The sequence below is a fragment of the Frondihabitans peucedani genome, assembly GCF_039537585.1.
Lineage (GTDB): Bacteria > Actinomycetota > Actinomycetes > Actinomycetales > Microbacteriaceae > Frondihabitans > Frondihabitans peucedani.
On record NZ_BAABAU010000001.1, the window covers coordinates 570,040 to 1,492,785 of the forward strand.

The window sequence follows — 922,746 nt, forward strand, 5'->3', positions numbered from 1 at the left end:
CTCGGGTCGCGCATACAGTTCGACCTGCCCGCCTGCGATCGCTCGACCTACCTGCTGGCCCACACCGGAGTCGCCGTTCCAGACGCCGACATGGCCGGTGAGCTGCCCGGATGCCGCCCCCGCCTCGGAATCGCGATAGCCCGTCTCCAGCCTCTCGAAGCCCGAACGTGGATCGACCGGGCTCCCGCCGTGACCGAGGTCGCCCGCCTGGAGGCTCTGCGTGTAGCCGACGATGCGGTCGCCCGGCGCCATCATCGCGTAGTGGGGAATGGCCGATGTCCGCGCGTAGTCGTCCACGCTCCGGACGCCGTTGCCGAGGCCGGCGCTCGAGACGGCCACGGACCTGTCGATGTCGATCCCGGTCTTCTCGGCCATGCCGAGGACGGCACCGCCGTAGCTGTAGCCGACGGCCGTGATCGTGGCACCGGTGGTCGAGCGGACCGAGTCGACGAATCGGCCGAGGCGAGGGCCGAGAGTCGCGCTGTCGTCCGCCGACACTGCGTCGAGGAACTGCGGGAATCTCCCGCCGGCCCAGGTGAAGATTCCGACATCCTCGGGCTGGCCGATGGTGCTCAGCACCTTCTGAGCTCGAGGCGTCTCCTGCGACCAGGTCGCCGGGTTCGTCCCCGTACCGGGGATGAGGACGCCGATGTGCCGAGTCGCTGCCGGAAGGTCGCCCGTCACAGGATCGAGACGCCCGACGTACGACACGAAGGACTCGTCCTCGGGGTCGAACGCGACGAGGACCGAGTGCGCGGACTGCTCCTGGATCCGCCGATAGCTCGCGAGGAACTCCGCCTCGTTCTGGTCGGAGGCCTCGTCGCGACGGTCGCGGACCGGAGGCCTCTCGGAGCCCTCGAGCCGAGCGATCTCCCGCCGCAGGGTCGACCGGTTGGCGCGACCACGGTCGGCGAGGGTCACCCCGTCGAGGTTGCCGACGACGAGCGGGACGCCGGCGATGAGCGCGTCTCGCTCGGAGCGGCCGAGCGCCGACCACCACGCGCGCACGCGCGTCGCGTCGGGCGGGTCGTCGAGGAGTGCCCGGAGCCTCCGGGGATGTGCCTCCGCCCACGCAGCGAGATCGCGCCGCGCGAGGAGCGACGAGAGGAGGCCGAGCCCGGTCGACCGGACGCCGCGGTCGAACGCGGGCAGGACTGCGGCCCAGGCGGCGGCGCCCGACATCGACAGGGGTGGCGGCGGCTCGCCCACGGGCAGCCGGTAGTGCGCGGCGCCGAGGGCCGAGAGGCGTGACACGGCGGCGTCCTCCGCCTCGGAGAGGCCGTGCTCGAGGCGCCGCAGGATGCACGGTTCGGCCGAGTCGGACGAACTCGCCTCCGGCGACTGGTCGCGCCGAGCATCGACGGCAGCAGCCTGCGCCTCGAGGCGCCCGACATCGTCCGCGAAGTCTCCGAGGATCCGGGCGACGGAGCCGAGCACCTCGGCGTGCTCGTCGGTGACCCGCTCGACCGGATTCATCGCCGCGAAGAGGTCGACCGCCTCGGGGGCGTCGTAGTGGAGGGAGATCGGGCGCCACGCTGCCAGGACCCGGGCGCCGCCCTCCCGTGCCGCGTGAGCTGCTTCGATCAGCTCGCGAGCGACCTCCGTCACGGCCTCGCTCGACGGGAGTGACGGGCCTGCGCCGGTGGACCCGGAGCCGAGCGGGCCCGTCACAGGGCACCCGCGAGAGCGAGCCCGCCGAACGCCCGCCGAGCCGAGGCGAGCGCGTCGGCGGCCATGGCCTCGTCCGCCGCCAGGTACGCCTCGGTCGACTCGCTCGCTGCCGCGAGCACCCGGCGACTGCGTCGCGCGGCCGAGCGGAGGTCGTCGCGCCGCGTCTCGAGCAGGGCGGAGACGGCGGCGGCGACCCGCCGCGCTGGCCCGCAGGCCGCCGCCGCGTCCTCGCCGAGCCGACGGGCGTCGCTCTCGTGCGCGCTCAGTGCCTCGCCTGCGACGACGACGCCCGCGATGATCCCGCGGACGCCGTCGACGTCGATCTTCCACCCGTGCATGTTCCTCCGATGCTCTGATCGGAAGACTGGCACGGCTGACATTTATATCCAAACGTCCACCGAGCACCTGTGGAGAACGAGCGAAGGGGTCGCTGCGAGCGGCGGGCTACTCCAGCGAGAGGCGCCGTAGCTGCTCCCCGAACGGCACGATGCCCCCGAGGAGTGCGTCGCCAGGTGCGGTGGACGCGCGCCCCGCCACGAGATCCGCCAGCTGCCCCGCAGCCCGCGCAACGCGATCCGGGAGCGTCGTCGAGGTCGCGTCGCCGCTGCCCCAGTCCTCCGACGCCGCGAAGACGCCGAGCGGCACCACCACGGCCCGGAGGTAGGCGAACAGGGGACGGAGCGCGAAGTCGAGGACCATCGAGTGCCGCGCCGTCCCGGCGGTCGCCCCGATCAGGACCGGCATCCCGTCGAGGGAGTCCTTGTCGATCACGTCGAAGAACGACTTGAACAGCCCGCTGTAGGAGGCCGTGAAGACCGGCGTCACGGCGATGACGCCGTCGGCGGAGGTGACCTTGTCGATCGCCGCCTGCAGCGCGGGCCCGGCGAAACCGGTGAGGAGGTTGTCGGTGATGTCGTGCGCGAGGTCGCGGAGCTCGACGACCTCCACTTCGACCTCGGCTCCGCGCTCGACGAGGGAGCGGACGGCAGCCTCGGCGAGCCGGTCGGCGAGCAGGCGGGTGGACGACGGCTGGCTGAGGCCGGCCGTCACGACGGTGATGTGCTTCGTGGACATGGTGTTCGTGATCCTGCGGTCTCTAGAGAGCGGGCACGGGCTCGAGGGCGGCGCGGCCGGCGACGAGCGAGGCGTGAGTGGGGGCGTCCGGCACGTCGGCGGGACGGTTGGCGGCGAACTCGCGGCGGAGGACCGGGACGACCTCCTCGCCGAGGATGTCGAGCTGCTCGAGGACGGTCTTCAGCGGGAGCCCGGCGTGGTCCATCAGGAAGAGCTGGCGCTGGTAGTCGCCGACGTAGTCGCGGAAGCCGAGGGTGCGGTCGATGACCTCCTGCGGGCTGCCGACCGTGAGCGGGGTCTGGGAGGTGAAGTCCTCGAGCGAGGGGCCGTGCCCGTAGACGGGCGCATTGTCGAAGTACGGCCGGAACTGCTTCACGGCGTCCTGGGAGTTCTTGGCCAGGAACACCTGCCCGCCGAGACCGACGATCGCCTGGGCGGCCGTGCCGTGACCGTAGTGCTCGAAGCGCTCGCGGTAGAGACGCACCATCTGGGCGGTGTGCGACGCGGGCCAGAAGATGTGGTTGGCGAAGAAGCCGTCGCCGTAGAACGCGGCCTGCTCGGCGATCTCCGTCGAGCGGATGGAGCCGTGCCAGACGAACGGCGCCACGTCGTCGAGAGGGCGAGGGGTGGCGGTGAAGCCCTGCAGCGGCGTCCGGAAGTGGCCCTTCCAGTCGACGACCTCCTCGGTCCAGAGGCGGTGGAGGAGCGCGTAGTTCTCGATCGCCAGGTTGATTCCCTGGCGGATGTCCTTGCCGAACCACGGGTAGACGGGACCGGTGTTGCCGCGACCGAGCGTGAGGTCGACGCGGCCGCCGGCGAGGTGCTGGAGGAGCGCGAAGTCCTCGGCGATCTTCACCGGGTCGTTGGTGGTGATGAGGGTCGTGGCGGTCGAGAGGATGATCCGCTCGGTCTGCGCCGCGATGAACGCGAGGAGGGTCGTCGGGCTCGAGTTGACGAACGGCGGGTTGTGGTGCTCGCCGGCCGCGTAGACGTCGAGGCCGACCTCCTCGGCCTTCTTCGCGATGGTCACCATCGCCAGAACACGCTCGTTCTCGGTCGGAGTCCGCCCCGTGGTCGGGTCGGTCGTGATGTCGCCGACCGAGAAGATCCCGAACTGCATGCCGTTTGCCTGTGCCATGTCCTCACCCTGTCTCACCTTGTATGCGTTCGCATACAAATGAGTCAACGTGAGGGAGGTGAGGTTATTCCCGGGCGCGGAGCGGAACCCCGCGCCCGGGACGGCGGCTACTTGATCTGGCCGGCGAGCGTGTTCTGCAGGATCGTCAGGGACTGCTTCGGCGACTTGCCCGAGAGGACGTTCTGGCCGAAGGTCGACATCGGCGCCGTGCTGTCCACGTAGCTGACATTGGCGAACAGGGCCGTGCCGCCGGGTGCCGCCCAGGTCTTCGCGACCGGCTGCCAGTCGTTCACGATCTTCACCTGGTTGGGATCCGACTGGAACTCAGGGGTGGCCGCGATCGACTTCAGCACCGGCAGGCCGATCCCCGTCTTCTGCGTCCACAGCACCGACATGTGCTTGTAGTAGTAGGTCAGGAACGCCTCGGAGTCCTTCTGGCTGGGCGTGTTCTTGTACATCATGATGTTGTTCGGGAAGTACAGCGCCCCCTTCTTGCCCGTGTCGGACGCCATCGGGTCCGCGACGACGACCTCGGCCGCCGTGCTCCCGCCGATGTTCGCCGCGAGACCCGGCACGTCGATGCCCATGCCGAACTTCCGGTCCTTCCACTGCGAGTTCGAGTTCGTGGCGGTGTAGCTGATGGCCCCCGGGTCGACGTACCCCTTCTTGATGTTCTCCTCGATGAACTCCAGGGCCTGGATGTTCGCCTCCGTGACCAGGTTCGGCTTCCCCTCCTCGTCGAAGATGCCGCCGCCGTTGTTGATCATCAGCCCGACGATCATCTGGAACGCGTTGCCGCCGCTCGCGTTGCCGTTCGCCGCGAAACCGTAGACGCCGATCTTCTTGAGCGCGGCGGCCGTGTCGAGATACGACTGCCAGTCGGTGGGCGGAGCGGCGTCCGCCTTCTCGAGGAGGGCCTTGTTGTACCAGAGCACCCGCATGTCGAGGTTGTACGGCACCGCGACGTAGCCGTCCGGCGTCTTCATCGTGTCGAGGAGGCCGGGCAGGAAGTCGTCGTAGATCCCGTTCGACTTCCAGCTCGAGATGAGGTCGTCGGCTTCGGCGATGAAGCCCTGCTTGGCGAACTGGAACGCCTGCGTGCCGCCGCCGGAGCTGACGGCGGGCCCGGTCTTCGAGGCGACCGACGTGGCGAAGGTCTGGACGAAGTTGGCCCACTGGACCGACTGGTAGGTCGCCTTCGGCAGCCCCGAACCCGGCTTGTAGGCCTCGGTGATCTTCTTGTCGAGCGGGTTGAAGGCCGGCCCGCCCCACGGCATGTTCCAGAACTTGAGCGCCCCACCTCCTCCGCCGCCGCCGGAGGAGCCGCCGGACGTGCAGGCGGCGAGAGTGGTGGCGGCTGCTGCGCCACCGATGAGACCCAGGAATCCCCGACGGGAGACCGATGCTCGGGTTGTCGGCATTGACGGTCCTTTCGCCCGGATGGTGAGCCGGGTCTGTTCTGCGTTGAACGGAAAGTTGCGCAACACCCGAAGGCGGGAATCGCGATGGGATGAGTATGCCGACCGAATTGTTGCGTGGCAAGACAAATTATCTTGCGCAAAGTCCGCCGCTAGGGTTGCGGCATGAGCCCGCAGCGTCCCACCCTCGAGGTCGTCGCGCGGGCCGCCGGCACGAGCGTCCCCACCGTGTCGAAGGTGCTCCGCGGAGGCACCGACGTCTCCGCCGCCACCCGCCGCAGCGTGCTCGAGGCCGTCGCCGCCACCGGCTACCGCCAGCGCGCCGGAGACGCGTCCCGTGCGCGCGGAAGAGCGGTCCCCGAGCTCGTCGACCTCGTGCTGACCGCCGTCGACAACGCCTGGGCGACGAGAGCCCTGAGCGGGATCGAGCAGACGGCGACCGACGCGGGCACCGGCGTCGTCCTCACGATCGCGCGCGACGACGACTGGGTCACGAGGCTGCTCCGTCGCCGATCCGAGGGCGCCGTCATCGTCGGGGTCGGCCCCTCCACCGCCCAGCTCGCCGGGCTGGCTGCTGCGGGAGTGCCGGTGGTCCTGGTCGACCCGGTCGTCCGCCCGCCCGACGACGTGCCGAGCGTGGGGTCCACGAACTGGGAGGGCGGCCGGTCGGCCGGCGAGCATCTCGCCGCTCTCGGCCACACGCGGATCGGCATGGTCGACGCAGGGCCCGGGACCCTCTACAACGCCGCGCGCGTCGACGGCTTCCGCTCAGCCCTGGCCGCGGCCGGGCTCGACCTCCCTCCGTCGCGGCTCGTCCACGCCGGCTGGTCGCGCACCGAGGCGCGCGACGGCGTCCTGCCTCTCCTTCGAGCGCCGGACCGCCCGACGGCCTTCTTCGCCTCGTCCGAGGGGATGGCCTTCGGCGTCTACGACGCAGCTACCGAGACCGGGCTCCGGATCCCGCAGGATCTCAGCGTGGTCGGCTTCGACGACCTGCCCGATGCGCAGTGGGCCTCTCCCCCGATGACCACCGTGCAGCAGCCGACCGCCGAGATGGGCTCGGTCGCGCTGCGGATCCTGCTCGATCTCGTCGAGGACGCCCGCACGGGCCTGGCGCGCCCGAGGAGGACCACGCGGATCGAGCTGGCGACGCACTTCGTCGTCCGCGGATCGACGGCAGCGCCTCCGAGCGGCTGAGCGCTCCGACTCGACTCAGTCGAGCTCGCAGGCGATCCCGTCTTTGTCGCGGTCCGACTTCGCGTTGGCCTTGTACAGGGCCGTGTCGAACTTCACCTTGCCCTTGAGAGCGCGGTGCGTGACCTTTCCCTTCGAGGTGACGGTGTTCGTCTTGACGCCGGCCTTGGCGATGCCGCCCGAGTACGACTTGTGGACCGCGGCGCAGTTGGCGAACGTCTTGGGCGCGGCCGACGCGGCGTCGGCGGCGACGACCGACGGGACGGCGATCGCGACGGTCAGCACGGTGGCGGCGATGGCGAGGCGCGGGGAGATCATGCTCCGACGCTAGCGAGGCTGCCGGGGCCGACGGCATCCCCAGAGCGAGCGCCCCTCGTCCGGGTGGCACGGCGGGGACGCAGGGTCGCAGGTCTCTCGAGTCGCAGAGCAGGAGCGCAGGATGCGCGCCCTCAGTAGGGCAGGTCGGCCTCGGTCGCGGGCGGCGCCAGTCGCAGGAACCGCTGCGGGATCTGGGCCCTCGTGTACGGCCCATCGAGGTCGGCCGTGTACTGCGGGGTGTCGAACTCCACCCACCACACCGGCGCGAGACCGCCGACGGCCGAGATCCCGGGCCAGGCCGAGCCGCCGTGGCGGAAGATCAGGCCGGTCGCGCCGTTGGGGTACGGCGTCGTCGCGTCTTCCTCGGCGTCGAGCACGTAGACCTGCGCGCCCACGCCGAAGCCCGTGTCGAGGGGGCGCGGGGGTGTCGCGCGCCGGCGGCGGCCGAACATGCAGCCATCTTCGCATGCTCGTCCCTCGACTGGTCCGTCCCGGCGCTTCGCAAGCGTATGGTTAGTTCACATCAAGTAACTAGTTCAGCCGATCCTGGAGCGCGACCTTGCCCACCTTCCTCACGAAGGACCACCCCAAGTACAAGTGGGTGGCCCTCAGCAACACGACTCTCGGCATGCTGATGGCCACGATCAACTCGTCGATCGTCATCATCTCCCTGCCGGCCATCTTCAAGGGCATCGACCTCGACCCGCTCCAGGCGGGCAACGTGAGCTACCTGCTCTGGATGCTCATGGGATACATGCTGATCACAGCGGTGCTCGTCGTCACGTTCGGCCGGCTCGGCGACATGTACGGTCGCGTCCGGATCTACAACCTGGGCTTCGTCGTCTTCACGCTCGGGTCCATCGCCCTGGCCTTCGACCCGTTCCTCCACGGGGCGGGCGCGATGTGGCTCATCGTGATGCGCCTGGTGCAGGGCATCGGCGGCGCCATGCTGTTCGCCAACTCGACCGCGATCCTGACCGACGCGTTCCCCGCGAACAAGCGCGGCATGGCCCTCGGCATCAACCAGGTGGCCGCCATCGCCGGCTCGTTCATCGGCCTGATCGTCGGCGGACTCCTGTCGACGATCGACTGGCGCGCCGTCTTCTTCGTGAGTGTCCCGGTCGGCATCGTCGGAACCATCTGGTCGTACAAGTCGCTCCACGAGGTCGGCACGAAGAACGCGGGCAAGCTCGACTGGCCGGGCAACATCGCGTTCGCCGTGGGCCTCACCGCCGTCCTCGCCGCGATCACCTACGGCATCCAGCCCTACGGGACCTCCTCCACGGGCTGGTCGAACCCCTGGGTGCTCGCGGGCATCATCGGCGGGGTGATCCTGCTGGTCGTCTTCGTCTTCATCGAGCTGCACACGAAGCAGCCGATGTTCGAGATGCGCCTGTTCACGATCCGCTCCTTCGCCATGGCGAACCTCGCCGGTCTCCTCGCCTCGATCGGCCGGGGCGGGCTGCAGTTCATGCTGATCATCTGGCTGCAGGGCATCTGGCTGCCGCTGCACGGCTACTCGTACGAGCAGACGCCGCTCTGGGCCGGCATCTACCTGCTGCCACTCACGGTCGGCTTCCTCGTCGCCGGACCCCTCTCGGGCATCCTCTCCGACCGCTTCGGAGCACGGTTCTTCGCGACGGCCGGGCTCGCCCTCGTGGCTCTGATGTTCGTGGGGCTGCTGCTCCTGCCCGTGAACTTCGACTACGGCGCGTTCGCCGTGATCACGTTCCTCTCCGGCATCGGCTCGGGCATGTTCGGTGCGCCGAACCGCACCGCGATCATGAACAGCGTCCCGGCCAACCAGCGCGGGTCGGCTTCCGGCATGGCCGGCACCGTGCAGAACGCCGGCACGTCCCTCTCGATCGGCATCTTCTTCTCGCTGATGATCGCCGGCCTCTCGACGACCCTCCCGGCCACCCTGAAGTCCGGTCTCACCGGTCACGGCGTCTCGACCGCCGTCGCCGACAGGATCTCCGGCACTCCCCCGGTCGGGACGCTCTTCTCGGCGTTCCTCGGCTACAACCCGATCCAGAACCTCCTCGGATCGAAGGTGCTGTCCGATCTCTCGTCGAGCGACCGCTCGGCCCTCGTCGGCAAGGAGTTCTTCCCGCAGCTGATCTCCGGGCCGTTCCACCACGGGCTCGTCGTCGTTTTCACCGCCGCCACGATCATGACGGTCGTCGCCGCCGTGGCGTCCCTGATCCGCGGCAAGAGGTTCGTGCACGTCGATCGCGCGACCGGCTCCGTCGAGGTCGTGCAGGATGCCGAGGCGCTTCCCGCGAACTCCTCGTCCGGTGCGTCGACGGCGTCCGATCGCGACAGCGTCGCCTCTCGCGGCGGCGGAGCCAACCGGTGACCGCGCCGGGAACCGGGGCCGAGGCCGGGTCGGGAGCGCAGGATCCTGCGGCGGCTGTCCTCTCCCGAGGAGGCCGGGGCAGGCCCGACGACAGCGACACGGCCGGGCGCCTGGCCTTCGCGGTCGGACGTCTCAACCGCCTGCTCCGGCCGTCGGGCGCGGCCCTCAGCCCCGGGGTCCTGCTGGCGCTCTCGACGGTCGTCCGTCGCGGGCCGCTCCGGCCGTCGGAGCTCGGCCGCATCGAGGGCGTCGCCGCGCCGACCGCCACTCGGGTCATCGTCGACCTGGAGGCCCGCGGTCTCGTCAGCCGGAGCGCGGACCCCGACGACGGGCGCTCGTTCTTCGTCGAGGCGACGTCCGAGGGCGTGGAGGCGGTGCTGACGGCCCGGCGCGAGCGCGCGGAGCACGCCTCGGTGCTCCTGGCTTCGCTGTCGGACGACGACCGGGCTGCCGTCGTGTCGGCCCTCGGGGCGCTGGAAGCCCTGGCGGACACCGGCGACCTCTAGGCGGCTACTGGGCGTCGCGCCGGGACTGGTTCTCGCGCGGACCGCCGCGCAGGATCCTGCGGACCCTCGGCACGGCGAGCCCGAGGATGTCGCCGATGTCGCGCCGGGTGACCCCGGCCCCGTCGAGGGCGAGGGCGGCGTTTCCGAGGGCTTCCCACTCGGCGTCGAGGGCGTCCTCGGCCCGCTGGCGGTGCCCGGCGGCGCGCTCCAGCTCGTCGGCGACGTCGCCCGGGTAGATGACGGTGATCGCCAGTTCGATCGACTCGGGGTCGACGCCCTCGAAGTCGGCGATGAAGGCGCGTGCCACGTCGTCGGCCTCGCCGAGCCAGCGGGCCTCCGCCACGCCGCCGATGGGCGCGATCTCGAGGAGCCACACGGCTCCGTCGCGGCTGACGGACACGTCGTACGAGAGAGTTGCCATGCGTCGAGTCTGACAGGTCCAGCGCGTGTACCCCTCCACCGGGGCTGCCCAGACGTCCGCGGGTAGACGGGATGCATGAGAGCACTCACCTACCAGTCCCTCGAGAACGTCAGCGTCGAGGAGGTCCCCGACCCCCGGATCGTCGAGCCCTCCGACGCGATCATCCGCGTCACCTCCACCGCCATCTGCGGCAGCGACCTCCACCTGTACGACGTCTTCGGCCCGTTCCTCGACAAGGGCGACGTCCTCGGTCACGAGACCATGGGCGTCGTCACGGCCGTCGGTCCTGCCGTCTCGGACATCGCCGTCGGCGACCGCGTCGTCGTGCCCTTCGTCATCGCCTGCGGCGAGTGCTTCATGTGCCAGCGCGGCCTCTTCACCCAGTGCGAGACGACGCAGGTGACCGAGTACGGCTCCGGAGCGTCGCTCTACGGCTACACCAAGCTTTACGGCCAGGTGCCCGGCGGCCAGGCCGAGCAGCTGCGCGTCCGTCGCGCGGACTTCAACCTGATCCGCGTCGGCGACCAGCTGCCGGACGACCGCTACCTGTTCCTCAGCGACATCCTGCCCACCGCGTGGCAGGGCGTCGAGTACGCGGAGGTCCCCGACGGCGGGACGCTCCTGGTGCTCGGACTCGGCCCGGTGGGCCAGTTCGCGGCCAGGATCGGCAAGCACAAGGGCTACCGCGTGATCGCCGTCGATCCCGTGCCCGAGCGTCGCGCCCTCGCCGAGAAGTACGGCGTGGAGACTCTCGACCTCGACAAGGGCCTCTCGGACACCGTCCTCGGCATGACCGACGGCCGCGGCCCGGACTCGGTCGTCGACGCGGTCGGCATGGAAGCGCACGACCACGGCGGAGTCAGCCTGGTGCAGCGTTTCGCCGCGGCCCTTCCCGACGCGGTGTCGCAGCCGCTGATGAAGAAGGCGGGCATCGACAGCCTCGGCGCGATGCACCTGGCGTTCGACCTCGTCCGTCGCGGCGGCACGGTCTCCCTGAGCGGCGTGTACGGCGGCACCGCCGACCCGACGCCGTTCCTGAGCCTGTTCGACAAGCAGATCACGATCCGCATGGGCCAGTGCAACGTGCAGCGCTGGATCGACACGCTGATGCCTCTCGTCGAGGACCCGGCCGACCCGCTCGGCACGGAGGACCTCGTCACGCACCGCGTGCCGCTCGACCGTGCCCCGGAGATGTACGACACCTTCAAGAAGAAGGAGGACGGCTGCATCAAGGTCGTCCTGGTCCCGTAGCGGCCCGTCTCGTCCCCGGCCCTCCTTCCCGCAAGACCACGAGCGAAGCGAGTAGGTCACCCTCCCGCGACGACGAGCGAAGCGAGTCCGTCGCCAGCGCCGCGAGGCGCCAGACAAACACTCCGGAGCTTGCTCGCGGGAGGGGGCCGAAGGCCTCCGAACACGCAGAATGCAACGTAGGGCGGACGGGACTTGAACCCGTGACCGACGGATTATGAGTCCGATGCTCTAACCGGCTGAGCTACCGCCCCGCGCCTCCGGTCGCCTGGTCGGCGGGGAAGGAGGCGTCGGCAGCCTGGGCGGCCACCGTCTGACCACGATACAGCTTCTCGAAGGTGTCGAGCGTGCGGCCGATGTCGTGGGGTTCGATCATGCGGAGGCTGGCGGCGCGCATGGCGAGGTACTCGTCGTCGCTCGCAGTCAGGACGTCGGTGAGCTTCGCCGCGAGGTCGTCGGCGTCGCCCGGCGTGAAGAGGTGGCCGTTGACTCCCTCGTCGACGAGGTGCGGCAGGGCCATCGCGTCGGCGAGCACGACGGGCAGCCCGGAGGCCATCGCCTCGAGGGTCGCGATGCTCTGGAGCTCGGCGGTGGACGGCATGCAGAACACCGTCCCGGTGGTGAGCGTGTGTCGGAGCTCCTCGTCGGACAGGTAGCCTGCGAAGGTGACGCGGTCTCCGAGCCCGAGGTCGACGCTCATCTGCGTGAGCTTCGCCAGGAGGTCGCCTCCGCCGACGATCGTCAGGGTGGCGTGCAGGTCGGCGGGAAGCTTGAGCATCGCCCGCAGGAGCACGTCGATGTTCTTCTCGGCGGTGACGCGGCCGACGAAGACGATCCGATTGTCTTTCGGGCGGGTCCGTCTGGCCGTGTAGTCGGACGCGTCGATGCCGCAGGAGATCGCGAGGACTCCGCGGACGCTGGTCGCCGCTTCGAGGTAGCCGGCCGCCTTCCGGGTCGGGGTGGTGACGGCCTCGGCGTGCTGGTACGTGTTGGCGGCGTCTTTCCAGGCGCGCCGGGCGATCCAGTCGAGGAGCTTCCGCGGCATGGGCGGCGTGTGCTCCATGAGGTTGTCGGGCATGAAGTGGTTCGTGGCGATGACGCGGATGCCTCGGTCGCGGGCGACCTTGGTGAGGCCGCGGCCGATGACGATGTGCGACTGGATGTGCACGACGTCGGGTGCGAACGAGTCGACGATCGGCCGGGTGTTGTGCTGGACCGTCCACGGCGTCGCGAAGCGGAGCCAGTCGTGGAGGGGCCAGCGCGTCGAGTTCAGGCGGTGGACCGTGATGCTCTGGTCGCCGTGCTCCTCGACGAAGGTGCCGTGCCGCCTCGTCGCGGCGGGAGCGACCACGTGGACGTCGTGTCCGCGGCCGGCCAGGCCCACCGCGAGTCGCTCCGTGAAGTTCGCCGCCCCGTTGACGTCGGGCGGGAACGTGTCGCCGGCGATGAGGACCTTGAGAGGCCGGTCGGGCGGTGTCGCAGCAGGATCGCCTGGATCGTCGAGAGGTGCTGGTGCGGGGCCGTCGTCGTGCGAGGGGGATGACACTGGTCGGTTGCGTCCTTACCGGGCTGGAGTCGGGCGGCGGATGGTGTGCTCAGGCTAGCTCAGCCCCGTGACTGCGGATGGTATTTCGCGAGTTGGAACACGCCGAGGACAGCGATGGCCCCGGCGATCACGTAGAAGATCCCGGCCCACCAGGGTGCCTGCGAAGCCTCGCCGAGCACGAGGACCCCGATCCCGACGGCCACCATCGGGTCGACCACGGTGAGGCCCGCGATCACGAGGTCGGGCGGCCCGGAGGCGTAGGCGTTCTGGACGAAGTAGCCGCCGAGGCCCGACGCTCCGAGCAGGAACACGATGCAGACGACGGTCAGCGCGTCGAAGCTGTGCGACTCGATCCTGTTGATGACGACCTTCGCCAGGGTGGCCACGAAACCGTAGAGGAAGCCCGCGGCGATGATGTAGAAGAGCGCCCTGATCCTGCGCCGGAGGATGGTGAAGGCGGTGAGCAGGATCGTCAGGACCACGGCCAGGATGATCAGCACCGTCACGAGCTGGCCGGTGGTGATCCGCGGCTCGACGGCTGTGAACGCCGCCACGGTGACGAACAGGGCCACACCGCCGACGCAGAGCAGGATCGCCCGCTTCGACTGCATGTCGAGGCGCTGGCGGGTGGCGCGCGAGTTGAGCACGGCCGTCACGACGAGGGCGACCGCTCCGAGGGGCTGCACCACGATGAGGGGCGCGAAGCTGAGACTGGTGAGCTGGAACGCCACGGCGAGCCCCAGCATCAGGGTGCCGATGACCCAGGAGGGTCGGCCGACCAGGCGCAGGATCTGCCTCAGACCGAGCCCCTTCGAGGCGCCGCCGTGGATCTTCTCGACCTTGCTGACGCCCCGGTGCTGCAGCTGCGCGCCCACCGACAGGAACACCGCCCCGACCAGTGCGATCGGGATCCCGAGCGCCTGATACGGCGTCAGCGAGACCTGCTGCGTCAGGTCGGTGAGATTCGAGGACACGGCCTCACGGTACCGGTAGGGCCCCGGTTAGGCTGGGTGGATGCCAGCACGTCCCATCAAGATCACCGGCGAACCCGTCCTCCACGAGAGGGCTCGCGAGGTCACGGAGTTCGACGACACGCTCCGCACGCTGGTCGCCGACATGTTCGACACGATGGACCAGGCGCCGGGTGTCGGCCTCGCCGGGCCGCAGGTCGGCGTGCCGCTCCGGGTGTTCGTGTACTCCTACGTCGACGACGACGGCGAGGCCTGGCGGGGTGTGGCGATCAACCCCGAGCTCTGGCAGACGCCGCTGTCGCTCGACGACCTCGACGAGGACGACGAGTCGGAGGGCTGCCTGTCGATCCCGGGCGAGCGGTTCCCGCTCCGACGCGCCGAGGGCGTCATCCTGCGCGCGCAGGATCTCGACGGCGAGGGCTACGAGATCGAGGCGCACGGCTGGCTGGCCCGTATCTTCCAGCACGAGTTCGACCACCTCGACGGCGTCCTTTACGCCGACCGGCTCGAGCACCCCTACTGGAAGGCGGCCTCGAAGGTCGTCAAGAAGAAGAGCTGGGGCGTCCCCGGCAAGGAGTGGACGCCGGGCGTCGACCACCCCGAGGGCTGAGGTGTTCATCAGCGGTCGAAACGTTTGCTAGAGTTGTGGTCGCTGTTCAACACAGCGAAATAATCCTCGATAGCTCAATTGGCAGAGCAGCCGGCTGTTAACCGGCAGGTTCTTGGTTCGAGTCCAAGTCGGGGAGCGAAGGCCTCTACGGCTCCACCCGTAGGGGCCTTCTTCGTGCCGTCAGGCACCCGACCGCAGAAGTCGCTCCTGACCACGTCTTCGTGCGGTCAGGAGCGACTTCTGCGGTCGGAGGGTCGCGCCGGCGTCAGTAGCCGGCGGCCGGGTCGACGACGCCGATGAAGTCGCCCTCTCCCCCGAGCGCCCGCACGTTGTGCCGGATCCGCTCGGCGAGGAGCGGCGCCACCATCTCGGGCGTGTCGGCCTGGTGCGGCGTGATGAGGGCGCGGTCGGACATCCAGAGCGGGTGCCCGTCGGGCAGCGGCTCCGGATCGGTGACGTCGAGCCCCGCGCCCCAGATCGCGCCGGCGTCGAGCGCGGCCACGAGGGCGTCGGTGTCGACGAGACCGCCGCGGGCGATGTTCACCAGGACGGCCGTCGACTTCATCGCCTCGAACTCGGCCGCGCCGAACATCTTCGACGTGTCGGAGGTCATCGCTGCGGCGACGATCACGACGTCGGCTGTCGGGAGCACCTCGGAGAGCGACGACGCCGGCACGGTCCGGTCGGCTCCGTCCACGGGGTCGGCGCTCCGGCGGACGATCGTGATGCGGGCGTCGAACGGCTCCAGGAGGCGCATGATCTCGAGAGCGATGCCGCCGGCGCCCACGATGACGACGTCGAGCCCGTAGAGCGAGATGCCCTTCGGCTCGGTGGCCCAGCTGGTGGCGCGCGTGCGCTCCGGGAAGACGCGGAGCAGGGCCAGGGTCAGGGCGAGGGCGTGCTCGGCGACCGGCTCGGAGTACGCGCCCTTGGCACTGGTCCAGAGCGGCCGGGGCTGGTCTGCGTACCGCTTCATGACGGGCGCGAACATGTCGACGCCGGCCATCGGCAGCTGCACCCACTCGATGCCCGGGTGCTCGGTCAGGACGCGGTCGAGCTCGTCGACCGAGCGGTGCGAGAGCCAGACGAGGCCGCGGGTGTCGTCGTCCATCGGCCCGAGGGTGCCGCCGCCCTCCGTGACGGCGTCGACGATGTGCGGTGCCTCGTCCGGGCCCACCGCGATCGGCCCGGGCGTCGGACGGCTCTGGGCGGACGGCGCCGAGGGGGTCACGACGGCGCGGTGCCCCCGCCTCGACTCCGACTGCTCGGGTGCTGGTGCTTTCGCTGGTTCTCGGGACACGGTGGGACTCCTACGGACGGTGCTTCTTCGGCGTGCGGTCTTCGGGCGGGACGATGTCGATGGGGCTGGTCTGGGAGAGCACCTTGACGTACGGGTCGACCGTCGTCTGCAGGACCTCGTCGATGGGGCCGAGCCCGACGACGTGGCCCTGCCGGAGGACCGCGATCCTGTCGGCGACAGCTCGGGCCTCGGCCACGGACGACGTCACGACGACGGCGGAGAACCTGCGGTCGCCGTGCAGGGTGCGGAGCAGTTCGAGGACCGAGTGGCGCACCAGGACGTCGACGCCGCGGGCGGGCTCGTCGGCGATCAGGAGGCGCGGCTCCAGAATGAGGCTCCTCGCGAGGGCGATGCGCTGGCGCTGGCCCGCGCTCAGCTCCCAGGTCTGCTTGAGCATCGTCGACAGCGGGAGGTGGACCGCGTCGACGAGACCCGCGACGAGGCGGCCGGCCTCCTTGCGGTCGAAGCGCTTGTCGCGCTCGTAGAGGGGCTCCGCGACCGCCTCGCCGACAGTCAGGTCGGGGTTCAGCCGGTCGCCGTCATCCTGTGACAGGTAGCCGACCGTGCCGCTGAGGCGGTCGCGGTGGCGCTTCGAGATCGTCTTGATGCGTTCGCCGAGGACGCTGAGCTCTCCGCCGGCGAGGGTCGGGAACCCCTCGGGTGCACGGCCGGCGTAGGCGAGGCCGGCGAGAGCCAGCGCGAGCGTCGACTTTCCCGAGCCGCTCTCGCCGAGGACCCCCAGGATCTCGCCCGGATCGAGCGTGAACGACACCCCGTCGACGGCCCGGACCTCGGGCCGCCCGCCGTGCGAGGCGTAGACGAGCGACAGGTCGTCGGCGACGAGGACCGGGGCGTCAGGATCGAGAGCCGGGCGTGCCATGAATCAGTCCTCGCTCGACAGTGAGGCCAGAGCCAGGCGGCGCTCCCGCTGCTCCCCCGGGTCAGGGACGGGCAGCGAGGCGAGGAGCTTCCGGGTGTACGCGTGCTCGGGAGAGCCGAGCACCTGGTCGTTTGGGCCCTGCTCGATGAGATCGCCGTGGAACAGGACTCCGATGCGGTCGGAGAGCAGGTTGACGACGGCGAGGTCGTGGCTGATGAACAGCGCCGCGAAGCCCAGGTCGCGCTGGAGCTCCGCGAACAGCTCGAGGACACGCGCCTGCACCGACACGTCGAGCGCGCTGGTCGGCTCGTCGGCGACCAGGAGCGTCGGCTCGAGGGCCAGCGACCGGGCGAGGCTCGCCCGCTGACGCTGACCGCCGCTCAGCTCGTGCGGGTAGCGGTCGCCGAACGACTTCGGCAGCTGCACGGCCTCGAGGAGCTCGTCGACTCGCTTCCGGGCGTCGCGGGCGTTGGGCGCGCGGCCGTGGACGATCAGCGGCTCGGCGACGCAGTCGGCGATGGTGAGCAGCGGGTTGAACGACGACGCCGGGTCTTGGAACACGAAGCCGATGTCGGCGCGCTTCGGCTTGAAGTCGCGCTCGTGGACGCCGTTCATCTCGACGCCGAGCACCTCGAGCGATCCGCCGGTGACCCGGGTGAGACCGGCGATGGCGCGGCCGATCGTCGTCTTGCCCGACCCCGACTCCCCCACGAGACCGAGCACCTGGCCGCGGGCGATCGTGAAGTCGACGCCCTTGACGGCCTTGAAGCCGCCGCGACCGAGGCGCCCCGGGTACTCGATCTCGAGGCCCCTGGCACGCACGACGATCTCGGCGCCCTCGGCAGGCGCATCCTGCTGGCCCCTCGCCTCGAGCTTCGGCACCGAGCCGAGCAGGCGCTTGGTGTAGTCGTCCTTCGGTGAGGCGAACAGCGTGGCGGAGTCGGCCTGCTCGACGACCTGGCCGAGGTACATCACGGCGACCCGGTCGGCGAGGTCGGCCACGACGCCCATGTTGTGCGTGATGAGCACGATGGCGGCGCCGAACTCGTCGCGGCAGCGCCGCAGGAGGTCGAGGATCTCAGCCTGCACCGTGACGTCGAGCGCGGTCGTCGGCTCGTCGGCGACGATCACCGAGGGGTTGAGCACGAGCGCCATCGCGATCACGACGCGCTGCTTCTGACCGCCGGAGAACTGGTGCGGGTAGTAGTCGACGCGGGTCTCCGGGTCGGGGATGCCGACGCGGCGCAGGATGTCGATCGCGCGACGACGGGCCTCGCGCTTTCCGACCTTGCCGTGGGCGCGGATGCCTTCCGCGATCTGCCAGCCGACCGTGTAGACGGGGTTGAGAGCTGTCGAGGGCTCCTGGAACACCATCGCGACGTCGGTCCCGCGGAGTTCGCGGACTCGTCGCGGGCCGACGCTCAGCACGTCTTCGCCGGTCAGCAGGACGGCGCCCGACGCGACCGCGGTGTCGGGCAGGAGCCCGAGGATCGTCTTGGCGGTGACCGTCTTGCCGCTGCCGGACTCGCCGACGATCGCCAGGACCTCGCCGGCTCGCACGTCGAGCGAGACTCCGCGGACCGCCAGGACGTCGCCGCCGTCGGTCGCGAAGGTGACCTCGAGGTCGCGGATGTCCACGGCCTTCTCGCGGTCGTCGCCGCGGGGAATCGTCGTGTCGGTCACTTGCCGGCCTCCGTCAGGGTCGCGGTGTTGGTGGCCGAGGCGACGGATGTCCGCCGCTTGGCGCGGCGCCTCGTCCGGAGGCGCGGGTCGGCGAGGTCGTTGAGGCTCTCGCCGACCAGGGTGACACCGAGCACCAGGAGCACGATGGCGGAGCCCGGGAAGACGCCGGTCCACCAGATGCCGCTGGCGGTGTCGGACAGCGCGCGGTTGAGGTCGTAGCCCCACTCCGCCGCCGCGGTCGGCCCGATGCCGAAGCCGAGGAACCCGAGCGAGGCCAGCGTCAGGATCGCCTCGGAGGCGTTGAGCGTGAGGATGAGCGGCAGGCTCCGGGTCGCGTTCCGCAGCACGTGCTTGAACATGATGCGGGCCGTCGACGACCCGATGACCTTCGACGACTCCACGAACGCCTCGGCCTTGAGGCGCACGGCCTCGGCCCGCACGACACGGAAGTACTGCGGAACGAACACGACGGTGATCGAGATGGCGGCCGCCACGATCCCGCCGAAGAGGCTCGACTGACCTCCCGAGATGACGATCGAGACGACGATCGCCAGCAGCAGCGACGGGAACGCGTACACGGCGTCGGCGATGACGACGAGCACCCGGTCGAGCCAGCCGCCGAGGTACCCCGACACCAGACCCAGCGTCACGCCGAGCACCACCGAGATGACGACGGCCAGGATGACGACGGAGATGGCCGTCCGTGCACCCCAGACCACCCGGCTGAACACGTCGTAGCCGCCGACGGTCGTTCCCCAGATGTGCGTGGCCGACGGCGCGCCCTGCCGCGGGAACGAGCCGTGGGCGTCGCTCAGCTGTCCGAAGCCGAAGGGGGCGATCAGCGGGGCGAAGAGGGCTCCGAGGAGGAAGACGACGCAGATGACGATGCCGGTGATCAGCATGCCGCGCTGCAGGCCGACGCTCCGGCGGAGCTGGGCGACGACGGGGAGGCGCTTGTACCAGGGGGCGCGCTGGTCTTTCGCGCTCGCGAGGGCGGTGGTCATGGTCAGTACCTCACTCGCGGGTCGATGAAGGCGGCGATGATGTCGACGATGAAGTTGGTGACCGCGACGATCACCGCCAGGAGGGCGACGATGCCCTGCACGGCGACGAAGTCGCGCGCCGACAGGTACTGCTGCAGCTCGAAGCCGAGGCCGCGCCAGCCGAAGGTGGTCTCGGTGAGCACCGAGCCGCCGAGCAGCATCGCGATCTGCAGACCCATCACCGTGATGATCGGGATGAGCGCCGGCTTCAACGCGTGCTTGCGCACCAGCCGGAGCTCGGAGACGCCGCGCGAGCGCGCCGCATCGACGTAGTCGGCGCCGAGGGTGCCGATGACGTTGGTGCGGACGAGCCGCAGGAAGATGCCGCCGGTGATGAGGCCGAGGGCGAGCGCCGGCATGACCGCGTGCGAGAGGACGTCGATGATGATCGTCGAGTTGCCGGTCCGCAGGGCGTCGATGAGGTAGATGCCGGTCGGGTTCGGGATGCCGCCGAGCGCGAGCTCGACGCGGGTGCTCGCCCGGCCGCCGAGCGGCAGCCAGCCGAGCCAGACCGAGAACACCAGCTTCAGCAGGAGGCCGGCGAAGAAGACCGGAGTCGCGTAGGTGAAGATCGCGAAGACGCGCAGGATCACGTCGGGCCAGCGATCGCGGAGGTACGCCGCGAGCATCCCCAGCGGGATCCCGATGACCAGGGCGACGATGAGCGCGTAGAAGACGAGCTCGATGGTCGCGCCGCCGTAGCTCAGCAGGATGTCGCTGATCTTCCGGTGGTCGGTGAGGGTGGTGCCGAAGTCGCCGCGGAGGAGCTGCCCGAGGTACTCGCCGTACTGCACGATGATCGGTCGATCGTACCCGGCGGCGTGCAGGCGCTCCTGGAGCTGCGCCGGCGTCAGGCGGCCGCCGACCGCAGCGGTGATCGGGTTGCCGACCACGCGCATGAGGAAGAAGACGAGCGTCACCAGGATGAAGACGGTCGGGATGATGAGGAGGAACCGCACGAGCACATAGCGGCCGAGACCGCCGCCGCTCGACTTCGCGCGGGCCGTCGGGGCCACCGGCGGGGCGGTGGGAGAGGTGTCGTTCAGCACGGTCACTGGGTGCGTGTCGCTTTCATCCTGATCATCGACGTCGAGATCGTTCGTACGTGGCGTGGTTCATGGGAATGGGGTGCTCCCCCGGCCTTTGTGCGACCGGGCGAGCACCCCATCCTGCTCACGTGTCCGTCCACCCTAGCGGGCGGTCACGCTCGCTCGGGTCAGCGCGAGAGCGCCGCGTAGCGGAACTTGAAGGACGCGTCGAGCGTCGTGTCGACACCCTTGACGTCTTTCCCGGAGACCGCGACCTGCGCGCCCTGGAGCAGCGGGAGGGTCGAGATGTCGCCGGCCTCGAGCGTCTGGATCTGCTCGATGTCCTTCGTCCGGGCCGAGGCGTCGGTCTCGCTGCGCTGCTTGTCGATCAGGGTGTCGACCTGCGGGTTGTTGTAGTGGTTCAGCAGGAAGCCGCCGTCGACGTCCTTGCCGTCCGCGCCCGGCGAGGGCAGGAAGAACGGCGTCAGGTAGTTGTCGGCGTCGCTGTAGTCGGGGAACCAGCCGAGCTGGTACAGCGGGTAGGCGTCTTTCGTGCGCTGCGTGCTGTACGTGTCGTAGAGGGTCGACTGCAGGTTGACCTTGAACAGGCCGGTCTTCTCGAGCTGCGACTTGATCAGGGCGTACTCGTCGTCGGAGGACGCGCCGTAGTGGTCGGGCGTGTACTGGAGGTTCAGCGTGACCGGGGTCGCGACACCGGCGGAGTTCAGGGTCGACTTCGCCTTGCTGGTGCTGGGGCCGCCGTTGCCGTCGCCGTACATCGTCTTGAACGGCGTGATCGAGCCGGTCAGGCCGTCGGGCACGGCCGAGTAGAGGGGCGTGTAGCTGCCCTTGTACACGTCGGAGGAGAGGGCTTCGCGGTCGACCGAGTCGGCCACGGCCTGACGGACGGCGAGGGCCTTCTTCGAGTCGGCCTCCGAGGTCTTGGCGCCGTAGGGCATCGTGTCGAAGTTGAAGACGATGTAGCGGATCTCGCCGCCGGGGCCGTCGTGGACCGTGACGTTCTTGTTCTTCTTGAGCGACGCGAGGTCGGTGGGGCTGAGCGACCGGTAGGCCACGTCGACGTCGCCCTTCTGGACGGCGAGTTTGAGGTCGGTCTCGTCGGTGAAGTACTGGGCCGTGATCGACTTCGTCTTCGCGTCGCCGAGGATGCCCTTGTAGCCGGTGAAGGCCTTGTACTGGATGAGCTCCTTGGGCTTGTACTGCGAGATCGAGTACTGCCCGGCGAAGCCCTCGCCCTTGACGATGGCGGCGTCGGAGGTCACCTTGGTGGCCGAGAAGACCTGCTCGTCGACGATCGGGCCGGCGGGGCTCGACAGCACCTGCGGCCAGGTCTGGTCGTTGGCGCTCTTGAGTGTGAAGACCACGGTGGTGGCGTCGGGAGCGGCGGTCGACTTGAGGTTCGACAGCAGCGACGACGGGCCGTTGGGGTCGGCGATCGCGAGCTGGCGGTCGAAGGTGAACTTGACGTCGGACGAGGTCAGGGCGTCGCCGTTGGCGAACTTGAGGCCCTTCTTGAGCCTGACCGTGTACTCGGTCGGGCTCGTGAACGACGCGCTCGTGGCGATGTCGGGCTTCACGTCGGGCGAGCCGTACGGCGTGTTCATGAGGAACGGGTAGACCTGGTTCATCACGGCGAACGAGCCGTTGTCGTACGAGCCGGCCGGGTCGAGCGAGGTGATGACGTCGGAGGTGCCGACGATCACGCTGTCGAGACTCGTGTTGCTGGTCGAGCCGCCGGAAGCGCAGCCGGCCAGGACCAGAGCCGTGGCAGCAGCGCCGCCGACTCCGATCAGCAGGCGACGCCCGAGAGTGGACTTCGAATTCAAGGTGGTGACCCCTTTGTATCGGTGGAGGGAGCCGGGGCGGGGCGGCGGCAGGCGCCACCGTGCTGCGATACGCACCCGGGATGACTCATTGGTAACACACGGCCGCGCACCGGCCGTAATTCAGGTCGAAGTGTTTACAGGCCCGCAACGAGCCGCGCAGGATGCGTGCGTTCGTGCCCTATTCGTTGCGGAGCGAGCGGCGCGCTGCCTCGACTTCGACCAGCCTCTGCGCTATCCGGCTGCGCTTCTCGGGATCGTCGCGGGGGTCGGTGCGGTGCATCTGACCGAGGAGCTCGGCCTTCTGCCGGAGGAGGTCGCGCTCGACGAGCGCCGACAGGATGCCCTCGCAGTAGACCGCCATGTCGCGACCCTCGCGCTCGGGCAGCGGCCCGACGGCGAGCTCCTGAACGAGGCCGAGGAACGGCCCGGGCGTCTGGGCGAGCACCGCCTCGACGTAGTTCGGCGCGTCGAGCTGGTCGAGGCTCGCCGCGACGGCGTCGCGCACCACCGACAGCGAGCCGTTGACGAACACCGCGAAGGCCGCCTGCGTCGTCAGGTCGCGAGACGCCGCGGTGGGGTGCTGCAGGATCGCCATGAGCGCGTCGCGCTCCATGCGCGTCGACGGGTCGTCGGGGAGGCGCAGGATGCTCGGGCCCTCTTCCGCAGGCGGAGCCTCGGGGAGGCTCGTGATCGACTGCCGCGACGGGTCGCTCGAGGGGGCGAGGCGCTCGACGGCCTTCGGAGCTGCCGCGGCCTTCGTCGCGGCGAACACGGCGGGCTCGACCTCGGACGGGTCGATGCCGAGCCAGCCGGAGAGGGCCCGGATGTAGCCCTGCATCAGCGACCGGTCGCGGATGCCCGCCACGACGGGTGCGGCGGCGCGGAGACCGGAGGACCGGCCGTCGACGGTCTCGAGGTCGTGCCCCTCGAGGGTGCGCTTGATCATGAACTCGAACATCGGCCGCTTGCTGGTGATCATCCGCCGGACGGCGTCGTCGCCGCGGTTGAGCCTCAGGTCGCAGGGGTCGAGCCCGTCGGGCGCGATGGCCACGAACGTCTGGCTGGCGAACCGCTGCTCCTCGGTGAAGGCGCGGCTGGCGGCGCGCTGACCGGCCTCGTCGGGGTCGAAGGTGAAGACGACCTCGCCGCCGGCAGACGTGTCGAGACCGCGCGAGTCGCCGATCATCGGCCGGAGCACCTTGATGTGGTCGACGCCGAACGAGGTGCCGCAGGTCGCGACCGCGGTCGTGACCCCCGCGAGGTGACAGGCCATGACGTCGGTGTAGCCCTCGACGATGACGACCTGCTTCTCTTTCGAGATGTCGCGCCGGGCGAGGTCGAGCCCGTAGAGCACCTGCGACTTGTGGTAGATCGGCGTCTCGGGGGTGTTGAGGTACTTCGGCCCGTTGTCGTCGTCGAGGAGCTTGCGCGCGCCGAAGCCGATGGTCGCGCCCGTGACGTCGCGGATCGGCCAGATCAGCCGGCCGCGGAAGCGGTCGTACGCGTTGCGGTCGCCCTGGCTCAGGAGCCCGGACGTGAGGAGCTCGTCTTCGGAGAACCCGCGGCCCTTGAGATGCGAGCGGAGCGCGTCGAACGACTTGGGTGCGAAGCCCACGCCGAAGCGGGCGGCCGCCGCAGGATCGAAGCCCCGCTCGCCCAGGAAGCGCCGGCCCGGGTCGGCCTCGGGTGCCGTCAGGTGCTCCACGAAGAACTCGCGGGCCGCCTCGTTCGCAGCCAGGAGGCGGGCGCGGTTGCCGTGGTCGCTCGCCTGCCCGCCGTCTTCGTAGTGCAGCGTGAAGTTGATCCGGGCGGCCATGCGCTCCACGGCCTCCTGGAAGGTCGTGTGATCGGTCTTCTGGATGAAGCTGAAGACGTCTCCGTCTTCACCGCAGCCGAAGCAGTGGTAGCGGCCGACCTGCGGCCGGACGTGGAAGCTGGGGCTCCGCTCGTCGTGGAAGGGGCACAGGCCCTTGAGCGAGCCGACCCCGGCGCCCTTGAGGTCGACGTAGTCGCCGACGACGTCGGCGATGTTGACGCGCGACCGCACCTCGTCGATGTCGGCGCGCTTGATCAGCCCGGCCACGGTTCTCCGCCTCTCCCCGACCCGATGCCATGACCGGCCACCCACGTGGACGACGTCATGCCCGCACGAGCCGCTCGTGCCAGGCCGTGGCGCTCTGATCGGTGAGCGACGCCACCTGGTCGACCACGACGCGCTTCCGCGCAGCGTCGTCGCGAGCGAGCGACCAGTCGGTGGCGAAGCCGGGGTCGAGCTCGCTGGGGCCGGACTCCCAGAGGGCGTCGGAGAGCTCCGTGAGGAGCTCGCGCTGCTTGACGTAGATGGGCTGGCGGGCGTTGTGCGTCATCACGAAGGCGGCCACGATGCCCTTGAGCGCGGCGATCTCGCCGATGATCTCGGCGGGGATGACGACGCTCGCCGAGAACCGGATGAGGCTCTCCTGCGGGTAGTGCTCACGGGTGGCCTCCCGGGCCGATGCGGCGAAGTGCCCGATCAGCTGACTCGTGAGGTTCTTCAGCCGAGCCTGGTCGACCCGGCCCCCGTCGTAGTCGTCGAGCCAGACGTCGAGCGATCGCAGGCGCTCGAACGCCTCCGCGAGCTCGTCGCGGCTGAGCTCGCCGCCCACCCACGCGTGCGTGGCCGAGATGAGGGCGTCGTGCTCCTCGACGCTCCCGAGGGAGCCGACGTCGATGTAGCCGTTGACAACGGCGTCCTCGAAGTCGTGCACGGAGTAGGCGATGTCGTCGCTGAGGTCCATCACCTGGGCCTCGATGCACCGCTGCCGGCGCGGTGCCCCCTGGCGCAGCCAGTCGAAGGCGGGGGTGTCGTCGTCGTAGAAGCCGAACTTGGTGCGGCCGCCGGGGTCGGCGACGCCCTGCGCGGCCGGCCAGGGGTACTTGCAGCTCGCGTCGAGGCTGGCTCGGGTGAGGTTGAGCCCGAAACTGAAGCCCTCGGCGTCGATGACCTTGGGCTCGATCCTGGTCAGGAGCCGGAGCGTCTGCGCGTTGCCCTCGAAGCCGCCGATGTCGGTCGACCAGTCGTTCAGGGCCTTCTCGCCGTTGTGGCCGAACGGCGGGTGACCGAGGTCGTGAGCGAGGCAGGCCGTGTCGACGACGTCGGGGTCGAGACCGAGGCTCGTCGCGAGCTCCCGCCCGACCTGCGCGACCTCGAGCGAGTGCGTCAGACGGTTGCGGGCGAAGTCGAGACCCGCCGTCGGACTCAGCACCTGCGTCTTCGCGGCCAGGCGGCGGAGCGCGCTCGAGTGGAGGAGCCGGGCGCGGTCGCGGGCGAAGTCGCTGCGACGGCTCGAGTGCTGCTCGGGCAGCCAGCGCTGGGTGTCGTGCTCGGTGTAGCCGAGCGCGGCGGCCAGGGGCGACACCGTGTGACTGCCCGTCGAGGCGGAGACCTGGTGCGGGTTCGGCTGCTGGTGGTTCACGCGGGCCCTTCGGGCGGGGAGGACGGACGGGGAAGGACGCTCTGCGCGCTCACCCGCCGCTGTGGTGCAGCTCGGCTGCGGCCAGCTCGCCCCGGAACGCCTCGTCGAGCTCGCGGCTCTCGAGCCAGCGGTCGGGGAGCGACGGCGTCTTCGGGCTGCCCGCCCGCCCGCGCGGGCCCTCGGCCTCGGCGCCGGGGTACGGCTGCGACCCGTCGAGAGTGCCGAGGAGGTCGTCGATCTCGGCGAGGGTCGACGACGCGGCCAGGCTGGCCCGCACCTCTCCCCCGACGGGATAGCCCTTGAAGTACCAGGCGACGTGCTTGCGGATGTCGCGGCAGGCGCGGTCTTCTTCGCCGAAGAAGTCGACGAGGAGCTCGGCATGGCGTCGGAACGCGCGCGCGACCTCGCCGAGCGACGGCTCGGCCTTCGCGACCTCGCCACGGAAGGCCGCGGCCAGATCGCCGAACAGCCAGGGGCGGCCGAGGCAGCCCCGACCGACGACGACGCCGTCGCAGCCGGTCTCGTCGACCATGCGCAGCGCGTCTGCCGCCGACCAGATGTCGCCGTTGCCGAGCACCGGCACGCCCGTGATCGTCTCTTTGAGAGTCGCGATGGCGCTCCAGTCGGCCTGCCCCGAGTAGTACTCGGAGGCCGTGCGGGCGTGCAGAGCGATCGAGGCCACGCCGGCGCCTTCGGCTGCCTTGCCCGCCTCGAGATAGGTGAGGTGGTCGGAGTCGATGCCCTTGCGCATCTTGACCGTCAGCGGGATGTCGCCGGCCGCGCGGACCGCCCGCTCGACGATCTCGCGGAACAGCCCGAGCTTCCAGGGCAGAGCTGCGCCGCCGCCCCTCCTGGTCACCTTCGCGACCGGGCAGCCGAAGTTGAGGTCGATGTGGTCGGCGCGGTCTTCGGCGACCAGCATGGTCACGGCCTCGGCGACGGTGTTCGGCTCGACGCCGTAGAGCTGGATGCTCCGCACCGACTCGCTCTCGTGGTGCGTGATGAGCCGCATTGACTCGGGGGTGCGCTCGACGAGGGCGCGGCTGGTGATCATCTCGCTGACGTAGAGGCCGGCGCCGTACTCGCGGCAGAGCCTGCGGTACGCCGTGTTGGTGATCCCTGCCATCGGCGCGAGCACGACCGGGGAGTCGACCGTCAGTCGGCCGATCCCGAGGCTCGTCGGACGCGAGCCAGTGCGGGCCGTCGCCTGGCCTGTCGCCTCGGCCGGCGCCTCGCCCGGGGTGAATTCTGTCAGAGTGGTTGTCATCGGGTTCGATTATCCCAGACCTGTGCCGGTGCGCGATCCTGCTGTCGGCTCCCGTGGAGAAGTGAGCGGCCCGAGCCGCCTGTGGAGAGGACTCCCATGACGACTGTCCCCAGTGCCTCCGGCACCGACCGAGTGACGCAGGATGCCGCGGCCCGCGGTCTCGAGGTCGAGGTCGTCTCGCGCCCCGCTGCCGGGAGCCTCCACGAGGCGGCCGAGCTCCTCGGCATCGAGCCGGCCAGCATCGTCAAGAGCCTCGTGGTCAAGAAGCACGACGGCACCTTCCTGTTCGCTCTGGTGCCGGGCGGCCGGCAGATCTCGTGGTCGAAGCTCCGCTCGGTCGTCGCGGTCAACAAGCTGTCGCTCCCCTCGCCCGAGCTCGCCCTCGAGGCGACGGGCTACGAGCGCGGCACCATCACGCCGATCGGCAGCAGCACCGCGTGGCCGGTGTTCGCCGACGAGCGGATCCGCGGCCGGCGGGTCGCCCTCGGCGCCGGAGCCCACGGCTTCAGCGCGTTCGTCGACGGCGACGCGCTCCTGGCGGCCTACGACGCCGTCGTCGCCGACATCACCGACGACGAGGTCCCTCGCTAGCGGTCAGAGCGAGGCGCCCTCGTCGAGCGCGGCGGTGACCGCGCGCGCGGACGCGGCTGCCGCCTCGGCGGGCGACGGCTCGATGTCGACAGAGTCGATGTCGACCGAGTCGACGTCGATCACGTCGGCTTCGATTTCGGCGACGCCGTCGAGTGGTTCGACGGATACGACGGCGCCGGGCAGCAGGCAGCTGTCGCCCTCGCAGGCGGCTGCGGCGGCGTCGCCGAGCATCTTGAACGGCCCGGTCTGTGACACGGAGCCGCTCATCGGGCGGCCGCCTCGTCGGTCTGGCCGGAGGGCTCGCCGGCCGAGCCGCTGGCGATCTCGGCGGCGACCGTGCGGAGGACGTCGGCGAAGACCGCGGGATCCTGCGCGCCCGACACCCCGTAGGTGTTCTCGAAGACGAAGAACGGGACGCCGTTGATGCCGTACTCGGCCGCCTGGGCCTGATCGGCCCGGACGTCCGCGAGGTGCTCGTCGCTCTCGAGGGAGCGCAGCACGTCGTCGCGGTCGAGGCCGGCCTCGGCGGCGATGTCGGCGAGGACGTCGAGCCGGCCGAGGTGACGGCCCTGCTCGAAGTAGGCCGACAGGAGAGCCTCGGTCAGCACGAGCTGCACGCCGCGCGCCTTGGCGTAGTGCAGGAGCTGGTGCGCCTTGACCGTGTTGGTGTGGTGCATGGCGTTGAAGTCGTAGTGGAGCCCGACCGACTCGGCGATCCCGCCGACGGTGTCGAGCATCTGCTTCGCCTGGGCCGGGGCGAGGCCCTTGTGACCGGCGAGGAACTCGACCTCGTTGCCCTCGAAGTCGACGGGGGTGTCGGGCGAGAGCTCGAACGAGTGGTACTCGACCTCGACCTCCCCGTCGAAGGAGGCGGCGGCGGCCTCGAATTTGCGCTTGCCGATGAAGCACCACGGGCACGCGATGTCGGACCAGACGTCGACCTTGATGGGAGTACTCGAATTCACACCCGGGCCAACCCCTCGCTCGGCTCCCGCATTCCGCCCGACCCTGCCGCGTCGCGGCCCGGCGCCGGGCGGAGCCGCAGCTAGCAGCCGATCAGCTGCCCCGCGAGGTATCCCTCGAGCTTGTCGAGCGACACCCGCTCTTGCGCCATCGTGTCGCGCTCGCGCACGGTCACGGCGTTGTCGTCGAGCGAGTCGAAGTCGACGGTGACGCAGAACGGCGTGCCGATCTCGTCTTGGCGGCGGTAGCGGCGGCCGATCGCGCCGGCGTCGTCGAAGTCGATGTTCCAGTGCTTGCGGAGGCCGGCCGCGACCGAGCGCGCGAGCGGCGAGAGGTTCTCGTTGCGCGACAGCGGCAGCACGGCGACCTTGACGGGCGAGAGGCGCCGGTCGAGCTTCAGCACGGTGCGCTTGTCGACGCCGCCCTTGGCGTTGGGCGCCTCGTCTTCGTGGAACGAGTCGACGAGGAACGCCATCAGCGCGCGGGTCAGACCGAATGCGGGCTCGATGACGAAGGGTATCCAGCGCTCGTTCTTGGTCTGGTCGAAGTACGACAGGTCGACGCCGGAGGCCTCGGAGTGCGTGCGGAGATCGAAGTCCGTGCGGTTCGCGACTCCCATGAGCTCGCCCCACTCCGAGCCCGCGAAGCGGAACTTGTACTCAAGGTCGACGGTGCGCTTGGAGTAGTGCGACAGCTTCTCGGTCGGGTGCTCGTAGCGGCGCATGTTCTCGGGCGTGATGCCGAGCTGCAGGTACCACTCCTCGCAGGCGTCTATCCAGTACTGGAACCACTCCTCGTCGGTGCCGGGCTCGACGAAGAACTCCATCTCCATCTGCTCGAACTCGCGGGTGCGGAAGATGAAGTTGCCGGGGGTGATCTCGTTGCGGAACGACTTGCCGACCTGTGCGATGCCGAAGGGGGGCTTCATGCGCGCCGAGCCCATGACGTTCGCGAAGTTGACGAAGATGCCCTGCGCGGTCTCGGGGCGGAGGTACGCCATGCCCTGCTCGTTGTCGACCGGGCCGAGGAAGGTCTTGAGGAGGCCGGAGAAGTTCTGCGGCTCGGTCCACGAGCCCTCCTGGCCGGTGTCGGGGTCGCGGATGTCGGCGAGGCCGTTGACCGGCGGGTGGCCGTGCTTCTGCTCGTACGCCTCGAGCAGGTGATCGGCGCGGAAGCGCTTGTGGGTGTGGAGCGACTCGACGAGAGGGTCGCTGAAGACCTCGACGTGGCCGGACGCCTCCCACACCTTGCGGGGCAGGATCACCGAGGAGTCGAGCCCGACGATGTCGTCGCGGCCCTGCACCATGAACTTCCACCACTGCTGCTTGATGTTCTCTTTGAGCGCGACGCCGAGGGGCCCGTAGTCCCAGGCCGACCGCGAACCGCCGTAGATCTCGCCCGCCTGGTAGACGAACCCCCGGCGCTTGGCCAGGGCGATGACGGAATCGAGACGGTTGGGGGCTGCCACGTGTGATGCTCCAAAGGAATCCGGCGCCGGACTGGGTGCCCGACGTACCCCGACAGCCTACTGGCCGGTCGGGGCCAGAGCCGAGACCACGCGGTCCACGTCGGTCTCGTCGTTCCAGAGGTGGAACGCGATCCTGACGCGGCCCGCGCGACCCGAGACGGTGAGCCCCCCGCTCGTCAGCCGGAGGAGGTCCTGCCCCTGAGGATCGGCCCAGGTCACGATCGCCTGCCCCTGGGGCGCGATCCCCAGCCGTCGGCAGAGCTCGTCGCCGAGCCCGGTCGCGTGGCGCCAGACGTCGCCCAGGTCGAGCGACGCGAAGAGCTCGAGGGCGGGCAGCGCTCCGACGAAGGCCTGCCAGGCCGGCGACACGTCGAAACGCCGCGCGGTCTCGGCGAGAGTGAGGTCGCCGCCGTAGCAGGATGCCCAGACGTCGTCGCCGGCGTACCAGCCCGCCTGGACGGGGCGCAGGATCGCGGCGAACCCGGGCTCGAAGGTGGCGAACGCGACGCCGCGCGGCGAGCACAGCCACTTGTAGGCGTGCGTGACGGTCGCGTCGTAGCGCGACGCGTCGACGGGCAGGACTCCTGCGGCCTGCGTCAGATCGACGAGGGTGCGTGCCCCGTGGGCGGCGGCAGCGGCGACCACCGCGTCGTCGTCGGCGAGTGCCCCGGTGGCGGACTGGACGAGCGAGTAGGCCACGAGCCACGTGTCGTCGCGGACGGCGTCGCCGAGGGCCTCGAGCGGGACGTTCCTCACCCGGACGCCGCGGTGATCCTGCGCGACGAAGGGGGCCACGACAGAGCTGAAGTCGCCCTCGACGCAGAGCAGCTCCGCACCGTCGGGCACGGCGGCCGCGATCACCGAGACCATGACCGACGTCTGCGAGCCGATGGCGACCCTCGACACGTCGACGCCCACCAGCCGGGCGAATGCCGCGCGGCTGTCTTCGGCGATCTGCCCCGCGGCGACGGGCGACACGACGCCGGACGACCACGCGTCGAGATCGGCGCGGAGGGCGGCGACGGTCTCGGTCGACGGGAGACCGCCGGTGCACGCCGCGAGGTAGCCCGCTCCCCCGGGAAAGAGCGCTCGCGCTTCGGCCGTCGATGTAATGCGTCCATGGTCGAGGCCGCGAGAGCATCACACAACAGCCCCTTCGGCATGCCGGGCATAACCGGAGATTATGCTCGTGCCGTGCCGTCCGACCTCGATCTCCTCGACCTCCGCGTCATCCGCGCCCTCGCCGACACCGGCAGCGTGACCGCCGCTGCGGCGCGCCTCGGCTACAGCCAGCCGGCCGTCACGCAGCGGCTCCGCCGGGCCGAGGCGCAGCTCGGGCAGCCCCTCGTCCTGCGCTCCACCCGCGGGGTGACGCTCACGGAGGCGGGCCGCCGACTCGCGCAGCACGCGGTGCACGTGCAGGCCGCCCTCGACGCGGCCCGCCAGGAGCTCGACGAGCTCGCGGGCACGACGACCGGGACCCTGAGGCTGGCCGGCTTCCCGAGCGCCTCCCCCACGCTCGTGCCCGCGCTCCTGTCGACTCTCCACGACCGGCAGCCGGGGCTCACCGTCTCGTACGTGGAGGTCGAGCCGCCCGAGGGCCTCGACCTCCTGCGCTCGGGGTCGATCGATCTCGCGCTCACCTTCAGCTATCCGGGCGACGGTCGAGGCCAGGCGCCCACGTCGACCGCCACGACGCCGGACGTCGTCGTCGAGACCCCCCTCTACCGGGACACCATGCTGGCCGTCGCCCCGGCCGGCTCGTTCGCAGGATCGGGAGCAGCCCTCGCCACCCTGTCCGGAGCCCGCTTCATCGGCGGCTGCCCGCGCTGCCGCGGTCACCTCCTGGCGGCCTGCCGCCGGGCGGGGTTCGAGCCCGACATCGTGCTCGAGACCGACAACGCCCTGGCCGTCACCGGACTCGTCGCGGCGGGCCTCGGAGTCGCGGTCCTGCCCTCGCTGTCGCTCGTCTCGGCGGGTCTGCCCGACGGCGTGGAGTCGAGGCCGCTCGACGGCGACGACGACCGCGTCGTCCACGTCGCCCACGCGTCCGGCGCCGAGCGCGTCCCTGCGGTGCGGGTCGCCGTCGAGGCGCTCGCGTCTCTCGATCCTGCGCGGTTCGGGCTCCGGCCCCTGCGCCCGGATGTCAGCACCCGCGGTTAGGCTGAACGGGATCCAGGCCCTCGGGCCCCGTAGACAGAAGGGCGACTGTGAGACGACCGTCCAGCGCGCGACGCCGGCGAGTCCCGGCGATCGCCGTCGCTCTGGGCCTCCTCGTCACCCTCACCGCCTGCGCCCCGTCGGTCGGCACGCTGACCCCGATCGCCGGGTCGGGCACCGGCGGCGGCGCAGGATCGACCTCCGCACCTCAGCCCCAGGTCACCGGCGGCACCGGCTCGGGGGGCCTCGGCGGCAGCGGCTCGGGCAGCTCGAACCCGGCGCGGCTCGCGCCCGGCGGCACCCTCCTCAACCAGGTCAACTACAAAGACCTCACGATCTACGTCTACCGGGTGGGCGAGCTGACCACGACGAAGCCGTCGATCTACGCCCGCTCGAACGGCGACGACCCCTACCCGGCGGGCACGAAGGTCGAGGTGACCGCCTACGTGCTCACCAACGACTCCAGCCAGCGCCTCGACCTCACTGACCTCAGCGCCGACTACTCGTCATACGGCAACAAGCTGGCGGCTCAAGACACGTTCGCGGGTCAAGACCTCCTGACGCAGAAGGGCTACAGCACCGACCTCTCGACGCAGTTCCCGAAGGGGTCGTCGACCTGGTACCTGCTGCCGGGCAAGGCGGTGGTGTTCGCGAACGCCTGGTTCCACCGCGACTCCGACGGGCCACTGACCCTGCAGTTCCTCTGGCCGAGCGAGCGGATCTTCCTCGGCGCGAACATCACCTTCTAGGTCGAGGGCGTCGGCTCGGGCGCGTCCACCGCGCCGCCGAACCTGCGGCCGCGACCGGTGTACACGTCGATGGCCTGCCAGAGGTCCTCGCGCGTGAAGTCGGGCCAGAGCCGGTCGAGGAACACCATCTCGGCGTAGGCCGACTCCCACAGCTGGAAGTTCGAGGTGCGCTGCTCCCCCGACGACCGGACGAACAGGTCGACGTCGGGCAGCTGCGGCTGGTAGAGGTGCCGCTGGATGACCTTCTCGGTGATCCCCGACGGCTTCAGGCGCCCCGCGGCGACCTCGGCCGCGATCGACTGGACCGCGTCGGTCAGCTCGTTGCGGCCGCCGTAGTTCACGCACATGTTCAGCGTCATGGTCGAGTTCTGCTTCGTGGCCTCCTCGGCCACCCGCAGCTCGTTGATCACGGAGGCCCAGAGCTTCGGCCGGCGCCCCGACCAGCGGATCCGCACACCCCAGGCATTCAGCTGCTCGCGGCGCCGGTGGAGGACCTCGCGGTTGAACCCCATCAGGAACCGCACCTCCTCGGGGCTCCGCTTCCAGTTCTCGGTCGAGAACACGTAGACGCTGAGGTGCTGCACCCCGACCTGGATCGCCCCGGCCACCACCTCGAGGAGGGCGGCCTCGCCCGCCTTGTGCCCCTCGATCCTGGGCAGGCCACGGGCGTTCGCCCACCGGCCGTTGCCGTCCATGACGACCGCGACGTGCTTCGGGACCGAGCCGGCCGGGTACGACGGCGGCTCGCCGCCCTGCCAGTCGAGCGGCTTGTACTCCATCGACTTCGGCATCATGCGGCGGCCGAAGAGGCCGCGCCGCTCGTCGGGGTCGGACGGGGTGGTGCTCACAGGGCTCCTCGGGTCACAGGATCACTCCCCGGACGTCCACGGCGGGGAGCCGCGCGGCCGGGATGGTGCGGTCGACGTGCGGCAGCGACTTGAGCCCGCGCTCGAGGTGCCACTGGGTGTAGGCGGCGACGACGCCGCTCGCCTGGTTGCGGGTGGACTCCCGGGAGGCCTCCGCCGTCGGCCAGTCGCCGGTGAGGAGGGCCGCGAGGAGCTCGAGGGTCGCAGGATCGAGACGCGGTGCTCCGGGAGGCGCCGCCGCGTCGGCCACCACCCCTCCGAGCTGCACGACGAAGGCCGAGTGGGGCCCGGGAGCGCCCGTGACGGCGCAGTCGCCGAAGCTCGGCGCCCATCCTGCGATCGAGAGGGCCCGGAGCAGGTAGGAGTCGAGGGTCAGCTGCGAGTCGTGCTCGCGGCGAGCCAGGGCGCGGAGGGCGCCGACAAGCAGGAGGTACTGCTGGAGGCCGGCCTCGGCGTCGGTCAGCTTGTCGGCCGTCTCGACCATGACGTTCGCGGCCGTGTAGCTGCCGTAGTCGGAGACGATGTCGGCGCCGTACGACCCGATCGACTCGGCCTGGGTGACGATGTCGAGGCTCCGGCCCTCGTAGAGCTGGAGGTCGGCCACCATGAATGGCTCGAGCCGCGCCCCGAACTTCGAGGCCGTGCGCCGGACGCCCTTCGCGACGGCCCGGATCTTGCCGTGCGACCGGCTGAGCATCGTCAGGATGCGGTCGGCCTCACCCAGCTTGTGGGTGCGCAGGATCACGCATTCGTCTCGGTACACGGGCACCCCTCCAGTATCCCCCGCGTGGCAGAATCGCTGGGTGTCCGCCACAGCTCTCTCCATCCCCCTCTGGGCGGATCTTCTGGCCGTGACGATCGGCAGCCTGCAGGGCGCGCTCTTCGCGAGTCAGTTCCGGGAGCGGAGGGTCGACCTGCTCGGGGTCGCCATCATCGGCACTGCGACCGGGCTCGGGGGCGGGATCCTGCGCGACGTGCTCCTCGGCGACGTGCCCCGGGCTCTCCAGACCAACTGGTACCTGCTGGTGGCGCTGTTCGCGTCGCTGCTCGGCATGCTCCTGCAGCGCCTGTTCAACCGGCTCGCCGGGTTCATCACCGTGCTCGACGCCCTGACCATCGGCCTCTTCGGCGCCATCGGGTCGACGAAGGCGCTCTCGATGGGGCTGCCGGAGGTCCCCGCGATCTTCGTGGGCGTCATCTCGGCCGTCGGCGGCTCGGTGCTCCGCGATCTGCTGATGAACCTGACGATCGCGATGATGCACGTCGGCTCGCTGTACGCGGTCGCCGCCGGCGCGGGCACGGCCGTGCTCGTGGCCTGCGTGACTTTCGGGGCGCCCACCCTGACCGCGGCGATCGCGGGCACCACGACGACGTTCCTGATCCGGCTGCTCGCCGTGCGCTTCGGCTGGACCCTGCCCGAGCAGCGGGCGCTCTCGCGTCTGCCGCGCTGGCGGCGTCCGCGCTAGTGCCGCGCGTCCTGACACGCACTTCGGCCCGAGTCACGCGTTGTTCGCGGTGACTCGGGCCGAACTGCGTGGTGCGAGGACTGGAGGGCTAGGCCGAGGCGAGCTCCGGCTCGACGACCTTCGAGCGGATCGCCCGGTTGACGGCCGACACGATCGCCTTGAGGCTCGCGGTCGAGATGTCGGCGTCGATCCCGACACCCCACAGCCGCGTCCCGTCGACGTCGAGCTCGACATACGCCGCGGCCTGCGCGTCGCCCGAGGCCGACAGCGTGTGCTCGCTGTAGTCGTAGAGCTTCACGTCGACACCCTGACCCGACAGGATCGCGATGAACGCGTCGATGGGGCCGGACCCCGCGCCCTCGGTCGACACGGTCTCGGTGCCCGAGCGCAGGTCGACGGAGAGGTGGGTCTCGCCACTCATGTCGCTCCGGGTGCCCGTGCGGGTCAGCTCGAAGTGGCCCCACTTGGCCGACTCGTCGCCGGAGGGGAGGTACTCGTCCTGGAAGATCGCCCAGATCTCGTCGCTCGTGACCTCGCCGCCCTCGGAGTCGGTCTTCGACTGCACGACGCCGGAGAAGTCGATCTGCAGCTTGCGGGGCAGGTCGAGCGAGTGGTCGGTCTTCAGCAGGTAGGCGACACCGCCCTTGCCCGACTGCGAGTTGACGCGGATGACCGCCTCGTACGAGCGGCCCAGGTCTTTCGGGTCGACCGGCAGGTACGGGACCGCCCAGGCGATCTCGTCGACGGTGGTGCCCTTGGCCGCGGCATCGGCGGCCATCGCCTCGAAGCCCTTCTTGATCGCATCCTGGTGCGATCCGCTGAACGCCGTGTAGACGAGGTCGCCCGCCCAGGGGCTCCGCTCGGGCACGGGCAGCTGGTTGCAGTACTCGGCCGTCCGCTTGACGCCGTCGAGGTCGGAGAAGTCGATCTGGGGGTCGATGCCCTGCGTGAACAGGTTGATGCCGAGCGCGACGAGGTCGACGTTGCCGGTGCGCTCCCCGTTGCCGAACAGGCAGCCCTCGATGCGGTCGGCACCGGCCAGGTAGCCGAGCTCGGCCGCCGCGATGCCCGTGCCGCGGTCGTTGTGCGGGTGGAGCGACAGGATCACGTTCTCGCGCGACGCCAGGTTGCGCGACATCCACTCGATGGCGTCGGCGTACACGTTGGGCGTGGCCATCTCGACCGTGGCGGGCAGGTTGATGATGACCTTCCGCTCCGGCGTGGGCTCGAAGACCTCGAGGACGGCGTTGCAGATGTCGCGTGCGAACTCGAGCTCGGTGCCGGTGAAGCTCTCGGGGCTGTACTCGTAGTACACGGTCGTCTCGGGTACGGACGCCTCGGCGGCCCGGCAGAGGCGGGCGCCCTCGAGGGCGATGTCGATGATGCCCTGGCGGTCGGTGCGGAAGACGACGTCGCGCTGCAGGATGCTCGTGGAGTTGTACAGGTGGACGATCGCCTGCTTCGCGCCCTTGATCGACTCGTAGGTGCGGTTGATCAGGTGCTCGCGCGCCTGGGTCAGCACCTGGATCGTGACGTCGTCGGGGATCGCGTCCTCGTCGATGAGGCTCCGGACGAAGTCGAAGTCGGTCTGCGATGCCGACGGGAAGCCGACCTCGATCTCCTTGTAGCCCATCCCGACCAGGAGGTCGAACATGATGCGCTTGCGCTCGGGGCTCATCGGGTCGATCAGTGCCTGGTTGCCGTCGCGCAGGTCGACGGCGCACCAGCGGGGCGCCTCGGTGATCCGCTTCGTGGGCCAGGTGCGATCCGGCAGCTCCACCCGGATCTGCTCGTGGAACGGGACGTACTTGTGGATCGGCATGCCCGAGGGCTTCTGGTGGTTCTGCATGGTCTCTACCTCTTGTGTCGGTGGGGGTCAGGCCGCTTCTTCTCGAAGCACGACGATCTCCGCGACGAGGGAGGCCTTAGATCGAGGTCTCGTCGCGGCAGCTAAGAAGGAGCAGACCGAACAGCACGCCTCGACCCTAGCACCGCGTCGACGACTCGGCAGAAGAGCCCCGGACCGCCGGCGACTCAGGAGGTGAGGCCGTGCTCGTACGCGTAGACGACCAGCTGCACCCGGTCGCGGAGCGACAGCTTCGCCAGGATCCGCGAGATGTGCGTCTTCACCGTGGCCTCGCTGAGGTACTCGAGGCTCGCGATCTCGGAGTTGCTGAGCCCGCGGGCGGCCGACTGGAAGATGTCGCGCTCGCGCGTGGTCAGGCTGTGGAAGGCCTCCGGCACCTGCTTCGCTCCGCTCGAGCGGCCGTCGAAGTGCTCGAACAGCTCCCGCGTCGCACTCGCGGCGATGACCGAGGTGCCGGCGTGGACCGTGCGGATGGCGGCGAGCAGGAACTCCGGGTCGCTGTCTTTCAGGACGAAGCCGCTGGCGCCTCCGCGGATCGCGCGGGTCGCCGCCTCGTCGAGGTCGAAGGTCGTGAGCACCAGGATCCGGGGGGCGCGGCGGCGCTCCCGGTCGGCCTGCTCCAGGATGGCGGCGGTGGCGGCGATCCCGTCCATGACGGGCATCCGGATGTCCATCAGCACGACGTCCGGCTTCGTGCGGGCGACGACCTCGACGCCCTCCTGGCCGTCGCCGGCCTCGCCGACGAACTCGAGGTCTCTCTGCGAGGAGACCACCATGCGGATCCCCGCTCGGAACAGCGCCTGGTCGTCGACGAGCACGACCTTGATCGTCCCGGTCGAGGCGGGCAGCTCGGTGGAGTCGGTGAGCATGCTCATCGGAGTCGGACCTCCTGGGTCAGTGCGGTGGACGGGATGCCGGCTCGGACGATGAACCGCCCGCCCGCCTGATGGGTGGTGAGGGTGCCGCCGGCGAGGGTGGCGCGCTCGCGCATGCCGACCACGCCGTGGCCGCGCCGCTCGTCGGGCCGGTACTGCCCGCTGGTGGTGAGAGCCTCGGGATCGAGCGGAGCCGTGGGCAGGAGCGAGCTGGCGACCACGACGATGACGTCGTCGGGACGCCAGTCAAACAGCACGTCGACCGTCGCCGTCGTGTCTCCGTGGCGGAGGACGTTGGTGAGCGACTCCTGGACGATCCGGTAGATCGCGAGCTGGCGGTTGCTCCCGAGCTGTGCGGGAGTGCCGCTCGAGCGGAGGTCGATGGTGAGACCGGCCGTGGTCATCTGCTCGACGAGCTTCTCGAGGTCGCCCAGGACCGGCTGCGGCGCGGCGCCCTGGCTGTGGCGGAGCTGCCCCAGGAGGACCCGCACCTCGACGAGCGCCTCGCGGGCGGTCGAGGCGATGGTGCCGAGATTCTCCTCGACGGACTCGGGGTCGGCCTTGTAGGCGTAGCGGGCGCCGTCGGCCTGGGCGATGACGACGGCGAGCGAGTGCGCGACGACGTCGTGCATGTCGCGCGCGATCCGCGTCCGCTCCTGCTCGACCGCGATGTCGCGCTCGGCTCTCGCCGCCTCGCGGGCGGCTCTCGCGGCGTCGCCCTCGGCGCGAGCGGCCTCCCGCTCGGCGCGCGCAGCCTCCCGCTCGGCGACGAGCTGCGCGTCGCGGCTCTCGCGCGCGGCGTACCGGGTCCGGGCCAGCTGGCCGCCGACCCACGGCAGCCCGAGGAGCGCCAGGAAGCCGAGGAACGTGATGCCGATCTGGAGCAGGAGCCGGACCAGGTCGGTGGTCGTGCTGACGTCGTGGAGCACCCCGAAGAGCGCGAGCTGCGCGAACGTGACGTAGAACATGCCGATCGCGGCACCGACCCCGACCGACCCGAGGCCCAGCCACTTGACCCGCGGGCTGCCGTAGGCGGCCGAGGCGTAGAGGACCGCGCAGATCGCGAGGTTCGAGATCTGCGGCGTCGACAGGGTGAGCATCTCGAACGCGGCCGTGGCCCAGGCGAGCCCCAGGGCCGTCGCGGGCGACAGGCGTCGGAACGCCATCGCCACGACCATCCCCGCCGTGATCAGGATCGAGAACGGGTTGGAGTGCAGGTCGAACGGGAGCGTGACCAGGCCGAGGACGAGACCCGCCACCGAGTCGATGACGACCTGGTGGGAGGGGATGCGGCGGAAGATCACCCCACAACCGTAGAGGCTCGGGAGGCGACCGTCAGTGTCTGGCGGCCACGAGACATCCTGCGGCGCCTCGAATCATCCGCGCGATGTACGCGGACCGACGAGCAGCACAGACACCCGCGGAACAGCTCAGAATCCGAGGCGGCCGAGCTGCTTCGGGTCGCGCTGCCAGTCTTTGGCGACCTTGACCCGGATCGACAGGAACACCTGCTTGCCGACCAGCGGCTCGATCTGAGCGCGGGCCCGCTCCCCCACCTCGCGGAGGCGCTGGCCCTTGTGGCCGATGATGATGCCCTTCTGGCTGTCGCGCTCGACGAACAGGTTCGCGTAGACCTCGACGAGCTCGCGGTCGTCTCGCTCGACGATGTCGTCGATGGTCACGGCGAGCGAGTGCGGCAGCTCGTCTTGCACGCCCTCGAGGGCGGCCTCGCGGATGAACTCCGACACCCGGTCTTCGAGGAGCTCCTCGGTCACCTGCTCGCTCGGGTAGAGCTGCGGCGAGACCGGCAGCAGCTTGATCAGCTCGGATGCGACGGTGTCGAGCTGGATCCTGCTGACGGCCGACAGAGGCACGATGGCCTCCCAGTCGCGGAGAGAGCTCACCGCGAGCAGCTGCTCGGCGACGGCCGCCTTGGAGGCCGCGTCGATCTTCGTGACGATCGCGACCTTCTTGGCCCGCGGGAACGAGTCGAGCTGCTCGTTGATGAAGCGGTCGCCGGGTCCGAGCTTCTCGTCGGCCGGCACGCAGAAGCCGATCACGTCGACCTCGCCGAGCGTGTCTTGGACGACGCTGTTGAGACGCTCGCCGAGCAGGGTGCGCGGCCGGTGCATGCCGGGGGTGTCGACGAGGACGAGCTGGCCGTTGGCGTGGTGCACGATGCCGCGGATGGCGCGCCTGGTCGTCTGGGGCTTCGAGGAGGTGATCGCCACCTTCTCGCCCACGAGGGCGTTCGTCAGGGTCGACTTGCCGACGTTCGGGCGGCCGACGAACGAGACGAACCCGGCGCGGTAGTCGGGGCTGGTGGTCATCGGGGTGTCCGCTCGTTCGAGGTGGGCGTGGGAGTGGCGGCGGAACTCGCGGCCGGATCCGCGGCGAAGGCGGCCTGGCTGGAGGCCAGCGCAGGATCGCGACGGACCAGCACGGTCTGCAGGTTGCGGCGCCGCCCCTCCGTCCGGTTCGCCGTGAGCACGAGCCCGGAGACCGTCGCCTCGGACCCGCGCTCGGGCAGTCGTCCGAGCGCCTTGGTGAGGAGTCCGCCGACGGAGTCGACGTCGTCGTCGTCGAGCTCGATGCCGAAGAGGTCGCCGAGCTCGTCGACCGGCATGCGCGCGCTGACGAGCTGCACCCCGTCGGAGATCTCGCGGTGCTCGACGACCGTCTGGTCGTACTCGTCGCTGATGTCGCCGACGAGCTCCTCGATGAGGTCTTCGAGGGTCACGAGCCCGGCGATCCCGCCGTACTCGTCGACGACCATCGCCAGGTGGTTCTTCTGGGACTGCATCTGACGGAGCGTCTCGTCGGCGCGCTTCGACTCCGGCACGAAGACGGCGGGCTTGGCCAGGTCGGCGGCGAGCTTCACGGCGCCGCCGCGGCGCTCGTGGACGAAGCGGGCCGCGTCGCGGAGGTACATGATGCCGAGGACGTCGTCGCTGTCGCGGCCGGTCACCGGGACCCGCGACACGCCCTTGCCGAGGAAGACCGACATGGCCGACTCGACAGTGGCGTCGGCGTCGACGGTGACCATGTCGGTTCGCGGGATCATGACCTCGCGGACGACGGTCTCGCTGAACTCGAAGATCGAGTGGATCAGGGTGCGGTCGTCTTCGTCGAGCACCTCGAGCTCGGTGGCCTCGTCGACCATGCTGAGCAGCTGCTCCTCCGACGAGAACGAGGCGTTCCGGGGCCGCCCCGGCGTGACCCAGTTGCCGAAGACCACGAGCGCGTGGGCCAGCGGGCCGAGGACGAGGCGGATGCTGCGGACGAAGCCGGCCGTGACCGCGATCAGGGAGCGCGCGTGGGCCCGGCCGACGCTGCGGGGGCTCGAGCCGACCAGCACGAACGAGACGGCGGTCATGATGAGCGCCGACAGGAGGAGCGCCCACCACCACTCGCGGATCGAGTACGCGAAGGCGAGCGACACGAGCACGGCGGCGGCCGTCTCGGCCAGGATGCGGACGAAGTTGATGGCGTTGACGTGCGCGCCGACGTCGTCGGCGATCGCCAGGATCGACCGGGAGCCGCGGCGCCGACCCTCGGCGATCTCGAGCAGGTCGTGGCGGCTGAGGACGCCGAGAGCGGAGTCGGTGGCGGCGAGGACTCCGCCGATGACGACGAGGACGACGGCCGCGGTGATGAAGATCGCGATCATCAGTGTCTTCTACGCTTGCGACTCGGCTGCGACGAACGCGGCGAGGATCTCGCCCTGGATGCCGAACATCTCGGCCTTCTCGTCGGGCTCCGCGTGGTCGAAGCCGAGCAGGTGCAGGATGCCGTGCGTCGTCAGCAGCTGCATCTCGTCGAGCGCCGAGTGCCCGGCGGTGACGGCCTGGGCGCTGGCGACCTGCGGGCAGAGCACGATGTCGCCGAGGAGACCCGGAGGGGTCGGCTCGTCTTCGGTGCCGGGCCGCAGCTCGTCCATCGGGAAGCTCAGGACGTCGGTCGGGCCGGGCTCGTCCATCCACTGCACGTGGAGCTGCTCCATCGCGGCCTCGTCGACCAGGACGATCGCCAGCTCGGCCTCGGGGTGGACGTGCATCTGGTCGAGAGCGAAGGTCGCGAGGCGCAGGATCGCGCTCTCGTCCACCGGGATCGACGACTCGTTGTTGATCTCGATGGTCATCGCTCGTCTCCTGTCGACGCGGCGGGCCTGCCGGACTCCTGGTCGCGCTTCTGCTGACGGGCGAACTGCTGAGCCTGCTTCTCGGCGTCGAACTTCGTGTACGCGTCGACGATCCGGGCCACGAGGGTGTGACGGACCACGTCGTCGCTGGTGAGCCGGGCGAAGTGGATGTCGTCGAGGCCGTCGAGGACCCGCGTGACGAGCTGGAGCCCGCTGGCCCCCGTGGGCAGGTCGACCTGCGTGACGTCGCCCGTGACGACCATCTTCGAGCCGAAGCCGAGACGGGTCAGGAACATCTTCATCTGCTCGGGCGTCGTGTTCTGCGCCTCGTCGAGCACGACGAAGGCGTCGTTGAGGGTGCGGCCGCGCATGTAGGCGAGCGGTGCCACCTCGACGGTGCCGGCTGCGAGCAGCTTGGGCACCACCTCCGGGTCCATCATCTCGTTCAGCGCGTCGTAGAGCGGGCGCAGGTAGGGGTCGATCTTGTCGGTGAGGGTGCCCGGCAGGAACCCGAGCCGCTCGCCGGCCTCGACGGCGGGCCTGGTCAGGATGATGCGGCTGACCTCGCGGCGCTGGAGCGCCTGGACGGCCTTCGCCATGGCGAGGTAGGTCTTGCCGGTGCCCGCGGGGCCGATGCCGAAGACGATGGTGTTCTCGTCGATCGCCTCGACGTACGACTTCTGCCCGAGCGTCTTGGCCCGGATGCTCTTGCCCTTGTTGGTGACGATCGCCGTGCCGAAGAGGTCGGCAGGATGTCCCTGGCCGTTGTCGAGGATCCGCCCGGTCGTCGCGACATCGGCCGCGCCGAGGTCGTGCCCCTTGCGGACCATGGCCACGAGCTCGTCGACGAGGACGTGCGCGCGCTCGACGTCGGCGCGAGGACCCTCGAGAGTGACCTCGTTGCCGCGGACGAGGACGCGGACCGCGGGGTACTGCCGCTCGACGGCCTTGAGCAGGCGGTCCTGCGGGCCGAGGAGCTGGACCATGGCGACACCGTCGACGATGACGTCGACGCGGGCGGAGTCGGCCGCTGGACTGCTGGGACTGCTGGAGGTGCTAGGCAAGTGAGCCTTCCTGGAGCTTCCCGGCCATGACGTGCGCATGGACGTGGAAGACGGTCTGACCGGCGGCTTCGCCGGTGTTGAAGATCAAACGGAATTGACCGAGCGGATATGCCCCCATGAGCGCGGGGTCGTTCGCCAGCTGGTTCGCGACGTCGATCATCTCGGCGAGCAGCGCGGGATCGCCGGCGGCGAGCTGGACGACGTCGGTGTACTCCTGCGTCTTGGGGACGACGAGCAGGTGGACCGGGGCCTTCGGGGCGATGTCCTCGAACGCGAGGACGTTCGCCGTCTCGTGCACGATCGTCGCGGGGATCTCGCGGTTGACGATCCGCGTGAAGACGGTCGGCTCGCTGGTGGACTCGGGGCTCATGCCGTTCATCGTACCGACGCCCGCAGACAGTGGCTCGGCCCTCACCAGCGCCCGAGGCGAACGCTCAGGACGGCCAGCGCGGCAGGCCCCGCGGTCGACGTGCGGAGCACGGAGTCGCCGAGGCGCACCGCGACCGCGCCGGCGGCCTCGAGCTGCTCGATCTCGTGCGGGGTGACCCCGCCCTCCGGGCCCACCACGACGACCACGTCGGACTCGGAGCCGAGGTCGACCTCGGCCAGGGAGCGCGACGCGGTCGGCTCCAGGATCAGCACCAGGGCTGATCCTGCGCGCCTCACGAGGTCGGTCGTCTGCGCCACGTCGGAGACGGAGGGCGACCACGGCCGCACCGACTGCTTCGTCGCCTCGCGGACGATGGCCGACCAGCGGGCGAGGCCCTTGGCCACCTTCGGGCCCTCCCACCGCGAGATGCTCCGGCCCGCGGCCCACGGCACGACCTCGTCGACTCCGAGCTCGGTCGCGGCCTGCACAGCCAGCTCGTCGCGGTCGCCCTTCGCGAGGGCCTGGGCGAGCACGAGCCGGCGTGCAGGCGCAGGATGCCCGGTGACGCTCGTGACCGCCAGCACCAGCCGGTCGCCGCTCGCCTCCCGCACCTCGCCCGAGGCCACCAGCCCGCGGCCGTTCCCGACCCGCAGGGCGTCGCCGGGCCGGACCCGGCTCACCGTGACGGCGTGTCGGGCCTCCGGACCCGTGACGATCACGTCGGAGCCCGGAGACGACTCGGCGAGCTCCTCGACGAGGTAGAAGTGGGCCACGATCAGAAGTTCAGGAACCGGTCGCGCAGCTTGCCGAACAGCCCCTGCTGGAACTGGGAGAGCTCGGGCTTCTCGTGCTTGCGGCCGGAGGCGAACTTCTCGATCAGCTCGCGCTCCTTGTGGCTGAGCTTCGTCGGCGTCACGACCTGGATGCCGATCTTGAGGTCGCCGCGCCCGGAGCCGCGGAGCCTCGTGACGCCGCGGTCCTTGATCGTGACGACGTCGGCGCTCTGCGTGCCGGGCTTGACCTCGACCTGGATGTCGCCGTCGAGGGCCTTGACCGTCGTCGTCGTGCCGAGGATCGCGTCGGCCATCTGCACTTCGAGGGTCGCGAGCAGGTCGTCGCCGTTCCGGCTGTAGACGTCGTGGTGCTTGACCTTGACCTCGAGGTAGAGGTCGCCGTTGGGGCCGCCGGCCGGGCCGACCTCGCCCTGGCCGGGCATCTGCAGGCGGATGCCGGTGTCGACGCCGGCGGGGATGTCGACGGGGATCGTGCGGCGGGCGCGGACGCGGCCCTGACCCTGGCAGGTCGGGCACGGGTTCGGGATGACGGTGCCGTAGCCGCGGCAGGTGCCGCAGGGGCTCGAGGTCATGACGTTGCCGAGGAGCGAGCGGACCGTGCGCTGGATCTGGCCGGAGCCGCCGCAGATGTCGCAGGTCTGCGGGCTGGTGCCCGGAGCGCAGCACGAGCCGTGGCAGGTGTCGCAGAGGACGGCCGTGTCGACCTCGATGTCGCGCTGGACGCCGAAGACGATGTCGTCGAGCTCGACCTCGAGCCGGAGCAGGGCGTCTTGACCGCGCTCGCGCCTCGACCTCGGGCCTTGCCGCTGCTGCTGGGCGCCGCCGAAGAAGGCGTCGAAGATGTCGCCGAACCCGCCGGCTCCTCCACCCTGACCGCCGAAGCCCTGCTGCGGACCGAGGTCGTAGCGCTGCCGCTGCTGCGGGTCGCTCAGGACGTCGTAGGCGTGCGTCACCTCCTTGAACCGCTCGGAGGCCTCCGGGCTCGGGTTGACGTCGGGGTGCAGCTCGCGCGCGAGCTTCCGGTACGCCTTCTTGATCTCGTCGGGGGTCGCCTGTCGGTCGACTCCCAGGACGTCGTAGTGATCTGCCACTTGTCTCCGTCGTGCTGCTTGGTTCTGTCTGGCTGCTGGATGCTGCGCGCGGGCGCGGCACCGTGGTCTGTGGTGGGGCGGGGCGCTAGTGCTCGCCCAGGAGCCCCGAGAGGTAGCGGGCGACGGCGCGGACCGCCGCCATGTTGCTGGAGTAGTCCATGCGGGTGGGCCCGAGGACGCCGACCCGGGCGATGTCGCCGCCCGAGGCGGTGTAGCCCGACGCGACGACCGACGTCTGCGCCAGGCCGAACGACTCGTTCTCGCGGCCGATGCTGGCGACGACGTCGACGTCGCCCGAGCGCATCTCGCCGAAGAGCCGCAGGAGCGTCACCTGCTCCTCGATCGCCTCGAGCACCGGGAACAGGTTGCCCGAGAAGTCGTCTTCGGTGAGGACGAGGTTCGCAGCGCCCGCCATGACGAGCTTCTCGTGCCGGCCGGCCGAAGCCTGACCGATGAGGCTCGCGACGACGACGTCGACGACCGGGCGGCGCTCGGGGCGGAACTGCTCGGGGAAGCCGGCCAGGAGGCCGCCGGCCTCGACGAGCGACCGGCCGCCGATCAGCCCGTTGAGCTTGGCGCGGAGCTTGCCGAGGAACGCCTCGTCGACGACGGCGCCCGTGTCGACCGTCCGCTGCTCGACGTGGCCCGCGTCGGTGATGAGGACGCTCATGACGCGGGTGTCGCTGAGGCGCACCAGCTCGACGTGCCGGACCGCGGCGCTCGAGAAGGTCGGGTACTGCACCAGGGCGACCTGGTTGGTCAGCTGCGAGAGCAGCCGGACGGTGCGCGAGAGGACCTCGTCGAGGTCGGACGAGTTGCCGAGGAACGTCTCGATCGCGGTGCGCTGGGCCTGCGAGAGCGGGCGGAGGTCGGCCATCCTGTTGACGAAGAGGCGGTAGCCCTTGTCGGTGGGGACCCGGCCGGAGGACGTGTGGGGGGCCGCGATCAGCTCCTCCTCCTCGAGGAGGGCCATGTCGTTGCGGATGGTGGCCGCCGACACGCCGAACTGGTGCCGGTCGACGATGGACTTCGAACCGACGGGCTCGCGCGACTCGACGTAGTCGTGCACGATGACCCGGAGGACCTCGAGACCTCTCTCGCTGACCACGGACACCTCCTGCCTCGACACACCCGGACGACGGGCCGCGACCGATGCTGGCACTCCGTCGATGAGACTGCCAATGCTACTCCACGCCGGTGACAGCCTCTGGTTCGAGGCCACCGCGTGCCGCTATGCTCAGGCCGTCCACAGCCTTCCCAGGCGTCACGGGGCAGGCACCCAGGCGACCACGATTGGCGACGACCATGAGCGACTACAAGAACCCCGCCGGCGAGCCGTACGGCGGCGGCGCCGCACCCCAGCCGATGCGGCCGGAGGACGAGAAGCTCTGGGCGACCCTCATCCACGTCGGCGGGATCGTCCTCGGGTTCGTCGCGGCGCTCGTCGGCTACCTCGTGCTGCGCGACCGCGGACCTTTCATCAAGGAGCACACGCGCGTCGTCCTGAACTTCCAGCTCACCGTGCTGATCGGCTACGTCGTCGGCGCAGCGCTGTCCGTCATCGGGATCGGCGTCGTGATCAGCCTGGTCGTCTGGATCCTGTCGATCGTGTTCTCGATCCTGGCCGCTCTCGCCGCCAATCGCGGACAGTACTACCGGTACCCCCTGACGATCGAGTTCATCAGGAGCTAGTCGCCGAGCAGCTAGTCGCCCAGGAGCCGCCGCACGACGGCGTCGGCGAGCAGCCGCCCGCGGAGCGTCAGCCGGATCGTGCCGCCGAGGGCCGCCCGGCCGTCGACGAGCTCGTCGGCGATCAGCCCGGGGATCGCTCGGCGGCCGTCGGCGTCGAGCTCATCGGTCTTCAGCTCGTCGCGCACGCGGACGGCGAGCAGGACGCGCTCGGTGCTCCGGGTCTCGGCATCGAGGGTCTCGCGCCCAGCGGCGGGTGACACCCCGGCGAGCACGCGGTCGGCGTAGGCCGCCGGATGCTTCACGTTCCACCAGCGGACTCCCCCGACGTGGCTGTGGGCTCCCGGCCCGACGCCCCACCAGTCGTGCCCCTGCCAGTACGCCAGGTTGTGCCGGCTGGCGTGCCCGTCGCCGCGCGACCAGTTGCTGACCTCGTACCAGTCGTAGCCGGCCTCGGCCAGGCGTCGGTCGGCCAGCTCGTACATGTCGGCCGCCGTGTCGTCGTCCGGCATCGCCACGTCGCCACGCCGGACCTGCCGCGCGAGCTTCGTGCCGTCCTCGACGATGAGGGAGTACGCCGACAGGTGGTCGGGTTCCTGGGCCAGAGCGGCGTCGAGGGAGCGGCTCCAGTCGTCGAGACTCTCGCCGGGCGTGCCGTAGATCAGGTCGAGGCTGACGTCGAGGCCGGCCTCGCGGGCCCAGCGGACGACGAGCGGGATCCGCGCAGGATCGTGCGTGCGCTCGAGGGTCGCGAGCACGTGCGGCACCGCCGACTGCATCCCGAAGCTCACGCGGGTGAACCCGGCGGCTCGGAGCTCGTCGAGGTAGGCCCGGTCGACGGAGTCCGGGTTCGCCTCGGTGGTCACTTCGGCCCCCTCGGCGAGACCCCAGGTGTCGCGCACGGCACTCAGCATGCCCGCGAGATCGCTCGACGGGAGGAGGGTCGGGGTGCCGCCGCCGAAGAACACGGTCGACGCCGACCGCTCGGGAAGGCCTGCCTCGCGCAGGATCAGCCCCGCCTGCTCGACCTCGAGTGCGGCCTGCCCCGCGTAGTCGCTCCGCTTCGCCCCGCGGAGCTCGTCGCCGGTGTACGTGTTGAAGTCGCAGTAGCCGCAGCGGACCCGGCAGAACGGGACGTGCAGGTAGACGCCGAAGTTCCGGGTCTCGGCGCCGTCGCGGACGCTCGTCGGCAGGAGGCCGTCGGCGGGAGCCGGATCGGCGATCGGGAGGGTGCTCGGCACGCGCTAGTCGCCCACCAGCACGCGGAGGTAGCGCTGGGTGTACTTGTTCTGCTGCGCCCGGAGGAACGGCGAGACCAGCCGCCACTTCCAGTTCGACGGCCGCGAGAAGGCTCGGACGGTCAGCCAGACGGAGCCGTCGTCGGTCTGGTCGATGACCCACGACTCCTCGCCGCTCTCGGGGTGGCCCTCGAGGGTGCCGTAGGCGAAGCCCTTGCGGGTCGGCTCGTCGATCACGTAGACCACGCGGACCGGCGCGTGCGTCGTCCGGCCGTAGGCCTTGATCACGAGAGTGGCCGTCGTGCCCGCCGTCAGGAACGGCTCGCCCTCGGGCGAGAAGTGCGACTCGCCGTCCGGGGCCGCGTAGTCGGCAGGATCGAGCGGGTTGCCCTGGTCGTCGAACGTGACGGGCGTGTAGGCGCCCTCGTCGACGGCGGGCACGGAGTCGACGTGCACGGTGATGCCGCTGCGCTCCTGGACCTTCCAGGTCATGATCGCAGCCCAGGCCGCTTCGAAGCGCGCGTCGCCGTGACCGATGCGGGTGCGGTACTCGACGGGACGGAATCCTGCCGGCGGATACTGCAGGAGGTCGGGTGCCTGCGTCGCCCCGACCTGCCCGTAGGTGGTCTGGGTCTCGGTGTGGGTCGCTCGGCGCATTCGGAAAGTCTACTTCCCGTGCCGAGAGGCAGCCTGCGCAGGGCGCCTCCCGGACCCCGGCGGTCAGACGCGGCTGCGGACGTTCCGGACGATCCAGCCGATGACGGCCAGCACGAACAGGATGATGCCGATGACGATCAGGAACTTCAGGGCGGCGACGAAGATGCCGAATCCGAAGATGACGATGGCGGCGATGATCAGGACGATGAAGAGGACAGGCATGACCTCAGCCAACTCGCACTTCTCGTGCTGCGCCCGAGAGCGCCTCGCGGGCTACTTGGCCTTGGCCTTCTCGGTGTCGCCGGAGAGCGCCGCGATGAAGGCCTCCTGGGGCACGTCGACCCGGCCGATCGTCTTCATGCGCTTCTTGCCCTCCTTCTGCTTCTCGAGGAGCTTGCGCTTGCGGGTGATGTCACCGCCGTAGCACTTCGCGAGCACGTCTTTCCGCATCGCGCGGATCGACTCGCGCGCGATGATCCTGGCGCCGATGGCCGCCTGGATCGGCACCTCGAACTGCTGCCGCGGGATGAGCTCGCGCAGCCGGCCCGTCATCAGGACACCGTACGCGTAGGCCTTGTCGCGGTGGACGATCGTCGAGAAGGCGTCGACCTGCTCGCCCTGGAGGAGGATGTCGACCTTCACCAGGTCGGCCTCCTGCTCGCCGCTCGGCTCGTAGTCGAGGCTGGCGTAGCCCTGGGTCTTGCTCTTCAGCTGGTCGAAGAAGTCGAACACGATCTCACCGAGGGGCATGTTGTAGCGGAGCTCGACGCGGTCTTCGCCGAGGTACTCCATGCCGAGGAGCGTGCCGCGGCGGCCCTGGCAGAGCTCCATGATGACGCCGACGTAGTCTTTCGGCGCCAGGATCGCGGCCTTGACCACGGGCTCGGCGACGCTCTGGATCTTGCCGTCGGGGAACTCCGACGGATTGGTGACCGTGACGGTCTTCTTGTCTTCGGTCGTCACCTCGTAGACGACGCTCGGAGCCGTCGTGATGAGGTCGAGGTTGAACTCGCGCTCGAGGCGCTCGGTGATGATCTCGAGGTGGAGCAGGCCGAGGAACCCGCAGCGGAAGCCGAAGCCGAGCGCGACCGACGTCTCGGGCTCGTACACGAGCGCGGCGTCGGAGAGCTTGAGCTTGTCGAGCGCCTCGCGGAGCACCGGGTAGTCGCTGCCGTCGATCGGGTACAGGCCCGAGAAGACCATCGGCAGCGGCTCGGTGTAGCCGGGGAGCGCCTGCGTCGCCGGCTTCGACGCGGTGGTGACCGTGTCGCCGACCTTCGACTGGCGGACGTCTTTCACGCCGGTGATCAGGTAGCCGACCTCGCCGACGCTGAGGCCCTTCGAGGCGAGCGGCTCGGGCGACGAGACGCCGATCTCGAGGATGTCGTGGACCGCGCGGGTCGACATCATCTGGATCTTCTCGCGCGGCTGCAGGGTGCCGTCGATCATGCGCACGTAGGTGATGACGCCGCGGTAGCTGTCGTAGACGGAGTCGAAGATCATCGCCCGCGCGGGGGCGTCCTTCTCGCCCTTCGGCGCGGGGATCCGCTGGACGACGACGTCGAGGAGCTCCTCGACGCCCATGCCGGTCTTGCCGCTGACGCGCAGCACGTCTTCGGGCCGGCCGCCGATCAGCTGCGCGAGCTCGGCCGCGTACTTGTCGGGGTCGGCGGCGGGGAGGTCGATCTTGTTGAGGACCGGGATGATCTCGAGGTCGTTCTCGAGAGCGAGGTAGAGGTTCGCGAGCGTCTGCGCCTCGATGCCCTGCGCCGCGTCGACGAGCAGGATGGCGCCCTCGCAGGCGGCCAGCGACCGGGAGACCTCGTAGCTGAAGTCGACGTGGCCGGGGGTGTCGATCATGTTGAGCGCGTACGTCGTGCCGTCGACCGCCCACGGCATGCGGACCGCCTGGCTCTTGATCGTGATGCCGCGCTCGCGCTCGATGTCCATCCGGTCGAGGTACTGCGCGCGCATGGCGCGGTCTTCGACGACCCCGGTGATGCCGAGCATCCGGTCGGCGAGCGTCGACTTGCCGTGGTCGATGTGCGCGATGATGCAGAAGTTGCGGATGACCTCGGGCGCGGTCGACGCGGGCTCGAGGGCGGTTGCTGCTTTGGGGCTCACGCGGTCCTTCTGGTGGTGGTGGGTGTTCGCTTCGGACGATTCTCCCATGCCCCGGGCGGAGCGGGGGCCGCTCTCCGGCAGGCTGGGGAGAACTCCGCCGGGCTGTCGGGAGATCCGGCGAGGAGTGCGCGGAGGGGCAGCGCCTCAGGAGGCCCGGCGAGGAGAGGGCAGGAGCCCGAGTCCGCGGACGATGCCCTCTCGGGGTGAGGCCAGGCTGATCCTGATCCAGCCCTCGCCCGAGCGCCCGAACGCGCTGCCCGGCGCCACGGCCACCCGCTGCTCCAGCAGGAACTCCTCCGCCCAGGTCGCGACGTCGCCGCGCGAGACGTGCGACACGTCGATCCAGAGGTAGAACGCGCCCTCGGGGCGGAGGTAGGCGAGCCCCCGCTCGTCGAGGATCGACATCGCGAGCTCGAGATTGCCGCGGTAGTGCTCCCTCGCGTCGGCCACCGGCTGGTTGTCGCCGACGATCGCGGCCAGCGCTGCGAACTGGTCGGGCTCGGCGACGCAGCTGATCTGCGCCTCCTGCACCGTACGCATGGTGTCGGCGAGCCCCCTCGGCGTGACGAGGTAGCCCACGCGCACGCCCGTCATCGCGTAGGTCTTGCTCAGCGAGAAGACGCTGAAGACGCGGTCGTCGTCGTCGAGGGCGGCCAGACTCACGTGCGAGGCGCCGTAGGTGAAGTACTCGTAGACCTCGTCGCTGACGACCCAGAGGTCGTGCTCCTTCGCAAACGCCAGGAGGCCGCGCAGGATCTCCTCGCCGAACACGACCCCGAGCGGATTGGATGGCGAGTTCACGATGATCGCCCTCGTCTTGTCGGTCACCAGGCGCTCGAGCTCGTCGAAGTCGGGCAGGAAGCCGTGTGACGGCAGCAGCGAGTACGGCACCGGCCGGGCGTCGAACATGTGCGCGTTCATCGTGAATGTCGTGTAGCCGGGGTCGGGCACCAGGATCTCGTCGCCCGCGCCGAGGAGCAGCCCCATCGCCTGGTGGAGGCCCTGGGTCGCGCCGACGGTCACCCAGACCTGCTCGAGGTCGGCGGTGATCCCGTTCTCGCGGGCCAGCTTGGACACGATCGCCTCGCGGAGGGGCGTGATGCCGCCGTTGGGCGTGTAGCCGGTGCGGTCGTCCGCCCAGGCCCGCCGGGCGGCGTCGATGATGTGGTGGGCGACGGGGACGTCGGGCTCGCCGACGACGAGCATGGTGACGTCGTCGAGCCGGAGGGCGATCTCGAAGACCCGCCGGATCCCGGAACCGGGCACGGACGACATGTGCGGGGCGAGCGAAGGCATGCTCCGAGGCTACCGGCGGCGGGCTGGTGGCCCAGGCGGCCCCGCGGCTCGGCTCGTGACTCGGGCCGCCGCTCGGCCGGCGACTCGGCCGGCGACTCGGCTGGCAACTCGCCTGGCAACTCGCCTGGCGACTCGCCTTCGGCCGCTCGTTGATGATCGGACCGCCCCCTGGTAGTGTTGCTTGTTGGCTTCCGCTGCCGCTTCCCCGCTGCGCAGCGATTCGCAGCCGAGTTCGCTTCGGCGATCGGGTCCGCCCTCTACGGATCAGGTCGGCTGCGTACAAATCATCCGGGCCGGGTGGAATCCACCAGGTCCTCGTCCAGACAGAGAAGGGTCACACACGTGGCGAACATCAAGTCGCAGATCAAGCGCATCGGCACCAACAAGAAGGCTCAGGAGCGCAACAAGTCGGTCAAGAGCGGTCTCAAGACCGCCATCCGCTCGACTCACACCGCGATCGCCTCCGGTGACAAGGCCGCCGCGGCCGCCGCTCTCGTCGTCGCTTCGAAGAAGCTCGACAAGGCCGTCAGCAAGGGTGTCATCCACCAGAACCAGGCCGCGAACCGCAAGTCGGCCATCGCGAAGCAGGTCAGCGCGCTCTAGTCGGCACGCTTCACCCGGCACCTCCAGAAGGCCCCGCTCCCGTTCTCGGGAGCGGGGCCTTCTGCGTGTGCGGACTCTGGCACACGACCCGCGATCGCGACAAGAAACCACGAGGATGCGTGGTTTCTTGTCGCGATATCGGGAGTCGCTCGAGACGACCGCCGTCAGCGCAGCGCGCCCCGGCGGCTGACCACGGTGACCATGCGCTCGAGCGCGTACACGGGGTCGCGCTCGGCGCCCTTGACGGCGGCGTCGGTCGTCGCGAGCAGGTCGATCGCGTTGCCGAGGCCCTCGTCGTTCCAGCCCCCGAGGTCGCGGCGTGCCCGGTCGACCTGCCACGGGGCGAGGCCGAACTGCGAGGCGAGCTGACCGGAGCCGCCCCGGGCTCCGCTGATCTTCGCCATCACCCGCAGCTTCATCGCGAACGCCGCGACGATCGGCACGGGGTCGGCACCGGAGGACAGCGCGTGGCGCAGCAGGATCAGCGCCTCGCCCTGCCGGCCCGCGATCGCCGCGTCGGCGACCTTGAACGCATTGGTCTCGACCCGGCCGGAGTAGTACTTCTCGACGGTCTCCTCGGTGATCTCGGCACTGGCGTCGGACAGGAGCTGCTGACAGGCCGAGGCCAGCTCGGACAGGTCGTCCTGGAATGCCTGGACGAGAGCCCGGAGTGCGCCGGCCGTGACGCGGCGGCCCTCGGCGGCGAACTCGGCGGCGGCGAAGTCGAGCTTCTCGGTGTCTTTCTTGAGCTCGGCGCAGACGACCTCGATGCCGTCGCCGAGGCCGCCGCGGAGGGCGTCGAGCAGTTTCTTGCCACGCACTCCCCCGCCGTGGCGCAGCACCAGGTAGGTGTCGTCGGCCGGCGCCTGGAGGTACTCGAGGGTCTCGGTGAGGAACGCGTCGGTGCACTTCTCCACGGCCGACACGCGGATGAGGCGCGGCTCCGCGAAGAGGCTCGGGCTCGCCAGCGTGATGAGCTCGCCCGGCCCGTAGTGGTCGGCCTCGAGGTCGTTCACCTCGAGGCTCGGGTCTTCGGCTGCGAGCTGGTCGCGGAGCTGCCGGACGGCACGATCGGCGAGGAACTGCTCGGGGCCGGAGACGAGCACGACCCGGGCCGGCCGGATGCGGCTCCACGAGACCTGGTCGATCTTCGCCGCGCTCTTGGTCGCCTTGCCCGTCGTCCGCGCAGCCACGTTCCTCCTCCGGCCACGACGAGCACGGAGCGGTCGCCTGGATCCGCCTCCGCTGGGCGGGCGCCCGCGGTGTCGTGGCCGCCCCCAAGCCTAGGTGCAGCCGCCGACAGCCGGGCGCCCTGCTTCCACACCGTCGGGACTCCCCCGGGCCCCGCCGCGACGGCTGCCGTGCCGTCGAGGTCGGAGCGGATCACGGCCGTGCCGGAGCGACGGAGCATCGCCAGCGTCTGCTTCGTCGGATGCCCGTAGGTGTTGTGGACCCCGACCCCGATGAGGCCGAGCCTCGCGCGCGCCGCGGCGTAGAGCGCGGGGCTCTGGTCGCGCGATCCGTGGTGCGACACCTTGACGACGTCGACGGGCGCCACTGCTCCCCTCCCGACGAGGCGCTGCTGCTCCTGCTCGCCCAGGTCGCCGAGGAACAGCCCCGACAGGCACGCTCCCCCGCACGAGGCGTCACCGCGGATGTCGAGGACCACGCTCGCGGTGTTACCGGGGGTCGTGTGTGCGGGCGGCCACAGCACGGTCGCCGTGAGACGGCCGAGGCGCAGGGACAGGCCGGGAGCGGCCTGGAGCACGCGCGATCCTGCACTCCGGAAGCGGCCGACGAGGTGCTCGTCGGCCGTGCCGTCGGGCGGACCGACGAGCAGCGAGTCGGCCCTGCCCACGAGGGTCGGCGCGGCCCCGACGTGGTCGCGGTCGTAGTGGGTCAGGACGAGGAGGTCGAGCCGGTCGACTCCGAAGAGGCGCAGGCAGTCGGCGAGGAGCTGCTCGTCGTCTCCGGTGTCGATGAGGGCCGTGACCCCGGACGAGCGCACGAGAACGGCGTCGCCCTGCCCGATGTCGCACTGCGCGAACTCCCAGTCGGCCGGCAGGGAGGCTCGACGGCCGATCTCGCGACCCGTGGTCACGGTGGCCAGCGGGAGCACCACGAGCAGGAGGAGGGCCACGGCCACGCGCCGGCTCCGGCGGTAGGGGGTGGTGAGCGCGACCGCCGCGACGAGCACGACGATCGCCGCGGCCGCGGCGATGGCGAGGGCGCCGGAGCCCCAGGCGAGGCTCCCGGAAGGAACCGACGCGAAGAAGCGCGCGACGGCCGCCACCCAGGCCGCCGGTGCCCAGGCGACCGTGGCGACGCCGAGGGCTCCGGCGGGCCAGACCGGGGCCACGACGCAGGCGACGAGGCCCAGCACCGTGGCCACGGGTGCCGCCGGCTCGGCGAGCAGGTTGGCGACGACGCTGAAGACGGGGATCGCAGGATCCAGCGAGAGCAGCAGCGGCTGGCACGCTGCCTGGGCCGCCAGCGGCACGGCCAGGCTCAGGGCCAGCCAGTCGGGCAGGGCTCTGGCCAGCAGGGCTGTCAGGGGCGCCGTCAGGACGACGAGCCCCGCCGTCGCCAGCACGGAGAGCGAGAACGCATAGCCGCGGGCGAGCCACGGGTCGGTCACCAGCAGGAGCACGACGGCCCCGGCCAGGAGCGGGAGCCCGCGGGTCGGACGCCCGACGGCGCGGAGGAGCAGAGCGATCCCCGCCATGAGCGCCGCCCGCTCGACGCTCGGCTCGGGCGTCACGAGCACGACGAACGCCGCGAGGACGAGGCCCGCCAGGAGGAGGGTGAGCCACCGGCGGAGTCCGAGAGCACCGCCGACGAGCACGACGAGGCCGACCAGGACGGCGCAGTTGGCCCCGGAGACGGCGGTGAGGTGGCTGAGCCCGGTCGAGGTGAGATCGAGGTCGAGGGACTCGTCGATGCGGCCGGTGTCGCCGATCGCCATGCCGGGCAGGAGCGCGCCGCCGTCCCCCGGCAGCCGGGTGGTCAGCTCCGCGAATCCGTCTCGGAGGTCGGCGGCGCGAGAGCGGAGGCCCGGCCTCGCCCGATCGACCTCGGCGGGTGCCGAGGCGTGCAGGAGGAAGCTCTCGGCCTCGCCCGGCTCGGCGTCCGTGATCCTGCCGGGCAGCGAGACCGTGTCTCCCACACGGGGTGCTGCCCCTCGGAAGGTCGCCCGCGGCACGAAGACGGCGAAGCGCACGCGAGCCGGCGAGGCGCCCGAGCCGGAGCCAGCACCTGAAGCGGAGCCGGAGCCGCCCGCGGGATCAGCGGACAGCGAGGCCGCGGCCACGACCAGGTTCCCCGAGCGCGGATCGACGCGCGTCACGCGCCCGGCGAGGACGACGGTGCCTCCCCGCTCCGCAGCCTCGACGGCGACCGGCGGTCGGCGCCCCGGCGCGTGGACGGCTGCGCTCGAGAGCGCCGCGCCCAGGACGACGAGCGTCAGCGCGAGGACGGGCAGGGCGGCTCGCGAGGCGCTCGGCAACCAGGAGCCGAGACTCCGGTCAGCCGTCGAGGGCCGCTCCCGCCCTGCGCCCCGCCCCACCAGGAGAGCGGCCGCCAGCGTCACCACGGCCGCGGTCGCAGTGATCGCGGCAGCGCCCGGCAGCAGGTGCGGCTCCGGCAGCAGCACCACCAGCCCGACCCAGGCCGTGGCGGCCGGCACGGCCAGCCGGACGTCGATCACGACCGTCAGCCGACGCGGAGGGAGTCGCGCAGGCTGTCGAGCTTCTTCGGCCCGATGCCGGGGACGTCGAGCAGATCGTCGACCGCCTCGAAGCGCCCGTGCTCGTCGCGCCAGGCGAGGATGGCCTTCGCGGTCGCGGGCCCGACCCCGGTGAGGGTCTGGAGGGCCGTGTCGTCCGCGGTGTTGAGGTCGACCGGGGCTGCTGCCGCCGAAGGGGCTCCCGGGGATCCTGCGCTCGACGACGCCGGTGACGGAGCAGCGGTCTCTCCCTGCCGCGGGACCACGATCTGCTCTCCGTCGGCGACCGGGCGAGCGAGGTTCAACGCCCCCTGGTCGGCCTCGGCGGCGAACCCGCCGGCAGCCGCGACGACGTCGACGGCCCGGGCGCCGGGGTCGACCTCGTACAGCCCGGGATGAGACACGCGCCCGAGGACGTGCACGAAGACCCCTCCGGACGAGGGGGTGGCCGTCTCCCCCGACGCTCCGGAGACGACGACGCGCTGCGACTCCGAGGCCGACGCCGACGCGCCGCCGGCAGACGGGACGGCGGCCACGGCCCCCACGGACTCGTCTGCCGACGCGACGGCCGACAGCACCACCCCGAGGGCGATCAGCACCAGGACGACCACCACGACCGCGCCGACGCCGACGCGCCACCTCGGCGCTGATCCGGGCTCGCGGAAGTCGGCTTCGCGGGATGATCCTGCCGCGGGCGCGGGCGCGGGCACGGGCGCGGGGTCGAGGGAGGTCGGGGCGGTGAGGGGCGGATCGGCGAGAGGCATGCGACGACCGTAGGGAGCGGGCCGCCGCGAAGCAGACGCCGGAGGCCGCCCTGTGCAGACAGGACGGCCTCCGGACGGGTGGGGAGGAGGGCTACTTCACCGCGATGTTCACCAGGCGCGGCGCGCGGACGATGACGTTCACGACCTCCTTGTCGCCGACGGCGCGCTGGACCGCGGCCGAGGCGCGAGCGAGCGCCTCGAGCTCGTCGGAGGTCACCTTCGGCGACACCTCGATGCGGTCGCGCACCTTGCCGTTGACCTGGATGACTGCGGTGACGCTGGTCTCGACCAGCAGCGTCGGGTCGGCCTTCCGCCAGCCGAACGTCGCCACGTCGGAGTCGTAGCCGAGGCGCTCCCACATCTCGGACGCCGTGTAGGGCGAGAAGAGCGACAGGGCCAGGGCGACGGTCTCGGTGGCCTCGCGGACCGCGGGGTCGGCCGGGCCGGCACCGGAGTCGATCACCTTGCGGATCGTGTTGACGAGCTCCATCAGCCGCGCGACGACGACGTTGAACTTGAACGCCTCCGTCAGTCCGGGCGCCTCGGAGAGGAACCGGTGCGTCGCGCGACGGAGGCCCTGGTCGCCGTCGGCCCAGACGACGTCGGGCGTCGAGGTGACGTCGGTGGCGAGACGGAAGGCGCGCGCGAGGAACTTCGCAGCACCCGCGGGCGAGACGTCCTCCCAGTTGATGTCGTCCTCCGGAGGCCCTGCGAACGCCATCGTGAGCCGGATCGCGTCGACACCGTGCTCGGCGAGCTCGTCGCCGAGGTTGACGCCGCCCTTGCTCTTCGACATCTTCGAGCCTCCCGAGAGCACCATGCCCTGGTTCAGCAGCGCGCTGAACGGCTCGGTGAACGAGACGTAGCCGAGGTCGAACAGCACCTTCGTGATGAAGCGCGCGTAGAGGAGGTGCAGGATCGCGTGCTCGACGCCTCCGACGTACTGGTCGACGGGGGCCCACTTGTCGGCCTCCTTCGGGTCGAACGCCTTGTCGGGGTCGGTCGGGTTGAGGTAGCGCAGGTAGTACCACGACGAGTCGACGAAGGTGTCCATGGTGTCGGGGTCGCGGCGCGCGGGCGAGCCGTCTCGCGGGTCTTCGACGGTGACCCAGTCGGTGGCTGCGCCGAGCGGCGACTGCCCCTTCGGCTTGAGGTCGAGCCCCTCGGTCGACGGCAGCTCGACGGGGAGCTGGTCGAACGGCACCGGGATCTCCTCGCCGTCGGCCCCGTGGATGATCGGGATCGGCGTGCCCCAGAAGCGCTGCCTCGAGATCAGCCAGTCGCGGAGGCGGTACGTCTTCGAGGCACGGCCGTCGCCCGACTGCTCGAGCGCCTCGATGATGCGCTTGATGCCATTCGACTTCGACAGGCCCGTGAAGGGGCCCGAGTTCAGCAGGCGTCCTTCGCCCGTGAGCGCGACGCGGGTCGACACGGGGTCGACCGGCTCGAGGTCGTCGGGCAGGATCGCGACGCCGTTCTCGTCGAGCTCGAGCGTCGGGATCACGCCGGTGACGGGCGCGTTCACATCGACGACGACGCGGACGGGCAGGTCGAACTTCAGGGCGAAGTCGAGGTCGCGCTGGTCGTGCGCGGGCACGGCCATGACGGCCCCGTGGCCGTAGTCGGCGAGGACGTAGTCGGCGGCCCAGATCTCGATCCGGTCGCCGGTCAGCGGGTTGATCGCGTGGCGGCCGAGGAACACGCCGGTCTTCGGTCGGTCGGCGGTCATCCGCTCGATCTCGGTGCTCTTCTGCACCTCGGTCAGGTAGTCCTGGAAGCGCGCGCGGATCCCGGCGTCGTCCTGACCGGACACGAGCTCCGCGGCGAGGTCGGACTCCGGCGCGACGACCATGAAGGTCACCCCGTAGAGGGTGTCGGGGCGCGTCGTGAACACGGTGATGCGCTCGCTCCGGCCCTCGACGGCGAAGTGCACGTCGGCGCCTGTGGAGCGGCCGATCCAGTTGCGCTGCATGGCCAGCACCTTCGACGGCCAGCGGCCCTCGAGCTGGTTGAGGTCGTCGAGCAGCCGGTCGGCGTAGTCGGTGATCTTGAAGTACCACTGGGTGAGCTTCTTCTTCACCACGACAGCGCCCGAGCGGTCGGACGTGCCGTCGGGCAGGACCTGCTCGTTGGCGAGGACGGTCTGGTCGACCGGGTCCCAGTTGACCCAGCTGTCTTTGCGGTAAGCCAGGCCCTTCTCGTACATCTTGAGGAACAGCCACTGGTTCCACTTGTAGTACTCGGGGTCGGAGGTGTGGATCTCGCGGGTCCAGTCGACGGCGACGCCGTACGCCTTCATCGACTCGCGCTGCTGGTCGATGTTCGCGTAGGTCCACTCGCGGGGGTCGGTGCCCCGCTTGATGGCGGCGTTCTCGGCGGGGAGGCCGAAGCTGTCCCAGCCGACGGGGTGCAGCACCTGGAAGCCCTGCTGCCACCAGTAGCGCGTCACGACGTCGCCGAACGCGAAGGCCTCGGCGTGACCCATGTGCAGGTCGCCGGAGGGGTACGAGAACATGTCCATGACGTACTTGCGCGGGCGCTTGTCGGTCGGGTCGTCGATCGTGAAGGGCTGGCGCTCCTCCCAGACCGCCTGCCACTTGGCCTGGATCGCGGCGAAGTCGTAGTCGCGGTGCGACGGCTCGGCGTCGCGGTGCCACGACCCGCCGTCGTGCTGCGGCGCCTCGGCCGTCGGGTTCTGCTCGTGCTCGTGTGCCACGGATGGTCTCGATTCAGATCTGGAGAGGGGCGCTTTCGGGCTGCGGGCTCGCAAGAGGCCCGCCGCGACCCAAGGATCTAGAGTAGCGACACATCCCGCGGCGATCCGAACGCAGGATCGGCTCCCGCCGCCCCGAGCACCCGCAGCAGTGCCTCCGCCTTGGTCCGGATCTCCGCGACCTCCTCCGCCGGCACCGAGGCCGCGGTGATCCCGCCGCCCACGCCGACCGTCGCGGTGCCCGTCGTGGTGTCGAGCACGATGGTCCGGATGACCACGGCGAGGTCGGCGCTCCCGTCTCTGGCGATCCTGCCGACCGCTCCCGAGTAGACGCCGCGGGGCCCGGTCTCCCACGACGCGAGCAGCGACACGGCGCTGTGCTTCGGAGCCCCCGTCATCGATCCGGGCGGGAACGCGGCGCGCACGACGTCGACGGCGCCGAGCCCCGGCCGGAGCCGAGCCGTGACGGTCGACACGAGCTGGTGGACGTGCTCGTAGCTCCGCACCTCGAAGAGGTCGGCGACCTCGACTCTCCCGGGCACGGCGACCCGCGACAGGTCGTTCCGCATCAGGTCGACGATCATGAGGTTCTCGGCTCGCTCCTTCGCGTTGCCGCGGAGCTCCGCCGCGATCAGCGCGTCCGACCCCGGATCGGAGCCGCGCGGCCTGGTCCCCTTGATCGGCGAGGTCGACGCGATGCCTGCCGGGTCGACCGTCACGAACGTCTCCGGAGAGGCGCACAGGATCGCCGTCCCCCCGATCCGCAGGAAGCAGGCGCGGGGCGCGGGCGACGTGCGCCGCAGCCGGGCGTAGAGGTCGAGGTCGGTCTCCGTGATCCTGCGCACGGTCACGGACGTCGTCAGGCACAGGACGAAGGCGTCGCCGTCGCGGATCGCCCGCTGACACCGGTCGACGAGACCGAGGTACTCGCGCTCGCTGTCGCGCCACTCGGCCTCGCGCACCGGCTGCGGCGGGTGGAGCGGCGAGTCGGCGCCGGCCGCGGGCACGACGGGCGCCTCGCGCCACCACCCATCGACCGAACGGGCCCACTCCTCGTGGTGGCCTGCGGTCACGAGCTCCACGGTGCCCGCTTCGTGGTCGAAGACGAGGGCCCGATCGACGTCGAGGAACATCAGGTCGGGCCGCGCAGGATCTGTGAGCACCCGCGCCCGGGAGGCGTCGCGCGGTGCGAGGAGCTCGGCCCCGGCGCCGTAGCCGAGCACTCCCCACCAGCCGAGGGGCTCGGGATCCTGCGCGTCCACCGCGGAGGCGTGCTCCGCACCGGCATCAGCCTCGGCGCCCTCGCCGGCGAGGAGCCGCAGGGCCCGCTCGACGGAGCCCTCGTCGGTCACGGACGCCGTCAGCACACCGTCACCCCAGCCGACCAGAGACCGTCTCGGATGCCCGGGGCGCGGCGACGAGCCCGGAGCATCCGCGTCGACCCCGGCGTCGAACCACGCCACGTCGCCGGAGGAGGCGAACCGGGCGACGACGCTCTCGGCGCTCCGCCAGCCCGGCAGCGTCGTCCGGGTCACCTTCCGCATACCCTTGATGATATGGATCTCACGTGGGCGGACGACGCGCTCGCCCCACACTCGCCGGCCGCCGACGAGGTCGTGCTCGTGTCGGACTCGTGGCTGCTCGACGAGGGCCGGGTGCTCGCGCAGGATGTCCACCGCGACCGCTTCCTGGCGTCGGTCGAGCGGGTCGACGCCCACCTCCGCTTCGAGGCCGAGGCCTTCTGGGCGGCCTCCGTCGCGCACCTCCCGCTCGAGGGCCGCTGGTTCCCGCGGCTCCGGCTGGCGGCGCCGTCCGCCGACGACCGCCCCGCGTTCGAGCTCGCCGTGCGTCCGGCGCCGACGACGACCACGTCGCTCACGCTCGTCACCGCGTCGCACGATCCGCGCCGTGAGCCGCTGACGAAGGGGCCCGACCTCGTGCGGCTCGAGGCTCTGCGCCAGGAGGCGCGCGCGCAGGGGGCGGACGCGGCGGTGATCCTCTCGCCCGGCGGCCTGGTGGTCGAGGGCGACTACACGTCGCTCGTGTGGTGGCGGGGCGACGCGCTGTGCGTCGTGGACGACGAGAGCGCCCGCCTTCCCGGAGTCACCGAGCGGTCGCTGGTGACGCTCGCCACGGCGCTGGGGGTCGAGATCCTGCGCGACGAGACCGACCCGGAGGGGCTCGACGGGCTCGAGGTGTGGGCACTGAACTCGCTCCACGGGGCACGCATCGCGACCCGCTGGAGCGACGGCCCTGCGCTCGCCGAGCAGCCGGGGCGGCTCCGGCTCTGGCGGACGCGGCTCGACGCGCTGCGGCGGCCGCTGCGCTGAGGGCCCGGGCTGCGCCGGAGTCCGCGAGCACCCGCCGACCCGCTGCGCCGGCTACCGAGCCCTACGCCTCGAACGCACCCCGGCGCAGCACGAGCCGCCTGGTCACGTGCTCCGGCGGCACCGGCACGTGCGAGATGAGCAGCACGGTCGTGCCGTCCTCCCGGGCGGTCGCGAGCACGTCGTCGAGCAGCGCGTCGGCCAGCTCGGCGTCGACCCCGGCGGCCGGCTCGTCGAGCACCAGGATCGGGAACCCCCGGAGCAGCGCCCGGGCGAGCGAGATCCGCTGCGCCTGACCGCCGGAGACGAGGGCGCCCCGCTCCCCCAGGCGGGCGTCGAGACCGCCGCGCTCCCGGAGCCAGGAGCCGAGTCCGACCCGCTCCAGGACGCCCTCGAGGTCGGCGTCCGTCGCGGTGTCCCGGGCGAACAGGAGGTTCTGCCGCACGTTCTCATCGAACAGGTACGGCTGCTGCTCGAGGAGCCCCACCTGCGCCCGCACCGCCTCGGGGTCGAGGTAGCGGACGTCCGTGCCGCCCAGGCGGTACTCCCCCGAGAACTCGAGGAACCGCACCAGCACCGACGCCAGCGTCGACTTGCCGGCCCCGCTCGGCCCCTCGATCACCAGGCGCTCGCCGGCGCCGACCTCCAGGTCGAGACCCGAGAGCGCAGGATGCGACGCCCCCGGCCACGATGCCGACACGCCCGTCAGCCGCAGCGCCGGGTCATCCGGCCCCAGAAGCACGGGCGTCCCGAGCACCGGCGACGCGGCATCGACGACGACCTCGGGCGGCACCCGGACAGGTGCGGCGCTGTCGACCCGCTCGGCACTCGCGCGCACCCGCCGCCAGGCCAGCACGGCGACGGGCACCGAGCCGACGACCTCGAACACGGCCAGCGGCACGAGCGCGACCAGCGCGAACGCCGGACCGGTGAGGCCTGCTCCGACCGCGCCCGACAGACCGGTGGTGCCGGCGCCCGCGGCGGAGGGTGCTGCCACGAGGCCGTGCACGGCCCAGACGACCGCGACGACCGTCGCTCCGGACAGGAGCGAGACGAGCCCCGCGACGAGCCCCGACGTCGAGGCCCGCCGGAGCGACGCGGCCCGGAGGTCGCGATCGAGGCGCCGGAGCTCGGCGAGCTGGCCGTCGACAGCGTCGAACGCGACGAGCACGTCGAGGTTCTGCAGGGTGTCGAGCACGGCGGCCCCGAGGGCTCCGCGGCGCTCGGCGAGCGAGGTCTCGCTGCTCCGCGCCAGTCGGTCGGCGACGACCGCGGTCACGGCGAAGGCCACGACGAGCCCGACCGCCAGGACCACGGCGGCGCGGGGCTCGACGACGGCGACGGCCACCGCGGAGGCGACCGCCGAGAGCCCGGAGATCACCAGGGGCTGGACGACGCGGAGCGGGAGATCCTGCAGCGCGTCGACGTCGGAGACGACCCGCGTCAGGAGGTCTCCGCGCGAGGTCCGGGCGAGCCCCGCCGGGGCGACGCGCACCAGCCGCCGGTAGAGCTCGGTGCGGACGACCGCGAGCTGCCGGAATGCCGCGTCGTGCGACGTCAGCCGCTCCAGGTAGCGGAAGGACGCCCGAGTGAGGGCGAACAGGCGCACCGAGACGATCGCGATCGACAGGTAGAGGATCGGCGGCTGCTCGGCGGCGCGGGTGATGAGGTAGGCGCTGGTGGCGAGGAGGGCGATGCCGCTGAGTGCGCTCAGGGCGCCGGTGACGAGTCCGCGCCAGGAGCGGCGGAGGGGCGGCTGAGCCGTGCGCAGGATCGACCCGCTCACGACGCGTCCGCCCCTCGCCCTGCGGCTCCGGCAGCGGTCACGCCGTGCACCCGGGTCTCGACGACAGACGCCGTAGGGCGTGCGGGCTTGAGCTCCAGCACCCGGTCGGCGGCCTCGACGACGCCCGGCCGGTGCGTGACCACGACGACCGCGACGCCGCGCGCGGCGATCCTGCGGAGCCCGTCGACGAGGTCGCGCTCGGTCTCGAGGTCGAGGGCGGAGGTGGGCTCGTCGACCAGGAGCAGCCCGGCCCCGCGACGCTCGAGCCGGTAGAGGGCGCGGGCCAGGGCGACGCGCTGGGCCTGCCCGCCCGAGAGACCCGAGCCTCCTGCACCGAGCTCCGTCGCCGGGTCGATCTCGCGGCCGCCGGCGAGCGAGAGGGCGTCGATCACGAGCCGCTCGTCGAGGACGTCGCCGAGCGCGATGTTCGAGGCGACCGACCCCGAGAGGAGTCCGGGCGCCTGGGGCGACCAGGCGATCTCCGACCGGCGAGGCGGGAGCCCGCTCGACCGCCAGCGGCAGGTGCCCGACGACGGGACGACGCCCAGGATCGCGGCGAGCAGCGTCGACTTGCCGACGCCCGACGCGCCGGTGACGGCGGTGAGGAGGCCCGGCTCGAGGTCGAGGTCGACCGGGGCGAAGACGGGGGTGTTGTAGGAGACGGTCAGGCCGCGCAGCTCGAGGACGTCGTCACCGCGCGCATCGGACGCGGCGCTCTCGACCGGGGCCTCCGCGGGAGGACCGGCGACCGCGTCGCCCGCGTCGAGCACATCGAACACCTCCTCGGCGGCGGCGACCCCGTCGGCGGCCGCGTGGAAGTTGGCGCCGACCTGGCGGAGCGGCAGGTAGGCCTCCGGGGTGAGCAGCAGCAGGAACAGCCCGACCGGCAGGCCGAGCGACCCGTCGACGAGCCGCACACCGATGGCCACCGCGACGAGGGCGACCGACAGCGACGCCGCCATCTCGAGCGCGAAGCCCGACAGGAAGGAGACCTGCAGCACCTTCATCGTCGACACCCGGTAGTCGTCGGTGAGGGTCTCGATCCTGCGGACCTGCCGGCGCTCCCGGCCGAAGACCTTGAGCGTGGAGAGGCCGTTCACCGCGTCGAGGAAGGAGGAGGCCAGTCGCGCGAGCCGCTCCCACTGCATCGCCTGCGCCGAGCGGGTGGTCCAGCCGATCAGGATCATGAACAGCGGGATGAGCGGGAGCGTCACGACGACGACGAGCCCGGAGAGCGGATCCTGCGTGAACAGGACGACGACCAGCAGCGGTGTCGCCAGCGCCGTCAGGATCAGCTGCGGGAGGTACTTCGCGAAGTACGGATCGAGCGCGTCGAGCCCCGGGCCGACGAGGGTCGCGAGCCGCGCCGAGCTGCGGGCCGCGAGCCACGCGTGCCCGCGGCGCACCACGGCCTCGACGACGCGGCTCCGCAGCTCGCTCTTCACCCGGACGGCCGTGCGCGCGGCCACCGCCTCGAGCGCCCAGCCGAGGAGCGAGCGCACCACGATCACGCCGCCCAGCCCGACCAGGAGCGCCGGCAGACGCGAATCGGCGCCGTCGACCACCGAGACGACGGCCTGCGAGGCGAAGAAGGCGAACGCCACCGTCGTGGCCGTCTGCGCCAGGCCGAGGAGGGCGCCGAGAGCCAGGAACCCGCGGACGGCCGAGGCATAGCGGAGGAGGCGGGGATCGAGCGGCTTCACGGGCGGGCGCCTCCTAGTGGGCCGAGGCCGTGACGACCGACCGGGTCACGCGCTTGCGGAAGATCCAGTAGGTGAAGCCCTGGTAGCCGAGGATCAGCGGCACGAACACGAGCGAGATCCAGCTCATCAGGGCGAGCGTGTAGTGGCCGCTCGCGGCGTTCTGCACCGTCATCGTGTTCGCCGGGTCGTTGGTCGCGGGCAGGACGTCGGGGAACAGCGCGCCGAAGAGGCTGGCCACCGCGAGAGCGATGGTCACCGCCATGGAGGCGAACGCGACGCCCTCGCGGCCGCGCAGGTTGGCCGTGTACGAGACGACGAGCGTGACGACGGCCGAGGCCGAGAGGACGGTCGAGAGCGCGTTCCCGTGGGCGAGGGTGGTGGCGATCAGGAACGAGCCGGCGACGACGATGGTCACCAGTCCGCTCCGAGCGGCGAGCCGCCGGGCACGGACACGGATGGAGCCGTCGGTCTTGAGCGAGGCGAAGATCACCCCGTGCGTGAAGAACAGCGTCAGCGTCGTGAGTCCGCCGAGGACCGAGTAGGCGTTGAACAGGTCGCCGAACGAGCCGATGTAGTCGAAGTTCGAATCGAGGGCCATGCCGCGGACGAGGTTGGCGAAGACGAGACCCCAGAGGAACGCCGGGACGACCGAGCCGATGAAGATCATGCGGTCGAAGGCGCGCTTCCAGGTGTGCTCGGGCCGCTGGTGGCGGTACTCGAACGAGACGCCGCGGAGGATCAGCGCCAGCAGGATCATCAGCATGACCAGGTAGAAGCCGCTGAACACGGTCGCGTACCACTCCGGGAACGCCGCGAAGAGGGCCGCCCCGGCGACGATCACCCAGGTCTCGTTGAGGTCCCAGACCGGGCCGATGGTGTTGATGAGGACGCGCCGGTCGGTGTCGTCGCGGGCGAGGAACGGCAGCGACATGCCGACGCCGAAGTCGAACCCGTCGAGCACGAAGTAGCCGGTGAAGAAGAGTCCGATAAGGAGGAACCAGACATCGGGCAGGGTCATGACGCTGCGCCTCTCGTGTGTGCGGCGGCCATCAGTAGACCGTCGCCTCGTGGAGGAGCTCGCCGGTCTCCTCGTCGACCTTCGTCGGCTCGTCCGGACCGCTCTGCGCGGCCCGCAGGATCAGCCGGAACTCGACCACCGCGAGGGTCGCGTAGATCGCGGTGAACGCGACGAGCGAGATGAGCACCTCGACGCCGGTGGTGCCGGGCGAGACGCCGTCGCTGGTCTTGAGGAGGCCGAACACGAGCCAGGGCTGGCGGCCCATCTCGGTGAAGACCCAGCCGATGACCATCGCGGCCAGCGGCAGCGGGAAGCTCCAGGTCGCCGCCCGCCAGATCCAGCGGTTCTCGGGCATGCGGCCCTTGCGGGTGATCCAGAGGCCGGCGACGGCGATCAGGATCGCGACCATGCCGAGGCCCATCATCCAGCGGAACGACCAGTACGTCACCCAGATGATCGGCGAGTAGTCGCCGGGACCGTAGGCCGCCGCGTACTGCTGCTGGAGGTTGTTGATCCCCTCGACCGTGCCGTCGAAGGTGTGCGTCGACAGGAACGACAGCAGGTACGGGACGCGGATGCTGAACAGCTCGTGGACCCCGTCGGGCGTGCCCAGGGTGAAGATCGAGAACGACGCGTTGAAACCCGTCGACGTGTTGTAGAGCGCCTCGGCGGAGGCCATCTTCATCGGCTGCGTCTCGACCATCGCGAGGCCGAGCTGGTCGCCCGAGAGGATGGTCAGGGCTCCCGCGGCGACCATCATCCACAGGCCGAAGCGGAGCGCCGGACGCATGGTGTCGAGGTGCTGGTTCCGGTGCAGGTGCCAGGCGGCGACCGAGATGATGACCGCGGCGGAGACCATGAAGCAGGCGAAGAGCGTGTGCGGGAAGGCGGCGAGGGCGACCTTGTTGGTGAGGACGGCCCAGATGTCGGTGAGCTCCGCGCGGCCCTTGGCGTGGTTGATCGCGTAGCCGACCGGGTGCTGCATGAACGAGTTCGCGCAGATGATGAAGTACGCCGAGGCGATGCTCCCGATCGTCGCGCCCCAGATCGCCGTGAGGTGCAGGCGCTTCGGCACCTTGTCCCAGCCGAAGATCCAGACGCCCAGGAAGGTGGCCTCGAGGAAGAACGCGAGCAGCCCCTCGAGAGCGAGAGGAGCGCCGAAGACGTCTCCGACGAAGCGGGAGTACTCCGACCAGTTCATGCCGAACTGGAACTCCTGCACGATGCCGGTGACGACGCCCATCGCGAAGTTGATCAGGAAGATCCGGCCGAAGAACTTCGTCAGCTGCAGGTAGTGGGCCCTGCCGGTCCGGTACCAGGCGGTCTGGAACACGGCGACCGTGAAGCCCATGCCGATGGTCAGGGGGACGAACAGGAAGTGGTAGACGGTCGTCAGACCGAACTGCCAGCGCGAGAGGATCAGAGGGCTCAGGATCTCGTTCACAGTCTTCAGACTAGAACTGCACAAACGGCCAATCAGGCCGCACGACCTGCCAAAACCCTGATGAAGGCAGGGATTGCTCGACACCGAGAGAGTGCCCGCGCAGGATCGGCCGGGCCGCTCCCGACAGCGCGGAGGGCGGCCGCCCGGGAGCCTCTGCCCGGGCGACCGCCCTCGCGATCCTGCTGACCCGGCGCTACTTGACCAGGCCGGCGTCCTTCAGGAACGCCTTGGCGATGACCGCGGCCGACGACTTGTCGTCGACGCTCTTGGTGTTGAGGTCGATGAGCTCCGACTGGGTGAGCTTCGCGTTGACGTCCTCGATGATGCCGGCGGCCTTCGAGTCGACCTTCTTGTCGACCACGGGGATGATCTGCTGCGGCAGGATCATGTTCTCGGGGTCCTTCAGGCTGACGAAGTCGTTGGCCTTGATGGCGGGGCTGGCCGAGTAGATGTCGGCGAGCTGCACCTGACCGTTCTTCAGCGCGGCGACGGTATTGGCCCCGCCGGAGTCGCTGATGGTCTTGAGGGTCGCGGTGGCGCCGTACACGCTCTTGAGGCCCGTGATGCCGTACGGGCGGGTCTGGAACTCGGCGTTCGCGCCGACGACCAGGCTGCCCTTGTAGTCCTTGAGGTCGGCGAGGCTCGTGACGCTGTTCTTGTCGGAGAACTCCTTCGTGACCGTGTAGGTGTCCTGGTCGGTCGCCTCGGCGGCCTTGAGGGTCCGGAGACCCGACGGCAGGGCGTCCGGTAGGGCGGACTCGATGTCCGACTCCGACTTCGCGGTCGTCTTGGCGTCGTAGTACTGCAGGAGGCTTCCCGAGTAGTCGGGGATCACGTCGATCGTCCCCTTCTCGAGCTCGGGGAGGTAGACGCTGCGCTGACCGATGTTGAACTGGCGGTCGACCTTGAACCCGGCGTTCTCGAGAGCCTGCGCGTAGGCCTCCGCGACGATCTCGTTCGAGTAGTACTGCTGCGAGCCGATGACGATCGTGTCGCCGGCCGCCTTCTTCGTGGAGCCCGACTGGAGCGGGTCGCTGGAGGAGCACCCTGCCAGGGCGACCATAGCCCCGATCGCGACTGCGCCTACGAGGGCGAGCCGGCCTTTCTTCGCTGTGAACATCACTTGCTTCCTTCCTGGAGTGGGGATCCCACCACCGAGCGGGTGCGGGTCGCTCCCGGTCGGTCGTTCTGAGGCCGCTGCCCGGCGCGGACGCCTGCGGGCACGACGAGGCGCTGGATGATCGAGTAGACGATCTCGAGCGCGATGGCGAGGGCGATCACGAGGATCGCGCCCACGAGGGTCGTCACGATGTCGTTGGTGCCGAGCCCCAGGAAGATGAAGATCCCGAGGCCGCCGGCGCCGACGTAGTTCGCCAGCGTCGCCGTGGCGACGATCTGGAGGGTCGCCGATCGTAGACCGCCGATGATGAGGGGAAGGCCGAGCGGCACCTCGACCTGCGTGAGGATCTGCCACTCGGTCATGCCCATGGCACGGGCGGCGTCGATCGTCTTGCGGTCGACGGACTCGAGCCCCGCGTACGCACCCGCCAGGATCGACGGGATCGCCAGGATGACGAAGGCGATCAGCGGGGCACGGAGGCCGATCCCGAGGAGCACGGCGAGCAGGGTGATGACACCGAGCGTCGGCAGTGCTCGCGCGCCACCGGAGACGAGCACCGCCGCCGACCTGCCGCGACCCGTGTGCCCGATGGCGAAACCGACCGGGATGGCGATCACCGCAGCGATCACGAGCGCCAGGAGCGTGTACCAGAGGTGCTCCACGAGCTTCTCGCCGATGGGGTTGGCCGCCGTCGCGCCCCAGTTGGCCGGGGTGAGGATGAACGAGAGTGCCTGCGCGAAGAAGTTCATGCGGTCACCAGGGCCTTCCGTGCGGCTCGGCGGCTCGGGATCGCGGTGGCGCGGCTCCAGGGCATGAGCGCTCGGCCGAGAAGGACGAGCAGAGCGTCGAGGACGAGGGCCATGACGACGACCAGCACGATCCCCGCGACGATCTCGGGGATGATGGCGCGCTGGAGCCCGTCGGTGAAGAGGAGGCCCAGACCGTTGACGCCGAGGACGCCGCCGACGGTGACCAGGCTGACCGTGCTGACGACCACGACGCGCATCCCGGCCAGCAGCACGGGCCCGGCAAGGGGGAACTCCACTCGCCAGAAGCGGCCCCAGGGGCTGAAGCCCACGGCCGTGGCCGACTGCGTCACGTCGGGCTCGACGGCCGCGAGTGCGTCCGCCGTCGAGCGGACCATCAGGGCCATCCCGTAGAGGGTCAGCCCGATGACGACGTTGATCGGACTCCGGAGACCCGTGCCGATGACGAGTGGGAGGACGATGAGAAGAGGAAGCGAGGGGATCGCGTACAGGAGGCCGGCGATCGTCAGCAGGACGCCGCGGACCGGACGGAAGCGGTTCGCGACCCACCCCAGCGGCACGCTGAGGACGAACGACAGGATGATCGGCGGGATGCTCAGCTGGAGGTGCGCCAGAGCCGAGTCGGCGACGAACGAGGCGTTCTCGACGACCCAGTTCACGCGCGGCCCCGGGAGCCGGACAGGCGGTCCGCGCGATCGGCGCGGCTCTCGCTGCTCAGGGTGCCAGCGGGCCGACCGTCGTCGTCGACCAGGATCGACCCGGTCGGCGTCTCCTCGAGGTGCAGCGACCGCTTGCCGCGGTTCGCACCGATGAAGTCTGCCACGAAGTCGTCGGCCGGGTTCGACAGGATCTCGGACGGGGTGCCGAGCTGCGCGATGTGGCCGCCCTTCTTCAGGATGACGACCTGGTGCCCGAGGTAGAACGCCTCGTCGATGTCGTGCGTCACGAAGACGACGGTCTTGTCGAGGTCGCGCTGCAGGCGGATCAGCTCCTCCTGGAGGTCGGAGCGCACGAGCGGATCGACGGCGCCGAAGGGCTCGTCCATGAGCAGGATGTTCGGGTCGACGGCGAGACCGCGCGCGACCCCGACGCGCTGCTGCTGGCCCCCCGAGAGCTGGCTCGGGTACCGGTCGGCGAAGGCGCGATCGAGTCCGACCGTGTCCATCAGAGTCAGCGCCTGCTCGCGGGCGTCCTTCTTCTTGACGCCCTTGAGGACCGGGACGGTCGCGATGTTGTCGACGACCTTGCGGTGCGGCAGCAGGCCGGAGTTCTGCATCACGTAGCCGATGCTGCGGCGGAGGCCGACCGGCTCGAGGCCGCCGATGTCGTCGCCGTCGATCGTGATCGAGCCGGATGTCGGGTCGACCATCCGGTTGATCATGCGCAGGATCGTGGTCTTGCCGCAGCCGCTCGACCCGACGAAGACGGTGGTCTTCCGGGACGGGATCACGAGACTGAAGTCCTCGACGGCCCGCGTGCCGTCGGGATACTGTTTGGTCACCGAGCTGAACTCGATCATTGGTGGCTCATTCCTCGTGGGCAACACGAATCGACACTTGCCAGGGCGTCAACTGAACCACAGTTCGTTCTCCGGCGTCATCAGGACGCCACAGAGCGTCACGAAATCGAGAGAGACGGCGACCCGATCAGGCTCGGGAGGCAGCGACCCGGTCGAGGTAACCCGTCACCACGGAGCGGCATTCCTCGATGAAACGCGGGTCGCCCTCGGGGTCGCGGGCGAAGGCCCGCGCGACCAGGGCGTTGCCGGCCTCGGTCGCGACGTCGATCGCGAAGGCGAGCTCGTCGGTGGCCTCGAGGCCGAAGCGCTCGACGAGGACCGCCGTGTAGAGCTCGGCGAGCGTACGGCGAGGTTCGACGTCGTCGCTCGGAGTCGAGCGGTCGGACGTGTCGACGTCGCCGAACCGGATGGCCCGGAAGCCGGGCTCGGCCCGGTACATGGCGACCTGCGTGTCGATCGCTATGTCGACCGTGTCGTGCCAGTCGGTGATGCCGGCCTCGACGACGGCCGCGTCGACACGCTCGGCGAGACGCCGGATGCACCGGAGGGCGAGGGCCTCGACGACGGCGATGCGGTCGGGGAAGTACCGGTAGACCGTGCCGATCGACGCACCGGCGCGTTCGGCCACCATCGCGGTGGTCAGCCGCTCGAAGCCGATCTCGTCGATGATCGCCGCGGCAGCGTCGAGGAGACCGGTGAGCCGCGCGGAGCTCCGAGCCTGGACAGGCTCGTTCCGCAGCAGTGACGATCCCCCGGGCAGTGCCTCATTGACCTCGGTGACGAGCAACGGTTCTCCTTCAGACAAGCGATGCGCCACCACGGAATGTCGGACGGCCCTGATTGACTGGGGGCATGTGCGGAAGATTCGTGATGTCGCGCGCCTCGAGCGACCTGGTGGCCCTCTTCGACGTGGATGTGACGGGAGACACTCTTCCAGAGCCTTCCTGGAATATCGCTCCGACTGCGCCGGTGAATCTGCTGGTCGATGCGGCGCCCCGCGGCGCCGACGCGGGCGGGCCGCCGGTGCGTCGCCTGGCGTCGGCCCGGTGGGGGCTGATCCCGGCGTGGGCCGACGATCCGCGCGTCGGGGCGAAGGCGTTCAACGCCCGGATCGAGACGGCCGCCGAGAAGCCGACCTTCCGCGACGCCGTCGTCTCGCGGCGCGCCGTCGTGCCGGCTTCCGGGTACTACGAGTGGCCCGTCGCGCCCGACGGCTCGAAGGCCCCCGTCCTCGTCCAGCTGCCCGACGACGAGCTGATGCTCTTCGCCGCGCTCTACGAGTGGTGGCGAGACCCGCGAGCCGCGGCCGACGATCCGGCGCGCTGGGTGCTGTCCACGAGCATCCTGACCAGGCCCTCCCACGCCGGGCTCGCCGAGGTGCACGAGCGCATGCCCGTCTTCGTCGGCGCCGAGCTGATGGACGACTGGCTCGACCCCGAGACGGAGGGCGACGACGACCTCCTCCAGGGCATCTCGGGCGAGTCGCTGCAGCACGCCGAGCGGGCGGTCTACCGTCCGGTCGTCGAGGTCGGCGTGCCAGACTAGGCCAATGCCGGGCACCCGAGAGACGACCCCCGACGGCCAGCCGGAGTCCGAGCCCCGCTCGCCCGCCGCGACCGGCGGCAACCTGCTGTCGAACACCGCGCTCGGCAAGACGCCTCTGGCCAACAGCGCCTTCGCGAACAGCGCCCTGGCCAACAGCGCTCTGGCGAGCAGCGCCATCGCGAACGGCGTCGAGCCGATGCTCCACCGAGCCGCCCGCATGGAAGACGCCCTCCACGCCTTCCGCGAGCGCAACGCCCGTCGTCGCGGCCTGATCCCGACGGTGGTCCCCTACTCGGGCTACGGCGGGCCCGGCTTCATCCGGGTCCTCTGCCGGGTCCTCCTGACCAAAGACGGCGAGCGCCTCTCGACCGAGCACACGCACGTGCGGGGGTGGCGGAGCTTCACGAGCGTGCCCATCGACCGGGTCGTGGTCGACGTCGTGGTCGGCGGCACGACGCATCACGCGACGGCCGACCGCGGCGGGGTGGTCGATGCGAGGCTCGACGTCGATCTGGAGCCGGGGTGGCACACGGTGATCCTGCGCACGGAGGGGTCTCTCGAGGCGGAGGCCCGGATCTTCGTGATCGACCCGTCGGTGCGGTTCGGGATCATCTCGGACATCGACGACACGGTCATGGTGACGGCCCTCCCGCGGCCGTTCCTGGCGGCGTGGAACACGTTCGTGCTCGACGAGCACGCGAGGCGGCCGGTGCCGGGCATGGCGGTCCTGTACGAGCGGCTGCGCGCGACGCACGTGGGCTGCCCGGTGATCTACCTGTCGACGGGTGCGTGGAACGTCGCCCCGACGCTGTCGCGGTTCTTGACGCGCAACTTCTACCCGCCCGGGCCGCTGCTGCTCACCGACTGGGGGCCGACGCGCGATCGCTGGTTCCGGAGCGGGCGGGAGCACAAGGAGCAGTCCCTGGCCAGGATCGCGTCGGAGTTCCCCGGCATGAAGTGGCTGCTGGTGGGCGACGACGGGCAGCACGACGAGGAGCTCTACGGCGGCTTCCTCCGCAAGCACCCCGACAACGTCGAGGCGGTGGCGATCCGGCAGCTGTCGTCGAGCGAGGCGGTGTTCGCGGGCGGGCGGTCGCGGGGCGAGGAGCACGAGCGGACGACGAAGGTGCCGTGGCTGTACGCGCCCGACGGGTCGGGGCTCTGGGATCAGCTCGTCGCGAAGGGTGTCGCGGAGTAGGTGCTGGCTAAAAGTCGTAATTCCGACTATTAGGCGCGCTTCTGGGGTTTATAGTTGAAATCATGGCTATTAGCGAACAGCAACCGTCGTCACGGGTTGCCGATGCGACGACCGACGAGTGGGAGCAGCGCGTGGGCGAGCAGGTGCGCGCCCTGCGCCTCGACCGCGGTCACGATCAGGCGACGCTCGGCGGGCTCGCCGACGTCAGCGTGACCTCCATCAAGAACCTCGAGAACGGCCGGGGCTCGTCTCTCCGCACGATCGTCCGCGTGCTCCGGGCCCTCGACGCGACCGACTGGCTCGACACGCTGGCACCGACGCCGACCGTCAGCCCGATCGATCTCCTGCGAGGCGCCGAGGCCGTCCCGAGACGCCGGGTGTCGAGATCGCGGAGCGACGACTGATGGCCTACACCCCGGTCGCCGCCGTCGAGGTCACCGCGTGGGGACTCCGCGTCGGAGCCGTGGCGCCCGACCCGCGGCTCGGCGCCTACGTCTTCGAGTACTACCCCGACTGGATCGCGCGCGGCATCGAGCTGGCGCCGCTCGAGATGCCGCTGTCGAGGCGCCGACACGTGTTCCCGTCGCTCCCCGAAGCGACCTTCCACCGGCTCCCGGCGATGCTCGCCGACGCCCTGCCCGACGACTTCGGCAACGCGATCATCGACGCCTGGCTCGCCAGGCAGGGCATCCGGCGCGGCGACGTCACGCCGCTCGACCGGCTCGCCTACATGTCGAACCGCGCGATGGGGGCGCTCGAGTTCCGGCCGTCGCGCGGACCCCGGCAGCGGGTGACGAGCGCGGTCGAGATGAGCGACCTCGTCGAGGGGGCGCGCAGCGTCCTCGACGAGCGCTTCGCCGGCGACCGCGAGACCGAGGCGGCGATCCAGAGCCTCATCCAGGTCGGCACCTCGGCGGGCGGCGCCCGGGCGAAGGCCGTCATCGCCTGGAACCGCGACACCGGCGAGATCCGGTCGGGACAGCTGCCCGCGGCCGACGGCTTCGAGTTCTGGCTCCTGAAACTCGACGGGGTCGGCCGCGACGCCGAGCTCGGATCAGGAGGAGGGTACGGCCGGGTCGAGTACGCCTACTCGCTGATGGCGAAGGCGGCGGGGATCGACATGACCGAGTGCCGGCTCCTCGAGGAGAACGGCCGCGCCCACTTCATGACCAGGCGGTACGACCGCGGCGGCCCCGAGGGCAAGGTGCACGCGCTCACCCTGTGCGGCCTCACCCAGCTCGACTTCCGGCAGCGGCAGACCCACGACTACAGCCAGTACTTCGAGGCGATCGACCGCCTGGGCCTCGGCGCCGACGCCCGCGAGCAGGCGTTCCGCCGCATGGTGTTCAACGTGCTGGCCGCCAACTGCGACGACCACTCCAAGAACGAGTCGTTCCTGCTCGCAGGCCCGTCCGCCCCCTGGGCCCTGGCACCCGCCTACGACATCACCTACGCGTACAACCCGGCGGGCCAGTGGACCTACCAGCACCTGATGAGTGTCGACGGCCGGTTCCGCGACATCGGGCGCGCCGACGTGATGGCCGTCGCCGACCGGCACCTGGTGCCGCGGGCGCGAGCGGTGGTCGACGAGGTCCGCGAGGCGGTCGCAGGATGGCGGGGCTTCGCCGACCAGGCGGGGATCGCCCGGACCGCGGCCGACGCGATGGCGGAGGCGATGCCGGGCTGGTGAATGTCGGGGGTGGCTCGTGGGCTGGTGAATGTCGGGGGTGGCTCGTAGGATTCGAACACACGTTCGAACGGGAGACGAGATGCGCATCGACGAGGCAGTACCGGTCGAGACCACCGACGACGGGGCCCCGCTCCGCTTCACCTGGCGCCGGGTGGTCTACGGCGTCGTCAGCTCCCCCGAGCTGTGGATGACGAGGCAGGCCTGGTGGCGCTCGGCGACGAGGGCTCCCCGCGGCGAAGGGCAGCACCTGCTCGAGATGCCGGTCTGGCGGGTCGACGCCCTCCCCCTCACCGACGGCGCGCACCGGGTCGACGGCACCTTCGACCTGGCCCGCGACCCGGTCAGCCACGAGTGGCTGCTCCTGGGTGTCTTCGACGACCAGATCGACCAGCAGCTGTTCGCCTGAGGCCCCCGGGCTCCCTCCCCGTGCCTCGTTCCTGCCTGCCTGCCTGCTGCCGCCCGTACATATGGACGGAGATCCTCGCTCGCACCACGTGCATCCGTACATATGGACGGATATCCTCGCTCGCACCGCCCCGAGCGTACAAATGGACGGAGATCGGCCGATCCTGCGCGATCTCATGCGGATCGGAGGGGCGCGCCTCGAGAATCTCCGTCCATATGCACCACCGGGGCACACCAGGCGCAGGCTCTCCGTCCATATGCACCACGGGGGCACCCAAGGCGCAGGATCTCCGTCGTTATGGACGGAGAACCCCCAGCACCAGACGCACAGGCCGACCGACACGCGCGCCCGAGCCCCAGAGCGCACCCTCTCACTCGCTCACCGGATCGTCTGATTTGATGACCCCATGCCCCTCGCGATCGAAGACTACGCACTGATCGGCGACTGCCACACGGCCGCCCTCGTCGGCAAAGACGGCAGCATCGACTGGCTCTGCCTCCCCCGGTTCGACTCCGCCTCCATGTTCGCCGGACTCCTCGGCGACGAGAACAGCGGCCGGTGGCTCCTCGCCCCGACAGATGCCACCGCCACCTCGACCAGGAGGTACGTCGACGACACGTTCGTCCTGGTCACCACCTGGACCACGTCCACCGGCGTGGTCGAGGTGACCGACCTGATGCCGTACGGCGACCGCCGGGCCGACGTGGTGAGGCAGGTCCGCGGCGTGAGCGGCAGCGTCAGGATGACCGAAGACCTCCGCATCCGCTTCGGCTACACGACCGCGATCCCCTGGATCCGGCAGATCGACGACCCGGGCGACTCCGGCGCACACGTCGCGGCCACTCCCGCACACATCCCCACCGGCACCCTCATCGCCATCGCCGGGCCCGACGCCGTGATCGTCCGCGGGCCGAAGCTCACCGCCGCCGACCACACCCACCAGGCCTCCTTCGAGGTCGCGGCGGGCGACGTCGTCGACCTCTCCCTCACCTGGTACCCGTCGCACCGCGAGCCCCCGACACCCGTCGACGTCGAGCGCCGAATCGCCGACACGATCACCTGGTGGCAGGAGTGGGCCTCGCACTCCGACGCGCCGACCGCCTACGGCTCCGAGGTGCACCGGTCGCTGCTCCTCCTGCGCGCGCTCACGCACGAGGACACCAACGGCATCGTCGCCGCCGCGACCACGAGCCTGCCCGAGCAGTTCGGCGGCTCCCGCAACTGGGACTACCGGTACGTCTGGCTGCGCGACGCCTCGATGACGCTGCAGACCCTGATCCTGCACGGCTTCGCCGACGAGGCGACCGGCTGGCGCGACTGGCTGCTCCGCGCCATCGCCGGCGACCCCAAGGACGTCCAGATCATGTACGGCCTGAGCGGTGAGCGCTACCTCGCCGAGACCACGATCGACGAGCTGCCGGGCTACCGGGGCGCCGCCCCCGTGCGCGTGGGCAACGGCGCCTACACGCAGTACCAGGGCGACGTCTTCGGCGAGATCATGGTCGCGCTCCACGACGCCCGGGAGCTCGGCGTCGAGGAGGGCGCCGACTCGTGGTCGCTGCAGCGCGCGCTCGTGCAGCACGTCGAGGAGAACTGGAACAAGGCCGACAACGGCATCTGGGAGATCCGAGGCCCCGCGCAGCACTTCACGCACTCCCGCGTCATGATCTGGGCGGCACTCGATCGAGCGGTCAAGGGCGTGCAGCAGTTCCACCTCGACGGCCCGGTCGACCGCTGGATGGCCCTCCGCGAGAAGGTGCGCGACGAGATCGAGACGCACGGCTACGACGAGGAGCGCGGCTGCTACGTGCAGCACTACGGCTCGAAGGAGGTCGACGCCTCGCTGCTGCAGCTGGTGCAGGTCGGCTACGTCGACGCCCACGACCCCAGGATGCTCGGCACCGTCAAGGCCATCGAAGACGACCTGCTCCGTGACGGGCTCCTCGTCCGCTACCGGACCGAGTCCGGAGTCGACGGGCTGACCGGCACGGAGAACCCGTTCCTGACCTGCTCGTTCTGGCTCGCCGAGCAGTACGCGCGGAGCGGCCGCCTCGACGACGCGATCGAGCTGATGGACCGCCTCGTCGGCTTCCGCAACGACGTCGGGATGCTCAGCGAGGAGATCGAGGTCGCCACCGGCCACCACGTCGGCAACACCCCGCAGGCGCTGTCGCACCTCGCGCTGGTCCGCGCGGCTGACGCGATCGACGCCGCCATCGAGCACTCGCGCGGCAACCGGGGCCGCCGACTCGCCAGCACCACCGGCACGCCGTACCACTCCGACAACGGGCCCGCCACCCCTGCCGACCGCTGGCCCGACGACCTCGGCGCCGACCGCACCACGGGCGCGTAGCGGACGCACCGCCCCCGACGCGGCGCCTCCCACGCGCCGCCCCCGACGCACGACACCCCCGTGCGGCCCGGACACCTCGCCGAAGCAGGGTGCCGAGCCGCACGGGGTGCGAGCGGAGCCGGACCGGGTCAGGCCTCCTTGGAGGTCTCCCAGTCGGCCGGGCCGGACGAACCGGCCGGGTACGTCTCGAGCGGCACGCGGTCGCTCTGCCACGCGTCGAGCACCGGCTGGACGATCGCCCAGCAGCGCTCGGCGACGTCGCCGCGGATCGACAGCGTCGGGTCGTCGTGGAAGATGCCCGAGAGCACCTCGCCGTAGGGGGTCAGCTCGGGCTTGCCGAGGTCGGTCTTGAAGACCGACTTCTCGAGCGAGAACGGGTTGCCCTTGCCGTTGGTCGTGACGCCGAGCTCGAGGGTCTCGGGGCTGATCTCGATCCGGAGCGTGTCGGGGGTCGACGCGCCCTTCAGACCCGCGGGGAGCACCGGCACCGGCTTGAAGGTGATCAGCACCTCCTTGCGGATCTTCGACATGCCCTTGCCGGAGCGCAGGACGAACGGCACACCGGCCCAGCGGCGCGTCTTGATCTCGAACTCGACCTCGGCGAGGGTCTCGGTCTGGCGCGACGGGTCGACGCCGTCCTCGTCGGAGTACGACGGGACGTCCTTGCCGTCGATGGTCCCGGCCGAGTACTGGCCGCGACGGCTCGAGGCGAGCGGGTCGCCGTCCTTGACCCAGGTGGCCCGCAGCACGCGGGCGATCTCGCTCCGGAGCTCGACCGCGTCGATCGACGCCGGGGCGTCCATCGCGATGATGGCAAGGATCTGGAGGAGGTGGCTCTGGATCATGTCGATCAGGGCGCCGGCGGTGTCGTAGTACTGCGCGCGGCCCTCGAGGCCGAGGACCTCGTCGTAGAAGATCTCGACCTTGGCGATGTTGTCGCTGTTCCAGACCGGCTCGAAGAGGCGGTTGGCGAAGCGGAGACCGATGATGTCGAGCACGGTCGAGCGGCCGAGGAAGTGGTCGGTGCGGTGGATGCGCTCCTCCGGGACGACCTTGAGGAGCTCCTCGTTGAGGTCGCGGGCGCCCTGCTCGTCGCTGCCGAACGGCTTCTCGAGCGCGAGGCGGAGCCCGTCGGGGAGGTCGATCTCCTCGAGGGCCTTGATGACCTTCACGGAGATCGCCGGCGGAAGGGCGAAGTACATCACCGGCTCGCCCTCGGACGCCTGGAACAGCTTCTTCAGGTGCTCGGGGTCGGTGGGGTCGCCCTGGATGTACTCGCTCGAGGCGAGCGTGCGCTTGGCGAGGTCGCTGCCCGCGTCGCCGTTGAACGCCGTCTTGACGACGGAGTCCCACTCTTCGGGGCTGCGCTCGCTGCGGCCGGTGCCGATGAGCTTGACGTCGACGCCGCGGTCGCTCTTCAGCAGGCTGGCGAGGCCGGGCAGGAGGAGTCGCTCGGTGAGGTCGCCCGAGGCGCCCAGGATGATGAGGGTGGTCGTGTCGGTCATCAGGCGGCAGACTCGAATCGAGTCGCGGTGTGGATGGTCATGGGCGTCCTTTCCGAATCGAACTTGTGGAACCCAGGGGGTCAATGCGCGGGCGCGGGGAGGAATTCCCTGCGAAGGGGGCCCTGCCAGGACCCGGGGGCGGGCAGGGGCGCGAAGAGGCCCCGGTGCCAGCGTCCACCGTACTGCGAGATCGACGGGCCGGTCACACTCCGCACGCGCTCCCGGCTACCGGGTCGCAATCGGCTCCCGGTGACCTACACTGTTCGAACACACGTTCGAATCGAGAGCCGAGAGGCGGTCGCCGTGAGCTTCACCCACCTGCATGTCGCCTCGTCGTTCAGCGCTCACTACGGCACCGCCAGCCCTCTCGAGCTCGTCGGGCAGGCCGCCACGAACGGTGCCGACGCGGCCGCGATCACCGACCGCGACGGCCTCTACGGCGCGATCCGGCACATCGGCGCCTGCCGCCTCGCGGGCATCGACCCGATCGTCGGCGTCGAGATCGGGGTCGCGAGCGCTCCGGTCGCCGGGCGCGGGCCGACCGCCGCCGACGCCGACCGCGTCGTCGTACTCGCGCACGGGCGGCTCGCGGGCGCCGGCTGGGCGTCCCTCTGCCGTCTCATCAGCGCGGCTCACGGGCGGGCGACCCGGCGCATCAGCGGCAGCGCCAACAGCGTGGCCACGATCGCCCGGAGCCGCATCCGCGCCTTCCTGGTCGGCGACGACGGCGCGACGGGCACGGTGCTGCTCGGGCCCGACTCCGACGTGGGGCGCGCGGTCACGGCCGGCGAGCACGCCCGGGCGGCCGCACTGCTCCGAGACTGGGCGGCCGAGCTGCCGGGCGGCGTCGTCGTCGAGGTGGTCTGCCACCTCACCGAGCCGGGCGAGAGCCGCAGCCTCCGCCACGCGGCACGCATGCTGGAGCTGGCGGAGGCCGTGGGGGTCCCCGCGATCCTGAGCAATGCGGTGCGGTACCGCGATCCCGACGGCGCCGTCACCGCCGACGTCCTCGACGCGGCCGGGCACCTGGCCGCGCTCGGGTCGTTCGAGCCGCAGCCGAACGCGCAGGCCTGGCTCAAGGAGCCGGGCGACATGCGGGCCCTCGCCCACAGGATCGCCAGCGTGTCGTCGCTCGACCGCCGCTCCGCAGAAGAGATGCTCGCCGCGACCGAGCAGCTCGCCGACCGGTGCCGGCTCGACCCCGACTCCGATCTCGGCTGGCGCCGGGCGAAGGTGCCCGAGCTGAGCGCGATCGGCGTCGACGGCGACCCCGACCGGGTGCTCCGGATGCGGGCCGAGGCGGGTGTGACCGAGCGCTTCGGCGACGTGTCGATGGCGAAGCGCGAGAAGATCGAGAGCCGGATGCGCGACGAGCTGCAGACCATCACCGGCTTCGGTTTCGCGGGCTACTTCCTGACCGTGGCCGACGTGTCGCAGATGATGCGCGAGATGCGGGTCCGGAACGCCGCCCGCGGCTCCGGGGCGGGCAGCCTCGTCACCTACCTGCTGCGCATCTCGAACGTCGACCCCCTCGAGCACGACCTGCTCTTCGAGAGGTTCCTCGGCAGCAAGCGCGAGACCCTCCCCGACATCGACATCGACGTCGAGTCGGCCCGGCGGCACGAGGTGTACCGGGCGATCTTCGACCGCTACGGCAGCAACCGGGTCACCCTGATGTCGATGCAGTCGACCTACCGCGGTCGCGGCGCGGTGCGCGACGCCGGCCTCGCCCTGGGGCTCGACGAGGAGCAGATCGACCTCGTCGCGAACAACGTCTGGCGCTCGAACGCCCGCGATCTCCGGCGGGCGCTCGAAGAGAAGCCCGAGCTGCGCGAGATCGCCCAGCTGATCAAGACCAACGACCAGATCAACCTCCTGGTCGACCTCACCGAGCGGCTCGACCGCCTGCCGCGGCACATCTCGATGCACCCGTGCGGCGTGATCCTGGGCGACTCCGACCTCCTCAGCATGACGCCGGTGCAGCCGAGCGGCATGGGGCTGCCGATGAGCCAGTTCGACAAGCACGACATGAACGACGCGGGCCTGCTGAAGCTCGACGTGCTCGGGGTGCGCATGCAGTCGTCGATGGCCTTCGCCCTCGACGAGATCGAGCGGGTCAACGGGTCGCGGGCGGCGGTCGCGGGCGCGCTGCCGGTCGACGTGCCCTACGTCAACCGGCAGGGGCGCGTCGAGCTCGACGCGATCCCCCACGACGACGAGCCCACCTACGAGGCGATCCGCACCACCCACACCCTCGGCATGTTCCAGATCGAGAGCCCCGGGCAGCGCGAGCTGATCGGCAAGATGCAGCCCGACCAGTACGAGGACCTCATCGCCGACATCTCGCTGTTCCGGCCGGGCCCGATGAAGGGCAACATGGTCGCTCCGTTCCTCGACACGAAGCACGGCTTCCAGAAGCCCGACTACCTGCACCCGTCGTTCGCGCCGTTCCTCCGCGACAGCTACGGGGTGGTGATCTACCACGAGCACGTGCTCCGGATCCTGCACACCACCATGGGCGTCTCGCTCGCCGAGGCCGACGAGATCCGGCGCGCCATGGAGAAGCGCGACGACCTCGAGGAGCGCTTCCGGCGCGAGACTGCCCAGAACCTCGACGAGCAGGGCCGGAGGCGCTTCACCGACAAAGACATCGACCGCATCTGGGCAGTGCTCAAGGGCTTCGGGTCGTTCGGCTTCTGCAAGGCGCACGGGGCGGCCTTCGCCCTGCCGACCTACCAGAGCGCGTGGCTGAAGACGCACTACCCGGCGGAGTTCCTGGCCGGCATCCTGACCCACGACCCCGGCATGTACCCGCGGCGGCTGATGCTCACCGAGGCCAAGCGGATGGGCATCCCGGTGCTGCCCCTCGACGTCAACCTCTCTAGCGACGTGTACCGGGTCGAGCGGGTCCGGCCGCCGCGCACCCCGGTGGCGCGCACCAACCCGGGCGAGCTCGGCATCCGCCTCTCGCTCGCCGACGTGCAGGGCATCTCGGAGCACGAGCTCACCCGCATCCTCGAGAACCGCCCCTACACGTCGATCGCCGACTTCTACCAGCGGGCTACTCCCTCCCGGCGGCTGTTCGAGCGGCTCGGGCAGGTCGGCGCCCTCGACTCGCTGGGCGGCGAGGGCCGGACCCGCGGCGACGTCCTGGCGCGCATCCGTCAGCTCACCGGGCGTGCCACCCGGCCGAAGCCCTCCGACGCTGTGAACCAGCTCGACTTCGACGTCGACGACTCGTCGTCGGTCCCGGTCGGTACGCCCGACGTGTCGCCGCGCGAGCGGGTGAGCGACGAGCTCGACATCCTGTCGATGGAGCTCTCGGAGCACGTCATCGAGAGCTACCGGCCGATGCTCGACGACCTCGGGGTCACCCGCGCCGCCGACCTGCTGAACCACTGGAACGGCACCACCGTGCTGGTCGCCGGAATCCGCATCGCCACGCAGACCCCGCCGATGAAGAGCGGTCGGCGGGTCGTGTTCATCAGCCTCGACGACGGGACGGGCTGCTCCGACTCCACGTTCTTCGACGAGGCGCAGCAGCGCGCGGGGTCGCTGCTGTTCGGCACGAAGCTGATGCTGATCCAGGGGCGCACCCGGCGCACCGGCGAGCGCGGCATCTCGCTCGAGGCCGACAACGCATGGGATCTCAAGCAGCTCTGGCGCGACTGGCAGGCGCAGCGGGCGTCGGGCGCTGCCGGGGCGCTCCATCCGTCGGGTGCGCTGCAGGAGGAGTTCTGATGTGCGCGAGAGGTGCACGCAAGGAGCCGCGCTGCACGCCAGCAGCTGCACGCAAGGAGGAGTTCCCACGCACCCTTCCTCTTCCCGGTGCGTCCCGACGAGCACTCTCCTCTTCCCCTGCACCCCGCCGGCCCGCACTCCTCTTCCCGTGCGGGGCGTTCCTCTTCCCGTACGAGGTGTTCCTCTCCGGCAGCAGAGGCATCGCTACGATCGTCGGAGGCTACCCGGAAGAGAGACGGCCATCGACAGACCACCCGCGCGAACCACGATCGTCGACGTGGCCCGCCTCGCCGGCGTGAGCAAGGGCGCCGCGTCGCATGCTCTGAACGGCAGGGCGGGGGTCTCGGAAGAGACCCGGGCGCGCGTCAAGGCGGCAGCGCTCGAGCTGGGCTGGACGCCGAACAGCACCGCCCGCGCGCTGTCGGGCTCCCGGTCCGGGGCGATCGGGTGGGCGATCCTGCGCACCCCGAAGTCGTCGACGATCGACCCGTACTTCACCGACCTCTTCGCCGGCATCGAGCTGGAGCTCGCGACGACCGACGTCGCCCTCGTGGTGAAGCTCGTCGCCGACCGGGACGAGGAGGAGGCGCTGTACCGCCGCTGGGCCGCCGAGCGGCGGGTGGACGGGGTGCTTCTGACCGATGTGGCCGCCGACGAGCGCCGCTACGCGCTCCTCGGCTCGCTGGGGCTCCCGGTGTCGTCGTTCCGGAGCCTCGTCGCGGGGCAGCCGACCGCCGACGAGGTCCCGTCGATCTGGATGGCCGAGAGCGTCGGCGTCGACCGTCTGCTCGACGAGGCCCACGCGCTCGGCCACCGGCGGATCGCGTGGATCAGCGGCGTTTCGACGCAGCTCTCCGTCGTCGTCCGCGAGCGGGCCGCCTCTGCGTGGGCGGCGGCGCACGACGCGGTCGTCGTCACCCGGTTCACCGACTACAGCACGGCCGAGGGCACCGCGGTCGCGGCGGAGCTCCTCGCGGAGTCCGACCCGCCGACCCTCCTCGTCTTCGACAACGACCTGATGGCCTTCGCCGGTCTCTCGACCTGCCACTCCCTCGGGCTCCGCGTGCCGGACGACGTGTCGGTGGCGTCGTTCATCGACTCCGACCTGTGCTCCATCGCCGTCCCGCCGCTGACCGCCCTCCGCCACGAGATCGTCGACTACGGCCGTGCCCTGACGAGGCGGCTCCTCGACGTGCTCGACGGGAACCCGGTCGACGAGACGGTCCTGCCCGGAGTCGAGGTGGTCGTGCGCCAGAGCATCGGGCCCGTCCCCGAGACACCCTGACGGCGTTGACCCCCGCTTGCGACCGGTGCTACTTTCAACAGCAGTAAACCGGTTTAGTCGCCGGACCAGTCACTGACCCTCACCGGAGACGGCCACCCATGACTCTCGATGCCCTCCACACTCTCGTCGCTCAGCACGAAGACGCACTCCGCTCGCTCGTCGACCTCGTGGTCCCCCGAGACGACTTCCCCTCGGCGTCCGACAGCGGCGCCCTCCGCCACCTGTCCCGCCTTCTCGACGAGAGGCCGGACTGGGAGCCCAGGATCACCGCCCTCGTCACCGCGGCCGGAGAACGGCCGACGACGCTCGAGTCGCACCCCGACTGGCCCTGGTTCGCCGGGCTGGTGTCGTCGGGCTACTACGCGGATCCTGCGAACGAGGGCAACGACGGCGCCGCCTCATGGTCAATGATCGGCTGGCGCCGCGACCCCGCCGGCGGCTGGCCCGTCGACGTGCCGGTCGCGGAGGCCGGGCGCACGGTGATCACGGCCGGGCAGGCGCAGGATCGCTACGACGCGATCGTCATCGGGTCGGGCGCCGGTGGCGGGGTGGCGGCGTGCGGCCTCGCCGAGCAGGGCCGCCGCGTGCTGGTGGTCGAGTCGGGCCGCTGGCCATCGATCGCCGAGCTCTCGACCGACCACATCCGGAACCCGCGCTCGGACTGGGGCGTCGCCCCGCTCTCCGGACCGCCGAACCAGGGCAACCCGCGCGTCCTGGACGACGGACGGACGCACCTCCCCCTCCGCCCCTCCGACTACGCCTGGAGCAACAACGCGATGACCGCCGGGGGCGGCACCCGTGTCTACGGCGCGCAGGCCTGGCGCTTCACCCCGCTCGACTTCCGCATGGCGTCGACCTACGGCGTGCCGGACGGCGCAGCTCTGGCCGACTGGCCCATCGGCTACGACGACCTCGAGCGGTACTACACGCGCGCCGAGCGCGAGGTCGGCGTGAGCGGCGACTCCGACGGCACCTGGGGCGGTCACCGGAGCGAGCCGTTCCCCATGCCGCCCCTGCCGACCGGCAGACAGCGGGCCCGGCTCCAGGACGGCGCCGACCGGCTCGGCATGTCGACGGTCCACGTCCCGCTGCTCATCAACTCCACCCCCTACCTCGGCCGCCACGCCTGCCAGCAGTGCTCCATGTGCGTCGGGTTCGCCTGCCCCGTCGACGCCAAGAACGGCAGCCAGAACACGATGCTCACGCGGGCCTTCGCGACGCGACGCTGCGAGATCCTGCTCGAGACCCGCGCGGTCCGGCTGCGGACCGACGCGGCCGGACGGGTGGTGGGGGTCACCCTGCGCGGCACCGCCCCGGGCGACAGCTGGGAGCGCGACATCGACGCGGCAGAGATCGTCGTCGCGGCCGGCGCGGTCGAGTCGGCCCGCCTCCTCCTCGCGAGCACGAGCGACCGCGAGCCGAACGGGATCGGCAACAACGCCGACCAGGTCGGCCGGCACCTGCAGGCGCACGTCTACGGCGGCGCGACCGCTCTCTTCGACGACGTCATGGAGGACTTCGTCGGCCCCGGGCCGTCGATCGCCACGACCGACTTCCGCCACGGCAACGAGGGGCTGGTCGGCGGCGGCATGATCGCGAACGAGTTCGTGGCCCTGCCCGCGAACATCTACACCTACCTGAACTCGGTCGGGCTGCTGCCGGCGTCGGGCATCGAGAGCAAGCACGGCATGCGCGACCTCGCCCGCCGGATGGTCCGGCTGATGGGACCGATCCAGGAGGTGACGATGGCCGACTCCCGCGTGCGGGTCGACCGAGGCACCGTCGATGGCACGGGCATGCCGGTGGCCGTCCTCAGCGGGACCAAGCACCACGAGGACTTCCTGAACCGGTCGATGCTCGCGGAGCGGAGCGCCGCCTGGCTCCGCGCCGCCGGAGCCCGGACCGTCACGACGATGGGCGGGTCGGAGGAGGAGTTCCTCCGCGGCGGCCCGAGCGGCGGCCAGCACCAGGCCGGCACCTGTCGCATGGGCGACGATCCGGCGACGAGTGTCGTCGACGCCGTCGGCCGCGTCTGGGGCCACGACAACCTGCGGGTCGCCGACGGCTCGGTCCACGTGACGAACGGCGGCGTGAACCCGGTCCTGACGATCTTCGCCACGGCGCTCCGGACGATCGAGGACATGGCCGGCGGCTGGACGACGCTGCCCGAGGCCGCCCGGGTGGCGGTGCCCGCGAACGCGTGAGCCGTCTGGTTGGCTGGGACCTGTGACGACGAGACGGGGCGGGTGGGCGCGGTTCGCTCTGCTGTGCCTGATCACCGCCGTGATCCTGGTGCCGGTCCTGCACACCGTGCTCGGAGCCCTGGCGCCGGGCGGGCGCATCGGCCTCGGCACCCTGTCGGGTCTCGCCGGGCTCGTCGCGGGCCCGGCGCTCCCCTGGTTCGCCAACAGCCTCGCCGTCTCCCTGGCGTCGGTCGCGGTCTGCGTTCTCATCGGCGCGCCGGCGGGCTACGTCCTGGCCCGGGGCCGCGCGCGGGCCGTCGGCGGCTACGCCCTCCTCGTCTTCGTGCTGCAGGCGTTCCCGGTGGTGACCGCCGTCGTGCCGCTGTTCCTCCTCTTCGCCCGCGTGCAGCTCGTCGACTCGCTCCCCGGAGTCGCGGTCGTCTACATCGGCACGAGCCTCGCCGCCGCCACCTGGATGCTCAGCGTCTCGATCGCGACGATGCCGGTCCAGCTCGAGGAGGCCGCGTGGCTCGACGGCTGCTCCGTAGCGGGCGCGTTCTTCCGCGTCATCCTGCCCGGAGCCCTGCCCGGCATCCTGTCGACCGGGATCTTCACGTTCCTCCTGTCGTGGAACGACTACCTCGTCGCCCTGGTGTTCCTGCGGTCGCAGCAGAACTACACGCTCGCCATCGGCCTGGAGTCGGCCGGCCACTCCCCGCAGCTGGCGCTCCTCATGATGCTGCCTCCGGTGGTCCTGTTCGCCGTCTTCCACCGCTCGTTCCGCACCGACGGCGTGAGCGGGGCCTTCGCCGGGCGCTGAGCCGCTCCTCCGCCGGACGCTGTGCCGCTCCTCCGCCGAGTGCTGTGCCACTCCTCCACAGGCTCGCCGGACGCTCCCTCTGTACCCCGACCGAGCGCCGGCCGAGAGACGCCCCGCCGTTCGACGCGTAGCGTCCTCGGCAGGTCGGAGGACGAGAGGAGGGCCGCCATGCGAGTCGTCGTGGTCGGAGCAACGGGGAACGTCGGAACGGCGATCCTCACGAGGTTCCAGAACGAGCCGGGCGTCGAGCTCGTCGGTGTCGCCAGGCGCGCGCCGCGAGACGACGCGCCGCCGTACGTCGGTGTCGAGTGGCACGCCCTCGACGTCGGCGTGAGCGGCGCCGTCGAGCGACTGACACCGGTCTTCGAGGGGGCCGACGCCGTCGTGTGCGTGGCGTGGGCTCTCCAGCCCAACCACGACGAGCGCAGGATGCACCGCACCGACGTCACCGGGACACGGCACGTCGCCGAGGCGGCCGCCCGGGCAGGCGTCCCCCAGTTCGTCTACGCCTCGTCGGTCGGCACCTACGCCGAGTCGACCAAGCGGGTGCGGCGCGACGAGTCGTGGCCGGCCACCGGGCTCGCCTCGTCGGTGTACTCCCGACACAAGGCGATCAACGAGGAGTGGCTCGACGCGTTCCAGCTCGAGCACCCGGAGGTCGTCGTCTCGCGCCTCCGTCCGGGGCTCGTCCTCCAGCAGGGTGCCGCGGCGGAGATCATCGGGCTGTTCGCCGGGCGGAGGGTGCCGACGCGCTGGCTCCAGAGGGCGACCCCGCCGATCCTGCCGCTCTCCCGGCGCTTCGTCTCGCAGGTGGTGCACGCCACCGACCTGGCCGAGGCGTTCTGGAGAGTCGTCGACCTCCGCGCTGGCGGCGCCTTCAACATCGCCACCGAGCCCGTCGTCGACCCGGCGCTCGTCGCGGGCGTGCTCGACACCCGGACGATCCCGTTCCCCTACCGCGCGCTCCGCCTCCTCGTCTCCGCGACGTGGCGGCTCCGGGTGCAGCCGACCGACCCCGGCTGGGTCGACATCGCGGCGAAGGTGCCCGTCATGTCGACCGAGCGGGCCCGGACGATCCTCGGCTGGTCGCCGAAGGTGCCCGCCGACGCCGCGGTCGCGGCCATGGTCGTCGGCATCGCGGAGCGGTCGAACGTCGAGTCGTCGCCCGCCCTCCGCGGCTGACAGGGGCACCTCGTAGGGTGGGCGCATGAGCGACGCCGATTCGACGCCCGGGAGCTACGTCACCCCCGGCCAGGAGTACACCCGCGACACCAACTACATCGAAGACCGCATCACCCGCGACGCCGTCGACGGCTGGCCGGTCGAGGCGGGCCGCTACCGGCTGGTCGCCGCGCGCGCCTGCCCGTGGGCCAACCGCTCGGTCATCTCGCGGCGGCTGCTCGGCCTCGAAGACGCGATCTCGCTCGGGCTCCCCGGCCCGACGCACGACGCCCGCTCCTGGACCTTCGACCTCGATCCGGACGGCGTCGACCCCGTCCTCGGCATCGAGCGCCTGCAGGAGGCCTTCTTCGCCCGCACCCCCGGCTACGCCCGAGGCATCACCGTGCCCGCGATCGTCGACGTCCCGAGCGGCAAGGTCGTCACCAACAACTTCCCGCAGATCACGCTCGACTTCGCGACCGAGTGGACCGCCTTCCACCGCGACGGCGCCCCCGACCTCTACCCGGAGCACCTCCGCGACGAGATCGACGACGTGTCGGAGGTGGTCTTCCGCGACGTCAACAACGGCGTGTACCGCGCCGGGTTCGCCGGGTCCCAGGGCAGCTACGAACGCGCCTACTCGCGCCTGTTCGACCGCCTCGACTGGCTGGAGGAGCGGCTCAGCACCCAGCGGTTCCTCGTCGGCGACACGATCACCGAGGCCGACATCCGCCTCTTCACGACGCTGGCCCGCTTCGACGCGGTGTACCACGGCCACTTCAAGTGCAACCGGAACAAGCTCATCGAGATGCCGGCGCTCTGGGCCTACGCTCGCGACCTCTTCCAGACCCCGGGCTTCGGCGACACGATCGACTTCGATCAGATCAAGAAGCACTACTACATCGTGCACAGCGACATCAATCCGACCGGCATCGTCCCTGCCGGGCCCGACCCGTCGGGCTGGCTGACGCCGCACGACCGCGACGACCTCGGCGGCCGGCCGTTCGGCGACGGCACACCACCCGCTCCCCCGCGGCAGGGCGAAGAGGTGCCGCCGCTCCTGGCCGCGTGAGCGACCCCCGTCCTGCGCCCGACGTCGTCCACGGCCGTCTCGACGGCATCCGCGACGACGCGCTGAGGCTCGCCGAGCGGCTGGGCGCCGACATGGTGGCGGTCTCCGAGGCCCGCGACGCGTCGAACGTCGACGACGAGCACGATCCGGAGGGCTCCACCATCGCGTTCGAGCGGTCGCAGCTGGAGGCCATCCGGCGCTCGACCCTCGAGCGAGCCGCCGAAGCCACCTCGGCGCTCGCGCGGCTCGATGCCGGCACCTACGGGCTCTGCGCGAGGTGCGGGCAACCGATCGCGGCCGCCCGGCTCGACGCGAGGCCCATGGCGGCCCTCTGCCTCAGCTGCGCTTCCTGACCAGCGCGCCTCCGTCGAGAGGGCCGAAGCGCACGCCCTCGGGCCCGAAGACGTGCGATTCAGCCCACTCGGCGGCGCCGGGTCAGTCGACGAAGTCGTAGACGAGCACTCCGGCGATGAAGGGACCGGCGAACTCCTTGAAGGCGGCGTGCGCGCGGTCGAAGTACTCCAGGTCGGTCTGCACGGGCGCTCCGACGTAGTAGTTGCGGTCGCCCTCGGAGGCGAACCGCATGACGACCCCGAGCTCGAAGCCCTGGTCGGCCCCCTCGCCGCTCGCCTGCTCTCCGGCCTGGATCGACACGATGTAGCGGCCCCGCCGAGGATAGGGCTCACTCTGCAGCAGCCGGAACCGCGCCTCGACCTCCCTGCGCTGCTCGGGGGTGGTGTCGTCGGTGAACCGGAACAGGACGATGTGGACGACGTCGCCCGGGGCGTAGTCGGGGGCCGTGAACCGCTCCACGCCGACGCGGTCGAGTTCTGCTCGGAGATCCGTCATGACCCGAGTCTGCACCCGTGCTCCTTCCGCAGGCCGGAAGGCCGACGTAGGCTGACGGTGCACGACGGCGACGGCCACCACCCGACGCCGCAATCGACGACGATTGGCGTGAGACGACGGTGACGGATCCGAAGACGAGTGACGACACGCGCGCGGTCGCAGGTCAGGCGAGCGGCCGGACCACCGAGCGCCGCACCGGCAGGGCGCCGGCGAACCCGTGGCTCGCCGTGCCGTCCGGCGAGGCCGACCACCGGCACACCCGCCGGGTCGTCGCCGAGTCGTGGGAGCGCGCCCGCGGGCACCGCCTCGATCCGGAGCGGCTCCTGCCCGAGTTCGAGCTGCCGGAGGGCGACGTCGCCGACTACCGGGCCGCGCACCCGCTCTCGCTCCTGCTGCCCGTCGTGAGGTCTCTCCTCCTGCAGGACATCGAGGGCTCGGGGCTCCTCGTCGCGCTCGGCGACGAGAAGGGGAGGCTCCTCTGGGTGGAGGGCGACAGCCAGGCGAAGCGCGCTGCCGAGGACATGCGCTTCGTCGAGGGGGCCGGCTGGGCCGAGAGCCGCGTGGGCACGTCGGCTCCCGGCACGGCTCTGGTCCTCGACCACGGGATCCAGATCCGCGGGTCGGAGCACTTCAACGTGCTCGTGCAGAGCTGGTCGTGCACCGCCGTCCCGATCCACGACCCGGTGACGAGGGCGATCCTCGGCTTCCTCGACATCACCGGCGACGACCGCGCCGTCGGTCCGCACACGCTCCCCCTCCTCCAGGCGACGGCCGCCGCGATGGAGGCCGAGCTGATGGTCGCGCGACTCCGCACCTCCCCGCGCACCACACCCGCGAAGCGCAGGATCGCGCAGGCGACGGCGGCCGCGCCGGCCACGCTCTCGGTTCTCGGCCGCGACGTCGCCCTCCTCTCGGACGGTCGGCGCATCGTCTCGCTGAGCGCCCGCCACAGCGAGCTGATGACCCTGCTCGCGGCGCACCCGCTCGGCCTCAGCGCGGAGGAGCTCGCCAGCCTCGTCTACGGCGACCCGGCTGCTGTCCTGACCCTCCGCGCCGAGATGGTGCGGCTCCGGCACGCGCTCGAGGTGCTCGACCCGCGGCTCGCTCCGCTGTCGCGCCCGTACCGGCTGCTGGCGCCCCTCGACTCCGACATCGCCCGGGTCGTCGCGCTGCTCGACCGGGGTGCGCACCGGCGGGCCGTCGAGGCGTACACCGGGCCGATCCTGCCGGGGTCCACAGCCCCCGGCGTCGAGGAGCTCCGCGAGAATCTGTCGCGGAGGGTCCGCGAGTCGCTCCTCGCCGACGCCTCCGTCGACGTCCTGCTCGACTACGCGGGCTCCGCCGGCGAGGACGACCGCGAGGTCCTGATGGCAGCGCTCGGGATGCTCCCCCGGCGTTCGCCGCGCCGCGCCGGGATCGTGGCGCGGCTGGAGCTCCTCGACCGGGCCTGACTACCGCCGCCTGGCAGGCGCCGAGGCGCCCTCCAGCTCGCAACCGTCTGCAACCCCGACCGCCGTACCGTCGCCTTAGGGCACGGGTGAACCCCGCGCTCCTTTGACAACGTCGTCGAAAGGGACAGGACAATGACCGTCACCACTCCTCCGAACACCTACGCCAGCCCGGGATCGCCCGACGCGAAGGTGCAGTTCAAGCCCCGCTACGACCACTTCATCGGCGGCGAGTACGTCGCCCCGTCGTCGGGTCAGTACTTCGAGAATCCCTCCCCCGTGAACGGCAAGGTCTTCACCGAGGTCGCCCGCGGCAATGCCGCCGACGTCGACCGCGCCGTCGAGGCGGCCTGGCGCGCCTTCGACTCGTGGAAGAGGACGACCATCACCGAGCGCTCGATCATCCTGAACAGGATCGCCGACCGCATGGAGCAGAACCTCGAGATGCTCGCGGTCGCCGAGACCTGGGACAACGGCAAGCCGATCCGCGAGGCCCTCGCCGCCGACGTCCCGCTCGCCATCGACCACTTCCGCTACTTCGCGGGCGCCATCCGCGCCCAGGAGGGGTCGACCGGCGAGATCGACGGCGAGACGGTGGCCTACCACTTCCACGAGCCGCTCGGCGTGGTCGGCCAGATCATCCCGTGGAACTTCCCGCTGCTCATGGCGGTGTGGAAGCTCGCCCCGGCTCTCGCGGCCGGCAACTGCGTCGTCCTGAAGCCGGCCGAGCAGACGCCCGCGTCGATCCACGTCTTCATGGAGCTGATTCAGGATCTCCTCCCGGCCGGCGTCCTGAACATCGTCAACGGCTTCGGCGTGGAGGCCGGCGCACCTCTGGCCTCGCACCCGAACATCCGGAAGATCGCGTTCACCGGCGAGACCACCACCGGCCGCCTCATCATGCAGATGGCGTCGGAGAACCTCATCCCGGTCACCCTGGAGCTCGGCGGCAAGAGCCCGAACGTCTTCTTCGCCGACGTCGCCGACGAGAAGGACGACTTCTACTCCAAGGCGCTCGAGGGCTTCACCTTCTTCAACCTCAACTCGGGCGAGGTGTGCACGTGTCCGTCGCGCGCCCTCGTGCAGCAGTCGATCTACGACGGGTTCGTGGCCGACGGCCTGGAGCGCGTGAAGCAGGTCAAGCAGGGCAACCCGCTGTCGATGGACACGATGATCGGAGCCCAGGCCTCGAACGACCAGCTCGAGAAGATCCTGAGCTACATGGACATCGGCAAGCAGGAGGGCGCGAAGCTGCTGCTGGGCGGCGACCGCGCCGACCTCGGCGGCGACCTGACCGACGGCTACTACGTCAACCCGACGATCTTCGAGGGCCGGAACTCCATGCGGATCTTCCAGGAGGAGATCTTCGGCCCGGTGCTGTCGCTCACGAGCTTCAGCGACTACGACGACGCCATCAAGATCGCCAACGACACGCTCTACGGCCTCGGCGCCGGCGTCTGGAGCCGCAACGGCGCGCAGCTCTACAAGGCGGGCCGTGACATCCAGGCCGGGCGAGTCTGGTCGAACACCTACCACCAGTACCCGGCGGGAGCGGCCTTCGGCGGCTACAAGCAGTCCGGCATCGGACGCGAGAACCACAAGATGATGCTCGACCACTACCAGCAGACCAAGAACCTGCTGGTGTCGTACGCCGACGGCCCGATGGGGTTCTTTTGATCCCTGAGGCCGGATCGGCGGACGGCACACAGACGGCGCTGTCTCGGGTCGACGTCTCACCCGAGGCAGCTGCCTTCCTCGTCGAGCTGACGGCGAAGCACGGGCCCCTGATGTTCCACCAGTCGGGAGGCTGCTGCGACGGCAGCTCGCCGATGTGCTACCCGGTGGGCTTCTTCCGCGTCGGCGCGGTCGACGTCCACCTGGGCGACCTCCACGTCGAGGGGCTCGCCCCGATCGAGGTGTTCATGTCGAGGAGTCAGTTCGAGTACTGGAAGTACACGCACCTGACCATCGGCGTGGTGCCCGGTCGAGGTGCCGGCTTCAGCGTGGAGAGCCCCGAGGGCAGACGCTTCCTGATCAGGTCGCGGATGCTCACGGACGACGAGCTGCGGGAGTTCGAGCTGGTGTAGGGGCGGGTCGGGGCACGATCCGAGATCAGCCGGGCAGGGCGTACACGCCGTGACCGGTGCGCAGGATCGTGCCCTCCCGGGCCAGGTGCGACAGCGTCGACAGGACGCTCGACCGCCTGTACTCCGGAAGGCGGCGGGCGATCTCGACGGTGCTGAGACGGCCGTCCGCGAGGACCGCCGGGATGCGGTCGGCCAGCGACCCCTCGGCCGGGCCGTCGGCGTCGTCGTCGTCCCGGGGATCGTCGTGCGCGTAGTCGAGCCGGGCCTCCGTCAGCGCCTCGGCGGTGACCTTGGCGACCGAGCCCGACGCCGTGGCGTAGGGGGCGAGCGTGAGGGAGCGGCCGACCCGGTTGTAGACGTTCGACGCGCTGGTGCCCTGGTGCTCGGCGATCTCGGGGTACGAGGCGCCGCCCAGGAGGAGGACCGCCTCGCCCTCGAGCCCCAGCCACTGACCGAGCGCCGCGAGCTCCCAGCCCGCCGTCGTGACCGCCGAGCCCCAGACCTCGATGTCGTCGCCGTACTCGTCGAGGAGGCGGCCGAGGTCGTCGGCCAGCTCGGCGACGCGCTGCCTGGCGTCGTCGACGATGTCGCGCGTGAACCGCGGGGGGTGGCGAAGTTTGATCGGTCGTGACATTTGTGAAAGACTACCCAAGTTGTCCGGCGACCCGGGCGACCTCATACTTCTCGAGGAGCACCCCCATGGCATTCGCAATCGTGCGCGCCGGTGGCCGTCAGGAGAAGGTCGAGGTGGGCACCATCGTGACCGTCGACCGTCTCAAGGCGTCCGAGTCCGACACCGTCACCTTCGTCCCCGTCCTGCACGTCGACGGCGACACCATCCTCTCTGGCGACCAGCTGTCCACGGTCGTCGTCGAGGGCGAGGTCCTGAACGACCTCCGCGGCCCGAAGATCGTCATCCAGAACTACAAGAACAAGACCGGCTACAAGCGGCGCATGGGCTTCCGCGCCGACCTGACCCGCGTCAAGATCACCTCCATCACCACCAAGTAACCAGGGGCTGAGAACACATGGCACACAAAAAGGGCGCATCGTCCACTCGCAACGGCCGCGACTCCAACGCTCAGCGCCTGGGCGTGAAGCGCTTCGGCGGCCAGGTCGTCTCCGCGGGCGAGATCCTCGTCCGCCAGCGCGGCACCCACTTCCACCCCGGCGTCAACGTCGGTCGCGGCGGTGACGACACCCTGTTCGCCCTCGCCCCCGGCGCGGTCGAGTTCGGCGCCAAGGGCGGCCGCAAGGTCGTCAACATCGTCGCTGCGTCCGTCTGACGACACAGCACCGCCCTGCAGCAGCCGGACTGCTGCGGGCTGAAGAGCAGGCCGTCCTTCGGGGCGGCCTGCTTTTTCGATCCTGCGCATCACGATTCTGAATAACTGCCCCCAGACCCGAACGGGGTCCTCGCGCCCACGATCCGGAGCGGCTAATCTCGGGCGAGTTCGTCTCTTGTTCCGTCATGGTTAACCGACGCGCGCGGTGCGATTCACCAGAATCTCCCCCACCGGGTGATGGACTGTCTACGAACAAGCAGTAGCACCATCGTCGGGCGTCACTGTCGCCCACGTCGGCACACGAATGTGAGAATCATGGACGCCCGGACGGCTGAACACCCTCGGCCGGATCACTTCATCCTGCACCTCAGCGACACCCACCTCATCGCCGGCGACGGCGACCTGTACGGAGACGTGGACAGCGAGAGCCGCCTGCGTCAGATCCTCGGCGAGCTCGAGGAGTCCGGCGCCCGACCGGAGGCGATCGTCTTCACCGGCGACCTGGCCGACAAGGGCGAGGCCGGTGCCTACCGCAAGCTCCGCCTGCTGATCGAGCCCGTCGCGGCCCGACTCGGCGCCCAGGTCATCTGGGCCATGGGCAACCACGACGACCGCTCCGCCTTCCGCGAAGAGCTCTTCGGGCAGATCCCGTCGCAGCGTCCGGTCGACCTCGTCTACGACGTGAACGGGCTGCGGATCATCACGCTCGACACGACCGTGCCGGGCTCTCACTACGGCGAGCTCACCGGCGACCAGCTCGACTGGCTGGCTGAGGAGCTGGCGACGGACGCGCCCGACGGCACGATCCTGGCCATGCACCACCCGCCGGTCCCGAGCATCAAAGACCTGACCGTCCTCGTCGAGCTCCGCGACCAGCCGGCTCTCGCAGAGGTCATCGAGGGCAGCGACGTCCGCTCGATCATCGCGGGGCACCTGCACTTCTCGACGAACGCCATGTTCGCCGGGGTCCCGGTCTCGGTCGCGTCGGCCACCTGCTACACGGCCGACCTCAACCTGCCGGTCGATGCCACCCGCGGGCAGGACGGCGCCCAGTCGTACAACCTCGTGCACGTCTACCCCGACACGGTCGTCAACTCGGTCGTGCCGATCGGGAGCTTCCGCACCGTCGGAGAGTACGTCGGACCGGAGGCGGTCGCCGCGCGTCTCGCTGCGGCGGGCGTCACGATCCCGGCCTCGAGGCCGCGCCACCGCGCGGAGCCTGCCGAGCCGCTGCTGCCGCCGACCCGCGACCTGTCGCTGACCGGGCCCATCGGGACGCTCTGAGTCGCGAGGCGCCGCTCGCATCCCGCATCGGCGCCTCGCGTCGGCTTCGGCGCCGGTCCGCGGACCGGCTCCGCTGCCGCCGTGCGGCGCCGTGCGCTCCAGCGGCTCCGGCGAGCGGGGCTAGACCTCCCAGGGGGCCTTGAACGGGAAGTAGCGCTCGAGGAAGTCGGTCACGACGGTCGTGCGCTCCTCGTCGGTGACCTCGGGGAAGCTGCCGTCGTTCAGGCAGAAGAAGTCGTACGACCGCTTCTTGAGCAGCTCGGAGAGGAAGGCGAGGCCTGACACCATCGTGGTGTCGACGTAGCTGACCTTCGCGTTCTCCTGGACGATCGCCCGCCCGGTCATCAGCGCGTAGTAGTGGTAGAGCGAGTTCGTCACGGAGATGTTCGAGGCGGCCCGGAACGGCGACGCCGCCGTGTCGCGGAACTCGTCGGCGAACTCGTGCTCCATCTCGGTGAGGACGCTCTTCCGGAGCGGAGCGGCCGTGTGCTCGAGGTGGCGCGTCGTCACACGCCCGAAGCGCTGCTGGAGGAGGGCCCGGTTCACCCGGGCGGCGTTCTCGAAGCCGGATCGCTCGGCGTTGTTGAGACCGAGGCCGATCCTGGTCTCCGCCTCGATGAACTTGGTGATGGAGCCCGGCGAGAAGAACATGTGCGGGCTCACCGGACGCCCGAAGAACATGTCGTCGTTCGAGTAGAGGAAGTGCTCGCTCAGCCCCTGGATGTGGTGCAGCTGCGCCTCGACGGCCTGCGAGTTGTGGGTCGGCAGGACGGACGGGTCGACGAAGAACTCCTCGCTCCGGACGATGCGGACCCGCGGGTGCTCGGCCAGCCAGGCGGGAGCCGGCGAGTCGGTCGCGATGTAGATGTTCCGGACCCACGGCGCGAACATGTAGACCGATCGGAGGGCGTACTTCAGCTCGTCGATCTGCCGGAAGCGCGCGACCGAGTCGTCGCCCTCCCCCACCGTGTGGCGCTTGGCCCGCGCTGCACGCGCCCGCTGGTACTCGACGGAGTTGCCGTCGACCCACGAGAAGACGATGTCGATGTCGAAGGTGATGTCGGTGGCGTGGTCTTCGAACATGTGCTCGAGGGTGACCCACTGCAGGCCGTACCGCTCGATGGAGACCTCGACGGCCTCGGAGCGGGGCAGCTCGGTGCGCATGAGCGCGTTCTCGACGGGGACCAGGACCTCGGTGTCGGTGGTGGTCCAGAACTCGATCTGGACGGCCAGGGACGCGCCGTAACGGAGGCGGCCGATGGGCTCGACACGCGGCCGGTAGAGGCGGAGCACCCGCTCCTGATCGGGGCCGAAGCCCTCTTCGGAGACCAGCTGCGCGCGACGTTTTCCGGCCTTGGAGTAGAACGGCTCGGTGCGGCTCGCCTCGGCGAAGGCCTCTTCGAACCGGTGGCGCTGCGTCTGGTCGACGGCGATGACGGGACGGTCGCCGTTGCCGCGGACCAGCAGGTGCGGCACGGAGGCGTCCTCGAGGACGCGCTTGACGAAGACGAGGTCTTCGAGCATGGACTGCTGAGGGGTCAGGTGGCCGTTCACGAGCGTGAACTGGCCTTTTCGCAGGACGATGTCGCCGCGATCGAGGCCGCCGGAGGACGGGCGGGGGGTGAGAAGAGGACTCTCCGCCGAGCCGACGATCTCGCTGCCCATTCAGACTCCGTTCCTGCGCGGCCCGGGTGGCCGAAACACTGCAATCCCCTGATTTTACTCTGACCGGATGTGATCTCGGGACGCCGCTGCCACGAGGCCTCTCGGTGCTGGCCGGCTAGCGCCTGCGGGCAGCCGTCCGGCCGGGCGCGGGAGCCGGAGCATCCGGAGCAGGCACCCGCACGCGGATCGCCGTCACCACGAATACGACGGCCGCCAGGAACTGCAGGATCAACCACGGCTTCCCGGTGATCGGGATCACGTAGACCGGGTTCCACAGCACGACGATCGCGGCCAGGAACGGCAGATACCCCCAGGCGCGGCCGCGGAAGGCGAAGACGCACAGGATGGCGGCCAGGATCGCGACGACGTAGCGGAACACGACGAAGATGGTCGTGTCGACGAGCGACGCGCCCGCCACGAGGGCGATAGCCCCGAGGAGACCCGGAGCCAGCGCGGGGCGCAGGAACGCGGCCTTCTCCGGTGTGGGCATGCCCCCGAGTCTACCGGGCGGCGGTCAGCGGATGATGCGGATCGGGCGGCTCATCGGCGGCTCGCCGCGGAGCCGCTCGAGGGCCGGTCGGAGCTCGTCGAGCCAGGCGTCGTAGCCGGCGGCGTTGAGGTGCAGCCCGTCGTCGGTGTAGTCGTCGCGGAGGTGGTCTCCATCCGCGAGAGCCGGCCAGAGGTCGAGGTACTGCGCCCGGACCGTCGCGGCGAACTGGCGCAGGTGCCGGTTGGCGTCCTGGATGCGGTCGCTGAACTCGGGCGTCCGCGGGGTGACGGACTGCAGCAGGAGCCGCGCGCCGGGCAGCCTGCGGCGGAGGTCGACGAGGATCGTCTCGGTCGCCCGGACGACCTGCTCGACCGACCGCTTCGAGCCGAAGTCGTTGGTGCCGATGAGCAGCACGATCGAGTCGGGGGCCGCGTCGACCACCGCATCGAGCCGGGCCTGGACGTCGGCGGTCGTGTCGCCGTCGACTCCGAGGTTCGTGACCTCCTCGTCGGGGAACCAGCTCTGCCAGTCGCCCGCCGCCGTCAGGCTGTCGCCGAGGAAGAGGAGCTTCTCGCCCTGAGTCATCGCTGATCTCCTTGAGTCGTTGGTGCCGCTGCGGTCGTTGGTGCCGCTGAGTTCGTCGGTGCCGCTGAGGTCGAGGTCGGCATCGCTGCCGGCGTCGGATCGGACACGGCCGTCGGTTCCATCTCGGCTGTCGCCGCGATCCGATTCAGCATGCCCGAGAAGATTATCCCGTGGAACGGCAGGATCGAGTACCAGTACAACCTGCCGCTCAGCCCGGTCGGGAAGAACACGGCCCGCTGACGGTAGTGCGATCCGGTCGGCCTCTCCTCGACCCACATCTCGAGCCAGCCGCGACCGGGCGCCTTGAACTCGGCGCGGAGACGCAGGAACCTGCCCCGGTCGATCTTCTCGACCCGCCACCAGTCGACCGCGTCGCCGGTGCCGAGGGTCGTCGCGCTCCGCCGGCCGCGCTGCAGCCCCACTCCCCCGGCCAGTCGGTCCATCCAGCCTCGCGCGGCCCAGGCCAGCGGGAACGAGTACCACCCGTTCTCGCCGCCGATGCCCTCGATGACGCGCCACAGCTGTGCGGGAGATGCCGCGGTGTCGATCTCGCGGTCGTCAATGTAGACGGTGTGGCCCGACCAGTTCGGGTCGCTCGGCAGCGGGTCGCTCGGCGCCCCGAAGACCGAGCTGTCCTGCCAGCTCGTCTCGACCTCTCCGTCGCGCATCTTGCCGAGGGCGAGGCGGACCGCCCGCCGGTACGGGGTCAGGCCGCCCTCGGGCGGCGGCACGAGGCCCTGGATGTCGTTCTCGCGGACCACGCAGTCGTACTGGAGCGACGCGATGATCGGCACGGCGAGCGAGCGCGGGATCGGCGTGACGAGGTTGACCCATTGCGACGCGAGCCACGGCGTCAGGACGGGCAGCGGCGCGATCGGCCGCTGCTTGAGGCCGGCCTCGACGGCGTAGCCGTTCATCATCTGGCCGTAGCGGAGCACGTCGGGCCCGCCGATGTCGAAGGAGCGGCTGATGCTCGGGTCGAGGTCGGCGGAGGCGATCAGGTAGTGCAGGACGTCACGGACCGCGATCGGCTGGATCTTGTTGCGGACCCATTTCGGCGCGGGCATGTAGGGCAGCACGTCGGTGAGGTGGCGGATCATCTCGAACGACGCCGATCCTGATCCGATCACGACGCCCGCCTGCAGCGCGACCGTCGGGACCCCGCTGGCCAGCAGGATCTCGCCCACCCGCTTGCGCGACTCCAGGTGGGGCGAGAGCGCGCCGTCGGGGTGGAGGCCGCCCAGGTAGACGATCCGCGAGACACCGGCTGCCGCGGCCGCGTCGGCCAGCTTCTCGGCCGCGTCTGCCTCGGCCTTCTCGAAGTCGCCTCGGCCGGCCATGGCGTGGGCCAGGTAGTAGACGACGTCGACGCCCTCGACCGCGCGGCGGACGGCAGTCGCGTCGGTCAGGTCGCCCTGGGCGATCTCGACCTCGTCCTCCCACGGCACGTCGTCGAGCTTCTCGGGCGTCCGGACGAAGACGCGGACGTCGTAGCCGGCTTCGACGAGGCGCGGGGCGAGACGTCCGCCGATGTAGCCGGTGGCGCCGGTGACGAGTGCTTTTCGGGACATGGCCACACGCTACGCCGAGCAGGTCACGGTCTCACAGCCGGACAAGCCCCGACACGCCTCAGCGAGTGCTCGCGAGCAGCTCTCGGATCTGGTCGACATCGGCCGCGATCTGCCGGATCAGCGGGTCGAGGCCGTCGAACTTCTGGTTTCCGCGCACCCAGTCGATGAACGACACCGTCGCCTCCTGGCCGTAGAGGTCGAGGGTGACGTCGAGCAGGTGCGCCTCGACCTGCTTCTCGGGGACGCCCTCGAAGGTCGGGTTGTTGCCCACCGAGACCGCGGCGTCGTAGACCGTGCCGCCGATCGTGACGCGGGCGGCGTAGACGCCGTCGGCAGGGACGAACCCCTCGCTGCGCGGCTCGAGGTTCGCGGTCGGGAAGCCCAGCTCGCGGCCGCGCTGCTCGCCGTGCACGATCACGCCGCGGACCACCGGCTGCCGGCCGAGCAGGAACGCCGCCTCTCGGATGTCGCCGCGGTCGAGGAGCTCGCGGATCCAGCTGGACGAGACGCGCCTGGCGCCGTCGCCCGGACGGACGTCGGGGATGAGGTCGACGTCGAACCCGCGCGACCGGCCGAGCTCGCGGAGGGTGTCGACCGTGCCGCGGCCGCCCCAGCCGAAGCGGAAGTCGGAGCCCACGAGGACGACCTCCGCCTGAAGCGCGCCGACCAGGATCGTGTCGACGAACTCCTCCGGAGTGAGCTCGCGCAGGTGCTCGTCGAAGGTCAGCATCAGCGTCGCCTCGACGCCGGTCTGCTCGAGCAGCTCGCGCTTCTGGCGGTTGCTCGTGAGCGCCCGAGGCACGCGGTCGGGCCGGACGACGGTGAGCGGGTGGCGGTCGAACGTGACGACCGCCGACACGAGGTCGCGATCGCGGGCGACCGCCTCGAGCTCGCGGATGACCGCGCGGTGACCGAGGTGCACCCCGTCGAACTTGCCGATCGTGACCGCCGAGGGGCCGAACCCCCGGGGCACGGCGGCGGGGTCGGTGAAGAAGTCCATCGGGATCAGACGCCCGCGGCCGGCTCGTCGGCGACGGTCTCCCCGGTGTCGGCCGCCCGGCGCTCGGCCTCGACCTGGGGTCGCGTGTGACGCAGCCAGAGGATGCCGAGGACCGGCAGGACGAGCGGGACGAAGCCGTACCCGATGCCGAAGTAGGTCCAGACCGTGGAGTGGTCGGAGTGGGCGTACTTCGCGCTGGGGACGAACACGCCCGGGTCGATGATCGACATCAGCCCGACGAAGAGGACTCCGACGAGCTCGAAGCTGATGGTGGCCCAGGCGATCGCGTACCAGCGACGGCCGCGCATGATCAGCGCGATGGTGGCCATGATGTAGACGACGGCGGAGAGGCCGCTGAGGGCGTAGGCGAGGGGCGCCTGCTGGAACTGGGTGGCGATCTGGAAGACCGAGCGCCCGGTCGCCGCCAGGGCGAGGATCGCGTAGACCGCGATCAGGACGCGGCCTGCGCCGACCGCTCGTGTTGACTTCTGCTGAACCATCACCCCAAGGATATGGCCCAGGACGCGCGGCCGCAGACGGCTGACCCTCAGGTGACGACGGCCGTCCAGATCTGGAGCATCCGCACGACCATCACGGCGACCGCGAAGGCCCCGGCGCCGAGCACGATGTTGCTCCACCGGCTCCGGTCGACCAGCGCCCAGACGACCGCCAGGGGCGGCAGGAGGAGGGCCACGACCAGGTAGATGTAGAACTCGAGCACGTTGCCCGACGCGGGGTTGCCCGCGAAGGGTGCGACGATCGCCACGACCAGCTGCACGAGCAGCAGCAGCTCGACGACGGCGATCGCGCCGACCGTGTAGTCGTTGGGGATGCGCCGGGCGATCCCGAGGATGATGCAGAACAGGGCCACGGCCGTGCCGATGCCGAACTGCACCCAGGTGAACCACTCGATCACGATGAGACCTCGTCTGTCGGGAAGTTGACGATCGGACGCACGACGCCGTGCGAGACGGAGACCAGCCCGGCGAGGAGCCCCGCGGGCGTGATCGCGGCGATCGGCGCCGTGCTGTCGGGCCGGTCGACCCGGAGCTTCTTGCCGTGGCCGAGGTCGATCGTCTGCTCGGGCGTCAGCTCGAGGACGTCGAAGAGCCGTCGGGCGACGTCGGCGGGCGGCAGGAGGCGCGGCGCGACCTCGAGGCCGTCGAGGACGGCGGCGTCTCGGAGGTCGAACGGGCCGATCCGGGTGCGGCGGAGGGCGGTCAGGTGGCCGCCCACGCCGAGCCCCCGGCCGAGATCGCGAGCCAGAGCGCGGATGTAGGTGCCCGACGTGCAGTCGACGACGACGTCGAGGTCGACGACCGGGAGGCCGTCTGCCATCGCGTCCCGGCGGGCGAGCAGGTCGAACCGCGACACGGTGACCGGGCGCGCCTTCAGCTCGACCTTCGTGCCCTCGCGGGCGAGGTCGTAGGCGCGCCTGCCGTCGACCTTGATGGCGCTGACCGTCGTCGGCACCTGATCGATGTCCCCCGAGAGCTGCTCGATGCCCCGCAGGATGCCCGGGTCGTCGACAGCGGAGGCGTCGGTCCGCTCCACGACCTCGCCGTCGGCGTCGTCGCTCGTCGTCGACACCCCGAGCCGGATGGTCGCCTCGTACGTCTTGTCGAGGCCCACCAGGAACGTGAGGAGCCTCGTCGACGAGTTGATGCCCGTGACGAGCAGCCCCGTCGCCATGGGGTCGAGCGTGCCCGCGTGGCCGACCTTCTTCGTGCCTGCAGCGCGCCGGACGCGCGAGACGACGTCGTGGCTCGTGATGCCCTGCGGCTTGTCGACGAGGAGGATGCCGCTGTTCACGGCCACGAGCTTACCGGCGGGGACGATCGGCCCGGAGCGCGGTCGCTCGACGCCGTCTGCTCGGCCGTCTGATCGATCGTGTGGTCGGTCGTCTGGTCGGCTCTCAGCAGGCGTCGTCGAAGAGGCGGCGCGGGTGCTCGGGGTCGCTGTTGTCGATGACCGCGGTCGACCGCCCGCGCTCCTCCGGGCTGCGGTCGGCGGCGTCGCCGCTCTCGACCCAGACCGCGTAGTTCCAGAGGCCGGCGAGCCCTCGACGGCCGACGAGCGACCGGTCGACGAGCAGGATCGCGTCGGCGGGCCCGGCCACGCGGGCCGTCTCGTCGCCGTGCTCCCTAGGAGCCGCCGGCAGCCAGGTCGCGTCGCCGCCGCCGCGGAACGGCTCGACGAGCTCGCGCCGGAACGCGCTCTCGTCGAAGCCGCCGAGGGACGCCCGGAACGCCGCGTGCCCCTCCTGGCGGAGGGACTCCGCCAGGTCGTCGGCGAACCGCGCCGCCGCCGCGGCGTCTCGCCCGTCGACCGCGACGAACGCCCGGCCCCGGGAGTAGTTGTGCAGGATCTCGGTCGCCAGTGCCCTGACGGTGTCGTTCTTCTCCGGTGCCCACGTGCTCATGCTCCACACCCTAGGCTCGACGGGTGACAATCTCCCCCCTGGTCGTGCCGTGGTTCCGGGAGAACGCCCGCGATCTGCCGTGGCGGCGCCCCGGCTTCACGCCGTGGGGCACTCTGGTCAGCGAGTTCATGCTGCAGCAGACGCCCGTCGCGCGGGTGATCCCGCGCCTGGCCGAGTGGCTGGAGCGGTGGCCGACGCCCGCCGACCTCGCCTCCTGCCCTCCGTCCGACGCCGTCCGGGCCTGGGACCGCCTCGGCTACCCGCGCCGGGCCCTCAACCTGCACGCCTGCGCCGTCGCGATCACCGAGCACCACTCCGGCGAGGTGCCCTCCGACGTCGACGCCCTGCTCGCGCTCCCCGGCATCGGCGACTACACCGCCCGGGCCATCGCCGCCTTCGCCTTCGGACTCCGGGTGCCCGTCGTCGACACGAACGTGCGGCGGGTCCTCGCCCGAGCGGTCGAGGGACTCGCCGAGCCGTGGGCGCCGAATGCCCGGCGCGACCTCCCGTTGATGGAGGCGCAGCTGCCGGTCGACCTCCAGGACGCCCGCGACACCAACGCCGGCGCCATGGAGCTCGGCGCCCTCGTCTGCGTCGCCCGCGCACCCCGCTGCGACATCTGCCCGCTCGCCGACGCGTGCGCGTGGGTGCTCCGCGGCCGGCCGGAGCACGACGGGCCGAAGGCGCGCACGCAGAAGAAGTACGAGGGATCGGACCGGCAGGTGCGCGGGCTGATCCTGCGCGATCTGCGCGCCAGCGACATCCCCCTGACCGCGACCGAGCTCGAGGCGGTCTGGCCCGAGGCGGTGCAGCGCGACCGGGCACTCGCCAGCCTCCTGCGCGACGGCCTCGTGACCGGATCGGGCGACGAGGGCTACAAGCTGCCGGAGTAGCCCCGCGGCGGGGGCGGCGGACGCTGGCCGACGCCACCGACACGAAAGACGGCCCGTCGCACGCAGCGAAGTGCGTGTGAGGGGCCGTCTCGCGTGACTCGAGCCGAGCGGGCTCGGGCGACTCCCGCTAGCGGGTGCCCCCGTCGGGCTCCTCGGAGCCGCCCGCCGGATCGTCGAGGTCGTAGTCGGCCACGTCGGACTCCTCGTCGGAGAGGTCGCGCGGCTTCACGTACGGGTCGGCCTCGCCGGCGTACTCGGCCTGAGAGGCCAGGCTCGCGCTCTCGGCGTCGCGCTGGCGAGCCTCCTGCAGGAGCTTGTCGATCGCGGCCGCGTTCTCGGGGATGCCGTCGGCGATGAACTCGAGCGACGGCGTGAGCCGGGCCGTGATGTTCTTGCCGACCTCGGTCCGGAACATGCCGGTCGCCGACTTGAGAGCCGCAGCCGTGTCGGCTCGCTCCTCGTCGGAGCCGTAGACCGTGTAGAAGATCGAGGCGTGCTGCAGGTCGCCCGTCACCTTCACATCGGTGATCGTGACGAAGCCGACCCGCGGGTCTTTGATTCCGCGCTCCAGGCGTCGGGCGACGATCTCCTGGATGCGGTCGGCCATCTTGCTGGCGCGCTGGGCGTCGACCATGGTGTGTCCTTTCGTGGGAGAAGGCCCCGCAGGATCCGGGGATCCTGCGGGGCCATTCGGCTCGCGTCGCTAGGCGCGCGGCTTCTCGACCATCTCGATCGTCTCGATCTCGTCGCCGACCTGGATGTCGTTGAACTTGCCGAGGCCGATACCGGCTTCGAAGTCGGTGCGGACCTCGGTGACGTCGTCCTTGAAGCGGCGCAGCGAGTCGATGGCGAGGTTGTCGCCGACCACCACACCGTCGCGGATGACGCGCGCCTTGGCGTTGCGCGTGATCGTTCCGGAGCGGACGATGACACCCGCGATGTTCCCGACCTTGGAGGACCGGAAGATCTCGCGGATCTCGGCGACACCCGACTGGACCTCTTCGAACTCGGGCTTGAGCATGCCCTTGAGCGAGTTCTCGATGTCCTCGATCGCCGCGTAGATGACCGAGTAGAAGCGCACGTCGACACCCTCGCGAGCAGCACGCTCGCGGGCCTTCGTATCGGGACGCACGTTGAACCCGATGATGACCGCGTTGTCGACCGTCGCCAGGTTGACGTCGCTCTCCGTGACGGCACCGACTCCGCGGTGGATGATGCGCAGCTGGACGCTGTCGTCGACCTCGATCTTGAGCAGCGACTCCTCGAGGGCCTCGACAGCACCCGAGACGTCACCCTTGATGATGATGTTGAGCGCTTCGACCTTGCCCTCTTCGAGTGCGCGGGTGAAGTCTTCGAGCGAGATGCGCTTGCGGGCCTTGGCCAGCTGGGCATTGCGCTCGACGGCTTCGCGCTTCTCGGCGATCTGACGGGCCGTGCGGTCTTCTTCGGTGACGAGGAAGGTGTCGCCGGCTCGCGGGACGCTCGAGAGGCCCTGCACCAGGACCGGACGCGAGGGGTAGGCCTCGTCGACGGCGTCGCCGTTCTCGTCCATCATCGCCCGGACGCGGCCGTAGGCCGTTCCGGCGACGATGGCGTCTCCGACGCGGAGCGTGCCCGACTGGATGAGCACGGTCGCAACAGCACCGCGCCCCTTGTCGAGACGAGCCTCGATCGCGACACCGCGGGCGTCCTTGTCGGGGTTCGCACGCAGGTCGAGACCGGCGTCGGCCGTGAGGAGGACGGCCTCGAGCAGCTTGTCGATGTTCTTGTTGTCGCGGGCCGACACATCGACGAACATGACGTCCCCGCCGTACTCCTCGGCGACCAGGCCGTACTCGGTCAGCTGCTGACGCACCTTGGCCGGGTTCGCACCCTCCTTGTCGATCTTGTTGACCGCGACCACGATCGGCACGTTCGCCGCCTGGGCGTGGTTCAGGGCCTCCACCGTCTGCGGCATGATGCCGTCGTCGGCCGCGACCACGAGGATCGCGATGTCGGTGACCTGAGCACCGCGGGCACGCATGGCGGTGAACGCCTCGTGACCCGGTGTGTCGATGAAGGTGATGGCGCGCTCGACGCCCTCGTGGGGAGCCCAGACCTGGTACGCACCGATGTGCTGCGTGATGCCGCCGGCCTCGCCCGCGACGACGTTCGCGTTGCGGATCGCGTCGAGGAGTCGAGTCTTTCCGTGGTCGACGTGACCCATGACCGTGACGACGGGAGGACGGATCTCGAGGACCGACTCGTCTTCGTCTTCGAGCTCCTGCTCGAGGTCGATGTCGAAGCCCTCGAGGAGCTCCTTGTCTTCGTCTTCGGGGCTGACGACCAGGATGCGGTAGCCGAGCTCCTCGCCGAGGACCTCGAAGGTGGCCTCGTCGAGCGACTCGGTCGCCGTGGCCATCTCACCGAGGTGGAACAGCACGGTCACAAGGTTGCCGGGGCTCGCGTCGATCTTGTCGGCGAAGTCGGAGATCGAGGCTCCGCGACGCAGACGGACGATGGTCGTGCCGTCGCCGCGCGGGACGCTGACGCCACCGAGCGACGGCGCCTGCCGCATCTCGAATTCGGCCCTCTTCGTCCGCTTCGACTTGCGTGCCTTGCTCTTGCCGCCACCGCGGCCGAACGCACCTGCCGTGCCGCCGCCGGGGCCGCGTCCACGACCGCCGCCGCCTGCGGGGCGGGGGCTGGTGAAGCCGGGGCGGAAGCCGCCGGGAGCACCGGCGCCGGCACCGGCGCCACCGGGGCGCTGGAATCCGCCGCCGCCGGGACGACCGCCGGCACCGGCCGGACGCTGGCCGAAGCCGCCCGGACGAGCGGGGCCGCCGGGGCGAGGAGCACCGGGACGGGGCGAGCCCGGACGCGGAGCCTGCGGGCGCGGGCCAGCGGCCCCACCGGGACGGGGCATGCCTGCTGCGGCAGCGCCGGAGCCACCGGGGCGGGGAGCCGTCGGGCGGCCCATGCCCTGGTTGGAGCTGTAGGGGTTGTTGCCCGGACGCGGGGCGCCGGGACGGGGACCGCCGGGGCGCGGGGCGCCGGCGGGGGCGGCCGGCGAGTCGCCGGTGGCCTTCGGGGCGTTGCGCTGAGCCTCGGCCTGGGCCTGGCGCTCAGCGACGGTCAGCGGTGCGGCGGGTGCGACCGGGGCGTCGCCCGAGTCGGCCGCGGGAGCGGCCTCGACCGGAGCGGCGGGCGCCGGAGCGGCCTTCGCCTGGGGAGCAGGCGCCGGGGTGGGCGCTGCGGGGCGCGGGGCGCCGGGGCGCGGACCGCTGGACGCCGGGGCCTGAGCCTTGGCAGCCGGGGCCTTCGCCGGGGCCGCAGCCGTCTTCGCCTGGTCGGCGAAGGCAGCGCGGAGCTTGCGTGCGACCGGGGGCTCGATGCTGGACGACGGGCCCTTGACGAACTCGCCCATCTCTTTCAGCTTCTCGAGTGCGGTCTTCGATTCGATACCGAGCTCGCTTGCGATCTCGTGTACGCGTGGTTTTGCCACTGTTCTCCTGTCTGGGGCCTCCACCCGGGATCAGGAGGAAGCCATCAATGCTGGACGCAACTCATTTCGAGGTGCTCATTAGTTGTCCATAAGCAATTCAGCCTTTGGGTTGAGTACCGGGCGGTTCTCGCCCTGGTACGGGGATCGCGACAGTCGTCTTCTCTCGAAGGCGGTCACGGGAGGGGGTGTTCGCGCTCCTGCAGGTACTGCAGCAGCTCGCTGGTGTCAGGGTCTCGATCGAGGCGGAGCGCTCTGCGGAAGGCTTTGCGTCGCACGGCCGATTCGTAGGCCTGCATCGTCGGTGTCAACCACGCGCCTCGCCCCGGAGCCACAGCCGCAGGATCAACCACGACGCGGCCATCGGAGACCGTGACCCTCAGAAGAGAGGACCGGGCAGCGCGCGCTCGAGTGCCGATGCACGTTCTGACAGGTTCCACTGTACTCCTTCGACGGGGATGCCACGAGAGCGCCACGAGTGAACACGCCGGAGCGCGCCCCGCGGCGGACCGCGGATCAGTCGTCTTCGAGGATGGAGTCGGGCTGGATGTCGATGCGCGCGCCGGTCAGCTTGGCGGCGAGGCGGGCGTTCTGCCCCTCCTTGCCGATGGCGAGCGACAGCTGGTAGTCGGGGACGAGCGCGCGCACGGCCTTGGTCGCCGCGTCGATGACGAACGCGCTCGACACCTTGGCGGGCGACAGCGCACTGGCGACGAAGGTCGGCAGGTCGGGCGAGTAGTCGACGATGTCGATCTTCTCGTTGTTGAGCTCCGCCGTGACGGCGCGGACGCGCTGACCCAGCTCGCCGATGCAGGCGCCCTTCGCGTTCACGCCGGGCTCGGTCGCGCGGACCGCGATCTTGGTGCGGTGCCCGGCCTCGCGGGCGAGCGACACGATCTCGACGACGCCGGAGGCGATCTCGGGGACCTCGAGCGCGAAGAGCTTCCGGACGAGGCTGGGGTGCGTGCGCGACACGGTGACGCTCGGGCCCTTGAGGCCCTTCGAGACACTGGTGACGTACACGCGGATGCGGGTTCCGTGAGCGTAGTTCTCGCCCGGCACCTGCTCTTCAGGGGGCAGGATCGCCTCGAACGAGCCGAGGTCGACGTGCACCATCCGCGGGTTCGGACCCTGCTGGATGACGCCGGCGACGATCTCGCCCTCGCGCCCCTTGAACTGCCCGAGGACCTTGTCGTCGCCGATGTCGCGCAGCCGCTGGTTGATGACCTGCTTCGCGGCGAACGCGGCGATCCTGCCGAAGTCGTCGGGGGTCTCGACGACCTCGCCGACCACCGCGCCCTCGTCGTCGCGCTCGATCGAGTAGACCGAGACGTGCCCGGTCTTGCGGTCGAGCTCGACGCGGGCACTCGGTTCGACGCGGGCACCGGGCTTGTCGCCGTGCGGCTTGTCGCCGTGCGACTTGTCGCCCTGGGGCTTGTCACCGTGTCCGTCGGAGCCGTCGTCAGACGGCAGCGACTTCAGGTAGGCCGTGAGGATTGCCTGCTCGATGATCTGCACGAGTTCGTCGAAGGGGATCTCGCGCTCGCGCTCCATGAGGCGAAGCACGCTCAGGTCGATGTCCACTGAGGGCCTCCATATTCAAGAATTGATGCTGTCGGGCGGTGGCCGCAACAGCAGAGAACATCCTACCCGCTTCTACGACACCGGAGCGGTCAGCGAGGCCACCGCCTCGGCGATGGGGACGGGGGTGCGCTCGCCCGTCGCGCGGTCCCAGAGCTCGACGACGCCCTCGGCGGCGCTGCGGCCGACGATGACGATCTTCGGGACGCCGAGCAGCTCGGCGTCGCCGAACTTGACGCCGGGCGAGACCTTGGGGCGGTCGTCGAAGAGGACGTCGAGGCGCGCGCCCTCGAGAGCCGAGACGAGCTCCTCGGCGACCTCGTAGACGACGGCGTCTTTGCCGGTGGCGACGACGTGCACGTCGAAGGGTGCGACATTCGCGGGCCAGACGAGGCCCTTCTCGTCGTTGTTCGACTCGGCGATGACCGCGAGGATGCGGGTGACGCCGATACCGTACGAGCCCATCGTCACGGTGACCTGCTTGCCGTTCTCGTCGAGCACCTTGAGCCCGAGGATCTCGGCGTACTTGCGGCCGAGCTGGAACACGTGGCCGATCTCCATGCCTCGCGCGGTCTCGATGGGGCCGGACCCGTCGGGCGCAGGATCGCCCTCGCGCACCTGGGCGACCTCGTAGACGCCGTCGGCGGTGAAGTCGCGACCCATCACGAGGCCCTTGACGTGAACGCCCTGCGTGTTCGCGCCGGTGACCCACGACGAGCCCGACACGACGCGGGGGTCGACGTAGTAGCGGATGCCGGTCTCGGACTCGGAGCCGAGGATCTGCGGCCCGATGTAGCCCTTCACGAGGAGGGGGTTCTTCGCGAAGTCGCCCTCGCCGGCCGCCTCGACCTCGGCGGGGTAGAAGGCCACCTCGAGGCGCTTCATGTCGACGTCGCGGTCGCCCGGGAGACCCACTGCGACGACCTCGCGGGTGCCGTCGAGGTGCCGGAGCGCCAGGATGACGTTCTTCAGCGTGTCGCCGCCGGTCCACTCCCCCGCGTCGCGGGGCTCGGACGCGTTGAGGTACGCGACGAGCGTCTCGATCGTCGGGGTGTCGTGGGGCTCCAGCGGGGTCGCCTCGGGGAGGCCGTCGAGCGGGATCTCGTCGGGGACGACCGTGGTGAACGCCTCGACGTTCGCCGCGTAGCCGCCGGCCGAGCGCACGAAGGTGTCTTCGCCGGCCTCCATCGGGTGGAGGAACTCCTCGCTCTTCGACCCGCCCATGGCGCCGGCGTCGGCCTTGACGATGACGTACGGGAGGCCCAGGCGGGCGAAGATCCGCTCGTAGGCGTCGCGCTGGAGCTGGTAGCTGGCGTCGAGCCCGGCGTCGGAGGCGTCGAACGAGTAGGCGTCCTTCATCGTGAACTCCCGGCCGCGCAGGAGTCCGGCGCGGGGGCGCGCCTCGTCGCGGTACTTGTCCTGGATCTGGAACAGGGTGAGCGGGAGGTCTTTGTACGAGGAGTACAGGTCTTTGACGAGGAGGGTGAAGGCCTCTTCGTGGGTGGGTGCCAGGAGGTAATCGGCGCCCTTGCGGTCCTGCAGGCGGAACATGCCCTCGCCGTACTCGGTCCAGCGGCCGGTCGCCTCGTAGGGCTCGCGGGGCAGGAGCGCCGGGAAATGGACCTCCTGCGCGCCGGCTGCGGCCATCTCCTCGCGGATGATCGCCTCGATCTTCGCCTTCACCCGGAGGCCGAGCGGCAGCCAGGCGAACACGCCCGGCGCCTGGCGGCGGATGTAGCCCGCACGGACGAGCAGCCGGTGGCTGGTCACCTCGGCGTCGGAGGGGTCTTCACGGAGGGTGCGGACGAAGAGCTGAGAGAGACGTGTGGACACCCCTCCACCCTATCGGCGGCGCGCCGCCCGGTCTCTCACCAGGGCCTGCCCGAGTACTGCTGGGGATTCTGGTCGAAGTAGCGGTTGCGGTCGTTGTTCTGCTGCTGCTGCTTCTGTGCGTCGCCGTCTTTCTGCTGCAGCTGCTTCAGCGGGTCTTCGGACGACCCGCCCTGTCCGCCAGACCCCCCGCTCTGGCTGCCCGACCCGCCGTCGCCCTGGCTGCCGTCGTCCTTCCCGGAGCCCGGCGAGCCGTCGCCCGACGAGCCCTGCCCGCCCTGGTCCGTGCCGCCCTGCCCCTTGCTCTGGTCGCCGCCCGCCTGCTGCTGCGCCTGCTGCTGCTTCTGCTGGAGCCGGGCCTTCTCGTCGTCGAGCAGCTTCTTCGAGGCCGGGTCGTCGGTCGTGCCGGGCGTGTCGAAGCACCCTGCCGGCGCCGCGCGGATGAGCGCCAGCGCGTGCTGGTAGAAGGCCGCGGCGCGGTCGAACGTGCCGTCGAGGACCGCGCTGTCGCCCTGCTGCTCGACGACCAGCGAGAGGTCGGTGCGGACCATGCAGGATGCCGCGACGTGGTCGGCGGGCACCAGCGAGAGGGCGCTCTCGAGCTCGCGGCGGGACTCGTCGAGGACGCCGATGCGGGCGAGGCCCGTCCCGCGGTCGAAGTGCCGCACCCACGGCTCGAAGACGTCTGCGACTCCGAGGCCGTCCGCGGCCGCGACGCTCCTGTCGTAGTCGCCGGAGTCGTAGGCCGCCTGCGACAGGCCGGCGAACACGGGCATGCTCAGGAGCTTGAGAGCGACGAGGACGACCAGGAGGACGGGGACGACCGACCACGCGAGCAGGCGCCTCCGGAGGGCTCGCCGGTAGGCGGCGACCTCGGGCTCGACCTGCTCGAGCCGCTCGGCCCCGGCGTCCGGGTCGTCGGGCGGCGGCGGCGGTGCGACCGGGGGCAGCAGGGTCGTGCTCATCGGCGGACACCCCCGGCGCGCGCAGACGGTCGGCGGACGAGGAGGCGGCCCTCCGGCCGGACGTCCGCGAGGGCCCGGACGACGAGCGCGATGTCGACGAGGAGCAGGAGGAAGAACGGGATGGCCAGGATCCAGGTGAGGTCGCGCGTGCTGGCCGTGCTGCCGGACTCGGTGGTGATCCTGCCGGCCTTCTCGTCGTCGACGACCGACGAGAGCGCCCCACCGGCGTCGCGGTGGAGGTACGGGACGCCGAGCTGGGAGGCGATCGCCTCGAGGTTCTTCTCGTCGATGCGCGAGACGGCGTCCGGCGATCCTGCCCGCGTCTTGTCTTTGATGTAGCGGTTCTTCGAGTACTGGTCGCCGTAGCCGTCGAACTCCTTCATGCGGCCGCCGGCCGCCGTCCCGTAGCCGAGGACGCCACCGCCCGAGGTGTCGTTCTTCGACGCCTCGAACGAGCCGGGCGCGCTGTCGGCCGTCTGCTCGCCGTCGCCCAGGTAGTAGACGACGTCGGCGCGCTGCGGGTCGCTCTTGCGCGCCGCGGCGAGGCGGCTCTCGAGGAGCGAGCTGGCCTCGGAGATCGTGCTCCCGTGCGAGTAGTACGTGACCTCCTGGCGCATGACCGTGGCCGCCGACACGACGGCCGACGCGTCTTCCGTGAGAGGCACGCGCTGGATCGCTGTCGAGTCGAACGAGATGAGCGAGAAGCGGGCCCCGGCGAGGTCCTCGGTGATCCTCTCGATGTCGGAGCGCATGCCGACGAGGCGCGGCTGGTCGCCGTCCCAGTCCTCCGCCGCAGAGCTCGAGGTCGTGTCGACCACGAAGAAGACGTTGAGCTCGGCCACGGACGCCTTCGCCGTGCCGCCGGGGATCCCCGGCCGCGCCACCATCAGGAGCAGCAGGGCCACGACCAGCGCGCGGCGGATCCAGGCGGTCAGGAGTGACCGGCTCCGGCGCTCGGCGACGATGCGCCAGAGCACGAAGGCCGAGGCCGCCACCGCGATCACGACGAGGAGCGGCACGGGCACGACCGGCTGCCAGACGAGGCCCCTCACAGTCGCACCCGCCAGAGGAGGCCGAGGCCCGCGAGGAGCGCCAGGAGGGCCGCGATGACGAAGGGGGCGGGATGATCGCTCACCACGAGCCGCTTCGCCCCGGTGAAGAGGCCGGCCTCCTGCTGGTCGATCCTGGAGACGATGTCGGGAACCGTGTCGGTGCTCGAGAGCCCGTAGAAGCCCCCGCCCGTCGCGTCGACGGCGGTCTTCAGCTCGCTCGCCACCGAGTCGGGCGTGCCCTCGGCGCTGTAGTCGACCGGGTCGACGGCGTAGACGCGCACATCGCGCTTCTCGGCGAGGGCGCCGGCCTGCTTGAGCGTGAAGATCGGGCTGCCGTTGACGTAGTTGTCGGTGGCCAGCACGATCGACTTCGGCCTCGTGCTCGACGTGTCGCCGTCGAAGCCGAGAACGCAGGAAGAGAGGCCGTCGCCGATCAGGGACGCCCCCTCACCGAGGTCGGTCCCGGTCCAGTACCGCACGCCGCTCTCGCCCTGCGACCGGAACGAGTCGCGGTAGCTGGTCAGTTCCTCGCGCACGTAGTCGTAGTCGTCGGTCAGCGGGAAGACCTGGACCGCCGAGCTGTCGAAGACGGTGAGGCCGATCCGCTCGCCGTGGAGGCCCTTGGCGAGCGAGGCGAAGGTGTCGACGATCTTCGCATCGACGTCCGTCATCGACCCGGACACGTCGAGGCACAGCATGATGTCGCGCTTGTACGACTGCGGCTGGACGACCTCGACGGCCGACACCCGAGAGGCCACGACGACGCCTGCACCCGCCGCCACCACGACCGTCACGAGGACGCCCGCGAGCAGGACCCGGTAGCGGCGCAGGACGCGCCGGTACTCGGGCAGCTCGGTGAGCCGCTCGCTGTGGGCCACGGGCACGCCGTCGCGCTGCAGCCGGACCCGCGTGCGGCGGCGCCAGACGATGTAGAGCCAGGCCCCGACGAGGACGGCCCCGAGGGCGGCCAGCGGCATCCACCAGAGTGTCAGCTCCACGACAGCACCACCTCGCGCGCTCGGCGGACCGCGGCCTGCGGATCGCCCGGGTGCTCCAGGCGGAAGGCGGGCGGGTAGTACTCCTCGACCGCCGTGGTCACCTGGGGCAGGCTGGTCGCGCGGAGGTCGGAGAGCGTCATCACTTGGGCGTCGACGCCGGACGCCTCGAACGCGAAGAACCGCAGCAGCAGGCTGAGCCGCGAGTGGACCGCCCGCTCCCCCAGCCGTCCGGACGCGTAGGCCGCGTCGACCTCGTCGATCATGGCCGCGTACTTTGTGCGGAGCGCACCCAGGTCGACCCGCGGGATCCTGGCGACCACCGGCCTCGGCAGCCGGGAGCGCGAGAAGCGGACCACGAAGACGTACCACGCCGCGACCAGCGCCAGCAGCAGGACGCCCGCGACGAGGTAGAGGACGAATCGCTCGTACTGCGCCGGGCCGAAGAAGCCCCTATCGCTCAGCACGGCGCTGCTTCTCGAGGAGGGCGAAGAGGCCCGGCACGACGTCGGCCTGGCTTCCGATGCGGTGGCTCGTGACGCCCAGCTGGCGGAGCTCCCGCTCGCTGTCGACGACCGTCTGCGTCGCCGCCTGCTCGAACAACCCGCGGAGGGCGCGGTTCGATCGGACGTACGCCGGCAGGGCGGCGAGCTCCTGCACGTCGTAGACGGTGCTCCGGCTGTCGCTCTGCCGCATCAGGTCGGCGTCGCCGATCGTGAGCCAGATCACCTCGTGCCGCGCGCGGAGGCGTCGGAGGAGGCGCATGTGCTCGTCGGTCAGCCGCACGTCGTCGGTGACGACGAGGAGCAGCGACCGGATGGTGAGGTGCCGGGCGACCGTCTCGAGGAGGCCGGTCACGTCGCTCCGCGGAGCGTCGAGCCCGATCCGCTCGTCGACGACTCGGAGGAGGCGCTCGAGGTGCTCGTCTCGCTGGCCGGGCGGGAGGCGCCTCGTCCCGCCCTCGTCGCCGACGACGAGGGAGACCTGGTCGCCGTGCTGCGTCGCGATGGAGGCGAGGGCGCCCGCCGCCATGATCGCGACGTCCTTCTTGCTCTCGCCGCTCTCGGCGGTGGCGGCCATGTTGCGTCCGGTGTCGACGAGGAGGACGAGGTTGTGCCGTCGGGCGGCGATGTACCGCTTGACGAGCGGCTCGCCCTGGCGCGCGGTGGCCTTCCAGTCGATGTCCTTGACCTCGTCGCCCGGCACGTAGGCGCGGAGGTCGTCGAAGTCGTGGCTCCGGCCCCGGTGGACCGAGGCGTAGCCCCCCTCGAGGAGGTCGAGGGTGCGGCGGTGGGCGAAGATGCTCATCTTCGTCTTCACCCGGAGGAGGAGGCCCGCCACGTGATCAGGGGGTCTGGACGGCGGCGAAGACGGCGTCGATGATGGTCTCGGGCCGGACCTCGTCGGCGGCCGCCTCGTACCCGAGGATCAGCCGGTGGCGCAGTACGGCGTGCCGGACGTGCTTGACGTCGTCGGGGATGACGTAGTCGCGCCCGTTCAGGATCGCCAGGGCCCGGGCCGCCTGCGTGAACGCGATGCTCGCGCGCGGGCTGGCCCCGAACTGGATGTAGTCGGCGAGGGTGCCCGGGATGTACTGCTGCGGGTGCCTCGTGACGTAGATCACCTGGACGATGTAGTTGACGATCGACTGGTCGATGTAGACGCGCTTGACAAGGCTCTGCAGGTGACGGACGTCGTCGAGGTGCACGCCCGTGGCTGCGGAGTCGACGGCCTCGTCGTAGACGCCCGACTCGATGCGCCGGATGATCTCGGCCTCCTCGGCGGGCGAGGGGTAGTCGAGGATCTCTTTCAGGAGGAACCGGTCGAGCTGCGCCTCGGGCAGCTGGTAGGTGCCCTCCTGCTCGATGGGGTTCTGAGTGGCCAGGACGAGGAAGGGCTCGGGCAGCCGGTAGACCGTCCCGCCGATGGAGGTCTGGCGCTCCTGCATCGCCTCGAGCATCGCGCTCTGGGTCTTGGCACTGGAGCGGTTGATCTCGTCGAGGAGCACGAAGTTGGAGTGGACCGGGCCCAGCTGCGTCACGAACGTCGACGACTGGGCGTCGTAGATCTGGGTGCCCGTGATGTCGCTCGGCAGGAGGTCGGGCGTGCACTGGATTCGCCGGAAGCTCGCGTCGACGGCCTGGGCGAGGGTCTGGGCGGCCGTCGTCTTCGCCAGCCCCGGGACGCTCTCGAGCAGCACGTGACCGCCCGTGAGGAGCGCCACGAGCAGGGACTCTCGGAGGCCCGACTGACCGACCACCTTCGCCTGGAACGCCGCCGACACCCGACCGACGATCTCGCCGGCGCGCTGGAGCTCGTCGGACGAGATGGGCGTCGGCCCCGCGGCCTCGGGTGCCGCCGTGGCGGTGGTGTCGGTCACTCGGTAAGCCTAGGCGGTGACGACCTCGGGCGAGCCGACCTCGCCGGGGGGCATCTCGTCGGCGAGACGGTTGGCCTCGCGGATGAGCGTCTCGACGATCTGGTCTTCGGGGACGGTCGCGATGACCTCGCCCTTGACGAAGATCTGACCCTTGCCGTTGCCGGACGCGACACCGAGGTCGGCGTCGCGCGCCTCGCCCGGGCCGTTCACGACGCAGCCCATGACGGCGACGCGGAGCGGCACGGTCATGCCCTCGAGGCCGTCGGTCACGTCGTTGGCGAGCTTGTAGACGTCGACCTGGGCGCGGCCGCAGCTCGGGCAGGAGACGATCTCGAGCTTGCGCTCGCGCAGGTTGAGCGACTGCAGGATCTGGAGCCCCACCTTGACCTCCTCGGCCGGCGGCGCGCTCAGCGAGACGCGGATGGTGTCGCCGATGCCCTCGGAGAGCAGGATGCCGAAGGCGGTCGCGCTCTTGATCGTGCCCTGGAACGCGGGGCCCGCCTCGGTCACGCCGAGGTGGAGCGGCCAGTCGCCGCGCTCGGCGAGCAGCCGGTAGGCCTTGACCATGACGACGGGGTCGTTGTGCTTGACCGAGATCTTGAAGTCGTGGAAGTCGTGCTCCTCGAAGAGGCTGGCCTCCCAGACCGCGCTCTCGACGAGCGCCTCGGGCGTTGCCTTGCCGTACTTCTGCATGAGGCTCGGCTCGAGGGAGCCGGCGTTGACGCCGATCCTGATCGAGACGCCCGCGGCCTTGGCGGCCGCCGCGATCTTGCCGACCTGGTCGTCGAACTTGCGGATGTTGCCCGGGTTGACCCGCACCGCGGCGCAGCCGGCGTCGATCGCGGCGTAGACGTAGTTGGGCTGGAAGTGGATGTCGGCGATCACCGGGATGTTGCTCTTCTTGGCGATGATCGGCAGCGCCTCGGCGTCGTCGCGGCTCGGCACGGCGACGCGGACGATGTCGCAGCCCGAGGCGGTGAGCTCGGCGATCTGCTGGAGGGTCGCGTTGATGTTCGTCGTGGGGGTCGTGCACATCGACTGGACGCTGACGGGAGCGTCACCGCCGACGAGCACCTTGCCGACCTTGATCTGACGCGACTTGCGACGCGGAGCAAGGGTTTCGGGGATTCTGGGCATTCCGAGATTGACTGCAGGCACGTGCTCATCGTAAGCCTCAGCTGCTGGATGCAGGGTGACTCGCGTCACGGCCTCAGCCGTTGTTCAGCAGACCGTCTCGTTCAGCCCACCTTGACGGGGTTGACGATGTCGGCGTAGATAAGCAGCAGGCTCATGGCGCCCAGCACTGTCACGACGACGAAGGTCAGCGGGATGACCTTGGCCGTGTCGACCGGCCCCGGATCGGGCCTGCCGAGGAGCCTCGCGACGAAGCGCCGCACGCCCTCGATGACCGCGCCGGCCACGTGACCGCCGTCGAGGGGCATCAGCGGGATCAGGTTGAAGACGAACAGCGCGACGTTGAGCGACGCGAGGAGACCCACCAGGTAGCCGGCACGGTCGAGGACGGGGACGGAGTTCAGGGTGGCGACCTCCCCCGCCATCCTGCCGACGCCGACGACGCTCACGGGACCGTTCGCATCGCGGGTCCCTCCGCCGAAGGCCGCCTGGGCGACCCCGACGAGCCGCTCGGGCAGGTGCCAGATGAGGGTCGCGACGCTGGCGACGTTCGAACCGACGGCGGGCAGGACCGCGGAGACCGGCTGCTGGACCCGCGCGTACGCCGAGCCGATGCCGACGAAGCCGACCTCCTCGGTCGCTCTCGTTCCGGACGAGTCGGTGACGATGTTCCCGGCGGCGTCGGTGACGTACCGCTTGGTCAGGAGCGGGGTGACCTCCAGGGTGAGGCGCTGGTGGCCGCGCAGGACGACGACGTCGAGCTTCTCGCCGGCCGACTTCTGGATGATCGCGGTCGACTGGTCCCAGCTGGAGACCCTCGTGCCGTCGATCGAGACGATCTCGTCGCGAGGCTGGAGGCCGGCGGCGGCTCCCGGGGACTGCGTCGCCCCGGCCGGGCAGGTGGTCGAGGTGGAGCCGGCGGGGAGGACGCACTCCGAGACGCTGCCGACCGTCGTCGTCGCCTGCTGGACGCCGAAGCCGCAGAGGACGACGCCGAACAGGACGATCGCGATGAGGAGGTTCATGACCGGGCCGCCGAGCATGATGACGACGCGCTTCGGGACGGCGAGACGGTAGAAGGTGCGCTGCTCCTCCCCCTCGTCGACGGTCTCGGCGCTGGCGGTGCGCGCGTCCTGGACGAGCGTCTGGAACATCCCGGTCGTGGCCGTGCGCCCCGCGCTGACGCGACCGCCGACGGCGTCCTCCGCGACCTCGGCTGTTTTCTGCGGGGGGAACATGCCCGACATCGAGATGTAGCCGCCGAGCGGGATCGCCTTGACGCCGTACTCGGTCTCGCCCTTCTTCCGCGAGAAGATCGTCGGCCCGAAGCCGATCATGTACTGGCCGACCTTGACGCCGAACGCCTTCGCCGGGACGAGGTGACCGATCTCGTGCAGGCCGATCGACAGCACCAGACCGACGACGACGATCAGGATGCCCAGGAGATAGAGCAGGACGGTTTCCACGTCGTCACAGTACGGGACCGAGTCAGTGAACGGGATGGAAGCGGGCGCTTCGGGGTGTTGACGGCCCGGGTCAGCCGGCCAGCAGCCGGTCGGCCTCGGCCCGCGCCCAGCGCTCGGCCTCGAGCACGCCCTCGAGGGTGAGCGCGTCGGAGCCCGGCGAGTGGGCGTCGACGACGGCGCGGATGGTGTCGAGGATGTCGAGGTACCCGATCCTGCCCGCGTGGAAGGCGAGCACGGCCTGCTCGTTCGCCGCATTGAAGACGGCGGGGTAGGTCGACCCGGCGGCCCCGACCTCCTTGGCGAGGGCGACGGACGGGAAGGCCTCGCCGTCGAGGGGCTCGAAGGTCCAGGTCTGCGACGTCGTCCAGTCGAGCGGCACGCCGACGCCCGGGACGCGATCGGGCCAGGACAGCCCGAGCGAGATGGGGAGCCGCATGTCGGGCGGGGACGCCTGCGCGATCGTCGACCCGTCGACGAACTCGACCATGGAGTGAACGATCGACTGCGGGTGGACGGTCACCTCGATCCGCTCGTAGTCGATGTCGAAGAGCAGGTGCGCCTCGATCACCTCGAGGCCCTTGTTGACCAGGGTCGACGAGTTGGTGGTGACGACGAGGCCCATGTCCCAGGTCGGGTGCGCGAGGGCCTCGCGCGGGGTGACGTCTCGGAGCGACTCCCTGGCGCGCCCGCGGAACGGGCCCCCGGATGCCGTGAGAACCAGGCGACGGACCTCCGAGGCGGTGCCCGAGCGGAGCGCCTGGGCGATCGCGGAGTGCTCCGAGTCGACCGGGACGAGCTGCCCGGGCGAGACGCGCTGCTTCACCAGGTCGCCGCCGACGATCAGGCTCTCCTTGTTGGCCAGCGCGAGGGTCGCACCCGATTCGAGCGCCGCGAGGGTCGGGCCGAGCCCGACGGAGCCGGTGATGCCGTTCAACACGACGTCGGTCTCGACGTCGCGCACCAGGGCGACCGACTCGTCGGTGCCGAGGGCCGTGTGCTCCACGGAGAAGCGCGCCGCCTGCTCGCCGAGGAGGTCGGCGTTCGAGCCTGCGGACAGACCGACGACGGTGAACAGGTCGGGGTTCTTCTCGATCACGTCGAGGGCCTGCACGCCGATGGAGCCGGTGGAACCGAGAACGGTGATGCGTCGCATGGTGTCAGGCTAGCGTCACGGCCCGTCGGGTCAGCTCGTGGCGAGGATGTCGATCACGAAGACCAGCGTGTCGGTGCCCTTGATCCCCGCGGTGTCGTTGCCCGCGGTGCCGTAGCCGTCGGCGGGCGGCAGGATCGCGACGACCTGCGAGCCGACGGTCTGCCCGACGAGCGCCTTCTTGAAGCCGGCGACGACCTTGTCGGTGGAGAACGTCGTGGGGCCGGAGCCCCAGCTCTGGTCGAAGACCTCGCCGGTCCGCCACAGCGTGCCCTGGTACTGGACGGTCACCGAGCCGCCTGCCGCGATCCTCGCTCCCGAGCCCTTCTTCAGGACCTCGAGCTGGAACGTCTTCGGCGCGGTCTCGTCGGGGATCGTGATCGTGGGCTTGCCGTCGCTCGCGAGCTTCACCGCCGGGAAGCCCGACTTCGGCGCCACCGGCGTGCCGGTCGCCTTGGTCGGGACCGGTGCCAGCAGGTCGAGCACGATCACGAGGTCGTCGCCCGAGGCGACACCGAACGACTCGGAGCCGTTGCTCCCGAACATGTCGGACGCGTCGGCGACTGTGACGGTGCGCGAGCCGATGGGAGCGCACCGCATCGCCTTCACGAGCCCGGGCAGGTAGAGCTTGTCGCTCACCGTGAACTGGGCGGCGTCCATGCCCTTGTAGCCCGCGCTGGTGACCTTCTTGCCGGTCTCGGCGTCGTAGATGGTGAAGGCCACGTCGAGGAGGGTGCCGTCGACGGCCTTCCTGCCGGAGCCCTGGATCGCCGTGGACCGCTCGGTCTTCGTGACGGTGAGGCCCTTGGTGAACGTCACCACCGGCTCCGCGTCGAGGGCTCCGGACACCGAGACGGCCTTCGACTTGGCGCCCGCCGCGGGAGCCGAGCAGGACGCTGCGCCCGAGGTGGACGTGGCCGACGGGGTGCTCTCGCCGTCGGACGAGCCGGACGTGCATCCTGCGAGGGCGACCGCGAGCAGCGGGACGAGAGCGAGGGACGCGAGGGAGAGAGGTCGGCGCATCGAGGACTTCCGGATCGGGGGCAGGGCGCTCCCAGTGTCGCCGACGAATCAGGCCGGTTGCTGGACGCCGGCCTCCACGACCAGGACCGTCGGCTCGTGCTCGACGGGGAAGTTGACCGACGAGGCGATGAAGCACTTCGCGGAGGCGTCGCTGTGGAGAGCCAGCGCCCGCTCGCGCATCGACTCGTCGGCGACGGTCACTCGCGGCCGCAGGATCACTCCGGTGAAGTGACCGCCGCCGTCGCCCGTCTGGACCATGGTGCCGACCGCGTCGTCCTCGTAGGCCGTGACGACCACTCCGGCGTCGGAGCAGACGTAGAGGTAGCTCAGGAGGTGGCACTGCGAGAGGGCCCCGAGCAGCATCTCCTCGGGGTTCCAGCGGTCGGCGTCGCCGCGGAACGGCCGGTCGGCGGAGCCGAGGATGTCGCTCTTGCCCTCGACCGAGAGCACGTGGTCGCGGCCGTACGAGCGGTAGTCGACCGTGCCGCGGCCCCGGGCTCCCGTCCAGACCGTGCGAAGGGCGTAGTGGTGGTCGAACATGGGGCGGCTCCCTGTCGGTGGTGGGGCGAACGGTCGTCCAATCGTTACACTCCCCCATGTGAACGACCAGCCGCAGGCCCCTCTCTCTGGAACGACCCGACACCCGCTGGAGGTCGACGGCTCGGTCGAGCTCGCGGTGCTCACCCGCTCCGGCATGGCCGAGAGCCGCCACATGGGCGCGGCAGCGGTCGTCGGCCCGGACGGCGCCCTCCTCCGGTCGGTCGGCGACGTGGCCGCCTCGATCTACCCGCGCTCGTGCCTCAAGCCCTTCCAGGCGCTCACCGTCCTGCGCTCCGGCGTCCGGCTGGACGGCGTGCAGGCCGTCCTGGCGACCGCTAGTCACGCCGGAACTGCCGAGCACCAGGGCGTCGTCCGCGCCATGCTCGCGAGGATCGACCGGACGGAGGACGACCTCCTCTGCCCGCCCGACTGGCCCTTCGACCGGGAGACCGCCCGTCGAGCCGTGGAGAAGCGCCGGATCACAATGAACTGCAGCGGCAAGCACGCGGCGTTCCTCCTGGCGTGCGCCGAGAACGGCTGGGACCACGCGACGTACGACGATTTCGACCACCCGCTGCAGCGGGCCGCGCGGTCGACGGTCGCCGAGCACGTCGGTGAGGACATCGACCAGACGGGCGTCGACGGGTGCGGCGCCCCGGTGTTCGCGGTGACCCTCCGCGGTCTCGCTCGCGGGATCGCGCGCCTGACCGGCTCCGCCTCGACCGACGAGGACGCCGACGCCGGGCACCTCGTCCGCGCGGTCCTCGCCGACCCGTGGGCCCTCGACGGCCACGGGCGTGCCAACACGGTCACCATCGAGGAGCTCGGCCTCCTGGCGAAGCTCGGCGCCGAGGGCGTCATGGTGATGGGGACGACCGACGGCGTCGCGGTGGCCGTGAAGGTGCTCGACGGCAACATCCGGGCGGGCACGCTGGCGGCGCTCCACCTGCTCGTGGACGAGGGCGTCGTGGAGCGCGAGGCGGCCGACCGGGTTCTCGACCGGACGCTCGAGCGGATCACCGGGGGCGGCGTCCTCGTCGGCGGAATCTCGGCGGGAGCCGGGCTGGTCGCCTGACGACCGTCGGCGCCGTCTCGACCAGCGGCGCCAGGGCCGAGCCCCCATCAGTCGAGGGCCGGCTCGACGGGGATCCACCGGTCGCCGGTGTGCGACGCGGACCGGAGCTGTGCCGACCCGTCCGGCGCGAACCACAGCTCGGTGAGGGCCCCGACGACGGGAGCCCCCTCTGCCCGGCAGGATGCCAGGAGCCAGAGCGCGCGGGAGCGCGAGCGGACCGTGACGAGGCGACCGGAGTCGATCCTGCGCTCGTCGACCGCGAGTCGGTCGGGTGGGAGCCGCCGCATCGCGCGGCGCAGCAGTCCGTCGAGCACGACGTCGGTGAGGGCGCGCGGGCCGAGGACGCGGATCGTCGCCGGAGGCCGGACCACGAGCGGCAGGCGCTCGTGGCGGCGAATGTCGCGCTCCCCCGCCACGCGGACACCGCTGTCGACCGCGCCGCGCGCGACGACGAGTGCGCCGTCCGAGAGGAGCCGGTCGACCTCGCGCTGGAGCTCGCGCCGCTCCGACTCGAGGGCCGCTCGGAGGTCGGCCTCGAACTCGGCGGTGTCGCGCCCGAAGCGGCGCGCGGAGGTGCCCCTCAGCCAGACGGGGCGACGACTCGGGACAGGAGGGACCGGACGGTGGAGGGGGAAGTGCATGCCTCCATCTCAGCCGCCCCGGTCGCGCGTGGCGACCGGGCCGAGCCGACCTGTGGACGAACGGACGCCTCCGCGCGCCTGGGGAGGAGCGTCAGTTGACGATGAAGAACTGCTCGCCGATCTCGACGCGCGACCCGCGCGGCACCCGGACCCGCTTGCCGGGCTCGACGCGTCGCGCCTGCTCCGAGGGAGGACGGACGACCGACCCGTTGCCCGACCAGCGGTCGGACACCCAGAGGAGGCCGTCGTCCTGGCCGAACTCCAGGTGCGTCTTCGACACCGAGCGGCCCGGGTCGACGATCCTCACCAGGAGGTCGATGGCCTCCCCGGGCTGCGGCGTCGGAGCCCGGCCTACGAGGCCGGTGCCCTGCACGGTGAAGCTCTCGCCCGTGCTGAACTGCAGGACGAAGGGCTCCCCGAGGGGCTGCCGGCGGACGATGCGGGTGCTCTCGACGTCGTCGGCCGGGGCGCCGAGGTTGATCGCCCACGGGGCGGCAGGGCGGTCGACGACCGGCGCCGGTGGCAGCGGAGCGACGACCGGATCGGCCCTCTCCGCCTCGGCCTCGACGGGAGTCGCCGCGAGGGGACGGGGTGCCGCCGGCTCGGGGTGCTCGTCGACGGACGGCACGGGAACCTGATCGGCTCGCACGGGCGGGGCGGCGGCCGAGGCGCCGCTGCTCGCGGCCGGCTCGGGTGCACTCTCGTCCGAGGGCGGCATCGGCGGCACGGGACCCTGGGCGCTCGAGGCTTCGGGGCGCGCATCCGCCGAGTCCGCGTCGGTCGCCGAGGGCGCCGACCACAGCTTCGGAGCCTCCGGGGCGGCGCGGCGCCCGAAGAGACGGCGCCTCTTGACCTTCGGCTTCTCGGGCTCCGCGACGAACGGCGGCAGCGCCGGCTCGGCCACGACCGGCGTGGGCGCGAGGGGTGCGGGGCGCGGGGTGGAGACGGCGGGCGCAGGATCCTCCTCGGTCTCGGCGCTCCCGGTGTTCGACGCGTCATCCTGCCCGTCTGCCGACGTCGTCGTCGTCGATGCTGCCGGAGCCCCCTGCGGAGGGACGACCCCGGTCAGGATCGGAGTGATCGGTCCGGTGAACGACTGGGCCACGGACTGCACGACCGTGCCGCACTCTCCGCAGAAGATGTCGTCGTCGGCGAGCGGGGCGCCACACACGGTGCAGTGGAGACGTCCGTCGGACAGGACGGCACCCGGAGCGACCAGCGGCGGGATCACGTTCGTGTCGCCGGGCTGGGGCTCTGCCTGCTCGACGGGGCTGGCGGCGTCGGCGGCGCGAGCGTCTGCGTCTGTGTCTGCGTCTGCGTCTGCGTCCGGTACTGCCAGGGGCGCCGCTGTCGACGCCTCGGCGGTCTCTGGCTTCGAGGTCTCTGGCTCGACGGCATCCGCCTCCCGCTCGGCCGCATCGGCCTCCCGCTCGGAGTCGGTGATGGGCGTCAGCGAGGCCGTCCACAGCGGCACCGACGTCGGTCGGCCGGTCCCGGTGCCGGTGCCGGAGAAGGCTCCCGGCGGACGGAGGGCAGGGGCCTCGGCCGCGGCCGGAGGTGCGGTCGGCACGGCCGGAGGTGCGGTCGGCGCAGGAGCCGCAGCTCGCACCGAAGCGATCGTCTCCTCGTCGGGGGTGTCGTCGGCAGCAGGCTCCGGAGCGGCCTCCGGATGGGCTCGCTCGTCGGGATCCTGCTCGACGGCCCTCTCTCCGGTCGGCTCGGCGGATCCGTCGGCCACCCACCACGGGGTGCCCGCGGGGACGGCCGCGGCAGGAGGTCGGCGGAGCGACCAGGCAGCACCAGCGTCCGCGTCGGCAGCAGCACTCTCGTCGGCATCCACGTCCACGTTCTCGCGCGCAGTCCCGGGCGCGGAGCCGCCAGCCGGAGCGGACGAGACCGGCTCAGCGAGGCCTTCCTCTCGGCTCTCCCGCTCGCGGCGGAAGGCCGCCCAGTCGGCGCTCGAGATCGCGCGCCCGCACTGGCCGCAGAACATGGCGCCGTCGGGGAGGGGGCTCGAGCAGGTGGGGCAGTGCATGGCTTGTGGTGGTCCTCTAACGCTTGGGGGGCTTCCGGCCATGGTATCCACGGAGGGAACGGGTCGAGACCTGCGCCTTGAACCGCTGCCAGCGCGTCAGGCCTCGATCGAGCTGGCTCCGCATCTCGCCGACGGCCTTCCACACCCGGTCGGCGTCGCCCGGATCCGTCGACTCCGGGGCGAAGACGCTCCGGTCGACGACGCGCGCGAGGACACCGGCGCGGGAGCCGCCGACGGCAGCTGCGACCTCGGTCCGGGTCGCCGTCTCCGGGGTGTCGATGCCGTGGTCGAGCACGCTGTCGCGGAACTCGTCCCAGCCGCCGGTCATCCTGCGGCTGGCGTCTCGAGCCCGGCGGCGACGGATCCTGCGCCGGATCTTCAGGGCGACGATCGCGAGGAACGGCGCCATGACGATGCCGGCGACGAGGGCGACCCAGCCGGCGATCCTCGCTGCGGCGACCAGGACTGCGATCCAGGCGGGCGAGTCGGGCGCGTTGTCCTGCTGACTCTGCGGCTGGCTCTGGTCGTTCCTCGGGTCGGTCTCCTGCGGCGGCGGCTGGATCACCGACTGCGGGCGGGAGACCGTGTTCTCGTCGTTCTTCGTGACATCGGGGATCTTGCGCGGTGTCGGGTTCGGATCGAGCGTGACCCAGCCGAACTGCGCGGTGTCGACCTCGATCATCGCCGTGATGTCGGAACCGCGGAACGTCGTGGTCGATCCTGTCGAGTCGTCCGACCGGAAGCCGAGGACGACGCGCGAAGGGAAGCCGAGCTGATCGGCCATCAGCGCGCCGGCGGCCGCGTACTGCTCGGCGTCGCCGACCATGAGCTTGTCGGTGAAGAGCTGGGTCAGACGGTCGGCGCCGTGGCCCGAGCGGCTGACCGGCTCGTCGTCTCCGACACCGTGGCTCACGTAGCCCTGGGCCCGCATCCCCGCCAGCGCCGCCTGGAGGCGCGCGCCCTGACCGCTGACGCCGTCGACGTAGCCCTCGAGCGTCGATCGGAGGGCGGCGGGGATGTTCGACGGGGTCGGCACCGATGCCGTGCCGGGGGTGAGCCCGGCCAGCTCGGACCTCGTCGGCTGCCTGGGCTCGACGGCCTGCAGTCGGTACGAGACGCCGCGGCCGACACCGCCGACGACGGCCGCCGTGCCGGTCGTGTCGTTGTAGAAGAACGAGTCGCGGTAGGTCGACGCGTCGGCCCCGGAGAAGTCGACGGTCTCGAGCTTCCCGACGGTCGGCAGCCACACCCCGGAGTAACCGTCGACGCTCACGTCGACACTGGTCTGCGTGCCCCGGACCTTCGACTGGTCGTAGGAGGTCGGCACCCGGGTGAAGGTGCCGGAGGCCTCCGACACGCGATCGCTGCCGACGGTGAAGTCGACCCCGTCGTAGGTGTCGAGCGTCGCGATGCGGAGGAGGTCGCCCGTCGGGAGGCCGGTGACCGTGAGCTGCGCGCGATCGACGGCGGGGCTCTGCTCGTAGGCGCGGAAGCCGCTGAGCGGGCTGACGTAGTCGCGCGGATCGAACGGCTTCACGATCGCGTCGCGGGCCACCCAGCGGTGCGCGCCCGGGGCCAGGACCGTCGTCGCCACGGCCGAGAACGCCGCCGCGACGAGGAGGGTGGCCAGGGAGCCGGCGACGGCCCGGACGGCGACGGCGCGATTGCCGGAGCGGTGCGTGCCGGCGGCGACCGCTCCGGTGCCGCGCGTCAATCTCAGGAGGCGGTCGATCGCGATCCTGCGCCGCCGGAGGCGCCACCACACGATCCAGAGCACGCTCCCCGCCAGGAGCAGGAGCCCGGCGACGATCGGCAGCGCCGCCTCGGCCGGGCCGAAGACGATGCCCGCGACGAAGAGGACGACCGGCGGCACGAGGGCGAGCTCGGCGCGCCGACTGCGGAGGGCCGTGCTGAGCCCGACGACCGTGCCGACCAGCACGAGGACGAAGGCGGGCACGAGCAGCGCCTGATAGGCCCCGACGGGCAGGGTGATCGTCAACAGCTGCTTCCAGCCGAGCGCCACCCCGCCGACGAGCTCGCGGAGGCCGTCGAGCGTCGGCAGCACCCCGTAGAGCGCCTGGCTGGGCACGGCGAGTGCGGTGCCGAACAGGGCGAAGGCGACGACGGTGAGCAGCAGGATCCAGAAGCTCGACAACCGCAGGAACACCCCGGCCAGGGCGATGGCCGATCCGATCACGACGGTCGCCGCGATCAGGACGAGGAACGCGGTGCTCCGGTAGACGGGCCAGAAGGGCACGGCACCGAGCGCCATGAGGACGAAGAACGCGCCCGACTGCGCCAGGGCGAACGGCACCCGGATGCGGCTCCGAGACGACCGCGGCCGGAGCGCCTGCCGCGGAGCGCCCTGGACCGAGCGCGGAGCCTGCCCGAGCGCCGTCACGACGACACCGATTTCGCCAGCGACTTCTGCAGGTCTTCCAGATAGCCGACGGTCAGGATCGTCATGTCGGCGACGCGCCGCATGCCGGGCACGGTGTCGGGGTCGCACACGATGGCGACCGCCTCGACGCCCGGGGGGAACGCTGCTGCCGCAGCGCGGAGGCGGGTGATCCCCGTGGTCGAGCCGACGACGAGGAAGGCGACCGAGATGCCGGAGACCTGCTCGCCGGTCACGCGGGCGACGTCGGTGATGCCGAGGGCCGACTCGTCGTAGGTGACGACGGCGAGCTCGTCGAGGAGCCTCACGCGGCTGATGGTGCTGAGCGACTTGACCGCGAGCGTCTTGCGCTTGGCGAAGGCGGGGGTGCTCTCGCTGACGACCACGGAGACCTCACGGGCGTCGCGGATCGCGCGGACCCCGAGCGAGGCGGCGACGCTCACCGCGAGCTCGAACTCGTCCTCCGTCGCGAAGTCGGCGTTCGCGAGGCTCAGCGCGATGACGATGTGGCTGCGGCGGGTCTCCTCGAACTGCCTCACGAGGTACTCCCCCGCGCGGGCCGACGACTTCCAGTGGATGTGACGGCGCTCGTCGCCCGGCACGTACTGCCGGAGCGCGTGGAACGAGATGTCGCTCGAGGACAGGTCGCGGGTCGGATTGCCCTCGAGGTCGCGGATGAGCCCGGTGCTGGTGGACGGGATCCCGATGGTGCGCGGGTGCACGAAGAGCTCGACGACGTCGGTCCACTCGAGCTCGCGGCGCACCAGGCCGATCGGGTCGCCGCGGACGGTCCGGACCGGACCCACCGGGACCACGCCGCGCCGGTCGGTCGGGACGGCGAAGGAGTCGTCGATGGAGTCGCCCCCGCGGAGACCGGGCAGGCTGATCTCGGCCAGCCCCTGGCCGACCGGGATCTCGACGGTGACGCCGAGGATGCGGCGCCTGGTCGGATTCGACACCGTCACCCGGCCGACGGCCGACTCGCCGACCGCAACGCGACGGTGCGGGAGGTCGAGATCGATGGTGAAGGCGCTGCGTCCGACCGCGTAGAGCGCCGCCAGGCAGAGCAGGACGACGACGGCGAAGCCGACCGCGACGAGTTCGACCCAGCCCAGCAGGTACCCGGCCACGAGGCTCGCCGGCGCGAGGACCAGCAGCACCCAGCCGACGCTGGTGATGACACTGGAGGCGGCTCGGACAGCACGCCCGACGATCCGCCTGAGCGACCGCCAGGTGCGGACCAGGACGATGACCAGGTCGGCCGTGAACCCGGTCCGGTCACCGACGATCCTGGTGCGGGCGTTGGTGAGCCCCTCGGTGCCGGTGCCGTACTGGGCGTCCGTCGTCGCGCCCCGCACGCGCCCGGCGGTCCGGGACGTGGCACCGCGAGCGACGACGGGGCTCGACTCCCGCGACGCCGCGCCTCGCGCGCTCGGGCGGGTCTGGGTGCGACCGGTTGCGGCCGCGCGACCCCGGGAGCCGCGGGTCTTCTCGTCCTGCGCGGTCGGAGTCGCGGTCGGCGTCGGCGTCTGCTTCGGCGTCTGCTTCGAAGGAGGCGGGGTCGGCGATCTCATCTCGGACGCCGGGGCGCCCTGAGGCGGGAGGGGCCGGGGACGCGCAGGATCACGCCGACACCCGTTCCGCAGGGGGCGCGATCTCGATGAGCAGCTGGCTCACGATGCTCGACGGAGTGACCCCGTCGAACTCCGCCTCGGGGTCGAGGACGATGCGGTGCGCGAGGACCGGCTCGGCGAGCAGCTTGACGTCGTCGGGGGTGACGTAGTGGCGGCCGGTCGAGGCGGCGTAGGTCTTGGCGACGCGGACCAGGGCGAGCGCCCCGCGAACGCTCACGCCGAGCCGGACCTCCGGAGCCGTCCGGGTCGCCTCGACGATCCGGGCGACGTAGTCGGCCACGACGGGGTCGACGTGGACCGTCCGGGCGAGACGCGACATCTCGGTGACGACGCCGGCCTCGACGATCGGCGTGAGGGAGCCCTCGTGCACCCTCGTCGCAGAGCCCTCGAGGATGCGGAGGGTCGCAGCGTGGTCGGGGTAGCCGATCGAGGTCTTCATCAGGAACCGGTCGAGCTGGGCCTCGGGCAGCCGGTACGTGCCCGCCTGCTCGATCGGGTTCTGCGTCGCGATCACCATGAACGGCGCGTCGACCGGGTGGCTCACGCCGTCGACGGTGACCCGGGACTCCTCCATGACCTCGAGGAGCGCCGACTGCGTCTTCGGGCTCGCCCGGTTGATCTCGTCGGCGAGGACGATGTTCGCGAAGACCGGCCCCGGGTGGAACTCGAACTCGGCCGACTTCTGGTCGTAGATGCTGACGCCCGTGATGTCGCCGGGGAGGAGGTCGGGGGTGAACTGGATGCGGCTGCTCCGCCCCTGGACCGTCTGCGCGAGGGCGCGGGCGAGCGAGGTCTTGCCGGTGCCCGGGAAGTCCTCGAGGAGCAGGTGGCCCTCGCTGAGCAGCGCGGTGAACGAGAGCTTGATGACGAACGACTTGCCGAGCAGGATCCGATCGACGTTGCCGACCAGGCGCGCGAAGATGTCGGCGAACCAGGTGGCCTGCTCGGGCGTCATGCTCATTGTCGTGGCGTCTCTCTGAGTGGGTGCGGCTGGTCGGTCGAGGGGGCGGGGGCGGTCGGCTGCTCAGTTGCCGAGCAGCGACGGCGTGTAGGTCGTCTCGTAAGTCTGCCCGCCATTCGCGGTGACCCGGATCAGCAGCCTCGGCCCGTCGACCAGGTTGGGGCCCGTCGCCGTGCACGAGGAGGCCGGCGTCGTGGTGAGCTCTCCGTCGCCGCACTGGTAGGCGACGCCGGTGTAGCCCGAGCCCTGGGGCAGCGTGAACGTCCACGTCCCGGTGCGCTGGAGCGCGGTGCCGTCGTCCGGCTGGTCTTTGTACTGGGCCCCGGCATCGGTGTCGACGGGCGTGACCGGGTCGAGCGTGAGGGCTGGCCCGCAGAAGGAGTCGCTCGTGTCGCGGCACCCGCGGAAGGAGTAGGTCTGCTGGGAGCCGTAGACGGCCGCGTTCTGCGCGCTCGTGAGGAGGTCGCCCGACTTCACGGGCTGCCAGGCGCCGCCCGCGACCTTGAACTCGTACGCCTGAGCCGTGCCGTTCGCGACCGAGAGCGCGCCGACCTTCACGTCGTGGTGGAAGTCGTCGGACTGCACGATGCTGACGCTCGCCGTCGCCTGGCCCGGCGCCTTCAGCACCTGGATGCCGTCGGACTTCGACGTCGTGCAGAAGAGGCCGTTGTCGGCGTAGACGAAGTACGTGTACGAGCGGCCGTCCTGGGCGTGAAGATCAACTCCATTGGGATCGAGATCGATCGCGTCGGGCTTCGACGTCGGCGAGCAGGCGGGCGACGAGGCGCCGGCTCCGTCGAGTCGGGCGACCGTGTACGAGACGGAGGGCGCACCGGCAGGATCGCTCGCGGTGTGCGTCACCTGGACGTTGCCGCTCGAGCCGACCAGCGACGCCGTGACGGAGACCCCGGACGGCGTCCCGACGGCCGTGCCCGACGCCGAGGCGCTTCGAGCCCAGTCGGCCGTGCTCGAGACCTGCGCGGAGTTGACCGCGTAGACCTGCGCCGAGTACTGGCCTCCGGCGGTGAGGCCGCCGACGGTGACGCTCGTCCCGGAGACGCTCTGCGTGCCGGGGGCGCCCGATCCTGCCATCTCGACGACATAGCCGGTGACGGCCGTGCCGCGAGCGGGCTTCGGGACGGCGTTCCAGCTGACGACGAGCGTGTTCGGCGAGGTCGTCGAGGGCGTGAGGGCGACGCCGGTGGGTGCGGCAGGCACGAAGTCGGCGCTGTAGGGGATGCTCGCCGGGCTCGACGCCGAGGCGCCGACGGCATTGACCGCCTGGACGGTGAAGCGGTATTGAGCGCCCGGGTCGAGGTCGGTGAGGGTGCAGACGGTCGACGTTCCGCAGTCTCTCGTGTACGAGCCCGCGCTCGACGTGCCGGTGAGACGGTACGAGGTGATCGGCGAGTTGTTGGCGACCGGCGCCTGGTACGCCAGGGTCAGCTGGCCGCCGACGAACGTGCCCGACCGGATGGGGGCGGCCGGTGCCGCAGGGACGTCCTGCACCGAGATCGTGACGTCTCCCCAGACGTAGCGCGAGGGATCGTCGGTGACGTCGGCGATCTGGTACTGCAGGTGCGTGTCGACGGGCTTCGCCGACGCCGCGACGCGGACCGACAGCCGGCTCTTGTCGGCGCTCGGCGTGACCGAGACGCCGGCCGGTAGTGAGGCTCCCCCGAGACCGCGGATCGCCACGACCCGGAGCGGCTGCCCGGGGAACGGATTGGTGGCCTCGTCGTTCGCCAGCACGTTCACCGTCGTCGTGGTGCCGCGGCGCGTCACGGCGGAGTCGGCCGCCGCGATGGCCAGGGGCCGCGTCGACCCCACGACGGAGAGCGTGATCCTGCCCGACTGCGGAGGCGAGGTCGCGTCGCGCACGGTCAGACCGATCGTGGCGGTCGCGTTCTTCGCGGCGTCGGTGTTCGCGTGGACGGTGAGCTTCTGGCCGGAGACCTGGGCGGTGAACCCCGACGTGTCGGGGGTGGAGATCGCGTAGCGGAGCTGCCCGACATCGGCCGGGTAGTTGTACGTCGTCAGGCGGGTGAGGTCGAGGGTCCGGGTGTCGCCCGGCTCCAGATCGAGGGCCGTGCCGTTGAAGATCGGCGGCTGATTGGCTCGCGCCGTGACGGTGATCGGCAGGACGAGGGTGGCGGTGTGGCCCTTCGGATCGGTCGCCGAGGTCCCGTCGGTCACCTGGAACGAGATCGAGGCCTGGCCGTAGAAGGCGGCTGCCGAGGTGAAGCGGAGCGTCGTCGCGTCGACGACGAGATCGGACCCGTCGGCGTGGGTCGCGCGGACCGTGCCGCTGTCGGTCAGTCGGACGCCGTCGGCCCCGGTCGAGACGACGTACTTGTTGAGGTCGATGGTCAGCGGCTTCTCGCTGGCCACGGTCAGGGCCGGGGCGCCCTCTTTGATCTGCGGGAGGGCGTCGTCGAAGCCGGGGACGCGGATGAAGGCGTAGGCCCGGATCGACGGGTCGTCGGGGTGGGACACGTAGAACGGGATGATCTGGCTGGAGTCGGTGATCGTGACCCGGATCCGGTGCCTGCTCGTGACCACGGCCGACTTCTCGTAGCCCGGCTGCACGCCGAGGCCCAGGGTCGACACGTCGCCGTCGGGGTAGAAGACGTTGGCGAGGACGTTGACGTCGACCGTCTTGCGACCGAGGACGTCGGTCAGGGTGAGCGTGCTGTCGGAGGCCTCGGGGTAGTTGAGCTCGGCCTTCGGATCGACCTTCACGGTGATGAAGTTCGAGCTGCTGCCGCCGACGGCGTTGCTGATCGTGTAGACGAGGCCGTAGGTCTTCGAGCGCTTCGGCGGGGTGACGCGCACCACCCCGTCGGCGAGGATCTGAGCCGTGACGTCACGGTCGTTCGGCTTCACCGCGGTCACCCGGAGGGCGCCGCCGTCGGGGTCGGAGTCGTTGGCGAGGACGCGCACGAGGATGCTGCCGCCGGGCCGCATCGTCACGGAGTCGGCCACGGCGATCGGGTTCCGCGACCCCTCGGCGCGGGCGGCGATGCCGATCCTGACGGTCCCGGTCGCGCGGGCGCCCAGGCCGTCGACGACCGTGTACGTGAAGGTGTCGGTGCCGGCCGAGTAGCTGCCTGCTTCGTAGTCGATGTAGGTGGTGCCGACCCGGGTGACGTTGCCCTTCTCCGGGTTGGAGTCGACGCCGAGCAGTTGCACCGAGTCGCCGTCGGGGTCGATGTCGTCGAGCGGCACCTGGACGCGGACGCTCTGCCCGGCCACCACGCGCGCGGTGAGGGTCTGCGGTACCGGCGGGTTGTCGGTGGCCGAGTCGGCCTCGCGGACCGAGATGCTGACCTGCGCGGTCGCCCGCTGACCGTCGGGGCCCTCGATGGCGTACTCCGCCGTGAAGTTGCCGGGGGTCTTCGGGGCGAGGTACCGCAGCTGCGATCCGGAGACGAAGAGGAGCCCGCCTCCGGAGGAGACGTTCTTCACCAGGGTCGGCTCGAGCGTGATGTCCTCGCCGTCGGGCTGCGAGTCGTTCGCGAGGACGTCGATGTCGATCGCGTCGCCGACCCGCGCCGTCACCTGGTCGTTCGTGGCGATCGGGGGCTGGAGGCGCGCGGGCCTCGGGATCTGGACGACGGTCACCGACCCCTGCGCGGAGGCGAGGCCGTTGGTGACGGTGTAGGTGAACGAGACGGGCCCGTCGTCGAGCGGCGCCGTCAGCGTGATCCGGAGGTAGCGCTGCTCGACGGTCTGCACCTGGACGCCGCTCGCGGGGTCGAGGGCGCTCGTCGACGTCACCATCAGGACGTTGCCCGCCGGGTCGAAGGCGTTGGCCGTGATGTCGACGGTCTGCGTGCTGAGACTCTGCACGAACACCGTCTTGGGCGTCGTGATCGGAGCCGTGTTGGGCTCGGGCGCGGCCTGCACGTCGACGCGGATCGTCCCCGTCGCGGTCTTGTCGCCGTCGGTCACCGTGTACTCGAGGAAGTGCGGCCCCACGGTCGAGCTCTGGAACGTGAAGCTCCCGGCGGCGTAGTTCGGCGTGATCGTCGCCCCCTGCTTCGCCGGGACGCTGTTGAGCTTGATCGCGCCCGTGCCGCCGGAGGCGTACTGCAGCGGACTGATGGTCGTCACCTCGCCCTGGTAGGCCTCGACCGGGAACGAGTCGGCCTTGAGCGGCACGTCGCCGCCCGCGTCGACGGTGATCGTCAGGATGCCGCGCCCCACGGCGGTCCCGTCAGAGACCGTCAGGACGATCTCCTGGGTGGACGGCCCCTTGCCGCTGTCCTGGTAGACCACCTCGCCGGTGGGCTTGTAGGTGACCGTGCCGCCGTCCGCTCCGGACGCCCCGGTCAGGTAGAAGGGATCGCCGTCGGGGTCGACCCACGCGCCGAGTGTGTCCACCGTCACGCGTCCGGACGATGAGACGACGGCGCGCTGGGCCCGGACCTGCTGAGGCGGGCTGTTCGCACCCGGCTGACGCACCGAGACGGTCACCTTCGCGGTCGCGGTCCCGCCCCGGCCGTCGGAGATCGAGTACTCGAACACGATCGCGCCCGACGCCGTGGCCCCCAGCGTGAGCAGGAGCTGCTGCCGGTTCTGCACGACGTCGACACGACCGGCACCGGCAGCGAGCCCGGTCACCTTCGTGATGACGATCGGGTCGCCGTTCGGGTCGTAGTCGTTGAGGAGGACCGGCAGGATCGTGGCGCGGCCGGGCCTCGCCCCCATCACGTCGTCGACGGCGACCGGCGGCTTCTGCTGCACCTCGAGCTTCTGCGGCTCGTCGTTCGTCTTGGTCGGCTCCTCCTGCGGCGTCTTCTCATCGGTGATGAGGTCGCTCCAGTTGTCGATGAGCTGGCCGCCCCGCTGGACCGCCCAGGTCTTGCCGCCCGAGACGTCGTTCAGGACGACGTGAGACCGGTTGACCGCGAAGGTCAGCTCGGCCGACGCGGGCATCGACGGGAGCCTCGTCAGCCGGTCGCCGGAGGCGCAGTCGCTCCACGCGGTGCCGTCGGCCCAAGCCGCGTACCCGCAGGCGCCGACCGTCGTGGGCCGGGCGGCAGTGCCGTCGCGCCCCTGCACGCGCTCGGTGACGGCGCCGCCGAACGACACGGACAGGAGCCCGGACGACGAGGCGACCATCACCGACGAGCCCTGGTCGGACGACTGCTGCAGGGCCAGGCGCCCCCGCGTCTGCCCCGAGAGGTCGACGCGGTGCCCGTCGACCACGAGGAGCCCGCTGCGGGTGTCGAGGACGGCCCAGTGCGAGCCGACGGTCGCCACCTGGAACGTGTCGGCCTTGGGCAGCTTGAGGCGCTCGGTGGACGTCACGCCGAACTGCGCCACGTCGTCGACCCTGGTCACCTCGCCGCTGTCGGCGGAGTAGGCGACGAGCGTGCCGGAGGGGGTCAGCCCCGTGGTCACGTCGGCGCCGAGGCTCAGCTCGGCCTGGGAGGAGGCGTCGAAGCCGTCGAGCGCGCCCACGGACGAGCTCCAGAACTCGCCCGTCTTGCCCGAGACGACGACCGCCGTGTCGCCTGCGAGGAGCACGTCGGGGTCGTTCGGCGGAAGCGGCACGGTCTGCGCCACGGCCGCCGTGGCCGTGTCGACGACACCGACGGTGGCGTTGCTCCGGTCGAGCAGCAGCACGTGGGCGGCATCCTGCACGACGGAGAGGTCGGCGCCCGTGCTCCGGACCGCCGAGTTGAGCTCGAGGACCGCCGGGTTGGCGCGCCCGATCGCCGTGAGGGAGTCGTTGGCGACCCAGACGGTGCCGTCGTCGAGGTCGAGCCGCTGCGCCTGGTAGCCCGAGCTGGTGAGCCCGATCGCGGCGACCACGACAGCGATGACGAGGGCGCTGAGCCCGGTCGCCGCCAGCGAGCGGTGGGCGAGGAGCCAGCGGAGGAACCGGGTCACCGGGCCGCCTTGGCCGAGGCGCACTTCTCGGCGCTCACCGGCCCCGTCTTGCCCGAGCGGTTGACCGCGACGGTGATGCAGACCTGCTGGCCGGTGCCCGCCGGAGCCAGGAAGCTCGTCGACGTCTGCGTGCTGGAGTCGGTGCCGGAGGTGACGACGTAGGTGTCGCCCGAGCGGATGCCTGGGTCGTTCCAGCTGAACCGGACCGACGAGCCCGTCGTGACGGCCTGGACGTTGCTGACCCGCGGGATGTCGTTCGAGGTGGCCCGGACGAGGAACAGCGTCGCGATGCCGCCGAGCGCGAGGACGACGACAGTCGCCGCGATGAGCGCCCAGGCGAGGTACTGCACCTTCTTGGGGCCGCGGGCCTCCGGCCGGGTGCCGGTCGAGCGAGGGATCGCGTTGCTGTTGCGCACCTGGGCGGCGAGCGGCGTGCTCGTCAGCGCTCCGCCCGCGGGACGGCGGCGGCGGCGGCGGTTCGCTCCGCCGACGGGGAGACCCTCGGCGCCCCGGATCCTGGTGCGGTCTTCGAGGTCGGCGACCGTGGCGAGGGCCCAGTCGTCGACCGCGACCTCGATCGGGGTCTGCGCGACGCCCAGCTCGGACTCGGCCTGCTGGAGCTCGCGGACCAGCTCGAGCACGCTCTCGTGACGGTCGTCGGCCCGACGCGACATGGACCGCGCCAGGGTGGCCTCGAGCCCCGGGGGCACGTCGGTGCGGCCGATGGGCTGCAGCCTGCCCTTCTCGATCCTGGTCATCAGGTCGTTCGAGGTGTTCGGGCCGCCGAGCACCTCGAAGGGGCTGCGGCCGGCCAGGAGCGAGTACACGGTGGCGCCGAGCGACCAGACCTCGCTCGCGACGGTGCCGGAGGTGTCGTCGCGGAGCACCTCGGGCGCCGACCACGGGATGGAGAGGCCCACGACCTCGCTCGGCTCGCTCTCGCCGAGGGTCGCGGCGATGCCGAAGTCGGACAGCACCGGGTGGCCGTACGCGGTCGTCAGGATGTTCGACGGCTTGATGTCGCGGTGGAGCACGCCCTGGCGGTGCGCCGTCTCGATGGCGCTGCCGATCTTGACGCCGATGCGGAGCACGTCGGCGACCGGGATGCGCTCGCGCCGGTACCTCTCGCTGAGCGAGGCCGAGCAGAGCTCCATGACCAGGTAGGGCCGGCCGTCGGCGGAGACGCTGGCCTGGTAGACGGTCAGGATCGAAGGGTGCGCGCTCAGCTGCGCCATCAGGTTCGCCTCGGCCTGGAACATCTGCCGGACCTGGTCGTTGACGACCTCGCTGAGCATCACCTTGACGGCGACCTGCCGACGGGGCATGTTCTGCTCGTACAGGAAGACGTCGGCGAAGCCGCCCGATCCGAGCACGTTCAGGTGCGAGAACCCGGGCAGCACCGGGGGTTGCGACGGCAGGCGTCGTGCCATGTCGCCCCCTCAGAAGCCGTTGTCGGGAGCGTCTTCGGCGCTTCCGTTGATTTGCCGATCGGTGTCATTGTAAGCGGAGACCCCCCTGGCCCGACTTGGCGGAGGGCCGGAATGGGGACAACTCGGGGTCCCCCATTTCGGGGGGCGGAGAGACGCCTCCCGGCCTGTGGAAAGCTGCGGGGCCGAGCGCCTGGACGGCCGCCGGGACGAGCTCTCAGCCGCGCGCCGTGGGGCCGGTCGGCAGCGTCTCCTCGACATCGACGGGCTCCGACGAGCCGCGGACGTCCACGACGACGGCCGTCACGTTGTCGCGGCCGCCGGCCGCCACCGCCGCCGTCACGAGTGCCGTCGCAGCAGCCTCGGTGTCGGCGTTCGCCGCGAGGAGCGTCGCGATGGCGCGCGCGTTCATCTCCTTCGTAAGACCGTCCGAGCACACGAGCAGACGGAGGCCCGGTCGGGCCGGCACGCGCCAGTAGTCCGGGCTCGGCTCGGCACCGAATCCGATCGCCTTCGTGATGACGTTGCTGTCGGGGTGGTTCTCGGCGTCGTCCGGGTGGAGCATGCCGGCCTGGACCATCTCCTGGACGACCGAGTGGTCGACCGTGACCTGCCGGAGGACGCCCGAGTCGAGCATGTAGACGCGCGAGTCGCCCACGTTGAAGATGGTGAAGTAGGGCGTCTCGCCCTCCTTGGTCAGGATCGCCCCGGTCACCGTGGTGCCGACCCCGAGCTCCGTCCCGACCGCGGCGACCTCGATGTCGTCGGTGGCCTCGCGGAGCGCCTCCTCGAGAGCGTCCGTGTCGAAGAACTCGCCGGTGGCGGCCTCGTCGAGCCGCGTGACGACCGCGTCGCTGGCGACATCGCCCGCGCTGTGGCCGCCCATCCCGTCGGCGACGACGAAGAGCGGAGACCGGGCCACGAAGCTGTCCTCGTTGTGCGCCCGCCGCAGGCCGACGTCGGTGACGCCCGCCCAGTCGAGGCTGACGACGGAGCCGTCGCCGAGGGTGATGGTGTGCGCGGTCGTCGCACGGCCGATCTGGGTCACGGGAGTGGTTCTTCCTGGGGAGTGATGCGCGAAAAGGGCAGGATCTCGAGACGGTTGCCGTCGCCTATGTCAACTATCGTGCCCGCGAGCACGACGATCGACTCGCCTTGCCGAAGAGACACAGGTTGTCGCCCCGGAATGGTCACGCGAGTGCCGTTCGTCGACCGGAGGTCGGTGACGACGACGGCGCTCCCCTCCTGGCGGATCTCGACGTGGGTCGCTGAGACCTCTGCTCGCGGCGACGAGACGACCGTGAGCCGAGGCGGGACGCCTGTGACGACGCGGGGCGCCGTGGGTCGGCGGCCGATGACGAGAGGGACCTCGAGACTCAGGATGCTCGTACCGAGACCCACGCGGTGGTACCGGGGAGGAGACCCTGCCATGCTCGCACCTCTCTCGCTGCCGACCCGCGCGACGACTGACGTCCACGCTACCAAGCAGGGTGCGCGCGCCTGTCCTCCCCAGGCCGGTGCGCCGGGGCAGTTCTCCACCGGTCCCCCGCCGGGACGCCCGAGGCCGCTCCGGCCCGCCTATCTTCGCCGCATGACACTCACGCCGGTCCCCACCACCACCGTCTCGTCGACGACCACGGTCTCGTCCACCACGACGGTGTCGCCAACGCCCGTCGTCTCCCCTCCGGGATCGGGCATCGCCCGCTACGACTCGCCGATCGGCCGCCTCGAGATCGAGACGCGCGCCGACCGCATCGTCCGGCTCGACATCGAGCGCCGCGGCCGCCTGCCAGGCGACGAGCAGCCCGAGAGCCCGACGCCGCTGCACGACGAGGCGCGGCGGCAGCTCGACGACTACTTCCGCCACCGCCGACGCCGATTCGAGCTGCCGCTGGCGATGGCCGGCACCCCGTTCCAAGACGCGGTGTGGGCGCGCCTCGCCGAGGTGCCCTGGGGCATCGCGACCAGCTACGGCGAGCTCGCCGACCTCACGGGCAGGTCTCTCGGTGCGAGAGCCGTGGGCGGCGCCATCCGGGCCAACCGGATCGCCCTCCTCGTGCCCTGCCACCGCGTCCTCGGCGCAGCGCGGCGCATCACCGGCTACAGCCCGGGCGACGGCGTCGCGACCAAGAGGTGGCTCCTCCGGCACGAGGGTATCGACTTCAGTGAGTGAGGTCGAGGACGCTCTCGGAGACGACGACGAGCTCCGTGCCCTCGGGCTCGACCATCATGCCCTCCGCCCGAGCCCAGACGACGAAGTCGTCGACCGTCGACAGCTCCGGGCGGGCAGCGAGCAGTCGGGCCACGATCACGCCCTTCGTCTTCTTGTTGAAGTGGTTGAGAGCGCGTCGGCGTCCGCCGTCGTCCGAGACGACCCGGACGTAGGCACTGCCGGCCGGTGCTGGGCCGAGCTCCACGTACCCCTCGCTCCGCAGGTCGACGATCGCCCCGCGGTCGCTCAGCGCGCGGCTGATCGGCCTCGGCCACACCGCCTTCAGCGGCAGGTCGGGCAGACGGGAGTCGTGCGACAGCCGGTAGGCCGGGATCCTGTCCGCTGCCCCGACGATCCCGAAGAGAGCGGAGTGGATCGCGAGGTGAGCACCCGCCCACGACGCCTCGTCCTCCGAGAGCTCGGAGGCCCGGATCGGATCGAAGGCGACGCCGGTGTAGCGCTGGAGTGCCGACAGCGTGGGCGACGTCCGGAGCGCCCGGTTGCGGTCGACCTCGGAGCGGAGGCGCGGCCCGAGCCGGAGGGCGGCCATCGACGCGTCGACGTCGCGACTCAGGCGCACCAGAGCGGCGGCGACCCGGCGGCGCGACCGGTCGAGCGACGGGAACGACAGCGAGGCGAGGTCGAGAGACGACCCGTCGTCGCCGCCGTCGCGCTTCGTCTCGGAGGGCGGCAGGAGGAACAGCATGGCAGGACTCCGTCGGCTCCGCGGGGCCCGCGGAGAGAGAGAAGACCGCCCGCGATCCTGGGCGGTGAGCGCAGGATGCGGGCGGTCGGGTAGAGCAGGGAGGTGCCGGATCAGGCCAGGGCGGCGTTCCGCGACACGATGGTGACCGTGTCGTTCTCGACCGAGAGGAAGCCGTCTTCGGCCGTCGCCTCGACGGTCGTGCCATCGCTCTGACGCACGCGCACCTGACCGGAGGCGAGGATCGCCAGCACGGGCTCGTGCCCGGGCAGGATGCCGATCTCGCCCTCGGTGGTGCGAGCGGTGACCTGCGCCGCCTCGCCCGTCCAGACCTGCTGGTCGGCCGAGACGACGTTGACCGTGAGAGCAGCCATGATCAGCCGTTCTCCTTCTGGATCTGAGCCCACTTCTCTTCGACGTCGGAGATGGAGCCGACGTTGAAGAAGGCCTGCGTGGCGACGTGGTCGAACTCGCCGTCGGCGATGGCCGTGAACGACTCGATGGTGTCTTTCAGCGGAACGGTCGAGCCCTCGACGCCGGTGAACTTCTTCGCCATGTAGGTGTTCTGCGAGAGGAACTGCTGGATGCGACGCGCGCGGGCGACGGTGATCTTGTCCTCTTCGGAGAGCTCGTCGACACCGAGGATGGCGATGATCTCCTGGAGCTCCTTGTTCTTCTGGAGGATCGCCTTGACGCGGATCGCCGTGTTGTAGTGGTCCTCGCCCAGGTAGCGCGGGTCGAGGATGCGGCTCGTCGAGGTCAGCGGGTCGACCGCGGGGTAGAGACCCTGCGACGCGATCTCGCGGGAGAGCTCGGTCGTGGCGTCGAGGTGCGCGAACGTCGTGGCCGGGGCCGGGTCGGTGTAGTCGTCAGCGGGCACGTAGATGGCCTGCAGCGACGTGATCGAGTGCCCGCGGGTCGACGTGATGCGCTCCTGGAGGATGCCCATCTCGTCGGCGAGGTTCGGCTGGTAGCCCACGGCGGAGGGCATGCGCCCCAGCAGCGTGGAGACCTCGGAGCCGGCCTGCGTGAAGCGGAAGATGTTGTCGATGAAGAGCAGGACGTCCTGCTTCTGCACGTCGCGGAAGTACTCCGCCATCGTCAGCGCCGACAGAGCCACCCGGAGGCGCGTCCCCGGCGGCTCGTCCATCTGGCCGAAGACGAGGGCGGTCTTGTCGAAGACGCCCGCCTCCTCCATCTCCATGATGAGGTCGTTGCCCTCGCGCGTGCGCTCACCGACACCGGCGAACACCGAGACACCGCCGTGGTCCTGCGCGACGCGCTGGATCATCTCCTGGATGAGGACGGTCTTGCCGACGCCCGCACCGCCGAACAGGCCGATCTTGCCGCCCTGCACGTACGGGGTGAGGAGGTCGATGACCTTGATGCCGGTCTCGAAGAGCTGCGTCTTCGACTCGAGCTGGTCGAAGGCCGGCGGCTGGCGGTGGATCGGCCAGCGCTCGGTGATCTCGATCTTCTCGCCGGGCTCGCCGTTGAGGACGTCGCCCGTGACGTTGAAGACCTTGCCCTTGGTGACGTCGCCGACCGGGACCGAGATCGGTGCGCCGGTGTCGGTGACCTCCTGGCCGCGGACGAGACCGTCGGTCGGCTTCAGGGCGATGGCGCGGACGAGGTCGTCGCCGAGGTGCTGAGCGACCTCGAGGACGAGGTCGACGCTCTGGTCGCCGATCTGGATGCTCGTCTTGAGGGCGTTGTAGACGCCGGGGATGGCGTCGTGGGGGAACTCGATGTCGACCACGGGACCCGTGACGCGAGCGATGCGCCCGACGCCGGGAGCCGGCTCTACAGCGACTGGCGCGGTAGCGGTGTCAGTCATTGGCTTCTCTCTCTTTACTGATGTTCAAAGACTCAGGACTTCTTCGACGAGCTCAGCGCGTCGGCGCCGCCCACGATCTCGGAAATCTGCTGGGTGATCTCGGACTGGCGCGCGTTGTTCGCGAGACGCGTGTAGTCGCGGATCAGGGTGTCGGCGTTGTCGCTGGCCGACTTCATGGCCTTCTGACGGGCGGCGTGCTCGGAGGCGGCCGACTGCAGCATGGCGTTGAACAGGCGGCTCTCGATGTAGACGGGCAGGAGCGCATCGAGGACGTCTCCGGCATCGGGCTCGAACTCGTAGAGAGGCAGGATCGCGTTCTCGTCGGGCTCCTCGATCCCCTCGACGACCTCGAGCGGCAGGAGCCGCACGACCTCGGGCACCTGGGTGACCATGCTCACGAAGCGGTTGTAGACGACGTGGATCTCGTCGACTCCCCCCTCGTTCGAGTCGGTGAGGAACTTCGAGACGACGGCGTCGCCGATCTCCTTGGCGGTGCCGAACTCGGGCTGGTCGGTGTTGCCCGTCCAGATCTGCTCCGAAGCGCGCTGGCGGAAGGTGAAGTAGCTCGCCGCCTTGCGACCGACGAGGTAGTACACCACCTCCTTGCCCTGGCTCCGCAGGAGCGTCGCCAGCTCTTCGCCCGCCTTGAGGACGTTCGACGAGAAGGCGCCGTTGAGGCCGCGGTCGGAGGTGAAGAGGACGATCGCGGCGCGATCGATCGACTCCGGCTCCGTGGTGAGGACGTGGTCGACGTTCGAGAACGTCGCCACGGCCGACACGGCCCGCGTCACGGCCCGCGAGTACGGACCAGACGCGGTCATCCGGGCCTGCGCCTTCTGGATGCGCGAGGCCGAGATGAGCTCCATGGCCCGGGTGACCTTCTTGGTCGTCTGGGCAGAGCGAATGCGCTGTCGGTAGACCCGAAGTTGCGCTCCCATGTGTCTCCTGTTGTTGTCTGTGCGGAAGAGGATCGACGAAGTCGGCTGAGCCCGGGAGGGCTAGCGCGACTTGACGATCTTCTCCTGGTTGACGTCGTCGGCGTCGGTGGCGGTGAACTCCTCGCGGCCGACGGAGGCCAGCGGCTTGCCCTCGCCCGTCTGGAACTCCTGCTTGAACGCGTCGATGGACGAGTCGAGCTCGGCGACGATGTCGTCGGAGAGCACGTTCGAGTCGCGGAGCTTCGTGAGGACCTCGCCGTTGCGCGACAGGTAGTCGTGGAGCTCTGCCTCGAAGCGCAGGATGTCGGGAACCGGGACCTCGTCGAGCTTGCCGTTCGTGCCGGCCCAGATCGAGACGACCTGCTTCTCGACGGGGAACGGGGTGTACTGCGGCTGCTTGAGGAGCTCGGTGAGGCGGGCGCCGCGAGCGAGCTGACGGCGGCTGGCCTGGTCGAGGTCGGACGCGAACATCGCGAACGCCTCGAGCGAGCGGTACTGGGCCAGCTCGAGCTTCAGCGTGCCGGAGACCTTCTTGATCGACTTGACCTGGGCGTCGCCACCGACGCGCGACACCGAGATGCCGACGTCGACCGCGGGACGCTGGTTGGCGTTGAAGAGGTCGGACTGCAGGAAGATCTGGCCGTCGGTGATCGAGATCACGTTGGTCGGGATGTACGCCGAGACGTCGTTCGCCTTGGTCTCGATGATGGGCAGACCCGTCATCGAGCCGGCGCCGAGCTCGTCGGACAGCTTCGCGCAGCGCTCGAGCAGACGCGAGTGCAGGTAGAAGACGTCGCCCGGGTAGGCCTCGCGCCCCGGCGGGCGGCGCAGCAGCAGGGAGACGGCACGGTAGGCCTCGGCCTGCTTCGACAGGTCGTCGAAGATGATCAGGACGTGCTTGCCCTCGTACATCCAGTGCTGGCCGATGGCCGAGCCGGTATAGGGGGCGAGGTACTTGAAGCCCGCGGGGTCGGAGGCGGGGGACGCGACGATGGTCGTGTACTCCATGGCGCCAGCGTCTTCGAGCGCGCCCTTCACCGAGGCGATGGTCGAGCCCTTCTGGCCGATGGCGACGTAGATGCAGCGCACCTGCTTGTTGGTGTCGCCCGACTCCCAGTTGGCCTTCTGGTTGATGATCGTGTCGATCGCGATGGCCGTCTTGCCGGTCTGGCGGTCGCCGATGATCAGCTGACGCTGGCCGCGGCCGACGGGGATCATGGCGTCGATCGCCTTGATGCCGGTCTGCATGGGCTCGTGGACCGACTTGCGCTGCATGACGCCGGGAGCCTGGAGCTCGAGGGCGCGGCGACCGGAGCTGGCGACCTCGCCGAGGCCGTCGATCGGGTTGCCGAGCGGGTCGACGACGCGGCCGAGGTAGCCGTCGCCGACGGGGACCGAGAGGACCTCGCCGGTGCGGGTGACCTCGAGGCCCTCGTCGATGCCGGAGAACTCGCCGAGGACGATGACACCGATCTCGTCTTCGTCGAGGTTCTGGGCGAGGCCCAGGGTGCCGTCGGCGAAGCGGATGAGCTCGTTGGCCATGACGCCGGGGAGACCCTCGACGTGGGCGATGCCGTCGGCGGCGTCGATGACGTGGCCGACCTCGGTGGTGGACGTCTGCGAGGGCTCGTACGCCGAGACGAAGTCTTTGAGGGCGTCGCGAATCTCATCAGGGCTGATCTTGATGTCTGCCATTGTGATTCCTATTCGTATCGAGGCGGGGCCTCGAGTCATTGGGGTGCGCCCGCGTCTGCTGCGAGCACGGAGTGTACGACTCTGCTCTAGCCGGCGAGCTGGAGGCGGAGATCTGCGAGCCTGGTTGACACGGTACCGTCGATGACCTCGTCGCCGACCTGGACCCGGAGACCTCCGAGGATCGACGGGTCGATCTCGACGTTCACGCGGAGACTGCGGCCGAACTGCTTGGCGAGGCCCCGCTCGAGGCGCTCGAGCTGAGCGGCCTCGATGGGTGCTGCGCTGGTGACGACTGCGACGAGCTCGTCCGCCTGATCGGCGACGATGGCCGCCGCGTTCCGGAGGAGCTCCCCGATCCTGCGACCCCGGGGCTGCTGGACCAGCTGCGAGACGATCGAGATCGTCTGCTGCGACGCCTTGCCCCCGAGGAGACGGGTGACCAGAGCGGCCTTCGCCGGTCCGTCACTGAGCTTCGTGCCGACGGCCAGCTCGAGGTTCGAGTCGGACGACACGGCCTCGCCGAAGGCGAAGAGCTCGCTCTCGATCGCGAGATCGGCGGGCGCGCTCTGAGCGATGGTCCGGATGCCGACCTCCTCGATGCCGGCCAGCAGCTGGCGGTGCGTGGACCACCGGCTGCCGACGATCGACGTGAGGAGGGCACGGGCAGGCTCCGAGAACGCGCCGAAGACGCGGTCGATGAAGGCCTTCTTGCCCGCGACGTCTTCCGACGGGTCGGCCAGGTAGGCCAGCAGCTTCGACGACGAGCCGATGACCCGACCCGCGTTGAGGAGCTGTTCTCCCGTGGCCAGGTCGGCCGCGTCGCCCAGGTCGGCCAGCACGCCACGCGAGGTCGCGAGTGCCTCTCTGGTCATGGATCCCATGCTCAGTTGCCCGCCTTCGACTGCTCGTCGGCCTCGAGGTCGGCGAGGAAGCGGTCGACGATGGCCGACGCCCTGCGGTCGTCGGCGAGGCTCTCGCCGATGACGCCCGACGCCAGGTCGATCGCCAGCGAGCCGACCTCGCTGCGGAGCGAGACGAGCGCGCTCTGGCGCTCTGCCTCGATCTGAGCGGTCGCGTTCGCCGCGATGCGGTCGGCGTCGGACTGAGCCTGAGCCTTCACGTCGTTGGCGATGCGGGTCGCGTCGGTGCGCGCCTGCTCGCGGATCTTGGCTGCCTCGGCGCGAGCGTCGGCCAGCTGCTTGTTGTACTCGTCGAGGGCTGCGGCAGCCTCGGCCTGAGCGTTCTCGGCCTTCTTGATGCCGCCCTCGATGACGTCGGCGCGCTCGTCGAGCATCTTCTGCATGCGCGGAAGAGCCACTCGCCAGAAGAGGAACAGGATGACGAGGAAGCTGATCCCTCCCCAGACCAGGTCGGGCAACTCGGGGAGGATCGGGTTGTGCTTCGCACCCTCCGAAGCCGCGATGATGGTAGCGCTGAGCATGCGTCAGCCTTTCTTAGACGAAGATGAAGTACGTCGCGATGCCGATGAACGCCAGCGCCTCGGTGAAGGCGATACCGATGTACATCAGGACGGTGAGGCGACCCTGGAGCTCGGGCTGGCGAGCGACGGACTCGATCGTCTTGCCGACCACGATACCCACGCCGATGGCCGGGCCGATCGCCGCGAGGCCGTAACCGACCGTCGCGATGTTTCCGTTGATTGCAGCGAGAACGGTTGTTGCGTCCACGTGTGTTTCCTTCCGTGATGGCGGACCGGGCGGATGCCCGAGCCGTGATTAGTGTTCGTCGTTCAGCGCGAGCTGGACGTAAACAGCGGTGAGCAGCGAGAAGACGTAGGCCTGAAGAACGCCGACGAAGATCTCGAACAGGGTGAAGGCGAAGCCGAAGGCGGCCGTGCCGATGCCGAAGAGCGCCAGCAGGTTGCCCGACTCGAAGAAGAAGAAGGTCGTCGCCGAGAAGAACAGGACCAGGAGGAGGTGACCGACGATCATGTTCATCAGCAGTCGGAGCGTCAGCGTGATCGGACGCAGGACGAAGGTCGAGACCAGCTCGATCGGCGTGACGATGATGTACAGGAACCACGGCACCCCGGGCGGCACGAGCGCGTTGCGGAAGAACGTGCCCGGGTGCTTCTTGACGCCGGCGTAGATGAAGGCGACGTAAGCGACGACCGCAAGGAGGAGAGGCACGCCGATTGTGGAGGTACCCGCGATGTTCAGGAAGATCACGACACCGGTGAGGTTCATGAACAGAACGAGGAAGAAGACCGTGGTCAGTAGCGGCAGGAACCGCTTGCCGTCCTTCTTGCCCAGGATGTCGTTGGCGACGTTGTTGCGGACGAAGTCGAGGCCCAGCTCGACGACGCTCTGGAAGCGACCGGGGACGAGCTTCATGCGGCGAGTGCCGAGCCAGAAGATCAGGACCAGGGCGACGACGGCGATGAGGCGCGCGAGCGTGATGCGGGTGAACTCGAAGGGGGTGCCCGCGAAGAGAAGGACCGACGGGAAGAACTCGTCGATGGATGGGCCCTGGAAACCTCCGCTGCTCCCCGTCGCGGCAGCGAGCGGGTGCAACAGGGTGATGGCGTTAGCTAACAGCGCTATCTCCTGATTCGGGACGCGGGCACGAGGCGCCGTGCACAGTTTTGCAGCCGTGACTCATGTGATCTCTGGTGGAGCTGATCTCACACGAATCGCTGTCGGCAACAACTCTGTGTCGGCACCGCGAGACGCGGCGATGATCTATGGGGAAGCGACCCTTCGGCAGTGAACAGGCCGGGGACACGAACACATTCAGCCTATCAAGAGAATCGGCCGCGAACGAACCATTCCGGGCCCGGCATACGCTCAATCGTCTGATTTTGCGCCGTCTGCACCGGGGAGCGCGACGTCGACGTAGGGCTGACGCGAGCGCGTGACGACGAGCACGTCGACGACGAGGCTGCCCACGACTCCGACCACGATGCTGAGGAACATCACCAGGGTGTTCACCCACGGCTGGTCTTTCAACAGGACGACGATCACCAGGAAGACGATGAACTTCAGGAGCCAGCCGCCCAGCACGATCCCGAAGAAGGCTCCGCTGATCAGGCTCCCGCCGGAGGCCCGCAGCCCCAGCAGGATGCTCGCGGCCGTCATGCCCGTGAAGACCAGCGCGAGGGCGGTCCCGATCAGAGCGCTGGTCACCCCGGTGACCCCGACGGTCAGCCCGCCGACGATGCAGCCGACGACGGCGATGCCGAGAGCGAGGAGGCTCCCGAGCCGGAGGATGGTGGTGAAGATCCGGTTGCCGGAGGGGTTCATGCGTGACGCTCTGACTCTGTTCGGGAGGCGGACTCTGGTCGGGAGGCGGACTCGGGTCGGGAGACGGACTCTGCGGGTCGGGAGACGGACTCGGGCCGGGAGCCCGGCTCACTTCGAGGCGAGGGCTCCGACCGCGCGCCGCTCTCGGGCAGCGACGGCGCCGGCCCCGTGGCACTGCGGAGCGCGGTGACGGTCTGGCGCTCCTCCTCGCGGCTCGGCTTCGGCGCGCTCGAGGCACGTCGGCCGGCCTGGTCGAGGGGGTCGTACCGGTCGACGCCTACGTTCGCGATGCTCTCGCGCGGCGCGTTCTGCACGGCGATCTCGACGCGCTTCCGCCGACTGAGCGGGGCGAGCGTGAGGGCAGCGCAGACGACCAGCCCGGCGACGAGGAACACCACGACCAGGTGCGGCGGCAGGAAGAAGAACAGCAGGCAGCCGACCGACACCACGGCCGTCCAGCCGTAGAAGATGAGCACGGCGTGGAAGTGCGAGTGGCCCATGTCGAGGAGCCGGTGGTGCAGGTGCTTGCGGTCGGCGCTGAACGGCGACTTGCCGGCGCTGACGCGCCGGAGCACGGCGAGACTGAAGTCGAGCAGCGGCACGATGAGGATCGCCAAGGGCAGCAGGATCGGGATGAACACCGGCAGCAGCGTCGACTTGTCGGTGGCGCCCGGGTTGATCGCGCCCGTGACCGACACGGCGCTCGTGGCCATCAGGAGGCCGGTGAGGAGCGCGCCCGCATCGCCCATGAAGAGCCTGGCCGGGTGCCAGTTCAGCGGCAGGAAGCCGACGCACGCCCCGATCAGCACCGCGGTGATGAGGGCCGCCAGGTTGAAGTACTCGAACTCGCTGCCGGAGGACGACGACAGGATGAAGCTGTAGATGAAGAAGACGCCGTTGGCGATGATCGTGACGCCGGCGACGAGGCCGTCGAGACCGTCGATGAAGTTCACGGCGTTCATCACGAGGACGACGGCGAACACCGTCAGGATCAGCGACATGTAGCTCGACCCGATCGTGATGCCGCCGATCGGCAGCGACACGAGCTGCACCCCCTGCCAGGCCAGCAGCCCCGCGGCGATGATCTGGCCGGCGAGCTTGGTCATCCAGTCGAGATCGAACAGGTCGTCGATCACGCCGATCACGACGATGATGAGAGCCGCGCCGAGGATGGCGAGGATGTGACCCGGTTCGGCGAACACGAGCCGGAAGTAGTCGACGCCCGAGATGAGCGGGAAGATCAGCCAGGCCGAGAGGAGCGCGATCACGATCCCGGCGAACATCGCCACTCCCCCGAGCCGCGGCGTCGGGTTCGTGTGGACGTCGCGTTCACGGATCTTCGGCGCCAGGCGGTACTTGGTGCCGAGGCGCCAGGCCAGGAGCGAGAGCGCGAAGCTCACGACGGCGGAGATGGCGGCCGCCAGGAGGTAGTACCTCACGGTGTCGGCCTCCTTCTGAGCCGCAGGGTCATACGACGACGCCGTCGGCCGCGACCCGCCGGATCTCGTCGTCGGAGATGACCCCGTGGCGGACGATCCGGAGCACGCCGTCGCCGGTGGCGTCGACGATCGTCGACCCGGTGTTCGCCCCGGGCGGCAGGACGTAGTCGCGCCCGGCCTCGCCGCCGTCGAGATAGACCGACGCGGAGTCGCCGAGCATGTCTAGCGCCTGCTGGGCGGTCAGCGCCGCGGGCTCGCCGGTCAGGTTGGCGCTCGAGACGGCCAGCGGGCCGGTCTCCTCGAGCAGCTCGAGCACGAGCTTGTTGCTCGGCTGGCGGAGGGCGACGGTGCCGCGGGTCTCGCCGAGATCCCAGATCAGAGACGGCTGCGCACGCAGGATCACGGTGAGCCCGCCCGGCCAGAACTCGTCGAGCAGCGGCTGCACGAGGTCGGGGACGCTCTCGGTGAGGGCGGCCAGCGTGTCTTGACCCTTGATCAGCACGGGCGGCGGCGACTGCCGGGTGCGGCCCTTGGCGTCGAGGAGGCGCTGCACGGCCTCGGCGTCGAACGCGTCGGCGGCCAGGCCGTAGACCGTGTCGGTGGGCAGGACGACGAGTTCGCCCCGGGCGATGGCCGCTCGGGCGAGACGCATTCCGGTCAGGAGTTCTGCGTCGACGGCGCAGTCGTAGAGGGAAGACATGACCCCCCGATTGTAGTGTGCCGCGCCGACGAGGCTCCTGACGGCTCGCCCAGCATGCGGTGTGGCCGCCTGTACCCGGCACCGGTGGCCCTTCCGGGGGCAGGATCGCGCAGGATCGGGCACGATCGCGCAGGATCGCGCCGGCTCAGCGCAGCGCGGTCGTCGTCCGGTCGCGCCGTGTGAGGTCCTGGTGCGTCGCGGCACCGCGCCAGCCGTCGCCGCCGAGCAGCTCGCGGATCGCCGGCCCCTGCTCCTCGCCGTGCTCGATCACGAGCGTCCCTCCGGGGACGAGGAGCCGCAGGGCGCGCTGCGACAGGCTCCGGACGACGTCGAGGCCGTCCGCTCCCCCGAAGAGCGCGAGCTCCGGATCGTGGAGCCGCACCTCGGGATCGCGAGGCACCATGCCGACCGGGATGTACGGCGGGTTCGAGACGACGACCGACACGGTCCCGTCGAGCTCCGGGAGGGCCGTGCCGAGATCGCCCTCGACGAGAGTCACCCGGGCGCCGGTCGAGGCGATGTTGCGGCGCGTCCAGACGGCCGCCTCCGGCGACAGCTCGACGGCGTAGACCCGGGACCTCGGGACCTCGGTGGCGAGAGCCAGCGCGAGAGCGCCGCTGCCGGTGCCGAGATCGACGGCGACCGGCTCGGGCTCGGCCCTCGCCGACAGCGCGTCGATGGCGAGCTGTGCGACGCCCTCGGTCTCGGGGCGCGGCACGAAGACGCCGGGCCCGACATGGAGCTCGAGCGAGCGGAACGGAGCGAGGCCCGTCAGGTGCTGGAGCGGTTCGCGCGCGGCGCGGCGCGCGACGAGGGCGCGGAAGGAGTCGGCCTCGGACGCCGAGACCGTGCCGCCGGTGATCGCCTGGACCGCCACCTCGCCGCGGCTCCTGCCCAGCACGTGGGCGAGCAGCAGCTCGGCGTCGACGCCGGGGCTCGGGACGGAAGCGGCCTCGAGCATCCTGCGCCCCTCCGCGAGGAGCGGAGCGATCTCGTCGGTCACTCGCCGGTGTCGCCGATGTCGGCCAGCCGGGCCTCCTCGTCGGCCTGGATGCACGACTGCACCACCGGCTCGAGGGCGCCGTCCATCACGGCGTCGAGGTTGTACGCCTTGTAGCCGGTCCGGTGGTCGGCGATGCGGTTCTCCGGGAAGTTGTAGGTGCGGATGCGCTCGGAGCGGTCCATCCCGCGGATCTGGCTCTTGCGGGCGTCGGAGGCCACGGCGGCCTGCTCCTCCGCCTGGCGGGCGAGGATGCGGGCGCGGAGGACGCGCATGCCGGCCTCGCGGTTCTGCAGCTGCGACTTCTCGTTCTGCATGGCCACGACGATGCCGGTCGGGAGGTGGGTGATGCGCACCGCGGAGTCGGTCGTGTTGACCGACTGGCCGCCGGGGCCCGACGACCGGTAGACGTCGATCTTGAGGTCGTTCTGGTTGATCTCGACCTCTTCGGGCTCGTCGACCTCGGGGAAGACGAGCACGCCCGTCGTCGACGTGTGGATGCGCCCCTGCGACTCGGTCGCGGGCACCCGCTGGACGCGGTGCACGCCGCCCTCGTACTTGAGGTGGGCCCACACGCCCTGCGCCGGGTCGGTCGTGTTCGACTTGATCGCCACCTGGACGTTCTTGTAGCCGCCGAGGTCGGACTCGTCGCGCTCGAGGAGCTCGGTCTTCCAGCCCTTCGACTCGGCGTAGTGCGAGTACATGCGGAGGAGGTCGGCCGCGAACAGCGCGCTCTCGGCACCGCCCTCGCCGCCCTTGATCTCCATGATCACGTCGCGCCCGTCGTCGGGGTCGCGCGGGATCAGGAGACGACGGAGCCGCTCCTGAGCCTCGGCGAGCGTCTCCTCGAGAGCGGGGACCTCGGCGGCGAAGGCCTCGTCGTCGCGCGCGAGCTCGCGCGCGGCCTCGAGGTCTTCGGTCGCCTGGGTCCAGTTGGTGTGCGCCGCGACGATGCGCGAGAGCTCCGCGTACCGGCGGTTGATCTTCTTGGCTCTGGCCGCATCCGCGTGAACGGCAGGATCAGAGAGCTGAACCTGCAGATCGTCGTGCTCGGCCAGCAGCACCGCTACCGACTCGAACACGATCAGTCCTCTTTGTGGCCGCCGGCCGCGGGGACCGACTTCTGGACCTGAACGAGGAACTCGACGTTCGACTGGGTCTCTTTGAGGTTCCGCAGCACGATCTCGAGCGCCTGCTGCGGGTCGAGACCGGCGAGAGCGCGGCGGAGGCGCCAGGTGATCTTGACCTCGTCGGCGCTGAGCAGCATCTCCTCGCGGCGGGTGCCGGAGGCGTTGACGTCGACGGCGGGGAAGATGCGCTTGTCGGCCAGGTGGCGCGAGAGGCGGAGCTCCATGTTGCCGGTGCCCTTGAACTCCTCGAAGATCACCTCGTCCATCTTGGAGCCGGTCTCGACGAGAGCCGTGGCCAGGATCGTGAGCGACCCGCCGTTCTCGATGTTGCGAGCGGCACCGAAGAAGCGCTTCGGCGGGTAGAGGGCCGACGAGTCGACGCCGCCGCTCAGGATCCGGCCCGAGGCCGGCGTGCTGAGGTTGTACGCGCGACCGAGCCGCGTGATCGAGTCGAGGAGCACGACGACGTCGTGGCCCAGCTCGACCAGGCGCTTGGCGCGCTCGATGGCGAGCTCGGCGACGGTCGTGTGGTCTTCGGCGGGACGGTCGAAGGTGGAGGCGATGACCTCGCCCTTCACCGTGCGCTGCATGTCGGTGACCTCTTCGGGGCGCTCGTCGACGAGCACGACCATGAGGTGGACCTCGGGGTTGTTCTTCGCGATCGAGTTGGCGATGGCCTGCAGGATCAGGGTCTTGCCCGCCTTGGGGGGCGAGACGATGAGGCCGCGCTGCCCCTTGCCGATCGGCGACACGAGGTCGATGATCCTGGTCGAGAGCTTCGACTGCTCGGTCTCGAGGCGGAGGCGCTCCTGCGGGTAGAGCGGCGTCAGCTTGTTGAACTCGACGCGCTTCGAGGCCTCGTCGACGGTCTGGCCGTTGATCGAGTCGATGCGGACGATCGCGTTGTACTTCTGGCGACCCTGCTGGTTGTCGCCCTCGCGCGGCTGGCGGATGGCGCCGACGACGGCGTCGCCCTTGCGGAGGTGGTACTTCTTCACCTGGCCGAGCGAGACGTAGACGTCGCTGGCGCCCGGCAGGTAGCCGGTCGTGCGGACGAACGCGTAGTTGTCGAGGACGTCCAGGATGCCCGCCACGGGGATGAGGACGTCGTCCTCGGAGATCTCGGGCTCGAACTCGTCGCCCTGGTTCGAGCGGCCGCGCTTGCGGTCGCGCTGCCGGTTGCGGCCGCGGCCGCCCTCGGCGTCCTCGCGCTGCTGCTGGGCCTGGCTGCCCTGCTGGCCGCCTCCCTGCTGGTTGCCGCCCTGCTGGTTGCCGCCCTGCTGGCGACGGTCGTCTTCGTCCTGCTGGGGAGCGCTCTGCGGAGCCTGGCCGTTCTGGTTCTGCTGGCCGCCCTGGTTCTGCTGGCCGCCCTGGTTCTGGGCGCCGTTCTGGCCCTGCTGGCCGTTCTGGCCCTGCTGGCCGTTCTGACCCTGCTGACCGTTCTGGCCGCCGCGGTTCCGGTTGCGGTTGCGGCGCCCGCCGCCCTGCTGGGAGGGCTGCTCGGCCGACGAGTCGGTCGCGGGCTCGGCGGGTGCGTCGGCGACGACGCCGCCGGCACCGGAGACGGCCGCCTCGGCGGCGGACTCGGCCTCGCGCTGGGCGCGGAGGCGCGCCTGCTCGGCGCGGGTGCGGTCGGCGCGCGACTGGCGCGGCGGGAGGTCGATCGTGATCTCGGGCTTGGCCTCGGACGAGGCATCGGCCTGGCCCTGGTCGGCGGCGGCAGCGGTCTGGCCGTTGTCGCTGGCACGGCGCGAGCCGCGGCGGCGACGGCCGCCCTCGGCCTTCGGCTCCGCGGAGGTCTCGCCCTCGGTGGCCGGTGCGGCCGCGTCGGTGCGGGCCGCAGCGGCGGTGCCGTCGGTGCTCGTCGTGTCGGTGCTGGTGGTGTCGGCGCTCGCGCTGTCGGCACCGGTCGAGGCGCTGGCCTCGACGGAGACGGGCGTCGTGGCGGGGATCTCGACGACGCCGGACTCGCCCTGGTTGGCGTGGTCGACGGCCGAGCGGGGCTCGGGGGCGCCGGCGGCGGCCGTCGCGCGCCGCGGGGCGCGCTTGGCGCGGACCGGGGCGACGATGCCGGCTGCGGGCGTCTCGGGCGCGGACGCCTCGGAGACGACGACCTCGGGCGTGGTGCCCTGGGCCGCAGCCGTCTCGGCGGGCGCCTCGACCGTGGTGTCGGGGGTGTCGATGGTCAGCTCGGGCTGACCGGCGGCGTCGCTGCCGCCGTTCTGCGCCGCGGTGATGGCGGCGACGAGGTCTCCCTTGCGGAGCTTCGAGATGCCGCTGATGCCGAGCTGCGACGCCATGGCCTGGAGGGCCGGAAGACGGAGCGCTGACAGGTCGGCCGAGTCGGGAGTCGTGGATGTCGTGTCGGTCACGGGGGTGGTTTCCTTTCGCTCCCCCGTGCGGATCGCCGGGGGTGAGCCGGCCGTGCCAGGTTCGTCGGAAGGACGCGGGCTACGGCCGCGCGCTGATGCTCACTCGAAAGCAGTGCGGATGCACGACGTCAGAGAAAGTGCGCGCTTGGGTGAGAGTTGCAGAAACGTGCAACCCGGGCTTCACGAATCGGTAAGAGACGCGGTTTCTACCGGGTGCGGCACCACTGTAGCACCCTTGAGATCGACGGCCAGCATCAACGCGCGCCACTCTGTGACAGAGTGCTCGGCCACCAGCGACGACGCGAACAGGCGCTGCGCCGGATCGCTCCCGAGGACGAGGAGCGACGGCCCGGCCCCGGAGACGACGGCTGCGAGACCGGCGTCGCGGAGCATCCTGATCAGGGCGTCCGTCTCGGGCATCGCGCTCGCCCGGTAGCTCTGGTGCAGGCGGTCCTCCGTCGCGGCGAGGAGGAGCTCGGGGCTCTGGATGAGCGCCGCCACGAGCAGGGCGGAGCGCGACACGTTGAAGGTGGCGTCTTCGTGAGGGACCGAGGCCGGCTGCAGGCTCCGGGCGAGCTTGGTCGAGAGCGTGGTCTCGGGCACGAAGACGACCGGCGAGACGCCGCGGTGCACCAGGAGGCGCTTGTGCGACGGCCCCTCGGACGTGGTCCACGCGATCGTGAGCCCGCCGAAGAGGGCCGGCGCCACATTGTCGGGGTGTCCCTCGAGCTCGGTGGCGAGACGGAGGAGCGTCGACGAGTCGACGTCGACGATCCCGTCGAGGAGGCCCTTCGCCGCCATGATGCCGGACACGATCGCCGCGGCGGACGAGCCGAGGCCGCGACCGTGCGGGATCGCGTTCGACGCCTCGAGCCGGAGGCTCGGCAGGGGCTGGCCCAGCTGCTCGAACGCGTAGTCGATGGCGCGGACCACGAGGTTCGACTCGTCGGTCGCCACCTCGCCCGCACCCACGCCGGTGACGTGCACGTCGACCGTGCGCGGGCCGCCTTGGACGGCGGTGACCGTCAGCTCGTCGTAGAGGGAGAGGGCGATCCCCAGCGTGTCGAAGCCCGGGCCCAGGTTCGCCGAGGTGGCGGGGACCTTGACGAGCACCCGGCGGCCGTCGACGGTCGGCGTCACGCCGGCCGGGGCGGAGCCGCGGGTCATGCCGAGGCTCGCACCAGACCGAGGACGCCGGCGACCTCGTCGGTGTCGACGGCGACGACGGTCGGGGTGACCTCGGTGCCGTCGGGGCCCCTGAGTGCCCACTGCGGGTCTTTGAGGCCGTGGCCCGTGACCGTGAGGACCACGGTCGATCCGGCAGGGACCTGCCCGGCCTCGGCGCGCTCGAGGAGCCCGGCGACGCTGATGGCGGACGCCGGCTCGACGAAGATGCCGACCTCGGCCGACAGGATCTTCTGGGCCTCGAGGATCTTCGCGTCGTCGATGGCGCCGAAGTAGCCGTCGGTCAGCTCGCGGGCCTCGAGAGCGAACTTCCAGGAGGCGGGGTTGCCGATCCGGATCGCGCTGGCGATCGTCTCGGGGTGCTTGACGACGGCGCCGCCCACGATCGGTGCGCTGCCCGCGGCCTGGAACCCGAACATCCTGGGCAGCTTCGTGGTGCGGTTCTGCTCGAGGTCTTCGCGGTAGCCGCGGGTGTACGCGGTGTAGTTGCCGGCGTTGCCGACGGGCAGGAAGTGGAAGTCGGGGGCGTCGCCCAGGACGTCGACGACCTCGAAGGCGGCGGTCTTCTGGCCTTCGATGCGGTCGTTGTTGACCGAGTTCACGAGGTGCACCGGGTAGTTGGCGGCGAGGTCGCGCGCGATGTCGAGACAGTCGTCGAAGTTGCCCTGGATCTGCAGGAGCTGACCGTTGTGCGCGACGGCCTGGCTGAGCTTGCCCATGGCGATCTTGCCCTCGGGCACGAGCACGGCGGCGGTGATGCCGGCGTGGGCGGCGTACGCGGCGGCCGAGGCCGACGTGTTGCCGGTGGAGGCGCAGATGACGGCCTTGGCGCCGTGCTCGACGGCCTTCGAGATGGCCATCGTCATGCCGCGGTCTTTGAAGGAGCCGGTCGGGTTGATGCCCTCGTACTTCACGTAGACGTTGGCGCCGGTGCGCGCCGAGAGGGCGCGCGCGGGGATGAGCGGCGTGCCGCCCTCGCCGAGGGTGACGATGGGCGTGGCGTCTGTCACGTCGAGACGGCCGCGGTATTCGTGCAGGACACCCTGCCACTGGTGGGCCATCAGGCTCCTTCGACTCTGAGCACGCTCGTGACGGAGTTCACGACGGCTTCGGTGGTGAGGTCGGCGACCGTGCGAGCCAGCGACGATTCGCGGGCGCGGTGCGTTCCGATGATCAGCGTAGCGGTGGCCTCGGCGGGATCGGCCCGTGTGACGCCCGCGGACTCCTTCGGCACCGTCGTCTGCTCGACGGTCTCGACGCTGACGCCGTGTCCGGCGAGGATCCCGGCGACGGTCGCCAGGACGCCGGGCTGGTCGGCGACGTCGAGGGCGATCTGGTAGCTCGTCGAGACGCTGCCCATCGGGAGCACGCGGAGGTTCGCGTGGGTCGACTCGGCGAGTCCCGGGCCGCCGATGATGTGACGGCGCGCGGCCGACACGAGGTCGCCGAGGACGGCGGAGGCGGTCTCCACTCCCCCTGCGCCCGCGCCGTAGAACATCAGGTCGCCGGCGGCCTCGGCCTCGACGAAGACGGCGTTCTTGGCACCGTGCACGGCGGCGAGCGGGTGACCGAGCGGCACGAGGGCGGGGTGCACGCGCGCTGAGACGCCGTCGGCACCGTCGTCGTCGGTGAGCCGCTCGCAGATCGCGAGGAGCTTCACGACGAAGCCCGCCTTCCGCGCCGCCTCGACCTGCGCGTGCGTCACCCCGGTGATGCCCTCGCGGTGGACGGCCGCGAGCGGCACGCTCGTGTGGAACGCCAGGCTCGCGAGGATCGTCGCCTTCTGCGCCGCGTCGTAGCCCTCGATGTCGGCGGTCGGGTCGGCCTCGGCGTACCCGAGGTCGGTCGCGATCGCCAGGGCGTCGTCGAGCGACTCGCCGAGGGTGTCCATGCGGTCGAGGATGAAATTCGTGGTGCCGTTGACGATGCCCATGACGCGCAGGATGCGGTCTCCCGCGAGACTCTCGCGGAGCGGCCGGATGATCGGGATCGCGCCGGCGACCGCGGCCTCGTAGTAGAGCTGTGCGCCGACCTGCTCGGCGGCGGCGAAGAGCTCGGGGCCGTGGCTGGCGAGCAGGGCCTTGTTGCCGGTGACGACGTCGGCTCCGGAGTTCAGGGCCTGCAGGATGAACGTGCGCGCCGGCTCGATCCCGCCGATGAGCTCGACGACGATGTCGGCTCCCAGGATCAGCGACTCCGCGTCGGTCGTGTACAGCTCGCGCGGGAGGTCGACGTCGCGCGCGGCGTCGAGGTCGCGCACGGCGATGCCCGTCAGCTCGAGGCCGGCACCGGCGCGCCCGGCGAGGTCGTCGCCCTGCTCGAGGAGCAGGCGGGCGACCTGGCTGCCGACGGAGCCGGCGCCGAGGAGGGCGACCTTGACGTTGCGGTATTCGATCATGGGGGTCTCTCTGCTGGGGTCGGTCACGCTGTCGGGCCGTCGAGGAACGCGTCGCGGGCCAGGACGTCGTCTTCGGTCTCGCCGCGGACGATCACGGTGGCGACACCGTCGCGCACCGCGACGACGGGGGGCCTGCCGACGTGGTTGTAGTTGCTGGCGAGGCTCCAGCAGTACGCACCGGTCACGGGCACCGCAAGGAGATCGCCCGGCGTCACGTCGCCCGGGAGGTAGTCGCCCAGGACGACGACGTCGCCGGACTCGCAGTGCTTGCCGACCACCCGCACCAGGGCGGGCTCGGCGGAGGACGTGCGCGACGCGATCCTGACCGAGTAGTCGGCGCGGTAGAGCGCGGGACGGATGTTGTCGCTCATCCCGCCGTCGACGCTCACGTAGCGACGGACCGCGACGGAGTCGTCGACGGCGACGCTGACGTCCTTCGTGGTGCCGACCGTGTAGAGCGTCGTGCCCGCAGGGCCGGCGATGACGCGGCCGGGCTCGACGGCGACGACGGGGACCGGGATGCCGAGGCGGGCGCACTCCGCGGCCACGACGTCGGCGATGCCGCGCGCCAGGTCGCCGAGAGGAGCGGCCTCGTCGACGCTGAGGTAGTTGACGCCGAAGCCGCCGCCGAGATTGAGCTCGGGGACGTCGCCGCCGGACAGCAGCGACGCATGGACCTCGAGCAGCCGCCTGGCCGCCTCGCGGAACCCGTCGGTGCCGAAGATCTGCGAGCCGATGTGGCTGTGGAGGCCCAGCAGGCGGAGACTGCCGCTCTCGCGGATCGCGCCGACCGCGTCGGGGGTGTCGGCGAGGGTGATGCCGAACTTCTGGTCTTCGCGGGCCGTCGCGAGGTACTCGTGCGTCGACGCGTGGACGCCCGAGTTGACGCGGACGCGGACCCCCTGCACGACGCCGTGGCGCAGGGCGGCCTCGGCGATGCGGTCGATCTCGATCCGGCTGTCGATGACGATCGCGCCGACCCCGGCCTCGACGGCCCGGTCGATCTCGGCGAGCGACTTGTTGTTGCCGTGGAAGCCGATCCGCGAGGGCTCGACGCCCGAGCGGAGCGCGACCGCGAGCTCGCCGCCGGTGCACACGTCGACGCTGAGGCCTGCCTCGGCCACCCAGCGCGCGACGGCGCCGGAGAGGAACGCCTTGCCCGCGTAGTAGACCTTGGCCGTGGTGCCGATCCTGCGGGCCTCGTCGTCGAAGACGCGCCGGGCCTCGGCCGCCCGGGCGCGGAAGTCAGCCTCGTCGACGACGTAGAGCGGTGTCCCGAAGCGCGCGGCGAGATCTTCGGCTGCGACTCCGCCGACGACGAGTCGGCCGGACCCGTCGCGGACGGCCGTCGACGACCAGACCGAGCGGGCGAGCTCGTTGGCGTCGGTCGGCGGGACGAGCCAGGACGGCGCGAGGGTGTCGGACATCAGCAGCTCCCGGTCGTGGTCAGGCCCGACTCGGAGAGCGGCAGGCCCTTCGAGTGGAGGTCGAGGGTGAGGAGGTCGGGCGCCACGTCGACCCCGGTCACGGTGACGCCCTTCGGCAGCGACTTGGCGACGCAGACCGACACCGGGTTGGTCTTGAGGTACGACAGGAGCGACGAGACGTCGACGGAGGAGTTCGACGAGGTGATGGCCGCGTCGGTCGGCGTCAGGTCGAGCCTCGTGCCGGAGGAGTCGATGGCGGGCTTGGCCGTCAGCTTGTACTTCAGGGCCAGACCGAGGATGTCGATCGAGCTGTCGTACGAGAACGTGCCGCGGCCCAGGGCGACCTTGCCGCTCGCGTCTCGCAGCAGCGGCGACGCGTTCACGCCGGCCTGATCGACCTTCACCGTCGCGTCGACCGGCCCGGTCGTGCCACCCGACTTCAGCGGCACGTCGGTCAGCTCCGCGGTGAACCGCAGCGGGACCTTCCCGACGACGAGGTTCTTCGATGTGAGCGTCATGTCGTCGAGACTGCCGTTCAGGGCCTGCAGGATCACGGAGAACCCGTGGATCGAGACGTCGACGCCGCCGGTCGTGCCCGACGGCAGCGACGAGTCGATCTCTTTCTCGGCGCGCCCCTCGGCGTAGTTCCGGGCGACGAGCTCCGCCACGACCGCCAGGACCGCGAAGAGCACGACGAGGACGATCAGGACCGTCATGAAGATCGTCGAGCCGCGCCGCCTCTTCGCCGTGTGGTTGGGCTGGAAGAGGTCGTCCATGTCGCTTCGAGCCGGAGACCGGCCATCGGAGTACTGGCTCATCGTCACATCCGCTCGGGCGCGGACACGCCCAGGAGGCCGAGACCGTTGCGGATCACCTGCCCGGCGGCGTCGTTCAGCCAGAGCCTCGTGCGGTGGACGTCGGTGACCTCTTCGTCGCCGAGCGGCGTGACGCGGCAGGCGTCGTACCAGCGGTGGTAGGTGCCCGCGACCTCTTCGACGTAGCGCGCGACACGGTGCGGCTCGCGGAGCTCAGCGGCCTGCTGGACGACGCGCGGCAGCTCGGAGAGTGCCCCGAGGAGCGCGGCCTCGGTCGGGTGCGTGAGGAGCGACGCGTCGAAGACGCTGCGGTCGACGCCTGCGGCCTCGGCGTTGCGGCCCACGGCACGGGTGCGGGCGTGGGCGTACTGCACGTAGAACACCGGGTTGTCGTTGCTGCGCTTGGTGAGCAGGTCGAGGTCGATGTCGATCATGGAGTCGGCGGAGTAGCGGACGAGCGCGTAGCGGCCGGCGTCGACGCCGACGGCCTCGACGAGGTCCTCCATCGACACGACGGTGCCGTTCCGCTTCGACATCCGGACCGGCTCGCCGCCCCGGACGAGGTTGACCAGCTGGCCGATGATGATCTCGAGGTTGACGCCCGGCTCGTCGCCGAAGGCGGCGGTCATCGCCATGAGGCGGCCGACGTAGCCGTGGTGGTCGGCGCCGAGCAGGATGATGTTGCGCTCGAAGCCCCGCTCGCGCTTGTCGAGGTAGTACGCGAGGTCGCCGGCGATGTACGCCGCCTCGCCGTCGCTCTTGATGATGACGCGGTCGCGGTCGTCGCCGAACTCCGTCGTGCGGAGCCAGGTGGCGCCGTCGGCCTCGTAGATGTGGCCGAGCTCGCTGAGCCGCGCGATGGCGCGCTCGACGGCCTTCGACTCGTGGAGCGAGTTCTCGTGGAAGTAGACGTCGAAGTCGACCCCGAACTCGTGCAGCGAGCGCTTGATGTCGGTGAACATGAACTCGACGCCCTCGGCGCGGAAGAGCTCCTGCGCCTCGTCGCGCGGGAGATCGCGGATGTCGCCGTCGTAGGTCTCGAGGACGCGCGCGGCGATCTCTGCGATGTAGACCCCGCCGTAGCCGTCCTCCGGCGCGGGCTCGCCGAGCGCCGACGCCAGCAGGCTGCGGGCGAACCGGTCGATCTGACCGCCGTGGTCGTTGAAGTAGTACTCGCGGGTGACCAGGCCGCCGACGGCCTGGAAGATGCGGGCGAGGCTGTCGCCCATCGCCGCCCAGCGGACCCCGCCGATGTGGATCGGGCCGGTGGGGTTCGCCGACACGAACTCGAGGTCGATCGTCACGCCCTCGTAGTACGAGCCGCGGCCGTACGCGTCGCCCTGCTCGACGATGCTCTTGGCGAGCGCGCCCGCCGCTGCGGCGTCGAGGGTGATGTTGATGAAGCCGGGGCCCGCGACGTCGACGGTCGCGATGCCGTCGACCTCGGCGAGGTCGGCGGCGATGTCGGCGGCCAGCTCGCGCGGGTTCGTGCCGAGGCGCTTGGCGAACTTCATGGCGACGTTCGAGGCCCAGTCGCCGTGGTCCCGGTTCTTCGGGCGCTCCAGGGCGACGTCGGCCTCGGTGACCTCGACGCGCGGCCGTGCGCTGTCGGATGCCTCGGGGCCGTCAGCAGCCTCCGCTCGGCGGTCGGCGACACCCTGGACGATGGCGAGCAGGGAGGCGGAGAGTTCGGCGGGAGTCACGGTCGACAATCCTACCGGGCGAGCCTCTCACCTCCTCGCGAGGTGGGACACGCCAAGATGAGAGGCATGACCGCGGCCTCCGGACACTCCCCCGCCCGTCTCGCGATCCTGCGCCGGATCGCCGTGCCCGCCCTCGCGCTCGCCTCCGTCGGCGTGCTGTCGGGCTGCACCGGCACGCAGCCCGGCGCTCCGACCACGTCGGCCGCGGCCCGCCCCGCGCCGTCCGCGACGCCCACCGGCGGAGCGGGAGCGCTCGACGCGACCGCCTTCTCGGAGCCCTGCGACCAGCTCGTGCCCGAGACGACCATCGCCGCCTCGTACGCCGGGATGACGGCGCTGACGAAGGCCGCCGCTCCGGCGAAGAGCGACGCCGCCGTGATCGGCGCCTACGGCGGCACCGTCTGCACCTGGAAGAACGCCGCCGGCACCACCATGACCCTCGCCGTCGGCCGCTTCAGCACCGCCAGCCTCACGAAGCTCAAGAACAGCCTCGTCGTCTCGAGCAACCCCGTCCCGACCTACCGAGGCGAGGGCTACTTCGACCTCGTCGGCGACCAGGGCACCGCGGAGGCGTTCACCGGCGACTACTGGGTCGTCGCGACCTCCGCCGATCCGACGTTCGGCGAGCCGGGCGGGGCCGAGCCGCTCGTCGACGCGGCGATCGCGTCGCTGTCCGCGCTCTCGAAGGGCTGACGGCCCGAGAAACGAGTCGGCGCAGGATCAGGCGGCGAGCCGCACCTGTTCGGACAGCCCGTCGAGGAGGCTGAGGAGCTGCCCGGCGGGAGCCCCGCGGTCCTCCGGGTGCCACTGGACGCCCGTGACGGGCGCCGACTCGTGCTCGACCGCCTCGACCACGCCGTCCGAGGCCAGGCCGACGACGCGGACGCCGGTGGCGAGACGCCCGATCGCCTGGTGGTGAGCGCTTCGGACGCCGACCGTGCTGCCGAGGAGGGCGTGGATCCTGCTGCCCTCGTCGAGGTCGACGGTGTGGTGCTGCATGAGCTCCTCGACCGGGGCGCCGGCATTGAGGTGCACGGTGTCGCCGTCGAGGTGCTGGACCAGCGTGCCGCCGAGGGCGACGTTCAGGAGCTGGTGCCCGCGGCAGACGCCGAGCAGCGGGGTGCCGCGGTCGAGGGCGCGGTGGACGAGCGCCAGCTGGGCGGCGTCGGCCTCCTCGTAGTGGCGGCCCTCCCGCCGGTAGCCGGACTCGCCGCCGTACCACTCGGGAGCGAGGTCCTCGCCGCCCATCAGCGCGATCGCGTCGGCGCCGTCGGTCAGCTGCAGGAGCGCGGCCTCGCCGAGGTCGGCCGCGGCGAACCGGGTGGCCTCCCAGCCGGTGACCTCCGCCAGAGCCCGGACGCGCGAGTTCAGCGTGTCGACGTACGCGTGGTACTCCGGGGCGTGGGGCCGGAAACGCGTCACCTCGATCACGGCGAGACGCGGGCGGGCTTCTGCGGGCATGCGTCCATGGTCGTCGGGCCCGCTCGCCCGCGCACGGACGTGTCGCCCTGTTACGCGGGCGGGGGCTGCGGTGCCGGCGGCTGCGGCTGCAGTTGCGGCTGCGGTTGCGGCTGCTGCTGCTGCTGCGGCTGCAGGATCAGGGCCAGAGCGTCGCGCGGTCCCAGCCGTCGGGCGTGCGGTCGTAGCGGAGCCGCACCTGATCGCGACCCGTCGTCGCCTGCCAGAACTCGATCGCGGTGGGCGCGACCCGGTAGGCCGTCCAGTCGTCGGGGGTGAACTCGTCGTCGCTCGCGATGCGCTCCTTGGCTTCGGCCAGGCGGGCCTCCGCATCCTGCGCGTCGTCGATCGGGGTGCTCTGCCGCTGGGCGATCGCGACCGCGCGGGAGTCGGGGTGCCGGGCCGTGAAGTCGGCGGCGCTCACATCGCGCGGCCCGCGGCTCGCCTCGCCCAGGACGCGGACCTGCCGGCCCTGCTCCCGCCAGTAGAACGTGAGCGCGACGCGCGGGTTCTGGTTGAGCTGGCGGCCCTTCGGGCTGAGCGACGACGACGCGAACCAGAAGGCGTCGTCGAGGTCTTTGAGGAGGAGCGTCCGTGCCGTGACGTCGCCGGTCGGGGACGAGGTCGCGAGGGTCATGGCCTCCGGCTGGGGCACGCCGCCGTCGACGGCGGCTGTCAGCCACTCGCGGAAGAGGCCGACCGGGTCGGCGGGCGCCTCGTCGGGGTCGAAGTCCGGAGCCTCCGCGCGGACCCTCGCCTTGCGGAGGAGGTCGCGGAGGCTCTGGTGCTCTGTGTTGTCGTGCTGGGTGTTGTCGTGCTCGGGGCTCTGGTGCTCGGGGCTCATCCTCCGAGCATGCACCCCGGGGGTGCGCGTCCGCTCGGGGTCGTGTCGGGGTCGACGCGGAGTCGTCGTGGTGCGGCGGGCGCTGTCGGTGCTGCGGCTGGAAGGCTGCTAGCCTTGATCCTGCTCCTGGCCCCCATAGCTCAGGGGATAGAGCACTGCCCTCCGGAGGCAGGGGCGAAGGTTCGAATCCTTCTGGGGGCACCTCCCCTCGGCGATTTCTGCCTGCCTTCCCCCTGGCCTTCGCCTGTCTCGTGCCTCCTCTCCGTACATATGGACGGAGATCCTGCGTCTGCGCCCGTCCTTCCGTCCATATCGACGGAGATCCTGCGCCTGCGGGCTTCCTGCGTACATATGGACGGAGATTCTCGCGCAATGGGCCCCCGATCCGCGTGAGCCGGGCGGGATCCTGCGAATCTCCGTCCATATGTACGCCAGAAGGCTCGAAAGACCGGATTTCCGTCGATATGGACGGAAGAACGACCAGGAGGCGAGGATCTCCGTCGTTCTGCGCAGCCCGTACATATGGACGGAGATTCTCGAGCGATGGGCCCCCGATCCGCATGAGCCGGGCGGGATCCTGCGGATCTCCGTCCATATGTACGCACGGAGGCTCGGGAGCCCGAATCTCCGTCGATATGGACGGAGGGAGGCCGGGCGCGCGAGGATCTCCGTCCATTTGTACAAGCAGGGGGCGGAAGCGCACGGGGAGGGACGGCAGCAGCCAGAATGAGCAGCATGGGCGCCCTGAGAGTGATCGTGCTGTTCGTGCTGGCAGCCGGAGCCGAGATCGGCGGCTCGTGGCTCATCTGGCAGGCGGTCCGCGAGGGGCGCGCCTGGTGGTGGGCGGGCCTCGGCGTGATGGCCCTCGGCGCCTACGGGTTCATCGCGACGCTGCAGCCCGATGCGAGCTTCGGCAGGATCCTCGCGGCGTACGGAGGCGTGTTCGTCGCGGGCGCACTCGTGTGGGGCGTCGTCGTCGACCGCTTCGAGCCCGACCGGTGGGACGTGATCGGCGCCCTGATCTGCCTCGTGGGCGTGTCCGTGATCATGTTCGCGCCCCACGCGCGACAGCCGGCCTGACGCCGACGCGACAACCGGCCTGACGCCGACGCGACAGCCGGCCTGACGCCGAGCCAGAACCCCCGGGAGAACACGAACGGCCCGACCAGGAGGTCGAGCCGTGCGGGAGCCGAGGCGGTGAGGCTCAGCTGTAGGTGAGAGCGATGACTGCGACGTCGAGGCTGCCGTAGGCGCCCTCGGAGCGGGTCGCGCTGCGAACGCGGCCACGGAGGACCTCGAAGCGGCCGTCCCTCTCTCTCACGAAACCGATGACGCCCGCGGTGGGCGTCGACACGCGGCTGAAGCCGTCGCCGAGCGGCACGACCTCCGCGTGTGATGTGCGCTCCAGAACAGCACCCATGGTGTTCCTCCCTCTGTGTCTCGCCCGAAAGTGACGGGTCTCACCCGCCGGATGCGGGTCACGCCCGCTCGTGACGGACGGGATCGACCGCACCTGACAGGTCGCGGCCCCGGGTCTTCCTCTGTGAAGTCCCTTCGTGAAGAGTACCGGCGGGGAGGGTACAAAGCACCGGCTTGACCCAGAGAAAATCCTGTGCAAGCGCGGATTTCGGGTTACAACGGTCAGTCTCCGGGCGTCACGGGGACAACGACGGCGTCCCGCGAGCGCGAGATGGTGACGCCGACGCTCGCGGCCGTGACCAGCACCAGGGCGATCACCTCGCGGAGGTCGAGCAGCTGGCCGATGACGACGAGCCCGGCCAGCGCGGCGACCGCGGGGCCGAGGCTCGAGAGCACTCCGAAGACGCGGGTCGGCAGACTCCGCAGCGCGATGAGCTCGAGCGCGTACGGGAGCGCCGACGTCAGCACGGCGACGATCGCGAAGACCCCGATCAGCCACGGATCCGCCCGGATCGACGACACCGCGTCCGCAGCGCCGAACGGGGTCACGACGACCGCGGCGACGACGATGGCCACGACCAGGCCGTCGATGCCCGGCGTCTCGCGGCCGACGCGCGAGCTCGCGAGGATGTAGCCCGCCCAGAACGCCGCCGCACCGAAGGCGAGCAGGACTCCCCCGACGGCGACGCCCGTCGTGCTTCCGAGGCCCAGCAGGATCACGCCCGCGAACGCCACGAGCGCCCACAGCAGGTCGCGGAGGCGCCTCGTCTGCACGAGGGCGAGCACCAGCGGGCCGGTGAACTCGAGGGTCACCGCCACCCCCAGCGGGATGCGTGCGACGGCCAGGTAGATGAGCGAGTTCATGCCGGCGAGGGCCAGTCCGAGCACCCCGGCCGCGAGCCACTGGCGGCGGGTCCAGTTGCCCACTCGAGGCCGTACGACGGCCACCAGGATCACGGCGGCGAACACCAGGCGGAGGGTCGCGGCGCCCGTCGGGCCGATCTCGTCGAAGTGCGTCCTGGCGAAGGCGCTGCCGAACTGGACGGAGAAGATCGCCGCGACCGCGAGGAGCGGAGCGGGGACGCGGGGCACCCCTCGATTAACTCACACTCGTGTCATCGCCCCTCGCTAGACTCCCCCGGAACGGAGCGATCAGGTCGTTCCGCGACACAGGACTGGGGACGACCGCTTGGGCACCATCGACACCGTCATCGAGCATCGAGCGGATCGGCCCCGGCTGTCCCGAAGGGCCGCTGCGGCCCGCTCCGGCCGGCGGCCGAGCGCTTTCGCAGCCGCCGTCGCACTGCTGCTGGCGTTCGTCGGCGCGATCCTGCTCGCCCCCTCGACGGCCGCGCACGCCACGGCCCCCGTCGAGCTGAACGGCGCCTACGTCGTCGACAAGGCGGACGTCCTGAGCGGCTCCGACCAGTCGAAGATCGAGGCGGCGGTCAAGAAGACCCAGACCGACACCGGCATCACGCTGCTGGTCGTGTTCGTGCCGAGGTTCACCGACCCGTCCGACCGTGCCCAGTGGGGCTCCGAGATGGCGACCCTCAACAGCCTCGGCCAGAACGACGTCCTGCTCTCGGTCGCCGTCACCGACCGGCTCTACGACGTCCAGAAGTCGACCGCCTCGTCTCTGACCACCGACCAGCTGGCGAGCATCGAGAAGAACGACCTCGTGCCGCAGCTCCGCGACCGGCAGTGGGGCGCTGCCGCCGTCGCCCTCGCCACCGGCATCGACGAGGCCCAGGGCCCCGCCGACCTCAGCTGGATCCCGATCGCCCTGCTCGTGGTGCTCGTCATCGCGGCGATCGTCGTGATCGTCGTGGTGACCCGTCGCCGCCGCTCGCGCAGAGCGCTCGAGGCCGAGCAGGCGGCGAGCCAGGCCGAGCTCGACCGGCGGGCGGGCGCCCTCCTCGTCGGCATCGACGACCAGATCACGCAGGCCACCCAGGAGGTCGACTTCGCCAGCGCGCAGTTCGGCGACGCCGCCGCCGCCCCGTTCGCGCAGGCGGTCGAGTCGGCGAAGGCGAGGGTCAGGCAGGCCTTCGAGCTCCGCCAGCAGCTCGACGACGAGATCCCCGACACGCCCCAGCAGAAGCGGGAGTGGACGGAGCAGATCATCGCGCTCTGCGAGGCGGCACACGGAGACATCGAGGCGCAGTCCGAGGCGTACGACCGGCTTCGCGCGTCCGAGGCGACCGTGGTGGACGACACCGCGAGGCTCCGCGCCGACATCCAGGCGGCCGAGGCCCGATCCGGGCAGTCCACGAGCACGCTCGCCGCTCTGACCTCCACGTACTCCGCCCGGGCCGTCGCCAGCATCTCCGGCAATCCGCAGCAGGTGGCGCAGCTCCTCGAGTTCGCCGGTCAGCGGGCCTCGGACGCCGAGGCGCAGATCCAGGCCGGCAGCAAGGGCGAGGCGGTCGGCTCCGTGCAGCGCGGACGCCAGGCGCTCGTCCAGGTCGGGCAGCTGCTCGACGCGATCGACAAGGCCGGGGCCACCCTCTCGACCGCGCAGGCGAGCATCGACGCCGCGACGGCCGACCTCCGATCCGACATCCAGGCCGCGCAGAAGGTGCCGGCGGGCGCCGTGCCGCAGGGCGCGGACCTCGCCGGAGCCGTCTCCGACGTCCAGGCCGCGCTCGGCTACGCCGAGGCCAACCGGGCCGACCCGCTCAGCGTGCTCGACCGCCTCTCGACGGCGAACACCAGGATCGACACGACCATGGCGACGGTCCGCGACGCCGAGGTCTCGAGGCAGCGCGTCGAGGCCGCCCTCGACCAGGCGCTCCTCGCCGCCCGCGGCCAGATCAGCTCCGCCCGCGACTTCATCGAGACCCGCCGGGGCGCGATCAGCGCCGGGCCGCGCACGCGCCTCTCGGAGGCCGAACGGCACCTCTCGACCGCGGTCTCCCTCGCGACCGCCGACCCGAACCGCGCCGTCGCCGAGGCGCAGCAGGCGGGCGCCATGGCGAACGCGGCCGTGCAGGATGCGGACGCCGAAGTGGGCGCTTACCAGCAGCAGGGCTTCGGCGGCAGCCCGTTCGGCGGCGGGTACGGCGGATACGGTCGCGGCGGCGGGGGCGGGGCGAACCTCGGCGGGATCCTGACCGGCGTCCTCATCGGCGGTCTCCTCAACGGCGGAGGCGGCGGCTTCGGCGGCGGCGGCTGGGGTGGAGGCGGAGGCGACGGCGGCGGCTTCGGAGGGGGCGACTTCGGAGGCGGCGGCGACTTCGGCGGAGGCGGCGGAGGCGGCGGCTTCGACGACAGCGGCGGGCGCTTCTGACCCCGGGGCGAGACCCCGGGGCGAGCCACCGGGGCGAGCCCCCGGCGCCACACCCAGCCACCAGCACCCCACGATCACACACGGCACCCACGCAACCCGACGTCCGGCAGCGGACATCACGAAAGGAAAGCACCGATGGCAAAGCAGTCGATCTTCGGACGCATCGCGCAGCTCACGAAGGCCAACGTCAACAACCTGATCGATCAGGCCGAAGACCCGAAGCTGATGCTCGACCAGCTGGTCCGCGACTACACCAACAGCATCGCCGACGCCCGGAACGCCGTCGCCGAGACCATCGGCAACCTGCGCCTCCTCGAGCAGGACCACGAGGAGGACGTCGCGGCGGCCGCCGACTGGGGCACCAAGGCGCTGGCTGCCAGCCGCAAGGGCGACGAGCTCCGCACCGCGGGCAACGCAGCCGAGGCCGACAAGTTCGACGCGCTCGCCAAGGTCGCGCTCGGCCGCCAGCTGTCGAGCGAGAAGGAGGCCCGCGAGGCCGAGCCGACCATCGCGCAGCAGACGGAGGTCGTCGAGCGGCTGAAGAAGGGCCTGACCGGCATGGAGCAGAAGCTCCAGGATCTCAACGCCAAGCGCAACGAGCTCGTCGCGCGGTCGAAGATGGCGGAGGCCCAGGGCAGGGTCAACGACGCGATCGGCAGCATCAACGTGCTCGACCCCACGAGCGATCTGGGCCGCTTCGAGGACAAGATCCGGCGCGAGGAGGCGAAGGTCATGGGTCAGCAGGAGCTGCAGGCCTCCAGCCTCGACGCGCAGTTCGAGAGCCTCGACGACCTCGACGCCCAGACCGAGGTCGAGGCGCGCCTCGCGCAGCTGAAGCTCGGCGGCGGGGCCGCCCCGGTCGAGCACTGGGAGTCGAAGCCGCTGGGCTCCTGATCCTGCAGCATCCCTCGTCGAGCGCCCGCTCGAGGACTCGCCCCGACCGCCTGCGCGGTCGGGGCGAGCCGTTCGTGGAAGACTCTGCGTCATGAGGTTCGTCGCAGTACCCCAGTGGCAGGGCTCTCCCTCGTCGCGCGCCATGCGCCTGTCCGACGGTGCCGACGCCATCTTCGGCGACCTGCCGGCAAAGGCGAGCACGCTGATCGAGGTGCCGGTCGGCGCGGGCGACGCCCTCGGCACGACCATCCACCGCCTCTCCGCCATCAGCTCCACGGCCGACGCTCTCGCGGCCGAGCTGGCGTCCTCCGACGAGACGGCGCTCGTCGTCGGCGGCGACTGCGGCATCGAGCTCGCTGCCGTGGCCCACGCCTACCGCGACGACACCTGCGTGGTCTGGTTCGACGCGCACCCCGACCTCCACTCCCCCGAGTCGAGCGAGAGCGGTGCGTTCAGCGGGATGATCCTCGGCGCCCTCGTCGGTCGGGCCGACGACGAGCTCCGCGCCGGAGCCGTCACGGTCACGCCGCCCCGCATCCCCACCAGCCGCGTGGTCCTCGCCGGGGCCCGCAGCTTCGACGACGCGGAGGACGCCTTCGTCGAGGAGTCGGGCATCGCCACGGTCAGCGCCTTCGACCTCGACCCGCAGGACGTCGTCGACGCGGTCGCCGCGACCGGCGCGACCTCCGTCTACATCCACGTCGACCTCGACGTCCTCGATCCCTCCAGCTTCGACGGCCTGCTCGACCCGCAGCCGTTCGGCCTGGAGCCGGCCACCCTCGTGGCGACCATCCAGGCGCTCCGCGAGCGGTTCGAGCTCACCGGCGCCGGCATCTGCTCGTTCGCGCCGGCGACCGCCGAGGCGGCGGCCGACGACCTGGGCACGATCCTGCGCATCGTCGGCGCCCTCGCCCGCTAGCCTTCGAGGCATGAGCCCCCGTACCGCCCCCCAGGACCTCGACGACTCCCGCCCGCGCGTCTCGGTGGAGCGCGACGGTCACGTGCTGATCATCGGTCTCGACCGCGAGGAGAAGCGGAACGCGGCCGACCTCCGCATGCTGAACGAGCTCGCCCTGGCCTACGGCCTGCTCGAGAGCGACCCCGACCTCTGGGTGGGCCTCCTGCACGCGAAGGGCGAGCACTTCACCGCGGGCCTCGACCTCGCGGACGTGGCGAAGGCGGTCACGCCGGAGGGCCTCGACATCGTCCCCGAGGGCGGCATGAACCCGTGGCAGGTCGACGGCGCGCAGCTGTCGAAGCCGGTCGTCATGGCCGTCCAGGGCACCTGCCTCACCCTCGGTGTCGAGCTGGCGCTCGTGAGCGACATCGTCATCTCGGCGAAGACCAGCCGCTTCGGCCAGATGGAGGTGCGACGAGGCATCCTGCCGTTCGGCGGCGCGACGACGAGGTTCCCGGCGCGCGTCGGCTGGGGCAACGCGATGCGGTGGATGCTGACCGGCGAGACCTTCGACGCCAAGGAGGCGCTCAGGATCGGACTCGTGCAGGAGGTCGTCTTCAACGACCAGGTCTACAACCGCGCCTACGACCTCGCCCACCGGATCGCAGCCCAGGCGCCGCTGGCGGTGCAGGCGACTCTCGCGAACGCGCGCCTGGCCGTCCGGGACGGAGAGGCGGCAGCCGAGAAGAGGCTCCAGCCGGAGCTCGTCCGACTGATGCAGACCGACGACGCCGGCCTCGGCATGAAGTCGTTCCAGGCCCGCGGCGAGGCGGAGTTCACCGGCCGCTGACGCCGCCCGACCGGACTGCCGCAGACAGGACGATGGCCCGCGCAGGCAGAGCGAAGGCCCGCCACCTCGAGGGTGACGGGCCGGACGCTGCAACGGGTGTCAGGACTTGAAGACGTCCTTGACGTTCTCGCCCGCCTTCTTGGCGGATGCCTCGGCCTGGTCGCCGTGACCCTCTGCTTCGAGGTTCTCGTTGTCCGTGGCCTTGCCGGCTGCCTCTTTGGCCTTGCCGGCCGCATCCTGAGCAGCGTTCTGGATCTTGTCGCCGATACCCATACGAGCCTCCTTCTTTCGAGTTCGCGTCGCGGTTGCGCCGTCACGCAGCACCCTACGCGCCGTCCCGGGCCCCCTCCCAGGTTCCACCGAGGGAGATCGCGAGACTCCCGCCCCCGGATTCGCTGTGGCTGGGAACACCCGGGGGTGCCGGACGCTACCTTCAGATCATGACGACTTATGACCTGATCGTGATCGGTGCCGGAGCTGTCGGCGAGAACGTGGCCGACTACGCGACCCGCGGGGGCCTGAAGGTCGCCCTCGTCGAAGCCGAGCTCGTCGGCGGGGAGTGCTCCTACTGGGCCTGCATGCCGTCGAAGGCGCTCCTCATGAGCTCGACCGCCCTGAACGCGGCCCGCGCGGTCGGCGGGGCGCGGGAGGCCGTGACCGGCGAGCTCGACGTGCAGGCGGTGCTGAACCGCCGCGACTCCTTCACGAGCAACTGGGACGACTCGTCGCAGGCCGAGTGGGTCGCCGGCGCCGGGATCGACCTGATCCGCGGGCACGCCACCATCACCGGCGTCCGCGAGGTGACCGTCGACGGGCAGGTCCTGACCGCCACGCACGCGGTCGCCGCCGTCACCGGGTCGACCGCCCTGCTGCCCGACGTCCCGGGCCTCCGCGACGCCCGCCCCTGGACGAGCCGCGACGCGACGAGCGCCAAGGTGATCCCGCAGAGCCTGATGATCGTCGGCGGCGGCGTGGTCGCCGCCGAGATGGCGACGGCGTACCAGCAGCTCGGCGCGAAGGTCACCCTCGCTGCCCGCAGCGGACTCCTCGGCGGGCAGGAGCCCTTCGCCGGCGAGTTCGTGCGCGACGCGCTCACCGACCTCGGCGTCGACCTCCGACTGGGCGTCTCGCCGACCGAGGTCGTCCGCACCGAGCACGACCTCGTCGAGACGACCCTCTCCGACGGCACGACCGTCATCACCGACGAGATCCTGGTCGCCACCGGTCGTCTCCCCCGCACGGACGACCTCGGCCTCGAGAACGTCGGCATCGAGCCGGGCGACTGGCTCCACGTCGACGACACGCTGCTCGTGCACGGCACCGACTGGCTGTACGGGGTGGGCGACGTCAACCACCGCGCCCTCCTGACCCACCAGGGCAAGTACCAGGCGAGGGCCGCCGGCGAGGTCATCGCCGCGCGCGCGCTCGGCAAGCCGCTCCAGACGGAGCCCTGGGGCGCCCACGTCGCGACCGCCGACCACGCCGCGGTCCCGCAGGTCACCTTCACCAGCCCCGAGGTCGCCAGCGTCGGCCTCACCGCCGACGCCGCCCAGAAGCAGGGCATCGACGTGCGCGTCGTCGACTACGACCTCGCCGCCCTCGCAGGATCGAGCCTCAAGTCCGACGTCTACAAGGGCCAGGCGCGCATCGTCGTCGACGAGTCGCGGAAGGTCCTCGTCGGCGCCACCTTCGTCGGTCCCGAGGTCTCCGACCTCCTCCACGCGGCGACCATCGCCGTCGTCGGCGAGGTGCCGATCGACCGGCTCTGGCACGCCGTGCCGTCGTACCCGACGGTCAGCGAGATCTGGCTCCGCCTCCTCGACGCGTACGGCCGTCCGTGAAGAACCCCCTCCTCGACTCGCCCGTCTCCCGTGCGGGCTGCGCCGTCGCGACGGCCGTGGGCCTGGCGATCGGCGCACCCCTCAGCACGGGCAGGATCCGGGTGGTCGGCGATCTGATCGTCTGCGCCGGGCTCCCCCGCTGGGCCTTCCGACGCGGCGGCACCTGTGTCGGCCGCGTGTACCTCACCCGCGACAACGACGGCGACGACGTGCTCGAGCACGAGGCCGTCCACGTCGCGCAGTGGAAGAAGCACGGCATGCTCATGCCGCTGCTCTACGCCATCGCGGGCCGCGATGCGCTCACCAATCGATTCGAGATCGAAGCCGGCCTCGAGAAAGGCGGCTACCGATGACCTCGCCGCGCACCATCGTCCTCACCGGAGCATCCAGCGGGATCGGCCGCAAAGCCGCGATCGCCCTCGCCGAGGGCGGCGCCACCGTCGCCGTCGTCGGCCGGAACCCCGACCGCACGCGCGCCGTCGCCGAGCAGATCGGCGGAGTGTGGCACGTCTGCGACTTCGACCGGCTCGACGACGTGCGGAGACTCGCCGACACCCTCCTCGAGCAGCACCCCCGGATCGACGTGCTGGCCAACAACGCCGGCGGTCTCGTCAGCCGGCGGGAGGTGACCGTCGACGGCTACGAGCGCACGGTCCAGTCCAACCACCTCGCGCCGTTCCTCCTGACGCGGCTCCTCCTCCCCCGCCTCCTCGAGAGCTCGGGTCGGGTCGTCTCGACCTCGAGCACCGCCAACCTCATGGGGCAGGTGCGGCTGGACGACCTCAACTGGAGCAAGCGGCTCTGGGTCGGCGGCTGGCGCGCCTACGGCACCAGCAAGCTGCTCACGAACATGTTCATCTCGCAGCTCGCCGCCCGGTCCGACATCGAGGCGTTCGCGTTCCACCCGGGCTTCGTCGCCACGGGCTTCGGCGGCGACTCGGCGTCGATGCGGATGGTGAACATGCTCACGAACGGCAACTACGGCATCTCCGCCGACGCCGGCGCGGTGCCGCTGATCCAGCTCGCCGGTCCCACCACGATCGGCGTGCCGAGCGGCACCTACTTCGACCAGTTGAAGCCGTTCGGGCGTCAGGCGCCGCAGGCTCGCGACACGCTGCTCGCCGAAGCGGTCTGGGACCGCACCTCGCAGCTGGTGGGCCTTCCCGCCGACCTGTAGCGCGCCTCGACCGGGCCGACTCGAGCGGCTGTCTCTCGACGCCGAGGAACCACGAGGTTAGGCATGCCATAGTTAGGGTGTGCTTACTTCGACGAGAACGCCCCTCGCCCCCGGCATCTTCCCCGTGACGGTGTCGCGGATCGACGTGCTCAGCCCGGGCTTCGTCCGCGTCACGTTCGAGGGCTCCGAGCTCGCCCACTTCGGCGACGCCGGGCTCGACCAGCGCCTCAAGGTCGTCCTCCCGCACCCCGACCACGGCCTCGAACGGTTCCCGGTCACGTCCGACTGGTGGTCGGCCTGGCGGCGTCAGAGCAACGCGGAGCGGAACGTCTTCCGCACCTTCACGGCCCGCGCGATCCGACCGCGGGAGCGCGAGGTCGACATCGACTTCGTCGCGCACGGCGACGCCGGGCCGGCGTCGGCCTGGGTGTCGAGCGCCGAGGTGGGCGACGAGCTGATCCTGGTCGGGCCCGACGTCCGGGGCGGCGCTCTGGGCGGCGGGATCGAGTGGAACCCCGCCGGGGCCGCGACCGTGCTCCTGGCGGGCGACGAGACCGCCGTGCCGGCCGTCTCCGCGATCCTGGCCCAGCTCGAGAGCTCTGCCGTGGGCTGCGTCTTCCTCGAGGTGCCGACCCCCGACGACGTCCTCGACGTCATCGCTCCCGAGGGGGTGCACGTGCACTGGCTGCCCCGCTCGACGCGGCAGGCGCCGCACGGCGAGCTGCTGATCGAGGCGGTGCGCGACTGGACCGCCCGCTTCGTGACCGCCGAGCACCACGGCGTGCCGTCCGATCCTGCGAGCCTCGTCGACGTCGACATCGACCACGACATCCTCTGGGAGGTCCCGGAGGGCGGCCGCCTCGCGGGCGAGTTCTACGCCTGGCTGGCCGGAGAGGCCGGGGCGATCAAGACCCTCCGCCGCTTCCTGGTCGGCGACCTCGGCATCGATCGGCAGCAGGTGGCCTTCATGGGCTACTGGCGGCTCGGGAAGGCCGAGAACTGATGGCCGAGAGGCTCGCCGCGTGAGCCGGGCCTCGACGCTCGAGGCGACACCCCGAGCGACCGCGGCCCTCACCCGGCCGAGGGCTTCGCCGGGCGCGGCACGACTGCTCCCGGCCCTCGCCCTCGCGGCGGGCGTCCTCGTCCTCGCCGCTCTGCTGAGCATCGCGGTCGGCGCCCACCCGGTCCCGCTCGGGACGGTCTGGCAGGCTCTCGTCCACCCCGGCAGCAGCTACGACGACACGGTCGTGCAGTCGAGGATCCCGCGGACGGTCCTCGGCCTGCTCTGCGGGGCAGCACTCGCTGTCGCCGGCGTCGTCGTCCAGGGCCTGACCCGCAACCCGCTCGGCGACCCGGGCCTCCTCGGCGTGAACGTCGGCGCCAGCACGGCCATCGTCGTCGGCCTGACCTTCTTCGGCGTCGGCACCGGCAGCGCCCGCGTCTGGCTGGCCGTCCCCGGCGCCCTGCTCGCCGTCGTCGCCGTGCACGCCCTCGGGTCCGGTCGCCGCGGAGCCTCCCCGGTGCGGCTCGTGCTCGCCGGGGCCGTGGTCTCCGCGATCCTGGCCGCCGTCATCCAGGCCGTGACGCTCACCCACCCGGCGACCTTCGCCGACTACCGCTTCTGGGTGGTCGGCAGTCTCGCCGGCCGCGACCCCGGCGTCGTCTCTCAGGTGCTGCCCGTCCTGATCTCCGGCGGCGCGCTCACCCTCCTCCTGCCGGGGGCGCTCAACGCGCTCGCCCTGGGCGACGACACGGCGACGGCGCTCGGCGTCGCGGTCGGCCGGACCAGGATCGTCGGCGCCCTGGCAGCGACACTCCTCTGCGCCGGATCCACCGCAGCGATCGGGCCCATCGCCTTCGTCGGGCTGGCAGTGCCGCACATCGTCCGCGGATTCACGGGCGGCGACCACCGCTGGCTGCTGCCGTTCAGCGCCCTCCTGGGGCCGACGCTCCTCCTCCTGGCCGACGTCGTCGGCCGCGTCGTCGCGAGCCCGCAGGAGCTCTCCGTGGGCGTCGTCACCGCGTTCCTCGGCGCGCCCGTCCTGCTGCTCGCCGTGCGCAGGATGCGGGGCCGCGAGTGACCGCGCGCGTCGCCGCGCCCCCGACCGGCAGCCGCCCGGAGGCCGCGGCTCTGCCTCGGCAGAACCCGGCGATCGTCCTCCGCGCCGGCACCTGGCTGAGCCTGCCCCTCCGGCGTCGCAGCGTCGTCGTCGGCGGACTCCTCGCGCTGGCCGTCCTCGCGCTTTCTGTCGGCACCCTGACCCTGGGGACCCTCGGCATCCCGCTCCTCGACCTGCCCGCGGCCGTGGTCTCCCCCGCTCCGGGCCGGACCGAGTTCGTCCTGAACGTGCTGCGCGGGCCCCGCCTCGTCACCGCCCTCGGGGTCGGTGCAGCTCTGGGAGTCGCCGGCGCCCTCTTCCAGACCGTGACCCGCAACCCGCTCGGCAGCCCCGACGTCATCGGTCTCGGCTCCGGCGCGAGCGCGGGAGCCGCGTTCTTCGGCCTGCTCGTGCCGGGCGTCCTGCCGACCCCGCTCGGAGCCCTGGTCGGCGCGGGTGCCGCGATGGCGCTGGTCTGGCTGGGCACGGGCCGCGGCTTCTCCTCGCCGTCGCGGATGATCCTCGTCGGGATCGGCGTCTCGGCGATGGCCGTCGCGTTCGTGCAGTTCGTGGTCACCCGGGTGAACCAGCAGGAGGCGACCGTGCTGTCCTCCTACATCAACGGCACGCTCGCCGACCGGTCGTGGTCCGACAGCCTGACGATCTGGATCCCCGTCGTGGTCCTGATCCCCTGCGCACTCGCGCTCGAGCGGCGCCTGGCCCTGGTCGAGATGGGCGACGAGCTGGCCGAGTCGCTGGGCGCGCGCGTCTTGGTGACCCGGACCCTCGTCATCCTGGTCGCCATCGGGCTCGGCGCCGCCTCGGTGGCAGCCGCGGGGCCGATCGCCTTCGTGTCTCTGACTGCGCCGCAGATCGCCCGGCGGCTCGCCAGGGCCCCGGGCGCCGGGATGCTCCTGTCGGCGCTCCTCGGCGCAGCCCTCCTCGTCTTCGCCGACCTCCTCGTCCAGCAGTCGCCCTTCGGGGCGCAGCTGCCCGTCGGCCTCCTGACCGCCGTCGTCGGCGGCGTCTACCTCGGCTACCTGCTCGTCACCGAGTGGAAGAAAGGCACCCTCTGATGTCCGGCGCCCCCTCGACCCTGTCCGCCCGAGGCCTGCGACTCGCCTACGACGACCGCGTCGTCGCCGACGACCTCTCGTTCGACGTCCCCGACGGCGAGCTGACCGTCGTGATCGGGCCGAACGCCTGCGGCAAGTCGACCCTCCTGAAGGCGCTCGCCCGGACGCTGAAGCCGCGCGCCGGGACGGTGACGCTCGACGGCCGCCCCCTGCCGTCGTACCACTCGAAGGAGGTGGCGAAGCGCCTCGGAATGCTGCCGCAGAGCCCGATCGCACCGGAGGCCATCAGCGTCCGCGACCTCGTCGGACGAGGCCGGTTCCCGCACCAGGGGCTCTTCCGGCAGTGGTCCGCCGCCGACGAGGAGGCCGTCGCGCAGGCCCTCCTCGCGACCGACATCGTCGATCTCGCAGACCGCGGCGTCGCCGAGCTCTCGGGCGGGCAGCGCCAGCGCGCGTGGATCGCCATGGCCCTCGCCCAGCAGACCGAGCTGCTGCTGCTCGACGAGCCGACGACGTTCCTCGACATCGCGCACCAGTACGAGGTCCTCGAGCTCTGCGCACGGCTCCACCGCGAGGGGCGGACCCTCGTCGTCGTCCTTCACGACCTCAACCAGGCGGCCCGCTACGCCACACACCTCGTCGTGATGAAGGACGGCAGGATCGTCGCCCAGGGCACGGCGGGCGACGTGCTGACGGCGGACCTCGTGTCGGACGTCTTCGGCCTGCCCTGCGAGATCATCGACGACCCCCAGACGCACACGCCGCTCGTGGTGCCGCTGTCGCGCGCCACCGCCTGAGGCCGCGCCTCAGACGGAGGTCGCCTCAGCCGGGAGGCCGCGCCTCAGACGGAGGTCGCCTCGGCGTGGAACAACTCGGCGAGGTCGTGGCGGAGGTCGTACGCGAACGACGCGGCCCCACCGATCCAGAGGACGTAGTCGCTCGTGACGAGCGCCTCGCGGTCGACGAAGAACTCGCCGAGCCAGGCGCGGGCCGCACGCTCGAGGGCGACACCCGGGAGGCAGCGCTCACCGGTGCCGGGCCGACCGGAGCGGCGTGAGCGGTCGAGCCACGTGACGGTCACTCGACCCGGAGCCTCGACAGCGACGATCTCGCTCGGGTCGGCGACCTCGATGAAGACCTGACCCCGAGCGCAGATCGGGAGCACCTCGAGCATCGACCGGATGTCGGAGACGGCCGAGGAGTCGCCGGCGAAGAACACGCGGAGTGCAGAGGGCTGGAGTTCGGGCTCGCGGCTTTCGAGGAACATGATGATTCCAATATAGGTAAGGCTTACCTGAGACGCCAGCGGCTCGGCGAACTCTCGGATTGACTCGGCGCGACTCAGGGACAGGAATACCTCGGGTCCCGTGGTAATTTCTCTCCTGGCCACGGGTTCAGCAGCGACCCGCGGCGGGGGCGGTCCCTCGTTCACAAGCGACGAGCGGTTCCGCAGCGGCCCTGTTCACCAGCGACAGGCTCTCCCAGCATTCCGTGCTCACCGACGACACGGTCTCCTCCGTCCTGCGGTGAGCGCCGACCACGAATCGAGCCTGCCGCAGGGGTCAAGAAAGGTCTGCCCCCGCCCATGCGCCCCGCCCGACTCGTCGCCGCTGCCTCGCTCGCCCTCGTCACCGCCCTGATCGCGGCGGGCTGCAGCTCGTCCGGCACCACGACCACCCAGACCGGCAAGCCCGACACCTCGGCCACGGTCAACGTCGGCCTCGTCCTCGAGCCGACCGACCTCGACATCCGGACGACCGCCGGAATCGCACTCGACCAGGTCCTGATCGACAACGTCTACCAGGGCCTCGTCGGCCGCACCTCGACGAACGACGTCGTCGACGTCCTGGCGTCGAAGCACACGGTCTCGGCCGACGCGCTGACCTACACGTTCACGCTGCACAGCGGCGTCGTGTTCGACGACGGCCACGCCCTCAAGGCCTCCGACGTCGTGTGGTCGCTCGAGCAGGTCAAGAAGACGGCCACGTTCCAGAACTCCGCCGACCTCGCGAACGTCGCCTCGATCACCTCGCCGTCCGCCGACACGGTCGTCATCACGCTGTCGAAGCCCGACTCGAACCTGCTCTGGGCCCTCAGCGGCCGGGCGGGCCTCGTGCTCGAGCAGGCCGCGACCAACGACCTCAAGACCACCGCGAACGGCACCGGGCCCTACCGCCTCGCCAGCTGGAAGCAGGGCGACAACATCCGCCTGACCCGCTTCGACGACTACTGGGGAAGCCGGGCCGAGGTCGCGGGCGTCGTCTTCAAGTACTACACGAGCCCCTCAGCCGGCATCAACGCCGTCATCTCGGGCGATGTCGACGTCCAGACGGCCGTCGACGCGACCCTCCAGTCGCAGCTGACCGGGGTCGACGGCATCTCGCTGAAGCGCGGGAAGACGACCGACAAGTACACGCTCGCCTTCAACGACGCCGAGGCGCCCTTCACCGACATCCGGGTGCGGAAGGCGATCCGCGAGGCGATCGACAACAGGGCGATCATCAAGGCCCTCGGCGGCGCCGGCGTCACGCAGGGCGGACCGATCCCCGCTCTCGACCCCGGCTACGAGAACCTCTCGAGCGTCGACTCCTACGACCCGAGCGATGCGAAGAGGCTGCTGCGCGAGGCCGGCCACGCGAACCTGACCCTGAGCCTCACCTACGCCAACTTCTACCCGGCCTCGATCGGCGACCTCCTCGCCTCGCAGCTCAAGAGGGTCGGCATCACCCTGAAGGTCACGCAGACCGACTTCACGACCTGGCTGAACAACGTCTACGTCGCCCACGACTACCAGCTCAGCATCGTGAACCACGCCGAGTCGCACGACTTCGGCAACTGGGCGAACCCCGACTACTACTTCGGCTACGACAACGAGAAGGTGCAGTCCCTCTACGCGGAGTCCCTCGCCGCCACCGACCCGGCGGTCGTCGACGAGAAGCTGAAGCAGGCGGCCCGGATCGTGGCGGAGGACGCCCCCGCCGACTGGCTGTACACGGCGACCACGCTGACCGCCGTGCACGACGGGATCACCGGTTTCCCGACGTCGTCGACGTCGTCCCGCCTCGACCTGGCGAAGCTGCAGAAGTCGCAGTGACCCGCTTCGTGCTCTCGCGCCTCGTGCTGCTCGTCCTCGGGCTGCTCGTGGCGAGTGCGCTGATCTTCTTCACGCTCCGTCTTCTGACGGGCGACGTGGCGCAGGTCATCGCGGGCACGCAGGGCACGGCCGACCAGGTCGCCGGGATCCGGAAGAGCCTCGGCCTCGACCGGCCGCTCCCGGTGCAGTACGCCGCCTGGCTCGGCGGCCTCCTCCACGGCGACCTCGGCAGGTCGCTCGTGACGGGTTCGTCCGTGTCGTCTCAGCTCGTCCAGAAGCTCTCCGTCACGCTGCCCCTCGCGGGCCTCTCCCTCGTGATCGGGCTCGTCCTCGGCATCCCCCTCGGCGTCGTCTCGGCGCTCCGCCGGCGCAGGATCAGCGGGACCGTCATCTCGGGCGTCGCCCAGGCCTTCGCAGCGGTCCCCGCGGTCTGGGGCGGGATGATCCTGATCGCGGTGTTCGGGGTCGCGATCCGGCTGTTCCCGACGCAGGGCTACCCGAGCGACGGGTGGGCCGACCCCGTGCAGGCGCTGCGGAGCCTGCTGCTGCCGGCCCTGACGATCGGGGTGATCGAGGGGGCCGTGATCCTGCGCTTCACCCGCTCGGCGACGCTCGAGGCGATGTCGCAGGACTACGTGCGGACCGCGGCCGCCAAGGGGATGACCCGCACCCGGGCGGTCGTCACCCACGGGCTCCCCAACGTGCTGCTCAGCGTCGTGTCGGTGCTCGGGGTGCAGCTGGCCGCCCTGCTCGTCGGCGCCGTGCTCGTGGAGCAGCTCTTCGCCCTGCCGGGGGTCGGCAGGATGCTCGTGCAGGACGTCGGGGTCCGCGACCTCACGAAGGTGCAGGGCGAGCTCCTCGCTCTCACCGGGCTGGTGCTGATCCTCGGCTTCGTGGTCGACCTGGTGCACCGGTCCGTCGATCCGCGCCTCCGGGAGCCGGGCGAGTGAGCGCCCTCGCGGGGCGGCCCGCGCGGCGCCGCACCTTGTTCATCGAGCTCCTCCGGAGGCCCGCGGGCGTGGCTGCTGCCGCCTGGATCGCCCTCCTCCTCGTCTCGGCCGTCGTGTCGAGCTTCTGGACTCCCGTCGACCCGTTCGCGACCGACCCGTACAGCGCCTGGAAGACGCCGTCGCTCCAGCACCTCTTCGGCACCGACAGCATCGGCCGCGACATCTTCAGCTACGTCTTCGCCGCCACCCGCACGACGATGATCGTCGCCGTGCTCGCAGGCGTGCTGGCGTCGGTGGTCGGGATCGCCCTGGCGGCGCTCGGCTCCCTCACGACGCGGTGGGTGCGCGAGTCGACGGCCGTTCTGATCGACATCCTGATCGCCTTCCCGACGATCCTCATCGCGATGCTGCTGGCCTCGATCGTCGGCGGGTCGCTCGGCGTGGTCGTCACGGCCGTCGGCATCGGCTACGGCGTGAACATCGCGCGGGTGTCGAGGGGCGAGATCCGCAGGATCGGCCGCACCGACTACGTCCTGGCGGCGCGCGCTTCCGGCGTCGGCCCGGCGGGGGTCCTCCTCCGGCACCTGCTGCCGAACGTCGCGCCGACGTTCGTCGTCCAGCTGTCGCTCGCGATGGCGACGTCGATCCTCGCCGAGGCCGGCCTGTCGTACCTCGGCTTCGGGGCGTCCGCGTCGACGACCTCGTGGGGACGACTCCTGAACGACCTGCAGGTCTACATCGCGATCCACCCCGGCAGCGTCGTCTGGCCGGGGCTCGCGATCACGCTCACCGTCCTGGCCTTCAACCTGCTCGGCGACGCGCTCCGCGACGCCTCCGACCCGCGGCTGCGGTCCTCGCGCCTCGCCCGCCTGACGACGGAGGAGACCCGATGAGCCTCGACGTGACAGGCCTCGCCGTCGAGATCGGCGGCCGCCGGGTGGTCGACGACCTCTCGTTCCGCGTCGGCGACGGCGCCCGCCTCGGCCTGATCGGCGAGTCGGGCTCCGGCAAGTCGCTGACAGTGCTCTCGGCGATCGGACTCGCCCCCGAGGAGGCCGTCGTGACCGGCAGCGTCCTGCTCGACGGCCGAGAGCTGATCGGGCTCCCCGAGCGCGAGCTCGCCCGCGTCCGCGGCTCGCAGATCGGCACGGTGTTCCAGGATCCCCTCTCCGCTCTGAACCCGCTGCACACGGTGGGTCGTCAGATCGCCGAGCCGCTCCGCCTCCACGAGCGCCTGCCGAAGCGCGAGGCCCGCCTCCGCGCGGTGGAGGCCGCGCGCGAGGTCGGGCTGCCGGACCCCGAGACCGTCGTCGACCTCTACCCGCACCAGCTCTCCGGCGGTCAGCGGCAGCGCGTCGGCATCGCCATCGCGCTCATCGCGAGACCGGCGCTCATCCTGGCCGACGAGCCCACCACCGCCCTCGACGTGACCACCCAGGAGGAGATCCTCGCGCTGTTCCGGCGCCTGGTCGACGAGCGCGGGGCGAGCCTCGTGTTCGTGACCCACGACCTGGCGGTCCTGGCGCAGGTCACCGACGAGGTGGTCGTGCTCTCGGAGGGCCGGGCCGTGGAGCGGGGCCGGGTGGCGACGATCCTGCACGCCCCGGAGCACCCCGTGACGCGCGGGCTCGTCGAGGCGGCCCGAGCGACCACCTGGAGCGCCTCGTGACCGGGCCCGCGCTCCTCGAGGCGCACGGTGTCGGCCGCGACTTCGTGCTGCCCCGGCGCACGCTCTTCACCCCCGGCGTCGTGCGGCGCGGGGTCGTCGACGCCTCGCTCGCGGTCGGGGCGTCGGAGAGCGTCGGCCTGATCGGCGAATCGGGGTCGGGCAAGTCGACGCTGGTGCGGATCCTGCTCGCGCTCGACCGCGCCACGACCGGCTCCGTGACGTTCGACGGCCGTCCCGTCGCCCCCGGCCGCGCCCGCGATCTGCGCTGGCTGCGGCGCGACACCGGGATCGTGCTGCAGGATCCCTACTCCTCGCTCGACCCCCGGATGCGCGTGCTCGACATCGTTGCCGAACCCCTCCGGGCGCTCGACGTGCCCGGCGACCACCGGGCCCTCGTCACCGCGATGCTCGACCGCGTCGGGCTCCCGACCGGCTCCGCCGCCGGGGTCCTCGACCGGTACCCGCACGAGTTCAGCGGCGGTCAGCGGCAGCGGATCGCCATCGCCCGCGCGCTCGTGCACTCGCCGCGGCTGCTCGTCGGCGACGAGCCGCTGAGTGCTCTTGATGTGACGGTCCGGGCGCAGATCCTGGAGCTCCTGGCGTCGCTCCGGCGCGAGCGCGGCCTCGCCCTCCTGATCGTGTCGCACGACCTGGGACTCGTGAACCACCTGTCGGACCGCGTCGCCGTCATGCACCAGGGGCGGATCGTCGAGCAGGGCACCACCCACGACGTGCTGCGGTCGCCGCAGGAGGACTACACGCGGCGGCTCATCGCCGCGGTGCCGACTCTCGACGTGGCGCCGCCGCCGGCGTAGGGCTGCTCTGCTCGCGGCTGCGGTTTCGACGTGCTGGTCTGGTCGCGGCACCGGTCGCGGCGTGCTGTAGTGCTGCGGCGCTCCGCACGCGCATTCCGGCCCGGGACACGCTTCGTCCGGCGTGACTCGGGCCGGAATGCGCGTCGCGACCGAGCCGCGGCCCCTACCAGCCCGGCGGGTGCCGCCGCTGCCACCGGATGCGGCGCTCGAGCTGGGCCCCGATCGAGAGCAGGACGTCCTCGCGGCCCGGGCGGCCGATCAGCTGTACGCCGACGGGGAGGCCCTCATGCTCGTGGACGGGCAGCGAGATCGCCGGGAGCCCGGCGACATTGACGAACGACGTGAACGGCGCGTAGAGGCACTGTTGCTCGAAGTTCCGCTCCGCGTCGGCGGCGTCGTACCAGCCGATCGGCCGCGGCGGGAGAGCCAGGGTCGGCGTCAGGACGGCGTCGAACGGGTCGAAGGCCTCGATCACGGAGGCCTCGAAGGCCGTGAGACCGGCCAGGGCCTCCCCCAGATCGCGGGCGGAGAGGGCACGGCCGCGCTCGACGAGCCAGCGCGTGATCGGCTCGAGGAGCTCGAGGTCGGCGCCCTCCGCGGGGATCGACGCGGCGCCCGCCTTCCAGAGGACGGTGAACCAGCGGCCGTAGTCGGAGGCGGGGAGCGTCGCGTCGTCGATCTCGTGGCCGACCGCTCCGAGGTGCTCGATCGTCAGCCGGAGCGCCTTGTCGACGGACGGGTCGATGCGCACGTCGTAGGTGTCGTCCCACGGCGAGCTCGTGGTCACGCCGATCCTGAACCGGCCCTCGCCTCGGACGGCCGACCCGAGGAACGAGCCCTCCGGGTTCTCGGGCGCCCGGAGCGCGTAGCGGTGGTGCGGCGGCAGGCCGTCGGGCGAGACGAGGGCGTCGAGGAGCATCCCCGCGTCGGCGACGGTGCGGGCCAGCGGTCCGCCGACGGCCAGTCCGCCGAGACTGGTCAGGCCCGACTGCGACGGCACGCGGCCGCGCGAGGGCTTGAGGCCGACGAGGCCGGTGGCGGCGGCCGGGATGCGGATCGAGCCGCCGCCGTCCGATCCGGGAGCGAACGGCAGGAGCCCCGCCGCCACCGCCGCCGCCGCTCCCCCGCTGGAGCCTCCGGGACCGAGCGAGAGGTCGTAGGGGTTGCGGGTCGGCGGGCCCACGAGCGTCTCGGTGTACGAGGTGAGGCCGAACTCCGGTGTCGCCGTCTTGCCGAGGCTGATGGCGCCGGCGGTGTCGACGGCGTCGACGACGGCAGACGAGGAGGCGGGGACGCGCCCGCGGGAGAGCCGCGATCCTGCGCCCGTCGGGACGCCCCGACGATCGGTGAGGTCTTTGTCGGCCAGCGGCAGGCCCCAGAGCGGTGCGGGGCTGCGGCCCGCGGCTGCGAGCTCGTCGGCGCGAGCGCGGGCGGCGTCGGCCGTGACCGTGACGAACGAGCCGAGCGCAGGATCGAGACGCCCCACCCTCTCGAGGTAGTGGTCGACCAGCTCGCGCGGCGTGACCTCTCCCCGCCGGAGCCAGTCGTACTGCTCCTGCGCCGTCAGATGGTGGAGTTCGAACATCGCGCCGAGCCTATCGCCCGGGCTCGGGGTACATCTCGGGCCATTCGGCCGGTTTGTGTTGCCGGGAGGTAGACCGAGGCGTACAGTCTCGTCATCGGGCGGCAAACCACCGCCCCTCGAGGTCTTACCAGCTTCGACGCACACGACACGCTGAGGTGACGCCGTGGATCAGACGGCCGCCGTGCCCCGCACGGCCGAGAACCCGCACCGGGCACGCGCACTCGCGCGCCGCCTGCTGCTCGCGGGTCTCGTGTCCGGCGGATTCGTGGTGCTCGGGGTGACCCTGGGGTCGCAGTCGGCGTCCGCGGCCACCGGGCCGGTGTCGTCGGTGTCGTCGGTCGCCGCTCACGTGTCGTCGGCCGCTCCCGCGGCTTCTGCACCTGCCGCATCGGCGCCTGCCGCCTCGGCGCCTACCGCTTCCGCGCCGGCCGCCTCCGGCTCCCGCCTGACCGGCTCCGTCTCGAAGATCGTCACGCGTGTCACCGCGCCGGTGCAGCACGTCACGACCCCCGTCGCGAAGAGCGTCGGATCGACCGCGACAGGTGCTCTCGGCGCTGCGACCAGGGCCACCGCCCCTGTCGCGCCCGTCCACCACGTGGTCGCGCAGGCGGCCCCCGTCGTGACGAAGACCCTCGACACGGTTGCCGCAACCCCCGTCCAGCACGTCGTGGCGCCGGTCGCCTCGACCGTCGACCACGTGGTCGCGAGCGTGCCCGTGGTCAGCGCCGTGACGGGCTCGAAGCCCGTCAGCACGGTCACCGCACCCGTCGCCTCGGCCGTCGACCAGACCGTCGGGGCCGTCGCCGAGGGGGCCGCATCGCCGTCCCTGCCCGGCGGCCCTGTCGTGATCGTGCCGCCCGTCGTGGTCCCGCCGGTGGTCGTCGGGCCGATCGGCGTCGGGCCGATCGACCTGCCCGGCACCAGCCCCGTCTCCGGCGGCACGACACCGAGCGACCCTGTTGCGGGCGGCCCGGGAGTCGACGCCGGTGCGCTCGGCGGGGCCGACAACGGCCCGGCCGCGGCAGTCGAGGGCCTCGACGCGGAGGGCGTGAGCGCCCTGGCGGCGGGCACCAGCATCCTGGTCTCGTCCGGTTCTGACTCGGCCGTCTTCGGCCTCGGGGTCTCCCGCGCCGCCTCGTCGGCCGGCGCCGGATCGACGGCCGCACCCTCGTCGCCGGCCGGTCCGGCGATGCCGTTCTCGCCGGAGAAGGGCTCGCTCCCCGCGGCCCCCTCGAGTTCGGCGCAGTCCGGTTCGGCTGCCGGCTCCGGCTCGGCTGGCGGGGCATCCGCCGCCCTCGCCGGCGACTCGCTCTTCTGGGCCTCCGCTCTCCGCGGTGCCGCCCTGCACGACGTCGACGCGGCCGCTCTGGCCGCGCCCGCCTACGACTCCGACTCGACGCCCGACTGACCGGGCCGCCGCTCCCCTCGACCCCCGTCGAGAGGTGAGCGGACAGGCCCCTCGGCTGCTCCGGCGGCCCGGCGGATCCGCGCATCCTGCGCTCCGTCGCACTCGGTCTCACGCTCGATCCGGGCATCACGCGCACTCGCGCTCCCGGACTCCGAGCACTCGAATCACGTGACGCACGCGATTCGGTCGATCCACTCGATTCAGGAGTCATCACCATGAACAAGTACGTCATCCGCGGGCTCGCAGGAGCCTGCTTCGTCGGGGGCCTCTGGGCCGTCGGCACGACCGCGGCCAGCGCCGCGACGACGACCGGGCACGACGGGCTGCTCTCGGGCACCCAGGTCGCGGCCGCCGTCTCGGCACCGGTCAAGGTCACGGGAACCGCAGTCTCGGGCATCGGGCACGCGGTCAGCCGCGGGTCTGTCGCTCCGGCTGCGCCTGCTGCGCCTGCTGCTCCTTCTGCTCCTGCTGCGCCTGCTCCTTCCTCGGCTCCGGCTGCGCCCGCTGCCGCTCCGCGCACCTCGGGCATCTCCGGGATCCTCTCCGGCACCCAGGGAATCGTCTCGGTGCACGTCCCGGTGACCGTCTCCGGGAACGCCGTCTCCGTGGTCGGCCACAGCTCGAGCGCGGGCAGCTCGTCGTCGGCTCCCGCCGCCTCGGTGCCGGCTGCTCCGGCACCCGCCCCGACCACCTCGGGCTCGCACGGTGTCGCCTCCGGCACGCAGGCCGCTCCCGTCGTGTCGGCTCCGGTGACGGTCTCCGGCAACAGCATCTCGGTGCTCGGCGACTCGTCCTCCACGGGGTCGAAGACCACGACCCCCGGCGCAGGATCACCGGCCCCCACCACGGCCACGACCTCCGGCGACTCGTCGGTCGCCTCGGGCAGCCAGGCCCTCATCGGTCTCGACGTCCCGGTGACGCTCTCCGGCAACGGCATCTCGGTGCTCGGTGACTCGTCGTCGTCCGGGTCGTCGACGGCCGGCTCGTCGACCACGGCCCCGGCCGCTGGATCGGGTTCGGGTTCGGGCAGCTCGTCGCCCTCCACGTCGGGCTCCGGCTCGGTCGCGGGCGGCACGCAGGTCGTTCCGGGCGTCAGCGTCCCGGTGGCCGTCGGCGGCAATGCCGTCTCGGTGATCGGCGACTCGCGCTCGTCGGGCAGCAGCACCTCGGTGCCCACCACGGGTAGCGATTCGACAGGTGCTGCGACTGGCACCGGTACCGGTAGCACCTCCGGCTCCGGCTCCGTCCTCGGCGGCACGCAGGTCGTCCCCGTCGTCGGGCTCCCCGTCACCGCGGGCGGCAACGCCGTCTCCGTGATCGGCGACTCGTCCTCCACCGGCAGCTCCACCACCGGCGGCACCACCACCGGCACCACGGGATCCGGCACCGGCACCACCACCACCGGGTCCGGCTCGGTCCTCGGCGGCACCCAGGTCGTCCCCGTCGTCGGCCTCCCCGTCATCGCGGGCGGCAACGCCGTCTCCGTGATCGGCGACTCGTCCTCCACCGGCAGCTCCACCACCGGCGGCGGCACCGGCACCGGCACCACGGGATCCGGCACCACCGGCACCACCACTGGGACCGGCTCGTTCCTCGGCGGAACGCAGATCATCCCCGCCGTCGAGCTCCCCGTCACCGCGGGCGGCAACGCCGTCTCCGTGATCGGCGACTCGTCCTCCACCGGCAGCTCCACCACCGGCACCACGGGAACCGGCACCACGGGATCCGGCACCACCGGCACCACCACCGGGTCCGGCTCGGTCCTCGGCGGAACGCAGATCATCCCCGTGATCTCGCTCCCCGTGACCGTCGGCGGCAACTCGGTCTCCGTCATCGGCGACAGCGACACCACCGATCCGACGACCGGCACCGACCCCGCCGGGCCGACGGGACCCACCGGACCGACCGGACCGACCGACCCGACCATGCCGACCGACCCGACTGTCCCCACGGACCCGACCGGCCCGACCGGACCCACGGACCCGACCAGCCCGACCGACCCCGGCACGCCCGTCATCACGACACCGTCCGGACCGTCGAACACCGGCAACACCGGCTCCGGCACCAGCACCGGCACCACCTCGGGCACCGGCACCTCGGTGACCACCCGCGGGATCGACACCGCCGCCGCTGACCTCACCACCGCCGGCCTGGCCGCCGGCACTGTTCCCGCAGCGGACGGCTCCCTCGCCTTCACCGGCAGCGCGTCGCCCGTCGCACCTCTGACGGCGGCGATCCTGCTGCTCCTCGGAGGGCTCGGACTGGTGCTGCGGCGCCGCCTGCGTCGGTGATCAGTCTCCGCTGATCCTGCGCTCGCTCGAATCGGCTCGCCTCGCACGGGGCGGGTCGATTCGGCGCGCCCGCCCATCCCGCGTTCACCTGCCGCCACTACTCTCGGGACGCCGCCGACACCCGGACCGGCGCCCCCACCCCGACGGAGGACGACGCCCATGGGATACCTGTTCCTCGCCCTGGCGATCGCGAGCGAGGTGGTCGCGACCACGTTCCTGCGCGTGGTGAGCGGGCCGAATGCTCCGTGGTGGCCCTACATCGTCGTGGCGGTCGGCTACGTGCTGTCGTTCGTGATGCTGTCGCAGACCCTGCGGGCGGGCGTGCCGCTGGGGATCGCCTACGCCGTCTGGGCGGGGGTCGGGGTGGTCCTGGTCGCTCTGATCAGCTGGCTGGTGTTCCACGAGCCGCTCACCCTGCTGCAGATCGGCGGCGTCGTGCTCGTCATCGCGGGCGTCGGCCTGCTCGAGCTCGGTGGTGCGCGCCCCGCGCAATCCTGACGCCTGCCACCCCCCCTTCCGCCGAGATCGCACTACCTGTCGCCCGCGGGCACCCCGAGGCGACAGCTACTGCGATCTCGACGCAGGATGCACGCCCGACTACCCGCGCACACCCCGAGATCGCACTTCGACACACGAAACCCGGGCCGAACCCCGTCGAACTGCGATCTCGAGCAACCAAACCGAACCGAACCAGCACCGCACAGCACCGCACCGCACAGCCACGACCACCCAGCCCGCACCTACCCCCGCGGCCTCTTCAGCTTCTTGAGCGACTTCTGCATCATGACGGTCCCGAGCCAGCGGTCGAACTTGAAGCCGACCCGGCCCATGCGGCCGACCTCCTTGAAGCCGTAGGAGGCGTGCAGCCGGATCGACGCGTCGGCGTTCTTGTCGGCGATGACGGCGATGATCTCGCGGATCCCGGCCTCGCGGCACGCCTCGATGAGCGCGCCGAGCAGGGCCTTGCCGAGACCCTTGCCGGTCGATGCCGGCCCGAGGTAGATGCTGTCCTCGACGGTGTAGCGGTACGCGGCCTTCGCCTGCCACGGGAACACCATCGTGTACCCGAGCAGCTGCCCGGACGGCGACTCCGCGACCAGGATCGGCATCTCGAGCTGCTGCAGCCGAGCGTACTTGGCGCGCCAGTCGCGGATCGTCATCGCCTTCTCGTCGAACGTGACGGTCGAGTTCGCGACGTAGTGGTTGTAGATGTCGCGGATCGCGGGCAGGTCTTCGGGGACCGCTGGCCGGATCTCGAACGAGAACGGCGTCTCGGGTCGAGGCGCCGGCTGGAGGGCGCGCGGCAGTCGGCGTCGGGGCTGGTATTCCTCTTCGAGCACGATTCAGCCTGTCACGACCGCGGGGCGGACGCATCCGCAGGCAGCCGCCAGTCGACCGGCTCCCCGCCCTGCGCGACGAGCAGCTCATTCGCCCGGCTGAACGGCTTCGACCCGAAGAACCCGCGCGACGCCGACAGCGGCGACGGGTGCGCCGACTCGACGGTGGGCACGTCGCCGAGCCGCGGCTTCAGCGACAGCGCGTCACGCCCCCACAGGATCGCGACGAGCGGGCCTCCGCGGGCGACCAGCGCGTCGATCGCCTGGTCGGTCACCGCCTCCCAGCCCTTGCCTCGATGGGACGCGGGCGTCCCGGGCCGGACGCTCAGCACCCGGTTGAGCAGCAGGACGCCGTTCTCGGCCCACGCCGTCAGGTCGCCGTGGGGCGCGGGCGGCACGCCGAGGTCGTCGCGGAGCTCGCGGTAGATGTTGCCGAGGCTCCGCGGCACGGGTCGGACGTGCGGGTCGACGGCGAACGAGAGGCCCACGGGGTGGCCCGGGGTGGGATACGGATCCTGCCCGACGATCAGCACCCGCACGTCGTCGAACGGGTAGGTGAAGGCGCGCAGGATCAGGTCGCCGGCCGGGAGGTACGCGTGACCCGCTGCCACCTCGCCCCGCAGGAACTCGCCCATCGCTGCGACCTGTCCGGCGACCGGCTCGAGAGCCCTCGCCCAGCCCGGGTCGACGAGGTCGGCGAGCGGTCGCGGGGCTGCGGGGGCGCTGCTCACGACGGGCTCACTCCACCGCGAGCGTGCCCACGGACACGCCGACGATCTCGCCCGACTCGTCGTCGATCTGCGGCTCGACGCGCCAGACGCTGCCGGTGCCGAGCACGACGAGGGCGCCCTCGCCGACGACCAGCGAGGTGTTCTCGTCGATCGCGACGCCGCCGGTGACCATGCCGGCCTCGGTGGCGGCGATGAGGCGCGTCAGCGTGCCCCACTGCGCGGCGTGGACGTCGATGGCCAGGTCGACGAGCCCGAGACCCTGCACGAGGGTGACCTCGTCGAGGTCTTCGGAGGAGTCCTGCGGGCACACCTCGACGCCGCCGATCCGGTAGCCGCCGAGGATCGCCGTGTCGGCGGCGATCATGGCGCCGGCCGAGAAGCCGAGGTAGGGCAGGCCGTCGCCCACGAGGAGGCGGATCTGGTCGACGAGCGGCACGATCGCCTCGAAGTACGCCGGCGTCATCCCGCCGCCGACGAGGAGCCCGTCGATGTCGGAGAGGACGGTCGTGTCGAAGACGTCGCTCGAGACGACCTCGGTGACGAGCGGCTCGCACGGCCCGATCGCGGCGAGGAGTGCGGGGAACCCGGTGCGGTAGTCCTCCGAGGGCACGTCGTCCTCGACCACGATGAGCACGGCGATCCTGGGCACCTGGCGGCCGACCCGGCCGGCGCGCGTCGCGGCCTCGGCGACGAACAGCTCGTAGACCTCGCTCTGGCCGCTCGACCAGCCGCCTCCGACGAGGTGGATGCTCACGTGGACACCGTCACCGGGGGCAGGGCGCTCCAGGGGAAGGTGATCCAGTCGGCCGTGTGGCGCCAGACGTGGTCGGGCTCGAGGATCGTGCGCGGCTTCGAGTAGAGGCAGACCGTGTGGACGTCGGCGCCGTGGCCGCGCAGGATGTCGCGCACCAGCTCGAGGGTCCGGCCCGAGTCGGAGACGTCGTCGGCGAGCAGGACGCGCTTGCCGGCGAGGGCCGGGGCGTCGAGGGCCGGGGGCAGGATCACGGGGCGGTCGAGGACGCTGCCGACCCCGGTGTAGAACTCCACGTTGATGGAACCGCACATCTTGGTGTCGAGGGCGTACGCGATGCTGCCCGCGAGGACGAGGCCTCCGCGGGCGATGGCCACGACGACGTCGGGGCGGAAGCCCGAGGCGAGGACGTCTTGAGCGAGTTCTCGCGCCGCCTCTCCGAATTCGAGCCAGCCCAGGATCTCGCGCGAGGAGTCTCGCGAGGGGGCTTCAGGGGCTTCGGCGCCGGGTTCGAGCGGACTTTCGTCGGGAAGGAGAACCATCCCCCAACCGTAGTGGGAGGGACCGGATCGACGCGACGCCGGATGCTTCAGGCGGACCTCGACCAGAGCGGCCGGAACTGGATGCTGATGCGCGGCCCGACGGCCCTCCGGGTCTTGGCGATCGAGTGCTCGTGGGTGCGCTGGGCACTGCCGCCCATGACGAGCAGGTCGCCGTGGCCGAGCGGGAACCGCCGCACCTCGCCTCCCGACCGGGAGCGCACGGCCAGCACCCGCTCAGCGCCGACCGACGCGATCGCGACCATGGTGTCGCGGTCGATCGCGTCGCCGACCTTGTCGCCGTGCCAGGCGATGCTGTCGTCGCCGGTGCGGTAGAAGCACAGTCCAGCGGTCTCGAAGACCTGCTGCGGCGGACGGCCGTAGTGGTCGTTCAGGGCCTCCTGCGCCTCGTGGAGCACCGGGTCGGGCAGCTCGGCCCCCGGCCCGAACCACGACACCAGCCGAGGCACGTCGACCACGCGGTCGTACATCTCGCGCCGGTCGGCCTTCCAGTCGACCCGGTCGACGAGGCGCTCGAACAGCGCGTCGGAGTTCTGCACCCAGCCCGGCCGGAGGTCGAGCCAGGCGCCCTCGCCGAGGTCGATCCGCTCGACGTCGGCGCCGAGCGGGCCGAGCTCGGGCTCGGCGTCGAGGTCGTCGAAGAGGGAGGTCTGGAAGGAGAGCGACATGCTCCGAGTGTAGCCGATTGTTCGAACACGTGTTCGAACGACCGCCTCAGAGAAAGTGCGGCTGGCGGAAGACCGACGCGGCGTCCGTCGCCTTCCGGATGGACTGCATCCTGCTCAGGTTCGCTCCGAAGTAGCTCTCTCCGGGCGACGCGAGCGAGGCGTCGACGTAGTTCACGTAGGACGCCTCGCCCCACTCGGGCACGAGCGCCTCGCGGAACGACCGGACGTAGGCGTCGAAGCTCGACGGGTCGACCCCGTCGGCGAAGGTGGAGGTGTACTGAGCGCTCAGGATCGCGTCGCGGTGGACGAACGCGGTGTCGCCGGCCGCCACCCTCGAGACCGCTCCGCCGAGGGCGTCGAGCGAGATGCCGCCCTCGGTCAGGCCGACGACGTCCTGCGCCGCCTCGACCTTCGCGAGGAGCGTCTGGATGCCGTCGGCGGAGAGCGCGACGGTCGGCAGGCTCGATGCGCCCGACTCCGAGACGCGCTTCAGCACGCCGCCGTCGCCGGTCGTGCAGGCCGACGCCTTCTGCCCGGCGCACCCCGCGTAGCGGAGCATCGCGTCGACGTAGTCGTGCGATGTCGCGACCGACGTCAGCGGCGCGGTGCCGACCGAGGTGAGGAAGGCGGACAGCTGGGCGCTCACGGGCCCGTCGCCGGTCCAGGTGCCGGAGACCGTGACGACCGGGCCTCGGGGATGCGTCTCGCCGCCGAGCAGCTTCAGGGTCGACCAGAGCCGCTCGTCGGCGGTCGGGGCCCACTGCTGCCACGCGGCCACGACGTCGGCGGCGGCCGACCACGGGAACGTCAGAGCCCACATGTCGACCGTCGGCGCGGCCTGCGTCTGGAAGGTCAGTCTCGTCACGACGCCCACCGAGCCGCCGCCTCCGCCGCGGCACGCCCAGAAGAGGTCTGCGTCCTTCGCGGCCGAGGCCTGGTGCACGACGCCGTCGGCCGTGACGATCTCGACGCCGGTGAGCTGGTCGCAGGTGAGGCCGAACGACCGCGACAGGACCCCGACCCCGCCGCCCAGGGTGAGGCCTCCGACGGCGACGGTGCCGCAGGATCCTGCGCCGATCGCCCTGCCGCGGGCGCCCAGCGTCTCGTACACCAGCGCGAGGGGCGCTCCGGGGCCGATGTCGACGGTCGAGCCGTCGTCGGAGAGCGTGATGCTGCGGAGCCCGGCCGTGTCGATGACGAGGGAGGGAGAGACGTCGGTGCCGCTCGCTCCCCCGGCGGACCAGCCGGCGTAGTTGTGGCCGCCGGAGCGGACGGCGAGGGGGGTCTTCGAGTTGCGGGCGAAGGCGAGGCCGGCGGCGACGTCGGCGGCCGAGGAGGCCAGCAGGATGCCGAGGGGTGCGGCGTCGTCGAAGCGGGGGTTCTCGGTGAGCTTCGCGGTGCCGTAGCCGACGCTCGACGGGCGGAGGAGGGTGCCGGTCGCCGCTGCTGCGAGGGCGGCCCAGGTGGAGGGGCCCCTGTCTGCAGCAGGGGTGGTGGAGGCGGCGGGCGAGGGGGCGCGGGTGGTGCAGCCGGCGAGGGCGAGGGTCCCGACTCCGGCGAGCGCGCCGAGCCCTGCGAGTCCGGTGACGAAGGTGCGGCGGCTGGGGCCGCTGGTGTCGAGGGGCACGGGTGGTTCCTCACGCTGATCGGGTCTGGGGCTTCCGGCCCCGGCGTTCCGACCCTACGTCGGACGGCAGCGGCGGCCGGTTGCACGCGCCCGAATAGCATGAGGACATTCGGCGAGGGAGCGGCATGGACGGCGACGGGACCAGGTGGGCGCCTCCGCGGCCCGGCCGGCCCTCGAGCCTCCGGGCTGTGCGCGATCCTGCGGGCTCGTCCGGCTCTGCCCTGCGGAGCGCAGCGGGGTCGGCGGCTGCACGGTCGGTGCGGGCGAGCCCACACCCGAGGCGCCGCCTGTCGACCGCGCGCCTGGTGCTCGTCGCCTACCTGGCGGGGGCGGCCGTGGTCGCGCTCGTCGTCGGGGGCGGAGCGGCGCTCCAGCCGGTGTACGGGTCGGACGAGCCGTACGGCGGGACGACGTTCCAGGAGGTCCGGCAGAGCCCGTCGCCGTCGGGCTGGTCGGTCCCGTTGGCGGAGGAGTTCGCGCCCGGCCTGCCGACCGACTGCCCGGGCTTCCGCGCCGGCGGCGTCGACGCCCGCCACGAGATCGTGACCGCGACGCTGCCGCCTGCGGGCTCGACGGGGTCGGATGCCGCCTGCGAGGTGTCGAGCCCGTCGACGCCCGGGCACCTCGTGATGATCGATCCTCAGACCGGCAGGATCACCTGGCGCCGCAGCCTCGAGCGCGACCTCGGGATGCAGGTCTTCTCCGTCGTCTGGCACGCGTCGCGCTCGGCGGGCGCGGTGGTGGTCGGCGTCGCCGGCTCGCGGGGCGACTACCTGCTGTCGCTCGACACGGCCACCGGCCGGACCGTGAGCAGCACACGGGTCGACGCACCGGACGACGCGATCAACTTCGCGGTGTCCGGCCGGCTCGTCGTGAGTGTCGCGCCCGACATCGGCGGCGCGGTCAACACGTACAGCCTGCGCAGGATCGACCGGCTCGGCGACCGGCTCTGGAGCCGCTCGATCTCGTCGGTGCTGTTCCCGCAGCTGCTCCCCGACCGGCTCGTCGTGCCGCTCCCGGACCGGACGGTGTCTGTGGACGGCGCGACCGGGGCGGAGACGGCGTGGAAGCACGACCTCCGGGATCTCGAGGGGGTGCGGGTCTCGGGCGAGACGGTCGTGGCGCAGACGGTGCCGAAGGGCGTCGGGCTGCAGCCGTCGGTGGTGCTGCTGGACCGCACGGGGCGGACCCTCTGGTCGCGGCCCGCGCCGTCGATCTCGGGGCTGACCGTGTCGCGCGGCTGCGTCGTCCTGGAGACGGGCTCGGAGCGGGTGACCTGCCTCGATCCTGCAGACGGTCGGGCCCGGTGGTCGACCGCGGTCGCGGGCTCCGTCGTCGGGACGCCCGAGGGGTCGACGACGAGCGATGTCGAGACCATCGGCCCGGTGCACGCGAGAGACACGGCGCTGACCGTCTCGGAGCTCGACGGCGAGTCGGGGCGCGTCCGGTTCCAGACGTCGCTGCCGCGGGGGGCCGCGGTCGTCGGCCAGTCGACGGCGACGGGCTACGCGCTGGGCACGAGCTCCGCGACCGGCGCGTCGACACTCCTCGCGTTCGATCTCGCGTCGGGCCGGACCCTGTGGACCCTGTCGCGCGGACAGCTCGACGTCTGGGGCGGGCGGCCGGTCGAGATCACCCGCCGGGGCGTCGCACGGGAGCTCGTCGACGGCCGGGGCGAGCCGGGCCGTGGGATGCTCGTCGGATGAAGCGAAGCGCATTCTCCCGCCTGGTCGTGAACGCGCGTTCGGAGGCCGAGCTCGTGCTGTCGATCGCCGCGAGCGAGGGTCAGGACATCCGGGAGGAGCTGTCGATCCGCGCGGGCGGCCGCACTCTCGAGCCGCGCGAGATCGTCGACGACCGCGGGACCCGCCTGCACGTGGTCCGGGTCGGGGCCGGGCGCGTCGAGATCGACTACCGGGTCGACGTCGAGGGCCGGCAGGATCCCATCGGCCTCGCCGACCTCGACGCCATCCAGTACCTCCGCCCCAGCCGCTACTGCGAGTCCGACACGCTCTTCCCGACGGCGAAGAGCGAGTTCGAGGGCCTGGAGGGCCGCGACCTGCTGTCGGCGGTGTCGTCGTGGGTCGGCACCCGCCTGTCGTACGTGCCCGGGGCGAGCGCGCCGACCGACGGCGCCGTGCAGACCTACCTCGACCGCCGGGGCGTCTGCCGCGACTACGCCCACCTCGTCATCGCCCTGCTGCGAGCGCGCGACGTCCCCGCTCGCCTGGTGTCGGTGTACGCGCCGGGGCTCGCGCCGATGGACTTCCACGCCGTCGCCGAGGCGCTCGTCGACGGGGCCTGGCACGTCGTCGACGCGACCGGGCTCGCTCCGAGGCAGACCCTGGTCAGGATCGCGACGGGTCGAGACGCCTCCGACACGGCGTTCCTGTCGTCCTCCGGCGGCTGGGTGCAGCTGCTGGAGCTCGAAGTGGGTGCCACTGCCGACGTGCTCCCCCGCGACGACGTGCGCGACTTCGTCTCGATCGGCTGAGGTCGCCGATCCGGCGCTCCTCGCCGATGCGGCGGCCTCACCGGCGCCGTCGTCAGCTGCGCGTCATCAGCCTCGCGTCGTCAGCTCGCCCCGGGTGAGCTTGTACGGCTGCGCCTGCGCGACGGGCTTGACCGTGACGAGGTCGAGGTTGACGTGCGGCGGCAGCTCGACCGCGTGGACGACGGCCTCGGCGACGTCGTCGGCGGTGAGCGGGGCGACGACGCCCTCGTACACGGCGTCGGCGCGGGCCTGGTCGCCGTCGAAGCGCACGAGCGAGAAGTCGGTCTTGACCATGCCGGGAGCGATCTCGACGACGCGCAGGGGCTCGCCGTTCAGCTCGAGCCGGAGAGCGGCGACGAGGGCGTGCTGGGCGAACTTGGCCGCGTTGTAGCCGCCGCCCTTCTCGTAGGCGATGTGCCCCGCGATGGAGGTGATGGTCACGATGTCGCCGGAGCCCGCCTCGTCGGCCCCGCGCCGGAGCGAGGGCAGGAGGGCCGAGACGGCGCGTTTCGTGCCGAGGACGTTGACGTCGTACATGCGCTGCCAGTCGTCGAGCGAGCCCTCCTCGACGGTGTCGAGCCCGAAGGCGCCGCCGGCGTTGTTGACGAGGACGTGCAGCGGACCGGTCTCCTCGACGTGGCGCCGGAGGGCCTCGATGTCGGCGTCGCTCGTGACGTCGGCGCGGAACCACGACGCCCCGGTCTCGTCGGCGAGCGCCCGGAGTCGGTCCTCGCGTCGGGCGACGGCGACGACCTCCCACCCGTGCTCGCGGAAGAGCCGGACGGTCGCCTCACCGATGCCCGAGCTCGCCCCGGTGACCAGTGCGCGCCTCGGCGCCGCCTTCTCTGCTGTCTGCTGCGTCATCCTGCGCTGTTCCTTCCGCTGCCGTCCGTGTGGTTCACACGCTAGCGGTGCGAAAGGCAGCCCGTCCGCGCTCTCCACAAGCGGCCGTGGCAGCACGGGCGGCTGTGTCAGCCGACGCGGTAGCGGGTGTAGACGGTGCCGCCGGTGAAGCGCCGCTCGTCGAGGAGGGTGAGCGAGGACGAGAAGCCGTCGGGGAAGAAGCGGGTGCCGCCGCCCGCGAGGTGGGGCACGGCCAGGAGCTGGACCTCGTCGACGACGCCCGCCTCGAAGGCGGCTGCTGCGAGGGTCGGGCCGCCGATGGACGCGACGCCCGGCAGCTCTGTGACGAGCGACGGGTCGAAGGAGCGCACGAGCGTCGTCCGTGGGGCGTCGACCGCCTCGAGGGTGGTCGAGACGACGATCTTGTCGGCCTCCCGCCAGCCGGCGGCGAACTCCGCGGCGACGTCCGAGAGGCCCTCCGGCGGGGCGTCCCAGAACGACATCACCTCGTAGAGCCGCCGGCCGCAGAGGTATGTCGACACCTGCCGCTCGAGGGCGTTGACGAACGCGTGGACCTCGTCGTCGGGCTCAGCCCAGGCGAAGGAGCCGGAGGCGTCTACGACATACCCGTCCGCCGAGAGGATGCCGGTGGCGACGAGGGCGGCCACGATCCGCGCCTAGGCCTCGGTGTCGACGAGCGAGTCGAGGGTCTCGAGATCCTGCGCCTCGATCTCGAAGTCGACGTCGGCGTTCTCGACGATGCGCGACGGCGTCGTCGACTTCGGGAGCGGCAGGACGTCGTGCTCGAGCAGGTAGCGGATGCACACCTGGGCGACCGAGCGGTCGTACTTCGCGGCGATCCTGGTCAGTTCCGGGTGGTCGAGGATGGCGCCGGTCGCGAGCGGCGAGTAGCCCTCGACGAGGATGTTCCAGGTCGTGCAGTACGCCGTCGTGTCGGGCTGCGTGTTGCCGACGAACCAGCGGATCTGGTTGACGTGGGGCACCACCTCGGTGGCGTCGGTGAGCGACTCGAGATCGGCGACGTCGAAGTTCGACACCCCGATGGAGCGGCTGCGGCCGTCGGCGTAGATCTCCTCCATCGCCTTCCAGACGGCGATGTTGCCGTCGCGGTGGTCGGAGCCCATGTCCGACCACGGCCACGGCGCGTGGATCAGGTAGAGGTCGACAGGGCCGACGTCGAGCAGCGACATCGTCTTCTCGAAGCTCGCCTTCGCCTGGTCGTGGTCCTTGATCTCGGCCGGGAGCTTCGTCGTCACGAAGATGTCGTCGCGCGGGATGCCGCTGTCGCGGATCGCACGGCCGACGCTCTGCTCGTTGCCGTAGGCCGAGGCGGTGTCGATGTGGCGGTAGCCCGCCTCGAGGGCCGTGGTCACGGAGTCGTAGGCGGGAGCGCCGTCCGGGATCTGCCAGGTGCCGAAGCCGATCCTCGGGATGAGGACGCCGTTGGAGAGCGTGAAGGTGTCGGTGAGAGCTGTCATGCGGGCGACGCTACTCGCGGGCGTTACGCCCCGTGTCACCGCCGTTGCGGCCCCGAGGCCCCCTCCCTAGGCTCTCCGGCGACGGCCCGATCGACGCGGACGGGCAGGAGTCACCCGAGAGACCACCCGACCCGAGGAGCACACCATGGCCGACCACAGTGCCGACTGGAAGTTCGAGACCCAGCAGATCCACGCCGGGGCGCAGCCCGACCCGACGACGCACGCGCGCGCCACTCCCATCTACAAGACGACCTCGTACGTCTTCGACAACTCCCAGCACGCGAAGAACCTCTTCGCGCTCGCCGAGTTCGGCAACATCTACTCGCGCATCATGAACCCCACCCACGACGTCGTGGAGCAGCGGATCGCGACGCTCGAGGGCGGCTCCGGAGCCCTCCTGGTGTCGTCCGGTCAGGCGGCCGAGACCCTCGCCGTCCTGAACATCGCCCAGGCCGGCGACCACATCGTGTCGTCGTCGTCGATCTACGGCGGCACCTACAACCTGTTCAAGTACACCCTCGCTAAGCTCGGCATCGAGACGACGTTCGTCGAGAACCAGGACGACGCCGACGAGTGGCACCGCGCCGTCCGGCCTAACACGAAGCTGTTCTTCGCCGAGACCATCGGCAACCCGAAGATCAACATCCTCGACATCTCGCTGGTGTCGTCGATCGCTCACGAGAACGGCGTCCCGCTGATCGTCGACAACACGATCGCCACCCCGTACCTCATCCGCCCGTTCGAGCACGGCGCCGACATCGTCGTCCACTCGGCGACGAAGTTCCTCGGCGGCCACGGCACCGTCATCGGCGGCCTCATCGTCGACGGCGGCCGGTTCGAGTGGTCGAAGAACGTCGAGAAGTTCCCCGAGCTCACCGTGCCCGATCCCTCGTACCACGGCGCCAGCTACACCGGCGCGGTCGGCGACCCGCTGGCCTACATCATCAAGGCCCGCGTCCAGCTGCTCCGCGACCTCGGCTCGTCGAACTCGGCCGACACCGCGTTCGCGCTCATCCAGGGCATCGAGACGCTGTCGCTCAGGATCGAGAGGCACGTCCAGAACGCGCAGGAGATCGCGGAGTGGCTCGACAGCCGCGACGACGTCGCCAACGTGTTCTACGCGGGCCTCCCGACGAGCCCCTGGTTCGCCGCCGCCGGCAAGTACGCCCCGAGGGGCGTCGGTGCCGTGCTCTCGTTCGAGCTCAAGGGCGGGGTCGACGCGGGAGCCGCCCTCGTCGACAGCCTGAGCCTCTTCAGCCACCTGGCGAACATCGGCGACGTCCGCTCGCTCGTCATCCACCCCGCCTCCACGACGCACTCGCAGCTCACCCCCGAGCAGCAGCTCACCACCGGCGTCACCCCCGGCCTCGTGCGGCTCTCGATCGGCCTCGAGAACGTCGACGACCTGAAGGCCGACCTCGCGGCCGGCTTCGAGGCAGCCGCGTCCGCGACCGCGGCGTCCCTCCGCAGCAGCTAGGCGTCCGGCACACGCACTTCGGCCCGAGACCCGCGTTCCCCGCGGCGACTCGGGCCGAACTGCGTGTGCGACCGCCCACGTGACGTAACAGTCAGGCGAGCGCTGGCCGTTGTTGCCATGCTTGAGCCAAATGGACTGGCAGACGACCCCCGAAGACACCGTCCCGTCGAGAGTCATCACGGAGCCGGCCCGGATGGCCATGCTCGGCAAGCCTCCGGTCACCGGGGCCTGGCGGGAGGGCGACCCGGTCGGCGGACGCCTCTTCGTCACGCTCGACGACCTGCGTCTCGAGAGCGGCGAGATCCTGCCGAAGCCCCGGATCGCCTACGAGACCTTCGGCCGACGCGCCGCCGACGACTCGAACGTGGTGCTCGTGCTCCACGCGCTCACCGGCGACAGCCACCTCGCCGGCCCTCCGGGCGACGGGCACGCGACCGCAGGATGGTGGCCCGGCATCGTTGGCCCCGGCCTCGCGATCGACACCGACCGCTGGTTCGTCGTCGCCCCCAACATGCTCGGCGGCTGCCAGGGCTCGACCGGTCCGGCCTCGCTCGCCCCCGACGGCGTCGAGTGGGGCTCCAGGTTCCCGCGCCTGACGATCCGCGACCAGGTCGAGGCACAGGCGCGCTTCTCGGACGCCCTCGGCATCGACCGCTGGCAGGCCGTCGTCGGCGGCTCGATGGGCGGCATGCACGCCCTCGAGTGGGCCGTCACCCACCCCTCCCGCGTCGAGCGGCTCGCTGCGCTGTCGACCACGGCCCTGTCGAGCGCCGACCAGATCGCGCTCAACACCGTGCAGATCGAGGCGATCCACATGGACCCGGGCTACGAGGGCGGCGACTACTACGACGCCCCCGGCGGCGAGGGCCCCTACCGCGGCCTCGCCCTGGCCCGCAGGATGGCGCTGCTCAACTACCGCTCCCCCGACGAGCTCAACGCGCGCTTCGGGCGCACCTGGCAGAGCGAGCTGTCGCCGCTGACCGGGCGGGGCCGGTTCGCCGTGGCGAGCTACCTCGACTTCCACGGCAACAAGTTCACCCGCCGATTCGACGCCAACAGCTACATCGCCCTCGTCGGTGCGATGAACTCGCACGACCTCGGTCGGGACCGCGGCGGGGTACAGTCGGCGCTCCAGCGGATCACGGCCCGAGCGCTGATCCTGGGCATCGACAGCGACCGGCTGTTCCCTCCGGACGACCAGCGCAGGATCGCGGACGGCCTGCGTCCGTCGTCGAGCCCCGGAGCAGTCGTCATCTCGAGCGAGTTCGGCCACGACGGGTTCCTGATCGAGAACGAGGTGGTCGGCGACAACCTTCGAGCACTGCTTGAAAGGTGAAATCTCCTCGCGGCTTGCGCGCCGCGACCCCAGCAGGGGGACAACTTGTGGAACGATGGGTCTAGGCGCCCCCTCGGGCGCCCCTCCTCACCATCCCTTGGACTCGCATGGACCTCTTCGCCCAGGAGCGTGATCGCCTCCTCCGGACGACGACACGCTTTCTCGGCATCGCGTGCACCGTGGTGTCTCTCGTCGCGCTGAGCTATCCCGGCGTCGCCGACCTGCCCCGCCAGCTGATCGTGACCGCGGTGTGCCTCGTCATGATCGCGATGCTCGTCATGATCGGCCGGAGCGGCAGGATGCTCTGGGTCGTGCTCGGAATGGCCACCGGCCTGGTCGCGGGCGGCGTCGCCCTGGTCCCCGGCGGCATCGACGGTCCCCTGGCGACCGCGGTCATCCCGCTGGTCGGCGGAGCGATCGCCTCGTTCACCCTCCTCCTGTCGTCGTCGACGAAGCGCGTCGTCCTCGCGGCCGTCACCGCCGCCATCGTCGTCGCCGAGGTCGTCGTCGGCACCGGCAGCATCCTCAACGTCCAGGTCGCCGCGGTCCTCCTCGGCTGGGTCCTCTGCTTCGTCGCCGGCTTCTGGATCGGCAACAGCGTCCCCCGCGCCGCCCGCCGCATCTACTCCATCGGCAATGCGCACCGCGCTGAGCGCCAGGCCTCCGAGACCGAGGCGCAGCGCCGCCAGGGCGCGAGACTCCTCCACGACACGGTCCTCGCCACCCTGACCCTCCTCGCCCACTCCGGGTTCGGCGTCACGCCCGACGCCCTCCGCGCGCAGGCCGCCGAAGACGCCCGCCTGCTCCGTCACCTCCGCCTCGGCTCGACGCCCCAGCCGCAGTCGTCCGGCGACTACAACCTCGACACCACCGAGGAGAGCCCCCTCGGCCAGACCCTCGAGTCGGTGAAGCAGCGCTTCGGCCGGATGGGCCTCGAGGTCAGCTGGCACGGGACCGGCCAGGTGCTGCTCCCGACGCACGTGCTCGACGCGTTCCTGCTGGCCCTCGCCGAGTGCCTCGAGAACGTCCGCCGGCACGCCGGGGTCACCGAGGCCCACGTCACGATCATCCACGACGAGACCATGGTCCGGGCGATGGTCACCGATGCCGGCGTCGGCTTCGAGCTCGGCGGCATCTCCGAGGAGCGCCTCGGCTTCAAGGAGAGCGTCGTCAACCGGCTCCGCGAGGTCGGGGGCGGCGCCCGCCTGTTCTCGGCGCCGGGTGCCGGCACCACCGTCGTCCTGGAGGCCCCGCGTTGAGCATCGACGAGAACACCCTCGGAGTCCCGCGTCACCGGCGCGCCGCACGCGGACTCCCCACCTCGTCGACGGGAGCGCGCTCGCTCCGCCAGGCCCAGCAGGCCGGCGCGACCCTCGGCACCGGCTACCTCGGCATGGGCGCTGCCGCCGTCGCAGCCGTGCAGGCCATCTACGGCCTCATCTTCTTCCTGGTGCACCTCTCGCAGTACCCGGTGGCCGCGCCCGCGATCATCGCCTGGCTGATCTACCTGGCCGCGTTCATCGGGGTCGTCGCCCTCGTCGCGATCCAGGGCGAGCGGCTGACCGGCGTCGTCATGATCGGCCTCTGCGCCGCCCTGGCGCTCGTGGTCGTGCTCGACTTCGTCGCGATCTGGCCGCTCCACGACATCGGCGCCTACGCGACAGCGAGCGTCTCCGTCGGCTTCGGGCTCCTCCCCCTGGTCACGCTCCGGCCCGCCCGCGAGCTCGCGATCGCGGCCGGTGTGCTCCTCGTCCTGTTCGTGGTCGCGGTCGCGCTGACCACGCCGCTCACGCGCGAGACGTTCCCGCAGCAGGTGTCGGTGATCGCGATCGCGATCCTGCCCTCTGCCATCGCCATCTACGCGGTGCAGCGGTTCCGGCACATGGTGCAGATCGAGCTCGACCGCGTGCTCGTGCAGTCGACCGTCACCCAGCCCCGGTTCGCCGTCGGCATGCTCGCCAGCGACGAGCTGGCCCGCCTCGACCTCGCCGCCGAGAAGCTCCTCGACGGCGTGGCGACCGGCGACGTGCCGCTCCCCCTCGAGCCCCAGGTCGCCTCGACCGCCGCCTCGCTCGCGACCGAGCTGCGCCTCCACCTCATCGAGGGCCGCCGCGAGACGTGGCTCTACCACGCCGTGACCGAGTCCGAGTACCTCGGCCGCGCCGTCAAGCTCGCCGACCCCTCCTCGCTCGCAGGGCTCCTGACGCCGGAGCAGCGCGACGGCCTCCTGCAGGCCGTCTGGCTCCTCCTCGGCGACCGCCGCACCCGCGCGACCGGCACGAGCATCACGCTCACCCTCGGCCCCATCGGCACGGCGAACTCGATCGCGTCGCTGGCCGGCCGCACCGTCGAGGTGCCGATCGACCTGACCTCCACCGGCCTCCGACGCAACCGGGTCACGCCCGCCGCCTGGAACGCGCTCGGCCGGGTCGGCGACTTCCAGACGTCGACGCACCAGGGCAGTTTGCGGCTCGCCATCCGGTGTTCGGTCGAGAACCCCGCCGACTCGTAGCATTAGCCAACTCCTCATCGAAAGAGAGACACCCGTGCCTGACTCCGAAGGACGCATCCGCCTCGCCCTCGTCGACGACCACAAGATGCTGCTCGGTGCCCTCAGCGAGTGGATCCGAGGCGCCGCCAGCGACATCTCCATGGTCTGCGCCGTCGCGTCCTGGCCCGAGCTGCTGACCCACCCCGAATTCCCCGTCGACGTCGTCCTCCTCGACCTCGACCTCAAAGACAACCTGCCGATCTCGCTCAAGATCTCGACCCTCAAGACCGCCGGCGTGAAGACGGTGCTCATGAGCACCTACTCCGAGCCCAACGTCGTCCGCGAGGCCCTCGCGGCCGGCGCCCTCGGCTACCTCGTCAAGAGCGAGGACGCCGAGATGATCGTCGAGGCGATCCGCACCGCGTCGAACGGCGAGTCGTACATCTCGGCCGAGCTCGACCTGGCCCTGAACGCGGCCGAGGTCGGCGGCGTGCCGAAGCTCTCCGCGCAGGAGCGCCGCGTCATGGCCCTCTACGGCGGCGGCGAGCCCGTCAAGGCCGTCGCGTACCAGCTCGGCATCTCGGAAGAGACCGCCAAGTCGTACCTCAAGCGCATCCGCGAGAAGTACCGCGTCGCCGGCTACGACGTCGGCACCAAGGTGGCCCTGCGGAAGCGCGCCATCCAGGACGGAATCCTGCTGCAGACGGACGACGCCGCTCCGGCCGGGTTCTGACCGCAGGATCAGCCCCGCGCACCCCACGAGGGCCCGCCCCGCGCTCCGGCGTCGGGCGGGCCCTCGTGCGTGTGCGCGTGCGTGGTCGTGTTCGCGTCGCGAGCTCGGGTGGGCGGGTGCTCGCCGCATCCGGCGGGCCTCCGGAGACCCGCCTACTGCTGCGAGCACCCGCCAACGCACCGCCGCGCGCCGGGCGCGATCCCGAGCGCGCCCGCGCCCGCTACGCCCGCACGGTCCGGATCGCGTCGGTCGCCGACGCCACGGCCTCGGGCCGCCGGCGCTGCACGGCGAAGCTCACCACGGTCAGCACCACGCCGAGCACGGCGAGCGCGACGCCGACCCAGGCCGGCGCCCCCACCCCGAGGCCCGCGCCGATGACGGCGCCGCCGAGGTAGGCGCCGAAGCTGTTGCCGATGTTGAACGCCGAGTGGTTGAGGGCGGCCGCGATGATCTGGCTGTCGCCCGCCACGCGCATGAGGCGCGTCTGGATGGCGGGCGAGATCATCGACGAGGTGAGGCCCAGGAGGAACGCGAAGAAGAAGATCCCGACGAGCGAGTGGGCGGTCAGCCCGTAGCCGACGAGCGCCACGAGCAGGCCGGCGAACCCGATGAAGATCGTGTTCCGGATGCTCTTGTCGGCACCCCAGCCGCCCAGGAGGTTGCCGATCGTCATCCCGACGCCGACCCCGACCAGGACGAACGGCACGACCGACTCCGACGAGCCCGTCCCGACGGTCACCGCGGTCGCGATGTAGCTGTAGACGGCGAAGAAGCCGCCGAAGCCGATCGCGCCGATCCCCATCACCAGCCACACCTGCGGCTTCGTGAACGCGTTGAGCTCGCGCCGGATCGACGCCCCCTCCGACGCGGGCTGCGGCGGCAGGGCGAGCGCGACGGCGGCGAAGGTCGCTGCGAAGATGAGGGCGACCGCGACGTAGGCGACGCGCCATCCTGCCGCCTGTCCGAGCGCCGTGATCAGCGGAACGCCCACGATGTTCGAGATCGTGAGCCCCGACAGGACGAACGCCACGCCCTTGCCCTTGTTGCCCGGGCCCATGAGCGACGCAGCGGCGAGCGAGGCGATGCCGAAGTACGCGCCGTGCGGGAGCCCCGCCGCGAACCGGGCCAGGAGCACGAGGCCGAAGGTCGGCAGGATCGCTGACGCCACCGTCCCGACCACGAACGCCGCCAGGAGGCAGAGCAGCAGCTTCTTCCGCGGCACGTGCGACGTGGTCGCGGCGATCGTGGGCGCGCCGACGACGACGCCGAGGGCGTAGGCGCTGATCAGGAGGCCCGCGTGGGCGGTCGTGGCCTCGGCGGACTGCGCGTAGGCGGTCGGCATGAGGTCGCGGGCGATGTTCGGCAGGAGCCCCATGGCGACGAACTCGGTGGCGCCGATGGCGAAGCCGCCGAGAGCGAGCGAGACGAGCGCGAGGCGCCGGCGGCGCGCGGAGACAGGAGGCACGGCGAGACCTTTTCGTCGAAGAGGGAGGTGGGGAACGGCTCTTCGTCGAGTCGTACGAGGCGATCCGGTCGGCGGACGGCGCCCTTTCATCCTAGGTCGGCCGAGCGATGTATTTGTTCCCGTGCTCCACGAAATGGCGGCGCGAGTGCCTAGGCTCGTCTCCGACGGCGCTTCCGACCACGGCGCCGCGCGACCTCCTGGGGGCTCCACCATGTCTGTGATCCGTCGAAGCCGCGCCACCCGCGCGGCTGCCAGCACTCTCGCCCTCGCGGCGCTCACCGGCGGCCTGCTCGTCTCGGTGCCTCTGTCGGCCTCGGCGGCGCCTGCGCCCTCCGCCGTCCCGTCGTCAGCTCAGCTCGCGCGCTCGGGTGCCGGAGCAGCGGGCATCTCGCCCGCGCTCTCGAAGACGGCCGCCGCGGCCGCGCCCCTGGCTCGCCCCGCCGGCGTCCCGGGCTTCGACATCTACGAGGGGTCGGTCGGCAAGACCGGCAAGGCTCTCACCGCAGCCGACTTCACCGCCGCCGCCGCGAACGGGGCGAAGTTCGCCTACATCAAGGCCAGCGGCGGGATCGTCCGGACGAACGCCCAGTTCGATGCGCAGTACGCCGGCGCAAAGGCCGCCGGCCTGCTCGTCGGCACCTACTTCAAGGTGGCGCCGAACACCTCGAGCGGCGCCGCCCAGGCCGACTTCTTCGCCGCCCACGATGGCCAGTGGCATAAGGGCGGCTGGACGCTGCCGCCGATGATCGACATCGAGGTCAACGATCCGTCCGGCAAGAACAACGGCCAGAAGGGCGTCCCCGCCTGCTACGGCCTCGCTCCCGCCGCGATGCTCGCCTGGATCAAGGCCGCCGCGACCGAGACGGCCGCGAAGACCGGCCGAGCCCCGGTGCTCTACGTCGGCAAGGACTTCGCCGACCAGTGCCTCGGCGCGACCACCGGCCTCAGCGCCTACCAGCTCTTCGCGCCGAACTACTCCGAGAGCCCGGCCGCGGCAGGCCTTCCCGCGTCGTGGGCCTCGTTCAGCTTCTGGCAGTTCTCGCAGGCCGAGAACTCCCCGCTCCCCGGCGACCAGGACGTCTTCAACGGAAGCCTCACCTCACTGCACCTGCTCGCCGACCCCACCTGGGGCAGCGGCACGAAGACCTCGGTCCGGAAGCACGACTACTCGGGCGACGGGAAGGCCGACGTCCTGACCCGCTACGGCGACACGCTCCGCATGTACCGCGGCAACGGCAAGGGCGGCTTCATCAACTACGCCACCGTGCTCTCCAACGTCAAGAGCCTCACCGCGCTCGTGGCGCCCGGCGACCTGAACGGCGACGGCGTGCCCGACCTGCTCGACCGCCGCAGCAACGGCGCGAGCTACTTCTACGCCGGCAAGAAGGCCGGCGGATTCCTCGCCCCGAAGGCCGCGGCCACCGGCATGAACACGATGAACCTCCTCACCGGCGTCGGCGACTTCAACGGCGACGGGAAGGCCGACCTCCTCACCCGCGACACGAAGGGCGTCCTCTGGCTCTACGTCGGCAACGGCGCCGGGCAGTTCTCCGGACGCGTGCAGATCGGCTCCGGACAGGCCTCGGTGAAGCAGATCGTCGGCGTCGACAGCTTCGGCAGCGGTCACGCCAAGGGGATCGTCACGAACGACAGCAGCGGCACCGTCCGCTTCTACCCCCGCACCGCCACCGGCTTCGGGACGAGCACCGTCATCGGCACCGGCTGGACCGTCTACAACACGCTGGTCTCCCCCGGCGACCTCACCGGCGACGGAGTGAGCGACCTCCTCGTGCGGCGCTCGTCGGGCGAGATGTCGCTCTACGCCGGCACCGGCGCCGGCAAGCTCAAGGCCCGCGCCGTCGTCGCGACCGGCTGGAGCCCGTTCACCTGGATCGGCTGATCCGGGCGGCTCCCCCGCTCCCGACCGCGAAAACGGCTCCCGACCAGCACCATCTGTGGTCGTGAGCCGTCTTCGTGGTCGGAGCCCCCGGCCGAACGGCCGAGCTATGAGCGGTCGCGCAGCGCCCGCTCCAGCCGCTCGACCTTGCCGTCCAGCTCGCCGCTGTGCCCGGGCCGGATGTCGGCCTTCAGCACCAGCGAGACGCGGCTGCCGTAGGCGCCGACGGCCTCCGCGGCCGCCTTCACGACGGCCATGACCTCGTCCCACTCGCCCTCGATCTCGGTGAACATCGACGAGGTGCGGTTGGGCAGCCCCGAGTCGCGGACGACCCGGACGGCGGCAGCGACGGCATCGTGGACGGAGTCGGGCTCACTCCCCGCGGGAGCTCCCCCGCTGGGCGACAGGCTGAAGGCGACGATCATGGCTCGATCCTGCCACCCCCGGCGCCGCGTCGCGCCCGGCGCGGACGACGCCCGCCACCGCCACCGCGAGGAGTGCGGCGAGCAGCCCGTTCCGTGCCGTGATGACGAGCACCATCCAGCGCTCCGCGAGCACGAGCGCGTCGTAGCCCCACGGGTAGATCACCTGAGTCAGGGCGGCGATCAGGCCGGTCAGGATCGCGGGCACCGCGAACGACCGGCCGCCCTCCCGGGCGAGCACCAGGCCCAGGATCACGGGCACCGCCAGCCACCCCTCGTACTGCGGCGACCCCACCTTGTTCGTCACGATGAAGGCCGTCGTCAGAGCGAGCGAGAGCGGCGCGAGGAGCTCGAGGGCCGACGCGCCACGCCGGGTGGCCCACGCCCCCGCGGCGACGACGCCGAGGAGGACGACGGCCATCACCGGAGTCATCAGTGCGGCCGTCGTCGCCGTGCCGGGGCCCGACACCTGGTAGGTGAGCAGCCGCCGGTCGAACGCGGTGGAGACCCCGGACGCTCCCACGGCCTCCAGCCACAGCCAGAACGTCGTCACCGGAGCCTCGAGCTGCAGGCCGCGGCCGGTCTGCTGCCCGACGAACCCCGTGATCACGCGCCAGGTGCCACCCACCGCGAGGGCCGCGAGGACGACGACGACGCTCGTGCCGAGGGCGCCGGCGGCAGCCGCGATCCTGCGCTTCGACGCGATCAGGACGGCGAGCAGCAGCGCCGCGGGCCAGACCTTGATCCAGGTGGCCAGGGCCAGCAGGATGCCAGCCAGCACCGGCCGGCGAGACAGGGCGAGCATCCCGGCGAGCGCCAGCGGGATCGTGATGCTGTCGATCCTGCCCACCGCGATCGGTCCGAGGAGGAGCAGGAACGCGAGCCACCACCAGCCGACCGCGAGGGTCCGGGTGCCGCCGCGCGTGAGGAGCGCGAGCGCGAGGGCGTCGAGGACCGCGACGAGCAGCAGCCAGGTCGCCGAGTAGTGCGCGATCCCGAACGCGGCGGCGAGGAGCATCGGCAGGAGGGCGACGGTCGGGTACACCCACACGTGCTGGAGTCCGACCCAGCCGCTGCCGGCGGTGCCGGCCGCGATCCAGTCTCGGTAGACGGTCGAGACGTCGTTCAGCGGGGTGTGTGGTCCGGTGAGGACGGCGACCGAGAGCCACAGGTGAACCGCGACGAAGCCGAGCCAGAGGGCGGCCGCTCGGACGGCGGGGCGGTCGGCGAACGGCATGCGCACCAGGGTACCGAGAAGTGCACGCTGCGAACGTTCCCAGGGCCCGGCAAGCGGGACGCGCCACCGTTGAGGCATGAAGAAGAAGACAGGAATCCTCCTCGGGGCCGGGATCGCCGTCGTGGTGCTCGGGACGACGGCCGCCATCGCGGGTCCGATCTTCTACCGCGACGTCGTCGTCGGGAAGCCCGCGGCCGCTCCGACCGTCGCGGTCACCCCCGGCTCGTCGAGCCTCACCGCTGCCGATCTCACCGGTTCCTGGGACGTCGCCTCGGGAAGCACGGCCGGCTACCGCGTCAAGGAGGTCCTGAACGGCACCGACGTGACCGTGGTCGGCACCACCTCGAAGGTCGACGGCACCGTGACGTTCGACTCGGGGTCGATCTCCGCCGCCGATGTGACCGTGTCGGTCAAGGACATCGCCACCGACAGCAGCAGCCGCGACGAGTACTTCCGGACCTCCGCCATGGAGACCGACATCTACCCCGATGCGACCTTCCGACTGACCTCGCCCGTCTCCGACACCGGGCTCACCTCCGGCAAGGTGTCCTCCTTCACGGCGACCGGCACGCTGACCCTCCACGGCGTCACCAGGGAGGTCGAGGTGCCGATGAAGGCGGCCCTCGCCGGCACGGGCGCCGAGGTGAGCGGCTCGGTGCCGATCACGTTCTCCGACTACAAGGTGACCGCGCCGAGCCTCGGCTTCGTCACCGTCCAGAAGACCGGCTCGGTGGAGTTCCTCGTCAAGGCGCGACCCGCCTCCTGATCCGTGCGGTGCCGGGCTCGGCCCACCGGCCTCTAGGCTGCACCATGACCGAAACGGAAACCCCGACGACCCTGCTGCGCCTCGGCGTGCTGGCCTCGTCCCGTAAGCCCGACGAGCGCCGCGTGCCGATCCACCCGGCGCACCTCGAGCGCATCGACGCAGACCTCCGGGCCCGCATGGTCCTGGAGCGCGGCTACGGACTCCGCTTCGGGGTGCCGGACTCCGACCTCGAGCCCCTCGTCGGTGCCATGGTCGACCGCGACGAGGTCATCGCGCTGTCCGACGTCGTGCTCCTGCCCAAGCCGCAGGCCTCCGATCTCGAAGACCTCCGCGACGGCCAGGTGCTCTGGGGCTGGCCCCACTGCGTGCAGGATCGCGAGATCACGCAGCTCGCCATCGACAAGAGACTCACCCTCATCGCCTGGGAGGCGATGAACCACTGGCAGGCCGACGGCGGCTTCGGCCTCCACGTCTTCCACAAGAACAACGAGCTCGCCGGCTACTGCTCGGTGATTCACGCCCTGCAGCTCTGCGGCTCGACGGGCGACTACGGCCGCCGCCTCAGCGCCGTCGTCATCGGCTTCGGCGCGACCGCGCGCGGTGCCGTCACGGCCCTCAATGCGCACGGCATCCACGACGTCCGGGTGCTGACGAACCGCGGCATCGCTGCGGTCGGCGCACCGATCCCCTCCGTCGACATCATCACCTTCGAGCACGACGACGAGAACCCCTTCGACAGCACGGTCCACGCCGAGGACGGCCCGCGGCCTCTCGCGCCGTACCTCGCCGAGAACGACATCGTGGTCAACTGCACGCTGCAGGATCCGAACGCGCCGCTCACCTACCTCCGGACCTCCGACCTCGGCGCGTTCCGCCCCGGCAGCCTCATCGTCGACGTCTCCATCGACGAGGGCATGGGCTTCGAGTGGGCGACGACGACCACGTTCCGCGAGCCGATGATCACGGTCGGCGAGACCACCAACTACTACGCGGTCGACCACAGCCCGTCCCTCCTCTGGAACTCCACCTCGTGGGAGATCAGCGAGGCCCTCCTGCCGTTCCTCCGCGTCGTGATGGAGGGCAGGACCTCCTGGGCCTCCTCCGAGACGATCCGCCGCGCGATCGAGATCGACGAGGGGATCGTGCAGAACGAGGCGATCCTGACCTTCCAGCACCGCGGCCCCGACTACCCCTACGAGGCGCGAGACTGAGGGGATGACCGAGACGCAGACGACACCCGAGGCCAGGCGGAAAGCCCTCCTCGCCGCCTACGACGCCGAGCTCCGCACCGACGCCGAGACCCCGAGCGCGATCGACGTGACCCGGCTCGGCCCGCTCCGACTCGTCACGTTCGCGGGCGGCCGCGGCTTCGTGACCTACGCCGACCTCGACGGCGCCGGGGCGGACGCCGTCCGCGATCTCGTCCGCCAGGGCCTCGCCCACTTCGAGCAGGACCCCGGGATCGAGCGCGTGGAGTGGAAGACCCGCGGCCACGACGCGGCTCCCGGCCTCCACGAGGCGCTCCTCGGAGCAGGCTTCGAGGCGGAGGAGACCGAGTCGGTCATGATCGGCGAGATCTCCGCCCTCGCGGTCGACGTCGATCTGCCCGACGGGGTCACCCTCCGGCGGATCACCGAGGAGGCCGACGTCCGGGCGATGAGCGCCATGCAGGACGAGGTCTTCGGCGACCCGGTGTCAGAGCAGGGGGCCGAGGCGCTCCTCCGCCGACTGGCCCGGGACGACGGCATGCAGCTGTGGATCGCCGAGGCCGACGGCGAGATCGTCACCGCCGGCCGCCTCGAGCCGGTCGCCGGGTCGACCTTCGCCGGCGTCTGGGGCGGCGCGACCCGGGAGCCGTGGCGGGGCCGCGGCATCTACCGCGCGCTGACGTCCGCTCGCGCGCGGGCAGCCCTCGAGCTCGGCAAGACGCTCGTCCACAGCGACTCGACCGAGTACTCCCGGCCGATCCTCGAGCGCTCAGGCCTGGTCAAGGTCTCGACGACGACCCCGTATCTCTGGAGTCGTCCCGCCAATGCATGAGATTCTCCGCCACGCGACCGATCCATGCGGATCGGGAGGGGTCGCCGCGAGAATCTCCTGCATCAGCGCGAGCCCGACCGGCTGACGAGCCCCGCGATCGTCGCCGGCACCGCCTCGATCAGCCCGAGCACCGTCAGCGGACCGCCGCCCGACGCCCGGGCGGCGGCGAGCCCGTGCACGACGCTCGCCGTCGCTGCCAGTCGGGCCAGGGCGTCCTCGTCGTTCGCGATCTCGTCCGAGTGCGTCGCGACGAGAGCCCCCAGGATCCCGCCCAGCGCATCACCGGCCCCCGCCGTGGCGAGCCACGACGGCGCACTCGAGGCCACGAGCCCGAGGCCCGACGGCGAGGCCACGTAGGTGCGGTGCCCCTTCAGCAGCACGGTCGCCTGCCACTCGTCGGCGGCCCGGGCGGCGGCCCCGGCAGGATCGGCAGCGACCTCGTCGAGCTTCCACCCGGCCGCCTTCGACAGCTCGCGGAAGTGGGGCGTCAGGACGACGGGTCCGCTCGTCTGCTCCCGGACCTCCAGAGCGCCAGCGTCGAGAACGATGGGCAGGCCCGAGCCGGCCGCGACCCGGAAGCGGTCGGTGGTGACGCCGTCGAGGTTCGACGGGTCGATGCCGGACCCGAGGAGCCACGCCTGCACCCGGCCCGGGCTGGTCACGGCCTCGGGGCGACGCTGCAGCACGAACGACGCAGCCCGCTCCGGCCCGAGGTAGCGGAGCATCCCGAGGCCCGTGTGCAGGGCGGCCTCCGCGCCGAGGACCGCCGCGCCCGGGTACTGGTCGGAGCCGGTCACCATGCCGAGGACCCCGCGCCTGTACTTGTCGTCGTCCTCGCGCGGCACGGCGATCCAGGCTGCTGCGTCGTCCGGGGTCCAGGGGGTGTAGTCGCGCGTCATGCCGTTCACGATAGGCGGGCGGGCTACCGTGGGGCGCATGACTCTCTCGCTGCCGGGCCGCACCGTCGTCTTCGACTACGGCGAGGTGATCAGCAGGAGCCCCGCCGAGAGCTTCCGGCAGCGCCTCGAGGAGATCGCCGGTGTCGACCCCGCGCCCTTCTGGGAGAGCTACGGCCGGAACCGCGGGCCCCTCGACGGCGGCGACCTCTCCGTCGTCGACTACTGGCAGGCCGTCGCACGCGACTCGGGCGCGACCTGGAGCCTCAGCACGATCCACCGGCTCTGGGCGGTCGACTTCCCGAGCTGGATCGACCCCGAGCCCGGCACCGTCGACATCATCGAGGAGCTCCACGACGGCGGCACCCGCCTCGCGATCTTGTCGAACGCCGGCTTCGACTTCGCCTCGCCGCTCCGCCACTCCCCCGTCGGCAGCCTGTTCGAGCGCGCCTTCGTCAGCGCCGAGCTGCACGACCTCAAGCCGAGTGCGTCGATCTACCGCGCGGTGCTCGACGGGCTCGGCATCACGCCCGACGACATGGTCTTCATCGACAACAAGCGCGAGAACGTCGAGGGCGCCGAAGCGCTCGGCATCACGGGGCACGTGTTCACCACGCCCGCCCTGCTGCGGGAGTTCCTCGTGTCGCTCGGGGCGGAATGATCCTGCCCGCTGATCGTTGTCTCTGACATGACCTCTGCGCTCTTCACGCCGATCACCCTCCGCACGACCACCTTCCGCAACCGCCTCTGGGTGCCGGCCATGTGCCAGTACTCGGCCGAGAACTTCGACGGCATGCCGAACGACTGGCACCTCGTGCACCTCGGCTCGTTCGCCCGCGGCGGCGCCGGTGCCATCATCACCGAGGCCACCGCGGTGGTCCCCGAGGGCAGGATCTCGCCCCAGGATCTCGGCATCTGGAACGACGCGCAGCGCGACGCGTTCCGCCCCATCGTCGACTTCGTCCACTCGCAGGGCGCGAAGATCGGCGTCCAGCTGGCCCACGCCGGCCGCAAGGCCTCGACCCCGCGCACCTGGGATCCGCAGAACGGCACCCTCGACGAGTCGCAGCACGGCTGGCCGGTCGTCGGCCCGTCGGCCATCGCCTTCGAGGGCTACGACACTCCTCGCACGCTCACCGTGCCCGAGATCGAGGCCGTCGTCGACGCGTTCGTCGCCAGCGCCGTCCGCTCGCAGGAGGCCGGCTTCGACCTCGTCGAGCTGCACGCCGCCCACGGGTACCTCATGCACCAGTTCCTGTCGCCGCTCAGCAACGACCGCACCGACGAGTACGGCGGGTCGCTCGAGAACCGGGCCAGGATCGTCATCGACTCGGTCCGCAGGATCCGCGAGGCCACCGGCCCCGATTTCCCCATCTTCGTCCGCTTCTCCGCCACCGACTGGGTCGAGGGCGGCTGGGACGAGGCCTCGACCGCTCAGGTCGCCCGCTGGGCCGAGGAGGCCGGCGCCGACCTGTTCGACATCTCGTCGGGCGGCATCGCTGCCACGGCGTCGATCCCCGTCGGCCTCGGCTACCAGGTGCCGCTCGCCGCTTCCGTCAAGAACGACGGCGACGTCACGACCGGCGCGGTCGGACTCATCGTGGGCGCCGAGCAGGCGGAGGAGATCGTCTCGTCGGGCCGTGCGGACGTCGTCTTCGTCGGCCGCGAGTTCCTCCGCGACCCGCACTTCGCGCTCCGTGCCGCGTTCGAGCTCGGCGTCGACCTGTCGTACTACCCGCAGCAGTACCACCGCGCGCCGTTCCACGCGCCCGTGCCCGCCTAGGCACGACGTCAGACACGACAACCGCCCCCGGCCGATCGGCCGGGGGCGGTTCTCGTGCGCGGTCCTCGAGAGGCGCGGCCGAGGCTCAGGCGCGACGCGTGGCGTCCTGCACCTCGCCGATCAGCTCCTCGATGATGTCCTCCAGGAACAGCACCCCGCGGGTCGTGCCCTGCTCGTCGAACGAGCGGGCCACGTGCACCCCGGCGCGACGCATGGTCGCGAGGGCGTCCTCGAGCTCGGTGCGCTCGAAGATCGAGATGAGCTGACGGATGCGCTTCGGCGGCACCGGCTCGAAGGTCTCGTCGGGGTCGAGGTCGATGACGTCCTTCAGGTGCAGGTAGCCCGTGGGCTCGCCGCGGTCGTCAACGAGGACGTACCGCGAGAAGCCGTTCTGCGCGACCGCGCGCTCGACGTCGAAGGGCGTCGCCGCCTCGTCGAGGGTCACCAGGGAGTCCATCGTCACCGCGATGTCGAGCACGCGCTTCTCGGTGAACTCGAATGCCGCCCGCAGCGTGCCGGTGGTGTCGAGCAGGACGCCCTCGCGCTGCGACTGCGCGACGATCGTCTGCACCTCCTCGACCGTGAAGGCGCTCGTGGCCTCGTTCTTCGGGGTGACGCCGAACGCCTTGACGACCGCGTTGGTCAGCCAGTTGAGCGCGACGATGAACACGCGGAAGACGCGGGCGATGAACACCAGCGGCGGAGCGAGGAGCAGGGCCGCGCGGTCGGGCACCGAGAACGAGAGGTTCTTCGGGACCATCTCGCCGAACACCACGTGCAGGAACGACACGAGCAGCAGCGTGATGACGAAGCCGACCGTCTCGACCAGACCGTCGGTGAGGCCGGTGAGGTGCAGCGGCCCCTCGAGGAGGTGGTGGATCGACGGCTCGGAGACGTTCAGGATCAGCAGGGAGCACACCGTGATGCCGAGCTGGCTGGTCGCCAGCATGAGCGTCGCGTGCTCCATCGCGAAGAGCGTCGTCTTCGCGGCCCGGTTGCCCGCCTCGGCCTTCGGCTCGATCGACGAGCGGCGCGCTGAGATGACGGCGAACTCTGCGCCGACGAAGAAGGCGTTGCCGAGCAGCAGCACGACGAGCCAGACGATGCCCCACCAGTCGCTGCTCATCGGGCGTCCTGCCTCTCGCGCTTGCGCCGGGGCGTCGCGGAAGCGGACTCCCGCGCCTCGACGGCGGCGGCGACGTCTTCAGCCGCGACCGAGTCGTCGACGACCGGGGTGAAGCGCACGCGGTCGATCCTGCGCCCGTCGAGCCGCTCGACCCGGAACACGCCGGCCTCGGTCTCGACGGTGTCGCCGACCGCGGGGAGGCGGCCCAGCTCGCTCATGATCCAGCCGCCGACGGTCTCGTACGGACCCTCGTCGGTCACCTTGACCCCGGCACGCTCGAGCAGCTCGTCGGGGCGGAGGAGGCCGGGGAACGTCAGCCAGTCGCGGGAGCGGACGACGTCGACGCGGGAGCGGTCGTGCTCGTCGGACACCTCGCCGACGAGCTCCTCGATCAGGTCTTCGAGGGTGACCACGCCGGCGGTCCCGCCGTACTCGTCGACGACGACGGCCATCTGGTAGCCCTTGCCGCGGACCTCGCTGAGGAGGCTGTCGAGCTTCATGGTCTCGGGCACGCGGATCGCCTCGGTCTGGAGCGCCGACACGGGCACCTCCGACCGCTTCTCGCGCGGGACCGACACGGCCTGCTTGACGTGCACGAGGCCCACGATGTCGTCGATGTCGTCGTCGGTCACCGGGAACCGCGAGTACCCGGTGCTCCGCGCCCGCTCGAGCACCGTCTCGGCGCTGTCGGTGCGCCGGACGCTCGTGATGCGGGGCCGCGGGGTCATGACGTCGGAGGCGGTGTGGTCGCTGAAGACCAGCGTGCGGGCGAGGAGGGTCGCCGTGTCGAGGTCGAGGCTGCCCTCGAAGGCCGACCGCCGCACGAGCGACGAGAGCTCCTCCGCGGTGCGCGCCCCCGACAGCTCCTCCTTCGGCTCGATGCCGATGGAGCGCAGGATCGCGTTCGCCGTGCCGTTGAGGACGGCCACCGCCGGCCGGAACACCGTGGTGAAGCCGACCTGGAACGGCATCACGAGGCGCGCCGTGGCCAGGGGCAGCGCCAGGGCGAAGTTCTTCGGGACGAGCTCGCCGATGATCATCGACAGCAGCGTCGCCAGCACGATCGACACGATCGGGGCGACCACGTCGACCACCGTGAGATCGGCGCCGAACTGCCGGAACGGGTCTTCGAGGAGCGTCGAGATCGCCGGCTCCATCGTGTAGCCGGTGAGGAGCGTGGTCAGCGTGATGCCGAGCTGCGCGCTCGAGAGGTGCGTCGAGGTGACCTTGAGGGCGCCGATCGTGGTCGACAGCCGCTTCTCACCTCGATCGCGTCGAGCCTCGAGATCCGCACGGTCGAGGTTCACCAGCGAGAACTCGCTCGCGACGAACAGGCCGGTGCCGAGCGTGAGCAGCAGGCCGATGGCGAGGAGGAGCCACTCGTTCATGCCGCGGGGCTCTCGTGGGGGGCGCCGCCTCGGAGGCGGCGCGTCGTGGGCGAGAAGAATCTATGAGGGGGGTCGTCCATTGTCCGGCCAGTTTACGGGACGCGCTCGGCGGCCTCCACGCTGTCAGCCGGGAATTCACCAGGAGACGGGCAGCGCCTTGCCCTCTTCGTACCCCGCCGCCGACTGCACGCCGACGAGGGCCCGCTCGGAGAACTCGGCCAGCGACCGCGCCCCCGCGTAGGTGAACGAGCTCCGGACACCGGAGGTGATCATGTCGAGGAGGTCCTCGAGCGACGGCCGGAGCGGGTCGAGGTAGATCCGCGACGACGAGATGCCCTCGGCGAAGAGCGTCTTCCGGGCGAGCTCGTACGGGTCGAGCCGCTCGAAGCGGCCCTGGACCGCCTTCGTCGATGCCATGCCCCAGCTCTCCTTGTAGGTGCGGCCCGACTCGTCGGCGTCGAGCTCCCCGGGCGCCTCGATGGTGCCGGCGAACCACGAGCCGATCATGACGCTCGCAGCGCCGGCCGCGAGGGCGAGGGCGACGTCGCGCGGGTAGCGGACGCCTCCGTCGGCCCAGACGTGGGCGCCGAGGGCTCGGGCCGCGTCGGCCGTCTCGAGCACCGCGGAGAACTGCGGGCGCCCGACCGCGGTCATCATCCGCGTCGTGCACATGGCGCCCGGGCCGACGCCGACCTTGACGATGTCCGCGCCCGCCCCGACGAGGTGGCGGACCGCCTCGGCGGTGACCACGTTCCCGGCGACGATCGGGAGCCCGAGTCCGAGGGACGCGACCGTCTTCACCGCGGCGATCATCGCCTCCTGGTGTCCGTGGGCGGTGTCGAGCACGAGGACGTCGACGCCCGCCGCGGCCAGCGCCCGCGCCTTCTCGGCGACGTCGCCGTTGACGCCCACCGCCGCGGCGACCCGTAGCCGGCCCGAGGAGTCGACCGCCGGCTGGTAGAGGTTCGACCGCAGGGCGCTCTTGCGGCTCAGCGTGCCGATGACGTGGCCCTGGTGCAGGACCGGCGCGAAGTCGAGGTCGGCCGCGACCAGGAGGTCGAAGGCGGCCCTCGGGCCCGCGATGTCGTCGGCGTCGATGCTGGCGAGGGGCCCGTGCAGGAGGTCGCCGAGCACGGCGCCGCTCACGGCCTTGGCGAGGCGGGTCGCGGGGATGCAGCCGACGTAGGCGCCGTCGTCGCCGTGCAGGACGATGCCCTGCCCCTCGACCGCGGGCAGCTTCCGGAGGGCCTCCTCGACGGTGTCGCCGGGCGACATCGCGTAGGGGGTGTCGTAGGCGACCGGCTGGGCCTTGACCCAGCGGATCGCCGCGTCGAGATCCTGCAGGTGCATGTCCTGGGGCAGGACGCCGAGACCGCCTCGGCGGGCGAGCGTCGCCGCGAGCCTCGGGCCGGTCACGGAGTTCATGTTCGCGGACACGATGGGGATGGTCTGTCCGGTCCCGTCGCCCGGAGCCAGAGACACGTCGAGCCTGCTCGACACGCCCGAACGGCTGGGCACCAGGAACACGTCGGAGTACGTCAGATCGTGGGTCGGAGTCGTCTCGTAGTACCGCATGCCACTCAACCTATTCCCTGTGGAAGGTCACCACGGGGGCATGTCGGAGCGATTAGGCTGGACGTCGAGCAGGCGGCCCCGCCCCGAGGGCGCGCGTCGCCCGCCACGGATCAACAATCAACGGAGAGTGGGCGATCGGCTGTGTCTAGCCACGTGACCGGAACGACAGACGAAGGGGCCGCTGAGTTCGGCGCCAACGAATGGCTGGTCGACGAACTGTACGAGCAGTACGTCGTCGACAAGAACTCGGTCGACAAGTCGTGGTGGCCCGTCCTCGAGAGCTACAAGCAGAGCGATTCGGGCGCAGGATCAGCGCCCGCCGTCGCACCCGCTCCCTCCGACGCGGTGCGACCCGCCCCCACCGCCGCCCAGGCCTCCCCCGCTCCCGCCAGCGCGACCGCCAGCCCCGTGGTCGCCGCCCGCACCACCTCCGCGCCGCCGAAAGAGAAGCCGATCCCGGCCGAGGCCCCGACGCAGGCCGCGAAGAAGAAGGCCGTCGACGGCGAGCAGCCGCAGGCCGAGCCCGAGAATGTCGTGCAGCCTCTCCGCGGCATGGCGAAGAGCCTCGCGACGAACATGGACGCCAGCCTCAGCGTCCCGACGGCGACGAGCGTCCGGACCATCCCGGCGAAGCTCCTGATCGACAATCGCATCGTCATCAACAGCAACCTGAAGCGCGCCCGCGGCGGCAAGGTCTCGTTCACGCATCTGATCGGCTGGGCGCTCGTCCAGGCGCTCAAGAAGTTCCCGAGCCAGAACGTCTACTACGACGTCGTCGACGGCAAGCCCTCGGTCGTGACGCCGGCGCACATCAACCTCGGCCTCGCCATCGACATCCCGAAGCCCGACGGCACCCGCGCGCTGCTCGTGCCCGGCATCAAGAAGTGCGAGACGATGACGTTCGCGCAGTTCGTCGCCGCCTACGAAGACGTGGTGAAGCGCGCCCGCGCCAACAAGCTCACCGCCGACGACTTCTCCGGCAACACGATCTCGCTGACGAACCCCGGCGGCATCGGCACCGAGCACAGCGTGCCGCGCCTCATGAAGGGCGCAGGCTCGATCATCGGCGCCGGCGCCCTCGAGTACCCGGCCGAGTTCCAGGGCTCCTCCCCCAAGACCCTGGTCGAGCTCGGCATCGGCAAGACGATCACGCTCACCTCGACCTACGACCACCGGGTCATCCAGGGCGCGGGCTCCGGCGAGTTCCTCAAGATCGTCCACTCGATGCTCATCGGCGAGGACGGCTTCTACGAAGACGTCTTCCGGGCCCTCCGCATCCCGTACGCGCCGATCCACTGGAACCCCGACATCAACGTCAACCTGGCCGAGCGCGTCGGCAAGACCGCCCGCGTCCAGGAGCTGATCAACAGCTACCGGGTCCGCGGCCACCTGATGGCCGACATCGACCCGCTCGAGTACCGCCAGCGCACGCACCCCGACCTCGAGATCGAGCGTCACGGCCTGACCTTCTGGGACCTCGACCGCGAGTTCGTCACGGGCGGCTTCGGCGGGAAGCCGGCCATGCTCCTCCGCGACGTCCTCGGCGTCCTGCGCGACTCGTACTGCCGTCACATCGGCATCGAGTACATGCACATCCAAGACCCGGCGCAGCGGCGCTGGGTGCAGGAGCACATCGAGGTGCCCTACACGAAGCCGACCCACGACGAGCAGATGCGGATCCTGGCGAAGCTCAACGAGGCCGAGGCCTTCGAGACCTTCCTCCAGACGAAGTACGTCGGCCAGAAGCGCTTCAGCCTCGAGGGCGGCGAGTCGGCGATCTCGCTCCTCGACACGATCATCCAGGACGCCGCCTCGGCGGGCCTCCAGGAGGTCGCGATCGGCATGGCCCACCGCGGCCGCCTCAACGTCCTGACCAACATCGCGGGCAAGACGTACGGCCAGATCTTCCGCGAGTTCGAGGGCACCCAAGACCCGAAGACGGTCCAGGGCTCCGGCGACGTGAAGTACCACCTCGGCACCGAGGGCGAGTTCACGAGCGCCTCCGGCAAGACGATCCCGGTCTACCTCGCCGCGAACCCGTCGCACCTCGAGGCCGGCGACGGCGTGCTCGAGGGCATCGTGCGCGCCAAGCAGGATCGCGGGGTGCCGATGTCGTTCGCCGTCCTGCCGATCCTCGTGCACGGCGACGCCGCCATGGCCGGCCAGGGCGTGGTCGTCGAGACGATGCAGATGTCGCAGCTGCGCGGCTACCGCGTGGGCGGCACCATCCACATCGTGATCAACAACCAGATCGGCTTCACCACGTCGCCCTCCGAGGGCCGGTCGTCGATCTACTCGACCGACGTCGCCAAGACGATCCAGGCGCCGATCTTCCACGTCAACGGCGACGACCCCGAGGCCGTGGCCCGGGTCGCCGAGCTCGCCTTCGCGTACCGCCAGGAGTTCAAGCGCGACGTGGTCATCGACCTCATCTGCTACCGCCGGCGCGGGCACAACGAGGGCGACGACCCCTCGATGACGCAGCCCATGATGTACAGCCTCATCGAGAACAAGCGGAGCGTCCGCACCCTCTACACCGAGGCGCTCGTCGGCCGCGGCGACATCACCGAGGAGGAGTACGAGGGCGCGCACCGCGACTTCCAGGACCGCCTCGAGCAGGCCTTCGGCGAGACGCACGCCGCTCAGACGGGGTCGATCCCGGTCGTGACCGGCGACGGCGGAGCCGTCAGAGACCTGGAGCGCCCCGTGGCGCAGCAGCACGACGAGTCGACCCCCGACGGGTTCCAGACCGCTGTCGACGCGAGCCTCATCACGTCGATCGGCGACGCCTTCGACAACCCGCCCGCCGGGTTCTCCGTGCACCCGAAGCTGCAGCAGCTGCTGAAGAAGCGCTACGAGATGAGCCGCAGCGGCCAGATCGACTGGGCGTTCGGCGAGCTCCTCGCCCTCGGCTCGGTGCTCACGGAGGGCACGCCCGTCCGCTTCGCCGGGCAGGACTCCCGCCGTGGCACGTTCGTGCAGCGCCACGCGGTCCTGCACGACCGCGAGAACGGCCAGGAGTGGATCCCGCTCCAGAACGTCACCGACAACCAGGCCAAGCTCTGGATCTACGACTCGCTCCTCAGCGAGTACGCCGCCATGGGCTTCGAGTACGGCTACTCGGTCGAGCGGGCCGACGCCCTCGTGCTCTGGGAGGCCCAGTTCGGCGACTTCGCCAACGGCGCGCAGACGATCGTCGACGAGTTCATCTCGAGCGCCGAGCAGAAGTGGGGCCAGCGCTCCAGCGTCGTGCTGCTCCTGCCGCACGGCTACGAGGGCCAGGGCCCCGACCACTCGTCGGCCCGGATCGAGCGCTACCTGCAGCTCTGCGCCGAGAACAACATGACCGTGGCGCGCCCGTCGACGCCGGCGTCGTACTTCCACCTGCTCCGCCGCCAGGCCTACGCCCGGCCGCGCCGCCCGCTGATCGTCTTCACGCCGAAGGCGATGCTGCGCCTCCGCGGGGCGACCAGCGAGGTGGACGCGTTCACGAGCGGCCGGTTCGAGCCGGTCCTCGACTGCACGCGCGTCGGCGATCCTGCTGCCACGAAGCGGATCGTCCTGCACTCGGGCAAGATCCACTACGACCTCTCGGCCGAGCTCGACAAGCGCGGCGTCGGCGACGACATCGCGCTGGTCCGCCTCGAGCAGCTGTACCCGCTGCCGGTCGACGAGATCCGCGCCGTGCTCGACCGCTACCCGTCCGCCGACCTGGTCTGGGCTCAGGAGGAGCCCGAGAACCAGGGCGCGTGGCCGTTCATCGCGCTCGAGCTGGCTCCGAAGCTGGGCCGGACCATCACGGTCGCCTCGCGGCCCGCGTCGGCCTCGCCGGCCGCTGGCTCGTCGAAGCGGAGTGCCGCCGAGCTGACCGCCCTGCTCGACCGGGCGCTGACGCTCTAGCGGTCGCGCCGGCAGGCGGAGCCGCGTCAGCCGAGCTTGGTGTAGCGCGTCCCCGAGTCGTGGTACCCGCGCTTCTGGTAGAAGCGGTGGGCGCTGTCCGTCGCGGCGGCCGACACGGCCGTGAGGCTGGATGCCCCGTGCGAGCGGGCCCAGGCCTCGAAGTGGCCGAGCAGCTGCGAACCGACACCGTCGCGGCGCCCGTCGGGGCGGACGACGAGGAGCAGCAGCTGCGCCATGGGCGAGTCGGAGTTGTAGGCCCACATGACGTGGGCCCCGGCTACGGCGCGGATCCGGCGGGCCTCGTCTCGGACCACCCACGTCTCGTGGCCCGCCTCGGCAGTCAACCGCGCAAGGCGGACTCGGAGACCGTCGGCGTCGAGGCTGTAGCCGAGCGAGCGGATGAGGAGGACGAGGTCGTCGAGGTCAGCGGCGTCGGCCGTGCCCAGCGGCTCCACGGTGGCAGTCATGCCCCGAAGCTACCGCAGGATCGAGAGGTGTTACGCGCTCTCGTGCGTCGACTGGAGATCGCGCAGCCGGGTCAGCACCTGCAGCCGGAGGTCTTCCGGCGCCGCCTCCTTGCAGGCCCGCTTCACGGCCTCGGTCATGACGACGTTGACGTGGAACTCGCTCGAGCAGTCGGAGCAGTGCTCCATGTGCTCGCGGATGTCTCTCGCGTCGTCGCGAGCGAGTTCGTTGTGCAGGTACTCCTCGAGCTCTGCCTTCGCTTTGTCGCAACCGCAGTCGGTCATTTCTTGCTGCCCTTCGCTGTCGTCTTGCCGGCGCCCGTGGGGGCCGGCACCGCGATGCCTCGATCGCGGGCGTAGTCGCCCAGGAGCTCGCGGAGAAGTCGGCGCCCTCGGTGGAGCCGGCTCATCACCGTGCCGACGGGCGTCTTCATGATGTCGGCTATCTCCTGGTAGGAGAAGCCCTCGACGTCGGCCAGGTAGACGGCCAGACGGAAGTCTTCGGGGACCTTCTGCAGCGCGTCTTTGACGGCGCTGTCGGGCAGGTGGTCGATCGCCTCGGCCTCGGCGGAGCGCGACGTGGTCGACAGCGTCGCCGAGGTGGCGCCGCCCATCTGCCAGTCTTCGAGCTCGTCGATCGTGCCCTGGTAGGGATCGCGCTGCTTCTTGCGGTAGGTGTTGATGAACGTGTTCGTCAGGATGCGGTACAGCCACGCCTTGAGGTTCGTGCCCTGCGTGAACTGCGAGAAGGCGGCGAACGCCTTGACGTACGTCTCCTGCACGAGGTCGGCGGCGTCGGCGGGATTGCGCGTCATGCGCATGCCGGCGGCGTACAGCTGGTCCATGAACGGGAGCGCCTGCTCCTCGAAGAGGGCGCGCGGGTCGGGCACCTCGGTCAGGTCGAGGTCGGGTGCGGAGGAAACGCCGTCGGGAGTGCTCATCAGCGCCAATTCTAGTTCGGCGACGGTGTGCGCATCAGAGGGTGCTTCCGGGGTGCAGACGAGTGCCACGGGTGCTCCTTGCGTTGCTTGCATTACCCTTGACAACCGATGCAGGTATTCAGGTATTCCGGCCCGGAGTTCAGCCCCTACGAGACCGATCGGGAGCCCGAGGTCGACGAGGGCTTCTGGGTGGCGCCCACCGCGGCCGCGCCCGTCTCGGCCGAGCTGTCGCTGCCGGGATCGAAGTCGCTGACGAACCGCGAGCTGGTGCTGTCGGCCCTGGCGACCGGCCCCTCGATCCTGCGCCTGCCCCTGCACTCGCGCGACTCCGCGCTGATGGTCGAGGCGCTCCGCTCCCTCGGCACCACCATCAGCGAGGTGCCGAACGACGAGCCGTTCGGGCCCGACCTCGAGATCGTCCCGCAGGCATTCACCGGCGGCGTCTCGGTCGACTGCGGGCTCGCCGGCACGGTGATGCGCTTCCTGCCGCCGCTCGCCGCCCTCGCCACCGGCCCGGTCACCTTCGACGGCGACGAGGGCGCCCGGCGCCGCCCGATGCGGACCACCATCGAGTCGCTTCGGGCCCTCGGGGTCGACGTCGACGACGACGGGCGCTCCGCCCTCCCCTTCAGCCTCCACGGCACCGGCGAGGTCGAGGGCGGCGAGGTCTCGATCGACGCGTCGGCCTCGAGCCAGTTCGTCTCGGGCCTGCTCCTCTCGGCACCGCGCTTCGCGAACGGGCTGACGCTGCGGCACACGGGCGAGAAGCTGCCGAGCCTTCCCCACATCGAGATGACCATCGACGCGCTCGCGTCGCGCGGCGTCACCGTCTCTTCGCCCGAGACGGGTGTCTGGGTGGTCCCTCCGGGGCCGATCGCCGCGCGCGAGGTCACCATCGAGCCCGACCTGTCGAACGCCGCGCCGTTCCTCGCCGCGGCTCTGGTCGCCGGCGGCCGCGTGTCGATCCGGCACTGGCCGCACGACACCACGCAGGTCGGCGACGACCTCCTCGACCTGCTGCCCCTGTGGGGCGCGACCGTGACGAGAGACGGCGACACCGTGACGATCGACGGCGGCGACGGCCTTCTCGGAGGCGGCTCGCTGCCCGGCGTCGACGTCGACCTCTCGCGCGGCGGCGAGCTAGCCCCCGCCCTCGTCGCCCTCGCAGCCCTCGCCTCCGGCCCGAGCACCATCACCGGCATCGCCCACCTCCGCGGGCACGAGACCGACCGCCTCGCCGCCCTCGTCGCCGAGATCAACGGCCTCGGCGGCCGCGCGACCGAGCTCGACGACGGCATCCGCCTCGAGCCCTCCCCGCTCCACGCGGGCAAGTGGAAGACCTACGGCGACCACAGGATGGCGCACGCCGCGGCGATCATCGGCCTCGCCGTCCCCGACGTCGAGCTCGACGACGTCAGAGTCGTGTCGAAGACCCTCCCCGAGTTCGTCGCCCTCTGGGACGACCTGCTCGGCCGCACCGTCACCACGAGCCCGGCCGACACCAGCCTGCTCGGGTTCCTCTAGGCGCCGCGGATGTCCTGGTGGAGTGACGGCGACGACGCCGACGGTGCAGACGACGAGCGCGAGTACGGCGAGTACGACGAGAGCTCGGTGCGGGTCCGGCCGAATCCCAAGGGGAACCGCCCGCGCACCAAGCAGCGACCCGCCTACGACGAGGCGGTCGAGGGGGTCGTCTGGACCGTCGACCGCGGACGCTACGGCGTCCTCCTCGACGCCGGAACCCCCGACGAGCGCGAGATCACGACCGCCCGAGCCCGCGAGCTCGGCAAGAAGTCGGTGGTGACCGGCGACCGCGTCGACGTCGTCGGCGACACCACCGGGGCCGAGGGCTCGCTCGCCCGCATCGTGCGGGTTCACGAGCGGACCACGCTCCTCCGTCGGAGCGCCGACGACTCCGACGCCGTCGAGCGAGTCATCGTGGCGAATGCCGACCAGATGCTCATCGTCGTCGCGGCAGCCGACCCGGAGCCGCGGTCGCGCCTCGTCGACCGCTACATGGTGGCCGCGTTCGATGCCGGGGTGGAGCCGATCCTGGTCATCACGAAGACCGACCTCGCCGATCCTGCGCCGTTCGCCGCCCACTTCTCGTGCCTCGACCTCCGGATCCTCACCTCGACCTCCGACGCGTTCACGTCGTCGGACGGCGAGGAGTCGGCCTCGCTCCGCGAGCTCCGGAGCGTCCTGGCCGACCACGTGACCGTGACGGTGGGGCACTCCGGCGTCGGCAAATCGACGCTCGTCAACGCGCTGACCGGCTCCAATCGGGCCGTCGGCGTCGTCAACACCGTCACGGGCCGCGGCCGCCACACGTCGTCGTCGACCGTGTCGTTCAAGGTGCCCTCGGGCGGCTGGATCATCGACACCCCGGGCGTCCGCTCGTTCGGCCTGGGGCACGTGAACCCCGAGAATATCCTCCAGTCGTTCGCGTCGCACGCGGTGTTCCCGGAGGGGTACGAGCCGGTGGACGGCATCCCGCTCGATCAGGCCCACGACTGGGAGATCGTCGACCGCGTCGAGGCCGGCGAGCTCGGCGACGTCGGCCGTGAGCGGCTGGAGTCGCTGCAGGCGCTGCTGGTGTCGAAGGGCTGACGCGCTCGGGCGGGCGCTGGCAGGCGTCGGCGGGTCTCCGGAGAGGGGCCTTCTGCTGCGAGCACCCGCCCACTGCCGCACGAGCCTCACAGCCCGCCGGCCCCTCGCTACGCTTGCCGAGTGCCCTACGAAGACGACCTCGCTCTCGCCCTGACCCTTGCCGACATCGCCGACGCGATCTCCGCCGAGCGGTTCCACGCGGCCGATCTCGACGTGTCTCTGAAGGCCGATCACACGCACGTGACCGACGCCGACCGGGCCGTCGAGCAGGCGATCCGGTCGCGGCTCGTCGCGGAGCGCCCGGGCGACGCGTTCTACGGCGAGGAGTCGGGCCGGACCGAGGGGGCGTCGCGCGAGTGGATCGTCGATCCGATCGACGGCACGGCGAACTTCCTGCGCGGGGTCCCCATCTGGGCGACGCTCGTCTCGCTCGTCGTCGACGGCGTGCCGGTCGTCGGCGTGGTCAGCGCACCCGCGCTGCACCGGCGGTGGTGGGCCGCCGCGGGCCTCGGGGCGTTCTCGCTCGACGGGCCGCTGCACGTCTCGGGCGTCGACCGGCTCGCCGACGCCTCGCTGAGCTACAACGGCCTCCAGTACTGGATGGAGGCCGGCCGCGTCGAGCAGCTCCTCTCCCTCGCCGGGCAGGTCTGGCGCACGAGGGCGTTCGGCGACTTCTGGTCGTACATGCTCGTCGCCGAGGGCGCCGTCGACATCTCGGGCGAGTTCGATCTCAAGCCCTACGACATGGCTGCACTCTACCCGATCGTCACCGAGGCGGGCGGCCGCTTCGGCGGGCTCGACGGGGGCGACGGCATCTGGGAGGGCAGCGCCCTGGCGACGAACGGGCTGCTGCACGACGCGGTGGTCGCGGCGGTGGCGCCCGGTGCTCCGGGCGCGGCAGCCGCTCGCGGGAGTCGCTGACCGCGGCGGGCCGGGCCGCAGGGGCAGCGCGTCTCGCGGCACGCAGCGCGTCCCGCCAGGGCAGGACGCGGTGCGTCAGGCGCGACGCGGTGCGGGCACGGTGGGCAACCCGCCCGGATCAGTGGTGGTGGTGGGCGTGGGCGTGATCCTGCTCACCGCCGTCGTCGGACGGACCGGCGGGAGCGCCGCCCATCATCCGGAGCATCGACCAGCTCCCGGAGCGCACGAAGACGACGAGCAGCACCGCCGCGAGGGCGAGGAAGGCGATGTTGAGGAACGTGGTGTAGTTCCACGAGATGCCGGTGTCGACGATCGCGACGTCGCGGTTCGACGGCACGAGGCCGAGCGGCGTGAAGATCAGCTCGACGGCGTAACCGGCCACGACCATGGCGCCGTAGAAGACCGCCGTGATGCGGAGGGCGGCCCGGCCGCCGTAGTAGCGGCGGTAGATCAGGATGATCGGCACGATGATGAGGTCGGCGAAGATGAAGCTGATGACGCCGCCGAACGAGATGCCGCCGTTCCAGAGCACCGCGGCGAGCGGCACGTTGCCCACCGAGCAGACGAAGCTGACCATGGCCAGGATCGGCCCGACCAGCGGCCCGATCACGAACGAGACGCTGGGCGACGACTCGAAGAAGACGGCCTGCAGCCACTCCTTCGGCACCCAGGCGTCGAAGGCCCCGGCGATGAGGAGCCCGATGACGATGTCGCGGAGCACCGCCGCCCAGTCCATGACGAAGTACTGAGAGACCGAGGTCACGCCGCGCCGCGACAGCAGGCGACGGAAGAAGCCGTCGTCGCCGTGCACCGACATGTCCATGCCCGCGTGCCCCTCCATCTGACCGGCGAGCCCCTTCTCGGCCTGCTCTCGGGCGGCCTCGACGATGCGGCCGCGCATCCAGAGCCGGAACCCCAGGGCGATGAGCAGGATCATGATCGGCCCGCCGACGAACTCGGCGAGCGTGAACTGCCACCCGAGCACGAACGCGAGGATCAGACCGAGCTCGACCACGAGGTTCGTCGACGCGACCTCGAACGCCATGGCCGACGAGAACGACGCGCCCTTGCGGAACAGCGCCCGTGCCAGCGCGACAGCCGCGTACGAGCACGACGACGACAGCGCGCCGAACCCGGTCGCCACCCCGAGAGCGCGGGGCGAGTCGTCGCTCATCAGGCGGGTGATCCGCTCGGTGCGGATGACGGCCTGGATGACCCCCGAGAGCGTGAATCCGAGGACGAGGGGCCACAGGATCTGCCACCCCATCGCTCCTGCTGCGGCGAGGGCGCGGCCGACGGCATCGAGAATGAACATGCGTCGACCTTATACCCCCCTGGGGTATGCCAGGCCGCTCCCGAATCACGGCACGGACCCGCCTTGGCGGATTCTGAGTGCTGGTCGCTACCCTCGGGAGCATGGATCGTTCCGTGCGGCTGCGGCTGCTCCTCATCGAGGACGACCCGGCGCTCGGGCCCCTCATCGAGGAGGTCCTCGCCGAGGTCTACGACGTCGACCGGCAGACCGACGGGCGGGCGGGCCTCATCCGCGCGCTCGACGGGGACTTCGACGTGCTGGTGGTCGACCGCAGGCTCCCGTCGCTCGACGGGCTCGGGATCGTCGAGGCGCTCCGACGAGGCCGCGTGACGGCGCCGGTCCTGATGCTGACCGCCCTCGGCACCACGAGCGACCGCGTCGAGGGCCTCGACGCCGGAGCGGACGACTACCTGGTCAAGCCGTTCGAGTTCGACGAGCTGCTGGCGAGGCTCCGCGCCCTCACCCGCACCTTCGACGGTGGTGTCACGCTGCCGGTGGGCGATTGGCGGTTCGCGCCCGACGACCGCATCCTGTCGTCCCCCTACGGCGGCCGCGTCGTCCTGACCGATCGCGAGTCCGAGCTCCTCGCCGTGCTGGCCCGCGAGCCCGACACGACGTTCTCGCGGGAGCACCTGCTGCGGGTCGTCTTCCCCGCCGGCGAGAAGCCCGGCACCGTCGACACGTACGTGCACTACCTCCGCCGCAAGTCGGAGCCCGAGATCGTGCTGACCGTGCGCGGCCGCGGCTATCGGCTGGGCGCGCTGTGAGCCGCCGACGGGGCAGTCGCCCGGCGCCGCGGGCGACCGTGCACCCGGACGACCGCGACGCCCACGACACCCGCCGCGCGGCCCTGTCGATCGGCTGGCAGATCATGCTCGCCTCGGCTGTCCTGGTGCTCGGGATCGTCGTGATCGCGATCGTCTTCGTGCTGCACCAGGCTCTGCCCCGGGAGCAGCTCGAGGCGACGCGGGCCGGCAGCAGCCACATCTACGTCGACTCGAACGACATCCTGCAGGCCCTGATCCTGCTCGGCCTCGGCGCCGTCGTGTTCGCGGGCGTGGTCAGCTGGATCATCGCCCGCCGCGCGGTCCAGCCCCTCGGCGACGCCCTCCGGCTCCAGCGGCAGTTCGTCGCCGACGCCAGCCACGAGCTCCGGACGCCCCTCGCCGTCCTCGACGCCCGACTGCAGGTCGTCCAGCGCCGGCAGCAGAACGGCACCGGGGTCACTCCCGAGGCGCTCAACGAGCTCCGGGCCGACACCCGCGCGCTCATCGACATCGTCGGCGACCTCCTCCTCGCGGCCGGCGGCGACGGAGGGCCGACGGAGGTCATCGACGCAGGCCCGGTCGTCGCCGAAGCTGCGTCGTCGCTGGCGATCCTGGCGCAGGATCGCGGGGTCGTCGTCACGACCGCCGTCGACGGCCGCCACCCCGTCGCCATCCCGGCCACGAGTCTCCGTCGGAGCGTCGTCGCGCTGGTCGACAACGCGATCGCGCACTCCCCCGCGGGCGGCACGGTGACTGTCGCGCTGCAGCTCGAGGGCGGCCGGGTCGCCCTGACGGTGGCCGACGAGGGCCCCGGTATCACGGGCATCGAGCCCGACCGCGTCTTCGACCGCTTCGCGCACACCGAGCCCGCAGCCGGCGACACCCGGCGCCCGGGGTTCGGCATCGGGCTGGCCCTGGTCCGCGAGCTCGCCAGCCGGCAGGGAGGCTCGGTGCGTGTTGCCTCGACCTCGGAGCAGGGCACCGTGTTCCGCCTCGAGCTCCCCGCGGCCGCACCGGCGTGACCGCTGTCACGACCCTGATCGCCGTCGCCGTCCTGGTGGCGGTGACGACCGCCGTCGTCGCGGGCCTCCGGCTGGAGCGCCCGTGGCTGCAGCCGTGGGCGATCCTCCGCGCGGTCGTCCAGCTCGGCCTCCTGAGCGTCATCCTGCTCGGGGTCGTCTCGAGCCCGGTCTGGGTGGGCGTGTTCCTGGTCGCGATGGTCGTGGCGGCCTCCTGGACCGTCTTCACGCGGCTCGGTGTCGCCCGCTCGACGCTGCCGTTCCTGGTGCTCGTGGTGGCTGTCGCCTCCGCGGTGCCCGTCGTGATCGTGTTCTCGCTCGGCGCCGTCGACCTCAGCCCGCGCTACGTGCTCGCCGTCGGCGGCATCGTCGTCGGCAACGTGATGACCGTGTCCACCCTGTTCGGCCGCCTGCTGGCCGCGCAGCTCGTCGCCGAGCGCGACCAGATCGAGGGCTGGCTGGCGCTCGGGGCGACACCGCGGCAGGCATCCGCGACCGTGACGCGGACGGCGGCCTCGTCGGCGATCATCCCGTCGACCGACCAGACCCGGACCACCGGCATCGTGACCCTGCCGGGCGCGTTCGTCGGCGCGGTCTTCGGCGGGGCGTCGCCTCTGGCCGCCGCGGAGTTCCAGCTCGTCGTGCTGGCGTCGATCCTGGCCGCAGGATCCGTCGCCCTGGCGCTGCTCACCTGGCGCTTCGGCGCGCCCGTCCGCCTGCCGACCGAGGCCGCGCCGCTCGCCTGACCGAGCGACGGCCGCCGGCGAGGAACCGGATTCCGGACGGCGTCGCGGTGCCGCGGCGCTGTGCGGCGTCCGGAGACGCGGTCGCTATTCGGCGTCGACGGCGTCGACCCTGTCGGTGGTGGCGGAGGTGTCGACAGCTGCCAGGCGCTTGGCCTTCGACCGCTCCACGAGGGCGTGGATCAGGATCGGCACGACCGAGATGATCACGATGACGATGGCGAGCACGTCGATGTGCTCGGTGATGAACGGGAAGCCGCTGAGGAGCGAGCCGATGATCGTGAGGCCGCCGGCCCAGAGCGCGGCGCCGGTGACGTTCCAGAGGAGGAACCGACGGTAGGTGTAGCCGCTGGCGCCGGCCGCGAGGGGCACGTAGGTGCGGACGATCGGCACGAAGCGCCCGAGGATGAGCGCCGGACCGCCGTAGCGGGCGTAGAAGGCCTCGGCCCTCTCGAGGTACTCGGTCTTCAGGATGCGGGCGTCGGGCTTGAAGAGGCGCCGTCCGAACCGGTTGCCGAGGAAGTAGCCCGCCGAGTCGCCGAGCACGGCGGCGATGAAGCCGCAGAGGGCGATCAGCGCCACCGACAACCCGAGGTGCTCGTGCAGCAGCCCCGCCGTGACGAGGAGCGAGTCGCCCGGCAGGAACGGGAAGAGGACGCCGGACTCGATGAAGATCATCAGCGACAGACCGCCGAGAGCCCACGGCCCCAGGCCGTTGAGGATGGTTTCGGGATCGAGGATCATGCCGACGATCGTGGCAGCCGGGCCTAGGAGAAGCCACAGAAGCTGCAGGCTCTGCAGGCCGAGATGCACGGCCAGGGACGACTCGCACAGAGCAAGAACAGAGGCCGGTGGTGGAGATGGGGGGAATTGAACCCCCGTCCGACGCTGAGATTGTACGCATTCTACGGGTGTAGCCGGATGAGTCGTTCTACTCGGCCCCCACCTTTGCTACCGGCATCTAGGTGGACGGGCCCAGCCCGAGTGCAAGTCCCGTGTCACCCTCAGACGTAGTGACACAGCAAGCCCTCTAGATGACGTCAGGGTCCGGATAGAGAGCAGTCTCCGGTCTGACGGACTTCATGTGGCTCTACTGCTTACGCAGCGAGAGCGAAGTCAGTGCGCTTGGAATTGGCACTTGTTGTTTTCCAGAGATCGTTTACGAGATAACCCTGGATCCTCGACCCGCTTCTCGTTCGCACACAGGCGCCGTCGAAACCGATCATCCCCCTGAGGGGCCTTCTGTTCTTGCTCTGTGGAGTTGTTCTGATACGTGCTCGCCGCCCTGCGGGAGCCCTCTATCTTATGCCCGAGGGCCCTCGCCCCGCTAGTCGCCGAGGTTCTTGCGGGCGGCCATGGCACGGTCGGCCTCGCGGCGGTCGGTGCGCTCGCGCAGCGTCTGGCGCTTGTCGTACTCGCGCTTGCCCTTGGCGACGGCGAGTTCGACCTTCGCCCGCCCGTCGGAGAAGTAGATCTTGAGAGGGACGAGCGTGTAGCCGCCCTCCTTCGTCTTGTGGCTGATCTTGATGATCTGCTCCTTGTGGAGGAGGAGCTTGCGCTTGCGCCGGGGCGAGTGGTTGTTCCAGGTGCCCTCGGTGTACTCGGGGATGTGGACGGCGTCGAGCCAGATCTCGCCGGCGTCGACGTAGGCGTACCCGTCGACCAGTGACGCCCGACCCTGACGGAGGGCCTTCACCTCGGTGCCCGAGAGGACGATGCCGGCCTCGTAGGTGTCGTCGATCAGATAGTCGAAGCGGGCGCGCCGATTCGTCGCGACGGTCTTCTCGCCTTTCTCGCGCGGCATGCCTGTCTCCTCGATCGTTTGCTGGGCCGTGCCCGACTGGGCAGCCTCTCAGTATACGCGACGGCACCAGGGCCGGGCGGCCCGCCTAGACCTTGAGGTACCGCCGGATCGCGACGTTGGCCGACAGGGCTGCCAGCACCGCGCCGATCACGATCAGCAGCGGCACGACGAAGGCGGTGTCGCTCATGCTCACGAACGGTGTCGACGCGAACGACTCGGCGAGGTATCCGCGGACGAAGAACTTTACGATCAGGAAGATCGCGCCGCCGGCGAGCACCGATCCTGCGAGCGCGGCGATCACGCCCTCGAGGATGAACGGCGTCTGGATGAACCGGTTCGACGCCCCCACGAGTCTCATGATGCCGAGCTCCCGTCTTCGGCTGAACGCCGAGAGCCGGATGGTCGTCGCGATGAGCAGCACGGCCGCGATCAGCATGAGCACTGCTATGCCGATGGCCGTGTACGAGGCTGCGTTCAGGACCGCGAAGATCGGCTGCAGGTACCCGCGCTGGTCGACGACGCTCTGCACTCCGGCCTGGTTCGACAGGCTCTCGATCAGGATGTCGGACTGCGACGGGTTCTTGAGGTTCACCCAGAACGTCTCGTTGAGGTACGACGGCTGCACGAACTCGGTCGCGGGGCTGTCCGCGAACTGCTTCTTGAAGCGCTCGTACGCCTGCTGCTGCGTCTCGAAGTACGACTTCTGGATGTACGGCGACAGGGTGGTCGACTTGAGCTGCGCCTCGATCTGGTTCTTCTGATCGGTGGTCGCCTTGGCACCGGTGCAGTTGCCGGTCGTGTCGGTGTCGGTGCAGAGGTAGACGGCGACCTGGGCCCGGTCGTACCAGTAGCCCTTCATCTGGTTGATCTGCATCTGGAGCAGCACGGCCGTGCCGACGAAGGTCAGCGAGATGAAGGTGACCAGGACGACGGAGATCACCATCGAGATGTTGCGACGGAGGCCGGAGCCGACCTCGCCGAGGACGAGTCCGAGCCTCATTTGTCAGCCCCCCAGCTCGGGACGGACTGTCTCTCGACGGACTCGGGGTCGAGCCTCGGAGCCGGGACGGTCGGGACGGGGACGCCCTGCGTGCGGGCGGCCGTGGCATCCTGCGCTGCCTGCTCCTGGGCGAGCTGGACGATCGGCACGGCCTGCGTCTGGTAGCCGCCGGAGCGCTCGTCGCGGACGATGCTGCCTCCGGAGAGCTCGATGACACGGCGCTGCATCTGGTCGACGATGCCGGCGTCGTGAGTCGCCATGAGCACTGTCGTGCCGGAGGCGTTGATGCGGTCGAGGAGGGTCATGATGCCGGCGCTCGTCGAGGGGTCGAGGTTACCGGTCGGTTCATCGGCCAGCAGGATCGCGGGGCGGTTGACGATGGCGCGCGCGATCGCGACGCGCTGCTGCTCGCCACCCGACAGCTCGTGCGGCAGACGCTGGGCCTTGCCCGCGAGCCCGACCATCTTGAGCACGTCGGGGACGGCCTCCGAGATGTAGCCCTTGCTCTTGCCGATCACCTGGAGGGTGAACGCGACGTTGTCGAAGACGGACTTCTGCGGGAGGAGCCGAAAGTCCTGGAAGACGACGCCGAGGTTGCGGCGGAAGTAGGGCACCTTGCGGCTCGAGAGCGTGCCGAGGCGCTGGCCGAGGACGTGGATCTGCCCCTTCGAGGGCTTCTCCTCCTTCAGGACCAGGCGCAGGAAGCTCGACTTGCCGGAGCCGGAGGCGCCGACCAGGAAGACGAACTCACCCTTGAGAATCTCGAGGGTGATGCCGTTGAGCGCCGGGCGGGGGTTGCCGGCATAGAACTTGGAGACCTCATCGAAGCGAATCATGACGGGGAAAGACTAGGCATCAATCCGACGATTCGACAGCAGGCGCGCCCCCTGTTCACGGACGCGTCAACGACCCGATGAACCCGCTGGATGCGAGGTGGGTGCGGCTTGGAAGGCGACTCCGCGCCCTACGGTGACGTGCACTTCGTCCGCCGGGTACTCCGCCCTCAGGCTGTCGGCGGTCGCCTCGCTCGCCACCGTCACCTCCACGACGCTCCGGACCACGTCGACGCTGCTCGACCGGAACGGCGTCAACCCCTGTCGCACTCCGACGATCTCGTCGAAGATCTGCTGCTGGATCGCGAGGAGGTGCGATCTCGAATGGGCGACCTCGATGAACCGCAGCCGCGACGGATCAGGCAGCACCGCCCTCGCAGCCTTCACCCGGGCAGGATCGGGGACACCGACCCAACCGACCCCGATGCTCCCCGACCCCCGGTTGATCAGCCAGACGCCGCCGAAGTGCGGATCGGCGCCGACCACCCGGGAGACGTCACCGATGTGAGCGCCCAGACGACCGCGCGACCTCATCTGGGCGCGCTCGTGCTCGCTCATCGGGAAGCCGAGGTACGAGACGGCGTGTTCCGCGTCGATCCTCCGGACGGCCTCGAGGTCGCGGGTGAAGCCCCACTTCTCGCGGAGCGCCAGCTCACGCTTCTCGACCGCCGTCGCAGGCTTCTCCGGCGTCACGGGGTTGGCGACGACGTAGCCGCCCGCCACGCCGAGGCCGACCGCGAGCACCGCGGGGATGAGCATGAAGCGCCGGAACATCGGCTTCCTGTCTGAGGAGGGCGCTCTGCCGACCCCGAGGCGAACCTACTCGTCGTCGGAGCGCTTCCGCCAGCGGATGCCGGCGGAGATGAAGCCGTCGAGGTCGCCGTCGAAGACGTTCGAGGGGTTGTTGACCTCGTACTCGCTGCGGAGGTCTTTGACCATCTGGTACGGCGCGAGCACGTACGAGCGGATCTGGTCACCCCAGCTCGCGGTGATGTTGCCGGCGAGCTCCTTCTTCTTGGCGTTCTCCTCCTCGCGCTTCAGGAGGAGGAGCCGCGACTGCAGCACGCGCATGGCGGCGGCGCGGTTCTGGATCTGGCTCTTCTCGTTCTGCATCGAGACGACGGTGCCGGTCGGGATGTGCGTGAGGCGCACCGCGGAGTCGGTCGTGTTGACCGACTGGCCGCCCGGGCCGGAGGAGCGGAAGACGTCGACGCGGATGTCGTTCTCGGGAATCTCGATCGTGTCGGTCTCCTCCATGAGCGGGATGACCTCGACGGCGGCGAAGCTCGTCTGGCGCTTGCCGGCGGCGCCGAACGGCGACATGCGCACCAGACGGTGCGTGCCGGCCTCGACGCTGAGGGTGCCGAACGCGTAGGGCGCGTCGATCTCGAAGGTGGCCGACTTGATGCCGGCCTCCTCGGCGTAGCTGGTGTCCATCACCGTGACCTTGAACTTGTGCTGCTCGGCATAGCGGAGGTACATGCGCAGCAGCATGTCGGCGAAGTCGGCGGCGTCGACGCCGCCGGCGCCCGCGCGAATCGTGATGACGGCCGGACGCGGGTCGTACTCGCCGTCGAGGAGGGTCTGGATCTCGAGCTCGTCCATCATCTTCTGGATAGACGCCAGCTCGACGGCGGCCTCGTCGGCGGACTCCTGGTCGTCGCCCTCGTTCGCCATCTCGATGAGCACCTCGAGGTCGTCGAGGCGCTGACCGGTGTTCGTGACCTTGTCGAGCTCGGACTTGCGGTGGCTGAGATCGCTGGTGACGCGCTGGGCGTTCTCGGTGTCGTTCCACAGGTCGGGGTCGGACGCCTGCCGCTCGAGGTCGGCGATCTCCTTCTCGAGCCGCTCGACGCCGATCACGGCGCTGATGTCGGCGAAGGTGGATCGCAGGGCAGCGATCTTGTCGGAGAAGTCGAGCTCGATCATGATCGTCCAGCCTACCGGCCCGGGGGTGGCGCACCTGCTGGGAGGACCCGCCGACTCAACGCCCGAGGGGCGTCCACGATGCCTGGCTGATCGGAGCCGATGAGCTGGTCGATGATCCCGAGGCTCGAGCGCTGTCAGCGCACCGGTCTCGTTCTGCGCCGCGTGTGGCAGGATCTCCGGTCACTCCTCAGCCCCGCGTCAGCCGGCGTGCCAGAGGACTCTGCTGCCCTTCACGACTTCGACGACACCCTTCGCCGTCTCGGTCAACTGAACAGTGGGACCTGCCCCGGCCGTTCCCGTGCTCCACAGCGCTTTGCCCTTGGCCGATGTCAGCACCACGTTGCCGTCCTTCTGCACGTGCAGCGAGTCACCTCGAGCACCGCCGGTCTTCGAGGACCACAGGATTTTGCTGTCTCGCTCATCGACGAGATTGCCGTCCTCCTGCAGGGTCAGGAGCCCGCCCTCGTGCCGGAGAGCCTGGTCCGCGGTCATCACGTCCCCCGATGTCGCCGTGTAGTAGTTCGACGGATGCTCCGACCAGATCTCCCCCGTCTGGGCATCGAGGTCGACATCAGCGAACAAGCCGATCTCCAGTTCCGCGGCGGTACCACGCGACCCGGACTGCCACAGCGCTTTGCCTTTTGCCGAGTAGACGACGAGGTTCCCGTCCGTCTGCAGGAGCAGCCGGTTTCCCGTGCCGCTCGTATGAGTCGTCCACAATGCGTGACCGTTGCCGTACTCCACGACGTTGCCGTCGGACTGCATGGTCAGATCGAACTGGTTGAACGGCGAGTAGATCGCCTGACCTGCGGCCAGCTCCTGGCCGGCGTTCAGCGAGAACGGCTTCTGCATCACGTCGGCGAGAGCGGGCGATGCAATGGCAGCAGACCCGGTCACAGTGACGAAGGCCACGAGAGCGATGACGGCGCGCGACGTGCGTCTCGCGGAGATGAGCTTGGGCATGAGCTTCCTCAGGTTTGGGCGCCCGACAGGGGCGAGCACGAGCGTATCGAGTATGCGCCAGCAGACGGCTCCCCTCGTTCGGGGCGACCGAGCGGCCTCCGGCAGAGCCGACCAGCCCAGTCGGCTTCACGCTTCCGTGGCAGGTCGTGAGCGTGCTCGCGACGGTGGCGCCGACGCCATGCAAGGACGGGCCCGCGGAGGCGCTTCGGGGCTCACCCGGCTTTGCACTCGGTGGCTCGGGCGGCGCGGCTGCCGTGTTGCAGTCGACGCACCTGAGCGTGCACATGCACCGTGCGGGGAAAACGGCCGTCACTGTCGGCACGACCGCGTGTGGAACTCGAATGGGAGCGGAGAGTGGCAGAGGTCCGTCAATCGGTCTTCTCGTGATGGTGTGAAAAGAAAGTCTGCCGGACCTCTCCCAACCCGAAAGTGCCCCCGGACCAGAGCTTGAAAGTGCGCTCCGGAGTGAACTCGGTAACAGCCGTCTCGGGCGAGAGGAACTTTAGGCGCATCCTGTAGACCCCGCCGGGCACGAGCGTTTGAGCTTCGAGCGAGTCAGGTTCCATCCGGACGTCGAATCCGTGACCCACAGTCTCAATAAAAGAGAGCACAACCGAACCATCGAAGCTCGTCGGTCAGCCAATAGGGGCCGGTCCTCCCACCAAAGGCAGTGGGCCACAAGACAATGGACGCTGTCGCGTCGGGGTCGGTGAGGTAGAAGTCAGGTGGTGCCATGTCCGATTATGGCGTCACCCTGGCGCTAGCGACCGCCTTCTGCAACCCGTCGAGCGACTGCATCAGTCCCGGATCGGTAGACGTTCCCCTGCGAACACCAGCCGCGAGGCACGGTAGCCGTTCCTTGATGAACGCGAGCGAGGCCGCGCGAAAGCCTACGGCTTGCGACTTGATCGCACGGCGCTCGGCCAGCCCGCCTCTTTGATCGGTGCGTCTTGTTCCTAAGCGCTCCAGCTGCGCAGCTTCGCGAGGGGGGTGGCGAATGAGTCGATCTTGCTTGTCGAGAGTCCCTGGCGGATGAGCGTCTCGACGAGGGCGGCCGCGGCCGCGACCCCGTCGATGACCGGCACGGGAAGGCGGTCGCGCACATGTTCTTCGAGGCCGGCCATGCCGGCGCAGCCGAGGCAGATGACCTCGGCTCCGCGGGCGATTGCGCGTTGCCCGGCGGCGACGAAGGCCTCGGCCGTCGCGAAGGCGTCCTTGTCGAGTTCGAGGACTCCGAGCCCGGTGTCCTCGATGGCAGCGCATCGGTCGATGAGGCCCGCTGTGGTGAGGCTGTCCTCGATCTGCCCGACAGCGCGGCGGACGGTCGTGACTACCCCGTACCGGCGCCCGAGCGGCATCGCGAGGTGGGCGGCGGCTTCGGTGATGTCGACGACGGGGATCGAGAGGAGCTCGCGGGCACCTTCTCGACCGTGTTCGCCGAACCCGGCCATCACGACGCCATCGATGTCGGTAGGCAGCGTCTCGAGCGTCTGCAGGACGGCGGCGGCGCTGATGAAGCTGTCGTACCACCCCTCGGCCGACGCGACGCCCCATGCCGGCGTGATCCCGACGATCTCGACGTCGGGCCCGACGGCGACGCGGGCGCGCGACGCGGCCGTCTCGGTCATCGTCTTGGTTGTGTTGCAGTTCACGATGGCAATCCTGATCACGAGATCACGACCGTCGGTGTCGCAGAGAGTTGCGCGGTGTTGCCGACGCCGTGCTCCCGCGCGAGGTCGATCACTTGAGCCGCGACCGCGAGATCCTGCGCTCCGAGTCCGACGGAGTCGAAGACCGTGATCTCGTCGATGCCCGATCGCCCTCGTGATTGTCCGGCGATGACCTCGCCGAGCTCGGTTAGCTCGACGTCAGGGCTGAGTGTTCCCTCGGCGAGTGCGACAAGCAGATCCCCGGATTTGGTCTGTGCCGTCGCGCGGCTGTCGACGAAGACGGTGGAGCGTGCCATCGCTTCGCCGTCGAGTTCGCGGTGCGTGGCCCGGGGGCGAGCGCCGACTGCGTTGATGTGCTGGCCCGCGTGCAGCCAGGCCCCGTGCAGGATCGGGTCGATTGAGGGCGTCAGGGTGCAGATCACGTCGGACTCTTTTGCGACTTCTTTCGGGCTCGATGCGATGATGCAGCGATCGGGGAGGTCGGGTCCGACCTCCCGCAAGAAGCGGTCGACCGTGGCCGATGACCGCGACCATACGACGATCCGGTCGAACGGCCGGACTGCGGCGAACCGGCGCGCGTGCTCGATGGCGAGGTTGCCCAGGCCGATGAGACCGAGCGTGCTGCTGTCGGCACGCGCAAGGCGCCGGGTCGCGACGACGGAGGTGGCGGCCGTGCGCGCGCGGGTGATAGCCATCCCGTCGAGCACGGCGACGCACTCGCCAGTAATAGAGGAGGAGACCAGGATCGTGGAGCGCTGGGTCGGCAGCCCACGGTCGCCGTTCGCGGGAATGTCGGCCATGAGCTTCACGGCGACGAGACCGAGACGATCGGACTGAACAGCCATCGGCAGGAACACCGCATCGTCCGCGCCAGCAAGGGCCCCGGGTGCGGGTTGCGACATGGCGCCGGATCCGAGGTCTCGGTGGATGGACTCCACCGCCTCGACGACGTCGACGGCCCCGATGACAGCGCGGATCTCCGACGCGCCGAGGACGAGGGTCATCAGGCGGTGACCGTACTGCTGCTGCCGAGGAGCTCTTCGAGAGTGGCGGGGTGGGTGACGAGGCCGCCCTCGTCGAGGATCCGCATCCAGCGGTCGGAGGCGTCACGGTCGATGACCGCGGAGTCCCAGACGCCCCGCTCGGCCATCTCGTCGGCGGCCGCACGAAGCAGAGAAGCGTCCTTATCGGGCCAGCGGGAGGCCAGGACCGCCTCGATCTCGGCGTCGGCGGTGCCGGAGGTGATTTTCACCATGGCTGCGGCGATGCCGTCCATGAAGCGGTCGACCCGGTCGCTCAGTTCGTCGATGCGCTCCGAGACGGCGTAGTACACGCTGTTGGGCATGACGCCGGCGTCGAGGTGCTCGAAGACGATGGTGCCGAAGCCGTCGGCGACGAGCTCTTTCGCCGAGACGAGGTCCAGGATGATCGCGTCGCCGAGGCCGCTCTTGTAGAGCTCGATCAGCATTGCCGTCGAGAGGTCGCGGACGAAACGGGTGGCCGAGACGTCGAATCCTGCTTCGCGAATGAGGCCCGCAGTGAATTCGTAGGGGGCGCTTCCGCCGGCGCCGGGAGCGAGGACGACCTTGCCCGCGAGCTGGTCGGGGGAAATCGGGGCGGTCTCGGTGCGAGAGACGATCGTCATGGGGAACTTGTGGTTGAGCTGGCCGACCACCGAGAGGGCACGCGACGAACCGGCGTACATTGCGGGGACCCAGAGACCGCCGAGCGCCAGGTCGGCCTCGCGCGACTCGATATCGTCAAGCACACCGGTCCACGGGTCACATGCCTTCGCCGTGACCGTCAGGCCGCGAGCCGCGAAGAGGCCGCCCTCCGCGGCGACGTACTCGGGGAGATAGTTGAGGCCGTTCGCGGTCGCAGAGATCTTCAGGGTGTCCATGTCGTTCCTCCAAGGAATCGGTGGGTGAGGATGAGGTGGGCGGGGCCGGTTCAGGTCGGCCCCGCCTGGCCGGTCAGGTGTGGTCGGAGACCAGGGCGTTCTCGTTGACGTCCTCCAGCGAGCGGCCACGCGCCTCGGGGGCGAAGCGCGAGGCGACGACGAGGATCGCGTACATGACCGCCGCCAGTCCGAAGACGCCGGCGAAGGCGAAGTTGCCGTAGAGCGCGATCGCGAGGAACGGCATGACCGCTCCGGCGATGTTGCCGATGCCGTTGACGATCGAGGCACCTGAGGCGCGGATCGCCGTCGGGTAGACCTCGGCGGTCCAGGCGGCGAGCGTGGTGTTCGTCAGCATCGTGAAGAACTGGAACAGGGCGCCGAGCAGGAGGATCGCCCCGGTGTCGTTGCCGAAGGCAGCGAAAGCCAGGGCGGTGAGACAGCCCAGGATTCCGGCCGTAGTCACCATGGCCCGACGTCCGACCCGGTTGGCGAGCAGGGCGGCCGCGGTGCAGCCGAGCAGCGAGCCGATATTCATGATCATCGTGTAGAGCAGGCTCTGCGACACCGTGTAGCCACGCTCGACGAGGAGTGTCGGCATGAGGAAGTTCAGGGTGACCTGGGCGCCGAACGCCATCCATGACGCGACACCGATGGCGATCGTCCGGCGAAGCACGCTGCGGTGGAACACGGCTGCCGGTGAGGAGTGGAGCGCGATGGGCGGCAGGTCAGCTTGCGTGAGCGTCACCGGGGACTTGGCGTCGGCCGGGGGGCGCAGCGTGTTGGACGCGAGGATCGCGAGCGAGCGGTTCGCCTCGTCGATGCGGCCCTTCGAGAGCAGCCACCGCGGAGTCTCGGGGAGGCGACGACGGTAGAGGACGACGAACAGGGCGGGTAGGGCGAGGATCACGAAGGTCCAGCGCCAGACGGCGTGGTCGCCTCCGAGTGGCACAGCGAGGGGCCCGAGGAGCAGGAGGAAGAGGCCGTAGGAGATGAAGTTGCCGATGCCGCCGGCGCCGACGTTGATGGTGGCGATGAGGCCGCCGCGGTAGCGGGTGGCGACCATCTCGGAGAGCATCGCGATGCCGATCATGAACTCGCCGCCGACGCCGATGCCGACGATGAAACGGCTGACGAGCAGCATGTCGTAGTTGAACGACAGGGCGCTGAGCAGGCCGCCGAGCGTGTAGACGAGGAGGTTGAGTCCGAGCGAGAACCGGCGGCCGTATTTGTCGGCGAGCCAGCCGGCGAGGAACCGGCCGACGAGGCCGCCGAGCACGGTCGCCGTGTTGATGGTGGTGAGCTGCAGATCGCCGATCTGCAGCGTGGCCTTGATGTTGGTCGCCATGGCACCGACCGAGTTCTGCTCGAGCGTGTCGAAGAATTCGCCTGCGAGGATCAGCATCAGGACGCCGAACTGCGCGCGGGTGAACCCGATCGAGTCGAGGGCGGAGGCGACGCCGTTGCGGGCGGTCGCACCGGCGGGAAGAGAGGAGCTTGTCGGAGTAGTGGAGCGGGTCACAGCAGTCATTTGCAACTCCAGGCACGGGGTGGGGCGTGGAGGGGCGAAAGCTGACATCAGAATCAGTATCGCACCCGAGGACATTCTTTTGTATACGAAAAGGTGTTTCGGGCTGGTTTCAGAGAAGAAACGCTTTGTTTCGGGCAGCTCGCGGCCCTAAAAGTTCAGTCTTCCGAGAGAGACTCAACCTAAGAAAGCTGCAGGTCGTATACGTTCAAGCGTCGAGTGCGCGGTACAGCGCCTCGTCGCGCCGCAGGTGCTCGTCCATGAGAAGACCTGCCTGGACACCCGAGCCTCGCAGGATGGCGTTGGCGACAGCCGCGTGGTCTGCCCCGCTCGAGGCGACCTCTTCCTGGGTCACGCGCTCGAACGCCCACGCCGTCTGGTGGATGAGTCGTTCGATCATGGTGTCCAGGTGGCTGTTGCCTGATGCGGTCGCGACAAGCCGGTGGAAGGAGAACCGGGGCGTCTCCGCTTCGACCTCCTGGTCGGAGCGCTGATCGTTCGCGACAGCACGCAAGAGGTCGGCGCTGTCGCCGCCCCGGCGTCCTGCCGCCAACTCGGCCGCCAGCACTTCGAGCCCACGCCGGATCTGCATGAGCTCGATCACCGCCTCCGAGGACGAGTCCGCGACGGTGACGCCCTTGAACTTCTCGGCGACGACGAAGCCCTCGGTCTCGAGTTGCCGAAGCGCTTCGCGGACAGGTACTCGCGAGACACCAAACTGCTCGGCGATGGCATCCTCTTTGAGGCGAGTCCCGCGCGCGATGGTGCCGGCGATAATCTCCGCACGGAGGGCCTTCAAGACGGATGCGGGTTTGGACTCCACAGACTGATCCTATTGGCGAGAATCGTCAGCGCATCGCGACCGAGGATCCGATTGGCCCTAAGTGCGCTGAGACTCCGGGGCAGGTTCAACGGCATGCGCCAGCCGCGGCACTCAGGGACCGCACGCCGGACGTTCGGCTAGCGGTCCTGCTCACCGGGATGATGGCCGATGATTTAGGCAGTGAATCGCCGGAAGTATCGAGTGATTCAAAACCTGTTTGGGGGCAGGTGGACGTTGGGGCACGGGGTGCTCCGGCGCGACGATGTCGTCCTTCACCTCAGCAGCGAAAGCCATCACCTGGATCTCCAACGACCTCATCGCCGGTTCGGCGACCTGGGCAGGTGCCATTTCAGAGACCGGTGTTGTGACGATCGATGCGGCCAGTGGGCAGGTCGACGTTGTCGACGGGCCCGCGTCGCCGTTACCGCTGTCCGCGGCGCTCTCGGGTTCAGGGAACGGCATGGGATTCCGGTTTCGAGAGGCCGGTCCGAAGCATGTGGACGTCATCTACGGCGGAGGCGGCCCCACCAACGACGTGCCCGAGGCGTATCTCGAGGAGTCAAAGGCCCTTGGCGATCGACTCAAGGAGCCCGATTGGTTGAAGTGGTGGAGCCAGTTCGAAGTCTCCACTGTTATTGGCGACGTCAACTACTCGGCTACGCGACCCGGCGTCACTGTCCGCTTCGTGGGTGTGGAGTTGCGAATCAGCATCTCCCGACCGCAGTCAACCATTCCACGAAGCGACGAAGCCCGATCGCTGGCACGACAGGACTTGCAAGCAGCTCTCGACCGCATCCAGAAAAAGCGCCAGTCCACGGGCTATCCACCTATTGGCAGTTAGCACGTCGGGCCCCCACGTGAAGAGGGCATGGAGATACGTCTTCCTACGTTGAAGGTTGCGCTTCCGGGCTGGCCACGGTCAGCCGAAAGGACAGCAGCCCGATCTTCTCTTTCACTCGAGTAGTCGACATGATGATCTGGTGCTGACGGTCGCCGACTACATGCGCGAGGTGATCCCCCGCGTGTACGTGCCCGTCCTGCGCGAGCTCATGACGAAGGACGAGCTCGCGACCCTGAAGCTCTCCATTCGGGCTTCCGGCTCCGACATGTGGCTAAACGACGCAGCCGGCCTTCCGCCCGATGCAGTGATCGGCACCGACGAAGCGATGCTTGGCGTCGAGGTTCACGGCGAACTTCAACTCTTTTGGCTCGCCTCGTCGATGACCGACGAAGAGAACCGCGAGCGGTTCTACTCCGACATCCAGGACTGGATCTCAGAGACCACCTTCGGTTGGGGGCAGCTCCGAGGCCACATGTGACCCAACAATTGAGGTTGGTCGTAGTGCGCCTTAGGGTCGGTCTCAGTAGCCGGTCGGCATTCGGTCACGTCACCGGACGCCGGGTGGATATATCCACTTTCCTGGTGCTGTGCGTCTTTGACCGGTAGACACTGAGCCACGTTCGATGAAGGAGTTATCGATGCTGGTTCAGGTTTGTGGTCTTCCCGGTGCAGGGAAGTCGACGCTGTCTGCTGCGATCGCGGAGTTGACGCCCTCGCTGACCCTTCGCGTTGATGCGATCGAAGGTGCAATGTGGAAGTACCAGATCCCGCGCGAGCAGTCCGGAATCGCCGCGTACTCGATCATGCATGCCATCGCGGTACCGAATCTGAGGCGTGGACAGATGGTCATCGCCGACGCGGTGAGTGGTGTGGAACCCGCTCGGGCCGGATGGGTATCGACAGCGGAAGCCGCTGGGGTAGCTCTCCGCGTGATCGAGGTCGTGTGCGCGGACGGCGACGAGCACCGTCGGCGCGTGGAGCAGCGTGCGAACGACCTGCCCGGGTTCACCTTGCCGACGTGGGAAGAGGTGCAGCAGACCGCCGACGAGTACGAGCCACGCACGGACGACCGACTCGTCATCGACAGCACGCGCCCCCTCGATGAGACGGTTCGACAAGCCCTCGACTACCTCGCGCTCAACGCCCGCTGAACGGTCCTCAGACGGGCGGGGCTTCCCGGTGCCGGCTATCAGCCTGGAGCGGGGACGGCCTGAGCAGCCTCGACGAATGCCGTGATGCGTTCCGAGGCGCGGCTGGTCTCCCAGGCGATGTGAACCGCGGTCGGTGCGAGGTCGGTGATCACGTGGAAGTTCACGTCGGGGCGGCGGTAGAACCGTGCTGTGGACAGCGGCAGGATCGCGATGCCGGCACCCCCGGCGACGAGTTCCAATTTCTCTTCAACGGTTCGTGACTTGCGCACGGCAGAACCCTGTACCGCAGCTCGGTTTGGCGAAGGGGTGGGCCATTCGGGCACCGCTGACGGGTCCTGTAGGAGCGTCTCGGACCGAAGGTCCGCCATTGCCACATGGTCGGCACCGACCAGGGGGTGCCCCGCTGGGAGCATCACGACCCTCGGTTCCTCGTGGAGGAACACGGTCCGGATGCCCGCGCCGTTGAAGGGCTCACGGAGGTAGCTGACGTCCGCACGGCCGTCGTGGAGCACTGCGACTTGCTCCTCCCACCCAGTGCGCAACACCCGGACATCGACCGACTGCGCTCCGCGCCGGAATATCCGTACCGCCTGGGTGACGGTCAGGCCGGGCATGAAGCCAACCGTGAAGACGTCCTCGCCGCGCGCCGCGATCGCGACACGGCGACGCACTGCAGCGGCAGAAGCGAGAAGCGAGCGCGCCTCGGTGAGAAGGAGGCGTCCATTGTCGGTCAGCTCAGTCCCGCGGGTATCACGGACGAAGAGCTGCATCCCGAGTTCCTGCTCCAGCGCTCGAATCTGCCGCGACAGCACAGGCTGGGCGATGCGGAGCTGTTCCGCGGCACGGCCGAAGCTCAGCGTGTCCGCGACGGCGGCGAAGTACCGCAGCTTGCGGAGGTCAAGATCGGCGTTCACCCACCCATGATGACTCATACCCGTTGGGTCTCACCAGGTGGGGAAGAGGTCTTGGACGAGCAGGCGCCCGGGCGCACACACTCGATCCTGTTCGATCGAAAGGAACACTGTGTCTCTCACAAACCAGCGCGTCGTGATCATCGGCGGCACCTCGGGAATCGGTCTCGCAACGGCACACGCTGCCGTGGATGCCGGGGCGGAAGTCGTCATCGCCTCGCGTCGTCAGTCCAGCGTCGATGCCGCCCTCGGCGAGCTCACCGCGTCCACCTCCGGCCGGGCGCTCGACGTGCTCGACACCGACCAGGTCGCATCCTTCTTCGCGGCGCTCGGCGCGTTCGACCACCTCATCTACACCGCCGGCGAACCGCTCGCCCTGATGCAGGTCGACGGCCTCGACCTCGACCAGGCGCGCGGGTTTTTCGAGGTGCGATACTTCGGCGCGCTGAACGCGGTCAGCAAGGCAGCGCAGCACATCCGTCCGGGAGGATCGATCACCCTCACCTCCGGGTCAGCTCGCACCCGACCGGGCGCCGGCTGGGCGATCGCATCGAGCCTGTGCGGAGCGACGACGAGTCTCGCCGGCGCTCTCGCGGTCGAGCTGGCGCCGACCCGGGTGAACGTCGTCGAGCCCGGCATCATCCGCAGCCCCCTCTGGGCAGGGATGACCGCTGAAGACCAGCAGGCCATGTTCGACCAGCAGGCCCAGACGCTCCCCGTCGGCCGCGTCGGCGAGGTGATCGACGTCGCGCAGGCATTCCTCTACGCGATGACGCAGCCCTTCGTCACGGGGGGCCTCGATCCCCGTCGACGGCGGCGCGCTCCTCGTCTGACCATCCGCCGCTGCGGCTGCCTCGTGTTTCGGACTACTGCGGCGCGAGGCAGCCGCTTCCGGTCAGCGAGGAGCAGTCTGGTCGGTGACGAAGGCAGCAAGGTCGGTGACTTCCCGGCCAGCGACGTCGTGGCCGAGGTCCGAGTACACCCGCTCGGTGACGGAGAGGTGCTGTGCGCTGAACGCGACGGTACGTCGCACCGCGGCACGAGGAATCACCCCGTCGTGGGCGCCCCGTCCCCAGAACACCGGTGGGCGCGCGGATCTGAGCGCCGGGTCGCCTGGCTGGGTGTCGTTCACGACGAACCCGCCGAGCTGCACTCCGTACGCGAACTTGCCGGGACGCCGACGCATCATCTGCAACACCATTGCGCCGCCCTGGGAGAAGCCCAACAGACCCGCCGACCGGTGCGAGGGCAATGAGTCGTACCAGTCGAGGACGGCGTCCGCGGCGGCGTTAGCCACAGCAGGCTGAGGGTCGCCGATCGGATTCCCCACGCTGGGGAACCAGGCGTAACCGCCTGCCTCCGGAATCGGGGCGCGCACGGATGCGATGACGAGGTGCATGGCGAGGTCGTCGCGGAGCGCGAACAGGTGCCGTTCGTCGTAGCTCCACCCGTGCATCACGATCAGAATGTCCGACTCGGCGGAGAGCTCGGATGACCACAGGACGGCGGTCGGGTCAAGCGGCGGGTATGCGGTGTGTGGGGTGCGCATGGGCGTCCTTTCGTTGGCCCACCAACCGTGACGCTTCCCGGACGCGCGCGTCCAAGACCTCTTCCGTCACCGCTAATACCCCGGCTGCATCAACCGGGGCTCAGACGGGCCCGGGCGTCCGGATGCCGTCGAGGACGATCTGGAGCGCGCGGCCTCGCTGTGCGGTGTCCCGGTAGAGCCCGCCAGTGACCGCGAAGATGACCCGCATTACGTCATCGGCAACGACTCCCGCGCGGATCTGACCATCCTCCCTGGCGTGGTCGAACAAAGGCACGGCGATGCCGTAGATCGCGTCCCGAGCGGGTGCGTACACCTCGGACTGCTCCGTCAGGACCGACACCACCGGGTGCTTGGTCCGCATGAAGTCCCCGAACTTCTCCAACCACCGACGCAATGCCGTCCATGAATCGGCGTCGTCACTGCCGGATCCGAAGCTCACGAGCTCGTCCACGGCTGCTAGATAGACCGCCTCCATCAGCGCCACCCGGGTCGGGAAGTTCCGGTACAGCGTCGCAACCCCCACCCCAGCTCGACGCGCGATGTCCTCCATGCCCACGTCTGCTCCCGATTCCCCGAACGCGTCCGCCGCGGCGGCGAGGACCGCGTCGAAGTTCCGCCGCGCATCGAGCCGCCGTGGACGCAGGCCCTCCAACATCTCCGCCAAAGTCATGGGCCCCATCATCCCCCAAATGTGATAGACCTGCTACCAGTTATTCGAGAGACTGTCTCTCGGTTCTGAAACTCGGCCTGCAGACGGCCGGGAGGAGCACTCATGAGCACACCCACTTCGACCATCACCATCGGCGGAGACCTCACTGTCGGCCGGATCGGCTTCGGCGCGATGCGGCTCACCGGCGACCAGGTCTGGGGCGATTACTCCGACCACGACGGAGGCATCGCCCTGCTCCGCGCGGTCGTCGACGCCGGCGTCACGTTCATCGACACCGCAGACGTCTACGGGCCGCACTCGAACGAACTCCTCATCCGACAGGCCCTGCACCCCTACCCGGAGAACCTGGTCATCGCGACCAAGGGTGGGTTCGTCCGCGGGGGCTACGACTACTCCACCCTCGACGCCGTCGGCAACCCGAACTACCTCCGCCAGTCGGCCCACATGAGCGCGCGACGGCTCGGTGTCGACAGCATCGACCTCTACTACCTGCACAGCGGACAAGCCACAGACGTCCCCTTCGAGGAGCAGATCGCCACTCTGGCTGCCCTCAAAGAAGAGGGGGTGATACGGCACATCGGCTTGTCGAACGTCACCCGCGAGCAGTTCGACCTCGCACAGACGATCACCCCCATCGCCGCCGCGACGGCGCTCTACAACGCCGGTATCCGCCGGGGTGTGGACCTGCTCCGCGCAACTGGGACGACCGGCGCGGTCTTCTCGCCGTGGCATCCCATGAGCATCGCCGACGGCGGCGAGCCTGACCGGATCACAGCCGACCTGGAGCCGATCGCGAGGAACCACGGCGTCACCGTTCAGCAGGTCGCGCTGGCCTGGCACCTGCACCGCGCACCACATACCCTGCCAATCCCCGGAACCACCAGTCTCGAGCACCTTCGATCGAATCTTGCGGCCGCCGAAATCCCCTTGAGCCGGGACGAGGTCGCCACGATCACCGCCCTTCTGCCCGAACGCTGAGCCCGAGGGCTGCCCGACCAGAGAGGTTCGGCTTGGAAATGCAAATAGTCGACCAATCTGAGAGCAGTCCCTAGAGGCAGGGCTAGCTGGGCCACCGCCGCAGCGCGCCAAGGAGAATGAAAGCCTGCGCTAGCTCGGGGAGGAGTGCGCGGGTCGGAGCGGGACGTCCGCATTGGCCAGTAGAGCTTCCGAGGCCATTGCTTCGCAGATGTGGAACCTTTTCCGGTCAACGGACATCACTAGGCGGATCATCACCACGACTGCCAGGGGGAACCACCACATGCCCGATGAACTCATCGTCTGGGAGCGAGTGCGACAGGGAGATCCCGACTCGTTCGGGGCCATCTTCCTGCTCCACCGCGACCGGGTCTACGGGCAGGCCTTGCGCCTGACCGGCTCCAGCCACGACGCAGAAGACGTCGCAGCCCTCGTCTTCCTCGAAGCGTGGCGGCGCCGCTCGAGCGTCCGTGTCGTCGACGGGTCCGTCGTCGCCTGGCTACTGATCTGCACCAACTTCGTCGCGAAGAACGCATCGCGCAGCAAACGGCGCCATGCCATCGCCATGTCGAAGCTGCCGCCGCAACTCGACCAGGCGGACCATGCGGACGACGTGCTCGCCCGGTTCGAGGCCTCGGGGCGCGAGTCGAGACTCCGCGACGCGTTCGCTCGGCTGTCCGCCTCCGACCAGGACGTCCTCACGCTCTGCGTCGTCCACGACTTCTCGCTCGCCGACGCGGCTCTCGCGCTCGGCACTCCGCTCGGCACGGTGAAGTCCCGCCTCTCGCGCGCTAAGCGAAAGCTCGCGACCCTGACCGGATCCACCGACTGGGACATTCCGGCGCACACAATCGGAGGCACCAGATGACCCCCACTCCGCCCATGAACTCCGAGCGCTCGGACGCGATCCTGCGCATGCTCGTAGCCACTGCTGCCGACCCCGCAGGTGCTCGCGTGGCGACCTCTCGCCGGAAGCGCACGCGCGGGATCGTTCTGGTCTCGATGGCGGCCGCCGTCGTGGTCGTCGGCGCGGGGGTCGGCTATGGCCTCGTCACGGCGCCGCATGCCCCGTCTCCCGGCAGTGACGGCGGCCCGGTCGCGGCACCGACCTCAGACCCGAGCGGACCGGTGTCGCCGAGACCGACGCCGAGTCTGCCGGCCGGCGTCGAACCCGCGGGGACTCCGACGCCGCTGCCGACCCCCACTTCCGCGGCGGACGACCCTGGAGACGCGTCGACGTGGCTCATCACGACCGACGGACTCGGTCCGGTGACGCTCGGGCAGACGTTCGATCAAGCTGCCCAGGAGTTCGGCCGGGCGGGTCTCCAGAATTCCACGACCTGCCCCAACGGCCCGACCGGCGTGTACGAAGCGAGCGGCGAGCCACCTGTCTACCTGAACGCTGGCCTCAAGCCGACGATCTCGTTCATCACGGTGCTCGGCGACGTGAACGCGGACGGGTCAGCACCTCGAACCGGTGGGCCGAAGACTCCCCACGGCATCGGTATCGGCTCGACGGAAGCCCAACTGAAGGCCGCTTACCCGAACCTGACTTCAGCGAAATTTCCCGGATACTCCGACGGGACGGCCTACGCCCTCACCGACGGCGCAGGCAAGTGGATCGACTTCGTGGTCAACCGCAAGCTCGGCACCGTGCAAGAGATCGTCGTCAACGACAACGACGAGGTTCCGAGCGAGTTCTGCGGATGACCCTGGCTGACCCCGCCCCGAGGATGAGAGCAGCAACACTTTGGTTGTCACGATCGACGCATCGTGCGCAACGCGTCGGCCAGTGGTCGCTTATCCAGACTCAGGCCAGGGCACGCCCGGGACGACCGGGAGGCGGACGCGGAGCGACTCCAGCTCCTCCGAATTGCGGTCGAGGACAACGTCGACGACAAATCCGCTGAAGCCAGGCGACGCCTTTGCCCGCTGGACTACGAGGGCCTCACGATCCTGCCGCATGCGACCCATCGGCTCCTTGGTCGAGTAGACCGAGCTCACCGACGGCAGTGACTCCTCAGACGCGTCGGACGGAAGGGGCGCCATCGACACGGGGTACTGCACCCATCGGATCCGGGCGACAGTGCCCGCCAGTTGTGCTCGGGCCAGGCCCATGACGTCGGCGTAGCGATCGAGTTCGAAGTCGACGAACGCATCCTCCGGCAGCGCCCCGTCGAGAAACCCTTCCGAGAGAGCCGAGACCTGCCATTTCACTTCATCGTGGACCGAGATCGACTCGTCATACTCGTCGAGCTGGAGGAAGCCCACCCACACCGAGCGGGTTGTCTTCGACAGAACGGCCACGAGAATGACGGTAAGGGTTCCCGGTCACGACCGGAAGTCCACTTGCGGTCCGGTTTGGGTCCTCGACAGGGCCAACCAACTCGGAGCGTTCAAATATCGTTCCGCCAGGAAGAGCGCGACCAGAGCCACGATCCACACGACTTCGATGAACGTCTTCACAACTCCTCGCCCGCAAGATGGGAGACCTCCACTTGTTCAGATCTCATCACGATCAGGGTTTCTGTTGCCGTCGTCGTCGTAGGGCTTTTGCCAGCCCTCTTTCTCGTAGTGCTCGTTCACCTTTCCCCGCAGCGACTTCGGCACCCAATTGACCTGCGGGCCGGGACCTCCCTTGCGCCGGCGGTACAGGATGACAGCGATCGCGAAGATCATGAAAGCGACGAACAGGATGATGGCGATCGGGCCATGGATTCCGGAGCTGGACGCACCAGCCAGCGGAAGTCCGGCAGCAGTGCTAGCGAGGTTCAGCATGACGGCTCGCCGCAGGTCTCGTAGATCTCGGCGGCGTGACGACTCGGGAAGATGAGCAAGGGCGGCTTCTTTCGGTGCGCGAGGACCATGCGGACGCCCCTCGTCATCCGCGAACCTAGATGCTCGCCGAGTGCCCGGCAAGCGGCAGGCTCCTCTAGACAGCAACTCCATAGCTGAACCCCGATCGCGAGGTCGGAGCCGTTTACAGATCGGGTACCGACGTCGGCAAAGCGACGACGAGATGCACCGCCGACCCCCCAGAGTGCAGCTCGCTTGTCGACGATCCGTTTGGAGAAGACGTCGGGACGGGACATGGGAGCGCCGGCCGCCGCCCACGAGGGCGACCGGCGCTCACAGAGGCCCTAACGGTCGAAGCGCCGACCTTCGGGCTTGCCTTCGCTGGCGAGGAAGGCGAGCAGGATGATGCTGCCGACGAGCGGGCATTGCTCTGCGCCTTCAGCGGACCGCTGGATAAGCCGTTCCGTGAGCCGATTGACTGTCCTCATGAGAGCACTGGTGTTGGGTGGAACGGGATGGCTGGGACGATCGATTGTCGAGGACCTTCTTGAGGCGGGCACCGAGGTCACGTGCCTTGCTCGCGGCGAGTCGGGCGAAGCTCCGGAAGGGGCGCACCTGGTCCGTGCCGACCGCCTAATGCCTGGCGCTTACGACCAAGTGCCCGGCGAATGGGACGAGGTCATTGAGCTGTCGTATGAACCCCAGCTCGTCGAGCCGGCCCTTGACTCGCTTGCTGATCGCGCGAAGCACTGGACGCTCGTGTCCACCGTCTCCGTGTACGCGGAGAACGACCAACCGGATGCGGACGAATCAGCCGCGCTCGTTGAGCCGCTGGACATGGCCGAATACGCGGACGCCAAGGTAGCGGCCGAGCGAAGCAGCGCCGCACGTCTTGGATCTCGCCTTCTGATCGGGCGACCCGGCCTCATCGTCGGAGCGGGTGATCCGAGCGACCGCTTCGGGTACTGGCCGGCCCGCTTCAGTCGAAGAAGCCCGACTCTGGTGCCTACGACGGAAGGACGCTTCGTTCAGGTGATAGACGTCTCAGACCTGGCCGCCTGGATCGGCCAGGCGGGCCGGGCCGGACACACCGGGACCGTCAATGCGGTCGGTGAGACGATTCCCCTGGCCGATTTCTTCCGTCGGGCGTCGTCGGCCGCTGGCTACAGCGGCGAGCTGGTTGAACTCGACGACGATGCGCTTCTCTCCCAGGATGTTCGCTACTGGGCAGGACCCCGCTCGCTTCCGCTGTGGCTGCCCGTTGCAGACGCAGCTTTCGCGCAGCGATCCGCTCATGCGTTCCACGAGTCAGGCGGCACAACCCGGCCCCTCGACGAGACGCTGAAGAGCGTTTTAGCGGACGAACACTACCGCGGTATCGGTCGACCACGCCGCTCCGGTCTTTCCGCTACCGAGGAAGAGGCAGTTCTCCTAAGCGCGCGTTAGCGGTTCCGCTATCGTGCTGGACACGGTCAACCGATGCGACAGCCGCCCCAGTGCCGCAGCGCTGCTGATCTCCACCTAGATAGCATGCAGAAATGCCAGGAATTGCGAATCCAGACGTCATTGACGTGGTCGGTCTGACGCCCAACGAGGACGCTGTCCTCGTGTACGTGATCGAGGAGGGCGACTGGGGCAGCCAGGTGAACGCCGACTTACTCAACGCCAAAATGCAGGCCTACGTCGCCTTCATTCTGGACGGTCAGTTCGAGCGGGAGTACGCCGAGGTATCTGGCAAGCCGGTTGAGTTTGTCTTTCGATTCATGAACTCATCGCCGTCCAAAGGCGTTGTCCAAGAACTTGAATCGTTGCGGGGCGGGCTGGCTGGTTATGGTATTGGACTTCGAGTCCTCGGACCCGCCGACCCTCCGCTGTGAGCCGTCGCCTCTCCGCAGGTCTCTGGTCGTTGGCAAGGTGGCCGGCAGAACGCAGGGCGTTCCACATCGGGCGGGGCTGCTAGTGGGCGGCGCCAGTCGGGCTGGCGTCGCCCGGGTCGAGATCAGTGAGTCGATGGCGGCTTGCCCTTGGTATGCTCAATAGTTCGGTAGACGGTTGTCCGTGAGACACGGAACAGGTCGGCGAGTTCGGTTTGGTTGTAGGTGCCTTCGTTGTAAAGCAACAGGAGGTGCGTGATCTGGTTTGGCTTTAACTTGGGCTGCTTGCCGCGGAGGCGTCCCTTTGCTTTGGCGACTTTCATTCCTTCGCGGGTCCGCATGCGAATGAGGACGGCTTCGAACTCGGCGACCATTGCGAGCACGTTGAACAGCAGCCTGCCGACGGCGTCGTTCGGGTCGTGAACGGAGCCGTTCATGCTCAGCTTGACGTCGCGTCCGGTGAGCTCTTGATCGGTAGGCCGAGCCGCCAAATACTCAACGAAGCTGCATCTCGATCAAATCTCGAGGCGTGAGCGGCATCAAGGTCGTTAGGGGTCCGGCTTACGCTCCTGTCCGAGAGAGGTCCCGACGATCGTCTGCTCGAGGCGATACCGGAGGAGAGTGATGGCGTGGACAACGATCTGATGGTGTCAAGTTCGCGGGCGCGAAGCTCGGCTACCTTCCCTATTAAGACGACTCGCGAGTCACTGCCCGCAGTGCTCTCCGAGGTGATCCGCACATCAAGGCGCTTCAAGCTCAAGGCCGCGACCGAAGACGCAGCCACGCTGACCGTGGGATTCACCTGGCGAGTGTGGGCTGGGGTCATCGAGCTCAGCTTCGCACCCGGAAAGGGTGGCTGGACCCAGGTTGAAGCAAGTTGGCGACCGACCGTCACCACGACAGTCATCGACTATGGCCAAGGCGCCAAAGATCTCCGACGGCTCTACAAAGAACTCCTGGCCGCGAGCGAACGCTGAGGGTTCCGATACGAGCGCCGGCTGGGACGAGCGACGAGCGCCCGGGTTGAGGATCTACTCCTCGTCCTCCGCGACGACGTAGCCGAGGCCCTCGCATGTCGGGCATGGACCAAAGCTCGTTCCCATGCCTTTCCCCATGTTGGTCGTCCGAATCAGTCCAGGTACTCGGCCAGAGCCGCCGCACTCCGAACAGCGATGGTGTGGCCCGGTATTGTGAACCTTGAGACGCCTAAACGGTTCGTCTGTTGCCATTTCCTCACGATACGGGGCACGCGAAACGACTGCCAGGCCGCGAACGGGGCACGGCCCCTGATGAAGCCGCGTACGCGGCGCCGCAGGAACGAAAGGCGTTCGGCTAACGATCGATTGGTCAATCGATTCGGCTACCGTCCCCTACTCATGCAGACCCTCTTCGTGGGCTTCTGCCCAGACGAGTCCGAGGTAGATCTCGTTCCTCGGATCGTTTTCGCAACGTTCGAGAATGTCGCGTGCGTTGTCTGCTGTGCCCTCCAGCTCATATTGGTCATCAACGTCCAGCAGGTCGTAGAACGCAAGATAGGTGTTCGCGAGGCCACGCGCGATCGCATGAATGGGCCAGCGCTCTCGTCGCCGCCGTCCGGTTGTGAAATGCATGAGCTGCTTATCCATTCGGATTCGGTACGCCTCCGTAAGAAAACCGAGACGCTCCCAGGTAGATACCAACTCACCCGCGGCTACATCATCTTTGCGCCGTCCTCCCCGTCCGCCCAGAAACTCATCCATCAAGCGAGCGTGCACGATGAACGACTCGACAAGAACCGCCAACATGCCTACGGACAAGCATTCGTTGCCGCTCCAAGATGCTTGCGACAACTGAGTATGCGTGAAGCCGACCATGCCGAGCTCGTAGCGAAGTTCACGAGCGATTTCTACCGAAATGATCAATCGTCTTTCGCCTTCTACTCGTCGTCACAGCAAGCATGCCCCTGCAGAGGGCCAACAACTCGCAATGTTTGGCAGCAAGGTGAACTGTGGGAGCCGAGCGGTCAGCGTTCGCTTCTCTGCACGTCCGCGAGATGGCACGGAAGCGGTCCGGCTGTCGTGCATGGAGTGCGACCGTTTTCGGTATTTCCTCTCGAATGCTGAAAAGCTGACGCCATGACTCGCGACGACGCCAACCTGTCCTCTCGATCAGCCGCGGACAGCGCGCAGAAGGCCGTCGACCTCTACGCAAAGCCCATCGGTGTCGGGGCCACGCACTCGATTGAGCATCAAGGACCTCAGGTCCTCGCCGAAGCAATTCGAGGTCTGGCGGATGGTTTAGCCATGATGGCTACAAGGGATGAACGCTGAACGTTCCATTGCGAACGCCGACCAATGCGGATGGGAGCCGTCCGGCTTACGCTCCTTCACGAGCTAATTGCGCGAGTACATCCAGAACAGAGCGTCCTACCCCGCCCACGACGCCCTTGTGGGCGACAAATCCCAGTGCGCCCCCGATTGTCGATTCTGCGCGAACTTCAGACCGCCCGTCCTGAAGGTCGTGAAAAGAAAAGCGTGTGGACTCGAATGCGAGAGCGAAGCTGGTTCGACGAGCCACAAGGGCCCCGTCCGGGAAGACCTCAATCAGGGAAACCCCGGAAATGGAACGAACAGCCTCCCTCAGGAGATCTGGAAGAGCTTGAATGGGCACGTCCAGAACTAAATTGGTCGCGATGTCCCTCTCCTAACCGGCAACTTTTTCACCCAGCCTGCACCTTCGGAATGAACACGCGCATCCTGCGCGGTGAGCGTTCATCTTGTTCTGCCTCTAGAGCGGGGCTAGCTGTCAGGGCCCCCTCCCGAGAGACTGAACGTCATGCGTGTCACAAGCCCAACGATGGTCGTTTCCGCTCTGCTCATGATGATCGGCGGCTGCATCCTCGCCGTCACGCCCGGCACCATACTCTTTCGGCTCTTCGGGGTCGTCGCGTTTCTCGTCGGCGTCTGGGTCATCGGCAAATGGGCCCGGAGTCGGACGAACCGGAACCTTTGACCCCGTAGCCGACCAATTGGGCTCGACCAGCGTGTCGCACCACAGTCGCCCTCGCCGCACGCGGAAGGTTCTCTTCGTGAGCGCTCGCCGAGCCACACGAGACCGTGCATCCGATTAAATCCGTGCGGAGCCTTCCGACCCGACAACCGCTCGGCATCCGCGTTCGGGCGCTGGCCGCGTCCAACATGCACGCCAGTGGCAGAGACACGACGCCGAGTGCGACGATGTCTGCATGCACTGGGACGGGGACGTACTGCCCACGCCGCCGGAGACGGTCGTGCTCCACGATTTCCTCCTAGTGCTGTCGGACGCCCTGCCTGATTTGGCGGCGCGATGGCTGGCGGCGGACGTCGCGGACTCACCATCCGTGCGTTCGCTTGCAGGTGCAAGCCCTAGGCATCCGTGGATTGTTGAAGGCCTCCTCGCATCGACCGTCGACGAACTCGGCCTGGACGTGCCCACGACGACCAGAGAGCGGAAAGCAGTCGCCGTGGAATGGGTCGCCCGAGACTGGCTTCGGAACCGCGACGCAAGACAAGCCATCGGCCTCCTTTCGCACCTGGCAGAGATGAACCTCGACCTGTATCTAGGCCTGGATGAGTTCATCGGCCTCGCAGAGGAATGGGACTTCCCTGGGGACTGGGCGCGTGACAGAGAGGAACTTGAGTCTCGTGCCGGTCAACTACTCACCGGGTTCCTTCGCGAGGTCTAGGACGAGCGATGAGGGTTCCTGCGTGAGCACCTCCCCGCGGGCAGGGCTCGTCGCTTTTCCCGCCTTCCAACTGATCTTTATTGGCCCCAGGGCCTCGAGTCGCCAGGCCCGGGAGGGTTCCTGACGAACGATTCGGCGTCAGCGCGGTCGAGCGTGAACGGGTGGTTGTACCGGGCAAAAGTCCCGTTCCTGTCATAGGGGTCGGAGGGTCGGACGATAGACGAATCACGGATGACAGCCAAAAGCACGTCGCGATGGTACGCGTCCAGTACTGGTCCGTCGTGGTTTCTCAAGAGCAGAGTCGCCCAGGGCCCATGTCCGGCTCGCAAACGAAGCGCCAACTCGACCCCATCACCGGACATGACCATGACACCTGCCGTCGTCAGGTCTGCGACCCTGGTCGTCTTGCCGCGGATCTGCACTTCGGAAGTCTTCTCGTTGGCGGCAAAGGGTCGATACGTGTAAGCGAATCCTGCGCGCACGAGCAAACTGATCAGGAATCCAAGGAGCATCCCCGCTGGGAGGATGATCCACCACGGTGCGTAGGGCGGAAGCGGGCCTGATTTGGTGACGAAGCCGCACACGGGGGTGGCAATGATCAGAATGGGCGTCAGTAGTTGGAGCCGTTTTGCGTTCGTGGCTTTGAGCGCGTGATCGTCGAAGACGACCCAGCCTTCGTTGTCGACGTCCTGGCGGTTCGACTTCATGGTCGGAACATACCGCGCGAAGCGGCGCTCACTGCCCTGGCGACCGCGACCCCAGACGACGTCCGATAACCGCTACCCGGCGGACGACGGCCGAGCCGCATCGAAGTCGGCGGCCTTGCGGTCGCCATCCGAGACATGAGCTAGTCGAGGATCTCCACGACCGCATGAAAATGAACCGCCAAAGAAAAGAAATCGTACGTGTCGAGCTGTGCGTCGGTGTGGGGTTCTTCGAGGACGACAAAGTTGGTTCGCTTCTTGTGGTGATAGGCACCAAGCACGAAGGTCTCACCGTCCACCCGAACAAGGTGGCCCAGGGCATGGTCCGTAAGTCTTCGCGCCTCGATCTGCATGACGAAAGAGTACTGACGCGTGTGAAGCACAGGCATCGCAGACCAATGGCGGAGGAAGTGTCGAGCACTGACGATTGCAAAGCTGACTTCATCACCTTGAGCACCGTCGTCAACAATCCTCGGCTCATCTGGGTGATTCCGATCATGATCGTCTTGGGCGGGGCCGGCCTGATCGCCTCATTCCGGCGGCGAAAAAAATGACCTCGATAACGCGGTAGACAACCCCCGAGTCGACCCATGGATGACGGCAGCACGGAAAGGTTGACTCTTCGAGCGAACCTCCCGAGCCCCGGGCACTCCCCCACAACCGGCGAGGCCCAGGAACACGACCCGGGGCCGAGCCGAGGCGCGCGACGCACCTGCCGCGCAGACCCGCCGACTCAGCGCCCGAGCTGCGGGGCGCGGTCGGCGTAGCCCGCGCGCGCGGCCCGGGCCACGGCGTCCGGGAGCGCCTCGAGGAACGCGTCGACATCGGCCTCGGTCGTGGTGTGCCCCACGGTGATCCTGAGCGCGCCCCTGGCCTCGTCGTCGCTCAGGCCCATGGCCAGCAGCACGTGCGAGGCCTCCGGGATGCCGGCCTGACAGGCCGATCCCGTCGAGACGCTGACACCGGCGGCGTCGAGGAGGAAGAGGAGGGAGTCGCCCTCGCAGCCGGGGAACGTGAAGTGGGCGTTGCCGGGGAGGCGATGGGCAGGATCGCCGCGCAGCACCGCCGCGGGCACGACGCGTCGCACTCCCGCGACGACGCGGTCGCGGAGACTCCGGTAATCGGGGTGGGGGTGCGCGGCCGCCACCGCGAAGGCCACCGCTGCCGGGGCGTCCTGCGTGCCCGAGCGGACCTGCCGCTGCTGCCCTCCCCCGTGGATGAGCGGGACCACCGTCGCCGTTCGTGACAGCACGAGCGCGCCGATGCCGATGGGGCCACCGATCTTGTGGGCGGACACGCTGAGCGCGTCGAGCCCGGAGGCACGGAAGTCGATCGGGAGCTGCCCGTAGGCCGCGACGGCGTCGGAGTGGACGGGCACGCCGTGCTCCGCGGCGAGCGCGACGATCTCGTCGACGGGCTGGAGGGTGCCGACCTCGTTGTTCGCCCAGAGGAAGGTGACGAGCGCGATGTCGTCGAAGGCCTCGAGCGCGAGGCGGAGCGCGTCGACCCGGATGCGGCCGAGCTCGTCGAGCGGGATCCACTCGAGGACGGCGCCCTCGTAGCGCTCGAGCCACTCCACGGTGTCGACCGTGGCGTGGTGCTCGCCGCCGGGCACCAGGATGCGCGGGCGGGGCCGATCGCCCTGCCTCGCCCACCAGAGACCCTTGACCGCGAGGTTCACCGACTCGGTGCCCCCGGAGGTGAAGACGACCTCGATCGGGTCGCAGCCGAGGCTCCGGGCGACGGTCTCGCGGGCCTCTTCGAGGACCCGCTTGGCGTTCTGCCCGGCGCTGTGGATGGAGGACGGGTTGCCGACGGCTCGGAGGGCCTCGGTGTACACGTCGATCGCCTCGGGGAGCATGGGCGTGGTCGCCGCGTGGTCGAGGTAGACGGGCATCGTTCTCTCCCTTCGGGCTGCGGGCCGACGGCCGGGGTGAGCGGTGCCTTCGCGACACCGTTCGTTCACTACTCTAGGTCGCGTGTCTGATGTCGACCTGCTCCGCGATGATCCGGTGATCACCGACCCCCTGCGCGATCTCGGCATCACCCACGGCGAGGCGGGGCCGACGCTCCGAGTGTGGTCGGGTGCCGCCACCGGCGTCGACCTGGTGATCGACGACGCTCCGCGCGAGCGCGTCGTGCCGATGACGCGCGACGCCCACGGCGTGTGGACGGGCAGCGACCCCCGGCTCCAGCCGGGGCGGCGCTACTGGCTCCGCGCCGACGGCGAGCCCGTGAGCGACGACGACGTCCGCACCCCGTTCGATCCGACGGTCGACCTGATCGACCCGTACGCCCGGGGCCTCGGCCGCACGGGTCGCGGGGCCTGGCGCGGCGTCGTCGTCGACGAGAGCTTCGACTGGGGCGGCGTGGAGAAGCCGCGGACTCCTCTCGACCACACGGTCGTCTACGAGGCGCACGTGCGCGGTCTGACCCGCCTCTCGCCCCACATCCCGGAGGACCTCCGCGGCACCTACGCAGGACTCGCCCACGAGAACACGATCGCCTACCTGACCGAGCTCGGCATCACGGCGGTTCAGCTGCTCCCCGTGCACCAGCACGTCGACGAGGAGCGCCTGGTGGCGCAGGGGTTCGAGAACTACTGGGGCTACAACTCGCTGTCGTACTTCGCCCCGCACGCCGCCTACGCGTCGCGCGACGCGCAGCTGGCCGGGCCGTCGGCGATCCTGCGCGAGTTCAAGGGCATGGTGCGGCTGCTGCATGCGGCCGGCATCGAGGTCTGGCTCGACGTCGTCTACAACCACACGGCGGAGGAGGGCGACGACGGCGGCCCGGTGTACCACCTGCGCGGTCTCGACGGCAGCTACTACCGGCACGACGCACAGGGCGACCCGATCGACGTCACGGGCTGCGGCAACACGCTCGACACGAGCCTGCCCGCGGCTCGCCGCCTCGTGCTCGACTCGCTCCGCTACTGGGCGAACGAGCTGCAGATCGACGGGTTCCGCTTCGACCTCGCCGCGACGCTCGGCCGCGGGCCCGACGCGGTCTTCTCGCCCGACGACCCGCTGCTGACCGAGATCCGTGACGATCCCGCGCTCCAGGGCGTCAAGCTCGTCGCCGAGCCGTGGGACGTCGGGCTCGGCGGCTGGCAGACCGGCAACTTCCCCGACGGCTGGAGCGAGTGGAACGACCGGTTCCGCAACCGTGCCCGTGACTTCTGGCTCCGCGACATCGCCGACGCCCGCACGCGCGGGGTCGCCTCCAACGGGCTCGGCAGCTTCGCGTCGAAGCTCAGCGGCTCGAGCAACATCTACGCCCACGAACGCGGCCCGCTCGCCGGGGTCAACTTCATCACGGCGCACGACGGCTTCACCCTCGCCGACGTCGTCTCGTACGACCACAAGCACAACCTCCGGAACGGCGAGGACAACCGCGACGGCACCGACGACAACCGCTCCTTCAACCACGGCGCCGAGGGCCCGACCGACAACCCCTGGATCCTCGACGCCAGGCGCCGGGCCTCGCGGAACCTCCTGGCGACGCTCTTCCTCTCGGCCGGAGTGCCGATGCTCACCGCGGGCGACGAGATCGGCCGCACCCAGCGCGGCAACAACAACGGCTACTGCTCCGACGACGAGATCTCGTGGGTCGACTGGCAGCTCGACGACGAGAAGGAGGCCCTCCTCGCCGACACCAAGGCCCTGATCCGGCACCGCCGAGAGAATCCGGCGCTGCGGCCGACCCGCTTCGGCACGACCGGCAGGATCACGCTGTCCGCCACCGACATGAGCTGGTTCGGCGCCGACGGCGATCCCATGGCGCCCGACGCCTGGAACGACCCGCACCGGCGCACCCTGCAGTACTTCGCCGCCTCGACACCGGAGGTCGAGGAGTTCAACCGCGTGCTCGTCGTCGTCCACGGCAGCGAGAGCGCGACGACCGTGACGCTGCCCGAGCATCCTGGTGTCTCGTCGTACCAGGTGCTCTGGACGAGCGGCGACGCCTTCGACCCGCGGCCGCGCTCCCCCCGCGAGCGGTACGACGTGATGGGGCCGACGGTGACCCTCTGGCAGGTCTCGTGACCTCGACGGGGACGCCGGCGACGGTCGCGCTGCAGAAGGCCGGGATCCCGTTCACCCCGCACGCCTACGAGCACGCCGACACCGCGACGAACTTCGGCGAGGAGGCGGCGGCCCTCCTCGGAATCGACGAGGACCGCGTCTTCAAGACGCTGGTCGTGCAGGCCGACGACTCCCTCGTCGTCGCGGTCGTCCCGGTGTCGGGGAGGCTCGACCTGAAGGCGCTGGCGGCGGCCGTGGGTGCCAAGAAGGCCGCTCTCGCGGATCCTGCGCTCGCTCAGCGCCGGACGGGCTACGTGGTCGGCGGCATCAGCCCGGTGGGCCAGAAGACCCCCTTGGCGACCGTCGTCGACGAGACCGCCGACCTCTACGACACCGTGTTCGTGTCGGGCGGGCGCCGTGGCCTGGACATCGAGATCGCGCCGGCCGACCTCCGCCTGGCGACGGGCGCCGTGTCCGCCGCCATCGCCCGCGCCTGACGCCTCCTCGGCGCGGGGCACTGCCGGGGGACAGTGTCAGTGGTGCGGGGTACGGTCGGCACCATGAGCGACACGACTGCAGACCAGCCCGATCCCATCGAGACGGCATCCTCCGACCAGGCCGGCACCACCCCGGCCCCCACCGGCGAGACCCTCGGCGGCCCGCACCCCGACCCGACCAACGACGCGTCCAAAGACCCCGAGCAGTGGGTGACCGGCGACGAGCCCATCACCGGGCCCCAGCGCAGCTACCTCGACACCCTCGCTCGCGAGGCCGGCGAGGAGATCAGCGCCGACCTCACCAAGGCCCAGGCGAGCGAGGAGATCGATCGCCTGCAGCAGAAGACGGGCCGCGGCAACTAGTCGAGCCCTCCCGCACGCAGCGAATCGCCCCGGATCGGGATCCGGGGCGATTCGTCGTTCCTGTGTCTTCGCGACCGGCACGGCACACCACGCGTTCGGGCGCGTGGCGGCCGCTCCGTCACTGCCTTCGACAGGCCCCATTCGGGTCGGGTCCTGGTCCGGAGTCGGCGGTGCGAGTGGTACTGCGGGTGCTGTGATGCTGTGGTGGATCGGGTGCTGTGGTGCTGGTGCAGTGGAGCGATCGCGGTGCGTCCACCGAGCCGGTCGCTCTCGGTGTGATGACGACATTAGCGGTCCCCCATAGTGCGGACAAGGAGCGCGACCGACCGGTCTGCACCCAGAACGGGGGGCTTTTCCGTATCCCCCGGAGTGCGGACACGATCCTGTACCCCGACGCCCTCTCACGAGCCGCCGGGCGCGTACCCCGAGAAGACGGCCAGCCGAGGGCCGCTGCAACCGGGTACGGTCGAGTTGTGGCGCCACGTACAGAATCCAGAGTCGGAACCCGAGTCGGCCGCATCCCGATCCAGGGCCTCCGACCACGCACTCCCGACGACCTCTTCGACACCAAGGCCTTCTCCGGCGAGGTGGTCCCGTTCCAGGCGACGGTGTTCCGCGAGGGGCACGACATCATCGATGCCGCCCTCGTCGTGGCCGACCCCACCGGGGCGATCACCAGGGCCAGGATGACGCCCGGCATCCCCGGCACCGACCTCTGGTCGGGCGAGCACCTGTTCGAGACCGAGGGCCTCCACACCTGGTGGGTCGAGGCCTGGACCGACGACTGGGCCACCTGGCTGCACGCCGCCGAGATCAAGGTGCCCCTCGGGCAGGACGTCGAGAACGTCTTCGCTTCGGGGCGCGACCTGCTCGACCGGGCCGCGCGCCGCGATCCTGCGTCCGCCCTGCTCCGAGACGGTGCGAAGGCCCTCGGCAACACGGGGCTCAGCGCCACAGCCCGCCTGCGGGTCGCGACCGACGGGAGGCTGGCCGCCGCCCTCCTGGCCCAGCCCCTCGCGAGCCTCGTGACCGCCAGCGACAAGAAGAGGGTCCGCGTCGAGCGCAGCCGCGCCGGCGTCGGGAGCTGGTACGAGTTCTTCCCCCGGAGCGAGGGAGCGAAGAAGCTCGCCGACGGGTCCTGGCAGTCGGGCACGTTCCGCACCGCCGCGAGGCGCCTGCCCGCCATCTCGCGGATGGGCTTCGACGTCGTCTACATCCCGCCGGTGCACCCGATCGGCCGGACGTTCCGCAAGGGGCCCAACAACTCCCTCGAGGCCGGGCCGCACGATCCCGGCTCCCCCTACGCCATCGGCTCGGAAGACGGCGGCCACGAGGCGGTCCACCCCGAGCTCGGCACCGTCGCCGACTTCGAGTGGTTCGTCGGCGCGGCGAAGAACGTCGGCCTCGAGCTCGCGCTCGACCTGGCCCTCCAGTGCTCCCCCGACCACCCCTGGGTCACCGAGCACCCGGAATGGTTCACGACGCTGCCCGACGGCACGATCGCGTACGCCGAGAACCCGCCGAAGAAGTACCAGGACATCTACCCGCTCAACTTCGACAACGACTACGAGGGCATCAGCCGGGAGATCCTCAAGATCGTCCGGCTCTGGATCGACCGCGGCGTGACGATCTTCCGGGTCGACAACCCGCACACGAAGCCGGTGCACTTCTGGGAGTGGCTGCTGGAGGACATCCGGCGCGACCACCCCGAGGTCGTCTTCCTCGCGGAGGCGTTCACGAAGCCCGCCATGATGCAGGCCCTGGCGCAGGTCGGGTTCCAGCAGTCGTACACCTACTTCACCTGGCGCAACGAGAAATGGGAGCTCGAGGAGTACTTCCGCGAGATCTCCGACGAGACCAGCCCCTGGTTCCGGCCGAACTTCTTCGTGAACACCCACGACATCCTGACCCCGTACCTCCAGTACGGCGGCGTGCCCGCGTACAAGATTCGCGCGGTCCTGGCCTCGATGTCGTCGCCCACCTGGGGCGTGTACTCGGGCTACGAGCTGATCGAGAACGTCGCCCGGCCGGGCTCGGAAGAGAACATCGACAACGAGAAGTACGAGTTCAAGCCCCGCGACTGGGCGGGCGAGGAGGAGGCCGGAGCGTCGATCGCGCCGTACCTCACGCAGCTCAACCGCATCCGCTCGCAGCACCCCGCGCTCCGGCAGCTCCGAAACCTGCGCCTGCACTCGAGCGACGACGACGCGATCCTGGTCTTCTCGAAGCACCTCGACGGCCGCCACACGCGCTCGGGACGCTCCGACGCGATCATCGTCGTCGTCAACACCGACCCGCACTCGGCCCGCGAGACGACCGTCCGCCTCGATCTGACCGCGTTCGGCCTCGAGCCCGGCAGCCAGTTCACGGTCCGCGACCTGATGACCCAGGCGACCTGGACCTGGTCCGACGACAACTACGTGCGCCTCGACTCGTTCGTCGAGCCCGCGCACATCCTGAGCGTCGACTTCAACCGCACCCCCTAGGAGGCAGCAGCATGAGCACCGACTCCCTGGTGATCCCGACTCTCGACCCGAACGAGGCCCGCCTCGTCGCCGTCGGGAGCCACCCTCACCCCCACACGGTCCTCGGGCCCCACCACATCGACGCGGGAGTCCTGGTCAGGGCGCTCCGCCCGCTCGCCGAGTCCGTCTCGCTGATCCTCGAGACAGGTGCTCGGCTCTCGATGGCGCATGTCGCCGAGGGCGTCTGGGAGGCGCTGGCGATCATCGAGCCCGGCGCCTACCGGATCGAGGCGAGCTACGCCGACGGCAGCCCCTGGGTGACCGACGACCCGTACCGCTTCTGGCCGACGGTCGGCGAGGTCGACCTCTACCTCTTCGGCGAGGGCCGCCACGAGAACCTCTGGCAGGTCTTCGGCTCGCACGTCCGGACGCACCAGGACACCCTGGGCACCGCGTTCTCGGTGTGGGCGCCGCACGCGCAGGCCGTCCGGGTGAAGGGCGACTTCAACGGCTGGTACGGCGTCGCGCACTCGATGCGGCGCCTCGACGGCAACGGCGTCTGGGAGCTCTTCGTGCCGGGGCTCACCTCGGGCACGTACAAGTACGAGATCCTGACGGCCGACGGCCGCTGGGTCGAGCGCGCCGACCCGATGGCCCGGCAGGCCGAGACCCCTCCGGCGACCGCCTCGGTCATCACCACCTCGACCCACGAGTGGGCCGACGGCGACTGGATGACGCAGCGCGCCGCGACGGAGCCCACGAACAAGCCGATGAGCGTCTACGAGCTGCACGTCGGCTCCTGGCGGCCGGGCCTGTCGTACCGCGAACTGGCCGACCACCTGATCGGGTACGTCTCCGACCTCGGCTTCACGCACGTCGAGTTCATGCCGCTCGCGGAGCACCCCTTCGGCGGCTCCTGGGGCTACCAGGTGTCGGGCTACTACGCCCCCACCTCGCGCTTCGGCTCCCCCGACGACCTGCGCTACCTCATCGACCGCCTGCACCAGGCCGGCATCGGCGTCATCATGGACTGGGTGCCCGGCCACTTCCCGAAGGACGAGTGGGCGCTGGCGAAGTTCGACGGGCAGGCCCTGTACGAGCACAGCGACCCGCGCCTCGGCGAACAGCCCGACTGGGGCACGCTGGTGTTCAACTTCGGCGACTCGCACGTCCGCAACTTCCTGGTCGCGAACGCGCTCTACTGGCTGGAGGAGTTCCACATCGACGGCCTCCGTGTCGACGCCGTCGCCTCGATGCTCTACCTCGACTACTCCCGGAACGAGGGCGAGTGGGTGCCGAACAAGTTCGGCGGCCGCGAGAACCTCGAGGCGATCGGCTTCCTCCAGGAGGCCAACGCGACCGCCTACAAGCGGAACCCCGGCATCGTCATGATCGCCGAGGAGTCGACGTCGTTCCCGGGCGTCAGCCGCCCCACCAGCGAGGGCGGCCTCGGCTTCGGCATGAAGTGGAACATGGGCTGGATGCACGACAGCCTCGAGTACATCGCCCGCGACCCCATGTACCGCAGCTACCACCACGGCGAGATCACCTTCTCGTTCGTCTACGCCTTCAGCGAGAACTTCCTGCTGCCGATCAGCCACGACGAGGTCGTGCACGGCAAGGGCTCGCTGCTCGGCAAGATGCCCGGCGACGAGTGGCAGAAGCTCGCCAACGCGCGCGCCTACTTCGCCTTCATGTGGGCCCACCCCGGCAAGCAGCTGATCTTCATGGGCAGCGAGTTCGGGCAGCCCGCCGAGTGGAGCGAGCAGCGCGGACTCGACTGGTGGGTGCTCGACCAGCCGCAGCACCAGGGCCTCCACTCGCTCGTGCGCACCCTGAACCTCGTGTACCGCGACGAGAAGGCGCTCTGGGAGGACGACTTCTCGACCGACGGCTTCGAGTGGATCGACGGCGGCGCCGCTCAGGACAGCGTCGTGGCCTTCCTCCGCAAGTCGTCCGACGGCTCCCGCGTCGCGGTGCTGGCGAACTTCTCCGGTCAGCCGGTCCGGATGCGCTTCGGCCTCCCCGAGGCCGGAGTCTGGCACGAGGTCCTGAACACCGACGCCGGCGAGTACGGGGGCTCGGGAGTCGGCAACTTCGGCAGCGTCACGGCCACCGACGACCCGTGGGCCGGTCGTCCGGCGTCGGCCGAGGTGCAGCTGCCGCCGCTCGGCGTGGTCTGGCTGAAGCTCGAGGGCTGACATCCCCGGGCTGCGCGCCCGGTCTTCCGCACACGAGAACGCCCCCTGCCTCGGCAGGGGGCGTTCTCGTGAGGAGCGGGTGGCTCAGTAGAGCAGCATCGTGAGACGGCGACGGGCTGCCACGACGCTGGGGGCGTCGGTGCCGACGATCTCGAAGTACTCGAGGAGACGCGTGCGGGCGATGTCTCTCGACGCAGGATCGAGAGACGGGAACAGCGTCAGCACCCGGTCGAAGGCGTCCTCCACGTGCCCGCCGCTGAGGTCGAGGTCGGCCACCGCGAGCTGGGCGTCGAGGTCGTCGGGCGCAGCAGCCCCGGCAGCTCGCACGTCGGCCATCGTCGCGCCCTGGAGACGAGCCAGCAGCGAGACCTGCGCGAGGCCCGCGACCGCCAGCTGGTCGCGGGGATCCTGCGCGATGGCGGTGCGGTACGCCTCCTGAGCGGCGGCGTAGTCGCCCCGCTCGATCGCGTCGTAGGCGTCCTGGTGGTGCGGCGGGAGCGGCTCGGGCTCCGGCTCGGCCGCAGGATCAGCGCCTTCTCCCCCGGCGGCGGCATCCGCGCCCTCGACCGAGACCCGCCCGGTCACGCCGTTCTGCTCGGCGAGCTGGAGCACCTGCTCGAACACGTCGCGCACCTGCGCCTCGGGCAGAGCACCGACGAACAGCGACACGGGCCTGCCGCCGATGACGGCGGCGACGGTCGGGATCGACTGGGCCTGGAACGCCTGCGTGAGCTGGGGGTTGGTGTCGGCGTCGACCTTGGCCAGGACCAGGCGGCCGCCGTACTCGACGACGAGCTTCTCGAGGATCGGAGACAGCTGCTTGCACGGCCCGCACCACTCGGCCCAGATGTCGACGATCACGGGGACCGTGTTGCTGAGATCGAGGACGGCGCTGAAGGTCTGGTCGGTGACGTCGACGACGAGCGACGGGAGCGACCCGACGGGGGCGTCGCCCTCGGCGGCGGACGCTGCGGAACCCGAGGCGGCCGGCGCCGGCGCCTGAGCGCGGTTCACGAGCGACGACAGGTCGACAGCACCGCGGAGGCCGGCGGGAGTGGGAGGGACGTTGCTCATGAGGCTTCTTTCGCGGAGGTCAGGCCCTGGCTGAATCCGAGCAGGACGATCTTGTCGCTCGAGCCGACGGGCGGAACGGAGAAGAGGAGTTGGACGCCGTAGGAGGCGACGATGCCCTTGGTCGACTTGGAGACGCCGCTCAGCGACTTGACCTCGCCCTCGGTGTTCACCTCGGCCCCGGCCTTGGTCGGCTTGACGGTCTCGATCTCGTCGAGCGAGACCGACACGATCGCGCCCGCGTCGATGGTGGCGAAGGCGATGCTCGGATCGGCGCCGACGTCGCTCGTGTACGCGATCGAAGCGGTCGCGGGCAGCTTCGCCTTCTTGGCGTCTTTATAGGGCTTGCCGATCTTGTCGCGGAGGGTGTCGCCGTCCTTCTGGAAGAACTTCGCGGACGGGCTGGCGTCGGCGCTCTTCAGGATGTCGGCGTAGGCGGCGGCCAGCTGGTCGGGCTCCATCGTGAGCAGCTTGACGTCGGGGGCGAGACGGGCGGCACCGATGCTCGCCGGGGCGACGCGCGGGATCTTCGCCCCGGCCTCCAGGCCGACGAGGTAGTCGACCTTGTACGGGTCGCGGGCGGACTCCTGCACGAGCATGACGCCGACCGGCGAGACCTTGCTGTCGGCCGCGGAGTCCTGGACCACGGCGAAGACCGTGCGCGGCCAGGTGTCGACCTGCTGCGGCAGCGTGAGGGTCACGGTGCCGCTCGGGATGCTGAGCGGCGCCGCGGCCGTCTTGTCGGCCTTGCGGATCGCGTAGTTCGCCTTGCGGAGGGCGAGGGCCGGGCCGGTGAACCGGGTCGCGGCCAGGGTCGCGTCGAGGTTCTTGTCGGCGGTGTTCTGCGTCGCGGTGATCCGCTGGACGATGCGGTTCGCCTGCGCGGTGGTGACGGCGGGCGGCTGCAGGTCGCTGGCCTGGGGCACGGCCGTGGCCGACGCCGTCGGGGTCGCCGCCGACGTGGCGCCGTCGGACGACGGCTGCGGCCAGTAGTCGGACGAGCAGCCGGCCAGGCCCAGGGTGGCGACGAGGACGACCGGGACGACCGCCGTCATCCTGCGACCGCGGCTCCCGCGCCCCGCGCCCGTGCCGAGAGCGGCGCGTCGCGTCGCCCGGACCGAGCCGCGGCGCTCGGAGCGTGGCAGCCTCGTCCGGCTGCCGGAGTTGCGGCGGGGACCCCGGGTGCGCCGGTGGTGACGGATCGCCCAGGCGAACAGGAGGATGCCGACCACGAAGACCAGGAGGCCCGCGGAGATCAGAGGCCCGACGAGCGGGGTCGCGGTCGAGAGAGGCCAGGTGACCGAGACCGTCTTCGGAGCCGCGCTCGTGCCGTCGGAGGCGACGAGGAGGGAGATGTCGTCGGGGGCGTCGAGCGAGAAGTTCAGCTCGGGCCCGCTGTACTGCTGGTACCAGAGGTCGGAGTCGGCAGGATCGGGAGTGGTCGCGTCACCCTGGACGGTCTTCGTGACCAGCTTCTGAGTCGTCTTGTCGAACGACACCTGGTTGTACGAGGCGTCGCCGACCCAGCCGCGGATGTCGGTCGTGCGGCCGTAAGCCGCGAACGCCTTGCTGCCGCCCTCGATGTGGATGCTCTCGCGTCCGGCGAAGCCCTTGAGGGCCTTGGCCGGGATGACCGTGACCGGGGCGTCGGACCTCGTCGTGATGGACGACGTGACCGAGTCGGGCGGAGCGAAGACCGTGCGTTGAGCGAGACCGAGCAGGACGAGCAGAGCCGCGACCACCAGGGTGACGACGGCGAAGACGAAGCGCACTGAGTTTCTCCCTTCGTGCCACCAGCCGGGAACTGGCGGCAGCGAATTTAAGACCCTTCAGCGTAGCCGACCTCTCTGGGAGCCAGCTAGCCAGCGCGGCCGCCTCCCCGATCCCGCTAAAATGCGAAGGCTCGCCCGCTTTCGGCGCCGCACCCACTCGTTCGACGTACTCGTGCCCGGCAGATCCCTGGGCCCGCCCCAACCCCCACAGGGAGACATCGTGGCCACTGATGAGGCTGAATTCGGAACAGAGCTTCGCGGCTACAAGAAAGAAGAGGTCGAGCGGGCCCTCCAGGAGCTCCGGCGCGAGCTGATCAAGGCGAACAGCGACCGCGCCGAGCAGGCGAGCGAGGCCAAGCAGCTCGCCCAGCGCGTCGACGAGCTCGAGGACGAGCTCGAGGAGGTCGGCGAGCCGAGCTACAAGGGTCTCGGCGCGAAGCTCGAGAACACCCTGCGTCTCGCCGAGGAGCAGTCGAACGAGCTGATCGCGCAGACCGAGCGCGACGCCGCCGCCCTCCGCACCTCGAGCTCCGACGAGGCTCGACGGGTGACCGAGGAGGCAGGCGAACGGGCCGCCGACATCCTCGACGACGCTCGCGGTCGCGCCGCCGCGCAGATCGAGGAGTCCACCGGCGAGGCCGACCGTCTCCTCGCGAGGGCGAAGACCGACGCCGCCGAGATGATCGCCGAGGCCGAGCGCGACGCCGCCGCGACCCGCACCACCGCTTCGACCGAGGCCGCCGAGGCTCTCGCCACCGCCCGCCGCGAGGCTGCAGCACTGAGGGCCGAGGCCGAGTGCGAGACGGCCGACCTGCGCGCTGCCGTCGCCGCCGAGGTCGCGGAGGCCCGCGACGGAGCCGCCGACCTGGCGCGTCAGACCGAAGAGGCCCGGGCGCTCTTCGTCAGCGACTCCGAGCGCCAGCGCGCCGACCTCGAGCTCGAGGCCACGACCCTCCGCGCCGAACTCGCCCGACTCGACGAGACCACCCGCGCCGACCTCGACCGCGAGGTCGCCGCCCGCCGCGACGCCCTCGACCGCGAGGTGCTCGGCACCCGCGCCGAGCTCGACGACGACCGCGCCAACCAGCTGGCCGAGCTCGAGCGCGAGATCACCGCCGCGCGCGCCGCCCTCGAGCACGACGCGGCCACGACCCGCCAGGCTCTCGAGCGCGACGCCGAGCTGACCCGCGCCGACCTCGACCGCGAGGTGGAGGAGGCCAACGCCGACATCGAGGCCGCCCGCGAGGCCAGCCGCGAGGAGATCGAGCGGACCACGACGCAGACGCGCGAGCAGATCGAGCGCGACATCGAGCAGACCAGGGAGCGCCTCGAGCGCGACGTCGCCGAGCAGGCCGCCCGACTCGCGGACGAGGCCGACCGGGCCCGCGCCGAGCTCGACGCCGACCTGACCGAGACGCGGGCGCGACTCGCGCACGACGACGAGGAGCAGCGCGCGCGGCTGAAGAACGAGCTCGAGACGCACGAGGCCGAGATCCGCGCCGAGCGCGAGCGCGTCGAGGCCGAGCTCGCCCGCGAGGCGGAAGACGCCCGGAGCGCTCTCACCGTCGAGCTCGCCACCCGGCGCGACGAGGCCGAGCGCGACTTCGTCGACCGGCACCACGCCGCCGTCGCCGAGACCCAGCAGTTCCTCGACGAGGCCAACGCTCAGCTGGCCGACGTCACCGCGCGAGCCGAGAAGAAGCGGCGCGAGTCCCGCACCGCCGAGGAGAACGCCTACGCCCAGGCCCGCAAGACGCGGTCCGAGTCGGAGCGCGTCGCCGCCGAGACCCTCAGCAACGCCCAGTCGCGGGCCGAGTTCATCGTCTCCGATGCGGAACGCCAGGCACGCGACCTCCTCGACGACGCCGAAGAGCGTCTCGCCGCCATCAACAGGGAGCGGGACACCGTGGCCGCCTACTTCGAGAACCTCCGAGGCGTCGTCACGCAGATGGATCAGAGCGCCGCCGAGTGAGGATCGTCAATCCGTACCGGCTCGGCCTCTTCGGCGGGCTCGGGGTCCTCACCGCCGTCCTGATCGGCACCGCCCTCGGCGAGCTGTCGACGATCCTGACCTACGTCGGCGTCGCGATCTTCCTGGCGCTCGGGCTCGATCCGGTCGTCCAGTGGTTCGAGGTCCGGAAGGTGCCCCGGCCGCTGGCGATCACCATCGTCATGGTCGCGGTGCTCCTGGCCTTCGTCGGCGTGGTCTTCGCGATCGTCCCGACCATCGTCAGCCAGACCACCGACCTCGTGAACAACCTGGCGAACTACCTGCAGAGCGTCACGGCCAAGCAGTTCGTCGACAACCTGCAGTCGCTCGTGCCGAAGAGCGTCTTCAACGTGCAGACGAGCCTCAACACCGTGGTCGACTTCCTCACCGACCCGAAGAACATCGTCACGATCGGCGGTGGCGTGCTGGCCGTCGGCGTCGCGATCTCCAACGGCGTCGCCGGGACGATCATCGTCCTGATCCTGACGCTGTACTTCATGGCGTCCCTCAAGAGCATGAAGCGCGGCCTCTACCAGCTCGTCCCGCTGTCGAGCCGCGCCGAGTTCGCCCGGCTCTCCGACGCGATCAGCGCCTCCGTCGGCCGCTACGTGATCGGGCAGGTGGCGCTCGCGCTGCTGAACGGCATCCTGAGCTTCATCGTGCTGTCGATCGCACACGCGCAGCTTCCCGCCTTCTTCGCGTTCATCGCGTTCATCGGGGCGCTCATCCCGCTTGTCGGAACCGTCAGTGCCGCAGCTCTCATCGTCCTGGCCCAGGTGGCTCTGCTGCCCCTGTCGCCCGCGACCTGGATCGCACTGGCGATCTACTACCTCGTCTACATGCAGGTCGAGGCGTACGTGCTCGCCCCGCGCGTGATGCGTCGCGCAGTCAAGGTCCCGGGTGTCATCGTCATCATCGCCGCGCTCGTCGGCGGGACCCTGCTCGGAGTCCTGGGCGCCCTGATCGCCGTCCCGGTCGCCGCCGCGGTCCTGCTCATCGTGCGCGAGGTCGTGATCCCCAGGCAGAACGAGCGCTGACGGCTACGGCTGCCAGACCTCGGGCAGCGGGCGAGCGTCGGGGCTCACGACCCGGACGATCTCGTCGAGCACGCGCCTTGTCTGCGCCTCCCCCACCCACAGGTGCTTGCCGCCGGCCACCTCGACGAGCTCCACCTCGGGCACCGCGCTGAACTGCTCGCGGGCCTCGGCCGGCCGCAGGAAGTCGTCGAACTCCGGTATGAGGGCGACGATCCGTCTGCCGGATCCCCGCCAGCGCGCGAGCTCCGCCTGGCTCGTGCGACGCAGTGGCGGCGACAGCAGGATGAGCCCGGCTACGTCGTGCTCGAGTCCGTGCTTCAGCGCGACCTCCGTGCCGAACGACCACCCCACCAGCCACGGCTTCGGGAGGGCGCGCTCGGTCGTGAAGCGCACGGCTGCAGCGAGGTCGGCCGCCTCGGTGACTCCGTCGCCGAACTCGCCCTCGGAACGCCCCCGCGGCGACGAGGCGCTCCGGAAGTTGAAGCGCAGGACCGCGAGATCGGCCAGCGCCGGGAGCCGGGCCGCCGCCTTGCGGATGATGTGGCTGTCCATGAAGCCGCCCGCGGTCGGAAGCGGGTGCAGCGTCAGGAGCGTGGCCACCGGATCGCGCTCCTCAGGCACCGCGAGCTCGCCGACGAGAGTCAGCCCGTCGCTCGTGTGCAGCTCGATGTCGGTCCGGGTCGCGGGCAGCTCGACGCCGCCGCGGATCTCGATACCCGCCCGGGCGGGAGTGGTGTCGCTCAGAAGATCCTCCAGCAGTGAGTGTGCCAGTGACGCCGAGCGGCCAGGTCGGCCTCCTCGCCGAAGAGGCCGTCGGCCCGCCAGACGACCATGTGCGGCGTGCCCGGCTCGATGGTCAGGGAGCAGGACGGGCAGATGTACGGCTTCGACGAGGATGTGCCGGCGATCGCCTGGACCGTGTACTCGCGACCGTGCCGCACCTCGCTGTGCTGGCCTCCGTAGAGGATCCTCGAGAGGTCGCCCGGCTCGCCAGCCGGAGCCTCGTGTCGACCGGCGGGTCGTCGGGGTCGGTTGCTGCGCGGCATGCGTCAACCCTAGCGGCCGTCACTCGGGGTGCTCGGAGCGTGGTGGTCGGAGCGCGCTGCTCCAGGCCTGCTGCTCGGAGCGTGGTGGTCGGGGCCTGTTGCTCCGGGCAACCTGCTCCAGGCGTCGCCTAGTACCAGTTGTTGGCGACCGAGTGGGCCCAGGCGCCGCAGGGGGTGCCGTAGCGGCCCTGGATGTAGTTGAGACCCCAGGTGATCTGCGTGGAGGCGCTCGTCTGCCAGTCGGCGCCGACGGAGGCCATCTTGCTGCCGGGCAGAGCCTGCGGGATGCCGTAGGCACCCGACGGGTTGGCCGCGTAGACGTTCCAGCCCGACTCCTTGTTCCAGAGCGAGACGAGGCAGTTGTACTGGTCGGTGCCCCAGCCGCGCGCGGCCACGAGCTGCGCGCCGACTGCCTGTGCGCTGCCCGGCGAAGCGGCGGCCGCGACAGGGGCGACCGTGGTCGTCGTGGTCGTGGCGCTGCTCGACTGGGCAGTCGCGGTCGTCGTGGCCTGCACGGCGGCGACAGGCTTCGGCTTCTTGACGACGGGCGGGGTGTAGTGGACCGTGTAGGCGTCGCGAGTCGTGGAGACGGCGGTACCGGCGCTGGCCGTGTACGTCTGACCCTGGACCGTGTAGCCGGTCGCCACAGCCGTGACGTCGGTCGGCGCCGCAGTCGATGCGTAGGCACCGGAGAGTGGGTTCACCAGCGAGCCGGAGACGAAGGCGAAGGTGGCGGCGAATCCGACGAGCGGAAGCACGACGCGCTTGCCGACGTTCGGACGGCGAGAGAAGGAGGGGGCGGCTGACGGGCCGGTCGGGGCCGAGGACCGAGGAGGCGCCACCGGAGCGAGGCGCCGTACCGGCTGCTCCGCCCGAGGTCGCCTGACGACCGATCGGTTCGCCTGTCCGTCTGTCGTCGCATCGTGGATGCGAGAGGAGCGAGCCTTACCGGATACGTGAACTGCCGCGTGCCTACCCATAAGTCCGTCAACTATAACGGAAGGATCACGACGCGTCGAGAGCGACTCACCGGACAGCGAGCATGACGTCGACCACCGCGTCGAGGACGAGGTCGACCTGCGCTTCGCGATAGCCCCCGCGACGGAAGCGGAAGACACTCGTCCGGACCTCCTCGATGCTCAGCGCCTTGCCCTCGGAGAAGTAGCCCTTGAGGCGCGTGACGAGCCGGTCGACGTCGCGCGGGTGGTAGCCCTGCGACAGGAAGCCGACCCGGTCGAACCGGTGGCCCTCGGGCCGCTCGAGGCGCGTGACGAGAGCCTCGGCCGTGGCCCTCGCCTCGGAGAACCAGGTGTCGTCGCCGGTCTCGCGGAGCACCCGCTCGCGCTCCCGCGTCGCGAAGGCGTCCTCGAGGCGCTCCAGCGCGGCGTCGACGTCCTCGGGCACGTAGCCGCCCTTGACCATGGTGAAGGCCTGACGCCGGATGGTCTCGGCGCCGATCGTCCCCTCGCCCTTGACCGAGTACGACTCACGAGCCTCGAGGAGGAACTCCTCGACCTGCTTGACGTCGTAGCCGCGCTTGGATCCGGTCACCTTCGGAAATGTCGAACTCACGGGCCCATTGTGCCGTACGAATCGGGCAGGGCCCGCGAGCGACTCCGACGAGCGGCTGGTCTGCCGCTCGGGGGTGCTACGTGAAGATCAGATACAGGGCGTAGGCGACGACCGCTGACGGCAGCGTGCTGTCGAGGCGGTCGAGGAACCCGCCGTGCCCCGGGAGCCAGGTAGAGATGTCCTTGATGCCGAGATCGCGCTTGATGAGCGACTCCGTCAGATCGCCCACGGTCGCCGTGAAGGTCAGGACGGCACCGAGCACGAGGCCGAGCCACCAGGGCTCGTGGATCATGAAGAGGGAGATCAGGATCCCGGCGACCATCGCGGCCGCCAGCGATCCGGCGAATCCCTCCCACGTCTTCTTCGGGCTGATGCGCGGAGCCATCGGGTGCTTGCCGAAGTTGAGCCCCGTGGCATACGCACCCGTGTCGACGGCGATGACCACGATCAGCGTTCCGAGCGCCCACCACTGGCCGCCGTCCTGAGCGGTGAGGAGGACGAGGAACGAGCCGAGGAACGTCGTGTAGATCTGCACGAACGCGCCGGTGCCGAGGTCGCGCCACAGCTCGACGGCACTCGTGCGGGCCGCTGCACGCCTGGCCGGCGCCAGGCCGGACACGATCCGCCACAGCGAGATGACGACGATGCCGCCCAGGAGGGTCAGCCACTGGCCCTCGGCACCCCAGAAGAACGCCGCCGGCACGACCGCCACGGCGACCACGGCGCTCGGAATGCGCGGCACGTCGCGGCCGGCGAAGCGGAGCGCGCTCGTCAGCTCGATGACCATGAACAGGATCAGGATCGCGGCCACGATCATGAACAGGGCCTTGATCAGGATCAGGCTCACCAGCACGGAGCCGCCGAGGCCCACGCCGATCCCGATCGCCGCGGGCAGGTTGCGGCCCGTGCGGGCGGTCAGCTTCTGGTTGCCGGCCTCGATGCGGGCCCGCTGCGCGCGCAGCTGAGCCTCGAGGTCATGACGCGCCGCCTGGGCGCGGGCATCGAAGTCGGCTCGCCTGGTCGTGGCGGGATGACCCGACGATCCGTCGTCGGACGACGGGTCTGGTTCTGAGGGCGCAGTGTCCATCAGACCTCGAGCAGCTCGGCTTCCTTCTTCTTGAGGGCCTCGTCGATCGCGTCCGTGTGGCTCTTCGTGATCGCCTCGAGCTCCTTCTCGGCGCGGGCGATCTCGTCTTCGCCGACCTCGGGCTGCGAATCGAGGTCGTCTTTGGCACGACGGCGGATGTTGCGGATCGCGACCTTGGCGTCCTCGCCCTTCGTGCGGACGATCTTGACGAACTCCTTGCGGCGGTCCTGCGTGAGCTCGGGGATCGTGACGCGCACGATGGTGCCGTCGTTGGTCGGGCTCGCGCCGAGGTTCGGGAAGGTCGCGATGGCCTTCTCGATCTCCTTGAGCGCTGTCTTGTCGTAGGGCGTGACGATCAGCGTGCGTGCCTCGGGCGCCTGGAGCGATGCCAGCTGGGCCAGCGGGGTCGGGGTGCCGTAGTACTCGACCGGGATCTTCTGGAACAGCGCCGGGTTGATGCGCCCCGTGCGGACCGTGTTGAAGTCGTCTTTCGCGACCTCGACGGCTTTGTCCATCTTGTCTCTGGTCTCGCTCAGTACGTCTGTGATCGCCACATTGCTCCTTAGTTCGTGTGGAAGCTTACCCGCGCGGACACCCCGGAACGCTTACCGGGGGTCGCGCGGCGGACAAGCGGGCCTCAGTTGCTGACGAGCGTGCCGATGCGCTCGCCCCGGATGGCACGAGCGACGTTGCCCTCGCCCTCCATGCCGAAGACGTGCATCGGCATGCCGTTGTCCATGCAGAGGCTGAATGCGGTCGAGTCGACGACCTTCAGGCCCTTGACGAGGGCCTCCTGGTAGGTCAGCTGGTCGAACTTCTTCGCGGACGGGTCTTTGTTGGGGTCGGCGGAGTAGACGCCGTCGACTCCGTTCTTCGCGACCAGGACCTCGTCGGCCCCGATCTCGAGGGCGCGCTGCGCCGAGACCGTGTCGGTGGAGAAGTACGGGAGCCCTGCGCCGGCGCCGAAGATCACGATGCGCCCCTTCTCGAGGTGACGCCCCGCACGACGCGGGATGTAGGGCTCGGCGACCTGGGTCATGGCGATGGCCGACTGGACTCGCGTGGCGGCCCCGGCCTGCTCCAGGAAGTCCTGCAGGGCGAGTGCGTTCATCACCGTGCCCAGCATGCCCATGTAGTCGGCGCGCCCGCGGTCCATGCCGCGCTGGCTCAGCTCGGCGCCGCGGAAGAAGTTGCCTCCGCCGACGACGATCGCGACCTCGACGTCGCCGGACGCCTCGGCGATCTCGCGGGCCAACGAGCTGACCACGTCGGGGTTCACGCCGAGCTGGCCTCCTCCGAAGGCCTCTCCGGAGAGTTTGAGGAGGACGCGTCGTCGGTTCGTCTTGGTTGTCTTCATGGGTTGTCGTCTCCCTCGTGGTGGCTGGTGTCAGGGTATCCAGAAAGTGGGTGGTGCACCCCGTCGGCCGTCGGCTCCGGGGCGTCGAGGGCGCGAAAATGGGGCCCCCACGATTTCTCGTGGTGGGCCCCATTCACTGGTGTTACGCGCCGACCTTGACCCGGGCGAAGCCCGTGATGGTCATGCCCGCGTCGGTGAGCACCTTCTGCACGGACTGCTTGGAGTCTTTCGCATAGGGCTGGTCGAGCAGGGCGATCTCCTTGAAGAAGCCGGTGAGGCGACCCTCGATGATCTTCGGGAGAGCGGCCTCGGGCTTGCCCTCGTTCTTCGCGGTCTCCTCGACGATGGCGCGCTCACGAGCGACCTCGTCGGCGGGGACCTCGTCGCGGCTCAGGAACTTCGGAGCGGCGAAGGCGATGTGCTGGGCGATCGATCGGGCGGTCTCGGCGTCGCCGCCGGTGTAGCCCACGACCACGCCGACCTGCGGGGGCAGGTCTTTCGAGGTCTTGTGCAGGTAGATCGCGAACTCGGTGCCGGGCACCGTGGCGACCGTGCGGAGCTCGATCTTCTCGCCGAGGAGAGCGGCCTCCTGAGCGACGTACTCGCTCACGGTCTGCGTGCCCTCGACGATCGCGGCGTTGCCGGTCTCGGCGTCGTCGGCGCCGGAGGCGGCGACAGCATCGAGGACGGTCTCGGCCAGAGCGATGAACTTCTCGTTCTTCGCGACGAAGTCGGTCTCGCTGCCGAGCTCGATCAGGGTGGCGGTGCCGGCGGTGCCGGGCTTCGCCGTGACGAGGCCGGCGGTCGTGGTGCGACCCTCGCGCTTCGCGACGCCCTTCAGGCCCTTGACGCGGAGGATCTCGATGGCCTTCTCGAGGTCACCGTCCGCCTCGACGAGCGCGTTCTTGCTGTCGAGCATCCCGGCGCCGAGGCGGTCGCGGAGCTCTTTGACATCTGCCAGGGAGTAGTTGGCCATAGATGTGCCCACCTTTCGTGGATCAGGCTTACTGGAAGGAAAAGGGTCTTACTTGGCGTCGGCAGCGGCGTCGATGGCCGCGGCCTCGGGGTCGACGGCGTTCGCGACCTCGGGGTCGGCCACGGCGACCGGCTCGGCGACGGGCTCGCCGATCGCCTTGGAGGCGACCTGCGCGTCGGCGTCGTTCTCCTCGGTGGGCTCGGCGGCGTCGGTCGAGGCGCCGACGGAGCGGACCGCCTCGCGGAGCTCGACGGCCTCCTTGTCGTCGGCCTCGGTGGTCTGCGCGAGGAGCTCGGCCTCCCACTCGGCCAGCGGCTCGACGGGCGTGTCGCCCGCCTCGGGCTTCTGGTGACGCTGGATCAGACCCTCGGCGGCAGCGTCGGCGACGATGCGCGTGAGCAGGCCGACGGAGCGGATGGCGTCGTCGTTGCCGGGGATCGGGAACTGAATCTCGTCGGGGTCGCAGTTCGTGTCGAGGATGCCGATGACCGGGATGCCCAGCTTCTTGGCCTCGTCGATCGCGAGGTGCTCCTTCTTGGTGTCGACGACCCAGAGAGCGGACGGCGTCTTCGTGAGGTTGCGGATTCCGCCGAGCGTCTTGTGGAGCTTGTCGAGCTCGCGCTTCTTGATCAGGAGCTCTTTCTTGGTGAAGCCCTGAGTGGTGTCGTCGAAGTCGATCTCCTCGAGCTCCTTCATGCGGGCGAGGCGCTTCGAGACCGTCTGGAAGTTGGTCAGGAGGCCACCGAGCCAGCGCTGGTTGACGAAGGGCTGACCGACGCGGATCGCCTGCTCGGAGATGGAGCCCTGAGCCTGCTTCTTGGTGCCGACGAAGAGGATGGTGCCGCCGTGAGCGACGGTCTCCTTGACGAAGTCGTAGGCCTTGTCGATGTAGCCGAGCGACTGCTGGAGGTCGATGATGTGGATGCCGGAGCGCTCGGCGAGGATGAAGCGCTTGACCTTCGGGTTCCACCGGCGGGTCTGGTGTCCGAAGTGGACGCCGCTGTCGAGCAGCTGGCGAATGGTGACGACGGCCATGGCCGTTCTCCTTTTCTTCGCACGCGCTCCCTCCGGAGCACACGTGCGGATTTCTCGGTTGATGGACGGCCGGACGGCCGCCTCTGCCTGGTGCCCGGCGCGACACCCCGCCTTCTCTCGAAGGACCGAATGGGGGATCTGCGCCTCTCGGGCACGCGAAGTCAGCCTGCTGAGCAGACTGCACGCCCATGCTAGCACCACGAACGCCCCGTCTCGGTGTCGAGAACGGGGCGTTCGTGGGGGCGGAGGCGCTGCGGGATCCTGCTAGGCCTTGGCGGTGCTCGCCCCGACGATCTCGCTGCCCATCTCTTCCAGGGAGCGGCCCTTCGTCTCCTTGATCTTGAAGAACACGAAGACCAGGGAGAGCAGAGCGAAGAAGGCGAAGATGCCGTACGAGAGCGACAGGCTGACTGCCGCGAGAGCCGGGAACGCCACGGTCACGACGAAGTTCGCGATCCAGTTGGCGCTCGACCCGACGCCGAGGGCGGCGGCGCGGATGCTCGGCGGGAACATCTCGCCGAGGAGGACCCACATGAGCGGGCCCCAGGTGGCGCCGAACGAGATGACGAAGAGGTTGGCCGCGACCAGGGCGATGGGGCCCCAGGCGCCGGGCAGCTCGGGCGCACCGTCGACGATGTTCGACTGGCTGAACGAGATGGCCATGAACGCCAGGCTGACGGTCATGCCGATCGAGCCGGCCAGCAGCATCGGCCGACGACCCACCTTGTCGACGAGCGCGATCGCCACGAACGTGACGGCCACGTTGACCACCGACGTGATGGTCGAGATCAGGAACGACTGCGACTCCTTGAAGCCGACGGCCTGCCAGAGGGTGGTCGAGTAGTAGAAGATCACGTTGATGCCGACGAACTGCTGGAAGATCGCCAGGATGATGCCCACCCAGACGATCGGCTGAAGGCCGAATCGCGGGCCGCGGATGCTCGACTTCTTGGTGAGCGCCTCCTCCTTCTTGATGGCGTCCTCGATGTCGTGGAGGTTGGTCTCGACGGTCTCGGTCGGGACGATCTGCTTCAGGACGTCGCGGGCCTCGTCACGACGCCCCTCCCCGGCGAGGTAGCGAGGCGACTCGGGCAGGCGGAGGGCCAGGATGCCGTACACGACCGACGGGATGACGCCGACGATGAACATCCAGCGCCAGGCGGGCAACGGGCCGATCATGCCGTCCGCCGAACCGCCGATTACGGCGAAGAGCTGGTCGGACCCGAGGGCGGCGAAGATGCCGAGCGTGATGGCGAGCTGCTGGAACGAGCCGAGGCGGCCGCGGATGTTCTTCGGCGAGACCTCGGAGATGTAGGCCGGAGCGATGACCGAGGCGATGCCGATGCCGAGGCCGCCGACGAGGCGCCAGATGATGAAGTCCCAGGTCGAGAACGCGATACCGGCGAGGATCGAGCTCAGGAAGAACAGGATCGCGGCGATGAACATCACCCGGATGCGGCCCCAGCGGTCGGCGAAGCGGCCGCCGAGGTAGGCGCCGACGGCGCAGCCGATGAGAGCCGAGGCCACGACGATGCCGGAGGCGGCATCGGGGATGCCGAACTCCTTGCCGATGGAGTTGACGGCGCCGTTGATGACGGACGAGTCGAATCCGAACAGGAAGCCGCCGATGGCCGCGACGACCGCCAGGGCCGTCACCCGCCGATTCAATCTCTTCTCGGAGGCGGGCAGGTCGCTGGTGGCGGCTGAGGACACTTTGTTCTACTTTCTCTCGCAAGAAGCAGCGACTCGTGATCGCCGCTCCCCCACAGATCGGCGCGCACAAGTCGTCGTGCACACCCAGCAGGGTACGCGCTCCCGGCACCCCGGCCGGAATCGCAGGCTGTCGCCATGATGTCTGCAACCGATTCTGCTCCTCCCGAAGCGAGGAGGACCGACCGCCGCCGCGGCCGCCGCGGGTCCGCTCTCGCCGCGCTGCTCCTCGCTGCTTCCGCGCTGCTGGCGGGCTCTCCCCCGGCGACGGCCTCAGCTCCTGTCTCCTCCACCTCTCCGCCGAGGTGGTCGTGGCCCGTGCCTCTGCCGCACCCGGTGCTCCGCGGATTCGAGGCGCCCGCCGCCGTGTGGTCGCCAGGTCACCGGGGAGTCGACCTCGGCTCGCCGGCCGAAAGCGTCGTGCTCGCGCCGGAGTCGGGCGTGGTGCACTTCGCGGGCGTCGTGGTCGACCGGCCGGTCGTGTCGCTCGAGCACTCCGGCGGGCTCCTGTCGAGCTTCGAGCCGGTGGAGGCGACCGTCTCGAAGGGGCAGCACGTCGAACGGGGTCAGCCCGTCGGGATCCTGCGAGCCGGGCACTGCGCCGAGGGCGCCTGTCTGCACCTCGGCGCGCGCGTCGACCGCCGGTACGTGTCGCCGCTCGTGCTCCTGGGGGCGGCGCGCTGGGCGGTGCTGCTGCCGACGCGGGGATGAGCGGAGCGGGCCGAGCGGGCCGAGCGGGCGGAGCAGGCGGACGACGGTTCGACGGCGCCGGTCAGGCGCGCGGGTGCGCCGAGCGGTAGGTCTCGCGGAGGCGCTCCGTCGACACGTGCGTGTAGATCTGCGTGGTGCCGAGGCTGCTGTGGCCGAGGAGCTCCTGCACGGCTCGGAGGTCGGCGCCGCCGTCGAGCAGATGCGTGGCAGCGGTGTGCCGGAGAGTGTGCGGACCGGCGGGGCCCGAGCCGGGGAGCGGCTCGAGGAGCTTCGCCACGAGCGCGTACACGGCGCGCGAGCCGAGACGTCTGCCGGTCCCGCCGAGGAAGAAGGCGGTGGGGTCGGAACCGCCTCTCGACGCCAGCACCGGCCGCCCCTTCACCGCGTAGCGGTCGAGGGCCGTGGCGGCCGGGACCCCGAACGGCACGACGCGCTGCTTCGAGCCCTTGCCGAGCACGCGGACGGTGAGTCGCTCCTGGTCGATGTCGCCGGTGTCGACCCCGACGAGCTCGCCGACGCGGAGGCCGGAGCCGTAGAGCAGCTCGATGACGGCCAGGTCGCGGAGGGCGCCCGGGTCGCCGGCCGACGCGGCAGCGGCGAGCCCCGCGAGAATGCCGTCGATCTGCTCGCGGGTGAGCACGCGCGGCAGCCGGTTCTCGGCCTTGGGCGCGCGGAGGCGGACACCGACGTCGACCGCGATCCTGCCCGACTCGTGCAGCCACCTGGTCAGGCCGCGCGCCGATGCGGAGCGCCGGGCGATCGTCGCTCGGGCGAGCCCCAGCTCGGTGCTCTGCCACAGCCAGTCGCGGAGCGTGTCGAGGTCGATGCCGTCGGTCGCGGGCTCGCCGTCGACGCGGCTGCGGACGAAGGCCAGCAGGGCGTCGAGGTCGGTGCCGTAGCTCCGCACGCTGTTGTCGCTCAGGCCGCGGGCGTGCCGCAGGTGCTCGAGGAACAGCTCGACATCGCGGGCGAGGGGCGCAGACCCCTCCGGCGACGGGGCTTCTGGTGAGGTCGTCACGGGGTCACGGCGTCTCGGCCGGCGGCGCCTTGCGGGAGAACGCCTCGAGCTGCTCGTCCGGCGTCATGGCCTCGATCCGGGCCAGGACGTCGGCGCCGAACCCGCCGAGGGGCGCGTACTCGTCGACGGGGACGGTGGAGTGGGTGATCCCGTCGGGGTAGACGTGCACGAGCGAGAAGGAGCGGAGGGCGTCGATCTGCCGGAGCTCGTCGCGTGGCGCGCCGAGGTCCATCGTCGTGCACGTCGCGGATGCGACCGACACCGGGATGCCCGAGAACAGGCCGAAGGTCGAGTAGTGGAAGTGGCCGCCCAGGATCGCGCGGACGTCGCTCCCCCGCAGCACCTCGGCGAGCTCGTCGCGGTGCCGCAGCTGCAGGATGTTCATCAGCTCGAGCGGCGTCTCGAGCGGCGGGTGGTGCAGCGCCAGCAGGGTTCCGTGGGGCGCAGGCTCCGCGAGCACCTCGGCCAGCCACCGCAGCTGCGCCTCGTCGATGTCGCCGTGGTGGTACCCGGGGACGGTGCTGTCGAAGGCGATGATGCGGAGCCCGCGGACGTCGTACACGCGGTCCTGCGGGTGGTCCTCGTCGCGGCCGGGGAGCTCCTGGTCGAACAACTGCCGGGAGTAGACGCCGCGCTCGTCGTGGTTGCCCATCACCCAGACGATCTCGGCGCCGAGCTCGTCGGCGACCGGTTCGACGAGCGCGCGGAGCCGCGCGTACGCGTCCGGCTCGCCGAGGTCGGTCAGGTCGCCGGTGAGCACGATCGCGTCGGGCCTGCGACCCGACCGCTTCAGCTGCCGGAGCGCGCTCTCGACCTGGGAGTCGGTGTCGATGACGCCGCCCCACTTGGCGCTGCCGCCCAGGAAGTGCGTGTCGCTGAGGTGGGCGATGGTGAAGCCGGGAGTCGGCGAGAGCCCTGCTGCTGTCACTCCCCCAGAGTAGCTGCGGAGGGCCATCCCCCCGGCGAGTGATTTCGGCCTTTAGTCCCTACTTTCATGCCGGTACCTTTTCAGTGTGAGCCGGCTTTGCCGCAGGAGCTCGAATTGCACGTGCGGCGACTTCGAGGCCCTCGACATCAAAACACGAGCAGATGGAGGACGAAGTCCTCCAATTCGAGGCCGTCAGGACCCGGAGACAATTTGCGCGATGGTAGTGACGCTCGTTCCGGGAAGGCTAATCAAAAACTGCGCACCAGCAGGCCTGATCAGACCTTCCCAAAGGGTTCGCCACTTGGATTTCTCCTCATGGGACGCATTTTCGGCCGCTTGGAGCGCGACCCAAAGCCTTAGGAAGGTGTCCTCTGATGGAGAGACGCCAGATACGGACCAGTCCTCCCACGCTAGTCGGATCTCTTGCACCAGTTTTAAGATGTACTTCCGTAGTTCTTCCGGAAGGGCATTGTCCGAGGCCAGCAACTCCATGATGGAGTCAAGGAAGCTGGAAAGACTTTCTAGCTGATTTATGTCGATCCGAGGCGCAGAAAGCGACAGTGCGTGCGCAAGGGCCTCAAGAAGGTCCGTTCGTGCGCTGCTTCGCGCCTGCTGGTTTCCGCTAGACGCCTGCCAACTGTACGGGAAGGCAAGGATGTAACTAACCCAAGCGTTGAGGCCTTGTCGGTACATCTGAACCGCCTGGCCGCTCGCCTCCCAGTGATCGACGATTTGCGCAAGTTCCCACACGAGCTTCATGGCGCGCAGGTGATCATTCAAGCTGATCATTCCGTCACTCTGCGTGCGAGCAATTTGAATCCCGTCGCCCGACGACCCTTTCCATGAATCGAAGATTGTCAGCAATTCCTGCGCAGGATTCGTCATGCGGACGAGCTTAGAAGAAGCTCCGTCTTACGTCTCACTGCTGAGGTCGGCGACGTAGGCCCGATCTATCTGCGGCCTAAAGAAGCGAGGGCTGTTTTCGGCAATGAGAAGACTGGCAGGCAGACGGGCACGCAACGCCTGAGACCGCCGAAGTTCGTCCCCGCCCGGAACAGCATCATCGCCGCCCGGAGCCCGTGCGACGCAAAGCGCGCCTCAGGCACGTGTACATGTTCGCCGAATCGAGCACCCGACATCTTCTCGGCAGTTGGTCTCGCGATTAGGCCAGGTTTTTTAGCGTGGCCAAATAGCTTCGCGGGCATTGAAGCTAGCTCATACCAAGTGCTTCTACCCACATACGAAACCTTGGCGTGTGGGTCAATCCCGCAGGCAGCGAATGTTCTAAAACTTCTACCGCATCGCGGACTTTGCGGTAGTCGGGAATAGCCGCTAGGACACGCTTGGACGGGGCCGTGGTCGGACCATTGTTGATGAGCTCGGCATCGCCGTTGTATTCGGCTACAAGCTCTCGAAAAGTTTCGGCAGCCCCTGCCTCATCAAGAACTAACGTTTGTGTAGACCCTGCTGCGATCACCAGCGTTTCGAATTCATGCAGAGCGACAAAAGGGCGAAAACGCTTGTCGTTCGAAAGTGCATCTTTCATGCCCTTCTCGCGCTCATCTACGCAAGCCGGTTGCCGGTGATTTCCATCGCAAGAACACGCCGGGCCATCGCTTGGGTAGCCATAGAAATCGATCATGGTGGTAACCAAATGCCAGTGGCTTTGACCCAAAAGGCCCTTAAGCTGCGTCTCGTAATGTCGCCAGCTTCCACCACCACGAAAAGCCGTGCCATTCGCTGTCCGAGACGTATGCACAACAATAGGTGTTAAGTATGCGACGTCGAAGCCAATGAACGGCTGGAGGACCAACTTCACGAACGCCTCTTCGGTCTGCCCCTCAACCAGAATGGCGATCTGGGGGGTCATTCTTGACCGTCTTTGATGACTTGGGAGGCCAATGCTGGCCGTCCTCCAAGTAGATTCATTTCCCACAACTGGCCTAGTGAATACTCATTGAGCCACTCAGCCAGACGTTGACGACTCGGCCTGGAGACGGTGGTGGCGCCGCGTTCCCGCTCAATCACCGCAACTTCGTCAATTCCAAATTGCGCGAGAAGAGTCACAGATTGCGTAGCCGCAATAAGTCGTTGATCCGGCCCAACATTTCGGAAAAGATCGGCGAGCTGATGTATGGCAGCAGGATGAAGACCAAGTTCCGGCTCATCCAGCACGATCGTCGCGGGCTGACGAGGCTGTTGCAAAAGTACAGCTAGACAGACGAACCTAAGCGTTCCCGAACTCAGAGCTCCGCCGGAAAAGACTTCATCGAGCCCTTTCTCACGCCATCGAAGGCTCAGTGACTCCCCCTCAGGGCGCAATACGAAGTCGTCGAAAAACGGAGCAACGTTTCGGACTGAACGGAGAATCCGACGGTAAGTCGACGCGAAATTTTTTTGAATATCGAGCAGAACGGCGGGCAAGTTGGATGCGTCGGAGTGCAGGGACTCGTAGTCGCTTATTTGGCTTCGCCGGAGCGGAGGCGCGTCAAAGCTGGTGTCGTCAAAGTGAAAAACCCGGCAACCCGACAAGACGTTGAGAAGATACTGGTTTGCCTTGTGTTGCCCTTGGCTTTCTCGCAACTGTGACTCTCGCCCATAAGAAAGTGCCCGCTCGTAGGGTCGTTCATAAGTCTCGCCGTGGAGCAGCGTCGTTTCTTCCAGAATCGTTGTGTCCTCTGGACCTGCCTGGAGACGCATCTGGTATCCATTCCGGACACTTCCGTTCTGAGCGCTGTTCCAGCCACCCCAAGCTTTTATGGAGACAGCAGTCGAAGAACTAAGGGCCGGCGAGCGATGAGCAAACTGAGAGAAGCCCCCGCCCCGCAGCGTGTAGGCCTGCAGGCCCTTGTCGACCGTGTAGCCCAGAAGCTCAAACGTCTCCACTACGTTGCTCTTACCAGCGCCATTCGCACCGATGAGCAAAGTGACTGGAGTTGATAGCTCAAGGTGAAGCGACTCTATCGATTTGAAACCGCGTACCTCGACGGACGCAAGTGCTGGAGCCATAGCTTTTCATCCCACCCAGCTGCCCTAGGGCCTCATCTCGTCCCGTGATCCAGCGACAGCGTGGACCGGTTTGAGTCTAGCGAGCGACCTCGCTGGTAGGCCGACAACGCGGCAGCGTCACTCCGCTTTTCCACGGACCGCTCCCTGTGGATAACTCCTCGGGCCTCCAAACCACCTGACACGCTTAGCTCATGATTTCAGCTCGAGAACTGCGCGACCGCTTTGAATTCTGGCTCCTGTGTCGCGAACAATGCACGCATAGCGAACCGGAGGAAATTGCCGCCTACTTTGCCGCTCTCGGCGCGCTGGACGACTTGATCGAGGGCCGCGCGTGAAGGGCGAACCTAGCAAGTGAAGGAGCACGCTGAAATCTAGAGCACACGAGATAAAGATGTGTGCAGGTGTTCAAAACGCCGCGTCTACTGTCGAATAACTACTCGTCGAGCGCCAGCTCTTTGGGCAGCTCGAGGTCGCGCGTGGTGAGCTCTTCGACGTTGACGTCTTTGAAGGTCAGCACCCGGACGGACTTCACGAAGCGGTCGGACCGGTAGACGTCCCAGACCCAGACGTCGTCCATCGTGAGCTCGAAGTAGAAGTCGTGCTCGGTGTCGCGCCGCACGAGCTCGACCTCGTTGGCGAGGTAGAACCGCCGCTCGGTCTCGATGACGTAGCGGAACTGCGAGACCACGTCGCGGTACTCGCGATAGAGAGCCAGTTCGACCTCGCGGTCGTAGTCTTCGAAATCGTCGTCGTCCATCGAGAGACGATTCTACGCGGCGCTCTCGTCTCGCGACGCCACCCCGGGGCGCTGCTCGCGACCCGTCGGAGCGGAGCTCAGTGCAGCCAGGTCAGCCGGTGCAGCGGCGAGGGGCCGAGCTCGCCGAGCGCCTTGAAGTGCGCCTCAGAGCCGTAGCCCTTGTTGCCGGTCCAGCCGTAGCCGGGATAGGTCTCGTCGTAGCCGATCATCATGCGGTCGCGGTGCACCTTCGCGATGACGGAGGCGGCGGCGACCGACGCGCAGTCGCGGTCGGCCTTGATGCGGGTGACGACGCGCGGCGCCGAGCTGAGGGCGGGGGTCAGCCAGTCGTGGCTGCCGTCGAGGAGCACCACGCTGTCGAGCACGCGCACGCCCGCCTCGTGCAGGTGGACGAGCGCCCGGCGGCCGGCCAGCCCCAGCGCCGCGACGATGCCGATCCGGTCGACCTCCTCCGCGTCGGCGAGGCCGACGGCCGACGCGTGGCTCCAGGTCTGGGCGAGCGGATAGAGGGCCTCCCGGCGCTTCTCGCTCAGCATCTTGCTGTCGCGGAGGCCCGCAGGATGCGGCTCGCACGCGGCGAGGACGGCGCTGACCCCGACGGCGACCGGCCCCGCGATCGCGCCGCGACCCACCTCGTCGCAGCCGACGACCCAGTGCGCCCCCGACTCGTGCAGCTCGCGTTCGAGCTCGAGCGTCGGATCGACCACGGCCATCACGCCGCCGAGCGCCCGGTCGAGCAGCGGACGAGGATCACTTCGCGCCCTTGTCGGTGCCGCGGAAGACGGACGGGTAGTCGTCGAGCCAGGTCCAGCGGCTGGCGGGCCAGGTGATGACGAAGGCCCGGCCGACGACGTCGGACTCGGGGACGAACCCCTTCGAGGGCGTGCCCGTCTGCAGTCGGCTGTCGGCCGAGTTGTAGCGGTTGTCGCCCTCCACCCAGAGAGAGCCGGCCGGGACGGTCACCGAGAAGTCGTTCTGCGACTCGCGGGTGACTCCGGCCGGGAGCTTCGTGTACGGCTCGTCGAGCGGCACGCCGTTGACGGTCATCTGCCCGAAGTCGTTGCAGCAGGCGACCTTGTCGCCCGGCAGGCCGATGACCCGCTTGATGAGGTGGTCGTCGCTGTCTTGAGTGCCGAGTCCGACCTGCGTCAGGAACCACTGGACCCCGTCGACGACCGGGTTGCCGGTCTGGCTCGAGGTCTGCTCCTGGCCGGTCAGCCAGCCGCCCGGATCGGTGAAGACCACGACGTCGCCGCGCTTGATCGGTGTGACCTTGGGGACGAGCTCGTTGACGATGATGCGGTCGTTGATCTGGAGGGTGTTCTCCATCGACGCGGACGGGATGTAGAACGACCGCACCAGGAACGTCTTGATGAGGAACGAGATGAGCAGGGCCGCCAGGAAGATGATGACGAGATCGCGGACGAATCGCGCAGCACCGCTCCGCCGCGGTCGACGACCGTTGCGCGGGCGGAGTCCGCCGCTCTCGCCCGAGTCGTCGTCGCCCGCGGTCGAGCTCTCGGCCCGGCCGCCTGCCCCGCCGCGACTGGCGTCGCCCGCACTCGAGTGCGCGCCTCCCGACGGTGCGCCGATGGAGGGCAGCTGCAGCCCCCGCCTCAGCCTGCCCATGAACGTGCCGTTGTCTGTCATTTAACCACCAGAGCTCCCCGCCCAATGGTAGTGGGCGAGGAGCTCTGTACAGGTGAGAGGGCTGACCGTGTCAGCCCCGTCGATCCGCTGTCGACTAGTTGTCGCGCTTCTCTTTGATCTTGGCCTTCTTGCCGCGCAGCTCGCGCAGGTAGTACAGCTTCGCGCGACGGACGTCGCCGCGGCTGACGAGCTCGATGTGGTCGATGACCGGGGAGTGCACGGGGAACGTGCGCTCGACGCCGACCTGGAAGCTGACCTTGCGGACCGTGAAGGTCTCGCGGACGCTGTCGCCCTGGCGGCCGATGACGACGCCCTGGAACACCTGGACACGCGAGCGCGTGCCTTCGATGATGTTCACGTGGACCTTGACGGTGTCGCCGGCGCGGAAGTCGGGGACATCGCTGCGAAGCGACGCTGCATCCAGACTGTCGAGGATGTGGCTCATGATGATTCGCTCTCTCGGGCCGCCACAGGTCGACCTCGGTTCGGAGCCCGCTCGAAGAGCGGACCGTGCAGAAGGAAGACGTGCCTCGTGTTGGCCGACTCCCCTGTGGCAGAGTCGTGCGCGGGCACAAACGCCTATTGTGCCACAGACCCGGGTCGTCCCGCCATGCACGGCGCAGGACGGGTGCTGGTGGCCGACTTCGGGACGGTCCGCCGACAGACGGTGCCTCCTACGGGCGAGGCGTGATCCGGATCGTGTTCGCGGGGTCGTGCGCGAAGCCCGACCGGGAGGCGGCGTCGCCCGTCAGAGGCGCAGAGGCCCAGCCGGGCTGCCCGCCGGCCATCCCGGAACGCTCCATCACGCGGTCGAGCGAGGCCCGGGCATCCTGCGCGGCCTGACGGACGGCGACGACGACGAGACCGGCGAGACCGGCGATCGTAGCGACCACTCCGGCACCGGCGAGGGCTGTCGACAGCGACAGCGCCGACGGGCCGACGAGCCCGGTGAAGACGGACGCCTGCGCGCCCGACGACGACGAGTCGACGAGGAAGAAGCCGATCGCGAGCTGCCCGACCCAGAGCACGCCGAGCGCTGCCGCCTCGAGCGGTGCGACAGCCCTGGTGCGGCGGACGGACGGACGCAGGAAGACGACCAGGGTCGCCGCGACCTGCAGGACGAACAGGATCGGCACGAGCACGATCTCGGCGATGAACGCGGAGCCGAGCGGCGCTCCGAAGAAGACGCGGCCGAGGAACACCCACAGAGGCAGGACGAAGGCGGCACCCCAGAGGGCGCGGTACAGAGCTCGACGCAGCCACATGTGGGCGACACTACGGCGCCCCGGTGGAGAATGGCTGCATGATCGATCTACGCACGCCCGGAGAAATCGAGGACATGAAGCCGGCCGGCCGCTTCGTCGCCGACGTCCTGAGAGCCACCAGCCGGGCAGCAGCTCCCGGGGTGAACCTCCTCGAGATCGACTCGATGGCCCACCGCATGATCACCGCCGCCGGCGCCGAGAGCTGCTACATCGACTACCACCCGTCGTTCGGGGCCAGCCCGTTCGGCAAGGTGATCTGCACGTCGGTCAACGACGCGGTCCTGCACGGTCTGCCCCACGACTACCGCCTGAAGAAGGGCGACCTCCTGAGCCTCGACTTCGCGGCCAAGGTCAACGGCTGGGTGGCCGACAGCGCCGTCAGCCTCGTCGTGGGCGGCGACGAGACGCCGGCCGACCGCACGCTCATCGACACGGTCGAGAAGGCTCTCGCCCGCGGCATCGCGGCGGCGCAGCCGGGCGGCAGGATGGGCGACATCTCCGCGGCCATCGGCGAGACCGCGCACGCGGCGGGCTACTCGGTCAACCTGCAGTTCGGCGGCCATGGCGTGGGCACCGAGATGCACGGCGACCCGCACGTGGCGAACGACGGCCGAGCCGGACGCGGGTTCCCGCTGAAGCCCGGCCTCGTCATCGCCATCGAGCCCTGGCTGATGGCCGGGACCGACCAGATCTACACCGACGACGACGGCTGGACGATCCGCAGCGCCGACGGCTCACGCTCCGCCCACGCGGAGCACACCATAGCCATCACGGCCGACGGGCCGGTCGTGCTGACCGCTCGCGGCTGAGCTCAGTCGGTCGCGGGCGGCAGCAGATCGGGCCGCACGCGGCGGGTGCGCTCCAGCTGCTGCTCGCGGCGCCACGCCTCGATCGCGCCGTGATTGCCGGAGAGCAGGATCGGCGGAACCTCGTGCTCCCGCCACACGCTCGGCTTGGTGTAGCTCGGGTACTCGAGCAGGCCGTCCTCGTGGCTCTCCTCGGTCAGGCTCTCGGGGTTGCCGACGACGCCGGGCACGAGTCGCCCGACCGCCTCGATCATCGCCATCGCGGCGACCTCGCCGCCGTTCAGGACGTAGTCGCCGAGGCTGACCTCGCGGACCTCCACACCGGGGCGGGTCGCCGCGTGATCGATGACCCGCTGGTCGATGCCCTCGTAGCGGCCGCAGGTGAAGACGAGCCGCGGGGCGAGGGCCAGGTCGCGGGCCTCGCGCTGCGTGAACGGCCGACCGGCCGGAGACGGGACGACCATCACGGTGCCCTCCGGAGTGCCGTCGAGGATCGCGTCGAGCGCCTCGCCCCACGGCTCCGGCTTCATGACCATGCCCGCTCCCCCGCCGTACGGGGTGTCGTCGACGGTGCGGTGCCGGTCGTGGGTGAAGTCACGCAGGTCGTGCACCTCGACGTCGAGGAGGCGCTGCTGCCGCGCCCGGCCGAGGAGCGACACGTCGAGCACCGAGAAGAACTCGGGGAAGATCGTGACGATGTCGATGCGCACGGGCGCGCTCAGGGCTCGGGGGTCGGCGCAGGATCCGCGGGATCCTGCTCGCCCTCGGTCTCGCGCGCATCGGCGTCGTCGTCGTCGGCGCCGCTGTCGGCCGTCTCGCTCGCGCCGCTGTCGGCCGTCTCGCTCGCGTCGTCGTCGTCCTCGGGGATCTCCTCGAAGAGGCCCATCGGCGGCGTGACTGTGACGACGCCCGCGTCGAGGTCGACGGAGGGCACGATGGCCGAGACGAACGGCACGAGCACTTCGCCGGACGGAGTGTCGACGGCGAGCAGGTCTTGCGCGGGGAGGTGGTCGAGCCGGGAGATCGTGCCGACCTCGACTCCGTCGCGGACGACGGAGAGGCCCACGAGCTGGTGGTCGAACCAGGCGTCGGGCTCGTCGCTGACCTCGACGCCCTCGTGCTCGACCCAGAGGATCGCCTTCACGAGGGTCTCGGCCGCGGTGCGGTCGTCGATGCCGCGGAAGAAGCCGACGGGGTGCGAGTTGTACCAGCGGAGCTCGGCGAGCTCGATGGTCTTGCCGTGCCAGGCCGACTCGGTGGGCACCTGGAGCGAGAAGACGGCCCCGGGCACGAAGCGCTTCTCGGGAGCGTCGGTGAAGAGCTCGAGCTTGAGCGCGCCCTTCAGGCCGTGAGCCTTCGTGAGGCGGCCCACGCGGAGTCGCGTGGTGCCCTGCTCGGGGCTGTCGGCGGGGGTCTGTGCTGTGTCGGACACCGAATCAGAAATCGGTGTCGACGACGTCGACGCGGACGCGCTTGCCGTCGGCGAGAGCCGAGACGAGCGTGCGCAGCGCCTTGGCGGTGCGCCCGGCGCGTCCGATGACGCGGCCGAGGTCTTCGGGGTGGACGCGGACCTCGAGCACGTCGCCGCGCGGGGAGGTCTTGGCGACCACCTGCACCTCGTCCGGGTGATCGACGATCCCCCGGACGAGGTGGGTGAGTGCAGGTGCGAGCACTGACTACGCCTCGGTGCTGTCGGCCGACTCGTCGGTCGCGGCGTCTTCGGCGGGTGCTTCGGTCTTGGCAGGAGCCTTCTCGGTCTTGGGGACCAGGACGGGCTTCTTCTTCTCGTCAGCGACGTAGGCCTCTTTCGCGGCCTTGGTCTTGACGGTGCTCACAGCGTTGGCGTCACCCTTGAAGGTGCCCCAGTCGCCGGTGAGCTTGAGGATCGCGGCGACCTGCTCGGTCGGCTGCGCGCCGACGCCGAGCCAGTACTGCGCACGCTCGGAGTCGACCTCGATGAACGAGGGCTCCTCGGTGGGGTGGTACTTGCCGATCTCCTCGATGACACGACCATCGCGCTTGGTGCGCGAGTCGGCGACGACGATGCGGTAGTACGGGGCGCGAATCTTACCGAGACGCTTAAGACGGATCTTGACAGCCACAATTCTCCTGTAGGCATTTATTCGGTGCGAGTTGCTAGCCGTGAGCGTGGGGTGCACACTCGGCTCGAAAGCTCTAAGGGGTCTGACGGTGCTGAATCAGCACCTCGGCCACCTGATTAGAGGGTCGGGCGGCCGCAGACTCGACCTCTCATTGTGTCAGACGCGACGCGATAGGTCGAATCTCCGGGCGCGCCGTGTCGCGGGGTGTCGGCTGAACCCTCGCTTCCGGCTGTCGCGGTGGTCCTAGGACCACCGCGGAGGCCGAAAGCGAGGGTTCGAGCCCCGGGGGCGAGGCGGGAGCGCGGCGGGGCGGGGACGGGCGGGGCGGGGCGGGGCGGGGACGGTCAGGGCGAGACGCGTCGCGACGCCTCGAGGCCCTCGGCCGTGGCCCGCACGGCGTCGACCGAGCGGGCGTCGAGCGCACCGCCGACGAGGTCGAACGGGATGCCGCGGTCGGCGAGGGAGGCGGCCAGCCCGGCGACGGGCTCCTGGCCGGCGCAGACGATCACGACGTCGGCGGGGATGCGCAGGATCGCGCCCTCGGCATCCTCGACCTCGAGTGCGCCGGGCACGATCCTCCGGTAGCCCACCTTCTCGACGAAGTGCACGCCCGCCGAGCGGAGCCGGCCCACGGCGACCCAGCGGGACGAGGGGCCGATGCCGGACCCGAAGCGCCCCGAGCGGCTGACGACGGTGACGTCCGAGCCGGGGCGGACCGGGTGGGGGCGCAGGATGCTCTCGCGCTGAGGCCTCGACGAGGCGAGGACCCCGTCGCGGGGCAGACCGTGCTCGCTCACGAAGGCCTCGGCCCGGACCGACTCGCGGCCCGACTCCACGAGGTACCCGGCGGTGTCGATCCCGATCCCGCCGGAGCCGATGATCGCGACGGTTCCCGCTGGCACCCCCTCCCGGAGCGCGCGCTCGTAGCTGAGGACGTGCGGAAGCTCGATGCCGGGCACGTCGATCTCGCGCGGCTCGACTCCCGTCGCGACCACGACGTGGTCGAAGCCCTCGAGATCGGCGGCCTCGACGCGCCTGCCGGTCGTGATGGAGGCTCCGAGGAGCTCGAGCTCGGCGCGCTGCGACCGGACGGGCGCCGCGTAGTCCTCCTTGCCCGGGATCGCGGCGGCGAGCTCGAACTGGCCGCCGAGCGACTCGCGGGCCTCGAAGACGCTGACGTCGTTGCCACGCCTCGCGAGGTCGACGGCGGCGGCCAGGCCCGCCGGCCCCGCCCCGACGACCGCGACGCGGCGGGAGGAGCGCGACGGCACGAGAGGGAACTCGAGCTCGCGCCCGGCCCTGGGGTTGACGAGGCACGAGACCGGCCGGCCGAAGAGCGACCTGTCGATGCAGGCCTGGTTGCAGCCGATGCAGGTCGTGACGAGGTCGAACCGCCCCGAGGTGCTCTTGGCGACGATCGCAGGATCGGCGAGGAACGGCCGGGCGAGCGCGACAGCGTCGACCGCGCCCCGGGCGAGGACGTCCTCGGCATCACGGAGGTCGGTGAGGCGGTTGCTCGCGATGACGGCGACCTCGGGACGGGAAGTCGCGCGGACGACGCCGGCGATCCGCTCGGCCAGAGGCGCCCAGACGGCGTGAGGGACGGCGGCCTGCACCGTCGGCACGCGCGACTCGTGCCAGCCGACGCCCACGCTGATCCCGTCGACGCCCGCGGCGACCAGCGCCTCCACCAGCGCGTCGACGTCGTCGGGGGTCGACGATCCGGGCATGAGGTCGTCGCCCGAGATCCGGACACTCACCGGGAAGCCGTCCGAGACCGCGTCGCGGACGGCGCCCACGACGGCGAGCGCGAAGCGGCGCCGGCGCGACGCCGATCCGCCCCACTCGTCGTGCCGGAGGTTCGTGATCGGCGAGCAGAACTGGTTGATCAGGTAGCCCTCGGACGCCATGACCTCGACCGCGTCGAACCCGGCGGCCTCGGCAGCGCGGGCGGCGCGCCCGAAGTCGGCTATCGTCCGCAGGATGTCGTCGTGGCTCAGCTCTCGGGGGACGGCTCCCCTCGCGCCGCGCCACGGCACCGGTGACGGGGCGACCGCCTGCTCTGGCACTCCGGAGGCGTCCACGAGGCCGTCCGTGAGGGCGTAGCGGCCCGCGTGGAACAGCTGTGCGGCGATCGCTCCCCCGGCGTCGTGCACCTCGCCGACCGCCCGGCGGACGCGGGCATCCGTCGCAGGATCGCCGAGCACTGCGTAGTCGGCGCCGCCTCGCGCCTCGGAGTTGACGGCCAGGCCGCCCGTGATGACGAGGTCGGCCCCGCCCTCGACGCGCTCGCGGTAGAACTGCGCGAGCGCGGCCCCGCCGTCGTCCACGACCTCGAGCCCGGTGTGCATGCTGCCGACGACGACCCGGTGCGACAGCCGGAGCGAGCCGAGCGCCCAGGGCGTCCGCGTCAGAGCGAGAGCGTCGACCGGCGCCGCCGCGCGGACCGCCGGGTCAGGAGGCGTCGGAGCCACCGAAGACCGCTTCGCGGAGCGGGCTCGTCGTGTCGGCCCAGAAGGGCGGCGCGACGACCGTGAGTCCGCCGTCGACCGAGAGCGTCTGGCCGGTGATGTAGCCGGCCTTCTCGGAGAGCAGGAAGTCGACCGCGTCGGCCACCTCGTCGGCCGTCCCCTTCCGCTGCAGCGGGATCTTCTCGAGGACGCTCTGCATGGGAGCCATGCCGGGCACGGAGTCGTAGAAGTAGTCGAGCGAGTCGGTGTCGATGAGGCCGCCGTTCACGGCGTTCACCGTGATGCCGCGCGGGCCGAACTCCGTGGCCATGAACTTGACGTAGGCCTCGTTGGCCGCCTTCGCCGCACCGAGCGAGGCGTAGGTGGGGAACGCGCGGAGGCTGCCGTAGCTGGTGATGGCGACGATCCTGCCCCCGTCGGGCATGATCTCGGCCGCCGCCTGCGCGCCCAGCACGAAGGAGCGGATGTTGGTCGCGTAGTTGCGGTCGAGGTGGTGGAGCTTCAGCTGCGACACGGGCTTGAAGGCCGAGGCGGCCGCCGACGCGATGAACATGTCGAGCTTGCCGTAGGTCTCGCGGACCGTCGCGAAGACCGCGTCGATCGACTCCGGCTGCTCGACGTCGAGCTGGACGGCGATGCCGTCGGCGCCTGCGGCACGGACCTCGCGAAGAGTCTCGTCGGCCATCTCGGCGTTCTTCTTGTAGGTGACGACGACGTCGACACCCCGGTTCGCGAGCTTCAACGCCAGCACCTTGCCGATGCCGCGAGAGGCACCGGTGATGAGAGCGAGGGGGCGGGCGGTGGTGTCGGGAGCCAAGTGGGGCCTTTCGTCAGGCGGTGACGCGGTGGGAGGAGGAGAGCCGGGGCGCGGCGGATCAGTAGTCGACGGCGCCGGTGACGACGGCGCGACCGACGACGAGCTTCTGGATCTCGTTCGTGCCCTCTTCGAAGCGCTGAGCGCGGGCGTCGCGGTAGACGCGCTCGATCTTGTTGCGCTTCCAGTAGCCCTGACCGCCGTGCACCTGCAGGGCCTTGTCGGTCACCCGGGCGAGCATGTCGACGGCCACCATCTTCGAGGCGCTCGACAGCACGCCGGCGTCGGGGCGGTCTTCCTCGTAGGCGCGAGCCGCCTCGATCACGAGGGCGCGGGCGGCGGCTATGTCGGCGTAGTTCTCGGCGAGGTAGAACTGGATCGCCTGGCGGGTCGAGAGCTTCTTGCCGAAGGTCTCGCGGGTGTTGGCGTACTCGACGGCGAGCTGCTGAGCGCGCTCGGCGAGGCCGACCGCGCTCATCGCGACCGACACCCGGCTCGGCAGCAGGAAGCCGCCGAGGGCGACCTTCAGGCCGTCGCCCTGCTCGCCGAGGAGAGCGGAGGCGGGCACCGGCGTCTCGGTGAAGCGCAGGATCGCGTGGTCGGTGCCGCGGATCCCCATCGTCTCGGAGTCGTCGATCACCTCGGCGCCCGGCAGACCGGTGTTCGGCATCAGGAACGCGACGAACCCGTCGGGGGCCGTCGAGCCCTCGATGCGCGCGGCCAGGAGCCAGTAGTCGCACTTCACGCCGAACGTGATCATGTGCTTCTCGCCGTTGACGTACCAGGTGTCGCCCTCGAGGCGGGCCGTGGTGTGGAGATCCTGCCCCGTCCCGGCAGTCGCCTCGGTGAGGGTGAAGGCCACCAGCTTCGTCCCGGCGATGGAGGGCTTGACGACCTCCTCGAGCTGCTCGGGGGTCGCGAAGGGGACCATCGCGCGCCAGGTGCCGTTGATCACGTGCACCAGCATGCGGACCGACGCGTGCGAGCGGGACACGATCTCCATGAGCTCGAGGTAGCGCGAGAACGGGATGCCGCGGCCGCCGAGCTCCACCGGGGCGGCGAGGCTGAGATATCCGCGGTCGCGGAGCTCGGGGAGGAGGCGGTCGGGGACCTTGCCGGTCGCCTCGATCTCGTCGGCGTAGGCCTCGCCCGGACCCTCGACCCAGGCGGTGAGGTCGGCCTTGATCGCCTGGAACCCGGCCTCGTCGAACTCGGCGGACACGGTGGGGGCGAGCGTGGTGGTCATGATCAGTTCTCCTTGACTGCGGTGGCCGACGCTGCCACGAGCACGGCGGCCCGCTCGCGCAGCACGTTCTTCTGGACCTTGCCCACGACGTTCCGCGGGATCTCGTCGATGAACTCCAGCCGCTCGGGCCAGTAGTACTTCGACACCCCCGCGTCGCCGAGGTACTTCTGCATCGCGGCGAACTCGAGGTGGGCGCCGTCTCTCGCCGGCACGACGAACGCGCAGGCGCGCTCACCGAGACGAGGATCGGGCATGGCAACGATAGCCGCGTCGGACACCATCGGGTGCTGGTAGAGGAGGTTCTCGATCTCGACGACCGGGATCTTCTCGCCGCCGCGGTTGATGACGTCCTTCACCCGCCCGGTGATGTGCAGGAAGCCCTTGTCGTCGATCGTCGCGAGGTCGCCGGTCCGGTACCAGCCGTCGGACGTGAAGACGTCGTCGGTGAGGTCGGGGCGGTCGAGGTACCCGCCGAACATCGTCGGCGAGTTCAGCTCGTAGTTGCCCTCGGTGCCGGGGGCGACCTCGACGCCCTCGTCGTCGACGATCCTGAGCCGGATTCCGGGCAGCGGCTTGCCGTCGCTCCCCCAGGCGTCTTCGGGGGCGTCGCTCGGGGTCGAGAGCGCTCCGAGGCAGGTCTCGGACGTCCCGAAGGCGCCGAGCACGCTCGTCTGCAGGACCGCCGTGGCCTTCTGCGCGAGGGCGCGCGGGACCGCGGCGCCGGTCGCGACGAAGATGCGGAGGCTCTCGGGGACGGGGAGGCCGTGCTCGACCTCCGCCACGAGGTCGGTGAGGAACGGGGTCGCGCACTGCACGAACGAGGCCCTCGACGCCTGGAAGGCCTGGGTGAGCGAGACCTGAGGGTCCCACACCGGCTGGATGACGCTGGCCACGCCGAGACGCCACGACAGGAGCATCCCGTAGAGGAAGCCCGTCTGGTGCGCCAGGGGCGACGGCACGTAGACCCGGTCGTCGGAGGTGAGCCCGAGGTGAGCGACCTCCATCGCGGTCGCGAGGCCGAGGGTGCGGTGCGCGTGCTGCACGCCCTTCGGCTCGCCCGTGGTGCCGGACGTGAACAGGAGCTGGCAGATGTCGTCGGGCGACGGCGCGAGCTGCCGGATCCGCTCGTGATCGGGCGTGACGGCCGCGAGAGCGATGTCGTAGTAGCGCCAGTTCCACTCGGAGGCCTCGACGGCCCGGGCGGCGTCGGCCGGAATCGGTGTCACGTCGCTGTGCGAGGTGACGTCGCCGCGGCTCTCGGAGCGCAGGACGACGACGTGCTCGAGCGACAGCCGCCGCTTCTGCGCGCGCGCCTCGTCGATCACCTCGAGCAGCTCGATCGCGGGACGACGCCTGCGGAACACGTTGGGGAGGAACACGACGCGGGCCTTCGACCTCGACAGGGTCATCGTCGTCTCGCGCGGGCCGAACACGGGCATGATCGGCGTCGCGACGGCCCCGATCTGGACGGTCCCGAGCGTGATCGCCACGAACTCCTTCCAGTTCGGCAGCTGCATCGCGACCGACTCGCCCTTCTGCACGCCGAGCTCGATCAGCAGCTGCGAGACCCGGTCCGCCTCGTCCTGGAGCTCGCGCCAGGTCGTGGTCACCGGCTCGACGCCGCCGACCTCGATCACGGCGGGCTCGTCGGGGTGGGACTCGCTCATCGCGCGGACCCTGTCGCTGAGGACCAGCGGATCGGCGTCGACGCCCTGGAGCTCGAGCGGCTCCGCCTCGAGACCCGCGTCTTCAGACACGTCGTCGCGCTCGAAGTCGACGTTCTCGGCGCTCTCGAGCGACTTCGGGTCTCCCATGTCGAGGTCGAGGCCGATCGACGTCATCGCCTCGAGGAAGGTCGGATAGGAGATCCGGTAGGCGCGCGGGTAGGTGAGGCTGGTGGCGCCCTCGGCCCTGGTGGCCGCGATGGCGAGCGACATGAGGACCCGGTGGTCGTTGAACGACGACAGCGGCGCCCCGTGGAGCGGCCCGCGCGCACCGGTCACGCGGAGCTCGTCGTGCGTCTGCTCGGCCGACCCGCCGAGGTTGTTGAGCTGCAGCATCGCCGAGACGCGGTCGCTCTCCTTCAACCGGATGTGGCCGACGTTCCGGAAGGTCGAGGTGCCCTCGGCGAAGGTCGCCATCGTCGACAGGATCGGCAGCAGGTCGGGGATCGGCTGGCAGTCGATGTCGATCGCGCGGAGGGTGCCGCCGGGGTTAGTGATGCGGACGAACCCGGTCTCGTCGTCGATCGAGAACGGCACGCCCATCGACGTCGCCAGGTCGAGGAACTCGGACTCCGGGTGGTCGGTCTCGTCGGTGCGGAACGTCGACAGCCCGCGGAACAGCACGTCGGACGGGTGGATCGCCGCGGCCGCGATGCCGAAGGCCGCCGAGCCGATGTCGGCGGGGATGACGTAGTCGTGCGGCGTGGCCGTCTGGCCGGCCGGGATGCGGAAGGTCAGCCAGTCGTCGTCGTGCTCGACCACGAGACCCCAGAGACGCATCATCCGGATCGTGAGGTCGACGTAGGGCTGCTCGTTCAGCGTGCCGCCGGTGACGTGGATGACCGTGTCCTCCTCGGCGAAGGGGGCCAGGAGGAGGAGGCCCGAGATCCACTGCGACAGGGTGCCCGCGATGGAGACCTCGCCGCCCCTGGGCCGGACCGGCTGGACGTGGACGGGAGGGCGATCCTGGTCGGCCTCGAGCTGGACGCCCATCTGCTGGAGCGAGTCGAGGAGCGCCTTGATGGGACGCCTCCGGAAGTACTTCATGCCCGTCAGGGTCATCGGCCGGTCGGCGAGCGACGCGAGCCCCACCATGAAGTAGAGCGTGGTGCCCGAGGAGCCCATGTTGAGGAGCCCGTCGGCCCCGCGCGAGCCGTGGTCGACGACGTCGGTCGCCCGGTACGGGCCCCCCTCGACGATGTACGTGTCGTCTCTGATCGTGATCTTCGTGCCGAGGGCGCGGAGGGTGCCGACCGTCCACTCGACCTGACGCGTCGTCGAGACCCCGGTGATCACGCTCCGCCCCGGGGCGAGCGAGGCGAGGACGAGGGCTCGGTGCGCGTGGTACTTCGACACCGGGACGTCGAGGGCGCCTTCGAGATGGGTGGATGTTCCGCGCACGACCAGCTGCATCGTCTCTCTCCTCCTGTTGCCTGCCTCGGGGCACGACATTGTGAGGGCGAAAACCCTACCCAGCGCAGGTCCCGACGATTCACGTTAGCCCACGGGACCTTCCCAGCGAGGGTGTGGGACCGTCTCAGCCTCGTCTCTTGCCATTTCGGTGCAGACCCTGCAAAAATGTCGACCCATCTTCGGAGGATGCCGACTTGCACGGCCTCGCCCGCCCGTCCTCCTGGCAGGATGACCGGCATGGAACCCGCGCAGCCGATCCCGTTCACGCACTCGAAGCGGTCGACCCTCGGGCTCGAGTGGGAGCTCGCCCTCGTCGACCGCTCGAGCGGAGAGCTCGCGCCGCACGCACCCGCGATCCTGCCCGCCCTCCACCACCTGAACCAGGACGGCGACCGGGTGACCAAGGAGCTGCTGACGAACACCGTCGAGGTCGTGACCGGCGTGCACACGCGGGTCGCCGACGCCGTGGCCGACCTCTCGTCGACCATCGACCTCGTGCGCGAGGAGGCCGAGATCCTGGGCGCCGATCTGATGTGCGCCGGGACGCACCCGTTCAGCCAGTGGTTCCAGCAGGAGGTCACGCCCGGCAGCGAGCGCTACGAGACGCTCATCGACCGCACCCGCTGGTGGGGGCGCCAGATGATGATCTGGGGAGTTCACGCCCACGTCGGGATCGACGACCACCGCAAGGTCGTCCCCATCCTGAACGCGCTGCTCACCTACCTGCCGCACTTCCAGGTGCTGACCGCGTCGAGCCCGTTCTGGGTCGGCGAGGCCACCGGCTACGCGTCGAACCGGGCGATGATGTTCCAGCAGCTGCCGACCGCCGGACTGCCGCCGCTGTTCGACAGCTACGCCGAGTACGAGGCGATGGTGCGCGACATGACCCACACCGGGGTCATCGACGACCACTCCGAGCTCCGCTGGGACGTCCGGCCGTCGCCGAAGTGGGGCACCCTCGAGGTCCGCGTCTTCGACGGCATCTCGAGCGTCGCCGAGGTCGGCTCGATGGCGGCCCTCGTGCAGTGCCTCGTCGACGACTTCTCGGAGCGGCTCGACCGCGGCGAGGAGCTTCCCCGCATGCAGCCGTGGTTCGTCCGCGAGAACAAGTGGCGCGCCGCCCGCTACGGCATGGACGCGATCATCATCCAGAACGCCGACGGCGACGAGCGCCTCGTGACGGACGACACGCAGGATCTCCTGACCCGGCTCGAGCCCGCAGCCGACCGTCTCGGCTGCCTCCCCGAGCTCTTCGGGGTGCAGACGATCCTCAGCGGGGGTGCCAGCTACCAGCGGCAGCTCGCCGTGGCCGCCCGCAACGACGGGAGCCTCAAGGCCGTCGTGGCGTCGCTGGTCGCGGAGCTCCGCGACGGCGTGACGACGGTCGCCTAGCGGCCCAGGAACTTCTGCAGGCTCGCCAGCTCCTCCTCGGTGGGAGCTGCCTGCCCCTTGCCGCCGCCGAGGCCGAAGCCTCCGCCGGTCGGAGCCGAGGGGGCCTTCTCGCCCGTCGCGAGACGCGCGTTCTCGGCGGCCCGCTTGGCGGGGTTGCCGGCCTTCGAGCCCTTTTTCTTCGCCGCCTGCTTGCGACCGCCCGCGAAGCCGGCACCCGGTATCGGACCCATGCCCGGCACCTGCGGGACACCACCCTTGGCGACGGTCTTCATCATCTTGGCGGCCTGCTCGAAGCGGTTGACGAGCTGGTTGACGTCGGTGACGGTCATGCCGGAGCCCTTGGCGATCCGGAGGCGGCGGGAGCCGTTGAGGAGCTTCGAGTTGGCGCGCTCGGCCTTGGTCATCGACTGGATGATGGCCTCGGTGCGGACGATCTCGCGCTCGTCGAAGTTGTCGAGCTGCTCGCGCATGCCCTTCGCGCCCGGGAGCATCCCGAGCATGCCCTTGATGGAGCCCATGTTGCGGAGCTGCTGCATCTGCTTCAGGAAGTCGTCGAGGGTGAAGGTGTCGGTCGCGAACTTCTCCGCGATCTTCATCGCCTCTTCTTCGTCGAACGCGCCCTGCGCCTGCTCGATCAGAGTGAGGATGTCGCCGAGGTCGAGGATGCGGCTCGCCATGCGGTCGGGGTGGAAGGGCTCGAAGTCGTCGAGGCTCTCGCCGGTGGAGGCGAACATGATCGGCCGGCCGGTGACCGACGCGACGCTCAGCGCCGCACCACCGCGGGCGTCGCCATCGAGCTTGGTGAGGACGACGCCCGTGAAGTCGACGCCCTCCTGGAAGGCCTTCGCCGTGGCGACCGCATCTTGACCGATCATCGCGTCGATGACGAAGAGGACCTCGTCGGGGTCGACGGCCTTCCGGATGTTCGCGGCCTGCTTCATCATGTCGGCGTCCACGCCGAGACGGCCGGCGGTGTCGACGATGACGGTGTCGTAGAGCTTGTCGGCGGCGAACTTCACGCCGTTCTTCGCGACCTTGACCGGGTCGCCGACGCCGTTGCCGGGCTCCGGCGCGAAGACGGGCACGCCGGCCTGCTCGCCGACGACCTGCAGCTGGGTGACGGCGTTCGGGCGCTGGAGGTCGGAGGCGACGAGGACGGGCGTGTGCCCCTCCTTCTTCAGCCACTTCGCGAGCTTGCCGGCCAGGGTCGTCTTGCCGGCGCCCTGGAGGCCGGCGAGCATGATGACCGTCGGCGGGCGCTTCGAGAACTCGAGGCGGCGCTGCTGACCGCCCAGGATGCCGACGAGCTCCTCGTTGACGATCTGCACGACCTGCTGAGCGGGGTTCAGAGCCTTGTTGACCTCGTCGCCGAGGGCCCGCTCGCGGACGGACGCGGTGAACGCCTTGACGACGTCGAGGGCGACGTCGGCGTCGAGGAGGGCGCGACGGATCTCGCGGACGGTGCCGTCGACGTCGGCCGGGCTGAGCTTGCCCTTGCCGCGGAGGTTCTTGAGTGTTTCCGCGAGGCGGTCGGAGAGAGACGCAAAAGTGGCCATGGTCCGACCATCTTAACCGCTCGCCCCTGCGTGGTCAGACGCCGCCGGGCGGTCAGCCGATGAGGTTCTGCACGAACACGTGCGGGGTGAAACCGGTCAGGTCGCCGATCCGCTCCCCCTGGCCGACCAGCTTGATCGGGATGCCGGTCTGCTCCTGCACGGCGAGGACGAAGCCGCCGCGCGCCGACCCGTCGAGCTTCGTCAGCACCAGGCCGGTGACGCCGGCGTGCTCGATGAAGGCCTGCGCCTGCGCGAGTCCGTTCTGCCCCGTCGTCGCGTCGAGCACCAGCAGGACCTCGGCGATCTCGGTCTGCTTCTCGACGACGCGCTTGATCTTGCCGAGCTCGTCCATCAGCCCGGCCTTGGTCTGGAGGCGACCGGCCGTGTCGATGATGACGATCTCGATGCCCTCGCGCATGGCCTTCTCGACGGTCTGGAAGGCGACGGACGCAGGATCCTGCCCCTGCTGCTGGGGCTTCACGATCTGCACGCCCGCGCGCTCGGCCCAGGTGCCGAGCTGCTCGACGGCGGCCGCACGGAAGGTGTCGGCTGCCCCGACGACGACCGACCGGTCGAAGTTGCGGAGGAACTTGGCGAACTTGCCGATCGTGGTGGTCTTGCCGACGCCGTTCACGCCGACGACGAGCACGACGGCGGGCCGGTTGCTCAGCTTCAGCGTCGAGTCGAGCTTCGACAGGCGCTCCTCCAGCGTCTCGCGCAGCATGCGCTTGAGGTCGGCGGGGTCGGTCGTGTTGTAGCGCTGGACCTTCTCGCGGAGGTCGTCGGTGATCTGCTCGGTGACGTCCGGCCCGAAGTCGGCCCCGATCAGGGCCGTCTCGAGGTCGTCCCACGTCGTGTCGTCGATGGTCTTCCGACCGAACATGCCGCGGAGTGCGCCCGAGAGGGACCAGGGATTTGCCATGCCTGCAACTTTAGCCGGGAGCTTGCCACCCGCGATCGAGGGTCTGTACCGTGGAGATCGTTGAAGGGGAGTATTCCCAACGCGGCGGTGTCGTCAATACGGCTCAGAAAGATCTGGGCCCGTACCGTCGGTCCTGAGATTCGTCTCGGGGCGTTAGAGACCTTCAGTACATAGCGCTGCCTGGAACCCGTGAGACGGTCAATGCAGCAGTACTGAAATGAGTCCTTCCATGGAAACCTCTCTGCTCGTCTGGGTGATCACGATCGCCGGCATCCTCGGCCTTCTGATCTTCGACTTCTACAGTCACGTGCGGACGCCGCACGAACCGACGATCCGCGAATCGGCGACCTGGTCGATCGTCTACATCGCGATCGCCATCCTCTTCGGTGTCGGAGTCGGCGTCTTCTCCGGGTGGGTGCCCGGCGGCGAGTACTTCGCCGGCTACATCACCGAGAAGGCGCTCAGCGTCGACAACCTGTTCGTCTTCCTGATCATCATGACGAGCTTCGCGGTCCCTCGGATGTACCAGCAGAAGGTGCTCCTGGTCGGCATCGCCATCGCCCTGCTCTCGCGCGGCCTCTTCATCGCGCTGGGCGTGACGATCATCGAGAACTTCTCCTGGGTCTTCTACCTGTTCGGCATCCTGCTGTTCTGGCTCGCCTACAGCCAGGTCAAGTCGTCGCACGGCGAAGAGAAGGACGAGGCCGACAGCCGCCTCATCCGCACGCTCCGCCGCATCGTCCCGACCTCCGACGACTACGTCGAAGACCGCCTCACCACCCGCGTCAACGGCAAGCGCCTCTTCACGCCGCTGTTCCTGGTCATGCTCGCGATCGGCCTCACCGACGTGCTCTTCGCCCTCGACTCGATCCCGGCGATCTTCGGCCTCACGCAAGACCCGTACATCGTCTTCACCGCCAACGCGTTCTCGCTCCTCGGCCTCCGCCAGCTGTACTTCCTGATCTCGGGTCTCCTCGAGCGCCTGGTGTACCTCGCTCAGGGCCTCGCCGTGATCCTGGCGTTCATCGGAGTAAAACTCGTCTTCCACGCGTTGCACGTGAACGAAGTACCCTTTATCAATGGTGGTCGGTCCATCGACTGGATCCCGGAGATCCCCATCTGGTTCTCTCTCGGGTTCATCGTCCTCACGATCCTCGTCGCCACCGTGCTCAGTCTCCGCAAATCCGGTCAAGACGCGAAGCGCGACGAGCTCGCCGCGTCGTAGAACCGCGGCGCGTGCGCCGGCCCCACATCCACAGACGGATCCGAGGGCCTGGCGGCTCTCCTCCCCCGCGCCCTCGGGCCCGGGTCACCGACACGAAACACGGAGAACATGCGCCTCGAACTGATCCGACACGGACAGACCGACTGGAACCTCAACGACCAGCTCCAGGGGTCGTCCGACATCCCGCTCAACGAGACGGGCCGCGAGCAGGCGCACCAGGCTGCGCAGCTGCTCGCGCCCTACCGCTGGAGCGCCATCGTCTCGTCGCCGCTCATGCGGGCGCGCGAGACGGCCCAGATCATCGCCGACCAGCTCGGCATCGAGCTCGGTGCCGCCTACCCGGAGCTCATCGAGCGCGACTACGCGTCGCGCGAGGGCACCGTGTCGACGACGAGGATCCCCGACGAGCCGGACGCCGAGTACCCCGACATCGAGCCCCGCGACTCCGTCGCCGCCCGCGGCATGGCCGCCCTGGAGGACATCCGCGACACGCGGCTCCCCCTGGACGGCGACGACGCGAACATCGTCGTCGTCTGCCACGGCACGATCATCCGCTTCCTGCTCTCGGCCCTCATCGGGCGCGAGGTCGGGCACATCGACAACGCGGCGGCCAACACGATCGAGTGGGCGGACGGCCAGTGGCGCGTGCTGACGATCAACAACGAGCCGGTGGCCGAGGCCGCGTAGGTCGCTGCTGGTCGGGCTCGTCTCGCCGAGATCGCAGTTGGACAGGCTCGGGCGCTCGCTCGGGCTGTCGAACTGCGATCTCGGCGGTGCTCTGCGGTGGGGCGCGCTGCGTGAGATCGCAGTAGACGTCGCCCGCGGGTGGCTCGAGGCGACGCCTACTGCGATCTCGGCGGGAGAGCGACGTCAGACGCGCGTGTGCGACGCAGGCGGCGGCCACGCCGCCTCGGCCGGGGACTCGGGGCCCTCGGACGACCCGGGCACGCGAGTAGGCGGCGGCGCGAGACCCGGCGCGCTCGGCGCGGAACCGGGCGCGGCATCGTGTGCCCGCGGGTCTGGCCACGCGCGGAGGGGCGGCGCCGAGGCGGGCCCCGACGGCGGCAGGACGGGTCGCCCGGACGGCGGCGCGAACGCCGTGAGCACGTGCGCGGGCGGGGCGGCGGCGAGCCCGGCAGCGGGAGGCACGGCCGCCGGAGCACCGACGGGCGGCGGCGCGAGCCACCAGAGCACCCGCGTGTGGAACCGGTAGCGCGCCCGCCGTGCGACCTTGATCCAGATGAGGCCGGTCGCCGTGATCACGCCTGGATACACGATCAGGACCACGAGCGGCGCCAGCGCGACCTGCAGCGGACCCTTGACGAGCTGGAGGACGCCCGCCGAGCCGTCCCAGATGCCGTGGGCGAGGGCGACGCCGAGGTAGGCCAGGACCACCCGCCAGGTGATCCTGAACCGGCCCCCGCGCGTGGCGGAGAAGAGCGCGGCAGCGAGCAGGGCCGTGTAGATCGGGTGGAGCAGCGGGGTCAGGATCGCCCGCGTCGGGGTCAGGACGAGCGCCGCCATCAGGTGCGTCAGGTGCAGCTGCGCCGGCGGGTTCTCGTAGAAGTTGACGGCGTAGGCGAGGTCTTCGAGGGCCGCGAAGCCGAGACCGACCGCCCCGCCGAGGAACAGCCCGTTCCGCATGCTCTTGTCGGCGAGCTTCCGGGAGACGAGGACGACCGCGAGGATCTTGGCGAGCTCCTCGGAGATGCCGGCGAGGCACAGGACGACGAGGCTGGGCGTCGATCCTGCGCCGGGAGCGGCTTTCGAGAGGAGCGAGTCGAACGTCGACCCGACGGTGACCGAGACGAGACCGCCGAGACCGAACGCGATCAGGAGCCGCGAGAGGCCCAGGGTGTCTCGCGGGCCGATCCGGTAGGCCATCGTGTAGATGAAGGCACCGGCGACGGTGACCGAGCCGACGAGCAGGCCGACGGTGACCGCGGCGCCGTTGTGCAGGAGGAGCCCGCCGACGAGCAGCAGGAACAGGAAGAAGAACACTCCTGCGGCCGAGATCCAGAGGCCGCCGAAGCGCCCGAGCCACTTGCGGGCGGGGCGCTCCCACGCCAGCCAGATCGGCGGGGGCCAGTTCGCGCGCATTCGGCCAGGCTACCTTCGGCCCCTGTCAGCCGCCCGTCCCCCTTCGGGGCTGCGGGCCGGGACGAGCACACTCGAGCAGGCCAGTCATGCGCAGGATCAGGCGGTCGGCTGCTCCGCCTTCGTCACGACGCGCTGCCCGACCACGGCCGACACGCCGTCCTGCCGCATCGAGACACCGTAGAGGGCGTCGGCGATCTCCATCGTGCGCTTCTGGTGGGTGATGACGATGAGCTGCGAGGACTCGCGCAGGTCTTGGAAGATCGTCAGGAGCCGCCCGAGGTTGGCGTCGTCGAGGGCAGCCTCGACCTCGTCCATGATGTAGAAGGGCGAGGGCCGCGCCTTGAAGATCGCGATCAGCAGCGCCACGGCGGCCAGCGACCTCTCGCCTCCCGAGAGCAGCGAGAGCCGCTCGATCTTCTTGCCGGCCGGCTTCACGGTCACCTCGATCCCCGTCTCGAGGAGGTTCTCCGGGTCGGTGAGGTGGATGCTGCCCGAGCCGCCGGGGAACAGGACGGGGAACACCTGGTTGAAGGCGTCGCGCGTGTCGTCGAAGGCTCCCTTGAAGATGGTCTGCATCTTCTCGTCGATCTCCTCGATGATCGTGAGGAGGTCTTTGCGGGTGGAGGTCAGGTCGGTCAGCTGGTCGGTCAGGAACTTGTGGCGCTGCTCGAGGGCGGAGAACTCCTCGAGGGCCAGGGGATTCACCCGTCCGAGCTGCGCGAGCGTCCGCTCGGCCCCCGCCAGGCGCTTCTTCTGCTCCTCGCGGTCGAACGGCCTCGGGTCGTCGTCTTCGGTCGCGCCCGGGATCGGGACCTCAGGCCCGTACTCGTCGACCAGGACGCTCTCGACCAGGCCGAGCTCCGATCCTGCGCGTTCCAGGAGGCTCGACAGGTGCAGCTTCTTCTCGTAGATCTCCATCTCGAGACCGTGGACGCTCTCGGTGACAGCGTGGAGCCGCTCGCGGAGCTGCCGCTCCTCGCGGCGGAGGGCGGCGAGCTCCTCGTTCTGCTGCGACCGCTCGCCCTCGCGCTGCGCGAGGACCGCCCGTGCCTCGGCGACGGATCTGTCGACGGCGTCGAGGACCGCGGGCAGCGCCTCGAGGACCCGCGAGGTCGCCGCCATCTGCCGCTGCCGGAGGACCGTCTGCCGAGCGTGCTCCTCGGCGGCTGCCCGCTGCTCCTCGAGGCGGCGCTGCAGGTCTAGGGCCCTTCCGACCTCCGCTCGGACCCGCTCGCGAATCGTCTCGAGCTGGATGCGCTTCTCGATCTCGACTCCGCGGGCGTTCTCGACCTCGGCCAGGACGCCGTCGCGCGCGGAGACGTCGAGAATGGGCCTCGGTCTCGACCCGTACTCCTCGTGCGCGGCGACGGCCTGCGCCACGACGCGCTCGGCCTGGTGGACGGTCTCGGCGGAGGCCGCGAGGGAGGCTCCGAGGCGCTCGGCCTCGGCCTCGGCGGCTTCGAGCTGGGCGCGGAGGCGTCCGGCGCGCTGCCCGTGGGCGGCGAGGCGCGCCTCATGCTCTCGGGCGGCGGTGGCGGCCTCCTTCGCCGTGGTCCGCGCCTCGGACAGGTTCTGGCGGGCCGTGTCGAGCTCCGCCGAGACACGCTCGATCTGGACGCTGACGCCGGTGAGGGACTCGGCCGCCGAGTCGCGGTCGGCGATGAGCTCGAGCCGCGACCTGCCGCCCGTCGAGCCGCCGCGCACCGAGAAGTCGGTCACGACCTCGCCGGAGCGCGTGATCGCGGTCAGTCCGCCCGACGAGCTCTCGACGACTCTGCGGGCGAGGGCGAGGTCGTCGGTGATGACGGTGTCGGCGAGGAATCCCAGGATCCCGTCGGGTGCCGTGACCACGCTCCTCGCCGCGACCGCTCCGGCGGGCAGCTCCGCCGGCGTTGGGCCGACGGGGTTCCGCGGCGACGCCGCGACCACCTCGACGCGGCCCAGCTCTTCGGACGTGACGTGCGCGACGGCGTCGAAGGCGGCGTCGACACCGTCGGCCAGGACCGCGTCGGCCAGCGATCCGAGGGCCGCCGCGACAGCGACCTCGTAGCCGGGCTCGACCTGCACGTGCTCGGCCACCAGGCCGCGGACGCCGTCGAGACCCGCCGCGACCAGAGCGCTCGACGCGTCGTTCTGGTCGAGGGCGAGGGAGAGCGCACCGGCGCGAGCGGCCAGGGAGTCGCGCTCGCGCTCCAGCGCGTGCAGGCGGTCGCGGAGGGTGTCGACCGAGCTCTGGGCCGTCACGACGCGCTCCTCGGCACCTTGCTGTGCCCCGGCATGATCGATCTGCCCGTCGACCTCGGCGTCGGGAGCCTCGCGCTCGAGGCTGGCGAACTCGGCCCGGCTCGTCTCGCGTCGGGCGACGGCCGCCTCGAGGGCGTTCGTCTGCCTCAGCTGCTCGCCCCTGACGGCCGCGAGCTTCGAGCGGGCGACCTCCACGGCGCTCGCCAGCCGCGCCATCTCGAGGTCGTGCTCGCTCACGAGCGCGCTCTGAGCGGAGATCTCCTCGTCGAGGGAGTCGAGGGAGGCCCGCGTGGTGGCGACCTCGGCGGCGGCCTGCGCGACCGCGAGCTCGGCGTCGGCGACGCCCTCCTGCAGCCGCTCGGCCTCGTCCCGAGCGTCGGCGACCATGCCCGCGGTGACGCTGGTCGTCACGCCGGGCGAGTCGGCCTGCTGGGCCAGGAGCGTGAGCTTCTGGTTCGCGAGGCTCGACAGGCTCCGGAGCCGCTCCTGGACGGACTCGAGCCCGAAGGTCACCCGGCGGGCGTCGTCGACGGCGTCGCCGACCATCGCCTGCTCGAGCCGCTGCTCCCGCAGCTTGTTCTGGTCGAACTGCTCCTGCAGCACGATCCGCTCGCTCTTGCGCTCGTTCTCGCTCCGCGACTGGTCGGTCAGGACCGTCCGGAGGCCGACGACCTCGTCGGCCAGCAGCCGCGCTCTCGCGTCGCGGACGACGGCGGCGATGCCCTGGGCCTCGCGAGCGATCTCGGCCTGCCGCCCCAGCGGCTTCAGCTGCCGCCGGATCTCGCCGGCGAGGTCGCTCAGGCGGGTCAGATTGGTCTGCATCGCATCGAGCTTGCGGAGCGTCTTCTCTTTGCGCCGCCGGTGCTTGAGGATGCCGGCGGCCTCCTCGATGAACCCGCGTCGCTCCTCCGGGGTGGCGCGGAGCACGGCGTCGAGCTGCCCCTGCCCGACGATGACGTGCATCTCGCGGCCGAGGCCCGAGTCGCTGAGGAGCTCCTGCACGTCGAGCAGCCGGCAGTTGTCGCCGTTGATCGCGTACTCGCTGCCGCCGTTCCGGAAGAGGGTGCGGCTGATCGTGACCTCGGTGTAGTCGATCGGCAGCGCGCCGTCGGAGTTGTCGATGGTCAGGATCACCTGCGCCCGGCCGAGCGGGCCACGAGTCGAGGTCCCGGCGAAGATGACGTCCTCCATCTTGCCGCCGCGGAGCGTCTTGACGCCCTGCTCTCCCATCACCCAGGCGAGCGCGTCGACGACGTTGCTCTTCCCGGAGCCGTTGGGCCCGACGACGCAGGTGACACCGGTCTCGAAGGCGAAGGTGGTCGGCTGCGCGAACGACTTGAAGCCCTTGAGGGTGAGGCTCTTGAGGTACACGGCCTCGGCCTCCCTCGCGGTCGCGCCGCGGCCCTGCGCCGCGTCACGCCCAGGATACCGGCGTGTCGCGCGTCGGCCGCGCGCCGCGCTGCGGGTCCCTCGCGCCGCATCGGCGCCGTAGGACGGCAGCCGCACCCCGCCGCGGCGCGGCGTCACGGCCGACCCGCGACGCCTGAGCGACGAACGCCCGCGGCGAGGAGGCGGGCCGCCAGGACGTCGGGCCGCCTGGACGTCGCGTAGTCCCACCGCACGACTCGCCTCACGCGCGGGTGCAGCTCGAGGCGCGCCTGCCGGCGCTTCTCCTCGCGGATGACGTCGACCGCCGCCCGGCCGCGGAGGAACCGCTCGTCGGAGTACTTCCAGTCGCCGTCGAACTCCCCCACGACGCCGGATGCCGACCACCAGAAGTCCACCCTGCCGATCAGACCGGCATCGTCGGAGAACTCCTCCTGGAGGGCCGGTGCCGCGAGACCGCCCACGGCGATCGACATGCGGCTGAACGACTCTCCGGGCGACTCCCCGTCGGGCGAGGCGAACTCGACGGCCGCCTCCGCGGCGCGGAAGCGCTTCGCCCCCTCTCGCTCTCTGACCAGCGCGACGAGCGTGTCTGTCGTGAAGAGTCCCGCGTGGAGCCCGTGGTCGATCAGGAGGACGCCCGTCTCGAAGCCGTCGGCGAGGGCGAGGTCGACGGCGGTGCGCGCGGGTCTCGTGATCCTGCGCCCCTCCCAGCTGGTCGTGTCGGCGGCCGGAAGCGGCCCCGCCCGGCGGAGGAGCGTCGCGGACGAGTTGGTGCGGGATCTCGCCGCGTCGACGACCTCCAGCCGGTCAGGCCACCGCTCCCGGACCGGGAAGCCCCAGACGGCCGCGGCGGACCAGTGCGAGGCGACGACGCCGGGAGGCAGGTCGAGGAGCTGCGCGTGGCAGCGGGCGACGTACTGCTCCCGCTCCGACAGAGCCTCCCAGTGGTCTCGATCGGTGTAGGTGCCAGGGACGAGGCGGACGAGGCTGCCCCGCTCGGCTCGACGACGGAGGGCGCGGTCGCCGGCGCCGAGCCGCACGACGTCGCGGGTGCGGAGGGGTGCGGGTGCCGGGGAGGAGAGGGAGGGAGTCGAGGCGGAGGCGGCGTTCATCCGGTCAGTGTGGGGGCCCGCCGGCTCCGTCGGGCGGTGAGCGGCGCCTCCTGTGGAGAGATCGGCAGCAGCGCAGCCTGTGGACAGCGAGGTGGCGCCGCAGGACGGCAGCGGCACCGCGCCGCGGACAGGTGGGGGCGCCGGCGTGACCCGCCGGAGCGGGAGGGAAGGGCTGAGCTACCCGCGCAACCGCTGACACCTCGGGCAGAAGTGACTCCCGCGGTTCATGAAGCTCACGCGCTCGATGAGGGTGCCGCAGCGCGGGCACGGCCTGCCCTGCTGCCCGTACGCGTTGAGGCTGTGCGAGAAGTAGCCCGACTGCCCGTTCACGTTGACGTACTGCTGGTCGAAGCTCGTGCCGCCCTCGCCGAGCGCCTTCAGGAGCACGGCCCGGATCTCGACGAGCAGGAGCGCGGCCTTCCGACGGCTGAGCGACGACGACGGCTGGTCGAAGTGGAGCTTCGAGGCCCAGAGCGACTCGTCGGCGTAGATGTTGCCGATGCCGGAGATCAGCTCCTGGTCGAGCAGAGCCCGCTTGATGCCGGAGCGGCGTGCCGCGAGCCTGGAGAAGAAGAGCGCCTCGTCGAAGGCGGGATCGAGCGGGTCGCGCGCGATGTGGGCGACCTGGTGCGGGATCGACAGAGCCCAGGCGGGCGGGCGACCCCCGGGGCCGCCGGGCCCGGCATCGACGCGCGCAGGATCGACGAGCGCAGGATCACCAGGCTCCGAGTGGCCGAGGAGCCCCGCTCCCGAGAACCCGGCCTCGGCCCCGTCGGCGGTCGGCTCGGTGACGTCGAGCGCCATCGACCCGAAGATGCGCTGGTCGACGAAGGCCAGCCGCACGTCGCCGTGGTCGGGGTGGACCAGGTCGAGTCGGATGCGGAGCAGCCGGTCGTCGGGCTGCTCGCGGTCGCGGAGCAGGACCTGCCCGCTCATCCCGAGGTGGGCGACGAGCGCGAGCGACCGGTCGCCCGGCGCGACGCGCTCGGGCACGAACGGGAACCAGAGGAACTTGCCGCGCCGGACGGCCGAAAGCAGGGTCGCTCCGGTGAGGCGGTCGACGAAGTCCTCCGCGGGGCCGTCGTGTCGACGGAGCGACCGCGGCTCGAGGATCGCCACGTGAGAGACGACGGCGCCGGTGACCGCAGGATGCAGACCCGCGCGGACGACCTCGACCTCGGGGAGCTCGGGCACCTAGCGCTGCTCGGCGGCGGGAGCGTCGGCGCCGGAAGCATCAGGAGCGGCAGGAGCGTCAGGAGCGGCGGCGGGCGGAGCCGCAGCCTCGGCCGTCAGCCTGGTCCACGCCTCGAGGGCCGCTGCCATCTCGGCCATCTTCTTGCTGCTGCCGATGCCGGTGGCGATGTCGTCGCGGCCGAGCCGGACGATGGCGTGGAACCGCTTGTCGTGGTCGGGCCCGGAGTCGCTGACGACGTAGGTCGGCATGCCTCGGCCCTGGGCGCTCGAGAGCTCCTGGAGGCTCGTCTTCGGGTCCATCGCGGCGCCGAACCGGTCGGGGTCGTTGAGGAGGGGCTCGATGAGGCGCATGACGAGGCCGGTGGCGGCCGCCTGACCCGCATCGAGGAACGTCGCGCCGATGATGGCCTCGACGGTGTCGGCGAGGATGGAGTGCTTGTCTCGCCCGCCGGTCAGCTCTTCGCCGCGACCGAGGCGGATGTAGCGGCCGAGGCCGATGTGCCGGGCGATCTCGGCGAGGGCGACCGTGCTGACGAGGCTCGCCCGGCGCTTGGCCAGGTCGCCCTCGTCGAGGTCGGGGTTCTCGCGGAAGAGCATGACCGTCACGGCCTGCCCCAGGATCGAGTCGCCGAGGAACTCGAGGCGCTCGTTGTTGCCGATGCCGCCGTGCTCGTAGGCGAACGAGCGGTGCGTCAGCGCGAGCTCGAGGAGCTCGGGCGTGACGTCGACATCGAGGTAGGAGACGAGATCAGCCCGGTCAGAAACGGGTTCTGACGCGGGCTGACTCATGATGCATAGACCTTACTGCGCACGAATGCTACTGATACCGAACGGGACGCGAAGCGCCCCCCTTCAGCCGCGTGACTCGCTTGCGAGTCGCGCTTGCAGCGGCACTAGACGTCGGCGACCTTGCGGCCCTTGTACTCCATGTACAGGGCGGTGCCGGCGGAGTCCTCGACGACCTTGGCGCGGTGGGGAAGGCTGTAGACGGTCTTGCCACCCTCGATGCTCTTGACGAGCGTGACGGGCGTGGCCTTCCACTGCGAACGGCGAGCGTGCGTGTTGGAGCGCGACTGCTTCCTCTTGGGAACGGCCATGACTATCTCATTTCTGTGTTGTCTGGATTGTGGAGCTGCGCAGGCCGGATGGCCTGGCTCAATCGGTGGGCTTGGTGTCCGTCTCGCCGACCCGGTCGTTGTCGGACACAAGCTGGCTCAGCGCCGACCAGCGCGGGTCGATCACTTCACGGGGCTGGTAGTCGTCCAGATCTTCGATGCGCTCGCCCGTTTCGGGGTCGAGACCAGGGCAATCTGGCCGGCAGACCGGTTGGAAGGGCAGCGAGAGAACCACTGCATCTCTGACAACCGGTTCAAGATCCACGTGATCGTCTTGAACCTGGTAGTCGAAAGCTTCGTCGATAGAGTACGCGAAAACCTCGGCGAAATCGACTTCGACACTCTCGGTGATGGGTTTGAGGCAGCGGCTGCACTCGCCCGCGGCCTCGGCCGAGACGTGCGCGGAGACGAGCAGCCCGTCATGCAGGCTCTCGATGCGGAGGTCGATGCCGATCGGTGCACCCTCCTGGACGGCGACGAGGCCCTCCCCGAGCTTGGCGGGGGCAGCGACCTCGAGCACGCTCTCGCGCATCTCGCCGGGACGGTGCATCAGATCGAACACGGGGACCGTGTAGGGGGTCTTTTCGAAGTGAGGCACGAGCGACGAGTTTACGCCTCCGCGGGGCGTCGTGGGCGACCGTCGGCGAAGAGGCTCCGGGGGGCGAGTGCGGCCGTGATCCTGCGCGCGGGTCGGCTCTCGGCCCGGAGGCCCCGGATCACCTCGCGGGCGCTCGTCTGCACGGCGTCTTCTGCGGGCAGGCCGCCGAACCGCTCGCGCTCGGTCGCCGCCAGGAGTTCGCTGAGAGCACTCGCGCCGGCCGCGTCGACGTGCCGCGCGAGGAGGCCTGCCGTCAGCTGCGGCGTCGCACCCGTGTCGACCGGGATGCCGAGGTCGCGCGCGGTGTCGACGACCTCGCGCCAGGCCCAGAGAGCCGTGTCGGGGGGATCCTGCCCCAGCCTCCTCCTCCGTCTCGAGGCCCGGAGCCCCGCCGGCAGGAGCGCCAGGATCACGAGGAGGCCCGCTCCGACGAGCGCCACCGGCAGCCCGGAGACCCCGCCCGACGAGGTGCCGGCCGACGCGGCGGCAGACGAGGCCACCGAGGTGGGCGTCGCCGCGGTCGGCGTCGGTGCCGCGCGGGTGGCCTGGGGCTGGTCGGTCGCCGAGGGCGACGTCGTGGGGGCGGCGGACGGCGAGGCCTCCGTGCCGGTCTGCTGGAGGTAGCTCGACGTCGTGCCCTGCCCGACCGTCGGCTCGAAGGGGACCCAGCCGAGCCCCTGGAAGTACAGCTCGGGCCAGGTGTGGAGGTCGTTGCTCGTGACGGTCCAGCTGTTGGTCGAGCCCTCCTGGGTCCCCGGGAGGAACCCGACCGCGATCCTCGACGGGATGCCCAGGGTGCGCGCCATGACCGCCATGGCCGAGGCGAAGTGGACGCAGTACCCGCTCTTCCGCTGGAGGAACGTCTCGACCATGTCGAGCCCGGAGCCGTCGTAGCCCTCCTGCACCGGGGTCTCCTCGGAGTACGAGAAGTCGCCGTTCCGGAAGTACTCCTGGAGGTCGACGGCCGCGTCGAACGGGTTCGCGGCGCCCGCCGTGACCTTCTTCGCGAGACGCGTGATCGAGGCGGGGACGCCGGAGACGCTCTGGTAGGCGTCGAGCGACGCGGGCGTCTGGGCGAGCGACCGGATGATCTGCTGGCGGGTCGGATCGACGGGCTTCGAGGTGACGCGGTAGTCGAGGCCCTGCGAGCCCTCGGACGTGCTGCGGACGGTCACTCCCGACGAGTCGACGTACTTCCACTTGGAGTCGATGCCCGTGATGGCCGTCGGCGGCACCGGGATCGGCAGGTACGGGCTCCTCAGGAGGTTGACGCTGACGTCGGTGGTGACCGTGTCTCGCCGGGTGGACTTCGCGATGCCCGGGGCCGCCGGCAGCGCGTCGACGGTGTTCTTCGCGTCGAGCCGCACCGAGGCCGGGCTCCAGCGCGTGCCGGAGAAGTCGACCAGGTCGACGAGCTTCAGGTACTGCCCCTCCGAGGACGAGGTCGTGTAGTTCAGGACGGTGACGGGCGTGCCTCGGCGGAGGTCGTTGCCGAGGTTGATGACCGGGTTGACGCCGGTCGAGATGCCGGTTCCGGTGCCGAGGTTCGCCAGCGGCGACGCGATCGAGACCGGCAGGAGGCTCGTCACGATGCCGGCCACCGCGACGGCGACGACGCCGGTCACGATGCTCCCCCGCGACGGCCTCCGACCCGTCGACACGACGAGGACGGCGACGTAGCCGAGGACCGTGAGCACCACCCAGACCCAGCTGGGATCGACGTCGGGGACGAACGACGGCACCACGAGGACGACGGCGAAGACGACACCGGTGAGCCCCGGCATCCTGCTCACCCGCGAGAGGAGGTCGACGAGGAGTGCGGCCGCCGCGACCGACACCACGATGACCCCGAGCATGGCGTCGCCCACCGGCACCGGTGCCTGCTGGCTCACGATCGCGTCGCGGGCCTGATCGGTGAGGAGCCGGACCCGGTCGATCGTGTCGGCGGTGGGGATCACCCCGAGGAGAGCGGTGCCGCCCGAGACGAACGCGGTCGTGCCGAGCGCGCCGACGACCAGCCCCGCAGCCGACGCAGCGACCGAGGGCCAGTGCGCCGCCCGCGCCGCCGCGGCGGCGGCCAGCACGAGGCCGGCGACGACGGCTGCGGCGAACCACCAGCCTCCGCCCTGGAACAGCGGGTGGAGGCTGCCGATCGCCGCGACGAGCGTGAGCCAGAGGAGCCCGGTCTGGAGCCAGCGGGCGTTGCCGGCGGAGAAGCGGCCGTCGTCGTCCTCGAGCGTGGAGGACTCGCGGGTGGACGGCGGACGCACGTCGGCCGGCGGCCGGAGGTCAACCACCGAGCACCCCGTCCATGAGGAGCACCCTGGCGCGGTCGGCCGAGGAGTCGCTCTCGATGACGCGCCAGCCCGACTGGCGGAGGGCTGCGGCGACCTCGCGGGGCGAGTCTCGGGCGACGTCGTCGGGGGTGAGCGGGTCGGTGTCGAGGTGCACGACGATCGCCACTCCCCCGACACCCGGGCCCCGGGAGCGCCCGAGCTCGTCGAGCTCCGCGGGCGCGAGACTCGACACGAGGGCGATCACCGGTTCGCGCGGCGTGGGCTCGGGGCTCCGCTCGTCGACCACGTCGTCGAGGGCGATGTCGGAGAGGAGCTCGAGGAACAGCGGCGTCGTCGACGGGTCGTGGAGGGCGATCGTGTCGCCCTCGAGGCTCGTGACGCGCGTCTGCGATCCGGCGAGGCCGTACTCGATCGCGATCGAGGCCGCCATCGAGACCGCCCACTCGAAGCCGTCGCTGACCGGCAGGCCGGAACCGAGCGCAGGATGCGCGTCGCGCCAGTTCGCGCGGGTCACGGGCAGCACCACCCGCGCGCTGGGGAGACCGTGCTGCTCCTCCTGCCGCACCATCAGCTCGCCCTGGCGGGCCGTCGCACGCCAGTGGACGCGGCGCATGGCGTCGCCCTGCCGGTACTCGCGGGTGATCGGGTCGTCCTGGCCGCCGGCGAGGCTGTGGTCGCGGCGCTGACGGGCACCGTCGCCGAGGGAGCGGGACTCCCGGCCGTGGCCGACCGCGACGACCTCGGGGAAGACGACGAGCTCGCTGCGCCCCTCGATCTGGACGCTCCGACGCGCGAGGCCGAACGACTCGACGACGTCGACGCGCGCGGGGCCGATCCGGTGTCTCCCGCGCGGCAGGTCGTCGTGGTCGAAGACGACGCGCGCGCCGCCTCCGGGCGGGATGGTGGCGACGACGGCCTCGTCGTCGGCCATGACGCGCCAGGCCACGGTCTCGCGGACCCGGACGGCGACGGGGCTCGACGACGCGGGGGCGCTGATCACGAGCGACTCGACGACCGACCAGCCGGCGACCGCTCGGTCGGGCGAGAAGCGCCGGGCGATGGTCAGGGCGGGGACCCGGATGCCGACGGCGACGACGGAGGCCGCGACGAGCACGACGAGGGCCACGCCGGCGAAGACGAGCGGCAGGGAGGTGAGGAGGTAGCCGGTCACGGCGACGATCACCCCCGCGGCGGCGGCGGCCACGCCGCGGCGGGTCGGGCGCGGCCACCGCTGCAGCGCCCGGGTGAGAGCGGGAGGCACGGTCAGCGGACGGACTCGTCGAGCGGCACGGGGGTGGCAGCGACCACCGACTCGACGATGTCGTAGGCGGCCGAGACGGCGCCGGCGCCGCTCCGGCCGGCCAGGATCAGACGGTGGCCGAGGACCGGCCCGCTCAGGGCGTCGACGTCGTCGGGGATGACGAAGCGGCGGCCGTTGAGCGCCGCCCACGACTTCGCAGCCCGCATCAGCTGGAGGGTGGCCCGGGGGCTCGCTCCGAGACGCAGGTCGGGGTGGACCCGCGTGGCCTGGACGATGTCGACGGCGTAGCGCTCGACGACCGACGCGACGTAGATGCCGCGGACGGCCGCGATCATGCGGCGGAGCTCCGAGACGGACACCAGCGGTTCGAGGCGGTCGAGAGGGCTCTGGGTCTCGCGCTGGCGGAGCATCCTGAGCTCGCTCTCGGCGTCGGGGTAGCCGAGGGAGATGCGCGCCATGAAGCGGTCGCGCTGGGCCTCGGGCAGCGAGTAGGTGCCCTCCATCTCGACCGGGTTCTGGGTCGCGACGACGAGGAACGGGTCGGGCAGCGGGTGCGAGAAGCCGTCGACGGTGACCTGGCGCTCCTCGAGGCTCTCGAGGAGGGCCGACTGCGTCTTCGGCGACGCGCGGTTGATCTCGTCGCCGATCACGATGTTGGCGAAGACGGGCCCGGGCTTGAACTCGAACTCGTTCGACTGGCGGTCGAAGATCGAGACGCCGGTGATGTCGCTCGGCAGGAGGTCGGGCGTGAACTGGATGCGGCTGACGGAGGCGCCGAACGCCTTCGCGAGGGCCCTCGCGAGCTGCGTCTTGCCGACGCCCGGGACGTCTTCGATCAGGAGGTGGCCCTCGGCCAGGAGGACGGTCAGCGCGGTCGAGATCGCTCCGGGCTTGCCGTCGATCACGGTGGCGACCGCCTCGAGCACGCGCCGGGCGTGCTGCTGGACCTCGGCCAGCTCCATGGGTGCCAGGCCGGTGCTGGTGGTCTCTGTCGTCGTCGTCATCGTGACTCGGTGTTCGCTGCGGACGCGTGCGGCGCTTGGTCGGAGGTGCGGTCGTGGGGGCTCTGACGCCTCTGGCGCAGATAGTCGGCGACCTCGCGCGGCACGTACGGGTCGACGTCGCCGCCGAGCCCGGCCACCTGGCGGACCAGCGAGCTCGAGACGAGTGCGTGGGCGGGGTCGGGCAGGAGGAACACCGTCTCGACGCCCGCGAGGCTGCGGTTCATGATGGCCATCGGCGTCTCGTACGCCACGTCGACCTGCGAGCGGATGCCCTTGACCAGGACGCTCGCTCCGACCCGCGTGCAGTAGTCGACGAGGAGCCCCTCGCTCCAGCTCGTCACCACGACGTTGTCGAGCGGCTTCGCCTGGTCGACCTCGGCATCGGCGACGGCGTGCTCGATGAACTCGACCCGCTGCTCGACGGGGATGAGGGCCGTCTTGCCGGGGTTGTGGACGACGAGCACGTGGAGCTCGTCGAACAGGCCGGCGGCCCGGACGATGACGTCGAGATGCCCGAGAGTCACCGGGTCGAACGACCCGGGGACGACGGCGATCGTGCTCATTTTCACACCCTACTTCGGAACGGTGACCGGCTGCTGAACGAACGGGGCGCAGAGGCCGACAGCCGTCGCCCGTGGTCTCGCGGGCGTCGCCCGGGATCAGTTCTTGGCCAGGAAGGTCCGGCTCGCCTCGTCGAGCCGCCGGTCGAGGGCTGCCGCGAGCGCGGGGTGCGATTCGAGCGCAGGATCGGCCTCGAGCACCTCGGCCGCGTGCTCCCGCGCGAGCGCGATGACGTCCCCGTCGTGCGCGACCCGCAGCAGCCGGAGCGACGAGCGCCCGCCCGACTGCACGCTGCCGAGCACGTCGCCCTCACGCCGGAGGTCGAGGTCGATCTGGGCCAGCTCGAAGCCGTCGGTCGTGGAGGCCACCGCGTCGACCCGCTGCCGGGCGAGCGAACCCTCCTCCGACGAGGTCACCAGGAGGCAGAGCCCCGGGTGCCCGCCTCGGCCGACCCGCCCTCGGAGCTGGTGCAGCTGCGACACGCCGAACCGCTCGGCGTCGAGGACCACCATCGTCGACGCGTTGGGCACGTCGACGCCCACCTCGATGACCGTGGTGGCGACCAGGACGTCGATCTCGCCGCGGGCGAACTCCTGCATCACGGCGTCCTTCTCGGCGGAGGGCATCCGCCCGTGCAGCGGCTCGATGCGGCGGCCGCCGAGGGCCGGGGCCGCGCGGAGGGAGGCGAGGACGTCTTCCACGCTCGCGATCGGGTGTGCCGCTGCGGCGCGCTCCCCGGACCCCTCCCCGTCGTCACCGGCAGCGCCCTCGGCCACGTCGTCGGGCGGATCGGCGGTCTCGACCGTGGCGGCGTCGATCGCCGGGCACACCACGAAGACCTGGCGTCCGCGGGCGATCTCCTCGGCGCTCCGCTCCCACACCCGGGAGATCCAGCCCGGGCGGTCGACGAGCGGCACGACGAACGACTCGATCGGCTGGCGCCCCTTCGGCAGCTCGGCGATGGTCGAGATGTCGAGGTCGCCGAAGACGGTCATGGCGACGGTGCGCGGGATCGGGGTCGCGGTCAGGACGAGCACGTGCGGCGGCACGGCGCCCTTCCGGCGGAGGGCCTCCCGCTGCTCCACCCCGAAGCGGTGCTGCTCGTCGACCACGATCAGGCCGAGGTCGTAGAACTCGACGTTGTCGCTGATGAGCGCGTGCGTGCCCACGACGATGTGCGCCTGCCCGCTCACGATGGCGAGGGTCGCGCGGCGACGCTCGGCGAGCGGCATCTGCCCGGTCAGGAGGACGGGACGGAGGCGGGCTGCGAGATCGGGGCCGAGAGTGCGGACGATCGAGCGGAGGTGCTGGGCCGCCAGGACCTCGGTCGGCGCGAGGAGGGCCGACTGCCCGCCGCTCTCGGCCACCGCGAGCATGGCCCGAAGGGCCACGAGCGTCTTGCCGGAGCCGACCTCGCCCTGCACGAGCCGGTTCATCGGGATGTCGGCCGCGAGGTCGCGCGCGATCTCGTCGCCGACGAGCGCCTGGTCGCCGGTCAGCGAGAACGGCAGATCGGCGTCGAACGTCTCGAGGAGGCCGCCCCGGCTGCTCCGCCTCGAGGTGGCCGCGGCGTGCCGCAGGGCCGCGCGCTGCTGGAGCAGCGCGGCCTGGAGCACGAAGGCCTCGTCGAACTTCAGGGTGTCGCGGGCCTGGAGGTGGTCGCGGTCGGTCTCGGGCCGGTGGATCTTCTCGAAGGCCTCGCGGAGCGGCATCAGCTGAAGCTCGCGCCGGACGCTCTCGGGCACCGAGTCGGGAAGCGGCGGCAGGGTGTCGAGGGCGACCTCGATCGACTTCGCCACCTGCCACGACGCGACCGACGCGCTGGCCGGGTAGATCGGGATCGGCTGCTTCGCCCACTTCTGCGCGGTCACGTCGCCGGCCTCGGCCGCGCGCTCGTCGCCGGCCTCGAACAGCTCGTAGTCGGGGTGCGCGAGCTGCCGGTTGCCGCGGTAGTCGCCGACCTTGCCGGCGAAGATGCCCCGCACGCCCGGTGCGAGGTCTTTCGCCCGCCAGGCCTGGTTGAAGAAGGTGAGCGTCAGGATGCCCTGGCCGTCGCTGATCCGGACCTCCAGGATCGAGCCCCGCCTCGCCCGCATCGTCCGCTCGCGCACATCGAGGATCTCGGCCACGATCGTCACGCTCTCGCCGATCGCCAGCTCGGACAGCGCCGTCAGCTCGCCCCGACGCGCGTAGCGCCTCGGGTAGTGGGTCAGCAGGTCGCCGACCGTCTCGTGGCCGAAGGCCCGCCTCAGCGCCTGCGCGGTGCGCCCGCCGAGGGCGTTCGTCAGCGTGGTGTCGAGGGGCGACAGGGCGGAGGTGACCACCAGGCAACGGTACCGGGCGCGACCGACAGTGGCCGCGTGATCCTGCGGGGCCCTCCGGCTGTCAGGATGGTGGGGTGACTCGCATCATCGCCGGATTCGCCGGCTCCACCGCGCTCGGCGTCCCGAAGTCGGGCACCCGCCCAACGAGCGACCGTGTCCGCGAGGCGCTGTTCTCGGCGCTCGAGGCGCGCGACGAGATCGCCGGGCTGCGGGTGGCCGACCTGTACGCCGGCACCGGGGCGCTCGGCCTCGAGGCCGCCTCCCGGGGCGCCTCGGCAGTGACCCTCGTCGAGCTCGGCGCGCAGGCCGCCCGCGTCTGCCGGAGCAACGCCGCGCTGGTGACGGCTCGGGCTCCGCGAGGCAGCGGGCCCAGGATCGACGTCGTGGCCGGCAGCGTCCGCTCGTACGTCTCCCACCTCGCCACGCGCTCCCTCGACGTCGTGTTCATCGACCCGCCGTACGAGCTCCCCGAAGACGAGCTGCGGCTCGACCTCGAGGCGCTGGAGCCCGGGCTCGACGCCGACGCGCTCGTCGTCGTCGAGAGGCGCGCCCGGAGCGGAGAGCCCGCGTGGCCCGCGGGCCTCGCGCTCGAGACGCGGAAGGCCTACGGCGACACCGTGCTCTGGTGGGCGCGGGCCGCTTCTGCCCCAGCGGAGTAGCCGCCGGGGCGCCGAACCCCGCTCCGGCTGTTCTAGCCGGCGGCGCCGCTCCAGCGCGCGTACGGGTCCCAGCCGGTCGCGTCCACGAGCTCGCGCCCGTCGAGCGTGACCCGGGCCGGCCCGCCGTCCGCGGCCGCGACGACGCCGATCGCGCGGAAGCCGCCGGGCAGCGTCGCGCCGGCCGGGAACGTCGCGAGGAGCGAGTGGTCCTCGCCGCCGGCGAGGGCGGCTCGTGGATCGGGGCCGAGCGCTCCCGCGTGTAGGTCGACGACGACGCCGGAGGCGCGGGCCACCCGGCCGGCGTCGAGGGCGAGGCCGTCCGAGAGGTCGAGCATGCTCGTGGCGCCGCCGAGGGCGGCCAGGACGCCGTCGGCGATCGGGGGCGTCGGCGCCAGGTGCCAGCCGACATCGGAGTCGCGGGCCCGGAGCTCGGCCGCGAGGGCGGCGTCGGGTGCGCCGGCATGGTCGACGCCGAGGGCGAAGAGGAGGTCGAGGCCGCGGCCCGACCTCCCGAGGGCGCCGGACACGGCCACGACGTCTCCCGCCCTGGCGCCGTCGCGCCGGACCGGGGCCCTGCCGCCCAGGTCGCCGAACGCGGTGATCGCGATCGTCGCGGTCGGCGAGACGGACATGTCTCCCCCGACGACCCCGCACCCGGGCGCCATCGCCTCGCAGCCCTCCCGGAGTCCGTCGGCGAACGCCTCGAGGAAGCCGACCTCGGTGTCGCCCGGCACGGCGAGAGCCACGACGAGGGCGGTGGGCTCAGCGCCCATGGCCGCGACATCCGACAGGTTGGAGGCGGCGGCCTTCCAGCCGAGGTCGTGCGGCGTCGACCAGGCGAGCCGGAAGTCGGGCCCGTGCACCATGAGGTCGGTCGTGACCACGAAGCGGCCGTCGGGCGCGGCCACCACGGCGGCGTCGTCGCCGGGGCCGACGAGGGTCGATGCGCCGTCCGGCAGACGGGGCAGGATGCGCGCCAGAGTCGCCAGCTCGCCCAGGCTCTCGACGGTGTCGCGCCGGCTCCGGGCGGTGTCGCGCCGGGTCCGGGCGGTGTCAGGCTCGGTCATGCCTCTCACGGTAGCGTGATGGCGATGTCCCGCCCGCCTCTCCGCCGCACCGCGATCGCACTCGCGCTCGTCGCCGTCGCACTGCCCCTCGCGGCCTGCACGTCGACGGTGGCGCTCGATCCTGCGCCCCGGGCCGACACCGTGGGCTGCGCGGACGTCGTGGTGCGGCTCCCCTCGACGCTCGAGTCGCTGTCACGACACGACACGAACGCGCAGGGCACCGGCGCGTGGGGCTCCCCCGCCTCGATCGTGCTCACCTGCGGAGTCACGACGCCGAGGGTGTCCGATCAGAACTGCTACCCCGTCGAGGGCGTCGACTGGCTGATCGACTACCGGGGCGACGAGGCCGTCTACACGACCTACGGCCGGAACCCGGGCGTGCAGGTGGTCGTCGACACGAAGGCCGTGCCCGCAGCCACCAACGTGCTCTTCGACCTGTCGTCGGCCGTCGGCACGCTGCCTCAGAACCGCACGTGTCAGGGCCCCTCCGACATCCCCGGGTCGCCGACGCCCACCGCCACGCCGGCCCCCTGACGGGCGCCTCCGCGGAGGTCGGGACGGCCGGAGTCAGCGAACGGTCTCGACGCCGAGCGCGATCAGCTCGTCGAGGAGCGCCGGGTAGCTGAGCCCGGAGGCGAGCCAGCACGCGGGGAACATCGAGATCGGCGTGAAGCCGGGCATCGTGTTCAGCTCGTTCACGACGAAGCCGTCAGCGGTCAGGAAGACGTCGACGCGTGCGAGCCCGGCACCGCCGATCGCCTCGAAGGCGCGGGCAGCCAGGTCTTGGAACTCGGCGAGCTCGGCATCGGTCAGGTCGGCCGGGCAGACGAGGTCGGCCCCGGGCGCCCCGAGGTACTTCGACTCGAAGTCGTAGAACTTGTCGGCGCCGAGCACGATCTCGCCGGCCACCGAGACGCGGGGCGCACCGCCGTCGCGGCCGCCGAGCACGGCCGCCTCGAGCTCGCGGCCCGTGACGGCCGCCTCGATCAGCACCTTCGAGTCCTCCGCCAGGGCGACCTGCATGGCCGCCTTCAGGTCGGACAGCGACGACGCCTTCGACACGCCGACGCTCGATCCTGCCCGGGCGGGCTTGACGAAGACCGGCCAGCCGAGCTCCTCGGCGTGCTCCTCGACGACGGCGCGGCGGTCGGCCCACTCGCGAGCGGTGACGGTCACCCAGGGAGCGACGGCGATGCCCGCGTGCTGGAGGACGGTCTTCGAGAAGTGCTTGTCCATGCCGACCGCCGAGGCCAGGATCCCGGCCCCGACGTAGGGCAGGCCGACCAGCTCGAGCAGGCCCTGGACCGTGCCGTCTTCCCCGCCCGGCCCGTGCAGGATCGGGAAGACCACGTCGATCTCGCCGAGAGACGACACGGTGCCCGCCTGGTCGACGACGGTCATCTCGCGGGTCGCTGCCGACTCGGGCCAGCGCACCCGGCTGCCGTTGTCGGTGACCTCGGGGAGCTTCTCGGGGTCGAGGGCGAAGTGCGCCGCGTCGTCGGGCTGGAGGGTGAACGCGCCCTCCCGGGTGATGCCGACCGGGACGACGTCGTACTTGTCGCGATCGAGGGCCGCGAGGACGCCGCCGGCGGTGGCGCAGCTGATGGAGTGCTCGCTCGAGCGGCCTCCGAAGAGGAGGACGACGCGGAGGCGTGCGGGTGCGGGGGAATCGGTCACGAGGGGCGCCTTTCGACAGGAGCGTCGAGAACTACTCGCCCTGCGGCTCGTCGGTCTCGGTGAGGTGCGGCGCGATGTCGCGCGGATCCAGCGTACCGGCGAGCACCTCGGCGACCTGCTGCACGATGGGCATGTCGACCCCGCGCGACTTCGCCAGCTCGAGGATCGGCGCCACCGACGCCAGCCCCTCGGCGGTCTGGTTCATCTGCCGGACAACGTCGTCGAAGCGGTAGCCCTGCCCGAGGAGGCGGCCGGCCGTGTTGTTGCGCGACAGCGGCGACTGGCAGGTGGCGATGAGGTCGCCGAGCCCGGCGAGGCCCGCGAGCGTCTCGGGCTTCGCGCCGAACGACACCGCGAAGCTCGTCATCTCGGCGAGGCCGCGGGTGAGGATCGAGGCCTTCGTGTTCTCGCCGTAGCCGACGCCGTCGACGATGCCGATGGCGACCGCGATGAGGTTCTTCAGGACCCCGCCGAACTCGGTGCCGATGACGTCGGTGTTGACGAAGGAGCGGAAGTACGGGTTCGTGGCCGTGGCCGCGACGAGCGTCGCGGTCTCGAGGCTCTCGGACGACACCACGGCCGCGGTGGGCTGGCGCTTCGCGATCTCGAGGGCGAGGTTCGGCCCGGAGGCCACCGCGACGAGCGCCGGGTCGATGCCGAGCTCCTGGACGATGACCTCGCTCATCCGGAGGCCGGTGCCCTTCTCGACGCCCTTCATGAGAGAGACCACCGGGACGCCGGCGGGCAGGATCGGACGCAGGTCGGCCAGGTTCTGCCGGAGCGTCTGGCTCGGGACCGACACGTAGATCTGCTCGGCACCGTCGAGCACCTGCTCGATGCGCGACGACGAGGTGAGCGAGATCGGCAGGTTGATGCCGGGCAGGTAGTCGCTGTTGCGGTGGGTCTCGGTGACCTCGCGGGCGATCTCGGGGCGCCGCGCCCAGAGGGAGACGTCGGCCCCGCCCTCGGCCAGCACCTTGGCGAACGTGGTGCCCCAGCTGCCGGCGCCGAGGACCGCGACGCGGCGCTCGAGCGAGGCCGCCTGGACGATGGTGATCGCCTCGGTGGTGACCGACCCGCGGCCGAGGCGCTCGAGGAGCCCGGCGATGCCGGAGGCTCTCGCGGCCTTGGCGGTGCCGTCGCCGGTGGGAGCGGGTTCGCGACTACTTCTCTTGCTCAAAACGGCCGATCTCGGTCTGGTTGTGCTGCGCGGGGTCGTACCGGACGGCGGGGGGCGTGCCTCCGCGGATGCCGACGAGGAGCTCGGTGATGGAGGCCATGACGAGCTCGGTGGCCTCGTTGAGGGTGTGGTTGTCGAGGTGGCGGCCGCGGTAGGCCGAGAGGTCGACGGGGTCGCCGATGACGAGGGTGAGGTGCGTGCGCGGGAAGAAGCGGATGCCCTTCGAGTAGCGGCCCATGATGCGGTCGGCACCCCAGTGCGCCATCGGGATGAGCGGCACGCCGGCCTCGATCGCGAGCCGCACGGCACCGCTCTTGCCGCGCATCGGCCAGAGGTCGGGCTCGCGCGTCAGGCTGCCCTCGGGGTAGACGATCACGCCCTCGCCGCGCTCGACGGCCCGGCGGCCGGCCGCGACGGGGTCGGAGCCCCGGGTGCGGCCGGTCCGGTCGACCGGCACCTGCCCGGTCGAGCGCATGACCCAGCCGAGGAACGGCACCTTCCAGAGCGACGACTTCGCCAGGAAGCGCGGCACGCGGCCGAGCCGCCAGACGGTGAAGCCGACGATCAGCGGGTCGTAGTTGCTGAAGTGGTTCGGCGACAGGACGAAGCCGCCCGTCTTCGGCAGCTTCTCGCCGCCGCGGACGTCGTAGCGGGCCTGGAGCACCAGGAGCGGGAAGACGAGCCGACCGAAGAAGCCGAACACGGCGTTGGGCTCCCGGGGCCGGTTCTTCGACGGCGGGAGCGGAGCGTCGGGGTCAGTCACGGTGCGTGGTCGTCGTCGACGTGCGCAGGATCGCCTCGGTCACCCGGCGAAGTCGAAGTCCGCGCCCAGCTTGCGCAGCTTCGCCACGAAGTGCTCGTAGCCGCGGGCGATGATGCCGACGTTGGTGATCTTCGACTCCCCCTCGGCCGTCAGCGCCGCGATGAGGTGGCTGAAGCCGCCGCGGAGGTCGGGCACGCGGATGTCGGCGCCGTGGAGGTCGGTCGGACCGGTGATGACGGCCGCCTGCTCGAAGTCGCGTCGCGCGACGCGGCGCTCGACGTTCTTGAGGCCGTCTTTGTGCACGACGATCTTCGCGCCCATGTCGTTGAGCGCCTCGGTGAACTGGAAGCGGTTCTCGTAGACCGTCTCGTGCACGATCGAGACGCCGTGCGCCTGCGTGAGCGCCACGACGAGCGGCTGCTGCCAGTCGGTCATGAAGCCGGGGTGCACGTCGGTCTCGATGACGACCGGCTTGAGCTCGCCGCCCGGGTGGTAGAAGCGGATGCCGTCTTCGTGGACGTCGAACTCGCCGCCGACCTTGCGGAAGACGTTGAGGAAGGTCATGAGGTCTTGCTGCTTGGCGCCCTCGACGAAGATGTCGCCCTTGGTGGCCAGCGCGGCGGAGGCCCAGGACGCGGCCTCGTTGCGGTCGTTGATCGCGCGGTGGGTGTAGCCGCGGAGCGACTTGACACCCTCGATGAAGATGACGCGGTTCGGCTCGACGTTCACGATCGCGCCCATCTTCTGCAGGATCGCGATGAGGTCCATGATCTCGGGCTCGATGGCGGCGTTCCGGAGCTCGGTGACGCCCTCGGCCAGCACGGCCGTGAGGAGCACCTGCTCGGTCGCGCCGACGCTCGGGTAGGGCAGCTCGATGTCGGCGCCCTTGAGGCCGTTGGGGGCCGTCAGGTGGATGCCGTTGTACGACTTGTCGACGATGGCACCGAACGCGCGGAGGGCGTCCATGTGGAAGTCGATCGGACGGTCGCCGATGCGGCACCCGCCGAGGTCGGGGATGAACGCCTCGCCGAGGCGGTGCAGGAGCGGACCGCAGAACAGGATCGGGATGCGGCTCGAGCCGGCGTGAGCGTCGATCTCGGCGAAGTGCGCGCCCTCGACGTTCGACGGGTCGAGGATCATCTCGCCGCGAGCCGGGTCGGTGATGCGGACGCCGTGGATCGAGAGGAGCCCGCGCACGACGTTGACGTCGGAGATGTCGGGGACGTCTTTCAGGATGCTCGGGGTGTCGCCGAGCAGGGACGCCACCATCGCCTTGGTGGCGAGGTTCTTGGCGCCGCGGACCTCGATGCGGCCGATCAGCGGCTTGCCGCCTCGGATGACGATCTCGTCGGACTTCAGGCCCACGCGGGCCCCCGCTGCTGCTGCATCCTGGACAAGGGAGTTCACTACTTCACCGGCAATGTCTTGGGCCGCCAGTTGGCGCGGCGTGATTCGAATTCTGTGATCGCGGCCTCGTCGCGGAGGGTCAGGGCGATGTCGTCCAGCCCCTCGAGGAGACGCCACTTAGTGTAAGCATCGACCTCGAACGAAACCGTGAGGCCGCCGCCCGTGGCGCTTTTCACCTGGACGGTCTGCTCGGGCAGGTCAACCGTGATCTCGGGCGAACCCTTCCCGGCGGCGACGCTCTCGTCGATGACGGCCCAGATCCGCTCGATGTCGGCCTCGTCGACGACGGCTGCGAGGAGGCCCTGCTTGCCGGAGTTGCCACGGAAGATGTCGCCGAAGCGGGGGCTCAGGACGACCTCGAAACCGAAGTCGCGGAGTGCCCAGACGGCGTGCTCGCGGCTCGAGCCGGTGCCGAAGTCGGGACCGGCGACGAGGATCTTGGCGCCCTGGTACTCGGGCTGGTTGAGGACGAAGTCGGGGTCCTGACGCCAGGCGTGGAACAGCGCGTCGTCGAACCCGGTCTTCGTGACCCGCTTGAGGAAGACCGCCGGGATGATCTGGTCGGTGTCGACGTTCGAGCGCTTCAGAGGCGCGGCCGTGCCGGTGACGATGGTCGTCTTGTGCATTACAGCGCGCCTTCCAGGGTCGACTCGACGGAGTCGCTCGCCTCACGGGAGACGGCGTCGGCCTCGAGGTCCCACGGGCTCGAGAGGGTGCCGCGGATCGCGGTGGCGGCGGCGACGAGGGGCGATACGAGGTGGGTGCGGCCGCCCTTGCCCTGCCGGCCCTCGAAGTTGCGGTTCGAGGTGGAGGCGCAGCGCTCCCCCGGCGCGAGCTGGTCGGGGTTCATGCCGAGGCACATGGAGCAGCCGGCGAAGCGCCACTCGGCGCCGAAGTCGGTGAACACCCGGTCGAGGCCCTCGGCCTCGGCCTCGAGCCGCACGCGGGCGGAGCCCGGCACGACCATGACGCGGACGCCGTCGGCCTTCTTCTGGCCGCGGACGATCGACGCGAAGGCACGGAGGTCTTCGATCCGGGAGTTGGTGCAGGAGCCCATGAACACGGCGTCGACCGCGATCTCCTTCATCGGGGTGCCCGCTTCGAGGTCCATGTACTCGAGCGCGCGCTCGGCGGCCTTGCGCTCGTTGAGGTCGGAGACGGCCGCAGGATCGGGGACGCTCTCGGAAAGCGAGACGCCCTGCCCCGGGTTGGTGCCCCACGTCACGAACGGCTCGAGGGCGGACGCGTCGAGGTAGACCTCGGCGTCGAACACGGCGTCGTCGTCGGTCGCAAGGGTGTCCCAGTACGCGACGGCCTCCGCCCAGTCGTCGCCCCGGGGGGCGTGCGGCCGGCCCTCGAGGTACTCGTAGGTCGTCTGGTCGGGCGCGACCATGCCGGCCCGCGCGCCGGCCTCGATCGACATGTTGCAGATGGTCATGCGCCCCTCCATCGAGAGGGAGCGGATGGCGCTGCCGCGGTACTCGAGCACGTAGCCCTGGCCGCCGCCGGTGCCGATCTTCGCGATGACGGCGAGGATGATGTCTTTGGCGGTGACGCCCGGGCGGAGCTCGCCCTCGACGGTGATCGCCATGGTCTTGAACGGCTTGAGCGGCAGCGTCTGCGTGGCCAGGACGTGCTCGACCTCGCTGGTGCCGATCCCGAACGCCATGGCGCCGAAGGCGCCGTGGGTCGAGGTGTGCGAGTCGCCGCAGACGACGGTGACGCCCGGCATCGTCAGGCCGAGCTGCGGGCCGACGACGTGCACGATGCCCTGCTCGGCGTCGCCGAGCGAGTGCAGCCGGACGCCGAACTCGGCGGCGTTCGACCGGAGCGTGTCGATCTGGGTGCGGCTCGTGAGGTCGGCGATGGGCCGGTCGATCGCGAGCGTCGGGGTGTTGTGGTCTTCGGTCGCGATCGTGAGGTCGAGGCGGCGCACCGGGCGGTCGGCCTGGCGGAGGCCGTCGAAGGCCTGCGGGCTGGTAACCTCGTGGACGAGGTGGAGGTCGATGTAGAGAAGGTCGGGGGCGCCGTCGGCACCCTTGACGACCACGTGGTCGTCCCAGACTTTTTCGGCCAGAGTTCGGCCCCTCGAGGATTCAGGCACAGGCCTTCCCTTCATCGATGGTGAGCGGATCGAACGAGTCTACCGCCGTGTTACGGCATTGTTTCCCGGCGCGTCGGGTGTCTGTGGAGAGTGCGGAATAGCATGACCGGTGGCCCGACCGGTGGGCTCCGAGGGCGAGGTGGGCATGGCCGAGTGGTCACCGGCCCGGCCGCAGCGGGGCGCCTCCTCCTGGGGAGGGGCCTCCCCCGTCGGGCCCCCGCAGCAGGCGGGCGCGCCGGGCGAGGCGACGGGTCGGCCGAGGGCGGATCCTGCGCCCCGGCCACCGCGAGCGCGCAGGGCGCCGGTGTGGCGCCGGAGACCCCGGCTCGCGGTGCTCGCCGGCTTCGCCGCCCTCGCCCTGGCGACCGTCGCGATCACGGGCTTCGGCGCCACGCTGACGCCCGAGTACGGCAGCCTCGCCCCGTACCGTCAGAGCGCTGCGGTGGACCTCCGGCAGCCGCCGCACGCCCGCGGCTGGACGACGGACCTGGCTCGGAGCATCCTGCCCGGCGTCCCGGTCCGGTGCGTCTCGTTCGCCTCCTCACCGTCGAGCGGACGGTACGTGCTGCTCACGGGCGCGGGGCAGCCGCTCGGGTCGAGCACAGGCTGCTCGTCGTTGACCACCGCCCAGGTGGAGTCCACGCTGGCGCTCGTCGACGGGAAGACGGGACGGGTGCGCTGGACGGTCGACCTCCGGCAGGTGTTCCCGTCGAGCAGGGACGACCTCACCGTCCAGCAGCTCTCGTTCGTGCCGGAGGCCGCGCGCGTGCTCGTCCTGGCCAGTGTCGGCGGCGGATTCCGACTGGCGACCCTGTCGCTCGCGACCGGGAGGGTCACCGCGTCGGTCGATCTCGAGCGGGACGCCGTCGGCCAGGCCCCCGAGACAGCCGGGACGCTGGTCCTCTACTCGAGCAGCAGCTCCCGGGAGGGCTCGGCCGTCTGGACCCTCGTCGACGCGCGCCGCCTCGACGACCCCCTCTGGACGGCCGTCCTGCCCGACGCCGTGACGCCCTGGCTGACGCGGAGCGCCGTCTTCACGACCCTCGACGGCCGCTCGGTCCGGATCGACGGCGAGACCGGCCGGATCACCGACTTCGGCGGCGGCGACGTCTCGCTCACCACCGCGGCGGCGGACGACGACGGCCTCTACACCACGCGCGTCCTGACCAGCGGGGAGATCCTCACCGCCTGGAGCGCGTCGGGGCGCCGGCTGTGGTCGCGGAGCGGGATCGGCGACATCTCCGGGATCTCCCGCGACTGCGTCGTCGCATCGCTCCCCGGGACGACGAAGCTGACCTGCCTCGACCGCTCCGACGGCCGGACGCGGTGGACGACCGACGTCGGCTCGCTCGCCTACGCCTACTACCTGCCCGGCCAGACGACAGACGACGTTCCCGTGTACCGGAGCAGCCGCAACCAGATCGAGGTCCTGATGCTCGACGGCGCGACCGGTCGGCACGAGTACGCGCTGCGGCTGCCCGCGCAGTCGCAGATCGTCGCCGTCTCGCGCACCACGGGCTACCTCCGGACCTCGAGCGAGACCGGGACGGCCACCGGGATCACCGCATTCGACATGCGCACCGGCCGGACCCTCTGGGCCCGCACGGCCGAGGCCGACGGCGACACGGAGCTCTGGGGCGGCCAGCTCGTGAGCGTCGGGAAGGACCAGGTCGCCCGGCAGCTCGGCGGGCATCCGCCTCTCGTGCTCGGCGACTAGGATCCGCGGTACCGGCAGCCGTCGGCACCGCTCCCGTCGCGCGAGGAGGCTCGATGGACGAGGTCCCGCCGCCCGTCGATCCGGAGTGGTCTCCCCCGCGGCCGCCCGCCCCCGCCTCCGTCTGGGCGGCCGCGGCGGGGCGCGACAGGGTGGAGCGGGGCAGAGCGGAGCACGACAGGGCCGAGCGCGCGCCCGAGCCCGACGGCGACGACCTGCCGACCTTCACCGCAGGCGGCCGACGGCCACCTCCGACCGGCAGCAGGACCCGCGGCTCCCTCCGCCGCCTCTGGGCGAGGATCGGACGCGGGAGGCGCATCCTGCTCTCGTATGCCGGCCTCGCAGCGCTGATCGTCGCGGTCACCGCCGTCGGGGCAGCCCTTCAGCCGAGCTACGGGGCCCTCCCGGGCTGGCAGGGCATCCGCGTCGACGACCTCCGCAGCGCTCCCAGGACGAGCCCCTGGGCGGTCGACCTCGCCTCGACCCTCGCTCCCGGCTCGCCGCCGGAGTGCCTCCGCTTCACCGGCGTCGACGTCGGACAGGATCTCGTCGCCGTCCGGGCCGACTCCCCCTCCGACACCGGGTCGGTCGACGACCCGGTGTGCTCGATGGTGCCGGAGGGCTTCCGCTCGCGGGTCGCCCTCCTCGACACGGCGACGGGCGACGTCCGGTGGGTCCACGATGTGGCCGCCGACCTCAGCGCGTCCGGCGGGGTCGCGGTCTCATCCACCTCCGTGGTCGACGACGGGTCCCGCCTCCTGATCCGCGCGGGCACGTCGTCGCAGGCGGTCGTCGAGAGCCTCTCGCTCGGGACCGGGCAGGTGCTCGAGAGCACCGGCGCGATGCCCTGGTCGCAGGAGGACCGCTTCACCGCCGGCGGCCGCGTGGTGGCGACGGGCCGCCTCAGCCCGGACGGCCTGAGCTACGTCTACGAGCTCCGCGACGTCGACGACCTCTCGCACGTCGTCTGGACGGGCCCGGGCAACGAGACGGCGACCATGATCGCGCTCAGCGACCGGCTGCTCCTCGGCGACACCGCCACCGTGCAGATCCCCCTGGCGACGGGCGTGCCGAGGGCCTGGGGCGCGCCGGTCGACACCACCCTCGGCTACGCGGTCCGCGACGACGTCGTCTACTCCCCTCACACCACCGGGAGCGGGGTCACGACCACGCCGTCCGGCGGCTTCTCGGCCATCGACCGCGACGGCCGCGTCCTCTGGTCGTCCGACCTCGGCCTCCGCGGCAGCTACTCGCTCACGCGATCCTGCCTGGCGGTCACGAACCGGGCCGCCGACCGGCTGAGCTGCCTCGACTACCGCACCGGGGCCGTCCGGTGGACGACCGGCGTCTCGACCTTCTCGTACGCCGGGAGCGCCGTCGGCCAGCGCACCGACGACGTCTTCACCGCGTCGACCACCGACCGGGCCAGGGTCGTCGCGCTCTCCGGCAGCACCGGGCACCAGCGCTTCTCGGCGGACGTTCCCGTGGGCTCGTACGTCGTCGCCGCAGGCCACACCGTCGTCTACGCCCTCGCGTACGGCATCGCAGGATCGCGCTCCACCGTCATCGCCCTCGACGCCTCGAGCGGCGCCCGCCTCTGGACGCACGACTCGGGACTCCAGGTGTCGGTCTGGGGAGGACACCTGATCGACGTGGGCCGAGACGGGCTGGCGCGGCGGCTCGACGGGTGAGCGGGCGGCTGCTCGGGGCCGCGGGTAGGTTCGCGGCATGAGCGAACGACCCGACAGCGACCACGTCCGTCCCGAAGGCGTCGACGACGCCACCGTCGAGGCCCTCGGCAAACTCAGCGAGGCCTTCGAGGTGGTCGAGAACGCGCGGGGCTTCCTGTACGGCTTCCACCGGATGACCGGCCAGGCCGACCTGGCGCTCGGCGAGGCCGTCGACCTGTTCCGGAGCGCCGGGCACACCGAGCTGGCGGACCGCCTCGAGCGGGACATCGTCGGCCGGAACGTCATCGAGGGGCGCTGGACGTTCCAGATCGTGGAGGACTTCGACGCCTCGTACTACGGCCCGTTCCGCGAGGCGGAGCAGGCGGCGCGCGACGAGCTCGTCGGCGGGCGGCGGCACATCTTCGAGTCGGAGATGAAGGAGGCCCGGCGCACCCGCGGTGCTCGGCACCACGAGTCGCGGCCGGAGCCCGGCGTCTGAGGCCGGCGTCCGAGGCGACCAGCGCACATCGGCGCGAGCCCGGAAATGCGGAACGGCCCTCCCGAAGGAGAGCCGTTCCGTATCGTGACCCCAACCGGATTCGAACCGGTGTTACCGCCGTGAGAGGGCAGCGTACTAGGCCGCTATACGATGGGGCCGTTTTTGCGACTCGTCGAGTATGCCACACGGGACGAGGCGCTACAAATCGAGCGACGCTCGTGTCTTGCCAGACCGTCAGGAGGCCCGCCCAGCCGGGAGCGCGGAGCCTCGCCGCGCGTAGTCTGAGCCCATGCGAGTCACCAAATACGAGCACGCCGCCCTCGTCGTCGACGAGGCCGGACGCCGCCTCATCATCGATCCCGGGAGCTTCACGCGCTCCCTCGCCGACACCACCGACGTCGACGCCGTCGTCGTCACCCACGCGCACGCCGACCACTGGACGCCCGAGCAGCTGAAGGGCATCCTGCAGACGAATCCCGACGCCGTCGTGCTCGGCCCGTCGGGAGTCGTCGCGGCGCTGTCCGAGGAGAGCATCGAGGCGACCACCGTCGCCGACGGCGACACCGTCGAGGTCGGGCCCTTCACACTCCGCTTCGCCGGGACCACCCACGCGGTCATCCACTCCAGCATCCCGGTGATCGACAACACGGGCGTCCTCGTCAACGGCAGCCTGTTCTACCCGGGCGACGCCTTCACCGTGCCGACCTTCCCGGTGGAGGTCCTCGCCGCACCCGTCGGCGCCCCCTGGCTGAAGATCGGCGAGGCGATCGACTACGTCGCCGAGGTCAAGCCGGCCCGGAGCTTCCCGGTCCACGAGAAGACCCTCTCGGAGCCCGGCTTCGCGATGCACGCCGACCGCATCAAGGCCGCGACCGAGAGCGTCTCCGGCACGTCCGTCGTCCTGCAGCCCGGCGAGTCGCTCGACGTCTGAGTCGCCCTTCATCTGAGTCGCTCTTCATCTGAGCCGCCCGAGCCGGGCGCCTGCCCCGGTGGGAGCAGCGAGGCCCCCGATCCTGCGCGGATCGGGGGCCTTCTGCGTCGGTGACGAGCGGGATGCTCAGGCGTCGAGGCGCGTGAGCCAGCCGTGCGGGTCGGGGCGACGGCCGTACTGGATGTCGGTGAGCTCGGCGCGGAGCGACAGCGTCAGCGAGTCGGGCCCGGCGACCGGCGACACGATGGAGAGACCGTCGCCCTTGAGCTCGGCGATCGGCACGACCACGGCCGCCGTGCCGCAGGCGAACACCTCGACGATCTCGCCCGAGGCGACGCCCTCGCGCCACTCCTCGAGACTCACGCGGCGACGCTCGACCCGGTGGCCCCGGTCTTCGGCGAGCTGCAGGATCGAGTCGCGCGTGATGCCCTCGAGGATCGAGTCGGACGCCGGAGTGACCAGCGTGCCGTCGCGCTTCACGAAGACGACGTTCATGCCGCCGAGCTCCTCGATGTAGGTCGTGTCGACCGAGTCGAGGAACAGCACCTGCGAGCAGCCGTTGGCGTACGCCTCCTCTTGCGGGAGGAGCGACGCGGCGTAGTTGCCGCCGGTCTTCGCAGCCCCCGTGCCGCCCTTGCCGGCGCGCGAGTACTGGGTCGACAGCCAGATCGAGACGGGCTCGACGCCGCCCGGGAAGTAGGCGCCCGCGGGGCTCGCGATGACGTAGTAGCCGACGCGGTGAGCGGCGCGGACCCCGAGGAACGACTCGGTCGCGATCATGAAGGGCCGGAGGTACAGGCTCGTCTCGGGCGCGCTGGGCACCCAGTCGCGGTCGACGCTGACGAGCTGCTTGAGCGACTCGACGAAGTCGTCGACGCTGAGCTCGGGCAGCGCGAGGCGGGCGGCCGACCGCTGGAGGCGGCGTCCGTTGGCATCGGCGCGGAAGGTCCAGATCGACGAGTCGGCGTGGCGGTACGCCTTGATGCCCTCGAAGATCTCCTGCGCGTAGTGGAAGACGGAGGCCGCCGGGTCGAGGACGAGGGGGCCGTACGGGACGACCTTCGCGTCGTGCCAGCCCTCCTCGGTGGTCCACTCGATCGACACCATGTGGTCGGTGAAGTGCCTGCCGAAGCCGGGGTCGGCGAGGACGGCCTCGCGCTCGGCGTCGGCGCGGGCGGCGGCCGAGGGGGTGAAGTCGAAGTGGAGGGGGAACGTGTCGTTCGTCGTGGTCATCAGAGCGTCCTATCGAGAAGAGGTGGCGAGACTCGAGGCGGCCGCGGCGATCGCGTCGCCGATCTCGGTCGTCGTCCTGGCCCGGCCTGCCGGGTTCGCCGCGCCGGCGTCCGACGAGCCGGCCGAGGCGCGACCCTCAATATCGACCTCCACGGCCCTCGTCACCCTGGCCGCCTCGTCGGGGAGACCGAGGTGGTCGAGGAGGAGCGCCGTCGAGAGGATCGCCGCCGTCGGATCGGCCTTCTGCTGGCCGGCGATGTCGGGAGCGGAGCCGTGCACCGGTTCGAACATGCTGGGGAAGGCGCCGTCGGGGTTGATGTTGCCCGAGGCTGCCAGTCCGATGCCGCCGCTGATCGCGCCGGCCAGATCGGTGAGGATGTCGCCGAAGAGGTTGTCCGTGACGATGACGTCGAACCTAGCAGGATCGGCGACCAGGTGGATGGTCGCGGCGTCGACGTGCTGGTAGTCGACCGCGACCTCGGGGTACTCCGCGGCGACCGCGTCGACGGTCCGCTGCCAGAGGGACCCGGCGAAGACGAGGACGTTCGTCTTGTGCACGAGCGTCAGGCGGTGCGCCGGGCGCTTCTGCGCGAGCTCGAACGCGTAGCGGACCACGCGCTCGACGCCGAACGCCGTGTTGACGCTGACCTCGTTGGCGATCTCGTGGGGCGTGCCGGTGCGGAGCGAGCCGCCGTTGCCGACGTACGGGCCCTCGGTGCCCTCGCGGACGACGACGAAGTCGACGGCGCCCGGGTCGGACAGCGGCGACGCGACGCCCGGGTACACCTTCGTCGGGCGGAGGTTGACGTAGTGGTCGAGCGCGAACCGGAGCTTCAGGAGGAGCCCCCGCTCGATGATGCCGCCCTTGAGCGCAGGATCGCGCGGATCGCCGCCGACCGCCCCCAGGAGGATCGCGTCGTGCGACGAGATCGCCTCGAGGTCGCTCTCGGTCAGGATGTCGCCGGTCGCCGTGAAGCGCGCCGCGCCGAGCGAGAACTCGGTGACGTCGAAGGCGACGTCGCTGCCGTCGGTGACGGCGCGGAGCACCTTGAGAGCCTCGGCCACGACCTCGGGCCCGATCCCGTCGCCCGGGATGCTGGCGAGTCTGATCGTGCGGCTCATGAAGGCTCCTTCAACGTGGCTTCGTGAGGACAAGCCTAGCGGCGTGATCCTGCGCCAGGAGGCTCGCCCCGGACGGGGGTCGGCCGCAGCACCGGAACAGGGCTACGGTTCAGGCATGAGTATCGGATCCGGAATCGCCCTGTTCGTCATCGGCGCCATCCTCGCCTTCGCCCTGCAGTTCCAGGTCGGGGGGATCGACATCCACCTGATCGGGTACATCCTCATGGGTGCCGGTGTCGTGGTGTTCATCCTGGGCCTCGCGTTCACGCTGCGCCGCCGGTCGACGACGTCGACCTCCGCCACCTCCATCGACCCCGAGTCGGGCCAGCGCGTCACGCGCCGCCGCACCGACAGCGACATCTGAGTCACCTCCCCCGACCGCGAAGACGGCTCCCGACCACGATCACTCGTGGTCGGGAGCCGTCTTTCTGGTCGGGAGCCGGAGCGGGCCGCGTTCGCTAGAGCGTGACGTCGATCTCCTGCATGACGTCGGCGTCGATCGAGCGGCGCACCTTCTCGAGCAGGCCCTCGGGCGCGGGGCTGTCGATGGTGAGGACGCTGAGCGCCGTGCCGCCGGCGGCGGTCCGGGCGATCTGCATTCCGGCGATGTTGATGCCGGCCTCGCCGAACTCCTTGCCGTAGACGGCCACGATGCCGGGGCGGTCGGTGTAGAGCATCACGATGTGGTGCTTCGCGAGCGGCACCTCGACGTCGTACCCGTTGATCTCGACGATCTTCTCGACCTGCTTCTGGCCGGTCAGGGTGCCCGAGACCGAGATGCGGCGACCGTCGGCCAGAGCCCCACGGATCGTGATGATGTTGCGGTACTCGTCGGAGACGGCGTCGGTCAGCAGGCGCACCGTGACGCCGCGCTGCTCCGCCAGGATCGGCGCGTTGACGTAGCTCACGGTCTCCTGCACGGCGTCGGAGAACACGCCCTTGAGGGCCGCCAGCTTGTAGACGCTGACGTCGTACTCGGTCAGGTCGCCGTGCACCTCGACGTCGATCGTCGTGAGCGGGCTGTCGGCGAGGCCCGCGAAGACCTGGCCGAGCTTCTCGACGAGCGCGATGCCCGGGCGGACGTACTCGTCGATGACGCCGCCGGCGACGTTCACCGCGTCGGGCACCAGCTCGCCGCCGAGGGCGAGGCGCACCGACTTCGCGACCGAGACGCCGGCCTTCTCCTGGGCCTCGTCGGTCGACGCGCCGAGGTGCGGGGTGACGACGACGTTCGGGAGCGCGAGGAGGTCGACGTTCGTGGGCGGCTCGGACACGAACACGTCGAGACCGGCGCCGGCGATGACGTCGTTCGAGAGGGCGTGGAGCAGGGCGTCCTCGTCGATCAGGCCGCCGCGGGCGACGTTGACGATGAACGCGGTCGGCTTCATCCGGGCGAGCTGCTCGGTCGAGATCATCCCGGTGGTCTCCGGGGTCTTGGGCATGTGGATCGTGATGAAGTCGGAGGTCTCGAGGAGCTCGTCGAGGCTCAGGAGCGTCACGCCGAGCTGCTGGGCGCGAGCCGGGGTGACGTAGGGGTCGAAGGCGACGATGTTCATGCCGAAGGCCTGCAGGCGCGCGGTGATGAGGGCGCCGATCCTGCCCAGCCCGATGATGCCGACGGTCTTCTCGTACAGCTCGACGCCGGTGTACTTCGAGCGCTTCCACTGCCCCTGCGCGAGGGCGCTGTGGGCGGCGGGGATGTGCCGGGCGAGGCTCAGGATGTGCCCGACGGTCAGCTCCGCCGCCGAGATGATGTTCGAGGTGGGCGCGTTCACGACCATGACGCCCGCGTTCGTCGCGGCCTTGATGTCGACGTTGTCGAGGCCGACGCCGGCCCGGGCGATCACCTGGAGGTCGGGCGCTGCCGCGATGGCCTCGGCATCGACCTTCGTCGCCGAGCGGACCAGGATAGCGTTCGCGTCGCCGAGGGCTGCCAGCAGCGCCTCGCGGTCGGTGCCGTCGACGTTCCGGACGTCGAAGTCGGGCCCCAGGGCGTCGACGGTGGCGGGTGAGAGTTCTTCGGCGATCAACACGATCGGCTTGGCCACGGTGGTCCTAACTCTGGTGCGGGCTGGGAGGGGCCCGCGAGCAGAGCGCGGGCACGCGTTTCACCCTAGTTGCGGCCGCGGTCCTCCCCCGGGCCGCAGACCCTCGAGGAGGCCCGAACCTGGGAATCCGCAGTGCATGCCCAGGCGAGCCGGACCATATTGCCGGAGCCACGCCGCCGGGCCGCGCTGGCCGCCGATCTGCTCAAGCGACGACGGCTGGAGCCACGACGGCTGGAGTGACGACGCTAGAGAGACGACACCTGGAACACGTACGCCGTGAGACTCACGGTCAGGGCACTGACGGCGGCCCAGGCGATGACGAAGAGGAGGACGCGCTGGGCGAGGCCGCGGCGTCGACCGAGGCGCCAGGCCACGAGCCACCCGATGACCGGGACGACGAGGGTCGCGACGAGGGCGGCCCACGGCACGCCCTTCGCAAGCTCGGGCGCCCCGCCCTTCGTGACGAAGTCGCGGTAGGCCTCGAACTGGGCGGGGACCTGGACGAGGTTGCCGACGGCCGCGTAGACGCTCCAGGCGAAGACCAGCCCGGACACGATCCACAGCGCGAGCGATGCAGCCAGGCGCGGCGGCGTCTCGACGGGTGGCTTCTCGATCTCGGCGGTGGTCACGACAGGACTCCGATCAGGAAGGGCCACGGCACCAGGACGACGACGCCGATCACGAACGACACGACCCGCGCTCGTGACGACGTCGTCAGCAGGATCGTGCCGACGAACCAGATCGCAGGACCGGCCACGGCCAGCCAGGTGCCGAGGGTCCACATCGCGGAGGCCAGCCCCGAGTCGAACGACGGCGCGACGTTGCCGATCGACTTGAGCCAGGCGATCGTGAAGAGCAGCAGGATCGCGCCGAACACGCCGTGGACGACGAGCATGGTCGAGCTCATGACCCCCTCGGGCAGCTCGTCGTCGTCGTCAGAGTCGGACGCGGCGGCCGGCGTGTCGTCGACCGGCGTCTCGAGGTAGCTCGTGTCGCTGCCGACCGGCCCCCAGCTGAGCGCCTCCTCGTCGGAGTCGTCGTGGGTCGTCGCGCGGGAGTCGTCGCCTCGGGCGTCGCGGGTCACGCCGCGACCCGGCAGGAGCGCACCTTCTCGCCGATCACGGCGACGAGGCGCGGGAAGAGCGGGTGCCCGGGGAACACCCCGGTGAGCGTCTCGGTGAGGAGCTCGTCGCCGGCTCCCGCGCGGAGGAGCGACTGGAGCTCCCGGCTCTCGACGTCGTCGGGCACGTCGAAGTCGAGCGCCGCGCGGACGGCGCGCACCAGGGCGTCGGCGGGGAGACCGCGCTCGGCGAGCTGCGAGGCGGGGCCGACGAGGCGCTCGTGGCGGCTGAGCTTGCTGAGCGGGTTGCGCCCGACGCGGCCGGTGGTGTCGGGGAGGTGCGGATTGGCGATGCGCTCGAGGTTCTTCTCGATGTACGCCTGCTGCTCGTCGGGGTCGATGCCGTACTTGGCGACGAGGAGGGCCTTCGTCTCGGCCAGGACCGCGAGGACCTCGGCGTGGACGAAGGGCTCGGCGAGGGCCTCGCGGACGCTGCCGATGCCCCGCGACCAGCCGTAGTACGCGGCCGTGGCGTGAGCGGTGTTGACGGTGAAGAGCTTCCGGTCGATGAACGGCGCGAGGTCGTCGACCCAGGTGACCCCGTCGATCGAGGGGCGCACGGCGTCTTCGCGGGACCGGAACGGGCCGGTCTCGATGATCCACTCGGCGAACGACTCGATGGTGACGTCGAGGTCCGACGACTGCTCCGGCACGATGCGGTCGATCTCGCAGTTGGCGAAGACCGCGCGGGCGAAGGCGTCGTCGTCGTCGAGGCTCTGGCGGACGAAGCCGGCCAGGGTGGTCGAGGCGCCGATGGCGGTCTCGCACGCGATGACCACGAGGGGTGGGAGGTCGGCGCGGCGCTGCGAGAGCCCGCGGGCGATGGTCGAGGCGAGGGACGGCAGGATCCGGGGCCCGACGGAGGTGGTGACGACGTCGGCCGTCGCGATCTCGCGCACCACCTCGTCGACCTGCAGGCGGTTGTCGACCGCGCGGTAGCCGGTGACCGTCGTGACGCGGTCGAGCGTGCCGGGCTGAGCGCCCCCGACCTCGTGGACCTGGTACGACGGCCGCTCGCGGAGAGCGCTGATCAGAGCGGCGTCGACGTCGGCGAACACGACCTCGAGACCGCTGGCGTGGAGGAACTGGCCGACGAACCCGCGCCCGATGTTTCCGGCGCCGAAATGCACTGCCTTCTTGCTCAAAGCCATCCTCCGATCATGCCAGACCCTCTCGTTCGGCTCGACACGGAGAAGGGCCCCACGGCAAAGTGAGGCCCTTCTGTGACGTTCGCCGGCCAGCGGCGCACGTGTGTGCAGAGGTCAGCGCGCGGCGCTGCCGTCGACGTAGTCGGAGTCCTGCTGCTTCCAGGCGAAGAGCGCGCGGAGCTCCTGGCCGGTGGCCTCGATCGGGTGCTCCTCGCCCTTCTTGCGGAGCGCCTTGAACTCGGGGGCGCCGGCGTCCTGGTCGTCGATGAAGCGCTTGGCGAAGGCACCGGACTGGATGTCGGCGAGGACCGCCTTCATGTTCTCCTTCACGTCGGGCGTGATGACGCGGGGGCCCGAGACGTAGTCGCCGTACTCGGCCGTGTCGGAGACCGACCAGCGCTGCTTGGCGAGGCCGCCCTCCCAGATCAGGTCGACGATGAGCTTGAGCTCGTGGAGCACCTCGAAGTAGGCGATCTGCGGCTGGTAGCCGGCCTCGGTGAGGGTCTCGAAGCCGTACTGGATCAGCTGCGAGGTGCCGCCGCAGAGCACCGCCTGCTCGCCGAACAGGTCGGTCTCGGTCTCCTCGGTGAAGGTGGTCTTGATGCCGCCGGCGCGCAGGCCGCCGATGCCCTTGGAGTACGACCACGCGAGAGCCCAGGCGGATCCTGAGGCATCTTCTTCGACGGCGACGATCACGGGGACGCCGCGGCCGGCCTCGAACTCGCGGCGGACGGTGTGGCCCGGGCCCTTCGGGGCGACGAGGACGACGTCGATGCCCTCGGGAGCCTCGATGTAGCCGAAGCGGATGTTGAAGCCGTGGCCGAAGACGAGGGCGTTGCCGGCCTCGAGGTTCGGTGCGATGTCGTCGCGGTACACGTGACGCTGGACCTGGTCGGGAGCGAGGACCACGATGACGTCGCCCCAGGCAGCCGCCTCGGCGGGGGTCTTGACGGTGAAGCCCGCCTCCTCGGCCTTCGGACGGCTCTTCGAGCCCTCCTGCAGGCCGACGACGACCTCGACGCCGGAGTCGCGGAGGTTCAGCGCGTGCGCGTGACCCTGCGAGCCGTAGCCGATGACGGCGACCTTCTTGCCCTGGATGATCGAGAGGTCGGCATCTCTGTCGTAGACGATTTCAGTCACGTTCGTGGTTCTCCTTGTTGAGTGTTCGGTTCTAGTTCTTGAAGACGCGGTCGGTGATGCTCTTGGCACCGCGGCCGATCGCGAGGAGGCCGGACTGCGAGATCTCCTTGATGCCGTAGGGCTCCAGCACGCGCAGCAGGGCGTTGGTCTTGCCCGTGTCGCCCGTGACCTCGATGACGAGCGCGTCGGTCGAGACGTCGACGACGCTCGCCCGGAACAGGGTGACGGCCTCGAGCACCTGGGAGCGCGAGACGTTGTCGACGCGGACCTTGATCAGCATGTGCTCGCGCTGCACCGACTGCGAGTAGTCGAGCTCGACGATCTTGATCACGTTGATGAGCTTGTTGAGCTGCTTCGTGACCTGCTCGAGCGGCAGCTCCTCGACGTCGACGACGACGGTGATGCGGCTGAGGCCGGCGATCTCGCTCTTGCCGACGGCGAGGGACTCGATGTTGAAGCCGCGGCGGGCGAACAGCCCGGCGACACGGGTCAGCAGACCCGGCTTGTCTTCGACGAGCAGGGAGAGGACGTGGCTCATGCGTGTTCTCCGGTCATGTCGCCGTCGCGGGTGGTGTCGGTGGCGCTCGTGCCCGGCGCCTCGTCGTCCCACTCGGGAGCGAGCTCGCGCGCGTGCTGGATCAGGGAGTTCGAGACCCCCTGGGGCACCATCGGCCAGACCATGGCGTCGCGGCTGACGACGAAGTCGATGACGACCGGGCGGTCGTTCGTCTCGAGCGCGAGCTTGATCGCCGCGTCGACCTCGTCTTCGCGACGCACCCGGATGCCGAGGGCTCCGTACGCGTCGGCGAGCTTGACGAAGTCGGGGACCATCCGGGTCTCGTGACCGGTGTTGAGGTCGGTGAAGGAGTGACGGCCCTCGTAGAACAGGGTCTGCCACTGGCGCACCATGCCGAGCGACGAGTTGTTGATGATCGCGACCTTGATCGGGATGTCGTTGATGACGCAGGTCGCGAGCTCCTGGTTGGTCATCTGGAAGCAGCCGTCGCCGTCGATCGCCCAGACCACGCGGTCGGGCTGCGACACCTTCGCCCCCATGGCGGCGGGCACGGAGTAGCCCATGGTGCCGGCGCCGCCGGAGTTCAGCCAGGAGTTGGGGCGCTCGTACTCGATGAACTGCGCGGCCCACATCTGGTGCTGGCCCACGCCCGAGGCGTAGACGGCCTCCGGGCCGGTCAGCTGACCGATGCGCTGGATGACCTTCTGCGGCGAGAGCAGGCCGTCGTCGGGCTCGGCGTAGCCGAGCGGGAACTCGGCGCGGAGCGAGTCGAGGCGCTCCCACCAGGCCGTCAGGTCGGGCCTGCCGCCGCCTGCGACGTCGGCGAAGGCGGCGGTCAGGTCGAGGATGACCTCGCGGGCGTCGCCCACGATCGGCACGTCGGCGATCCTGATCTTGGAGATCTCGGCCGGATCGATGTCGACGTGCACGACCTTGGCGTCGGGCGCGAAGAGCTCCGCCTTGCCGGTCACCCGGTCGTCGAAGCGGGCTCCGAGGGCGACGATCAGGTCGCTCTCCTGGAGGCCGAGGACGGCGGGGACGGTGCCGTGCATGCCCGGCATGCCGAGGTGCTGGCGGTGGGAGTCGGGGAACGCGCCGCGGGCGGTGAGCGTGGTGACGACCGGGGCGCCCGTGGCCTCGGCCAGGCGGAGGAGCTCGCGCGAGGCCTCTGAGCGGATGACGCCGCCGCCGACGTAGAAGATCGGCCGCTCGGCGTCGGCCAGGAGCTGCGCGGCCGCGGTGATCTGCTTGCCGTGCGCCTTGGTGATGGGGCGGTAGCCGGGCAGGTCGACGGTCTCGGGCCAGACGAACGGGGCGGAGTTCTGCTGGGCGTCTTTGGTGATGTCGACGAGCACGGGGCCGGGACGACCCGTGGAGGCGATCTGGTAGGCCGCGGCGAGCGTGGCCGGGATGTCTTCGGGCTTCGTGACCAGGAAGGAGTGCTTCGTGATCGGCATCGTGATGCCGACGATGTCGGCCTCCTGGAACGCGTCGGTGCCCATCAGCGTCGAGAAGACCTGGCCGGTGATGGCGAGCAGCGGGACGCTGTCCATGTAGGCGTCGGCGATCGCGGTGACGAGGTTCGTCGCGCCGGGCCCGGAGGTGGCGATGGCGACGCCGACCCGGCCGGACGCCGCGGCGTAGCCCTCGGCCGCGTGGCCGGCGCCCTGCTCGTGGCGGACCAGGATGTGGCGGATCGTCTTCGACGCCATCAGCTCGTCGTAGAACGGGATGATCGCGCCGCCGGGAAGCCCGAAGACGTCGGTGACGCCGAGCTTCTCGAGGGACCGCAGGATCGCGCCGGATCCGGTCAGCACCTCGGGTGTCGTCTGGCGGGCGCGCGCGGGCGCCATGGGCAGGGGGCTTGCTTCTGGAGGCATCGGTGCCGATTCCCTTGTAGCTGGTGGTGAACGAGTGGACCGCTCGCGGTGCGTCAGTACGTGACGGCACCTTCCGCGGCGGAGCGGACCTGCCGGGCGTACTTGGCGAGGACTCCGCGGGTGTACACGGGCGGGAGAGGTGCCCAGCCGTCACGGCGAGCGTCAAGCTCAGCCTCGTCGACGAGTAGGTCGAGTGAGCGAGCAGCGATATCGACCCGAATCAGATCACCATCGCGCACGAAGGCGATCGGACCTGCGTCGACCGCTTCGGGTGCTATGTGGCCGATGCACAGGCCGGTTGTGCCGCCTGAGAATCGTCCGTCCGTCAAGAGTAGTACATCTCGACCGAGACCCGCGCCCTTGATGGCCGCCGTGATGGCGAGCATCTCGCGCATGCCGGGGCCGCCCTTCGGGCCCTCGTAGCGGATGACCACCACGTCGCCCTTCGAGATTCGGCCCTCGGTGAGGGCGTCCATGGCGGCGCGCTCGCGCTCGAACACTCGGGCGGGGCCCTCGAAGACGTCGGCGTCGAAGCCGGCCGTCTTGACGACGGCACCCTCGGGAGCGAAGGAGCCGCTGAGGACGGTCAGGCCGCCGGTCGGGTGGATCGGGTTGTCGAGCGTGCGGAGGACGGTGCCGTCGAGGGCCTTCGGCTTGATCTCGGCGAGGTTCTCGGCGACGGTCTTGCCGGTGACGGTGAGGCAGTCGCCGTGCAGGAGGCCCGCGTCGAGCAGCGCCTTCATGACGACGGGCACGCCGCCGTGGCGGTCGACGTCGTTCATCACGTACTCGCCGAACGGCTTGAGGTCGCCGATGTGCGGGACCTTGTCGCCGATCCGGTTGAAGTCGTCGATGGTCAGGTCGACCTCGGCCTCGTAGGCGATGGCCAGGAGGTGCAGCACCACGTTCGTCGAGCCGCCGAAGGCCATCGCGACGGCGATGGCGTTCTCGAAGGCCTCCTTGGTCAGGATGTCGCGGGCGGTGATGCCGAGGCGCAGCATGTTCACGACGGCCTCGCCGGAGCGGTGGGCGAAGTAGTCGCGGCGGCGGTCGGCGGAGGGCGGCGACGCGGAGCCGGGGAGGCTCATGCCGAGGGCCTCGGCGACGGAGGCCATCGTGTTGGCGGTGTACATGCCGCCGCAGGCGCCCTCGCCCGGGACGATCGCGCACTCGATGGCGTGGAGGTCTTCCGCGGAGATGGTGCCGGCCTTCGCCGCGCCCACCGCCTCGAACGAGTCGATGATGGTGACGTTCTTCTCGGTGCCGTCGCTCAGCTTCACCCAGCCCGGCGCGACCGAACCGGCGTAGAGGAACACGCTGGCCAGGTCGAGGCGGGCGGCTGCCATCAGCATGCCCGGGAGCGACTTGTCGCAGCCGGCCAGCAGGACGGAGCCGTCGAGGCGCTCGGCCATCATGACGGTCTCGACGCTGTCGGCGATGACCTCGCGCGAGACGAGCGAGAAGTGCATGCCCTCGTGGCCCATCGCGATGCCGTCGGAGACCGAGACGGTGCCGAACTGCAGCGGGTAGCCGCCGCCCGAGTGAACGCCCTCCTTGGCGCCCTGCGCGAGGCGGTTGAGCGACAGGTTGCAGGGGGTGATCTCGTTCCAGGACGAGGCGATGCCGATCTGCGGCTTGTCCCAGTCCTCGTCGCCCATGCCGACGGCGCGGAGCATGCCGCGCGACGTGGTCGCCTCGACGCCGTCGGTGACGTCGCGGCTGCGGGGTTTGATGTCGATCGGCACAGCGTCGATGGGCCGAGCGTCGATGGTCGTCGCCTCGGTGGTCGCGGCGTCGGCGCCGGACGGGGTGCGCTCTTCTGCAGGCATGGCGCCAGTTTAGGGCGTCGGTGTCGCCGTTCCGGACACCGCGCACCCGCCGTCAGGGTGCCGGCGTCGCCACCGGAGGAGGCGTGATGGAGTCGGTGGTGTCGCTGGCCGGGAACGGCGACAGCTCGAGGAGCCCGGCCGCGAGGTTCCAGGTCGCCGTGATCGAGCCGCCGCCCGCGGTCACGAGGTCGAGCCTCACGCCGGTCGCCGCCGCGTCCTTCAGGGGCGTGCACGAGCTGGCGCCGCGAGTCGAGCCGACGCTCATGATGAGGCAGAACGAGTGGTCGCGGCCGCGCGCCACCCAGACGCCCGCCTCGCCGTCCTGCTGGCCCCACTGGGCCAGGACGCGCCTCGTCGTCGACGGGTCGATCGCGGGCAGGACGACGTCGGGCCGGTCGCCGGGCGACTGGGGCTGATCGAAGTACTCCTCCCCCAGGGCGTCGGCGACGGCGCCCGACGTGATGCCGGTGGCCGGAGACGAGGCGCCCCTGGTCGGCACCGGCGTCTCCTCGCCCGCACCCGACCCGGCGCGGGCCCCGGCTGCTGCGATGCTCGCCGAGACGCCGGCTCCGGCGAGCCCGGCGACCACGACGGCCACTGCGGCCGCCGCCAGCCACGCCCGCCCCGGCCGGAAGCGCACCGGCTCGGCCACGGCTCGGGTCGGCTCGGCGTCGGAGAGGTCCGAGTCGTCCAAGAGGTCCGGCGCAGGATCCGCCCCACGCTCGAAGGACCCGGACGTCCGCGGCGCCACGAGGCTCCGCAGCTCGGCCAGCTCCTCGGAGGTGACCGGCTCTCCTCCGTACAGCCGCGCCTCGAGCGCGCGCCGCCGGTCGTCCCGCGCAGCGCTGCCGCGCGGGCTGCTCGCACCGGTGAGGCCGCCCATGCCGCAACCCTAGGCCGCTGCAGAAGAAGCCGCACCCCCTCGCGGCGTGGGAACCCCGGTGTGATGGGGATCCTGCGCCGCGAGGGGGTGCGAGGAGGTGCGGTGCTGGATGCCGCTACTTGACCGAGCTGGCCGCGCGACGCTTGTTGAACACGTCGAACGCGACGGCCGCGAGGAGCACGAGGCCCTTGATCAGCGACTGGTACTCGGTGCCGACGCCGAGGATCGACATGCCGTTGTTCAGGATGCCGATGATCAGACCACCGACGATGGCGCCGGGGACGGTGCCGATGCCGCCGGTGACGGCAGCGCCACCGATGAAGACCGCGGCGATGGCGTCGAGCTCGAAGCCGTTTCCGGCACTCGGGCTGGCGAGGTTCAGCTGGCCGGTGAACACGAGGCCGGCGAGAGCGGAGATGACGCCCATGTTGACGAAGAGCAGGAAGGTGACCCGCTTCGTCTTCACGCCCGACAGCGACGCCGCCTGCAGGTTGCCGCCGATCGCATAGACGTGACGGCCGAACACCGAGTTGCGCATGACCGACGCGTAGATGACGACGAGCGCACCGAGCACGACGAGGACGATCGGCGTGCCGCTGTAGCTGGCCAGCAGGAACGCGACGTAGACGACGAGCGCGACGGTGAAGGCCATCTTGACGATGAACCAGGCGAAGGGCTCGTCCTCCAGCTCGTACTTGCGGCGCACGGCGCGGCCGCGGAAGCCGCTCAGCACGATCGCGATCGCGGCGACGGCGCCGATGACCAGGGTCAGCGGCTCGTAGCCCGAGGTGCCGAAGGTCGGCAGGAAGCCGGAGCCGAGCGCGCGGAACGGCGCCGGGAACGGCGAGATCTGCTGGTTCTGCAGGGCGATCTGAGCCGCACCGCGGAACGCGAGCATGCCCGCGAGCGTGACGATGAACGCCGGGATGCCGAAGTAGGCGATCCAGAAGCCCTGCCACGCACCGACGAGCGCGCCGAGGATGAGGCACAGGATGATGGCCGCCCACCAGGGCAGGCCCCACTGCGTGATCATCACGCCCGACATGGCGCCGATGAAGGCGACGACCGAGCCGACCGACAGGTCGATGTGACCGGCGATGATGATCATCACCATGCCGATCGCGAGGATCAGGATGTAGCTGTTCTGGATGACCAGGTTCGACACGTTGATCGGCGCGAGGGTGATGCCCTTCGTCGTGATCTGGAAGAACAGCACGATCACGATCAGGGCGATGAAGAGCCCGATCTGGCGCAGCTGGCCGGTCAGGTACCTGGCGGCAGTGCCGAGGGCACCCGGCTGCTTGCCCGGGACGAGGTCCTGACGGGGCGATTTGAGGTCAGATGTCGCGCTCATTGATGGGCTTCTCCCGTTCCTGGGTCATGTACTTCAGAAGTTGCTCGGGGGTGGCCTCGTCGCGCGGGACGTCGGCCGTGATGCGGCCCTCCGAGAGGGTGTAGATGCGGTCGCAGATGCCGAGCAGCTCGGGCAGCTCGGAGGAGATGACGATGACGCCCTTCCCCTGGTCGGCCAGCCGGTTGATGATCGTGTAGATCTCGTACTTGGCGCCGACGTCGATGCCGCGGGTCGGCTCGTCGAGGATGAGGACCTCCGGGTCGGAGTACATCCACTTCGACAGGACGACCTTCTGCTGGTTGCCGCCGGAGAGCTTGCCGGTGAGCACCGAGACGCTGGGCGCCTTGATGTTCATGCTCTTGCGGTAGCCCTCGGCGACGGTGGTCTCCTTCGACGCGTCGACGAAGCCGCCGCGGGCGAGCTTGCCGAGCGCTGAGCCGGAGACGTTCCGCTTGATGTCGTCGATCAGGTTGAGGCCGTAGCGCTTGCGGTCCTCGGTGGCGTACGCCAGACCGTTCTTGATGGCGTTCGAGACGGTGTTCGTCTTGATCGGCACGCCGCGCTTGTAGACGGTCCCGGAGATGTTCGACCCGTAGCTGTGACCGAAGACGCTCATCGCGAGTTCGGTGCGGCCGGCACCCATGAGGCCCGCGATGCCGACGATCTCGCCGGCGCGGACGTTGAGGTTCGCCTGGTGGACGATCTCGCGGGAGGCGTCGAGCGGGTGGTGGACGGTCCAGTCCTCGATCCGCAGGAGCTCCTCGCCGATGGACGACTCGTGCTCGGGGTAGCGGCTCTCGAGGTCGCGTCCGACCATCGCCTTGATGATGCGGTCTTCCGAGACCTCGTCGGCGTGCATGTCGAGCGTCTCGATCGTCTGCCCGTCGCGGATGATCGTGACCTTGTCGGCGATCGCCTTGATCTCGTTCAGCTTGTGGCTGATGATGATCGACGTGATCCCCTGGGCCTGGAGGCTCTTGATCAGGTCGAGCAGGTGGGCGGAGTCGTCGTCGTTGAGGGCTGCCGTCGGCTCGTCGAGGATCAGGATCTTGACCTCTTTGGACAGCGCCTTCGCGATCTCGACCAGCTGCTGCTTGCCGACGCCGATGTCGACGATCTTCGTGACCGGGTTGTCGCGGAGACCGACGCGGGCGAGGAGCTTGGCCGCCTCGAGGTTGGTGTCGTTCCAGTCGATGAAGCCGCGCTTGGAGCGCTCGTTGCCGAGGAAGATGTTCTCGGCGATCGACAGGAACGGGCTGAGGGCGAGCTCCTGGTGGATGATCACCACGCCCGCGGCCTCGGAGTCGTTGATGCTCTTGAAGTCGACCGGGGTCCCCTCGAGCAGGATCTGCCCGTCGAAGCTGCCCGACGGGTAGACGCCCGAGAGCACCTTCATGAGGGTCGACTTGCCCGCGCCGTTCTCGCCGCAGATCGCGTGGACGTGCCCGCGCTCGACTTCGAGCGACACGTTCTGCAGGGCTTTCACGCCCGGGAAGGTCTTGGTGATGTCACGCATCTCGAGGATGGTGTTCGCCACGTGTGTCTCCTCTTTCGTGGGAGTGGACAGGGAAGACGGGGCGGCGGCCGATCGGCCGCCGCCCCGCCGACGAGGGGACCTACTTGAGGTCGGCCTCGGTGTAGTAGCCGGAGTCGATCAGGACGCTCTTGTAGTTGTCCTTCGTGACGACGGTCGGCTGGAACAGGTAGGTCGGGACGACCTTGACCTTGTTGTCGTAGCTCTTGGTGTCGTTGACCTCGGGCTTCTTGCCGTTCAGCAGGTCGTCGGCCATCGACACGGACTCGGTCGCGAGCTTGCGGGTGTCCTTGTAGATGGTGGAGTACTGCTCACCGGCGACGATCGACTTGACCGAGGCGGCCTCGGCGTCCTGGCCGGTGATGGTCGGCAGGGGCTTCGAGCCGGTGCCGTAGCCGGCGCCCTGGAGCGCCGAGATGATGCCGATCGACATGCCGTCGTAGGGCGACAGGACGCCGTTCAGCGTGGCGCCGTTCGAATACGACTTCGCGACGAGGTTCTGCATGCGGGCCTTGGCGGTCGCCGGGTCCCACTGCAGGGTCGCGGCCTGGGTGAAGCCGGTCTGACCGGAGAGCACCTTGAGGGTGCCGTCGGCGATGTAGGGCTTCAGGGTCGCCATGGCGCCGTTGAAGAAGAACGTCGCGTTGTTGTCGTCGGGGCTCCCGGCGAAGAGCTCGATGTTGAGGCCCTTCTTGCTGCCGGTCTTCTTGCCGTCCTTGTCGAGGACGCCGAGGCCGGTCAGGAGGCTGTTCGCCTGGTCGACGCCGACCTTGTAGTTGTCGAACGAGACGTAGTAGTCGACGTTCTTGTCGCCGGTGAGGAGACGGTCGTACGAGATGACCTTGATGCCGGCCTTCGCCGCCGCGTCGAGCTGGTCGCTGAGCGAGCCGCCGTCGATCGAGGCGATGATCAGGACCTTGGCGCCCTTGGTGATCATGTTGCTGACCTGCTGGGTCTGCGTGGGGATCTTGTTGTCGGCGTACTCGAGGTCGACCTTGTAGCCCTTGGCCTCGAGGTCCTTCTTGACCGCGTTGCCGTCCTTGATCCACCGCTCGGAGACCTTGGTGGGCATCGCGACGCCGACGAGGGCGCCCTTGTTCGAGCCGGCGGCGTCGGAGCCGGAGCCGGACGTCGCGCCTCGGCCGCCGGAGCAGGCTGCGAGCGACAGGGCGAGGCCGATGGCGGCCGCCCCGACGAAGAACTTCTTTGTCTTCATGGTGTTCCTTTACGTCTTTGTGATCGTGATCGTGGTCGGGTTGCTCAGAACGAACCGGACGTCGAAATCGACACCGTCGTCATCCTGGCGTTCAGGTGTGAGCGCTCACAACCTCGCACAACTATAAGGGGCGTCCGGAGACTCCCCCGTCGCCGCTGATTTCAGTTCGGTAACGACCGGGAGTTCCGGCGGACGTCGTCCGGCCGGAACTTCGGCACGGCGCGGGCGACCGCCGCCTCCAGGGCCTCGAGGAAGGCGTCCCACTCCGACTCCGGCGTCAGCGGGCTCCGCGTCAGCGACGTCTCCGAGAAGAGGCTCGGCCGGGCCCTGCTCCCGCCCCGCGCGCCGACGAGCACGACGTCGAAGGCGCTCCCCCGACGCGACACCACGATGCGCTCGACCGTGTGGAGGTCGATCCGCTGGAGCGGCGGCCGGTCGCGCTTCGACCGGTAGAGCAGGATCGAGCCCTCGATCTCGGCGAAGCCGGTGACGCCGCGGGCGACCAGGACGGCCGGGGCAGGCGACGTGTCGTCGCGATCCTGCTGCTCGCGGGTCTCTTCTGTCCACTGGTCGCCGTCCCAGCGGCGCTCCCGCCCGGCGACGCCGTCGGGGTACCAGCCGGCGGGGGTGCGGGGCGGAGGGAGGTCGGTCATGGCTGGTGTCGTCGTGCGCGGATCGGAGCGGGTGGCCAGGCGGCGGCTACGAGCGCCCGAGGTGGGCGCGGAGCTCGGCGAGGTCTTCGAGGAGGTGCGCCACCTCGGCGGGGCCTGCCACCCGGTAGGCGGCCGCCGTGTCGCCGCCGCCGCTCTTGAGCCCGAAGTCGGACTCCTCGAGCACGGCGAAGCCGTCTTCGTCGGTGACGTCGTCGCCGGCGAAGAACACGGCCGTCGATCCGGTGATCTCGCGGAGGCGCACGACGGCGTCGCCCTTCGAGGCGCTCCGGACGGCGAACTCGAGCACGTTCTTGCCGACCCGCTCGGTCGCGGCCGGGGCCTCCTCGGCGACCCGGCGGCGCGCCTCGGCGAGGACCTCCTCGGTCACCGCCTCGTCGGCGAGGCGCGTGTGGAGCGCGAAGCCCGCGGGCTTCTCTTCCACGCGGACGGTGTCGTGCGGCGCGGCCGTCTCGGTGAGGATCGTCTCGAGCGTGTGGCGGAGCGCGGACTCGTCGTCGGTGAGGACGACCTCCGACTCGCCGCCGACGCGGTACTCGACGCCGTGCGACCCGACCAGGAGCACCTCGTCGGGCGCCTCGGCGACCTCGATCAGGCTCTCGAGCGACCGCCCGGAGACGAGCGCGACCGAGGTGTCGGGAAGGGCGATGAGGCGCAGGATCGCGGCGTGCGCCTCGGGCAGGGCCCTCGCCTGGAGCGGGTGGTCGACCTCCGGGGCGAGCGTGCCGTCGAAGTCGAGAGCGACAAGGAGGTGCGGGGTCGTCGCGATCCTGCCCAGGGCGTCGGCGAGGGCGGTCTCGTCGGCGGCCGATGTCGTGTCGGGGCCGGGCGCGCTGCCGGGGCCGGGCATCGGGGCGGTCACGCGTTTGTCTCCGACGAGGGGGCCGCGGAGCCGGAGGCAGGAGCAGATGCCGACGAGGCCGTGCGGACGGCGATCCGGTGGGCGGCCGCCTCCGCCGCCTGGGCCGACGACGCCTGCCCGGAGGAGGTGACGGTCGAGCTCGACTTCGGCGGTGCGGCGATGCGGTGACCGGGCCGGACGTCGGCGAGCGCCTCGAGGAACTTCGCCGACCAGCGGGCCACGTCGTTGTCGAGCACGCGCCTGCGGAGGGCGCGCATCCTGGTCACGCGGTCGCGACGCGGCATCTCGATGGCCCGCATGATCGTGTTCTTGAGGCCGCCGATGTCGTGCGGGTTGACCAGCAGGGCGCTCCGGAGCTCGTCGGCGGCGCCGGCGAACTCGCTCAGGATCAGGACGCCGTCGTTGTCGTGACGCACCGCCACGTACTCCTTCGCCACGAGGTTCATGCCGTCGCGGAGGGCCGTGACGAGCATGATGTCGGCGGCGAGGTACAGCGCGACCATCTCCTCGCGCGGGTAGCCGTGGTGGTGGTAGCTGATCGCGGTGTGGCTCATCGTGGCGTAGTCGCCGTTGATGCGGCCGACGGTGAGCTCGATCTCGTCGCGGAGGTCCATGTACGCCTCCACGCGTTCACGGGAGGGCGAGGCGACCTGCACGAGGGTGGCCTCCTCGACGCTCAGGCGCCCGTCGGCCAGCAGCTCGCCGAACGCCTTCATGCGGTGCCGGATGCCCTTGGTGTAGTCGAGGCGGTCGACGCCGAGGATCACCGTCTTCGGGTTGCCGAGCCCCTCGCGGATCTCGCGGGCGCGGGCCTGGATCTCGGGCCTCCGGGCGAGCTCCTCGAACCCGGCGGAGTCGATCGAGATCGGGAAGTGCTTGGCGACCACGCGGCGGACCCTGCGGCCGCGGCGCGACAGGGACGCCGACTCGTCGTCGACCGGGACGTCGATGTAGGGGCGCGTCGTCGCGTAGCCGAGGAGGTGCCGGACGGAGCGCGAGAAGTTCGACGCGTCGTCGGCGCGCTGGAACCCGATGACGTCGGCGCCGAGGAGGCCCTCGAGGATCTTCTCGCGCCAGGGCAGCTGCGAGAAGATGCCGAGCGGCGGGAACGGGATGTGGTTGAAGAAGCCGATGGTGAGGTCGGGGCGGAGCTCGCGGAGGTACTGCGGGACGAGCTGGAGCTGGTAGTCCTGCACCCAGACGACGCCGTCCTTCTCGGCGACCTCGGCGGCACGCTCGGCGAAGCGGCGGTTGACGGTGACGTACGACTCCCACCAGAGCCGGTGGAACGTCGGCGCGGAGATGACGTCGTGGTATAGCGGCCAGAGGGTGTCGTTACTGAAGCCCTCGTAGTAGCACTGCACCTCCTCTTCGCTGAGCGGCACCGGGACGATGTTGATGCCGTCGTTCTCGAACGGCTCGAACGTCAGGCCCGGCTTGCCGGCCCAGCCGATCCAGGCGCCGTCGTTGGCGCGCATGACCGGCTCGAGCGCGGTGACGAGACCGCCGGGCGAGTGCTGCCAGACGACCTGGCCGTCGTCGTCGACGGTGTGGTCGACGGGCAGGCGGTTGGAGACGACGACGAAGCCGTAGGTCTCGTGGTCCGGTCGATCGGGCTGGTCTGACATGGCGTGAGCTAACTCCACTCGGTCACCGGGAAGCGCTCCCCCGGGGCCTCCGACACTATCAGCGGACTGGCGGCGGGCTCTCGGACTCCCGTTCGGGCACCCGCGTCAGGAGGCGAGGTCGAGGGTGGCCCGGGCGGCCCGGACCAGAGCCACGCCGTAGCTCCGGCCGTGTCCGGCGGCGTGCACGGCGAGCGGGTGCAGCTGGTGGAGGGGGACGCGATCCTGCCGTCCGTGGCGGAGCGGGTGGGCCTCGTCGTAGCCGGCGAGCACCTCGTCGAGCCACGGGCAGCCGAAGAGCTCGAGCATGGCCAGGTCGGTCTCGCGGTGCCCGCCGTGCGCGGCCGGATCGATCAGGACGACGCCTCCCGGCGAGAACAGCACGTTGCCGTTCCACAGGTCGCCGTGGAGTCGGGCGGGCTGGTCGTCGTCGTCGAAGGCCCCGTCGGCGACGAGGCGGCAGGCGCGCAGGATCAGCCCGTGCTCCTCCCCCGAGAGCGTCCCGGCGCTGAGCGCGACCGCGGCGTACGGCTCGACCCGCTGGCTCGCGTAGAACGAGCCCCACGACTCCTCGGGCCTGGTCGACAGAGGGCGCCGGCCGATGAACGACGGGCCCTCCCAGCCGGACGGAGGTGCCCCGAACGCCTCGGCGCCGGCGTCGTGCGTCACCGCGAGCGCTCGGCCGAACGCACGGGCCGCCTCGGGAGTCGGCCGGGTCTCGCGGACCTCCTCGAGCGTGATCCTGCCGGGCTCGACCGCTTCGACGCCGACCACCCGGGCGCCGCCCGCTGCGGTCGCCTCCCCCAGCCAGCGGAGCCCGGCCGCCTCGGCCTCGAAGAAGCCCTCGGGGGCGTCGGGTCTGGTCTTCACGAAGCTGCTCACGCGTCCATCCTGCGCCTGCCTGTCGGGGCAGCGTCAGCTCCCTACGGCGACGCGGATCGCGGTGAAGAGGGTCAGCGCGGCCCCGATGGCGAGGAAACCCGAGACGACCCGGCCCCGCCAGAGGCTGCAGGTGACGACGATCCCGGCCAGGGCGAGGACGCTCTCGAGCAGCAGCGTGCGATCCCACTCGCGGCCGAGCCGGATGCGGACGTCCGTCGTCGCGACGAGAGTCAGCACGGCCAGGAGCCACATCCACCAGCGCTTCTCGAAGGTCCGGGTCGGTGCCGGCTCAGGATGCTCCTCACCAGCTTCTCGATCTGTCATCCGGCCGGCTCCTCCCCACAACGTCCACCACCGTGGTCGATACGCAGTACGTAGAATGTTTCATTAAGCAGGGGAAGAGTCAAACGACGACGACCCACAGACTGCTCATGGCGGGGTGGATACGATCAGCCCATGCACCGCACCCGCGCCTACCGCGACGGCAAGCTCGTCGGCGAGGACTTCCCGATCGACGACGTCAGCGACTACCTCGCCTCGGGCGACTGCATGATCTGGGTCGACTTCGTCTCGCCGACGCAGGCCGACATGGACAAGGTCGGCGACGAGATGGACCTCCACGAGCTCGCCATCGAGGACGCCCTGGAGCACGGGCAGCGGCCGAAGCTCGACCGGTACGAGAACTTCCTCTTCGCCGTCATGTACGACACCGGCTTCGACGAGTCGACCGGAGAGCTCGCGACGCACGAGGTGAAGGCGTTCATCACGCACCGGGCGATGGTCACGATCCACGAGGACGACTTCGACATCGACCTGGTGAAGCGGACCTGGGACGACAACAGGGATCTCGCGGCGAAGGGCGTGGCGTTCCTCGTCTGGGGGCTCCTCGACCGGATCGTCGACAACCAGTACGACACCACGGACCGCCTGGACGACGCCATCGACGGCCTCGAGGAGCGCCTCTTCGACACGCGCCAGCAGACCATGGAGGTGCAGCGGCGCTCGTTCACGCTCCGCAAGAGCCTCGTGTCGCTCCGCCGCATCGTGAACCCGATGCGCGAGATCCTGAACACGCTGCTCCGCCGCGACGACGCGAAGTTCGCGCCCGACATGGAGCCGTACTTCCACGATGTCTACGACCACGTCCTGCGGGTGATCGAGCAGACCGACAGCCTCCGCGACCTCGTGTCGACGATCCTCGACACGAACCTCAGCATCCAGAGCAACCGGATGAACCTCGTGATGAAGAAGGTGACCAGCTGGGCGGCGATCATCGCCGTGCCGACCGCGATCACGGGCTTCTTCGGCCAGAACCTGCAGTTCCCGGGCTTCGGCACCTGGTGGGGCTTCGCCCTCTCGTGCGTCCTGATCGCGGTCGGCGGTGTCGTGCTGTACTCGTCGTTCAAGAAGCGCGACTGGCTCTGACCGACCCGTGATCGCCGCATGACATATCGCAGCGGTCCACATCGCGTTCACGGGCGGGTCACCGCCCGCGCCTAGCCTCTGGCCATGATCAGCGTCGGCATGAGCACCTCCAGCGCATTCCCTCTCGGTCTCGAGCAGGCGTTCCGCCTCTCCGCCGAGATCGGCTACGACGGCGTCGAGATCATGGTGACCAACGACGCCGCCACCCACAGCGCGTCTCGCCTGCTGGAGCTCGCGGCCGAGCACGGTCAGCCGATCCTGTCGATCCACGCCCCGGTGCTCCTCCTGACGCACTTCGTCTGGGGACGCGACCCGAAGGCGAAGCTGGAGCGGACGGCCGAGCTCGCCGTGGCGACCGGCGCCCCGACCGTCGTCGCGCACCCGCCATTCCGCTGGCAGTCCGGCTACGCGGAGCGGTTCCTCGACATCGTGCGCGAGATCAGCGCCCGGCACGGCGTCACGATCGCGATCGAGAACATGTTCCCGTGGAAGATCGCCGGACGGTCGATGAAGATGTACGCGCCCGGCTGGGACCCGTCCGACATGGAGTGCGCAGCCGCCACGCTCGACTTCTCGCACGCGTCCCTCTCCGGCCGCGACTCCCTCGAGCTCGCCCGCGCGCTCGACACGCGCCTGCGGCACGTCCACCTCTGCGACGGCTCCAGGTCGTCGGACGACGGCGGCATCTTCGACGAGCACCTGGTGCCCGGCCGCGGCGTCGAGCCGGTCGCTGCGGTGCTCCGCGAGCTCGCCCTCCGCGACTGGTCGGGCTCCGTCGTGGCCGAGGTGAACACCAAGAAGGCAGGATCCCCCGACGCCCGCCTCGAGATGCTGACCGAGACCCTCGCATTCGCGCGCGACGCCCTCCGGGTGACGGGTGTGCGGCGGCTCCCGGCCCCGCAGGAGCGCCGCTCCGCCTGAGGCGGCCTCTCCCTCAGGGCGCCCGGAGCGCCGACCCTAGGCGAACGTCAGCGCCAGGATCGCCAGCGGCAGCGCCACGACAGTGATGAGCAGGCCGGCCAGGGCGAAGCGTCCCCAGGGCACCTCGACGCCGAGTCCGGTGAGACGGCCGTGCCAGAGGAGGGTGGCGAGCGACGCCCACGGCGTGACGATGCAGCCGACGTTGACGCCGATGAGGATGGCCACCAGCCGGAGCGGCGAGCCGCCGACGGGCTCGAGCGCGAGGTAGGCGGGGAGGTTGTTGGCCACGTTGGCCGACAGCGCGGCGCCGCCGGAGAGGCGGAGGAGGTCGCCGAACGAGTCGCCGGTGCCGACGACGTCGCCGAGCACCCGGGCGAGTCCGAGGGCCTGCGCGGCCGCGACGACGAGGAAGAGGCCCGACGCGAACAGCAGCGTCCCCCAGGGCACGAGCGTGAGCCTCAGCGCCTCGCGGCGCCGGAGCGCGAACGTGACGATGAGCACGAGGGCGGCTGCCGCGGCGGGGATCCAGACGGCGACGCCGGTGACGAGGGCCGGGACGAGCAGGACGACGACGATCGCCGACACCCGGAACAGCACCGGGTCGGCGGCCGCGTCGACCGGGACCGGGGTGAAGGTCGCGGCGAGCTCCCGCCGGTAGCGGACGGCGATGGCGACGAGCGGGACGAGGACCGACACCGCTGCGGCCGGCGCGACGAGTGCGGCGTAGTCGAGCGGGTGCGGCGAGCCGAGCGCGTGGACGGCGAGGAGGTTCGTGAGGTTCGAGACCGGCAGCAGCATCGAGCCGCAGTTGGCGAGCCACACGGTGGTGAAGGCGAACGGCAGCGGCGACGCCCCGACCCGCCTGGCCACGAGCACGACCACCGGGGTGAGCAGGACGGCTGTCGTGTCGAGCGACAGGAAGATCGTGCAGAGCAGCGCCAGGACGACGACGAGGAGCCACAGGACCCAGACGCGGCCGAGCGAGAACCGCGCCGCGATCCCGGCGAGCCAGGAGAACAGTCCCGCCTCCGCGGCGAGGTCGGCCACGATGGTCAGGCCGATGACGAAGCCCAGGACGGGGGCGACGCGATCGAGGAGCTCGAGGAGGGCTTGGGGCGACAGGATGCCGACGACAGCGGCCACGAGGCCGATGATCGCGAGGCCTGCGCCGATGAGGGCTGTCTTCACCTACTTATATTGGACTACCCAGTCGACCTGGATGTGACCGTGTGCCGAAGACGAGACGGCTTTGCCCTCGGTGTTCGTCTCGGCCTGCAGCGTCCAGCGCATCGGCTTGGTCGGCACGCCGCTCGGCTTCGTGGTCTGCCCGACCAGCTTCCCGTCCCAGTACCAGCGGACGTGGCCGGAGGTCCACTCGGTCACGGCCGTGTGCCATCCGGTGCCCATCGTGGGCGCCGCGGTGACGGCCGGCTTGTCGAACTTCATGCCCGAGGCCGTCTGGGTGCCGACGATGGCCGAGGCCGGGTAGATCCTGCTGCCCAGGTTGCCGTCGGGCCAGTCGATCTCGCCGTCGTTCCACTTGTCGGAGGTCGGCCAGAGCAGAAACGCCATCTTGTAGCCGGCGACGGCGTCGGAGCGGAAGCGGATGGCGTAGCGGCCGTAGGTCTGCGCCTTGTAGCCGTTGGGGAGCGGCGCCGCCACGACCGGGCGGCCGTTCCGCGTGCGGAGGTAGTAGTCGAGGTGGCCGGCAGCGACCGAGAGCACCCGGTTGGGGTCGTAGGTGCCCTTGCCCGAGGTGTCGCTGAAGCCCGAGTAGCCGGCCCAGGTCGAGCCGTAGGTCTTGACGAAGGTGCCGAGAGGGGCGTTCTTCGAGAAGTTCTGCGACACCACCGGCTTCCACACGCGCCCGTTGGAGGTCACGTTGCCCGTGGGCATGGCCGTCGAGGCCGCGTCGGCGGGCTCGGGCACGTGTCCGACGCCGATCACGACCGTCGCAGCGGCCGCGACCGCGGTCAGGAGGGCCGCAGACCTCGCTCGGTGGTGCTTCTTGCCGCGGTGGTGACCTCGAGCCCGTATGCGCATTGCCCGACCGTACCGGCCGGGCACTCCGAGCAGAAGTCCCGTAAATTGAGGACACCGACAGCAAGGAGCCCCCCATCGTGCGCAAATTCCTCTTCAACGGAGCCATCATCTCGGCGGTCTTCAGCGGCATCAGCGCGCTGCGCGCCACCAAGAGCGGTCCGCGCGACTGGCGCCTCGCACTCCTCTGGCTCGCCTGGGCGGCCTCGACGGCCATCGCCGTCGGGAACGTCGCCGACGCGGCCAGCCACGCCGACGACTAGCCACGCCGACGACTATCCCCTGGGCTCGTCCCGTCCCTCCGGGTCGACGGTGGGGATCGACGTCGTGAAGAGCGCAGCGCGCTCGGAGTCCGCGTTCTCCCCGGTGAACAGCGCCGAGGCTGTGGCCGTAGATCGCTGACCCCGGCCGCCGACGGCCTTCTCGGCCTCGGTCAACTGCACCCGGGTGCGAGGCAGCGACTGCGGGCTGTGCTCGTGGAGCCACTCGATGAGCTCCTCCCGCACCAGGCAGCGCAGGTCGAACAGGTTCCCGGCGTCGTGGGCCGAGACCAGGATCCGCACGTGGACGAACCCGCCCACGGCGTCGGTCACCTGGAGTACCTTGACCCGTCCGTCCCAGAGGTCGGTCGCGTCGAGCACGGCGTCGAGTGCCTGGCGCATCCGCCCCGGCGTCACCCGCCAGTCGAGGTCGAAGTCGACGGCCCCGAGGAGCTCGGAGTTGCGCCTCGTCCAGTTCTCGAACGGCGTCGTGGTGAAGTAGGTCGAGGGGAGAACGAGGCGCCGGTCGTCCCACACGTGGACGACGATGTAGGTGAGGGTGATCTCCTCGATCCTGCCCCACTGCGTCTCGACGACCACGACGTCGTCGACCCGGATCGCGTCGCTGAAGGCGAGCTGGATCCCCGCGAAGACGTTCGCGAGCGTCGACTGCGCGGCGAGACCCGCGACCACCGAGACGAGCCCCGCGCTCGCCAGGACGCTCGCGCCCACGGCCTCCACGCCGGGGAAGCCGAGCAGGATCGCGCCGAGGCCGACGATCACGACCACCGCCACGGTCAGCCGCCAAATGATCAGGACCTGGGTCCGGACGCGTCTCGCGACCCGGTTGTCCGGCTGGTCGAGCCGGTACCTCGAGAGACCGAGGTCCTCGAGGAAGATGGCCAGCGACGCCACGAACCAGGCCAGCGCCGCGATGAAGACGCAGCGGAAGGCCTGCTCCACGTAGTCGTGGCCGGGGTACCGGGGCGCGATGTCGTCCATCGCGGTCGAGAAGGCGGCCCAGACGAGCCCCACGGCGAGGGCCGCCCGGAACGGCCTCCGCACCCTCAGGGTCAGGCGTCGCGCCCAGTCCTCGCGCTTGGCGATGACGCGGAGGACGACCGACAGGATCGCCGACACCGCGAACGCGATGACGACGGCGGCGAGCACGGACAGGACGGGTTGGAGCCAGGGCATCGACATGCCTCCAGCCAAGCAGACGCCCGGCCGTGCGATCGGGACGGGTGCCGAGCCGGGCCGGTCAGATGGAGCGGGGCCGCTGGCGGAGCGCTTCGAGGGCCAGGCCGTGCGTGGCGTAGCAGCCGACCTCGCGGGCCGCGGAGAGGTGCGTGCCGCGAAGGGCCGCGTAGCCGTTCCACTGGGTGCGGATGAAGCCGAGGACGGTGGGGCCGTTCTGCACCTGGGTCAGGCTGTCGGTCAGTGCTCTGGTGCTGATCTCCACCGGGCGGCGGAGCGGTTCGAATCGTGCGAGTGTCACGCAGACCAAACTATTCGTCTCGCCCCTGGGGCGACCGGCCGCCACCTGTCCATCCGCTGACGATTCGGCGAGGCCCCCGGAAGTGCCGACTGGCGGTCGGCTGTGAGGACGGGTAGCGTGCCCGGATGACGACCCCCACGACGGGGGGCGCGAGCGCCCCCGACACAGCCCCCGACGACTTCGTCGCGCAGGACTTCTCGCACGAGCAGAGCGGTTTCCAGCACGGTCTGAAGCCGCGTCAGCTGCAGATGATCGCGATCGGCGGCGCCATCGGCACAGGGCTCTTCCTCGGCGCCGGCGGGCGGCTGAACTCGGCCGGCCCGGCCCTCGCGATCGTGTTCGCCGTCTGCGGCGTCTTCGCGTTCTTCATCCTGCGCGCCCTCGGCGAGCTCGTCCTGCACCGCCCGTCGTCCGGATCGTTCGTGTCGTACGCACGCGAGTTCTTCGGCGAGAAGTTCGCCTATGCGGCGGGGTGGATGTACTTCCTGAACTGGGCGATGACCGCGATCGTCGACACGACCGCGGTGGCGCTCTACCTCTACTACTGGAAGCCGTTCACCTCGGCGCCGCAGTGGCTGCTCGCCCTCGTCGCCCTCGCCGTCGTGCTGTCGGTCAATCTCCTGGCGGTCAAGGTCTTCGGCGAGCTCGAATTCTGGTTCGCCCTCATCAAGGTCACCGCCCTGGTGCTGTTCCTCGTCATCGGGGTCGTCTGGCTCGTGTTCGCGTTCCCGGTCACGCACGACGGAGACCCCGTGAACACGGGTCTCGCCGTGATCCGCGACACCGGTGTCTTCCCCCACGGGCTCCTGCCCGCGGTCATCGTCGTGCAGGGCGTCGTCTTCGCCTACGCCGCGATCGAGCTCGTCGGCACCGCCTCCGGCGAGACGCAGGACCCGGAGAAGGTCGTGCCCCGCGCCATCAACACGGTGATCATCCGGATCGCCGTCTTCTACGTCGGCTCGATCGTGCTGCTGTCGCTGCTGCTCCCGTACACCGCCTACAAGGCCGGGACGAGCCCGTTCGTCACGTTCTTCTCGAGCATCGGCAACCCGCACGTCGGTGCGATCGTCGGCTCGATCATGAACTTCGTCGTCCTGACGGCTGCGCTCTCCAGCCTCAACGCCGGCCTCTTCTCGACCGGCCGGGTGCTGCACTCGATGGGCATGAACGGCTCCGCGCCGAAGTTCACCACCGTCATGTCGAAGGGCGGGGTCCCGTACGGCGGCATCCTGCTGACCTCGGCGATCACGCTGCTCGGCGTCGCGCTCAACGCGATGGTCGGCGCCTCGACCGCGTTCGAGATCGTGCTCAACATCTCGGCGCTCGGCATCCTGACCGCGTGGGGCACGATCATCCTGTGCCAGATGCGCCTGCGGCGCTGGGCCAAGGAGGGCAAGGCAAAGGAGCCGAGGTTCCGCCTGCCCGGCGCGCCCTACACGAGCTGGCTGACGCTCGCGTTCCTCGTCGCGGTGCTCGTGCTCATGGCCATCGACTGGCCGATCGGGAGCATCACGGTGGCGTCGCTCGTCATCATCATCCCGCTGCTCGTCCTGGGATGGTTCCTGCAGCGCGACCGGATCCTGCAGATCGCCTCGATCCGCGAGGGAGTGACCGGGCCGTTCCCGATCACCGGCCGCGACGCGGCGAACCAGGTGTCGCGCGAGGACGGCGACGAGGGCTAGGCGGGCAGCCGCTCAGGCGTCGTCGGCGTCGTCGGCGACGTCCGCCCACGCCGCCAGGTGCTCCGCGGCGAGCGCGAGGTAGACCTCGGCGTTCGCCCGCACCTTCGCGACCTCGTCGTCGGTGAGGTCGCGACGCACCCGGCCCGGGACGCCGGCGACCAGCGAGCGCGGCGGGATCACGGTGCCCTCGAGGACGACCGTGCCCGCGGCGACGAGCGACTCGCGACCGACGACGGCGCCGTTGAGGATCGTCGCACCCATGCCGACGAGCACGTCGTCCTCGATCGTGCAGCCGTGGACCACGGCGCCGTGTCCGACGCTCACGCCGCGGCCGAGCCGGGCGGGCTTCCCGGCGTCGCAGTGGACCGACACGTTGTCCTGGAGGTTCGTGCCCTCCCCCACCGTGATCGAGTCGACGTCCGCCCGCAGGACCGCGCCGTAGAAGACGCTCGCTCCGGCGGCGAGCGAGACCGCGCCCACGAGGGTGGCGCCCGGGGCGACGAAGGCGGTGGGGTCGATCGAGGGCGCACGGCCGCGGAAGGGCAGGACGTGGGAGTCGGTGTTCATGCCGCCAGCCTGTCACTTTCCCGAGACGGGAGGTCGCTCCGGGGCCTCCGTCCTAGAGTTCCGGTATGAGCCTCGACGACATCGAACTGACCACCCTCCGCGGCGACGAGACCACGTTCGGGGAGTTCTCCGACAAGGTCGTGCTCGTCGTGAACGTCGCCTCGCGATGCGGCCTGGCGCCGCAGTACGAGAAGCTCGAGGCGCTGCAGAAGGAGTACGGCGAGCGCGGGTTCACGGTCATCGGGTTCCCGAGCAACCAGTTCCTGCAGGAGCTCGGCACGGCCGAGAAGATCGAGGAGTACTGCTCGGCGACCTGGGGCGTCACCTTCCCGATGATGGAGAAGGTCAAGGTCAACGGCCGGTCGGAGCACCCGCTCTACACGGAGCTGAAGAAGACGCCCGACGCGTCCGGCAAGGCCGGCCGGGTGTCGTGGAACTTCGAGAAGTTCCTCGTGACGCCCGACGGCACCGTCCGGCGCTTCCGGCCGACGACCGAGCCCGACGCCCCCGAGATCGTGTCGGCCATCGAAGAGGCGCTCGTCACGGCGTAGCCCTCCGAGAAGGGCGTAGCCCCGCCTGCCGCGCCCGCGGCACTACCATTCGGGCATGGAACCGAGCGCCGTCGAGAGGCTCCAGGCTCTGATCAGGATCCCCACGGTCTCGTCGAGAGACCCTGAGGCGGTCGACCACGCCTCCTTCGACGCCTTCCTCCGCACCCTGCGCGAGCTCTACCCGAGGCTGCACGCCGACCTCGAGGTGACGTCCGTCGAGCGGCACGGACTCCTCGTCCGCTGGCCGGGTCGCTCCTCGGAGGCGCCCGTCGTCCTGATGGCGCACCTCGACGTGGTGCCTGTCGCCGACACCGACCCGTGGACGAGGCCCGCGTTCGGCGGCGACCTCGTCGACGGCGCGGTCTGGGGCCGCGGGACCCTCGACGACAAGGGTGCCCTGACCGCGATCTGCGAGGCGGTCGAGGCGCTCCTCGAGGAGGGCTTCGTGCCCGCTCGCGACGTCTGGCTGTCGTTCGGCTGCGACGAGGAGGTCTCGGGCAGCGCCGCCCGGGCCGCGGCCGTCCGGTTGACCTCTCGCGGTGTGCGGCCGTGGTTCGTCCTCGACGAGGGCGGTGCCGTGGCGCACGGGGCGTTCCCCGGCGTCGGGACGCCCGTCGCGGTGATCGGCGTCGCCGAGAAGGGGACGACGTCGCTCCTGCTGCGCGCGACCGGCCGCGGGGGCCACGCCTCCACGCCGCGACGACTCGGCCCGACGGCCAGGATCGCGCGCGCCGTGTCGAGGCTCGACGCCTCCCCGATGCCGTCCCGCCTTCCCGACACCACGGCCGTGATGCTGGCCCGGCTGGCCCCGCATGCGAAGCTGCCGCTCCGCAGCCTCCTGGCCCGGGCGGGCAGGATCGGGCCCGTCGTCGCCCGAGCCCTCGTCGCGGCCGGCCCGGAGTCGGCGGCCATGACCCGCACGACCTTCGCCCTCACGACCCTGGAGGGGTCCCCCGCCCTCAACGTCATCGCGGCGACCGCGACTGCGGGAGTGAACGTCCGCATCCTGGTGGGCGACACGGTGGACGACGCCGTGCGGCACGTCCGGCGGGCGATCGCCGACCGCCGCGTCGAGATCGAGGTGGTGGAGCGGGGCGAGCCGAGCCCGGTGTCGCCGCTCGATGACGCCTTCCGGCTGCTCGAACGGACCGTCGCCGGTGTCTTCCCGGACGCCGTCCCGGCGCCGTACATCATGATGGCGGCGACCGACTCGCAGTTCTTCACCGGCCTCTGCGACCGGGTGTACCGCTTCGTGCCGTTCCGGATGACGAAGGAGCAGCGGGCCTCGATCCACTCGTTCGACGAGCACCTGGAGGTCGAGGCGTTCCTCGACGGGATCACCTGGTACCGGCGCCTCCTCGAGGGGCTCCCGTCGTGACCGCGTCCGCCGGGCCCCGGCTGGCGAGACCCGCGTCGGGCCTCGTCGCCGTGGTCGGGTTCCTCGTCTGCGTGGAGGTGGCGAGCGGGGTCCTGCAGGGCTTCTACACGCCGGTCTGGCGGGAGGTCGCCGACCACCTCGACATCCGCGCGGGAGACGTCAACTGGTTCGAGGCGGCCCAGCTCATCGTGTCGGCCCTCGCCGTCCCGTTCCTCGCCCTGCTCGGCGACATCGTCGGCCACAAGAGGGTCCTCCTGATCGCGACCGCGGCGACCGCGCTCGGATCGTGGATCCTCGTGGTCAGTCCGACCTTCACGGCGTTCCTCGTCGGCTACGCGATCCAGGGCGCGTACGTCGTCTGGCTCCCGCTCGAGGTGGCGATCGTGTACCGGCGGACGGCCGGGAGCGGAGCGCAGGACCGCCTCACCAGGCGGGCCGCGGCGATCCTGGTGGTCGCCCTCTACGTCGCGATCATCGCCGCGTCGCTCGCCTCGGGGAACCTCGCGGACGTCCTGCCCGTCGCCGGCATGCTGGCGATCCCGGCCGGCGTCGTGACGATCTGCCTGGTGCTGGTGTGGGTGGGCGTCGAGGACCGGCCGGGCACGCACGACGCCGGGTTCGACCGGGCGGGGCTCGCGCTCCTGACGCTGCTGCTCGGCCTCGTGATGGCGGCTCTGATCGTGATCCGGGTGCTCGGGCCGGGGTTCTGGCCCGCCTGGCTCCTGCTCGCCGCGGGGATCGCGGTGGTGGTCCCGTTCGCGCGGTACGAGCGGCGGCTGGCCGAGCCGCTCATCGACGTCGACCTCCTGCTGTCGAAGCGGCAGTGGCCGCTGCAGGCGGCGTCGTTCCTGCTCGGGGTGTCGGTGCTCGGGGCGCAGGTGCCGCTGTCGACGTTCGCCCGCACCGACCCGGCCGAGGCGGGCTACGGGCTCGGGCTCCGCGCGTCCGCGGTGTCGATCCTGATCGCCGTCTACATCCTGATGGCCATCGTCGGGGCGGCCCTGCTGCCGGTCGCCTCCAGGATCCTCGGCCCCCGCGTCGCCCTCATCGTCGCCGCGCTCCTGGTCGGGCTCGGCTACGGGCTGTTCGTGCCCTCCCACGGCAGCCCCGGCGGAGTGCTGGTCAACATGATGATCGCCGGCGTCGGAACCGGCCTGCTCGTCGCGGCGCTCCCCGCGGCTGCGGCCTCCGCGGCACCCGCCGACCGCACCGGGTTCGCGACCGGCATGACCAACACGGTGAAGACCGTCGGCGGGGCCATCGCCTCGGCGGTGTTCGCGATCTCGCTCGCCTCCACCGGGGTGTCGACCGACCCGGCCGTCGTCGACACCTCGACGCCGACGCCGCTGTCGGGCTACCTCGCCGCGTGGTCGGTCTGCGCGGTCACGGCCGTGCTCGCCGGGGTCGTGCTGGCCGCCCTGCCGCGGAAGCCCGCGCCGGCAGAGCGCGCCTGAAGCGCTCCTACTGCCACCAGGAGTCGAACGGCGTCACCGGCAGCTCGCGCTTGTGGCGGGTCTGCAGGTAGCGCGTCTCGAGCGCCTCGGCGGCGGTCTCGTCGACGTCCTTCCCCTCGAGGTAGTCGTCGATCACGTCGTAGGTCAGCCCGAGGTTGTCCTCGTCGGTCTGCCCCGGGTTCTCGTCGAGCAGGTCGGCGGTCGGGGCCTTCAGGTACAGCCGCTCGGGCGCGTCGAGGTGGCGGAGGAGCTCCTTGCCCTGGCGCTTCGAGAGGCCGGTGAGCGGCAGGATGTCGGCGCCGCCGTCGCCGAACTTGGTGAAGAAGCCCGTCACGGCCTCGGCGGCGTGGTCGGTGCCGACCACGAGCATCCTGCTCTGGCCCGCCAGGGCGTACTGCGCGATCATCCGCGACCGCGCCTTCACGTTGCCCTTGTTGAAGTCGGAGATGCCGGTGCCGGTCGCGCGCAGGAACTCGGCCTGGAAGCCGTCGACGGCGCCCTTGATGTCGAAGGTGACGGTCTGCTGCGGGCGGATGAACGACAGCGCGAGGACGGCGTCCTCCTCGTCGGCCTGCACCCCGTGAGGCAGCCGCACGGCGACGAAGGAGACCTCGTGGCCCCGGTCGGCGAGCCGCTCGACCGCGAGCTGGCAGAGGCGCCCGGCGAGGGAGGAGTCCTGACCGCCGCTGATGCCGAGCACGAGGCCCGCGGCGCCGGTCGACTCGATGTAGGAGGTGAGGAAGGTCACGCGGCGCTCGATCTCGGCCGCCGGATCGACGGTCGGTGCGACGTGGAGTTCTTCGACGATGTGCTTCTGCAGTGGCCTCATGGGGTCAACGCTAGCCCGGGCGGCCCGGCACGTCGCCGACGATCGCGAGACCGCTGCCGCGGAACCGTCGCCGCTCGGCCGTGAGGGCCTCGATCAGCCGCTCGTTCGTGCCGTGGATGTGCCGCTCGACGAGGGCTGCGGCCGCGTCGGCGTCGCGCCTCGCGATGGCGTCGACGATGGCGAGGTGGTCGTCCCACGCGGCCTGACGCGCCTCGGGGGTCCGCACCTCGAGCCAGCGGGTCCGTTCGAGGCGGGTGAGCGCATCCTGCACCGTCTGCGTCATCACGGCGTTGCCCGACAGGCGGGTCAGCTCGGCGTGGAAGTTGGTCCCGGCGCGCACGACGCGCGCCTCGCTGTCGCGGCCCGGCCCCTCGTCGGCCTCCAGCAGCGCCCGGAGCGCCGCGACGTCCGCGGGAGCGGCACGCTCGACGGCGTACCGCACGGCCGCCGACTCGACGGCGGCGCGCATCTCCGAGATGGCGTGGACCTCCCCGAGGTCGATCGGGCTGACGATCCAGCCGCGGCCCTCCCGGGCGACGAGGCCCTCCGCCTCCAGCCTCATGAGCGCGGCTCGCGCCGGGGTGCGCGACGCCCCGTACGCGGTCTCGAGGCCGCGCTCGCTCAGCCGCTCCCCGGGGGAGGTCTCGAGGCTCAGGATCGCCGCCCGCAGGCTCGCGTACACCTGGTGCGTCTGCGACGGCGCAGGATCCATTCGCGTCTCCGGACTCATGCCCGAATGGTATGCCACCTCGGGGTGCCGAAGCGCTGGCCCTCCCCCTACGGGAGCGGCACCCCCTGCAGCACCACCGGGCCCGCCGTGTAGTCGAGCTCGTCGGCCTGGGCGACGCCCGCCGGGGTCAGGGTGTCGAGCACCTTCGGCACACTGCCCGGATCGGCGGAGCAGAGCGCTGACGCCGGGGCACCGTCGGCGCAGACGCCGAAGGAGTACGCGCCGGGGGTCTGGCTGAAGGCGCGGGTCTGGTCGATGCCGTGCGTGCCGTCCTGGCCGGTCAGCGCCACGGTGAAGGCCCAGCCCGCGCCGGGCGTCCCGCCGAGCGCCGCCTTGTCGACGCTGAAGGTGATGTACCTCGTCACCGAGTTCGCGCTCGACGTCACCGTGCCGAGCGACGCGCCGGACGCGCTGGCGAAGGTCCCGGCTGTGAAGCCGTTGACCTCGATCCGGCTCGACCAGGCGTCGTCCGGGCTCACGGAGTAGTTCATGCCCGGGTAGGCGGCCGCCGTCGAGGTGGGAGCACCCCCGGGCGTGTGCACGTACAGGTCGACCAGCTGCGCGCCGTTCGTCGAGCCGAAGGTGCCGGTGAGGTCGGCCGTCTGCACCCGGAAGGTGACGGTCGACCCGGTGTCGTAGACCTGGAACTGCCGGAGGTCGAACGCTCCCGAGTGGAAGTCGGAGGCGGTCGGGTAGGCGTAGTTCCCCGGGCCGGAGTCGTCGCCGGCCGGGTCGGCCTGGCTGAAGAGCAGCGTGCCCGCGACCTGGTCGTTGATGAGGGCGCGGGTCAGCTGCGCGGTGGCCCCGGCCTTCGTCGTCGCCGAGACGACGAGCTGGTTGCCGCCGGGCAGCGAGGTCACCTGGACGCTCCAGGTGCCGGACGCCGAGGCGGTGGTGGTCGCCGTGGACGCGGCCGAGTCGCCGTCGGTGGCGATGTCGGAGACGTCCACCGTCGATCCTGCGGCCGCCGTCCCCGTCACGGTGACCTTCCCGCCCGTCGCCGAACCGACGACGGCGCCCTCCGCCGGAGACGTGATCGTCAGAGTTGTCGCGCCCTGCGTGCGCGTCACGTACCGGTTCCGCACCTCGAGCGGCTGCTCGATCGAGCGGCCGGCGCCGAGGTCGGCGGTGAGGCGCACCTGCGAGGCGGAGCCCCAGCTGAGCGGCGAGGCGCTGCCGTCCGCCTCGCCGTTCACGAAGCCGATCGACGCCGTGGCCGGATCGGTCCCGAAGGGCGACGCGGCGACGTCCGGGTGGTCCCAGACCTGCTCGGGGACGAGCCCCGGGCCGGAGTTCTGACGGTTGAGCGTCGCGAGCTGCGCCGTCGCGCTTCTCAGCTGACCGGTCGCGAGGTACTGCTGCGCCCGCTCCACTCCGAGCACCGGCCACGGGTGCCCCGTGCCGACGTTCCCGTTCGTCCAGGGAGCCCCGGTCGTCGTGCAGGTCGAGTCGCTCGGCTGGAAGCAGTCGCCGTAGCCGTCGCCGTTGTAGCGGAGCCAGCCCGGCCCGGTCGCGGTCTGCTTCATCAGGGTCGTGTCGGCCACCTTCAGAGAGGCGGCGACGGTCGGGTCGGAGGCCGGCAGGATCCCGAGGCGCACGTACTCCAGGAAGCCCAGGTCGACGACGTCCCGCTGGTCGAGCGTCGGACCCCCGTTGCCGAGGTTGTAGCTGATCGCCGCGTCCGGATCGCCGGTCTTGGAGAGCCGGATGAAGTACGGGTCGGCGCTCAGCGAGCCGGTCGTCGTGACACCCCACGCCTTGATGGTGCGCTGGTACTGGTCGGCCGTGGCGAGGTAGAGCCGCTGCGCCGCTGCGTCGTGGTGCTGCCCGGCGATGGTGCCGGCCGCGACGAGGCCCGCGATCTCGGCCGCGATGGTCGAGGGCGAGTAGCCGGTCTGCTCCTCCCAGCGCTCCACGCCGAAGCTCGGGCCGTGGCTGACCAGGAAGTCGGCGGCCTTCTTCACGTGCGGCCACAGGGCGTCGTCGCCGCCGAGGCCGGACTGGAGGGCCATCAGGATCGGGTAGCTCGACTCGTCGAGCTGGTCGTTGAACGAGTCGGCGGCCTTCGTGCCGTCGAGGTAGGAGTTGCGCGGCTGCGAGCCGTTCGCCTGCTGCGACCTCGTCAGGAGGTAGCGGACGGTGTCTCTCGCGGTCGCGGTGTCGCCGTCGGTGTAGAGCGCGGTCCAGGCCTCGAAGAGGTCTCGCGCGAACACCTCGCCGTAGCCGGCGTGGAACTGGTCGCCCGGGTCGGTCGCCGAGACGCTCTGCCCCCACGGGGCGTCGAGCCCGGCGACGATCGCGCCCGGGAACGTCTTGTCCTCCGAGGCCTTGACCACGTTGGCGGAGCGGTAGTAGTCGGCGGCGGCGGTCAGCTTCTGGGCGGTCGTCAGGCCGGTGAGCGAGAAGCTCGGGTGCCGGAGCCGGGAGTCGTAGGCGAGCCACTCGGCGGCATACCGGGCGAGCATGCCGCCGGTCGCGGTCGAGCTCGTCCTCGTCGCGGTCGCGACGGCCTGCGCCCGGGTCGTGCCGAAGCCGAGGCTCAGCGTCGCGGTCCTGCTCCCCGGCGCGAGGGTCACCTCGGCGGTCTGCTCGACGTTGCCGTCCGTCGCGGTCGCGGTCGGCGTGGCGAGCCGGTGCGCGGCGTCGAGCTGCGTCAGCCCGTCGCTCGCGGTGCCGACGAAGCCGCTGCTGACAGCACCGAACGGGCGGTCGGCGCTCAGGGCGAGGTAGCTCGGGACGGCGTACGCGCGGTTCGCCTGACTCGTGGTCTTCGTGTCGAACGAGACGGGGATGCTCGACCCGGTCGAGGTGTCGATCGTCGCCGTGTCCCCTCCGGCGTTGGTCGTCCCTCCCCCGCCGTTCCCGCCGGCGGTCGCGTCGAGGCGCGCGTAGAGCCGGTACGCCTTCGCGGCCTTCGTGAGCGGGAAGTAGGCGGTCTTCGCGACCACGCTGTCGCGCGACGGGTCGGCGAAGTAGGTGGTCGTGATCCTGTACGCCTTCGACTTCGCGGTGCTGGTGACGGTGCAGGCCATCCCGGTCGCGTCGCTCGCCACCGTGTAGGTCGTGTCGCGGGTCTGCAGGTCGGTGAAGGTCGACCCGTCGGTGACGAGGAACTGCAGGCTCTTCACGTTCGTCGCGTCGACGGTGGGTGCGTAGACGTCGGAGAGCACGCCGTCGGCGACCGTGAACCAGATCCTGCTGGTGGTGTTGCGGGCCGTGCCGACGCAGTCCTTCCGCGACAGGCCGTGCGTCGACCCAGTGCCCGGGGCGCCGGCGGCTTCGCCCGTCGGTGCCGGAGCAGGACGCGCAGCAGGGGCCGCCTGGGCCGGCGTCGACGAGAGGGCGAGGGCTGCCACGACGGCGGCGGAGGTGATGATCGGGACGATTCTGCTTGCTCGGCGCTGAGGCAGCACGGTTCTCCTCGGTGGTTCCGGCGCCCGGATCAGTGGGCGCGCACCCGCCTCTTCGAGGGTGCTGTGGGGAGCCTAAGAGCCGCGGAGCCCGTCGTCAACGGGGTCGCGCCGACGCCAGCACCGAGAGCACGACCTCGGCGGACCGCTCCGCCGCCGCGGGCGCGTTGGAGTCGAACTCGTCGGCTCCGGTCGGACCGGCGAGGTCGGAGATCCCCCGGATCGACACAAACGGGACGCCGTGCACGTGGCAGGTCTGGGCGATCGCGATCGACTCCATGTCGGTGGCCGTGATCCCCGGGAAGTCGTGCTCGATGCGCGCGAACTTCCCCGGCGTCATGAACGAGTCGCTCGACGCGAACAGGCCGGAGTGCACCGACCAGGAGGCGCCGGCCCGCGCGGCCCCCGACAGCGCGCGGGCGTGCAGCGCCGCGTCGCCGACGTAGGAGGCCGGCATCCCGGGGACCTGCCCGATCCGGTAGCCGAAGACACGGGCATCGGCGTCGAGGTTGACGTACTCCGCACCCACGGCGACGTCGCCGACCCGGAGCCCCGGCCCGAGTCCCCCGGCGGTGCCGGCGCTGATGACGGCCTCCACGCGGCCCCCGATGAGCTCCGCGCGCAGGATCGCCGACGTCGCCGCGCCGGCCGCGTTCACGAACCCGATGCCGCTCTGCACGAGCAGGATCGACGTGCCGTCGATCACGACGTCGCGGTGCAGCGACCCGCCGACCGGGACCGCCTCGTCGATGTCGGAGGCCCGCTCGAGGAACGGAGCGGCCTCCTCCTCCATGGCCACCAGCACGATCCGTCTCATGCCGCCAGCCTGCCCGATCCTGCGAGCCGAGGTCGCCCGGCGGGCCGGGGGATGCCATAGTGGCACTTCGACGAGAGGAATGACGCCGTGGTTGTTGCCCTGTGGGTCCTGATCGGGATCATCGCGCTGTCCGGCTTCGTGCTGACGGTGTCCGCGTTCGTGGCGCTCGCCAAGCAGTAGCCGGCCCGGCTGCTAGGCGGTCGTCCGCGCGGCGTGCGCGCCGTGGACGTGCTCTGCGGCGCCCTCCGGCTCGTGCCGCTCGAGCTTCGCGCCCTCCACGTCGACGTCGGGCAGGATGCGGTCGAGCCACTTCGGGAACCACCAGGCCGACGCGCCGAGAAGGTGCATCGCGGCGGGGATCAGCAGCATCCGGACGACGAAGGCGTCGACGAGCACGCCGAAGGCCAGGCCGAAGCCGATCGGCCGGATGGTCGAGGACTCCGAGAAGATGAAGCCGGCGAACACGCTCATCATGATGATCGCGGCGGCCGTCACCACGGGGCGCCCGGCGCGGAGACCGCGCTGCACGGCGATCTTCGCCGGCGCGCCGTGGGCGAAGGCCTCGCGCATCCCCGACACCAGGAAGAGCTGGTAGTCCATCGCGAGCCCGAACAGCACGCCGACCTCGATGATCGGCAGGAAGCTCAGGATCGGGCCCGGGTCGTGCACGCCGAAGACGGCGTCGAGCCAGCCCCACTGGTAGATCGCGGTCAGGCCGCCGAACGTCGCCAGGAGCGACAGGACGAAGCCCGCGGTCGCGGTGAGCGGCACGAGGAACGACCGGAACACCAGGATCAGGATGATCAGCGACAGGCCGACGACGACCACCAGGTAGAGCGGCAGCACCTTGGCGAGGTTCTCGGACACGTCGATCTGCGCGCTGGCGTTGCCGGCCACGCCGAGGGTCGCCTTCCCGCTCGGCGTCGAGACGCCGGGCAGATCGCGGAGCGCGTGGACGAGGTCCTCGGTGGAGACGCTCGAGGGGCCGCCGGTCGGGATCACCTGGAAGGCCACGACGGTGCCGTCGGTCGAGGCGCCGATCGGGGCGACGGCGCTGACGTGATCCTGCGCCCGGATCTTCTGCCCGACAGCGATCTCGACCTCCGTCAGCGAGTCGCCGGACACCTTCTGCGGCAGGTCGGCCACCACCAGGAGCGGGCCGTTCTGACCGGCGCCGAACTTCTTCTCGACCGTCTTGAAGGCGAGGTACTGGCTGGAGTCGGTCGCCTCCGAGGCGCCGTCGGGGAGGCCGAGGCGCATCTGCATGGCGGGGAGGGCGATGGTGCCGAGGACGGCCACGCCGACGACGATCGTGATGATCGCGCGGAGAGTCGACATCGGCTTGTTCGGCACCCGGGTCGACGCCGTGTTGCCGATCGAGCCGCGCTCCTTCTTCCGCAGGATCCGCATGCCCACGATCGACAGCATCGCCGGCGTGAAGCTGATGGCCACCAGGATCGCGACGGCCACCGCCACGGCTCCGACCGTGCCCATGAGGCCGAGGAAGGGGATGCCGGTGATGTTGAGCGCGAGGAGCGCCACGATGACGGTGGTGCCGGCGAAGACGACCGCGTTGCCGGAGGTGCCGTTGGCGAGCCCGATCGACTCGTGGAGGCCCATGCCCTGCTTCAGCTGCGACCGGTGCCGGTTCAGGATGAAGAGCGAGTAGTCGATCCCGACCGCCAGCCCCAGCATGATGCCGAGGACGGTCGTGACGGAGTTGAACTCGACGAGCCCGGAGAACGCCATGGCTCCGAGGACGCTGGCGCCGAGGCCGACGACGGCGCTCAGGAGCGGAAGCCCCGCGCCGATGATCGTGCCGAGCATGACGAGCAGGACGATGGCGGCGACGATGAGGCCGATCACCTCGCCGGGGCCGACGATGCTCGGGACGCCCTGGGCGATGTCGTTCGAGACGTAGACCTTCACGCCCGAGATGCCGGAGTCGTCGGCCGCGTCGACGACCTTCGTCTTGAGGGTCTGGGGCACCGCGATGGTGGCCTTCTGGAACTGCACGCTGCCGACCGCCGCGCTGCCGTCCTTCGAGACGAAGCGGATGTTCGACGACAGGTCGAGGAGCTTCGAGCCGTTCTCGAGGGTCGTGCTCTGCGTCTCGAGCTTCTTCGTGTTGGCGTCGATCGTCGCCTGGCCCTGGTCGATCGTCTTCTGCTGGGCGTCGATCTGGGCTTGCTGAGCCGCGAGCTGCGCCTGCGCCGCGGCGAGCTGACCGGCGGCCTCGGCCTGGGCCTTCGCCGCGTCCAGCTGCGCCTGGCCGGCGTCGAGCTGCTTCTTTCCGGCGTCGAGCTGCGCCTGCGCCTGCGCGATCTTCGTCTTCGCGTCGGCGATCTGCTTCCGGCCGTCGACGACCTTCTGCTCCTGATCGTCGAGCTGCTTCTGCGTCGCGAACGGGTCGGTCGTCGCGCGGACGCCCGAGTAGCCGTCGATCCGGTCGAGGAGGTCGGAGACCCCCTTCTCCTGCGCGTCCGTGAAGGCGTCGCCGGAGGTCGTCGCGAAGACGAGGCTGCCGGAGCCGCCGCTCGCCTTCGGGAACTTGGCGGCGAGCTCGTCGGTCACCTTCTCGGTCGCGGTGCCCGGGATCGAGATCGACGACGAGACGGGGCCCTTGAAGAGCGAGAAGCCGACTCCGGCGAGGGCGATGATGACCACCCAGGCGATGATGACGGTCCATCGGCGGCGCGCCGAGAATCGTCCGAGACGGTAGAGGAGACCGGCCATGAGCTGTGCCCCGTTCCTTTCGTGTGCCTGAGGAGGCGTGTGGAGGGGGTGCGCCGGTGGACCCCGTGACTGCGGTGGATGGTGCTGGATTCGTGGGTGCTGGGTTCAGGGGGCGGCGTCGTAGCCGCTTCGGACGCTGTCGATCAGCCGCGAGAGGAGGGCCTGCCAGGCGGCACGGCCCTCGTCGTCGAGACGCACGCCCGTCTCGAGGATCCAGTGCCTGGCGATGACGATGACGCCGCTCATGAGGGCACCGACCAGGAACGCGATCTCGAGCGAGTCGGCGTCGGGGTGACGGCCCTTCACCTCGGTCTGGAGCCGGTCGGCGGCGCGCGCGAAGGCCTCGTCGCTGAGCGCCCGGCCTCGGGGGTCGTCGATGTCGTCGGGCTCGCCGAGGATCCTGGCGATCATCGCGATGGCGCCCGGCAGATCGGCCGACCGGAGGCTCTGCGCGATCTCGTCGAACATCGACGACCGGCTGCCGTCGCCGAGCGGGGCCGCCGCGACGACGCCCACGAAGTCGTCGATCAGGACCTCGAGCGCGTGGGCGCAGAGCGAGAGGAGGATCTCGTCGATGGAGGCGAAGTGGTTGAAGACCGTGCGGCGGGCGACGTCCGCGCGCTCGGCGAGCTCCTCGACGCTGAAGGTGCGCCCGTCGTGCTCGTCGACCAGCTCCTGTGCCGCATCCAGGATCGCCTGGCGGTGCTTCGCCTTGAGGGCGGCGCGGCGGTCGGGGGTCGCGGTCTGGAGCACGTCCTCACACTAGGTGCATCGATGCACCCAGTGCAAAGACGCTCAGCGACATCTCAGCGATCCCGCCGGGTGGCGAGATCAGAGCAGATGTCGCCGACGGGCAGCCCGAGGCGACGACGAGTGCGACGTCGCGGCGTAGGCACCGGCGTCGAGGTCCTCCACGAGGGTGGGGCCGGTCGGCGTCCAGCCGAGGAACGAACGCGTCGCCTCGCTCGAGGCGGCGATGTCCATCGAGAAGAAGCCGCCGAGGAAGCCGAAGTGGCCGACCGCGTCGGCAGCGTCGATGGACCTCGTCGGAACGCCCACGCTCCGGCCGATGGCCTCGGCGATCTCGCGGGTGGCGACGCCCTCCTCGGCGACGGCGTGCAGGATCCTCCCCGGCTCGGCCTTCTCGAGCGCCAGGGCGACGAGGCGGCCGGCATCCGAGATGTGCACCGCGGGCCAGCGGTTCGAGCCGTCGCCGACGTACGCCGAGACCCCGGTGCGCCGTGCGACGCCGCTCAGGATCGCGATGAAGCCGTGATCGCCGACGCCGTGGACGGTCGGGGCGAAGCGGAGGCTGACCGTCGCGACCTGCTGGTCGACGAACTCGAGGGAGCGGTTCTCGCTGCCGCCCCGGGCGGAGTCGAGCCCGTGCGCGGGCGACGCGTCGGCCTCCGTCAGCATCGCGCCGGGCGCCACGATCGCGGTCCCCGAGGCGAGGAGGAACGGGCGGCCCGATCCGGCGAGCGCCGTCCCGATCGTCTCGACGGCGTTCCGCTCGGCGAGGTTCGACGCCTGGGGGTCTGACCAGTCGTGCTTGTTGGCGAGATGCAGGACCGCGTCGGCCTCCTCCGATCCTGCGCGGAGGCTGTCGAGGTCGTCGAGGTCGCCCCGCCGGACGGTGACGCCGCGGGCCTCGAGGGCGGCGGCCGACGAGTCGGAGCGAGCGAGGCCGGTGACGTCGTGCCCGGCGGCGAGGAGCTCGGTGACGGCGGCGGAGCCGATCCAGCCGGAGGCTCCGGTGATGAAGACGCGCATGGTGTTCTCCTGGGGTGGTGAGCGGGCGGTGTCGGAGACTGATGTCAGCGACTGCTGTCACGCTACACCTCCACGTCAGCCACTGCCATCACTGCCCCGGCATCGGTAGGCTGGGCGGATGCGCTGGGAACCCGGGACGCCCGAGAGGCTGCAGGCCGCCGCCCTCGACCTCTTCGAGAGCCGCGGCTTCGACGAGACGACCGCCGCTGACATCGCCGCCGCGGTCGGCGTCACCGAGCGCACCTTCTTCCGGCACTTCGTCGACAAGCGCGAGGTGCTCTTCGGCGGTCGCGAGTTCTTCGAGGGGGCGTTCCTGCGAGGCGTGGCGGACGCTCCGGCCGACGCCGGCGCGCTCGACATCATGACTCTCGCGATCGAGGGCGCCGCCGAGTTCTTCCCGGACGAGCGGCGCGAGCACTCCCGGAAGCGCCAGCGGATCATCGTCCGGCACCCGGCCCTGCAGGAGCGCGAGCTGCTGAAGATGGCCGGTCTCTCGAAGACGCTGGCGGCGGCCCTCCGCGACCGCGGGATCGCCGATCCGCAGGCGACGCTGGCCGCTCACAGCGGCACCACCGTCTTCAGCGTCTCGTTCCAGACCTGGGTCGGCGAGGGCGAGACGCGCGGGTTCCTCGAGATCGAGGGGGACGTCCTCCGCGAGCTCACCTCGATGGCCGCATCCGGCCCACGTAGGCCGTGGGAGGGGTACACGACTGACCCGTCGCCGAGAAGCCCGGGGTAACGTCCCAGGCGCAGCCCACCCCCTACGAGAGGAACACCGTGGATCTCGGCATCTCAGGCAAGAAGGCCCTCGTCACCGGAGCCGACTCCGGCATCGGCTGGCACACCGCCAGGCAGCTCCTCTCGGAGGGCGTGACCGTCGTCATCAGCGATCGCGACCAGGAGAAGCTCGACGCTGCAGCCGCGGCGCTCGGCGCGAGCGACGGCCGCCTGTTCGCCTTCGCCGCCGACATCCGGAGCACGGACGACCTCGCGGCCCTGCACGGGCGGGTCGCCGAGGCGGTCGGCGAGATCGACATCCTGGTGCAGTCGGCCGGGATCACGGGCGCGCAGGGACTCTTCCACGAGATCGACGACGAGGGCTGGACCTCGACCCTCGAGACCGACCTGCTCGGGCCGGTCCGCCTCGTCCGCGAGTTCCTCCCCGACCTCCGCTCCGGCGGCTGGGGCCGCCTGGTGCTCGTCGCCTCGGAGGACGCGCTGCAGCCCTACGACGACGAGCTGCCCTACTGCGCCGCCAAGGCCGGGGTGATGTCGTTCGCCAAGGGCCTCTCGCGCTCCTACGCGACCGAGGGCCTCCTCGTGAACACCGTCGGGCCGGCCTTCATCAACACGCCGATGACCGACGCGATGATGACGAAGCGCTCCGAGCAGCGAGGCTCGTCGTTCGACGAGGCCATCGACTCGTTCCTCGAGGAGGAGCGGCCGTACATGGAGCTGAAGCGCCGCGGCGAGCCCGACGAGGTCGCGAGCGTCATCACGTTCCTCTGCTCCGAGGCCGCCAGCTTCGTCAACGGCAGCAACTACCGGGTCGACTCCGGCTCGGTCGCGACGATCTGAGTCAGCCGAACAGGCGCGGCGGGAGGCCCTTCCGGTCGAGGGCGCAGGTGAAGATGCCGCCCGAGAGCGGGTGCTCCTCGAGGTCCTCCTCGGTCGCGTTCTCGCGGGCCGAGCAGACGAACAGCGTCGACCCGTCTGGGCCCCCGATCGTCACGCCGGTGACGTTCTTCACCGGGAACGCGATCCGCTCGAGCTCCTCGCCGGTCGCTCCGAGGTGCACGACGACCCCCTCGCCGTAGAGGGCGCTCCAGAACTCGCCCCGTTCATCCTGCACGAGGCCGTCGTGCGGCCCGCCGCTCGTCCACGGCACGAGCTCGCCCAGGGTGCCCTCCGCGTTCCAGGGCGCCCGGAAGATCGTCGAGACCGCCGTGTCGGTGACCCAGATCGCGCTGCCGTCGACGGCGAACTCGATGCCGTTGGCCGTGCCGAAGCCGCCCGCCAGCACGGTCATCTCTCCGTCCGGCGCGATGCGGTAGAGACCCGCGTCGGGCTCGTGCGACACGAAGTCCATGCCGCCGACGACGAAGGCGCCGAACGGGTCGCACTTGCCCTCGTTGAAGCGGATGCCGGGGTCGGAGTGCCGGATCCGGGCGACCTCCCCCGTGATCCTGCCCTCGCCGTCGAGCGACACCACGGAGTCGCCGAGCGCCGCGACGAATCCGCCGCCGCGCTGGGGCTGGATCGACGCCAGCGGCGGGGGCACGGCGACCGCCCGATCGGCGGATCCGTCGGCCGAGATCCGGTGGAGGAGGCCTGCGGTGATGTCGCACCAGACGAGCTCCTGCGCGTCGTCGTCCCAGACGGGAGACTCGGCGAGGATGGCGCGGGCATCGGTGAACAGCTGAACGTCGGTCATCCGGCCGGTCTATCAGCATCCGAGGAGCACCGTAGAGGGGTGACTACGCAACTCGAATCGATTACTGTGCAGGGCTTCCACGCCCCCTTCGAGCGGGACGGCGGCTACGTCCCGCTCCGCGCCTACGCCGGCATCGGCGACGGCCGGACGATCGCGCTCATCGCCGACGACGGCCAGATCGACTGGCTGCCGCTGCCCGAGATGAACACCGAGCCGGTCATCGCCGGCCTCGTCGACGCCTCGTCGGGCGGCCGATTCGAGCTGCGCCCGACCGCTGACTTCGAGGTCGAGCGGTCGTACATCGAGGGGTCGAACGTCCTGACCACCCGCTTCCGCACCGAGACCGGCACCGTCGAGATCACCGACGCGCTCGTCACGGGCGTCGCCGGCCGCCTCCCCTGGGCCGAGCTGGTGCGCAGGATCGTGGGGCTCGAGGGCTCTGTCGACCTGACCTGGGCCGTCGTGCCCGGCAACAACTTCGGCACCGAGCCGGTCACCCGGGTCGACACGGTCCACGGGCCGCTCCTCCGCGCCGGCGACATCAACCTGGTGCTGATCGGGTCCGACCACGGCCGGACCGACCCGACCGAGGAGGGCGACGGCGAGGTCGAAGGGCCGCTGGAGTTCCGCGGGGCGTTCACGACCGCAGAGGGATCCCGGCACATCCTCTGCCTCTGCGGCACCGACGACGAGCCGATCCACCTTCCCAACGCCGACGTCGTCGACCAGGGAATCGACCGCACGGTCGACAACTGGGAGCTGTGGTCGAAGAACTTCCACTGGGACGGCCCGTGGTCGGAGACCGTCACCCGGTCGATGCTCGCTCTCAAGCTCCTGATCTACAGCCCCACCGGCGCGATCGCGGCGGCGGCGACGGCCGGCCTCCCCGAAGACAGGACCGGCGACAAGAACTGGGACTACCGGTACGCGTGGGTGCGCGACCTCGCCTACACGGTCGGCGCCCTGCTCGACTTCGGCCTCCGCGAGGAGCCGCACGCCGCCGTGTCGTGGATCCTGAACTGCCTCAAGGAGCACGGCCGCGAGATGCACATCTTCTTCGGCCTCGACGGCTCGCTGCCGGACGGCACCCACGAGACCGGCTCCGAGGGCTGGCGCGGGATCGGGCCGGTGTACTCCGGCAACCCGGCCTCCGACCAGCTGCAGCTCGGCGTCTACGCCGACATCCTGGCGATCCTGAGCCGCTACGCGTCCGGCGGCAACATCATCGACGCCTCGACCGACCGGCTGCTCTGCTCGTTCGCCGACGACGCGTGCCGGCGCTGGGAGGAGAAGGACAGCGGGATGTGGGAGCTGAAGGACCTCCAGCACTACACCTCGAGCAAGATGGGCTGCTGGCAGGCGATCGACTCCGCCGTGCACCTCGCGGAGATCGGGCAGCTCCACCCGGACCCCGACGACCTCGAGGCCTGGAAGCGCAACAAGACGCTCATCGAGGAGTGGGTCTCCGAGAACGCCTGGTCGGAGGAGCGGGGCGCGTACCTCATGCACCCGGGGTCCGACCGGCTCGACGCGTCCGTGCTGCTGCACGCGCCCACCGGCTTCGACCGCGGCGAGCGCATGTCGCGCACGATCGACGCCATCCGCGCCGAGCTCGGCCGCGGCTCCCTCCTCTACCGCTACAGCGGCATGCCCGACGAGGAGAGCACGTTCGTGGCCTGCGCCTTCTGGTGCGCGTCCGCGCTCGCCTGCGTCGGCCGGGTCGACGAGGCCGTCGAGATGATGGACGACCTGGTCGGGCAGGTGAACGACGTGGGCATGCTGGCGGAGATGATCTCCGAGGACGGCGACTTCATGGGCAACCTGCCGCAGGGCCTCAGCCACCTCGCCCTGGTCAACGCCGCGATCACGATCTCGCAGCTGACGGAGAAGGACTGATCGGGCGAGGCGTCGTGGGCGTACCGTCTGCAGCATGGCAGCGAAAGCGACGAAGGCCGAGAAAGACAACCCGGCTCTCAAAGACCCCGACCTCTACGCCGAGCTGAAGGCCGACGGCAACTCGTCCGAGAAGGCGGCCAGGATCTCGAACGCGGCCGCGAAGAAGGGCAGCAGCCGGTCCGAGATCGGCCGGAAGGGCGGCGAGAGCGGCTCGTACGACGACTGGACCGTCGCAGATCTGCGGAAGCGCGCCAAGGAGCTCGGCCTCACGGGCTACTCCGGCAAGAAGAAGGCCGACCTGGTGAAGGCGCTCCGTGACCGCTGAGTCTCCGATCGATTCCGACAGAATGAGACTCACCCCATGACCCGCACCATCCTCCTCGCCGGCGCCACCGGCGATCTCGGCCAGCGCGTCGTCCGCGAGCTCCTGCAGCACGACGTCCGCCTCCGGGTCCTCACGCGGCAAGGCAGCGCGACGGCCACGGCGGTCTTCGGCGACGACGACCGAGTCGAGGTCGTGCGGGCCTCGTACTCCGACCACGCCGCGTTGACGAGAGCCGCTGCGGGCGCGGACGTCGTCGTGTCGACCGTCAGCGGAATCCGACCCGTGATCGTCGATGCACAGCGCGCCCTGTTGAGGGCGGCCGTCGCGGCAGGAGTGCCCCGGTTCATCCCGTCGGACTACTCGGCCGACTACCGCTCGATCGCCCCGGGCACCAACCGCAACTTCGAGCTCCGACGGGAGTTCGCCGCCGACGTCGACGCAGCTCCCGTCCAGGCGACCTCCATCCTCAACGGGATGTTCACCGACCTGCTCACCGACCAGGCGCCCATGATCCTGTTCGACCGTCGACGAGTCCTCTTCTGGTCGTCCGCCGACCAGATCCTCGACTTCACGACCAAAGACGACGTCGCCCGGGTCACTGCCCGTGTCGCGCTCGACGACGACGCTACCCGCGTCGTGGAGATCGCCGGCTCGCAGGTGACCGCCCGGGAAGTCGCCCGGACGATGACCGACCTCACCGGGAAACCGTTCAAGCCGCAGTGGGCCGGCACCACCGGGACGCTGTCCGCGATGAGCACGGTCGTCCGGCGCCTGTCCCAGAGCGGAGACGAGACGTTCCCGGCCTGGCAGGGCATGCAGTACTTCGTCAGCATGTTCAGCGGGCAGGCGCAGCTGCGGCACGTCGACAACGACCGCTACGGCCCGCACGCCTGGACCACGGTCCGAGACGTCCTGCAGGAGCACCTCACCCCGAAGAAGGAGTCACCGGCGGCTCCGTAGAGCCGCCCGAACTCCTGCGGCCGAGACGCCGACGACCGGCTCAGCCGGCCTTGGGAGTCGACTTCGTCGGCTTGGACTTCGCGGCCGAGTGCGACTTCTTCGCGGCGCCCGCCTTCGAGCGGTTCTTCTCGACGCTCGCCCGCAGCGCCGACATCAGGTCGATGACCTCGCCGCCGTCGTCGTCCTTCTCGTCGTCCTCCTCCGACTCGCCGAAGGTGGCCTCGGTGTCGATCGACTCGCCCTCCTTCAGCTTGGCGTCGATCAGCTGCTGCAGCTCGCGCTGGTAGTCGTCGCTGAAGTCCGCCGGCTCGAAGTCGTCCGAGAGGTTGTCGACGAGGCTGGCCGAGAGGTCGAGCTCCTTGTCGCTGATCCGGGTGCTCTTGCTGAGGGCGGGGAAGTCGGCCTCCCGGACCTCGTCGTCCCAGAGGAGCGACTGCAGCATCAGGACCTTGCCGCGGACGCGGAGGGCGCCGAGGCGCGTCTTCTGCCGCAGCGAGAAGTGGACGATCGCCGTGCGGTCGGTCTCCTCGAGGGTGCGGCGGAGCAGGACGTACGCCTTGGGCGACGACCCGTCGGGCTCCAGGAAGTACGAGCGGTCGAACATGATCGGATCGAGCTGGTCGCTCGGGACGAACTCGAGGACGTCGATCTCGCGACTCTTCTCCTCGGGCAGCGACTTGAGGTCGTCGGCGGTCAGCACCACCGTGCGGTCGCCGTCGTCGTAGGCCTTGTCGATGTGCTCGTAGTCGACGACCTTGCCGCACACCTCGCACCGCCGCTGGTAGCGGATCCTGCCGCCGTCCTTGTCGTGCACCTGGTGCAGCGAGATGTCGTGGTCTTCCGTCGCGCTGTAGACCTTCACCGGCACGTTGACCAGGCCGAAGGTGATGGCGCCTCTCCAAATCGATCGCATGCCGCCATTGTTCTCCGCCCCTCGCCGACGGGGTACAAATCGACAGCGCGCCCAGCGTCCGGACGAGTTTGCTGGTCGGCATGAGCCAGTACGACAAGAAGGACCCGATCAGCCTCTACCCGCAGCCGCCGTTCCCGGAGCAGGATCAGTCGCTCCCCGGGCGCGCGTCGAAGATGGACCCGAAGCCCGACCACGGCGAGGAGAGCTACGTCGGCCGCGAGCGCCTCACCGGATTCCGCGGGATCGTCACGGGAGCCGACTCCGGGATCGGTCGCGCCGCCGCGATCGCCCTCTCCCGCGAGGGCGCCGACCTCGTGCTCACGTACCTCCCCGAGGAGCAGCCCGACGCCGAGGAGGTGCGCGACCTGCTCGAGAACGAGGGCCGTCGCGCGATCCTGGTGCCCGGAGACCTGTCGGACGAGGCGTTCTGCTTCGAGCTCGTGAAGCGCGCCGTCGAGGAGCTCGGCGGACTCGACACCCTGGTGATGGTCGCCGGCCACCAGGAGAGCCACGACGACATCCTCGAGATGACGACCGAGGGCATCGACAACACCTTCAAGACCAACATCTACTCGCTGTTCTGGCTGAGCCAGGCCGTCATCCCGCACCTCGAACCCGGCTCGTCGATCGTGACGACGGGATCGATCCAGGGCAACCAGCCCTCCCCCGACAAGCTCGACTACGCCGTGTCGAAGGGCGCCATCGGCGTCTTCACGGCGGCGCTCGCCCAGCAGCTCGCGCCGAAGGGGATCCGCGTGAACTCGGTCGCCCCCGGCCCGATCTGGACGCCGCTCCAGCCCGCGTCGAGCGATCCCGAGACCGTGTCGCACTTCGGCGAGGACTCCCCCTACGGCCGCCCCGGGCAGCCCGCCGAGCTCGGCGCCGCCTACGTCCACCTGGTCAGCCCCGAGTCGAGCTACACCTCGGGCACGACGATCACGATCGCCGGAGCGACGCCGGCCTACTGACACGGACGCGGTCAGGAGAGCAGGATCGCAGCATGGCGACGAGATCCCGGGGCGAGCGCGTCTCGGTGGGCGGGCACGTGCTGCAGCTCACCAACCTCGACAAGGTGCTGTACCCCGAGACGGGAACCACGAAGCGCGACGTGATGGCGTACTACGCCGCGATCGCGGAGTGGATGATCCCGCACACCGAAGGACGCCCGGCGACCCGCAAGCGCTGGGTGAACGGGGTCGACGGGGAGGTCTTCTTCGAGAAGAACCTCCCCGAGTCGGCTCCGTCGTGGGTTCCGCGGCACGCGATCGAGCACAGGGATCACGAGAACGTGTACCCGATGGTCGACGATCTCGCCACACTGACCTGGCTCGCGCAGGTCGCCGCTCTCGAGATCCACGTGCCGCAGTGGCGGTTCGGCCCGCGCGGGGCGCAGCGGAACCCCGACCGGATCGTTCTCGACCTCGACCCGGGCGAGGGGGTCGGGCTCGCCGAGTGCGTCTTCGTGGCGCAGGAGATGCGCGGGATCCTGGGCGACATGGGTCTCGATCCCGTTCCCGTCACCAGTGGGAGCAAGGGCATCCACGTCTACGCGGCCCTCGACGGCCGCCAGACGAGCGCCCAGGTGAGCGAGGTCGCGCACGAGCTCGCGCGCGCCCTCGAGGCCGACCACCCCGATCTCGTGCTGTCGACCATGGGCAGGCAGGATCGCCGCGGCAAGGTCTTCGTCGACTGGTCGCAGAACAACGGGAACAAGACGACGATCGCGCCGTACTCGCTGCGCGGCCGGTCGAGGCCGATGGTGGCGGCCCCGCGCACCTGGCGGGAGCTCGCCTCGACCTCGCTGCACCACCTGGAGCCGGACGAGGTCCTCAAGGCGCTGAAGCGGCGCGGCGACCCGATGCAGGGTCTGTCGTCGGGGACGCCGGTGCCGCCCGGCGAGCTCGGCCCCGACCACCGCAACACCGAGAACCCCGTCGCGGTCGGCGAGACGAGCGCCGAAGGCACGCCGGGCCGGCCCGACCGGCTCGCGGTCTACCGGTCGAAGCGAGACCCGTCGAAGACCCGGGAGCCCGTCCCCGCCGAGGCGCCCGCCCCGACCGACGGCCGGAGCTTCGTGATCCAGGAGCACCACGCCCGGCGCCTGCACTGGGACTTCCGGCTCGAGCACGACGGCGTCCTGGTCAGCTGGGCCCTGCCGAAGGGCGAGCCGCAGGACACGAAGCAGAACCACCTCGCTGTCCAGACCGAGGACCACCCGCTCGAGTACGGCACCTTCGAGGGCACGATCGCGAAGGGCGAGTACGGCGCCGGCGAGGTCACGATCTGGGACTCCGGCACGTACGACCTCGAGAAGTGGCGAGACGGCAAGGAGGTCATCGTCGTCCTCCACGGCGAGCAGCGCGGTGCGCGGCGGCTGGCGCTGATCCACACCGGGCACGGCGATCGCGATGCGAAGAACTGGCTGATCCACCGGATGCAGGACGACGACGAGCACGTCGACGCCCCGCGCGACGAGCAGGGCGGCGCGCAGGATCAGGCGGCCCCCGGTCAGGGCGACGGGTCCCCCGCGCCAGCCCGTCGCCCGAAGCCGGAGCGCGCGCCGCTCCGCAGCGCCGAGCCGATGCTCGCGAGCCCCGGCGCCGCGTCCGACGTGGGCGACAGCGACGAGTGGGCCGTCGAGATGAAGTGGGACGGGGTCCGGGCGATCGTCACTGTGAAGGACGGCCAGGTGACGCTGACGAGCCGGAACGGCCACGACCTGACGCCGTCGTACCCGGAGTTCGCCGAGCTGCCCGACCGGCTGGGCGGCGTCCGAGACGCCGTCCTCGACGGCGAGATCGTGGCCGTCGACCGCGGGGGCCGCCCCGACTTCGGGCTGCTCCAGACCAGGATGAAGCTCACCCGGCCCCGCGACGTCGAGCGGGTCAGGGCGACCGCACCCGTCCGCCTCCTCCTCTTCGACGTGCTGTCGCTCGGCGGCGTTCCGCTCGTCGACGAGCCGTACGACGCACGCCGCGAGGCCCTCGTCGACGCGGTCGACGCGGACCAGGTCGTCGACGTCCCGCCCGCGTTCGAGGGCGGGCTCGACGAGGCCGTCGCCTTCTCGAAGGAGCTCCGCCTCGAGGGCGTCGTCGCCAAGCGCCGCGACAGCACCTACTCGACCGGCAGGCGGAGCCGCGCCTGGATCAAGATCAAGCACCACGCGACCCAGGAGGTCGTCGTCGCCGGCTGGCGTCCGGGAACCGGTCGGCGCGCCGACGGGGTGGGGTCGCTCCTCCTCGGGATCCCCGCGGACGACGGGCTCCGCTACGTCGGCCGGGTGGGCACCGGGTTCACCGACCGCGACCTCGACGAGCTGCTGGCGTCGTTCCGGGCCTCCGCGCGGAAGACGTCGCCGCTCGTGGACGTCCCGCGGGTGGACGCGCGCGACGCGCACTGGGTCACGCCGTCGCGGGTCGGCGAGGTGGAGTTCGCCGAGTGGACCTCGACCGGGCGCCTGCGACAGCCGACCTGGCGCGGCTGGCGGCCGGACAAGGATCCTGCGGACGTGGTCCGGGAGTCCTGACGCGGCCGTCGCCGCGGAGATCAGGCGCGGACGGCGCTTCCCGCCGACGCCGTGGACCGCGGGCTCCGCACGGACCGGAGCCGGATCACGAGCGTGACGACGACGAGCACGACAGTCGTCACGACGGCCGCGACCGCCACGGGGACCGAGACGAGGTCGCCCGAGAAGCGTGCGATCGCGATCCAGCCGAGTCCCCAGGCCAGCGAGAGCATCGGGGCGATCCTGCCGCGTCCCGCGATGGCGAGCGCGATCCCCGCGATCCCCGCCAGCGCGACGAGGGCGATCCCCCACGCGGCACCGACGATCCCGAACCCGTCGAAGCCGTTCGCGACGAGCAGCGCGGTCACGTTCGCGACCGTGGCGACGGAGACCCAGCCGAGGTAGAGGCCGATGGTGCCGTCGGTGATCACCGCGTCGAGGGCGCTCGTCGGCGTGGAGCGGACCGCGCGGAGGAACGCCACCACGAGCACCGCGAGCAGGGCCGCGATCACGGGGACGCTGAGGGCGAGGAGACCGAACTGGATGCTCAGGATCCAGGCGGCGTTGAGGAGCAGCGACAGGGCGACCGGGTAGCCGAGGCGGCGGTGGCGCTCGGCCCTCCGCTGCCCGGGCAGGAACTGCCAGACGGCGTAGGCGACGAGTCCGAGGTAGATGATCCCCCAGATCTGGAACGCGCCCGTTCCGGGGGCGACGAGGGTCGCGTCGGCGGCGAGCGCCCCGCCGGCCGCCTGAGCGATCGGCGTGCCGACGACCGCCCCCGAGCCGATGAACGAGCCGATGATCGCGATCACCGCGCTCACCGCCACGGTGATCCGCCTGCGCCGGTCGGTGGTGTCCATGGTCGTCTCCTCGTGAACCGTGCTGCCGCACCGCGGGGTCCTGGCGGTGTCGCGGGGAACGCTACACGCCCGCGCCGAGGGGACCGTGAGCACGAGTGGCTAGGGTCGGAGCATGAGCGCGAGCATCCCCGTCGACCCGGTCTCGAGGATCGCGCCGCACCTCCCCGGCCGGCCCGTCATCTCGCAGTTCTGGGGCGACCTTGCCTTCCTGCACTGGCGAGTCGATCCTGCGCTCGTCGCCCCTCACCTGCCGCCTCGCGTCGAGCCGGACGTCTACGACGGGTCGAGCTGGGTGGGCCTGATCCCGTTCGAGCTGTCGCGCTCGGCGTTCGGGCCCCTGCCGCACGTGCCGTACTTCGGGCGGTTCGCGGAGACGAACGTGCGCCTCTACGGCGTGGGGGCGGACGGACGGCGCAGCGTGGTCTTCCGGACCCTGGAGGCCTCGAAGCTGCTGCCGGTGCTCACCGCTCGGCTCGGCCTCGGACTCCCGTACACCTGGGCGCGCATGTCGATCGTCCGCGGTGGCGGCACGATCGACTACGCCAGCACGAGGCGCTGGCCGGCTGTCGGAGGGAGACTCCCCTCGACGCATGTCCGCATCCGGCCGAGCCGCACGCCGGTCGAGGACGATCCTCTGGCCGACTTCCTGACGGCCCGGTGGGGCATGCACGTCGGCCGGTTCGGGCAGACCCGCTTCTGGCCGAACGAGCACGACTCGTGGCCGCTCTTCTCCGCGGAGCTCGTCGAGCTCGACGACGAGCTGCTCGCCGCGACGGGATTCCCCGGCCTCGCGTCACGGGCGCCCGACTCGGTGCTGTACTCCCCCGGCGTGGCGACGCGCTTCGCCCGGCCCTGAGCGCTGACCGATCTCACGCAGGATCCCCAGCGGCCGTGTCTGTCGGGACGGCCCCGGCCGGGCGCCCTGCTCCCTCAGCGATGAGGAAGCAGGACGAGGACCATGGCGGGTGTTCATCGACGGCCCGTGTTGCAGAGCGGCCGGACAAGCCCGGGCAGGGCACCTTCTGGAGGATCCGGCGGGATCATCCCGACACCTGAACCCAACCGCACACCCCTGACATTCGCATGCGTCCGCGGGGTACAGCGAGGACGTCCCGCACCGCCCGGCGGCTCAGTGCACCTTGGTCCAGGAGCCGCAGCCACGGGTCCAGAAGACGAAGGTGCTCTTCGTGACCACCGCCGTCAGCCGGTCGCCGTGACCGATGCTCTCGTCGTAGTCACCGACCTCGTTGGCCTCGGACCGGTACTCGAAAGCGCACTGGCCGCCCTGCTTCTTGTCGGTCACGTACGTGCCGACGGCGAGCTGCGACCCCACTCGGTACGAGCCGTCCCCGGGAATGGAGGTGTGTGCCGGCCCGGCGGTGCCGATGGGGTACCACGGTCCGCAGCCTTCGACGCCCCAGTACTTGTCGCCCTTCTTCACCTCCATGATGAGCTGGCCGCTCATGTAGCTGAAGTAGCGCTCGCCGTCCCAACTGGGTGTCGTCGACTCCCCCACCCCGCAGTCGGCGGCATTGGGCAGCATCTGCATGTAGTAGACGCCGATGGGCACGCCGCCCGGGACGTTCACCTTGAAGAACCCCGATCCGCTGAACACGGGCTGCGGGGCCGCGATGCTGCCCGTCGTCGGAGTCTGCGCGAGAGCGGAGGCGTAGCCGGACTTCGAGACCCGGACGCGCGCCATCAGCGTGTGCCCGGTGTCCCAGCCGCTCAGCGCGTAGTGCGGAGACGACGACTCGAGGACGACCCGACCCGAGCGGTACCAGATGAAGTGGTAGTGGAGGTCGGGGACGCTCCAGGTGCCGAGTGTGGCGGTGAGCGTCTTGCCGTCACGGGCGATTCCGACGAGGGTCGGCTTCGTCACCAGGCGCGGGGCGGGCGCGACGGTCGCGGAGGCCGCGGCTGCGGGTGCCGCGGATGCCGCGGGTGCCGCCGGTGCTGCGGTAGCCGCTCCGGGCAGAGCCACAGCGAGCCCGACGAGGAGCGCGACCGATCCGGCGGCCAGAAGACGAGAACGAGAGCGGGAGAGAAGGCGCACGGTGATCCGATCCGGGCCCGCGAGCAGGCCCGACGAGCTCGGCGCGGCGTCGTCCCCCGGCGCCGCACCGGTGCCCGGTCGGGGCACTGGGCTCACCGTAGCGGACAGCGCTGCTCAGGTCGACGCGCCGCTCTCGATCTCGTCGGCGAGGTCGTCGAGCCGCTCGGGCCGGACGCTGACGCCGCACTCCGCCAGGCGCTCGTCGAGCACGTGACCGGTGTCGCCCTCGAAGTTGCCGTGGACGATCTCGTCGCGCATCTCCTCGACGATCCTGGTGACGGTCTCCTCCTCGGACTCGTCGGGGACCGGGCCCCTCGGCTCGACCGTCACGCCGTGCCCCCCGCCGAGGGCGTCGCGGGGCCGATGGGCCAGCGGAGCAGGGCGCCGACACCGCTGTCGCCCGGCATCGATCCGGCGCTCGCCAGGACGACGGCGGCGTCGGTCAGGACGGCGGCCCGCACGAGGGCGGGAGCGGCCGGGGCCTCGCCCAGGACCGCCGCGCCGAGCGCCTCCTCCGGAGACGTCGCGACCCACGGCACGTCGCCGAGCGCCAGGAGCGTCCGGTCCCCGAGCGCCTGCGGGTCGATGAGGAGGGTGTCGACCTGCGCCGCACCGAGCGCCGTCACGACCTCGCCGAGGCGCGAGGCGGCGGTGGCGTCTCCCCGGTTGAGGTGCGTGCGCAGGAGGTCGAGCGCGTCGTGGACGCGCGTGGCGAGAAGCCGGGCCAGGGCGATGTCGACCTGCTCGACGAGCGCGTCGCTCGCCCGGGTGTCGGCGTCGACCATCGACAGGAGCGGCACGGTGGCCGGAGCCAGCTGCTCCGCGAGCAGCTGCCGGGCCTGGATGTCTCCGGCGACGACGACCAGCCGCGCCCTCGTCCGGCGGACGGCGTCGTCGATGGCGGTCGCCACCTCCTTGAGGTTCTGCCGCCAGAGCTCCTCCACGTGGTGCTGCACCCGGAGGCTGTCCCAGCCGCCGCTCGGCGACAGGTGCAGCGTGTCGGTGCGGCCCTGCACGTGCTGCTCCTCGTCGACGCCCTCGTGTCCGAAGCGGTAGACGCGGAACCCGCCGCCGCCCTTGCCGACCTCGACCACGAGGAAGGCGACGTCCAGGGGCCGGTGAGCCAGCAGCGGCAGGACGTCGAGGACGGGGCCGTGCCCGAGGGTGTCGGGGAGCTTGGGCGGCCCCGGGAGGATCTCGTCGACGACGACCGCCCCCTCCTGCGCCACCAGGAACCGGCTCACCGGGGCGGCCACCCCGGGAGGCTCGATGAGCGCGTCGGCGACCACCTCGGCGTCCTGCTGCGGTGCGCCCGCCCGGGTCAGCGCCTCGACGGCGCTCGTGCGGCGGCTGGACGCCAGACGCTGCGGGTCCTCGCGGTCCTCCGAGACGTCGGCGTAGGCCCAGGTCACGGCGGTCCCCTCGCGGAGCAGTCGGACGACGTCGGTCGTGGACAGGGCTGGGATCACGGTTCCTCCTCGAGCGTTCGTGCGTGACACCCAACGCCCTGCGGGAGGACGCGGACCGGGCTTGACAAACGCGAGGAGGACCGTCTCGCCGGGAGGCACTGACGGGGCCGAGAGGTGAGGGTTGCTTCTGAGGCGGGCGTCCTCCATTATGGGGACACGTCCTCCGCTTACCCGAGTCACGAGGACGAGATCACCCGAATCAGCGATACCCGATCGCTGAGTGCGCCCTGTGGCACGCGTGTCCTCCACCCCGGAGGCAGGCGCAGTCCGGCGCGCTCTCGCTCGGTCGCCGCGCCTACCCGAAGGCACACTCCGCCATGCCCGGACGCTCCTCCATGCCGTCTTCCCCCGCCCACGAGAACGACGCGTCGCCCGCAAGCGATCCGACCGCACCGGTCCGCAGCGGTCGCCGACGGGCAGCACGCCCGTCCGGTCTCACCAGGCGGCGCGGTCTCGTCGTCGGCTCGGCGGTCGGCATCGCCGCTCTCGCCGGTGTCGCGATCCCGCTGCAGTCCGCGCTCGGTGCGCCGGACACGACGGCACCGTCGGCCCCGAGCAGCCTGGCGGCCTCCTACTTCGGCGGCGTCGGCACGATCCTGACCTGGGGCAGGGTGTCGGCCTCCGACCTCGCCACCTACCGCGTCTACCGCTCGTCGTCGACGACCGTCACGACGGCGTCGACCCTCGTCTCGACCACCACGAGCCTCAAGATCACCGACCCCGCGGCCAGCGGCGGCTCGTCCTTCTCGTACGCGGTCGCCGCCGTCGACAAGACCGGCAACGTCTCGAAGCTCTCGAGCGTCAAGACGATCGTCGCGAAGGACACCACGAAGCCCGCGTCGCCGTCGAGCGTCAAGGCGACCGTCTCGGCATCCGGTGTCTCGCTCGACTGGGCCGACAACGACGAGCCCGATCTCAAGGGCTACTCCGTCTCGCGCAGCACCTCGTCGAGCGGCACCTACACGCTCCTCACCGGCACCCTGCTCCAGACGTCGCAGTTCACCGACACGCAGGCTCCGTCGGGCGCGAAGTCGTACTACCGGATCACCGCGACCGACCTCACCGGCAACGCCTCCTCGGCGGCGAGCACCAGCGCCACCCGTCCTGCCGGCGCCCCCGTCGCCCCTGCCGCGCCCTCGGGCTTCACGGCGAAGCTCGGCTCGAACGGCGTGCCGACCCTCTCGTGGAGCGCGTCGAGCGGCGCCACCGCGTACGTCCTCTCGCGCGGTGCGTCCACCACCGGACCCTTCACCCGCATCAACGCCTCCTCGGCCACCGCCACGACCTTCACCGACGCCGCAGCCCCCGCCGGCGCGACGGTCTTCTACACGCTCACCGCGCAGAACACGGTCGGCGTCAGCGCCGCCGTGACCGCGAGCATCGCCGTCCCCGGCGACACCACCCCGCCGAAGACCCCGTCGAGCCCCAAGGTCGTCGTCCTCGCCACCGGCGGCGTCACCGTCTCGTGGAAGGCCAACACCGAGGCCGACCTCGCCGGCTACCTGGTGACCAAGCGGAACGGCGACGAGGTCTACGTCCCCTACCTGCCGACGGGCGCGCAGAAGGCCCTGGTCGCGACCACCTTCACCGACGCCACCGTCGTCGAGGGCGACACCGACTACTACCGCATCCGCGCCGTCGACACCTCCGGGAACGCGTCCAGCTACCTCGCGGTCACGGCGAACAACCCGAACGTCGCCCCCGGCGCACCCGCCTCGCTCAAGGTGACGCAGGATGCCGCGGCCGGCCTCGACCTCGCCTGGACGGCCCCGAAGGACCTCGACCTCGCCGGGTACTCGGTGTCGCGGAGCACGACCTCGTCGGGCACCTACGTGCTCCTCAAGACGATCTCGACGGCCGACGCGGGCGCCTCGCCGCGCTTCGTCGACACCAGCGCCCCGAAAGGCGTCACGGTCTACTACCGCGTGACCGCGCAGGATGCCACGGGCAACGTCTCGAAGGCCAGCAGCACCGTCTCGGGCACCTCGCTCACGACCCCCGTCCCGCTCCCGCTCGTGCAGACGGTCCTGACCGTCGGCCCGCAGGGCACCTTCTCGACCATCACCGCCGCCCTGGCGTCGATCCCCTCCTCGTCGCTCGCCAACTACCGCATCGACATCGCCCCCGGCACCTACGACGAGTCGTTCGAGATCGACCAGCCGAACGTGACCCTGCACGGCACGGGCGCAGCTCCCGGCGACGTCGTCATCAGCTCGGCACGCGCCTCCGGCAGCTCCGACCCCGACGAGCCCGAGGCCACCCTCGGCACCGCAGGCAGCGCCGTCGTCTACGTCACCGGCTCGAACGTCACGCTCGACCACCTGACCGTCGCCAACACCTTCGACGAGGCGGCGAACCCGCAGATCACCAGTGCCCAGGCCGTCGCGCTCCGCGTCGAGGGCGACCGCTTCACGGCCGACACGGTCCGCCTCCTCGGCAACCAGGACACCCTGCTCGCCGACACCCCGAAGCCCACCACCCGCATCCGCCAGTACTACGTCGACAGCTACCTCGAGGGCGACGTCGACTACCTGTTCGGCGCCGGCACCGCGGTGTTCCAGCGCGACACCTTCAAGTCGCTCGACCGCGGCAAGAGCAACAACGGCTACCTCACCGCCGCCAGCACCGACAAGGGCAGCAAGTACGGCTTCCTGATCACCGACAGCAAGGTCGTGAGCAACGCCGCGGCCGGCACGATCAACCTCGGTCGCCCGTGGCACCCGAGCGCCGACCCCGACGCCCTGGCCTCCGTCGTCATCATGAACACCTGGCTGCCGAAGGCCGTCGACACGGCCGCGCCCTGGGACGACATGGCCTCGACCAACAGCGCCGGCGTCAAGGTGAACTTCACCTGGCAGAGCGCCCGCTTCGCCGAGTTCGGCAACAGCGGCCCCGGAGCCACCGTCAACGCCAACCGTCCGCAGCTCTCCGCGAAGGACGCAGCGAACGCGACGCCTGAGAAGTACCTCGCCGGCAAGGACGGCTGGGACCCGGTGACCGCGGCCTCGACCGCCGTCCCGACGACCCCGACGAGCCTCGTCGCGGCCCCGGACTCCCGCGTCGTGCACCTCACCTGGAGCGACGACACCTCGGCCGCCGTGACCTCGTGGAACGTCTTCCGAGCCGACGAGACCGGAGCGTTCTCGAAGATCGCCTCCGTCGACACCCCGACCTTCAGCGACACCTCCGTCGACAACGGCGCCACCTACCGCTACTACGTCGCCGCGGTCTCGCGCACCGGCGTCTCGTCGCTGCCCTCCGCCGAGGTCACCGCCGTCGTCGCCGCCGCGCCCCTCGTCACCGACATCACCGTCGACCCGAAGGGGACCTCCGACGGATCGACCCGCTTCACCTCGCTCGGCGACGCGCTGGCAGCAGCGCCCGCCGGGACCGCCACCGACCCGACCGTCATCTCGCTCGCGGCCGGCCGCTACGCCGAGTACGACACGATCTCGAAGCCGTACACGATCGTCGTCGGCGCCACCGGCCACGCCTCCGACGTGGTCATCACGGGCAACCGCGCCGCGGGCACCCCGACGGGCACCACGACGGCCGGCGTCGCCGACACCTACGGCACCTCCGGCAGCGCCACGCTCGTGATCACGGGCAACAACGTGCAGCTCCGGAGCCTCACGGTCGAGAACGCCTACGTCGAGGGCACCTACCCCAACGGCCAGGCCGTCGCGCTCCGCACCACCGGCGACCGGCTGACCTACGAGAACGTCCGCCTCCTCGGCAACCAGGACACCTGGTACGCCAACAGCCCCTCCACCACGCAGCCCGCCCGCTCGTACTTCCACGGCGGCTACGTCGAGGGCGACGTCGACTTCGTCTTCGGGCGCGGGACCGTCGTCATCGACGACTCGACGCTCAAGGCGCTCGACCACGGCACCTCGCCGAACGGCGCCGTCACCGCGGCCAGCACCGACCTGTCGCAGAGGTTCGGCTTCCTGATCACGGGCAGCCGCATCATCGGCAGCGCCCCCGACGGGTCGCAGAACCTCGGGCGCCCCTGGCAGCCCGGCAAGGCGCAGGCCGACGGCACCTCGGTCGCCGACACGAACGCCGTCGCCCAGGTCGTCGTGCGCGACACCTGGCTCGGACCGGTCGTGAGCTCCACCCAGACCTGGACCAACATGGTCAACAGCGGGATCACGACGACCTGGCAGAGCGCGCGCTTCGCCGAGTACGACAACTCGGGCCCCGGGGCCGGAGTCTCCGCCACGAGGCCCCAGCTGACCGACGCTCAGGCGCCGGGCTACACGCAGGCGACCTACCTGGCCGGGACGGACGGCTGGAACCCCGTCGCCGATCCTGCTGCCGACGCCGCGCCCTCGACCGTCACCGGTCTCGTGGCGACGCCCGCCGAGAAGCAGGTCGGCCTCTCGTGGGACGACTCGGTCGAGGCCGACGTCACCGGCTACCGCGTCTACCGCGCGGCAGGATCCGACACGGTGTCCGCCGACACGGCCCACCTCGTCGCCGAGGTCGCCAAGCCGACCTTCCTCGACAAGGGCCTCGTGAACGGCACCGAGTACCACTACCTCGTCGTCGCGGTGACCCGCACCGGTCTCCCCTCCGACCCGGCGGCCGCCCAGGCGACCCCCGCCGTCACGCCGCTCGTCGCCGACCTCACGGTCGCCGCCGACGGATCCGGCGACTACACGACGCTCCAGCAGGCCCTCACCGCGATCCCGGCCGGGACGTCGACGAAGCCGAAGGTCATCCTCGTGAAGCCCGGCACGTACAAGGGCGTGGCCACGTCGGCCAAGGCCAACGTCATCATCGCCGGTACCACAGGCGACGCCCGCGACGTCGTCCTGACCTTCGACAACGCCAACGGCACCGCCTCCTCCGCGGCCACCTGCCCGACGGTCACCGCCGCGACCTGCGGCACGGCCGGCAGCGCGACCGTCACCCTCACCGGTGCCGGTGTGCAGGTGCGCGACCTGACGATCCGCAACTCGTTCGACAGCGCCTCGCACCCCGAGATCGGCAACTTCAACACGCAGGCCGTGGCTCTCCGCGCGACCGGCGACCGGCAGGTCTTCTCGAACGTCCGCCTGCTCGGCGTCCAGGACACCCTGAACGCCGACGCCAACGGCAACATCTCGGCGGACGGCTCGGGCTACCCGCGCCAGTACTACGTGAACAGCTTCATCGAGGGCAACGTCGACTTCGTCTTCGGGCGGGCCACCGCGGTCTTCGACCGGACGACGTTCCACGCGACCGCTCACAACGGAGGCACGATCTTCGCGCCGAGCACGGCGAGCAAGGCGCACGGCTACCTGGTCGTCGACAGCAGGATCGCCAGCGACAACGACGGCTCCTTCGCCCTCGGTCGTCCGTGGCGATCCTGGAGCGACGGCGTCTACGCCGACATCTCCCGCGGCGAGACGACGATCAAGAACACCTGGATGTCCGCGGGCATCTCGACCTCGCAGCCCTGGGTCGACTTCGCCCCGAACGTCTGGACCGACGGCCGCGTCGCCGAGTACGGCACCACCGGCCCCGGCGCGACGATCACGCCGAACCGCCCGCAGCTGACGGCGGCCGCGGCCGCCCAGGCCACCCCGGCGGCGTACCTCGCCGGGACGGACGGCTGGAGCCCCCTCGTCGACGCCGCCACCGCCGACACCGCACCGACCGCTCCGGTCGGCCTCGCGGCCGGCGCGGGCAGCTCGCAGGCGGTCCTCACCTGGCAGGAGAACACGGAGGCCGACGTGGTCGGCTACCGGGTCTACCGCCAGGGCACCGTGATCGCGACGACGAGCACGGCCGGCTACACGGCCACCGGTCTCACGAACGGTCAGGCGTACGACTTCCAGGTCACGGCGATCGACGCCGCGGGCCACGAGTCGGCTGCCTCTGCCGCCGTCACCGTGACTCCGAGCCTCAGGATCGACGCCACCGTCCAGGCGGGCGGCACCTATCCGACCCTCCAGTCGGCGGTCGACGCCGCGACGGGCAGCTCGCCCTGGGTGATCAAGGTCGCGCCGGGCACCTACACCGGCACCACGACGATCGCCCGGTCGAACGTCACGATCCTCGGCGGCGGCACCTCCTCGTCCGACGTGACCCTCACGAACCCGACCGCCACCGCGACCCTCAGCATCACCGGGTCGAACGTGACCGTGTCGAACCTCGCGGTCGAGAACACCTCCGGCGTCAGCAACGGGCCGGCCGTGTCGATGACGGGCGACAAGATCCTGTTCACCGGCACGTCGCTCACGGCGACCGACCGAACCGTCTGGGCCGATGTGCCCACCGCGGGTGCGACCAGCCGCCAGATGATCGAGTCCTCGACGATCCGGGGCGCGACGAACATCGTGCTCGGCCGGGCGACCCTCGTCATCCACTCCACGACGATCACGCCCACCCGCACCTCGGGCACGGTCTTCATCCCGTCGACGACGGCCACCGGAGGCAACGGGTTCCTCGTGATCGGCTCCTCGATCACCCCGGCGGCCGGTGTCAGCGACGTCCGTCTCGGCGGTCCCTACGCGCAGGGAACGACGACATCGACCAACGCGCCGCAGACGGTCATCCGCGACTCGACCCTCGCTGCGGGCATCAAGTCGGCTCCCTGGCAGGACTTCAACGGGTATGCCTGGGTCAACGCGCGGTTCGCCGAGTACGGCAACACGGGTGCCGGCTCGACCGTCACTGCGTCGAGGCCGCAGCTCTCCCCCGCCGACTCCGTGAGCGTCACGGTCGCGAACTGGCTCGGGGCCGCCACCTGGTACCCGGCCGTCGCCGATCCTGCGACGCCCGCCGACGTCACGGCCCCCGCGCCCGTCTCGGGCCTGACCTCGTCGACCGGCGACCGGAGCGCCACGCTCACGTGGACCGCTCCCGCCGACGCGGACCTCGCCGGCTACTCGGTGTACCGGGCGACCGGCTCCTCGGTCACGCCCTCGCAGGCCACCCTCGTCGGCTCGGTCGGCCTCGTGTCGACCTTCACCGACACCGGCCTCGCGAACGGCACCGCCTACACCTACGCCGTCGTGGCGCAGGATGCGTCGGGCAACCGGGCGACACCGGTCACCGTGGGCGCCGCTCCCGCCGACACCGCTCCCCCGGCCGTCCCGAAGGGCCTGGCCGGCGCGGCCGCCGACACCAAGGCGATCCTGTCGTGGACGGCGGACACCGACTCCGACCTCGCCGGCTACGCGGTGTACCGCGACGGCGTCAGGATCTCGTCCGGTCTCCTGACCGCGACGACGCTCACCGACACCGGCCTCGCGAACGGCACCGACTACTCGTACCGGGTGACGGCCGTCGACACGGCGGGCAACGAGTCGGCGCAGTCGGCTCCGGTCGTGGTGACGCCGGCACCCGGCGACAACGTCGCCCCCGCCGTGCCGTCGAAGGTCACGACGACGCTCGGCCGCGGCTCCGTCACGGTCGGCTGGGCCGCCGACACCGACTCGGACCTCGCGGGCTACGACGTCTACCGCACGACGTCGAGCCTCGGGGCCTCCAGCCTCGTCGGCTCGGTCGGCGCCGGTGCGACCTCGTACACCGACCCGTCGGTGCTGATCGGCACGACGTACTCGTACTCGGTCGTCGCGAAGGACGGCTCCGGCAACGCCTCGGCAGCCTCGGCGACCGCGCAGGCCACGCCGATCAAGGTCGACTACGTCGTCGCGGCCGACGGATCGGGCGACGCCACGACCCTCCAGGCCGTCCTCGGTCAGGTCGACGCGAACGGCGCGCTCGTCGCAGCGAGCCCCGGACTCCTGGCGAACAACGCCGACTACGCGAGCCAGGGCTACCGCACGATCCTCGTCGAGCCGGGCACCTACACCGGCCCGGTAGTCAGCGGAAACCGCTACGGGGTCAACATCGTCGGCGCGACCGGCAACCCCTCCGACGTGGTCATCACCGCGCCGGGCGGCACGGTCGCCGCGATGACCGTGTCGGGCAACCAGTGGACCTTCCGGGCCCTGACCCTGAAGAGCGTCGCCGCGACCGCGGGCGCGCAGGCCACGGCGATCCAGATCAAGTCGGGCGACAGGCAGATACTCGACAACGTCCGGCTCCTCGGCGACAAGCAGACGATCCTCGCCTCCACGGCGAACTCGACGACGTTCAGCCGGATCTACATCACCGGCTCGTACATCGAGGGCGGCGCCGACCTCCTGCTCGGCCGCGCTGTCACCGTCGTCGATCGGAGCACGATCCACGTGCTCGATCGACCCGGAGCCTCGCTGACCGACTCGTCGGTCGCGAGCGCCTCGCCGTTCGGATTCCTCGTCACCGACAGCAGGATCGTCACGGACGGAGCCGCGAACACCATCTCGCTCGGTCGCCCGTACTCGACCCAGGGCCAGGCGCAGGTCGTCGTCCGCAACACCGACCTCGGCGCCGGAATCATCCAGAACAAGACCTGGAACGACTGGGACGCCGTGACGACCTGGACCGCAGGGCGCTTCTCGGAGTACCAGAACACCGGCCCGGGTGCCGCGATCGTCATGCCGTCGCTCCGCCCCCAGCTGTCGGACGCTCAGGCGCGGGGCTTCACGGCTCAGACGTACCTCGCGGGCACCGACTCCTGGAACCCGACCGGCCGATGAGAGTGACGAAGACGCTCCTCCGGCTCGCCACGGCGACGATCACCGTCGTCGTGGCGTCCGGACTGGCTCTGACCACCGCCTCCGCGGCGAAGGCCGAGGTCGTCTCCGGCCCCACGCCCGGAGTCTCGTCCTCCTGCTCGACCCTCACGGTGAAGCCGAAGGGCTTCGTCGACAAGGGCGAGGTCAGGGTCGTCGTCGACGGCGAGGTCCAGACCGACGGCTCCGCGCAGCGCGATTCGACCGGCGACGACTGGCGCGTCTTCAAGGGCAGCTTCCCGGGCGTCTACGACTTCGACCCGCGGGTGACGCACCGCTACTCCGTCGAGGTCAACTCGTGGGGCGGCGACTCCGACGGCCGGAGCTTCACGCCGGGCCGCGGGTCCGACCTCAGCGTCACAGGAACGACGACGCCGTGCTCGCCGGTCGCCCTGCGGGTGACGCCGACGAACTGCACCTCGCCGAGCCGGGTCGACAAGCAGGGCCTCGACCTGACCGTGGGTGCCCTCCGTCGCAGCACCACCTATCTGGTGGAGGTGTCCTCGGGCGGGACGGTCGTCAAGCACTTCCAGTTCCGGACGCAGCCCGAGATCAGCAAGCACTTCTCCGGGCTGACCGCCGGGCGCGACTACGACGTCCGCGTCACCGATCAGTCGGACGACTCCCTCTCGACGACCCGGCAGGTGGCCATCCCAGGATGCGCGGCGAGAGTCGGGCTCCGGGCCGCCGTCTCCGAGTGCGCCGCCGACGGGTCCACGCGGACTGTCACGGCCGACATCGACTCCCTGGTCGAGGGCCGCGGATACGACCTCGCCCTCACGTCCGAGACGGCATCGGCTCTGCCGGTCGTGTCGTTCGTCGGAGACGGAGCCAGCCACTCGGTGGCCTTCTCGGGGGTCTCCCCCGGGTCGTACCGCCTCAGCGTCAGTGACGATGCCGCCCCCAGGACCACGAGGACCGGCCCGATCGTCGTTGCGTCCTGCTCGGCGGCACCCGGCTCGTCGGTGCCTCCCGTCTCGTCCGGGCCTCCCGGCACGTCCGCGCCGGCCCCGGGCGCGACCGCGCCGGTCACCGGCCCGGGGTCCGGATCGTCCGGCGGCGGCGCCGGCGGCTCGGCTGGCGGCAGCGCCGGCGGCTCGTCTGGCGGCGCGACCGCAGGGTCGACGGCGTCGCACGACCGGTCGCCCGGCCTCGGGGCGTCCTGGGCCTCGCATCCTGCTCAGGAGCGCGCCTCCGTCGTCGCGGTCACCGCCGACGGGTCCCCGGTCGCGGTCGCTCGTCCGGGGCACAGGAGCGCGCCCCGTCCGGGATCCCCCGCCGCGGTCGCCGCGCCGTCTCGGTCGGCCCCGTCCCCGCTCGTGGCCGCACTCCTCTGGACCGGAGGCGGCCTGGCCGCGGTCGGTGCCGGCGGAGGGGCCCTGCTGCTCCGCCGCCGCGTGCTCGCGCGACCCGGGCGCCTCCTGTAGGGGCTCCTCTCCACGGGTGCTCGCGACACGCAGTCCGGCTCGGGTCAAGGGTCGTTCTGCGTGACCTCCGCCGGAATGCGTGTCTCCGCGAGGCCGGGATCCTGCCACCCCAGGGGGTCTCGCCAGTGCCTCCCTCCTCCGAGGCGACGCGAGCATGATCGAGGAGGCCGGCCGCACGGCCTGCCACGTTCGAGAAAGGACACCCCATGGAGACACGGAAGCTGCGCGACCTCGAGGTCGGAGCCCTCGGGCTCGGCACGATGGGCATGAGCGCGTTCTACACCGGCGCCGGAACCGACGACGACGAGTCGATCCGCACGATCCAGCGCGCCCTCGACCTGGGCGTCACCCTCCTCGACACCGCCGAGGCGTACGGTCCGTACACGAACGAGGAGCTCGTCGCCCGCGCCGTCAAGGGACGCCGCGACGAGGTCGTCATCGCCACCAAGTTCGGACTCATCCGCCACGAGGAGGGCGAGGAGACGCCCAGCACCGAGCGCCACATCACGTCGGCTCCAGGATCGGTCCGCACGGCTCTCGAGGGATCTCTCCGACGCCTCGACACCGATCACATCGACCTCTACTACCAGCACCGCGTCGACCCCGAGGTGCCCATCGAGGACGTCATCGGACAGCTGGCCGAGTTCGTCACCGAGGGCAAGATCCGCCACATCGGTCTCTCGGAGGCCGGCGCCGACACGATCCGGCGCGCGAACGCGGTGCACCCGATCACGGCCCTGCAGAGCGAGTACTCCCTCTGGACACGCGACCCCGAGGGCGACGTGCTCACCACCCTCCGCGAGCTCGGGATCGGCCTCGTGCCCTACTCGCCGCTCGGCCGCGGGTTCCTGACCGGTGCGATCACGAAGCCGTCCGACCTCGACTCCGACGACTTCCGGCTGGCGAACCCGCGCTTCCAGCAGGAGGCGTTCGAGACGAACATGCGGCTCGTGGACGAGGTCCGCGAGATCGCCCGCGAGGTCGAGGCGACGCCCGCGCAGGTCGCGCTCGCCTGGCTGCTGGCGCAGGGCGACGACGTGGTCCCGATCCCCGGCACGAAGGCCGTCACCCGCCTCGAGGAGAACCTCGGTTCGAGCAGCCTGGCGCTCAGCCCCGAGCAGCTCGCGCGCCTGTCGTCGCTGCCGGCCCCGTCGGGCGACCGGTACCCGGACATGTCGCCGATCGGGCGCTAGTCCTTCTGTCGGTCGTGCGCTGCAGTGGGCGGGTGCTCGCAGCAGTGGGCGGGTCTCCGGAGGCCCGCCCGCTGCGATAGGCGCCCGCCCACGCGAGCGGGCGCCCTCAGCGACGCTCACTGATCGGTAGGCTGCACTCATGAGCCGGATGTCGATCACACTGAGCCCCGGCCGCGGGGGCGCCGGAGGCGTGTCGGGCGACGACGGCTGGATCTCGACCTCGAGCACGGCCTCGACCTCCACCGCGGTGCGAGATGCCCCGACGCCGCGAGCGTCTACCCTGACAGCGACCCTCCTCGCCCCGTCCGCCCGCCGCAGCGCCTGCCCGCTCGCGTCGAGCTGCTCCTGCGTCTTTCAGCCCGCGGCCGACGGAGCCATGACTGTCGCCACGCTCGAGCGCACGCTCGGCACCGCGCTGCAGTCCGACCTGCACGACGAGCTGACCCGCTGGACCGACCTCGGCTACGCCGTCACCCAGGCCACCGACACGACCGTGGTGCTCGAGCGTCGCCGACTGCTCGGCTTCTGCGTCAACGCGGCGCTGACGGCGGTCACCGGCCTGCTGTGGCTGGCCTACTGGATCCCCCGCACCCGGCACCCGCGCTTCGACGTCGTCACGCTGACGTCTGCCGACGACGGCTCGGTCGTCAGTGAGCACCGCCTCGACCGGCGCTGACTCGCAGCACGGCCAGTGCCACCACCGGCACCAGTGTCAACGCGGCGAACCCGGTTCCGACCAGGATCGGGCCCACCACTCCGAGGGATGACTCGAGCGCCAGCCCGGCGACGCCCGTCCCGACCGCCGTCCCCACGTTGAACGCCGACACCGTGAGCGACGACCCGAGCGTCGCGGCCTGCCCGGCGGCCCGGACGGCGAGCAGCGTCAGCACGCTGTTCGCGCTGAAGCCGAACAGCCCGAGCAGCACCACGACGGCGATCGTCGCCGCCGGCGCGCCCGTGATCACGGCGAGCAGCCCGAGCAGGACGCAGGTGACGGCAGGGGTGACCACCGTCACCGCGTGCGGCCTCGCGTCGCCGAGACGGCTGGCGAGGAGGGTGCCGGAGAGACTCCCCACCCCGAAGCAGGTGAGCACCAGCGGCACGAAGCCGATCGCGATCCCCGCGTGATCGGTGAGGATCGGCGAGATGAAGGCGTAAGCGGAGAGCATCGCGGCGTTGGTGGTCGCGCAGGCGACGAGGGCGATCCAGAGGCGCGGTGCCCGGAGTCCTCGGAGCTCCCCGCGGATCGTCGCGCCCTCGGTGGCCCCGGCGTCGTGCGGCACGAACCGAGCGATCATCGCTGCTGCCACCACGGCGAGGACCGCGATCGACCAGAAGGTGCCGCGCCAGCCGAGCGTCTGCCCGACGAACGCCCCGAGGGGGACGCCCGCGACGCCCGCGAGAGCGCCGCCCGCGCCGACGACGCCGAGTGCTCTCGATCCTGAGCCGGTTCCTGCCAGGCGCACCGCGAGCACGGAGGCGACCGCCCAGAACGCGCCCGTCGCGAGAGCGGTGAGGAAGCGCGCGGCCAAGAGGATCGTGAAGTCCGAGGCGAGGGCGACGATCACGTGCCCGACGATGAAGACGGCGAGCGCCAGCAGCAGGGTCGACCGCTTCGACAGCCGCAGGGTCACCAGGGTCATCGTCGGGGCCCCGACGATCATGCCGATGGCGAAGACGGTGATCAGGAGTCCGGCGTGCGCGAGCGAGACGCTCAGGTCGCCGGCGATCTCGGGGAGGACGCCCGCCACGACGAACTCGCTCGTGACCATGAGGAAGGTCCCGAGGGCGAGGACGAAGACGACGAGCGGGAGCGGCTGGCGTGATCCTGCCGGGGCCTGCTGCCGGACGGAGCCCGTTGCCGGGCCGGCGGTGGAGCCCGTCACGCGGTCGCCTTCCAGCGGAAGTACCGGGCGCGCTGCGCCGTGAAGACGAACGCCGGGACGACGACGATGCCGAGACCGGCGCCGAGCAGCCAGGCGTCGGCGGCGGACGGGGTGCCGAACACCCGCAGCACGAGGAGCACCTGCAGGATCGCCCACGCGATCACGACCCCGAGGCTCACGAGGCTCCGCGTCTTCTCGGCTCGCGTCGGGGTCGGCTGCGCGTGGATCCGGGAGAAGAGGCGGAAATCGATGAAGATGGCCGCCTGGACCAGCAGAGGAAGCCAGGAGGAACGTCCGTCCGGGTGGCGCTCCATCCCGGCGAGCGCGATCAGGCAGACGACCAGGATGGCAGCCTGGATGCAGCGCAGGATGAGGAACGAGCGTCTGCTCACGGGCTCGTTGGAGTCCGGGATCTCGGCGTTCGGATCCTCGATGTACGACCGCGACGCCCCCTGCTGCCACACCGGCGGGCGCGGCTTCCTCTTCTGCACACTCCGACCCTGCCACCGAACGGCGGGTTCAGTCCTGTCGTGTCCGGGCGAATTCGAGACTCTCTCGGACGAATCCGACGACGGTGGCCAGTTCGTCGGCGTCGCGCGGGCCGTATACCAGGAACTCCGTGCCGAAGTCCTCGTACTGGTGCGGCTCCGTCCAGCCGGCCTCGGTCAGCTCTCGACCCCGGTCGGCGGGCAGGCACAGGTGAAGGCTCGTGTCGTGGACACCGTGCAGGTGGACGGGCTCCGGCCGCTGCCCCGGCGCGAGCGACGTCTCGGGTGCGGCCTCGACCGTCACGTCGTCGAGGAAGACGGCGCGGGACGACGGCGGCGACACCTGGCTGTGGCCCTCCCTCGCCTGAGGCAGGTCGAAGACCGTGGCGACGAGCTCGCCCCAGAGGGCCGGCGACGACCGCTGGCTCAACTGCGTCTGGGGGCCCTCCGTGGACACCCGGGGTCGTTCTCCCGGACGTGCGCGACCTGCATCCGGCCATGGTGGTGAGCGGCACTCCCCCGCCGCCCTGCTGCGCTCTGCGCCGGCCGCGCGGCCGCCCTGCCGCCCTGCCGCAGAAGTACGTTCTCACGTCGGAAGTACGTCCTCGAGCGCACTTCCGACGTCAGAACGTACTCGCCGGTCTCAGGTCAGTCCAGAGCGGTCCCACGCCGCGAGGGGCGGAGGTCGAGCCGACCGCTGCTGGAGAGGACGAGCAGGACGACGCCGAGAGCGACGGGCAAGGCGACCATCAAGGCCGAACCATTCTCGTAGAGGTCGCCGGTCAGACGCGCGACGACGAACGTGGTCGTGAGAGGCACGAGGGCCAGGATGATCGTGAAGCCCGCGCGCCAGAGTCGAGCGACCGCGAGTCCGACGGCCACCACGATGGTCGCCGCTGCGGCGTACCAGATGGCCGCGATCGCGCCCCAGAGACTGCTCGTCTGCGGGTAGGCGGCCGACCATTCGAACGATCCCAGGAAGAGGACGACGGCCACTGCGGCCCAACCGAGTGCGGCGAGCGCGGTGACGTTCCGTCCGGCGGGCCTGCCGATCACGGCGAGGAGCGCGCACGCGGAGAGGAAGACCAGGGTGGGGCGGTCGCCGAAGAAGATCTCGGGAGCCAGGGCGGTGACTGCTGTGAACACGAGCGACAGGCCGAGAACCACTCGACCGACGAGCCACCGCCGCCCGACGGCGAGCGCGAGCGCGGCGAGCCAGAGGACCGCGAGGACCAGGCTCGGGTTCAGGAGCGAAGCGGCGCTCGATGGATACGCGCTGAGCCCCGGCCCCCTCGTCCCCCACGGGACCCACGTGCCCATCACGAACGAGGCCGCGGCGAGGCCTGCGCCGAGCGTGAGGGCGACCGTGCTCGCGGCATTCCGCACTGCGGGCTCGACGAGGAGGTCGAGGCGCGCGCTGCTGCCGTGGACCCGGATGGAGGCGGCCTCGCCCCGGGCGGGCAGGCTCCGGCCCTGGGCCTCGGCGACGCCGAGGAGCGTGCCGAGGAGCACGTCGCCGTTCCGCGCCCGCCACGACCGCGGGTACCAGCGCAGGAGGCGGCGGTAGGTCTCGTCGAGCGACGTCATCACGCGATCCCTCCCGTCGCGGCAGGCCGTACCGGGCGCGACGTGCGGCCGGAGAGCTGTCGGCGCACGACGGCCACTTTCTGCTCGAGACGCTCCGCCTCGGCCTGGAGGCGCGCCCTGCCCTCCGGGGTCGCGACGAAGTAGCGTCGCAGCCGCCCGTCGACGACCTCGTCGCCGTCGGTGCTGACGAGCCCCTCGTCGACGAGTCGGTCGAGGGACGCGTAGAGGGTGGTGACCGCCAGCGAGACGGCCCCTCCGCTCAGGGCCGACGTCTCGCGGATCAGCGCGTAGCCGTGCTGCCGCCCTTCGGCCAGGGCGGCGAGGATCCAGAAGGCGGGCTCCCGCAGGTCGGTTGTCTCCATGACTAGAGCATATGCCCGTGGCGGGAATATGACCAGGAGGGTAGATGCTCTCGCCGACTATCGACTGCCGCGAAGGGGCCGACCGGCTAGACCACGCCGTCCGAACCAGCCGCGACGGCGCCGACCACCGGGTCCTCCGGCCCGCCGAGCATCGGCCGGAGACTCGCGACGACCGCCTCCGTCGCGGCAGGATCGTCGCCGAACCAGCTGTTGCTCGCGAGCACCACGGGATACGCCTCCGCCAGCAGCGCCAGCCCGTCGTCGGTCAGGTGGATCCGCGAGTGGCGGCCCCGGCCGCGATCGGCCCCGCGGGTCAGGAGCGCCCGTGCGTCGAGCCCGCCGACGAGCCCGGTCATGCTCTGCGGCCGGACTCCCACGGCGCGAGCGAGGTCGGCCTGGCTGAGGCCGTCGGCCGCGGCGAGCTGCACGAGGACGCCGAACTCGACCGGGGTCAGTCCCAGCGGCTCGAGGGAGTCGGCGAGGCGGCGGGCGAGTTCGCGGGCGGCTCGGATGACCGTCCAGGCGGCGATGGCGTCGATGTCGCCGCGCGTCGGGGAGATCCGTTCAGACATGTCCCGATCGTATCGGAGTAGGGTTCAGTATCAGTTAGCTGATACTAGGAGGAACCATGAGCGAACTCATCGCGATCACGGGTGTGACCGGCGACGTCGGCGGCAAGACCCTCGAGAAGCTGCGGGCCGCGGGCGCCCCGGTGCGGGCCGTCGTCCGCCGCCGCGAGCAGGCCGAGGCGCTGCAGGCCCGAGGCGTCGATGCCAGGATCGCCGACCTCGGCGACCGCACGGCCCTCGCCGCGGCGCTCGACGGCGTCGACCAGCTGTTCCTGGTCACGGCCGCGACCCAGAAGCAGGCCGAGCACGGGGCGAACGGCGTGTGGGCGGCGAAGGAGGCCGGCGTCCGGGCGATCGTGCAGCTCTCCGGCGGCGACGCGGCCGAGCACTCGCCGATGCCCTGGGCCAGCGCCATCTGGCAGATCGACGAGCTGGTGCGCGCGAGCGGTCTGGAGCGGACGATCCTGCACCCGTCCGGGTTCATGACGAACCTCGAGTCGTCGGGGCCGGCGATCCGGAAGGGGCTGTTCCCGCAGACCATGGGCCGCGGCCGGATCGGCTGGATCGACACCGACGACATCGCCCGGGTCGCCGCCCACGTGCTTCGCGAAGGCGTCCACGTCGGTGCGGAGCCCGTGCTGACCGGGCCGGAGCTCCTCGACGGCCGCGGCGTCGCGCGGGGCCTCGCGGAGGGGCTCGGGCGCGGGGTGCGGTACGTGCATGTGCCCAGCAGGGTGTTCGCCGTGATCCTGCGAGCCAACGGCGTCCCTGCCTGGCAGGCGGAGGGCCTCCGGCAGCAGTTCGGCGTCGTGGCCCGCCGCGGGCTCGACGGGGTCGACCTGCTCACCACCGACGTCGAGCGGATCACCGGCGAGCCCGCGCGGTCGCTCGCCGCCTGGGCTCGTTCGCGGCGGGCGGTGCTGCTCGGCGAGGGGTGAGCGCCGCCGGTCACCCCCGTGCGGGAGCTCGGCGTCCGATGTCGGCCTCCGCCCGCTACACGACCGAGGACACCCGGGTCACAACCGCGGACACCCGGGTCACAACCGCGGATCCACCGGCTCCGACTCCATGGCGAGCACCCCGAACACGGCCTGGTGCACGCGCCACACCGGCTCCTCGGCGACGAAGCGCTCGACGGCCTCGACTCCGAGGGCGTACTCGCGGAGAGCCATCGATCTCTTGTGCCCCACGTCGCGGTCGCGGAGGCGTGCGAGGTTCGCCGGCTCCAGGTAGTCGGGCCCGTAGATGATCCGGAGATACTCGGCCCCTCGCACCTTGATCCCCGGCTGGGCGAGCGAGCGGGTGCCTCGAGTGAGACCCACCGCCGGCTTCACCACCATGCCCTCGCCGCCGTCCGCCGTGAGTGCCTCCCACCAGTCCGTTGCCGCAGCCTCCGACTCGGGGACGGCGAGGTCGACCTCGATCCGGCGGGTGCGTCGGATGAAGGCCTCGTCGGCCTCCGCGAGCCGGTCGGCGAGCGCGAGGTGCCACGCGTGCTCCTGGCCGAGGTGGCTGGCCCCCTCGGACGCGAGCAGTTGGAAGGGCGCGAGCTGGACGCCGTCGAGACCCGAGACGGGGGCGCTGTAGCGACGGTACGCGTCGCGGTACGCCTCCGCGTTCGCTGCGCGGCTCTCGGTGCGCGCGAGGAGGTCGCCGACGTCGACGCCCCGGTCGAGGGCGGTCTGCAGGATCGCGGCCGCGGCCGGAAGCGCAGCAGTCGCCGCCGCTGCGACGCTCGCGTACTGCTCGCGGATCATCGCGCCCGCCTTGAGAGACCACGGCAGGAGCTCGGCGTCGAAGAGGAGCCAGGAGGTCTCGAGCTCCTCCCACAGGCCTGCAGCGGCCGCTGCTCGGTCGAGCCGCTCGAGGAACGCCTCGCCGGTGGCGTCGTCGAAGAACGGGCGGCCGGTCCGGGTGTGGACCGCACCCCTCCAGCCGGAGGGTGCACCGAATCGCGCGGGGTCGCGGGTGAGCAGCACGACAGCTCGCGAGCCCATGTGCTTCTCCTCGCAGAGGACACGCTCGACGCCCTCTCTCCGGTACGAGGCGAACGCCTCGGCGGGGTGCTCCAGGACCCCGGGGCGGCTCGAGACGTGCGGCGGACTCATGGTCGGCGGCAGGTAGACGAGGCGTCGAGGGTCGGTGGCGAAGCGGCTCATGACCTCCAGAGCGCCGGCGGCGCTGTCCTCGCGGATGCCCACCTTCCCGAACGCGCGGGTCTCGACGACCTGCTTGCCGAGGACGTCGTCGATGCGGAGGAGGCCCGGGTCGCGCGGGGGCGCCGTGCCGGTGGTACCCGTCGCGGATCCTGCTCGCCCGAGCGGAGCGGCCGGCTCGTACCAGACCTTCTCGGCCGGCACGCTGACGACCTCCTTCTCGGGGTAGCGCAGTGCGCTGAGCCTCCCGCCGAACACGCAGCCCGTGTCGAGGCACATGGTGCCGTTGACCCACTCCGCCTCGAGGGTCGGGACGTGCCCGTAGAGCACCGTCGCCGAGCCGCGGTAGTCGTCCGCCCACGGGAGCCGGACCGGGAGGCCGTACTCGTCGGTCTCGCCGGTGGTGTCGCCGAACAGGGAGAAGGCGCGGACCCTGCCGGAGGCGCGGCCGTGGTACTTCTCGATCAGTCCGGCGTGGGCGACGACGAGGCGCCCGTCGTCGAGGACGAGGTGCGAGACGAGATCGCGGCAGAACGTCAGGACCCTGTGGCGGAACTCGGCGCTCTCCTCCGAGAGCTGCGCGAGGGTCTCCGCGAGACCGTGACTCGCCTGGACCTTCTTGCCCTCGAGAGCGCGCACGAGCTTCGCCTCGTGGTTCCCCGGGACAGCCAGGGCGTGCCCGGCCTCGACCATGCCCATGGCCAGCCGCAGGACGCCCGGCGTGTCCGGGCCGCGGTCGACGAGGTCGCCGAGGAAGACGACGCGACGCCCGTCGGGATGCGCGGCGTCGACGGGTCTCCCCTCGTCGTCCCGCTCGATCTCGTAGCCGAGAGCACCGAGGAGCGACTCGAGCTCCGAGCGGCAGCCGTGCACGTCGCCGATCGCATCGAACGGTCCGGTCTCGCCCCGCCGATCGTTGAGGAGCGGCTCGCGGACGAACTGGGCCTCCGCCACCGCATCCACGCCCGACAGGACGTGCACGCGCCGGAAGCCCTCCTTGCCGAGGAACTTCAGCGAGCGGCGCAGCTGATCGTGCTGACGCTTGACGACGGACGCGCCGAAGGTGCGGTCGGCGCGGCTCGCGTTGCGCTCGACACACACGCTCTGCGGCACGTCGAGGACGACTGCGACCGGGAGCACGTCGTGCTCACGGGCGAGCTCGACGAGCGAGCGGCGCGACTCGGGCTGGACGTTGGTCGCGTCGATGACCGTCAGGAGCCCGGCCTCGAGACGCTTGGCCGCGACGAAACGGAGGGCCTCGAAAGCGGCCTTCGTCGCCGCCTGGTCGTTCTCGTCGTTCGACACCAGGCCGCGGAACCAGTCGCTCGAGAGCGTCTCGAACGGGCCGAAGTGCTGCGCGGCGAAGGTCGACTTGCCGGACCCGGAGGCGCCGACGAGGACGACGAGCGACATGTCGGGAAGGGCGAGCGGGGGCATCAGGAGGCCTTCTTCCGGAAGAGTGCGAGCTGCGTCGGTGAACCGTGGCGGGCGTCGACGTCGCCGACGGGCCGGTACTCGACCGTGTAGCCCCGGCGGTCCGCGACCCCGTCCGCCCACGCGGCGAACTCCTCGCGCGACCACTCGAAGCGGTGGTCCGGGTGCCGGAACGCACCGGCGGACAGAGTCTCGAACAGAGTGTTGTAGTCGGCGTTCGGAGTCGTCACGACGACCGATCGCGGGGCGGCGGCTCCGAAGACAGACGCCTCGAGAGCAGGGAGGCGCTCCTCGTCGACGTGCTCGACGACCTCCATCAGCACGACGGCGTCGAGGCCGCTGATCCTGTCGTCCTGGTAGGTCGCCGACGACTGCAGCAGTCGCACGCGCTCCCGCTGCCGATCGCCCGCCTCGCGCAGGTTCAGCGCGCGCTCCGCCCTCGCCAGGACACCGGCGGAGACATCCGTGCCGATGATCGTCGTGAATGCAGGATCCGCGAGCAGCCGCCGGAGCAGCGCTCCCTCGCCGCAGCCGACGTCGGCGACCGTGCGGGCCCCGACGTCTCGGAGTGCCCGCAGCACCGCCTCCGCGCGCTGCGGAGCGAGGGGTGCCGGTCGGACGGCGGCGGGCTCGACATCCGAGGGCTCCGACGGGAGGTCCTTCAGCGCGGCGATCCTGACTTCGGCGCCGAGGAGTCCTTCAGCCTCTTCGACCATGGAACGCTGGTGGGCGAGGTAGCGCCGCGTGATGAGCTCGCGCTCGGGGTGCTCGGGCAGCCATCCCTCGCCGGCGCGGAGCAGCTTGCCGACCTCGTCGTCCGACACCCAGTAGTGCTTGGCGTCGTCGAGGACCGGGAGCAGGACGTAGAGGTGACGGAGGGCCTCTCCGAGACGGACTTCACCCCGGAGGACGAGGTCGACGTAGGCGGAGTCGCCCCACTCCGGGAACGCAGGATCGAGCGGGATCGGCTTCGCGACGACGGTCCACCCGAGCGGCTCGAACAGTCGCGCCACGAGGTCGTCCGAGTCGCGTCCTCGAGCCGGCAGGGCCGCCACGGTGATCTCGAGGGGCAGGGCTGACGCCGCGAGCTCGGGGAAGGACTCGCTCGTGCCGTTCATCGCTGTCCGGAACACCTGGCCGAGAGCGACGGCGACCATCGACGAGGAGGCGTACGGGCGGTCGTTCACGTAGCGCGCGAGGGTTGCCGCGTCGCTGCCGCGGAAGCGCTTGTCGCGGACGAGCCCTACGGGGTCGACCTCCAGCAGGAGCGCCACGGTGCACCTGTCGTCGGACACCTCGGGGTAGAAGACGTGAGCCGTGCCGACGCTGAGCGAGAAGGCCTGAGCGCGGTCGGGGTGCTTGCGCAGGAGGTGGCTCAGATCGGACGCGGAGGGCGCGGTCGAGGTCACGGTGACCAGCACGGGTCTCCTTCAATCGGCGGACGGTAGCCGATCAGTCTAGGGCCGGCGGCGACCAGCCCCTCACACCGGCTGCAGCGCGACCGTCTCCCCCGCGGGCAGCTCGACACGGATCGGATCGCCGGCCCGGAGCACACCGCCCGTGACGACGACCGACATGACGCCGCCCTTCCGCTCGACCTCGCCGTCCTGCGAGTGCCCGAGCACCTCCTTCAGGAGGCCCGGCTCGAAGCCGTTGATCTGCTGGCACGGGTTGCGGAGGCCGGTCACGCGGACCACGGCCTCCTCGCCGAGGTGCAGGAGCGTGTCGGCAGGGAGCCGCAGCAGGTCTACGCCGCGCGTGGTGACATTCTCGCCGAGCTGCCCGGGTGCGACCTCGTAGCCCCGCTCGCCGACCTCGTCGAAGAGCTCGGCGTGGATCAGGTGCACCTGCCGCAGGTTCGGCTGCGCAGGATCACGGGCAACCCTCGACAGGTGCTGCACGGTCACGCCCGCGTGCGCGTCGCCCTCCACCCCGAGGCCTGCGACCAGCAGGATCTCGTCGACGACGTCCTTGCTGAAGCGGTGCTGCCCGTCTCGGCTGACGGCCACCACGGATCCTGCCTGTTCGCTCTGTGCCATGCCCGATTCTCTCGCACCGACCCGCTCGGCGCGCATCGACGCACGCCGCTCCCATAATCGCGACATGAAACCACTGCGCGCGGTGGTTTCTTGTCGCGATCTCGGGCGAGGGCGCGGGCGAGGGCGCGGGCCCGGTGCCGCTAGGCCCGGCCAGCAGCGGCGCGGCGCGCGACCACGACCGCACCGGCCGCGAGCGCCCCGACGAGCAGGAGGTTCCGCGAGATCGTCCGGCGGCGCCCCTTCCAGCCGCCGGTGGTGGTCGCATCGGCAGGATCCGCGCTCGGCTCGAACAGGGCGCCGGACGTGTCGGGCGCCGACTCCTTTCTCGACAGGTGCGTCTTCTCCGTTTGCAGGGCCATCTGCGCCTCCACCGCAGCGGGCGTCATGCGGTGCTGCCGGACGAGGGCCCTGCCGATCCTGCCGACCGCGATCTCGGTGCCCTTGCCCGGAGCAGTCGCCGCCTTGACGACGGCGGCGGCCACCTGCTCGACCGGGTACACCGGCGGCATCGCCTGGATCGCCCGGCCGGTGTGGTTGGCGCTGTGCCGGAAGAAGGGCGTGTCGACCGTCGGAGGCAGGACGGTGACGACGTGCACGTGCTTCTGCTTCGCGAGCGCCAGCTCGGACCGGAGGCTGACGCCGAGCGCGCGGACCGCCGCCCTCGACATGCCGTAGGGCGCCGTGTACGGCTGCGGCACCTCGCCCACGATCGACGACACGTTGACGACCACTCCGTGCCGCTGACGCACCATGACCCGGAGGGCTGCCCGCGCCCCGTAGACGTAGCCCATGATGTTGACGTCGAGCACCCGCCGGAACTCGTCCATCGGCATGTCGAGGAACGGCGAGAACGACGACACGGCGGCGTCGTTGACCCAGACGTCGATCCTGCCGGTCGTCGAGAGCGCCCTGGCGCCCAGCCGGTCGACCGCCTGCTCGTCGGTGGTGTCGGTCGGCACGACCACGGCGACGGCTCCGCGCTTCCGGCAGAGCGCAGCGACCTCCTCGAGGGCGTCGGCGCGCCGAGCGGCGAGGAGGAGGGTGGTGCCGCGTTCGGCGAACCGGAGGGCCGATGCTCGGCCGATCCCGCTCGAGGCTCCTGTGATGACGATGGTCCGCTCGCGTGTGCTCATGGGTCCCTTGTAGACCGGGCCCGTCTGCCGTGCCGACGGTTGCGCTTTCGCGGGAGGTCGTCTAGCGGCGGTGAGACGAGATCAGACTCACGAACGAGAATTCCCCGCGGAAGAAGCGACGCTTCGACCACGGGGAACCGGATTCTGGTGCACCCCCTCGGACTTGAACCGAGAACCCACTGATTAAGAGTCAGTTGCTCTGCCAATTGAGCTAGAGGTGCGTGGCCTGTGGAAACCGGAGTTCCGCAACCGAGGAACAACATTAGCATGAGATGAAGGCGCTCAAGAACGCGCCTCAGCATCGAAGGAGAACCATGTCCGATCGCCTCGAGAAGGGCGCTGTCGCGCCCGACTTCACCCTCCCCGACGAGACCGGCAAGCCGGTCTCGCTCTCCGACTTCCGGGGCAGCAGGGTGATCGTGTACTTCTACCCGGCGGCGTCGACGTTGGGGTGCACGACTGAGGCGTGCGACTTCCGCGACAACATCAACTCGCTGAAGTCGGCCGGCTACCAGGTGCTCGGGGTCTCGAAAGACGAGGCGCCGGCGCTCCAGAGGTTCCGCGACGAGCAGGGGCTGAACTTCCCTCTGCTGAGCGACCTCGACCTGGGCGTCCACCAGGAGTACGCGGCCTACGGTGAGAAGTCCCTCTACGGCAAGACCGTCACCGGCGTGATCCGGTCGACGATCGTCGTCGACGAGGAGGGCCGCGTCGAGCTGCCCCTCTACAACGTCAAGGCGACGGGGCACGTGGCGTCGCTCCGCAAGAAGCTCGGCATCGACGACTAGCCGGTCGGCGTCGCGCGCCGTCAGTCGCGCTTCGTCGTCGCCGCGACGACGGAGGGCGAGATCAGCAGGACGAAGACGACGACGGCCGGCACGACGAGCGCCCAGCCGACCGCGGGCGTGGCGGTGAGGCCCTGGAAGCACCCGATCCCGACGGCGAACATCAGCACCTGCCAGACGATCGAGGCACCGCGCATCCAGGCCCTCCCCCGCCAGGCCGCGACGACGATGAAGCCCAGCCACACGGTGGCCACGAGGGCGAGCACCAGGATCGCGATGCCTGCGGCGACCGAGTCGGCGGTCGCCCCGAAGACCTCCGCGACCAGCACGAGCGACACGACGACCATCAGGAGGAACTCGGCCGTCAGGAGCACGATCAGCAGCCACATCAGCGGCGGTCTCGGGGCCGACACCTGTCGTCTCGAGACGTCGTCACGTGGATGTCCGCCCGGCTCCGTCACGCTTGAAGTCCTCTCTTAACCCCTTGATTTGGTCACACCAGTATGCGACCATATTCGAGGTCGAAGTGACGTGCACATTGCTGTGCATGCCTCCCGAATTCTTTTCTTTCCCCCACCGGAACCCGAGCACTTTGCTGTGGGGTTCAGCATTTAAGGAGTACCCATAGATGGATTGGCGTGACAAGGCCGCCTGCCTCACTGCAGACCCGGAGCTCTTCTTCCCCGTCGGCAACACCGGGCCCGCCGTCGACCAGATCGACAAGGCGAAGGCCGTCTGCGGGCGCTGCACCGTCACCGAGACCTGCCTCCAGTACGCGCTCGAGACCTCCCAGGACTCCGGCGTCTGGGGCGGCCTGAGCGAAGACGAGCGCCGCGCCCTCAAGCGCCGCGCCGCTCGCGCCCGCCGCGCCAGCTAGTCTCGGCCCGGCCTCACAACTTCACACGATCACGGCAGACCCTCGGGTCTGCGGCGCCGGGGGGCGCGTTCCGGCACGGGAGACCGTGCGGGGCGCGCCCTTCGTCTGTCTCGCGCCGTCGTGATCCTGCGCGGTTCAATAAGGCCAGCCGGGCCTACGCCGGCTGCTGGATCCAACGCAGCGGCACATCGATAGTCACCTCGGTGCCCGAGCCGACCAGCGTGTGCCAGTCGATGGTGCCGGCGAGCTCGCCCTGGATCAGCGTGCGGACGATCTGAGTGCCGAGCCCGGAGCCGACCTTGCCCTCGGGCAGGCCGATGCCGTTGTCGCGCACCTTCACGGTGAGCTCCTCGTCGGTGCGCTCCGCGATGATGTCGACGTCGCCGTCGCGGCCGTCGAGGCCGTGCTCGACCGCGTTCGTGACGAGCTCGGTCAGGGCCAGGGCGAGCGGCGTGGCGTACTCGCTCGGCAGGGTGCCGAAGCTGCCGGTGAACTTGGGTCGGACGGTGGTGTTGTGCGACGAGGCGACCTCGGCGATGAGCAGCAGCACGCGTTCGAAGACCGTGTCGAAGTCGACGTTCTGGTTGAGGCCCTCCGAGAGTGTGTCGTGCACGACGGCGATCGACTCGACGCGCCGCATGGCCTGATTGAGAGCGTCGCGGGCCACGTCGGTGTGCGTGCGCCGCGCCTGGATGCGCAGGAGCGACGCCACGGTCTGCAGGTTGTTCTTGACGCGGTGGTGGATCTCGCGGATCGTCGCGTCTTTGGTGATGAGCTCGCGCTCCTGGTGGCGGAGCTCGGTGACGTCGCGGCAGAGGACGATCGCGCCGACGCGTTCGCCGCGGTCGCGCAGCGGGATGGCCCGGAGCGAGACCGTCACGCCCTTCGCCTCCACGTCGGTGCGCCACGGCGCCCGGCCGGTGACGACGAGTGGCAGCGACTCGTCGACGACGAGCTTGCCGGAGAGCAGGTTCGTGGTCACCTCGGCGAGGGACTCGCCCTCGAGCTCGCCGAGGAAGCCCATGCGGTTGAAGGCCGAGAGGCCGTTCGGGCTCGCGAAGACCACGGTGCCGTCGACGTCGAGTCGGAGGAGACCGTCGGATGCACGCGGGGCGCCGCGGCGCGGGCCGGTCGGAGCCCCGAGATCGGGGAAGTCGCCGGCGGCGATCATGGCGAACAGGTCGTTCGCGCACTGGTTGAAGGTCAGCTCCTGACGGCTCGGCGTGCGGGCCTCGCTGAGGTTGGTGTGCCGGGTGATGACGGCGATCGGGTGCTCGCTTACGTCGGGACGGCTCGCCCCGAGGCGACGCAGGACGGGCACGGCGCGCACGCGCGTCGGGGTCTCCTCGTACCAGTCGGGCGCGGCCGAGTCGACGATCCGCGAGGCCTCGAAGGCCTGGCTGATCTGGGCGCGCCACTCCGGACGCACCTCCTGCCCGACGAAGTCGCGGTAGAACAGCGTCGCCGAGCTCGACGGCCGCGCGTGGGCGACCGCCACGAAGCTGCCGGAGTCGGTGGGCACCCAGAGCACCATGTCGGCGAACGCGAGGTCGGCGAGCAGCTGCCAGTCGCCGACGAGCAGGTGCAGCCACTCGACGTCGGCCTCACTGGAGCGGCCCTGGGCGAGAACGAGATCACTGAGCGTCGACACGACACCAGCCTAAACGCCAGCACCCGGGAGTCCTGCCGCGGGCGGAGATAGAAGGACTTGTCCACAGTTCGATTAGGCGACGCGTGTCGCTCACTCGAAATGTCATATGTTGATGCTAAGCCCGCAGGGTCGCCCCCGGGCCTCCTGCCGGACGCTCCTTCCGTACACGAGCGAGAGCAGTCACCATGCCCCAGTCCTCCGCCGCGCTTCTCCGCGACGACCTCCTCCCCACTCCCCTGCCTCCCACCACCCGGCCTCCCGCTGCCCGGCCTCCCGGCGCGCACCCCCGTGCGGAGCCCCACCTGCGGGCGCTGCCCCCGCTCGCCCCCGCGGCTGCCGTTCCGACGGCGTCGCGGCCGGCCCCGCTGATCCCGCCGCCGAGCCCGGTGCCTCGGGCCGAGCTGCCCGATCCTGAGCCGCTCGCCACGAGCCTCGCCCGCTGCGTCGTCGAGATCCTGGCCGGAGCCCGCGACATCGAGCAGATCGCCCGCTGGGTGACCGACGACGTGTTCCGCCACGTGCAGAAGCGCGTGGCCCTGGCCGCACGAGCGCGGAGCGCCCGCGGCGAGCAGGCCCGGCGCCCCTCGTTCTCGGTCGGGACCGTGCGGGTGACCGAGCCGGCCGACGGCATCGTCGAGGCGGTGATCATCATCCACGGCCGGGCTCGGAGCCGGGCCGTCGCGCTGCGGCTCGAGGCCTTCAACAGCCGCTGGCGGGCGTCCGCCGTGCACGTGCTCTAGGGGCGACCCGGGCGGGCCAGGCGCGGCGCCGGCAGGTCAGCGCGACGCCGGCAGGTCAGCGCGGCGCGGGCAGGTCAGCGCGGCGCGGGCAGGTCGGCGCGGCGCGGGCAGTCAACGCTGCGTGGGCCCCTCGGCGTCGGCGATGCGGGCGAGCCACACGTCGAGCAGCTGACGCTCCGCCGGCTCGAGCGCGCGCGAGAGCGGCGCCAGAGCCCGGAGGGTGGTCGCCGCGGCGGCGAGCGACCCGTCGCCGGTCGCGGGCGCGTCCGTGGTGATCGCCGCGATCGTCGACTCGCGGGCCAGGTCGCTGAGGCCGAGGTCGCGCTCGTCGGGAGAGACATCGATGAGGCTCAGGATCACGCCCCGGGCCGTGGCATGCATCAGGGCGACGGCGCGCTCGACCGACACGGCGAGCCGCCCGGCTGCCGCGACCCGCGACACCTTCTCACGCAGCAGCGCCCGACCCGAGACCACCGAGGGCCCGTCGTGGGGGCGCGCGTCGGCGATGCGGTAGGCCGCGGGCTGATCGAGGCCGAAGCGGACCGTGTCGTCCCAGCCCGCCCGCAGTGCCTCGACCGGATCATCCGGCAGAGTCGTCGAGCTCTTGCCTGCGACCCAGTCGGCGAAGGCGCGTTCGGCCGCGGCGTCGAGCAGGCCGTCCTTGTCGCCGAAGAGGCGGTAGATCGCCGGTGCCTGGACTCCCGCCCTGGAGATGATCGCCCTGGTCGAGACCGACGGGGCACCGCCCTCGCGGAGGAGGTCGAGCACGGCGGTCAGGATCCGCTCGTGGGGGCTGGCCGCACCGTTCACCGTCATGTTCCGATGCTACCAACATCGTGTTAGCCTCGCTATCACGCTGCTACCGTGACCGAGGTAGCACTGATACCAGGAGGATCCCATGATCGTTGTGACCGGAGCAGGCGGCCGTCTCGGAGGAGCCGTGCTCACCGAACTGCTCGAGAGGATCGAGCCGAGCGACCTCGGAGTTAGCACTACCCGGCCGGAGGAGTTCGGCGAGCTCGCCGAGCGCGGGGTCCGGGTCCGGCGCGGCAGCTTCGACGATCCTGCGTCGCTCCGCGAGTCATTCGCCGGGGCCGACCGGCTCCTGGTCGTCTCGGCGCCGCGTCAGGGCAGTGAGGCGGTCGACGCCCACCGCACAGCGATCGACGCGGCCCGCGACGCCGGCGTGGGGCGCCTCTTCTACACGAGCCACGTCGGGGCCGACTCCCTGTCCGCGTTCCCGCCGACCGTCACGCACGCCGCGACCGAGGTGCTCCTCGCCGAGAGCGGGGTGCCGTTCACCTCGCTCCGCAACGGCTTCTACGCCGACACTCCCCTGCGGCTGCTCCAGGGTGCCGCCGAGACCGGCGAGCTCCGCGTGCCCGTCGACGCTCCGGTGTCGTGGACCCAGCACCGCGACCTCGCGCCCGGGATCGCGAGCCTCCTCGTCGACGAGAGCGTGACCGATCCTGCGATCAATCTCACGGCCGAGGCCGCCTTCGATCTGGACACTCTCGCCGACATCGCGTCTGAAGCCCTCGGGCGCAGGATCAGCGTCACGCACCTCGGCGACGACGAGTACCGCGCCGAGCTCACCGCGGCCGGCACCCCCGCGCTCGGCGTCACCATGATGCTCGGCATCTTCCGGGCCTCGCGGCAGCGTCACCTCGGCATCGTGGATCCGGCGCTCGCCCGACTGATCGGCCGCCCGACCACGTCGCTCGTCGACACGATCCGCGAGACCCTCGCCGCCTGACCGCCGGCCCTGCCGGGCCGCGCCCTCTCACGCCAAAACCCTCGCGATCGGCTGCCGCGGTGGTCCTAGGACCACCGTCGCGGCCGATCGCGAGGGTTTGAGGTGAGGGTTGGGGCAGGTGGGGCGGGCGCGCGGGAGGGGAGGGCGCGGGCTACTTCCGCTTGCCCTGCGAGCGACGCTCGGCACGGTTGACCGGGGTCGCGTCGGCGGTCGTGCTCTGGCCGAAGGCGCCGCGCTTGGCGGGGAGCCCGTCGCCGCCGGAGGCCTCGGTCGAACCGGAGGTCGCGCGCGCGGCGGCGATCTCGGGGTCGGCCATCTCCTCGACGAGCTGCTGCTGGCGCTGCGCCCGCGCGGTCTCGGCCTTCTCGAGGTGCCCGCTCTGGTCGCGCACCTCGACCTCGCCCTCGGTGTTCGGCGCCGAGAAGTTGAGCACCGCGTCGGCGTTCTCCCCCTCGCCGAGGCCCTTGGCCGCGATGATCGGGCCGTGGTCGTGACCCTCGTGGCCGACCTGGCTCTGCACCTCGACCTCGAGGTTGAACAGGAAGCCGATGCTCTCCTCGCGGATGGCGCCCATCATGTTCTGGAACAGGGCGAAGCCCTCGCGCTGGTACTCGACCAGCGGGTCGCGCTGAGCCATCGCGCGGAGGCCGATCCCGTCTTTGAGGTAGTCCATCTCGTAGAGGTGGTCGCGCCAGCGGCGGTCGATCACCGAGAGGACGACCTTGCGCTCGAGCTCGCGCATCGCGGACTCGCCGAGCGACTCCTCGCGGGCCTGGTAGGCGACGCGGGCGTCGGACAGGATCTCCTTGACCAGGAACTCGCGGGTCGCCTTGCCCTTGGAGCCGGCCTCGGTGATGACCTCGTCGATGGTGATCGAGATCGGGTACAGCGTTCCGAGCTCGGTCCACATGGCGTCGAGGTTCCAGTCGTCGGGGTTGCCCTCGCCGGTGTGGGAGTCGATGACCTCGGTGATGACGTTCTCGAGGAAGGCCTCGGTGCGGTCTCGGAGGTCGTCGCCCTCGAGGATGTGGCGGCGGTCGGAGTAGATCGCCTCGCGCTGGCGGTTCAGGACGTCGTCGTACTTGAGGACGTTCTTGCGGATCTCGGCGTTGCGGCCCTCGACCTGCGACTGGGCCGAGCGGATGGCCCGGCCGACGATCTTGTTCTCGATCGCGAGGTCGTCGGGGACGCTGCCCCGGCCCATGAGGTTCTCGGCCGCGCTGGAGTTGAACAGACGCATGAGGTCGTCGGTGAGCGAGAGGTAGAAGCGGCTCTCGCCGGGGTCGCCCTGGCGGCCGCTGCGGCCGCGCAGCTGGTTGTCGATACGGCGCGACTCGTGGCGCTCGGTGCCGAGGACGTAGAGGCCGCCGGCCTCGCGGACCTTGTCGCCCTCTTCTTCGACGGCGGCCTTCTTCTCGGTGAACACGTCGTCCCACGCCGACTCGTAGTCGTCGGGCGTCTCGACCGGGCTGAGGCCGCGGCTGTTCATCTCGGCGACGGCAAGGAACTCGGCGTTGCCGCCGAGCATGATGTCGGTGCCTCGACCGGCCATGTTCGTGGCGACGGTGACGGCTCCGAGGCGGCCGGCCTGCGCGACGATGGCCGCCTCACGAGCGTGGTTCTTCGCGTTCAGGACCTCGTGCTTGATGCCCTTCTTGGCGAGCAGCTTGGAGAGGTACTCGCTCTTCTCGACGCTCGTCGTGCCGACGAGGACGGGCTGGCCGGCCTCGTGGCGCTCGGCGATGTCCTCGGCGACCTGCTCGAACTTCGCGGTCTCGTTCTTGTAGACGAGGTCGGTCTGGTCTTTCCGCTGCATCGGCTTGTTGGTCGGGATGGCGACCACGCCGAGCTTGTACGTCGACATGAACTCCGCGGCCTCGGTCTCGGCTGTCCCGGTCATGCCGGAGAGCTTCTTGTAGAGGCGGAAGTAGTTCTGCAGCGTGACGGTGGCGAGGGTCTGGTTCTCGGCCTTGACCTCGACGCCCTCCTTGGCCTCGATGGCCTGGTGGATGCCCTCGTTGTAGCGGCGGCCCGACAGGATGCGGCCGGTGTGCTCGTCGACGATCAGGACCTCGCCGTTGATGACGACATAGTCTTTGTCGCGCTTGAACAGGGCGTCGGCCTTGATCGCGTTGTTGAGGAACGAGATCAGCGGGGTGTTGGCCGACTCGTAGAGGTTGTCGATGCCGAGGTAGTCCTCGACCTTCTCGATGCCCGGCTCGAGCACGCCGACGGTGCGCTTCTTCTCGTCGACCTCGTAGTCGATCTCGGGCTGGAGTCGGCGGGCGAGCGTGGCGAACTCCGCGAACCAGCGGTTCGCCTCGCCGGACGACGGCCCGGAGATGATGAGCGGCGTGCGCGCCTCGTCGATGAGGATCGAGTCGACCTCGTCGACGATCGCGAAGAAGTGGCCGCGCTGCACCATGTCGCTGGCCTGCCAGGCCATGTTGTCGCGGAGGTAGTCGAAGCCGAACTCGTTGTTCGTGCCGTAGGTGATGTCGGCGGCGTACATCTCGCGGCGCTCGGCCGGGGTCTGGCCGGCCAGGATGCAGCCCGTCGTCATGCCGAGGGCGCGGAACACGCGGCCCATCAGCTCGGACTGGTAGCTCGCGAGGAAGTCGTTGACCGTGATGACGTGGACGCCGCGCGAGGCGATGGCGTTGAGGTAGGCGGCGGTGGTCGCGACGAGGGTCTTGCCCTCACCGGTCTTCATCTCGGCGATGTTGCCGAGGTGGAGCGCTGCGCCGCCCATGAGCTGCACGTCGAAGTGCCGCATGCCGAGGGTGCGGCTCGAGGCCTCGCGGACGGCGGCGAACGCCTCGGGCAGCAGGTCGTCGAGCGACTCGCCGCCGGCGTACCGCTCGCGGAGCTCGGCGGTCTCGTTGTGGAGCTCTTCGTCGGTCAGCGACTTGAAGTCGTCTTCGAGGTCACCCACCGCCTTGGCGTACGCCTTCAGCTTGCGAAGAGTGCGGCCTTCGCCGACGCGAAGGACTTTCTCGAGAACGTTGGCCACCGGAAGACTCCCACTGTGTTTGGAACCGGCGCCCGGTCAGAGACCGGCACCGTCTGCTGTTACCAGCCCGTGATTTTAGCAAGCCTAGTGTCCGCGGCCCTGGGAGGCAGCCAAGCGGGAGCTCGACCACCTCCCAGTGCGGGGGTGGTGCGGATCAGACGGCGAGGCCGCCGCGGATCGCCATCTCGGTCTCCTGCCGGACCGGCGCGTTGTCGTCGAGGCCGATGACGCCGTAGTCCCAGCCCTTCCGGCGGTAGACGACGCTCGGGCGACCCGTCTCGGAGTCGGTGAACAGGTAGAAGTCGTGGCCGACGAGCTCCATGTAGTAGAGCGCGTCGTCGACGGTCATCGGGTCGGAGGCGAAGACCTTCTTGCGGATGACGACGGGGCAGTACTCGTCTTCGGGCTGCTCGGCGTCGGCGTCGACGACCTGGACCGCCCCCGTCCGGACCTGCTCGAGCGTCGCGGCGTCGGCCGGGACGATCCCCGCGCCGCGGAAGTCGTCGGCGGACGCCTCGTGGAGCGAGGTCGGCCGGTGCTGCCCGCGGTGGACCTTCGAGCGGTCCTTCGCTCGGCGGACCCTCTCGACCAGGCGCCCGATGGCGAGGTCGAAGGCCACGTACTTGTCGGATCCGCTCGACTCTGCGCGGACGAGCGGGCCGGGGCCGATGAGCGTCAGTTCGACGCGGTCGTCGCCCGCGGCCCCCGACTTCTCGTTGTGACGCGAGACCTTGATCTCGAGCGCCAGTGCTCGCGGTGCGAGCGAGGCGACCTTGTCGGCTTTCTCTGTGGCGTATTCGCGGAACCGATCGGTGATCCCGACGTTTCGACCCGTTACGGAAATGTCCATGACGTTCTCCCAGCCACTCTGGCGTGCCGCCATTCTGGTAGGCGGACTTCCTTTCACGCCGCGTAGGCCCACCGTAGCCATCCGGCCCTCTCGGTGTCACGCGATATTCACCTTTTGGACGCCTGCACACGCTCCTCCCATGAACGCCAGAGGAGGGCCTCACCCGGATCACGGGTTCTTCGCAGAGGCGAGCGGCGTGGCGGCGAGACAGCACGCGGCCACGACGTCGGCCCCCGCCTCTCGCGCTGCGCGGACCGCCTCCACGAGCGTCGCCCCGGTCGTCGCGACGTCGTCGACGATCACCACGCGTCGACCAGCCCAGAACGCCGGGCACCGGATCGTCCCCTCCCTCGTGCGGAGCCTCTCCGACCGCGACCTCGACTTCTGAGACCCCGACGAGCGCAGGATCGCCAGCCCCGGCCTCGCGACCACCGCTCCCGCCGCCCGCGCGACGAGGTCGACGGGGTCGTAGCCGCGTCGCCTCCGTCCGGCGCGCGAGGGCGGCACGGCCAGGACCGCGATCGGCCCGGCTCCCCCGGTCGGCGCGGGCGAGGCGAGGCGCCCGACCTCCGCAAGGGCGGCGCCGAGCGCTGGCCCCAGCGTCGCTGCGAGCCGGAAGCGGCCCGCCTGCTTGAACTCCAGGACGACGTCGCGGACGACGCCCTCGTACACCAGCGCGGACACGAGCGGCGTGCCGTCGGGCAGCCCGGTCACCCGGACGTCTCCTCGCAGCTTCGACCGGCAGCGCGGGCAGAGCTCGATGTCGGGCGCGCCACAGCCCGCGCAGTCGCAAGGCGCGACCAGCGCCAGGGCGCCGCGGAGGGCCGGCAGCACGGCGCCCCACGCGCCACGGAGGGCGGGCAGCACGCCGCGCCGGAGGAGGGGCGCGAGGGGTCGGGCGGGGGCGGGGAGAGACGAGGCGGGAAGGGGCACGGGGACAGCGTGCCCGGCCGGGATCCTGCGCGGGCTCGGCCCTGCGAATCTGGGGAGAGCCCGGCGCTCTCCCCAGGCCGCTAGCGCTGGGTCGCGAGGAGGTCGGCTGAGATGCCCGTGTCTTCCCAGCCGTTGCCGCGGGGCTCCAGGAGGTCTCCCGCGGCGGTCAGCACGCGGACGCGGTCGGCGCCGTTCCCGCCGACGATCTCGACGCCCGTGCCCGAGGGGCGGCCGAGGTCGGTCGTCTCGCCGCCGACGTCGTCCTCGGAGACGAGCGAGTCGCCGGCGTCGTTGGTCGAGAGGGTCGCGACGGTCAGCTCGTCTACCCAGGTGACCGAGACCGGGTTCCCCGCCGGGGGCGTGAGCTCGAGCGGGTCGCCGAGCTTCGTGGGCACGTGGTCGCCGTCGCGGATGATCGCCGCCACGAGGAGCCGGGTGACGCCGTCGGCGTTCAGGAGGAGCACGATCCTGGTTCCGTCTCTCGACACCTTGAACGAGATGAGCCGCTGGTCGGTCGGCAGAGACGACGTGACGGGGTGGGCGACGCCCTCGAGCGAGTACGCGGTGAGCGACCGGGGTGCGTCGGACTTCGCGCTCCAGACGTAGCCGAGGTCGTCGAGCGACGGGTCGACGAGCCCCGAGCGGGAGTCGACCTTGCGGGCGACGCCGTCCTCCTTGACCGCGAACACCCCGGAGGGCGAGCCGACCGCGGCGACGTTCTGCTTCGTCGCGAGCTCGACCGACGTCGGGTCGAGCGCGGTCACCGCCTTGGTGAGTCCGTCGATCGGCGAGATCGACGTCGGGCTCGCCCAGCCGAACTGGCCCTTCGCGATCACGAGCGGCCGCGCGTCGACCGTCGGGTTCGTCTGCGGCAGGGCGCTGGAGTCGGGGATCGACAGCGCGTTGCCCTCGACGCTCACGTCGACCGCGCTCACCGTCGCCACCGTCGCGAGGCTCGCGAGGAGCTGAGCGTGCATCCTGGAGCGCGCGGTCGAGTCGGCCGAGATGGCGTCGCGGGTGAGGTCGACCTTCGCCGTCCCCGACGAGACGGTGACCGACCCGAGCGAGAGCTGCGTGCCCTCGGGGAACGCCGACACCACGGCGCCGCGCAGCCAGGTCGACGGCCCGGCGAGGAGCGCCGTGACGATCCGGGTCGTCGTCGAGGTGCGGGCGAGGAACCACCGCTGGTCGGGCACGAGGTACGTGTAGGTCGGGTCGAAGAAGTAGACGGCGTGCGGCCGGAAGACGAGGTCGAAGTTGGCCGTCGAGAGCTGGATGCCGTCGGGCGCGTAGCTCAGCCGCCACTCCTTGTCGACCTTCACGAACTTGAAGCTGAGGTCGGTGGAAGTCGACGGCGGCGACTCCGTGTAGTGCCCCTCGGCGTCGACCGTGGCTGCGCTCTGCACGGTGAAGGTCGCCTGCGAGTCCGAGGTCGACGAGAAGGCACCCGAGCCCTGGCGCACGATGACGCCGGCGCGCGGATTCCACTTCTTGGCGAACGAGTCGGTGAGGTACTCGCGCGCGACCGCGTAGTCGCCCTGCGAACCGGTGCCGGCGGCGACGAAACCGCGCAGGATCCGCTCCTGGTCGCTCCCGGGCACCGGGCCGGAGGGGAGGTACTCGATGTCGCTCTGCACGTTGCTCGTGATCGGGTCGCCGGTCTGCACTCCCCCGGTCGACGGGATGCTCGCGCACCCGGCGAGCGCGAGCGCTGCGACGATGCCCACGGCCACGAGCCGGACGCGGCGGGAGAGGCTCCGGATCATCGGCCGCCTCCCTCGGGCTCGCTCCGCCGGCGCTCGTCGAGCGCGATCGGAGACGTCGTGATGGTAGCTCCTCGACGTCGGGGAAGCGTGACGACGAAGCGGGTGCCGATCCCGGGCTCCGACCAGACCTCGAGGCTGCCGCCGTGGAGCACGGCGTCCTCCCGGCTGATCGAGAGGCCGAGACCGGTGCCGCCGATGGTGCGCTTCCTCGACGGATCGGCCCGCCAGAAGCGGTCGAAGACGCGCTCCGTGAAGGCCGGGATCATGCCGGCGCCGTGGTCGTCGACGGCGATCGCGACGGCCGAGGCGTCGCTGTCGACGACGACCTCGATCGGACGGCCCTCCCCGTGCTCGATGGCGTTGCCGACGAGGTTCCGCAGGATCCTGCGCACCCGTCTCGGGTCGATCTCCGCATCGAAGTAGCCGCCGCGCGCGGTCACCGTGAGCGTCGACCCGGTACCCTCGGCGAGCGGGTAGAACTCGTCGACGCTCTGCTCGACGAGACGGACGATCGCCACCGGCTCCGTCTCGAGCTCCACGGCTCCGGCATCGAAGCGGGAGATCTCGAGGAGGTCGGCGAGGAGGGTCTCGAAGCGGTCGACCTGCGTGTGGAGGAGCTCGGCCGTGCGCGCGGCGGCGGGATCGAACGTGTCGCGGTTGTCGTACAGCATGTCGCCGGCCAGCCGGATCGTGGTCAGCGGCGTCCGCAGCTCGTGCGAGACGTCGGAGACGAAGCGCTGCTGCATGCGCGACAGGTCGGCGAGCTGCTCGATCTGGCGCTGCATCGCGTCGGCCATGCCGTTGAAGGAGCGGCCGAGGGTCGCGATGACGTCCTGGCCGGCCTCCGGGATCCGCTCCTCGAGGTGGCCCGCGGCGATCTTCTGACTGGTGGCGGCGGCGATCCTGATCGGTCCGACCACGAGCCGGACGACCACGTACGTGATCACCGCGATGAGGAGCACCAGGGCGATCGAGCCGATGGCGAGGGTCTGCTGCATGAAGTCGAGCGTCTTCTGCGCGTCGGCGAGGTCGTAGACGAGGTACAGCTCGTACTGCCCCGCCGTCGGGACCTGGAGCGTCGAGCCCACCGCGATGCCCGGAGAGCGCCCGCTGCTCGTCGTCAGCTCGACCGCCTGCAGGTGCAGCTTCTCGGTCTCGCCGGCGACCGCCGAGCGCATCGCCTTCGAGATCGACGAGTTCGGGAAGTCGGGGCTGGCGATGTTCTGGATCGTCTGCGAGGTGGTCTGGCCGGGGGTCCGCAGGATCGCGATGCTCGTCCCGCCCGGGCTCGACGTCGACGACAGGATCGCCGACTGGGCCTGGTTCTGCAGGGAGTCGAGCTCGACCTGGTTGTTGTCCTCGGTGGCGGTCGCCGAGTCGAAGATGTTCTGGGCGAGCTGCGTCGCCCGCTGCGACTCCGACTCGATCTGCTGGCGGCGCTGCTCGTACACGTTGGTGCCGATGCTCACCGAGATGGAGGCGCCGATGATCGTGACCGCGATCCCCGACAGGATCACGGTGATGGCGATGGTGCGGAACTCCAGCGACGAGCGCCACAGGCCGAGGAACCGCCTCAGCCACCTCCGCCACGGGACCGGGCGCACGGTCGGCTAGACGCTCGCGCCGGCCCGGTAGCCGACGCCGCGCACGGTGCTCACGATGCGCGGGTTGTCGGGGTCGTGCTCGACCTTGGCGCGGAGGCGCTGCACGTGCACGTTGACCAGCCGGGTGTCGGCCTTGTAGTGGTAGCCCCAGACCTGCTCGAGCAGCATCTCGCGGGTGAACACCTGCTGCGGCTTCGACGCGAGGGCGAGGAGGAGCTCGAACTCCAGCGGGGTGAGGTTGATGACGTCGTCGCCGCGGCGCACCTCGTGGGCTGCGACGTCGACGGTGAGGTCGCCGACCGTCAAGGTGTCGCTGGCCGACTCGGGTGCGGGGCGCAGGCGCGTGCGGATCCGGGCGACGAGCTCTTTGGGGTTGAACGGCTTGACGACGTAGTCGTCGGCGCCCGACTCGAGGCCGCGGACGACGTCGGTGGTGTCGCTCTTGGCCGTCAGCATGATGATCGGCACGCCGCTCTCGGCGCGGAGGGCGCGACACACCTCGATGCCGTCGAGCCCGGGCAGCATGAGGTCGAGGAGCACGAGATCTGGCGTGGTCTCGTGGAACGCGTCGAGGGCCGCGGCGCCGTCGCCGCAGAAGGAGGGATCGAAGCCGTCGGCCCGGAGCACGATGCCGATCATCTCGGCGAGCGCAGGATCGTCGTCTACCACCAGGATTCGCGGGGTCATGATCTCCACAGGTAAGCTCCCGCGCCGGACGGTGCGGGTCTGCCCACACTAGCGAACGCCCCCTCGGAGTCCGCGACCCGCTTTTGCGGGTGGCTCCGGCGCAGAGGGCTGTGGAACACTGAATCGTCCGGTGCGGACGACCACGCCGACGATGTCCGGGGGAGCATGAGCGATCGAGGCAGCTGGGCGACGCCCGGCGACGACGGGGACGACGAGCGGCCGCGCGGCGAGCAGTCGGGTGCCCCGCAGTCGGGTGTCCCGCAGCCTCCGCCGCAGCAGCCCTCCGGCGGCCCGCAGCAGCCGTGGGGCCCGCCCGCGACCGCGTGGGCGCCTCCCCCGCGGCCAGGCCTCGTCCCCCTGCGCCCGCTCACCCTCGGCGACATCCTCGGCGCGGCCTTCCGGGTCTTCCGCCGGAACCCGCGCACGACGCTGGGCACGTCGCTCCTGTTCAACATCCTGTCGTTCCTCGTCAGCGGTCTCGTCCTCGGAGGCGCCGCCTTCGCCGCGTACACCCGCATCAGCGGTGCGCTCCCCCAGGATCGCGACCGCCTGCTCCCCGGCACGATCGCCGGGGTCGCCGCGGCCGTCCTCGTGCCCCTCTTCCTCACCGTCGTCGTCCAGGCGCTCCTGCAGGCCGTGTTCGTGCTCGAGACGTCGCACCAGGTGGTGGGCGAGAAGATGCGGCTCCCGGGGCTCCTCCGCCAGGCCCGAGGGCGGATCCGGGCCCTGGTGGGCTGGGTGATCCTGCTCGGTCTCGCGTTCTTCGTCGCGTTCGCGCTCATCGCCGGCGTCGTCGCCCTGCTCGCCGTCTTCGGGGGCCGAGGCGGGGCGGTCGGCGCCGTCGTGATCGGCCTGATCGGGTTCCTCGGAGTGGTCGTCCTCGCGGTCTGGATCGGCGTGAAGACGGCGCTGGTGCCGAGCATCCTGCTGCTGGAGCGTCTGACCATCCGCCAGGCCGTCGCGCGTTCGTGGTCGCTGACCCGCCAGAGCTTCTGGAGGGTCTTCGGCATCATCGCCCTCGTCACGGTGATCGTCGGGACCGCTGCCAACGTCGTGGGCGCGCCCGTGTCGTTCCTCGCTCAGATCGGCGGCGGGCTCGTGCAGCCGAACGGGTCGGTGGGCGACACGAGCGCGGTCGTCACCTTCATCGTCGTGTCGCTCGTCGGCAACCTCCTCACCGTGCTGATCCAGGCCATCGGAGCGGTGATCCAGTCGGCGACCGTGGCCCTCCTCTACATCGACCTGCGCATCCGCCGCGAGGGGCTCGACCTCGAGCTGCTCCGCTACGTGGAGCTGCGCACCGCCGGCGCGACGCCGCTGCCCGACCCGTACCGCACTCCCGACCCGTACCACACTCCCGACGGGCCCGCCCGACCGTGACGGCACCCCTCGCGCCCTCCGCCGACGAGGCACGGCGCTGGCTCCAGGAGGAGCTGGCGAAGCCCGGGTACAGCGGCGCGCGCCCGGGCCTTCTCGACAGGCTGGCCACGGCGTTCTCGGACTGGCTCGACTCCCTGCGCTTCGGGGGCGTCTCCGGCTCGCCGGCCCTCCTGCTCGTCGTGCTGCTGGCCCTCGTGATCGCGGGTCTCGTCGTCCTGTTCGGCATCTACGGCCTGCCGCGCCTGAATCGACGGTCGACGAGAGCCGACGCGCTCTTCGGCGACGACGACACCCGGCCGGCCCGCGACCTGCGGGCCTCGGCCGAGCGCGCAGCGGCGGAGGGCGACTTCGACCTGGCCGTCGTCGAGACCTACCGGGCACTCGCCAGGGCCCTCTCGGAGCGCGGGCTCGTCGCCACCTCCCCCGGCACGACGGCGCACTCCTTCGCTATCCGCGCGGCGGTCGTGTTCGAGTCGCGACGCGCGTCGATCCTCGACGCCGCCCGGGTGTTCGACGGGGTCCGGTACCTCGACCGCGTCGCGGCGGAGGACGACTACGTCCGGCTCCGCGACCTCGACCGCGAACTCGAGGCGACTCCCGTCGACACCCGCGTCCGCTCGAGCGCCGGAGCCCTGTCGTGACGACCACAGCCAATCGCCCCGACGTCCGGCAGCGCACGTCCGGCCGTCCGGCCGGGGGCGCCTCCCGGTCGAGGGCCGCCCTGATCGCCGCAGGCGTCGTCGTCGTGATCGTCTTCGCGATCCTGGCGATCGTGGGCATCACCGGCCGCGGAGGTCAGGCGCTCTCGGCGACGAGCACCGGGCCCGACGGCGCGGCCGCCCTGGTCAGCGTGCTGCGGCAGCACGGCATCGAGGTCGTCGAGGCGCCGACCCTCGCCGAGGCACGGTCGGCAGCGGCGGACGACCCCTCCTCAACCACCGTCCTCGCCTACGACCCGGGGCCCTACCTCACTCCGTCCCAGTGGAAGCGGCTGGCAGGATCGGCCTCGCGGACCGTCGTCGTTCAGCCCGACGCGGGAGCCCTCGACGCGCTCGCCCCGGGCACCACGATCCGCGGCGACCTCGCCGGGACCCTCTCGCCCGGCTGCGACCTGCCCGCCCTGCGGAAGACCCGCGAGATCACAGGATCCGGCACCGGCTACACGACCACCGACTCGTCGGCCGTCCGCTGCCTGTCCGCCGGCACGTCCGCCAGCTACGGCCTCGTCCAGGTCAGCCGCGACGGCGGCGAGCACACGACGACCATCCTCGGCGCGTCCGGAGCACTCACCAACAGCTCCATCACCGACGACGACAACGCCGCGTTCGCGCTCACCCTGCTCGGACAGACCGACCGCCTCGTCTGGTACCTCCCGTCGGTCGACGACCTCCCGAATGGCTCCGGCTCGTTCGCCTCGCTGACGCCGGGCTGGGTGACGCCCTCGGTCGTGCTGCTCGCAGCGGCGGCCCTCGCTGCGGCGTTCTGGCGCGGTCGACGCCTCGGGCCGCTGGTCGTCGAGAACCTCCCCGTCGTCGTCCGCTCCACCGAGACGATGGAGGGCCGGGCCCGGCTCTACGAGCGCGGCGAGAACCGCCGACACGCCCTCGACCAGCTCCGCATCGGGACCCTCGGCCGCCTCGCCGCCCTCCTCGGGCTCGGACGGGCAGCCGGCGTCGACGAGGTCGTCCTCCGGACGGCCGACCTGATCGGTGCCGACCCCCGGCAGCTCCGCCACGTCCTCGTCGACGCCGACCCGCAGGACGACCGCCACCTCCTCGCCCTGAGCGACAGCCTCCGCGACCTCGAGGGCGCCGTCGCCCGCGCGGTCCGGCCGAGGTGACGCCCATGACCCTCCCATCAGCAGCCCTCGTGAGAAAGAGCTCCCATGACCAGTGACCTCCAGCTGTCGTTCTCCCGTGTCCGTGACGAGGTCGGCAAGGCCGTCGTCGGGCAGGAGGGCGCCCTCTCGGGCCTCATCGTCACCCTGCTCGCCGGCGGCCACGCGCTCCTCGAGGGGGTTCCCGGCGTCGCGAAGACGCTCCTCGTGCGCTCCCTGAGCCACGCGCTGAGCCTCGACACCTCCCGCGTGCAGTTCACCCCCGACCTCATGCCCGGCGACATCACCGGCTCGCTGGTGTATGACGCGAAAGCCGGCGAGTTCGAGTTCCGCGAGGGGCCCGTCTTCACGAACATCCTGCTGGCCGACGAGATCAACCGCACTCCCCCGAAGACGCAGTCGGCGCTCCTCGAGGCGATGGAGGAGCGGCAGGTGTCGGTCGACGGCGTCTCCCGGCCGCTGCCGGAGCCGTTCCTGGTGGCCGCGACCATGAACCCGATCGAGTACGAGGGCACGTACACGCTGCCCGAGGCGCAGCTCGACCGCTTCCTGATGAAGCTCACGCTCGACCTGCCGCCGCGCGACGCCGAGATCGAGGTGCTGCGGCGGCACGCCGAGGGCTTCTCGCCGCGCGACCTCCGCGCGGCCGGCGTGACCGCCGTCGTCGGCGCCGCCGAGATCGCCGAGGCGCAGGCGGCAGTCCGGCAGGTCGGCGTCAGCCCCGACGTCCTGGCCTACCTCGTCGACCTCGCCCGGGCCACCCGCGAGAGCCCCTCGGTCACCATCGGCGTCAGCCCGCGCGGCTCGACGGCGCTCCTCGCCGCCGCGAAGGCCTGGGCCTGGCTCACCGGCCACGACCGGATCACCCCCGACCACGTGCAGGCGATGGCGCTGCCCGTGCTGCGGCACCGGCTGCAGCTCCGCCCGGAGGCGGAGCTCGAGGGCGTCGACGCGGACGGCATCCTGCGGAGCGTCCTCCAGCAGGTCCGGGTCCCGATCTGATCATGGTCGTCACCGGGTGGTTCGTGCTCCTCGTCGCCGTCGGCGTCGTGCCGGTCGTTCTGACCTCCGATCCGCTGGTGCTCGTCGGCTGGCTGCTGCTCTCGGCGATCCTGCTCGTCGTCGACACGCTCCTCGCCGCGTCGCCGCGCGCCGTCCGCCTCTCGCGGGAGCTCCCCGGCGCGATCCGACTCGGGGAGAGCGCGGACTCGGAGCTGACGGTCTTCAACGAGGGCAGGCGCAGGATGCGCGGGGTCGCCCGCGACGCCTGGCAGCCCTCCGCGGGCGCCTCGCCCCGCCGCTTCCGCCTGTCGATCGAGCCCGGTCGGCAGCTGGTCGCCCGCACCGTCCTCACGCCCTTCCGGCGCGGAGAGCGGAGCGCCTCGGCCGTCACCCTCCGGACCGTCGGCCCTCTGCACCTGGGCGGTCGACAGGCCACGCACCCGCTGCCCGGCGCGGTGCGGGTGCTCCCGCGGTTCTCGTCGCGGAAGCACCTCCCCTCGCGGCTCGCCCGCCTGCGCGAGCTCGACGGCCGGACGAGCGTCATGATCCGCGGCCAGGGCACCGAGTTCGACTCGCTCCGGGAGTACGTCCGCGGCGACGACGTGCGCTCGATCGACTGGCGGGCGACCGCCAGACGGTCCGACCTCATGGTCCGCACCTGGCGTCCCGAGCGCGACCGACGGGTCGTGGTCGTCGTCGACTCCGGCCGCACCTCCGCCGCGCGCATCGGCGACGAGCCGCGCCTCGACACCGCCTTCGAGTCGGCGCTCCTGCTCGGAGCACTCGCCTCCCGGGCCGGCGACCGCGTCGATCTCGCCGTCGTCGACCGGCGGGTGCGGGCCCGGGTGCAGGGCGCCGTCGGAGCCGCACTCCTGTCGTCGATGGTCGACACGATGGCGCCCATCGACCCCGAGCTGGTCGAGACCGACTGGAGTCTCGTGCCCGGCCTCGTCCGCTCCATCACGACGCAGCGGTCGCTCGTGGTCCTGGCCACCACGCTCGACGCGCCCGGCGCAGCCCGCGGGCTCCTCGCCGCGCTGCCGCAGCTGACCTCGCGGCACCTCGTCGTGGTCGCGAGCGTCGTCGATCCTGCGATCGCCCTCACCGCGTCGCCCGACGCCCGCTCGTCGCGCGAAGAGGTCTACCGCGCGGCCAGCGCCGAGCGGGCACTCCTCGACATCGCCCGGGTGTCGGCCGCCCTGCGGCAGCTGGGGGTCGAGGTCGTCACCGGATCGCCGGCCGACCTGCCGCCGGCCCTCGCCGACCGGTACCTCGCGCTGAAGGCGGCGGGGCGGCTGTAGCGGCTGCGGGCTGGTCCGGCTTGCGGCGCTGGCGCGGAACGCCTGGCCTCAGCCGGATCAGCCGGAGACGAGCTGCCGGGCCCCCGCCTCGAACTCGTCGAGGTCGCCGGTCTGCCCGGCTCGATGCGCCCGGCCGCCGACCACCCACTGGTACACGACGAACGCGGCCAGGGCGACCGTGCCGATCCCGATCTTGACGGCCCACGGCCACGGCTGGCGGGTGACGAACCCCTCGATGACGCCCGAGACGAGCAGCGAGATCAGCGTGCCGATGGCAATGCTGATGAGCGCTCGGCCGTCTTCCGCGAGAGCCTGGCCGCGGGTGCGGGCGCCGGGCGCGATCCACGCCCAGAAGATCATGAGCCCCGCCGCCATCGCGACGAAGAGGCTGTACAGCTCCAGCTGGCCGTGCGGGGCGATGTACAGGAAGAAGTACTTCAAGCGCCCCTCGTCCGTCAGCACCCCGGCGCTCAGCCCGACGTTCTGCGCGTTCTGCAGCAGCAGGTACGGCACGTACAGCCCCGTGATTCCGAACGCGATGCTCTGCGCCGCGATGAAGGCGTTGTTGGTCCACACCTGGCCGGTGAACGACGACGGCGGGTTGTCGGAGTAGTAGTCGACGAAGTCGCGCGTCGCGAACTGCTTTCGGAACTCGGCACTGCCGAAGTTCGCCAGGACCGCAGGATTCGAGGCGGCCCAGACCGCGAACAGCGTCGCCACGACGATCGTCACGGCCGCGACTGCCAGGGTCACCCAGCGCACGCGGTACAGCGCCGCCGGCAGCTGCACGGCGAAGAAGGCGGGGATCTGCGCCGCCACGTTGCGACCCGCGCCCGTGAAGCGGAGCCGAGCCCTCGAGAGCGACAGCGACAGGCGCTCGCCGGTCGCGGTCGATCCTGCGCTCGACTTGATCGTCGACAGCTGCGCCGCCCCCGACTGGTACAGCTCGATCAGCCGGTCGGCCTCCGTGCCGGAGAAGCGGCGGCGCTTCGACAGCGCGTCGAGCTCGGCCCAGTCGGACGAGTGCTGCTTCGTGTAGGCGTCGAGGTCCATTCTGCTTAGATACTGTCATGCCAGGCCACCGCGCGCGTCCTCCGGCTCCGCCCGCGTTCGACACGTTCGACGCGGACGACGACGAGCTCGTCACCGGCGAGGCGGTGGGGCTCGACCTCCGGCCCGCGAGCTTCGTCCCGCGGCTCGCCGGCGTCGCAATCGACTACGCGACCTACGTCGCGGTGCTGGTCGGCCTGCTCCTCCTGCTCTCGCTCGCCGCCCAGCGCGACCTCGTCGACCGGTCGACCGGCGCCGCCCTCTCGGTCGCCATCGTCGTCTTCAGCCTCGTCGTGATCCCGACCGCCGTCGAGACGGTGACGCAGGGCCGCTCCCTCGGGAAGCTCGCCGTCGGGGCCCGCGTGGTGCGGCTCGACGGCGGCGCCATCACGTTCCGACACGCGTTCACCCGAGCGCTGGTCGGGCTGCTCGAGATCGTCGCCACGACCGGCGGTGTCGCCGTGCTCGTCGGGCTCCTCAACAGCCGCTCGCGCCGGCTCGGCGACCTCCTCGCCGGCACCTACGCCCTGAACGAGCGCCCGCCCAAGGAGGGCCGCGTCGTCTACGAGGTGCCCGAGGCCCTCCGCGGCTGGGCGCGGACGGCCGACGTCGCCCGGCTGCCCGACTCGCTCGCGCGGCGGCTGTCGTCGTTCCTGCAGCAGGCTCCGCGGATGGTGCCGGCCAGCAGGATGCGCGTCGCGGCCGGCCTCGCAGCCGAGGCCACGCGGTTCGTGTCGCCCCTGCCCGCCACCGACCCGGAGACCTTCGTGGTCGCGGTATCGGCCCTCCGTCGCGACCGCGAGTCTCGGGCCCTCGCCGGTGAGGCGGCCGTCCTGGCTCGCCTGGCGCCTGCGCTCGAGGGGCTGCCGGCTGGGTTCCCGCGGCGGTAGTGCCGTGCGGCGTCGGCGCCGCAGGTCGGCAGCAGCACGCCGCCGCGGCGCGGCGCCGCTGCCGGCCCGACCCGCCGCGCCCGCGGCGCCCGCACCGCGGTGAAACGCAGCACCCCCGACCCGCCGCCGCACCCCGTCGCGCGGGGGTGCGAGAGCCGGACGGGGGTGCGAGGCCGCGTGCCGAGGGGCGGGAGCCGGGGCTAGTAGCGGTAGTGCCCGAGCTTGTAGGGGCCCTCGACCGGGACGCCGATGTAGGCGGCCTGCTCCGGGGTGAGCTCGGTGAGCTCGACCCCGAGCGCGTCGAGGTGGAGCCGCGCGACCTTCTCGTCGAGGTGCTTCGGCAGCACGTAGACGTCGGTCGGATACTCCGTCTGCTTCGTGTAGAGCTCGATCTGCGCGAGCACCTGGTTGGTGAACGAGTTGCTCATCACGAACGAGGGGTGGCCGGTGGCGTTGCCGAGGTTCATCAGGCGACCCTCCGACAGGACCAGGATGCTGCGGCCGGTCGGGAGACGCCACTCGTGCACCTGCGGCTTGATCTCGATGCGCTCGGCGCCCTCGAGCGACTCGAGGCCGGCCATGTCGATCTCGTTGTCGAAGTGGCCGACGTTCGCCACGATCGCGAGGTGCTTGAGCGAGGTGAGATCGTCGACCGTGACGACGTTCAGGTTGCCGGTGCCCGTGACCAGGATGTCGACCTGGCCGATGACGCTCTGGAGCCTGGCCACCTGGAAGCCGTCCATCGCCGCCTGGAGGGCGTTGATGGGGTCGACCTCGCTGACGATCACGCGCGCGCCCTGGCCGCGGAGCGCCTCGGCTGCACCCTTGCCGACGTCGCCGTAGCCGGCCACGAAGCAGACCTTGCCGCCGATCAGGACGTCGGTCGCGCGGTTGAGACCGTCGGGCAGCGAGTGGCGGATGCCGTACTTGTTGTCGAACTTCGACTTCGTGACGGAGTCGTTGACGTTGATCGCCGGGAAGAGCAGCGCGTTGTCGCGAGCGAGCTCGTAGAGGCGGTGGACGCCGGTCGTGGTCTCCTCGGTCACGCCGAGGATGTCGTCGCCGATCCTCGTGTAGCGGTCGCTCGACTCGGCGAGCGAGGCCCGCAGCAGGTCGAGGACGACGCGGTACTCGGCGGAGTCGCCCGGCTGAGCGTCGGGAACAGCGCCGGCTGCCTCGAACTCGCGGCCCTTGTGGACGAGCATCGTCGCGTCGCCGCCGTCGTCGAGGATCATGTTCGGGCCGGTGTAGTCGGAGCCCTCGGCGCGGGCCTCGGCGCTCCAGTCGAAGATCTGGGCGGCGGCCCACCAGTACTCCTCGAGGGTCTCGCCCTTCCAGGCGAACACCGGCACGCCCGCGGGCTCCGCGACGGTGCCCTCGGGCCCGACGACGACGGCTGCGGCAGCCTCGTCCTGGGTGGAGAAGATGTTGCAGCTCGCCCAGCGGACCTGCGCGCCGAGCGCGGTGAGGGTCTCGATCAGGACGGCGGTCTGCACGGTCATGTGCAGGGATCCTGCGATTCGGGCGCCTGCCAGCGGCTTCGAGTCGCCGAACTCCTCGCGGAGGGCCATGAGGCCCGGCATCTCGTTCTCAGCCAGCCGCAACTGGTGACGGCCCGACTCGGCGAGGGCGAGGTCGCGGACCTTGAAGGTGGTGGCTGCTGCAGTGGCGAGTGACATGCGACCATTCTCGCACTCGCTCCCGTGCGGACCCTCGGGAGCGCGCGAAACCGGCGTCGACGAGAGAGCGAGCCGCGAGCCGCACGGGGCGGACCAGCAGGCGCAGGACGTCAGGATCGGACGAGGCGCGCGATCGCCGCGGAGGCCTCGCGGATCTTCGCGTCGGCGACGTCGCCGCCCTCCCGGGCGGCCTCGGCCACGCAGTGCGCCAGGTGGTCGTCGAGGAGCTGCAGCGCGACGGTCTCGAGCGCCTTGGTCGCGGCCGACACCTGCGTCAGGACGTCGATGCAGTAGGTGTCGTCCTCCACCATCCGCTGGATGCCGCGCACCTGACCCTCGGCGCGCTTCAGCCGCTTGACGATCTCGGACTTGTCGCCGGCGTAGCCGACGTGGCCCCCCGCATCCTGCGTTCCGTGCTCCATGCCATCACACGATACCCCCCAGGGGTACCGCCCAGCCGAGCGAGCCCCGCGAGCCCCTAGCCGCGGATCAGCCCCAGCACCGCGTCGCGCACGCGCTCCATGCCGGCGGGCGTCGCCGCCTCGGCGTTCAGGCGCAGCAGCGGCTCCGTGTTCGAGGGGCGGACGTTGAACCACCAGAACTCGCCGTCGTCGAACGTGCCCGTTACGGTGAGGCCGTCGAGCTCGTCGAACTCGCCGACGCCGGTGTAGGCGTCGACGATGCGGGAGTAGGCGGCGGGGACGTCGTCGACGGTCGAGTTGATCTCGCCGGAGGCGGCGTACGGCGTGTAGCGGTCGGTCAGGATCGACAGTGGATCGGGCCCGGAGCCGAACTCGGCCAGCACGTGCAGCGCGGCCAGCATGCCGTTGTCAGCGCCCCAGAAGTCGCGGAAGTAGTAGTGCGCCGAGTGCTCGCCGCCGAAGATGGCACCGGTGGCCTTCATCTCGTCTTTGATCAGCGAGTGGCCGACCCGGGTGCGGACCGGGGTCGCACCGGCCTGCGCGATGGCCTCGGGCACGGCGCGCGAGGTGATGAGGTTGTGGATGACGTTGATGTGCTCGTCGGGCGAGGCGGCGCGGACCCGGGCGATCTCGCGGACGGCCACGATCGCGGCCACGGCGGACGGCGTGACGGCGTCGCCCTTCTCGTCGACGACGAAGCAGCGGTCGGCGTCGCCGTCGAACGCGAGGCCCAGGTCGGCGCCGTGCTCGACGACGGCCTTCTGCAGGTCGACGAGGTTCGCGGGCTCGAGGGGGTTGGCCTCGTGGTTCGGGAAGGTGCCGTCGAGCTCGAAGTAGAGCGGGATGATCTCGATGGGCAGCTCGGGCAGCCCGGCGGCGGTGCCGAGGACGGCGGGGACCGTCAGGCCGCCCATGCCGTTGCCCGCGTCGACGACGATCCGGATCGGGCGGATCGACGAGAGGTCGACGAGCTGGCGGAGGTACGCGGCGTAGGAGGGCAGCGCGTCGAACGGGGTGACCTCGCCGGTCGCGTCGACCGACGGGATGCCCTCGGCGAGGAACGCCGCGGCGCGGTCGCGGATGGCCGACAGCCCGGTGTCGAGGCTGATGCCCTGGGCGCCGGCGCGCGAGAACTTGATGCCGTTGTAGGTCGCCGGGTTGTGGCTCGCCGTGAACATGGCGGCAGGGGCGTTGCGGGATCCTGACGCGAAGTAGGTCTCGTCGGTCGAGCACAGCCCGAGCAGCGTCACGTTCGTGCCGCGAGCGGTGGCTCCGCGCGAGAACGCTGCCGCGAACTCGGGCGAGGAGTCGCGCATGTCGTGGCCGACGACGATCTCGTCGGCGGACGAGCCGATCTCGTCGGCGAACGCGGCTCCGAAGGCCTCGACGACGTCGGGGGTGAGCTGGGAGCCGACCAGGCCGCGGACGTCGTAGGTCTTGACGAAGGCGGTGAGGTCTACGGGCGAATCAGAAGTCATTCCCCAAAACTACATGCCGGACGACCTGCCACCCCTGCGGAGCGGACAGTCTCTCGGCGTGCCGCTCGCAGAGGTCGTAGCCGTGGGGCTCCGAGGCGAGGGCGAGCGGACCCACGACGGCCATCGAGTCGGCGTAGTCGTAGGTGAGGGTCGCCACGGCGTCGGCGTGGCACGTGACTTTGCTGCAGGGTCGACCGTTCATCTGCCGGAAGCCTAACCCCGGAGGGCGCAGGATCCTGCGAGGCGCAGCCGACGACGGACGACTACGATTGGCGGATGGCCAGGTCTTACCGAGTCCGCTCGACGGGTCGGGCGGGTTTCCGCGATCGACACGGTCGCGGCCTCCGGTCGTCGGCCGCCGGGCCGCACCTGCCGTTCCTCCGCACCCGCGACGACCTCTTCGAGGACATCGTCGCCGGTGCCGCGCAGTACCTCCGCGAGCTGTGGCCGGACGACCTCCACGACGTCGTCTTCGAGGTGGCGGGCCTCCCCCGGGGCGAGGCGGGCACGCGCTTCGAGCGCTGGCACGTCGATGCTGCTCGGCGGCGCATCGTCCTCTACCGGCTGCCGATCGAGCGGCTCGCGAGGCAGCACGAGTCGCGCCAGCCGGAAGACGTCGAGTGGCAGCAGCGCGCCGCCATCGAGGGCTACGTGTTCCGCGCCGTCGGAGACCTGCTCGGCAAAGACCCGTGGGACCTCGCGCCCGACCGCTTCCGGTAGCCGCCGGCCGCAGCGGCCCGAGGCACCGCCCTACGGGTAGACCTTCACGGGCGACGACACGGAGCTCGGCGAGAACAGCGGGTACGCCGCGATCCTGGCGCCCGCGCTGTAGCTGACCGCCGCGCGCAGGCCGTCCGCCTTCGACAGCGTCAGCACCGTGCCCGTCCGGAGGAGCTGCAGCGTCGACGATCCTGCCGGCACTGTCAGCGTCGTGGGCGCGCCCGAGGCGCTCCGCAGCGTCGCCGCGACCGCCTTGCCGGTCGGGTTCGCGAGAGTGAGGGTCGCGTTCGGCCCCTGGGCGACGGCGAACATCGTGGTGCCGCTGATCCTCGGGGCCGAGCCGGTCCAGGCGAGGTCGATCGCGTCGCCCGAGATGCTCGACGAGCGGACGCCCGCGACGACCTTGGCCGACGACGAGATGGTCGCCGTGTACTGCCCGTCGGCGAGCCCGTCGAGGGGCACGTCCGTCACCTGGCCGGCGCGAGCGGTGACCGAGAACGTGGCGCCGGTGCCCTTCGGGGTCCGGAGCTGGATGTCGAGGTCGGCGTCGGCCGAGCCGGGCACGAAGGTGCGCAGGATCGTCGTGAGGTCGCCGTAGCCCTCGTCACCCGCGCGGCCCTGGATCGCCTGCCCGTCGCGGACGATGATGCCGGGGATGGTCACCTCGGTCGACGGCGGGGCCGCGGGGCTGACCGTGTCGGCGCCGCCGGGCTCGAGGGTCCGTACGATGCCGACCTGCAGGGTCGCGCCGATCAGTCCGCCCTGGCTGACGACGTGGACGACGGGCGAGGAGAGGTTCGTCGCGAAGCCGGAGAGCGGCACGACCTTCTCGCTGTTCGGCCCGACGACGATGCCCTTGAGGCCCGGCCCCTCGACCTTGCCGTCCTCGCCGTAGAGGGCGAGGTCGACGGTCGAGTTGACGTCGGTCGGGTTGACCAGGTCGATCAGGGTGGTGCGTCCGGTCTCGGTGGAGCCGCCCACGAGCCACGTGGAGCTCGTCGGCTCGGTGCAGGCGGAGGCGGCGAAGCCGGTGAGGTCGGTCGACGCCGCCTGCTGGCTCTGCGCCGCGGCGACGAGGGGGACGCTGGTCGAGCCCTTCGCGCCCGCCGTCACGAGGAGCGGCTTGGACCTGGCTCCGCTCGGCCCGGACAGGGTGGTCACCTCGGGCGCGTCTCCGTCGCCCGCTCCGGTCACGGTCGACGCGACGCCGGCCGCGGAGAGGCTGGTGGCCGACCCGCCGCTCTGTCCGGCGAGGCGGAGGAGGGAGCCGGAGCAGACCCGCTGCTGGTCGAGGGCCACGGGGGTGACCAGTCGACCGGCGGGAGAGTCGCTCACGGTCGGGAGCGGCAGCACGCTGGCTGCGGCGATGACGCCGGCTCCGACGGCGAGCGTCACGACGCCGACGAGGGCGCGGACTCCGGTGGTGACGAGTGTTCGCCTAGTCATCTCGCTCCTCGTCGAAGGTCGTGGCGGGCTGTTCCGCCTCGGGCTTGCCCGGGCGGCTGCGGCGCCGCCTCGGCGTGGTCGGGATCGCGAGCAGGAGCGCCGAGCCGAACACGATCGCCCAGATCGTCAGGATCAGGGGCCGGAGCGGACCGTCGGACCGCGTCGCGGTGGTCCGCTCAGTCGCGTCGCTGTACCGCCAGAGCTGCCCGCTGGTCGTGTCGCCGACGGGGAGGAACAGCGCGTTCGAGTCGAGCGCCTCGCCGGCGCGCTGCTCGAGGTCGTCGCCCGGGCCGTCGCCGGGCGCGGCCTGCAGCAGCACGAACCCGACGCCGAGCTCTCGGAGGTCGGTCTTCGGGTCGAAGCCGCTCCGGCTCACCAGGTTGCCGGCCAGGACCGTGAGGTCGCGCGTCGTCGACGACAGCCGCTGCTGGGTCGCGTCGAGGGTGGACTGCTGGTCGAGGGTCTCGCCCTGTCCGCGCTGCAGAGACACGGCGAGGCTCCCGTCGGGCTGAGGCGACAGCACGAGGGTGCCGACGTCGGGCTTCGCCACGGCCTCCGCGGTGACGTAGGCCGAGAGGATCCTGCCGGAGGACGGCACGACCGTGCCCGCACCGACGAACGTGGCGATGATCAGCGGGACCGAGGCGGCGACGCCGACCACGCCCAGGAGGAGGCCCGCGGGGGGCGTGAAGCGCGGGATCCTGTCGAGCGAGACACTCGCGGCACCGACGAGGCCGGCGAAGTAGAGGGTGAGCCCGCTGCCGGCCCAGACGCCCGTCGTCGTGCTGCCGACGCCGGAGATGTCGAAGTGGGTCGAGGCGACCGCCGTGCCGTAGCCGAGGAGGGCGACCGCGAGGCAGGCGACGGCGCGGCCGCGCGACGGGGCGAAGACCGACACGGCCGCCAGGATGCCGAGCGGCACCATCGCGAGGACGATCAGGATCGCCATCGTGCCGCCGGTGATCCCGATGCGCGCGACGAGGTCGGTCCACCCGTTCAGCCCCGTCTCGGGCGAGCCGAGCGCGAGCTGGAGCGGCGACGCGGAGGCCGACCTGGTCGGGACGCCCGGATCGGCGAAGACCGCCCACCAGGTGCCGCGGGAGGCCTGGGCGATCACCAGCGGGACGAACAGCGCGACGGCCGGCAGCGGGATCCCGAGCATGCGGTGCGTGCCGCGGGGCCGGGTCGCGATGGCGGCGAGCCAGCCGATGACGAGGGCGGGGATCAGCGACGGGGTCGAGGCCGCCACGACCGCGAACAGGATCGACGCGGTCGCCCCCGCCGCCCAGGAGCGGTGCGAGGAGACCACCGCCAGCACGAGGAACGGCACGGCGACGTGCGTCACAGCGGCGCCGAGGTGCCCCGTCTGCAGCGCGGCCAGGACCGGGGGCGACACCGAGTAGACGAGCGCTGCGACCGCGGGGACCCAGTGGCGCTCGGTCAGACGGCGCGCGGCCAGCCAGGCGCCGACGGCCGACAGCGGGAGCGCCGCGAGGTAGAACAGGACGATCCCGGTCGAGGGCGACCAGGGCGTGAGCGTCCCGAGCACGGCGACGACGCCGGCGAATGGGTCGGACGGCCCCACGAAGCCGGTGCCGATCTCGTGCCAGCCGTACCCGACGGAGTGCCACAGCGACCCGAGGGTGGTGCTGACGGGCAGGAGGCCGCCCCCGGTCACCGCGGGCGAGTCGAGCAGGCGGAAGAACGCTACGACCCCCACGATAGCGGCGAGGACCGCGACCCAGAGACCGCCGGCGCCGACGAAGCTCGCGCGGGCGACGGCGGCGTCCTCCGCCCCGGCGAGGAGGGCGTCGCGCTCCCCCGCGCGGCGCTCCCGGAGCTGCGCCACGGTCGCCCGGAGCGGCCGGATCGCGCTCCAGCGGAGCTTCTTCGAGCGGGCGAGGTTCGTGCGGGCGGCCGACACGTGCGAGCCGCCGAACGCGGTGGAGAACGCCGTGCGGAACTCGCCGACGGCGGCCCCCGGGTTCTTCGCGAGCAGGTGCCAGACCGAGCGCAGGATCGCCAGCGGCACCAGGCTCAGCCAGTGGAAGGGCAGTGCGAGCGCGGGTGCGTAGACGAGCCGGCGGTGCAGCTGAGCCGCGCGGCGCAGCCGGGACCGACGCGCGTGTCCGCCCTCGGAGCGGCCGAAGTCCTCCGGGTGGCCCTTGCTGAGCACGCGGGCCGAGGGCACGAGCACGACGCGGTGACCGGCGAGCCGGGCGCGCGTCGAGAAGTCGAGAGACGCGTCGATGTGGGGCAGGCCCGGGTCGAAGCCGCCGAGAGCCTGCCAGACGCTGCGACGGACGAGCATCCCGCCGGCGGCCACGCCGAGGACGTCGGCCTGGACGTCGTGCTGGGCCTGGTCGAGCTCGCCGGCCACGAGGGCGACCGAGGCGCCGAAGCGGGTCATGGTCTCGCCGAACTCGGCGATCACGCCGGGCTCGTCCCACCGCATGAGCTTCGGACCGGCGACGGCGACCGAGGGCGCCACCTCCACGGTCGCGAGGAGCTCCTCGAGAGCTGCGTCTTCCGGGGCGTTGTCCTCGCCGAGGATCCAGAGCCACTCGTCGCCCTCCGATCCTGCGGGGGCCGGGCCGACGGCCTTGAGCGCGTGCGCCACGGCCGCGGCGAGCGTGCTGCCCGCGGGGGCCGAGGTGAGGGTGGCTGCGCCGCTCAGAGCGAGACGCGAGGCGGGCGACGACGGGCCGCCGGTGTCGACGACGACGAGCGCCTCGGGCGGTCGCGTCTGGCGCGACAGACCGTCGAGGGTTCTGTCGAGGGAGGCCGCCCCACCCGGGGCGACGAGGATCGCTGTGACTCTCGGCTGCATGACGTGGGTGACTCTAGGCGTCCGGGCGGCGCGCCCCAGGCATCAGGGCCGCGCGCCGCCGCGATTCATAGGAACGCGGGCCGGGGCGGGGCCAGAGACGCAGGATCGCGGCGACCCAGGCGAGCCGTCCAGTGCTGCGGCGGTCAGTATTGCAGCAGTCAGGCGCGGCGGCGGAGCTTGCGGCGCTCGCGCTCGCTCAGACCGCCCCAGATGCCGAATCGCTCGTCGTTCTGCAAGGCGTACTCGAGGCACTGGGCGCGGACGTCGCAGGACGCGCAGATCTTCTTCGCGTCGCGGGTGGAGCCGCCCTTCTCGGGGAAGAAGGCCTCGGGGTCGGTCTGCGCGCAGAGCGAGTCGGCCTGCCAGGAGAGCTGGCTGTCTTCGTCGGTCTCGGGCTTGCGGACGCCCGGGACGCCGAGCAGGACGGGGTCGACGTGCCAGTCGTCCGGCACTCCGGTCGTCACTCGCGAGCTCTGTACCCCGGCGGCTGCGTCGAGATACTCCGACTCGGCGCGGTGGTCGACCTCGACGCGGTAGTCGATGTCGACGCGGTACTCGGTGTCAGCACGGGCGCTGCGGTCTTGGATGGCCAATGCGCATCTCCCCTCGTTGCGTCGCTTCCCCGGCGGTCGCGATACCTGTAATTACACCTGTGTAACTAGGGGTACGTCAAGTCGGGCATCATAAAACCCTCGACCCCCGAATGAGGGTGATTGACGCCTCGGGCGTGTCGCGAGTCAGGCGGCGGCCTTCCGAGCCTCCCAGGCGCTCGACACCATCTCGAGGAGCGTGTGGCGCATCTGCCAGTCGAGATCGCGGCCGGCGAGCACGCCTTCCGCGACGATGCGGTCGGGGTCGCCGGGGCGGCGCGGCGCGACCTCGGGGTCGAACGCGATGCCGGTGGCCTGGGCCATGGCGTCCATGATCTGCTTCACCGACACCCCGTCGCCGGAGCCGAGGTTGTAGGCGGCCTCCAGGGTGTCGCCGGCGTCGAGGCGACGGGCCGCCGCCGCGTGCGAGACGGCCAGGTCGGCGACGTGGACGTAGTCGCGGACGCAGGTGCCGTCGGGCGTCGCGTAGTCGTCGCCGAAGATCTTCGGCGTCTTCCCGTCGAGGAGCGCCTGGAAGACCAGCGGGAACAGGTTGTGCGGGCTCGCGTCGTAGAGGTCGGGCTCGCCCGAGCCGACGACGTTGAAGTAGCGGAGGCTGGTGTGCCGGAGCCCGGTGGCGACACCCTGGTCGCGGAGCAGCCACTCGCCGATGAGCTTCGACTCGCCGTAGGGCGACTCGGGGCTCTTCGGGGTGCCCTCGGTCACGGTCTCGGTGTCGGGCGTGCCGTAGACGGCGGCGCTCGACGAGAACACGATGCGGTCGACGCCCTGGGCGGCCATCGCCTGGAGGAGCACGGCCGTGCCGGTCACGTTCTGCTCGTAGGTGTGCAGGGGCCGCTGAACGGAGACGCCCGCGTACTTGTAGCCCGCGACGTGCACCACGCCGGTCACGCCGTGCTCGTCGATGGCGCGCTCGAGCAGCGGCTGGTCGAGGATCGTGCCGCGGACGAACGGGACGCCCTCCGGCACGAACGAGGCGATGCCCGACGACAGGTCGTCGAGCACCACGGGGTCGAGCCCCTCCGCCGCGAGCGCTCGAACCACGTGTGAACCGATGTACCCGGCGCCGCCGGTGACCAACCAAGACATGAGTCGAATCTATCGGGGCTCAGGCCGACGTCGCGACGAACGCCTCGCCGGTGCCGGTGACAGCGAGCCGCCACTCGTCGGGGGTCACGTAGACCGACTCGCCCTGCCGCAGCTTGATGTTGCCGTCCTGACCCTTGAGGTGCAGCTCGCCGCTCGTGACCAGGACGATCGAGGGGCCGCCGAGCGAGACCACGGCGCCCTGCTCCCCCGGCACCACGTGCAGGAGCGCGAAGCCGACGTCGGTGGGGTCGAAGCGGCTCACGCCGGCTCCGGCCTCGGTGGGGCGGAGGTACGGCAGCGGCAGCGGCTCGAAGTCGAGCACGCGCAGGAGTTCGGGCACGTCGACGTGCTTGGGGGTGAGACCGCCGCGCAGCACGTTGTCGGACGGCGCCATCAGCTCGATGCCGAGACCACCGAGGTAGGCGTGGATGTTGCCCGCGGGCAGGAACAGCGCCTCGCCCTTCGACAGGGTGACGCGGTTGAGCAGGAGGGCGACGACGACGCCCGGGTCGCCCGGGTAGAGCTCCGCGAGCTCGGCCGTCGTGGCGATGCTCGGCGACACCGCGACCTCGGTCGACGCGACGAGCGCGGCCGCTGCGGCGCTGACGGCCGAGATCGTCTCGGCTGCGTCGTCGCCGTCGAAGAGCCAGGCGACCGTGGCCTGGAGCGAGTCGTCGAGGTGCGCCCCGAGGGCGTCGAGTCGGCCCGAGCCGTCGTCGAGCGCTCGGATGTCGGCGAGCGTCGTGTCGAGCGGGCGGAAGCCGCAGAGGGCGTCGAACGTGTCGCTCAGCGCGTAGATGATCTCGGGCTTCGGGAACGGGTCTTTGTAGTTGCGCTCCGTCGCGAGGAGCGGGACGCCGGCGCGGTTCTCGCGCTCGAAGCCCTCGCGGGCCTGCTGCGGGGTCGGGTGGGCCTGGATCGACAGGGGCGCTCCGGCTGCCAGCACCTTCATCAGGAACGGCAGGTGCCGCTTGCCCTGGCCCAGCGCGCGGTCGGGCTGCGCCTGGATCCAGTCGGCGAGGGTGTCGGCCCCGTCGACGACGGCCGGATTCACGATGACGCTCGGGGAGCCGGGGTGGGCGCCCAGCCACAGCTCGGCCTCCGGCTTGCCGGAGGGCTTCCGCCCGAGGAGCGTCGAGATGTCTTCGGTCGACCCCCAGGCGTAGTCGCGCGGGACGTTCGTGATGGCGAGGAACATGCCCCCAAGCTATCAATGCCCGGTCACGGCGGACTGGACGGGCCGCCCGGGAGCCGCGGTCGTCTACCCTGGTCGCATGTCCGTCGCCCGCGCCCTCCGTCCGGCGACCGAGCGCACCGGGTTCGCGACCCTGGTGTTCCTCGTCCTCTTCTTCGGCGACGCGCTCCGCAACTCCGTCAACTGGTGGGGCTGGGGTGCGGCCTGCCTCGTCATGGTCGCGTGGTCGGTCGTCGTCGTGGTGCGGCATCCTCTGAAGCCCGGCCGCCTCCCGATCCTGCTGGGCCTGCTCCTGGCGTGGATGATCGTGTCGCTCATCTGGTCGGACTACCGCGGGGGCACCCTCCTCGGCGTCGCCACGCAGCTGATGACGACCGTCGCACCCGTCGCCCTCGTCTCGACGCTCTCCTGGCCCGCGATCGTCACCGCCCTCGGGCGCGCGCTCCGGGCGATCGTGGCGCTCTCGCTGCTGTTCGAGCTCGTCGTCTCGGTCTTCGTCCGCCAGCCGTTCTGCCCCGTCTACGTCGACTGCACGCCGCCGCACCCCGAGGCGTTCTTCTGGACCCGCGACGACCTCTTCACCGGCGGTCAGATCCAGGGGCTGCCCGGCAACAGCAACCTGCTGGCGATCTTCGCGCTGCTCGCGCTCATCGTGACGGCGGTGCAGGCGCACGCGCGCGTCCTGCCGAAGCGGCAGGCCTGGTTCGGCATCGGCGTGTCGATCGTCGCTCTCGCCCTGACCCGCTCGTCGACCGTCCTGGTCTGCCTGGTGCTCTGCGCCGTGGTCTTCGGCTTCGCCGTGCTGGCGCGCAGGATCCCGCTCGGCCGTCGCTGGACCGTCGGCGTCGGTGCCCTCCTGCTGGCCGGGCTGACGGCCCTCGTCGTCGTGGTCGCGCGCGGCGAGATCCTGCGCCTCCTCGGCAAGAGCTCCGACCTGACCGGCCGCGTCACCATCTGGCGCTCGGTCTACCGTCTCGCCGTCGAGCGGCCCGTCGTCGGCTGGGGCTGGACCGGCTGGTGGCAGCCGTACCTCTCTCCCTTCGCCGACCTCGCCCACCGCAAGGGCGTCGTCTACCTCCAGGCGCACAACGCCTACCTCGACGTGTGGTTCCAGCTCGGCTTCATCGGACTCGCGCTGTTCCTCGCCGTGATCGTGACGACGGCGGCGAGGTCGTGGTGGTGGGCGACCGACCGCAGGATGCTCGGGGTCGGCCGGCCCGCCCCGTGGAACTCCCTCGATCTGCTCCCGCTCCTCCTCCTGGCGACCATGCTGGTGCACGGGCTCGCGGAGTCGCGCCTCAACGTCGAGTGGGGCTGGGCCCTGCTCGTGACCATCTGCCTCGCCACCCGGGCCGACAACCTCCGCTGGTGGACGACGCCCGACTCTCCCCCGGGCGACGCGGCGACCAGCGCACCGGCGGCACCTGCGACAATCGGGAGGTGACGATTCCCGGCGAGAGACGTGACCCGCCGCGGCGGTACCTGTCCGCCTGGATCGGATTCTCCGCCGGCGGCACCTTCTCGCAGGCGCTGACCGTCGCGATCCTGCTCTACGCCCTCGGCATCCACACCGTGCGCGCGCTGATCGGCTGGCCGGGCTCCGTCGCCGTGCTCGCGACCCTGGTCGTGCTGTCGTCGCTGTCGCTCTTCGGTGCCCGCCACCGCATCGAGTGGCGCGGGATCCTGCCCCTGTCGCTCCTGGCGCTGTTCGGGTTCGCGGCGGTCAGCGTGTTCTGGAGCCAGTACACCTGGGTCACCGTCGGCGGGGTCTTCTACGCGCTGGCGTTTGGCGCGCTCGGCATGTACCTCGCGCTCGGGCGCGACCTCGTGCAGGTGATCCGGGCGACCGGCGACGCCCTCCGGATCCTCTTGACCGTCTCGCTGTCGCTCGAGGTGCTGAGCGGCATCCTGGTCGACCAGCCGTTCCCGTTCCTCAGCATCCAGGGCAACATCGCGCACGGCGGCCCGATCCAGGGCGTCGGCGGCACCCGCAACTTCCTCGGGTTCCTCGCCGCCCTCGCGCTCATCACCTTCGCCGTCGAGTGGATGACGCGGTCGATCTCGCAGAGCACCGCCGTCGCCTCCGGGGTGCTGGCGCTCCTCACCCTCGTCTTCGCGTCGTCGCCGGTGACCGCGATCGCCGTGCTGGTGCTCGTCGTCGCCGCCATCGCGCTCCGCAGCATCCGGCGGGCGCCGCCCGAGCGGAAGGCCGTGATGCAGTGGGTGCTGCTCGTGCTGGTGCTCGTCGGCGGCGCACTCGCCCTCGGAGCCCGCGACCGGCTCTGGGCCGCCATCGGGGCGACGTCCGACGTCGAGACGCGGCTCCGGCTCTGGACCGACATCCGCAGCCTCATCAGCCTGCACTCCATCGCCGGCTGGGGCTTCACCGGCGCCTGGCAGAGCGACGTGTTCCCGTTCACGCTGCTCTCGACGGGCGGCAGGCCGTCCGAGACCGGGCTCGGCGCGTTCTTCGACACCTGGTTCCAGCTGGGGCTGATCGGTCTCGTGATCCTGCTCGCCGCCGGAGGCCTCGCGCTCCTCCGCGCGTGGCTGACGGCGTCCGACCACCCGATCGTCGCCTACGTCTGGCCGGCGCTGGTGCTGCTGCTCATCGCCGTGACCGCCCTCGCCGAGAGCTACGTGCTCTTCGAGTCGAACCTCATGCTGTTCGTGGCCGTGGCGACCATCACCGCCCGGAAGCGCTCCTGGCGGCTGCGGCTGCCGCACTTCGAGCACGGGACCGATCTGCCCGATCCGCGGTAGGCGGGCGGGCAGCGGGTGGGCCGGGCCGGGCCGGAACGGCGCCGCAGGACGGCAGCCGCACCGCGCCGCGGCGGGGGGCCGCAGCCGACGCGCCGCGCCGACCGGGCTACGCGAGCGGAGACCGGAAGTAGTCCCAGAGCTCGGCGGCCCAGGCGTCCCAGGTGCGGACCTCGCGCGAGCGGGCCTCCTCGGCCAGCCGCCGGAGCAGCGGCGCGTCGGTCAGGAGCTGCACGAGCGCGTCGGTCACAGAGGCATCGGACCGCGGGTCGACCAGGATGCCGCCGCCTCCCGCATCGATGATCTCCTTCATCGACCCGTACTGCGACGTGATCACGGGCGTGCCGAGCGCGAGCGATTCGGCGACCGGCAGTCCGAAGCCCTCGTGGAGCGACGGGAACAGCGTGAAGTCGGCGACGTCGTAGGCCGCGCCGAGGAGGGCGTCGGTGGCCTTGCTGATCAGTACGACCGGCCTCTTCGCCGCGTGGAGCGCCTCGATCTCGTCGTGGAAGCGCTCGCTCGACCAGCTGGCGCCGCCGATGAAGACGAGCGTGAAGTCGAGGCCCCGGGCCCAGGCGTCCTTCGCGGCCTGCAGGACGGCGAGGTGGTTCTTCCGGGGCTCGTGGCTCCCGACGACGAGCACGGTCGGGCGCTCCGGGACGACCCCGAGAGCCCGGCGGGCCTCGTCGCGCTCGGCGGCGGTCGGCGGCGCGACCTCGGCCGCGAGGGGCACGTGGCGGACGTCGGGCCCGGTGATGCCGGTGGACCCGAGCATGTGCGCCCATCCTGCGAACTCCGCGGCGGCAGCGCCCGAGATGGCGCCGATGCGGTCGACCCGCGAGATGGCCTGCAGATAGAGCGGGTACTGCCCGGCGATGCCCTCGCTGGAGGTCTCGCTCGACGTCATCGGCACGGCGTCGTAGCCGATCACGTCGACCTCGAGCCCGGAGTGCTGGACGATGCTCTCGAGGCGGGCCGAGCGCCAGGTCTCGGCGACGAGCTCGGTCACGACGAACGTGCCGCCGACCGGCACGACGACCTCGTCGAGCTCGGCGTCGTCGCCGTCCACAGCCCCCGGAAGCCCCAGGAGGGAGTTGTTCTCCCAGTCGCTGAGCGGCCGGAGGGCGGTGCCGTCCTCGTCCCACGCGACGAACTCGAGCGGGTGGTCGCGGTGCCAGCGGCGGACCGTCTCGCGGACGACCCGCTGGATGCCCGTGATCTTCGTGGTGCGGCAGGTGTCGTGCACATCCACGACGACGGCGTCGGCGAGGGCGCGCACCCGCCGCTCGGGGAACTCGAGGGCCTCGGCCGAGACGAGCGCGTCGCGGAGAGTCTCCTCCCACCCGTCGAGGACCGCATTGCGGCGGAAGGCGACGACGTCGCCGGCGAGCGGGATCCGCGCGGTGATGAAGGCGAGGGCCTGCCAGGCGCGGTCGCGGCCACCGCGACCGAGAGCGTCGGCGACGGCGGGGACGAGCCCCTCGGCATCGGCAGCGGGCTGGACGCCCCACGCCTCGAGGAGGCTGCGGAGCCGGTCGTCGGCGTTCCGGGTGTCGACCGGGCTGGCGGTGCGGGTGCTGTCGGTCATGCGTGCAGGGCCTCCGTGGCGTGGCGGCGGATGGACGCGGCGTAGTCGTCCCAGGTCAGGACGGGCCGCGCGTCGATCTCGGCCCGGAGCCGGTCGAGGGCCGTGTCGTCGGTGAGCAGCAGCTCCATCTGCTCGGCGATCTCGACCATGTCGGTCGGGTCGACCGTGAGGCAGCCGCCGTCGCGCGCGATCTCGGACATGCTGCCGTAGCGGCTCGTGATGACCGGGGTGCCCGCGGCGAGCGACTCGGTGACGGGGAGACCGTAGCCCTCGTGCAGGGAGGTGAAGACCGAGAAGCGGGCGCTGCGGTACGCGGTCGCGAGTTCGCGGTCGGTGACGGCCTGCAGGATCGTGACGGGATAGCCGGCGATCGCGAGCTCGGCGATCTTGTCGTCGAGGTCGGTGTACCAGGCGGGCCCGTGCCCTCCGACGAGGACGAGGGAGAAGTCGAGACCGCGTCGCCACAGGAGCTCGGCCGCGTAGACGATGGCGATCTGGTTCTTCCGGGGCTCGTGGCTGCCGACCGACACGACGACGGGCTTGCCCGGGTGGCGGACGGGAGCCGGTTCCGCTGTGACCGCGGGCTCGGAGGCCAGCGGCAGCACCTCGACGCGGGGCCCGGGGAGGCCCTGCGCGCCGAGAGCCATGGCGAAGCCCTCGAACTCCCGCCCGGCCGACTCGGAGATGGCCAGGACGAGGTCGACGTGCTTCAGGACGCTGAGGTAGTGGACGAACTGGAGCGAGTCGTCGCGACTGACGTAGGCGCCGTTCACCACGGGGATCGCGTCGTACCCGATGGCGACGCTCGCGTTGCCCGAGTACTCGACGAGCGCTGCCAGCTCGGCCGAGTAGCGGTCGGGGGTCACCTCGGGGAGGAGCACCACGGTGTTCCACGGGATCACGAGTCGGGCCGAGGCGTCGGCGAAGAAGAGCGGCCGGTCGCCGCGGATGTCGGGCGACCAGTCGACCACGCGAGCGTGCTCGCGGTCGGAGACGGCGCGCATCGTGCTGCCGTCTTGAGCCCACGCGACCAGCGTGAAGGGGTCGCGGTCGTTCCACCGCTTGAAGGTCTCGCGGACGACCCTCTGCACCCCGGAGGTGAAGCCGTGGCGGGCGCAGAAGTCGACGTCGACGACCGGGCGGTCGGTGACGACCTCGACGGTCCGGAAGTGAGCCGCGTTCTTGGCCAGGATCGGCCCCGAGTGGTCGAGCAGCACCTGCGTGCGCGCCTCGCCGTCGTCGCCGGCCGACGCGAAGTCGCGGTTGAAGGCGCGGAGCGTGTCGCTGCTCGGCATCGCCGCCGACGTCGCCGTCAGGAGCAGCCACTGCGCCCGGAGGTCGTCGAGGGCGATCGAGCCGGTCAGCAGGTCGATGAGGGCGCTGATCGAGCCCGACTCGATCTCGGCGGTCACCTCGCGGCCGAGCAGGTGCGGGGCGACGGCCAGGATCCGCTGCCGCAGGGTCTCCTGGCGGGTCAGGCTGTAGAGGTCGATGGCGCGGCTGTCGTCGGGGTCGGCCTCGGGCCGGGTCTTGTCGGGGTCGATGCCGCGGAAGTGCGCCTGGACGACCTTCTGCGCCGCCTTCGCGCGACGGAGCGGCGAGGTCACCTTCCAGCTGAGGCTGGCCCGGAGCAGCTCGGCCGGCGAGTCGCCCTTCTCGGTGGTGACGGGGACATCCTGGTAGAGCCACCAGAGGAGCTTGAGGTCGCTCTTCACAGCCATGGCCGGGGCCGCCTTTCTTGCACGAGACGTCGTCTCGCTGGTACGAGCTGATTCACATCGGCCGCTCGGCGCACACCCCTACGCGCACCGCGGCCGACCACTCGGGTCATGGTAGACGATGCACCCTTGCCAGAACCTCCGCCCGCGTGAACGTCAGGCGACGTCGTCAGGCGACGTCAGTAGGGGACTTCAGCGGTCGACGCGCGTGAGGCCGTACTGGATCTCCTTGAGGCGCTCGAGGGTCTCCTCCTGCAGGATCCGGTTCGTCCGCAAGAGGTCGGCTATGACCGCGAGCGCGAACGACAGCACCGCCGCCACGAGCAGGAAGATGCCGATGATGAGCGACTGCAGGTGGTTGCCGCCGGTGTCGACCGAGAGCAGGATCGCGTAGCGCACGAACGGGATGAGCCCGACGACGCCGAAGAAGATGCCGAGCCAGACGAAGAACGCCAGCGGCTTGAACATGAAGTAGCTGCGGACGATCGCCTTGCCCGACTGGAGCATGTGCTCGCCCATCGAGCCGAAGAGGCGCGACTCGCGCGTCTTCGCGTTCGTGGTGATCGGCACGCTGGCGATCTTCATGCGCTTGTTGCCCGCCTGGATGATCGTCTCCATGCAGTAGCTGAACTGGGTGACGACGTTGAGCTTGATCAGCGCCTCGCGGCTGTAGGCGCGGAACCCGGAGGCGGCGTCGGGGAGGTCGGTCTCGGCGGCGAGGTTGACCACCTGGCTCCCGAAGCGCTGCATGCGCTTCTTGAAGGGCGAGAAGTGCTCGATGAGGTGGGTCTGGCGGTCGCCGATGGCGATGTCGGCCTCCCCCGCGATGACCGGGGCGAGGAGGTCGGGGATCGACGACTGCGGGTACTGGTTGTCGCCGTCGGTGTTGACGACGATGTCGGCGCCCTGGCTGAGCGCGTAGTGGACACCGTCGCGGAAGGAGCGCGCGAGGCCCTGGTTGCGGACGTGGTGCACGAAGTGCGTGACGCCGTACGAGCGCGCGACCTCGACGGTGCGGTCGGTCGAGCCGTCGTCGATCACCAGCACGTGCAGCTCGTCGACCCCGGGGATCGACTTCGGGATGCTCTCGAGGACGGCGGGGAGCGTCGTCTCCTCGTTGAGGCACGGGACCTGGACGAAGACCTTCACGGAGGACCTTTCGATGTTCGTTGCGGTGCGGCGCAGGATCAGGAGGTGGCGAAGTTCTCGCGGAGCGCGGCGACGCCGTCGACCGAGCCGCCGTCGAAGATGACCCGGCCGTGCGAGAGGACGATGGCGCGGTCGCACATCTCCTCGACGGTGGTGAGGTCGTGCGTGACGAGCACGATGGTGCGCCCCTCCTGCTGGAACTCCTTGATCTTGTCGAGGCACTTCTTCTGGAACGGCTCGTCGCCGACCGCCAGGACCTCGTCCACGAGCAGGACGTCGGGGTCGACGTGGATCGCGATGGCGAAGGCCAGTCGCACGTACATGCCCGACGAGTAGAACTTCACCTGCGTGTCGATGAAGTCGCGGATCTCGCTGAAGTCGACGATCGAGTCGAAGTAGCCCTCGATCTGCTTCTGCGACAGCCCCAGGATCGCGCCGTTCAAGAAGACGTTCTCACGCCCGGTCAGGTCGGGGTGGAACCCGGCACCGAGCTCGAGGAGGGCGGCGAGCTGGCCGCGGCGGCGGACCACGCCGTTCGTCGGCTGGATGATGCCGCCGATGACCTTGAGCAGCGTCGACTTGCCGGAGCCGTTGGCGCCGATGAGCCCGACGGTGGTGCCGGCCTCGATGTCGAGGGTGAGGTCGCGGAGTGCCCAGAAGTCTTCTTTGTGCTTGCGCGAGCGGCCGAAGTTGACCAGGCGCTCCTTCAGCGACTTCTCCTTGCGGATGATGAAGCGCTTCGAGACCTCGTTCATGGTGATGACCGGGACGGTTGCCATGCTCAGATCTCCTGCGCGAAGTTGCCCTGCAGGCGGGCGAAGACCCGCTGCGCGACGTAGACGAGGGCGAGGCCGATGACGAAGAGCACCAGGAGGCGCAGGTCGAGGTGGGCGGGCCAGTCGACCGGCGGCACGGGCTTGCCGTTGATGATGTTGGTCTTCGATCCGGCCTCCCACATGCCCTTCTGGAACGCCAGGATCGCGTTCGACATCGGGTTGAGCAGGTACACGTCGGCCACCCACGCGTGGTTCTTCGCCACCGTCTGCACCTGGGTCCAGGCGTAGACGATCGGTGAGGCCCAGAAGAAGATGAGCAGAGCCACCTCGACGAGGTACTGGATGTCGCGCAGGTAGACGTTCAGCGCCGACAGCAGCAGCGACAGGGCGACGCCGTAGGTGATGACCAGGATCACCGCGGCGAGGGCGTACAGCAGGTTCCAGCTGAGCGGGAACTGGCCCGTGACGACGATGGCTCCGAGCAGCACGATCATCTGGATGCCGAAGTTGAACAGCGCCGAGCCGATGGAGGCCAGCGGGAACAGCTCCCGCGGCACGTAGACCTTCTTGATGAGGCCGGCGTTGGCCAGGATGCTCATCGTCGAGCCTGCGACGATCTCGTTGTAGAGGCCCCAGATGGTGAGGCCGGAGTACACGAAGATCGCATACTGCGGAACAGCGCGCGCAGCGCCGAGGAACTGCCCGATCGCCACGTAGTAGATCAGCAGCATCGTCAGCGGTCGGACGAACGACCAGAGGAACCCGAGGCTCGAGTCTTTATAGCGGGCCTTGAGCTCGCGCCGGATCAGCAGGTCGAGCAGGTTCTTGTGCGTGATGACGTCGCGGACGCCGCCCCAGAAGCCCCCCAGCAGCGTGGCGTCGGGCGCGCCGGCCGCGACGAAGGGAAGCTTCTCCAATCGGCGGATGCGTTCTTGTGCAGCTGTGGTCGTCACCGGACTCCTCATTCTCGCCCGGTCACGGGGCCCGACGGCTCTCCAAGAACGGAATGGTCCTCGAGACGGGAGAGCGGGCCGGGCGGCATCGGGCGCGGTTTATTATGCCAGAGCGTCTTCGTCAGTCGGCCGTGACCGCCCAGAGGCGCGCCGCGTAGTCGTCCCAGGTCGGGACGGGGAGGCTCTCGGTCTCCGCTTCGAGGCGGACGATCAGGTCGTCGTCGTCGAGCATCCTGCCCATCGAGACCGCCATCCGGCGCGGGTCGTGCGGGTCGACGACGAGAGCGCCGTGGCCCTCGCCGAGCTCGCGCATGCTGCCGAAGTCGCTCGTCAAGACGGGGGTCCCGATGGCCAGCGACTCGACGACGGGCAGCCCGAAGCCCTCGTTGATGCTGCAGAAGACGGTGAAGCGGGCGAGGCCGTAGAGGCTCCAGACGGTCTCGTCGTCGACACCGGACAGCAGCAGGATCGAGCGGCCCTTCCGCCGGAGGGACCGCACCAGCTCCTGGAACTCGTCGTCGCCCCAGGCGTTGCCGCCGACGAGGACGAGGGTGAACTCCCGCCCCTCGCGCCAGGCCAGCTCCGACGCCGTGAGGAGGTTGAGGTGGTTCTTCCGCGGCTCGTGGCTCCCGACCGCGAGCACCACGGGCGCGTCGCCGAGGCCGAGCCTCTCGGCGGTGGCGGCCACGGTCTCCGGCGACATGCGCTCGGTCTGGCTGGGAAGGGGCATCGTCGTGACCGCGGGGCCGGGGAGGCCGGCTCCGCCGAGCATCCTGCGCCACCCCTCGTACTCGGTCGTCGCGGCCGACGAGATCGTCGCGATCGAGCGGAAGGCCCCGAGGGCGGCGAGGTACTTCGAGAACGCCCCCGGCATGCCGGGGCCCGACGTCTCGGACGTGGTGATCGGGATGCAGTCGAAGCCGATCGCGGTGGCGCGGCTGCGGCTGTAGCGGGCGATCACCCGCAGGTGGTCGGCTCGGCCGCGTGCGACGGCGATCTCGGGCAGCACGAAGGTCGCGCCGAAGGGCACGAGCACGACGCCCGGTCGGCGGAGGACGTTCCCGCGGACGGCAGGATCGAGGATCACGCGCTCGATCTCGTCGTCGCCCGCCCCGCGGAGGTGCGTCATCCCGGTCGACCACGAGGCGAGGGTCAGCTCGTGGTCGCGGGCCCAGCGGGTCAGCGTCTCGCGCGCGACGCGCTGGATGCCCGTCGTGAAGCGGCTGCGGCCGGTGTCGGTCACGTCGATCAGGATCCCCGACTCGACGACGACCGCCTCGGTGGCGCGGAGCGAGACGTGGGAGTAGGCCGTCGCGAGCGTCTTCTCGAGCCCGTCGACCCGCCAGGCGCGGGTGAAGTCGACGATCTCGCGCTCGCTCGGCACCTGCCGGTTGAGGCAGGAGAGCAGGAGGTAGGAGGCGGACTCGTCGGGGTCGACGACGGCTCTCGCCACCTCGGCGACGAGGCGGGCTCCGCCGGAGCGCCGCCAGCCGAGGGCGTTCCCCGTGAGGGCGGCGGCCGCCTCGCGCAGGGCGCTGTCGGTGGACTCGCGGCGGACGAGGGGCAGGGTCGGGCTCACGCGGACACCTCTCGGGTCTCGGCGATCGCGGACTGCGGGTCCTGAGCGACGACGTCCCAGAGCTCGTCGGCGTAGGTCTGCCACGACTTCCAGGTCGCCCCGCGGATCTCGTCGTGGAGCCGGCCGAGCAGCGCGTCGTCCTGGAGCAGTCGGCGCATCCCGTCGACGATCTGCTCGTCGTCGCGGGGGTCGATCTGCACGCAGCCGCCCTGGGCCGCGACCTCGTCGAGGCTGCCGAAGTCGCTCGTCAGTACGGGCGTGCCGAGCGCGAGCGACTCCGCGACCGGGAGGCCGAAGCCCTCGTGGAGCGAGGCGAAGACCGAGAAGCGGGCCTGCGAGTAGAAGGTCCAGAGGTCGTCGTCGCCGAGGCGCCGGTGCGACTCGACGCGCATGCCCTCCTTCTGGAGTGCCGCGACGCGCCGGTCGAAGCGGATCGTCGCCTGGCGGCTGCCTCCCCCGACGAACACGATGCGGAAGTCGAGGCCCTCGCGGAACAGCAGCTCGGCCGCGAAGAGCACGGCGTCCTGGTTCTTCCGGGGCTCGTGGCTGCCGACGCACAGGATGATCGGGCTCGCGTCGACGAAGGGCTCCGGCGCCGCCTGGACGGCGCGTCGAGCAGCATCCGAGACCTCGGTCGCGAGCGGGATCGCGACGACGTCGGGGCCGGTCAGCCCCTGGCTCGGCAGCGCGTCGACGAAGCCGCGGAACTCGTCGGACGCCGACTCGCTGATGCCGGCGACGACGTCGGAGTGCTTCACGACGGTCAGGTACTTCGCGAACCGCTCGGACTCGGCGTCGGGCAGCGTGTCGGCGCTCGCCAGCGGGATGGTGTCGTAGCCGACCAGGGCGACCCGGTTCGGCGACGACTGCGCGAGGCAGGCGAGCTCGGCGCAGACGGCCTCGGCGGGCACCTCGGCGATGACGACCGTGCAGTTCCAGGGGACGACGATCTCGGCGGTGTCGAGCTCCTCGTCGGAGACGCGCGGGTCGGTCTTCTTGTCGAAGCGGCGGTCGCTCCAGTGCAGGACGCGGTCGGCCTGACGCTCGGTGAGGTCGACGTAGGCGGAGGAGTCCTGGGTCCAGGCGACGAGTCGGTGGGCCCGCCGGGGGTCGTCCTGCCAGTGCGGGACGGTGTGGCGGACGACGCGCTGGATGCCGGTGTTGTGCTCCCAGCGCGCACAGAAGTCGACGTCGACCAGGACCTCGCCGGTGACGACGCGCAAGGTGCGGAGGCCGGAGAAGGTGCGCGATCCTGCGTCGATGGTGCCGGCGAGGACCTGCAGGAGCGCGGTCGCGGGCGTCGCGAGGATGAGGTGGCGGCGGAGGCGCCCGAGGTCGCCCGGCGTGGGGAGCGTGGCCGTGATCGCGACGTGGAGGAGCCACATGCGGTGCAGGTCGTCGGACTCGCGGACGGACCGGGCGATCACATCGAGGGCCTCGGTCGCGGTGAGATCGGCGTCGAGCCGCACTCCGAGGTGCGGCGCGGCCTCGACGAGACGCGCGAGGAGGGCCGCCCGGCGCGCGGGCAGGTCGGAGCCGATCGCCATCAGCGGCCCAGGCGGCGCGCGACGGCCGCTGCGGCGAGCTGGGAGGCGGGCACGACGCCGACCTCGCCGACCTTCTTCTGCAGCAGGCGACCGAGCCGGAGCGGCTTCGTGACCTTCCACGACACCGTCTGCTGGATGTCGTGGAGGGCGCCGGTCACGCTCGTCGTCACGACCAGCCAGTCGTCGAGGACGGCGTCGCGGAGCTCTGCCAGCTCGGCCTCCGACTGGGCCGCGGTGCGCTTCTTCGCTGGTGAGGTGGGTGTCACGGGCGTTCCTTCATTCGACGTGCGGCGGCGGAGCTTCACGACACCCCTCCCGATCGGGGGATGTCCGGACGCCAGTGCGACACATTACCGTGTGACGACCGGCGTCTTTCGGGAGACGTCGCGAGTGTCGATCGGTGAGGCACGCACGGAGCAGGGGCAATGACTCGTAGATCGACGATCGTCTGGATCGTGTCCGCCGTCGTGGTGGTCGGAGCCGGCGTGACGTACGCCGCCGTGGGGCCGACCTCGGCGGGTTCCGCCGCCGGAGCGCGGGTCACGGCCGGGTCGACGCCGTCCTCGCTCCCGTCGCCGTCGGGCACCCCGGCCGGGAGCCGGCCCGCTGCCGACGCGACTGCGCCTGCGACCGCGACGCCGGGCGATCCTGCGTCGCCCTCCTCGTCTGCGCCGTCGACCGGCCCGACCGCGGCGCCTCCCGCCGCCACGACGAAGCCCGTCGTGGCCGTTACGAGCGTCACCCCGCACCTCACCTACTACGACTTCACCGCGTCGTCGTCGACGCTCGAGGTCGGCGGCAACGTGCCCGGACTCGTCGACTCGGGCGGATCGTGCATCGTGACCGCCACCCGCGGCGCCGTGACCGTGACTCAGACCTTCACCGCCTCCCCGCAGGCGTCCTCGACCGAGTGCGGCACGATGCGCCTGGCGTCGCCGAAGCTCACGAGCGGCACCTGGAACCTGACCATCGGCTACCGATCCCCGCGCGCGGCCGGAGCCTCCCCGAGCACCGAGGTGACCCTGTGACCGAATCGAGAAGCCTCTGGCGCAGGATCGCGGCCATCGCGCTGGTCACCGCTCTGGCCGCGTCCGCGCTGACGGTCGTCACCGGCCTCGTCTCGTCGACGACCGAGCGCGCCTCGGCCGCGACGAGCGCATCGACCTTCGACGCGGGCAACATCATCAGCGACGACACCTTCTTCAACGCCTCGACCATGTCGGCGGCCGATGTCCAGGTGTTCCTGAATTCGAAGGTGCCGGTCTGCCGGTCGGGCTCCACCTGCCTGAAGAGCTACTCGCAGGCGACCGCGACCCACGCGGCCGACACCTACTGCCGCGCCTACATCGGGGCCTCGACGGAGACCGCCGCCTCGATCATCGCCCGCGTCGGCGCCGCGTGCGGGATCAACCCCCAGGTGCTCCTCGTGATGCTGCAGAAGGAGCAGGGACTCGTCCTGTCGACGGCGCCCACCGCGACGGCCTACCGGATCGCCATGGGCTACGGCTGCCCCGACACCGCGGCGTGCAACACCCTCTACTACGGCTTCGCGAACCAGGTCTGGAACGCCGCCCACCAGATGCAGAAGTACACCAAGAACAGCAGGCTGTTCAGCTTCCAGCCGGGCCGCACCAACCTCATCCAGTACAACCCCAGCGCGTCGTGCGGCGCGAAGAGCGTCTACATCCAGAACCAGGCCACCGCGAACCTGTACATCTACACGCCCTACACCCCGAACGCGGCGTCGCTCCAGGCCGGCTACGGTTCCGCGCCCTGCGGCGCCTACGGCAACCGGAACTTCTACCTCTACTTCAGCGACTGGTTCGGCAACCCCTCGAACTGGCTCTCCGCAGGCGGCTTCGAGGGCTCCTCGAAGACCGGCTGGGCGTTCGCATCCGGCGTCAACCGGGCGTCTCGCGGAGACGCGAAGACCGCCCAGGCCGGCGACTACTACCTCGTCGCGAACACCCCCGCAGCGGGACGCACCGTCTCGCAGACGATCACCCGGGCCACCAGGATCGGGGAGCAGGCCAACGCCTCGATCTGGCTGCGCTCGTCGTCGACGGCGCCGTTCACCGGCACGGTGTCGCTCACCGGCCTCGGCGGCACGGCCGAGACCGCGAAGCAGGCCTTCACCGTGGGCGCCACGTGGACGCAGGTCCGGGTCGCGCTCCCGATCCGGGCGTCGACCCACACCGGCGTCCGGCTCGACGTCGCGATGACGACGACGGGGAAGAACCTCTACCTCGACTCCGCAGCCCTCGGCTTCGGGCAGGCGCCCGTCCTGCAGAACACACTCGTCAACCCGTCGTTCGAGGGGTCGTTCGGCCGCTGGACGCCCGGCAACGGCTTCATCAATCAGCAGATCTACGACAAGCCCGCGCAGGCGAAGGCAGGCTCGTGGTTCGCCGCGTCGAACACCGCCGTGGCCGGCCGGAGCTTCTCGCAGACCGTCACCCCGACCGTCTCAGCCGGCGACCGCTGGACCGCCTCCGTCTGGCTGCGCTCCTCGTCGTCGTCCCGGTTCACCGGCCGGCTCGCGCTCTGGGGCCTCGGCGGCTCGAAGAACCTGAACACCGTGAAGGCGTACTCGGTCGGCAGCACCTGGACGCGGTTCACCGTCACCCTGGACGTCGGCGCGGTCGTGCCGAGCTCGCTGAAGTTCGAGGTGTACATGGACACGACGTCGAGTCGGGGCACGCTCTACCTCGACGGCGCCGACCTCTCGCGGAACCTCCTCGCCTCCGGGTCCTTCGAGGGCTCCGCCGCCGGCTGGAACCGGAGCTCGGCCGGGACGAACCTGGCCGTCTACAAGGCGTCCGGCACGAACACCGCGGTGAACGGCTCCTCCTACGCGGCGACGAACACGAACCTCCCGGGAGCGTCGCTCACGCAGGATGTCGTCCTCGCACCGATCGCGGGCGACGTCTACACCGCCGAGATCTGGGTCCGGCGGACCGGAGCCGCGCCCTTCACCGGGCGCCTCGCGCTCTGGGGTCTCGGGACGAAGAACGTGCAGGCCTCGACGGCGTTCACCGCCTCGTCCTCCTGGACCCTCGTGCGCGTCTCCCTGCCGATCACCGCGAGCGGCCTCACCTCGCTGCGGTTCCAGCTCTACGAGGACTCCACCGCGTCGACCATCGCGATCGACGGTGCACAGGTCTACTGACGCCCAGCACGGGCCTTCGGCCCTTGGCTATAGTGACGTGTCGGAAACGCCCGCGAACCAAAGGATCTGAATTGACGAAGCGCGCCCTCATCACCGGAGTCACGGGCCAGGACGGCATGTACCTCAGCCGCCTGCTCCTCTCGAAGGGCTACGAGGTCTTCGGCCTCGTGCGCGGTCAGAACAACCCCAAGCGCCAGATCATCGAGGAGTGGGCGCCCGAGGTGAAGATCCTCACCGGCGACCTCCTCGACCAGTCGAGCCTCCTCCGCGCGCTCAACGCCTCGCAGCCCGACGAGGTCTACAACCTCGGCGCCATCTCGTTCGTGGCCTACTCGTGGGAGAACGCGCAGCTCACCAGCCAGGTGACCGGCCTCGGCGTCCTGAACATCCTCGAGGCGATCCGCCTCTACGCCGGCGACGACATCGAGAAGGTGCGCTTCTACCAGGCGTCGTCGTCCGAGATGTTCGGCCGCGTCCAGGAGGTCCCGCAGCGCGAGACCACCCTGCTCTGGCCGCGCTCGCCCTACGGCGTCGCCAAGGTCTACGGCCACTACATGACCATCAACTACCGCGAGTCGTACGGCATGCACGCCTCCTCCGGCGTCCTGTTCAACCACGAGTCGCCCCTCCGCGGCCCGGAGTTCGTCACCCGCAAGATCTCGATCGCCGTCGCCCGCATCGCCCTCGGCCTTCAGGAGCAGCTCACTCTCGGCAACATCGACGCCAAGCGCGACTGGGGCTTCGCCGGCGACTACGTCGACGCGATGTGGCGCATGCTCCAGCAGGACACCGCCGACGACTACGTCATCTCGACCGGCGAGACCCACGAGGTGCGCGAGTACCTCGACATCGCCTTCAACCACGTCGGCATCTCCGACTGGGAGAAGCACGTCTTCCAAGACCCGCAGTTCTTCCGTCCGGCCGAGGTCGACCTCCTCATCGGCGACGCTGCCAAGGCGCACGAGACCCTCGGCTGGAAGCCGACCCTGTCGTTCGACGGCCTCGTCAAGAAGATGGTCGACGCCGACCTCGAGAACGAGAAGGCCAAGGCCGGCCGCTGACGACGATCGGCGGGTCCGAGCCGATGCCACGCGCACTGATCACCGGCGTCTCCGGGCAGACCGGCAGCTACCTCGCCGAGAACCTCCTCGCCCGCGGCTGGGAGGTGCACGGCGTCCAGCGGGAAGACACCCGCGACCCGATCGTCCCGGCCGCCGTCGAGGTGCACCAGGCCGACCTGGCCGACTTCCCGGCGACCGCGAGGGTCGTCGCCGACGTCGAGCCCGACACCCTGTTCAACCTCGCGGCGCTGTCGTCGGTCGCGGCCTCCTGGCAGAGACCGATCGAGACGGCGCTGCTGAACGGCGCCGCGGTCGCGAACCTGCTCGACGCCGTCCGGTCGCTCCCCGCGTCGGCGCCCGGTCTCCCCCGCGGGTTCGTGCAGGCCTCGAGCGCCGAGATCTTCGGCGCCGCCGACGAGTCGCCGCAGAGCGAGACCACGCCGATCCGCCCGGTCAACCCCTATGGCGCGTCGAAGGCCTACGGCCACACCCTCGTCGGTGCCTACCGCGCCTCGGGGCTCCGGGCCTCCAGCGTCATCCTCTACAACCACGAGTCGCCTCGCCGACCCGAGGCCTTCGTGACGCGGAAGATCACCGCCGGTGTCGCCAGGATCGCGCGCGGCGAGCAGGACGGCCTCGTCCTCGGCAACCTCGACGCCCGCCGCGACTGGGGCTGGGCGCCCGACTACGCCGAGGCCCTGGCCCGGGTCGGCAGCGCGACCGAGAGCGACGACTACGTCGTCGCGACCGGGGAGTCCCACTCCATCCACGACTTCGTCGCCGCAGCCTTTGCCGCCGCCGGGATCACCGACTGGGAGGGCCTGGTGTCGGTCGACCCCGCGTTCGTCCGGCCGACCGACGCGGCCGAGCTCCGCGGCGATGCGTCGAAGATCCGGACCGCGCTGGGCTGGGAGCCCACGAAGACCTTCGCGGCCGTCGTCGCGGCGATGGTCGAGCACGACCTGGCCTGACCGCCCATCCTGCGTCGGGCGGTGGCCTCCTGGCGTGGTGCTGATGCGTGGGGTCGGCGGGACGCGTCGGCGGGTGCTTGCCGCTGTAGGCGGGCCTCCGGGGGCCACCCCACTGCTGCGAGCACCCGCCCACCCGCGCGCCAGAACCGGCGAGCATCCGCCGAGGCACCTACTTCGACGCGGGCACGATCCTGCCGCCGGACTGCAGCTCGCCGAGCCACACGCTCCGGGTCGACTGCGTGAACGTGTTCGGGAGGTGCAGGAGTCCGCGTCCCCAGAAGGGCACGGTGACGGTCGTGATCGGCGAGACCGAACGGAACGCAGCGGCGTCGCTTTTCGGCAACAGGTTCGGCATGTACGTCACGACCGCGATGTTCCCGAGCTTCTTCTGAACCGTGTCGAGACTGGTCGAGTCGATCGTGGAGAGCGAGACACTCGCCACCTGCAGGTCACAGACGGTGCGGAGGGTGAGGGCGTAGTTCGCCGGCGCGCCATCACGAATGAGGACGACCGACTCTGCCCCCGGGTTGGCCTCGGCGATGCTTTCGCAGATCGCCTGGATCTCGTCTGCCTGGTGACTTCCGTCGCGGATCGCCAGGATGCCGTTCCACGCGACCAGCGGGGTCAGCGCGACGACTGCAGCCAGCAGGGCCGCCAGGATCCTGCCCACCACCCGCGCTCTCCTGCGATCGCGCACCGCTCCCCAGAGCACTCGCAGGGCGAACACTGCGGCGATCAAGAAGCCGGGCGTGACGATCGGAAGCAGCCGCCGGAATGCCCAGATCTGGCTCGGTGTGATCGACACCTTCGTGAAGTAGAGGGCGGCCACCGCGAGCGGCGCCGCTGCCAGGAGCAGGAGCGGGATGCTCCGTCGCTTCACCCCCAGGAACATCATCAGGACGAAGCCCACGATGGCCAGGCTGAGAGTAGGCCAGCCGAAGTACCAGGCGATCCACGACATCGTGTGCTCTTCGTACGACCGGGCGGGATCGACCTGCAGGCCCTCGAGCTTCTGCAGCGCACCCACGGTCGGCTGCTGGAAGAGGCTGCCCTGGCGGGAGACGAACCACAGCGGCCGACTCAGCCAGAAGACGAGCGCGAGCGCGGTACCCGAGGCGAGGACATACGACACGACCCGCCAGGTTCGGGTGAACGACCCCGGTGGCAGCTTTCGACCGACGAACCAGAGCAGCCCGGTGACGATGCAGACCGCGATCCCGACGGCCCAGAGCAGGCGCGCCTGCGGAAGCAGGGTGTCGATGTAGGCGGTCTTGTTGAGCGCGATCCCGAGCAGGCCGACGACGGTCGTGGCGATGGTGACGCCGAAGAACCAGAGGAGTCCGCGTCCCAGCTCTCTGCGCCGATCGCCCGTGATGAAGCCGAGACCGGCCGCGCCCAGAACGACGGTCGAGCCGATGAACGCGAGCGGCCCGTCGATCCTGGCCATGCTGGCTGTGCCGAGGAACATCCCGGCGACGATGAAGTCGCGCGAACTCCCCGAGCGCACCGCCGACAGGAGGTAGGTGAGACCGGCAGCGCAGACCGTGACCATGATGATCTCGGAGTAGCTCCCGCGCGCGAAGAAGAGGAAAGCCACGGAGAGTCCCAGGGCGAGTTGCGGAACAAGGGCCCAGATCGGGCCGAGCACGCGGCGCGCCAATCCGTACACCGTGATGAGGGCGGCGCCACCGAGCACCAGATTGGTCGACAGGCCCAAGCGGATTCCGCCGAGCCACGTGCCGATCGCGATCATCGTGGGCAACAGGTCGCCGCCCTGGAGATGCACCTTGCCGTCGGGAGAAGGAACGAACGCGCCCAGCTGAGCAGACACCCCCGGGATACCCGTCACAGCGTCGGAGGCGCCAGAGATGTCGATGCCGGCAGTCGGTGACTGGCTCAGCCAGATGCCTCCCAGCGTGTAGAGGCCCGGGTCGCCCGTGGGAACGATCGATTGGGACGTGAAGTGGAGATTGCCGACGACGAAGACGACCGCGATGACGACCGAGACGACGCTGCCCACGAGGACAGGTCGGCTCGTCTCGATCTGCTGGCGAGGGATGAGCCAGCAGAAGCCGATCGCGGCAATCAGCGCCGCGGGCAGGACCACCCATTCGTAGAAGACGTTCAGGGTCGACGTGACACTTGCCACGAGGAACACGGCAAGGCAGATCAGCGCGATCCGGTCGGGGAACGAGCGCACGAAGTCGCCCACGATCGGCCGGCGGGCCGGCGAGGGGGCGGTGGACAGGCGGCGGGAGGGGGCTTGAGTAGTCATCGGGCTCCGAACACCCTACCCTGGCCGCCCACTGGCTCTAGCTGGCCTTCGGCGCCGTGCAGAGCGACGCGGCCGGCACTGTGTCGGACGTCACCCGGTAGACGGTGAAGTCGTAGTGCGCGACCTGCCAGGCGTTGTTGGTCGGCGGCTGCATGAGCATCGACACGTCCTGCGAGACGGTGTCGAGTCGGGCGATGTCCAGGCCGCTCCCGGCGAGGCGCGTCGGAAGCCGCACACCACCCGGCATGTCGCTCTCGACGACGTAGACCTTCGTCGAGCGGGCACAGGCGAGCGCCCGGTCGATCTGCTGCGTCCCGAGGACCACGTCCGGAAGCGCGCCGTTCGCCGTCGAGCGTCCGCCGTTGTCGAACGGGTAGCCGTAGGCGTACTTCAGCGGCAGCCCCAGGGCCTGCCAGGTGTTCGGGAACCCCGAGCCCGGGACGATGCCGACCGCCGTCGCGCCCCAGAGCACCGTCTGGTCGCGGTCGGGCATGGCCTTCTCGAGCTGCGTCTGGATCGCCTGCGCGCCCTGCAGCTCGGTATTCTCCTGCAGCAGCGCGGTGCGGGGCAGGAGCCCGAGCACGAGCGCGGCGGCGATGACGGCCACGACCGGCCCCGCGATCGACACCGGCTTCCGGTCGCGCGTCGGGCGGGCGAAGACCCTCGAGAAGTCGAGGCGCACCGACACCGACTCGAACACCGTGCCGAAGGCGACGCCGACCAGGATCATCAGGATCGGGAAGAACTCGCTGTAGAGGTAGCGGTCCCAGTAGAGGAAGACGATGTGGGGCCGGATCTCGGCGAGGCGGCCGTTCTGCAGGACGACGAACACGGCCCCGAGCATCGTTGCCGCGATAACGAGGGTCGCCCGCGCCCTGGTGTGCCGCGTAACGGCCACGAGGATCGCTGCGACGAGGCCGATCCTGACGAACCAGATGCCCTGTCGGTTCAGGATCTGCCAGACGTCGTTGTCGTGGTGCCTCGCCAGGAGGACGGCGCCGATCAGGGCCGCGGCCCCGACGAGCTCGACAATCCGCACGACGACGCCGACGTTGTCGTCGTCGACACTCTCGGCCCGCGAGACGGCCCGGAGCCGGCGCACCAGGAGGTAGGCGGCGGCGAGCACCACGACGACGGCGACCGCGGCGACCGCGCTGGCGACGCTCGCCCGCAGCAGGCCGGCTCCGCGGAGGTCCTGGAAGAGGCCCTTCGGGAGGAGCTCCCGGATCTGGAGATCGACGTAGTAGTTCTGGATGCGGTCGATCCCGTACCAGTAGCCGATCGCCGCGCCCACGCCGTTGGCCAGGATGAAGGCCCAGAGGCCGGCGGCGAGGTGGCGCCAGCGGGGTTCGACGAGCGCGATCACGGCCACGACGACGACCGGCAGGATCAGGACGGGGGCGGTCCCTCGCAGGAGGCTCAGCGCCAGCATCGTGATTCCGCCGAGCGCCGCCCAGAAGGCCTGCCGTCTCGCGGTGCTCTGCACGACGCCGATGATCGCGATCAGCCAGAAGACCAGCAGGGGTGCGTTGAGCGACTCGCTGAGAGTGATGGTGGAGAACCAGATGGACGTGGGGTGGACGGCGACGACCGCCCCGACGACGAGCGCGATCCAGCGGTCGATCCCGACCATCCTGAGCAGGCGCACGGTGACCAGGATCAGGACGAGCCCGGTGAGCGGGACGATCGCCGTGACGCCGCTCGCACCGGTGAGGAGGCCGCCGAGCACCAGGAACATCGAGAAGACCGGCGGCCACGACGACTGCAGGGTGCCGGTGCGGAGGAACTGGTCGGCCCAGTTCGTGTAGGCGCCCATGTCGCCCGTGTACTCGACGAAGTCGCTCGGGTGGCGGCGGAGCAGGAGGGCCACGGCCAGGATCACGACGAGCACGGCGATCCAGACGATCTCGCGTCGGACGGGCGCTGCCGGCCAGGCGAACTGCCGCCGCCTGGTGACGATGAACGCCACGACGGCGAGCTCGACCAGCACGGCGAGGACGAGACCGGCGACGCCGATCCAGGAGTAGACGGACAGCCCGGTCACGAGGAGGAGGAGCCCGGCGGCCACGGAGTCGATGACCAGAGAGGCCCAGTCGTCGCGGTCTCGACGCACGGCCACCGCCCACGGCAGGCCGACGACGAGGGAGAGGAGCGCTGCGAGCGCAACCGTCAGAATCGCGATCACCGGCCACATGCTACTTGGTCGGACCCGCCGCCCAGAGTCAGGGGGCTGCGGTGTCGACCTGTAGCCTGGGTGACTGTCCAGTCAGCCCGAACGGTCGAGAGATGGTGTGCATGAGCCTGTCGGTTCTCGTCGACGCCACCTCCCTCCCGGCGAACGCGGGCGGTGTCGGGCGCTACCTGCTGCACCTCCTCCCCGCTCTGGCCGCGGCGCCTGACGACGGCGACCGGCTGCGGCTCGTCGTGGCCTGCCAGGCCCGCGACCGCGAGACGTGGCAGCGCCTGGCCCCCGGGGCCGAGGTCGTCGCCGTCCCCGCCTGGGCCCGCTCGGTCCCCGGGCGACTCGTGTGGGAGCAGGTCGGCCTGCCGAGGCTGGCGGCCCGGCACCGCGTCGACGTCATCCACTCGCCGCACTACACGATGCCGCTCCTCGCCGGGCGGCCCGTCGTCGTGACCCTCCACGACGCCACCTTCTTCTCGCACCCGCAGCTGCACTCCCGGCTGAAGCGCACGTTCTTCCGGTTCTGGACCAGGTACTCGGTCCGGCGGGCGGCAGTCTGCGTGACGCCGAGCCGCGCCACGCTCGACGAGGTGCGACGGGCCACGAGGGCCCGGCTCGACACCGCCGTCGTGGCGTACCACGGCATCGACGTCGACCGCTTCCATCCTGCGTCGCCCTCGGCGATCACCGAGGTCACGCGCGTCTTCGAGGGCGGCGGGCCGTACGTGGCGTTCGTCGGCACCATCGAGCCGCGGAAGAACGTCGTGCCGCTGATCGAGGGTTTCCTCCGCGCCACCGACGACGAGCGCCTCGCGGGCTGGCGCCTCCTCGTCGCGGGCGGCGCCGGCTGGGACGACCGCGCCGTCGACCTCCTCCGCTCTCGACGCCACCACCCCCGCGTGCAGTGGACGGGCTTCCTCGACGACGAGGCGCTGCCCGCCTTCCTCTCCGGCGCCGAGCTCGTCGCCTACCCGAGCGAGGGCGAGGGCTTCGGCCTGCCCGTCCTCGAGGCGATGGCCTGCGGCACCGCGGTGCTGACGACCGACCGGCTCGCCCTCCCCGAGGTCGGCGGCGACGTGGCGTACTACACCGAGACGTCCGCCGACGAGATCGCCGACTCCCTCCGCGAGGTCCTGCTCGACCGTCGCGGTCGCCACGACCGCGCCGCGCAGGGCCCGGAGCGCGCGTCCGGGTTCACCTGGGAGCGATCCGCCGACGAGCACCTCGGCGCCTACCGGCAAGCCGCGGCATGACCCGGTCCGACGTCGCCGTCGTGACGATCACGTACTCCCCCGGCCAGACCCTCGACGACTTCATCGACTCGCTCCGCAGCGAGTCGTTCCCGCCGCGGCCCGTCATCGTCGTCGACAACGGATCGACGGACGGGTCGCCAGAGCGGGCCGAGCGCGACCACGAGCACGTCACCCTCCTGCGGAGCCCCGGGAACGTCGGCTACGGGCGGGCGGCGAACCTCGGAGTGGCGGCCCTCGACCGCGATGTCGAGTGGGTCCTGATCTGCAACCCCGACACGCAGGTGACCCCGGGCGCGGTCGAGACTCTCCTCGCTGCCGGTCGCGAGCATCCTGAGGCGGCCGTCCTCGGGCCGCGCATCGTCGAGCCCGACGGCAGCGTCTACCCGTCGGCCCGCGCGCTGCCGGCGATCCGGACCGGAATCGGGCACGCGCTCTTCTCGGGCGTCTGGCCGACGAACCCGTGGACGAAGCGGTACCAGCAGCGCGACGTCTCGGCGTCGCCCGAGCCCGCGGGCGTCGGCTGGCTCTCGGGGGCGTTCCTGCTCGTGCGCCGGGCCGCCTTCGAGGAGATCGGCGGGTTCGACCCCGACTTCTTCATGTACTTCGAGGACGTCGACCTCGGCCGCCGAGTCGGGCTCGCCGGCCACACGAACCTCTTCGTGCCGGCCGCCGTCGTGGTGCACATCGGCGGAGCGTCGACCGACCGGGTCGCCGATGTGATGGTGCGGGCGCACCACGACAGCGCCTACCTCTACATCGCCAAGACGCACCCCGGTGTCCTGTGGGCTCCCGTCCGGCTCGCCGTGCGGATCGGCCTCCGCGTGCGCGCCGGCTCGATCGTGCGGAAGTCGCACCGGGCGTAGCTCCGCTGGCGGTTCGGTGCGGCTGGTGCTGCTGGTGCCGCTGCGCGCCCGAGCTACCGCGCCCGCAGCACCTCGTCGAGCGGGGCCGTCACCGCGGCGGGCGTGAAGCGGGCATCGGCCCAGGCGCGGGCGTCGGCGCGATGCCGGGCCAGACGCTCGCGGTCGTCGGCGAGGGCCCGGACCGCGGCCGCCAGGGCAGCAGCATCGCCGGCGGGCACCAGGTCGGCGCTGTCCGCGAGGATCCTGCGCTGGGCCTCGGTGTCGCTCGTGATCACGGCCGTGCCCGCCGCCTCGCACTGGTACACCTTGTTCGGCACGACGCGCTGCGCCTTGTCGGTGGTGCCGAAGATGCCGAGCCCGACGTCGAACGACGCGACGGTCGCGGGGAGCTCCGCCGAGTCGACCCACGGCACCCAGGTCGTCGGCGCCCCGCCGGCAGCTGCCCGCTTCGCCGCGTCGAGGTCCTGTCCGCTCCCGATCATCGTGAACTCGACCGGGGCGTCGCCCAGCAGCGCGATCGCCTCGCCGATCGTCACGGCGCCCTGCAGCGGCGTGAACAGCCCGAAGAAGACCACGCGGAGCGGGCCGTCCGCAGCGGCTCCGCTCGCAGCAGCTCCTTCCGCAGCGGCTCCGCCCGCAGCAGCCTCGCCAGCAGGATCGGCGGGCCGGTCGACGAACCAGTAGCCGGGCGCGCCGACCGCGACGACGAGGCCCTTGTGGGCGCTCGCCGGCGGCAGGAGGTCGAGGTGCTCCTGCGTGTCGAGCAGCACGACGTCGGCGAGCCGGATGGCCCTCCGGTCGAGGAGCCGCAGCACGCGCTGCTTCAGGCCGCCCCCTCCGACGCCGCGGTCGACCGCCGTCGTGGAGGCGTAGATGAGGTGGTCGAGCACGATCGTCGTGCGCGGGAACAGCACGCGGGCGAGCCACACGTCGAAGTGGCCCATGTAGCCGATCAGGAGGGCGTCGGGGGCGTTCCGGCCGCGGGCCCGGCGCGTCTTCCCAGCGAGGCGGATCCACGATCTGGCAAGCTTGCCGACGAGTCTCAGCGGCCCCGCCGCAGACCCGAGCATGTCGACCCGCTCCGCGGTCGAGAGCCCGAGCGGGACGTTCGCCTCGGCCACCTGGTGCCCGTGGGAGCGGAGCCCTTCGATGAGCACCGAGATCCGCGGGTGGCTCGTCGCTTGGTAGGTTCCGAAGGCAAGAATGCGCACGACCACGACCCTAGGTGACGATGACCCCCACTGACGACGCCCGGCCCGAGGGCACCGCCCTGCCCGACGGCACGCCCAAGCGCTCGAGGGCGAAGCTCCTCCGCACGGGTCTCATGGTGGTGGCGCTCGTGCTCTGCGTCGTGTTCCTCATCCCCCGCGCCGACGACATCGTCACTGCCGTCGGCCAGCAGAGCGCGCTCTCGATCGTCGGAGCGCTGCTGCTCGGCTTCGCAGGCATCTACGCGACGTTCCTGTCGTGGCGCGAGCTCATGAAGGGCGCCGGTCACCGGCTGCCCTGGGCGGCGAGCCAGCGCGTGTTCTTCCTCTCGCAGATCGGCAAGTACATCCCGGGCTCGATCTGGCCGATCGTGGCTCAGGCCGACCTCGGGCGCGCGCACAAGGTGCCGCCGACGCGATCGGTGGCGGTCGGGCTGCTGACCCTGCTGATCAGCTGCGGCGCCGGCATCTGCATGGCCGCCGCCACGCTTCCGTTCGTGACCCCGGACGCCCTGGCCGACTACTGGTTCGTCCTGATCCTGGTGCCGATCGTCCTGCTGCCGCTGTACCCGCCGATCCTGCGCTCCCTGATGCGCCTCGCCTCGAAGGTGGCGCGCCGCGACCTGGCCGACCTGAGCCTCCGCGGCCGCAACACGGTCGCCGCCTGGCTCTGGGCGGCGGTGGCCTGGGTGCTCTTCGGCGGGCAGATCGCCGTCCTGCTGACGCCGCTCAAGACGCTCTCGCCGTCGACGGTGCTCCTGAGCATCGGCGCCTACGCGCTCGCCTGGCTGGTCGGCTTCCTGGTGTTCTTCCTGCCCGCCGGCCTCGGCGGCCGCGAGGCCGTGCTCACCGCTCTCCTCGTCGTGGGCGGCGCGGCGACGTCCGGCCAGGGCGTCAGCATCGCGCTCATGTCGCGGGTGCTGCTCACCGTGGGCGATCTCGTGCTCGCAGGATCCGCGATCCTGAACCACCGCCTCCGCGAGGGCCGCGGCGCCGAGGCCACGACCCCGGAGTCGCTCCGCTCGTAGCCGGGCGTGCTCCGGATAGGCTCGGTGTCCGTGCCCGCTCCCGTCCGCGTCGTCATCCGCGTCCTCGCTTTCGGCGCCGTCGCAGCCGTGGGGCTCTTCCAGGCCTTCTGGCATCTCGGTCGCGCGAACATCAACCCCGACGAGGGCGTGTACCTCACCGCAGGCCAGCAGTACATCCGCGGTGTCTTCACATTCAACAGGGAGCACCCGCCGACGGCGAAGTACATCCTCGGGCTCGTGCAGGAGGTGCTGGGCCAGAATCTGACCTCCGGCAGGATCGCGGCGACCAGCATCGCCTTCCTCGCCGGCGTGGTGCTCTTCCTCTGGCTCCGCAGGGAGCTCGGCTTCTGGTGGGCTCTGGTCGCGACCGCTTTCTGGTGGCTCCTGCCCCGCGCTGTCGTCCAGACCGGCATCAAGATCGATCGCTTCGCCATCCTCGAGCCGTTCATGGTCTCATTCGCCATCCTCGCCCTCGCCCTCGGCTGGTGGTGGTTCCGCAGGCCCACGTGGTGGGCGGCCGCGCTGGCGGGCGCGGCGATGGCCCTCTCGGTGACGTCGAAGGTCTCCACCGCCTTCCTGGTGGTCACCTTCGCGTTCTTGGCCGTGCGACTCCTGCTCCGCGATCGAGCCGTCCGCGCCGGCCTCGTCGGCCTGGCGAGCTATGTCGCCGCCTTCGTGGCGGTCTTCGCGGCCTCGTGGCATCCGATGGGCATGACGAGCGCCATCCGGTACATGCTCGACTTCCAGTCCGAGCAGAACCGACTCGGTCACAACGTGATCGTCGCCGGCCGGGTCGTCCTCCATCCACCGTGGTGGGCGAACCTGTGGTTCACCGAGCAGGGGCTCGGTCCGTGGCTCCTCGCGGCCCTCTGCCTGGCCGCCCTCTTCGCGTTCCTCCCCCGACCGAGCGAGTTGTCGGTGTACCTGGGGGTCGCCCTCGCCGTCCTCCTGGTCTTCTACCTGCTCGTCGCGAAGAACGCGTTGCCGAGCTACTACTACGTGTGGGTCTGGATCCTGTTCGTCCTCGCCGCGATCGGCACGAAGAACCTCTTCGAGTTCCGGCGGCAGCGGCGGAGGATCCTCCGTCCCCTCGCGCTCGTCATCCTGCTCGTAGCAGGGGCGACCGCCGTGACGACGACAGCCGCGATCGCCCGGGTCGGTCCTACCGGCTTCGCGCGCGTCAGCCCGGTGCTGGCAGAGCACGGAGTCACGCGGATCAAGATCCTCAGCACCGGATACGCATCCTGGGAGTTCAAGCCCTACCTCGGCGCAAATGTGAAGGCCGCGACGATCGATGCCTCGAATCACGCCTCGTTCGGCGGGGCGCCCTTCTCAGCGACTGCGGTTGCGTTGCGGACGGACAACCGCATTCACATCGATCGGCCGCTCGAGACCTTCGTCGCGAACCACCGGGAGCTCTTCACGCATGTCGTCGTGGACGACGTCGACCTTTATCTGCCGAAGGGCGGCCGGACGGTGATGCAGACAGGCGACTCCTTCGACTTCGGGCCGCCGAGCACCTGAACGATTCCCGAGGGACGGATGACGACGGCGCCGGATGGAGGTAACCTGCCCTGGTCGGCGAATCTCGCTCGACCCTTGGCACCTCGCCGCGCTCCCTGCCCGTGAAGCTCAGCGCAAGGCGAGATGCCCCCGGGGCCGCATCCTTTTCGACGAGGATGCGGCCCTCTCTGTCCCATCCACAGGTGGGGCGGGCAGTCCACGATAAGCCGCACTCGTGGGTCGCCGTCAACCCCCCGCGGGAACTCTCGGCAGACGCTATAATTGCTGGTCAAGAGCCGATTTCGCTAGACCCACTAGCTAGAGCGTCTAGATGGTTAGACTGAGCCCATGGTGCAGACGAAGCCCAGCGGGGCCACCTTCGACGCTTCCGGCTACTGGTACGAGAAGACCGATGCCGAGCGCAGCGTCGAAGTGCTGAACGCTCTGCGCCGCTACCGGGCGGCCGAGTCCGAGATGCGGCGACGCACCCGAACCTCGATGAAGATGGGCGAGACCGACCTCGCTGCGATCCGCTACCTCCTCCGCGCCGAGCGCAACGACCAGCCCATCAGCGCGAAAGACCTCGCCGATCACCTCGGCATCACGACGGCCTCGACGTCCGTCCTCATCAACCGGCTCGTCAAGAGCGGCCACCTCGAGCGGCTCCCTCACCCGTCCGACCGGCGCGGCGTCCTCCTGCGGGCCACCGGCGCCTCCGACGTCGAGGTGCGGGCGACCCTCGACGGCATGCACGCCCGCATGATCCTGCTGGCCGAGGCGCTGTCCGCCGACGAGGCGCGCGTCATCGCGACCTTCCTGCACGACATGGCCGAGGCCGTCGACATCGACGACCACGCCGTGGTGCCCGCGCCTGCCGACGCCTGACCGTCGACGCCTGAGGGCGGGCCGCCGCCGGGTCTGAGGCCCGCGTCCTGCTCCTCGCCAGGACCCCGGACTGGGGGCCCGCTCTCGCCTGGCTCTCCGCAGCCCCGCCCACCTACACTTGCAGGACCGGAGCGCCCGAAACGCACGGTCCTCTCCATGCCGATCTCTGACACTCCGCCCCCTCGCCGCCCCGCCGGTCCGCTCGTCCCGCGAGTGGGTTCCGACCTGGTGTCCGTCGTCGACGTCGAGGGGTCGATCCAGGCCTTCGGCGACCGCTACCTCGACCGGGTCTACACGCAGCTCGAGCTCGAGCAGTCGTCCCGGTCGCCCGAGCGGCTCGCCGGGCGCTTCGCCGCGAAGGAGGCCGTGACGAAGCTGCTGCGGCCCGAGCGCGGAACAGCGCTCCCCTACCGCGACATCGAGGTCGTCACCGCGCCGTCCGGCGCTCCGCGGGTGAGGCTCCACGGCCGTGCCGCCGAGCTCCGGCAGGAGCGCGGGCTCTCGCGGATCGACCTCTCCGTCTCTCACGACCGCGGCCTCGCCCTCGCGACCGCCGTCGCCCTGCTCCACCGAAAGGAACCCGGACCCATGAAGGACACCATCCGCACCGTCCTCGACCAGCACGGCCACCTGACGAGGCCCGCCGGGGAGGTGGGCGACTCCGACGACCTCTACCAGGCCGGCCTCACGTCGCACGCGACCGTCAACGTCATGCTCGCCCTGGAGGACGAGCTCGACCTCGAGTTCCCCGACGCCCTCCTCACGCGCGCCACCTTCACCTCCATCGACTCCCTCGCCGCTGCGGCGTCGTCGCTCCAGGACGCCTGATGGCCGGAGCCGCCGGCGCAGGAGCCGACGCGACGACCGTGACGCTGCCGGGGCGCTCCCTCGCCGACCGCGCCGCCGACGTCGCGAGCATCGCGGCTCTCCACGCCGACGACGTCGACGCCCGGGCGAGGTTCCCGCGCGAGGCCGTCGACGCGCTGCGGGAGAACGGCCTGCTCGGCGCAGCGGTCCCAGAGCACCTCGGCGGCGAGGGCGCCACCGTCTCGGAGCTCGCAGCGGTCGCGACCGTGCTGTCCGAGGCCTGCTCGGCCACGGGCATGATCTACGTCATGCACCAGATCCAGGTGCTCTGCCTGACCCGGCACGGCGGCGAGAGCCGGGCGGTCGTCGACCTCCTCCGCGGCGTCGCCTCGGGCGGCGTGCTCCTCGCCTCGGCGACGACCGAGCTGGGCATCGGCGGCAACACGCGCACCAGCAGCTGCGCCGTCGTGCCCGGCGCCGCGGGGCGCGTGATCCTCGAGAAGACCGCTCCGGTCATCTCGTACGGCGCCTACGCCGACGCGATCCTGACGACCGCCCGCCGCACCCCCGACAGCGTCCCGTCCGACCAGGTGCTCGTCCTCTGCGATGCCGCCGACACCGTCCTCACCCCGATCTCGGAGTGGGACACTCTCGGCTTCCGCGGCACCTGCAGCCCGGGGTTCGAGCTCCGCGCCGACGTGCCGGCCGATCACGTCCTGCCGGCCGAGTACGCGACGATCTCGGCCGAGACCATGCTGCCGGTGTCGCACATCCTGTGGGCGGCCGTGTGGCTCGGGATCGCGAACGCCGCCACCGAGCGCGCCCGCAGCGTCACCGTCACAGCGGCCCGGAAGGCGATCGGCACCCTGCCGCCGTCGGCGACGCGCTTGGCAGAGCTTCTCGGCGACCTCGAGGTCTTCGCGGCGCTCGTCCGCGACTCCGCGCGCACCTTCGACGAGGTCGCCGACGACCGCGCGGCCCTCACGACCATCCCGATGGCGATGCGCTTCAACTCCCTCAAGATCACGTCCTCGGAGACCGTCATCGAGATCGTCTCCACAGCCATGCTGATCACCGGGATCGCGGGCTACCGCCTCGACTCCGACGTCAGCGTCGGGCGTCAGCTCCGCGACTCGTACGGGACCGCCGTCATGGTCAACAACGACCGCATCCTCGCCAACAACGCTCAGCTCTCTCTGCTGACAAGGAAGAAGGCCGCACGATGAGCGACACCCGACACGGCGAGCCGGCCGCACTCGATCCTGCGGGCACCCCCGGAGAGACCGTGAGCGAGCTCGACGCGGCACGGGACGCCTTCCGTGAGGAGCTCCTCGCCTCGGGCCTGCTCGTCGATGCCGGCCAGCCGGGCCTCTACGGGCGCTCCGGCGAGCTGGAGGACGTCGTCGACGGCGTCTCGCGCTACGTGCAGTCGCGCTTCGCCGACCTCCGGCCGAGCCGGAGGCGCTTCGCCCCGGTGATCTCCCGGGCCGAGTTCGAGAAGACCGAGTACATCGTGTCGTTCCCGCAGCTCACCGGAGCGGTCCACGGCTTCACCGGCACCGACGCGGAGCACAAGAGACTCGTGAGCACTCGTGCCCAGGGCCTGCCGTGGGACTCCTTCCTCTCCCCCGCCGAGACGATGCTCGTCCCGGCCGTGTGCCACCCGCTGTTCGAACGGCTCCGCGGTACGACGAATCCCGAGGGGCAGATCTTCGACCTCGAGGGCTTCTGCTTCCGACACGAGCCCTCGCGCGACCCGATGCGCCTCCAGGCCTTCCGGCAGCACGAGCTCGTCTTCGTCGGTCCGGGCTCGCTCGCCTACGACTTCCGCACCGAGATGAACGAGCGGCAGCTCCGCGACCTCCGAGAGCTCGGGCTGGACGCACGGGTGGTCCCGGCGAACGACCCATTCTTCGGCCGGACCGGTCGCTTCCTGGCCCGCAATCAGCTCGAAGACGAGGCGAAGCTCGAGGTGGTGGTGCCCATCTACGGCGACCTCGACGACGGCACCGCCATCGCTTCCGCGAACCGCCACGGCGACCACTTCGGCGCGACGTTCGGCATCGAGGCGGGCGTCGGCGAGGCGGCGCACAGCACCTGCCTCGGCTGGGGCCTCGAGCGCACCGCCCTGGCCCTGATCCGGACCCACGGCACCGACACGTCGGCGTGGCCGGAGAGCACCCGCAGGCTGCTCTCGCTGTCCAGCTGAGAGCGATGGCCGGAATGCGCGACCTCTCCACGTCGAGAGAGACTAGTTAGACGAACTAGGCAAACCGGTGTAGAACAGAGACGTTCCGATTCACGGCGGAACACCTCCCCCGGTCACCGTTCCTGGCGGCCGGGCGCACGCGTCACCTCAGCAGCGCAGGGCTGCAGAAACGGGTTGATCATGACCACCAGCACCGCCGGGCCGAAACCCCGCTACCGCCGCACGACATCGCCCGCGGGCCTCTCGCCGCAGGCCGACCGCATCGTCAACAGGATCATCGCCGTGGCGGCCGGAGCCGGCATGTGCACCAGCCTCGCGGTCGCCTTCGTCAGCTCGGCCGGCCTCCTCCGCTGAGACACGTCAGCCCGGCGGCCTCGTTGCACTGAGGCGTCGTCGGGCCGGACCTGACAGGCCCGTCCTAGACCGGACCAGACCGGACCGGCCTCAGGCCAGCAGACTCCGCAGGTACTCCCCGTAGCCGCTCTTGACGAGCGGCGCCGCGAGCGCGGCGAGACGCTCATCGTCGATCCAGCCGCGACGCCAGGCGATCTCCTCGACGCAGCCGACCTTGAAGCCCTGCCGCTGCTCGATGACGCGGACGTACTCGGACGCCTGCATCATCGACTCGTGCGTGCCGGTGTCGAGCCAGGCGGTCCCTCGCTCGAGGACCTGCACCTGCAGGGCTCCGATCGACAGGTAGTGGTCGTTGACCGCGGTGATCTCGAGCTCGCCGCGGGGGCTCGGCGTGATGCTCTTCGCGATCTCGACGACGCGGTTGTCGTAGAAGTAGAGCCCGGGCACCGCGTAGTTGCTCTTGGGGTTCTCGGGCTTCTCCTCGATGGAGACCGCGCTGAACTCGGCGTCGAACTCGACGACGCCGTAGGCCCGCGGGTTCGCCACGTGGTACGCGAAGATCACGCCGCCGTCGGGGTCGGTGTTGGCCCGGAGGCTCGAGCCGAGACCGGTGCCGTGGAAGATGTTGTCGCCGAGCACGAGCGCGACCTTCTCGTCGCCGATGAACTCCTCGCCGATGATGAAGGCCTGCGCCAGGCCGTCGGGCGAGGGCTGGACCGCGTAGGTCAGCTCGATGCCGAGCTCGCTGCCGTCGCCGAGGAGGCGCTGGAACTGCGACGCGTCGTCGGGGGTCGTGATGATCAGGATCTCGCGGATCCCCGCCGACATCAGCGTCGACAGGGGGTAGTAGATCATCGGCTTGTCGTAGATGGGCACGAGCTGCTTGGAGATGCCCTTGGTGATCGGGTAGAGCCGCGTGCCGGAGCCGCCAGCGAGGATGATGCCGCGCATGCTCAGGCCCCCGCGCTCGTCGAGGACTGCGTCCGCAGCGTCTCGTAGTAGGCCAGACACTCGGCATAGGAGGGCAAGAGGCCCCGGTCGGCGGCCTCCGCCAGGGTCGGCGCCTCGACGTCCTTCGGCGACAGGAGCGGCTCGCCGAGGTCGCTCGGGAACGTCAGCCCGATCTCGGGGTCGGTGACGCTCAGGCCCTTCTCCCGCTCCGGATTGAACACCTCCGACACCAGGTAGTTGACGGTGGCGCCCTCGGTCAGCGCGACGATGGCGTGCCCGAGGCCCTCCGAGAGGTACACGGCGCGGCGGTCGACGTCGTCGATGAGGACGCTGTCCCACTGGCCGAAGGTCGGCGAGCCGGTGCGGATGTCGATGATGAAGTCGATGAACGCGCCCTTGGGGGCCGAGACGTACTTGGCCTGGCTCGGCGGCACCAGCGCGTAGTGGATGCCGCGCGCCACGCCCCGGGACGACACGGAGGTGTTGGTCTGCTTGAGGGTCAGGGCGTGGCCGACCGTCTCTTCGAGGGCCTCGTAGCGGTACTGCTCGAAGAAGACCCCTCGGTCGTCGCCGTGCTGCTTCGGCGTGAACTCCCACGCCCCCGGGATCGTCAATTCGCGAATCTGCACCCGTGGAGCCTAGCAAGGGCTCGGCTAGGCTCGATCGGACATGAACACCACCAAACTGCGCCGTCTTCTCGCCGATCTGCTCCGAGTCAACGGCCGGTACCTGCGCGACGACGTCTACCGCAACACGATCCGCGAGCGGCTGAACAACGTCGGCGTCGGCAGCCACGCGATCGAGGCGCGCGAGGTGAAGCGCTCCCCGCGGGCCGCTCGACCGTTCCGCGGTCTCGTCGAGACCAGCCTCGCGCTGTCCGGCATCGACCGCAGCGGCGGGGGCCGCCACGTCAACATCGTGCTCGGCGAGGTGCGCGAGGGCGGTGCCTTCGCCGGCATCCAGACAGCCGTGGCCGTCGGGGTCGCGCTGGCGTCCGAACTCGGTCTCCCGGTCCGCGTGGTGATGGTGTCGTGGACGACGCCCGGCAACTCGTCGAAGGCCGCCGCCGCGGTGCTCCGCGAGCGCTTTCCGGGCGTGAGCTTCGAGGTGGTCGCTCGCGAGGAGATCCTGCGCGCCTCGTTCGGAGAGCAGGACGTGTGGCTGGCGACGCACTGGAAGACCGCCCACGCGATCGACGTGGCCGCCACGTCCGGCGTGATCGACCGGGCCCGCGTCGGCTATCTGGTCCAGGACTTCGAGCCGGGCTTCAGCCCCTGGTCGACGGAGTTCGCGCTGGCACGGGCGACGTACCACGCGGGATTCCGCCTGCTCGTCAACTCGGCCCCCCTCCAGCAGTACCTCGCCCGGGAGGAGGGCGTCGAGGTGCCCGACGACGCGACGTTCTCGCCACACTTCGACCTCGACCTCCTGCGCCGCGTGGCCGAGGAGCGCTCGCACGACGCGACGACGCGGGTCCTCTTCTACGGCCGCCCCTCCAAGCACCGGAACCTCTTCCGCATCGGCGTCTCCGCCCTGCAGATCGCCGTCGACCGTCTCGAGGGCTCGGGCCTCACCCTCGAGTTCGCCTCGGCCGGCGAAGTGCACCGCGACGTCGACCTCGGTCACGGTCAGAAGCTCGAGAGCGTCGGCACGCTGCCGTGGGACGACTACTTCCGCTTCATCGCCTCCCGGAACGTCGTGCTGAGCCTGCAGCTGAGCCCGCACCCGAGCCACCCGCCCTTCGACGGCGCCATCTCGGGCGCGCAGGTCGTCACGAACGAGTTCGCCGACACCCGGTCTGCTCTCCACCCCAACATCGACGCGGTCGCCGCCGACCCGGTCAGCCTCGGCGAGGCGGTGGCTCGAGCCGTCCGACGTGCCGCGGCCGACGGGCCCACCGGCTACCGCGATCTGGCGCCCGGCGCCCTCGGCGGGTCGCTCGACGACGCCGTCGCCCACCTCGCTCGACAGCTCCAGGAGTCCGCATGAGTTCCCTCGCCTCCGATCGTCGCGTCACGGTCGTCGTCCCGGTCTACGGCGACCTCGAGTCGCTCCTCAACTGCCTCGACGCGCTGCTGTCGCACCTCGACCTCGGCCGCCACCGCATCCTGCTGGTGAACGACTGCGGCCCCGACGCCGACGCGATCGAGAAAGCCCTGCTGAACAGGATCGACGGGGTGGCCGGCGTCACCTACGCGCGCAACAGCGAGAACCTCGGCTTCGTGGGCACGTGCAACCGGGCCGCGACGGAGCTCGACACGAGCGACAACGACATCCTGCTGCTCAACAGCGACACCGTCCCGACGCCGGGCTTCGTCGACGAGATGCTCGAGGTGCTCTACGCGAGCGACGACATCGGCGTCGTGACCGCCCGGAGCAACAACGCCACCATCGCGAGCCTCCCGTTCCGCCTGAGCCAGGGCGGCGACCGCACCTTCGAGCGCACGACGGAGGTCTTCGAGGCCGTCTCCGGCCGACTTCCCCGCTGGTATGCGACACCGGTCGCCATGGGCTTCTGCTTCCTGACCAGGCGAACCCTGATCCGCCGCTTCGGTCTCTTCGACGACGCCTTCGCTCCCGGCTACGGCGAGGAGAACGACTACTGCCTCAGGATCGGCGCCCAGGGCTTCGTCTCGACGATGGCCAACCGCGCCCTCGTCTTCCACGCTGGCTCCAAGAGCTTCGTCGGTGCGCGCCGCAACACCCTCCGCACCGCGCACCAGCGGGAGCTCGAGCGCCGCTACCCGTTCTACGGCGAGGCCGTGCAGTCGTTCCTCCGGCACGACGTCGCGCCCGCCGACCGGTTCGCCGACCTCCTCGTACCCCGAGCGGGCGCCCTCCCCCGCGTCGCTCTCGACCTGAGAGGCGCTCCCTCCGCCGTCGTCACGAGCGCGGTACCCGCCTTCCTGGCCGCGTTCCCGGCCGAGCGCTGGCACCGCGAGCTTGTGCTCGACGACGAGGGTGCGGCCGACGTCCGCGGCGCCGCCGACGTCACCGTCTCGACGAAGGCCGACGACGACGACCTGGTCGCCGCGACCGTCCTGGCGAAGGGGTCGACAACCCCAGGAGCCCTGGTGCGCGCCCACCGACGCTCGCTCGTGCTCGTGACCGTCGCGGGTGATCCTGCGGCCCCGACCTCGGCCCCCTGGCCCGACGCCGCCTTCCGCGCTCGCGCCCGCGACGCCGGTCCCGCCCTCGAGCGCAGCAGCGGCGTCGTGATCACGGATGCGTGGGCGGCGGGCGAAGCGGCCCTGACGGCAGCCCTCTCCGCGCCGCTCGACGAGCGCGTCGACGCCCTCGAAAGACGCTTCGACGGCCTGCGTCTCGCCGACGTCACGCTCGACGCGGCCGGGCCGGACTCGGGCGCCGAGGTCGAGCGGCTCCGCACCGAGATCGCCGATCTGCGGGCTAGCCGGACCTTCCGCACGGGCGAGAAGATCGCGCGCCTCACGCCTCGCCTCCCAGGACGAAAGAAGTGACGGACGACCGCGGCCGCAGGCCCGGGTCTGCGCTCCGCGCGGTCGCGAAGCGGTTTCGCCCCGCACCGGCGCCTCTGACGGTCAACGACCGTCTGCTCCGCTGGGCGAGACGGATCGGCGAGTTCGGAATCGTCGACCGCGAGTACTTCGAGATCCTGGTCGGCCGCTCCTTCGCGACGGACGCGGAGGCGATCGAGTTCTACGTGTTGAACGACGGCAGCCGAGGCCTTTCGCTCTCCCCGCTCATCGAGCCGGAGTGGCTCCACGACCGCCAGCCCGACGAGCGGATGAGCTGGTACGACTTCCTGCACCAGGAGTCCGCCGACCTCGTGAGCACGTCGCCGGTGTTCGACGCCGGTGTCTACGCCGAAGCCTTTGCGGGCGCAAATCGCCCGGGCACCACCCTCGACGCCCTCCGCCACTTCCTCGCGCACACGAGCGACGCGACGCCGCTTCCCGTGCCGCCGGGTCGTCCCGGTCCGACCCCGACCTGGGGCGAGGTGCGGCGCCGTGCGCTCGACCAGGCGAAGCTCTTCGCGGCCGCTCAGCACCGCACCCGCCGCCGGTACCGGCAGGCCTGGGGCGGTGGCGACCTCGACTCCGCTCGAGCCGCCTACGCCACGGGGCTCGCCCGGCTCGCCGCCGAGAGGCCGCTGGTCTCCGTCATCCTGCCGACGCACGACCGGGCCGTGCCGCTCGAGACCGCGATCGCCTCGGTGAGCGCTCAGACCTACGACGGCTGGCAGCTGGTCGTCGTCGACGACGGCTCGACCGACGGCACCGCCGAGCTGCTCGAGCGCCTCTCGGCTGCGGAGCCCCGGCTCACGGTCGTGGCGCAGGATCCCTCCGGCGCAGCAGCAGCCCGGAACGCCGGCCTCGACGCTGCCACCGGCACCTTCGTCGCCTTTCTCGACTCCGACAACACCTGGCGGCCGTCCCACCTCGAGATCGCCCTCGCAGCCCTCCTGACTGACGACCGCAGCTCGGTGTTCACCGGCCTCCGGATGGTCGGCCTCAACAACACCGGGGACGCCGCCGCCGAGTCGCAGGAGACGTTCCGCGGCGAGTCCGGCACCCTCGACGACCTGCTGGCCGGCAACTTCATCGACCTCAACGCGCTCGTGGCGTCGGCCGCGGCCATCGCCGAGATCGGCCGCTTCGACACCGCGCTCAAGCGCTGGATCGACTACGAGTTCGTCCTGCGCCTCGCCCGCCGCTCCGGCGTGCCCCACTACGTCGACCACCTCACGGTCGACTACGACAACACGTTCGACCCGCAGCGGCTGTCGTCGCGCGAGGGCGCCTCCTGGCAGGAGGTCGCGGTCGCCCCGCACCTGATCGACTGGCCCGCCCTGTCGGCGGCTGCCGACGATCGCCAGGCCGACACCGTGTCGATCGTGATGCCCGTGTACCGGGAGTGGCGGATGACCGTCCGCGCCGTCGAGGCGGTGCTGGCCGCAGCCGACGGCGACGCAGACGCCGCTGGGGCTGGCGTCGAAGGGCCCGGCGTCGAGGTCGTCGTCGTCGACAACGCCTCGCAGCGGAGCGTCTCGGCGATCCTCACGTCGTGGTTCGGCGACGAGCCGCGCGTCGCGGTCCTGCGCCCGGACCGCAACCTCAACTTCGGCCTCGGCAGCGACGTGGGGCTCGCTGCCACCACGGGGGCCGTGGTGGTCATGCTCAACAACGACACGGAGGTGCGGCCCGGGTGGCTGGCTCCCCTGCTGCGCGAGCTCGACGATCCTGCGTGCCTCGGAGCCCAGCCCCTGCTGCTGTATCCCGAGGGCACCGTCCAGGCCGCCGGCACCGTCTTCGGCGGCGACAAGGTGCTGCCCTGGCACTTCCTGGCCGGGCACCCCACGGCCGATGTCGAGCGGGCCGGGCAGACGTCGTTCTCGGCCATCACGGCCGCCGCCGCCGCCTTCCGGGCCGCCGACCTGATCCGCTGGCGCGGCTTCGACCCCGTCTTCGCCAACGGCCTCGAAGACGTCGACCTGTGCCTGCGGGCTCTCGACGAGCGCCCCGACGCGCACTTCGCCGTCGCCCTCGACTCGGTGGTCGTCCATCACGAGAGCAGGTCGCCCGGCCGCGACGACGCCCGGATCGCGAACCGCCGGATCTTCGACGAGCGCTGGCAGGGCCGCTACCCGGCGGCCGACGCCGCCGAGCGGTATGCGACTGCCGGGCTGTCGTTCGCCGGAGTGCTCGCCGGCGAGCCGAAGGGCCACGACGTGATGGTCCGGTCGTCGCAGCCCGTCGTGCTGCGGCCTTCGCGCCTCGTCGAGTCCGGGCCGTGGTCAGGACGCCCGGCCCTCCGCTGGGCGATCAAGGCGTCCCCCTCGGCGGTCGCCACCGCCTCCTCGTTCGCCGCCGCCCTCCGCGACCTCGGCCAGGACGTCGTGATCGACGAGCCGGGCGCCTTCTACCGCTCCTCGTGCTCGCTCGACGACGTCTGCGTCGCGATCCTCGATGCCGACCGCTTCGTGCCGCAGCCGGGCGCGGTGAACGTGCTGTGGGATCCTGCCGCCGTGCAGGATCCGCTCGCGGCCTCGGCCTTCGCGATCCATGCCGGCCCGGGCGGCGTGCTGCGGTCGCCGAGCCGGACGACCGCGGCGGAGGCGCTGGCGCTCGAGGCACTCGAGGCACTCCACAGGATCGCGACGCGATGAGGTCGAGAGGCCGGGTCGCGGTCTTCCCGGCGTACAGCGACAACCCGTACGTCAACCTCCTCACGCTCGCAGCGCGGGCTCGCGGCTACCGCTTCGTCGACTCGACGTCGCTCGAAGGACTCGAGCGCGACAGCGCAGGCCTCGGCCGCGGTGACGCCCTGCACGTCCACTGGACGTCGCCGATCGTGCAGCGGGCCGACACCGGAGCCGAGGCGGCAGAGCGTCTCGCGCGGTTCCGGGCGGCGGTGGACGGTGCCGCGGAGCGCGGCGCCTCGGTGCTCTGGACCCTGCACAACGTCCTCCCCCACGACGTCCGCCACGAGGCCCTCGAGCTGGAGCTCTGCCGCTACCTGGCCGGCCGCGCCGACGTCCTGCACGGCATGACGCCCGACGTGGTCGAGGCCGCCGCGCCACTGTACGCGCTCGACCCCGCGAAGCTCGTCGTGATCCCCCACCCGAGCTACCAGGGCGTCTACCCGTCCGAGTTGACGCGCTCCGACGCCCGCGCGGCCCTCGACATCGCGGACGGCGAGCGCGCCGTGCTGTTCTTCGGCCAGATGCGGCCGTACAAGGGGCTCTCGGACCTCCTCGACGCGGTGGGCGAGTCGACGTCGCGAGAACGCGTCGTCCTGCTGCTGGCGGGACGGACGAGCGACGACGACCGCGCGGCCCTCGACGCGCGCCTCCCGGCCGGGGTCCGCGCCGTCCGGCATCACTCGCACGTGAACGACGCCGACGTGCAGCGCTGGTTCCGGGCGGCGGACGTCGCGGTGCTGCCGTACCGCCGCGTGCTGAACTCCGGCACGCTGCATCTCGCCTCGACGTTCGGCGTGCCGGTGATCCTGCCCGACGAACCGCACCTGCGGCGCTCGTTCGGCGACGAGCCCTGGATCTCGTGGTTCGACCCGTCGGACGCCGTCGGCGCCATCGCTCGACGCCTCGACGAGCTGGGCGACCGCGTGGTTCCCGACCCGGCCGCAGAGGCGTTCTCGCACCGGCTCGCGCCGTACGCGCTCTCCGACGCCTACGCGGACCTGCTCGACTCGATGCTCCACGAACGGCAGGCCTGAGTCGGTCCTGAGACAGGGTCACCGAGCGGTTGTCCGCGTCAGCCGCGACGGAGCCGGGAGGCGACCTTCCCGAGGAGCCCCCGCGCCGCGGGAGCGCGGTGGTCGACGAGGAACACCCAGCCGCGGGCGCGATCGCTGAGCGGCTGCAGCAGGGAGCCGTCCGGGATCGGCGGGAGGGGCATCCGAGCCGTCACGACCTCGTGATCCTGCGGCTGCACCGACGGTCCGGCCGAGAACCGCACCAGCGCGGAGTACCGACCGGGAGCGGGTAGCTCGGCCGCGGCGACGGAGGCCCGCCAGCGGTCGCCCGTCGGACTCGCGGAGAGCGACGGCTCCGCGGTACCGGCCTCGCTGCGCAGAAGCAGCACCGCCCCGTCGAGCGCCTCGGGCCACGGCAGCGGCCCCGACAGCTCGAGCGACGCAGGCGACACGTCGACCGTGTCGACGACGAGCGGCAGCCCTCGGCGGACGAGCGAGACGCGGCGGACGGCCGCCGGGTCGCCCGAGCGCACGGCGGCGAGCATCCAGCGCAGGATCGCGGACTCCCACGCCTCGGTGTCGGCCGTCGCCACCGAGGGTGCCCCCGCGAGCGCCGCGACGACCGGGCCCAGCTCGTCGGCCGAGACGAGCGCTGCGTCGTTGGCGAGGGCGGTCAGCGGCCCCTCGCGGAGGAGGGCGACGAGGTCGAGACCCCCACCGTCGGCGTCGAGGGCTTCGAAGGCGCGAGCCCAGGCGACCAGGCCGGCGGCGTCGAAGCTGCGTGCAACGCGGGCGGAGGCGGCGGCGACAGCGAGGGATCGGGCCTCCTCGATCCTGCCGGCCTCGGCGAGCGCGATGAGTGCGCGGCGATCGGCGGTCGCCCGCTCGACCGCCACGCGCGGGGCCTCGGCCAGGAGCGCGGCGAACGCCGCGAGGACCTCCGGGTCGGCGGACTCCCCCGACTCGAGACTTCCGAGGTAGCCGCTGAGGTGCACCCACCCGTCGGCGTCGAACACGAGTGCCGAGTACTGCTCGGTGACGGCAGGATCGTCGAACGCGGTGACGAGGCGCGTGGCGAGGAGCTCCTGCTCGAAGTAGAGGCGCGCAGCTTCGGCGGGCGGCGTGCCGGCGGTCATCGACGTCGACCCGGGCCGGTCGCGGTAGAGGTAGACGCACTCGGGCACCACGTCGATGGCGGTCGCTCCGAGGAACGCCCGGGTCGTCGGCACGATGTCGTCGTTCCTCGCCACCTCCGGGAAGCGGAGGTCGAGGGAGTCCCAGAACGACCGCCGGAACATGCGGTTCCAGGCGGCGCGGCCACTGACGAGGGCGGGCAGGTCGCCCGGCCGAGCGCGCTCGACCGCCTCCTCGAACGGGTGCCAGCGGGCGGTCGGGCTCCAGGTCGAAGTCGGCGAGAACTTGAGGTGGTCGCCGATCGCGAAGTCGGAGCCCGTCCGTTCGAGGCTGTCCGCGAGAGCCGCGTAGGCGCCGCGCGGGACGAGATCGTCGGCATCCGCGAAGACGAGGTAGGTGCCGGTGGCGAGGGCGGTGCCGGCGTTGCGCGCGGCTGCCGCACCGCGCGTGTCGGCGACGTGGTGCAGGATCCTGCGATCGCGTCTGGCGAACTCCGCCACCCGCGCCGGTGTGCCGTCGCTCGAGTGGTCGTCGACCACGATCACCTGGAGCTCGTCGCCGCCCTGGGCGAGGACGCTCTCGAGGAGCTCGTCGATCCAGGGCTCCACGTCGTGGGCGGGGATGACCACGCTGATGAGCGGGCGGGGTGCGGCGGGAGTCGTCATGGCGTCTCCGATTCTGTCCCATCCGGCGGCGTCGGGCGTCGCGTACCCCGTTCGAGGCTCTGGCGTACCCCCGCCGTCCCCCGTAGCCTCGGACTCACCACATCCGTCATCTACTGAAATCGGGTTCAGAGATGCTCTCTGCCGTTCGTCGCGCGTGCGTGACCGTGGCGGTGGCCGGCGCGCTCGTCGCCGTCGCCGTCACTCCTGCCCAGGCCGCCAGCGCTCCCAGCCGTGTCAGCGGCGTGGTGCCGTCGACGCAGAGCTGGGCCGCCAAGACCGTCCTGCTGAAGTGGAAGGCGATGTCGGGCGTCAGCTACCAGGCGAAGTACTCGACGTCGTCGACCTTCGCCTCGGCCACCTACAAGAACGTGACGACGGCGTCCTCCAACCTGACCGGCATCCAGCCCGGGCACACCTACTACGCCGTGGTCCGGGCCAAGAAGGGCTCGACGTACGGCGCCTACTCGAGCCGCATCTCGTTCAGCCTGACCGCCGGCTACACGGGTGTCTTCCCGTCGGTGTCGGCGAAGCCGGCCACGAACGGCATCACGGTCGCCTGGGGCGCCGCCCCCTACGCGACCGACTACCGCGTCGTGTGGTCGTCGGGCCCGAACCCGAACCGTCGCCCCGACTACTGGGTGCCGTCGGCCACGTCGTGGTTCTCCGCCTTCAATCCCGTGACGAAGTCGCGCACGATCTCGGGCATTGACGCGAACCTCACCGCGACCGCCTACGGCAACCCGATCTACGCGCACGTCGAGGCCAGGAGCACGGTCAAGCCGTCGACGCACGTTCGCTCATCCCCGCAGGTCGTAGCCTGGCCGACGCCCGCGATGCCCGACGAGTCCGCCCTCGCGGTGAATTTCGGCAGCTACAACGTCGAATGCTCCGGGTGCGAGAAGCCGGGAACGCCGGAGTGGACCACGCGCGCGCCGGCCATCGCGCAGAACATCACAGCGCAGCAGCTCGATATCGCCACCGTGGTGGAAGCCAGCGGTCATTCCGACTCGAACCCGTACGACCCCTATGAGCAGGCCTGGGTCGACCTCGACCGACGGTTGACGTCGCTGGTGGTCACCGACACGGGCGACCTGCCCAACCCCTCCGACCAGGGCAACCGCATCTTCTACAATCCGAGCAAATTCACGCTGGTCGCCACGGGCAACCTCGGCGGCGTCTACGACTATCGGCAAACCGACTGGGCGCATCATTTCATCAACACTCCCTGGGCCGAACTCCGGTCGAAGACCTCGCCCGACACATCGTTTCTCGTCGTCGCGGCTCACTACGGCGTCCCGCAGACGACGGATCCGGTGCTCCGCAAAACCCAACTCGGAATCGACTCGGCGAGGCTCCTGGGATCTCTCGCCGCTCTCAACACGGCTCACCTCCCCGTCATCCTGGGAGGCGACCTCAACGACAACCGGTATCCGGAAGACCGTACCGACGGGGCTCAGCCGACCCTCATCCGCGGAGGGTTCTACGACGCCGCAGCGTCGCTCCACCGACACGGGACGGCGAAATCGACGTACAACAACTCACTCGCTCCGTCGAACCAGGTGAGCGATCCGAACGGCGACGGGCAGCGCATCGATTACATCCTCACGCAGGGATTTCGAGGAAGCGATCAGTTCACGAACAACTACCTGCCCGTCGGAACCGACGGCAGGCTCCTCTCCGTCGTGCCGTCCGACCACAACCTGATAACCGCCTCGCTTCACGTCCCCGCCACTCCGGCGAGCTGAAGCGCTGATGTGCTGATGTGCTGATGGCCGGGGAACGGCCGAGTGCCACGTAGGATCTCCTGGTGTCGTCAACCCGAACCCGGACCACCGCGGCCCAGCAAAACCTGCGATTCGACATCCAGGGGCTGAGAGCCCTCGCCGTGGCGTCGGTCGTCCTCTACCACCTGTGGCCGAATCGACTCCCCGCAGGATTCATCGGGGTAGACATCTTCTTCGTGATCAGCGGTTACCTGATTACCAGTCACCTGTTCAAGAGTCTGGAGCAGGGCGAGGTCCGTCTCGGCCGCTTCTGGAGCCGCCGGGCGATACGCCTGCTTCCCTCCAGCTGCCTCGTCCTCGTCCTGACCGGGCTGTCGATCGCGGCCTTCGTTCCGCGGAACCTCTGGAGGCAGTTTCTCGGCGAGGTCGTCACCTCGACCCTGTACGTCCAGAACTGGAACCTCGCGCACTCGTCGATCGACTATCTGAATCAGGACAACGGCGCCTCGCCGGTGCAGCACTTCTGGAGCCTCTCGGTGGAGGAGCAGTTCTACGTCGTGCTGCCGCTCCTCCTCGTCGTGATCCTGGCCCTCTCGAAGCGCCTCCGATTCTCCGCGGTCAAGGTGGCTCGGATCCTGCTGCTCGTGGTCGTCGTCGTCTCGCTCGCCTATTCCATCGTCGAGACCGCGACGTCGCCCGGTCCCGCCTACTTCTCCACCGCGACGCGCGCCTGGGAGTTCGCGGCGGGCGGGGTCGCGGCGACCTACCTCGGCCGCCGTGGTCACGCCTACGGCCCGAGTGCCCGGCGATCAGGCGCAGCCGCGGCGGGCCTGGTCCTGCTCGTGGTCTCGCTCGTCGTCATCACCCCGGCGCTACCGTTCCCGTCCTACGTCGCCGCACTCCCGGTCGCGGGCACCTTCCTCGTCGTCGCGTTCGGCGGCAGGACCTTTCTCGAGAAGATCGGCTCCCTGGCGCCGATCGCCCTGCTCGGCAGGATCTCGTACGCCCTGTACCTCTGGCACTGGCCGGGAATCGTGATCCTGCCCTTCATCACCCACCACGCATTGACGACGACGGAGAAAGTCGCCATCGGAGTCGCGGCGTTGATCCTGGCCTGGTTGACCACCCGCTTCCTGGAAGAGCCTCTCCGGTTCGCTCCCCGCACGAAGAGCCTCCGCCCGCGGCGGGTCCTGGTGCTCGGAGCTGCCGTGATGGCGTCGTCCGTCGTCGTGGCGTCGACATCCATCGTCGTTCTCAACGTCCAGACCGCTCAGGCGGCGTCCACTGCGAAGCGACTCGAGTCAGGCGACGTCGCCTGCTTCGGCGCCGCCTCGCTCATCTCGTCCAAGACCCCGTGCAAGAACCCGAAGCTCGACGGGGTGTTCCTCCCCGACGTGTCGCAGATGGCGACCGACGACGCGAACCGACCGGCGTGCTGGTCTGCGGGCAACACCGATTCGCTCCGCGTCTGTTCGCTTGGCCAGAAAACAGGATTCACGAAGCACCTGTTGGCGATCGGAGACTCGCACAACAACGCCCTGATCGACGCCTACGAGACCATCGCCGAACACAACGGCTGGCGGATCGACGTCGCCGGTCGCGGCTCGTGCTACTGGACGACGGCATCCCAGACGCAGCTCACGAACGAGCTTGCTACGGCGTGTGCCAGCTGGAAGTCGAAAGTCACCAAGTACGTCGCCGCCCAGAAGTCGCTCGACGCGATCATCGTGACGCACTCGGACGGCAGCGCTCGCGTGAAGCCGACACCGGGGCAGACGGTCAACGAGGCCACGACGGAGGGCCTGGCGAAGGCCTGGGCCGTCGCCACTCGAAACGGCGTGCCGATCATCGCGATCCACGACAACCCGATCCCGGCTCCCAACACGGCGACATGCCTCGCTCAAGATCTGAAGACCGCCAACGCCCGATGCAGTTTCTCTCGGGCGGTGGGGGCCCGCTACTTCGACGGCCAGGCAGAGGCCGCCGCCCGAACTTCGAAGGCGCAGGTGATCGACCTTCGCCGCTACCTCTGCACGACGACGACGTGCCCCGTCGTCATCGGCGGTGTGATCGTCTACCGCGACGGGACGCATCTGACCAAGACCTTCATCAGGTCGCTCACGCCGTATCTCGAAAAAGACCTGCGTTCGGCTCTGACGAAGGCGGGGGCGTAGTCTCGCCTGCAACCGCTCTCACCATCTACTGAAATCGGGTTCATAGATGCGTCACCGCTTTCGCGTTGCTCTTTCGTCCTCCGCTCTGGCCGTCGCTCTCGTCGGCGCCGGCATCAGTCCAGCACTCGCGGCCACTGCACCCGCTCGCGTGACGGGACTCAAATTCGCGACTCAAGACTGGCCGAACCGATCCCTCAAAATCGCCTGGACCACCGTGTCCGGGGCGACGTCGTACGTCGTCAAACGCTCGACCTCGTCAAACCTTTCGAGTCCCGTCTACTCGGACGTGACCGTGAACGGCCTCTGGATCAGTCCCCTGACACCGGGCAAGGACTACTACTTCACGGTTGCCGCGAAGAACGGGACGACGGCAGGAGCCTGGTCGTCGACGTTCAAGACGCGCCTCCAGGCGAACGCCGTAGCCGTCTTCGGCGAGCCCTCCCTCACTCCCGTATCCAACGGCATGAAGTTCTCCTGGCCCGCCGTGGCGAACGCGAGCGACTACCGGTATCGGTGGTCGGCCGGTCCGAATCCGAACCGGACTCCGGATCGCTGGATTCAGCATGTGTCGGACTGGCGCACGGCATTCAATCCTTCGGTGCGATCAACGACGATTCCACTCACGGATGCCGACCTGACGAAAGTCGCCTACGGAAACCCGGTCTACGCCCGGGCGGAAGCACGAGACACCTACTTCAACAGCACCTACGTTCGCCAGTCGAAGCAGAAGGTCGCCTGGCCGACGCCCGTCTCACCCGACGCGTCCGCCTCGGCGATCCGTTTCGGCAGCTACAACGTCCAGTGCTCCGGGTGCGAGGTGTCAGGAGAGCCCAAATGGTCGAGTCGGGCCTCGGCCGTCGCCGCGAACATCAACCGCAAAAACCTCGACATCCTGACGACCCTCGAGGCGAGCGGCGACGCTGACAGCAAGACGGCGGGCCTTCAGCAGGTCTACACCGACCTCGACAGGCGCCTGCCCGGCCTCCAGCTGACCAACTCGGAGTCCGCGTCCAACACATCGGACCCGGGCAATCGAATCTACTTCAACCCCGCCAGATTCACCCTTGTCGCCACCGGCAGTCTTGCGGGTATCCACGACTACAGGGGCTCCGGTCGAGACCTCTACACGCCCTGGGCCAAGCTTCGTGCCAAGTCGGGAACGCAGGCGACCTTCCTCGTGGTGGCAGCTCACTACGGAATCCCGACCACCACGAATCCGACCACCCGCAAGACTCAGTTGGGAGTGGATTCGGCTCAACTCTTGAAGGCGCTCAACGCAATGAACACCTCGCAGCTCCCCGTCATTCTCGGAGCGGACCTCAACGACAATCGCTATCCCGAGGGCCGGACGGACGGGGCTCAGCCGACTCTGGTGCGGGGTGGCTTCTACGACTCCTCCGCGTCGCTGCACAAATACGGCACCATGAAGCCGACGTACAACAACTACAAGGCGCCCTCGCAACAGGTGTCAGACCCCAATGGCGACGGCCAGCGGATCGATTACATCCTTACCAAGGGGTTTAAGGGAAGCGACGAGTTCACGAACGAGTGGAATCCCGGCGGCTCCGTCATTCCCTCCGACCACAACATGATCACGGCTGTGCTGCGCGTCAGCTAGGACCACTCCGAAACGAGCGCCGCTCACTCGGCTGATATGGTTTTCGAGGCGTAAACGTCGGGGGTACTCTCGCCCTCGCGCTGCCGACGACCAGGTGAACCCGTGTTGAACCCGAGCGGCGACGCGACCCGATGACCGTGCGCCGAAGGATGGATGTAATGGAACGCGCTGAAGAGAATCGCTTCGTGGTTGCTGCCGTGATCGCCTGTTACAACGTGGCCCGCTACCTCCCGGAGTTCCTCGGGTCCCTCGAGGCGCAGACCTACGGCGTGGAGAACGTCCAATTCATCTTCGTCGACGACGGGTCGACCGACGACACCCTCGACGTCCTCCGCTCCTGGGCGCACGACAGACCGTCGAACGTCGTCGTCCTGACTCAGGAGAACCAGTGGGTCGCCGCGGCACGCAACGCCGGCCTCCCCCACGTAGCGGCCGACTGGGTGACGTTCGCCGACCCCGACGACGTTCTCGATACCCGTTACTTCGAGGAGGTCGTCAAGTTCGTGACCGTTCACGGCGGTTCCGGCAGCACTCTCTTGGCGACGCACCAGATGCGCATGACGGACGACAACGTCCTGACGAATACCCATCCCCTCCGCGGAAAGTTCAGCCGCGGCTCTCGGATCGTCGACCTCCACGTCGATCCGGTCATCCAGCTGAGCGTCAACTCCGCCTTCTTCCGGACCGACCTCATTCGATCGGCCGGCGTGCAATTCGACGGGCGCGTCAGGCCCGTCTTCGAGGACGCTCACTTCATCGGCCGGTATCTGCTGATGACGGGGGGCCACATTCTCGGTCTCCTGGCAAGCGCCAAGTACCACTACCGCACGCGATCCGATGGCACGAGTCTGATGCAGACGCACTTCGACCAGGCCGAGAAGTACACCGACGTGCTCCGCTACGGGCACCTCGACCTCTTGGAGCTGGCCGCGTCTCAGGGTGATATCCCGAGGTGGCTCGAGAACACGATCCTCTACGACCTGTTCTGGTACTTCAAGAACGAACGTGCCCTGCAGTCGTTGAGTGCGGTCGCGCCGCCCTACGTGTTCGACGAGTTCCACGGCCTCGTGAAGACGATCGTGAACCTGGTCTCGGATGACGCCATCATCAGCTTCGACATCATGGGCGTCGAGTTCGTGGTCAAGCACACGCTCTTGGTCGCCTACGGCGACAGCCCGGTCCGGCCGGTGTCCGTTCGCCTCGAAGAAGTCGACGAGACCCATCAGCTGGTGAAACTCAGCTACTGGTTCTCCGGTGACCTCCCCTCGGAATCCTTGAGAGTCGACGATGCCAGCGCGAGCCCGGTCTACGAGACGGTGCAAGAGTTCGTCTTCTACGGCCGACCGCTTCTCAAGAAGCGCATCTTCTGGCTGCAGCGCGGGAGACGGACGTCTGTCGAGGTCGACGGTGCCGTCCTCCCCGTCATCCCCTACGAGTCCTCTCGGGGTGCCGAGGCGCTGACCAGTGCCCAGCTCAACCCCTTGATCATGCGACAGCGCCGTGGATCCGTCGAGAAGTTCGCGAACCTGAAACAGACGATTCGTGATTACGCGATCCAGCAGGCGAAGAACTGGGTCCGTGCCCGGAGAAGCTCGCTCTCTCCTGACAAGCGTTTCGATCGCAAGCTGGCCTGGCGCCTCCGGGCCTCCAAGACCCGGGCTGCGTTCGAAGACGCCTGGGTCTTCATGGATCGCAATACCGATGCCAACGACAACGCGGAGCACCTCTACCGCCACGTGTCGAAGAACCACCCGGAGATCAACTCGTGGTTCGTCCTCGAGCGGACGTCGACCGACTGGCCGAGGCTCGAGGCGGAGGGATTCAGGCTGGTCGCGTACAAGTCGGTCGAGTGGTACCTGCTGCTGCTCCATGCCAAGCACCTCGCGTCTTCGCACATCGACCAGTACGTCGTCGACCCTCTCAACGCGCGTCGATTCGGAAAGCGTCGTTTCCTGTACAGCTTCCTTCAACACGGCGTGACGAACTACGACATCTCGCGGTGGGTGAATTCGAAGCCCATCTCGCTGTTCGTCGTCGTGACCCCGCAGGAGAGAGCCGCCATCGCCGGGCCGAGTCCCTATGCCTTCTCCGACCGCGAGGTCGTCCAGACGGGGTTCCCCCGCCACGACGAGCTCCTCCGGAAGCGCCGTGCCGCCCCCGAGCAAGACCTGATCGTCATAATGCCCACGTGGCGAAAGAGCCTGGCGGGCAGTCAGGTCGCAGGTTCGAACGAGCGCCTCAAGAACCCGGCCTTCATGGAGAGCGACTTCGCGCGCAACTACGTCGAACTGCTTCGCTCCGATCGTCTCGCCGAGGTCGCCGCCTCGACGGGAAAGCGCCTCGCGTTCATGCCGCACCCGAACATCCGACCGTACCTGGCTGATTTCGATCTCCCGGATCACATCACGATCCTCGACTTCGCGGAGAACAACGTTCAGGAGATCCTCGCGAGGGCCGCCGTGTTCGTCACCGACTATTCGTCCCTCGGATTCGACGCAGCTTTCCTCGACGTCCCCGTCGTGTATTTCCAGTTCGATGCGGCGAAGTTCTTCGACGGGACGCACGTTGGTCGCCGGGGCTACTTCGACTATGAACGCGACGGTTTCGGCCCGGTGCGCGTCGACGTGGGCGGCACCGTCGAGGCCGTGAGGACCATAGCCCTAGACGGCTTCGAATCCGAGCCGGTCTATCGACGCCGGACGGCAGAAACATTCGTCACCCGCGACGAGAACAACTCGGAGCGGACGTTCCAGGCGATGCGGCGTCTCGACGAGGTCCGGGTCTCCGTCGTCGACGAGCCTGCTCCTGAAGAATCGGCTCCCCTGACCGAGACGACAGAGATAGTCCTCGGCGGCTGACTCTGCGTAGAGCCGCTTCAGCGCGGAACCGCTTTGCGACGCCCTGCAGAGGTTCAGCGGAACGATTCGCACGGGGCCTAGGCTGATCGCCATGACCTGGGCTCGTGAACTTTTCCACCGGTCGCAGGCGTCGGTCGGCGAGTTCCTTCGAGAATACGGCCGCGAGCTGCTTGAGCAGACACAGGGACCCGTCGTGGTCGTGACCGACGGATCATCCTCGGCGACCCTCCGGGCCTGGCTCGATGCGGCGGGCGATCGCGTCCACGTCATCGTGATCGGTGAAGGGTCTGCGGCTCTCGGCGCTCCCGAGCTGGTCGCGATCACGGACGGTGTCTTTCCCGCCATCCCGCATGGCCGCGGTACCCACTCCGCGGCCGATGTGAAAGCCGCTTCGAAGATCTGCGACTCGATCGGCAGGGTCGGCGTCTTGGTCGATGCCACGACGGGGAACGGTCTCGAACGGACACTGCTCTGGGAGTCGCTCTTCTTCCATGTGGCGAAGGACGGCCTCTACATCGCACCTGAGGGGCCCTCTGAGCCCGGGTGGATTGCCGCGATCGAACTCGGCGGCGGTAAGCACAAGAGTGAAAGGGAGCTGGCCGAGCTTCGGCTTTCGCTGTCACCGGACCGCTTTTCGAGTCACGGACTGATCGTGCTGGTCAAGACGGTCGAACACCTCTTCAAGGTTCCTGAAGCCCGCGCCGACGACCTCGTCACAACCCGTCTGCCTGAGCTCCGCGTCGAGACTCTCCAGTCGTTGGCCGAGACCACTTTCGAATCTTCGCTGCGCGTGACACAGCACGGAAGAGACCAAGACCTCCCGAGCACGACCATCAACGCCTCGCCTGCCGCCGTCCGTCATTACTCGGGACCCATCGGAATCGGGCCCACGATGCTCACGATGGCGCAGGGTTCCGTCCTTCCCCCGTCGTTCCGTCATCCTTGGATCAAGAATGTCAAGAATGATGCTCTCAGGAACATCAATTGGGAATTCGCCGTCCTTCCGGGGTCGAACGATGGCTGGGTGCGCCTGCCCGGGCTCTACTACGACCTCAACCCGTCGATCCCGGGTCACTTCGGTCACGTCATGACCGAATCGGTGGCGAAGCTCTGGGGCTGGCCAGAAGCGAAGGCTCGGTTTCCCGACCTTAAAGCGCTGTGCCAGATTCCCAACGAGTCGTACGACCCTGTCGTCGAAAGGACACTGTTCACCTCGTTCGGCATCGACGAGGCGGACATCCACTGGGAGTCGCAAAGCGTGACGGTCGACGCCTACATCTCCGCGACGATCCTCTGGCAGAACAGCCCCGAGTACCAATTCCATCCCGCTCTGCAAGACACGTGGTCGACTCTACGGCGGGCGCTCGTCGGCCCTTCCGAACCGATCTACGACAGGATCTTCATCTCCCGAGAGTTGTCGCGAGAAAACCGTCTGTGCCGCAACGCGGCCGATGTCGAACAACGATTCGTGGATGCGGGATTCGCCATCGTGCATCCGGAAACCCTGAGCTTTTACGAGCAGGCGACCATTTTCGGCAACGCTCGGGTCGTCGCCGGTTTTGCCGGCTCGGGCATGTTCAACATGCTGTTCTCGGAGCGGCTCGAGCACGTCATCGTTCTGTCGCAAGACTCGTACTGGGCGCGAAACGAGTTTCTCTACGCGGCCTCTCTCGCCGACTCCATCGACTATTTCTGGTCGCCCGCGGAGATCCGACACGGTTCGGGTTTCTCGACCACCGCGTTCCACTCCCCGTGGAGCTTCGATTTCGAGCGGAACGGAGACGATCTGCGTCGACTCTTGGCGGACGTCGCGACCGCCTGAGCCGGAGGGCCCTGAGGCCCGGTCCGGCCGTCAGACGGTCAGCTGATACGCGTCGATGACCTGCTGGGCCGGCCCGATCTGCTGGAGCTGGCCGGAGTCGAGCCAGGCGACCTCGTCGCACATCTCCTTGACCGTGGCCATCGAGTGCGACACGAGGATGACCGTGCGGCCCTCCTTCTTCATCTCCGCGAACTTCGTGCGGCAGCGCTTCTGGAACGTCGCGTCGCCAACCGACAGCACCTCGTCGACGACGAGGATGTCGGGAGTCACCGCGATGGCGACCGAGAAGCCCAGCCGCACGTACATGCCGGACGAGTAGTTCTTGACGGGCTGGTCGATGAAGTGGCCGACGCCGGAGAACGACACGATCTCGTCGAACTTCCGCGTGACCTCCTTGCGCGTCATGCCGAGGATCGAGCCGTTCAAGAAGACGTTCTCCCGCCCGGTGAGCTCGGGATGGAATCCCGATCCGACCTCGAGGAGGGAGGCCTGCTTGCCGTTGGCCGTGATCGAGCCCGACTCCGGCCAGAGGATCTTCGCGAGGCACTTGAGCAGCGTCGACTTGCCCGAGCCGTTGCGGCCGATCAGGCCGAAGGTCTTGCCCTGCGGCACCTCGAACGAGATGTCCTTCAGCGCCCAGAAGTCCTCGTGGACGCTCTTCTTGCGGCGCATGACCGCGCTCTTGAGCGAGTCGTTGCGCTCGGAGTACATGCGGAAGCTCTTCGACACGTGGTCGACCGAGACGGCGACGTCGTTCACAGCAGTTCCGCCAACTTCTTCTCGTTGCGGGAGAACACCAGGTAGCCCAGGCCGAGCGACACAGCGGCCAGGACGATGCAGGCGAGCGAGTCGCTGGGGTGCGGCCACCGGTTGTCGTACATGAGGTTCCGGAACACGGTCGAGAACCGCTCCATCGGGTTCAGCTCGTACAGATTCAGGATCCACGGCTTGCCCGCCTTCTTGGCGGCGTTCTGCACCAGGGTGAGCGGGTAGATGATCGGGGTGAGGTACATCCACATCTGCAGCGCGATGCCGATGAGGTGCTGCATGTCGCGGAAGTGGACGTTGACGATTGCCAGCATGAGGGCGAGGCCAGTCGCGAACGCGGCCAGCATCACCATGAAGAAGGCGACGACGGGGATCCACGGCCAGATGAACGAGCCGAAGCAGGCCAGGACGATGACCAGGAAGCCCATCTCGATGAGCCAGGTGAAGCCGTGCGCGCCGACGGTGGCGAGCGGCAGGTTCATCCGCGGGAAGTAGACCTTCTTGATCAGCGAGCCGTTCGACACGATCGACGACATCCCCGCGTTGAGGACGGAGCGGAAGAAGATCCACGGCAGGAGTCCGCACATCAGCCAGAGCGGGTAGAAGTGAAGCCCGCTGGGGTTGCCGACCTCGAGCCGGGCCTTGAAGATGAACGAGTAGACGATGGTGTAGATGAGCATCGTCGCGAGCGGGTTGATGAGCGACCACAGCTGGCCGAAGACCGTCCGGCGGTACTTGCCTTTGACCTCTCGGGCTGTGAGGTTCGCCAGCAGTTCGCGCGACGAGACCAGATCGGTCATATAGGTCATTGGGAAAACTCCAGAAAGCGAGCCTGCCGGGTGCCGGCTCATTCAAGGGGACGAATCATTCTCACACGCCCCGGGGCAACCCAGGGTTCACCGCATGTTCTGTCACGTGCTGCCGAACCCGAAGCTGGCCGTGATAGGGCGATCCTGCTTGTAGTCTCTTCAGGTGCGAGTCATCTTCAGCAATCACAGCACGGCGCCGGTGAATCTCGGTGGCGCCGAGCGGTCGCTGTTGAAACTGGTCGACGACTGGACCGCCTCGAACCCCGATCTCGAGCCCTTCTTCTTCACGAAGGCACCGACCGGGCTGTTCACGAAGGCCCTCGACGAGCGCTCGTGGAAGTACCGCGCGTTCCGCTTCCGAGGGTGGGCGCTTCCCAGCGTCCAACCGGCTCCCGTCGTCGAACGGACCACGTTCGCAGCCGCCGACTACCAGGCCGTCGGCGCGATGATCACCGAGCTCGAGCGCCTGAAGCCCGACCTCGTGGTCACCAACACCCTCGTGGCACCGTGGGCGGCCTTCGCGGCCAAGACCCTCGGCATCCCGCACGCCTGGTTCGTCCGCGAATACGGCGACCTCGACCACGACCTGAAGTTCCAGGAGGGTCGCGAGCGCACGCTCGCCGACATCGGCCTGCTGTCGGAGGCCGTCTTCACGAACTCTCTCGCCCTCAAGAGACACGTCGCCTCGCAGGTCCCCGACGACAAGATCTCCGTCGTGTACCCGTCCGTCGACACGGCGTCGATCCGGACGTCAGCCGAGCAGGATCCCGCCACGGTCCCCTTCCCTCTCGCCGACCCGGGCCTGAAGATCACCGTGGTGGGCCGCGTCGAGCCCGGCAAGGGCCAGTTCCGCGCCGTCGACGCGCTCGGCCTCTTGAAGGCCGACGGCGTCGACGCCTCCCTCTGCCTCGTCGGCTCGTGGAAGACGCCCGGCTACGACCTGGAGCTCCGCGATCGGGCCGCGGCACTCGGCGTGGCCGACCGCGTCACGTTCGCCGGGGAGCAGGACAACCCCTACCCGTATGTCGCGGCCGCCGACGTCTGCGTCACACCGTCGACGATCGAGGCCTTCGGCCGGACGACCCTCGAGTACCTCGCGGTCGGCCGTCCCGTCGTGGCATCCTCGACCGGCGGCAGTGCCGAGCTGGTCGAGCCCGGCGTCACAGGCTCCCTCTTCGATCCCGAGTCGCCGCGCGAGCTCGCGGACGCCCTCGCCGTCTACGCGGCGACCCCCGGCCTCGCCGAGACCCACGGCGCCGCCGCGGCGATGAGTGTCGAGCGGGTGCTGGAGAGCGGCTTCTCGCAGGAGGCGGCCATCGCCCGGCTCGAGAGCCTCGTCGGCGCGCCGGCCTACAAGCTCCCCGACATCGCGCGCTACTGGTTCGCGCTGCCCGGCGACTACGCCTCCCTCGGAGCGACCACCGCCCGGATGGCGGCGGGGCTGCTCGCGTCGCGCCTGCGGACCAGGTCGGGGATGGTCGGGCGGATCCTGCGTCGTCCGGGGGTCGCCACCAGGAGGATCCTCGGTCGATGACGGTGGCAGGGGGACACACGAGCGAGGAGCCGCACCTGACGGTCACCTCGGCGCGCTCGGGCGCCCGACGACCCGTGTCGATCGTCGTGCCGATCTACGACGACCTCGACGGCCTGCTCGCCTGCCTCCAGTCGCTGATCGAGCACGTCGACTTCGACGTCGACCGGGTCGTCCTCGCCAACGACGCCGGCCCGAACGCCGACGTCATCGAGGAGGCCGTGCTCAAGCAGGTCGACGGCCACGACGGCTTCGAGTACCACCGCAACAAGACGAACCTCGGCTTCCTCGGCAACTGCAACAATGTCGTCCTGAACCTCGACCACACCGGCAACGACGTCATGCTGCTCAACAGCGACACGGTCGTGACCGCGGGCTTCATCGACGAGATGTCCGCCGTGCTCTACGAGTCGGAGTCGCACGGCGTCGTCGCTCCCCGCAGCAACAACGCCACGATCGCGACCATCCCGTTCCTCCGCCGGAACGTCCATGCGCCCACGACGCTGGCCCGGACCAGCGCGGTGCACGCCGTGGTCGCCCCGCTCCTCCCCCGCTACACCGTCGCTCCGGTAGCGATGGGCTTCTGCTTCCTGATCCGGCGCGAGCTCATCGACCGCTTCGGGCTGTTCGACGAGCGCTTCGCCCCCGGCTACGGCGAGGAGAACGACTTCTGCCTCCGGATCAACGAGCACGGCTTCGCGTCACTGCTCGCCAACCGGGCGCTCGTCTTCCACACCGGCTCGACCAGCTTCTCGGGCGACCGCGGCCCGTCCCTCCGCTTCGCCCACGAGAAGGTCCTGATCGAGCGCTAGCCGCACTACGTCGGCGCCCTCGGCCTCTACCAGGCGCACGGCCGCGACCCGATCGACAACTTCGCCGACACCTTCCTGCCCGAGGACGACAAGATCCGGCTCGCCATCGACGTCCTGGGCGTGGCGACCGACACCCTCCTCCGCGAGATCGACCGCTTCGCCGAGCGCCTCAGCGACGACGTCGTCGTGACCGTCATCGCGCCGCGCAGCGTCGTCCGTCGCGCTCGCACCTGGATGAAGCACGGCGGCGTCACCGACCGGCGCCACGTCAACTCCGTCTACGACGTCGCGATGGGCCTCGGGCCGATCGACTCGCTGACGCGTCTCATCCGGCTGAACGAGCTCGCCCCGCGCTGGCTCCTCGTCGACGAGGGGCCCGCGCGAGACACCCGCTGGTCGCAGCGGGTCTCCCGCTACCAGGTCGAGGCCGTCGAGCGTATCGCGCGGCGCTTCGCCGACGAGTGGGTCCGCGACGACGACGGCGAGGCCGCCATCGACGCCCTCTACCGGGTCGCGAGGCGGCCCATCGACGTGGCCAACGTCCGCGAGCGCTGGAACCACCTGGTCGACGCAGGATCAGCGGCAGGTCTCACGAGGTTCCCGCAGCGGGCGTCCCTCCAGCGCCGCCTGGCCCTCCTGATCGGTGCGCGCTCGCCCCGCTTCTCGCGGGCGATCCGGGCGTTCCTTCACCGCTGAGGCCGGGCGGCGCCGCCCCTACGGCAGCAGGTGCCCGGCGGCGGTGAACAGCCGGTACCACTCCTGCCGGGTGAGCGGGAGCTCCGATCCTGCAGCCGACGCCCTGACCCGGTCGCGGTTCGTCGTGCCCAGCACGACCTGCATGTCGGCGGGGTGCCTCGTGATCCAGGCCACGGCGATGGCCTCGGGCTCCACGTCGTACTTCCCCGCGAGCTCGTCGATGACGTCGTTCAGCTCGCCGTACTGCTCGCGGTCGCCGAGGAACACCCCGTCGAAGAAGCCCTTCTGGAACGGCGACCACGCCTGGAGGGTGATGTCGTTCAGGCGCGAGTAGTCGAGGATGCCGTTGTCGCGATCGATCGACTGGTCGAGGCCGTTCATGTTCGCGGCCACTCCGGCGGCGACCAGGTTCGCGTGGGTGATGCTGAGCTGCACCTGGTTGACGATCAGCGGCTGCTTCACCGAGCGCTTCAGCAGCTCGACCTGCGCCGGGGTGTGGTTCGAGATGCCGAAGTTCCGCACCTTGCCGCTCGCCTCGAGGGTGTCGAAGGCCGAGGCGACCTCGTCGGGCACGACCAGGGCGTCGGGGCGGTGGAGCAGCAGGATGTCGAGGTGCTCGAGCTTCAGAGACCGGAGCGACTCGTCGACCGACTCGAGGATGTGCTCCGTCGAGAAGTCCCAGTAGCCGTCGGCGAGGCCGACCTTCGACTGCACGATCACCTGGTCGCGCTCGGCCGGGCTGAACGCGATCGCATCGCCGAAGCGGCGCTCGCACCCGTGCAGCGAGTCGCCGTACACGACGGCGTGGTCGAAGAAGTTGATGCCCGCATCGCGGGCCTGCCCCACGAGAGCGCGGATCTCGTCGTCCGAGAGGGGCTCGATCCGCATCAGCCCGAGGATAATGTTCGAGGCGGGCAGGGTCGTGTGAGGCAACGTCATCGTCTTCATGCCTCCATTGTGTCCCCGTGCGCCGCCGTCCGCGCCGGGACGGGCATAGGCTGCGGACACCGACGAGCGGAGCCAGCGATGAAGCGAACGCCTCCTGCTCTGCGCCTGGCCGTGCTGGCCGCGGCGATCGCCCTGACCGCCGCCGGGGTCTCGGGCTGCACCGGCACCGCCCCCTCCGGCGGAGCCCGGGCCGACGGCGGGTCGTCCACCTCGAGCGGCGACGCGACGGCCGCTCTCTCGCGGGCCCTGGCATCCTGCGGTCTCTCGTCGCGGTCGACCGGCGTCACGGTCAGGGCGCAGGATCTCGCCCTCGTCAGCCAGCCGCACGGTCGCCCGACCGACGTGGTCGCCGCCTCCGCCCGCTGCACCGTGAAGGCCCTGGGAATGCCCGCGAGAGACGCCGCCCTCTTCGACCAGGACATGGCGTCCGGCGGCTTCCAGACGCTGTCGTGGCGGGGCTGGACGGCGACGATGACCGTGAAGGACACCCTGCACTTCGAGGTCGACGTGTTCGCGCAGGCCGCCTGACGACGACCGGTAGCATCGGAGTCACGCCCGCGAACTGAGAAAGATCACATCATGCGCATCCTCGTCACCGGCGGCGCCGGTTTCATCGGCTCCAACTTCGTGCGACGCACCCTCCAAGACGCCTACCCCGGCCTCGAGGGCGCCGAGGTCGTCGTGCTCGACGCCCTCACCTACTCGGGCAACCTCGAGAACCTCGCGCCCGTCGCCGACTCGCCCCGCTACCGCTTCGTCGAGGGCGACATCCGCGACGGCGCCCTGCTCGACACGCTCTTCCCCGACATCGACGCCGTCGTGCACTTCGCCGCCGAGTCGCACGTCGACCGCTCGGTGCGCGACGCCTCGATCTTCGTCGAGACGAACGTCCTCGGCACGCAGCAGCTGCTCGACGCCGCCCTTCGCAACGAGGTCGCTCGCTTCGTCCACGTCTCGACCGACGAGGTCTACGGCTCCATCTCCGAGGGCTCCTGGGCCGAAGACCGCCCGCTCGAGCCGAACTCGCCCTACTCGGCCTCGAAGGCCGGCAGCGACCTCCTCGCCCGGAGCTACCACCGCACGCACGGCCTGAACGTGTCGATCACGCGCTGCTCGAACAACTACGGGCCCTACCACTTCCCCGAGAAGGTCATCCCGCTGTTCGTCACCAACCTCATCGACGACAAGCACGTGCCGCTCTACGGCGAGGGCAACAACATCCGCGACTGGCTGCACGTCGACGACCACACCCGCGGCATCGCGATGGTGCTGGTGAACGGCCGCGCCGGCGAGATCTACAACATCGGCGGCGGCACCGAGCTCACCAACAAGGAGCTCACCCAGCTCCTCCTCGATGCGACCGGCAAAGACTGGTCGTACGTCGACCGCGTGCAGGACCGCCTCGGCCACGACCTCCGCTACTCGGTCGACATCTCGAAGATCCAGAACGAGCTCGGCTACGAGCCGCAGGTGCCGTTCGCCCAGGGCCTCGCCGACGTCGTCCAGTGGTACCGCGACAACCGCTCGTGGTGGGAGCCGCTGAAAGAGCGCGCGGCGCTCGTATGAGCGACGCGGGCACGCCAGGCGGCCAGCACCTGAAGTACCTCGTCACCGGCGCGCGCGGCATGCTCGGCTCCGACCTCGTCGAGGCCCTCTTCGGTCGCGACGTGACGGTCCTCGGCCGGGCCGACCTCGACGTGACCGACCGCGACGCGGTCTTCGAGGCCGTGCGCGGCCACGATGTCGTCCTGAACGCCGCCGCCTACACAAAAGTCGACGACGCCGAGACGCACGAAGACGAGGCGCTCGCCGTCAACGGCACGGCCGTCGGCCTCCTCGCCCAGGCGACCGCTGAGCACGGCGCGAAGCTCGTCACCGTCTCGACCGACTACGTCTTCGACGGCAGCTCGACAGAGCCCTACGACGAGGCCACACCGCTCGACCCCCTGAACGCCTACGGCCGCACCAAGGCCGCGGGCGAGAGAGCGGCCCGGGCCGCGAACCCGTCCGGCGCGTTCATCGTCCGGACCGCCTGGCTCTACGGCCAGCACGGCCCGAACTTCGCGGCCACCATGCTGCGGCTCGCCCAGTCGCACGACACCGTCTCGGTCGTCGACGACCAGGTCGGGCAGCCCTCCTGGACGAGCGATCTCGCAGCGCAGATCGTCGCCCTCGTCGACTCCGGGGCTCCCGCCGGGGTGTATCACGGCACGAACTCCGGGCGGGCGAGCTGGTTCGAGTTCGCGCGAGCGGTCTTCGAGGGCGCCGGGCTCGATCCCGAGCGCGTCCTCCCCACCGACAGCTCGGCGTTCGTCAGGCCCGCTGCGCGGCCCGCTTTCAGCGTGCTGGGGCACGACGGCTGGGCGGCCGCGGGGCTCGAGCCGATGCGCGACTGGCGCGAGGCTCTCGCCGACGCGCAGACGCAGGCGGTGTTCGCGTCGTAGCCGCAGAATCGCTCCGATTGAGCCAGGGCACGAAGCGCCCAGCACACCCCAAGGTCGTCATCGGCGACCCTGCTAGGGTCGATCCGACCGACAGCTTCGCGTTCGTCAGGCCGGCGCCTCGACAGAACCTCAGCGTCCTCGGTCGCGACGCGTCAGGCCGAGAACGACCGCCTCACGCGCCCTTGTCACGAAGTGCTGAACGAGGCCGCCGGCTCAGGAGTATCCGATCATGATGACGCTGCGAGTAGTCGTTGACCAGATCCTCGCGCCCGTCCCCGGCGGTGTCGGCCGCTACACCGAAGAGCTGACGCGCGAGATCATCGCCTGCGCCCCGCGGGGGTGCGACGTCGAGGGCGTCGTCGCCGCTCACCCGCAGGAGGACTACGACCGCCTCGAGGAGCGCCTCCCCGGCCTCGCCAGCCTGTACCGCTCGGTCCTCGGACGCCGCGAGCTCTCGGTGGCCTGGCAGCTCGGGCTGGTCGGTCTGCCCGGCCGGGGCATGGTGCACGGCACCAGCCTGATGACGCCGCTGTACAAGCACGACCGGTCTCTCGATCCTGCGACCCAGACGGCCGTGACGATCCACGACACCGTGCCGTGGACCCACCCCGAGACCCTCACCGCCCAGGGCGTCCGCTGGCACCGCGCGATGGCCAAGCGCGCGTTCCGGTTTGCCGACGCCGTCGTCGTGCCGACCCACACCGTGGCCGCCGAGCTGTCGGAGCGCTTCGACTTCGGCGAGCGGCTCCGAGTCATCGGCGGTGCGGTCAGCGCCGACGTCGCCCTCCCCGACGACACCGACGAGGTCGCCGACAGCCTCGACCTCCCCGAGCGCTACGCCCTGAGCGTCGGCACGCTCGAGCCCCGCAAGGGCATCGAGCCGCTCATCGAGGCCATGGCTCACCCCGACGCCCCCGACATCCCGCTGCTCATCGTCGGCGCTCACGGCTGGGGAGACGTCAGGATCGAGGACGTCATCGCGCGGACGGGCCTCCCCGAGGGGCGCATCCGCGTGCTCGGGCACGTCCCCGACTCCACTCTCGCGGTCCTGCTGCAGCGCGCCGCCGTCTTCGTCTTCCCCTCGCTCGCGGAGGGCTTCGGGCTCCCCGTGGTCGAGGCGCTGAGCTTCGGCACTCCCGTCGTCCACTCCGACGCCCCGGCCCTCGTCGAGGTCGCCGCGGGCGCCGGCGTCGTGGTCGCGCGCGAAGACCGCGCGGGGTACCCGGAGCGCCTCGCCCAGGCGATGTTCCAGGTCGTCAACGACGTCGAGCTGTCGACCCGCCTCGGCGTGGCCGGGCTCGACCGGGCCCGCGCCTTCAGCTGGCGCGACTCTGCCGAGAAGGTCTGGCAGCTGCACGCCGACCTGTAGGGCTGTGCTGCTGCGGCGCCGCACGTCGGCGTCGGCACCTGTCCGCGGACTGGCGCCTGTGCCGCCGAGAGCCGCCGACTGCCGGCCCCTAGGAGGCGCCGCCCGCCCGATACGGCGTGGTGCAGGTCTTCAGGAGCAGCGGGTCGCGGTCGGCCGCTCCCTCGGCCCGGGTCGACAGCACGTGGCATCCTGACGGGAGTCCTCCGACCGCGAGCGTCTGGCCCACCCGCTTCGCGGTGCGCGCCACCCCGTCGACGTAGACCGTCGTCGACGATCCGGAGCCCGCCGGCAGGAGCACCCGCGCCACCGTCGTCGACGGCACCTGGACGGCGGCGTCGACGAGGCCCCCGGAGGCCCGGTGGAACGCGACTCCGATGCTGCCGCGGAGCGTGGGGACGGTGACGGCCGCCGAGGCGATCGCGCCCGGCTGCGGTCGCACGTCGAACCTCTCGTAGCCCGGAGAGGTCGGGAGCACCCCGAACATCCCCTCCGCGACGTCGTACGTCGGCGACGCGCCCCACGGGTGGGAGTAGGTCGTGTTCGACTTGAGCGACGCGTCCCACGCCTCCATGGTCGATCCTGCGCCGGCCTTGATCATGTTGACCCAGCTGCGCGTCCCGGTCGACGTGAGGAACGCGTCGGCCACGTCGCCGGCACCCGCCGAGTACAGCCCCGGCAGCATGAACGCGGCGCAGTAGACGCTGCAGACCATGCCCTTCGCCTTGATCGACGCGACGACCCGCGGCTGGTTCGCAGGATCGACGACGCCGAACGCCAGCGCGAACGCCGACGCGTGGATGGCGTGGTGGGCGATCGGCGCGGCCGTCTTCGTCTGGAGCCCGTCGCGGTAGGAGCCGGTCCGGGAGTCGTAGAGGCGGCTGTTGACGGCCTTCTTCAGCGCCGCCGCCTGACGGCTGTAGGTCGAGGCGTCCGACGTGTGACCGAGGGCGCCGGCGAGAGCGGCCATGTCGACCAGATCGCGGTAGGTCAGGACGTTGACGACCGTGTCGTAGTCGGTCATCACGTAGCCGTCGCGTTCTCCGCCCGGCCAGTCGACGATGTCCTTCGACGACGGGTGCTTGATCAGCCCGGTCCTCGAGTCGAGGTACTTCGTGAGCAGGATCGTCTTGAGCGTCGCGTAGCTCCGCCTCGCCTGCGACAGGTCGCCCGACCTCTGCCAGGCGTCGTGGACCGACAGGATGTCGTAGAGCCGCCACTCGGTCGGCCACGAGGGATGAGCGAGGAGGTAGTCCATCGTGTAGACGCCGAGGGCGCGGTCGCTGCCGAGGACGGCTCCCTCGCGCTGCTGGATGTACGCGTCGGCCTCGTAGGCGGCCCGCTCACGCGTCCAGGAGTCGACGTACAGGTCGACCGTGTTGGCCTCCATCGTGTTGCGCGACAGGGTCCAGACCGCGTTGAGCGTGGAGTCGGACGAGCTGAGCGTCGCGGCATCCTCGTCGAAGGGCGAGAGCTCGGCCACGGCCTGGAGGTTCTTCGCCGTGATCGGGACGGGCGAGTTCTCGATCTCGACGTAGCGGAAGACCCGGAGGCCCCAGGACTCCATGGTCCGGGCGCCGCCCGAGAACGTCCACTCGTCGCGGTAGCGGTTGCCGGCCGACAGGTTGTACTGGACGGTCGGCTCCTTCGTCGACCGGTCGAGCATCTCTCCGTACTCGATGCCGACGGCGCGGGTCTTGCCCGCGGGGAGGCTCAGGCGGACGCCGCCCGCCCAGGTGCGCCCGAAGTCGACCACGTAGTCGCCGTCGTGGAGCTTCGTGATCCTGGTCGGGGCGTGGTACTGCTCGACCACCTTCTCGGTCGGGGTCGCCTTCAGCGCGGTGAACGCCTTCTGCGTCTGAGCGGTGTCCCAGGCGCGGTCGTCGTAGGCTGCGGTCGCGAAGCCGAACGGGTAGTGGCTCGAGTCGATGTTCTCCTTCGGCGCGGTGTAGTAGACCGTCCCGATGCTGCCGACCGAGGGGAACGTCGCGAGGCCGGGCAGCGTCGTCCACGACGACCCGGTGCCGAAGGTCTGGCTGGTGCCGTCGGCGTAGTGCACGACGAGGTCGGCCACGAAGCGGTGGTCGCTCGTCGTGTAGAGCAGAGCGCCCAGGGCGTTCTGCTGCCCGGGCTGCAGCAGGCTCGTGACGTCGAAGCCGTCGTAGCGGATCTCCGAGCCGATCGACTGCGTCGGCCCCATGCCGACGTAGGCGCCGTTGACGTAGAGCTTGTAGACGTACTGGCGGGTCGGCTTCGGCGACGAGCCGGTCGCGTAGACGGAGGCCCACGCGATCGCCTTGTCGGGCAGGTCGACCTGACCGCGGGTGAAGAGCCAGTCGGACACGGCGCCCGAGCGGATGACGCACGCCGCCGACTTGCCGATGGAGACGACGTGGTTCTTCACCGTGCCGCAAGGCACGTCGATGCTCGTCTTCTCGAAGCCGTTCGAGTAGACGATGGCGCCCGACGGGCTGCGGACCGACATGCTCGAGAAGCTCGACGTCTCCTTGCCGCCGTTCCGGAACCCGAACGCTCCGGTCGTGAAGACCGTCGAGCGCCGGGTGTCGACGAGGCGTCCGTGGAACCAGGTCCGGATCGTCGACCCCGAGGTCACGATGCGGATCGAGTAGGTCTTGCCCGGCACGACCCGCTCCCCGAGCGTGATCTTCGCCTTGGTCAGGGGGCTGAAGTGCCCGTGGACATCCTGCTGCGGCACCAGGGTGCCGGTCGACGGCACGAACTGCCAGAGGTAGTAGTCGTTGCCGGAGCGCGCCCGGAACGTCACCCCGGTCGGCTGCTTCGTGGCCTTGAAGTTGAGGCGGAGGTCGTAGTCGTGCCAGGGGTCGTAGATGCAGGATGTCCGGCCCGAGACCCGCAGGACCCCGGCGCGAGCGGCCGCGCACGAGAAGTCGGAGACCTTCGCGGTGGCGGACTGCTTCCAGAGGGAGGTCCCGGCCCGCGTCGCGACGGCGAGGTGCGAGAAGCTCGCGGACTCGCCGGTGCCGGAGCGGAGGCCGACGAATCCGCGCGAGATCGTGGAGTCGATCCTGCGCTCGATCTGCGTGCCGTCGACCGTGGTCGTGATCGTGGAGCCGGCCGTCGTGATGGCGAACGTGTGCGCGCTGCCGGGGGTGAGCGAGACGCCGAGCGGCGCGAGCGAGACGGTGCCGAGGACCCGGTCGACGCCCTTCGCGTGGACGCGGGCGACCAGCCGGTCGCCGCTCGAGGCGAACTGCCAGAAGTAGTAGTTCGACGCGTCGTGGGCGCGGAACAGGACGGCGGCCGACGAGGAGCCGATGGTGAACGAGCCCGACACCGTGTAGTCGCTCCACGCGTTCGTCGGCGTCTGCGACCAGATCGGCTGCACGCCGTGCCAGACGGCGCCGGGGCCGGTCCCGAAGGTCGACGGGGTCGCCCAGGGCGAGGCTGCCCCGGTGCCGTCCCAGGTGCGGACGGTGAACCAGTAGCGCGACGACGTCGACAGTGCCCGACCGCGGTAGGGGACGTTCTGCGAGGCGCCGGACGCGACGCGGCCGCTGTTCCAGAGGTCGCCGGTCGCGGCGACCGCGCGGGCGTAGCTCGATGACACGACGACCTGGTACGCGGCCTGGTCGACGACCGACGGGGCAGCAGACGCGCGGTCGAGAGCTGCCGGCTGCCAGCCGAGGAGCGGCGAGGTCAGCTCGTCGAGGTCGACAGGGCTGGTGCGGCCCTGGACGGTGAGGGCGGTCGGGGCGGCTGGTGGGGTTGTCGGCGGGGTGGCGGTCGGCGGGGTCGGCTTCGAGGTCGGGGAGGCGGTCGGGGCCGTGGTCGTGGTGGGGGTCGGTGCGGGGGCAGTCGTCGTGGTGGGTGCGGGTGCGGGGGTCGTCGTGGTGTCGGGCGGCGTCGCGGTGTCGGTGGGTGTCGCGCTGTCGGTGGGCGTCGCGCTGTCGGTGGGTGTCGCCGTGTCGGTGGGCGTCGCCGTGTCGGTCGGCGTTGCGCCGTCGGTCGGCGTAGCCCTGTCGGTCTGCGTCGACGGATCGACGGCACTCGAGATCGCAGGATCCGCGGAGGCGGCCTCCGGCGTGACGATCCCCGCCGCGACGAGCCCCGCGACCGTCGCCACGGCGGCGAGGGTCAGCGCGAGAGTGCGGGCGGAGCGGATGGATCGGGGCGCGCGCGGACGGCGCCCCGGACGGTGGTCAGACACGTGGCGGCCTCTGTCGGTCGGGTTGGATGGTGATCACGACCCGGTCCCCCCGAATGCCGCACTGCGAGCCTAACCCGGACGCCCTCCCCGGCCGACTCCCCCTTCGGGTGACCTCTGCGACCGTCGCGTCACCCCCGGCTCACCTTCCGCGCGCATATGGACGGAGATCCTCGCCGCCCGCCGATCCTGCGTGCGTAAATGGACGGAGATTCTCGCTCCCCGGCATCCTGTGTGCGCAAATGGACGGAGATCCTGCTTCTGGAGCCTCTGGTGGAGCATATGGACGGAGGTTCTCGCGCGGACCCCCTCCGATCCGCATGAAGTGCTCGGAAAAACGAGAATCTCCGTCCATATGTACACACGGGCCCCGAAGAGCGCGGATCTCCGTCGATATGTACGGACGCACGCACGCACACGCACACGCACGTCAGCCCCGCAGCACCCCTACTTCGCAGCAGCCGCAGCCGACGTCGCGGTCGCCTTCTTCACGGCGGCACGGATCGCGGCGAAGTCCGGGTGCACGTTGTCGTACGTCGGCGGCACGATCTCGAGGTCGGTGATCTTCTGCGACTTGGCCTTCACGGCGAGCGACACGAACTCCGAGAGGGTGCCCTGGGGGATGTCGGTCTTCACGACCTGCGTCCCGGCGTTCGCCACGGCCTGGAACTTCGACAGCACCTTCGCCGGCGTGAACTGCGCGAGGACGGCCTGCTCGACGGTCCGCTGACGCGCCATCCGGTGGTAGTCGTCGGTGCCGTGCCTGGCCCGGGCGAACCAGAGCGCGTGGTAGCCGTCGAGGTGCTGGACGCCGGGCTCGATCCACCCGTCGACGTTGATCGGCTGGCCGTTCGCGTCCATCCCGCCGTTGATCGGGATCCGGTAGGGCACGTCGACGGTGATGCCGCCGAGCGCGTCGATCAGGTCGACGAAGCCGCCCATGTCGATCAGCGCGTAGTACTGGATGGTCAGGCCGGTGACGCCCTCGATGGCGTCGCGCTCGGCCTCGATGCCCGCGTTCGAGCCTTCGCTCTTGGCGCGGGGATAGAGCGACTCGTGCGCCTCGCCGTAGGTGTACAGGAAGCTCACCAGGCAGTCGTCGCCGCAGGTGTACCCGTCGGGGTAGGGGCCGTAGAGCGGCGAGCCCTTGCGGAACGGCGCGTTGTAGAGGTTGCGCGGGATGCCGATGATCGTCGTCTGCCCGGTCTCGGCGTCGATCGACGCGACCGAGATGCTGTCGGGGCGGAGTCCGGTGCGGTCGGCTCCGGCGTCGCCGCCGAGCAGGAGGACGTTGTACCGTCCGTCGACGGGCGCGGCGACGTCCTTCTTCGACGAGAACAGGGTGTCGAGCAGGCCGTGCTGGACGCTCGACAGGTACGAGCCGTAGGCGGCGGTGCCGGCCGTTCCGACCAGGACCACGACGGCGAGACCGGCGACGAGACCCCGGGCGAGAGGCGCCAGGCTCACGAAGCGCACGAGGCGGAGCGTGTCGACGGTGAGGACGAGCCACAGGATCGCGTAGAACGCCAGGAAGACCTGCACGACGGTCAGCGCCACCGTGTTCGTCGCGATGTCGAAGAGCACCGAGTGGGCGACGACGACCGACACGATCGACACGACGAGGAGCGCCCAGAAGACGAGCGTCGAGGCGAGTCCGAACCGGCCGAGGCGACGGTTGCCCGCCAAGACCTGCGCTGACCCGGGCACCAGGAAGTTCAGCACCACCAGCCACCAGGCCCGCCGCGTCATCACGGCCATCGACCGGACATCGGGGTTCCGGACGGGCGTGACCGCGGTCACAGCGCTCGTTTCAGGGCGGCGTTCTTCTCCTCGACGAGGTCGGCGAGGCTGGCCGCGTACTCGGCGAGGCGGTCGGCGATCGCAGGATCGGCGGACCCCAGGATGCGTGCGGCCAGCAGGCCCGCGTTGGCCGCCCCGCCGATCGACACCGTCGCCACCGGGATGCCCGCGGGCATCTGGACGATCGACAGCAGCGAGTCGAGGCCGTCGAGCTTGGCGAGGGCGACGGGCACGCCGATCACGGGGAGGGTGGTCACGGAGGCGAGCATCCCGGGCAGGTGGGCCGCGCCTCCTGCGCCCGCGATGATCACGCGGACGCCTCGGCCGGCGGCCTCACGGCCGAACGCGATCATCTTGTCGGGGGTCCGGTGCGCGGAGACGACCTCGACCTCGAACGGGATGTCGAACTCGGCGAGGATGTCGGAGGCCGACTTCATGGTCGCCCAGTCGGAGTCGCTGCCCATGACGAGGGCGACGAGGGGCGACGGGGTCGAGGAGGACGACGCGGCAGACGACGGGGCGGTCGTCGGGGCAGACGACGAGGGGGCAGAGGTCACGGGAGCACCGGCGGGCACGGCGGATTCTTCGGGTTCGGGCAGCACGCAGTCAGGGTAGCTTCTAGCCCGCGAAGAACTCGGCAGCGGCGCGCGCCTGGAACACGACGTCGTCGAGGTCGTCGCCGGTCACCGTGACGTGCCCCACCTTGCGCCCGGGGCGCGGGTCTTTGCCGTAGTCGTGGATCTTCGCGCCGGGCTGGTCGGCCATCACGGCGGGCAGCCGGTCGGCCATGGTGCCGGTGGCGGGGCCGCCGAGCACGTTGACCATGACGCTCCAGGCGTCGTGCGTCCCGGTGTCGCCGAGCGGCAGGTCGAGGACGGCCCGGAGGTGCTGCTCGAACTGGCTGGTCGTCGATCCGTCGATCGACCAGTGCCCGGTGTTGTGCGGGCGCATCGCCAGCTCGTTGATCAGCACGCGGTCGTCGGTCGTCTCGAACAGCTCGACGGCGAGCACGCCGGTCACGCCGAGCTCCTCGGCGACGGTGCGGGCGATGGCCTCGGCCATGTCGGCGATCCTGCCCGCGGATCCGGGCGCGGGGGCGATGACCTCGGCGCAGACGCCGTCGCGCTGGATCGACTCGACGACCGGCCAGGCGACGATCTCGCCGCTCGGGCGCCGGGCCACCGACTGGGCCAGCTCGCGGCGGAACTCCACGAGCTCCTCGGCGAGCAGCGCGTCGCCGGTCGGGCCGGGAAGGGCGGCGAACCAGTCGTCGACCTCGGAGGAGGAGGTGACGACCCGGACCCCGTGGCCGTCGTAGCCGCCGCGCGCCGTCTTCACGACGACGCGGCCGCCGTGCTCGGCGAGGAAGACGTCGAGGTCGCTCGGCGTCTCGATCCGGGCCCAGTCGGGCACCGGCAGGCCGAGGGCCGAGAGGCGCTCGCGCATGACCAGTTTGTCTTGCGCCACGAAGAGGGCCTCGGGCGCAGGATGCACCGACACCCCGGCCTCGACGAGCGCACGCAGCACTCCCTGCGGCACGTGCTCGTGGTCGAAGGTCACCACATCGACGTCGCGGGCGAACGCCAGGACCGTCTCGGCGTCGTGGTAGTCGCCCACCTCGGTGGCCGCGAGGCGGGCCGACGACCCCTCGGTCTCGGCCAGCACGCGGATCTCGAGGCCGAGCCCGACCGCGGGAGGGACCATCATCCGGGCCAGCTGCCCGCCACCGATCACGCCGACCGTGAGTGCCATGTTCGTGCCCTTCGTCGCTTTGCGGGGTGCGGACGGCGACGCGCTGTCACCGGCCGCGCAGGATGCTCGTGGCCGGGTCGTCAGGGACGGCCGAGACCGCGGACCTCGAAGCCGGCGGCGCGCCAGGCTCCGACATCGAGGCAGTTGCGCCCGTCGACGACCTTCTTGCCGGCGACGAGGACTCCGACCCTCTCGGGGTCGAGCTCGCGGAACTCGGTCCACTCGGTCAGGACGAGAACGGCGTCGGCGCCGCGGACGGCGTCTTCGGCGTTGTCGGCCGTGGTGAGCTCGGGGAAGCTGCGCTTCGCCGTGCCGTTGGCCTCGGGATCGAAGGCCGTGACCTCGGCCCCGGCCTCGAGCAGCTTCTTCACGACGTCGAGAGCGGGCGAGTCGCGGACGTCGTCGGAGTTCGGCTTGAAGGCGAGGCCGAGGACCCCGACCCTCCGGCCGGCGAGGTCGCCGAGCAGCTCGCGGGTCAGCGTGACGACGCGCTCCCGGCGGCGCAGGTTGATGGCGTCGACCTCGCCGAGGAACGACAGGGTGTCGGTCAGGCCGAGCTCGTCGCCGCGGGCGCGGAACGCGCGGATGTCTTTGGGGAGGCAGCCGCCGCCGAAGCCGAGGCCGGCGTTCAAGAACTTCCGGCCGATTCGGGCGTCGTGGCCGATCGCGTCGGCGAGCTGGGTGACGTCGGCACCGGTGGCCTCGGCGACCTCGGCCATCGCGTTGATGAAGGAGATCTTGGTGGCGAGGAACGCGTTGGCGCTCACCTTGACGAGCTCGGCGGTCGCGTAGTCGGTGACGAGCCGCGGCATGCCGGTCGCCAGGGCGGTGGCGTAGACCTCGTCGAGCACGGCGGTGGCCGCCTCGCCGGCGTCGCCCGAGGGCACGCCGTACACGAAGCGGTCGGGGCTGAGGGTGTCTTGCACGGCGAAGCCCTCGCGGAGGAACTCGGGGTTCCAGGCCAGTGTCGCGCCGGATCCTGCGCCCTCCACGAGCTCCGCGAGCCGCGCCGCGGTGCCGACCGGCACCGTCGACTTGCCGACCACGAGGTCGCCCGTCGAGAGGAACGGCAGGAGCCCGTCGACGGCCGCGTCGACGTAGGTCAGGTCGGCGCTGTAGCTGCCCTTGGTCTGGGGCGTGCCGACGGCGACGAAGTGGACGGTCGCGTCACACGCCTCGGACATGTCGGTCGTGAAGCGCAGGCGACCCGACTCGACGGCGCGGCCGAGGACCTCGCCGAAGCCGGGCTCGAAGAACGGCGGCCGCCCTGCCTGCAGCTCGTCGACCTTATGCTGATCGACGTCGATGCCGACGACGTCGTGGCCGAGCTCGGCCATGCAGGCGGCGTGAACCGCTCCCAGATACCCACAACCGATGACAGAGATTCGCACGAGACGACCCTAACGGAACTTCGAACGGGCCCTAGTTCCCGTTCCACAGGGTCGAGCCCTCGGGCGGCGACGACTGCTCCTGCTGCCGCAGCCTGGCCACGGCGCTGATGTTCTCCTCCATGAGGTCGTGCAGGGTCGACTGCACGAGGTCGGCGCTCGGGACGTCCCAGAGCACGACGGGCCGGTCGAGACCGGTGTTGATGAGCACGTCGCCGGAGCCGAAGAGCGACTGCACGCCGTTCTTCCGGACGGTGAGGTCGTAGCCCCGCGTGTGCATGAGCTCCTGCCTCGTCCGCACGAAGAGCCCCCGCCGGATGATGATCCTGCGCGTGGTGATCGTGTAGTGCCGGCCGAGCCACGCCAGCAGCGGGACGACCCAGAGCAGCAGGATCAGGACGACGGCGCCGAGCAGGACGGCCTGGTTCTGCCACGCCTCCGGGAGCCGGCCGTTGAACCAGCCGCCGAGCCCCGAAATCGCGACGAGCGCGACCGACGGCCAGAAGAGGACGCGCGCGTGCGGTCGCAGGCGCGCGATGACCTCCTCCGGGGCGGGCTGCGCAGGATCGGAGTACCCCGCGCCGCGGTCAGCGGTCGTCATCCGTCATTCATACCTCAGGTGCGTCACGTCTCCGGCAGCGACGGCGATCTCGTCCGGAAGGTCATCCGCGAGGACGAGGAGGCGGCCCGCGGCGTCGAGACCGGTCGCCGTCCCGAAGCGGTCCGTGCCATCGGGGAGCTCGACGCGGACGCGCCTGCCGATCGTGTCGCAGACGGCCGCGACCGTGTCGCGGATCCCGGAGGTGTCGCCTCCGGAGCGGGCGAGCCGCTCGACGAGGGCGCGGAGGTTCTCGAGGTAGGCGGCGAAGACCCGGTCGCCGAGCTGCTCGGCCGATCCTGCTGCGCCCTCGAGCGCGAGCGAGGTCGACGTCGGAGTCGGCAGGTCGGCCTCGGCGATGGTCAGGTCGATGCCCGAGCCGACGACGACCGCGTCGGGACGGCCGTCGACGGTGACGAGGTCGGCCAGGAGGCCGGAGACCTTTCGTCCGGCGACGAGCACGTCGTTCGGCCACTTGAGCGTGACCTCGCGGTCGGGCAGCACATCCGCGACGGCCGCGCGGAGCGCCGCGCCGGCGATGAGCGGGTACCAGCCCCACGACTCGACGGGCAGCGGTGCTCCCGACTCGGTGCGGGTGCGGAGCAGGACGCTCGCGGCCAGCATCTGACCGGCCGGCGCCTCCCAGACGCGGTCGAGCCGCCCTCTCCCCGCGGTCTGCGCGAGGGACGCGATCACCGCGAAGTCGGACCGCTCGGGTGCCGCGGCGACGAGGTCGGCGTTCGTCGATCCCGTGGTCTCGCGGAGGTCGAATTCCTCGGCCTGCGCCCGGGAGAGGGGGAAGGAGCCGCTCACCAGCCGAACCCCCGCCGAGCTGCCTGCTCGGCCGCCGACCGGTCCACCTGCTCCGTGAGCACGGAAGAGGCAGGCAGGCCCCGGTAGTCGCGGATGTCGTAGCCGTCGCAGTGCACGATGCCGCGCGGCGTCCCGAGATTCGTCACGTCGTCTCCCCAGTAGTCGAGGTGGCCGCCCGCGTCGGTGCGCGTGGCCACGATCACGTAACCTACCCGGGCGTCCCGATAGGGAGCCAGATCGACCAGCCACGGGTACACCGTGAAGTCGCTGTTGACCTGCAGCAGCCGGACGCTCGGCCCGCCGTACGCGGCCAGGCGGCGCCCGGTCCAGAACTGCGCGACGCCCGTGACGTGCTTGCCGCGCGTCCACGCCGTGAGGCAGGCGGCCCCCGAGGCGGACGCGGAGGCGACCGCGTCGCCCGCGCGAGCCACTGCCGCGGTGGCCGGCACCGCTGCGCCCGCGACGACCAGGAGGACGGCGAGGGGCGCGGCGACGGCGATCCTGCGCCTGTCTCGGGCGCGAGCAGGCCTGGGGGCGGGTCGGGGCGTCACCGCGAGCGCGGCCACGACGAGCGCGAGGGGCGTGAACAGCAGCGGCAGGGCGTAGCGGGTCGAGATGCTCCCCGTCACGAGGAGCGCGAGGGGCAGCAGGATCGCGGTCGCCCCGGCCACCAGCGCGACGAGCGCCATCGGTCCCGACGAGCGCCTCGCGACGACGGCCGCCGCGACGACCACCGAGCCGACGAGCAGCGCCGCTCCGACCAGGGCCTCGACGACTCCCCCGGGCGTCTCCACCAGCGCCCGGAGCGACTCGCGGGCGAACGAGAGGGTCAGGTCTTCGCGGCCCCAGCGGAAGTACTCGTCCTTCTCGGCGATGATGAACCGCCCGCTGAATGGCTGCCTGGCGGCATAGCCCGCCGCCGAGCCCGCCACCAGCGCCAGGGCGGTGGCTGCCGGGCGCCACCACGGGTCGCGGATCCTCGTCCGCCACCGCACGAGCGACAGCACGAGGAGCGCCGCCACGACCGGGCCCGTGACCCAGAGCACGAAGAGCGGGTTCGACAGGGTCGAGACGGCGGCGACGATGCCGATGGTCAGGGCGGGCAGCAGGATCCTGCGCCCTCGTCCGTCGAGCGGCCCGGCCAGGTGCACCACCAGTCCGAGCGTCGCGACGAGGGCCATCACCGTGCCCGAGTAGTAGGTCGTGGTCAGGAACAGCGACGCGATCTCGAGCGTGTTCCCGCCGGGGCGCGTCTCGAGGAGGCAGAGGGCGACGAGCACGGCGACGCCGAGGAGTGCCGCCAGGATCGGGCGCCTCGGGTCGGTCGCGCCTGCCGCGGCGCCCTCCTGACCCGGCGCGGCGAGACTCCTGGTCGCCAGCACCCGCCCGGCCAGGAACCGCAGCAGCGCGTACAGCGCCACGACGTTCACGACGCCGTTGAGCAGCAGGGCCGCGGCCACGGAGATCGTGACGGCGGCCGACGTGAGGTAGAGCGGCAGCTCGGGGAACACGAACAGCACCGGCGACATGCCCCACTCGAACGCCTCGCCCCGCTCGAACGAGCGCTGCATCAGAGGCAGGAGCACCGAGTCGCCGTCGTCGAGGAGCAGGCTCCGCTTCGCACCGGCCAGCGCGTGCGCCAGGGCCACGACGGCTGCGGCAGCAGACAGCAGGATCCCCGCGGTCTCCCACCCGACACGGGGCAGGCGGGGCGCACGGCGGGTGGACACGGGTCGACGCTACCGTCCTGGGTAGAGTGGTCGCCGTGACTGACGACCCCACCCAGCCCGTGCCCGCGACGACGGCGAGCAAGATCGCCGATCTGAAGGAGCGCTATCACGAAGCCGTGACCGCTCCGGGAGAAGCCGCTCTCGCCAAGCAGCACGCGAAGGGCAAGAAGACTGCGAGGGAGCGCATCGACCAGCTCCTCGACGCGGGGTCGTTCGTCGAGATCGACGAGTTCGTGCGCCACCGCACCGTCGGCTTCGGCATGGAGAAGAAGCGGCCCTACGGCGACTCCGTGGTCACCGGCACAGGCACCATCGGCGGGCGCCAGGTCGCCGTGTACTCCCAGGACTTCACGACCTTCGGCGGCTCCCTCGGCGAGGTCGCCGGCGAGAAGATCGTCAAGATCATGGAGCTCGCCCTCCGCACCGGCGTGCCGATCATCGGCATCCTCGACTCCGGCGGGGCGCGGATCCAGGAGGGCGTCGTCGCCCTCGGCAAGTACGGCGAGATCTTCAAGCTCAACACCGCCTCGTCGGGCGTCATCCCGCAGATCTCGATCATCATGGGCCCGGCGGCCGGCGGCGCCGTCTACTCCCCCGCCCTCACCGACTTCGTCATCATGGTCGACAAGACCAGCCAGATGTTCGTCACCGGCCCCGACGTCATCAAGACCGTCACGGGCGAGGACGTCGGCTTCGAAGACCTCGGCGGCGCGCTGACCCACAACAAGATCTCCGGCGTCTCGCACTACCTCGCCGCCGACGAGGACGACGCCCTCGACTATGTCGCGACGCTCCTCGGGTTCCTGCCCGACAACAACCTCACCGACGCGCCCGTCTTCGACGTCGCCCCCGAGATGGAGACGACCGACGCCGACCGGCAGCTCAACGTGCTGATCCCCGACTCCCCGAACCAGCCGTACGACATGCTCACCGTCATCGAGCACATCGTCGACGACGGCGACTTCCTCGAGGTCCAGCCGCTCTTCGCGCCCAACGTCGTCATCGGCCTCGGCCGTGTCGAGGGCCGCTCGGTCGGCATCATCGCCAACCAGCCGAACGTCATGGCGGGCACGCTCAACATCGACGCCGGTGAGAAGGCCGCGCGGTTCGTGCGCTTCTGCGACGCGTTCTCCATCCCGATCCTGACGCTCGTCGACACCCCCGGATTCCTGCCCGGCACCGACCAGGAGTGGACCGGCATCATCCGCCGCGGCGCCAAGCTCCTCTACGCCTACGCCGAGGCCACCGTGCCGCTCGTGACCGTCATCACCCGCAAGGCGTACGGCGGGGCCTACATCGTCATGGGCTCCAAGCAGCTCGGCGCCGACATCAACCTCGCGTGGCCGACCGCCGAGATCGCCGTCATGGGCGGCCAGGGCGCGGTCAACATCCTGTACCGCTCCGAGATCAAGCGCGCGACCGACGCCGGCGAAGACGTCCACGCCGTCCGCACGAAGCTCGCGAACGACTACACGTACAACGTCGCGTCGCCGTTCCTCGCGGCCGAGCGCGGGGAGCTCGACGGCATCATCGAGCCCGCCGGCACCCGCGCCGCCGTGATCAAGGCGCTGCGGGCGCTCCGCACGAAGCGCGCGTCGCAGCCGGCCAAGAAGCACGGGAACATCCCGCTGTGAGCGGCAGGCACGCGGCTCCCTCTTCTTCTGCTGAGGCTCCTGCTGCCGCTGAGGCTCCTGCGCCGCCGATGATCTCGGTGGTGTCGGGCGATCCGTCGCCCGAGGAGCTCGCCGCCGTCACCGCCGTGCTCGCCGCCCTCGAGGCCGAGCGCGCGGCGGAGGACGCCGCGCAGAAGGAGCCGCAGCCGGTCTCCGGCTGGGAGCTGAGCCGCCGTGGCCTCCGCACCCCGATCACCGTCGGCCCCGGGCAGTGGGGTCGGCACGCCGGCTGACTGGTGCAAATGGACGGAGATTCTCGGCCGGGGCGCATATGGACGGAGATTCTCGCCCGATGCCCGTCCGATCCGCCTCACTTTCGTGATTCCAGCAGGATCTCCGTCCATATGTACGCACGGTCAGGATCTCCGTCGATATGTACGGGCGTGACATCCGCCTGAGGCACCAGCACCAGCACGAGCGCCCGCAACAACCACGCACCCACAGGCGAAACGCAGAAGGGCCGGACACCCCGTCCGGCCCTTCGCGAATTCCCGAGTCGGGGCGACAACCCGAATGTCGCCCCGACTCGCCCCCGAACGAGAGAAAGACCCGCTTACCCTAGTTGGCCTTCGTTCGGTGGTGTAACTCTGAGAGAGACACCTAGCACTAGTAATACTGCTGCGGACGCCGCCTGTGCAAAAGTCGTCATTTAGGGGGACATCGGGGGGCAGTTTTGCTACCGGAGACCTTCGCGATGGCCCCCGTTGTGGGGATCCTGCCGCCTCTGATATCCGTCACGACACTCGAACGGGGGACATTCTGCAGCGGAATGCCCCTCCCGCACGCCGGCAGGTCAGGCGTCGACGGGCTCCTGGAAGACGACCGTCCGCGACCGCGGGATCTGCAGCCAGAGGCTGACCTCGTCTTCTCCGTCGTCGTCGTCCTCGTCGTCGTCGAAGCCGTCGTCGCCGGCCGTGCTCGACCCGAGGGCGCTCGACTCGAGGTCTTCCGAGCTGAGCCCGACGACCGTGACCGCGTACTCGCCTCCGGTGGCGACGGTGCGGATGATGAGGCGGTCGGCTGCGGAGTCGCGGATCGCGTCGGCGAGCTCGCGGTGCACGCGGTCGAGCTCTGCGTCTTCGAGGTCGTCGATGCCGCCCTCGTCGAGCAGGCTCACGATGGTGCCTCGGCGCCGCGCGGCCATGACCTCGCGCCGGACGTCGTCGCTGAGAAGGCGTCGGCCGCGGATCTCGTCGCGGATCGCGCCCTCGAGGTTGAGGCACTCCTGACGCTCGGCCGGCGAGAGGTCGCCTCCTGTCGCGACGATGCGCTGCAGCATCGGGCGCGCGGTGCGGCCGGTCTGCAGCAGCCGGAACTGCCGCTCGTTGACGTGCGCCTCCTGTGCGGCCTGCCAGTCGGCGGCCTCTTGCTCGGCGCGGATGAACTCGCGGGTGTCGCGGCTGGCGCGGGCGAGGGTCGCCTGGAGGGCGTGCGAGATGGCGACCCAGCTGACGCTGCCGACGACGCCGAGGCTGGCCAGCTCGGCGAAGTCGCCGCTCCAGATGATCGAGTGCACGACGAGGAAGCCGACGCCGACCCAGGCGAACCCGTGGCGGCGCCTCGTCGAGACGATGACCATCAGCGTGCCGACGGCGGCGACGTACCAGGTGGCGTACCCGTTGCCGCCCTTGGCGTGAGGGTCGAGCTGCGAGGCCACGATGAGCGGCAGGATGACGGCGACGCCGAGGGCGATGCTCGCCATCCAGACGGGCAGCGTGAGGCTCTTCGACCTCGTCGGGTAGAGCACGACCGCCGTCGCGATCCCGTAGAGCGCCATGGCCACGACGATGGGCGCAGGATGCTCGGGGACGTCGAGCGAGACGGCCGCGAGGAGCAGGTGGTACAGCGAGAACAGTGCGGCGAGCCCGATCGGGAGCCAGCGGGGCAGCTTGACGTTCATTCTTCCTCCTCCGCGACATCGGTCGGGACGATCTGCGCTCGGGGGACGGCGCGGGGCCAGGTGAGGCTGATGACGGTCCCGGAGCCGGTCTTGGTGTGGATCGACGCCTCGCCGCCCGCGTTCGCGAGCCGCTCGGTGATCGAGACCCGGACGCCGAGCCGCTCGCCGGGGACGGCCGCGGGGTTGAAGCCGGATCCGGTGTCGCCGACCTCGACGGTCACCATCTCGCGGGCCCAGTTGACGCTCACCCAGCGCGACACCTCCTCGCCGCCCGCGTGCTGGACGCTGTTGACGATCGCCTGCACGGCGGCCGAGTACAGCGCCTCGGCTGCGGCGGCGGGGATGACGTGGTCGTCGAGGCCCTTGGCGCGCACCTCGACGTTCGCGCCGAGGTTGGAGACGAGCACCTGGATCCGCTCGCGCATCGAGGTCAGACTGGTGGACGACTCGTCGAAGGGCGTGACGCTCGCCGCGGTGGTCAGGTGCGACATGGCGTTCCGAGCCATGGTCGTGGCCAGCGCCCGCTCGTCGGGGCTGAAGGCGCGCGACGCCGAGATGAACGTCGTCAGCACGCTGTCGTGGACGATCGCGTCGACCTGCACGCGCTCCAGCTCGGTGGCGTGCTCCCGGATCGCGCTCGAGTACCTGGCGACGGCCATGTTCTGCGCGGTGTCGACGGTCACGGACGCCTGCCGGAGCAGAGTGATCAGGATGAGGACGGCTCCGCCCAGGATGATCGAGTACGACCCGTCGAGCGCGGCGCGCAGCGGCTCGACCCCGCCGCCCGAGGGCGTCAGGCGGATCAGGCCGTAGATGACCGGGGCCAGCAGCAGGTAGCCCGTGGCGACCCAGAGCGAGAACGCGACGGCGGCGGCCGACGTCGCCACCGTGACGAGGTACCAGAGCCACGGCACCTGCGGCTGCACGTACGTGGGGTCTTGAACGGCGAGCGGCCACGTGATGAGCGCGACCAGGAACGAGATCGCGACGAACGCGGCGGCCGTCTCGACGCCGCGCATGATCGAGCTGGCGACGCCGACGGCGACGAAGCCGCCGAAGATCGCGATGGAGATGATCCAGCCCCAGGCGACCTGCATGCTGGACTGCTGGCCGACGGCGAACGGGACCGCCTGGAGCCCGAAGACCAGGCTCATGATGGCTAGAGCGCGCGCGAAGATCTTGTCGAGCAGCGGACCGCTGATCGGGTTGCGTGCCTGCCTCGGCCGAAGGGACGGAACGGACGAGGCTCCGTCAGCGGCCATCGCCGCCGTCCGCATCGAGTCCTGGCAGGATCCCGTCTTCGACGGCGCGGCGGAGCAGGTCGACCTTCGTCGGGGCCGGGCGGCCGACCTCGACGTACTTCACGCGGATGCGGTCGAGGTACTCGCGGGCGGTCGAGTAGCCGATGCCGAGCTGCTGGGCGGCGAGCTTGAGCGGCAGACCCGAGGCGTAGAGGTGCAGGATCTCGCGCTCCCGCCGACCCAGCTGCGCCTTCGCGAAGTCGCGGTCGGCATCGATCGCGCTCGCCCACTCGAGGTTGTTGAGCACGTCGCCGCGGGCGACCGTCGCGACGGCCGCCATGACGGTCTTCGTGGCCGACGACTTCGGGATGACGCCCGCGGCCCCGGCGGCGAGCGCCTCGCGGACGGAGGCGACGCGGTCGGCGATGCTGTGGACCAGGACGGCCGAGCCGGTCGCCTGGACGCGCTTGACGTTCTCGGTGACCGTGGAGCCGTCGCCGAGCGACAGGTCGAGGACGACGACGTCGACCTCGCGGCCGGCGAGGTTGTCGACGAACTCCTGCACGCCGGCGGCGGTCAGGATGACGTCGAAGCCCTCGTTCTGGCAGGCGGCCTGCACTCCGAGGCGGACGGACTCGTGGTCGTCGACGATGGCGACCCGGACGGAGCGCGGGGCCGGAGCGGCGGTGGCCGCCGAGGCGCCGGCGGCGGGGGCGGCGCCTGGTGAGCCGGCGCCCGTCGGCTCGGGTGCGAAGCTTGCGTCGGTCGTGGATTCTGGCACGATCATCCTTCGTTCGATGGGCGCGTCGGGTCCCTGATTCCCGGGCGTCACAGGCCAAATCCTACTTGCCTGCGAGACGCCTAACGACTCAGGCGCACCACTGTCTCGAGATGGTGCGTGTTGGGGAACAGGTCGAAGGCCCGAAGGGCTTCGACCCGGTACCCACGCTCCGCGAAGAGCGCGACGTCGCGTGCCAGAGCAACCGGATCGCAGGCGACGTAGATGATCTGAGCAGGCTCGATGGACGCTATCCGCATCACCACGTCCTTGCCAGCCCCCGAGCGGGGTGGGTCGAGGACGACCGTCGCCCGGTTGAGGCGCTCCCGCTCCCCCGCGCTGGCGGTGCTCGCGAGCTGCGAGATCCAGCGCTCGACCCGGCCGGTGACCGCGGTCGCCCCGATCCACTCCTGGAGGTTCTCGGCGGCGTGGTCGGTGGCGCGGGGGTCGCTCTCGACGCTCGTGATGCGGGTCGCCTGGCCGAAGCGGTCGCCGACGGCCGCAGCCAGCAGGCCGACGCCGCCGTAGAGGTCGAGATTCATGGCGCGCGGATCGAATCGCGCAGGATCCACGAGATCCTGCACGGCCTCCGTCAGCGTCGTCGCCGCAAGCCGGTGCACCTGCCAGAACCCGCCGTCGTCCAGCTGGAACTCGCGGTCGCCGACGCGCTCCCGCACGGTGGTCTTCGCCTGCGAGCCGATGATGAGCCGGGCTCCGCCCTCGGCCGGGGCCAGGATGTCGATCTGCTCCTCGCCCGGGAAGAGCTGCTCGAGGGGTGCCGCCTCCTCCACCGCCTCGGTCGCGAGGGGCAGGTCGTCGACCGGGACGACGGTGTGCGATCTGGCGGCGAACGGCCCCGGACGCCCCGACTCGTCGACGTGGAGCCGGATCCTGGTCCGCCAGCGGGTCCCCGAGAGGTCGTCGTCGCCGGCGAGCGCCTCGACCGAGACGCCGTCGGTGACCGAGGCATCCAGGTGGCCCATGCGCGTGAGGGCGTCGACGAGCACCTGCCGCTTGAGCTCCCGCTGGTGGGGCAGGGCGATGTGGCCGAACTCGGCTCCGCCGGCACGCTGCGCAGGATCGCGGTCGATCGACGCGGCGTCCCAGACGTGCGGTCTGCGGTGCTCGGAGGCCTCGACGACCGAGACCGTGTCGGCCCGCCAGAACGACTTCTTGCGGTCGTCGGTGATCCTCGCGACGACCCGCTCGCCGGGGATCGCGTCGGTCACGAAGACGACCCTGCCGTCGAGTCGCGCCACCGAGATCCCGCCGTGCGCGATGGTGGTGACGTCGAGTTCGACGTCCTGGCCCTGCATGTCACCCATGTCTCCAGTCTCCCGCATGGGAGGAGGGCGTCTGCCAGTCTTGAGGCCATGACCGTTCGCCTCTATCTCGCCAGCACCAGCCCGGCCCGCCTCTCGCTGCTCCGCGCTGCGGGCATCGAGCCGATCCTGATCTCGCCGGGCGTCGACGAGGACGAGGCGGTGGCGCAGGAGGAGGCGACCCTCGGCCGACCCCTCACCGCACCGGAGACGGTGGCGCTCCTGGCCCGCGCCAAGGCCGAGGCGGTCGTCGGCCAGAGCGTCCACGGTCAGCCGATCGACGGGTTCGTCCTGGGCGGCGACTCGGCCTTCGAGATCGAGGGCCAGGTGCTCGGCAAGCCCCACGAGCCGGCTGTCGCGGTCGAGCGATGGCGGCAGATGGCCCGAGCCGGTCGGGGGACGCTCTACTCGGGCCACCACCTGATCGACCACCGGGGCGGCCGCCCCCACGCGGGCCACTCGGCCACGGCGCACGCCGACCTGACATTCGCCGACGACCTCAGCGAGTCCGAGATCGAGCACTACGTCGCCTCGGGCGAGCCTCTCGAGGTCGCCGGGGCCTTCACGATCGACGGCCTCGCGGGCGCGTTCATCACCGACATCCGAGGCACGCCGAGCGCCGTCGTAGGGCTCTCGATCCCCGTCCTCCGAGCCCTGCTCCGGACTTGCTTCGACGTCGAGTGGCACGAGCTCTGGAACCGCGGCTCCTCTCTCGGCGTCTAGCCCCGCCGGGTCGCTTCTTGTCTCGGACCTCCTAGGCGGGAATCGTGTTTTTGTGCGGGGCAGCCAAAGGGCACCTGTCGCCGACCCGTAGGCTTGGGTCTCATGCCGCGTATTACCAAGGTGCTCGTCGCCAACCGTGGAGAGATCGCCGTCCGGGTCATCCGTGCCGCGCGAGACAGCTCCATCGCCTCCGTGGCGGTCTATGCCGACCAGGACAGAGACGCCCTCCACGCCCGCCTCGCCGACGAGGCGTACTCGCTCGACGGCACGACCAGTGCCGACACCTACCTGGTGATCGACAAGATCCTCTCGGTGGCCCGGCGCTCCGGTGCCGACGCCGTGCATCCGGGCTACGGCTTCCTCGCCGAGAACGCCGACTTCGCCCGAGCCGTCATCGGTGCCGGGCTCATCTGGATCGGCCCCTCCCCCGAGGCGATCGAGCAGCTCGGCGACAAGGTCTCGGCGCGGCACATCGCCGAGCGCGTCGGGGCGCCTCTCGCGCCCGGCACCCTCAACCCCGTCTCGGGCGCAGACGAGGTCCTCGAGTTCGTCGACCAGCACGGCCTCCCGGTCGCCATCAAGGCGGCCTTCGGCGGCGGCGGCCGCGGCCTGAAGGTCGCCCGCACCCGCGAGGAGGTGCCGGAGCTCTTCGACTCCGCCACCCGCGAGGCGATCGCCGCCTTCGGTCGCGGCGAGTGCTTCGTCGAGAAGTACCTCGACAAGCCCCGGCACGTCGAGACCCAGTGCCTCGCCGACCAGCACGGCAACGTCGTCGTCGTGTCGACGCGCGACTGCTCGCTCCAGCGCCGCCACCAGAAGCTCGTCGAGGAGGCGCCCGCGCCCTACCTCACCGAGCAGCAGGAGGCCGCTCTCTACACGGCGTCGAAGGCGATCCTGCGCGAGGTCGGCTACGTCGGCGCCGGCACCTGCGAGTTCCTGATCGGCCAGGACGGCACCGTGTCGTTCCTCGAGGTCAACACGCGCCTGCAGGTCGAGCACCCCGTCTCGGAAGAGGTCACCGGCATCGACCTCGTCCGCGAGCAGTTCCGCCTCGCCGAGGGCGGCGTCCTCGACTACGGCGACCCGGTCGCGCAGGGGCACTCGTTCGAGTTCCGCATCAACGGCGAGGACGCCGGCCGCAACTTCTTCCCGGCCCCCGGCCCCGTCCACGTCTTCAAGGCCCCGGGCGGCCCCGGCGTCCGCGTCGACAGCGGAGTCCAGGCCGGCGACGAGATCTCCGGTGCGTTCGACTCGCTGCTCGCGAAGCTCATCGTCACCGGGTCGTCGCGCGAGGACGCCCTCGAGCGCGCCCGTCGCGCCCTCGAGGAGTTCGAGGTCGCGGGTCTGCCGACCGTGCTGCCCTTCCACCGCGCGATCGTCGACGATCCTGCGTTCGCTCCCGCCGACGGCGCCCCCTTCTCCATCTACACGCGCTGGATCGAGACGGAGTTCGAGAACACGATCGAGCCCTGGAGCGGCGAGGCCGAGGCGCCCCGCGTCGCGCCCGAGCGCAGCACGGTCGTCGTCGAGGTCGACGGCAAGCGCATCGAGGTGACCCTCCCGGCGACCCTCGGCTCGCGAGCGGCTGCGCCCGTCGCGCCGCAGCGTCGACGGTCCGCCGGCAGCCGCACCACGGCAGCCGCCGGTGCCACGGGCAACGCCGTCACCGCGCCGATGCAGGCCACCGTCGTCAAGCTCGCCGTCGAGGAGGGACAGAAGGTCGTCAAGGGCGACCTCGTGCTCGTGCTCGAGGCCATGAAGATGGAGCAGCCCGTCGCCGCGCATCGCGACGGCACGGTCACGGGCATCGACGCGACGGTCGGCACGACCGTGTCGTCCGGGCACGTGCTCCTCTCCATCGGCGACTGACGCGCTCCTCCTCTTCTTCTGCTGTGCTCGGTCGCTCCGACGTAGAAAAAGAGGAACCCCCCGCACCAAAGGAGGAGCCTGAGCTCCCTCCGTCACAAACGGAGAAATCCGGGCTGCCCGACGCCACACACGGAGGACCTCCTCCCCGAGTCTCCTCATCCCGTGGGCAGCCGCCAGCGTGACGCAACGGCGAGCCCCGGTCACGGCACCACCACGGGTGCGTGCGCCGACACCGCGACCGCTCGCAGCACCATCGACTCGACCCACGGCCATCGGTCGCGCACCTGCAGCGCGGTGAACCGCATCGGCACGAACCCCCGGGCTCTCGCCTCGGCGTCGCGCCGCCGGTCGTCCGCGAACCGCTCCGGACTCGAGTGGAACCGGTACCCGTCGACCTCGACGAGCACCGGGGTCCCCACGATCCTGAAGTCGACGAGCCCGACCCCGTCGATGGGAACCTGCTGCGCGAGCACGAGCCCCATCGGAGCCAGCCGCTGACGGAGGATCGACTCGGGCCCCGACCCGGATCCTGCTCTCGCCAGCATCACGACCGACATCAGGCGGGGCGAGTGCTCGACCCGCGCCAGGAGGCTCGCGCGATCGACCACACCCAGGGTCAGGGCCGTGTCGAGCACCGCCACCGCCGTCTCCTCGCGGCACCAGCGGAGCGTCTGCGCCAGGCACCGGTCAAGCGACACCCGCCAGCACCAGTCGGTATCGTGCGGATCGTCCGACCAGTGCAGGGAGATCGGCGGGCCGGCAGGATCGCCAGGCGGCTCCGGGCGCTCTCCGCGGCGCGCTCTCGCCGATGACGAGTTCGCGCGCAGGCACACGGTCAGCGGCTCGTCCCAGCCGCCCCAGAGCCCGAACGTCTCGGCTGCGCTGATTCCTGCGAGTCGCCCGCCGAGCCGGAGCGCCGCGACCCCGGCCTCTGGTGCTGCCGGCAGCGCGTACACGCCCTGCCTCGCGCGGACGAGGCGTCCTGTCTCGACGAGCTCGCGGAGCACGGCGAAGGTCGCTCCGGCAGCGCGCAGCTGCCGGGACGTCGCGAATCCTCCGCCGGCCCACAGCGCCTTCTGAATCGGTCCCATGCGCCGATGCTGGCGGAAGGCGGCGACCCCGCGTCGGCATGATCGGCAGCCTGTGGAGAGTGCGGCCGTGATCCTGCGCTGGGGAGGAGTTCTCCGTAGGAGCTCTGCAGAGGTGCCCCAGAAAAGCGACGCGGAGGACCCCGTGGCGACAGAGCCCGATGGCGCTCTCGAATTGAGGTATCGTCAGCCTCTGGACGCGGTCTTCTCGCGCGTCCGTTACGGCGGCCCGAACCGCCGAGATCACACCTCCACCCGAATGGACACCGCATGCCCCGACGCACTGTCGCGCCTCCACGCTCCCGCCGCACAGCCAGAGCCCTCTCCGCCACCACCGTGATCGCCGCGCTCGTCGCCGCATCTCTCCTCGGCGCCGGCGCTGCCCAGGCCGATCCGGCGCAGGATCCGACGTCGACCTTCTCCGCCGACGCCTCCCCCAGGATCGTCGGCTCTGCCACGGCGGGGTCGTCCGTCACGCTGGTCGCCCCCGATCTGACCCCGACACCGGACACCCTCACGTACTCCTGGTCGTTGGACGGCGCGCCCCTCGGCGCAGCGTCCTCGGACGACGAGCTCGCCCTCGACTCGACGATGGTCGGACACTCCCTCGCGGGCGAGGTCACGGCATCCGCGCCGGGCTACACCGACTATGTCGCCTCGAGCGACCCGGTCGTGGTCGGCGCCGAGCCGGTCGTCGCAGGATCGGCCCTCACGCTCCCGTCCTCCGCTCAGGTCGGCGTTCCGATCGTCACGAGCGCGCCGACGTTCACTCCGTCCTCGGCGGCCGTCGCCTACCAGTGGAAGCGGGACGGTGTCGCCGTCGCCGGAGCGACGGAGCCGCAGTACACCCCTGTCGCGGCCGACGTCGGCACCACCCTGTCGGTGGTGGTCGAGGCGACCGCTCCGGGACACCTCCCGTTCTCGAGCACCTCGACTCTCGGCAGCCCGGTCGCCCCCGGCTTCCTCGCTCCTCCGACCTCGGTGGAGGTCAGCGGAGACCCCCGAGTCGGGTCGCCGCTCCAGGCCACGGCGTCCACCACGCCCGGATCGTCCCTCACCTGGGCGTGGTCGAGCGACGGCGCCGTCATCAGCGGCGCCGTGCGATCCACGTACACGCCCACTTCGAGCGACCGCGGGACCACGCTGCGCGCCCGAGCCGTCGCCACCCGATCCGGGTACGCGGCCTCGAGCGCCACGGAGTCCTCGCCGACCGGCACTGTCGTCGAGGACGTCGCCCCTCCGACTCCCACCATCAGCGGCACGCCGCGCGTCGGCCAGACTCTGAAGGCCCTTCCCGGTCTGCCGTCGCCGGGAGCATCGTTCTCCTACGTCTGGCTCCGCGGCGGGTCGCAGGTGCTCACCGAGACCGACGACACCTACCAGCTGACCGCTGCCGACGCCGGTTACCGGCTCTCGGTGAACGTCACCGCCGACGGTCCCGACTACCTTCCGAAGACCGTCCGCTCCTCCGCCACCGCTCCTGTGACGGGCAGCATGCGCACGACGACCGCTCCCCGAGTCACCGGAACAACCGTTGTCGGCTCGACGCTGACCGTGCATGCCGGCACCTACGCCCCCTCGCCGACGGCGATGTCGTACCAGTGGCTCCGCGACGGCGTGTCGATCAGCAAGGCGACGAGCGCGACCTATCGGCTGACCTCGTCCGACGTCGGCGCCACCGTCTCCGTCCGCGTCTCGGCGACGCGGGCGTACTACGACAAGAACAGCGTCATCGTCTCCGCGGCCAGCCGGGTGAGAGGTGTCTTCACCACCCACGCTGCTGTCATCACGGGCACCCGTCAGGTGGGGAAGACCTTCTCCGCCTCCTTCCCGACGTGGAGCCCCGCCCCGTCCGCCAAGAGCTACCAGTGGTACCGGAACGGCTCGGCCGTCCCCGGCGCGAAGTCGGCCAGGTACACCCTCTCCGGGGCTGACGCCGGCAAGAGCATCAGCGTCACGATCACGGGAGCCCGCGCCGGCTACATCACGGCGAGCAGGTCCACGCAGGACCCCGGGACCATCGCCAAGGCGGCCGCACCCCGAGCCACGAAGGCCCCGCACCTCTCCGGAACTGCGCGGAACGGCAGCACACTCACGGTGACCAACGGATCGTGGAACGTCTCCGGGCTGACGCCGCATTACACGTGGTACCGCTCGGGCGCGCAGATCGCCAAGGCCGCTTCTCAGACGCTCAAGCTCTCCGGTTCGGACGTCGGAAAGTCGATCACGGCTCGAGTGACCGTCACGAAGACCGGCTATGCAAATGGTTCAGCCGCGTCGAACGCGACTGGCAAGGTCGGAGCCGCGACGCCGTCCTTCAGGGGAAACGGCGTCTTCAAGGTCGGAAGCGACATCCCCGTGGGGACGTTCTACTCGACCGGAGGCAGCTCGTGCTACTGGGCGCGTCTCAGTTCGTCCAGCACCTCGAGCTACGTCGACAACGACTTCGGCGACGGTCAGCGGATCATGACCGTCGAGAAGTCGGACAAGTACGTCGAGCTGCGAGACTGCGGCACCTGGTATCGGATCGGCCTCGCAGGACCAGCGAAGACCACGATCCCGTCATCGGGGACGTTCAAGGTCAACCAGCAGATCGTGCCGGGCGAATACCGCGCTCACTACGGCGACTCCTGCTACTGGGCGCGTCTTTCCGGGGGCTCTACGAGCGACATCATCGACAACGACTTCGAATCAGGCTCGGGCTATGCCTACGCGACCATCGAGTCGTCCGACTTCTCCTTCGAGACGAGCGGCTGCGGCACCTGGACGAAGGTCGGCTAGCCGACCAGCCGCGCCGCCGAGGGCGCAGGATCCCGGCCCGAGCCGAGCCGCGGATCCTGCGCGCGCTGGCGCCGTGCCCTAGTTGACGATGTGCATCGCCCGGGCCGCATCCGCGATGCTGCCCGAGAGCGACGGGTAGACGGTGAACGCCCGGGCCACCTGGTCGACGGTCAGCCGGTGCTCGACCGCGAGCGCCAGCGGGAACACCAGCTCCGACGCGTTCGGAGCGACGATGACGCCGCCGATGACGGTGCCGGAGCCGGTCCGCGCGAAGATCTTCACGAAGCCGTCGCGGATGCCCATCATCTTCGCCCGCGGGTTGGAGGCGAGCGGCAGCTTGTAGATCTCGCCCTGGGCTGTGCCGTCCTCGATCTGGGCCTGGGTCCAGCCGACGGTCGCGATCTCGGGCTGCGTGAAGATGTTCGAGGTGACGTTGCGGATCTCGATCGGCGTCACCGCGTCGCCCATCGCGTGGAAGACGGCGGTGCGGCCCTGCATCGACGCGACGGAGGCGAGCGGGAGGAAGTCGCTGCAGTCTCCGGCCGCGTAGACGGACGGGATGGAGGTCCGGGCGACGCGGTTGACGCGGATGTGGCCCGTCTCGGTGAGCTGGACACCGGCCTCCGCGAGGCCGATCCCGGCCGTGTTCGGGACGGAGCCGACGGCCAGCAGGCAGTGCGTGCCCTCGATCCTGCGCCCGTCGGTCAGGGTGGCGACGACCACGTCGCCCTCGCGCTCGACCGACTGCGCGCGGGCCTTCGACAGGACCCTCATGCCGTTGCGGGTGAAGACGTCCTCGATCACGCCCGCCGCGTCGGCGTCCTCGCCGGGGAGCACGCGGTCGCGGCTCGAGACGAGCGTGACCTCCGACCCGAGGGCACGGTAGGCGCTGGCGAACTCGGCTCCGGTCACCCCGGAACCCACGACGATCAGGTGCTCGGGGACCGACCGGAGCGTGTAGAGCTGCGTCCAGGTCAGGATCCGCTCGCCGTCGGGCCTGGCGGTCTCGAGCTCGCGCGGGCGCGCACCGGTGCTGATCACGACGGTGTCGGCCTCGATCTCGTCGAAGTCGGTGCCGGCGACGGCTCGGCCGTCCTCGGTCGACCCCACGGTGGAGACGACGACGGTCGACGGGTCCGCGAGGCGGCCGATCCCCGAGACGAGTCGGACTCCGGCGCGGATCAGCTGGGCGCGCATGTCCTCCGACTGCTGGCGCGCCAGACGCACGAGCCGCTCGTTGACAGCCTGGAGATTCACCGCGACCTGGGGCCGCACGGGCCGACCGCTGTCGCCGCGGGTGAAGAACTGGACCCCGAGGTCGGCGGCGTCGCCGAGCGCGTTGCTCGCCTCGGCGACGGCGATCAGAGCCTTCGACGGGACGACGTCGGTGATGACCGCCGCACCGCCGATGCCGACGCCCTCGACGAGGGTGACCTCGGCTCCGAGCTGCGCACCGCTCAGGGCGGCCTCGTAGCCGCCGGGGCCGCCGCCGATGATGGCGATGCGGTGCTTGCGCTCGAACTCGTAGCTCATCTGCTCATTATCGCGGCCCGGTCGGGAGTCGCGGCCTGGGAGTCGCGGGCTGGTCGGGAGTCGCGGCCCGGTCGGGAGTCGCGGCCTGGGAGTCGCGGGCTGGTCGGGAGTCGCGGCCCGGTCGGGAGTCGCGGCCTGTGCAGACCGGGCGGCCTGTGGACAGTCGCTGCCGAGGTCTCCCGCCGCCTCTAGAGTGGATCGCATGTCTTCGACCACCACGAATCCCCTCGACGACCCGTCGGCCGACCCCTTCGAGATCGCCGCCACCGCCGCCGACGAGATCGCGCGCGCCACCGGTGTCGCCCACCACGACGTCGCCCTCACCCTCGGCAGCGGCTGGGCCAAGGCCGCCGAGCTGATCGGCGAGACCGTCGCCGAGATCCCCGCCACCGAAATCACCGGCTTCAGCGCCTCCGCGGTGGTCGGCCACTCCGGCTCGCTCCGCAGCATCGCCCTGGCCGACGGGCGCCACGCCCTCGTCATCGGCGCGCGCACGCACTACTACGAGGGCCACGGCGTCCGCCGCGTCGTCCACAGCGTCCGCACGGCCGCGGCCACCGGTGCGAAGATCATGATCCTCACCAACGGCGCCGGCGGCATCCGCGAGACCTGGACGCCCGGCTCCCCCGTCCTGATCAGCGACCACATCAACCTCACGGCCGACTCCCCGCTCGAGGGCGCGACCTTCATCGACCTCACCGACCTCTACTCGAAGCGCCTCCGCGACCTCGCGCGCACCATCGACCCGACCCTCGACGAGGGCGTGTACACGCAGTTCCGCGGCCCGCACTACGAGACCCCGGCCGAGGTGCAGATGGCCAAGGCGATCGGCGGCCACATCGTCGGCATGTCCACCAGCCTCGAGGCCATCGCTGCCCGACAGGCCGGCATGGAGATCCTCGGCTTCTCCCTCATCACCAACCTCGCCGCGGGCATCCAGAAGACTCCTCTGAGCCACGCCGAGGTCCTCCAGGCCGGGCGCGACGCCGAGCCGGTGATCAGCGACCTCCTGGCCCGGGTGGTGGCGGCGCTGTGAGCCTGTCCGACGGGACGCGGGCTCGGGCCGAGGCCTGGGCCGCGCAGGATCCCGACCCCGAGACGCGCTCCGAGCTCCTCCGACTGCTCGAGACTGCTGTTGCCGACGGTGACGCCGCTGAGGCTGCTGCCGCCGACATCGAGGCCCGGTTCGACGGTCGTCTGCAGTTCGGCACGGCCGGTCTCCGGGGCGAACTCGGCGCAGGATCGACCCGCATGAACCGCGTCCTCGTGGCTCAGGCCGCCGCGGGCTTCGCGTCGTTCCTGCTGTCGCGGTCGTCGGCTCCCGCAGCCGACGGCTCGACCTCCGATGCCGGCCGCGCGCCGTCCATCGTGATCGGCTACGACGGCCGCAAGAACAGCGACGTCTTCGCCCGCGACACCGCCGAGATCATGGCGGCGGCCGGCGTCTCGGCGACCCTGCTGCCTCGGGCGCTTCCCACGCCCGTCCTCGCCTTCGCCGTCCGGCACCTCGATGTCAGCGCCGGTGTGATGGTCACGGCCAGCCACAACCCGCCGCGCGACAACGGCTACAAGGTCTACCTCGGCGACGACGACCACGGCTCCCAGATCGTGAGCCCCGTCGACGGCGAGATCGCCTCCTTCATCGACACGGCCGCCGAGGGCAGCGTCCTCGACCTGCCCCGCTCCGACGACTACGCGATCGCCGGTGACGACCTCGTCGAGGACTACGTCCGACTCACCGCCGCCGTCGCAGGCGCCGCCGCCAGCGGCTCGACGCAGCCACGGGTCGTGTACACGGCGATGCACGGCGTCGGCTGGGAGGTGGCGCGCCGCGTCTTCGCCACGGCCGGGTTCACGGAGCCGATCCCCGTGGCCGAGCAGGTCGCTCCCGATCCTGCGTTCCCGACTGTCGCATTCCCGAACCCCGAGGAGCCGGGCGCCCTCGACCTCTCGTTCGCCACGGCCACGCGCGTCGAGGCCGACCTCATCATCGCCAACGACCCCGACGCCGACCGGCTCGCGGTCGCGATCCCCTTGGGCGACGACGAAGACGACGACGCCGAGCCGTGGCGTCGGCTCTCCGGGAACGAGATCGGCGCGATCCTCGGCTGGCGCGCCGCCGAGCGCATCTCCGCCGAGGGCGGCTCCGGCACCCTCGCAGCGAGCATCGTCTCGTCGCCCGCTCTCCGGGCCGTCGCGGCCGCGTTCGACCTCCCCTACGCCGACACGCTGACCGGCTTCAAGTGGGTCTCGCGCGTCGACGGCCTCGCCTTCGGCTACGAGGAGGCGCTCGGCTACCTGGTCGATCCCGCGAAGGTCCGTGACAAAGACGGCATCTCGGCCGCGGTCGACATCCTGGCGCTCGCTTCGGAACTCGGGTCGTCCGGCTCCTCGCTGGAGCAGCACCTCCGCGCGTTCGACGAGCGCTTCGGCGCCTTCGCCTCGTCGCAGGTGTCGCTGCGTGTGGCCGACCTGGCCGAGATCCCCCGCATCACGTCCGCGCTCCGCGCCGAGCCGCCCGCCTCGATCGGCGGGCATGCTGTCGACCGGCTCGACGACTTCGCCGAGGGGTTCGAGCAGTTCCCGGCCGGCGACATCCTGCGCTTCTGGCTCGTCGGCGACGACGCGCACGACGGCTCGCGCGTCATCGTCCGGCCGAGCGGCACCGAGCCCAAGCTCAAGGTGTACATCGACGCCTGGAGCACCTCGGGCGACCCTGCGGCACGACGTCGGGCCGCCGACGCGGTCGTCGCCGAGCTCGATGCGGGCGTGCGCGAGCTGCTGCGCTAGCGTGCCCGCGAGGTCGCAGTAGGCGTCGGGTCGAGGCCTCACGGGGCGACGACTAGTGCGATCTCACGCGGCCGTCGCCCGGCCCGGGTCCAAGCACGCCGAGATCGCAGTTGGACACGCGATCCTGCGCCCCGAACCCGTCGAAGTGCGATCTCGACGCAGCCGCAGCGCAGAGCAGCACCCGCAGCACAGCACTACCCGAGCGCCCGCTCCAGCTTCTCGGCGAGCTCCGCCTGGTCGAAGTGGTTCACGATCACGATGACGTCGGCGAAGGTCGACCCGATCGCGTCGACGAACTCGGCGGAGGTCAGGATGACCTGGGCATCTTCGGCGACGGCCCGGACGCTGCCGATGTCGGCGGCGACCACGTCGGCCTCGATGTCGAGCTTCGCCAGGGCCCGCTCGGCGTTGACCTTGAGGATGCCGCTGGAGCCGATCCCGGCTCCGCAGATGGTGACGATCTTCATGCGGTTGCTCCCATCAGGGCGCGGACCTCGTCGGGTGTCGACGCGGCGGCGAGGCGGGCGATGACGCCGGCGTCGTTGAAGACGTTGGCGAGGTCGGCGATCGACTCGAGGTGCCCGCCGACGGAGTCGACGGCGAGGCCGAGCACGACCCGCACGGGGTCGTTGTGCGGGTGCCCGAAGGCGACCGGCTCGGCGAGGGTGACGACGGCGAGGCCGGTGGCGAGCACCTGGTCGTCGGGGCGGGCGTGCGCCAGGGCTAGGCCCGGGGCGATGACGACGTAGGGGCCGTGCTCCTCGATCATCCGGATCATGGCGTCGGCGTAGCCCGGCCGAGCCGCGCCCGATGCGACGAGCGCCCCCGCTGCCACGCCGACCGCCGCCCTCCAGTCGGGTGCGACGGCGCCGATGACGATGGCGTCGTCGGGCAGCGGGGGAAGGGTCACGGTCAGGCCTTCTCGAACCCCGCGATGATGCGGTCGGCCAGGTCTTCGCGGTCTTCGAGCGGCAGGAACGACGCGGCGGCGGCGTTCAGCTGGAACGTCTCGAGGTCGCTGAGGTCGTAGTCGAACGCCTGCGCGAGGAGGGCGAGCTCACGGCTCAGGCTCGTGGCGCTCATGAGGCGGTTGTCGGTGTTGACGGTCACCTGGAAGCCGAGCTGGTACAGCAGGTCGAACGGGTGGTCGTAGAGCTCGGTGCCCCACTGCGCGATGGCGCCGGTCTGGAGGTTCGACGACGGCGAGAGCTCGAGGGCGATCTCGCGGTCGCGCACCCAGGCGGCGATGGGCCCGAGGCCGACCGTGGTGTGGTCGCCGTCGCGGTCGATGACGGCGACGTCCTCGGCGAGGCGCACGCCGTGGCCGAGGCGGAGGGTGCGGCCGTCGAAGAGGGCGCTCTTGATGCTGTCGAGCCCGTCGGCCTCACCCGCGTGGACTGTGACCGGGAAGAACTCGCGGGCCAGCAGGTCGAAGGCCGGCTTGTGGTTCGAGGCGGGGAAGCCGAGCTCGGCGCCCGCGATGTCGAAGCCGATGACGCCGTTCTCGCGGTGGCGGAGGGCCAGCTCGGCGATCTCGAGTGACCGGTCGGCGTGGCGCATGGCGGTGACGAGCTGACCGACGGTGATCTCGTGGCCGCGCTCGGCGAGGTCGGCGATCGCGTCGTCGATGCCGCCCTGCACGGCCTCGACGGTCTCGTCGAGGGTCAGACCCTGCTGGAGGTGCTGCTCGGGAGCCCAGCGGACCTCGCCGTGGATGACGCCGTCGGCCGCGAGGTCGAGGACGAACTCGTGAGCGACACGGCGCAGCGCCGGGGCCGTCTGCATCACGGCGATGGTGACGTCGAAGGTCTTGAGGTACTCGACCAGCGAACCGGAGTTCGCCTGCGACACGAACCACTCCTCGAGGCCCTGCGCGTCGGTCACGGGGAGGGTGACGCCCGCCTCCTCAGCGAGTTCGATGATCGTCGACGGGCGGAGCCCGCCGTCGAGGTGGTCGTGCAGGCTGACCTTCGGGAGTGCCGCGATGCTCGGCCCTCCGTTGGGCAGGCGGTATTCCTGGTCCGGTGCGCTCATGGGCTCAAACCTACTAGTCGGACGAGACCCGATTCTGAGCGACGCCCCGGCGCAGTCGGTGCGTTCTCAGGAGATCCGCTCCACGACGCGCGGGGACACCGCGGGAGCCTCCGACCCGATCGTCCAGGCGCCCTCAACGGCCTCGAGAGCCCTCGCGAAGCGCGACGCGTCGTCGGCGTGGAGTGTGAACAGCGGCTGGCCTTCGACGACGCGGTCGCCGGGCTTCGCGTGCAGTTCGATGCCCGCGGTGGCGACCACCGGATCCTGCTTCCGCGCGCGCCCGGCACCGAGGCGCCACGCGCCGATGCCGAACGGCAGCGCCTCCTGGCGCGTCACGAACCCGGTCGACGACGCCGTGACGACGTGGGTCTCTCGTGCCACGGGGAGAGGGGCCGCAGGATCGCCGCCCTGCGCCTCGATCATGCGCCGCCAGGTGTCCATGGCCGCGCCGCCGTCGAGCGCGCCCTCGACGTCGGCGTCGGGGAGCCCGGCGAGGGTGAGCATCTCGCGGGCGAGCGCGACGGTGAGCTCGCGGATGTCGGCCGGGCCGCCGCCCGCGAGGGTCTCGAGCGACTCGCGCACCTCGAGGGCGTTGCCGATGGTGAGGCCGAGCGGGGTGTTCATGTCGGTCAGCAGGGCGGACGTGGTCACGCCGGCGTCTTTGCCGAGGTCGACCATCGTCTGCGCCAGGAGCCTCGACTGCGCGATGTCCTGGATGAAGGCCCCCGACCCGAACTTGACGTCCAGCACCAGGGCGGAGGTGCCCTCCGCGATCTTCTTCGACATGATCGACGACGCGATGAGCGGGATGGCCTCGACGGTGCCGGTGATGTCGCGGAGCGCGTAGAGCTTGCCGTCGGCGGGCGCGAGGCCTGATCCTGCGGCGCAGATGACAGCGCCGACGTCCGCCAGGATCTCGAACATGCGCTCGTTCGAGATCGAGGCCTGCCACCCCGGGATCGACTCGAGCTTGTCGAGGGTGCCACCGGTGTGGCCGAGTCCGCGCCCGGAGAGCTGCGGGACCGCGACGCCGAAGGACGCCACGAGCGGGGCCAGCGGCAGCGTGATCTTGTCGCCCACTCCCCCGGTCGAGTGCTTGTCGACGGTCGCCTTCGGGAGGGCGGAGAAGTCCATGGTGGAGCCGGAGGCGATCATGGCGAGCGTCATGTCGCGGATCTCGCGGCGCTCCATCCCGTTCAGGAAGACCGCCATCGCGAAGGCCGCCATCTGGGCGTCTTCGACGTAGCCGCGCGTGTAGGCGTCGATGAGCCAGTCGATCTGCTCGGTCGAGAGGGCTCCCGACGAGCGCTTGACGCGGATGAGGTCGACGGTGTCGAAGGGCTCGACACCAGGCGTGGCAGTCGCGGAAGGCGCGACTGGGGCGGTGCTCACGATGGTTCTCCTAGGAGGTCTGCGACGCGCGGTAGGCGTCGAGCTGACGGGGCCCGAACGCGTCCGGGATCACCTCGTCGATGGTCTTGAAGCCGGACACGGTGTCGAGCACCATGCCCTCGGCCGAGTGCTCGTACAGCAGCTGGCGGCAGCGGCCGCACGGCATGAGCACGGAGCCGTTGCCGTCGACACAGGCGAACGCGACGAGGTGCCCTCCCCCGCCCATGACGAGGTCGGTCACGAGCGAGCACTCGGCACAGAGGGTGATGCCGTACGAGGCGTTCTCGATGTTGCAGCCGGAGACGATCCGGCCGTCGTCCGTCAGAGCTGCGGCTCCCACGGGGAACTCCGAGTACGGCACGTAGGCCTTCTCCATGGCGGCCACGGCCGCCTTCCGGAGGGCGTCCCAGTCGATGCTGTCGGCAGGTGCGTCGGTCATGACTTGATGTACGGCTTTCCCGAGGCGGCGGGGCCTCGCGACTGGCCGACGAGCCCGGCGACGGCGAGCACCGTCACGACGTAGGGCAGCATCAGCATGAACTCGCTCGGCACCGGCGACCCGACGACGCTCAACACGTTCTGCAGGTTGCTGGCGAAGCCGAACAGGAGGGCGGCGAGGGTGGCCCGGATCGGGTCCCAGCGGCCGAAGATGACGGCGGCGAGGGCGATGTACCCGGCGCCGGCGGTCATGGTCTTCTGGAACTCACCGAGGTCGCCGAGGGTGAAGAACGCTCCGCCGAGGCCGGCGATGGCGCCCGCGAGCGAGACGTTCCAGAAGCGGGTCGCGTTGACCTTGATGCCCACGGTGTCGGCGGCCTGCGGGTGCTCGCCCACGGCGCGGAGGCGGAGTCCCCAGCGCGTCTTGAAGAGGCCGAAGAACACGGCGGCGATCGCGATGTACATGAGGTAGACGACGACGTTCTGCTGGAAGAGCAGCGGGCCGACGAGCGGGATCCGCGACAGGACCGGGATGTCGAACGGCGGGAAGAGCAGCCCCTTGTTGAGGTCCGGCTGGCTCGTCAGCACCTCCGAGTACAGGAAGCTCGTGAGGCCGGTGACGAGCACGTTCAGGACGACGCCGACGATGACCTGGTCGACGAGGTACCGGATGCTGAAGACCGCGAGCACCATCGACACCAGGGCTCCGGCGACCATCGCGCTGACGAGGCCGATCCAGAGCGAGCCGGTGATGCTGGCGACGACGGCCGACACGAACGCGCCGCCGAGCAGCTGCCCCTCGATCGCGACGTTCACGACGCCGACGCGCTCGGAGATGACCCCGCCGAGCGCACCGAAGATGAGCGGCGTGGAGAGGCTGAGCGAGCCGATCAGGAGGCCGGGCACCAGGATCGAGTTCCCGGCGCCGGCCCAGGCGAGGAACCCGACCAGGAACAGCACGCCGAACAGCGCGATCAGCCAGATCGGCGTCTTCTGGTAGCGGGTCGAGCGGAAAGCCGAAAACAGCGCGATCAGCGCCAGGACGACCGTGACGACGACGCCGGTGCCGTACGTCGGCACCACCGCGTTCGGCAGGGTGAAGAAGTCGGTCGAGGTCGACAGCCGGAACGTCGAGTGGCCGTGACGGCCCGCGACGAGGAACAGCAGGATCGCGAGGACCGTGAACGCCCCGAGCGCGATGGGCGCCTTGAACGACCGGCTCCTCGTGATCTCGAGGCCGGGCGTGGGGGCGGCCGGGACGGCCACGTCGGGTGTCATCGTGCTCACTTGGTCACCACCGCGGTCTTTGAGGAGGCGCGACGGACGCGTCGCTGGGCGGGCCCGGGGGCCGGGATCCTGAAGATGGTCCGCACGAGCGGCGGCGCGGCCACGAACAGCACGATCAGCGACTGGACGACGAGCACGATGTCGATCGGCACGCCGTTGGCCGCCTGCATCGCGTAGCCGCCGGCCTTCAGCGCTCCGAAGAGGAGGCCGGCGCCGAACACGCCCCAGGGGCGCGAGCGGCCGAGGAGCGCGACGGTGATCGCGTCGAAGCCGATGCCCGCGTCGATCCCCGACGAGAAGCCGGTCGTCAGGGTGCCGAGCACCTGCGTCGCTCCGGCGATGCCGATCAGGGCTCCCGAGATGAGCATCGCGTAGACGTAGATGTTCTTCACGTTGATGCCGGCCGTGCGGGCGGCGTGCGGGTTCTCGCCGACCGCGCGGAAGCGGAAGCCGAGGGTCGAGCGGTTGAGGAGCCAGGCGACGAAGAACGTCGCGGCGATGACGACGAGGAACCCGACGCTCACCGGGAAGTGCACGCCGAAGAGCTTCGGCAGGGTCGCCGAGTCGAGGGTCGCCGGCGACTGCGGGTTGGTGGAGCCCTTCGCCTGAAGGAGGCCCTGGGTCCGGAGCATGAACGAGATCAGGTAGAACGCGACGTAGTTCAGCATGATCGTGACGATCACCTCGTGGGCGCCGGTCCGGGCCTTCAGGAACCCGACGAGGGCTCCCCAGAAGGCGCCGCCCGCGATGCCGGCGAGGATCGCGAGAGGCAGGTGGATGCCGATCGGCAGGTGGAACGAGAAGCCCACCCAGCCGGCGAAGGCCGCCCCGATCAGGATCTGCCCCTGGCCGCCGATGTTGAACATTCCCGCGCGGAAGGCGAGCGCGACGCCGAGGCCGGCGACGATCAGCGGCATGGCGAAGTTGATGGTGTTCGCCAGCGGGGCGATGCCGGCGAGGAACCCGACGGCCTGGAAGTTGATGATCGCGCCCTGGAACAGCGACACGTAGGCGAGCGAGACCGAGTTCCACACCGCGCTCAGCATGTCGCTCGGGCGGGCGAAGAAGTAGCCGGCGGTCTTCTGCACGGTCGGGTCGGTGACGGCGATCAGGATGCCGCTCAGCACGAGCGCGAGCACGACGGCGAGCACCGAGATCATGGCGTTGCCGGTGACGATGTCGCGCAGGATCCCGGAGGCCCGGTCGTTCCGTGAGTCCTGCGGCGCTCCGGGGGTCTGCCCCGCTGGCTCCTTCTCGGCGGCGAGCGCCTGGGTGTTGCCCGTCTCGCCGACGGGCGTGGCCGAGGTCTCGCTCATACGGAGAGCTCCTGTTCGTGCGACTGCTGGTATTCGGGCGGGACCTCGCCGGCCATCATGAGGCCGAGGACGTCGCGCGGGGTGTCGGCGGGGACGATGCCGATGATCGAGCCGCGGTACATGACGGCGATCCGGTCGGCGAGTGCGGTGACCTCGTCGAGCTCGGTCGAGACGACGATGACCGGGACGCCCTCGTCGCGCGTCGCGACGATGCGCTTGTGGACGAACTCGATGGAGCCGACGTCGATGCCGCGGGTGGGCTGCGCTGCCACGAAGAGGCGGAGGTCGCGAGAGAGCTCGCGGGCGAGGACGACCTTCTGCTGGTTCCCGCCTGAGAGGCGGCCGACCGGCGTGGCGATGCCCTGGCTGCGGACGTCGAACTCCGCGACCTTGTCGCGCGCGAAGGCGGCGAGGTCGACGAGCTTCAACCAGCCCCGCGACACGAACGGGCCGTGGTAGGAGCGGTCGAGCATGAGGTTCTCGGCGATGGTGAACTCGCCGACGAGGCCGTCCTCGGTGCGGTCCTCCGGGACGAAGCCGACGCCGGAGTCGAGCACCTTCCGGACGCTGAGGCCGGCGATGCGCTTGCCGTCGAGCGTGATCGAGCCCTCGACACGCGGCTGGAGGCCGAGGAGCGCCTCGGTGAGCTCCGTCTGGCCGTTGCCCTGGACGCCGGCGATGGCGAGGATCTCGCCGCGGCGCACCTCGAACGAGACTTCGTCGACGACGACCTGCCCGATCGGGTCGATGACACGGAGCCCCTCGACGACGAGGGCAGCCTCGCCGGCTCGGGCCGGCTCCTTCTGCACGGTCAGCTCGACCGAGCGGCCGACCATGAGCGACGCGAGCTCCGAGTTCGACGCGGTGGGCGACGCCTCGCCGACGACCTTGCCGAGGCGGATGACGGTGATCCTGGAGGCGACCTCGCGGACCTCGCGGAGCTTGTGGGTGATGAAGACGATGGCCGTGCCGGCGTCGCGGAGCTGACGCATGATCGCCATCAGCTCGTCGGTCTCCTGGGGCGTGAGGACCGCGGTGGGCTCGTCGAACACGAGCACCTTGGCGTCGCGGGAGAGCGCCTTGATGATCTCGACGCGCTGCTGCACGCCGACCGGGAGCTCCTCGACGATCGCGTCGGGGTCGACGTCGAAGCCGAACCGCTGCGAGATCTCGCGCACCTTCGCGCGGGCTCCGGGCAGGTCGAGGCGGCCGCCGAACGAGGTCTCCTCATTGCCGAGCATGACGTTCTCGGCGACGGTGAACACGGGCACCAGCATGAAGTGCTGATGCACCATCCCGATGCCGGCGGCCATGGCGTCGCCCGGTCCCTGGAAGTGCTGGACGACGTCGTCGAGCAGGATGTCGCCCTCGTCGGCCTGGTAGAGGCCGTACAGGACGTTCATGAGGGTGGACTTGCCGGCGCCGTTCTCTCCGAGCAGCGCGTGGATCTCGCCCGGCTCGACGGTGAGGCTGATGTGGTCGTTCGCCGTGAGGGCGCCGAAGCGCTTGGTGATGCCCTGGAGTTCGAGCTTCATCGGGGTCTGACTCCCTTTCGGGTACGGAAAAGGGCGGAGGGCCCGGAGCGACATTAGTCGCTCCGGGCCCTTCTGTGGGTGTGCTATTTGGTGAGCGAGGCGGGAGAGTCGACGGTGATCGAGCCGTCGATGATGCCGGCCTTGATCTTGTCGAGCTCGTCCTTCAGGCCCGAGTCGATCTTGCTGTCGTAGTCGTGGAACGGCGCCAGGCCGACGCCGTCGTTCTTCAGCGTGCCGACGTAGGGCGTCTTGGTGAACTTGCCCTTGGCGGAGTCCTCGACGACGGCCTTGGTGGCGGGCGCGATGCCCTTCTCGACGCTGGTCAGGAACAGCGACTTGTTCGACGGGTCGGTCTCGTAGGTGTCGGAGTCGACGCCCACGAGGGTGATGCCGTCGCCGGTCGAGGCGTTCTTCGCCTTGACCGCCTGAGCGGCGCTCTGGTAGATCGGGCCGCCGACGGGCATGATGACGTCGGCGTCCTGGTCGAGCAGCGTCTGAGCGGACTGCTTGGCGGCGGTGCCGGCGTCGAAGCCGCCCGTGAAGACGCCCTTCTGCGTCTTGACGTTCCAGCCGACGAGCTTGACGTCCTTCTTCTTCTGTTCGTTGTAGTAGGCGACGCCGTCGGCGAAGCCGTCCATGAAGATGGTGACGGTCGGGATCTGCGCGCCGCCGAAGGTGCCGACGACACCCGACTTCGAGTAGCTGGCCGCCGCGTAGCCGCCGAGGAACGCGGCCTCCGAGGTGTTGAAGGTGATCGGGCGCACGTTGTCGGCGACGGTGGACGCGTCGTCGATGGTGGCGAAGTCGACCGAGGGGTTGGCCTTGGCGGCCGCCTTGGTCGCGTCGGCCAGGAGGAAGCCGACCGTGATGATCAGGTTGCACTTCTGGTTGACGAGGCTGGTGATGTTCGAGGCGTAGACCGTCTGGTCGGCCGACTCGACCTGCTTGGAGGTGGCTCCGACAGCGGAGGCACCCTCCTTCAGGCCGTCGAGGCCCAGCTGGTTGAACGACTTGTCGTCGAACCCGCCGGCGTCGGAGACCATGCACGGCACGTAGCTCGACTTCGCTGCCGACTTCGTGCTGGTCGCCGAGGGGGCCGTGCCGCAGCCTGCGAGCATCGCGGTCGCGCCCACGATGGCGAGGCCGGAGAAGACGGCCTTCCGCGGAGAGATAGTCAAAGTGTCCTCCAAGACAGAGTTTCGTAAGAATCGACCCAGCATCGGGTGCTGGGCACTATGACATGGAGGTTACCCAACGTGACGACCGCTTCTTGACACTCCTGCTCGCCGGTGGCAGAAGCGTTACCAGACCGCGACGATCCAGAAACAGCGCCGTTACGCGCGATCTGCTAGGCCGACGGAGGGCGCGGGCGCAGGATCGCGTCGGCCCGCCTCAGAGGACGTCGTTCCGGCCCGAGAGCTTGAGCGCGTCGACGACGCTCTTGACGCGCTGCGCGTTGGCGCTCGTCGTGACCAGGAGGGCGTCCGGAGTGTCGACCACGACGATGTCGTTGACGCCGATCAGCGAGATCAGCCGGTCGCCCTGGCTGACGACGATGCCGCTCGAGGAGTCGGCCAGCACGCGCGCGTTCTCGCCGAGGATCGCCAGGTCGGAGGCGCGTCCCTTGGAGTGCAGCTTGGCGATCGAGGCGAAGTCGCCCACGTCGTCCCAGTCGAAGTCACCTGGGATGACGGCGAGGCGCCCCTCGGCGGCGGCGGGCTCGGCGACGGTGTAGTCGATGGCGATCTTCTCGAGGTTCGGCCAGATCCGGTCGACGACGGCGCCTCGCGCGGAGGTGTCCCAGGCGTCGGCGAGTTCGAGGAGGCCCGCGAGCAGCTCCGGGCGCGTCTCGCCGAGCTGCTTCAGGAGGACGTCGGCGCGCGAGATGAACATGCCGCCGTTCCAGAGGTAGTTGCCGTCGCGGAGGTACTCCTCGGCCGTCTCGAGCTCGGGCTTCTCGACGAACGAGGTGACGGCCTTGGCGTGCGGCGCGCTCTCGATCTCGAGGTCCTTGCCGCAGTGGATGTAGCCGAAGCCGATGGCGGGCTCGGTGGGCGTGATTCCGATGGTGGCGATGTAGCCGGCGTCGGCGGCCGCGATCGCCTCGTGGACGGCGCGGACGAAGCCGCGCTGGTCGGCGATCACGTGGTCGGCGGCGAACGAGCCGATGATGACGTCGGGCTCGCGCTTGACGAGGATCGCGGCGGCGAGGCCGATCGCGGCGGTGGAGTCCTTCGGCTCGCTCTCGAGCACGACGTTGTGGTCGGCGAGCGCCGGGAGCTGCTCCTCGACGGCGGCGCGGTGCGAGCGCCCGGTGACGACCATGATGCGCTGCTCGCCGTTGATCGGCGCCAGGCGGTCCCAGGTCCCGCGGAGCAGGGTGGAGCCGCTGCCGGTGAGGTCGTGCAGGAACTTGGGGGCGTCGGCGCGGCTGAGCGGCCACAGCCTCGAGCCGATGCCGCCGGCCGGGATGATGCTGTAGAACCGGTCGAGACTCTCGCGCGCTGTCGTCATGCCCCACACCCTACTGAGTGCGGCCCTGTGCTCCGGCTGCAGCGCCGCGGCGGGCACGATCCGCGCACCGCCTCTTCACGTCCCGGCCACTCCGGCGCCACGGCAGAGTCCTACCCTCCCCTCAAGCGACCGAGGGGAACCGATGCGAGTAGCCATCGTGACCGAGAGCTTTCTCCCGACCTTGAACGGGGTCACGACGAGCGTCTGCCGGGTGCTGGAGCACCTGGCGAGACGCGGGCACGAGGCGATGGTGATCGCGCCCGACGGGAAGGGGCCGTCGCAGTACGCCGGCTTCCCCGTGCACCGCATGCCGTCGGTGGGGTACCGGCAGTTCCCCGTGGGGATCCCGGGCCCGCAGCTCGCGGGGCTGCTGGCCGGGTTCGCACCCGACGTGGTGCACGCGGCCTCGCCGTTCATCCTGGGGGCTCAGGCCATCACGGCGGCCGCCCGGATCGGCGTGCCGACGGTCGCCGTGTTCCAGACCGACATGGCCCGCTACGCCCGGGGCAACGGCTTCGGCGCGGCGGGCCAGGCCCTCGTCTGGAAGGTGATCCGAAGGATCCACCAGGGCGCGACGCTCACGCTCGTCCCGTCCGAGGCCTCCCGCGCCGACCTCCGGCGGATCGGCGTCGAACGACTCGCGACCTGGGGCCGAGGGGTCGACAGCACCCTCTACCACCCGAACCGGCGCACCGACGAGGCGACCCGGATCCTGCGCTCCCGGATCGCAGCCCCCGACGAGGTGGTCGTCGGCTACGTCGGACGCCTCGCCCCCGAGAAGGAGGTCGAGCGGCTGGCCGCCCTGCGCAGGATCCGGGGGCTCCGTCTGGCCGTCGTCGGCGACGGCCCGGCGCGCCCGGCCCTCGCTCGCAGGCTCGCGGCCCTCGACCCGGTGTTCCTCGGGGCCCTGCGCGGCGAGGAGCTCGCCACCGCGTACGCGGCGCTCGACGTGTTCGTCCACACGGGCACGACCGAGACGTTCGGCCAGACGCTCCAGGAGGCGCACGCCGCGGGGCTCCCCGTCGTCGCTCCCGCCGTCGGCGGACCGCTCGACCTCGTCGAGCACGGTGTCGACGGGCTCCTCTTCGACCCCGGTCAGGCGCACGCGCTGCGTCGCAGCGTGCTCTCCCTCGTCGGCGACGAATCGCTCCGCGCCCGCTTCGGCGAGGCGGGTCGGCGGGCGGTCGTGGGGCGCACCTGGGAGGCCCTCGGCGACGAGCTGATCGGGCACTACGAGGCCGTCGCGAGCCGCGCGATCCCCGTGACGGCGGGCGTCGCCCCTGGAGCTCCCGGTCTCTCGGCATCGAGATAGTTGAGTCCCCCTTCACGGTGGCCCCCAGAGGCGCTGTTTAGGATGGAGAAGTTCTTGAGAACACACCCCGATCCAGCTGGAGGGTTGCTCATGGCCGAGCAGACGACAGGGGTCCTCACCGGGCCTCCCACACCGAACGTCCCGACTCCGCGACCGGGCCGGTTCCAAGGCACGCTCTATCGGGGTCGCGAGGGAATGTGGTCCTGGGTCCTCCACCGGATCACCGGCGTCTCCATCTACTTCTTCCTGCTGGTGCACATCCTCGACACCGCTCTCGTGCGGGTGAGCCCGCAGGCGTACAACGCGGTCATCAGCACCTACAAGCACCCGATCATGGGCCTCGGCGAGACGGCCCTCGTCGCCGCGATCGCGTTCCACGCCCTCAACGGCCTGCGGATCATCCTGATCGACTTCTGGAGTGCCGGCACGAAGCACCAGAGGATCATGTTCTACGTCGTCATCGCGCTGTGGATCATCCTCCTCATCGGCTTCGTCCCCCGCCAGCTGATGAACGTCTTCTCGGAGTAAGCGAATGACCACTGAGACCGTCGAGGCCCCCCGCTCCGCGCGCGCCGCGAAGCGCACCACCAACTGGGAGAAGTGGGGTTGGCTCTACATGCGCGGCAGCGGCGTGCTGCTCATCGTCCTGATCTTCGGCCACCTGTTCACCAACCTCATCGCGGGCAAGGGCGGCGTCAAGGCGATCGACTTCGCCTTCGTCGGCGGCAAGTGGTCGAACCCGTTCTGGCAGGTCTGGGACTTCCTGATGCTCTGGCTCGCGCTGATCCACGGGTCGAACGGCATGCGCACGATCGTCAACGACTACGTGTCGAATCCGAAGGTGCGCCGCGTCATGCTCATCGCCCTGCTCGCATCGACGGCCGTCCTGCTCCTCCTCGGCACCCTCGTGATCTTCACGTTCACGCCGTGCCCCGCCGGCGCCCTGCCCGCCGACCTCCCCTCGTTCTGCCCCGCCCAGTAGCGCAGGCCGCAGCAGCCTGTCGACTCCCGCCTCCCCTCCCACCAGAGAGCTCCCGTGACTGAAATCCGCGACAACGCCACCGCACCGACCGAGACGCGCAACGGAATCCACTACCACCAGCACGACATCGTCATCGTCGGCGCCGGCGGGGCCGGCATGCGCGCCGCGATCCAGGCCGGCTCGGGGGCGTCGACCGCGGTCATCTCGAAGCTCTACCCCACCCGCTCCCACACCGGCGCGGCGCAGGGCGGCATGGCGGCCGCCCTCGCCAACGTCGAGGACGACAACTGGGAGTGGCACACCTTCGACACCGTCAAGGGCGGCGACTACCTGGTCGACCAGGATGCCGCCGAGATCCTCGCGAAGGAGGCCATCGACGCGGTCATCGACCTCGAGAACATGGGCCTCCCGTTCAACCGCACCCCCGACGGCAAGATCGACCAGCGCCGCTTCGGCGGCCACACGGCCGAGCACGGCAAGAACCCCGTGCGGCGCTCGTGCTACGCGGCCGACCGCACCGGTCACATGATCCTGCAGACGCTGTTCCAGAACTGCGTCAAGCTCGGCATCAACTTCTTCAACGAGTTCTACGTGCTCGACCTGATCATGGGCGAGGTCGACGGCGTCGAGCGCCCTGCCGGCGTGGTCGCGTACGAGCTCGCGACCGGCGAGCTGCACGTGTTCCAGGGCAAGGCGGTCATCTTCGCCACCGGCGGCTTCGGCAAGATCTACAAGACGACGTCGAACGCGCACACCCTCACCGGCGACGGCGTCGGCATCATCTGGCGGAAGGGCCTCCCGCTCGAGGACATGGAGTTCTTCCAGTTCCACCCGACCGGTCTCGCGGGCCTCGGCATCCTGCTCTCGGAGGCCGCGCGCGGCGAGGGGGCGATCCTCCGCAACAGCGAGGGCGAGCGCTTCATGGAGCGCTACGCGCCGACGATCAAAGACCTCGCGCCCCGCGACATCGTCGCCCGCTGCATGCGCACCGAGATCCGCGAGGGCCGCGGCGGCGGACCGAACAAAGACTACGTCTACCTGGACATCACCCACCTCTCCCCCGAGGTCATCGACGCGAAGCTCCCCGACATCACGGAGTTCGCCCGCACGTACCTCGGCGTCGAGCCCTACACCGAGCCCGTGCCGGTGCTCCCGACCGCGCACTACGCCATGGGCGGCATCCCCACCAACGTCAAGGCGGAGGTGCTCCGCGACAACGACACCCCGGTGCCTGGGCTCTACGCCGCCGGCGAGTGCGCCTGCGTGAGCGTCCACGGCTCGAACCGCCTCGGCACGAACTCGCTCCTCGACATCAACGTGTTCGGCAAGCGCGCCGGCGACTACGCGGTCGAGTACGTGAAGACCGCCGACTTCGTGCCGCTGCCCGACGACGCCGCCGACTTCGTGAAGGGGCTGATCGACCAGGTCTCGACCTCGACCGGCACCGAGCGCATCGCCACCCTCCGCAAGGAGCTCCAGGACTCCATGGACGAGAACGCCCAGGTGTTCCGCACCGACGAGACCCTCGACGAGGTCACGAAGGTCATCGAGGGGCTTCGCGAGCGCTACAAGAACATCTCGGTCCAAGACAAGGGGAAGCGCTTCAACACCGACCTCCTCGAGGCGATCGAGCTCGGCTTCCTGCTCGACCTCGCCGAGGTCGTCGTCTACTCGGCGCGCTCGCGCACCGAGAGCCGCGGCGGCCACTTCCGAGAGGACTACCCGACCCGCGACGACGAGAACTGGCTCGTGCACACGATGGCCTACCTCACCGGCGACGCGCACTCCGCCGACGCCGGAGACCACATCAAGCTCGAGACGAAGCCCGTCGTCATCACGAACTACCAGCCCATGGAACGGAAGTACTGAGATGAGCACCGTCCTCGAAGAGCGCCCGGCCGCCGCCGACGCCGTCCAGAAGTTCACCGCGACGATGATGATCCGCCGCTTCGACCCCGACGTCGACACCGAGCCGCGCTGGCAGGAGTTCTCGGTCGAGATGCTCCCCACCGACCGCGTGCTCGACGCGCTGCACCAGATCAAGTGGGAGCAGGACGGCTCGCTGACGTTCCGTCGATCCTGCGCCCACGGCGTCTGCGGCTCCGATGCCATGCGCATCAACGGCCGCAACCGCCTCGCCTGCAAGACGCTGATGAAAGACCTCGACGTCTCGAAGCCCGTCTACGTCGAGGCCATCAAGGGCCTGCCCCTCGAGAAAGACCTCGTCGTCGACATGGAGCCGTTCTTCGCCTCCTACCGCGAGGTCCAGCCGTTCCTGCAGTCGTCGTCGAAGCCCGAGAAGGAGCGCCTGCAGAGCGTCGAGCAGCGAGCCCGCTTCGACGACACCACCAAGTGCATCCTGTGCGCCGCGTGCACCTCGTCGTGCCCGGTCTTCTGGACCGACGGCCAGTACTTCGGCCCCGCCGCCATCGTCAACGCGCACCGCTTCATCTTCGACTCGCGCGACGAGGCGAGCGAGGTGCGCCTCGACATCCTGAACGACAAGGAGGGCGTGTGGCGCTGCCGCACGACCTTCAACTGCACCGAGGCGTGCCCGCGCGGCATCCAGGTGACGCAGGCGATCGCCGAGGTCAAGGCGGCCGTGCTGCGGGGTCACGCGTAGGCGGTCAGTCCTCGACGAGGCAGACGGCGTCCTGAGCGAGGGCGAGGCGGAGGGCGATCGAGACCCCTGCCTCGCCCTCCTCGCTCCAGGGCGCGTAGGCGTCGGTCCACCAGGTGGGCAGGGCGAGCTCGGGGGCGTTCGGCAGGAGGCGCCTGACCTCTCCGACCGTGCCGATCCTGCGCGGGGCGTAGACGGTCAGCAGGTCGACGCCGTCCTCGCTGAGCACCTGGACGGCGGCACCCTCGTCGATCTCCCGCACGGATGCGGCGCCCTCGATGCCCTCGGCCGCGTGCGCCACGGCGTAGAGGTCGTGGGCCGTCGACGACAGGATCGTGATCTCACGGGGCATCGGTCTCACCGCCCCGGGGCGAATCCGTCGGCCGGAGCCGCTCGCCGTGCGGATGCGGTTCGCCGTGCCGCTCCAGGTCTCCGTGGAGGTCGTCCTCCCAGGCCTGCAGGAGCGGCGGCTCGACGCTCGTCGTGACGCGCTCGGAGCCGACGGAGTCGAGGGCGTCGTGCAGGGCCTCCCAGCCGGACCTGAACGAGTCCCCGAGAGAGAGCAGGTACGCCGGCTTCCTCGGTCGGCCGACCACCCGGACGTGCTGCTCGTCGGCGAACGTCCGCTCGTGGAGGTCGAACCTCTCCACCGACGGCGCTCCGATCAGCAGGACGACGGGGTTCGGCGGCGGGTAGGTGAGCGGCCGAAAGCAGCGGTCGGGTTCCCCCTCCCGGGCGAGGACCAGCGCGAACGTCGGCAGGGACGACCTCGTGAGCCCGCCGAGGGCGTCGCCCAGTCGGCCGATGGCGGCGTCGAGGCCCGCCGATCCCCCGGGGACGTCCGCTGTAAGAGCGATGGTCTCCTCGATGCCCCGGTCGGTGACCCTCGCCGTGACGGCCGCCGAGAACCGCTCGCCCTCGACGAGGTAGCGGGACGTGCTCGGGGCGCGGTGCCTGGCATCCTGCGTCATCGCCCACCTGTCCCACGTCTTCTCGAGGGGCTCGCTGGCGCCCCAGACCTGCGGGTGGTATCCGCCGACGGCCATGGCGACGGCCTCGACCGCGCCGCCGAGCGCAGGATCGTGCGAGGCCGAGTGCAGGAGCGTCACGTCGACGCTCAGCTGCGTGGTGACCTGCTCGGCGCTGTGGACGGTGCTCTGGTGCAGGCCGGAGGCCGCAGGATCGAGCGACGGGTCGGGGCTCCCGACCGCCTCGTCGAGCGTCGCGTGGTCGACTCCGGTGATGCCGTCGCGGAACCCCGACGGCGTGCGGGCCAGCCAGATGCCGCCGGCGGCGACGAGCGCGGAGCGGAGGCCGATCGTGATGCGGGAGGTCTCCGGGGTGACGAGGGCGATCCTGCGGCCCGCTGCGACCGGACGTGCAAGGAGGTCGGCGAAGGGTGCGGACAGGCGGACGACGGTGGCCCGGCTCTCCACTCGGACGGCCCGCGACGTGATGTCATCGATCAGAGGATGACGAATCGGGATGCCCACCCGGCCATCCAACTCTCCGTGGCCTGGAGTCCGCCCACCTGGGTAAGCTCTGAGAGGAGCCCGGCCTCACCGCCCGGGCGGATCCTGTTCCCTGTCGCGAGAGGCCCGTCATGGACCCCGAGATCACCGACCGTCCCGCAGCTGCACCGGGCGCCGACCACAGCGAGACCCCCGAGGTCGAGCCAGCCGGCCTCGCCGTCCAGGCGCGAATGGCGGCCCTCATCGCCGAGTCGCTCGCCGACTCCGACTGGCACGGCGGGACGCTGTTCTGGTCGGCGATCGGCAGCACCGCCATCGGCCGCCTCACGACGCTCGACCTCTCCGGGCACGCGCGGGAGCACCGGCTGCCGGACGGCCTGGACGCCCTCGGTCGGGAGCTGCGCGAGACGATGACCACGCCCGAGAAGGGCGCCTGGCTGTCGATGACGCTGCAGCTCGGCCGCGACGGCTCCTTCGTCTCGCGCTTCAACTTCGACCGCCGCGTCTACGACAACCCGGCGACGCCCTTCGCCGCCGGGGAGCTCGGCGACGTCCCGAGCGACGACGACTACGCGTCCGACCTGCGCGAGCACCCGCGGAGCCCGCGCTCCCTCCCGGCGTGGCTGCGGCCCGCGTTCGAGGCGCCGGCCCCCTACGACGTCCTGGCCGACGCCTGGGGCTGGCCGGGAGTGTTCCGGAGCGTCGACCGCCAGGCGGCGATCGCGCTCGACCAGCACGAGCCGGCCGGGCCGGTCGCCAGAGAGCTCCTCGAGGGCGTCGGCCGGCGGGTCCTCCGCGCAGTCGTCGCCGACGTCTTGGAGCCGCACCGCGTCGCGACCCTGCTCGGCCTGCACGCCGAGGCCGTCTCCCGGAGGCTCCTCCCCGCGGTCGACGGCACCGCCGCGCTCGACTCCGACCAGAGCCTCCTCGAGGCCCGTGAGGCGTCGTCTCCCGCGCTGCTCGCCGTCGAGGCGGGCGTCTACGGCATCATCGGCGACCTGGTGCGGGCGCGCCTGGCGCCGGCCGTCGCCTGACGCGGCCCCCGAACCGAGAAGGCGACAAGAAACCAGCAGAATGCGTGGTGTCTTGTCGCCTTTTCGGGCGCAGCGGGCTCAGGATCGCGCGGCGGCGACCCTCTCGGCGAACGGCGCGACGAGCGGGTGCTCGGCCTCGAGGCCGGTGATGCGGGTCGCAACGTCGACGTCGGTGAGCGACTCGTCGCCGAGGAGCGCCTGGAGCTCGACGCTCTGGTCGTCCTCGGGGAAGTCGAAGCGGAGGGCGGCACCCATCGCGTCGAGGATCGCCTCGGGCGTGGTGCCCTGCTCGGCGATCGCGGCGCCGGGCGAGACGAAGCGCTCGTCCCGCGAGAGCTTGCGGAGCGGCTGCCGCCCGACCCGGGTCACGGTGTCGGGGAGGTGCGGGTTCTCGAAGCGCGCGATGATCGCGCTCACGTACGCGGCGTGATCGTTCGCATCGAGCTCGTGCTTCGCGATCAGGAACGCACTCGTCTCGCCGAGGACGGCCTCGACCTGCTCGCGGACGGCAGGCAGGGCGATGGCGTCGGAGATCTTCTCCGCCCCGGCGAGGAAGCCGTGGTACGCCGTCGTCGCGTGTCCGGTGTTGACGGTGAAGAGCTTGCGCTCGATCGACGCCTCGAGACCGTCGACCCAGTGCACGCCGGGGATCTCGGGCTCCGAGCCCTCGAACGGCGTGCGGTCGATGGCCCACTCGAAGTAGGTCTCGACGGTGACGTCGAGCCCCTGGCCGGGCTCCTGGGCCGGGACGATGCGGTCGACGGCGGTGTTGGCGAAGACCGCCTTCGCGAGTGCAGGATCGCTGTCGCCACCGGGGAGAGCTGCGACGATGAACTCCTCGAGGCGGTCGGTCGCATTGATGGCGTTCTCGCAAGCCAGGACCGCGACCTTCGGCAGGGAGGCGTCGCGGGCCTCGAGCCCCTCCGCGATCGCGGGGGCGATGAACCGCAGCACGTTCGGGCCGACGGCGCAGGTGACGATGGAGGCGGTCGCCACCGCTGCCACCACCGCTGCGGGATCAGCGGAGCTGTTGAGCGCGGTGAAGCGGGTGACCTCGTGATCCTGCGCGCCCTGACCGACCTCGTGGACGGTGTAGGAGTCGGCTGCAGCGAGCGAGTCGATCAGCTCGGCGTTGACGTCGGAGAACACCACGTCGTACCCGGCCTCGTGGAGCAGGAGCCCCACGAAGCCACGGCCGATGTTGCCGGCGCCGAAGTGGACGGCCGTGCTGCCGGGCGCCGGGCTCATTCGTTGACGTCTTCGAGCTGCTGGAAGATCTCGTCGACCCCGGCGGCGTCGCGCAGGTTCTGGACCTGCTCGTCGTCGGAGAAGATGATCGCGATCTTCGACAGGATCTCGAGGTGCTCGTTCTCGATGCCCGCGATGCCGACGACGAAGTGGACGGGGTTGCCGTCCCAGTCGATCGGCGTCGTGTAACGCACGAACGAGAGGGCGGACGCCAGGATCGCGTCTTTCGCCTCGTTGGTGCCGTGCGGGATGGCCAGGTAGTTGCCCATGTAGGTCGAGACGCTCTTCTCGCGCTCGATCATCGCGGGCAGGTAGTCGGCCGTGACCGATCCCGCCTCCACGAGGATGTCAGTCGCTTCGCGCATCGCCTCCAACTTGGTGGTGGCTGTGCCTTCGGCGCGGATCTGGCTCTTCTGGAGGACGGGATTGGTCATGGCCTGATGCTACTTTCCGTGGTCAGTTCTGGTGCTGGATCTCGGTGACGACCTCGTCGTACTTCGGGGAGTTCATGAAGTTGTCGACGGAGATGTGCTGCGCCTGGGGGTTCTTCTGGCGCGCGCGGTCGGTCAGATCCTTGTGGGTGATGATCAGCTGCTCGTCACCGGTGAGGTTCGCGATCGACTTGTTGACGACCGTGACCCCCTCGATGCCGGCCTTCTTGATCTTGTTGCGCAGGACGCTCGCGCCCATGGCGCTCGATCCCATGCCGGCGTCGCAGGCGAACACGATGTTGTCGATCCGCGTGGCCGTGGTCGTCCCGGCAGCGCCACCGGCGACACCGGTGCCGCCGAAGGTCGACTCCGCCTCGGCCTCGGTGGCCGGAGCGTTGTTGCCGAGGAGGCCGGTGGTCGCGGCGTTGGCGTCGCGGCCCTTCATGCCCTGCATCTTGCTCAGCGCGTCGCTCATGTCGCCGCCGCCGGCCGCGAGGTCGCGCTTGCGGCTGGCGAGGAGGAGGAGCGAGGCGACGACGCCCGACACGGCGGCCGAGAGGATGACCGACAGGATCACGCCGACGAAGCTGTCACGCGAGGTGTTCGCGAGCACGGCGATGATCGATCCGGGCGAGGCGGGAGCGACGAGACCGGAGCCGAAGGCCACGTTCGTGCCCACACCGGTGGCGCCACCGAGGATGACGGCGATGACCAGGATCGGCTTCTGCAGCACGAAGGGGAAGTAGATCTCGTGGATGCCGCCGAAGAACTGGATCAGGATCGCGCCGGGAGCCGAGGCGCGGGCGGCGCCGATGCCGAAGAACGTGAAGGCGAGCAGGATGCCGAGACCGGGGCCGGGGTTCGCCTCGAGCAGGAACAGGATCGACTTGCCCGACTCCTTGACCTGCTGCGCACCGAGCTGGTCGAGAACGCCGTGGTTGATCGCGTTGTTCAGGAACAGGATCTTGGCGGGCTCGATGATGAGGCTGGCGAGGGGAAGCAGGCCGTGGTTGATCAGGAACTCGACCGCGTTGCCGAGGCCGGTGGCGATCAGCTTGAACAGCGGGGCGAGCCAGAAGAAGCCGATCAGGGCGAGGGCGAAGCCGAGGATGCCGGCCGCGTAGTTGTTGACCAGCATCTCGAAGCCGGGGCGGATCTTGCCGTCCCAGATCTTGTCGACCTGTTTGATGAGCCAGGCGCCGAGGGGGCCGCAGATCATCGCGCCGAGGATCATGATCGTGCCGTTGGCGCCGACGATGACGCCCATGGTCATGACCGAGCCGACGACAGCGCCGCGGGTGTCGTAGACCATCCGGCCGCCCTGGAATGCGATCGCGAGCGGGATGAGGTAGGTCAGGATCGGCCCGACGAGACCGAGGTTGGTCCCGCCCGCGCCGTCCGACCCGAACCCGCCGAGGACGCCCACGGGCGTCCAGCCGGTCTGGATGAAGAACGCGGTGATGAAGCCCCACGCGATGAAGATCGCGATGTTGGGCATGACCATGCCGGAGAGGAACGCTCCGAACTTCTGGACCTGGACTCGGCCACCGGCCCGGCTCTTGGCCGGTGCGGCGCCTGCAGACGTCGTTGTCATTGTGGGTTTCTTTCTCTGTGGTGTGGGGTGAGGGGAGGGATCAGAGGGAGGTGACGACGGAGGCCACGGCCGACCGGGCGGCCGCGGCGGACGGAGCGGCGAGGGCGGCCGCGGCCATCCTGCGCGCCTCGTCGAGGGTGTGGGTCGAGAGCTCGGCGCGCACGTCGGCGAGGGCCGCGGGCGTCATCGAGAGGGTCGTCGCGCCGAGGCCGACGAGCACCACGGCGAGCACCGGGTCGGACGCGGCCTCGCCGCAGATCCCGACGCCCTTGCCGACCGCGCGGCCGGCGTCGCCGAGCTGCGCGACGAGGCGCAGGACCGCAGGATGCCACGGGTCCTGATACGAGGCGACGGTGCCGAGCATGCGGTCGGCCGCCATCGTGTACTGGGTGAGGTCGTTCGTGCCGATCGACACGAAGTCGGCGACTCCGAGCACCTGGTCGGCCATCAGCGCGACGGAGGGCACCTCGGCCATGACGCCGGCGGTGCGGATGCCGAGCTCGCGGGCGAGGGAGACGAAGTACTCGGTCTCCTCGACGTCGGCGACCATCGGCGCCATGACCCACAGGTCGGCCTCGGTCTCGGCGTCGGCCTGGGCGAGGGCGGTCAGCTGGTCGCGCAGGATCTCCTCGTGGTGACGGAGGGCGCGGAGCCCTCGGCGTCCGAGCGCCGGGTTCTCCTCGTCCTTGTCGGTGAGGAACGGCAGCGGCTTGTCGGCGCCCGCGTCGAGAGCCCGGACGACGACCTTCTTGCCGGGGAACTCCTTGAGGAGCGCCACGTAGGAGGCCTTCTGCGTCGCGACGTCGGGGGCGTACGGCGAGTCGAGGAAGAGGAACTCGGTGCGGAAGAGCCCGACGCCCTCGGCTCCGGCGGCGACAGCCGCGGGGGCGTCGTTCGGCGAGCCGACGTTGGCGAGGAGCGGGACGAGCGTGCCGTCCTTCAGCGCGCCCGGAGTGAGCGGGGCGTTGACCGCGGCGAGCCGCTCGGCGCGCTTCCGCTCGGCCTCGGCGAGCTGCTCGTCGGTGGGCTCGGTGATCACGACGCCGGCTCCGGCGTCGACGACGACCGTCTGGCCGTCGACCAGGTCGTCGGCACTCGTGACGCCGACGATCGCCGTGATGCCCTTGGCGCGGGCCAGGATCGCCGTGTGCGAGGTGGGGCCGCCGTCGCGCGTGACGAGGGCGAGCACCTTGTCGAGGTCGAGGAGGGCCGTGTCGGCGGGCGCGAGATCGCGGGCGACGAGGACGAAGGGGGTGTCGGACTCGGGGACGCCCGGCGCGTGCACGCCGCGGAGCTGAGCGATGATGCGCTGGGAGACGTCGCCTAGGTCGGCTGCCCGCTCCCCCATGTAGCCGCCCATGCCGGACAGGATGTCCTGGAACGACTTGAAGGCGTTGTAGACCGCGCGCTCCGGGTTGGTGCCGGAGTCGATCTGAGCGTGGACGTCGTCGAGGATCGAGGGATCCTGCGCCATGAGGGCCTGGGCCTCGAGGACCTGCTGCGCGTCGCCGCCGGCGAGCGCGCCGCGCCGACCGAGGTCGGCGGCGACGACGGCGAGGGCCTCGCCGACCGACGCCTTCGCCGACGCCGCGTCGCCCTGGAGGGGCGAGGCGTCGGGTTCGCCGAGCGGGGCCGCCATGCGGAGGACGGGGCCGCTCGCGGTTCCGCGGCCGACTCCGACACCGGGCAGTTCAGGCATCCAGGACTCCTTCATCGTGGCTCGCTCGGGTGGAGCGTCTACAGCGTGGGCAGTTCGTCGCGCACCAGGCGCTGCGAAGACCATACCTCGATCTGAATTGACAAACAAACAAAATCAGAGCTAAAAATGCAGCAACAGACATTTGTTTGCGCTTGGATTCCTCGCAAGAGGGTTCAAAATGCCCATTTCGCCTTGATGAGGACCGATGTACGCTCCAGAACGCCATCTGCGGATCGTCGAAGAGGCGAGGCAGCACGGGCGTGTCGACGTCCGCGACCTCGCCGAGCTCCTCGAAGTCACCCCCGAGACCATCCGCCGGGACCTCACGAGTCTCGAGCGCCGCGGGCTCGTCCGGCGGGCCCACGGCGGCGCCATCCCGGTCGAGCGGATCACCTTCCACCCGGGCGTCGGCGACCGGGGCGGCATCAACACGGCCGAGAAGATGGTCATCGCGCAGGCGGCCGTCGACGAGATACCGGAGAACGGGTCGATCATCATCGACGCCGGCACCTCCACGATCCTGCTCGCCCAGATGCTGCCCTCCGACCGCGGCCTGACCGTCGTCACCCACTCGCTGCCCGTCGCCATGGCGGTCGCGAGCCGCCCGGGGATCGACCTGCACCTGCTCGGCGGCAGCGTCCGGCGCGACTCCCTGGCCGGCGTCGGCACCTGGACGCACCAGCTCGTCGGCATGGTGTCGGTCGACGCCGCGTTCATCAGCGTCGGGGGCATCACGCCCGAGCGCGGCCTCACGACGCACAACATCGCCGAAGCCGCCGTGAAGTCGGCGCTGATCAAGGCGGCGCGCCGGAGCATCCTGCTTGCAGACCACACCAAGTTCGGGCGCGAGGAGTTCGGCCGGGTCGCCCCGATCGCCGCGATCGATACGATCATCACCGACCCCGCCGTCAACCTCGACCTCGTCCGCGAGGTGGAGGGCGCCGGCACCGAGGTCTTCTGGCCCGGCCGGAACTGATCCGGCAGGGCCCGACCGGCTGCGGCAGGCCCGCAGCGCGTACCGTCACACGAACACGACCATCTCGAGGAGCACCATGTCCGAAGCCACCCGCACCGTCACCGTCGCCAGCTCCTCCGGGCTGCACGCTCGTCCGGCCTCGCTGTTCGTCCAGACCGTGACCGCGTCCGGCCACCAGGTGACAATCGCCAAGGGCGACAAGTCGGTCAACGCGTCGAGCATCCTCGGCCTCCTGGGCCTCGGCGTCAACACGCGCGACGAGGTCGTCCTGACGGTCTCCGGCGACGACGCCGAGACGACGGCCGACTCGCTCGTCACGTTCCTCACCACCGACCACGACGCCTGAGCCCCGACCGGCCTCCGGCGTCGGCGGGTGTCAGTAGTCTTTCGGCATGGGAACACGCCTGCGTCTCGCCTCGATCAACACCAACGGAATCCGCGCCGCGTACCGCAAGGGCATGGGCGAGTGGCTCGACGGGCGTGACGTCGACATCCTGGCGATCCAGGAGGTCCGCGCGTCGACCGACGACATCCAGGGGCTGCTCGGTCCGGAGTGGAGCGTCCTGCACGACGAGGCCAGCGCGAAGGGCCGCGCCGGCGTCGCTCTGGCGAGCCGTCGCGCCGCCGAGATCCACCGCGTCGACCTCGGCGCCAAGACCTTCGACAGCGCCGGCCGCTGGCTGGAGGCCGACTACGACGTCGACGGCACGATCGTGACCGTCGTGAGCACCTACGTGCACTCGGGCGAGGCCGACACCCCCAAGCAAGACGAGAAGTGGAAGTTCCTCGACGCCATGTCGAGGCGCCTGCCGCAGCTGCAGAAGCACAACGAGCTCGCCGTCGTCGTGGGCGACCTCAACGTCGGGCACACTTCGCTCGACATCAAGAACTGGCGCGGCAACGTCAAGCGGGCCGGGTTCCTGCCGCGCGAGCGCGCCTACTTCGACCGCTTCTTCGGGCCCGCGGGCAAGAAGGTCGAAGGCGCCGACGGCTCCACCGGCAAGGGCCTCGGCTGGGTCGACGTGGGTCGCCGCGCGGCCGGAGACGTCGACGGGCCGTACACCTGGTGGTCCTGGCGCGGCGCCGCCTTCGACAACGACACCGGCTGGCGCATCGACTACCAGATGGCCACCCCGGCCCTCGCCGAGCGCGTGACGAGCTACACCGTCGACCGCGCCGAGTCGTACGACAAGCGCTGGTCCGACCACACGCCGGTCGTCGTCGACTACGACATCTAGCCCTCCGTCTCCCTCTCGCACCAGCGCTCTCCACCAGCAAGGAACCCCATGTCCCTCCCCCGTCTCTTCTCGGGTATGCAGCCGTCCGCCGACTCCCTCCACGCCGGCAACTACATCGGCGCCCTCCAGCAGTGGGTCGACCTGCAAGACACGCACGACGCCCTCTACTGCGTCGTCGACCTCCACGCGATCACCGTCCCGCAAGACCCCGCGGTCCTCCGCGAGACCACGCGTCGCACGGCGGCGCAGTACATCGCTGGCGGCATCGACCCGGCGAAGTCGATCCTGTTCATCCAGTCGCAGGTTCCGGCGCACGCCGAGCTCGCCTGGGTCCTGAACACGATCACCGGGTTCGGCGAGGCCAGCCGGATGACCCAGTTCAAAGACAAGTCGGCCAAGCAGGGCGCCGACTCGGCCTCGGTCGGGCTCTTCACCTACCCGATGCTCATGGCGGCCGACATCCTGCTCTACAACACCCAGCTCGTGCCCGTGGGCGACGATCAGAAGCAGCACGTCGAGCTGACCCGCGACCTCGCGAACCGGTTCAACTCGCGCTTCGGCCCGACGTTCACCGTCCCCGAGCCGTACATCCTCAAAGAGACGGCCCGCATCTACGACCTCCAGAACCCGGAGTCGAAGATGAGCAAGTCGGCGGCCTCCGACTCCGGGATCGTCTGGATGCTCGACGAGCCGTCGAAGACGGCGAAGAAGATCCGGAGCGCCGTGACCGACACCGGCCGCGAGATCCGCTTCGACCGTGGCGAGAAGGCCGGGGTCTCGAACCTCCTGACCATGCTCTCGGCCTTCAGCGGGCAGAGCGTCGCCTACCTCGAGGAGGCCTATGTCGGGCGCGGCTACGGCGACCTCAAGAAAGACGTCGCCGAGGCCGTCGTCGAGGCGTTCACGCCGATCCGCACGCGGACCCTCGAGCTCCTCGACGACCCCGCCGAGCTCGACCGGGTGCTGTCGGCGAACGCCGACCGGGCCGACGAGATCGCCAGTCGCACCCTCGACGACGTGTACGAGAAGGTCGGCTTCGTGCGGAAGGTCCGTCGGGCGACACCGGCGGCCTGAACCCGTGCAGCCGTTCGTCCTCGAGTCGCCCCGGCTGCGGCTCGAGGTGCCCCGCACCGCCGACACCGTCGCGATCCACGACTGCTGCCAGGACGAGGAGCTCCAGCGCTTCACGACCGTCCCGGTGCCGTACACCTTCGGCGACGCACAGTTCTTCGTCTCGCAGATCGTCGAGCGCGGCTGGCTGACCGGCCGCGAGTACACCTGGGGTCTGCGCCTGCCCGGGTCCGACGTGCTGGTCGGCATGATCAGCATCCGGTTGAGAGACCGCGACGTCGGCTTCTGGCTCGCCGCCGACCTCCGCGGCCGCGGACTCATGACCGAGGCCCTGCGGCTCGTCGCCGACTGGGCCTTCTCGGAGGGCCTCGACGACGTCCTGTGGGAGGGCTATGTCGGCAACCTCGGCTCCGCGGGCGTGGCCCGCAAGGCCGGGTTCACCTACACCGGCACCGGCCCCGGGCTGCAGCCGGATCGAGACCGAGGGCATCCGCAGTGCTGGAAGGCGCGCCTCGGCCGCGACGACGACCGGACCGAGAAGGCCGGCTGGCCGCCCGAGACGAGGGGCGCGGTCTGACCGTCCCGGGCACGAGTCGCTCGACGCCGAGCCTTCGCGCACCGTCCGAGGAATACGCCTCCCGGGCGCGTGTTGGCTATGGTCTAGTGCGCGCCCCGCGCCGAGCCGAGAGAGCCCACCCGTGAACCCCACCCCTCCGAGCGACACCGAAGAGCGAGCCATGCGGCACGCGCTGTCGCTCGCGTCGAACGGACCGGCGACCGGCGTGAACCCGCGGGTCGGGTGCGTGATCCTGCGCGGAGACGGCTCGATCGCCGCCGAGGGCTGGCACCGCGGGGCCGGAACCCCCCACGCCGAGGTCGACGCCCTCGCCCGGCTCGCGCCCGGCGAGGCGGCCGGGCTGACCGCCGTGGTCACCCTCGAGCCCTGCAACCACCACGGCCGGACGGGCCCCTGCAGCGAGGCCCTCCTCGACGCCGGGGTGGCCCGCGTCGTCTTCTCCGTCGACGACCCCGGTGAGCACTCCGCCGGCGGGGCCGAGCGCCTCGCCGAGGCCGGCGTCGCCGTCGTCTCGGGCGTCCTCGTCGACGAGGGCACCGAGTTCCTCCGCCGCTGGCTCACCTCCGAGAGGCTCCGCCGCCCGTTCGTCACCGTCAAGTGGGCGTCGAGCCTCGACGGGCGGGTGGCTGCCGCCGACGGCAGCAGCCGCTGGATCACCGGCACCGCGGCCCGCCAGCACGTGCACGAGCAGCGCGCCGCCCACGACGCGATCCTCGTCGGCACCGGCACCGTCCTGGCCGACGACCCGAGCCTGACCGCCCGCGGGGACGCCGGAGAGCTGCTCCCCCATCAGCCCAGACCCGTGATCGTGGGCGAGCGGGCGGTGCCGCGCGATGCGAGCATCCTGCGCCACCCGCGCGGCACGATCGAGCTCCGCACGCGCGACCTCGAGAAGGCGCTCGGCGAGCTCTACGCCGACGAGATCCGGAGCGTCTTCGTGGAGGGAGGGCCGACGATCGCGACCGAGCTCGTCCGCCTGGGCCTCGCCGACGACATCCTGGTCTACCTCGCCCCGACGCTGATCGGCGGGCCGAGGCTCGCCCTGGGCGACGTCGGGGTCCGCTCCATCGACGACCAGCAGCGCCTCCGGGTGATGTCGGTCACACCCCTCGGCGACGATCTCGCGATCCTCGCCCGCACCCAGAGTGGGAGCTCCTGATGACCGACACCCCCGCCGTGCGCCCGCACGTCTCCTTCGAGGTCGAGACGACCGTCCCGACCGGCCACGGCACGTTCCGCATGCGCGCCTACCACGACCTCGACACCGGAGCCGATCACATCGCCATCGTCTCGGGCACCCCCGGTGACGGCGCGCTCGTCCGCGTCCACTCCGAGTGCCTCACCGGCGAGGCGTTCGGCTCGCTCAAGTGCGAGTGCGGGCCGCAGCTCGACGCGGCGCTCGACACGATCCACAACCACGGCGGCGTCGTCGTCTACCTGCGCGGCCAGGAGGGGCGCGGCATCGGCCTCATCAACAAGCTCCGCGCCTACAAGCTGCAGGAGGAGGGGCTCGACACGCTCGACGCCAACCTCGCGCTCGGTCTGCCGGCGGATGCGCGGGAGTACGGGGCGGCGGCCGACATCCTGCGCGATCTCGGCATCTCGAGGGTTCGTCTCCTCACGAACAATCCCGACAAGCGCGACCAGCTGACCGCGCACGACATCGAGGTCAGCGAGATGGTGCCGCTCGTCGTCGGCGTCGGCGCGTTCAACGAGGCCTACCTCGACACGAAGCGCGACCGGATGGGCCACCGGCTGCCCGGCGAGCTCGACACCGGCTTCGACCCGGTCGACTGAGGGGGCCTCAGCCCTGAGGTAGGCTTGTCGCCTGATCGCCACAAGCGGTCGAACACTTCCCGGTGGCGACGACGCGGTGCGGAAGCGCCCGCATCACCCTGCGCCGCCTCCCCGCGACCGCCACCTCCCGCACGCCCGACCAGCGTGCATCCGGTCTCGGAGATCACACCCCCATGTCAACCAGCACTGCCTCCCCGACGCGCCCGGCGCCCGTCAACTCGAGGGCCCGCGTCATCGTCGCCAGCCTCATCGGCACCTCGATCGAGTTCTACGACTTCTACGTCTACGCGACCGCCGCCGTCCTCGTCTTCCCCACCCTGTTCTTCGCGAACGCCGACCCGACGGTCGCGCTCCTGGCGTCGTTCGCCGTCTTCGGCGTCGCTTTCATCGCGCGCCCGGTCGGCTCGATCGTGTTCGGCCACTTCGGCGACCGGATCGGCCGCAAGAACACCCTCATCGCGTCCCTCCTCACCATGGGGATCGCGACGTTCCTCATCGGCGTGCTGCCCCCGGCGTCGGCTGGCGGCTGGCACGTGCTGGCGCCGACCTGCCTCGTGATCCTGCGCTTCGCCCAGGGCTTCGGGCTCGGCGGCGAATGGAGCGGCGCGGCCCTCCTCGCGACCGAGAACGCGCCCGAGGGCCGCCGTGCGGTCTACGGCACGTTCCCGCAGCTCGGCGCGCCGATCGGCTTCATGATCGCCAACGGGCTCTTCCTGATCCTCAACGTGACCATGTCGGCCGAGGCGTTCGCGTCGTGGGGCTGGCGGATCCCGTTCCTGGCCAGCGCGATCCTGGTCGCCGTGGGCCTCTACGCCCGGTTCAAGCTCGTCGAGACCCCCGCGTTCACGAAGGTCGTCGAGACCGGGAACGTGTCGCGCCTGCCGCTCGGGCGGGTGTTCCGGACGAGCTGGCGGCAGCTGATCCTCGGCACGTTCATCATGCTGGCGACCTACACGCTGTTCTACCTGATGACCACGTTCACGCTGACCTACGGCACGACGCCGACCGCAGCCCCGGTCGCAGGGCTCGGCTACTCGCGCGAGTCGTTCCTCCTGATGCTGATCGTCGGAGTCGCGTTCTTCGGCATCTTCACGCTCGTCTCCGGGCCACTCGCGGAGCGCTTCGGGCGCCGCAGGCTGCTGCTGGCGGTGACCGCCGGGATCCTGGTCTTCGGGTTCCTGTTCGCGCCGCTGTTCGCCGCAGGCTTCGCGGGGGCGCAGGGCCTGCTGATCATCGGGTTCATCCTGATGGGCCTCACGTTCGGCCCCATGGGCGCCGTCCTGCCCGAGCTGTTCCCGGCGAACGTCCGCTACACAGGATCCGCGATCAGCTACAACGTGGCGAGCATCCTGGGCGCCGCTGTCGCCCCCTTCATCGCCGTCGCGCTCTGGAAGGCGGCCTCCGGGAGCACCTGGCTCGTCGGCGTGTACCTGTCCGCCATGGCTCTGATCACGCTGGTTGCGCTGTTCCTCAGCCGCGAGACGCGCGACGTCGACTACTCGAGCAACCTGAAGTAGCCGCCTCTCCTCCCCCGACGGCCCCTTGCGCGTGTTCTCCACAGGCGCAGGGGGCCGTACTCGTCGCCCAGCCGGGCGAGCCTAAAATCGAGCGCAGGATCACCACGCCTCGAAGGACGTCCATGAGCTCCGACACCACCGCACGGCCCGCCCCCGACCCGGCTTCGCCTTCGGCGTCCTCCCGTGGTGCCGCGCCGGCTCCTCGCCCCACACCCGCCCCCGCTCCCCGTCGGGCACGCGGTCTCGGCCGGGGCAGGTCGAAGCGCGTCCGCCCACCGAAGCTCGACCGGAACGGCAGGCCGATCCCCGAGGGCCCTCGCGCCACCTTCTCGCAGCTGCTGCCGTTCCTCTTCGAGCACAAGCCGATGCTCGCCGTGATCATCGTGCTGAGCGTCCTCGGCGCTGCAGCGTCGCTCGCGCAGCCCCTGCTGGTCAACCAGGTGATCGGCTTCGTGCAGGCGAACAAGCCCCTCGGCACGCTCGTCTTCCTGCTCGTCGCCCTCGTCGTCGTCTCCGGGCTCCTCAGCGGGTTCCAGCACTACCTCCTGCAGCGCACCGGCGAAGCCGTCGTCCTCTCGAGCCGGCGCCGGCTGGTGTCGCGGCTCCTGCACCTGCCCATCAGCGAGTTCGACGCGCGTCGCACCGGCGACCTCGTCTCGCGGGTCGGCTCCGACACGACGCTGCTGCGGGCCGTCCTCACGCAGGGCCTCGTCGACGCGATCGGCGGCTCCCTCACGTTCGTCGGCGCCATCGTCGGCATGGCGATCATCGACCCCGTCCTCCTCGGGCTCACCGTGCTCGTGGTCGCCGCGTCGGTCGCGGTCGTCGTCACGCTCTCCGGCCGCATCCGCGTGGCCAGCCAGCGCGCCCAGCGGAAGGTCGGCGACCTCACCGCCGCCGTCGAGCGGTCGATCTCGTCCATCCGCACGGTCCGGGCCTCCGGTGCGACCGAGCGCGAGATCGCCGCGATCGACATCGACTCCGAGGGCGCCTACGACCGCGGCCTCGAGGTCGCCAGCGCGTCCGCCGTCGTCGTGCCGATCGCCAGCGTCGCGATGCAGGTCAGCTTCCTGGTCGTCCTCGGCGTGGGCGGCTACCGGGTCGCCTCAGGAGCCGACACGATCGCGCAGCTCGTGTCGTTCATCCTGTTCCTGTTCCTCATGATCATGCCGCTCGGGCAGGCCTTCGGCGCCGTCACGAGCGTCAACTCCGCGCTCGGTGCGCTCGGTCGCATCCAGGAGATCATCGACCTCCCGAGCGAGACCGACGACGACGCCAGGATCGCGGCCACCGTCGCCGGTCCTGCCGCGACTCCCGCCTCGCCGGCCGACACCACGAGCGCGATCCGCTTCGAGGGCGTCGAGTTCTCCTACCCGGCCGCCCCCGTCGAGGGCGAGGATGCCTCTTCCGTGGTCGCCGCCGCGGCCGGCCCCTCCGCCGGACCCTCGGCCGACGACCTGACGGTGCTCCGCGGCGTGAGCTTCGACGTGCAGCGCGGCCGACGGACCGCCCTCGTCGGCCCGTCGGGAGCAGGCAAGTCGACGATCCTGGCGCTCATCGAGCGGTTCTACGACCCGACGGCCGGCACGATCACGCTGGGCGGCACCGACATCCGCGTTCTCGACCGAGGCGAGCTGCGCGCGCAGATCGGCTACGTCGAGCAGGACGCCCCGGTGCTCGCGGGCACGATCCGCGACAACCTGGTCCTCGGCTCGCCCGACGCGACCGACGACGACTGCCGCCGCGTGCTCGAGGCCGTGAACCTCACGGCCGTCCTCGAGCGCGGGGAGCACGGCCTCGACGCGCAGGTCGGCGAAGACGGCGTGATGCTCTCCGGTGGCGAGAAGCAGCGTCTCGCCATCGCACGGACCCTGCTGGCCGCGCCGCCGATCCTGCTGCTCGACGAGTCCACCTCGTCGCTCGACGGCATCAACGAGCAGCGCCTGCGGGAGGCCATCGACGCCGTGGCCGAGAACCGCACGCTCATCGTCATCGCGCACCGGCTGTCGACCGTCGTCGACTCCGACCAGATCGTCGTGCTCGAGCAGGGCCGCGTCGTCGGCGTCGGCACCCACTCGGAGCTCGTCGTCTCGACGCCCCTCTACAAAGACCTCGCGAAGCACCAGCTGCTCGTGTAGGCGGTTGCTGTGCGGGGCGCTGCCGCTGGCGCTGGCGCTGGCGCCGCGATCGCAGTAGATGTCGCCTCGGGCCGGGCGCAGGCGACGACTACTGCGATCTCGCGGCACCGTCGCACGGCAGCAGCACACGCGCCGAGATCGCACTTCGACACGCCCCGGTCGCCCGCACGCCTGTCCAACTGCGATCTCGGCAGGCACCCGCGAGATCGCAGCAGATGTCGCGTCGGGCCCCGCCCACGCGACGACTACTGCGATCTCGCCGCGCCGTCGCACGGCCGCAGCACCCGCGCCGAGATCGCAGTTCGACACGCCCCGGTCGCCCCCACGCCTGTCCAACTGCGATCTCGGGGCAAGACACCCCCGAGATCGCAGTAGATGTCGCCTCGAGCCGGGCGCACGCGACGACTACTGCGATCTCGCCGAGCGGCAGCGGCAGGCAGCGAGCTACGCGAGCGTCACGCCAGCAGCAGCGAGCTCGGCGAGAGCCGAAGCAGAGCTCGCGGGCGCGACACCGGCCACGAGGTCGCGCAGCACCCGCACGCGGAGGCCCGCCGTGACGGCGTCGAGGGCCGTCGCACGCACACAGTGGTCGGTCGCGATGCCGACGACGTCGACGTCGGTCACACCGCGCTGCTCCAGGATGCGGGCGACCGGCGAGCCGTCGTCGCCGACGCCCTCGAAGAGCGAGTAGGCGGGCTCGCCCATGCCCTTGCGGACGTGCACGTCGATCAGCGAGGCGTCGAGGCCGGGGTCGTAGTCGGCGCCCAGCGATCCTGCGACGCAATGGACGGGCCAGGTCGACACGAAGTCGGGCGGGGACGTGGTGGCGAAGTGCCCTCCGTTGTCGTCGTCGCCGTGGTGCCAGTCGCGGGAGGCGATCACGACGTCGTAGGCCTCGGGAGCCGACCCGAGCATCCTGGTGATCCCCGCAGCGACGGCCGCGCCGCCGTCGACACCGAGCGCGCCGCCCTCGGTGAAGTCGTTCTGGACGTCGACGACGAAGAGGGCGCGGGTCACTGGTTCGAGAGGTTGGCGCCGCAGGAGTAGACGGCGGTCGAGAGGGTGTCGAGGGCTTCGCGCGCGGTGCCGGAGACATTGCCGATGGCGTAGAAGGCGAAGGTGAGCTTGGTGCCGTCTTTTGCGTCGATGACGCCGGCGAGGGTGTAGGCGCTGTCGATCCAGCCCGTCTTGGCGTGGACGGCGCCGCGCGCGACCGCGTTCGCGCCGGTGAAGCGCGAGGCCAGGGTGCCCGTCTGTCCGGACACCGGCAGCGAGTCGTAGAGGAGGCCGAGCGAGCCGCTGCGAGCCAGGACCTTCTGCATCAGCTGCGCCTCGAACGCCGACGGGACGCCGTTGTTCGCGCTCTCGCCGGAGCCGTCGACGATCTTGATCGCGGAGGCGTTCAGCCCGTAGGTCTTCGCGAGAGCCGCCTGGTACACCGACGTGAGCGAGGCCGCCGAGCCGTCTTTGCCCGAGACCTTCGACGACACGCGCGCCAGCATCTCGGCGAGCGTGTTGTCGCTGTTCGGGATCATCTGGCCGATGAGGGTCGAGACAGGCTGCGACTGCACCTGGGCGAGCACGGTGGCGCTCTTCGCGGCGCCCTTCGTGATCGGGGCGTTCGAGGCTCCGTCGACGCCGGCGGCCACGAGCGCCTTCCGGAAGAGGTCGCCGGCCCGGCCGACCGGGTCGGTGCTGCGCGGGCTCGTCTCGAGCGAGGGGTTGGCGCGGTCGCCGTCGACCATCAGCGCGACGACCTCGGGCTGGTAGCCGATCGTCTGCTCGGTGCGGGGCCAGGACGGGTCCCACCGGTCGGTGTCGTTCCAGTAGGTGTCGTCGAGGTCGATGCTGGTGAGCTTCGTGGTGCCGAGCTTGGCCTTCACCTGAGCTGCGAGCGTGGCGAGCTTCGGCGCGCCGGTGTAGAGGCTCTCGGCCCCGACCGGCGTCGCGCTGAGGGTGGCGTCGCCGCCTCCGACGAGGGCGATGTCACCCTTGTCGCCGACGACCTTCGTGGTGAAGCGGTAGTCGGGCCCCAGGACCGAGAGCGCGGTCGCGGTGGTCAGCGTCTTCATGACGCTGCCCGTCCGGGCGGGCGTCTGGCCGTTGCGGTCGAAGAGCGTGGCACCGGTGGCCGAATCGACGACGGTGCCCTCGAAGGAGCCGAGCCGGGAGTCGGCGGCCGCGGCGGCGACGGAGCAGGTGCGCAGCGGACTCGCGCTCGGGATGGCGGAGGGGACGGCGCGGGCAGCCGCCGTCGGCTTCGGGGACGGCGACTTCGAGGAGCGCGGCGAGGCCGACGGCGAAGCGGGAGTCGACGCGGACACCGAGGCGACCGGCTGCACGGAGGCGGCGTCGGCTCGGCCGGTGGCTGCCCCGGCGGCGACTGCGCCGCCCCCGAAGAGCACCAGCGCGAGGGCGCCCCCGGTGATCGCTGCGGCACGCGGGTGAGCGCGGAGGATGGCGGGAACACGGGAGCCGGAGCCGCCCGCCGGCGCCTGATCGTCGGAAGTCATCGGAGCCATCCTACGAAATGCTGCCGCGAGCGCCAGCCTCGGATGGTGTCGGCATCCGCGCTCGAGCCCGGGCTACGCCTTCTCGCCCGGGTACCGGACGCCGAGCTGCCGCCGGATCTCGTCCATCGTCGTGGCGATCGCGACCGTGTCGTCGGGCGTGAGCGGCGCGTCGTCGCCCCAGCCCTCGGCGACGATCCGCTCGAGCTCGAAGGCCTGGTGCTGCATGCCGCGGAGGCCGTGCTCGTCCGAGTCGTACCGCTCGGTCTGGCGCCCGTCGGCGTCGAACACCGTGAAGCCGCTGGCCGAGAAGAAGACGTCGTCGATCTCGATCCTGCCGGCCGTCCCGTCGATCCTGGCCGAGTTGTGCTGGCGGAGGTCGAGGGCGGCCGAGATCATCGACCGGGCTCCGCCGTCGTGCTCAAGGACGGCTGCGACCCGGGCGTCGACGCCCTGGTCGCTGAGCACCCCGCTCGCGTGGACGCCGGTCGGCGCGCCGAGCACGTCGAGGGCGAAGGCCACCGGGTAGACGCCGAGGTCGAGCAGGGCGCCACCGCCGAGGGCCGGGTCGTTGATGCGGTGCCGCGGGTCGGTGGGGAGGCTCTGGCCGTGCGTGCCGGCGAAGAGGCGGAGCTCTCCGATGGTGCCGGCGCGCAGGATCTCGCGCAGTCGCCGATTCTGCGGCAGGAACCTGGTCCACATGGCCTCGAGCGCCACGACCCCGGCTCGGGACGCGGCCTCGAACACGTCGCGCGCCTCGGCGGCGTTCACCGTGAACGGCTTCTCGACGAGCACGTGCTTGCCCGCGGCGATCGCGAGGAGCGCCTGCTCCCGGTGGAACACGTGCGGGGTGGCGACGTAGACGACGTCGACGCCCGGGTCGGCGACCAGCGCGTCGTAGCCGCCGTGGGCGGTCGGGATGCCCAGCTTCGCGGCGAACGCGCGCGCGGTCTCGTCGCTCCGGGAGCCGACGGCGGTCACGGTCAGGTCGGCGCCCTGGAGGTCGCGGACGAACGTCTCGGCGATGCCTCCGGTGCCCAGGACTCCCCAGCGCAGTGTCATGACCCCTGTCTATCAGGGATTCGAGGGGGCTCCCCCGGTGCCGCCGCCGAGCCCGAGGTCGGCTGGCCGCGCGTACGACGACTGAGCCCCGACGCCGCGGATCGCGAACGTGCCGGCGCGGGTCCCGAGGGTCACGGCGTCGCCGAGGCTCGCCGAGCCCGACTCCTGCCCCGGCTCGGCACTGTCGGCGGAACTGGCGAGCGCGAAGGCGAGCGCGCCGACGAAGGCGTCGCCGGCTCCGGTCGTGTCGACCACGTCGCTGGTCTCGCGGGCGGGGACGTGCGCGGCCTCCTCGCCGTCCCGTGATCCTGCCCAGACGGCGCCCTGCGCTCCGAGCGTGATGACGGCGGACCGCGACACCGTGAGGAGCCGGCCGACGGCCTCCAGGGCGGCATCGACGCCGGCGACCGGCTCGCCGAGCAGCTGCGACGCCTCGATCTCGTTGAGCACGAGCGGGTCGGCGGCCGCGAGCACGTCGGCGGCGACCTCGCGGTAGGGAGCGAGGTTCAGGATCAGGCGCGACCCGGCGGCGAGGCAGGTGCGCGCGGTCTCCTCGAGGACGTCGAGCGGCAGCTCCCCCTGCAGGACGACGAGCGTGTCGGCGCCTCCGAGACGGATGGCGGCCGCGCTGGCCCTCTCGGCCGTCACGGTGTCGTTTGCCCCCGAGACGACTGTGATCGCGTTCTCGCCCGAGTCGTCGACCGAGATGAGCGCGAGGCCGGTCGGAGCCTGGTCGACGATCCGCACGTCGTCGATCGTCACGCCGTCCTTCTGGAGGGACCGCAGGATCCGGGCCCCGTCGTCGTCCCGCCCGACCGCGCCCACGAAGTGCACGTCGCCCCCGAGTCGGGCCGCCGCGATCGCCTGGTTGGCGCCCTTGCCGCCGGGGAGTTTCACGAGGCTCCGCGCGATCGTCGTCTCGCCGCCCTCGGGCGCGCGGGGAACGCGGACGAGGTAGTCCTGGTTGGCCGAACCGACGACCACGATGCGTCTGCTGCTCACGGCTCCCAGCCTGTCACGGTGCGGCGTGCTCCGCCGACGGGTCGGTCCAGACCGAGAGAGCGGCAGGATCCCAGGACACGTCCGCCGCATCACCGACCGCGAGCTCGACGGTGTCGGTGGTGTGTGCGCGGAGCTCCGCGTCGACGCCGATCCGCACGGTGAGGCTCGTCGACGTCCCGAGCTCGGCCACGTCGACGACCGTCGCGGGCAGTCCCGCCGGTGTGCCGTCGGCAGGGCCCGCGCCACGGAGCCGCACCCGGAGCCGCTCGGGCCGCACACTCCAGAGCACGGCCTCGCCCTCGGCGATGCCGTGGCCGGGCGCGGGCACTCGGGCGCCGGCGGTCTCGATCGCCTCCCCCGACACGGCCACGCCCCGCAGCAGGTTCGGGATCCCGAGCAGCCGCGCGACCGCCGGCGAGGCCGGACGCGAGAAGACGTCTCGCCGCGGGCCCGCCTGGAGCAGCCGTCCGCCATCGATGACGAGGATCTCGTCGGCGAGCATCGCGGCCTCCTCCGGGTCGTGGGTGACCAGCACCGTCGACAGCCCGGTCTCGACCTGGAGCCGCCGCAGCTCGCGGCGGAGCTCCTCCCGCACCGGAGCATCGAGGGCCGAGAACGGCTCGTCGAGCAGGATCACGCGCGGTTGCCGACTGAGTGCGGACGCGAGGGCGACCCGCTGCCGCTGACCGCCGGAGAGCTCCGACGGCAGGCGGTCCTCGAGGCCGTCGAGGCGGAGCGTCCTGAGCCACCAGGAGGCGACGGCAGGATCGGTGCCCACCCCGAACCGCACCTGCTGAAGCACCGTCCGTCCCGGCAGCAGGGCCCCGCCCTGGGCCACGTAGCCGACGTGGCGGTCCTCGGCGGAGACGGCCGTCACGTCGTCGCCGCCCAGCCGCACGGATCCCCGAGCGCCGTCGAGGAGGCCCGCGAGCGCTCTGAGCGTCACCGACTTGCCGGAGCCCGACGGCCCGAGGATCGCGATCCGGTGCGCGCCGGCCCCGTGGGAGAGGTCGAGCGTGAAGGCGCCGACGCGGGCGTCCAGCGCGAAGGCGACGGGCGTGGGGGTGTCCGGGCGGGGCGGGGCCGGCAGGATCGCGCGGGCGGCGCTGGTGCTCCGGGATCCTGCGCTGCGTCGCCTGCAGGAAGGACGCCGGGCGGCCCCCAGGAGCACGGCCAGGATCGCGATCCCCAGCGCAAGAGCGGTCGGCGCCTGCGTGCCGGGGATGCCCGCCGACTGGAACTGCACGCTCGTGAACACCGGCAGCGAGTACGGGTGGTACGCCAGCAGCACGGTCGCGCCGTACTCGCCGAGCGCACGCAGCCAGGTGAGCAGCACGCCGGCGCCGATTCCCGACGCGGCGGCGGGCAGGGCCACGCGGACGAAGCGCGCAAGCGGCCGGTGCCCGAGGGTCGCGGCGAGATCGTCGAGCGCAGGATCGAGGGCGGCGAACGCACTCCGCGCCGCGATCACCAGGAACGGCGAGGCGACGAAGGTCTGCGCGATGACGATTCCGGCGAGGCTCCCGGTCAGGCGGCCGTCGAAGAGCTCGCCCAGCCAGGTGTACGGACCGACGACGTAGATCAGGACGATGCCGCTCATGACCGGCGGCAGAGCGAGCGGCAGCTGCACGAGGATGCCGAGCGCGCGGCCGAGGCCGCCGGTCGAGCGGGCCAGGGCGTAGGCGAGCGGCACCCCGAGGACCACGATGATCGCCGTCGAGATGCTGGCCGTGACGATCGAGGTCCAGAAGGCGGCAGCGAGGCCGGGCGTCTGGAAGCCCCGGTCTCCGGAGACGGCGAAGCGCACGACGAACGCAGCGATCGGCACGAGGAGGAAGAGGGCCAGGAGACCGCCCAGGAACGCGAGCGGGCTGCGGGGCATGGGGTCCAGCCTAGGGAGGCGCGCGGCGCTAACGGCTGAGCACCCCGGAGAGGCTCTTCGGGACGCCCGTGCCCGTCACTGCGGCGGGCGTCTGGAGGTCGTAGCCGAACCCCGTCAGGGCCTTCCGCCCGGCGTCGCCGAGGAGGTACTCGATGAAGGCGTCGGCGCCCTTCGGGTTCGGCGCCCCCTTCAGCCTCGTGACCGTGTAGGTCGCCTTCAGGTCCTGACCGGTGAGCGGGATCGTCTCGATGCCCGCCGCCTTCGCCTCCGAGGCGTAGAAGAACGCTGCGTCGAGCTGGCCCGACTGCAGACGGCCGACCAGCGACTCCTCCGGCTGGACGTCGTCGTACGACTTCGCGATCGCCGCGAGCTCGGGCCTGTTCTCGCTCTTCGCGGCGCTCTCGAGGGCCGTGACGCTGAGAGCGCCCTTGGGATCGGTCAGCGCGTCGGTCGATCCGAGTCGGAAGCCCTTCTCACCGACGACGTCGTACCAGGGCTTCGAGCGGAGCTCTGCCGCGAACGACGACCTCGGGTTGATGCCGATGACGAGCTTCGACGAGGCGAAGGCGGCGTACCACGAGACCCAGCCGCCGTTCGCGGAGCCCTCGAGGGTCTGGTTCACCTTCGGACTGGCGCTGACGAAGACGTCGGCCCTGACTGTCTTGCCCTTGATCATCGTCGCGAGCGCCCCGGATCCTGCGCCCTGCCCCTGGAACGTGTAGCCGGTGGTGTCGTCGTAGGCCGGCCCGACGGTCTTCTCCATCAGGTCGACCAGCGACCCGGCGTAGAGCACCGTCACAGTACCGCTCCCCCGCGCGATCGTGCTCGTCGACGACGGCGCCGGAGAAGCGCTGCCGGACGAACCGCCGGAACAGCCGGTGGCGACCAGGGCGACGACCACGGCGAGCGCGACCAGGGCCGGAACGCGGCGCGAGGGCAGGATCATGCCCTCACCGTACCCTGATCTGCGGCTTGATCTAGCACGCGGGCACGCATCTGCGGATCGAGGTCAGGCCGTGCGGTCGTAGACGACGATCCAGTCGATCTCGATGTGCCCCTCGGCGCCTTCGGGAGGAGCACCGCGGCCGATCCAGGTCTCGGCCTGCAGCGTCACGCGCATCGGCGTCGTCGGGATGCCGGCGTTCACCTCGGCGATCAGGTCGTCGTCCCAGTAGAAGCGGATCGCGTCGGGCGTCCACTCGGTCGTCGCCACGTGGAACCCGGTCTGATCCGTCGGCGCGAAGTGCTCGCGATCCGGCAGGAAGCGCATGGTCCTGGTCCAGAAGCCGATGCTGCCGACGATCGCCGAGGCCGGGCGCGTCCGCGCGTCGAGGTCGCCCTCGGGCCAGTCGATCTCGCCGTCGTTCCAGCGATCGGACGACGGCCAGAAGAGCCCGACGAACTTGTAGCCGCGGGCCGACGAGGCCCGGTACCGCAGCTGCACGCGACCGTAGAGGTGCGGGCGGTAGTCGTCGGGCAGGACGGAGGCGACCAGGTGCCGGTCGTCGACCGTGCGGAGGTGGAAGTCGAGCACGGAGTCGTGGACGGAGAGCACCCGCTCGGGCGCGTAGGTGCCGTGCCCGGAGGTGTCGCGGCCGCCGGGGTAGGCGTTCATCGCCGGATACGCGGTCAGGACGTCGCCGGTGGCCGCGTCGCGCAGGAAGTCCTCCGCCAGCGTCGGGGTCCAGGTCGTGCCGTTGCTGACGACTGCCCCGGAGGGCATCGCGTCGCTCACGGGCGGTGCGTCGGAGGTCGGCGGGACCTCGGGGACCGGCGGGATCTCGGAGTCCGGCAGGACGTCGGGGACGTGGCCGAGGACGCTCTCGACCCGGTCGTGGAAGACGCCGCCGACGACGGCGAGGACACCCACGGACGTCGCCCCGACGATGCCGAGGAAGGCGCGGCGACTGACCACGTGCTCCTCCTCGGGACGGCGGCAGAGAGGTGTCCGCCGAAGAGAGGACACGACACCGAATGTAGCGGGTGCTGGACCCCCTCAGGCTGAGGGTCTGCCGCAGGCTGAGGGCCTGCCGAGCCGTCCGACGAGGGAGCTGGGCGGGCGGAGTCGTCTGTCGGCGGTGTCGTCAGCGCGCCTCGTGGATGGTGATCCAGTCGATCTGGATGTGACCGTCCGACGAGTTGGACGGAGCGCCCTGGGCGATCCAGGTCTCTGCCTGCAGCGTGACCCGGAGGGGCGTCGTCGGGATGCCCCTCGTCACTTCGGCGACGAGAGCGCCGTCCCAGTAGAAGCGCACCGCGGACGACGTCCACTCCGTGGTCGCGACGTGGAACTGCGACTGATCGGTGTTCGCGAACATCTCGGTCGGCGGCAGGAAGACCGGGGCGCCGCCCTTGCCCTGACCTAGGGTGCCGGCGATAGCGGAGGCCGGACGCGGGTGACGCGTCAGGTCGCCCTCGGGCCAGTCGATCTCGCCCTCGTTCCAGTTGTCGGACTTGGGCCAGAGCATGCCGACGAACTTGTAGCCGGTGATCGGGTCGGCCCGGTAGCGGATGGAGACCCGCGCGTGGACGTGCGGCGCGTAGTTGTCGGGGACGACGGAGGCGACGAGGTGCTGGCCGTTGACGCTGTGCAGGTGGAAGTCGAGCGCGGAGTCCTTCACCGAGAGCACCTGATTCGGCGCGTAGGTGCCGTAGCCGGAGGTGTCCTTGCCGCTGGCGTAGAAGTTCAGCTTCGGGTAGACCCGGGTGACACCGCCGAGCGGGGCGTTCGTCAGGAAGTCCTCGGCGTAGACCTGGGTCCAGGTGGTGCCGTTGCTTACGATCGTCCCGGTCGGCATCTTCGAGCCGATCAGGGACGCGGTCGTCGCGGTGGCGGTGGCCTCCGCCGCAGGTTCTGCGACGGGCGCGACGGTGGCTGCTGCGGACGGGACAGCACTCGGCCGGGCGGTGGCGGACGCGGTCGCCGCCGGCGTCGGTGCTGCGATGCCGGTCTGCGGTGCGTGCCAGCGGTGTCGCCAGCCGAAGAAGGCGGCGCCGGCGGCGCTTGCTCCGAAGAAGCTCAGGAAAGAACGGCGAGAGGGCATGGGTTCGCTCCAGGAGGGGGTTCATGGGGTGGACGGTCAGGCTGCGGCAGCCCTCGTACCCCCCAAACTAGGGGGTCGCGGCCCTCCCCACACACTCCGTCAACATCTCCGTGGACAATTTCACCCCTTCACCCCCCTGTGGAGGCCGCGCCCGCCCCTGCTCCGGTCGTCCCTGGAGCCGTCCGCAATGCGCACGCAGAGCGGGCCACGGGAGGTTGCGCAGCAACCGACCAACCGGAGCCGCCGCGGCGAAGCCGCCACGCGGCGAAGCCGCCAGACAAGCACCGCGGGCTGTGGGAGGTTGCGCAGCAACCGACTAACAGAGCCGCCTGTCGGAATCGAACCGACGACCTTCTCATTACGAGTGAGACGCTCTACCGACTGAGCTAAGGCGGCGTGGTTTCGGGCCGGGGCCCGAACGCACAGTCAGATACATTACCCGATGTCGGGAGCCTCCTGTGACATGAGCGCGGCGGCCCTGCCGAAGCTGTCGTCGAGGTGTGCGCGGAGGGTGGCGCCGACGGTCTCGCTCTCGTTCCGCTGTTCGACCCACTCGGCCCAGCCGTGTCGGAGGGCGGCCATGATCATGAGGGTCATCAGCTGGGCGTCGCTGGTGAGCTGCTCGGGATCCTGCGCCCGTTCGGGTCGGTCGTGCTCGAGGCGGCGGCGGACGGCGTCGCCGAGGGCTGCTTCGAAGTCGTGCATGCTGGCGGTCCGTCGGGCGAACAGCTCGGGGTGGTCGCGGAGGACTTCGCGGCGGGCGCGGACGAGTTCGCGGTCGGTGATGTTGGCTTCGGTTGCGGTCTCGATGAGGTCGACGACGTCGTGCAGGATCCTGCCGGGGCCGGTGCCGTGGACGAAGGGCAGCAGGCCGTCGCCCTCGGGCAGGACGGGCGGGTCGCCGACGACGGCGTCTTCTTTGGAGGGGAAGTAGTTGAAGAACGTCCGGGCGGAGACGTCGGCTTCTCGGCTGATCATGTCGACGGTCACGGCGTCGTAGCCGAGCTGTCGGACGAGGCGCAGGACTGCGACCTGGATGGCGCGCCGGGTGGCGAGTCGTTTGCGTTCGCGGAGGCCGGGCGGGGAGACGTCGTCGGTCATGAGGACATCTTGGCTTACCGGACGGGGTGGCGGCTGACTGCGATCAACATCGCCTCGAGTGCGAGGGCGGGTGCCACGTTGCCGTCGATGCGCGTGCGGGCCGTGCTGATGGCGTCCATCACGCGCAGCGTCGTCGCCGATGTGGCCGCGGAGGCCGCCTGGTCGAGCTCGCTGCGGATGCTCTGGTTGATCGGCTCTTCGCTGACGCCGAGCTGGAGCAGCAGGATGTCGCGGTACAGCGAGAGCAGGTCGACCAGGATGCGGTCGATCCCGTCGCGGAGGCTCCGGGTGGCGCGCCGCTTCTGGTCGTCCTCGAGGGCGCGGAGCTGCGCGCGGAGGGCCGGCGGGACGGTGCCGCCGGGTGCGATGCCGAGGGATCGGAGGGCGCTCTCGCGTTCTTCGGCGTCGCGTTCGAGGGTGATCGCCTTGGCGTCCTCGCCGGCGACAGCGAGGAGTGTCGCCGCGGCGATGACGGCGTCGGAGACAGACCGGATGGCCAGGGCGGTCTCGAGCGTCTGGCGCCTCCGCGCACGGGCGTCGGGGTCGGTCGCCAGGCGGTGCGCCATGCCGATGTGGCTTTGGGCCTCTCGGGCTGCGACGACCGCGGTCTCGGCGTCGACACCGTCGCGCTCGCGCAGCAGCTCGGCGACGTCGCCGACCGAGGGCACGCGGAGGCGGACGCTGCGGACGCGCGAGCGGATCGTGGGGATGAGGTCGGCCTCGCTGGGGGCGCACAGGATCCAGACGGTCCGTGGCGGGGGCTCTTCGAGGGCCTTGAGCAGGACGTTGGAGGTGCGCTCGGTCATCCGGTCGGCGTCTTCGATGACCACGACCCGGTAGCGGCCGACGGACGGCGAGAACTGCGAGGCCTTCACGAGCTCGCGGACCTCGTCCATCTTGATGATGACCATCTCGGTGCTCAGGACGGCGAGGTCGGGGTGCGTGCGGGCCTGCACCTGCCGGACGGTGGCGTCTTCGTCTTCGGGGCCGCGCGAGAGGAGCGCCGCGGCGAACGCGTAGGCGAGGTTGGACCGCCCTGATCCGGGCGGGCCGGTGATCAGCCAGGAGTGCGACATCGCGGTGTTGCCCGCGGCCGTGCTGGCGGCGGCGCGGAGCGAGCGGATCGCGTCGGCCTGCCCGGTGAGGTGATCCCAGACGCCCATTGTCAGGCCAGCTTAGCTCGGACCCGCTCGCGGATCAGGCCGGCGATCTCGTCGACGGGGAGGCCCGCGTCGACGACCAGGAAGCGCTCGGGCTCGTCTGCCGCGAGGTCGAGGAACGCGGCCCGCACCCTCGCGTGGAACTCGGACGCCTCGGCCTCGAGCCGGTCGTACTCCGTCCGCGAGCGGTCGAGGCGGGCCCGGCTGGCTTCTTCGTCGAGGTCGAGCAGGATCGTGAGATCGGGCAGCAGGCCCTCGGCCGCCCAGAGCGACAGTGCGCGGATCTCGGCGGCGACGAGCACCCGCCCGGCTCCCTGGTAGGCCACCGACGAGTCGAGATAGCGGTCCTGGAGGACGATCTCGCCCCGCTCGAGGGCGGGGCGGACGAGCGTCGAGACGTGGTGCGCGCGGTCGGCGGCGTAGAGCAGGGCCTCTGCCCGGGGCGCGATGTGGCCGCGGCGGTGGAGCACCATCGAGCGGATCTCGTCGCCGAGCTCCGTGCCGCCGGGCTCGCGGGTGCGGACCACTCCGTGCCCGGACTCGGTCAGCCAGGTCTCGAGGAGGGCGGCCTGCGTCGACTTGCCGACGCCGTCTCCCCCCTCGAGAGTGATGAAGAGGCCTGCCACTACTCGGACTCGGTCGCCGTCGTGGTGGCTGTCGTCTTCGGGTTGCCGGTCTTGGCAGCGGGAGCGCGACGCGCGGTCGTCTTGGCAGCCGCCGTCTTTGTCGCCGCCGTCTTGGTCGCAGCCGTCTTGGTCGCGGCGGCCTTGGTCGCCGCAGGCTTCTTGGCGGCTGGCTTCTTCGCGGCGGGCTTCTTCGCGGCGGGCTTCTTCGCGGGGGCCTTCTTCGCAGCCGGCTTCTTGGCCGGTCCCTTGGCCCGCTTGTCGGCGATCAGCTGGACGGCGCGGTCGAAGTCGACCTCCTCGACGGTCTCGCCGCGCGGGATCGTCGCGTTGGTCTCGCCGTCGGTCACGTAGGCCCCGAATCGGCCGTCCTTGATCTTGATGGCCTTGCCGCTGACAGGATCGGGCGCCTCGAACTCCTTGAGGGCGCTCGAGGCCCGTCGGGCCCCGTACTTGGGCTGAGCGTAGAGCTCGAGGGCGCCCGCGAGGTCGATGTCGAAGATCTGGTCCTCGCTCGTCAGCGACCGCGTGTCGGTGCCCTTCTTGAGGTAGGGACCGTATCGGCCGTTCTGCGCCTGGATCTCCTCGCCCGACTCGGGGTCGAGCCCGACGGTCCGGGGCAGGTCGAGGAGTCGGAGAGCGGTCGCCAGGTCGATGGAGTCGACGTCCATCGACTTGAAGAGCGAGGCGGTGCGCTCCTTGGGGAGCGCCGCCTTCTTGGCCGGAGCCTTCTTCTTGGCGGGCGCCTTCGTCAGCGTGGTGCCCTCCGCCTCGGACGGAGCCGCCGCGGCCGCGACCGGAGCGGCCTCGAGGATCTCGCCGGTGTCGGAGTCGACCGCCGCCTCGACCTCGACCTCGGGGGTGCGCTCGGTGACGTAGGGGCCGAAGCGGCCGTCTTTCGCGACGACCTCCTTGCCGGAGTCGGGGTTGACTCCCAGCACGCGGTCGCCGACGACGGGCGCGTCGATGAGCTCGCGGGCCCGGGCGGGCGTGAGCTCGTCGGGGGCGAGGTCTTCGGGGACGTTGACGCGGCGAGGCGTCTCGGGGTCTTCTCCCGGCGCCTCGAGGTAGGGCCCGTAGCGGCCGATGCGGAGGGTGAGCCCTTCGCCGAGGGGGATCGAGTTGATGTCGCGGGCGTCGATCTCGCCCAGGTTGTCGATGACCTTGCGGAGGCCGCGGTGGGTCTCGTTGCCGAAGTAGAAGCCGTTGAGCCAGTCGACCCGGTCGGCCGCGCCGTCGGCGATGAGGTCGAGGTCGTCCTCCATGCTGGCCGTGAAGTCGTACTCGACGAGGTCGCCGAAGTACTCCTCGAGCAGCCGCACCACGCTGAACGCGATCCAGTTGGGCACGAGCGCCGTGCCGCGCGGGGTCACGTAGCCGCGGTCGACGATGGTCGACATGATCGCCGCGTACGTGGAGGGGCGCCCGATGCCGAGCTCTTCGAGTGTCTTGACGAGGCTCGCCTCCGTGTAGCGGGGCGGAGCGCTGGTGTCGTGGCCCTTGGCCTCGACGTCGTCGAGCGCGAGCGCCTGACCCTCGGTCAGCGACGGCAGCTTGGCCTCGGCAGGTCCGGCGTCGGCGTGGCGCTCTTCGTCCTGGCCCTCCTCGTAGGCGGCGAGGAAGCCGCGGAACGTGATGACGGTGCCCGTGGCGACGAACTCGGCGAGGGTGCCGCGCTGGCCTGCGCCGCGCGATCCGGCGTCGATGCCGTCGACGGCCTCGGTCGTGGTGGCCGCGACGACGACGGAGGCGGTCGACCCCTTGGCGTCGGCCATCTGCGAGGCGACGGTGCGCTTCCAGATCAGGTCGTAGAGCTTCCAGTCGTTGCCGCGGAGGGTGCCCTCGAGCTGGCTCGGGGTCTTGAAGGTGTCGCCGGAGGGGCGGATCGCCTCGTGCGCCTCCTGCGCGTTCTTGCTCTTGCCGGAGTACAGGCGGGGCTTCTCGGGCACCGTCTCGGCGCCGTACAGCTTGGACGCCTGCGAGCGCGCCGCGTCGATCGCCTGCTGCGAGAGCGACGGCGAGTCGGTCCGCATGTAGGTGATGTAGCCGTTCTCGTAGAGGGACTGCGCGACGCTCATGGTCTGCCGTGCCGAGAAGCGGAGCTTGCGCGCCGCCTCCTGCTGGAGGGTCGACGTCGTGAACGGGGCGGCGGGGCGGCGTGTGTACGGCTTGGACTCGACCGACTGCACCACGACGGCGACGCCGGGCTCGTAGAGGGCGGTGGCGAGAGCCTGCGCGTTGCTGCCGTCGAGGGCGATCGAGTCGCCCTTGAGCTGCCCGCGGTCGTCGAAGTCGCGACCGGTGGCGATCCTGGACCCGTTGACCCGGACGAGCCGCGACGGGAAGGGGAGGCGCTCGGTGACGGGCGAGAAGATCGCACTGAGGTCCCAGTAGCTGGCGGAGACAAAGGCCAGGCGCTCTCGCTCCCGGTCGACGACGAGGCGCGTCGCGGCCGACTGGACGCGGCCCGCGGAGAGTCCGGGGCCGACCTTCCGCCAGAGCACCGGCGAGACCTCGTAGCCGTAGAGGCGGTCGAGGATCCGCCGTGTCTCCTGGGCGTCGACGAGCGCGGTGTCGAGCTCGCGGGTGTTCTCCTGCGCCTTCTGGATCGCGTCTTTGGTGATCTCGTGGAACACCATGCGCTTGACGGGGACCTTGGGCTTGAGCTCCTGGAGGAGGTGCCACGCGATGGCCTCGCCCTCGCGGTCCTCATCAGTCGCGAGGTAGAGCTCGTCGGCACCCTTGAGGGCGCGCTTCAGGTCGGCGACGGTCTTCTTCTTCGCGTCGGAGACCACGTAGTACGGCTCGAAGCCGTTCTCGACGTCGACGGAGAACTTGCCGAGGGAGCCCTTCTTGAGCTCCGCCGGAAGGTTCTTGGGCTCGACGAGGTCGCGGATGTGGCCGACGGACGCCAGCACCTCGTATCCGCTGCCCAGATACTGACCGATCGTCTTCGCCTTCGCGGGCGACTCGACGATGACCAGTTTCTTCGTGCCTGGCACGGGACTCCTTGGATGGTGGTAAGGACTGCCTGCGAAACGCGCAGGCGGCTTGAGTCGTTGTCTCGACAGATGGCCGATTCACGAGAGAGCAGATGCCCGACGGCCTCTTCGCCCCGCCGATCGGTGAGATCGCACGATGTCGGTGCACCCGACAGGCACACCATACACACACCGGGCGGGGGTCTCGCTCTTCCTTTCTTGGAAGGAGCAGTGCGCAGCCCGGACGCACGAGGCGGCGGACCGGCCGTCGCCGAGACGTGGATCGACAGTCCTCCGACGGCCCCGCCGACCCGCACCGTGACCGTGTCCCCGCTCACCTCGCACGTCTCGAGGACGGCTCGATCGGCCTCCGCGACGGTGCGCGCCGCCTCGCACGGAGACATCGGCAGAAGGCCCGCGAGACCATCCGCGGCAGCGAGCGCAGCCGCGTCGGCAGCCCCGGAGAGACGGTGCCGCTCGATCAGGACGCCCGAGGTCAGGACCGTCATCGAGCCGATCGCCACGACCACTCCGAGGAGGGCGGCTGTGAAGACGGTCACGGCGCCCTCATCCCCCGCCCTCGGGCGCGCAGCTCTCCGCGGAGAGCGAAACCCCTTTCGCCAGCGGACCGATCGAGGCAGTGCGGCGGAGGTGCACGCACACCAGCCCTCCTCTCGTGATGTCGACCTCGGCACCCGGGGCGAGGTGGCGGACGGCGAGGTCGACCAGCCCGTCGTCGCCCCGGCCCGCGGCACGAGCGGCGACGCCTGCTGCGTCGGCCAGTCGGACGCCCTGGCCCGCGACGCCGACGGCGCCGACGGACAGCGCCGTGACGAGCAGGAGCGCAGGCAGGACGACGGCGAACTCGGCTGTGACGGTCCCCTCCTCCCCGCTGGAGCGCAGCCGGTCATCCGACGGTGAGCGCACGCTTCACCAGCTCGGTCAGGACCGACTGGATGGCCCCGGAGCGCAGGATCGTGACGAGGACGCCCGCGAACGACACCGCGGCCATGATGACGATCGCGTACTCGGCCGTCGCAGCTCCTTCGTCGTCTCGGAGCACCTCCAGGAGCGGGCGCCCTGAGGAGGAAGGAGAGGGAGCGGAATGGGAAGGGTGAGGAGAAGGAGAAGAGGGAGTCACGGTGGCCTTTCTGTTGGACGGCTTCAGTCTCGAGGGAGCGGCAGGGACGGGGAGTGCCGCGGCACCGGGCCGGTGGACGGCGGCTCACGTCATGAGGCCTGTGGAGGAGAGGAGCGCCACGACGAGCGGCACGACCCCGACGAGGACGAAGGCCGGCAGGATGCACACCCCGAGCGGCAGCATCAGCGTCACTCCGAGACGCTCCGCAGCGATCGACGCCCGTGCTCGCGCCTCGCGACGAGTCTCCGCGGCCGCCGACCGCAGCAGTGCGGCTCCGGGCACCCCTGCGGTCTCGGAGAGCTCGACGAGGGCGTCGACCTCGTCGACGGGGGTCGGGATCCTGCTCTCGGGGCAGTGTCGTTCGAGGGCCGACTCGACCGACCGCCGCGCGTCGGGCCAGGAGCCTCCGGCGCCCAGGGCGACAGCGAGGAGCTCGAGGTCGAGCCCCGGCACACCCGGGGGCGGTGTGGCCCGCGCGAGGAGCCTCCGGTTCCAGCCCCTCGCCAGGGCGACGAGCGAGCCCGCGACCAGGAGGGAGCCCCAGCCCACCGGTGTCGAAGCCAGGACCCGCAGCGTGTCGAAGCCCAGCAGGCTGCCGAGCAGGAATCCCACGGCGGGCAGCGCGAGCACGATCCTCGACGTCGCGATCGGTCCGCTGAGCGCGATCTCGCTCTCGCGACGCGACTGCGTGAGTGCCCGGGCAGACGCTGCACTCGACCGGAGGCAGTCGGCCAGCGGGGCACCGCTCCTCTCGGAGACCTCCCACGCGGCGGCGAGCTGCTGCCACTCGCCGAGAGGCACCGCTCTGGCAGGAGCCGCCTCGAGGGCCGCCGACAGGGCCTCGGCCCCCGGACGGCCTCGGGCGAGCGCCTCGGCGACGGACCGCACCACCAGCCCCTCCGGGTGATCGCCCCCGGCCGCGGCCAGGTGCCCCCACGCGGCGGCCGGTGCGATGCCCGCCTCGAGCAGGACGGCGAGCCGCTCGAGGGCGACGGCGCTGGTCCCGGCGGGCGTTTGCACCCGGGCCGACGGGAGCAGCGCCCCGAGACGCCCGGCGTGAGGCGGTCTCCCCGGCCTCCCCACGCTCCTACGCCTCGACGACATTCAGACGGGCGTCGGGGCCGATGGCGAGGGTGGCGAGGCCCGTGATCCTGCGCCCCTCGGTCGTCCGCTCGAGATGGACGACGGCTCCGAAGGCGCTGACGGCCTGCCGCGCGAGCGCCTCCGGCAGGAGCCCCGCGAGCGCGCCCACCGCCTCGAGTCTCGCTGCGACCGAGTCGAGGCCGTTCGCGTGCAGGGTGCCGGCTCCGCCGTCGTGGCCGGTGTTGAGGGCGCTGAGAAGCTCGCGGACCTCGGCGCCGCGGCACTCCCCCACGACCAGCCGGTCGGGTCGCATCCGCAGGGCCTCGCGCACGAGTCGCGCCAGGTCGATCGCGCCGGCGCCCTCGAGGTTCGGCTGGCGCGTCTCGAGGGCGACGACGTGCGGGTGGTCGATCCGGAGCTCGGCGACGTCTTCGAGGGTGACGATCCTCTCCGTCGGCGGCGCCGCTCCGAGCAGCGCTCCGAGCAGCGTCGTCTTGCCCGAGCCGCCCGCCCCGGTGACGAGGATGTTCACCCGGTCGCGGACGAGCTGCTCGACGCGCTGCCGCGGCACGCACTCGAAGAGCCCCGCGGCGTCGAGATCGTCGAGCGAGAGGGGCAGGATGCTCGGGGCCCGGATCGAGACAGCGGCCCCTCCCCGAGACACCGGCGGCAGCACGACGTGCACCCGGATCCCGTCGGCGAGACGCACGTCGGCGCACGGCGTCGCCTCGTCGACGTGCCGATCGCCGACTGCGACCAGAGTCGTCGCGAGTCGTCGCGCTGTCGGCGTGTCGAGATGCAGGGAGCGGACGAGTGCGGGCCCGGCACCCCGATCGGCCCAGACGTCTCCGCCGGGGTTCACGAACACGTCGGTGACGGTGCCGTCGCGCAGCAGCGGACGGAGCGGACCGAACTGCTCGGGGACGCGGCGAACCGGTTCCGGATGTACCCCGTTCGGCGAGGGCGTACCCCGACGCCGGGGGACAGACGGGACGCCGGGCGGGACGTACGGAGCGGGGCAGACCAAGCTCGAGGGGACAGCGGAGGGGGCCGGGATCGCATGCTGGCTGGGGATCATGCCCGACGGTAGGCAGGAAAGTCGCGAGGCAGACAGTTCTGCACACCCCCAGCCCCGGAATGACGCCGATGTCGGCCCTGTGGAGGACACGCTGGTTGACCCGTCGTCCAGTCAGATCACCGGCCACGGCGGCCGGAAGACGATCGACGGCCGCGTTAAAAGAGAGGGGCGGCACCAGTTGGGGGGAACCAGTGCCGCCACAGCAACGCTCGATTGGGGGGAATCGGGGGCGTTGCTCGCCGGAACGAATCCGACTCCCACGAGTGTACCCCAAAGACGACTCGGCGCAACACACTCCTGTCGGTGCGGACGACCGGACGGGTCTCCCGCTCGGAGTAACGTTCTGATCGCACGCCACCGCAGCGGCCCTCCGCTCTGCGACCCTCGCAACGACGCGAAAGGACGACCATGCCCGACAACATCGACAATCTCCTCACCGAGACGCGCCGTTTTCCGCCCAGCACCGAGTTCGCCGCGTCCGCCGTCGCGACCGGAGACCTCTACGACCAGGCCAGAGCCGACCGCCTCGGATTCTGGGCAGCGCAGGCCGAGGGGCTCCTCTCGTGGCAGAAGCCGTTCACCGAGGTGCTCGACTGGTCGGACCCACCCTTCGCCAAGTGGTTCGCCGACGGCCGCCTGAACGTCGCCTACAACTGCCTCGACCGCCACGTGGACGCCGGAAACGGCGACCGTGTCGCGATCCACTGGGAGGGCGAGCCCGGCGACAGCCGGACCCTCACCTACACCGAGCTCACGGCCGAGGTGAAGAAGGCCGCCAACATGCTGCTCGGCCTCGGCGTCCGTCCGGGAGACCGGGTCGTGATCTACCTCCCCCTCATCCCCGAGGCCGTCGTCTCGATGCTCGCGGTCGCGAGGATCGGCGCCGTCCACAGCGTCGTCTTCGGCGGGTTCAGCGCCGAGAGCATCCGGGCACGGGTCGACGACGCGGGCGCCAAGGTCGTCATCACCGCCGACGGCGGCTGGCGGAAGGGCGCGATCTCCCCTCTGAAGCCCGCCGTCGACGAGGCGCTGGCCGTCGGCACCCACGGCGAGACGACCGTCGAGCACGTCGTCGTCGTCGACCGGACCCACTCCGACGTCGAGTGGACCGAGGGCCGCGACCTCTGGTGGCACGACCTGATGGCCGAGGCGGCGCAGGATCACGAGGCCGAGGGCTTCGAATCGGAGCACCCGCTCTTCATCCTCTACACCTCCGGCACCACCGGGAAGCCGAAGGGGATCCTGCACACCTCGGGCGGCTACCTGACCGGCGCGGCGTTCTCGCACCGCAACGTCTTCGATCTGAAGCCGGAGACGGACGTCTACTGGTCGACCGCCGACATCGGCTGGATCACCGGCCACACCTACGTCGTCTACGGCCCGCTGGCGAACGGCGCGACCCAGGTCATCTACGAGGGCACCCCCGACTCCCCCGAGCCCGGCCGCTGGTGGGACGTCATCGAGAAGTACGGCGTCACCCTCTTCTACGCCGCACCGACGGCGATCCGCGGCTTCATGAAGGCCGGTCGCCAGATCCCGGCGGCCCGCGACCTGTCGTCGCTCCGGCTGCTCGGGAGCGTGGGTGAGCCGATCAACCCGGAGGCCTGGGTCTGGTACCGCGACGTCATCGGCGGCGGCACCACCCCGATCGTCGACACCTGGTGGCAGACCGAGACCGGCTCGATCCTGATCTCCGCCCTCCCCGGCGTCACCACGCTGAAGCCCGGCTCGGCTCAGGTGCCGCTGCCCGGCATCTCGATCGACGTCGTCGACGAGAGCGGGACACCGGTCGAGAACGGGCAGGGCGGCCTGCTCGTCGTCACCGAGCCGTGGCCGTCGATGCTCCGCGGCATCTGGGGAGACCCGGACCGCTACAGGGAGACGTACTGGGAGAAGTTCGCCTCGAAGGGCTTCTACTTCGCCGGCGACGGGGCGAGGAGGGACGAGGACGGCGACATCTGGCTCCTCGGCCGCGTGGACGACGTGATGAACGTGTCCGGCCACCGGCTCTCGACCGCCGAGATCGAGTCCGCGCTCGTCTCGCACCCGATCGTCGCCGAGTCGGCCGTGGTCGGAGCCTCCGACGAGACGACCGGTCAGGCCGTGGTGGCCTTCGTGATCCTGCGCGCCTCGCAGGCCGAGTCGATGACGCCAGACGAGGCCGTGAAGGCGCTCCGCGACCACGTCGCCCACGAGATCGGAGCGATCGCGAAGCCGAAGACCGTGTTCATCGTGGCCGAGCTGCCGAAGACGAGGTCGGGGAAGATCATGCGGCGGCTGCTCCGCGACGTGGCCGAGGGTCGCGAGATCGGCGACACCACGACCCTCGCCGACACGCAGGTGATGTCGGTCATCACCGACCAGCACCGCGGATCGCAGGCCCGGTAGCGACGAGGGCTGCTACTCCACCTCGAGGATGATCTCCACCTCGACGGGCGAGTCGAGCGGCAGCACCGCGACGCCGACGGCGCTGCGGGCGTGGACGCCGCGGTCTCCGAAGATCTCGCCGAGGACGTTCGAGGCGCCGTTGATGACTCCGGGCTGGCCCGTGAACGCAGGATCGGACGCCACGAACCCGGTCACCTTGACCACCCGCACCACGCGGTCGAGGTCGCCGTCCAGCACGGAGGCTGCCGCGGCCAGCGCGTTCAGCGCGGACTGCTTCGCGAGGTCGTGGGCCTGCTCGGGCGTGATTCCCGCGCCGACCTTGCCCGTCGCGGGGAGCACCCCGTCGACGAACGGGAGCTGACCGGCCGTGTAGAGGTAGCCGCCCGAGACGACGGCGGGCACGTAGGCACCCGCGGGTGCCGCGACCGTCGGGATGCTCAGTCCGAGCTCGGCGAGACGCGTGTCGACGGTGCCCATCAGGCGGACTGGACGGGACGCTTGAGGTAGGCGACGAGGCCGCCCTCGGGGCTCTGGAGCACCTGGACGAGCTCCCACCCCTCCGACCCGAAGTTGTTCAGGATCGCGGTCGTGTTGTGCACGATCAGGGGGGCGGTGAAGTACTCCCAGAGGACCATATTCGGCGTCCGTTCAGTCAGTTGCGGTGGTCGATCACTTACCCTGATCCTATGTCTGCCCAAAAAAAGAGGCCTACGTCTGTGCTGGGAGCCGTGTTCGGCTTCGTCGGTTTCAGCGCCCTCGCCGGTCTGCTCGTGACGATCGGAGTGACTCCCGCCCTCGCCGTGTCGAGCGTCACCGCGTCGTCGTCGATCGGCATCTTCGAGAGCCTGCCCGAGTACATCGCGATCGGGCAGCTCCAGCAGCGCAACACCCTCTACGCCAAGGCCAGTGGCAAGGAGGTCCCGTTCGCGACCATCTACTCGCAGAACCGCGTGAACCTCAAGTGGGACGAGGTCTCCGTGAACCTCAAGCACGCGGTCGTCGCCGGTGAAGACAAGCGCTTCTACCAGCACGGCGGCGTCGACCTCACGTCGCTCGTCCGCGCGGGCGTCGGCTCGATCGCAGGCGGCGGACTCGGCGACTCGGGCGGCGGCTCGACCCTGACCATGCAGCTGGTCCGCAACATCAAGCTGGCGCAGGCCCAGGACATCAAAGACCCGAAGAAGCAGGCCGCGGCCATCAAGGACGCCAAAGAGGTCACCATCTCGCGCAAGCTCCAGGAGATGAAGCTCGCGATCGGCCTCGAGAAGAAGTACACGAAAGACGAGATCCTCCTCGCCTACCTGAACATCGCCTACTTCGGCGACCAGGCCTACGGCGTGCAGGCCGCCGCTCAGCACTATTACGGCAAGAGCGCCGCCGACCTGACCGCCGTCGAGGCGGCCAGCCTCATCGCGATCGTGCAGTACCCCGAGAGCCGCGACCTGTCGACGCCGAAGAACTACGACGCCAACGTCGCGCGCCGCAACGTCATCCTGAAGTCGATGTACGCGCAGGGCTATATCAAGAAGACCGACCTCGACGCCTCCGTCGCCGAGTCTCCGGCCAAGTACGTGCACCTGAAGCCCGCGACGCAGGGCTGCGCCGCCGTCACCTGGCCCGGAGCCCAGCAGTTCTGCGACTACGTGACCTCGCCCGAGATGATCAAGTCGTACTCGTTCCTCGGGTCGTCCACCGACGACCGCACGAAGGCCTGGAACACCGGCGGATACAAGGTCTACACGACGCTCAACCTCGACCTCACGGCCGCGGCGAAGGGGCAGATCGACCAGTACGCGCCCGCCTCCTGGACGGCCTTCCCGCTCGGCGGCGTCGTCGACTCGGTCGAGCCCGGCACCGGCCGCGTGATCGTGATGACGCAGAACAAGAACCTCACGACCAACGCGTCCGCCTCGCCCACCGGCCCGAACACGTACCTCAACTACTCGGTCGACGAGAAGTACGGGTCGAGCTCCGGATTCCAGGCAGGATCGACGTACAAGCTGTTCACGCTCCTCGACTGGCTCGAGAAGGGCCACGGGGTGAACGAGCTCGTGAACGCCACTCCGAGACCGTTCCCGACGATGACCTCCGGGGGCCAGCAGATCTCGACGATCGACGGCGACTTCCCCTACGGCTACAAGCCCAAGAACGACGAGGGCTACATCTCCGGCTACATGAGCGTGAAGACCGCCACCGCCGAGTCGGTGAACGTCGCCTACGTCAGCATGGCGCAGCAGCTCGACCTCCAGGACATCCGCGACACAGCGGAGAAGCTCGGCGTGCACACCGCCACGGGAAAGCAGCTGCTCGACAACCCGTCGTCGGTGCTCGGGACGAACAACGTCGCTCCCCTCACGATGGCCAACGCGTACGCGACCGTGGCCAACAAGGGCGTCTACTGCTCGACGGTCGTCGTCGATAAGGTCACCCTGCCGAACGGCAAAGAGACCGCCGGCCAGCCGAAGAGCTGCAAGCAGGTCATCGACCCCGATGTGGCCGCGACCGCCATCACGGCGCTCCAGGGCGTGTTCACCTACGGCACCGCTGCCGGCGCGCTCCCCGACTCGCAGCCCGAGTTCGGCAAGACCGGCACAACCGACGACGCCGACCAGATCTGGCTGAACGGCTCGACGACCGCGCTCACCACGGTCACCTGGATGGGCGACACCTCGGGCGGCAGGCACAGCCTGCGGCAGTACTCGAGCCCCATGGGAGGGACGCTGGCGACCAGCCGGAGCAACCTGTTCCGGGCCGTGCAGGGAACGAACAACACCCTCTACAAGGGCACCGACTTCCCCGCGCCGACCGGCAACCTCCAGACGGGCTCCGGAGTCAACGTGCCGTCGACCGTCGGCTCGACCGTGGACTCGGCCAAGTCGCAGCTGAGCGGCGTCGGCCTGACCTACGTCGACGGCGGCACGCAGCCCTCCGCCGCTCCCGCGGGCGAGGTCACCGCGACGTCACCCTCAGGCGGAAGCCTCGTGCCGTCCGGCACCAGCGTCACCGTCTACACGAGCGACGGATCCGGGGCCACCGACGTCCCGAGCGTGACCGGCAAGAAGGTCAAGGACGCCGCGAACGACATCGAGAACGCCGGGTTCGACTCGTCGAAGATCTCCGTGAAGTTCACGCAGAGCAAAGACGACAACCGGTGCAACGTGCTCTCGCAGAGCCCCGACGGCGGCAGCAAGGCGGCGAAAGACGCCTCGATCACGCTGACCGTCGGCGGCGGCAAGAACGGGAAGGACCCCGGTAACTGCTCGTGACCAGCACCACCACGTCGCGAGGCTCCGGCGTCGCCCTCGGCATCGCGACGATCGCCGGGGCGGCAGCCGCCGGGGCCTTCGCCTACGGCACGTTCGTCGAGCGGAACCTCTTCACGGTCCGGCGCGAGACGCTCAGCATCCTGCCCGCAGGATCGCGCCCGCTCACGATCCTGCACCTGTCCGACCTCCACATGGCCCCGTGGCAGACCGACAAGCAGGAGTGGATCAGGAGCCTCGCCGTCCTCGAACCCGACCTGATCGTCAACACCGGCGACAACCTCGGCCACGAGGACGCCTACGCTGCCGTCGAGTACGCGCTGGAGCCGTTCCGCGACATCCCCGGGGTGTTCGTGCACGGCTCGAACGACTACGTCGCACCGAAGTTCAAGAGCCCCTTCACCTACTTCACCGGGCCGTCGAAGGCCCACTCCACGCCGAAGGGCCTCGACAACGAGCGCCTGACCTCCTACTTCGAATCGCTCGGCTGGCTCAGCCTCAACAACACCGCGCGCGCCATCGAGCTGCGCGGCTCGCGACTCGAGCTCTTCGGCGTCAACGACGCACACTGCGGCTGGGCACGGCTCGAACGCATCCCCGGCGCCCTCGACGACCTCCGCGAGAACGTCGGCTGGCAGGACGAAGAAGGCCCCGAGTCGGTCAGCATCGCCCTCACCCACGCCCCCTACCAGCGGGTGCTCAACTCCTTCGTCACGAACGGCGCCGACCTGATCTTCGCCGGACACACCCACGGCGGCCAGGTGTGCGTCCCCGGCTACGGAGCGCTCGTCACCAACTGCGACATCCCCCGCAAACAGGTCGCCGGGCTCTCCCTCTGGAACCACGCGTTCAAGTCGGCCTGGCTCGAGGTCTCCGCCGGGCTCGGCACCTCGATCTACGCGCCGTTCCGGTTCGCCTGCCGCCCCGAGGCCGTCCTCGTGACATTGACCGCCCAAAAGATCGGCTAAGATAATGGGGTTGCTTCAGCCGCCCGCGGTCGAAGCGACCAACACACCATCGGGGTGTGGCGCAGCTTGGTAGCGCGCCTCGTTCGGGACGAGGAGGTCGTGGGTTCGAATCCCGCTACCCCGACACGAAAAGAATGGCTAGACCCTTCGGGTCTGGCCATTTTTTCGTGGTGCTTGTCTGTCGCCTGCGGCGCGTGCGGCTCCGCCGCGGAGGGAGGCGACCCTTCGGGTCTGGCCATTTTTTCGTGGTGCTTGTCTGGCGCCTGCGGCGCGTGCGGCTCCGCCGCGGAGGGTCGGGATGGACGGATGACGTAGGGTCCGGGCCGACCGGAGGAGGAGGAAGAGGAGATTCTCGGAGGAGGTCCTCTTTTCGTGCGAGGGGGTGCTCGGGGCTCCGGCGAGAGTACGTAGAACGAGGGGGAACTCCTCGGTTTGTCGGGCGTGGTCCTCTTGTTGTGCGGGGGCGGGGGCGGAGCGTGACCTCTAGTGGGGATGTCGGGCGAGCCGCGGGTGCTCCTAGGGTTGTCGAAGCGGCGATCAGGGGGAACACGCATGACGGAACCGAGTCCGGACGCTCCGCGCGCCGCCTGGTACCCGGATCCTGCGCACGAAGCGGCCTACCGCTGGTGGGACGGCGTGCGCTGGACGAGCGCCACGCGCGCCGAGCCCGAGCGCCCGCAGACCGTGGCGGAGGTGCCTGTCGCGGATCCTGCCGCCGACCCTCTGCCGAGCCGGCGCAGCCTCCGTGCCGCCGCAGCCGCGACCCCGGCGTCACCCGCCGCCGCTCCCCCGGTTCCCGCGCCCTACGTGCCCCTCAACCCGCTCGTGACGGCTCCCGTGCCGCAGCCGACAGCTCACCCGACCGGGCAGCAGCCGTACGTGCAGCAGCCCGTGCAGCAGCCTTACGGCCAGCAACAGCCCTATACGCAACACCCCTACGCCCAGCAGCAGCACTACGCCCCGCAGCAGTACGCCCAGCAGCCCTACGCCCAGCAGCAGTACGCCCAGGGCGGCTACGGGAACGGCTCCCGCTTCCTCGCCAAGCCGACCGTCATGCCGGTCGACAAGGCGATCAACCGGCCGGCGCGGAACGGGATGGCGCTCGGGGTCCTGAGCATGCTGCTCACCCTCATCCTGGTCGGCGCCACCATGGCGACCGGACACCTCCTGGTCGTCTGGTCGGTGTGGGGCCTGGCCGGCCTCGCCTGGAGCATCTTCGGGCTCGTCAAGGCCCGCCGCTGGGAGGCCCAGGGCCTCGTCCCCGTCGGTGCGCATCGGGCCGTGGCGGGGATCGTCCTGTGCTCCCTGGCCCTTCTCGGCCAGGGCACCGAGACCGGCCTCGCCCTCGCCGCAGGAGTCCAGCCTGCCACCGGCAGCGCTCTACCGGCAGGAGGCACCGGCACGGGCACAGGCACCGGCACCGGAGCCGGCGCGGCCGCGACCACGCCGCCCGTCGTCGCCGTCCAGCAGGGCGACGGCACCTACGCCTACTCGCAGGCGACGGCCCAGTCGTCGATCGGCTCGGCCTACGCGTCGACCCTCAAGTCCACGCCCACCTCGGTGGAGTGCCCCGCGAGCGAACCGATGCAGATCTCGGTGTCGTTCCAATGCCGGGTTACCCTCCCCGGGGGAACCGTCACAACCGCCCAGGTCACGATCATGGACGCGCAGGGCCACGCCGAGGTGCAGGTCCACTAGCCCGGTCTGCAGCCGAAGCCGCCGCCGAGAGGCCTACCGCAGCGCCCCGCCCGACTCCTCCAGGTAACAGACCGCGCAGAGCGCCTCGTACGACACCTCTTCGCCGTCGATCGCGACCTGGTCGCCGTCGAAGACGTAGCGGCCGTCGATCAGCCGGGCGTTGAACATGGCCTTTCGTCCGCAGCGGCAGATCGTCTTGAGCTCTTCGAGCGAGTGCGACACCTCGAACAGGCGGGCGGCCCCGGGGAACGCCGTCGTCTTGAAGTCGGTGCGGATGCCGTAGGCCAGCACCGGGATGTTCTCGACGACGGCGATGCGCAGGAGGTCGTCGACCTGGGCCGGACGGAGGAACTGCGCCTCGTCGACGAGCAGGCACGCGACGTCGCGGCCCGTGTCGTCGAGGACACCCTCGCGTGCGGCCGCGAACACCGACAGGAGGTCGTCACCGGGCGCGACGAGGAAGTCCGCGGGCCGGGTGACGCCGAGGCGGGAGACGATCTGCTCCTCGCCCTTGGTGTCGGTGTCGGGCTTCGCGAGCAGGACGCGCTGGTGGCGCTCCTCGTAGTTGTAGGCCGCCTGGAGGAGAGCGGTGCTCTTGCCGCTGTTCATCGCCCCGTAGCGGAAATAGAGTTTTGCCACCCGGCGAGCCTACCGGCAGCCCGACCCGGCACCCCGCGCGGGCGGAACGCCCCTATTGCAGGTAGCCGTCCTCCGCCGCGCGACGGATGAGCTCGGCCTTCTTCGACGCCGGTCGGTTCGCCTTCGCGTACTTCTCGCGCACGCGACGGAGGTACGTCTTCGCCGTCTCGTACTGCACGTTCATCTGCTGCGCCACCTCGTTGGTGCTGAAGCCCGAGACGTAGAGGCGGAAGGCCTCCGCCTCGCCGGCGCTGAGCTTCGGCCGGCTCTGGTTGGCCGCGCCGACCGGCAGCGGCCGCCAGTCGCGCTGGGGCGCGTTGTCGCGGGCGACGCCCATGACCTGGCGAGCGGCGTCCATGACCTCGCGCATCGGCAGCGCCTTCGACAGGAACGCCGAGGCCCCGGCCTCGAGGGCGCGCTCCCGCGACTCGCGCGTGTCGAGGGACGACAGGACGACGACCTTCGCGCCGGCCGCGCGGCAGGTGCGGACGCGCGCCTCGATCGACACGGGCTCCTTGAGCTGGAAGTCGAGGAACACCAGATCGGTCGGGAAGTTGTCGCTGTGCACGAGCTGCAGCCAGGTGTGCGCGGTCAGCACGAGATCGAAGTCGTAGGCGTTGACGTTGATCCAGCTCGAGAGGCTGTCGAGCAGGACCTCGTGGTCGTCGAGGATCGCCAGACGCACGCGGCGCTGCGAGGGCGCCTCCGGTGCGAGCGAGTTCCAGGAGGCGACCGGCATCGGCCGAGATGAGCTCGAGCGGAGGTGGTGGCTACCGGTCGGGTCAGTGCTGGTCATAAGAAAACCTTAGTGTCAGGAAGGATCCCGAGACCTCGACCTGGAGGTCGCGGAACAGGATGCGGAGGACGGCGAAATAGGGGGCGTAGTGCTGTCGGACGGCCAGATCGGGAGACGTGCTCTCGACCCGGATGAGGGCTCTGACGAGCGGGTCGTCATCGTGGAGGACGATGCCGAGGCTGGAGGCCTGCGCGGCCGTGTCGGTGGCGATGGCCTGCAGGATCGCGCGGATGGCGGTGCGCTGGTCGCTCGTCATCCGCTCGGCGAGGCCCGAGCGGTCGACGACCGTCCCCGCCTGGCCCCGGGGGCAGATGTCGAGCAGGATCTGCTCGAGCCAGCTCCGGTCGCTCTCGGCGACGATCCGCTGGCGGATGGCCGTCGCCGCGGTCCCTGCGCGCTGCCGGTCGTCCTCGGTCACCTCGCCGCGCTCGACGAGGTCGGTGAAGAACGGCACCACGTCGCGATTGAGACCCGTGACGCTGTCCTGCTGCACCGATCTCGCGATGCCGGGACGCATCTCCTGGGCGCTCTCCTCGGTCAGGATCGCGGCCCGGGACAGCCACTGCTCGACCAGCCGGACGAAGGTGCCGGAGTAGACGGCGCTCCCGACGCCGAGAGCGGCCACGGGGGTGACGCCGACGGCCACGAACAGGGGTGCCGGAGCCTCTGTGGTGAAGTAGGGCGTCTCGAGGACGACGATCACGGCGATGACGACCGCCGCGACCGCCGTGCCGACGGCGAGGTCGCGTCCGGGCCGGTAGGGCGCGCAGGCGAGGAGGAGGAGCCCGGTGGCCGCGCTCCCCCAGTCGTCGCGGATGACGAGGTCGTGGCCGAAGCCCGCTGCCGCCTCGGTGACCGCGCCCAGGATGCCCGACCCCAGGACGACGACGAACCGCAGCCGGGAGAACGGGGCGCGCAGCGGACTGGAGGCGAACACGATACCGAGGGCGGCGATGCCCACGAAGACGATCGCGACGACGCTGAGGACCGCGTCGGAGCCCGGATCACGCGTGACGATCGAGCGCCCGGCGGCCAGCACCACCGCGAACAGGGCGATGACGAGCGTGACGGGTCTCTGCTTCAGGGCACCGAGCGGATCGATCTGCTGGGCGGTGGCCTCGCGGCCCTTCACGCGGCGTCTTCCGAGCCGCGGTCGTCGCCGGCTGCCGAGCCGCGCGCGCTGCCAGCTGCCGAGCCGCCGGCCGCACCGGCGCTCACGCCGGCCTCGGCGGGCAGCCCGATCATGACCGAGGTGCCGCTGCCGGGCGACGACCAGATCTGCACGGTCCCGCCGACCCGCGTGATCCTGGCCCTGATCGAGTTCTTGACCCCGAGCCGGTCTCCCGGCGTCTCGCTCTCGGTGAAGCCCACCCCGTTGTCGATGACCATCACCGACACGTCGCTGTCGGAGCCGATGATGACGACCTCGGCGCGGTCGACGCCCGAGTGCTTGAGGACGTTGGCCAGACACTGGGCCACGGCCAGGGCGAGGGCCTTGGACCGCACAGGATCGAGACGGCCCACCGCGGAGACGTCACCGGTCACGACGACGTCGAGCCCCTGCTCGATCGCCCGGTCGACGGCCCGGTACAGCTCGCCGGCCTCCCAGTCGCCGCGGAGGGAGGCCGCATCGCCGTCGGCCTCGTGCAGCCACTCCTGGCCGATGAGGGCCTCGAGGTCGCGCTGCATCGCCCTGGCCAGCTCAGGATCGAGGGGGCCCGGCTTCGCGATCGAGATCGCGGCGAGGTGGCTGAGCACGGTGTCGTGGACGAGGGCGGACGCCTGCTGCTCGATCTCGTGCCGGAGCGACGAGACCTTCTCGTCGCGGGCCGCGAGATGCAGGTTCGGCTGGAACCTGCGCGCCCGGTCGCGGGCCACCAGCGAGCCGCCCATCGTCGCGACGATGAGGAGGTAGCCGAGGAGGGTCGTCACGTCGACCTTGTGCTGCGACCCGGTCTGGAACGTCGCGATCTGCGTCGCGAGCTCTCCGGCGAGGAGGCCGCACGTCGCCCAGAGCGGTCCGCGGCGGGCATAGAGGCCGCTGCCGCCCACCATCACGAGGGCGAGCTTCGGCAGCGACACCGAGAAGGCGTCGGAGGAGCGGACGACGTCGATCTGCGACAGGACCGTCACCGCGTAGACGTAGACCGCTGCGCCACCGATCACGAGGTACGCGATCGTGGACACCGTCGACCGCACCCGCTCGACGATGACGAGGAGCGCGAGCATGGGGATGAGGGCCAGGAGCGCCGGCCACAGGATCAGCGACGGTCTCGTCAGCTGCACCGAGATCAGCAGCACGGTCGCTGCGATCAGCAGGACGGTGGCGATGGCGTGGCACGAGCGGGCGATGGCGCGGCCGGAACTCTGAGGAGCGAGGTGGCTGGGTAGCCCGAGCAGCACGCGTCCTCCTTCGTTCACCGGCGCGGATCGTTTCGACGACCCTCCGAAGTATGACAAATCGGACAGCCGCCGTGTACCCCGATATCAGGGGTCAAAACGCCTTCGAACCTCGCAGGGGCACAGATTTGTGCCCCGTTCGCGGTCCACCAGGATCATATCGCTGCGCGCGATGCACGAGATCCGGCGCGAGTCGGATGCGGTGGGCCCTGCGAGCGGGATCGGGCGCCGGTCAGGCGTGGATGTGGAGGGCCTGGGCTGTCGCACCCATGGTCGCGGCGGCCTTCGCCTCGTCGGCGGCGAGATGCTCCCCGATCGTCGGGATCATCTCGCGGAGCTTGCCGCTCCACTCCGACTTCTTGTCGGGGAAGCAGCGCTCGAGGACCGTGAGCATGATCGGCACGGCGGTGGACGCCCCGGGCGAGGCGCCGAGGAGGCCCGCGATGGAGCCGTCCTGCGCCGTGACGACCTCGGTGCCGAACTGCAGCACGCCGCCCTTCTCCTTGTCGCGCTTGATCACCTGGACGCGCTGACCGGCCGTGATCCGGTACCAGTCCTTCGGGTCGGCGTCGGGCATGTACTCGCGGAGGGCGTCGAACTTCGACCGCTTCGAGGCCGCCAGCTGACCGATGAGGTACTTCAGGAGGTCGACGTTCGAGAGGGCGACGCGGATCATCGGGTACAGGTTGTGCAGCCGGATGGAGCGGAACAGGTCGAGGTACGAGCCGCTCTTCAGGAACTTGGGGCTGAAGCCGGCGTACGGGCCGAACATGAGGCTCGCCGAGCCGTCGACGACCCGGGTGTCGAGGTGCGGCACCGACATCGGCGGGGCGCCGACGGACGCCTTGCCGTAGACCTTCGCCTGGTGCTTCGCGACGACGGCAGGGTCGTCGGTGCGGAGGAACTCGCCGCTCACGGGGAAGCCGCCGAAGCCGCGGATCTCGGGGATGCCCGACTTCTGCAGCAGGTTCAGGGCGCCGCCACCTGCACCGACGAAGACGAACCGGGCCCGGACGTCGATCAGTTCGCCGGTCGCGCCGCGCTTCATCGAGACGGTCCAGGTGCGGTCGCGACCGCGGCGGAGACCCGTCACGTGGTGGCCGAGCGCGAGCTCGACGCCGTTGGCCGTGAGGTACGAGAAGAGGTTGCGGGTGAGGGCGCCGAAGTCGACGTCGGTGCCCGCCAGGATGTGCGTGGCAGCGATCGGCTGGCCCTTCGGCCGTCCGACCATGAGCGCCGGCGCCCAGCCCGCGATCACGTCGGGGTCGTCGCTGAACTCCATGCCGGCGAACAGCGGGTGACCCTCGAGAGCCTCGTGGCGCTTCCGGAGGTACTCGACGTTGTCACGGCCCCAGACGAAGCTCATGTGCGGGGTCGAGTTGATGAACCGGTCGGGCTCCGGAAGAGCGCCCTCGTCGACGAGGAATGACCAGAACTGACGCGACACCTGGAACTGCTCGTTGACCTTGACGGCGCTCGTGATGTCGATCGAGCCGTCGGGCTTCTGCGGCGTGTAGTTCAGCTCGCAGAGCGCGGAGTGGCCGGTGCCGGCGTTGTTCCAGGGGTTGCTGCTCTCCTGGGCGACGTCGTTCAACGCCTCGTACACGCGGATCGACCAGTCGGGCTGCAGCTGCTTGAGCAGGGCTCCCAGGGTCGCACTCATGATGCCGCCGCCGATGAGGGCGACGTCGATGGGCTCCGTTGCAGCAGTCACAGTGCGATTGTATGCCGCGCCGGTCGGAGAGCCCGCAGGATCGCTCGACGCCGAGTCGGGCCCGGAGGCCCTGAATGTCAGACGGCCGCGAGCCGCCGCTCGGCCACGACCTCGGCGATCTGCACCGCGTTGAGGGCCGCGCCCTTCCGGAGGTTGTCGTTCGAGATGAACAGGGCGATCCCCCGGTTGCCCGGAACCCCCTCGTCCTGCCGGATCCGGCCCACGAAGCTCGGGTCTTTCCCGGCTGCGTGCAGCGGGGTCGGGACCTCGGCCAGGATCACGCCCGGCGCATCCCGGAGGAGCTCCGTCGCGCGCTCCGCCGTCAGCTCCGACGAGAACTCGGCGTTGATCGACAGCGAGTGACCCGTGAACACGGGCACCCGGACGCAGGTGCCCGAGACCAGCAGGTCGGGCCGCTCGAGGATCTTGCGGCTCTCGTTCCGGAGCTTCTTCTCCTCGTCGGTCTCCCCCAGACCGTCCTCGACGAGGTTGCCGGCGAACGGGATGACGTCGAACGCGATCGGCGCGACGTACTTCACGGGGTCGGGGAAGGAGACGCTCGATCCGTCGTGGACCAGGCCCAGGAGATCCTGCTCGGCCGCCGCGGCGACCTGCGAACGGAGCTCCTCGGCGCCCGCGAGCCCGCTGCCGGAGACCGCCTGGTAGGTGCTGACGATGAGGCGCTCGAGGCCGGCCTCCGTGTCGAGGACCTTGAGCACAGGCATCGCGGCCATCGTGGTGCAGTTCGGGTTGGCGATGATCCCCTTCTTCGCCTCGTCGATCGCGTGCGGGTTGACCTCGCTCACAACCAGCGGCACGTCGGGGTCCATGCGCCAGGCGCTCGAGTTGTCGATCACGAGCACGCCCGCCTCGGCGAACTTCGGCGCGAGGGCGCGCGCCCCGGTCGCACCGGCCGAGAAGAGGGCGATGTCGAGGCCGCGGGGGTCGGCGGTCTCGGAGTCCTCGACGACGATGCTCCGGCCGCGGAACGGGAGGGTCGTGCCTGCCGACCGGGCGGTCGCGAAGAACCGGATCTCGGCGATGGGGAAGTCGCGCTCCTCGAGGAGACGGCGCATGACGGTGCCGACCTGGCCCGTCGCACCGACGACGCCGACGCGGAGTCCTTCAGCCATTTCGTGATCCTGCTCTCGTGCTTTGTCGTGTGAGTCGTATCGGGGGGGGGCGGTCAGCGACCGGTGCCGCCGTGCACGACGGCGAGCTGGTCGGCGTCGAGCTCGAAGGCGCTGTGGACGATGCGCATCGCGTCGTTCAGGATGTCGGCACGCGTCACGACGCTGATGCGGATCTCGCTGGTGGAGATCATCTCGATGTTGATGCCGGCCTCGAACAGAGCGGTGAACAGCTTCGCCGTGACGCCCGCGTTCGTGCGCATGCCCGCGCCGACCAGGGCGAGCTTGCCGATCTGGTCGTCGTAGAGGAGCTCGGAGAACTCGATCTCGTCACGCTCCGACTGGAGGGCCTGCATGACGACGGCGCCCTCCGACTTGGGGAGCGTGAACGAGATGTCGGTGAGGCTCGTCGCCGCGGCCGACACGTTCTGAACGATCATGTCGATGTTGGCGCCCGTCTTGGCGACGGTGCGGAAGATGAGCGCCGCCTTGCCGGGCTTGTCGGGGACGCCGACGACGGTGATCTTGCCCTCGCTGAGATCGCCCGCGATGCCCGCGATGATCGGCTCTTCCACGTGTTCTCCCTCTTTCGGGTTGACGACCAGGGTGCCCTCGTTGTTGTTGAACGAGGAGCGGACGTGAAGCGTGACGCCGTGGCGCCTCGCGTACTCGACCGCGCGGATGTAGAGGACCTTCGAGCCGGCGGCCGCGAGCTCGAGCATCTCCTCGCTGGTGATCCGGTCGAGCTTCTTCGCTCGCGGGACGACCCGCGGGTCGGCGGTGAAGATGCCGTCGACGTCGGTGTAGATCTCGCAGACGTCGGCGTCGAGCGCTGCCGCGAGGGCGACCGCCGTCGTGTCGGACCCGCCGCGCCCCAGTGTCGTGATGTCGCCGGTCGAGCGGTTGAAGCCCTGGAAGCCGGCGACGATGGCGACCGCGCCCTGGTCGAGCGCCTCGCGGACGCGCCCCGGCGTGACATCGACGATCCGCGCCTTGCCGTGCTGGGCGTCGGTGATCATGCCCGCCTGGCTGCCCGTGTACGAGCGCGCCTCGACGCCGAGCCCGCGGATCGCCATCGACAGGAGGGCCATGCTGATGCGCTCCCCCGCGGTGAGGAGCATGTCGAGCTCGCGCCCGCCGGGGATCGGAGTGACCTGCGCCGCGAGGTCGAGGAGCTCGTCGGTGGTGTCGCCCATCGCGCTGACGGCGACGACGACCTCGTTGCCCGCCTTGCGCGTCTCGACGATCCGCTTCGCCACCCGTTTGATGCTCTCGGGGTCGGCGACGGAGGATCCGCCGAATTTCTGCACGATCAAGGCCACGCTGGATGCTCCCGGGGTCGACGCGGTCGAGTTGCCGCCGTTCGCGCAATTCTATTGGACGTTTCCGGCGCGTTACGGCTGCTTGCTCGGGTGGTGCTGCTGCTGTGGTGCCCGCCTCGTGCGGGTTAAGGCCTTCGCGTGCATATGGACGGAGATTCTCGGCCTTCGTACATATGGACGGAGATTTTCGGGCGCTGCGTACAAATGGACGGAAATTCTCGGCTGAGACCCCTCGGATCCCCATGAGTTCTTCCGGATCTCGAGGATCTCCGTCCATATGTACGCAGGAGGGTCTTAGAGCGCAGGATCTCCGTCCATATGTACGCAGGAGGGTCCGACAGCGCAGGATCTCCGTCCACATGTACGCGAGCGAGGGGGGAGACCGGGCAGCGCGAGCGAAGCAGCGCGAGCTACTCGCTGACGACGCGCCGGCCCTCGAAGGCACGACCGAGGGTGACCTCGTCGGCGTACTCGAGGTCGCCGCCGACGGGCAGGCCGGAGGCGAGACGGGTAACTCGCAGCCCGAAGGGCGAGAGCATGCGCGACAGGTAGGTCGCGGTGGCCTCGCCCTCGAGGTTCGGGTCGGTGGCGATGATGACCTCGGTCACGGTGTCGTCGGCCAGGCGGGTGACGAGCTGACGGATGCGGAGGTCGTCGGGGCCGATGCCGTCGATCGGGCTGATGGCGCCGCCGAGCACGTGGTAGAGGCCGCGGAACTCGCGCGTCCGTTCGATGGCCTGCACGTCTTTGGCCTCCTCGACGACGCAGATCGTCGCCGGCGACCGCCGCGGGTCGCGGCAGATGGAGCAGGTCTCCTCCTCGGTCACGTTGCCGCAGATCTCGCAGAAGCGGACCTTCGTCTTGACGTCGATGAGGAGCTCGGCGAGGCGGGTGGTGTCGAAGTTCTCGGACTGCAGGATGTGGAACGCGATCCGCTGCGCCGACTTCGGCCCGATCCCGGGCAGGCGGCCGAACTCGTCGATGAGGTCTTGGACGATCCCCTCGTACATCGTCACTCACCTCCGAGCGGCGCGCCGGACTGCGGAGTCACCTTGGGAGCGATGGTCTCCTCGTGCATGAACTGCGCGTTCAGGATCTCGCGGACCACGGCCTCGCCATAGCGGGAGTTCTGCGGCACGCTGCCGCCGGCGCGCTGCGAGGAGCGCACGGGCTGCGGCGCGGCAGCCGCGGGAGTCGGCGCGGGCGCACCAGCGGGAGGAGTCGCGGCGGGGGCCGCGGGCACAGGATCGACGTCGACCGACGGCACGCCGCCCGGAGGCTCTTCGGTGATGTACTCGGGCTCGTCGGGCTCCGGCGGCGCCGACTGCGGGATGGGCGCGACATCCCAGCCGGTCGTCGGCGCGGCGGCCGCCCGGGTGGGAGCCGCGGCAGCAGCCGGCGCAGGGGCAGCAGCCGGCGCCGAGGCGCGAGCGGCAGGCGCAGATGCAACAGGAGCAGATGGGGCAGGCGCGGACACGACAGGCGCAGATGCAGCAGGCGAGGCCGCGACAGCTGGCGCAGCAACAGGAGCAGCAGCCGGCGCGGAAGGCGCGGCAGCACCAGCCGACGGAGCCGCGGGCCCGCCCTCCTCCGGGCGCTCGACCCGCGCGATGTACTTCACGCGCACGCCGAGGATCTGCAGGATCGCGCGCCGCAGGTGCTCGCTGACGCCCTCGCCGGCGCCGACGGGCCGCTTGAACAGCTCGACGTCGTTGTGGCTCGGGAAGCTCAGGGTCAACACGTCGTCGGCGAACCCGCGGACGGTCGCGGTCATGACGACCATCCAGGCGGAGAGCTTGTCTCGCTCGAGCGCCTCGAGGATCTCGGGCCAGGCGTCGCGGAGCTGCTGCAGAGACACCGGAGCAGCGGGCGTCGTCACGGCATCGGCCGTCTGCACCCAGGTGCTCGAATGGGCTGACGTCGGCACCGCCGGCTCAGGCGAGACGTCGCCAGCATCGGGCGACACCGCAGGATCGGGCGACACCGCGGCAGGATCAGGAGCCTGAGCCGCGGCGGGAGCCGCAGGCGCCTGCGCAGCCCAGGCCTCGGCAGCCGCCGCCGGGGACGACGATGCGACCGACGGAGCGGAAACCGTCACCGACGGAGCAGAGGCCCCCGGAGCGGAAGAAGCGGAGGCGGCAGCCGAAGCACCGGCAGCCGAAGCACCGGCAGCCGGAGTACGGGCAGCCGAAGGCCCGGCAGCAACGGGCGCAGAGCCGGCAGCCCGCGGAGGGGTCGCCGACGCTCCGCCGGAGGTCTGCCCGGCTCCGGGACCCTGGACGCCAACCCGCCGCTCGAGGCGCTCGACTCGGGCGAGGGCGCCGCGCTCCGTCTCGTCGCTCTCGGGCACGAGAACGCGCGCGATCATGAGCTCGAGGTGGAGCCTCGGCGAGGTCGCCCCGGTCATCTCGGTGAGCGCGCGGTTGACGACGTCGGCGGAGCGCGAGAGCTCGGCCGCGCCGAAGGCGTGCGCCTGCCTCGCGAGGTGTTCGAGCTCCTCGGGCGTGATGCCGCGGAGGACGGCGGCCGCCCCCTCGGTCGTGGCGCCCACGACGATGAGGTCGCGGAGGCGCTCGAGGAGGTCTTCGACGAAGCGGCGCGGGTCTTGCCCGGTCTGGATCACGCGGTCGACAGCCGCGAAGGCCGCCGCACCGTCGTGCTCGCCGAGGGCGTCGACGACGGCGTCGAGCAGCGACGCGTGCGTGTAGCCGAGCAGGGCGACGGCCCGCTCGTAGTCGATGACGACCGTGCCGGAGGCGTCGCCGTCGGAGCCGGCCATCAGCTGGTCGAGGAGGGACAGGGTATCGCGCACCGAGCCGCCGCCCGCCCGGACGACGAGGGGCAGGACCCCGGGGGCCGCCTGCACGCCCTCGGTCTCGCAGAGCTGCCCGACGTAGTCGAGCATCTGGGCCGGCGGGACGAGCCGGAACGGGTAGTGGTGCGTGCGGGAGCGGATCGTGCCGATGACCTTCTCGGGCTCGGTCGTCGCGAAGATGAACTTGACGTGCTCCGGCGGTTCTTCGACGATCTTGAGCAGAGCGTTGAAGCCCTGCGGCGTGACCATGTGCGCCTCGTCGAGGATGAAGATCTTGTAGCGGTCGCGGGCCGGCGCGAAGATCGCCCGGTCGCGGAGGTCGCGGGCGTCGTCGACGCCGTTGTGGCTGGCCGCGTCGATCTCGATGACGTCGAGCGAGCCGGAGCCGTCGCGCGACAGCTCGACGCAGCTCGGGCAGACGCCGCAGGGCGTGTCGGTCGGGCCCTCGGCGCAGTTGAGGCAGCGGGCCAGGATGCGCGCGGACGTCGTCTTGCCGCAGCCGCGCGGACCGCTGAAGAGGTAGGCGTGGTTGACGCGGTTGGTGCGGAGGGCCGTGCGGAGCGGATCGGTCACCTGAGTCTGCCCGATGAGCTCGGCGAAGTTCTCGGGCCGATAACGGCGATACAGAGCGGTGACCACAGAGAAAGAGTAGTCGGAGCCACCGACACTCGACCTCGCTCCCGTGATGTCAGCGATCCTGCTCGGATTGTCCCCTTTCCGAACCGGACGGTCGGGGGTACTGTCGTTCCAACAACCGGATGCGGCACACGCCGGGCAGGGTCTCACCAACCCCGCTCCCTCACCAGGCACCCGGCTCAGGATCAGGAGAAGGCATGTCCGCACCCTCGGCGTCCCGCGACGCTCTCACCGCGCCCAGCGGGCTCTCGCCCGCCGCCGTCCGCCGTCGGCGGCTGTCGAGATCGGGCCGCGTCCGCGCGGTCCTGGCTCTCGGCGCCGTCGTCGGCCTCGGGACGGTCGCGACGCTCGCGGCCTGGTCGGACACCGGGGCGGCGACCGGCAGCTTCAGCACCGGCTCGCTCGACTTGAAGCTGAACAGTCAAGACGGAACCGTCGCCCTCACCTCGCTGTCGATGGCGAACGCGACGCCGGGCACCGTCGTCTACGCGAACCTGCCGGTGTCGAACGCGGGCACGGTGCCCTTCACCTACGGCTTCACGACCTCGTCGACCAACAGCGCCGACAGCACGCCGCTGAACGCCAACCTCAACTGGTCGATCGTCTCGCTCGGAACCTCGGCGACCTGCAACGCGTCCACCTACGCCACGGCGGCCGGCGTCCCGGCCACCTATCTGTCGCCCACGACGACGCTGAGCGCGGCGCCCGCCGTGAGCGGCCGAGCCCTGGCTGCCGGCGCCACCGAGAACCTGTGCTTCCGGGTCGAGCTCCCGACGACGGCCCCGAGCGGCGTCCAGAGCAAGACCACCGTGGCGACGGTGTCGTTCACCGCCACCCAGTCCTGATCCTCCGGCCGACTCTCGGCCGCTTCGGTCCCGGCCGTGCCGGGACTCGCGGGCGGTGATCCGCAGGCTCCTTCGGGTGGAGCCCGGATCACCGCCCGCCTCTCCACGTCCTCGAGGCGGTCACGCATGACGTCACCCGCGGCTCAGCCGCCCGGCCCCAGTCGCGGCTACCGGGCGGCCGTCGTGGTGCGCGAGATCGTCCTCTGGATCGGCTCGGCCGTCGGGGTCCTCTGCCTCGTGACGGCCGCCGCCGCCCTGTTCTTCGGCGTCACGCCGCTCGTCTTCCGCTCCGGATCGATGTCGCCCGGGATCCCCACCGGAGCCCTCGCCCTCGCCCGCACCACGCCCGTCGCCGACCTCCGACCGGGCGACGTCGTGAGCGTCATCCGGGCCGACGGCGAACGCGTCACGCACCGGCTCGTCTCCGCTACCGCCGACGCCGGCGGCCGCTCCTCCCTCGTCATCAAGGGCGACGCCAACGCCGCGGCCGACCCGGAGCCCGTCGTCACCCGCAGCGTCGACCGGGTGTTCTGGTCGGCGCCCAGGATCGGCTACCTGGTCCAGGGGGCCTCCAGACCCCAGGTCCTGCTCCCCCTCGGCGCGCTGTTCGGCGTGCTGATCGTCGTGGGTTTCCGGCCTCCGCTCGACAAGCGGCTCCTCCGTGATCCTGCGTCGCTCGACGAGGAGCACGAGGAGCACGAGGAGTCGCAGGAGTCGCAGGAACCGGCGCAGTCGCACGAACAGTGGCAGTCGCGGGCGCAGGATCCGGCCCCCGCCGCTCCCCCGGCCCCCTCCCGGGTTCGCGGAGGTGCTCTCGGCCTCGCTCTCGTCGTCGTGGCGGCCGGTTCCGCCTTCGGGCTCCACGCCACCGGGACCCTGGCCGCCTTCGCCGACGCCGGCAGCACCACGGCGTCGTTAGCGACGGGATCCGTGGCCGCACCCGCGACCTTCACCTGCTCGATCGTCGGCGGGAAGGTGCGCTTCGCCTGGTCGCTGCAGCCGGCGCCCCTCTGGACGCCCGGCTCGTTCGTCATCACGAACACCAGCACCGGCTTCTCCACGACGGTGTCGGACCCCGCCGCCACGACGATCGACATCACGCCGCCCCTCGTCTCGGTGGGCGGTCTGACGTCGTTCACCTACGCGATCACGTCGCGCCTCGGCTCCTCCTCCGCGACCGCCCCGCAGACGCGGACCGTGACCGCCGTGCTCGGCATGGCGCCCACCTGCGGCTAGCTCGCGGTCGGCACCAGCTCGAGCCCTCCCCGAGCCCGAGCTGCCCCGCGACCTGCCCGAGCTGCCCCGCGCCCACCCCGCGCCGAGATCGCAGCACGACGCACGAGACCCGCCGGCGACCCCGTCGACCTGCGATCTCGACGGGGCCCCGGCGGGCACATGCGGAACGACCCTCCCGACCCGAATGCGGGAGGGCCGTTCCTGTTTGGCGCTACCTCCTGCTCGCCCTGATCCTGCTCAGTCCCCGGGAAGCACCCACCATCCCGAGTCCCAGGGCGAAGAGGCCTGCGCCCACGACCATCCAGGGGAGGACGGTCGAGCCTGTGAATGCGAGCGCTCCGCCGGACACGAAGGTCGGTGTCGCACCGCCGCCCGCCGTGACGCCGATCCCGGAGCCCGCACTGGTGCCGGTCCCGCTCCCGTTGCCGGGGGCGCCGGAACCGGTGCCGTTCCCGCCGGTCCCGCCGTTCCCGTCGCCGTCCGTGCCGCCGCTGCCGCTGTCGCCGCCGTCGGTGCCCGAGGCAGGACCCTGCAGCACCAGGAACGAGGTCGACACGGGCGCCGAGGCGAAGCCGTCGACGGTCTCGTGCACGACGTACACGTGGTCGCCGGGCTTCACCGCGGGGAACCTCAGCGACCAGCGGCCGCGGGCGTCAGCGGTGACCGTCTCGGTCCGGCCGTCGTCGAGGCGGACGGTCACGGTCGCTCCCGGCTCCGCCGTGCCGCTCACCGGGATCCACATCGTCCCCTCCGGGCCCGTGGTGAACACGGAGCCGGGACGAGGAGACGAGACCGTGACCGGGGCCACACCGCTGACCGTGAAGTCGCGCGGGGCGGTCGTCGTGGTGCCGGTGATGGCGACCTGCGTGGCGGTGTAGTCGTGCGTGCCGAGGGCCACCGCCGGGAAGACGACGCTCCAGGTGCCCGCCGTGCCGACCGTGGCCGTGGCCGTCCGGCCTCCGTCGAGCGCGACCGAGATCGCGGCTCCCGGCGTCCCGGTGCCGGTCACCGTGACATCCTGCGAGCCGTTGCCGTCACGGTCGAGGAGCAGCGCGCCGTTCCGCGGCGACGTCACCGTCAGCGCTCCGCCGGTGACGGTGCCCGTGACCGTGAAGGTCGTGGAGACCGGCGCCGAGGTCGCTGCCCCGACGGTCTCCGTCGCGGTGACCGTGTGGTCGCCTCGCGAGACGGCGGTCAGCAGGATGCTCCAGCTCCCGTCGGCCGCAGCGGTCGCGGTCTTCGCCGCGCCGCCGTCGAGCGACAGCCGCACGGTCGCGCCGGGCTCGGCCGTCCCCGACACGGGCACCGCCGACGTCCCGGTCATGCCGCCGGCGAAGACCTGACCCGGGGTGGGCGAGGTGATCACGATGGGCGCCGCCTTCGATCCGGTGACCTGCACGGACGCCGAGCCGGTGGTGGTGCCGCCGGTGGTCTGCGTCACGACGATGGTGCGCGGGCCGTCGGGGACCGACGTCACGGTCGTCGACCAGGTGCCGTCCGAGAGGACGGTGGTGGTCCGGCTGATCCCCGAGCCGAGATCGACCCTGATGGTCGAGCCGGGCTCGCCCGTGCCGGTGACGGGCACGTCGAACGTGCCGTCGCCGTCGGTGTCGCGGATGATCTGGCCATTCGCGGGGCTGGTGATCGTCGGTCCCACGGCAGGATCGGCCGTGACGGCGACGGTGAACCCGACGCTGGTGGGCGCCTGGCTGGTGCCGCCGATGCTCTCGGTCGCCGAGACCGTGTGCCGGCCTGCGCCGACGCCCGTGAAGGTGGTCGTCCAGCCGCCCTGCGCGGTGACCGTGACGGTGCGGGGGTTCGCGCCGTCGAGGGTCACGGCGACGCGTGCTCCCGGCTCGCCGGTCCCGGTCACGACGACGGGGGTCGTCGTGTTCGAGGTCACCTGGAACTGCTGGCCCGGCTGCGGCGTCGTGATGACCGCGGCCGTCGCGACCCGGACCGTCACGTCGTTCGAGACGGGATCGGTCGCGCCGTCGGCGAGCGCCTCGGTCGCCTCGACGGTGTGCGCGCCGGGCGAGACGGCCGGGAACGAGGTCGACCAGGTGCCGTCGGTGCCCGTCGTGACCGTCTTCGGCGTGGCGCCGTCGAGGGTCACGGTGACCCGCACGCCGGGCTCCGCCGTCCCGGCGACCGGGAGGGTGGCGGTCGACGACGCGGTGGGCACGGTGACCGCCGACCCGTCGCGGGGGCTGGTGATCGCGACCGGCTTCGCGACGGCGACCGTCACGTCGCGGGTCACGGCCGGGAGGGTGGCGCCGTTCGACGTCTCCACGACGGAGACCGTGTGGTCGCCGACCGGGACGTCGTCGACCGTGACCGACCAGGTGCCGTCGGAGCCGACCTGCGCCGTTCCCGTGAGGCCGTCGCCGAGGTCGACCGCGATCGTCGCGCCGGGCTGGCCGGTGCCGGTCACCGTCACGTCCGCCGTCGCCGTGGGCGACGAGACGACGATCGGCGTGCCGGCCGCCGGAGCCGTGATGGTGACCGGGGCGATGGTCACCGCGGTGATCTGCACCGCGTCGGAGCCGGTCGTGTCGCCGTCGGTCTCCTGGGTGACGACGACGGTGATCTGGCCGACCGGGACGTCCGCGACCGTGGTCGACCAGTCGCCGCCGGTGCCGACGGTCGTGGTGCTGGTGTGTCCGTCACCGGCGTCGACGGTGATCGTCGAGCCGGGCTCGCCGGTTCCCGAGACGGGCACGTCGACCTTCCCGTCGCCGTCGGCGTCGGGGAGGACCGCGTCCCGGACCGGGCTGGTGACGACCACCGGGGCTGCCGGATCAGCGGTCACGACCACCGAGAAGTCGACGTCGACCGGAGCCTGGTCGACTCCGCCGACGGACTGCGTCACCGCGGCCGTGTGGGAGCCCGCGGGGACCCGGGTGAACGTCGTCGTCCAGGAGCCGTCGCCGGCGACCGTGGTCGTCCTCGCGTTCGCCTGGTCGGCGTCGAGGGCCACCGAGATGGAGGCTCCCGGGTAGCCGGTTCCGGTCACCGGCACGGTCGCCGTCTGACCGGCGGCCACCTGGACCACCTGATCCGGCCGCGGCGTCGTGATGGTCGCGGCGTCGGCTGTGGCGACAGCGAAGCCGGCGTCGACGAGCGCGGTCGGACCGTCGTTCAGGATCTCGCGGGCGGTCACCTCGTGGTCGCCGATCCCGACGCCCGTGAAGGTCGTCGTCCACGCCCCGGCGCCCGACGAGCGCAGGACGACGGGGGTGCCGCCGTCGAGCGCGACGCGCACCTCGGTGTCCGGCTCCGCAGTGCCTGCCGCGGTGACCGAGCGGGTGCCGCCGATGAGGGCGACGGGCAGCGAGCTGCCGTCGGCCGGCGACTGGATCGCGACCGGTGCTGCCACGCGGACGGTGAGATCCTGCGTGACGGGCATCGTGGGGGCACCGCCGACGAGCTGGGTCACCGAGATGGTGTGGTCGCCCACCGGGACGTCCTCGACCACGGTCGACCAGGAGCCGGTGGGTCCGGCCTGGGCGGTGGCGGTCAGGCCGCCTCCGAGGTCGATCGTGACCGAGGCGCCGGGCTCGGCGGTGCCGGCGACCGGGACGGTCGCGGTGGCGCCTGCCGCCCCGACCACGACGTCGACGCCGGGCTCGGGCGCGGAGAGGACGATCGGCGCAGCGGCCCGCACGGTGACCGTGACGGTGGCAGCGGTCGGCGAGGTGGTGCCGTTGACGGTCTGCTTCACGGAGATCGTCTGGGAGCCCGTCGGGACGTCCTGGAGGGTCAGCGAGTAGGAGCCGTCGTCGGCAGCGGTGGTCGTCGCGGCGATGCCGCCCGGGAGCTGGGCCACCACGGTCGCCCGGGGCTCGGCCGTGCCGGTGACGGTCACCGACGTGGTCGAGGTGTCGCGGGCGACGGGGTAGACGGCGCCCGTCGAGGGCGAGTCGATGACGACGGCTGCACCGACCACGACCTGGAACGGCCTCGTGACCGCGCCGGAGGTGGTGCCGCCGACGGTCTGCGTCGCGCTCGCGGTGTACGAGCCCGTGCCGAGGTCGGCGACGGTGACGGTCCACTCGCCGGAGCCGTCGGCGGTCGCCGTGCCGCGGGGGGCACCCGCGATCGAGAGGGCGATCGAGGCGCCCGGCTGCGCGGTGCCGGTGACGGCCACGTCGGTGGTGAGACCGGCGGCTGCCACGGGGATCCGCGCGTCGGCGGTCGGGTCCGTGATCGCCAGCGGAGCGCCGGGGACCACGGTGACACGGGAGGTCACCGCGTCGGACGTGGTGCCGCCGACCTGCTGGGTGACGCTGACGGTGTAGGCGCCCACGGGCACGTCGGCGACCGTGGTCGACCAGCGGCCGTCGGAGGCGGCCGTGGTGGTCGCCGTGAGGCCGCCGCCCAGGTCGACGCTGATGTCGGCGTTCGCCTCGGCGGTGCCCGAGACCGGCAGGTCGACGCGCGCCGCGGAGTCGGCGACGGTCACGCGACCGCCGTCGGCGGGCGAGAGGACGACCACAGGATCGCCCGCGACGATGGTGAAGTCGGACGTGACAGGGACCGAGACGGTCCCGTTGACCGTCTGCGAAGCGGCGATCGTGTACCGCCCGACCGGGAGCTGGGCGAAGTCGGCGGTCCAGACACCGGTGCCGTCCGCGGTGGCGGTAGCGGTGAGACCGGAGCCGAGGTCGATCGCGACCGGGGCCCCGGGAGCCGCGGTGCCGGTGACGGTGACGTCGATCCTCGCTGCCGGACCGGCGACCGTGATGGTCGAGGTCGGGGCGGTGACGGTGACGGGTGCCGCAGCGCGGATGGTCACCGTGCGGTCGATCGGCGCGGAGGTCGTCCCGTTCAGGGTCTCGACGGACCGGAAGGTGCGCGGCCCGACTCCCACGTTCGCGAACGAGGTCGACCAGGTGCCGTTCAGACCGACCGTCGTGCTCTTCGTGGTGGCGCCGAGCGCCACCTGCACGGTGGCGCCGATCTCTCCGGCGCCGCTGACCGCGATCGTCTGAGTGCCGGACGCGTCGGCCACGTCGACGACCGAGCCGTCGAGGGGCGCGGTCACCGTGAACGCGGCTCCGGCTGCGACCGAGAACGAGCGGGTGACGGGAGTGGACGTGGTGCCCCCGATCGTCTCGGTCACCGAGGCCGTGTACGTGCCCTCGGTGAGACCCGCGGTGCGGACCGCCCAGGTGCCGTCGGCGCCGGCGGTGGTGGTGGAGAGGGTGGCTCCGGCGACGGCGACCGAGATGTCGGCCCCCGGCTGGGCGGTGCCGGTGATCGCGACGGGGACGGCGGAGTCCGGCGTCGCGACCCTGATCTCCATGCCGGCGACCGGCGCAGTGATGTCGACCGGGGCGCCGGCGCGGATGCTGAACGACGTCGGGGTGGCGTCGTCGGAGGCCGCCTGGAGCGTCTGGGTGGCGTTCACGGTGTAGGTGCCCACCGGGAGGTCGGTGAAGTCGACCTGCCAGGCGCCGCCCGTCGCGGTGGTCGACCTCGTCCTGCCGCCTCCGAGGTCGACGAGCACGCTCGCGCCGTCGCTCGCGCGCCCCGAGACGGTGGTGGTCGCTCGGGTCGAGCCGGACTCGGCGACCAGGTAGCCGGTGCCGTCGGCGGGCTGCTGGATGACGATGGCGCCGCCCTGGACGACCGAGAAGGGCTGGGGAGCCGTCGCGGAGGAGGATCCGTTGATGCTCTGCGTAGCACTCAGGCTGTAGGTGCCGATGCCGACGGCGGGGATGCTGACGGACCACGCGCCGGTGGGCGACGCCGTGGTGGTGGCGCTGAGTCCTGTGCCGAGGGAGACCCTGACCGAGGCGCCGGGCTGAGCGGCACCGGAGACGACGACGTCCGTCGTGCCGGTGGCGCCGAAGACCGTGACCGTCTTGCCGGAGACCGGCGACGCGATGGTGATCGGGGCTCCCGCAGCGACGGTGAGAGGCTGCGTCACCGCGAGCGACACGGTGCCGCCGACGGTCTCGGTCACGCTGATGGTGCGGTCGCCGATCGGCACCTCTGTCACCTGCGCCGACCAGGCGCCGGAGGCGTTCGCGGTCGTCGTGGCGGTGAGACCGTCGCCCAGGTCGATGGCGATGGCGGCTCCGGGCTGCGCCGTGCCGGCCACGGTGACTGTAGCCGTGCTCCCCTCGGAGGCGACGACGACGTCGACGCCGGGGGTCGGTGCGGTGATGGCGACGGGGGCGCCGGCCTGGATGGAGTAGGGGCGCGTGACCGGCAGGGAGGTGGTGCCGCCGACCGTCTGGGTGGCCTGGATGGCGTAGTCGCCGACCGGGATGCCCGTAAAGGTCGTCGTCCACGCTCCGGTGCCCGAAGCGGTGACGGTGGCCGTGTGGTCGGCGTCGAGGACGACGTCGACGGAAGCGCCTGGCTCGGCCGTGCCGCTGACCGTCACGGGCCGCCTCGAGCTCGGGTCGGCGACGATGCTGGTCGTGCCGGCGGCCGGGGCGGTGATGACGACGGCGTCGGCGGCCACCACCGAGAAGGCGCGGTCCTCGGGTGCGGAGGTCACTCCGGCGACGGTCTGCGTGACGGTCGCGGTGTAGTCCGCCACCCCGAGGTTCGGGAACGTGGCGCTCCAGGTGCCGGAGACCGCGTCGGCGGTGACCGTCCTCGAGACGCCGTCCGCGAGCTGCACGGTCACCGAGGCGCCCTTCTCGGCGGTGCCGGACACGGTGACGGGAGTCGTGGAGAGAGGACCGGCGACGCGGAACTGGCCGCCCGGCACAGGGGCCTGGATGACGAGCGGCGCGGAGGCGACGACGGTGATGGCGCGGGTGATCGGCGCGGAGGTCGAGCCTCCGACGCTCTGCGTGACGCGGACGCTGTAGTCGCCGACGCCGACGCCCGCGACGGGGATGCTGTAGCTGCCGTCGGCGGCGGCCGTCGTCGTGCCGGTGAGGCCGCCTCCGAGGTCGGCTCTGACGGTGGCGCCCGGCTGGGCGGAGCCCGTGACCGTGACGGTGGTGGTCCCGGTCTGGCCGGGGACGACGATCCTGGTGCCGTCGGTGGGAGCGGTGACGGTGAGCGCCGCCCCCGCGACGACGGTGAAGGGCCGGGTCGCGACGGGCGACGTCACGCCGCCGGAGGTCTGGGTGGCCGAGATCGTGTAGCTGCCGACGCCCACGCCCGCCACCTGCGTCGTCCAGGCGCCCGAGGCGTCGGCGGTCGCCGTGCCGGTCAGGCCGGAACCGAGGTCGAGCGCGATGGCCGCACCCGGCGTGGCCGTGCCGGACACGGTGACGGCGGTGGTCGCCGTCGGCGACACGACGGTGAAGGTGCGGTTCGCGGTCGGTGCGGTGATCACGAGGGGCTGCTGGGCGACCACGGCGAAGGTCCGGGTGACGGCGGGTGAGGCGACGCCGCCGAAGGTCTGGACCGCCGAAGCGGTGACGGAGCCCACCCCCACGCCCGGGATCGTCGTGCTCCAGGTGCCGTCGGCGCCGACGACGGCCGTGCCGGTGCGGCCGGCCCCGAGGTCGACGGCGACGGATGCCGAGGGCTCCCCCGCGCCGGTGATCGTGATCGACCTGGTCGCGGTGGGCGTGGCGACGGTGAACTGCTGGTCGGCGGTCGGAGTGGCGATGGTGAGCGGTGCGACGGTCGTCGCGTTGACGGTCGACGTTGCGAGGTCGACCGTCGCGGCGTTCACCCCGGGCAGGATGCTCAGCTGCAGCGCGTGGACGGAGCGCGATCCTGCGGTGGTCCCCCGGTCGTCCTGGAAGCCGGCGGAGTCCTGCGCGTTGACGGTGATCGAGACGAGCTGGCCGAGCAGTGCGGGGAGGGCGGAGACCGTCGTGCCGACCGGCGTCGTGACGGCCGCGAGCGTCGCCGGGATCCCGGTGACGGTCGGGGCGAAGACGCCCCGGAGGAGCGGTGCCAGGGTGCCGTCGACGACGGGCTGCAGCGCGGGGGTCAGGACCGCCGAGCTCACCGTCAGGCCGCCGAGGCCGAGCGGCGTGATGCGGGCGTTGACCGACAGGGGTGCGCGGCCGGTGGTCTTGAGGAGGTTGCCGAGGGTCGTCGTGCTGACGACGGACAGGGTGCCGACATTGACGCCGAGTGCCGCGACCCGCGCGGTCAGGGTCGCCGTGACGGTCGCGGTGCCGATGGCCTGGACGACCGCGGTGTCGAGGGCGGCCGGGAGCTGCGTCACCAGGATGTCCTGGAGGGCTGCGGAGACGATGCTCCGCAGGGCCGGCGTCGAGAGCAGCTGCGTGTTCGCCGGCTGCCCGTTCAGGGCCTGCAGCGTGTTCAGGTCGATCACGATCCTGCCGGTCGACGGGGTGACCGTGACCGGGCCCGACGTGTAGGTCCGCGCGAGGACGGGAGCGGTGACCGCTCCGAGGTTCAGGCCGCTGAGGCCGACCGTCAGACCCGTGCCGTTCAGGCTCAGGACTCCGAGGCCGAGCGAGTTGAGCGCCGTCGTGAGGTCGCCGGTGGTCCCGCTCACCACGGTGTTCAGCGCCGACGTGTTCGTCGTCAGGTCGTTGAGGTCGGATCCGACCTGGTTGACCGTCGTCTGGAGCGAGGTGTTGAGCCCGCCGATCGCCGGGCTGGTGACGGCGAAGTCGGCCCCGGCGATGGCGTAGGAGGACGAGGTGCCGACCGCGGACCCGCGGGTCGCGGAGATCCGCGAGGCGAGCGCGCCGATGTCGAGCTGGGCTGCGCTGGCGACCGCCGCCGAGGCGCCGACGCGGCTGAGGAGCGGCGTCAGGTTGAGTGTCGAGGCGCTCCCGGGGGTGCCGGGGCCGACGGCGATGGTGCCGTCGGAGCCGATCACACCGGAGGCCGCCGTCGAGCCGGTGGCGGTGGTGTTCGCGTACTGCCCCGCCGCGCCGAGGGTCAGGAGGCCGTTGGTGCCGAGGAGGCGCACGCCGTTGCCGAGGCTCACTCCGAGGGCGTTCACCGCCGTCACATCGAGCGGGTTCGACACGGTGCCCTGCGTCGCCGTCGCGGTGGTCGCCGAGTAGGCGCTCCGCAGCTGGGCGATGGTGTCGAGGTCGACGATGCCGGAGCCGGAGAGGAGGGCTCCCTCCGCCTCGCTGACGTCGCCCGTCGCCGCCTGCGCGGGGACGATGGCCGAGGCGGCGATCACGGCCCCGACGACCGTCGCGGCGCCGACCCGGAGGAGGAGGTGACGACTGAAGAACGAGGGCGAACGACGGCTGATCCGGTGGGTGGGCATGAGTGCCTCTTTCTGACGGGCCGAGACCCGTCACTGATCCGAACCTCCGGTGGTGGGGCGGAGGGTGGTGCTCGAGCCGCTGGTGAGGCGACTCGTCGCGGGCCCGGTGGTGAGTCGGAGCCGCTCGTCCCGCTGGTGAAGCGGATCGGGGTGGTGCTCGGCCTGGTGAGGGCCGTCGGGTCGGGTGCTCCCCCTGGCTGGACTCGCGCGACGGCTTGGGACGATCGCGCGAGGGGGGGATGGCGGGGTGCGCGGTGGTGAGGCGCGCACTCCGCAGGTGGTGCCGGGGCCGTGCTGACGGGCGCCTGATCCGCCCGTCGCTGGTGCACGACCTCTAGCGTCTGGGAGGTCGGCCCCTCGCGGCGCCGTGGGCGAGCGGAGACAGAGGGATGGTGAGCCTGATCCTGGTGTGCGACGTCACGGTCGCGTCCTTTCCCGAGGGGAGGAGTGCGTCTCCGTGGTGAGGGGAGACGAGTGGTTGCCGCAATCTTAGACAGAAGGAGGGGGTCGAAGGCGAGCGTTCTGCCCCATCTGTACCCCCAAAACGAGTGGTGTCCTCCCTGTGGAGGACCGGCTACCCTCGGCCCGTCTTCGTCGACGCGTGCGGACCGCGTTCGCAGCGCCCGAACACGCAGAAGACCCCCCACGCACCCGCCAGAGCCCGGTTACCCTTGCTGCATTTCTGCCCTGGGGGAGTTGGCCTGGATGGCGCCACGTGGGGAGCCGGGCACTACTTTACCGTCTTTCAACGCCCGTGCAGGACACCCGGGTTCAATGGGTGCATGAGAATCGTCATCGCCGGGGGCCACGGCAAGATCGCCCTGCTCCTCGAACGCCTGCTGTCCGATGCTGGTCACGACCCCGTGGGCATCGTCCGCAACCCCGATCACACCGCCGACCTCGAGCAGGCCGGTGCTCGCGCCCTCGTCCTCGACCTCGAGAGCACCGACGTCGACACCCTCGCCGGGCACCTCGACGGGGCCGACGCCGTCGTGTTCGCGGCGGGCGGCGGCAGTGCCAGTGGCGCCGAGCGCAAGCTGACCATCGACCGGGACGGCGCGATCCTGCTCGCCGACGCCGCCGAGAAGGCCGGCGTCTCGCGGTACGTGCTGATCTCGGCGATGCACACCGACGAGTTCGACGCGTCGCGCGCCGAGCTCCCGGCCGAGGGCGACGACGTGTTCCAGGTGTACCTGCGGGCGAAGAGCGAGGCCGACGCCGACCTGCGCGGCCGGGACGCGCTCGACTGGACGATCGTCCGTCCGGGCGGCCTCACCGACGATCCTGCGACGGGCCTGGTCGCGGTCGGCGCCCGACTCGAGACCGGCACGATCCCGCGCGCCGATGTGGCGTCGATCGTGGCGACGGCCCTGCTCGAGGGCGTCGCCGTGAAGACGCAGTTCGAGGTGGTCTCGGGCGAGCTCGAGATCAGCGACGCGCTGACGGCGATCCGCTACTGACCCGGCCGGGCGGGGGCCGCTCCCCCCGCCCGCCGACGGAGTCAGACCAGCTCGGCCGCCTGCCGGGCGATCTCGAGCTCCTCGTCGGTCGGCACGACCAGGACCGACACGGGCGCGCCCTCCTTCGAGATGTACCTGGCCTCGCGGGAGGCGAGCTCGTTCCGGTCGTCGTCGATTGTGACCCCGAGGAACTCCAGCCCGAGCAGAGTCCGTCGCCGCAGCAGGGCGTTGTTCTCCCCCACGCCCGCCGTGAACACGATCGCGTCGAGACCGCCGAGCTGCGCCGCGTAGGCGCCGACGTAGTGCCGCATGCGGTGGCGATACACCGCGAGCGCCGCCTCGGCCACCTGGTCGCCGCGGGAGGCGGCATCCTGCACGTCGCGCATGTCGCCGTTGCCGGTGAGCCCGAGGAGTCCGCTCCGCTTGTTGAGCATCGTCTCGATCTCGTCGAACGACAGCCCCGCCTCGCGGTGCAGGTGGAACACGACCGCAGGATCGACGTCTCCAGACCTCGTCCCCATCACGAGCCCTTCGAGCGGCGTCAGGCCCATCGACGTCTCGATGCTGCGGCCGCCCTCGATCGCGGTGGCGGACGCCCCGTTTCCGATGTGCAGGACGATCATCTTCAGCTCGGCGAGCGGGGTGTCCAGGAAGTCGGCGGCGGCCTGCGAGACGTACTTGTGCGACGTCCCGTGGAAGCCGTAGCGGCGCACCTGGTGCTTCTTGGCGAGCTCGTCGTCGATGGCGTAGGTGTAGGCGGCCGGCGTCAGCGTCTGGTGGAACGCGGTGTCGAAGACCGCGACCTGGGCCACGTCGGGGAACGCCTCCTTCGCGGCGCGGATGCCCTCGAGGTTCGCGGGGTTGTGCAGCGGTGCGAGGGCGGAGAGGCGTTCGATGGCCTCCTCGACGGCGTCGTCGACGATCGTTGCGCGGTCGAACTCCGACCCGCCGTGCACGACCCGGTGGCCGACGGCGAGGAGCGGGTGCTCGTCGAACGACGGGCCGTGCTGCTCGAAGGCCTTGAGCATGGCGGCGAACCCGGCGGCGTGGTCGGCGATCGGCTCGGAGTCGTTCGACGTCTCGTCGCCGGTCAGCGCGTTCCGGTGCTTCGTCGCGCCGGTCTCCTCGCCGATGCGCTCGACGAGCCCGGAGGCGAGCGTCTTCTCGCCCTCGAGCTCGATGAGCTGGTACTTGAACGACGACGAGCCGGAGTTGACGACGAGGACGGCGCTCACAGGGATGCTCCTTCGGTTGCGGCGGTACCCGCCTGGATCGCGGTGATGGCCACGGTGTTGACGATGTCCGACACCAGGGCGCCGCGCGACAGGTCGTTGATCGGCTTCCGGAGACCCTGCAGGATCGGCCCGATCGCCACCGCTCCGGCGCTCCGCTGGACGGCCTTGTAGGTGTTGTTGCCCGTGTTGAGGTCGGGGAAGATGAACACCGTCGCGCGCCCGGCCACCTCCGAGTCGGGCATCTTCGCGGCCGCGACGGTCGGATCGGCGGCCGCGTCGTACTGGATCGGCCCCTCGACGAGGAGGTCGGGGCGGCGCTCGCGCACGAGGGCCGTCGCCTGACGGACCTTCTCGACGTCGGCGCCCGAACCGGAGGTGCCGGTGGAGTAGCTGAGCATCGCGATCCGGGGCTCGATCCCGAACTGCTCGGCCGTCTGCGCCGACGAGATCGCGATGTCGGCGAGCTGCTCGGCCGTGGGGTCGGGGATGACGGCGCAGTCGCCGTAGACGAGCACGCGGTCGGCGAGCGCCATCAGGAACACGCTCGAGACCACACCGACGTCGGGGAGCGTCTTGATGACCTCGAACGACGGCCGGATCGTGTGCGCCGTGGTGTGCTTCGCGCCCGAGACCATGCCGTCCGCGAGGCCGAGCCTGACCATCATGGTGCCGAAGTACGAGACGTCGGTGACGGTGTCCATCGCCATGTCCATGGTGATGCCCTTGTGGGCCCGCAGAGCGGCGTACTCGGTGGCGAACTTCACCTGGAGTTCGTGGTCGGTCGGATCGAGCACGGCCGCGTCGGTGAGATCGAGCCCGAGCTCGGCGCCTCGGGCGCGGACGCTCGCCTCGTTGCCGAGGAGGGTGAGCTTCGCGACGCCGCGCTGCAGCAGAGACGAGGCGGCGCGCAGGATCCGGTCGTCGTCGCCCTCGGGCAGCACGATGTGCTTCCGGCTGCTCCGGGCCCGGTCGAGCAGCTGGTACTCGAACATGAGCGGGGTCACGACCTTCGACGGGCTGACCTGGAGCAGTCGCAGCAGCTCCTCGCCGTCGACGTGCCGCTCGAACAGCGACAGGGCGAGGTCGGTCTTGCGCGACGAGTCGGCGGCCAGGCGGCCGCGGGTCTGCGTGATGGTGAGGGCCGTGTCGTAGGTGCCGAGCTCCGACCACAGGATCGGCAGCGGGCTCCCGAGACCGCCGATCAGCCGGACGACCTGCGGCGCGAGGTCGAAGCCGCCGTTCAGCACGATGCCGGCGAGCGACGGGAAGGTGTCGGAGGCGTGGGCGAGGACCGTGGCCACCAGGACGTCGGACCGGTCGCCCGGCACCACGACGACGGCGCCCTCGGTGAGACGCGGCAGCACGTTCTCCATCGACATCGCCGCGACGACCACGCCGACGGCCTCGCGGTCGAGGAGGGCCTCGTCGCCGCGCAGGAGACGCGCGCCGGTGGCCTGCATCACCGAGCGGAGCGTGGGCGAGACCAGGACGCGGTCCTCGGGGATCGCCCAGACCGGCACGAGCCCCTCCGGCGACGCGGCGAGCGCGTCGCCGATGCCCGCGACGACCTCGTCGAGGTGGCCCGGCTCCGCGCGGTTCGCGATCACGGCGAGGAGCCCCGCGTGCTCGCTGCGGAGCTCCGTCGTCGTCAGCTCGGCGACCTGGCGCATGTCGGCGCCCGAGCGCGGCCGCTGTCCGTCGGACGTCCGACCGCCGAGGACCAGCAGGACCGGCGCCCCCAGGTTCGCGGCGATGCGCGCGTTGAACGACAGCTCCGTCGGGCTCCCCACGTCGGTGTAGTCGGAGCCGACGATGACCACCGCGTCGCACTGCCGCTCCACCGCGGCGAAGCGGCCCACGATCGTGGCCAGCGCGGCGTCGGGATCGGCGTGGACGTCGTCGTAGGTCACGCCGATGCAGTCGTCGTACGGGAGATCGACGCTGTCGTGCGACAGCAGGAGCTCCAGCACGTAGTCGGGCTCGCTGGTCGAGCGGGCCACGGGGCGGAAGACGCCCACCCGGCCCAGCTCGTGACTCAGCGTGTCGAGCACCCCCAGGGCGATCGAGGACTTGCCGGTGTGGCCTTCGGCCGAGGTGATGTAGATGCGGGTCGACACACGAGCAACTGTAGGACCGCCACCTCCGAGCAGGCAGGGCGGACGGGGTTCCGCGCCGTGGTTCGTCACCGGGCCGCGGAACCGGTAGAGTGCTCTAGGTCGAACGCCGCCCGCGAGGGCGACGATCACTGGAGAATTCGCCTAGTGGCCTATGGCGCACGCTTGGAAAGCGTGTTGGGTTCACGCCCTCGGGGGTTCGAATCCCCCATTCTCCGCTCGGCGTGGCCCCTGTCTGTTCTCGGTGAGAACAGGCGGGGGCCTCGCTCGTCTCCACGGGTCGCTCCGCTCCCGCGGCGGCGCTTCGCGCGCCAGGCGGCGCTTCGCGCGCCAGGAACGGCGGGACAGGGGAAGGCAGCAGGACGGCCGGCGACGCTTCGCGCGCCAGGGCAGCACAGGGTTAGGGTCGGAGCATGGCGGGTGAAGTGACCTCGGCGCGCGTGGACGCGTGGCTGTGGGCGGTGCGGATGTACAAGACGCGATCGGCGGCGACGGCGGCGTGCCGCGCCGGACACGTGCGGGTCAACGGCGAGCGGGTCAAGGCGGCGCAGGCGGTCCGCGAGGGCGATGAGATCCGCTCCCGCGAGGGCGGCTTCGACCGGATCGTCGTGGTCCGGAAGCTCCTCGTCAAGCGCGTCGGCGCTCCCGTCGCCGCGACCGCGCTCACCGACCTCACGCCTCCCCCGCCTCCCCGCACCGAGATCGCCTCCGTGCCGGTGCGCGACCGCGGAGCCGGCCGCCCCACCAAGCGCGATCGACGCGAGATCGACCGGCTGCGCGAGGAGATCTTCGGACGCACCGACGAGTGATCCTGCGCCCCTGACGCCCCTGTCCGATCCCCGGATGCGCCACCGCCGGCTCGCCCGGACGGCCCGCCCGACGGGTGAGAGAAAAACATACTCTCCGGTCGGATACCACCCGAACTGGGCTGTCTACCCGCCTCCGCCTCCCAGTACAGTGATCCGAGCGCGCGATCTCCCCCAGGGGTGGAGGAGGCCGGCGCCCCGTCACGTCCAGGGGGAACGAAGCGATGCCGAGCGGAACCAGCCGCACCGAGACCGACACTCACGTGACCCCGCTCCCGACTCTCGGACGGACCGCGCTGCTGTCCGGCGCCTTCAGCCTGCTGCCCGTGTTCGCCGTCGTGCTGTACCTCGCCCGCACCTCCCCCGCCTGGCCCGTGGTGCTCGCCGTCGAGGCCGTCGTGGCCGTCGTCTTCGTGGTCGTCTACATCCGCTTCCGCCTGGTCTACTCGCGCGTGACGCGCACCCACTTCGTGAAGCGCAGGATGCTGCTCCCGCAGGTCTCCGTGCAGCGCACCAGCATCGACCGCCTGCTCCTGCACCGGGTGTACCGCACCGGCTCGACCGAGGCGCTGACCCAGCTCCTCGGCGTCGACTCGCTGGGTCGCCGGGTGCTGGGGATGAACGCGCTGTTCTGGTCGGAGGACGACATCCAGCGGGTCGTCGAGGCCCTCGACGTGCAGACGACCGTCGACACCCTCCCGATGTCGGCCGCCGAGTACCACCGCCGGTTCCCGGTGGCGCGGGGCTGGTACCTGCGCTGGCCCGTGCTCATCGGCGCGGCCGCCGCCGCTCTCGGCGTGCTGGTGGTCGTCGTGCTCTCGCTCGAGAGCGTCGTCGACGCCTCCTGACGGCGAGCGCCGCGGGTCAGCGGCGGCGCAGCAGCGTGCCGAAGATGCCCTTCGCGACGTCGGCCACGAGCCTCTGACTCGACTTCGAGGTCAGGAGGTCCTCGATCATCGAGCCCGACGATCCTGACGATCGCGTCGACCGGGGCGTGGAGCGCGAGGTCGACCTCGTCCGGCTCGCCTCCTGGCGCTGCGCCTTCTCGGCCCGCTCGAACTCGCGCTGCTGCCGCTCGTAGTCGGCCTGGGCCTTCGCCTGCTGCTTCGCGGCGCGCGCCTGATCCTGCGCCTGCGCCTTCTGAGCGGCCGCGGCCTCCTTCGCGGCCGCGGCAGCCTCGGACGCGGCCCTGGCAGTCTCGGCCGCGCCCTCCAGCTTCGCCGCGAGGATCTCGCGCGCCGACTCGCGGTCGATCGCCGTGCCGTACCGCGCCAGCAGCGGGCTCGCCGCGACCGTCTGGTCCATGGCCTCCTGCGGTGTCGGCGCCATGGAGCCGCGCGGCGCTCGGAGCCTCGTCCAGGCCACCGGGCTCGGCGCGCCCTTCTCGTTCATCACCGTCACGACGGCTTCGCCGGTCGCGAGCGACTGCAGGACCGCGCCCAGGTCGTAGCCGCTCGACGGGTACGTCGACACCGTCGCCTTGAGGGCCTTGGCGTCGTCGGGGGTGAAGGCGCGGAGCTGGTGCTGCACGCGCGAGCCGAGCTGGGCGAGCACCTCGCTCGGGACGTCCTTCGGCGTCTGCGTCACGAAGACGATGCCGACGCCCTTCGACCGGATGAGCCGCACCGTCTGCGTGATCGAAGCGAGGAAGTCCTTCGATGCGTCGCGGAACAGCAGGTGCGCCTCGTCGAAGAAGAACACGAGCTTCGGCTTGTCGAGGTCGCCGACCTCCGGCAGGTCGTTGTAGAGGTCGGCGAGCATCCACATCAGGAACGTCGAGAACAGCGCCGGCTGCGTCGCCACCCCCGGCAGTTCGAGGAGGCTCACGATGCCGCGGCCGTCGGACGCCACCCGCAGGAACTCGGCCGTGTCGATCTCGGGTTCGCCGAAGAACTCGTCGGCGCCCTGGTCGGCGAACGTGATCAGCTCGCGCAGGATCACCCCCACCGTCTGCGAGCTGAGGCCGCCCAGGTCGGCGAGCTCCGGCTTCCCCTGGTCGCTGACGAGGAACGTGAGCACGCTCCGCAGGTCGGCGAGGTCGAGGAGCGGGAGCCCCGCCTTCTCGGCGTAGTGGAAGACCAGGCCGAGGCTCGACTCCTGCGTGTCGTTCAGGCCGAGGACCTTGCTGAGGAGGAGCGGCCCGAAGCCCGAGACGGTGGCCCGCACCGGGATCCCGGTGCCCTTGCCGCCGAGTGCGAAGTACTCTGTCGGCGCAGCCTGCGGCGACCAGTTCTGACCGATACCGCGCGTGCGCTCGAGGAGCTTCGCGCTCGACTCCCCCGGGCTGGCGATCCCCGACAGGTCGCCCTTGACGTCGGCGGCGAAGACCGGCACCCCGGCGGCCGAGAGCTGCTCGGCGAGCACCTGCAGGGTCTTCGTCTTGCCGGTGCCGGTGGCGCCCGCGACGAGGCCGTGCCGGTTAAGCATGGCGAGCGGGATCCGCACCGGGACGTCCGCGAGCGCCTCGCCGTTGACGAGAGCGCCCATCTCGAGCGCGGGCCCGTCGAAGGCGTAGCCGCTGCGGATCCTCTCGACGTCGTCGAGGCCGAGAGGGCCGTCCGCGGCCGTGGTCGAGGGCTTCGCAGCGCTCTCCGCCCCTGCCTCTGGCGCACTGTCGGCCGCAGCCGCGGCGGCAGCGGCGGCGGCAGCGGCCTCCGCCTGGAGCTGTCGCGCGTGCGCGAGAGCGGCCTCCGCGTCGGCCTGCGCCTTCTCCGCTGCGGCGACGGCCGCGTCCGCGTCGGCTCGGGCACGTTCGGCTGCGTCGCTCATGGCTTCAGACTAGGAGGCGGCGCCCTCCGGCGACAGTGCTTCTCGCCGCCTGCGCTCCTAACCGCCTGCGCTCCTAGGCTCCCGCGCCCCTATGCTCCTGCACCCCAGGGCTCAGTGCCCGATGTCCGGCACCGTCCGCGGCCGGACCAGCAGCCACAGGCTCAGGATCGCCACGGCCGTCGTGCAGATCATCACGGCTCCCATGGGCGCCGCGGTCGTCACCCCGATGAAGCCCACGACGGGAGAGATGAGCCCGGCGAGACCGAAGTTCAGGGCACCGAGGAGAGACGCGGCGGTGCCGGCCTCCTTGCCGTGGTTGACCAGCGCCAGCACCTGGACCTGCGGGAACGAGAACCCGCACGACGCGATGAAGAACCACAGCGGCACCAGGACCCCGAGGAGCCCGAGGTGCAGGCTGTCGAACACGACGATCAGGACGGCGGCCGTGATCATCACGCTGGTCGACCCGGCCAGGATCCACGGCGGGCCGAAGCGCTGGGCGAGACGCGACGACGCCTGCACCCCGAAGACGACCCCGAGCGAGTTGATCGCGAAGAGGAGGCCGTAGGTCTGAGCGCTCATGCCGTAGACCTCCTGGAACAGGAACGACGACGACGCCAGGTAGACGAACAGGCCCGAGAAGACCATGGCGCCGATCAGCGCGACCCCGACGAAGATGCGGTCGTGGAAGAGCACCCGGTAGCGCTGCCGCAGGGTGGAGTGCCCCGCCTCTCCGCGGCGCTCCTTCGGCAGGGTCTCGACGACGAAGAACACGGCCGCGGCGACCACGAGGATGCCGTACGCCGCGAGGAACGCGAAGATCCCCCGCCAGCTCGTGAAGCGGAGCAGCTGCGAGCCGATGACCGGTGCCAGGATCGGAGCCAGGCCGTTGACCAGCGCCAGCCGCGACAGCATCCGCACCAGAGGCCTGCCGCCGAAGAGGTCGCGCACCAGAGCCATCGCGACGACGCCGCCCGCCGCGGCCCCCATTCCCTGCAGCACCCGGAAGAGCCCCAGCACCTCGATGCTCGGCGCGGTGGTCGCGCCGATGCTCGCGACGACGTGCAGGGAGCTCGCCACGATCAGGGGCACCCGCCGTCCGACGCGGTCGCTCCACGGCCCCACCAGCAGCTGCCCGAGCGCGAACCCGATGGTCGTCGCCGTCAGCGTCAGCTGGATGATGCCCTTGCCGACGCCGAAGTCGCTCTGCAGCGAGGGGAACGCCGGCAGGTAGAGATCGATGGTCGCAGGACCGAGAGCGGTGAGAGCCCCCAGGACGACGACGTAGACGAGGCGCTGGCGCCGGGTGAGGGCGTCACCCGGGTGCACGACGGTGGTCACGGAGCTCCTTTGCCGAGGATGTCGCGCAGGCGGCACGAGGATGGCGCCCGGGCGGGTGCGCGGCAGCGCACGAGAGACGACCCCCGCCCGTGATCGGGGCGAGGGAGGGAGGAGGGGGGTCGCCGCCACTCGACGGTCGCAGCACGTCAAGCCTAGTGTCGACCCCGGGGTCGGCCGCAAGCGGTCGACCGCCCGATTGAGAACGCCGTCGGAGCCCCGGTCTAGGCTTCGGGAGACGCACCGGATGCAGGAGGAAGCATGGTGGACGCTCGCATCGTCCAGACGACGAAGTCGCTTCACACGGCGATCGTCGACCTCGCGTCGTCGACGCCGGTCTCAGCGATCACCGTCGCCGACGTGACCCGCGCGGCGGGGATCAACCGCGCGACGTTCTACAGCCACGCGACCTCGCCGGGCGCGCTCCTGGCCGACGTGCTGCGGCCCGAGCTCGATGCCATCCGCGCGGCCGACCTCGACGCCCGCGAGGAGGGCCGAGGGCCCGCGACCGAGATCACGAGGCGCGGGATGGAGCGCGTGGTCGAGCACGTGGTGAAGTACCGCGACGTCTACCGGCTCGCTCTGCCCGACCCGCTGGACGCGTCGACGCACCGAGCGCTCGCGCGGCACTTCGAGGAGTCGTCTCTGATGCACCTCGACCTCCGCGACGCGGCCGCGCTGCCGCAGGGGTTCTCGAAGCCGCTCGCCGCCGGGTTCGTGGCGCACGGCCTCGTCGGGGTCATCGAGAACTGGCTGACCGGCAAGCGGTCGAGCAGGCGCTCCCTCGTCGACAACATCATGCTCATGCTGCCCACCTGGTGGGACTGACCGCCGCTCGCCCCGGATTGCGCCAGAGTTGCGCACGGCGGAGTCGTGCACGCCAGAAGCACGCACGGCCGGGTCACCCACGGTGGAGGCTCGCCTCGAAGGCCTGCAGGGTGTCGTCGTGGAGCGCCTGCCGGAGTCTCGCCGTCGCCGCCTCGTCGACACGGACGACCGACTGGTCGCCCTCCATGCCGGTCCCGGCCGTCGGCATCGTGAAGAACGAGAAGCCGGACAGGTCGATCCCGCGGAGGCTGTACGCGAGCGAGCCGGCAGCCCGGAGCGTGAAGCCGGAGTCGACCGTCAGGTTCTTGGAGGTCTCCGACGCGAAGTCGGCGAGCGCCCGAGGATCGGCGAGCACGTCGCGACTGATCGCCCGGCTCAGGATGCCCTTGAGCAGCAGCTGCTGGTTCGCGACCCTCTGATAGTCGCCGGTCGGGAAGGCGTAGCGCTCTCGGGCGAAGACGAGCGCCCGGTCGCCCTCGAGCTCGATCTCGCCCTCGGGGAAGAAGCGGTCGTCGCCTCGCGACGCCGTGAACGCCTGGGGGTTGTCGACCACCACGCCGCCGAGGCTCGTGGTCATCGAGGCGAGCCCGGCGAAGTCGATGATCGCCACGTGGTCGATCCGCGCCCCGAGGAGCTTCTCGAGGGTCTGGATCGCGAGGGGCGTGCCTCCCCAGGCCAGCGAGGCGTTGACCTTCGCCTTGCCGTGGCCGGGCACGTCGACCCAGAGGTCGCGCATGACCGACATGACCGACACGTGGCTGCAGTCTTCGGAGACGTGCACGAGCATCATCGTGTCGGCCCGCTGCGATCCTGCGCTCTCGAGATCGTGCGAGGAAGTCGTCTGCCTCGAGTCGGAGCCCAGCAGCAGGATGTTCATCGCTCCGGTCGAGGGGGCGGGGCGCCCCGCCTCGTCGGGGAAGGCCTCGGTCGAGGCCAGAGTCGTCAGGTTCTGGCCGACGAGGTTCTGCAGGAGGACTGCCCCGGCGCCGAGCACCGCGAGGATCAGCACGGCGACGACCCCGAAGGCGATGGCTGCGTTGCGGATCGCCCGCGAGCGGCGGCGGCGGGTGCGGCGCGAGGCCCGTGTCGGGAGCGACTCCGGCGCGGGGGCGGGGGTCGTGGCTGTCGGCGACGCGCTCATCAGTAGGCCCCCACCGGCGCGACGACGGCCCGGACGGTCTGCAGCAGGATGGCGGCGTCGTAGCGGAGGCTCCACCGGTCGACGTAGTGCAGGTCGAGGTCGAGGCCCTCCTCCCACGAGAGCGTGCTGCGGCCGCCGACCTGCCAGGCGCCCGTCATCCCGGGGACGACCTCGAGGCGGCGGAGGGCGCGCGGGCAGTAGGCGTCGACCTCGGCGGGGAGCGCCGGCCTGGGGCCGACGAGGCTCATGTCGCCGCGCAGGACGTTGACCAGCTGCGGGAGCTCGTCGATCGAGAACCGGCGCAGGATGCGGCCGAGCGGCGTGACCCGCGGGTCGTCGACGAGCTTGAACAGCGGGCCGGACGCCGTGCCCGACGCTCCTGCCACGGCCTTGAGGCGGACGAGGACGTCGTCGGAGTCGGACCGCATGGTGCGGAACTTGATCATCGAGAACGGCTGGCCGTCGAGCCCGACCCGCGTCTGCCGGTAGAGCGCTCCGCCCGGGCTCGTGATCGCGACGAGAGCCGCGACCACGAGCAGGATCGGAAGCAGCAGGAGCAGCCCCAGAGCGGAGCCCAGGATGTCGACGCCCCGCTTGGCGAGGGACTCGCTCGACGCCCGGGAGCGGTGCTCACGCTGGGGTCGGGCGGCCTCGGCGATCGAGGGGAGGCGCGGGCTGGCGAGGTCGAGTACGGTCGGGGTGCTCATGGGCTTCTCCTGCAATGTGCAATATGACATTGCAAGAGTAGCTCAGCACACCGACTGTATCAATACCTGATATTTCTCACTCTTGTCGGGCGCGAGAGACCAGCACCTACTCCAGGCGGTCGAGCGCCTGGAGCACGTCCACCACGAGGTCGTCGACCGACTCGATGCCGACGGACAGCCGGACGACCGTGTCGGGCACCTCGAGCTCCGTCCCGCGGACGGAGGCGTGCGTCATCTCGGAGGGGTAGCCGATCAGCGACTCCACTCCCCCGAGCGACTCCGCGAGCTGGAACACCTCGGTCGACTCCGCGAAGCGCCGGGCGGCCGGGGCGCCGCCGCGGACGCCGACGGAGAGCATGCCGCCGAAGCGCTTCATCTGGCGAGAGGCCAGCTCGTGCCCCGGGTGGCTCGGCAGGCCCGGATAGTACACCCGCTCCACGGCGCGGTGCGAGACGATCGCCTCGGCGATGGCCTGCGCGTTCTCGGAATGGCGGTCGACCCGCACCCCGAGGGTCTTGATCCCGCGGATTGTCAACCACGCCTCCATCGGAGCGGAGATCGCGCCGACGCCGAACTGGATGAAGCCGATCTTCGACGCGAGCTCGTCGTCGCGCACGACGAGGGCTCCGCCGAGCGTGTCGGAGTGCCCGCCGAGGTACTTGGTCGTGGAGTGCACGACGACATCGGCTCCGAGGGCGAGCGGCTGCTGGATGTAGGGCGACGCGAAGGTGTTGTCGACGACGACGAGGGCGCCGGCGGCGTGGCCGATCTCGGCGAGCCCTTCGATGTCGGTGATCTTCATCAGCGGGTTCGACGGCGTCTCGACCCAGAGCACGGTCGTCTCGCCGGGTCGCGCGGCCGCGCGGACCGCGTCGAGGTCGCTCATGTCGACGGTCTCGAGGGTCACGCCCCACGGAGCCCAGACGCGGCTCACGAGACGGTGGGTGCCGCCGTACACGTCGTTGCCCATCACCACGCGCGAGCCCGACGAGAGGACGGCGCGGAGGAGGGCGTCCTCGGCCGCGAGACCGGACGCGAAGCTGAAGGCCGCCGAGCCGCCCTCGAGGCTCGCGAGGACCGTCTGGAGCGAGTCACGGGTCGGGTTGGCCGACCGGCCGTACTCGTAGCCGCCACGGAAGCCGCCGATGCCGTCCTGGACGAAGGTGGAGGTCTGGTAGATCGGCGGGACGACGGCGCCGGTGGTCGGGTCGAAGGCCTGACCGTCGTGGATGGCGCGGGTCTCGAAGCTGTGGGTCACGGGGTTCCTTTGCGTGGTGCTGGAGGGCGCGGCAGGACCGCGGGTCATTCGGAGAGGAAGGCGAGGAGGTCGTGCCGCGTGACGACCGCGGCGGGCTTGCCGTCGGAGGTCACCAGCAGGGCGTCGTTCTTCTCGAGGGCGCGGCGAGCGGTGGAGATCGACTCGTTGAGGCCGATCAGGCCCAGGGGCGCGCCGGTGAACCTCTCGATGGAGTCGGTCATCTGCGCCTCGCCGGAGAACACGAGCTCGAGCAGCGCCTTCTCCTCGACGGCACCGACGACCTCGCCCATGACGACGGGCGGCTCGGCCGAGAGCACCGGCATCTGCGAGACGCCGTACCGCGACATGATGCCGACGACGTCGCGGACCGTGTCGGACGGGTGCGCGTGCACGAGGTCGGGCATCGCGCCGTTCTTGGAGGCGAGGAGGTCGCTGACGGTCTTCTCGTCGCCGACCTCGCTGAAGCCGTACGAGCGCATCCACCGGTCGTTGAAGATCTTGCCGAGGTAGCCGCGGCCGCCGTCGGGCAGCAGGACGACGACGACGTCGTCGGGCCCGAGCTCGCGGGCCACGTCGAGCGCGGCGGCGACGGCCATGCCGCTCGAGCCGCCGACGAGGAGACCCTCCTCGCGGGCGAGCCGCCTGGTCATGTCGAACGAGCGGGCGTCGGAGATCGCGATGATGCGGTCGACGACGCTGCCGTCGTAGGCGCCGGGCCAGAAGTCCTCGCCCACGCCCTCGACGAGGTACGGGCGGCCGCTGCCGCCGGAGTAGACGCTGCCCTCGGGGTCGGCGCCGATGATCTGCACCAGGCCCTCGCCGACCTCTTTGAGGTACCGGCCGGTGCCGCTGATCGTGCCGCCGGTGCCGACGCCCGCGACGAAGTGCGTGAGCTGCCCCTCGGTGTCGCGCCAGATCTCGGGCCCGGTCGTCTCGTAGTGGCTGAGCGGGCCGTTCGGGTTCTCGTACTGGTTGGGCTTGAACGCTCCGGGGATCTCGCGGACGAGGCGGTCGGAGACGCTGTAGTACGACTCCGGGCTGTCGGGGGCGACCGCGGTCGGCGTGACGATGATCTCGGCGCCGTACGCCGTCAGGACGTTCCGCTTGTCTTCGCCCACCTTGTCGGGCAGGACGAACACGCAGCGGTAGCCGCGCTGCTGGGCCACGAGAGCGAGACCGACGCCCGTGTTGCCGCTGGTCGGCTCGACGATCGTGCCGCCCGGCTTCAGGTGGCCCTCGCGCTCGGCCGCGTCGATGATGCGGGTGGCGATGCGGTCTTTGCTCGAGCCGCCCGGGTTGAGGTACTCGACCTTGACCAGGACGGTGGCGCTGATGCCCTCCGTGACCCGGTTGAGCTTGACGAGAGGGGTGTTGCCGACGAGATCAATAACGGAGCCTGCGTACTTCACCCAGCGAGTCTACCGGGGGCACCCGGGAGTATCTCGGGGATGACGGGCGATGACAGACCCCGCGGCGACCGCAGGATCGGGCCGGGGCATCAGCCCGGGACGGCCGCCTGCTGCTCGTACAGCTCGGTGTAGAGCCCTCCCAGGGCGACGAGCTCGTCGTGGGTGCCGCGCTCGACGATCCTGCCCCCGTCGACGACGAAGATGACGTCCGCCGCGCGCACCGTCGAGAGGCGGTGGGCGATCGAGATCGTCGTGCGGCCGCGGGCGGCCGTGTCGAGTGCGTGCTGGACGATGCGCTCGGAGACGGAGTCGAGGGCGCTGGTGGCTTCGTCGAGCACCAGGACCGCGGGGTCCTTCAGCAGCACGCGCGCGATCGCGATGCGCTGCTTCTCACCGCCCGAGAGCCGGTAGCCCCGCTCGCCGACCACGGTGTCGTAGCCGTCGGGGAAGGACGCGATGGTGTCGTGGATGTTCGCCAGGCGCGCCGCCGCCTCGAGCTCGGCCTGGCTCGCACCGGGCTTGGCGTAGCGGAGGTTCTCGCCGATGGTCGCGTGGAAGAGGTAGGTCTCCTGGCTGACGATGCCGATGTTCGCGACGAGGTCGTCCTGGCCGATGTCGCGGACGTCGACGCCGGCGAACCGCACGGACCCGCCCGTGACCTCGTAGAAGCGCGGGATCAGGTACGAGACGGTCGTCTTGCCGGCGCCCGACGGGCCCACGAAGGCGGCGAACCGGCCGGGCTCGATGTCGAACGAGAGGCCGTCGAGGGTCAGCGCCCCGGGCTCGGCGTCGGGGTAGGCGAACCGGACGTCGTCGAACTCCACGCGGCCGAGGGCGGTGGGGTCGAGGGCCGACGCGGCCTTCGGGTCGCGGATGGCCGGATGCAGGTCGAGGTACTCGAAGATCCTGGCGAAGAGGGCGCCCGAGGTCTGGATGTCGAGGGCGACGCGGAGGAGCGCCATGAGCGGGAACGTGAGGCGTGCCTGGACGGTCGTGAAGGCCACGATCGTGCCGGCCGTGATCGGGATGCCGCCCTGGATGAGGTACGCCGCCACCAGGTAGATCGCCGCCGGGATGATCGACAGGAAGATCTGCACGGTGGCGAAGAACCACTGCCCGCTCATCTGCTGCCGGACCTGCAGCCGGATCTGGTTGCGGTTCTCGGCCGAGTACCGCTCGATCTCGGTGCGCTGCTGGTTGAAGCTCTTCGCGAGCAGGATGCCGGACACGCTCAGCGTCTCCTGCGTGATCGCGGTCATGTCGCTCAGCGACTCCTGCGTCTCCGTCGCGATCCTGGCCCTGACCTGCCCGACCCGGCGCTGCGCGATGACGAGGAGGGGCAGCAGGATCACGGCCACCACGGTCATCTGCCAGCTCAGCAGCAGCATCGCCACGAAGGCCGCGATGACCGTCACGGTGTTGCCGAGGACGCTCGAGATGGTGTTGCTGAGAACGCTGGCGACACCGCCGACGTCGTTCTGGAGCCGCGACTGGATGACGCCCGTCTTGGTGCGGGTGAAGAACGCCAGCTCCATGCGCTGCAGGTGGCCGAAGAGCCGGATCCTGAGCGCGCCCATGACCTTGTTGCCGACCGTCGCGGTGAGGTAGGTCTGCCAGACCCCGATGGCCGCCGAGAGCACCCACAGGCCGACCATGGCGCCGACGAGGCGCATCAGGACCGGGACGTCCGGACCGCCCTTCGGGAACAGGCCCCGGTCGAACGCCTGCTGGGTGAGGAGCGGGGGCAGGACGCTGAGTGCGGCGCCCACGAGCACCAGCACCACCGTCACGACGAGGGCGTTCCGGTGCGGGGAGAACAGGCTCCGGATGCGGGCGACGAGGTCGGGGATCTTCGGCGCCTCGGCGTTCGCGGCCTTCTGCGCGCGGGCGTCGGCCGCCGACACGCGGCCGCCCGGGCGCCCCCCGCCGCCGCGCATGCCGCCGCCGGAGGCCACCGAATCCATCCTGCTCACGGGACGAGCCTAAGCCCGCCCGGATGCCCCCAGTTGTGGCCGGGAAACGAAAACCTGCCTGTGAGAAAGAAATCTCAGTTTATGATGTGCAGGTCCGCATTCTCCGTCCCGAGCGGGGAACTACCCGATGCGGCAGAGGTAAACGCGTGAATCCCCGAAACGACACGACCGTCGACCCCGAAATCTCGACGGCTCTCGAGCTCGACCACCGATCCCTCCTCGAGACGATCGAGAGCATGTGGCCGCAGATCGCCCCTCTGCAGGGTGCCCGTCTCCGCGACGCCGTCCGGAGCGTGCCCGAGAAGGAGTGGAGCCACCGCCCGCGCATCCTGATGGCCGTCGCGGCGAGCCACCGCTCGGTCGGCTCGACGAGCCGCAGCGCCGCGCTCCCCTGGCTCCGCTCGGTCAACAAGCTGATCCGCGCCGACCCGCACTCGCCGCTCGACCTCCGCGCCGGCTACCTCGTCCAGCTGGCCACGACCCTCCGCACCCTCGGCGACCAGGTGAAGGCCCGCGAGCACCTCGAGACCGTCCGGCACCTGCTCGAGGAGGACCTCTCCGGAGAGGTGGGGCGCAGGATCGACACCAGCGCGTCGTTCTCGCTGCAGCTCGGTCTCGTCCGCATCCACGCCGGCGAGTTCGACGAGGCGCTCTTCGCCCTGTCGCTCGCCGAGGGACTCGCCGACGAGCACCTCTCGACCGCCGAGCGGGTCGAGTGCCACTCCGCTCTCGCCTGGGTGTCGTTCCAGCTCGGCGACTTCGACGCGGCCGAGCGCCAGATCGACCTCGCGACGCAGCACTCGGAGGGCACCGAGCTCCTGCGGTCCACTTTCGCCGCGCTCGCTCAGATCACGCGGTTCCTGCTGCTCGTCGAGCGCGAGAAGACGGGCACCGACCTCGACCTGCCGCTCCGCGAGGTCAGGATCGCCAGCCGCAACAGCGACTGGGAGGCCACCGCGCTGTTCGCCGAGGCCGTGGTCAAGCACGCCGCCGGGTCGCACATCGAGGCCCTCGACCTCCTCGGGCGGGTCACCCGGCTGCTGGTCTCGTTCAGCGGGCCCGTCGTCCTCCGCAATGAGGCCGGGATCCTGCGCGCGGAGTGCCTCCGGAGGCTCGGCGACAGCGACCAGGCCCGGCGCGTGCTCGACGGGCTCGCTGCCGGCCAGCACCACGCCCCGTGCCCGCCGCGGCTCCTCGCGCTGGGGCTGTTCACGCTCGGCGATCCGCAGGGGGCCCTCGATGCGCTCCGCGACTGCCTCGAGCTCGGCGACCTCCACTCGTCGCGGACGATGTCCCAGATCTACGCCGTCGCAGCCGCCGCGCACGCCGACCTCGGAGACACCGTCGGCTCGGCGATCTCGTTCGACCGGGCGCTGCTCGTCGCGGCCACGAACGAGGTGACCTGGCCGTTCCGCGGCCTGCCCGACGAGGTCCTCGCGCGCCTTCTCGCCGGAGCGGCGGGTCGCACGCAGCCCGCCTCCGTCGCCGCCCTCATCGAGCGGATGCACGTCTCCCCGCCGCCGGCGGCTCACCCGCTCGCCGACCCGCTGTCCGAGCGCGAGCTCGTGATCGTCCGGCACCTCACCACCGGCGCGACCCTCAGCCAGATCGGCGCCGAGCTGTTCATCTCCGTGAACACCGTGAAGAGCCACGTGCGGAGCATCTACCGCAAGCTGTCGGCGACGAATCGCCGCGAGGCGATCGCCCGGGCGGCGCAGCTGGGGCTGTCGGGCGACTAGGCCGCTGATCCTGCGCTCTGGTCCGCCCGGCCCGGCAGCGGAGGCCGCGGACGCCAGAAGCCCCCGACCAGACGGTCGGGGGCTTCTGTCGTTGTGAGGCTGTGTTACTTGAGGGTCACCGAAGCGCCGGCGGCCTCGAGCTGAGCCTTGGCCTTCTCGGCGGTCTCCTTGTTGGCGCCCTCGAGGACGGTGCTGGGCGCACCGTCGACGACGGCCTTGGCCTCGCCGAGGCCGAGGCTCGTGAGCGCGCGGACCTCCTTGATGACCTGGATCTTCTTGTCGCCGACCGAGTCGAGGACGACGTCGAAGGAGTCCTTCTCCTCGACCTCTTCGGCGGGGGCGGCGGGGCCAGCGGCACCGGCAGCGGCGACGGGGGCAGCAGCGGTGACCTCGAAGACCTCTTCGAACTTCTTGACGAAGTCGCTGAGCTCGATGAGCGTGAGCTCCTTGAAAGCCTCGATCAGTTCGTCCTGGCTGAGCTTTGCCATTGTGTTTCTCCTTGTTGTCTAGCTGAAAAGTGGTGAGTGAAACGCGTACGGCAGCGGGCTACGCTGCGGATTCCTGCTTCTCGCGGAGTGCCTCGACCGTGCGGACGGTCTTCGACAGCGGCGCCTGGAAGAGGTAGGCCGCACCGAACAGCGAGGCCTTGAAGGCGCCGGCCAGCTTGCCCAGCAGCACCTCCCGCGACTCGAGATCGGCGAGCTGGTTGACCTCGGTCGCGGTCAGGGGGTTACCGTCGAAGTAACCGCCCTTCACCACGAGCTGAGGGTTCGCCTTGGCGAAGTCACGCAGGCTCTTGGCAACGGCGACAGGGTCTCCGTGGACGAAAGCGATCGCGGACGGTCCAACGAGCTCGGCATCGAAGGAGCTGATGCCGGCGTTGTTCGCCGCGATCTTGGTGAGCGTGTTCTTCACGACGGCGTAGGTGGCGTGCTCCTTGATACCGGTGCGCAGCTGCTTGAGCTGAGCAACGGTGAGCCCGCGGTACTCGGTGAGCAGGACGGCGGTCGAGTCGCGGAACGAGTCCGTGAGCTCGGCGACCGAAGCTTCCTTGTTCGCCATGTCGCTCCTAACGTGTGTGGTGCCGGCAGCCCCCGGGCCGTGTCTTCGAGAAGACACATCTCACACGAGAAAAGGCCCTGCGCAGGAGCGCAGAGCCTCGACAGAACGTCTTGCTTCACACACCTGCGCGGGTCGTCTCTCTTGCGAGGACCTTCGGCCGGTGTGACTCTCACGAGCGCACGCCGACAACCAGCGGTCTTGGGCTGGGATCAGTGTAGGCGGGCTGCGCCCTGCCGCGCAACTCGGGTGAGTGCGCTCCGTTCACGTCCACCGCGCGGCACGGAGTTGCACCGCGGGGGTAGCGCGCCCGCCCGACCGCAAAGGCAGCTCGCGACCGCCGGCGTGTGCGGTCGCGAGCTGCCTTCGTGGTCGCGGGAGGGCGCGCGGAGCCGGAGGCCACCGGGGTCAGGAGCGGACGGGCTCCGGCGCCGGCAGCGGGACGGGAGCGCCCTGCGGCGCACGCTCGAGCGGCAGCCGCACGGTGAAGACCGCGCCCGGGTCGCCGTTCGACGCGGTCACGGTGCCACCGTGGGAGTGCACGACCGCCTGGACGATCGCGAGGCCGAGCCCCGTCGATCCTGCCTTCCGCGACCGCGAGCTGTCGGCCCGCGCGAACCGCTCGAAGAGCACCGGCATGACAGCAGGATCGATGCCGGGACCGTTGTCGGACACGGTCACCACCGCCTCGTGCGCGTCGTCGTCCCGCTCCAGCGTGACCCAGACCTCGGTGCCGTCGGGGGTGTGCGTCCGCGTGTTTCCGAGGAGATTCGCGACCACCTGGTGGAGGCGCATCGGGTCGCCGAGCAGCGTGATCGGCTCCTCCGGCACGGACACCTCGAACTGGTGGCCCGAGTCCTGGACACCGGTGTCGTGGACGGCGTCGAGCACGATCCTGGTCAGGTCGACCTCTTTTTTGATGAGGTCGGTACCCTCGTCGAGCCGCGCCAGCAGGAGGAGCTCCTCGACGAGGGAGGTCATGCGGACCGACTCCGACTCGATCCTGCCCATGGCGTAGACGACGTCCTCGGGGAGGTCCTTGCCCATGCGGCGGGTCAGCTCGGCGTAGCCGCGGACCGACGCGAGCGGGGTGCGCAGCTCGTGGGAGGCGTCGGCGACGAACTGCCGCACCTTGTTCTCGGACTGCTGCCGGGCGGCGAGGGCCTGCGAGACGTGGCCGAGCATCCTGTTCATGGCGGCACCGACGCGGCCCACCTCGGTGCGGGTGTCGGTGTCCTCGTCGGGGACACGGGCGTCGAGGGCCACCTCGCCGCGGTCCAGCGGCATCTCGGCGACGCGGGAGGCGGTGTCGGCCATCCGCTGCAGCGGCCCGAGGGCGTAGCGGACGGTGAGGAGCGCGAAGAAGATCGAGACGGCGATGCCAGCGGCCGCGATGATGGCGATGCTCGCGATGAGCTTCGAGACCGGGCCCGTCACGCTGTCGCGCGGGAGGGCCACGGCGACGGTGATCGTGACGTTCTGCCCGGATGCGGTCGGTCCGGTGAACGTGGTCGACTTGCCCTGGAAGACGCCGAGGGAGCCTCCGAGGTCGACTTCGGACGACTTGCCGTCGGTTCCAGACGGTGAGAGTGCGAGAAGTCGGTCGCCGACGGACGACGAGATGCTGGTCGGCCGACCGGACTCGCCGACTCGGATCTGCACCTGGCTGGTGCCGTTGGAGACCGCTTCGATGGTCCCGGGGATCTGGCCCCGGCCTCCGTCGTCGCCGACGCCCATGGCTGCCGACGGGATGCCGAGTTGCGCCGTCGCGCGGTTCAGGGACGACCTGACCTGGGAGTCGAGCTGGGTAGCGAGCACGTTCTGCAGGACCAGCACGCTGATCGCCCCGATCAGGACGGCGAGCAGCGCGGAGATGGCGACGATCGACAGGATGAGGCGCCGACGCAGAGTCAGCGGCCCACGCCAGGTCGCCGCCCACCCGCGGACCGCCGCGGCCGGGTGGAGCTGGCTCATGCGACGGGCTTGATCACGTATCCCACGCCGCGGACGGTGTGGATCATGGGCTCCTCGCCGGCGTCGATCTTCTTGCGGAGGTAGGAGATGTAGATCTCGACGACGCTGGACTTGCCGCCGAAGTCGTAGCTCCAGACGCGGTCGAGGATCTGCGCCTTCGACAGGACGCGGCGGGGGTTCCGCATCAGGAAGCGAAGAAGCTCGAACTCGGTCGCGGTCAGCTCGATCTCGCGGCCGGCGCGGTTGACCTCGTAGCTCTCCTCGTCGAGCACCAGGTCGCCGACGGTGATGCGCGAGTCGCCGCCCTCGGACACCATCGCGGCCGAGCGCCGGATGAGGCCGCGGAGCCTCGCGACGACCTCCTCGAGGCTGAACGGCTTCGTGACGTAGTCGTCGCCGCCCGCGGTGAGGCCGGTGACCCGGTCTTCGACAGCGTCCTTCGCGGTGAGGAACAGGATCGGCGTGTCGTCGCCGCCCGAGCGCAGTCGGCCGAGCACCTGCAGGCCGTCGATGTCGGGGAGCATGACGTCGAGCACGATCGCGTCGGGCTTGAAGTCGCGGGCGAGGCTGAGGGCCGTCTGCCCGTCCGGGGCCGCCTTGACGTCCCAGCCCTCGTAGCGGAGCGCCATGGAGAGCAGGTCGGTGAGGCTGTTCTCGTCGTCGACGACCAGCACCCTCAGGGGCGAGCCGTCGGCACGGGTGAGCCGCGGGGCGGCGGGAGCGGTGATGGGGGCTGAAGTGGTCACGAATCCAAGTATCTGCCGTTTCCTATGAGCCGTCTGTGATGACCTGATGAGCCAGCCAGGGATCTGCGGAGGGTCTCATAGGCGATTGAGAAGGCCGCGATAGAGCCGCCACAGCAGCCGTTCCTAGGGTCGGCGGGGTCGAGCAGGATCGGCAGGGCCCTCGGGCTCGCTGGCCGCTCCGCTCCGTCCTGCATCACGCAGCCACCCCCATCGCGCCCTACAAGAGGAGACCCATGTTCTGGACCTATCTGTTCCGGGAGCTGAGCAATCGGCGAAAGCAGACGGCGATCATCGCCACCGGCATGGCTCTCGCCATCGCCCTCGTGATCATCGTCAACTCGGTCGCCGGCGGTGTGAAGGCCGCCCAGGCCACGGTCCTCGAGTCGGTCTACGGCGTCGGCACGGACGTGACGATCAGCCAGGCCGAGACCGCCTCCTCCACCGGCCGGCCCACCTTCACCTTCGGCTCGGGCGGCGGCACGACGAACGGCAACAGCACGACGCTCTCGCAGTCGCGGCTGACCGCGGCCCGCGGCAAGGCGACGTTCGACGCCTCGGAGCTCACCACCGTCCAGAAGACCGACGGGGTGAAGGCCGCCGCGGCGACGCTCTCGCTGCAGCTCATCGACTTCTCCGGCTCGACGTCCCGCACGCAGACGCAGTCCGGCACTGGCACCGGCACCGGCACCGCTCCGGGCGCAGGATCGGGCGAGGCCGGGACCCCCGGACAGGGCGGCGGCTTCGGCGGCGGCTCGTTCAGCTTCGACCAGACGACCGTCGAGGGCGTCAGTGTGACGTCCGACGCCGTCGGGCCCCTGACGAGCGTCGAGCTCACGTCCGGTCGCACCTTCGCCGCCTCCGACGCCGGGAAGGACGTCCTGGTCGTCGACAAGACCTACGCCGCCTCGAACAGCCTCAAGGCGGGCAGCACGAAGAAGATCGGCAGCACGACCTTCACCGTCATCGGCATCGTCGAGTCGACCTCGTCGTCGTCGAGCACCGCCTCCGACTTCTACATGCCCCTCGACACGGCGCAGAAGGCGGCCGACCTGTCCGGGAAGATCAGCACGGTCTACGTGACGGCCGACTCGTCGAGCGACGTCGGGACCGTCAAGGCCGCCCTCGAGAAGGCGCTCCCGAAGGCCACCGTCTCGACCGAGGCCGACCTCGCGTCCAGCGTGTCCGGCTCGCTGTCGACGGCGTCGAGCCTGGTGTCGAACCTCGGGACGTGGCTGTCGGTGATCGTTCTCGCGGCGGCGTTCCTGATCGCGATCCTGTTCACCGTCTCGGGCGTCACCCGACGGACCCGCGAGTTCGGCACCCTCAAGGCCATCGGCTGGTCGAACGGCAGGATCGTGCGACAGGTCGCGGGCGAGTCGTTCGTCCAGGGGCTCCTGGGCGGGGTCGCCGGAGTGGTCGTCGGCCTGATCGGAGTCGTCGTGATCAACGTGATCGCGCCCACGCTGTCGGGCGGCGCGACCACGTCGGCCGGCGGCTTCGGCGGCGGCGCTGCACCGGGCGGAGCGGGCGGCGGCACGGGCACAGGCACCGGGACCGGCACCGAGGGCGGGGCCGGCACAGCCGGCCGCTTCGGGGCGCAGGTCGCCTCCACGGCGACCGAGGTGAGCCTCCATGCTCCGATCGCGGTGACGATCATCGTCGTCGCGGTCGCCCTCGCCCTCGTCGGCGGGCTGCTCGCCGGCGCCATCGGCGGCTGGCGCGCCTCGCGCCTCCGCCCCGCCGAAGCGCTCCGCAGCGTGGCCTGACCCGCAGACCGATCACTCGACCTCACCGAACGGACACCATGTACACCCTCACAGACGTCACCAAGACGTACGTCCAGAAGAAGCGCACCGTCACCGCCCTGAGCCGGGTGACCCTCGAGATCCCGACCGGGCAGATGGTCGCGATCCAGGGCCCGACCGGCGGAGGCAAGTCGACACTCCTGCAGATGCTCGGCGCCCTCGACAAGCCGTCCGCCGGCAGCGTCGTGCTCGGCGACGATAAGGTCTCGGGACTCGCCGACTCGAAGCTCGCGGCCATCCGCGCGAACAGGATCGGCTTCGTCTTCCAGGGCTTCAACCTGATCCCGACCCTCACGGCGCTCGAGAACGTCGAGACGGCCTTCGCCCGCTCCGACGTGTCGCGCGACGAGCAGAAGAAGCGGTCGTCCGACGCGCTCGAGTCGGTCGGCCTCGGCGAGCGCGGCGACCACCTGCCTGCCGAGCTCTCGGGCGGTCAGCAGCAGCGCGTCGCGATCGCCCGGGCCCTGGTCAAGGAGCCGCAGGTGCTCCTCGCCGACGAGCCCACGGGGAGCCTCGACGAGTCGACCCGCGACGAGATCATGGAGCTCCTCGAGGGCCAGTGGCGCGACCGCGGCCTCACGTTCATCCTGGTCACGCACGACTCGTCGGTCGCGCGCCGCGCGGAGCGGCGCCTCTACCTCAAGGGCGGCGTCGTCACGGAGGCGTAGCGCCTGGCGTCAGTCGGCGACCGGGTATTCGACGCACGCGAACCGCGTGCTGTCGGGTGCCCAGCCGTTGACGTTCAGCGTGCCCTGCCCGCCGAACAGGCGGAGGAGGTCGCGGACGCCGTGGGGCTCGGGATCGCCGGCCTCGTCGAGGGGCAGGATCCGGAGCACCACGTCGCGGTTCTCCGGGTGCCCCAGCGTGCCCGCCTCGTAGGAGAGGTAGGCGACCGACCGCCCGTCGGGGGCCGGGTGCGGGAACCAGTCGACGCTGACGCTCTCGACGACGCGCGAGAGGTCGGAACCGTCGACCCGGACGCGTGCCAGCTGCGCGTGGCCCGGCTCGCTGGTGAAGCGCTCGGTGTTGAACCAGAGCCACCGGCCGTCGGGGGTGAACTCGGCCCCGTCGTCGGCGGACGCGTCGCTCGTGACGAAGGAGGCCTCGCCGGTCGCGAGGTCGACGAGCGCGACGTCCGTCTGCCAGGCGGACTCGGGATCGGACGGCCGGGGCCGGTGGCCGACGATGACGCTCAGCGTGCTGCCGTCGGGCGAGACGCCGTGGAGGTAGTTCTTGTAGCCGCGGCCGACGGGGTGGTCGCGCGTGATCCTGCGCGGCGTGCGCTCGTCGAGGGGGACCTCGTAGAGGTGGCCGTCCTTCGCGCTGACGACGACGGCGAGCCCGTCGGGGGTCAGCACGTGGTCGTTGTTGATCTCGGGGACGCCGGGCATCGGGATCTCGGCGAGGTCGTGGCCGTCGACCGGCAGGCGCCAGAGCAGGCCGTCGGCGTTCAGCACGAGGGAGACGCCGTCGGCGGTCCAGTTCGGCGCCTCGACGAGCACGGAGTCGCTCTCGAACACGCAGCGGCTCTCACCCGACGCCGGGTCGACGATCAGCACGCGAGACGACTGCCCGGGCAGCAGGGTCCGCGGCATCAGGCGCGTCCCGCGGTCGGCGCGGCGGTGCTGTGGCGGACGACGAGGCTGGTGGCGAGCTCCAGGCGGGTCGACTTCAGCTGCGGCTCGGCCCGGAGGCGGAGCACCAGCCGCGTCGCCTCCTCGGCCATCTCGGTCAGGGGCTGCCGGACGGTGGTGAGCGGCGGGCCCGCCCACTGGGCGACCTGGAGGTCGTCGTATCCGACCACGGAGACGTCGTCCGGCACGCGGAGTCCGAGCTCCCGGGCGGCCTCGTACGCACCGAGAGCCTGCATGTCGCTGGCGGCGAAGAGGGCGGTCGGCGGGTCGTCGCGCATCAGCAGGACGCGCGCGGCAGCGGCGCCCGCCTCGTGGCTGAACTCGCCCCGGGGCGAGTAGCCGTGCGGCTCCGTGAGGCCGGCGCCGGCGAGAGCGGCGCGGTAGCCGGAGAGCCGGGCGGTGGCGGCGAGGAAGTGCACCGGCCCGCCGAGCGTCGCGATCCTGGTGTGACCCAGCTCGATGAGGTGCCTGGTGGCCAGGAAGCCGCCCATCCAGTTCGCCGAGCCGATGGCGGGGACATCCTGCGCAGGATCCCCCTCGGGGTCGACGATCACGAACGGGATTCCGTGGCTCCGCAACTGGTGCTGGTTGGCCTTGGGGATGTCGGTGATGACGAAGATCACGCCGGTCGGGCGGCGCTGCAGCACGCCCTCGATCCAGCCCTCCCCCGGCCTCCGGTCTTTCATGCCGGTGACGACGAGACTCATGCCGTTCTCGCGGGCGACCCGCTCGACGCCGACGACGACCTCGACCATCCAGGGGCTGTCGAGCGCGTGGCAGACGAGCTCCAACAGGAGGGACGGCGGCTGCGCGCCGCCCCTCCTGTTGTACTGCTCGTCGTGCAGGATCCCGGTCACGCGCTCCCGGGTGTCGACGGACACCCCGGCGCGCCCGTTGAGCACCTTCGACACGGTCGAGATCGACACCCCGGCCCGCTCGGCGACGTCGGCCAGCTTGGCGCGCGTGTCGGCGCCCTGCGTTCTCGACTCCTCCGACACGGTCGTCATCGTAGTGGCCCGCTTCTCTCGGGATCCTGGGCGGGCTCCGCTACCAGGTCTCGGGTCGGGCCTCGAAGGGCACGGGTTCCGGACGCTCGACGGTGCTCTCGAGCTCGATGACGCGCTTCTCGTCGCTGGAGCGCAGGATCGCGTCCATCGCCTCGAGCACGTGGAAGGCCAGTCGGCCGGACGCCCGGTGCGGACGGTCCGTCTCGATGGCCCGCGCCATGTCGGCGAGGCCGTAGCCGCGCCCGGCGTCCGCGTAGCCGGCCGAGACCGGCACCTCGACGAAGTCGGGAGCGTCGCTCGTCGACAGCGAGACCGGGTCGGAGAACCGGTTGGGGTCGGGGACCTCGAGCGTGCCCTTCGTGCCGTAGACCTCGAACAGCGGCGACTTCGTGGCCCAGATCTCGAAGCTCACCGTGAGGGTCGAGGTGACTCCCGAGGCGTGCTCGAGGAGCGCGCTGACGTGCGTGTCGACGTCGACGGGGATCGCCGTGCCGGCCAGAGGGCCGGTCTCGACGGTGCGCTCGCGGTCGGAGCGGGTCGCGAGACCCGAGACGCGCGTAATCGGACCGAACAGAGTGATGAGGCTGGTCAGGTAGTACGGCGCCATGTCGAGCAGGGGGCCGCCGCCAGGCTGGTAGTAGAACAGCGGCGACGGGTGCCAGCGCTCGTGTCCGGGAGCCGACCAGTGCACCTGAGCCGCGACGGGCTCGCCGATGGCGCCCGAGTCGAGCACCTGGCGGGCGGTCTGCACGCCGGTGCCGAGCACCGTGTCGGGTGCGCTCCCGACGCGGAGGCCCTTCTCGTCGGCGAGCTCGAGCATGGGCAGCGCCTCGGTCGGGTTGAGCCCGAGCGGCTTCTCGGCGAAGACGTGCTTTCCGGCGTTGAGCGCCTTCGTGCCGACCTCCACGTGGGCGGCGGGGATCGTCAGGTTGACGACCGCGTCGATCTCAGGATCGGCGAGCAGCTCGTCGACCGTGAGTGCTCGGACGCCCTGCTCGTCGGCGACCTGCTTCGTCCTGGCGGCGTCGATGTCGGCGACCGCCACCAGGTCGAGGTTCGGGAGCTGGGGGAAGCTGGCGAAGTACTGCTCGGAGATCTTGCCGACGCCGATGACGCCGACTTTCAACGGGACGCCCACAGGAGACCCCTTTCGATGATGGTGCGGACGTTGCCGTCCTCGAGGATGTCGACGTGGTGGCCGGGGGTCGAGACGAAGATCCGCCCCTTCGCCCACTGGCGGGTCCAGATCGCCGGCGAGGTGACCTCGCGGTTCCACTGGTCCCACGGGCGCACCTTCTGCGTCGTGGTCGCCAGCACATCGTTGTAATCGTCGTGGAGCACCCAGTACTGCTCGGTCGTGAGCTCGAAGTCGCCGATGCCCTGCGTGATCGGGTGGTCGGCCGCCGCCGCCGTCATGTTCACCGTGTACGGGACGTAGTTGTCCGACTGCTCGCCGGTGCGCTCCTCGGGGGCCTTGCCGGGGTGGGTCGCGAACTGGCCGCCGATCATGTGGAGGTAGTCGGAGTTGTTGCGGAACGAGTCGGCGATCCCGCCGTGCCAGCCCGCGAGGCCGGTGCCGTTCTCGACAGCCCTCCGGAGACCTTCGAACTCCTCCTTCTCGATGGTCGACATGGTGACCGACTGGACGATGAGGTCGACGGTGTCGAGGTAGGCGGCGTCGGCGTACACGGCGGGCGACTCCTCGATCCTGACCTCGAAGCCGTTCTCCCGGAGGAAGGGCACGAAGAGCTCGGTGGCTTCGACGGGCTGGTGGCCGTCCCAGCCTCCTCGGACCACGAGTGCGCGTCGCGTGGGGGTGTCTGAAGTAGCAGTCATGCGGTGTGAGACCAGATCTTTCGTGTTGTGCGGTGGAGGAGACGGCGGAGGCCGCCGACCGGGTTGCCCTGGCCGGCGGCCTCTGTCGTTCCGAGGGGGATCAGCGTCCGGCGAGCGAACCGCCGATGCCGCCGACGGAGAAGTACCGGTTGAGGAACGCGAACAGGATGATCGGGGGCAGCATCATCACGACGGCGACCGCCATGACGAGACCCCAGTTCGTCGCGTTCTGCTGGAAGAACGTCTCGAGACCGACCGGGAGCGTCTTGTTGCCGTCGGAGCGCAGGAAGACCAGCGCGACGAGGTAGTCGTTCCAGGCGAGCAGGAACGAGAAGATCGCGGTCGACAGGATGCCGGGGAGCGAGTTGCGGAGCACGATCCGGGTGAACGAGCCGAGCAGCGAGGCGCCGTCCATCCAGGCCGCCTCCTCGAGCGCGATCGGGATCGAGTCGTAGTACGCCGCCATCATCCAGATCGCGACCGACATCGTCGATCCGACATAGATGATCGTGACGCCGGCGAGGCTGTCCACGAGGCCGAACTTCGAGAACAGGATGAACAGCGGGATGACCGCCGACACCACCGGGAGCGACTGCACGACGAACAGCACGAGCGAGTAGCCCGAGACGAGCTTGTTGCGGGCCCGGCTCAGGACGTACCCGGCGGGGGCTGCGACGACGACCGCCACCAGCACGGTGACGACCGTGACGATGAGGCTGTTCGTCAGCCAGCTGACCACGCCGGTCTGGCTGAAGATGTTGGAGTAGTTCTCGAGCGTGAAGTTGCCCTTGACCGTCGAGCCGAGGCCCGGCGTGAAGGACAGCCCCACGACCGCGACGATCGGGATGAGGACGACCGCGGTGACGAGCAGGATGAGGGTGAACCTCCACCACCCGCCGCGCTTGCCCTGTTCGGCCTGGGAGCGGCGCCTCGGGACGGTGACGCTTCCCGCGGCCTGGTCTTTGACGCGAGCGCGCCGGACGCTGATAGTGCTCATTCGATGTTCACCTTTCGGATCTGGCGGTACAGCACCACGGAGATGATGACGAGCACGAGCGTCATCAGGAACGCGATGGCGATTCCAGGCCCGGTCTGGAAGTTCTGGAAGACCGTGAGGTACGCCAGGACGACCAGGGACTGGGTCGCGTTGACCGGCCCGCCGCCGGTCAGGAGGAAGATCGTCGGGAAGTCGTTCACGCAGAAGATCGTCATCAGGATCCAGGAGACGAACGTCGTGCGGGCGATCATCGGCATCGTGATGTAGCGGAAGGTCTTGAAGCCGCTGGAGCCGTCGACCTTGGCCGCCTCGTAGACGTTGGTGTCGACCGACGCGAGCGCCGACGACATCATCATCATCATGAACGGGAACGAGATCCACACCTTGAAGATGCACACCACGACCTGAGCGAGGAACGGGTTCGCCAGGAACAGGACGTTGCCGAGGCCGAGGTGGGCCGCGATGACGGGGAACGGCGACTGGGGGGTGGCCACCAGCCAGTTCCACGACATCGACGACACGACCACCGGCACGATCCAGGGCAGGAGCAGGAGCACCTTGAACACGGTGTTGCCGGGGATGTGGGTGCGGAGCAGGAGCGCCAGGAGGAGCCCCACGATCCACGACCCGAAGACCCCGACCACGGTGAAGACCACCGTGAACCGCGCTGCCGCCCAGAAGCTCGGCTGCGTGAGGATGTCGAGGTAGTTCTGCAGCCCCACGAAGGGCCCGGCGTCCAGCAGCGTCCCGTTGTGGAGCGACTGGATGAACGCGTAGATCACCGGGTAGAGGTTGATCAGCAGCAGGAGGACCAGCGAGGGCAGAGCGAAGGCCAGCAGCGTCCAGGTTCTCGGTGTGAATCGTTTCGTCTTGCGGACGGGGCGGGGCGCGCCAGACCCGGAGCCGGACACACCGACTCCGCGCCTGGCACGCCTGAGATTTTCTGCGACGCTACTGGCCGACATTCGTCACTCCTTCGTGATGTTCTGTGAAACGGGTTGCCGTACGGCCCGGATCAGGACGCCTTGAGGGCGTTCTGCAGGGTCGTGAGGGCGGCCTTGGCGGTGACGTTGCCACCGAGGACCGACTGGGCGAAGGTCGTCATCGCGGGCGTGCCGTCGACCTTGGTGACTCCGAGGAACAGCGAGTTGGTGCCGGGGGCGGCCCAGGTCTTCGAGATCGGCTGCCACTCGTTGATGACCTTGACCGCGTTCGCGTTCGCCTTGAACTCGGAGGTCTCGGCGATCGACTTGAGGGGAGGAAGACCGATGCCGGTGTTCTTCGTCCACAGCGGTGCCATGTTCTTGTAGTAGTACGTGAGGAACGCCTCGCTCGCCTTCTGCGAGGGGGTGTTCGTGTACATCATGATGTTGTTCGGGAAGTACAGCGCGCCCTTCTTGCCGGAGTCGCTCTTGAGCGGGCTCAGGACGGCGACGTCGCTGGCGAACTCGCCACCGAGGTTGGCTGCGAGGCCGGCGGTGTCGCCGCCCATGCCGAACTTCTTGGCCTTCCACTGGCTCTGCACGTTGTCGCTGGTGTAGGTCGCCGACGCGGGGTCGGAGTAGCCCTTCTTCACCATCTCGAGCACGAAGTCGACGGCCTCGATGTTCTCGGGCGTGACGACGTTGGGCTTCTGGTTCTCGTCGAAGAGGCCGCCGCCGTTGTTGATCATGTGGCCGACGATGATCTGGACGCCGGTGAAGTCACCCGCACCGGAGCCGGTGCCGTAGCCGTAGACGCCGATCTTCTTGAGCGCGGCGCAGGCCTTGATGTAGGACTGCCAGTCGGTGGGGACGTCGGCGCCGGCCTTCTCGAGGAGCGACTTGCTGTACCACATGACGCGCATGTCGAGGTTGTACGGGACGGCGGCGTAGCCCTTGTCGGTCTTCATCGTGTCGACGAGGCCGGGGAGGAAGTCGTCGTAGATGCCGTTCTTCTTCCAGGAGTCCAGCAGGTCGTCCGCGTAGGCGATCTTGCCCTGCGAGGCGAACTGGAAGGCCTGCGTGCCACCACCGGACGACACGGCGGGGCCGGTGTTCGAGGCGACCGCCGAGGCGAACTGCTGCGTGAAGTTGGCCCACTGGATCTGCTGGTAGGTGGCCGACGGGAGACCCTTGGCGGGCTTGTAGGCCAGCGTGATCTTCTTGTCGAGCGGGTTGAACGTCGTTCCGCCCCAGGGCATGTTCCAGAACTTGAGCGTCTTGGAGCTGCTCCCCGAGCCGCCCCCGCCGGAGGTGCAGGCGGCCAGGAGGGCGACAGCCGAGACTCCCGCTGCTCCGCCGAGGAATGCGCGACGCGAGAAAGCGGAGCTCGAGATGTTGTTTGGCATGGTCGGTGTCCTTCCGGAGCCAGCGTCCGTGCTGGCTCCTATTCTTCTTCGAATAAAAGAACTGCTGTGTTGATGGAAACTTTCGTGCGTTCGTCTTGCTAGGGAGACGTTCGCGGCAGGTGCTTCGGGCCTCTCAACCAGGTGCTGCATCATCCTCACCGATAATTTCGGGGAAGTCAACGCAGTCCTGGTCCGTTTACCCCATCGTTATCGGATGGAGCGGGTCGAAACGGGCACGAAACTTTCGTGAGAGCTCGTTTCGGTTTCGTCGCCGGGTGACGACGAAAGAGGGAGGGCTGACGCCGGGTGGCGGTCAGACGCGAACGCCTTCCAGGAAGCGGAGGCTGTCGCGGAGGGCTGTGAAGACGTCGCCCGCGTGATCGTCGAGCTCGACGACGGGAAGAGCCTGAGGGGCGGCCCGCAGGATGTCGCGGATCGGCATGGACCCGCGGCCGACGGCGACCTGCTCCGTGTCGTCCTTCGTCTTCGGCCCGTCCTTGACGTGGAGGAGCTGCACGCGGTCCCCCAGGCGGGCCAGGAGCTCGGGGGCGTCGACGCCGCCGACCTCGACCCAGTAGGTGTCGACCTCGAGGACGACGCTCTCGGGCAGCGCATCGGCGAAGACCTCGAGCGCGGGGACGCCGCCGATCCTGTTCTCCAGCTCGAAGGCGTGATTGTGGTAGCCGACGCGGAGGTCGTGCTCGGCGGCGCGGTCGGCGATCTCGCCGAGCTCTCGGGCGATCGACTCGACGTCCTCGCGAGTGACCCACCGGGTCTCGTCGATGTGCGGGTCGATCACGGTCTCGACGCCGAGGCGCTTCGCGGCCGAGAAGACGGCGTCGAGGTCTCGGCCGAGGAGGTTGGCGTGAGCGCTCGGAGCGGTGAGGCCCAGGGCCTCGAGCTGCTCGGCGTACTCGTCGACGCGCTCGACGAAGCCCCAGGGCTCGACCCGGGTGAAGCCGATCTCGGCCAGGCGGGCGAGAGCGCCCGGAAGGTCTTCGGCGATGGCCGACCGGACCGTGTAGAGCTGAACCGAAGGCGGGACGGTTGTCACCTGATCTGTCTCCTCATCGAACGCGGATCGGGCGGGGGCCGGTGCCGGCCGCCGTCGACCGAGACTCACGATAGGGCCACTTCTGTCGAGGCGCAAGCAAAAGATGCGCGACAGTCGACAGCTTTCTCCGCTGACGGAGAGAAGCTGTGGTTTACTCCTTGCATGTCAGACGCGATGCGCACGTCTGTCCTCGGGACGACGGGGGCGGGCGACCTGTTCCAGCTCCTGCGCGACGGGCGGCCCCGCACGCGAGCGGAGCTCGCAGCCCTGACCGGCCTCGCGCGCTCGACCATCGGGCTCCGCCTCGACTCCCTCACCGAGCTCGGCCTCGTCGGCCCCGTGGCCGACGCGGTCTCGACCGGCGGCCGACCGCCGTCCCGGGTCGCCCTGCGTCCGTCGTCGCGGGTCGTCCTCGCCGCCGACCTCGGTGCCAGCCACGCCCACGTGGCCATCACCGACCTCATGGGCCAGGAGCTCACCAGTCACCGCGAGAAGCTCGAGATCGGCCTGGGGCCCGAACACGTCCTCGGCTGGATGGTCGAGCACGCCGACGAGCTGCTGGAGCGTCTCGGCAAGACCCGGAGCGACGTCATCGCCGCAGGGATCGGCCTGCCCGGCCCGGTGGAGTTCTCGACCGGCCGACCGGTCAACCCGCCGATCATGCCCGGCTGGGACGCCTTCGACGTGCCGGGCTGGGTCAGGCAGCACATCGACATCCCCGTCTTCGTCGACAACGACGTCAACATCATGGCCCTCGGCGAGCGGCAGCACTCGTGGCCGAACGCCGAGCACCTCTTCTTCCTCAAGGTCGCCACCGGCATCGGGTCCGGCATCATCTCCGGCGGGCAGCTGCAGCGCGGCGCCCAGGGCATCGCCGGCGACATCGGCCACATCCCGGTCGCCCGCGGAGCCGGCATCGCCTGCCGCTGCGGCAACACCGGCTGCCTCGAGGCCATCGCCTCCGGCCCGGCCATCGCAGCCGGTCTCCGACGGGAGGGCCACGACGTCGACGGGGGCGCCGACGTCATCGAGCTGGTGCGCCAGGGCGACATCGACGCCGTCCGGGCGGTGCGCCAGGCGGGGCGCGACATCGGCGAGGTCCTCACCACGTGCGTCAGCCTGATCAACCCGTCCGTCATCGCGATCGGCGGGTCGATGGCGCAGGCCGGAGAGCACCTGATCGCGGGGGTCCGCGAGGTCGTATACTCGCGCTCGATGCCCCTGGCGACCGAGCACCTCACCATCGCGCAGTCTCGCGCGGGCGAGAACTCCGCGATCCTGGGCGCCAGCATGCTGGCCATCCACTACGCCCTGTCGCCCTCCGGGCTCGACACGCTCGCCGCCGCCTACTGAATCTGCGCGCGGCGGCTCTCGTCCGAGAGACAATTGAGGGGTGACCCTCGTGCAGCCGACGCTCTCCCTCTGGGACGACGACGTCGATCCTGCGCTGGTGTCCCCTTCTGCGCCCGTCTCCTCTCCGGCGCCGGTCTCCCCTCCTGCGCCCGCGCCCCGCGCGCACCACGGCCAGCGGGTCCTCGCCGACTCGACCGACCGCGTCGCCTGGCTCCGGGCCCGGAGCCGCGGCATCACCGCCACCGACGTGGCACGGCTCTCGAGCGAGGCCGCGATCCAGGCCGTCGTCCTCGACAAGCTCTACGGCAACGGCTTCCGCGGAAACGACTACACCGATCACGGCCGGGCCCGCGAGCCCGTCATCGCGCGGTGGGTCAGCCGCAACCACGCGATCGAGCCGAGCAGCCTGCTCTTCCACTCGCTCCACGACGAACGGCACCTGGCGACACCCGACGGGATCGCCGAGCGGTCGAACGGCAGCGTCGTGCTGGCCGAGATCAAGACGACCTCGAAGCCGTGGCGGAGCATCCCCCGCTCGTACCTCCGCCAGGTCTGGTGGCAGCAGTACGTCCTCGGAGCCGAGCGGACCCTCCTCGTGTGGGAGCAGCACGTGGACTTCGTGCCCGTGGCCGGCCCCCCGACGTGCCGCTGGATCGAGCGCGACGACAACGAGATCCACCGGCTGGTGGGCCTCGCCGATCAGGTGCTGGCGACCCTCGCGCGCTCGTCCGTGCGCTGACCGGCGCCGGGCCGCAGGATCGCGAAGCGGCTGAGCGCGATCACGATCGCGCTCATCGCGACGATGAACGCCGTGATCCCGATGCAGTAGAAGAACACCTCGAGCCCGCCCAGCTTCTGGATGTCGAGGAACGGGTAGGGCACGAAGCTCCGCTGACGGATGGCCAGGATGACGAACAGCCACACGACCGGGTAGATCAGGAACAGCCACAGCCGCTTCCACGCGATGCGTGAGCGGTCACCGAACAGGATCCACTGCAGGACGGCGAAGAGCGGGATCCACCGGTGCAGGATGTCGTTCGACCACGGCACGTTGAAGTCACCGAGAGGGCCGCCCGCGAGGAGGAGGTTGTACACGACCCCCGTCGTCGCCATGTAGGTGACGGTCGCGCCGTGCACGACGGTCAGCCACGGCGGCGTCAGCCGCCCCGAGAAACCGTAGAACGCCAGGATCACGAAGGCGGTCGCGATGAACAGGTTGCTCTGGATCGTGAAGTACCCGAAGAAGTTGAAGAAGAAGTAGTTCGGGTCTCGCTGACTCTCGATCCACTGCGCGACGACGGCGATCACGATCGCGACCGCGGCGATGAGCCGCAGAGCGGCGAAGAGGTATCTCATCTGCTGAGAGTACCCAGCGGAGAGATAGTTTCCGCACAAGTGACACTCCCGAAACACGAGCGACTCATGCTCCCCCTTTACTGAGAGGAACCACCCGGCGCCTGACCCGACAGCCGCTCGACCCGACGAAGGGCTCTCGATGACGACGACGACCGAAAGGCCACCGATGACCAGCACCATGCGCGCGGTGGTGATCAGTGAGAACGGGGGGCCCGAGGTCCTCACCAGGGCTCAGATCTCCACGCCGAGCCGGCAGGGCTCCGAGGTGCTCGTCCGGGTCGTCGCGGCCGGGGTCAACCCGTTCGACGTCGAGGCCAGGAACGGCCTGGCCGGACGCTGTGGGAGCCCCGAGCTCCCGGCCGTCCTCGGCTGCGACTTCAGCGGCGTCGTCGTCCAGAGCCCGTACGCGGCACATCCGCTCAGGCCGGGCCAGGAGGTCTACGGCGTCGCCTCCGTCCCCCGGGCCGCCGGCACCTACGCCGAGTACGTCAGTGTGCCGGCTCTGCAGGTCACGCGGAAGCCGAAGTCGCTCTCGCACGTGGAGGCGGCGGGCGTCCCGCTCGCGGCCCTCACGGCGTGGGGTGTGGTCGTCGACGTCGCCAAGGCCCACGACGGGCAGCGGATCCTGATCCACGCCGGAGCCGGAGGCGTCGGCCACTTCGCCGTGCAGTTCGCCGCCTACTTCGGCGCCCACGTCGTGACGACAGGATCGACGAGGAACTCCAGCTGGCTCCGACAGCTCGGGGCGGCGCAAGTGGTCGACTACACCGCGCAGCGGTTCGAAGCGGAGGTCGAAGCGGTCGACGTCGTGATCGACCTCGTCGCCGACCCGGACGTCGCCCGGCGTTCACTCCAGGTCATCCGGCCCGGGGGTCTCCTGATCCACGTGCCCGTGACGGACACGACGGGGCTCGCCGAGGAGGCCGAGTCGGCAGGGGTCCGCTTCACCGACTACGCGATGGCGCCCGACGCCACCTGCCTGGCCGTCATCGCCCGGCTCCTCGACTCGGGCGACGTGTCGGTCTACGTCGACGACGTCTACGACCTCGACGACGTGGCCGACGCTCACCGCCTGCTCGAGCGCGGTCACACCCGCGGCAAGCTGGTGGTGAAGATCGCGGAGGACTGACAGCCGGATCGGTCGAGCCCCGCGGGGACGACGAAGGGCCCGCACCTCTCGGTGCGGGCCCTTCGGTGTCACGCCGAGGCTTCGAGCCTAGAGCGCGTTGACGTCGAGCGGGATGCCAGGACCGAAGGTGGTCGAGACGGTGCCCTTGGTGATGTAGCGGCCCTTCGAGGAGGACGGCTTGAGGCGCGTGACCTCGTCGAGCGCGGTGTCGAGGTTGGCGTTGAGCTGCTCCTCGGTGAAGCCGGCCTTGCCGATGACGAAGTGCACGTTGGCGTGCTTGTCGACACGGAACTCGATCTTGCCGCCCTTGATGTCGTTCACGGCCTGAGCGACGTTCGGGGTGACGGTGCCGGTCTTGGGGTTCGGCATGAGGCCGCGCGGGCCGAGGACCTTGCCCAGACGGCCGACCTTGCCCATGAGCTCCGGGGTCGAGACCGCGGAGTCGAAGGAGGTGTAGCCGCCGGCGACCTTCTCGATGAGCTCGTCGCCACCGACCTCGTCGGCGCCCGCGGCGATGGCGGCCTCGGCCGCGGCACCGGTCGCGAACACGATGACGCGGGCGGTCTTGCCCGTGCCGTGCGGCAGAATGACGGTGCCGCGCACCATCTGGTCGGCCTTGCGCGGGTCGACGCCCAGCTTCAGCGCGACCTCGACGGTCGAGTCGAACTTCTTGGATCCGGTCTCACGAGCGACGGCGACGGCCTCGCTGGTGCTGTAGAACTTACCTGCCTCGATCTTCTCGGCAGCGGCGCGGTACGCCTTTGACTTCTGAGCCATGTGAAATCTCCTGATTTCGAGAGCGTGGTAACGAGCCTGGCCGGCTCTCCCACTGGATGTCTGGTGAGGAGCCGACTACGCGTCGACGGTGATGCCCATGGAGCGGGCGGTGCCGGCGATGATCTTCGCCGCGGCGTCGATGTCGTTGGCGTTGAGGTCGGCCTGCTTGGTGGTGGCGATCTCGCGGACCTGCTCCATCGTGAGCTTGCCCACCTTGACGGTGTGCGGGGTCGAGGAGCCCTTGGCGAGACCGGCGGCCTTCTTGATCAGCTCGGCCGCCGGGGGCGTCTTGAGGATGAACGTGAACGAACGGTCTTCGTAGACGGTGATCTCGACGGGGACGACGTTGCCGCGCTGCGACTCGGTCGCGGCGTTGTACGCCTTGCAGAACTCCATGATGTTCACGCCGTGCTGACCCAGGGCCGGGCCGATGGGCGGGGCGGGGTTCGCGGCGCCGGCGTTGATCTGAAGCTTGATCAGACCCGTGACCTTCTTTTTCGGTGCCATGTTGTTTTCCTTCTTGTGGGGTTCGAACCGGTCGCGGTTGCGGCCGGCTCTCCCGGAATCTGCTCGCGCAGGGATCCGGTGGTCGAAAAGCGTGCGGGGAGGCTAGAGCTTGGTGACCTGGTCGAACGACAGCTCGACCGGCGTCTCGCGCTCGAACAGCGAAACGAGCACGGTGAGCTTACCCGATTCGGGCTTGATCTCGTTGATCGTTCCGGGAAGGCCTGCGAACGAGCCCTCCTTGATGGTGATGGTCTCGCCGATCTCGAAGTCGACCTCGGCCGGGATGACGCGCTGAGCGGCCTTGCCGCCCTTCGCCCCGCCCTTGGCGGCCGGAGTGGCCTCCTGGACCTGGACGAGGCTCTTCAGCATGTTGAAGGCCTCCTCGAAGCGGAGGGGCGTCGGGTTGTGGGCGTTGCCCACGAAGCCGGTCACACCCGGGGTGTGACGGACGACCGACCAGCTGTCCTCGTTGAGGTCCATCCGCACCAGGACGTAGCCGGGGATGCGGACGCGGGTGACCAGCTTGCGCTGCCCGTTCTTGATCTCGACGACGTCCTCCATCGGGACCTCGACCTGGTAGATGAAGTCCTCCATGGTGAGCGACACCATGCGGTTCTCGATGTTCTGCTTCACGCGGCGCTCGAAGCCGGCGTAGGAGTGGATGACGTACCACTTGCCGGGCTTGCCGCGGAGCTCGTAGCGGAAGGCCTCGTAGGGGTCGACCTCGGCCTCGTCGTCGGCGGCCTCGTCGTCGGCGGCCTCGTCGGCAGCACCCTCGGACACGTCGCCCTCGGGAGCGTCGGTCTCGGCGGCCTCGATGTCGGTGACGGCGTCGAACGCCGCGACGGCGTCGCCCTCGGCCTGGTGCTCGGCCGCGTCCTCCTCGGCCTCGTCCTCCGTCGCCTCGACGGCGGCCTCGGCCTCGTCGACGCTGTCGATCGTGAGGGCGTCGTCGACGACCGCGTCGGCCTGCTCGTCCTCGGCCTCGTCGAGCGAGTCGAGCAGCTCGTCGAGGTCGACGACGTCGCCGGGTGCCTCTTCGGTCTCGATGCCGATCGCGTCGTGCTCGGCGGAGTCGACCGACAGCTCGTCGGCCGTCTGGGTCGAGCCCTCTTGGGCCTCCTCGACCTCCGAGGACTGCTCGGCGGCGGTGGCGAGGTCGATGTCGTCGCGCTCGTTCTTCGGCAAGGGTTCTTCTTTCGGTGGATTGGGGCGGGTGTCCGGGGAAGAGGGACGCCCGGTTTCTGAGGCTCTGCGCCGGCCGGACAGGCACGGGCAGGGCGCCCCGGAGGCTAGCTCGCGTTGACTCCGTTGCCGAAGACGTACTGGACCAGGAAGCCGAACAGCGTGTCGAGTCCGAACACGAGAGCCATCATGATCACGACGAAGACGAGGACGACGAGCGTGTAGCTCACCAGCTCTTTGCGGGTCGGGGTGACGACCTTCTTCAGTTCGCTGATGACCTGGCGCAGGAAGAGCGCGATGCGCGCGAAGCGGCCTCGGCGGGCTGCTCCGTCGGCTCTCGCGATCGCGACGACGTCCTCGCTGGGAACGTCCACGTCTTTTCTCGCCACTGTCGTACTTACCTTCCGAGCTTCGACCTGCGCGTGCTCCCGACGAGTGTCAGGGCCACACCGGGCCTTCGTCCGGTTCGTGCGAGTGCACGGACCGGGCTGCAGGGCGGACAGGACTTGAACCTGCAACCTGCGGTTTTGGAGACCGCTGCTCTACCAATTGAGCCACCGCCCTTCGGATCCGGAACCCTGGTCGACCTGCTGGCCGACACGATCTCCGACCGACCGTAGAGAGGGCTCCGTGTGGAACGCTCCGTCTGGAAGGCGCAGAAAATCTTGGTGGATTCCACCACCGCAGACAAGTGTAGGTGACCCTCCTGGGCAAGTAAAGTTGGCCCGGCTCCGGGCATGTCGCCCCGATAGGCTGGCCGTCGTGAACAGCACCGACCAGAGCGTCCGACTCCCCCGTCTCTCCGCGCGCATCGCAGCGATCGCCGAATCGGCGACGCTCAAGGTCGATGCCAAGGCCAAGGCCCTGCAGGCCGAGGGGCGCCACGTCATCAGCTACGCCGCCGGCGAGCCGAACTTCGCCACGCCCGAGCACATCGTGGAGGCCGCCGTCGTGGCCGCCCGCGACCCCAGGAACCACCGCTACACGCCCGCCGCCGGGCTCCCCGACCTCCGCGAGGCGATCGCACAGAAGACGCTCCGCGACAGCGGCACGCGCGTCGACGCCTCGCAGGTCATCGTGACGAACGGGGGCAAGCAGGCCGTCTACCAGTCGTTCGCCGCCGTCGTCGACGAGGGCGACGAGGTGATCCTGCCGACCCCCTACTGGACCACCTACCCCGAGGCCGTCAAGCTCGCCGGCGGCGTGCCCGTCGAGGTCTTCGCCGGAGCCGACCAGGGCTACCTGGTCACGGTCGAGCAGCTCGAGGCCGCCCGCACCGACCGCACCAAGGTGCTTCTGTTCGTCTCGCCCTCGAACCCCACCGGCGCCGTCTACTCCGAGGAGCAGACCCGCGCGATCGGCGAGTGGGCCCTCGAGCACGGCATCTGGGTGATCACCGACGAGATCTACCAGAACCTCGTCTACGACGGGGTGAAGGCCGTCTCGATCACGGAGGTCGTCCCGGAGCTCGCAGACACGGCGATCCTGGTCAACGGCGTCGCCAAGACGTACGCCATGACCGGCTGGCGCGTCGGGTGGATGATCGCGCCCGCCGACGTCACGAAGGCGGCCTCGAACCTTCAGTCGCACCTGTCGTCGAACGTGTCGAACATCTCGCAGCGCGCGGCCCTCGCGGCCCTCACCGGGTCGCAGGACTCCGTCGAGGCGATGCGGCAGGCCTTCGACACGCGCCGCAAGACCATCGTCTCCGAGCTGAACAGGATCGACGGCGTCGTCACGCCGACGCCGGAGGGCGCCTTCTACGTCTACCCCGACGTCACCGGCCTCCTCGGCCGCGAGTGGGGCGGCGTCACTCCGACGACGTCGCTCGAGCTCGCCGACCTCATCCTGGAGCAGACCGAGGTCGCGACGGTGCCCGGCGAGGCGTTCGGCCCCTCGGGCTACCTGCGCCTCTCGTACGCGCTGGCCGACGACGCCCTGCTCGAGGGCGTGCAGCGGCTGCAGCGCCTCTTCGCCTAGGAGCCCTAAGGCGCTGGCTACGCGTTCTCCTTGCGGAAGGTGCGGGTGCCCCACCAGAGCGCGGCCGTGACCAGGACGATGGTCCAGAGCACGCCCCAGAGCAGAGACAGCGTGTAGTCGCCCGAGAACAGCTCGCGGACGGCGTCGACGATGTGCTTCGTCGGGATGATGTCGCTCAGGGTCTGCAGCCACTCGGGCGCGATCGTCATCGGCAGCAGGATCCCCGACAGCAGGAGCACCGGGAGCGCCACGCTGTTGATGAGCGGCGCCATGACGTCCTCGCTCTTCGTGGTCAGCGCGATCGCGTTGGAGGCGGCCGCGCAGGCGGTGCCGAGCGCCACGGTGAGGATGAGGCCGGCGAGCATGCCGAGCAGGCTCCCCCGCAGCCCGAACACGAAGCCGAGACCGATCAGCACCACGCCCTGAACGAAGAGCTGCAAGACGTCGCGCAGGATCCGCCCGAACAGCAGCGCGGTCCGGCTCGCCGGCGTCACGCGCTCCGCCTCGATCACTCCCGCGCGCCACTCGGCGATGAGGCTGAAGCCGGCGAACAGGGCGCCGAAGATGCCGAGCTGGATGAGGAGGCCCGGCACGAACAGCGTGTAGGCGTTCGAGGTGCCGAGCTGTCCGGCCAGCGGCTTGAGCAGCGGCCCGAACAGGCAGAGGTAGAGGATCGGCTGGACGAGCCCGATGATGACCCAGGCGGGGTTCCGGAGCGCGATGCGGAGCTGCCTCCGGAAGACGATGAGGGTGTCGTGCCAGAACGTGCCGGTCATGTCAGGCCTCCTCTCGGAGCGAGCGGCCGGTCAGGTCGAGGAACACGTCGTCGAGGGTCGGCCGCCTGACCTCGATCGACGTGAGAGCGATTCCGCGAGCGTCGAGCTCGCGGAGGAGGCGGGGCAGATGGGTGCCGGCGTCGCGGACGCGCGTCTGGATCGAGGCGCCCTGCACCTCGACCTCCGCCGGGTCGTCGGCGTCGTGCCCGAGCAGCTCGGCCGCGACCGCCGCCTGCGCCTCGTCGGAGACGACGAGCTCGACGAGGTCGCCCGCGACCGACCTCTTGAGGTTCTCGGGGGTGTCGCTGGCGACGATCGAGCCGTGGTCGATGACCAGGATGCGGTCGCAGAGCGCATCCGCCTCGTCGAGATAGTGGGTGGTGAGGAAGACCGTGCTGCCGCGCTTCTCGCGGAGGTCGGAGATGTGGGTCCAGAGGTTCGAGCGCGCCTGCGGGTCGAGGCCGGTGGTCGGCTCGTCGAGGAAGACGAGGCTCGGGTCGTGCACCAGCCCCATCGCGATGTCGAGGCGGCGGCGCTGGCCGCCCGACATCGTCGACGGCTTCCGCTGCCAGAGCCCGTCGAGGTCGAGCTGGTCGAACAGCTCGCGGCCGCGCGTCTCGGCCTGCCGGCGGCTGATGCCGTAGAGCATGCCGTGATCGACGATCTCCTCGCCGGCGAGCGCGACGGGCGAGGTCGAGCCGCTCTGCGACACGTAGCCGATGGAGCGCCGGACCCCCACCGGGTCGCGCAGGAGGTCGTGGCCCGCCACGGTCGCCGTGCCGGCCGTCGGCGAGAGGAGCGTCGTCAGCATGCGGAGCGTGGTCGTCTTCCCGGCCCCGTTCGGGCCGAGGAACCCGACGATCTCGCCCTCGTCGACGGTGAGGTCGACCCCGGCGACCGCCTTGACCTCGGTGGTCTCGCGACCGCGCTTCGTCGTGAAGGTGCGAGCGAGGCCGTGCGCCTCGATGACGGGGCCGCCGCGCGCCCCGGGGGAATGCCGCTTCATCGTCTGCCTGCTCTCCGTCGGGCTGGTCGTGTGACAGATACCGTGGCACGAACCACCGACACAGCGCCAGAGGCAGGAGGGGCGGAGGCCTAGAGGTGCAGGCCGAGCAGGACGGGCTCCGGCTGCAGGACGACGCCGAACTCGGCGGCGACCCGGCTCTGCACGTAGCGCGCCAGCTCCGCGACGTCCTCGGCGGTCGCACCGCCCCGGTTCGTGATCGCGAGCGTGTGCTTGGTCGAGATCGCAGCACCCGACCCGGGCAGGTGGAAGCCTCGGGGGACGCCCGCGTGCTCGATCAGCCAGGCGGCGCTGAGCTTCACGGGAGACGGGGTGCGGGCAGGCGGAGGCGCGGGGGTCTGCCCGAGCGGAACCGCGCGATCCTGCGGCTCCTCCTCGGTCTCCCAGCGGGGCGCGTCGACCGGGATGCCGTCGAGGGCGTCGCGGGCGACGATCGGGTTGGTGAAGAACGAGCCGCTGGAGAAGGTGTCGCGGTCGGACGGGTCGAGGACCATGCCCTTCGAGGCGCGGAGCTCGATCACGCGGGCCCGCACGTCGGCGAGCGGCACCCGGGCTCCGAGGGGCACGCCGAGCGCGCGGGCGAGCTGGTCGTAGGCGACGGGCTGCGACAGCCCGCCCTCGTCGGAGAGCCGGAACTCGACGGCGGTGACGACCCCGCGGCGCGCAGGATCGACCGGACCCGGCTTGAAGACGCTGGTCCGGTAGGCAAGCCCCAGGTTGGCCCGCGGGATGCGCACGAAGTCGAGGGTGTCGGCGTCGAGGAAGTCGACGCTCACCACGGTCTCCGACACCTCCTGGCCGTAGGCGCCGATGTTCTGCACGGGGGCGGCACCGGTCGAGCCGGGGATGCCGCTCAGCGCCTCGAGACCCGACCAGCCGCGCTCGACGGTCAGTGCGACGAGGGCCTCCCAGGGCTCGCCCGCTGCGACGCGGATGCGGACGTCGGTCGGGGCGTCGTCCGCCTCGCGCTCGAGGACCTCGACGCCCCGAGTGCCGACGCGGATCACGGTGCCGGGGAACCCCTCGTCGCTCGCGACGAGATTGGAGCCGCCGCCGAGGACGAACCACGGCTCGTCGCTCGAGAAGGCCTCGCGCGCCGCGGCGAGCAGCTTGTCACCGGTCGTCGCCTCGACGAGGCGCTCCGGCGGACCGCCGACACTCATGGTGGTCAGCTCGGCGAACGAGGTCACGCCCAGGCCACCCGCACCTGCGCCTTGCCGAGCACGGTGGCGCCCTCGAACGTCACGGTCAGGTCGATGCGGGCCGTGCCGGCCTCGGGGTCGACCTGACCGACCCTCGCCACGACCGTCAGGACGGCGCCGCGCTCGGGGTCGACGACGACCGGCCGGGTGAAGCGGACCTGGTAGTCGCTGACCCAGCCGCCGGGCTGCGGGGCTCGATCGCTCTCGAGCCACGAGACGACTGGCTGGACGGCGGTACCCATCGTGAGCATGCCGTGCGCGAGGACGCCGGGGAGCCCGACGGCCTCGGCCACGTCGTCGCGGTAGTGGATGGCGTTGAAGTCGCCGGACGCACCGGCGTAGCGGACCAGGGAGTCGCGGGTGAGCGTGAAGTCCTGCTCGGCCACGACCTGGCCGACCTCGAGCGCGGCGCTCACTCGTCACCCCGGACGACGAGGGTCGAGACCGTCGTGACGACGTGCTCCCCCGCCGAGTCGACCATGACCGACTCCGCGGTCACCATCGAGTGCCCGCCGAGCGACTTGACGCCCGAGACGGTGAGGGTGGCCGTGAGCTCGTCGCCGGCGACGATCGGGCGGGTGTAGCTGAAGCGCTGGTCGCCGTGGACGACGCGCGAGAAGTCGATCCCGGCGTCGGGTGCGGCGAGGAGCTGCTGCAGGGTCGCCTCCTGCACGACGATGGCGAAGGTCGGCGGAGCGACCACGTCGGCGTAGCCGGCGGCGCGCGCGGCCTCGGGGTCGATCGCGAGTCGGCTGGAGGACGAGGTGGCGCGAGCGAACTCGCGCACTTTCTCGCGACCGACGAGGTAGGGACTCACGGGCGGGAACGTCCGCCCCTGGAGCTCGGGGTTCACTGGCACGCGGGCAAGTCTAGGTCGTGGTCTCGAGTGCCTCCGGAATCCGCGCGGGGAGGCGGCCCCGACCCCTTTCCATACCAGGCCCGGCGGCGTAGAGTCACGGCAACGTCTGGGATGGTAACTCGACGTGAGCACCCGTTCTGACGACGCCGGAGAACGACCCTGGTTCTGATCCGCCGAGGATGCCATGGAGCATCCAAGGGGCGCGGGGTCGTCCGGGTGCAGGGTGCGCCCCGCCTCGTCCCGATGAGGCGGGGCGCACCGTTCCTCCCTCTTCCCGGCCCTAGGCTGGTCGGATGCTGAACCGGGTCCGCGATCTCGCGCTCTCGTCGCACCCCGGGCCCACCGCGGCCGTGACCGTCCTGTCGGGGCTCCTGGCCGCATCTCTCGGCTACCCGGTGGCGCGCGTGCTCGTGATCGCCCTCGCGATCCTGCTCGGCCAGCTCTCTATCGGCTTCTCGAACGACTGGATCGACGCGAGCCGCGACCGGGCGTCCGGCCGCTCCGACAAGCCCGTGGCCCAGGGGCTCGTCACCGTGGCGATGGTCCGGAGGGCCGCCGTGTCGACCGCCGTCGTGGCCCTGGCCGTCTCGGTGGCGTTCGGTCCGCGGGCGGCCGTGGCGCACGCGATCCTGATCGCCTCGGGCTGGGCCTACAACGCCGGCCTCAAGCGGACGCCGCTCTCGGTGCTGCCGTTCGTCGTGAGCTTCGGGATCCTGCCGGCGGTCGTCACGCTGGCCGGGCAGGAGGGCGTGCCGCCCGCCGCCTGGGCCGTCGCCGTCGGTGCCGTCTTCGGCGTGTCGATCCACTTCACGAACGTGCTTCCCGACCTCGCCGACGACGAGGCCACCGACGTCCGGGGCCTCCCGCACCGGCTCGGAGCGCGGATGTCTGGCCTCGTGGCGTTCGGCGCCCTCGTGGTCGCGGCGATCCTGACGCTCGTCGGTCCGCTCGTCGCCCACCCCGGCGCCGGTGTCTCGGCCGCCGCCGTGATCGGGCTCGTCGTGGCGGTGGCGATCGCGCTCTGGGGAGCCCGGCTCGTGGTCACCCGGGAGCCTGGGCGCCTGCTGTTCCGCCTCGTGATCCTGGCGTCGCTCGTCATCGCGATCGAGCTGGTCCTCAGCGGGACGAGGCTCGCCGGCTAGTCGACTCCGCGACCGGGGCCGCCACCGGCCGCCCGCCCGTCAGGCCCAGGCCATGGAGTACGACCGGGCGAGCAGTCGCTTCGCCGGGCTCGCGAGCACGAGGCCGAAGCCCGCGTCGCGCGTCACGCGGCGGATGCCCCCGGTGGGCCGACCCATCGCCATGTTCGCCTCCGCCTGCCGCGCGGCCCGACGGGCCACCCGCATCCTGCGCGCCTCGAACTCGTCGAGTGCCGGCCCGTCGAGGTGGTCGCGGCCGACTCCCCCGACCAGGATCGGCGCCAGCTCGACGGCGTCGAGCCAGCCGAGGTTCATGCCCTGCCCGCCGATGGGGCTGATCTCGTGACCGGCGTCGCCGATCAGGATCACGCGACCGTGCACGAGGCGCTCGGCCAGGCGTCGGCGGGTCGTGAACGAGCTGACCATCGTGCTGGTCGAGGGGTCGATCGGGCTCCCCGTCCGGGAGGTCACGAGCGCGGCGAACGACTCGGCCGTCACGCGGCCGGTCTCGCCGCCGGTGTGCGCGACGAAGCGGCGGAGCCCGCCGGGGAGGGGGAACGACTCGACGACGCCGCCGGGCTCGAGGAACACGACCGCGTCGTCGCCCTCGCCCGTGTCGTCGCGGAAGTCGCCCATGGCGAAGGGGTCGGCGTACACGCGGAGGCTCGCCCGGATGCCGAGGAGGTGCCGGACCGCGCTCCGGGCGCCGTCCGCGCCGACGACGAAGCGGGCCACCTCGAAGACGGCCTGACCGCCGGAGCGGCCGTGGAGCCTCACCGATCCGGGATCCATGTCGTCGAGCGAGACGAGCTCGACGCCGCGCTGCAGGGCGCCGGGGGCGAGCTCGGCGAGGCGCTCCTCGATGATCGCCTCGGTGCGGTGCTGCTGGAGCGACGCGACGAAGGGGAAGTCGTCGGAGACGCCCGAGAACGACACTGTGCCGAGGACGCGCCCGCTCGTCCTGGCGATGCCGCGTCGGATCTGGACGGCCTCGTCGGCGACCCGGTCGGCGACGCCGATCTGACTGAAGGCGGCGAGCGACGGCGGGTGCACCCCGATCGCGCGCGAGAGACCGGACGCCGCGGAGCGCTTCTCCCACACGACGACGTCGAGACCCCGCTCGGCGAGGAGCGCGGCGAGGAACACGCCGACCGGCCCGCCCCCGACCACGACGACGTCACGCACTCGGGACGGCTCTCCGCGCCGCGTCGAACGTCAGCAGCACGCGGAACGGCCACTGGCTCTCCACGCGCCACCCCTCGGGCGCCTCGCGTCGGAGCTCGCGCGGCGTGTAGCTCCGCCGGATCGACAGGAGACCGTCGTCGTGGATGAACGAGCCGCGGAACGTGCCGGTCGTGGCGACGGCGTACGCGGCGTACGCGAGACGCGCGCGAGCGATGTCGTTGTGGATGACGAGCCTCCGGGCCAGGTGTTCGCTGTCGCGCAGCAGCCCCTCGAGGGTGGCGGGCTCGAGGTGGTGCAGCACGTGGTTCGACACTACGAGGTCGAACTCGCGCCCCGCGTCAACCAGATCGCGACTCGCCGTCCGCTCGAAGACCACTCCAGGCAGCGGCGGCAGGGCCGAGGCGTAGGCGAAGGCCCGCTCGTCGGGATCGATCGCCGTGACCTCGACGGGATGGCCGTCCCTGGCTGCCCAGGTGGCCAGGCTGCGGGCGACGTCGCCGCCCCCGGACCCGATGTCGAGAATCGTGAGCGGGACGGCGGAGGCCCGGGCGAGCGGGGCGATCCTGCGCCGGTAGACAGCATGCCAGCCCGAGACGACGCGGTTGACGAGCGCGAAGTGGCCGTACGTCTTCGTCAGGGCGTCGTCGTCGCACTCGGGGTCGTCCATGAGCTCGAGCGCGCTGGTCTCGCGCCGGCGGAGATCGACGGCCGCGCTCATGCGGCCGGGTGCGGGACCGGCCGGCGGTGCGCCGAGGGCCGGTGCGACGGGGAGGCCGGGGCCTTCTCCCGCCGGAGTGTCAGGCGGGCGGACTCGACGGTGAGGCCGGGGCCGAAGGCGAGGGCGGCGACGTGCCGGGTGACACCGGGGCCGGGGGCGTCGTGCAGGATCCTGCGCAGGATGAAGAGGACGGTCGCGCTCGACATGTTCCCGAACTCGCGGAGGACGCCGCGCGACGGGGCCAGCTGCTCGTCCGACAGCTCGAGGGCGGTCTGCACGCGGTCGAGGATGCTCCGGCCGCCCGGGTGGATCGCCCAGGCGTCGACGTCGACGGGACGGGTGCTGCCGAGCAGGGGCTGCACGAACTCGCCGACGCTCTGGCCGATGATCCGGGGCACGTAGCTCGAGAGGACCATGTCGAAGCCGTGGTCGCCGATGGTCCAGGCCATCTCGTCGGCACCCTCGGTGATGACGGTGCTGCGGAACGCGTCGAGGTCGAGGACGGGCGTGCCCTCCGGTGCCAATCGGGCGGTGACGACCGCAGCTGCGGCTCCGTCGGCGAACACGGACGCGGCGACGATGGTGTCGGGGTCGTCCTCGACGTGGAGGTGGAGGGAGCAGAGCTCGACGCAGACCACCAGGACGACGGCCGACGGGTCGGCGCGGCAGAACTGCTCGGCCATGCGGAGCGCAGGGAAGGCCGCGTAGCAGCCCAGGAAACCGAGGTGGTAGCGCTGCGTCGACGGCGAGAGCCCCAGGCCGCGGACGACGGCGAGGTCGACGCCGGGTGCCGAGAAGCCGGTGCAGGAGGCGGTGATCACGTGGGTGACGTCGCCGGGGTCGAGATCGCGCGCCCCCTCGGAGCCGAGGGCCCTCGCCGCTGCGTCGACGGCGAGCGGCCCGGCGGAGGCGACGTAGACGTCGTTGCGCGCGCCGGTGCCCGGGGCCCTCTCGGCGGGCTCGAGATACGCAGGATGCGGGTTCTCGGCCGACGGGACGAGCTCGTCGAGCACGGTGTGGCGGGTGTCGATGGCGGAGGCGTCGAAGGCGGCGGTGACGAGACGCCGACCCAGCCGGCCGAAGACGCCGGTGCCGGCGAGGACGTCGCGGAGCTCGCTCTGGACGACGACGGGGGCGGGCACGGCGGTCTCGATGCTGCGGATGGCGACCATGCGTCATGGTATCTCCGGGCGGAGGGAACCGGTTCAGGGACGGGGCGGGGGTTGACGCGCCGACTGCGGCGGGACAGGCCGCCGGACGACCCCCGCCTCTGCGGCGCCTCTCGGTCAGGCGCCGCTGCGGCGCCTCTCGGTCAGGCGCCGCTGCTTGCATGAGCCCATGCCCCGAGCATCGCCGCCCCGGTCCGGCCTCCACCCCGTCGAGTGGCTCTGCGAGCTGGTCGGCACCGCCGTCGTCCTGCTCGTCGGCATCTCGGCCGTCTGCTTCGACATGGCGGGCTCCTCGCCGATCGGGGAGCTCCCGCACACGTGGCGGCTCCTCCTGACCGGGCTGGTCTTCGCCGGGACCGGCAGCCTGGTCGCCGTGAGCCCTCTCGGTCGACGCTCCGGGGCCCACCTGAACCCGGTCGTGACCCTCGCCTTCTGGACGCAGCGGAAGGTCCACTGGCACGACCTCGCGGGGTACACGGCCGCCCAGTGCGTCGGGGCCCTCCTCGGCACCCTCGTCGCGCACGGCCTCTGGCAGCACACCGCCGACACGGTCTCCGACGGCGCCACCAGCCCGGGCCCCGGCGTCCAGGACCTCGCGGCCGTCGCCCTCGAGGCCGGCATGACGGCGTGCCTCCTGCTGGCCATCCTGTTCATGACCAGCCACCGGCGGACCGCCCGCTTCACTCCCCTGCTGCTCTGGCTGCTCATCGCCGCGTTCGTCTGGCGGCTCTCCGCCTTCACCGGGACGAGCATGAACCCGGCGCGGAGCCTCGGGCCCGCCCTCGTCGCGCCCGACCTCGGCCCGTACTGGATCTACATCGCGGGGCCGCTGCTCGGCACAGCCGTCGCGGTCGGCCTCTTCGCGCTGGCTCGGAACGCGGACGTGCTGACCACGAAGCTGTTCCACGATCCGCGGTACCGGTCGACCATGGCGTCGACGCTCCCGATCGCGGGGGCGAATGCGCGGGATGCGCTGACGCTGAGAGACGGGCCACGACGGGCCTTGCGGTAGCGAGGGCGGGACTCGAACCCGCGACACCACGATTATGAGCCGTGTGCTCTAACCAACTGAGCTACCCCGCCGCACCGACCGGAGCCGGAGCCTCTCAGACGCGACCGATGAGACCGGCCCCGCCGTGATCGGCAGAGCCCCCTGTGGGAATCGGACCCACTACCTCTTCCTTACCAAGGAAGTGCTCTACCAATGAGCTAAGGGGGCGTGACCTGTTCGCCAGGGCCCTTCCGGCCCGGCGATTGGCACCAGACGACAATAGCAGGCTCAGGGGGCCTGCCGTGACACGTGACGCCGGAGGGACGGAACCCGCGCGGCGGCCGGGACCGCCGCGCGGGATGCGTCTAGGCCGAGACGGTCTCCGAGGCGGCGGTGAGCGCGTCGACCTCGTCGCCGGTGAGCTCCAGCGAGGCGGCCTCGAGGAGGTCGGGAAGCTGCTCGAGGGTGCGGGCGCTCGCGATCGGTGCGGCCACGGACGGCTGCGCGAGGAGCCAGGCGAGGGAGACGCTCGTGACGCTCGTGCCGTGACTCTCGGCGATCCTGTCGAGCTCGGCCAGCACGCGGCGGCCTCTGTCGTCGAGGTAGGCCGAGGCGCCCTCCGAGCGGGGGCTGTCGACCGAGACGCCGTCGCGGTACTTGCCGGTCAGGAAGCCGCTGGCGAGCGACGAGTAGGGCAGCACCGACACGTTCTCGGCGAGCGCCACCTCGGCGACCGTGGGCCCTCCGCCGCCGCCCTCGACGTCGTCGCGCTCGACGAGGCTGTACTTGTTCTGGATCGCCACGTACTTCGACAGGTTCTCCGACTCGGCGAAGCGGAGGGCCTGCTCGAGCCGCTGGCCGGAGAAGTTCGAGGCGCCGATCGTCCGGACCCTGCCCTGGTCGACCTGCTCGTGGAGAGCCTCGACGGCCTCCTCGACGGGACGGTCGGTGAAGTCGCGGTGGGCGTAGTAGAGGTCGATGCGGTCGGTCCCGAGGCGCTCGAGGGAGGCCTCGACGGCGCGGCGGACGACGTCCCGCGAGGTGCCCTCCGTGCCTCGGAGCATGCCGACCTTGGTCGCGATGACGAGGTCGTCGCGGTTGCCGCGGGCGGCCATCCAGCGGCCGATGATCGCCTCCGACTCCCCGCCGGAGTTGCCGGGGACCCAGGCCGAGTAGACGTCGGCGGTGTCGATGAAGTTGCCGCCGGCCGCGACGTACGCGTCGAGGACGGCGAAGGACGTCTCCTCGTCGGAGGTCCAGCCGAAGACGTTGCCGCCGAGGTTGATCGGGAAGACGCTGAGATCGCTCTCGCCGAGGGTGATCCTGGGGGCTTCTGTCATGAGTGTGCTCCTTCGTGTCGCGGGGGTCGTCCTCGAGACAACACCGACGGGCGCCCGGTGTTCCCGACCGGCTCCCAGGACCACCGGGGGCAGGATCGGGGCATGCACAGCATCGAGCTCCTCCTCGACCCGGCCACCGACGACGCCGTCCGCGGACAGTGGCGCCGGCTCGCGGACGCGGGTCTCCCCAGCCAGGCGCGGCACACGGGCGCCTCGAACGCCCCGCACGTCACCCTGGTGGCCGCCGAGACCCTGACCGACGCGCACGACGCCGAGCTGGAGGACCTGTTCCAGGCGCTCCCCCTGCGCGTCTCGTTCGGCGGACTCGTGGTCTTCGGGCGACCGCCGCGGGGGCTGGTGCTGGCCCGCGGGATCGCGGTGAGCGAGGCGATCCTGCGCCTGCAGAGACGCGTGCACGAGCTCGCGAGCGGCACTCCCGCCCTGGCCCCGCACGGAGTGGCCTCTCACGGCCTCCCGGGCGACTGGACGCCGCACGTGACGCTCGGGTCGCGATTGACGCCCGAGGAGCTCGCGCGCGCCGTCGAGGTGCTGGGCGAGGAGCCCGATCCTGCGACGGGGTCGTTCGTGGCGGCCCGCCGGTGGGACAGCACGGCGAAGTCGATCACCGCGCTCGGCGGCGCCCGAGGGGACGCTGCGACGGGCTAGGCGGCAGGCCGGTCGGACACGCGGGAGAGCTCCTCGAGCTCCGCTTGGGACAGGTCGATGCGCGCGGCGTCGAGCAGGGTCTCGAGCTGCGTCGTCGAGCGGGCGCTCGCGAGCGCCCCGACGACGTTCTGACGCGACGCCAGCCAGGCGATCGCGACGGCAGCAGGCGACACGCGGTGCCGCTCGGCGATGACCGTCATCGCGTCGAGGACCTCGGTGTTCTCGGGCGTCAGGTAGCTCATGGCCCGGCCGCCGCGGGGCGAGTCGCCGCGGGCGCCCTCGTCGCGGTACTTGCCGGTCAGGAACCCGCTCGCGAGCGACGAGTGCGGCAGGACCGCGAGCCCGAAGTGGTCGACGATCGGCGCGACATCGGTCTCGAAGTCGGCCCGGCGTACGAGGTTGTAGGCGGACTGCACGGCGGCGAAGGGGTGCAGGTGCTCGCTGTCGGCGATGGCGAGGGCCTGGCGGAGGCGCCTACCGGTGTAGTTCGACGCCGCCGGGTAGCGGATCTTGCCCTCGTCGACCAGCTCGCTGAGCGCGGCGACGGTCTCGTCGAGCGGGGTCTCGTCGTCGTCGAAGTGGGCGAAGTACAGGTCGATGCGGTCGGTCCGGAGCCGTCGGAGCGACGCCTCCACCCCGCGGCGGATGCTGTCGCGCGTCAGCCCCGGCGCATCGGGGTGCTGGCCGACCTTCGTGCTCAGGATGACGCGGTCGCGGTTTCCGGGCCGGGCCAGCCAGCGCCCGATGATGGTCTCCGACTCCCCGCCGGAGTTGCCGGGAAGCCACACCGAGTAGACGTCCGCCGTGTCGATGACGGTGCCCCCGTCGGCCGTGAACTCGTCGAGGATCGCCAGAGCGGTCGGAGCCCCCACCGTCCACCCGAAGACGTTGGTGCCGAGCGCGAGGGGGAAGGGCCGTTCGTGCTCGGGGAAGAGGTCGGGGAGGAGGATCAGAGGGTCCAATCGTCGGGTCGACCCACGATATCCGATGCACAGGCAGCCCTCGCGCGACTGTTCGCAATGCGCGATCCTGCGCCGCCCCGCTGTCGTATCGTGTGAGCATGTCCCTCGACGCGACCGCCATGCCGACCGACCCCGACGAGACCTCCGCGGTCGCCGAGCCCCTGACCGAGGTCGACACGCGCGACGAGTGGTGGCGGACCGCGGTGATCTACCAGATCTACCCTCGCTCGTTCGCCGACAGCGACGGCGACGGGATCGGCGACCTGCCCGGCATCACGACGCGTCTCGACTCCCTCGCCGACCTCGGCGTCGACGCGATCTGGCTGTCGCCGTTCTACACGTCCCCCCAGAAGGACGCCGGCTACGACGTGGCCGACTACTGCGACGTCGACCCCCTGTTCGGAACGCTCGACGACTTCGACGCCCTGCGCGCCAAGGCCACGGACCTCGGCCTGCGAGTGATCGTCGACATCGTGCCGAACCACTCCTCCAGCGCGCACCGGTGGTTCCAAGAGGCTCTGGCAGCCGCCCCGGGGTCGCCCGAGCGGGCGCGCTACCTCTTCCGCGACGGGCGCGGCGCCGACGGCGAGCTGCCGCCCAACAACTGGCAGTCCGTCTTCGGCGGCGAGGCCTGGACCCGCATCACCGAGCCCGACGGGACCCCCGGGCAGTGGTACCTCCACCTGTTCGACTCGTCGCAGCCCGACTTCGACTGGAAGAACCCGTGGGTCCGCGAGCAGTTCCTCCAGATCCTGCGCTTCTGGCTCGACCGCGGCGTCGACGGGTTCCGTGTCGACGTGGCCCACGGCATGATCAAGCGCGCCGGCCTGCCCGACTACACTCCGCCCGCCGAGAGCGGCAGCATGGGCGGCGGGCAGTCCGACGCCGAGACGCCGCCCTACTGGGGGCAGGAGGGCGTGCACGAGATCTACCGGTCGTGGCGCGCACTTCTCGAGACCTACTCGGGCGACCGCATCCTGGTCGCCGAGGCCTGGGTCGAGCCGCTGTCGAAGCTGGCCGACTGGGTGCGCCCCGACGAGATGCAGCAGGCCTTCAACTTCTTGTACCTCGAGAGCGGCTGGTCGGCTCCGTCGATCAAGCGCGTCGTCGACTCCTCCATCGAGGTCTTCGCCTCGGTCGGCGCCCCGTCGACCTGGGTGCTGTCGAACCACGACGTCGTCCGGCACGCCTCGCGCCTCGCCCTGACCGCCGAGAACCCGCAGGGCTACGGCATCGGACCGAAGACCAAGGGCCTGCCCGACCGCGCCACCGGTCTCGCCCGCGCCCGGGCGGCCAGCGCCGTCATGCTGGCGCTCCCAGGATCCGCCTACCTCTACCAGGGCGAGGAGCTGGGCCTGCCCGAGGCGATCGACCTCCCCGACGACGCGCGGCAGGATCCCACCTGGTTCCGCACCCACGGCGAGCGCTACGGCCGCGACGGCTGCCGCGTCCCGCTCCCGTGGGAGGCGGCGTCGCCGGCGTTCGGCTTCAACACCACCGGGGAGTCGTGGCTCCCCCAGCCCGACGACTGGTCGGTCTACGCCCGCGACACCGAGACCGGTGACCCGGCGTCGACGCTCGAGCTGTACCGCCTGGCGCTCGACACCCGGTCGCGCTTCTCGCTCGGCTCAGGATCGGTGGAGTGGCTGAGCGGGTACGGACCGGACGTCGTGGCCTTCCGCAACGGCGAGGTGACCGTGATCGCGAACACCGGCACGGTGCCGGTCGAGCTGCCCGTCGCGGAGGAGCTGCTGGCGACGGTGCCGCTCGACGGCGCGGCGCTGCCCGCCGACGCGGCGGTGTGGCTGCGCGGCTGACGGTTCTGCTGCTGCGGCCGCTGTAGGCGCCGCTACTGCCGCTGCTACTGCCGCTGCTGCGGGGGCGGCTGCTGCGGTCGGCGCCGCGCGTCGGCATCGGCACCGGTCCGCGGACAGGTGCCGTGGCCGACCTGCGGCGCCGTGCAGGCACGACGGGATGAAGCGGGCGTCAGCCGACGGTCGCGTCAGCGCTGGCCGGCGTTGGCCTCGAGCCAGGGGTACGGGTCGACCGGGACGCCGTCGATGTGGATCTCGAAGTGGAGGTGGGCGCCGGTGCTGTTGCCCGTCGAGCCGACGAGGCCGACGATCTGGCCGACCTTGACCTGCTGGCCCTCGGTGACGCGGATGGACCCGGCGATCATGTGGGCGTAGACGCTCGTGATCTTCTTGCCGCCGATGGTGTGCTCGATCCACACGTTGTAGCCGAGTGCGCCGGAGCCCTGGTCGACCTTCGAGACCGTGCCGTCGGCGATGATCTGGATCGGCGAGCCCGCACCCGGGACGAAGTCGAGCCCCTCGTGGAATGTCGAGCAGAAGCTGCAGTTGGCGACCTGCCGGGCTCCGAAGCCGCTCGAGATCGGCACGCCGACGGCGAACGGCCACTGCACAGCGGCGGTCGAGTCGTTCGTGAAGGCGCCGGTGCTGGTGTTCTTGATCGCCTGGACCTTCGAGGTGACCGAGTACCCGTCACGGTCGAGGTCTTCGCTGCTGATCGCCCCGGACGCGACGAAGTCCTGGCCGCCGACGGCGGCGGCACCGCCGGGGGTGGTGCCGGCCTCGGCGGCGGCGGCCAGCTTGACCGCGACGTGCTCGGGTGTGTCGACGAAGTAGGCGTTGGCCGGGACCGAGGTGGAGACGATGGTGGCCCCGACGAAGAGCATGGCCGCGGCGACGCCCCAGCGGGTCGTGCGCTGCGCCGCGGTCTGGCGCCGCGCACCGCCCGAGAGGGCGGTGGTGCGCCGGCCGGCGGAGCTGCGCGGGCTGCGCTTGGCGGCCGGGGCGGCGTGCGGGCGGCCAGGGCGCTCCGCGGCGCGAGATTCGCGACGGCCGACGAGACCCTCGACGACGGCGGGCCCGTCGACCGGGGCGGGGAGGCCCGGGCCAGCGACGACGGACGGCTCCGAGCCCACCGACGTGATGCTCGGGGTGTCGGCGATCGGGCTGGCGGCACTGGCGTCGGCGGCACCGGTGCTGTCGGACGAGGCTGTTGGGACACTGGAGACCGGGGCGGAGCCGTGCCCGGCAGCGAGCGCAGCGGCGCGCTCGAGAGCGCGGGCCTCGCGGCGGGTCATCGGAACGACCGTGGTCTCAGCCGGACGCTCCGACGTCGGGTCGTCGGACGCGCGGGGAGCGGCGCCCTCGGATTCGGCGGCAGGTCGGAGCGTCGTCACAGAGTCGATTCCTCGGGGGTCGGGGTCGTGTTGGGCTTGTTCGTCTGGCTCGTGGTGAGACCTACGTGCACACGCAGAGATCATCACCAGGAGGTCACACCGGAAGCGGGCCCCGAGACGTGAGGCCGGCGCTGCCGTGGCGGCGACTTGTCCAGTGTAGCGAACGATGGCCGGGATGGCCAGGCGTGATACTCCAATACGGAGGCGAGTCGGAGGTGGGATGCCCCGATCCTGCGCTCAGAAGCCGGACTCGGCCAGCGCCTCGGCGAGTTCGTCCGACACGGCGGGCGAGGACGCAAAGGTGAGGTCGCGGCTGGCCCGAGCCCCGCTCGGGGTGAGGACGACGGCACCCGCCTCCTCGGCTACGAGCACGCCGGCGGCGTGGTCCCAGGGGTGCAGGCCGCGTTCGACGTAGGCGTCGAGGCGCCCGGCCGCGACGGAGCAGAGGTCGAGGGAGGCGGCGCCGATCCTGCGCACGTCGCGGACCCGCCCGAGCAGGATGGCGAGCCGCCGGCCCTGCTCGACGCGGCGCGCAGGATCGTACGAGAACCCGGTGCCGAGGAGCGCCTGCGACAGAGAGGCGGGCGTCGACACGGCGAGCGGCACGGCGGTCGCGTCCGCGTCGGCGCCGGCACCGTGCGTGCGCAGGTGCGCGCCGCCGCCGCGGGTGGCCGTGAACTCCTCGCCGGATGCGGGGTTGTAGACGCACGCGGCGAGGGCTCGCCAGGTGAGCGGGTCGGGCTCGCCCTCGACGACGGCGATGCTCACGGCGTAGGTCGGGATGCCGTAGAGGAAGTTGACGGTCCCGTCGATCGGGTCGACGATCCAGGTGAGGCCGGTGGTCGAGCGGGCGGCGTCGCTCTCCTCGCCGTAGAACCCGTCGCCGGGGCGCTCCTCGGCGAGACGGCGGCGGATGAGCGCCTCGACCTCGCGGTCGGCGTGCGTGACGATGTCGACGTCGCTCGACTTCCGGTCGGCGACCTCGACGCCCTCGGCCCGGCGCCGCGCCGCGAGAGCGCCGGCCTCGCGAGCGATGGAGCGGGCGGTGGCCAGGAGTTCGTCGTGGGGCATGGGGCCTCTCTCGTCGCCGAACGACGAAGGGCCCCGAGCGCACGTGCACGCGGGGCCCTTCGAGCGGGTGGCAAGTGAGGGATTCGAACCCCCGAAGGCTACGCCGGCTGATTTACAGTCAGATCCCTTTGGCCGCTTGGGTAACTTGCCAGATGCGCACTCGACCGATGTGATCATCAACCGAAGGCGCCCGTCAACAATACAGCCTCGGCGGGGCGCTCACGACCACGCGTCGTCGGCCTCTCCTCCACAGCCGCCTTCCCGGCGGAATCGTCCCCGACTCCGCGGGTCGGCCGACCCGCGGCGGCGCGCTGTCGGGCAGTGTCCACTGATGCACCCGGCACTCGAGTCCGCTCTCGATCAGAACGACGGGGTGCTCCTCCCGGGCGATCGAGCCGAGTCGCTGGTCGGGCGGGGAGCACTCCAGCAGGCGGTCTCCCTCGGGGAGGTGCTCCGCGTGCGGCGGGGCGTCTACGCGCACGCGGCGGTCGACCGCGAGATCGTCCGCGCCTCCCGCGTCGGCGGCGTCCTCGCGGGTCACTCGGCGTGCCGGCTCCTGGGGCTGTGGCGACTACCGGCGCCCGAGGGCGACGCGCTCGTCGTCAGTGTGCCGGCGACGACGGGGCGCCTCCGTGATCCCGACGACCCCTCGAGGCCGCTCGCCCGCCGGTCAGGACGAGTGCGGGTCCTTCACGACGCGCAGCGACTCGACCCTCAGCGGGAGCGCCTCGTGGTCGGCGTCGCGACCTGCGTCACGCAGGTGATCCGGATGCACAGCCCCGAGCTCGGTCTCGCGGTCCTCGACTCGAGCCTCCGGCTCCCGGAGCACCGCCGGCCGCTCCTGAACGACCTCCGGGAACACCTGCCGGCGCGCTGCTCGAGAGTCCTCGCCCTCGCGGACGCCCGCGCGGAGTCGGGGACCGAGTCGATCCTGCGCTGGCGGCTCACCGAGGCCGGCATCCCGTTCGTCATCCAGGAGTGACTGAGCCCCTCGATCCGCGTCGACTTCGTGGTCGCGGGCCGGCTCGTGGTCGAGTGCACGAGCTTCGAGTACCACGCTTCGCCTCAGCAGTACCGGCTGGATCGAGACCGCATCGCCGCAGTGGTCCGGCTGGGCTTCGGCGTCCTCGAGCTCACCTACCACCAGGTGCTCTTCGCGTGGGACGAGGTGCTCGAGACGATCGAGGCGGCCCTCGCCTTCGCCACTGCAGGAAGAACTGCAGGCCGGAGGCACTTCATGCGGATCGGAGGGGGTCCATCCGAAAATCTCCTGCATTGGCGAGACGACTAAGCTGGACGGCATGGCAGACAGCTCATTCGACGTGGTCAGCAAGGTCGACTCGATGGAGGCCGACAACGCGCTCAACCAGGCGCGCAAGGAGGTCGAGCAGCGCTACGACTTCAAGAACGTCGGCGCCTCGATCGAGACGAGCGGCGAGAAGGTCCTGATCAAGGCCAGCACCGAGGAGCGCGCCAAGGCCGTGCTCGACGTGTACGAGTCGAAGCTCATCAAGCGCGGCATCTCGCTCAAGAGCATCGACGCCGGCGAGCCCTACGCCAGCGGCAAGGAGTACCGCATCGAGGTCTCCATGAAAGACGGAATCGACCAGGAGCACGCGAAGAAGATCAACAAGCTAATCCGCGACGAGGCGCCGAAGGGTGTCAAGAGCCAGATCCAGGGCGACGAGCTCCGCGTGCAGTCGAAGAGCCGCGACGACCTCCAGGCGACGATGGCGCTGCTCAAGGGCGCCGACCTCGACGTCTCGCTGCAGTTCGTCAACTTCCGCTAGGCCGGAAGCCGCCCGCCCACCAGACGGGCGACAGCTCCGACGACGGTCTCGAGCGGGCCCGAGCGACCGCGCCAAGCGAGGCCGAGAGCGCAGGATCCCGCCGCGAACGCGACCAGCACACCGGCATCGCCCGCCGGTCCGAGGCCGTCCAGGAAGCCCGAGTGGTACAGCACGGCGAGCACCAGCAGGTGTGCCGAGTACACCGTCAGCGGCATCGCGCCGATGGCGGCCAGCAGCCGCAGGGGCAGCCGCCCGGCCGCTCCGAGCCGCCCTGCCGCTCCGGGCCCTCCGGCCGCTCCCAGCCCTCCGGCCGCTCCAAGGTCGAGACCGGCGAGGAGCCCGCAGACGCCGATCACCGCCAGAGCCACCCCGATCGAGCCGAGCATGTCGACGAGCGTCGAGGAGTGCGGCTCCGACGCGAAGACGTAGTCGCGGAGCCCGGTCGCAGCCTGGCCGTACGAGAAGGCGCCGCCCGGCGTCACCGCCTCGCCGAGCGAGTAGACGGCTATGGCGAGTGCGGCTCCCCCGCCGGCGAGCAGCCGGAGGGTCCGCTTCGATGAGAGGTCGGACCGGCCGACGGCCAGGCCGACGAGCAGGTATGCGGCGAACACGGGCAGCGGGTAGTAGAGCAGCACCTGCTGCGTCGTCTGGCCGGAGATCGCGAGCTCGGGCAGGAAGATCAGCAGCAGCGGCAGCCCGACGACCGCGAGGCCGGCCGCGGTGCCGAGGAGGGCGCCGCGCCGCCACGACAGCGCCGGGAGCAGTACCAGGAAGAGCAGGCCGTAGGTCGGCAGGATCACCGCCACCGGGGTCTGCAGCTGGATGAGCGCGAACCCGACGAGCGCGACCAGGACGCCGCGGACCGCGATCCTGCGCCTGGCGATCGTCAGTCCGCGGCCGCGCACCGGTCGGTCGCGACCGGTCACCAGGGCGAGCGAGACACCGGCGAGGACGGCGAAGAGCACCGACGAGCGACCGGCCGCGATCGCCCACCAGGTGCTCGGGTCGGTCCAGACGAGGATCTGATCGACGTTCGTGAGGTGCGCCGTGAACATGCCGAGCAGTGCCAGTCCGCGCGCCGCGTCGACGCCCACCAGGCGGTCCGCCCGGCGGGGCGGCGTCGACACGACGGCGGCCGTGGTCACGTGATCGTCACTCTCCGCGCGAGACCTTTACCATCTCGTCGCGCGGCACGACCTTGATGCGCACGCGGCCCTCGGGCTCGCCGAGCGCCATCTCGTGCTGGTCGAGGCGGTGCCAGCCGTCGAGGTCGGTGTACTCGACGCCGCGGGAGCGGAGCAGCTCGTCGACGGCCTCGGGCTCGGGCGAAGCCGGGGTCCACCAGTTGGCCTGGTCGGTGAGGACGTGCTGGACGGTCTCCATCGCGTCGCTCTTCGTGTGGCCGATGAGGCCGACCGGGCCGCGCTTGATCCAGCCGGTGGCATAGACGCCGGGGACGATCTGGTCGTCGTCGTCGATGACCTGGCCCTCGTGGTTCGGGATCACGCCGCGCTTCTCGTCGAACGGGATGCCGTCGAGCGGCGAGCCGAAGTAGCCGACGGCGCGGTAGAGCGCCTGGAGCTCGACGGTGCGGAACTCGCCGGTGCCCTCGACGCCGCCGGCGCCGTCGGGCCGCGTGCGCTCGTAGGTGAGGCCGGTGACACGGCCGTCCTCGCCCTCGACCCGGACCGGCTTGGCGTAGAAGTGCAGGTGCAGGCGGCGCGACGCCTGCCCGACCTCGCGCTGGCGCCACTGGTTCAGCACCTTGTCGATGACGAAGACCTGCTTGTTGGTGGCGACGGCGTTCTTGGAGGCCTCGTCGTAGTCGAAGTCCTCGTCGTGGACGATCATGTCGACGTCGTTCAGCTCACCGAGCTCGCGCAGCTCGAGCGGGGTGAACTTCACCTGCGCAGGACCGCGGCGCCCGAAGACGTGCACGTCGGTCACCGGGGACGCCTTCAGGCCCTCGTACACGTTCGCCGGGATCTCGGTGGGCAGGAGGTCGTCGGCGTGCTTGGCCAGGATGCGCGACACGTCGAGGGCGACGTTGCCGACGCCCACGACGCCCACGGACTGCGCCTCGAGCGGCCAGGTGCGCGGGACATCGGGGTGGCCGTCGAACCACGACACGAAGTCGGCGGCGCCGTAGCTGCCCTCGAGGTCGATGCCGGGGATGTCGAGGTCGGCGTCTTTGATCGCGCCGGTCGAGAAGATGACGGCGTTGTAGTGCTTCTTGAGGTCGTCGAGCGTGATGTCGACGCCGTAGCGGACGTTGCCGAAGATGCGGATGTCCCCCCGGTCGAGCACGTCGCGGAGGGCGGTGATGATGCCCTTGATACGGGGGTGGTCGGGGGCCACGCCGTAGCGGACCAGACCGTAGGGCGCGGGGAGCTGCTCGAACAGGTCGATCGAGACGCCGTGCTGGCGCTCGGCTCGGAGGATGATGTCTGCGGCGTAGATGCCGGCGGGGCCGGCTCCGACGATGGCCAAACGCAGGTTGCTCACGTAGTGGTCACTCTCTGTGGTGGGGGTTTTCGTGGTGCGCACCGACGGTTCGGAGCCGGAGGCTCGAACGGGCGGTCGGTGCCGGATGACGGCGAGGTCTCAGGACGACCGCTCGACGACTCGCTGCGCGAAGCGGGTGAGGGCCTTCTTGACCGGGCCCTGCGGGAGCGGGGCGAGGGCGTCGACCGCGCTGGTCGCCCAGCGCCGGGCCTCGTCGTGGGTGCGACGCGTCACGTCGTGCTCTCGCAGCTGACGGACCGTCTCGGCGAGGTCGGCCTCGTCGACCTGCCCGCCGGCGGTGGCGGCGCGGACGTTGGCCTCGATCTCGCTCAGCAGAGCCGCCGAGTCGATGTCGGTCTGCGCCTCGACGCGGAGGTACATGAGCGGCAGCGTCTCGACTCCGGCCAGGAGGTCGGTGCCGGCGCGCTTGCCGGTCTCTTCGAGCTGCGGCGACAGGTCGATGACGTCGTCGACGAGCTGGAACGCGACGCCGATCTTCTCGCCGAACGCCGCCACCGGGCCGAGGAACTCGGTCGGGGCGCCGGAGAACATGACGCCGACCTTGGCCGCCATCGAGATGAGGGAGCCGGTCTTGTCGCTGAGGACGTCGAGGTAGTGGTCGATCGGATCGTCGCCCTCACGCGGGCCGATCGTCTCGTGCAGCTGACCGAGGCAGAGGCGCTCGAAGGTCTGCGCCTGCAGCTTGATGGCCTCCTCGCCGAGGTCGGCGACGATGGTCGAGGCGCGGGCGAAGAGCAGGTCGCCGGTCAGGATCGCGACGTTGTTGCCCCAGCGGGACTGCGCGCTCGGGACGCCGCGCCGCATCGTCGCCTCGTCCATGACGTCGTCGTGGTACAGCGAGGCGAGGTGCGTGATCTCGACGGCCTGGGCCGCCGAGACGACGGCGTCGGTCGCCCCGTCGCCGAGCTGCGAGATGAGCAGAGCGAGAGTCGGCCGGATGCGCTTGCCTCCTGCCGAGAGGAGGTAGCGGCTCGTGACGTCGGCGAGGTCGTCGCCGAAGGCCATCTCGACGAGGAGGCCCTCCTCGACCCGCTCGAGGCCGGCGTCGATGGCCGCGACGAAGCGGCGCTCGGAAGCCGACGAGAAGAGCTTCTCGGCGAGACCCAGCGACGAGCTCAGTCCGCTGCCACGGCGTGCCGGTGGGGCGCTGGGGTTCACGGGTGCACCTTCGATCGGGTTCGGGTCAGGCGCCCGCGGCCGACGACGGACGGCGCGAGGAACTCTGGGGCTTGCGGCCGCGGTGGAGGGCGACGATGCCCGCGGTGAGGTTGCGGTAGGCGACCCGGGTGAAGCCGGCGCCGCGGAGCCACTGGCTCAGGACCTGCTGCTCAGGCCACTTCTCGATCGACTCGGCGAGGTAGGTGTAGGCCGGCGAGTTGCTGGAGGTGACCTTCGCGATGCCGGGCAGCACGTGACGGAGGTAGGCCTGGTAGCCGAGGCGGAGGCCCGCCAGCGGAGGCGTCGAGAACTCGCAGACGACCAGGCGGCCGCCGGGCTTCAGGACGCGGTACATCTCGGAGAGGGCGACCTTCGGCCGGTTGACGTTGCGGAGGCCGAACGAGATCGTGACGGCGTCGAACTCGTCGTCGCCGAACGGCAGCTGCTCGGCGTCGCCGACGATGAACTCGATGGCGGGCTGGCGCTTGCGGCCGACCTCGACCATCCCGGCCGAGAAGTCGAGGGCCACGACCTCGGCGCCGCTCTTCGCGATCGCGGCAGAGCTCGTGCCGGTGCCCGCGGCGATGTCGAGGACCCTCTCGCCGGGGGCTGCTGCGATGGCCTTCACCGTCGCGATGCGCCAGAGGACGGCGTTGCCCGCAGAGAGGATGTCGTTGGTCACGTCGTAGTGCGCGGCCACCCCATCGAACATGGAGGCAACCTCGCTCGGCTGCTTGTTCATATCGGCCTTGGTCACGGCTGCGATCCTACCGGCTCGGCCTGCACCCCACCCGAGCGCGGCAAGCGATCAGCCGATGCACGACGAACGTCCAGGTGAAGCGGACCGAACGCGGCCGGGTCTTGCATCCTGCGTGGCTACGCTTGAGCCGTGAACGACCCGGAGCTCCACGTCGAGACGCAGCGCATCGACGACATCATGCCTCTTCTGGCACACATCGATCCCCGCGATCCGCTGCTCTTCGTCCGCCGCGGCGACGGCATCGCCGGCATCGGCACCGCGCTCCGGCTGACCTTCTCGGGCCCGTCCCGCATGCGCGACGCGGCCGACGCCTGGCGCAGGATCACCGAGCGCGCGACGATCGACGACCCGCTCCGTCTCGCGGGCACCGGCCTGGTGGCCTTCGGCTCCTTCGCCTTCAGCGACCACTCGGCCGACACGAGCGTGCTCGTCGTCCCGAGGATCGTCATCGGCCGCCGCGGCGACGTCGACTGGATCACGCGGGTCGACGGAGCCGACTTCGAGCGGCGCGACTCGCTGGGGCGCGACTTCCACCTCGTCCTGAACGAGCCCGACTTCGACTCCGCCGCCTACGCGGGCGCCGTCCGCGACGCCGTGGCGGACATCGGGGAGGGCCTCGTCAGCAAGGTCGTCCTGGCGCGGCCGCTCGACGCCGAGCTGCCCGAGGGCGCCGACCTCCGCGTCATCGCCCGCGATCTCGCCTTCGGCTACCCCGACACCTACACCTTCGCCGTCGAGGGCCTGATCGGCTCGAGCCCCGAGACCCTGATCCGGAGCGAGGGCGGCGAGCTCACCGCACGGGTGCTCGCGGGGAGCATGGGCCGAGGCACCGATGCGCGGAGCGACGCGCAGGCCGCCCTGACCCTGGCGACCTCGCAGAAGGACCTCGACGAGCACGCGTTCGCCCTGCGGAGCCTCCTGCTCTCGCTCCAGACCCACGCCAGCGGCATCATCTCGGCCGAGACGCCCTTCACGCTGAAGCTGCCGAACCTCTGGCACCTCGCGAGCGACGTGCGCGGGCACCTCGCCGACGGTGCCAGCTCGCTCGACCTGATCGACTCCCTGCACCCGACGGCGGCTGTCGCGGGCACGCCGACGGCCGAGGCGCTGCGCGTCATCGACCGCCTCGAGCCGTTCGACCGCGGCCGCTACGCCGGGCCGGTCGGCTGGGTCGGAGCCGACGGCGACGGCGAGTGGGCGATCGCGCTGCGGTGCGCCCAGGTGACAGGCCGCCGGGTCCGGGCCTTCGCCGGCGCGGGGATCGTCGCCGAGTCGGTGCCCGAGCGCGAGGTCGCCGAGACGACCATGAAGTTCATGCCCGTCGCCGACGCCCTCGGCTGAGCCTCCGCTCAGCTCGCGGCGAGCCGGATCTTCTCGGTCTCGACGTTGAAGTCGGCCGGGGGCCAGCCGAGGTCCAGCTTCTCGAGGGCGTCGATCAGGAGCCGCTGGACGGCCACCCGCGCGTACCACTTGCGGTCGGCCGGCACGACGTACCAGGGCGCCGCGTCGGTGGAGGTGCGCTGGATCGCCGTCTCGTAGGCCTTCTGGTAGTCCGACCAGAGGTTCCGCTCGTCGATGTCGCCGGTGGAGTACTTCCAGTGCTTGTCGGGGCGGTCGAGCCGCTCGGCGAGGCGGGCCTTCTGCTCGTCGAACGAGATGTGCAGCATGACCTTCACGATGACCGTGCCCGAGGCCGTCAGCTCCTCCTCGAAGTCCGCGATCTCGGCGTAGCGGCTCTCGATGGTGTCGTCGGAGACGAGCGAGCGCACCTTCGCGACCAGGACGTCCTCGTAGTGCGACCGGTCGAAGACGCCGATCATGCCTGCGCCGGGCAGCTCGCGACGGACGCGCCAGAGGAAGTCGTGCGCGAGCTCCTCCTCGGTCGGCGCCTTGAAGGCGTGGTGGTGGATGCCCTGCGGGTCGACGGCCCCGACGACGTGCCGCACGATGCCGCCCTTCCCGGCGGTGTCCATCGCCTGCAGGACCAGGAGGACGCTCCTCGTCCCCCCGGCGGCGCGGGAGTCGGCGAACAGCTTCTCCTGCAGCTCCGAGAGCCTCGCCGCCCCGGACTCGAGCACCTGCTGGCCGTACTTCTTGTCGCCGTCGAAGCCCGGGGTCGAGGAGGTGTCGATGCTCCCCAGGGCCGTCTGCTCGGTGGCGCGGAGGGATTCGGTCGGTTCGGTCTTCCAGGTCTTGGCCATGGCCCGAGCCTATTCCTCCGGCAGGGAGCCTCCGCAGGGGCGCAGGGGCGCAGGATCGGCCCCGCGCTCCTCCCCGCCGGGTCACCGCGCGAGCGGGACCTCGATCAGCACCGGCCGGGTCGAGCCGACGAGGGCCTGCTCGAGGGCACCGCTGGTCGCGGCGCGGACGTACTCCCAGCCGTAGGCGCGGGCGAGCTCGTCGAGCGGCACGTGCTGCGGCGTCAGCTGCACGCGCGTCATGGCGTCGGCGGGCGCGGAGGCCGCGACCTCGAGACCGTCGAAGATGGTACCGCCGTCGTCGTTCCCGACGACGACCTGGAGCCGCGGCTTCGCCTCCCCGTCTCCGAAGAGCAGCGAGCCGGCGTCGTGGAGGAGGGTGAGGTCGCCGACGAGGACCCGGGTGATGCCCCGCTCGCCGTCGGCCCAGTCGAGAGCCGCACCGCCGGAGGTGCCGCCGCCCTGCGACGCGAGACCGATGCCGGTCGCGGTCGCGACGGTGCCGTCGATGCCGGCGAGACCGCGGTTGGCGTGCACGGCGATCTTCTTGCCGGGGACGAACTCGTCGGCCTCGCGGATGAGACGCGAGGCGCCGAGAACGAGCCGGTCGTGCGGCCAGGTGACCCGCCACAGCGCCTCGACGAGCGAGCGCCTGGTCACGGGACGGCGGATGGCCTCCACCTCGGAGCGGAGGAACTCCGCCCTCGCGCGCGGGTCGTCGGAGGCCGCGGCCTGCGCGTCGGGCGCCGCCTCGTCGTCGGCGACGAGCGCGCGGCCCCGCTGCACCCAGCGGCCGACCCACGCCCGGTGCGCACTGTCGCCCGGCGTCGCGCTGTCGCCCGGGGCGGGGCCGTCGCCCGGGGCCGGGCCGTCGCCCGGACCGGTGACGGTGACGGCGTCCACGACGCGCGCCGAGCGCGACGGGTCGTAGGCCTCCGGCACTCCCCCGCGCACGACGACGACCTCGACGTCCGGCCGCTTCAGGAGCGCCGGGATCTGCCGCGTCAGGGTGGGGTGACCGAAGACGACGGCTCGTGTGACCCGCCCGCCGAAGGCGGGGTCGTCGAGCACGCGGCGGTACGAGGGCACGAGGTTGGGGCCGAAGCGCGCTCCGCTCGACACCTCGGCGACGAGGGGCGCCCCGAGCAGGCGGGCGACCTCCTCGGCGCGGGGCCCGGCGGCGTGGCCCGCGATGACCACCGTCGCAGGATCGGCGTCCACGAGGAGGGAGGCCGTCGCCGAGGGCACGGCCGGAGGCGTCTCGCGGAGGAGAGTGCCCCGGGATCCTGCGCCGGCGTCGTCCGGATCGGGCAGGGTGGTGACCGGCGCGGACAGCGGCTCGCGGAAGGCGACGTTGAGCTGGACCGGGCCCGGCGCACGCGGGTGCCCGGGCGAGCCGGAGTGCCCGAGGGCCGCCGAGAGCGCCTCGCGGACGAGCGAGCGGACGGAGTCGCCGTCGACACCGCTGTCGGTGGGCGCCTCGACATCGCGGATGAACCGGAGCGACTCCCCGAAGAGGGTCGGCTGATGTGTCGTCTGGTTGGAGCCGATGCCGCGGAGCTCCGTCGGTCGGTCGGCCGTCAGCAGGAGGAGCGGGACCCCGGAGTGGTGCGCCTCGAGCACCGCCGGGTGAAGGTTGGCGACGGCGGTCCCGGAGGTGGTGACGACGACGGCCGGCAGCCCCTGCTCGATCGAGAGTCCGAGCGCGAGGAACCCGGACGACCGCTCGTCGAGCCGCACGTGGAGCCGCAGCCTGCCCTGCCGCTCGAACTCGACGGCGGCCAGGGCGAGCGCCTGCGACCGGGAACCGGGGCTGAGGACGATGTCGCGGACACCCGCCCGCTCGAGCTCGGCCAGCAGGACGACGGCGAAATCGGTGGCGGGGCTGCCGGAGGGAGCGGGAAGGGAGGGCACTACTTCAGTGTGCCAGTCGGGCCGTCGTCGTCGTGCTCGGCGAGCTCCTGCTCGAGGCGGCGGATCCGCTCGTCGACCGACTCGCGGTCGCTCTCGCTCATCGGGGCGGAGGCCCTGCCGAGGAAGTCGGGGTCGTCGTCGGGGGCGACCGTGCGGCGCGCAAGAGACGCGCGGCCGCGGCGTCCGAGGACGAACCAGAGGAGGCCGCCGATGACCGGGAGCACGACGATGAGGAGAGCCCAGACGGGCTTGTTGAAAGACCGGAACCGGTGGCGCTCGGTGAAGAGACAGTCGACCAGGGCGAACACCACGAACGCGACGGCTGCCACGATCAGGACGAACAACCCTTTGACCATGGCGTCACTCTAGGCCCGGGGCCTGTGTGCCACTCGGGCTCTTCCGGTGCGTTCGATGCACGTCGGGATGCCGTCCGGCAGCCTCGCCTAGACTTCCTGACGTGAAAGCGACGCTCCTCTACACGCTCCCCCGCATCGGCGTCTTCGCGGTGCTCTTCGCCGTGCTCCGCCTGACGCCCCTCAGCGTGTACCTGGCCGCCGTGTTCGCCGCGATCCTGGCCCTGCTGATCTCGTACATCTTCTTCGGACGCCTTCGCATGGGCGTCGCCGACACGATCGTGAAGCGCCGGGCGGCCCCGGAGCGCGACGACGACGCCGACGAGGAGGACTCCGTGCTCGACGCTGGCGCCGCTGGCCATGCCCGCACCGTACGCCCCGCAGCGGCTGCGCGACGCCAGGCGCCCCCGGCTGAAGACGAGTAGCCGGCGGGACTCTAGCTCGGCAGCAGCACCTGCAGGAACAGCACCGCCGAGAGCCCGAGCGAGAACAGCAGCGCCGAGAACGACGACAGCTTGAGCGCCAGGATCATCTCGGGCGGCGTCTTGGCCGTGACCCCGATGATCAGCGCGGGCAGCGTCAGGATGAGCGAGAAGTAGACGTACGCCCCGCCGAAGTAGAGCACCGTGAAGTAGACCAGCAGCACGTAGGGCAGCAGCAGGAAGAGCGCGTAGACGACCCGCGACGTGCGGTGACCCAGCACCACTGCGAGGGTGCGCTTGCCCGCCAGGCGATCCTGGTCGATGTCGCGGATGTTGTTGATCATCAGCACGGCGCAGGAAAACAGCCCGATCATGACCGCCATGACCCAGCCGGGGCTGGTGACGCGGTGCAGCTGCACGAACTCGGTGCCGAGGGTCGCGACCAGACCGAAGAAGACGAAGACGAAGATCTCGCCCATCGCGTTGTAGCCGTAGGGCCGGCGACCGCCGGTGTAGAACCAGGCCGCGACCACGCAGGCTGCGCCGACGAGCGCCATCCACCAGAACTGCGTGATGACGATGACGGCGATGCCCGCGACCGCAGCGACCGCGAACGAGGCGAACGCGACGTTCCGGACGATCCTCGGGTCGGCGACCCCGCCGCCGGTGAGCCGCGCGGGCCCGAGGCGGTACTTGTCGGTGCCGCGGATGCCGTCGGAGTAGTCGTTGGCGTAGTTCACGCCGATCTGCAGGAACAGCGCGACGACGAGGCACAGGACAGCGAGCGGCCAGTCGAAGGAGTTCTGCTCGGCGGCGGCCGCGCTGCCGAGGGCGACGGGGGCGACGGCCAGGGTCAGCGTGCGCGGACGGGCTCCGCTGATCCAGTCGGCGGCCGAGGCCTTGCGGACCGGCGCTCTGCCCGGACGGCCGCCCGGCCGACCGCTCTTCTTCGTGCTCTTGGTTCTGCTGTTGGCCACCCGAGGAGTTTAGTCGTGCGCCGCGCGTCGCTCCGCGGCGAGCCGTTCGAGCCCCCCGCGGTCGGGCTTGCCGCTCGGCAGGAGCGGGAGGGCCTCGACCTCGAGCAGCGAGTCGGGGGCACCCGCGCGGCCGGCCACCGGCACGACGGCGGCACGCACCTCGGCGAGCGAGAGCCGGGGTGCGACGGCGACGACGACCGGCACCTCGCCCCAGCGCTCCGACGGTGCCCGGACGACCACGGCCGACGACATCCCCGGCAGGTCGCGGACGGCCCGCTCGACCACTCCGAGCGACACCTTGAGGCCGCCTGAGACGATCACGTCGTCGAGCCGCCCGGTGACGGTCACGACTCCGTCGGCGTCGATCGATCCTGCGTCACCCGTGCGGTACCACCGGGCGCCGTCGCGGACCACGAAGGCCGCCTCGGTGCGCTCCGGATCGGCGAGGTAGTACTCCGCGAGGGTCGGTCCGGTGAGGAGGAGCTCGCCGTCCCCGACCTCGGCGCGCGTCTGGCCGACCGGGACGCCGTCGTAGACGCACCCGCCGCTCGTCTCGCTCGACCCGTAGGTGCGGACGACCCGGACGCCGAGAGCGCGCGCCTGGTCGAGGAGCGCCTGCGGGGTCGCCTGCCCGCCGACGAGCACGGCGTCGAATCGCCGGAGCACGGCGCAGGCGTCGCTGGCAGGAGCCGCCTCGGCCAGCTCGAGCAGGGTCGCCAGCTGCGCGGGCACGAGAGAGGTGTAGCGGACCGAGTGCGTCAGCGAGGCCGCGGCCTCGACGAACGCCGACGGGTCGAAGTGGCCGGGCGCCAGGATCGCGGGCTCGGTCTCGGCCGCGATCGAGCGGACGAGGACGTTCGTGCCCGCCACGTAGTGGGCCGGCAGCGCCAGCACCCACTGGCCGGGGCCGGCGAGCGCCGAGTCGGCAGCCGCCGCACCCGCGAGCAGCGCTCCCGCGGAGAGCGCGACGCGCTTCGCCCGGCCCGTCGACCCGCTCGTCTCGATGACCAGCGCGACCCGCTTCTCGACCTCGGCCGGAGGCGAGAGGGGCGGTGCCCCCGCTGGGAACGGCAGGATCGCGGGCCCGCCCGACAGCGCCCCGCGGAGAGCGACGAGCACCTCGCCGGGGTCGCCGGCGTCGACCGCGACGAGCGGCTTCACGTCAGAACTGCCAGGGGTAGGGCGACCAGTCGGGCTCGCGCTTCTCGAGGAACGAGTCGCGCCCCTCGACCGCCTCGTCGGTGCCGTACGCGAGCCGTGTCGCCTCGCCGGCGAAGACCTGGAGCCCGGTCATGCCGTCGTCGGCCGCGTTGAAGGCGAACTTGAGCATCCTGATCGAGGTCGGCGACTTGGTCATGATGATGCGGGCCCAGCGGAGGGCCTCGCGCTCGAGGTCGTCGTGGTCGACGACGGCGTTGACCGCCCCCATCTCGTAGGCGCGCTGGGCCGAGTACTCCTGGGCCAGGAAGAACACCTCGCGGGCGAGCTTCTGGCCGATCTGGCGCGCGTAGTAGGCGCTGCCGTAGCCGCCGTCGAACGAGCCGACGTCGGCGTCGGTCTGCTTGAAGCGGCCGTGCTCGCGGCTGGCGAGGGTGAGGTCGCAGATCGCGTGGAGCGAGTGGCCGCCGCCGGCCGCCCAGCCGGGCACCACCGCGATGACGACCTTCGGCATGGTGCGGATCAGCCGCTGCACCTCGAGGATGTGCAGGCGCCCGTTCCGGGCCGGGTCGGGCTTCAGCGCCTCGTCGCCCTCGTACTTGTAGCCGTCGCGCCCGCGGATGCGCTGGTCGCCGCCCGAGCAGAACGCCCAGCCGCCGTCTTTCGCGCTCGGACCGTTGCCGGTCAGGAGGACGACGCCGATCCTCGGGTTCATCCGCGCGTCGTCGAGCGCACGGTAGAGCTCGTCGACCGTGTGCGGCCGGAAGGCGTTGCGGACCTCGGGGCGGTCGAACGCGATCCTGGCCACCTGCCCCCGCACGTCGTGGTGGTACGTGATGTCGGTCAGCTCGCCGGCACCGGGAGCCTCCCGCCACTCGCTCGGATCGAACAGGTCGGACACGGCATCGGACATGCCTCCGAGCCTACCGAGAGGGCGCTGGTGGAAGACTCGGAGCATGCTGGCCCCGCTCGACGACCTCCTCCGCGACGCCCACGTCGTCGCGCTCCCGCTGCGGAACCGGTTCCGCGGCGTCGACGTCCGCGAGGTGCTCCTGGTCGAGGGGCCGAACGGCTGGACCGAGTTCAGCCCGTTCCTCGAGTACGGCGCCGCCGAGGCCTCGGCGTGGCTCCGCGCGACGATCGACTTCGGCTGGGGCGCAGGCCTCGCGCCTCTCCGCGAGCGGGTGCGGGTGAACGCGACGCTGCCCGCGGTGAGCGCCGGGGAGGTGCCCGCGATCCTGCGTCGGTATCCCGGCTGCCGGACCGTCAAGGTGAAGGTGGCCGAGCCCGGGCAGACCCTCGCCGACGACGTGGCGCGAGTCGGGGCCGCGCGCGAGTTCGTCGGCGCGGAGGGCCGCGTGCGCATCGACGCGAACACGAACTGGTCGGTCGACGAGACCCTGCGAGCCCTCGATGAGCTGGCACCGTTCGACCTGGAGTACGTCGAGCAGCCGGTGCCGAGCGTGGCCGAGCTGGGCGACCTCCGGCGCAGGATCGCGGAGTCCGGTCTCGGGGTCCGGGTCGCCGCCGACGAGAGCGTCCGCAAGGCCGACGACCCGCTCGCCGTGGCGCGAGCCGGAGCGGCCGACCTCCTCGTGATCAAGGCGCAGCCGCTCGGCGGCGTCGCCCGGGGCCTCGACATCGTCCGGCGTACCGGGCTGCCCGCAGTCGTGTCGAGCGCCATCGACTCGTCGGTCGGCCTCAGCATGGGCGCGTTCCTCGCGGCGTCGATCCCGGAGCTGCCGCACGACTGCGGGCTCGGCACCGCGGCGATGCTCACCGCCGACGTGACCCGGGAGCCGCTGCTGCCGACCGACGGCGCGGTCGACGTGCGGCGCGTCGAGGTGGACGTCGACCTGCTGAGACGCCATGCCGCCCCCGAGGAGCGCCGGACCTGGTGGTTCGAGCGGGCCCGGGCGGCGTACGCGCACCTGGAGGAGGGCTCGGCCCCCGCGTCCGCCTGAACGGGCTCCTGAGGCGCCCGTGGTCGGGAAGGGGGCGCGACGGGTGGAAAATGAGACCGTGACCCACGATCTGATGACCCCGGAGAAGAACCTCGAACGAATCATGTGGACCGGCACGATCTGGTTCGTCGGCGTCATCGCCACGATCGGCATCGTCCTCGGGCTGCTGCTCTCGTCAGGATGGAGGCCGTCGGATCTGACGTCCGGCCTGGCCACGATCTGGTGGATCGGCGCGGTCCTCGTCGCGTTGAGCGTCGGCATGATCGGTTGGTCGGGCTGCCCGATCCTGGAGGTCAGCGTGCCGATCGCCGACCGCAACAAGACGCGCACGATGCAGCTCGGCACGCTGCTCTTCATCGTCGGCGGAGCCGTGTCGCTCTTCGCGGTGCTGCTCGGTCCTGCCTCCTGACGGGAGCCGGCGCCTCCTGACGGGTGCCCGGCGCCCGCCGAGCCTCCCCCGGCCTAGAGGCCCGAGTAGGCGTGCAGGCCCTTGAAGAACAGGTTGACGACCGAGAAGTTGAACATGACGGCGGCGAAGCCCACGATCGAGAGCCACGACGAGCGCGCACCGCGCCAGCCGCGAGTCGCTCGGGCGTGGATGTAGCCGGCGTAGATGACCCAGATGATGAAGGTCCAGACCTCTTTGGTGTCCCAGCCCCAGTAGCGGCCCCACGCCTTCTCGGCCCAGACGGCGCCGGCGATGAGGGTGAAGGTCCAGAGGACGAAGCCGACCAGGGCGATTCGGTAGGCGAGGTCTTCGAGGCGCTCTGCCCCGGGAAGGGTGTCGAACAGCTTGATGCCGGCGTTCTTGGCGACCTCGCGCTTCGACTGGATGATCTGCGCGGCAGACAGACCGCCCGCGATGGCGAAGAACGCGGTGCCGAGGCAGGCGACGAACACGTGGATGACGAGCCAGTACGACTGCAGCGCCGGCACGAGCGGGCTGACGGCGACGTAGAAGTTGACCACTGCGACGCCGAGCAGGATGAGGTTCAGGCCCATCACGTAGGCGCCCAGGTAGCGGAGGTCGACGAACAGGTTGACGAGCAGGAAGACGCCGACGATGAGGGCGGTGCCCGTGAGGCCGAACTCGAACATGTTCGCCCACGGGACCCGGCCCGCGGCCAGCCCGCGGAAGACGACCGAGGCGATGTGGACGACGAGGCCGAGGGTCATCATCGACATGCCGATGCGCTCGAACTGCGAGGAGCGCCGGGCCGGCGCCTCGTAGGCCGGGACGTCGGTGCGCTCGAGGACGGCGACGCCCCCGGAGCCCGAGCCGCCGACGGCCGAGGCCGCCTCGCGCTGGGCCGCCTCGCCGTGGGCCTGACCGGTCAGCTGACGGGCCTGCGCCTTGAGCGCGGCGGTGGCTGCGATCTGGGCGTCGCCGGAGCGTTTGGCCAGGTCGAGCGCGAACGCGATGAACGAGATCACGTAGATCGCGATCGCGGAGTACGCCGCGTAGAGGCAGTAGAGCGAGAGGTCGGCAGTCGTCACGATGACACCTTACGTCGGTCGGCGGAGAGCGGAGAGCCCAGTGCGGCGAGATGTCTCTTCGCCAAGTCATCCACGGCCCGGGTCAGGGTCGGGTCTTCCCCTCGGGCGAGACCCGCGTACTCCATCGAGAGGCCGTCCTCGCCCTGGACGGCCTTCACCCAGACGCGGCGGCGGGGCACGAAGAGGCCGGTCAGGAGGCCGAGCACGATCAGGATCGCGAAGACCAGCACGTACTGCTGCGACGGGTCGTGGTGCACGTCGAGCGACACGAAGCGCTTGACGCCGTCGAAGGTGACGGAGCCGAGGCCGTTCGGGAGGGTCGCCGTCTGCCCGGGCTTCAGGATGAGGGGCTTCTCGAGAGGCTGCTTGCCGTTGCTCGCCTTGGTGCTCGCGATCGGCGTGAGGTTGTCGGTGTTGAGCTGGTACACCGAGCGCGGCACGCCGTCGTTCAGTCCGAGATCGCCCGAGAAGACGTCAAGGGTCAGCTTCGGGTTGATCGTGTCGGGGAAGTTCGACGTCAGTGCCCCGGTGCCGAGCGACGTCGCACTCGGGTAGAAGAAGCCGATCATGCCGAGCTGCGTCGGCAGGGCGTCGGGCACCTTGATCACGCCCAGGGAGGTCAGGTTGGAGTCCTGAGGCAGGAACGGGACGCTGTCTTTGAACGCGACGTTGCCGTCGCCGTCGCGGACCGTCACGTCGACCGCGTAGCCGTTGCCGAGGAGGTAGACCTGCGTGCCGCCGATCTCGAGCGGGTCGTTGACGCGCAGCTTCGTCTTCTTCGCCTGCTGCCCCTGCACCTGCTCGGTCACGTCGGCCTGGTAGTCGATCGGCGTTCCGAGGGCGCTGGCGACCTTCTCCTCGTACTTGGCGACGAAGCTGTCGATGGTGATGTTGTACGGCACGAGGTTGGTGTCGCTGAAGAAGCGGCCCGGGCTGAACGAGTCGTACGACCCGAGGTTGTTCGAGAACGTCTGCCCCGCGACCACGACGCGCTGGCCGGTGTAGCCGAAGCCGCCGCCGATCCCGACCGTGATCAGCACGCCCAGGAGGGCGATGTGGAACACGAGGTTGCCGGTCTCGCGCAGGTAGCCGCGCTCGGCGCTGACGGAGTCGCCATAGACCCGCGTCCGGTAGCCGGCACGACGGAGCTGCTGGCGCGCCGTGGCAATCGCGATCTCGGCCGAGACCGGGGCGCGGCCCGAGCCGGACTCGGATCCGGAGTCGCCTCTCCCACCGCTCACGAGGGGGTGCGACTGGAAGCCGGCGAGGCGGCCGAGCCTTGCGGGCGTCTTCGGCGGGGCCGCGCGGAGCGCCTCGAGGTGGTGCTTGACGCGCGGGATGATGCAGCCGATCAGCGAGATGAACAGCAGCAGGTAGACGGCCGAGAACCACGGCGTCGAGAAGGTGTTGAACAATCCGATCTTGTCGAGGATCGGATACAGCTGCGGGTGGTCGGTCTTGTACTGCGCGACGCCGTTCGGGTCGGAGGTGACCTGCGGGACGAGCGAGCCGGGCACGGCCGCGAGGGCCAGCAGCATGAGGAGGAACAGCGCCGTCCGCATGCTCGTGAGCTGCCGCCAGAAGAAGCGGACGTAGCCGATGAATCCCAGCTTCGGCTGCGTGATCCCGTCGCCGCCCCGGCTCGGCGCGACCGAGTCGATGTGATCGCTCGGGCGCAGCGGATCGGAGCGCTCGTCGGTGCGGTCGGCGCGCTCGGCGTCGAGATCAGACGACCGTGCCATAGTTCGCGATCACCGCCCCGAGCCTCGACATGAGGTCGGTCCAGACCCCTGCGACCATGAGAACACCGATGAGCACCAGAAGGCTGCCTCCGAGCAGATTGACGGCACGGATGTGCCTCTTGACGAATGCGATCGACCGGGTCATCCAGCCGAGGCCGAGGGCCACCAGCAGGAACGGCACCCCGAGGCCCACGCAGTAGAACACGCCGAGCAGGAGCCCCTGCCCGGCCGAGCCCGTGTTGAGGGACATGGCCGTGATCGCCGCGAGCGTGGGCCCGAGGCACGGGCTCCAGCCGAGGCCGAACACGATGCCGAGCAGCGGAGCCCCGATCAGGCCGGTCTTCGGGCTGATCGTGAGCTTGGCCGTCCGCTGGAAGAACGGGAAGTTGCCGATGAAGACGAGACCCATCAGGATCACGACCACCCCGAGCAGCCGGGTGATGAGCGTCCGCCACTCGAGGAACCAGAACCCGAGGGCCCCGGCCGCGGTGTTCAGCGCCACGAAGACGAGCGTGAAGCCCAGGATGAACAGGAGGACGCCGAGGACCACGCGCGCCCGGTCGATCCTGCGGCCCCGTGCATCCTGCGCGTTGCCGGTCAGGCCGCCCACGTAGCCGAGGTAGCCGGGCACGAGAGGGAGCACGCAGGGCGAGATGAACGACAGGATGCCCGCGAGCACCGCCACCGGGAGGGCCACGAGCAGCTGACCGCTCGTGACCGCCTCGAAGAACGGGTTGCCCGCGTACACCTATCGACCCTCGGACATCGTGTCGGAGATGAGGGTGTCGAGGACGCTCTTGTTGACCTGCCCGAGGACGCGCGCGGCGACGCGGCCCTTCTGGTCGAGCACCATCGTGGTCGGGGTCGCGTTCGGGCCGCGCTGGCCGGCGAGCGCGAGCTGCACCTTCGCGTCGGTCGCGTCGATGACCGAGGGGTAGGGCATCTTGAAGGAGCGGTCGAAGGCGCGGGCGGTGTCGGCCTCGTCGCGCACGTTGACACCGATGAACTGGACGCCCTTCGAGTCGTACTTGGTCGAGAGGGCGGCGAGATCGGGCGCCTCGACGCGGCAGGGCGGGCAGGATGCGTACCAGAAGTTCAGAACGACGACGTCGCCCTGGTAGGTCTTCCGCGAGATCGACCTGCCCTCGTCGGTCTTCGCCGTGAACTCCACGCTCGCGCCGCGGTCGGCGGGCTTGATCTCGGTGACGGTGCCGTCGCCGGAGATGTAGTTCTGGTTCTGCGTCACGGCGGGCTTGCTCGCGCACCCCGTGAGGGCGACGGCCACGAGGACGCCGATGACGGAGAGGCGGGCGAGGGTCGGGATGCGGCGGTGGTTCACACGGCTCCTGTATCGACGGCTGCGGCCTGCAGGGCGGCCGCGGGTTCGCGGTAGTCGACCTCGACGAACGCGTCGCCGCGCCTCGCCAGGGTCGTGATGCTCGAGAGGGAGCACCTCCGTCTGCGGGGATCGTGGAAGAGGCGCTGGCCGAGGAGGCTCCGGTGCACCATCCAGATCGGGAGCTGGTGGCTGACCAGGACGACGTCGCCGTCGTCGATGCTCCGCCAGGCGGCGTCGACTGCGGCGAGCGTGCGAGCGGCGATGCTCACATAGGCCTCGCCCCAGCTGGGCTTCAGGGGGTTGACGATCCAGGGCCACTCGGCGGGCCGCACGACGGACTTGGCGAAACCGCCGCGCCTGCCCTCGTATCGGTTAGTGGGCTCGATCAGGCGCTCGTCGATTGCGGTCTCGAGGCCGAACGCCTCGGCCCAGGGGGCCGCCGACTCGCGGGTGCGCTGGAGTGGGCTGGCGACGAGGGCCCGGACGGGGGCGCCGTGGGCCTTGAGGGAGTCAGCAGAGGCGCTCGCCATCCGGTGACCGAGTCGCGACAGCCCGAAGCCCGGGATGCGACCGTAGAGGACGCCTTCCGGGTTCTCGACCTCGCCGTGGCGCACGAGGTGGATCAGGTCTGCAGGCACACAGAACAGTGTAGATTGCGCCGCCGTACACACCTCCCACCAGGAATTTCCACAGGCGGTCTTCTCTCGGTGCCGAGAGACCGGCTCCCCGACTGTAAACTCGGGCAGCGTGATCAACCGCACCCTCATCAAAGACCTGCAGTCCTCCTCCGACGGGCCCGTCACCGTGTCCGGGTGGGTCGAGACGGTGCGCGATCAGAAGAAGGTCCAGTTCGTCGTCCTCCGCGACGAGACCGGCGCCGTGCAGCTCGTCAACCCGCGCGCGACCGACGAGACCGGTGCGGTGACGGCCACCGACGTCTCCGACACGATCTCGGCCCTCTCGCAGGGCTCGTTCCTCACCGCCCGCGGCGAGCTGAAGCACGACGAGCGCGTCAAGCTCGGCGGCGTCGAGATCAAGCTCGCGTCGCTCGAGGTCGCCTCGCTCGCGATCCCCGAGACGCCCATCGCCGACGACTCCGGCATCGACAAGCGCATGGACTGGCGCTTCCTCGACCTCCGCGTCCCGAAGAACGCTCTCGTCTTCAAGATCCAGACGACGTTCCTGCACGCCCTCCGCACCTACTGGGTCGAGCACGACTTCATCGAGATCACGACCCCCAAGCTCATGGCCTCCGCCAGCGAGTCGAAGGCCGAGCTGTTCCGCGTCGAGTACTTCGAGGGGTCGGCGTTCCTCGCGCAGAGCCCCCAGTTCTTCAAGCAGATGGCGCAGCCCGCCGGCTTCGGCAAGATCTTCGAGGTCGGGCCCGCGTTCCGCGCCGACCCCAGCTTCACCAGCCGCCACGCGACCGAGTTCACCTCCATCGACACCGAGTTCAGCTGGATCGAGTCGCACGAAGACGTCATGAAGCTCCACGAGGAGCTCATGGTCGCCGGCTTCCAGGCCGTCAAAGACAAGCACGGCGCCGACATCGAGGCCCTCTTCGGCTTCGAGCTCACGGTGCCGACCGTCCCGTTCCCGCGGATCCCGCTCGCCGAGGCCAAGCGCATCGTGGCCGAGCGCGGCTACGAGGTGCCCCGCGCCGACGACGACATGGACCCCGAGGGCGAGCGCCAGATCGCGGCCTACGTCAAAGAGGAGTTCGGGCACGACTTCGTGTTCCTGACCGACTACGCCTCGAGCATCCGGCCGTTCTATCACATGCGGAACGCCGACGACGCGGGGCTGACGAACAGCTACGACCTCATCTACAACGGCGTCGAGATCTCGACCGGCGCCCAGCGCGAGCACCGCATCGAGATCCTCGAGCAGAACGCCCGCGACAAGGGCCTCGACCCCGAGGAGCTCTCGGGCTACCTCGACTTCTTCCGCTACGGGGTGCCGGCGCACGGCGGCTTCGGCATGGGCCTCGCGCGCGTGCTGATGCTCATGCTCGGGCTCGCGAACCTCCGAGAGACCACGTACCTGTTCCGCGGCCCGACGCGCCTCGAGCCGTAGCCGCCAGCGGCACGCGGCTGGCGGTACGCCGGACGCGGCTCGCCACACCCCTCGAGAGGCCACTATCCGCCCTGCGCGTCGCGCTGCAGGGCGGATAGTGGCCTCTCGACGCCTGTGCGCGCTGCCGCGGGCGCCGGCGGTCAGCCGCGGGCAGCGCCGGGCATGGCCGCGCGCAGCGCCGTCCGCAGGCGCTCGGGCTCGACGCGCCAGATGGTGTGGACGCGGCCGTCGATCAGGACGACGGGGATCTCCTCCGCGTACTCCTCCGCGAGGCTCGGGTCGTCGAGGATCGAGAGCTCGTCGTAGTCGCGGGCACCGGCGAACTCGATCTCGTCGAGCACGCCCTCGAGCGCCAGCCGGGCATCGTCGCAGAGGTGGCAGCCGGGCTTGGTGAGGAGGGTGATGTGGGGCACGGGCACCGCCCCAGGATACGACGAAGGCCGCCACCCCGAGGGGCGGCGGCCTTCACACGAAGGAGCGGACTGCGGAGCAGCCGACTACTTCTTGTTGCGGCGCTGGTGGCGCGTCTTGCGAAGCAGCTTGCGGTGCTTCTTCTTCGCCATGCGCTTGCGACGCTTCTTGATAACAGAACCCATAGGGCACCTCACAGATTTTTGAACAGGACCTTGATCGCACCGGGTCCAAATCAAGAACCGCGGAAAAATACCTTGGTGGAGTCTACCGGGGTCGGCCGAGAAAGACGAACCGGGAGGGCTCGCTCAGCCGACGTCTGCGATTCCGCCGCGGAGGACCGCCTGGACGGCGGCGTCCGGCACGCGGAAGGAACGCCCGAAACGGATGGCCGGAAGCTCACCGGAGTGGACCATCCGGTAGACCGTCATCTTCGACACCCGCATCATGTCGGCGACTTCCGCCACTGTCAGAAAACGCACGTCCGTCAGGTCGTCCGACATGATCCTGCCTCGGGTTCGGGCCGGGGCCTCACGCGCTGTGCTCAGTGCGGTCTCTTCCGGCGTCTTGGGGCCGCCTGAGTGTTACTCGTGTGCCCCGTGGCTACTTTAGGGGCGCATGTGACCCGGGGGCAAGCGGCTGCGTCACCCCTGTTCGCGGTGCCCAAGACGCTTCTTGATCGGGCCCGGGATCCGGTTCTGCGCGCCGGCCACGACGCGGCCCAGAGTGGTGCCCACCTCGCCGACGTCGGGGAGGTTCTCGGCGGCTCGACGGAGCGGGGCGGGCAGCGGCACGCCGGGGCCGCGGGCCGGCAGCGCGACCAGCCCCGCGGGGTTCAGGGGCACGCCGGGCCGGGCCTCCTCGACGAAGGGCGCCAGCCAGTCGCTCGCGGCGAGGAGCGGCTCGGGGTCGACGCTGTAGTAGCGGTGCTGCCCCTTCTCGCGCACCCGCACGAGGCCCGCGTCGCGCAGGACCCGGAGGTGCTTAGACACGGTGGGCTGGCTCACCCCCAGCTCGGTCACCATCTCGCCCACGCTGGTCTCGCCGGCACTGCTGCGCAGGAGGACGCCGAGGAGGTCCCGTCTCGTGGGGTCGGCGATCACGGTGAAGATGTCGGCCATGGGGGCAAGGGTACTGAGTGGCGCTGCCTAGTACCATGACGGTCTTCGGGTGAGATCGACGGGTCAGGAGGGCCAGGTGACGTCAGCGACGCCTCTGATGCGCCCGCCGTCGCCCGGCAGGAGGCCGGGGCTCGGCAGGCCCGGCCAGCCCGCGCGACCTCTCGCCCGATTCCGCGAAGCCGTCGACGACGCGAGCCGGAAGTCGCCGGCGCGATTCGCGATCCTGATCTTCACGACCCTGATCCTGCTGTTCACCGCGATCTTCATGCTGCCGATCTCGTCGACCTCGGGCACCGTGACCCCCCTCGCCGACTCGCTCTTCACTGCGGTCTCGGTCATCTGCGTCACCGGCCTCGCCACCGTCGACATGGCCACGCACTGGTCGCTGTTCGGCCACGTGGTGATCTTCGTGGGCGTGCAGATCGGGGCGATCGGCGTCCTGACGGTGGCGAGCATCCTGGGCCTCGTCGTCTCCCGCCGCCTCGGCCTCCGCTCCCGGCTGATGGCCGCCAGCGACGGCAACCCTCTGCGAGCGCACGCCGGGCCGGTCCCGGAGGGCCAGGCCGTCCGCCTCGGCGAGGTCGGCGGCCTCCTGACGACGGTCGCCGTCAGCGCGCTGGCGATCGAGCTGGTGATCGGGATCCTGCTCATCCCGCGGATGCTGATCGACGGCATCCCGTTCGGCGACGCGGTGCTCGACAGCTTCTACTACGCGGCGATGGCGTTCACGAACACCGGCTTCACCCCGAACGCGTCGGGGCTGGCGCCGTTCCAGGGCGACTTCTTCTTCCTGGGGCTGCTGATGGTGGCGGTGTTCCTCGGCAGCATCGGGTTCCCGGTGATCTACGCGATCACCCGCAATCCGCTGCATCCGCGCCGCTGGTCGCTGCACGTGAAGCTGACCCTCGTGACGACCGGGATCCTGCTCGTCGCCGGCATGGTGCTCTACATCGTCCTGGAGTTCGACAACCCCCGGACGTTCGGCGCGAAAGACGCCGGCACCACGGTCTTCGAGTCGCTGTTCCTCAGCACGATGGCGCGCTCCGGCGGCTTCTCGACGATCGACATCTCGCACCTGCACGACTCGAGCCTCCTGGTCACCGACATGCTGATGTTCATCGGCGGCGGGTCGGCGTCGACTGCGGGCGGGCTGAAGGTGACCACGCTGGCGGTCCTGTTCCTGGCCGCCTTCGCCGAGGCCCGGGGCAAGCGGAGCATCGAGGCCTTCGGACGCAGGATCCCCTCCGACGTCCTGCGCCTCGCGGTGAGCGTGGCCCTCTGGGGCGCGACGATCGTGGCCGTGGCGACCATCGTGGTCCTGCAGATCACCAAGGCCGAGCTCTCGCACGTGCTCTTCGAGGTGATCTCGGCCTTCGCCACCTGCGGCCTGTCGACAGGTCTCACGAGCGAGCTGCCGGACAGCGCCAAGTACGTCCTCGTCGTCACGATGTGGATGGGGCGCGTTGGTACAGTGACTCTCGCCGTGGCCCTGGCCAACAGCCAGCGCCGACAGCTGTTCACGCGCCCCGAAGAAAGGCCCATCGTTGGCTGACCGGATCCCCCACGACGCCCCCGTCCTCGTGATCGGCCTCGGGCGGTTCGGGGCCGCGACGGCGGGCCAGCTGGAACGGCAGGATCGCGACGTCCTCGTCGTCGACACCGACGTCGCGCTGGTGCAGAAGTGGGCCGACCGCGTCACGCACGCCGTGCAGGCCGACGCGCGCGACATCGACGCCCTCCGTCAGATCGGCGCGGCCGACTTCGGCATCGCGGTCGTCGGCGTGGGGTCGTCGCTCGAGGCGAGCGTGCTCATCACGGCCAACCTCGTCGACCTCGAGATCCCGCAGATCTGGGCGAAGGCAGTATCGCAGTCGCACGGCAAGATCCTGACCAGGATCGGCGCCACCCACGTGATCTACCCGGAGGCGGAGGCCGGCGAGCGCGTCGCGCACCTCGTCTCCGGCCGCATGCTCGACTACATCGAGTTCGACGACGAGTTCGCGATCGTCAAGATGTACCCGCCGAGGTCGGTGCGGGGGCAGGCCCTCGGGGCCTGCGCGGTGCTGCCGAAGTTCGGCGTGACGATCGTCGGGGTGAAGAGCCCGGGCGGAGCGTTCCAGGAGGCGCGGCCCGAGACGGTCGTCGGCGACCACGACCTCATCATCGCCAGCGGCACCGAGACCGACCTGGAGCGCTTCGCGGCGCTGGAGTCGTAGGCCGGCTGCGTCTCGGACCTGCGCGGATCAGCCCGCGGCGATCTCGCGGGCGCGCGCCAGGGCGGCGGCCGTCGCCCGGTCGAACAGGCCCTTCAGATCGCCCGACTGCAGGACCTCGACGGCCTTCTCGGTCGTGCCGTTCGGGCTCGTGACCCGCCGGCGCAGCTCGTCGGGCGCGATCACGTCGTGCGCCAGGAGCTCGGACGCGCCGCGGAAGGTCCCCTGGACCATGACGGCGGCCTGCGCCTCGGTGAAGCCGAGGTCGACGGCCGTGCGGGTGAGCTCCTCGATGAGGAAGAAGACATAGGCGGGCCCCGACCCGGAGATGGTCGAGAGGGCGTCGATGCTCGACTCCGGGATCGTGACGACCTCGCCGACGCACCCGAAGAGGCGCTGCACGACCTCGAGGTCGGCGTCCGACGAGCGGGTGCCTCTGGCGAGACCGGTGACGCCGAGGCCGACGAGCGACGGCGTGTTCGGCATCGACCGCAGCACCGCCACGTGATCCGGCAGCACCGACTCCATCGTCTCGACGGTGATGCCCGCCGCGAGACTCACGACGATCGTGCCGGGCTCGAGCACGGGGGCGATCTCGCGGAGCAGGTCGACGACCAGGTACGGCTTCACCCCGATCAGCACGATCCTGGCGCCGGTCACCGCCGAGGCGTTGGCCGCAGGATCGGTCTCGGTCGCCAGCGAGGTGACCGCCCCGTGCCGGAGTGCGGCAGCCTTCGCCTCCGTGCGGTTCGTGACGCGGATGCCGCCCTCGACGGTCACACCGGGTCGGAGAAGGCCCTGCAGGATCGCGCCGCCCATCGATCCTGCGCCGAGGATCGCGGTGGCTGGGAGCGTCGTGGTCATGCGTCCATCCTAGGATTGAGCCCGGTGAACCCGGAGAACAGCCCATGGCGACAGGACGAGTGACACAGATGAGCGAAAAGGTCGAAGGCGGCCACGGCCACGGAACGAAAGCGATCCTCGCCGCGCTGGGCGCGAACCTCGGGATCGCGCTCGTCAAGATCATCGCGTGGGCAGTGTCGGGCTCCGCGTCGATGCTGGCGGAGGGCGTCCACTCGATCGCCGACTCCGCGAACCAGCTGCTGCTCCTCCTCGGCGGCCGCCGGTCGAAGCGGCAGGCCGACGCCGAGCACCCGTTCGGCTACGGCCGCGAGCGCTACGTGTACGCGTTCGTGGTGTCGATCATCCTGTTCTCCATCGGCGGCGTCTTCTCGCTGTACGAGGGCATCGAGAAGGTCCAGGAACCGCACGAGCTCGAGAACTGGTGGCTGCCGATGCTGGTGCTCGTCATCGCGATCGGGCTCGAGAGCTTCTCGCTCCGCACCGCCCTCAAGGAGGCGCGTCCGCACAAGGGCGAGCTCGGCTGGTTCGCGTTCATCCGCCGGGCCAAGGCGCCCGAGCTGCCGGTCCTGCTTCTCGAAGACACCGCTGCTCTCACCGGACTCGTCTTCGCGTTCCTCGGCGTCGGACTGACCGTCCTGACCGACAACAGCCTGTTCGACGCACTCGGGACGATCATGATCGGGGTGCTCCTGATCCTGGTGGCCATCGTGCTCGGCATCGAGACGAAGAGCCTCCTCGTCGGCGAGGGCGCGTCGGCAGAAGACGTCGAGAAGATCCGGAAGGCGATCACCGGCGGCCCGGAGGTCGAGCAGATCATCCACATGAAGACGCTCTACCTCGGCCCCGACGAGCTGCTCGTCGGAGTGAAGGTCGCCATCGGCGGCCGCACTCTGCTCGCCGACGTGGCCTCGGCGATCAATACGGTCGAGGGCAGGATCCGCGCGGCCGTCCCGATCGCGCGCGTCATCTACATCGAGCCGGACGTCTGGGCGCCTCCCGGGGCCGAGCAGCCGACGACCGAGGCGATCGTCATCCGCTCGCTCGACTGAGCTCTCCGGCTGGAGCTAGCGGCGCGCAGCGAAGAAGTCGTCGAGGAGGGCCGCGCACTCGACGGCCCGGACGCCCGCGTACACCTCGGCCCGGTGGGGCAGACGACGGTCGCGCAGGATGTCGTAGACACTCCCGGCCGCCCCCGCCTTCTCGTCCCACGCCCCGAAGACGACGCGGGGCACCCGCGCTGCGAGGATCGCCCCGGCGCACATGGGGCAGGGCTCGAGCGTCACGACGAGAGTGCAGCCGGTGAGGTGGCGGTCGCCGAGGTGCGAGGCGGCGCGCCGGAGGGCGAGGACCTCGGCGTGGGCGGTCGGATCCTGGTCGAGCTCCCGCTCGTTCCTGCCCCGGCCGACGACGCGGCCGGCAGCGTCGATGACGAGCGCCCCGACGGGGACGTCTCCGGAGACCGCGCAGAGAGCGGCCTCGTCGATGGCCTGGCCCATGAGGGCGTCGTACTCGACGGGGATGAGTGGCACGCGGCTCCTCCTCCCGGCTCGACTCCGCTAGCCTCGAGCCTATGCGAGTGCACGTGGCGGACCACCCCCTGATCACCCACAAGTTGACGGTCCTCCGCGATCGCGAGACGAAGTCGCCCACGTTCCGGGCGCTCACCGAGGAGCTCGTCACGCTCCTCGCCTACGAGGCCACCCGCAGCGTCCGCACGGAGCCCGTCGACATCCAGACGCCCGTCGGCCCGACCACGGGGCTGGCCATCTCGAAGCCCCGCCCGCTGGTGGTCCCGATCCTGCGCGCCGGTCTGGGCATGCTCGAGGGCATGACGAAGCTCGTCCCGAGCGCCGAGGTCGGGTTCCTCGGCATGATGCGCGACGAAGAGACGCTGCAGCCGGTCACCTACGCCGAGCGCCTGCCCGACGACCTGTCGAACCGGCAGTGCTTCGTCCTCGACCCCATGCTCGCCACCGGCGGCTCGCTGATCGCCGCCATCGACTTCCTGCTCGACCGGGGCGCCGTCGACGTCACCGCCGTGTGCATCCTGGCGTCGCCCGAGGGCCTCGCCGCCGTCGAGAAGGCGATGCACGGGCGCGAGGTGCACATCGTCCTGGGCGCGGTCGACGAGCAGCTGAACGACCAGGGCTACATCGTCCCGGGCCTCGGCGACGCCGGCGACCGGCTGTACGGGCTGGCCTGAGGCGTTCCGCCCTCCAGCTCCCGTTCGTCTCCGCGGCGCTGCGCGTCTCGGCGGTGCCCGCGAGTCGGTTGACACGTCCGCGACCGTTACGACACAATCGGACTCATGACTGCATCCACGCACGCCCCGATCCGAGAGACGGTCGTCTCCCGAGGTCTCGCGGAGCGCGCCACCATGATGGTGGCGACGGCAGTCATGTGTTGTCGAATGTCGGCCTGACCGGCCTCCCTCGTTCGACCCGCCGAGTCTCCGTCGGCCTGCAGGCCTGATACCGCTGCCTGCCACTGACACCGTCTCCCCCGCACCCCGGTGAGACGGCCTGACTCCGGATGCACAGTCCGCCCCACCCGGCGGCGCGTCCCTTCCCGTTCCGCCTCCTGAGCATCATCTCGCCAGGACGCGCGAGCCTAGCGGCACACACCGAAGGCATCGCGTTCCTTCTCCGCACCCGGCAGCAGCATCCGGCCGGGTTGGCGGACGAACGGATCCTTCCCCAGTCCCAAAGGACTCCATCCCATGTCTCTCGCCCTCGACACCACCAGCACCGCAAGCACCAGCACCACCACGGCCGCCGCCCCGGCCCGCCACCTGACGGCGGTCGCCCCCGCCGAAGCGGCCCCCGCTCCCCGCCTGAAGGCCGTCCCGGCCGGCACCGAGGCCCGCGGCTTCGTCCTCTACGTCGGAATCGACGAGCTCAAGGCCGCCGAGGCGGGCACCAGCCTCGGCGACATCGTCTCTCAGCTCCGCGCTCTGACCGCCCAGCTCGCCCCCGCTGCCGAGACGCACGCGGCCGTGGCTCTCGCCCCGGAAGGCGCGGGCGGGCGCGACGTCGACGTGGTCCGGCTCGCGCTGCAGGATCCTGCGGCCCTCGCGAAGCACCGCCACACCGAGGTCGACGAGGAGCCCGGCGCCCGCGGCGGGGTCGTCGTCGACATCTCGCGCAAGCGCCTCCTGCTCGACGGCGACGTCGCCCCGCTCACGTACAAGGAGTTCGAGCTGCTGCAGTACCTCGTGCTCCGCGAGGGCCGCACGATCGACCGCGCCGAGCTGATCTCGAGCCTCTGGTCGGCCGGCGACGACGAGGTGCCGAACGAGCGCACCATCGACGTGCACGTGCGGCGGCTGCGGTCGAAGCTCGGGGCGTTCGAGGACATCGTCCGCACCGTCCGCGGAGTCGGGTACCGGTTCGACCGTCACGCCGACGTGTCGATCCGGCAGGCCTCGACGCCGTCGCCCGACGTCTTCTGAGCCCGACCGCTGCTTCTCGACACTCCCAGAAGTGCCGAGCAGGCGGGATGCGGTCCCCCGGCGTGCCGACAGGGCGTCCCCCGGCAGAGCGAACGGCTGGTTTCTTCTGGGTGTCTTCTCAGACAAATAACGATTCGGTAACTAGACGCCGTTACCAAGCCGTTATAGATTGAGGTCACTGAAGTTGTTTGCTGTGGCAACGTCAGTGGAATGTGATTGCAGGACACTCTTGGTGCAAGGGAGAGGGTCGGTCTCAAGCCTCTGAGATCGACCCTCAGTCCGTTAACAGTCGAGTTCTCCACAGTGCCCGTCCTCAGGCGGGCGGCTGTCGGTGGCCCTTCGTAGACTGGACGCCAGTCGTCGGGGTGAGGAGCACCAGTGGTCGAGAGAGCGGTGAGCCAGAGAGGCGTCAGCCAGAAGAGTCTGGCCGTCAGCGCGTGGGAGTCGCTCTTCCGTGCCCAGGTCACGATCATGCGCGAGCTCACGGCGACGTTCCCCACCGGGCAGATCTCCTTCAACGAGTACGACGTCCTGTTCAACCTGACGAATCAGCCCGAGCGCCGCGCCCGCCTCAAAGAGCTGACGCACCACCTCCTCCTCACGCAGCCGAGCATCAGCCGCCTCGTCGACCGCCTGTCGACCAAGGGCGTCGTCGAGAAGCTGAGCGACCCGGGCGACGCCCGCGGCATCATCGTCGCCCTAACGCCCCTCGGCTACGACGTCTTCCGCAGCACCGCCGTCGGGCACGCCGAGGCGATCTCCCGACGGGTCGGCGGCACCCTCTCGAGCGACGAGCTCCAGCAGCTGATGGAGCTCTGCACGAAGCTCCGTCTCGGACCACCCATCGCCGACGTGCCGGCGGCCGAGGAGTGCCCCGTGATCGACGAGCCGAGCCCGGGCGGCCCCACAGCGCCTGCACCCGCAACCGCGCCCGCGACTGCGACTGCAACCGCGACTTCGCCTCTCACAGCGCCAGCGACACCGACCGTCTCGGCCGGTCTCTGAGTGGCCGAGGAGAAGCCCATCGGCCCCACCCTCGTCTGGCTCCGCGACGACCTCCGCCTGAGTGACAACCCGGCACTGCACCACGCCCTCGAGCGGGGCGGCGACGTCGTGGTGGCATTCGTCCACGACGAGGAGACGCCCGGCATCCGGCCGCTCGGTGCTGCGTCGAAGTGGTGGCTGCATCAGAGCCTCAGCAGGCTCGCCGGCGACCTCGAGTCGCGCGGGTCGCGGCTGATCCTGCGCCGGGGGGCCGCCGCCGAGGTCATCGCCTCGCTGATCGACGAATCGGGCGCCGACGCCGTCGTCTGGAACCGCCGCTACGCCAAGGGCGCCCGCGACGCCGATGCCGCGCTCAAGAAGGCACTCACCGAGAGCGGCATCGAGGTGCACAGCTTCCAGGCCAACCTGCTCTTCGAGCCCTGGACCATCCAGACCGGCCAGGGCACGCCGTTCAAGGTCTTCACGCCGTTCTACCGCGCCTGCCTCGCGCAGCCCGAGCCGCGTCACCCCTTCCCCGCGCCCGAGACCATCCCGTCCGGCGCGGCCGCCGAGCTCCCGAGCGACGACCTCGCCTCCTGGGGCTTCGAGCCGACGCGCCCCGACTGGGCCGGCGGTCTCCGCGAGCGGTGGCAGCCGGGCGAGGCCGGAGCGCACGAGCGCCTCGAGGCCTTCATCCGCGACGACCTCGGCGACTACGGCGACCGCGACTTCCCGGCCGACGACACCACGAGCCACCTGTCGCCGTACCTCCGGTTCGGCGAGATCAGCCCGTTCCAGGTCTGGCACCGGCTCCGCGGCAGGGTGCCTTCCTCGGCCCAAGGTCAGGTCGGCGGGTTCCTCCGCGAGGTCGTCTGGCGCGAGTTCAACAACGTCGTGCTCTACTCCACGCCCGACCTCGCCACGCAGAACTACCGGCCCGAGTTCGACGAGTTCGACTGGAACGAGCCCGATCCTGCCGTCCTGGAGGCCTGGCAGCAGGGCAGGACGGGCGTGCCCCTCGTCGACGCGGGCATGCGCGAGCTCTGGAAGACCGGCGTCATGCACAACCGCGTCCGCATGGTGGTGGCCAGTTTCCTGATCAAGAACCTCCTGATCGACTGGCGCCTCGGCGAGCAGTGGTTCTGGGACACCCTCGTCGACGCCGACGACGCGAACAACCCGGCGAACTGGCAGTGGGTCGCCGGCTCCGGGGCCGACGCGGCGCCGTTCTTCCGCGTCTTCAACCCGGAGCTGCAGGCGTCGAAGTTCGACAAGCACGGCGAGTACGTGAGGCAGTGGGTGCCGGAGTACGGCACCGACGCCTACCCCGACCCGATCGTCGACCTGAAAGAGACCCGGCGCCGAGCGCTCGACCGCTACGACACGATGCGACGGAAGGCCGGCCTGGCATGAGACTCGACCCCGCGGCTCTCCGCGACGCCGTCCACTCCGTCGACACGCTGTTCCAGACTCGGGCCGCCGACAGCCACGCTCCGAGCGCCTCCTACGGCCTCTTCACCCGCGACGGGCTCGTGCACACGGGATCGACCGGCGAAGTGGCGTCGACGGCTCCCACGGCCGACACGGTCTACCGGATCGCCTCGTGCACCAAGAGCTTCACCGCCACCGCCCTGCTCGCGCTCCGCGATGCCGGCTCGCTCTCCCTCGACGCACCGGTGACCGACTTCGTCCCGGCGTTCGCCGACGTCGTGCTGCCGACGACCGATTCGCCGGTGCCGACGGTCCGGATGCTCCTGACGATGTCCGCCGGCCTGCCCACCGACGACCCCTGGGGCGACCGCCAGGAGTCGATCACCGACGCCGAGCTCGACGCGCTCCTCCGGAGGGGCCTGCGCTTCGACAGCATCCCGGGAACCCGGTTCGCCTACTCGAACCTCGGCTACGCGCTGCTCGGCCGCGTCGTGAGCGAGGCGTCCGGCCGGCCCTACCGCGACGTCGTCCGCGAGACGATCCTCGGTCCGCTGGGGCTCGACTCCACGGGCTTCGAGGAGCCCGCCGAAGCATCCGACCGCGTGGCCGTCGGCCACCGGCGCTCGGGCGACGAGTGGCTGCCCCTGCCCTTCTCAGGGCCTGGCGGCTTCTCGTCGATCGGCGGCCTCTTCAGCCCCGTCACCGACCTGTCGCGCTGGGCCCGCTGGCTCGCTTCGGCCTTCGACGACTCACCCGGCGCAACCGGCGACTTCGACGGCATCCTGTCGCGGGCGTCGAGGCGCGAAGCGCAGCAGCTGTCGAGGTCCGTCCCCGGGCCGGGGCCGCACGCGTCGGGCTACGGCTTCGGGCTCTTCGTCGAGCACGATCCCGAGCTCGGCGACATCGTCTCGCACTCCGGCGGCTACCCCGGCTTCTCGGCGCACATGCGGTGGCACCCGGCCTCGGGTCTCGGGATGGTCGCGTTCGAGAACGCCACCTACGCCCAAGTGTCGGTCCCCGTCACGACGGCCCTTCACGGCCTGCTGCACGACCTCGAGGCGGCTCCTGCTCCCACGGTCTGGCCCGAGACGCTCGCAGCACGCGCCGAGGTCGAGAAGGCACTGCGCGGCGGCGACCTCCCGAGCGACCTCGTCTCGGAGAACGTCGACCTCGACATCCCGTTCGCCGAGCGGCGTGCGGCCTGGCGAGCGGCCATCGAGTCGATCGGCGGGCTGGAGGGCGCTGCCAATGCGCGCGATGTCGAGCACGACGAGTCCACGGCGCCGTCGCACCTCGTGTGGCATCTGCCCGGCCGCACCGGCCGGCTCCGCGTCGAGATCCGGCTGACGCCCGAGCTGCCCCCGCGCATCCAGACCCTCCGCGTGCAGGCCGAGAGGCTCGGCTAGCGCGAGGGGCGCCCGCCGACCACGGCCATCGCGAAGGCCGCGACCTTGACGGCCTTGCGACTCGAGAGGGCGACGCTCGGCGAGTGGAGCCACCCGCAGAGGAAGCCGGCGGCGAAGGCATCCCCCGCGCCGATCGGATCGACGAAGCGGGAGGCGGCGGTCTCGGTCACCGTGAGCGGCCCGGAGGCGCGCCCCGCCACCGACGACCCGTCGGGCAGGGCCAGGGCCACCACGCCGAAGCGCTCCGCCAGCGACCGGACGACGGCCTCCGGCTCCTCCTCCCCCGTCAGCAGTCGACCCTCGTCGAGACTCGGGAAGAACAGGTCGGCGCCGCTCACGAGGTCCAGGAACGCGGCCGGTCGGTACTCGCGGATGAAGCCGGCCGAGGCGGGATCGAGCGACAGCCGGGCGCCCGCGGCCCGGATCCTGCCGACCAGCCGGCGGTACGCGACCGGACTCCGCGACTCGAGCACGGTGTAGCCGGTGAGGTGCACCACCGCGACGCCCGCGAGGAGCTCGTCGGTGATCCGGTCGAGCGAGAGGCCGGCGCTCGCGCCCCGGTCGGTGAGCATGGTCCGCGTGGGGCCGTCGACGGTGATGACCACGGTGCCCGTCGGCTCGCTCGTCGCGTGGCTGAGGTGCGGGGTGACGCCGGCGTTCACGAGGAGCTGCGTGTGCCGCTGGACGTCCGTCACGCCGACCCGCCCCACGAAGTCGGTGCGGACGCCGAGCGTCCCGAGCCACGCAGCGGTGTTGGCTGCAGAGCCGCCCGCCCGGTGTTGGATCCGGGCGTCCGTGTCGGTGTTCTCGGAGGGCCGCCTCGAGGGCGCGACGATGATGTCGTCGAGGACGTCGCCGACGACGAGGACGCGCGAGGTGGTGGTGGCCTTCGGGAGGCTGACCAGGGCAGGTGAGGTTCGGGGCATCGGGTGGAGGGGTCGGATTTCGGGCAGGATCGGCCGGAGCCGCACTCAAGAGCACCACCCCGACCGGCCCGGACAGGCACCGAGAAGCGAAAACCATCCGCGCAGCCGGTTTGTTCACCCCGGCTCTGGCGGCCTCACCCGGGCGGGTGAGTCCACGGCGGCCGGTACCCTCGCAGGATGACCGCCACGCACCACGTCTCGCTCACATCCGCGCTCGACCCGGTGGTCCTGTACCGGATCCTGCGCCTCCGCGTCGACGTCTTCGTCGTCGAGCAGCGCGCCGCCTACGCCGAGCTCGACGGCCGGGACATCGAGGAGCACACCCTGCAGTTCTGGACGCAGGACGACGACGGCGAGGTCCTCGCGACGGTGCGCCTCCTCCACGACGGCGACGATCGCAGGATCGGCCGGGTCGCCACCGCGCTCAGCGCCCGCGGGCACGGCCACGCCGCACGCCTCATGCGGCAGGCCGTCGACCGGAGCGAGGGGCGCACCATCCGCCTCGACGCCCAGGCGCGGCTCGAGCCGTGGTACGGGCGCTTCGGATTCGTGCGTTCGGGCGCCGAATTCGTCGAGGACGACATCCTGCACATCCCCATGACGCGCCCGGCCGACTGACCGCCCGAGACACCGAACGAACTCTTTCGTCTGGAATCCGGTCCTTGCGCTCGGCCGCGCCATACACTCGCAGAATGGCACGCCGTGAGACCCCACCACGCGAACGGATCCTGCTCGCCGCCCACACCGAGTTCGCCGAGCGCGGCCTCGCCGGAGCGCGCGTCGACACCATCGCCCGCTCGGCCGAGGCGAGCAAGGAGCGCCTCTACGCGCACTTCGCGACCAAGCGCGACCTCTTCGACGCAGCCCTCGGCGCGAGCGTCGACCGCTGGGTGGCAGCCGTCCCGTTCGACGCCCGCGACCTCAGCAGCTGGGCCTCGAGGCTCTACCTGCACTTCTCCGAGCACGTGGACGACGCGCGGCTCCTCCTCTGGGGGCAGATCGAGGGCGTGACCCTCGCGAGCCCCGGCGCCGTGGATCACGCCGAGCTCGAGGCCCGGCGCCAGGGGGTGAGGGACGCCCAGGCCACCGGGATCATCTCGTCGGACTGGCGGAGCGAAGAGGTGCTCACGATGACCTTCGGGCTCGTCCTGTCGTGGTTCGTGACGCCCGTGACGACGAACGTGCACCTCGAGGACACCGCGCGCCGGGCCCTCGTCGTCGGGGAGGCCGTCCAGCGTCTCCTCGCCACCGGCCCGCTGCCCCGGCCCGAGGGCGACCTCGCGGCGACCTGACAGCCAGTCGGTGCGCCGCCCGGAGTAGCGTCGGCAGCGATGACTACCGACTCCCTCTCCCCAGAACTCACCGACCTCCTGGCCTCCGTGCCCGAGGCCCCCGTCACGACCGAGACCGTCCGCTTCGACAGCGACGGGACGCCCCTCGAGGGCTACCTGGCCCGGCCCGCCGACGTGTCCGGCAAGCGACCCGGCGTCCTCGTCCTGCACGACTGGTTCGGCATGGTCGACCACGTCAAGGTGCGGGCCGAGATGCTCGCGCGCCTCGGCTACGTCGCCTTCGCCGGCGACATCTACGGCGCCGACTCGCAGCCTGCCGACGGCGGCGAGGCCGGCGAGCTCGCCGGGAGGTTCTACGGCGACGTCGAGCTGTTCCGCGCCCGCGCGCTGGCGAACCTCGAGAAGCTGAAGGCCGACCCCGACGTCGACCCGTCGCGGATCGCCGTGATGGGCTACTGCTTCGGCGGGTCCGCCGCGCTCGAGATCGCCCGCACCGGTGCCGAGATCGCCGGTGCCGTCGCGTTCCACGGCCGGCTCGAGACGCAGGCTCCCGCGGAGCCCGGCAGCATCACGGCGCCCGTGCTCGTGCTGACCGGAGCCGACGACCCCGTCGTGCCGCCCGAGTCGGTCCTCGGCTTCGAGGACGAGCTCCGCGCGGCCGGCGCCGACGACTGGCAGGTCGTCAGCTACTCGGGTGCGCTGCACGCGTTCGCGGTGCCGGGCACGAACTCGCCCGAGCACGGAGCCGCCTTCCAGGAGACGGCCAACCGCCGCTCGTGGGTCGCGATGCGCGACTTCTTCGACGAGGTCCTGGGCGAGTAGCACGGCCGCCGGCGTCGGCGGTCGGCGCCGCAGGACGGCAGCGGCACCGCGCCGCGGACTGGTGCCGCTGCCGACGCGACCCGCCGACGGGCCCGGCTACGCGCCCGGCGCCCCGGCGGCGAGCTGCCGCAGGGTGATCACCGTGCGGACGGCCGCCGAGGCCGCCTCGTCGCCCTTGTCCTCTTTCGATCCTGGGAGCCCCGCCCGGTCGAGGCCCTGCTGTTCGTCGTCGAGCGTCAGCACGCCGAAGCCGACAGGCTTGCCGGTGTCGAGTGCGACGCGGGTGAGACCGGAGGTCGCGGCGTCCGAGACGAAGTCGAAGTGCGGGGTGCCCCCGCGGATGATGACCCCGAGGGCCACCACCGCGTCGGCACCGGCGTCGAGCGCCGCCTTGGCGACGACGGGCAGCTCGAAGCTGCCGGGCACCCGGACGACGGTGGCGGTGGCGTTCATCGCCTCGAGGCTCCGCAGCGCTCCGGCCAGGAGGCCCTCCGCGATCTCGGTGTGCCAGGTGCCGGCGACGACGGTGACGCGGACGCCGGTGCCGTCGACGGGCTCGCTGGTGGGTGCTCCTTCGCCGCTCATGCGGTTGCTCCTTCTGCTGCGGGGGTGACGGGGTGATCAGACGACTGGTCGAGCCACTCGATCAGCTGCGCGATGGTGACGACGGGCACGCCCTCGCGGGCGCCGAACTCGCGGAGGGCGGGCAGGCGCATCATGTCCCCGTCGTCGGCGACGATCTCGCTGATGACCCCGACGGGACGGAGACCGGCGGCCACCATGAGGTCGACGGCCGCCTCGGTGTGGCCGGCACGCACGCGGACGCCGCCCGGCAGGGCCCGCAGCGGCAGGATGTGCCCGGGTCGGTGCAGATCGGCGCGCTCGGACGCAGGATCGGCCAGCACCCGCAGCGTCCGCGCGCGATCGTGGGCGCTGATGCCCGTCGTGACCCCCGCCGCCGCGTCGACGCTCACGGTGTAGGCGGTGCCGCGGGCGTCCTCGTTGTGCTCCACCATGGGCGGGAGGTCGAGGCGGTCGGCGATCTCGGCTGTCATCGGGGCGCAGACGAAGCCGGAGGAGTGCCGCACCGTCCAGGCGAGCCACTCGGTGCTCGCGAGCTCGGCCGAGAGGACGATGTCGCCCTCGTTCTCGCGGGACTCGTCGTCGGCGACGATGACGGGCCGGCCGAGGCGGAGGTGCTCGAGGGCCGAGTCGACGGTCTCGTGAGCGGCGGGACCGGCGGGCACGCCGGTCACAGGTCGACCGTGGCGACGGGCGAGGCGTCGAGAGCCGCGGTCGCGGCCTCGTCGATCCGGAGCATCCTGCGAACGTGTCGAGCGATGACGTCCGTCTCGACGTTGACCCGGTCGCCGACCTGGAGGACGCCGAGCGTGGTCGCGGCGAGGGTCTCGGGGATGAGCGAGACCTCGAACCAGCCGTCGGCGGCGCCGGCCTCGCTGATGTCGCTGACCGTGAGGCTCACGCCCTCGAGCGTGACCGAGCCCTTGTCGACGAGGAGCGGCGCCAGGTCGTCGGGCAGACTGAAGCGGAGTCGGCGCCAGGCGTCGCCCGGGTGGACCTCGAGCAGTGTCGCCGTGCCGTCGACGTGGCCCTGGACGATGTGGCCGCCGAGCCGGTCGCCGACGCGCGCTGCGCGCTCGAGGTTGACGGGGGATCCTGCGACGAGCGACCCGATGGTGGACATCGTCAGCGTCTGCTTCATGACGTCGGCCGTGAACGACGACTCGGTGCTGTCGACGACGGTGAGGCACACCCCGCTGACCGAGATGGAGTCGCCGTGGTGCACGCCCTCGACGGCCAGCGGACCGCGGACGCTCAGCCGCACGGAGTCGCCGTTGTCGTCGATGCGCTCGACGCGGCCGAGTTCTTCGATGATGCCTGTGAACACGTCAGCGCACCGCCAGGGTGACGGCCACACGGGTGGGTCGGCTTGCCATGTCGTTCTCCGGTCTGCTCGAGACGCACTCCGGGGAAGGGTCGGCCGACGGCCGCCGCCCACGCGCACCGGTGCAGACCGGACGCCTGGGCACGCGCTGCCTCCTATCCGGACTTTCACCGTCGGTACTGGAATCACACCAGTTCAGCCGCGCACACATCGACAGGATCTCGACGTGCGCACGGGTCGCGGACTTTACCGCCGGTTCAGAATTTCACTGACCCCGGAGCGCGTTGCTTGATTCAAAACTAGCACCGCCGCCCCGCGTGCGACTCCGGGTGACGGCGGGCCTCACTCGACGATCACGCCGAGCTGCGCCGCGAAGAGCTCGGCGAGGAGGCTCAGCTGCGAGTCGTCGATGATCGCGCCGCGGAGGCCGTCGAGTCCGTCGATCCGGTCGAACGTCGACGAGCGGAGGTCGACGGAGGAGAGCGACGCCCCCGAGACGTCGAGGGTGCCGATCCGGCAGTCGACGAGAGCGACGCGAGTGGCCCGGACCTGCCCGAGGTCGAGCTCGCCGATGGAGCAGCCCTCGATCACCACGTCGGTCAGGACCGAGCCGCGGAGGTTCAGGAAGTCGATCTTGCCGCCGGAGATCCTGACCGACTCGAGCGAGGCGTCGAAGAGCTCCGCCGACCCCCAGCGCGGTCGGTCGATTCTGATCGTCCGCCAGGTGGTCCGCGCGGCCGACAGCTCGGGCGCGAAGGAGTCGGTGACGACCGACTCGATGAAGCGGCTGCCCCGGAGCCTCGTCGATCCGAGGGTCAGCCCCTCGAGGAGGCACTCCGAGAAGGTCGACCCCTCGAGGTCGTACTCGCTGAGATCGGCGGAGGCGACGTGCCGGGCGTCGTGCGACTCGCGCGAGCCGAGCTCCTCCGCGGCGATCTCGGTCAGGTCCTGGGGGTCGGGCTCGTCGACGCGCGGCGCTTCGAGACCCTTCTTCGGTTTCGCCATGCCAGAACGGTACCGTCGATCCATGACCCTCCCCGTCCTGCTGATGCTCGTCCACGACGGCTCGTCCGTGACCGCCGTCGAGGAGCGCGATCCTGCCCTCCCCCAGGTCGGCGTCCTCGACCTGGGCGTGACCCGCGGCGACGGCGTCTTCGAGAGCATCGGCGTGGTCGGCGGCCGTCCGCAGGCGCTCGAGGCGCACCTCGCGAGGCTCGTGCGGTCGGCCGAGCTGCTCGACCTGCCGCGGCCCGACGTCGACGTCTGGCGCTCGGCGATCCTGCGCGGGATCGAGATCGCAGGATCGGAGGCGCTCGAGTCGGAGCTGCTGGTGAAGCTCGTGCTCACGCGCGGCCTCGAGGGCGGCAGTGCGCCGACCGGGTGGGTGCACGTGTTCGACTCCGGCGACTACTCCGGCGACCGCGCCGGCATCGCTGTGGTGACCCTCGACCGCGGCTACCGGAGCGACGTCGCCGTCACGTCGCCGTGGCTCCTGCAGGGGGCGAAGACGCTCTCGTACGCGGTCAACAAGGCGGCTCTCCGCGAGGCGGCCCGGCGCGGCGCCGACGACGTCGTCTTCGTCTCGTCGGACGGCATCGTGCTCGAGGGGCCGAACTCCACCGTCATCGCCCTCCTCGACGGCGTCTACGTGACCACGCCGCCGTCGCTCGGCGTGCTCGAAGGGACGACGCAGGCGGCCTTCTTCGCCGACGCCGAGGCGCGCGGTGCAGCGGTGGAGTACCGCGCCTTCACGGTCGAGGAGCTCCGCCGCGCGTCGGCCGTCTGGCTCGCGTCGAGCGGGCGGCAGATCGCCCCGGTGGTCAGCCTCGACGGGGTCGAGCTGTCGGGCGACCCGGCGTCAACGTCGGAGACTCTGAAGCGGCTGCTCGCGCGCTGAGCCCGAGAGCGCGGTCCGGCGAGGGCCGACAGGAGCGGCGAGGCGGCCCTCCCGTCAGCACTCGATGACGTTGACGGCGAGGCCCGCTGCGCTCGTCTCCTTGTAGTTCGACGACATGTCGCGGCCCGTCTGCCGCATGGTCTCGATCACCGTGTCGAGGCTGACGAAGTGCGCACCGTCGCCGAGGAGCGCCAGGCGCATGGCCGAGACGGCGGTGCCGGCGGCGATGGCGTTGCGCTCGATGCACGGCACCTGGACGAAGCCGCCGACGGGGTCGCAGGTGAGGCCGAGGTGGTGCTCCATCGCGATCTCGGCAGCGTTCTCCACCTGCCGGGGCGTGCCTCCGCGAACGGCGGTCAGACCGGCCGCCGCCATCGAGGCCGCGGTGCCGACCTCGCCCTGGCAGCCCGCCTCGGCCCCCGAGATCGAGGCGTTGCGCTTGTAGAGCGACCCGACGGCCGCGGCCGTGAGCAGGTACTCCCGGACGATGGCCGACCGCGGCACCCCGAGGAACCGCTGCGCGTAGAGCCCGACGGCGGGAATGATGCCGGCCGCCCCGTTGGTCGGCGCCGTCACGACCCGCCCTCCCCCGGCGTTCTCCTCGTTGACGGCGAGCGCGAACGCCTGGAGCCACTGCGGCGCCGCATCGGGGGCGTCGGGCTCGGCCGACAGGCGAGCGGCGACCGCGCGCGCCCTGCGAGGCACCTTCATCCAGCCCGGCAGGAGCCCCGTGCCCCGGAGCCCGGCCTCGATACACCCCTCCATCGCCGACCAGCGCTCCTCGAGCCCGCGCTCGACGGCGTCCTGGCCGTTCAGGGCGCACTCGTTCTGCCACGCGACGTCGGCGATGCTGAGGTCGAGCCGCTCGCACACGGCGAGGAGGTCGAGGGCGGTGTCGAAGCCGAGGGGCGCCTCCTGCTGCGGCAGGGCGCGATCCTGCTCGCCCTCGCGCACCACGAAGCCGCCGCCCACCGAGAAGAAGACCTCGCGCGCGAGACTCTCTCCAGCCCGGTCGAAGAGCTCGAAGGCGAGAGCGTTCGGGTGCTGCGGCAGCCGGGTCAGCGGGGCGAGGACCAGGTCGCCCGCGGCGAAGGGGACCTCGACCTGGCCCGACAGCCGGACGACGCCGGCCTCCTCCACCCGCCTGAGGAGGCCGCGGACCACGGCCGGATCGCACGTCTCGGGATCGTGCCCCTCGAGTCCGGCCACGACGGCGTCGGGCGTCCCGTGGCCGAGACCGGTGGCCGCCAGCGAGCCGAACAGGGTGATGCCGACCCGGGCGATGCCGGTCGCGGCGCAGGATCGGAGCGCCTCGTCGGCAAAGGACCTCGCCGCCCGCATCGGGCCCACCGTGTGCGACGACGAGGGCCCGATCCCCACCGAGAACAGGTCGAGGGCGGAGACGTACTGCGTGGAGCTCATCCGTCGAGGGTACGCTCCGGCTGCGCCGGCGCCGGGCCGGTGGGCTGCGCCGTGGCCTGCGCCGGGCCGGCACCCGCGCCCTTCGCGTACTGCTCCATCGCACCGCCCATCTGCCCGAGGAACCGCACGACGACGTCGAGCTCGACGTCGGTGTAGCCCGACATCACCGCGTCGGTGAGGCGGCCGAGCGGCGCGAAGAACCCGCGCGCGATCTGCTGAGCGTGCTCGCTGTAGTGCACCCGCACGATCCTGCGGTCGCGCTCGTCGCGCCGACGCTCGACGTGCCCGGCGCGGGTGAGGCGGTCGATGACGCCGGTCGCCGCGCCGGAGGTCAGGCCGAGGGCGTCGGCGATGCCGCCGGGCGTCGCGGGGGACCCTGCCGCCTCCTCGTGCATGACGAACAGCAGAGCGTCGAGGTCGGAGTGCGCGAGGCGCTCCTGCTGCGAGAAGGCCTGGGCGACGTGCCGCGACTGCGTCGTGAGCACCTGCAGGCGGGTGACGATGTCGGCGCGGAGCTGGCGCCTCGCGTCGTCGCTCGTCGTGGGATCAGGGGTCATCGGGGTTCCTCCTCACTTGCAGAATCTACTCGGGCAGAGTACAACTCTCAGTGACTAAGAGATCTATTCGCTAAGGAATCATGATGCGCACCCTCTCCGCCGCCTTCCGCTCGCGCAGGTCGTCCTGGCTCGTCCTGGCCCTGACGGCTCTCGCCGTGGCCCTCCTGTTCGCCCTGCTGCCCGCCGGCAAGAGCGACTCCTTCCCCGCGTCGGGCCTGCCCTCGTCGGCGGAGTCTGCGAGGGTGACGAAGCTGCTGAAGAGCTTCCCGTCGGCGGACACGACCGTCGGCATCGTCGTCTTCGACCGCGGCGACAGGGCCCTGACCGACGCCGACAAGCAGGCCGTCGCCTCGCGCGCCGCCGATCTCGCCGACCTCTCGACCGTGCCGCAGGCGGTGCGCCCGCAGTTCAGCGACGACGGCACCGCCGCGATCCTGGCCGTCCCCCTGTCGAGCCGGACCGTGCAGGACGACGTCGCGAAGGCGGCGACGTCGCTCCGGTCGGCCGCCTCCAGCGGTCTGCCCGACGGCCTCACCGCGCAGCTCACCGGCCCGGTCGGATTCCAGGACGACATCGCGAACTCCTTCGCGGGCGCCGACTTCCGCCTGCTGCTCGTGACCGTCCTCGTGGTCGCCGTGCTGCTGATCGTGACCTACCGGAGCCCGGTGCTCTGGATCGTCCCGCTCGCCGTGGTCGGTGCGGCCGACGGTCTGGCGGGCGTCGTCGTCAAGGCGCTGGCCGAGCCGTTCGGGCTCACCGTGGACGCGTCGATCTCGGGCATCCTCTCGGTGCTCGTCTTCGGCGCCGGGACGAACTACGCCCTGCTCCTCGTCGCCCGGTACCGCGAGGAGCTCACGCGCACCGACGACCGCTTCCGCGCCATGCGCACCGCGTACTCGAGCGCGGGGCCGGCGATCGCCGCGAGCGGCGGGACGGTCGCACTGAGTCTCATCACGCTGCTCGCCGCGTCGCTGTCGAACAACCGCGCGCTCGGCTTCGCCTGCGCGGTCGGCGTCGTGATCGCGATCCTGTTCGCCCTCGTGGCCCTGCCGGCTGCGCTGGTGGTCTGCGGCCGCGGGCTGTTCTGGCCGTTCGTGCCGCGGCGGGCGGCGTCGGTCGGTGCTGAGGGCGGTGCCGGTGCGAGTTCCGAGGCCGGAGACACCGGAGACACCAGCGACACCGGCGACACCGGCGACACCGGCGACACCAGCCTCACCGAGGCCGAGGCGCGCGGCTTCTGGGCAGGGCTCGGCCGCCGCGTGGCCCGCCGACCCGTCGCCGTCTCGGTCGCGGCCGTCGCGGGGCTGGCGATCCTGAGCCTCGGGCTCTCCGGGTACGCGGTCGGCCTGTCGCAGACGGCGCAGCTCCTCGGCGATCCGGCGAGCGTCACCGCCCAGAAGGTCATCGACCGCTCGTTCTCGGCCGGGCTCACCAGCCAGACCACGGTGCTCGCGCCGACCTCCGCCGCCGGCCGCGCCGTCGACATCGCGAAGGCGACGAAGGGCGTCGAGTCGGCGACCGCGGGCGAGACCCACGCGGGCCGGACGAGCATCGCCGTCTCGCTCAGCGCCGAGCCCGAGAGCGACGCGGCCTTCGCGTCGATCGACCGGCTCCGGAGCGCCTACTCGGACGCCGGCGGCACCGTCGCCACGACCCTGGTCGGCGGGACCGACGCGACCGCCCTCGACACGCAGAACGCCGCGAAGCACGACCAGGACCTCGTCATCCCGATCATCCTCGCCATCGTGTTCGCCGTGCTGGCCGTCCTCCTGCGCTCGCTGGTCGCCCCGGTCCTGCTCATCGCGAGCGTGCTGGCGACCTTCTTCGCGAGTCTCGGGGCGTCGACGTTCCTGTTCACGCATCTGCTCGGCTTCCCGGCCCTCGACTCGAACGTGACCCTGTTCGCGTTCCTGTTCCTGGTGGCGCTCGGCGTCGACTACAACATCTTCCTGACGACGAGGGCGCGGGAGGAGCGCGACCGCCACGGCACCCGCGAGGGCATGATCCGAGCGCTCGCCTCGACCGGCGCCGTGATCACGAGCGCGGGCATCCTGCTGGCCGCGGTGTTCGCGGTCCTGGGGGTGCTGCCGGTGGTCGCCCTGACCCAGATCGGCGTGATCGTCTGCATCGGCGTGCTGCTCGACACGCTCGTCGTGCGGACGGTGCTCGTGCCCGCCCTGGTGTTCCTGACCGGCGACCGGTTCTGGTGGCCGACGCGCGTGCGGCGCTCCGAGCACGTGGCGACCGCGCGGTAGCCCGCCGGAGGCGCGGCGTCCCAGAGGAAGCGAGGAGCCGTCAGAGGCGCAGGATCAGCCGCCGCCCGAGGTGCCGCGCGTACTCGGCCGCCCGACGCTCGACGGCGGAGGCAACCGCCCCCGGCAGCGGTGCGAACGGCTCCACCTCGACCTCGACCGAGGCGTCCGCCGACGTGGCCGAGCCGACGAGCGACCGCCGCCACACCCCGACGACGACGCCGTCGACGGTCAGGACCGCGCTGAAGAGCCCGTTCGAGTGCGGCACGACCCGCGCGAAGTCGGCCGCGGCGAGAGTCGCCGAGCGGTCGCGGTACCCGAGCAGCAGTTCGTCGAAGGGCGGCAGGAGGCGCACGTCCGGGCCGCCGGCCCTGTCGGCACCGAGGGCGCCGGCTCCGGCGCTACGCGCGCTGACGAGGAGCCCGTCGTCGTGCCGCTCGACGGCGTCGCCCGCGAGTGCCACGGCGCGCTTCGCCTCGGTCACCGTGAGTCCGCCCCACCAGGCGAGGTCGTGGACCGTCGCCGGTCCGTGGCCCGAAAGATAGCGGTCGGCCAGTCGGGCCAGCGCCTCGTCGCGGTCGAGGCGCTCGGCGTCGGGCAGCCACTCGTCGAAGAGCACGAGGGTCTGCTCGGTTCCGTGGGCCGGACCGAGGACGATCACGGCCTCCCCCGCGATCCTGCGGATCAGGTGCGACCCGCGGCCGCCCGAGGTCTCGAGCCCGGCCTCGTCGAAGGCCCGGAGCAGAGCGGCCCTGGGCAGCGCTCGGCCGCCCGCGAGGACGTCTCTCGCCACGGAGGCCGCGGTGACGAAGTCGCCCTCGACGAGACCGGCCCTCCGCCAGATGCTCGCGCTCGCGGCGAAGGAGCGCGGGGCGGCGAGCTCGGTCAGCCAGCGTGCGTCGTGACGGGCGACGATCAGCAGGGTGCCGCGCATCGGCCAGGTCCGGACGACCGTGCCGCTCGCCAGAGCCTCGTCGACGTCGCTCCGGAGGCCGGTCGACCGCAGCGCGAGCGCCCACTCCGCCCCGTGGAGATCCTGCGCCTGCGTGGCCAGCAGCCGGTGGGCGGCCCCCGCGACCGACGGCTCGGCGGGCCCCGCGACACCCTGGGCGGCGAGGCGTCGACGCGCGATCTCGGCCGGCTCCATGCCGACACTGTGTCACGGGAACGGGATGTTCACCCCCGAACGCGTGACTGGAGTGACCCCTGTCGCCTACCCTGACCCCACGGTGCCGTCGTTCAGGGTCGACGCCGCTCATCGGGGAGGTCGTCGTCATGCAGCACACCATCGAGAATCCCGGCAGGATCACGCGCTCTCGCGCCGTCCTGGCGGTGGCGGCTCTCGCCGCGTCCAGTCTCGCTCTCACGCTCGGCGGTCACGCCGGCGCGGCCCACGCCGCCGAGGCGAGCGCGTGGGGCTCCTTCACCGTCACCGGGTCGGCGCGCGCCTACACCGGCACGATGACCCTCCCGGGCGGCTTCCCGGACACCGCGTTCACGAGCACCTCTCGCTACGCCACCGTCGTCACGGGCGCGAGCACCTGGCAGGCGGCCTCTACGCCTCCCGGCGGCCTCTACGGATCGAGCCGGAACCAGACGTACCTCAACCAGCGGCCGGCCGCCGACAACCCGACGTCGCCCGCGATCACCACCTACACCTTCGCCACGCCGACTCCCGCGAGCGGCTGGTCGTTCGTCCTCGGCGACATCGACGCCGACCAGGCGACCGTCTCCGCAACGGCTGTCGACGGCTCGGCCGTCCCGATCGCCGACCTCGGCTTCCAGGGCGCCTACAACTACTGCCAGCGCGCCGGGGGTCCGTCGTGCACGGGGATCGGCCTGACCGACGTCCCGACCTGGAACCCGACGACGGGTGTGCTGCAGGGGAACACGGCGGCGACCGACACCTCGGGCGCCTCCGGCTGGTTCAGCCCGTCCGTGCCGCTCAAGACGCTGACGATCAGCTATCAGGAGCGCTCGGGGCTGCCGGTCTACCAGACCTGGTTCGCGACCAGGACCTTCTCGCCGTCCGGCACGGTCACCGTGAACGGCACGCCCGTCTCCGGGGTCCCGCTGACGATCCGCGACGCCTCGGGCGCCGTCGTCGGCACGACCACGAGCGGGGACGACGGCACCTGGAGCCTCCCCGGCCTCGTGTCGACGAGCGGCTACACCGTCGGGGCGGGCACACCGCCGGAGGCTGCCGCGCTCCCGCGCCTGGCCTTCGACACGCTCGACGCCGACACCCCGGGGCTCGACTTCGCGTTCACGGTGCCGACGGTGGCGGTGACCGGGACGATCGACGCGGCCGACGGCGATCCTGCGGCGGGAGAGCCGATCGTCTTCACACCCGTCGCCGACGGTCTCCCCGAGGTGTCCACGTTCACGGATGCCGACGGCGGCTTCACGGCCGACCTCGTGCCCTCGCAGGCCTACACCGCCGTGATCGGCGATGCGACCGACCAGCCGATCCCGTTCACGGCGCCCGAGGCCGACGGCCCGCTCGACGCGCCGCTCGTGCAACCGGCTCCCCCGGCTCCCCCGGTGACGACGCCCGCGACGATCGAGGTGACCGGCACCGCTCTGACGGCCTCCGGCGATCCTGCGGCGAACGAGACGCTCGTCTTCACCCCGGACGACGACTCGCTGCCGTCGACGACCGTCACCACCGACGAGACCGGGGCCTTCACGGCCGACCTCTTCCCGTCGGAGCCGTACACGCTCGTCGTCGGTGGCGCGACCGGGCAGCCGATCCGCTTCACGACGCCCGCCGCGGCCGGCCCCCTCGCGGTGCCGCTCGTCCAGCCGGCAGCGGCATCGACGACACCGCCGCCGACGGTCACCCCGGGCTCGACGTCGACTCCGGCCGAGCTCGCGATGACCGGGTCGACCCCCGCCGTGCCCGCCTCGGTCGCGATCCTGCTGGCCCTCGCGGGCTCCGCCCTCCTGATGCGGGAGCGCGCCGGGAGGCGCCGCACCGGCCGGGAGTAGCGTCGGGCCATGGACCACGTCACACTCGGACACGGCGACGCCGCCCTCGACGTCGCACGCATCGGACTCGGCTGCATGGGTATGTCGGCCTTCTACACGGGTAGCGGGACCGACGACGCGGAGTCGATCCGCGTCGTCCACCGCGCGATCGACCTCGGAGTCACGCTCTTCGACACCGCCGACATGTACGGCCCGTTCACCAACGAGCGCCTCCTCGGACGAGCCCTCGCCGGCCGCCGCGACGGGGTCGTCGTCGCCACCAAGTTCGGGAACGTCACCGACCCCGAGGTGCGGAAGAACCGCCCGATCGACGGCAGGCCCGACTACGTGAGGAAGTCGGTCGACGGCTCGCTCTCCCGCCTCGGGATCGACTACATCGACCTCTACTACCAGCACCGCGTCGACACGGCCGTGCCCATCGAGGACACGGTCGGCGCGATGGCCGAGCTCGTCGAGGCCGGCAAGGTGCGGCACCTCGGGCTCTCCGAGGCGGCTCCCGCCACCATCCGCCGCGCGCACGCGGTCCACCCGATCACGGCGCTGCAGACGGAGTACTCGCTCTGGTCGCGCGAGCCGGAGGACGAGATCCTGCCGACGATCCGCGAGCTCGGCATCGGCTTCGTGCCCTACTCGCCGCTCGGTCGCGGGTTCCTGACCGGCCGGATCCGCAGCGTCGACGACCTCGACGACGACGACTTCCGCCGCTTCAACCCGCGCTTCCAGGGCGACAACCTCACCGCCAACATCGCGATCGTCGAGGCGGTCGACCGGGTGGCCGACGAGGTGCACGCGACGGCCGGACAGGTGGCCCTCGCCTGGCTGCTCGCGAAGGGCTCCGACATCGCGCCGATCCCCGGCACGAAGCGCGTCGCCTACCTCGAGGAGAACGTGGCCGCCGACGGCGTCGCGCTCACCGACGAGCAGGTCACGGCCCTCGACGACATTGCGTCGCCCCGCGGCGAGCGGTACGGCGACATGTCGAGCGTGAGCAGGTAGGCGAGCACCGGGTGAGCGAGAGCATCCGGCAGAGGGTCGTCGTCTCGGGGCTCGTGCAGGGCGTGGGCTTCCGCTACTGGACGGTGCAGGAGGCCACCAGGATCGGCGTCTCGGGCGATGTCACGAACCGCGCCGACGGCACCGTCCTCGCGCACGTCGAGGGTGCGGCCGACGACGTCGACCGGCTGGTCAACTGGTTCCGCGCCGGCGGTGCCCCGAGCGCGCGCGTCGACTCCGTCGAGGTGACGGACGAGCCGCCCGTCGGCGCGAGCTCGTTCGACATCGTCTAGCGGCTCGATGCGGGCGGGCGCCTCGCTGCGAGCAGGCGACGCGTCAGGCGGAGTGGCCCGTGAGCAGGGTGCGCGGGTTCTGCGAGAACACGGCGTGGTTGAACACGCGGCCGAGCTCGGGATCGCGCGGCTGACGGAACGGCCGGTCGGAGCCGTGCACGAGCGGGCCGACCCCGACGATCCTGGCCATGGCGTCGATGGCGCGCTCGTCGTAGGCGCTCGTCTCGTAGAAGACGTTGGGATCGCTCTTCGGCGGCCGGCCGCTCCGCGACGACGCCGCGGCGAGCGCGAGCGGCGCCAGCCCCGCGAGAGCGACGAACGCGATGCGGAGGCTCGGGTGCTGCTCGTGGCCTCCCTCGTTCCAGGTGAGCCACGCGGCCTTCAGCTGCTCGGCGCGCGGAAGCGTGTCGGAGGTGGCGACGCCGTGGTTCGGCGTCGCGACGACGTGCCGTGGGTGCACGAGCACGGGCTTCCGGGCCTCCTCGACCAGCGCGAGCACCGGTCGCAGGCGCTCGAGGTCGGCTGCCGTCGCCAGGTGAGTCGCCGGGACCTGGAGACCGACGACCCGCTCGTGGGCCAGGATCGCGCGGAGGCCGTCGAGGTCGAACTCCCCGCAGGGCGTCGCGGCCCAGACCCGGAACGGGTCGCCGAGCGCGAGGGCGGAGCGGTGCCAGATGTCGATGAGGGCCCGGGCGTCGTCGGCCGGGAGGTCTTCCACGCGGAGGTTGCCGGGGAGCGACACGAGGACGTCCGCCTTGCCCTCCGCGAGCTCGCGCATCCGGCGCCGCTCGACGTCGTGGGCGAGCGGGTTGAGGGAGTACGGAGACTCGCCCTCGGTGAGGAGGGTCCAGTCGTCGATGAGGCGCGGCACCACGGTGCGGCTGCGGAGGGCCGCGAGGAACTCCGGCGGCATCAGGTGCTGGTGGAGGTCGATGCGGGTCGCGACGGCGGCCGGCGGTGAGGCCGGGGCCGGCGCAGCGGCAGACGGACGGGGAGCCGTACGGGGAGACGCCGCCTCGAGCATGGTGCAAGTGAATCCCCTCCTGCCGCCCCCGGTCAAATCGGTGTCGGAGGCCGGCCCTAGGCTTCCTGCATGACCAGCGAAGACGACCTCGTCACCGGGCCCGACGGGCTCGCCCGTCCGCGCTGGGCGGCGTCCGACGAGCGCATGCGCCTCTACTACGACACCGAGTGGGGCATGCCGGTCCGCGACGAGCGGGGGCTGTTCGAGCGGCTGAGCCTCGAGGCGTTCCAGTCGGGGCTTTCCTGGTCGACGATCCTGAACAAGCGGCCCGCGTTCCGGCTCGCCTTCCGCGACTTCGACCCCGACGTCGTCGCGCGGTTCGACGACGGCGACCGGGCGCGGCTCCTCGCCGACGCCGGCATCGTCCGCAACCGGCTCAAGATCGACGCGACCATCGACAACGCCCGCGCCACCGTCGCCCTCCGCGACGAGGGCGGCCTGGTCGACCTCGTCTGGTCGTTCCGCCCCGAGGAGACGCCCGCGCCGACGACGGTCGCCGAGATCCCGGTCACCTCGCCCGAGTCCGTCGCCCTCTCGAAGGCCCTGAAGGCGAAGGGGTTCCGCTTCGTGGGGCCGACGACGATGCACGCCCTGATGGAGGCCACCGGCATCGTCGACACGCACCTCGTCGGGAGCCACCGGCGCGGCACTTCGGGCGTCTGGTCAGGATCCCCACCTGCGTCGAGTAGAACTGTCCCGTGACCACCACAGATCAGACCGGCGTGACCGACGCGCTCGAACAGGGCCAGCAGTCCCGAGCGCCGAGAGGCTCCCTCCGGGCCTGGCTCCTGCAGGGCGCCAACGCGCAGGCCGGCAAGCACCCGGGGCCGCACGCCGAGACGGTCGAGAAGACGCACTCGTGGTGGCGGGTCATGTGCCTCACCGGCGTCGACTACTTCTCGACCCTCGGCTACCAGCCGGCCATCGCCGCCGTCGCCGCCGGGCTCCTCTCCCCGTTCGCCACGATCGTCCTCGTCCTGCTCACGCTGCTCGGCGCGCTGCCGGTCTACCGCCGGGTCGCCCGCGAGAGCTTCAAGGGGTCGGGGTCGATCGCCATGCTCGAGCGGCTGCTGCCGTGGTGGGGCGGCAAGCTGTTCGTCCTCGTCCTGCTCGGCTTCGCCGCCACCGACTTCATGATCACGGTGACCCTGTCGGCGGCCGACGCCACCGCGCACGCCATCGAGAACCCGTTCGCGCCGTCCTGGTTCCACGGGGCGCAGATCCCGCTGACCCTGTTCCTCATCGCGCTGCTCGCCGTCGTGTTCCTCCGCGGCTTCAAGGAGGCCATCGGCATCGCGGTCGTCCTCGTCGCGATCTACCTGACGCTCAACGCCGTCGTCATCATCGTGTCGTTCGGCCACATCGCCGAGAACCCGGGCGTCGTCGACGACTGGTGGAGGGCGCTCACGACGCAGCACGCCAACCCGCTCGCGATCATCGGCATCTCGCTGCTGGTGTTCCCGAAGCTGGCGCTCGGCCTGTCCGGGTTCGAGACCGGCGTCGCCGTCATGCCGCAGATCACCGGCGACGAGAGCGACACCCCCGAGCTGCCTCGCGGCCGGATCAGAGGCGCCAAGCGCCTCCTCGCGACCGCCGCCGTCGTGATGAGCTGCTTCCTCATCACCTCGAGCATCGTCACGACGCTCCTCATCCCGCAGAAGGCGTTCCAGTCGGGCGGGCCCGCCAACGGCCGCGCGCTGGCGTACCTCGCCCACCAGTACCTCGGCAACGGCTTCGGCACCGTCTACGACGTCTCGACCATCTTCATCCTGTGGTTCGCCGGCGCCTCGGCCCTGGCCGGCCTCCTGAACCTCGTGCCGCGCTACCTCCCGCGCTACGGGATGGCGCCGCAGTGGGCGTCGGCGGTGCGCCCCCTGGTCCTGGTGTTCACGGCCATCGGGTTCCTGATCACGATCCTGTTCCAGGCCGACGTCGACAAGCAGGGCGGCGCGTACGCGACCGGCGTGCTCGTGCTCATCACCTCGGCCTCGGTGGCGGTGTTCCTGTCCGCGCTCCACAAGCAGCAGCGGAAGCGCACGATCGGCTTCGGTGCCGCCGTGGCGGTCTTCGGCTACACGACCGTGCTCAACATCATCGAGCGGCCCGAGGGCGTCCGCATCGCGGCCCTGTTCATCGTCGGGATCTTCGTGGTGTCGATCCTGTCGCGCATCCGCCGGTCGTTCCAGCTGCGGGCGACGAGCGTCTCGCTCGACGACGCGGCGCTGTCGTTCGTGCAGGAGGACGCCGACGAGTACGGCGCCGTCCGGATCGTCTCGAACGAGCCCGACGACGGCTCCCGCCTGGAGTACAAGACGAAGCTCGCCGACGAGCGGAAGGCGAGCGGCATCCCGATGCGGTCGCCGATCATCTTCCTCGAGGTCTACCCCGACGACTCGTCCAACTTCGAGGAGGACCTCGAGGTCCGCGGCGTCACGATGCACGGCTACCGCGTGCTCAAGGTCCGAAGCGGCAACGTGCCCAACACGATCGCGACGATCCTGCTCGAGATCCGCGACGTCACCGGCGTCAAGCCCGACATCTACTTCGAGTGGACCGAGGGCAGCCCGATCTCGAACATGTTCAAGTTCCTGGTCACGGGTGTCGGCGAGGTCGCCCCCGTGACGCGCGAGGTGCTGCGCCGCGCGGAGCACGACCGCGCGCGGCGGCCCGACGTCCACGTGAGCTAGTCGGCGCCACCGCGTCACGGGATACGCACCGCGTCTCGTCCTGACGGGACGCGGTGCGTCAGGCGTGACGCGGTGAGCTCAGGCCTTGCGCAGCGGCCGCACCGAGACGCTCTCGGCGACCGCGTTGCCCGGCAGGTCGACGACGAGGCGGACGGCGTCGGCGACATCCTGCGCGGCCAGGTAGAAGTCGGTGTCGTAGGTGCCGCCCTGCTTGGCGACGAGGGCGCGCTGCATGTCGCTGTCGGTGCGCCCGGGGTGCACCGAGCTCACCCGGACCCCGTTCCCGCGCTCCTCCTCGCGCAGCGCGTCGGCGAAGGCCCGCAGCGCGAACTTGCTGGCGGCGTAGACGCTGCCGCCCGGGTTCGACGCGAACCCCGAGCCGGAGTTGATCAGGATCACCGTCCCCTCGGCTCGCCGGAGCGCCGGGAGTGCCAGCCGGGTCACCTCCGCGACCGCCACGACGTTCACCTCGAGCACCTGCCGCCAGGTGACCCGGTCGGTCTCCTCGACTGTCGCGCCCGCCTCGATCCCGGCGGAGTGGACGACGACGTCGAGACCGGAGTCGGGGACGTTCTCGAGGAACCCGTCGAGGGGCTCCTCGCCGGCGAGCTCCACGGCCCAGGTCGACGCCGACGGCAGGGTCGCGGCGAGGGCGTCGAGGGCCCCCTGGTCGCGACCGGCGAGGATGACGTGGTGCGTCCGGCCGAGGTCCTCGGCGATCGCGCGGCCGATCCCCCGGGTCGCTCCGGTCACGAGGGCGGTGGGAAGGGGGGAGGGCGCGCCGAGGCCGGCTGTGCTGTCGAAGACCATGACCCCATCCTGCCCGTCCGCTAGCGTCGGAGGATGCTGAGACGTGTTCCGGAAGACCTCGATCCCGCGGTGGTGGCTGAGATCGACGCCCGTCTCGACGGAGTGGTCCGCGATCACGGCGTCGGCGTGCCCTGGGCGATCGAGAGCGGAAGCCGCGCCTGGGGCTTCCCGTCGCCCGACAGCGACTACGACTGCCGCTTCCTCTACGTGCGCCCCGCTCGGGACTACCTCTCGCTCTGGCCCGACCGCGACGTCATCGAGACTCCCCTCGACGAGGTCTTCGACGTCAACGGCTGGGACCTCGCCAAGGCCGTCCGGCTCCTGACACAGGGCAACGCCGTCGTCGTCGAGTGGCTCCGCTCCCCCATCGTCTACCGCGGCGACGAGACCTTCCGCGACGGCCTGCTGGCTCTCGCCGCAGAAGTCGCCGACAGGCCGCTGACCGGCCGGCACTACCTCCACACGGGCCGGAACAACTGGCGGGCAGACGGGAGCGAGGTCAAGCTCAAGCGCATCTTCTACGCGCTCCGAGCTGCCGCCGCCCTTCGCTGGCTCCTCGAGAATCCCGCGTCCGCGGTGGTCCCGATGGAGCTCGAGACGCTCCTCGCCGAGTCGGATCCGCCCGAGCCGGTCCTGCGCGAGACGCGCGAGCTGCTGGAGCGCAAGCGGGTCACCCGGGAGATCGGCACGGGTGCCACGCCACCGGCCGTCGCGGCCTTCATCGAGGCGGAGTTCGCCCGAGCAGACGAGCTCTACGAGCGTGCGGAGCTCCGACCGTCCGCCGAGAAGCGAGCCGCGGCCGACGCCTTCTTCCGCAGGATGACGCTGGGCTGAGACCCGCACTGCCGTAGCGCCGGGCATACCAGCGGGCGACAGCCGTCGTCAAGGGGTCGGCGTCCGGCCCCGGTCTCTCGTAAAGTCACGGGGTCCCGCACAAACGATCCGGAATGAGCAGCACCATCGGAACCTTCGCCTACGGCTCCGTCCCCATCGAGGTCCATCTCGATGATCGACTCCTCGCCCATCTCCAGGTGGTGATCGTCTCGAAGCTGCGGCGGCGGGAGTCCTTCGTCTTCTCCTGGCGCGAGGACGCGTCGTCCGGGGAGGGGCGGACCAGCGTCTGGCTGCACCCCGACGCCGATCTCAGCTTCCACTTCTTCGGCAGCCGGGCACCGCGGATCAACCGGATGTGGATCGCCCAGCTCACCTCGCTCGCGAACAGCGGGGCAGGGCTCAGGATCATCCCGGAGCCGTCCGAGACAGCCGAGACCTGGCCCCAGGACGGCTGAGCGGGGCCGCGCCTGCGCGCGCGACCGTCAGCGCTCGGCCGGGACCACCACGTCGGGCGCGGGCCACGACTCGGGTCCGTCAGATCCTGCCGGGTACTCGTCGAGCGGGACCCGGCCGTCCTTCCACGCCGTGAGCACCGGCGCCACGATGCGCCAGCCCTCGACGGCCGCGTCGCCGCGCACCGACAGGGCCGCGTCGCCGTCCAGGATCCCCTGGAGCACCTCGCCGTAGGCGGGGAGGTCGCCCGCGTTGAACTCGGTCTTCAGGGTCGCCCGGTCGATGACGTAGGGGTCGCCGGGGCCGTTCACGTTGATCTCGAGCGACATCTCGTCGGGTGCGATGCAGATGCGGAGCCGGTCGGCCGAGCGGAGCGTCGTGAACTCCGGCGGCACGTGGCTCGGCGCCTTGAACGTCACGATGATCTCCCGCCGGTGCGACGCGAGCGCCTTGCCGGAGCGGAGCAGGATCGGGACCCCCGCCCACCGCATGTTCCGCACCTCGACGACGACCTCGGCGAGCGTCTCCGTGCCGAGGTCGGGGTCGACGCCGTCCTCGTCGCGGTAGGCGGGGAGCTCGCGGCCGTCGACGGTCCCGGCCGAGTAGCGCGCCCGGCGGCTCGAGGTCGGGTCGTCCTCCCAGATGCGGGTCGCTCGGAGGGCGAGCTGCTTCTGGTCGCGGAGGTCCTCGGCGCGGAGGGTCGCCGGGGCCTCCATCACGAGGACCGCCATGACCTGCAGCAGGTGGCTCTGGATCATGTCGACCAGCGCGCCGGCGTGGTCGTAGTACCTGGCGCGGTTCTCCAGGCCGAGCTGCTCGTCGTAGACGATCTCGATGCTCTCCACGTCGCGGTTCGACAGCATCGGCTCGATGAGGCGGTTCGCGAACCGGAGGCCGAGGAGGTTGAGCACGGTCGACCGGCCGAGGAAGTGGTCGACCCGGTGGATCCTGCCCTCCGGCACGATACGTGCAAGCAGGGCGTTCAGGTGCTTCGCGCTCTCCTCGTCGGTGCCGAAGGGCTTCTCGAGGGCGAGCGACGTCTCGGGCGGGAGGTCCATCGTCGCGAGCTGCTCGCACGCCTTCTCGGTGATGGCCGGCGGCAGGGCGAAGTAGACCGCGGGGGTCGCCTCACAGGCGTCGAAGAGAGCCTGCAGGTCGTCCTTCGCGGTGACGTCCGAGGTCATGTAGGTGGTGGTCGCGAGGAGCTGCTCGACGGCCGGCCCGGAGGCGCCCTCGCTGTCGAACGACGCCTTCACGCGCTTCTTCCAGTCGGCGTCCGAGATCTCCTCGACGCCGGCGCCGAGCAGCTGCACCCGCCGCTCGGGCTCCTTCGTCAGCAGCATGCCGAGGCCGGGCATCAGCAGGCGGGCCGAGAGGTCGCCGGAGGCGCCGAGGATGAGCAGGGTGGACGTAGACGCGTCGGGCATGGCTGGATGCTATTCCAGCCGGGCCCGACGCGTCCCGTCCAGGTCTCCACAGTGCGCCTGGCGCAGGATCGCGACGCCCTGCGGACCGAGCTCGAGCTCGCGACCCGGCGCTCCCGTGAGGACGTCCTCCCCCGGCTCGTCGAGGGTGACGGCCTCCTCCCCGTGGTTGACGGCGACCAGGAGCCCGCCTCGGCGGACGAACTCGACGCCGTCGACGCGCGGCAGCCGCTCGACGCCGGCCAGCTCCGCGAGGTGGAGCACGAGGTGCAGCAGCGCGTCGTCGGAGAGCTGGGTCGCCACGTACCACGCGGATCCTGCGCCCCGGGCGTTGCTCGTGACCGCCGGCCGACCTGCCTCGACGCCGCCGACGAAGGCCGCCTCGACGCGCGCCGCGGTCACCCGCACGACCTCGGCCCAGAGGCCCGCCTCGGCTCTCCCGCCGAGCACGTCGCCCTCGACGGCGAGCGCCGGCGGAGGAGTGCCGCCGCGGGCCGCGAGGTCGGGCGCTGCCGGCGGCGTGAACTCCTCGACCCAGAGGCCGAGGGTGTCCTGGAGCACCCCGAGGTATCCCCCGGTGCGGATGTGGAGGTCCTCGTCGGTGACGGCCGTCTGGTAGGTGGCGATCAGGGTGCCGCCTGCCGCGGCGTAGGCGTCGAGGGCCTCGAGCTGCCGGTCGCCGGCGACGAGGAGGTGCGGGACCACGACGAGGCGGTAGGCCGAGAGGTCGTCGGTGGCGCGGACGAAGTCGACGGTGACGCCTGCCGCGGCGAGCGCGCGGTACCAGGAGAAGACGCCCTCGAGGTACGACAGCCTCGTCGGCGCCGCCTCCTGCTCGAGGGCCCACCAGCTGTCCCAGTCGAAGACGACGGCGACGTCGGCCTCGACGCGGCTCCCGAGGAGGCCCGACGAAGCGAGCGAGGCGAGTTCGGCGCCGAGCGCCTCCACCTCGCGGAACACACGGGTGTCGGTGCCGCCGTGCGGCAGCATCCCGGCGTGGAACTTCTCCGCACCGGCCTTCGCCTGCCGCCACTGGAAGAACAGGATGCCGTCGGCGCCGCGGCCGACGCACTGGTAGCTCCACGCCCGCATCTGCCCGGGGCGCTTCGCGGCGTTCCGCTCCCGCCAGTTCACGGCGCTCGGCGACTGCTCCATCAGCAGCCACGGCTTGCCGCCCCCGAGGGAGCGCAGGAGGTCGCGCTGCATGGCGCCGAACACCGGCGCCAGCGGGTCGGCGGGGTCGGGATAGGAGTCGTCCGAGACGACGTCGACCTCGGGAGCCCAGGCCCAGTAGTCGACCGCCTTGAAGAACCCCATGAAGTTCGTCGTGATCGGCACGCTCGACCGCTCGCGGATCACCCGGACCTCGGCCCGGTAGCACTCGAGGAGCTCCCGCGACGAGAAGCGGTCGAAGTCGAGCAGCTGCGTCGGGTTCTTGAACGTCGGCGCCGACCGGGGCGGCAGGATCTCGTCGAACGAGTCGTAGCGCTGCGACCAGAAGGCCGTGCCCCACGCCTCGTTCAGCCGGTCGATGTCGCCGTACCGGTCGCGGAGGAAGACGCGGAACGCGTCGGCCGAGGCATCGCAGTAGCAGTGGCTCACGTGGCAGCCGTACTCGTTGTTGACGTGCCAGAGCTCGAGGGCGGGGTGGTCGGCGTAGCGGTCGACGATCGCCCGGACCAGCCGTTCAGCGTGGCGGCGGTAGACCGGCGACGACGGGCAGTACGCCTGCCGGCTGCCGGACGAGAGCCGGGTGCCGTCCTCGAGCTGCGGCCGCATCTCCGGGTGCTTCACGAGGAGCCACGGCGGCGGTGACGCGGTCGCCGTGGCCAGGTCGACCCGGACGCCTCCCGCGTGCAGCAGCTCGAGGACCTCGTCGAGCCAGGCGAAGTCGAACTCGCCGTCGCGGGGCTCGATCCTGGCCCACGAGAAGATGCCGACGGAGGCGAGGTTCACGCCGGCCCGGTTCATCAGGGAGACGTCCTCCGGCCAGACCTCGGCGGGCCACTGCTCGGGGTTGTAGTCGCCGCCGAAGGCGAAGCGGCGTCCCAGCACGTCGCTCACTCCTTCACGCTCCCGGAGGCGAGACCGGTCTGCCAGTACCGCTGCAGGAAGAGGAACGCGATGATCAGCGGCACGATCGAGACGGCGGATCCTGTGATCACCGTCGAGAACAGCGCCTGCGACCCGCCGCCACCGGCGCTGGTCGCCTGCTGCTGCGCGAGGCCCACGGTCAGCGGGTAGAGGTTCGACGAGTTCAGCATGATCAGAGGGAGGAAGTAGTTGTTCCAGGTCGCGACCAGGGCGAACAGGAACACGGTGACGATGCCGGGGCCGAGAAGGCGGAGGCCCACCTGCCAGAAGATCCGGAACTCGCCGGCGCCGTCGACACGGGCCGCCTCGATCATCGAGTCGGGGATCGCGTCGGCCGCGTAGACCCGCATCAGGAAGACCCCGAACGGACTCACGAGCGACGGCACGATGACCGCGATCGGCGTGTTCGTGATGCCGAACTGGCTGAAGATCAGGTACGTCGGCAGGGCCAGCGCCGTCAGCGGGATCATGATCGCGCCGAGCACGACGCTGAACAGGATCTTCGCGCCCGGGAACCGGTACTTCGCGAACGCGTAGCCCGCCATCGTCGCGAGGAACGACGCGCCGATCGCACTGACCGCCGCATAGATCACGGTGTTCAGCGCCCACTGCAGGTAGATGCCGTTCGAGGTCGTGAAGACGTCCTGCAGGTTCTGGAACAGGTTGAAGTGGCCGAAGGCGTAGCCGAAGGTCGAGAAGAGGTCGGCGTTGTCCTTCGTCGAGGCGATGGCCAGCCAGGCGATCGGCAGGATGAAGTAGAGCGCCAGCAGCCAGAGGATGACGGTCAGGAGGTTCGAACGCCGCCGGTCGCGGTTGTAGGCCCTCTTCGTGCGGGGGCGGGCGGGATCCTGCGCCCTCGAGCTTGCCGGTCGAGTGGACTCGCCGGTGGTCGCGGTGGTCATGAGGCGCGCGCCTCCCTTCGCTGCGTCGACAGCTGGACGACGTACGACACGATGGCGATGACGATCCCGAGGAGGAACGCGATCGCGGCGGCGTAGTTGACGTCCTGGTTGATGAACGCGAGGTTGTAGGCGTAGTAGTTCGGGGTGAACGCGTTGTCGATCACGTTCGGGGCGAGGCCCTTCAGGAGGCTCGGCTCGTTGAAGAGCTGGAAGGTCCCGATGATCGAGAAGATCACGGTGAGCATGATCGCCGGGCGGATCGCTGGGATCTTGATGCTCCACGCGATGCGGAACTGGCCGGCGCCGTCGATCTCGGCCGCCTCGAACAGCTCGGACGGGATCGACCGGAGGGCCGCGTACATGATGATCATGTTGTAGCCGACGAACTCCCACGTCACGATGTTCATGATCGAGCCGAGGATCGTGCTCGCGCTGAGGAGGTTCGGCGCCCCGAAGCCGAGGGCGCGGAACACCTGCGCGATCGGTCCGAAGTCCTGGCCGTAGAGGTAGCCCCACATCAGCGTGGCGACGACGCCCGGGACGGCGTAGGGCAGGAACACGAGCAGCCGGATGGCGCCGGCGCCGCGGGCTCGACCGGAGTCGATCGCGAGCGCGAGAAAGAGCGCCAGGCAGAGCATGATCGGCACCTGGATGACGAGGAACAGCCCCATCCGCCCGACGCCCGCGAGGAAGTCCGCGTCGGTGAAGGCGCGGATGTAGTTCGTGAGCCAGGCGAACTGCGACCCGCCGATGAGCCGGGTGGCGAAGAGGCTGAGATAGCCGGAGTAGAAGAGCGGGACGAGGAGCATCAGGACGAACACGAGCATGAACGGGGCCACGAACAGGTACGCAGCCCGGTTCTGCCGCCGCTGGTTCGCGTTCGTGCGCCGTCTCGCCCCCGTCGACGCCCGGGATGGCGCCGCGACGGTCTGGGTCATGAGGAACTCCTTCGTTCACATCAGAGGTGGGTGCGGGGCGGCCGGGCCGGCCGCCCCGCGGAGACTGCTACTTGTTGACGGAGAAGCCCTGCTGGGTGCCGTAGCTCACGAGCGACTTCTGCCACGCGTCGAGACCGGCCGAGAGGTCGCCCTTCGCGGCGAGCGCCTTGCCCATGGTCTCGTTGTAGCTCGAGTAGGCGTAGTCCATGTAGGGCAGCCACTCGAACTTCGTGTCGACCGTCCCCGAGATGCCCGCGAACAGCTTGTTCACCTGCTGACCCCCGTAGAAGTCGGCCTTCTGGTCGGTGAAGTCGGTGCTCTCGAGGGTCTTCGTGGCCGTCGGGAACAGGAACTGCTTGTTGGCGAACTGCAGCGTCGACTCCGCGTCGTTGTTGATGAACTTCGCCAGCTCGTACGAGGCGATCGGGTTCTTCGTGGTCTTCAGGACCGCGTCGCTCGAGCCGCCCCAGTTGCCCGAGACGTTCTCGCCCGACGAGTACTGCGGCAGCGGCGCCGCAGCCCAGAGGCCGGACGTCTTCGCCGCGGTGCCCTGCAGGAACACCGGACCCCACGCTGCGGTCAGCCAGCCGGCGTACTTGCCGTTCGCGAGACCCTGGTACCAGCTGTCGGTGAAGTCGGGGTCGGTGGAGACGCTGCCCTCCTGGATCAGCTTCTGCCAGTACGAGGCGACCTCCTTCGCCTTGGCCGAGTTCACGTCGACCGTGACGCCCTTGTCGCCGTCGTAGCCGAACGGCTTGACGCCGGCCTGCCAGAGCAGACCGAGCATCTGGCCGGCCTGGCTGGAGGCGAGGTCGGACATGTACGACCCGGTCTTCTCCTTGACGATCTTCGCGTCCGCCGCATACTCCTCCCAGGTCTCGGGAGCCTTGGTGATGCCGGCCTTCGCGAGGATGTCCTTCCGGTACAGGTTGCCCATGGGGCCGGCATCCTGCGGGATCCCGTAGACGGCCTTGTCGCGCTTGACCTGGTTCCAGACCCACGGCGTGTACTGGTCGGACAGCTTGCTCGCGCCGTACGGGGCGAGGTCGAGCAGGTTGCCGGTGACGTTGAACGACGAGATGTACTGGTACTCCATCTGGACGACGTCGGGGGCGCCCTTGCCCGCTTTCACCGCGGTGCGGATCTTCTGGTAGTGCGGAGCTCCCTGGCCGACGTTCTGCACGTTGACCTTGATCTTCGGGTACTTCTTCTCGAAGAGGGCTACCTCGTTCTTGATGTCGGGGACCCAGGTCCAGAAGTTCAGGGTGGTCGGAGTGTTCATCGCCTTGTCGATGTCGGCCTGCGACACCGTCTTGGTGGACGTGGTCCCGCCGGTGCCGCCCGCTCCGGAGCAGCCGGACAGGACCAGGGTGACAGCAAGGAGGCCGGTGCCCAGCGCCACTGCTGTTCTCGGTGCGTTCTTCCTCATTGGTTTTTCCTTCTTCTTCGGGTTCGTCGATCGGCTGTGACGGACGAACTCACTCGTCGACCAGGGCCAGGGACGACCACGGTTCCAGAGAGATCACGGTGCCGGCGGGGTGCCGGACGGGTTCGGTGCTGGTGAGGTCCGCGACGTCGCGCGGAACGGTGATGCTCGAGGGCCGGGCCGACCAGTTGTGCACGAACCAGGCCCGGAGGCCGCTCGGCAGGAGGCCCGACGAGATCGTCACGGTCGCGCCGCGGGCCCACTCCGCGGCCACCGGCTCGGCGACGGCGAAGCGGACGAGGTCGCTCGCGAGGGCGGCGTTCGGGACGGTCCCCACGGTGGTGATGCGGCCCGATCCTGCGGCCTTCGTCACCACGGCGGGGAAGCGCTCGAATGCCGGGTCGGCGTAGCGCAGCAGGACGTCGGCGCCGCCGGGCTCCGAGAGCACGAGGCCGTCCGCCCAGTCGTTGGCCCGCGCGTCGTCGCTGAGGGCGAAGCCGCCCTCCGCGGTGACGGACACCGGCGCATCGAGGTTGGAGAACTCCTCGTACCAGACGCCCGCGGGGCCGTGGAGCCGGTCGGGGGCCACCGCGAGGCGGGCGCGCGCCTCCTCGTCGGCGTACCCGGTGCGGACCCCGACGATCAGGTGGCCGCCCGCCTCGGCGTAGTCGGCCAAGAGCTGGAGCTCCGCGTCGGTCGCGATGTACACGGCGGGCGCGATCAGCACCGGGAACCGCTCGGCGAGGCCGGCAGCCCCGAGAGCGGACGCCTGGTCGAGGTGCAGGATCCGCGCCTGGGCACCCGCGCCGATGACACCCGCGTGGAACGCGTCGACGATGTACTGGTAGCTGTCCGGGCGGGCCTCGCGCCCGCCGAGGTTCAGCGGGGGCGTGAAGTCGAAGGCGAAGCGCGTGTCGGTCGACCACAGGATCGCGACGTCGGCGTCGGGCTCGTAGCCGTCGAGCCGCTCGCCGACCGCCTTCAGGGCCCGGCCGATCTCGGAGACCTCGCGGTAGACGCGGCCCGGCACCTGGCTGTGCGGCAGGACGCCGCCCCAGTACGTCTCGGTGCCGAAGTGCAGCGTGTGCCAGTGCCAGTACTCGATCTGCGCCGCGCCGCGGGCGATCAGCGCGAAGGCGGCCTGCTTGAGCTGGCCCGGGTAGGGCGGGTAGTTCTGCGTCGCGCCGCCGATCGACCAGGCGTTCGTCTCGGTCACGAGGAACCGCTGCTGGTTCGAGGAGAACATGCGGTCGGCCTGGCGGAAGAGGCCGGCGACGCCGGTCGAGGTCCACGAGGTCGGGACCTCCTTGGCGTGGTCGAGCGACAGGTGGTCCTGGACGCCGTAGTAGGGGTTGCCGGCCGTGATGTCGAGGCGCGCGACGAGCTTCTCGTCGTCGAGGGCGGGTCGCGGGTAGGCGATGCAGGTCGTGACGAACTGGTCGGGGCGGCTGTACTCGCGGACGATGTCGGCCTGCCAGGCGATGAACTCCGTCGTGACCGCAGCCTGGAAGCGCCGCCAGGCGAGGTCGTACTGCGGCTGCGCGTTGCCGTCGGGGGTCCAGAGCTCCGACCAGTCGGCGATGCGGTGCGACCAGTAGACGAGCCCCCACTGCCGGTTCAGCTCCTCGACCGTCCCGTACTGCTCCTGGAGGCCCCGGACGAACCGGCGGAAGGTGCCGGGGTTGTGGAAGAGCAGCATGCCGGGCTCGTTGTCGACCTGGAAGCCGATGACCGCAGGATGCTCGGCGTAGCGGGCGATGACCGCGCGGATCACGCGCTCGGCGTGGAACAGGAACGCGGGGTGGCTGTAGTCGACCTCCTGGCGCGATCCCCAGGGGTGCGGCTGCCCGGTCTTCACGTCGGCGGCGATCTCGGGGTGGCTCTGCTGCAGCCACGGCGGGACGGCGTAGGTCGGGGTGCCGAGGATGACCGAGATGCCTCGGGCGTGGGCTCCGTCGAGGACGGGCTGCAGCCAGTCGAGGTCGAACTCGCCGTCGCGGGGCTCCCACGTCGACCAGACCGACTCCCCCACGCGGATCACGGTGAAGCCGGCCTCGACCATCAGGTCGAGGTCGACGTCGAGTCGGTCGGTGAGCTGGTACTCGGCGTAGTAGGCGGCTCCGAAGAGCACGCGGGAGGGCGCGGCGGAAGGCAGGGACGGCATCGTGCAGGAACTCCGTTGTTCGACTGTGTTAGCGGTAACATCGCTGTGTGGAATGACCCTAGACCGTTTGTGTTACCGGTCACAAGGGTCGAGTCCGATTCGTTACCAGACGCCCGTCACTCGGAGGGCGGGGTCGTCGTCGCCGTCGACTCGCGCACCCGCAGCTGCGCTCGGAAGGTCTGGGCCGGCGTGGTCGCCGCCCGGTCGGGGTTCTCGATCAGGTCGAGGATGTGCTCGAACGCGAGCCGGCCCTGAAGCTCGAAGTCGAGGGAGACCGTCGTGAGCGGGGGCTGGAAGAACGGCGCCTCGGGGATGTCGTCGAAGCCGACGACGCTCATGTCGCCGGGAACCGAGACGCCGCGCTCGGCCAGCGCGCGGATCGCCCCGAGGGCCATCTGGTCGTTCGCGACGACGAGGGCCGTGGCGTCGCGGTCGAGGGGCAGCTCGAGGCCCGCGAGGTAGCCGGAGCGGGGCGACCAGTCGCCGAAGACGGTCGCCACCTCGGTGAGGCCCCGGGCCCGAGTGGCCACGTCGAAGGCGAAGCGCCGGTTGCGCGCCGAGATCCAGCCCTCGGGCCCTGCGATCTGCAGGATCCGGCGGTGGCCCAGGTCGGCGAGGTGGTCGACGAGCATCTGGACGCCCTGGCCGTTCCGGGTCTGCTCGTGGCCGCCGATCCGGTCGTCGACCTCGCCGGCGATGAACCAGGGCACGGAGAAGCCGGAGGCGGTGAAGGCCTCCACCACGCGGTCGGTCGAGGCGAACGCGATGATGCCGGCGAGGTCGCTCGAGTCGGCGATGCGGAGGGCGCGCTGGATGTCGTCCTCGTCGTGGGGGTCGAAGCTGACGATGTCGAGCAGGTACCCGGCCGTGCGGGCGCCTCGGCTGGCGCCCTGCAGGATCTTGCTCGGCCCGACCTGCTCGATCTCGTGCGACAGCGCCCCGATGCGGTGGGAGCGGCTCGTCGCGAGCGATCTCGCCGTCAGGTTCGGGCGGTACTCGAGCGCCGCGAGGGCGGTCTCGACCCGCTCGCGCGTCTCCGGGCGGATGCCCTGGAAGCCCTTGAGGTAGCGGCTGACGGTCTGGTGCGAGACGCCCGCGACCTTGGCCACGTCGTAGATCGTCGGAGCCCGCCGCGCGGCCGGAGCCGAGAATCGCGTGCGATCCTCGGCTCCGGCTCCGTTCGAGACGGGCTCGGCGGTCGCCGGAGAGATGCCGTCGGCCATGGCCGCTCTCCGATCTGTCGGAGTCAGATTATCCGCTGTGGGCGGCGCTCCCCGACAGGGCGGCGAGCAGGCGCGTGCCGTCGGGCGAGCCGAGGCCCGTGCAGGCGTCCCAGCCCGTACCCGCCGAGAACGCTCCGTTCGAGCCCTCGGTGATGTCGCGGAACGACGACTCGACCGGGTAGAGCTTCGGACCGAGCAGCCCGACCGGAGCCCCGAGCGACTGCGCGAGCCGGGCCGCCAGCGCCGCCCACAGCGGAGCCACGGCGCTCGTGCCGCCGATGACGGAGCGCTGCCCGTCGACCAGGACCTCGTAGCCGGTCGCAGGATCGGCGTTCCCCGCGACGTCCGGGACGCCGCGCCCCGAGCCCGTGCCGGGCACACCCGCCGCCGTCTGCCACGCCGGAGCCGCGAAGGTGTCGCTGATGCCGCCGCCGGTCGCACCGCGCCCGGCGCCGTTGTTCCAGACCGTCTCGGACGAGATCGCGCCCGCGGTGGCCTTCAGGCTGGTGCCGCCGCAGGCGAGCAGATGCGGGCTCGACGCAGGGAAGTCGACGTGCTGGCGGCCGTCGGTCGCGCCGTCGGTGCTGCCGTTGTCTCCGGAGGCGGCCGTCACGGTCACGCCGAGGGCCGCCGCGTCGACGAGCGCCTCGTCGAAGGCCTGCCGGGCCTGCGCCGTCCACTGGTCCTCGCTCTGACCCCAGCTGATGCTCAGGGCGGTCGGCGTCGGCGTCGCATGGGCCGCGGCGGTGACGGCGTCGACGAATCCGGCGTCGGTGTTGGGGGCGAAGTAGACGACGATGTCGGCGCGGGGCGCGAGGGCGCCGACAACCTCGATGTCGAGCAGGACCTCGCCGTCGGCGCCCGAGGGATCGCCCCCGGGCTGGTTCGTCGCCCCGTCGACCGAGGCCGACCGGACCGCCGGCGACCCGACGCCGAGGGGCCCGAAGTAGGCGTCGAGGTCGCTCTGGGCGAAGCCGCCGCCGAGCTCGATGATGGCGACCGTCTGGCCGGTGCCGTCGGTGCCCTCGGGGAACGCGTACAGCTCGCCGAGCTCGACGGGCGTGAAGCTCGTGTCGACCGCCTCGGCGTGCGCGATGCGGAACTGAGCCCTGGCCTGCGGGCGGTCGTCGAGGCCGAGCACGGCGGTCACGACGCCGTCGAGAGCACGTGGGACACTCAGCCCGCCGGAGCGGTGCCGGTGCTCGACGCGCGGTGCGGCGGCGGCGGCGGTGCTGCCGGGCGCTTCGCTCGTCACGGCCTCCAGCTCGGTGCCGAAGACCCGGGCGACGACCGGTGCCGGACCCTCGACGCGGACGCGGCGGGTGGCCGCGTCGCTCTCGAGGACCGTCAGCCCGAGACCCGTGAGGGTCGAGGCGACCAGGTCGACGTCGGCAGGATCGGCCCCGTGGTCGCGGAGGTAGGCCGCAGCGTCGGGCACGCCCTGCGCGACCTGGTCGAGATCGACCGCGTTCTTCCGGCGGATCACCAGGGTCGCCTGGACCGGGGCGTCGGAGGGCAGCGCGGCTGCCGCGGGCTGGAGCCCGGGCGCGGGCGGCCGCTCGCTGCCGGCGAGGGGGACGAGGTCGAGGTGGTCGAGGGGCTCCGTGGGATCGCTCATGGGACCGGTGTACTCCGACCCTCCGACACGGAGCGTGGGAGGTCGTGAAGAGGACGCGGGACGAACATGCCCCCGTCCCGCCGAGCGCGAGGCGTCGGGCGGGAACGGGGGCATGTCGGCGTCGAGAGGATGCTCGATTCGCACGCCACTCGGATCAGGAGAAGGACGGGCGAGTCGTCCTCATCGACGCGGAGGCGCTCGGTAACCAGCCGAGACGCGATATCACAGTAGCGAAGAACTCTGCGAGCGACGCAACTTTCTTTTCGGGGCGCAATGCCTGGGATAGTGGAGGCCGTGACTCCCCTGATCATCGCCCTGCTCGTGGCCGCCGTCATCCTGCTGGTCGTCGTCCAGGGCGTGGCCCGCCACCGACGCCTCACCTCGCGAGAGGCCGCCGGCCAGACCACCCTCCCGCGCTCGACCTGGTACGTCTTCGGCGCCGCCTGCGCGTTCTTCCTGTTCGCGGTCTTCGTGCTGCCGCACCTGCTCCGCCGGTGATCCCGGTGCCGAGTCTCTCGTCCGACTGGCGGCAGCTCACGGTCGGCCTGGTGCTGCCCGACGTCGCATTCGGCGCCGCCGTCGACGTCGACGACCTCCTCGACGAGCCCGAGCTGCACTTCTCGGCGACGCCGTCGTCGTCCCGGCTGCTGCTCCTGCCGCGGGCCGGGAGCTTCACCCGGCTCGTCCTGGAGTGGGAGAACCTGCCCGAGATCGGCGTCTTCACGGCCGGTGCCGCACCCGGCGACGCGCTCGCGCCCGAGCAGGCCGCCCGCCTCGAGACCTGGATGCGCGACGTGGCCGTCATCTGCCACGCGATGCGCGACGCGATCCGGGAGGCCTCCGAGCGCGCGGTCGACGACGCCGCGGCCGGCGTCTCCGAGAGCCTGCCGCGCCGCGAGGCCGCGTCGACACGCGTGGTGTCGGCTCACATCGGCACGAGCGTGGCCGGACCCGATCCTGCGCTCCCCTTCGACGTGGTCGACGTGGTCGTCGGAGACCACCCCGGCCTGATGCTGTTCGTCGACCGGGCGACGGGCGAGACCCTCGGGCGCAGGATCACGACGCGCGACGGCGACGAGGTGGTGGCCGTCCGGTTCGAGCCTCTCGCCGCCTCGGTGCAGCCGGCCCTGCTGCAGGGCTGGTACGACCAGCACATCGCCCGCGAGGTGCTCTTCGACGACGTCTGGCAGGTCTACGTGCACCTGATCACGGGGCTCGACGCCCCCGCGAGCGTCCACTCCCCCGGCTAGCGCGCGGGCCCGGCCCCCGACGGCCGCACCCCCGTCCGGCGCAGGATCCCCCGACCGACGGGGTGCCTGCGCCCGACGGGGGTGCGAGGGGTGACGCTGCTCAGACCTCTTCGAGGCCGAAGCGGTCGATGCGGCGGTGGTAGCGCAGACCGGCGAGCCCGCCGAGGAGGGCGCCGCCGAGCGACAGCACGACGATGAGGCCCTCGGCGATCAGCGCGTCGACCGTGATGAACGACTCGAGCTTGAGGCCCGCACCCATGTTCGACACCTGCGAGACGGCCTGGCTGCCGATGACGACACCGACGACCGCGGCGATGATCGACATCACGAGGCCCCAGAGCCAGACCGCGAGGCCCTGCTTGAGGCCCGAGAAGCGGGCCATGCGCGACGCCACGAAGCCGCCGACGAAGTACGACAGGAACAGGATCACGAGGAACACCACGAGGGCGGTGATCTGCAGGGTCCGCGTGTCGAACGCGGAGCCGAGCGACTCGACGCGCGACGCCGAGCCGGTCAGGACCGACGGCTGCGCGAGGCCCGCCGCGACGGCGATGCCGCCGGCGATCAGGTAGAGCAGCCCCGCGAGTCCGACGGCCGCGAGCCAGCCGAAGAACGCCGAGCCGAAGTTGATGCCGGCGAACTCCTGCTTCTGCCGGAACGCCATCTCGTCGCGGAACGAGCGGCGCTGCGCGAGCTCCTCCGGAGTGAAGCCGTCGTCGCCCCCGGCGATGCCGTCGGCGAAGCCGAGGTTCTCGGCCGGCGACGTGCCGAGGCTCGAGATCGGGGTGGTGCTGGTCGCGGGGGCCGCGGCCGAAGCGGGCATGGCCTGCGTCGGCGGAGCGTAGGGGGTCGGCGTGGTGCCGGTCGCGGGAGCGGCGTACTCGGTCGGCGACGCGGGGGCAGGCGGCGGCGTCCAGGCGTTGCCGGCGCGCGGGGTGCCCGGAGTGATGCGGGTGTCGTCGACGTCGGCGGTCTCGGTGCGGCCGGCCTGGTCGCGGCCGGTGTCGTCGCGGCCGTCCTCGTCACGGGCGGCACCGGAGGGGAGGACCTCCGTCGCAGGATCCACCCGCTCGCCCGAGCGGGCGGCCTCGGCTGCGCGCAGCGCGCTGTCGTCGTGGAGGGCCCCGGTCTGCGGGGCTCCGGCGGCGGCGGCGGTCGCCTGCGGGGGTGACAGCGGCGGGACGCTGGCGGTCTCGGCGCGGGGAGCCGGAGCATCCTGCGCGCCCTCGTCGACCGGGTCGCTGACACGGACCGGCTCGGCCCCGCCGTACTCGCTGCTGTCGGCGTCGGGCTCGGGGCGGTCGAACGCCCGGCGCTCGTCGGACGCCTGGCCGTGCTCGTCGATCGACTCGTGCTCGGCGATCGGCTCGTCTCGGGCGGTCTCGGGCTCGGCCGGGTCGACGGCCGGCTCTCGGGGCTCCTCGCGGACGGTGTCGACCGCCTCGTCGTCGGTGTGCGACACGGTCTGGTCGCCGCCGCGTGCGGGCGTGCTGGGGTCCGTCATGATGGCTCCTCGTGATCGGTGTTCACGCGGGACAGTACCCCCGGACGGGGCTGAATCACGGCTCCCCCGCCGATGGCGCCCGAGCCCGGTTCCGCTGTCACCGCCCGCCCGGCACTAGCGTGAGAACATCGATCGACGACGACGAGCACGAGGTCCCATGAGCAACGCACCGAGCATCCCCGCCACCGACCGCCCGCGACCCGACGCCGAGATCGCCCGGTCCTGGCTCCTCGTCCCCGGCACGAAGCCGGAGTCGTTCGACCAGGCGGCGCGGTCGCGAGCCGATCAGATCGTGCTCGACATCGAAGACGCGGTCGACCCGAAGCGGAAGCCCGAGGCCCGCGACGACGTCGTCGCCTGGCTGTCCGGCGGCGGGCAGGCCTGGGTCCGGATCAACGACCGCTCGACCGACTTCTGGTCGGACGACGTCGACGCCCTCGTCGGGCTGCCCGGCCTCCTCGGCGTGATGCTCGCGAAGACCGAGGCCGGCGAGCACGTCACCGAGACCTTCGACCGCCTGCACGGCGCGAGGCCCGTCCTCGCCCTCGTCGAGTCGGCCGTCGGCATCGAGCTCTCGCCGACCATCGCCAGCGCCCGCGGGGCCTTCCGCCTCGCGTTCGGCTCCGGCGACTACCGCCGCGACACCGGCACCAGCGCCGACGACATGGCCATGGCCTACCCGCGGTCCCGCCTCGTCGTGGCCTCCCGCATCGGCAACCTGCCGGGGCCCATCGACGGCCCGACGGTCGGCTCGAGCCACGGCGTCCTCCGCGAGCAGTCGACCGTCGCGGTCAACCTCGGCCTCACCGGCAAGCTCTGCCTCGACATCGAGCAGCTGCCGGTGATCAACGAGGTCATCAGCCCGACTCCGTCCGACACCGCGTGGGCGCGCGACTTCCTGGCCGACTTCGAGAGCCGCGGCAGGATCATCCGCGACGGCAGCGACCTGCCCCGGCTCGGGCGCGCGCAGAAGATCGAGCGCCTCGCCTCGGCGTTCGGGGTGCAGCCGAACTGACGCCCGGCTCAGAGCCCGGCGCGCCGCCCGCCGGCCGACCCGGTGTCGACGTCGTCGCCGCCCTCGAGCAGCGGCCCGTCGCCCTCGGTGATGTCGATGTCGAAGCCGCGGACCTCCTCGGGCGCCGGGTCGTCGTCGCCGGCGACCAGCGCGATGTCCTCGCGGAGGTTCTCCTCGTCCTCGACGAAACCGTCGCCGAACGGGTCGGCGCCCGTCCCCTGATCCTGGCGGTCGCCCTGGCCCTGGCCCTGGTCGTTCTGGCCGTTCTGGTCGCTCACGGTGTCTCCTCCTCCGGCGGCCCGGCGGCCGCTCCGGGCCCACGGTAGGCACGCCGGCGCGATCCTGCCCGCCCTTCTCGGAGCCTTTCGTGTCACGCTGGGGGCATGCCCGACCGCCCCCGACGCAGCTCCGTCCGGATGACGCTGCCCGAAGCCGAGCGGATCGTCGCGCTCGACCACGAGGGCCGGCTCGACCGGAACGACCCGTCGGTGTCGAAGGTCGTCTTCGAGGCGCACACCGTCGTCCAGCGCGCGGCGATGTGGGGAGGCGAGCCGGGGCATCCTGCGCGACGCCGGACCGGGTGGATCATCCTCGCCTGCGGACTCTTCGTCGCGATCTGGATCGCCGGGCTCCTAGTGCCGCTCGTCCTCGGGGCAGGGCGCTGAGATGGCGGGCCGGAACCCGGGCACGACGCGCCAGGCGCGCCTGACCGCGCTCGCCCTCGTGATCCTGCTCGTCGTCGGCGCCGTCGCCGCGGGCTTCGTCGCCCACGAGCGGGCGACCTCGACCACGCTCGCCCACGGGGCCGCGAGCGCGCCGCCCTGGCCCGCACCCGCCGGCGCCGAGCAGCGCGAGCGGACCGCCGCAGCCCGGCTGCCGAACGTCTACGGGAAGAAGCTCGCCGAGCACATCCACGCGCACCTGGCCATCACCGTCGACGGCCGCGCTGTCACGGTGCCCGGGCAGATCGGGCTCCACGAGGAGGACCGCTTCGCGACGGCCCTGCACACCCACAACACGTCGGGCATCGTCCACATCGAGTCGCCGACGAAGACGGAGTTCACCCTCGGGCAGTTCTTCACCGAGTGGGACGTCCGTCTCGACGCCCGACACGTCGGGGCCGAGGGCGGAGACGTCGGCGAGACGCTGACCGTGTTCGTCGACGACCACCGGAGGGCCGGCGATCCCGCCTCGATCGTGCTCCGCGACCTCCAGGACATCGACCTCGTCGTGACTCCCGCCGGTGTGGCCGCGCATCCGACGCCCGCGTTCGACTGGCCGCCGAACTACCACTAGCCGCCCGCGGGCTCCGCCGTCTCGTCCGCCGCCGGGCTCTCCTCCGCCGCCGGGCTCTCGTCCTCCGCCGCCGGGCTCTCGTCGGACCCCTCCGCCCGCTCGTGCGCCTCGAGCATGGCCTCGGCGTGCTCGGTCTTGCCCTCGGCGATGAGCCGGTCGTCACGGCGGAGCATGCCGAGCGCCTCGGTCAGGCGGCCTCGGACGGCGGAGACCACGTTCGCGGGGGTGGGGCGGTACTCGCCGCTCTCGCCGCCGTCGCGGGCATGCCGGAACTCCCGGAGGACGCCGCCCTCGTCGACCTCGATGGGCTGCTCGGCGTGCTCGACGCAGAGCTCCGCGACCTCCTCCGCGTGCGCGTGCATGACGGAGTGGCCGGCGCCCGGGATCTCCCACAGCCGCGACGACGGCAGCAGCTCGCCGACCCGGCGGACCCAGTCGGGCGGCGCCACAGCGTCGAACTCGCCTCGGATCACGAGCGTGTCGGCGCGCACGCGAGGCAGGGCCCGCTCGATCGGGAACCGCATCATCTTCGGCAGGATCCGCGAGAACCACTTCGGCCCGCAGAACAGGTACGCCGTCAGCGCCAGCAGCTTCACCCGGCCGGGCTCGTGCGCGGCCGCCTGGAGGAACCGGACGGCCTGCACGCCGACGCTCCGCTCGCGCGGGTTGATGACGGGGCCGATGAGCACCAGGGTCCTGATCTCGGGCCGCCTGGCCACGAGGTCGACGACGACCTGGGTGCCCATCGAGTGGCCGACGACGACCGGGTCGACGAGGCCGAGCCGGTCGATCGCGAACCCGACCAGGTCGGCGTACTGCCGGATGGTCATCGCCCGCTCCGGGTGGGGCACGCCGGCGAAGCCCGGGAGGTCGAGGGCGTGCACCGGACCGAAGCGGTTCAGGTTCGGAGCGAGGCGCTCGAAGTAGTTGCTGGCGACCCCGATGCCCGGCACGAGCACGAACGGTCGCGTCCCGCCCTGTCCGATGGTGCTGACGCGGACCGACACCTCGCCGGCATCGAGGCTCCGGACCGTGACCTCGGTGGCGGAGTCGCCGGGCTCGAGCGGTGCGGCGGATTCGGCGGGCATCGCCCCAGTGTGGCAGGCGACGGCAGCGGCGCAGGATCACGCCGAGGCATCGCACCGAGACGACTTCCGACGAAGGCCTTGACTCAAAGAACTATCACGATATATCTTTGAGCTATCGCACACGGGAACACCCGACAGCGAGAGCGGCCCGGGCCGAGAGCCCGCCGCCCCACGACGATCACCACACTGAAAGGAGTACCCCATGGGTACCCACGACGACCACCACTTCTCAGCACAACCCCAGCACCACCACCACGACATGCCGCAGCGCGGCGACTTCGGCCCCTTCGGCCGCGGCCGCGGTGCCGGTCGAGGCTTCGGCCCCGGCATGGGCTTCGGCCCGGGCATGGCCATGGGCTTCGGCCCCGGCATGGGCTTCGGTCCGGGCCGCGGCGGCCGCGGCCGGGCTCGCAAGGGCGACGTGCGCCTCGCGATCCTGTCACTCCTCGGCGAAGAGCCGGCGAACGGCTACGGCCTGATGAAGGCCATCGCCGAGCGCACCGACGGCACCTGGCGCCCGAGCCCCGGCTCGGTCTACCCGACGCTTCAGCAGCTCGTCGACGAGGGTCTCATCACCGCCGTCGGCGAGGGCCGCCAGTCGACCTTCCAGCTCACCGAGGCGGGCGTGACCTACGTCGCCGCGCACTCGGAGGAGATCGCGAAGGCCTGGAACGACGCCGAGGCGCCCTCCGAGCACCGTCACGACGAGTTCATCGGCGCCGCCATGAAGCTCGCCGGCGTCATGAAGCAGTTCGCCTTCGACGCCACCCCCGAGCAGCGCAAGCAGGCGACGGCCAAGGTCGACGAGCTGCGCCGCGCGCTCTACACGATCCTCGCCGACTAGCTCCGGCGGGCTCGACCCCGAGAGCCCCGCTGTCTCGGCACACCCTCTCCTGCACGCAGGCGGGGTGGTCCGGAACAGCGGGGCTTCTGCGTGCCCTGGCCGCGTCGCGATCCTGCGCGCCGTCCGTCGACACCTGCCGGACATCGCACCGCCCCCGAGGACTACCGTGCAGTTCGCGCGACGATGCGCGGTGTGCAGACCTGCGGGTCGCGAAGGCTCGCGAGGCGGAAGGACGAGAGATGACATCGACGACGAACAGCGGAGGACGGACCATGAGTCTCGTCCCGGCCAGGATGGACCGCCTCCCCTGGACGCGCTTCCACTGGTCGATCATCGTCGGACTCGGCATCTCGTGGGTGCTCGACGGCCTCGAGATCCAGATCGTCGCCTCGAACGGGTTCGCCGAGGAGTTCCACATGTCGTCGGGGCAGGTCGGCGCCCTCGGCACGACCTACCTCGTCGGGCAGGTCGTCGGCGCGATCGTCTTCGGGCGGCTCTCCGACAAGCTCGGGCGCCGGAAGCTCTTCATCCTGACGCTGGTCATCTACCTCGTCGGCTCGGGGCTCGCCGGCCTCGCCCCGGCGGTCTGGTTCCTCTTCGCGATGCGCTTCGTCGCCGGTCTCGGAATCGGCGGCGAGTACGCGGCCATCAACTCCGCGATCGACGAGCTGATCCCGGCGAAGTACCGCGGCCGCGTCGACATCGCGATCAACGGCACCTACTGGGGCGGTGCCGCCATCGGCGCGGCCACCAACTTCTTCTTCCTGAACCACGAGATCTTCCCCGTCAACATCGGCTGGCGGCTGGCGTTCTTCATCGGCCCGGTGCTCGGCATCCTGATCATCTTCCTGCGCCGCAACATCCCCGAGAGCCCGCGCTGGCTCATGACGCACGGCCGCGAGCAGGAGGCCGAGGCCACGGTCGACGACATCGAGGGCCGGGTGCAGCGCGAGGGCGGCGTCCTCACCGACGTCGACCCGAAGCTCGCCATGGAGGTCAAGTCGACCGACAGCATCCCGTTCCGCACGATCCTGCACGTGCTCTTCAAGCAGTACCCGAAGCGGACGCTCGTCGGTGCGACGATGATGATCACGCAGTCGTTCCTCTACAACGCGATCTTCTTCACCTACGCGCTCGTGCTGACGAACTTCTACGGCCTGAACTCGAGCAATGTGCAGTTCTACTTCTTCCCGTTCGCCATCGGCAACCTGGTGGGGCCGCTGGTGCTCGGCCCGCTGTTCGACTCCATCGGGCGCCGGAAGATGATCTTCTCGACCTACGTGCTCGCGGGCATCGTCCTGGCCGTCTCCGCGGCGCTCTTCAGCGCCGACCTCCTGACTGCGACGACGCAGACGATCTTCTGGTGCGTGGCGTTCTTCTTCGCCTCGGCGGGTGCGTCGAGCGCGTACCTCACGGTCTCGGAGATCTTCCCCCTCGAGATCCGGAGCCAGGCGATCTCGTACTTCTTCGCCCTCGCCCAGATCTTCGGCGCGGTGGCGCCGCTCGTCTACGGAATCCTGGTCGGCGACGGCAGCGACCGCGGCCCGCTGACCGTCGGCTACTACCTGGGCGCCGGGATCATGATCCTCGGCGGCGTGATCGCGGCGATCTTCGGAGTGGACGCCGAGCGCCGCGGCCTGGAGTCGATCACGCAGCCGCTCTCGGTCGTGAAGAGCTGAACCTGGTCAGGCCCTGACCCTCCTCAGACCCTGACGGCGGGCTCCTCCCGCGCCAGTTCGTCCCCCGTGCCGATGTCGACCACCACGAGCCGACCGGCCAGCCCCGAGCCCGGCGCGAGGAGGAGCCCCGCCTTCGCTCCCCCGAACATCACTGTGACGAGCGCGGGCAGGACGACGCCGTCCGGCAAGGCGCCATCGTCCGCGCCGATGCCCGACGGCAGGTCGACGGCCACCACGGAGGGCGCGTCGGCCCGCCGCATCAGCACCCGGGGCCGGAGGGCGGCCACGACCTCGCGGGCCCGGCCGCGGAGCCCAGGATCGCCGCCGGCGCCGATCCCGAGGATCCCGTCGACGATCACGTCCACCCCGTCGACGAGGTCGGCGAAGGCCTCGGACCCGGGCTCGGCCTCGCGCTCCGCGGTGAAGGCTCCCGCGGCCTCGGCCGCCGCGAGCCCCGCCTCGTGGACGCGCGACCCGGTGGTCAGGATCCGCACCGCGACGCCGGCCCCGGCGAGGGAGGCGGCGGAGAACAGGGCGTCGCCGCCGTTGTCGCCGGATCCTGCGAGCACCAGCACTGCACCTGGCGCCGCGCCGCGCGTGGCGAGCACCTCCCGGATCACGGCGGTGAGGCCTGCGGCGGCCCGCTCCATCAGCGGCTCGCCCGCTTCGAGGTGGGGCGCCTCCGCGCGTCGGATCTGCTCTGCCGTGTACCCGGGGATCATCGGCCCATGCTGCCACGCGCGAGAATGGACCGATGCGCGCCACCGTCTCTAACCCGACCGACGCCACCGAGATCGCCTACGAGGTGAGCGGTGCGGGCGACCCCGTCCTTCTCGTGCACGGGTCGGGCCTGTCGAAGGGCAGCTGGCGGGGGCTCGGGTACCTCCGCGACCTCGAGCGCGACTTCACCGTGATCGCTCTCGACCTCCGCGGGCACGGCCGGAGCGGCAAGCCGCACGACGCGGCTGCCTACCGGCCCGAGCGCTTCATCGAGGACGTCGACGCGGTCCTCGACGCGGTCGGCGCCGGGCCCGTGCACCTCGTCGGGTACTCGATCGGCGCGCGCATCGGTCTCCGGATGGCTGCGGCGACTCCCGAGCGGTTCCGCACGCTCACCACCATCGGCGGCTCGTTCGAGGCGATGACCGACAGGATCGGCCTCACCTTCTTCCCCACCTGGCGCGAGGCCCTCGACTCCGGCGGCATGGACGCCTTCGTCACCGCCTGGGGCGAGCACCGCGGGCGCGACATCGACCCCGCGACGGCCCTCGCGTTCCGGCAGAACGACCCCGTCGCCCTCCGCGCCTACTTCGACGGCATCGAGGCGGCGGTCCCGCTCGGGATCGACGGCGCCGCGGCCATCACCGTGCCGACGCTCCTCCTCGCCGGCACCGACGACCCCGACCGGCTCCGCCAGTCGCAGGAGGCGGCGCGGCGCATGGCGACGGCCAGCTTCTTCGAGCTGATCGGGCAGGATCACGGGTCGTCACTCCTCCCCGTCGACGAGATCACCGACCTGCTGCGGACGTTCGTCGAGCTGAACGCCGGCGGCTGAGCGCCAGGGCGCGTTCGTCCGTCGTTCACCCGTCCGCGCTAGCTTCGGGGCATGGCAGCCCGGCTGAAGCTCCTCGATCGCCCCGACGGGGCCCGCGGGCCCCTCACGCGCGAGTCGGACGTCCACTTCTTCTGCACGGGGCGTGACCGCTGGTCGATCTACGACCGCCGGCTCGATCCTGCGGATCCGGCCGCCTTCCTCGGGCGCCTCCGAAGGATCGCCGGACTCTTCGAGGTCAGCTTCGCCGACGCCGACCTGCCCCGCTCTTACTGCACGAGCCTCAACGAGTCGCGCGCCCAGTTCGTCGGCCGGGGCGCCCTCGAGACCCGCCCGCCGCTGCGTCTCGTCTGACCCTCAGCGGGCGCTCCGGGACGCCCCGGGCGACCCCGGAGTTCCGCCGGTTCGTCTCCGACCCGGAGACGTGACGAGCCGGCGCCCGTCATGGAAGGCGCTTCTGCCGTGAGGCGTGGCAGGGTGGAGGGGATGACTCCCGCGCTCAGCCCCCACCTGTCCTCGTTCGCCTCGTTCGTCCAGGCGTCGCCGTCGTCGTATCACGCCGCTGCCGAAGCGGCCCGGCGCCTCGACGACGCCGGATTCCAGAGGCTCGACGAGACCGAGGCGTGGCCGAGCGGGCCCGGGCGCCGCTACGTCGTCCGCGACGGAGCGGTCATCGCCTGGGTCCAGCCCCGCGGCGAGACGGCGACGGCCCCGTTCCGGATCGTCGGCGCCCACACCGACTCCCCCTCGTTCAAGCTGAAGCCGAACCCCGACACCGGCGGCTACGGGTGGCGCCAGGCCGGCGTCGAGGTCTACGGCGGCCCGCTGTTCAATTCGTGGCTCGACCGCGACCTGGAGTTCGCCGGGCGCCTCGTCACGCGCGACGGCTCGGTGCACCTGGTGCGCACCGGCCCGGTCCTGCGCTTCCCGCAGCTCGCCGTCCACCTCGACCGCGGAGTCAACTCCGAGGGGCTGAAGCTCGACCCGCAGCGGCACCTGCACCCGATCACCGGGCTGTCCGGACGCACCGGGCGCGGCGACATCCTGGAGTCCCTCGCCCGGATCGCGGGAGTCTCGGCGGGCGACGTCCGGGGGCACGACGTCATCGTGGCCGACACGCAGGAGCCCGGCCTGCTGGGCTTCGACGGCGAGCTGTTCGCCTCGGGCCGCATGGACAACCTGACCAGCGTGCACGCGGGGCTGACCGCGCTGATCGACACCGCCGACCAGCTCGAGTCCGGTGCGTCGACCGCCGTGTTCGCCGCCTTCGACCACGAGGAGGTCGGCTCGGCCACCGTCTCCGGTGCGAGCGGCCCGTTCCTCGCCGACATCCTGAGCAGGATCAGCGCCGGCCGCGGAGCCGACGAGACCGAGCGCATGCGCGCGTTCGCCGCCTCCTGGTGCCTGTCGTCCGATGCCGGGCACGCGGTGCACCCGAACTACCCGGAGCGCCACGACCCGGCCAACCACCCGGTGCCGAACGGCGGCCCGCTGCTCAAGATCAACGCCCAGCAGCGGTACGCGACCGACGGCGCAGGATCGGCGGAGTGGTCGCGATGCTGCGACCAGGCGGGCGTGTCGTTCCAGCCCTTCGTGTCGAACAACGCGGTGCCGTGCGGCTCCACCATCGGCCCGCTCACGGCCACCCGCCTCGGCATCCGGACCATCGACGTCGGCGTCGCCCTCCTGTCGATGCACTCCGCGCGAGAGCTGTGCGGAGCGGACGACCCGGGCCATCTCGCTCGCGCGGCCGGAGCGTTCCTGCTCCCGGCCTGACCACCTGTATCCTGATGAGGGATCCTCACAACATGGGAGGCGCCACGCTGGGTGGCACGCCTCGAGAAAGGCACCTAGTGACAACCACCGCGGGCGGCACCGCCACCTCGACCGGCTCCGAGCGCAACAGCGACTACGACCCGAGCGTCCTGAAGGGCGTCTTCGAGAAGAACTACACCTACGCCAACGGCTTCGAGCGGAACACGCACCGGTACGCGGGCCGGACGGCCCTCACCGACTCCGTGACCGGCGCCAGCTGGACCTACGCCGAGCTCGGCGAGGTCACCGGCCGACTCGTCGCGGGCCTCCGCGAGCACGGCGTCGGCACCGGCGACGTCGTCTGCTACCAGCTGATGAACCGGCCCGAGTTCGCGTTCCTCTACCTGGCGACCCAGGGCCTCCGCGCCGTCGGGTCCCCGATGAACTTCCGGCTCGCACCCGGCGAGTCCGCCTTCATCCTCGACGACTCCCGCCCCGCCGTGTTCTTCTTCGAGGCGAGCGATGCGGCGCAGGTCGCGGCCGCCCTGGAGCTCGCCGAGCACCGGCCCGAGGTGCTCGTCGCGGTCGGTGACGACGACGACCTGGCCGGCCTCGACAGGATCCTGCGCTTCGACGATCTGCTCGTCGAGGGGGCGCCCTCGTTCACGGCGCCCGACGACGCGACCACCTGGGACGAGACGACGCGGCTCTACACCTCGGGCACCACGGGGCGGCCGAAGGCGGTGCCGCTGACGAGCCTGAACGAGGTGCTCACGGCGCACGACGTGATCATCAACATGTCGCTCACCCCGAAAGACAGGACGATGAACATGTCGCCCTGGTTCCACCGCGGGGGCACCTACTGCGCCGGCCCGAACACCGTCTTCTACGTCGGCGCCGAGGCCGTCACACTGCCGCAGTTCGACCCCGGCCTCGTCATGGACCTCGTCGAGGAGCGCGGCCTCACCTACGTGATCGGCGCGCCGACGAACCTGGAGCGCCTCGCCGACGAGCAGGAGGCGAAGCCGCGCGACCTCTCGACCCTCAAGGGCATCGTCACGATGGGCGCGCCGTTCGAGCGCACCGCGGCCCTCCGCTATCAGAAGGTCCTGACACCGAACATCTCGAACGGCTACGGCACCACCGAGGCCTTCTGGAACACGTTCCTCCCCGGCGACGAGCTGACGACGTTCGCCGGCGCCGCCGGACGCGCGTCGATCGACGACGACGTCGTGGTGGTCAAGGTCTCGAGCGAGGGCCCGGGCGACCCCGCGAAGCCCGTCGCGAAGGACGGCAAGGAGATCGGCGAGGTCGCCGTCCGCTCCGTGAAATCGGGCTACACCTACCGGGGCAACCCCGAGGAGGACGCCAAGAAGTTCCGCGACGGCTGGTTCTTCGCGGGCGATCTCGCGACCTGGAACGATGAGGAGGTGATCACCGTCGTCGGCCGCAAAGACGACATGATCATCTCGGGCGGCGAGAACGTCCACCCGGTCCAGGTCGAGGAGACCCTCGCCCAGCACCCGGCCGTCGCCGACTCGATCGTCTGCGGCATGGCCGACACCGAGTGGGGTCAGGTCGTCGTGGCCTACATCGTCCGTCGGCCGGGCGTCGCCGACGACGAGCAGCAGGCCGCCGACGCCCTCGAGGCGCACTGCCGGGCGTCGGTCGACCTCGCCGGCTTCAAGCGGCCGCGCTACTACTCCTTCGTCGCCGAGCTCCCCTACACCGCCACCGGCAAGAAGCAGCACTTCGTGATGCAGGACCGCTCGCCCCGCGACTTCGCGGACGGCCGATTCGTCAAGCCGCGGCGCTGATCCTGCGGGCCCAGGTCTCGCGAGCGGCGCCGCCACCGCTGCTCGCAGGGCGAGACCTGGGAGCCCTCAGGGTGGTACCTGAGGACGATGACCGCGGCCGGGGGCGCTCCTAGGTTGAGAGCCATGGAGCGAACAGCATGATCCACGCAGAGAACCTGACCAAGCGCTACGGCGAGCGCACCGCCCTCGACAGCGTCTCGTTCGACGTCAAGCCGGGCCTCGTCACAGGCTTCCTCGGCCCGAACGGCGCCGGCAAGTCGACCACGATGCGCCTCATCGTGGGCCTCGACCGTGCCACCTCCGGGAGCGTCACCGTCAACGGCCGCCGCTACGCCGAGCACGCGGCTCCCCTCCGCGAGGTCGGCGTCCTGCTCGACGCGAAGGCCGTCCACCGCGGGCGCAGCGCCTTCGACCACCTGCTCGCCATGGGCGCGACCCACGGGATCGGCCGCAAGCGCGTCGACGAGGTCATCGCGCTCACCGGCCTCGAGTCGGTCGCCAAGAAGCGCGTCGGCGGCTTCTCGCTCGGAATGGGACAGCGGCTCGGAATCGCCGCCGCCCTCCTCGGAGACCCGGCCACGCTGATCCTGGACGAACCCGTCAACGGCCTCGACCCCGAGGGCGTCGTCTGGGTGCGGAACCTGGCGCGCCACCTCGCCCGCGAGGGCCGCACGGTGTTCCTGTCGTCGCACCTCATGAGCGAGATGGCGCAGACCGCCGACCACATCATCGTGCTCGGCCGCGGCCGCGTGATCGCCGACGAGTCCGTCGAGACGATCATGGCCCGCGCCAAGGGCGACGCCGTCCGCGTCCGCACCCCGCACGCCGCCCAGCTCACGCCGCTGCTGGCCGAGCAGTCCGCCAGCGTCACCGGCACCGCCGCCGACCTCCTCGAGGTCCACGGCATCCCCGCCGCCCGCATCGGCGAGATCGCCGCCGCGTCCGGCGTGATCCTGCACGAGCTCACCCCTCTCGACGGCTCGCTCGAGGACGCCTACATGGCCCTCACGCAAGACGAGGTCGAGTACCGCGACACGGCGGCCGCCGCCCCGACACCGGAGGTCGTCCGATGACTACCGCAACCGCTCCCGCCCGCCCGTCGTCGCACGGGCACGCGAACCTGTCCCGCCTCAGCTTCGGCGGCATCCTGCGCTCCGAGTGGGTCAAGCTCCGCTCGCTGCGCTCCACCTTCTGGTGCTACCTGCTGATCCTGCTGCTGAACGTCGGATTCGCGGCACTCATCTCGGCGCAGAACCTCAGCCAGGGTGCCGGCGGCCAAGGACCCGCGCGCGCCGCCTCCGGCGAGCAGGGCATGGCGGCCGCCGTCACCGCGGTCACGCTCGGCATCAACTTCACCGGGCTCATCGCCGCCGTCCTCGGTGCCCTGATGATCACCGGCGAATACGGCACCGGCATGATCAAGTCGACCTTCACCGCCGACCCCAAGCGCCTCGGCGCCCTCTTCGGCAAGGCGATCGTGTTCGGCGTCGTGACGTTCGTGGTGGGCCTGGTGTCGCTGATCCTGGCGGCCGTGGTCTCGGCGCCGCTGCTGTCGAACAGCAGCGACATCACGCTGGACTGGGGCAACGGCACCTTCTGGCTGTCGCTCGTCGGCGGCGCGGGCTTCCTCGCCCTGGCCGGCCTCATCGCCTACGGCTTCGGCGCCATCATCCGCTCGAGCGCCGGCGGGATCGCTGCGGCCATCGGCCTGCTGTTCGTCGCGCCGATCGTCCTGCAGGTGGTCCAGGGGCTGACGCAGGCGAAGTGGGCGCAGAACATCAACGCGTTCCTCCCCTCGAACGCCGGCGGGCTGATGTTCGGCTACGGCTCGGGCACCGCCAGCGTGAAAGACGGCATCGTCACCCTCGACCAGACGCAGGGGCTCCTCGTGATGATCGCCTGGGTCGTCGTGTCGCTCGTCGTCGCGACCGTGCTGGTCAAGCGCCGCGACGCCTGACGCCGGGGCGAGCCGCCGGCTCCGGCTCCGGCTCCGGCTGGCGCTTACGGCTCACCCCGCAGAAGCCCGCGAACCCGCGCCTCGAGCGCCCGGTTCGCGGGCTTCTGCCGATTTCGGGGTGTGCGCTGCTGCCGCTTGCGGGGTGTGGGTCCGTGCATATGGACGGAGATCCTGCTTCCCGGGGCCTCCGGCGTACATATGGACGGAGATCCTGCTTCCCGGGGCCTCCGGGCGTACATATGGACGGAGATCCTCCCGAAAACACGAAAGTGAGGCGGATCGGGAGGGGTCGGCGCGAGAATCTCCGTCCATATGCGTCAAGGGCACAGGACGAGGGCACAGGACGAGGAGCCAGGACTCACTCGCACACGACGAGGGGCCAGGAGCAGGAGCACGAGCCTGAGCGCAGCCCGCACCTGCTACGCAGACAGCGACCCGGCGCCGGCGGCCACGCCGGCAGAAGCGCGCAGGAACTCCAGCTTCTCGGCCTCGGGCGACCCCGCGGGCACGGTGTAGGCGACGATCCTGAGGTCGGCACCGGCGACGGTGAACACGTCGCAGTCGATCTCGATGTCGCCGACGACGCTGTTGAGGACGGTCTTCCGCTCGGACTGGTGCTCGCCGACGCAGCCGACGGCCCAGAGGTCGGCGAACTCGGGGCTCTGCGCCAGGAGGTCGTCGACGAGGGAGCGGAGGCGCGGATCCTGCGGGTACCGGCCCTGGACCAGCCGCAGATCGCTGACGAGCGACCGCTTGAAGTGGTCGCCGCCGTCGTCGTGCCGCACCCGGGTGCCCTCGCCGTAGGCGGGGTGGCCGATGCCGAAGGTGCCGGCGACGACGTTCCGCTCGAGGGGCGTGCGGCCGCTGGGGTCTCCGAGCAGGATCGCCCAGAGCGGGCTCCAGGCGAGGAGGTCCCAGGACGCGCTGAACACGGCGATCGGAGACTCGGAGAGGCGCGTGAGGAGCCGCTGCACGCCCGGCGGGATGTGGGTCGGGACGACCTCGGGCGACGGCGGCAGGAGCCCCGCGACGCGGAACAGGTGGTCGCGCTCGGCGTCGCCGAGCTGCAGGGCGCGGGCGATCGACGCGGCGACCTGGTCGGAGGGATTCCGGGCGCGGCCCTGCTCGAGGCGGATCACGTAGTCGACCGACAGTCCGGCCAGCTGGGCGAGGTCCTCGCGGCGGAGGCCGGGCGTCTTGCGCGACGAGCCGGACGGCAGACCGACGTCGATCGGCGACACCGTCGCGCGCCACATCTTCAGGAGCGAACCGAGGTCGCCGTGCTCGCGTGACGTCATGCGACCATTCTCCGGGCTGGCCGGGGGTTGCGCCTGGTACCCGTGGTCCTAGGGAGCGGCGGAGCCTTCCGGGCCTCAGGCGGGGAGCGCAGGATCGAGTCATGACAACGACACTCATCACCGGGGCCAACAAGGGCCTCGGCTACGAAACCGCCCGCCGCCTCCTCGAGGCCGGGCACACCGTGTGGGTCGCCGCCCGCGACGAGAGCCGCGGCCGCGCCGCAGCCGACGCGCTCGGCGCCCGCTTCGTCCAGCTCGACGTGACCGACGACGCGTCGGTGCAGGCCGCCGCCGCCATTGTCGCCGCCGAGGGCGGCCTCGACGTCCTGATCAACAACGCCGGGATCACCGGCCCCCACCGCGACGCCGCCGACCTGACCGGCGCGGACGCCCTCGAGGTGTACTCGACCAACGTGGCGAGCATCGTCCGCACCATGCACGCCTTCGTCCCGCTCCTCCGGCGGTCCGAGAACCCGACGGTGGTGAACGTGACGAGCGGCCTCGGCTCCTTCACCGCCGTGCACGACACGTCGCGGGTCGAGGCGTCCGTGGTCTCGCCCCTCTACAACTCGTCGAAGTCGGCCGTGACGATGCTGACCGTGCAGTACTCGCGGGCGCTTCCGGAGATGCGGATCAATGCCGCCGACCCCGGCTACACGGCCACCGACCTCAACGGCAACTCCGGCCACCAGACGGTGACCGAGGGCACCGACGCCGTCGTCGAGCTGGCCCTCCGCGGCCCGGACGGCCCCACCGGCACCTTCATCGACCGCTCGGGCGTCGCTCCGTTCTAGGAGCCGGAGCCGGCGCCGTGTCTGACGGAGCCGGCCCGCGAGCGGTGTCGCGCCACACCCGGGTCGCCTCGGCCGTCGAGCGGCGACACCTCCGCGTCGGGCACGCTCCGGCCGAGGGCAGCGATCAGCAGCGCCAGATCGATCAGCGGCAGCCCGCCGAGGAGAGCCGCCCACGGCGGGCCGCCGCGGTCGCGGAGCCGTCGGAAGCCGAGTGCGACGTTCGGGACGACGGTCGCCACGCACCACACGAAGAGCACCCACTGCTCGGGCGGGCCGCCGGAGAACCACCTCAGCGACCCGCCGGGGCCGCCCCCGAAGTCGAGTCCGACGATGGTCTGGCCGATCCCGAGGAACCCGGGCGCGTCGTGATACGCCGTGAACGGGTCGCTCGCGGGAGCACTGCTCGGGCCGGTCAGCTGAGGGACGACGACGGTCGCCAGCGCGACCACGACGAGGTCGGTGAGGCGCTGCCACCAGAACTCGCTGCGGCTCGCCCGACCGCCGAACGAGAACGCCCCGGTCCAGAAGCGCCGGGTCGCCTGGGCCCAGCTCGCGCCGATCAGCGGCGCAGGATCACGGACACCGGTCATGCCCTCACGCTAGCGGCCGGGCCCGCCGTCGCTCGACAGCGGCCACGAGCGCGTCGAGGACCGCGACCTGCACCACGGCGGACGCCGATGCGGCGTCGCGATGCGCCGATCCGGACGCCCCGACCACGAGGGCGACGTCGGCCTGCCGCGCGAGCGTCGAGCGCGCGAAGCCGGTGACGGCCGCGATCGAAGCGCCGGAGGCCTGACCGGCTCGGACGACAGCCAGGGTCTCGAGCGACTCCCCCGAGTGGCTGACCGCCAGGACGACGTCCTCCGCCGTCGAGCGTCCGGCGAGGAGGCACTGGAGGCGGACGTCCGGAGCGCACTGCGCGTCGACACCCGCAGCGACCAGGGCGGCCGTCACCCCGAGGGCGTGCGGTGCCGACAGTCCGACGCCGGTGACGACGATCCTGCGCGCCCTCGCCACCGTCTCGACCAGCGCGTCGAACGCCGGACCGTCGAGGCTCGCGGCCGCCTCCCCGATCGCCCGGGCGGTGTCCTGCAGCAGGAGCGCCCCGGAGAGTCCCCCGAGCTCGTGGTCGGCCCGGCTCTCGACGCCGGCTGGCGCAGGGCCGTCCGAGCCGTCGCCGCGGGGCCGCGACTCGGAGGCGAGGCGGATCTTGAGGTCGAGGTAGCCGCGGAGGCCGATGCGGCCGGCGAGACGCACGACGCTGGCAGGCGACGTCCCGGCGAGATCTGCGAGCTCCGTCACGGTGAGGTGCACGACGGCACGCGGGTCGAGCAGGATCGCGTCGGCGACCCGTCGCTCCGCCGGCGTGAGGGCCGGTCGCGTGGCTCGGAGCCGCTCCCGGACCGGGGTGGTGTCGAGGTCGCCGAGCCGCGCCGGGACGCCCTCGCCGAGGGGTGTCGGGGCGGGCGGATCCTGCATCACAGAGGGCACGCTAGGCCCCACCCGTGAACGCCGGGACACGCCCGCGTGAACGCCGGAACACCGTTTCACCGAGCCGGGAATCGCGGCATCGGAGTCCACTCGGAGGGCCCCGGCCGCCGGGTTTGCGCACGCCCGGATCCAGGCCACAATGAGCACGTGACGAAGAAGATCGATACCGCCCTGAAAGACCTCACGAAGGCTCTCGAGAAGCACGCGCAGATCGTCGGGCTGAAGCCCGTGCCGCTCAAGAAGGCGGGGCGCGCTGCCGCCGAGCTCCGCGTCGCGGCCGCGGCCTACGCGAACATCGTCGAAGCCAAGACGGGTCAGACGAACCCGTTCATCGACTTCCTCGACACGGCGACCATCGAGTCGCTCGTGCACGAGCGCGACGCCATCGCGAAGCGCAAGGCGGCCGAGGAGAAGGCTCCGAAGAGCGACTAGCCCGAGGCCCGACGGCGCCCGGCCGACCGCCTACGGCCGCTGATCGACCAGCGCGATGAAGCGGCTCCCGATGCCGTCGACCTCGTGGCGTGCGAGTCCCGCCTCGGGATCCGGCACCTGGTCGGGCGCGTGGTAGTCGCACGACAGGTAGGTCCACTCGGGCCACCACTTCTTCGGCCTGGCGTCCTCGGCGAACCCGCAGACGACGCACTCGAGGTGCACCCAGACCGGCTTCCTGCCGGTCCGGTTCGCTCGCGACTGGACCAGCCACGCGGGCGGATCCTGCTCGATCGCCCGGATCTCGGCCTCGCTGAGGCGCGAGGGGAGCCCGTGCCTCGTCGCCATCTCGAGCGGGATGTCGAGGCGGAGGGCAGCGTCGCGGCGGGTGAGCATCGTCCAAGCCTACGGCTGCTCCCACCGCACGACGAAGCGCGGCGCACCCCGGAGGATGCGCCGCGCCGTCGTCGTGCGGGAGGCTACTTGCCCTTCACCAGAGCGGTGAAGAACGCTGCTCCGTTCGGGGTGCCGACGCCGGTCTCGTCGTCGTAGCCCCTCTTGGAGTGGATGGTCGACGACTGCGTGTCGATCGTCTGCAGCTGGAACTTCAGGCCCTCGCTCGAGTCGAGCGAGTTCACGAAGTCGGTCCGGACCTGGTAGGGCTGGTTGGCTGCCGTCGGAGCGACGATGTCGTGCAGGGCCTTGGTCTGGTTGAGCTTGTAGTACAGCGGGTTGGCGAAGCCGAACTTCTTGTGCGCTGCCTGCTCGGCGACGGCGAGGACACCGGCCATCAGGGGCGACGAGAGGCTGGTGCCGCCGATGCGGTACTGGTCCCAGTAGGTGCCGTCGGGGAACTCCTGCGTCTGTCCGACCACCATGCCGGTGTTCGGGTCGCCCGCCATGGAGATGTCAGGCAGGGTGCGCATCGGGTCCGTCGTGCCGTAGGCCTTCGAGATCGAGTCCGGGACGATGCCGCGCTGGTACCAGGGCTGAGCGAACAGCTGGCTGGTGCCGCCGGTGCCGCCCGAGCTGTAGACGCCGGGGAGCGGCGACCACGTGTTGCCCGAGAGCTGCGAGTAGGCGTTCTGCCATCCGTACTCGCCGAGCCAGTTGTTCGACTTGCCGATCTGGACGCTGGTGCCGCCGACGCCGGTCACCAGGGGGAGGTCGGCGGGGAAGCCGAGCGTCTTGGCTGCGAGGTCGGTGCCGCCCTTGGTCGCGTCGCCGTTGTCACCGGTGGAGAAGTTGATGGTGATGCCGGTCAGCGCAGCCTCGGTCGAGTACTGCTGGTAGAAGTCGATGTACGACTGGCCGAGGTCGGCGAGGTCGTCGACTCCGTCCGACCACGAGTTGGTGATGATGTCGCCATAGTGGTTGTCGATCGATGCAGCCCAGGCCTCGTCGAGACCGGTGACGCAGTCGACGCCGCCCACGTACTTGATCTTCGCGCCCGGAGCCATGGCGTGCACGGCTTCGACGTCGAGGGTCTCCTCGCCGTACCAGCCCGACGCGTCACAGAGGTCGGCGTTGGAGTAGCCGCTCGAGGACGGGGTGATCTGCGAGAACTGGTTCTTCTTGAACAGCGGCTGACCGTGGACCTTGTTGTACTTCTGGGCGTCCTGCAGGATCGTCGGCGACGCGTACGCGTCGGTGATGACGACCGTCACGCCCTTGCCGTCGATGCCCTTCTTGAGCTGCGACGAGACGCCGTAGGCGCCCTGCAGCTGCTGGGGACCGTAGCCGCAGACCGCGTAGGGCTGCTTCTTGCCGTTGACCGCGGGCTTGTCGGTGGCGGTCTTCTGGCCGTAGTAGGCCGAGCAGGGCTGGACGCCGGTGCGCGAGCCGGGGCCGGGGCCGGGCTCCGTGTCGGCGGGCTTCTTGAGCGCGGTGGCCTGGTCGAGGCCGACGACGCCGCTGACCGAGCCGACGATCTGAGCCGACGTGCCGCTCGGGAGCGAGAGGTTGGTCGTGTTCGTCTGCACCGTCTTGCCCTGGTACGAGAACTTCGCCAGCTGGGTGTTGAACGTCTTCTCGACCTGCGCCGTCGTGCCGGACGCCTTGACGTACATGCCGCTCGGGAGGGTCTCGCCGACGGTGAAGCCCTGCGTGCGGAGCCAGCCCTGGACGGCCTTGACGTCGGAGGCGGCGGGCGCGTAGGTGGCGTTGAACTGCTTGTTCGTCAGGAACTTGCCGTACGAGGCGCTGGACGGGTCGGACACGGCCTGCACCTGGGCCTGCGCCGCGGCGGAGTTCCGGAGGTTGAGCAGGACGCCGAAGCTGACCTTCGAGGCGCTCGGGGTCTCGGCGACCTTCTTCGCGTGGCCGAGCCATCGCGGCGAGCTGTTGGGTAACACGTGGTTGGTCGGGGCCGCGTTGGCCGGAGCGGCGAGGCCGGTGAGACCGGCGAGCGACGCTGCCGCGACCGCGGCGACGATTATGGGACGAGAGCGGGACGAGGAACCACGCACGTATGCCTCCGATAAGGGCTGAGTGGGAATCCGCTATGAATGGCGGGTTCGTGTATCGGACCACCCCCGAACGAGTGACGTCAAGTCCTCCTTTTTGCGCGACGCGCAGTTTTTGCGCGCTGCGGCGCCCGAATGGCCGACTTCGGCCGTCGAACGACGAAATCGTGCGCGCGAGGTGAATACGGTGTGAACGTGAACGATCTCGACGCACTCATCCGTCCCCCCACGCAAACCGCTGCGGCTGCCCTCGAGGTGCTCCGGGCCGCTGCCGACCCGGCGCTCGTCAACCACTGCCTCCGGTCGTGGGCGTGGGCCGGCGCGATCGCTCTGGCCAGAGGACTCCGCTTCGACGCCGAGCTGCTCTACGTCGCGGCGATGCTGCACGACCTCGGTGTGACACCCGTCTTCGACTCGCACACCGAGCCCTTCGAGGAGGCCGGCGGCGCGGTCGGGCGGGTCTTCGCCGCCGGTGCCGGCTGGCCGCCAGAGCGGAGCGAGCGCGTGCGGGAGGTGATCGTCCGGCACATGCTGCCGAGCGTCGATCCTGCGCAGGATCCCGAGGGCCACCTCCTCGAGGTCGCGACGACTCTCGACGTGCGCGGCGCCGGAGCCGACGACCTCGACCGGGGCTTCGTCCGCGACGTCACGCGACTCCTCCCCCGGCTCGGCTTCAGCGAGGCGTTCGACACCGCGATCGCCGGGCAGGCGGCCCGGAAGCCGTCGTCGCAGGCCGCGCGCCTCCACGCCGGCGGCGGTGTCGCTGAGGGCGGGCGCTTCTGGGCTGCGTTCGACTAGCCGAGGCGGCGCCGCCGACGCAGGATCACGAGGGCGAGCCCGGCTCCGAGCAGGAGCGCGGCGCCCAGGAGCGGTGCCGCGGGCGAGGAACCCGTGAAGGCGAGCTCACCGGCCGCGGCGACACCCATGCCGGTGGGATCGCCGGCCGGCGTCGTCGGGACGATCGGGGCGGGCCCGGAGGCCGATGTCGGTCCGGGGCTCGGCGCGGGAGCAGGCGCGGGTGCCGACGCCGGAGCGGCGGTCAGCACGAACTGCCGCGGGGCGCTCGGGAGCGACAGCGGGAATCCCGCCGAAGAGTGCACGTCGTCGTCGGCGATCAGGGTGGCGACCGCCGCCCAGGTCCCCGGAGCCAGAGTCGTGGTCGCCGTCCAGTTCCCGTCCGCGTCGAGCACGCCCGTCGATTCGAAGCGTCCTTCGGGCAGCGTGTTGGCGGCCGTCCGGGCAGCGGCGTCGACCGGCGAGAAGAACACCGACACTGCCGGGCCACCCGTCGCCGTCCCGGAGACGGTGACGGTGGTCGATGGAATCGTCGTTCCCGCCGCGGGGCTCACGACGACCGGCGTCGCGGACGGAGCCGGGAGGGCGAGATCGCTCACCGTCCGCGGGACGAAGGGTGCGCCGGACGGATCCTGGCCGCCGAAGGTCACCGACGCCCTCGAGAGCAGGGCGTTCAGGCTCTCGACAGAGAATCGGATCGTGAACGACCACGCGCCCGAGTCGCCCACCACGACGTCCGGCTGATAGGTGCCGAGCCCTGCCGAGTCCGCGGACACGATAGAGCCCGCAGGTGCGGTTCCTCGGAAGGTCACCTCGCGGGAGGGCACGGTGCTGCCGCTCGTGGGCGAGGTCACGGCCAGCGCGGGTGATGCCGGCTGCTCGAAGGTGACGTAGATCCCGGCCGAGTCGAGGGTCCCCGACGCGACGATCTGGTGGAACCCGACCGCATCCGTGCCAACGCTGAGCGGCACGTCCCAGGTCCCGTCGGGCTGCACGGTCGCCGACGGCTCCGCGGGCGTCGTCTGGACGCCGGGGATCTCGATGGTCACGCGGTCGCCCGAGGCTCCCGTCCCCGTGATGTCCACGGCGCCGGTCTGGACCGTCTGGTTCGGCGTCGGGCTCGTGATCGTGAAGGGGAGTGCCACATCGGCGCTGGCCGCTGACGCTCCGAGGAGCGAGGCGCCGGAGAGGAGGACGGTGGCGACGACGACGACGCCGAGCGAGCGGACTCGCGTTCTAGGGAAAGTCACAGCTGCAATCTAGGGCCGATTTGCGCCGGAGTCTCGCGTCGGCCGGAGATCAGGACTAGCTTGACCCCTCAAGAGGGGCCACCCGACCCCTCGGCACGGGCTGTCGTCATCTGGGAGCGACAGCGATCACCCACCGTGTCGTCTGCTGTGCAGTGCCCAGAAGGGAACACCCTTGTTCGACAAGCGCTTCATCACCAAGGCCATCGGCCGCAGTGCCGAGAACCCGCTCGACCGCCGCCGCTTCCTCGCCGCAGCCGGAGTCACCGGAGTGGGAGTCGGCGCCGCCGTCCTCGCCTCCGGAGCACCGGCCATGGCGTCGACGGCCAAGACCGCTGCCTACGAAGGAGAGGTCACCGACTCGGCGATCCTCAACTTCGCGCTCAACCTCGAGTACCTCGAGGCCGAGTTCTACCTCCGCGCCGTCACCGGCACCGGGCTCCCCTCGAGCATGATCGACGGCATCGACCCGCAGGGCGGCGTCGTCGGCGGACACAAGGTTCCGTTCAAGACGGGCGCGATCAAGTCGATCGCCACCGAGATCGCGGCCGACGAGAAGGCGCACGTCGCCTTCCTGCGCGCAGCCCTCGGCGGCGCGAAGGTGTCGCGCCCGGCGATCGACCTCAAGTCGAGCTTCAACGCGGCGGCCGTCGCGGCCGGGCTCATCAAGCCGGGCCAGTCGTTCGACCCGTTCGCGAGCGAGGAGAACTTCCTGCTCGGCGCCTTCATCTTCGAGGACGTCGGGGTGACCGCCTACAAGGGCGCCGCCCCGCTCATCACCAACAAGACCTACCTCGGGGCGGCCGCGGGCATCCTCGCGGTCGAGGCGTACCACGCCGGCATCATCAGGGACCGCATCCTGAGCATGGGCCTCTACCACCAGGCGGATGCGATCTCGGCCGCTCGCGACAGCCTCGACGGCAAGACCGACGACGACCAGGGCGTGGTGGTCAACAACGTGATCAGCCTCGTCCCCACCGACGCGAACAGCATCGCCTACGGCCGCACCGCCGAGCGCGTGCTGAACGTCGTCTACCTCAACCCCAACCAGATCGACCGCGGCGGGTTCTTCCCGGCGGGCGTCAACGGCGCGATCGTCGCCAGCGGCAACCCCGGAAGCCCCACGGCCTAGTCGGACGGGAGGGCAGGATCGCGGGGCGCGCGCCCCACGATCCTGCCCTCTGCCGTTCGTCGGGCCGCGCCGCTACAGCCAGCGGCGCTTGCGGAACACCCAGTACAGCCCGAAGCCCGCCGCGATCATGAGCAGGATCGCGAACGGGTAGCCGAACTCCCACTTCAGCTCGGGCATGTGGGTGAAGTTCATGCCGTAGATCGACGCGATGAGGGTGGGCGTGAAGAGGATGGCCGCCCACGACGAGATCTTCTTGACCTCCTCGTTCTGCTGGATGCTCTGGTCGGTCTGCCGGCGCGTGACGATCGTCGCGTGCACGGTGAGCGCGTTGTCGAGGATCGCGCGGAACGAGGCGACCCGCTCGACGATCAGCAGCGTGTGGTCGAGCACGTCGCGGAGGCTGCGCTGGAGCTCCAGGTCGACGCCGTACTTCTCGGAGCCCTTCTGCAGGCCGTCGAGCATCTTGACCAGCGGCACGACCGCCCGCTGGAAGTTGATGACCTCGCGCGAGAGGTTGTAGATGCGCTCCGAGAGGCCGGTGCTCTCCTCCGAGAAGAGGTCGTTCTCGATCTCGTCGATGTCGTTCTCGAGGCCGGCGATGACCGGCTCGTACTCGTCGACGACCTGGTCGAGGATCGCGTAGAGCACGGCCTCCGGCCCCTGGGCGAGGAGCTCGGGCGCCGCCTCCATGCGCTGCCGGACCTTCATCAGGTCGGGCGACTCGGCGTGCCGGATCGTGACGACGAACTCCGGCCCCAGGAAGATGTGCAGCTCGCCGAACTCGACGACCTCCTCCGCGTCGACGTAGCGGGCCGGCCGCAGGACGGCGAACAGGATCTCGTCGTACCGCTCGAGCTTGGCCCGCTGGTGGCCGAGCAGGGCGTCCTCGATCGCGAGGGGGTGCAGCTCGAACTCGTGCGCGACGGAGCGGATCTCGTCGGGGCTGGGGCGGTACAGGCCGATCCAGCCCATGCCGTCGTTGTCGTGCATCAGGCGGTAGGTCTCGTCGAGACTCCGGGGATTCTCGATGCGTGTTCCGGCGACGTAGACGCCGTTGTCGATCAGGGGCATGAGGGCAGGATGCCCGGTGCGGGTGAACGTTTCAGGTCAGGCGCGCCGCCGGACGATCGCCGCCGCGAGGAACGCCGCGCCGGCCACGACCTCGAGGGTCCAGTAGACGGGGCTGGTCGATCCGAGCAGCGTCACCAGCCCGTACGCGCCCTCCGCGACGAGGACGGTGCTCAGGATCGCGACTCCCCCGATCCGCCTCGCGTGCCGGGGCGATCGCGCGAGGCTCGCGGCGACGCCGATCACCGGGCCAGCGAAGAGGCCGATGAGGGTCCAGCGCGACGAGAACGGTGCCGCGTAGAAGTAGCCGCGCCAGCCGCTGACGAGCCCGTAGGCCTCGACCATCGCCACGAAGGCGAGAGCGCCGAGCACGGCCGCGAGGGCCGGCCGGGCCCGGACCAGCCAGACGAGCAGGAAGGCGAACAGGCTCCAGCCGCCCGAGGAGTTCGCGAGCGAGGTGAGCCAGGAGGGGAGGTACTGCTGGCCGAGGCTCGTGAGGCCGCCCACGAGGAGGGCGCCGAGCACCACGACGGCGGCGGCTGCGAGGCCCGAGGGCAGAGCTCGGGCGAGGGCGGGTCGCCGGGCTGCGGAGGTGTCGAGTGGGGTCACCCGAGCAGGCTAGGTCGCCGGGGCCGCCCGGCTCGTCCGTCTCGGGATCGGACGCCGTAGTCCTCCGGGTGGACCTGCGCCCTCGACCGACCGGCGACGGCGGGTACGCTGCGAGGACACTTCGACAGCCAGGGGGGCAGCCATGCTCGACCACTCGTCCGGGACGCCCTCGTCGGCGCTCCGAGCCGTCGCCCTCAGCTGCCTGGCCGTCTCGCTCCTGGCGGTCACCGGCTGCTCCTCGACCCGGCCGTCGACCGGCGCGGAGACGACGGGTGCGGTCACGCCGGGCGCGGAGACGACGCCGCCGGCGACCAGCACCCCTCCTGCCCCCGGCGCCCCCGGCCCGATCACGGCCGGCAGGATGCTCGGAGACGCCGTCGCCGTGTCGAGCGTCACCGACACCCTCGGCACGTACGCCCACGTGGGCCTCTCGCCGCAGGCGAAGGCCGCCGCCTTCGATCCGGCCCTGGTCGACCCGGACTCCGAGAAGGGCCTGTTCGACGCGGCGCGACTCGCCTCGGCTCAGAGATGGGTCACCGGGTTCATCGCCTCCGAGACGCTCGACTCTCCGGCGCTCGACGTCGCCCGGAACTACCCCGCCTGGAGCGCGCGGGCGGAGGAGGACTCCGTCGCCCCCGGCGGCTCGGCGCTGCTCGACGCGGGCACCGACGGGACGAACGCGATCACCTGGAACGCGGCCGGGACGAACATCGTCCCGCGCCTGATCCGCGACGGCGGACCGCGGATGACCAGAGAGACCGTCGACGTGACGAGGGTGTACCCGTTCACCGACGGCGGTCCCGGCCCCGCCATCGCCTTCTTCGTCACCGCCGAGGCCGACTACCGCGTCTCGGACGAGGCTGCCAGGGCCTACGTCGAGGCGCGCGACCCGACCGACAGCGCGGCAACCCGCGAGAGGAAGACCGTCCCCGCGCTCTACGACGGCACGGGCGAGAACTCCTTTCCGGTGAAGGGAACGCTCGTCTACTCGGTCGTCCAGCGGGAGTCGTCCTGGAGGATCGCCGGGGTGAAGGTCACCTACGACACCCCTCAGACCTGGCAGAAGTAGCCGCCGCGTCCGCGGTCGGCGAGCCGTCGCCACGGGATGACACAGTTCACCGGCGCGACCGGTCGACCCGCTAAGGTACGGGCCCGATGAGCACGCTTCCCGAGACGCCGATCCTGCCCGAGCGAGGACTCCTCCGCGGGTCGGCCCGCACGCCGGAGGCGCGGACGCTGGTCGACGTGCTGAACGCCACCGTCGCCCTCCACCCGGAGGCGTCGGCCCTCGAGGACGAGCGCGGAGCCCTGAGCTACCGGGAGCTGGCGATGCGGGTCAGGCAGGTCGCGCTGGCCCTCGCCGCGGCGGGCGTCGGCCGGGGCGACCGGGTCGGGGTGCGGATGCCGTCCGGCGACCGGTCGCTCTACGTGGTGATCCTCGGGGTCCTCGCCGCGGGCGCCGCCTACGTGCCGGTCGACGCCGACGACCCGGAGGAGCGGGCAGCCCTCGTCTTCGGCGAGGCGGGGGTCGTGGGCGTGGTCGGCGCGGGCGGGATCCTGCGACGCGGCGAGGAGGCGGTCGCGCTCCTCGCGGGTGCGGCCCCGGGCCCGATCGGCTCGGCCGTGATCCTGCCGTCCATCGCGCAGCCGGACGACGACGCCTGGATCATCTTCACGTCGGGGTCGACCGGCACGCCCAAGGGCGTCGCCGCGAGCCACCGGTCGGCTGCCGCCTTCGCGGATGCCGAGGCCCGGCTGTTCCTCGCCGATGCCGAGGCGGACGACGCCGACGTCTCGGGCCCGCTCGGCCCCGGCGACCGCGTCCTGGCGGGCCTCAGCGTCGCGTTCGACGCGTCCTGCGAGGAGATGTGGCTCGCCTGGCGGAGCGGCGCCTGCCTGGTGCCGGCGCCCCGCTCGCTCGTCCGGAGCGGTGCCGACCTCGGGCCGTGGCTGGTGCTGCACGGCATCACCGTCGTCTCGACGGTCCCGACGCTCGCGGGGCTCTGGCCCGCCGAGGCGCTCGACAGCGTCCGGCTCCTCATCTTCGGCGGCGAGTCGCTGCCGCCCGAGATCGTCGACCGCGTCGCCACCTCGTCGCGCGAGGTCTGGAACACCTACGGCCCGACCGAGGCCACCGTCGTCACCACCGGAGCCCGCGTCTTCGCGGGCGAGCCGGTGCGCATCGGGCTCCCCCTCGACGGCTGGGACGCCGCGGTGGTCGACGCCGACGGCCACCCGGTCGCCGACGGCGAGGTGGGCGAGCTGATCATCGGCGGCGTCGGGCTGGCCCGCTACCTCGACCCGGCGAAGGACGCCGAGAAGTACGCGCCCCACGAGGGGCTCGGCTGGGAGCGCGCCTACCGCTCCGGCGACCTGGTGCGGTTCGAGCGCGACGGGCTGGTCTTCCAGGGCCGAGCCGACGACCAGGTGAAGGTCGGCGGCCGGCGCATCGAGCTGGGCGAGATCGAGGCGGCGCTCCTCGGGCTGGACGGCGTGGGCGGGGCCGCCGCCGCCGTCCGGAAGACCGACGCGGGCAATCAGATCCTGGTCGGCTACCTGGCCGTGCAGGATCCGGTCGACTTCGATCGCACCGAAGCGCTCGGCCGGCTCCGCGAGGAGCTCCCCGCCGCCCTCGTGCCGCTGCTGGCGCTCGTCGAGGGCGACCTGCCGACGAAGACCTCCGGGAAGATCGACCGCGACGCACTCCCCTGGCCGCTCCCTCAGACCTCGGTCGACACGGCCGACGGCGGCATGACGCCCGACGAGCTGCTCCTCGCCGCCGACTGGCAGGCGGTCCTCGGGCTCCCCGTCGACGACGCGACCGCGAACTTCTTCGACCTGGGCGGCGGATCGCTCGCCGCGGCCCAGCTGGTCGCCCGCATCCGGCAGCGCGATCCCGAGTTCACGGTCGCCGAGATCTACGCGCACCCCCGGTTCGGCTCGATGGCCGACGCCCTCGCGGTCCGCGTCGGCTCCCGGGAGGCCCCGAGCGACGACTACCACCGCAGCCGGCCCACCCCGCTCCGGATGCAGTGGCTCCAGACCCTGCTCGGCCTCCCCCTCCACATCCTGAGCGGTGCGCGCTGGGTGACGTACGCGCTCACGGCCTCCAGCATCCTGCACGCGGCGTCGCCGGAGTTCCGGGTGCTTCCCACCGCAGCGCCCTGGCTCCTGGTCGTCCTGCTGCTCGTCTTCGTGACGCCGTTCGGGCGGATGGCGATCTCGGTCGTCGCCGCGCGCCTCCTCCTCTCCGGGGTCCGGGCCGGCGACCACCCGCGCGGCGGCGGCGTGCACCTGCGCCTGTGGCTCGCCGAGCAGATCGCCCACCAGATCGGCGCGACGGGCCTCGCCGGCGCCCCCTGGATCAGCTACTACGCCCGAGCCCTCGGGGCCAGGATCGGGCCCGACGTCGACCTCCACGCGCTGCCCCCGGTGACCGGCATGCTCCGCATCGGCCGCGGCGCCTCCATCGAGCCGGAGGTCGACCTGTCCGGGTACTGGATCGACGGCGACGTGGTGCGGATCGGCGCTATCCGAATCGGCGCAGGATCGACGGTCGGCATGCGGTCGACGCTGCTCCCGGGCACGCGCATCGGCAAGAACGCGTCGGTCGCCCCGGGGTCGGCCGTCTTCGGCCGCGTCCGGTCGGGGCAGGAGTGGGCAGGATCGCCCGCGGCCCGCGTCGGCAGGAACCGCACCTGGTGGCCCGCCGAGCGGCCCGGCCGCTCCCGCCGGTGGCTGGTCGCCTACGGCCTGTCGTCGGTCGTGCTCTCGCTGCTGCCGGTCGCCTCGCTCGCCGCGGGAGGAGCGGTGGTCGCGACCGGCGTGGCGGGAGCCGCGACGCTCGGCGAGGCGTTCTGGCTCGCGCTGGCGCTCCTCGTGCCGGGCGTGCTCCTCGCCGGCTTCACCGCGTCGATCCTGGTGATCGCGCTCGTCCGGCTGCTCGCGCTCGGTGTCACCGAGGGGACCGTGCCGGTGCGGTCGCGGATCGGCTGGCAGGTCTGGAGCACGGAGCGACTGCTCGACCTGGCGCGCACCTTCCTCTTCCCGCTCTACTCGAGCCTGTTCACGCCGGTCTGGCTCCGGCTGCTCGGGGCCCGCGTGGGCCGCGACGTCGAGGCCTCGACGGTGCTGCTGCTGCCCGCGATGACGACGATCCGCGACGGCGCGTTCCTCGCCGACGACACGCTCGTGGCCTCGTACGAGCTCGGCGGCGGGTACCTCCGGGTGGCGCGCGCCGAGATCGGCGAGCGCGCGTTCCTCGGCAACTCGGGCATGACGGGCCCCGGGCACTCCGTGCCGCGCGACGGCCTCGTCGCGGTCCTGTCGGCGGCCCCGCGGAAGTCGAAGGCCGGGTCGTCGTGGCTCGGCTCGCCCGCGGTCCGGCTGCGGCGGACCGTGGCCGTCACCGACGCGGCCAGGACGTTCAGCCCGCCCGTAGGCATCCGGGCCGCCCGCATCCTGTGGGAGCTCGGCCGCTTCGTGCCGGTCGTCGTCACCTGCCTGATCGGTCTGGGGCTCGTCTTCGCCCTTCTCGCGCTGACGTCGGCGATCGGCGTCGGCTGGACGATCCTGGTCTCCGGCGCGGTCATGCTGGCGGTGGGCGCTGTCGCCGCCGCGGTGTCGACCGCGGCGAAGTGGGCGCTGATCGGCAGGATCCGGGTCTCGGAGAAGCCGCTCTGGTCGAGCTTCGTCTGGCGGAGCGAGGTCGCCGACGTGTTCATCGAGCTCTGCGCGGCGCCCTGGTTCGCGCAGGCCGCCTCCGGAACCCCCGCACTCGTCTGGTGGCTGCGGTCGCTCGGCGCCACGATCGGCCGGGGCGTCTGGACCGACAGCTACTGGCTGCCCGAAGCGGATCTCGTCACTCTCGGCGACGGGTCGACCGTCAATCGGGGCTGCGTCGTGCAGACGCACCTCTTTCATGATCGAATCATGAGCATGGACACCGTCACCCTCGATCCCGGCTCGACCCTGGGTCCCCACAGCGTCGTCCTCCCGGCGGCGACGATCGGGTCGCATGCGACCGTCGGCCCGGCGTCGCTCGTGATGCGCGGCGAGGGCGTCCCGGTGGGCAGCCGCTGGTCGGGCAACCCGATCGGCCCGTGGCGCGAGGTGCGCTTCGCCGACTACCACGCCACCGCGAACGCGTGATGGCCGCCGCCCCGGGGCGACGGCGGAGCTACCTCCCCGACAGTGGGAACGCCGGCTACCGCACGCTCTCGTACGACCTCGACCTCGCGTACCGCGTCGCCACCAACCGCCTCGACGGCCAGGCGACGATCCGCGCCGTGGCGACGGCCGACCTGTCCCGCATCTCGTTCGACCTGACCCGGCTCCGCGTGTCGAAGGTGCGGGTCGACGGCACCAAGGCCGCCCGCTTCACGCAGTCGGCCGCGAAGGCGGTCGTCACGCCGGCCCGACCGGTCGAGGCGGGCCAGGAGTTCGTCGTCGTGATCGACTACTCCGGTGATCCTGCGCCCCGGAACAGCCCCTGGGGCACCGTCGGCTGGGAGGAGCTCACCGACGGCGTGATCGTGGCCGCGCAGCCGAGCGGCGCGCCGACCTGGTTCCCCTGCAACGACGACCCCGCCGACAAGGCGACCTACCGCATCCGGGTCAGCACCGAGCAGCCCTACGCGGTCGTCTGCAACGGGAGCCTCGCCCGGCGCGCGACCCGCTCCGGCCGCACGACCTGGGAGTACGTGCAGCCCGAGCCGACGTCGACCTACCTCGCCACGGTGCAGATCGGCCGGTACGAGCTGGTCCCGGCGGCCCTCGCCGGCGTGCCCGGGGTGCTGGCCGGGCCGCCTGCCCTCCGCTCGCGCATCGGGCACGACTTCGGCACCCTGCCCGAGATGATGGAGTGCTTCACGGCCCGCTTCGGCGACTACCCGTTCGAGGGCTACAGCGTCGTCGTCACCGAGGACGACCTCGAGATCCCGCTCGAGGCCCAGGGCCTGGCGATCTTCGGAGCGAACCACGCCGACGGCCGCTCCGGCTCCGACCGCCTGATCGCGCACGAGCTGGCTCACCAGTGGTTCGGCAACAGCGTGGGGCTCGCGAGCTGGGGCGACATCTGGCTGAACGAGGGCTTCGCCTGCTACTCCGAGTGGATCTGGTCGGAGTACTCCGGCGGCTGGTCCGCAGCCCGGCACGCCGCCGCCGCGCACGCCCGACTCTCGAGGCTGCCGCAGGATCTCGTGGTCGGCGACCCCGGGCCCGACGACATGTTCGACGACCGCGTCTACAAGCGCGGCGCGCTCACCCTCGCGGCACTCCGGGCGAGGGTCGGCGACGACGCGTTCTTCGAGATCCTGCGCACCTGGACGACGCGGCACCGCCACGGGGTCGTGTCGACCACCGACTTCGTGGAGCTCACCGTCGAGCTGGCGGGCGACGACACCCTGCGGGAGCTGTTCACCGCCTGGCTCGACCGGCGGCCGCTGCCCGAGCTGCCGCGGTAGGTCGCGTCGTGGCACGGGTTCCGGCTCGAGACACGCGACGTAGCGCGTGACTCGGGCCGGAATGCGTGCCGCGAGACCCGCGCCGACTACCGGAGCTCGGAGGGCGGGCCCGCAGGATCGCCCGCGGCCGGGAGCCGGAGCTGCATCCAGCCGACCGAGTGCCAGGCCCCGAGCTTCCAGCCGATGTCGGGGTAGGTGCCGACCTGCTCGAACCCGAGGGCCTCGTGCAGGCCGACGCTCGCGTCGTTCGGCAGGGTCATGCACGCCATGGCCACCCGGAAGCCCCGCTCGGCGAGGCGGGGCAGCAGCGCCGCGTACAGGGCGCGGCCGCCGCCTCGGCGCGAGGAACCCTGCTCGAGGTAGACGCTCACCTCGGCGGCCCAGCGGTAGGCGGCGCGCCTGGCGAAGGGGCCCGCGTAGGCGTAGCCGAGGATTCGCCCGGCGCCGTCGGGCTGCGCCTCCTCGAGCACCAGCCAGGCGTGGCCGAGCTGGGCGTCGGCGATCCTGCGCTCCATCTCGGCCGTGTCGGGCGCCGACTCCTCGAAGGTGATCGCCGTCGACTCGACGTAGGGCGCGTAGATCTCGCGACAGCGCTCGGCGTCGGCGGGGGTGGCGTCTCGGACGACGTGGCTCAGCATCGCACCATAGTAGCGATTTCGAGTCGTATAGTGACAGCATGACGGACGCCCTCACCGCCTCGCTCGCCGCAGCCCTCCAGAGCGCCCGGGCCGGCCGCGACCTGAGCGTCAGCGCCCTCGCCGAGAGATCCGGCGTCTCGCGGGCGATGATCGCCAAGATCGAGCGCGGCGACGTCCAACCCACGGCGGCACTCCTCGGCCGGCTGACCGGGGCCCTCGGGATGACCCTGTCCGAGCTGATCGCCCAGGCGGAGGAGCGCGGAGCACCGGGCAGGATCGCCAGGCGCTCCGACCAGTCCGTCTGGCAGGATCCCGAGACGGGCTACCGCCGGCGGGCCGTCTCGCCTGGCGCGGGAGGTCCGATCGAGCTCGTCGAGGTCGAGCTGCCTCCCCGGGTGCGCATCGCCTACCCCGCCGACTCCTACTCGTTCACGCACCACCAGCTCTGGGTGCTCGAGGGCTCGCTCCGGTTCGACGAGGGCGACACGACGCATCGACTGGGTGCGGGCGACTGCCTGCAGCTCGGCGCGCCGGTGCCGTGCGCCTACGAGAACGAGACGGACGAGCCCTGCCGCTACCTGGTCGCCCTGGCCCGACGGGCTGTCTGAGGTCCGGCAGAATGAGGGAGTGACTGATGCAACCGCCCTCGTCGTCGAGCACGTCGACTGGAACGACCCCCGCGCCGAGCTGCTGCGCGACAGCATGGAGGTCGAGATGTCGGCCCGCTACCGCGACAAGAACTCGGCGCAGACGCCCGAGCAACGGGCAGCGCTGCACGACGCTCTCGCCGTCGACCCGGCGAGGGTCTTCGTGACCGTGCTCATCAGCGACTCCGCGGGAGTGCCGGTCGGACACGCGGCGCTCCGCGACCTCCGCGGCGAGTGGGAGATGAAGCGCGTCGTCGTCGATGCCACCCGCCGCGGTGCCGGCATCGGTGCCCGGCTCATGACCGAGCTCGAGGCCGCTGCCCGCGCGGGCGGCGCACACCGGATCATCCTGCAGACCGGCGACCGCCAGCCGGAGGCCGTCCGCCTCTACGAGCGCTCCGGCTACACGCCGATCCCGATCTACGAGCCCTACGTCTCGACGATCCCGTTCTCGCTCTGCTACGAGCTGGTGCTCGACTAGCGCGACCCCACCACGAGAGAGGCGCGGGCGCGAGACGCCCGCACCAGAGCGGCGTTCCGCTCGTCGGGGCCCGTCGCCCAGGCGCGGGCGGCGTCGGGGGTCTTGCCGAAGGCGACGTGGCGGGCGGCCAGCCACTCGAGGCGCTGCTCCTGCGGGGTGTCGACGAACCAGACCTCGTCGAGCGCCTCGGCGACGCGCGACCAGGGCTCGCCCTCCAGCAGCAGGTAGTTGCCCTCGCTGATCACGACCGGCACCTCCGGGGCGACCAGGATCGAGGAGCCGATGCTCTCCTCCACGTCGCGCACGTACTCCGGCGCGTAGACGCTCTCGCCCTCCTTCTGCGCCCGCAGCCGCCCCAGCAGGGCCAGGTAGCCGAACGCGTCGAAGGTCTCGGGCGCGCCCTTCCGGTCGGCGAGGCCGAGTCGTCGGAGCTCCGCGTTCGAGAGGTGGAAGCCGTCCATCGGGGCGACCACGGCGTCTCCGAGAGCCTCCGCGAGCGCCGCCGCGAGAGTGCTCTTGCCGGAGCCGGGCTCCCCCGCGATGCCGATCAGCACGCGGGATCCCGGACGGCCCCGCTGGAGGGCTCGGACACGGTCGACCAGGACGGACATCTGCACGGGACCAGTCTGCCGCCTGTGACGGTCGGGTGAACTCCGGAGGGTTCCTGAGCACTCGGGCCGACAAGACAGGCGACAATGTCGACATGGAACCCGATCTGAGAATCGTCAGCTACAACCTCCGCGAGCACCTCGCGATCGGTGAGCTGCATGAACTCGTCACCGCTCACACGATGGACGTGCTGTGCCTGCAGGAGTGCGACAGCACCGACATCCCCGACGAGATCAACGGCCTCACGCTGGCGGCGTCGACGAAGACGAACCGGCTGGGCCTCGCGCTGTACTACCGGAAAGACCGGTTCGAGCTCCTCGGCACCAGCCTCTTCGCGCTGATGAAGTCGATGCACGACCGCGTCATGGCCCCCGCGCACGAGCGGCTGCTGGCCGCGCGGCTCCGCGACCGGACCACCGGCCAGGAGCTGATCGTGGCCGACTTCCACGCCGCTCCGCTGACCGCTACGAACGCGCTCCGCCGCAAGCAGATCGGCCTGGCGCACGAGAAGCTCAGCGAGCTCGCCGGCGGCATCCCGACCGTGATGGTCGGCGACTTCAACTACCCGTGGTTCCGGCAGGGCCTCCGGAAGCACCTCCTGAAGACCGGCTACGAGCTGTCGATCACCGACGAGCCGACCTACGCGCGCCCCGGCTTCAGTGGTCACTTCGACTTCGCGACCACCATGGGGATGCAGATCGGGAGCGTCTTGTCGCTGCCGCAGGGCAAGTCCGACCACCGTCCGATCCTGCTCCTCGCGAGCGTCGCCGCCGTCCCCGCCTGACGCCGGAGACGACAGGGGACGCCGTTCCCAGTGAACCCGCAGCCCGGATGCCGGTGTCTTGTTGCTCAAGATACGTAATCTGATTAGTATCTTGACTACGCCACTGATCCGGCGGTGGCGGGAGCTCTTTTATTCGGGTAAGAGACTCCCGCCCATTCTCTTTGGTGCCTCTTAAGCAGGGACGCCGCTCTCGGCCCAGGGGCGCCGTCTCCGCTCACGCACCGCCTCCGTATACTCGGGTCACGCCTCCCCTCCCGGGTGAGCGCTCGGGGCGATGAGGGGACGGTCATGCGCGACGACACGAATCCGCGCACGCTCCTCCGCGAGCGGATCCACGGGCAGATCCTGCAGGCGATCCTCGACGGCACCCTGAAGCCGGGCGACCGTCTGCGCGACGACGAGCTCATCGCGTGGCTCGGCACCAGTCGCGCACCCATCCGCGAGGCCCTGACCCGGCTCGCCGACCTCGGCGTCGTCGAGATGTCGCCGAACCGCTTCACGAAGGTGGCCCACGTGTCGCCGCGGCTCTACGCCGAGAGCGCCGCCGTCTGGGCGACGCTCGTGACGCGCGGCATCCACTGGGGCATCCTGGCGTTCCCGGCCGACGAGCTGCCGCTCCTCGAGCGCCTCAACGACGAGCTCCGAGCGTCCGACCCGAACGACTTCCCGCCCGGGCCGACAGTGATCGACCGGTTCGTCGGCGCGATCCTCGGCCACTGCAGCAACGAAGTGCTGCTCGACAGCATCCACACGCTCGACCCGGTACTGCAGCTGGGCGTCAACAGCTACAAGGGGTTCCTCCGGTCGGAGCCGATCAGCGCCTACTTCGCCGAGCTCGTCCGCCGCTGCCGCGACCACGACGTCGACGGGTACGAGGAGGGCATGCGCGCGTTCCTCGCCGGCCCCATGCACGGCTACATCGAGGACGTCACCACGGCGAACGGCTACGAGCACTTCGAAGGGACCTACGGTGCCCGTACCGAGAAGTAGCGGCGGCGGGGAGTACTCCGCCTCGGCTCAGCCGACCCGACGGCTCCTGACCGACGACGTCTTCGACCGCCTCACCGACGAGATCGTCCGCGGGTCTCTCGCGCCCGGCGAGCGGATCCACGACCAGGATCTCGCAGCCCGGTTCGGTCTCTCGCGCGCCACCATCCGGACGGCCCTCCTCCGACTGGCCGACCTCGGACTGGTCGAGACCGTCCCCAACCTCTTCACGCGCGTCACCCCCATCCGCATCTGCCGGTACCTCGACGCCCAGGACACCGCGCGGGCGCTGTCGGTGTTCGCCGTGCGGTACGGGACCCCCGTCCTGACCGATGCCCAGGTCGAGGCCCTGCAGGTGTGGGCGACCCGGCTCGGCGACCGCGACGCCGTCTCGCGCGAGGCCATCTTCGACGGAGCGGCCAGCGGCTTCTTCCTCGTGTTCCAGTCGGCCCTCAGCAACCGTCCGCTCGACCGGGCGCTCCTCCGGCTGCGGCCGCACCTCCAGCGGGTCATCGGCCAGTACTCGCACCTGCTGCCGGCGCGCGAGACCGACGCCGTGCTCCTCGAGGTCGTCGCGGCTGCCGCGCGCCGCGACGCCGACGCCGCGGCCAGCGCGATGACGGCGTACTACGACGGCCCCGTCGAGGTCTTCCACGCGCGCCTGCGCGAGCAGCCCGAGCTCAGCGCCGACTAGGGCTGCTCTCTGCCCGGCGCGAGGGCGACCCGCCGCGGCCGGTCGACCCGGGCATCCTGGGCGGCCGTTTTGTGTACCCGTGTGACGAGCGGCTGTCGACCGGCTCGCGGCCCGGGCTAGCCTTCGGAGACCACCGCCACACGTCTCCCGAAAGCCGGTACCGCAATGACCTCCTCCGAGTTCGACTTCGACACCCGTCAGATCCACGCGGGAACGAGGCCCGATGCGGAGTTCGGCGCGCGCCTCCCACCCGTCTACCAGACGGCCGGATTCGTCTTCGACTCGTTCGACGACGGCGAGGGGCGCTTCAACGGCACCGTCGCCGGCCCGGCCTACTCGCGGACCGACAACCCGACGAACGCCGCCGTCGCCCGGCGCCTCGCCGACCTCGAGGGCGGAGCCGGCGGCCTGCTGACCTCGAGCGGGACGGCCGCGATCGCCGCGACGCTGAACAGCCTCGCCGTCGCCGGCGACCACGTCCTCGCGACCGACAGCCTCTACGAGGGCACCCGCACCCTCTTCTCCAACAGCTTCGGGCGCCAGGGCGTCGAGATCGAGCTGCTGCCTGCCGACGCCCCGCTCGAGGTCTGGCAGCGCGCGATCCGGCCGACCACCAAGGCGCTCTTCACCGAGACGATCCCGAACCCGAAGAACGACGTCGTCGACCTCGAGCGCCTCGCGGGCATCGCTCGCGCCGGCGGGTTCCCCCTCATCGTCGACAACACCGTCGCCACGCCGTACCTCAACCGGCCGATCGAGCACGGCGCCGACCTCGTGATCCACTCGACCTCGAAGTGGCTGTCCGGGCACGGGGCCGTCATCGGCGGCGTCGTCATCGACGCGGGCACCTTCGACTGGGACTCCCAGGCGTCGAGGTTCCCGAACATCGCCTCCCCCAGCACCCGCGGCGTCGCCTCCTTCACCGAGCGGTTCGGCCGCCTGGCGTTCCTCACCTACCTGCGGAGCGTGACGGCGCTCGACTACGGCCCGACGCTGCCGGCGACCAGCGCGTTCATGCTGCTCCAGGGCATCGAGACGCTGTCGCTGCGGATGGACCGCCACGTCTCCAACTCGCTCGCGCTCGCCCAGTGGCTGGAACACCGTGACGAGGTGACCTCGGTGTCGTACCCCGGGCTCGTGACCGACCCGTCGTACGCCCGCGCGCAGAAGTACCTCCCCCAGGGCTCCGGCGCGGTCGTGACGTTCGAGCTCGCCGGCGGCCGCGAGGCGTCGCGCGCCTTCATCGACTCGCTGCAGCTCATCAGCAAGATGACGCACCTCGGCGACGTCCGGACGCTCGCCATCCACACCGGCTCCACGATCCACGGACACCTGACCGAGGCCGAGCGCCTCGAGCGCGGGATCACGCAGGGCACCATCCGCCTGTCGATCGGGCTCGAGAGCGTCCGCGACCTGCGGGCCGACCTCGAGCGGGCGCTCGGGGCGGCGGCTGCGGTCGCCGGTAGCGGTTCGGGTGCGCTCGCCGGGGCCGGGTCGGCTGCCGGGTCGGGGGCTCCTTCGGACGCCGCTTCAACGGACGCCGCCTCGCTGGACGCCGCCTCGACGGAAACCGACGACGCCGAGGCGGCCTGACGGCGCCCCGCCCGCGTCAGTAGCTCGTGTTGCGGACGGCCGTCCCGAACGGTCGCGTGCCGAGCGGCACCGGCTGCGCGACGAACGCCGCCGCCCAGAGCTTCGTGACGGACCAGCCCAGCACGACCACGAGCAGGGCGTTCCGCGCGGCGAGCAGGATCAGCACCAGCGGGTGCAGCGCGATCAGGGCGAAGTAGAACGTCGGGAACACCAGCGTCGTCAGCACGGCGACGGCGAGCAGCAGGATCGCGGGCGTGCGCCAGTCCGGCGGGCGGAGCACCAGCCCGACGGCCACGATCGGCGTGAGCCACAGCATGTACTGCGGCGACCCGACCTTGTTGAAGACGATGAACGCGGTCGCGAGACTCAGGGCGCCGACCAGGACCAGGTCGACCTCCTTGCCCATCGGGTGCACGAGTCGCGAGAGCCGCCAGGTCGCGATCGCGAGCAGGACGACGAGCGCGCCCATGACGCCGAGCATCACCCAGGTTCCGTTGGCGACGACCCAGGCGTCGCCCGGGCCGGTGACCTCCTCGGTGATGAGGGTCGAGTCGTGGAACAGCCGGGCGCCCGCGACGCCGAGCATCGACATCCAGAGCCACGGGGTCGACAGGGGCGCCTCGATCTGGAGCGGACGACCGTTCTGCTGGTTGACGAAGCTGTCGAGGTGCGACGCCCCGCCGCCGAGGACCACCGCCAGCGTGATCGCCGCGCTGACCGCCGCACCGGTGGCGAGGACCACCCAGCGCCTGGTCGACGCCACGATCACGGCCACGATCACCGCGGCGGGCCACACCTTGATCCAGGTGGCGGCGGCCAGCAGGAGCCCCGCGATGCGCGGCCGCGACCCGAGGAACAGCATGCCGACGACCACCATCGGAGCGGTGAAGCCCTCCAGCCGGAGCAGGTCGACCGGGGCCAGGATGCCCACCGTCAGCACCCACCATCCTGCGGCCGTCTGCGTGCGGAGCAGCCGCCCGCGCCTGATCAGCGCCTGCAGGGCGATCCCGTTCGCCGCCGCGACGAGCACCAGCCAGACGACCGTGTAGAGCCCGGGGCCGAAGACGCGGGGCAGCAGGATCGGCACGAGGGCGCCGGCCGGGTAGACCCAGTCGTACCCGAACACCGGCCAGATGCCGCCGCCCAGCGCCTCGGTCGCCCAGTTCGAGTAGACGGGCAGGTCGCCGCCGAGCTCGCCGCGCCGCATCATCGGCAAGAGGAGCAGGAACACCGCCAGGTGGATCACGACGAGCGCCGTCCAGAGCACGCGGGGGCTCTCGCGGAATGCGCGCCACCCCTCGGCGGCTGTGCGGTCGCGGCCCGCCCGCGAGGCTCCGGCGGTGAGGGACGGAGATCGCGAGGTCACGCTCAGAGCTTAGACAATCGGCGAAGGCCTTCCTGACCCTTCGCCGAGGGGCCCGCCGGATGGTTCACCACCCGTTCACGGGTCGCGTCTACGCTCGCCGCAACAGGAAGGGGCCTCTCATGGATGTGCTCATCACGGTGACCCTCGTCATCGTCGTAGCCCTCGTGTTCGACTTCACGAACGGCTTCCACGACACCGCGAACGCGATGGCCACCTCGGTCGCGACCGGTGCCCTCAAACCCCGCACCGCGGTGCTCATCTCGGCCACGCTCAACCTCGTGGGGGCGTTCCTGTCCACCGAGGTCGCGAAGACCGTCTCGAGCGGAATCATCAAGGAGGGCCCGGGCGGTGTCGACATCACCCCGGTCATGATCTTCGCCGGGCTCGTCGGCGCGGTCCTGTGGAACCTCACCACCTGGTACCTCGGCCTCCCGTCCTCCTCGACGCACGCGCTCTTCGGCGGGCTGATCGGAGCGGCGGTCATCGGGGCGGGGTTCAACTCGGTCGACTTCGGCGTGGTCCTGTCGAAGATCGTCGTCCCGGCCGTCGTCTCGCCGCTGGTCGCAGGATCGGTCGCGCTGGTCGCCACGTTCGCCGCCTACCGCCTCACCAAGAACGCCCGGGCCCGCGGATCGGAGGCCGGCTTCCGCCACGGCCAGACAGTCTCCGCCTCGCTCGTGTCGCTCGCCCACGGCACCAACGACGCCCAGAAGACGATGGGCGTGATCACGCTGACCCTGATCGCCGCGGGCTACCAGGGCAAGGGCACCGGGCCGGAGCTGTGGGTGATCCTGGCCTGCGGTCTCGCGATCGGCCTCGGCACCTACGTCGGCGGCTGGCGCATCATGAAGACCGTCGGCAAGAACATCACCGACGTGCAGTCGCCGCAGGGCTTCGCCGCCGAGACCTCCTCGGCCGCGACGATCCTGATCTCGTCGCACCTCGGCTTCGCGCTCTCGACGACGCAGGTCACCTCCGGCTCCGTCATCGGTGCGGGCCTCGGCAAGAGGCTCGCCATCGTCCACTGGGGCGTCGTGGGCAGGATCGCGACCGGCTGGGTGGTCACGCTCCCCGCCGCCGCCCTCGTCGGAGGCGTCGCCGCCTTCATCGCCTCCACCTCCACCGTCGGCCTGGTCGTCGTCGCCGTCCTCGCTGTCGCCGCGGGTGTCACGTTCTACACCCTCGCCCGCCGGAAGCCCATCTCGGCGGCCGATGTCGCGGGCGACTCGTCCGACGAGGCGCCCGTCCTCGCAGGGGAGGCCCGCTGATGTTCCTCGGAGTCGACTGGGGCGCGTTCGTCGTCGTCTTCCTCGTGGCGCTCGCTGCGACCGCCGTGGTGATGCTGGCCTTCTCGCTGGGCCTCAGGATCCTCGCGGACGGCGAGCTCGAGGGTGCTGCCGGCCAGCCAGCGGCGCGGCGCTCAGCGCCGCGCTCGCTGGCCGGCTGGGCCTGCATCGCCGTCGGTGCTGCCGCCGTGCTCTTCGCGCTGTACCTGATCATCCCGCAGTTCCACGGCGGCTAGCCCCGCCCCTCCCGCCCACAGAAGTCGCTCTCGACCGCAGTTCTTTGCGGTCGGGAGCGACTTCTGCGGTCACGAGTGGAGGAGGGGGACTCCGGCCCCGCGCAGGGCCAGAGCGAGCCGCCGGGGTGCGTGCACTTCGGCCCAGTCGGTGCGGACGACCTCCCGCACCTCGGGCAGCCGGAGGAGCCTCCGCTCGCGCTTGCGCTCGTCGAGAGCGACGCGCTCCGCGCTCCGGCCGCCGCGGTAGCGCGCCTCGGTGTACTTCGCGTCGCCGTCGAACTCGAGCACGACCCGCTGCTCCCCGAACCAGAAGTCGACGAATCCCACGCGCCCCTCGGCGTCGCGGAACTCCTGCTGCAGGATCGGCGCGGGGGCGCCGAGCTCTCGGAGCACGACGCGCGTCAGCGACTCCCCCGGCAGTTGAGCCCGGCCGTCGGCGAACAGGACCGCGGCCCGGGCAGCCCGGGCCCCGTGTACCCGCCCGGACGCCTCCAGCTCGGCGAGGAGCCCCTCCTCGTCGACGAGGCCGGTTCGGAGGGCAGCGTCGAGCACGGGGACGCTGCTGCGGAGCCTCCCGCGAAGGGCGAGGTCGACGCAGGTCCGGAGCATCGACGTGACCCGCTGCCCGTCCACCTCGACGACGGAGCCCTCTGGAAGAGGTCCGCAGTGCGTCACGACTCCTGCTGAGCGGCGACCGCCTGTCCGCGCAGGATCGGTGACGTGCACCTCCGTCGGGCCTCGGCCCTCGAGAGGCAGTCCGTGAAGCGCTGCGGCGGACTCGTGCGACACGACCACGCGGCCCGCGAGCCTCGGCAGCACGGCGCGCAGCCGCAGGCGGTGGCGCGCGACCGCGTCGAGCCGCGCCCAGTCGTCGCTCGGGGTGAAGACGCCCTGGTGGAGGCGGACGAGTGCGCCCCGCGCGGCAGCGCGCCGGAGCTCGGCCGCTTCGGGCGAGGCGCGTGCGTGGGCCGCGGTGCGGTAGAGCGGCGGCAGATCGTCGACGAGCATGGGGCGAGGATGCCAGCTGCGTCGTCATCGATCCTGCTCGCACCCGCCTCCTGTGGACACCGCCCCGGCGCCCTGCGGACAGACGTCGTGACCGCAAAGGCGGCTCGCGACCGGAAAGATCCGTGGTCGCGAGCCGCCTTCGCGGTCGAGAGTGAGCCGAGGGCTACAGGCCCCGCGCCAGCCGGTGGTAGGCGGCGTTCCACTGCACCTCGCGGCGGAAGTCGCGGATGCGGGTGTCCTCGTCGATGACGAGCAGCTCGGTGCCGGCCATCAGCGCGAAGTCCTCGAAGGCCTCGAGCCCCACAGCGGTCGACATGACCGTGTGGTGGGCGGCGCCGGCGGTGAGCCAGGCCTCCGCGGAGACGGCGAACGACGGGCGCGGCTCCCAGACGGCCCGGCCGACCGGGAGGTTCGGCAGGTCGGCGGTCGGCGGGACGACGTCGACGACGTTGGCGGTGAGGCGGAAGCGGTCGCGCATGTCCGACAGGGCCACGACGACGGCGGGCCCGGAGTCGGCGGTGAAGACCAGGCGGACCGGGTCGTCCTTGCCGCCGATGCCGAGGGCGTGGATCTCCAGCGTGGGCTTCGACGAGGTCAGCGTCGGCGACACCTCGAGCATGTGAGCCCCGAGGATCTTCTCGGCGCCGGGCGTGAGGTCGTAGGTGTAGTCCTCCATGAGCGAGGCGCCGCCGGGGAGGCCGGCACCCATCACGTTGGCGGCCCGGACCAGGATCGCCGTCTTCCAGTCGCCCTCCGCGCCGAAGCCGTAGCCCTCGGCCATGAGCCGCTGGACCGCGAGCCCCGGCAGCTGCTTGAGCGCGCCCAGGTCTTCGAAGTTCGTCGTGAACGCACCGAAGTCGCCCGCCTCGAGGAAGGACCGCAGCCCCAGCTCGATGGCGGCCCCGTCGCGCAGCGACTGGTGGCGGTCACCGCCGGGAAGGAGCGAGGGGACCACGTCGTACGAGTCGACATAGACCTGCACGAGAGCGTCGATGTCGGCGTCGGAGGCATCAGCGACCGCAGAAGCCAGCTCGTTGACGCCCCAGGTGTTGACCGAGACGCCGAAGACGTGCTCGGCCTCGGTCTTGTCGCCCTCGGTGACGGCGACGTTCCGCATGTTGTCGCCGAAGCGGGCGAGCTTCAGGGAGCGGGTCGCTGCCCATCCCGCGGCGGCGCGCATCCAGGTGCCGATCTGGTCGACGACGCGCGGGTCGGACGCGTGACCGACGACGGTCTTCCGGGCGACGCCGAGGCGCGACTGGATGTAGCCGAACTCGCGGTCGCCGTGCGCAGCCTGGTTCAGGTTCATGAAGTCGAAGTCGATCTCGGCCCAGGGCAGCTCGACATTGGCCTGCGTGTGGAAGTGCAGGAGGGGCTTGCGGAGCTCGTCGAGGCCCTTGATCCACATCTTGGCGGGGCTGAACGTGTGCATCCAGGCGGTGACGCCGATGACGTCGTCGCGGGCGTTGACCTCGAGGGCCGTGCGGCGGATCGCGTCGGAGTCGGTCAGGACCGGCTTCCAGACGAGCCTGACGGGGATGCCGGCCGACTTCGAGAGCGTGTCGGCGATCTCCTGCGACTGCTCTGCGACCTGGCGGAGCGTCTCTTCGCCGTAGAGGCCCTGCGATCCGGTGAGGAACCAGACCTCGTAGCCGTCGAGAGAGGTGGTGAGTGTCATTTCGAAGTGCTTTCTGGCGCTTGGCCGTAGACGTTCTGGTAGCGGTCGAAGAGAGCGTCGATGCTCTCCTGGGGGATGGGCAGGGGGTCGCCGAGCTGGCGGGCGATGTGCACGGTGCGCGCGACGTCTTCGGCCATGACGGCGGCCTTGACGGCGTCTCTCGCGTCGCGGCCGATGGTGAAGACGCCGTGGTTCTGCATCAGGACGGCGCGCGAGCGGTGCCCGGTGAGGGTCGCCACGATGCCGCGGCCGATGGAGTCGTCGCCGATGATCGCGAACGGCCCGACGGGGATCTCGCCGCCGAACTCGTCGGCCATCGCCGTGATGACGCAGGGGATCGCCTCGCCGCGGGCCGCCCAGGCGGTGGCGTAGGTGGAGTGCGTGTGCACCACTCCCCCGACCTCGGGCATGTTGCGGTAGACGTAGGCGTGAGCGGCCGTATCGGACGAGGGCGACTTGTCGCTGCCGGGCGTCCCGGCGACGACGTTCCCGTCGAGGTCGCAGAGGATCTGGTTCTCGGGGGCGAGGTCGTCGTAGCTCACGCCGGAGGGCTTGATGACGAAGAGGTCGGCGCCGGGCACGCGCCCGGAGACGTTGCCGCCGGTCCAGACGACGAGGCCGTTGCGGGTCAGCTCGGCGTGGAGGGCGGCGACGGAGGCGCGCGTGGCGGCGATCGCCGCGTCGACGTCGGCGCCGGCGCTGCCGGCGGGGGTGGAGGTGCTCATCGGATCAGGCTTCCTGTTCTGCCGTGGGGGTGGCGGTGACGGGGGTGGCGGCCGCCGCCGCCTTCTGCAGCGGCAGGGCGGCGCGGTAGCGCTCGAGGTACGCGGCGAAGCCCTCGAGGTCGACCTCGGTCGGCGCGACGACGACGGCGGCCCCGGGCTCGAAGACGCGCGTGCTGAGGTACTCGCTGAGGGGCATCTCCGACGCCGAGCGCAGGTACGACGCCAGGATCGCGATCCCCCACGCCCCGCCCTCGCCCGCGGTCTTCTCGATGGCGACGGGCACGCGCACGGCGGCCGCGAGCAGCTGCTGGGCCGCGCCCGGGGTGCGGAACAGCCCGCCGTGGGCGAGGAGGTGCTCGACGGCGACGTCCTCCTCGGCGAGCGCCTCCATCCCGATGCTCAGCGTCGCGAACGCGGCGTAGACCTCGGAGCGGATGAGGTTGCCGAGGGTGAACCGGCTGTCGGGCGAGCGGAGCAGGAGCGGCCGGCCGTCCTCGACGCCGGTGATCGGCTCGCCGGCCAGGTAGTTGAACGACAGGAGTCCGCCGGCGTCGGCGTCGGCGGCGAGCGCCTCGTCGAGGAGGGCCGCGTACACGGCGTCGGGCTCGAGGGGCGATCCTGCGGCGTCGGCGAAGCGCCCGAAGACGCGTGCCCACGCGGCGAGCTCGCTCGCACCGTTGTTGCAGTGGACCATGGCGACCGCGTCGCCGACCGGCGTCGTCACGACGTCGAGCTCGGGGTGGACACGACCGAGCTGCCCCTCGAGCACGACCATCGCGAAGATGCTGGTGCCGACGCTGACGTTCCCGGTGCGCGGCGCGACCGAGTTCGTCGCCACCATGCCCGTGCCCGCGTCGCCCTCGGGCGGGCAGAACGGGATCCCCTCGCGCAGGATCCCGGCGGGGTCGAGCAGCCGGGCGCCTTCTGCGGTGAGGCGCCCCGCCTCCTCCCCCGCGGTCAGGACCTCCGGCAGCAGGTCGCGGAGGACCAGGTGCGGGGCGCGGGCGGCGAGGCGGTCCTGCGCGATCTCGAGGAGGCGCTCGTCGTAGTCGTGCGTCGCCGGATCGATCGGGAACATGCCGGAGGCGTCGCCGACCCCGAGCACGTCGCGTCCGGTGAGGGCGCGGTGGACGTGACCCGCGAGGGTCGTGAGCGAGGCGATGCGGGCGAAGTGCGGCTCGTCGTCGAGGACGGCCTGGTACAGGTGGGCGATCGACCAGCGCAGCGGGATGTTGAAGGCGAGGGCAGCGCTCAGCTCTTCGGCCGCCGGGCCGGTGGAGGAGTTCCGCCAGGTGCGGAACGGGACCAGCAGCTCGCCGGCCTCGTCGGAGGCGAGGTAGCCGTGCATCATCGCGGAGACGCCGATCGCGGCGAACGACGAGGGGACGACTCCGAGGCGCTTCTCGGTGTCGGCGGCGAGGTCGGCGTAGGCGGCCTGGAGCCCCGACCAGACGGCGTCGACCGGGTAGGTCCAGCGCCCGTCGACGTACTCGTTCTCCCACTCGTGGCTGCCGGAGGCGATCGTGACGAAGGAGTCGTCGATCAGGCAGGCCTTGATGCGGGTGGAGCCGAACTCGATGCCGAGGGTCGCGCGCCCCTCCGAGATCAGCGTGGCGGCGGCGGTGTCGCCCGGCGGAGGGGTGGTCATGGGGACGTCCTTGTCTTGCGGTGGATCGGGAGCCCTACCAGTGTGGCATGTGAGCGCTCACTTCGAAAGCCCCGCCGTGCTGGAGCGCACGACGAGCTCCGGTGCGGCGGCGGCCGGCGCAGGATCGGCAGACCCTCCGAGCAGGGACTCGACGGTCGTCATGATCTGCCGGCCGAGGGCGGCGAAGTCCTGGCGGACCGTGGTGAGCGGCGGGATGAAGTGCGCCGCCTCGGGGACGTCGTCGAAGCCGACGATGCTCACGCGGCCGGGGACCTCGATCCTGCGCTCCGAGAAGGCGTGGAGGAGGCCGAGCGCCATCTGGTCGTTGGCGCAGAAGACCGCGGTGAAGGACGGGTCGTCAGCGAGCTGCAGGCCGAGGCGGTAGCCCGACTCGGGGGTCCAGTCGCCGCGGACGACCGGCGGCGCCTCGAGGCCGAGCGAGGCGAGGGCCTCTCGCCAGCCGCGCTCGCGCTCGGTCGCGTCGGTCCACTCGGCGGGGCCCGCGACGTGGACGATCGAGGTGTGCCCGAGCGAGGCGAGGTGGCGGGTGGCGAGGTCGGCTCCGGCGAACTGGTCGAGCGACACCGAGACGAGCCCCTCGAGGGCGGTCGAGTCGGCGGTGACGAGCGGCACGCGGACGTCGATCGCCTGCACGGCCTCGATGGCGTCGGAGTCGGGCGCGATCAGCACGATCGCCTCGACGTTCTGGCCGAGGAGGGCGTCGACCGCGGCGCGCATGCCGGCCCGCATCGTCACCGCGTCGGCGGCGGGCAGCGTTGCGATCGAGACCTGGTAGCCGGCCTGCCTGGCCGCGCCGTCGAAGCCCTGCATGATGCTCGACGGGCCGAAGAGCGGACCGCCGGTGGAGATCAGGCCGAGCGCGCGGGTCTTGCGGCTGGCGAGGGCTCGGGCGGCGGCGCTCGGGCGGTAGTTCAGCTTCGCGATGGCGTCGTCGACCTTGGCCCTGGTGGCCGGCCGGACGTTCGGGTCTCCGTTGACGACGCGCGAGACCGTCTGGTGCGAGACGCCCGCCTCGGAGGCGACGTCGAAGATGTTGGCCACAGCGCGAGTCTAAACGGCAGGTGACGCCCGGAGCATCGGGCGCAGGATCACGCGGGCCCGGCAGCTGAGGCGAGGAGCGCGTCGATCTCGGCCGACACGGGTGCGGTGGCCGGGCCCTGCCGGCCGACCGCGATCGACGCGGCGGCGTTCGCGCGCCTGGCCGCGCTCTCGAGCGACTCTCCCCGTGCCAGTGCCGCGCACAGGACGCCGCAGTGGGTGTCGCCCGCCCCGGTCGTGTCGAGGGCGCGGACCGGGAAGCCGGCGATCCGGCGCGCGGACGTCTCGCCCCGCGCCCGCAACCAGCAGCCGTCGGCGCCGGCGCGGACGACGAGTCGATGCACCGCGTCGAGCCGGGGCCCCAGGATCCGCGCCTCCCGCGTGTTCGCCGTCACGATGTCCGCGCGCTGGAGCACCCCGTCCAGGTCGTCGGGGTCGAGGGTCCCGACGAGCGGCGACGGGTCGAAGACGACGACGATGCCGGCGGGGAGCCCGGCCGCCCAGGGGCCGACGACGCCGGGCGAGTGGGCGAGGCTGTAGCCGGAGACGGCGACGGTGTCGCCGGGGACGAGGACAGTCCGGTCGAGATCCTGTGTCGTCAGCAGCGCCTCGGCGCCCGTGTGAGTGACGAAGGTCCGCTCGGCGTCGCGGTCGATCAGCACGACCGAGTAGCCGGTGTCGACGTCTCCGACCGGGCCGGTCGCGCGGATGCCCTCGCGCGACAGGGCATCGGCCACCAGCGACGCGAACGGGCCGGTGCCGCGGGCTCCGACATGGACGGCCTCGAGACCATCGCGCGCCGCTGCCGCCAGGGTGTTGAACGCGCCGCCGACCTGGATCGACGACGACGACGCGAGGACGTCGGAGCCGCGCTCCGGGAGCTCGTCGACGGTGAGGGCGACGTCGACGATGACGTTGCCGGTGTGGACGAGGCGCGTCACTCGGGCTCCGTCGGCGCGGCCGGTGGCTCGACGGGACCGGGCGTCGCCGCCGCTCCGGGCACCACCGGAGCCCCGGCGTCGCGCAGCGCGAGCAGGCCGTCGACGACCGGCTCGAGGTCGAGCCCGTTCACCCGCACCACGCGCGTCACGGCCTCCCCCGGCCAGACCGCCATGCCGTGCACGGCGCCGAGCACCGCGCCGGCGATGGCCGCGATCGTGTCGGTGTCGCCGCCGACGCTCGCCGCGTCGCCCAGGGTGACCCACGGATCCTGCTCGAGAGAGGCCAGGGCGAGCGCTGCGACCACCGACTCCTGGGAGGCGACCGACGTGCCGACCACGTCGAAGAGGGCGTCGAGTCGCGACGCCGCCGGCACCAGCGGCAGCCACGAGCGCACCCACTCCACGCGCGCCGCGATGTCGCCGCCGGCCACCCAGACGCCTCGGCGAGCGCCCTGGCGGGCCGCGTCGACCGCGACGTCGACGGCCTCGGACGCGGTCGCCCCGTCGATCCCGGCGCTGACGGCCGCGGCCACCGCCGAGGCGGCCGCGATCCCGAGCCCGGTGTTGTGGGTCGGCGAGCTGGCCTCGACGACGCGGTCGACGAGAGCTGTCAGGCTGCCGGGCGGGGTAGCGATCCCGACCGGGGCGATGCGCATGGCGGCGCCGTTCGTGGTGCCGCCCGATCCCGCCTCGGAGACCGGGACCCCCTGCTGGATCCGCAGGACCGCCGCCTTCGTGCTCGGGCCCAGCAGGTCGAGCGAGCCGCGGGCCTCCATGGCCGCCTCCCACTCCACCAGCCGCTGGGCGAGCAGCAGCGGGTCGATGCGGCCGCCGCCCTCGATCAGGAGCTGTGCCACGAGGAGCGCCTGCTCGGTGTCGTCGGTGATCGTGGCGGCGTGCATGCCGTGGGCGATCCGCTGGTGGGGCCCGGCGTCGACGAAGCGGGTGATGCGCCCGTGGTCGAGCCGGATCTCGGCGAGCGCCATCGACTGCGTCGGCATCCCGAGGGCGTCGCCGATCGCGAGCCCGGTGAGCGAGGCCAGCGCGCGGTCGCGCCGAGAGGGGTCGCCGTCCATGGGCCCATCGTGCCAGGATCGTGTGGCGGGCGACACCGCGGTCGCCCCGCCCCGAGGAGGAGCCGTGCCCACGATCAGTCCCGCTCTCCTCTTCGACGGGGTCGACGGCTGAGCGCCATCGACATCGGGGCGCTGGTCGCGGCTCTCCGCGCGAGCGGCAGCGTCTTCGCGGAGGACGAGGCGGGCCTGCTGGTCGAGGAGGCCGAGGGGTCCCCCGATCCTGCGTCGACCGTGCGCAGGATGCTCGCCGCCCGCCTCGCAGGAACCCCGCTCGAGCAGGTGCTCGGCTGGGCGGAGTTCCGCGGCCTCCGCGTGCGCGTCGAGCCCGGCGTCTTCGTCCCCCGCCTCCGGACCACACTCCTCGTCGATGTCGCGCTGCGGCACCTCGCGAGAGGGGTCGCGCCCGCCCCCGTCGTCCTCGACCTCTGCTGCGGCTCGGGCGCCGCCGGAGCCGCCGTCGAGCACGCGCTCCCCCGGTCGGTCGTGCACGCGGCCGACCTCGACCCGCGCGCCGTCGCCTGCGCGCGCACGAACCTCGCGGATCCTGGGCGGGTCCACGAGGGCGACCTGTTCGCGGCTCTGCCCGAGGCGCTCCGCCACGGCTTCGACGTGATCCTGGCAAACGCCCCCTATGTGCCCACCGCCGAGATCGCCTTCATGCCGCAGGAGGCGCGCGACCACGAGCCGACAGCCGCCCTCGACGGCGGCTTCGACGGCCTCCGCCTCCAGGCCCGCGTCGCCGCGGCCGCCCCGGACTGGCTCGCGCCCGGCGGCCTCCTCGTCATCGAGACCAGCGAGCGGCAGGCCGACCGGACGCGGGCGCTCTTCGACTCCGGCGTGTTCGAGACGGAGGTGCTGAGGTCGGAGGAGGCGGATGCGACGGTGGTCACCGGGGTGGTGCTCTAGGGGCGCGGGCCGGCCTCGACAGCGGCGCGGCGTCGCGCGAGCTCCGCGTCCGCGATCCGGACGCCGGCGCGATGGGCCCGCAGCCCGACGAGGAGGGTCTGCGGCGAGGTCACGAACTGGCGCCGCCCGCCCTGGAGCAGGATCTCCCACGCCACCCGCGCCGAGCTCCGCCGCCACGACTCGAGGTCGTCCGTCGGCAGGTGCTTCGAGGCGAACAGGAGGCGGTTCCGGATGTTGTGGAAGTAGTAGGTCTTCGACTTCGCCTCGCCGCTCACGACGTGACCGCCCCCCGCCTGCGTGCCCCCCTCCGCGTGCACGGCGGTGACCTCGGCCAGGACCCGGAGCTCCCCGCCCGCCTGCATGACCCGGCGCGACAGGTCGACATCCTCCCAGTACAGGAAGTAGTCCTCGTCGAAGCCGCCGGAGCGGTCCCAGAGGTCGCTCGAGACGACGAGGCACGCGCCGCTCAGCCACTCCTCGACCCGCTCGGCGGAGCCGGTCCTCCGACGCCGTGACCGGATCCGGCCGTCGTCGAGGTAGAGGTCTGACCCGTCGAACCAGATCGAGCCGTCCGGGCGCAGGATGCGCGGGGAGGCCATCGTGCCGGGGTGCGCGCGCGAGAACGAGACGAGCGCCTCGAGCCCGGCGCCGTCGAGGACGGCGTCCGGGTTGACCAGGACGTGGTGGGCCGCCCCGAGCTCCTGCGCCCTCCGGACGCCGAGGTTCATCCCGCCGCCGAAGCCCTCGTTGCCGTCGGGCAGCACGACCGACCAGCCCTCCCGCTCGGCGAGGGCCGTCACCCGGCGCCGCTCGGCGTCGTCGGTGAGGTTGTCGACCACGACCGCGTGCACGCCCGGCACGACTCTCGTCAGGGTCGCGAGGTTGACCTCGAGGAGGTCGCTCGAGCCGTAGTTGACCACCACGATCGACACGTCGTCGAGTGAACTCATGTTCTCCGTCCCTCCGGGTGCGCTGCCCTGGGATGATTGCCCTCGTGACACCACCCGAACCCACCGTGACGATAGCCGTGCTCACCTTCCGGCGCCCCGACGACCTGCCGGTCGTCCTCCCGGCCCTCGTCGACCAGGCCCGCTCCGTCGCGGGCACCGCCCGCGCGCGCGTCCTGGTGGTCGACAACGACCCGGCCCGCTCGGCAGAGGCGACGGTGGCCGGCATCGCGGCCGACATCGCGGCCGGCATCGCGGCCGACACCGCGGCCGGCACAGGCTACGGAGACATCGAGGTCGCCTACGCGTGCGAGCGGGCGCCGGGGATCGCGGCGGCCCGCAACAGGGCGCTCCGCGAGTCGGAGGACTCCGACCTGCTCGTCTTCATCGACGACGACGAGCGCCCCTCCGCCCACTGGCTGCGGGAGCTCCTGCGGACGCTCCTCGACACGGGTGCCAGCGCCGCCGTCGGGCCGGTGGTCTCGGAGTTCGCCGTCGAGCCCGACCCGTGGATCGCGGCCGGGGAGTTCTTCGTGCGCCGCCGTCTGCCGACGGGGACGACGGTGGATGTCGCCGCGACGAACAACCTGCTCCTCGACCTCGCCTTCGTCCGCCGGCACGGTCTCGCCTTCGACACGGGACTCGGCGCCTTCGGCGGGGAGGACACCCTGTTCACGCGCCAGATCGTGGCCCTCGGAGGCAGCATCGTGTGGTGCGCGGAGGCCGTCGTGACCGACGTCGTGCCGGTGAAGCGCCTCACGAGGCGCTGGGTCGTCCAGCGGGCCTTCTCCAGCGGGAACGGCTGGAGCATGACCTCGTTGATCCTGACTCGGAGCCCCCTGCGGCGGGGCCGCCTCCGCGCCCGTCTCACGGCGTCCGGCCTCGTCCGGATCGCAGGAGGGGCGGTTCGGCTCTCGAGGGGCACCGTCCTCCGGTCGACGCGCGACCGGGCGAAGGGCGTCCGCACGATCGCCCGAGGTGCCGGGATGGTGTCCGGGGCGTTCGGCTATGCCTACCAGGAGTACCGCCGAGACTGAGCCCGGCCGGCGGCCGGCTGCGCCGCAGGAGCGCTCAGCGCGCCGCAACGCCATCGTCGACGGACCTGTCGGCGTGGGCACCGTCCGAGGGGCCTGCGGTCGGGGCGGCCGCAGGGAGGGGCGCGGAGCGCCCCGTCTGCTCCTGTCGACGAGTGCGACCGCCGAGCTTCGCGTCGGTGAGGACGAGGCCGACGACGGGGGTCTTGGCGTTCTCGAGGGAGTCGAGAGCCGAGCGGAGCTGCCTGCGGTTGGTGGAGCGGCTCCGGACCGTGACGGCCGTGGCGTCGGTGAGGTGGCCGATCGTCAGCGCGTCGGCGTAGTCGAGGACGGACGCGGTCTGCACGATGACGAGATCGTAGGCGGCCGCCACCTCGCGGACGAGAGCGCCCATGGCGTTCGATCCGAGCGCGAAGTGCGGGTTGGAGTGGCCTCCGCCGGTCGTGAGGAGGTCGACGCTCCCGGTCCAGTGCGTGGTCGCCTCCTCGAGCGTGGCCGACTCGGCGAGCACGTCGCTGAGACCGGCCCGGTCGTCGACGGAGGCGAGCCTCGCCAGCGAGGGAGCGCGGAGGTCGGCGTCGATCACGAGCACCCGGGCGCCTCGCTCCGCCACGGCGAGAGCCAGATCGAGCGCGAGACCGCTGCTCTCGCCCGTGCGGGAGGCGGACGTGAGGGTGAGCGTCCGGAGCAGGCCCCCGTCGCCTGCGAAGCGCAGGGTCGCGCTGATCCTGCGCACGTCTTCGGCGAGGGCACTGTCGGGAGCGTCGCGGAGTGCCAGCTGGCCGGCGGCACCGCGCCGGGTCGCGCCGATGACGGGGACGCCAGAGCGCGCCTGCAGGTCGTCGACGGTGCGGAGGCGGGTGTCGAACAGGAGACGCCCGATGGCGTACAGGATGCCGACGACGAGGCCGATGAGAGCAGCAGAGATCTCGATGAGGTGGCGGTTGGGGCCGCTCGGGTTCTGCGGGACGAGCGCCGGGGCGACGATCGAGATGGCGACCGGGGCCTTGCCCGAGGAGGAGGTCGGCGCCAGGTCGGTCGCGACCGAGCGGAGCGAGCGCGCGACGGAGTTCGAGATGCTCGCGGCCCGGGTGGCCGAGGAGTCGGTCACGGTGATGTTCACGAAGACCGTGTTGAGCGGAACCTGCGCGTCGATCTGGCGCGCGAGCTTGGTCGGCGTGGTGTCGAGGTTCAGCTCGGCGATGACCGGCGTGAGGACCGATGAGGTGGTCGCGAGCTCGGCGTACGACTGGACGACGTTCTGCGTGAAGGTCGAGCCCTGCAGGAGGTCGCTCCCGCTGGTGTTGCCCGACGACGCGACGAAGAGGCTCGACTCCGACTTGTACGAGTCGGCGAGGGTCGACGCGAAGCCGTAGCCGACGATGCCGCCGACGAGCGTGAGCGCGACGAGGACGATCCAGCTCTTGCGAAGAGCCTTCCAATAGTCTTTCGGGTCCATCGGAGGGGCTTCCATTCCTGATCGGGGCGGGTCGGCGGCCGCTGGCTGCGGGAGATTCGGGCTCCCGAGCCGTGGTGCGGTGTCTCCCCCACCGGCACTGCCACAGCGATTCGCCAAGCCTAGGCGGTCGGGCCCTGGCCGAGCGACCGTGCGTCGTCGCACGAGGTGCCCCCAGATCGGGGGACAGCCGGTGTCCCCTGGGTCAGCGGGTGGCGCTGCCCGGCGCGACCGGGGCGTCGGGGCGGGGCCTCACGGGGCGCCTGGCCAGGACGAGCGGAGGCTCGTACAGCAGGCGCGCGGGCGTCGACGCGAGGACGGCGTGGAGGCGGAGGGCCAGGATCACGGCGAGGCCGGCCAGGATCGGCGGCAGGATCATCGCCACCGGCGTGAGGAGCCCGAGCAGGGGCGTCTCGTGGATGACGAACGCCATCGCCAGGATGATCGGAGTATGGGCCAGGTAGATCGGCAGCGTCTGCTGCCCGATCCTGCCGAGGAGCCGGACGGGCATCAGGAACCGGCTGAGGGCGATGCCGCCGAGGACTCCCGCGATCGAGTTGACGAAGTACGCGCCCGGGAAGTGGCTCAGACCGAAGAGCCCGAGCACGACGGAGATCACCGCCCACACGCCGAGGGCCGCGGCGAGGAGCGCGGTGTTGCGGGTGTTGCCGTACCGGATGATCCACTGGCGCAGGTAGATGCCGCCGACGAAGAACAGGTAGTACTTCGCGCTTCCCTCCCAGCCGTCGTTGATCCCCGGCCAGTTCATGAGCGCGACGAAGGCGATGGCCGCGGCGACCCCGATCTGCAGACGGGAGTCGATGCTGCGGGTCGCGCGGGCGACCACGAAGAAGATGGCGAGCGCCCAGATGAACCAGAGCTCGTAGATGGGCATGACCGGCGCCAGGATCAGGCCCACCACGGTGTCGCGGACGCCGCAGCACTTGTCCTGCATGACGAGGCCGAGCTGGAAGAACAACGCGCCGATGGTCTCCCAGATGAGGAAGACCCAGACGAACAGCAGCACCTTCGACCGCAGGAGGTCGCCCCAGGACGCGCGGAGCCACTTGGTCGCGAAGAGGCCGGAGAGGGTGAAGAACAGCGGCATCCGGAGGGACGCCAGGGTGTTGTCGACGGTCGACCACCACTCGACGTGGAAACCGGCGCCGAGGAGCCAGTTGGTGGAGTGGTAGAGCGTGACGAGCAGGATCGCGATGCCGCGACCGGTGTCGATCCAGGGGATGCGTTCGGCGGCGGCACGCGGCGTCGGGGCAGCGTGAGACACGGTGGCCTTTCGGGTCAAGGACACGGGGATGGACATTCGGGTGTCCGTCCCGCCTCCGAGCGTAGAGGGCCGCGGCCTCCGCCGCTAGTCTGTGGGGAGGACGGGCACCCGAATGCCCTCTGTTCGTCGGCCCGAGACGGTGACACATGGCAACGACTGCTGACGCTCCCGCGCGAGCGAGACCGCGCGAGACCTGGATCGACGTCGCGAAGGGGATGGCGATCATCCTCGTCGCGCTCTTCCACTCCATCATCTTCCCGGCCGAGATCCGGCTCGCCGGCCCCTGGGAGACGCCGGCGACGCTCCTCGACACGTTCCGGATGCCGCTGTTCTTCTTCACCGCGGGCATGTTCGCGCAGAAGGCGATCTCGAAGCCGTTCGCGGAGCTGTTCTGGTCGAGGATGGCGCGGCTGATCTGGCTGTTCCTGCTCTGGTGCACCATCTGGTTCGTCGCCTTCCAGTTCATCCCCCTGGTCGGCCAGGGCCAGGCGCGCCCGACCCTCTCGTCGCTCCTGCTGTCGCTGGTCTGGCCGAACGAGAGCACCTGGTTCGTCTACGGGCTGGCTGTCTACTTCGCCCTCGCCTGGCTGATCAAGCCGCTGCCGCTCTGGGCCCAGCTCGCCATCGCCTTCGTCGTCGTGGAGCTCTTCGGGACGAAGCTCATCGACTCGCCGAACGGCGCGCTCGACAAGATGGGCATGTACTTCCTGTACTTCCTGCTGGCGACGAAGGTGTCGGCCGCGGTGCGGGCGCGCGCCCCTCTCGCCACGTGGCGCGTCACGATCCTGGCCTTCGTCCTGTACTTCGCGGCGGCCGTCTCGAGCGCCAAGTTCGACTTCCTGACGGCGCCGGTCGTCCGCGTCGTCGTCAGCCTCCTGGCCATCACGGCCGGGTGCGCGCTGGCCGTCATGCTGAGCCGGCTCCGCGCGTTCGACTGGCTGCGGAGGCTCGGCCAGAACACGCTGCAGGTGTACCTCGTGCACTTCTACCCGATCCTGATCGGGGTCGCGCTCCTCGCCCCGGTCGCGGGGTCGCTCCACGCGTTCGCCATCGTCGTCCCGCTCGTCTTCACCGCGGTGGCGATCGTCGTGTCGCTCGGCGTGCACTCGCTGACCCGGCGCGCCACCTGGCTGTGGGGTCTCCCCGCGCCGCTCGCGCGCCTCGGGGCGCGCGCCCCGCGTCAGTCGGCGGTCGGATCGACGGGCGACGACGCGGGCGCCGCCGAGCGGCCCTCCGCACGTCGCCGGGCCAGATCCCTGGACACGTAGCGGAGGTTCGGGATCACCTGCAGCAGCAGGACCGTCAGAGCCGACCCGATGATCGGCCCCGCCGCTCCGAACGGAGCGATGAGCAGCCACGAGACCCCGAGGTTGAGCGGGATCATCAGGAGGCTCGGCACGACCTGGAACTTCAGGCCCGCCTTGTCGGTCATGTACATGCCGATCGGGTACTTCGCCGCCTGAAGGGCGACGTAGGCGACGAACGAGATCAGCAGCAGCGGCGGGAGCTCGATCCGGCCGCCGGCGATGAAGTCGACCAGCCAGGGCGACAGGACCGCCAGGAGGCCGCCGACGAGGAGGCCGCCGCCCAGGAACCAGAACGTCGGCCTGGTCGGCGACTCGATCCGCCCGGCTGCGCGGTGCCCGGCGTAGATGGGCCAGAGCGCCACGCCCGCGGCAGCGATGGTCTGCAGGACGAGCCCGAACAGCTGCGAGGCCAGGTTGTACTGGCTGAGATCCTGCGACGACCCGACGTGGCTGATCAGGATCCGGTCGGTCTGGAACGCGATCGGCTGCGCGAGGGTCTGCACGAGCATCGGCCACGCGAGGTTGAGCACGGCCACGCTCCGGTACGAGCGGACCTTGAAGACGAGTCGGAAGGCCTGCCCGATCTGAGGCGAGAGGGCCCTGGCCGCGATCCAGAGGCAGAGCACCGAGAGGAGCGCGTTGCCGATGTAGGAGACGATCGAGAGCGAGCTCCCGGCGGGGATGGCCAGCATCGCGAGAGCGCTGATCACCAGGAGCATGAAGGGCGCGACGATCGCCTGGCTGGCCACCTGCACGTTGGTCTTCTTGAGCCCGACGAGGATGCGCTGCCCCACGGTGAGCGGCACGGCGATGCCGAAGATCACCAGGCAGAGCCCCGCGGTGAGGTTCCCTCCGGCGACCAGCCCCTTGCCGAGGAGCACCGGCCACCAGCCGAAGAAGGTGATGACGCCGGCGACCACGACCATGATGCCGCCGGAGACCATCAGGATCCGGAGCGCGGTGACGATCGTCCGCCGGACGCGGTCGTCGGTGCGCGGCGCCCTCGATCCTGCGACCTCGTTGATGACCACCGCGGCGATGCCGAGGTCGGCGAAGGGCAGCAGCGTCGGGAAGCTCGACAGGAGGCCGTACTGCGCGTAGGCGTCCGTGCCGAAGGAGTGCAGGATCACGCGGCTGGTCAGGATGCCGAGCACGCCGGAGAGCCCCATCACCAGGACCTTGATCACGGCGGTGGAGCCGACGGTGCGCATCCCCCCGGACCGGACGGGCGGCTTGTCGGTCGTGGTCACCGCGCTCCTCCCCCGCGCACGAGCTCCACGGCTCGGCGGTAGGCCTCGACGTGGCGCCGACCCGCCTCGCTCCAGTCTCGCGCGGAGAGGTCGGGCCGCCCCGAGCCGGAGTCGGCCGCGGAGAGCGCACGGGTGATGTCCGCCGCTCGGAGCTCGCCCTCGTAGCGGTGCACCCAGCCCGGGCCCACCTCGTCGGCGAGCCGCTCCGTGACCGCGTTCGACGGCACGAGGACGGGCCGGTCGAGCGACAGGGCCGTGAGGACGCCGCCCGAGTTGTGCATCTCGCGGTACGGGAGGACGACGAGCCTCGATCGGCTGACGCTCGTCACGAGGTCGGCGTCGTCGAGGAAGCGCAGATCGAGGGAGATGCGCGGGTCGTCTCCGGCCAGCGACGCGAGCCGCGCCGCGAGGTCGTCCGTCGACGGTCGGCCGGCCACGTGGAGGGTGGCGTCGCCAGGCACGTCGTGGAACTCTTGCACGAGCTCCTCGACGCCCTTGTAGCGGCGGATCAGGCCGACGAAGCCCAGGCGTCCCAGCTCGCTGGCGGGCTTGTCGAAGTCCTCGAACCAGTCGCGGTAGTGGCCGTGGAGGACGGTGTCGTAGTCCTTCCCGGCCTCCTCCGGCGTCTCGTCGTTCAGTCGGATCCAGAGGGTGGTCCGCCGCTCGAGGAGCCCCAGCAGGAGGTGCTCCCTGCGGGAGATGCCCGAGGGCCGCTCGAGGTTGTGCAGGGTCCTGACGATGGGCGTCCGGGTGACGGCGAGCCTGGCGATCAGCAGCAGGGTCAGCACCTGCCGCACGGCCTTCTTGAGCGGGCTGTGACCCGAGACCAGGATCTCCGGCCAGTGGACGTGGAACACGTCCGAGCGCTTCAGGAGCGCCGCGCGCCAGGAGAAGGTGCGGAGAGCGACGCCCGGCTGCGACGCGATGCTGCGGGCGAGCATCACCAGGTACGGATTCGTCGTCGGCCGGGGCCGCGGGAAGGACTGCTGCACGATGAACGTGCGGTCCTTCCCGCGGCCTCCCCCTCGGCTGGTCCGGCTCACGGCTTGAAGGCGCTCAGCTGCTGGAAGCTCACCACCTGGGCACCGTTGGTCGAGCTGCCGGACTCGTAGGCCAGGACGCCGACGTCTCCGGCAGTCTGCAGCGTGGCGGACGAGTCGGTCGCGGAGACCGTCCAGGCGCTCGGCTCGGCGGTGCCCGTGGGCCACGCCTTCGCCTTGACGACCGTCGGGCTGGTGCCGGTGACCTGGATCCGCATGCTGATCGACGATCCCGCGGTGACCGTGAAGGGCAGGGTCGTGTCCTTCGTCAGGGCGATCGCGGTCGACGAGTTCGGGAACGCGCTGAGGTTCATCGACGCCGTCCCGTTGCTCAGCAGGCGGACCGTGCTGCGGTACTCGTTGTTCGTCGAGATCTTGCGTCCGGTGGCCGTGATGTACGTCCCGCCGCCGGTCGCCGCCTTGTCGAGGGTGAACTGGAGCCGGTAGTCGGTGTTGACCTGGCTGACGGTGCTGAGCTCGGCGCCCGCCTGCGCGCCCGGGCCGCTGAGCGAGATCCTGCCGGACCCGCCGCTGACGCTCAGAGCCGAGGCGGAGCCGATCCTCGCCCAGGCGCCGCCGGTGTCGGCGGTGCCCCAGCCGTTCGAGACGGTGCGTCCGAAGGCGTCGAGGGCGAAGGGCGCGTTGGCCGGAGCCGTGACGGTCACCGTGGAGGTGGCCGTGCTGGTGGCGCCCTTGTCATCGGTCACCTTGAGCGTCACCGTGTAGGTCCCGGCCGTGTCGTAGGCGTGGCTGGTCGTCTTGCCGGTGGCCGAGGCGCCGTCTCCGAAGGTCCAGGCGTAGGAGGCGATCGTCCCGTCGGGATCCGACGAGGCGGATCCGTCGAGAGCGGCCGTCAGACCGGTTACCGTCGGAGTGAAGGCAGCCGTCGGAGCCTGGTTCGCCGGAGCGGTGACCGTGACGTTCTGCGTCTGCACGGCGGTCGCACCGTCGTTGTCGGTGACCGTCAGCTTCACCGCGTAGGTGCCCGCGGCGGCGTAGGTGTGGCTCGCCCTGGCGGTCGACGCGGTCGCTCCGTCACCGAAGCTCCACGCGTAGCCCGTCACGGTGCCGTCGCTGTCGGCCGACGAGGTGCCGTCCACGCTGAGCGCGAGGTTCGAGGCCGAGCTGGTGAACGACGCCGTCGGAGCGGCGTTCGGCGCCTTGGCGACGGTCACCTGCTGGGTGGTCGTGCCGGTCGCGCCCTTGTCGTCCGTCACCGTGAGCGACACCGTGTAGGTGCCGGCCGCAGCGTAGGTGTGCGTCGCCGTCCGACCCGTCGCCGTCCCGCTGTCGCCGAAGCTCCACGAGTACGAGGCCACGGTGCCGTCCGAGTCCGACGACGCGGTGCCGTCGGCCGACAGGACGAGCGCGTTGCTCGCGGCCGTGAACGCCGCGGTGGGCGGCACGTTGGCCGGAGGCGCGACGGTGACCGTCGTGGTCGCGGTGCCCGTGGCCCCCTTGTCGTCGGTCACCGTGAGAGTGACCGTGTACGTGCCGGCGGCGACGTAGGTGTGGTCGGCCTTCGCAGTCGTCGCGGTCGCGCCGTCTCCGAAGTCCCACGCGTAGCCCACGACGCTGCCGTCGGAGTCGGTCGAGGCCGTGCCGTCGACCGACGCCTTGAGGTTGCTGGTCGACGTCGTGACGACGGCGGTGGGGGCGGCGTTCACGTGCGGCGCGGTGACCGTGACACTCGCGGTCGAGGTGCCGCTGCCGCCGTCGTTGTCCGTCACCGTCAGCTTCACCGTGTAGGTGCCGGCAGCTGCGTAGGCGTGGGTCGGCTTGACGCCGGTGCCCGTGCTGCCGTCGCCGAAGTCCCAGGCGTAGGAGGCGACCGTGCCGTCGGTGTCGCTCGACGCGGTGGCGTCGAACGCGCTCGACAGGTCGGTCGGCGTCGATGTGAACGACGCCGTCGGCAGGACGTTCACCTTGGGAGCCGTCACGACCACCTGGGCCGAGTAGGAGGCTGTCGCGCCCTTGTCGTCCGTGACGGTCAGGGTGACCGTCTTCGTGCCCGCCGTGGAGTAGGCGTGGGTGGGGGTCCGGCCGGTGCCCGAGGTGCCGTCGCCGAAGTCCCAGGCGTACGACGCCACGGTGCCGTCCGCATCGGTCGAGCCGGAGGCGTCGAGAGCGGCGGAGAGGTCGGTCGTCTTCGAGGTGAACGAGGCGACGGGAGGCTGGTTGGTCGCTCCGGCGCTGCCGAGGGCGTAGTGGTCGCCGACGGTCGAGGCCGACAGGGCCTTGTCGTAGATCGACACCTCATCGATGGAGCCCTTGAAGTAGGAGCTCGAGGAGCCCCAGGTCGTGTCGCCGCCGATCTTCCAGTAGCCGGAGTACGCCTGCGCCTGCGTCTGCGGGTTCTGGCCCTGGAGCGCCCCGTCGACGTAGAGCTTCAGCCCGTCCGACGACTGCGAGGCGACGACCTGGTGCCAGGTGCCGTCGTTGTAGGCGCCGCCCGTGGTGATCGTGTTCAGCTGACCCGTGTACGTGCCGAACACGAGCTGGCCGTTGTCCTGCATGTAGATGTGGCGGTCGTAGGAGCCGGACGTGCCGGTCTGCGACGACCCGAAGCCGACGATCTTGCCGCCGGTCGTGGTCGTCGTCTTGAACCACGCCTCGATCGAGTAGACCTCGGGGTCGTTGTACGACTGGACGCTGTCGACCTGGCCGCTCTGGCCGTCGAAGGTCGCAGCGGTGTCGGTCGTGCCCGAGACGGCGCCCGAGGTGCCCTGGGTGACCCCGCCGGTGTAGACGCCGGCCGTGCCGGACAGGCTGGAGTCCTTGGCCGTGGTCGAGCCCGCGGCGTCGCCGAGACGGTAGTAGAGGTACGGGTTGTCGGAGAACACGCGGCTGCCGTAGTTGTCGCTCGGAGCCGAGTTCAGCTGCGACGCATAGCCGGCAGCGACGAACTGGTTGTTGGCCTGCGTCTGCGTCAGCGCCGTCGGGTAGACGGAGACGTCGTCGATCGAGCCGGCCAGGAAGCTGTTGCCGTTCCAGGAGGTGTCGCCGCCGATCCTCCAGTAGCCGCTGTAGTTCTGGGCGGTCGTGATGTTCGGCGAGGAGCCGACCCGCTTGCCGTCCACGAAGAACGTCTGGCCGGCCGAGCTGAGCGTGCCGATCAGCTGGTGCCACTTGCCGTCGTTGAGAGCGGTCGGGCTGGTCAGCACCTCGGTGTTGCCGTCGTAGACGCCGAAGTTCGCGCGTCCGCTCGGGTCCATGTAGAGGTGACGGTCGTAGGAGGAGGAGGTGCCGGTCGACGAGTTGCCGAAGCCGACGATCTTCCCGCCCGCGGTGGAGGTCGTCTTGACCCAGGCCTCGACAGAGAACGTCTGAGGCCCGACGACGGGCGACTGGGTGGACGAGAATCCGCTCGCACTGCCGTCGAACGTCGAGGCCGTGTCACCGTCGACGGTGGCGCCGGTCGCTCCGCGGGTGATGCCCGATCCTGCGACCTGGTCGCTGTAGCCGGCGGCGTCGTAGATCGTCGTGCCGCTGCCCTCGTCGAGGCGCCAGAACGAGGAGGCCCCCTGACCGAGGACGGTCGTCGCGTAGGTCGACGGCTGTGCGCTCGACACCGTCACGCTGACATTGTCGCCGAGGACCGTGTTGCCGTCGGGATCGGTGGCGCGGAGCCGGTAGGTGTAGGTGGCCCCGGGCGTGAGGCCGGTGTCGGTGAAGCCCATGGCGGGCTTGTTCCAGACCGACGAGTCGGCCTTCGTCGTGTACACCGGCGTCGTAATGTTGCCGTTCCGGTACACGTTGTACGTCAGCGTCGAGTTGTCCTGGTCGGAGTTGGCCGACCAGCTGAGGCGGGCCGTCCCGGACGTCAGGGACACGGCCTTCGGGACGAACTGTGCGCCGGAGGCCTGAGGGCCGACCTTCTTCGGAGCGATCGACGGGACGGCGAAGCGGGCGAGGCCCTGCTGCCGGACTCCGTTGACGGTCGTGAACTCGCCGCCGTAGACGACGTACTGCGAGTTGGCCGCGACGCTCCAGGGGCCCTGGGTCTTGCCGGTGAAGGTGCCGGTGTTGAACTCGGGGTACCAGTTCAGGAGGCTCGGGGCGGGAGTGCCGGCCCAGTTCGTGTAGCCGTAGGGGTCGGCGGTGATGGTCTGCGTCGCGGTCTTCGAGAACGCGATGGCGCGGTGGAAGGTCCAGTTCGCCTGCGGGTCGGTCTGGGGGAAGCCGGCGATATTGCCGCAGTAGTGCGGGTGGCCCGCGAGGTACTCGGCGTTGGGGGTGACGGCGATGGAGTACGAGTCGCCGTGGCAGTCCTCGACCCAGTTGATGTTGCCCGTCGCCCAGTCGGCGCGGAAGGAGCCCTCGAGCGTGCCCGGGCCGAAGGTGTAGCCCGAGCCGTAGACGCCCGTCGAGTCGGCCACGAGGGAGGTGATGCCCGAGGAGGTGTCGGCGTCGCGGACGACGCTGTTCGCGGCGAACGGCAGGAGAGCGCCGGTCGGGTCGACCGCACCGAGGCCGTAGCCCGGGTTGGAGGAGCCGTTCAGGGTGGTGAAGCTGCCGCCGACGACGAGGCGCGTGCCGTCGGGCGAGACGGCGAGGGCGGCGACGTCGCCGCCCTGCGCGTTCGCCGTGAACGGCGAGACGTTCTTGCCCGCGGACGTCAGGGCGACGACCTTGTTGTGCGTCTCCTTGTTGACGCTCGAGAAGACACCGCCGAGGTAGACCGTGGAGCCGGACACCGCGATCGCGTTGACTGTGGAGTTGATGCTCGGCGCGAAGCCGGGCAGCAGCGCCCCGCTGGTCGGGTCGAGGGCCGCGACGCGGTAGGCGTTGGCGCCGTTGACCGTCGTGAATGCTCCGCCGACGTAGATGCGGGAGCCGTCCGGGGACGCCGTGATGGCGCGGACGACACCGTTCAGCGCCGGGTTGAACGACGTGTTGAGCACGCCGGTCGTCAGGTTGTACGAGAGCAGGTTCGTGCGGGTGACCGTGCTCACGCCGGACGCTGCACCGGCCGGCTGAGCGGTGGTGAACTGACCACCCGCGTAGACCGTGTTGCCGACGATCGCCTGCGACCACACGACGCCGTTGATCTGCGGGGTGGGCAGAGCATCGGCCGTGACGGTGGTGGGCGTCTTCGGATCGGTGGGGTCCGTCGGGGCGGTGTCCGCGTGCGCGGGGACCGCCAGGGCGAAACTGCTCAGGACGATGACGGCGGCGGCGACGATGCTGGGAACGCGCAGGCGCGACGACACGGATTGCTCCATGGGTGCCTCATAGGGTAAGCCGTGGGTCGGGCCCCACGTGTGACTTGCGTGAGTTTCGGGTTCACGCGTGCTGTTAAATTCGGGTTTCACAGCCTGGGACGACTATAGGTGACCCCCGCTCGGGTGGCATACCCCCAAATGGGGGTGGAATTCATCCCCGGTTCACATTCGCCGGTCGAGAGGGTCGGCTCAGGCGGGTGCAGTGCCCGCGAAGACGACGCTCGGAACCGAGACGCCGTAGTCGATCGTGATGCGGACGTCCGAGCGCGACTTCACCGGCACGGGGAACGTGAACGTGCCCTGCGCGGTGGCGCCGGCGGCGACGGTCTCGGGGAGCGCCTTCCGCTGCGAGACCAGCTCGTTCGAGGGCGTCGCGTCGGCTCCGTAGGTCACTGTCACGACCGTCGACGAGAGGTTCAGCAGCTTGGTGCTCGAGTTGTCGATGGTGACGACGAATCGGATGGAGGGGCCGGAGACCTCGCCGACGCCGTCGCCCTTCCCCTGGACCGCCTTGAGCTGTGAGAGGGTCACGGAGACCTTCGAGGTGAGCGCCGCCTTCGCGGTCAGGCCGACCGGCCGCTGCGCCCGTCCCGACGCGGTCCCCGGGTCGGCGGTCGCCTGCGGCGTGCTGCCGGGGACGTCCTGTGTGCCGGGCGCCGCCTTCTCGGTCGGCTTCACGGGCGTCGTCCCCGCCCCGGTGGAGGCCGTCGGCCGGACGGTCGGCGCGGAGGTGTATGTCGCCTCGGAGGTCGGGCTCGCCGCTGTCGCGCCGCCGCCGGTCCGGCTCGAGATGGCGATGACGACGAACGCCACGACGAGCGCGACTCCGACGACGATCGCGGTGACGGTGATGACGGTGCGACGGGTGACGCTCATGGTCTGCGTCCTCTCGGGCTCGACGGGCGCGGGAGCGACCGACTGCTATTATCGCCGGACCTTGACCACGTCATCGCCGCGAGTCGCTTCCCGAAGAGCCGACCCGGTCGCGCCCGGGCTCGTCTCCGCCGCTCGACCCCTCGGCACGCCCGTCGCGCTCGGACTCCTGGGCACCCTGGTGGCCCTGGCCGGATCGTGGAACGTCTCGCTGTGGACCGACGAGGCGGCGACGATCTCGGCCGCCCGCCGCAGCACGGCTGGGCTGTGGCGCCTGGTCCACCACATCGACGCGGTGCACGCGGCCTACTACTTCCTTATCCACTTCTGGGGCGGCGCCTTCGGCTGGAGCGCCGTCTCCCTGCGACTCCCGAGCGCGATCGCGACCGGCCTCGCCGTGGTCGGCGTCTGGGCCCTCGCCCGAGCGCTCGGGCGAGCGGACGCCGCCGTCGTCGCAGCCGTCATCGCGATCGTCCTACCGCGGATGACCTGGATGGGCATCGAGGCCAGGTCGTTCGGCCCGAGCGCGGCAGTCGCCGTGTGGGCGACCGTCGCGTTCTGCATCGCCCTGCGGTCGAGACGCCGCTGGTGGACGGCGTACGGGGTGCTCGTCGCTCTCGGCACCGCACTGAACATCTACCTGGCCCTCCTCGTGCTGGCCCACGCCGTGACGATCCTGGCCCTCGAACGGCGCAGGATCCGGGCAGCGTGGCCGTGGCTGGCGGCTGCGGCGGCGGGCACCCTGGCCGCCTCCCCGGTCGTCCTCGAGTCCCTCGGGCAGCGGGGGCAGCTCGGCGACAACGCCGTGTCGGCCGCCACCCTGGCTCGCCAGGCCGTCGTCAACGAGTTCTTCCTGGGTCAGACGCCGACCAGGGTCTCCGCGACGAACGACGGACACGCGCTGTGGTCGCTGGCCGGTCTCGCTCTGGCCGTCGTCGGCTGGGCGCTCGTGGCCGCCGCCGTCGTCGCTCTCGCGAGGCGCGGCGACCGGACGACCCTCTGGCTCGTCCTGCCCTGGCTGCTGCTGCCGACAGTCGTCGTCGGCCTCTACTCCCTGGCCGTCTCCCCTCTCTACAACCCGCGGTACTTCACCTTCTGCGCCCCCGCGGCCGCCCTGCTCATCGGTTTCGGCGTCCGCTCTCTCGCGCGTCGCCCGCTCCGGGTCGCGGCCGTGATCCTCGTCGTCGTGCTGGCCGTGCCCGTCTACCTCTCGCAGCGCGAGTCGACGGGCAAGAGCGGGACCGACTGGTCGCAGACCGCCGCGTACGTCGATGCCCACGCGCACCAGGGCGACGGCGTGTACTTCGCCCCGCTCGACGAGACCACGGCGCCGGTCGTCGAGCGGACGACGAGGAACATCGAGGTCTCCTACCCCGACGCCTTCCGAGGCCTCCGCGACCTGACGCTCACGACCTCGCCGCTGGCCGACGACAGCCTCCGCGGCGAGTCGTCGCAGCTGAGCGACTCCGCCGTCCCGCTGGCGGGCGTCGACACGATCTGGGTGGTGCGGCCGACCGACTACTCGGCGGCGTCGACCGCGCGCGACACGGCCGTCCTGGAGCGGGCCGGCTTCCGAGAGAGATCGCGCTGGACGGGCCCCATGGACACCGTCGTCGCCTTCAGCCGCTGACCGGCCGTCCGCGCGGCGGGGACGGCGATCAGGCCGATCGCCAGGATGAAGAGCGGCTCGGCGCTGAAGAACGGGCTGAACAGGAGGTCCCAGAGCGACTTCGCCACGACGTACAGCACGATCCCGCCGGCGAGGCCGTCGGCGATGTTCCGCGTGATCCCGTAGAGCATCAGCGCCCCGGCGACGACGACGAAGGCGAGTCCGACCACTCCGGTCTGCGCCCAGAGGTCGCCGAAGACGGAGTGCAGCTCGACGTGGCCGCCGAACATGTACCGCTCGACGTAGCCGTTGTTCGGGTCGTAGCCGATCGCCTTCATCCCCTCCTTCGCCGTCAGGACCTCCGACGGCTGAGGCGAGACGCCGGCGCCGAAGCCCCAGACCTTCGTGGCGATGAGGGCGACCGTCGCCCCGAGCTCGGGCCTTCCGCCGAGGACCAGCGACCCCGAGGCGTTCACCTGGGCGAGCGATCTCGCGGTGGTCGACTCGCCGAGGATCCCGGAGAGCACCAGCGCCGTGCCCAGGTTGTAGACGACGATGCCCACCACGACGATGCCCAGCGCGACGAGCGAGGCCGACCCGCGGTGCCCGATCCTGAACACCGGGAGCTGAGCCAGGAGCAGGATCGCCGCGAGCAGGAGGAGCGCGAAGGTCGCCCGGGCGTCGTTCAACGCGGACAGACCGGTGAGGACGAAGACCACGAGGAGCTCCACCCACCAGCGGCGCGACAGTCGGGCCAGCGCCAGCGTGACGACGGCGAGCGGGATGGCGAAGCCGAACTTGTAGGGGTTCGTCGCGAACTGCGCCGCCGAGGGCGAGATCCCGAGCAGGAGGCCGATGCCGAAGAACAGGGCGACCGTCGGGATCGAGAAGATCGTCCTGGTCCAGACGATGAGACCGATGGAGAGGACCGCACCGATCAGGAGGACCGTCGTGCTCGTCGCGATGGCCGGATCGACCGAGTGGTCGTCGCCGTTCGCGACCTGCAGCCAGATGCCTGCGCCGGCCGCGACGGTGCCGAGGCCGAGGAGCAGGCGGATGCCGACGAAGCGGCGGAGGACGGGGAGCCACAGCGGGACGAGCAGCGCCGCGACGAGGAAGCCCACCTGGACGCCCTGGTTGAGCACGATCCCCATGCCCGAGACGACGAGCGCCGCTGCCGCGATGATCTTGACCAGGACGGGCGCCGGGCTGTCGTCGGAGCCTCTCGAGAGCCCTGGCGCGAGCGAGGCGCGCGTCGGCGGCTCGAGGGTCGACGGCGTCTGCATGGGGACACTCTAAGCGAGGCGCGGCGCGTCGCAAGGGGCGGGCTTGTCCCCCACATGACCCACACTCTGACGGGGGCTGGCACGGAATTTCAGGCCCGGGCAGAGTTTGTGCACAGATCGGGTTACACTTTCGTATCCCCTCTGACCCCCGTTCTGGGGACACCCACGTCTCAGTGTCCCCAACGAACCTCCGTCTGACGCTCCGCCGACGAAAGGACCACCCCAGGGTGACTTCTCCTGCGCCACGCCACGTCGCCTCGCGACGACGCATCAACGTCCCGGCTCTCGCCGGCATCTCCGCCGGGATCGTCCTGGCTGCCGTCCTCCCCTCCCAGATCGCGCACGCCGCTCCGGCGACGGTCGCGAGCGACTCCTTCAGCCGCACCGTCTCCGCCGGCTGGGGCTCCGCCACGACGGGCGGCGCCTGGACCGGCACCGTCCGCTCGGGCGCCACCGCCAGTGTGCAGAGCGGCCAGGGAGTGATCTCCGGGCTCGCCAAGTCGACGTCCGCCATGGCCACCCTGTCGTCGGTCTCGAGCCTCGACACCGGTGTCGTCGGCACCATCGGGCTCCCGTCGACCCCCGCGACCCTCTACACGGCGTTCGAGATCCGCAAGCAGAGCAACGGCTCGTCCTACCGCGGTCGTCTCGAGCTCTCGCCGAACGGCAAGGCCGTCCTCGCCGTGTCGCGCGTGACGAAGGCGGGCGAGGTCAACCTCGGCCGCTTCGCCCTCCCCGGCACCTTCGCCCCCGGCCAGCGCGTCGTCGTCGAGTTCCAGGTCACCGGCACGTCGACCGTCACCATCCGCGGCCGCGCGAAGGTCGTCGGCGCAGCCACCCCCGGCTGGCAGCTCAGCGTGACCGACTCCTCGTCGTCCCGGGTCTCGACTCCCGGGGGCATCGGCCTCTGGGAGTACGCGGGCGGCGGCAACTCGGCTGCCCTCACAACCACGCTCGACGACCTGAAGGTCACCCGCGACCCGAGCTCCTCGTCCACGCCTCCGGCGACGACTCCCCCGGCCAGCCCGGCTCCGAGCCCCTCGGCCTCGACGCCGTCACGGCCGGCTCCCGCCGCGCCTCCGGCCGGCTCGACGCCCGCACAGCCCGCAGACCCGACGCAGCCCGACCGCGGCTCCGTCGCTGTCGGCGGCACGAGCTACAAGGTGCCGTCCGACGCGGTCGTGGTGTCACCGTCCGGCAGCGACTCGGCCGCCGGCTCCCTGGCCTCGCCCCTGAGGACGGTCGGTGCGGCCATCGCTCGCGCCTCCTCGGGCGACACGATCGTCCTCCGTGCCGGCTCGTACAACGAGTCCGTCACCATCCCCCGCAACAAGACGCTGACCGTGCAGTCCTACCCGGGCGAGGCCGTGTGGTTCGACGGCTCCAAGCAGGTCACCGACTGGTCGCGAGCAGGATCCGACTGGGCGGCCTCCTGGAGCTACTTCCCATCGTCCGTGATGGACGGCATCGCCGACAACCCGTTCTTCGTCGACTCCGCGAAGCCCCTGGCGTCGCACCCCGACCAGGTGTTCGTCGACGGCAGGCAGCTGACGCAGGTCGGCTCCGCGTCCGCGGTCACCCCCGGAACGTTCTACGCCGACTCGTCCAACGGGCGCGTCGTGCTCGGAACCGACCCGTCGGGCCACAGCGTCCGGATCAGCAACCAGCCCCAGGCGATCAAGGTCATGTCGCCCAACACGGTCCTGCAGGGCTTCGGCGTCAAGGACTACGCGACGTCGTACCTCGACAAGGGCGCCGTCCGACTCAGCAGCACCGGCGACGTGGCGCGGAACCTCGTCATCCAGGACAACGCCATGATCGGCATCAACGTCGAGAACGACGCCGCCGACCTCGATCACCTCACGGTGACCGGCAGCGGCCTCCTCGGCATCGGAGCCAACTCGTCCTACGGCCTCCAGGTCCGCAACTCCGTGGTGACCGGCAACAACAGCCAGGCGTTCAACGCCCAGCCCGTCGCCGGCGGCGTCAAGGTCACGCGGTCCCGCGGAGTGACCGTGTCGAACATCGACGCCAGCGACAACACCGGCACCGGCATCTGGTTCGACGAGTCCGTCTACGACGGGTCGATCGTCAACAGCACGTCGAGCGGCAACTCGGTCGACGGCATCCTGGCCGAGCTCTCCGACCACATCATCGTGGCCGGCAACGAGCTCAACGACAACAAGATCGGCGTCATCGTCTACAACACGGCCAACGTCGAGATCTACAACAACGCCATCGGCAACAACCGTCAGTTCGGCGTGAAGCTGGCTCAGGATCAGCGCCGTCAGGCCAACACGGGCATCACCGGTCACGACCGGCGGCGACCGCTGCCAGACCCGACGCTCACGTGGATCGTCAAGAACGTCACGATCGCGAACAACGCCTTCGGCAGCGGCGGCCTGTACCAGATCTACGGCCTCGACGGCGTCACGAACATCCCGATGGACGCCATGCAGGTGACCATCACCGGCAACCTCTTCAACCAGCACCTGACCAGCGCGCAGTCGACGCTCGTCGGCTGGGGCGGGGGCGACAACCACACGGTGACCCGCTACAACGACGTCTCCACGCTGGGCCAGGCCAAGGGCTCGGCTCGAGGCAACGACGAGACGACCGGCGTCCTGCCGATCTCGGGGATGCTGTCCGCGCTGAAGGGCGCCCTCGGCATCGCCGTCGGGCTTCCGGGCGACGTGGCCGACGCGCTGGGCGTGAAGCCCGGCAGCAAGGGTGTCGGTCCGTTCCACGGCTGATCACCCGCACACAGGAAGACGCCGCCCGGACCGAGGTCCGGGCGGCGTCTTCGTGTCTGTGGGGTGAGAGGGGCGAGCGGCTGTCAGCCGCTGTCAGCGCCGTCGAGGGGCTGTCAAAGCGCCTACAGCGCCCCGCAGCACGCCCTCAGCGCCGCAGGATGCTCGGAGCCTGCTCGATCGCGTCCGCAGTGGCACCGATGGCCTCTGCGGTGCGCTCCAGGAGCGCCGTGATGTCGCCGACGCCGAGATCGGGTGCCGCGTCGAGGGCCCGGGCGACCGCCTCGTAGTACTGCGCGTACATGGTCGCGCGGGCGCGGGCGCCCGTGTCGGTGAGCGACAGCAGGAGGCTGCGGCGGTCGGCGGGGTTCGGCGTGCGCTCGACGAGGCCGGCGCTCACGAGCCGGTCGGTCATCGCCGTGACGGCGCCCGTCGTGATGTCGAGGTGGATCGCCAGGGCCTTGGGCGTGAGGTCTTCCGCCTCGCCCACGTGCATGAGGGCATTGAACTCGAGGGGACTGAGGCCCACGCTGCCTGCGAAGACCGCGCGGAGGCGGCGGTGGGCCGCGTCGGCGTCGGCCATGGCGGTGGCGACCTGGCGGACGACGGGGGTGTCACCGGTCAGTGCGGGCGAGACGCGGTCGTCGGTGTCGGTCACGGCAAGGCTCAGGGTGTCTGTGGTCAAGGGGTCTCCTTCATGGAGAAGTTCGTGGATCAGTGTCGGTCGTCAGACCGAGAAGGTGATGGCTCAATGTTCGCAGCCGGACGGGTTTCGGTTTTGCCCCACTAGTGGGGGTTTTGGACGACCGATGAGAATCCCCATCATTGAGTAGCTTCACCAGTGAGTAATCCACTGGAACCTAAAGACTACTCGTCGAGCGGCTCACCAGCGTCGACGATCCTCCCCAACCACCCTCCCCCACCGAAGGATCACCCATGTCCAGCAACCATGTCGCCACCAAGGCCAAGCGCCTCCGCTTCGCTCCCCTCGCCATCGCCACCGGCGTGCTCGGCGCGGTCCTCCTCTCCGTCTCGATGTCCGGCACGCTGTCGGGCTTCGTCGCCAGCATCACCAACTCCACCAACACGGCCGCCTCGGGCGCCCTGACCATGCAGGAGCAGAACGCCGGCGCGGCGGTCACCTGCTCGTCCACCGACGGCGGCACCGTCTCGACCAACACGGCCACCTGCGCGACGATCAACAAGTTCGGCGGCTCGACCACGATGATCCCCGGCCAGACGGTCTCGACCCCGATCACCATCAAGAACACCGGCACCGTCGCGGCCAGCACCTTCACGCTGACCCCCGGCGCCAGCTGCACCCAGTCGAACAACGGCGCGCTCAACGGCTCCGCGACCGACCTGTGCTCGAAGATGACGGTCATCCTCACGAACACCACCGCCGGCACCACCGTCTACTCCGGCACCCTGGCGAACCTCGCCGCCGGTGGAGCGATCGCCCTCCCCGCCGCCGCCGCGGGCGCCACGACCGGCTTCACCTTCGCCGTGACCCTGCCCTCGACCGCCGGCAACACCTACCAGGGCCTCGCCGCCTCGCTGCCCCTCACCTGGACCTTCACCAGCTAGCAGCGCCGGCGCCCACGCCGACGAAGCACCCGGCACCACCCGCACCACCCCGCACCACCCTTCCACCGCCCTCGGGCGGGGCCTCTCGAACCGGAGCCCCGCCCGGCACCACGGCCCTCCCCCGGGCCACGAGGCCCCGACGGAGTCGAACCATGACGGACACCAGACAGCCCGAAGCGACCACGGTCGTCTCGGCAGGAGTCGTCGCCGACATCCGCATCGGGGCCTCGCCGCGTCGCCGGCGGGCCCGCGTCGTCCAGACGGTCGCCATCTGGACCGGCGCCGCCCTGGCCACCGCCCTCGTCGTCCTCGCACTCGTCTTCCGCTCCGGCGGAGGCCAGTGGTTCATCGTCGAGACCCCCTCCATGGGCCAGGCCGCACCCGTCGGCACGCTCGTCCTCACCACCCCCGTCACGGCCTCCGACCTCCGCGTCGGCGACGTGATCACGTTCCACCCGCCGACCGAGCCCAAGGCCGTCTACACCCACAGGATCGTCGACATCACGGCCCGAGGGATCGTCACCCGTGGCGACATCAACGGCGCCACCGACCCCTGGGCCCTCAGCCAGAAGGACCTCGTCGGAGAGGCGACCACGATCCTGCCGCGCCTCGGCTGGCTCATCCGCGCCCTGCCGATCCTGCTGGTCGGAAGCGTCTTCGTGATGCTCCTGACGCACCTGATCCGCAACCCGGCCCGGCGTCAGTCGTACCGCATCCTGGGCTTCTCGATGCTTGCCTCCCTCTCGGTGTACGTCCTCCGCCCGTTCGTCGGCCTGATCGTGCTCACCACGACGCCGCACGCCCACGGCGCCTCCGCCCAGGTCGTCTCCACCGGGCTGCTGCCCATCAGCGTCAGCGCCAAGCACGGCACCACGGTCGACCTCGTCGCCGGGCAGGTCGGCACCGTCACGGTGAACTCCGGGGCCGACATGGGCCGCTACAGCCTCTCCTCCGCGCTCCACCTGACGCTTCCCGAGTGGATCCTGTTCGGCGCGATCTGCGCGATCCCGCTGCTGTGGACCTTCGTCGTCGGCCTCCCCGGCACGCCCGACGAGGAGGAGGGCGAGTGAGCCTCCGCCGAGCCGCTGCCATCGCCGCGATCGCCGTCGGCGCCCTCGCGGTCGTCGCCGCGGTCGTTCCCGGCTCGTCCGCCGCCTACGTCGCCAGGATCGCCAACTCCACCGACACCGCGGCCACCGCGCCGTTCTTCACCTGCGCCGCAGCCCTCGCGAACGACAAGAGCGCGGCGCTCTTCACCCTCCCGCTCAACGAGGCGTCGAACTCGACCACCGCCGTGGACAGCGACTCCGGCGCCTACCCGGGCACCTACCGCGGCACCATGACGACGTCGACGACGACGCCCCTCGCCTGCTCGCGCGACACCGGCGGCGCCTACGTCCTGAACGGCACCTCGAGCTACGTCTCGACGGCGACGTCGTTCGCCAACCCGCAGACCTTCAGCGAGGAGGTCTGGTTCAAGACCACCGTCGCCGGCGGCAAGCTCATGGGCTTCGGATCATCGCAGACGGGGTCGTCGGGATCGTACGACCGCCACCTCTACATCAACACGTCGGGCCAGCTCGTCTTCGGCACCTACAACGCGGCCACGAAGACGATCGTGACCTCGACCCCGGTCACCGACGGCACCTGGCACCAGGCGGTGGCGACGTTCTCCGGGTCGACCGGGATGGCGCTGTACCTCGACGGCGCCCTCGTCGCCCAGAACACGACCTACACCGTCGCTCAGAACTTCACCGGCTTCTGGCGGGTCGGCTACGACGCGATCGCGAGCTGGCCCGGCGCGCCGACGAACGCGTACTTCACCGGCTCGCTCCGCTTCGCGAGCGTCTACACGACCGTCCTCACGGCCGCGCAGGTGCAGAACCACTACAACGCCGGTCGCTGACCCGCTGCGGGCCGGTCCGGGTCGATCCCCGGTCCGGACCGGTCCGCAGGATCAGTCCCGCGTCACGCCGTCAGGTCGCCGATCGTCCACGACGCGGTGTGGGTCCGGCCCGGCTCCAGCCGCACGAGGTCGATGCCGGAGTCGAACGCCCCGGGCGGGCAGGTCATCGGCTCGACGGCCAGCCCGAGACGGTTCAGCTCCGGCTCCGGACGGTCGGCGGTGTGCACCTGCACCCAGGGCAGCTCGGTCCCCCAGGTCATCTGAACGCCGGTGCCCTCGGGAGCGCTCAGCGTGACCCGGGCGGTGCCGCCGCCGTCGGCGTCGCCGGCAGCGCTCGCGCGCTCGAGCCCGGTGAACGCGTGGTCGATGAACAGGTCGCCGATCGGCCGCGCGGCGCGGAAGTCGAAGTCGGGGTGCTCGGTCACGGGGCGCGTCGCCACGGGGATGAGCCGGTCGGGGGTCACCTCGAGGAACTCCGCGGCGGGCAGCGTGAGCGTCCAGTCGTCGACGTGGCCGGCTCCGGCACTGAGGTAGGGGTGGGGCGCGGTGCCGTAGGGCGCTGCGGCCTGGCCGGTGTTCGTGGCCTCCACCGTCGTGGTGAGACCGTCGTCGTCGAGGGAGTAGGTCACGGCGATCCGGAGCGGGAACGGGTAGCCGTCGCTCGGCACGACGTCGGCCTCGAGCCGGGCAGACGCCTCGGACGCCTCCACGACGTCCCAGCGCACCCAGGCCAGGAGCCCGTGCAGGGCGTGGCCGCGAGCGGGCTCGGTCAGGGGCAGCTGCCGCTCGACGCCGTCGAACGTGTAGCGGCCGTCCACGACGCGGTTCGGCCAGGGGGCCAGGATCGCGCCGCGGAAGACGGGCCGGATCGAGTCGGCCTCGAACGGCACCGTCAGGTTCCGCCCGTCGACGGTGAGGCTGCGGAGGCTCGCCCCCACGGCCGCGATCTCGGCGCGGTAGCCGCCGTGACGGATGCTGGTCTGTGGTCCGGAGAGGGGGGTGTTCGTCATCGAAGTCCGTCTTTCTGTCGCGGTGGTCGTCGATCGAGGCTAGCGAGACTGGCGGGGCTGCGTGTGCTGTCGCGCACGATGAGCTCGAAGTCGGCGGTGACCGACACGAAGCCGTCGGGGGCGGTGGGCTCGCTGATCCTCCGCGCGAGGAGCTCGACCGCGAGCCGGGCGATCTGGGCACGACCGGGAGACATCGTCGTGAGGGTGGGGTGGGCGAAGCGCGCGTCGCGGGTGTCGTCGACACCGGCGACCGCCACGTCGCCCGGGACGGCGATCCCCCGCTCGAGGAGCTCCCACTGGGCCCCGAGGGCGAGCGCGTCGTTGAAGCCGAAGACGGCGTCGAAGCGGAGTCCCGACTCGAGCGCGCGCGCCGTCGCACGGGCCCCGGCGTCGCGGTTCCAGCCGTCCACCTCGACGAAGAGCGCCTCGTCGGGCGTGAGGCCCGCCCGCGCGAGGGCCGCCACGCTGCCCCGACGTCGCAGGACCGCCGTGTGAGTGCCGGGAGAGCCGGCGCCGAGCAGCAGGATCCTGCGCCTCCCGATCTCGAGCAGGTGCTCGACGACGCGCCGCGCGACCTCCTCGTCGGCGATGAGCACGTGGTCGGCCAGGCCCTCGAACTGCCGCTCGCCGATGATGACGAGGGGCAGCGACCGCGCGAGGTCCGGCGCGTCGTCGGGGCCGAGCGCGAGCGGGTCGAAGATGGCGCCGTCGATGAGCTGACGGTGGACGCCCGAGAGCGCGTCGAGCTCCCGCTCGCGGAGGTACGAGGTCGTCTCGACGAGGACCGTCAGCCCGAGGGGCGCCGCCGCATCGATCACCTCCTGGGCGAGCTCGGCGAAGTACGCCTGGTCGAGCTCGGGGACGATCAGCGAGATCATCCCCGAGCTGCCGCGGCGGAGGCTCCTGGCCGACACGTTGACGCGGTAGTCGAGCTCCTCGACGGCCGCCCCGATGCGCGCGCGGGTCTCCTCGCGCATGTACGGGTAGCCGTTGAAGAAGTTCGAGACCGTCTTGACCGAGACTCCGGCCCTGGCGGCCACGTCGCGCATCGTGGCGGGCACGACAGGGCCCCTAGGCGGTGGCGGTCAGGCGCACCACGTTCCAGGAGAGCGGAGGCAGGACCACCTTCAGCACGGTGTCGTCCCAGCTCGTCGCGTCGTTGACCTCGGGAGCGACCTGGTCGGCCGTGTCGGCCGTGACCGTGAAGTACGGGTCGTCGTGCCGCAGCGTCGTCGCCTCGACGAGCTCCGCGCCCCGGGGGCCGAACGAGCGCGTGTCGATGTCGATCGTCACCGACTCGGTCTGGGAGCGGTTGACCGCGAACACGGCCACGTCTCCCGACGCAGGATCGTGCGTCGCGACGGAGTCGATCACCGGCACGTCGCCGTGCTTCGCGGTCTCGTAGGTCGGCGACTGCAGCTCGACGCGGAGCACGTTGCCCTGCGCGAACCTCGACGCCTGAGCGAAGGGGTGGTAGGTCGTCTGCTTCCAGCTGCGTCCGCCGGTCTCCGTCATGATCGGGGCGATGACGTTCACCAGCTGGGCGAGGCTGGCCGAGACGACCCGGTCGCTGTGCCGCAGGAGCGAGATGAGAAGGCCGCCCACGACGACGGCGTCAGCGACGCTGTAGTGGTCCTCCAGCAGGACGGGAGCGACGGGCCACTCGGTCTCGGGGTTCTTCGAGGCCTCGCCGTCGAGGTACCAGACGTTCCACTCGTCGAACGAGATGTTGATCCGCTTGGTGGCCTTCTTCGTGGCGCGGACGTGGTCGACGCTCGCCACGAGGTCGTCGATGAAGGCGTCCATCTGGACACCGGAGGCGAGGAAGCTGCCGAGGTCGCCGTCCTTCTCCCAGTAGTACGCGTGCATCGAGATCAGGTCGACCTCGTCGTACGCCTCCTCGAGGACCTCGCGCTCCCAGGTGCCGAAGGTCGGCATCTCGGCGCCGGACGAACCGCAGGCGACGAGGGTGAGGTCAGGATCGATGAGGCGCATCGCCCGGGCCGTCTCGGCGGCGAGGCGGCCGTACTCCTTCGCGGTCTTGTGGCCGATCTGCCATGGGCCGTCCATCTCGTTGCCGAGGCACCACATCTTGATGCCGTAGGGCTTCTCGGTGCCGTTCTTCTTCCGCAGGTCGGAGTGGAACGAGCCGCCCTCGCCGTTCGTGTAGTCGAGCAGGTCGATCGCCTCCTGCACGCCGCGGGTGCCGAGGTTGACGGCCATCATCGGCTCGACGCCGGCCTTCTCGGTCCAGCGCATGAACTCGTCGATGCCGACGGTGTTGGGCTCGGTGGAGTGCCAGGCGAGGTCCTTCCGGGCCGGGCGGTCCTCGACCGGGCCGATGCCGTCCTCCCAGCGGTACCCGGAGACGAAGTTGCCGCCCGGGTAGCGGACCGTCGAGATCCCGAGGTCGCGGACGTACTGCAGGACGTCGCCGCGGAAGCCGTCCTCGTCGGCGGTCGGGTGGCCCGGGTCGTGGATGCCGCCGTAGACGCAGCGGCCGAGGTGCTCGACGAAGGTGCCGAAGGTCTTCCGCGAGACCGGAGCGACGACGAACGCGGGGTCGAGGCTGAGACGGGCAGATGTCATGGGGGTTCTCCTTGGTTACATCGTTGTACTCGGAGTATGTACAACGATGTACTACCGCGTCAAGGGGGCGGGCGCAGGATCGCGCCCGGGTCGGGGGTCGCAGCGAAGGAGGAGTCCTCTCGCCCACACACACAGACACAGAAGGACGACCCCGCCAGAGCTCCTCCGGCAGTCCCGACGGACGCGCGCGGGCAGGGGGCATCGCAGTAAAGGAGGAGTTCCTCGCAGCCGAGGAGGAGCCTGCCGCGCCCACACGCACAGAAGGAGGACCTCGGGCGGGATCCTGCGCGAAAAGAGGACTAACCCACCAGAACTCCTCCGGCAGTTACGACCGACGCGCGGGCGCGGGGGCATCGCAGAAAAGGAGGAGTTCCTCGCAGCAGAGGAGGAGCCCGCCTCGCCCAGACGCACAGGAGGAGGACCTCGGGCGGGGTCCTGCGCGAAAAGAAGGGCGACCCCGCCAGAACTCCTCCGTTGGCGACGACGGACGCGCGCGGGCAGGGGCATCGCAGCAAAGGAGGAGTTCCTCGCAGCAGAGGAGGAGTCGGACTCGCCGACACGCACAGAAGGAGGACCTCGGGCGGGATCCTGCGCGAAAAGAGGACTACCCCACCAGAACTCCTCCGGCAGTCACGACCGACGCGCGCGAGCAGGGGCATCGAAGCACCCATGCCCGAAGCACGACGATTCCCCCGGAGACGACGAAGGCAGGCCCGGAGGCCTGCCCTGTCGATGCGCCCGAGGCGCCGAGTGGTGCTAGACGGTGACGGCCGCCAGCACCTCGTCGAGGACGGCCGAGGCCTCCTCGTCGGTGGACTTCTGAGCGAGCGCGAGCTCGGAGATGAGCACCTGGCGCGCCTTGAGCAGCATGCGCTTCTCACCGGCGGAGACTCCACTGTCTTGATCGCGGCGCCACAGGTCGCGGACGACCTCGCTGACGCTGTAGACGCTGCCGGACCCCATCTTCTCGGTGTTGGCCTTGAAGCGCCTCGACCAGTTGCCGGGCTCTTCGACGTGGTCGCTGCGCAGGACCTCGAAGACCGCCTCGACGCCCTTGGCGTCGATGACGTCGCGGACGCCCACCAGGTCGACGTTGTCGACGGGGAGCTCGATCATCAGATCGCTCGCGTGGACGTTCAGGGTGATGTATTTCTTCTCGACGCCCTTGATCGTGCGGGTCTTGACCGCGGTGATGGTGGCTGCGCCGTGGTGGGGGTACACGACGGTCTCCCCTACTTCGAAAATCATCTAGTCGTGCCTCTGTTCTCTTTACGAGTCGTGACGGATCCGGAGAGCAGCTCGAGACGAGTGCGGACCGTTGCCGGGCATCATCTCGGCAGTCTTACCATTCTACCCGATAAAGAGGGACTAGGATGCCGCGGCCCCGGCCAGACGGACGCCCCCAGAGAACAGGCCCGATCCCGGAGAACAGGGCCGCTCAGAAGACCAGCACGAGCAGGACGACGTTCAGCACGATGAGCGCGACGGCCGCGACCGCCGCGAGCGCGGTCGTGTGCCAGCGGTTGCGGAGGTCGCCCATCGTCGCCCGGGACGCCGTGAACAGCACCAGCGGGACGAGCGCGAACGGGATTCCGAACGACAGGACGACCTGGCTGATCACGAGGGCGGAGGTCGGGTCGGCGCCGAACGCGAGGAGCGCCAGTGCGGGGAGGAGGGTCACGATCCTGCGGTAGAGGAGCGGGACGCGGTAGTGCAGGAGGCCGTGCATGATCTCGGAGCCCGCGTAGGCGCCCACCGAGGTCGAGGCGAGGCCGGACGCGAGCAGGCCCACCGCGAACAGGGTCGCGACGAGCGGCCCGAGGTGCACCAGGAGGGCCGCGTGGGCCCCCTCGAGCGTGTCGGTCCCCGAGACTCCGCGGAGGGTGCCTGCGGCGACCAGCAGGATCGCGACGTTCACCGTCCCCGCGACGACGAGCGCGATCGTGACGTCGATCCTGGTCACCTTCAGGAGCCGCCGGGGCGCCACGAGCGACCCCTCGAAGCGGTCGCGGGCGAGCGCGGAGTGCGCGTAGATCGCGTGCGGCATGATCGTCGCGCCGAGGATCGAGACCGCCAGGAGGACCGAGCGCGAGCCCTCGAAGTGCGGCACGAGCCCCGACGCCACGGAGGCCCAGTGCGGCGGGGCCACCAGGAGGCCGGCGCAGAAGCCGACCGCGATCAGGACCACCATGCCGGTGATGACGCGCTCGAACAGCTGCGCCCGCCCCCGGCTCTGCAGGAGCAGCAGGCACAGGGAGATGATGCCGGTGACCAGGCCGCCGACCAGCAGCGGCAGCTGGAACAGCAGGTTCAGGGCGATCGCGCCGCCGATGACCTCGGCGATGTCGGTCGCCATCGCCACGAGCTCGGCCTGCGCCCAGAACGCCCGCCGGACCCAGGGCTTCGAGAGGCGCCTCCCGAGGAGCTCGGGGAGGCTGGCCCCGGTGGCGATGCCGAGCTTCGCCGAGAGGTACTGGATGAGCCAGGCCGTTGCGTTGCCGGCGATGACGACCCAGACGAGCAGGTAGCCGAACAGCGCCCCCGCCGTCATGTTGCTCGCGACGTTGCCCGGGTCGAGGTAGGCGACTCCCGCGACGACCGCGGGCCCGAGGAGGGTGACCAGGCGCGCGGACGACGGCGGCCGGCGCGTGTCGCTCGGTGGCGCCTCGGTCGTCATCGGTGCCCTTCGCTCGGTCGCGCCGCGGTGGGCGTCGCGAGTGCCGCTCCAGAACGCCACTTGAGGAGTGCCACGGTCTGGACTGCCACAGTAGAGGACCCCGCCGACACTCGCTCGGCGGTCTTGCCGGTCGCGACTCCGCGGGGCCTGCGACAATGACGACACCATGTCCATCAGTCGGCGGCTGTTCCTCCTGGGCTCCCTGTCGGGGGCGGGAGTGCTCGTGCTGTCGGGGTGCACCGATCCTGCGCCCGCCCCGTCGGCCACCGCCACCAGGGCACCGAGCCCGTCGCCCAGCCCCACGCCGAGCGGCCCCGCGCCCGCGGCCTTCCGCCGCAGCCGCTGGGGAGCGGACACGTACAGCTACGGGTCGTCGAGCTACCTCGCCGCGGGCGCGACCGATGCCGATCGCGCGGCGCTCGCAGCGAGTCTCGATGACAAGGTGTTCTTCGCCGGGGAGGCCGTGGCCGCGTCCCAGCCGGGAACCGTGATGGGCGCGCACTCGTCGGGCCTGACCGCGGCAGCCGAGGTCGCGGCCGTCGCGGCTCCCGGGGAGCGCATCGCCGTGATCGGCGCCGGCATGGCGGGCGCGACAGCCGCGCGGACCCTCGCCGACCAGGGCTTCGACGTCGTGGTCGTCGAGGCGCGGGGCCGGGTCGGCGGCAGGATCGCGTCGTACGACTCCGACGACTGGCCCTTCGAGGTGCAGCTCGGCGTCGGCACCCTCACCGGCGACGGTGCCGCGGCCTTCGAGTCGCTGCTCGCCTCGGCCGGTGTGACCACCGTCGAGGTCGAGGCGACGGCGACCGCCAGGATCGCCGGCCGGGAGACCCCGCTTCCAACGTCTGAGGCGGTGTCCGAGGCCCTCGACACGGCCGCCGCCTGGGCTGCGGAGCACGCCGGCGAGGAGAGCGTGCAGGACGCCGTCGCGTCGTCGGGAGCGTCGGCGCGGCTCGACACGCGCCCCGACTCGAGCGGCGTGTCGGACGCCGACCGCCTCGCGTTCCTGCTCGACGAGGCACTGCCGGCCCGGGTCGGCGCGGCGGCGACGAAGGTGTCGTCGCGGGTGCTGGGCGACGAGATCCTGCCGGGCTCCGGGCAGCTCGTGACCCGCGGCTTCGGCGACTACGTCACCGACCAGCTCCGCGACCTCGACGTGCTCCGCAGCAGCAACGTCACGCAGATCGACTACGGCAACGAGGGCGTGGGCCTCCGGCTGGTCACGGGCGAGTCGCTCTCGGCCGACCGCGTCGTCTCGACCATCCCTCTCGGCGTGCTGAAGAAACGGAGGATCGTCTTCGTCCCGGCGCTGCCCAGCACCCACCTCGACGCCATCGACGCGCTCGGGATGGGAGTCCAGGACGTCCTGTGGCTCCGCTTCGACCAGCGCCTCTGGTCGACCGACGCGACCGTGTGGGCCGTGCTCGACGACTCGGCCGCCTCCCGGCTCTGGCTGAACCTGGAGCCCGCGACCGGGTTCCCGATCCTGGTCGCCCTCACCGGCGGCCGGACCGCCACCGCCCTCGAGAAGCTCAGCGACTCCGATGCGGTCGACGCCGCGGTGCGGTCGATCGCGCCCTACTTCGACCTGGTGCCGTCGACGGCGTCGCCGACTCCGACGCCGGGTGCGGGGTCGTCGCCGACTCCGACGCCGGGTGCCGGGTCGTCGCCGACTCCGACGCCCTGACCGCTCCCCCGGAACGGGCGGACGCGCAGGCGCCCGGGCCCCGGCCTCAGGTGGCTCAGCCCGATCAGGGCCGCCAGCACGCCGACGACGATCGCCAGCACGAGCCCGTTGTACAGGCGGAACTGCGCCGCGCTCACCTGCGCAGGATCGAGGAAGAAGTACGGGTACCAGCGCACCTCCCGGCCTCGAGCCAGCGTGAACCACCCCCAGGCCAGCGGATACAGCAGGACGAGCCAGAGCGTCCGCCAGCGCACGGGCGTGCGGCCGGGCGCCACCACCCAGTCGACGAGCACGTAGCCCGCCAGCCAGAAGTGCAGCACCTGGCTCGACGGCGGGAACGCCAGCGAGTAGTGGTGGCTCGCCGACTGCGAGACGATCACCGCGAAGACCACGCCCGAGACGATGACATAGCAGGAGACCAGCGCGTGCACCGCCGCGAACCACGGCGGATCGCTCCGGCCCCGGACGGTCAGCACGCCCGAGATCGCGAGCACGGCGACGTTCGCCATGTTGCTCTGCTGCGTGAAGTAGCTGAAGTAGTTCAGAGTGGCGAACGTCGAAAAGCCCAGGACGTACTCGAAGTTGGCCCAGAGCGCCGCCACGCCCACCGCTGCCGCCGCCAGCCGCACGAGTCCGGACAGGCGGAACGCGAGGGTGGTGTGCACCGCCTCACCCGCTCCCGCCTCGACCGCTGTGGCGACCGGGGCCGCCGCCTACCCCGACGAGCGTAGCGAGATCGCCCGGGAGCGGCCGGGGCGGCGCCTCGTGGGCACGGCGTCGGCACGGCGTCGGATCGGCGTCGGCTCGGCGTCGGCTCGGCGCCTCCGGCTACGCGTCGTCGACGGCGTTGAAGCGCTCGAGGCCCCGTGCCAGGCGGTCGATCTCGTCGTCCGACCAGTCGGCGAGCCGCCGCTCGAGCTCGCTGTGGTTGGCCGCGGTCGAGCTCTCGAGGAGCTCGCGCCCGCGATCCGACAGGCGCAGGATCTGCCCCCTCGCCCCGGCGCGCTCGGCTTCCGGGGCGACCTCGACCAGCCCGAGCTCCTGCAGGTCGCCCACCTGGCGGGAGATCGTCGACCGGTTGAGGCGGAGGCCCTGGGCGATGTCGATGGCGCGGCAGTCGCGGGTCTGCGCGATGAAGGTCAGGAGCGTGTGCTGGACGACGGTCAGCGGGGCGGCGGCTCGGCGGTTCCGCGCGACGGCCCTCCGCGAGATGGTCTCCATCTGCGTGTAGACGGCCCTGGTGCGCTCCGCCCGCCGCGACTCCCCGCCCGCGCCTGACACCGTGCCCGACTCCATGCCCGCGAGTGTACCGATCGGGTGTATCGTTGCTTGTTGCATAATGCAACACTACGACTCCCTCCCGACGCGCGAAAGGCCAGCGGTGACGACAGACACCTCCCCCACCCGATCCCTGCAGCAGGTGGCCCTCCGGCCCTCCTCCCCCCGCACGACCGATTCGAGGGCGCAGGATCACGGGGGCGCTCACCGGCACCTCCCCGCACCCGCCCGCGGGCCGCGCACCCTCTTCGGCGCACCCCTCGGAGTCCTCCGCGCCTTCGGCCTCGCCGTCCTGGTCCCGCTCTTCCTCGCCGTCGGCATGTCGCTCGCGTACCTCGGCGCGTTCCACCAGCCGACGCCGCACGACCTCCCCGTCGCCGTGGTCGGCACCAGCGCCGAGACGCAGGTCTTCGCGCAGCGACTCACCGACAACGACCCCGACGCGCTGAGCGTCCGCACCGTCGCCACCGACGCCGAGGCCCGGAAGCTCATCGAAGGCCGCACCCTCACCGCCGCGTACGAGCCGACGGCCACGCAGGCCACGCTGCTCGTCTCGTCCGCCGCGTCCGAGACGAGCGCCAACGTGGCGCAGAAGATCTTCCAGCCGATCGCCTTCTCCCAGAAGCTCCCGTACCAGGTCGTCGACGTCGTGCCGGCGGCCGAGCACGACTCGACCGGTCAGGGGCTGTTCTTCCTGCTGGTCGGCCTGAGCGTCGGCTCCTACGCCACCGCCGCCGCGGTCGCAGCGTTCGCCGCCCGCCTCGGCATCCGCGCGTCGATCCTGACCTCGTTCGTCATGTCGGCCGTGGTCTCCGGCATCGCCATGACCGTCGCGGGCCCGATCTACCACGTCGTCGACGGCAACGTCTGGGGCGTCTGGCTGCTCGGCTGGCTCTACTCGGTGGCGATCATCCTGATCGGGGTGGGCCTCCACCCGATCCTGCGCCACTGGACCACCGCCGCCCTGACCATGCTCTTCGTCATGCTCAACTTCACCTCGTCGGGCGGCATCTTCGCGGTGCACCTCATGCCCGGGTTCTTCGCCGGGCTCCACGCCTTCTGGAACGGAGCCGCCTGGCTCGACGCCGCGCAGACGGTGCAGTACTTCCCCGGGCACGGGTACGGGCTCGACGTCCTGCGCCTCGGCCTCTGGGCGGTCGTCGGGCTCGGGCTCGCGCTTCTGACGCACCTCTTGAGCGCCCGCCGCGTGCGGCTCGCGAACGAGCGCGTCGCCACGCGCGAGGAGGAGCAGGTCATCGCGGCGTAGCCCGGGGCGGGCCGCGCTGCTGCCCCACCTCCGCACGCCAAAACCCTCCCGTTCGGCTGTCGCGGTGGTCCTAGGACCACCGCGACAGCCGATCGGGAGGGTTTGAGGGAGCACCGCGGGGCCGGGCGGCCGGGCGGGCCGGGGCGGGTCAGGCGGCCGAGCAGCGCCGGCCCGGCGGGCGGGCAGGCAGGGCTAGTGGCCCATCGGGACGGGCGCGCCCTCGATCACCGGCGGCTTGCGCACGAAGAAGCTCGCCGCGATCGCGAAGAGCGAGATGATCGCCCCGGTGAGGAACGCCGTCTGCACCCCCGCGGCCGTCGCCGAGACCTGCCCGGCGCCCTCGGAGACCCTCGAGGCGGCGGTCGTCGCGAGCAGCGTGACGAAGAGCGCGGTGCCGACGCCGCCGGCGACCTGCTGCATGGTTCCCAGGATCGCGCTGCCGTGCGAGTAGAGGTCGGGGCGGACCGATCCGAGCGACGCCGTGAAGAGCGGCGTGAAGGTGAAGGCGAGCCCGATGCTCAGGATCACGTGCACGATCGGGATCACGAAGGCCGGCGTGCCCTCGCGGAGCACCATGGCCATCGCCCAGAGCGCGCCGCTGACGAGGACGGCGCCCACAACGAGGAGCGGTGTCGGCCCGATCCGGTCGTAGAGCCGGCCGACGACGGGCGACAGGACGCCCATGACGATGCCGCCGGGGAGCAGCAGTAGACCGGTCGTGAGCGTGGAGAAGCCGAGGACGTTCTGCATGTAGATCGGCAGGATGATCAGCGTGCCGAACAGGGCGAGCATGCTGATGGCGATCATCACGATCGACACCGCGAAGGTCCGCGAGGTGAAGGTGCGGAGGTCGAGAAGGGCGACGCCGCGCGGCGCGAGCCGGATCTGCCGCCAGACGAAGAGGGCGAGCGCAGCGGCACCGACGAGCACCGGGACGATCGGCATCACCGGCTGAGGCGTGCCGGAGGCCGCCTCGCCGACGCTCGACAGGCCGTACAGGAGCCCGGAGAACGCGAAGGCCGACAGGATCACCGAGAGCACGTCGAGCGGGCTCTTGCGGGTGACGGTGACGTTCTTCATCTTGATGCCGCCGACCACCAGCGCGACGAGCGCGATGGGCAGCACGATGACGAACATGAAGCGCCAGGAGAGCGCCTGCAGGATCAGACCGGAGATCGTCGGGCCGATGGCCGGCGCCACCGAGATCACGATCGAGATGTTGCCCATGACCCGGCCGCGCGAGGCGGGCGCGACGAGCGTCATCGCCGTCGTCATCAGGAGCGGCATCATGATCGCGGTGCCGCTGGCCTGCACGACGCGGGCGATGAGCAGGATCGAGAAGCCCGGCGCGATCGCGGCGATCGCGGTACCGAGGCTGAACAGCGACATGGCGGTGATGAAGACCGGCCGCGTGTTGAAGCGCTGGAGCAGGAAGCCCGTGACGGGGATGACGACCGCCATCGTGAGCATGAAGCCGGTGGTGAGCCACTGTGCCGTCGCCGCGGTGACACGGAGGTCGACGACGAGGCGGGGCAGGGCCACGCTCATGATGGTCTCGTTCAGGATCACGACGAACGCCGAGACGAGGAGCAGGCCGATCACGAGGCGGTTGCGCTTGGCGTCCGCCTCGCCGGTGCCGGCGGCCGCGGGGCCACCCGCAGGAGCAGCACCCGCCGGAGCAGCGCCGGCAGTGGCAGCGCCCGGAGCAGACGCGGGCCTGCCGGCCTTGGAGGGAACGGCCGGAGCCGTGGTGGTGTCGTTCGTCAAGGTGATCCTGTCGTGATCGTGGGGGAATCGCGGCGAGTGTCGGCGGTACTGGGGTCGAACGCTGGATGACGCCCAGTATTCCCCTGACCACCGACACCCGCATCCCCCCGTCTCGCGAGGGGTCGGCGTCTCACGAGGGATCGGCGACGAGCTCCACGGTGCTCTCGAGCGGCGTCGCGGTCACCGACGTCCCGACGTGGACGTCGAAGGTCCCGCCCTCGTACGCCCAGCCGTCGTCCCAGTGGGCGAAGGAGCGAAGGGGCAGGGCGATCGACACCGTGGCGGACTCCCCGGGGTCGAGCTCGACGCTGTCGAAGCCGACGAGCCAGCGCGCGGGACGCTCGACGGAGCCGCCCGAGCGCGAGAGGTACGCCTGCACGACCTGCTTGCCGCGGCGTGATCCTGCGTTCGTCACGCGGAGAGCCACCGAGGCACCCGAGGGCGTGGCCACCGAGACGGCGCCCGCGGAGGAGCCCGACGAGCCGCCGGGCACCACGGCCCGGCCGTCGACACGCAGGTCGCCGAGCTCCCACTCCGTGTAGCCGAGGCCGTGGCCGAACTCGTAGGCGGGCGTGCGCCCGGCTCGCAGCCAGGCCCGGTAGCCGATGTGGATGCCCTCCTCGTAGCGCACGAGCCCGTCGCGCGGGGTGACGTCGAGCACGGGCACGTCGTCGAGGGTCGCCGGCCAGGTGGTGGGCAGGCGGCCTCCCGGCTCGACGGCTCCGAGGAGCAGGTCGGCGAGGGCGTTCCCGTACTCCTGCCCGCCGAAGTAGGTGAGCAGCACCGCGCGCACGTCGTCCCGCCAGGGCAGGAGCACGGGCGATCCTGCGTTCACGACCACGATCGTGTTCGGGTTGGCGCGGACGACGGCGCGCACGAGGTCGTCCTGGCGGCCGGGCAGGTCGAGGTCGACGCGGTCGAAGCCCTCCGACTCGACACGCGAGTTGGTCCCGACCACGACGACGGCCACGTCCGCGGTGGCGGCGGCCTCGGCGGCCTCGGCCAGGAGGCCCTCCGGGTCGGAGTCGTCGGCCTCGAGCCCGAGGGTGATGCTCCAGACGCCCGCCATGGGCCCCGTCCGGGAGCCGAGGTCGAACTCGACGACGACGTCGACGGGCGTGCCCGCGGTGACCTCGACCGGTGCGGAGACGGAGGGCGGGTACAGGAGCGAGGCGCCGAGGTCCATGCCCTCCTCGAGGAGGGAGGTGGCCTCGTGCGCGAGCTCTCCGTCGAGGAGGACCCGGCCGTGCCCGACGGACGCGAAGCCGAGCAGCACCCGTCCGGAGACGGTCGGGGTCCAGCGCAGCGACAGCTCGGCCAGGGCTGCGGCCTCGAGGGGCGCGTCGCCGCCGAAGTAGACGAGCGCGGTGGCCCTGCGGTCCTCGCGGAAGAGCTCGTCGCCCGCCGCACCGAGGAACCGCACGAGCATGCCGTGCTCCCCCGTCGACGGGTTCACGATCTCGTCGAGCGGCAGTTCGGCGATGCCCTCCTGCACGACCGCGCCGATGGAGTACGTCACATCCGCCCCCGGCAGCGCCTCGCGGAGCCCCTCGAGAGGCGAGACGACCGTCTCGGGCAGGACCGTGGCGCTGCCGCCGCCCTGCGTGCGCGCGTGGAGGGCGTTGTGCCCGATCACCGCCACCGAGCTCAGAGCCGCCGGGTCGAGGGGCAGCGTCTTCTGCGGGTTCGCGAGGAGGACGCTTCCGACCGCCTCGGCCTCGCGGGCGAACGCCACTCCGTCCTCGACGGTCACCGGAGCCGCCTGCACGGGTGCGAAGCCGTCGAGCGCCCCGACACGGGCAGCGAGGCGCAGGATCCGGAGCACCTTGCGGTCGATCGCCTCGAGCGGCACCTCGCCCGCCTCGACGGCCGCGACCAGCGCGTTGCCCCACGGTCCTGCGGGGCCGGGCATGACGAGATCCTGCGAGTGCTTCGCGCTCTCGATCGAGCGGACGGCGGTCCAGTCGCTGACGACCACCCCGTCGAAGCCCCACTCCGAGCTCAGCGGCGTCTCGAGGAGGTCGTTCTCGGTGGCGGTGACACCGTTGATCGAGTTGTACGACGACATGACGAGCCAGGCCCGCGACTCGGTGACCGCCCGCTCGAAGGCGAGGAGGTAGAGCTCGCGGAGAGCCCGCTCGGAGACCTCCGTCGACGCCGTGAAGCGGTCGGTCTCGTAGTCGTTGGCGATGTAGTGCTTGGGGGTCGCGCCGACCCCGTTCTCCTGCACGCCGTCGACGTAGGCGGCAGCGAGCTCGGCGGTGAGCAGCGGGTCTTCGGAGAAGGCCTCGAAGTGGCGGCCGCCGAGGGGCGAGCGGTGCAGGTTGATCGTCGGGCCGAGGACGACGTCGACGCCCTTGCGGCGGGCCTCGACAGCGGAGGCGGCGCCGTAGCGGGCGGCGATCGCGCGGTCCCAGGAGGACGACAGCGCGGTCGCGGAGGGGAGGTTGAGCGAGGGGGAGCGTTCGTCCCACACCTCGCCGCGCACTCCCGAGGGCCCGTCGGACACCAGGATGCGACGGAGACCGATCTTCTCGAAGGGCCAGGTGGTCCAGAAGTCGCGCCCGGTCAGCAGCTGGACCTTCTCCGCCAGCGTCAGCATCTCGCGGAGCCCGACGAGCCGGGCGGTCTCTTCTTCGCTGTCGTACGTCATGGCGCTGAGCCTAGGACGGACGGAGCGTCCGGGACAGCGCGCCCACCGGACGCGCTGCCCCGGAGGGGGTTGCCTAGGAGGGGATGTAGTTGAACTCGTCCGGGTTGGGGCCCGTGCGCTCGTCCTTGTTCAGCGTGGAGATGTCGGTCATGTCGAGGTCGGTCAGCTCGAAGTCGAAGATGTCGAAGTTCTCGCGGACGCGCGACTCGGTCACCGACTTCGGGAAGACGATGTCGCCACGCTGGATGTGCCAGCGGAGCGTGACCTGGGCGGTGGACTTGCCGATGCGCTCGGCGATGCGGACGATCGTCGGGTCGTCGAGCACCTTGCCCTGGGCGATGGGCGACCAGGCCTCGGTAGGGATGCCGTGCTCGGTGCCGAAGGCGCGGAGGGCGTCCTGCGTGAGGTAGGGGTGCACCTCGATCTGATTGACGGCCGGGACGACGGTCGACTCCTGCATCAGGCGGCGCAGGTGGTGCTCCTGGAAGTTCGAGACGCCGATGGCGCGGGCGCGGCCGGACGCGTAGACCTCTTCGAGCGCCTTCCAGGTGTCGACGAAGTTGCCGACGCCGGGCAGGGGCCAGTGGATGAGGAACAGGTCGACGTAGTCGAAGTCGAGCGCCTCGAGGGTGCCGTCGAAGGCCGTCTTGGCCGCCTCCGGGTCGTGGAAGCCGTTGTTCAGCTTCGAGGTCACGAAGACCTCCTCGCGCGGGATGCCGGACGCCGCGACGGCCTGCCCGACCTCCTTCTCGTTGCCGTACATCTCCGCCGTGTCGATGTGGCGGTAGCCGACCTCGAGGGCCTTGAGGGTGGCCTCCTTGGTGTTCTCGGGCTCGATCTGGAACACGCCGAATCCCAGCTGGGGGATCGAGGTGCCGTTGTTCAGGGGGATGGAGGGGATCTCGGTCATGGCCTCATCGAACACCCCCAACCCGGGTGACTTTCACCATTTGCTCTGGTTTCTCTTCGCTGATACTCTTACCGTTGGCCTTCTGAGAGCGAACCATCTACTCGCCTCACGCCATGAGCGCCGCAGCCTCTACAAGAGCTCGGTTCTCCACGATTCGTACCGCTCTCCCTGTAGAGCGCATTCCGAACGAGTCACGCCCGCCGCTCCCTCACCCGGACGACACGGCCCCCAGGGGCCCGGGGAAGCCAGCACGCCGATTCACGGCGTGCGCGAACCGTCCGCGCAACGAGCCGGACGAACTCGCCACACAGCATCGAAAGACAGCACCATGAACAACATCATCTCCCTCATCACCATCGACGGGACCGTCACCACCGCTCCCGTCCTCACCCACGACAACCTCGTCGAGTTCGTCGTCGCCGACGACACCGCCCGCGAGTTCGTCGTCCGCATCCCCCGCACCGACCTCGGTGCGCACGTCGCCCGCGGCGCCCGCATCCTGGCGTCCGGCGCCGAGGGCTGGGTCATCCCGGGCCGCGCCTGGCGCGACGAGCCCTCGCGGACGATCCTGCAGGCGCACGAGGTCCAGCTGCGCGAGCTGGCGTTCGCCGCGTAGGCGCGACAGCAGCAGCAGCGACACACGAAGCGGCGCTCACCCTCCCGGGTGGGCGCCGCTTTCGTGTGTCTGCGACGCGGTGAGTCTGCGGCGCGGCGTGCCTGCGGCGCGGCGGTTAGGAGCCGGGCTTCGCGGGCAGGTTCTCGGCGACGATCCGGTCGAGACGGCGATCGAAGGCGGGCTGGTCGGCGGTCGCGGCAGCCAGGATGCGGGCGTCGTCGGCCGTCACTCGGGACTGCAGCCGGTACTCCGCGGTGTACAGCGCCCGCCGGTAGCCGGACGACGTCTGGCAGGCAGCGTCGGCCGTCGCGAGCCTCTTCTCGGCCGACGTCACGCGCCCCGACGCGACGTCGGTGCCGAACAGCTGCCGGACGCCGATCGACGGCATGCCGGAGGGATCGGCAGGCAGCGCTCCGACCCGCGCTTCCGCAGCGGCGGGTGCCAGGCAGGATCGCCAGCGGGCGCCCGCGTCCGTCACACGAGGGTCTCGGAGAGCTCTCGTGTAGGCGAGCCCCGCGAGCTCGACCGCCCGGGTCGACGCGACCTGATTGCGACCGGACACCGCCGCGGTCGACAGGCGGGCCACGCGGACCTGCGCCAGGCAGTCGTCCTCCGTGGCCTGCTGCGACTTCGGCAGCGCCGACGCGGCGACGAAGCGGTGCCAGAGGTAGGTGGAGAACTCGTCTTCGGCCTGGCCGTGGTAACCGCGCTCGGACGCCGCCGAACCCGAGAGCGGCCGTGGCGTCTGCGACTGCGCGTCTCCCCGGTACTGGTCGACGTCCTGCCACGGGACGGGCCAGTCGATCCCCCGACCGGAGAGGCACTTCGCCACCAGGAGGTCCTCGGCGTAGTCGCGCTTGCCGAACGACACGATGACGTACCGGTCGAGCGGCATCCCCCAGGTGGCAGCATCCTTCGCGGGCAGGTGGGCCACGACGTGGTCCGCAGGCTCGGGCAGGTTCGAGACGGCGACGGTCGCGCCTCCTGCGACGATCACCGCGAGGGTGACGGTCTTGGCGATCCACTGGCTCCCGAAGGAGGCGAACGGGTTCTTCATGCTGACTCTCTCTCGTCGCGACCGGTGAGGCCGTTCTCGTAGGCGAAGATGACGACCTGGATTCGGCTCCGGAGGCCGAGCTTCTGGAGCGTCGATCGGACGTGCGACTTCACCGTCGCCTCCGTCACGAACTGCCCCGAGGCGATCTCGGCATTGCTGAGGCCCCGCGCGACCAGCGCGAACACCTCGCGCTCGCGGGCCGTCAGACTCGCGAGCGCGTCCACCCGAGACTCCCGTTGGTCGCCGGCCGGCGCCGCGTACTCGCGGACGAGCGCCATCGCGTTCTCCTCGGTCGGGAACGGGGCCCCGGCGTGCGCGGCCCGGATGGTGGCGAGCACGACCTCGGGGTCGGCGTCCTTGGTCAGGAACGCGGAGGCTCCCGCGGCGAGCGCCGCGTACACGGCCTCGTCGCGGCGGATCGTCGTCAGCGCGACGACGCGCGGCGGGCCGTCAGCAGGGGTGTCCGCCAGGATGCGCCTGGTCGCGTCGAGCCCGTTGAGGACCGGCATCCGGAGGTCCATCAGGACGACGTCCGGCCGCTCGCGCTCCACGAGGGACACGGCCTCCTGCCCGTCGGCGGCGGTCCCGACGCAGACGAGGTCGGACTGGGCCTCGACGAGCATCGCGATGCCCGACGAGAAGAGGCGCTGGTCGTCGACGACGGCGACCCGGATCGGCTGGGCGGGTTCACGCATCCTGCGCCCCTGCCGCGAGGCCGAGCCCGGTGGACGGCACGAACGCCGTGACGACGAAGCGCCCCGGGGCGGCGTCGGCCGTCGCACCAGCACCAGCACCAGCACCAGCACCAGCACCGGAACCGCGTCCGATCGGCACAGCACGGAGCCAGCCGCCGGCGAGGCGGGCACGCTCCTTCATCCCCTCGATGCCGATGCCGCGACCGTCGCGGGCGACGAGCGGACGCCGCCCCTCGGAGGCGACCTCGACCTTGAGCCCCGACGCCTCGGCCTCGAGGCCGACGCGCACGCGGGAGTCGCTCCCGCCGTGCTTCAGCGCGTTCGTCAGGCTCTCCTGGACGATGCGGTAGACAGCGACCTGCTGGGCCTCCGTCAGGTCGAGCTCGCTCTCCCCGGAGACGGCGAGGTCGACGCTCATCCCGAGGCCCCTCATGCGGTCCACGAGCGCGGGCACGTCGCCGAGCGAGGCGGCCGGGGCGGTCTCGTCGGAGTCGGCCTGGATCCGCTCCACGAGCATCCTGACGTCGACGAGCGCGGTCCGCGCCACGTCGCCGACCGTCGTCAGCGCGTCGGCGGCGACGCCGGGCCGCACGGCCTCGAGGGCCGCGGCCCCCTGGGCCTGCGACACGATCACGGCCAGCGAGTGCGCGAGCGAGTCGTGGACGTCGCGCGAGATGCGGGCGCGGTCCTCCGCGAGACGCAGGTCGAGACCGGCACGGTCGAGCGCCGTGCCGACCCGCTCGACGTCGAGGCGGACGCGACCGAGGATCCAGCCGATCCCGAGACCGAGGAGCCACGCGAGGACGCCCACCGCGAAAGCCGACAGCGAGAGCAGGATCGCGTCCTGCCGCACTCCCGACTCCGACGCGACCCACGACCCCCACCGGTCGGGCCACGCGGCGGTCGGGACCGTGGTCACCCAGCCGAAGGTCACCGCGGCGACGGCGAGGACGGGCACGGCGAGCCAGCGCGTCAGGCCTCGGGCGAAGGCCCCGACGAACAAGGCGACGTAGGCCATCGCGGCGGAGGTCGCCCAGGTCGTCTCCTGCGGCGGCTGCAGCAGGTCGAGCGCCTGGAGGAAGCCGGTGGCGAGGACGAGGCCCATCGCGACGCGCGGCGTCCAGACGGACAGCCCGATGGCGACCGCGAAGAACGAGAAGAGCTCGATGTTCTCGAGGAGTCGATCGCGACCGCCCTCGGCGAGGATCCACAGGAGGAGGTAGGTGGCGCCTGCGAGCGGGGCGACCAGCTGACGGACTGCGGCGAGGACGAGGCCGGTGCGACGCCCGATGACGCGTGAGGAAGCTTCCATGCCTCGACGGTAGGGCGCGCGCCACCGTCGCCGAGCCCTGAGTCATCGAAATCATCCCTGGTGCTGAGTCGTCTCGTCCCACTACGGGGGTGTTGCACGCGCTGCGGCCGTGCCCGTAGTTTCGTGCCGTGGGGATCACCCCGTCTCTGTTGGGGAAGGACCCTCCGTGTCACATCGTTCCAGGCTGCACCGCGGCCTCCAGCTGCTCGCCGTCGTCAGTGTGAGCGCTCTCACGGTCGGCGGGATCACTCTCGCCGGGGCCTCGGCCGCCCAGGCCTCCGGCGCCCGCGTCAGCTTCTCCGGCGCCGTGCCCGCGTGGGCCAAGAAGGCGAACACCGCCGGCACCCCGTCGAACACGACCGTCGTGCAGGGCGAGGTCTTCTTCGACCTGCGCGACCAGGCCGGTGCCACAGCGCTGGCCAAGGCCGTCTCCGATCCTGCGAGCCCGCGCTACCGCCAGTACGTCTCGCCTGCGAGCTGGATCGCCGCGTACGCCCCCGCGGCGAGCGACTACACCTCCGCCGTGAAGTACCTCAAGGGCAAGAAGCTCACGATCACCGGGACGCCGTCGAGCCGGCAGTTCGTCGTCTTCCGCGGGACGGTCGGCGACATCCAGAAGGCGTTCAGCACCACTCTCCGCAGCTACAGCGTGCAGGGGCAGGAGCTCATCGCCCCGGCGAGCGTCCCGTCGCTCTCGGCGTCGGTCGCGAAGCACATCGCGGGCGTCAGCCTCGACCAGGGCCGCCTCCTGACGAAGCCCGCCAGCACGACGCGGTCGAACGCGGCTCAGAACGCCGCGTCGTCGCTCTCCGACCTGCGGGCGCTCCTGACGCCGACGAGGTCCACGCCGTCGACGGTCACCGTGAACACGCCCTGCTCCACCTACGTGGGCCAGCGGACGGTCAAGGTGCCGAACACCTACGGCAACACCAGGATCGGCACGGCGAACTGCGGCTACACCCCGAAGCAGCTCCGCGCCGTCTACAAGACCGGCGCCTCGGCCGGCGCCGGCCAGACCGTCGCCATCATCGACGCCTACGCGTCGCCCACGATCAAGACCGACGTGAACACCTACTCGCGCCTAACCGGGGAGCCGGTCCTGACGGACGGCCAGTACACCGACATCTCCCCCAGCAAGACCCTGTTCACCGACAAGAAGACCTGTGGCCAGCCGAGCGGCTGGCAGGGCGAGCAGACCCTCGACGTGCAGGCCGTCCACGGCATCGCGCCGAAGGCGAAGATCCTCTACGTGGGGGCCACCGACTGCTCGGCGGGCACCGACGTCGCTCTGTCCAGGATCCTCGACAAGGGTCTCGCGAACATCGTCAGCAACAGCTACGGCTCGGCCGGCGAGCCGACGAGAGACACCTCCGACTACGTCCAGGGCGAGGTGAACCTGCAGCTGCAGGCCGCCGCCGAGGGCATCGGCCTCTACTTCGCCAGCGGCGACGACGGCGACGAGAAGGCCAACACCGGCACCACGCAGCCCGACTTCCCGGCCTCATCGCCGTGGGTCACCGGCGTCGGCGGCACCAGCATCGGCCTGACCAAGACCAACACGACGGCGTTCGCGATCGGCTGGGGCAACACCCTGGACCAGATCGTCGCCGGGCCGAACAAGACGCTGAAATACCACTCGAAGCTCCCCGGAACGCTGTTCGCCGGCGGGGCGGGCGGCGGACGCAGCCAGCTGTCGGGCTTCACGCAGCCCTGGTACCAGAAGACGGCCATCAGCGCGGCCGCGTCCTCGAACCGCCGCACCGTCCCCGACGTCTCGGCCCTCGCCGACCCGTACACCGGATTCCTCATCGGCTACCACCCCATCCGCAACGAGACGACGCTCGCCACGGGCGGCTTCGGCCTCAGCGTCTCGGGCGGCACCTCGCTCGCCACGCCGATCGTTGCAGCGCTGATGGCGACGGTGCAGCAGCAGACCGGCTCGGTCATCGGCTTCGCCAACCCGATCCTGTACTCGGTCGCCAAGAAGAGCCCCGGAGCGTTCACCGACATCCTGCCTCGCACGAAGAAGGTGGCGCTCGCCTACTCCGACGGTCACGACTCGTACACGGCGACCCTCGACACCGACTCGAGCCTCAGGACGGCGAAGGGCTACGACCTCGTCACCGGGCTCGGACAGCTGAACATCTCGTCGGCGAAGCTCTTCGCGACACCGGCCAAGCCCGCGCCCAAGCCGACGCCGAAGCCGACCGCGACGCCGACGCCGAGCCCGACGCCGACGCCGACCCCGACCACCACGCCGAGCTCGACTCCGACGCCGACCACAACGCCGAGCCCCGACCCGACGCCCACCGACACGGCCACGCCGACCGACCCGACGCCGACGCCAACGGACACCGCCACCTCGACCGATCCCCCGGCCTGACCCGGAGGCCGCGCGATCGGCGGGGCGTGACGGCGTAGGCACCGGTCCGCGGACTGGTGCCGCTGCCGCCGCGACCCGCCGGAGCCCTCAGGCGACCGGCGGCCCGGAGGTGTCCCCGAGCCGGAGCGCCACGTCGAGCACCACGTCCGCCGGGCGGACGCCGGCGAGGAGCTCCCCGACCATGCGTCCCGCGATCCTGCCCCGCTCGCGGAGCGGCTGCTCGACGGTCGTCAGCCGACGGTCGAGCCAGGGCAGGTCGGCGCCGTCGAAGCCGGTCACGGTGAGGTCGCCGGGCACGCGCAGCCCCCGCGAGGCCGCGGCCCGCAGGACGCCGGCGGCCAGCATGTCGTTCTGAGCCAGGATCGCGGTCGGCCGCTCGGCGAGGTCGAGCAGCCGCGACGCCGACACCTCCCCCGCCTCGAGGTCGCGCCCGCCGGCCTCGACCCGCACGGCGTCGGGGAACACCGAGGCGGTGGCCCGGAGACGCTCCCGGATCGTGCGGTTCCGGATGTCGTCGAGCCCCGCGGAGACACCCACCACAGGACCCGCGGGCGTGTGCTCGCCGAGGTGGGTCGTCCGCATGACGACGCCGACGCGGGAGTGCCCGAGGCCCAGGACGTGCCGCGCCAGGTCGCCGGTGCCGCGCGCGTCGTCGATGTCGACCAGCGCGACGCCCTCGGCGTGCGGTCCTTCGATGCCGACCATCGGGATCCTGCGCGCCCGCAGGCCGGGGAGCAGCGAGTCGAACTCCTCGCCGCGGGTGAGGAACACGACCGCGTCGATCGGCATCCCGTCGAGGAGCCCGGTCGAGCGCGCGGCCCCCTTCGAGCGGCCGGGCACGAGGAGCTGACCGACGTCGAGGGCGTCGAGCTCCTCGCTGAGGCCGTCCATCGTGGCGATCGTCACGGGGCTCTGGAAGGCGCGGCGGATGCTCTCGGCGACGACGACGCCGACGATGCCCGAGCGGCCGCTCTTGAGGGAGCGTGCGGTCGGGTTCGGGCCGGCGTAGTCGAGCTCCCGGGCGGCCTGCAGGATGCGGGCTCGGGTGCGCTCCGTGATCGATCCGGTCGTGCGGTAGGCGAGGCTGGCCGTCGAGGTCGACACTCCCGCGCGCGCGGCCACGTCGGCGATGGTCACCGTCGTCCTGGTGCGTCCGTCCGTCACGCGGTCCCCTCCTGCGTCCGCGGAGACACGGGGCCGCGGCGCTCGTCGTCACCCTACTGACGGGTCGGCCGGACCGAGGGCGAGTTCGCGCATCCTGCATCGAATCGCAACGTTTCGTTAAGTCGCGGTCCACCGGGCCTCCCGACAATCGAAACGGTGCGATTCGCGCCACTCCCCCGAACCGAAGGACTCCTCGCTCGTGATCAGACGCCGTTCACTCGTCGCCATCGCCGCGGCCGCGACCGCCACGTTCGCCCTCGCCGGGTGCGCGCCCACGACCGCCGCCTCGGCCGGCGCGCAGGCCACCTCCCAGTCGGTCACCGACGCCCAGGGCACCGTCACCGTCTTCATCTCCGGAGACACCAACGTCCAGAGCCTCTGGGACGACGCCCTGATCCCCGCCTTCGAGAAGGCGAACCCGGGCGCCACCGTCAAGACCACCCTCGACCTCCACGGCGAGCACGACGCCCAGACCCTCGCGAAGCTGTCGAGCGCGACGAAGTCCGGCGACGACCCCGGCTACGACCTCGTCGACGGCGGCTTCATCCAGGCGGCCGGCGCCGCCGGACTCCTGCAGAAGGTCAGCAGCAGCGCGATCTCGAACCTCGCCACCGTGCCGACGGCGACCGTGAAGGCCGGCGGCGGCTGGGGCATTCCGTACCGCGCCTCGTCGGTGCTCCTGGCCTACGACTCGACCAAGGTGTCGAACCCGCCGAAGACGCTCGACAAGCTGCTCTCGTGGATCAAGAAGAACCCCGGGCAGTTCGCCTACAACCCGCCCTCGACCGGCGGGTCGGGAGGGGCCTTCGTCACGACGGTCCTCGACAAGTACCTCTCGGACTCCGACCGCAAGACCCTCGAGACGAGCTACGACTCGTCGCTCGAGTCGAAGTGGGACGAGGGCTTCGCGAAGCTGGCGAGCCTCAACCCCTACGTCTACCAGAAGGGCGTCTACCCGAACGGCAACCAGCAGGTGCTCGACCTCCTCGGCACCGGCAACATCTCGATGGCTCCGGTGTGGAGCGACCAGGTGATCTCCGCGCAGGACTCCGGCACGCTGCCGAAGACGGTGAAGTACGTCCAGATCTCCGACCCGTCGTTCACGGGCAGCGCGTCGTACCTCGGCATCCCGAAGACGGCGTCGCACAAGAAGACCGCTGAGAAGCTCGCCGACTACGTCCTCTCGGCCGAGGGCCAGGCGCTCATCGCCAAGGCGATCGCCGGCTACCCGGTGATCCGGCTCGACAACGTCTCGAAGGCGACGCAGGCGAAGTTCGCCGACGCCGACCCGGCGAACCTGCGCCCCAGCTACTACAGCACCGTCTCGTCCGACATGGCGAACCTCTGGGACCAGAAGGTCCCCGGCCAGTGACAGCCATCCGATCCGGCGCCCGGGCCCGGGTCGCCTCGACGCGGCGGGCCTCCTCGGAGGCCCGCCGCCGCGGGGTCGGTCTCGCGCTCGCGCTGCCGCCCGTCGTGCTCCTCGCCGTCTTCGTCGGGATCCCGGTCGTCCTCGCGGTCGGCTTCAGCCTCGGCCACACCGGCGGCCTCAACCAGACCATCGCCGACATCGGCACGGGCACCCGCCGCGCCACGAGCTGGTGGGGCACCGGCCAGGCCTACGTCGACGTGTTCACCGACAGCCGGTTCCTCCGCGACCTCGGAGTGACGGTCGTCGTCACGGTCGTCTCCACCCTGATCGTCCTGGCGATGTCGCTCGGCATCGCTCTGAACCTCCGCCTCCGCGGGGGCAGGATCGCGTCGGTGTTCGCCGGCCTCGCCGTCGTCCCGCTGTTCATCCCCGTCGTCATCGCGTCGTGGGCGATCCTGACCTTCTACGCCGGCGACGGCTTCGTCCGCACCGCGTTCGCGCTCGTCGGCCTGCAGGGGCCGATCTGGGGCTACACGACGACCGCCGTCGTCATCGGCTCGGTCTGGACGTCGCTGCCGTTCGCGACGCTCATGGCGACGTCCGGGATCCAGGCGGTGCCCGACGCGATGATCGAGGCGGCCCGAGACGCCGGCGCCGGCACGGCCGCGATCGTGTCGCGGATCCTGGTGCCCATGGCGGGCGTCCCGATCGTCATCGCCACGACGTTCACGGCGATCGGGATCCTCGGCCAGTTCACGGTGCCGTACTTCACGGGCCCGAACGCACCGAGTGTTCTCGGAGTCGACATCTCGAAGTACTTCCAGTCGTTCAACCGGCCGCAGGAGTCTGTCGTGATGGCCGTCGTCGTCTTCGTGATGGCGTCGGGGATCGCGTTCTTCTACGTCCGCGCGAACTTCCGGACCGCGAAGAAGGAGGGCCGCATCTGATGCGCACCGCACTCGTCGGACGCCGTGCGGTCACCGCCGCCCTCTTCGTCCTGGTGGCCGTCTTCATCCTGGGCCCGCTCCTCTGGCTCGCCGCCCACGCCTTCGCGACCCGCTGGGACTACCCCGACCTCCTGCCGGCGGGCCTCACGCTGCACTGGTGGTCGGTCGTGTTCCAGGACGCCCAGCTGGCGGCCTCGGTGAAGAACTCGCTGTACTTCTCGCCGCTGACCGTCCTGGTCTCGATGGTCGTCTGCCTGCCCGCCGCCTACGCGTTCTCGCGGTTCGAGTTCCCGGGGCGCAGGATCTTCCTGGTCGGCCTGTTCGCGACGAACGCGTTCCCGAAGATGGGCCTGTTCGTGTCGATGGCCTCGCTCTTCTACGGGCTCCACCTCATGAACACGATCGCGGGCATCGTCATCGTGCAGTTCATCGGGACGGTCGTCTTCATGACCTGGATCCCCGCGGCGGCGTTCTCGTCGGTGCCGCGGAGCCTCGAGGAGGCCGCGCGCGACGCGGGTGCCGGCCGCTTCCGGACCTTTCTGCACGTGACGCTGCCGCTGGCCCTCCCCGGGATCCTGGTGGCCGTCCTCATGTCGTTCCTCGCCTCGTTCGACGAGGCCCAGGGCACCTACCTCGTCGGGGCGCCGGTCTACATGACGATGCCGACCGAGATGTACTCCCTGGTGCTCAACTACCCCAAGCAGGTCGCCGCGGTCTTCGCGATCCTGCTGTCGATCCCCTCCGTCGCCCTGCTCCTCGTCGCCCGGAAGTACGTCCTGGGCGGACGACTGGCCGAGGGCTTCCAGATCCGTTAGGCACGCCATGACCCTCCAGACGACAGCACCCGAGACCCGCGCAGCAGCTGCGCCGGCCCTCGCCCCCGGCCTCGCGATCACCGGCCTCACCAAGGAGCTCGGCGGCCGGACGATCGTCGACTCGTTCGACCTCGTGCTCGAGCGCGGCGAGCTCGTCGCCCTCCTCGGCCCCTCCGGCTGCGGCAAGACGACGACGCTGCGGATGATCGCGGGCTTCCTCGAGCCCGACGCCGGCACGGTCGAGATCGAGGGCCGCGACGTCACCGACCTCGGCCCGGAGAAGCGGCCGAGCGCGATGGTGTTCCAGAACTACGCGCTCTGGCCGCACCTCACCGTGTTCAAGAACGTCGCGTTCCCGCTCACCCTGAAGCGCCTCTCGAAGGCCGAGATCAGCGCGCGCGTGATGACGGCGCTCGAGACGGTGGGTCTCACACACCATGCAGAATCGCGCCCGGCCCACATCTCCGGCGGCGAGCAGCAGCGCGCCGCCCTCGCGCGCGCGATCGTGCAGGAGCCGGGTCTGCTGCTGCTCGACGAGCCGCTGTCGAACCTCGACGCGAAGCTCCGCGTGCGGGTCCGCGAGGAGATCCGGGAGATCCAGCAGCGCCTCGGGATCACGACGGTCATGGTGACGCACGACCAGGAGGAGGCGCTGGCGATCTCCGACCGAGTGGCGGTGATGAACGCCGGCAGGATCGAGCAGGTCGGGGCGCCGGCCGACCTCTACGCGAACCCCGCGACGACGTTCGTCGCCTCGTTCATCGGCAGCATGAACTGGCTGGCCGGGCCGACGGTCGCGGCAGCGCGGGCCGGTGCGGCTGCGGCTGCCGCTGCGGATAGGGCCGCCGAGAGCTGGGCCGTCCGCCCGGAGGACGTTCGCTTCGAGGCCGTGCCGGACGGCGAAGCGACGATCCTCCGCGTCCTCCCCCACGGCCACTTCTCGGAGCTCGTCATCGACGTCGCAGGCCTCGAGCTGCGCGCCGTCGCGTCGGGAGCGGGGCCCCGATCCGGCGACCGCGGCCGGGTGCTGCTCGACAACGTCCGCCACTACCGGGACGGCCTCCTCGCCGGACGCGTCGAGGACGCCCGATGACGGCCGTCGCCGCGCACCGCGGCGACTCGTCGCGGTTCCGCGAGAACACCGCCCTCGCGATCCGCTCGGCGATCGACGCCGGGGCCGACACGGTCGAGATCGACGTCCGGCTGACCGCCGACGGCGAGGTCGTCGTCCTGCACGACCCGACCCTCGAGCGCCTCTGGGGCGACCCGCGGGCGGTCGCCGACGTGGGCTGGGCCGAGGTGCGGGAGCTCGGCGGCGGCGACCTCAGGGTCCCGCGGCTCTCCGAGATCCTGCCGCTCTTCGACGGCGTCGACGCCCTGCTTCTGATCGACATGGACTCGGCCGAGCCGGCAGCCAGCGCACACGCGGTGGTCCGGGAGCACGCAGGATCGGCTCGCGTCGCCTGGTGCGGACACCTGGAGGGCATGCGCGTGGTCCGCTCCCTCGACGGGGCAGCCGAGATCTGGCTGCCCTGGTCGCGCGGCGCGGCGCCGACGGCCGGCGAGCTGGCCGACCTCGGCCCCGCGGTCGTCAACCTGCCCCACCACGTCGTGGGCCCCGACCTCGTCGAGGCCGTGCACGCACTCGGCGCGCGGGTGTCGTGCTGGACCGTCGACGACACCGTGCAGGCGCGCAGGCTCGCGTCGATCGGGGTGGACTCGATCACCACCAACCGGCTGGACGCTCTGCGCGAGGCGGTGACCGGGGATCCTGCGCCGCTCACCGCCGCGGAGGAGCGCGGCCGTCAGCGACTGATCGCGCGCGACCTCGCGGAGTGGGCGACGGCGTACGTGCGGACGCACGCCGTCGGCCGGGTCGACACCAAGGCGAACCCCGCCGATCACGTCACGGCGATCGACCGCGGGATCGAGACGGGCGTCCGGGAGGTCGTCGCCGCGCAGTTCCCGGGGCACGTCTTCGTCGGCGAGGAGTTCGGCGGCACGGCCGTCGCCGGAGCACCGTGCTGGTACCTCGACCCGGTCGACGGCACGGCCAACCTCGCCAACGGCGTCCCGTGGACCAGCTTCTCGCTCGCTCTCGTGGAGGGCGGCGTCCCCGTGGTCGGGGTCGTCGCCGACCCCTGGCGCGGCACGCTCGTCGAGGCTGCCGCGGGCGAGGGCGCCTGGGTCGGCGAGCGCCGCCTCCGGATGCCGTCGGCCGAGTGGGACCGCGCCGTCGACCCGCTGCGCGGCGCGATCGTGTCGACCGAGCTCGCCGGCCACCGGCCCTGGCCGGGGATGGTCGAGCTGGTCGACTCCCTCGCCGACCGCTACTGCACGACCAGGATCATGGGGTCGGGCACCCTGACTCTCGCCGGCGTCGCCCTCGGCCACGGCTCGGGCGCCGTCATCGGGGCCTTCGGCGCGGTCGACCACCTCGCCGCGGTGCTGATCGTTCGCGAGGCGGGTGGCGTCGTCCTCGACGAGAACGGGCACGACACGCTCTTCCCCGCCTGGGGCGGGGTGCTGGCCGCGCCGGACCGGCGCACCGCCGAGGCGCTCTTCGCGCTGTGGCGGAACGGGGTCGCCTGCGCGGCTGCGCGTCCTCTGTCGGCCTGAGCCCTGGCCGGCGCCGTGGGACGGCAGCGGCACCAGTCCGCGGACTGGTGCCGCTGCCGTCGTGCCCCGCCGACCGCGCGATCCTGAGCCGCGGATTCCTCGATCCTGTAGGATCGTGTGCGACACATTGGTCCGATGGAGGAGCACACGTGACGCGATTGTGGAACGACCCGCAGGAGTTCGTCGACGAGATGGTCGAGGGCTTCGTCCTGGCGAATCAGGGCTACGTCCGGCGGGTGCGAGGCGGGGTCACCCGCTCGACCGCCTCGCCCGAGCCCGAGGTGTCACTCGTCATCGGCGGCGGCTCCGGCCACTACCCCGCCTTCGCCGGGCTGGTCGGCCCGGGACTCGCTCACGGCGCAGCAATGGGGAACCTCTTCGCGTCCCCGTCGTCGACCCAGGTCGAGTCGGTCGTCCGTGCGAGCGACCGGGGCCGCGGGGTCCTGCTCAGCTACGGGAACTACGCGGGCGACGTCCTCAACTTCACGGCGGCGCAGGATGCGGTCCGGGCCGACGGCATCGACTGCCGCACGGTCCTCGTCACCGACGACATCTTCAGTGCGGCGCCCGACTCCCGCGCCACGAGACGCGGCATCGCCGGCGACCTGACCGTCTTCAAGACGGCGGGTGCCGCCGCGGCTGCGGCCTACGACCTCGACGACGTCGAGCGCGTCGCGATCCTGACCAACGACCGCACCCGGTCGATGGGCGTCGCCTTCACCGGCTGCACCCTGCCCGGCGCCGACGAGCCGCTCTTCTCCGTCCCCGAGGGTCGGATGGCGATCGGACTCGGCATCCACGGCGAGCCCGGCATCGACGAGACGGACATCCCGAGCGCCGACGGCCTCGCGGAGCTCTTCGTCGAGCACCTCCTGGCCGACGCCGAGATCCCCGAGGGCGTCGATCCCGCCACCGCGCGCGTCGTCCCGATCCTGAACGGGCTCGGCTCGGTGAAGACCGAGGAGCTGTTCGTCGTCTTCCGCTCCCTCGTGAAGCGGCTCGGCGAGAGAGGCGTGACGCTCGTCGATCCGCAGGTCGGCGAGTTCTGCACCAGCTTCGACATGGCCGGAGCGTCGCTGACGCTCCTCTGGCTCGACGACGAGCTCGAGCGGCTCTGGACTGCGCCCGCCGACACCCCGGCGTTCCGGCGCGGGGTCGTGCCGACCGGCGCCGGCGTCTCGGCGAGCGATGCCCCGTCCGCCGCCGCAGCCGCCGCGATCACGGACCTCGACGCCGAGGGCCAGCGCGACGACGCCGGCGCCGACGTGCCCGACTCGTCCGCCGAGTCCCGCCAGACCGCCACCCGCATCGCCGGGCTCCTCCGGCTCGTCTCCGACACCGTCTCCGAGAACGCCGCCGAATGGGGCCGACTCGACTCGGTCGCGGGCGACGGCGACCACGGCATCGGCATGCAGCGCGGCGCCACCGCCGCGCTCGAGGCCGCGGAGTCCGCCGAGCGGGCGGGAGCCGGGGCCCGGACACTCCTGACCCGGGCCGCCGCCGCGTGGGCCGACCGCGCCGGCGGCACCTCGGGGGCGCTGTGGGGCGTGATCCTGCGCTCGCTCGCCTCGGAGCTCTCCGACGAGACGGTCCCCTCGGCCGGCGACATCGTCGTCGGCGCCGTGCGCGGCCGCGACTCGGTGATGAGCGTCGGCGGCGCGGCCGTCGGCGACAAGACGATGATCGACGCCCTGGTCCCCTTCACGGAGGCCCTCGACGCCGCCGTCTCCGGCGGCGCGTCGCTGGCGGACGCCTGGCAGGACGCAGCGGACGCCGCCGAGCGCGGAGCCGAGTCGACGACCGGCCTCGTGGCGCGGCTCGGGCGAGCCAAGACCCACGGCGACAGGGCGGCAGGATCGCCGGACCCGGGGGCGGTCTCCTTCGCCGCCCTGGCACGGGCGGTCGCGAACACACTGAAGAACGACACGGAAGAGGAATCATGACGACCTGGCGACTGGTGATCGGCTCGGACGACGCGGGCTACGACTACAAGGAGGCGATCAAGCGCGACCTCGCGGACAACCCGCTGGTCGCCTCCGTGACCGACGTCGGCGTCGACGCCGACGGCGGGACCAACTACCCGACCGTCGCGACCCACGCGGCCGAGCTGGTCGCGAGCGGGGAGGCGGACCGCGCCATCCTGTTCTGCGGCACCGGGCTCGGCGTCGCGATCGCCGCGAACAAGGTGCGGGGCATCCGGGCCGTCACGGCCCACGACTCGTACTCGGTCGAGCGGAGCATCCTCTCGAACGACGCCCAGGTGCTCTGCATGGGCCAGCGGGTCGTCGGCCTCGAGGTCGCGCGCCGCAACGTCCGCGAGTGGCTGACCTACGAGTTCGACGAGACGAGCGCCTCGAACGACAAGGTCCAGGAGATCTGCGCCTACGAAGAGAAGTGACGGCCGCCCGGTGACCGTCGTCGGCGTGAGCCTCAAGATGTACTTCGGGCACGCCCGGACGACGGCCTGGTGCCGGGCGGTCCGCCGCATCGCCGACGAGCACGAGGCGGTCACCGATGGCCGGGCGTCGCTGTTCGTCCTGCCCACGTTCGTCTCGATCCCGGCCGCGCTCGAGATCCTGTCGCCGGTCGTGGCGGTGGGGGCGCAGGATCTCGCGACGCGCGACTCGGGCGCCTACACCGGCGAGGTCAGCGGTGCGGAGCTCGCCGAGCTCGGCTGCACGCTCGCCGAGGTCGGACACGCCGAGCGGAAGCGCCTCCAGGGCGAGACCCCGGAGACGGTCGGAGCGAAGACGGCCGCGGCCCTCCGCAACGGACTCACCCCGCTCCTCTGCGTCGGCGAGCCGGAGCAGGGGTCGCCGGACGCCGCCGTCCGCGCCTGCGTCGACCAGCTCGAGGCCGCCCTCCGCCCCGCCGACGAGGCCGGACTCGGCGGCGCGGTCACCCTGGCCTACGAGCCGGAGTGGGCGATCGGCAGGCGCGAGCCCGCCCCGCCGTCGTTCGTCCGCGACGTCGCCCGGGGGCTCCGCGAGCACCTCGACTCCCTTCCGGGGCGCGCAGGATCGCGGATCGTCTACGGCGGGAGCGCCGGCCCCGGCCTCCTCACCGAGCTCGGGTCTGCCGTCGACGGCCTGTTCCTCGGCCGATTCGCCCACGATCCGACGGCCCTCCGCAGCATCCTGGACGAGGTCAATAAGCTGTGGCGGACATGAGCGACCTCCTCTTCCCCCCGACCGCCGTCGACTCGCTCGAGCGCCGGGGCCTCCGCGACCACGTGTACGACCGCGTGCTCGACGTGCTCCTCGGCCCGGGCGTGGAGCCCGGCACGAGGCTCTCGATCGACGCCGTCGCGCGCGAGCTCGGGGTCTCGCCGACGCCGGTCCGGGAGGCCCTCATCGAGCTGGAGCGCACCGGTCTCGTGACCCGGGTGGCCAACAAGGGCTACCGCGTCGCTCCCCCGCTCGCCGCAGAGCAGCTCGAGGCCCTGTTCGACGCCCGCAGCATCCTCGAGGGCGGTGCCGCCCGGCTGGCGGCCGCGCACGCCGACGCCCTCGTCCCGAAGCTCCGGGCCGCGCTCGAGCGGCACGAGCGGATCGCCGAGGAGCTTCGGCGAGCACCCGGAGGCGGCGACGCGTCCGTCGACCGCATCCGCGAGTACTTCGCCGTCGACTGGCACTTCCACCACGTCGTCTTCGAGGGGTCGGAGAACCCGTTCCTCCTCGACATGTCCGAGGCCATCTCGACGCGCGTGCACCGCATGCGGCAGACCGTCCGGACCGGGGTGCACGACGCCGACCAGGCCATCGCGGAGCACCGGTCGATCATCGACGCGTTCTCCTCCGGGCCGGACGCCGCCGAGGCCGCGATGCGCGACCACGTCGAGCGAGTGCGCGAGCGCTCGCGCCAGGACTCCGAGGCCTGACGCGAGCCGGCTTGTCACTCAGGCGAGCCGGGCGCCCGCCGAGCGGCGCGGGCCGCTCAGCCGAGCGGCGCCGGCCCGAGCTCGTCGAGCATCTTCTGCATGGCGACGTACGCGCGGTTGCGGTAGGCGACCAGCTCCGGGGTGCGGTCGGCCGACACGTCGAGGTAGCCGGCGCCCGACTTCGTGCCGAACTTGCCCTCGGCGACGAGAGCCGCCAGCGACTCCGGCGTGGCGAAGCGCTCGGGCCAGCGGGTCTGGAGCGACTCGTAGCAGAACGCGTAGACGTCGAGCCCGGCCATGTCGGCGATCGCGAACGGACCGAAGACCGGCAGCCGGAAGCCGAACGTGGTGCGGACGATCGTGTCGATGTCCTCGGGGCTGGCGATGCCCTCCTCGGCGATCTGCGACGCCTCGGAGAAGAGCGCGTACTGGAGCCGGTTCAGCACGAAGCCGACGCTGTCCTTCACGCGGGCGGTCTGCTTGCCGGTGGCGCGGACGATGCGCTCGGCCACGGCGATCGCGTCCTCCGACGTCGTCTCGTGAGGGATGATCTCGACGCCCGGGATGAACGGGGCCGGGTTCGAGAAGTGCACGCCGAGGAACCGCTCGGGCCCGGCGACGGCCTCGGCGAGGCGGCCGATCTGGATCGTGGACGTGTTCGAGCCGATGACGGCGTCGGGACGGGCGGCGGCGCTGATCCTGCGGAGGGTCTCGTGCTTGATCTCGATCTTCTCGGGCACGGCCTCCTCGATGTAGTCGGCGGTGGCGACGGCCGCCTCGACCGACTCGGCGGGGGTGACCAGCGCCTCGATGCGCTCGACCGCGTCGGCCGGGAACAGGCCGTCGGCGACGAACTGCCTCGCCTCGGCGACGAGGCGGGCGTGGTTGCTCGCGGCGATCTCGGCGCTGACGTCGGCGAGCGCGACCCGGGCTCCGGAGAGCGCGAGCATCTGCGCGATGCCGCCGCCCATGTAGCCGGAGCCGACGACGGCGGTGGTGAGGGGATTCATCGGGTTGCCTCCTCGGGCAGCAGGGAGCGGATGTAGGTCTGGTTGGTGGCGCACACGCCGAGGCTGTCGCCGCCGTACTGCTCGGCGAGGATGATGCCCCGGAAGCCGACGTCGACGGCCTCCTGGATCACCTGCCGGTAGTTGATGAGGCCGGTCTCCATGGTGGAGGGCACCGAGGTCGCCCACGAGCCGTCGCCGGCCTCGTCGCGCGTGTAGTTCTTGACGTGCAGGTAGTTGGCGTGCGGGAGGGTGGCGCTGAAGACCTCGCGCCAGTCCTCGACCGGGCGGTGCAGGCGGATCAGGTTCGCGACGTCGGGGTTGAGGCCGACGTTGTCGAGGCCGATCTCCTCGACGAGGCGGACGGCGCTCGACGCGGTCCCGAGGTAGGTGTCCTCGTACATCTCGAGGGCCATCGGCAGGCCGACGTCGGCCGCGTGCTTCCCGAGCTCGCGGAGGGAGCGGACGGCGAGGTCCCAGACCTCGGGGTCGTCGGGATCCTGCGGGCCCTCGGCGGTCCAGAACCACAGCGCCTTCTTCTGAGCGTCGCTGAAGGGCTGGTGGAGCCCGGTGGAGAACACCTGCATCTCCCACGCGGCGGCGGCGTCGATCGTGCGGTGGGCGTAGGCGAGGTTCTCGGCCTCGTGCCCCGGCATGACGACACTCCGCCGCTGCAGGTGGACGGACGGGATCTCGATGCCGCGGGCACGGGCGGCGGCGAGTAGCTCGTCACGCTTGCCCTCGTCGTAGTCGGCCGGCCGGATGTGGCTGTCGGCCATCTCGGCGAGCGAGAAGCCGACGCGCTCGATCTGCGCGAAGATTTCGTCCCACTCCTCGACGGGCGCGTCGTGCAGGGTCGAGCCGTCGCGGCGGACGGGCGGGAAGCCGTGGAGGCAGGTCGCGATGGGCCAGGTCTCGGCCGTCCAGCTCGCGGGATCCCAGTTCTGGGGTTCGGTCTGTCGACTCACGTGTCCTCCAACGACTCTGGTGTTCCTCGATCCTATAGGAATGCGAGTCGGGGTGCGCGGGTGCCGACAGCGCGTTGTCCCCCGTTGTGCCGTCTATCGGCCCGGGAGGGGCTCCGACAGGATGGGGGCGTGTTCGAACGCTCCCCCATGCGCCAGACCGTCGTCGCCGTCCTGGCGGCGGTCGCAGCGGTCGTGCTCGTCGTGGGGGTCGTCCGGTCGGTCGTGACGGGCGAGTCGCCGCTCTGGCTGATCGGCGACGCGGTCGTGCTCGTCGCCAGCCTCATGCTGATCGGGGCGTTCCGCCGCAGCCGCGGCTAGCCGAGCGCTGCCGCAGCGCTGAGAGCTCGAGGGCAGCGGCGGCGGCCTGAGAGCAGCGCCTAGCTCATCACCCGCGCGACGACCGGGGCCTTCTGACGCTTCTTGCGGCGCTGCTCGCTCGGCGAGTCGCCCAGCACGCGCTGGATCGACAGCGGGAGCATCGCGCGGCGGCGGCCGCCCGGCGTCTTCCAGGTCAGGACGGCGCGGGGCACGTCGACCTCGAGGCTGCGGTAGCGGTCGAGCGCGGCGTTCCACGACCTGCGGGCGGCGATGACGGCGTGACCGCGCGGCGGGAGATCGGCGAGGCGGACGTGACCGGAGACGTCGTCGAGCCCGGCGGTCAGTTCGACGCGGAGGCCGCGGACAGGCCTCTCGGTCCGGTTCTCGACCCGGATGTCGTAGACCACGTAGCCCTTCTTGAAGGACGTCGGGTTGAGGTGCTCGTGCGTCCGCTTGTCGAGGTAGCTGCTGAAGACCGTGACGGCGACGGGCGACTCGTCGTCGACGACGACGGGGACGGCCGCATCCTCCTGCTTGCGGATCGACCGGGCGGTGAGGCCGAGGAGCACCGCGACGGGCGTGCCGACGACGACCGCGCCGAGCGCCTTCAGGATCGGGGCGACCATCAGAGCATCCTTCGAGACGACGTGTCCATGTCGAATATTCTGCCCGCTTTTCCCGAGGAGCGTCCCAGAGCGCCGTGCGGCGTGACCCGGAGAGCACAAAACGCGCCGCGGATTCTTGGACGGTTCGACCCCGTGCGATCCTGCGCCCCCGTGTTGAACTGGTTGCGGCCCACGAGGACGACTCAAGGAGAACCCCATGAAGCCCCTGCAGAACCGCCGCGTCGCCGTCACCGGGATCGGCGTCGTGACGCCCTTCGGGATCGGCGTCGACGCCTTCTGGAAGAGCCTCTTCGAGCCGGCCCCGGCCCTGAACGTCCGTCGCGTCGACGAGGACGCCCTCGACGCCCGCCGCCTGATGAGCCACAAGAACGCGAAGAACTCCGACACCGTGACCAGGATGGCCGTCGTCGCCGCCGACGAGGCCCTCCGCGACGCGGGTCTCCTCGAGGTCGACCCCGACGCCCCGTACCCGTCGGTGAGCGACACGGGCACGCTCGTCGAGGGCATCGACCACGACCGCGTGGCCGTCTCGCTCGGCACCGGCATGGGCGGCGTCCAGACGCTCGCCGAGCAGATCCTGATCCTCGACCGGAAGGGCGAGCGGCTCGTGTCGCCGCACCTGGTGCCGATGGTGATGCCGAACGCGCCGGCCGGCGCCCTCAGCATCCGCTACGGCCTCCGCGGCGTCGCCACCACCATCAGCACGGCCTGCGCCGCGGGCACCGACGGCATCGCGGCCGGAGCGCGGATGATCGCCCAGGGCACTGCCGACATCGTCGTCGCCGGAGGCACCGACTCGAGCCTCACGCCGGTCTGCATCGCCGGGTTCGCCAACATGCGCGCCCTGTCGAAGTCGGGCGTCTCGCGTCCCTTCGACCGCGACCGCGACGGACTGGCCGCGTCCGAGGCGGCGGGCATGCTGATCCTCGAGGCCTACGACGACGCCGTCGCCCGCGGCGCCCGCATCTACATGACGATCGACGGCGCGGCCTCGACCGCCGACGCCTATCACGTGACGGCACCGGCGCCCCACGGCACGGGTGCCGAGCGGACCATGCGCCTCGCGCTCGACGACGCCGGCCTCGCCCCGGAGGAGATCACCCACATCAATGCCCACGGCACCTCCACCGGCCTGAACGACGCGGCCGAGAGCGAGGCCGTCTCGCGCGTCTTCACGTCGAACCGGCCCGTCGTCACCAGCATCAAGGGCGTCACCGGCCACTCCTTCGGGGCCGCCGGGGCCGTCGAGGCGGTCGCCGTCGCCCTGACCATCGCCAACCGGACGATCCCGCCGACTGCCAACCTCGAGAACCGCGACGAGGCGATCGACCTCGACATCCCGACCGAGGCGCGCCCGTGGGAGCCGGGGCCGGTCCTGTCGAACAGCTTCGGGTTCGGCGGCCACAACGGGAGCATCGTCTTCTCGCCGGTCGTCTGAGGGGCGCGCTGCACTGCTGATCCGGCCGCTGCGGGCGACGGCCCGGGGCGCTGCGCCTCCCGGCCCGGCACGGTCGGGGCCCGAGGCGAGCGCCCTACACTGACGGACGTGAGCACCAGTCAGCGTCGAATGCGGTCGGAGGGCCGCATCCCGGTCCTGGTGGCTCAGCTGGTGGCCTTCGCGCTGATCCTGTCGCTGCCCGGCGCCGTCCTCCCCCTCCTCGTGCGCTGCGTCGCGGTCGTCATCGCCGCGTCCGTCCTGCTGCCGCTCCTGATCGTCGACCCGAGCAGGCTCCGTCACTCCTCGCGCCGCACGCGCCGACTCGGCGTGAGCCAGGCGGGCTTCCTCGCCGTCGTCGCACTCGCGGCCGTCGCCCTCACCGTGGTGCAGCTCGTCACCGCGTCGTACGCGCTCGTGCCGCGGGTGCTCGTCGGAGCCGTCGGGGCATGGCTCCTCCAGGTGATCGCCGCGTCGCTCGTGCTCTGGCAGCTCGACCGGGGCGGCCCGGTGGCGCGTCGGGGGATCCGGTCGGGCCCGCACCCCGACCCCGACCTGCGCTTTCCGCAGGAGGACCTCGAGGAGCGCTGGATGCCCTCCTACCTCGACTACGTCACCACCGCCCTCACGAACGCGATGGCCGTCGTCCCCGCGCGGACGCTGGCGCTCCGGCCGCGGACGAAGATCCTCACGAGCATCTGGTCGTTCACGTCGTTCGCCCTGCTCGGCGTGGTCGTGGCCAGGATCATCGCGTTCGTCGCCTGATCCCGCCCCAAGTGGTTCGAGAGGCGAACCATCGGCGTAGAGTGAGCCCGTGACCGATCCGACCCCCCTCACCGACGCCGTCCGGGCCCTCGCCCGCGCGTCCCGCATCGTCGAGCGCGCCTCCGACGGCCTGAGCTTCGCCGACTACCGCGTCCTCGCCGCGATCTCGACGGGCGAGGAGCGCGCCTCGCGGCTCGCCGACCGCCTGGCGGTGGGGAAGCCGGCCATCAGCGCGACGGTCGATTCGCTGGCGAGGAGGGGGCTGATCCTCCGCGGCGCTGTCGAGGGCGATGCCCGGGGCACGTCGCTCGCCCTCAGCGAGGAGGGCGCCGAGCTGTTCGCGCGGATGGAGGCCCGGATGACGCGCCAGCTCGAACTGCTGGCGGCGCGCACCGACGACCCGGCGGGGGTGGTCCGGTCGCTGGCGGCGCTCGGCGACGCCGTCGAGCAGGCCGTCCAGGAGCGTCGGCAGAAGGCCGACGCGTGAGCGCCGTCGAGCGCGACGCGGAGCAGCCGGCCCCGACCGAGCAGCACGCCCCGGTCGAGGGCTGGATCCGCCGCCTCTGGCGCTACATGCTCCACCACCGCACGAGCGTCGTCATCTCGCTCGCCGCAGCCCTCGCCGGCAGCCTCTGCCAGGTGTTCGTGCCCCTGATCGCCCGGCAGATCGTCGACGGCGTGATCGTCGAGAAGTCGTCGCCGCTCGCTCCGTGGCTGATCCTGCTGATCGCCCTCGCCGGGGCGACCTTCGGCTTCACCTACCTCCGGCGCTACCGCGGCGGCCGCGTCGCTCTCGAGGTGCAGAACGACCTCCGCAACGACATGCACGACCACCTGCAGCGGATGGACGCCGCCTCGCTCGACAGGATGTCGACCGGGCAGCTCGTCAGCCGCGCGAACTCCGACTCCGCCCTCGTCCAGGGTCTGCTCAACATGCTGCCGATCATGAGCGGCAACGTGATCCTGATGGTGCTGTCGGTCGTCGTCATGTTCACGCTGTCGCCGATGCTCGCCGTCGTCAGCCTGGTGATGGTGCCGGCGCTCGTGTTCGTGTCGTACCGGATGCGGGCCCGCGTCTTCCCCGCGACCTGGGACGCCCAGCAGAAGGAGGGCGAGGTCGCCCAGATGGTCGACGAGGACGTCTCCGGCGTGCGGGTCGTCAAGGCCTTCGGCCGCGAGCGCCGCGAGGTCGAGCAGATGGCCCGGGTCGCCACGGCCGTGTACGGGTCGCAGATGCGCAGCGTCCGGATCCAGTCGCGCTTCCAGCCGCTCCTCGAGGCGATCCCGACGCTCGGGCAGGTCGCGATCCTGGCCCTCGGCGGCTGGCTGGCCCTGCACGGCAGCATCACGATCGGCACCTTCCTGGCGTTCACCTCCTACGTCGCCGCGCTCATGGCCCCAGCCCGTCAGCTCGCCGGCGTCATCGCCATCGGCCAGCAGGCGCAGGTCGGTATCGAGCGGATCTTCCAGCTCATCGACCGTCCGCCGGAGATCCGGGACGCGCAGGATGCCACCGACCTCGTCTCGATCCGCGGCGACGTGGCCTTCGAGCAGGTCGACTTCGGCTACGGGTCCGACCATCTCGCCCTCGACGGGCTCGACCTGCACATCCGCGCCGGGGAGCGCGTCGCCCTCGTCGGACCGAGCGGGAGCGGCAAGTCGACCGTCGCGCAGCTGGTGGCGCGGTTCGCCGATCCTGCCGGGGGCCGCGTGCTGGTCGACGGGCACGACCTCCGCGACGTCACCCTGCGGTCGCTGCGGGGCGGCATCGGCATGGTCTTCGAAGACAGCTTCCTGTTCTCCGACACGGTCGGGGCGAACATCGCCTACGGGCGCCCGGAGGCGACGCGGGCCGAGATCGAGCATGCGGCGGCCGTCGCCTCGGCGACCGGCTTCATCGAGGCCCTCCCCCTCGGCTACGACACCGTCGTCGGGGAGCGGGGCCTCAGCCTCTCGGGCGGGCAGCGGCAGCGGATCGCGCTGGCGCGGGCGATCCTGTCGGATCCGCAGATCCTGATCCTCGACGACGCGACCAGTGCCATCGACGCCTCGACGGAGCAGTCGATCCACGAGGCGCTCCGCGGCGAGCTCGAGGGCCGGACCGTCCTGCTCATCGCCCACCGGGAGTCGACCCTCCACCTGGCCGACCGGATCGTCGTCCTCGAGCACGGGCGGGTGGTCGACGAGGGCACGCACGACGACCTCGTCGAGTCGAGCCCCACCTACCGGGCCCTGATCACGGGCCTCGACGACGACGAGACCGACGACGCCCTCGCCCTCCGCGCGGCGGGCGACATCGATGCTCTCGCCAAGGCGTCGGGCACCACGGCGTCGGCGTGGTCCGGCGACGCCGACTCGCGCCCCGCCGGCGGCTCAGCCGCTCCGGCTCCCGGCCTCGGCATGGGGCTCGGCGGCGGCGGCGGTCGGGGCGGCGGCCGCGGCATGGCGTCGTTCCTGGCTGCGACGCCCGAGCTCCTGGCGCAGGTGGAGGCGCTCGGCCCGATCCGCGACGAGCCGACCCTCGACCTCGACCGGGAGACCCGGCAGGATCGCGACTTCTCGCTCGGGACGCTCCTGCGCGAGTTCCGCGCGCCCCTCCTCCTGGCCCTCGTCTTCGTGATCATCGACGCGGTGGCCGGGCTCCTCGGCCCGTCGCTCGTCAAGACCGGCATCGACGGCGGCGTGCAGAAGGGCTCCGAGACGGTCCTGTTCGTCGCCGCCGGAGCGTTCCTGCTCGTCACCCTCGCCGACCTCGCCGACGGCATGGCCGAGACGTTCGTCACGGGCCGCGCGGCGCAGAGGATCATGCTGAGCCTCCGCATCCGGATCTTCGCCCAGCTGCAGCGCCTGTCGCTCGACTTCTACGAGCGCGAGATGGCCGGCCGGGTCATGACCCGCATGACGACCGACGTCGACCAGTTCGAGGCGCTCATCCAGAACGGCCTGCTGTCGGCGCTGGTGTCGATCGTCACCTTCGTCGGGGTCGGGGTCGCGCTGGTCCTGATCGATCCGGAGCTCGGTCTCCTGACACTCTCGGTCGTGGTGCCGCTGGCGGCGGCGACGGTGTGGTTCCGGAGCCGGTCGTCGCGGCTCTACGACGAGGCCCGCGACCGGATCGCCGTCGTCAACGCCGACTTCCAGGAGAGCCTCTCCGGCGTCCGCGAGTCGCAGGCCTTCGTCCACGAGCCCCTCACGATGACCCGCTTCCACGGGCTCGGACGCAGCTACGTCGAGTCGCGCGTCGCCGCCCAGCGGCTGGTGGCGCTGTACTTCCCGTTCGTGCAGTTCCTGTCGGGCATCGCCGACGTCATCGTCCTGGGCGTCGGCGCGACCCTGATCGCGCAGGGGCACCTCACCTCCGGCGCGCTGATCGCCTTCCTGCTCTACATCGACATGTTCTTCTCGCCGATCCAGCAGCTCTCGCAGGTCTTCGACTCGTGGCAGCAGACCCGGGTGTCGGTGTCGCGGATCAGCCAGCTGATGGCGCTCGAGACTCTGACGCCCGAGGCGCAGGATGCCACGCGGCCGGGCCGGCTCACCGGCGCGCTCCACGTGTCGGGCGTGCGCTTCTCGTACCCGGAGGCCCCGACGGCCGCGGCCGGTCCCGAGCTCCGCGGCCCCTCGGACGTCCGCTCGCTCGTCGCCCACGATCCCCGCGCGCAGAAGCCGCCGGAGGCGCTGCACGACATCGACCTGCGCATCGCCCCGGGCGAGACCGTCGCGCTCGTCGGCGAGACCGGCGCCGGCAAGTCGACGATCATGAAGCTGCTCGCCCGCTTCTACGACCCCGACGAGGGCGCGGTCCTGGTCGACGGACACGACCTGCGGTCTCTCGACCTGCCCGCCTTCCGGTCGCAGCTCGGCTACGTGCCGCAGGAGGCGTTCCTCTTCACCGGGACGGTCCGCGACAACATCGCCTACGGGCGGCCGTCGGCCAGCGACGCCGAGGTCGAGGCCGCGGCCCGCGCGGTCGGAGCCCACGAGTTCGTCAGCGAGCTGCCGGGCGGCTACCTGCACCGGCTCTCCGAGCGCGGCCGGTCGCTGTCGGCGGGGCACCGGCAGCTCATCGCGCTGGCTCGGGCCGAGCTGGTGGATCCTGCGATCCTGCTCCTCGACGAGGCGACCTCGAACCTCGACCTCGTCACCGAGGCGCGCGTGACCGAGGCCATGCAGAGCGTGGCATCGGGGCGCACCACCGTCGTCATCGCCCACCGCCTGCAGACAGCCCGCGCGGCCGACCGCATCGGGGTGCTCGCGGGCGGGCGGCTCGCCGAGATCGGCACGCACGACGAGCTGCTGGAGGCCGGCGGGCGCTACGCGGCGATGTGGGCGGCGTACGAGGCGGTCGACGCGCGCTGACGCGGTTGTCCTCCCGGCCTCCGAGGACGCTCGTGACACGCAGTTCGGCCCACGACGCGGGACATGTCACGTGTCGCGGGCCGCAATGCGTGTCGTGACCTATCGATGCGAATGCATGGAAAAAGGGAATGGGCGACCGGAGCGCGAGGTTGGAGGCAGCATGAAGCGCATCGGATTCCTCTCGTTCGGCCACTGGCAGGATGTCGGAGGATCGCGCACGCGCACCGCCGGCGACGTGCTCACCCAGACCATCGACCTGGCCGTCGCCGCCGAGGAGATCGGCATCGCCGGCGCCTACATCCGCGTGCACCACTTCGCGCGCCAGCTCGCGAGCCCGTTCCCGCTCCTGGCCGCGATGGGCGCCCGGACGAAGACCATCGAGCTCGGCACCGGCGTCATCGACATGCGGTACGAGAACCCGCTCTACATGGCCGAGGAGGCAGCCGCCGCCGACCTGATCTCCGGTGGCAGGCTCCAGCTCGGCGTGAGCCGGGGATCACCCGAGACCGCGCTCCGCGGCTACGAGTCGTTCGGCTACGCGCCCGCCGAGGGCGAGACCGACGCCGACCTCGCGCGGAGCCACGCAGCCGTCTTCCTGCAGGCGATCCAGGGCGCGGGCGTCGCGCCCGCGAACCCCCAGATGACCGGCACCACGGGGTACCTGCCGATCCTGCCCCAGTCCCCCGGCCTCCGCGACCGGATCTGGTGGGGCTCCGGCACCCGCGCCACGGCCGAGTGGGTCGCCGAGCAGGGCATGAACCTGCAGTCGTCGACGCTCCTCGTCGAAGATACGGGCGTGCCGTTCGACCAGCTGCAGGCCGAGCAGATCGACCGCTACCGGCAGGCGTGGAAGCGGGCCGGCTGGGAGCGCGAGCCGCGCGTGTCGGTGAGCCGGAGCATCCTGCCCATCGTCGACGACGAGTCGCGCCACTACTTCGGCCTCCGCGCGCAGGCCGACTCGCACGACCAGGTCGGCCTGATCGACGGCCCGAATCCGGCGCGCTTCGGCCGCTCCTACATCGGCGAGCCGGAGAAGATCGCCGAGGAGCTCGCGCAGGATGCCGCCGTCGCCTCGGCCGACACCGTGCTCGTGACGGTCCCGAACCAGCTCGGGGTCGACTTCAACGCGCGGCTGCTCGCCGGAGTGCACGCGATCGGGGCCGAGCTCGGCTGGTGAGCGCCCGTCGCCCTGACACGCAGAACGGCCCGCGACACGCGAGACGACGCGTGGCTCGTGCCGTTCTGCGTGTGGTGACTCCCGACTAGCCGGCAGCGACCGACGCCACGTCGACCGTCGCGCCCGTCCGCACCGACTCCTGCGCCGCGAGCACGACCCCGAGGGTCCGCAGGCCCACGGCGATGTCGGGCTGCGGACGCGTGCCGGAGCGCACCGCGTCGATGAACGTCTCGAGCATCGCGGCGTCGAAGTCCGGACCGTAGGGCAGGATCCGCGCCGCGCCCGACGACGCGGCGATCCCGCGCACGCTGGGGCCGAAGAAGTCGATGTCGACGGTGCCGCGGGTGCCTGCGACCGACAGCTTCAGGCCGCCCCAGATCGGCGACGTGTCGGGCTGGCTCCAGGAGCAGTCGATGGCGGCGATCACGCCGTCCGCGTAGGTCATCGTGACGAGCCCCGCCGTCTCGGCCTTCGCGCGGCCCGCGTGCAGGACGCCGTTCGCCACGGCCGTGACGCTCGCCACCGGCACCCCGCGGAGGGCCTCGAGGAGGTCGGCGATGTGGACGACGTGGTCGACGAGGGCGCCGCCCCCGGACAGCTCCGGTTCGGTGAACCAGTCGCGGGTCAGCGGGAGCATGCCGTTGTTGCTGCCGCGGATCGAGAAGACCTCGCCGAGCGCGCCCGCCTCGTGGGCTGCCCGGAGCCGGTCGAAGGTGCTCGCGAACCGGACGGGGAAGGCCATCATCAGCAGGACGCCGGCCCGCTCGACCGCGTCGCGCATGGCGAGGCCGTCCGCCCAGGTCGTCGCCAGCGGCTTCTCGCAGAGGATCGCCGCGCCGGCCGCGGCAGCCAGCTCGACGAGCTCGCGGTGCCTCGCGTTCTCGCTCGTCACGACGACGGCGTCGGGCTGCCAGGCGAGGAGCTCGTCGTAGGTGTCGACGTAGCCGACGTCGAGGGCGTCGGCGAGCGCCCGGCCGCGGAGGTCGACGATCGACGTGCCGCTCGCTGCGGCTGCATCAGGGGCCGGCGCGTCAGGATCCGCCCCGCGCACCTCGACGCCCGGCATCGCACGGAGCGCCGACAGGTAGCCGATGGCGTGCGTGTGCGCGAACGAGAGGACGCCGACGCGCAGGGGACGCTCCGCGGCGCTCATCGGGAGACCCCCTCGTCCGACCCGGTCGAAGACGCCGCCAGGTCGACCGGCTGGCCGGTCTCGAGGGAGGCCAGCGCCGCGTTGGCGATCGCGACCGCGATCCTGCCGTCCTCCGCGCTGACGCGGGGCGTCTCGCCGCCCGCGAACGCCGACGCGTAGGAGCGCAGCTCGAGGTAGTAGGGGTCCTCTCGAGGATCGACCTCGGGCATGAGCCCGTTCGCCGCCTCGGTGACCTCGAGGTCGGCGGTGTAGTTGCGCTCGGCCAGCGACGAGTGCGACAGGGTGCCGAGAGTGCCCGTGACGGAGTACTCGGTCGAGAAGGTCAGGTGCGCGGGGCCCCAGATGCCGGCCACGTGGCTGATGGCCCCGGACGCGTGGGTGAGCAGGACGTGGGCCGCCTCGACGGGGTGCTCCGCGTCGCCGCGCCGGGTCGAGACGGCCGACACCCGCACCACCTCGCCCGCGACCCAGCGCGCGATGTCGAGGTCGTGGATCATCTGGTCCATGATGATGCCGCCCGAGAGGGCTCGATCGCCGAACCACGGCGTCCGGGTCGGGAAGGCGCCCGAGCGGGAGAAGCGCAGGACCGCGAGGTCTCCGAGCGCGCCCGCATCCACGGCCGACTTGAGGGCCGCGTACTCCGGGAAGTACCGCACGACGTGCGCGGGATAGAGCTGCACGCCGGCGCCCCGCGCCGCCTCGACGAGGTCTCGCGCGTCGTCGTCGGTCCGGGCGAGGGGCTTCTCGGAGACGACGTCCTTGCCTGCCTCGATGACGCGCTTCACGACGGCGTGATGCGTGTAGGTCGGGGTCGCGACGTCGACGAAGTCGGCCTGCTCGAGGAGCTCCTCGAGGCTCGCCACGACCTCGCCGCCGTAGAGCGCCACGAGCTCGTCGGCCCCGACCTCGGAGAAGACGACGACGCGGCCGGCGATGCGCAGGAGGTTCGGCAGGTGGGCGTGGGCGATGCCGCCGGCACCCACCAGGCCGATGGTCAGGTCGTCGTCGATCATGAGGGCTCCTTCGAGGGGACGGGGACAGGGGCGGGCGGCGTGACCGTGTCGCCGGGGACGAGAGGCGACTCGAGCAGCAGGGAGGCGCCGATCAGCCCGGCGCCGGCACCGACGAGGGACTGCTCGACGCGCGGTGCCGACCGCCAGGCCAGCCGCCTGGCGACGCCCTCGCGGAGCGGCACCAGGAGACGGTCGCCGGCCTCGCCGAGACCGCCGCCGATCACCAGCGCACTCGGGTCGAGGACCGCCGCGAGCCCCGTGAGGCCGACGGCGAGCGCGTCGACGGCGTCGGCCCAGACCGAGGCTGCGACAGGATCGGTCGAGGCGGCGGCCGTGATCTCGCGGGCTCCACCGGGCAGGGTGCCGCCGGCCGCGCGGTAGCGGCGGACGATCGCACTGGCGGAGGCGTAGACCTCGACGCAGCCGCGCTGGCCGCAGGTGCAGAGCTCGCCGTCGGGGACGACGGGGACGTGCCCGAACTCCCCCGCGCCGCCGGTCGCGCCGGTGACGACCACGCCGCCCGTGACGATCGCGGCCGAGATGCCCGTGCCGATCGGGACGAAGACGAACTCGTCGCCGTCGCGCCCGGCGGCGATCCTGGCGACCCTCTCGGCTCGAGCGGCAGCCCGGCCGTCGTGCTCGAGGGCGACCGGCACGCCGAAGCGCTCGGTGAGGAGGTCGACGATCGCCATGTCGGTCCAGCCGAGGTTCGCGGCGAAGGTCACCGTCCCCCGGACGCTGTCGACGAGGCCGGGCGACGCGACACCGATGCCGGTGAGTCGGCGCCCGCCGGCACGGATCGCGGCGTCGAGCTGCGCGATGAGGCCGGAGGTCGCCTCGAGGGGCGAGCCGGCGGGGCCGAAGGTGGGCACGGTGGCGCGCTCCAGGACGGAGCCGTGCGGGGCGAAGGCCGCGCCCTTGATGGTCGTGCCGCCGATGTCGACGGCCACGACGGCCGAGTCGTCGTGCGACGGCGGGTACGCGGAGCGCTCCGCCACCGTCAGGCCGTCCGCAGATCGTCGGCGACGTCTTTGACGAGGGCGTCGATGCGAGCGGGGGCCAGGACCTCGTCGAGCGCGAGCAGCGTCGCGCCGCGGATCCCTGCGACGAAGGGGTCTCGGGTGGCCCGGACCTCCAGGTCGTGTGCGGCGAGCGGCAGGCACTTCTGGAACAGCTCGGCCCGGATCGCCGCGACGAGGGGCAGCGACGCCGACATGGAGCCGGCCAGCACCACCTCGCGCGGGTTGAAGAAGTTGACGATCCCCGCGAGCGACTCGCCGATGCGGGCTCCGGCCTCGCGGATCGCCTCGAGAGCGAGCGGCTCGCCGCGGGCGCCGAGGGCGACGACGTCGCTCGCGGTCTCGGCGTCGAGCCCCTGCGCGCGCAGCTTCGCGACGAGAGCACCGCCGCTCACGACCGAGTCGAGGCAGTTCGGCACCCCGCAGGTGCACGGGATCACCGAGACGCCCTTGACCTCCATGTGGCTGATCTCGCCGGCGGCGCCGCCGATGCCCCGGTGGAGTCGACCGCTGGCCAGGATCCCGCAGCCGATCCGGGTGCCGAGCTTGACGGCGAGCAGCTGGTTCTCGTCGGTCCGGCCGCGCTCCGTGCTCTCGAAGAGGGCGATGAGGTTCGCGTCGTTCTCGACCAGGACCGGGCTGTCGGTGTGCGCGGCGAAGAGGCCGGGGAGGTCGGCCTCGTGCCAGGTCGGCATGAACGACGGGGTGACGATGCGCCCGCTCGGGTACTCGATGGGCGCGGGGATGCTGATGGCGACGCCGCGGAAGTCCGCCTCGGCGAGGCCGGTGGAGTCGGCGAGCGCGATGATCCTGCGCCAGAGGGCCTCGACGGTCTCTTCGGGGTCGTCGCTCACCGGAACTCCCGCGTGCCCGGTCTCGTCGCTGTCGACCAGGGAGCGGCCGGTGAGGTCGCTCAGGACGACGCGGACGTGGTTCGCCCCGATGTCGACGGCTGCGACGAAGCCCTGGTCGCCGGCCAGCTCGAGCCGTCGGGCCCGGCGGCCGCCGCGGCTCTCCTCTGCCCCGCTCTCGCGGACGAGCCCCAGCGAGATCAGCGACTCGACGCGCAGGGAGACGGTCGACGGCGCCAGCCCGGTGACGCGGGCCAGCGTCGATCGCGACATCGCGTCGCTGCCCCGGATGAGACGCAGGATGTCGCCGGCGGACCCGGCGGCATGGTCGGCGTCCTGCAGGTGGCGGTGGTTCATGGGGCAACCCTAACCTCAGAAATCGAACGAAGTGAAGCGAAAAACGAATGTTTACATTTGGTGATCGAACGGCAATGATCTAGAAACAAATCAAAACTAGCTTTCAACGAATAGATCCGGACAACGACGTCACGAGCAATTCGCGATGCAGCCGGGTCCCCTCACCTCAAGGAGCCCCGATTGCCGAGCGCCATCGACAGCACCCAGGCCCGGCCGGCCCGTGCGGCCGCGCCGCCCCGCCCCGCGGGCAGACGACGCACGACCGAGCAGATCGAGGGGCGGTCCGGCTACGCGCTGATCGCACCGACGACGATCCTGCTCGCCCTCTTCTATCTCTACCCGCTGGTCCAGACCGTCGGGTACAGCTTCACGAACTGGAACCCGGCCACCGGCCAGACCGGCGCCTTCGTCGGGGGCGCGAACTTCGCGGGGCTGTTCCAGAACGCCGAGTTCTTGAAGACGGCGGGCAACACCGGCATCTACGTCGTGGTCGTGGTGCCGGTGACGATGGCCATCGGCCTCTTCTTCGCAGCCCTGCTGGCCCAGCCGTTCCGCGGCCGCGGCCTCTACCGGGCGCTGCTCTTCGTGCCGTACATCGCGCCCATCGTCGGCAGCTCGCTCATCTTCAGCTTCATCCTGTCGCCGCTCGGCGGCATCGTGAACGGCACGCTCGGCGCGCTCGGCTTCGCCCCCATCGGGTTTCTCAACTCCACGCCGTGGGCGCTGATCAGCGTCATCGTCTTCTCGATCTGGCAGGGCGTCGGCTACCAGATGATCATCTTCTCGGCGGCCCTGTCGAACATCCCGCAGAGCTACCACGAGGCCGCGACCCTCGACGGCGCCGGGCCGATCCGGCGGTTCTTCTCCATCTCGCTGCCGCTCGTCGTGCCCACCCTCGGATTCCTCGCGATCACCGGGATCATCGGCGCCCTGCAGGTGTTCACGCAGGTCTACATCCTCACCGGCGGCGGACCGCTCCGGTCGACCGAGACGATCCTCTACTTCATCTACCAGCAGGGCTTCGTCTACTTCCACGGCGGCACGGCCAGCGCGGCCGCCGTCCTGCTGCTGGCGCTCGGCATCATCGTGTCGGTCGTCCAGCTCCGCATCCTCGGCCGCCGCGACACCATCGAACTGACCTAGGGGCTCACCGTGACCGAACTCTCCGTCCCCGGGACCACCCGGGCCACAGCACCAGCAGCCCCGCACGCCGTCGCCCGCCGCAAGCGGCCGCTCGGCACGCGCCTCCGGAGGCTGTCGCCCGCGGCGCTCCGCCACGTCATCCTGATCGTCGCGGTGATCGTGTTCTTCGGACCCTTCGTGTGGATGGTGCTGACGAGCTTCAAGTCGTCGGCCGAGGCGCTGTCGTTCCCGCCGACGTTCCTCCCGAAGGTCTGGCACTTCGACAACTACAGCCAGATCTTCACGGTGGCGCCGTTCGGCACCTACTACCTGAACTCGACGATCGTCGCGGTGGCCACCACGGCCGGGCAGATCGTCACGAGCCTCGCGGCCGGCTTCGCGTTCTCGAGGCTGAGGTTCCGCGGCTCGACGATCATCTTCGTCGTCCTGCTCGCGGCGCTCCTCGTGCCGTTCGAGGTCGTCTTCACACCGCTGATCAGCCTGCTGTCGCAGCTCGGCTGGCTGAACTCCTACCAGGGCCTCATCGTGCCGAACGTGCCGTCGATCCTGGGCGTGTTCCTGTTCAAGCAGTTCTTCGAGTCGTTCCCCACCGAGATCGAGGACGCCTCGCGCGTCGACGGCGCCGGCGTCTGGCGCAGGATGTGGTCGGTCGTGACACCCATGGCCACCCCCATGATCGGCGCCTTCGCCGTCCTGTCGTTCGTCTACAACTGGAACAACTTCTTCTTCCAGTTCCTGGCCGTCACGAAGACCGAGTTCTTCACGGTCTCGGTGGGCCTCACGCAGCTGCAGTCGACCAACGCCGCCGACAGCTTCAACCTGCTCATGGCCGGTTCGACGCTCGCGATCCTGCCGGTCTTCCTCGTCTACATCGTCTTCCAGAAGCAGATCATCTCCGCCATGTCCGGCGGTCTGCGCTAGCCCCACAGCACCCTCCCATCCCGCATCACTCCCCCACCGGTCGAGAGGACCACCATGCAGCTCCCGAAGTCGTCGTTCATCCGCCCCGGCAGGAGGCGCGCCATCACGGCACTCGCCATCACGGCCACCGCCGCGCTCGCCCTCACCGGCTGCTCCGGCGGCTCCGTCACCGGCAATACCGGCGGCGGCGGAGGCGGGAAGACCGACATCACCGTCTGGTACAACTACACCGGCCCGAACGTCACCAGCGCGAAGAAGCTGATCGACAAGTTCAACTCGTCGCAGGACAAGTACACGGTCACGCCCCAGTACGCGGCCAACAGCGACCAGTTCGACGCCAAGCTGATCAACGCGCTGAAGAACGGCACCGGCCCGAACATGGTGCTCGGCGACTCGACGCCGCAGAACATCGGCCAGGTGGTCCAGACGGGCAAGGTGCTGCCGCTCGACTCACTGCTGTCCGACTCGTCGTCGAGCATCACGAAGGACACCTTCACCGAGGGCATGCTCTCGACCGGCAGCTTCAACGGCAAGCAGTACACGCTGCCCACCGACGTCGGCGACTACGCCGTCGTCTACAACAAGCAGATGTTCAAGGAGGCGGGGATCACCGACACCCCCACCACCTGGACCGAGTTCGCGGCCGACGCCAAGAAGCTCACCAAGGGCACCACGCAGTACGGCGCCTACCTCCCCATCGGCACCGGCGAGTGGCCCGTCTTCACCTGGCAGGCGATGCTGTGGAGCGCCGGCGGCGAGTTCCTGAACGAGGACAACACGAAGGTCGAGTTCAACAGCCCCGAGGGTGTCGCGGCACTCACGGCCTGGACCGACATGATCAAGGACGGCTCCGCCTACCCGCAGAGCCTCCAGACCGCCAGCGACAACAACGGCACGCCCGGCATGACGGCGAAGAAGGTCGCCATGCAGATCAACGGCGCCTACAACCTGTCGGTGCTCGACGAGGGGCTCGGCGACGGCAACGTCGGAGTCTTCCCGCTGCCCGCCCTCAAGGAGCCCGCCATGAACCTCGGGACGAACAACTCGTACCTGATCAAGGGGACGAAGGCGCAGGAGGCCGGGTCGTGGGCGTTCCTGCAGTACTGGCTCAAGCCGTCGACGCAGGCCGTCTGGGACAGCGAGAACGGGTTCCTGCCGTCGAACAAGGCGACCGCCGACAACGCGACCTGGACCGCCTACCTCGACAAGAACCCGCGGATCGCGACCTTCGCCAAGGAGCTCGACTACGCCAAGGCCCGCCCGTCGATCACTCAGTACGCCGAGGTGAGCGACGCCCTGTCGCAGGAGCTGCAGAAGGCGATGCTGCTGAAGGAGAGCCCGTCCGACGCGCTCGCTGCCGCCGAGAAGGGGGCGCAGGCCGCGCTCGACAAGCAGTAGGCGTGGTCTGCTGCTGCTGCTGCCGCCTCGGGGGCCGCGGCGGCGTGTGACGGCACCGGCACCAGTCCGCGGACTGGTGCCGGTGCCGTCCTGCCGCGCCGTAGGCGAGCGGAGCTAGACGCGCGCACCGCGGAACGCGTCGGCGGTCAGCTCGACCGAACGCAGCCGCTCGGCGATGAAGGGGCTCTGGTGCGCGATGATCAGCTCGTCGGCGTGGGCCTCCTCGGCGAAGCGCGCGAGGTAGGCGGCGACCTCGTCGGGGTCGCCGACCGCGGCGTACTTCATCATGTTGGCGATCTGACGACCGTTCGGGGTCGTCAGGAAGATGTCGATCTGCTGGTCCGTGTACTCGGGCGACCCGGGGGTGCGCGAGATCATGCCGCGCACCCGCGTCCGGCGCATCGCGTCGAACTGCGCCTGCGCGTCGTCGTGCGATTCGGCCGCGACCGCGTTGACGCCGACGATCACGTACGGCTCGGCGAGCTGCGCGGAGGGCGTGAACTCGCGGCGGTAGAACTCGACGGCCTGGTGCAGGGCATCGGGGGCGAAGTGCGAGGCGAACGCGTAGGGCAGGCCGTACGCGGCGGCCAGCTGGGCGCCGAACATCGACGAGCCCAGGATGTAGAGCGGGACGTTCGTTCCGCGACCGGGCGTGGCCTGGACTCCTGCGACCCGCGACTCGTCGCCGAGGTAGGCCTGGAGCTCGAGGACGTCTTGAGGGAACGACTCGGCCGACATCGGGTCGCGACGCATCGCGTGCATCGTGACCTGGTCGCTGCCGGGCGCCCGCCCGAGGCCGAGATCGATGCGGCCAGGGTAGAGGGTCGCGAGGGTGCCGAACTGCTCGGCGATGGTGAGCGGCGCGTGGTTCGGCAGCATGATGCCGCCGGAGCCGAGCCGGATGGTGGAGGTCTTGCCGGCGACGTGGCCGATCAGGACGCTGGTGGCGCTCGACGCGATGGTCGCCATGTTGTGGTGCTCGGCGTACCAGACGCGTTCGTAGCCGTTCGCCTCGGCCGCCTGAGCCAGCGCGACGCTGTTCTCGAAGCTCTGCGCGACGGTTTCGCCGGGAGCGATGGGTGCGAGGTCGAGGATCGAGAGAGCAGTCATGCGGGGTGCAACACGGGAGGGCGCGGGAGTGTTCCCGCTTCGGCGGATGACCGGGGGCTGATCCTGCACCCCCGGCCCGCCCGCGTCAGCGGTTGTCGATGCGGTAGATCCGCGTGCCGTCGTGGTCGTAGGCGAGCTTCGACTCCGCGGCGACCGTCGCCTCGAGCTGGCGGACGTCGGCCTTCGTGAAGGCGCCGCTCAGGATCGCGGTGTGCTCCTGGTTCTCCGAGAACGCGACCCAGGTGCGACCGCCCGGGATCGTCGAGTAGCCGTGCAGGATGAAGTCCTCGATGTCGGCGTTCGTCACGTCCGGTCGGAGCGTGAGGAGACCGTCGAGCGAGTAGACCTGCGTGTACCGGAGCGTGTACTTCGGGTAGTTCGGCCCGATCAGTAGGGGGAACGAGTCGCTGAGAGTGGCGGCCGTGTCGTTCTTCTCGAAGTGCTCGTCCAGCCAGGTGGCTGCGGTGACGTCGCTCTTCGAGATGCGGAGGCTCGCCTCCGGCTGGTAGTAGGTGCCGACGAAGAGGACGAGCAGCACCGAGAGGGTCGCGATCAGCCCCGTCTTCTGCAGGCGCGGCAGCCCCTTCCCGCTCCAGAACAGCCAGGCGACCCCCATCGCGTAGAAGGGCAGGCCGAACAGGAAGACGCGGAACTTCCCCTCCCCGCCGTACGACTGACCGAACACCGTCAGGATCGGCGCAGCGGCGAACCACGCGACGACGAGCGTCATGCGGACGTGCCCGTTGAGGAGGTGCCGCACGAAGCCCGCGAGCGCGAGCAGGACGGCGAGGCCGGTGAGCAGCATGACGCCGTGACTCTGGAGAGAGGCGGCCTGCGACACCCCGACGGCCGAGACCGACGCGGTCGTGGCGTTGGCCACCGGGTTGAACGACGAGAACAGGCCGAAGTGCTTCTCGATGTAGCCGAAGTTCGGCACCAGGTACGCCAGCGGGAGCGCCACCACCGCGAGTCCGACCCAGAACGGCCGCAGGTAGCCGAGGACGAACAGCGGGAACAGCGTCAGGATCGCCATGTACGGGGTCAGCTGGTGGCTCGCGGCGATGACGCCCTGCAGCGCGAGCAGCGCGACGATCGCGACGACGCGCGCCCTCGACGACTGCGAGATGCCGAGGGTCTCGGTGTTGATCGCGCGGCCGAGGCGGCGGGCGGGTCGGGCGAGCTGGCCCTCGATCCTGGACATGATCCGTCGCGGCTCTCCGCCGAGCGCCATCATCGCGACCAGCGCCGCGGTCAGGTAGAGCATGAAGGCGAAGGCCTGCGGCGAGTAGTAGTTCTGCCCGACCCAGTTGCCGAACGTGAAGACGAGGACGGCGGTCCAGGCCCAGCGGCGGTGCCGCGAGATCGTGCGGGCGATGGCGAGCACCAGGACGCCGTCGACGAGCGCGAAGAAGACCTCGGCGAGCGACGCGTACGAGACGGCATCGTGCAGGCCGATGGCGGCGCCGAGCGAGGCGCTGAACGAGAACAGGCCGGGCCAGCGGTTGTAGAGGTCGATCGACGTGTCGACGTGCCCTGACGAGAAGAGGTAGTTCGTGACCGCGATGTGCTTGTAGACCCAGGGCAGGCGGGGCGCGCTCTCGACGAGGTTCGGCGTCGCGTACAGGATCACGGTCAGCAGCCCGATGGACGCGGCGAGGAGGCCGTGCGAGCGCCTCGTCGTGAAGAGGCCGAGCATCGCCACGACGAAGCAGATCGCGACCGCGAGATACCAGAACACGGGCAGGGCGGGCAGGAGGCCGAACTGGCCCAGATCGCCGGAGTTCGTGAGGGCCACGCCGACGCCGAAGAGGACAGCGGCGACGGCGAGCGCGACGAAGGGCCACACGGCGGTGCCCCGCTCCCGGTCGCGCCGACGCCGGGGTGCCGCGCTGACGACGCGGCTGTGCGAGTGGACGGTCGCCAGAGGGGCGAGCGGCCTCCGCAGGATCAGCGCCGCGCCGGCGAGCAGGACGACGACGGCGACCGCTCTCGGATGCCAGAGCCCCGTCCAGGCCATGACGAGCGAGAGCAGCGTGAAGACGACGATGCTCCCGACCGCGGTGAAGACCAGTCGCGCCGCCGGCTCGATCGCCGGGAACCTCCGGAGGACGGCCCAGCCGGGCACGAGGAGCATCGCCACGAAGTCGACGACGGCACGGACGACGCCGGGGGCGTCGACGGCGACGAGGACGGCCGCGACCACGCCGAACGCGGCGAGGGCGAGCTCGGCGGTGCGGAGCGGCGAGCGGCGGTCAGGAGCGGAGGTGTCGGCGGGCGAGCCGGGACTGTCGAGGGTGGCGCTGGCGGAGGTCATCGGGCGGTGGCTCCGGTCGTGCTCGCGGGGGCGCGGCGCGCGCCGGATCCCGACTCGGCGGGGGCACTGCTGGTCATCGCGCTGCTCTCTCGTGGTCTGCGGTGGGGTGGTCCGCGGCGGGGTGGTCCGCTGCGGGGTGGCCTACGTGCTGGTGGGGGTGGGCGCGGTCGCGCTCGGGCGGCTCGGGCCGCGGGTCCGGGGCGTCCGTGTCGTCGAAGTCGAGCGGCACGGTGCCGAAGAGGCTCGCGAAGGCGGCGAGGTCGTCCTGCTCACCGGGCTCCGGGTCGCGGCGGTGCGACGGGGCGGACGCGCGGACGGGGGCAGGATCGGAGCGGGGTGCGGGATCCTGCGCGGCCTGCTGCACACGATCCTGGGCGGCCCGCTGCTCAGCGTCCTGCTCCTCGGGCAGCTCCTCGACGGCGCCTCGCCGGGCGTCTCGCAGCCGCAGGAGGAACCAGGGCAGGCAGGCGAAGGCGACGACGGCGCGGCCGATGTTCCACGGCAGCGACTGGGGCAGCAGGATCGAGCCCGCGGCGAGCGCGACGGTCACGGCGATCATCAGCACGAGACGCCGCGGGGCGCCGTGCCAGCGCGAGCGGTCGGGCAGGAAGCGGAGCTGCAGGAACGACAGCAGCATGTACGACAGGAGTGTCGCGATGGCGGCCCCCGCGATCCCGAGGGGCTCGACGAGGATCAGGTTGACGACCACGTTGACGAGCGCGGCGACCCCGGCGATGGCGCCGACGGTCTTGCCTCGTCGGGCGATGACGAGCAGGCGTCCGGCCGCTCCGGAGGCGGCGACCGGGAACGCCGCCAGCGCGACGAGCAGTACGACGACCGCGAGTCCCTCGGGCCGGAACGAGGCGGGGGCCAGGATCCGGAGAGCCAGCGGCGCGATCAGCGTGACGGCGAGGACGATGGGCACCAGCAGGCGGAAGAGCTCGTCCCGCGACTTCAGGGCCAGCGCGTACCGGGCGCGGTCGTCGCGGAGGGAGGCGAAGTGGGGCGTCCAGGCGCCGTTGGTGAACGTGAGCAGCAGGATCACGGCCGAGCCGATCACGTAGGCGACCTGGTAGCGGCCGACCTCGGCGGCGCCGAGCTCCCGCTGGATGATGATGCGGTCGCCGGCGTTGAGGACGAAGTAGGCCAGGCTGCCGAGGGCCAGCGGGATCCCGAGGCGGACGGCCCGGCGCGCGATGTCGAGGTTCTTGAACGCCTGGAGGTTCGGCCGGACGATGAGGAGGCCGAGCCCCATGGCGAGGAACTGCGAGAAGACGCCGCCCCACGCGTAGACCGAGGCCGAGCGCTGGACGGTGAGCAGCAGCACGAGCCCGACCATCGACCCGCCGATCGCCGAGATGAGACCGACCACCGTGAACGGCTTGAGCCGGTCCTCGGCCACCAGGAGCGCGAGCATCACCGTGACGGCGGCGGAGGGGGCGGTCCACAGGATCACGGCCACCACGAGCAGCGGGTAGCCCGAGAACCCGAGCGGACCCGACCACAGCGGGATCGTCGCCATCGCGAGCCCCGACACGACGAACGAGATGCAGATGGCGATGGTGACGAGCCCGCGGGCAGAGCGGGAGTCGCGGTCCTCTGATCGCTGGAGGACGACGGCCTCGTCGATGCCGAGGAGAGCCGCGACGCTCAGGACCTGGTAGACCGCCAGCGCGCTCGAGAGGGCGCCGAACTCGGACGGGCCGAGCAGGTGTGTCAGGAACGGCGAGATGAGTGTCGAGACCAGCAGCTGCAGCGACCAGACGACGACATAGAGGAGACCTCGACCGAAGAGGGTCGAGGTGCCCGCCTCGGGCGTCTCGTGCGTGTCGGGGACGGCTGTCACGTTCTCCTCGGTGGGGGCTCCCTGGTCGGCGATGGCCTGACTCACGCATTCTCCCCGAGGGGGCGCGGGGCGGGGAAGACTCCCGTGAGGGGGCGGGCGGCGGATGCGGAGTCGCGGGACGCGGGGTCGGAGAGCGCAGGGCGTCGCTTCGAAGACCGCATGGGCGGATGGTCCTGTCGGGTTCGGGTCCGAGTCGGAGGATCTCGACCGGCGCAGGGGCGTGCCGGCAGGGCGGACCGGGGCATGGGCCGCTTCAGGGGGTGTCTCCCACGGTATGGGATGCGACTGGGAGATCACAATCACGTGTTGGGGTGACAGAACGGTGTGTCTACTTCTGTACCCCGAGTGTGCGTCGTCGAGCGGACCGGTTCGCTCGCGACACGCACTCCTGCTCGAGTCACGCGTCGCGTCGCGTGGGTCGAGCCGGGATGCGTGTCACGACGACGTCATCCTGCAGTCGACCGCACGGGGGCCGCCCGACGGACGCCGGGGCAGAGGGTCGTCCGGGAGGCTGGGAGCATGAGCACCGCGATCGACAGAGCGACGGCCCCTGAACGCAGCCGCAGCCGCGACCGCGCGGCGCTGGCAGGGACCGCGGCAGCCGTGGTCGCTGCCGGAGTCGCCGTGAAGCTGGGCGTGCCGGGCCTCGCCGGAGACATCGCAGGATCGGCCCTCTACACGGGGCTCCTCTTCGTCCTGGGGGCGTTCGTCGCGCCGCGAGCGCGCGGTGCCGTCCTGGCGGCCGCAGCGTTCGGGATCTCGGCGGCCGTCGAGATCCTGCAGCTCACGCCTCTGCCTGCGGCGGTCGACGCGGTCGTCCCGGCGGCGCACTGGGTGCTGGGCAGCACCTTCGCCGCGACCGACCTCGTCGGATACGCCGTCGGCGCCGCCCTTGCCCTGGGCGCGGACGTCGTCGTCGCCCGGGCCCGCCTCCACAGCCGTCGCCACCGCCGTCACGGCACCCGCCGTCCCGCCCGCCACGGCTAGGGTGAGGCGATGCCGACCCCGACCCCGACGCCCTCCCCCGCGACCGCCCTCGTGACCGGCGCCGGCAGCCCCGGAGGCATCGGCTTCGCCGCCGCCCGAGCGCTCGGCGCGACCGGTTGCCGCGTCGTCATCACCTCGACGACCGAGCGGATCCACGAGCGGGTCGACGAGCTCCGCGCGGAGGGCGTCGACGCCACCGGACACATCGCCCGGCTGGACGACGAGCGGGCGGTCGACCTCCTGTTCGAGGCTCTCGGCGCCGACGACCGCCTCCCCTCGATCGTCGTCAACAACGCCGGCATGATCACGGTCGGCGACGCCGACATGGAGTCGGGCGACGCCCTCGTCCCGCTCGACTCGTGGAACAGGTCGCTCGCGGTCAACCTCACGACGGCCTTCCTGACGACCCGCGCCGCTCTGCCGGCGATGAGGGCCGCAGGATGGGGCCGCATCGTCAACGTCTCGAGCGTCACCGGGCCCGTGATGGCCTCCCTCGCGGACGTCGGCTACGCCGCGGCCAAGGCGGGCATGGTCGGCTTCACCCGGGCGGTCGCGGTCGACGAGGCCCGCCGCGGGATCACCTCGAACGCCGTCGCCCCCGGCTGGATCGCCACCCCGTCGCAGCTTGCGAGCGAGGAGGTCGAGGGCCGCATCGTCCCCCTCGGCAGGAGCGGCACCGCCGACGAGGTCGCCTCGGCGATCGCCTGGCTGGCGTCGCCCGGCGCCTCCTACGTCACGGGTCAGGTGATCGTGGTCGACGGCGGCAACAGCATCGGCGAGGAGCGCAGGATCAGCCTGCACGACGCACCCCCGACGTGACGACGCCCCTCCTCCTGCTCCTCGCGGGCGCCCTGGCCGGCGTCATCGGCACCGCCGGCGGCATCACCTCCCTCGTCGCCTACCCGGCGCTCCTGGCCGTCGGGATCCCGCCACTCGCCGCGAACGTGACCAACTCGGTCGCGCTGCTCGGCAGCGGGGCGAGCGCCGCACTCCGGGCCCGACCCGATCTGGAGGATCACGCCGCGACCCTCCGCCGCTGGCTCCCTGTGACCGTGACCGTCTCGGCCGTCGGAGCCGGACTCCTCCTCGTCACGCCGAGCGACCTGTTCGACCGCATCGTGCCGTTCCTCGTCGCGGCGGGAGCGGTCCTGCTGCTCGCCCAGCCCCTGATCGACCGGCGACGGGCTCCCGCCGCGAGCGGCATCCCGGCGCGGCGCACGGCCGGGGCCACGGCCGGCATGGCGGGCGTGTCGCTGTACAACGGCTACTTCGGCGCAGGATCGGGCGTCCTCCTGATCGCGGTCCTGCTCCTGAACGGCGAGCCCGTGCTCCACCGGGCGAACGCGCTGAAGAACGTTCTGCTCCTGGCCGCCGACCTCCTCCCCGCGGTGCTCTTCGCCGTCTTCGGGACCGTCGTCTGGTCGGCGGCGCTGCCGCTCGGAGCCGGGGCCGTGGTGGGCGGGCTGATCGGGCCGAGCGTCGCGCGGAGGGTGCCGACCGCGATCCTGCGCGTCGCGATCGCCCTCTGCGGCTTCGCGCTCGCGGTGTACCTCTTCGTCGCCGCGTGAGGAAGGCCGCGGCTGGAGGCCGACGGAACTGCTCAGGTCGACCGCCCGTGTGAGTGTACGATCACTCGCATGTCGACGATCACCCTCTCCACCGCCGAACGGCGCCGCCCCGTGGTCGCCGACGCCGCCCTGACGGCCTTCGCGCGGGGCGGGTACCACGGCACGACGATCGCGGATGTCGCGGCCGAGGCCGGGATCTCGCCCGCGTACGTCTTCAAGCTCTTCTCCGGCAAGGACGCCCTCTTCGTCACGGCCCTCGAGCTGTGCTTCGAGCAGATCGGTGCGGCGCTGGCGCGCGGAGCCGACGGCGCAGCCGACCAGTCGCCGACGGGCGTCCTCGACGCGATGGGCGGCGCCTACGCCGATCTCGTGCGCGACCGGACGCTCCTCCTCCTGCAGGTGCACGCCCAGTCCGTCGCCGAGATCCCCGAGATCGGCCAGGCCCTCAGGACGGGGATCGGTGCCGTGACCTCGTTCGCCAAACGACGCTCCGGCGGCGACGACGAAGCCGTGCAGCGCTTCATGGCCTACGGCCAGCTCTGCCACCTGCTCGTCACGGCGGGTATCGACGACCAGGCGGGAGACTGGGCCGCGATCCTGAGTCGCGGCATCCGCCACCCGGACTGATCGGCGGAGCCGGACCGCCGCGCCGCCCGGCCCGAAGAACCGATCGCCGACGCACGGAAGCGCAGGATCGCCCGGACGCGGTGTGCGTCCGGGCGATCCTGCGTTGTCCGGGTCAGTGGCGCTCCCCCGCTGCGAAGCCGGCCACGACCGCGGCCACGAGCGCGATGCCCGCGGCGCCCAGGAAGAGCCACGAGAAGCCGCCGGTGAGGGCCACGGGAGTCGCTGCTCCCGCGTGCACCAGGGCCTCGGTGCGGGCGGCTGCGATGCTCGAGAGGACGGCCAGGCCGAGCGCACCGCCGATCTGCTGACTGGTGTTCACCAGGCCTCCGGCGAGCCCCGACTCCCCGCCCTCGACGCCGTCGACCGACAGCTGGGTCGTCGTGACGAAAGCGCCGCCCATGCCGATGCCGATGAGCAGGCTGGGGCCGAGCAGCTGCGCGACGAAGGTCGCGTCGGACGGTGCGGCCGCGAGCCAGACGAGCCCTGCGGCGAGCAGGACGAGGGATCCGATCAGCGTCGCCTTCGCCCCGAGACGTCCGATGAGAGCCGGAGCGAGACCCGCCACCACGACCAGGGCTCCCGCGAGCGGCAGCTGGGTCAGCCCCGTCGTCAGAGCGTCGTAGCCGAGGACGGCCTGCATGAACACCGACAGCGCGAAGAAGAGGGCGACCATCGCCGCGCCGAGGAGCAGCACCACGATGTTGCCGATGCTGAGGTTGCGGTTCGCGAACACGGTCAGCGGAACGAGCGGCTCGGCGGTCCGTCGCTCGATGACGACGAAGGACACGGCGAACGCGACGGCAGCAGCGGTGAGCACGAGGGTGAGAGGAGCGGACGCGCCGGCCTGCTGGACCGCGCTGAGGGCACCCACGGCCGAGACGAGTGCGCCGGTGATCGTCGCGGCGCCCGGCATGTCGAGTCGGCCGCTCGTGCGCGTCTCGTCGCGGCTGATGAGGAACGGGATCGTCGCCAGGACGAGGAGACCGATCGGCACGTTGACGAAGAACACCGACTGCCATCCGAGGGTCGCGGTCAGGACGCCGCCGAGGAGCACTCCGGCCGCGGAGCCGATCCCGGCGACCCCGCCCCACACCCCCAGCGCCTTCGTCCTGTCGCCGCTCTCCGGGAAGAGATGGGTCAGCAGCGCGAGCGCCGCCGGGGCGAGGAGCGCCGCCGAAGCGCCCTGGACCGCACGAGCACCCAGCAGCATCCCGCTGCTGGCGGAGAGTCCGGCGAGCGCCGACGCGCTGATGAAGCCCACGACACCGAGGAGGAACACCCGGCGGTGCCCGTAGCGGTCGGCCAGACGACCGCCGAGGAGGAGAAGACCTCCGAAGGGGAGGACGTAGGCGGTGATGACCCAGGCGAGGGCCGCCGTCGACATCCGCAGCTGGTCGCCGAGCACCGGAAGTGCGATGTTCACGATCGAGGCGTCGAGGACGACGAGGAACTGAGCGAGAGCGAGGACGCCGAGGGCGAGCCAGCGGCGAGAGCTCCGGGGAGGCGCAGGCGAGACGGGAGAGGAGAGCGGTGCGGTCGTGGTCATGGGAGGCTCCTTCTAAAGAGTGTTCAGTCACTCACTTGCGGGAAGAGAAAGGATTTTTTTGGTCGTCGAGCTCTGGTCGGGCTATGAGTGACTGTACAGTCACTAACCCACGTCATGCAAGGGGAAGAAGAAAAGGCCGGTACTCGCAGCAGCGGGCGGGACTCCGGAGACCCGCCCACGGCTGCGAGCACCCGCCCACAGAGGCCGGCAGAGCTCAGCCGTTCAGTTCAGGTAGCGCCCGAGGAGGCTCAGGTCGGCAGCGCTCGAGCGGCCGTCGGCCGTGTTGGCCTGGTGCCAGTACGGGTAGGGCAGCGGCGTCTCGCTGACCTCGTCGAGTCGCGCGATCTCGGCCTCGGTCAGGACGAGCTCCGACGCGCCGAGGCTGTCGGTGAGCTGCTCCTCCGTGCGCGCACCGACGATCACCGAGGTGACGCCGGGCTTCGCGAGGGTCCAGGCGAGGCCGACCTGCGTGGCCGAGGCGTCGTGATCCTGCGCGATCTGGACCAGCACCTCGACGGTGTCGTAGAGGCGGTCCTCGTCGTAGATGGGAGGCTCGGTCCAGCCCTCGAAGCGGCGCGAGCCCTCGGGGACGTCCTGGCCGCGACGGTACTTGCCGGTGAGGAGGCCGCCCGCGAGCGGGCTCCAGACCAGGATCCCGAGGCCCTGGTCGAGCGTGACCGGGACGAGCTCCTTCTCGGCGTCGCGCGACTGGAGCGAGTAGTAGATCTGCTGGCTGGCGAACTGCTCGAGGCCGCGCTTGTCGGAGGCCCAGAGCGCCTTCATGAGGTGCCAGCCGGAGAAGTTCGAGGCTCCGATGTAGCGGACCTTGCCCGAGCGGACGAGGTCGTCGAGCGCGGCCAGAGTCTCTTCGAGGGGGGTCGAGCCGTCCCAGCCGTGGAGCTGGTAGAGGTCGATGTAGTCGGTGCCGAGGCGGCGCAGGCTGTCCTCGGCCGCACGCACGATGTGGTGGCGCGAGAGGCCGCCGTCGTTGGGGCCCTCCCCCATGCCGCCGCGCACCTTCGTCGCGATCAGCATCTCGTCGCGCTTCGAGCCGAGGGCCTTGCCCAGGATCTCCTCCGAGGCGCCCTCCGAGTAGACGTCGGCGGTGTCGATGAGGTTCACGCCGGCCGCCTGGGCGATGTCGATCTGGCGGCGGGCGCCGTCGACGTCGATGTGGCCGATCGGGCTGGCCCAGCCGGTTCCGGCGAAGCCCATCGTTCCGAGGCTGACAGTGGAGACCTTGAGGCCGGTCTTGCCGAGTTGACGATATTCCATAGTCCGAATCCAACCACTCGGGGCACGGGAGGGCCGGGCGTGGCGGGTCGACCGGGCCGGGCCGACCGGGGCTCCTGCGCGGACGACGGCTGTAGCCTGGGCGGATGGCCGCCACGCTGACGATCCTCGACGACTACCAGTCGGTCGCCCTCTCCTCCGCCGACTGGAGCGAGGTGCAGAAGACCCACGACATCGACGTGGTGACCGAGCACATCGACGACGTCGACGCGCTGGTCGAGCGGCTCCGCGGCAGCGAGATCGTCGTCGCCATGCGCGAGCGCACAGCCTTCCCGGCCGCGGTGCTGGAACGACTGCCGAATCTCAAGCTGCTCGTCACCACGGGCATGGCCAATGCCGCGATCGACCTCGAGGCCGCGAAGGCGCAGGGCGTCGTCGTGTCGGGGACAGAGGGGTCGGGGCGGGAGGTCGCCGAGCTGACGATGGCGATGATCCTGAGCCTCGCCCGCCACATCGTGGCCGAGGACCGCTCGATGCACGAGGGCGGCTGGCAGCACACCGTCGGGGTGCGGCTCGAGGGCAAGACGCTCGGACTCGTCGGGCTCGGCAAGCAGGGCGCCTGGGTCGCCGAGCTGGCGAACGCCTTCAGGATGCACGTGGTCGCCTGGAGCCCGAGCCTCACACCCGAGCGGGCGGCCGAGCACGGCGTCGCCTCGGTCGGCAAAGAGGAGCTGTTCGAGACCTCCGACTTCATCTCGGTGCACGTGCCGCTGAACGACGGCACCCGCGGCCTGATCGGCGCCGAGGAACTCGCCCTCGTGAAAGACGGGGCCTTCTTCGTCAACACCTCCCGCGGCCCGGTCGTCGACGCCGAGGCGCTGCTCATGGCGCTCATGGTCGACACGCTCGCCGGCGCCGCGCTCGACGTGTTCGACGTGGAGCCGCTGCCCGCCGCCGACCCGCTGCGGAAGCTGTCGAACGTGATCCTGCTCCCCCACATCGGCTACGTGACCCGCGAGGTCTACGAGATCTTCTTCGGGCAGAGCGTGGAGGACGTCCTCGCGTTCGTCGCCGGATCCCCCGTCCGCACCCTCTGAGAGGCTCGTCGTGTCGTTCGTACTCCCCTCCCCCGCCGTGCCGAGCGTCGCGGTGGCGGCGAGCGACGACCGCTTTCCGGTGCGCAGGATCCTCTGCGTCGGCCGCAACTACGCCGATCACGCTCGTGAGATGGGTGCCGATCCCGATCGCGAGCCGCCCTTCTTCTTCGCCAAGCCCGGCGACGCCGCTGTCGCTGCGGCCGGCACCGTGCCGTACCCGACGGGCACGCACCGGCTGGAGCACGAGATCGAGCTCGTCGTGGCGATCGGCGTCGGTGGCTCGTCCATCTCGGCGGCGTCGGCGCTCGACCACGTCTGGGGCTACGGCGTCGGCGTCGACCTGACCCGGCGGGACCTGCAGCAGGAGGCGAAGGACGCCCGGCGCCCCTGGGACGTCGCCAAGGGGTTCGACGCCTCGGCACCCGTGTCGCCCCTCGTGCCGGCCCGATCGGCCTTCGGAGGCGGAGCGCCGGATCACGGGAGGGTCTGGCTCGCGGTCGACGGCGAGACCCGGCAGGACGGCGACCTCCGCGACCTGATCTGGCCGGTGGCCGACGTCGTCGCCGCCGCCTCCGAGTGGTGGCGGCTCGCCCCGGGAGACCTGATCTTCACCGGCACGCCCGCGGGCGTCGGGCCGCTGGAGCCGGGAGCCGTCGTGACCGGCGGGGTCGACGGGGTGGGCGGGTTCTCGTTCGTGGTGGGTGACGCGCGGTAGGCGCCTCCGATCACCCGACGCCGCCGCTGTCAAGGCCCGACGCCCAGAGCCCAGGCGGCGTACCGCTGGATGTTCCCAACGAAAGGAACACCCATGTCACGACGCAACACGCTCGTCCGCTCCCTCCACGACCTCGGAGCCGCCGCCTGGTTCGGCGGCAACCTCATGGGCGCCGTCGGCCTGAACGGTGCTGCGGCCGCTGCGAGCGACCCCTCGGAGCGCCTGCGTCTCGCCAGCGTCGGCTGGGCCAAGTGGGCGCCGCTGCAGTGGGCCGGGATCATCTCGCACGGGATCGGCGGCATCGGGCTCATCCTCGGCAACCGGCAGCGCCTCGCCGGCCAGAAGGAGGGCCGGTCGAACACCGTGATCAAGAGCGTGATCACGCTCGCCGCGGTCGGTACCACCATCGGCTCGGGCCTCGCCGGTGCAGCTCAGGCGAAGCACTCCGACGAGCCCGCGAGCGGCGCCACCGAGCCGAGCAGCGAGTCGTCCGAGACGCTGAAGAAGGCGCAGGCGCTGCAGAAGCGCCTGCAGTGGGTGACTCCCGTGCTCGTCGGGATCGTCCTCATCCTGGGCGCTCAGCAGGGCGAGCAGCAGCGCCCTGTCGCCGGGCTCGCCGCGAAGAAGAAGTAGCGCGGGGTCGCGCCGCGAGCTGCCGCGGGTCGCGTGTCGTGGGCGTGGGCTCGGGCCCGGGCTCGGTGGCGTCCCGGGGTGCCCGTCGCGTGCATACGGACGGAGATCCTGCCCCGGCGTACATATGGACGGAGATCCTGCCCTCGCGTACATATGGACGGAGATTGTGCCCCGCTGTGCACATATGGACGGAGATTCTCGGGCGATACCCTTCCGATTCGCATGAAGTCGACGACGAACCGCGGATCTCCGTCCTTATGTACCTGAAAGTCACGGACGACAAAGAATCTCCGTCCATATGCACCGAGAAACCGCACACGGGCGAGGATCTCCGTCCATATGCATGGAGAAACCGCACAGGGGCGAGGATCTCCGTCCATATGCACCAGGAGGCCAGGCACACGCAGAAGGAGGAGCGCCAGCACGGAGCTCAGCGCTCGCGGGGCACCGCCGTCAGCTCGACCACAGCCGCACTCGCCGGCAGCAGCACCGGCAGCTCGATGCCTGCGGTCGCGAGCATCCTGCCGGTCAGGCGCACCGGACGCTCGAGCCAGGCGAGCGGCGACTGGCCCGGGCCGTCGGCTGTGCCGGGCGAGAGCAGCGCGAGCTCGTAGAGCACGTCGGGATCGAGACCCGGCAGGATCACCCGCCCCACCGGCAGCGTGACGCTCGCCGTGCGCTGGGTCAGGACGAACACGGCCTCCGACGCATCGCGCGCGACGATCCCGCGGATGTCGACCGACGGGTCGATCACGTCGGCGCGGACACTGCGGCCGGTGTGGAAGAGACCGCGCTTGCGCTTGTACGTGGCGACCCAGGCGGCGAGCTCGTCGAGGTCGGCCTGCGACAGAGCGGTGAGGTCGGCCTCGATGCCGAGGTGACCGAACAGGGCGACGGCGGCCTGGAACGCGACGGGCGCCGTGCGCCCGGTGGAGTGCGACCGGAGCGACCCGATGTGCTGCCCCATCAGCTCATAGGGCACCAGGAGGTTCGTGTAGGCCTGGTTGTCGAGCCGCTCGAGCGGGTCGATGCAGTCGCTCACCCAGATGCGGTCGGTCCGGTCGAGGATCCCGAGGTCGACCCGCGCTCCTCCCGAGGCGCAGCTCTCGATCTCCACGCCGGGGTGCCTGCGGCGGAGCTCGTCGAGCAGGGCGTAGAGGGCGAGCGTCGACTCGTGCGTGGCGGGACGACCGGTGAGCGGGTGGGCGGCCTCGAGGAGGTCGCGGTTGTGGTCCCACTTGAGGTACGCGATGTCGTTCTCGGCGAGCAGGGAGTCGAGGCGCTCGAGCAGGTACGCGGCGCAGTCCGGGTTCGCCAGGTCGAGGACGTGCTGCTGCCGACCCGACACGGGGAACCGCGGCGCAGGATGCAGGATCCAGTCCGGGTGCGCCCGGGCGAGGTCGCTGTCGAGGTTGACCATCTCGGGCTCCACCCAAAGCCCGAACTCGAGGCCGAGGGCTCGCACCCGGTCGATGATCGGCGCGAGTCCGTCGGGCCAGACGCCCTCGTCGACGTACCAGTCGCCGAGGCCGGCCGTGTCGTCGCGGCGGTGCCGGAACCAGCCGTCGTCGAGCACGAACCGCTCGACGCCGACCGACGCGGCGACGTCGGCCAGCGCCGAGAGGCGGTCGAGGTCGTGGTCGAAGTAGACGGCCTCCCAGGTGTTGAGCGTGACCGGCCGGGGCGACGCAGGATGCTGCGGGCGCGCCCTCAGCTCGTCGTGGATCCGCCCCGCGGCCTCGTCGAGCCCCTCGCCCCAGGTGCCGACGATCCACGGCGTCTCGTAGGTCTGCCCGGGCTCGAGGAGCCCCTCGCCGGGAGCGAGGAGCTCGCCCGCGGTCAGGACCGCGTCGGCCGAAGCGGTGCGGACCGCCGAGATGCGGTGGTCGCCGCTCCAGGCGGGGTGGATCCCGTGGACGGTGCCCGACCGGAATCCGAAGCCGGGCGTGCCCGCCCACAGCAGCAGCGTGGCGTCGGCCCCGGGGCGCCCCCGGCGGGTCGAACGCACGTGCTCCCCCACCGTGAAGGCGTGCCGCTGCGGGCTCCGCTCCTTCAGGTGCCGGCCGGTGGCGTCCAGGATCTCGCGCGCGGTCGCGGGCAGCGGGAACGTCGCCTGGAGAGACGCCACCTGGTAGTCGTCGGCGCCCGTGTTCGTGAGCGCGAGGCGCTGCCGCAGCACGCCGCTCGCACCCAGGGCGACGTCGACCGCGATGCGGAGGCCGGCCGCCGCATCCTGCGCCTCGACGCGGAGCGAGGTGTCGGAGATCTGCGTGCCGGTCACGGAGAAGGCCGGGGTGAAGTCGACGCCGCCGCGCCGCGAGCCGGAGAGGCCGGGCTCGTGCTGCCAGCCCTCGGACTCGAGCGGCAGGGCGGTGGCGCGGGTCGGGAGGTCGATCGCTCCCGAGACCCGCTGCGGCAGGGCCGCCGTGGCGAGAGAGGCGAGCTCGTCGGTGGAGGCCTCGCCGAGGTCGGCGCCCCAGTGCACGATCTTCGGCAGGCTGTCGTCGCTGCTCGAGAGGACGACGCTCGTGCCGCCCGCTCGGAGGTGGACGATTCGGCTGGCGGCGACGGTCATCAGGGCTGCTCCTCGGAAGGGGTGGTCGGGTGACACGGCAGCGGCCGCCCCGGAAGGTTCCCGGTGCGGCCGCCGACTCGTGCGGTGCTGGTGCTACTTGACGGCGATCGACTGCGCCTTGAGGGCGGCGATCGTCTTGGTCTGGCCGGACTTCAGCGCATCGAGAAGGGTACCGTTCCCGCTGATCGCCGAGCCGAAGCCGTCCGACACGTCGGAGTAGGTCTGGGTCATGGTCGGGCCCCAGGTGAACGGCTTGATGTTCTCGGCCGCGGTGGCGAACTCCTTGTAGATGGCCTGGTTGCCGTAGAACTCGACGCCCGAGGTCAGAGCCGGGAGGTCGGCGCCGGTGCTGGAGGCCGGGTACAGGTTGGCCTCCTTGTTGAGAGCGGAGAGCGCCTCGGTGGAGGTGTTCAGCCAGATCAGGAACTTCGACGCCTCGGCGGGGTGCTTGCTGCCCTTGAAGACGACGTTCGACGATCCGCCCCAGGCGGCTGCCGCGTTGTCGCCGGCATTCCACTGCGGCATCGGAGCGACGGCCCAGTCACCGGAGGTCTTGGGAGCACCGCTCGAGATGGTGTTGGCGCCCCAGACGGCCGAGACCCAGGTCCAGTCCTGGCCGGTGTTGTAGGCGTTGTTCCACTGGTCGGTGAAGCTCGGCAGGGTGTTGACGAGCTTCTTCGAGATGAGGTCCTGCCAGTAGTCGGCGACCTTCTTCGAGGCGCCGCTGGTCATGTTGACGTCCCAGGTCCCATTGTCGGTGTTGAACCACTGGCCACCGGCCTGCGAGACGAGACCGGCGAACTGGTTCACGTCGCCCTTGGCGAAGTTGGTGATGTTGCCGCCCTTGGCCTTGATCTTCACGGCCGCGTCGGCGTACTCGGCCCACGTGGTCGGGACGGGGATGCCCGCCGCCTTGAAGAGGTCCTTGCGGTAGTAGAGGGCCATGGGGCCGGAGTCCTGCGGGACCGCGTAGACCGACTTGCCCTCGCCGAAGGTGACCTGGTTCCAGAGGCCGTCAGAGAAGTCGGACTTCGCCTTCGAGATACCGGAGCACGAGCCGATGTCGGCGAGGCCGTCCTGCACGCGGAACGCGGGGAGCGTGTCGTACTCGACCTGCCCGATGTCGGGGGCGTTGCCGGCCTTCAGCTGGTTGAAGAAGTTCTGGTAGGTGCCGCTGTTGCCGTTGGCGACGATCGAGACCTTCACCTGGATGTCCGGGTTCTCCTTGTTCCAGAGAGCGACGACCTTGTCCATGTTCGGGACCCAGGTGGTGAAGTTCAGGGTGACCTTGCCGGAGGAGGCCTTGCAGGCCGCCGCGCTGGTGCCCGAGCCGGAGCCCGAGCCCGAGCCGTTGGAGCTGCTGCCGGAGCTGCAGCCCGCGAGGGCGACGGTCGCCGCCACGGCGACAGCCGCGAGGCCGAGGAGCTTCGATTTCTTCATGTGATTTCCAATCGGGATGCTGCGACCGGGCGAACGCCCGGGCGCGAGGAGGGAACGACTCTGTTGCCTTGCTGGTGAGGGGTGGTGCGGGATGGGGGTGGGGCCGGCCGGCCTACTTGAGGCCCCCCGCTCCGAGTCCGCTCCGCCAGAACCGCTGCAGGCTGAGGAACGCGACCAGGAGGGGGATGATCGACACGAACGCGCCGACCAGGACGAGGGTGCGGAGCTCGGGGTACTGGCTCACGTTCGAGTTCCACGTGTAGAGACCGAGGGTCACCGGGAACAGCGTCTGCGTGCGGAGCATCACGAGCGGCAGGAAGAAGTTGTTCCAGATCGCCACGAACTGGAACAGGAACACCGTGACGAGGGCCGGCGACATCAGGCGGATCGCGACCGTGAAGAAGGTGCGCACCTCGCCCGACCCGTCGATCCTGGCTGCTTCGATGATCTCGTCGGGGACGCTCGAGGCCGCGTAGATCCGGCTGAGGTAGACGCCGAACGGGCTCACGATGCTCGGGAGGAACACCGCCCAGAACGAGTCGGTCAGCTGCACCTTGCTGAAGATGAGGAACAGCGGCAGGGCCAGCGCGGTGGCCGGGACCAGGACACCGCCGAGGAAGATGTTGAACAGCGCCTCGCGGCCCCAGAAGCGGTACTTCGCCAGGGCGTAGCCGCACATCGCGGACAGGATCGTGCCGAGACCGCCGGCGACGGTGGCGTACACGATGCTGTTGAGCATCCAGCGCGGGAAGATCCCGTCGTTGTAGGTGAAGAGGCGCCCGACGTTGGCGATGCCGTCTTGAAGCGACGTGGCCGTGAACCAGAGCGAGAAGCTCGAGTTGAAGTTGTCGAGCGTCTTGGTCGACGAGACGAGCAGCCAGAAGATCGGGATCAGGAAGTAGAGCGTGAAGACGCCCATGATGATCATCGCGGCGGATCGCGACATGACGCTCTCGCGGGGTCCGCGGCCGCGCTTGCGGGCCGGGGTGGTCTTGTCGTCGAACGACTGCGCCGGACGAAGGGGTGCGTCGACGGTCACTGGTCGGCCTTCCGCTGGGTCAACCGGAGGAACCCGATCGACAGGATGAACGTGGCAACCGCGAGGACGACGCTGAACGCGGCCGCGAGGTTGAAGTTGGGGACCGACGACGTCGAGTAGACGAGCATGTTCGGCGTGAAGGTCGACGAGATCGTCGAGGTGAACTGGCGGAAGACGAGCGGCTCGGTGAGGAGCTGCAGGGTCCCGATCACACTGAAGACCGCGGTGAGGATGATCGCCGGCACGACGAGCGGGATCTTGATCGACACGGCGATGCGCCACTGCGATGCCCCGTCGAGGCGTGCGGCCTCGTAGATCTCGGTCGGGATCGCCAGGAGCGACGAGTAGATGATCAGCATGTTGTAGCCGACGTAGACCCAGGTGACGACGTTCGCGATCGCCCAGAGCACCGTGCCGCCGCCCAGCAGGTTGATGTTCGAGGTGACGAACTTGAACGGCGAGAGGCTCGGCGAGTAGAGGTAGCCCCACATGATCGCCGCGATGACGCCGGGCACGGCGTACGGGGCGAAGAAGGCCAGCCGGAAGAAGCGCTTGCCGCGCAGCAGCGGCGAGTCGAGCAGCAGCGCGAACAGGAGCGCCAGCGCGAGCATCACCGGGACCTGCACGATGCCGAAGAGCAGCACGCGCAGGATCGACGACCAGAACTCGGTGTCCTGGAACACCAGGGCGTACTGGCTGAGCCCGCCGAAGACCTGCGTGGGAGCCCCGAAGGTGCCCACGCGCTGGATCTTCAGCAGCGACTGGAACACGGCGTAGAGGATCGGCGCCAGATAGAAGGCGGCGAACAGCACGCCGAAGGGCACGATGAAGATCGCGATCGCCTTCCGGTACCGGAAGCCCCCCTTCGGCTTCGGGGCGGCCGCTTCGCGGGTGCCCCGTCGGCGGGCGGTGGTGACGGTCATGATGCCTTCCTGTCCTGGCGGATGATGTGGGTCCCGCCCGCCTCGAGCTCGACGGCCCCGGAGACCCGCTGCTCGGAGACGAGGTCGAAGCCCTCGAAGTGGTGCACGACTGTCGCGTCGGAGTGGTTGAGGACGAAGACCCAGTCGCTCTGCTCTCCGATCCTGCGCACGATCTCGACCCCGCCCCGGGCGAGCGCAGGATCGACGGCGACTCCCGACTCGGTGACGGCCCGCTCCACCACGGAGGCGAGCGCCTCCGGCTCGAGCTGCGTGGAGACGTACCAGCCGAGGCCCTGGCCGTGGCGCTTGCTGGTCACGGCGGGGCGGCCGGCGAGGGCGCCGGAGGCGTAGTCGACGACGCTCTCGGCGCCGACGAGGTCGAGCGGCTCCGACCAGAGCGAGCCGGTGGTGCCGTCCGACAGCGCGACGGAGCCGCCCACAGGGAGCGGGGCGAACTCGTCGGCCCGGACCCCGAGCATCCTGCGGAAGGCGCCCGGGTAGCCGCCGAGGCGGACGCGGTCGGTCTCGTCGACGATGCCGCTGAAGAAGGTGACGAGCGCGGAGCCGCCGGCCTCGACGAACTCGTCGACGACGCGGGCGTGCTCGTCGCGGACGAGGTAGAGGCTCGGCACGACGACCATCGCGTAGCCGTCGAGAGACGCGCCGGGCGCGACGACGTCGACGGTCACGCCGAGGTCCCAGAGCGCGCCGTAGAGGCGGTGCACCTGCTCGATGTACGAGAAGTCGGAGGAGGGGTGCGCCTCGAGGTCGGCGGCCCACCAGTTCTCCCAGCTGAAGACGAGGGCGACGTCGGCGACGACGCGCGATCCGCGGACCTCGCCGAGGCGGGCGGTGAGGGCGCCGAGCCGGATCGACTCGTCCCAGACCCGCGAGTCGGTGCCGGCGTGCGGGAGGAGGGCGGAGTGGAACTTCTCGGTGCCCTTGACGGAGGCGCGCCACTGGAAGAAGCAGACACCGTCCGCGCCGCGGGCGATGTGGGCGGCGGTGTTGCGCATCATCTCGCCGGGCGTCTTGGCGATGTTCCGCGGCTGCCAGTTGACGGCGCTGGTGGAGTGCTCCATCAGGATCCACGGCTCGCGCCTGGCGAGGCCGCGCGTCGTGTCGGCGGCGAACGACAGCTCGACCGCGGGGCGCTCGAGGCGGTTGTCGAGGTAGTGGTCGTTCGCGATGACGGCCATGTCGTCGGCCCAGGTCCAGTAGTCCTGGTTCTGGATGTGGGCGGCGACCATGAAGTTCGTCGTCACCGGGATGGCGCTGGTCTCGCGGACGACCGCGGCCTCGGCCCGGTACTGCTCGAGCAGCTCGTCGGAGCTGAAGCGGTGGAAGTCGATCGTCTGCGCCGGGTTGATGAACGACAGGGTCGCGCGGGGCGGCAGGATCTCGGCGAACGCGGAGTAGCGCTGGCTCCAGAACGCGGTCCCCCAGGCGTCGTTCAGCGCCTGGATGTCGCCGTACCGGGCCTCGAGCCAGCGCCGGAACGAGGCTGCGGAGACGTCGCAGTAGCAGAGGGCGTTGTGGCAGCCGAGCTCGTTGGAGACGTGCCAGAGGCGGACGGCCGGGTGGGCGCCGTACCGCGTCGCGGTCTCGCGGACCAGCTCGAGGGCGAGCTGCCGGAAGACCGGGGAGCTCGGGCAGTAGGCCTGACGGCCGCCCGGCCAGCGCCTCGTGCCGTCGGCGGCCTCGGGCAGGACCTCGGGGTGGAGGGTCGTCAGCCACGGGGGCGGCGACGAGGTGCCGGTGCCGAGGTTGACGCCGATGCCGTTCTGGTGGAGCAGGTCGATGATCGTGTCGAGGTCGCCGAACTCGAAGCGGCCGGGCTCGGGCTCGACGTGCGACCAGCCGAAGATGTTGATGGCGACGAGGTTGACCCCGGCCTCGCGCATCAGGGCGACGTCCTCGCGCCAGACCTCGGGCGACCACTGCTCGGGGTTGTAGTCGCAGCCGAAGACGAGACCGTCGAGTCCGAGCCCCAGGGCGGTGGGCTGGGCGAGAGTCTGGGTGAGCACTGGTCCTCGGCTTCGTCGTCGGTGACCCTGCCGGACGAGGGCCGAGGCTCTTCGTCTGTGAAGGTTCACACATGGAAATCTGTGATCGTTCCCAGTTGCCGCGGACTGTCATCCGGGAGGAGTGTGTGGGAACGTTCACAGAGCTAATCCCATGTCGGCGGATTTGTCAAAGGCGAATTCGGGACGGCCCCGCGGGAGCGCTCCCAGGCTCGGCTAAGGTGACGACATGTCCACTCCGAGAACGGCGCGACGACGGGCCACGATCCACGACGTGGCAGCGGAGGCCGGCATCTCGAGGGGCACCGTCTCGCGGGTGCTCAACAACGAGCCGTACGTGTCCGAGACCGCCCGGCGGGCCGTCGAGGCCGCCGTGGCGAAGGTCGGCTATGTGCGGAACGCCGCGGCTCGCAACCTCGTCACGCAGAGGTCCAGGGCGATCGCGCTCATCGTGCACGAGCCGCACTCGGTCGTGCTCGACGACCCCAACATCGGCAACATCCTGATCGGCACCAACGCCGTCCTGTCGGACGCCGACCACCAGCTCGTCACCCTCATGATCGACTCGCAGCGCGACAGCGACCGGGTCATCGAGTACCTCCGCGGCGGATTCGTCGACGGGGCGATCATCCTGTCCGCCCGCACCGGCGACCCGATCTCCGAGGCGATCGCCGAGCTGGGCCTGCCGGCGTCGTTCGTGGGGCACCCGCCGGACGCCCCCGCGATCCCGTTCATCGGCATCGACAACCGGGCCGCCGCGGAGGCCATCGTCGAGAGGCTGGTCGCGACCGGCCGGCGCAGGATCGGGATGCTCGCCTCGGGCCTCGACCGCGACTCCGGCCAGGACCGCCTGGCCGGCTTCCAGGCGGCGCTCGGCGACCTGTTCGATCCTGCGCTCGTGGTCCGGCACCCGTTCTACAGCTACGCCGCCGGCGCCGAGGGGATGGCGGAGCTCCTGGAGCGCGACCCGCACATCGACGGGGTCTTCGCGGCCTCCGACGCCGTGGCGGCCGGGGCGATGGACGTCCTGCACCGGCAGGGGATCTCGATCCCCGAGCAGGTCGGGATCGTCGGCTTCGACGACAGCTCGTGGGCGATCCGCTGCACGCCGCTCCTGTCGACCGTGCGGCAGCCGGCCGAGACGCTCGGGCGGCGGGCCGCGCAGCAGGTGCTCGACCAGCTGCTCGACGGGGGCGAGGCGCCGGACGGCGTGATCCTGCCGACCGAGATCGTCTGGAGGGCGAGCGCGTAGCCCGGCGCCTCTGCGCTAGTGCATGAGATTCTCGCGACCCGGCGCCGTTCATGCGGATCCGGGGCCCTCGTTGCGAAGAATTCCTGCATCAGCACCGGCGACCTCGGCTGCCGAAGGCGCGGCACGGGTGGGCGTCAGCGGATGGTCGTCGTCACGTCGACGAGGGTGGGCGCCGCCGGAGCGGAACCGAAGCCGAAGCGGACCGGCGGCCAGAGACGCTCGAGCGAGCCGAGGTCGCGGCCCTCGAAAGCGGCCGTCAGCCCGGTGATGTGCCGCGCCAGCGTCACGCCGTAGTACTCCCGGCGACCGCCGCCGGCTGTGCCCGCCGTGGCCGAGCCCGGCACGATGAGCCGCGCGACGGGGTTGATCAGCCCCAGCCAGCCGGGCCGCGTCGCGAAGGCCTTCGGGACGAGCCGCAGCAGCATCCCGAGCCCCGACACCGGGCCGATGTCGAGGCGAAGGCGGAGCGTGTCGTCGCCGAGGGCGGAGTCGGTGCTCCCGACGGTCACGGCGATGCCGCCGTCGACCTTCCGCCACGAGACGGGCAGCACGCGCACCTCGTCGAACGTGTAGGTGCCGGCGATGAAGTCGGCGACCTCGCGCGAGGGGGCGAGCAGGATCCGGCGCCCCTCGCCCGTCTCCACCATGACGTCGGCGAAGCTCCCGAGCGGCGACCGGGCCCACATGCCGACGACCAGGCGGGTTCCGGAGGTGGTGCCGACGCCGACGATGCGGCCCTCGAAGCGGAGATCTGTCACGGGCACACCGTACGCCGGGCGCCTGCGCGGCCCGTGCATTTGCCCGGTCGAGAACGACCCGATGTGGGACTTTCTGCTTTTGTCTTGTTCTTTCTGCGAATGCGGCCTACAGTCATCGCAAAGCACAGGCACCACCACACGAGCAGGCGACGCGGAGGTCACCGGATGTACGCACTGGAGCGACACGACTCGATCGGCGAGCTGCTGCGCACCGAGGGCCGCGTGGTCGTGGCCGAGCTCGCGGAGCGGTTCGACGTCACCACCGAGACCATCCGCCGCGACCTCGACGCCCTCGAGTCGGCCGGGCTCCTGCAGCGGGTCCACGGCGGCGCGGTCGCGGCAGGCCACTCGAGCGTCACCGAGCTCAGCCTCGACGAGCGCGAGCAGCAGCAGACCCCGAGCAAGTCGGCCATCGCCAAGGCGGCCGCCCGACTCGTTCCCTCCACCTTCGTCGGCTCGATCGCCCTCGACGCCGGCACCACGACGGCCGAGATCGCCGCCGAGCTCGCCTCCTGGACCCCGGCCCGGGAGGGCACGCTCCTCACCGTGGTGACGAACGCCGTCCCGATCGCAGCGCTCCTCCAGCACAGCCCCCACATCGACCTGCGACTCCTCGGCGGCCGGGTCCGCGGGCTCACCAGCGCCGCTGTCGGCACCGCGACCGTCGAGCAGATCACGGCCCTCCGCCCCGACATCGCCTTCGTCGGCACGAACGGCATCAGCGCCGGCTTCGGCCTCTCCACCCCGGACGAGCTGGAGGGTGCCGTCAAGACGGCCTACATCCGCGCCGCCCGCCGCGTGGTCGCCGTCGCCGACGCGACCAAGCACGGCGACGAGGCCCTCACCCGGTTCGCCCGACTCGACGAGCTCGACACCGTCATCACCGACGCCGCTCCCCCGGTCGACCTGCAGGTCGCCCTCGACGAGGCCGGCGTGGAGGTGATCGTCGCGTGATCATCACCGTCACCCCCAACCCGTCGCTCGACCGGACGATCGCCCTCGACGCGCCTCTGGCCCGCGGAGCCGTGCAGCGCTCCGTCACGACCACCGACGAGCCGGGCGGCAAGGGCGTCAATGTCTCGCGGGCGCTCGCTGCCTCCGGGGCCGACACCGTCGCGATCCTGCCCGGCGCCCTCGACGACCCCGTGCTGGTCGCCCTCCGCGCGCGCGGCGTCTCGACGGTCAACCTCCCGATCGAGAGCCGCCTGCGCTCGAACGTCACGATCACCGAGCCCGACGGCACGACGACCAAGATCAACGAGCCCGGCCCCGATCTCGGCGGCCACGCGATCGCCCTCCTCGACCTCGTCGTGGAGCACTCCCGCTCGGCCGACTGGCTGGTGCTCGCAGGATCCCTCCCTCCCGGGCTCCCCGACGACTTCCTCGCCGGGGTGGTCCACGCGGTCCGTCTCGTCGCCGGAGACGCCGCGCCGCGCATCGCCGTCGACTCGTCGGGCGCGCCGTTCCGCGCGCTGATCGACTCGGGCGTGCGGGTCGACCTGGTCAAGCCGAACGCCGAGGAGTTGGCCGAGGTCGTCGGCGGCGACCCGGCCGTCTACGAGGCCGACCGCTCGGCCGCGGTGGCCGGGGCGCGCCTCCTGCTCGACCGCGGCGTCGGAGCCGTCCTCCTGACCCTCGGCAGCGCCGGGGCCGTGCTCGTCGACGCCGAGGGGGCCTGGTCCGCCGACTCCCCGCGGATCGTCGCCCTGTCGACCGTCGGCGCGGGCGACTCCGCCCTCTCGGGCTACCTGCTCGCCGAGACGTCAGGCGCGACGGCCCCCCGCCGTCTCGCCCAGGCCGTCGCCTCCGGCGCCGCCGCCGCCTCCCTCCCGGGCAGCATCGTGCCCACCCTCTCGCAGACCTCCCCCGACGACGTCCTCGTCGTCCCGGTCGCTCGCACTGCCGCCGGGCAGTTCTAGCGCCGACCCCTCTCGCACACACGTCCGCAGCAAAGGAGCTCACCCCCATGTCAACCCTCATCAGCACCGACCTCGTCGGCCTCGACGAGAACCTCGGAGACACGTCGTCCGACGTCATCCGGGCGCTCGCCCGTCGCGTGGCCTCCGTCGGACGCGCAGGATCCGCCGACTCCCTGGCGGCCGACGCCATCAAGCGCGAGGCGTCCGTCGGCACCGGCGTCCCGGGCGGCATCGCGATCCCGCACGCCCGCTCGTCGTCGGTCACCGAGCCGACCCTCGCGATGACGCGGCTCGCCCGGAAGGTGCCGTTCGGCGCTCCGGACGGCGACGCCGACATCGTCTTCATGATCGCGGTGCCCGAGGGCGCCGACGCCGACCACATGACGGTGCTGTCGACGCTCGCCCGGGCCCTCATCCGCGAGGACTTCACCGCGGCGCTCCGTGCCGCGAAGACGCCGGCCGACATCGTGAAGCTGGTCGACGACGAGGTCGGCGGCGAGGTCGACCAGGCGCGCGGCGTCACCGGCACGAGCACCGCTGCCGCCGCGGGTGCCTCCGCAGGCGCCGACACCGCCGCCAGGAGCGGACGCCGCCTGAAGCTCGTCGGCGTGACCGCGTGCCCGACCGGAATCGCGCACACCTACATGGCGGCCGACGCCCTCGTCGCCGCGGCCACGAAGCTCGGGGCCGACCTGCAGATCGAGACGCAGGGCTCCGGCCAGGTGACCCCCCTCGATCCTGCTGTCATCGCGGCCGCCGACGCCGTCATCTTCGCCGTCGACGTCGACGTCCGCGACCGCTCGCGCTTCGCCGGCAAGCCGCTCGTGCAGGGCCCCGTGAAACGCGGCGTCGACGAGCCCGCCCGCATGGTGCAGGAGGCCATCGCCGCAGCGTCCGACCCGCGAGCCGCCCGGGTGCCGGGCGACGCGAGTGCTGCGTCCGGCCCGGCGATGAGCCAGGGCCGCCGCGGCTTCGGCTCGTCGCTCAAGACCTGGCTGCTGACCGGCGTCTCGTACATGATCCCGTTCGTCGCCGGCGGCGGCCTGCTGATCGCGCTCGGCTTCCTGCTCGGCGGCGACGCGCTCGCCCTCACCGCCAAGGGCCACACCGTCAACAACGCGGTCTACGCGCTGACCAACTACTCCCTGGTGAACCTGCCGCCGGAGGGCCTCGTCTACTACCTCGGCGCCGCCGCGTTCCAGATCGGCGGGCTCTCGCTCGGGTTCCTCGTCGCTGCCCTGGCCGGCTACATCGCCTATGCGATCGCCGACCGGCCCGGCATCGCCCCCGGCTTCGTCGCCGGTGCCGTCGCCGTCTTCCTCGGCGCGGGCTTCCTCGGCGGACTCGTCGGCGGTCTCCTCGCCGGCTTCGCCGCCTACTGGATCGGCCGCCTGCGGGTGCCCCGCTTCGTCCGCGGCCTGATGCCCGTCGTGATCATCCCGCTCGTCGCGTCGATCTTCGCCTCCGGCCTGCTGCTGCTCGTGCTGGGCGGCCCGATCGCCTGGCTGACCAAGGAGCTGTCGCTCTGGCTCAACTCGCTCACCGGGTCGGGCGCGGTCCTGCTCGGCGTGATCCTGGGCCTCATGATGTGCTTCGACCTCGGCGGACCGGTCAACAAGGTCGCCTACGCCTTCGCGGTCGCCGGCCTCTCGGCGGGGTCGCTGTCGAACCCCGCACCGCTCGAGATCATGGCCGCCGTCATGGGCGCCGGCATGGTCCCGCCGCTCGCCATGGCGCTCGCCTCGACCGTGCTGTACCGCAAGGGCTTCTCGCAGGTCGAGCGCAACAACGGCGCGGCCGCCTGGCTCCTCGGCGCCTCGTTCATCTCGGAGGGCGCGATCCCCTTCGCCGCCGCCGACCCGCTGCGCGTGATCCCCGCCTCGATGGTCGGCGGTGCCCTCACCGGCGCGATCTCGATGGGCGCCGGAGTCACTTCGCAGGCCCCGCACGGAGGCATCTTCGTCTTCTTCGCGATCGGCAACATCGGGATGTGGGTCGTCGCGATCCTGGCCGGCACGGTCGTCTCGGCGCTGGTGCTCGTCGCGCTCAAGCGCTTCGTCCGCCGCGGCGACCCGGTCGACACGCTCGCCGAGGCGGACGCGACCGCGCTCGTCGGGCAGCAGGCGCCGGTCGCCGTCTAGCCCGGGAGCTGCCCGGGAGCTGCGTCGAGATCGCAGTTCGACACGGTCGCGGAGGTCGCGAGCGTGTCGGGCTGCGATCTCGGCGTCTGCAAGCGTGGGCGCAGAGCTGAGTCAGCGCAGGGCTGAGTCAGCGCAGGGCTGAGTCAGCGCAGGATCGCGGCCACCGCGGCGACCGAGTCCCGCACCGCCGTCGCCACCGGCACGAGCTCGGCCGCGGTCACGTCGGCCTGCCAGGTGAAGCGGACGGCGGTCTGGGCGACGTCGTCCGGGTAGCCGAGCGCCGTGAGCACGTGCGAGGGCCCGTCGTCGCCGGCCGCGCAGGCCGAGCCGCTCGACGACACGACGCCCCGGCGTTCGAGCTCGAGCAGGATCGCCTCGCCGTTCGTCCCCGGGAACACGAACGACGCGTTCGCGGGCAGCCGCGAGACGGGCGCCCCGGTGAACTCCGCCCCCGGAACGAGCTCCAGCACGGCGCCGACGAACGCGTCGCGCGCCTCGACCGCGGCGGCGGCTCGCGCCTCGCGGGAGGCCTCCGCCAGGCCGACGGCCACCCCGAGGGCGACGGCCCCGGCGACGTTCTCGGTGCCGGAGCGCCGGCCGCGCTCCTGCCCGCCGCCGTGGACGAGCGGCTCGATCGGCAGGCGGCCGGCGAGGTACAGGGCCCCGACTCCCTTGGGCGCGCCGACCTTGTGGCCGGAGATCGACAGGGCATCGACGCCGAGGTCGCCGACGCGGGTGGGGAGCCAGCCGGCGGTCTGCACGGCGTCGGAGTGGAACGGGACGCCCGCCCAGCGGCACACCTCGGCGAGCGCCCGGAGATCCTGCGTGGTCCCGATCTCGTTGTTCGCGTGCGCGACGCTGACGAGCGCGGTGTCGTCGCGCACGACGGCCGCGAGCGCCTCCGGGCTGACGACGCCGTGCCGGTCGAGGTCGACGTACGACACCTCGAAGCCGTGCAGGCGCTCGAGGTGGTCGACGGAGGCGAGGACGGCCTCGTGCTCGATCCGCGTGGTGACGAGGTGGCGGCGGCGCGGGTCGCCGAGGGCGATCCCCTTGACGGCGAGGTTGGCCGCCTCGGTGCCGCCGGCCGTGAAGACGACCTCGCCGGGCCGGCACCCGAAGAACGCGGCGACCTGCGCCCGGGCTGCCGTCAGGGCTCGGGCCGCGGACTCCCCCACGGTGTGACGGCTCGAGGGGTTGCCGAAGTCGCTCGTCAGGTACGGCCACATGGCCTCGAGGGCCTCGCGGCGGACGGGCGACGTGGCGGCGGCGTCGAGGTAGAGCACGGCGGTGGTCGGCGGGCCGGGCTCAGACGGCGGCGAAGCCGGTCGCGAACCCGCGGCCTCGCGAGGCGACGTCGATGGCCACGTCGAGGCCGAGGTCGAGGGCGCGGACGCTGTGCGTGAGAGCGCCGACCGAGATCAGGTCGACTCCCGACCTCGCGATCGCGGCGACGGTGTCGAGGCTCACCCCGCCCGACGCCTCGACCAGGGCCCGCCCGGCGACCTGCTCGACGCCGCGCACGAGGTCGTCGGGCGAGAAGTTGTCGAGCATGATCGTGTCGACCCCGGCGGCCAGGACGTCCTCGATCTGGTCGAGCCGGTCGACCTCCACCTCGACGTGGGTAGTGTGCGACAGCCTCGCCTTCATGGCCAGCAGGGCCTCGGTCGTCGAGAACCCCTGCGCGAGCAGGATCGCCAGGTGGTTGTCCTTCACGAGGACCGCGTCCGACAGCGAGAACCGGTGGTTGCGCCCGCCGCCGGCGACGACCGCGTCGCGCTCGAGCGCCCGGAGGCCGGGCGTGGTCTTGCGAGTGTCGACGATCTGCGCGCTGGTCCCGTCGGTGAGGGCGACGTAGCGAGCGGTCAGCGTGGCGATGCCCGAGAGCCGCTGCACGAGGTTGAGCGCGATGCGCTCGGCCCGCAGGATCGACCGCGCCGACCCCCGCAGCGCGGCGAGCGTCTGCCCCGCGGCGAAGCGGTCGCCGTCGGCTGCCAGCACGTCGACCTCGACGAGCGGGTCGACCTCGCGGGCGACGGCACGCAGCACGCGGACCCCGCTCAGCACGCCCTCCTCGCGGGCGACGATCGAGGCGGTGGCCGTGGCTTCCTCCGGGATCAGGGCCTCGCTCGTGACGTCGCCCCAGGGCGCGTCCTCTCGGAGTGCCAGGCGGACGACCTCGGTGATCGCGTCATCGGTGAGCATGCTCGGGAACCTCTCGTGCCCACGTCAGAGCGTGGGCCGTCTCGTCTCGGGTGTCGGGGAAGTCGGATCGGAAGTGCGCGCCGCGCGACTCCTCGCGGGCGAGGGCGGCGGTGACGACGAGCCGGGCCACGTCGAGGAGGTTCGCGGCCTCGCGCCCCTCGGCCGACCCGTCGTCGGGAGCGGACGCCTCCGCGAGCGTCTGCGCCGCGGCCAGGAGGTCTCTGCCGTTCCGCTCGACTCCGGCGGCATCCCACATCAGGCGCTGGAGATCGCCGCGCAGGATCACGGAACCTCCGCCTCCCGAGGCCGGCGGCGTCTCGACCGCGGCCCCGGCGAGCACGCCGCGCTCGGCCGTCTCGTCGGCGTCGAGCGCGGCGACGGCCCGCCAGCCGAAGACGGCGGCCTCGAGCAGCGAGTTCGACGCCAGGCGGTTCGCTCCGTGAACGCCGGTGACGGCGACCTCGCCGACGGCGGAGAGACCGGGGAGCGACGTGCGGCCCCACAGGTCGGTGCGGACGCCGCCCATGAAGTAGTGCGCCGCCGGAGTGACCGGGACGGGCTCGCTCGCCCAGTCGAGCCCCGCGGCCCGCGTCGCCGCGGTGATCGTCGGGAAGCGCGCCTCGAGGGTCGCCCGTCCGAGGTGGGTCGCGTCGAGGAGCACGGGGAGTCCTGCCTGGCGCTTCATCTGCTCGGCGATGGCGCGAGCGACGATGTCGCGGGGGGCGAGCTCGGCCCGGCGATCGACGCCGGCGAGGAACCGGCGGCCGCCCGCGTCGAGCAGCACGGCGCCCTCGCCGCGGACGGCCTCCGACACCAGGAAGCTCCCGGGCACGGCCAGCGCGGTGGGGTGGAACTGGTAGAACTCCAGATCGGCGACCTCGGCGCCGGCGCGCCAGGCGGCGGCGAGCCCGTCGCCGGTGGCGCCCTCGGGGTTCGTGGTGAACTCGTAGAGCTGACCGGCACCGCCGGTCGCCAGGATCACGGCGTCGGCGAGGAGCGTCTCGCGGTGGCCGTCGCGCAGGATCTCGGCCCCCGCGACCCGGCGCTCGCCCGTGACGGTGAGGACGAGGTCGGTGAGCACCGCGTGCTCGACGACGCGGACGCGGGAGGCCCGGAGCCGCTCGACGAGGGCGACGACGATGGCCCGCCCGGTGGCGTCGCCGCCCGCGTGCAGGACCCGCGCTCGACCGTGCGCGGCCTCGAGGCCGCGGGCCCAGCCCTCGGGGTTCGCTGCGGACGGCTCCGTCTCGTCGAAGACGACGCCCCAGCGCACCAGGTCGCGGATGCGGTCGGGGCCGTCGGAGCAGAGCGCGTCGACGGCCGCGTCGAGCGACAGCCCGGCCCCCGCTGCGACGGTGTCGGCGGCGTGCAGGGCCGGCGAGTCGTCGGGGAAGACGGCCGCGGCGATGCCGCCCTGGGCCCACCGCGAGTTGCTGTCGTCGAGGGCGCCCTTGGTGACGAGCGTGACGGCGTGGCCCAGGGCGTCGGCGCGGAGGGCCGCGGTCAGGCCGCCGAGCCCCGAGCCGACGACGAGGAGGTCGCGCCCGGTCACACCGACACCGTGTGGTTCGGCTTCGCGGCGAGCATCCGCTCGAGCGCGACGCGGGCCGGCTCGGCGACGTCGTCGGAGACGGTGATGCGGTTGAGCACCTCGGCAGGACGGTCGGCGGTGCCGATGAGCGCCTCGAGCGCCCAGGCGATGTAGCCGGGGTGGATCCGGTACATCGTCGAGCAGGGGCAGACGACCGAGTCGAGGCAGAAGATCGTGTGCTGCGGGTACTCGGCCGCCAGGCGGTTGACGAGGTTGATCTCGGTCCCGATGGCGAACGTCGATCCTGCCGGGGCCGCCTGGATGGCCTTGACGATGAAGTCGGTCGAGCCGTACGAGTCGGCCGCGTCGACCACCGGCATCGGGCACTCGGGGTGGACGATCACCTGGACGCCGGGGTGCTCGGCCCGGGCGGCCGCGATCTGGTCGACGGTGAAGCGCTTGTGCACCGAGCAGAAGCCGTACCAGAGGATGACCTGCGCGTCGTCCAGCTGCTCGGGCGTGGAGCCGCCGAGGGCCTTCCGCGGGTTCCACATCGGCATGCGGTCGAGCGGGACGCCCATCGCCTTCGCCGTGTTGCGGCCGAGGTGCTGGTCGGGGAAGAACAGCACGCGGCGCCCTCGGGCGAACGCCCACTCGAGCACGGTCTCGGCGTTCGACGAGGTGCAGACGATGCCGCCGTGGCGCCCGCAGAAGCCCTTGAGGTCGGCGGCGGAGTTCATGTAGGTGACCGGGATCACCGGCACGCGGCCGTCGGCGTCGACCGCGGTCAGGTCGCCGTAGAGGCCTTCGAGCTGCTCCCAGGCCGCCTCGACGCTGTCGATGTCGGCCATGTCGGCCATCGAGCATCCTGCGGCGAGGTTCGGCAGGATCACGGCCTGCTCCGGCGTCGAGAGCAGGTCGGCGGTCTCGGCCATGAAGTGCACGCCGCAGAAGACGATCGCCTCGGCCGCGGGCGAGGCCTTCGCCTTCACCGCGAGCTGGAACGAGTCGCCCACGTAGTCGGCGTACTGCACGACCTCGTCGCGCTGGTAGAAGTGCCCGAGTATCAGCACCCGGTCGCCGAGGATCGCCTTCGCGGCCAGGATGCGGCGGTGCAGCTCGTCGGCCGACGCCTCGCGGTACTCGAGCGGGATCTCGCCCTGCAGCGGCGCCCGCGGCGGGATCACGTCGAACATCGACGAGCCCGGGCCGTACGAGGGCACGCCGGTGTCGAAGGCCCAGGGCGCCTCGCGGAGGTCGGTGGTGCAGACCTCGCCCGGGGCCCGGCCGTTCGTGATGTGCTGGATCGTGGTGTCGACGCTGGTCATCGTCTGCGCCTTTCGCAGGGAGAGGGACGCAGGATCACGCCCGGGGTGAGGATCACGACCGGCCCAGCGGGCTCGGGTCGAGGTCGATGGGGCTGTTGTAGCGGTAGAGGCGCGGCGGCCGGTGCTTGGTGCCGGTGAGGTACTCGCCGGTGGGCACGACGGCGTCGCTCGCCTCGACCATCCGGCGGAAGTTCGCCGGATCGAGGTCGCGGCCGAGGACGGCCTCGTGCACCTCGCGGAGCTGGCTGAGGGTGAAGGTCGAGCCGACGAACGCGCCCGCGATCCTGCTGTACTCCATCTTCGTGCGGAGCCGCCAGAGCGCGTAGTCGACGATCGTTCGGTGGTCGAAGGCGAGCGCGGGGAGGTCGTCGGCGTCGAACCAGCAGACGTTGGGATCGCCCTGCACGAGGGCTGCGGCCGGGCCCGCTGCGGCGTTCTCGCGCGAGACGAGGGCCCAGTAGACGATCGACACGACGCGCTCGGCGGCGCTCCTCGACCTCGACCCGAACGCGTAGAGCTGCTCCAGGTAGCTCGGAGAGAGGGCGGTCGTGTCGAGCAGGTGCCGCCTGGCCGCGTCGGAGAGGTCTTCGTCGGCTCCGAGCGGGCCGCCGGGGAGCGCCCACAGGCCGCGGTAGGGCTCGCGGATGCGTCGCACGAGCGGGATGTGCAGGGCCGTCCGGCCGGTCTCGCCCTGCGGCAGGAGCGAGAAGATGACCGTCGACACCGCGAGCGCGGGCGTCGCGCCCGGCGCATCTCCGGTGCTGGAATCGGTCATGACGGGCTTCTCTCGTTAAGGTCAGAGTGACTCTAACCCTTAAAGTCAGTTTGACCTAGTGGATTCTCCGAAGCCGGGAGGACGCGGCGCTAGGGTCGGGTCATGTCCCTGCTCCTGACCGCGACCCGGCGCCTCCTCGTCCTGCGCCCGCGCACGACGACGACGGAGCAGACCCTCGATCGCGCCATCGCCCGACGAGGCGGTCCGGCTCCGGTCAGCCGGGCGGTGAAGCGCGTCGCCGTGGTCGACGAGCGGATCGTCGACGGCCGCCGCGTCGTGCGGCTGACGCCCCGACAGAAACCCCGCGGAGGCCACCTGATCTACACGCACGGCGGCTGCTACACGTTCCCGCTGATCGGCGCGCACTGGGGCATCCTGGCCACCCTCGTCCGGCGGGCGGGCATCACGATCGACGTGCCCCTCTACGGCCTGGCGCCCGAGCACACGGCGACCGAGGCGGCCGACTGGCTCGAGACGATCTACGACGACGCCGTCGCCGAGTTCGGACCGGTCGTGTCGCTCGCGGGCGACAGCGCCGGCGGCGGCCTCGCCCTCGCCCAGGCCGTCCGCTACCGCGACTCCGGTCGACCGGCGCCCCGCCACGTCATCCTGATCTCGCCCTGGCTCGACGCCACGCTGATCAACCCGGGCGCCGCCGCCGTCGCCCCGCTCGACCACATGCTGGCCGTCCCGGGCCTCGTCCGGGCCGGTCGCCTCTGGGCAGGAGACCTCGACCCAAGCGACCCGCTCGTCAGCCCGCTGTCGTCCGACCTCGCCGGGCTCCCTCCCATCCACATCGAGCAGGGCGACCACGACCTCTTCTACGCCGACGCCGAGGAGCTCCACCGCAGGATCACGCGCGCGGGCGGGCGGAGCGACTTCCGGCTCACGCGGGGCGGGTTCCACGTCTTCGTCGGCGCCCCGTGGATCCCGGAGGCGCGGGCGGCCCTCGCCCGCATCGCCGCGGTGCTCCGACAGGGGTGACCCTGATCCTGCGCGCCTCTCAGTAGGGTGAGACGGTGAAGCGTCTCGCCGTCCTCGGCTCCCCCATCGCCCACTCGCTGTCGCCCGCGCTGCACACGGCGGCCTACCGCGTGCTCGGGCTCGACTGGGAGTACGGCCTCGCCGACGTAGCGACCGGAGGCCTCGCCGCGTTCCTCGAGAACCTCGACGACTCCTGGGTCGGGCTGAGCCTGACGATGCCGCTCAAGCGCGAGGTCATCGCGCTGCTCGACGAGGCGTCGCCGCTCGTCGAGGAGCTCGGCGTCGCCAACACGCTGCTGCTCGCGCGCGACGGAGCCGAGCTGCGTCTCGCGGGGTTCAACACCGACGTCGACGGGATCGTCCGCGCGATCGAGTGGCGGGCCGGGCGGTCTGCGGGCATCGCGGCTCACGCGGCGATCCTCGGCGGCGGTGCCACGGCGAGCTCGGCGCTGGCGGCGGCCGTCCGGCTCGGCGCGACGCGCATCGCGCTGTACCTCCGCGACCCCGCGAGGGCGAGCACCCAGACCGAGCTCGCCGCGCGGCTCGGCGTCCCGCTCGAGGTGCGACCCCTCGACGAGCTGGCGGAGTCCGGCCCCCTCGGCCTCGTGCTCAGCACCCTGCCCGGCGGCGTCGAGCTGCCGCCGGTCCTCCCGAGCGGCCCCGACGCGATCCTGCTCGACGTCGCCTACGACCCGTGGCCGAGCCGGCTCGCCGAGGCGTGGGAGTCCGCCGGCGGCGTGGCGGTCAGCGGCCTCGACATGCTCCTCGAGCAGGCGGTCGGCCAGATCCGGCTCTTCACCGGTGGAGCGCAGGATCAGCCGCTCGCCGACGAGGCCGACGTCAGGGCGGCCATGCGCGCCGCCGTCGACCTCCCCGCCTGACCGGGTCGAGTAACCTCGCACTCGTGACCGAGACCTTCCGCCCCGCCGTGATCCGAGGCGTCGAGTTCGGCCCCGGGCGCCCGAAGATCTGCGTCCCGCTGACCGGCAGCACCGTCGAGGAGCTCCGCGACGGCGTCGCCGCCCTCGACGGCTCGTTCGTCGACCTCGTCGAGCTGCGCGCCGACCACTTCGACGACGTCGACGACATCGACGAGGTGCTCCGCGCCACCGAGACGGTCCGCGAGAGCCTGCCCGACGAGATCCCGCTGCTCTTCACGTTCCGCTCGAAGCCCGAGGGCGGCCAGCGCGACATCGACCCGGTCGCGTACGAGCGGCTGCTCCTCACCACCGTGCGCTCGGGCGCGATCGACGCCGTCGACGTCGAGATGTTCACCGAGCTGGCCTCCCTCGAGCGGCTCGTCAACGGCGCACACGAGCGCGGCGTCGCCGTGATCATGTCGTCGCACGACTTCCAGCACACGCCGCCGCTCGAGCAGATCGTCGCGCGGCTCCGCCTCCAGCAGGATCTCGGCGCCGACATCGTCAAGATCGCCGTCATGCCGGAGGCGCCCTCCGACGTGCTCACCCTGCTGCAGGCGACCGGGGTGTTCGCCGAGAAGGCGACGAGACCCGCCATGACGATGTCGATGGGCCCGCTGGGCGTGGTGACGCGCCTGGCCGGCGAGACCTTCGGATCCTGCGCGACCTTCGGCTCCGTCGGCGAGGCCAGCGCCCCCGGCCAGGTCGAGGCGAGGTCGCTGCGGGTCACCCTCGACCTGCTGCACGACGCACAGGTCGGCTGATGTCGCACGACCACGCGGGCCCCGGAACCTCGACGGCGCGGCTCGGCATCGCCCTCGGGATCACCACCGCCATCCTGATCGCGGAGGTCGTCGGCGCCGCGGTGACCGACAGCCTCTCGCTGCTCGTCGACGCCGGCCACATGCTGACCGACGTCGCCGGCCTCACCGCCGCGCTGGTCGCCGCCTCGCTGATCCGTCGGCCCGCGACGTCCGCCCGAACCTGGGGGTTCCGTCGCGCGGAGGTGCTCGCAGCCCTCGGGCAGGCGGCCGTGCTGCTGGCCGTCGGCATCTACGCGTTCGTCGAGGGCGTGCAGCGGCTGTTCGCGCCGCCCGACGTGCCGTCCGGGTCGCTGCTGGTCTTCGGTGTCATCGGCCTGGTGGGCAACATCGCGTCGATCGCCGTGCTGGCGTCCGCACGCGGCGCGAACCTCAACCTGCGGGCGGCGTTCCTCGAGGTCGTCAACGACGCGCTCGGTTCGGTGGCCGTCATCGCGGGCGCACTCGTCATCGCCGCCACCGGCTGGCTCCAGGCCGACGCCCTCGCCGGCATGCTGATCTCGGTGCTGATCGTGCCCCGGACCCTCGCCCTCCTCCGCGAGACGACCGGCGTGCTCCTGGAGTCGACGCCGAAGGGGCTCGACCTCGACGCCGTGCGCGAGCACATGCTCGAGCTCCCCCACGTGCGCGGCATCCACGACCTGCACGCGTCGCAGATCGCCACCGGGCTGCCCGTCATCAGCGCGCACATCGTCGTCGAGCAGGGCTGCTTCGAGGACGGCCACGCGCCGCGGATCCTCGACGACCTCCAGGCGTGCGTCCTGGAGCACTTCGCCGTGCAGATCGAGCACTCGACCTTCCAGCTGGAGCCTGAGACGCACCAGCAGCACGAGCACGTCGACCACGCCTGAGCTTCGGCCTCTGCCCTCGGCTGCTGCGTGTGCCGCTGCTGCGTCGGCGACTGTCTACATCTCTGTGTATCGTGTGTGAAACACGAATACACAATGGAGTGGAAATGATGCGATCTCGAACTGCTGCACCCGTTCTGACACTGGCCCTCGTAGCGGCGAGCTTGACGTGCACCACAGAAGCCCGGGCAGCCGCCCTCCCCTCGGACGACGCTTCTGCCCGGACAGCCGCTGCGGAATTCACCGTGCTCCCGCGATCGGTGCGCCGTCCGATCACCGCACTCGTCGTGTCATTGGCGGCAATGACGGTAGGACTCTGGGCTGTGGCCTCGGATCCAGGCGGGGCGTTGTTCTGGGTTGCACACATCGGGCTCGTCGTCGCCACCGGGGCTGCAGGGATCAGCACCACCGCTTCGATCCGCCTCTCACTGCGGGCCCGACGCGGCACGTGAGAAGGAGGAGCACGACGCAGGATCAGGCGGGGACGTCCACCCAGGCCGACGTCGCCGCGCTCTCGAGCACCGCGTCGATGAGCCGCGCCGCCCGCAGCCCGTCGGCGAAGGTCGGCAGCCCCTCGGGCGACCCGCCGCGGACGGCGGAGTAGGTGTCTTGGAGGAAAGCCGCGAACGCGTCGCGGTAGCCCATCGGGTGCCCGGCGGGCACGAGGTTCAGCCTCGCCTGGTCGGCCGAGACGTCGCCCTCGCCCCGGTTCAGGATCGTCGACCCGGCCTCCGCCCCCAGCCACACGCTCTCGGGAGACTCCTGGTCGAACACCGCGGAGCCGCGCGATCCGTCGACCTCGATCCAGAGGCGGTTCTTGCGGCCCGCCGACACCTGCGAGATGACGGCGTTGCCGACCGCGCCGGAGGTGGTGCGGAAGGTGGCGGTGGCCGTGTCTTCGGTGGTGACGTCGAGCACGGGTGCGTCGGCGGATCCTGCGCCCCCGAAGGACCGGCCCGTGGGCGCCGGGCGGGCCGGGTAGGCGATGGTGGTCACGGCGTTGACGGCGGTGAAGCGCTCCCCCGAGACGAACTCCGCCAGGTCGCACCAGTGCGAGCCGATGTCGGCGAAGGCCCGCGACGGACCGCCGAGGTCGGGGTCGACCCGCCAGGACGAGGCCAGGGGGTCGAGGAGCCAGTCCTGGAGGTAGGAGCCGTGGACGAGGTGGATCGCGCCGAGGTCGCCTCGGATCCTGCGCGCGCGGAGCTCGCGGACGAGCGGGTGGTACCGGTAGGCGAACGGCACGGTCGCGACCACTCCCGCGGCGGCAGCGGCGTCGACGAGCTCGGAGGCCTCCTCGGCCGTCAGCGCGAGCGGCTTCTCGCAGACGACGTGGAGCCCGGCCCGGATCGCCCGCAGCGCGTAGCCGTGGTGCGTCGCGTTGGGCGTGCAGAGCTGGACCACGTCGGGCCGGTCGGCGACGAGGTCGTCGAACGAGTCGTAGGCCGACGGCACGCCCCAGGCCTCCGCGAATTCGGCTGAGCGGGCGGGCGTGGAGCCGAGGACGCCCACCACCTCGGCCCCGGCGTCGCGCGCCGCCCGGCGGTGCACCTCGCCGATCATGCCCGTGCCGACGATGGCGACGCGCAGCGGGGTGGTGGCCATGGTGCTCCCTAGCGGTCGGCGATTCTCCCGTCTCGATCTAACCGAGACTTCTGACGGGTGTCAAACAAAAGCACCGCTCGTATCGGCGAAAGCCCCTCGACGCCGCGCGGCACCCTCGACGGCCGGGGTGGTTTCCCCGCGACCCTGGGGCATGATCGGCTCATGCGTTCTGTTCCGAGCACCACCGCGTACCGCGAGGCGCGCGACCACCTGTTCGCCGTGGCCTCCGGCGACACCAGCGCCGACGCCTTCCGCTGGCCCGACATCGGCGACACCTTCAACTGGGCGACCGACTGGTTCGACGTCGTCGCGAGCGGGAACGACAGGATCGCGCTCTGGATCGTCGAGGAGGACGGCTCCGAGTCGAAGACGACCTACGCCGAGATGTCCCGCCGCTCCGACCGGCTCGCCGACGCGTTCCAGGGGCTCGGGATCGGCAAGGGCGACCACGTCCTCCTGATGCTGGGCAACCAGTACGAGCTGTGGGAGACGATGCTCGCCGTGATGAAGCTGGGGGCGGTGATCCTGCCGACCTCGACCATGCTCGAGGCGCACGACCTGCAGGATCGCGTCGAGCGCGGCCACGTGGCTCACGTCATCGCCGCCGTCGACGAGACCTCCAAGTTCGGCACCGTCGAGGGCGGCTTCACCCGCATCTCGGTGGGCGGGAGCGCGCCGGGCTGGACCGACTACCCCGACTCGCTCACGCCCGCAGCGGACAGCACGGCAGACCCCGCCACCCGACGCCCCGACGTCGCCACCGCCCCCGACGACCCCTGCCTGATCTACTTCACCTCCGGCACCACGTCGAAGCCGAAGATGGTCGTCCACACGCAGGCGTCGTATCCGGTCGGCCACCTCAGCACGATGTACTGGCTGGGGCTGCGACCCGGCGACGTGCAGCTCGCCATCAGCTCGCCCGGCTGGGGCAAGCACGCGTGGAGCTGCTTCTTCTCCCCCTGGATCGCCGAGGCGACCGTCTTCGTGTACAACTACGGCCGCTTCGACGCGTCGGCGCTCCTCGCCCAGCTCGAACGCGCCCAGGTGACGACGTACTGCGCTCCGCCGACGGTCTGGCGCCTGATGATCCAGGCCGACCTCGGCGAGCGCCCGTCGGCCCTCCGCGAGATCGTGTCGGCCGGCGAGCCGCTGAACCCGGAGGTCATCGCGCGGGTCGAGGAGGCCTGGGGCCTCACCATCCGCGACGGCTACGGCCAGACCGAGACGACCGCGATCATCGGCAACCCGCCGGGGGGCGAGCTGAAGCCGGGCTCGATGGGGCTGCCGCTTCCCGGGGTGACCGTGATCCTGCTCGACCCGCTGACCGGTGAGGCGGGTGACGAGGGCGAGGTGTGCCTCGAC

The 922,746-nt window shown here is 70.9% G+C and carries 812 protein-coding genes, 12 tRNA genes, 2 other RNA genes, 5 pseudogenes and 1 riboswitch (2 of these 832 cut by a window edge); of the genes and pseudogenes, 320 read left to right on the top strand and 511 right to left on the bottom strand.

All coding sequences use genetic code 11. The annotated features are described in order from the left end of the window. From ABD733_RS02680 to ABD733_RS02700, 5 genes are all read right to left on the bottom strand, one after another. Positions 1-1,671: the 5' portion of an alpha/beta hydrolase gene (locus ABD733_RS02680; protein WP_344793492.1), read on the bottom strand. The gene continues 102 nt to the left of window position 1, outside the view; the window shows 1,671 of its 1,773 coding nt (coding positions 1-1,671); its start codon is at positions 1,669-1,671; its stop codon lies off the left edge, out of view. Further along, complete coding sequence (locus ABD733_RS02685; protein ID WP_344793493.1) at positions 1,668-2,009, bottom strand: DUF6507 family protein; 342 nt, start codon at positions 2,007-2,009, stop codon at positions 1,668-1,670. Before ABD733_RS02685 ends, ABD733_RS02680 begins: the two co-directional genes overlap by 4 nt. A gap of 106 nt (positions 2,010-2,115) precedes the next feature. Then, the gene (locus ABD733_RS02690) at positions 2,116-2,745 is read right to left on the bottom strand and encodes an FMN reductase (RefSeq protein ID WP_344793494.1); all 630 of its coding nucleotides are present in this window, start codon (positions 2,743-2,745) and stop codon (positions 2,116-2,118) included. 22 nt (positions 2,746-2,767) lie between these two features. Next, positions 2,768-3,865, bottom strand: a complete 1,098-nt coding sequence (locus ABD733_RS02695; RefSeq protein WP_344795965.1) for an LLM class flavin-dependent oxidoreductase — start codon at positions 3,863-3,865, stop codon at positions 2,768-2,770. Positions 3,866-3,990: 125 nt separating this feature from the next. Beyond that, positions 3,991-5,304, bottom strand: coding sequence for an ABC transporter substrate-binding protein (locus ABD733_RS02700; RefSeq protein ID WP_344793495.1), 1,314 nt, complete (start codon positions 5,302-5,304; stop codon positions 3,991-3,993). A gap of 162 nt (positions 5,305-5,466) precedes the next feature. Between ABD733_RS02700 and ABD733_RS02705 the strand changes: the two genes are divergently transcribed. Beyond that, the gene (locus ABD733_RS02705; protein WP_344793496.1) at positions 5,467-6,498 is read left to right on the top strand and encodes a LacI family DNA-binding transcriptional regulator; all 1,032 of its coding nucleotides are present in this window, start codon (positions 5,467-5,469) and stop codon (positions 6,496-6,498) included. Between the two features lie 15 nt (positions 6,499-6,513). On the opposite strand, the gene ABD733_RS02710 is transcribed toward ABD733_RS02705, so the two are convergent. Together ABD733_RS02710 and ABD733_RS02715 are read right to left on the bottom strand one after the other, a co-directional pair. Further along, the gene (locus tag ABD733_RS02710; protein ID WP_344793497.1) at positions 6,514-6,813 is read right to left on the bottom strand and encodes an excalibur calcium-binding domain-containing protein; all 300 of its coding nucleotides are present in this window, start codon (positions 6,811-6,813) and stop codon (positions 6,514-6,516) included. 131 nt (positions 6,814-6,944) lie between these two features. Continuing rightward, entirely contained in the window at positions 6,945-7,265 is a 321-nt protein-coding gene (locus ABD733_RS02715) for a hypothetical protein (RefSeq protein ID WP_344793498.1), read from the bottom strand. A 107-nt stretch (positions 7,266-7,372) separates the two neighbouring features. Here ABD733_RS02715 and ABD733_RS02720 point away from each other — a divergent pair, with 107 nt between their 5' ends. Beyond that, positions 7,373-9,172, top strand: coding sequence for an MFS transporter (locus ABD733_RS02720; RefSeq protein WP_344793499.1), 1,800 nt, complete (start codon positions 7,373-7,375; stop codon positions 9,170-9,172). Next, entirely contained in the window at positions 9,169-9,678 is a 510-nt protein-coding gene (locus ABD733_RS02725; protein WP_344793500.1) for a MarR family winged helix-turn-helix transcriptional regulator, read from the top strand. The genes ABD733_RS02720 and ABD733_RS02725 overlap by 4 nt, the downstream gene beginning before the upstream one ends. Before the next feature lie 4 nt (positions 9,679-9,682). Here ABD733_RS02725 and ABD733_RS02730 read toward each other — a convergent pair whose 3' ends face one another. Then, positions 9,683-10,099 carry a hypothetical protein gene (locus tag ABD733_RS02730; protein ID WP_344793501.1) on the bottom strand — a complete coding sequence of 139 codons (417 nt, stop codon included), beginning with the start codon at positions 10,097-10,099 and terminating at the stop codon, positions 9,683-9,685. A 75-nt stretch (positions 10,100-10,174) separates the two neighbouring features. On the opposite strand from ABD733_RS02730, the gene ABD733_RS02735 reads away from it, so the two are divergent. Beyond that, entirely contained in the window at positions 10,175-11,350 is a 1,176-nt protein-coding gene (locus ABD733_RS02735; protein WP_344793502.1) for an alcohol dehydrogenase catalytic domain-containing protein, read from the top strand. Between the two features lie 177 nt (positions 11,351-11,527). On the opposite strand, the gene ABD733_RS02740 is transcribed toward ABD733_RS02735, so the two are convergent. The 3 genes from ABD733_RS02740 to ABD733_RS02750 form a co-directional block, all read right to left on the bottom strand. After that, a tRNA-Ile gene (locus ABD733_RS02740) sits at positions 11,528-11,601 on the bottom strand. Beyond that, positions 11,592-12,893 carry a glycosyltransferase gene (locus ABD733_RS02745; RefSeq protein ID WP_344793503.1) on the bottom strand — a complete coding sequence of 434 codons (1,302 nt, stop codon included), beginning with the start codon at positions 12,891-12,893 and terminating at the stop codon, positions 11,592-11,594. The genes ABD733_RS02740 and ABD733_RS02745 overlap by 10 nt, the downstream gene beginning before the upstream one ends. Before the next feature lie 59 nt (positions 12,894-12,952). Beyond that, positions 12,953-13,867, bottom strand: coding sequence for a DMT family transporter (locus tag ABD733_RS02750; protein ID WP_344793504.1), 915 nt, complete (start codon positions 13,865-13,867; stop codon positions 12,953-12,955). 40 nt (positions 13,868-13,907) lie between these two features. Between ABD733_RS02750 and def the strand changes: the two genes are divergently transcribed. Both def and ABD733_RS02760 read left to right on the top strand, forming a co-directional pair. Next, positions 13,908-14,474, top strand: a complete 567-nt coding sequence (gene def / locus ABD733_RS02755) for a peptide deformylase (protein WP_344793505.1) — start codon at positions 13,908-13,910, stop codon at positions 14,472-14,474. A gap of 63 nt (positions 14,475-14,537) precedes the next feature. After that, positions 14,538-14,610: transfer RNA gene (locus tag ABD733_RS02760), tRNA-Asn, on the top strand. Positions 14,611-14,739: 129 nt separating this feature from the next. On the opposite strand, the gene ABD733_RS02765 is transcribed toward ABD733_RS02760, so the two are convergent. The 9 genes from ABD733_RS02765 to dusB form a co-directional block, all read right to left on the bottom strand. Further along, the gene (locus ABD733_RS02765; RefSeq protein ID WP_425552849.1) at positions 14,740-15,774 is read right to left on the bottom strand and encodes a D-isomer specific 2-hydroxyacid dehydrogenase family protein; all 1,035 of its coding nucleotides are present in this window, start codon (positions 15,772-15,774) and stop codon (positions 14,740-14,742) included. 10 nt (positions 15,775-15,784) lie between these two features. Continuing rightward, positions 15,785-16,654 (bottom strand): ATP-binding cassette domain-containing protein, encoded by an 870-nt coding sequence (locus tag ABD733_RS02770; RefSeq protein ID WP_344793506.1) that lies wholly within the window; start codon positions 16,652-16,654, stop codon positions 15,785-15,787. 3 nt (positions 16,655-16,657) lie between these two features. Next, the gene (locus ABD733_RS02775; RefSeq protein ID WP_344793507.1) at positions 16,658-18,337 is read right to left on the bottom strand and encodes an ABC transporter ATP-binding protein; all 1,680 of its coding nucleotides are present in this window, start codon (positions 18,335-18,337) and stop codon (positions 16,658-16,660) included. After that, positions 18,334-19,341, bottom strand: a complete 1,008-nt coding sequence (locus ABD733_RS02780; protein ID WP_344793508.1) for an ABC transporter permease — start codon at positions 19,339-19,341, stop codon at positions 18,334-18,336. The genes ABD733_RS02775 and ABD733_RS02780 overlap by 4 nt, the downstream gene beginning before the upstream one ends. Before the next feature lie 2 nt (positions 19,342-19,343). Beyond that, entirely contained in the window at positions 19,344-20,429 is a 1,086-nt protein-coding gene (locus ABD733_RS02785) for an ABC transporter permease (protein WP_425552850.1), read from the bottom strand. Between the two features lie 167 nt (positions 20,430-20,596). Next, complete coding sequence (locus tag ABD733_RS02790; RefSeq protein ID WP_344793509.1) at positions 20,597-22,255, bottom strand: ABC transporter substrate-binding protein; 1,659 nt, start codon at positions 22,253-22,255, stop codon at positions 20,597-20,599. 178 nt (positions 22,256-22,433) lie between these two features. Then, positions 22,434-24,338, bottom strand: coding sequence for a DNA primase (dnaG, locus tag ABD733_RS02795; protein ID WP_344793510.1), 1,905 nt, complete (start codon positions 24,336-24,338; stop codon positions 22,434-22,436). A gap of 55 nt (positions 24,339-24,393) precedes the next feature. Further along, positions 24,394-25,644 (bottom strand): deoxyguanosinetriphosphate triphosphohydrolase, encoded by a 1,251-nt coding sequence (locus ABD733_RS02800; RefSeq protein WP_344795971.1) that lies wholly within the window; start codon positions 25,642-25,644, stop codon positions 24,394-24,396. A 115-nt stretch (positions 25,645-25,759) separates the two neighbouring features. After that, a complete protein-coding gene (gene dusB / locus ABD733_RS02805; RefSeq protein WP_344793511.1) occupies positions 25,760-26,977 on the bottom strand; it encodes a tRNA dihydrouridine synthase DusB in 1,218 nt (405 codons plus the stop codon). A 96-nt stretch (positions 26,978-27,073) separates the two neighbouring features. Here dusB and ABD733_RS02810 point away from each other — a divergent pair, with 96 nt between their 5' ends. Beyond that, entirely contained in the window at positions 27,074-27,568 is a 495-nt protein-coding gene (locus tag ABD733_RS02810) for an aminoacyl-tRNA deacylase (RefSeq protein ID WP_344793512.1), read from the top strand. 3 nt (positions 27,569-27,571) lie between these two features. On the opposite strand, the gene ABD733_RS02815 is transcribed toward ABD733_RS02810, so the two are convergent. From ABD733_RS02815 to ABD733_RS02830, 4 genes are all read right to left on the bottom strand, one after another. After that, complete coding sequence (locus ABD733_RS02815) at positions 27,572-27,823, bottom strand: hypothetical protein (RefSeq protein ID WP_344793513.1); 252 nt, start codon at positions 27,821-27,823, stop codon at positions 27,572-27,574. 8 nt (positions 27,824-27,831) lie between these two features. Continuing rightward, entirely contained in the window at positions 27,832-28,533 is a 702-nt protein-coding gene (locus tag ABD733_RS02820; RefSeq protein ID WP_344793514.1) for a DsbA family oxidoreductase, read from the bottom strand. A gap of 80 nt (positions 28,534-28,613) precedes the next feature. Beyond that, positions 28,614-29,999, bottom strand: coding sequence for a glycine--tRNA ligase (locus ABD733_RS02825; RefSeq protein ID WP_344793515.1), 1,386 nt, complete (start codon positions 29,997-29,999; stop codon positions 28,614-28,616). Between the two features lie 57 nt (positions 30,000-30,056). After that, positions 30,057-31,112 (bottom strand): aminotransferase class V-fold PLP-dependent enzyme, encoded by a 1,056-nt coding sequence (locus tag ABD733_RS02830; protein WP_344795973.1) that lies wholly within the window; start codon positions 31,110-31,112, stop codon positions 30,057-30,059. An 81-nt stretch (positions 31,113-31,193) separates the two neighbouring features. On the opposite strand from ABD733_RS02830, the gene ABD733_RS02835 reads away from it, so the two are divergent. Both ABD733_RS02835 and ABD733_RS02840 read left to right on the top strand, forming a co-directional pair. Beyond that, positions 31,194-32,162, top strand: a complete 969-nt coding sequence (locus ABD733_RS02835; RefSeq protein ID WP_344793516.1) for a LysR family transcriptional regulator — start codon at positions 31,194-31,196, stop codon at positions 32,160-32,162. A 47-nt stretch (positions 32,163-32,209) separates the two neighbouring features. Continuing rightward, complete coding sequence (locus ABD733_RS02840; RefSeq protein ID WP_344793517.1) at positions 32,210-32,908, top strand: hypothetical protein; 699 nt, start codon at positions 32,210-32,212, stop codon at positions 32,906-32,908. Here ABD733_RS02840 and ABD733_RS02845 read toward each other — a convergent pair. After that, entirely contained in the window at positions 32,905-33,702 is a 798-nt protein-coding gene (locus tag ABD733_RS02845) for an isoprenyl transferase (protein ID WP_344795975.1), read from the bottom strand. The genes ABD733_RS02840 and ABD733_RS02845 overlap by 4 nt on opposite strands. Positions 33,703-33,769: 67 nt before the next feature. Next, complete coding sequence (recO, locus tag ABD733_RS02850; RefSeq protein ID WP_344793518.1) at positions 33,770-34,543, bottom strand: DNA repair protein RecO; 774 nt, start codon at positions 34,541-34,543, stop codon at positions 33,770-33,772. 34 nt (positions 34,544-34,577) lie between these two features. On the opposite strand from recO, the gene ABD733_RS02855 reads away from it, so the two are divergent. Further along, a complete protein-coding gene (locus ABD733_RS02855) occupies positions 34,578-35,240 on the top strand; it encodes a trimeric intracellular cation channel family protein (RefSeq protein WP_344793519.1) in 663 nt (220 codons plus the stop codon). Positions 35,241-35,328: 88 nt separating this feature from the next. Here the strand turns inward: ABD733_RS02855 and leuA are convergent, their stop codons facing one another. From leuA to hrcA, 11 genes are all read right to left on the bottom strand, one after another. Continuing rightward, positions 35,329-37,089: a 2-isopropylmalate synthase gene (gene leuA, locus ABD733_RS02860; RefSeq protein ID WP_344793520.1), complete on the bottom strand. Its 1,761-nt coding sequence runs from the start codon at positions 37,087-37,089 to the stop codon at positions 35,329-35,331. Positions 37,090-37,274: 185 nt separating this feature from the next. Continuing rightward, positions 37,275-37,982, bottom strand: a complete 708-nt coding sequence (locus tag ABD733_RS02865; protein WP_344793521.1) for a response regulator transcription factor — start codon at positions 37,980-37,982, stop codon at positions 37,275-37,277. Next, positions 37,979-39,286: a sensor histidine kinase gene (locus ABD733_RS02870; RefSeq protein WP_344793522.1), complete on the bottom strand. Its 1,308-nt coding sequence runs from the start codon at positions 39,284-39,286 to the stop codon at positions 37,979-37,981. Before ABD733_RS02870 ends, ABD733_RS02865 begins: the two co-directional genes overlap by 4 nt. A gap of 126 nt (positions 39,287-39,412) precedes the next feature. After that, on the bottom strand, positions 39,413-40,312 hold the full coding sequence (era, locus tag ABD733_RS02875; protein ID WP_344793523.1) for a GTPase Era: 900 nt from the start codon (positions 40,310-40,312) through the stop codon (positions 39,413-39,415). Beyond that, positions 40,309-41,655, bottom strand: coding sequence for a hemolysin family protein (locus ABD733_RS02880; protein ID WP_425552887.1), 1,347 nt, complete (start codon positions 41,653-41,655; stop codon positions 40,309-40,311). Before ABD733_RS02880 ends, era begins: the two co-directional genes overlap by 4 nt. Before the next feature lie 6 nt (positions 41,656-41,661). Then, positions 41,662-42,123, bottom strand: a complete 462-nt coding sequence (gene ybeY, locus ABD733_RS02885) for an rRNA maturation RNase YbeY (protein ID WP_344793525.1) — start codon at positions 42,121-42,123, stop codon at positions 41,662-41,664. Further along, entirely contained in the window at positions 42,120-43,109 is a 990-nt protein-coding gene (locus ABD733_RS02890; protein ID WP_344795977.1) for a PhoH family protein, read from the bottom strand. The genes ybeY and ABD733_RS02890 overlap by 4 nt, the downstream gene beginning before the upstream one ends. A 70-nt stretch (positions 43,110-43,179) precedes the next feature. Further along, positions 43,180-43,557 (bottom strand): HIT domain-containing protein, encoded by a 378-nt coding sequence (locus tag ABD733_RS02895; protein WP_344793526.1) that lies wholly within the window; start codon positions 43,555-43,557, stop codon positions 43,180-43,182. Positions 43,558-43,598: 41 nt separating this feature from the next. Continuing rightward, on the bottom strand, positions 43,599-44,330 hold the full coding sequence (locus ABD733_RS02900) for a 16S rRNA (uracil(1498)-N(3))-methyltransferase (protein WP_344793527.1): 732 nt from the start codon (positions 44,328-44,330) through the stop codon (positions 43,599-43,601). A 2-nt stretch (positions 44,331-44,332) separates the two neighbouring features. Then, the gene (gene dnaJ / locus ABD733_RS02905; protein WP_344793528.1) at positions 44,333-45,442 is read right to left on the bottom strand and encodes a molecular chaperone DnaJ; all 1,110 of its coding nucleotides are present in this window, start codon (positions 45,440-45,442) and stop codon (positions 44,333-44,335) included. Between the two features lie 85 nt (positions 45,443-45,527). Then, a complete protein-coding gene (gene hrcA, locus ABD733_RS02910; RefSeq protein ID WP_344793529.1) occupies positions 45,528-46,550 on the bottom strand; it encodes a heat-inducible transcriptional repressor HrcA in 1,023 nt (340 codons plus the stop codon). 197 nt (positions 46,551-46,747) lie between these two features. Here hrcA and ABD733_RS02915 point away from each other — a divergent pair, with 197 nt between their 5' ends. Further along, complete coding sequence (locus ABD733_RS02915; RefSeq protein WP_344793530.1) at positions 46,748-47,134, top strand: DUF4870 domain-containing protein; 387 nt, start codon at positions 46,748-46,750, stop codon at positions 47,132-47,134. Positions 47,135-47,145: 11 nt separating this feature from the next. On the opposite strand, the gene hemW is transcribed toward ABD733_RS02915, so the two are convergent. The 5 genes from hemW to ABD733_RS02940 form a co-directional block, all read right to left on the bottom strand. Further along, positions 47,146-48,372: a radical SAM family heme chaperone HemW gene (gene hemW, locus ABD733_RS02920; RefSeq protein WP_344793531.1), complete on the bottom strand. Its 1,227-nt coding sequence runs from the start codon at positions 48,370-48,372 to the stop codon at positions 47,146-47,148. 3 nt (positions 48,373-48,375) lie between these two features. After that, positions 48,376-49,026, bottom strand: a complete 651-nt coding sequence (locus ABD733_RS02925) for a DUF1990 domain-containing protein (protein ID WP_344793532.1) — start codon at positions 49,024-49,026, stop codon at positions 48,376-48,378. Between the two features lie 63 nt (positions 49,027-49,089). Further along, the gene (locus ABD733_RS02930; RefSeq protein ID WP_344793533.1) at positions 49,090-49,248 is read right to left on the bottom strand and encodes a hypothetical protein; all 159 of its coding nucleotides are present in this window, start codon (positions 49,246-49,248) and stop codon (positions 49,090-49,092) included. A 51-nt stretch (positions 49,249-49,299) separates the two neighbouring features. Continuing rightward, entirely contained in the window at positions 49,300-51,150 is a 1,851-nt protein-coding gene (gene lepA / locus ABD733_RS02935; RefSeq protein ID WP_344793534.1) for a translation elongation factor 4, read from the bottom strand. A gap of 144 nt (positions 51,151-51,294) precedes the next feature. Beyond that, positions 51,295-52,446, bottom strand: a complete 1,152-nt coding sequence (locus tag ABD733_RS02940; protein WP_344793535.1) for a pyridoxal phosphate-dependent aminotransferase — start codon at positions 52,444-52,446, stop codon at positions 51,295-51,297. A gap of 342 nt (positions 52,447-52,788) precedes the next feature. Between ABD733_RS02940 and rpsT the strand changes: the two genes are divergently transcribed. Next, the gene (rpsT, locus tag ABD733_RS02945; protein ID WP_344793536.1) at positions 52,789-53,049 is read left to right on the top strand and encodes a 30S ribosomal protein S20; all 261 of its coding nucleotides are present in this window, start codon (positions 52,789-52,791) and stop codon (positions 53,047-53,049) included. 164 nt (positions 53,050-53,213) lie between these two features. Here the strand turns inward: rpsT and holA are convergent, their stop codons facing one another. The 5 genes from holA to ABD733_RS02970 form a co-directional block, all read right to left on the bottom strand. Further along, entirely contained in the window at positions 53,214-54,173 is a 960-nt protein-coding gene (holA, locus tag ABD733_RS02950) for a DNA polymerase III subunit delta (RefSeq protein WP_425552888.1), read from the bottom strand. Further along, positions 54,062-56,755 carry a ComEC/Rec2 family competence protein gene (locus ABD733_RS17565; RefSeq protein ID WP_425552851.1) on the bottom strand — a complete coding sequence of 898 codons (2,694 nt, stop codon included), beginning with the start codon at positions 56,753-56,755 and terminating at the stop codon, positions 54,062-54,064. Before ABD733_RS17565 ends, holA begins: the two co-directional genes overlap by 112 nt. A 5-nt stretch (positions 56,756-56,760) precedes the next feature. Beyond that, positions 56,761-57,537, bottom strand: coding sequence for a ComEA family DNA-binding protein (locus tag ABD733_RS02960; RefSeq protein WP_344793538.1), 777 nt, complete (start codon positions 57,535-57,537; stop codon positions 56,761-56,763). 91 nt (positions 57,538-57,628) lie between these two features. Further along, the gene (gene leuS / locus ABD733_RS02965; protein WP_344793539.1) at positions 57,629-60,253 is read right to left on the bottom strand and encodes a leucine--tRNA ligase; all 2,625 of its coding nucleotides are present in this window, start codon (positions 60,251-60,253) and stop codon (positions 57,629-57,631) included. Positions 60,254-60,330: 77 nt separating this feature from the next. Then, positions 60,331-61,794: an anthranilate synthase component I family protein gene (locus ABD733_RS02970; RefSeq protein WP_344793540.1), complete on the bottom strand. Its 1,464-nt coding sequence runs from the start codon at positions 61,792-61,794 to the stop codon at positions 60,331-60,333. A 12-nt stretch (positions 61,795-61,806) separates the two neighbouring features. Between ABD733_RS02970 and ABD733_RS02975 the strand changes: the two genes are divergently transcribed. Further along, complete coding sequence (locus ABD733_RS02975) at positions 61,807-62,580, top strand: aminotransferase class IV (RefSeq protein WP_344793541.1); 774 nt, start codon at positions 61,807-61,809, stop codon at positions 62,578-62,580. Between the two features lie 61 nt (positions 62,581-62,641). Here the strand turns inward: ABD733_RS02975 and cydC are convergent, their stop codons facing one another. The 9 genes from cydC to ABD733_RS03020 all read right to left on the bottom strand — a co-directional run bounded on the left by cydC (position 62,642) and on the right by ABD733_RS03020 (position 72,721). Beyond that, positions 62,642-64,363, bottom strand: a complete 1,722-nt coding sequence (cydC, locus tag ABD733_RS02980) for a thiol reductant ABC exporter subunit CydC (protein ID WP_344793542.1) — start codon at positions 64,361-64,363, stop codon at positions 62,642-62,644. Continuing rightward, positions 64,360-66,066, bottom strand: coding sequence for a thiol reductant ABC exporter subunit CydD (gene cydD, locus ABD733_RS02985; protein WP_344793543.1), 1,707 nt, complete (start codon positions 66,064-66,066; stop codon positions 64,360-64,362). The genes cydC and cydD overlap by 4 nt, the downstream gene beginning before the upstream one ends. Before the next feature lie 13 nt (positions 66,067-66,079). Beyond that, positions 66,080-67,084, bottom strand: a complete 1,005-nt coding sequence (cydB, locus tag ABD733_RS02990; RefSeq protein ID WP_344793544.1) for a cytochrome d ubiquinol oxidase subunit II — start codon at positions 67,082-67,084, stop codon at positions 66,080-66,082. A 31-nt stretch (positions 67,085-67,115) separates the two neighbouring features. Next, positions 67,116-68,528: a cytochrome ubiquinol oxidase subunit I gene (locus ABD733_RS02995; RefSeq protein WP_344793545.1), complete on the bottom strand. Its 1,413-nt coding sequence runs from the start codon at positions 68,526-68,528 to the stop codon at positions 67,116-67,118. A gap of 193 nt (positions 68,529-68,721) precedes the next feature. Then, positions 68,722-69,648 carry an ABC transporter substrate-binding protein gene (locus ABD733_RS03000; RefSeq protein WP_344793546.1) on the bottom strand — a complete coding sequence of 309 codons (927 nt, stop codon included), beginning with the start codon at positions 69,646-69,648 and terminating at the stop codon, positions 68,722-68,724. Continuing rightward, positions 69,648-70,397 carry an ABC transporter permease gene (locus ABD733_RS03005; protein ID WP_344793547.1) on the bottom strand — a complete coding sequence of 250 codons (750 nt, stop codon included), beginning with the start codon at positions 70,395-70,397 and terminating at the stop codon, positions 69,648-69,650. The genes ABD733_RS03000 and ABD733_RS03005 overlap by 1 nt, the downstream gene beginning before the upstream one ends. Next, a complete protein-coding gene (locus ABD733_RS03010) occupies positions 70,394-71,074 on the bottom strand; it encodes an ABC transporter permease (RefSeq protein WP_344793548.1) in 681 nt (226 codons plus the stop codon). The genes ABD733_RS03005 and ABD733_RS03010 overlap by 4 nt, the downstream gene beginning before the upstream one ends. Beyond that, positions 71,071-71,934: an ABC transporter ATP-binding protein gene (locus ABD733_RS03015; protein ID WP_344793549.1), complete on the bottom strand. Its 864-nt coding sequence runs from the start codon at positions 71,932-71,934 to the stop codon at positions 71,071-71,073. The genes ABD733_RS03010 and ABD733_RS03015 overlap by 4 nt, the downstream gene beginning before the upstream one ends. A gap of 127 nt (positions 71,935-72,061) precedes the next feature. Next, positions 72,062-72,721 carry a TetR/AcrR family transcriptional regulator gene (locus ABD733_RS03020; protein WP_344793550.1) on the bottom strand — a complete coding sequence of 220 codons (660 nt, stop codon included), beginning with the start codon at positions 72,719-72,721 and terminating at the stop codon, positions 72,062-72,064. A gap of 65 nt (positions 72,722-72,786) precedes the next feature. On the opposite strand from ABD733_RS03020, the gene ABD733_RS03025 reads away from it, so the two are divergent. The 6 genes from ABD733_RS03025 to ABD733_RS03050 all read left to right on the top strand — a co-directional run bounded on the left by ABD733_RS03025 (position 72,787) and on the right by ABD733_RS03050 (position 79,126). Continuing rightward, entirely contained in the window at positions 72,787-73,479 is a 693-nt protein-coding gene (locus tag ABD733_RS03025) for an SOS response-associated peptidase (protein ID WP_344793551.1), read from the top strand. A gap of 196 nt (positions 73,480-73,675) precedes the next feature. Continuing rightward, on the top strand, positions 73,676-74,677 hold the full coding sequence (locus ABD733_RS03030; RefSeq protein WP_344795979.1) for an App1 family protein phosphatidate phosphatase: 1,002 nt from the start codon (positions 73,676-73,678) through the stop codon (positions 74,675-74,677). Between the two features lie 62 nt (positions 74,678-74,739). Next, positions 74,740-75,081 carry a helix-turn-helix domain-containing protein gene (locus ABD733_RS03035; RefSeq protein WP_344793552.1) on the top strand — a complete coding sequence of 114 codons (342 nt, stop codon included), beginning with the start codon at positions 74,740-74,742 and terminating at the stop codon, positions 75,079-75,081. Continuing rightward, positions 75,081-76,367, top strand: coding sequence for a type II toxin-antitoxin system HipA family toxin (locus ABD733_RS03040; protein WP_344793553.1), 1,287 nt, complete (start codon positions 75,081-75,083; stop codon positions 76,365-76,367). The genes ABD733_RS03035 and ABD733_RS03040 overlap by 1 nt, the downstream gene beginning before the upstream one ends. A 79-nt stretch (positions 76,368-76,446) precedes the next feature. Further along, positions 76,447-76,773: a DUF6504 family protein gene (locus ABD733_RS03045; protein WP_344793554.1), complete on the top strand. Its 327-nt coding sequence runs from the start codon at positions 76,447-76,449 to the stop codon at positions 76,771-76,773. Positions 76,774-77,179: 406 nt separating this feature from the next. Further along, the gene (locus ABD733_RS03050; RefSeq protein ID WP_344793555.1) at positions 77,180-79,126 is read left to right on the top strand and encodes a glycoside hydrolase family 15 protein; all 1,947 of its coding nucleotides are present in this window, start codon (positions 77,180-77,182) and stop codon (positions 79,124-79,126) included. 128 nt (positions 79,127-79,254) lie between these two features. Here the strand turns inward: ABD733_RS03050 and ABD733_RS03055 are convergent, their stop codons facing one another. Next, the gene (locus tag ABD733_RS03055; protein ID WP_344793556.1) at positions 79,255-80,631 is read right to left on the bottom strand and encodes a glucose-6-phosphate dehydrogenase; all 1,377 of its coding nucleotides are present in this window, start codon (positions 80,629-80,631) and stop codon (positions 79,255-79,257) included. Between the two features lie 303 nt (positions 80,632-80,934). Here ABD733_RS03055 and ABD733_RS03060 point away from each other — a divergent pair, with 303 nt between their 5' ends. The 7 genes from ABD733_RS03060 to ABD733_RS03090 all read left to right on the top strand — a co-directional run bounded on the left by ABD733_RS03060 (position 80,935) and on the right by ABD733_RS03090 (position 91,246). Further along, a complete protein-coding gene (locus ABD733_RS03060; protein WP_344793557.1) occupies positions 80,935-84,372 on the top strand; it encodes a DNA polymerase III subunit alpha in 3,438 nt (1,145 codons plus the stop codon). A 277-nt stretch (positions 84,373-84,649) separates the two neighbouring features. Further along, a complete protein-coding gene (locus ABD733_RS03065; protein ID WP_344793558.1) occupies positions 84,650-85,657 on the top strand; it encodes a LacI family DNA-binding transcriptional regulator in 1,008 nt (335 codons plus the stop codon). Between the two features lie 98 nt (positions 85,658-85,755). Beyond that, positions 85,756-87,861 (top strand): GMC oxidoreductase, encoded by a 2,106-nt coding sequence (locus ABD733_RS03070; RefSeq protein ID WP_344793559.1) that lies wholly within the window; start codon positions 85,756-85,758, stop codon positions 87,859-87,861. A gap of 22 nt (positions 87,862-87,883) precedes the next feature. Continuing rightward, positions 87,884-88,660, top strand: a complete 777-nt coding sequence (locus ABD733_RS03075) for a carbohydrate ABC transporter permease (RefSeq protein WP_344793560.1) — start codon at positions 87,884-87,886, stop codon at positions 88,658-88,660. 168 nt (positions 88,661-88,828) lie between these two features. Further along, the gene (locus ABD733_RS03080) at positions 88,829-89,842 is read left to right on the top strand and encodes an NAD-dependent epimerase/dehydratase family protein (RefSeq protein ID WP_344793561.1); all 1,014 of its coding nucleotides are present in this window, start codon (positions 88,829-88,831) and stop codon (positions 89,840-89,842) included. Positions 89,843-89,867: 25 nt separating this feature from the next. After that, positions 89,868-90,893: a glutathione S-transferase family protein gene (locus ABD733_RS03085; RefSeq protein ID WP_344793562.1), complete on the top strand. Its 1,026-nt coding sequence runs from the start codon at positions 89,868-89,870 to the stop codon at positions 90,891-90,893. Continuing rightward, positions 90,890-91,246: a TraR/DksA family transcriptional regulator gene (locus ABD733_RS03090; protein WP_344793563.1), complete on the top strand. Its 357-nt coding sequence runs from the start codon at positions 90,890-90,892 to the stop codon at positions 91,244-91,246. The genes ABD733_RS03085 and ABD733_RS03090 overlap by 4 nt, the downstream gene beginning before the upstream one ends. Positions 91,247-91,328: 82 nt before the next feature. Here the strand turns inward: ABD733_RS03090 and ABD733_RS03095 are convergent, their stop codons facing one another. Further along, entirely contained in the window at positions 91,329-91,742 is a 414-nt protein-coding gene (locus ABD733_RS03095; RefSeq protein ID WP_344793564.1) for a Dabb family protein, read from the bottom strand. 119 nt (positions 91,743-91,861) lie between these two features. On the opposite strand from ABD733_RS03095, the gene ABD733_RS03100 reads away from it, so the two are divergent. The 3 genes from ABD733_RS03100 (at position 91,862) to ABD733_RS03110 (ending at position 95,277) form a co-directional block, all read left to right on the top strand. Further along, positions 91,862-93,193: a GAF domain-containing protein gene (locus tag ABD733_RS03100; protein WP_344793565.1), complete on the top strand. Its 1,332-nt coding sequence runs from the start codon at positions 91,862-91,864 to the stop codon at positions 93,191-93,193. A 132-nt stretch (positions 93,194-93,325) separates the two neighbouring features. After that, positions 93,326-94,867, top strand: coding sequence for an acetaldehyde dehydrogenase ExaC (gene exaC / locus ABD733_RS03105; protein ID WP_344793566.1), 1,542 nt, complete (start codon positions 93,326-93,328; stop codon positions 94,865-94,867). Continuing rightward, positions 94,864-95,277, top strand: a complete 414-nt coding sequence (locus tag ABD733_RS03110; RefSeq protein WP_344793567.1) for a DUF779 domain-containing protein — start codon at positions 94,864-94,866, stop codon at positions 95,275-95,277. Before exaC ends, ABD733_RS03110 begins: the two co-directional genes overlap by 4 nt. 25 nt (positions 95,278-95,302) lie before the next feature. On the opposite strand, the gene ABD733_RS03115 is transcribed toward ABD733_RS03110, so the two are convergent. After that, positions 95,303-95,911, bottom strand: a complete 609-nt coding sequence (locus ABD733_RS03115) for a hypothetical protein (protein WP_344793568.1) — start codon at positions 95,909-95,911, stop codon at positions 95,303-95,305. Positions 95,912-95,976: 65 nt separating this feature from the next. Between ABD733_RS03115 and rplU the strand changes: the two genes are divergently transcribed. The 3 genes from rplU (at position 95,977) to ABD733_RS03130 (ending at position 97,847) form a co-directional block, all read left to right on the top strand. Continuing rightward, the gene (gene rplU / locus ABD733_RS03120; RefSeq protein ID WP_344793569.1) at positions 95,977-96,288 is read left to right on the top strand and encodes a 50S ribosomal protein L21; all 312 of its coding nucleotides are present in this window, start codon (positions 95,977-95,979) and stop codon (positions 96,286-96,288) included. A 17-nt stretch (positions 96,289-96,305) separates the two neighbouring features. Beyond that, complete coding sequence (gene rpmA / locus ABD733_RS03125) at positions 96,306-96,563, top strand: 50S ribosomal protein L27 (RefSeq protein WP_344793570.1); 258 nt, start codon at positions 96,306-96,308, stop codon at positions 96,561-96,563. Positions 96,564-96,878: 315 nt separating this feature from the next. Next, positions 96,879-97,847, top strand: a complete 969-nt coding sequence (locus ABD733_RS03130) for a phosphodiesterase (RefSeq protein WP_344793571.1) — start codon at positions 96,879-96,881, stop codon at positions 97,845-97,847. A 120-nt stretch (positions 97,848-97,967) separates the two neighbouring features. Here the strand turns inward: ABD733_RS03130 and ABD733_RS03135 are convergent, their stop codons facing one another. The 9 genes from ABD733_RS03135 to ABD733_RS03175 all read right to left on the bottom strand — a co-directional run bounded on the left by ABD733_RS03135 (position 97,968) and on the right by ABD733_RS03175 (position 105,580). Further along, a complete protein-coding gene (locus ABD733_RS03135; RefSeq protein WP_344793572.1) occupies positions 97,968-99,512 on the bottom strand; it encodes a stealth conserved region 3 domain-containing protein in 1,545 nt (514 codons plus the stop codon). A gap of 115 nt (positions 99,513-99,627) precedes the next feature. Continuing rightward, a complete protein-coding gene (locus tag ABD733_RS03140) occupies positions 99,628-100,002 on the bottom strand; it encodes a DUF6804 family protein (RefSeq protein WP_344793573.1) in 375 nt (124 codons plus the stop codon). A 24-nt stretch (positions 100,003-100,026) separates the two neighbouring features. Next, entirely contained in the window at positions 100,027-100,587 is a 561-nt protein-coding gene (locus ABD733_RS03145; protein ID WP_344793574.1) for a GDSL-type esterase/lipase family protein, read from the bottom strand. Then, positions 100,584-102,158, bottom strand: coding sequence for an SDR family oxidoreductase (locus ABD733_RS03150; RefSeq protein ID WP_344793575.1), 1,575 nt, complete (start codon positions 102,156-102,158; stop codon positions 100,584-100,586). The genes ABD733_RS03145 and ABD733_RS03150 overlap by 4 nt, the downstream gene beginning before the upstream one ends. A 58-nt stretch (positions 102,159-102,216) precedes the next feature. Continuing rightward, a complete protein-coding gene (locus ABD733_RS03155; protein ID WP_344793576.1) occupies positions 102,217-103,158 on the bottom strand; it encodes a bifunctional riboflavin kinase/FAD synthetase in 942 nt (313 codons plus the stop codon). 5 nt (positions 103,159-103,163) lie between these two features. After that, a complete protein-coding gene (locus ABD733_RS03160; RefSeq protein WP_344793577.1) occupies positions 103,164-103,658 on the bottom strand; it encodes a hypothetical protein in 495 nt (164 codons plus the stop codon). Between the two features lie 47 nt (positions 103,659-103,705). Further along, a complete protein-coding gene (locus ABD733_RS03165; protein ID WP_344793578.1) occupies positions 103,706-104,074 on the bottom strand; it encodes a hypothetical protein in 369 nt (122 codons plus the stop codon). Beyond that, positions 104,071-104,970, bottom strand: a complete 900-nt coding sequence (gene truB, locus ABD733_RS03170) for a tRNA pseudouridine(55) synthase TruB (protein ID WP_425552852.1) — start codon at positions 104,968-104,970, stop codon at positions 104,071-104,073. The genes ABD733_RS03165 and truB overlap by 4 nt, the downstream gene beginning before the upstream one ends. A gap of 103 nt (positions 104,971-105,073) precedes the next feature. After that, positions 105,074-105,580, bottom strand: coding sequence for a nucleoside/nucleotide kinase family protein (locus ABD733_RS03175; protein ID WP_344793580.1), 507 nt, complete (start codon positions 105,578-105,580; stop codon positions 105,074-105,076). A 23-nt stretch (positions 105,581-105,603) separates the two neighbouring features. On the opposite strand from ABD733_RS03175, the gene ABD733_RS03180 reads away from it, so the two are divergent. Then, a complete protein-coding gene (locus ABD733_RS03180) occupies positions 105,604-106,473 on the top strand; it encodes an HhH-GPD family protein (protein WP_344793581.1) in 870 nt (289 codons plus the stop codon). A 127-nt stretch (positions 106,474-106,600) separates the two neighbouring features. On the opposite strand, the gene rbfA is transcribed toward ABD733_RS03180, so the two are convergent. The 16 genes from rbfA to ABD733_RS03260 all read right to left on the bottom strand — a co-directional run bounded on the left by rbfA (position 106,601) and on the right by ABD733_RS03260 (position 124,070). Continuing rightward, a complete protein-coding gene (rbfA, locus tag ABD733_RS03185) occupies positions 106,601-107,107 on the bottom strand; it encodes a 30S ribosome-binding factor RbfA (protein WP_344793582.1) in 507 nt (168 codons plus the stop codon). Positions 107,108-107,176: 69 nt separating this feature from the next. After that, a complete protein-coding gene (gene infB / locus ABD733_RS03190) occupies positions 107,177-109,957 on the bottom strand; it encodes a translation initiation factor IF-2 (protein ID WP_344793583.1) in 2,781 nt (926 codons plus the stop codon). A gap of 173 nt (positions 109,958-110,130) precedes the next feature. Next, on the bottom strand, positions 110,131-110,430 hold the full coding sequence (locus ABD733_RS03195; protein WP_344793584.1) for a YlxR family protein: 300 nt from the start codon (positions 110,428-110,430) through the stop codon (positions 110,131-110,133). 40 nt (positions 110,431-110,470) lie between these two features. Then, complete coding sequence (nusA, locus tag ABD733_RS03200; RefSeq protein ID WP_344793585.1) at positions 110,471-111,538, bottom strand: transcription termination factor NusA; 1,068 nt, start codon at positions 111,536-111,538, stop codon at positions 110,471-110,473. Positions 111,539-111,610: 72 nt separating this feature from the next. After that, positions 111,611-113,368 (bottom strand): proline--tRNA ligase, encoded by a 1,758-nt coding sequence (locus ABD733_RS03205; protein ID WP_344793586.1) that lies wholly within the window; start codon positions 113,366-113,368, stop codon positions 111,611-111,613. Between the two features lie 35 nt (positions 113,369-113,403). Then, on the bottom strand, positions 113,404-114,330 hold the full coding sequence (locus tag ABD733_RS03210) for a hypothetical protein (protein WP_344793587.1): 927 nt from the start codon (positions 114,328-114,330) through the stop codon (positions 113,404-113,406). Next, a complete protein-coding gene (locus ABD733_RS03215; protein WP_344793588.1) occupies positions 114,327-115,382 on the bottom strand; it encodes a VWA domain-containing protein in 1,056 nt (351 codons plus the stop codon). The genes ABD733_RS03210 and ABD733_RS03215 overlap by 4 nt, the downstream gene beginning before the upstream one ends. Beyond that, the gene (locus ABD733_RS03220; RefSeq protein ID WP_344793589.1) at positions 115,379-116,380 is read right to left on the bottom strand and encodes a vWA domain-containing protein; all 1,002 of its coding nucleotides are present in this window, start codon (positions 116,378-116,380) and stop codon (positions 115,379-115,381) included. Before ABD733_RS03220 ends, ABD733_RS03215 begins: the two co-directional genes overlap by 4 nt. Then, positions 116,371-116,844 carry a hypothetical protein gene (locus tag ABD733_RS03225; RefSeq protein ID WP_344793590.1) on the bottom strand — a complete coding sequence of 158 codons (474 nt, stop codon included), beginning with the start codon at positions 116,842-116,844 and terminating at the stop codon, positions 116,371-116,373. The genes ABD733_RS03220 and ABD733_RS03225 overlap by 10 nt, the downstream gene beginning before the upstream one ends. Next, positions 116,831-117,718: a DUF58 domain-containing protein gene (locus ABD733_RS03230; RefSeq protein WP_344793591.1), complete on the bottom strand. Its 888-nt coding sequence runs from the start codon at positions 117,716-117,718 to the stop codon at positions 116,831-116,833. Before ABD733_RS03230 ends, ABD733_RS03225 begins: the two co-directional genes overlap by 14 nt. A gap of 4 nt (positions 117,719-117,722) precedes the next feature. Beyond that, positions 117,723-118,757: an AAA family ATPase gene (locus ABD733_RS03235; protein ID WP_425552853.1), complete on the bottom strand. Its 1,035-nt coding sequence runs from the start codon at positions 118,755-118,757 to the stop codon at positions 117,723-117,725. A gap of 9 nt (positions 118,758-118,766) precedes the next feature. Continuing rightward, positions 118,767-119,915, bottom strand: a complete 1,149-nt coding sequence (gene ispG, locus ABD733_RS03240; protein ID WP_344793592.1) for a flavodoxin-dependent (E)-4-hydroxy-3-methylbut-2-enyl-diphosphate synthase — start codon at positions 119,913-119,915, stop codon at positions 118,767-118,769. 80 nt (positions 119,916-119,995) lie between these two features. Next, a complete protein-coding gene (locus ABD733_RS03245) occupies positions 119,996-121,357 on the bottom strand; it encodes a M50 family metallopeptidase (RefSeq protein ID WP_344793593.1) in 1,362 nt (453 codons plus the stop codon). A gap of 70 nt (positions 121,358-121,427) precedes the next feature. After that, entirely contained in the window at positions 121,428-122,510 is a 1,083-nt protein-coding gene (locus ABD733_RS03250) for a 1-deoxy-D-xylulose-5-phosphate reductoisomerase (protein ID WP_344793594.1), read from the bottom strand. A 30-nt stretch (positions 122,511-122,540) separates the two neighbouring features. Beyond that, positions 122,541-123,530: an FKBP-type peptidyl-prolyl cis-trans isomerase gene (locus ABD733_RS03255; protein WP_344793595.1), complete on the bottom strand. Its 990-nt coding sequence runs from the start codon at positions 123,528-123,530 to the stop codon at positions 122,541-122,543. Between the two features lie 48 nt (positions 123,531-123,578). Then, on the bottom strand, positions 123,579-124,070 hold the full coding sequence (locus tag ABD733_RS03260; RefSeq protein ID WP_344793596.1) for an OsmC family protein: 492 nt from the start codon (positions 124,068-124,070) through the stop codon (positions 123,579-123,581). Positions 124,071-124,128: 58 nt separating this feature from the next. Here ABD733_RS03260 and ABD733_RS03265 point away from each other — a divergent pair, with 58 nt between their 5' ends. Continuing rightward, positions 124,129-125,145: an asparaginase gene (locus ABD733_RS03265; protein WP_344793597.1), complete on the top strand. Its 1,017-nt coding sequence runs from the start codon at positions 124,129-124,131 to the stop codon at positions 125,143-125,145. Between the two features lie 47 nt (positions 125,146-125,192). On the opposite strand, the gene ABD733_RS03270 is transcribed toward ABD733_RS03265, so the two are convergent. The 9 genes from ABD733_RS03270 to ABD733_RS03310 form a co-directional block, all read right to left on the bottom strand. Next, on the bottom strand, positions 125,193-125,786 hold the full coding sequence (locus ABD733_RS03270; RefSeq protein ID WP_344793598.1) for a hypothetical protein: 594 nt from the start codon (positions 125,784-125,786) through the stop codon (positions 125,193-125,195). A gap of 91 nt (positions 125,787-125,877) precedes the next feature. Continuing rightward, positions 125,878-127,821, bottom strand: coding sequence for a zinc-ribbon domain-containing protein (locus ABD733_RS03275; protein ID WP_344793599.1), 1,944 nt, complete (start codon positions 127,819-127,821; stop codon positions 125,878-125,880). Positions 127,822-127,837: 16 nt separating this feature from the next. After that, complete coding sequence (locus ABD733_RS03280) at positions 127,838-130,222, bottom strand: transglutaminase TgpA family protein (RefSeq protein ID WP_344793600.1); 2,385 nt, start codon at positions 130,220-130,222, stop codon at positions 127,838-127,840. After that, positions 130,219-131,793 carry a DUF58 domain-containing protein gene (locus tag ABD733_RS03285; protein ID WP_344793601.1) on the bottom strand — a complete coding sequence of 525 codons (1,575 nt, stop codon included), beginning with the start codon at positions 131,791-131,793 and terminating at the stop codon, positions 130,219-130,221. Before ABD733_RS03285 ends, ABD733_RS03280 begins: the two co-directional genes overlap by 4 nt. Before the next feature lie 49 nt (positions 131,794-131,842). Continuing rightward, positions 131,843-132,814, bottom strand: coding sequence for an AAA family ATPase (locus tag ABD733_RS03290; protein ID WP_344793602.1), 972 nt, complete (start codon positions 132,812-132,814; stop codon positions 131,843-131,845). 63 nt (positions 132,815-132,877) lie between these two features. Next, a complete protein-coding gene (locus tag ABD733_RS03295; RefSeq protein WP_344793603.1) occupies positions 132,878-138,715 on the bottom strand; it encodes an Ig-like domain-containing protein in 5,838 nt (1,945 codons plus the stop codon). Beyond that, on the bottom strand, positions 138,712-140,145 hold the full coding sequence (locus ABD733_RS03300; protein WP_344793604.1) for a serine/threonine-protein kinase: 1,434 nt from the start codon (positions 140,143-140,145) through the stop codon (positions 138,712-138,714). Before ABD733_RS03300 ends, ABD733_RS03295 begins: the two co-directional genes overlap by 4 nt. 214 nt (positions 140,146-140,359) lie before the next feature. After that, positions 140,360-141,190 (bottom strand): PP2C family protein-serine/threonine phosphatase, encoded by an 831-nt coding sequence (locus tag ABD733_RS03305; protein WP_344793605.1) that lies wholly within the window; start codon positions 141,188-141,190, stop codon positions 140,360-140,362. Continuing rightward, positions 141,187-141,573 carry an FHA domain-containing protein gene (locus tag ABD733_RS03310; protein WP_344793606.1) on the bottom strand — a complete coding sequence of 129 codons (387 nt, stop codon included), beginning with the start codon at positions 141,571-141,573 and terminating at the stop codon, positions 141,187-141,189. The genes ABD733_RS03305 and ABD733_RS03310 overlap by 4 nt, the downstream gene beginning before the upstream one ends. Positions 141,574-141,733: 160 nt before the next feature. On the opposite strand from ABD733_RS03310, the gene ABD733_RS03315 reads away from it, so the two are divergent. After that, entirely contained in the window at positions 141,734-142,315 is a 582-nt protein-coding gene (locus ABD733_RS03315) for a methylated-DNA--[protein]-cysteine S-methyltransferase (RefSeq protein WP_344793607.1), read from the top strand. Here ABD733_RS03315 and ABD733_RS03320 read toward each other — a convergent pair. The 21 genes from ABD733_RS03320 to argS form a co-directional block, all read right to left on the bottom strand. Further along, positions 142,305-143,060 (bottom strand): YaaA family protein, encoded by a 756-nt coding sequence (locus ABD733_RS03320; protein ID WP_344793608.1) that lies wholly within the window; start codon positions 143,058-143,060, stop codon positions 142,305-142,307. The genes ABD733_RS03315 and ABD733_RS03320 overlap by 11 nt on opposite strands. 110 nt (positions 143,061-143,170) lie before the next feature. Next, positions 143,171-143,431, bottom strand: a complete 261-nt coding sequence (locus ABD733_RS03325) for a F0F1 ATP synthase subunit epsilon (protein ID WP_344793609.1) — start codon at positions 143,429-143,431, stop codon at positions 143,171-143,173. A 2-nt stretch (positions 143,432-143,433) separates the two neighbouring features. Then, complete coding sequence (atpD, locus tag ABD733_RS03330; RefSeq protein WP_344793610.1) at positions 143,434-144,894, bottom strand: F0F1 ATP synthase subunit beta; 1,461 nt, start codon at positions 144,892-144,894, stop codon at positions 143,434-143,436. A 32-nt stretch (positions 144,895-144,926) separates the two neighbouring features. After that, entirely contained in the window at positions 144,927-145,832 is a 906-nt protein-coding gene (locus ABD733_RS03335) for a F0F1 ATP synthase subunit gamma (protein ID WP_344793611.1), read from the bottom strand. A 60-nt stretch (positions 145,833-145,892) separates the two neighbouring features. Next, the gene (atpA, locus tag ABD733_RS03340) at positions 145,893-147,527 is read right to left on the bottom strand and encodes a F0F1 ATP synthase subunit alpha (protein WP_344793612.1); all 1,635 of its coding nucleotides are present in this window, start codon (positions 147,525-147,527) and stop codon (positions 145,893-145,895) included. Positions 147,528-147,613: 86 nt separating this feature from the next. Then, on the bottom strand, positions 147,614-148,408 hold the full coding sequence (locus ABD733_RS03345; RefSeq protein WP_344793613.1) for a F0F1 ATP synthase subunit delta: 795 nt from the start codon (positions 148,406-148,408) through the stop codon (positions 147,614-147,616). Between the two features lie 2 nt (positions 148,409-148,410). Beyond that, positions 148,411-148,968 carry a F0F1 ATP synthase subunit B gene (locus ABD733_RS03350; RefSeq protein WP_344793614.1) on the bottom strand — a complete coding sequence of 186 codons (558 nt, stop codon included), beginning with the start codon at positions 148,966-148,968 and terminating at the stop codon, positions 148,411-148,413. Between the two features lie 13 nt (positions 148,969-148,981). Then, complete coding sequence (atpE, locus tag ABD733_RS03355) at positions 148,982-149,215, bottom strand: ATP synthase F0 subunit C (RefSeq protein WP_344793615.1); 234 nt, start codon at positions 149,213-149,215, stop codon at positions 148,982-148,984. Between the two features lie 48 nt (positions 149,216-149,263). Further along, complete coding sequence (atpB, locus tag ABD733_RS03360; RefSeq protein WP_486320557.1) at positions 149,264-150,061, bottom strand: F0F1 ATP synthase subunit A; 798 nt, start codon at positions 150,059-150,061, stop codon at positions 149,264-149,266. Positions 150,062-150,334: 273 nt separating this feature from the next. Next, positions 150,335-150,790, bottom strand: a complete 456-nt coding sequence (locus ABD733_RS03365; RefSeq protein WP_344793616.1) for a Cg1360 family ATP-synthase-associated protein — start codon at positions 150,788-150,790, stop codon at positions 150,335-150,337. After that, complete coding sequence (locus ABD733_RS03370; RefSeq protein ID WP_344793617.1) at positions 150,787-152,229, bottom strand: MraY family glycosyltransferase; 1,443 nt, start codon at positions 152,227-152,229, stop codon at positions 150,787-150,789. Before ABD733_RS03370 ends, ABD733_RS03365 begins: the two co-directional genes overlap by 4 nt. A 28-nt stretch (positions 152,230-152,257) precedes the next feature. Beyond that, positions 152,258-152,929 (bottom strand): L-threonylcarbamoyladenylate synthase, encoded by a 672-nt coding sequence (locus ABD733_RS03375; protein ID WP_344793618.1) that lies wholly within the window; start codon positions 152,927-152,929, stop codon positions 152,258-152,260. 145 nt (positions 152,930-153,074) lie between these two features. Then, on the bottom strand, positions 153,075-153,890 hold the full coding sequence (gene prmC / locus ABD733_RS03380) for a peptide chain release factor N(5)-glutamine methyltransferase (protein ID WP_344795985.1): 816 nt from the start codon (positions 153,888-153,890) through the stop codon (positions 153,075-153,077). A 38-nt stretch (positions 153,891-153,928) separates the two neighbouring features. Further along, the gene (gene prfA / locus ABD733_RS03385) at positions 153,929-155,011 is read right to left on the bottom strand and encodes a peptide chain release factor 1 (RefSeq protein WP_344793619.1); all 1,083 of its coding nucleotides are present in this window, start codon (positions 155,009-155,011) and stop codon (positions 153,929-153,931) included. A 2-nt stretch (positions 155,012-155,013) separates the two neighbouring features. After that, positions 155,014-157,431, bottom strand: a complete 2,418-nt coding sequence (gene rho, locus ABD733_RS03390) for a transcription termination factor Rho (protein WP_344793620.1) — start codon at positions 157,429-157,431, stop codon at positions 155,014-155,016. Between the two features lie 180 nt (positions 157,432-157,611). Continuing rightward, positions 157,612-158,598, bottom strand: coding sequence for a homoserine kinase (thrB, locus tag ABD733_RS03395; protein ID WP_344793621.1), 987 nt, complete (start codon positions 158,596-158,598; stop codon positions 157,612-157,614). Next, positions 158,595-159,677: a threonine synthase gene (gene thrC, locus ABD733_RS03400; RefSeq protein WP_344793622.1), complete on the bottom strand. Its 1,083-nt coding sequence runs from the start codon at positions 159,675-159,677 to the stop codon at positions 158,595-158,597. The genes thrB and thrC overlap by 4 nt, the downstream gene beginning before the upstream one ends. Then, positions 159,677-161,014 carry a homoserine dehydrogenase gene (locus ABD733_RS03405; RefSeq protein WP_344793623.1) on the bottom strand — a complete coding sequence of 446 codons (1,338 nt, stop codon included), beginning with the start codon at positions 161,012-161,014 and terminating at the stop codon, positions 159,677-159,679. The genes thrC and ABD733_RS03405 overlap by 1 nt, the downstream gene beginning before the upstream one ends. Positions 161,015-161,037: 23 nt before the next feature. Further along, positions 161,038-162,444 (bottom strand): diaminopimelate decarboxylase, encoded by a 1,407-nt coding sequence (lysA, locus tag ABD733_RS03410; protein ID WP_344795987.1) that lies wholly within the window; start codon positions 162,442-162,444, stop codon positions 161,038-161,040. Next, positions 162,441-163,259, bottom strand: a complete 819-nt coding sequence (locus tag ABD733_RS03415; protein WP_344793624.1) for an LmeA family phospholipid-binding protein — start codon at positions 163,257-163,259, stop codon at positions 162,441-162,443. The genes lysA and ABD733_RS03415 overlap by 4 nt, the downstream gene beginning before the upstream one ends. Before the next feature lie 2 nt (positions 163,260-163,261). Continuing rightward, on the bottom strand, positions 163,262-164,959 hold the full coding sequence (argS, locus tag ABD733_RS03420; protein ID WP_344793625.1) for an arginine--tRNA ligase: 1,698 nt from the start codon (positions 164,957-164,959) through the stop codon (positions 163,262-163,264). Positions 164,960-165,025: 66 nt separating this feature from the next. Between argS and ABD733_RS03425 the strand changes: the two genes are divergently transcribed. After that, entirely contained in the window at positions 165,026-165,652 is a 627-nt protein-coding gene (locus tag ABD733_RS03425; protein WP_344793626.1) for a hypothetical protein, read from the top strand. A gap of 27 nt (positions 165,653-165,679) precedes the next feature. On the opposite strand, the gene ABD733_RS03430 is transcribed toward ABD733_RS03425, so the two are convergent. Next, complete coding sequence (locus tag ABD733_RS03430; protein ID WP_344793627.1) at positions 165,680-166,420, bottom strand: gamma-glutamyl-gamma-aminobutyrate hydrolase family protein; 741 nt, start codon at positions 166,418-166,420, stop codon at positions 165,680-165,682. A gap of 136 nt (positions 166,421-166,556) precedes the next feature. After that, complete coding sequence (locus ABD733_RS03435; RefSeq protein ID WP_344793628.1) at positions 166,557-167,261, bottom strand: pyridoxine/pyridoxamine 5'-phosphate oxidase; 705 nt, start codon at positions 167,259-167,261, stop codon at positions 166,557-166,559. A 129-nt stretch (positions 167,262-167,390) separates the two neighbouring features. On the opposite strand from ABD733_RS03435, the gene ABD733_RS03440 reads away from it, so the two are divergent. Both ABD733_RS03440 and ABD733_RS03445 read left to right on the top strand, forming a co-directional pair. Then, positions 167,391-167,462, top strand: a tRNA-Arg gene (locus ABD733_RS03440). Positions 167,463-167,996: 534 nt separating this feature from the next. Then, a complete protein-coding gene (locus tag ABD733_RS03445) occupies positions 167,997-168,341 on the top strand; it encodes a YnfA family protein (protein ID WP_344793629.1) in 345 nt (114 codons plus the stop codon). A gap of 124 nt (positions 168,342-168,465) precedes the next feature. Here ABD733_RS03445 and ABD733_RS03450 read toward each other — a convergent pair whose 3' ends face one another. Both ABD733_RS03450 and ABD733_RS03455 read right to left on the bottom strand, forming a co-directional pair. Further along, positions 168,466-168,681 carry a hypothetical protein gene (locus ABD733_RS03450; RefSeq protein WP_344793630.1) on the bottom strand — a complete coding sequence of 72 codons (216 nt, stop codon included), beginning with the start codon at positions 168,679-168,681 and terminating at the stop codon, positions 168,466-168,468. Between the two features lie 221 nt (positions 168,682-168,902). Then, positions 168,903-169,772 (bottom strand): EamA family transporter, encoded by an 870-nt coding sequence (locus ABD733_RS03455; RefSeq protein ID WP_344793631.1) that lies wholly within the window; start codon positions 169,770-169,772, stop codon positions 168,903-168,905. A gap of 97 nt (positions 169,773-169,869) precedes the next feature. Between ABD733_RS03455 and ABD733_RS03460 the strand changes: the two genes are divergently transcribed. The 4 genes from ABD733_RS03460 (at position 169,870) to ABD733_RS03475 (ending at position 174,614) form a co-directional block, all read left to right on the top strand. Continuing rightward, complete coding sequence (locus tag ABD733_RS03460) at positions 169,870-171,972, top strand: TPM domain-containing protein (RefSeq protein WP_344793632.1); 2,103 nt, start codon at positions 169,870-169,872, stop codon at positions 171,970-171,972. 135 nt (positions 171,973-172,107) lie between these two features. Next, positions 172,108-172,866 (top strand): PspA/IM30 family protein, encoded by a 759-nt coding sequence (locus ABD733_RS03465; RefSeq protein ID WP_344793633.1) that lies wholly within the window; start codon positions 172,108-172,110, stop codon positions 172,864-172,866. Positions 172,867-172,957: 91 nt separating this feature from the next. Further along, a complete protein-coding gene (locus ABD733_RS03470; protein WP_344793634.1) occupies positions 172,958-173,785 on the top strand; it encodes an arginase family protein in 828 nt (275 codons plus the stop codon). A gap of 10 nt (positions 173,786-173,795) precedes the next feature. Continuing rightward, positions 173,796-174,614, top strand: coding sequence for a crotonase/enoyl-CoA hydratase family protein (locus ABD733_RS03475; protein ID WP_344793635.1), 819 nt, complete (start codon positions 173,796-173,798; stop codon positions 174,612-174,614). A gap of 99 nt (positions 174,615-174,713) precedes the next feature. On the opposite strand, the gene ABD733_RS03480 is transcribed toward ABD733_RS03475, so the two are convergent. Next, complete coding sequence (locus ABD733_RS03480; protein WP_344793636.1) at positions 174,714-174,887, bottom strand: CsbD family protein; 174 nt, start codon at positions 174,885-174,887, stop codon at positions 174,714-174,716. A 167-nt stretch (positions 174,888-175,054) separates the two neighbouring features. Between ABD733_RS03480 and ABD733_RS03485 the strand changes: the two genes are divergently transcribed. From ABD733_RS03485 to ABD733_RS03515, 7 genes are all read left to right on the top strand, one after another. After that, positions 175,055-176,455: a dihydrolipoyl dehydrogenase family protein gene (locus ABD733_RS03485; protein WP_344793637.1), complete on the top strand. Its 1,401-nt coding sequence runs from the start codon at positions 175,055-175,057 to the stop codon at positions 176,453-176,455. Then, positions 176,452-176,808 carry a Fe-S oxidoreductase gene (locus tag ABD733_RS03490; protein ID WP_344793638.1) on the top strand — a complete coding sequence of 119 codons (357 nt, stop codon included), beginning with the start codon at positions 176,452-176,454 and terminating at the stop codon, positions 176,806-176,808. Before ABD733_RS03485 ends, ABD733_RS03490 begins: the two co-directional genes overlap by 4 nt. Further along, entirely contained in the window at positions 176,805-177,632 is an 828-nt protein-coding gene (locus ABD733_RS03495) for an SDR family NAD(P)-dependent oxidoreductase (RefSeq protein WP_344793639.1), read from the top strand. The genes ABD733_RS03490 and ABD733_RS03495 overlap by 4 nt, the downstream gene beginning before the upstream one ends. A 79-nt stretch (positions 177,633-177,711) precedes the next feature. Continuing rightward, on the top strand, positions 177,712-178,635 hold the full coding sequence (locus ABD733_RS03500) for a siderophore-interacting protein (protein WP_344793640.1): 924 nt from the start codon (positions 177,712-177,714) through the stop codon (positions 178,633-178,635). 19 nt (positions 178,636-178,654) lie between these two features. Beyond that, complete coding sequence (locus ABD733_RS03505) at positions 178,655-179,713, top strand: FecCD family ABC transporter permease (RefSeq protein WP_344793641.1); 1,059 nt, start codon at positions 178,655-178,657, stop codon at positions 179,711-179,713. Then, positions 179,710-180,807, top strand: coding sequence for a FecCD family ABC transporter permease (locus tag ABD733_RS03510; RefSeq protein ID WP_344793642.1), 1,098 nt, complete (start codon positions 179,710-179,712; stop codon positions 180,805-180,807). The genes ABD733_RS03505 and ABD733_RS03510 overlap by 4 nt, the downstream gene beginning before the upstream one ends. Continuing rightward, entirely contained in the window at positions 180,807-181,604 is a 798-nt protein-coding gene (locus ABD733_RS03515) for an ABC transporter ATP-binding protein (protein ID WP_344793643.1), read from the top strand. Before ABD733_RS03510 ends, ABD733_RS03515 begins: the two co-directional genes overlap by 1 nt. 44 nt (positions 181,605-181,648) lie before the next feature. Here ABD733_RS03515 and ABD733_RS03520 read toward each other — a convergent pair whose 3' ends face one another. Continuing rightward, positions 181,649-182,074 carry an SIP domain-containing protein gene (locus ABD733_RS03520; protein ID WP_344793644.1) on the bottom strand — a complete coding sequence of 142 codons (426 nt, stop codon included), beginning with the start codon at positions 182,072-182,074 and terminating at the stop codon, positions 181,649-181,651. Positions 182,075-182,392: 318 nt separating this feature from the next. Between ABD733_RS03520 and ABD733_RS03525 the strand changes: the two genes are divergently transcribed. Genes ABD733_RS03525 through ABD733_RS03545 form a run of 5 tightly spaced genes read left to right on the top strand, consistent with a single transcriptional unit; the run spans position 182,393 to position 187,335 of the window. Beyond that, positions 182,393-183,901 carry an ABC transporter substrate-binding protein gene (locus ABD733_RS03525; protein WP_344793645.1) on the top strand — a complete coding sequence of 503 codons (1,509 nt, stop codon included), beginning with the start codon at positions 182,393-182,395 and terminating at the stop codon, positions 183,899-183,901. Then, entirely contained in the window at positions 183,898-184,851 is a 954-nt protein-coding gene (locus tag ABD733_RS03530) for an ABC transporter permease (RefSeq protein WP_344793646.1), read from the top strand. The genes ABD733_RS03525 and ABD733_RS03530 overlap by 4 nt, the downstream gene beginning before the upstream one ends. Next, complete coding sequence (locus ABD733_RS03535; protein WP_425552854.1) at positions 184,848-185,744, top strand: ABC transporter permease; 897 nt, start codon at positions 184,848-184,850, stop codon at positions 185,742-185,744. Before ABD733_RS03530 ends, ABD733_RS03535 begins: the two co-directional genes overlap by 4 nt. Next, entirely contained in the window at positions 185,741-186,520 is a 780-nt protein-coding gene (locus ABD733_RS03540) for an ABC transporter ATP-binding protein (RefSeq protein ID WP_344793647.1), read from the top strand. Before ABD733_RS03535 ends, ABD733_RS03540 begins: the two co-directional genes overlap by 4 nt. Beyond that, positions 186,517-187,335 (top strand): ABC transporter ATP-binding protein, encoded by an 819-nt coding sequence (locus ABD733_RS03545; protein ID WP_344793648.1) that lies wholly within the window; start codon positions 186,517-186,519, stop codon positions 187,333-187,335. The genes ABD733_RS03540 and ABD733_RS03545 overlap by 4 nt, the downstream gene beginning before the upstream one ends. A 163-nt stretch (positions 187,336-187,498) precedes the next feature. Here ABD733_RS03545 and ABD733_RS03550 read toward each other — a convergent pair whose 3' ends face one another. Beyond that, the gene (locus ABD733_RS03550; protein WP_344793649.1) at positions 187,499-188,920 is read right to left on the bottom strand and encodes an amidase; all 1,422 of its coding nucleotides are present in this window, start codon (positions 188,918-188,920) and stop codon (positions 187,499-187,501) included. Positions 188,921-189,083: 163 nt separating this feature from the next. Here ABD733_RS03550 and ABD733_RS03555 point away from each other — a divergent pair, with 163 nt between their 5' ends. The 3 genes from ABD733_RS03555 (at position 189,084) to ABD733_RS03565 (ending at position 193,117) form a co-directional block, all read left to right on the top strand. Continuing rightward, on the top strand, positions 189,084-190,328 hold the full coding sequence (locus tag ABD733_RS03555) for a hypothetical protein (RefSeq protein WP_344793650.1): 1,245 nt from the start codon (positions 189,084-189,086) through the stop codon (positions 190,326-190,328). Between the two features lie 215 nt (positions 190,329-190,543). Further along, on the top strand, positions 190,544-192,619 hold the full coding sequence (locus ABD733_RS03560; RefSeq protein WP_344793651.1) for a hypothetical protein: 2,076 nt from the start codon (positions 190,544-190,546) through the stop codon (positions 192,617-192,619). A gap of 159 nt (positions 192,620-192,778) precedes the next feature. Continuing rightward, positions 192,779-193,117, top strand: a complete 339-nt coding sequence (locus tag ABD733_RS03565) for a DMT family transporter (protein WP_344793652.1) — start codon at positions 192,779-192,781, stop codon at positions 193,115-193,117. A gap of 242 nt (positions 193,118-193,359) precedes the next feature. Here the strand turns inward: ABD733_RS03565 and ABD733_RS03570 are convergent, their stop codons facing one another. The 6 genes from ABD733_RS03570 to ABD733_RS03595 are packed head-to-tail and all read right to left on the bottom strand — an operon-like array spanning position 193,360 to position 198,293. Continuing rightward, positions 193,360-193,959, bottom strand: a complete 600-nt coding sequence (locus ABD733_RS03570; RefSeq protein ID WP_344793653.1) for a GNAT family N-acetyltransferase — start codon at positions 193,957-193,959, stop codon at positions 193,360-193,362. A gap of 11 nt (positions 193,960-193,970) precedes the next feature. Further along, complete coding sequence (locus tag ABD733_RS03575; RefSeq protein ID WP_344793654.1) at positions 193,971-194,687, bottom strand: uracil-DNA glycosylase; 717 nt, start codon at positions 194,685-194,687, stop codon at positions 193,971-193,973. A 7-nt stretch (positions 194,688-194,694) separates the two neighbouring features. Beyond that, positions 194,695-195,441: a Type 1 glutamine amidotransferase-like domain-containing protein gene (locus ABD733_RS03580; RefSeq protein ID WP_344793655.1), complete on the bottom strand. Its 747-nt coding sequence runs from the start codon at positions 195,439-195,441 to the stop codon at positions 194,695-194,697. Continuing rightward, a complete protein-coding gene (locus ABD733_RS03585) occupies positions 195,438-195,980 on the bottom strand; it encodes a phosphoribosyltransferase (protein WP_344793656.1) in 543 nt (180 codons plus the stop codon). The genes ABD733_RS03580 and ABD733_RS03585 overlap by 4 nt, the downstream gene beginning before the upstream one ends. A 47-nt stretch (positions 195,981-196,027) precedes the next feature. After that, positions 196,028-196,666 (bottom strand): alpha-ketoglutarate-dependent dioxygenase AlkB, encoded by a 639-nt coding sequence (locus tag ABD733_RS03590; RefSeq protein WP_344793657.1) that lies wholly within the window; start codon positions 196,664-196,666, stop codon positions 196,028-196,030. A 46-nt stretch (positions 196,667-196,712) separates the two neighbouring features. After that, positions 196,713-198,293, bottom strand: coding sequence for an FAD-binding oxidoreductase (locus tag ABD733_RS03595; RefSeq protein ID WP_344793658.1), 1,581 nt, complete (start codon positions 198,291-198,293; stop codon positions 196,713-196,715). A 125-nt stretch (positions 198,294-198,418) separates the two neighbouring features. Here ABD733_RS03595 and ABD733_RS03600 point away from each other — a divergent pair, with 125 nt between their 5' ends. Together ABD733_RS03600 and ABD733_RS03605 are read left to right on the top strand one after the other, a co-directional pair. Next, a complete protein-coding gene (locus tag ABD733_RS03600) occupies positions 198,419-199,999 on the top strand; it encodes an outer membrane protein assembly factor BamB family protein (RefSeq protein WP_344793659.1) in 1,581 nt (526 codons plus the stop codon). Further along, positions 199,996-200,787 (top strand): transglutaminase-like domain-containing protein, encoded by a 792-nt coding sequence (locus ABD733_RS03605; protein WP_344793660.1) that lies wholly within the window; start codon positions 199,996-199,998, stop codon positions 200,785-200,787. The genes ABD733_RS03600 and ABD733_RS03605 overlap by 4 nt, the downstream gene beginning before the upstream one ends. A gap of 66 nt (positions 200,788-200,853) precedes the next feature. On the opposite strand, the gene ABD733_RS03610 is transcribed toward ABD733_RS03605, so the two are convergent. The 3 genes from ABD733_RS03610 to ABD733_RS03620 form a co-directional block, all read right to left on the bottom strand. Then, positions 200,854-201,651 (bottom strand): SDR family oxidoreductase, encoded by a 798-nt coding sequence (locus tag ABD733_RS03610; RefSeq protein ID WP_344793661.1) that lies wholly within the window; start codon positions 201,649-201,651, stop codon positions 200,854-200,856. 107 nt (positions 201,652-201,758) lie between these two features. Next, entirely contained in the window at positions 201,759-202,298 is a 540-nt protein-coding gene (locus ABD733_RS03615) for a dihydrofolate reductase family protein (RefSeq protein ID WP_344793662.1), read from the bottom strand. Positions 202,299-202,307: 9 nt separating this feature from the next. Beyond that, the gene (locus ABD733_RS03620) at positions 202,308-203,129 is read right to left on the bottom strand and encodes an aldo/keto reductase (protein WP_344793663.1); all 822 of its coding nucleotides are present in this window, start codon (positions 203,127-203,129) and stop codon (positions 202,308-202,310) included. 145 nt (positions 203,130-203,274) lie between these two features. Between ABD733_RS03620 and ABD733_RS03625 the strand changes: the two genes are divergently transcribed. The 5 genes from ABD733_RS03625 to ABD733_RS03645 all read left to right on the top strand — a co-directional run bounded on the left by ABD733_RS03625 (position 203,275) and on the right by ABD733_RS03645 (position 209,166). Next, positions 203,275-204,606 carry a bifunctional o-acetylhomoserine/o-acetylserine sulfhydrylase gene (locus ABD733_RS03625; RefSeq protein WP_344793664.1) on the top strand — a complete coding sequence of 444 codons (1,332 nt, stop codon included), beginning with the start codon at positions 203,275-203,277 and terminating at the stop codon, positions 204,604-204,606. A gap of 130 nt (positions 204,607-204,736) precedes the next feature. Next, a complete protein-coding gene (metX, locus tag ABD733_RS03630; protein WP_344793665.1) occupies positions 204,737-205,942 on the top strand; it encodes a homoserine O-acetyltransferase MetX in 1,206 nt (401 codons plus the stop codon). 107 nt (positions 205,943-206,049) lie between these two features. Beyond that, entirely contained in the window at positions 206,050-207,201 is a 1,152-nt protein-coding gene (locus ABD733_RS03635; RefSeq protein WP_344793666.1) for a sensor histidine kinase, read from the top strand. Then, the gene (locus ABD733_RS03640; RefSeq protein WP_344793667.1) at positions 207,198-208,454 is read left to right on the top strand and encodes a hypothetical protein; all 1,257 of its coding nucleotides are present in this window, start codon (positions 207,198-207,200) and stop codon (positions 208,452-208,454) included. Before ABD733_RS03635 ends, ABD733_RS03640 begins: the two co-directional genes overlap by 4 nt. A gap of 34 nt (positions 208,455-208,488) precedes the next feature. Then, positions 208,489-209,166, top strand: a complete 678-nt coding sequence (locus ABD733_RS03645) for a response regulator (protein WP_344793668.1) — start codon at positions 208,489-208,491, stop codon at positions 209,164-209,166. A gap of 220 nt (positions 209,167-209,386) precedes the next feature. Here ABD733_RS03645 and ABD733_RS03650 read toward each other — a convergent pair whose 3' ends face one another. Continuing rightward, a complete protein-coding gene (locus tag ABD733_RS03650; RefSeq protein ID WP_344793669.1) occupies positions 209,387-210,631 on the bottom strand; it encodes an MFS transporter in 1,245 nt (414 codons plus the stop codon). A 211-nt stretch (positions 210,632-210,842) separates the two neighbouring features. On the opposite strand from ABD733_RS03650, the gene ABD733_RS03655 reads away from it, so the two are divergent. Continuing rightward, positions 210,843-212,531, top strand: coding sequence for a GH25 family lysozyme (locus tag ABD733_RS03655; protein ID WP_344793670.1), 1,689 nt, complete (start codon positions 210,843-210,845; stop codon positions 212,529-212,531). A gap of 104 nt (positions 212,532-212,635) precedes the next feature. On the opposite strand, the gene ABD733_RS03660 is transcribed toward ABD733_RS03655, so the two are convergent. Together ABD733_RS03660 and ABD733_RS03665 are read right to left on the bottom strand one after the other, a co-directional pair. Further along, positions 212,636-212,953 (bottom strand): thiamine-binding protein, encoded by a 318-nt coding sequence (locus ABD733_RS03660; protein WP_344793671.1) that lies wholly within the window; start codon positions 212,951-212,953, stop codon positions 212,636-212,638. Next, positions 212,901-214,187: a glycosyltransferase 87 family protein gene (locus ABD733_RS03665; protein ID WP_344793672.1), complete on the bottom strand. Its 1,287-nt coding sequence runs from the start codon at positions 214,185-214,187 to the stop codon at positions 212,901-212,903. The genes ABD733_RS03660 and ABD733_RS03665 overlap by 53 nt, the downstream gene beginning before the upstream one ends. 76 nt (positions 214,188-214,263) lie before the next feature. Between ABD733_RS03665 and ABD733_RS03670 the strand changes: the two genes are divergently transcribed. From ABD733_RS03670 to ABD733_RS03680, 3 genes are read left to right on the top strand one after another with little or no spacing between them, the layout of a single operon-like run. Further along, positions 214,264-214,953, top strand: coding sequence for a YceI family protein (locus ABD733_RS03670; protein ID WP_344793673.1), 690 nt, complete (start codon positions 214,264-214,266; stop codon positions 214,951-214,953). Between the two features lie 44 nt (positions 214,954-214,997). Then, the gene (locus ABD733_RS03675; protein ID WP_344793674.1) at positions 214,998-216,164 is read left to right on the top strand and encodes a N(5)-(carboxyethyl)ornithine synthase; all 1,167 of its coding nucleotides are present in this window, start codon (positions 214,998-215,000) and stop codon (positions 216,162-216,164) included. A gap of 4 nt (positions 216,165-216,168) precedes the next feature. Next, positions 216,169-216,993, top strand: coding sequence for a GNAT family N-acetyltransferase (locus ABD733_RS03680; protein WP_344793675.1), 825 nt, complete (start codon positions 216,169-216,171; stop codon positions 216,991-216,993). 62 nt (positions 216,994-217,055) lie between these two features. Here ABD733_RS03680 and ABD733_RS03685 read toward each other — a convergent pair whose 3' ends face one another. After that, entirely contained in the window at positions 217,056-217,892 is an 837-nt protein-coding gene (locus ABD733_RS03685) for an ADP-dependent NAD(P)H-hydrate dehydratase (RefSeq protein WP_344793676.1), read from the bottom strand. Positions 217,893-217,929: 37 nt separating this feature from the next. Here ABD733_RS03685 and ABD733_RS03690 point away from each other — a divergent pair, with 37 nt between their 5' ends. Next, positions 217,930-218,550: an HAD family hydrolase gene (locus ABD733_RS03690; protein ID WP_344793677.1), complete on the top strand. Its 621-nt coding sequence runs from the start codon at positions 217,930-217,932 to the stop codon at positions 218,548-218,550. A 27-nt stretch (positions 218,551-218,577) separates the two neighbouring features. Next, positions 218,578-219,672, top strand: coding sequence for an NADH:flavin oxidoreductase/NADH oxidase (locus tag ABD733_RS03695; RefSeq protein ID WP_344793678.1), 1,095 nt, complete (start codon positions 218,578-218,580; stop codon positions 219,670-219,672). A gap of 85 nt (positions 219,673-219,757) precedes the next feature. On the opposite strand, the gene ABD733_RS03700 is transcribed toward ABD733_RS03695, so the two are convergent. The 3 genes from ABD733_RS03700 to guaB1 all read right to left on the bottom strand — a co-directional run bounded on the left by ABD733_RS03700 (position 219,758) and on the right by guaB1 (position 223,761). Next, the gene (locus ABD733_RS03700; RefSeq protein WP_344793679.1) at positions 219,758-220,798 is read right to left on the bottom strand and encodes a hemolysin family protein; all 1,041 of its coding nucleotides are present in this window, start codon (positions 220,796-220,798) and stop codon (positions 219,758-219,760) included. Beyond that, positions 220,795-222,186, bottom strand: a complete 1,392-nt coding sequence (locus ABD733_RS03705; protein WP_344793680.1) for a hemolysin family protein — start codon at positions 222,184-222,186, stop codon at positions 220,795-220,797. Before ABD733_RS03705 ends, ABD733_RS03700 begins: the two co-directional genes overlap by 4 nt. Positions 222,187-222,321: 135 nt before the next feature. Further along, the gene (gene guaB1, locus ABD733_RS03710; protein ID WP_344793681.1) at positions 222,322-223,761 is read right to left on the bottom strand and encodes a GMP reductase; all 1,440 of its coding nucleotides are present in this window, start codon (positions 223,759-223,761) and stop codon (positions 222,322-222,324) included. Between the two features lie 141 nt (positions 223,762-223,902). Between guaB1 and ABD733_RS03715 the strand changes: the two genes are divergently transcribed. Further along, positions 223,903-227,661: a multifunctional oxoglutarate decarboxylase/oxoglutarate dehydrogenase thiamine pyrophosphate-binding subunit/dihydrolipoyllysine-residue succinyltransferase subunit gene (locus ABD733_RS03715; RefSeq protein ID WP_425552855.1), complete on the top strand. Its 3,759-nt coding sequence runs from the start codon at positions 223,903-223,905 to the stop codon at positions 227,659-227,661. 26 nt (positions 227,662-227,687) lie between these two features. Here the strand turns inward: ABD733_RS03715 and ABD733_RS03720 are convergent, their stop codons facing one another. The 3 genes from ABD733_RS03720 to ABD733_RS03730 are packed head-to-tail and all read right to left on the bottom strand — an operon-like array spanning position 227,688 to position 229,066. Further along, a complete protein-coding gene (locus ABD733_RS03720; RefSeq protein WP_344793683.1) occupies positions 227,688-228,128 on the bottom strand; it encodes a GNAT family N-acetyltransferase in 441 nt (146 codons plus the stop codon). A gap of 30 nt (positions 228,129-228,158) precedes the next feature. Then, positions 228,159-228,410, bottom strand: coding sequence for a zf-HC2 domain-containing protein (locus tag ABD733_RS03725; protein WP_344793684.1), 252 nt, complete (start codon positions 228,408-228,410; stop codon positions 228,159-228,161). After that, positions 228,407-229,066 (bottom strand): sigma-70 family RNA polymerase sigma factor, encoded by a 660-nt coding sequence (locus ABD733_RS03730; protein WP_344793685.1) that lies wholly within the window; start codon positions 229,064-229,066, stop codon positions 228,407-228,409. Before ABD733_RS03730 ends, ABD733_RS03725 begins: the two co-directional genes overlap by 4 nt. Before the next feature lie 108 nt (positions 229,067-229,174). Between ABD733_RS03730 and aroA (ABD733_RS03735) the strand changes: the two genes are divergently transcribed. From aroA (ABD733_RS03735) to ABD733_RS03745, 3 genes are all read left to right on the top strand, one after another. Continuing rightward, positions 229,175-230,590, top strand: a complete 1,416-nt coding sequence (gene aroA / locus ABD733_RS03735) for a 3-phosphoshikimate 1-carboxyvinyltransferase (protein WP_344793686.1) — start codon at positions 229,175-229,177, stop codon at positions 230,588-230,590. A gap of 9 nt (positions 230,591-230,599) precedes the next feature. Then, the gene (rsgA, locus tag ABD733_RS03740) at positions 230,600-231,676 is read left to right on the top strand and encodes a ribosome small subunit-dependent GTPase A (protein ID WP_344793687.1); all 1,077 of its coding nucleotides are present in this window, start codon (positions 230,600-230,602) and stop codon (positions 231,674-231,676) included. A gap of 120 nt (positions 231,677-231,796) precedes the next feature. Continuing rightward, positions 231,797-232,597, top strand: a complete 801-nt coding sequence (locus ABD733_RS03745; protein ID WP_344793688.1) for an inositol monophosphatase family protein — start codon at positions 231,797-231,799, stop codon at positions 232,595-232,597. A gap of 118 nt (positions 232,598-232,715) precedes the next feature. On the opposite strand, the gene ABD733_RS03750 is transcribed toward ABD733_RS03745, so the two are convergent. Next, a complete protein-coding gene (locus tag ABD733_RS03750; protein ID WP_344793689.1) occupies positions 232,716-233,912 on the bottom strand; it encodes a permease in 1,197 nt (398 codons plus the stop codon). A gap of 101 nt (positions 233,913-234,013) precedes the next feature. On the opposite strand from ABD733_RS03750, the gene ABD733_RS03755 reads away from it, so the two are divergent. Genes ABD733_RS03755 through ABD733_RS03765 form a run of 3 tightly spaced genes read left to right on the top strand, consistent with a single transcriptional unit; the run spans position 234,014 to position 236,444 of the window. Further along, positions 234,014-234,679 carry a response regulator transcription factor gene (locus tag ABD733_RS03755; protein WP_344793690.1) on the top strand — a complete coding sequence of 222 codons (666 nt, stop codon included), beginning with the start codon at positions 234,014-234,016 and terminating at the stop codon, positions 234,677-234,679. Further along, a complete protein-coding gene (locus ABD733_RS03760; RefSeq protein ID WP_344793691.1) occupies positions 234,676-235,701 on the top strand; it encodes a sensor histidine kinase in 1,026 nt (341 codons plus the stop codon). The genes ABD733_RS03755 and ABD733_RS03760 overlap by 4 nt, the downstream gene beginning before the upstream one ends. After that, positions 235,698-236,444: an ABC transporter permease gene (locus ABD733_RS03765; protein WP_344793692.1), complete on the top strand. Its 747-nt coding sequence runs from the start codon at positions 235,698-235,700 to the stop codon at positions 236,442-236,444. Before ABD733_RS03760 ends, ABD733_RS03765 begins: the two co-directional genes overlap by 4 nt. An 84-nt stretch (positions 236,445-236,528) precedes the next feature. On the opposite strand, the gene ABD733_RS03770 is transcribed toward ABD733_RS03765, so the two are convergent. From ABD733_RS03770 to ABD733_RS03830, 13 genes are all read right to left on the bottom strand, one after another. Next, complete coding sequence (locus tag ABD733_RS03770; protein WP_344793693.1) at positions 236,529-237,185, bottom strand: DedA family protein; 657 nt, start codon at positions 237,183-237,185, stop codon at positions 236,529-236,531. 108 nt (positions 237,186-237,293) lie between these two features. Further along, positions 237,294-237,671: a transfer-messenger RNA gene (gene ssrA, locus ABD733_RS03775) on the bottom strand. A 97-nt stretch (positions 237,672-237,768) separates the two neighbouring features. Beyond that, complete coding sequence (gene smpB, locus ABD733_RS03780; protein ID WP_344793694.1) at positions 237,769-238,245, bottom strand: SsrA-binding protein SmpB; 477 nt, start codon at positions 238,243-238,245, stop codon at positions 237,769-237,771. 85 nt (positions 238,246-238,330) lie between these two features. Further along, on the bottom strand, positions 238,331-239,245 hold the full coding sequence (gene ftsX, locus ABD733_RS03785) for a permease-like cell division protein FtsX (RefSeq protein WP_344793695.1): 915 nt from the start codon (positions 239,243-239,245) through the stop codon (positions 238,331-238,333). After that, a complete protein-coding gene (gene ftsE / locus ABD733_RS03790; protein ID WP_344793696.1) occupies positions 239,242-240,081 on the bottom strand; it encodes a cell division ATP-binding protein FtsE in 840 nt (279 codons plus the stop codon). Before ftsE ends, ftsX begins: the two co-directional genes overlap by 4 nt. Before the next feature lie 66 nt (positions 240,082-240,147). After that, positions 240,148-240,852: a hypothetical protein gene (locus tag ABD733_RS03795; protein WP_344793697.1), complete on the bottom strand. Its 705-nt coding sequence runs from the start codon at positions 240,850-240,852 to the stop codon at positions 240,148-240,150. Between the two features lie 45 nt (positions 240,853-240,897). Further along, positions 240,898-242,007, bottom strand: a complete 1,110-nt coding sequence (gene prfB / locus ABD733_RS03800; RefSeq protein ID WP_344793698.1) for a peptide chain release factor 2 — start codon at positions 242,005-242,007, stop codon at positions 240,898-240,900. 198 nt (positions 242,008-242,205) lie between these two features. Further along, positions 242,206-242,970: a hypothetical protein gene (locus ABD733_RS03805; protein WP_344793699.1), complete on the bottom strand. Its 765-nt coding sequence runs from the start codon at positions 242,968-242,970 to the stop codon at positions 242,206-242,208. A 956-nt stretch (positions 242,971-243,926) separates the two neighbouring features. Beyond that, positions 243,927-244,622, bottom strand: a complete 696-nt coding sequence (locus ABD733_RS03810) for an aspartate/glutamate racemase family protein (protein WP_344793700.1) — start codon at positions 244,620-244,622, stop codon at positions 243,927-243,929. Positions 244,623-244,636: 14 nt separating this feature from the next. Further along, positions 244,637-245,644 carry an ornithine cyclodeaminase family protein gene (locus ABD733_RS03815; RefSeq protein WP_344793701.1) on the bottom strand — a complete coding sequence of 336 codons (1,008 nt, stop codon included), beginning with the start codon at positions 245,642-245,644 and terminating at the stop codon, positions 244,637-244,639. Next, the gene (locus tag ABD733_RS03820; protein ID WP_344793702.1) at positions 245,644-246,540 is read right to left on the bottom strand and encodes an ABC transporter substrate-binding protein; all 897 of its coding nucleotides are present in this window, start codon (positions 246,538-246,540) and stop codon (positions 245,644-245,646) included. Before ABD733_RS03820 ends, ABD733_RS03815 begins: the two co-directional genes overlap by 1 nt. A 73-nt stretch (positions 246,541-246,613) precedes the next feature. Continuing rightward, complete coding sequence (locus ABD733_RS03825; RefSeq protein WP_344793703.1) at positions 246,614-248,068, bottom strand: MFS transporter; 1,455 nt, start codon at positions 248,066-248,068, stop codon at positions 246,614-246,616. Between the two features lie 205 nt (positions 248,069-248,273). Further along, positions 248,274-248,888 (bottom strand): GntR family transcriptional regulator, encoded by a 615-nt coding sequence (locus ABD733_RS03830; protein WP_344793704.1) that lies wholly within the window; start codon positions 248,886-248,888, stop codon positions 248,274-248,276. Positions 248,889-249,150: 262 nt separating this feature from the next. On the opposite strand from ABD733_RS03830, the gene ABD733_RS03835 reads away from it, so the two are divergent. The 3 genes from ABD733_RS03835 to ABD733_RS03845 all read left to right on the top strand — a co-directional run bounded on the left by ABD733_RS03835 (position 249,151) and on the right by ABD733_RS03845 (position 250,880). Then, positions 249,151-249,729 carry a hypothetical protein gene (locus ABD733_RS03835; RefSeq protein ID WP_344793705.1) on the top strand — a complete coding sequence of 193 codons (579 nt, stop codon included), beginning with the start codon at positions 249,151-249,153 and terminating at the stop codon, positions 249,727-249,729. A 139-nt stretch (positions 249,730-249,868) separates the two neighbouring features. Beyond that, the gene (locus tag ABD733_RS03840) at positions 249,869-250,207 is read left to right on the top strand and encodes a hypothetical protein (RefSeq protein ID WP_344793706.1); all 339 of its coding nucleotides are present in this window, start codon (positions 249,869-249,871) and stop codon (positions 250,205-250,207) included. 145 nt (positions 250,208-250,352) lie between these two features. Then, entirely contained in the window at positions 250,353-250,880 is a 528-nt protein-coding gene (locus ABD733_RS03845) for a P-loop nucleotide/nucleoside kinase family protein (protein WP_344793707.1), read from the top strand. 38 nt (positions 250,881-250,918) lie between these two features. On the opposite strand, the gene ABD733_RS03850 is transcribed toward ABD733_RS03845, so the two are convergent. Continuing rightward, positions 250,919-251,794, bottom strand: coding sequence for a LysR family transcriptional regulator (locus ABD733_RS03850; RefSeq protein ID WP_344793708.1), 876 nt, complete (start codon positions 251,792-251,794; stop codon positions 250,919-250,921). 133 nt (positions 251,795-251,927) lie between these two features. On the opposite strand from ABD733_RS03850, the pseudogene ABD733_RS03855 reads away from it, so the two are divergent. After that, a pseudogene (locus tag ABD733_RS03855) lies at positions 251,928-252,524 on the top strand (SDR family NAD(P)-dependent oxidoreductase); the annotation flags it as partial. A 162-nt stretch (positions 252,525-252,686) separates the two neighbouring features. Here ABD733_RS03855 and ABD733_RS03860 read toward each other — a convergent pair. Together ABD733_RS03860 and ABD733_RS03865 are read right to left on the bottom strand one after the other, a co-directional pair. After that, entirely contained in the window at positions 252,687-253,340 is a 654-nt protein-coding gene (locus ABD733_RS03860; RefSeq protein WP_344795991.1) for an alpha/beta hydrolase, read from the bottom strand. 100 nt (positions 253,341-253,440) lie between these two features. After that, positions 253,441-254,010: a TetR/AcrR family transcriptional regulator gene (locus ABD733_RS03865; protein ID WP_344793709.1), complete on the bottom strand. Its 570-nt coding sequence runs from the start codon at positions 254,008-254,010 to the stop codon at positions 253,441-253,443. Positions 254,011-254,112: 102 nt separating this feature from the next. Between ABD733_RS03865 and ABD733_RS03870 the strand changes: the two genes are divergently transcribed. The 3 genes from ABD733_RS03870 to ABD733_RS03880 all read left to right on the top strand — a co-directional run bounded on the left by ABD733_RS03870 (position 254,113) and on the right by ABD733_RS03880 (position 256,695). Then, a complete protein-coding gene (locus ABD733_RS03870; RefSeq protein WP_344793710.1) occupies positions 254,113-254,988 on the top strand; it encodes an aldo/keto reductase in 876 nt (291 codons plus the stop codon). Between the two features lie 280 nt (positions 254,989-255,268). Then, entirely contained in the window at positions 255,269-255,853 is a 585-nt protein-coding gene (locus ABD733_RS03875) for an RNA polymerase sigma factor (protein WP_344793711.1), read from the top strand. A 14-nt stretch (positions 255,854-255,867) separates the two neighbouring features. Continuing rightward, the gene (locus ABD733_RS03880; protein WP_344793712.1) at positions 255,868-256,695 is read left to right on the top strand and encodes a hypothetical protein; all 828 of its coding nucleotides are present in this window, start codon (positions 255,868-255,870) and stop codon (positions 256,693-256,695) included. A gap of 90 nt (positions 256,696-256,785) precedes the next feature. Here ABD733_RS03880 and ABD733_RS03885 read toward each other — a convergent pair whose 3' ends face one another. The 3 genes from ABD733_RS03885 to ABD733_RS03895 all read right to left on the bottom strand — a co-directional run bounded on the left by ABD733_RS03885 (position 256,786) and on the right by ABD733_RS03895 (position 258,269). Next, positions 256,786-257,292: a hypothetical protein gene (locus ABD733_RS03885; RefSeq protein ID WP_344793713.1), complete on the bottom strand. Its 507-nt coding sequence runs from the start codon at positions 257,290-257,292 to the stop codon at positions 256,786-256,788. Positions 257,293-257,487: 195 nt separating this feature from the next. Next, on the bottom strand, positions 257,488-257,763 hold the full coding sequence (locus ABD733_RS03890; RefSeq protein ID WP_344793714.1) for a hypothetical protein: 276 nt from the start codon (positions 257,761-257,763) through the stop codon (positions 257,488-257,490). A 362-nt stretch (positions 257,764-258,125) separates the two neighbouring features. After that, on the bottom strand, positions 258,126-258,269 hold the full coding sequence (locus ABD733_RS03895; protein WP_344793715.1) for a hypothetical protein: 144 nt from the start codon (positions 258,267-258,269) through the stop codon (positions 258,126-258,128). Between ABD733_RS03895 and ABD733_RS03900 the strand changes: the two genes are divergently transcribed. Together ABD733_RS03900 and ABD733_RS03905 are read left to right on the top strand one after the other, a co-directional pair. Beyond that, positions 258,268-259,227, top strand: a complete 960-nt coding sequence (locus ABD733_RS03900) for an NAD-dependent epimerase/dehydratase family protein (protein ID WP_344793716.1) — start codon at positions 258,268-258,270, stop codon at positions 259,225-259,227. The two genes, ABD733_RS03895 and ABD733_RS03900, sit on opposite strands and share 2 nt — an antisense overlap. 92 nt (positions 259,228-259,319) lie before the next feature. Beyond that, entirely contained in the window at positions 259,320-259,658 is a 339-nt protein-coding gene (locus ABD733_RS03905) for a DUF6572 domain-containing protein (RefSeq protein WP_344793717.1), read from the top strand. Between the two features lie 122 nt (positions 259,659-259,780). Here ABD733_RS03905 and ABD733_RS03910 read toward each other — a convergent pair whose 3' ends face one another. Then, on the bottom strand, positions 259,781-260,146 hold the full coding sequence (locus tag ABD733_RS03910) for a recombinase family protein (protein WP_425552856.1): 366 nt from the start codon (positions 260,144-260,146) through the stop codon (positions 259,781-259,783). 138 nt (positions 260,147-260,284) lie between these two features. Here ABD733_RS03910 and ABD733_RS03915 point away from each other — a divergent pair, with 138 nt between their 5' ends. Then, the gene (locus ABD733_RS03915; protein ID WP_344793719.1) at positions 260,285-260,632 is read left to right on the top strand and encodes a hypothetical protein; all 348 of its coding nucleotides are present in this window, start codon (positions 260,285-260,287) and stop codon (positions 260,630-260,632) included. A gap of 393 nt (positions 260,633-261,025) precedes the next feature. On the opposite strand, the gene ABD733_RS03920 is transcribed toward ABD733_RS03915, so the two are convergent. Next, the gene (locus ABD733_RS03920) at positions 261,026-261,556 is read right to left on the bottom strand and encodes a hypothetical protein (protein ID WP_344793720.1); all 531 of its coding nucleotides are present in this window, start codon (positions 261,554-261,556) and stop codon (positions 261,026-261,028) included. Between the two features lie 213 nt (positions 261,557-261,769). Here ABD733_RS03920 and ABD733_RS03925 point away from each other — a divergent pair, with 213 nt between their 5' ends. From ABD733_RS03925 to ABD733_RS03935, 3 genes are all read left to right on the top strand, one after another. Then, entirely contained in the window at positions 261,770-261,964 is a 195-nt protein-coding gene (locus ABD733_RS03925) for a hypothetical protein (protein ID WP_344793721.1), read from the top strand. A gap of 505 nt (positions 261,965-262,469) precedes the next feature. Further along, on the top strand, positions 262,470-262,646 hold the full coding sequence (locus ABD733_RS03930) for a hypothetical protein (protein WP_344793722.1): 177 nt from the start codon (positions 262,470-262,472) through the stop codon (positions 262,644-262,646). A 232-nt stretch (positions 262,647-262,878) separates the two neighbouring features. Further along, positions 262,879-263,358, top strand: coding sequence for a hypothetical protein (locus tag ABD733_RS03935; protein ID WP_344793723.1), 480 nt, complete (start codon positions 262,879-262,881; stop codon positions 263,356-263,358). 77 nt (positions 263,359-263,435) lie between these two features. Here ABD733_RS03935 and ABD733_RS03940 read toward each other — a convergent pair whose 3' ends face one another. After that, the gene (locus ABD733_RS03940; RefSeq protein WP_344793724.1) at positions 263,436-264,065 is read right to left on the bottom strand and encodes a hypothetical protein; all 630 of its coding nucleotides are present in this window, start codon (positions 264,063-264,065) and stop codon (positions 263,436-263,438) included. Positions 264,066-264,229: 164 nt separating this feature from the next. On the opposite strand from ABD733_RS03940, the gene ABD733_RS03945 reads away from it, so the two are divergent. After that, complete coding sequence (locus ABD733_RS03945) at positions 264,230-264,616, top strand: hypothetical protein (protein WP_344793725.1); 387 nt, start codon at positions 264,230-264,232, stop codon at positions 264,614-264,616. A 179-nt stretch (positions 264,617-264,795) separates the two neighbouring features. Here the strand turns inward: ABD733_RS03945 and ABD733_RS03950 are convergent, their stop codons facing one another. Next, positions 264,796-265,959 (bottom strand): cysteine desulfurase family protein, encoded by a 1,164-nt coding sequence (locus tag ABD733_RS03950; RefSeq protein ID WP_344793726.1) that lies wholly within the window; start codon positions 265,957-265,959, stop codon positions 264,796-264,798. Between the two features lie 82 nt (positions 265,960-266,041). Between ABD733_RS03950 and glgX the strand changes: the two genes are divergently transcribed. From glgX to glgB, 5 genes are all read left to right on the top strand, one after another. Then, a complete protein-coding gene (gene glgX / locus ABD733_RS03955) occupies positions 266,042-268,108 on the top strand; it encodes a glycogen debranching protein GlgX (protein ID WP_344793727.1) in 2,067 nt (688 codons plus the stop codon). Then, entirely contained in the window at positions 268,105-268,584 is a 480-nt protein-coding gene (gene ybaK, locus ABD733_RS03960; protein ID WP_344793728.1) for a Cys-tRNA(Pro) deacylase, read from the top strand. Before glgX ends, ybaK begins: the two co-directional genes overlap by 4 nt. A 63-nt stretch (positions 268,585-268,647) precedes the next feature. After that, positions 268,648-268,947 carry a DUF3072 domain-containing protein gene (locus ABD733_RS03965; protein ID WP_344793729.1) on the top strand — a complete coding sequence of 100 codons (300 nt, stop codon included), beginning with the start codon at positions 268,648-268,650 and terminating at the stop codon, positions 268,945-268,947. 473 nt (positions 268,948-269,420) lie between these two features. After that, on the top strand, positions 269,421-271,433 hold the full coding sequence (locus ABD733_RS03970) for an alpha-1,4-glucan--maltose-1-phosphate maltosyltransferase (protein WP_344793730.1): 2,013 nt from the start codon (positions 269,421-269,423) through the stop codon (positions 271,431-271,433). An 11-nt stretch (positions 271,434-271,444) separates the two neighbouring features. After that, a complete protein-coding gene (glgB, locus tag ABD733_RS03975) occupies positions 271,445-273,613 on the top strand; it encodes a 1,4-alpha-glucan branching protein GlgB (protein WP_344793731.1) in 2,169 nt (722 codons plus the stop codon). A gap of 84 nt (positions 273,614-273,697) precedes the next feature. Here glgB and ABD733_RS03980 read toward each other — a convergent pair whose 3' ends face one another. Next, on the bottom strand, positions 273,698-274,687 hold the full coding sequence (locus tag ABD733_RS03980) for a tetratricopeptide repeat protein (protein ID WP_344793732.1): 990 nt from the start codon (positions 274,685-274,687) through the stop codon (positions 273,698-273,700). Continuing rightward, entirely contained in the window at positions 274,684-276,456 is a 1,773-nt protein-coding gene (locus ABD733_RS03985) for a DUF8094 domain-containing protein (protein ID WP_344793733.1), read from the bottom strand. Before ABD733_RS03985 ends, ABD733_RS03980 begins: the two co-directional genes overlap by 4 nt. A gap of 220 nt (positions 276,457-276,676) precedes the next feature. Here ABD733_RS03985 and ABD733_RS03990 point away from each other — a divergent pair, with 220 nt between their 5' ends. Together ABD733_RS03990 and ABD733_RS03995 are read left to right on the top strand one after the other, a co-directional pair. Beyond that, positions 276,677-278,428, top strand: coding sequence for a DivIVA domain-containing protein (locus ABD733_RS03990; protein WP_344793734.1), 1,752 nt, complete (start codon positions 276,677-276,679; stop codon positions 278,426-278,428). After that, a complete protein-coding gene (locus tag ABD733_RS03995) occupies positions 278,425-279,483 on the top strand; it encodes an AI-2E family transporter (protein ID WP_344793735.1) in 1,059 nt (352 codons plus the stop codon). Before ABD733_RS03990 ends, ABD733_RS03995 begins: the two co-directional genes overlap by 4 nt. 3 nt (positions 279,484-279,486) lie before the next feature. Here the strand turns inward: ABD733_RS03995 and ABD733_RS04000 are convergent, their stop codons facing one another. The 10 genes from ABD733_RS04000 to ABD733_RS04045 form a co-directional block, all read right to left on the bottom strand. Then, on the bottom strand, positions 279,487-280,197 hold the full coding sequence (locus ABD733_RS04000) for an alpha/beta hydrolase (protein ID WP_344795993.1): 711 nt from the start codon (positions 280,195-280,197) through the stop codon (positions 279,487-279,489). Between the two features lie 26 nt (positions 280,198-280,223). Continuing rightward, positions 280,224-280,529: a hypothetical protein gene (locus ABD733_RS04005; RefSeq protein ID WP_344795995.1), complete on the bottom strand. Its 306-nt coding sequence runs from the start codon at positions 280,527-280,529 to the stop codon at positions 280,224-280,226. Positions 280,530-280,657: 128 nt separating this feature from the next. Then, positions 280,658-281,287, bottom strand: a complete 630-nt coding sequence (locus tag ABD733_RS04010) for an aggregation-promoting factor C-terminal-like domain-containing protein (RefSeq protein ID WP_344793736.1) — start codon at positions 281,285-281,287, stop codon at positions 280,658-280,660. A 268-nt stretch (positions 281,288-281,555) separates the two neighbouring features. Beyond that, positions 281,556-282,101 carry a DivIVA domain-containing protein gene (locus ABD733_RS04015; RefSeq protein WP_344793737.1) on the bottom strand — a complete coding sequence of 182 codons (546 nt, stop codon included), beginning with the start codon at positions 282,099-282,101 and terminating at the stop codon, positions 281,556-281,558. 76 nt (positions 282,102-282,177) lie between these two features. Beyond that, entirely contained in the window at positions 282,178-283,188 is a 1,011-nt protein-coding gene (locus ABD733_RS04020; protein ID WP_344793738.1) for a phosphatidate cytidylyltransferase, read from the bottom strand. Next, positions 283,188-283,703: a ribosome recycling factor gene (gene frr, locus ABD733_RS04025; RefSeq protein ID WP_344795997.1), complete on the bottom strand. Its 516-nt coding sequence runs from the start codon at positions 283,701-283,703 to the stop codon at positions 283,188-283,190. The genes ABD733_RS04020 and frr overlap by 1 nt, the downstream gene beginning before the upstream one ends. 122 nt (positions 283,704-283,825) lie before the next feature. After that, complete coding sequence (gene pyrH / locus ABD733_RS04030) at positions 283,826-284,545, bottom strand: UMP kinase (protein WP_344793739.1); 720 nt, start codon at positions 284,543-284,545, stop codon at positions 283,826-283,828. Between the two features lie 142 nt (positions 284,546-284,687). Further along, positions 284,688-285,521 (bottom strand): translation elongation factor Ts, encoded by an 834-nt coding sequence (gene tsf, locus ABD733_RS04035; protein ID WP_344793740.1) that lies wholly within the window; start codon positions 285,519-285,521, stop codon positions 284,688-284,690. Positions 285,522-285,569: 48 nt separating this feature from the next. Beyond that, positions 285,570-286,556, bottom strand: a complete 987-nt coding sequence (gene rpsB, locus ABD733_RS04040) for a 30S ribosomal protein S2 (RefSeq protein ID WP_344793741.1) — start codon at positions 286,554-286,556, stop codon at positions 285,570-285,572. 264 nt (positions 286,557-286,820) lie between these two features. Further along, positions 286,821-288,269, bottom strand: a complete 1,449-nt coding sequence (locus ABD733_RS04045) for a sugar porter family MFS transporter (RefSeq protein WP_344793742.1) — start codon at positions 288,267-288,269, stop codon at positions 286,821-286,823. A gap of 135 nt (positions 288,270-288,404) precedes the next feature. Here ABD733_RS04045 and ABD733_RS04050 point away from each other — a divergent pair, with 135 nt between their 5' ends. Beyond that, on the top strand, positions 288,405-288,977 hold the full coding sequence (locus ABD733_RS04050) for a M23 family metallopeptidase (protein ID WP_344793743.1): 573 nt from the start codon (positions 288,405-288,407) through the stop codon (positions 288,975-288,977). A gap of 61 nt (positions 288,978-289,038) precedes the next feature. On the opposite strand, the gene ABD733_RS04055 is transcribed toward ABD733_RS04050, so the two are convergent. From ABD733_RS04055 to ABD733_RS04075, 5 genes are all read right to left on the bottom strand, one after another. Beyond that, positions 289,039-289,995 (bottom strand): tyrosine recombinase XerC, encoded by a 957-nt coding sequence (locus ABD733_RS04055; protein ID WP_344793744.1) that lies wholly within the window; start codon positions 289,993-289,995, stop codon positions 289,039-289,041. A gap of 4 nt (positions 289,996-289,999) precedes the next feature. Further along, complete coding sequence (locus tag ABD733_RS04060; protein WP_344793745.1) at positions 290,000-290,923, bottom strand: metallophosphoesterase family protein; 924 nt, start codon at positions 290,921-290,923, stop codon at positions 290,000-290,002. Positions 290,924-291,115: 192 nt separating this feature from the next. Beyond that, positions 291,116-291,808: a hypothetical protein gene (locus tag ABD733_RS04065; RefSeq protein ID WP_344793746.1), complete on the bottom strand. Its 693-nt coding sequence runs from the start codon at positions 291,806-291,808 to the stop codon at positions 291,116-291,118. 325 nt (positions 291,809-292,133) lie between these two features. Beyond that, complete coding sequence (locus ABD733_RS04070; protein ID WP_344793747.1) at positions 292,134-292,793, bottom strand: DUF4276 family protein; 660 nt, start codon at positions 292,791-292,793, stop codon at positions 292,134-292,136. Further along, positions 292,790-293,932, bottom strand: a complete 1,143-nt coding sequence (locus ABD733_RS04075; protein ID WP_344793748.1) for an AAA family ATPase — start codon at positions 293,930-293,932, stop codon at positions 292,790-292,792. Before ABD733_RS04075 ends, ABD733_RS04070 begins: the two co-directional genes overlap by 4 nt. A gap of 191 nt (positions 293,933-294,123) precedes the next feature. Between ABD733_RS04075 and ABD733_RS04080 the strand changes: the two genes are divergently transcribed. Then, positions 294,124-294,267 carry a hypothetical protein gene (locus ABD733_RS04080; RefSeq protein ID WP_344793749.1) on the top strand — a complete coding sequence of 48 codons (144 nt, stop codon included), beginning with the start codon at positions 294,124-294,126 and terminating at the stop codon, positions 294,265-294,267. 98 nt (positions 294,268-294,365) lie between these two features. Here the strand turns inward: ABD733_RS04080 and ABD733_RS04085 are convergent, their stop codons facing one another. The 5 genes from ABD733_RS04085 to ABD733_RS04105 form a co-directional block, all read right to left on the bottom strand. Continuing rightward, positions 294,366-294,689: a DUF2469 family protein gene (locus tag ABD733_RS04085; RefSeq protein ID WP_344793750.1), complete on the bottom strand. Its 324-nt coding sequence runs from the start codon at positions 294,687-294,689 to the stop codon at positions 294,366-294,368. Positions 294,690-294,766: 77 nt separating this feature from the next. Next, positions 294,767-295,402, bottom strand: a complete 636-nt coding sequence (locus tag ABD733_RS04090) for a ribonuclease HII (RefSeq protein ID WP_344793751.1) — start codon at positions 295,400-295,402, stop codon at positions 294,767-294,769. A 37-nt stretch (positions 295,403-295,439) separates the two neighbouring features. Next, a complete protein-coding gene (gene lepB / locus ABD733_RS04095; protein WP_344793752.1) occupies positions 295,440-296,339 on the bottom strand; it encodes a signal peptidase I in 900 nt (299 codons plus the stop codon). Positions 296,340-296,433: 94 nt separating this feature from the next. Next, positions 296,434-296,784: a 50S ribosomal protein L19 gene (gene rplS, locus ABD733_RS04100; RefSeq protein WP_055958791.1), complete on the bottom strand. Its 351-nt coding sequence runs from the start codon at positions 296,782-296,784 to the stop codon at positions 296,434-296,436. Positions 296,785-297,013: 229 nt separating this feature from the next. Next, on the bottom strand, positions 297,014-297,604 hold the full coding sequence (locus ABD733_RS04105) for a hypothetical protein (RefSeq protein WP_344793753.1): 591 nt from the start codon (positions 297,602-297,604) through the stop codon (positions 297,014-297,016). A 38-nt stretch (positions 297,605-297,642) separates the two neighbouring features. Between ABD733_RS04105 and map the strand changes: the two genes are divergently transcribed. Further along, positions 297,643-298,413 carry a type I methionyl aminopeptidase gene (gene map, locus ABD733_RS04110; protein ID WP_344793754.1) on the top strand — a complete coding sequence of 257 codons (771 nt, stop codon included), beginning with the start codon at positions 297,643-297,645 and terminating at the stop codon, positions 298,411-298,413. A gap of 2 nt (positions 298,414-298,415) precedes the next feature. On the opposite strand, the gene trmD is transcribed toward map, so the two are convergent. From trmD to aroA (ABD733_RS04150), 8 genes are all read right to left on the bottom strand, one after another. Then, on the bottom strand, positions 298,416-299,120 hold the full coding sequence (gene trmD, locus ABD733_RS04115; protein WP_344793755.1) for a tRNA (guanosine(37)-N1)-methyltransferase TrmD: 705 nt from the start codon (positions 299,118-299,120) through the stop codon (positions 298,416-298,418). A gap of 8 nt (positions 299,121-299,128) precedes the next feature. Further along, complete coding sequence (gene rimM, locus ABD733_RS04120; RefSeq protein ID WP_344793756.1) at positions 299,129-299,842, bottom strand: ribosome maturation factor RimM; 714 nt, start codon at positions 299,840-299,842, stop codon at positions 299,129-299,131. Between the two features lie 4 nt (positions 299,843-299,846). Further along, entirely contained in the window at positions 299,847-300,083 is a 237-nt protein-coding gene (locus tag ABD733_RS04125; RefSeq protein ID WP_344793757.1) for an RNA-binding protein, read from the bottom strand. A 3-nt stretch (positions 300,084-300,086) separates the two neighbouring features. After that, the gene (gene rpsP, locus ABD733_RS04130; RefSeq protein WP_344793758.1) at positions 300,087-300,512 is read right to left on the bottom strand and encodes a 30S ribosomal protein S16; all 426 of its coding nucleotides are present in this window, start codon (positions 300,510-300,512) and stop codon (positions 300,087-300,089) included. Between the two features lie 344 nt (positions 300,513-300,856). After that, the gene (locus tag ABD733_RS04135; protein ID WP_344793759.1) at positions 300,857-302,986 is read right to left on the bottom strand and encodes an FAD-dependent oxidoreductase; all 2,130 of its coding nucleotides are present in this window, start codon (positions 302,984-302,986) and stop codon (positions 300,857-300,859) included. Then, a complete protein-coding gene (locus ABD733_RS04140; RefSeq protein ID WP_344793760.1) occupies positions 302,967-303,800 on the bottom strand; it encodes an SDR family oxidoreductase in 834 nt (277 codons plus the stop codon). Before ABD733_RS04140 ends, ABD733_RS04135 begins: the two co-directional genes overlap by 20 nt. Before the next feature lie 58 nt (positions 303,801-303,858). Further along, entirely contained in the window at positions 303,859-305,043 is a 1,185-nt protein-coding gene (locus ABD733_RS04145; protein ID WP_344793761.1) for an acyl-CoA dehydrogenase family protein, read from the bottom strand. 2 nt (positions 305,044-305,045) lie between these two features. Next, positions 305,046-308,180 carry a 3-phosphoshikimate 1-carboxyvinyltransferase gene (gene aroA / locus ABD733_RS04150; protein ID WP_344793762.1) on the bottom strand — a complete coding sequence of 1,045 codons (3,135 nt, stop codon included), beginning with the start codon at positions 308,178-308,180 and terminating at the stop codon, positions 305,046-305,048. Positions 308,181-308,417: 237 nt separating this feature from the next. On the opposite strand from aroA (ABD733_RS04150), the gene ABD733_RS04155 reads away from it, so the two are divergent. After that, positions 308,418-309,572 (top strand): glutamate--cysteine ligase, encoded by a 1,155-nt coding sequence (locus tag ABD733_RS04155; RefSeq protein ID WP_344793763.1) that lies wholly within the window; start codon positions 308,418-308,420, stop codon positions 309,570-309,572. On the opposite strand, the gene ffh is transcribed toward ABD733_RS04155, so the two are convergent. Together ffh and ftsY are read right to left on the bottom strand one after the other, a co-directional pair. Further along, positions 309,569-311,128 carry a signal recognition particle protein gene (ffh, locus tag ABD733_RS04160; RefSeq protein WP_344793764.1) on the bottom strand — a complete coding sequence of 520 codons (1,560 nt, stop codon included), beginning with the start codon at positions 311,126-311,128 and terminating at the stop codon, positions 309,569-309,571. The two genes, ABD733_RS04155 and ffh, sit on opposite strands and share 4 nt — an antisense overlap. Positions 311,129-311,180: 52 nt before the next feature. After that, positions 311,181-312,050: a signal recognition particle-docking protein FtsY gene (gene ftsY / locus ABD733_RS04165; RefSeq protein WP_344793765.1), complete on the bottom strand. Its 870-nt coding sequence runs from the start codon at positions 312,048-312,050 to the stop codon at positions 311,181-311,183. Positions 312,051-312,279: 229 nt separating this feature from the next. Between ftsY and ABD733_RS04170 the strand changes: the two genes are divergently transcribed. Further along, entirely contained in the window at positions 312,280-313,275 is a 996-nt protein-coding gene (locus tag ABD733_RS04170; RefSeq protein ID WP_344793766.1) for a TerC family protein, read from the top strand. Between the two features lie 108 nt (positions 313,276-313,383). Further along, on the top strand, positions 313,384-313,962 hold the full coding sequence (locus ABD733_RS04175; protein WP_344793767.1) for a histidine phosphatase family protein: 579 nt from the start codon (positions 313,384-313,386) through the stop codon (positions 313,960-313,962). 183 nt (positions 313,963-314,145) lie between these two features. On the opposite strand, the gene ABD733_RS04180 is transcribed toward ABD733_RS04175, so the two are convergent. The 12 genes from ABD733_RS04180 to ABD733_RS04235 all read right to left on the bottom strand — a co-directional run bounded on the left by ABD733_RS04180 (position 314,146) and on the right by ABD733_RS04235 (position 330,459). Next, complete coding sequence (locus ABD733_RS04180) at positions 314,146-315,375, bottom strand: PrsW family intramembrane metalloprotease (protein WP_344793768.1); 1,230 nt, start codon at positions 315,373-315,375, stop codon at positions 314,146-314,148. 96 nt (positions 315,376-315,471) lie between these two features. Next, positions 315,472-318,990 (bottom strand): chromosome segregation protein SMC, encoded by a 3,519-nt coding sequence (gene smc, locus ABD733_RS04185; protein WP_344795999.1) that lies wholly within the window; start codon positions 318,988-318,990, stop codon positions 315,472-315,474. Between the two features lie 152 nt (positions 318,991-319,142). After that, positions 319,143-320,120, bottom strand: a complete 978-nt coding sequence (locus ABD733_RS04190; RefSeq protein ID WP_344793769.1) for a type IV toxin-antitoxin system AbiEi family antitoxin domain-containing protein — start codon at positions 320,118-320,120, stop codon at positions 319,143-319,145. A 177-nt stretch (positions 320,121-320,297) separates the two neighbouring features. Continuing rightward, positions 320,298-321,314, bottom strand: a complete 1,017-nt coding sequence (locus ABD733_RS04195) for an Fpg/Nei family DNA glycosylase (protein ID WP_344793770.1) — start codon at positions 321,312-321,314, stop codon at positions 320,298-320,300. Then, positions 321,315-322,103: a ribonuclease III gene (gene rnc, locus ABD733_RS04200; protein ID WP_344793771.1), complete on the bottom strand. Its 789-nt coding sequence runs from the start codon at positions 322,101-322,103 to the stop codon at positions 321,315-321,317. Between the two features lie 104 nt (positions 322,104-322,207). Beyond that, complete coding sequence (rpmF, locus tag ABD733_RS04205) at positions 322,208-322,411, bottom strand: 50S ribosomal protein L32 (protein ID WP_119868889.1); 204 nt, start codon at positions 322,409-322,411, stop codon at positions 322,208-322,210. 58 nt (positions 322,412-322,469) lie between these two features. Next, a complete protein-coding gene (locus ABD733_RS04210; RefSeq protein WP_344793772.1) occupies positions 322,470-322,991 on the bottom strand; it encodes a YceD family protein in 522 nt (173 codons plus the stop codon). A 47-nt stretch (positions 322,992-323,038) separates the two neighbouring features. After that, on the bottom strand, positions 323,039-325,324 hold the full coding sequence (locus tag ABD733_RS04215) for a transglutaminase TgpA family protein (protein WP_344793773.1): 2,286 nt from the start codon (positions 325,322-325,324) through the stop codon (positions 323,039-323,041). After that, complete coding sequence (locus tag ABD733_RS04220) at positions 325,317-326,585, bottom strand: DUF58 domain-containing protein (RefSeq protein ID WP_344793774.1); 1,269 nt, start codon at positions 326,583-326,585, stop codon at positions 325,317-325,319. The genes ABD733_RS04215 and ABD733_RS04220 overlap by 8 nt, the downstream gene beginning before the upstream one ends. A gap of 2 nt (positions 326,586-326,587) precedes the next feature. Beyond that, on the bottom strand, positions 326,588-327,589 hold the full coding sequence (locus ABD733_RS04225) for an AAA family ATPase (protein ID WP_425552857.1): 1,002 nt from the start codon (positions 327,587-327,589) through the stop codon (positions 326,588-326,590). Further along, positions 327,586-328,152 (bottom strand): pantetheine-phosphate adenylyltransferase, encoded by a 567-nt coding sequence (gene coaD / locus ABD733_RS04230; RefSeq protein ID WP_344793775.1) that lies wholly within the window; start codon positions 328,150-328,152, stop codon positions 327,586-327,588. Before coaD ends, ABD733_RS04225 begins: the two co-directional genes overlap by 4 nt. Before the next feature lie 96 nt (positions 328,153-328,248). Next, a complete protein-coding gene (locus ABD733_RS04235; protein ID WP_425552890.1) occupies positions 328,249-330,459 on the bottom strand; it encodes an ATP-dependent DNA helicase RecG in 2,211 nt (736 codons plus the stop codon). A gap of 89 nt (positions 330,460-330,548) precedes the next feature. On the opposite strand from ABD733_RS04235, the gene ABD733_RS04240 reads away from it, so the two are divergent. Then, on the top strand, positions 330,549-331,133 hold the full coding sequence (locus tag ABD733_RS04240; protein WP_344793777.1) for an RsmD family RNA methyltransferase: 585 nt from the start codon (positions 330,549-330,551) through the stop codon (positions 331,131-331,133). A gap of 32 nt (positions 331,134-331,165) precedes the next feature. Here the strand turns inward: ABD733_RS04240 and thiL are convergent, their stop codons facing one another. Continuing rightward, on the bottom strand, positions 331,166-332,200 hold the full coding sequence (gene thiL, locus ABD733_RS04245) for a thiamine-phosphate kinase (protein WP_344793778.1): 1,035 nt from the start codon (positions 332,198-332,200) through the stop codon (positions 331,166-331,168). Positions 332,201-332,224: 24 nt separating this feature from the next. Between thiL and ABD733_RS04250 the strand changes: the two genes are divergently transcribed. Continuing rightward, positions 332,225-332,734, top strand: coding sequence for a DUF3515 family protein (locus tag ABD733_RS04250; RefSeq protein ID WP_344793779.1), 510 nt, complete (start codon positions 332,225-332,227; stop codon positions 332,732-332,734). 33 nt (positions 332,735-332,767) lie between these two features. Here ABD733_RS04250 and ABD733_RS04255 read toward each other — a convergent pair whose 3' ends face one another. The 6 genes from ABD733_RS04255 to leuC all read right to left on the bottom strand — a co-directional run bounded on the left by ABD733_RS04255 (position 332,768) and on the right by leuC (position 339,331). Further along, the gene (locus ABD733_RS04255) at positions 332,768-333,877 is read right to left on the bottom strand and encodes a D-alanine--D-alanine ligase family protein (RefSeq protein ID WP_344793780.1); all 1,110 of its coding nucleotides are present in this window, start codon (positions 333,875-333,877) and stop codon (positions 332,768-332,770) included. A 31-nt stretch (positions 333,878-333,908) separates the two neighbouring features. After that, the gene (locus tag ABD733_RS04260) at positions 333,909-334,928 is read right to left on the bottom strand and encodes an NAD(P)H-dependent glycerol-3-phosphate dehydrogenase (protein WP_344796003.1); all 1,020 of its coding nucleotides are present in this window, start codon (positions 334,926-334,928) and stop codon (positions 333,909-333,911) included. 112 nt (positions 334,929-335,040) lie between these two features. After that, positions 335,041-335,820 (bottom strand): lysophospholipid acyltransferase family protein, encoded by a 780-nt coding sequence (locus tag ABD733_RS04265; RefSeq protein ID WP_344793781.1) that lies wholly within the window; start codon positions 335,818-335,820, stop codon positions 335,041-335,043. A 39-nt stretch (positions 335,821-335,859) separates the two neighbouring features. Beyond that, positions 335,860-337,227: a UDP-N-acetylglucosamine 1-carboxyvinyltransferase gene (murA, locus tag ABD733_RS04270; RefSeq protein WP_344793782.1), complete on the bottom strand. Its 1,368-nt coding sequence runs from the start codon at positions 337,225-337,227 to the stop codon at positions 335,860-335,862. Then, a complete protein-coding gene (gene leuD, locus ABD733_RS04275) occupies positions 337,227-337,853 on the bottom strand; it encodes a 3-isopropylmalate dehydratase small subunit (protein WP_344793783.1) in 627 nt (208 codons plus the stop codon). The genes murA and leuD overlap by 1 nt, the downstream gene beginning before the upstream one ends. After that, positions 337,853-339,331, bottom strand: coding sequence for a 3-isopropylmalate dehydratase large subunit (gene leuC, locus ABD733_RS04280; protein ID WP_344793784.1), 1,479 nt, complete (start codon positions 339,329-339,331; stop codon positions 337,853-337,855). Before leuC ends, leuD begins: the two co-directional genes overlap by 1 nt. A 109-nt stretch (positions 339,332-339,440) precedes the next feature. Between leuC and ABD733_RS04285 the strand changes: the two genes are divergently transcribed. Genes ABD733_RS04285 through ABD733_RS04295 form a run of 3 tightly spaced genes read left to right on the top strand, consistent with a single transcriptional unit; the run spans position 339,441 to position 343,214 of the window. Continuing rightward, the gene (locus ABD733_RS04285) at positions 339,441-341,048 is read left to right on the top strand and encodes an outer membrane protein assembly factor BamB family protein (protein ID WP_344793785.1); all 1,608 of its coding nucleotides are present in this window, start codon (positions 339,441-339,443) and stop codon (positions 341,046-341,048) included. Between the two features lie 53 nt (positions 341,049-341,101). Further along, complete coding sequence (locus ABD733_RS04290) at positions 341,102-342,736, top strand: outer membrane protein assembly factor BamB family protein (RefSeq protein WP_344793786.1); 1,635 nt, start codon at positions 341,102-341,104, stop codon at positions 342,734-342,736. 37 nt (positions 342,737-342,773) lie between these two features. Further along, positions 342,774-343,214, top strand: a complete 441-nt coding sequence (locus ABD733_RS04295) for a hypothetical protein (protein ID WP_344793787.1) — start codon at positions 342,774-342,776, stop codon at positions 343,212-343,214. An 85-nt stretch (positions 343,215-343,299) separates the two neighbouring features. On the opposite strand, the gene ABD733_RS04300 is transcribed toward ABD733_RS04295, so the two are convergent. Next, positions 343,300-343,372, bottom strand: a tRNA-Glu gene (locus ABD733_RS04300). Positions 343,373-343,503: 131 nt separating this feature from the next. Between ABD733_RS04300 and ABD733_RS04305 the strand changes: the two genes are divergently transcribed. Next, the gene (locus tag ABD733_RS04305; protein ID WP_344793788.1) at positions 343,504-344,145 is read left to right on the top strand and encodes an MBL fold metallo-hydrolase; all 642 of its coding nucleotides are present in this window, start codon (positions 343,504-343,506) and stop codon (positions 344,143-344,145) included. A 126-nt stretch (positions 344,146-344,271) separates the two neighbouring features. Here the strand turns inward: ABD733_RS04305 and ABD733_RS04310 are convergent, their stop codons facing one another. Both ABD733_RS04310 and ABD733_RS04315 read right to left on the bottom strand, forming a co-directional pair. After that, complete coding sequence (locus tag ABD733_RS04310) at positions 344,272-345,378, bottom strand: branched-chain amino acid aminotransferase (RefSeq protein ID WP_344793789.1); 1,107 nt, start codon at positions 345,376-345,378, stop codon at positions 344,272-344,274. 9 nt (positions 345,379-345,387) lie between these two features. Continuing rightward, positions 345,388-346,500 carry a 3-isopropylmalate dehydrogenase gene (locus ABD733_RS04315; protein WP_344793790.1) on the bottom strand — a complete coding sequence of 371 codons (1,113 nt, stop codon included), beginning with the start codon at positions 346,498-346,500 and terminating at the stop codon, positions 345,388-345,390. 115 nt (positions 346,501-346,615) lie between these two features. Here ABD733_RS04315 and ABD733_RS04320 point away from each other — a divergent pair, with 115 nt between their 5' ends. Beyond that, positions 346,616-346,864: a DUF6458 family protein gene (locus ABD733_RS04320; RefSeq protein ID WP_344793791.1), complete on the top strand. Its 249-nt coding sequence runs from the start codon at positions 346,616-346,618 to the stop codon at positions 346,862-346,864. A 94-nt stretch (positions 346,865-346,958) separates the two neighbouring features. Here the strand turns inward: ABD733_RS04320 and serA are convergent, their stop codons facing one another. The 17 genes from serA to ABD733_RS04405 form a co-directional block, all read right to left on the bottom strand. Continuing rightward, positions 346,959-348,548, bottom strand: a complete 1,590-nt coding sequence (gene serA, locus ABD733_RS04325) for a phosphoglycerate dehydrogenase (RefSeq protein ID WP_344793792.1) — start codon at positions 348,546-348,548, stop codon at positions 346,959-346,961. Positions 348,549-348,793: 245 nt separating this feature from the next. After that, positions 348,794-349,177, bottom strand: coding sequence for a hypothetical protein (locus ABD733_RS04330; protein WP_344793793.1), 384 nt, complete (start codon positions 349,175-349,177; stop codon positions 348,794-348,796). Then, positions 349,174-349,632, bottom strand: coding sequence for a hypothetical protein (locus tag ABD733_RS04335; RefSeq protein ID WP_344793794.1), 459 nt, complete (start codon positions 349,630-349,632; stop codon positions 349,174-349,176). Before ABD733_RS04335 ends, ABD733_RS04330 begins: the two co-directional genes overlap by 4 nt. Further along, positions 349,629-350,819, bottom strand: coding sequence for a mannitol-1-phosphate 5-dehydrogenase (locus ABD733_RS04340; RefSeq protein ID WP_344793795.1), 1,191 nt, complete (start codon positions 350,817-350,819; stop codon positions 349,629-349,631). The genes ABD733_RS04335 and ABD733_RS04340 overlap by 4 nt, the downstream gene beginning before the upstream one ends. Before the next feature lie 111 nt (positions 350,820-350,930). Further along, a complete protein-coding gene (ilvC, locus tag ABD733_RS04345; protein WP_344793796.1) occupies positions 350,931-351,956 on the bottom strand; it encodes a ketol-acid reductoisomerase in 1,026 nt (341 codons plus the stop codon). Positions 351,957-351,987: 31 nt separating this feature from the next. Beyond that, positions 351,988-352,494 (bottom strand): acetolactate synthase small subunit, encoded by a 507-nt coding sequence (gene ilvN, locus ABD733_RS04350; protein WP_344793797.1) that lies wholly within the window; start codon positions 352,492-352,494, stop codon positions 351,988-351,990. Next, positions 352,491-354,326: an acetolactate synthase large subunit gene (locus ABD733_RS04355; protein WP_425552891.1), complete on the bottom strand. Its 1,836-nt coding sequence runs from the start codon at positions 354,324-354,326 to the stop codon at positions 352,491-352,493. The genes ilvN and ABD733_RS04355 overlap by 4 nt, the downstream gene beginning before the upstream one ends. A gap of 80 nt (positions 354,327-354,406) precedes the next feature. Continuing rightward, positions 354,407-356,182: a dihydroxy-acid dehydratase gene (gene ilvD / locus ABD733_RS04360; RefSeq protein ID WP_425552858.1), complete on the bottom strand. Its 1,776-nt coding sequence runs from the start codon at positions 356,180-356,182 to the stop codon at positions 354,407-354,409. A gap of 52 nt (positions 356,183-356,234) precedes the next feature. Further along, the gene (locus tag ABD733_RS04365; protein ID WP_344793799.1) at positions 356,235-357,065 is read right to left on the bottom strand and encodes a hypothetical protein; all 831 of its coding nucleotides are present in this window, start codon (positions 357,063-357,065) and stop codon (positions 356,235-356,237) included. A gap of 115 nt (positions 357,066-357,180) precedes the next feature. Beyond that, positions 357,181-358,419, bottom strand: coding sequence for a multiple monosaccharide ABC transporter permease (gene mmsB / locus ABD733_RS04370; RefSeq protein WP_344793800.1), 1,239 nt, complete (start codon positions 358,417-358,419; stop codon positions 357,181-357,183). Beyond that, a complete protein-coding gene (mmsA, locus tag ABD733_RS04375; RefSeq protein ID WP_344793801.1) occupies positions 358,403-359,956 on the bottom strand; it encodes a multiple monosaccharide ABC transporter ATP-binding protein in 1,554 nt (517 codons plus the stop codon). Before mmsA ends, mmsB begins: the two co-directional genes overlap by 17 nt. 79 nt (positions 359,957-360,035) lie before the next feature. Next, positions 360,036-361,169 (bottom strand): multiple monosaccharide ABC transporter substrate-binding protein, encoded by a 1,134-nt coding sequence (gene chvE, locus ABD733_RS04380; RefSeq protein ID WP_344793802.1) that lies wholly within the window; start codon positions 361,167-361,169, stop codon positions 360,036-360,038. A gap of 161 nt (positions 361,170-361,330) precedes the next feature. Further along, positions 361,331-361,822, bottom strand: a complete 492-nt coding sequence (locus tag ABD733_RS04385) for a DUF2510 domain-containing protein (protein WP_344793803.1) — start codon at positions 361,820-361,822, stop codon at positions 361,331-361,333. Between the two features lie 46 nt (positions 361,823-361,868). Then, entirely contained in the window at positions 361,869-362,702 is an 834-nt protein-coding gene (gene otsB / locus ABD733_RS04390; RefSeq protein WP_344793804.1) for a trehalose-phosphatase, read from the bottom strand. Next, a complete protein-coding gene (otsA, locus tag ABD733_RS04395; protein WP_344793805.1) occupies positions 362,699-364,330 on the bottom strand; it encodes an alpha,alpha-trehalose-phosphate synthase (UDP-forming) in 1,632 nt (543 codons plus the stop codon). Before otsA ends, otsB begins: the two co-directional genes overlap by 4 nt. A gap of 105 nt (positions 364,331-364,435) precedes the next feature. Continuing rightward, positions 364,436-365,209: a fructosamine kinase family protein gene (locus ABD733_RS04400; RefSeq protein ID WP_344793806.1), complete on the bottom strand. Its 774-nt coding sequence runs from the start codon at positions 365,207-365,209 to the stop codon at positions 364,436-364,438. A 33-nt stretch (positions 365,210-365,242) separates the two neighbouring features. Next, positions 365,243-365,533: a hypothetical protein gene (locus ABD733_RS04405; protein ID WP_344793807.1), complete on the bottom strand. Its 291-nt coding sequence runs from the start codon at positions 365,531-365,533 to the stop codon at positions 365,243-365,245. A gap of 132 nt (positions 365,534-365,665) precedes the next feature. On the opposite strand from ABD733_RS04405, the gene ABD733_RS04410 reads away from it, so the two are divergent. Both ABD733_RS04410 and ABD733_RS04415 read left to right on the top strand, forming a co-directional pair. Beyond that, positions 365,666-366,634 carry a magnesium transporter CorA family protein gene (locus ABD733_RS04410; protein WP_344793808.1) on the top strand — a complete coding sequence of 323 codons (969 nt, stop codon included), beginning with the start codon at positions 365,666-365,668 and terminating at the stop codon, positions 366,632-366,634. Positions 366,635-366,718: 84 nt separating this feature from the next. Next, the gene (locus ABD733_RS04415; protein WP_344793809.1) at positions 366,719-367,555 is read left to right on the top strand and encodes a sugar phosphate isomerase/epimerase family protein; all 837 of its coding nucleotides are present in this window, start codon (positions 366,719-366,721) and stop codon (positions 367,553-367,555) included. 36 nt (positions 367,556-367,591) lie between these two features. Here ABD733_RS04415 and ABD733_RS04420 read toward each other — a convergent pair whose 3' ends face one another. Together ABD733_RS04420 and ABD733_RS04425 are read right to left on the bottom strand one after the other, a co-directional pair. Further along, complete coding sequence (locus tag ABD733_RS04420; protein WP_344793810.1) at positions 367,592-368,743, bottom strand: SLC13 family permease; 1,152 nt, start codon at positions 368,741-368,743, stop codon at positions 367,592-367,594. Further along, the gene (locus tag ABD733_RS04425; RefSeq protein WP_344793811.1) at positions 368,744-369,598 is read right to left on the bottom strand and encodes a glycoside hydrolase family 16 protein; all 855 of its coding nucleotides are present in this window, start codon (positions 369,596-369,598) and stop codon (positions 368,744-368,746) included. It lies immediately after the preceding gene. A gap of 77 nt (positions 369,599-369,675) precedes the next feature. On the opposite strand from ABD733_RS04425, the gene ABD733_RS04430 reads away from it, so the two are divergent. Continuing rightward, complete coding sequence (locus ABD733_RS04430) at positions 369,676-369,858, top strand: hypothetical protein (protein ID WP_344793812.1); 183 nt, start codon at positions 369,676-369,678, stop codon at positions 369,856-369,858. A 12-nt stretch (positions 369,859-369,870) separates the two neighbouring features. Here the strand turns inward: ABD733_RS04430 and ABD733_RS04435 are convergent, their stop codons facing one another. After that, entirely contained in the window at positions 369,871-371,058 is a 1,188-nt protein-coding gene (locus ABD733_RS04435; protein WP_344793813.1) for a mechanosensitive ion channel family protein, read from the bottom strand. A 58-nt stretch (positions 371,059-371,116) separates the two neighbouring features. After that, complete coding sequence (locus ABD733_RS04440; RefSeq protein ID WP_344793814.1) at positions 371,117-371,353, bottom strand: hypothetical protein; 237 nt, start codon at positions 371,351-371,353, stop codon at positions 371,117-371,119. 125 nt (positions 371,354-371,478) lie between these two features. Between ABD733_RS04440 and ABD733_RS04445 the strand changes: the two genes are divergently transcribed. Further along, positions 371,479-373,035: an amino acid permease gene (locus ABD733_RS04445; protein WP_344793815.1), complete on the top strand. Its 1,557-nt coding sequence runs from the start codon at positions 371,479-371,481 to the stop codon at positions 373,033-373,035. A 12-nt stretch (positions 373,036-373,047) separates the two neighbouring features. On the opposite strand, the gene ABD733_RS04450 is transcribed toward ABD733_RS04445, so the two are convergent. Beyond that, positions 373,048-373,602: a gamma carbonic anhydrase family protein gene (locus ABD733_RS04450; RefSeq protein WP_344793816.1), complete on the bottom strand. Its 555-nt coding sequence runs from the start codon at positions 373,600-373,602 to the stop codon at positions 373,048-373,050. Positions 373,603-373,667: 65 nt separating this feature from the next. On the opposite strand from ABD733_RS04450, the gene ABD733_RS04455 reads away from it, so the two are divergent. From ABD733_RS04455 to ABD733_RS04465, 3 genes are read left to right on the top strand one after another with little or no spacing between them, the layout of a single operon-like run. After that, a complete protein-coding gene (locus ABD733_RS04455) occupies positions 373,668-374,153 on the top strand; it encodes a glutathione peroxidase (protein WP_344793817.1) in 486 nt (161 codons plus the stop codon). A 55-nt stretch (positions 374,154-374,208) separates the two neighbouring features. Further along, a complete protein-coding gene (locus tag ABD733_RS04460) occupies positions 374,209-375,531 on the top strand; it encodes a M20/M25/M40 family metallo-hydrolase (RefSeq protein WP_344793818.1) in 1,323 nt (440 codons plus the stop codon). Beyond that, positions 375,528-376,985, top strand: a complete 1,458-nt coding sequence (locus ABD733_RS04465) for an MFS transporter (protein ID WP_344793819.1) — start codon at positions 375,528-375,530, stop codon at positions 376,983-376,985. Before ABD733_RS04460 ends, ABD733_RS04465 begins: the two co-directional genes overlap by 4 nt. 7 nt (positions 376,986-376,992) lie before the next feature. Here the strand turns inward: ABD733_RS04465 and nadE are convergent, their stop codons facing one another. The 7 genes from nadE to ABD733_RS04500 form a co-directional block, all read right to left on the bottom strand. Continuing rightward, positions 376,993-377,814 (bottom strand): ammonia-dependent NAD(+) synthetase, encoded by an 822-nt coding sequence (gene nadE / locus ABD733_RS04470; RefSeq protein ID WP_344793820.1) that lies wholly within the window; start codon positions 377,812-377,814, stop codon positions 376,993-376,995. Between the two features lie 10 nt (positions 377,815-377,824). Then, positions 377,825-378,544 (bottom strand): GntR family transcriptional regulator, encoded by a 720-nt coding sequence (locus ABD733_RS04475; RefSeq protein WP_344793821.1) that lies wholly within the window; start codon positions 378,542-378,544, stop codon positions 377,825-377,827. Positions 378,545-378,591: 47 nt separating this feature from the next. Beyond that, complete coding sequence (locus tag ABD733_RS04480) at positions 378,592-381,957, bottom strand: glucodextranase DOMON-like domain-containing protein (protein ID WP_344793822.1); 3,366 nt, start codon at positions 381,955-381,957, stop codon at positions 378,592-378,594. Between the two features lie 94 nt (positions 381,958-382,051). Further along, positions 382,052-382,771, bottom strand: a complete 720-nt coding sequence (gene mtnN / locus ABD733_RS04485) for a 5'-methylthioadenosine/S-adenosylhomocysteine nucleosidase (RefSeq protein ID WP_344793823.1) — start codon at positions 382,769-382,771, stop codon at positions 382,052-382,054. Positions 382,772-382,963: 192 nt separating this feature from the next. After that, complete coding sequence (locus tag ABD733_RS04490; RefSeq protein WP_344793824.1) at positions 382,964-385,507, bottom strand: MMPL family transporter; 2,544 nt, start codon at positions 385,505-385,507, stop codon at positions 382,964-382,966. Positions 385,508-385,612: 105 nt separating this feature from the next. Further along, the gene (locus tag ABD733_RS04495; protein WP_344793825.1) at positions 385,613-386,260 is read right to left on the bottom strand and encodes a TetR/AcrR family transcriptional regulator; all 648 of its coding nucleotides are present in this window, start codon (positions 386,258-386,260) and stop codon (positions 385,613-385,615) included. A 78-nt stretch (positions 386,261-386,338) separates the two neighbouring features. After that, positions 386,339-387,280, bottom strand: a complete 942-nt coding sequence (locus ABD733_RS04500; protein WP_344793826.1) for an SDR family oxidoreductase — start codon at positions 387,278-387,280, stop codon at positions 386,339-386,341. 118 nt (positions 387,281-387,398) lie between these two features. Between ABD733_RS04500 and ABD733_RS04505 the strand changes: the two genes are divergently transcribed. Then, complete coding sequence (locus ABD733_RS04505; RefSeq protein ID WP_344793827.1) at positions 387,399-388,019, top strand: TetR family transcriptional regulator; 621 nt, start codon at positions 387,399-387,401, stop codon at positions 388,017-388,019. Positions 388,020-388,057: 38 nt separating this feature from the next. Continuing rightward, a complete protein-coding gene (locus ABD733_RS04510) occupies positions 388,058-388,858 on the top strand; it encodes an SDR family NAD(P)-dependent oxidoreductase (RefSeq protein ID WP_344793828.1) in 801 nt (266 codons plus the stop codon). Position 388,859: 1 nt separating this feature from the next. Here ABD733_RS04510 and ABD733_RS04515 read toward each other — a convergent pair whose 3' ends face one another. Continuing rightward, entirely contained in the window at positions 388,860-389,714 is an 855-nt protein-coding gene (locus ABD733_RS04515; protein WP_344793829.1) for an SMP-30/gluconolactonase/LRE family protein, read from the bottom strand. Positions 389,715-389,753: 39 nt separating this feature from the next. Here ABD733_RS04515 and ABD733_RS04520 point away from each other — a divergent pair, with 39 nt between their 5' ends. Genes ABD733_RS04520 through ABD733_RS04530 form a run of 3 tightly spaced genes read left to right on the top strand, consistent with a single transcriptional unit; the run spans position 389,754 to position 392,895 of the window. Next, positions 389,754-391,610: a glycoside hydrolase family 15 protein gene (locus ABD733_RS04520; protein ID WP_344793830.1), complete on the top strand. Its 1,857-nt coding sequence runs from the start codon at positions 389,754-389,756 to the stop codon at positions 391,608-391,610. Between the two features lie 34 nt (positions 391,611-391,644). Next, the gene (locus ABD733_RS04525; protein ID WP_344793831.1) at positions 391,645-391,935 is read left to right on the top strand and encodes a DUF7218 family protein; all 291 of its coding nucleotides are present in this window, start codon (positions 391,645-391,647) and stop codon (positions 391,933-391,935) included. Between the two features lie 36 nt (positions 391,936-391,971). Further along, positions 391,972-392,895 carry an NmrA family NAD(P)-binding protein gene (locus tag ABD733_RS04530; RefSeq protein ID WP_344793832.1) on the top strand — a complete coding sequence of 308 codons (924 nt, stop codon included), beginning with the start codon at positions 391,972-391,974 and terminating at the stop codon, positions 392,893-392,895. A 40-nt stretch (positions 392,896-392,935) separates the two neighbouring features. Here ABD733_RS04530 and ku read toward each other — a convergent pair whose 3' ends face one another. Beyond that, positions 392,936-393,808 (bottom strand): non-homologous end joining protein Ku, encoded by an 873-nt coding sequence (gene ku, locus ABD733_RS04535; RefSeq protein ID WP_344793833.1) that lies wholly within the window; start codon positions 393,806-393,808, stop codon positions 392,936-392,938. An 80-nt stretch (positions 393,809-393,888) separates the two neighbouring features. Here ku and ABD733_RS04540 point away from each other — a divergent pair, with 80 nt between their 5' ends. Then, positions 393,889-394,776: an SDR family oxidoreductase gene (locus ABD733_RS04540; protein ID WP_344793834.1), complete on the top strand. Its 888-nt coding sequence runs from the start codon at positions 393,889-393,891 to the stop codon at positions 394,774-394,776. Positions 394,777-394,808: 32 nt separating this feature from the next. Then, a complete protein-coding gene (locus ABD733_RS04545) occupies positions 394,809-397,334 on the top strand; it encodes an ATP-dependent DNA ligase (protein WP_344793835.1) in 2,526 nt (841 codons plus the stop codon). Positions 397,335-397,354: 20 nt separating this feature from the next. On the opposite strand, the gene ABD733_RS04550 is transcribed toward ABD733_RS04545, so the two are convergent. Further along, positions 397,355-398,173 carry a tryptophan-rich sensory protein gene (locus tag ABD733_RS04550; RefSeq protein ID WP_344793836.1) on the bottom strand — a complete coding sequence of 273 codons (819 nt, stop codon included), beginning with the start codon at positions 398,171-398,173 and terminating at the stop codon, positions 397,355-397,357. Between the two features lie 112 nt (positions 398,174-398,285). Between ABD733_RS04550 and ABD733_RS04555 the strand changes: the two genes are divergently transcribed. Then, a complete protein-coding gene (locus ABD733_RS04555; RefSeq protein WP_344793837.1) occupies positions 398,286-399,029 on the top strand; it encodes a YqjF family protein in 744 nt (247 codons plus the stop codon). 273 nt (positions 399,030-399,302) lie between these two features. On the opposite strand, the gene ABD733_RS04560 is transcribed toward ABD733_RS04555, so the two are convergent. From ABD733_RS04560 to ABD733_RS04570, 3 genes are read right to left on the bottom strand one after another with little or no spacing between them, the layout of a single operon-like run. Then, entirely contained in the window at positions 399,303-400,316 is a 1,014-nt protein-coding gene (locus ABD733_RS04560) for an Rv1352/Rv1906c domain-containing protein (RefSeq protein WP_344793838.1), read from the bottom strand. Between the two features lie 27 nt (positions 400,317-400,343). Next, the gene (locus ABD733_RS04565) at positions 400,344-400,559 is read right to left on the bottom strand and encodes a hypothetical protein (protein WP_344793839.1); all 216 of its coding nucleotides are present in this window, start codon (positions 400,557-400,559) and stop codon (positions 400,344-400,346) included. Continuing rightward, on the bottom strand, positions 400,556-401,698 hold the full coding sequence (locus ABD733_RS04570) for a baeRF2 domain-containing protein (protein ID WP_344793840.1): 1,143 nt from the start codon (positions 401,696-401,698) through the stop codon (positions 400,556-400,558). The genes ABD733_RS04565 and ABD733_RS04570 overlap by 4 nt, the downstream gene beginning before the upstream one ends. A gap of 335 nt (positions 401,699-402,033) precedes the next feature. Between ABD733_RS04570 and ABD733_RS04575 the strand changes: the two genes are divergently transcribed. The 4 genes from ABD733_RS04575 (at position 402,034) to ABD733_RS04590 (ending at position 413,609) form a co-directional block, all read left to right on the top strand. Then, positions 402,034-410,277, top strand: coding sequence for a pectinesterase family protein (locus ABD733_RS04575; protein WP_344793841.1), 8,244 nt, complete (start codon positions 402,034-402,036; stop codon positions 410,275-410,277). Between the two features lie 2 nt (positions 410,278-410,279). Then, the gene (locus tag ABD733_RS04580; RefSeq protein WP_344793842.1) at positions 410,280-411,740 is read left to right on the top strand and encodes a hypothetical protein; all 1,461 of its coding nucleotides are present in this window, start codon (positions 410,280-410,282) and stop codon (positions 411,738-411,740) included. Between the two features lie 206 nt (positions 411,741-411,946). Beyond that, a complete protein-coding gene (locus ABD733_RS04585) occupies positions 411,947-412,933 on the top strand; it encodes an aldo/keto reductase (RefSeq protein ID WP_344793843.1) in 987 nt (328 codons plus the stop codon). Positions 412,934-413,072: 139 nt separating this feature from the next. Beyond that, positions 413,073-413,609, top strand: coding sequence for a hypothetical protein (locus ABD733_RS04590; protein WP_344793844.1), 537 nt, complete (start codon positions 413,073-413,075; stop codon positions 413,607-413,609). Here ABD733_RS04590 and ABD733_RS04595 read toward each other — a convergent pair. From ABD733_RS04595 to ABD733_RS04620, 6 genes are all read right to left on the bottom strand, one after another. Beyond that, entirely contained in the window at positions 413,581-414,819 is a 1,239-nt protein-coding gene (locus ABD733_RS04595; RefSeq protein ID WP_344793845.1) for an MFS transporter, read from the bottom strand. The two genes, ABD733_RS04590 and ABD733_RS04595, sit on opposite strands and share 29 nt — an antisense overlap. Further along, positions 414,816-415,310, bottom strand: coding sequence for a hypothetical protein (locus ABD733_RS04600; protein ID WP_344793846.1), 495 nt, complete (start codon positions 415,308-415,310; stop codon positions 414,816-414,818). Before ABD733_RS04600 ends, ABD733_RS04595 begins: the two co-directional genes overlap by 4 nt. A 28-nt stretch (positions 415,311-415,338) precedes the next feature. Next, positions 415,339-415,764 (bottom strand): luciferase domain-containing protein, encoded by a 426-nt coding sequence (locus ABD733_RS04605; RefSeq protein WP_344793847.1) that lies wholly within the window; start codon positions 415,762-415,764, stop codon positions 415,339-415,341. 191 nt (positions 415,765-415,955) lie between these two features. Further along, the gene (locus ABD733_RS04610) at positions 415,956-416,894 is read right to left on the bottom strand and encodes a hypothetical protein (protein WP_344793848.1); all 939 of its coding nucleotides are present in this window, start codon (positions 416,892-416,894) and stop codon (positions 415,956-415,958) included. Further along, positions 416,894-417,256, bottom strand: a complete 363-nt coding sequence (locus ABD733_RS04615; RefSeq protein WP_344793849.1) for a PadR family transcriptional regulator — start codon at positions 417,254-417,256, stop codon at positions 416,894-416,896. Before ABD733_RS04615 ends, ABD733_RS04610 begins: the two co-directional genes overlap by 1 nt. An 86-nt stretch (positions 417,257-417,342) precedes the next feature. After that, positions 417,343-417,828 carry a MarR family winged helix-turn-helix transcriptional regulator gene (locus tag ABD733_RS04620; protein WP_344793850.1) on the bottom strand — a complete coding sequence of 162 codons (486 nt, stop codon included), beginning with the start codon at positions 417,826-417,828 and terminating at the stop codon, positions 417,343-417,345. Between the two features lie 56 nt (positions 417,829-417,884). Between ABD733_RS04620 and ABD733_RS04625 the strand changes: the two genes are divergently transcribed. Further along, positions 417,885-418,763 carry an NmrA family NAD(P)-binding protein gene (locus tag ABD733_RS04625; RefSeq protein WP_344793851.1) on the top strand — a complete coding sequence of 293 codons (879 nt, stop codon included), beginning with the start codon at positions 417,885-417,887 and terminating at the stop codon, positions 418,761-418,763. Positions 418,764-418,862: 99 nt separating this feature from the next. On the opposite strand, the gene ABD733_RS04630 is transcribed toward ABD733_RS04625, so the two are convergent. From ABD733_RS04630 to ABD733_RS04650, 5 genes are all read right to left on the bottom strand, one after another. Then, on the bottom strand, positions 418,863-421,418 hold the full coding sequence (locus tag ABD733_RS04630; RefSeq protein WP_344793852.1) for a polynucleotide kinase-phosphatase: 2,556 nt from the start codon (positions 421,416-421,418) through the stop codon (positions 418,863-418,865). Beyond that, positions 421,418-422,836 carry a 3' terminal RNA ribose 2'-O-methyltransferase Hen1 gene (locus tag ABD733_RS04635; RefSeq protein WP_344793853.1) on the bottom strand — a complete coding sequence of 473 codons (1,419 nt, stop codon included), beginning with the start codon at positions 422,834-422,836 and terminating at the stop codon, positions 421,418-421,420. Before ABD733_RS04635 ends, ABD733_RS04630 begins: the two co-directional genes overlap by 1 nt. A 60-nt stretch (positions 422,837-422,896) precedes the next feature. Further along, positions 422,897-423,454, bottom strand: a complete 558-nt coding sequence (locus ABD733_RS04640) for an MOSC domain-containing protein (protein WP_344793854.1) — start codon at positions 423,452-423,454, stop codon at positions 422,897-422,899. Between the two features lie 140 nt (positions 423,455-423,594). Next, positions 423,595-424,587, bottom strand: coding sequence for an SDR family NAD(P)-dependent oxidoreductase (locus tag ABD733_RS04645; RefSeq protein WP_344793855.1), 993 nt, complete (start codon positions 424,585-424,587; stop codon positions 423,595-423,597). Between the two features lie 145 nt (positions 424,588-424,732). Then, positions 424,733-424,808, bottom strand: a tRNA-Lys gene (locus ABD733_RS04650). A gap of 93 nt (positions 424,809-424,901) precedes the next feature. Here ABD733_RS04650 and bcp point away from each other — a divergent pair. Beyond that, a complete protein-coding gene (bcp, locus tag ABD733_RS04655) occupies positions 424,902-425,375 on the top strand; it encodes a thioredoxin-dependent thiol peroxidase (protein ID WP_344793856.1) in 474 nt (157 codons plus the stop codon). A gap of 20 nt (positions 425,376-425,395) precedes the next feature. Here the strand turns inward: bcp and ABD733_RS04660 are convergent, their stop codons facing one another. Continuing rightward, positions 425,396-425,785, bottom strand: coding sequence for a hypothetical protein (locus ABD733_RS04660; RefSeq protein ID WP_344793857.1), 390 nt, complete (start codon positions 425,783-425,785; stop codon positions 425,396-425,398). Positions 425,786-426,000: 215 nt separating this feature from the next. Here ABD733_RS04660 and ABD733_RS04665 point away from each other — a divergent pair, with 215 nt between their 5' ends. After that, positions 426,001-426,249 carry a WhiB family transcriptional regulator gene (locus ABD733_RS04665; RefSeq protein WP_119868947.1) on the top strand — a complete coding sequence of 83 codons (249 nt, stop codon included), beginning with the start codon at positions 426,001-426,003 and terminating at the stop codon, positions 426,247-426,249. Positions 426,250-426,403: 154 nt separating this feature from the next. Here ABD733_RS04665 and ABD733_RS04670 read toward each other — a convergent pair whose 3' ends face one another. Next, the gene (locus ABD733_RS04670) at positions 426,404-427,900 is read right to left on the bottom strand and encodes a sensor histidine kinase (RefSeq protein ID WP_344793858.1); all 1,497 of its coding nucleotides are present in this window, start codon (positions 427,898-427,900) and stop codon (positions 426,404-426,406) included. A 185-nt stretch (positions 427,901-428,085) separates the two neighbouring features. Between ABD733_RS04670 and ABD733_RS04675 the strand changes: the two genes are divergently transcribed. Then, positions 428,086-428,640 carry an Rv3235 family protein gene (locus tag ABD733_RS04675; RefSeq protein ID WP_344793859.1) on the top strand — a complete coding sequence of 185 codons (555 nt, stop codon included), beginning with the start codon at positions 428,086-428,088 and terminating at the stop codon, positions 428,638-428,640. A gap of 111 nt (positions 428,641-428,751) precedes the next feature. Here ABD733_RS04675 and ABD733_RS04680 read toward each other — a convergent pair whose 3' ends face one another. Beyond that, a complete protein-coding gene (locus ABD733_RS04680; protein WP_344793860.1) occupies positions 428,752-429,456 on the bottom strand; it encodes a TetR/AcrR family transcriptional regulator in 705 nt (234 codons plus the stop codon). A gap of 82 nt (positions 429,457-429,538) precedes the next feature. On the opposite strand from ABD733_RS04680, the gene ABD733_RS04685 reads away from it, so the two are divergent. Next, a complete protein-coding gene (locus ABD733_RS04685) occupies positions 429,539-430,396 on the top strand; it encodes an NAD(P)H-binding protein (protein WP_344793861.1) in 858 nt (285 codons plus the stop codon). Positions 430,397-430,547: 151 nt separating this feature from the next. On the opposite strand, the gene secA is transcribed toward ABD733_RS04685, so the two are convergent. The 6 genes from secA to mtrA form a co-directional block, all read right to left on the bottom strand. Next, positions 430,548-433,409: a preprotein translocase subunit SecA gene (gene secA, locus ABD733_RS04690; protein WP_344793862.1), complete on the bottom strand. Its 2,862-nt coding sequence runs from the start codon at positions 433,407-433,409 to the stop codon at positions 430,548-430,550. Between the two features lie 154 nt (positions 433,410-433,563). Then, positions 433,564-434,259, bottom strand: a complete 696-nt coding sequence (gene hpf, locus ABD733_RS04695; RefSeq protein ID WP_344793863.1) for a ribosome hibernation-promoting factor, HPF/YfiA family — start codon at positions 434,257-434,259, stop codon at positions 433,564-433,566. 168 nt (positions 434,260-434,427) lie between these two features. Then, positions 434,428-435,192, bottom strand: a complete 765-nt coding sequence (locus ABD733_RS04700) for a ComF family protein (RefSeq protein ID WP_344793864.1) — start codon at positions 435,190-435,192, stop codon at positions 434,428-434,430. A gap of 80 nt (positions 435,193-435,272) precedes the next feature. Next, positions 435,273-436,958 (bottom strand): LpqB family beta-propeller domain-containing protein, encoded by a 1,686-nt coding sequence (locus ABD733_RS04705; RefSeq protein WP_344793865.1) that lies wholly within the window; start codon positions 436,956-436,958, stop codon positions 435,273-435,275. Further along, positions 436,955-438,562 carry an MtrAB system histidine kinase MtrB gene (mtrB, locus tag ABD733_RS04710; RefSeq protein WP_344793866.1) on the bottom strand — a complete coding sequence of 536 codons (1,608 nt, stop codon included), beginning with the start codon at positions 438,560-438,562 and terminating at the stop codon, positions 436,955-436,957. The genes ABD733_RS04705 and mtrB overlap by 4 nt, the downstream gene beginning before the upstream one ends. Before the next feature lie 6 nt (positions 438,563-438,568). Further along, positions 438,569-439,249, bottom strand: coding sequence for an MtrAB system response regulator MtrA (gene mtrA, locus ABD733_RS04715; protein ID WP_344793867.1), 681 nt, complete (start codon positions 439,247-439,249; stop codon positions 438,569-438,571). 165 nt (positions 439,250-439,414) lie between these two features. On the opposite strand from mtrA, the gene ABD733_RS04720 reads away from it, so the two are divergent. From ABD733_RS04720 to ABD733_RS04740, 5 genes are read left to right on the top strand one after another with little or no spacing between them, the layout of a single operon-like run. Continuing rightward, positions 439,415-440,629, top strand: coding sequence for a hypothetical protein (locus tag ABD733_RS04720; RefSeq protein ID WP_344793868.1), 1,215 nt, complete (start codon positions 439,415-439,417; stop codon positions 440,627-440,629). Then, complete coding sequence (locus ABD733_RS04725; RefSeq protein ID WP_344793869.1) at positions 440,626-441,270, top strand: DUF4129 domain-containing protein; 645 nt, start codon at positions 440,626-440,628, stop codon at positions 441,268-441,270. The genes ABD733_RS04720 and ABD733_RS04725 overlap by 4 nt, the downstream gene beginning before the upstream one ends. Beyond that, entirely contained in the window at positions 441,267-442,469 is a 1,203-nt protein-coding gene (locus ABD733_RS04730; protein WP_344793870.1) for a DUF4350 domain-containing protein, read from the top strand. The genes ABD733_RS04725 and ABD733_RS04730 overlap by 4 nt, the downstream gene beginning before the upstream one ends. Positions 442,470-442,514: 45 nt before the next feature. Beyond that, positions 442,515-443,468 (top strand): AAA family ATPase, encoded by a 954-nt coding sequence (locus ABD733_RS04735; protein WP_344793871.1) that lies wholly within the window; start codon positions 442,515-442,517, stop codon positions 443,466-443,468. A 2-nt stretch (positions 443,469-443,470) separates the two neighbouring features. Continuing rightward, positions 443,471-444,769: a DUF58 domain-containing protein gene (locus ABD733_RS04740; protein ID WP_344793872.1), complete on the top strand. Its 1,299-nt coding sequence runs from the start codon at positions 443,471-443,473 to the stop codon at positions 444,767-444,769. Positions 444,770-444,826: 57 nt separating this feature from the next. On the opposite strand, the gene ABD733_RS04745 is transcribed toward ABD733_RS04740, so the two are convergent. Next, positions 444,827-445,822 (bottom strand): stage II sporulation protein M, encoded by a 996-nt coding sequence (locus ABD733_RS04745; protein WP_344793873.1) that lies wholly within the window; start codon positions 445,820-445,822, stop codon positions 444,827-444,829. Positions 445,823-445,839: 17 nt separating this feature from the next. Here ABD733_RS04745 and ABD733_RS04750 point away from each other — a divergent pair, with 17 nt between their 5' ends. Next, on the top strand, positions 445,840-446,709 hold the full coding sequence (locus ABD733_RS04750; RefSeq protein WP_344793874.1) for an RDD family protein: 870 nt from the start codon (positions 445,840-445,842) through the stop codon (positions 446,707-446,709). A 200-nt stretch (positions 446,710-446,909) separates the two neighbouring features. On the opposite strand, the gene ahcY is transcribed toward ABD733_RS04750, so the two are convergent. The 4 genes from ahcY to ABD733_RS04770 all read right to left on the bottom strand — a co-directional run bounded on the left by ahcY (position 446,910) and on the right by ABD733_RS04770 (position 450,490). Further along, on the bottom strand, positions 446,910-448,388 hold the full coding sequence (gene ahcY / locus ABD733_RS04755; RefSeq protein ID WP_344793875.1) for an adenosylhomocysteinase: 1,479 nt from the start codon (positions 448,386-448,388) through the stop codon (positions 446,910-446,912). A 110-nt stretch (positions 448,389-448,498) separates the two neighbouring features. Further along, complete coding sequence (locus ABD733_RS04760; protein WP_344793876.1) at positions 448,499-448,810, bottom strand: metal-sensitive transcriptional regulator; 312 nt, start codon at positions 448,808-448,810, stop codon at positions 448,499-448,501. Between the two features lie 56 nt (positions 448,811-448,866). Continuing rightward, entirely contained in the window at positions 448,867-450,288 is a 1,422-nt protein-coding gene (locus tag ABD733_RS04765) for a phosphomannomutase/phosphoglucomutase (protein WP_344793877.1), read from the bottom strand. Next, entirely contained in the window at positions 450,278-450,490 is a 213-nt protein-coding gene (locus tag ABD733_RS04770; RefSeq protein ID WP_344793878.1) for a DUF3499 family protein, read from the bottom strand. Before ABD733_RS04770 ends, ABD733_RS04765 begins: the two co-directional genes overlap by 11 nt. Positions 450,491-450,564: 74 nt before the next feature. Here ABD733_RS04770 and ABD733_RS04775 point away from each other — a divergent pair, with 74 nt between their 5' ends. Beyond that, positions 450,565-451,008 carry a hypothetical protein gene (locus tag ABD733_RS04775; protein ID WP_344793879.1) on the top strand — a complete coding sequence of 148 codons (444 nt, stop codon included), beginning with the start codon at positions 450,565-450,567 and terminating at the stop codon, positions 451,006-451,008. Between the two features lie 30 nt (positions 451,009-451,038). Here ABD733_RS04775 and ABD733_RS04780 read toward each other — a convergent pair whose 3' ends face one another. From ABD733_RS04780 to manA, 5 genes are all read right to left on the bottom strand, one after another. Next, positions 451,039-452,454: a DUF5719 family protein gene (locus tag ABD733_RS04780; RefSeq protein WP_344793880.1), complete on the bottom strand. Its 1,416-nt coding sequence runs from the start codon at positions 452,452-452,454 to the stop codon at positions 451,039-451,041. Continuing rightward, positions 452,447-455,284 (bottom strand): glycosyltransferase, encoded by a 2,838-nt coding sequence (locus tag ABD733_RS04785; RefSeq protein WP_344793881.1) that lies wholly within the window; start codon positions 455,282-455,284, stop codon positions 452,447-452,449. Before ABD733_RS04785 ends, ABD733_RS04780 begins: the two co-directional genes overlap by 8 nt. Positions 455,285-455,442: 158 nt before the next feature. Next, on the bottom strand, positions 455,443-455,706 hold the full coding sequence (locus ABD733_RS04790; RefSeq protein ID WP_344796007.1) for a WhiB family transcriptional regulator: 264 nt from the start codon (positions 455,704-455,706) through the stop codon (positions 455,443-455,445). Positions 455,707-456,021: 315 nt separating this feature from the next. Beyond that, entirely contained in the window at positions 456,022-456,984 is a 963-nt protein-coding gene (gene galE / locus ABD733_RS04795) for a UDP-glucose 4-epimerase GalE (RefSeq protein WP_344793882.1), read from the bottom strand. Positions 456,985-457,003: 19 nt separating this feature from the next. Then, positions 457,004-458,182, bottom strand: a complete 1,179-nt coding sequence (gene manA, locus ABD733_RS04800; protein ID WP_344793883.1) for a mannose-6-phosphate isomerase, class I — start codon at positions 458,180-458,182, stop codon at positions 457,004-457,006. Between the two features lie 76 nt (positions 458,183-458,258). Between manA and ABD733_RS04805 the strand changes: the two genes are divergently transcribed. Both ABD733_RS04805 and ABD733_RS04810 read left to right on the top strand, forming a co-directional pair. Continuing rightward, positions 458,259-459,623 carry an O-antigen ligase family protein gene (locus ABD733_RS04805; RefSeq protein WP_344793884.1) on the top strand — a complete coding sequence of 455 codons (1,365 nt, stop codon included), beginning with the start codon at positions 458,259-458,261 and terminating at the stop codon, positions 459,621-459,623. Then, positions 459,620-460,942, top strand: a complete 1,323-nt coding sequence (locus tag ABD733_RS04810; protein ID WP_344793885.1) for an exopolysaccharide production protein — start codon at positions 459,620-459,622, stop codon at positions 460,940-460,942. The genes ABD733_RS04805 and ABD733_RS04810 overlap by 4 nt, the downstream gene beginning before the upstream one ends. A gap of 106 nt (positions 460,943-461,048) precedes the next feature. Here ABD733_RS04810 and ABD733_RS04815 read toward each other — a convergent pair whose 3' ends face one another. The 8 genes and pseudogenes from ABD733_RS04815 to ABD733_RS04850 all read right to left on the bottom strand — a co-directional run bounded on the left by ABD733_RS04815 (position 461,049) and on the right by ABD733_RS04850 (position 470,515). Next, on the bottom strand, positions 461,049-462,527 hold the full coding sequence (locus ABD733_RS04815; RefSeq protein ID WP_344793886.1) for a glycosyltransferase: 1,479 nt from the start codon (positions 462,525-462,527) through the stop codon (positions 461,049-461,051). Beyond that, positions 462,524-464,248 carry a glycosyltransferase family 4 protein gene (locus ABD733_RS04820; protein ID WP_344793887.1) on the bottom strand — a complete coding sequence of 575 codons (1,725 nt, stop codon included), beginning with the start codon at positions 464,246-464,248 and terminating at the stop codon, positions 462,524-462,526. Before ABD733_RS04820 ends, ABD733_RS04815 begins: the two co-directional genes overlap by 4 nt. Before the next feature lie 189 nt (positions 464,249-464,437). Next, entirely contained in the window at positions 464,438-465,394 is a 957-nt protein-coding gene (locus tag ABD733_RS04825) for a glycosyltransferase family 2 protein (RefSeq protein WP_344793888.1), read from the bottom strand. A 56-nt stretch (positions 465,395-465,450) separates the two neighbouring features. Then, positions 465,451-466,173 (bottom strand): annotated as a pseudogene (locus ABD733_RS04830) (ABC transporter ATP-binding protein); the annotation flags it as partial. A 2-nt stretch (positions 466,174-466,175) separates the two neighbouring features. Then, positions 466,176-467,087, bottom strand: coding sequence for an ABC transporter permease (locus ABD733_RS04835; RefSeq protein ID WP_344793889.1), 912 nt, complete (start codon positions 467,085-467,087; stop codon positions 466,176-466,178). Positions 467,088-467,244: 157 nt separating this feature from the next. Beyond that, positions 467,245-468,702, bottom strand: coding sequence for a glycosyltransferase family 4 protein (locus ABD733_RS04840; protein WP_344793890.1), 1,458 nt, complete (start codon positions 468,700-468,702; stop codon positions 467,245-467,247). Then, a complete protein-coding gene (locus ABD733_RS04845) occupies positions 468,699-470,249 on the bottom strand; it encodes a glycosyltransferase family 4 protein (RefSeq protein WP_344793891.1) in 1,551 nt (516 codons plus the stop codon). Before ABD733_RS04845 ends, ABD733_RS04840 begins: the two co-directional genes overlap by 4 nt. Then, the gene (locus ABD733_RS04850) at positions 470,249-470,515 is read right to left on the bottom strand and encodes a hypothetical protein (RefSeq protein ID WP_344793892.1); all 267 of its coding nucleotides are present in this window, start codon (positions 470,513-470,515) and stop codon (positions 470,249-470,251) included. The genes ABD733_RS04845 and ABD733_RS04850 overlap by 1 nt, the downstream gene beginning before the upstream one ends. A 159-nt stretch (positions 470,516-470,674) precedes the next feature. Here ABD733_RS04850 and ABD733_RS04855 point away from each other — a divergent pair, with 159 nt between their 5' ends. From ABD733_RS04855 to ABD733_RS04870, 4 genes are all read left to right on the top strand, one after another. Further along, the gene (locus ABD733_RS04855) at positions 470,675-471,277 is read left to right on the top strand and encodes a hypothetical protein (protein WP_344793893.1); all 603 of its coding nucleotides are present in this window, start codon (positions 470,675-470,677) and stop codon (positions 471,275-471,277) included. Next, the gene (locus ABD733_RS04860) at positions 471,274-473,418 is read left to right on the top strand and encodes a hypothetical protein (RefSeq protein ID WP_344793894.1); all 2,145 of its coding nucleotides are present in this window, start codon (positions 471,274-471,276) and stop codon (positions 473,416-473,418) included. The genes ABD733_RS04855 and ABD733_RS04860 overlap by 4 nt, the downstream gene beginning before the upstream one ends. Positions 473,419-473,489: 71 nt before the next feature. Continuing rightward, on the top strand, positions 473,490-474,479 hold the full coding sequence (locus ABD733_RS04865; protein WP_344793895.1) for a GDP-mannose 4,6-dehydratase: 990 nt from the start codon (positions 473,490-473,492) through the stop codon (positions 474,477-474,479). Between the two features lie 23 nt (positions 474,480-474,502). Next, on the top strand, positions 474,503-475,450 hold the full coding sequence (locus ABD733_RS04870; protein WP_344793896.1) for a GDP-mannose 4,6-dehydratase: 948 nt from the start codon (positions 474,503-474,505) through the stop codon (positions 475,448-475,450). A gap of 169 nt (positions 475,451-475,619) precedes the next feature. Here the strand turns inward: ABD733_RS04870 and ABD733_RS04875 are convergent, their stop codons facing one another. Both ABD733_RS04875 and ABD733_RS04880 read right to left on the bottom strand, forming a co-directional pair. After that, positions 475,620-477,725: a hypothetical protein gene (locus ABD733_RS04875; protein ID WP_344793897.1), complete on the bottom strand. Its 2,106-nt coding sequence runs from the start codon at positions 477,723-477,725 to the stop codon at positions 475,620-475,622. 37 nt (positions 477,726-477,762) lie between these two features. Continuing rightward, entirely contained in the window at positions 477,763-479,910 is a 2,148-nt protein-coding gene (locus tag ABD733_RS04880; protein WP_344793898.1) for a hypothetical protein, read from the bottom strand. 110 nt (positions 479,911-480,020) lie between these two features. On the opposite strand from ABD733_RS04880, the gene ABD733_RS04885 reads away from it, so the two are divergent. Next, entirely contained in the window at positions 480,021-481,160 is a 1,140-nt protein-coding gene (locus tag ABD733_RS04885; RefSeq protein WP_344793899.1) for a glycosyltransferase family 4 protein, read from the top strand. Continuing rightward, complete coding sequence (locus ABD733_RS04890; protein ID WP_344793900.1) at positions 481,157-482,023, top strand: glycosyltransferase family 2 protein; 867 nt, start codon at positions 481,157-481,159, stop codon at positions 482,021-482,023. The genes ABD733_RS04885 and ABD733_RS04890 overlap by 4 nt, the downstream gene beginning before the upstream one ends. Positions 482,024-482,076: 53 nt before the next feature. On the opposite strand, the gene ABD733_RS04895 is transcribed toward ABD733_RS04890, so the two are convergent. After that, positions 482,077-483,234 (bottom strand): glycosyltransferase, encoded by a 1,158-nt coding sequence (locus ABD733_RS04895; RefSeq protein WP_344793901.1) that lies wholly within the window; start codon positions 483,232-483,234, stop codon positions 482,077-482,079. 20 nt (positions 483,235-483,254) lie between these two features. Here ABD733_RS04895 and ABD733_RS04900 point away from each other — a divergent pair, with 20 nt between their 5' ends. The 7 genes from ABD733_RS04900 (at position 483,255) to ABD733_RS04930 (ending at position 490,017) form a co-directional block, all read left to right on the top strand. Continuing rightward, positions 483,255-484,259 carry a lysylphosphatidylglycerol synthase transmembrane domain-containing protein gene (locus ABD733_RS04900; RefSeq protein ID WP_344793902.1) on the top strand — a complete coding sequence of 335 codons (1,005 nt, stop codon included), beginning with the start codon at positions 483,255-483,257 and terminating at the stop codon, positions 484,257-484,259. Between the two features lie 30 nt (positions 484,260-484,289). After that, positions 484,290-485,783 (top strand): glycosyltransferase family 39 protein, encoded by a 1,494-nt coding sequence (locus tag ABD733_RS04905; protein WP_344793903.1) that lies wholly within the window; start codon positions 484,290-484,292, stop codon positions 485,781-485,783. Positions 485,784-486,110: 327 nt separating this feature from the next. Continuing rightward, positions 486,111-486,647, top strand: a complete 537-nt coding sequence (locus ABD733_RS04910; protein WP_344793904.1) for a MarR family winged helix-turn-helix transcriptional regulator — start codon at positions 486,111-486,113, stop codon at positions 486,645-486,647. Between the two features lie 156 nt (positions 486,648-486,803). Then, complete coding sequence (locus ABD733_RS04915; protein WP_344793905.1) at positions 486,804-487,475, top strand: acyl carrier protein; 672 nt, start codon at positions 486,804-486,806, stop codon at positions 487,473-487,475. Continuing rightward, a complete protein-coding gene (locus ABD733_RS04920; RefSeq protein WP_344793906.1) occupies positions 487,475-488,680 on the top strand; it encodes an acyl-CoA dehydrogenase family protein in 1,206 nt (401 codons plus the stop codon). Before ABD733_RS04915 ends, ABD733_RS04920 begins: the two co-directional genes overlap by 1 nt. Then, positions 488,677-489,663, top strand: coding sequence for a class-II aminoacyl-tRNA synthetase family protein (locus tag ABD733_RS04925; protein WP_344793907.1), 987 nt, complete (start codon positions 488,677-488,679; stop codon positions 489,661-489,663). The genes ABD733_RS04920 and ABD733_RS04925 overlap by 4 nt, the downstream gene beginning before the upstream one ends. A gap of 180 nt (positions 489,664-489,843) precedes the next feature. Further along, a complete protein-coding gene (locus tag ABD733_RS04930) occupies positions 489,844-490,017 on the top strand; it encodes a hypothetical protein (protein WP_344793908.1) in 174 nt (57 codons plus the stop codon). 90 nt (positions 490,018-490,107) lie between these two features. On the opposite strand, the gene rfbA is transcribed toward ABD733_RS04930, so the two are convergent. Further along, a complete protein-coding gene (rfbA, locus tag ABD733_RS04935) occupies positions 490,108-490,968 on the bottom strand; it encodes a glucose-1-phosphate thymidylyltransferase RfbA (RefSeq protein WP_344793909.1) in 861 nt (286 codons plus the stop codon). A 2-nt stretch (positions 490,969-490,970) separates the two neighbouring features. Then, positions 490,971-491,597 (bottom strand): dTDP-4-dehydrorhamnose 3,5-epimerase family protein, encoded by a 627-nt coding sequence (locus tag ABD733_RS04940; RefSeq protein ID WP_344793910.1) that lies wholly within the window; start codon positions 491,595-491,597, stop codon positions 490,971-490,973. A 40-nt stretch (positions 491,598-491,637) separates the two neighbouring features. Between ABD733_RS04940 and ABD733_RS04945 the strand changes: the two genes are divergently transcribed. From ABD733_RS04945 to ABD733_RS04960, 4 genes are read left to right on the top strand one after another with little or no spacing between them, the layout of a single operon-like run. After that, positions 491,638-492,957: a rhamnosyltransferase WsaF family glycosyltransferase gene (locus ABD733_RS04945; protein WP_344793911.1), complete on the top strand. Its 1,320-nt coding sequence runs from the start codon at positions 491,638-491,640 to the stop codon at positions 492,955-492,957. Then, positions 492,954-494,447 (top strand): glycosyltransferase family 2 protein, encoded by a 1,494-nt coding sequence (locus tag ABD733_RS04950; protein WP_344793912.1) that lies wholly within the window; start codon positions 492,954-492,956, stop codon positions 494,445-494,447. Before ABD733_RS04945 ends, ABD733_RS04950 begins: the two co-directional genes overlap by 4 nt. Further along, positions 494,444-497,116, top strand: coding sequence for a glycosyltransferase (locus tag ABD733_RS04955; protein ID WP_344793913.1), 2,673 nt, complete (start codon positions 494,444-494,446; stop codon positions 497,114-497,116). The genes ABD733_RS04950 and ABD733_RS04955 overlap by 4 nt, the downstream gene beginning before the upstream one ends. Then, entirely contained in the window at positions 497,113-498,186 is a 1,074-nt protein-coding gene (locus ABD733_RS04960) for a glycosyltransferase (protein WP_344793914.1), read from the top strand. The genes ABD733_RS04955 and ABD733_RS04960 overlap by 4 nt, the downstream gene beginning before the upstream one ends. Positions 498,187-498,224: 38 nt before the next feature. On the opposite strand, the gene ABD733_RS04965 is transcribed toward ABD733_RS04960, so the two are convergent. Continuing rightward, positions 498,225-499,964 (bottom strand): glycosyltransferase family 2 protein, encoded by a 1,740-nt coding sequence (locus ABD733_RS04965; protein WP_344793915.1) that lies wholly within the window; start codon positions 499,962-499,964, stop codon positions 498,225-498,227. Positions 499,965-500,095: 131 nt separating this feature from the next. On the opposite strand from ABD733_RS04965, the gene ABD733_RS04970 reads away from it, so the two are divergent. From ABD733_RS04970 to ABD733_RS04990, 5 genes are all read left to right on the top strand, one after another. Next, complete coding sequence (locus ABD733_RS04970) at positions 500,096-501,709, top strand: exonuclease/endonuclease/phosphatase family protein (protein WP_344793916.1); 1,614 nt, start codon at positions 500,096-500,098, stop codon at positions 501,707-501,709. 62 nt (positions 501,710-501,771) lie between these two features. Further along, on the top strand, positions 501,772-503,862 hold the full coding sequence (locus ABD733_RS04975; protein ID WP_344793917.1) for an acyltransferase family protein: 2,091 nt from the start codon (positions 501,772-501,774) through the stop codon (positions 503,860-503,862). A gap of 46 nt (positions 503,863-503,908) precedes the next feature. Continuing rightward, complete coding sequence (locus ABD733_RS04980; RefSeq protein WP_344793918.1) at positions 503,909-505,480, top strand: endonuclease/exonuclease/phosphatase family protein; 1,572 nt, start codon at positions 503,909-503,911, stop codon at positions 505,478-505,480. Positions 505,481-505,638: 158 nt separating this feature from the next. After that, complete coding sequence (locus ABD733_RS04985; RefSeq protein ID WP_344793919.1) at positions 505,639-508,338, top strand: CDP-glycerol glycerophosphotransferase family protein; 2,700 nt, start codon at positions 505,639-505,641, stop codon at positions 508,336-508,338. 91 nt (positions 508,339-508,429) lie between these two features. After that, positions 508,430-510,160, top strand: a complete 1,731-nt coding sequence (locus ABD733_RS04990; RefSeq protein ID WP_344793920.1) for a glycosyltransferase family 61 protein — start codon at positions 508,430-508,432, stop codon at positions 510,158-510,160. A 30-nt stretch (positions 510,161-510,190) separates the two neighbouring features. On the opposite strand, the gene ABD733_RS04995 is transcribed toward ABD733_RS04990, so the two are convergent. Further along, positions 510,191-510,919 (bottom strand): ABC transporter ATP-binding protein, encoded by a 729-nt coding sequence (locus tag ABD733_RS04995; RefSeq protein WP_344793921.1) that lies wholly within the window; start codon positions 510,917-510,919, stop codon positions 510,191-510,193. Next, positions 510,916-511,728: an ABC transporter permease gene (locus tag ABD733_RS05000; protein WP_344793922.1), complete on the bottom strand. Its 813-nt coding sequence runs from the start codon at positions 511,726-511,728 to the stop codon at positions 510,916-510,918. Before ABD733_RS05000 ends, ABD733_RS04995 begins: the two co-directional genes overlap by 4 nt. A gap of 172 nt (positions 511,729-511,900) precedes the next feature. Here ABD733_RS05000 and ABD733_RS05005 point away from each other — a divergent pair, with 172 nt between their 5' ends. The 3 genes from ABD733_RS05005 to ABD733_RS05015 all read left to right on the top strand — a co-directional run bounded on the left by ABD733_RS05005 (position 511,901) and on the right by ABD733_RS05015 (position 514,776). Then, positions 511,901-513,271: a glycosyltransferase family 4 protein gene (locus tag ABD733_RS05005; protein ID WP_344793923.1), complete on the top strand. Its 1,371-nt coding sequence runs from the start codon at positions 511,901-511,903 to the stop codon at positions 513,269-513,271. Next, positions 513,268-514,080: a glycosyltransferase family 2 protein gene (locus ABD733_RS05010; RefSeq protein WP_344793924.1), complete on the top strand. Its 813-nt coding sequence runs from the start codon at positions 513,268-513,270 to the stop codon at positions 514,078-514,080. Before ABD733_RS05005 ends, ABD733_RS05010 begins: the two co-directional genes overlap by 4 nt. A 120-nt stretch (positions 514,081-514,200) precedes the next feature. Beyond that, positions 514,201-514,776: a hypothetical protein gene (locus tag ABD733_RS05015; RefSeq protein ID WP_344793925.1), complete on the top strand. Its 576-nt coding sequence runs from the start codon at positions 514,201-514,203 to the stop codon at positions 514,774-514,776. Between the two features lie 18 nt (positions 514,777-514,794). Here the strand turns inward: ABD733_RS05015 and ABD733_RS05020 are convergent, their stop codons facing one another. After that, the gene (locus ABD733_RS05020) at positions 514,795-515,724 is read right to left on the bottom strand and encodes an aldo/keto reductase (RefSeq protein ID WP_344793926.1); all 930 of its coding nucleotides are present in this window, start codon (positions 515,722-515,724) and stop codon (positions 514,795-514,797) included. A 78-nt stretch (positions 515,725-515,802) separates the two neighbouring features. On the opposite strand from ABD733_RS05020, the gene ABD733_RS05025 reads away from it, so the two are divergent. From ABD733_RS05025 to ABD733_RS05040, 4 genes are all read left to right on the top strand, one after another. After that, entirely contained in the window at positions 515,803-516,252 is a 450-nt protein-coding gene (locus tag ABD733_RS05025) for a hypothetical protein (RefSeq protein ID WP_344793927.1), read from the top strand. 51 nt (positions 516,253-516,303) lie between these two features. Next, positions 516,304-517,290 (top strand): dTDP-glucose 4,6-dehydratase, encoded by a 987-nt coding sequence (gene rfbB, locus ABD733_RS05030; protein ID WP_344793928.1) that lies wholly within the window; start codon positions 516,304-516,306, stop codon positions 517,288-517,290. After that, positions 517,287-518,168 (top strand): dTDP-4-dehydrorhamnose reductase, encoded by an 882-nt coding sequence (rfbD, locus tag ABD733_RS05035; protein ID WP_344793929.1) that lies wholly within the window; start codon positions 517,287-517,289, stop codon positions 518,166-518,168. The genes rfbB and rfbD overlap by 4 nt, the downstream gene beginning before the upstream one ends. 229 nt (positions 518,169-518,397) lie before the next feature. Further along, the gene (locus ABD733_RS05040; RefSeq protein ID WP_344793930.1) at positions 518,398-519,537 is read left to right on the top strand and encodes a glycosyltransferase family 4 protein; all 1,140 of its coding nucleotides are present in this window, start codon (positions 518,398-518,400) and stop codon (positions 519,535-519,537) included. An 88-nt stretch (positions 519,538-519,625) separates the two neighbouring features. On the opposite strand, the gene ABD733_RS05045 is transcribed toward ABD733_RS05040, so the two are convergent. The 8 genes from ABD733_RS05045 to ABD733_RS05080 all read right to left on the bottom strand — a co-directional run bounded on the left by ABD733_RS05045 (position 519,626) and on the right by ABD733_RS05080 (position 531,801). Beyond that, on the bottom strand, positions 519,626-523,723 hold the full coding sequence (locus tag ABD733_RS05045; protein ID WP_344793931.1) for a family 78 glycoside hydrolase catalytic domain: 4,098 nt from the start codon (positions 523,721-523,723) through the stop codon (positions 519,626-519,628). A gap of 444 nt (positions 523,724-524,167) precedes the next feature. Then, positions 524,168-525,520 (bottom strand): LCP family protein, encoded by a 1,353-nt coding sequence (locus ABD733_RS05050; protein ID WP_344793932.1) that lies wholly within the window; start codon positions 525,518-525,520, stop codon positions 524,168-524,170. Next, positions 525,517-525,984 carry a 5-(carboxyamino)imidazole ribonucleotide mutase gene (gene purE, locus ABD733_RS05055; protein WP_344796009.1) on the bottom strand — a complete coding sequence of 156 codons (468 nt, stop codon included), beginning with the start codon at positions 525,982-525,984 and terminating at the stop codon, positions 525,517-525,519. Before purE ends, ABD733_RS05050 begins: the two co-directional genes overlap by 4 nt. Positions 525,985-526,138: 154 nt before the next feature. Continuing rightward, positions 526,139-527,272, bottom strand: coding sequence for a 5-(carboxyamino)imidazole ribonucleotide synthase (locus tag ABD733_RS05060; RefSeq protein WP_344793933.1), 1,134 nt, complete (start codon positions 527,270-527,272; stop codon positions 526,139-526,141). An 80-nt stretch (positions 527,273-527,352) separates the two neighbouring features. Further along, complete coding sequence (locus tag ABD733_RS05065) at positions 527,353-528,663, bottom strand: UDP-glucose dehydrogenase family protein (protein WP_344793934.1); 1,311 nt, start codon at positions 528,661-528,663, stop codon at positions 527,353-527,355. Positions 528,664-528,694: 31 nt separating this feature from the next. Continuing rightward, positions 528,695-529,261, bottom strand: a complete 567-nt coding sequence (locus ABD733_RS05070; RefSeq protein ID WP_344793935.1) for a PH domain-containing protein — start codon at positions 529,259-529,261, stop codon at positions 528,695-528,697. Between the two features lie 3 nt (positions 529,262-529,264). Further along, positions 529,265-530,071 carry a biotin--[acetyl-CoA-carboxylase] ligase gene (locus ABD733_RS05075; RefSeq protein ID WP_344793936.1) on the bottom strand — a complete coding sequence of 269 codons (807 nt, stop codon included), beginning with the start codon at positions 530,069-530,071 and terminating at the stop codon, positions 529,265-529,267. Next, positions 530,068-531,801, bottom strand: a complete 1,734-nt coding sequence (locus ABD733_RS05080) for a hypothetical protein (RefSeq protein ID WP_344793937.1) — start codon at positions 531,799-531,801, stop codon at positions 530,068-530,070. Before ABD733_RS05080 ends, ABD733_RS05075 begins: the two co-directional genes overlap by 4 nt. 26 nt (positions 531,802-531,827) lie before the next feature. On the opposite strand from ABD733_RS05080, the gene ABD733_RS05085 reads away from it, so the two are divergent. Both ABD733_RS05085 and ABD733_RS05090 read left to right on the top strand, forming a co-directional pair. Beyond that, positions 531,828-533,435 carry an acyl-CoA carboxylase subunit beta gene (locus ABD733_RS05085; RefSeq protein WP_425552859.1) on the top strand — a complete coding sequence of 536 codons (1,608 nt, stop codon included), beginning with the start codon at positions 531,828-531,830 and terminating at the stop codon, positions 533,433-533,435. Continuing rightward, complete coding sequence (locus ABD733_RS05090; protein WP_344793939.1) at positions 533,432-533,707, top strand: acyl-CoA carboxylase epsilon subunit; 276 nt, start codon at positions 533,432-533,434, stop codon at positions 533,705-533,707. The genes ABD733_RS05085 and ABD733_RS05090 overlap by 4 nt, the downstream gene beginning before the upstream one ends. 560 nt (positions 533,708-534,267) lie before the next feature. Here the strand turns inward: ABD733_RS05090 and ABD733_RS05095 are convergent. The 4 genes from ABD733_RS05095 to ABD733_RS05110 all read right to left on the bottom strand — a co-directional run bounded on the left by ABD733_RS05095 (position 534,268) and on the right by ABD733_RS05110 (position 538,718). Then, entirely contained in the window at positions 534,268-535,374 is a 1,107-nt protein-coding gene (locus tag ABD733_RS05095; protein WP_344793940.1) for a hypothetical protein, read from the bottom strand. Continuing rightward, complete coding sequence (locus ABD733_RS05100) at positions 535,371-536,528, bottom strand: sensor histidine kinase (RefSeq protein ID WP_344793941.1); 1,158 nt, start codon at positions 536,526-536,528, stop codon at positions 535,371-535,373. Before ABD733_RS05100 ends, ABD733_RS05095 begins: the two co-directional genes overlap by 4 nt. A 97-nt stretch (positions 536,529-536,625) precedes the next feature. Further along, on the bottom strand, positions 536,626-537,267 hold the full coding sequence (locus ABD733_RS05105) for a response regulator (RefSeq protein WP_344796011.1): 642 nt from the start codon (positions 537,265-537,267) through the stop codon (positions 536,626-536,628). Between the two features lie 209 nt (positions 537,268-537,476). Further along, positions 537,477-538,718 carry a class I SAM-dependent RNA methyltransferase gene (locus ABD733_RS05110; RefSeq protein WP_344793942.1) on the bottom strand — a complete coding sequence of 414 codons (1,242 nt, stop codon included), beginning with the start codon at positions 538,716-538,718 and terminating at the stop codon, positions 537,477-537,479. A gap of 48 nt (positions 538,719-538,766) precedes the next feature. On the opposite strand from ABD733_RS05110, the gene ABD733_RS05115 reads away from it, so the two are divergent. Then, a complete protein-coding gene (locus ABD733_RS05115) occupies positions 538,767-539,438 on the top strand; it encodes a Maf family protein (RefSeq protein ID WP_344793943.1) in 672 nt (223 codons plus the stop codon). A gap of 102 nt (positions 539,439-539,540) precedes the next feature. Beyond that, complete coding sequence (locus tag ABD733_RS05120; RefSeq protein ID WP_344793944.1) at positions 539,541-541,307, top strand: acetyl/propionyl/methylcrotonyl-CoA carboxylase subunit alpha; 1,767 nt, start codon at positions 539,541-539,543, stop codon at positions 541,305-541,307. A gap of 200 nt (positions 541,308-541,507) precedes the next feature. Here the strand turns inward: ABD733_RS05120 and ABD733_RS05125 are convergent, their stop codons facing one another. After that, positions 541,508-542,398 carry a type IV toxin-antitoxin system AbiEi family antitoxin domain-containing protein gene (locus ABD733_RS05125; protein WP_344793945.1) on the bottom strand — a complete coding sequence of 297 codons (891 nt, stop codon included), beginning with the start codon at positions 542,396-542,398 and terminating at the stop codon, positions 541,508-541,510. A 267-nt stretch (positions 542,399-542,665) separates the two neighbouring features. Between ABD733_RS05125 and ABD733_RS05130 the strand changes: the two genes are divergently transcribed. After that, positions 542,666-545,176 (top strand): Rv1352/Rv1906c domain-containing protein, encoded by a 2,511-nt coding sequence (locus ABD733_RS05130; protein WP_344793946.1) that lies wholly within the window; start codon positions 542,666-542,668, stop codon positions 545,174-545,176. Between the two features lie 78 nt (positions 545,177-545,254). Here ABD733_RS05130 and ABD733_RS05135 read toward each other — a convergent pair whose 3' ends face one another. After that, a complete protein-coding gene (locus ABD733_RS05135) occupies positions 545,255-546,709 on the bottom strand; it encodes an NAD(P)H-quinone dehydrogenase (protein WP_344793947.1) in 1,455 nt (484 codons plus the stop codon). Positions 546,710-546,911: 202 nt separating this feature from the next. Between ABD733_RS05135 and ABD733_RS05140 the strand changes: the two genes are divergently transcribed. Beyond that, a complete protein-coding gene (locus ABD733_RS05140) occupies positions 546,912-547,745 on the top strand; it encodes a purine-nucleoside phosphorylase (RefSeq protein ID WP_344793948.1) in 834 nt (277 codons plus the stop codon). Between the two features lie 2 nt (positions 547,746-547,747). Beyond that, entirely contained in the window at positions 547,748-549,499 is a 1,752-nt protein-coding gene (locus ABD733_RS05145) for a phospho-sugar mutase (protein ID WP_344796013.1), read from the top strand. 194 nt (positions 549,500-549,693) lie between these two features. Here ABD733_RS05145 and ABD733_RS05150 read toward each other — a convergent pair whose 3' ends face one another. The 10 genes from ABD733_RS05150 to ABD733_RS05195 form a co-directional block, all read right to left on the bottom strand. Further along, positions 549,694-549,966 (bottom strand): PTS sugar transporter subunit IIB, encoded by a 273-nt coding sequence (locus tag ABD733_RS05150; protein ID WP_344793949.1) that lies wholly within the window; start codon positions 549,964-549,966, stop codon positions 549,694-549,696. Next, positions 549,963-550,409, bottom strand: coding sequence for a PTS sugar transporter subunit IIA (locus ABD733_RS05155; protein ID WP_344793950.1), 447 nt, complete (start codon positions 550,407-550,409; stop codon positions 549,963-549,965). The genes ABD733_RS05150 and ABD733_RS05155 overlap by 4 nt, the downstream gene beginning before the upstream one ends. Before the next feature lie 2 nt (positions 550,410-550,411). After that, entirely contained in the window at positions 550,412-551,533 is a 1,122-nt protein-coding gene (locus tag ABD733_RS05160) for an adenosine deaminase (RefSeq protein ID WP_344793951.1), read from the bottom strand. 66 nt (positions 551,534-551,599) lie between these two features. Continuing rightward, positions 551,600-552,925: a thymidine phosphorylase gene (locus tag ABD733_RS05165; protein WP_344793952.1), complete on the bottom strand. Its 1,326-nt coding sequence runs from the start codon at positions 552,923-552,925 to the stop codon at positions 551,600-551,602. Positions 552,926-552,935: 10 nt separating this feature from the next. Beyond that, complete coding sequence (locus tag ABD733_RS05170; protein WP_344793953.1) at positions 552,936-553,364, bottom strand: cytidine deaminase; 429 nt, start codon at positions 553,362-553,364, stop codon at positions 552,936-552,938. Then, positions 553,361-554,650 carry an ABC transporter permease gene (locus ABD733_RS05175; protein ID WP_425552860.1) on the bottom strand — a complete coding sequence of 430 codons (1,290 nt, stop codon included), beginning with the start codon at positions 554,648-554,650 and terminating at the stop codon, positions 553,361-553,363. The genes ABD733_RS05170 and ABD733_RS05175 overlap by 4 nt, the downstream gene beginning before the upstream one ends. Beyond that, complete coding sequence (locus ABD733_RS05180) at positions 554,647-555,966, bottom strand: ABC transporter permease (protein ID WP_344793954.1); 1,320 nt, start codon at positions 555,964-555,966, stop codon at positions 554,647-554,649. Before ABD733_RS05180 ends, ABD733_RS05175 begins: the two co-directional genes overlap by 4 nt. Continuing rightward, on the bottom strand, positions 555,963-557,501 hold the full coding sequence (locus ABD733_RS05185) for an ABC transporter ATP-binding protein (RefSeq protein ID WP_344793955.1): 1,539 nt from the start codon (positions 557,499-557,501) through the stop codon (positions 555,963-555,965). Before ABD733_RS05185 ends, ABD733_RS05180 begins: the two co-directional genes overlap by 4 nt. Positions 557,502-557,584: 83 nt before the next feature. Then, positions 557,585-558,679 (bottom strand): BMP family lipoprotein, encoded by a 1,095-nt coding sequence (locus tag ABD733_RS05190; RefSeq protein WP_344793956.1) that lies wholly within the window; start codon positions 558,677-558,679, stop codon positions 557,585-557,587. Positions 558,680-558,893: 214 nt separating this feature from the next. Then, positions 558,894-560,015 (bottom strand): mannose-1-phosphate guanylyltransferase, encoded by a 1,122-nt coding sequence (locus ABD733_RS05195; RefSeq protein WP_344793957.1) that lies wholly within the window; start codon positions 560,013-560,015, stop codon positions 558,894-558,896. Between the two features lie 142 nt (positions 560,016-560,157). Between ABD733_RS05195 and ABD733_RS05200 the strand changes: the two genes are divergently transcribed. The 5 genes from ABD733_RS05200 (at position 560,158) to ABD733_RS05220 (ending at position 564,932) form a co-directional block, all read left to right on the top strand. Beyond that, on the top strand, positions 560,158-561,327 hold the full coding sequence (locus ABD733_RS05200; protein ID WP_344793958.1) for a glycosyltransferase family 4 protein: 1,170 nt from the start codon (positions 560,158-560,160) through the stop codon (positions 561,325-561,327). Between the two features lie 90 nt (positions 561,328-561,417). Next, positions 561,418-561,855 (top strand): succinate dehydrogenase, cytochrome b556 subunit, encoded by a 438-nt coding sequence (sdhC, locus tag ABD733_RS05205; RefSeq protein ID WP_344793959.1) that lies wholly within the window; start codon positions 561,418-561,420, stop codon positions 561,853-561,855. Positions 561,856-561,859: 4 nt separating this feature from the next. Continuing rightward, positions 561,860-562,309, top strand: a complete 450-nt coding sequence (locus ABD733_RS05210) for a succinate dehydrogenase hydrophobic membrane anchor subunit (protein WP_344793960.1) — start codon at positions 561,860-561,862, stop codon at positions 562,307-562,309. A gap of 63 nt (positions 562,310-562,372) precedes the next feature. After that, the gene (gene sdhA / locus ABD733_RS05215; protein WP_425552892.1) at positions 562,373-564,178 is read left to right on the top strand and encodes a succinate dehydrogenase flavoprotein subunit; all 1,806 of its coding nucleotides are present in this window, start codon (positions 562,373-562,375) and stop codon (positions 564,176-564,178) included. Between the two features lies 1 nt (position 564,179). Further along, positions 564,180-564,932, top strand: coding sequence for a succinate dehydrogenase iron-sulfur subunit (locus ABD733_RS05220; protein WP_344793962.1), 753 nt, complete (start codon positions 564,180-564,182; stop codon positions 564,930-564,932). A 4-nt stretch (positions 564,933-564,936) separates the two neighbouring features. Here the strand turns inward: ABD733_RS05220 and ABD733_RS05225 are convergent, their stop codons facing one another. Both ABD733_RS05225 and ABD733_RS05230 read right to left on the bottom strand, forming a co-directional pair. Next, positions 564,937-565,281, bottom strand: coding sequence for a hypothetical protein (locus tag ABD733_RS05225; protein ID WP_344793963.1), 345 nt, complete (start codon positions 565,279-565,281; stop codon positions 564,937-564,939). Then, the gene (locus ABD733_RS05230; RefSeq protein ID WP_344793964.1) at positions 565,271-566,422 is read right to left on the bottom strand and encodes a DUF6177 family protein; all 1,152 of its coding nucleotides are present in this window, start codon (positions 566,420-566,422) and stop codon (positions 565,271-565,273) included. The genes ABD733_RS05225 and ABD733_RS05230 overlap by 11 nt, the downstream gene beginning before the upstream one ends. A gap of 110 nt (positions 566,423-566,532) precedes the next feature. Between ABD733_RS05230 and ABD733_RS05235 the strand changes: the two genes are divergently transcribed. Then, entirely contained in the window at positions 566,533-567,435 is a 903-nt protein-coding gene (locus tag ABD733_RS05235; RefSeq protein WP_344793965.1) for a hypothetical protein, read from the top strand. Positions 567,436-567,513: 78 nt separating this feature from the next. Here the strand turns inward: ABD733_RS05235 and ABD733_RS05240 are convergent, their stop codons facing one another. The 4 genes from ABD733_RS05240 to ptsP are packed head-to-tail and all read right to left on the bottom strand — an operon-like array spanning position 567,514 to position 572,407. Beyond that, a complete protein-coding gene (locus ABD733_RS05240; RefSeq protein WP_344793966.1) occupies positions 567,514-568,683 on the bottom strand; it encodes a mannitol-1-phosphate 5-dehydrogenase in 1,170 nt (389 codons plus the stop codon). After that, on the bottom strand, positions 568,680-569,117 hold the full coding sequence (locus tag ABD733_RS05245; RefSeq protein WP_344793967.1) for a PTS mannitol transporter subunit IIA: 438 nt from the start codon (positions 569,115-569,117) through the stop codon (positions 568,680-568,682). Before ABD733_RS05245 ends, ABD733_RS05240 begins: the two co-directional genes overlap by 4 nt. A gap of 22 nt (positions 569,118-569,139) precedes the next feature. After that, the gene (locus tag ABD733_RS05250) at positions 569,140-570,708 is read right to left on the bottom strand and encodes a PTS mannitol transporter subunit IIBC (protein WP_344793968.1); all 1,569 of its coding nucleotides are present in this window, start codon (positions 570,706-570,708) and stop codon (positions 569,140-569,142) included. A gap of 40 nt (positions 570,709-570,748) precedes the next feature. Then, complete coding sequence (gene ptsP / locus ABD733_RS05255; RefSeq protein ID WP_344793969.1) at positions 570,749-572,407, bottom strand: phosphoenolpyruvate--protein phosphotransferase; 1,659 nt, start codon at positions 572,405-572,407, stop codon at positions 570,749-570,751. 205 nt (positions 572,408-572,612) lie between these two features. On the opposite strand from ptsP, the gene ABD733_RS05260 reads away from it, so the two are divergent. The 9 genes and pseudogenes from ABD733_RS05260 to ABD733_RS05300 all read left to right on the top strand — a co-directional run bounded on the left by ABD733_RS05260 (position 572,613) and on the right by ABD733_RS05300 (position 581,721). After that, positions 572,613-573,383, top strand: a complete 771-nt coding sequence (locus ABD733_RS05260) for a DeoR/GlpR family DNA-binding transcription regulator (RefSeq protein ID WP_344793970.1) — start codon at positions 572,613-572,615, stop codon at positions 573,381-573,383. Between the two features lie 76 nt (positions 573,384-573,459). After that, positions 573,460-573,729: an HPr family phosphocarrier protein gene (locus ABD733_RS05265; protein ID WP_344793971.1), complete on the top strand. Its 270-nt coding sequence runs from the start codon at positions 573,460-573,462 to the stop codon at positions 573,727-573,729. 46 nt (positions 573,730-573,775) lie between these two features. Beyond that, the gene (locus ABD733_RS05270; RefSeq protein WP_344793972.1) at positions 573,776-574,621 is read left to right on the top strand and encodes an exodeoxyribonuclease III; all 846 of its coding nucleotides are present in this window, start codon (positions 573,776-573,778) and stop codon (positions 574,619-574,621) included. 48 nt (positions 574,622-574,669) lie between these two features. Next, complete coding sequence (gene trpS, locus ABD733_RS05275) at positions 574,670-575,695, top strand: tryptophan--tRNA ligase (RefSeq protein WP_344793973.1); 1,026 nt, start codon at positions 574,670-574,672, stop codon at positions 575,693-575,695. Between the two features lie 4 nt (positions 575,696-575,699). Continuing rightward, the gene (locus ABD733_RS05280; RefSeq protein ID WP_344793974.1) at positions 575,700-576,269 is read left to right on the top strand and encodes a GNAT family N-acetyltransferase; all 570 of its coding nucleotides are present in this window, start codon (positions 575,700-575,702) and stop codon (positions 576,267-576,269) included. 160 nt (positions 576,270-576,429) lie between these two features. After that, positions 576,430-577,428 (top strand): bifunctional diaminohydroxyphosphoribosylaminopyrimidine deaminase/5-amino-6-(5-phosphoribosylamino)uracil reductase RibD, encoded by a 999-nt coding sequence (gene ribD, locus ABD733_RS05285; protein ID WP_425552893.1) that lies wholly within the window; start codon positions 576,430-576,432, stop codon positions 577,426-577,428. A gap of 29 nt (positions 577,429-577,457) precedes the next feature. Beyond that, positions 577,458-578,066 (top strand): annotated as a pseudogene (gene ribA / locus ABD733_RS05290) (GTP cyclohydrolase II); the annotation flags it as partial. 173 nt (positions 578,067-578,239) lie between these two features. After that, positions 578,240-579,583 (top strand): MFS transporter, encoded by a 1,344-nt coding sequence (locus tag ABD733_RS05295; protein ID WP_344793976.1) that lies wholly within the window; start codon positions 578,240-578,242, stop codon positions 579,581-579,583. 122 nt (positions 579,584-579,705) lie between these two features. Beyond that, positions 579,706-581,721, top strand: coding sequence for an ABC transporter ATP-binding protein (locus tag ABD733_RS05300; protein WP_344793977.1), 2,016 nt, complete (start codon positions 579,706-579,708; stop codon positions 581,719-581,721). A 444-nt stretch (positions 581,722-582,165) separates the two neighbouring features. Here ABD733_RS05300 and ABD733_RS05305 read toward each other — a convergent pair whose 3' ends face one another. The 18 genes and pseudogenes from ABD733_RS05305 to ABD733_RS05390 form a co-directional block, all read right to left on the bottom strand. Then, a complete protein-coding gene (locus tag ABD733_RS05305; protein WP_344793978.1) occupies positions 582,166-582,738 on the bottom strand; it encodes an isochorismatase family protein in 573 nt (190 codons plus the stop codon). Further along, entirely contained in the window at positions 582,735-584,234 is a 1,500-nt protein-coding gene (locus ABD733_RS05310; RefSeq protein ID WP_344793979.1) for a D-alanyl-D-alanine carboxypeptidase/D-alanyl-D-alanine-endopeptidase, read from the bottom strand. Before ABD733_RS05310 ends, ABD733_RS05305 begins: the two co-directional genes overlap by 4 nt. Before the next feature lie 72 nt (positions 584,235-584,306). After that, entirely contained in the window at positions 584,307-585,293 is a 987-nt protein-coding gene (locus tag ABD733_RS05315; protein ID WP_344793980.1) for a Gfo/Idh/MocA family protein, read from the bottom strand. Positions 585,294-585,305: 12 nt separating this feature from the next. Beyond that, on the bottom strand, positions 585,306-586,295 hold the full coding sequence (locus ABD733_RS05320; protein ID WP_344793981.1) for a ribokinase: 990 nt from the start codon (positions 586,293-586,295) through the stop codon (positions 585,306-585,308). A 13-nt stretch (positions 586,296-586,308) separates the two neighbouring features. Then, positions 586,309-588,177, bottom strand: a complete 1,869-nt coding sequence (locus ABD733_RS05325; protein WP_344793982.1) for an ATP-binding cassette domain-containing protein — start codon at positions 588,175-588,177, stop codon at positions 586,309-586,311. Between the two features lie 28 nt (positions 588,178-588,205). Further along, positions 588,206-589,123, bottom strand: a complete 918-nt coding sequence (locus tag ABD733_RS05330) for an extracellular solute-binding protein (RefSeq protein ID WP_344793983.1) — start codon at positions 589,121-589,123, stop codon at positions 588,206-588,208. 63 nt (positions 589,124-589,186) lie between these two features. Beyond that, the gene (locus ABD733_RS05335; RefSeq protein ID WP_344793984.1) at positions 589,187-590,092 is read right to left on the bottom strand and encodes a glycoside hydrolase family 16 protein; all 906 of its coding nucleotides are present in this window, start codon (positions 590,090-590,092) and stop codon (positions 589,187-589,189) included. A 169-nt stretch (positions 590,093-590,261) separates the two neighbouring features. Continuing rightward, complete coding sequence (locus ABD733_RS05340; protein ID WP_344793985.1) at positions 590,262-591,221, bottom strand: glycoside hydrolase family 16 protein; 960 nt, start codon at positions 591,219-591,221, stop codon at positions 590,262-590,264. 323 nt (positions 591,222-591,544) lie between these two features. After that, a tRNA-Thr gene (locus ABD733_RS05345) sits at positions 591,545-591,617 on the bottom strand. A gap of 39 nt (positions 591,618-591,656) precedes the next feature. Further along, a complete protein-coding gene (locus ABD733_RS05350; RefSeq protein WP_344793986.1) occupies positions 591,657-592,322 on the bottom strand; it encodes a TetR/AcrR family transcriptional regulator in 666 nt (221 codons plus the stop codon). A 14-nt stretch (positions 592,323-592,336) separates the two neighbouring features. Then, a complete protein-coding gene (locus ABD733_RS05355) occupies positions 592,337-593,485 on the bottom strand; it encodes a DNA polymerase III subunit delta' (protein WP_344793987.1) in 1,149 nt (382 codons plus the stop codon). 2 nt (positions 593,486-593,487) lie between these two features. Then, complete coding sequence (tmk, locus tag ABD733_RS05360) at positions 593,488-594,108, bottom strand: dTMP kinase (protein WP_344793988.1); 621 nt, start codon at positions 594,106-594,108, stop codon at positions 593,488-593,490. Beyond that, positions 594,108-597,107, bottom strand: coding sequence for a type I DNA topoisomerase (gene topA / locus ABD733_RS05365; RefSeq protein ID WP_344793989.1), 3,000 nt, complete (start codon positions 597,105-597,107; stop codon positions 594,108-594,110). The genes tmk and topA overlap by 1 nt, the downstream gene beginning before the upstream one ends. Before the next feature lie 296 nt (positions 597,108-597,403). Further along, a pseudogene (locus tag ABD733_RS05370) lies at positions 597,404-597,646 on the bottom strand (Rv3654c family TadE-like protein); the annotation flags it as partial. A gap of 7 nt (positions 597,647-597,653) precedes the next feature. Continuing rightward, the gene (locus tag ABD733_RS05375; protein ID WP_344793990.1) at positions 597,654-598,013 is read right to left on the bottom strand and encodes a TadE family type IV pilus minor pilin; all 360 of its coding nucleotides are present in this window, start codon (positions 598,011-598,013) and stop codon (positions 597,654-597,656) included. Beyond that, a complete protein-coding gene (locus ABD733_RS05380; protein ID WP_344793991.1) occupies positions 597,994-598,149 on the bottom strand; it encodes a DUF4244 domain-containing protein in 156 nt (51 codons plus the stop codon). The genes ABD733_RS05375 and ABD733_RS05380 overlap by 20 nt, the downstream gene beginning before the upstream one ends. 162 nt (positions 598,150-598,311) lie before the next feature. Further along, positions 598,312-599,247: a type II secretion system F family protein gene (locus ABD733_RS05385; RefSeq protein WP_344793992.1), complete on the bottom strand. Its 936-nt coding sequence runs from the start codon at positions 599,245-599,247 to the stop codon at positions 598,312-598,314. A gap of 67 nt (positions 599,248-599,314) precedes the next feature. Next, entirely contained in the window at positions 599,315-600,388 is a 1,074-nt protein-coding gene (locus ABD733_RS05390) for a TadA family conjugal transfer-associated ATPase (RefSeq protein WP_425552861.1), read from the bottom strand. A 408-nt stretch (positions 600,389-600,796) separates the two neighbouring features. Here ABD733_RS05390 and acs point away from each other — a divergent pair, with 408 nt between their 5' ends. Next, entirely contained in the window at positions 600,797-602,776 is a 1,980-nt protein-coding gene (gene acs / locus ABD733_RS05395) for an acetate--CoA ligase (protein WP_344793993.1), read from the top strand. A 12-nt stretch (positions 602,777-602,788) separates the two neighbouring features. Here the strand turns inward: acs and ABD733_RS05400 are convergent, their stop codons facing one another. Both ABD733_RS05400 and sp36 read right to left on the bottom strand, forming a co-directional pair. Next, positions 602,789-603,253, bottom strand: a complete 465-nt coding sequence (locus tag ABD733_RS05400; RefSeq protein WP_344793994.1) for a RidA family protein — start codon at positions 603,251-603,253, stop codon at positions 602,789-602,791. Then, a complete protein-coding gene (gene sp36, locus ABD733_RS05405) occupies positions 603,253-603,411 on the bottom strand; it encodes a Sp36 family protein (RefSeq protein WP_344793995.1) in 159 nt (52 codons plus the stop codon). The genes ABD733_RS05400 and sp36 overlap by 1 nt, the downstream gene beginning before the upstream one ends. 81 nt (positions 603,412-603,492) lie before the next feature. On the opposite strand from sp36, the gene ABD733_RS05410 reads away from it, so the two are divergent. The 4 genes from ABD733_RS05410 (at position 603,493) to ABD733_RS05425 (ending at position 608,705) form a co-directional block, all read left to right on the top strand. Further along, positions 603,493-606,042 carry a transglycosylase domain-containing protein gene (locus ABD733_RS05410; RefSeq protein WP_344793996.1) on the top strand — a complete coding sequence of 850 codons (2,550 nt, stop codon included), beginning with the start codon at positions 603,493-603,495 and terminating at the stop codon, positions 606,040-606,042. After that, positions 606,039-607,007 carry a metallophosphoesterase gene (locus tag ABD733_RS05415; RefSeq protein ID WP_344793997.1) on the top strand — a complete coding sequence of 323 codons (969 nt, stop codon included), beginning with the start codon at positions 606,039-606,041 and terminating at the stop codon, positions 607,005-607,007. Before ABD733_RS05410 ends, ABD733_RS05415 begins: the two co-directional genes overlap by 4 nt. 50 nt (positions 607,008-607,057) lie before the next feature. Next, positions 607,058-607,131: transfer RNA gene (locus tag ABD733_RS05420), tRNA-Pro, on the top strand. A gap of 428 nt (positions 607,132-607,559) precedes the next feature. Continuing rightward, a complete protein-coding gene (locus ABD733_RS05425) occupies positions 607,560-608,705 on the top strand; it encodes a DUF2510 domain-containing protein (protein ID WP_344793998.1) in 1,146 nt (381 codons plus the stop codon). A gap of 33 nt (positions 608,706-608,738) precedes the next feature. Here ABD733_RS05425 and ABD733_RS05430 read toward each other — a convergent pair whose 3' ends face one another. From ABD733_RS05430 to ABD733_RS05470, 9 genes are all read right to left on the bottom strand, one after another. Further along, the gene (locus tag ABD733_RS05430; RefSeq protein WP_344793999.1) at positions 608,739-609,344 is read right to left on the bottom strand and encodes a thymidine kinase; all 606 of its coding nucleotides are present in this window, start codon (positions 609,342-609,344) and stop codon (positions 608,739-608,741) included. 52 nt (positions 609,345-609,396) lie between these two features. Continuing rightward, entirely contained in the window at positions 609,397-610,140 is a 744-nt protein-coding gene (locus tag ABD733_RS05435) for a response regulator transcription factor (protein ID WP_344794000.1), read from the bottom strand. Next, positions 610,127-611,272, bottom strand: a complete 1,146-nt coding sequence (locus ABD733_RS05440; protein WP_344794001.1) for a hypothetical protein — start codon at positions 611,270-611,272, stop codon at positions 610,127-610,129. The genes ABD733_RS05435 and ABD733_RS05440 overlap by 14 nt, the downstream gene beginning before the upstream one ends. Further along, the gene (locus ABD733_RS05445; RefSeq protein ID WP_344794002.1) at positions 611,269-612,561 is read right to left on the bottom strand and encodes a sensor histidine kinase; all 1,293 of its coding nucleotides are present in this window, start codon (positions 612,559-612,561) and stop codon (positions 611,269-611,271) included. Before ABD733_RS05445 ends, ABD733_RS05440 begins: the two co-directional genes overlap by 4 nt. Before the next feature lie 211 nt (positions 612,562-612,772). Further along, the gene (locus tag ABD733_RS05450) at positions 612,773-614,203 is read right to left on the bottom strand and encodes a malate:quinone oxidoreductase (RefSeq protein ID WP_425552894.1); all 1,431 of its coding nucleotides are present in this window, start codon (positions 614,201-614,203) and stop codon (positions 612,773-612,775) included. A gap of 128 nt (positions 614,204-614,331) precedes the next feature. After that, the gene (locus ABD733_RS05455) at positions 614,332-615,387 is read right to left on the bottom strand and encodes an aspartate-semialdehyde dehydrogenase (RefSeq protein ID WP_344794004.1); all 1,056 of its coding nucleotides are present in this window, start codon (positions 615,385-615,387) and stop codon (positions 614,332-614,334) included. A 53-nt stretch (positions 615,388-615,440) separates the two neighbouring features. Then, on the bottom strand, positions 615,441-616,706 hold the full coding sequence (locus ABD733_RS05460; protein ID WP_344794005.1) for an aspartate kinase: 1,266 nt from the start codon (positions 616,704-616,706) through the stop codon (positions 615,441-615,443). A gap of 410 nt (positions 616,707-617,116) precedes the next feature. Beyond that, complete coding sequence (gene recR, locus ABD733_RS05465; RefSeq protein WP_344796019.1) at positions 617,117-617,716, bottom strand: recombination mediator RecR; 600 nt, start codon at positions 617,714-617,716, stop codon at positions 617,117-617,119. Positions 617,717-617,718: 2 nt separating this feature from the next. Then, positions 617,719-620,160, bottom strand: coding sequence for a DNA polymerase III subunit gamma and tau (locus ABD733_RS05470; protein WP_344794006.1), 2,442 nt, complete (start codon positions 620,158-620,160; stop codon positions 617,719-617,721). A 194-nt stretch (positions 620,161-620,354) separates the two neighbouring features. On the opposite strand from ABD733_RS05470, the gene ABD733_RS05475 reads away from it, so the two are divergent. Both ABD733_RS05475 and ABD733_RS05480 read left to right on the top strand, forming a co-directional pair. Beyond that, positions 620,355-621,002: a SipW-dependent-type signal peptide-containing protein gene (locus ABD733_RS05475; RefSeq protein WP_344794007.1), complete on the top strand. Its 648-nt coding sequence runs from the start codon at positions 620,355-620,357 to the stop codon at positions 621,000-621,002. Between the two features lie 126 nt (positions 621,003-621,128). Further along, positions 621,129-622,238: a signal peptidase I gene (locus ABD733_RS05480; protein ID WP_344794008.1), complete on the top strand. Its 1,110-nt coding sequence runs from the start codon at positions 621,129-621,131 to the stop codon at positions 622,236-622,238. 211 nt (positions 622,239-622,449) lie between these two features. Here the strand turns inward: ABD733_RS05480 and ABD733_RS05485 are convergent, their stop codons facing one another. Beyond that, entirely contained in the window at positions 622,450-631,428 is an 8,979-nt protein-coding gene (locus ABD733_RS05485) for a beta strand repeat-containing protein (protein ID WP_344794009.1), read from the bottom strand. A gap of 631 nt (positions 631,429-632,059) precedes the next feature. After that, positions 632,060-632,156: signal recognition particle sRNA small type (gene ffs, locus ABD733_RS05490), an RNA gene on the bottom strand. Positions 632,157-632,210: 54 nt separating this feature from the next. Here ffs and ABD733_RS05495 point away from each other — a divergent pair. Further along, complete coding sequence (locus ABD733_RS05495) at positions 632,211-632,888, top strand: SDR family oxidoreductase (protein ID WP_344794010.1); 678 nt, start codon at positions 632,211-632,213, stop codon at positions 632,886-632,888. A gap of 41 nt (positions 632,889-632,929) precedes the next feature. Here the strand turns inward: ABD733_RS05495 and ABD733_RS05500 are convergent, their stop codons facing one another. After that, positions 632,930-634,123, bottom strand: coding sequence for an acetate/propionate family kinase (locus ABD733_RS05500; protein WP_344794011.1), 1,194 nt, complete (start codon positions 634,121-634,123; stop codon positions 632,930-632,932). After that, the gene (gene pta / locus ABD733_RS05505; protein ID WP_344794012.1) at positions 634,120-636,240 is read right to left on the bottom strand and encodes a phosphate acetyltransferase; all 2,121 of its coding nucleotides are present in this window, start codon (positions 636,238-636,240) and stop codon (positions 634,120-634,122) included. Before pta ends, ABD733_RS05500 begins: the two co-directional genes overlap by 4 nt. 130 nt (positions 636,241-636,370) lie before the next feature. On the opposite strand from pta, the gene ABD733_RS05510 reads away from it, so the two are divergent. The 3 genes from ABD733_RS05510 to ABD733_RS05520 all read left to right on the top strand — a co-directional run bounded on the left by ABD733_RS05510 (position 636,371) and on the right by ABD733_RS05520 (position 637,891). After that, a tRNA-Ser gene (locus ABD733_RS05510) sits at positions 636,371-636,455 on the top strand. Positions 636,456-636,650: 195 nt separating this feature from the next. Further along, complete coding sequence (locus ABD733_RS05515; protein WP_344794013.1) at positions 636,651-637,046, top strand: RNA-binding S4 domain-containing protein; 396 nt, start codon at positions 636,651-636,653, stop codon at positions 637,044-637,046. Between the two features lie 221 nt (positions 637,047-637,267). Beyond that, a complete protein-coding gene (locus ABD733_RS05520) occupies positions 637,268-637,891 on the top strand; it encodes a hypothetical protein (RefSeq protein WP_344794014.1) in 624 nt (207 codons plus the stop codon). 16 nt (positions 637,892-637,907) lie between these two features. On the opposite strand, the gene ABD733_RS05525 is transcribed toward ABD733_RS05520, so the two are convergent. Together ABD733_RS05525 and ABD733_RS05530 are read right to left on the bottom strand one after the other, a co-directional pair. Further along, entirely contained in the window at positions 637,908-639,812 is a 1,905-nt protein-coding gene (locus ABD733_RS05525; protein ID WP_344794015.1) for a helicase HerA-like domain-containing protein, read from the bottom strand. 111 nt (positions 639,813-639,923) lie between these two features. Then, on the bottom strand, positions 639,924-641,153 hold the full coding sequence (locus tag ABD733_RS05530) for a multidrug effflux MFS transporter (RefSeq protein WP_344794016.1): 1,230 nt from the start codon (positions 641,151-641,153) through the stop codon (positions 639,924-639,926). Positions 641,154-641,411: 258 nt separating this feature from the next. On the opposite strand from ABD733_RS05530, the gene ABD733_RS05535 reads away from it, so the two are divergent. Then, positions 641,412-641,978, top strand: coding sequence for a TetR/AcrR family transcriptional regulator (locus tag ABD733_RS05535; protein WP_344794017.1), 567 nt, complete (start codon positions 641,412-641,414; stop codon positions 641,976-641,978). Between the two features lie 73 nt (positions 641,979-642,051). Here the strand turns inward: ABD733_RS05535 and ABD733_RS05540 are convergent, their stop codons facing one another. The 5 genes from ABD733_RS05540 to ABD733_RS05560 form a co-directional block, all read right to left on the bottom strand. Beyond that, positions 642,052-643,119, bottom strand: a complete 1,068-nt coding sequence (locus ABD733_RS05540) for an LCP family protein (protein WP_344794018.1) — start codon at positions 643,117-643,119, stop codon at positions 642,052-642,054. Next, the gene (locus tag ABD733_RS05545) at positions 643,119-643,826 is read right to left on the bottom strand and encodes a sugar transferase (RefSeq protein WP_344794019.1); all 708 of its coding nucleotides are present in this window, start codon (positions 643,824-643,826) and stop codon (positions 643,119-643,121) included. Before ABD733_RS05545 ends, ABD733_RS05540 begins: the two co-directional genes overlap by 1 nt. A gap of 106 nt (positions 643,827-643,932) precedes the next feature. Then, positions 643,933-645,132 (bottom strand): cystathionine gamma-synthase, encoded by a 1,200-nt coding sequence (locus tag ABD733_RS05550; protein ID WP_344794020.1) that lies wholly within the window; start codon positions 645,130-645,132, stop codon positions 643,933-643,935. Beyond that, entirely contained in the window at positions 645,129-646,493 is a 1,365-nt protein-coding gene (locus ABD733_RS05555) for a cystathionine beta-synthase (protein WP_344794021.1), read from the bottom strand. Before ABD733_RS05555 ends, ABD733_RS05550 begins: the two co-directional genes overlap by 4 nt. Positions 646,494-646,582: 89 nt before the next feature. Further along, entirely contained in the window at positions 646,583-648,457 is a 1,875-nt protein-coding gene (locus tag ABD733_RS05560) for an ABC transporter ATP-binding protein (protein WP_344796021.1), read from the bottom strand. A gap of 155 nt (positions 648,458-648,612) precedes the next feature. Between ABD733_RS05560 and ABD733_RS05565 the strand changes: the two genes are divergently transcribed. Beyond that, complete coding sequence (locus ABD733_RS05565; protein WP_344794022.1) at positions 648,613-650,205, top strand: LuxR C-terminal-related transcriptional regulator; 1,593 nt, start codon at positions 648,613-648,615, stop codon at positions 650,203-650,205. A 104-nt stretch (positions 650,206-650,309) separates the two neighbouring features. On the opposite strand, the gene rplL is transcribed toward ABD733_RS05565, so the two are convergent. The 4 genes from rplL to ABD733_RS05585 form a co-directional block, all read right to left on the bottom strand. Then, positions 650,310-650,693, bottom strand: coding sequence for a 50S ribosomal protein L7/L12 (gene rplL, locus ABD733_RS05570; RefSeq protein ID WP_344794023.1), 384 nt, complete (start codon positions 650,691-650,693; stop codon positions 650,310-650,312). Positions 650,694-650,751: 58 nt separating this feature from the next. Next, the gene (gene rplJ, locus ABD733_RS05575; RefSeq protein WP_344794024.1) at positions 650,752-651,267 is read right to left on the bottom strand and encodes a 50S ribosomal protein L10; all 516 of its coding nucleotides are present in this window, start codon (positions 651,265-651,267) and stop codon (positions 650,752-650,754) included. Between the two features lie 405 nt (positions 651,268-651,672). Continuing rightward, a complete protein-coding gene (locus ABD733_RS05580; protein WP_344794025.1) occupies positions 651,673-653,238 on the bottom strand; it encodes a sensor histidine kinase in 1,566 nt (521 codons plus the stop codon). Continuing rightward, positions 653,235-653,984, bottom strand: coding sequence for a response regulator transcription factor (locus tag ABD733_RS05585; protein WP_425552862.1), 750 nt, complete (start codon positions 653,982-653,984; stop codon positions 653,235-653,237). The genes ABD733_RS05580 and ABD733_RS05585 overlap by 4 nt, the downstream gene beginning before the upstream one ends. A gap of 233 nt (positions 653,985-654,217) precedes the next feature. Here ABD733_RS05585 and ABD733_RS05590 point away from each other — a divergent pair, with 233 nt between their 5' ends. Together ABD733_RS05590 and ABD733_RS05595 are read left to right on the top strand one after the other, a co-directional pair. Continuing rightward, positions 654,218-655,750: an ABC transporter permease gene (locus ABD733_RS05590; protein WP_344794026.1), complete on the top strand. Its 1,533-nt coding sequence runs from the start codon at positions 654,218-654,220 to the stop codon at positions 655,748-655,750. Positions 655,751-655,788: 38 nt separating this feature from the next. Continuing rightward, entirely contained in the window at positions 655,789-656,457 is a 669-nt protein-coding gene (locus tag ABD733_RS05595) for an ABC transporter ATP-binding protein (protein WP_344794027.1), read from the top strand. Positions 656,458-656,466: 9 nt separating this feature from the next. Here the strand turns inward: ABD733_RS05595 and ABD733_RS05600 are convergent, their stop codons facing one another. The 8 genes from ABD733_RS05600 to ABD733_RS05635 form a co-directional block, all read right to left on the bottom strand. Next, entirely contained in the window at positions 656,467-657,384 is a 918-nt protein-coding gene (locus tag ABD733_RS05600) for a TolB family protein (RefSeq protein ID WP_344794028.1), read from the bottom strand. After that, on the bottom strand, positions 657,384-658,430 hold the full coding sequence (locus ABD733_RS05605) for a LacI family DNA-binding transcriptional regulator (protein WP_344794029.1): 1,047 nt from the start codon (positions 658,428-658,430) through the stop codon (positions 657,384-657,386). Before ABD733_RS05605 ends, ABD733_RS05600 begins: the two co-directional genes overlap by 1 nt. Before the next feature lie 40 nt (positions 658,431-658,470). Beyond that, entirely contained in the window at positions 658,471-659,568 is a 1,098-nt protein-coding gene (locus ABD733_RS05610) for a Gfo/Idh/MocA family protein (RefSeq protein WP_344794030.1), read from the bottom strand. Continuing rightward, entirely contained in the window at positions 659,553-660,266 is a 714-nt protein-coding gene (locus tag ABD733_RS05615) for a ThuA domain-containing protein (RefSeq protein ID WP_344794031.1), read from the bottom strand. The genes ABD733_RS05610 and ABD733_RS05615 overlap by 16 nt, the downstream gene beginning before the upstream one ends. Before the next feature lie 100 nt (positions 660,267-660,366). Next, complete coding sequence (locus ABD733_RS05620; RefSeq protein ID WP_344794032.1) at positions 660,367-661,263, bottom strand: carbohydrate ABC transporter permease; 897 nt, start codon at positions 661,261-661,263, stop codon at positions 660,367-660,369. Then, positions 661,260-662,228 (bottom strand): carbohydrate ABC transporter permease, encoded by a 969-nt coding sequence (locus tag ABD733_RS05625; RefSeq protein WP_344794033.1) that lies wholly within the window; start codon positions 662,226-662,228, stop codon positions 661,260-661,262. Before ABD733_RS05625 ends, ABD733_RS05620 begins: the two co-directional genes overlap by 4 nt. Before the next feature lie 50 nt (positions 662,229-662,278). Then, entirely contained in the window at positions 662,279-663,592 is a 1,314-nt protein-coding gene (locus ABD733_RS05630; RefSeq protein ID WP_344794034.1) for an ABC transporter substrate-binding protein, read from the bottom strand. Positions 663,593-663,905: 313 nt separating this feature from the next. After that, complete coding sequence (locus ABD733_RS05635; protein WP_344794035.1) at positions 663,906-664,646, bottom strand: sugar phosphate isomerase/epimerase family protein; 741 nt, start codon at positions 664,644-664,646, stop codon at positions 663,906-663,908. Positions 664,647-664,808: 162 nt separating this feature from the next. On the opposite strand from ABD733_RS05635, the gene ABD733_RS05640 reads away from it, so the two are divergent. Then, positions 664,809-665,999 carry an ROK family transcriptional regulator gene (locus ABD733_RS05640; protein ID WP_344794036.1) on the top strand — a complete coding sequence of 397 codons (1,191 nt, stop codon included), beginning with the start codon at positions 664,809-664,811 and terminating at the stop codon, positions 665,997-665,999. 40 nt (positions 666,000-666,039) lie between these two features. Then, positions 666,040-666,738 (top strand): YqaJ viral recombinase family protein, encoded by a 699-nt coding sequence (locus ABD733_RS05645; protein ID WP_344794037.1) that lies wholly within the window; start codon positions 666,040-666,042, stop codon positions 666,736-666,738. Here ABD733_RS05645 and ABD733_RS05650 read toward each other — a convergent pair. Then, on the bottom strand, positions 666,699-667,355 hold the full coding sequence (locus ABD733_RS05650) for a Pr6Pr family membrane protein (protein ID WP_344794038.1): 657 nt from the start codon (positions 667,353-667,355) through the stop codon (positions 666,699-666,701). The two genes, ABD733_RS05645 and ABD733_RS05650, sit on opposite strands and share 40 nt — an antisense overlap. Before the next feature lie 166 nt (positions 667,356-667,521). On the opposite strand from ABD733_RS05650, the gene ABD733_RS05655 reads away from it, so the two are divergent. Then, positions 667,522-668,484 carry an NADP-dependent oxidoreductase gene (locus ABD733_RS05655; RefSeq protein WP_344794039.1) on the top strand — a complete coding sequence of 321 codons (963 nt, stop codon included), beginning with the start codon at positions 667,522-667,524 and terminating at the stop codon, positions 668,482-668,484. 87 nt (positions 668,485-668,571) lie between these two features. Here the strand turns inward: ABD733_RS05655 and rplA are convergent, their stop codons facing one another. The 5 genes from rplA to ABD733_RS05680 form a co-directional block, all read right to left on the bottom strand. Continuing rightward, complete coding sequence (rplA, locus tag ABD733_RS05660; protein ID WP_344794040.1) at positions 668,572-669,261, bottom strand: 50S ribosomal protein L1; 690 nt, start codon at positions 669,259-669,261, stop codon at positions 668,572-668,574. A 75-nt stretch (positions 669,262-669,336) separates the two neighbouring features. Further along, positions 669,337-669,768, bottom strand: a complete 432-nt coding sequence (rplK, locus tag ABD733_RS05665) for a 50S ribosomal protein L11 (RefSeq protein WP_344794041.1) — start codon at positions 669,766-669,768, stop codon at positions 669,337-669,339. A gap of 102 nt (positions 669,769-669,870) precedes the next feature. Next, positions 669,871-670,956 carry a transcription termination/antitermination protein NusG gene (gene nusG, locus ABD733_RS05670; RefSeq protein ID WP_344794042.1) on the bottom strand — a complete coding sequence of 362 codons (1,086 nt, stop codon included), beginning with the start codon at positions 670,954-670,956 and terminating at the stop codon, positions 669,871-669,873. A gap of 104 nt (positions 670,957-671,060) precedes the next feature. After that, positions 671,061-671,342 carry a preprotein translocase subunit SecE gene (gene secE / locus ABD733_RS05675; protein ID WP_344794043.1) on the bottom strand — a complete coding sequence of 94 codons (282 nt, stop codon included), beginning with the start codon at positions 671,340-671,342 and terminating at the stop codon, positions 671,061-671,063. A 102-nt stretch (positions 671,343-671,444) separates the two neighbouring features. Beyond that, positions 671,445-671,517, bottom strand: a tRNA-Trp gene (locus ABD733_RS05680). A gap of 198 nt (positions 671,518-671,715) precedes the next feature. Here ABD733_RS05680 and ABD733_RS05685 point away from each other — a divergent pair. Then, positions 671,716-672,933 carry a pyridoxal phosphate-dependent aminotransferase gene (locus ABD733_RS05685; RefSeq protein WP_344794044.1) on the top strand — a complete coding sequence of 406 codons (1,218 nt, stop codon included), beginning with the start codon at positions 671,716-671,718 and terminating at the stop codon, positions 672,931-672,933. A gap of 17 nt (positions 672,934-672,950) precedes the next feature. On the opposite strand, the gene ABD733_RS05690 is transcribed toward ABD733_RS05685, so the two are convergent. The 5 genes from ABD733_RS05690 to ABD733_RS05710 form a co-directional block, all read right to left on the bottom strand. Continuing rightward, entirely contained in the window at positions 672,951-673,709 is a 759-nt protein-coding gene (locus tag ABD733_RS05690) for an ABC transporter permease (RefSeq protein WP_344794045.1), read from the bottom strand. Position 673,710: 1 nt separating this feature from the next. Continuing rightward, the gene (locus tag ABD733_RS05695; protein WP_344794046.1) at positions 673,711-674,715 is read right to left on the bottom strand and encodes an ATP-binding cassette domain-containing protein; all 1,005 of its coding nucleotides are present in this window, start codon (positions 674,713-674,715) and stop codon (positions 673,711-673,713) included. Between the two features lie 89 nt (positions 674,716-674,804). Further along, a complete protein-coding gene (locus tag ABD733_RS05700; RefSeq protein WP_344794047.1) occupies positions 674,805-675,923 on the bottom strand; it encodes a UDP-N-acetylmuramate dehydrogenase in 1,119 nt (372 codons plus the stop codon). Continuing rightward, positions 675,920-676,351: a MaoC/PaaZ C-terminal domain-containing protein gene (locus tag ABD733_RS05705; RefSeq protein WP_344794048.1), complete on the bottom strand. Its 432-nt coding sequence runs from the start codon at positions 676,349-676,351 to the stop codon at positions 675,920-675,922. Before ABD733_RS05705 ends, ABD733_RS05700 begins: the two co-directional genes overlap by 4 nt. Next, a complete protein-coding gene (locus ABD733_RS05710) occupies positions 676,348-676,794 on the bottom strand; it encodes an FAS1-like dehydratase domain-containing protein (protein WP_344794049.1) in 447 nt (148 codons plus the stop codon). Before ABD733_RS05710 ends, ABD733_RS05705 begins: the two co-directional genes overlap by 4 nt. A 293-nt stretch (positions 676,795-677,087) precedes the next feature. Between ABD733_RS05710 and ABD733_RS05715 the strand changes: the two genes are divergently transcribed. Beyond that, on the top strand, positions 677,088-677,936 hold the full coding sequence (locus ABD733_RS05715; protein ID WP_344794050.1) for a UbiA family prenyltransferase: 849 nt from the start codon (positions 677,088-677,090) through the stop codon (positions 677,934-677,936). Positions 677,937-677,975: 39 nt separating this feature from the next. Here ABD733_RS05715 and ABD733_RS05720 read toward each other — a convergent pair whose 3' ends face one another. From ABD733_RS05720 to ABD733_RS05730, 3 genes are read right to left on the bottom strand one after another with little or no spacing between them, the layout of a single operon-like run. Then, on the bottom strand, positions 677,976-679,118 hold the full coding sequence (locus tag ABD733_RS05720; protein ID WP_344794051.1) for an FAD-dependent oxidoreductase: 1,143 nt from the start codon (positions 679,116-679,118) through the stop codon (positions 677,976-677,978). After that, the gene (locus ABD733_RS05725) at positions 679,111-679,836 is read right to left on the bottom strand and encodes a methyltransferase domain-containing protein (RefSeq protein WP_344794052.1); all 726 of its coding nucleotides are present in this window, start codon (positions 679,834-679,836) and stop codon (positions 679,111-679,113) included. The genes ABD733_RS05720 and ABD733_RS05725 overlap by 8 nt, the downstream gene beginning before the upstream one ends. Beyond that, the gene (locus ABD733_RS05730; protein WP_344794053.1) at positions 679,833-681,008 is read right to left on the bottom strand and encodes a type III polyketide synthase; all 1,176 of its coding nucleotides are present in this window, start codon (positions 681,006-681,008) and stop codon (positions 679,833-679,835) included. The genes ABD733_RS05725 and ABD733_RS05730 overlap by 4 nt, the downstream gene beginning before the upstream one ends. 166 nt (positions 681,009-681,174) lie before the next feature. On the opposite strand from ABD733_RS05730, the gene ABD733_RS05735 reads away from it, so the two are divergent. After that, positions 681,175-682,017 carry an MIP/aquaporin family protein gene (locus ABD733_RS05735; protein WP_344794054.1) on the top strand — a complete coding sequence of 281 codons (843 nt, stop codon included), beginning with the start codon at positions 681,175-681,177 and terminating at the stop codon, positions 682,015-682,017. Here the strand turns inward: ABD733_RS05735 and ABD733_RS05740 are convergent. From ABD733_RS05740 to ABD733_RS05750, 3 genes are all read right to left on the bottom strand, one after another. Beyond that, positions 682,015-682,088, bottom strand: a tRNA-Met gene (locus ABD733_RS05740). The two genes, ABD733_RS05735 and ABD733_RS05740, sit on opposite strands and share 3 nt — an antisense overlap. Positions 682,089-682,152: 64 nt before the next feature. Next, positions 682,153-682,224, bottom strand: a tRNA-Thr gene (locus tag ABD733_RS05745). A gap of 137 nt (positions 682,225-682,361) precedes the next feature. Further along, the gene (locus ABD733_RS05750; RefSeq protein ID WP_344794055.1) at positions 682,362-683,336 is read right to left on the bottom strand and encodes an aldo/keto reductase; all 975 of its coding nucleotides are present in this window, start codon (positions 683,334-683,336) and stop codon (positions 682,362-682,364) included. Positions 683,337-683,438: 102 nt separating this feature from the next. On the opposite strand from ABD733_RS05750, the gene ABD733_RS05755 reads away from it, so the two are divergent. Continuing rightward, positions 683,439-684,002: a 2'-5' RNA ligase family protein gene (locus ABD733_RS05755; RefSeq protein WP_344794056.1), complete on the top strand. Its 564-nt coding sequence runs from the start codon at positions 683,439-683,441 to the stop codon at positions 684,000-684,002. Here the strand turns inward: ABD733_RS05755 and ABD733_RS05760 are convergent. Continuing rightward, positions 683,999-684,964, bottom strand: a complete 966-nt coding sequence (locus ABD733_RS05760; protein ID WP_344794057.1) for an aldo/keto reductase — start codon at positions 684,962-684,964, stop codon at positions 683,999-684,001. The two genes, ABD733_RS05755 and ABD733_RS05760, sit on opposite strands and share 4 nt — an antisense overlap. A gap of 98 nt (positions 684,965-685,062) precedes the next feature. Here ABD733_RS05760 and ABD733_RS05765 point away from each other — a divergent pair, with 98 nt between their 5' ends. After that, positions 685,063-686,781, top strand: coding sequence for a glycoside hydrolase family 13 protein (locus ABD733_RS05765; protein WP_344794058.1), 1,719 nt, complete (start codon positions 685,063-685,065; stop codon positions 686,779-686,781). Between the two features lie 185 nt (positions 686,782-686,966). Here ABD733_RS05765 and ABD733_RS05770 read toward each other — a convergent pair whose 3' ends face one another. From ABD733_RS05770 to ABD733_RS05780, 3 genes are all read right to left on the bottom strand, one after another. Beyond that, complete coding sequence (locus ABD733_RS05770) at positions 686,967-688,172, bottom strand: peptidoglycan DD-metalloendopeptidase family protein (RefSeq protein ID WP_344794059.1); 1,206 nt, start codon at positions 688,170-688,172, stop codon at positions 686,967-686,969. Between the two features lie 237 nt (positions 688,173-688,409). Continuing rightward, entirely contained in the window at positions 688,410-689,243 is an 834-nt protein-coding gene (locus tag ABD733_RS05775) for an inositol monophosphatase family protein (protein ID WP_344794060.1), read from the bottom strand. Positions 689,244-689,311: 68 nt separating this feature from the next. Further along, a tRNA-Tyr gene (locus tag ABD733_RS05780) sits at positions 689,312-689,393 on the bottom strand. Between the two features lie 181 nt (positions 689,394-689,574). On the opposite strand from ABD733_RS05780, the gene ABD733_RS05785 reads away from it, so the two are divergent. From ABD733_RS05785 to ABD733_RS05795, 3 genes are read left to right on the top strand one after another with little or no spacing between them, the layout of a single operon-like run. Further along, complete coding sequence (locus tag ABD733_RS05785; RefSeq protein ID WP_344794061.1) at positions 689,575-690,225, top strand: hypothetical protein; 651 nt, start codon at positions 689,575-689,577, stop codon at positions 690,223-690,225. A 27-nt stretch (positions 690,226-690,252) separates the two neighbouring features. Next, a complete protein-coding gene (locus ABD733_RS05790; protein WP_344794062.1) occupies positions 690,253-690,534 on the top strand; it encodes a hypothetical protein in 282 nt (93 codons plus the stop codon). Positions 690,535-690,544: 10 nt separating this feature from the next. After that, positions 690,545-691,033, top strand: a complete 489-nt coding sequence (locus ABD733_RS05795; RefSeq protein WP_344794063.1) for a YajQ family cyclic di-GMP-binding protein — start codon at positions 690,545-690,547, stop codon at positions 691,031-691,033. Here ABD733_RS05795 and ABD733_RS05800 read toward each other — a convergent pair. The 4 genes from ABD733_RS05800 to ABD733_RS05815 form a co-directional block, all read right to left on the bottom strand. Then, complete coding sequence (locus ABD733_RS05800; protein WP_344794064.1) at positions 691,030-692,178, bottom strand: heparan-alpha-glucosaminide N-acetyltransferase domain-containing protein; 1,149 nt, start codon at positions 692,176-692,178, stop codon at positions 691,030-691,032. The two genes, ABD733_RS05795 and ABD733_RS05800, sit on opposite strands and share 4 nt — an antisense overlap. A gap of 7 nt (positions 692,179-692,185) precedes the next feature. Beyond that, the gene (locus ABD733_RS05805) at positions 692,186-693,538 is read right to left on the bottom strand and encodes a ferredoxin--NADP reductase domain-containing protein (RefSeq protein ID WP_344794065.1); all 1,353 of its coding nucleotides are present in this window, start codon (positions 693,536-693,538) and stop codon (positions 692,186-692,188) included. A 99-nt stretch (positions 693,539-693,637) separates the two neighbouring features. Further along, the gene (locus ABD733_RS05810; protein ID WP_344794066.1) at positions 693,638-694,717 is read right to left on the bottom strand and encodes a polyprenyl synthetase family protein; all 1,080 of its coding nucleotides are present in this window, start codon (positions 694,715-694,717) and stop codon (positions 693,638-693,640) included. Positions 694,718-694,742: 25 nt separating this feature from the next. Continuing rightward, complete coding sequence (locus tag ABD733_RS05815; protein ID WP_344794067.1) at positions 694,743-695,474, bottom strand: demethylmenaquinone methyltransferase; 732 nt, start codon at positions 695,472-695,474, stop codon at positions 694,743-694,745. 180 nt (positions 695,475-695,654) lie between these two features. Between ABD733_RS05815 and ABD733_RS05820 the strand changes: the two genes are divergently transcribed. Then, positions 695,655-696,818 carry an isochorismate synthase gene (locus ABD733_RS05820; protein WP_425552895.1) on the top strand — a complete coding sequence of 388 codons (1,164 nt, stop codon included), beginning with the start codon at positions 695,655-695,657 and terminating at the stop codon, positions 696,816-696,818. An 8-nt stretch (positions 696,819-696,826) separates the two neighbouring features. Here ABD733_RS05820 and ABD733_RS05825 read toward each other — a convergent pair whose 3' ends face one another. From ABD733_RS05825 to ABD733_RS05835, 3 genes are all read right to left on the bottom strand, one after another. Next, positions 696,827-697,678 (bottom strand): polyphosphate kinase 2 family protein, encoded by an 852-nt coding sequence (locus ABD733_RS05825; protein ID WP_344794069.1) that lies wholly within the window; start codon positions 697,676-697,678, stop codon positions 696,827-696,829. Between the two features lie 81 nt (positions 697,679-697,759). Then, a complete protein-coding gene (gene menD, locus ABD733_RS05830) occupies positions 697,760-699,589 on the bottom strand; it encodes a 2-succinyl-5-enolpyruvyl-6-hydroxy-3-cyclohexene-1-carboxylic-acid synthase (protein WP_344794070.1) in 1,830 nt (609 codons plus the stop codon). After that, positions 699,589-699,945 carry a PLD nuclease N-terminal domain-containing protein gene (locus ABD733_RS05835; protein WP_344794071.1) on the bottom strand — a complete coding sequence of 119 codons (357 nt, stop codon included), beginning with the start codon at positions 699,943-699,945 and terminating at the stop codon, positions 699,589-699,591. The genes menD and ABD733_RS05835 overlap by 1 nt, the downstream gene beginning before the upstream one ends. A gap of 101 nt (positions 699,946-700,046) precedes the next feature. Between ABD733_RS05835 and ABD733_RS05840 the strand changes: the two genes are divergently transcribed. Beyond that, positions 700,047-700,367 (top strand): DUF4229 domain-containing protein, encoded by a 321-nt coding sequence (locus ABD733_RS05840; RefSeq protein ID WP_344794072.1) that lies wholly within the window; start codon positions 700,047-700,049, stop codon positions 700,365-700,367. 11 nt (positions 700,368-700,378) lie between these two features. On the opposite strand, the gene ABD733_RS05845 is transcribed toward ABD733_RS05840, so the two are convergent. From ABD733_RS05845 to ABD733_RS05855, 3 genes are read right to left on the bottom strand one after another with little or no spacing between them, the layout of a single operon-like run. Next, on the bottom strand, positions 700,379-701,341 hold the full coding sequence (locus tag ABD733_RS05845; RefSeq protein ID WP_344794073.1) for a 1,4-dihydroxy-2-naphthoate polyprenyltransferase: 963 nt from the start codon (positions 701,339-701,341) through the stop codon (positions 700,379-700,381). Between the two features lie 9 nt (positions 701,342-701,350). Further along, positions 701,351-702,502 carry an AMP-binding protein gene (locus ABD733_RS05850; RefSeq protein WP_344794074.1) on the bottom strand — a complete coding sequence of 384 codons (1,152 nt, stop codon included), beginning with the start codon at positions 702,500-702,502 and terminating at the stop codon, positions 701,351-701,353. 1 nt (position 702,503) lies between these two features. Then, positions 702,504-703,412, bottom strand: a complete 909-nt coding sequence (locus tag ABD733_RS05855; RefSeq protein WP_344794075.1) for a 1,4-dihydroxy-2-naphthoyl-CoA synthase — start codon at positions 703,410-703,412, stop codon at positions 702,504-702,506. A gap of 43 nt (positions 703,413-703,455) precedes the next feature. Between ABD733_RS05855 and ABD733_RS05860 the strand changes: the two genes are divergently transcribed. After that, positions 703,456-704,463: an o-succinylbenzoate synthase gene (locus ABD733_RS05860; RefSeq protein WP_344794076.1), complete on the top strand. Its 1,008-nt coding sequence runs from the start codon at positions 703,456-703,458 to the stop codon at positions 704,461-704,463. 58 nt (positions 704,464-704,521) lie between these two features. After that, on the top strand, positions 704,522-704,872 hold the full coding sequence (locus tag ABD733_RS05865; RefSeq protein ID WP_344794077.1) for a hypothetical protein: 351 nt from the start codon (positions 704,522-704,524) through the stop codon (positions 704,870-704,872). 53 nt (positions 704,873-704,925) lie between these two features. Here ABD733_RS05865 and ccsB read toward each other — a convergent pair whose 3' ends face one another. Genes ccsB through ABD733_RS05890 form a run of 5 tightly spaced genes read right to left on the bottom strand, consistent with a single transcriptional unit; the run spans position 704,926 to position 709,679 of the window. After that, the gene (gene ccsB / locus ABD733_RS05870) at positions 704,926-705,960 is read right to left on the bottom strand and encodes a c-type cytochrome biogenesis protein CcsB (protein ID WP_344794078.1); all 1,035 of its coding nucleotides are present in this window, start codon (positions 705,958-705,960) and stop codon (positions 704,926-704,928) included. Further along, positions 705,957-707,702 (bottom strand): cytochrome c biogenesis protein ResB, encoded by a 1,746-nt coding sequence (gene resB, locus ABD733_RS05875; RefSeq protein ID WP_344794079.1) that lies wholly within the window; start codon positions 707,700-707,702, stop codon positions 705,957-705,959. The genes ccsB and resB overlap by 4 nt, the downstream gene beginning before the upstream one ends. Continuing rightward, positions 707,686-708,450: a cytochrome c biogenesis CcdA family protein gene (locus ABD733_RS05880; RefSeq protein WP_344794080.1), complete on the bottom strand. Its 765-nt coding sequence runs from the start codon at positions 708,448-708,450 to the stop codon at positions 707,686-707,688. The genes resB and ABD733_RS05880 overlap by 17 nt, the downstream gene beginning before the upstream one ends. Next, positions 708,451-709,041 (bottom strand): redoxin domain-containing protein, encoded by a 591-nt coding sequence (locus ABD733_RS05885; RefSeq protein WP_344794081.1) that lies wholly within the window; start codon positions 709,039-709,041, stop codon positions 708,451-708,453. Next, positions 709,038-709,679, bottom strand: a complete 642-nt coding sequence (locus tag ABD733_RS05890) for a histidine phosphatase family protein (protein WP_344794082.1) — start codon at positions 709,677-709,679, stop codon at positions 709,038-709,040. Before ABD733_RS05890 ends, ABD733_RS05885 begins: the two co-directional genes overlap by 4 nt. Before the next feature lie 109 nt (positions 709,680-709,788). On the opposite strand from ABD733_RS05890, the gene aspS reads away from it, so the two are divergent. Next, complete coding sequence (aspS, locus tag ABD733_RS05895; RefSeq protein ID WP_344794083.1) at positions 709,789-711,117, top strand: aspartate--tRNA(Asn) ligase; 1,329 nt, start codon at positions 709,789-709,791, stop codon at positions 711,115-711,117. Between the two features lie 140 nt (positions 711,118-711,257). Here aspS and ABD733_RS05900 read toward each other — a convergent pair whose 3' ends face one another. The 4 genes from ABD733_RS05900 to ABD733_RS05915 form a co-directional block, all read right to left on the bottom strand. Beyond that, positions 711,258-711,536 (bottom strand): glutaredoxin family protein, encoded by a 279-nt coding sequence (locus tag ABD733_RS05900; RefSeq protein WP_344794084.1) that lies wholly within the window; start codon positions 711,534-711,536, stop codon positions 711,258-711,260. Between the two features lie 78 nt (positions 711,537-711,614). Then, positions 711,615-711,713, bottom strand: coding sequence for a 30S ribosomal protein bS22 (locus ABD733_RS05905; RefSeq protein ID WP_003792170.1), 99 nt, complete (start codon positions 711,711-711,713; stop codon positions 711,615-711,617). Positions 711,714-711,836: 123 nt separating this feature from the next. Continuing rightward, the gene (locus ABD733_RS05910; RefSeq protein WP_344794085.1) at positions 711,837-712,031 is read right to left on the bottom strand and encodes a helix-turn-helix domain-containing protein; all 195 of its coding nucleotides are present in this window, start codon (positions 712,029-712,031) and stop codon (positions 711,837-711,839) included. Between the two features lie 141 nt (positions 712,032-712,172). Then, positions 712,173-712,649, bottom strand: a complete 477-nt coding sequence (locus ABD733_RS05915) for an ArsR/SmtB family transcription factor (RefSeq protein WP_344794086.1) — start codon at positions 712,647-712,649, stop codon at positions 712,173-712,175. A gap of 97 nt (positions 712,650-712,746) precedes the next feature. Here ABD733_RS05915 and ABD733_RS05920 point away from each other — a divergent pair, with 97 nt between their 5' ends. Then, positions 712,747-714,201: a TrkH family potassium uptake protein gene (locus ABD733_RS05920; RefSeq protein WP_425552896.1), complete on the top strand. Its 1,455-nt coding sequence runs from the start codon at positions 712,747-712,749 to the stop codon at positions 714,199-714,201. Then, positions 714,194-714,865, top strand: coding sequence for a potassium channel family protein (locus ABD733_RS05925; protein ID WP_344794088.1), 672 nt, complete (start codon positions 714,194-714,196; stop codon positions 714,863-714,865). Before ABD733_RS05920 ends, ABD733_RS05925 begins: the two co-directional genes overlap by 8 nt. Before the next feature lie 27 nt (positions 714,866-714,892). Here the strand turns inward: ABD733_RS05925 and proC are convergent, their stop codons facing one another. Beyond that, on the bottom strand, positions 714,893-715,726 hold the full coding sequence (gene proC, locus ABD733_RS05930) for a pyrroline-5-carboxylate reductase (protein WP_344794089.1): 834 nt from the start codon (positions 715,724-715,726) through the stop codon (positions 714,893-714,895). 68 nt (positions 715,727-715,794) lie between these two features. Here proC and ABD733_RS05935 point away from each other — a divergent pair, with 68 nt between their 5' ends. After that, a complete protein-coding gene (locus ABD733_RS05935) occupies positions 715,795-716,775 on the top strand; it encodes a cation diffusion facilitator family transporter (protein WP_344794090.1) in 981 nt (326 codons plus the stop codon). A gap of 15 nt (positions 716,776-716,790) precedes the next feature. On the opposite strand, the gene ABD733_RS05940 is transcribed toward ABD733_RS05935, so the two are convergent. Further along, a complete protein-coding gene (locus tag ABD733_RS05940) occupies positions 716,791-717,222 on the bottom strand; it encodes a nucleoside deaminase (protein ID WP_344796025.1) in 432 nt (143 codons plus the stop codon). Between the two features lie 74 nt (positions 717,223-717,296). Here ABD733_RS05940 and upp point away from each other — a divergent pair, with 74 nt between their 5' ends. The 5 genes from upp to ABD733_RS05965 all read left to right on the top strand — a co-directional run bounded on the left by upp (position 717,297) and on the right by ABD733_RS05965 (position 722,998). Further along, positions 717,297-717,929: a uracil phosphoribosyltransferase gene (upp, locus tag ABD733_RS05945; RefSeq protein WP_344794091.1), complete on the top strand. Its 633-nt coding sequence runs from the start codon at positions 717,297-717,299 to the stop codon at positions 717,927-717,929. Positions 717,930-718,445: 516 nt separating this feature from the next. After that, complete coding sequence (locus tag ABD733_RS05950; protein WP_344794092.1) at positions 718,446-719,177, top strand: winged helix-turn-helix domain-containing protein; 732 nt, start codon at positions 718,446-718,448, stop codon at positions 719,175-719,177. A gap of 393 nt (positions 719,178-719,570) precedes the next feature. Further along, positions 719,571-720,182 (top strand): MarR family winged helix-turn-helix transcriptional regulator, encoded by a 612-nt coding sequence (locus ABD733_RS05955; RefSeq protein WP_344794093.1) that lies wholly within the window; start codon positions 719,571-719,573, stop codon positions 720,180-720,182. After that, complete coding sequence (locus ABD733_RS05960) at positions 720,183-721,574, top strand: cryptochrome/photolyase family protein (RefSeq protein WP_344794094.1); 1,392 nt, start codon at positions 720,183-720,185, stop codon at positions 721,572-721,574. After that, a complete protein-coding gene (locus tag ABD733_RS05965) occupies positions 721,571-722,998 on the top strand; it encodes a serine hydrolase domain-containing protein (RefSeq protein ID WP_344794095.1) in 1,428 nt (475 codons plus the stop codon). The genes ABD733_RS05960 and ABD733_RS05965 overlap by 4 nt, the downstream gene beginning before the upstream one ends. Here ABD733_RS05965 and ABD733_RS05970 read toward each other — a convergent pair. Continuing rightward, a complete protein-coding gene (locus ABD733_RS05970) occupies positions 722,995-723,924 on the bottom strand; it encodes a carbohydrate kinase family protein (protein WP_344794096.1) in 930 nt (309 codons plus the stop codon). The two genes, ABD733_RS05965 and ABD733_RS05970, sit on opposite strands and share 4 nt — an antisense overlap. Positions 723,925-724,101: 177 nt before the next feature. Here ABD733_RS05970 and ABD733_RS05975 point away from each other — a divergent pair, with 177 nt between their 5' ends. The 3 genes from ABD733_RS05975 (at position 724,102) to ABD733_RS05985 (ending at position 726,038) form a co-directional block, all read left to right on the top strand. Continuing rightward, complete coding sequence (locus tag ABD733_RS05975) at positions 724,102-724,542, top strand: GNAT family N-acetyltransferase (RefSeq protein ID WP_344794097.1); 441 nt, start codon at positions 724,102-724,104, stop codon at positions 724,540-724,542. 74 nt (positions 724,543-724,616) lie between these two features. After that, a complete protein-coding gene (locus ABD733_RS05980; RefSeq protein WP_344794098.1) occupies positions 724,617-725,216 on the top strand; it encodes a TetR/AcrR family transcriptional regulator in 600 nt (199 codons plus the stop codon). A 39-nt stretch (positions 725,217-725,255) separates the two neighbouring features. Continuing rightward, positions 725,256-726,038: a dienelactone hydrolase family protein gene (locus ABD733_RS05985; RefSeq protein WP_344794099.1), complete on the top strand. Its 783-nt coding sequence runs from the start codon at positions 725,256-725,258 to the stop codon at positions 726,036-726,038. A 96-nt stretch (positions 726,039-726,134) separates the two neighbouring features. Here the strand turns inward: ABD733_RS05985 and ribH are convergent, their stop codons facing one another. From ribH to ABD733_RS06005, 4 genes and pseudogenes are all read right to left on the bottom strand, one after another. Further along, positions 726,135-726,623, bottom strand: a complete 489-nt coding sequence (gene ribH, locus ABD733_RS05990; protein WP_344794100.1) for a 6,7-dimethyl-8-ribityllumazine synthase — start codon at positions 726,621-726,623, stop codon at positions 726,135-726,137. A gap of 11 nt (positions 726,624-726,634) precedes the next feature. Continuing rightward, positions 726,635-727,285, bottom strand: a pseudogene (gene ribB, locus ABD733_RS05995) (3,4-dihydroxy-2-butanone-4-phosphate synthase); the annotation flags it as partial. A 5-nt stretch (positions 727,286-727,290) separates the two neighbouring features. Further along, positions 727,291-727,947 (bottom strand): riboflavin synthase, encoded by a 657-nt coding sequence (locus ABD733_RS06000; protein WP_344794101.1) that lies wholly within the window; start codon positions 727,945-727,947, stop codon positions 727,291-727,293. A 138-nt stretch (positions 727,948-728,085) separates the two neighbouring features. After that, positions 728,086-728,231: riboswitch (FMN riboswitch) on the bottom strand. 55 nt (positions 728,232-728,286) lie between these two features. Continuing rightward, positions 728,287-728,949: a pentapeptide repeat-containing protein gene (locus ABD733_RS06005; protein ID WP_344794102.1), complete on the bottom strand. Its 663-nt coding sequence runs from the start codon at positions 728,947-728,949 to the stop codon at positions 728,287-728,289. A gap of 22 nt (positions 728,950-728,971) precedes the next feature. Between ABD733_RS06005 and ABD733_RS06010 the strand changes: the two genes are divergently transcribed. Continuing rightward, positions 728,972-729,841, top strand: coding sequence for an aminotransferase class IV (locus tag ABD733_RS06010; RefSeq protein WP_344794103.1), 870 nt, complete (start codon positions 728,972-728,974; stop codon positions 729,839-729,841). A gap of 54 nt (positions 729,842-729,895) precedes the next feature. On the opposite strand, the gene ABD733_RS06015 is transcribed toward ABD733_RS06010, so the two are convergent. Then, positions 729,896-731,263: an L-serine ammonia-lyase gene (locus tag ABD733_RS06015; RefSeq protein ID WP_344794104.1), complete on the bottom strand. Its 1,368-nt coding sequence runs from the start codon at positions 731,261-731,263 to the stop codon at positions 729,896-729,898. After that, entirely contained in the window at positions 731,260-731,820 is a 561-nt protein-coding gene (locus tag ABD733_RS06020) for a MarR family transcriptional regulator (protein ID WP_344794105.1), read from the bottom strand. Before ABD733_RS06020 ends, ABD733_RS06015 begins: the two co-directional genes overlap by 4 nt. An 83-nt stretch (positions 731,821-731,903) precedes the next feature. Between ABD733_RS06020 and ABD733_RS06025 the strand changes: the two genes are divergently transcribed. Next, positions 731,904-734,075 carry an MMPL family transporter gene (locus ABD733_RS06025; RefSeq protein ID WP_344794106.1) on the top strand — a complete coding sequence of 724 codons (2,172 nt, stop codon included), beginning with the start codon at positions 731,904-731,906 and terminating at the stop codon, positions 734,073-734,075. Between the two features lie 40 nt (positions 734,076-734,115). Here ABD733_RS06025 and ABD733_RS06030 read toward each other — a convergent pair whose 3' ends face one another. Beyond that, the gene (locus tag ABD733_RS06030) at positions 734,116-735,219 is read right to left on the bottom strand and encodes a winged helix DNA-binding domain-containing protein (RefSeq protein WP_344794107.1); all 1,104 of its coding nucleotides are present in this window, start codon (positions 735,217-735,219) and stop codon (positions 734,116-734,118) included. A 128-nt stretch (positions 735,220-735,347) separates the two neighbouring features. Between ABD733_RS06030 and ABD733_RS06035 the strand changes: the two genes are divergently transcribed. From ABD733_RS06035 to ABD733_RS06045, 3 genes are read left to right on the top strand one after another with little or no spacing between them, the layout of a single operon-like run. Continuing rightward, on the top strand, positions 735,348-737,063 hold the full coding sequence (locus tag ABD733_RS06035; protein ID WP_344794108.1) for a hypothetical protein: 1,716 nt from the start codon (positions 735,348-735,350) through the stop codon (positions 737,061-737,063). A gap of 9 nt (positions 737,064-737,072) precedes the next feature. Then, positions 737,073-738,059, top strand: coding sequence for an aldo/keto reductase (locus ABD733_RS06040; protein WP_344794109.1), 987 nt, complete (start codon positions 737,073-737,075; stop codon positions 738,057-738,059). 11 nt (positions 738,060-738,070) lie between these two features. After that, complete coding sequence (locus tag ABD733_RS06045) at positions 738,071-738,349, top strand: acylphosphatase (protein WP_344794110.1); 279 nt, start codon at positions 738,071-738,073, stop codon at positions 738,347-738,349. Positions 738,350-738,392: 43 nt separating this feature from the next. On the opposite strand, the gene ABD733_RS06050 is transcribed toward ABD733_RS06045, so the two are convergent. Continuing rightward, entirely contained in the window at positions 738,393-739,373 is a 981-nt protein-coding gene (locus ABD733_RS06050) for an amidohydrolase family protein (protein WP_344794111.1), read from the bottom strand. A 69-nt stretch (positions 739,374-739,442) separates the two neighbouring features. On the opposite strand from ABD733_RS06050, the gene ABD733_RS06055 reads away from it, so the two are divergent. After that, positions 739,443-740,075: a DNA-3-methyladenine glycosylase I gene (locus ABD733_RS06055; protein WP_344794112.1), complete on the top strand. Its 633-nt coding sequence runs from the start codon at positions 739,443-739,445 to the stop codon at positions 740,073-740,075. Then, positions 740,072-742,060: an APC family permease gene (locus ABD733_RS06060; protein WP_425552863.1), complete on the top strand. Its 1,989-nt coding sequence runs from the start codon at positions 740,072-740,074 to the stop codon at positions 742,058-742,060. Before ABD733_RS06055 ends, ABD733_RS06060 begins: the two co-directional genes overlap by 4 nt. A 78-nt stretch (positions 742,061-742,138) precedes the next feature. On the opposite strand, the gene ABD733_RS06065 is transcribed toward ABD733_RS06060, so the two are convergent. Further along, positions 742,139-742,870: an SDR family oxidoreductase gene (locus ABD733_RS06065; protein WP_344794113.1), complete on the bottom strand. Its 732-nt coding sequence runs from the start codon at positions 742,868-742,870 to the stop codon at positions 742,139-742,141. A gap of 33 nt (positions 742,871-742,903) precedes the next feature. Between ABD733_RS06065 and ABD733_RS06070 the strand changes: the two genes are divergently transcribed. Continuing rightward, positions 742,904-743,704 (top strand): nucleotidyltransferase domain-containing protein, encoded by an 801-nt coding sequence (locus tag ABD733_RS06070; protein WP_344794114.1) that lies wholly within the window; start codon positions 742,904-742,906, stop codon positions 743,702-743,704. A gap of 113 nt (positions 743,705-743,817) precedes the next feature. Continuing rightward, entirely contained in the window at positions 743,818-744,159 is a 342-nt protein-coding gene (locus ABD733_RS06075; protein ID WP_344794115.1) for a DUF7882 family protein, read from the top strand. A gap of 27 nt (positions 744,160-744,186) precedes the next feature. Here ABD733_RS06075 and ABD733_RS06080 read toward each other — a convergent pair whose 3' ends face one another. From ABD733_RS06080 to ABD733_RS06115, 8 genes are all read right to left on the bottom strand, one after another. Beyond that, complete coding sequence (locus ABD733_RS06080) at positions 744,187-745,584, bottom strand: glucose-6-phosphate dehydrogenase (RefSeq protein WP_344794116.1); 1,398 nt, start codon at positions 745,582-745,584, stop codon at positions 744,187-744,189. Positions 745,585-745,593: 9 nt separating this feature from the next. Beyond that, positions 745,594-747,645, bottom strand: a complete 2,052-nt coding sequence (locus tag ABD733_RS06085; RefSeq protein ID WP_344794117.1) for a beta-galactosidase — start codon at positions 747,643-747,645, stop codon at positions 745,594-745,596. Continuing rightward, positions 747,642-748,577 (bottom strand): carbohydrate ABC transporter permease, encoded by a 936-nt coding sequence (locus ABD733_RS06090; RefSeq protein ID WP_344794118.1) that lies wholly within the window; start codon positions 748,575-748,577, stop codon positions 747,642-747,644. The genes ABD733_RS06085 and ABD733_RS06090 overlap by 4 nt, the downstream gene beginning before the upstream one ends. Beyond that, on the bottom strand, positions 748,574-749,515 hold the full coding sequence (locus ABD733_RS06095; RefSeq protein WP_344794119.1) for a carbohydrate ABC transporter permease: 942 nt from the start codon (positions 749,513-749,515) through the stop codon (positions 748,574-748,576). Before ABD733_RS06095 ends, ABD733_RS06090 begins: the two co-directional genes overlap by 4 nt. A gap of 67 nt (positions 749,516-749,582) precedes the next feature. Further along, a complete protein-coding gene (locus tag ABD733_RS06100) occupies positions 749,583-750,944 on the bottom strand; it encodes an extracellular solute-binding protein (RefSeq protein ID WP_344794120.1) in 1,362 nt (453 codons plus the stop codon). Positions 750,945-750,993: 49 nt separating this feature from the next. Beyond that, a complete protein-coding gene (locus ABD733_RS06105; RefSeq protein WP_344794121.1) occupies positions 750,994-753,105 on the bottom strand; it encodes a beta-galactosidase in 2,112 nt (703 codons plus the stop codon). A gap of 116 nt (positions 753,106-753,221) precedes the next feature. Then, complete coding sequence (locus ABD733_RS06110; protein ID WP_344794122.1) at positions 753,222-754,328, bottom strand: LacI family DNA-binding transcriptional regulator; 1,107 nt, start codon at positions 754,326-754,328, stop codon at positions 753,222-753,224. Between the two features lie 28 nt (positions 754,329-754,356). Beyond that, a complete protein-coding gene (locus ABD733_RS06115; RefSeq protein WP_344794123.1) occupies positions 754,357-755,946 on the bottom strand; it encodes a S53 family peptidase in 1,590 nt (529 codons plus the stop codon). Between the two features lie 294 nt (positions 755,947-756,240). Between ABD733_RS06115 and ABD733_RS06120 the strand changes: the two genes are divergently transcribed. Next, on the top strand, positions 756,241-756,444 hold the full coding sequence (locus ABD733_RS06120) for a hypothetical protein (RefSeq protein WP_344794124.1): 204 nt from the start codon (positions 756,241-756,243) through the stop codon (positions 756,442-756,444). A gap of 5 nt (positions 756,445-756,449) precedes the next feature. Further along, the gene (locus ABD733_RS06125) at positions 756,450-757,196 is read left to right on the top strand and encodes a hypothetical protein (RefSeq protein ID WP_344794125.1); all 747 of its coding nucleotides are present in this window, start codon (positions 756,450-756,452) and stop codon (positions 757,194-757,196) included. Between the two features lie 100 nt (positions 757,197-757,296). Here ABD733_RS06125 and ABD733_RS06130 read toward each other — a convergent pair whose 3' ends face one another. Next, positions 757,297-758,700 carry a TIGR04086 family membrane protein gene (locus ABD733_RS06130; RefSeq protein ID WP_344794126.1) on the bottom strand — a complete coding sequence of 468 codons (1,404 nt, stop codon included), beginning with the start codon at positions 758,698-758,700 and terminating at the stop codon, positions 757,297-757,299. 157 nt (positions 758,701-758,857) lie between these two features. Here ABD733_RS06130 and ABD733_RS06135 point away from each other — a divergent pair, with 157 nt between their 5' ends. Continuing rightward, a complete protein-coding gene (locus ABD733_RS06135; RefSeq protein WP_344794127.1) occupies positions 758,858-759,715 on the top strand; it encodes an HpcH/HpaI aldolase/citrate lyase family protein in 858 nt (285 codons plus the stop codon). Positions 759,716-759,723: 8 nt separating this feature from the next. On the opposite strand, the gene ABD733_RS06140 is transcribed toward ABD733_RS06135, so the two are convergent. Further along, positions 759,724-759,993: a hypothetical protein gene (locus ABD733_RS06140; RefSeq protein ID WP_344794128.1), complete on the bottom strand. Its 270-nt coding sequence runs from the start codon at positions 759,991-759,993 to the stop codon at positions 759,724-759,726. Between the two features lie 105 nt (positions 759,994-760,098). On the opposite strand from ABD733_RS06140, the gene ABD733_RS06145 reads away from it, so the two are divergent. Beyond that, positions 760,099-760,380: a hypothetical protein gene (locus ABD733_RS06145; RefSeq protein ID WP_344794129.1), complete on the top strand. Its 282-nt coding sequence runs from the start codon at positions 760,099-760,101 to the stop codon at positions 760,378-760,380. A gap of 1 nt (position 760,381) precedes the next feature. After that, a complete protein-coding gene (locus ABD733_RS06150) occupies positions 760,382-761,011 on the top strand; it encodes a hypothetical protein (RefSeq protein ID WP_344794130.1) in 630 nt (209 codons plus the stop codon). On the opposite strand, the gene ABD733_RS06155 is transcribed toward ABD733_RS06150, so the two are convergent. Continuing rightward, complete coding sequence (locus tag ABD733_RS06155) at positions 761,008-762,099, bottom strand: alpha/beta fold hydrolase (protein ID WP_344794131.1); 1,092 nt, start codon at positions 762,097-762,099, stop codon at positions 761,008-761,010. The two genes, ABD733_RS06150 and ABD733_RS06155, sit on opposite strands and share 4 nt — an antisense overlap. Before the next feature lie 202 nt (positions 762,100-762,301). On the opposite strand from ABD733_RS06155, the gene ABD733_RS06160 reads away from it, so the two are divergent. Both ABD733_RS06160 and ABD733_RS06165 read left to right on the top strand, forming a co-directional pair. Next, positions 762,302-762,943, top strand: coding sequence for a PadR family transcriptional regulator (locus ABD733_RS06160; RefSeq protein ID WP_425552864.1), 642 nt, complete (start codon positions 762,302-762,304; stop codon positions 762,941-762,943). A gap of 272 nt (positions 762,944-763,215) precedes the next feature. After that, positions 763,216-764,622: an MFS transporter gene (locus ABD733_RS06165; protein ID WP_344794132.1), complete on the top strand. Its 1,407-nt coding sequence runs from the start codon at positions 763,216-763,218 to the stop codon at positions 764,620-764,622. A gap of 23 nt (positions 764,623-764,645) precedes the next feature. Here ABD733_RS06165 and ABD733_RS06170 read toward each other — a convergent pair whose 3' ends face one another. Next, the gene (locus tag ABD733_RS06170) at positions 764,646-765,344 is read right to left on the bottom strand and encodes an NAD(P)H-hydrate epimerase (protein WP_344794133.1); all 699 of its coding nucleotides are present in this window, start codon (positions 765,342-765,344) and stop codon (positions 764,646-764,648) included. 32 nt (positions 765,345-765,376) lie between these two features. Between ABD733_RS06170 and ABD733_RS06175 the strand changes: the two genes are divergently transcribed. The 6 genes from ABD733_RS06175 (at position 765,377) to ABD733_RS06200 (ending at position 771,703) form a co-directional block, all read left to right on the top strand. After that, a complete protein-coding gene (locus ABD733_RS06175) occupies positions 765,377-766,177 on the top strand; it encodes an alpha/beta fold hydrolase (protein ID WP_344794134.1) in 801 nt (266 codons plus the stop codon). 51 nt (positions 766,178-766,228) lie between these two features. After that, the gene (locus ABD733_RS06180) at positions 766,229-766,528 is read left to right on the top strand and encodes a hypothetical protein (RefSeq protein WP_344794135.1); all 300 of its coding nucleotides are present in this window, start codon (positions 766,229-766,231) and stop codon (positions 766,526-766,528) included. A 132-nt stretch (positions 766,529-766,660) separates the two neighbouring features. After that, positions 766,661-767,950: a M18 family aminopeptidase gene (locus ABD733_RS06185; protein WP_344794136.1), complete on the top strand. Its 1,290-nt coding sequence runs from the start codon at positions 766,661-766,663 to the stop codon at positions 767,948-767,950. 77 nt (positions 767,951-768,027) lie between these two features. Beyond that, on the top strand, positions 768,028-769,746 hold the full coding sequence (locus tag ABD733_RS06190) for a class I adenylate-forming enzyme family protein (protein WP_344794137.1): 1,719 nt from the start codon (positions 768,028-768,030) through the stop codon (positions 769,744-769,746). A 137-nt stretch (positions 769,747-769,883) separates the two neighbouring features. Continuing rightward, positions 769,884-770,819, top strand: a complete 936-nt coding sequence (locus ABD733_RS06195; protein WP_344794138.1) for an ABC transporter ATP-binding protein — start codon at positions 769,884-769,886, stop codon at positions 770,817-770,819. Further along, positions 770,816-771,703, top strand: coding sequence for an ABC transporter permease subunit (locus ABD733_RS06200; protein ID WP_344794139.1), 888 nt, complete (start codon positions 770,816-770,818; stop codon positions 771,701-771,703). The genes ABD733_RS06195 and ABD733_RS06200 overlap by 4 nt, the downstream gene beginning before the upstream one ends. Before the next feature lie 419 nt (positions 771,704-772,122). Here the strand turns inward: ABD733_RS06200 and ABD733_RS06205 are convergent, their stop codons facing one another. Then, the gene (locus tag ABD733_RS06205; protein ID WP_344794140.1) at positions 772,123-773,001 is read right to left on the bottom strand and encodes a helix-turn-helix transcriptional regulator; all 879 of its coding nucleotides are present in this window, start codon (positions 772,999-773,001) and stop codon (positions 772,123-772,125) included. Between the two features lie 101 nt (positions 773,002-773,102). Between ABD733_RS06205 and ABD733_RS06210 the strand changes: the two genes are divergently transcribed. Next, on the top strand, positions 773,103-773,795 hold the full coding sequence (locus ABD733_RS06210; protein ID WP_344794141.1) for an SDR family NAD(P)-dependent oxidoreductase: 693 nt from the start codon (positions 773,103-773,105) through the stop codon (positions 773,793-773,795). On the opposite strand, the gene ABD733_RS06215 is transcribed toward ABD733_RS06210, so the two are convergent. Together ABD733_RS06215 and ABD733_RS06220 are read right to left on the bottom strand one after the other, a co-directional pair. Beyond that, positions 773,792-774,385, bottom strand: a complete 594-nt coding sequence (locus tag ABD733_RS06215) for a DUF805 domain-containing protein (RefSeq protein WP_344794142.1) — start codon at positions 774,383-774,385, stop codon at positions 773,792-773,794. The two genes, ABD733_RS06210 and ABD733_RS06215, sit on opposite strands and share 4 nt — an antisense overlap. Before the next feature lie 4 nt (positions 774,386-774,389). Next, complete coding sequence (locus tag ABD733_RS06220; RefSeq protein ID WP_344794143.1) at positions 774,390-775,286, bottom strand: MurR/RpiR family transcriptional regulator; 897 nt, start codon at positions 775,284-775,286, stop codon at positions 774,390-774,392. Between the two features lie 147 nt (positions 775,287-775,433). Here ABD733_RS06220 and ABD733_RS06225 point away from each other — a divergent pair, with 147 nt between their 5' ends. Beyond that, positions 775,434-775,718 (top strand): hypothetical protein, encoded by a 285-nt coding sequence (locus ABD733_RS06225; protein WP_344794144.1) that lies wholly within the window; start codon positions 775,434-775,436, stop codon positions 775,716-775,718. A 30-nt stretch (positions 775,719-775,748) separates the two neighbouring features. Here the strand turns inward: ABD733_RS06225 and ABD733_RS06230 are convergent, their stop codons facing one another. Further along, positions 775,749-776,111: a hypothetical protein gene (locus ABD733_RS06230; RefSeq protein WP_344794145.1), complete on the bottom strand. Its 363-nt coding sequence runs from the start codon at positions 776,109-776,111 to the stop codon at positions 775,749-775,751. Between the two features lie 83 nt (positions 776,112-776,194). Beyond that, the gene (locus tag ABD733_RS06235; RefSeq protein WP_344794147.1) at positions 776,195-778,183 is read right to left on the bottom strand and encodes a S53 family peptidase; all 1,989 of its coding nucleotides are present in this window, start codon (positions 778,181-778,183) and stop codon (positions 776,195-776,197) included. Positions 778,184-778,375: 192 nt separating this feature from the next. On the opposite strand from ABD733_RS06235, the gene ABD733_RS06240 reads away from it, so the two are divergent. Further along, positions 778,376-778,978, top strand: a complete 603-nt coding sequence (locus ABD733_RS06240) for an HD domain-containing protein (RefSeq protein WP_344794149.1) — start codon at positions 778,376-778,378, stop codon at positions 778,976-778,978. Here the strand turns inward: ABD733_RS06240 and ABD733_RS06245 are convergent. Beyond that, positions 778,975-780,225: a hypothetical protein gene (locus tag ABD733_RS06245; RefSeq protein WP_344794151.1), complete on the bottom strand. Its 1,251-nt coding sequence runs from the start codon at positions 780,223-780,225 to the stop codon at positions 778,975-778,977. The genes ABD733_RS06240 and ABD733_RS06245 overlap by 4 nt on opposite strands. Before the next feature lie 172 nt (positions 780,226-780,397). Between ABD733_RS06245 and ABD733_RS06250 the strand changes: the two genes are divergently transcribed. Beyond that, positions 780,398-781,354 carry a ferritin-like domain-containing protein gene (locus ABD733_RS06250; RefSeq protein WP_344794153.1) on the top strand — a complete coding sequence of 319 codons (957 nt, stop codon included), beginning with the start codon at positions 780,398-780,400 and terminating at the stop codon, positions 781,352-781,354. A gap of 72 nt (positions 781,355-781,426) precedes the next feature. Here ABD733_RS06250 and corA read toward each other — a convergent pair whose 3' ends face one another. After that, complete coding sequence (corA, locus tag ABD733_RS06255) at positions 781,427-782,425, bottom strand: magnesium/cobalt transporter CorA (protein ID WP_344794155.1); 999 nt, start codon at positions 782,423-782,425, stop codon at positions 781,427-781,429. A 36-nt stretch (positions 782,426-782,461) separates the two neighbouring features. Next, a complete protein-coding gene (locus ABD733_RS06260) occupies positions 782,462-783,031 on the bottom strand; it encodes a DUF6518 family protein (protein ID WP_344794157.1) in 570 nt (189 codons plus the stop codon). Positions 783,032-783,173: 142 nt separating this feature from the next. Between ABD733_RS06260 and ABD733_RS06265 the strand changes: the two genes are divergently transcribed. From ABD733_RS06265 to ABD733_RS06275, 3 genes are all read left to right on the top strand, one after another. Beyond that, complete coding sequence (locus tag ABD733_RS06265; RefSeq protein WP_344794159.1) at positions 783,174-784,100, top strand: hypothetical protein; 927 nt, start codon at positions 783,174-783,176, stop codon at positions 784,098-784,100. 86 nt (positions 784,101-784,186) lie between these two features. Beyond that, positions 784,187-788,182: a Pls/PosA family non-ribosomal peptide synthetase gene (locus ABD733_RS06270; RefSeq protein ID WP_344794161.1), complete on the top strand. Its 3,996-nt coding sequence runs from the start codon at positions 784,187-784,189 to the stop codon at positions 788,180-788,182. Beyond that, a complete protein-coding gene (locus ABD733_RS06275) occupies positions 788,182-789,495 on the top strand; it encodes a M1 family metallopeptidase (protein WP_344794164.1) in 1,314 nt (437 codons plus the stop codon). Before ABD733_RS06270 ends, ABD733_RS06275 begins: the two co-directional genes overlap by 1 nt. A gap of 86 nt (positions 789,496-789,581) precedes the next feature. Here the strand turns inward: ABD733_RS06275 and ABD733_RS06280 are convergent, their stop codons facing one another. Continuing rightward, a complete protein-coding gene (locus tag ABD733_RS06280; protein ID WP_344794166.1) occupies positions 789,582-790,133 on the bottom strand; it encodes a GNAT family N-acetyltransferase in 552 nt (183 codons plus the stop codon). Positions 790,134-790,171: 38 nt separating this feature from the next. On the opposite strand from ABD733_RS06280, the gene ABD733_RS06285 reads away from it, so the two are divergent. Together ABD733_RS06285 and ABD733_RS06290 are read left to right on the top strand one after the other, a co-directional pair. Continuing rightward, positions 790,172-790,741 (top strand): helix-turn-helix domain-containing protein, encoded by a 570-nt coding sequence (locus tag ABD733_RS06285; protein ID WP_344794168.1) that lies wholly within the window; start codon positions 790,172-790,174, stop codon positions 790,739-790,741. 19 nt (positions 790,742-790,760) lie between these two features. Further along, complete coding sequence (locus ABD733_RS06290; RefSeq protein WP_344794170.1) at positions 790,761-791,261, top strand: GNAT family N-acetyltransferase; 501 nt, start codon at positions 790,761-790,763, stop codon at positions 791,259-791,261. Here ABD733_RS06290 and ABD733_RS06295 read toward each other — a convergent pair. Further along, the gene (locus ABD733_RS06295) at positions 791,258-791,872 is read right to left on the bottom strand and encodes a nucleoside/nucleotide kinase family protein (protein WP_425552897.1); all 615 of its coding nucleotides are present in this window, start codon (positions 791,870-791,872) and stop codon (positions 791,258-791,260) included. The two genes, ABD733_RS06290 and ABD733_RS06295, sit on opposite strands and share 4 nt — an antisense overlap. 92 nt (positions 791,873-791,964) lie before the next feature. Here ABD733_RS06295 and ABD733_RS06300 point away from each other — a divergent pair, with 92 nt between their 5' ends. The 4 genes from ABD733_RS06300 to ABD733_RS06315 all read left to right on the top strand — a co-directional run bounded on the left by ABD733_RS06300 (position 791,965) and on the right by ABD733_RS06315 (position 795,928). Further along, entirely contained in the window at positions 791,965-792,654 is a 690-nt protein-coding gene (locus ABD733_RS06300) for an endonuclease/exonuclease/phosphatase family protein (protein WP_344794172.1), read from the top strand. A 288-nt stretch (positions 792,655-792,942) separates the two neighbouring features. After that, positions 792,943-793,644, top strand: coding sequence for a GntR family transcriptional regulator (locus ABD733_RS06305; RefSeq protein ID WP_344794174.1), 702 nt, complete (start codon positions 792,943-792,945; stop codon positions 793,642-793,644). After that, positions 793,625-794,335 (top strand): GntR family transcriptional regulator, encoded by a 711-nt coding sequence (locus ABD733_RS06310; protein ID WP_344794176.1) that lies wholly within the window; start codon positions 793,625-793,627, stop codon positions 794,333-794,335. Before ABD733_RS06305 ends, ABD733_RS06310 begins: the two co-directional genes overlap by 20 nt. Positions 794,336-794,500: 165 nt before the next feature. Continuing rightward, complete coding sequence (locus ABD733_RS06315) at positions 794,501-795,928, top strand: O-acetylhomoserine aminocarboxypropyltransferase/cysteine synthase family protein (RefSeq protein ID WP_344794178.1); 1,428 nt, start codon at positions 794,501-794,503, stop codon at positions 795,926-795,928. Positions 795,929-795,944: 16 nt separating this feature from the next. Here ABD733_RS06315 and ABD733_RS06320 read toward each other — a convergent pair whose 3' ends face one another. After that, complete coding sequence (locus ABD733_RS06320; protein ID WP_344794180.1) at positions 795,945-797,294, bottom strand: glycosyltransferase family 87 protein; 1,350 nt, start codon at positions 797,292-797,294, stop codon at positions 795,945-795,947. 119 nt (positions 797,295-797,413) lie between these two features. Between ABD733_RS06320 and ABD733_RS06325 the strand changes: the two genes are divergently transcribed. Next, positions 797,414-798,562 (top strand): inorganic phosphate transporter, encoded by a 1,149-nt coding sequence (locus ABD733_RS06325; protein WP_344794182.1) that lies wholly within the window; start codon positions 797,414-797,416, stop codon positions 798,560-798,562. After that, the gene (locus ABD733_RS06330; protein ID WP_344794184.1) at positions 798,562-798,816 is read left to right on the top strand and encodes a hypothetical protein; all 255 of its coding nucleotides are present in this window, start codon (positions 798,562-798,564) and stop codon (positions 798,814-798,816) included. The genes ABD733_RS06325 and ABD733_RS06330 overlap by 1 nt, the downstream gene beginning before the upstream one ends. 69 nt (positions 798,817-798,885) lie before the next feature. Here the strand turns inward: ABD733_RS06330 and ABD733_RS06335 are convergent, their stop codons facing one another. The 7 genes from ABD733_RS06335 to ABD733_RS06365 form a co-directional block, all read right to left on the bottom strand. Further along, positions 798,886-799,824 carry a hypothetical protein gene (locus tag ABD733_RS06335; RefSeq protein WP_344794186.1) on the bottom strand — a complete coding sequence of 313 codons (939 nt, stop codon included), beginning with the start codon at positions 799,822-799,824 and terminating at the stop codon, positions 798,886-798,888. Positions 799,825-799,987: 163 nt separating this feature from the next. Further along, positions 799,988-801,502: an L-arabinose isomerase gene (gene araA, locus ABD733_RS06340; protein WP_344794188.1), complete on the bottom strand. Its 1,515-nt coding sequence runs from the start codon at positions 801,500-801,502 to the stop codon at positions 799,988-799,990. Beyond that, positions 801,499-802,227 (bottom strand): L-ribulose-5-phosphate 4-epimerase, encoded by a 729-nt coding sequence (locus ABD733_RS06345; protein WP_344794190.1) that lies wholly within the window; start codon positions 802,225-802,227, stop codon positions 801,499-801,501. The genes araA and ABD733_RS06345 overlap by 4 nt, the downstream gene beginning before the upstream one ends. 4 nt (positions 802,228-802,231) lie before the next feature. Then, positions 802,232-803,875 (bottom strand): FGGY-family carbohydrate kinase, encoded by a 1,644-nt coding sequence (locus tag ABD733_RS06350; protein WP_344794192.1) that lies wholly within the window; start codon positions 803,873-803,875, stop codon positions 802,232-802,234. Between the two features lie 57 nt (positions 803,876-803,932). Then, a complete protein-coding gene (locus ABD733_RS06355; RefSeq protein ID WP_344794194.1) occupies positions 803,933-804,937 on the bottom strand; it encodes a LacI family DNA-binding transcriptional regulator in 1,005 nt (334 codons plus the stop codon). A gap of 47 nt (positions 804,938-804,984) precedes the next feature. Then, positions 804,985-805,875 carry a PfkB family carbohydrate kinase gene (locus ABD733_RS06360; RefSeq protein WP_344794196.1) on the bottom strand — a complete coding sequence of 297 codons (891 nt, stop codon included), beginning with the start codon at positions 805,873-805,875 and terminating at the stop codon, positions 804,985-804,987. Continuing rightward, positions 805,872-806,951 (bottom strand): ADP-ribosylglycohydrolase family protein, encoded by a 1,080-nt coding sequence (locus tag ABD733_RS06365; protein WP_344794198.1) that lies wholly within the window; start codon positions 806,949-806,951, stop codon positions 805,872-805,874. The genes ABD733_RS06360 and ABD733_RS06365 overlap by 4 nt, the downstream gene beginning before the upstream one ends. 9 nt (positions 806,952-806,960) lie before the next feature. Between ABD733_RS06365 and ABD733_RS06370 the strand changes: the two genes are divergently transcribed. Further along, the gene (locus ABD733_RS06370; protein WP_344794200.1) at positions 806,961-807,857 is read left to right on the top strand and encodes a putative protein N(5)-glutamine methyltransferase; all 897 of its coding nucleotides are present in this window, start codon (positions 806,961-806,963) and stop codon (positions 807,855-807,857) included. Here ABD733_RS06370 and ABD733_RS06375 read toward each other — a convergent pair. Further along, positions 807,854-808,807 (bottom strand): glycosyltransferase, encoded by a 954-nt coding sequence (locus ABD733_RS06375; protein ID WP_344794202.1) that lies wholly within the window; start codon positions 808,805-808,807, stop codon positions 807,854-807,856. The two genes, ABD733_RS06370 and ABD733_RS06375, sit on opposite strands and share 4 nt — an antisense overlap. A gap of 44 nt (positions 808,808-808,851) precedes the next feature. Here ABD733_RS06375 and ABD733_RS06380 point away from each other — a divergent pair, with 44 nt between their 5' ends. Further along, positions 808,852-809,841 (top strand): glycosyltransferase family 2 protein, encoded by a 990-nt coding sequence (locus tag ABD733_RS06380; RefSeq protein ID WP_344794204.1) that lies wholly within the window; start codon positions 808,852-808,854, stop codon positions 809,839-809,841. Positions 809,842-809,875: 34 nt separating this feature from the next. Here ABD733_RS06380 and ABD733_RS06385 read toward each other — a convergent pair whose 3' ends face one another. Next, a complete protein-coding gene (locus ABD733_RS06385; protein ID WP_344794206.1) occupies positions 809,876-811,297 on the bottom strand; it encodes a tyrosine-protein kinase domain-containing protein in 1,422 nt (473 codons plus the stop codon). 202 nt (positions 811,298-811,499) lie between these two features. After that, positions 811,500-812,579, bottom strand: coding sequence for an acyltransferase family protein (locus ABD733_RS06390; protein ID WP_344794208.1), 1,080 nt, complete (start codon positions 812,577-812,579; stop codon positions 811,500-811,502). Between the two features lie 146 nt (positions 812,580-812,725). Here ABD733_RS06390 and ABD733_RS06395 point away from each other — a divergent pair, with 146 nt between their 5' ends. Continuing rightward, a complete protein-coding gene (locus ABD733_RS06395) occupies positions 812,726-813,847 on the top strand; it encodes an acyltransferase family protein (protein ID WP_344794210.1) in 1,122 nt (373 codons plus the stop codon). On the opposite strand, the gene ABD733_RS06400 is transcribed toward ABD733_RS06395, so the two are convergent. The 4 genes from ABD733_RS06400 to ABD733_RS06415 all read right to left on the bottom strand — a co-directional run bounded on the left by ABD733_RS06400 (position 813,760) and on the right by ABD733_RS06415 (position 822,277). Then, positions 813,760-815,136 (bottom strand): lipopolysaccharide biosynthesis protein, encoded by a 1,377-nt coding sequence (locus ABD733_RS06400; RefSeq protein WP_344794212.1) that lies wholly within the window; start codon positions 815,134-815,136, stop codon positions 813,760-813,762. The genes ABD733_RS06395 and ABD733_RS06400 overlap by 88 nt on opposite strands. Continuing rightward, positions 815,133-816,179: a glycosyltransferase gene (locus ABD733_RS06405; RefSeq protein ID WP_344794214.1), complete on the bottom strand. Its 1,047-nt coding sequence runs from the start codon at positions 816,177-816,179 to the stop codon at positions 815,133-815,135. Before ABD733_RS06405 ends, ABD733_RS06400 begins: the two co-directional genes overlap by 4 nt. Further along, positions 816,176-821,401, bottom strand: coding sequence for a beta strand repeat-containing protein (locus tag ABD733_RS06410; RefSeq protein ID WP_344794216.1), 5,226 nt, complete (start codon positions 821,399-821,401; stop codon positions 816,176-816,178). Before ABD733_RS06410 ends, ABD733_RS06405 begins: the two co-directional genes overlap by 4 nt. Positions 821,402-821,590: 189 nt before the next feature. Next, positions 821,591-822,277: a hypothetical protein gene (locus ABD733_RS06415; protein ID WP_344794218.1), complete on the bottom strand. Its 687-nt coding sequence runs from the start codon at positions 822,275-822,277 to the stop codon at positions 821,591-821,593. 61 nt (positions 822,278-822,338) lie between these two features. Between ABD733_RS06415 and ABD733_RS06420 the strand changes: the two genes are divergently transcribed. Next, positions 822,339-823,904 carry a glycosyltransferase family 39 protein gene (locus ABD733_RS06420; RefSeq protein ID WP_344794220.1) on the top strand — a complete coding sequence of 522 codons (1,566 nt, stop codon included), beginning with the start codon at positions 822,339-822,341 and terminating at the stop codon, positions 823,902-823,904. Here the strand turns inward: ABD733_RS06420 and ABD733_RS06425 are convergent. Next, positions 823,793-825,169 carry a hypothetical protein gene (locus ABD733_RS06425; RefSeq protein ID WP_344794222.1) on the bottom strand — a complete coding sequence of 459 codons (1,377 nt, stop codon included), beginning with the start codon at positions 825,167-825,169 and terminating at the stop codon, positions 823,793-823,795. The genes ABD733_RS06420 and ABD733_RS06425 overlap by 112 nt on opposite strands. Positions 825,170-825,396: 227 nt before the next feature. Between ABD733_RS06425 and ABD733_RS06430 the strand changes: the two genes are divergently transcribed. Continuing rightward, a complete protein-coding gene (locus ABD733_RS06430) occupies positions 825,397-827,922 on the top strand; it encodes a right-handed parallel beta-helix repeat-containing protein (protein WP_344794224.1) in 2,526 nt (841 codons plus the stop codon). Positions 827,923-828,067: 145 nt separating this feature from the next. On the opposite strand, the gene ABD733_RS06435 is transcribed toward ABD733_RS06430, so the two are convergent. Further along, complete coding sequence (locus tag ABD733_RS06435) at positions 828,068-828,604, bottom strand: MarR family winged helix-turn-helix transcriptional regulator (RefSeq protein ID WP_344794226.1); 537 nt, start codon at positions 828,602-828,604, stop codon at positions 828,068-828,070. A gap of 251 nt (positions 828,605-828,855) precedes the next feature. Here ABD733_RS06435 and ABD733_RS06440 point away from each other — a divergent pair, with 251 nt between their 5' ends. The 3 genes from ABD733_RS06440 to ABD733_RS06450 all read left to right on the top strand — a co-directional run bounded on the left by ABD733_RS06440 (position 828,856) and on the right by ABD733_RS06450 (position 831,412). After that, the gene (locus tag ABD733_RS06440; RefSeq protein ID WP_344794228.1) at positions 828,856-829,506 is read left to right on the top strand and encodes a hypothetical protein; all 651 of its coding nucleotides are present in this window, start codon (positions 828,856-828,858) and stop codon (positions 829,504-829,506) included. Between the two features lie 152 nt (positions 829,507-829,658). Next, positions 829,659-830,576 carry a signal peptidase I gene (locus ABD733_RS06445; protein ID WP_344794230.1) on the top strand — a complete coding sequence of 306 codons (918 nt, stop codon included), beginning with the start codon at positions 829,659-829,661 and terminating at the stop codon, positions 830,574-830,576. Continuing rightward, positions 830,573-831,412, top strand: a complete 840-nt coding sequence (locus ABD733_RS06450; protein WP_344794232.1) for a LamG domain-containing protein — start codon at positions 830,573-830,575, stop codon at positions 831,410-831,412. The genes ABD733_RS06445 and ABD733_RS06450 overlap by 4 nt, the downstream gene beginning before the upstream one ends. A 62-nt stretch (positions 831,413-831,474) precedes the next feature. On the opposite strand, the gene ABD733_RS06455 is transcribed toward ABD733_RS06450, so the two are convergent. The 5 genes from ABD733_RS06455 to ABD733_RS06475 form a co-directional block, all read right to left on the bottom strand. Continuing rightward, positions 831,475-832,422, bottom strand: coding sequence for an aldose 1-epimerase family protein (locus ABD733_RS06455; protein ID WP_344794234.1), 948 nt, complete (start codon positions 832,420-832,422; stop codon positions 831,475-831,477). After that, positions 832,419-833,483 carry a LacI family DNA-binding transcriptional regulator gene (locus ABD733_RS06460; RefSeq protein WP_344794236.1) on the bottom strand — a complete coding sequence of 355 codons (1,065 nt, stop codon included), beginning with the start codon at positions 833,481-833,483 and terminating at the stop codon, positions 832,419-832,421. The genes ABD733_RS06455 and ABD733_RS06460 overlap by 4 nt, the downstream gene beginning before the upstream one ends. Positions 833,484-833,493: 10 nt before the next feature. Beyond that, on the bottom strand, positions 833,494-835,011 hold the full coding sequence (gene arfA / locus ABD733_RS06465) for an arabinosylfuranosidase ArfA (RefSeq protein WP_344794238.1): 1,518 nt from the start codon (positions 835,009-835,011) through the stop codon (positions 833,494-833,496). A gap of 756 nt (positions 835,012-835,767) precedes the next feature. Continuing rightward, on the bottom strand, positions 835,768-836,259 hold the full coding sequence (locus tag ABD733_RS06470) for a CarD family transcriptional regulator (protein ID WP_286344614.1): 492 nt from the start codon (positions 836,257-836,259) through the stop codon (positions 835,768-835,770). Between the two features lie 190 nt (positions 836,260-836,449). Then, complete coding sequence (locus ABD733_RS06475; protein WP_344794242.1) at positions 836,450-837,688, bottom strand: Nramp family divalent metal transporter; 1,239 nt, start codon at positions 837,686-837,688, stop codon at positions 836,450-836,452. 166 nt (positions 837,689-837,854) lie between these two features. Here ABD733_RS06475 and ABD733_RS06480 point away from each other — a divergent pair, with 166 nt between their 5' ends. Next, the gene (locus tag ABD733_RS06480) at positions 837,855-839,375 is read left to right on the top strand and encodes a flavin monoamine oxidase family protein (protein ID WP_344794244.1); all 1,521 of its coding nucleotides are present in this window, start codon (positions 837,855-837,857) and stop codon (positions 839,373-839,375) included. Here ABD733_RS06480 and ABD733_RS06485 read toward each other — a convergent pair. Together ABD733_RS06485 and ABD733_RS06490 are read right to left on the bottom strand one after the other, a co-directional pair. Further along, complete coding sequence (locus ABD733_RS06485; protein WP_344794246.1) at positions 839,267-840,040, bottom strand: Pr6Pr family membrane protein; 774 nt, start codon at positions 840,038-840,040, stop codon at positions 839,267-839,269. The genes ABD733_RS06480 and ABD733_RS06485 overlap by 109 nt on opposite strands. A gap of 163 nt (positions 840,041-840,203) precedes the next feature. Continuing rightward, entirely contained in the window at positions 840,204-840,671 is a 468-nt protein-coding gene (locus ABD733_RS06490; protein WP_344794248.1) for a MarR family winged helix-turn-helix transcriptional regulator, read from the bottom strand. Positions 840,672-840,756: 85 nt separating this feature from the next. Here ABD733_RS06490 and ABD733_RS06495 point away from each other — a divergent pair, with 85 nt between their 5' ends. Beyond that, entirely contained in the window at positions 840,757-841,920 is a 1,164-nt protein-coding gene (locus ABD733_RS06495) for an ABC transporter permease (RefSeq protein WP_344794250.1), read from the top strand. Between the two features lie 192 nt (positions 841,921-842,112). Here ABD733_RS06495 and ABD733_RS06500 read toward each other — a convergent pair whose 3' ends face one another. The 3 genes from ABD733_RS06500 to ABD733_RS06510 all read right to left on the bottom strand — a co-directional run bounded on the left by ABD733_RS06500 (position 842,113) and on the right by ABD733_RS06510 (position 847,250). Then, a complete protein-coding gene (locus ABD733_RS06500; RefSeq protein ID WP_344794252.1) occupies positions 842,113-843,687 on the bottom strand; it encodes a DHA2 family efflux MFS transporter permease subunit in 1,575 nt (524 codons plus the stop codon). A 130-nt stretch (positions 843,688-843,817) separates the two neighbouring features. Then, on the bottom strand, positions 843,818-846,340 hold the full coding sequence (locus ABD733_RS06505; RefSeq protein WP_344794254.1) for a beta-glucosidase family protein: 2,523 nt from the start codon (positions 846,338-846,340) through the stop codon (positions 843,818-843,820). 73 nt (positions 846,341-846,413) lie between these two features. After that, positions 846,414-847,250, bottom strand: coding sequence for an aldo/keto reductase (locus tag ABD733_RS06510; protein ID WP_344794256.1), 837 nt, complete (start codon positions 847,248-847,250; stop codon positions 846,414-846,416). Between the two features lie 328 nt (positions 847,251-847,578). Between ABD733_RS06510 and ABD733_RS06515 the strand changes: the two genes are divergently transcribed. Next, complete coding sequence (locus ABD733_RS06515; protein ID WP_344794258.1) at positions 847,579-847,866, top strand: hypothetical protein; 288 nt, start codon at positions 847,579-847,581, stop codon at positions 847,864-847,866. 115 nt (positions 847,867-847,981) lie between these two features. Here the strand turns inward: ABD733_RS06515 and ABD733_RS06520 are convergent, their stop codons facing one another. Genes ABD733_RS06520 through ABD733_RS06530 form a run of 3 tightly spaced genes read right to left on the bottom strand, consistent with a single transcriptional unit; the run spans position 847,982 to position 850,930 of the window. After that, positions 847,982-848,923, bottom strand: coding sequence for a hypothetical protein (locus ABD733_RS06520; RefSeq protein WP_344794260.1), 942 nt, complete (start codon positions 848,921-848,923; stop codon positions 847,982-847,984). Then, positions 848,920-849,618, bottom strand: a complete 699-nt coding sequence (locus ABD733_RS06525) for a response regulator (RefSeq protein WP_344794262.1) — start codon at positions 849,616-849,618, stop codon at positions 848,920-848,922. The genes ABD733_RS06520 and ABD733_RS06525 overlap by 4 nt, the downstream gene beginning before the upstream one ends. Next, entirely contained in the window at positions 849,611-850,930 is a 1,320-nt protein-coding gene (locus tag ABD733_RS06530) for a sensor histidine kinase (RefSeq protein WP_344794264.1), read from the bottom strand. Before ABD733_RS06530 ends, ABD733_RS06525 begins: the two co-directional genes overlap by 8 nt. A 166-nt stretch (positions 850,931-851,096) precedes the next feature. On the opposite strand from ABD733_RS06530, the gene ABD733_RS06535 reads away from it, so the two are divergent. Continuing rightward, complete coding sequence (locus tag ABD733_RS06535; protein WP_344794266.1) at positions 851,097-853,313, top strand: S53 family peptidase; 2,217 nt, start codon at positions 851,097-851,099, stop codon at positions 853,311-853,313. 87 nt (positions 853,314-853,400) lie between these two features. Here the strand turns inward: ABD733_RS06535 and ABD733_RS06540 are convergent, their stop codons facing one another. After that, complete coding sequence (locus tag ABD733_RS06540; RefSeq protein ID WP_344794269.1) at positions 853,401-854,477, bottom strand: LacI family DNA-binding transcriptional regulator; 1,077 nt, start codon at positions 854,475-854,477, stop codon at positions 853,401-853,403. 199 nt (positions 854,478-854,676) lie between these two features. Between ABD733_RS06540 and ABD733_RS06545 the strand changes: the two genes are divergently transcribed. The 9 genes from ABD733_RS06545 to ABD733_RS06585 all read left to right on the top strand — a co-directional run bounded on the left by ABD733_RS06545 (position 854,677) and on the right by ABD733_RS06585 (position 864,110). Further along, positions 854,677-855,849: an extracellular solute-binding protein gene (locus tag ABD733_RS06545; RefSeq protein ID WP_344794271.1), complete on the top strand. Its 1,173-nt coding sequence runs from the start codon at positions 854,677-854,679 to the stop codon at positions 855,847-855,849. Continuing rightward, entirely contained in the window at positions 855,846-856,796 is a 951-nt protein-coding gene (locus tag ABD733_RS06550; protein ID WP_344794273.1) for an ABC transporter permease, read from the top strand. Before ABD733_RS06545 ends, ABD733_RS06550 begins: the two co-directional genes overlap by 4 nt. Then, positions 856,796-857,611: an ABC transporter permease gene (locus ABD733_RS06555; protein ID WP_344794275.1), complete on the top strand. Its 816-nt coding sequence runs from the start codon at positions 856,796-856,798 to the stop codon at positions 857,609-857,611. Before ABD733_RS06550 ends, ABD733_RS06555 begins: the two co-directional genes overlap by 1 nt. A 7-nt stretch (positions 857,612-857,618) precedes the next feature. Beyond that, positions 857,619-858,704 (top strand): ABC transporter ATP-binding protein, encoded by a 1,086-nt coding sequence (locus ABD733_RS06560; RefSeq protein WP_344794277.1) that lies wholly within the window; start codon positions 857,619-857,621, stop codon positions 858,702-858,704. Then, positions 858,701-860,230, top strand: a complete 1,530-nt coding sequence (locus tag ABD733_RS06565; protein ID WP_344794279.1) for an inositol monophosphatase family protein — start codon at positions 858,701-858,703, stop codon at positions 860,228-860,230. The genes ABD733_RS06560 and ABD733_RS06565 overlap by 4 nt, the downstream gene beginning before the upstream one ends. A 149-nt stretch (positions 860,231-860,379) precedes the next feature. After that, on the top strand, positions 860,380-862,173 hold the full coding sequence (locus ABD733_RS06570) for a dihydroxyacetone kinase family protein (RefSeq protein WP_344794281.1): 1,794 nt from the start codon (positions 860,380-860,382) through the stop codon (positions 862,171-862,173). Then, on the top strand, positions 862,167-862,628 hold the full coding sequence (locus ABD733_RS06575; RefSeq protein WP_344796033.1) for a ribose-5-phosphate isomerase: 462 nt from the start codon (positions 862,167-862,169) through the stop codon (positions 862,626-862,628). Before ABD733_RS06570 ends, ABD733_RS06575 begins: the two co-directional genes overlap by 7 nt. A 25-nt stretch (positions 862,629-862,653) precedes the next feature. Next, complete coding sequence (locus ABD733_RS06580) at positions 862,654-863,400, top strand: triose-phosphate isomerase family protein (protein WP_344794283.1); 747 nt, start codon at positions 862,654-862,656, stop codon at positions 863,398-863,400. After that, positions 863,397-864,110 (top strand): GntR family transcriptional regulator, encoded by a 714-nt coding sequence (locus tag ABD733_RS06585; protein WP_344794285.1) that lies wholly within the window; start codon positions 863,397-863,399, stop codon positions 864,108-864,110. Before ABD733_RS06580 ends, ABD733_RS06585 begins: the two co-directional genes overlap by 4 nt. A gap of 56 nt (positions 864,111-864,166) precedes the next feature. Here the strand turns inward: ABD733_RS06585 and ABD733_RS06590 are convergent, their stop codons facing one another. Further along, positions 864,167-865,120 carry a 3-hydroxyacyl-CoA dehydrogenase family protein gene (locus ABD733_RS06590; protein ID WP_344794287.1) on the bottom strand — a complete coding sequence of 318 codons (954 nt, stop codon included), beginning with the start codon at positions 865,118-865,120 and terminating at the stop codon, positions 864,167-864,169. Further along, positions 865,117-866,085: a sugar phosphate isomerase/epimerase family protein gene (locus tag ABD733_RS06595; RefSeq protein WP_344794289.1), complete on the bottom strand. Its 969-nt coding sequence runs from the start codon at positions 866,083-866,085 to the stop codon at positions 865,117-865,119. The genes ABD733_RS06590 and ABD733_RS06595 overlap by 4 nt, the downstream gene beginning before the upstream one ends. A gap of 129 nt (positions 866,086-866,214) precedes the next feature. Between ABD733_RS06595 and ABD733_RS06600 the strand changes: the two genes are divergently transcribed. Further along, on the top strand, positions 866,215-866,403 hold the full coding sequence (locus ABD733_RS06600; protein ID WP_344794291.1) for a hypothetical protein: 189 nt from the start codon (positions 866,215-866,217) through the stop codon (positions 866,401-866,403). A 59-nt stretch (positions 866,404-866,462) separates the two neighbouring features. Here ABD733_RS06600 and ABD733_RS06605 read toward each other — a convergent pair whose 3' ends face one another. Beyond that, complete coding sequence (locus ABD733_RS06605; protein ID WP_344794293.1) at positions 866,463-867,029, bottom strand: hypothetical protein; 567 nt, start codon at positions 867,027-867,029, stop codon at positions 866,463-866,465. Positions 867,030-867,225: 196 nt separating this feature from the next. Between ABD733_RS06605 and ABD733_RS06610 the strand changes: the two genes are divergently transcribed. The 5 genes from ABD733_RS06610 (at position 867,226) to ABD733_RS06630 (ending at position 874,765) form a co-directional block, all read left to right on the top strand. After that, positions 867,226-868,467 (top strand): beta-ketoacyl-[acyl-carrier-protein] synthase family protein, encoded by a 1,242-nt coding sequence (locus ABD733_RS06610; protein WP_344794295.1) that lies wholly within the window; start codon positions 867,226-867,228, stop codon positions 868,465-868,467. Between the two features lie 108 nt (positions 868,468-868,575). After that, on the top strand, positions 868,576-869,229 hold the full coding sequence (locus ABD733_RS06615) for a hypothetical protein (protein WP_344794298.1): 654 nt from the start codon (positions 868,576-868,578) through the stop codon (positions 869,227-869,229). Positions 869,230-869,278: 49 nt separating this feature from the next. After that, on the top strand, positions 869,279-869,716 hold the full coding sequence (locus tag ABD733_RS06620) for a MarR family winged helix-turn-helix transcriptional regulator (RefSeq protein ID WP_344794300.1): 438 nt from the start codon (positions 869,279-869,281) through the stop codon (positions 869,714-869,716). Next, a complete protein-coding gene (locus ABD733_RS06625; RefSeq protein ID WP_344794302.1) occupies positions 869,713-873,588 on the top strand; it encodes an ABC transporter ATP-binding protein in 3,876 nt (1,291 codons plus the stop codon). Before ABD733_RS06620 ends, ABD733_RS06625 begins: the two co-directional genes overlap by 4 nt. 160 nt (positions 873,589-873,748) lie before the next feature. Continuing rightward, positions 873,749-874,765, top strand: coding sequence for an LLM class flavin-dependent oxidoreductase (locus ABD733_RS06630; protein WP_344794303.1), 1,017 nt, complete (start codon positions 873,749-873,751; stop codon positions 874,763-874,765). An 85-nt stretch (positions 874,766-874,850) separates the two neighbouring features. On the opposite strand, the gene ABD733_RS06635 is transcribed toward ABD733_RS06630, so the two are convergent. The 4 genes from ABD733_RS06635 to ABD733_RS06650 are packed head-to-tail and all read right to left on the bottom strand — an operon-like array spanning position 874,851 to position 879,158. Continuing rightward, positions 874,851-875,918, bottom strand: a complete 1,068-nt coding sequence (locus tag ABD733_RS06635; RefSeq protein ID WP_344794305.1) for a Gfo/Idh/MocA family protein — start codon at positions 875,916-875,918, stop codon at positions 874,851-874,853. Beyond that, a complete protein-coding gene (locus ABD733_RS06640) occupies positions 875,915-876,931 on the bottom strand; it encodes a Gfo/Idh/MocA family protein (RefSeq protein ID WP_344794307.1) in 1,017 nt (338 codons plus the stop codon). Before ABD733_RS06640 ends, ABD733_RS06635 begins: the two co-directional genes overlap by 4 nt. Beyond that, positions 876,928-877,929 carry an ROK family protein gene (locus ABD733_RS06645; protein ID WP_344794309.1) on the bottom strand — a complete coding sequence of 334 codons (1,002 nt, stop codon included), beginning with the start codon at positions 877,927-877,929 and terminating at the stop codon, positions 876,928-876,930. Before ABD733_RS06645 ends, ABD733_RS06640 begins: the two co-directional genes overlap by 4 nt. Positions 877,930-877,931: 2 nt before the next feature. After that, on the bottom strand, positions 877,932-879,158 hold the full coding sequence (locus tag ABD733_RS06650) for an ROK family transcriptional regulator (RefSeq protein ID WP_344794311.1): 1,227 nt from the start codon (positions 879,156-879,158) through the stop codon (positions 877,932-877,934). A gap of 180 nt (positions 879,159-879,338) precedes the next feature. Here ABD733_RS06650 and ABD733_RS06655 point away from each other — a divergent pair, with 180 nt between their 5' ends. From ABD733_RS06655 to ABD733_RS06665, 3 genes are read left to right on the top strand one after another with little or no spacing between them, the layout of a single operon-like run. Continuing rightward, entirely contained in the window at positions 879,339-880,301 is a 963-nt protein-coding gene (locus ABD733_RS06655) for a carbohydrate ABC transporter permease (protein WP_344794313.1), read from the top strand. A 9-nt stretch (positions 880,302-880,310) separates the two neighbouring features. Next, entirely contained in the window at positions 880,311-881,222 is a 912-nt protein-coding gene (locus ABD733_RS06660) for a carbohydrate ABC transporter permease (protein WP_344794314.1), read from the top strand. Between the two features lie 54 nt (positions 881,223-881,276). Continuing rightward, positions 881,277-882,620 (top strand): ABC transporter substrate-binding protein, encoded by a 1,344-nt coding sequence (locus ABD733_RS06665; protein ID WP_344794316.1) that lies wholly within the window; start codon positions 881,277-881,279, stop codon positions 882,618-882,620. A 114-nt stretch (positions 882,621-882,734) separates the two neighbouring features. Here ABD733_RS06665 and ABD733_RS06670 read toward each other — a convergent pair whose 3' ends face one another. The 3 genes from ABD733_RS06670 to ABD733_RS06680 form a co-directional block, all read right to left on the bottom strand. Next, the gene (locus ABD733_RS06670) at positions 882,735-883,730 is read right to left on the bottom strand and encodes an LLM class flavin-dependent oxidoreductase (protein ID WP_344794318.1); all 996 of its coding nucleotides are present in this window, start codon (positions 883,728-883,730) and stop codon (positions 882,735-882,737) included. An 85-nt stretch (positions 883,731-883,815) separates the two neighbouring features. After that, positions 883,816-886,044 carry a hypothetical protein gene (locus ABD733_RS06675; protein ID WP_344794320.1) on the bottom strand — a complete coding sequence of 743 codons (2,229 nt, stop codon included), beginning with the start codon at positions 886,042-886,044 and terminating at the stop codon, positions 883,816-883,818. Positions 886,045-886,117: 73 nt separating this feature from the next. Then, positions 886,118-887,935: an oligosaccharide flippase family protein gene (locus tag ABD733_RS06680; RefSeq protein WP_344794322.1), complete on the bottom strand. Its 1,818-nt coding sequence runs from the start codon at positions 887,933-887,935 to the stop codon at positions 886,118-886,120. A gap of 474 nt (positions 887,936-888,409) precedes the next feature. On the opposite strand from ABD733_RS06680, the gene ABD733_RS06685 reads away from it, so the two are divergent. The 4 genes from ABD733_RS06685 (at position 888,410) to ABD733_RS06700 (ending at position 891,072) form a co-directional block, all read left to right on the top strand. Further along, positions 888,410-888,877 carry a DUF2809 domain-containing protein gene (locus ABD733_RS06685; RefSeq protein ID WP_344794324.1) on the top strand — a complete coding sequence of 156 codons (468 nt, stop codon included), beginning with the start codon at positions 888,410-888,412 and terminating at the stop codon, positions 888,875-888,877. Positions 888,878-888,886: 9 nt separating this feature from the next. Further along, on the top strand, positions 888,887-889,696 hold the full coding sequence (locus tag ABD733_RS06690) for an SDR family NAD(P)-dependent oxidoreductase (protein WP_344794326.1): 810 nt from the start codon (positions 888,887-888,889) through the stop codon (positions 889,694-889,696). Further along, on the top strand, positions 889,693-890,445 hold the full coding sequence (locus tag ABD733_RS06695) for a sulfite exporter TauE/SafE family protein (RefSeq protein WP_344794328.1): 753 nt from the start codon (positions 889,693-889,695) through the stop codon (positions 890,443-890,445). Before ABD733_RS06690 ends, ABD733_RS06695 begins: the two co-directional genes overlap by 4 nt. A gap of 69 nt (positions 890,446-890,514) precedes the next feature. Then, positions 890,515-891,072 carry a TetR/AcrR family transcriptional regulator gene (locus ABD733_RS06700; RefSeq protein ID WP_344794330.1) on the top strand — a complete coding sequence of 186 codons (558 nt, stop codon included), beginning with the start codon at positions 890,515-890,517 and terminating at the stop codon, positions 891,070-891,072. 112 nt (positions 891,073-891,184) lie between these two features. On the opposite strand, the gene ABD733_RS06705 is transcribed toward ABD733_RS06700, so the two are convergent. Both ABD733_RS06705 and ABD733_RS06710 read right to left on the bottom strand, forming a co-directional pair. After that, positions 891,185-892,618, bottom strand: coding sequence for an MFS transporter (locus tag ABD733_RS06705; RefSeq protein ID WP_344794332.1), 1,434 nt, complete (start codon positions 892,616-892,618; stop codon positions 891,185-891,187). A 222-nt stretch (positions 892,619-892,840) separates the two neighbouring features. Next, complete coding sequence (locus ABD733_RS06710) at positions 892,841-893,893, bottom strand: aldo/keto reductase (RefSeq protein ID WP_344794335.1); 1,053 nt, start codon at positions 893,891-893,893, stop codon at positions 892,841-892,843. Between the two features lie 104 nt (positions 893,894-893,997). Here ABD733_RS06710 and ABD733_RS06715 point away from each other — a divergent pair, with 104 nt between their 5' ends. The 3 genes from ABD733_RS06715 (at position 893,998) to ABD733_RS06725 (ending at position 896,296) form a co-directional block, all read left to right on the top strand. Then, positions 893,998-894,948, top strand: coding sequence for a D-2-hydroxyacid dehydrogenase family protein (locus ABD733_RS06715; protein ID WP_344794337.1), 951 nt, complete (start codon positions 893,998-894,000; stop codon positions 894,946-894,948). Between the two features lie 10 nt (positions 894,949-894,958). After that, the gene (locus tag ABD733_RS06720) at positions 894,959-895,663 is read left to right on the top strand and encodes a fumarylacetoacetate hydrolase family protein (protein ID WP_344794339.1); all 705 of its coding nucleotides are present in this window, start codon (positions 894,959-894,961) and stop codon (positions 895,661-895,663) included. A 93-nt stretch (positions 895,664-895,756) separates the two neighbouring features. Then, positions 895,757-896,296: a hypothetical protein gene (locus ABD733_RS06725; RefSeq protein WP_344794341.1), complete on the top strand. Its 540-nt coding sequence runs from the start codon at positions 895,757-895,759 to the stop codon at positions 896,294-896,296. A 430-nt stretch (positions 896,297-896,726) separates the two neighbouring features. Here the strand turns inward: ABD733_RS06725 and ABD733_RS06730 are convergent, their stop codons facing one another. The 5 genes from ABD733_RS06730 to ABD733_RS06750 form a co-directional block, all read right to left on the bottom strand. Then, positions 896,727-898,871 carry an alpha-galactosidase gene (locus ABD733_RS06730; RefSeq protein ID WP_344794343.1) on the bottom strand — a complete coding sequence of 715 codons (2,145 nt, stop codon included), beginning with the start codon at positions 898,869-898,871 and terminating at the stop codon, positions 896,727-896,729. A gap of 93 nt (positions 898,872-898,964) precedes the next feature. Further along, positions 898,965-900,311, bottom strand: coding sequence for an ABC transporter substrate-binding protein (locus ABD733_RS06735; RefSeq protein WP_344794345.1), 1,347 nt, complete (start codon positions 900,309-900,311; stop codon positions 898,965-898,967). Positions 900,312-900,423: 112 nt separating this feature from the next. Beyond that, positions 900,424-901,257 carry a carbohydrate ABC transporter permease gene (locus ABD733_RS06740; RefSeq protein ID WP_344796035.1) on the bottom strand — a complete coding sequence of 278 codons (834 nt, stop codon included), beginning with the start codon at positions 901,255-901,257 and terminating at the stop codon, positions 900,424-900,426. 89 nt (positions 901,258-901,346) lie between these two features. Continuing rightward, entirely contained in the window at positions 901,347-902,273 is a 927-nt protein-coding gene (locus ABD733_RS06745) for a carbohydrate ABC transporter permease (protein WP_344794347.1), read from the bottom strand. Continuing rightward, positions 902,270-904,300: a beta-galactosidase gene (locus ABD733_RS06750; protein ID WP_344794349.1), complete on the bottom strand. Its 2,031-nt coding sequence runs from the start codon at positions 904,298-904,300 to the stop codon at positions 902,270-902,272. The genes ABD733_RS06745 and ABD733_RS06750 overlap by 4 nt, the downstream gene beginning before the upstream one ends. 226 nt (positions 904,301-904,526) lie before the next feature. Here ABD733_RS06750 and ABD733_RS06755 point away from each other — a divergent pair, with 226 nt between their 5' ends. Further along, on the top strand, positions 904,527-905,549 hold the full coding sequence (locus tag ABD733_RS06755) for a LacI family DNA-binding transcriptional regulator (protein ID WP_344794351.1): 1,023 nt from the start codon (positions 904,527-904,529) through the stop codon (positions 905,547-905,549). A gap of 134 nt (positions 905,550-905,683) precedes the next feature. On the opposite strand, the gene ABD733_RS06760 is transcribed toward ABD733_RS06755, so the two are convergent. After that, positions 905,684-906,307, bottom strand: a complete 624-nt coding sequence (locus ABD733_RS06760) for a hypothetical protein (protein WP_344794353.1) — start codon at positions 906,305-906,307, stop codon at positions 905,684-905,686. A 165-nt stretch (positions 906,308-906,472) separates the two neighbouring features. Here ABD733_RS06760 and ABD733_RS06765 point away from each other — a divergent pair, with 165 nt between their 5' ends. Genes ABD733_RS06765 through ABD733_RS06775 form a run of 3 tightly spaced genes read left to right on the top strand, consistent with a single transcriptional unit; the run spans position 906,473 to position 910,367 of the window. Then, positions 906,473-907,261 (top strand): DeoR/GlpR family DNA-binding transcription regulator, encoded by a 789-nt coding sequence (locus ABD733_RS06765; protein ID WP_344794355.1) that lies wholly within the window; start codon positions 906,473-906,475, stop codon positions 907,259-907,261. Beyond that, the gene (locus ABD733_RS06770; RefSeq protein WP_344794357.1) at positions 907,258-908,226 is read left to right on the top strand and encodes a 1-phosphofructokinase family hexose kinase; all 969 of its coding nucleotides are present in this window, start codon (positions 907,258-907,260) and stop codon (positions 908,224-908,226) included. Before ABD733_RS06765 ends, ABD733_RS06770 begins: the two co-directional genes overlap by 4 nt. Before the next feature lie 47 nt (positions 908,227-908,273). Beyond that, the gene (locus ABD733_RS06775; protein WP_344794359.1) at positions 908,274-910,367 is read left to right on the top strand and encodes a PTS fructose transporter subunit IIABC; all 2,094 of its coding nucleotides are present in this window, start codon (positions 908,274-908,276) and stop codon (positions 910,365-910,367) included. Positions 910,368-910,510: 143 nt separating this feature from the next. Here ABD733_RS06775 and ABD733_RS06780 read toward each other — a convergent pair whose 3' ends face one another. From ABD733_RS06780 to ABD733_RS06800, 5 genes are read right to left on the bottom strand one after another with little or no spacing between them, the layout of a single operon-like run. Beyond that, the gene (locus tag ABD733_RS06780) at positions 910,511-911,653 is read right to left on the bottom strand and encodes a cysteine desulfurase family protein (RefSeq protein ID WP_344794361.1); all 1,143 of its coding nucleotides are present in this window, start codon (positions 911,651-911,653) and stop codon (positions 910,511-910,513) included. A 22-nt stretch (positions 911,654-911,675) separates the two neighbouring features. Beyond that, positions 911,676-912,572: a carboxylating nicotinate-nucleotide diphosphorylase gene (gene nadC / locus ABD733_RS06785; protein ID WP_344794363.1), complete on the bottom strand. Its 897-nt coding sequence runs from the start codon at positions 912,570-912,572 to the stop codon at positions 911,676-911,678. Next, the gene (gene nadB, locus ABD733_RS06790) at positions 912,559-914,124 is read right to left on the bottom strand and encodes an L-aspartate oxidase (protein ID WP_344794365.1); all 1,566 of its coding nucleotides are present in this window, start codon (positions 914,122-914,124) and stop codon (positions 912,559-912,561) included. Before nadB ends, nadC begins: the two co-directional genes overlap by 14 nt. Further along, on the bottom strand, positions 914,121-915,431 hold the full coding sequence (gene nadA, locus ABD733_RS06795) for a quinolinate synthase NadA (protein ID WP_344794367.1): 1,311 nt from the start codon (positions 915,429-915,431) through the stop codon (positions 914,121-914,123). Before nadA ends, nadB begins: the two co-directional genes overlap by 4 nt. Positions 915,432-915,483: 52 nt before the next feature. Continuing rightward, positions 915,484-916,206: an NUDIX hydrolase gene (locus ABD733_RS06800; protein ID WP_344794369.1), complete on the bottom strand. Its 723-nt coding sequence runs from the start codon at positions 916,204-916,206 to the stop codon at positions 915,484-915,486. Positions 916,207-916,308: 102 nt separating this feature from the next. On the opposite strand from ABD733_RS06800, the gene ABD733_RS06805 reads away from it, so the two are divergent. The 4 genes from ABD733_RS06805 to ABD733_RS06820 are packed head-to-tail and all read left to right on the top strand — an operon-like array spanning position 916,309 to position 919,782. Next, a complete protein-coding gene (locus ABD733_RS06805) occupies positions 916,309-917,190 on the top strand; it encodes an alpha/beta hydrolase fold domain-containing protein (RefSeq protein WP_344794371.1) in 882 nt (293 codons plus the stop codon). A 35-nt stretch (positions 917,191-917,225) separates the two neighbouring features. Continuing rightward, on the top strand, positions 917,226-918,071 hold the full coding sequence (locus ABD733_RS06810) for a shikimate dehydrogenase family protein (protein ID WP_344794373.1): 846 nt from the start codon (positions 917,226-917,228) through the stop codon (positions 918,069-918,071). Positions 918,072-918,094: 23 nt separating this feature from the next. Next, positions 918,095-918,874 carry a type I 3-dehydroquinate dehydratase gene (gene aroD / locus ABD733_RS06815; RefSeq protein WP_344794375.1) on the top strand — a complete coding sequence of 260 codons (780 nt, stop codon included), beginning with the start codon at positions 918,095-918,097 and terminating at the stop codon, positions 918,872-918,874. After that, a complete protein-coding gene (locus ABD733_RS06820) occupies positions 918,874-919,782 on the top strand; it encodes a cation diffusion facilitator family transporter (RefSeq protein WP_344794377.1) in 909 nt (302 codons plus the stop codon). The genes aroD and ABD733_RS06820 overlap by 1 nt, the downstream gene beginning before the upstream one ends. A 471-nt stretch (positions 919,783-920,253) precedes the next feature. Here ABD733_RS06820 and ABD733_RS06825 read toward each other — a convergent pair whose 3' ends face one another. Next, a complete protein-coding gene (locus ABD733_RS06825) occupies positions 920,254-921,384 on the bottom strand; it encodes a Gfo/Idh/MocA family protein (protein WP_344794379.1) in 1,131 nt (376 codons plus the stop codon). Positions 921,385-921,546: 162 nt separating this feature from the next. Here ABD733_RS06825 and ABD733_RS06830 point away from each other — a divergent pair, with 162 nt between their 5' ends. Then, positions 921,547-922,746 carry the 5' portion of an AMP-binding protein gene (locus tag ABD733_RS06830; protein WP_344794381.1) on the top strand. 555 nt of this gene lie beyond the right edge of the window, so the window shows 1,200 of its 1,755 coding nt (coding positions 1-1,200); its start codon is at positions 921,547-921,549; the stop codon falls past the right edge of the window.

Bases quoted from the DNA above. Each gene is read 5' to 3' on its own strand.
- ABD733_RS02685 (WP_344793493.1), bottom strand. From the start codon at position 2,009: ATGCACGGGTGGAAGATCGACGTCGACGGCGTCCGCGGGATCATCGCG.
- ABD733_RS02690 (WP_344793494.1), bottom strand. From the start codon at position 2,745: ATGTCCACGAAGCACATCACCGTCGTGACGGCCGGCCTCAGCCAGCCG.
- ABD733_RS02695 (WP_344795965.1), bottom strand. From the start codon at position 3,865: ATGCAGTTCGGGATCTTCTCGGTCGGCGACATCACGACCGACCCGACC.
- ABD733_RS02700 (WP_344793495.1), bottom strand. From the start codon at position 5,304: ATGCCGACAACCCGAGCATCGGTCTCCCGTCGGGGATTCCTGGGTCTC.
- ABD733_RS02705 (WP_344793496.1), top strand. From the start codon at position 5,467: ATGAGCCCGCAGCGTCCCACCCTCGAGGTCGTCGCGCGGGCCGCCGGC.
- ABD733_RS02710 (WP_344793497.1), bottom strand. From the start codon at position 6,813: ATGATCTCCCCGCGCCTCGCCATCGCCGCCACCGTGCTGACCGTCGCG.
- ABD733_RS02715 (WP_344793498.1), bottom strand. From the start codon at position 7,265: ATGTTCGGCCGCCGCCGGCGCGCGACACCCCCGCGCCCCCTCGACACG.
- ABD733_RS02730 (WP_344793501.1), bottom strand. From the start codon at position 10,099: ATGGCAACTCTCTCGTACGACGTGTCCGTCAGCCGCGACGGAGCCGTG.
- ABD733_RS02735 (WP_344793502.1), top strand. From the start codon at position 10,175: ATGAGAGCACTCACCTACCAGTCCCTCGAGAACGTCAGCGTCGAGGAG.
- def (WP_344793505.1), top strand. From the start codon at position 13,908: ATGCCAGCACGTCCCATCAAGATCACCGGCGAACCCGTCCTCCACGAG.
- ABD733_RS02770 (WP_344793506.1), bottom strand. From the start codon at position 16,654: ATGGCACGCCCGGCTCTCGATCCTGACGCCCCGGTCCTCGTCGCCGAC.
- ABD733_RS02780 (WP_344793508.1), bottom strand. From the start codon at position 19,341: ATGACCACCGCCCTCGCGAGCGCGAAAGACCAGCGCGCCCCCTGGTAC.
- dusB (WP_344793511.1), bottom strand. From the start codon at position 26,977: ATGACAACCACTCTGACAGAATTCACCCCGGGCGAGGCGCCGGCCGAG.
- ABD733_RS02810 (WP_344793512.1), top strand. From the start codon at position 27,074: ATGACGACTGTCCCCAGTGCCTCCGGCACCGACCGAGTGACGCAGGAT.
- ABD733_RS02845 (WP_344795975.1), bottom strand. From the start codon at position 33,702: ATGATGCCGAAGTCGATGGAGTACAAGCCGCTCGACTGGCAGGGCGGC.
- leuA (WP_344793520.1), bottom strand. From the start codon at position 37,089: ATGCAGAACCACCAGAAGCCCTCGGGCATGCCGATCCACAAGTACGTC.
- ABD733_RS02865 (WP_344793521.1), bottom strand. From the start codon at position 37,982: ATGAGCATGCTCACCGACTCCACCGAGCTGCCCGCCTCGACCGGGACG.
- era (WP_344793523.1), bottom strand. From the start codon at position 40,312: ATGACCACCAGCCCCGACTACCGCGCCGGGTTCGTCTCGTTCGTCGGC.
- ybeY (WP_344793525.1), bottom strand. From the start codon at position 42,123: ATGACCATCGAGATCAACAACGAGTCGTCGATCCCGGTGGACGAGAGC.
- ABD733_RS02890 (WP_344795977.1), bottom strand. From the start codon at position 43,109: ATGGTCCAGCTCCTCGGCCCGCAGGACCGCCTGCTCAAGGCCGTCGAG.
- ABD733_RS02895 (WP_344793526.1), bottom strand. From the start codon at position 43,557: ATGAGCCCCGAGTCCACCAGCGAGCCGACCGTCTTCACGCGGATCGTC.
- ABD733_RS02915 (WP_344793530.1), top strand. From the start codon at position 46,748: ATGAGCGACTACAAGAACCCCGCCGGCGAGCCGTACGGCGGCGGCGCC.
- ABD733_RS02925 (WP_344793532.1), bottom strand. From the start codon at position 49,026: ATGCGCCGAGCGACCCACACCGAGACCCAGACCACCTACGGGCAGGTC.
- ABD733_RS02930 (WP_344793533.1), bottom strand. From the start codon at position 49,248: ATGCCTGTCCTCTTCATCGTCCTGATCATCGCCGCCATCGTCATCTTC.
- ABD733_RS02940 (WP_344793535.1), bottom strand. From the start codon at position 52,446: ATGCCTTCGCTCGCCCCGCACATGTCGTCCGTGCCCGGTTCCGGGATC.
- ABD733_RS02960 (WP_344793538.1), bottom strand. From the start codon at position 57,537: ATGCCTCTCGCCGATCCGCCCCTCACCGCCCCGACCTCCCTCGACCCC.
- ABD733_RS02970 (WP_344793540.1), bottom strand. From the start codon at position 61,794: ATGCGGAAGGTGACCCGGACGACGCTGCCGGGCTGGCGGAGCGCCGAG.
- ABD733_RS02975 (WP_344793541.1), top strand. From the start codon at position 61,807: ATGGATCTCACGTGGGCGGACGACGCGCTCGCCCCACACTCGCCGGCC.
- cydB (WP_344793544.1), bottom strand. From the start codon at position 67,084: ATGACCCTGCCCGATGTCTGGTTCCTCCTTATCGGACTCTTCTTCACC.
- ABD733_RS03000 (WP_344793546.1), bottom strand. From the start codon at position 69,648: ATGTTCACAGCGAAGAAAGGCCGGCTCGCCCTCGTAGGCGCAGTCGCG.
- ABD733_RS03005 (WP_344793547.1), bottom strand. From the start codon at position 70,397: ATGAACTTCTTCGCGCAGGCACTCTCGTTCATCCTCACCCCGGCCAAC.
- ABD733_RS03015 (WP_344793549.1), bottom strand. From the start codon at position 71,934: ATGATCGAGTTCAGCTCGGTGACCAAACAGTATCCCGACGGCACGCGG.
- ABD733_RS03025 (WP_344793551.1), top strand. From the start codon at position 72,787: ATGTGCGGAAGATTCGTGATGTCGCGCGCCTCGAGCGACCTGGTGGCC.
- ABD733_RS03030 (WP_344795979.1), top strand. From the start codon at position 73,676: ATGCTCCACCGAGCCGCCCGCATGGAAGACGCCCTCCACGCCTTCCGC.
- ABD733_RS03035 (WP_344793552.1), top strand. From the start codon at position 74,740: ATGGCTATTAGCGAACAGCAACCGTCGTCACGGGTTGCCGATGCGACG.
- ABD733_RS03040 (WP_344793553.1), top strand. From the start codon at position 75,081: ATGGCCTACACCCCGGTCGCCGCCGTCGAGGTCACCGCGTGGGGACTC.
- ABD733_RS03045 (WP_344793554.1), top strand. From the start codon at position 76,447: ATGCGCATCGACGAGGCAGTACCGGTCGAGACCACCGACGACGGGGCC.
- ABD733_RS03050 (WP_344793555.1), top strand. From the start codon at position 77,180: ATGCCCCTCGCGATCGAAGACTACGCACTGATCGGCGACTGCCACACG.
- ABD733_RS03055 (WP_344793556.1), bottom strand. From the start codon at position 80,631: ATGACCGACACGACCACCCTCATCATCCTGGGCGCCTCGGGCGACCTC.
- ABD733_RS03070 (WP_344793559.1), top strand. From the start codon at position 85,756: ATGACTCTCGATGCCCTCCACACTCTCGTCGCTCAGCACGAAGACGCA.
- ABD733_RS03080 (WP_344793561.1), top strand. From the start codon at position 88,829: ATGCGAGTCGTCGTGGTCGGAGCAACGGGGAACGTCGGAACGGCGATC.
- ABD733_RS03085 (WP_344793562.1), top strand. From the start codon at position 89,868: ATGAGCGACGCCGATTCGACGCCCGGGAGCTACGTCACCCCCGGCCAG.
- ABD733_RS03095 (WP_344793564.1), bottom strand. From the start codon at position 91,742: ATGACGGATCTCCGAGCAGAACTCGACCGCGTCGGCGTGGAGCGGTTC.
- exaC (WP_344793566.1), top strand. From the start codon at position 93,326: ATGACCGTCACCACTCCTCCGAACACCTACGCCAGCCCGGGATCGCCC.
- ABD733_RS03115 (WP_344793568.1), bottom strand. From the start codon at position 95,911: ATGTCACGACCGATCAAACTTCGCCACCCCCCGCGGTTCACGCGCGAC.
- rplU (WP_344793569.1), top strand. From the start codon at position 95,977: ATGGCATTCGCAATCGTGCGCGCCGGTGGCCGTCAGGAGAAGGTCGAG.
- rpmA (WP_344793570.1), top strand. From the start codon at position 96,306: ATGGCACACAAAAAGGGCGCATCGTCCACTCGCAACGGCCGCGACTCC.
- ABD733_RS03130 (WP_344793571.1), top strand. From the start codon at position 96,879: ATGGACGCCCGGACGGCTGAACACCCTCGGCCGGATCACTTCATCCTG.
- ABD733_RS03135 (WP_344793572.1), bottom strand. From the start codon at position 99,512: ATGGGCAGCGAGATCGTCGGCTCGGCGGAGAGTCCTCTTCTCACCCCC.
- ABD733_RS03140 (WP_344793573.1), bottom strand. From the start codon at position 100,002: ATGCCCACACCGGAGAAGGCCGCGTTCCTGCGCCCCGCGCTGGCTCCG.
- ABD733_RS03145 (WP_344793574.1), bottom strand. From the start codon at position 100,587: ATGACTCAGGGCGAGAAGCTCCTCTTCCTCGGCGACAGCCTGACGGCG.
- ABD733_RS03150 (WP_344793575.1), bottom strand. From the start codon at position 102,158: ATGTCCCGAAAAGCACTCGTCACCGGCGCCACCGGCTACATCGGCGGA.
- ABD733_RS03155 (WP_344793576.1), bottom strand. From the start codon at position 103,158: ATGGACTTCTTCACCGACCCCGCCGCCGTGCCCCGGGGGTTCGGCCCC.
- ABD733_RS03160 (WP_344793577.1), bottom strand. From the start codon at position 103,658: ATGGTTCAGCAGAAGTCAACACGAGCGGTCGGCGCAGGCCGCGTCCTG.
- ABD733_RS03175 (WP_344793580.1), bottom strand. From the start codon at position 105,580: ATGAGCACGTGGGCACCGGAGAAGAACGACACCGTCAGGGCACTGGCG.
- rbfA (WP_344793582.1), bottom strand. From the start codon at position 107,107: ATGGTCGACGCCCAGCGCGCCAGCAAGATGGCCGACCGCATCCAGGAG.
- ABD733_RS03210 (WP_344793587.1), bottom strand. From the start codon at position 114,330: ATGAGCACGACCCTGCTGCCCCCGGTCGCACCGCCGCCGCCGCCCGAC.
- ABD733_RS03250 (WP_344793594.1), bottom strand. From the start codon at position 122,510: ATGCGACGCATCACCGTTCTCGGTTCCACCGGCTCCATCGGCGTGCAG.
- ABD733_RS03255 (WP_344793595.1), bottom strand. From the start codon at position 123,530: ATGCGCCGACCTCTCTCCCTCGCGTCCCTCGCTCTCGTCCCGCTGCTC.
- ABD733_RS03260 (WP_344793596.1), bottom strand. From the start codon at position 124,070: ATGTTCGACCACCACTACGCCCTTCGCACGGTCTGGACGGGAGCCCGG.
- ABD733_RS03270 (WP_344793598.1), bottom strand. From the start codon at position 125,786: ATGCACTTCCCCCTCCACCGTCCGGTCCCTCCTGTCCCGAGTCGTCGC.
- ABD733_RS03275 (WP_344793599.1), bottom strand. From the start codon at position 127,821: ATGCACTGCCCCACCTGCTCGAGCCCCCTCCCCGACGGCGCCATGTTC.
- ABD733_RS03285 (WP_344793601.1), bottom strand. From the start codon at position 131,793: ATGAGATCGCCGACCCCGCCTCCTTCGAAGCAGACGCCGAAGCAGACG.
- ABD733_RS03290 (WP_344793602.1), bottom strand. From the start codon at position 132,814: ATGAGCATGACGCCCGAGCAGGCCACCTGGTTCGCCGACATCTTCGCG.
- ABD733_RS03300 (WP_344793604.1), bottom strand. From the start codon at position 140,145: ATGGCACGACGCCTGCCGTCGCAACCCCCGGTGCTGCCCGGGTTCTCG.
- ABD733_RS03310 (WP_344793606.1), bottom strand. From the start codon at position 141,573: ATGGCAGGGTCTCCTCCCCGGTACCACCGCGTGGGTCTCGGTACGAGC.
- ABD733_RS03315 (WP_344793607.1), top strand. From the start codon at position 141,734: ATGACACTCACGCCGGTCCCCACCACCACCGTCTCGTCGACGACCACG.
- ABD733_RS03320 (WP_344793608.1), bottom strand. From the start codon at position 143,060: ATGCTGTTCCTCCTGCCGCCCTCCGAGACGAAGCGCGACGGCGGCGAC.
- ABD733_RS03325 (WP_344793609.1), bottom strand. From the start codon at position 143,431: ATGGCTGCTCTCACGGTCAACGTCGTCTCGGCCGACCAGCAGGTCTGG.
- atpD (WP_344793610.1), bottom strand. From the start codon at position 144,894: ATGACTGACACCGCTACCGCGCCAGTCGCTGTAGAGCCGGCTCCCGGC.
- ABD733_RS03335 (WP_344793611.1), bottom strand. From the start codon at position 145,832: ATGGGAGCGCAACTTCGGGTCTACCGACAGCGCATTCGCTCTGCCCAG.
- atpA (WP_344793612.1), bottom strand. From the start codon at position 147,527: ATGGCAGACATCAAGATCAGCCCTGATGAGATTCGCGACGCCCTCAAA.
- ABD733_RS03345 (WP_344793613.1), bottom strand. From the start codon at position 148,408: ATGGGATCCATGACCAGAGAGGCACTCGCGACCTCGCGTGGCGTGCTG.
- ABD733_RS03350 (WP_344793614.1), bottom strand. From the start codon at position 148,968: ATGCTCAGCGCTACCATCATCGCGGCTTCGGAGGGTGCGAAGCACAAC.
- ABD733_RS03365 (WP_344793616.1), bottom strand. From the start codon at position 150,790: ATGAACCCCTCCGGCAACCGGATCTTCACCACCATCCTCCGGCTCGGG.
- ABD733_RS03375 (WP_344793618.1), bottom strand. From the start codon at position 152,929: ATGTCTTCCCTCTACGACTGCGCCGTCGACGCAGAACTCCTGACCGGA.
- prmC (WP_344795985.1), bottom strand. From the start codon at position 153,890: ATGCTCGAGGCCGCTTCCGTCCCGAGCCCCGGCGTCGACGCCGAGCTG.
- thrB (WP_344793621.1), bottom strand. From the start codon at position 158,598: ATGACCCGCGGCTCCGCCCCGGCCGGCGTGACGCCGACCGTCGACGGC.
- thrC (WP_344793622.1), bottom strand. From the start codon at position 159,677: ATGGCCCACCAGTGGCAGGGTGTCCTGCACGAATACCGCGGCCGTCTC.
- ABD733_RS03405 (WP_344793623.1), bottom strand. From the start codon at position 161,014: ATGATCGAATACCGCAACGTCAAGGTCGCCCTCCTCGGCGCCGGCTCC.
- ABD733_RS03415 (WP_344793624.1), bottom strand. From the start codon at position 163,259: ATGAGCCAGTACTCCGATGGCCGGTCTCCGGCTCGAAGCGACATGGAC.
- ABD733_RS03425 (WP_344793626.1), top strand. From the start codon at position 165,026: ATGACCGCGGCCTCCGGACACTCCCCCGCCCGTCTCGCGATCCTGCGC.
- ABD733_RS03430 (WP_344793627.1), bottom strand. From the start codon at position 166,420: ATGCCCGCAGAAGCCCGCCCGCGTCTCGCCGTGATCGAGGTGACGCGT.
- ABD733_RS03435 (WP_344793628.1), bottom strand. From the start codon at position 167,261: ATGAGCCCCGAGCACCAGAGCCCCGAGCACGACAACACCCAGCACGAC.
- ABD733_RS03445 (WP_344793629.1), top strand. From the start codon at position 167,997: ATGGGCGCCCTGAGAGTGATCGTGCTGTTCGTGCTGGCAGCCGGAGCC.
- ABD733_RS03450 (WP_344793630.1), bottom strand. From the start codon at position 168,681: ATGGGTGCTGTTCTGGAGCGCACATCACACGCGGAGGTCGTGCCGCTC.
- ABD733_RS03465 (WP_344793633.1), top strand. From the start codon at position 172,108: ATGGCAAAGCAGTCGATCTTCGGACGCATCGCGCAGCTCACGAAGGCC.
- ABD733_RS03470 (WP_344793634.1), top strand. From the start codon at position 172,958: ATGAGGTTCGTCGCAGTACCCCAGTGGCAGGGCTCTCCCTCGTCGCGC.
- ABD733_RS03475 (WP_344793635.1), top strand. From the start codon at position 173,796: ATGAGCCCCCGTACCGCCCCCCAGGACCTCGACGACTCCCGCCCGCGC.
- ABD733_RS03480 (WP_344793636.1), bottom strand. From the start codon at position 174,887: ATGGGTATCGGCGACAAGATCCAGAACGCTGCTCAGGATGCGGCCGGC.
- ABD733_RS03485 (WP_344793637.1), top strand. From the start codon at position 175,055: ATGACGACTTATGACCTGATCGTGATCGGTGCCGGAGCTGTCGGCGAG.
- ABD733_RS03495 (WP_344793639.1), top strand. From the start codon at position 176,805: ATGACCTCGCCGCGCACCATCGTCCTCACCGGAGCATCCAGCGGGATC.
- ABD733_RS03515 (WP_344793643.1), top strand. From the start codon at position 180,807: ATGTCCGGCGCCCCCTCGACCCTGTCCGCCCGAGGCCTGCGACTCGCC.
- ABD733_RS03520 (WP_344793644.1), bottom strand. From the start codon at position 182,074: ATGTTCCTCGAAAGCCGCGAGCCCGAACTCCAGCCCTCTGCACTCCGC.
- ABD733_RS03525 (WP_344793645.1), top strand. From the start codon at position 182,393: ATGCGCCCCGCCCGACTCGTCGCCGCTGCCTCGCTCGCCCTCGTCACC.
- ABD733_RS03540 (WP_344793647.1), top strand. From the start codon at position 185,741: ATGAGCCTCGACGTGACAGGCCTCGCCGTCGAGATCGGCGGCCGCCGG.
- ABD733_RS03550 (WP_344793649.1), bottom strand. From the start codon at position 188,920: ATGTTCGAACTCCACCATCTGACGGCGCAGGAGCAGTACGACTGGCTC.
- ABD733_RS03560 (WP_344793651.1), top strand. From the start codon at position 190,544: ATGAACAAGTACGTCATCCGCGGGCTCGCAGGAGCCTGCTTCGTCGGG.
- ABD733_RS03565 (WP_344793652.1), top strand. From the start codon at position 192,779: ATGGGATACCTGTTCCTCGCCCTGGCGATCGCGAGCGAGGTGGTCGCG.
- ABD733_RS03585 (WP_344793656.1), bottom strand. From the start codon at position 195,980: ATGGTTCTCCTTCCCGACGAAAGTCCGCTCGAACCCGGCGCCGAAGCC.
- ABD733_RS03590 (WP_344793657.1), bottom strand. From the start codon at position 196,666: ATGTCGCTCTCCTTCCAGACCTCCCTCTTCGACGACCTCGACGCCGAG.
- ABD733_RS03600 (WP_344793659.1), top strand. From the start codon at position 198,419: ATGGACGGCGACGGGACCAGGTGGGCGCCTCCGCGGCCCGGCCGGCCC.
- ABD733_RS03605 (WP_344793660.1), top strand. From the start codon at position 199,996: ATGAAGCGAAGCGCATTCTCCCGCCTGGTCGTGAACGCGCGTTCGGAG.
- ABD733_RS03610 (WP_344793661.1), bottom strand. From the start codon at position 201,651: ATGACGCAGCAGACAGCAGAGAAGGCGGCGCCGAGGCGCGCACTGGTC.
- ABD733_RS03620 (WP_344793663.1), bottom strand. From the start codon at position 203,129: ATGACAGCTCTCACCGACACCTTCACGCTCTCCAACGGCGTCCTCATC.
- ABD733_RS03625 (WP_344793664.1), top strand. From the start codon at position 203,275: ATGGCCGACCACAGTGCCGACTGGAAGTTCGAGACCCAGCAGATCCAC.
- metX (WP_344793665.1), top strand. From the start codon at position 204,737: ATGGACTGGCAGACGACCCCCGAAGACACCGTCCCGTCGAGAGTCATC.
- ABD733_RS03635 (WP_344793666.1), top strand. From the start codon at position 206,050: ATGGACCTCTTCGCCCAGGAGCGTGATCGCCTCCTCCGGACGACGACA.
- ABD733_RS03655 (WP_344793670.1), top strand. From the start codon at position 210,843: ATGTCTGTGATCCGTCGAAGCCGCGCCACCCGCGCGGCTGCCAGCACT.
- ABD733_RS03660 (WP_344793671.1), bottom strand. From the start codon at position 212,953: ATGATCGTCGCCTTCAGCCTGTCGCCCAGCGGGGGAGCTCCCGCGGGG.
- ABD733_RS03665 (WP_344793672.1), bottom strand. From the start codon at position 214,187: ATGCCGTTCGCCGACCGCCCCGCCGTCCGAGCGGCCGCCCTCTGGCTC.
- ABD733_RS03670 (WP_344793673.1), top strand. From the start codon at position 214,264: ATGAAGAAGAAGACAGGAATCCTCCTCGGGGCCGGGATCGCCGTCGTG.
- ABD733_RS03675 (WP_344793674.1), top strand. From the start codon at position 214,998: ATGACCGAAACGGAAACCCCGACGACCCTGCTGCGCCTCGGCGTGCTG.
- ABD733_RS03680 (WP_344793675.1), top strand. From the start codon at position 216,169: ATGACCGAGACGCAGACGACACCCGAGGCCAGGCGGAAAGCCCTCCTC.
- ABD733_RS03685 (WP_344793676.1), bottom strand. From the start codon at position 217,892: ATGACGCGCGACTACACCCCCTGGACCCCGGACGACGCAGCAGCCTGG.
- ABD733_RS03690 (WP_344793677.1), top strand. From the start codon at position 217,930: ATGACTCTCTCGCTGCCGGGCCGCACCGTCGTCTTCGACTACGGCGAG.
- ABD733_RS03695 (WP_344793678.1), top strand. From the start codon at position 218,578: ATGACCTCTGCGCTCTTCACGCCGATCACCCTCCGCACGACCACCTTC.
- ABD733_RS03700 (WP_344793679.1), bottom strand. From the start codon at position 220,798: ATGAGCAGCGACTGGTGGGGCATCGTCTGGCTCGTCGTGCTGCTGCTC.
- ABD733_RS03705 (WP_344793680.1), bottom strand. From the start codon at position 222,186: ATGAACGAGTGGCTCCTCCTCGCCATCGGCCTGCTGCTCACGCTCGGC.
- guaB1 (WP_344793681.1), bottom strand. From the start codon at position 223,761: ATGCGGTACTACGAGACGACTCCGACCCACGATCTGACGTACTCCGAC.
- ABD733_RS03720 (WP_344793683.1), bottom strand. From the start codon at position 228,128: ATGACTGCCACCGTGGAGCCGCTGGGCACGGCCGACGCCGCTGACCTC.
- ABD733_RS03725 (WP_344793684.1), bottom strand. From the start codon at position 228,410: ATGACCGACTGCGGTTGCGACAAAGCGAAGGCAGAGCTCGAGGAGTAC.
- ABD733_RS03730 (WP_344793685.1), bottom strand. From the start codon at position 229,066: ATGAGCACTCCCGACGGCGTTTCCTCCGCACCCGACCTCGACCTGACC.
- aroA (WP_344793686.1), top strand. From the start codon at position 229,175: ATGCAGGTATTCAGGTATTCCGGCCCGGAGTTCAGCCCCTACGAGACC.
- rsgA (WP_344793687.1), top strand. From the start codon at position 230,600: ATGTCCTGGTGGAGTGACGGCGACGACGCCGACGGTGCAGACGACGAG.
- ABD733_RS03750 (WP_344793689.1), bottom strand. From the start codon at position 233,912: ATGTTCATTCTCGATGCCGTCGGCCGCGCCCTCGCCGCAGCAGGAGCG.
- ABD733_RS03755 (WP_344793690.1), top strand. From the start codon at position 234,014: ATGGATCGTTCCGTGCGGCTGCGGCTGCTCCTCATCGAGGACGACCCG.
- ABD733_RS03770 (WP_344793693.1), bottom strand. From the start codon at position 237,185: ATGATCCTCGATCCCGAAACCATCCTCAACGGCCTGGGGCCGTGGGCT.
- smpB (WP_344793694.1), bottom strand. From the start codon at position 238,245: ATGCCGCGCGAGAAAGGCGAGAAGACCGTCGCGACGAATCGGCGCGCC.
- ftsX (WP_344793695.1), bottom strand. From the start codon at position 239,245: ATGAGGCTCGGACTCGTCCTCGGCGAGGTCGGCTCCGGCCTCCGTCGC.
- ftsE (WP_344793696.1), bottom strand. From the start codon at position 240,081: ATGATTCGCTTCGATGAGGTCTCCAAGTTCTATGCCGGCAACCCCCGC.
- ABD733_RS03795 (WP_344793697.1), bottom strand. From the start codon at position 240,852: ATGTTCCGGCGCTTCATGCTCATCCCCGCGGTGCTCGCGGTCGGCCTC.
- prfB (WP_344793698.1), bottom strand. From the start codon at position 242,007: ATGATCGAGCTCGACTTCTCCGACAAGATCGCTGCCCTGCGATCCACC.
- ABD733_RS03805 (WP_344793699.1), bottom strand. From the start codon at position 242,970: ATGCCCAAGCTCATCTCCGCGAGACGCACGTCGCGCGCCGTCATCGCT.
- ABD733_RS03815 (WP_344793701.1), bottom strand. From the start codon at position 245,644: ATGACCCTCGTCCTCGGCGCGTCGGAGATCCGCGCTGTCATCGGGGCC.
- ABD733_RS03820 (WP_344793702.1), bottom strand. From the start codon at position 246,540: ATGGACACCCTGAAGATCTCTGCGACCGCGAACGGCCTCAACTATCTC.
- ABD733_RS03825 (WP_344793703.1), bottom strand. From the start codon at position 248,068: ATGACTGCTGTGACCCGCTCCACTACTCCGACAAGCTCCTCTCTTCCC.
- ABD733_RS03835 (WP_344793705.1), top strand. From the start codon at position 249,151: ATGTCGTCCTTCACCTCAGCAGCGAAAGCCATCACCTGGATCTCCAAC.
- ABD733_RS03845 (WP_344793707.1), top strand. From the start codon at position 250,353: ATGAAGGAGTTATCGATGCTGGTTCAGGTTTGTGGTCTTCCCGGTGCA.
- ABD733_RS03860 (WP_344795991.1), bottom strand. From the start codon at position 253,340: ATGCGCACCCCACACACCGCATACCCGCCGCTTGACCCGACCGCCGTC.
- ABD733_RS03865 (WP_344793709.1), bottom strand. From the start codon at position 254,010: ATGACTTTGGCGGAGATGTTGGAGGGCCTGCGTCCACGGCGGCTCGAT.
- ABD733_RS03870 (WP_344793710.1), top strand. From the start codon at position 254,113: ATGAGCACACCCACTTCGACCATCACCATCGGCGGAGACCTCACTGTC.
- ABD733_RS03875 (WP_344793711.1), top strand. From the start codon at position 255,269: ATGCCCGATGAACTCATCGTCTGGGAGCGAGTGCGACAGGGAGATCCC.
- ABD733_RS03880 (WP_344793712.1), top strand. From the start codon at position 255,868: ATGAACTCCGAGCGCTCGGACGCGATCCTGCGCATGCTCGTAGCCACT.
- ABD733_RS03890 (WP_344793714.1), bottom strand. From the start codon at position 257,763: ATGCTGAACCTCGCTAGCACTGCTGCCGGACTTCCGCTGGCTGGTGCG.
- ABD733_RS03900 (WP_344793716.1), top strand. From the start codon at position 258,268: ATGAGAGCACTGGTGTTGGGTGGAACGGGATGGCTGGGACGATCGATT.
- ABD733_RS03895 (WP_344793715.1), bottom strand. From the start codon at position 258,269: ATGAGGACAGTCAATCGGCTCACGGAACGGCTTATCCAGCGGTCCGCT.
- ABD733_RS03905 (WP_344793717.1), top strand. From the start codon at position 259,320: ATGCCAGGAATTGCGAATCCAGACGTCATTGACGTGGTCGGTCTGACG.
- ABD733_RS03925 (WP_344793721.1), top strand. From the start codon at position 261,770: ATGACTCGCGACGACGCCAACCTGTCCTCTCGATCAGCCGCGGACAGC.
- ABD733_RS03930 (WP_344793722.1), top strand. From the start codon at position 262,470: ATGCGTGTCACAAGCCCAACGATGGTCGTTTCCGCTCTGCTCATGATG.
- ABD733_RS03935 (WP_344793723.1), top strand. From the start codon at position 262,879: ATGCACTGGGACGGGGACGTACTGCCCACGCCGCCGGAGACGGTCGTG.
- ABD733_RS03940 (WP_344793724.1), bottom strand. From the start codon at position 264,065: ATGAAGTCGAACCGCCAGGACGTCGACAACGAAGGCTGGGTCGTCTTC.
- ABD733_RS03945 (WP_344793725.1), top strand. From the start codon at position 264,230: ATGAAAATGAACCGCCAAAGAAAAGAAATCGTACGTGTCGAGCTGTGC.
- ABD733_RS03950 (WP_344793726.1), bottom strand. From the start codon at position 265,959: ATGCCCGTCTACCTCGACCACGCGGCGACCACGCCCATGCTCCCCGAG.
- ABD733_RS03965 (WP_344793729.1), top strand. From the start codon at position 268,648: ATGAGCGACACGACTGCAGACCAGCCCGATCCCATCGAGACGGCATCC.
- glgB (WP_344793731.1), top strand. From the start codon at position 271,445: ATGAGCACCGACTCCCTGGTGATCCCGACTCTCGACCCGAACGAGGCC.
- ABD733_RS03980 (WP_344793732.1), bottom strand. From the start codon at position 274,687: ATGAGCAACGTCCCTCCCACTCCCGCCGGCCTCCGCGGTGCTGTCGAC.
- ABD733_RS04005 (WP_344795995.1), bottom strand. From the start codon at position 280,529: ATGCCGCGCAGCAACCGACCCCGACGACCCGCCGGTCGACACGAGGCT.
- ABD733_RS04020 (WP_344793738.1), bottom strand. From the start codon at position 283,188: ATGGACACTGCGCCCTCAGAACCAGACCCGTCGTCCGACGACGGATCG.
- frr (WP_344795997.1), bottom strand. From the start codon at position 283,703: ATGGACAAAGCCGTCGAGGTCGCGAAAGACGACTTCAACACGGTCCGC.
- pyrH (WP_344793739.1), bottom strand. From the start codon at position 284,545: ATGAAGACAACCAAGACGAACCGACGACGCGTCCTCCTCAAACTCTCC.
- tsf (WP_344793740.1), bottom strand. From the start codon at position 285,521: ATGGCCAACTACTCCCTGGCAGATGTCAAAGAGCTCCGCGACCGCCTC.
- rpsB (WP_344793741.1), bottom strand. From the start codon at position 286,556: ATGGCCGTCGTCACCATTCGCCAGCTGCTCGACAGCGGCGTCCACTTC.
- ABD733_RS04050 (WP_344793743.1), top strand. From the start codon at position 288,405: ATGATGTCTGCAACCGATTCTGCTCCTCCCGAAGCGAGGAGGACCGAC.
- ABD733_RS04065 (WP_344793746.1), bottom strand. From the start codon at position 291,808: ATGACGAATCCTGCGCAGGAATTGCTGACAATCTTCGATTCATGGAAA.
- ABD733_RS04070 (WP_344793747.1), bottom strand. From the start codon at position 292,793: ATGACCCCCCAGATCGCCATTCTGGTTGAGGGGCAGACCGAAGAGGCG.
- ABD733_RS04075 (WP_344793748.1), bottom strand. From the start codon at position 293,932: ATGGCTCCAGCACTTGCGTCCGTCGAGGTACGCGGTTTCAAATCGATA.
- ABD733_RS04080 (WP_344793749.1), top strand. From the start codon at position 294,124: ATGATTTCAGCTCGAGAACTGCGCGACCGCTTTGAATTCTGGCTCCTG.
- ABD733_RS04085 (WP_344793750.1), bottom strand. From the start codon at position 294,689: ATGGACGACGACGATTTCGAAGACTACGACCGCGAGGTCGAACTGGCT.
- ABD733_RS04090 (WP_344793751.1), bottom strand. From the start codon at position 295,402: ATGGCCGTGGTCGATCCGACGCTCGAGCTCGAACGCGAGCTGCACGAG.
- lepB (WP_344793752.1), bottom strand. From the start codon at position 296,339: ATGACAGACAACGGCACGTTCATGGGCAGGCTGAGGCGGGGGCTGCAG.
- rplS (WP_055958791.1), bottom strand. From the start codon at position 296,784: ATGAGCCACATCCTCGACAGTCTGGATGCAGCGTCGCTTCGCAGCGAT.
- ABD733_RS04105 (WP_344793753.1), bottom strand. From the start codon at position 297,604: ATGTGGCTGCGTCGAGCTCTGTACCGCGCCCTCTGGGGTGCCGCCTTC.
- map (WP_344793754.1), top strand. From the start codon at position 297,643: ATGATCGATCTACGCACGCCCGGAGAAATCGAGGACATGAAGCCGGCC.
- ABD733_RS04145 (WP_344793761.1), bottom strand. From the start codon at position 305,043: ATGACCACCACGCTCGCCCCCACCGTGTCCGCCGAGTTCGACGAGGCC.
- aroA (WP_344793762.1), bottom strand. From the start codon at position 308,180: ATGCAGCTGGTCGTGCGCGGAACATCCACCCATCTCGAAGGCGCCCTC.
- ABD733_RS04155 (WP_344793763.1), top strand. From the start codon at position 308,418: ATGGAACCCGCGCAGCCGATCCCGTTCACGCACTCGAAGCGGTCGACC.
- ffh (WP_344793764.1), bottom strand. From the start codon at position 311,128: ATGGCCACTTTTGCGTCTCTCTCCGACCGCCTCGCGGAAACACTCAAG.
- ftsY (WP_344793765.1), bottom strand. From the start codon at position 312,050: ATGGCAAATCCCTGGTCCCTCTCGGGCGCACTCCGCGGCATGTTCGGT.
- ABD733_RS04170 (WP_344793766.1), top strand. From the start codon at position 312,280: ATGGAAACCTCTCTGCTCGTCTGGGTGATCACGATCGCCGGCATCCTC.
- ABD733_RS04175 (WP_344793767.1), top strand. From the start codon at position 313,384: ATGCGCCTCGAACTGATCCGACACGGACAGACCGACTGGAACCTCAAC.
- ABD733_RS04180 (WP_344793768.1), bottom strand. From the start codon at position 315,375: ATGCGCGCGAACTGGCCCCCGCCGATCTGGCTGGCGTGGGAGCGCCCC.
- ABD733_RS04190 (WP_344793769.1), bottom strand. From the start codon at position 320,120: ATGAACGCCGCCTCCGCCTCGACTCCCTCCCTCTCCTCCCCGGCACCC.
- rnc (WP_344793771.1), bottom strand. From the start codon at position 322,103: ATGAGTCAGCCCGCGTCAGAACCCGTTTCTGACCGGGCTGATCTCGTC.
- rpmF (WP_119868889.1), bottom strand. From the start codon at position 322,411: ATGGCCGTTCCCAAGAGGAAGCAGTCGCGCTCCAACACGCACGCTCGC.
- ABD733_RS04225 (WP_425552857.1), bottom strand. From the start codon at position 327,589: ATGACGACGACGACAGAGACCACCAGCACCGGCCTGGCACCCATGGAG.
- coaD (WP_344793775.1), bottom strand. From the start codon at position 328,152: ATGAGCACGATCGCCGTCGTCCCCGGGTCGTTCGACCCGGTGACTCTC.
- thiL (WP_344793778.1), bottom strand. From the start codon at position 332,200: ATGACCGAGCCTGACACCGCCCGGACCCGGCGCGACACCGCCCGGAGC.
- ABD733_RS04250 (WP_344793779.1), top strand. From the start codon at position 332,225: ATGTCCCGCCCGCCTCTCCGCCGCACCGCGATCGCACTCGCGCTCGTC.
- leuD (WP_344793783.1), bottom strand. From the start codon at position 337,853: ATGCACAAGACGACCATCGTCACCGGCACGGCCGCGCCTCTGAAGCGC.
- ABD733_RS04290 (WP_344793786.1), top strand. From the start codon at position 341,102: ATGGACGAGGTCCCGCCGCCCGTCGATCCGGAGTGGTCTCCCCCGCGG.
- ABD733_RS04295 (WP_344793787.1), top strand. From the start codon at position 342,774: ATGAGCGAACGACCCGACAGCGACCACGTCCGTCCCGAAGGCGTCGAC.
- ABD733_RS04305 (WP_344793788.1), top strand. From the start codon at position 343,504: ATGCGAGTCACCAAATACGAGCACGCCGCCCTCGTCGTCGACGAGGCC.
- ABD733_RS04310 (WP_344793789.1), bottom strand. From the start codon at position 345,378: ATGACCACGACGAACGACACGTTCCCCCTCCACTTCGACTTCACCCCC.
- ABD733_RS04315 (WP_344793790.1), bottom strand. From the start codon at position 346,500: ATGAGCCGCACGATCAGACTCGCCAGCATCCCGGGCGACGGGATCGGG.
- ABD733_RS04320 (WP_344793791.1), top strand. From the start codon at position 346,616: ATGAGTATCGGATCCGGAATCGCCCTGTTCGTCATCGGCGCCATCCTC.
- ABD733_RS04340 (WP_344793795.1), bottom strand. From the start codon at position 350,819: ATGGCTTTGAGCAAGAAGGCAGTGCATTTCGGCGCCGGAAACATCGGG.
- ilvN (WP_344793797.1), bottom strand. From the start codon at position 352,494: ATGAGCCACGTCCTCTCCCTGCTCGTCGAAGACAAGCCGGGTCTGCTG.
- ABD733_RS04355 (WP_425552891.1), bottom strand. From the start codon at position 354,326: ATGGCGCCCGCGCGCGCCCGCCAGACGACACCCGAGGTGCTGACCGGA.
- ilvD (WP_425552858.1), bottom strand. From the start codon at position 356,182: ATGCCTGCAGAAGAGCGCACCCCGTCCGGCGCCGACGCCGCGACCACC.
- ABD733_RS04365 (WP_344793799.1), bottom strand. From the start codon at position 357,065: ATGGGCGGCCTCACCGGTGCGAGCAGCCCGCGCGGCAGCGCTGCGCGG.
- mmsB (WP_344793800.1), bottom strand. From the start codon at position 358,419: ATGAGCGCGACATCTGACCTCAAATCGCCCCGTCAGGACCTCGTCCCG.
- chvE (WP_344793802.1), bottom strand. From the start codon at position 361,169: ATGAAGACAAAGAAGTTCTTCGTCGGGGCGGCCGCCATCGGCCTCGCC.
- ABD733_RS04385 (WP_344793803.1), bottom strand. From the start codon at position 361,822: ATGACCGACCTCCCTCCGCCCCGCACCCCCGCCGGCTGGTACCCCGAC.
- otsA (WP_344793805.1), bottom strand. From the start codon at position 364,330: ATGTCAGACCAGCCCGATCGACCGGACCACGAGACCTACGGCTTCGTC.
- ABD733_RS04405 (WP_344793807.1), bottom strand. From the start codon at position 365,533: ATGACAGATCGAGAAGCTGGTGAGGAGCATCCTGAGCCGGCACCGACC.
- ABD733_RS04410 (WP_344793808.1), top strand. From the start codon at position 365,666: ATGCACCGCACCCGCGCCTACCGCGACGGCAAGCTCGTCGGCGAGGAC.
- ABD733_RS04415 (WP_344793809.1), top strand. From the start codon at position 366,719: ATGATCAGCGTCGGCATGAGCACCTCCAGCGCATTCCCTCTCGGTCTC.
- ABD733_RS04425 (WP_344793811.1), bottom strand. From the start codon at position 369,598: ATGCGCATACGGGCTCGAGGTCACCACCGCGGCAAGAAGCACCACCGA.
- ABD733_RS04435 (WP_344793813.1), bottom strand. From the start codon at position 371,058: ATGTCGATGCCCTGGCTCCAACCCGTCCTGTCCGTGCTCGCCGCCGTC.
- ABD733_RS04445 (WP_344793815.1), top strand. From the start codon at position 371,479: ATGACGACCCCCACGACGGGGGGCGCGAGCGCCCCCGACACAGCCCCC.
- ABD733_RS04450 (WP_344793816.1), bottom strand. From the start codon at position 373,602: ATGAACACCGACTCCCACGTCCTGCCCTTCCGCGGCCGTGCGCCCTCG.
- ABD733_RS04455 (WP_344793817.1), top strand. From the start codon at position 373,668: ATGAGCCTCGACGACATCGAACTGACCACCCTCCGCGGCGACGAGACC.
- ABD733_RS04460 (WP_344793818.1), top strand. From the start codon at position 374,209: ATGGAACCGAGCGCCGTCGAGAGGCTCCAGGCTCTGATCAGGATCCCC.
- nadE (WP_344793820.1), bottom strand. From the start codon at position 377,814: ATGAGGCCACTGCAGAAGCACATCGTCGAAGAACTCCACGTCGCACCG.
- ABD733_RS04475 (WP_344793821.1), bottom strand. From the start codon at position 378,544: ATGAGTCCGGAGACGCGAATGGATCCTGCGCCGTCGCAGACGCACCAG.
- mtnN (WP_344793823.1), bottom strand. From the start codon at position 382,771: ATGAGACGGATCGTGCTGGTGGCCATGGAGGAGGAGGCCGCTCCGTTC.
- ABD733_RS04490 (WP_344793824.1), bottom strand. From the start codon at position 385,507: ATGGCCGGTCTCCTCTACCGTCTCGGACGATTCTCGGCGCGCCGCCGA.
- ABD733_RS04500 (WP_344793826.1), bottom strand. From the start codon at position 387,280: ATGCGCGTCTTCATCACCGGAGCCTCCGGCTGGATCGGCTCCGCCGCC.
- ABD733_RS04505 (WP_344793827.1), top strand. From the start codon at position 387,399: ATGCGCTGGGAACCCGGGACGCCCGAGAGGCTGCAGGCCGCCGCCCTC.
- ABD733_RS04515 (WP_344793829.1), bottom strand. From the start codon at position 389,714: ATGACCGACGTTCAGCTGTTCACCGATGCCCGCGCCATCCTCGCCGAG.
- ABD733_RS04525 (WP_344793831.1), top strand. From the start codon at position 391,645: ATGGCAGCGAAAGCGACGAAGGCCGAGAAAGACAACCCGGCTCTCAAA.
- ABD733_RS04530 (WP_344793832.1), top strand. From the start codon at position 391,972: ATGACCCGCACCATCCTCCTCGCCGGCGCCACCGGCGATCTCGGCCAG.
- ku (WP_344793833.1), bottom strand. From the start codon at position 393,808: ATGCGATCGATTTGGAGAGGCGCCATCACCTTCGGCCTGGTCAACGTG.
- ABD733_RS04540 (WP_344793834.1), top strand. From the start codon at position 393,889: ATGAGCCAGTACGACAAGAAGGACCCGATCAGCCTCTACCCGCAGCCG.
- ABD733_RS04545 (WP_344793835.1), top strand. From the start codon at position 394,809: ATGGCGACGAGATCCCGGGGCGAGCGCGTCTCGGTGGGCGGGCACGTG.
- ABD733_RS04550 (WP_344793836.1), bottom strand. From the start codon at position 398,173: ATGGACACCACCGACCGGCGCAGGCGGATCACCGTGGCGGTGAGCGCG.
- ABD733_RS04555 (WP_344793837.1), top strand. From the start codon at position 398,286: ATGAGCGCGAGCATCCCCGTCGACCCGGTCTCGAGGATCGCGCCGCAC.
- ABD733_RS04575 (WP_344793841.1), top strand. From the start codon at position 402,034: ATGCCGTCTTCCCCCGCCCACGAGAACGACGCGTCGCCCGCAAGCGAT.
- ABD733_RS04585 (WP_344793843.1), top strand. From the start codon at position 411,947: ATGGAGACACGGAAGCTGCGCGACCTCGAGGTCGGAGCCCTCGGGCTC.
- ABD733_RS04590 (WP_344793844.1), top strand. From the start codon at position 413,073: ATGAGCCGGATGTCGATCACACTGAGCCCCGGCCGCGGGGGCGCCGGA.
- ABD733_RS04610 (WP_344793848.1), bottom strand. From the start codon at position 416,894: ATGACGTCGCTCGACGAGACCTACCGCCGCCTCCTGCGCTGGTACCCG.
- ABD733_RS04615 (WP_344793849.1), bottom strand. From the start codon at position 417,256: ATGGAGACAACCGACCTGCGGGAGCCCGCCTTCTGGATCCTCGCCGCC.
- ABD733_RS04620 (WP_344793850.1), bottom strand. From the start codon at position 417,828: ATGTCTGAACGGATCTCCCCGACGCGCGGCGACATCGACGCCATCGCC.
- ABD733_RS04625 (WP_344793851.1), top strand. From the start codon at position 417,885: ATGAGCGAACTCATCGCGATCACGGGTGTGACCGGCGACGTCGGCGGC.
- ABD733_RS04630 (WP_344793852.1), bottom strand. From the start codon at position 421,418: ATGCCCCCGCTCGCCCTTCCCGACATGTCGCTCGTCGTCCTCGTCGGC.
- ABD733_RS04640 (WP_344793854.1), bottom strand. From the start codon at position 423,454: ATGGCACAGAGCGAACAGGCAGGATCCGTGGTGGCCGTCAGCCGAGAC.
- ABD733_RS04645 (WP_344793855.1), bottom strand. From the start codon at position 424,587: ATGAGCACACGCGAGCGGACCATCGTCATCACAGGAGCCTCGAGCGGG.
- bcp (WP_344793856.1), top strand. From the start codon at position 424,902: ATGTCCGATCGCCTCGAGAAGGGCGCTGTCGCGCCCGACTTCACCCTC.
- ABD733_RS04665 (WP_119868947.1), top strand. From the start codon at position 426,001: ATGGATTGGCGTGACAAGGCCGCCTGCCTCACTGCAGACCCGGAGCTC.
- ABD733_RS04675 (WP_344793859.1), top strand. From the start codon at position 428,086: ATGCCCCAGTCCTCCGCCGCGCTTCTCCGCGACGACCTCCTCCCCACT.
- ABD733_RS04680 (WP_344793860.1), bottom strand. From the start codon at position 429,456: ATGACGGTGAACGGTGCGGCCAGCCCCCACGAGCGGATCCTGACCGCC.
- ABD733_RS04685 (WP_344793861.1), top strand. From the start codon at position 429,539: ATGATCGTTGTGACCGGAGCAGGCGGCCGTCTCGGAGGAGCCGTGCTC.
- hpf (WP_344793863.1), bottom strand. From the start codon at position 434,259: ATGGACATTTCCGTAACGGGTCGAAACGTCGGGATCACCGATCGGTTC.
- ABD733_RS04705 (WP_344793865.1), bottom strand. From the start codon at position 436,958: ATGATCCGGAGCCTCTCCCGCCGCGTCCGGCTCGTGGCCGTGGGCATC.
- mtrA (WP_344793867.1), bottom strand. From the start codon at position 439,249: ATGACCCCGCGAATCCTGGTGGTAGACGACGATCCTGCGCTCGCCGAG.
- ABD733_RS04720 (WP_344793868.1), top strand. From the start codon at position 439,415: ATGAGCGATCGAGGCAGCTGGGCGACGCCCGGCGACGACGGGGACGAC.
- ABD733_RS04735 (WP_344793871.1), top strand. From the start codon at position 442,515: ATGACCAGTGACCTCCAGCTGTCGTTCTCCCGTGTCCGTGACGAGGTC.
- ABD733_RS04740 (WP_344793872.1), top strand. From the start codon at position 443,471: ATGGTCGTCACCGGGTGGTTCGTGCTCCTCGTCGCCGTCGGCGTCGTG.
- ABD733_RS04745 (WP_344793873.1), bottom strand. From the start codon at position 445,822: ATGGACCTCGACGCCTACACGAAGCAGCACTCGTCCGACTGGGCCGAG.
- ABD733_RS04750 (WP_344793874.1), top strand. From the start codon at position 445,840: ATGCCAGGCCACCGCGCGCGTCCTCCGGCTCCGCCCGCGTTCGACACG.
- ahcY (WP_344793875.1), bottom strand. From the start codon at position 448,388: ATGTCACTCGCCACTGCAGCAGCCACCACCTTCAAGGTCCGCGACCTC.
- ABD733_RS04760 (WP_344793876.1), bottom strand. From the start codon at position 448,810: ATGGAGCACGGAACGCAGGATGCGGGGGGCCACGTCGGCTACGCCGGC.
- ABD733_RS04765 (WP_344793877.1), bottom strand. From the start codon at position 450,288: ATGACTTCTGATTCGCCCGTAGACCTCACCGCCTTCGTCAAGACCTAC.
- ABD733_RS04770 (WP_344793878.1), bottom strand. From the start codon at position 450,490: ATGAACGGTCGACCCTGCAGCAAAGTCACGTGCCACGCCGACGCCGTG.
- ABD733_RS04775 (WP_344793879.1), top strand. From the start codon at position 450,565: ATGGCCAGGTCTTACCGAGTCCGCTCGACGGGTCGGGCGGGTTTCCGC.
- ABD733_RS04780 (WP_344793880.1), bottom strand. From the start codon at position 452,454: ATGACTAGGCGAACACTCGTCACCACCGGAGTCCGCGCCCTCGTCGGC.
- ABD733_RS04785 (WP_344793881.1), bottom strand. From the start codon at position 455,284: ATGCAGCCGAGAGTCACAGCGATCCTCGTCGCCCCGGGTGGGGCGGCC.
- galE (WP_344793882.1), bottom strand. From the start codon at position 456,984: ATGTCTTGGTTGGTCACCGGCGGCGCCGGGTACATCGGTTCACACGTG.
- manA (WP_344793883.1), bottom strand. From the start codon at position 458,182: ATGTTCCTCGCCATCACGAACGTCCCGCGCGACTACGCCTGGGGGTCG.
- ABD733_RS04805 (WP_344793884.1), top strand. From the start codon at position 458,259: ATGTCCGTCGCCCGCGCCCTCCGTCCGGCGACCGAGCGCACCGGGTTC.
- ABD733_RS04815 (WP_344793886.1), bottom strand. From the start codon at position 462,527: ATGACCGACAGCACCCGCACCGCCAGCCCGGTCGACACCCGGAACGCC.
- ABD733_RS04820 (WP_344793887.1), bottom strand. From the start codon at position 464,248: ATGGCTGTGAAGAGCGACCTCAAGCTCCTCTGGTGGCTCTACCAGGAT.
- ABD733_RS04845 (WP_344793891.1), bottom strand. From the start codon at position 470,249: ATGGCGATCGGCTCCGACCTGCCCGCGCGCCGGGCGGCCCTCCTCGCG.
- ABD733_RS04855 (WP_344793893.1), top strand. From the start codon at position 470,675: ATGACTCGTAGATCGACGATCGTCTGGATCGTGTCCGCCGTCGTGGTG.
- ABD733_RS04870 (WP_344793896.1), top strand. From the start codon at position 474,503: ATGCCACGCGCACTGATCACCGGCGTCTCCGGGCAGACCGGCAGCTAC.
- ABD733_RS04875 (WP_344793897.1), bottom strand. From the start codon at position 477,725: ATGACTACTCAAGCCCCCTCCCGCCGCCTGTCCACCGCCCCCTCGCCG.
- ABD733_RS04885 (WP_344793899.1), top strand. From the start codon at position 480,021: ATGAGCCTGTCGGTTCTCGTCGACGCCACCTCCCTCCCGGCGAACGCG.
- ABD733_RS04890 (WP_344793900.1), top strand. From the start codon at position 481,157: ATGACCCGGTCCGACGTCGCCGTCGTGACGATCACGTACTCCCCCGGC.
- ABD733_RS04900 (WP_344793902.1), top strand. From the start codon at position 483,255: ATGACCCCCACTGACGACGCCCGGCCCGAGGGCACCGCCCTGCCCGAC.
- ABD733_RS04910 (WP_344793904.1), top strand. From the start codon at position 486,111: ATGGTGCAGACGAAGCCCAGCGGGGCCACCTTCGACGCTTCCGGCTAC.
- ABD733_RS04915 (WP_344793905.1), top strand. From the start codon at position 486,804: ATGCCGATCTCTGACACTCCGCCCCCTCGCCGCCCCGCCGGTCCGCTC.
- ABD733_RS04920 (WP_344793906.1), top strand. From the start codon at position 487,475: ATGGCCGGAGCCGCCGGCGCAGGAGCCGACGCGACGACCGTGACGCTG.
- ABD733_RS04925 (WP_344793907.1), top strand. From the start codon at position 488,677: ATGAGCGACACCCGACACGGCGAGCCGGCCGCACTCGATCCTGCGGGC.
- ABD733_RS04930 (WP_344793908.1), top strand. From the start codon at position 489,844: ATGACCACCAGCACCGCCGGGCCGAAACCCCGCTACCGCCGCACGACA.
- rfbA (WP_344793909.1), bottom strand. From the start codon at position 490,968: ATGCGCGGCATCATCCTCGCTGGCGGCTCCGGCACGCGGCTCTACCCG.
- ABD733_RS04945 (WP_344793911.1), top strand. From the start codon at position 491,638: ATGAACACCACCAAACTGCGCCGTCTTCTCGCCGATCTGCTCCGAGTC.
- ABD733_RS04950 (WP_344793912.1), top strand. From the start codon at position 492,954: ATGAGTTCCCTCGCCTCCGATCGTCGCGTCACGGTCGTCGTCCCGGTC.
- ABD733_RS04960 (WP_344793914.1), top strand. From the start codon at position 497,113: ATGAGGTCGAGAGGCCGGGTCGCGGTCTTCCCGGCGTACAGCGACAAC.
- ABD733_RS04965 (WP_344793915.1), bottom strand. From the start codon at position 499,964: ATGACGACTCCCGCCGCACCCCGCCCGCTCATCAGCGTGGTCATCCCC.
- ABD733_RS04970 (WP_344793916.1), top strand. From the start codon at position 500,096: ATGCTCTCTGCCGTTCGTCGCGCGTGCGTGACCGTGGCGGTGGCCGGC.
- ABD733_RS04980 (WP_344793918.1), top strand. From the start codon at position 503,909: ATGCGTCACCGCTTTCGCGTTGCTCTTTCGTCCTCCGCTCTGGCCGTC.
- ABD733_RS04985 (WP_344793919.1), top strand. From the start codon at position 505,639: ATGGAACGCGCTGAAGAGAATCGCTTCGTGGTTGCTGCCGTGATCGCC.
- ABD733_RS04990 (WP_344793920.1), top strand. From the start codon at position 508,430: ATGACCTGGGCTCGTGAACTTTTCCACCGGTCGCAGGCGTCGGTCGGC.
- ABD733_RS05000 (WP_344793922.1), bottom strand. From the start codon at position 511,728: ATGACCGATCTGGTCTCGTCGCGCGAACTGCTGGCGAACCTCACAGCC.
- ABD733_RS05010 (WP_344793924.1), top strand. From the start codon at position 513,268: ATGACGGTGGCAGGGGGACACACGAGCGAGGAGCCGCACCTGACGGTC.
- ABD733_RS05020 (WP_344793926.1), bottom strand. From the start codon at position 515,724: ATGAAGACGATGACGTTGCCTCACACGACCCTGCCCGCCTCGAACATT.
- ABD733_RS05025 (WP_344793927.1), top strand. From the start codon at position 515,803: ATGAAGCGAACGCCTCCTGCTCTGCGCCTGGCCGTGCTGGCCGCGGCG.
- rfbB (WP_344793928.1), top strand. From the start codon at position 516,304: ATGCGCATCCTCGTCACCGGCGGCGCCGGTTTCATCGGCTCCAACTTC.
- rfbD (WP_344793929.1), top strand. From the start codon at position 517,287: ATGAGCGACGCGGGCACGCCAGGCGGCCAGCACCTGAAGTACCTCGTC.
- ABD733_RS05040 (WP_344793930.1), top strand. From the start codon at position 518,398: ATGATGACGCTGCGAGTAGTCGTTGACCAGATCCTCGCGCCCGTCCCC.
- purE (WP_344796009.1), bottom strand. From the start codon at position 525,984: ATGGGCAGCGACTCCGACTGGGCGACCATGAAGTCGGCCTCCGACATC.
- ABD733_RS05060 (WP_344793933.1), bottom strand. From the start codon at position 527,272: ATGGCACTCACGGTCGGCGTGATCGGTGGCGGGCAGCTGGCCCGGATG.
- ABD733_RS05070 (WP_344793935.1), bottom strand. From the start codon at position 529,261: ATGACGACCGCTGACCGCGGCGCGGGGTACTCCGATCCTGCGCAGCCC.
- ABD733_RS05095 (WP_344793940.1), bottom strand. From the start codon at position 535,374: ATGAACGTCAAGCTGCCCCGCTGGCTCCCGATCGGGCTCGCCGCACTG.
- ABD733_RS05100 (WP_344793941.1), bottom strand. From the start codon at position 536,528: ATGAGCCTGGTCTTCGGGCTCCAGGCGGTCCCGTTCGCCGTCGGCCAG.
- ABD733_RS05110 (WP_344793942.1), bottom strand. From the start codon at position 538,718: ATGGGTGACATGCAGGGCCAGGACGTCGAACTCGACGTCACCACCATC.
- ABD733_RS05115 (WP_344793943.1), top strand. From the start codon at position 538,767: ATGACCGTTCGCCTCTATCTCGCCAGCACCAGCCCGGCCCGCCTCTCG.
- ABD733_RS05120 (WP_344793944.1), top strand. From the start codon at position 539,541: ATGCCGCGTATTACCAAGGTGCTCGTCGCCAACCGTGGAGAGATCGCC.
- ABD733_RS05125 (WP_344793945.1), bottom strand. From the start codon at position 542,398: ATGGGACCGATTCAGAAGGCGCTGTGGGCCGGCGGAGGATTCGCGACG.
- ABD733_RS05130 (WP_344793946.1), top strand. From the start codon at position 542,666: ATGCCCCGACGCACTGTCGCGCCTCCACGCTCCCGCCGCACAGCCAGA.
- ABD733_RS05135 (WP_344793947.1), bottom strand. From the start codon at position 546,709: ATGAGCTACGAGTTCGAGCGCAAGCACCGCATCGCCATCATCGGCGGC.
- ABD733_RS05140 (WP_344793948.1), top strand. From the start codon at position 546,912: ATGTCTTCGACCACCACGAATCCCCTCGACGACCCGTCGGCCGACCCC.
- ABD733_RS05150 (WP_344793949.1), bottom strand. From the start codon at position 549,966: ATGAAGATCGTCACCATCTGCGGAGCCGGGATCGGCTCCAGCGGCATC.
- ABD733_RS05160 (WP_344793951.1), bottom strand. From the start codon at position 551,533: ATGAGCGCACCGGACCAGGAATACCGCCTGCCCAACGGAGGGCCGAGC.
- ABD733_RS05170 (WP_344793953.1), bottom strand. From the start codon at position 553,364: ATGACCGACGCACCTGCCGACAGCATCGACTGGGACGCCCTCCGGAAG.
- ABD733_RS05180 (WP_344793954.1), bottom strand. From the start codon at position 555,966: ATGAGCGAGACCTCGGCCACGCCCGTCGGCGAGACGGGCAACACCCAG.
- ABD733_RS05185 (WP_344793955.1), bottom strand. From the start codon at position 557,501: ATGAAGCTCGAACTCCAGGGCATCACCAAGCGCTTCGGCGCCCTCACG.
- ABD733_RS05195 (WP_344793957.1), bottom strand. From the start codon at position 560,015: ATGACGACAGCGCGCGAGAGTCTCGACCGGTTCTACAGCATCATCCCG.
- ABD733_RS05200 (WP_344793958.1), top strand. From the start codon at position 560,158: ATGCGAGTAGCCATCGTGACCGAGAGCTTTCTCCCGACCTTGAACGGG.
- sdhC (WP_344793959.1), top strand. From the start codon at position 561,418: ATGGCCGAGCAGACGACAGGGGTCCTCACCGGGCCTCCCACACCGAAC.
- ABD733_RS05210 (WP_344793960.1), top strand. From the start codon at position 561,860: ATGACCACTGAGACCGTCGAGGCCCCCCGCTCCGCGCGCGCCGCGAAG.
- ABD733_RS05220 (WP_344793962.1), top strand. From the start codon at position 564,180: ATGAGCACCGTCCTCGAAGAGCGCCCGGCCGCCGCCGACGCCGTCCAG.
- ABD733_RS05225 (WP_344793963.1), bottom strand. From the start codon at position 565,281: ATGCCCCGTGAGATCACGATCCTGTCGTCGACGGCCCACGACCTCTAC.
- ABD733_RS05235 (WP_344793965.1), top strand. From the start codon at position 566,533: ATGGACCCCGAGATCACCGACCGTCCCGCAGCTGCACCGGGCGCCGAC.
- ABD733_RS05240 (WP_344793966.1), bottom strand. From the start codon at position 568,683: ATGAGCCCGGCGCCCGGCAGCACGGCCGTCCACTTCGGCGCCGGCAAC.
- ABD733_RS05245 (WP_344793967.1), bottom strand. From the start codon at position 569,117: ATGACCAATCCCGTCCTCCAGAAGAGCCAGATCCGCGCCGAAGGCACA.
- ABD733_RS05250 (WP_344793968.1), bottom strand. From the start codon at position 570,708: ATGACAACGACGTCTGCAGGCGCCGCACCGGCCAAGAGCCGGGCCGGT.
- ptsP (WP_344793969.1), bottom strand. From the start codon at position 572,407: ATGCCTGAACTGCCCGGTGTCGGAGTCGGCCGCGGAACCGCGAGCGGC.
- ABD733_RS05260 (WP_344793970.1), top strand. From the start codon at position 572,613: ATGTACGCTCCAGAACGCCATCTGCGGATCGTCGAAGAGGCGAGGCAG.
- ABD733_RS05265 (WP_344793971.1), top strand. From the start codon at position 573,460: ATGTCCGAAGCCACCCGCACCGTCACCGTCGCCAGCTCCTCCGGGCTG.
- ABD733_RS05270 (WP_344793972.1), top strand. From the start codon at position 573,776: ATGGGAACACGCCTGCGTCTCGCCTCGATCAACACCAACGGAATCCGC.
- trpS (WP_344793973.1), top strand. From the start codon at position 574,670: ATGTCCCTCCCCCGTCTCTTCTCGGGTATGCAGCCGTCCGCCGACTCC.
- ribD (WP_425552893.1), top strand. From the start codon at position 576,430: ATGCGGCACGCGCTGTCGCTCGCGTCGAACGGACCGGCGACCGGCGTG.
- ABD733_RS05295 (WP_344793976.1), top strand. From the start codon at position 578,240: ATGTCAACCAGCACTGCCTCCCCGACGCGCCCGGCGCCCGTCAACTCG.
- ABD733_RS05300 (WP_344793977.1), top strand. From the start codon at position 579,706: ATGAGCTCCGACACCACCGCACGGCCCGCCCCCGACCCGGCTTCGCCT.
- ABD733_RS05310 (WP_344793979.1), bottom strand. From the start codon at position 584,234: ATGACTTCCGACGATCAGGCGCCGGCGGGCGGCTCCGGCTCCCGTGTT.
- ABD733_RS05315 (WP_344793980.1), bottom strand. From the start codon at position 585,293: ATGACACTGCGCTGGGGAGTCCTGGGCACCGGAGGCATCGCCGAGACG.
- ABD733_RS05325 (WP_344793982.1), bottom strand. From the start codon at position 588,177: ATGCCCCGCAGCCCGCTCGCGTTCCTGGGCGGTCTCCTGGCCCTCTTC.
- ABD733_RS05330 (WP_344793983.1), bottom strand. From the start codon at position 589,123: ATGATCCTGCCCTCGCGCCGCGTTCCGGCCCTGGTCGCGCTCGCCGTG.
- ABD733_RS05340 (WP_344793985.1), bottom strand. From the start codon at position 591,221: ATGCCCTCTCGCCGTTCTTTCCTGAGCTTCTTCGGAGCAAGCGCCGCC.
- ABD733_RS05350 (WP_344793986.1), bottom strand. From the start codon at position 592,322: ATGACCGACGACGTCTCCCCGCCCGGCCTCCGCGAACGCAAACGACTC.
- ABD733_RS05355 (WP_344793987.1), bottom strand. From the start codon at position 593,485: ATGGGCGTCTGGGATCACCTCACCGGGCAGGCCGACGCGATCCGCTCG.
- ABD733_RS05390 (WP_425552861.1), bottom strand. From the start codon at position 600,388: ATGATCCCCAGCCAGCATGCGATCCCGGCCCCCTCCGCTGTCCCCTCG.
- acs (WP_344793993.1), top strand. From the start codon at position 600,797: ATGCCCGACAACATCGACAATCTCCTCACCGAGACGCGCCGTTTTCCG.
- ABD733_RS05400 (WP_344793994.1), bottom strand. From the start codon at position 603,253: ATGGGCACCGTCGACACGCGTCTCGCCGAGCTCGGACTGAGCATCCCG.
- sp36 (WP_344793995.1), bottom strand. From the start codon at position 603,411: ATGGTCCTCTGGGAGTACTTCACCGCCCCCCTGATCGTGCACAACACG.
- ABD733_RS05425 (WP_344793998.1), top strand. From the start codon at position 607,560: ATGACGGAACCGAGTCCGGACGCTCCGCGCGCCGCCTGGTACCCGGAT.
- ABD733_RS05435 (WP_344794000.1), bottom strand. From the start codon at position 610,140: ATGACCAGCACTGACCCGACCGGTAGCCACCACCTCCGCTCGAGCTCA.
- ABD733_RS05450 (WP_425552894.1), bottom strand. From the start codon at position 614,203: ATGAGTGCGACCCTGGGAGCCCTGCTCAAGCAGCTGCAGCCCGACTGG.
- ABD733_RS05455 (WP_344794004.1), bottom strand. From the start codon at position 615,387: ATGGCTGAAGGACTCCGCGTCGGCGTCGTCGGTGCGACGGGCCAGGTC.
- recR (WP_344796019.1), bottom strand. From the start codon at position 617,716: ATGTACGAGGGGATCGTCCAAGACCTCATCGACGAGTTCGGCCGCCTG.
- ABD733_RS05475 (WP_344794007.1), top strand. From the start codon at position 620,355: ATGTCCGCACCCTCGGCGTCCCGCGACGCTCTCACCGCGCCCAGCGGG.
- ABD733_RS05480 (WP_344794008.1), top strand. From the start codon at position 621,129: ATGACGTCACCCGCGGCTCAGCCGCCCGGCCCCAGTCGCGGCTACCGG.
- ABD733_RS05485 (WP_344794009.1), bottom strand. From the start codon at position 631,428: ATGCCCACCCACCGGATCAGCCGTCGTTCGCCCTCGTTCTTCAGTCGT.
- ABD733_RS05495 (WP_344794010.1), top strand. From the start codon at position 632,211: ATGAGAATCGTCATCGCCGGGGGCCACGGCAAGATCGCCCTGCTCCTC.
- ABD733_RS05515 (WP_344794013.1), top strand. From the start codon at position 636,651: ATGGCGGGTGAAGTGACCTCGGCGCGCGTGGACGCGTGGCTGTGGGCG.
- ABD733_RS05520 (WP_344794014.1), top strand. From the start codon at position 637,268: ATGCCGAGCGGAACCAGCCGCACCGAGACCGACACTCACGTGACCCCG.
- ABD733_RS05525 (WP_344794015.1), bottom strand. From the start codon at position 639,812: ATGAGCGACGCAGCCGAACGTGCCCGAGCCGACGCGGACGCGGCCGTC.
- ABD733_RS05535 (WP_344794017.1), top strand. From the start codon at position 641,412: ATGGTGGACGCTCGCATCGTCCAGACGACGAAGTCGCTTCACACGGCG.
- ABD733_RS05540 (WP_344794018.1), bottom strand. From the start codon at position 643,119: ATGAGCGCGTCGCCGACAGCCACGACCCCCGCCCCCGCGCCGGAGTCG.
- ABD733_RS05545 (WP_344794019.1), bottom strand. From the start codon at position 643,826: ATGAGCACCCCGACCGTACTCGACCTCGCCAGCCCGCGCCTCCCCTCG.
- ABD733_RS05550 (WP_344794020.1), bottom strand. From the start codon at position 645,132: ATGACCCGCGGTCCTGCCGCGCCCTCCAGCACCACGCAAAGGAACCCC.
- ABD733_RS05560 (WP_344796021.1), bottom strand. From the start codon at position 648,457: ATGGATTCGGTGGCCTCCGGCGGCGGCATGCGCGGCGGCGGGGGGCGC.
- rplL (WP_344794023.1), bottom strand. From the start codon at position 650,693: ATGGCAAAGCTCAGCCAGGACGAACTGATCGAGGCTTTCAAGGAGCTC.
- rplJ (WP_344794024.1), bottom strand. From the start codon at position 651,267: ATGGCGAACAAGGAAGCTTCGGTCGCCGAGCTCACGGACTCGTTCCGC.
- ABD733_RS05580 (WP_344794025.1), bottom strand. From the start codon at position 653,238: ATGAGCCAGCTCCACCCGGCCGCGGCGGTCCGCGGGTGGGCGGCGACC.
- ABD733_RS05590 (WP_344794026.1), top strand. From the start codon at position 654,218: ATGTTCTGGACCTATCTGTTCCGGGAGCTGAGCAATCGGCGAAAGCAG.
- ABD733_RS05595 (WP_344794027.1), top strand. From the start codon at position 655,789: ATGTACACCCTCACAGACGTCACCAAGACGTACGTCCAGAAGAAGCGC.
- ABD733_RS05600 (WP_344794028.1), bottom strand. From the start codon at position 657,384: ATGCCGCGGACCCTGCTGCCCGGGCAGTCGTCTCGCGTGCTGATCGTC.
- ABD733_RS05605 (WP_344794029.1), bottom strand. From the start codon at position 658,430: ATGACGACCGTGTCGGAGGAGTCGAGAACGCAGGGCGCCGACACGCGC.
- ABD733_RS05615 (WP_344794031.1), bottom strand. From the start codon at position 660,266: ATGACTGCTACTTCAGACACCCCCACGCGACGCGCACTCGTGGTCCGA.
- ABD733_RS05620 (WP_344794032.1), bottom strand. From the start codon at position 661,263: ATGAGCACTATCAGCGTCCGGCGCGCTCGCGTCAAAGACCAGGCCGCG.
- ABD733_RS05625 (WP_344794033.1), bottom strand. From the start codon at position 662,228: ATGTCGGCCAGTAGCGTCGCAGAAAATCTCAGGCGTGCCAGGCGCGGA.
- ABD733_RS05630 (WP_344794034.1), bottom strand. From the start codon at position 663,592: ATGCCAAACAACATCTCGAGCTCCGCTTTCTCGCGTCGCGCATTCCTC.
- ABD733_RS05640 (WP_344794036.1), top strand. From the start codon at position 664,809: ATGTCAGACGCGATGCGCACGTCTGTCCTCGGGACGACGGGGGCGGGC.
- ABD733_RS05650 (WP_344794038.1), bottom strand. From the start codon at position 667,355: ATGAGATACCTCTTCGCCGCTCTGCGGCTCATCGCCGCGGTCGCGATC.
- ABD733_RS05655 (WP_344794039.1), top strand. From the start codon at position 667,522: ATGACCAGCACCATGCGCGCGGTGGTGATCAGTGAGAACGGGGGGCCC.
- rplA (WP_344794040.1), bottom strand. From the start codon at position 669,261: ATGGCTCAGAAGTCAAAGGCGTACCGCGCCGCTGCCGAGAAGATCGAG.
- rplK (WP_344794041.1), bottom strand. From the start codon at position 669,768: ATGGCACCGAAAAAGAAGGTCACGGGTCTGATCAAGCTTCAGATCAAC.
- ABD733_RS05690 (WP_344794045.1), bottom strand. From the start codon at position 673,709: ATGACCGGCACGTTCTGGCACGACACCCTCATCGTCTTCCGGAGGCAG.
- ABD733_RS05695 (WP_344794046.1), bottom strand. From the start codon at position 674,715: ATGAAGCGGCATTCCCCCGGGGCGCGCGGCGGCCCCGTCATCGAGGCG.
- ABD733_RS05715 (WP_344794050.1), top strand. From the start codon at position 677,088: ATGCTGAACCGGGTCCGCGATCTCGCGCTCTCGTCGCACCCCGGGCCC.
- ABD733_RS05725 (WP_344794052.1), bottom strand. From the start codon at position 679,836: ATGAGCGCGGCCGTCGATCTCCGCCGGCGCGAGACCAGCGCGCTCGAG.
- ABD733_RS05730 (WP_344794053.1), bottom strand. From the start codon at position 681,008: ATGGTCGCCATCCGCAGCATCGAGACCGCCGTGCCCGCCCCCGTCGTC.
- ABD733_RS05735 (WP_344794054.1), top strand. From the start codon at position 681,175: ATGCCCCGAGCATCGCCGCCCCGGTCCGGCCTCCACCCCGTCGAGTGG.
- ABD733_RS05750 (WP_344794055.1), bottom strand. From the start codon at position 683,336: ATGACAGAAGCCCCCAGGATCACCCTCGGCGAGAGCGATCTCAGCGTC.
- ABD733_RS05755 (WP_344794056.1), top strand. From the start codon at position 683,439: ATGCACAGCATCGAGCTCCTCCTCGACCCGGCCACCGACGACGCCGTC.
- ABD733_RS05765 (WP_344794058.1), top strand. From the start codon at position 685,063: ATGTCCCTCGACGCGACCGCCATGCCGACCGACCCCGACGAGACCTCC.
- ABD733_RS05775 (WP_344794060.1), bottom strand. From the start codon at position 689,243: ATGCCCCACGACGAACTCCTGGCCACCGCCCGCTCCATCGCTCGCGAG.
- ABD733_RS05785 (WP_344794061.1), top strand. From the start codon at position 689,575: ATGCACCCGGCACTCGAGTCCGCTCTCGATCAGAACGACGGGGTGCTC.
- ABD733_RS05795 (WP_344794063.1), top strand. From the start codon at position 690,545: ATGGCAGACAGCTCATTCGACGTGGTCAGCAAGGTCGACTCGATGGAG.
- ABD733_RS05820 (WP_425552895.1), top strand. From the start codon at position 695,655: ATGCCTCTTCTGGCACACATCGATCCCCGCGATCCGCTGCTCTTCGTC.
- ABD733_RS05825 (WP_344794069.1), bottom strand. From the start codon at position 697,678: ATGGCCAAGACCTGGAAGACCGAACCGACCGAATCCCTCCGCGCCACC.
- ABD733_RS05835 (WP_344794071.1), bottom strand. From the start codon at position 699,945: ATGGTCAAAGGGTTGTTCGTCCTGATCGTGGCAGCCGTCGCGTTCGTG.
- ABD733_RS05855 (WP_344794075.1), bottom strand. From the start codon at position 703,412: ATGTCCGATGCCGTGTCCGACCTGTTCGATCCGAGCGAGTGGCGGGAG.
- ABD733_RS05860 (WP_344794076.1), top strand. From the start codon at position 703,456: ATGCTGGCCCCGCTCGACGACCTCCTCCGCGACGCCCACGTCGTCGCG.
- resB (WP_344794079.1), bottom strand. From the start codon at position 707,702: ATGGCACGGTCGTCTGATCTCGACGCCGAGCGCGCCGACCGCACCGAC.
- ABD733_RS05905 (WP_003792170.1), bottom strand. From the start codon at position 711,713: ATGGGTTCTGTTATCAAGAAGCGTCGCAAGCGCATGGCGAAGAAGAAG.
- ABD733_RS05910 (WP_344794085.1), bottom strand. From the start codon at position 712,031: ATGTCGGACGACCTGACGGACGTGCGTTTTCTGACAGTGGCGGAAGTC.
- ABD733_RS05915 (WP_344794086.1), bottom strand. From the start codon at position 712,649: ATGGCCGACATCTTCACCGTGATCGCCGACCCCACGAGACGGGACCTC.
- ABD733_RS05920 (WP_425552896.1), top strand. From the start codon at position 712,747: ATGCGCCCGCCGTCGCCCGGCAGGAGGCCGGGGCTCGGCAGGCCCGGC.
- proC (WP_344794089.1), bottom strand. From the start codon at position 715,726: ATGACCACGACGCTCCCAGCCACCGCGATCCTCGGCGCAGGATCGATG.
- ABD733_RS05935 (WP_344794090.1), top strand. From the start codon at position 715,795: ATGAGCGAAAAGGTCGAAGGCGGCCACGGCCACGGAACGAAAGCGATC.
- ABD733_RS05940 (WP_344796025.1), bottom strand. From the start codon at position 717,222: ATGGGCCAGGCCATCGACGAGGCCGCTCTCTGCGCGGTCTCCGGAGAC.
- upp (WP_344794091.1), top strand. From the start codon at position 717,297: ATGCGAGTGCACGTGGCGGACCACCCCCTGATCACCCACAAGTTGACG.
- ABD733_RS05950 (WP_344794092.1), top strand. From the start codon at position 718,446: ATGTCTCTCGCCCTCGACACCACCAGCACCGCAAGCACCAGCACCACC.
- ABD733_RS05965 (WP_344794095.1), top strand. From the start codon at position 721,571: ATGAGACTCGACCCCGCGGCTCTCCGCGACGCCGTCCACTCCGTCGAC.
- ABD733_RS05970 (WP_344794096.1), bottom strand. From the start codon at position 723,924: ATGCCCCGAACCTCACCTGCCCTGGTCAGCCTCCCGAAGGCCACCACC.
- ABD733_RS05975 (WP_344794097.1), top strand. From the start codon at position 724,102: ATGACCGCCACGCACCACGTCTCGCTCACATCCGCGCTCGACCCGGTG.
- ABD733_RS05980 (WP_344794098.1), top strand. From the start codon at position 724,617: ATGGCACGCCGTGAGACCCCACCACGCGAACGGATCCTGCTCGCCGCC.
- ABD733_RS05985 (WP_344794099.1), top strand. From the start codon at position 725,256: ATGACTACCGACTCCCTCTCCCCAGAACTCACCGACCTCCTGGCCTCC.
- ribH (WP_344794100.1), bottom strand. From the start codon at position 726,623: ATGAGCGGCGAAGGAGCACCCACCAGCGAGCCCGTCGACGGCACCGGC.
- ABD733_RS06005 (WP_344794102.1), bottom strand. From the start codon at position 728,949: ATGGCGAAACCGAAGAAGGGTCTCGAAGCGCCGCGCGTCGACGAGCCC.
- ABD733_RS06010 (WP_344794103.1), top strand. From the start codon at position 728,972: ATGACCCTCCCCGTCCTGCTGATGCTCGTCCACGACGGCTCGTCCGTG.
- ABD733_RS06015 (WP_344794104.1), bottom strand. From the start codon at position 731,263: ATGAGCTCCACGCAGTACGTCTCCGCCCTCGACCTGTTCTCGGTGGGG.
- ABD733_RS06020 (WP_344794105.1), bottom strand. From the start codon at position 731,820: ATGACCCCTGATCCCACGACGAGCGACGACGCGAGGCGCCAGCTCCGC.
- ABD733_RS06025 (WP_344794106.1), top strand. From the start codon at position 731,904: ATGCGCACCCTCTCCGCCGCCTTCCGCTCGCGCAGGTCGTCCTGGCTC.
- ABD733_RS06030 (WP_344794107.1), bottom strand. From the start codon at position 735,219: ATGGAGCCGGCCGAGATCGCGCGTCGACGCCTCGCCGCCCAGGGTGTC.
- ABD733_RS06035 (WP_344794108.1), top strand. From the start codon at position 735,348: ATGCAGCACACCATCGAGAATCCCGGCAGGATCACGCGCTCTCGCGCC.
- ABD733_RS06040 (WP_344794109.1), top strand. From the start codon at position 737,073: ATGGACCACGTCACACTCGGACACGGCGACGCCGCCCTCGACGTCGCA.
- ABD733_RS06050 (WP_344794111.1), bottom strand. From the start codon at position 739,373: ATGCTCGAGGCGGCGTCTCCCCGTACGGCTCCCCGTCCGTCTGCCGCT.
- ABD733_RS06055 (WP_344794112.1), top strand. From the start codon at position 739,443: ATGACCAGCGAAGACGACCTCGTCACCGGGCCCGACGGGCTCGCCCGT.
- ABD733_RS06065 (WP_344794113.1), bottom strand. From the start codon at position 742,870: ATGGTCTTCGACAGCACAGCCGGCCTCGGCGCGCCCTCCCCCCTTCCC.
- ABD733_RS06070 (WP_344794114.1), top strand. From the start codon at position 742,904: ATGCTGAGACGTGTTCCGGAAGACCTCGATCCCGCGGTGGTGGCTGAG.
- ABD733_RS06075 (WP_344794115.1), top strand. From the start codon at position 743,818: ATGAGCAGCACCATCGGAACCTTCGCCTACGGCTCCGTCCCCATCGAG.
- ABD733_RS06080 (WP_344794116.1), bottom strand. From the start codon at position 745,584: ATGCCCGACGCGTCTACGTCCACCCTGCTCATCCTCGGCGCCTCCGGC.
- ABD733_RS06090 (WP_344794118.1), bottom strand. From the start codon at position 748,577: ATGACCACCGCGACCACCGGCGAGTCCACTCGACCGGCAAGCTCGAGG.
- ABD733_RS06095 (WP_344794119.1), bottom strand. From the start codon at position 749,515: ATGACCCAGACCGTCGCGGCGCCATCCCGGGCGTCGACGGGGGCGAGA.
- ABD733_RS06100 (WP_344794120.1), bottom strand. From the start codon at position 750,944: ATGAGGAAGAACGCACCGAGAACAGCAGTGGCGCTGGGCACCGGCCTC.
- ABD733_RS06105 (WP_344794121.1), bottom strand. From the start codon at position 753,105: ATGCCGTCCCTGCCTTCCGCCGCGCCCTCCCGCGTGCTCTTCGGAGCC.
- ABD733_RS06110 (WP_344794122.1), bottom strand. From the start codon at position 754,328: ATGGCCGACGGCATCTCTCCGGCGACCGCCGAGCCCGTCTCGAACGGA.
- ABD733_RS06115 (WP_344794123.1), bottom strand. From the start codon at position 755,946: ATGAGCGATCCCACGGAGCCCCTCGACCACCTCGACCTCGTCCCCCTC.
- ABD733_RS06130 (WP_344794126.1), bottom strand. From the start codon at position 758,700: ATGACGGACCCCAGCACGCCCGCACGCGGCGGCGACCAGACCGTGTCG.
- ABD733_RS06135 (WP_344794127.1), top strand. From the start codon at position 758,858: ATGAGCAACGCACCGAGCATCCCCGCCACCGACCGCCCGCGACCCGAC.
- ABD733_RS06145 (WP_344794129.1), top strand. From the start codon at position 760,099: ATGCCCGACCGCCCCCGACGCAGCTCCGTCCGGATGACGCTGCCCGAA.
- ABD733_RS06150 (WP_344794130.1), top strand. From the start codon at position 760,382: ATGGCGGGCCGGAACCCGGGCACGACGCGCCAGGCGCGCCTGACCGCG.
- ABD733_RS06155 (WP_344794131.1), bottom strand. From the start codon at position 762,099: ATGCCCGCCGAATCCGCCGCACCGCTCGAGCCCGGCGACTCCGCCACC.
- ABD733_RS06160 (WP_425552864.1), top strand. From the start codon at position 762,302: ATGGGTACCCACGACGACCACCACTTCTCAGCACAACCCCAGCACCAC.
- ABD733_RS06165 (WP_344794132.1), top strand. From the start codon at position 763,216: ATGAGTCTCGTCCCGGCCAGGATGGACCGCCTCCCCTGGACGCGCTTC.
- ABD733_RS06170 (WP_344794133.1), bottom strand. From the start codon at position 765,344: ATGATCCCCGGGTACACGGCAGAGCAGATCCGACGCGCGGAGGCGCCC.
- ABD733_RS06175 (WP_344794134.1), top strand. From the start codon at position 765,377: ATGCGCGCCACCGTCTCTAACCCGACCGACGCCACCGAGATCGCCTAC.
- ABD733_RS06180 (WP_344794135.1), top strand. From the start codon at position 766,229: ATGGCAGCCCGGCTGAAGCTCCTCGATCGCCCCGACGGGGCCCGCGGG.
- ABD733_RS06185 (WP_344794136.1), top strand. From the start codon at position 766,661: ATGACTCCCGCGCTCAGCCCCCACCTGTCCTCGTTCGCCTCGTTCGTC.
- ABD733_RS06195 (WP_344794138.1), top strand. From the start codon at position 769,884: ATGATCCACGCAGAGAACCTGACCAAGCGCTACGGCGAGCGCACCGCC.
- ABD733_RS06200 (WP_344794139.1), top strand. From the start codon at position 770,816: ATGACTACCGCAACCGCTCCCGCCCGCCCGTCGTCGCACGGGCACGCG.
- ABD733_RS06205 (WP_344794140.1), bottom strand. From the start codon at position 773,001: ATGACGTCACGCGAGCACGGCGACCTCGGTTCGCTCCTGAAGATGTGG.
- ABD733_RS06210 (WP_344794141.1), top strand. From the start codon at position 773,103: ATGACAACGACACTCATCACCGGGGCCAACAAGGGCCTCGGCTACGAA.
- ABD733_RS06215 (WP_344794142.1), bottom strand. From the start codon at position 774,385: ATGACCGGTGTCCGTGATCCTGCGCCGCTGATCGGCGCGAGCTGGGCC.
- ABD733_RS06230 (WP_344794145.1), bottom strand. From the start codon at position 776,111: ATGCTCACCCGCCGCGACGCTGCCCTCCGCCTCGACATCCCGCTCGAG.
- corA (WP_344794155.1), bottom strand. From the start codon at position 782,425: ATGCCCCTGATCGACAACGGCGTCTACGTCGCCGGAACACGCATCGAG.
- ABD733_RS06265 (WP_344794159.1), top strand. From the start codon at position 783,174: ATGCTCGACCACTCGTCCGGGACGCCCTCGTCGGCGCTCCGAGCCGTC.
- ABD733_RS06270 (WP_344794161.1), top strand. From the start codon at position 784,187: ATGAGCACGCTTCCCGAGACGCCGATCCTGCCCGAGCGAGGACTCCTC.
- ABD733_RS06275 (WP_344794164.1), top strand. From the start codon at position 788,182: ATGGCCGCCGCCCCGGGGCGACGGCGGAGCTACCTCCCCGACAGTGGG.
- ABD733_RS06280 (WP_344794166.1), bottom strand. From the start codon at position 790,133: ATGCTGAGCCACGTCGTCCGAGACGCCACCCCCGCCGACGCCGAGCGC.
- ABD733_RS06285 (WP_344794168.1), top strand. From the start codon at position 790,172: ATGACGGACGCCCTCACCGCCTCGCTCGCCGCAGCCCTCCAGAGCGCC.
- ABD733_RS06295 (WP_425552897.1), bottom strand. From the start codon at position 791,872: ATGTCCGTCCTGGTCGACCGTGTCCGAGCCCTCCAGCGGGGCCGTCCG.
- ABD733_RS06300 (WP_344794172.1), top strand. From the start codon at position 791,965: ATGGAACCCGATCTGAGAATCGTCAGCTACAACCTCCGCGAGCACCTC.
- ABD733_RS06305 (WP_344794174.1), top strand. From the start codon at position 792,943: ATGCGCGACGACACGAATCCGCGCACGCTCCTCCGCGAGCGGATCCAC.
- ABD733_RS06315 (WP_344794178.1), top strand. From the start codon at position 794,501: ATGACCTCCTCCGAGTTCGACTTCGACACCCGTCAGATCCACGCGGGA.
- ABD733_RS06325 (WP_344794182.1), top strand. From the start codon at position 797,414: ATGGATGTGCTCATCACGGTGACCCTCGTCATCGTCGTAGCCCTCGTG.
- ABD733_RS06330 (WP_344794184.1), top strand. From the start codon at position 798,562: ATGTTCCTCGGAGTCGACTGGGGCGCGTTCGTCGTCGTCTTCCTCGTG.
- ABD733_RS06335 (WP_344794186.1), bottom strand. From the start codon at position 799,824: ATGCTCGTCGACGATCTGCCGCCGCTCTACCGCACCGCGGCCCACGCA.
- araA (WP_344794188.1), bottom strand. From the start codon at position 801,502: ATGACACTCACCACCTCTCTCGACGGCTACGAGGTCTGGTTCCTCACC.
- ABD733_RS06345 (WP_344794190.1), bottom strand. From the start codon at position 802,227: ATGAGCACCTCCACCCCCGCCGGCAGCGCCGGCGCCGACGTCGACGCG.
- ABD733_RS06350 (WP_344794192.1), bottom strand. From the start codon at position 803,875: ATGACCACCCCTCCGCCGGGCGACACCGCCGCCGCCACGCTGATCTCG.
- ABD733_RS06365 (WP_344794198.1), bottom strand. From the start codon at position 806,951: ATGGACGGCGACCCCTCTCGGCGCGACCGCGCGCTGGCCTCGCTCACC.
- ABD733_RS06375 (WP_344794202.1), bottom strand. From the start codon at position 808,807: ATGAGTTCACTCGACGACGTGTCGATCGTGGTGGTCAACTACGGCTCG.
- ABD733_RS06385 (WP_344794206.1), bottom strand. From the start codon at position 811,297: ATGGACCCGAAAGACTATTGGAAGGCTCTTCGCAAGAGCTGGATCGTC.
- ABD733_RS06395 (WP_344794210.1), top strand. From the start codon at position 812,726: ATGGCAACGACTGCTGACGCTCCCGCGCGAGCGAGACCGCGCGAGACC.
- ABD733_RS06410 (WP_344794216.1), bottom strand. From the start codon at position 821,401: ATGGAGCAATCCGTGTCGTCGCGCCTGCGCGTTCCCAGCATCGTCGCC.
- ABD733_RS06415 (WP_344794218.1), bottom strand. From the start codon at position 822,277: ATGAGCGTCACCCGTCGCACCGTCATCACCGTCACCGCGATCGTCGTC.
- ABD733_RS06425 (WP_344794222.1), bottom strand. From the start codon at position 825,169: ATGCAGACGCCGTCGACCCTCGAGCCGCCGACGCGCGCCTCGCTCGCG.
- ABD733_RS06440 (WP_344794228.1), top strand. From the start codon at position 828,856: ATGTCCAGCAACCATGTCGCCACCAAGGCCAAGCGCCTCCGCTTCGCT.
- ABD733_RS06445 (WP_344794230.1), top strand. From the start codon at position 829,659: ATGACGGACACCAGACAGCCCGAAGCGACCACGGTCGTCTCGGCAGGA.
- ABD733_RS06455 (WP_344794234.1), bottom strand. From the start codon at position 832,422: ATGACGAACACCCCCCTCTCCGGACCACAGACCAGCATCCGTCACGGC.
- arfA (WP_344794238.1), bottom strand. From the start codon at position 835,011: ATGACATCTGCCCGTCTCAGCCTCGACCCCGCGTTCGTCGTCGCTCCG.
- ABD733_RS06470 (WP_286344614.1), bottom strand. From the start codon at position 836,259: ATGATTTTCGAAGTAGGGGAGACCGTCGTGTACCCCCACCACGGCGCA.
- ABD733_RS06475 (WP_344794242.1), bottom strand. From the start codon at position 837,688: ATGACGACCGAGGCGCCACCGAGCGACACGCGCCGGCCGCCGTCGTCC.
- ABD733_RS06480 (WP_344794244.1), top strand. From the start codon at position 837,855: ATGTCCATCAGTCGGCGGCTGTTCCTCCTGGGCTCCCTGTCGGGGGCG.
- ABD733_RS06490 (WP_344794248.1), bottom strand. From the start codon at position 840,671: ATGGAGTCGGGCACGGTGTCAGGCGCGGGCGGGGAGTCGCGGCGGGCG.
- ABD733_RS06505 (WP_344794254.1), bottom strand. From the start codon at position 846,340: ATGACGTACGACAGCGAAGAAGAGACCGCCCGGCTCGTCGGGCTCCGC.
- ABD733_RS06510 (WP_344794256.1), bottom strand. From the start codon at position 847,250: ATGACCGAGATCCCCTCCATCCCCCTGAACAACGGCACCTCGATCCCC.
- ABD733_RS06515 (WP_344794258.1), top strand. From the start codon at position 847,579: ATGAACAACATCATCTCCCTCATCACCATCGACGGGACCGTCACCACC.
- ABD733_RS06520 (WP_344794260.1), bottom strand. From the start codon at position 848,923: ATGAAGAACCCGTTCGCCTCCTTCGGGAGCCAGTGGATCGCCAAGACC.
- ABD733_RS06525 (WP_344794262.1), bottom strand. From the start codon at position 849,618: ATGCGTGAACCCGCCCAGCCGATCCGGGTCGCCGTCGTCGACGACCAG.
- ABD733_RS06530 (WP_344794264.1), bottom strand. From the start codon at position 850,930: ATGGAAGCTTCCTCACGCGTCATCGGGCGTCGCACCGGCCTCGTCCTC.
- ABD733_RS06555 (WP_344794275.1), top strand. From the start codon at position 856,796: ATGCGCACCGCACTCGTCGGACGCCGTGCGGTCACCGCCGCCCTCTTC.
- ABD733_RS06560 (WP_344794277.1), top strand. From the start codon at position 857,619: ATGACCCTCCAGACGACAGCACCCGAGACCCGCGCAGCAGCTGCGCCG.
- ABD733_RS06565 (WP_344794279.1), top strand. From the start codon at position 858,701: ATGACGGCCGTCGCCGCGCACCGCGGCGACTCGTCGCGGTTCCGCGAG.
- ABD733_RS06585 (WP_344794285.1), top strand. From the start codon at position 863,397: ATGAGCGACCTCCTCTTCCCCCCGACCGCCGTCGACTCGCTCGAGCGC.
- ABD733_RS06590 (WP_344794287.1), bottom strand. From the start codon at position 865,120: ATGAATCCCCTCACCACCGCCGTCGTCGGCTCCGGCTACATGGGCGGC.
- ABD733_RS06605 (WP_344794293.1), bottom strand. From the start codon at position 867,029: ATGGTCGCCCCGATCCTGAAGGCGCTCGGCGCGGTCGTCGTCGGCACG.
- ABD733_RS06610 (WP_344794295.1), top strand. From the start codon at position 867,226: ATGAAGCCCCTGCAGAACCGCCGCGTCGCCGTCACCGGGATCGGCGTC.
- ABD733_RS06630 (WP_344794303.1), top strand. From the start codon at position 873,749: ATGAAGCGCATCGGATTCCTCTCGTTCGGCCACTGGCAGGATGTCGGA.
- ABD733_RS06635 (WP_344794305.1), bottom strand. From the start codon at position 875,918: ATGAGCGCCGCGGAGCGTCCCCTGCGCGTCGGCGTCCTCTCGTTCGCG.
- ABD733_RS06640 (WP_344794307.1), bottom strand. From the start codon at position 876,931: ATGATCGACGACGACCTGACCATCGGCCTGGTGGGTGCCGGCGGCATC.
- ABD733_RS06650 (WP_344794311.1), bottom strand. From the start codon at position 879,158: ATGAACCACCGCCACCTGCAGGACGCCGACCATGCCGCCGGGTCCGCC.
- ABD733_RS06665 (WP_344794316.1), top strand. From the start codon at position 881,277: ATGCAGCTCCCGAAGTCGTCGTTCATCCGCCCCGGCAGGAGGCGCGCC.
- ABD733_RS06670 (WP_344794318.1), bottom strand. From the start codon at position 883,730: ATGACTGCTCTCTCGATCCTCGACCTCGCACCCATCGCTCCCGGCGAA.
- ABD733_RS06675 (WP_344794320.1), bottom strand. From the start codon at position 886,044: ATGACCTCCGCCAGCGCCACCCTCGACAGTCCCGGCTCGCCCGCCGAC.
- ABD733_RS06685 (WP_344794324.1), top strand. From the start codon at position 888,410: ATGAGCACCGCGATCGACAGAGCGACGGCCCCTGAACGCAGCCGCAGC.
- ABD733_RS06690 (WP_344794326.1), top strand. From the start codon at position 888,887: ATGCCGACCCCGACCCCGACGCCCTCCCCCGCGACCGCCCTCGTGACC.
- ABD733_RS06700 (WP_344794330.1), top strand. From the start codon at position 890,515: ATGTCGACGATCACCCTCTCCACCGCCGAACGGCGCCGCCCCGTGGTC.
- ABD733_RS06705 (WP_344794332.1), bottom strand. From the start codon at position 892,618: ATGACCACGACCGCACCGCTCTCCTCTCCCGTCTCGCCTGCGCCTCCC.
- ABD733_RS06710 (WP_344794335.1), bottom strand. From the start codon at position 893,893: ATGGAATATCGTCAACTCGGCAAGACCGGCCTCAAGGTCTCCACTGTC.
- ABD733_RS06715 (WP_344794337.1), top strand. From the start codon at position 893,998: ATGGCCGCCACGCTGACGATCCTCGACGACTACCAGTCGGTCGCCCTC.
- ABD733_RS06725 (WP_344794341.1), top strand. From the start codon at position 895,757: ATGTCACGACGCAACACGCTCGTCCGCTCCCTCCACGACCTCGGAGCC.
- ABD733_RS06730 (WP_344794343.1), bottom strand. From the start codon at position 898,871: ATGACCGTCGCCGCCAGCCGAATCGTCCACCTCCGAGCGGGCGGCACG.
- ABD733_RS06735 (WP_344794345.1), bottom strand. From the start codon at position 900,311: ATGAAGAAATCGAAGCTCCTCGGCCTCGCGGCTGTCGCCGTGGCGGCG.
- ABD733_RS06740 (WP_344796035.1), bottom strand. From the start codon at position 901,257: ATGTCGCGATCCGCCGCGATGATCATCATGGGCGTCTTCACGCTCTAC.
- ABD733_RS06745 (WP_344794347.1), bottom strand. From the start codon at position 902,273: ATGACCGTCACCACCGCCCGCCGACGGGGCACCCGCGAAGCGGCCGCC.
- ABD733_RS06755 (WP_344794351.1), top strand. From the start codon at position 904,527: ATGTCCACTCCGAGAACGGCGCGACGACGGGCCACGATCCACGACGTG.
- ABD733_RS06765 (WP_344794355.1), top strand. From the start codon at position 906,473: ATGTACGCACTGGAGCGACACGACTCGATCGGCGAGCTGCTGCGCACC.
- ABD733_RS06775 (WP_344794359.1), top strand. From the start codon at position 908,274: ATGTCAACCCTCATCAGCACCGACCTCGTCGGCCTCGACGAGAACCTC.
- nadC (WP_344794363.1), bottom strand. From the start codon at position 912,572: ATGCTCACCGATGACGCGATCACCGAGGTCGTCCGCCTGGCACTCCGA.
- nadA (WP_344794367.1), bottom strand. From the start codon at position 915,431: ATGACCAGCGTCGACACCACGATCCAGCACATCACGAACGGCCGGGCC.
- ABD733_RS06800 (WP_344794369.1), bottom strand. From the start codon at position 916,206: ATGACCGATTCCAGCACCGGAGATGCGCCGGGCGCGACGCCCGCGCTC.
- ABD733_RS06805 (WP_344794371.1), top strand. From the start codon at position 916,309: ATGTCCCTGCTCCTGACCGCGACCCGGCGCCTCCTCGTCCTGCGCCCG.
- ABD733_RS06820 (WP_344794377.1), top strand. From the start codon at position 918,874: ATGTCGCACGACCACGCGGGCCCCGGAACCTCGACGGCGCGGCTCGGC.
- ABD733_RS06825 (WP_344794379.1), bottom strand. From the start codon at position 921,384: ATGGCCACCACCCCGCTGCGCGTCGCCATCGTCGGCACGGGCATGATC.